The 922,746-nt window shown below is 66.5% G+C and carries 809 protein-coding genes, 19 tRNA genes, 1 other RNA gene and 4 pseudogenes (2 of these 833 only partly in view); 483 read left to right on the plus strand and 350 right to left on the minus strand.

All coding sequences use genetic code 11. The annotated features are described in order from the left end of the window. Positions 1-93, plus strand: partial view of a hypothetical protein gene (locus tag EV147_RS02095; RefSeq protein WP_130389467.1) — the 3' end only. Its footprint begins 228 nt before the window's first position; the window shows 93 of its 321 coding nt (coding positions 229-321); the start codon falls outside the window, past its left edge; the stop codon is at positions 91-93. Between the two features lie 97 nt (positions 94-190). Here EV147_RS02095 and EV147_RS02100 read toward each other — a convergent pair whose 3' ends face one another. From EV147_RS02100 to EV147_RS02130, 7 genes are all read right to left on the minus strand, one after another. Then, positions 191-538 (minus strand): FKBP-type peptidyl-prolyl cis-trans isomerase, encoded by a 348-nt coding sequence (locus EV147_RS02100; RefSeq protein ID WP_130389468.1) that lies wholly within the window; start codon positions 536-538, stop codon positions 191-193. Between the two features lie 32 nt (positions 539-570). Continuing rightward, positions 571-1,116 (minus strand): YaeQ family protein, encoded by a 546-nt coding sequence (locus tag EV147_RS02105; protein WP_130389469.1) that lies wholly within the window; start codon positions 1,114-1,116, stop codon positions 571-573. A 141-nt stretch (positions 1,117-1,257) separates the two neighbouring features. Further along, entirely contained in the window at positions 1,258-1,566 is a 309-nt protein-coding gene (locus tag EV147_RS02110; protein ID WP_130389470.1) for a hypothetical protein, read from the minus strand. Positions 1,567-1,719: 153 nt separating this feature from the next. Then, on the minus strand, positions 1,720-2,325 hold the full coding sequence (locus EV147_RS02115) for a YceI family protein (RefSeq protein WP_130389471.1): 606 nt from the start codon (positions 2,323-2,325) through the stop codon (positions 1,720-1,722). Between the two features lie 13 nt (positions 2,326-2,338). Continuing rightward, entirely contained in the window at positions 2,339-2,725 is a 387-nt protein-coding gene (locus tag EV147_RS02120) for an MAPEG family protein (RefSeq protein WP_130389472.1), read from the minus strand. 40 nt (positions 2,726-2,765) lie between these two features. Then, positions 2,766-2,996, minus strand: a complete 231-nt coding sequence (locus EV147_RS02125) for an RNA-binding S4 domain-containing protein (protein WP_130389473.1) — start codon at positions 2,994-2,996, stop codon at positions 2,766-2,768. Next, complete coding sequence (locus EV147_RS02130) at positions 2,996-4,741, minus strand: glutamine--tRNA ligase/YqeY domain fusion protein (protein WP_130389474.1); 1,746 nt, start codon at positions 4,739-4,741, stop codon at positions 2,996-2,998. The genes EV147_RS02125 and EV147_RS02130 overlap by 1 nt, the downstream gene beginning before the upstream one ends. Positions 4,742-5,009: 268 nt before the next feature. Here EV147_RS02130 and EV147_RS02135 point away from each other — a divergent pair, with 268 nt between their 5' ends. After that, positions 5,010-6,476: a CoA transferase gene (locus tag EV147_RS02135; protein WP_130389475.1), complete on the plus strand. Its 1,467-nt coding sequence runs from the start codon at positions 5,010-5,012 to the stop codon at positions 6,474-6,476. 10 nt (positions 6,477-6,486) lie between these two features. Here EV147_RS02135 and EV147_RS02140 read toward each other — a convergent pair whose 3' ends face one another. Then, entirely contained in the window at positions 6,487-7,104 is a 618-nt protein-coding gene (locus EV147_RS02140) for a pyridoxamine 5'-phosphate oxidase family protein (RefSeq protein ID WP_130389476.1), read from the minus strand. An 89-nt stretch (positions 7,105-7,193) separates the two neighbouring features. Next, on the minus strand, positions 7,194-8,054 hold the full coding sequence (locus EV147_RS02145) for a PhzF family phenazine biosynthesis protein (protein ID WP_130391167.1): 861 nt from the start codon (positions 8,052-8,054) through the stop codon (positions 7,194-7,196). A gap of 190 nt (positions 8,055-8,244) precedes the next feature. Here EV147_RS02145 and gltS point away from each other — a divergent pair, with 190 nt between their 5' ends. Further along, the gene (gltS, locus tag EV147_RS02150; protein ID WP_130389477.1) at positions 8,245-9,438 is read left to right on the plus strand and encodes a sodium/glutamate symporter; all 1,194 of its coding nucleotides are present in this window, start codon (positions 8,245-8,247) and stop codon (positions 9,436-9,438) included. An 89-nt stretch (positions 9,439-9,527) separates the two neighbouring features. On the opposite strand, the gene ggt is transcribed toward gltS, so the two are convergent. Continuing rightward, the gene (gene ggt / locus EV147_RS02155; RefSeq protein ID WP_130389478.1) at positions 9,528-11,153 is read right to left on the minus strand and encodes a gamma-glutamyltransferase; all 1,626 of its coding nucleotides are present in this window, start codon (positions 11,151-11,153) and stop codon (positions 9,528-9,530) included. An 86-nt stretch (positions 11,154-11,239) separates the two neighbouring features. After that, entirely contained in the window at positions 11,240-12,217 is a 978-nt protein-coding gene (locus tag EV147_RS02160) for a Bug family tripartite tricarboxylate transporter substrate binding protein (RefSeq protein WP_130389479.1), read from the minus strand. A gap of 174 nt (positions 12,218-12,391) precedes the next feature. Between EV147_RS02160 and EV147_RS02165 the strand changes: the two genes are divergently transcribed. Then, positions 12,392-13,276 (plus strand): LysR substrate-binding domain-containing protein, encoded by an 885-nt coding sequence (locus EV147_RS02165; protein WP_130389480.1) that lies wholly within the window; start codon positions 12,392-12,394, stop codon positions 13,274-13,276. An 83-nt stretch (positions 13,277-13,359) separates the two neighbouring features. Here EV147_RS02165 and EV147_RS02170 read toward each other — a convergent pair whose 3' ends face one another. Together EV147_RS02170 and EV147_RS02175 are read right to left on the minus strand one after the other, a co-directional pair. After that, a complete protein-coding gene (locus EV147_RS02170; RefSeq protein WP_130389481.1) occupies positions 13,360-14,862 on the minus strand; it encodes a tripartite tricarboxylate transporter permease in 1,503 nt (500 codons plus the stop codon). 13 nt (positions 14,863-14,875) lie between these two features. Further along, on the minus strand, positions 14,876-15,337 hold the full coding sequence (locus tag EV147_RS02175) for a tripartite tricarboxylate transporter TctB family protein (protein ID WP_130389482.1): 462 nt from the start codon (positions 15,335-15,337) through the stop codon (positions 14,876-14,878). 368 nt (positions 15,338-15,705) lie between these two features. Here EV147_RS02175 and EV147_RS02180 point away from each other — a divergent pair, with 368 nt between their 5' ends. Then, positions 15,706-17,529, plus strand: a complete 1,824-nt coding sequence (locus tag EV147_RS02180; RefSeq protein WP_130389483.1) for a potassium/proton antiporter — start codon at positions 15,706-15,708, stop codon at positions 17,527-17,529. On the opposite strand, the gene EV147_RS02185 is transcribed toward EV147_RS02180, so the two are convergent. The 3 genes from EV147_RS02185 to EV147_RS02195 form a co-directional block, all read right to left on the minus strand. Further along, positions 17,501-18,505 carry a Bug family tripartite tricarboxylate transporter substrate binding protein gene (locus tag EV147_RS02185; protein WP_130389484.1) on the minus strand — a complete coding sequence of 335 codons (1,005 nt, stop codon included), beginning with the start codon at positions 18,503-18,505 and terminating at the stop codon, positions 17,501-17,503. The genes EV147_RS02180 and EV147_RS02185 overlap by 29 nt on opposite strands. Before the next feature lie 92 nt (positions 18,506-18,597). After that, the gene (locus tag EV147_RS02190) at positions 18,598-19,053 is read right to left on the minus strand and encodes a DUF2214 family protein (RefSeq protein WP_130389485.1); all 456 of its coding nucleotides are present in this window, start codon (positions 19,051-19,053) and stop codon (positions 18,598-18,600) included. Positions 19,054-19,152: 99 nt separating this feature from the next. After that, complete coding sequence (locus EV147_RS02195) at positions 19,153-20,373, minus strand: CaiB/BaiF CoA transferase family protein (protein ID WP_130389486.1); 1,221 nt, start codon at positions 20,371-20,373, stop codon at positions 19,153-19,155. Between the two features lie 264 nt (positions 20,374-20,637). On the opposite strand from EV147_RS02195, the gene alaS reads away from it, so the two are divergent. Further along, the gene (gene alaS, locus EV147_RS02200; RefSeq protein ID WP_130389487.1) at positions 20,638-23,262 is read left to right on the plus strand and encodes an alanine--tRNA ligase; all 2,625 of its coding nucleotides are present in this window, start codon (positions 20,638-20,640) and stop codon (positions 23,260-23,262) included. Between the two features lie 214 nt (positions 23,263-23,476). On the opposite strand, the gene EV147_RS02205 is transcribed toward alaS, so the two are convergent. Further along, positions 23,477-23,905: a hypothetical protein gene (locus tag EV147_RS02205; RefSeq protein WP_130389488.1), complete on the minus strand. Its 429-nt coding sequence runs from the start codon at positions 23,903-23,905 to the stop codon at positions 23,477-23,479. A gap of 168 nt (positions 23,906-24,073) precedes the next feature. Then, on the minus strand, positions 24,074-24,967 hold the full coding sequence (locus EV147_RS02210; protein ID WP_130389489.1) for a LysR family transcriptional regulator: 894 nt from the start codon (positions 24,965-24,967) through the stop codon (positions 24,074-24,076). 121 nt (positions 24,968-25,088) lie between these two features. On the opposite strand from EV147_RS02210, the gene EV147_RS02215 reads away from it, so the two are divergent. From EV147_RS02215 to EV147_RS02240, 6 genes are all read left to right on the plus strand, one after another. After that, positions 25,089-26,318: a YbfB/YjiJ family MFS transporter gene (locus EV147_RS02215; protein WP_130389490.1), complete on the plus strand. Its 1,230-nt coding sequence runs from the start codon at positions 25,089-25,091 to the stop codon at positions 26,316-26,318. An 87-nt stretch (positions 26,319-26,405) separates the two neighbouring features. Continuing rightward, positions 26,406-27,179: a class II aldolase/adducin family protein gene (locus tag EV147_RS02220; protein WP_130389491.1), complete on the plus strand. Its 774-nt coding sequence runs from the start codon at positions 26,406-26,408 to the stop codon at positions 27,177-27,179. Positions 27,180-27,211: 32 nt separating this feature from the next. Next, positions 27,212-27,400 (plus strand): 4-oxalocrotonate tautomerase, encoded by a 189-nt coding sequence (locus EV147_RS02225; protein ID WP_130389492.1) that lies wholly within the window; start codon positions 27,212-27,214, stop codon positions 27,398-27,400. Positions 27,401-27,440: 40 nt separating this feature from the next. Further along, positions 27,441-28,472 (plus strand): threonine aldolase family protein, encoded by a 1,032-nt coding sequence (locus EV147_RS02230; RefSeq protein ID WP_130391168.1) that lies wholly within the window; start codon positions 27,441-27,443, stop codon positions 28,470-28,472. 59 nt (positions 28,473-28,531) lie between these two features. Further along, entirely contained in the window at positions 28,532-29,128 is a 597-nt protein-coding gene (locus EV147_RS02235) for an NUDIX domain-containing protein (RefSeq protein ID WP_130389493.1), read from the plus strand. A gap of 12 nt (positions 29,129-29,140) precedes the next feature. After that, on the plus strand, positions 29,141-29,368 hold the full coding sequence (locus EV147_RS02240; RefSeq protein WP_130389494.1) for a sulfurtransferase TusA family protein: 228 nt from the start codon (positions 29,141-29,143) through the stop codon (positions 29,366-29,368). A gap of 81 nt (positions 29,369-29,449) precedes the next feature. Here the strand turns inward: EV147_RS02240 and galU are convergent, their stop codons facing one another. Continuing rightward, complete coding sequence (galU, locus tag EV147_RS02245; RefSeq protein WP_130389495.1) at positions 29,450-30,325, minus strand: UTP--glucose-1-phosphate uridylyltransferase GalU; 876 nt, start codon at positions 30,323-30,325, stop codon at positions 29,450-29,452. Positions 30,326-30,427: 102 nt separating this feature from the next. Further along, complete coding sequence (locus EV147_RS02250) at positions 30,428-33,295, minus strand: valine--tRNA ligase (protein WP_130389496.1); 2,868 nt, start codon at positions 33,293-33,295, stop codon at positions 30,428-30,430. A 197-nt stretch (positions 33,296-33,492) separates the two neighbouring features. Here EV147_RS02250 and EV147_RS02255 point away from each other — a divergent pair, with 197 nt between their 5' ends. After that, positions 33,493-35,838, plus strand: coding sequence for a UvrD-helicase domain-containing protein (locus EV147_RS02255; RefSeq protein ID WP_130389497.1), 2,346 nt, complete (start codon positions 33,493-33,495; stop codon positions 35,836-35,838). A 66-nt stretch (positions 35,839-35,904) separates the two neighbouring features. On the opposite strand, the gene EV147_RS02260 is transcribed toward EV147_RS02255, so the two are convergent. From EV147_RS02260 to EV147_RS02275, 4 genes are all read right to left on the minus strand, one after another. Continuing rightward, positions 35,905-36,705: a BPSS1780 family membrane protein gene (locus EV147_RS02260; RefSeq protein ID WP_130389498.1), complete on the minus strand. Its 801-nt coding sequence runs from the start codon at positions 36,703-36,705 to the stop codon at positions 35,905-35,907. Positions 36,706-36,711: 6 nt separating this feature from the next. Then, the gene (locus tag EV147_RS02265) at positions 36,712-37,695 is read right to left on the minus strand and encodes a homoserine kinase (protein ID WP_130389499.1); all 984 of its coding nucleotides are present in this window, start codon (positions 37,693-37,695) and stop codon (positions 36,712-36,714) included. Between the two features lie 203 nt (positions 37,696-37,898). Then, the gene (locus tag EV147_RS02270) at positions 37,899-38,318 is read right to left on the minus strand and encodes a hypothetical protein (protein ID WP_130389500.1); all 420 of its coding nucleotides are present in this window, start codon (positions 38,316-38,318) and stop codon (positions 37,899-37,901) included. A 204-nt stretch (positions 38,319-38,522) separates the two neighbouring features. Further along, positions 38,523-39,470: an LOG family protein gene (locus tag EV147_RS02275; protein WP_198680160.1), complete on the minus strand. Its 948-nt coding sequence runs from the start codon at positions 39,468-39,470 to the stop codon at positions 38,523-38,525. 4 nt (positions 39,471-39,474) lie between these two features. Between EV147_RS02275 and polA the strand changes: the two genes are divergently transcribed. The 4 genes from polA (at position 39,475) to EV147_RS02295 (ending at position 45,961) form a co-directional block, all read left to right on the plus strand. After that, a complete protein-coding gene (polA, locus tag EV147_RS02280) occupies positions 39,475-42,285 on the plus strand; it encodes a DNA polymerase I (protein ID WP_130389501.1) in 2,811 nt (936 codons plus the stop codon). Positions 42,286-42,526: 241 nt separating this feature from the next. Beyond that, on the plus strand, positions 42,527-43,948 hold the full coding sequence (locus EV147_RS02285; protein ID WP_130389502.1) for an NAD(P)/FAD-dependent oxidoreductase: 1,422 nt from the start codon (positions 42,527-42,529) through the stop codon (positions 43,946-43,948). Between the two features lie 132 nt (positions 43,949-44,080). Further along, complete coding sequence (locus EV147_RS02290; RefSeq protein WP_130389503.1) at positions 44,081-44,956, plus strand: dienelactone hydrolase family protein; 876 nt, start codon at positions 44,081-44,083, stop codon at positions 44,954-44,956. A gap of 120 nt (positions 44,957-45,076) precedes the next feature. Beyond that, positions 45,077-45,961: a ZIP family metal transporter gene (locus EV147_RS02295; RefSeq protein ID WP_130389504.1), complete on the plus strand. Its 885-nt coding sequence runs from the start codon at positions 45,077-45,079 to the stop codon at positions 45,959-45,961. 76 nt (positions 45,962-46,037) lie between these two features. Here EV147_RS02295 and EV147_RS02300 read toward each other — a convergent pair whose 3' ends face one another. From EV147_RS02300 to EV147_RS02310, 3 genes are all read right to left on the minus strand, one after another. Further along, positions 46,038-46,892, minus strand: coding sequence for a sulfurtransferase (locus EV147_RS02300; RefSeq protein WP_130389505.1), 855 nt, complete (start codon positions 46,890-46,892; stop codon positions 46,038-46,040). Between the two features lie 67 nt (positions 46,893-46,959). Beyond that, positions 46,960-47,880: a DMT family transporter gene (locus tag EV147_RS02305; protein WP_130389506.1), complete on the minus strand. Its 921-nt coding sequence runs from the start codon at positions 47,878-47,880 to the stop codon at positions 46,960-46,962. A gap of 152 nt (positions 47,881-48,032) precedes the next feature. After that, positions 48,033-49,139, minus strand: coding sequence for an aromatic ring-hydroxylating oxygenase subunit alpha (locus tag EV147_RS02310; RefSeq protein ID WP_130389507.1), 1,107 nt, complete (start codon positions 49,137-49,139; stop codon positions 48,033-48,035). 444 nt (positions 49,140-49,583) lie between these two features. Here EV147_RS02310 and EV147_RS02315 point away from each other — a divergent pair, with 444 nt between their 5' ends. The 4 genes from EV147_RS02315 (at position 49,584) to folE2 (ending at position 53,725) form a co-directional block, all read left to right on the plus strand. Then, positions 49,584-49,886 (plus strand): exodeoxyribonuclease VII small subunit, encoded by a 303-nt coding sequence (locus EV147_RS02315; RefSeq protein WP_130389508.1) that lies wholly within the window; start codon positions 49,584-49,586, stop codon positions 49,884-49,886. Continuing rightward, positions 49,883-50,767 carry a polyprenyl synthetase family protein gene (locus tag EV147_RS02320; protein ID WP_130389509.1) on the plus strand — a complete coding sequence of 295 codons (885 nt, stop codon included), beginning with the start codon at positions 49,883-49,885 and terminating at the stop codon, positions 50,765-50,767. The genes EV147_RS02315 and EV147_RS02320 overlap by 4 nt, the downstream gene beginning before the upstream one ends. A 45-nt stretch (positions 50,768-50,812) precedes the next feature. After that, the gene (gene dxs, locus EV147_RS02325) at positions 50,813-52,714 is read left to right on the plus strand and encodes a 1-deoxy-D-xylulose-5-phosphate synthase (RefSeq protein WP_130389510.1); all 1,902 of its coding nucleotides are present in this window, start codon (positions 50,813-50,815) and stop codon (positions 52,712-52,714) included. A 207-nt stretch (positions 52,715-52,921) separates the two neighbouring features. After that, on the plus strand, positions 52,922-53,725 hold the full coding sequence (gene folE2 / locus EV147_RS02330; RefSeq protein WP_130389511.1) for a GTP cyclohydrolase FolE2: 804 nt from the start codon (positions 52,922-52,924) through the stop codon (positions 53,723-53,725). A gap of 71 nt (positions 53,726-53,796) precedes the next feature. Here folE2 and EV147_RS02335 read toward each other — a convergent pair whose 3' ends face one another. Continuing rightward, positions 53,797-55,824, minus strand: a complete 2,028-nt coding sequence (locus tag EV147_RS02335) for an alkaline phosphatase D family protein (RefSeq protein ID WP_130389512.1) — start codon at positions 55,822-55,824, stop codon at positions 53,797-53,799. A gap of 120 nt (positions 55,825-55,944) precedes the next feature. Then, the gene (tsaD, locus tag EV147_RS02340) at positions 55,945-56,973 is read right to left on the minus strand and encodes a tRNA (adenosine(37)-N6)-threonylcarbamoyltransferase complex transferase subunit TsaD (RefSeq protein ID WP_130389513.1); all 1,029 of its coding nucleotides are present in this window, start codon (positions 56,971-56,973) and stop codon (positions 55,945-55,947) included. A 150-nt stretch (positions 56,974-57,123) separates the two neighbouring features. On the opposite strand from tsaD, the gene EV147_RS02345 reads away from it, so the two are divergent. From EV147_RS02345 to dnaG, 3 genes are all read left to right on the plus strand, one after another. Continuing rightward, the gene (locus tag EV147_RS02345; RefSeq protein WP_130389514.1) at positions 57,124-58,356 is read left to right on the plus strand and encodes a BaiN/RdsA family NAD(P)/FAD-dependent oxidoreductase; all 1,233 of its coding nucleotides are present in this window, start codon (positions 57,124-57,126) and stop codon (positions 58,354-58,356) included. A gap of 50 nt (positions 58,357-58,406) precedes the next feature. Further along, complete coding sequence (locus EV147_RS02350) at positions 58,407-58,856, plus strand: GatB/YqeY domain-containing protein (RefSeq protein ID WP_130389515.1); 450 nt, start codon at positions 58,407-58,409, stop codon at positions 58,854-58,856. 213 nt (positions 58,857-59,069) lie between these two features. Continuing rightward, on the plus strand, positions 59,070-60,908 hold the full coding sequence (dnaG, locus tag EV147_RS02355) for a DNA primase (RefSeq protein ID WP_130389516.1): 1,839 nt from the start codon (positions 59,070-59,072) through the stop codon (positions 60,906-60,908). Positions 60,909-60,959: 51 nt separating this feature from the next. Here the strand turns inward: dnaG and EV147_RS02360 are convergent, their stop codons facing one another. Then, a complete protein-coding gene (locus EV147_RS02360) occupies positions 60,960-61,382 on the minus strand; it encodes a hypothetical protein (RefSeq protein WP_235844582.1) in 423 nt (140 codons plus the stop codon). On the opposite strand from EV147_RS02360, the gene rpoD reads away from it, so the two are divergent. Both rpoD and EV147_RS02370 read left to right on the plus strand, forming a co-directional pair. After that, positions 61,381-63,693 (plus strand): RNA polymerase sigma factor RpoD, encoded by a 2,313-nt coding sequence (gene rpoD / locus EV147_RS02365; protein WP_130389517.1) that lies wholly within the window; start codon positions 61,381-61,383, stop codon positions 63,691-63,693. The two genes, EV147_RS02360 and rpoD, sit on opposite strands and share 2 nt — an antisense overlap. Before the next feature lie 16 nt (positions 63,694-63,709). Next, positions 63,710-63,788 (plus strand) — tRNA-Ile (locus EV147_RS02370). Positions 63,789-63,860: 72 nt separating this feature from the next. Here the strand turns inward: EV147_RS02370 and EV147_RS02375 are convergent. From EV147_RS02375 to nosZ, 6 genes are read right to left on the minus strand one after another with little or no spacing between them, the layout of a single operon-like run. Continuing rightward, entirely contained in the window at positions 63,861-64,397 is a 537-nt protein-coding gene (locus tag EV147_RS02375) for a nitrous oxide reductase accessory protein NosL (protein ID WP_130389518.1), read from the minus strand. After that, the gene (locus EV147_RS02380; protein WP_198680161.1) at positions 64,394-65,218 is read right to left on the minus strand and encodes an ABC transporter permease; all 825 of its coding nucleotides are present in this window, start codon (positions 65,216-65,218) and stop codon (positions 64,394-64,396) included. Before EV147_RS02380 ends, EV147_RS02375 begins: the two co-directional genes overlap by 4 nt. Continuing rightward, the gene (locus tag EV147_RS02385) at positions 65,205-66,128 is read right to left on the minus strand and encodes an ABC transporter ATP-binding protein (RefSeq protein ID WP_235844583.1); all 924 of its coding nucleotides are present in this window, start codon (positions 66,126-66,128) and stop codon (positions 65,205-65,207) included. The genes EV147_RS02380 and EV147_RS02385 overlap by 14 nt, the downstream gene beginning before the upstream one ends. Further along, on the minus strand, positions 66,121-67,380 hold the full coding sequence (locus EV147_RS02390) for a nitrous oxide reductase family maturation protein NosD (RefSeq protein WP_130391171.1): 1,260 nt from the start codon (positions 67,378-67,380) through the stop codon (positions 66,121-66,123). The genes EV147_RS02385 and EV147_RS02390 overlap by 8 nt, the downstream gene beginning before the upstream one ends. Further along, positions 67,380-69,542, minus strand: coding sequence for a 4Fe-4S binding protein (locus EV147_RS02395; protein WP_130389520.1), 2,163 nt, complete (start codon positions 69,540-69,542; stop codon positions 67,380-67,382). Before EV147_RS02395 ends, EV147_RS02390 begins: the two co-directional genes overlap by 1 nt. After that, positions 69,542-71,464: a TAT-dependent nitrous-oxide reductase gene (gene nosZ, locus EV147_RS02400; protein WP_130389521.1), complete on the minus strand. Its 1,923-nt coding sequence runs from the start codon at positions 71,462-71,464 to the stop codon at positions 69,542-69,544. The genes EV147_RS02395 and nosZ overlap by 1 nt, the downstream gene beginning before the upstream one ends. A 241-nt stretch (positions 71,465-71,705) precedes the next feature. Here nosZ and EV147_RS02405 point away from each other — a divergent pair, with 241 nt between their 5' ends. Continuing rightward, complete coding sequence (locus tag EV147_RS02405; RefSeq protein WP_235844584.1) at positions 71,706-72,698, plus strand: FAD:protein FMN transferase; 993 nt, start codon at positions 71,706-71,708, stop codon at positions 72,696-72,698. Here EV147_RS02405 and EV147_RS02410 read toward each other — a convergent pair. The 5 genes from EV147_RS02410 to EV147_RS02430 form a co-directional block, all read right to left on the minus strand. Then, positions 72,695-73,471 (minus strand): DeoR/GlpR family DNA-binding transcription regulator, encoded by a 777-nt coding sequence (locus tag EV147_RS02410; protein ID WP_130389523.1) that lies wholly within the window; start codon positions 73,469-73,471, stop codon positions 72,695-72,697. The genes EV147_RS02405 and EV147_RS02410 overlap by 4 nt on opposite strands. A gap of 68 nt (positions 73,472-73,539) precedes the next feature. After that, positions 73,540-74,541: a 4-hydroxythreonine-4-phosphate dehydrogenase PdxA gene (gene pdxA / locus EV147_RS02415; RefSeq protein WP_130389524.1), complete on the minus strand. Its 1,002-nt coding sequence runs from the start codon at positions 74,539-74,541 to the stop codon at positions 73,540-73,542. A gap of 30 nt (positions 74,542-74,571) precedes the next feature. After that, positions 74,572-75,795, minus strand: coding sequence for a four-carbon acid sugar kinase family protein (locus EV147_RS02420; protein WP_130389525.1), 1,224 nt, complete (start codon positions 75,793-75,795; stop codon positions 74,572-74,574). Further along, positions 75,792-76,775: a 2-keto-3-deoxygluconate permease gene (locus tag EV147_RS02425; protein ID WP_130389526.1), complete on the minus strand. Its 984-nt coding sequence runs from the start codon at positions 76,773-76,775 to the stop codon at positions 75,792-75,794. Before EV147_RS02425 ends, EV147_RS02420 begins: the two co-directional genes overlap by 4 nt. 328 nt (positions 76,776-77,103) lie before the next feature. After that, positions 77,104-77,907: an IclR family transcriptional regulator domain-containing protein gene (locus EV147_RS02430; RefSeq protein WP_130389527.1), complete on the minus strand. Its 804-nt coding sequence runs from the start codon at positions 77,905-77,907 to the stop codon at positions 77,104-77,106. A 165-nt stretch (positions 77,908-78,072) separates the two neighbouring features. Here EV147_RS02430 and EV147_RS02435 point away from each other — a divergent pair, with 165 nt between their 5' ends. The 3 genes from EV147_RS02435 (at position 78,073) to EV147_RS02445 (ending at position 82,469) form a co-directional block, all read left to right on the plus strand. Next, positions 78,073-79,716, plus strand: a complete 1,644-nt coding sequence (locus tag EV147_RS02435) for an acyl CoA:acetate/3-ketoacid CoA transferase (RefSeq protein ID WP_130389528.1) — start codon at positions 78,073-78,075, stop codon at positions 79,714-79,716. A 74-nt stretch (positions 79,717-79,790) separates the two neighbouring features. Further along, positions 79,791-80,786 carry a Bug family tripartite tricarboxylate transporter substrate binding protein gene (locus tag EV147_RS02440; protein ID WP_130389529.1) on the plus strand — a complete coding sequence of 332 codons (996 nt, stop codon included), beginning with the start codon at positions 79,791-79,793 and terminating at the stop codon, positions 80,784-80,786. Between the two features lie 171 nt (positions 80,787-80,957). Then, the gene (locus EV147_RS02445) at positions 80,958-82,469 is read left to right on the plus strand and encodes a DEAD/DEAH box helicase (protein WP_130389530.1); all 1,512 of its coding nucleotides are present in this window, start codon (positions 80,958-80,960) and stop codon (positions 82,467-82,469) included. Positions 82,470-82,508: 39 nt separating this feature from the next. Here the strand turns inward: EV147_RS02445 and gluQRS are convergent, their stop codons facing one another. Together gluQRS and EV147_RS02455 are read right to left on the minus strand one after the other, a co-directional pair. Beyond that, positions 82,509-83,390, minus strand: a complete 882-nt coding sequence (gene gluQRS / locus EV147_RS02450; protein WP_130389531.1) for a tRNA glutamyl-Q(34) synthetase GluQRS — start codon at positions 83,388-83,390, stop codon at positions 82,509-82,511. Between the two features lie 21 nt (positions 83,391-83,411). Beyond that, complete coding sequence (locus EV147_RS02455; protein WP_130389532.1) at positions 83,412-84,347, minus strand: LysR family transcriptional regulator; 936 nt, start codon at positions 84,345-84,347, stop codon at positions 83,412-83,414. 154 nt (positions 84,348-84,501) lie between these two features. Between EV147_RS02455 and EV147_RS02460 the strand changes: the two genes are divergently transcribed. Both EV147_RS02460 and EV147_RS02465 read left to right on the plus strand, forming a co-directional pair. Then, positions 84,502-85,200 carry a pirin family protein gene (locus EV147_RS02460; protein WP_130389533.1) on the plus strand — a complete coding sequence of 233 codons (699 nt, stop codon included), beginning with the start codon at positions 84,502-84,504 and terminating at the stop codon, positions 85,198-85,200. 172 nt (positions 85,201-85,372) lie between these two features. Continuing rightward, positions 85,373-86,350 (plus strand): CobD/CbiB family protein, encoded by a 978-nt coding sequence (locus EV147_RS02465; RefSeq protein ID WP_130389534.1) that lies wholly within the window; start codon positions 85,373-85,375, stop codon positions 86,348-86,350. 7 nt (positions 86,351-86,357) lie between these two features. Here the strand turns inward: EV147_RS02465 and rsgA are convergent, their stop codons facing one another. Next, on the minus strand, positions 86,358-87,335 hold the full coding sequence (gene rsgA, locus EV147_RS02470; protein ID WP_130389535.1) for a ribosome small subunit-dependent GTPase A: 978 nt from the start codon (positions 87,333-87,335) through the stop codon (positions 86,358-86,360). Next, positions 87,332-88,582 carry a M48 family metallopeptidase gene (locus EV147_RS02475; protein WP_130389536.1) on the minus strand — a complete coding sequence of 417 codons (1,251 nt, stop codon included), beginning with the start codon at positions 88,580-88,582 and terminating at the stop codon, positions 87,332-87,334. Before EV147_RS02475 ends, rsgA begins: the two co-directional genes overlap by 4 nt. Before the next feature lie 146 nt (positions 88,583-88,728). On the opposite strand from EV147_RS02475, the gene orn reads away from it, so the two are divergent. After that, positions 88,729-89,376: an oligoribonuclease gene (gene orn, locus EV147_RS02480; RefSeq protein ID WP_130389537.1), complete on the plus strand. Its 648-nt coding sequence runs from the start codon at positions 88,729-88,731 to the stop codon at positions 89,374-89,376. A 72-nt stretch (positions 89,377-89,448) separates the two neighbouring features. Then, complete coding sequence (locus tag EV147_RS02485; protein ID WP_130389538.1) at positions 89,449-90,330, plus strand: AEC family transporter; 882 nt, start codon at positions 89,449-89,451, stop codon at positions 90,328-90,330. Between the two features lie 7 nt (positions 90,331-90,337). On the opposite strand, the gene mog is transcribed toward EV147_RS02485, so the two are convergent. Beyond that, complete coding sequence (mog, locus tag EV147_RS02490) at positions 90,338-90,979, minus strand: molybdopterin adenylyltransferase (RefSeq protein WP_130389539.1); 642 nt, start codon at positions 90,977-90,979, stop codon at positions 90,338-90,340. Then, a complete protein-coding gene (gene yjgA / locus EV147_RS02495; protein WP_407923194.1) occupies positions 90,976-91,584 on the minus strand; it encodes a ribosome biogenesis factor YjgA in 609 nt (202 codons plus the stop codon). Before yjgA ends, mog begins: the two co-directional genes overlap by 4 nt. A gap of 57 nt (positions 91,585-91,641) precedes the next feature. On the opposite strand from yjgA, the gene pmbA reads away from it, so the two are divergent. Then, positions 91,642-93,009, plus strand: a complete 1,368-nt coding sequence (gene pmbA, locus EV147_RS02500) for a metalloprotease PmbA (protein ID WP_130389541.1) — start codon at positions 91,642-91,644, stop codon at positions 93,007-93,009. Between the two features lie 54 nt (positions 93,010-93,063). On the opposite strand, the gene EV147_RS02505 is transcribed toward pmbA, so the two are convergent. The 3 genes from EV147_RS02505 to EV147_RS02515 form a co-directional block, all read right to left on the minus strand. After that, complete coding sequence (locus EV147_RS02505) at positions 93,064-93,564, minus strand: dihydrofolate reductase (RefSeq protein ID WP_130389542.1); 501 nt, start codon at positions 93,562-93,564, stop codon at positions 93,064-93,066. Then, on the minus strand, positions 93,561-94,355 hold the full coding sequence (locus EV147_RS02510; RefSeq protein ID WP_130389543.1) for a thymidylate synthase: 795 nt from the start codon (positions 94,353-94,355) through the stop codon (positions 93,561-93,563). Before EV147_RS02510 ends, EV147_RS02505 begins: the two co-directional genes overlap by 4 nt. A gap of 112 nt (positions 94,356-94,467) precedes the next feature. Beyond that, complete coding sequence (locus EV147_RS02515; protein WP_130389544.1) at positions 94,468-95,184, minus strand: TerC family protein; 717 nt, start codon at positions 95,182-95,184, stop codon at positions 94,468-94,470. Between the two features lie 618 nt (positions 95,185-95,802). Between EV147_RS02515 and egtD the strand changes: the two genes are divergently transcribed. Next, positions 95,803-96,900, plus strand: a complete 1,098-nt coding sequence (gene egtD / locus EV147_RS02520) for an L-histidine N(alpha)-methyltransferase (RefSeq protein WP_130389545.1) — start codon at positions 95,803-95,805, stop codon at positions 96,898-96,900. Positions 96,901-97,029: 129 nt separating this feature from the next. Beyond that, positions 97,030-98,286: an SUMF1/EgtB/PvdO family nonheme iron enzyme gene (locus tag EV147_RS02525; protein ID WP_130389546.1), complete on the plus strand. Its 1,257-nt coding sequence runs from the start codon at positions 97,030-97,032 to the stop codon at positions 98,284-98,286. A 99-nt stretch (positions 98,287-98,385) separates the two neighbouring features. Here the strand turns inward: EV147_RS02525 and EV147_RS02530 are convergent, their stop codons facing one another. From EV147_RS02530 to EV147_RS02550, 5 genes are all read right to left on the minus strand, one after another. Next, positions 98,386-100,302, minus strand: coding sequence for a DEAD/DEAH box helicase (locus EV147_RS02530; protein WP_130391172.1), 1,917 nt, complete (start codon positions 100,300-100,302; stop codon positions 98,386-98,388). 833 nt (positions 100,303-101,135) lie between these two features. Further along, the gene (locus EV147_RS02535) at positions 101,136-101,351 is read right to left on the minus strand and encodes a hypothetical protein (RefSeq protein WP_130389547.1); all 216 of its coding nucleotides are present in this window, start codon (positions 101,349-101,351) and stop codon (positions 101,136-101,138) included. A gap of 154 nt (positions 101,352-101,505) precedes the next feature. Beyond that, positions 101,506-101,778 carry a hypothetical protein gene (locus tag EV147_RS02540; protein ID WP_130389548.1) on the minus strand — a complete coding sequence of 91 codons (273 nt, stop codon included), beginning with the start codon at positions 101,776-101,778 and terminating at the stop codon, positions 101,506-101,508. 89 nt (positions 101,779-101,867) lie between these two features. Beyond that, positions 101,868-102,140, minus strand: a complete 273-nt coding sequence (locus EV147_RS02545) for a hypothetical protein (protein ID WP_130389549.1) — start codon at positions 102,138-102,140, stop codon at positions 101,868-101,870. Positions 102,141-102,206: 66 nt separating this feature from the next. Next, positions 102,207-102,482: a hypothetical protein gene (locus EV147_RS02550; protein ID WP_130389550.1), complete on the minus strand. Its 276-nt coding sequence runs from the start codon at positions 102,480-102,482 to the stop codon at positions 102,207-102,209. A 398-nt stretch (positions 102,483-102,880) separates the two neighbouring features. On the opposite strand from EV147_RS02550, the gene EV147_RS02555 reads away from it, so the two are divergent. Continuing rightward, a complete protein-coding gene (locus EV147_RS02555; RefSeq protein ID WP_130389551.1) occupies positions 102,881-105,022 on the plus strand; it encodes a serine/threonine protein kinase in 2,142 nt (713 codons plus the stop codon). Positions 105,023-105,051: 29 nt separating this feature from the next. On the opposite strand, the gene EV147_RS02560 is transcribed toward EV147_RS02555, so the two are convergent. Further along, on the minus strand, positions 105,052-106,290 hold the full coding sequence (locus EV147_RS02560) for a formylglycine-generating enzyme family protein (RefSeq protein ID WP_130389552.1): 1,239 nt from the start codon (positions 106,288-106,290) through the stop codon (positions 105,052-105,054). A gap of 224 nt (positions 106,291-106,514) precedes the next feature. On the opposite strand from EV147_RS02560, the gene EV147_RS02565 reads away from it, so the two are divergent. From EV147_RS02565 to EV147_RS02605, 9 genes are all read left to right on the plus strand, one after another. Further along, on the plus strand, positions 106,515-106,943 hold the full coding sequence (locus EV147_RS02565; protein WP_130389553.1) for a DUF4399 domain-containing protein: 429 nt from the start codon (positions 106,515-106,517) through the stop codon (positions 106,941-106,943). Positions 106,944-106,970: 27 nt separating this feature from the next. Continuing rightward, complete coding sequence (locus EV147_RS02570) at positions 106,971-107,471, plus strand: DUF4399 domain-containing protein (protein WP_235844585.1); 501 nt, start codon at positions 106,971-106,973, stop codon at positions 107,469-107,471. Positions 107,472-107,773: 302 nt separating this feature from the next. After that, entirely contained in the window at positions 107,774-108,043 is a 270-nt protein-coding gene (locus EV147_RS02575) for a hypothetical protein (protein WP_130389554.1), read from the plus strand. 185 nt (positions 108,044-108,228) lie between these two features. Further along, positions 108,229-109,743, plus strand: coding sequence for an efflux transporter outer membrane subunit (locus tag EV147_RS02580; protein WP_130389555.1), 1,515 nt, complete (start codon positions 108,229-108,231; stop codon positions 109,741-109,743). A gap of 210 nt (positions 109,744-109,953) precedes the next feature. Then, positions 109,954-112,545, plus strand: a complete 2,592-nt coding sequence (locus tag EV147_RS02585; RefSeq protein WP_130389556.1) for an FHA domain-containing protein — start codon at positions 109,954-109,956, stop codon at positions 112,543-112,545. Next, positions 112,542-113,924 (plus strand): HlyD family efflux transporter periplasmic adaptor subunit, encoded by a 1,383-nt coding sequence (locus EV147_RS02590; RefSeq protein WP_130389557.1) that lies wholly within the window; start codon positions 112,542-112,544, stop codon positions 113,922-113,924. The genes EV147_RS02585 and EV147_RS02590 overlap by 4 nt, the downstream gene beginning before the upstream one ends. Before the next feature lie 35 nt (positions 113,925-113,959). Beyond that, a complete protein-coding gene (locus tag EV147_RS02595; RefSeq protein ID WP_130389558.1) occupies positions 113,960-114,712 on the plus strand; it encodes a peptidylprolyl isomerase in 753 nt (250 codons plus the stop codon). Continuing rightward, positions 114,693-117,797, plus strand: coding sequence for a peptidase domain-containing ABC transporter (locus EV147_RS02600; protein WP_130389559.1), 3,105 nt, complete (start codon positions 114,693-114,695; stop codon positions 117,795-117,797). The genes EV147_RS02595 and EV147_RS02600 overlap by 20 nt, the downstream gene beginning before the upstream one ends. A gap of 10 nt (positions 117,798-117,807) precedes the next feature. Then, complete coding sequence (locus EV147_RS02605) at positions 117,808-119,136, plus strand: sigma-54 interaction domain-containing protein (RefSeq protein WP_130389560.1); 1,329 nt, start codon at positions 117,808-117,810, stop codon at positions 119,134-119,136. A gap of 15 nt (positions 119,137-119,151) precedes the next feature. Here EV147_RS02605 and EV147_RS02610 read toward each other — a convergent pair whose 3' ends face one another. Continuing rightward, on the minus strand, positions 119,152-119,928 hold the full coding sequence (locus EV147_RS02610; RefSeq protein WP_130389561.1) for a PP2C family protein-serine/threonine phosphatase: 777 nt from the start codon (positions 119,926-119,928) through the stop codon (positions 119,152-119,154). A 106-nt stretch (positions 119,929-120,034) separates the two neighbouring features. Continuing rightward, a complete protein-coding gene (locus EV147_RS02615) occupies positions 120,035-120,325 on the minus strand; it encodes a hypothetical protein (protein ID WP_130389562.1) in 291 nt (96 codons plus the stop codon). A gap of 413 nt (positions 120,326-120,738) precedes the next feature. Between EV147_RS02615 and EV147_RS02620 the strand changes: the two genes are divergently transcribed. Continuing rightward, a complete protein-coding gene (locus EV147_RS02620; protein ID WP_130389563.1) occupies positions 120,739-121,203 on the plus strand; it encodes a lecithin retinol acyltransferase family protein in 465 nt (154 codons plus the stop codon). A 240-nt stretch (positions 121,204-121,443) separates the two neighbouring features. After that, positions 121,444-121,518, plus strand: a tRNA-Arg gene (locus tag EV147_RS02625). 123 nt (positions 121,519-121,641) lie between these two features. Here the strand turns inward: EV147_RS02625 and EV147_RS02630 are convergent. The 11 genes from EV147_RS02630 to EV147_RS02680 form a co-directional block, all read right to left on the minus strand. After that, positions 121,642-122,769 carry an acyltransferase family protein gene (locus tag EV147_RS02630; protein WP_130389564.1) on the minus strand — a complete coding sequence of 376 codons (1,128 nt, stop codon included), beginning with the start codon at positions 122,767-122,769 and terminating at the stop codon, positions 121,642-121,644. A 223-nt stretch (positions 122,770-122,992) separates the two neighbouring features. Continuing rightward, entirely contained in the window at positions 122,993-124,117 is a 1,125-nt protein-coding gene (locus EV147_RS02635; RefSeq protein ID WP_130389565.1) for an acyltransferase family protein, read from the minus strand. Between the two features lie 130 nt (positions 124,118-124,247). Then, positions 124,248-126,263, minus strand: a complete 2,016-nt coding sequence (locus EV147_RS02640) for a glycosyltransferase family 39 protein (RefSeq protein ID WP_130389566.1) — start codon at positions 126,261-126,263, stop codon at positions 124,248-124,250. Beyond that, on the minus strand, positions 126,264-126,686 hold the full coding sequence (locus EV147_RS02645) for a sugar 3,4-ketoisomerase (RefSeq protein ID WP_407923195.1): 423 nt from the start codon (positions 126,684-126,686) through the stop codon (positions 126,264-126,266). Beyond that, positions 126,683-127,063: a GtrA family protein gene (locus tag EV147_RS02650; RefSeq protein ID WP_235844586.1), complete on the minus strand. Its 381-nt coding sequence runs from the start codon at positions 127,061-127,063 to the stop codon at positions 126,683-126,685. The genes EV147_RS02645 and EV147_RS02650 overlap by 4 nt, the downstream gene beginning before the upstream one ends. After that, a complete protein-coding gene (locus EV147_RS02655; RefSeq protein WP_130389568.1) occupies positions 127,047-127,976 on the minus strand; it encodes a glycosyltransferase family 2 protein in 930 nt (309 codons plus the stop codon). Before EV147_RS02655 ends, EV147_RS02650 begins: the two co-directional genes overlap by 17 nt. Continuing rightward, the gene (locus EV147_RS02660; RefSeq protein WP_130389569.1) at positions 127,973-128,929 is read right to left on the minus strand and encodes a GNAT family N-acetyltransferase; all 957 of its coding nucleotides are present in this window, start codon (positions 128,927-128,929) and stop codon (positions 127,973-127,975) included. The genes EV147_RS02655 and EV147_RS02660 overlap by 4 nt, the downstream gene beginning before the upstream one ends. Continuing rightward, entirely contained in the window at positions 128,926-129,849 is a 924-nt protein-coding gene (locus tag EV147_RS02665) for a glycoside hydrolase family protein (protein WP_130389570.1), read from the minus strand. Before EV147_RS02665 ends, EV147_RS02660 begins: the two co-directional genes overlap by 4 nt. 1 nt (position 129,850) lies before the next feature. Next, a complete protein-coding gene (locus EV147_RS02670) occupies positions 129,851-130,531 on the minus strand; it encodes an acetyltransferase (RefSeq protein ID WP_130389571.1) in 681 nt (226 codons plus the stop codon). 8 nt (positions 130,532-130,539) lie between these two features. Beyond that, on the minus strand, positions 130,540-131,289 hold the full coding sequence (locus EV147_RS02675; RefSeq protein WP_130389572.1) for a class I SAM-dependent methyltransferase: 750 nt from the start codon (positions 131,287-131,289) through the stop codon (positions 130,540-130,542). Positions 131,290-131,294: 5 nt separating this feature from the next. Continuing rightward, complete coding sequence (locus EV147_RS02680) at positions 131,295-132,425, minus strand: DegT/DnrJ/EryC1/StrS family aminotransferase (RefSeq protein ID WP_235844587.1); 1,131 nt, start codon at positions 132,423-132,425, stop codon at positions 131,295-131,297. Between the two features lie 238 nt (positions 132,426-132,663). On the opposite strand from EV147_RS02680, the gene EV147_RS02685 reads away from it, so the two are divergent. Both EV147_RS02685 and EV147_RS02690 read left to right on the plus strand, forming a co-directional pair. Then, a complete protein-coding gene (locus tag EV147_RS02685; RefSeq protein ID WP_130389573.1) occupies positions 132,664-133,008 on the plus strand; it encodes a hypothetical protein in 345 nt (114 codons plus the stop codon). Between the two features lie 62 nt (positions 133,009-133,070). Continuing rightward, a complete protein-coding gene (locus EV147_RS02690) occupies positions 133,071-133,535 on the plus strand; it encodes a hypothetical protein (protein ID WP_130389574.1) in 465 nt (154 codons plus the stop codon). Here the strand turns inward: EV147_RS02690 and EV147_RS02695 are convergent. Together EV147_RS02695 and EV147_RS02700 are read right to left on the minus strand one after the other, a co-directional pair. Further along, the gene (locus EV147_RS02695) at positions 133,532-134,728 is read right to left on the minus strand and encodes a benzoate/H(+) symporter BenE family transporter (RefSeq protein WP_130389575.1); all 1,197 of its coding nucleotides are present in this window, start codon (positions 134,726-134,728) and stop codon (positions 133,532-133,534) included. The two genes, EV147_RS02690 and EV147_RS02695, sit on opposite strands and share 4 nt — an antisense overlap. A 67-nt stretch (positions 134,729-134,795) precedes the next feature. Continuing rightward, positions 134,796-135,731 (minus strand): amino acid ABC transporter substrate-binding protein, encoded by a 936-nt coding sequence (locus EV147_RS02700; protein WP_130389576.1) that lies wholly within the window; start codon positions 135,729-135,731, stop codon positions 134,796-134,798. Positions 135,732-136,228: 497 nt separating this feature from the next. On the opposite strand from EV147_RS02700, the gene EV147_RS02705 reads away from it, so the two are divergent. After that, the gene (locus EV147_RS02705; protein WP_130389577.1) at positions 136,229-138,163 is read left to right on the plus strand and encodes an ATP-binding cassette domain-containing protein; all 1,935 of its coding nucleotides are present in this window, start codon (positions 136,229-136,231) and stop codon (positions 138,161-138,163) included. Between the two features lie 147 nt (positions 138,164-138,310). Here the strand turns inward: EV147_RS02705 and EV147_RS02710 are convergent, their stop codons facing one another. Then, a complete protein-coding gene (locus EV147_RS02710; RefSeq protein ID WP_130389578.1) occupies positions 138,311-139,519 on the minus strand; it encodes an MFS transporter in 1,209 nt (402 codons plus the stop codon). A gap of 213 nt (positions 139,520-139,732) precedes the next feature. Between EV147_RS02710 and EV147_RS02715 the strand changes: the two genes are divergently transcribed. The 3 genes from EV147_RS02715 (at position 139,733) to parC (ending at position 145,036) form a co-directional block, all read left to right on the plus strand. After that, a complete protein-coding gene (locus tag EV147_RS02715; RefSeq protein ID WP_130389579.1) occupies positions 139,733-141,727 on the plus strand; it encodes a DNA topoisomerase IV subunit B in 1,995 nt (664 codons plus the stop codon). A gap of 43 nt (positions 141,728-141,770) precedes the next feature. Then, positions 141,771-142,577, plus strand: coding sequence for a lytic transglycosylase domain-containing protein (locus tag EV147_RS02720; RefSeq protein WP_130389580.1), 807 nt, complete (start codon positions 141,771-141,773; stop codon positions 142,575-142,577). A gap of 134 nt (positions 142,578-142,711) precedes the next feature. Beyond that, entirely contained in the window at positions 142,712-145,036 is a 2,325-nt protein-coding gene (parC, locus tag EV147_RS02725) for a DNA topoisomerase IV subunit A (protein ID WP_130389581.1), read from the plus strand. Between the two features lie 74 nt (positions 145,037-145,110). Here the strand turns inward: parC and EV147_RS02730 are convergent, their stop codons facing one another. From EV147_RS02730 to EV147_RS02770, 9 genes are all read right to left on the minus strand, one after another. Beyond that, complete coding sequence (locus EV147_RS02730) at positions 145,111-145,788, minus strand: DUF1120 domain-containing protein (RefSeq protein ID WP_130389582.1); 678 nt, start codon at positions 145,786-145,788, stop codon at positions 145,111-145,113. A 225-nt stretch (positions 145,789-146,013) separates the two neighbouring features. Further along, positions 146,014-146,691 carry a DUF1120 domain-containing protein gene (locus EV147_RS02735; protein WP_130389583.1) on the minus strand — a complete coding sequence of 226 codons (678 nt, stop codon included), beginning with the start codon at positions 146,689-146,691 and terminating at the stop codon, positions 146,014-146,016. Between the two features lie 27 nt (positions 146,692-146,718). After that, on the minus strand, positions 146,719-147,384 hold the full coding sequence (locus tag EV147_RS02740) for a DUF1120 domain-containing protein (protein ID WP_157994658.1): 666 nt from the start codon (positions 147,382-147,384) through the stop codon (positions 146,719-146,721). 127 nt (positions 147,385-147,511) lie between these two features. Further along, entirely contained in the window at positions 147,512-148,156 is a 645-nt protein-coding gene (locus EV147_RS02745) for a glutathione S-transferase family protein (protein WP_130391176.1), read from the minus strand. A gap of 47 nt (positions 148,157-148,203) precedes the next feature. Beyond that, on the minus strand, positions 148,204-149,391 hold the full coding sequence (locus EV147_RS02750) for an aminotransferase-like domain-containing protein (RefSeq protein WP_130389585.1): 1,188 nt from the start codon (positions 149,389-149,391) through the stop codon (positions 148,204-148,206). Positions 149,392-149,474: 83 nt separating this feature from the next. After that, a complete protein-coding gene (locus tag EV147_RS02755; protein ID WP_130389586.1) occupies positions 149,475-149,930 on the minus strand; it encodes a RidA family protein in 456 nt (151 codons plus the stop codon). Positions 149,931-149,942: 12 nt separating this feature from the next. Then, a complete protein-coding gene (locus EV147_RS02760) occupies positions 149,943-150,911 on the minus strand; it encodes a DMT family transporter (RefSeq protein ID WP_130389587.1) in 969 nt (322 codons plus the stop codon). Positions 150,912-151,034: 123 nt separating this feature from the next. Further along, a complete protein-coding gene (locus tag EV147_RS02765; RefSeq protein ID WP_130389588.1) occupies positions 151,035-151,664 on the minus strand; it encodes a LysE family translocator in 630 nt (209 codons plus the stop codon). Between the two features lie 81 nt (positions 151,665-151,745). Beyond that, positions 151,746-152,423, minus strand: a complete 678-nt coding sequence (locus tag EV147_RS02770) for a VOC family protein (RefSeq protein WP_130389589.1) — start codon at positions 152,421-152,423, stop codon at positions 151,746-151,748. 84 nt (positions 152,424-152,507) lie between these two features. Between EV147_RS02770 and EV147_RS02775 the strand changes: the two genes are divergently transcribed. The 3 genes from EV147_RS02775 to EV147_RS02785 all read left to right on the plus strand — a co-directional run bounded on the left by EV147_RS02775 (position 152,508) and on the right by EV147_RS02785 (position 156,664). After that, positions 152,508-154,043 carry an aminotransferase-like domain-containing protein gene (locus EV147_RS02775; RefSeq protein ID WP_130389590.1) on the plus strand — a complete coding sequence of 512 codons (1,536 nt, stop codon included), beginning with the start codon at positions 152,508-152,510 and terminating at the stop codon, positions 154,041-154,043. 112 nt (positions 154,044-154,155) lie between these two features. Next, entirely contained in the window at positions 154,156-156,057 is a 1,902-nt protein-coding gene (gene htpG, locus EV147_RS02780) for a molecular chaperone HtpG (protein ID WP_130389591.1), read from the plus strand. Between the two features lie 112 nt (positions 156,058-156,169). After that, a complete protein-coding gene (locus EV147_RS02785; RefSeq protein ID WP_130389592.1) occupies positions 156,170-156,664 on the plus strand; it encodes a DNA-deoxyinosine glycosylase in 495 nt (164 codons plus the stop codon). Positions 156,665-156,671: 7 nt separating this feature from the next. Here the strand turns inward: EV147_RS02785 and EV147_RS02790 are convergent, their stop codons facing one another. Beyond that, on the minus strand, positions 156,672-157,169 hold the full coding sequence (locus tag EV147_RS02790; protein WP_130389593.1) for a hypothetical protein: 498 nt from the start codon (positions 157,167-157,169) through the stop codon (positions 156,672-156,674). Between the two features lie 162 nt (positions 157,170-157,331). Between EV147_RS02790 and EV147_RS02795 the strand changes: the two genes are divergently transcribed. Both EV147_RS02795 and EV147_RS02800 read left to right on the plus strand, forming a co-directional pair. Next, entirely contained in the window at positions 157,332-158,102 is a 771-nt protein-coding gene (locus EV147_RS02795; RefSeq protein ID WP_130389594.1) for a tetratricopeptide repeat protein, read from the plus strand. A 29-nt stretch (positions 158,103-158,131) separates the two neighbouring features. After that, on the plus strand, positions 158,132-159,043 hold the full coding sequence (locus EV147_RS02800; protein WP_198680162.1) for a class I SAM-dependent methyltransferase: 912 nt from the start codon (positions 158,132-158,134) through the stop codon (positions 159,041-159,043). A gap of 73 nt (positions 159,044-159,116) precedes the next feature. Here EV147_RS02800 and EV147_RS02805 read toward each other — a convergent pair whose 3' ends face one another. Further along, a complete protein-coding gene (locus EV147_RS02805) occupies positions 159,117-160,712 on the minus strand; it encodes an ABC transporter substrate-binding protein (protein WP_235844588.1) in 1,596 nt (531 codons plus the stop codon). A gap of 91 nt (positions 160,713-160,803) precedes the next feature. On the opposite strand from EV147_RS02805, the gene trmB reads away from it, so the two are divergent. Beyond that, positions 160,804-161,472 carry a tRNA (guanine(46)-N(7))-methyltransferase TrmB gene (gene trmB / locus EV147_RS02810; RefSeq protein WP_198680163.1) on the plus strand — a complete coding sequence of 223 codons (669 nt, stop codon included), beginning with the start codon at positions 160,804-160,806 and terminating at the stop codon, positions 161,470-161,472. A gap of 59 nt (positions 161,473-161,531) precedes the next feature. Here trmB and EV147_RS02815 read toward each other — a convergent pair whose 3' ends face one another. The 6 genes from EV147_RS02815 to EV147_RS02835 all read right to left on the minus strand — a co-directional run bounded on the left by EV147_RS02815 (position 161,532) and on the right by EV147_RS02835 (position 169,005). Next, positions 161,532-162,734, minus strand: coding sequence for a DUF2863 family protein (locus EV147_RS02815; RefSeq protein WP_130389597.1), 1,203 nt, complete (start codon positions 162,732-162,734; stop codon positions 161,532-161,534). Between the two features lie 85 nt (positions 162,735-162,819). After that, complete coding sequence (locus EV147_RS26060) at positions 162,820-162,963, minus strand: hypothetical protein (RefSeq protein ID WP_198680164.1); 144 nt, start codon at positions 162,961-162,963, stop codon at positions 162,820-162,822. Positions 162,964-163,131: 168 nt separating this feature from the next. Next, positions 163,132-165,837, minus strand: coding sequence for an aconitate hydratase AcnA (gene acnA / locus EV147_RS02820; RefSeq protein ID WP_130389598.1), 2,706 nt, complete (start codon positions 165,835-165,837; stop codon positions 163,132-163,134). 252 nt (positions 165,838-166,089) lie between these two features. Next, positions 166,090-166,659: a hypothetical protein gene (locus EV147_RS02825; RefSeq protein WP_130389599.1), complete on the minus strand. Its 570-nt coding sequence runs from the start codon at positions 166,657-166,659 to the stop codon at positions 166,090-166,092. A 242-nt stretch (positions 166,660-166,901) separates the two neighbouring features. Then, on the minus strand, positions 166,902-167,882 hold the full coding sequence (locus EV147_RS02830) for an HpcH/HpaI aldolase/citrate lyase family protein (protein ID WP_130389600.1): 981 nt from the start codon (positions 167,880-167,882) through the stop codon (positions 166,902-166,904). Between the two features lie 139 nt (positions 167,883-168,021). Further along, positions 168,022-169,005: a malate dehydrogenase gene (locus EV147_RS02835; RefSeq protein WP_130389601.1), complete on the minus strand. Its 984-nt coding sequence runs from the start codon at positions 169,003-169,005 to the stop codon at positions 168,022-168,024. Positions 169,006-169,403: 398 nt separating this feature from the next. Here EV147_RS02835 and EV147_RS02840 point away from each other — a divergent pair, with 398 nt between their 5' ends. The 30 genes from EV147_RS02840 (at position 169,404) to EV147_RS02980 (ending at position 201,041) form a co-directional block, all read left to right on the plus strand. Continuing rightward, the gene (locus tag EV147_RS02840; RefSeq protein WP_130389602.1) at positions 169,404-170,324 is read left to right on the plus strand and encodes a GntR family transcriptional regulator; all 921 of its coding nucleotides are present in this window, start codon (positions 169,404-169,406) and stop codon (positions 170,322-170,324) included. Positions 170,325-170,713: 389 nt separating this feature from the next. Further along, positions 170,714-171,124: a succinate dehydrogenase, cytochrome b556 subunit gene (gene sdhC / locus EV147_RS02845; protein WP_130389603.1), complete on the plus strand. Its 411-nt coding sequence runs from the start codon at positions 170,714-170,716 to the stop codon at positions 171,122-171,124. A gap of 11 nt (positions 171,125-171,135) precedes the next feature. After that, the gene (gene sdhD, locus EV147_RS02850; protein WP_130389604.1) at positions 171,136-171,501 is read left to right on the plus strand and encodes a succinate dehydrogenase, hydrophobic membrane anchor protein; all 366 of its coding nucleotides are present in this window, start codon (positions 171,136-171,138) and stop codon (positions 171,499-171,501) included. 3 nt (positions 171,502-171,504) lie between these two features. Continuing rightward, positions 171,505-173,283: a succinate dehydrogenase flavoprotein subunit gene (sdhA, locus tag EV147_RS02855; RefSeq protein WP_130389605.1), complete on the plus strand. Its 1,779-nt coding sequence runs from the start codon at positions 171,505-171,507 to the stop codon at positions 173,281-173,283. A 33-nt stretch (positions 173,284-173,316) separates the two neighbouring features. Next, entirely contained in the window at positions 173,317-174,018 is a 702-nt protein-coding gene (locus EV147_RS02860) for a succinate dehydrogenase iron-sulfur subunit (protein ID WP_130389606.1), read from the plus strand. Positions 174,019-174,168: 150 nt separating this feature from the next. Then, a complete protein-coding gene (locus tag EV147_RS02865; protein ID WP_084004222.1) occupies positions 174,169-174,450 on the plus strand; it encodes an FAD assembly factor SdhE in 282 nt (93 codons plus the stop codon). Positions 174,451-174,492: 42 nt separating this feature from the next. Next, positions 174,493-175,794, plus strand: coding sequence for a citrate synthase (gene gltA / locus EV147_RS02870; protein WP_130389607.1), 1,302 nt, complete (start codon positions 174,493-174,495; stop codon positions 175,792-175,794). A gap of 536 nt (positions 175,795-176,330) precedes the next feature. Further along, positions 176,331-177,458 (plus strand): branched-chain amino acid ABC transporter substrate-binding protein, encoded by a 1,128-nt coding sequence (locus tag EV147_RS02875; RefSeq protein ID WP_130389608.1) that lies wholly within the window; start codon positions 176,331-176,333, stop codon positions 177,456-177,458. Positions 177,459-177,596: 138 nt separating this feature from the next. After that, positions 177,597-178,523, plus strand: coding sequence for a high-affinity branched-chain amino acid ABC transporter permease LivH (gene livH, locus EV147_RS02880; RefSeq protein WP_130389609.1), 927 nt, complete (start codon positions 177,597-177,599; stop codon positions 178,521-178,523). A gap of 9 nt (positions 178,524-178,532) precedes the next feature. Next, on the plus strand, positions 178,533-179,786 hold the full coding sequence (locus EV147_RS02885) for a high-affinity branched-chain amino acid ABC transporter permease LivM (RefSeq protein ID WP_130389610.1): 1,254 nt from the start codon (positions 178,533-178,535) through the stop codon (positions 179,784-179,786). Beyond that, positions 179,783-180,550: a high-affinity branched-chain amino acid ABC transporter ATP-binding protein LivG gene (livG, locus tag EV147_RS02890; RefSeq protein ID WP_130389611.1), complete on the plus strand. Its 768-nt coding sequence runs from the start codon at positions 179,783-179,785 to the stop codon at positions 180,548-180,550. The genes EV147_RS02885 and livG overlap by 4 nt, the downstream gene beginning before the upstream one ends. Further along, positions 180,550-181,251 (plus strand): ABC transporter ATP-binding protein, encoded by a 702-nt coding sequence (locus EV147_RS02895; RefSeq protein WP_130389612.1) that lies wholly within the window; start codon positions 180,550-180,552, stop codon positions 181,249-181,251. Before livG ends, EV147_RS02895 begins: the two co-directional genes overlap by 1 nt. Positions 181,252-181,576: 325 nt before the next feature. Further along, positions 181,577-182,986, plus strand: coding sequence for a 3-isopropylmalate dehydratase large subunit (leuC, locus tag EV147_RS02900; RefSeq protein ID WP_130389613.1), 1,410 nt, complete (start codon positions 181,577-181,579; stop codon positions 182,984-182,986). Positions 182,987-183,039: 53 nt separating this feature from the next. Further along, entirely contained in the window at positions 183,040-183,171 is a 132-nt protein-coding gene (locus EV147_RS02905; RefSeq protein WP_130389614.1) for an entericidin A/B family lipoprotein, read from the plus strand. 10 nt (positions 183,172-183,181) lie between these two features. Then, on the plus strand, positions 183,182-183,832 hold the full coding sequence (gene leuD / locus EV147_RS02910; protein WP_130389615.1) for a 3-isopropylmalate dehydratase small subunit: 651 nt from the start codon (positions 183,182-183,184) through the stop codon (positions 183,830-183,832). Positions 183,833-183,858: 26 nt separating this feature from the next. Beyond that, on the plus strand, positions 183,859-184,926 hold the full coding sequence (gene leuB / locus EV147_RS02915) for a 3-isopropylmalate dehydrogenase (protein WP_130389616.1): 1,068 nt from the start codon (positions 183,859-183,861) through the stop codon (positions 184,924-184,926). Positions 184,927-185,113: 187 nt separating this feature from the next. After that, on the plus strand, positions 185,114-185,242 hold the full coding sequence (locus EV147_RS26395; protein ID WP_268907403.1) for a hypothetical protein: 129 nt from the start codon (positions 185,114-185,116) through the stop codon (positions 185,240-185,242). Between the two features lie 90 nt (positions 185,243-185,332). Continuing rightward, entirely contained in the window at positions 185,333-186,469 is a 1,137-nt protein-coding gene (gene asd, locus EV147_RS02920; RefSeq protein WP_130389617.1) for an aspartate-semialdehyde dehydrogenase, read from the plus strand. Positions 186,470-186,812: 343 nt separating this feature from the next. Beyond that, positions 186,813-189,608 carry a FimV/HubP family polar landmark protein gene (locus tag EV147_RS02925; protein WP_130389618.1) on the plus strand — a complete coding sequence of 932 codons (2,796 nt, stop codon included), beginning with the start codon at positions 186,813-186,815 and terminating at the stop codon, positions 189,606-189,608. A 110-nt stretch (positions 189,609-189,718) separates the two neighbouring features. After that, the gene (gene truA / locus EV147_RS02930) at positions 189,719-190,561 is read left to right on the plus strand and encodes a tRNA pseudouridine(38-40) synthase TruA (RefSeq protein WP_130389619.1); all 843 of its coding nucleotides are present in this window, start codon (positions 189,719-189,721) and stop codon (positions 190,559-190,561) included. After that, a complete protein-coding gene (locus tag EV147_RS02935; RefSeq protein WP_130389620.1) occupies positions 190,551-191,261 on the plus strand; it encodes a phosphoribosylanthranilate isomerase in 711 nt (236 codons plus the stop codon). The genes truA and EV147_RS02935 overlap by 11 nt, the downstream gene beginning before the upstream one ends. A gap of 105 nt (positions 191,262-191,366) precedes the next feature. Further along, positions 191,367-192,560, plus strand: a complete 1,194-nt coding sequence (trpB, locus tag EV147_RS02940) for a tryptophan synthase subunit beta (RefSeq protein WP_130389621.1) — start codon at positions 191,367-191,369, stop codon at positions 192,558-192,560. Beyond that, positions 192,560-193,510: a DNA-methyltransferase gene (locus tag EV147_RS02945; RefSeq protein ID WP_130389622.1), complete on the plus strand. Its 951-nt coding sequence runs from the start codon at positions 192,560-192,562 to the stop codon at positions 193,508-193,510. Before trpB ends, EV147_RS02945 begins: the two co-directional genes overlap by 1 nt. A 17-nt stretch (positions 193,511-193,527) precedes the next feature. Next, positions 193,528-194,325, plus strand: coding sequence for a tryptophan synthase subunit alpha (gene trpA, locus EV147_RS02950; RefSeq protein ID WP_130389623.1), 798 nt, complete (start codon positions 193,528-193,530; stop codon positions 194,323-194,325). Positions 194,326-194,507: 182 nt separating this feature from the next. Next, on the plus strand, positions 194,508-195,380 hold the full coding sequence (gene accD / locus EV147_RS02955) for an acetyl-CoA carboxylase, carboxyltransferase subunit beta (RefSeq protein WP_130389624.1): 873 nt from the start codon (positions 194,508-194,510) through the stop codon (positions 195,378-195,380). 80 nt (positions 195,381-195,460) lie between these two features. Beyond that, a complete protein-coding gene (gene folC / locus EV147_RS02960; protein WP_130389625.1) occupies positions 195,461-196,771 on the plus strand; it encodes a bifunctional tetrahydrofolate synthase/dihydrofolate synthase in 1,311 nt (436 codons plus the stop codon). A gap of 83 nt (positions 196,772-196,854) precedes the next feature. After that, positions 196,855-197,571 carry an SPOR domain-containing protein gene (locus tag EV147_RS02965; protein WP_130389626.1) on the plus strand — a complete coding sequence of 239 codons (717 nt, stop codon included), beginning with the start codon at positions 196,855-196,857 and terminating at the stop codon, positions 197,569-197,571. Positions 197,572-197,647: 76 nt separating this feature from the next. Then, positions 197,648-198,145, plus strand: coding sequence for a CvpA family protein (locus tag EV147_RS02970; RefSeq protein WP_130389627.1), 498 nt, complete (start codon positions 197,648-197,650; stop codon positions 198,143-198,145). A gap of 133 nt (positions 198,146-198,278) precedes the next feature. Next, entirely contained in the window at positions 198,279-199,805 is a 1,527-nt protein-coding gene (gene purF, locus EV147_RS02975; protein WP_130389628.1) for an amidophosphoribosyltransferase, read from the plus strand. Between the two features lie 27 nt (positions 199,806-199,832). Continuing rightward, on the plus strand, positions 199,833-201,041 hold the full coding sequence (locus tag EV147_RS02980; protein WP_130389629.1) for an O-succinylhomoserine sulfhydrylase: 1,209 nt from the start codon (positions 199,833-199,835) through the stop codon (positions 201,039-201,041). Between the two features lie 71 nt (positions 201,042-201,112). Here EV147_RS02980 and EV147_RS02985 read toward each other — a convergent pair whose 3' ends face one another. From EV147_RS02985 to fdxA, 6 genes are all read right to left on the minus strand, one after another. After that, the gene (locus EV147_RS02985) at positions 201,113-201,958 is read right to left on the minus strand and encodes an ABC transporter permease (protein WP_130389630.1); all 846 of its coding nucleotides are present in this window, start codon (positions 201,956-201,958) and stop codon (positions 201,113-201,115) included. Positions 201,959-201,982: 24 nt separating this feature from the next. Further along, positions 201,983-202,894, minus strand: a complete 912-nt coding sequence (nodI, locus tag EV147_RS02990; RefSeq protein ID WP_130389631.1) for a nodulation factor ABC transporter ATP-binding protein NodI — start codon at positions 202,892-202,894, stop codon at positions 201,983-201,985. 150 nt (positions 202,895-203,044) lie between these two features. After that, positions 203,045-203,257, minus strand: a complete 213-nt coding sequence (rpsU, locus tag EV147_RS02995; protein WP_008648415.1) for a 30S ribosomal protein S21 — start codon at positions 203,255-203,257, stop codon at positions 203,045-203,047. A gap of 449 nt (positions 203,258-203,706) precedes the next feature. Beyond that, positions 203,707-203,782 (minus strand) — tRNA-Asn (locus EV147_RS03000). Positions 203,783-204,025: 243 nt separating this feature from the next. Further along, positions 204,026-205,129: an NAD(P)/FAD-dependent oxidoreductase gene (locus EV147_RS03005; protein WP_130389632.1), complete on the minus strand. Its 1,104-nt coding sequence runs from the start codon at positions 205,127-205,129 to the stop codon at positions 204,026-204,028. Between the two features lie 130 nt (positions 205,130-205,259). Beyond that, positions 205,260-205,583: a ferredoxin FdxA gene (gene fdxA / locus EV147_RS03010; protein WP_130389633.1), complete on the minus strand. Its 324-nt coding sequence runs from the start codon at positions 205,581-205,583 to the stop codon at positions 205,260-205,262. Positions 205,584-206,016: 433 nt separating this feature from the next. Between fdxA and EV147_RS03015 the strand changes: the two genes are divergently transcribed. From EV147_RS03015 to EV147_RS03040, 6 genes are all read left to right on the plus strand, one after another. Continuing rightward, entirely contained in the window at positions 206,017-206,484 is a 468-nt protein-coding gene (locus tag EV147_RS03015; RefSeq protein WP_235844589.1) for a hypothetical protein, read from the plus strand. A 73-nt stretch (positions 206,485-206,557) separates the two neighbouring features. Continuing rightward, on the plus strand, positions 206,558-207,736 hold the full coding sequence (gene pncB / locus EV147_RS03020) for a nicotinate phosphoribosyltransferase (protein ID WP_130389634.1): 1,179 nt from the start codon (positions 206,558-206,560) through the stop codon (positions 207,734-207,736). A gap of 30 nt (positions 207,737-207,766) precedes the next feature. Then, positions 207,767-208,459 carry a LutC/YkgG family protein gene (locus EV147_RS03025; protein ID WP_130389635.1) on the plus strand — a complete coding sequence of 231 codons (693 nt, stop codon included), beginning with the start codon at positions 207,767-207,769 and terminating at the stop codon, positions 208,457-208,459. Positions 208,460-208,604: 145 nt separating this feature from the next. Then, positions 208,605-210,035, plus strand: coding sequence for a sodium:proton antiporter (locus EV147_RS03030; RefSeq protein WP_130389636.1), 1,431 nt, complete (start codon positions 208,605-208,607; stop codon positions 210,033-210,035). Between the two features lie 2 nt (positions 210,036-210,037). Beyond that, on the plus strand, positions 210,038-211,033 hold the full coding sequence (locus EV147_RS03035) for a 2-hydroxyacid dehydrogenase (RefSeq protein ID WP_130389637.1): 996 nt from the start codon (positions 210,038-210,040) through the stop codon (positions 211,031-211,033). A 42-nt stretch (positions 211,034-211,075) separates the two neighbouring features. Beyond that, the gene (locus EV147_RS03040) at positions 211,076-212,473 is read left to right on the plus strand and encodes a DNA recombination protein RmuC (protein ID WP_130389638.1); all 1,398 of its coding nucleotides are present in this window, start codon (positions 211,076-211,078) and stop codon (positions 212,471-212,473) included. A gap of 30 nt (positions 212,474-212,503) precedes the next feature. Here EV147_RS03040 and EV147_RS03045 read toward each other — a convergent pair whose 3' ends face one another. The 5 genes from EV147_RS03045 to EV147_RS03065 form a co-directional block, all read right to left on the minus strand. Next, positions 212,504-212,785 carry a hypothetical protein gene (locus EV147_RS03045; protein WP_130389639.1) on the minus strand — a complete coding sequence of 94 codons (282 nt, stop codon included), beginning with the start codon at positions 212,783-212,785 and terminating at the stop codon, positions 212,504-212,506. A gap of 194 nt (positions 212,786-212,979) precedes the next feature. Then, positions 212,980-214,263: a molybdopterin molybdotransferase MoeA gene (moeA, locus tag EV147_RS03050; RefSeq protein ID WP_130389640.1), complete on the minus strand. Its 1,284-nt coding sequence runs from the start codon at positions 214,261-214,263 to the stop codon at positions 212,980-212,982. A 48-nt stretch (positions 214,264-214,311) separates the two neighbouring features. Then, positions 214,312-214,917: a molybdenum cofactor guanylyltransferase MobA gene (gene mobA, locus EV147_RS03055; RefSeq protein WP_130389641.1), complete on the minus strand. Its 606-nt coding sequence runs from the start codon at positions 214,915-214,917 to the stop codon at positions 214,312-214,314. Further along, a complete protein-coding gene (gene moaA, locus EV147_RS03060; protein WP_130389642.1) occupies positions 214,914-216,038 on the minus strand; it encodes a GTP 3',8-cyclase MoaA in 1,125 nt (374 codons plus the stop codon). Before moaA ends, mobA begins: the two co-directional genes overlap by 4 nt. Before the next feature lie 239 nt (positions 216,039-216,277). Next, on the minus strand, positions 216,278-219,460 hold the full coding sequence (locus tag EV147_RS03065) for an Rne/Rng family ribonuclease (RefSeq protein ID WP_130389643.1): 3,183 nt from the start codon (positions 219,458-219,460) through the stop codon (positions 216,278-216,280). 977 nt (positions 219,461-220,437) lie between these two features. Here EV147_RS03065 and EV147_RS03070 point away from each other — a divergent pair. Genes EV147_RS03070 through EV147_RS03085 form a run of 4 tightly spaced genes read left to right on the plus strand, consistent with a single transcriptional unit; the run spans position 220,438 to position 223,709 of the window. Further along, complete coding sequence (locus tag EV147_RS03070) at positions 220,438-221,436, plus strand: RluA family pseudouridine synthase (protein ID WP_130389644.1); 999 nt, start codon at positions 220,438-220,440, stop codon at positions 221,434-221,436. Positions 221,437-221,490: 54 nt separating this feature from the next. Next, positions 221,491-222,150, plus strand: a complete 660-nt coding sequence (locus EV147_RS03075; RefSeq protein WP_130389645.1) for an HAD-IA family hydrolase — start codon at positions 221,491-221,493, stop codon at positions 222,148-222,150. Continuing rightward, positions 222,143-222,532, plus strand: coding sequence for a Rieske (2Fe-2S) protein (locus EV147_RS03080; protein ID WP_130389646.1), 390 nt, complete (start codon positions 222,143-222,145; stop codon positions 222,530-222,532). Before EV147_RS03075 ends, EV147_RS03080 begins: the two co-directional genes overlap by 8 nt. 10 nt (positions 222,533-222,542) lie before the next feature. Further along, the gene (locus EV147_RS03085; RefSeq protein WP_130389647.1) at positions 222,543-223,709 is read left to right on the plus strand and encodes a S49 family peptidase; all 1,167 of its coding nucleotides are present in this window, start codon (positions 222,543-222,545) and stop codon (positions 223,707-223,709) included. A 2-nt stretch (positions 223,710-223,711) separates the two neighbouring features. Here EV147_RS03085 and EV147_RS03090 read toward each other — a convergent pair whose 3' ends face one another. Further along, positions 223,712-224,443: an SAM-dependent methyltransferase gene (locus EV147_RS03090; RefSeq protein ID WP_130389648.1), complete on the minus strand. Its 732-nt coding sequence runs from the start codon at positions 224,441-224,443 to the stop codon at positions 223,712-223,714. Between the two features lie 3 nt (positions 224,444-224,446). Then, the gene (locus EV147_RS03095) at positions 224,447-225,046 is read right to left on the minus strand and encodes a Maf-like protein (protein WP_130389649.1); all 600 of its coding nucleotides are present in this window, start codon (positions 225,044-225,046) and stop codon (positions 224,447-224,449) included. Between the two features lie 131 nt (positions 225,047-225,177). Between EV147_RS03095 and EV147_RS03100 the strand changes: the two genes are divergently transcribed. From EV147_RS03100 to nagZ, 21 genes are all read left to right on the plus strand, one after another. Continuing rightward, positions 225,178-225,795 carry a DUF177 domain-containing protein gene (locus EV147_RS03100; protein ID WP_130389650.1) on the plus strand — a complete coding sequence of 206 codons (618 nt, stop codon included), beginning with the start codon at positions 225,178-225,180 and terminating at the stop codon, positions 225,793-225,795. Positions 225,796-225,917: 122 nt separating this feature from the next. After that, on the plus strand, positions 225,918-226,097 hold the full coding sequence (gene rpmF / locus EV147_RS03105) for a 50S ribosomal protein L32 (protein WP_008644820.1): 180 nt from the start codon (positions 225,918-225,920) through the stop codon (positions 226,095-226,097). A gap of 188 nt (positions 226,098-226,285) precedes the next feature. Then, positions 226,286-227,365 (plus strand): phosphate acyltransferase PlsX, encoded by a 1,080-nt coding sequence (plsX, locus tag EV147_RS03110; protein ID WP_130389651.1) that lies wholly within the window; start codon positions 226,286-226,288, stop codon positions 227,363-227,365. A gap of 52 nt (positions 227,366-227,417) precedes the next feature. Next, on the plus strand, positions 227,418-228,398 hold the full coding sequence (locus tag EV147_RS03115) for a beta-ketoacyl-ACP synthase III (protein WP_130389652.1): 981 nt from the start codon (positions 227,418-227,420) through the stop codon (positions 228,396-228,398). Positions 228,399-228,470: 72 nt separating this feature from the next. Beyond that, positions 228,471-229,406, plus strand: a complete 936-nt coding sequence (fabD, locus tag EV147_RS03120) for an ACP S-malonyltransferase (RefSeq protein WP_130389653.1) — start codon at positions 228,471-228,473, stop codon at positions 229,404-229,406. Between the two features lie 19 nt (positions 229,407-229,425). After that, on the plus strand, positions 229,426-230,175 hold the full coding sequence (gene fabG, locus EV147_RS03125; protein ID WP_130389654.1) for a 3-oxoacyl-ACP reductase FabG: 750 nt from the start codon (positions 229,426-229,428) through the stop codon (positions 230,173-230,175). Positions 230,176-230,343: 168 nt separating this feature from the next. Then, positions 230,344-230,583, plus strand: coding sequence for an acyl carrier protein (gene acpP / locus EV147_RS03130; protein ID WP_008644813.1), 240 nt, complete (start codon positions 230,344-230,346; stop codon positions 230,581-230,583). A 211-nt stretch (positions 230,584-230,794) separates the two neighbouring features. Beyond that, complete coding sequence (gene fabF, locus EV147_RS03135) at positions 230,795-232,027, plus strand: beta-ketoacyl-ACP synthase II (protein ID WP_130389655.1); 1,233 nt, start codon at positions 230,795-230,797, stop codon at positions 232,025-232,027. 233 nt (positions 232,028-232,260) lie between these two features. Beyond that, complete coding sequence (gene rpoE, locus EV147_RS03140; protein WP_130389656.1) at positions 232,261-232,860, plus strand: RNA polymerase sigma factor RpoE; 600 nt, start codon at positions 232,261-232,263, stop codon at positions 232,858-232,860. Positions 232,861-232,963: 103 nt separating this feature from the next. Then, positions 232,964-233,626, plus strand: a complete 663-nt coding sequence (locus EV147_RS03145; protein WP_130389657.1) for a sigma-E factor negative regulatory protein — start codon at positions 232,964-232,966, stop codon at positions 233,624-233,626. A gap of 8 nt (positions 233,627-233,634) precedes the next feature. Beyond that, positions 233,635-234,717, plus strand: coding sequence for a MucB/RseB C-terminal domain-containing protein (locus tag EV147_RS03150; protein WP_130389658.1), 1,083 nt, complete (start codon positions 233,635-233,637; stop codon positions 234,715-234,717). Between the two features lie 132 nt (positions 234,718-234,849). Then, positions 234,850-236,346: a DegQ family serine endoprotease gene (locus EV147_RS03155; RefSeq protein WP_130389659.1), complete on the plus strand. Its 1,497-nt coding sequence runs from the start codon at positions 234,850-234,852 to the stop codon at positions 236,344-236,346. A gap of 258 nt (positions 236,347-236,604) precedes the next feature. Beyond that, positions 236,605-238,398, plus strand: a complete 1,794-nt coding sequence (lepA, locus tag EV147_RS03160; protein ID WP_130389660.1) for a translation elongation factor 4 — start codon at positions 236,605-236,607, stop codon at positions 238,396-238,398. Between the two features lie 49 nt (positions 238,399-238,447). Further along, positions 238,448-239,347 carry a signal peptidase I gene (gene lepB / locus EV147_RS03165; protein ID WP_130389661.1) on the plus strand — a complete coding sequence of 300 codons (900 nt, stop codon included), beginning with the start codon at positions 238,448-238,450 and terminating at the stop codon, positions 239,345-239,347. A 121-nt stretch (positions 239,348-239,468) separates the two neighbouring features. Further along, entirely contained in the window at positions 239,469-239,789 is a 321-nt protein-coding gene (locus EV147_RS03170) for a DUF4845 domain-containing protein (RefSeq protein WP_235844590.1), read from the plus strand. Positions 239,790-239,793: 4 nt separating this feature from the next. Further along, positions 239,794-240,564, plus strand: coding sequence for a ribonuclease III (gene rnc, locus EV147_RS03175; RefSeq protein ID WP_130389663.1), 771 nt, complete (start codon positions 239,794-239,796; stop codon positions 240,562-240,564). After that, a complete protein-coding gene (era, locus tag EV147_RS03180; RefSeq protein ID WP_130389664.1) occupies positions 240,561-241,499 on the plus strand; it encodes a GTPase Era in 939 nt (312 codons plus the stop codon). The genes rnc and era overlap by 4 nt, the downstream gene beginning before the upstream one ends. Positions 241,500-241,504: 5 nt before the next feature. Then, positions 241,505-242,386: a DNA repair protein RecO gene (gene recO, locus EV147_RS03185; RefSeq protein ID WP_130389665.1), complete on the plus strand. Its 882-nt coding sequence runs from the start codon at positions 241,505-241,507 to the stop codon at positions 242,384-242,386. Positions 242,387-242,411: 25 nt separating this feature from the next. Beyond that, the gene (gene pdxJ, locus EV147_RS03190) at positions 242,412-243,194 is read left to right on the plus strand and encodes a pyridoxine 5'-phosphate synthase (protein ID WP_130389666.1); all 783 of its coding nucleotides are present in this window, start codon (positions 242,412-242,414) and stop codon (positions 243,192-243,194) included. Further along, on the plus strand, positions 243,191-243,619 hold the full coding sequence (acpS, locus tag EV147_RS03195) for a holo-ACP synthase (RefSeq protein WP_130389667.1): 429 nt from the start codon (positions 243,191-243,193) through the stop codon (positions 243,617-243,619). The genes pdxJ and acpS overlap by 4 nt, the downstream gene beginning before the upstream one ends. Positions 243,620-243,625: 6 nt before the next feature. After that, entirely contained in the window at positions 243,626-244,675 is a 1,050-nt protein-coding gene (gene nagZ / locus EV147_RS03200; protein ID WP_130389668.1) for a beta-N-acetylhexosaminidase, read from the plus strand. A 66-nt stretch (positions 244,676-244,741) separates the two neighbouring features. Here the strand turns inward: nagZ and efp are convergent, their stop codons facing one another. Together efp and earP are read right to left on the minus strand one after the other, a co-directional pair. After that, entirely contained in the window at positions 244,742-245,302 is a 561-nt protein-coding gene (gene efp, locus EV147_RS03205; protein ID WP_130389669.1) for an elongation factor P, read from the minus strand. A gap of 128 nt (positions 245,303-245,430) precedes the next feature. Next, the gene (gene earP / locus EV147_RS03210; RefSeq protein WP_130389670.1) at positions 245,431-246,582 is read right to left on the minus strand and encodes an elongation factor P maturation arginine rhamnosyltransferase EarP; all 1,152 of its coding nucleotides are present in this window, start codon (positions 246,580-246,582) and stop codon (positions 245,431-245,433) included. A 114-nt stretch (positions 246,583-246,696) separates the two neighbouring features. Here earP and uvrC point away from each other — a divergent pair, with 114 nt between their 5' ends. The 6 genes from uvrC (at position 246,697) to ybaL (ending at position 251,533) form a co-directional block, all read left to right on the plus strand. Continuing rightward, positions 246,697-248,781 (plus strand): excinuclease ABC subunit UvrC, encoded by a 2,085-nt coding sequence (gene uvrC / locus EV147_RS03215; RefSeq protein WP_130389671.1) that lies wholly within the window; start codon positions 246,697-246,699, stop codon positions 248,779-248,781. A 124-nt stretch (positions 248,782-248,905) separates the two neighbouring features. Continuing rightward, positions 248,906-249,505, plus strand: coding sequence for a CDP-diacylglycerol--glycerol-3-phosphate 3-phosphatidyltransferase (gene pgsA / locus EV147_RS03220; protein WP_130389672.1), 600 nt, complete (start codon positions 248,906-248,908; stop codon positions 249,503-249,505). Positions 249,506-249,685: 180 nt separating this feature from the next. Further along, positions 249,686-249,761, plus strand: a tRNA-Gly gene (locus EV147_RS03225). Between the two features lie 77 nt (positions 249,762-249,838). Beyond that, positions 249,839-249,914 (plus strand) — tRNA-Gly (locus tag EV147_RS03230). 103 nt (positions 249,915-250,017) lie between these two features. After that, a tRNA-Cys gene (locus EV147_RS03235) sits at positions 250,018-250,091 on the plus strand. A gap of 206 nt (positions 250,092-250,297) precedes the next feature. Then, positions 250,298-251,533, plus strand: coding sequence for a YbaL family putative K(+) efflux transporter (ybaL, locus tag EV147_RS03240; RefSeq protein ID WP_130389673.1), 1,236 nt, complete (start codon positions 250,298-250,300; stop codon positions 251,531-251,533). A 6-nt stretch (positions 251,534-251,539) separates the two neighbouring features. Here the strand turns inward: ybaL and EV147_RS03245 are convergent, their stop codons facing one another. Further along, on the minus strand, positions 251,540-252,457 hold the full coding sequence (locus EV147_RS03245) for a LysR family transcriptional regulator (protein WP_130389674.1): 918 nt from the start codon (positions 252,455-252,457) through the stop codon (positions 251,540-251,542). Between the two features lie 104 nt (positions 252,458-252,561). Between EV147_RS03245 and EV147_RS03250 the strand changes: the two genes are divergently transcribed. Beyond that, positions 252,562-253,653: a YeiH family protein gene (locus EV147_RS03250; RefSeq protein WP_130389675.1), complete on the plus strand. Its 1,092-nt coding sequence runs from the start codon at positions 252,562-252,564 to the stop codon at positions 253,651-253,653. Between the two features lie 34 nt (positions 253,654-253,687). On the opposite strand, the gene EV147_RS03255 is transcribed toward EV147_RS03250, so the two are convergent. Then, a tRNA-Leu gene (locus EV147_RS03255) sits at positions 253,688-253,774 on the minus strand. A 182-nt stretch (positions 253,775-253,956) separates the two neighbouring features. Here EV147_RS03255 and EV147_RS03260 point away from each other — a divergent pair. From EV147_RS03260 to EV147_RS03270, 3 genes are all read left to right on the plus strand, one after another. Then, on the plus strand, positions 253,957-254,334 hold the full coding sequence (locus EV147_RS03260) for a hypothetical protein (RefSeq protein ID WP_130389676.1): 378 nt from the start codon (positions 253,957-253,959) through the stop codon (positions 254,332-254,334). 323 nt (positions 254,335-254,657) lie between these two features. After that, positions 254,658-254,927 carry a hypothetical protein gene (locus EV147_RS03265; RefSeq protein WP_130389677.1) on the plus strand — a complete coding sequence of 90 codons (270 nt, stop codon included), beginning with the start codon at positions 254,658-254,660 and terminating at the stop codon, positions 254,925-254,927. Positions 254,928-255,106: 179 nt separating this feature from the next. Continuing rightward, positions 255,107-255,514, plus strand: a complete 408-nt coding sequence (locus tag EV147_RS03270; protein ID WP_130389678.1) for a heme-binding protein — start codon at positions 255,107-255,109, stop codon at positions 255,512-255,514. 202 nt (positions 255,515-255,716) lie between these two features. On the opposite strand, the gene EV147_RS03275 is transcribed toward EV147_RS03270, so the two are convergent. The 4 genes from EV147_RS03275 to EV147_RS03290 form a co-directional block, all read right to left on the minus strand. Next, complete coding sequence (locus EV147_RS03275) at positions 255,717-256,040, minus strand: hemin uptake protein HemP (RefSeq protein ID WP_130389679.1); 324 nt, start codon at positions 256,038-256,040, stop codon at positions 255,717-255,719. A 233-nt stretch (positions 256,041-256,273) separates the two neighbouring features. Continuing rightward, positions 256,274-256,687 carry an ExbD/TolR family protein gene (locus EV147_RS03280; RefSeq protein ID WP_130389680.1) on the minus strand — a complete coding sequence of 138 codons (414 nt, stop codon included), beginning with the start codon at positions 256,685-256,687 and terminating at the stop codon, positions 256,274-256,276. Positions 256,688-256,719: 32 nt separating this feature from the next. Beyond that, positions 256,720-257,448: a MotA/TolQ/ExbB proton channel family protein gene (locus tag EV147_RS03285; RefSeq protein ID WP_130389681.1), complete on the minus strand. Its 729-nt coding sequence runs from the start codon at positions 257,446-257,448 to the stop codon at positions 256,720-256,722. Positions 257,449-257,499: 51 nt separating this feature from the next. Next, the gene (locus EV147_RS03290) at positions 257,500-258,156 is read right to left on the minus strand and encodes an energy transducer TonB (RefSeq protein ID WP_130389682.1); all 657 of its coding nucleotides are present in this window, start codon (positions 258,154-258,156) and stop codon (positions 257,500-257,502) included. Between the two features lie 462 nt (positions 258,157-258,618). Here EV147_RS03290 and EV147_RS03295 point away from each other — a divergent pair, with 462 nt between their 5' ends. Next, positions 258,619-260,934, plus strand: coding sequence for an ATP-binding protein (locus tag EV147_RS03295; protein ID WP_130389683.1), 2,316 nt, complete (start codon positions 258,619-258,621; stop codon positions 260,932-260,934). Between the two features lie 3 nt (positions 260,935-260,937). On the opposite strand, the gene murI is transcribed toward EV147_RS03295, so the two are convergent. From murI to EV147_RS03310, 3 genes are all read right to left on the minus strand, one after another. Continuing rightward, entirely contained in the window at positions 260,938-261,753 is an 816-nt protein-coding gene (gene murI, locus EV147_RS03300; protein WP_130389684.1) for a glutamate racemase, read from the minus strand. Between the two features lie 73 nt (positions 261,754-261,826). Continuing rightward, positions 261,827-263,350: a fumarate hydratase gene (locus EV147_RS03305; RefSeq protein ID WP_130389685.1), complete on the minus strand. Its 1,524-nt coding sequence runs from the start codon at positions 263,348-263,350 to the stop codon at positions 261,827-261,829. 143 nt (positions 263,351-263,493) lie between these two features. After that, positions 263,494-264,066 carry a TIGR00645 family protein gene (locus EV147_RS03310; protein ID WP_130389686.1) on the minus strand — a complete coding sequence of 191 codons (573 nt, stop codon included), beginning with the start codon at positions 264,064-264,066 and terminating at the stop codon, positions 263,494-263,496. A gap of 388 nt (positions 264,067-264,454) precedes the next feature. Here EV147_RS03310 and acs point away from each other — a divergent pair, with 388 nt between their 5' ends. Together acs and EV147_RS03320 are read left to right on the plus strand one after the other, a co-directional pair. Beyond that, a complete protein-coding gene (gene acs, locus EV147_RS03315) occupies positions 264,455-266,437 on the plus strand; it encodes an acetate--CoA ligase (RefSeq protein WP_130389687.1) in 1,983 nt (660 codons plus the stop codon). A gap of 116 nt (positions 266,438-266,553) precedes the next feature. After that, complete coding sequence (locus tag EV147_RS03320) at positions 266,554-268,605, plus strand: VC_2705 family sodium/solute symporter (RefSeq protein ID WP_130389688.1); 2,052 nt, start codon at positions 266,554-266,556, stop codon at positions 268,603-268,605. A gap of 96 nt (positions 268,606-268,701) precedes the next feature. Here EV147_RS03320 and EV147_RS03325 read toward each other — a convergent pair. Together EV147_RS03325 and EV147_RS03330 are read right to left on the minus strand one after the other, a co-directional pair. Further along, positions 268,702-268,792 (minus strand) — tRNA-Ser (locus EV147_RS03325). 74 nt (positions 268,793-268,866) lie between these two features. After that, positions 268,867-269,709 (minus strand): hypothetical protein, encoded by an 843-nt coding sequence (locus EV147_RS03330; protein ID WP_130389689.1) that lies wholly within the window; start codon positions 269,707-269,709, stop codon positions 268,867-268,869. A gap of 145 nt (positions 269,710-269,854) precedes the next feature. Between EV147_RS03330 and EV147_RS26400 the strand changes: the two genes are divergently transcribed. Beyond that, positions 269,855-269,980 carry a hypothetical protein gene (locus EV147_RS26400; RefSeq protein WP_268907404.1) on the plus strand — a complete coding sequence of 42 codons (126 nt, stop codon included), beginning with the start codon at positions 269,855-269,857 and terminating at the stop codon, positions 269,978-269,980. Positions 269,981-270,007: 27 nt separating this feature from the next. Here the strand turns inward: EV147_RS26400 and EV147_RS03335 are convergent, their stop codons facing one another. The 13 genes from EV147_RS03335 to bcsB form a co-directional block, all read right to left on the minus strand. After that, positions 270,008-270,721, minus strand: a complete 714-nt coding sequence (locus tag EV147_RS03335; protein ID WP_130391178.1) for a GGDEF domain-containing protein — start codon at positions 270,719-270,721, stop codon at positions 270,008-270,010. A gap of 32 nt (positions 270,722-270,753) precedes the next feature. Further along, positions 270,754-271,143: a DUF1987 domain-containing protein gene (locus EV147_RS03340; protein ID WP_130389690.1), complete on the minus strand. Its 390-nt coding sequence runs from the start codon at positions 271,141-271,143 to the stop codon at positions 270,754-270,756. 24 nt (positions 271,144-271,167) lie between these two features. Continuing rightward, on the minus strand, positions 271,168-271,740 hold the full coding sequence (locus EV147_RS03345; RefSeq protein WP_130389691.1) for a SiaB family protein kinase: 573 nt from the start codon (positions 271,738-271,740) through the stop codon (positions 271,168-271,170). Between the two features lie 30 nt (positions 271,741-271,770). Next, positions 271,771-272,994 (minus strand): SpoIIE family protein phosphatase, encoded by a 1,224-nt coding sequence (locus EV147_RS03350; RefSeq protein ID WP_235844591.1) that lies wholly within the window; start codon positions 272,992-272,994, stop codon positions 271,771-271,773. A 144-nt stretch (positions 272,995-273,138) separates the two neighbouring features. Beyond that, positions 273,139-273,375, minus strand: a complete 237-nt coding sequence (gene bcsR / locus EV147_RS03355; RefSeq protein ID WP_235844592.1) for a BcsR/BcsP family cellulose biosynthesis protein — start codon at positions 273,373-273,375, stop codon at positions 273,139-273,141. Further along, the gene (bcsG, locus tag EV147_RS03360) at positions 273,372-274,931 is read right to left on the minus strand and encodes a cellulose biosynthesis protein BcsG (RefSeq protein WP_130389693.1); all 1,560 of its coding nucleotides are present in this window, start codon (positions 274,929-274,931) and stop codon (positions 273,372-273,374) included. Before bcsG ends, bcsR begins: the two co-directional genes overlap by 4 nt. A gap of 27 nt (positions 274,932-274,958) precedes the next feature. Next, the gene (gene bcsA, locus EV147_RS03365; protein WP_130389694.1) at positions 274,959-277,571 is read right to left on the minus strand and encodes a UDP-forming cellulose synthase catalytic subunit; all 2,613 of its coding nucleotides are present in this window, start codon (positions 277,569-277,571) and stop codon (positions 274,959-274,961) included. After that, positions 277,568-278,338, minus strand: coding sequence for a cellulose biosynthesis protein BcsQ (gene bcsQ, locus EV147_RS03370; protein ID WP_130389695.1), 771 nt, complete (start codon positions 278,336-278,338; stop codon positions 277,568-277,570). Before bcsQ ends, bcsA begins: the two co-directional genes overlap by 4 nt. Further along, on the minus strand, positions 278,335-278,535 hold the full coding sequence (locus EV147_RS03375) for a hypothetical protein (protein ID WP_130389696.1): 201 nt from the start codon (positions 278,533-278,535) through the stop codon (positions 278,335-278,337). The genes bcsQ and EV147_RS03375 overlap by 4 nt, the downstream gene beginning before the upstream one ends. 2 nt (positions 278,536-278,537) lie before the next feature. Next, the gene (bcsE, locus tag EV147_RS03380; RefSeq protein WP_130389697.1) at positions 278,538-280,289 is read right to left on the minus strand and encodes a cellulose biosynthesis protein BcsE; all 1,752 of its coding nucleotides are present in this window, start codon (positions 280,287-280,289) and stop codon (positions 278,538-278,540) included. Positions 280,290-280,299: 10 nt separating this feature from the next. Beyond that, positions 280,300-284,106: a cellulose synthase subunit BcsC-related outer membrane protein gene (locus tag EV147_RS03385; protein WP_130389698.1), complete on the minus strand. Its 3,807-nt coding sequence runs from the start codon at positions 284,104-284,106 to the stop codon at positions 280,300-280,302. Further along, the gene (gene bcsZ, locus EV147_RS03390) at positions 284,088-285,254 is read right to left on the minus strand and encodes a cellulose synthase complex periplasmic endoglucanase BcsZ (RefSeq protein ID WP_130389699.1); all 1,167 of its coding nucleotides are present in this window, start codon (positions 285,252-285,254) and stop codon (positions 284,088-284,090) included. Before bcsZ ends, EV147_RS03385 begins: the two co-directional genes overlap by 19 nt. A gap of 1 nt (position 285,255) precedes the next feature. Next, complete coding sequence (gene bcsB / locus EV147_RS03395) at positions 285,256-287,598, minus strand: cellulose biosynthesis cyclic di-GMP-binding regulatory protein BcsB (RefSeq protein ID WP_130389700.1); 2,343 nt, start codon at positions 287,596-287,598, stop codon at positions 285,256-285,258. Positions 287,599-287,899: 301 nt separating this feature from the next. On the opposite strand from bcsB, the gene EV147_RS03400 reads away from it, so the two are divergent. Next, entirely contained in the window at positions 287,900-288,772 is an 873-nt protein-coding gene (locus EV147_RS03400) for a D-amino acid aminotransferase (protein WP_130389701.1), read from the plus strand. A 72-nt stretch (positions 288,773-288,844) separates the two neighbouring features. Next, complete coding sequence (locus tag EV147_RS03405; RefSeq protein WP_130389702.1) at positions 288,845-289,120, plus strand: hypothetical protein; 276 nt, start codon at positions 288,845-288,847, stop codon at positions 289,118-289,120. A gap of 7 nt (positions 289,121-289,127) precedes the next feature. On the opposite strand, the gene EV147_RS03410 is transcribed toward EV147_RS03405, so the two are convergent. The 4 genes from EV147_RS03410 to EV147_RS03425 form a co-directional block, all read right to left on the minus strand. After that, positions 289,128-291,035, minus strand: coding sequence for a putative bifunctional diguanylate cyclase/phosphodiesterase (locus tag EV147_RS03410; protein ID WP_130389703.1), 1,908 nt, complete (start codon positions 291,033-291,035; stop codon positions 289,128-289,130). A 276-nt stretch (positions 291,036-291,311) separates the two neighbouring features. Further along, positions 291,312-291,824, minus strand: a complete 513-nt coding sequence (locus EV147_RS03415) for an OmpA family protein (protein ID WP_130389704.1) — start codon at positions 291,822-291,824, stop codon at positions 291,312-291,314. A gap of 5 nt (positions 291,825-291,829) precedes the next feature. Next, positions 291,830-293,107, minus strand: coding sequence for a diguanylate cyclase domain-containing protein (locus tag EV147_RS03420; protein WP_130389705.1), 1,278 nt, complete (start codon positions 293,105-293,107; stop codon positions 291,830-291,832). Further along, on the minus strand, positions 293,104-293,709 hold the full coding sequence (locus EV147_RS03425) for a YfiR family protein (RefSeq protein WP_235844594.1): 606 nt from the start codon (positions 293,707-293,709) through the stop codon (positions 293,104-293,106). The genes EV147_RS03420 and EV147_RS03425 overlap by 4 nt, the downstream gene beginning before the upstream one ends. A 274-nt stretch (positions 293,710-293,983) precedes the next feature. Here EV147_RS03425 and EV147_RS03430 point away from each other — a divergent pair, with 274 nt between their 5' ends. Further along, complete coding sequence (locus EV147_RS03430; RefSeq protein ID WP_130389706.1) at positions 293,984-294,220, plus strand: hypothetical protein; 237 nt, start codon at positions 293,984-293,986, stop codon at positions 294,218-294,220. A gap of 60 nt (positions 294,221-294,280) precedes the next feature. Here the strand turns inward: EV147_RS03430 and EV147_RS03435 are convergent, their stop codons facing one another. The 3 genes from EV147_RS03435 to glpK form a co-directional block, all read right to left on the minus strand. Continuing rightward, positions 294,281-294,664, minus strand: a complete 384-nt coding sequence (locus EV147_RS03435) for a hypothetical protein (protein ID WP_130389707.1) — start codon at positions 294,662-294,664, stop codon at positions 294,281-294,283. A 77-nt stretch (positions 294,665-294,741) separates the two neighbouring features. After that, a complete protein-coding gene (locus EV147_RS03440) occupies positions 294,742-296,346 on the minus strand; it encodes a glycerol-3-phosphate dehydrogenase/oxidase (protein WP_130389708.1) in 1,605 nt (534 codons plus the stop codon). A 13-nt stretch (positions 296,347-296,359) separates the two neighbouring features. After that, positions 296,360-297,901 (minus strand): glycerol kinase GlpK, encoded by a 1,542-nt coding sequence (gene glpK / locus EV147_RS03445; RefSeq protein WP_130389709.1) that lies wholly within the window; start codon positions 297,899-297,901, stop codon positions 296,360-296,362. Positions 297,902-297,925: 24 nt separating this feature from the next. On the opposite strand from glpK, the gene EV147_RS03450 reads away from it, so the two are divergent. Then, positions 297,926-298,765 carry an NUDIX hydrolase gene (locus EV147_RS03450; RefSeq protein ID WP_130389710.1) on the plus strand — a complete coding sequence of 280 codons (840 nt, stop codon included), beginning with the start codon at positions 297,926-297,928 and terminating at the stop codon, positions 298,763-298,765. A gap of 47 nt (positions 298,766-298,812) precedes the next feature. Then, positions 298,813-299,679 (plus strand): formyltetrahydrofolate deformylase, encoded by an 867-nt coding sequence (purU, locus tag EV147_RS03455; protein ID WP_130389711.1) that lies wholly within the window; start codon positions 298,813-298,815, stop codon positions 299,677-299,679. A 60-nt stretch (positions 299,680-299,739) separates the two neighbouring features. Here the strand turns inward: purU and EV147_RS03460 are convergent, their stop codons facing one another. Then, positions 299,740-300,507 carry a DeoR/GlpR family DNA-binding transcription regulator gene (locus tag EV147_RS03460; RefSeq protein WP_198680165.1) on the minus strand — a complete coding sequence of 256 codons (768 nt, stop codon included), beginning with the start codon at positions 300,505-300,507 and terminating at the stop codon, positions 299,740-299,742. Positions 300,508-300,664: 157 nt separating this feature from the next. Here EV147_RS03460 and EV147_RS03465 point away from each other — a divergent pair, with 157 nt between their 5' ends. From EV147_RS03465 to EV147_RS03490, 6 genes are all read left to right on the plus strand, one after another. Next, the gene (locus EV147_RS03465) at positions 300,665-301,795 is read left to right on the plus strand and encodes an ABC transporter ATP-binding protein (protein ID WP_130389713.1); all 1,131 of its coding nucleotides are present in this window, start codon (positions 300,665-300,667) and stop codon (positions 301,793-301,795) included. Position 301,796: 1 nt separating this feature from the next. Then, positions 301,797-302,897 carry an ABC transporter ATP-binding protein gene (locus EV147_RS03470; protein WP_130389714.1) on the plus strand — a complete coding sequence of 367 codons (1,101 nt, stop codon included), beginning with the start codon at positions 301,797-301,799 and terminating at the stop codon, positions 302,895-302,897. Beyond that, positions 302,894-303,787, plus strand: coding sequence for a carbohydrate ABC transporter permease (locus EV147_RS03475; protein ID WP_130389715.1), 894 nt, complete (start codon positions 302,894-302,896; stop codon positions 303,785-303,787). Before EV147_RS03470 ends, EV147_RS03475 begins: the two co-directional genes overlap by 4 nt. Then, entirely contained in the window at positions 303,780-304,610 is an 831-nt protein-coding gene (locus EV147_RS03480) for a carbohydrate ABC transporter permease (protein ID WP_130389716.1), read from the plus strand. Before EV147_RS03475 ends, EV147_RS03480 begins: the two co-directional genes overlap by 8 nt. A 21-nt stretch (positions 304,611-304,631) precedes the next feature. Then, positions 304,632-304,940, plus strand: coding sequence for a DUF2160 domain-containing protein (locus EV147_RS03485; RefSeq protein WP_130389717.1), 309 nt, complete (start codon positions 304,632-304,634; stop codon positions 304,938-304,940). A 114-nt stretch (positions 304,941-305,054) separates the two neighbouring features. Next, positions 305,055-306,785 (plus strand): ABC transporter substrate-binding protein, encoded by a 1,731-nt coding sequence (locus EV147_RS03490; RefSeq protein ID WP_130391181.1) that lies wholly within the window; start codon positions 305,055-305,057, stop codon positions 306,783-306,785. A gap of 88 nt (positions 306,786-306,873) precedes the next feature. On the opposite strand, the gene EV147_RS03495 is transcribed toward EV147_RS03490, so the two are convergent. Then, a complete protein-coding gene (locus tag EV147_RS03495) occupies positions 306,874-308,829 on the minus strand; it encodes a sensor domain-containing diguanylate cyclase (protein ID WP_130389718.1) in 1,956 nt (651 codons plus the stop codon). Between the two features lie 310 nt (positions 308,830-309,139). Between EV147_RS03495 and EV147_RS03500 the strand changes: the two genes are divergently transcribed. Beyond that, positions 309,140-309,745: a cysteine hydrolase family protein gene (locus EV147_RS03500; RefSeq protein WP_130389719.1), complete on the plus strand. Its 606-nt coding sequence runs from the start codon at positions 309,140-309,142 to the stop codon at positions 309,743-309,745. A 149-nt stretch (positions 309,746-309,894) separates the two neighbouring features. Beyond that, complete coding sequence (gene waaC, locus EV147_RS03505; protein WP_130389720.1) at positions 309,895-310,926, plus strand: lipopolysaccharide heptosyltransferase I; 1,032 nt, start codon at positions 309,895-309,897, stop codon at positions 310,924-310,926. Here waaC and EV147_RS03510 read toward each other — a convergent pair. The 5 genes from EV147_RS03510 to EV147_RS03530 are packed head-to-tail and all read right to left on the minus strand — an operon-like array spanning position 310,858 to position 316,041. Continuing rightward, the gene (locus EV147_RS03510) at positions 310,858-312,060 is read right to left on the minus strand and encodes a c-type cytochrome (RefSeq protein ID WP_130389721.1); all 1,203 of its coding nucleotides are present in this window, start codon (positions 312,058-312,060) and stop codon (positions 310,858-310,860) included. The two genes, waaC and EV147_RS03510, sit on opposite strands and share 69 nt — an antisense overlap. A gap of 9 nt (positions 312,061-312,069) precedes the next feature. Next, positions 312,070-312,861, minus strand: a complete 792-nt coding sequence (locus tag EV147_RS03515) for an ABC transporter ATP-binding protein (RefSeq protein ID WP_130389722.1) — start codon at positions 312,859-312,861, stop codon at positions 312,070-312,072. After that, positions 312,855-313,892 (minus strand): ABC transporter permease, encoded by a 1,038-nt coding sequence (locus EV147_RS03520; RefSeq protein WP_130389723.1) that lies wholly within the window; start codon positions 313,890-313,892, stop codon positions 312,855-312,857. Before EV147_RS03520 ends, EV147_RS03515 begins: the two co-directional genes overlap by 7 nt. A 9-nt stretch (positions 313,893-313,901) precedes the next feature. Further along, entirely contained in the window at positions 313,902-314,912 is a 1,011-nt protein-coding gene (locus EV147_RS03525) for an ABC transporter substrate-binding protein (protein ID WP_130389724.1), read from the minus strand. Between the two features lie 37 nt (positions 314,913-314,949). Continuing rightward, positions 314,950-316,041, minus strand: a complete 1,092-nt coding sequence (locus EV147_RS03530) for an LLM class flavin-dependent oxidoreductase (RefSeq protein WP_130389725.1) — start codon at positions 316,039-316,041, stop codon at positions 314,950-314,952. Between the two features lie 184 nt (positions 316,042-316,225). Here EV147_RS03530 and EV147_RS03535 point away from each other — a divergent pair, with 184 nt between their 5' ends. The 3 genes from EV147_RS03535 (at position 316,226) to EV147_RS03545 (ending at position 319,754) form a co-directional block, all read left to right on the plus strand. After that, positions 316,226-317,434: an acyl-CoA dehydrogenase family protein gene (locus EV147_RS03535; RefSeq protein WP_130389726.1), complete on the plus strand. Its 1,209-nt coding sequence runs from the start codon at positions 316,226-316,228 to the stop codon at positions 317,432-317,434. An 89-nt stretch (positions 317,435-317,523) separates the two neighbouring features. Continuing rightward, positions 317,524-318,156 carry a cysteine dioxygenase family protein gene (locus EV147_RS03540; RefSeq protein ID WP_130389727.1) on the plus strand — a complete coding sequence of 211 codons (633 nt, stop codon included), beginning with the start codon at positions 317,524-317,526 and terminating at the stop codon, positions 318,154-318,156. Then, positions 318,153-319,754, plus strand: a complete 1,602-nt coding sequence (locus tag EV147_RS03545; RefSeq protein WP_130389728.1) for a rhodanese-related sulfurtransferase — start codon at positions 318,153-318,155, stop codon at positions 319,752-319,754. The genes EV147_RS03540 and EV147_RS03545 overlap by 4 nt, the downstream gene beginning before the upstream one ends. 167 nt (positions 319,755-319,921) lie before the next feature. On the opposite strand, the gene EV147_RS03550 is transcribed toward EV147_RS03545, so the two are convergent. Continuing rightward, positions 319,922-320,380 carry an MEKHLA domain-containing protein gene (locus EV147_RS03550; RefSeq protein ID WP_130389729.1) on the minus strand — a complete coding sequence of 153 codons (459 nt, stop codon included), beginning with the start codon at positions 320,378-320,380 and terminating at the stop codon, positions 319,922-319,924. A 69-nt stretch (positions 320,381-320,449) separates the two neighbouring features. On the opposite strand from EV147_RS03550, the gene EV147_RS03555 reads away from it, so the two are divergent. Beyond that, positions 320,450-320,632, plus strand: a complete 183-nt coding sequence (locus EV147_RS03555) for a hypothetical protein (protein ID WP_130389730.1) — start codon at positions 320,450-320,452, stop codon at positions 320,630-320,632. Positions 320,633-320,863: 231 nt separating this feature from the next. Here EV147_RS03555 and EV147_RS03560 read toward each other — a convergent pair whose 3' ends face one another. From EV147_RS03560 to EV147_RS03605, 10 genes are all read right to left on the minus strand, one after another. Further along, complete coding sequence (locus tag EV147_RS03560) at positions 320,864-322,303, minus strand: hypothetical protein (protein WP_130389731.1); 1,440 nt, start codon at positions 322,301-322,303, stop codon at positions 320,864-320,866. Next, positions 322,300-323,472, minus strand: coding sequence for an AAA family ATPase (locus EV147_RS03565; protein WP_157994659.1), 1,173 nt, complete (start codon positions 323,470-323,472; stop codon positions 322,300-322,302). The genes EV147_RS03560 and EV147_RS03565 overlap by 4 nt, the downstream gene beginning before the upstream one ends. A 37-nt stretch (positions 323,473-323,509) precedes the next feature. Next, positions 323,510-324,901, minus strand: coding sequence for a protein kinase domain-containing protein (locus EV147_RS03570; RefSeq protein ID WP_130389733.1), 1,392 nt, complete (start codon positions 324,899-324,901; stop codon positions 323,510-323,512). Positions 324,902-325,543: 642 nt separating this feature from the next. Continuing rightward, positions 325,544-326,257 (minus strand): CHC2 zinc finger domain-containing protein, encoded by a 714-nt coding sequence (locus EV147_RS03575; protein WP_130389734.1) that lies wholly within the window; start codon positions 326,255-326,257, stop codon positions 325,544-325,546. Between the two features lie 18 nt (positions 326,258-326,275). Beyond that, positions 326,276-326,815 (minus strand): hypothetical protein, encoded by a 540-nt coding sequence (locus EV147_RS03580; RefSeq protein WP_130389735.1) that lies wholly within the window; start codon positions 326,813-326,815, stop codon positions 326,276-326,278. After that, a complete protein-coding gene (locus EV147_RS03585) occupies positions 326,815-328,068 on the minus strand; it encodes a tyrosine-type recombinase/integrase (protein WP_130389736.1) in 1,254 nt (417 codons plus the stop codon). The genes EV147_RS03580 and EV147_RS03585 overlap by 1 nt, the downstream gene beginning before the upstream one ends. Before the next feature lie 169 nt (positions 328,069-328,237). Then, a tRNA-Val gene (locus EV147_RS03590) sits at positions 328,238-328,312 on the minus strand. A gap of 129 nt (positions 328,313-328,441) precedes the next feature. Next, positions 328,442-329,179 (minus strand): DNA polymerase III subunit epsilon, encoded by a 738-nt coding sequence (dnaQ, locus tag EV147_RS03595; RefSeq protein ID WP_130389737.1) that lies wholly within the window; start codon positions 329,177-329,179, stop codon positions 328,442-328,444. A gap of 50 nt (positions 329,180-329,229) precedes the next feature. Further along, entirely contained in the window at positions 329,230-329,667 is a 438-nt protein-coding gene (rnhA, locus tag EV147_RS03600) for a ribonuclease HI (protein WP_130389738.1), read from the minus strand. A gap of 17 nt (positions 329,668-329,684) precedes the next feature. Further along, positions 329,685-330,491, minus strand: a complete 807-nt coding sequence (locus EV147_RS03605) for a class I SAM-dependent methyltransferase (protein WP_130389739.1) — start codon at positions 330,489-330,491, stop codon at positions 329,685-329,687. Positions 330,492-330,501: 10 nt separating this feature from the next. Here EV147_RS03605 and gloB point away from each other — a divergent pair, with 10 nt between their 5' ends. The 16 genes from gloB to EV147_RS03685 all read left to right on the plus strand — a co-directional run bounded on the left by gloB (position 330,502) and on the right by EV147_RS03685 (position 350,939). Beyond that, on the plus strand, positions 330,502-331,302 hold the full coding sequence (gene gloB, locus EV147_RS03610; RefSeq protein ID WP_130389740.1) for a hydroxyacylglutathione hydrolase: 801 nt from the start codon (positions 330,502-330,504) through the stop codon (positions 331,300-331,302). Between the two features lie 106 nt (positions 331,303-331,408). Beyond that, the gene (locus EV147_RS03615) at positions 331,409-333,109 is read left to right on the plus strand and encodes a transglycosylase SLT domain-containing protein (RefSeq protein WP_130389741.1); all 1,701 of its coding nucleotides are present in this window, start codon (positions 331,409-331,411) and stop codon (positions 333,107-333,109) included. A 104-nt stretch (positions 333,110-333,213) separates the two neighbouring features. Further along, positions 333,214-334,173 (plus strand): glycerophosphodiester phosphodiesterase family protein, encoded by a 960-nt coding sequence (locus EV147_RS03620; protein ID WP_130389742.1) that lies wholly within the window; start codon positions 333,214-333,216, stop codon positions 334,171-334,173. Positions 334,174-334,233: 60 nt separating this feature from the next. Then, the gene (locus tag EV147_RS03625; protein ID WP_268907415.1) at positions 334,234-336,156 is read left to right on the plus strand and encodes a propionate--CoA ligase; all 1,923 of its coding nucleotides are present in this window, start codon (positions 334,234-334,236) and stop codon (positions 336,154-336,156) included. A gap of 165 nt (positions 336,157-336,321) precedes the next feature. After that, positions 336,322-338,649, plus strand: coding sequence for a bifunctional salicylyl-CoA 5-hydroxylase/oxidoreductase (locus EV147_RS03630; RefSeq protein ID WP_130389744.1), 2,328 nt, complete (start codon positions 336,322-336,324; stop codon positions 338,647-338,649). 2 nt (positions 338,650-338,651) lie between these two features. After that, complete coding sequence (locus tag EV147_RS03635) at positions 338,652-339,452, plus strand: SDR family NAD(P)-dependent oxidoreductase (RefSeq protein WP_130389745.1); 801 nt, start codon at positions 338,652-338,654, stop codon at positions 339,450-339,452. Between the two features lie 171 nt (positions 339,453-339,623). After that, a complete protein-coding gene (locus EV147_RS03640; RefSeq protein ID WP_130389746.1) occupies positions 339,624-340,475 on the plus strand; it encodes an enoyl-CoA hydratase family protein in 852 nt (283 codons plus the stop codon). Between the two features lie 14 nt (positions 340,476-340,489). Beyond that, positions 340,490-341,662 (plus strand): acyl-CoA dehydrogenase family protein, encoded by a 1,173-nt coding sequence (locus EV147_RS03645; RefSeq protein ID WP_130389747.1) that lies wholly within the window; start codon positions 340,490-340,492, stop codon positions 341,660-341,662. Positions 341,663-341,690: 28 nt separating this feature from the next. Further along, positions 341,691-343,382, plus strand: a complete 1,692-nt coding sequence (locus EV147_RS03650; RefSeq protein ID WP_130389748.1) for an AMP-binding protein — start codon at positions 341,691-341,693, stop codon at positions 343,380-343,382. Beyond that, complete coding sequence (locus tag EV147_RS03655; RefSeq protein ID WP_130389749.1) at positions 343,379-343,813, plus strand: acyl-CoA thioesterase; 435 nt, start codon at positions 343,379-343,381, stop codon at positions 343,811-343,813. Before EV147_RS03650 ends, EV147_RS03655 begins: the two co-directional genes overlap by 4 nt. 20 nt (positions 343,814-343,833) lie before the next feature. Continuing rightward, positions 343,834-344,247 (plus strand): RidA family protein, encoded by a 414-nt coding sequence (locus EV147_RS03660; protein ID WP_130389750.1) that lies wholly within the window; start codon positions 343,834-343,836, stop codon positions 344,245-344,247. Between the two features lie 316 nt (positions 344,248-344,563). Next, positions 344,564-345,712, plus strand: a complete 1,149-nt coding sequence (carA, locus tag EV147_RS03665; protein ID WP_130389751.1) for a glutamine-hydrolyzing carbamoyl-phosphate synthase small subunit — start codon at positions 344,564-344,566, stop codon at positions 345,710-345,712. 46 nt (positions 345,713-345,758) lie between these two features. Next, positions 345,759-346,430, plus strand: a complete 672-nt coding sequence (leuE, locus tag EV147_RS03670) for a leucine efflux protein LeuE (protein ID WP_130389752.1) — start codon at positions 345,759-345,761, stop codon at positions 346,428-346,430. A 67-nt stretch (positions 346,431-346,497) separates the two neighbouring features. Next, a complete protein-coding gene (carB, locus tag EV147_RS03675) occupies positions 346,498-349,746 on the plus strand; it encodes a carbamoyl-phosphate synthase large subunit (RefSeq protein ID WP_130389753.1) in 3,249 nt (1,082 codons plus the stop codon). 198 nt (positions 349,747-349,944) lie between these two features. Continuing rightward, on the plus strand, positions 349,945-350,421 hold the full coding sequence (gene greA, locus EV147_RS03680; RefSeq protein ID WP_130389754.1) for a transcription elongation factor GreA: 477 nt from the start codon (positions 349,945-349,947) through the stop codon (positions 350,419-350,421). A gap of 14 nt (positions 350,422-350,435) precedes the next feature. Then, entirely contained in the window at positions 350,436-350,939 is a 504-nt protein-coding gene (locus tag EV147_RS03685) for a DUF4149 domain-containing protein (RefSeq protein WP_130389755.1), read from the plus strand. Between the two features lie 76 nt (positions 350,940-351,015). Here the strand turns inward: EV147_RS03685 and EV147_RS03690 are convergent, their stop codons facing one another. After that, positions 351,016-351,522, minus strand: coding sequence for a YhbY family RNA-binding protein (locus EV147_RS03690; RefSeq protein WP_130389756.1), 507 nt, complete (start codon positions 351,520-351,522; stop codon positions 351,016-351,018). A 141-nt stretch (positions 351,523-351,663) separates the two neighbouring features. Here EV147_RS03690 and EV147_RS03695 point away from each other — a divergent pair, with 141 nt between their 5' ends. The 11 genes from EV147_RS03695 to phoR all read left to right on the plus strand — a co-directional run bounded on the left by EV147_RS03695 (position 351,664) and on the right by phoR (position 363,944). Beyond that, on the plus strand, positions 351,664-352,335 hold the full coding sequence (locus EV147_RS03695) for an RlmE family RNA methyltransferase (RefSeq protein WP_130389757.1): 672 nt from the start codon (positions 351,664-351,666) through the stop codon (positions 352,333-352,335). A 201-nt stretch (positions 352,336-352,536) separates the two neighbouring features. Then, a complete protein-coding gene (gene ftsH / locus EV147_RS03700; protein WP_130389758.1) occupies positions 352,537-354,438 on the plus strand; it encodes an ATP-dependent zinc metalloprotease FtsH in 1,902 nt (633 codons plus the stop codon). A gap of 128 nt (positions 354,439-354,566) precedes the next feature. Continuing rightward, a complete protein-coding gene (gene folP / locus EV147_RS03705; RefSeq protein WP_130389759.1) occupies positions 354,567-355,430 on the plus strand; it encodes a dihydropteroate synthase in 864 nt (287 codons plus the stop codon). Between the two features lie 28 nt (positions 355,431-355,458). Beyond that, complete coding sequence (gene glmM, locus EV147_RS03710; RefSeq protein WP_130389760.1) at positions 355,459-356,805, plus strand: phosphoglucosamine mutase; 1,347 nt, start codon at positions 355,459-355,461, stop codon at positions 356,803-356,805. A gap of 331 nt (positions 356,806-357,136) precedes the next feature. Continuing rightward, the gene (pstS, locus tag EV147_RS03715) at positions 357,137-358,168 is read left to right on the plus strand and encodes a phosphate ABC transporter substrate-binding protein PstS (RefSeq protein ID WP_130389761.1); all 1,032 of its coding nucleotides are present in this window, start codon (positions 357,137-357,139) and stop codon (positions 358,166-358,168) included. A 149-nt stretch (positions 358,169-358,317) separates the two neighbouring features. Next, entirely contained in the window at positions 358,318-359,283 is a 966-nt protein-coding gene (pstC, locus tag EV147_RS03720; RefSeq protein WP_130389762.1) for a phosphate ABC transporter permease PstC, read from the plus strand. Beyond that, entirely contained in the window at positions 359,280-360,182 is a 903-nt protein-coding gene (gene pstA / locus EV147_RS03725) for a phosphate ABC transporter permease PstA (RefSeq protein ID WP_130389763.1), read from the plus strand. Before pstC ends, pstA begins: the two co-directional genes overlap by 4 nt. Positions 360,183-360,224: 42 nt before the next feature. Further along, positions 360,225-361,013: a phosphate ABC transporter ATP-binding protein PstB gene (gene pstB, locus EV147_RS03730; RefSeq protein WP_130389764.1), complete on the plus strand. Its 789-nt coding sequence runs from the start codon at positions 360,225-360,227 to the stop codon at positions 361,011-361,013. A 28-nt stretch (positions 361,014-361,041) separates the two neighbouring features. Further along, positions 361,042-361,746, plus strand: coding sequence for a phosphate signaling complex protein PhoU (gene phoU, locus EV147_RS03735; protein WP_130389765.1), 705 nt, complete (start codon positions 361,042-361,044; stop codon positions 361,744-361,746). 34 nt (positions 361,747-361,780) lie between these two features. Beyond that, complete coding sequence (gene phoB, locus EV147_RS03740; protein WP_130389766.1) at positions 361,781-362,488, plus strand: phosphate regulon transcriptional regulator PhoB; 708 nt, start codon at positions 361,781-361,783, stop codon at positions 362,486-362,488. Positions 362,489-362,621: 133 nt separating this feature from the next. Continuing rightward, positions 362,622-363,944 carry a phosphate regulon sensor histidine kinase PhoR gene (phoR, locus tag EV147_RS03745; protein WP_130389767.1) on the plus strand — a complete coding sequence of 441 codons (1,323 nt, stop codon included), beginning with the start codon at positions 362,622-362,624 and terminating at the stop codon, positions 363,942-363,944. A 62-nt stretch (positions 363,945-364,006) separates the two neighbouring features. Here phoR and ppk1 read toward each other — a convergent pair whose 3' ends face one another. After that, positions 364,007-366,127: a polyphosphate kinase 1 gene (gene ppk1 / locus EV147_RS03750; RefSeq protein ID WP_130389768.1), complete on the minus strand. Its 2,121-nt coding sequence runs from the start codon at positions 366,125-366,127 to the stop codon at positions 364,007-364,009. Positions 366,128-366,249: 122 nt separating this feature from the next. Here ppk1 and ppx point away from each other — a divergent pair, with 122 nt between their 5' ends. Next, entirely contained in the window at positions 366,250-367,782 is a 1,533-nt protein-coding gene (gene ppx, locus EV147_RS03755) for an exopolyphosphatase (protein ID WP_130389769.1), read from the plus strand. An 83-nt stretch (positions 367,783-367,865) separates the two neighbouring features. Here ppx and EV147_RS03760 read toward each other — a convergent pair whose 3' ends face one another. The 3 genes from EV147_RS03760 to infA all read right to left on the minus strand — a co-directional run bounded on the left by EV147_RS03760 (position 367,866) and on the right by infA (position 369,843). Continuing rightward, positions 367,866-368,711, minus strand: coding sequence for a GNAT family N-acetyltransferase (locus tag EV147_RS03760; RefSeq protein ID WP_130389770.1), 846 nt, complete (start codon positions 368,709-368,711; stop codon positions 367,866-367,868). Positions 368,712-368,948: 237 nt separating this feature from the next. Next, positions 368,949-369,425, minus strand: a complete 477-nt coding sequence (locus EV147_RS03765; RefSeq protein WP_130389771.1) for a SixA phosphatase family protein — start codon at positions 369,423-369,425, stop codon at positions 368,949-368,951. A gap of 196 nt (positions 369,426-369,621) precedes the next feature. Continuing rightward, a complete protein-coding gene (gene infA, locus EV147_RS03770) occupies positions 369,622-369,843 on the minus strand; it encodes a translation initiation factor IF-1 (protein WP_008641674.1) in 222 nt (73 codons plus the stop codon). A gap of 615 nt (positions 369,844-370,458) precedes the next feature. Here infA and EV147_RS03775 point away from each other — a divergent pair. Beyond that, positions 370,459-370,659 carry a hypothetical protein gene (locus EV147_RS03775; protein WP_130389772.1) on the plus strand — a complete coding sequence of 67 codons (201 nt, stop codon included), beginning with the start codon at positions 370,459-370,461 and terminating at the stop codon, positions 370,657-370,659. Positions 370,660-370,876: 217 nt separating this feature from the next. On the opposite strand, the gene EV147_RS03780 is transcribed toward EV147_RS03775, so the two are convergent. Continuing rightward, a tRNA-Pro gene (locus EV147_RS03780) sits at positions 370,877-370,953 on the minus strand. 430 nt (positions 370,954-371,383) lie between these two features. On the opposite strand from EV147_RS03780, the gene EV147_RS03785 reads away from it, so the two are divergent. From EV147_RS03785 to EV147_RS03805, 5 genes are all read left to right on the plus strand, one after another. Then, on the plus strand, positions 371,384-372,655 hold the full coding sequence (locus EV147_RS03785; RefSeq protein ID WP_130389773.1) for a GGDEF domain-containing protein: 1,272 nt from the start codon (positions 371,384-371,386) through the stop codon (positions 372,653-372,655). Positions 372,656-372,755: 100 nt separating this feature from the next. Further along, positions 372,756-372,832: transfer RNA gene (locus EV147_RS03790), tRNA-Arg, on the plus strand. Between the two features lie 110 nt (positions 372,833-372,942). Next, positions 372,943-374,592 (plus strand): phospholipase D-like domain-containing protein, encoded by a 1,650-nt coding sequence (locus EV147_RS03795; protein WP_130389774.1) that lies wholly within the window; start codon positions 372,943-372,945, stop codon positions 374,590-374,592. Between the two features lie 16 nt (positions 374,593-374,608). Further along, complete coding sequence (locus EV147_RS03800; RefSeq protein ID WP_130389775.1) at positions 374,609-375,931, plus strand: hypothetical protein; 1,323 nt, start codon at positions 374,609-374,611, stop codon at positions 375,929-375,931. A 181-nt stretch (positions 375,932-376,112) separates the two neighbouring features. Then, positions 376,113-377,819 (plus strand): hypothetical protein, encoded by a 1,707-nt coding sequence (locus EV147_RS03805; RefSeq protein WP_130389776.1) that lies wholly within the window; start codon positions 376,113-376,115, stop codon positions 377,817-377,819. A gap of 94 nt (positions 377,820-377,913) precedes the next feature. Here the strand turns inward: EV147_RS03805 and EV147_RS03810 are convergent, their stop codons facing one another. The 3 genes from EV147_RS03810 to EV147_RS03820 all read right to left on the minus strand — a co-directional run bounded on the left by EV147_RS03810 (position 377,914) and on the right by EV147_RS03820 (position 380,255). Continuing rightward, the gene (locus EV147_RS03810) at positions 377,914-378,231 is read right to left on the minus strand and encodes an NIPSNAP family protein (RefSeq protein WP_130389777.1); all 318 of its coding nucleotides are present in this window, start codon (positions 378,229-378,231) and stop codon (positions 377,914-377,916) included. A 39-nt stretch (positions 378,232-378,270) separates the two neighbouring features. Next, positions 378,271-379,245 (minus strand): Bug family tripartite tricarboxylate transporter substrate binding protein, encoded by a 975-nt coding sequence (locus EV147_RS03815; protein WP_130389778.1) that lies wholly within the window; start codon positions 379,243-379,245, stop codon positions 378,271-378,273. 107 nt (positions 379,246-379,352) lie between these two features. Beyond that, complete coding sequence (locus tag EV147_RS03820) at positions 379,353-380,255, minus strand: helix-turn-helix domain-containing protein (RefSeq protein WP_235844596.1); 903 nt, start codon at positions 380,253-380,255, stop codon at positions 379,353-379,355. 152 nt (positions 380,256-380,407) lie between these two features. Between EV147_RS03820 and EV147_RS03825 the strand changes: the two genes are divergently transcribed. After that, the gene (locus EV147_RS03825) at positions 380,408-382,159 is read left to right on the plus strand and encodes a RecQ family ATP-dependent DNA helicase (RefSeq protein ID WP_130389779.1); all 1,752 of its coding nucleotides are present in this window, start codon (positions 380,408-380,410) and stop codon (positions 382,157-382,159) included. Here the strand turns inward: EV147_RS03825 and EV147_RS03830 are convergent. The 3 genes from EV147_RS03830 to EV147_RS03840 are packed head-to-tail and all read right to left on the minus strand — an operon-like array spanning position 382,084 to position 384,476. Further along, positions 382,084-383,427, minus strand: a complete 1,344-nt coding sequence (locus tag EV147_RS03830; protein ID WP_130389780.1) for a sensor histidine kinase — start codon at positions 383,425-383,427, stop codon at positions 382,084-382,086. The two genes, EV147_RS03825 and EV147_RS03830, sit on opposite strands and share 76 nt — an antisense overlap. Beyond that, complete coding sequence (locus EV147_RS03835) at positions 383,424-384,095, minus strand: response regulator (RefSeq protein ID WP_130389781.1); 672 nt, start codon at positions 384,093-384,095, stop codon at positions 383,424-383,426. The genes EV147_RS03830 and EV147_RS03835 overlap by 4 nt, the downstream gene beginning before the upstream one ends. 9 nt (positions 384,096-384,104) lie before the next feature. Beyond that, the gene (locus EV147_RS03840; protein ID WP_235844597.1) at positions 384,105-384,476 is read right to left on the minus strand and encodes a PepSY domain-containing protein; all 372 of its coding nucleotides are present in this window, start codon (positions 384,474-384,476) and stop codon (positions 384,105-384,107) included. An 87-nt stretch (positions 384,477-384,563) separates the two neighbouring features. Between EV147_RS03840 and EV147_RS25890 the strand changes: the two genes are divergently transcribed. Next, positions 384,564-384,707, plus strand: a complete 144-nt coding sequence (locus EV147_RS25890) for a hypothetical protein (RefSeq protein WP_157994660.1) — start codon at positions 384,564-384,566, stop codon at positions 384,705-384,707. A gap of 94 nt (positions 384,708-384,801) precedes the next feature. Next, on the plus strand, positions 384,802-385,902 hold the full coding sequence (locus EV147_RS03845) for a glycosyltransferase family 9 protein (RefSeq protein WP_198680166.1): 1,101 nt from the start codon (positions 384,802-384,804) through the stop codon (positions 385,900-385,902). Between the two features lie 31 nt (positions 385,903-385,933). Here the strand turns inward: EV147_RS03845 and EV147_RS03850 are convergent, their stop codons facing one another. Both EV147_RS03850 and EV147_RS03855 read right to left on the minus strand, forming a co-directional pair. After that, positions 385,934-388,060 carry a TonB-dependent receptor gene (locus EV147_RS03850; protein WP_130389783.1) on the minus strand — a complete coding sequence of 709 codons (2,127 nt, stop codon included), beginning with the start codon at positions 388,058-388,060 and terminating at the stop codon, positions 385,934-385,936. Positions 388,061-388,183: 123 nt separating this feature from the next. After that, a complete protein-coding gene (locus EV147_RS03855; protein ID WP_235844598.1) occupies positions 388,184-389,641 on the minus strand; it encodes a PepSY-associated TM helix domain-containing protein in 1,458 nt (485 codons plus the stop codon). A gap of 227 nt (positions 389,642-389,868) precedes the next feature. Between EV147_RS03855 and nfsB the strand changes: the two genes are divergently transcribed. Then, positions 389,869-390,522, plus strand: coding sequence for an oxygen-insensitive NAD(P)H nitroreductase (gene nfsB / locus EV147_RS03860; protein WP_130389784.1), 654 nt, complete (start codon positions 389,869-389,871; stop codon positions 390,520-390,522). Positions 390,523-390,767: 245 nt separating this feature from the next. Next, entirely contained in the window at positions 390,768-391,019 is a 252-nt protein-coding gene (locus EV147_RS03865; protein ID WP_130389785.1) for a hypothetical protein, read from the plus strand. 33 nt (positions 391,020-391,052) lie between these two features. On the opposite strand, the gene EV147_RS03870 is transcribed toward EV147_RS03865, so the two are convergent. Next, the gene (locus tag EV147_RS03870) at positions 391,053-392,720 is read right to left on the minus strand and encodes a GMC family oxidoreductase (RefSeq protein WP_130389786.1); all 1,668 of its coding nucleotides are present in this window, start codon (positions 392,718-392,720) and stop codon (positions 391,053-391,055) included. A gap of 24 nt (positions 392,721-392,744) precedes the next feature. Beyond that, entirely contained in the window at positions 392,745-394,718 is a 1,974-nt protein-coding gene (locus EV147_RS03875; RefSeq protein WP_130389787.1) for an alkyl/aryl-sulfatase, read from the minus strand. A 102-nt stretch (positions 394,719-394,820) separates the two neighbouring features. Between EV147_RS03875 and EV147_RS03880 the strand changes: the two genes are divergently transcribed. From EV147_RS03880 to EV147_RS03890, 3 genes are all read left to right on the plus strand, one after another. After that, positions 394,821-395,717, plus strand: coding sequence for a LysR family transcriptional regulator (locus EV147_RS03880; RefSeq protein WP_235844599.1), 897 nt, complete (start codon positions 394,821-394,823; stop codon positions 395,715-395,717). A 205-nt stretch (positions 395,718-395,922) separates the two neighbouring features. After that, positions 395,923-396,207, plus strand: coding sequence for a type II toxin-antitoxin system Phd/YefM family antitoxin (locus tag EV147_RS03885; protein WP_130389789.1), 285 nt, complete (start codon positions 395,923-395,925; stop codon positions 396,205-396,207). Beyond that, complete coding sequence (locus EV147_RS03890; RefSeq protein ID WP_130389790.1) at positions 396,207-396,542, plus strand: type II toxin-antitoxin system RelE/ParE family toxin; 336 nt, start codon at positions 396,207-396,209, stop codon at positions 396,540-396,542. The genes EV147_RS03885 and EV147_RS03890 overlap by 1 nt, the downstream gene beginning before the upstream one ends. A gap of 77 nt (positions 396,543-396,619) precedes the next feature. On the opposite strand, the gene fabI is transcribed toward EV147_RS03890, so the two are convergent. Then, a complete protein-coding gene (fabI, locus tag EV147_RS03895) occupies positions 396,620-397,402 on the minus strand; it encodes an enoyl-ACP reductase FabI (RefSeq protein ID WP_130389791.1) in 783 nt (260 codons plus the stop codon). Between the two features lie 213 nt (positions 397,403-397,615). Here fabI and EV147_RS03900 point away from each other — a divergent pair, with 213 nt between their 5' ends. From EV147_RS03900 to EV147_RS03920, 5 genes are all read left to right on the plus strand, one after another. After that, a complete protein-coding gene (locus EV147_RS03900; protein WP_130389792.1) occupies positions 397,616-399,508 on the plus strand; it encodes an extracellular solute-binding protein in 1,893 nt (630 codons plus the stop codon). Positions 399,509-399,523: 15 nt separating this feature from the next. Then, on the plus strand, positions 399,524-400,573 hold the full coding sequence (locus tag EV147_RS03905) for a microcin C ABC transporter permease YejB (RefSeq protein ID WP_130389793.1): 1,050 nt from the start codon (positions 399,524-399,526) through the stop codon (positions 400,571-400,573). After that, the gene (locus EV147_RS03910; protein WP_130389794.1) at positions 400,570-401,703 is read left to right on the plus strand and encodes an ABC transporter permease; all 1,134 of its coding nucleotides are present in this window, start codon (positions 400,570-400,572) and stop codon (positions 401,701-401,703) included. Before EV147_RS03905 ends, EV147_RS03910 begins: the two co-directional genes overlap by 4 nt. 59 nt (positions 401,704-401,762) lie before the next feature. Further along, the gene (locus tag EV147_RS03915) at positions 401,763-403,361 is read left to right on the plus strand and encodes an ABC transporter ATP-binding protein (RefSeq protein ID WP_407923214.1); all 1,599 of its coding nucleotides are present in this window, start codon (positions 401,763-401,765) and stop codon (positions 403,359-403,361) included. A gap of 336 nt (positions 403,362-403,697) precedes the next feature. Then, positions 403,698-404,378, plus strand: coding sequence for a C40 family peptidase (locus EV147_RS03920; RefSeq protein ID WP_130389796.1), 681 nt, complete (start codon positions 403,698-403,700; stop codon positions 404,376-404,378). A 132-nt stretch (positions 404,379-404,510) separates the two neighbouring features. On the opposite strand, the gene EV147_RS03925 is transcribed toward EV147_RS03920, so the two are convergent. Further along, positions 404,511-405,452: a patatin-like phospholipase family protein gene (locus EV147_RS03925; protein WP_130389797.1), complete on the minus strand. Its 942-nt coding sequence runs from the start codon at positions 405,450-405,452 to the stop codon at positions 404,511-404,513. A gap of 214 nt (positions 405,453-405,666) precedes the next feature. Between EV147_RS03925 and gltX the strand changes: the two genes are divergently transcribed. The 7 genes from gltX to EV147_RS03960 all read left to right on the plus strand — a co-directional run bounded on the left by gltX (position 405,667) and on the right by EV147_RS03960 (position 408,146). Further along, on the plus strand, positions 405,667-407,064 hold the full coding sequence (gene gltX / locus EV147_RS03930) for a glutamate--tRNA ligase (protein ID WP_130389798.1): 1,398 nt from the start codon (positions 405,667-405,669) through the stop codon (positions 407,062-407,064). A 207-nt stretch (positions 407,065-407,271) separates the two neighbouring features. Then, positions 407,272-407,347: transfer RNA gene (locus EV147_RS03935), tRNA-Ala, on the plus strand. Between the two features lie 8 nt (positions 407,348-407,355). After that, a tRNA-Glu gene (locus EV147_RS03940) sits at positions 407,356-407,431 on the plus strand. Between the two features lie 66 nt (positions 407,432-407,497). Then, positions 407,498-407,574: transfer RNA gene (locus EV147_RS03945), tRNA-Asp, on the plus strand. A gap of 165 nt (positions 407,575-407,739) precedes the next feature. Next, positions 407,740-407,815 (plus strand) — tRNA-Ala (locus EV147_RS03950). A 112-nt stretch (positions 407,816-407,927) separates the two neighbouring features. Continuing rightward, positions 407,928-408,003: transfer RNA gene (locus tag EV147_RS03955), tRNA-Glu, on the plus strand. Positions 408,004-408,069: 66 nt separating this feature from the next. Continuing rightward, positions 408,070-408,146 (plus strand) — tRNA-Asp (locus EV147_RS03960). 236 nt (positions 408,147-408,382) lie between these two features. Here EV147_RS03960 and EV147_RS03965 read toward each other — a convergent pair. From EV147_RS03965 to trxA, 6 genes are all read right to left on the minus strand, one after another. Then, entirely contained in the window at positions 408,383-409,732 is a 1,350-nt protein-coding gene (locus EV147_RS03965) for an MATE family efflux transporter (RefSeq protein ID WP_130389799.1), read from the minus strand. A gap of 95 nt (positions 409,733-409,827) precedes the next feature. Beyond that, the gene (locus EV147_RS03970; RefSeq protein WP_130389800.1) at positions 409,828-411,609 is read right to left on the minus strand and encodes an ArnT family glycosyltransferase; all 1,782 of its coding nucleotides are present in this window, start codon (positions 411,607-411,609) and stop codon (positions 409,828-409,830) included. Between the two features lie 158 nt (positions 411,610-411,767). Further along, a complete protein-coding gene (locus EV147_RS03975; protein WP_130389801.1) occupies positions 411,768-412,025 on the minus strand; it encodes a type B 50S ribosomal protein L31 in 258 nt (85 codons plus the stop codon). A gap of 184 nt (positions 412,026-412,209) precedes the next feature. Then, on the minus strand, positions 412,210-413,076 hold the full coding sequence (locus EV147_RS03980) for a M90 family metallopeptidase (protein ID WP_130389802.1): 867 nt from the start codon (positions 413,074-413,076) through the stop codon (positions 412,210-412,212). Positions 413,077-413,172: 96 nt separating this feature from the next. Beyond that, complete coding sequence (gene rho / locus EV147_RS03985; RefSeq protein WP_109580698.1) at positions 413,173-414,435, minus strand: transcription termination factor Rho; 1,263 nt, start codon at positions 414,433-414,435, stop codon at positions 413,173-413,175. 181 nt (positions 414,436-414,616) lie between these two features. Next, positions 414,617-414,943, minus strand: coding sequence for a thioredoxin TrxA (gene trxA, locus EV147_RS03990; protein WP_130389803.1), 327 nt, complete (start codon positions 414,941-414,943; stop codon positions 414,617-414,619). A gap of 421 nt (positions 414,944-415,364) precedes the next feature. Here trxA and EV147_RS03995 point away from each other — a divergent pair, with 421 nt between their 5' ends. The 3 genes from EV147_RS03995 to EV147_RS04005 all read left to right on the plus strand — a co-directional run bounded on the left by EV147_RS03995 (position 415,365) and on the right by EV147_RS04005 (position 422,294). Then, positions 415,365-415,691, plus strand: coding sequence for a hypothetical protein (locus EV147_RS03995; RefSeq protein WP_235844600.1), 327 nt, complete (start codon positions 415,365-415,367; stop codon positions 415,689-415,691). 61 nt (positions 415,692-415,752) lie between these two features. Then, positions 415,753-418,695: a PD-(D/E)XK nuclease family protein gene (locus EV147_RS04000; RefSeq protein ID WP_130389804.1), complete on the plus strand. Its 2,943-nt coding sequence runs from the start codon at positions 415,753-415,755 to the stop codon at positions 418,693-418,695. Further along, positions 418,692-422,294, plus strand: a complete 3,603-nt coding sequence (locus tag EV147_RS04005) for a UvrD-helicase domain-containing protein (protein ID WP_130389805.1) — start codon at positions 418,692-418,694, stop codon at positions 422,292-422,294. The genes EV147_RS04000 and EV147_RS04005 overlap by 4 nt, the downstream gene beginning before the upstream one ends. A gap of 124 nt (positions 422,295-422,418) precedes the next feature. On the opposite strand, the gene ffs is transcribed toward EV147_RS04005, so the two are convergent. Then, positions 422,419-422,517: signal recognition particle sRNA small type (ffs, locus tag EV147_RS04010), an RNA gene on the minus strand. Positions 422,518-422,690: 173 nt separating this feature from the next. Here ffs and EV147_RS04015 point away from each other — a divergent pair. The 6 genes from EV147_RS04015 to EV147_RS04040 all read left to right on the plus strand — a co-directional run bounded on the left by EV147_RS04015 (position 422,691) and on the right by EV147_RS04040 (position 431,659). After that, positions 422,691-425,183, plus strand: coding sequence for an adenosylcobalamin-dependent ribonucleoside-diphosphate reductase (locus tag EV147_RS04015; protein ID WP_130389806.1), 2,493 nt, complete (start codon positions 422,691-422,693; stop codon positions 425,181-425,183). A 309-nt stretch (positions 425,184-425,492) separates the two neighbouring features. Beyond that, complete coding sequence (locus tag EV147_RS04020) at positions 425,493-427,169, plus strand: L-lactate permease (RefSeq protein WP_130389807.1); 1,677 nt, start codon at positions 425,493-425,495, stop codon at positions 427,167-427,169. Between the two features lie 126 nt (positions 427,170-427,295). Beyond that, positions 427,296-429,689, plus strand: a complete 2,394-nt coding sequence (locus tag EV147_RS04025) for a DNA polymerase III subunit gamma/tau (RefSeq protein WP_130389808.1) — start codon at positions 427,296-427,298, stop codon at positions 429,687-429,689. Positions 429,690-429,770: 81 nt separating this feature from the next. Beyond that, positions 429,771-430,097 (plus strand): YbaB/EbfC family nucleoid-associated protein, encoded by a 327-nt coding sequence (locus tag EV147_RS04030; RefSeq protein ID WP_092594129.1) that lies wholly within the window; start codon positions 429,771-429,773, stop codon positions 430,095-430,097. Between the two features lie 37 nt (positions 430,098-430,134). Continuing rightward, a complete protein-coding gene (gene recR / locus EV147_RS04035) occupies positions 430,135-430,749 on the plus strand; it encodes a recombination mediator RecR (protein ID WP_130389809.1) in 615 nt (204 codons plus the stop codon). A 4-nt stretch (positions 430,750-430,753) separates the two neighbouring features. Next, the gene (locus tag EV147_RS04040) at positions 430,754-431,659 is read left to right on the plus strand and encodes a LysR family transcriptional regulator (protein WP_130389810.1); all 906 of its coding nucleotides are present in this window, start codon (positions 430,754-430,756) and stop codon (positions 431,657-431,659) included. A gap of 55 nt (positions 431,660-431,714) precedes the next feature. Here EV147_RS04040 and EV147_RS04045 read toward each other — a convergent pair whose 3' ends face one another. Both EV147_RS04045 and EV147_RS04050 read right to left on the minus strand, forming a co-directional pair. After that, positions 431,715-433,037, minus strand: a complete 1,323-nt coding sequence (locus EV147_RS04045) for a GGDEF domain-containing protein (protein ID WP_130389811.1) — start codon at positions 433,035-433,037, stop codon at positions 431,715-431,717. 65 nt (positions 433,038-433,102) lie between these two features. Next, on the minus strand, positions 433,103-433,864 hold the full coding sequence (locus EV147_RS04050; RefSeq protein WP_130389812.1) for a substrate-binding periplasmic protein: 762 nt from the start codon (positions 433,862-433,864) through the stop codon (positions 433,103-433,105). A 289-nt stretch (positions 433,865-434,153) separates the two neighbouring features. Here EV147_RS04050 and EV147_RS04055 point away from each other — a divergent pair, with 289 nt between their 5' ends. From EV147_RS04055 to EV147_RS04080, 6 genes are all read left to right on the plus strand, one after another. After that, a complete protein-coding gene (locus EV147_RS04055; protein WP_130389813.1) occupies positions 434,154-435,350 on the plus strand; it encodes a CaiB/BaiF CoA transferase family protein in 1,197 nt (398 codons plus the stop codon). Beyond that, entirely contained in the window at positions 435,347-436,327 is a 981-nt protein-coding gene (locus EV147_RS04060; protein WP_130389814.1) for a hydroxymethylglutaryl-CoA lyase, read from the plus strand. Before EV147_RS04055 ends, EV147_RS04060 begins: the two co-directional genes overlap by 4 nt. Positions 436,328-436,426: 99 nt before the next feature. Further along, on the plus strand, positions 436,427-437,395 hold the full coding sequence (locus EV147_RS04065; protein ID WP_130389815.1) for a Bug family tripartite tricarboxylate transporter substrate binding protein: 969 nt from the start codon (positions 436,427-436,429) through the stop codon (positions 437,393-437,395). Between the two features lie 161 nt (positions 437,396-437,556). After that, a complete protein-coding gene (locus EV147_RS04070) occupies positions 437,557-438,603 on the plus strand; it encodes an ABC transporter substrate-binding protein (protein ID WP_130389816.1) in 1,047 nt (348 codons plus the stop codon). A 100-nt stretch (positions 438,604-438,703) separates the two neighbouring features. Next, positions 438,704-439,516, plus strand: coding sequence for an ABC transporter ATP-binding protein (locus tag EV147_RS04075; RefSeq protein WP_130389817.1), 813 nt, complete (start codon positions 438,704-438,706; stop codon positions 439,514-439,516). 35 nt (positions 439,517-439,551) lie between these two features. Next, complete coding sequence (locus EV147_RS04080; RefSeq protein ID WP_130389818.1) at positions 439,552-440,343, plus strand: ABC transporter permease; 792 nt, start codon at positions 439,552-439,554, stop codon at positions 440,341-440,343. A 69-nt stretch (positions 440,344-440,412) separates the two neighbouring features. Here EV147_RS04080 and EV147_RS04085 read toward each other — a convergent pair whose 3' ends face one another. Then, complete coding sequence (locus EV147_RS04085; protein WP_130389819.1) at positions 440,413-441,387, minus strand: NADPH:quinone oxidoreductase family protein; 975 nt, start codon at positions 441,385-441,387, stop codon at positions 440,413-440,415. A 182-nt stretch (positions 441,388-441,569) separates the two neighbouring features. On the opposite strand from EV147_RS04085, the gene surE reads away from it, so the two are divergent. From surE to EV147_RS04110, 5 genes are read left to right on the plus strand one after another with little or no spacing between them, the layout of a single operon-like run. Beyond that, complete coding sequence (gene surE / locus EV147_RS04090) at positions 441,570-442,322, plus strand: 5'/3'-nucleotidase SurE (RefSeq protein WP_130389820.1); 753 nt, start codon at positions 441,570-441,572, stop codon at positions 442,320-442,322. A gap of 55 nt (positions 442,323-442,377) precedes the next feature. Then, on the plus strand, positions 442,378-443,277 hold the full coding sequence (locus EV147_RS04095; protein WP_130389821.1) for a protein-L-isoaspartate(D-aspartate) O-methyltransferase: 900 nt from the start codon (positions 442,378-442,380) through the stop codon (positions 443,275-443,277). An 8-nt stretch (positions 443,278-443,285) separates the two neighbouring features. Continuing rightward, on the plus strand, positions 443,286-444,191 hold the full coding sequence (locus tag EV147_RS04100; RefSeq protein WP_130389822.1) for a peptidoglycan DD-metalloendopeptidase family protein: 906 nt from the start codon (positions 443,286-443,288) through the stop codon (positions 444,189-444,191). A gap of 6 nt (positions 444,192-444,197) precedes the next feature. Beyond that, positions 444,198-445,358, plus strand: a complete 1,161-nt coding sequence (rpoS, locus tag EV147_RS04105) for an RNA polymerase sigma factor RpoS (RefSeq protein ID WP_130389823.1) — start codon at positions 444,198-444,200, stop codon at positions 445,356-445,358. After that, the gene (locus tag EV147_RS04110) at positions 445,355-446,194 is read left to right on the plus strand and encodes a 3'-5' exonuclease (RefSeq protein WP_130389824.1); all 840 of its coding nucleotides are present in this window, start codon (positions 445,355-445,357) and stop codon (positions 446,192-446,194) included. Before rpoS ends, EV147_RS04110 begins: the two co-directional genes overlap by 4 nt. Before the next feature lie 19 nt (positions 446,195-446,213). Here EV147_RS04110 and EV147_RS04115 read toward each other — a convergent pair whose 3' ends face one another. Continuing rightward, on the minus strand, positions 446,214-447,068 hold the full coding sequence (locus EV147_RS04115) for an endonuclease/exonuclease/phosphatase family protein (protein WP_130389825.1): 855 nt from the start codon (positions 447,066-447,068) through the stop codon (positions 446,214-446,216). 100 nt (positions 447,069-447,168) lie between these two features. Here EV147_RS04115 and rlmD point away from each other — a divergent pair, with 100 nt between their 5' ends. Next, positions 447,169-448,554, plus strand: a complete 1,386-nt coding sequence (gene rlmD / locus EV147_RS04120; protein ID WP_268907405.1) for a 23S rRNA (uracil(1939)-C(5))-methyltransferase RlmD — start codon at positions 447,169-447,171, stop codon at positions 448,552-448,554. A gap of 67 nt (positions 448,555-448,621) precedes the next feature. Here the strand turns inward: rlmD and EV147_RS04125 are convergent, their stop codons facing one another. Further along, positions 448,622-449,326: a Bax inhibitor-1/YccA family protein gene (locus tag EV147_RS04125; RefSeq protein ID WP_130389827.1), complete on the minus strand. Its 705-nt coding sequence runs from the start codon at positions 449,324-449,326 to the stop codon at positions 448,622-448,624. A gap of 338 nt (positions 449,327-449,664) precedes the next feature. Here EV147_RS04125 and ndk point away from each other — a divergent pair, with 338 nt between their 5' ends. The 16 genes from ndk (at position 449,665) to EV147_RS04205 (ending at position 467,211) form a co-directional block, all read left to right on the plus strand. Further along, the gene (ndk, locus tag EV147_RS04130) at positions 449,665-450,090 is read left to right on the plus strand and encodes a nucleoside-diphosphate kinase (RefSeq protein ID WP_130389828.1); all 426 of its coding nucleotides are present in this window, start codon (positions 449,665-449,667) and stop codon (positions 450,088-450,090) included. 51 nt (positions 450,091-450,141) lie between these two features. Further along, positions 450,142-451,293: a 23S rRNA (adenine(2503)-C(2))-methyltransferase RlmN gene (rlmN, locus tag EV147_RS04135; RefSeq protein WP_130389829.1), complete on the plus strand. Its 1,152-nt coding sequence runs from the start codon at positions 450,142-450,144 to the stop codon at positions 451,291-451,293. After that, entirely contained in the window at positions 451,290-452,069 is a 780-nt protein-coding gene (gene pilW, locus EV147_RS04140; RefSeq protein ID WP_130389830.1) for a type IV pilus biogenesis/stability protein PilW, read from the plus strand. Before rlmN ends, pilW begins: the two co-directional genes overlap by 4 nt. Continuing rightward, positions 452,062-453,123 carry a RodZ domain-containing protein gene (locus tag EV147_RS04145; RefSeq protein WP_130389831.1) on the plus strand — a complete coding sequence of 354 codons (1,062 nt, stop codon included), beginning with the start codon at positions 452,062-452,064 and terminating at the stop codon, positions 453,121-453,123. Before pilW ends, EV147_RS04145 begins: the two co-directional genes overlap by 8 nt. 48 nt (positions 453,124-453,171) lie before the next feature. Beyond that, positions 453,172-454,467 (plus strand): flavodoxin-dependent (E)-4-hydroxy-3-methylbut-2-enyl-diphosphate synthase, encoded by a 1,296-nt coding sequence (ispG, locus tag EV147_RS04150; protein ID WP_130389832.1) that lies wholly within the window; start codon positions 453,172-453,174, stop codon positions 454,465-454,467. A gap of 39 nt (positions 454,468-454,506) precedes the next feature. Beyond that, positions 454,507-455,865 (plus strand): histidine--tRNA ligase, encoded by a 1,359-nt coding sequence (gene hisS / locus EV147_RS04155; RefSeq protein WP_130389833.1) that lies wholly within the window; start codon positions 454,507-454,509, stop codon positions 455,863-455,865. 86 nt (positions 455,866-455,951) lie between these two features. Continuing rightward, positions 455,952-456,581, plus strand: a complete 630-nt coding sequence (locus EV147_RS04160; RefSeq protein WP_130389834.1) for a YfgM family protein — start codon at positions 455,952-455,954, stop codon at positions 456,579-456,581. Positions 456,582-456,631: 50 nt separating this feature from the next. Beyond that, positions 456,632-457,783, plus strand: coding sequence for an outer membrane protein assembly factor BamB (gene bamB, locus EV147_RS04165; RefSeq protein WP_130389835.1), 1,152 nt, complete (start codon positions 456,632-456,634; stop codon positions 457,781-457,783). A gap of 232 nt (positions 457,784-458,015) precedes the next feature. Continuing rightward, positions 458,016-459,359 carry a ribosome biogenesis GTPase Der gene (gene der, locus EV147_RS04170; protein WP_130389836.1) on the plus strand — a complete coding sequence of 448 codons (1,344 nt, stop codon included), beginning with the start codon at positions 458,016-458,018 and terminating at the stop codon, positions 459,357-459,359. A 211-nt stretch (positions 459,360-459,570) separates the two neighbouring features. Further along, positions 459,571-459,810 carry an RNA chaperone Hfq gene (gene hfq, locus EV147_RS04175; RefSeq protein WP_130389837.1) on the plus strand — a complete coding sequence of 80 codons (240 nt, stop codon included), beginning with the start codon at positions 459,571-459,573 and terminating at the stop codon, positions 459,808-459,810. Positions 459,811-460,052: 242 nt separating this feature from the next. Next, positions 460,053-461,312, plus strand: coding sequence for a GTPase HflX (gene hflX, locus EV147_RS04180; RefSeq protein WP_130389838.1), 1,260 nt, complete (start codon positions 460,053-460,055; stop codon positions 461,310-461,312). Between the two features lie 128 nt (positions 461,313-461,440). Beyond that, a complete protein-coding gene (gene hflK, locus EV147_RS04185; protein WP_130389839.1) occupies positions 461,441-462,787 on the plus strand; it encodes an FtsH protease activity modulator HflK in 1,347 nt (448 codons plus the stop codon). Positions 462,788-462,797: 10 nt separating this feature from the next. Next, positions 462,798-463,700 carry a protease modulator HflC gene (gene hflC / locus EV147_RS04190; RefSeq protein WP_130389840.1) on the plus strand — a complete coding sequence of 301 codons (903 nt, stop codon included), beginning with the start codon at positions 462,798-462,800 and terminating at the stop codon, positions 463,698-463,700. Positions 463,701-463,832: 132 nt separating this feature from the next. Then, complete coding sequence (locus EV147_RS04195) at positions 463,833-464,984, plus strand: ATP phosphoribosyltransferase regulatory subunit (protein WP_130389841.1); 1,152 nt, start codon at positions 463,833-463,835, stop codon at positions 464,982-464,984. 181 nt (positions 464,985-465,165) lie between these two features. Then, entirely contained in the window at positions 465,166-466,509 is a 1,344-nt protein-coding gene (locus tag EV147_RS04200; RefSeq protein WP_130389842.1) for an adenylosuccinate synthase, read from the plus strand. Positions 466,510-466,641: 132 nt separating this feature from the next. Further along, the gene (locus tag EV147_RS04205; protein WP_130389843.1) at positions 466,642-467,211 is read left to right on the plus strand and encodes a phosphoribosyltransferase; all 570 of its coding nucleotides are present in this window, start codon (positions 466,642-466,644) and stop codon (positions 467,209-467,211) included. A gap of 54 nt (positions 467,212-467,265) precedes the next feature. Here EV147_RS04205 and EV147_RS04210 read toward each other — a convergent pair whose 3' ends face one another. The 3 genes from EV147_RS04210 to EV147_RS04220 form a co-directional block, all read right to left on the minus strand. Then, positions 467,266-467,877 (minus strand): NAD(P)-dependent oxidoreductase, encoded by a 612-nt coding sequence (locus EV147_RS04210; RefSeq protein ID WP_130389844.1) that lies wholly within the window; start codon positions 467,875-467,877, stop codon positions 467,266-467,268. 66 nt (positions 467,878-467,943) lie between these two features. Then, positions 467,944-468,378 carry an Rrf2 family transcriptional regulator gene (locus tag EV147_RS04215; RefSeq protein ID WP_130389845.1) on the minus strand — a complete coding sequence of 145 codons (435 nt, stop codon included), beginning with the start codon at positions 468,376-468,378 and terminating at the stop codon, positions 467,944-467,946. 306 nt (positions 468,379-468,684) lie between these two features. Beyond that, positions 468,685-468,771: transfer RNA gene (locus EV147_RS04220), tRNA-Leu, on the minus strand. Positions 468,772-468,840: 69 nt separating this feature from the next. On the opposite strand from EV147_RS04220, the gene rnr reads away from it, so the two are divergent. From rnr to EV147_RS04235, 3 genes are read left to right on the plus strand one after another with little or no spacing between them, the layout of a single operon-like run. After that, a complete protein-coding gene (gene rnr, locus EV147_RS04225; RefSeq protein WP_130389846.1) occupies positions 468,841-471,459 on the plus strand; it encodes a ribonuclease R in 2,619 nt (872 codons plus the stop codon). 42 nt (positions 471,460-471,501) lie between these two features. Next, on the plus strand, positions 471,502-472,245 hold the full coding sequence (gene rlmB, locus EV147_RS04230) for a 23S rRNA (guanosine(2251)-2'-O)-methyltransferase RlmB (RefSeq protein WP_130389847.1): 744 nt from the start codon (positions 471,502-471,504) through the stop codon (positions 472,243-472,245). Between the two features lie 2 nt (positions 472,246-472,247). Further along, positions 472,248-472,991, plus strand: a complete 744-nt coding sequence (locus tag EV147_RS04235) for an SIR2 family NAD-dependent protein deacylase (RefSeq protein WP_130389848.1) — start codon at positions 472,248-472,250, stop codon at positions 472,989-472,991. A gap of 62 nt (positions 472,992-473,053) precedes the next feature. On the opposite strand, the gene tal is transcribed toward EV147_RS04235, so the two are convergent. Beyond that, positions 473,054-474,010 carry a transaldolase gene (gene tal, locus EV147_RS04240; RefSeq protein WP_130389849.1) on the minus strand — a complete coding sequence of 319 codons (957 nt, stop codon included), beginning with the start codon at positions 474,008-474,010 and terminating at the stop codon, positions 473,054-473,056. A 156-nt stretch (positions 474,011-474,166) separates the two neighbouring features. On the opposite strand from tal, the gene rpiA reads away from it, so the two are divergent. Next, positions 474,167-474,853: a ribose-5-phosphate isomerase RpiA gene (gene rpiA, locus EV147_RS04245; RefSeq protein WP_130389850.1), complete on the plus strand. Its 687-nt coding sequence runs from the start codon at positions 474,167-474,169 to the stop codon at positions 474,851-474,853. Between the two features lie 35 nt (positions 474,854-474,888). Here rpiA and EV147_RS04250 read toward each other — a convergent pair whose 3' ends face one another. Next, the gene (locus tag EV147_RS04250) at positions 474,889-475,545 is read right to left on the minus strand and encodes a response regulator (RefSeq protein ID WP_130389851.1); all 657 of its coding nucleotides are present in this window, start codon (positions 475,543-475,545) and stop codon (positions 474,889-474,891) included. After that, a complete protein-coding gene (locus EV147_RS04255) occupies positions 475,542-477,587 on the minus strand; it encodes a type IV pili methyl-accepting chemotaxis transducer N-terminal domain-containing protein (RefSeq protein WP_130389852.1) in 2,046 nt (681 codons plus the stop codon). The genes EV147_RS04250 and EV147_RS04255 overlap by 4 nt, the downstream gene beginning before the upstream one ends. A gap of 204 nt (positions 477,588-477,791) precedes the next feature. On the opposite strand from EV147_RS04255, the gene EV147_RS04260 reads away from it, so the two are divergent. Further along, entirely contained in the window at positions 477,792-479,093 is a 1,302-nt protein-coding gene (locus EV147_RS04260) for a hypothetical protein (protein ID WP_130389853.1), read from the plus strand. Here the strand turns inward: EV147_RS04260 and EV147_RS04265 are convergent. The 11 genes from EV147_RS04265 to argA form a co-directional block, all read right to left on the minus strand. Further along, the gene (locus EV147_RS04265; RefSeq protein ID WP_328591103.1) at positions 479,090-480,232 is read right to left on the minus strand and encodes an NAD(P)H-dependent flavin oxidoreductase; all 1,143 of its coding nucleotides are present in this window, start codon (positions 480,230-480,232) and stop codon (positions 479,090-479,092) included. The two genes, EV147_RS04260 and EV147_RS04265, sit on opposite strands and share 4 nt — an antisense overlap. Before the next feature lie 209 nt (positions 480,233-480,441). Continuing rightward, complete coding sequence (locus EV147_RS04270) at positions 480,442-481,125, minus strand: carbonic anhydrase (protein ID WP_130389855.1); 684 nt, start codon at positions 481,123-481,125, stop codon at positions 480,442-480,444. 16 nt (positions 481,126-481,141) lie between these two features. After that, positions 481,142-481,825, minus strand: a complete 684-nt coding sequence (narI, locus tag EV147_RS04275; RefSeq protein WP_130389856.1) for a respiratory nitrate reductase subunit gamma — start codon at positions 481,823-481,825, stop codon at positions 481,142-481,144. 27 nt (positions 481,826-481,852) lie between these two features. After that, the gene (narJ, locus tag EV147_RS04280) at positions 481,853-482,599 is read right to left on the minus strand and encodes a nitrate reductase molybdenum cofactor assembly chaperone (protein WP_130389857.1); all 747 of its coding nucleotides are present in this window, start codon (positions 482,597-482,599) and stop codon (positions 481,853-481,855) included. A gap of 16 nt (positions 482,600-482,615) precedes the next feature. Further along, positions 482,616-484,166, minus strand: coding sequence for a nitrate reductase subunit beta (gene narH, locus EV147_RS04285; protein ID WP_130389858.1), 1,551 nt, complete (start codon positions 484,164-484,166; stop codon positions 482,616-482,618). After that, a complete protein-coding gene (locus EV147_RS04290) occupies positions 484,163-487,924 on the minus strand; it encodes a nitrate reductase subunit alpha (protein WP_130389859.1) in 3,762 nt (1,253 codons plus the stop codon). The genes narH and EV147_RS04290 overlap by 4 nt, the downstream gene beginning before the upstream one ends. A 58-nt stretch (positions 487,925-487,982) precedes the next feature. Continuing rightward, the gene (locus EV147_RS04295; protein ID WP_130389860.1) at positions 487,983-489,368 is read right to left on the minus strand and encodes a NarK family nitrate/nitrite MFS transporter; all 1,386 of its coding nucleotides are present in this window, start codon (positions 489,366-489,368) and stop codon (positions 487,983-487,985) included. Continuing rightward, on the minus strand, positions 489,365-490,651 hold the full coding sequence (locus tag EV147_RS04300; protein WP_130389861.1) for an MFS transporter: 1,287 nt from the start codon (positions 490,649-490,651) through the stop codon (positions 489,365-489,367). The genes EV147_RS04295 and EV147_RS04300 overlap by 4 nt, the downstream gene beginning before the upstream one ends. A gap of 220 nt (positions 490,652-490,871) precedes the next feature. Continuing rightward, a complete protein-coding gene (locus EV147_RS04305) occupies positions 490,872-493,457 on the minus strand; it encodes a hypothetical protein (protein WP_130389862.1) in 2,586 nt (861 codons plus the stop codon). Between the two features lie 169 nt (positions 493,458-493,626). Next, positions 493,627-493,902 (minus strand): oxidative damage protection protein, encoded by a 276-nt coding sequence (locus EV147_RS04310; RefSeq protein WP_130389863.1) that lies wholly within the window; start codon positions 493,900-493,902, stop codon positions 493,627-493,629. Positions 493,903-494,013: 111 nt separating this feature from the next. Further along, a complete protein-coding gene (gene argA, locus EV147_RS04315) occupies positions 494,014-495,477 on the minus strand; it encodes an amino-acid N-acetyltransferase (protein WP_130389864.1) in 1,464 nt (487 codons plus the stop codon). A 23-nt stretch (positions 495,478-495,500) separates the two neighbouring features. On the opposite strand from argA, the gene hrpA reads away from it, so the two are divergent. From hrpA to EV147_RS04345, 6 genes are all read left to right on the plus strand, one after another. Continuing rightward, the gene (gene hrpA, locus EV147_RS04320; protein ID WP_130389865.1) at positions 495,501-499,592 is read left to right on the plus strand and encodes an ATP-dependent RNA helicase HrpA; all 4,092 of its coding nucleotides are present in this window, start codon (positions 495,501-495,503) and stop codon (positions 499,590-499,592) included. Between the two features lie 165 nt (positions 499,593-499,757). Continuing rightward, positions 499,758-500,738, plus strand: coding sequence for a YVTN family beta-propeller repeat protein (locus EV147_RS04325; protein WP_130389866.1), 981 nt, complete (start codon positions 499,758-499,760; stop codon positions 500,736-500,738). Between the two features lies 1 nt (position 500,739). Continuing rightward, positions 500,740-501,573: a polysaccharide deacetylase family protein gene (locus EV147_RS04330; RefSeq protein ID WP_130389867.1), complete on the plus strand. Its 834-nt coding sequence runs from the start codon at positions 500,740-500,742 to the stop codon at positions 501,571-501,573. Next, the gene (locus tag EV147_RS04335; RefSeq protein ID WP_130389868.1) at positions 501,573-502,568 is read left to right on the plus strand and encodes a sterol desaturase family protein; all 996 of its coding nucleotides are present in this window, start codon (positions 501,573-501,575) and stop codon (positions 502,566-502,568) included. The genes EV147_RS04330 and EV147_RS04335 overlap by 1 nt, the downstream gene beginning before the upstream one ends. A 69-nt stretch (positions 502,569-502,637) precedes the next feature. Next, the gene (locus EV147_RS04340; protein WP_130389869.1) at positions 502,638-503,507 is read left to right on the plus strand and encodes an EI24 domain-containing protein; all 870 of its coding nucleotides are present in this window, start codon (positions 502,638-502,640) and stop codon (positions 503,505-503,507) included. A gap of 12 nt (positions 503,508-503,519) precedes the next feature. Then, positions 503,520-504,320 carry a competence/damage-inducible protein A gene (locus EV147_RS04345; RefSeq protein ID WP_130389870.1) on the plus strand — a complete coding sequence of 267 codons (801 nt, stop codon included), beginning with the start codon at positions 503,520-503,522 and terminating at the stop codon, positions 504,318-504,320. A 19-nt stretch (positions 504,321-504,339) separates the two neighbouring features. Here the strand turns inward: EV147_RS04345 and EV147_RS04350 are convergent, their stop codons facing one another. Then, positions 504,340-504,801 (minus strand): rhodanese-like domain-containing protein, encoded by a 462-nt coding sequence (locus EV147_RS04350; RefSeq protein ID WP_130389871.1) that lies wholly within the window; start codon positions 504,799-504,801, stop codon positions 504,340-504,342. Positions 504,802-505,332: 531 nt separating this feature from the next. On the opposite strand from EV147_RS04350, the gene EV147_RS04355 reads away from it, so the two are divergent. From EV147_RS04355 to ntrC, 4 genes are all read left to right on the plus strand, one after another. Next, on the plus strand, positions 505,333-506,748 hold the full coding sequence (locus EV147_RS04355; RefSeq protein ID WP_130389872.1) for a 3-hydroxylaminophenol mutase: 1,416 nt from the start codon (positions 505,333-505,335) through the stop codon (positions 506,746-506,748). Between the two features lie 184 nt (positions 506,749-506,932). Continuing rightward, positions 506,933-507,460, plus strand: a complete 528-nt coding sequence (locus tag EV147_RS04360; protein ID WP_198680207.1) for a DUF4124 domain-containing protein — start codon at positions 506,933-506,935, stop codon at positions 507,458-507,460. A 5-nt stretch (positions 507,461-507,465) separates the two neighbouring features. Further along, complete coding sequence (gene glnL, locus EV147_RS04365; RefSeq protein WP_130389874.1) at positions 507,466-508,626, plus strand: nitrogen regulation protein NR(II); 1,161 nt, start codon at positions 507,466-507,468, stop codon at positions 508,624-508,626. Between the two features lie 85 nt (positions 508,627-508,711). Further along, entirely contained in the window at positions 508,712-510,262 is a 1,551-nt protein-coding gene (gene ntrC, locus EV147_RS04370) for a nitrogen regulation protein NR(I) (RefSeq protein ID WP_130391186.1), read from the plus strand. A gap of 67 nt (positions 510,263-510,329) precedes the next feature. Here the strand turns inward: ntrC and EV147_RS04375 are convergent, their stop codons facing one another. Beyond that, positions 510,330-511,136, minus strand: coding sequence for an HAD-IIB family hydrolase (locus EV147_RS04375; protein ID WP_130389875.1), 807 nt, complete (start codon positions 511,134-511,136; stop codon positions 510,330-510,332). A gap of 206 nt (positions 511,137-511,342) precedes the next feature. Here EV147_RS04375 and ugpB point away from each other — a divergent pair, with 206 nt between their 5' ends. The 18 genes from ugpB (at position 511,343) to EV147_RS04465 (ending at position 531,995) form a co-directional block, all read left to right on the plus strand. After that, complete coding sequence (gene ugpB, locus EV147_RS04380; RefSeq protein ID WP_130389876.1) at positions 511,343-512,653, plus strand: sn-glycerol-3-phosphate ABC transporter substrate-binding protein UgpB; 1,311 nt, start codon at positions 511,343-511,345, stop codon at positions 512,651-512,653. 106 nt (positions 512,654-512,759) lie between these two features. Further along, positions 512,760-513,641: a sn-glycerol-3-phosphate ABC transporter permease UgpA gene (gene ugpA / locus EV147_RS04385; protein ID WP_130389877.1), complete on the plus strand. Its 882-nt coding sequence runs from the start codon at positions 512,760-512,762 to the stop codon at positions 513,639-513,641. Positions 513,642-513,660: 19 nt separating this feature from the next. Next, positions 513,661-514,509, plus strand: coding sequence for a sn-glycerol-3-phosphate ABC transporter permease UgpE (gene ugpE / locus EV147_RS04390; RefSeq protein ID WP_130389878.1), 849 nt, complete (start codon positions 513,661-513,663; stop codon positions 514,507-514,509). A gap of 8 nt (positions 514,510-514,517) precedes the next feature. After that, positions 514,518-515,609 (plus strand): sn-glycerol-3-phosphate import ATP-binding protein UgpC, encoded by a 1,092-nt coding sequence (locus tag EV147_RS04395; RefSeq protein ID WP_130389879.1) that lies wholly within the window; start codon positions 514,518-514,520, stop codon positions 515,607-515,609. After that, positions 515,606-516,358, plus strand: a complete 753-nt coding sequence (ugpQ, locus tag EV147_RS04400; RefSeq protein WP_130389880.1) for a glycerophosphodiester phosphodiesterase — start codon at positions 515,606-515,608, stop codon at positions 516,356-516,358. The genes EV147_RS04395 and ugpQ overlap by 4 nt, the downstream gene beginning before the upstream one ends. A 291-nt stretch (positions 516,359-516,649) precedes the next feature. Continuing rightward, entirely contained in the window at positions 516,650-519,502 is a 2,853-nt protein-coding gene (locus EV147_RS04405) for a 2-oxoglutarate dehydrogenase E1 component (RefSeq protein ID WP_130389881.1), read from the plus strand. Between the two features lie 97 nt (positions 519,503-519,599). Then, positions 519,600-520,856, plus strand: a complete 1,257-nt coding sequence (gene odhB / locus EV147_RS04410; RefSeq protein WP_130389882.1) for a 2-oxoglutarate dehydrogenase complex dihydrolipoyllysine-residue succinyltransferase — start codon at positions 519,600-519,602, stop codon at positions 520,854-520,856. A 148-nt stretch (positions 520,857-521,004) separates the two neighbouring features. Further along, on the plus strand, positions 521,005-522,429 hold the full coding sequence (gene lpdA / locus EV147_RS04415; protein ID WP_130389883.1) for a dihydrolipoyl dehydrogenase: 1,425 nt from the start codon (positions 521,005-521,007) through the stop codon (positions 522,427-522,429). Between the two features lie 99 nt (positions 522,430-522,528). Next, positions 522,529-523,626: a cell division protein ZapE gene (gene zapE, locus EV147_RS04420; protein WP_130389884.1), complete on the plus strand. Its 1,098-nt coding sequence runs from the start codon at positions 522,529-522,531 to the stop codon at positions 523,624-523,626. Between the two features lie 136 nt (positions 523,627-523,762). Further along, positions 523,763-526,333, plus strand: coding sequence for a heavy metal translocating P-type ATPase (locus tag EV147_RS04425; protein WP_130389885.1), 2,571 nt, complete (start codon positions 523,763-523,765; stop codon positions 526,331-526,333). Beyond that, positions 526,334-526,495 (plus strand): cbb3-type cytochrome oxidase assembly protein CcoS, encoded by a 162-nt coding sequence (gene ccoS, locus EV147_RS04430; RefSeq protein ID WP_130389886.1) that lies wholly within the window; start codon positions 526,334-526,336, stop codon positions 526,493-526,495. Between the two features lie 195 nt (positions 526,496-526,690). Next, complete coding sequence (ccoN, locus tag EV147_RS04435; protein ID WP_130389887.1) at positions 526,691-528,139, plus strand: cytochrome-c oxidase, cbb3-type subunit I; 1,449 nt, start codon at positions 526,691-526,693, stop codon at positions 528,137-528,139. 18 nt (positions 528,140-528,157) lie between these two features. Then, entirely contained in the window at positions 528,158-528,847 is a 690-nt protein-coding gene (gene ccoO / locus EV147_RS04440) for a cytochrome-c oxidase, cbb3-type subunit II (protein ID WP_130389888.1), read from the plus strand. A gap of 4 nt (positions 528,848-528,851) precedes the next feature. Beyond that, on the plus strand, positions 528,852-529,013 hold the full coding sequence (locus EV147_RS04445) for a cbb3-type cytochrome oxidase subunit 3 (RefSeq protein ID WP_130389889.1): 162 nt from the start codon (positions 528,852-528,854) through the stop codon (positions 529,011-529,013). 2 nt (positions 529,014-529,015) lie between these two features. Then, on the plus strand, positions 529,016-529,939 hold the full coding sequence (gene ccoP / locus EV147_RS04450) for a cytochrome-c oxidase, cbb3-type subunit III (RefSeq protein WP_130389890.1): 924 nt from the start codon (positions 529,016-529,018) through the stop codon (positions 529,937-529,939). A 49-nt stretch (positions 529,940-529,988) separates the two neighbouring features. Further along, complete coding sequence (gene ccoG / locus EV147_RS04455) at positions 529,989-531,482, plus strand: cytochrome c oxidase accessory protein CcoG (protein ID WP_130389891.1); 1,494 nt, start codon at positions 529,989-529,991, stop codon at positions 531,480-531,482. Positions 531,483-531,522: 40 nt separating this feature from the next. Continuing rightward, a complete protein-coding gene (locus tag EV147_RS04460) occupies positions 531,523-531,753 on the plus strand; it encodes a FixH family protein (RefSeq protein WP_130389892.1) in 231 nt (76 codons plus the stop codon). Further along, entirely contained in the window at positions 531,750-531,995 is a 246-nt protein-coding gene (locus EV147_RS04465) for a hypothetical protein (RefSeq protein WP_130389893.1), read from the plus strand. The genes EV147_RS04460 and EV147_RS04465 overlap by 4 nt, the downstream gene beginning before the upstream one ends. 81 nt (positions 531,996-532,076) lie before the next feature. Here EV147_RS04465 and fnr read toward each other — a convergent pair whose 3' ends face one another. Next, entirely contained in the window at positions 532,077-532,802 is a 726-nt protein-coding gene (gene fnr / locus EV147_RS04470; RefSeq protein WP_130389894.1) for a fumarate/nitrate reduction transcriptional regulator Fnr, read from the minus strand. Positions 532,803-532,886: 84 nt separating this feature from the next. Here fnr and EV147_RS04475 point away from each other — a divergent pair, with 84 nt between their 5' ends. From EV147_RS04475 to truB, 8 genes are all read left to right on the plus strand, one after another. Next, a complete protein-coding gene (locus tag EV147_RS04475; RefSeq protein WP_130389895.1) occupies positions 532,887-533,669 on the plus strand; it encodes a sulfite exporter TauE/SafE family protein in 783 nt (260 codons plus the stop codon). A gap of 546 nt (positions 533,670-534,215) precedes the next feature. Continuing rightward, the gene (gene scpB, locus EV147_RS04480; RefSeq protein WP_130389896.1) at positions 534,216-535,178 is read left to right on the plus strand and encodes an SMC-Scp complex subunit ScpB; all 963 of its coding nucleotides are present in this window, start codon (positions 534,216-534,218) and stop codon (positions 535,176-535,178) included. 28 nt (positions 535,179-535,206) lie between these two features. Then, on the plus strand, positions 535,207-537,156 hold the full coding sequence (rluB, locus tag EV147_RS04485; protein WP_130389897.1) for a 23S rRNA pseudouridine(2605) synthase RluB: 1,950 nt from the start codon (positions 535,207-535,209) through the stop codon (positions 537,154-537,156). A 331-nt stretch (positions 537,157-537,487) separates the two neighbouring features. Next, the gene (gene rimP / locus EV147_RS04490; protein ID WP_130389898.1) at positions 537,488-537,976 is read left to right on the plus strand and encodes a ribosome maturation factor RimP; all 489 of its coding nucleotides are present in this window, start codon (positions 537,488-537,490) and stop codon (positions 537,974-537,976) included. Further along, positions 537,973-539,448 carry a transcription termination factor NusA gene (nusA, locus tag EV147_RS04495; protein ID WP_130389899.1) on the plus strand — a complete coding sequence of 492 codons (1,476 nt, stop codon included), beginning with the start codon at positions 537,973-537,975 and terminating at the stop codon, positions 539,446-539,448. Before rimP ends, nusA begins: the two co-directional genes overlap by 4 nt. Positions 539,449-539,531: 83 nt before the next feature. Beyond that, a complete protein-coding gene (gene infB, locus EV147_RS04500; protein WP_130389900.1) occupies positions 539,532-542,462 on the plus strand; it encodes a translation initiation factor IF-2 in 2,931 nt (976 codons plus the stop codon). A gap of 75 nt (positions 542,463-542,537) precedes the next feature. Beyond that, positions 542,538-542,942 carry a 30S ribosome-binding factor RbfA gene (rbfA, locus tag EV147_RS04505; RefSeq protein ID WP_130389901.1) on the plus strand — a complete coding sequence of 135 codons (405 nt, stop codon included), beginning with the start codon at positions 542,538-542,540 and terminating at the stop codon, positions 542,940-542,942. Between the two features lie 69 nt (positions 542,943-543,011). Further along, positions 543,012-543,950, plus strand: coding sequence for a tRNA pseudouridine(55) synthase TruB (gene truB / locus EV147_RS04510; RefSeq protein ID WP_130389902.1), 939 nt, complete (start codon positions 543,012-543,014; stop codon positions 543,948-543,950). Between the two features lie 66 nt (positions 543,951-544,016). On the opposite strand, the gene EV147_RS04515 is transcribed toward truB, so the two are convergent. The 4 genes from EV147_RS04515 to EV147_RS04530 all read right to left on the minus strand — a co-directional run bounded on the left by EV147_RS04515 (position 544,017) and on the right by EV147_RS04530 (position 549,017). Continuing rightward, the gene (locus EV147_RS04515; RefSeq protein WP_130389903.1) at positions 544,017-545,630 is read right to left on the minus strand and encodes a DHA2 family efflux MFS transporter permease subunit; all 1,614 of its coding nucleotides are present in this window, start codon (positions 545,628-545,630) and stop codon (positions 544,017-544,019) included. After that, complete coding sequence (locus EV147_RS04520) at positions 545,623-546,849, minus strand: HlyD family secretion protein (RefSeq protein WP_130389904.1); 1,227 nt, start codon at positions 546,847-546,849, stop codon at positions 545,623-545,625. The genes EV147_RS04515 and EV147_RS04520 overlap by 8 nt, the downstream gene beginning before the upstream one ends. 86 nt (positions 546,850-546,935) lie before the next feature. Next, the gene (locus EV147_RS04525) at positions 546,936-548,408 is read right to left on the minus strand and encodes an AdeC/AdeK/OprM family multidrug efflux complex outer membrane factor (protein WP_130389905.1); all 1,473 of its coding nucleotides are present in this window, start codon (positions 548,406-548,408) and stop codon (positions 546,936-546,938) included. 72 nt (positions 548,409-548,480) lie between these two features. Beyond that, positions 548,481-549,017 carry a MarR family winged helix-turn-helix transcriptional regulator gene (locus EV147_RS04530; protein WP_130389906.1) on the minus strand — a complete coding sequence of 179 codons (537 nt, stop codon included), beginning with the start codon at positions 549,015-549,017 and terminating at the stop codon, positions 548,481-548,483. 197 nt (positions 549,018-549,214) lie between these two features. Here EV147_RS04530 and typA point away from each other — a divergent pair, with 197 nt between their 5' ends. Next, positions 549,215-551,035 carry a translational GTPase TypA gene (gene typA, locus EV147_RS04535; protein ID WP_130389907.1) on the plus strand — a complete coding sequence of 607 codons (1,821 nt, stop codon included), beginning with the start codon at positions 549,215-549,217 and terminating at the stop codon, positions 551,033-551,035. A 64-nt stretch (positions 551,036-551,099) separates the two neighbouring features. Here the strand turns inward: typA and EV147_RS04540 are convergent, their stop codons facing one another. Then, positions 551,100-552,026, minus strand: coding sequence for a sterol desaturase family protein (locus tag EV147_RS04540; protein WP_130391187.1), 927 nt, complete (start codon positions 552,024-552,026; stop codon positions 551,100-551,102). A 232-nt stretch (positions 552,027-552,258) separates the two neighbouring features. On the opposite strand from EV147_RS04540, the gene EV147_RS04545 reads away from it, so the two are divergent. The 3 genes from EV147_RS04545 to EV147_RS04555 all read left to right on the plus strand — a co-directional run bounded on the left by EV147_RS04545 (position 552,259) and on the right by EV147_RS04555 (position 555,748). Then, complete coding sequence (locus EV147_RS04545) at positions 552,259-553,827, plus strand: methyl-accepting chemotaxis protein (RefSeq protein ID WP_130389908.1); 1,569 nt, start codon at positions 552,259-552,261, stop codon at positions 553,825-553,827. 169 nt (positions 553,828-553,996) lie between these two features. After that, entirely contained in the window at positions 553,997-555,091 is a 1,095-nt protein-coding gene (locus EV147_RS04550) for an enoyl-CoA hydratase/isomerase family protein (RefSeq protein ID WP_130389909.1), read from the plus strand. A gap of 96 nt (positions 555,092-555,187) precedes the next feature. Further along, positions 555,188-555,748: an NADPH-dependent FMN reductase gene (locus tag EV147_RS04555; RefSeq protein WP_130389910.1), complete on the plus strand. Its 561-nt coding sequence runs from the start codon at positions 555,188-555,190 to the stop codon at positions 555,746-555,748. A 652-nt stretch (positions 555,749-556,400) separates the two neighbouring features. Here EV147_RS04555 and EV147_RS04560 read toward each other — a convergent pair. Further along, positions 556,401-560,432: an NACHT domain-containing protein gene (locus EV147_RS04560; protein WP_198680167.1), complete on the minus strand. Its 4,032-nt coding sequence runs from the start codon at positions 560,430-560,432 to the stop codon at positions 556,401-556,403. A 358-nt stretch (positions 560,433-560,790) separates the two neighbouring features. Here EV147_RS04560 and dusA point away from each other — a divergent pair, with 358 nt between their 5' ends. From dusA to EV147_RS04580, 4 genes are all read left to right on the plus strand, one after another. Continuing rightward, positions 560,791-561,846 (plus strand): tRNA dihydrouridine(20/20a) synthase DusA, encoded by a 1,056-nt coding sequence (gene dusA, locus EV147_RS04565; RefSeq protein WP_130389912.1) that lies wholly within the window; start codon positions 560,791-560,793, stop codon positions 561,844-561,846. Between the two features lie 718 nt (positions 561,847-562,564). After that, positions 562,565-562,825 (plus strand): hypothetical protein, encoded by a 261-nt coding sequence (locus EV147_RS04570; RefSeq protein ID WP_130389913.1) that lies wholly within the window; start codon positions 562,565-562,567, stop codon positions 562,823-562,825. 102 nt (positions 562,826-562,927) lie between these two features. Further along, positions 562,928-563,003, plus strand: a tRNA-His gene (locus tag EV147_RS04575). A 220-nt stretch (positions 563,004-563,223) separates the two neighbouring features. Continuing rightward, positions 563,224-563,877 carry a hypothetical protein gene (locus tag EV147_RS04580; RefSeq protein ID WP_130389914.1) on the plus strand — a complete coding sequence of 218 codons (654 nt, stop codon included), beginning with the start codon at positions 563,224-563,226 and terminating at the stop codon, positions 563,875-563,877. A 212-nt stretch (positions 563,878-564,089) separates the two neighbouring features. On the opposite strand, the gene EV147_RS26065 is transcribed toward EV147_RS04580, so the two are convergent. Both EV147_RS26065 and lexA read right to left on the minus strand, forming a co-directional pair. Then, the gene (locus tag EV147_RS26065; RefSeq protein WP_198680168.1) at positions 564,090-564,263 is read right to left on the minus strand and encodes a hypothetical protein; all 174 of its coding nucleotides are present in this window, start codon (positions 564,261-564,263) and stop codon (positions 564,090-564,092) included. Positions 564,264-564,432: 169 nt separating this feature from the next. After that, on the minus strand, positions 564,433-565,089 hold the full coding sequence (gene lexA / locus EV147_RS04585; protein ID WP_130389915.1) for a transcriptional repressor LexA: 657 nt from the start codon (positions 565,087-565,089) through the stop codon (positions 564,433-564,435). A 200-nt stretch (positions 565,090-565,289) separates the two neighbouring features. Here lexA and EV147_RS04590 point away from each other — a divergent pair, with 200 nt between their 5' ends. The 8 genes from EV147_RS04590 (at position 565,290) to EV147_RS04625 (ending at position 571,214) form a co-directional block, all read left to right on the plus strand. Continuing rightward, positions 565,290-566,291 (plus strand): asparaginase, encoded by a 1,002-nt coding sequence (locus EV147_RS04590; RefSeq protein ID WP_130389916.1) that lies wholly within the window; start codon positions 565,290-565,292, stop codon positions 566,289-566,291. A 113-nt stretch (positions 566,292-566,404) separates the two neighbouring features. Next, complete coding sequence (rpsF, locus tag EV147_RS04595; protein WP_130389917.1) at positions 566,405-566,779, plus strand: 30S ribosomal protein S6; 375 nt, start codon at positions 566,405-566,407, stop codon at positions 566,777-566,779. 20 nt (positions 566,780-566,799) lie between these two features. Next, positions 566,800-567,099, plus strand: a complete 300-nt coding sequence (priB, locus tag EV147_RS04600; RefSeq protein ID WP_130389918.1) for a primosomal replication protein N — start codon at positions 566,800-566,802, stop codon at positions 567,097-567,099. A gap of 3 nt (positions 567,100-567,102) precedes the next feature. Continuing rightward, a complete protein-coding gene (rpsR, locus tag EV147_RS04605; RefSeq protein ID WP_006163606.1) occupies positions 567,103-567,381 on the plus strand; it encodes a 30S ribosomal protein S18 in 279 nt (92 codons plus the stop codon). Between the two features lie 29 nt (positions 567,382-567,410). Next, on the plus strand, positions 567,411-567,863 hold the full coding sequence (rplI, locus tag EV147_RS04610; RefSeq protein WP_130389919.1) for a 50S ribosomal protein L9: 453 nt from the start codon (positions 567,411-567,413) through the stop codon (positions 567,861-567,863). A gap of 132 nt (positions 567,864-567,995) precedes the next feature. Beyond that, complete coding sequence (locus EV147_RS04615) at positions 567,996-569,387, plus strand: replicative DNA helicase (protein ID WP_130389920.1); 1,392 nt, start codon at positions 567,996-567,998, stop codon at positions 569,385-569,387. Between the two features lie 179 nt (positions 569,388-569,566). Next, the gene (locus EV147_RS04620; protein WP_130389921.1) at positions 569,567-570,193 is read left to right on the plus strand and encodes a DUF47 domain-containing protein; all 627 of its coding nucleotides are present in this window, start codon (positions 569,567-569,569) and stop codon (positions 570,191-570,193) included. Positions 570,194-570,206: 13 nt separating this feature from the next. Beyond that, positions 570,207-571,214: an inorganic phosphate transporter gene (locus EV147_RS04625; protein WP_130389922.1), complete on the plus strand. Its 1,008-nt coding sequence runs from the start codon at positions 570,207-570,209 to the stop codon at positions 571,212-571,214. Between the two features lie 101 nt (positions 571,215-571,315). Here the strand turns inward: EV147_RS04625 and EV147_RS04630 are convergent, their stop codons facing one another. The 5 genes from EV147_RS04630 to EV147_RS04650 all read right to left on the minus strand — a co-directional run bounded on the left by EV147_RS04630 (position 571,316) and on the right by EV147_RS04650 (position 575,912). After that, positions 571,316-571,969 carry a C40 family peptidase gene (locus EV147_RS04630; RefSeq protein ID WP_130389923.1) on the minus strand — a complete coding sequence of 218 codons (654 nt, stop codon included), beginning with the start codon at positions 571,967-571,969 and terminating at the stop codon, positions 571,316-571,318. 61 nt (positions 571,970-572,030) lie between these two features. Continuing rightward, positions 572,031-572,435: a hypothetical protein gene (locus EV147_RS04635; protein WP_130391188.1), complete on the minus strand. Its 405-nt coding sequence runs from the start codon at positions 572,433-572,435 to the stop codon at positions 572,031-572,033. 397 nt (positions 572,436-572,832) lie between these two features. After that, positions 572,833-574,530, minus strand: a complete 1,698-nt coding sequence (locus tag EV147_RS04640) for a PhoH family protein (protein WP_130389924.1) — start codon at positions 574,528-574,530, stop codon at positions 572,833-572,835. Positions 574,531-574,923: 393 nt separating this feature from the next. Beyond that, positions 574,924-575,385, minus strand: a complete 462-nt coding sequence (locus EV147_RS04645) for a peroxiredoxin (protein ID WP_130389925.1) — start codon at positions 575,383-575,385, stop codon at positions 574,924-574,926. Between the two features lie 140 nt (positions 575,386-575,525). Further along, entirely contained in the window at positions 575,526-575,912 is a 387-nt protein-coding gene (locus EV147_RS04650) for an Mth938-like domain-containing protein (protein ID WP_130389926.1), read from the minus strand. Positions 575,913-576,223: 311 nt separating this feature from the next. Between EV147_RS04650 and EV147_RS04655 the strand changes: the two genes are divergently transcribed. The 22 genes from EV147_RS04655 to EV147_RS04760 all read left to right on the plus strand — a co-directional run bounded on the left by EV147_RS04655 (position 576,224) and on the right by EV147_RS04760 (position 601,885). Next, positions 576,224-577,453 carry a pyridoxal phosphate-dependent aminotransferase gene (locus tag EV147_RS04655; RefSeq protein ID WP_130389927.1) on the plus strand — a complete coding sequence of 410 codons (1,230 nt, stop codon included), beginning with the start codon at positions 576,224-576,226 and terminating at the stop codon, positions 577,451-577,453. A 49-nt stretch (positions 577,454-577,502) separates the two neighbouring features. Continuing rightward, entirely contained in the window at positions 577,503-578,813 is a 1,311-nt protein-coding gene (locus EV147_RS04660; protein ID WP_130389928.1) for a homoserine dehydrogenase, read from the plus strand. Between the two features lie 10 nt (positions 578,814-578,823). After that, the gene (thrC, locus tag EV147_RS04665) at positions 578,824-580,275 is read left to right on the plus strand and encodes a threonine synthase (protein WP_130389929.1); all 1,452 of its coding nucleotides are present in this window, start codon (positions 578,824-578,826) and stop codon (positions 580,273-580,275) included. 140 nt (positions 580,276-580,415) lie between these two features. Next, the gene (locus EV147_RS04670; RefSeq protein WP_130389930.1) at positions 580,416-581,651 is read left to right on the plus strand and encodes a molybdopterin molybdotransferase MoeA; all 1,236 of its coding nucleotides are present in this window, start codon (positions 580,416-580,418) and stop codon (positions 581,649-581,651) included. Between the two features lie 31 nt (positions 581,652-581,682). Continuing rightward, positions 581,683-581,940 carry a molybdopterin converting factor subunit 1 gene (moaD, locus tag EV147_RS04675; RefSeq protein WP_130389931.1) on the plus strand — a complete coding sequence of 86 codons (258 nt, stop codon included), beginning with the start codon at positions 581,683-581,685 and terminating at the stop codon, positions 581,938-581,940. A gap of 1 nt (position 581,941) precedes the next feature. Further along, complete coding sequence (gene moaE / locus EV147_RS04680) at positions 581,942-582,439, plus strand: molybdopterin synthase catalytic subunit MoaE (protein WP_130389932.1); 498 nt, start codon at positions 581,942-581,944, stop codon at positions 582,437-582,439. A 20-nt stretch (positions 582,440-582,459) separates the two neighbouring features. Beyond that, on the plus strand, positions 582,460-582,840 hold the full coding sequence (gene crcB / locus EV147_RS04685) for a fluoride efflux transporter CrcB (RefSeq protein WP_130389933.1): 381 nt from the start codon (positions 582,460-582,462) through the stop codon (positions 582,838-582,840). A gap of 287 nt (positions 582,841-583,127) precedes the next feature. Next, positions 583,128-585,305, plus strand: a complete 2,178-nt coding sequence (locus EV147_RS04690) for a 3-hydroxybutyrate oligomer hydrolase family protein (RefSeq protein WP_130389934.1) — start codon at positions 583,128-583,130, stop codon at positions 585,303-585,305. 209 nt (positions 585,306-585,514) lie between these two features. Then, positions 585,515-588,118 carry an ATP-dependent chaperone ClpB gene (clpB, locus tag EV147_RS04695; RefSeq protein WP_130389935.1) on the plus strand — a complete coding sequence of 868 codons (2,604 nt, stop codon included), beginning with the start codon at positions 585,515-585,517 and terminating at the stop codon, positions 588,116-588,118. A gap of 599 nt (positions 588,119-588,717) precedes the next feature. Beyond that, positions 588,718-589,725 carry a sulfate ABC transporter substrate-binding protein gene (locus tag EV147_RS04700; RefSeq protein WP_130389936.1) on the plus strand — a complete coding sequence of 336 codons (1,008 nt, stop codon included), beginning with the start codon at positions 588,718-588,720 and terminating at the stop codon, positions 589,723-589,725. A 241-nt stretch (positions 589,726-589,966) separates the two neighbouring features. Further along, a complete protein-coding gene (locus tag EV147_RS04705) occupies positions 589,967-591,007 on the plus strand; it encodes a sulfonate ABC transporter substrate-binding protein (RefSeq protein ID WP_130389937.1) in 1,041 nt (346 codons plus the stop codon). Between the two features lie 70 nt (positions 591,008-591,077). Further along, positions 591,078-592,241, plus strand: coding sequence for an FMNH2-dependent alkanesulfonate monooxygenase (gene ssuD, locus EV147_RS04710; protein ID WP_130389938.1), 1,164 nt, complete (start codon positions 591,078-591,080; stop codon positions 592,239-592,241). A gap of 10 nt (positions 592,242-592,251) precedes the next feature. Beyond that, entirely contained in the window at positions 592,252-593,055 is an 804-nt protein-coding gene (ssuC, locus tag EV147_RS04715; RefSeq protein WP_130389939.1) for an aliphatic sulfonate ABC transporter permease SsuC, read from the plus strand. Between the two features lie 22 nt (positions 593,056-593,077). Beyond that, positions 593,078-593,995 carry an ATP-binding cassette domain-containing protein gene (locus tag EV147_RS04720; RefSeq protein WP_130389940.1) on the plus strand — a complete coding sequence of 306 codons (918 nt, stop codon included), beginning with the start codon at positions 593,078-593,080 and terminating at the stop codon, positions 593,993-593,995. A gap of 37 nt (positions 593,996-594,032) precedes the next feature. Continuing rightward, positions 594,033-594,866 (plus strand): EAL domain-containing protein, encoded by an 834-nt coding sequence (locus EV147_RS04725; protein WP_130389941.1) that lies wholly within the window; start codon positions 594,033-594,035, stop codon positions 594,864-594,866. Positions 594,867-594,887: 21 nt separating this feature from the next. Continuing rightward, positions 594,888-595,601: an RBBP9/YdeN family alpha/beta hydrolase gene (locus EV147_RS04730; RefSeq protein ID WP_130389942.1), complete on the plus strand. Its 714-nt coding sequence runs from the start codon at positions 594,888-594,890 to the stop codon at positions 595,599-595,601. Between the two features lie 107 nt (positions 595,602-595,708). Further along, positions 595,709-596,647 (plus strand): sulfate ABC transporter permease subunit CysT, encoded by a 939-nt coding sequence (cysT, locus tag EV147_RS04735; RefSeq protein ID WP_130389943.1) that lies wholly within the window; start codon positions 595,709-595,711, stop codon positions 596,645-596,647. Between the two features lies 1 nt (position 596,648). Then, the gene (gene cysW / locus EV147_RS04740) at positions 596,649-597,524 is read left to right on the plus strand and encodes a sulfate ABC transporter permease subunit CysW (protein WP_130389944.1); all 876 of its coding nucleotides are present in this window, start codon (positions 596,649-596,651) and stop codon (positions 597,522-597,524) included. Further along, the gene (locus EV147_RS04745; RefSeq protein WP_130389945.1) at positions 597,521-598,624 is read left to right on the plus strand and encodes a sulfate/molybdate ABC transporter ATP-binding protein; all 1,104 of its coding nucleotides are present in this window, start codon (positions 597,521-597,523) and stop codon (positions 598,622-598,624) included. The genes cysW and EV147_RS04745 overlap by 4 nt, the downstream gene beginning before the upstream one ends. Beyond that, positions 598,621-599,568, plus strand: coding sequence for a CysB family HTH-type transcriptional regulator (locus tag EV147_RS04750; RefSeq protein WP_130389946.1), 948 nt, complete (start codon positions 598,621-598,623; stop codon positions 599,566-599,568). Before EV147_RS04745 ends, EV147_RS04750 begins: the two co-directional genes overlap by 4 nt. 314 nt (positions 599,569-599,882) lie before the next feature. Continuing rightward, positions 599,883-601,052, plus strand: a complete 1,170-nt coding sequence (locus EV147_RS04755; RefSeq protein WP_235844602.1) for a sensor histidine kinase — start codon at positions 599,883-599,885, stop codon at positions 601,050-601,052. An 8-nt stretch (positions 601,053-601,060) separates the two neighbouring features. Then, positions 601,061-601,885, plus strand: a complete 825-nt coding sequence (locus EV147_RS04760; protein WP_130389947.1) for a LytR/AlgR family response regulator transcription factor — start codon at positions 601,061-601,063, stop codon at positions 601,883-601,885. A gap of 317 nt (positions 601,886-602,202) precedes the next feature. On the opposite strand, the gene EV147_RS04765 is transcribed toward EV147_RS04760, so the two are convergent. Next, the gene (locus EV147_RS04765) at positions 602,203-602,637 is read right to left on the minus strand and encodes a universal stress protein (protein WP_130389948.1); all 435 of its coding nucleotides are present in this window, start codon (positions 602,635-602,637) and stop codon (positions 602,203-602,205) included. A 142-nt stretch (positions 602,638-602,779) separates the two neighbouring features. After that, entirely contained in the window at positions 602,780-603,808 is a 1,029-nt protein-coding gene (locus EV147_RS04770; protein ID WP_407923196.1) for a LysR family transcriptional regulator, read from the minus strand. Between the two features lie 84 nt (positions 603,809-603,892). Here EV147_RS04770 and EV147_RS04775 point away from each other — a divergent pair, with 84 nt between their 5' ends. From EV147_RS04775 to EV147_RS04790, 4 genes are all read left to right on the plus strand, one after another. Continuing rightward, complete coding sequence (locus EV147_RS04775) at positions 603,893-604,594, plus strand: haloacid dehalogenase type II (protein WP_130389950.1); 702 nt, start codon at positions 603,893-603,895, stop codon at positions 604,592-604,594. Between the two features lie 43 nt (positions 604,595-604,637). Next, complete coding sequence (aceB, locus tag EV147_RS04780; RefSeq protein WP_130389951.1) at positions 604,638-606,221, plus strand: malate synthase A; 1,584 nt, start codon at positions 604,638-604,640, stop codon at positions 606,219-606,221. A 147-nt stretch (positions 606,222-606,368) separates the two neighbouring features. Next, positions 606,369-606,839 (plus strand): SRPBCC family protein, encoded by a 471-nt coding sequence (locus EV147_RS04785; RefSeq protein WP_130389952.1) that lies wholly within the window; start codon positions 606,369-606,371, stop codon positions 606,837-606,839. Beyond that, complete coding sequence (locus EV147_RS04790; RefSeq protein WP_130389953.1) at positions 606,836-608,317, plus strand: DHA2 family efflux MFS transporter permease subunit; 1,482 nt, start codon at positions 606,836-606,838, stop codon at positions 608,315-608,317. The genes EV147_RS04785 and EV147_RS04790 overlap by 4 nt, the downstream gene beginning before the upstream one ends. Here the strand turns inward: EV147_RS04790 and EV147_RS04795 are convergent. Beyond that, positions 608,314-608,583, minus strand: a complete 270-nt coding sequence (locus EV147_RS04795) for an acyl-CoA-binding protein (protein WP_130389954.1) — start codon at positions 608,581-608,583, stop codon at positions 608,314-608,316. The genes EV147_RS04790 and EV147_RS04795 overlap by 4 nt on opposite strands. Before the next feature lie 230 nt (positions 608,584-608,813). Between EV147_RS04795 and EV147_RS04800 the strand changes: the two genes are divergently transcribed. The 7 genes from EV147_RS04800 (at position 608,814) to EV147_RS04830 (ending at position 615,074) form a co-directional block, all read left to right on the plus strand. After that, entirely contained in the window at positions 608,814-609,680 is an 867-nt protein-coding gene (locus EV147_RS04800) for a putative mucin/carbohydrate-binding domain-containing protein (RefSeq protein WP_157994661.1), read from the plus strand. A gap of 77 nt (positions 609,681-609,757) precedes the next feature. Next, on the plus strand, positions 609,758-610,630 hold the full coding sequence (locus tag EV147_RS04805) for a putative mucin/carbohydrate-binding domain-containing protein (RefSeq protein ID WP_157994662.1): 873 nt from the start codon (positions 609,758-609,760) through the stop codon (positions 610,628-610,630). 214 nt (positions 610,631-610,844) lie between these two features. Continuing rightward, complete coding sequence (locus EV147_RS04810) at positions 610,845-611,717, plus strand: putative mucin/carbohydrate-binding domain-containing protein (protein ID WP_157994663.1); 873 nt, start codon at positions 610,845-610,847, stop codon at positions 611,715-611,717. A gap of 76 nt (positions 611,718-611,793) precedes the next feature. Then, a complete protein-coding gene (tsaB, locus tag EV147_RS04815; protein WP_130389958.1) occupies positions 611,794-612,552 on the plus strand; it encodes a tRNA (adenosine(37)-N6)-threonylcarbamoyltransferase complex dimerization subunit type 1 TsaB in 759 nt (252 codons plus the stop codon). Continuing rightward, on the plus strand, positions 612,549-613,109 hold the full coding sequence (rimI, locus tag EV147_RS04820) for a ribosomal protein S18-alanine N-acetyltransferase (protein ID WP_130389959.1): 561 nt from the start codon (positions 612,549-612,551) through the stop codon (positions 613,107-613,109). Before tsaB ends, rimI begins: the two co-directional genes overlap by 4 nt. Further along, positions 613,106-613,999: a uracil-DNA glycosylase gene (locus EV147_RS04825; RefSeq protein ID WP_130389960.1), complete on the plus strand. Its 894-nt coding sequence runs from the start codon at positions 613,106-613,108 to the stop codon at positions 613,997-613,999. The genes rimI and EV147_RS04825 overlap by 4 nt, the downstream gene beginning before the upstream one ends. Then, positions 613,980-615,074: a DUF1853 family protein gene (locus tag EV147_RS04830; protein WP_130389961.1), complete on the plus strand. Its 1,095-nt coding sequence runs from the start codon at positions 613,980-613,982 to the stop codon at positions 615,072-615,074. The genes EV147_RS04825 and EV147_RS04830 overlap by 20 nt, the downstream gene beginning before the upstream one ends. Positions 615,075-615,129: 55 nt before the next feature. On the opposite strand, the gene lplT is transcribed toward EV147_RS04830, so the two are convergent. Next, positions 615,130-616,449: a lysophospholipid transporter LplT gene (lplT, locus tag EV147_RS04835; protein WP_130389962.1), complete on the minus strand. Its 1,320-nt coding sequence runs from the start codon at positions 616,447-616,449 to the stop codon at positions 615,130-615,132. Between the two features lie 455 nt (positions 616,450-616,904). Here lplT and alr point away from each other — a divergent pair, with 455 nt between their 5' ends. The 3 genes from alr to EV147_RS04850 all read left to right on the plus strand — a co-directional run bounded on the left by alr (position 616,905) and on the right by EV147_RS04850 (position 619,978). After that, on the plus strand, positions 616,905-618,020 hold the full coding sequence (gene alr / locus EV147_RS04840) for an alanine racemase (protein ID WP_130389963.1): 1,116 nt from the start codon (positions 616,905-616,907) through the stop codon (positions 618,018-618,020). Positions 618,021-618,028: 8 nt separating this feature from the next. After that, entirely contained in the window at positions 618,029-619,396 is a 1,368-nt protein-coding gene (radA, locus tag EV147_RS04845; RefSeq protein WP_130389964.1) for a DNA repair protein RadA, read from the plus strand. A gap of 93 nt (positions 619,397-619,489) precedes the next feature. Next, positions 619,490-619,978, plus strand: a complete 489-nt coding sequence (locus EV147_RS04850; protein ID WP_130389965.1) for a disulfide bond formation protein B — start codon at positions 619,490-619,492, stop codon at positions 619,976-619,978. A gap of 57 nt (positions 619,979-620,035) precedes the next feature. Here the strand turns inward: EV147_RS04850 and EV147_RS04855 are convergent, their stop codons facing one another. Further along, complete coding sequence (locus EV147_RS04855) at positions 620,036-621,964, minus strand: ATP-binding cassette domain-containing protein (protein WP_130389966.1); 1,929 nt, start codon at positions 621,962-621,964, stop codon at positions 620,036-620,038. A 291-nt stretch (positions 621,965-622,255) separates the two neighbouring features. Between EV147_RS04855 and EV147_RS04860 the strand changes: the two genes are divergently transcribed. From EV147_RS04860 to EV147_RS04905, 10 genes are all read left to right on the plus strand, one after another. After that, the gene (locus tag EV147_RS04860) at positions 622,256-623,158 is read left to right on the plus strand and encodes a MurR/RpiR family transcriptional regulator (protein WP_130389967.1); all 903 of its coding nucleotides are present in this window, start codon (positions 622,256-622,258) and stop codon (positions 623,156-623,158) included. Positions 623,159-623,171: 13 nt separating this feature from the next. Continuing rightward, the gene (locus EV147_RS04865) at positions 623,172-624,143 is read left to right on the plus strand and encodes an isoaspartyl peptidase/L-asparaginase family protein (protein ID WP_130389968.1); all 972 of its coding nucleotides are present in this window, start codon (positions 623,172-623,174) and stop codon (positions 624,141-624,143) included. Position 624,144: 1 nt separating this feature from the next. Then, the gene (locus EV147_RS04870; RefSeq protein WP_130389969.1) at positions 624,145-626,043 is read left to right on the plus strand and encodes a dipeptide ABC transporter ATP-binding protein; all 1,899 of its coding nucleotides are present in this window, start codon (positions 624,145-624,147) and stop codon (positions 626,041-626,043) included. A 105-nt stretch (positions 626,044-626,148) separates the two neighbouring features. Beyond that, complete coding sequence (gene gsiB / locus EV147_RS04875; RefSeq protein ID WP_407923215.1) at positions 626,149-627,675, plus strand: glutathione ABC transporter substrate-binding protein GsiB; 1,527 nt, start codon at positions 626,149-626,151, stop codon at positions 627,673-627,675. A gap of 309 nt (positions 627,676-627,984) precedes the next feature. Then, positions 627,985-628,905: a glutathione ABC transporter permease GsiC gene (gsiC, locus tag EV147_RS04880; protein ID WP_130389971.1), complete on the plus strand. Its 921-nt coding sequence runs from the start codon at positions 627,985-627,987 to the stop codon at positions 628,903-628,905. Between the two features lie 10 nt (positions 628,906-628,915). Continuing rightward, positions 628,916-629,821: a glutathione ABC transporter permease GsiD gene (gsiD, locus tag EV147_RS04885; RefSeq protein WP_130389972.1), complete on the plus strand. Its 906-nt coding sequence runs from the start codon at positions 628,916-628,918 to the stop codon at positions 629,819-629,821. Positions 629,822-629,824: 3 nt separating this feature from the next. After that, a complete protein-coding gene (locus EV147_RS04890) occupies positions 629,825-630,862 on the plus strand; it encodes a DmpA family aminopeptidase (RefSeq protein WP_130389973.1) in 1,038 nt (345 codons plus the stop codon). Next, positions 630,859-631,686 carry a M55 family metallopeptidase gene (locus EV147_RS04895; protein ID WP_130389974.1) on the plus strand — a complete coding sequence of 276 codons (828 nt, stop codon included), beginning with the start codon at positions 630,859-630,861 and terminating at the stop codon, positions 631,684-631,686. Before EV147_RS04890 ends, EV147_RS04895 begins: the two co-directional genes overlap by 4 nt. Before the next feature lie 62 nt (positions 631,687-631,748). Continuing rightward, entirely contained in the window at positions 631,749-632,483 is a 735-nt protein-coding gene (locus tag EV147_RS04900) for a hypothetical protein (RefSeq protein WP_130389975.1), read from the plus strand. A 75-nt stretch (positions 632,484-632,558) separates the two neighbouring features. Continuing rightward, positions 632,559-633,674, plus strand: a complete 1,116-nt coding sequence (locus EV147_RS04905) for a M14 family metallopeptidase (RefSeq protein WP_130389976.1) — start codon at positions 632,559-632,561, stop codon at positions 633,672-633,674. Positions 633,675-633,684: 10 nt separating this feature from the next. On the opposite strand, the gene EV147_RS04910 is transcribed toward EV147_RS04905, so the two are convergent. The 3 genes from EV147_RS04910 to EV147_RS04920 form a co-directional block, all read right to left on the minus strand. Continuing rightward, positions 633,685-634,587, minus strand: a complete 903-nt coding sequence (locus EV147_RS04910) for a LysR substrate-binding domain-containing protein (RefSeq protein ID WP_130389977.1) — start codon at positions 634,585-634,587, stop codon at positions 633,685-633,687. A gap of 131 nt (positions 634,588-634,718) precedes the next feature. Continuing rightward, the gene (locus EV147_RS04915) at positions 634,719-635,948 is read right to left on the minus strand and encodes a metal-dependent hydrolase family protein (protein ID WP_130389978.1); all 1,230 of its coding nucleotides are present in this window, start codon (positions 635,946-635,948) and stop codon (positions 634,719-634,721) included. A 4-nt stretch (positions 635,949-635,952) separates the two neighbouring features. Beyond that, entirely contained in the window at positions 635,953-637,257 is a 1,305-nt protein-coding gene (locus tag EV147_RS04920; RefSeq protein ID WP_130389979.1) for an MFS transporter, read from the minus strand. A gap of 405 nt (positions 637,258-637,662) precedes the next feature. Between EV147_RS04920 and EV147_RS26445 the strand changes: the two genes are divergently transcribed. After that, positions 637,663-638,190: an RcnB family protein gene (locus EV147_RS26445; protein WP_235844603.1), complete on the plus strand. Its 528-nt coding sequence runs from the start codon at positions 637,663-637,665 to the stop codon at positions 638,188-638,190. A gap of 126 nt (positions 638,191-638,316) precedes the next feature. Here the strand turns inward: EV147_RS26445 and EV147_RS04930 are convergent, their stop codons facing one another. The 10 genes from EV147_RS04930 to EV147_RS04975 all read right to left on the minus strand — a co-directional run bounded on the left by EV147_RS04930 (position 638,317) and on the right by EV147_RS04975 (position 648,977). Beyond that, positions 638,317-640,632 (minus strand): xanthine dehydrogenase family protein molybdopterin-binding subunit, encoded by a 2,316-nt coding sequence (locus tag EV147_RS04930; protein ID WP_130389980.1) that lies wholly within the window; start codon positions 640,630-640,632, stop codon positions 638,317-638,319. Next, positions 640,629-641,129 carry a (2Fe-2S)-binding protein gene (locus EV147_RS04935; protein WP_130389981.1) on the minus strand — a complete coding sequence of 167 codons (501 nt, stop codon included), beginning with the start codon at positions 641,127-641,129 and terminating at the stop codon, positions 640,629-640,631. Before EV147_RS04935 ends, EV147_RS04930 begins: the two co-directional genes overlap by 4 nt. 105 nt (positions 641,130-641,234) lie before the next feature. Then, positions 641,235-642,740, minus strand: a complete 1,506-nt coding sequence (locus EV147_RS04940; protein ID WP_235844604.1) for a Fic family protein — start codon at positions 642,738-642,740, stop codon at positions 641,235-641,237. Positions 642,741-642,961: 221 nt separating this feature from the next. Continuing rightward, positions 642,962-643,855, minus strand: a complete 894-nt coding sequence (prmB, locus tag EV147_RS04945) for a 50S ribosomal protein L3 N(5)-glutamine methyltransferase (RefSeq protein WP_130389982.1) — start codon at positions 643,853-643,855, stop codon at positions 642,962-642,964. 62 nt (positions 643,856-643,917) lie between these two features. Then, positions 643,918-645,069: a succinyl-diaminopimelate desuccinylase gene (gene dapE / locus EV147_RS04950; RefSeq protein ID WP_130389983.1), complete on the minus strand. Its 1,152-nt coding sequence runs from the start codon at positions 645,067-645,069 to the stop codon at positions 643,918-643,920. A gap of 39 nt (positions 645,070-645,108) precedes the next feature. Continuing rightward, positions 645,109-645,456, minus strand: a complete 348-nt coding sequence (locus EV147_RS04955) for an arsenate reductase (RefSeq protein ID WP_130389984.1) — start codon at positions 645,454-645,456, stop codon at positions 645,109-645,111. A gap of 11 nt (positions 645,457-645,467) precedes the next feature. Further along, complete coding sequence (locus EV147_RS04960) at positions 645,468-645,857, minus strand: hypothetical protein (RefSeq protein ID WP_130389985.1); 390 nt, start codon at positions 645,855-645,857, stop codon at positions 645,468-645,470. A gap of 61 nt (positions 645,858-645,918) precedes the next feature. Then, entirely contained in the window at positions 645,919-646,746 is an 828-nt protein-coding gene (gene dapD, locus EV147_RS04965) for a 2,3,4,5-tetrahydropyridine-2,6-dicarboxylate N-succinyltransferase (protein ID WP_130389986.1), read from the minus strand. Positions 646,747-646,849: 103 nt separating this feature from the next. Next, entirely contained in the window at positions 646,850-648,049 is a 1,200-nt protein-coding gene (gene dapC / locus EV147_RS04970) for a succinyldiaminopimelate transaminase (RefSeq protein WP_130389987.1), read from the minus strand. A 124-nt stretch (positions 648,050-648,173) separates the two neighbouring features. Then, positions 648,174-648,977, minus strand: coding sequence for a ferritin-like domain-containing protein (locus EV147_RS04975; protein WP_198680211.1), 804 nt, complete (start codon positions 648,975-648,977; stop codon positions 648,174-648,176). A 460-nt stretch (positions 648,978-649,437) separates the two neighbouring features. Between EV147_RS04975 and smc the strand changes: the two genes are divergently transcribed. From smc to def, 4 genes are read left to right on the plus strand one after another with little or no spacing between them, the layout of a single operon-like run. Further along, complete coding sequence (smc, locus tag EV147_RS04980; RefSeq protein WP_130389989.1) at positions 649,438-652,953, plus strand: chromosome segregation protein SMC; 3,516 nt, start codon at positions 649,438-649,440, stop codon at positions 652,951-652,953. A gap of 1 nt (position 652,954) precedes the next feature. Then, positions 652,955-654,283 carry a cell division protein ZipA C-terminal FtsZ-binding domain-containing protein gene (locus EV147_RS04985; protein ID WP_130389990.1) on the plus strand — a complete coding sequence of 443 codons (1,329 nt, stop codon included), beginning with the start codon at positions 652,955-652,957 and terminating at the stop codon, positions 654,281-654,283. 12 nt (positions 654,284-654,295) lie between these two features. After that, positions 654,296-656,437, plus strand: coding sequence for an NAD-dependent DNA ligase LigA (gene ligA, locus EV147_RS04990; RefSeq protein ID WP_130389991.1), 2,142 nt, complete (start codon positions 654,296-654,298; stop codon positions 656,435-656,437). Continuing rightward, positions 656,434-656,967 (plus strand): peptide deformylase, encoded by a 534-nt coding sequence (gene def / locus EV147_RS04995; protein WP_130389992.1) that lies wholly within the window; start codon positions 656,434-656,436, stop codon positions 656,965-656,967. The genes ligA and def overlap by 4 nt, the downstream gene beginning before the upstream one ends. An 81-nt stretch (positions 656,968-657,048) precedes the next feature. On the opposite strand, the gene EV147_RS05000 is transcribed toward def, so the two are convergent. The 3 genes from EV147_RS05000 to map all read right to left on the minus strand — a co-directional run bounded on the left by EV147_RS05000 (position 657,049) and on the right by map (position 662,370). Beyond that, complete coding sequence (locus tag EV147_RS05000) at positions 657,049-658,863, minus strand: pseudouridine synthase (protein WP_130389993.1); 1,815 nt, start codon at positions 658,861-658,863, stop codon at positions 657,049-657,051. A 37-nt stretch (positions 658,864-658,900) separates the two neighbouring features. After that, complete coding sequence (locus EV147_RS05005) at positions 658,901-661,474, minus strand: [protein-PII] uridylyltransferase (protein ID WP_130389994.1); 2,574 nt, start codon at positions 661,472-661,474, stop codon at positions 658,901-658,903. 77 nt (positions 661,475-661,551) lie between these two features. Next, positions 661,552-662,370 (minus strand): type I methionyl aminopeptidase, encoded by an 819-nt coding sequence (gene map, locus EV147_RS05010; protein ID WP_130389995.1) that lies wholly within the window; start codon positions 662,368-662,370, stop codon positions 661,552-661,554. 340 nt (positions 662,371-662,710) lie between these two features. Here map and rpsB point away from each other — a divergent pair, with 340 nt between their 5' ends. The 16 genes from rpsB (at position 662,711) to EV147_RS05090 (ending at position 678,693) form a co-directional block, all read left to right on the plus strand. After that, the gene (rpsB, locus tag EV147_RS05015; protein ID WP_130389996.1) at positions 662,711-663,454 is read left to right on the plus strand and encodes a 30S ribosomal protein S2; all 744 of its coding nucleotides are present in this window, start codon (positions 662,711-662,713) and stop codon (positions 663,452-663,454) included. 164 nt (positions 663,455-663,618) lie between these two features. Continuing rightward, on the plus strand, positions 663,619-664,497 hold the full coding sequence (tsf, locus tag EV147_RS05020; RefSeq protein WP_130389997.1) for a translation elongation factor Ts: 879 nt from the start codon (positions 663,619-663,621) through the stop codon (positions 664,495-664,497). A 304-nt stretch (positions 664,498-664,801) separates the two neighbouring features. Continuing rightward, positions 664,802-665,512: a UMP kinase gene (pyrH, locus tag EV147_RS05025; RefSeq protein ID WP_130389998.1), complete on the plus strand. Its 711-nt coding sequence runs from the start codon at positions 664,802-664,804 to the stop codon at positions 665,510-665,512. Between the two features lie 108 nt (positions 665,513-665,620). Continuing rightward, positions 665,621-666,181: a ribosome recycling factor gene (gene frr, locus EV147_RS05030; protein WP_130389999.1), complete on the plus strand. Its 561-nt coding sequence runs from the start codon at positions 665,621-665,623 to the stop codon at positions 666,179-666,181. A 51-nt stretch (positions 666,182-666,232) separates the two neighbouring features. Then, positions 666,233-667,003, plus strand: a complete 771-nt coding sequence (locus EV147_RS05035) for an isoprenyl transferase (protein ID WP_130390000.1) — start codon at positions 666,233-666,235, stop codon at positions 667,001-667,003. Between the two features lie 45 nt (positions 667,004-667,048). Continuing rightward, a complete protein-coding gene (locus EV147_RS05040) occupies positions 667,049-667,870 on the plus strand; it encodes a phosphatidate cytidylyltransferase (protein WP_130390001.1) in 822 nt (273 codons plus the stop codon). Between the two features lie 26 nt (positions 667,871-667,896). After that, positions 667,897-669,075, plus strand: a complete 1,179-nt coding sequence (gene ispC, locus EV147_RS05045; protein WP_130390002.1) for a 1-deoxy-D-xylulose-5-phosphate reductoisomerase — start codon at positions 667,897-667,899, stop codon at positions 669,073-669,075. A gap of 41 nt (positions 669,076-669,116) precedes the next feature. Next, positions 669,117-670,514 carry an RIP metalloprotease RseP gene (gene rseP, locus EV147_RS05050; protein WP_130390003.1) on the plus strand — a complete coding sequence of 466 codons (1,398 nt, stop codon included), beginning with the start codon at positions 669,117-669,119 and terminating at the stop codon, positions 670,512-670,514. Between the two features lie 160 nt (positions 670,515-670,674). After that, positions 670,675-672,984, plus strand: a complete 2,310-nt coding sequence (gene bamA / locus EV147_RS05055; RefSeq protein ID WP_130390004.1) for an outer membrane protein assembly factor BamA — start codon at positions 670,675-670,677, stop codon at positions 672,982-672,984. 20 nt (positions 672,985-673,004) lie between these two features. Continuing rightward, positions 673,005-673,532 (plus strand): OmpH family outer membrane protein, encoded by a 528-nt coding sequence (locus EV147_RS05060; protein ID WP_130390005.1) that lies wholly within the window; start codon positions 673,005-673,007, stop codon positions 673,530-673,532. A gap of 56 nt (positions 673,533-673,588) precedes the next feature. After that, positions 673,589-674,698 carry a UDP-3-O-(3-hydroxymyristoyl)glucosamine N-acyltransferase gene (gene lpxD / locus EV147_RS05065; RefSeq protein ID WP_130390006.1) on the plus strand — a complete coding sequence of 370 codons (1,110 nt, stop codon included), beginning with the start codon at positions 673,589-673,591 and terminating at the stop codon, positions 674,696-674,698. Further along, positions 674,695-675,147, plus strand: coding sequence for a 3-hydroxyacyl-ACP dehydratase FabZ (fabZ, locus tag EV147_RS05070; RefSeq protein ID WP_130390007.1), 453 nt, complete (start codon positions 674,695-674,697; stop codon positions 675,145-675,147). Before lpxD ends, fabZ begins: the two co-directional genes overlap by 4 nt. Positions 675,148-675,190: 43 nt before the next feature. After that, positions 675,191-675,994 carry an acyl-ACP--UDP-N-acetylglucosamine O-acyltransferase gene (gene lpxA / locus EV147_RS05075; protein WP_130390008.1) on the plus strand — a complete coding sequence of 268 codons (804 nt, stop codon included), beginning with the start codon at positions 675,191-675,193 and terminating at the stop codon, positions 675,992-675,994. A gap of 27 nt (positions 675,995-676,021) precedes the next feature. Beyond that, complete coding sequence (gene lpxB / locus EV147_RS05080) at positions 676,022-677,215, plus strand: lipid-A-disaccharide synthase (RefSeq protein ID WP_130391191.1); 1,194 nt, start codon at positions 676,022-676,024, stop codon at positions 677,213-677,215. Next, positions 677,215-677,907: a ribonuclease HII gene (gene rnhB, locus EV147_RS05085; protein ID WP_130390009.1), complete on the plus strand. Its 693-nt coding sequence runs from the start codon at positions 677,215-677,217 to the stop codon at positions 677,905-677,907. Before lpxB ends, rnhB begins: the two co-directional genes overlap by 1 nt. 9 nt (positions 677,908-677,916) lie before the next feature. Next, on the plus strand, positions 677,917-678,693 hold the full coding sequence (locus EV147_RS05090; protein ID WP_130390010.1) for a TrmH family RNA methyltransferase: 777 nt from the start codon (positions 677,917-677,919) through the stop codon (positions 678,691-678,693). Positions 678,694-678,697: 4 nt separating this feature from the next. Here EV147_RS05090 and EV147_RS05095 read toward each other — a convergent pair whose 3' ends face one another. Further along, positions 678,698-679,213 (minus strand): hypothetical protein, encoded by a 516-nt coding sequence (locus EV147_RS05095; RefSeq protein ID WP_130390011.1) that lies wholly within the window; start codon positions 679,211-679,213, stop codon positions 678,698-678,700. Between the two features lie 91 nt (positions 679,214-679,304). Then, positions 679,305-680,234 carry a posphoenolpyruvate synthetase regulatory kinase/phosphorylase PpsR gene (gene ppsR / locus EV147_RS05100; protein WP_130390012.1) on the minus strand — a complete coding sequence of 310 codons (930 nt, stop codon included), beginning with the start codon at positions 680,232-680,234 and terminating at the stop codon, positions 679,305-679,307. 274 nt (positions 680,235-680,508) lie between these two features. Between ppsR and ppsA the strand changes: the two genes are divergently transcribed. From ppsA to EV147_RS05115, 3 genes are all read left to right on the plus strand, one after another. Continuing rightward, positions 680,509-682,893, plus strand: coding sequence for a phosphoenolpyruvate synthase (gene ppsA, locus EV147_RS05105; protein ID WP_130390013.1), 2,385 nt, complete (start codon positions 680,509-680,511; stop codon positions 682,891-682,893). A gap of 169 nt (positions 682,894-683,062) precedes the next feature. Then, positions 683,063-683,488 (plus strand): NfeD family protein, encoded by a 426-nt coding sequence (locus tag EV147_RS05110; protein WP_130390014.1) that lies wholly within the window; start codon positions 683,063-683,065, stop codon positions 683,486-683,488. Between the two features lie 61 nt (positions 683,489-683,549). After that, complete coding sequence (locus tag EV147_RS05115; protein WP_130390015.1) at positions 683,550-684,488, plus strand: SPFH domain-containing protein; 939 nt, start codon at positions 683,550-683,552, stop codon at positions 684,486-684,488. Positions 684,489-684,541: 53 nt separating this feature from the next. On the opposite strand, the gene smpB is transcribed toward EV147_RS05115, so the two are convergent. Then, positions 684,542-685,069 (minus strand): SsrA-binding protein SmpB, encoded by a 528-nt coding sequence (gene smpB, locus EV147_RS05120; RefSeq protein ID WP_268907410.1) that lies wholly within the window; start codon positions 685,067-685,069, stop codon positions 684,542-684,544. A gap of 119 nt (positions 685,070-685,188) precedes the next feature. Between smpB and EV147_RS05125 the strand changes: the two genes are divergently transcribed. Both EV147_RS05125 and EV147_RS05130 read left to right on the plus strand, forming a co-directional pair. Beyond that, complete coding sequence (locus tag EV147_RS05125; RefSeq protein ID WP_130390017.1) at positions 685,189-685,629, plus strand: type II toxin-antitoxin system RatA family toxin; 441 nt, start codon at positions 685,189-685,191, stop codon at positions 685,627-685,629. Next, a complete protein-coding gene (locus EV147_RS05130; protein WP_130390018.1) occupies positions 685,613-685,963 on the plus strand; it encodes an RnfH family protein in 351 nt (116 codons plus the stop codon). Before EV147_RS05125 ends, EV147_RS05130 begins: the two co-directional genes overlap by 17 nt. Positions 685,964-685,968: 5 nt before the next feature. Here the strand turns inward: EV147_RS05130 and EV147_RS05135 are convergent, their stop codons facing one another. After that, positions 685,969-686,559 carry a DUF4124 domain-containing protein gene (locus tag EV147_RS05135; RefSeq protein WP_130390019.1) on the minus strand — a complete coding sequence of 197 codons (591 nt, stop codon included), beginning with the start codon at positions 686,557-686,559 and terminating at the stop codon, positions 685,969-685,971. Between the two features lie 94 nt (positions 686,560-686,653). Further along, complete coding sequence (locus EV147_RS05140) at positions 686,654-687,613, minus strand: DMT family transporter (RefSeq protein WP_130390020.1); 960 nt, start codon at positions 687,611-687,613, stop codon at positions 686,654-686,656. Between the two features lie 113 nt (positions 687,614-687,726). Here EV147_RS05140 and guaB point away from each other — a divergent pair, with 113 nt between their 5' ends. The 3 genes from guaB (at position 687,727) to guaA (ending at position 691,594) form a co-directional block, all read left to right on the plus strand. Continuing rightward, positions 687,727-689,190, plus strand: a complete 1,464-nt coding sequence (gene guaB / locus EV147_RS05145) for an IMP dehydrogenase (protein WP_130390021.1) — start codon at positions 687,727-687,729, stop codon at positions 689,188-689,190. Positions 689,191-689,301: 111 nt separating this feature from the next. Beyond that, complete coding sequence (locus tag EV147_RS05150; protein WP_130390022.1) at positions 689,302-690,000, plus strand: hypothetical protein; 699 nt, start codon at positions 689,302-689,304, stop codon at positions 689,998-690,000. After that, entirely contained in the window at positions 689,975-691,594 is a 1,620-nt protein-coding gene (guaA, locus tag EV147_RS05155; protein ID WP_130390023.1) for a glutamine-hydrolyzing GMP synthase, read from the plus strand. The genes EV147_RS05150 and guaA overlap by 26 nt, the downstream gene beginning before the upstream one ends. Positions 691,595-691,661: 67 nt before the next feature. Here guaA and EV147_RS05160 read toward each other — a convergent pair whose 3' ends face one another. Beyond that, complete coding sequence (locus tag EV147_RS05160; protein WP_130390024.1) at positions 691,662-692,012, minus strand: hypothetical protein; 351 nt, start codon at positions 692,010-692,012, stop codon at positions 691,662-691,664. Between the two features lie 281 nt (positions 692,013-692,293). On the opposite strand from EV147_RS05160, the gene EV147_RS05165 reads away from it, so the two are divergent. After that, positions 692,294-693,367, plus strand: a complete 1,074-nt coding sequence (locus tag EV147_RS05165) for an endonuclease/exonuclease/phosphatase family protein (protein WP_130390025.1) — start codon at positions 692,294-692,296, stop codon at positions 693,365-693,367. Here EV147_RS05165 and EV147_RS05170 read toward each other — a convergent pair. Next, positions 693,364-694,884, minus strand: coding sequence for an MFS transporter (locus EV147_RS05170; protein ID WP_235844605.1), 1,521 nt, complete (start codon positions 694,882-694,884; stop codon positions 693,364-693,366). The two genes, EV147_RS05165 and EV147_RS05170, sit on opposite strands and share 4 nt — an antisense overlap. Positions 694,885-695,162: 278 nt before the next feature. On the opposite strand from EV147_RS05170, the gene EV147_RS05175 reads away from it, so the two are divergent. Beyond that, positions 695,163-696,170 carry an acyltransferase family protein gene (locus EV147_RS05175; RefSeq protein ID WP_157994664.1) on the plus strand — a complete coding sequence of 336 codons (1,008 nt, stop codon included), beginning with the start codon at positions 695,163-695,165 and terminating at the stop codon, positions 696,168-696,170. Here the strand turns inward: EV147_RS05175 and dkgB are convergent. After that, complete coding sequence (dkgB, locus tag EV147_RS05180) at positions 696,139-696,942, minus strand: 2,5-didehydrogluconate reductase DkgB (protein WP_130390027.1); 804 nt, start codon at positions 696,940-696,942, stop codon at positions 696,139-696,141. The two genes, EV147_RS05175 and dkgB, sit on opposite strands and share 32 nt — an antisense overlap. Before the next feature lie 99 nt (positions 696,943-697,041). On the opposite strand from dkgB, the gene EV147_RS05185 reads away from it, so the two are divergent. From EV147_RS05185 to creD, 9 genes are all read left to right on the plus strand, one after another. Beyond that, the gene (locus EV147_RS05185) at positions 697,042-697,935 is read left to right on the plus strand and encodes a LysR family transcriptional regulator (RefSeq protein ID WP_130390028.1); all 894 of its coding nucleotides are present in this window, start codon (positions 697,042-697,044) and stop codon (positions 697,933-697,935) included. 121 nt (positions 697,936-698,056) lie between these two features. Further along, positions 698,057-698,689, plus strand: coding sequence for a 7-carboxy-7-deazaguanine synthase (gene queE / locus EV147_RS05190; RefSeq protein WP_130390029.1), 633 nt, complete (start codon positions 698,057-698,059; stop codon positions 698,687-698,689). 3 nt (positions 698,690-698,692) lie between these two features. Next, a complete protein-coding gene (locus EV147_RS05195) occupies positions 698,693-699,169 on the plus strand; it encodes a 6-pyruvoyl trahydropterin synthase family protein (protein WP_130390030.1) in 477 nt (158 codons plus the stop codon). A gap of 10 nt (positions 699,170-699,179) precedes the next feature. Then, the gene (gene tadA, locus EV147_RS05200) at positions 699,180-699,758 is read left to right on the plus strand and encodes a tRNA adenosine(34) deaminase TadA (protein ID WP_130390031.1); all 579 of its coding nucleotides are present in this window, start codon (positions 699,180-699,182) and stop codon (positions 699,756-699,758) included. Positions 699,759-699,827: 69 nt separating this feature from the next. Then, entirely contained in the window at positions 699,828-700,793 is a 966-nt protein-coding gene (gene ldcA, locus EV147_RS05205; protein ID WP_130390032.1) for a muramoyltetrapeptide carboxypeptidase, read from the plus strand. A gap of 203 nt (positions 700,794-700,996) precedes the next feature. Next, positions 700,997-702,619: an ABC-F family ATPase gene (locus EV147_RS05210; protein ID WP_130390033.1), complete on the plus strand. Its 1,623-nt coding sequence runs from the start codon at positions 700,997-700,999 to the stop codon at positions 702,617-702,619. Between the two features lie 251 nt (positions 702,620-702,870). Next, entirely contained in the window at positions 702,871-703,599 is a 729-nt protein-coding gene (creB, locus tag EV147_RS05215) for a two-component system response regulator CreB (RefSeq protein ID WP_130390034.1), read from the plus strand. Positions 703,600-703,611: 12 nt separating this feature from the next. Beyond that, positions 703,612-705,045, plus strand: coding sequence for a two-component system sensor histidine kinase CreC (gene creC, locus EV147_RS05220; protein WP_130390035.1), 1,434 nt, complete (start codon positions 703,612-703,614; stop codon positions 705,043-705,045). Between the two features lie 106 nt (positions 705,046-705,151). Next, the gene (creD, locus tag EV147_RS05225; protein ID WP_130390036.1) at positions 705,152-706,546 is read left to right on the plus strand and encodes a cell envelope integrity protein CreD; all 1,395 of its coding nucleotides are present in this window, start codon (positions 705,152-705,154) and stop codon (positions 706,544-706,546) included. 360 nt (positions 706,547-706,906) lie between these two features. Here the strand turns inward: creD and EV147_RS05230 are convergent, their stop codons facing one another. Both EV147_RS05230 and EV147_RS05235 read right to left on the minus strand, forming a co-directional pair. Next, on the minus strand, positions 706,907-707,746 hold the full coding sequence (locus EV147_RS05230) for a PAAR domain-containing protein (protein WP_130390037.1): 840 nt from the start codon (positions 707,744-707,746) through the stop codon (positions 706,907-706,909). Positions 707,747-707,897: 151 nt separating this feature from the next. Beyond that, positions 707,898-708,548: a hypothetical protein gene (locus EV147_RS05235; protein ID WP_130390038.1), complete on the minus strand. Its 651-nt coding sequence runs from the start codon at positions 708,546-708,548 to the stop codon at positions 707,898-707,900. Positions 708,549-708,750: 202 nt separating this feature from the next. Here EV147_RS05235 and EV147_RS05240 point away from each other — a divergent pair, with 202 nt between their 5' ends. From EV147_RS05240 to EV147_RS05255, 4 genes are all read left to right on the plus strand, one after another. Beyond that, a complete protein-coding gene (locus tag EV147_RS05240) occupies positions 708,751-710,181 on the plus strand; it encodes an aldehyde dehydrogenase family protein (RefSeq protein ID WP_130390039.1) in 1,431 nt (476 codons plus the stop codon). Between the two features lie 113 nt (positions 710,182-710,294). Then, entirely contained in the window at positions 710,295-712,772 is a 2,478-nt protein-coding gene (locus EV147_RS05245; protein ID WP_130390040.1) for a penicillin acylase family protein, read from the plus strand. Positions 712,773-712,854: 82 nt separating this feature from the next. After that, positions 712,855-713,574 (plus strand): glutamine amidotransferase, encoded by a 720-nt coding sequence (locus EV147_RS05250; protein ID WP_130390041.1) that lies wholly within the window; start codon positions 712,855-712,857, stop codon positions 713,572-713,574. Continuing rightward, on the plus strand, positions 713,571-714,281 hold the full coding sequence (locus tag EV147_RS05255) for an MOSC domain-containing protein (protein ID WP_130390042.1): 711 nt from the start codon (positions 713,571-713,573) through the stop codon (positions 714,279-714,281). The genes EV147_RS05250 and EV147_RS05255 overlap by 4 nt, the downstream gene beginning before the upstream one ends. 48 nt (positions 714,282-714,329) lie before the next feature. Here the strand turns inward: EV147_RS05255 and EV147_RS05260 are convergent, their stop codons facing one another. The 6 genes from EV147_RS05260 to prpB all read right to left on the minus strand — a co-directional run bounded on the left by EV147_RS05260 (position 714,330) and on the right by prpB (position 722,078). Continuing rightward, positions 714,330-714,587, minus strand: coding sequence for a DUF1289 domain-containing protein (locus EV147_RS05260; protein WP_130390043.1), 258 nt, complete (start codon positions 714,585-714,587; stop codon positions 714,330-714,332). 94 nt (positions 714,588-714,681) lie between these two features. After that, positions 714,682-715,806 carry an asparaginase gene (locus EV147_RS05265; RefSeq protein ID WP_130390044.1) on the minus strand — a complete coding sequence of 375 codons (1,125 nt, stop codon included), beginning with the start codon at positions 715,804-715,806 and terminating at the stop codon, positions 714,682-714,684. A gap of 163 nt (positions 715,807-715,969) precedes the next feature. After that, positions 715,970-717,160 (minus strand): 2-methylaconitate cis-trans isomerase PrpF, encoded by a 1,191-nt coding sequence (gene prpF, locus EV147_RS05270; protein WP_130390045.1) that lies wholly within the window; start codon positions 717,158-717,160, stop codon positions 715,970-715,972. 24 nt (positions 717,161-717,184) lie between these two features. Then, entirely contained in the window at positions 717,185-719,788 is a 2,604-nt protein-coding gene (gene acnD, locus EV147_RS05275) for a Fe/S-dependent 2-methylisocitrate dehydratase AcnD (protein ID WP_130390046.1), read from the minus strand. A gap of 113 nt (positions 719,789-719,901) precedes the next feature. Next, positions 719,902-721,059, minus strand: a complete 1,158-nt coding sequence (gene prpC, locus EV147_RS05280; protein ID WP_130390047.1) for a bifunctional 2-methylcitrate synthase/citrate synthase — start codon at positions 721,057-721,059, stop codon at positions 719,902-719,904. Positions 721,060-721,169: 110 nt separating this feature from the next. Then, positions 721,170-722,078 carry a methylisocitrate lyase gene (gene prpB / locus EV147_RS05285; protein ID WP_130390048.1) on the minus strand — a complete coding sequence of 303 codons (909 nt, stop codon included), beginning with the start codon at positions 722,076-722,078 and terminating at the stop codon, positions 721,170-721,172. Between the two features lie 298 nt (positions 722,079-722,376). On the opposite strand from prpB, the gene prpR reads away from it, so the two are divergent. After that, on the plus strand, positions 722,377-724,338 hold the full coding sequence (gene prpR, locus EV147_RS05290; RefSeq protein ID WP_130390049.1) for a propionate catabolism operon regulatory protein PrpR: 1,962 nt from the start codon (positions 722,377-722,379) through the stop codon (positions 724,336-724,338). A gap of 155 nt (positions 724,339-724,493) precedes the next feature. Here prpR and egtB read toward each other — a convergent pair whose 3' ends face one another. Both egtB and EV147_RS05300 read right to left on the minus strand, forming a co-directional pair. After that, entirely contained in the window at positions 724,494-725,789 is a 1,296-nt protein-coding gene (gene egtB / locus EV147_RS05295; protein ID WP_130390050.1) for an ergothioneine biosynthesis protein EgtB, read from the minus strand. 223 nt (positions 725,790-726,012) lie between these two features. After that, complete coding sequence (locus EV147_RS05300; protein WP_130390051.1) at positions 726,013-726,630, minus strand: FMN-dependent NADH-azoreductase; 618 nt, start codon at positions 726,628-726,630, stop codon at positions 726,013-726,015. Between the two features lie 137 nt (positions 726,631-726,767). Here EV147_RS05300 and EV147_RS05305 point away from each other — a divergent pair, with 137 nt between their 5' ends. The 7 genes from EV147_RS05305 to EV147_RS05335 all read left to right on the plus strand — a co-directional run bounded on the left by EV147_RS05305 (position 726,768) and on the right by EV147_RS05335 (position 734,889). Further along, complete coding sequence (locus tag EV147_RS05305; RefSeq protein WP_130391193.1) at positions 726,768-727,760, plus strand: LysR substrate-binding domain-containing protein; 993 nt, start codon at positions 726,768-726,770, stop codon at positions 727,758-727,760. A gap of 132 nt (positions 727,761-727,892) precedes the next feature. Further along, positions 727,893-728,306, plus strand: a complete 414-nt coding sequence (locus tag EV147_RS05310) for a DoxX family protein (RefSeq protein WP_130390052.1) — start codon at positions 727,893-727,895, stop codon at positions 728,304-728,306. A gap of 13 nt (positions 728,307-728,319) precedes the next feature. Continuing rightward, positions 728,320-728,958: a DUF4136 domain-containing protein gene (locus tag EV147_RS05315; RefSeq protein ID WP_130390053.1), complete on the plus strand. Its 639-nt coding sequence runs from the start codon at positions 728,320-728,322 to the stop codon at positions 728,956-728,958. A gap of 139 nt (positions 728,959-729,097) precedes the next feature. Then, positions 729,098-732,133 (plus strand): DNA translocase FtsK, encoded by a 3,036-nt coding sequence (locus EV147_RS05320; protein ID WP_130390054.1) that lies wholly within the window; start codon positions 729,098-729,100, stop codon positions 732,131-732,133. 20 nt (positions 732,134-732,153) lie between these two features. Then, positions 732,154-732,492 carry a cupin domain-containing protein gene (locus EV147_RS05325; protein WP_130390055.1) on the plus strand — a complete coding sequence of 113 codons (339 nt, stop codon included), beginning with the start codon at positions 732,154-732,156 and terminating at the stop codon, positions 732,490-732,492. A gap of 62 nt (positions 732,493-732,554) precedes the next feature. Next, positions 732,555-734,033, plus strand: coding sequence for a glycine betaine ABC transporter substrate-binding protein (locus tag EV147_RS05330; RefSeq protein WP_235844665.1), 1,479 nt, complete (start codon positions 732,555-732,557; stop codon positions 734,031-734,033). Positions 734,034-734,151: 118 nt separating this feature from the next. Further along, complete coding sequence (locus EV147_RS05335; protein WP_157994665.1) at positions 734,152-734,889, plus strand: DUF1120 domain-containing protein; 738 nt, start codon at positions 734,152-734,154, stop codon at positions 734,887-734,889. 15 nt (positions 734,890-734,904) lie between these two features. Here the strand turns inward: EV147_RS05335 and EV147_RS05340 are convergent, their stop codons facing one another. Next, a complete protein-coding gene (locus EV147_RS05340; protein ID WP_130390058.1) occupies positions 734,905-735,342 on the minus strand; it encodes a MarR family winged helix-turn-helix transcriptional regulator in 438 nt (145 codons plus the stop codon). A 540-nt stretch (positions 735,343-735,882) separates the two neighbouring features. On the opposite strand from EV147_RS05340, the gene EV147_RS05345 reads away from it, so the two are divergent. Together EV147_RS05345 and EV147_RS05350 are read left to right on the plus strand one after the other, a co-directional pair. Further along, positions 735,883-736,611 (plus strand): hypothetical protein, encoded by a 729-nt coding sequence (locus EV147_RS05345; RefSeq protein WP_198680170.1) that lies wholly within the window; start codon positions 735,883-735,885, stop codon positions 736,609-736,611. Beyond that, positions 736,608-737,804 carry a BamA/TamA family outer membrane protein gene (locus tag EV147_RS05350; protein WP_130390060.1) on the plus strand — a complete coding sequence of 399 codons (1,197 nt, stop codon included), beginning with the start codon at positions 736,608-736,610 and terminating at the stop codon, positions 737,802-737,804. Before EV147_RS05345 ends, EV147_RS05350 begins: the two co-directional genes overlap by 4 nt. Positions 737,805-737,822: 18 nt before the next feature. Here the strand turns inward: EV147_RS05350 and EV147_RS05355 are convergent, their stop codons facing one another. Then, complete coding sequence (locus tag EV147_RS05355) at positions 737,823-738,365, minus strand: carboxymuconolactone decarboxylase family protein (RefSeq protein WP_130390061.1); 543 nt, start codon at positions 738,363-738,365, stop codon at positions 737,823-737,825. Between the two features lie 147 nt (positions 738,366-738,512). Here EV147_RS05355 and EV147_RS05360 point away from each other — a divergent pair, with 147 nt between their 5' ends. From EV147_RS05360 to EV147_RS05370, 3 genes are all read left to right on the plus strand, one after another. Then, the gene (locus EV147_RS05360) at positions 738,513-739,430 is read left to right on the plus strand and encodes a cupin domain-containing protein (protein ID WP_235844606.1); all 918 of its coding nucleotides are present in this window, start codon (positions 738,513-738,515) and stop codon (positions 739,428-739,430) included. A gap of 158 nt (positions 739,431-739,588) precedes the next feature. Continuing rightward, positions 739,589-740,512, plus strand: a complete 924-nt coding sequence (gene ku, locus EV147_RS05365; protein ID WP_130390062.1) for a non-homologous end joining protein Ku — start codon at positions 739,589-739,591, stop codon at positions 740,510-740,512. Positions 740,513-740,527: 15 nt separating this feature from the next. Continuing rightward, positions 740,528-741,367, plus strand: a complete 840-nt coding sequence (locus tag EV147_RS05370; protein ID WP_130390063.1) for a tetratricopeptide repeat protein — start codon at positions 740,528-740,530, stop codon at positions 741,365-741,367. A 15-nt stretch (positions 741,368-741,382) separates the two neighbouring features. Here EV147_RS05370 and EV147_RS05375 read toward each other — a convergent pair whose 3' ends face one another. After that, positions 741,383-742,687 (minus strand): Nramp family divalent metal transporter, encoded by a 1,305-nt coding sequence (locus EV147_RS05375; protein WP_130390064.1) that lies wholly within the window; start codon positions 742,685-742,687, stop codon positions 741,383-741,385. A 289-nt stretch (positions 742,688-742,976) separates the two neighbouring features. On the opposite strand from EV147_RS05375, the gene EV147_RS05380 reads away from it, so the two are divergent. Next, positions 742,977-743,267, plus strand: coding sequence for a type II toxin-antitoxin system RelE/ParE family toxin (locus tag EV147_RS05380; protein ID WP_235844607.1), 291 nt, complete (start codon positions 742,977-742,979; stop codon positions 743,265-743,267). Next, a complete protein-coding gene (locus EV147_RS05385) occupies positions 743,264-743,578 on the plus strand; it encodes a helix-turn-helix domain-containing protein (protein ID WP_130390066.1) in 315 nt (104 codons plus the stop codon). The genes EV147_RS05380 and EV147_RS05385 overlap by 4 nt, the downstream gene beginning before the upstream one ends. Before the next feature lie 22 nt (positions 743,579-743,600). Here the strand turns inward: EV147_RS05385 and EV147_RS05390 are convergent, their stop codons facing one another. Then, positions 743,601-743,852 (minus strand): FmdB family zinc ribbon protein, encoded by a 252-nt coding sequence (locus EV147_RS05390; RefSeq protein WP_130390067.1) that lies wholly within the window; start codon positions 743,850-743,852, stop codon positions 743,601-743,603. 160 nt (positions 743,853-744,012) lie between these two features. Here EV147_RS05390 and EV147_RS05395 point away from each other — a divergent pair, with 160 nt between their 5' ends. Continuing rightward, positions 744,013-744,456, plus strand: coding sequence for a MarR family winged helix-turn-helix transcriptional regulator (locus EV147_RS05395; RefSeq protein WP_130390068.1), 444 nt, complete (start codon positions 744,013-744,015; stop codon positions 744,454-744,456). 15 nt (positions 744,457-744,471) lie between these two features. Here the strand turns inward: EV147_RS05395 and EV147_RS05400 are convergent, their stop codons facing one another. Next, positions 744,472-745,794 carry a PQQ-dependent sugar dehydrogenase gene (locus tag EV147_RS05400; RefSeq protein ID WP_130391195.1) on the minus strand — a complete coding sequence of 441 codons (1,323 nt, stop codon included), beginning with the start codon at positions 745,792-745,794 and terminating at the stop codon, positions 744,472-744,474. Positions 745,795-745,928: 134 nt separating this feature from the next. Beyond that, positions 745,929-746,414, minus strand: coding sequence for a GFA family protein (locus EV147_RS05405; protein ID WP_130390069.1), 486 nt, complete (start codon positions 746,412-746,414; stop codon positions 745,929-745,931). Between the two features lie 255 nt (positions 746,415-746,669). Between EV147_RS05405 and EV147_RS05410 the strand changes: the two genes are divergently transcribed. Then, positions 746,670-747,005, plus strand: a complete 336-nt coding sequence (locus tag EV147_RS05410) for a hypothetical protein (protein WP_130390070.1) — start codon at positions 746,670-746,672, stop codon at positions 747,003-747,005. An 86-nt stretch (positions 747,006-747,091) separates the two neighbouring features. Here EV147_RS05410 and EV147_RS05415 read toward each other — a convergent pair whose 3' ends face one another. From EV147_RS05415 to EV147_RS05435, 5 genes are read right to left on the minus strand one after another with little or no spacing between them, the layout of a single operon-like run. Further along, positions 747,092-748,027, minus strand: coding sequence for a LysR family transcriptional regulator (locus EV147_RS05415; protein WP_130390071.1), 936 nt, complete (start codon positions 748,025-748,027; stop codon positions 747,092-747,094). Positions 748,028-748,031: 4 nt separating this feature from the next. Next, positions 748,032-748,940 (minus strand): 2-hydroxy-3-oxopropionate reductase, encoded by a 909-nt coding sequence (locus EV147_RS05420; RefSeq protein WP_130390072.1) that lies wholly within the window; start codon positions 748,938-748,940, stop codon positions 748,032-748,034. 38 nt (positions 748,941-748,978) lie between these two features. Then, on the minus strand, positions 748,979-749,773 hold the full coding sequence (gene garL / locus EV147_RS05425) for a 2-dehydro-3-deoxyglucarate aldolase (RefSeq protein ID WP_130390073.1): 795 nt from the start codon (positions 749,771-749,773) through the stop codon (positions 748,979-748,981). A gap of 16 nt (positions 749,774-749,789) precedes the next feature. Beyond that, positions 749,790-750,884 (minus strand): malate/lactate/ureidoglycolate dehydrogenase, encoded by a 1,095-nt coding sequence (locus EV147_RS05430; protein WP_130390074.1) that lies wholly within the window; start codon positions 750,882-750,884, stop codon positions 749,790-749,792. 3 nt (positions 750,885-750,887) lie between these two features. After that, complete coding sequence (locus EV147_RS05435) at positions 750,888-751,883, minus strand: Bug family tripartite tricarboxylate transporter substrate binding protein (protein ID WP_130390075.1); 996 nt, start codon at positions 751,881-751,883, stop codon at positions 750,888-750,890. A 284-nt stretch (positions 751,884-752,167) separates the two neighbouring features. Here EV147_RS05435 and EV147_RS05440 point away from each other — a divergent pair, with 284 nt between their 5' ends. Beyond that, the gene (locus EV147_RS05440; RefSeq protein WP_130390076.1) at positions 752,168-753,841 is read left to right on the plus strand and encodes a thiamine pyrophosphate-binding protein; all 1,674 of its coding nucleotides are present in this window, start codon (positions 752,168-752,170) and stop codon (positions 753,839-753,841) included. 79 nt (positions 753,842-753,920) lie between these two features. Here the strand turns inward: EV147_RS05440 and EV147_RS05445 are convergent, their stop codons facing one another. Further along, complete coding sequence (locus EV147_RS05445) at positions 753,921-754,205, minus strand: hypothetical protein (RefSeq protein WP_130390077.1); 285 nt, start codon at positions 754,203-754,205, stop codon at positions 753,921-753,923. A gap of 175 nt (positions 754,206-754,380) precedes the next feature. Between EV147_RS05445 and EV147_RS05450 the strand changes: the two genes are divergently transcribed. Together EV147_RS05450 and hglS are read left to right on the plus strand one after the other, a co-directional pair. Next, entirely contained in the window at positions 754,381-755,283 is a 903-nt protein-coding gene (locus tag EV147_RS05450) for a LysR substrate-binding domain-containing protein (protein WP_130390078.1), read from the plus strand. 108 nt (positions 755,284-755,391) lie between these two features. After that, on the plus strand, positions 755,392-756,756 hold the full coding sequence (gene hglS, locus EV147_RS05455; protein WP_130390079.1) for a 2-oxoadipate dioxygenase/decarboxylase HglS: 1,365 nt from the start codon (positions 755,392-755,394) through the stop codon (positions 756,754-756,756). Positions 756,757-756,813: 57 nt separating this feature from the next. On the opposite strand, the gene EV147_RS05460 is transcribed toward hglS, so the two are convergent. Beyond that, positions 756,814-757,920, minus strand: coding sequence for a porin (locus EV147_RS05460; protein ID WP_130390080.1), 1,107 nt, complete (start codon positions 757,918-757,920; stop codon positions 756,814-756,816). Positions 757,921-758,160: 240 nt separating this feature from the next. Between EV147_RS05460 and EV147_RS05465 the strand changes: the two genes are divergently transcribed. The 3 genes from EV147_RS05465 to EV147_RS05475 are packed head-to-tail and all read left to right on the plus strand — an operon-like array spanning position 758,161 to position 763,322. Further along, positions 758,161-760,599 carry a type VI secretion system Vgr family protein gene (locus EV147_RS05465; protein ID WP_130390081.1) on the plus strand — a complete coding sequence of 813 codons (2,439 nt, stop codon included), beginning with the start codon at positions 758,161-758,163 and terminating at the stop codon, positions 760,597-760,599. A gap of 36 nt (positions 760,600-760,635) precedes the next feature. After that, entirely contained in the window at positions 760,636-762,243 is a 1,608-nt protein-coding gene (locus tag EV147_RS05470) for a lipase family alpha/beta hydrolase (protein WP_130390082.1), read from the plus strand. Next, a complete protein-coding gene (locus EV147_RS05475; RefSeq protein WP_130390083.1) occupies positions 762,240-763,322 on the plus strand; it encodes a T6SS immunity protein Tli4 family protein in 1,083 nt (360 codons plus the stop codon). The genes EV147_RS05470 and EV147_RS05475 overlap by 4 nt, the downstream gene beginning before the upstream one ends. A 14-nt stretch (positions 763,323-763,336) precedes the next feature. Here the strand turns inward: EV147_RS05475 and EV147_RS05480 are convergent, their stop codons facing one another. The 11 genes from EV147_RS05480 to EV147_RS05525 all read right to left on the minus strand — a co-directional run bounded on the left by EV147_RS05480 (position 763,337) and on the right by EV147_RS05525 (position 776,705). Further along, positions 763,337-765,424: an acetate--CoA ligase family protein gene (locus tag EV147_RS05480; protein WP_130390084.1), complete on the minus strand. Its 2,088-nt coding sequence runs from the start codon at positions 765,422-765,424 to the stop codon at positions 763,337-763,339. Positions 765,425-765,460: 36 nt separating this feature from the next. Beyond that, complete coding sequence (locus EV147_RS05485; protein ID WP_130390085.1) at positions 765,461-765,814, minus strand: Zn-ribbon domain-containing OB-fold protein; 354 nt, start codon at positions 765,812-765,814, stop codon at positions 765,461-765,463. Then, a complete protein-coding gene (locus tag EV147_RS05490; protein WP_130390086.1) occupies positions 765,811-766,959 on the minus strand; it encodes a thiolase family protein in 1,149 nt (382 codons plus the stop codon). The genes EV147_RS05485 and EV147_RS05490 overlap by 4 nt, the downstream gene beginning before the upstream one ends. After that, positions 766,956-768,164, minus strand: coding sequence for an ABC transporter substrate-binding protein (locus EV147_RS05495; RefSeq protein ID WP_130390087.1), 1,209 nt, complete (start codon positions 768,162-768,164; stop codon positions 766,956-766,958). The genes EV147_RS05490 and EV147_RS05495 overlap by 4 nt, the downstream gene beginning before the upstream one ends. Positions 768,165-768,233: 69 nt before the next feature. Next, positions 768,234-769,292 (minus strand): cyclase family protein, encoded by a 1,059-nt coding sequence (locus EV147_RS05500; protein ID WP_130390088.1) that lies wholly within the window; start codon positions 769,290-769,292, stop codon positions 768,234-768,236. A gap of 3 nt (positions 769,293-769,295) precedes the next feature. Further along, the gene (locus EV147_RS05505) at positions 769,296-770,078 is read right to left on the minus strand and encodes an IclR family transcriptional regulator (protein ID WP_130390089.1); all 783 of its coding nucleotides are present in this window, start codon (positions 770,076-770,078) and stop codon (positions 769,296-769,298) included. 149 nt (positions 770,079-770,227) lie between these two features. Continuing rightward, the gene (locus EV147_RS05510; protein WP_130390090.1) at positions 770,228-771,478 is read right to left on the minus strand and encodes an AI-2E family transporter; all 1,251 of its coding nucleotides are present in this window, start codon (positions 771,476-771,478) and stop codon (positions 770,228-770,230) included. 210 nt (positions 771,479-771,688) lie between these two features. Then, on the minus strand, positions 771,689-771,844 hold the full coding sequence (locus tag EV147_RS26070) for a hypothetical protein (protein ID WP_198680171.1): 156 nt from the start codon (positions 771,842-771,844) through the stop codon (positions 771,689-771,691). A gap of 216 nt (positions 771,845-772,060) precedes the next feature. Continuing rightward, on the minus strand, positions 772,061-772,498 hold the full coding sequence (locus EV147_RS05515; RefSeq protein ID WP_130390091.1) for a hypothetical protein: 438 nt from the start codon (positions 772,496-772,498) through the stop codon (positions 772,061-772,063). A gap of 84 nt (positions 772,499-772,582) precedes the next feature. Then, positions 772,583-774,262 carry an MBL fold metallo-hydrolase gene (locus EV147_RS05520; protein ID WP_235844608.1) on the minus strand — a complete coding sequence of 560 codons (1,680 nt, stop codon included), beginning with the start codon at positions 774,260-774,262 and terminating at the stop codon, positions 772,583-772,585. A 70-nt stretch (positions 774,263-774,332) separates the two neighbouring features. After that, the gene (locus tag EV147_RS05525) at positions 774,333-776,705 is read right to left on the minus strand and encodes a DNA polymerase II (RefSeq protein WP_130390092.1); all 2,373 of its coding nucleotides are present in this window, start codon (positions 776,703-776,705) and stop codon (positions 774,333-774,335) included. A gap of 147 nt (positions 776,706-776,852) precedes the next feature. Here EV147_RS05525 and EV147_RS05530 point away from each other — a divergent pair, with 147 nt between their 5' ends. Next, positions 776,853-777,536 (plus strand): hypothetical protein, encoded by a 684-nt coding sequence (locus EV147_RS05530; RefSeq protein WP_130390093.1) that lies wholly within the window; start codon positions 776,853-776,855, stop codon positions 777,534-777,536. A 203-nt stretch (positions 777,537-777,739) separates the two neighbouring features. After that, the gene (locus EV147_RS05535) at positions 777,740-778,210 is read left to right on the plus strand and encodes a MuF-C-terminal domain-containing protein (protein WP_130390094.1); all 471 of its coding nucleotides are present in this window, start codon (positions 777,740-777,742) and stop codon (positions 778,208-778,210) included. 150 nt (positions 778,211-778,360) lie between these two features. Here the strand turns inward: EV147_RS05535 and EV147_RS05540 are convergent, their stop codons facing one another. From EV147_RS05540 to EV147_RS05555, 4 genes are all read right to left on the minus strand, one after another. Then, positions 778,361-779,176 (minus strand): enoyl-CoA hydratase/isomerase family protein, encoded by an 816-nt coding sequence (locus tag EV147_RS05540; protein WP_235844609.1) that lies wholly within the window; start codon positions 779,174-779,176, stop codon positions 778,361-778,363. Further along, entirely contained in the window at positions 779,173-780,396 is a 1,224-nt protein-coding gene (locus EV147_RS05545) for a CaiB/BaiF CoA transferase family protein (RefSeq protein ID WP_130390095.1), read from the minus strand. The genes EV147_RS05540 and EV147_RS05545 overlap by 4 nt, the downstream gene beginning before the upstream one ends. A 52-nt stretch (positions 780,397-780,448) precedes the next feature. Then, on the minus strand, positions 780,449-781,432 hold the full coding sequence (locus EV147_RS05550; RefSeq protein ID WP_130390096.1) for a Bug family tripartite tricarboxylate transporter substrate binding protein: 984 nt from the start codon (positions 781,430-781,432) through the stop codon (positions 780,449-780,451). A 66-nt stretch (positions 781,433-781,498) separates the two neighbouring features. After that, positions 781,499-782,416, minus strand: coding sequence for a LysR family transcriptional regulator (locus EV147_RS05555; protein ID WP_130390097.1), 918 nt, complete (start codon positions 782,414-782,416; stop codon positions 781,499-781,501). Between the two features lie 225 nt (positions 782,417-782,641). On the opposite strand from EV147_RS05555, the gene EV147_RS05560 reads away from it, so the two are divergent. The 5 genes from EV147_RS05560 (at position 782,642) to EV147_RS05580 (ending at position 787,554) form a co-directional block, all read left to right on the plus strand. Then, the gene (locus EV147_RS05560; protein ID WP_130390098.1) at positions 782,642-783,175 is read left to right on the plus strand and encodes a BON domain-containing protein; all 534 of its coding nucleotides are present in this window, start codon (positions 782,642-782,644) and stop codon (positions 783,173-783,175) included. A 31-nt stretch (positions 783,176-783,206) separates the two neighbouring features. Next, complete coding sequence (locus tag EV147_RS05565) at positions 783,207-783,431, plus strand: hypothetical protein (RefSeq protein ID WP_130390099.1); 225 nt, start codon at positions 783,207-783,209, stop codon at positions 783,429-783,431. A gap of 163 nt (positions 783,432-783,594) precedes the next feature. After that, positions 783,595-784,158 carry a (2Fe-2S)-binding protein gene (locus EV147_RS05570; RefSeq protein ID WP_130390100.1) on the plus strand — a complete coding sequence of 188 codons (564 nt, stop codon included), beginning with the start codon at positions 783,595-783,597 and terminating at the stop codon, positions 784,156-784,158. Further along, the gene (locus EV147_RS05575; RefSeq protein ID WP_130390101.1) at positions 784,155-785,267 is read left to right on the plus strand and encodes an FAD binding domain-containing protein; all 1,113 of its coding nucleotides are present in this window, start codon (positions 784,155-784,157) and stop codon (positions 785,265-785,267) included. Before EV147_RS05570 ends, EV147_RS05575 begins: the two co-directional genes overlap by 4 nt. Further along, positions 785,260-787,554 carry a xanthine dehydrogenase family protein molybdopterin-binding subunit gene (locus EV147_RS05580; protein WP_130390102.1) on the plus strand — a complete coding sequence of 765 codons (2,295 nt, stop codon included), beginning with the start codon at positions 785,260-785,262 and terminating at the stop codon, positions 787,552-787,554. Before EV147_RS05575 ends, EV147_RS05580 begins: the two co-directional genes overlap by 8 nt. A 59-nt stretch (positions 787,555-787,613) precedes the next feature. Here the strand turns inward: EV147_RS05580 and EV147_RS26075 are convergent, their stop codons facing one another. Genes EV147_RS26075 through EV147_RS05590 form a run of 3 tightly spaced genes read right to left on the minus strand, consistent with a single transcriptional unit; the run spans position 787,614 to position 790,505 of the window. Next, on the minus strand, positions 787,614-787,766 hold the full coding sequence (locus EV147_RS26075) for a hypothetical protein (protein ID WP_198680172.1): 153 nt from the start codon (positions 787,764-787,766) through the stop codon (positions 787,614-787,616). A 28-nt stretch (positions 787,767-787,794) separates the two neighbouring features. Beyond that, a complete protein-coding gene (locus tag EV147_RS05585; protein ID WP_130390103.1) occupies positions 787,795-789,294 on the minus strand; it encodes a UdgX family uracil-DNA binding protein in 1,500 nt (499 codons plus the stop codon). Continuing rightward, a complete protein-coding gene (locus tag EV147_RS05590; RefSeq protein WP_130390104.1) occupies positions 789,291-790,505 on the minus strand; it encodes a putative DNA modification/repair radical SAM protein in 1,215 nt (404 codons plus the stop codon). The genes EV147_RS05585 and EV147_RS05590 overlap by 4 nt, the downstream gene beginning before the upstream one ends. 141 nt (positions 790,506-790,646) lie before the next feature. Here EV147_RS05590 and EV147_RS05595 point away from each other — a divergent pair, with 141 nt between their 5' ends. After that, a complete protein-coding gene (locus tag EV147_RS05595) occupies positions 790,647-791,489 on the plus strand; it encodes a class II glutamine amidotransferase (protein ID WP_130390105.1) in 843 nt (280 codons plus the stop codon). 162 nt (positions 791,490-791,651) lie between these two features. Beyond that, a pseudogene (locus tag EV147_RS05600) lies at positions 791,652-793,078 on the plus strand (ISNCY family transposase). A 176-nt stretch (positions 793,079-793,254) separates the two neighbouring features. Here EV147_RS05600 and EV147_RS05605 read toward each other — a convergent pair. From EV147_RS05605 to EV147_RS05630, 6 genes are all read right to left on the minus strand, one after another. Further along, positions 793,255-794,247 (minus strand): tripartite tricarboxylate transporter substrate binding protein, encoded by a 993-nt coding sequence (locus EV147_RS05605; RefSeq protein WP_130390106.1) that lies wholly within the window; start codon positions 794,245-794,247, stop codon positions 793,255-793,257. Positions 794,248-794,291: 44 nt separating this feature from the next. Then, entirely contained in the window at positions 794,292-795,584 is a 1,293-nt protein-coding gene (gene eno / locus EV147_RS05610) for a phosphopyruvate hydratase (protein WP_130390107.1), read from the minus strand. An 11-nt stretch (positions 795,585-795,595) separates the two neighbouring features. After that, positions 795,596-797,014, minus strand: a complete 1,419-nt coding sequence (pyk, locus tag EV147_RS05615) for a pyruvate kinase (protein ID WP_130390108.1) — start codon at positions 797,012-797,014, stop codon at positions 795,596-795,598. Positions 797,015-797,026: 12 nt separating this feature from the next. Beyond that, positions 797,027-798,298, minus strand: a complete 1,272-nt coding sequence (locus EV147_RS05620; protein WP_407923197.1) for a glycerate kinase type-2 family protein — start codon at positions 798,296-798,298, stop codon at positions 797,027-797,029. Between the two features lie 10 nt (positions 798,299-798,308). Continuing rightward, complete coding sequence (locus EV147_RS05625) at positions 798,309-799,664, minus strand: dicarboxylate/amino acid:cation symporter (protein ID WP_130391199.1); 1,356 nt, start codon at positions 799,662-799,664, stop codon at positions 798,309-798,311. 162 nt (positions 799,665-799,826) lie between these two features. Then, on the minus strand, positions 799,827-800,915 hold the full coding sequence (locus tag EV147_RS05630; RefSeq protein ID WP_130390109.1) for a tartrate dehydrogenase: 1,089 nt from the start codon (positions 800,913-800,915) through the stop codon (positions 799,827-799,829). 141 nt (positions 800,916-801,056) lie between these two features. Between EV147_RS05630 and EV147_RS05635 the strand changes: the two genes are divergently transcribed. Continuing rightward, entirely contained in the window at positions 801,057-801,986 is a 930-nt protein-coding gene (locus EV147_RS05635) for a LysR family transcriptional regulator (protein WP_130390110.1), read from the plus strand. A 345-nt stretch (positions 801,987-802,331) separates the two neighbouring features. Here the strand turns inward: EV147_RS05635 and EV147_RS05640 are convergent. Then, positions 802,332-802,769: pseudogene (locus tag EV147_RS05640) on the minus strand (hypothetical protein); the annotation flags it as partial. 504 nt (positions 802,770-803,273) lie between these two features. Here EV147_RS05640 and ilvB point away from each other — a divergent pair. Then, positions 803,274-805,028: a biosynthetic-type acetolactate synthase large subunit gene (gene ilvB / locus EV147_RS05645; RefSeq protein WP_198680173.1), complete on the plus strand. Its 1,755-nt coding sequence runs from the start codon at positions 803,274-803,276 to the stop codon at positions 805,026-805,028. Positions 805,029-805,158: 130 nt separating this feature from the next. Beyond that, positions 805,159-806,222 (plus strand): annotated as a pseudogene (locus EV147_RS05650) (IS5 family transposase). A gap of 145 nt (positions 806,223-806,367) precedes the next feature. On the opposite strand, the gene EV147_RS05655 reads toward EV147_RS05650, so the two are convergent. Then, positions 806,368-806,865 (minus strand): Lrp/AsnC family transcriptional regulator, encoded by a 498-nt coding sequence (locus tag EV147_RS05655; protein ID WP_130390112.1) that lies wholly within the window; start codon positions 806,863-806,865, stop codon positions 806,368-806,370. Between the two features lie 74 nt (positions 806,866-806,939). Next, positions 806,940-807,866 (minus strand): DMT family transporter, encoded by a 927-nt coding sequence (locus EV147_RS05660; protein WP_130390113.1) that lies wholly within the window; start codon positions 807,864-807,866, stop codon positions 806,940-806,942. 90 nt (positions 807,867-807,956) lie between these two features. On the opposite strand from EV147_RS05660, the gene EV147_RS05665 reads away from it, so the two are divergent. Both EV147_RS05665 and EV147_RS05670 read left to right on the plus strand, forming a co-directional pair. Beyond that, positions 807,957-808,904, plus strand: a complete 948-nt coding sequence (locus EV147_RS05665) for a LysR family transcriptional regulator (RefSeq protein WP_130390114.1) — start codon at positions 807,957-807,959, stop codon at positions 808,902-808,904. Positions 808,905-809,201: 297 nt separating this feature from the next. After that, positions 809,202-809,928 (plus strand): annotated as a pseudogene (locus EV147_RS05670) (ISNCY family transposase); the annotation flags it as partial. 9 nt (positions 809,929-809,937) lie between these two features. Here the strand turns inward: EV147_RS05670 and EV147_RS05675 are convergent. The 3 genes from EV147_RS05675 to EV147_RS26450 all read right to left on the minus strand — a co-directional run bounded on the left by EV147_RS05675 (position 809,938) and on the right by EV147_RS26450 (position 811,262). After that, positions 809,938-810,234: a hypothetical protein gene (locus tag EV147_RS05675; RefSeq protein WP_130390115.1), complete on the minus strand. Its 297-nt coding sequence runs from the start codon at positions 810,232-810,234 to the stop codon at positions 809,938-809,940. A 238-nt stretch (positions 810,235-810,472) separates the two neighbouring features. Further along, positions 810,473-810,961 (minus strand): DUF6714 family protein, encoded by a 489-nt coding sequence (locus tag EV147_RS05680; protein ID WP_130390116.1) that lies wholly within the window; start codon positions 810,959-810,961, stop codon positions 810,473-810,475. A 34-nt stretch (positions 810,962-810,995) separates the two neighbouring features. Continuing rightward, complete coding sequence (locus tag EV147_RS26450; protein WP_130390117.1) at positions 810,996-811,262, minus strand: hypothetical protein; 267 nt, start codon at positions 811,260-811,262, stop codon at positions 810,996-810,998. A 467-nt stretch (positions 811,263-811,729) separates the two neighbouring features. Between EV147_RS26450 and EV147_RS05690 the strand changes: the two genes are divergently transcribed. Then, on the plus strand, positions 811,730-813,367 hold the full coding sequence (locus EV147_RS05690) for a DUF1254 domain-containing protein (protein ID WP_130391201.1): 1,638 nt from the start codon (positions 811,730-811,732) through the stop codon (positions 813,365-813,367). Between the two features lie 92 nt (positions 813,368-813,459). Here the strand turns inward: EV147_RS05690 and EV147_RS05695 are convergent, their stop codons facing one another. Then, a complete protein-coding gene (locus EV147_RS05695; protein WP_130390118.1) occupies positions 813,460-814,464 on the minus strand; it encodes a hypothetical protein in 1,005 nt (334 codons plus the stop codon). A 440-nt stretch (positions 814,465-814,904) separates the two neighbouring features. On the opposite strand from EV147_RS05695, the gene EV147_RS05700 reads away from it, so the two are divergent. From EV147_RS05700 to EV147_RS05715, 4 genes are all read left to right on the plus strand, one after another. Next, positions 814,905-815,837 (plus strand): MBL fold metallo-hydrolase, encoded by a 933-nt coding sequence (locus tag EV147_RS05700; RefSeq protein WP_130390119.1) that lies wholly within the window; start codon positions 814,905-814,907, stop codon positions 815,835-815,837. A gap of 124 nt (positions 815,838-815,961) precedes the next feature. Next, the gene (locus EV147_RS05705) at positions 815,962-816,945 is read left to right on the plus strand and encodes a Bug family tripartite tricarboxylate transporter substrate binding protein (protein WP_130390120.1); all 984 of its coding nucleotides are present in this window, start codon (positions 815,962-815,964) and stop codon (positions 816,943-816,945) included. Next, entirely contained in the window at positions 816,938-817,804 is an 867-nt protein-coding gene (locus EV147_RS05710; protein WP_130390121.1) for a PhzF family phenazine biosynthesis protein, read from the plus strand. The genes EV147_RS05705 and EV147_RS05710 overlap by 8 nt, the downstream gene beginning before the upstream one ends. Continuing rightward, on the plus strand, positions 817,801-818,286 hold the full coding sequence (locus tag EV147_RS05715) for a RidA family protein (RefSeq protein WP_130390122.1): 486 nt from the start codon (positions 817,801-817,803) through the stop codon (positions 818,284-818,286). The genes EV147_RS05710 and EV147_RS05715 overlap by 4 nt, the downstream gene beginning before the upstream one ends. 13 nt (positions 818,287-818,299) lie before the next feature. Here EV147_RS05715 and EV147_RS05720 read toward each other — a convergent pair whose 3' ends face one another. From EV147_RS05720 to pcaB, 4 genes are all read right to left on the minus strand, one after another. After that, complete coding sequence (locus EV147_RS05720) at positions 818,300-819,070, minus strand: helix-turn-helix transcriptional regulator (RefSeq protein WP_130390123.1); 771 nt, start codon at positions 819,068-819,070, stop codon at positions 818,300-818,302. A gap of 93 nt (positions 819,071-819,163) precedes the next feature. Beyond that, positions 819,164-820,558 carry a class II fumarate hydratase gene (locus EV147_RS05725; protein WP_130390124.1) on the minus strand — a complete coding sequence of 465 codons (1,395 nt, stop codon included), beginning with the start codon at positions 820,556-820,558 and terminating at the stop codon, positions 819,164-819,166. 3 nt (positions 820,559-820,561) lie between these two features. Further along, positions 820,562-821,548: a tripartite tricarboxylate transporter substrate-binding protein gene (locus EV147_RS05730; protein ID WP_130390125.1), complete on the minus strand. Its 987-nt coding sequence runs from the start codon at positions 821,546-821,548 to the stop codon at positions 820,562-820,564. Between the two features lie 38 nt (positions 821,549-821,586). Further along, on the minus strand, positions 821,587-822,984 hold the full coding sequence (gene pcaB / locus EV147_RS05735) for a 3-carboxy-cis,cis-muconate cycloisomerase (RefSeq protein ID WP_130390126.1): 1,398 nt from the start codon (positions 822,982-822,984) through the stop codon (positions 821,587-821,589). Positions 822,985-823,128: 144 nt separating this feature from the next. Between pcaB and EV147_RS05740 the strand changes: the two genes are divergently transcribed. Further along, on the plus strand, positions 823,129-823,863 hold the full coding sequence (locus EV147_RS05740) for a GntR family transcriptional regulator (RefSeq protein WP_130390127.1): 735 nt from the start codon (positions 823,129-823,131) through the stop codon (positions 823,861-823,863). Positions 823,864-824,009: 146 nt separating this feature from the next. After that, complete coding sequence (locus EV147_RS05745; protein WP_130390128.1) at positions 824,010-824,315, plus strand: carboxymuconolactone decarboxylase family protein; 306 nt, start codon at positions 824,010-824,012, stop codon at positions 824,313-824,315. A 41-nt stretch (positions 824,316-824,356) separates the two neighbouring features. Here EV147_RS05745 and EV147_RS05750 read toward each other — a convergent pair whose 3' ends face one another. Next, positions 824,357-825,220, minus strand: coding sequence for an alpha/beta fold hydrolase (locus tag EV147_RS05750; protein ID WP_130390129.1), 864 nt, complete (start codon positions 825,218-825,220; stop codon positions 824,357-824,359). Positions 825,221-825,445: 225 nt separating this feature from the next. On the opposite strand from EV147_RS05750, the gene EV147_RS05755 reads away from it, so the two are divergent. Next, positions 825,446-826,024, plus strand: a complete 579-nt coding sequence (locus EV147_RS05755; protein ID WP_130390130.1) for a redoxin domain-containing protein — start codon at positions 825,446-825,448, stop codon at positions 826,022-826,024. Positions 826,025-826,041: 17 nt separating this feature from the next. On the opposite strand, the gene EV147_RS05760 is transcribed toward EV147_RS05755, so the two are convergent. Further along, the gene (locus tag EV147_RS05760; protein WP_130390131.1) at positions 826,042-826,530 is read right to left on the minus strand and encodes a VOC family protein; all 489 of its coding nucleotides are present in this window, start codon (positions 826,528-826,530) and stop codon (positions 826,042-826,044) included. A gap of 226 nt (positions 826,531-826,756) precedes the next feature. Here EV147_RS05760 and EV147_RS25895 point away from each other — a divergent pair, with 226 nt between their 5' ends. The 3 genes from EV147_RS25895 (at position 826,757) to poxB (ending at position 831,069) form a co-directional block, all read left to right on the plus strand. After that, the gene (locus EV147_RS25895; protein ID WP_157994666.1) at positions 826,757-826,918 is read left to right on the plus strand and encodes a hypothetical protein; all 162 of its coding nucleotides are present in this window, start codon (positions 826,757-826,759) and stop codon (positions 826,916-826,918) included. 50 nt (positions 826,919-826,968) lie between these two features. Then, positions 826,969-829,203: a phosphocholine-specific phospholipase C gene (locus EV147_RS05765; protein WP_130390132.1), complete on the plus strand. Its 2,235-nt coding sequence runs from the start codon at positions 826,969-826,971 to the stop codon at positions 829,201-829,203. 132 nt (positions 829,204-829,335) lie between these two features. After that, positions 829,336-831,069 carry a ubiquinone-dependent pyruvate dehydrogenase gene (gene poxB / locus EV147_RS05770; protein ID WP_130390133.1) on the plus strand — a complete coding sequence of 578 codons (1,734 nt, stop codon included), beginning with the start codon at positions 829,336-829,338 and terminating at the stop codon, positions 831,067-831,069. Between the two features lie 41 nt (positions 831,070-831,110). Here the strand turns inward: poxB and EV147_RS05775 are convergent, their stop codons facing one another. Beyond that, complete coding sequence (locus EV147_RS05775) at positions 831,111-832,106, minus strand: Bug family tripartite tricarboxylate transporter substrate binding protein (RefSeq protein WP_130390134.1); 996 nt, start codon at positions 832,104-832,106, stop codon at positions 831,111-831,113. 56 nt (positions 832,107-832,162) lie between these two features. Beyond that, positions 832,163-833,377, minus strand: a complete 1,215-nt coding sequence (locus tag EV147_RS05780; RefSeq protein ID WP_130390135.1) for a CaiB/BaiF CoA transferase family protein — start codon at positions 833,375-833,377, stop codon at positions 832,163-832,165. A gap of 134 nt (positions 833,378-833,511) precedes the next feature. Between EV147_RS05780 and EV147_RS05785 the strand changes: the two genes are divergently transcribed. Then, a complete protein-coding gene (locus tag EV147_RS05785; protein WP_130391202.1) occupies positions 833,512-834,477 on the plus strand; it encodes a LysR family transcriptional regulator in 966 nt (321 codons plus the stop codon). Here EV147_RS05785 and EV147_RS05790 read toward each other — a convergent pair. Continuing rightward, positions 834,474-835,946 carry a SulP family inorganic anion transporter gene (locus EV147_RS05790; protein ID WP_235844611.1) on the minus strand — a complete coding sequence of 491 codons (1,473 nt, stop codon included), beginning with the start codon at positions 835,944-835,946 and terminating at the stop codon, positions 834,474-834,476. The genes EV147_RS05785 and EV147_RS05790 overlap by 4 nt on opposite strands. 147 nt (positions 835,947-836,093) lie before the next feature. Here EV147_RS05790 and EV147_RS05795 point away from each other — a divergent pair, with 147 nt between their 5' ends. Further along, a complete protein-coding gene (locus tag EV147_RS05795) occupies positions 836,094-836,525 on the plus strand; it encodes a DUF2501 domain-containing protein (protein WP_130390137.1) in 432 nt (143 codons plus the stop codon). Between the two features lie 13 nt (positions 836,526-836,538). Here EV147_RS05795 and EV147_RS05800 read toward each other — a convergent pair whose 3' ends face one another. Further along, a complete protein-coding gene (locus EV147_RS05800; RefSeq protein WP_130390138.1) occupies positions 836,539-836,943 on the minus strand; it encodes a DUF1801 domain-containing protein in 405 nt (134 codons plus the stop codon). 108 nt (positions 836,944-837,051) lie between these two features. Between EV147_RS05800 and EV147_RS05805 the strand changes: the two genes are divergently transcribed. From EV147_RS05805 to EV147_RS05815, 3 genes are all read left to right on the plus strand, one after another. Continuing rightward, positions 837,052-837,561, plus strand: a complete 510-nt coding sequence (locus tag EV147_RS05805; protein ID WP_130390139.1) for a GNAT family N-acetyltransferase — start codon at positions 837,052-837,054, stop codon at positions 837,559-837,561. A 165-nt stretch (positions 837,562-837,726) separates the two neighbouring features. Beyond that, positions 837,727-839,517: an FAD-dependent oxidoreductase gene (locus EV147_RS05810; RefSeq protein WP_198680175.1), complete on the plus strand. Its 1,791-nt coding sequence runs from the start codon at positions 837,727-837,729 to the stop codon at positions 839,515-839,517. Then, entirely contained in the window at positions 839,514-840,515 is a 1,002-nt protein-coding gene (locus tag EV147_RS05815) for an aldo/keto reductase (RefSeq protein WP_130390141.1), read from the plus strand. Before EV147_RS05810 ends, EV147_RS05815 begins: the two co-directional genes overlap by 4 nt. Before the next feature lie 18 nt (positions 840,516-840,533). Here the strand turns inward: EV147_RS05815 and EV147_RS05820 are convergent, their stop codons facing one another. Further along, a complete protein-coding gene (locus tag EV147_RS05820) occupies positions 840,534-840,971 on the minus strand; it encodes a nuclear transport factor 2 family protein (RefSeq protein WP_130390142.1) in 438 nt (145 codons plus the stop codon). Between the two features lie 503 nt (positions 840,972-841,474). Between EV147_RS05820 and EV147_RS05825 the strand changes: the two genes are divergently transcribed. Continuing rightward, the gene (locus tag EV147_RS05825) at positions 841,475-842,017 is read left to right on the plus strand and encodes a cupin domain-containing protein (RefSeq protein WP_157994667.1); all 543 of its coding nucleotides are present in this window, start codon (positions 841,475-841,477) and stop codon (positions 842,015-842,017) included. Positions 842,018-842,028: 11 nt separating this feature from the next. Here EV147_RS05825 and ampC read toward each other — a convergent pair whose 3' ends face one another. Together ampC and EV147_RS05835 are read right to left on the minus strand one after the other, a co-directional pair. Further along, positions 842,029-843,174: a class C beta-lactamase gene (gene ampC, locus EV147_RS05830; protein ID WP_130391203.1), complete on the minus strand. Its 1,146-nt coding sequence runs from the start codon at positions 843,172-843,174 to the stop codon at positions 842,029-842,031. A gap of 20 nt (positions 843,175-843,194) precedes the next feature. Continuing rightward, positions 843,195-843,557: a glyoxalase superfamily protein gene (locus tag EV147_RS05835; protein ID WP_130390144.1), complete on the minus strand. Its 363-nt coding sequence runs from the start codon at positions 843,555-843,557 to the stop codon at positions 843,195-843,197. Between the two features lie 172 nt (positions 843,558-843,729). Here EV147_RS05835 and EV147_RS05840 point away from each other — a divergent pair, with 172 nt between their 5' ends. From EV147_RS05840 to EV147_RS05870, 7 genes are all read left to right on the plus strand, one after another. Next, positions 843,730-844,893, plus strand: coding sequence for an AAA family ATPase (locus tag EV147_RS05840; protein WP_130390145.1), 1,164 nt, complete (start codon positions 843,730-843,732; stop codon positions 844,891-844,893). A gap of 60 nt (positions 844,894-844,953) precedes the next feature. Further along, positions 844,954-845,649 carry a FadR/GntR family transcriptional regulator gene (locus EV147_RS05845; RefSeq protein ID WP_130390146.1) on the plus strand — a complete coding sequence of 232 codons (696 nt, stop codon included), beginning with the start codon at positions 844,954-844,956 and terminating at the stop codon, positions 845,647-845,649. A gap of 59 nt (positions 845,650-845,708) precedes the next feature. Next, entirely contained in the window at positions 845,709-847,121 is a 1,413-nt protein-coding gene (locus EV147_RS05850) for an FAD-binding oxidoreductase (RefSeq protein WP_130390147.1), read from the plus strand. Between the two features lie 117 nt (positions 847,122-847,238). Continuing rightward, positions 847,239-848,447, plus strand: a complete 1,209-nt coding sequence (locus tag EV147_RS05855) for an efflux RND transporter periplasmic adaptor subunit (protein WP_130390148.1) — start codon at positions 847,239-847,241, stop codon at positions 848,445-848,447. 15 nt (positions 848,448-848,462) lie between these two features. Then, positions 848,463-849,194, plus strand: a complete 732-nt coding sequence (locus EV147_RS05860; protein ID WP_130390149.1) for an ABC transporter ATP-binding protein — start codon at positions 848,463-848,465, stop codon at positions 849,192-849,194. Between the two features lie 18 nt (positions 849,195-849,212). Continuing rightward, complete coding sequence (locus tag EV147_RS05865; protein ID WP_130390150.1) at positions 849,213-850,367, plus strand: ABC transporter permease; 1,155 nt, start codon at positions 849,213-849,215, stop codon at positions 850,365-850,367. A 23-nt stretch (positions 850,368-850,390) separates the two neighbouring features. Further along, positions 850,391-851,557 carry an ABC transporter permease gene (locus tag EV147_RS05870; protein WP_130390151.1) on the plus strand — a complete coding sequence of 389 codons (1,167 nt, stop codon included), beginning with the start codon at positions 850,391-850,393 and terminating at the stop codon, positions 851,555-851,557. Positions 851,558-851,577: 20 nt separating this feature from the next. On the opposite strand, the gene EV147_RS05875 is transcribed toward EV147_RS05870, so the two are convergent. Beyond that, positions 851,578-852,468 (minus strand): LysR family transcriptional regulator, encoded by an 891-nt coding sequence (locus EV147_RS05875; RefSeq protein ID WP_130390152.1) that lies wholly within the window; start codon positions 852,466-852,468, stop codon positions 851,578-851,580. Between the two features lie 124 nt (positions 852,469-852,592). Between EV147_RS05875 and EV147_RS05880 the strand changes: the two genes are divergently transcribed. Further along, positions 852,593-854,518 (plus strand): FUSC family protein, encoded by a 1,926-nt coding sequence (locus EV147_RS05880; protein WP_130390153.1) that lies wholly within the window; start codon positions 852,593-852,595, stop codon positions 854,516-854,518. Positions 854,519-854,732: 214 nt separating this feature from the next. Here EV147_RS05880 and EV147_RS05890 read toward each other — a convergent pair whose 3' ends face one another. The 4 genes from EV147_RS05890 to EV147_RS05905 all read right to left on the minus strand — a co-directional run bounded on the left by EV147_RS05890 (position 854,733) and on the right by EV147_RS05905 (position 857,773). Next, entirely contained in the window at positions 854,733-855,215 is a 483-nt protein-coding gene (locus EV147_RS05890) for an SRPBCC family protein (protein WP_130390154.1), read from the minus strand. Next, on the minus strand, positions 855,199-855,567 hold the full coding sequence (locus EV147_RS05895; protein WP_130390155.1) for an ArsR/SmtB family transcription factor: 369 nt from the start codon (positions 855,565-855,567) through the stop codon (positions 855,199-855,201). The genes EV147_RS05890 and EV147_RS05895 overlap by 17 nt, the downstream gene beginning before the upstream one ends. Before the next feature lie 51 nt (positions 855,568-855,618). Then, positions 855,619-856,218 (minus strand): TetR/AcrR family transcriptional regulator, encoded by a 600-nt coding sequence (locus EV147_RS05900; protein ID WP_130390156.1) that lies wholly within the window; start codon positions 856,216-856,218, stop codon positions 855,619-855,621. A gap of 82 nt (positions 856,219-856,300) precedes the next feature. After that, positions 856,301-857,773 carry a DUF1254 domain-containing protein gene (locus EV147_RS05905; protein WP_130390157.1) on the minus strand — a complete coding sequence of 491 codons (1,473 nt, stop codon included), beginning with the start codon at positions 857,771-857,773 and terminating at the stop codon, positions 856,301-856,303. Between the two features lie 305 nt (positions 857,774-858,078). Here EV147_RS05905 and EV147_RS05910 point away from each other — a divergent pair, with 305 nt between their 5' ends. The 7 genes from EV147_RS05910 to EV147_RS05940 are packed head-to-tail and all read left to right on the plus strand — an operon-like array spanning position 858,079 to position 865,418. Further along, the gene (locus EV147_RS05910) at positions 858,079-858,759 is read left to right on the plus strand and encodes a CDP-alcohol phosphatidyltransferase family protein (RefSeq protein ID WP_130390158.1); all 681 of its coding nucleotides are present in this window, start codon (positions 858,079-858,081) and stop codon (positions 858,757-858,759) included. A 40-nt stretch (positions 858,760-858,799) separates the two neighbouring features. Then, on the plus strand, positions 858,800-859,597 hold the full coding sequence (locus tag EV147_RS05915; RefSeq protein ID WP_130390159.1) for a HalD/BesD family halogenase: 798 nt from the start codon (positions 858,800-858,802) through the stop codon (positions 859,595-859,597). 6 nt (positions 859,598-859,603) lie between these two features. After that, entirely contained in the window at positions 859,604-860,638 is a 1,035-nt protein-coding gene (locus EV147_RS05920; protein ID WP_130390160.1) for a flippase-like domain-containing protein, read from the plus strand. A gap of 50 nt (positions 860,639-860,688) precedes the next feature. Then, positions 860,689-861,444 (plus strand): phosphocholine cytidylyltransferase family protein, encoded by a 756-nt coding sequence (locus EV147_RS05925; RefSeq protein ID WP_130390161.1) that lies wholly within the window; start codon positions 860,689-860,691, stop codon positions 861,442-861,444. Then, positions 861,441-863,150, plus strand: a complete 1,710-nt coding sequence (aepX, locus tag EV147_RS05930) for a phosphoenolpyruvate mutase (protein ID WP_130390162.1) — start codon at positions 861,441-861,443, stop codon at positions 863,148-863,150. The genes EV147_RS05925 and aepX overlap by 4 nt, the downstream gene beginning before the upstream one ends. Beyond that, positions 863,147-864,334, plus strand: coding sequence for a phosphonopyruvate decarboxylase (aepY, locus tag EV147_RS05935; protein WP_130390163.1), 1,188 nt, complete (start codon positions 863,147-863,149; stop codon positions 864,332-864,334). Before aepX ends, aepY begins: the two co-directional genes overlap by 4 nt. A gap of 16 nt (positions 864,335-864,350) precedes the next feature. Then, a complete protein-coding gene (locus EV147_RS05940; RefSeq protein WP_130390164.1) occupies positions 864,351-865,418 on the plus strand; it encodes a 2-aminoethylphosphonate aminotransferase in 1,068 nt (355 codons plus the stop codon). A gap of 21 nt (positions 865,419-865,439) precedes the next feature. On the opposite strand, the gene EV147_RS05945 is transcribed toward EV147_RS05940, so the two are convergent. Together EV147_RS05945 and EV147_RS05950 are read right to left on the minus strand one after the other, a co-directional pair. Continuing rightward, complete coding sequence (locus EV147_RS05945) at positions 865,440-867,023, minus strand: phospholipase D family protein (RefSeq protein ID WP_130390165.1); 1,584 nt, start codon at positions 867,021-867,023, stop codon at positions 865,440-865,442. 156 nt (positions 867,024-867,179) lie between these two features. Next, complete coding sequence (locus EV147_RS05950) at positions 867,180-868,322, minus strand: aromatic ring-hydroxylating oxygenase subunit alpha (protein ID WP_130390166.1); 1,143 nt, start codon at positions 868,320-868,322, stop codon at positions 867,180-867,182. A 302-nt stretch (positions 868,323-868,624) separates the two neighbouring features. On the opposite strand from EV147_RS05950, the gene EV147_RS05955 reads away from it, so the two are divergent. Continuing rightward, the gene (locus EV147_RS05955) at positions 868,625-870,532 is read left to right on the plus strand and encodes a PAS domain-containing hybrid sensor histidine kinase/response regulator (RefSeq protein ID WP_130390167.1); all 1,908 of its coding nucleotides are present in this window, start codon (positions 868,625-868,627) and stop codon (positions 870,530-870,532) included. 50 nt (positions 870,533-870,582) lie between these two features. Here EV147_RS05955 and EV147_RS05960 read toward each other — a convergent pair whose 3' ends face one another. The 6 genes from EV147_RS05960 to EV147_RS05985 form a co-directional block, all read right to left on the minus strand. Continuing rightward, complete coding sequence (locus tag EV147_RS05960; protein ID WP_130390168.1) at positions 870,583-870,834, minus strand: hypothetical protein; 252 nt, start codon at positions 870,832-870,834, stop codon at positions 870,583-870,585. Between the two features lie 227 nt (positions 870,835-871,061). Further along, positions 871,062-871,742: a ligase-associated DNA damage response endonuclease PdeM gene (gene pdeM / locus EV147_RS05965; protein WP_130390169.1), complete on the minus strand. Its 681-nt coding sequence runs from the start codon at positions 871,740-871,742 to the stop codon at positions 871,062-871,064. After that, positions 871,739-874,402, minus strand: a complete 2,664-nt coding sequence (locus EV147_RS05970) for a ligase-associated DNA damage response DEXH box helicase (RefSeq protein WP_130390170.1) — start codon at positions 874,400-874,402, stop codon at positions 871,739-871,741. The genes pdeM and EV147_RS05970 overlap by 4 nt, the downstream gene beginning before the upstream one ends. Then, positions 874,399-876,063 carry an ATP-dependent DNA ligase gene (locus tag EV147_RS05975; RefSeq protein ID WP_130390171.1) on the minus strand — a complete coding sequence of 555 codons (1,665 nt, stop codon included), beginning with the start codon at positions 876,061-876,063 and terminating at the stop codon, positions 874,399-874,401. Before EV147_RS05975 ends, EV147_RS05970 begins: the two co-directional genes overlap by 4 nt. After that, positions 876,060-877,139 carry a ligase-associated DNA damage response exonuclease gene (locus tag EV147_RS05980; protein ID WP_130390172.1) on the minus strand — a complete coding sequence of 360 codons (1,080 nt, stop codon included), beginning with the start codon at positions 877,137-877,139 and terminating at the stop codon, positions 876,060-876,062. Before EV147_RS05980 ends, EV147_RS05975 begins: the two co-directional genes overlap by 4 nt. Before the next feature lie 10 nt (positions 877,140-877,149). After that, positions 877,150-877,425 (minus strand): hypothetical protein, encoded by a 276-nt coding sequence (locus EV147_RS05985; RefSeq protein WP_130390173.1) that lies wholly within the window; start codon positions 877,423-877,425, stop codon positions 877,150-877,152. Between the two features lie 296 nt (positions 877,426-877,721). Here EV147_RS05985 and EV147_RS05990 point away from each other — a divergent pair, with 296 nt between their 5' ends. The 6 genes from EV147_RS05990 to EV147_RS06015 are packed head-to-tail and all read left to right on the plus strand — an operon-like array spanning position 877,722 to position 883,276. After that, positions 877,722-878,576: an STAS domain-containing protein gene (locus tag EV147_RS05990; protein WP_130390174.1), complete on the plus strand. Its 855-nt coding sequence runs from the start codon at positions 877,722-877,724 to the stop codon at positions 878,574-878,576. Between the two features lie 16 nt (positions 878,577-878,592). Beyond that, complete coding sequence (locus EV147_RS05995) at positions 878,593-878,952, plus strand: STAS domain-containing protein (RefSeq protein ID WP_130390175.1); 360 nt, start codon at positions 878,593-878,595, stop codon at positions 878,950-878,952. A gap of 1 nt (position 878,953) precedes the next feature. Next, positions 878,954-879,364, plus strand: coding sequence for an anti-sigma regulatory factor (locus EV147_RS06000; RefSeq protein WP_130390176.1), 411 nt, complete (start codon positions 878,954-878,956; stop codon positions 879,362-879,364). Positions 879,365-879,392: 28 nt separating this feature from the next. Then, positions 879,393-880,385 (plus strand): ATP-binding SpoIIE family protein phosphatase, encoded by a 993-nt coding sequence (locus tag EV147_RS06005; protein ID WP_130390177.1) that lies wholly within the window; start codon positions 879,393-879,395, stop codon positions 880,383-880,385. 7 nt (positions 880,386-880,392) lie between these two features. Beyond that, a complete protein-coding gene (locus EV147_RS06010; protein ID WP_130390178.1) occupies positions 880,393-881,313 on the plus strand; it encodes a sensor histidine kinase in 921 nt (306 codons plus the stop codon). Further along, entirely contained in the window at positions 881,303-883,276 is a 1,974-nt protein-coding gene (locus tag EV147_RS06015; RefSeq protein ID WP_130390179.1) for a hybrid sensor histidine kinase/response regulator, read from the plus strand. The genes EV147_RS06010 and EV147_RS06015 overlap by 11 nt, the downstream gene beginning before the upstream one ends. Positions 883,277-883,346: 70 nt before the next feature. Here EV147_RS06015 and EV147_RS06020 read toward each other — a convergent pair whose 3' ends face one another. Together EV147_RS06020 and EV147_RS06025 are read right to left on the minus strand one after the other, a co-directional pair. After that, entirely contained in the window at positions 883,347-884,321 is a 975-nt protein-coding gene (locus EV147_RS06020; RefSeq protein WP_130390180.1) for a Bug family tripartite tricarboxylate transporter substrate binding protein, read from the minus strand. Positions 884,322-884,369: 48 nt separating this feature from the next. Continuing rightward, on the minus strand, positions 884,370-885,527 hold the full coding sequence (locus EV147_RS06025) for an acyl-CoA dehydrogenase family protein (protein ID WP_130390181.1): 1,158 nt from the start codon (positions 885,525-885,527) through the stop codon (positions 884,370-884,372). 135 nt (positions 885,528-885,662) lie between these two features. On the opposite strand from EV147_RS06025, the gene EV147_RS06030 reads away from it, so the two are divergent. The 4 genes from EV147_RS06030 to purT all read left to right on the plus strand — a co-directional run bounded on the left by EV147_RS06030 (position 885,663) and on the right by purT (position 891,026). Further along, complete coding sequence (locus tag EV147_RS06030; protein ID WP_130390182.1) at positions 885,663-886,442, plus strand: IclR family transcriptional regulator; 780 nt, start codon at positions 885,663-885,665, stop codon at positions 886,440-886,442. Then, positions 886,439-887,248 carry an IclR family transcriptional regulator gene (locus EV147_RS06035; protein ID WP_130390183.1) on the plus strand — a complete coding sequence of 270 codons (810 nt, stop codon included), beginning with the start codon at positions 886,439-886,441 and terminating at the stop codon, positions 887,246-887,248. Before EV147_RS06030 ends, EV147_RS06035 begins: the two co-directional genes overlap by 4 nt. Before the next feature lie 238 nt (positions 887,249-887,486). Beyond that, entirely contained in the window at positions 887,487-889,700 is a 2,214-nt protein-coding gene (locus EV147_RS06040; RefSeq protein WP_130390184.1) for a TonB-dependent siderophore receptor, read from the plus strand. Between the two features lie 123 nt (positions 889,701-889,823). Then, positions 889,824-891,026 carry a formate-dependent phosphoribosylglycinamide formyltransferase gene (gene purT, locus EV147_RS06045; protein ID WP_130390185.1) on the plus strand — a complete coding sequence of 401 codons (1,203 nt, stop codon included), beginning with the start codon at positions 889,824-889,826 and terminating at the stop codon, positions 891,024-891,026. Positions 891,027-891,098: 72 nt separating this feature from the next. On the opposite strand, the gene EV147_RS06050 is transcribed toward purT, so the two are convergent. The 7 genes from EV147_RS06050 to EV147_RS06080 form a co-directional block, all read right to left on the minus strand. Continuing rightward, positions 891,099-892,439, minus strand: coding sequence for a mechanosensitive ion channel family protein (locus tag EV147_RS06050; protein ID WP_130390186.1), 1,341 nt, complete (start codon positions 892,437-892,439; stop codon positions 891,099-891,101). A 135-nt stretch (positions 892,440-892,574) separates the two neighbouring features. Continuing rightward, complete coding sequence (locus EV147_RS06055; RefSeq protein WP_130390187.1) at positions 892,575-893,765, minus strand: HD-GYP domain-containing protein; 1,191 nt, start codon at positions 893,763-893,765, stop codon at positions 892,575-892,577. A gap of 149 nt (positions 893,766-893,914) precedes the next feature. After that, complete coding sequence (locus tag EV147_RS06060) at positions 893,915-894,499, minus strand: hypothetical protein (protein WP_130390188.1); 585 nt, start codon at positions 894,497-894,499, stop codon at positions 893,915-893,917. Beyond that, the gene (locus EV147_RS06065; RefSeq protein ID WP_130390189.1) at positions 894,496-895,143 is read right to left on the minus strand and encodes an SCO family protein; all 648 of its coding nucleotides are present in this window, start codon (positions 895,141-895,143) and stop codon (positions 894,496-894,498) included. The genes EV147_RS06060 and EV147_RS06065 overlap by 4 nt, the downstream gene beginning before the upstream one ends. A gap of 4 nt (positions 895,144-895,147) precedes the next feature. Next, complete coding sequence (locus EV147_RS06070) at positions 895,148-895,780, minus strand: c-type cytochrome (RefSeq protein ID WP_130390190.1); 633 nt, start codon at positions 895,778-895,780, stop codon at positions 895,148-895,150. Positions 895,781-895,783: 3 nt separating this feature from the next. Further along, positions 895,784-896,371: a cbb3-type cytochrome c oxidase subunit II gene (locus tag EV147_RS06075; RefSeq protein WP_198680176.1), complete on the minus strand. Its 588-nt coding sequence runs from the start codon at positions 896,369-896,371 to the stop codon at positions 895,784-895,786. 2 nt (positions 896,372-896,373) lie between these two features. Then, a complete protein-coding gene (locus EV147_RS06080; protein ID WP_130390191.1) occupies positions 896,374-897,963 on the minus strand; it encodes a cbb3-type cytochrome c oxidase subunit I in 1,590 nt (529 codons plus the stop codon). A gap of 359 nt (positions 897,964-898,322) precedes the next feature. Between EV147_RS06080 and EV147_RS26080 the strand changes: the two genes are divergently transcribed. Continuing rightward, a complete protein-coding gene (locus tag EV147_RS26080; protein WP_235844613.1) occupies positions 898,323-899,417 on the plus strand; it encodes a J domain-containing protein in 1,095 nt (364 codons plus the stop codon). Positions 899,418-899,448: 31 nt separating this feature from the next. Here EV147_RS26080 and EV147_RS06095 read toward each other — a convergent pair whose 3' ends face one another. The 7 genes from EV147_RS06095 to mltG all read right to left on the minus strand — a co-directional run bounded on the left by EV147_RS06095 (position 899,449) and on the right by mltG (position 904,830). Then, the gene (locus EV147_RS06095; protein WP_130390193.1) at positions 899,449-900,192 is read right to left on the minus strand and encodes an ankyrin repeat domain-containing protein; all 744 of its coding nucleotides are present in this window, start codon (positions 900,190-900,192) and stop codon (positions 899,449-899,451) included. Beyond that, positions 900,185-900,982 (minus strand): TatD family hydrolase, encoded by a 798-nt coding sequence (locus tag EV147_RS06100; RefSeq protein ID WP_130390194.1) that lies wholly within the window; start codon positions 900,980-900,982, stop codon positions 900,185-900,187. Before EV147_RS06100 ends, EV147_RS06095 begins: the two co-directional genes overlap by 8 nt. A 21-nt stretch (positions 900,983-901,003) precedes the next feature. Beyond that, the gene (locus EV147_RS06105) at positions 901,004-901,513 is read right to left on the minus strand and encodes a GNAT family N-acetyltransferase (protein WP_130390195.1); all 510 of its coding nucleotides are present in this window, start codon (positions 901,511-901,513) and stop codon (positions 901,004-901,006) included. A 43-nt stretch (positions 901,514-901,556) separates the two neighbouring features. Next, positions 901,557-902,000, minus strand: a complete 444-nt coding sequence (locus EV147_RS06110) for a PilZ domain-containing protein (RefSeq protein ID WP_235844614.1) — start codon at positions 901,998-902,000, stop codon at positions 901,557-901,559. A gap of 128 nt (positions 902,001-902,128) precedes the next feature. Continuing rightward, complete coding sequence (locus EV147_RS06115) at positions 902,129-903,139, minus strand: DNA polymerase III subunit delta' (RefSeq protein ID WP_130390196.1); 1,011 nt, start codon at positions 903,137-903,139, stop codon at positions 902,129-902,131. Positions 903,140-903,224: 85 nt separating this feature from the next. After that, the gene (gene tmk, locus EV147_RS06120; protein ID WP_130390197.1) at positions 903,225-903,827 is read right to left on the minus strand and encodes a dTMP kinase; all 603 of its coding nucleotides are present in this window, start codon (positions 903,825-903,827) and stop codon (positions 903,225-903,227) included. A gap of 4 nt (positions 903,828-903,831) precedes the next feature. After that, positions 903,832-904,830 (minus strand): endolytic transglycosylase MltG, encoded by a 999-nt coding sequence (gene mltG / locus EV147_RS06125; protein ID WP_130390198.1) that lies wholly within the window; start codon positions 904,828-904,830, stop codon positions 903,832-903,834. A 224-nt stretch (positions 904,831-905,054) separates the two neighbouring features. On the opposite strand from mltG, the gene ygfZ reads away from it, so the two are divergent. The 3 genes from ygfZ to EV147_RS06140 are packed head-to-tail and all read left to right on the plus strand — an operon-like array spanning position 905,055 to position 907,279. Continuing rightward, the gene (ygfZ, locus tag EV147_RS06130; RefSeq protein WP_130390199.1) at positions 905,055-906,065 is read left to right on the plus strand and encodes a CAF17-like 4Fe-4S cluster assembly/insertion protein YgfZ; all 1,011 of its coding nucleotides are present in this window, start codon (positions 905,055-905,057) and stop codon (positions 906,063-906,065) included. A 19-nt stretch (positions 906,066-906,084) separates the two neighbouring features. After that, positions 906,085-906,375 (plus strand): DUF4936 family protein, encoded by a 291-nt coding sequence (locus EV147_RS06135; protein ID WP_130390200.1) that lies wholly within the window; start codon positions 906,085-906,087, stop codon positions 906,373-906,375. Between the two features lie 46 nt (positions 906,376-906,421). Further along, entirely contained in the window at positions 906,422-907,279 is an 858-nt protein-coding gene (locus tag EV147_RS06140) for an NRDE family protein (protein WP_130390201.1), read from the plus strand. An 82-nt stretch (positions 907,280-907,361) separates the two neighbouring features. On the opposite strand, the gene EV147_RS06145 is transcribed toward EV147_RS06140, so the two are convergent. Beyond that, positions 907,362-907,796 (minus strand): GNAT family N-acetyltransferase, encoded by a 435-nt coding sequence (locus EV147_RS06145; protein WP_130390202.1) that lies wholly within the window; start codon positions 907,794-907,796, stop codon positions 907,362-907,364. A 175-nt stretch (positions 907,797-907,971) separates the two neighbouring features. Between EV147_RS06145 and EV147_RS06150 the strand changes: the two genes are divergently transcribed. From EV147_RS06150 to denD, 7 genes are all read left to right on the plus strand, one after another. After that, on the plus strand, positions 907,972-908,709 hold the full coding sequence (locus EV147_RS06150) for a FadR/GntR family transcriptional regulator (RefSeq protein WP_130390203.1): 738 nt from the start codon (positions 907,972-907,974) through the stop codon (positions 908,707-908,709). Positions 908,710-908,742: 33 nt separating this feature from the next. Next, positions 908,743-909,636 carry an L-threonate dehydrogenase gene (gene ltnD / locus EV147_RS06155; RefSeq protein ID WP_130390204.1) on the plus strand — a complete coding sequence of 298 codons (894 nt, stop codon included), beginning with the start codon at positions 908,743-908,745 and terminating at the stop codon, positions 909,634-909,636. Positions 909,637-909,639: 3 nt separating this feature from the next. Continuing rightward, the gene (gene otnK, locus EV147_RS06160; protein WP_130390205.1) at positions 909,640-910,911 is read left to right on the plus strand and encodes a 3-oxo-tetronate kinase; all 1,272 of its coding nucleotides are present in this window, start codon (positions 909,640-909,642) and stop codon (positions 910,909-910,911) included. Then, positions 910,908-911,546: a 3-oxo-tetronate 4-phosphate decarboxylase gene (gene otnC, locus EV147_RS06165; RefSeq protein ID WP_130390206.1), complete on the plus strand. Its 639-nt coding sequence runs from the start codon at positions 910,908-910,910 to the stop codon at positions 911,544-911,546. Before otnK ends, otnC begins: the two co-directional genes overlap by 4 nt. Positions 911,547-911,728: 182 nt before the next feature. Beyond that, positions 911,729-913,087 (plus strand): MFS transporter, encoded by a 1,359-nt coding sequence (locus EV147_RS06170; protein WP_130390207.1) that lies wholly within the window; start codon positions 911,729-911,731, stop codon positions 913,085-913,087. Positions 913,088-913,125: 38 nt separating this feature from the next. Beyond that, positions 913,126-913,911 carry a 2-oxo-tetronate isomerase gene (gene otnI, locus EV147_RS06175; protein WP_130390208.1) on the plus strand — a complete coding sequence of 262 codons (786 nt, stop codon included), beginning with the start codon at positions 913,126-913,128 and terminating at the stop codon, positions 913,909-913,911. A gap of 23 nt (positions 913,912-913,934) precedes the next feature. Then, on the plus strand, positions 913,935-914,906 hold the full coding sequence (gene denD, locus EV147_RS06180) for a D-erythronate dehydrogenase (protein ID WP_130390209.1): 972 nt from the start codon (positions 913,935-913,937) through the stop codon (positions 914,904-914,906). A 67-nt stretch (positions 914,907-914,973) separates the two neighbouring features. Here the strand turns inward: denD and EV147_RS06185 are convergent, their stop codons facing one another. The 3 genes from EV147_RS06185 to EV147_RS06195 all read right to left on the minus strand — a co-directional run bounded on the left by EV147_RS06185 (position 914,974) and on the right by EV147_RS06195 (position 917,578). After that, on the minus strand, positions 914,974-915,411 hold the full coding sequence (locus EV147_RS06185) for a YbgC/FadM family acyl-CoA thioesterase (RefSeq protein WP_130390210.1): 438 nt from the start codon (positions 915,409-915,411) through the stop codon (positions 914,974-914,976). Positions 915,412-915,472: 61 nt separating this feature from the next. Next, the gene (locus tag EV147_RS06190) at positions 915,473-916,456 is read right to left on the minus strand and encodes a tripartite tricarboxylate transporter substrate binding protein (protein ID WP_130390211.1); all 984 of its coding nucleotides are present in this window, start codon (positions 916,454-916,456) and stop codon (positions 915,473-915,475) included. A gap of 123 nt (positions 916,457-916,579) precedes the next feature. Next, positions 916,580-917,578, minus strand: a complete 999-nt coding sequence (locus EV147_RS06195) for an alpha/beta hydrolase (protein ID WP_130390212.1) — start codon at positions 917,576-917,578, stop codon at positions 916,580-916,582. A gap of 255 nt (positions 917,579-917,833) precedes the next feature. On the opposite strand from EV147_RS06195, the gene EV147_RS06200 reads away from it, so the two are divergent. Continuing rightward, positions 917,834-918,361, plus strand: a complete 528-nt coding sequence (locus EV147_RS06200) for an O-acetyl-ADP-ribose deacetylase (protein WP_130390213.1) — start codon at positions 917,834-917,836, stop codon at positions 918,359-918,361. A gap of 32 nt (positions 918,362-918,393) precedes the next feature. On the opposite strand, the gene EV147_RS06205 is transcribed toward EV147_RS06200, so the two are convergent. From EV147_RS06205 to EV147_RS06225, 5 genes are all read right to left on the minus strand, one after another. Beyond that, complete coding sequence (locus EV147_RS06205) at positions 918,394-919,314, minus strand: alpha/beta fold hydrolase (protein WP_130391206.1); 921 nt, start codon at positions 919,312-919,314, stop codon at positions 918,394-918,396. Between the two features lie 64 nt (positions 919,315-919,378). Then, positions 919,379-920,281: an SDR family oxidoreductase gene (locus tag EV147_RS06210; protein ID WP_130390214.1), complete on the minus strand. Its 903-nt coding sequence runs from the start codon at positions 920,279-920,281 to the stop codon at positions 919,379-919,381. Between the two features lie 178 nt (positions 920,282-920,459). Next, the gene (locus tag EV147_RS06215; RefSeq protein WP_130390215.1) at positions 920,460-921,395 is read right to left on the minus strand and encodes a glutathione S-transferase family protein; all 936 of its coding nucleotides are present in this window, start codon (positions 921,393-921,395) and stop codon (positions 920,460-920,462) included. Positions 921,396-921,435: 40 nt separating this feature from the next. Beyond that, positions 921,436-922,278 (minus strand): class II aldolase/adducin family protein, encoded by an 843-nt coding sequence (locus EV147_RS06220; protein ID WP_130390216.1) that lies wholly within the window; start codon positions 922,276-922,278, stop codon positions 921,436-921,438. A gap of 65 nt (positions 922,279-922,343) precedes the next feature. Continuing rightward, a protein-coding gene (locus EV147_RS06225; RefSeq protein WP_130390217.1) for an NADP-dependent oxidoreductase crosses the window boundary here: on the minus strand, positions 922,344-922,746 show its 3' portion. Its footprint extends 611 nt past the window's final position; the window shows 403 of its 1,014 coding nt (coding positions 612-1,014); its start codon lies off the right edge, out of view; the stop codon is at positions 922,344-922,346.

A 922,746-nucleotide genomic window follows, 5' to 3' on the forward strand; every position in this document is an offset into this window, starting at 1 on the left:
GAGTGGGCCCAGGACTTTGCGCGCCACGCCGGCCGTCTGCTCGACCGCGACAAGGTGCGCGTCGACGTGGGCAACGCGGCAATCGGCTTCTGAGCGCTTCCGAGGGCTTCCGAGCATACCGCGCCTCACCCCATCACGAAAAACGGACGCCGCGGCGTCCGTTTTCTCATGGCGGGGAACCCTGCGGGGCTCAGACGCCCAGCAGTTCCACTTCGAACAGCAGCGTGGCGTTCGGCGGAATCACGCCGCCGGCGCCGCGTGCGCCATAGCCGAGGTCGGCCGGGATCACCAGGCGGCGCGTGCCACCTACCTTCATGCCCTGCACGCCTTCGTCCCAGCCGCGGATCACGTGGCCGGCGCCCAGCGGGAACACGAACGGGTCGTTGCGGTCCTTGCTCGAATCGAACTTCTTGCCAGCCTGGCCGTTCTCGTACAGCCAGCCGGTGTAGTGCACGGTCACGTGCGTGCCGGCCTTGGCTTCGTCGCCCGAGCCAACGACGGTGTCTTCGTACTGCAGGCCGGAGGGAGTGGTTTGCATCGCGTTCTTCCTTTTCTGGTTGCGTTGGCGTGTCAGTCGGCGCGCTGCAGCACTTCGCGCGTCAGCTGCACGTTATGGTCATCGTCGCTGACCCAGATGTCGCCATCCTGGATCGTCACGGACAGCCGCATCGCGCGCTGGGACATCTGCGCCAGCGCGTCCACGGCTTCCGACGGCACATTGTAGACGGTCACGTTGCGCAGCTTGCTGGCCTTGCCCGCCATGCCCTTCCACCATTCGCGCGCGCTGGCGCTCTGATAGGTATAGACCGTGACGCGCTCGGCACGCGCGGCGGCGCGCTTGAGGCGGCTTTCGTCGGGCTGGCCCAGTTCGATCCAGTGTTCGATGTCGCCGGTCAGCGTCTTGTCCCATAGGTCGGGTTCGTCCGGCTCGTCGAGGCCGCGCGTGAACGCCAGCGTCTCGGAGGCTTCGCAGGCGAACGCCAGCACGCGCACCATCATGCGGGCATCGTTCTCGGACGGGTGCCGGGCAATGGTCAGCGCGTGGCTGCCGTAGTACGGCCGGTCCATGTCCGAGACGGACAGTTCGGCCTTGAAGATCGTGGATTTGAGCGCCATGGGATCGAAATTGCGGCGCGGCGCCCGGGCGGGCGACACGCGAAAGGCCGCATCATACGTGATCCGGGCGGCGGGGCGATGGAAAACCGCCCGGCTTCGGTGTGCTGGCGCGCGCTGGCCGGCCGGAGGCTCTGCGGCCGCTCAGGATTTGCGGTAGTCGCTGAACCAGAAGCGCAGCAGCGCCGACGCCAGCACCAGGCCCAGGAAGGCGGCCGCGGCCACCAGCGCCAGCCCGCCATCGCTGTTGATCTGGCCAGCCATGGCGATACGCGTCAGCAGCATCACCACCATCAGCGCCAGCAGCGGCAGCAGGATCGCGCCCCGGCCGTAGGTCTTGAACGCCCACAACGGAAAACGGCGCAGGAAATCGGCGGGAATGCTCAGCGCCGCGCAGGCGCCGGCTGCGGCAAGCGACGCCGCAACGACATCATTGGGGGAAATCAGGCTCATCTCGACTCGCGTCAGACCAAGACCGCATAGGTGCAACGCGGCAGGATGTCTGTAGGAAAGGCGCTGATTTTACTGAAGAATCCGGGTTTAAAGGTGACCCCGGGTCGTCATCATGCGCCCATGTGCGCCTGTGGTTTTCCCGTAATCGCCGCTTCAGGGGGCAGCGCCGGCCGGCGTGGCTTCCACGGCGATCTGCAATGTGACGTTATCGCCGACATCCGGCAAAAAGCGCTTCATGCCAAATGTGCTGCGCGCGAAACTTGCGTGGAAATCGCCACCGCAGACATCGCGGCTGATGCCGAACAGCACCGTCTGCCCGCAACTGAAGCGGTCGGCCTCCAGCCGCAGCGGCTGTGAGACACCGAGCAGGGTCAGCGTGCCTTCCACGGCCACGAGCTTCCCGCCTTCGGTCACGAACCGGTTGGACTGGAAGCGTCCGACCGGAAAATTCTGGACGTCGAAGAATTGTGGAGAACGCAGCACACTGTCGAGGCTGCGGTTGCCGGTGTCGAGGGAATCGGTGTCGACCGTGAAATCGATCGATCCGGCGCCGGTTGCCGGGTCATAGATGATGCGCCCGTCGATCTTGGCGAAACGGCCACGCACCGTGGTGCTGTCGTAGTGGCTGGCGCCGAAGTAGACGCTGGTGTGGACCGGGTCGACCGTGTAGTTGGTCGGCGCAGCCCAGGCCGCGCCGACCGCGCCGACCGCGCCGAGCAAGGCCCCGGCGACAACAAGATTGCAAAGGGCGCTCGGCATGGTCGGGGGCGGGTCAGTGGACGAACACCGGCAGCAGGAAGATGCCGATCACGGTCAGGTAGCCGATCGTCCAGCACAGCGTGCGCAGCGTGGCCCGGTCGGTCAGGTAGCAGATCGTGTAGAGCACACGCACGGCAATGAACACCATCGCCAGTTCGTTGATGCGCGCCTGCGGCGCCGCCAGGTACGAGGCGGTCAGCACCGCCGCCGCGAAGAACGGAAAGGCTTCGAAGTGGTTGCGGTGGGCCATGTCGGCCCGCCGCGCCCGGCCGCTCTGCTTTTCGAGCCACGCCCGGGGGTCGTGGTTGTCGTAACCACCCCGGCTGCTGGCCTTGGCGATGCCCACGGTCAGCACCGGCATCAGCCCGGCCAGCAGGACGCACCAGAACGCTATCGGCATGCAGGCTCCTTGGGTGAGGAAAGGGTCGGAACCGCCGTGGCTACGCCGCGACGACCTTGATGCGGATGCCGCCGGCACCGCCCACGCCAACCACCTGGCCGGCGCGGATCTTGGCCGTCTTGCGCGATTCCGGCGCGCCGTCCACCGAAACCTCGCCCGAGGCAACCAGCGCCTTGCCGGCGCCGCCGCTGTCGCAGATCCCGGCCAGCTTGAGCAGGTCGTTCAGCGCCACGAACTCGCCTTCGAGCGGGAATGTGATCGTCTGCGCCATTACTTGCCCCAGCTGTCCTTGAGCCCCACCGTACGGTTGAACACCGGCTTGCCGGGCTGCGAATCGGCGCGGTCGGCCACGAAGTAGCCATGGCGCTCGAACTGGAAGCGGTCTTCCGGCTTCGCCTCGCGCAGGCCCGGCTCCAGATACGCTGTGACCACCTTTTTCGATGCCGGGTTCAGTGCATCGAGGAAATTCTTGCCGCCGGCGTCCGGGTTCGGGTCGCTGAACAGCCGGTCGTACAGCCGCACCTCGGCTTCCAGCGCATGCGGCGCGCTGACCCAGTGGATGTTGCCCTTGACCTTCACGCTGTCGGCGCCCGGCGTGCCGCTGCGCGTCTCGGGCAGGTAGTTGGCGTGCACGGCCACGATGTTGCCGTCGGCATCCTTGTCCACGCCCGTGCATTCGATCACGTAGCCATAGCGCAGGCGCACCTTGTTGCCGGGGAACAGGCGGAAATAGCCCTTCGGCGGCGTCTCGGTGAAGTCATCGCGTTCGATCCACAGCTCGCGCGACAGCGGGAACACGCGGCGGCCCAGTTCGGGCTGCTTCGGGTGCACCGGCGCCGAGCATTCCTCGCTCTGGCCCTCGGGGTAGTTGTCGAGGATCAGCTTGATGGGGTCGAGCACGCCCACGCTGCGCGGCGCGCGCGCGTCGAGGTCGTCGCGCACGGCGCCTTCCAGCGTGCTCATGTCGATCCAGCTGTCGGCCTTCGACACGCCCACGCGCTCGCAGAACAGTTGCACCGATTCCGGCGTGTAGCCCCGGCGGCGCAGGCCGACGATGGTGGGCATGCGCGGATCGTCCCAGCCGTCCACGCGCTGCTCGTCCACCAGTTGCTTCAGCTTACGCTTGCTGGTGATCGCGTAGGTCAGGTTCAGGCGCGCGAACTCGTACTGGTGCGGCAGCGGGTCGGCAAACACGCCGGCGTCGCGCAGGTGCCCCAGCACCCAGTCGTACAGCGGACGATTGTTCTCGAACTCCAGCGTGCACAGCGAGTGCGTGATGTTCTCGATGGCGTCCGAGATGCAGTGCGTGAAGTCGTACATCGGGTAGATGCACCACTTGTCGCCCGTGCGGTGGTGGTGGGCATGGCGGATGCGGTACAGCACCGGGTCGCGCATCACGATGTTGGGCGCGGCCATGTCGATCTTCGCGCGCAGCACGTGCTCGCCGTCGCCGTACTTGCCGTCGCGCATGGCGCGGAACAGCGTCAGGTTCTCTTCCACGGTGCGCTCGCGGAACGGCGACGGCTTGCCCGGCTCGGAGAAATTGCCGCGGTTGGCGGCCATCTGCTCGGCGCTCTGGCTGTCCACGTAGGCCACGCCGCGCTCGATCAGCGTCTCGGCGAACTGGTACAGGCGGTCGAAGTAATCGCTCGCGTAGTAGAGGTGCGGGGTGCCGCCCGCCTGTCCGGCGTCCCAGGAGAAGCCGAGCCAGTGCACCGCGTCGATGATCGAATCGACGTATTCGGTGTCTTCCTTGACCGGATTGGTGTCGTCGAAGCGCAGGTGGCAGCGGCCCGCGTAGTCGCGCGCCAGGCCGAAGTTCACGCAGATGCTCTTGGCGTGGCCGATGTGCAGGTAGCCGTTGGGCTCCGGCGGGAAGCGCGTGATCACGGTCGGCAGCGCGCCCTGCTGGTCGGCGCGGCCGGCGTAGGTGCCGGCGGCCAGGTCCTGGTCGATGATGCTCCGCAGGAAGTTGGAGGCGGCGGGCGTGTCGTTGGGCTTGTTGTCTTGGCTCATGGTGGCGCCGCGTGGCATGCGGCTCGATAGGCGTTGCGGACGCCCCGGCGGTCGGACCGACCCCGGACGCAGTCCTGGCGTAACCTGGTAATTCGGAATGGCGCGATTTTACCGTGCTTGCGGGCCAACCCGTCAGCACCCGGTGATTTTAGGATTCGTCTCACACCGCGGACCGGCGAAGTGGTGCAGAATTCACCGCAGCTTTCTACTTCTCCGTGCGACGTGATCGTCGCATGCCGCGCCCCGTCCCGCCGCAGGAACACATGCCATGAATCCCGCTACTTCCGCTTCTGACCCCTTCCGATCCGTGGCCCCCGCCGACGCGCTGGCCGGTCTCTGGCACGGCCTGGCGCTGCCGGACGCGGCGCTCGGGCATGTGCGGCTGTCGGGCGCCGATCCCATCCTGCCGTCGAGCTTCGCCATCGGCGCGGCCGCGCAGGCCAGCCTGGGTGCCTCGGCGCTGGCGGCGGCCGCGCTCTGGGCGCAGCGTACCGGCCGCTGGCAGGAAGTGTCCGTCGACATGCGCCACGCGCTGGCGGAGTTCCGCAGCGAGCGCTACCTGCGCGTCAACGGCGGGCCGGCGCCCGAGCTGTGGGACAGCATCGCCGGCCTGTATCCGTGCGGCGACGGGCGCTGGGTGCGCCTGCATACCAATTTCCCGCATCACCGCGACGGCGTGCTGCGCATCCTGCAATGCGCGGGCAACAAGGATGCCGTGCGCACCGCGCTGGGCAAGTGGAAAGCCGAGGATTTCGAGCAGGTGGCGTCGGACGCCGGCATGGTGGTGTCCGCGATGCGCGCCCATGACGAATGGCTGGCGCACCCGCAGGCCGAGGCGCTGCGGGGCCTGCCGCCGGTCATCATCGAGAAGATCGGCGATGCCCCGCCCGAGCCGCTGCCGGTGCTGCCGCCCCATGCCGAGATCAATGTGGATGCCCGGCCGCTGAGCGGCGTGCGCGTGCTCGATTTCACCCGGATCATTGCCGGACCCGTGGCGGGCCGGACGCTGGCGGCCCACGGTGCCGACGTGCTGCTGGTCACGGCGTCGCACCTGCCGTCGATGGAGGTGCTCGTGATCGACACCGGGCGCGGCAAGCGGTCCTGCCAGCTGGACCTGCGCGATGCCGAGGACAAGCGCGCGCTGCACAAGCTGCTGCACGGCACGGACGTGGTGGTGCAGGGCTACCGCCAGGGCGGGCTGGACAAGCTCGGCGCCGGCCCCGAGGCCGCGGCGCGGGCCCGGCCGGGCATCGTCTATGTGTCGCTGTCGGCGTACGGCCATGTGGGGCCGTGGGCTGGCAAGCGCGGGTTCGATTCGCTGGTGCAGACCGCCACCGGCATCAACGGCGACGAAGCGCAGGCCGCCGGCAAGACCGAACCGGTGCCGCTGCCGGCGCAGGTGCTCGATCACGCCTCGGGCTACCTGATGGCGCTCGGGGCGATGGCGGCGCTGCACCGGCGCGCCACGCAAGGGGGGAGCTGGCACGTGCGCGTGTCGCTGGCGCAGACCGCGCAGTGGCTCCGCAGCCTGGGCCGCGTGCCGGACGGCATGGCCACGCCGGACCAGCATATCGACGAGATTTCGGACCTGCTGGCGATCGAGGAGTCCGGGTTTGGCGAACTGACCACGGTGCGCCATGCCGCCCAACTCTCGGAGACGCCGGCGCACTGGGCGCTGCCGTCGGTGCCGCTCGGCACCCACGCGCCGGAATGGCTGCCGCGCGGCAGCCGCTAGCGCCGGCAGGTCAGTACAGCGTCTTGCGCAGCCGCTCGGGCAGTTCGCGGTCGTAGGCTTCGCCGTCGATGGCGTTCTGGCTCAGCGTGGCGACCATCGTGCCAGTGCTCGGCAGGGCGCTGCGCGCGATCTGCGCCTCGGGCGACCACAGGTGCGAGCGCACCAGCGCCCGCGCGCACTGGAAGTAGACGGTCTGGATGGCAATGACCAGCACCGTGGTCGGCGGCTTGCCGTCGACCGTGTAGCGTTCGAGCAGCGCGGGATCGGTCGAGATCGTCGCTGTTCCACTAATCCGTAGCGTTTCGTTGATGCCGGGAATCAAGAAGAGCAGGCCCACGCGTGGGTCCGTCACGATATTGCGCAGGCTGTCGATACGGTTGTTGCCGCGCCGGTCCGGCAGCAGCAGCGTGCGGTCGTCGAGCACCTGCACGAAGCCGGGCGCATCGCCGCGCGGCGAGCAGTCGCCGCCGGTGGCATTGCTGGTCGACAGCAGGCAGAACGGCGCCACCTCGACGAACGCCCGGTAGTGCGGGTGCAGGTAGTCCACTTCCTTGGCCAGCGAGGCCGGCGCGGGCTGGGCGTACAGCGTTTCGAGATCGGCGAGCGAAGTGATGGTGTGCGGGGGCATGGCGGGGTCTCGGGCAGTCGGGCAGTCGGGCAGGGGCGGCGGGGCCTCCAGTATGCCGCAGCGGCGCGACGGAAGCCCCCGGCCGGTGTTCAGATCGTGACGGTGCCGCGCGCCAGCTCGATGACGCGGCCGCCGACGCGGATCGCCCCTTCTGCCGTCACGGTCAGGTCCAGCCGGCAGCGCCGGTCGACCTGTTCGCCCTGGTCCACTTCGTAGTGCGCCGGCAGTGCGTGGCCCGTGGCGAGCAGCCAGCCGCCCAGGTTCGCGCAGGCCGAGCCGGTGCCGGGATCTTCCGAGACGCCGCCGCCCTGCTTGGTAAAGAAATAGCGCGCCAGCACCTGGCCCGGCCGGGCCGGATCGAAGGCAAACACATAGGCGGTCTTGCGGCCCAGGCTGCTTTGCGGCCAGCGGTCCAGCCGGCCGCTGTCAGGCTGCGCGCGGCGCACGGCGTCGGGTGTCCTGAGGGGCACCAACAACTGGTCCGCGCCGGTATCGACCCACATCGGCGACGCCGCCAGATCTTCCGCCGCCAGGCCGAGCAGCGAGGCCATTTCGGCATCGGCCAGCCCGGCAGGGGCCGTCTTCGGGGCGCCCGCGTGCGGCGCGGTCAGCGTCCAGCGGTCGGCCTGCGCGGTGACTGGCACCACGCCCGCCTTGAACGCCAGCGTCAGCGCATCGCCGGTGCCGGCAAGGTCGCGCACCACGTGCGCCGTGCCGAGGGTGGGATGGCCGGCGAACCGCATCTCGTAGCCCGGCGTGAAGATGCGCACGGCCGCCGTGGCCTGCCCGGACGGCAGCACGAACGTGGTCTCGGACAGGTTGAACTGCAGCGCCAGCGCCTGCATGGTGGCGTCGTCCATCCCGCGCGCATCCTCGAACACGCAGAGCGGATTGCCGCCGAACGTGGATTCCGCAAAGACATTGACGATTCGGTAGCTGTAGCTCGGCATGGTCGGAAGGCTCGAAAGGGTGGAAGACATCGCAAAAACGCCAGTGTACGGATGCCCGATGGCGGCGCCATGGACAGTTTCTGACCCGCTTGCCCTGACAGTTCCGCTACGCTGCATTTTTGGACGATCGGCGATTGGCGATACCGTGGCCGATGCGAAGAATGGATGCTTTTCCCCAGGTAGACCATCCATGCTGGAACTCAATAATTACGAGACGCTCGTGGCGGCGTCGCTGGTGCTGCTGGTCGGGCGCAAGCTCGTGCAGATCACGCCGCCGCTGCGCACGTTCAATATTCCCGAGCCCGTGGCGGGCGGCCTGATCGTGGCGATCTGCCTGGCCCTGGTGCGCTACGCGCTCGACGTCAACGTGAAGTTCGATACCGTGACGCAGACCCCGCTGATGCTGGCGTTCTTTGCCACGCTGGGCCTGAGCGCGAACCTGGCCAGCCTGAAGCAGGGCGGCAGGTCGATCGGGATCTTCCTGTTCGTGGTGGCGGGGCTGCTCGTGATCCAGAATGGCATCGGCGTGGGCCTGGCCAGCGCGCTGGGGCTGCACCCGGCGACGGGCCTGCTGGCGGGGTCTATCTCGCTGTCGGGCGGCCACGGCACGAGCGCCGCCTGGGGTAGCGATTTCGCCAGGCAGTTCGGCATGACCTATGCCACCGAACTGGGCGTGGCATGCGCCACGTTCGGCCTGGTGCTGGGCGGCCTGATCGGCGGTCCGGTGGCGCGGCACCTGATGCGCAAGGTGGCCCGGCCGGCGGCCGAGCAGGATGCCGGCGACCCGCTGACGTTCGAGAATCCGCAGGCCGTGCGGCCCATCACGGCGTCCTCGCTGATCGAGACACTGGCGCTGATCCTGATCTGCCTGACCGCCGGCCACGCGCTGACGGACCTCGCGAAGGGCGTGGTGCAGTTGCCGACCTTCGTCTGGGTGCTGTTCGTCGGTGTACTGCTGCGTAACGGGCTGGCGGCGCTGGGCTGGTACACGGTGTTCGACCGCGCGCTGTCGGTGCTCGGCAACGTCAGCCTGTCGATGTTCCTGGCCATGGCGCTGATGAGCCTGCGGCTCTGGGAGCTGTCGAACCTGGCGCTGCCGATGCTGCTGATCCTGGCCGTGCAGACTGCCGCGATGGCCGGCTACGCGGTGTTCGTCACGTTCCGCGTGATGGGCCGCAACTACGATGCGGCCGTGCTGGCGGCGGGCCACTGCGGCTTTGGCCTGGGCGCCACGCCCACGGCCATCGCCAACATGCAGGCCGTGACCGATCGCTTCGGCGCCTCGCATCTGGCGTTCCTGATCGTGCCGATGGTTGGCGCGTTCTTCATCGACATCGTCAACGCCATCGTCATCAAGCTGTTCCTGAAACTGCCGATCTACTGACCGGCGCCGCCGGGCAATAAAAATGGCGCCATGGGTTTCCCCATGGCGCCTCGCAGGACAGCTACTGCGGTACTACGGTACTGCCGGAATCAGAATCCCACGGCCTGCCCGTCGCGGCGGCTGTCGCTGGCGGCCACGTAGCCGTGCTCGCCATCGTCGGACAGGCGCCAGATGAACTGGCCCGAGCCGAAATCCATATACGGGTCGTCGACCGACTTCAACTGGTGGCCACGGTCCTTGAGGCCGGCCACGGTGGTCGGGTCCATGGTCCCTTCAACGTCCAGCGTGAAGTCCCGGTTGACCTTCCAGCGCGGCGCACAGCATGCGGCCTGCGGCTGCTGGTTGTAGTCGAGCATGCGCACCACGGTCTGCAAGTGACCCTGGGGTTGCATGTCGCCGCCCATCACGCCGAAGCTCATCTGCGGCTTGCCGTCCTTGGTCAGGAACGCCGGGATGATCGTGTGGAACGGGCGCTTGCCGCCTTCCACCACGTTGGCCGATTTCGGGTCCATCGAGAAGCCCACGCCCCGGTTCTGCAGGCTGATGCCGGTGCCCGGCACCACCACGCCCGAGCCAAAGCCCATGTAGTTCGACTGGATGAACGAGATCATCATGCCGTTCTCGTCGGCGGCGGTCAGGTAGATCGTGCCGCCGGTGCGCGGCATGCCGAAATCGAAATGCGTGGCGCGTTGCATGTCGATCAGCTTGGCGCGCGACTTCAGGTAGGCGTCGTCCAGCATCTGCTCGGGCGTGACCTCCATGCTGCGCGGGTCGGCCACGTAGCGGTACAGGTCCGCGAAGGCCAGTTTCATGGCCTCGATCTGCAGATGCTGCGAATCGACCGAATCCACCGGCAGCGAGCCGACGTCGAACTGGTCGAGGATGCCCAGCGCCATCAGTGCGGCAATGCCCTGGCCGTTGGGCGGAATCTCGTGCACCTCGTGGCCACGGTAGGACTTGCTGATCGGCTTGACCCAGTCCGGGCGGAAGTTGCGCAGGTCGTCGAGCGTCATGGCGCCGCCGCACGACTTGCTGAAGGCGGCGATCTTCTCGGCGATTTCGCCTTCGTAGTACGAGCGGCCCTTGGTGGCGCCGATCTGGCGCAGCGTCTCGGCGGCATCCCGGAAGACGAATTTCTCGCCCACGTGCGGCGCGCGGCCGTGGGGCATGAAGGTGTCGGCGAAGCCGGGCTGGTTCTTGAGGTCGGGCACGGCGGCGGCCCACTTGTGCGCCACCACCGGCGGCACGGCATAACCGCGTTCGGCGATCTCGATCGCGGGCTCCATCAGGTCCTCGAACGGCAGCTTGCCGAAGCGCTCGTGCAGCGCCGCCCAGCCGGCGATCACGCCAGGCACGGTGACCGAGTCCCAGCCGCGTACCGGACGATTGGCCAGGCCGTTGCCATCGGCGCCGTACTTGTTCTTGAAGTAATCGGTGCTCCAGGCCGCCGGCGCCACGCCCGAGGAGTTCAGGCCATGCAGTTCCTTGCCGTCCCAGAGGATGGCAAAGGCGTCGCTGCCCAGGCCGCACGACACCGGCTCGACCAGCGTGATGGCGGCAGCGGCGGCAATGGCCGCGTCCACCGCGTTGCCGCCCTTGAGCAGCATGCGCAGGCCCGCCTGTGCGGCCAGCGGATGCGAAGTGGACACCACATTGCGCGCGAACAGCGGAATGCGCACGGTCGGGTAGGGGTTGGTCCAGTTGAAGGTTTGCATGGTTGTCTCGTCGTTCGATACACGTTCTGTTCTACTCCCCTCTCCCGCAGGGCGGGAGAGGGGAGAAAACCAAGGGGAGAGAAAATTCAATCCACCTGAATCTTCCGATCCTTGATCAGTTTGCCCCAGCGCGCGCTGTCTTTCTTCACCATCGCGGCGAACTGGGCGGGCGTGCCGCCGACCGGCTCGGCGCCGAGCTTGGCCAGGCGGTCCTTGACGTCCTGCGACTGGATGGCCTTGTTGAACTCGGCGTTCAGGCGCGCCACGATCTCGGGCGACAGGCCCTTGGGACCATAGATGCCGAACCACGTGTCAGATTCAAAGCCGGGCAGGCCCGATTCGCTGGCCGTGGGCAGTTCCGGCGCCAGCGGCGATCGCTTCATGCTGGTCACGGCCAGCGCCTTGAGCTTGCCGTCCTTCACGTGGGGCATGCCGGACACGATGCTGTCGAACAGCACCTGCACCTTGCCCGAGATCAGGTCGGGCACGGCCAGCGCGGTGCCGCGATACGGGATGTGCGTGATGAACACGCCGGACTGGGCCTTGAACGCCTCGGCGGTCAGGTGAACCACGGTGCCGTTGCCGCTCGACGCGTAGTTCAGCTCGCCCGGATGCTTCTTCGCGTAGTCGATCAGTTCCTTGACGTTCTTGACCGGCAGCGAGTTCGGTACCACCAGCACGTTGGTGGCGGTTGCCACCTGGCCGATCGGCGTGAAGTCGGATTCGGTGTTGTAGGGCAGGTGGGTGTTGATGAACGGGCCGATCGAGTGCGTGCTCGTCGTGGCGATCATGATCGTGTAGCCGTCCGGGGCGGCCTTGGCCGCCATGTCGGAGCCGATGGCGCCGCCGGCGCCGGGCCGGTTGTCCACCACGATCTGCTGGCCCATGTTCTGGCCGACCTTCTGGGCGATGGCCCGCGCCAGCAGGTCCGTGGCGCCGCTGGCCGGGAAGGGCACGATCATCCGGATCGGCTTGGAGGGGTAGCTGTCCGCGCTGGCAGGCGCGGCGGCAAGGGTCAGGCTCGTGGCAAGGCCGAGGCCGAAAAGGCGTAGCCAGTGTTGCATCGTTGTTCTCCGGGCGGCAGGGCAGGGGCAGGAAAGCTCAAATTATTCCGCGCGGCCGAACATAATGAAAGTTAATATTCCTTGCGTGATTGACAAGAAAAACTTGTGAATCGTCCGGTCTTCGCCCTCGTTGAACCGCCTCCTCAGCGCGGCGCCATCCTTTCCACTCTTCCCATGAGTACGATCCGCTTTCTGAAAACCTTCATTGCCGTGGCCGAGCAGGGCTCGTTCGCCGCGGCCGCCGGGCAGGTGGCGCTGACCCAGGCCGCCGTGAGCCTGCAGATGCGCTCGCTGGAAGAAGAGTTGCGCCGCGAACTGTTCGACCGGGGCGGCCGGGTGGCCGTGCTCAACGCCGACGGGCGGGCGCTGCTGCCCCAGGCCAGGCGGCTGCTGGCGCTCTACGAGGACATGCGGCTCCCGCTGTCGGGCGCGGGCGATATGGCGGGCGCCGTGGCGGTAGGTGCCGTGGTGTCGGTGATGGGCGGCCTGTCGCACGTGGTGGCCGAGATGAAACGCACCTATCCGGCGCTGGACGTGCGGCTGATCGGCGCCAAGTCGTTCGAACTGGCGGCCATGGTGGAAAGTGGCGAACTCGACGCCGCTTTCGTCGTGGAAGGCTCGGCCCGGCTCGGTGGCACGCTGCAGTGGACGCCGCTCTACGAGGAGCCGCTGGTGGCCATCGCCGCCCGGGGCAGCGCCGGCGAGGATGCGCGGCAGGCGCTGGCATCGAACCCGTTCCTCCGTTTCGACCGCAGCCAGCGCACCGGCGCGCTGGTGGAGCGGGCGCTGCGGCGCGCGCACCTGCGCACCAACGAGTTTCTGGAGCTCAATTCGATCGAGGCGCTCGTGGAACTGGTGCGGCAGGAAGTGGGGGTGACCGTGGTGCCGCTGCTCAAGCGGGCACGCTGGCGCGACGACGAGGCGCTGCGCATCCTGCCGCTGCGCGCGGGCGGGGAGCCCACGGTGCGCACCATCGGCATGCTGGAGCGGCGCGACCACGGCCGGGTGCGCGTGACAGAGGCCATCCGGAGCGCCTGCGGGACGCTGTTCAACGGCTGAAGCCGGCCCACGGGCGTTGGCGGCGGGCATGAAAAAGGGCGCCACGGTGGGCGCCCTTCTTCGTTGCTCCGGGGAAGACCGGCTTACTCTTCCTGGAACGCTTCCTCGCGCTTGGCCTTGATCGACGGCATGGCCACGATCGCCACCAGCACGCAGGCTGCAATCAGCAGGCCCAGCGACAGCGGACGCGTCACGAACACGCTGAAGTCACCACGCGACAGCAGCAGCGAGCGGCGGAAGTTCTCTTCCATCATCGGTCCCAGCACGAAGCCGAGCAGCAGCGGGGCGGGTTCGCAACGCAGCTTGATGAACAGGTAGCCCACCACGCCGAAGGCCGCGGTCTGGAACACGTCGAACGTGGTGTTCTGGACCGAGTAGACGCCGATGCAGCAGAACGTCAGGATGGCCGGGTACAGGTAGCGGTAGGGCACCTTCAGCAGCTTGACCCAGATACCGATCATCGGCAGGTTCAGCACGATCAGGATCAGGTTGCCGAGCCACATCGAGGCGATCAGGCCCCAGAACAGCGCGGGGTTGCTGGTCATGACCTGCGGACCCGGCTGGATGTTGTGGATCGTCATCGCACCGACCATCAGCGCCATCACGGCGTTCGGCGGAATGCCCAGCGTCAGCAGCGGGATGAACGAGGTCTGGGCCGCGGCGTTGTTGGCCGATTCCGGACCTGCCACGCCTTCGATGGCGCCCTTGCCGAATTCCTGCGGGTACTTCGAGGTCTTCTTTTCCAGCGAGTAGGCCGCGAACGAAGCCAGCGATGCGCCGCCGCCCGGCAGGATACCCAGCGCCGAACCCAGCATCGTGCCACGCAGCACGGCCGGAATCATGCGCTTGAAGTCTTCCTTGGTCGGGAACAGGTTCGTCACGTGGTCCGTGAACGTCTCGCGGGCTTCCTTCTGCTCCAGGTTCGCGATGATTTCCGCGAAGCCGAAGATACCCATGGCCACCGAGACGAAGTTCAGGCCGTCGGTCAGTTCCGGAACGTCGAACGAGAAGCGCGCGGCGCCCGAGTTCACGTCGGTACCCACCAGGCCCAGCAGCAGGCCCAGCACGATCATCGAGATCGCCTTGACCAGCGAGCCGGACGCCAGCACCACGGCGCCGATCAGGCCCAGGATCATCAGCGAGAAGTATTCGGCGGGGCCGAACTTGAACGCCAGTTCCGACAGCGGGGCGGCAAAGGCGGCCAGGATCAGCGTGGCCACGCAGCCGGCGAAGAACGAGCCCAGGCCAGCGGTGGCCAGTGCCACGCCCGCCCGGCCGCGCCGTGCCATCTGGTAGCCGTCGATCGTGGTCACCACCGACGACGATTCACCGGGCAGGTTCACCAGGATGGCGGTGGTCGAGCCGCCGTACTGGGCGCCGTAGTAGATACCGGCCAGCATGATCAGCGCGGCCACCGGGGGCAGCGTGTAGGTCACGGGCAGCAGCATCGCGATGGTGGCCAGCGGGCCGAGGCCCGGCAGCACGCCGATCAGCGTACCGAGCACGCAGCCCAGGAACGCGTAGGCGATGTTCTGAAAGGACAGGGCGGTCGAGAAGCCCAGTCCGAGGTTGGCTAACAGTTCCATGTGGGCCGCCTCCTTAGTTTGCCAGGAAAGCCGGCCACACCGGCATCTGCAGGTTGATGCCGTACACGAACGCGCCCATGCTGATGATCACGAGGATGATCGCATTGAGCACGGCGCCCTTCCAGCTGAATTCGTGGCTGGCCATCGAGGAAACCAGCACCAGCACCACCACCGACAGCACCATGCCCAGCGGCTTGAGCAGCAGGCCGAACAGCACCACGGCGCCCAGGATCCACAGCAGGATCTTCAGGTCCCAGCGGGCCAGCTTGTCGTCTTCCGCCTTGGAGGACAGCGAACCCCACAACACCAGCGCGCCGAGGATGGCGAGCACGATGCCGAGCCAGAAAGGGAAGTATCCCGGCCCCATCTTGGCGGCGGTTCCCATGGAATAGCCACGGGCTACGAAGGAAAAGCCCAAACCGACCAGGATGAACATCAGGCCGGAGGCAAAGTCCTTTTGGCTACGTATGCGCAAAATGATTCTCCTCGATTTGAATCTTGAAAAGCTTGGGCGACAGGGGCTGCCTGTCGCGGCAGGGTGGAAGGTAAGAGCGCATCCTTTCAGCTACCTTTCATATGTCTGCATAAAGTGGCAACTTCAGGGTATGTCCCTAGGCAGACGTCCGAAAGGATTCGGTAAGTCGTTGACAATGCAAGGGAAATTGCAGGGAAAACGCTTGGACGGGAGGACGCGGGCCGGGGGCGGACGCAGGACGGAAGCCGACAGATCGGAGCGCCCGGGTGGACTATGCTCCGTGGATGGCGGCGCGCACTTATATATATAGAGAGAGGCGCGTCTTTCGCCACGCGAACAAGAACAATCCGCAATCACCGGAGGCGCGCTTGGAAACCATCGACCATGCCATCCTGATCGGCGCCGTGGTGATGACGCTGGGCATCCTGCTTGGCGTGTTCTCGTCGCGCTTCGGGGTGCCGTTCCTGCTGGTATTCCTGGGCGTGGGCATGGCCGCCGGGGTGGACGGCCCGGGCGGCATCCGCTTTGGCAACACCTGGCTGAGCTTCCTGGTGGGCAATATCGCGCTGGCCGTGATCCTGCTCGATGGCGGCCTGCGCACGCGCTTTGCCACGTTCCGCGTGGCGTTGAAGCCGTCGCTGTCACTGGCCACGGTGGGCGTGCTGCTGACGGCCGTGCTGGTGGGGCTGTTCGCCACGTGGCTGCTCGGCATCGACTGGAAGCTCGGGCTGCTGCTGGGCGCCATCGTCGGCTCCACCGATGCCGCGGCAGTGTTCTCGCTGCTCAACAGCAGCGGCATCCGGCTCAAGGAGCGCGTGGCGAGCGTGCTGGAGATCGAGTCCGGCATCAACGACCCGATGGCAATCTTCCTGACGCTGACGCTGATCCAGTGGATTACCGCGCCCGATGGCCTGTCCGCCCCCGCGCTGGCGCTGCGGCTGCTGGTGCAGTTCGGGGTGGGCGGCGTGCTGGGCGTAGCCCTTGGCTATTGCCTGGCCAACGTGATGGAGCGGGTCAATGTGGCCGAGGGCCTGCAGGCCATCCTGGTCTGCTCGGGCGGCTGCATGGTCTGGGCCATCGTCCAGACGGCCGGCGGCAGCGGCTTCCTGGCGGTCTACCTGGCCGGGATGATCGTCGGCAACCGGGAGCGTGCGGTCTCGGGCGACACCATGCGGGCGATGGACGGCATGGCGTGGCTGGCGCAGTCTGCGATGTTCCTGCTGCTCGGCCTGCTGGTCACGCCGCATCGGATCTGGGAGATCGCGCTGCCGGCCACGGCGCTGGCGCTGTTCCTGATGTGCGTGGCGCGCCCCGTGGCGGTGTTCGTCTCGCTGCTGCCGTTCCGCTTCAACACGCGCGAGAAGTCATTCGTGGCCTGGATGGGGCTGCGCGGCGCGGTGCCGATCGTGCTGTCGCTGTTTCCGCTGCTGCAGGGCATGGAAGACTCCGGGCTGCTGTTCCGCGTGGCCTTCGCCGTGGTGCTGGCCAGCCTGCTGTGCCAGGGCACCACGGTGGCGCTGGCCGCCCGGCTGGCCCGGGTGCTGCGGCCGCCCTACGACGAGCCGCTGTCGCGCGAGCGGCTGCGTGGCACGCGCGATCCCTCGGTGGAACTGATGCAGTTCGCGGTGGCGGCCAATTCGTCGATGGAGGATGTGCGCGCCGATCAGGTGGAACTGCCGCCGCGAACGCGGCTGATGACGGTGGTGCGAAACGGCGCGCTGGTGTCGCTGGACCAGGCCGTGCTGCACGCCGGCGACGTGGTCTCGGTGCTTGCCCCGAGCAGTGCGATGCCGCTGCTGTCGCGCCGCTTCCTGACGGCGGCGCGGCCGCCCGCCTGGGATCAGGTCGGGCACGATTTCGTGCTCGACGGGCGGGCCGCGCTGGCTGACGTGGCGTTGCTCTACGGCACGCGGCCGCTGGCGCCCGAGGAGGCGCAGTGGACGCTGGAAACGGCCATGCTGGCGATGTTCCCGTCGCCGCCGGTGGAGGGCGATGCGGTGGAGATCGCCGGGCTCCGGCTCACGGTCACGCGCATGGAGGGGCCGCGTATCGTCCAGGTGGGCCTGCTGCTGCCGCGCAGCGCCGCCGAGGACGCCCGCGACCGCAAGGAGAGCGTCTGGCGCCTGCGCAGCAAGGCCGGGAAGGACGGGGAGGACGGGGAGGTCAGTCCACCTTCGCGCCGGAAACCCTGACGATCTGGCCGTATTTCTTCAGCTCGCGCTGAATCAGTGCGCCAAACTGCTCGGGCGTGGTCGGGGCCGGCACGGCGCCGATGCGGGCCAGCCGCGCCTTCATGTCGTCGGTCTTCAGGATCGCCACGATGTCGCGGTTCAGCCGTTCGACGATCTCGGGCGGCGTGCCGGCCGGCGCCAGGACGCCGAACCACGTGGAAATGTCGAAACCTTCCAGGCCCAGCCCCTTGCCGGCCTCGGCGATGGTCGGCAGCTCCGGGAACGAGGCCGCCCGGCTGGCCGTGGTCACGGCGAACGCCTTGAGCTTGCCGGCCTTGATATTGGCCGAGGCCGAGGCGAGGTTGTCGAAAATCAGGTCGGTCTGGCCCGACAGCACCGACAACTGCGCCGGCGACGCGCCGTTGTACGGGATATGGACCATGCTCACGCGCGCCATGCTCTTGAACAGTTCGCCCGACAGGTGCCCGGCGCTGCCATTGCCGCCCGAGGCGTAGTCGAGCTTGCCGGGATGCTTGCGGGCGTATTCGACGAGGTCGCGCACATTGTTGATATGGAGTTCGGCGGCCTTGCCCGGATGCATCACGAGCACGTTCGGCACGTCGGCCACCAGCGTGACCGGCGCGAAATCCTTGACCGGGTCGTACGGCATCTTCGTGAACAGCGTCGGGTTGATCGCATGGGTGGCCACGGCGCCCATCACGATCGTGTAGCCGTCGGCCGGCTGCTTGGCGACGTAGTCGGCGCCCAGGTTGCCGCCCGCGCCGGGCTTGTTCTCGACCACCACCGGCTGGCCCAGGCTGGTGCGCAATTGCTCGCCGATGGCGCGCGCCACGGTGTCGAGCGGACCGCCGGCGGGGTAGGGCACGATGAAACGGAGCGGCTTGGCGGGCCAGTTGGCCGGGGTGGCGGCCGGGGCGGAGAACGCCGCCAGTGCGGTGGTGGCCGCGAGGGCGGCCGATAGCAGGGTCTTCAGCATGTCAGGCGTGGCAAGGATTGGGAATCGGGTGCGGCCGGGACGTACGTTGCGCCCCGGCGTCTGGAGCTTCGTGGAAGGCGGCGGGCGCCGGGTCAGCGCAGGCCGATGCCGCGCGCCATCATCACGGCGCACAGCGGCAGCAGGATAAACACGTGCGCCTCGATCATGACCCAGCGGCGCGTCTTCTTGATCTCCGCCGGCGTGGGCACGAATTCGGGCAGCTTGCGGGCCTGCTTGCGCCATTTGGCGATGGCCAGCGTGGGCGGCAGCGAGCACAGCGCGATCAGCACGAACACCGTGACCTTGGCGTGGAACCACGGGTTGCGGATATAGAACTCCACGCCCTTGGCGCCCAGGTACAGCCGCAGCAGGCCGGTGGCGAGCACGGCCATCGCCGAGAGGAAGTAGAACAGGTCGTACAGCGACAGGCGGCGCACCGCGGCTGGCGTCATGTCGGGGCGCAGCACCACGGCCTCGGCGGCCATCAGCGTCACCAGGATGAAGATGGCGGTGTAGTGCAGGAACGCCAGCAAGGCATCAATCAGCATGAAATCTCCTCGGGATGGGGGAATTCCTCGATGATCGCCTGCCCGGTCTCCGGGGACGCCGGGTCTGATCAAACCGGGCCAAGAAAGCCCGGCGCGGCGTCAGACCACGCCCTTGCTGCGCAGGGCGGCGATGTGTTCGGCACTGTAGCCGAGTGTCTCGCCCAGCACCACATCGGTGTGCTCGCCGAGCAACGGCGGATGGCGCAGCGCCTCGGGCGGCGTGACGCTCATCCGCATCGGGCTGCCCACCAGCTTTACCGTGCCGGCCGTGGGGTGGGGCAGGTCCACGCGCAGGCCGCGGGATACCACCTGTTCGTTCTCGAAGACCTCGTCGAGCGTGTTGATCGGGCCGCAGGGCACGCCGGCGCGTTCGAGATCGAGAATCCATTGCTCGCGGGTGCGCGGCGCCACCATCTCGGACAGGATCGGCACCAGCACGTCGCGGTGCGCCACGCGCTGCGGGTTGGTGGCAAAGCGCGGATCGTCGGCGAGTTCAGGCTTGCCGCCGGCCGTCACGAACTTGCGGAACTGGCCGTCGTTGCCCACCGCGACGATGATCCAGCCGTCGGCGGCATGGAAGGTCTGGTAGGGCACGATGTTCGGATGGGCATTGCCCCAGCGCCGGGGCGCCTGGCCGCTGGCCAGGTAGTTGGTGTTCATGTTGGCCAGCATCGACACCTGCACGTCCAGCAGCGCCATGTCGATGTACTGGCCCTCGCCGGTGCGGTCGCGGTGCGCCAGCGCCGCCAGCACGGCGATCGTGGCGTACTGGCCCGTCATCAGGTCGGAAATCGCCACGCCGGCCTTTTGCGGGCCGCCGCCGGGCAGGTCGTCGCGCTCGCCGGTCAGGCTCATGAAGCCGCCCATGCCCTGCACGATGAAATCGTAGCCGGGGCGCTGGGCATACGGACCGGTCTGGCCGAAGCCGGTGACCGAGCAGTAGATCAGGTCCGGCCGGACTGCCTTCAGAGAGTCGTAGTCGAGCCCGTACTTCTTCAACTGGCCGACCTTGTAGTTTTCGAGCACCACATCGCTCTGGGCGGCCAGTTCGCGCACCAGCTGCTGGCCTTCGGGCGTGCTGATGTCGCAGGTCACCGAGCGCTTGTTGCGGTTGGCGGCCAGGTAGTAGGCGGCCTCGGCGGTGTCGCGGCCGTCCTCGGTCTTGAGCCAGGGCGGGCCCCAGATGCGCGTGTCGTCGCCGGCGCCGGGGCGCTCGATCTTGATCACGTCGGCGCCGAAATCGGCTAGGTTCTGGGCGCACCACGGCCCCGCGAGCACGCGGGTCAGGTCAAGTACGCGAAGATGGCTTAAAGCTCCCATGGCATGTCACGGCTGGCAGGTCTGAGGAGCCAGCACTCTATCACCGGGCCTGCGGCCCGACGCGGCAGGCCCGGGCGCCGGCGGAGGTTCCGTGGGCGATAACCGGACAGCCGGCCCGGGGGCGGGTTCCTGCGCAACGGGCGGGCACGCCACAGCCCCGCCAGCCCCTGCCCCGGGACGGGGCTTGCCCGTATAATCAACGGTTCGCAAAATCCAACCTGACCCACTGCGCCCTGCCACGACGCGGGAAGCGCCCGATACAACATGAAAGTCTCCGACATTCGCAGCAAGTTCCTGCAGTTCTACGAGTCGAAGGGCCATACCGTGGTCCGCTCGTCCAGCCTGGTGCCGGCGAACGACCCGACGCTGCTGTTCACCAATTCGGGCATGGTGCAGTTCAAGGACGTGTTCCTGGGCTCCGACAAGCGCCCTTACTCGCGCGCCACGTCGTCGCAACGCTCGGTCCGCGCCGGCGGCAAGCACAACGATCTCGAAAATGTGGGCTATACGGCACGTCACCACACGTTCTTCGAGATGCTGGGCAACTTCTCGTTTGGCGACTACTTCAAGCGCGAAGCCATCCAGTACGCCTGGGAACTGTTGACCAAGGTCTACCAGCTGCCCGAGGAAAAGCTCTGGGTCACGGTCTACGCCGAGGACGACGAGGCGTACGACATCTGGGCCACCGAAGTGGGCGTGCCGGTCGAGCGCATCGTGCGTATCGGCGACAACAAGGGCGCCCGCTACGCCTCGGATAATTTCTGGCAGATGGCCGACACCGGCCCGTGCGGCCCGTGCTCGGAAATTTTCTACGACCACGGCCCGGACGTCTGGGGCGGCCCCCCGGGATCGGCCGAGGAAGACGGCGACCGCTACATCGAGATCTGGAATCTCGTGTTCATGCAGTTCAACCGCGACGAGCAGGGCAACATGACGCGCCTGCCCAAGCCGTGCGTGGATACCGGCATGGGCCTGGAGCGGATTGCCGCCGTGCTCCAGCACGTGCACAGCAACTACGAGATCGACCTGTTCCAGGCGCTGATCCAGGCCGCCGGCCGCGAGACCCGCACCGCCGATCTGAACCAGAATTCGCTGAAGGTCATCGCCGACCATATCCGCGCCTGCTCGTTCCTGATCGTGGACGGCGTGATCCCCGGCAACGAAGGCCGCGGCTACGTGCTGCGCCGCATCGTGCGCCGCGCGATCCGCCATGGCTACAAGCTCGGCCAGAAGACCCCGTTCTTCCACAAGATGGTGGCGGATCTGGTGGCCCAGATGGGCGCCGCCTATCCGGAACTGGCTGAAGCCGAGGCCCGCGTGGTGGAAGTGCTCAAGGCCGAGGAAGAGCGTTTCTTCGAGACCATCGAGAACGGCATGTCGATCCTGGACGCCGCCGTGGCCGACCTGAAGGCGAAGGGCGGCTCGGTGCTCGACGGCGAACTGGCGTTCAAGCTGCACGACACGTTCGGCTTCCCGCTGGACCTGACGCAGGACGTGGCGCGCGAGCAGGAAATCACCGTGGACGAGGCAGCGTTCGACGCGGCGATGAATCGCCAGCGCGAGCAGGCCCGCGCTGCCGGCAAGTTCAAGATGGCCGCCGGCCTCGAGTACACCGGCGACAAGACCGTGTTCCACGGCTACGACGCGCTGAGCAAGGAAGGCGTGCGCGTGACGGCCCTGTACGTCGATGGCGCCTCGGTGCAGACGATGGAGCCGGGCCAGACCGGCGTCGTCGTGCTCGACAACACCCCGTTCTATGCCGAATCGGGCGGCCAGGTCGGCGACCAGGGCACGCTGGTTTGCGGCCCGGCGGTCTTCACCGTGGCCGACACCACCAAGGTGCAGGCCGACGTGTTCGGCCACCAGGGCACGCTGGCGAATGGCTCGCTGAAGGTCGGCGATACCGTGGCCGCCCAGGTGGACGCCGTGCGCCGCGCGCGCACCGTGCGCAACCACTCGGCCACCCACCTGATGCACAAGGCCCTGCGCGAGGTGCTCGGCACCCACGTGCAGCAGAAGGGCTCGCTGGTCGATCCAGACAAGACCCGCTTCGACTTCTCGCACAACGCGCCGCTGACCGACGACCAGATCCGCCAGATCGAGGAGATCGTCAACGCCGAGATCCTGCGCAACGAGGCCACCACGGCAGCCGTGATGCCGTTCGACGATGCCGTCAAGAGCGGCGCCATGGCGCTGTTCGGCGAGAAGTACGCCGACGATGTGCGCGTGCTGTCGATCGGTACCTCCAAGGAACTCTGCGGCGGCACGCACGTGACCCGCACCGGCGATATCGGCCTGTTCAAGATCGTCGTGGAAGCTGGCGTGGCCGCCGGCATCCGCCGCGTGGAAGCGATCACCGGCGACAATGCGCTGCACTACCTGCAGTCGCTCGACGCCCGCCTGAACGAAGCCGCCGCCGCGCTGCGTGCCCAGCCCTCGGAAATCGTGCCGCGTATCGGCCAGGTCCAGGAACAGGTCCGCGCGCTCGAAAAGGAACTGGAAAAGCTCAAGAGCAAGCTGGCTTCGTCCCAAGGCGACGAACTGGTGTCGCAGGCCGTGGACGTCAATGGCCTGAAGGTGCTGGCCGCGCAGCTCGAAGGCGCCGACGTCAAGACGCTGCGCGAGACGATGGACAAGCTCAAGGACAAGCTCCAGAGCGCCGCCATCGTGCTGGCTGCCGTGGCTGACGGCAAGGTGAGCCTGATCGCCGGCGTGACGGCGGACGCTACGTCGAAGGTCAAGGCCGGCGAACTCGTCAACTTCGTCGCCCAGCAGGTTGGCGGCAAGGGCGGCGGCCGTCCGGACATGGCACAGGCCGGCGGCACGGACCCGTCGGGCCTGCCGAAGGCGCTGGCTGGCGTCACGGAGTGGGTGGCGGCGAAGGTTTGATCGATTGACCAAACTGTCCTAGAGGAACGCCTGCATGGTTCGCCCTGCAGGCGTTTTTTCTTTGGGCTACCGGATACTGAAAAGGTAGGCGTACATGAGCAATAGCGGTACTCCCATCATGATGGCGAGTAACGACACGAGCATGGCGGCCTTGTCGATCGGTGAGGCGTTTTGCAGACAGCGCCTTAGCATTCCAGGCATGATGAACTCCTTGTCAGGTGAAATAGAGGTAGCCCGTGAAGTGCGCGGCAGCGGTAGTCGCCGTGACGACCCAGGACGTGTGAAATATCGAGTTGGTGCCCCACGAGAGGAGCGGCTGGTCCGAACAGGACTGCAGGGCTCCAAGCACGATGACGATCGAAGCCAGCACCAGCAGGCTGACGTGGACGGTGATCGCCGCTAACACCAGTTGCGGGGCAATGGCCGGATTGGTCAGCGACCCGCCGAGCAGGTAGCAGGCGCTGGCGTTCATCGGCAGCGCCGCCCATGACATCTGGCCGTGCTCGACCGCGCGGCGCACCACGCCGCGGCTCTGCTCGCGCAGGAATGCGGGCAGCTTCACGAGCGATAGCAACGCCAGCGGCGCCAGCAGCGGGATCGCGATGTTGAACACGAACCAGCCGAACTGCTCCAGTGCTCTCATGGTGTCCGTCGGGCAAGGGTTGAAGAATGGCCCTCATCCTAGGCATCGCGTGGCCGTCCCGCAATCGGACGGATGTGAACTTTTGTGACTTCGCTAACGACCTTTGCGTGGCATCAACCGTGTTCGAATCTGACTTTTCTCAAAGCCGCTCGGGCCCCGCGGAGGACGTCAGGCTGCGGCCGGAATCTGCGCGGCATCGGCCGGCAGGGCACCTTCGCCAAGCATGTCGGCCAGCGCCAGCAGCGCGGCGCTGCCCATCGACGGGTACCAGGCAAGCACGGTCGTCACGCGTCCCGCTTCGCCGAGCGGATGGATGCTGATCTGCGGCAGGTTGCGGTAGAGCGCCAGCACCGAGCGCGGCATGATGGCCACGCCGATGCCAGCGGCGGCACAGGTCACGATGGCGTGATACGAACCCAGCTGGATCACGCGGCGCGGTGCCTGGCCGCCTTGCCCGTACCACTGTTCGAAACGTGAACGGTAGTTGCAGCCGGTCTCGAATGCGAGCAGTGTGGTGTGCCCGAGGTCGGCGGGGCCGGTGATTGGCGGGTGGCCGGCGCTGGCGATGATCACCAGTTCTTCCTCGAACCCCGGGCGGGTGAGCAGGTCGGGGTCGCCGACCGGCTCGGCCACGAAGGCGCAGTCGACGTCGAAGCGCCGCAAGGCGTCGAGCGCCTGGCGCGTGGGCAGCGTCACCAGTTCGAGTTCGACGTCCGGCCACGCGCGATGATAGGCGGCCAGTACGTTCGGCAGCCGGCTCGCGGCGGTGCTCTCCATCGAGGCGATGCGCAGGCGGCCGTGCGGCCGCGCCGGCTGCACCGCGTGACGGGCCTCGTCGGACAGTTTCAGGATGCGGCAGGCGTACTCGTACAGCGTCTTGCCGGCCGGCGTGAGCACCATGCGGCGCCCGTCACGTACGAACAGATCGACACCCAGCGATTGTTCGAGCTGGCGGATGCGCGTCGTGACGTTCGATTGCACGCGGTGCAGGCGCTCGGCGGCGCGGGTGATGCCCCCGGCTTCCACCACCGTGCGAAAGATTTCAAGGGCGGCGAGATCCATGGCGCGGGCGTCCTTTTTTCAAATCAAGATGGATTCCATCTTGATAATTCATTTTTCGTGATGGAAGTTTGGACATAGCATAGTCAACAAACCCGAACTGCGCCACCGCCCCCGCCGCCCCATGCCAATCGCCGATCTCGATGTTTCTGCCGGACGCGCCGCCCGGTCTACCGCCGGTCCGTGGGCCGTGGCGCTTGCGGGCTTCGTGTCGCTGGCGCTGGCCATGGGCATCGGACGATTCGCCTTCACGCCGCTGCTGCCGATGATGCTGCACGATGGCACCGTCACCCTCAATCAAGGTGGCGCGCTCGCCACATGGAACTATATCGGCTACTTGCTCGGCGCGCTGCTGTGCCTGGTGATCCGGCCCGATCCGGCGCGCATGGTCAAGGGTGCGCTGGCGCTGACCGTCGTGCTGACACTGGCGATGGCCTTGCCCGGCGGCATGCCAGCATGGCTCGCGTGGCGCACGGTGTCCGGTATCGCCAGCGCGGTGGTGATGGTCTACGCGACGGCGTGGTGCATGCAGCGGCTGGCGGAACTTGGGCACCCCACGTTGGGCGGACTGATGTTCTGTGGGCCGGGCATCGGCATCGTCGTGACCGGCGTCTCGGCGTTCGGGATGGTTGGCGCGCACTGGCAGGCCAACTGGGGCTGGATCGCGTTCACGATCCTTGGCGCGCTGATGCTGCTGCCAGTGTGGCGCGTGTTCGGCACGCCCTCGCCGGAATTGCCCCCCGCCAGCCATGGCGCGCGAGCCGCAGCGGCGGCCACGCCCCGGCTCGATCTCGAAACCTGGGCGTTGACGCTGGCCTATGGGCTGGCCGGTTTCGGCTACATCATCACGGCCACGTTCCTGCCCGTGATCGCCCGCCACGAGATGCCGGGCAGTGTCTGGGCCGACCTGTTCTGGCCGATTCTTGGCGCGGGCGTGGCAGTCGGTGCGTGGCTGGTGACCCGCATGGGCATGCATCACGACAACCGGCGCATGATGATGTGGCTCTATGCGATGCAGGCGGTGGGCGTGGCCGTGGCGGCGGTGTGGCCAACCGTTGCCGGTTTCGCGCTGAGCAGCCTGCTGGTGGGTTTGCCGTTCACGGCCCTGGTGTCGTTTGCGATGCGCGAGGCCCGGCGGCTCTGGGGCGCCAGCGCGTCGAAGCTGATCGGGCTGATGACGGCGGCGTACGCCATCGGCCAGATTGCCGGTCCGCCGCTGGCCACGGCGCTGGTGGCGCGCACGGGAGGCTTTGGCGCCTCGCTCGGTGTGGCGTCGGGCGCGCTGCTGTGCGGGGCGCTGATCTATTTCTGGATGTGGCGCACGATGCCGGTGGGCCGCCGCGCGGCCGGCTGACGAGTACGCTACAGTATCGGCTTCGCCGCCCACTCGAACCGGACGCCCCCGCGCCGGCGCTGCAGGGCGGCGCGAAAGCCAAGCCCCATGTCTTTTGCCTTGCAGCCCGGCCGCGCCGCCGGGCCGGCCCTGCCGATCGGCGCCGAGGAAGCGCGCGTGCGCGTGGACCTGGCCGCCGCGTACCGGCTGGCCGCGCTCGAACGCTGGGATGACCTGATCTACACCCACATCTCGGCCACCGTGCCCGGCGAGCCCGGACATTTCCTGATCAACCCGTTCGGCTTCGCCTTCGACGAGATCCGTGCCTCGGACCTGGTCAAGATCAATGGCCGGGGCGAGGTGGTCGGCGAGACCGTCCACCCCGTCAACGTCACCGGTTTTGCGCTCCACGGCGCCGTGCACGCGGCCCGGGCCGACGCCCATTGCGTGATGCATCTCCACAACACGGCCGGCATCGCCGTCTCGGCCCAGGCCGGGGGGCTGCTGCCGCTGTCGCAGCACGCCATGCGCTTTCATGGCCGGATGGCCTATCACGACTACGAAGGACTGGCGTTCACGCCGGCCGAGGGCGCGCGGCTGACCGCGTCGCTGGGCGGGCATCCGGCCATGCTGCTGCGCAACCACGGCACGCTGACCGTGGGCCGCACCGTGGCCGAGGCCTACGTGCTGATGGCCACGCTGATCAAGGCGTGCGAAATCCAGCTCGGCGCGCAGCTTGGCAGCGCCACCGTGCAGCCGCCGCCGGCCGTGGCGGAGCGGACCTCGCTCCAGCTATACGATGATGGCGCCGTGGAGGGCGTACTCGAGTGGCCCGCGCTGCTGCGCAAACTCGATAGAATCGATCCCTCGTACAAAGACTAAAACCGCGTAAAAAAGCCAAAAGGAGTCATGACATGCCCACGTTTCACGTAGAAATGTTCGAAGGCCGCACGGTGGAGCAGAAGCGCCGTTTCGTCGAGGAAGTCACGCGCGTCACATGCGAGACGCTGGGCTGCTCGGCCGGCGCCGTCGACATCATCATCACCGACGTCAAGCGCGAGAACTGGGCCACGGGCGGCGAGCTCTGGGCCGACAAGGCGTAAGCAGGCAGGATTGGGACCGATGACCTCCGCAGCTTCCGCCATGCAGCAGTTCGCTTCCGACAACTACGCCGGCTTCTGCCCGGAGTCGCTGAAGTACTTTCTCGAAGCCAACGCCACGGGCCACGAGAAAGCCTATGGCGACGACAGCTGGACGCAGAAGGTCTGCGACCGTATCCGCGACCTGTTCCAGACCGACTGCGAGGTCTTCTTCGTCTTCAACGGCACGGCAGCCAACTCGCTGGCGCTGTCGTCGCTGTGCCAGTCCTACCATTCGGTGATCTGCCACGAACTGGCCCATATCGAGACCGACGAATGCGGCGCGCCGCAGTTTTTCTCGAATGGCTCGAAGCTGCTCACCGCGCCCGGCGAGAACGGCAAGCTGACGCCCGACGCGGTGGAGGCACTGGTGACGCGCCGTTCGGACATCCACTATCCCAAGCCGCGCGTGGTGTCGCTGACGCAGGCTACCGAGGTGGGCACCGTCTACACCGTGGACGAAGTGCGCGCCATCGCGGCCATCGCCAAGCGGCGCCAGTTGCGCGTGCATATGGACGGCGCGCGCTTTGCCAATGCGGTGGCGTCGCTGGGCGTGCATCCGTCGGAAATCACGTGGCGCGCCGGCGTGGACGTGCTGTGCTTTGGCGGCACCAAGAACGGGCTGCCCGTGGGCGAGGCGGTGGTCTTCTTCGACCGCCGGCTGGCCGAGGATTTTGCCTACCGCGTCAAGCAGGCCGGGCATCTGGCCTCGAAGATGCGCTTCATTTCGGCGCCGTGGCTCGGCATGCTCGAAAACGACGTCTGGCTGCGCAACGGCCGCCATGCCAACGCGATGGCCGCGCTGCTGGCGCAGCGGATCGCCGATATTCCCGGCGTGCGCCTCATGTTCCCGACCCAGGCCAACGCGGTGTTTGCCGAACTGCCGCTGCCGGCCATCGAGGCGCTGCGGGCGAAGGGCTGGCTGTTCTACACGTTCATCGGCGCCGGCGGATGCCGGATGATGTGCGCGTGGGACCTGCAGCCCGAGACGGTGGAGGCGTTCGCCGCCGATATCCGCGCCGCCTGCGGGCACTGACCGCCGGCGCCGGACCCCGCCACAACGATAACGAGACAATCCCCCCGGAGCCCCCAAGGATGGAACCCTACCGCTTCTGCCCGCGCTGCGGCGCGCCGCTCGAACACCTGCCGATGTCGGGCCGCTATCGCAACGTCTGCGTGCAGGACGGCTGCGGTTTCGTGCATTGGGACAACCCGCTGCCGGTGCTGGCGGCGGTGGTCGAGTACCAGGGCCAGTTGCTGCTGGCGCGCAACGCGCTGTGGCCCGAGAAGATGTTCGCGCTCGTCACCGGCTTCATGGAGCGCGACGAGACGCCGGAGCTGGGCGTGGCCCGGGAGCTGAAGGAGGAAACCAACCTCGACACGGTTTCGGCCGAGTTGATCGGCGTCTACGAATTCATGCGCAAGAACGAGCTGATCATCGCCTACCACGTGAAGGCGGAGGGCGAGATCCGGTTGTCCGAGGAGCTGGCCGAGTATCGGCTCGTCGCGCCCGAGAAGATGAAGATCTGGAACGCCGGCACCGGGTTTGCCGTGGCCGATTTCCTGGAGCGACGGGGCCTGCCGGTGCGTTTCTTCGACCGCGCTACCGGCGAGGACATTCCCGACCCGCGCCGGCCGACCGACTTCAGCCTGGTCGGCGCTTCGCTACAATACGGCATCAACCAGAACTAGAAGGTGAGAGGAATGGATTTCCAGAAAGAAGTGGATGCGCGCGGCCTGAACTGCCCGCTGCCGATCCTGCGGACCAAGAAGGCGCTGGCGGACATGGCCAGCGGCGAAGTGCTCAAGGTGCTGGCGACCGACCCGGGCGCCACGCGCGATTTCCAGGCATTCGCCAAGCAGACCGGCAACGAGCTGGTCTCGCATGCCGAGGTCGACAAGGTCTTCGTGTTCTACATGAAGCGCCGCTGAGCCGCGCCGCACGGGCCGGACGCAAGAAAAAACCGCCTCGCAGGGAGGCGGTTTTTCTTTGCCCGGAGCCCGGCGCGGCGCTCAGCCCCGCTGTGCCAGGTAGGCGCTGAACTCGTCGCGCACTTCCGGGTGCTTGAGGGCGAACTCGACGGTCGCCTTCAGGTAGCCGAGCTTGCTGCCGCAGTCGTAGCGCACGCCCTTGTAGCGGTAGGCCAGCACCTGCTCCTGGCCCAGCATGGCCTGGATGGCGTCCGTCAGCTGGAACTCGCCGCCGGCGCCCGGCTTCAGGTCGCGGATATGGTCGAAGATGCGCGGCGTCAGGATGTAGCGGCCCACCACGCCGAGGTTCGACGGTGCCTGTTCCGGCGCCGGCTTCTCGACGATGGCCGACATCTTGATCACGCGCTCGTCCCACTCGCGGCCATCGACCACGCCGTAGGAGCGGCTCTGCTCGGGCGCGATTTCCTCCACGCCGAGCACCGAGCAGTTGTAGTGGTTGTAGATGTCCACCATCTGCTTCATGACCGGCTCGTCCTTCTCGCCATCCAGCAGGTCGTCCGCCAGCATGACCGCGAACGGCGCGTCGCCCACCAGGCGCGCGGCGCAGAGCACCGCGTGGCCCAGGCCCAGTGCCTCGGGCTGGCGCACGTAGAAGCACTCCACGTTCTTGGGCTTGATGGAGCGCACCACGTCGAGCAGGGCCTGCTTGTTCTTGGCCTCCAGCTCCATTTCCAGCTCGTAAGCCTTGTCGAAGTGATCCTCGATGGCCCGCTTGGAGCGGCCCGTGACGAAGATCATCTCGTTGATGCCGGCAGCCATGGCTTCTTCCACGGCGTACTGGATCAGCGGCTTGTCTACCACGGGCAGCATTTCCTTCGGGCTCGCCTTGGTGGCGGGCAGAAAACGGGTGCCTAGCCCGGCAACGGGAAAGACGGCCTTGGTGACGCGGTTTTCCATTTCAGCTTCCTTTTCAATCCGGTGTAATACCGTGCCGCAGGATGGGATCGCCGTCTGTCGGGTTCCGTCCGACTACGCAGCCGGAAGGGCTCGACACGTACCTCAGGACGGCAGACGCTGTAGTTGATCCTTCAGCTTCTCCAGCGTCTGTTCGAAATCCGACATACGCTGGGTTTCCTGCGCCACGACGGCTGGGGGCGCCTTGGCGACAAAACTCTCGTTGGACAGTTTGCCACGGCACTTGCCGATCTCACCCGCGATCCGGTCAATCTCCTTCGACAGGCGCACGCGTTCGGCGGCCACGTCGATCTCGATCTTGAGCATCAGGTGGTTGCCGCCGACGATTGCCACGGGGGCGCCAGCGCCCTCATGCAGCAGCGCGGCCTCGTCTTCGAACACCTTGACCTCGGAAAGTTTCGCAAGCGCCTTCACCTGCGCCGCCGCCTCGTTCAGGAACGCGCTGTTGCCATGTGCGTAGAGCGGGATGCGCTGGGCCGGCGAGATGTTCATTTCACCGCGCAGGTTGCGGCAGGCATCCACCAGCCCCTTGAGCTGCGCCACCCAGGCTTCGGCGGCTTCGTCGATCTTGGCCATGGCCGGCAGCGGGTAGGGCTGGGTGGCGATCGTCTCGCTGCCGTCACCTTTGGCGCGGCCAGCCAGCGGGGCCACCTTCTGCCACAGTTCCTCGGTGATGAACGGGATGATCGGGTGCGCCAGGCGCAGTACCGTCTCCAGCACGCGCAGCAGCGTGCGGCGCGTGGCGCGCTGCTGGGCCTCGGTGCCGGTCTGGATCTGCACCTTGGCCAGTTCCAGGTACCAGTCGCAGTACTCGTCCCAGACGAACTTGTAGATGGCGCTCGAAATATTGTCGAAACGGTACTCGTCGAAGCCCTTTTCGACATCCGCCTCCACGCGCTGCAGCAGCGAGACGATCCAGCGGTCCGCCTGCGAGAAGTGCAGGTAGCCGTCCGGGCCGCAATCGTTGCTGCACGGGCCCATGCCGCAATCCTGCCCCTCGGTGTTCATCAGCACGAAGCGCGTGGCGTTCCAGAGCTTGTTGCAGAAGTTGCGGTAGCCCTCGCACCGGCCCGTGTCGAAATTGACGTTGCGGCCCAGCGTGGCCAGCGAGGCAAACGTGAAGCGCAGCGCATCGGCGCCGAACGACGGAATGCCGTCCGGGAACTCCTTGCGGGTCTTGGCCTCGATCTTCGGTGCGTCCTTGGGACGGCGCAGGCCGGTCGTGCGCTTCCTGAGCAGCGGGTCCAGCTCGATGCCGTCGATCAGGTCCACGGGGTCGAGCGTGTTGCCCACGGACTTGCTCATCTTCTTGCCTTCGGAGTCGCGCACCAGGCCGTGCACGTACACGGTGTGGAACGGCACCTGCCCGGTGAAGTGCTTGGTCATCATGACCATGCGCGCCACCCAGAAGAAGATGATGTCGTAGCCGGTGACCAGCACCGTCGACGGCAGGAAGTGCTTCAGTTCGGGCGTCTGCTCGGGCCAGCCCAGCGACGAGAACGGCACCAGCGCGGACGAGAACCACGTGTCCAGCACGTCGTCCTCGCGGCGCAGCGGGCCGGTGCTGCCGGCCGCCTGGGCCTGGGCGCGCGCCTCGTCCTCGGTGCGGGCGACGAACACCTTGCCGGCCTCGTCGTACCAGGCCGGGATCTGGTGGCCCCACCAGAGCTGGCGGCTGATGCACCAGTCCTGGATATTGGCCAGCCACTGGTTGTACGTGCTGTTCCAGTTGTCGGGAACGAGCTTGATCTCGCCGCTCTGCACGGCGTCCAGCGCCACCTCGGCGATCGAGCGGCCCGGATGGAACGTGCCCTCGGGCGCCGGCTTGCTCATGGCCACGAACCACTGGTCGGTCAGCATCGGCTCGATCACGCTGCTCGTGCGCTCGCTGCGCGGCACCATCAGCTTGTGCGGCTTGACCTCGCCCAGCAGGCCCTGTTCCTTGAGGTCCGCCACCATCTTCTCGCGGGCGGCAAAGCGGTCCAGGCCGGCATAGGCGGCCGGGGCGTCGGCCACGATCTTCGCGTCCAGCGTCAGGATCGACAGTTGCGGCAGGTTGTGGCGCTGGCCCACGGCGTAGTCGTTGAAGTCGTGGCCCGGGGTCACCTTGACCACGCCGGTGCCGAACTCGCGGTCGACGTATTCGTCGGCGATCACCGGGATCTGGCGCCCGGTCAGCGGCAGGTTGACCAGCTTGCCGATCAGGTGGGCGTAGCGCTCGTCTTCCGGGTGCACCATCACGGCGGTGTCGCCCAGCATCGTTTCCGGGCGCGTGGTGGCCACGGTCAGGTGCGTCAGGCCGCGCACGGCATCGGCCTCGGCCAGCGGATAGTGGATGTGCCAGAGCGAGCCTTCTTCCTCGACGCTGTCCACTTCGAGGTCCGACACCGCGGTGCCCAGCACCGGGTCCCAGTTCACCAGGCGCTTGCCGCGGTAGATCAGGCCCTGCTCGTACAGCCGGACGAAGACCTCGGTCACGGCCTTCGACATGTCGGGCGACATCGTGAAGTACTCGCGCGTCCAGTCGATCGAGGCGCCCATGCGGCGCACCTGGCGCGTGATGGTGGAGCCCGACTCTTCCTTCCACTCCCAGACCTTCTCGGTGAACTTCTCGCGGCCCAGGTCGTGGCGCGAGACACCCTGCATCTCCAACTGGCGCTCCACCACGATCTGCGTGGCGATACCGGCGTGGTCCGTACCCGGCACCCACAGCGTGTTGGCGCCGCGCATGCGCGCATGGCGGGTCAGGCCGTCCATGATCGTCTGGTTGAACGCATGGCCCATGTGCAGCGTGCCGGTCACATTGGGCGGCGGCAGCTGGATGGCGAAGTTCGGGCGCTCAGGGTCGAAAGTGGGCTGGGCGATGCCGCGGCGCTCCCATTCTGGGCCCCACTTTGCCTCGATGGCGGCGGGTTCGAAGCTCTTGGCAAGGGACTGGTCTTCTGCGGTCATGCTGGATGCTGGTGGGGATGCGGGTCAGGGTCCGGGCCGTCGGGCCGGGAAAACGTCAAATTATAGGGGAGGCGGGGTGCCGGTGCGCATTTCGGGCGCTCGGGGGTGCGCCGGCCGCCCCCCTGAGCGGCGCCCGGCGCCCGGTGTGCGGCCGGGGCGCCGGTATAATTGCCGCCTACTTTACCGGCCCCGATCCGATGTCCAGCCTGCTAGCCAACCTCAACGCCGAACAACTCGCCGCCGTCACCCTGCCGGACGAACCAGCCATGATCCTGGCCGGCGCGGGCAGCGGCAAGACCCGCGTGCTGACCACCCGGATCGCCTGGCTGATCCAGAACGGGCGGGTCTCCCCGGCCGGCATCCTGGCAGTGACCTTCACGAACAAGGCGTCCAGGGAAATGCAGACGCGCCTGCAGGCCATGCTGCCGATCAACACGCGCGGCATGTGGATCGGCACCTTCCACGGGCTCTGCAACCGCATGCTGCGGGCACATTTCCGCGACGCGGGCCTGCCGCAGACCTTTGCCATCCTCGACACCCAGGACCAGCTCTCGGCGCTCAAGCGGCTGCTCAAGCAGCTGAACGTCGATGACGAGAAGTACCCGGCCAAGAGCCTGCAGTACTTCATCAACAACGCCAAGGAGCAGGGCCTGCGCCCCCGCGACGTGGAGGCCAACGACGATTTCAACCGCCGCTTCGTCGACCTGTACGCCGCCTACGACGAGCAGTGCCAGCGCGAGGGCGTGGTCGATTTCGCCGAACTGCTGCTGCGCTGCTACGAACTGCTGCGCTACAACGACGCCATCCGCCAGCACTACCAGTACCGCTTCCGCCATATCCTGGTGGACGAGTTCCAGGATACCAACGTGCTCCAGTACCAGTGGCTCAAGCTGCTGGCGGGCTACGGCTCGGGCAACGCGGCGGCCGTGTTCGCGGTGGGCGACGACGACCAGAGCATCTACGCCTTCCGGGGCGCCAACGTGGGCAACATGCGCGATTTCGAGCAGGAATTCCGCGTGCGCCACCTGATCAAGCTCGAACAGAACTACCGTTCGCACGGCCATATCCTCGATTCCGCCAACCACCTGATCTCGCACAACGCGCGCCGGCTCGGCAAGAACCTGCGCACCGACGCCGGCCACGGCGAGCCGGTGCGGGTCTACCAGGCCGGCACCGATGGCCAGGAGGCGTCGTGGATCGTCGAGGAGATCCGGGACCAGATCGCCCAGGGCATGACGCGCTCGGAGATCGCCATCCTGTACCGCAGCAACGCCCAGTCGCGGGTGATCGAGCATGCGCTGTTCTCGTCGGGCATCGCCTACCGGGTGTACGGCGGCCTGCGCTTCTTCGAGCGGGCCGAAGTCAAGCACGCGCTGGCCTACCTGCAACTGATCGAGAACCCGCGCAACGACGCGGCGTTTGCCCGGGTGGTCAATTTCCCCACGCGCGGGATCGGCGCCAAGTCCCTGGAAGCCTTGCAGGACGCCGCGCGCCAGTACAACGTGTCGCTGGCCGAGGCCGTGGCCTACGTGCCGGGCAAGGCCGGCAGTTCGCTGGGCGCCTTCCTGCGCCTGATCGAGCAGATGCGGGCCGAGACCAGCCGCATGACGCTGCCGGAGACCGTGGAGCACGTCACCAACGCCAGCGGGCTGATGGTCCATTACCAGACCGAGAAAGAGGGCCAGGACCGGATCGAGAACTTGCAGGAACTGGTGACGGCGGCGCAGGCGTTCGTGGTGGAAGACGGCTACGGCCTGGACGCCCCGGCGCGCATGCTGCCGGTGGGGCGCGACGTGCCGCCGGCGCTGGCCCAGGGCGACCAGGACCAGCAGGTGCTCGATCCCGAGCAGTTGCCGGTGGTGATGACGCCGCTGGTGGCGTTCCTGACCCACGCCTCGCTGGAGGCCGGCGACAATCAGGCGCAGGCCGGGCAGGACGCGGTGCAGATGATGACCGTGCACGCCGCCAAGGGCCTGGAGTTCAACGTGGTGTTCATCACGGGGCTTGAAGAGGGCCTGTTCCCGCACGACAACAGCGCCCAGGAGGCCGACGGGCTGGAAGAAGAGCGCCGCCTGATGTATGTGGCGATCACCCGGGCGCGCGAGCGGCTGTTCCTGTCGTTCGCCCAGAGCCGCGTGCTGCACGGGCAGATGCGCTACCACATGAAGTCACGCTTCTTCGAGGAATTGCCCGACGAAGCGCTGAAGTGGATCACCCCGCAAGGCCAGACCTTCGGCGTCAGCCGGCAGGAGCGCGACAACGCCTGGGGCCGCGACTGGTTCAAGCGTTCGGAGGACGTGCCGTACACGGGCACCAAGCCCACCGGCGGCATGGATACAGGCAGGAAGAACTACGCCGAGGAAAAACGCGCGGCCGCCACCGGCTTCCGCGTGGGCCAGAGCGTCTTCCATACCAAGTTCGGGGAAGGCCGGATCAAGGCCCTGGAAGGCGAGGGCGCCGATGCCCGCGCCAATATCGATTTCAAGCGCCACGGGGTGAAATGGCTGGCGCTGGCGGTAGCGAAACTGGACCCGATCGATTGAACCGGCGCCACGCTGGTTTTCTCCCCTCTCCCGCACGGCGGGAGAGGGGAGCAAGACATCAGGAGATCAAGGCTGCGCAGCCTCGTTCACCACTTCTCCCGGCGGTACGATGTTGAAGCACCCCCGGTACGTCGCGTAGAACGAGCAGTACAGGATCGCCAGCATCAGCAGCGAGTACGGCGTCACGAGGAACGACAGCACCTGTTCCCCGCCGAAGGCCGCGAAGACCGTTTCCAGCACCAGCGGCACGGCCACCATCAGCACCGCGAACAGCATCGCGTAGGTAAAGAACGCGCCGCGATTGCGCCAGCAGGCGGTCCAGCTGAAGAACAGCGCCTTGACCGGCGGCACCTGGTGCCACGCGGCCAGCAGGGGCGCGAACCAGAACATCATGGCGATCGGCGTGTAGAGCAGGGCGCCCAGCATCATCGCGGTGTACAACTGCTGCACGGCCTCGGCCGAGGGCTCCTCGCCCTTGAGCACCATCGGCGCCACGGCCCCGATATCCACCACCGACGTGGCGATCAGGCTCAGCGTGAACACCAGCACGGCATAGATGCCGCCGAGTATCAGCAGGTTGCGCATGGCCTGCTTGCCGTTGGTGCGGAACCCCGCCAGCAATATCGTCGGCAGGACCCGCTTGTTCTGGATCACCTCGCGGCAGGCCGTCATCACCCCCACGAACAGGCCCGGCGTGAAGACCAGCAGCGCGATGATGCCGAACAGCGGCACGAAGATCGCCAGCTGGGCGGCCAGCAGGTAGATGAACAGCAGCATCAGGAATGCCAGCGGGTTCTTGCGGAACAGCCAGACACCCTGGCGGAACCAGACGTAGCCTTCCTTGGCGGAAACTTCCAGTAGTTGCATGGCGGATCAGACCCAGGGGAGGGCCGCGGCGGCGTCGAGCCGGCGGCGGAGAATGCGTTCGAAATGGGTGGGGTCGTGCGGCTGGAGCATGTCGGCCTCGCGCGGCAGGTAGAAATCCCACAGCCGCGACACCCAGAAGCGCAGCGCGCCGGCCCGCAGCATGTCCTGCCAGTGCCGGCCTTCCACGGCCGTCAGCGGCCGGACCGCGTGATAGGCGCGCAGCATGGCTTCGGCCCGGGGCACGTCCAGCGCGCCGGTCGGCAGGTCGATGCACCAGTCGTTGACCGTCACGGCCAGGTCGAACAGCCACTTGTCGTGGCCCGCGAAGTAGAAATCGAAGAAGCCGCCCAGCGTCTGCTGGCCGCCGGCCGTATCGAACAGCACGTTGTCGCGGAACAGGTCGCAATGGCACGGGCCGCCCTGCAGCGCGGCGTAGTCCGGGCTGCCGAAAAAGGCGGTCTGGTGCGCGATCTCGTCGGCCAGCAGGCGGCGCTGGTCCGCATCGAGGAACGGCGCGATCTCGGGCGCGGTCTGCTGCCACCAGGCCAGGCTGCGCAGGTTAGGCTGCTGGCGCGGGTAATCCTGGCCCGCCAGGTGCATGCGCGCGAGCATCGCGCCCACCTGGGCGCAGTGTCCGGGCTGGGGCGCCAGTTGCGACGCGCCGGGCAGCCGGCTGACGATGGTCGCCGGCTTGCCCTTGAGTTCGCGCAGGATCTCGCCGTCGCGGGCCGGCATCGGGGCCGGCACGCTGATGCCGTGGCGCGCCAGGTGGTCCATCAGGTGCAGGTAGTACGGCAACTGGTCGAAACGCAGCCGCTCGAAGATCGTCAGCACGTACTCGCGCGTGACGCCGTCCTGCTCCATGGTCAAGAAGAAATTGCTGTTCTCGATGCCCGAGGCGATGCCGCGCAGTGCGCGCACTTCGCCAAGGTCATGGTCAAGCAGCCAGCGGGCGATCTCGTCCTGCGAGACCGTGGTGAAAACGGCCATACTGTCAATTGATTGCGAATCTGGGAACGGCTGGCCGGCACCCGAAAGTGCCGGCCAGCCGCCGCGGCATTGCTGCCGGAGGGCCGGCGCGATTCCCGCCCGGTGCAGCGTTCGGACGCGAATCGTGGGTAAGAAAGGCTAAAGAGTATCAGGACAACCGGCCCGGACCGGAAAAAACAGAAAACCGGACGGCCGGCGATGCCTCAAAACTTCAGGTTCAGCGACGGTACGCGGTTGACGTCATGGTCCCGGATACGGGGCGAACTGTCCTCGGGCTTGCTCATTTCGTATTTCGTGCCGAAGCCCGACTGCACCTGGATCTCGGTGGCGCGTCCCTTGTCCTTGTATTCGGTCACCTGGGTGCCATCGCGCTCGCGCAACTGGAAGCTCGGCTCGCGCGGCTGGTTCAGCTGGCTCTTGGCGGCCGGCGCAATCGGCTGGTTGTTGATCTGGTTCAGCTCCTGCTGCGTCAGCGCGTTGCTGGTTTCCGAACCCTGGGCCAGCACGCGCTGGCTGGCGGTCAGGGCCAGCACGGCGGCGGCAAGCGCGAGCAGATAGCCGGGGCGGCGGATCGCGGCGTGCAGATCGGCCAGCCTGGCACCCGGTTGCGAAGGGGAAGTCATCTGAGGCTCCTGTGCGCGCGGGCAGGCGGCCCCGCGACGCGGATGGGTCCTGCCGCCGCCGGCGGCGCCGGTACTGGCAGGAACGAACAGGCTTCCATTCTAGCAATTCCTGTCGTTTTCGGCCCGTTCTCGGTGGCCTTCCGTCCACCCGCCAGAGCGCCTTCCGGCGCACGGGCGGGAAGGGCGGCGCGGGCCGCCCATGCCTTACAGATAGAACATTTCTTCCTTGGGCGGAATCGGGTGGTCGCCGCCGCGTTTCTCGTAGTACTCGTACACGGCTTCGAGCACTTCCTGGGGCTCGTCGACGATCTTCATCAGGTCCAGGTCCTGCTCGGCGATCAGGCCCATGGGCAGCAGCGTGAAGCGGAACCAGTCGAGCAGGCCCTTCCAGAACCGGCTGCCATACATCACCACCGGCACAGCACGGGACTTGCCGGTCTGCACCAGCGTCAGCACCTCGGCCAGCTCGTCGAGCGTGCCGAAGCCGCCCGGCATCACGATGAAGGCGTCCGAATTCTTCACGAACGTGACCTTGCGCGTGAAGAAGTGGCGGAAGCGCATGGCGATGTCCTGGTACGGGTTGCCCTGCTGCTCGTGCGGAAGCTCGATGTTCAGGCCCACGCTGGCTGACTTGCCGGCGTGCGCGCCCTTGTTGGCCGCCTCCATGATGCCGGGGCCGCCGCCGGAGATCACCGCGAAGCCGGCGTCCGAGAACAGGCGCGCGATCTCGATGGTCTTCTGGTAGTAGGGCGAGTCCTCGCGCAGGCGCGCGCTGCCGTAGATCGACACGGCCGGGCGGATCTCGGAGAGGTACTCGGTCGCCTCGATGAACTCTGCCATAATCGTGAACATTTGCCACGATGCGCGCGCCTTCTTGGCGGTAGCGCGGTCTTCATCGGCCAGCGCGCGCAGGCTTGGAATCATCTTGCGCGGATTCGCGCGGGCCGCCGCCGCACGGGCGGCAGCCTCCTGTTCCTCGGGGCTCGCGCCGGCCGCGGCCGCATCGGCCTTGGCGGCGATGGCCGCGGCGTGTGCCGAGGCTTTCTCGGGCGGCGGATTCACCGTGTTGCCGGAGATATCGGAAACGTCCGTATCGGCGAGGGGGGCGGCGTCAGCACCGCCTGCGGGGGCACCAGTCAATTTAGAGTCCATGGGAATGTCGGATAGTCGAAAAACACTCTTGCTCGTCGATGGATCGAGCTATCTGTATCGCGCGTATCACGCGCTGCCGGACCTGAGGAATGGCGAAGGTCTGCCCACAGGGGCAATCTACGGCATGATCAACATGTTGCGCAAGCTGCGCAACGATTTCCCGGCGCAATTTATCGCCTGCGTCTTCGACGCCAAGGGCAAGACGTTCCGGGATGATCTATACCCCGCCTACAAGGAACACCGCCCGTCGATGCCCGAGGACCTGGCGCGCCAGATCGAGCCGATCCACGAGGCCGTGCGCGCGCTGGGCTGGCCCATCGTGGTGGTCGAGGGCGTGGAGGCCGACGACGTGATCGGCACGCTGGCCTGCCAGGCCACCGCGCAGGACGTGAATACCGTGGTATCCACGGGCGACAAGGACCTGGCGCAGCTGGTCAACGACCACGTCACGCTGGTCAACACGATGAGCGGCGAGATCCTCGACCCGCCCGGCGTGGTGGCCAAGTTCGGCGTGCCGCCCGAGCGCATCGTCGACTATCTCTCGCTGATCGGCGATGCCGTGGACAACGTGCCGGGCGTGCCCAAGGTAGGCCCGAAGACCGCGGTCAAGTGGCTGACCGAATATGGCACGCTGGACAGCATCATGGCCGGCGCCGATGGCATCAAGGGCGTGGTGGGCGAGAACCTGCGCAACACGCTGGACTGGCTGCCGCGCGCCCGCGAACTGGTGACCGTCAAGACCGACTGCAACCTCGCCGATGCCGTGGCCGATTTCCAGGCGCTGCATGACCTTGGCGAGGACAAGGACAAGCTCGTCGATTTCTTCCGCAAGTACGGTTTCAAGACCTGGCTGCGCGAGGCCACGGGCGAGGCGCTGCCGAACGCGCGTGCGGCCGGCGCGCGCGCCGGCGCCGTGGCGCAGCCGGCCCAGGGCGGTCTGTTCGACACCGCACAGGGCGCCGGCGACGAACCGGCGGCCGACCTCGCGCCCGCCGGGATCCGCTACGAGACCGTGACCACCGAGGCCGCGCTCGACGCCTGGCTGCAGAAGCTGGTCGATGCCCCGCTGGTGGCGATCGACACGGAAACCACCTCGCTCGACCCGATGCTGGCCGAACTGGTTGGCATCTCGGTGTCGGTGGAGCCGGGCGAGGCCGCCTACATTCCCGTGGCCCATCGCGGCCCGGACGTGGCCGGACTGGACAACCACGGCCAGTTGCCGCGCGAGTTCGTGCTGGAGCGCCTGCGCCCGTGGCTGGAAGACGCCGCGGCGCCGAAGCTGGGCCAGCACCTGAAGTACGACGCCCACGTGTTCATGAACCACGGCATCACGCTGCGCGGCATCGCCCACGACACGATGCTGGAGAGCTACGTGCTGGCGTCGTACCGCAACCACGGCATGGACAGCCTGGCCGAGCGCCTGCTCAACGTGAAGACGATCACGTACGAGGAAGTCTGCGGCAAGGGCGCGAGCCAGATCGGCTTCGACCAGATCGACCTGCAGCGCGCCACCGACTACGCCGCCGAAGACGCCGACGTGACACTGCGCCTGCACCGCAAGATGCTGCCGCAACTGGAGAAGGCCGAAGGGCTGCGGCATGTCTACGCGGACATCGAGATCCCGGTCTCGGTGGTGCTGCAGAAGATCGAGCGCAACGGCGTGCTGATCGATGCGGACCGCCTGGCCGTGCAGAGCGCCGAACTGGGCCAGCGCATGATGGAGGCCGAGCGCGCCGCGCACGAGGCCGCCGGGCAGCCGTTCAACCTGGGCTCGCCGAAGCAGATCGGCGAGATCCTGTTCAACCAGATGAAGCTGCCGGTGGTCAAGAAGACCGCCAGCGGCGCGCCGTCCACCGACGAAGAGGTGCTGCAGAAGCTGGCCGAGGACTATCCGCTGCCCAAGCTGCTGCTTGACTACCGGGGCCTGTCCAAGCTCAAGTCGACCTACACCGACAAGCTGCCGAAGATGGTCAACCCGCGCACGGGCCGGGTCCATACCAGCTACGGCCAGGCCACGGCGGTCACGGGCCGGCTGGCGTCGACCGAGCCGAACCTGCAAAACATCCCGGTGCGCACCGAGGAAGGCCGCCGCATCCGCGAGGCGTTCATCGCGGGGCCGGGCAACGTGATCGTCTCGGCCGACTACTCGCAGATCGAGCTGCGCATCATGGCCCATATCTCGGGCGACGATAACCTGCTGCGCGCTTTCGCCAACGGCGAGGACATCCACCGGGCCACGGCCGGCGAGATCTTCGGCGTGGAGCGCGAGGCGGTGTCGAGCGAGCAGCGCCGCTACGCCAAGGTCATCAACTTCGGCCTGATCTATGGCATGAGCGCGTTCGGGCTGGCCAGCAACCTCGGCATCGAGCGCGAGGCGGCCAAGCACTACATCGACCGCTACTTCATGCGCTACCCCGGCGTGGCCAACTACATGGAAGAGACGCGCCAGAAGGCGCGCGAGCAGGGCTACGTGGAAACCGTGTTCGGCCGCCGCCTGTGGCTGCCGGACATCCGGGGCGGCAACGGCCCGCGCCGCCAGGCCGCCGAGCGCGCCGCCATCAACGCGCCGATGCAGGGCACCGCGGCCGACCTGATCAAGCTGTCGATGATCGCCGTCCAGGACTGGCTCGAAGCCGACAAACTCGGCGCACGCCAGATCATGCAGGTGCACGATGAACTGGTGCTCGAAGTGCCCGAGGCAGAGTTCGAGCTGGTCAAGGTGAAGCTGCCCGAGCTGATGTGCGGCGTGGCGCAACTGAACGTGCCGCTGGTGGCCGAAGTGGGCAGCGGCAGCAACTGGGAAGAAGCGCACTAGGCCCATGGCGCACCTTGCGGCCAATGTCTCCCGCGCGATGCCGCTGTATGCAAAGAAGTACTTGCTGAAACGACCCGGGGCCCCCTTGCCAGTGGTGCTGCATTGCAGCACACTGGCAGCAACAGGTTGTAAATAGCAGAATCTTCAAAGTACAGATATCGGCCTCGCGGTGCGAGACGACAACAGAAAGACGCCGCAAGGGGCCTGCACCGGTTTTCAAATTGAAAGCATCGGGTAGACCATGAGCAACACGCAAGGCAAAGAGGAAAGCGCCCCAACTCCTGCATCGACAGACACTTCCATCATCGCCGGCGGCCCGCAGCCCATCGCGGCGCCGCGTGCGGCGGGCGCGCTGCACCGGATCATCGTGGTCGGCGGTGGCGCGGGCGGGCTCGAACTCGTCACGCGGCTCGGCGACAAGCTCGGCAAGTCGCGCCAGGCGCAGGTCACGCTGGTGGACCGCTCGCCCACGCACATCTGGAAGCCGCTGCTGCATGAAGTGGCAGCCGGCAGCATGGACCCCAACACCCACCAGCTCGAATATGTGGCGCAGGCGCGCTGGCACCATTTCGAGTTCCAGCAGGGGGAACTGACCGGCATCGACCGCGCCCGCAAGGTGGTGCACGTGGCGGCCTGCGTGGACCAGGACGGCGACGAACTGCTGCCTGCCCGCGAATTGCCCTACGACACCCTCGTGCTGGCCATCGGCTGCGTCACGCATTTCTTCAGCGTGCCGGGCGCCGCCGAGCATGCCATCGCGCTGGACACCGTGGCGCAGGCCGAGCGCTTTCGCCGCAAGCTGATCGCCGCCTGCGTGCGCGCCCAGAACGGCAAGGGCCGCATGGGCGAGGACGGCCGTCCGCGCGTGGACGTGGCGATCATCGGGGCGGGCGCCACGGGTGTGGAGCTGTCTGCCGAACTGCGCAACACGGCCCACGTGCTGAATGCCTACGGGCTGCACCAGCTCGACCCGCGCCGCGACGTGCGCATCCACGTGATCGAGGCCGGCCCGCGCATCCTGCCGGCGCTGTCCGAGCGCGTCTCGGCCGAGACCACCAAGCTGCTGCGCAAGCTCGACGTGGATGTGTTCACGGGCGAGCGCGTGACCGAAGTCACGCACGACGCGGTGCTGACGGCCAGCGGCAAGCATATCGACGCCGACCTGACCGTCTGGGCCGCCGGCATCACCGCGCCGGGTGTGCTGCGCACGCTGGGGCTGCCGGTCAGCAAGATGGGCCAGATCGTGGTGGGCGCCACGCTGCAGAGCGAGGCCGACCCGGACATCTTCGCGTTTGGCGACTGCGCCGCCGCGCCGTGGACCGAAAAGCAGACCACCGTGCCGCCGCGCGCCCAGGCCGCGCACCAGCAGGCCACGTTCCTGTACGACGCCATCCGGGCACGGCTGGCGGGCAAGCCGCTGCCGGAATTCGGCTTCAAGGATTTCGGCTCGCTGGTGTCGCTGGGCCACTTCAGCGCCGTGGGCAGCCTGATGGGCGGCCTGATCGGCGGATCGATGTTCATCGAGGGGCTGATGGCGCGCTTCATGTACACATCGCTGTACCGGATGCACGTGCTGGCGCTGCACGGCGCCATCGGCATGGGGCTCGACACCGTGACGCACTGGCTGCGCAGCAAGACCAGCCCGCGCGTGAAGCTGCACTGACGGCAGCCCCGGAGGACGGGATCGGGATGGCCGGTGGCGCGTGCGCTACCGGCCATCTTTGCTTAGAATCGACGGCGCCGCGCTGGCGTCACATGGCCCGGCATCCCGCCAAATCTTCCAGGAGCCTCGCCCATGCTGAAGCCAGAAGTCGAAAGCCTCGTCCCCGGCCAGTCGTTCGACCGCCGCAGTTTCGTCAAGACCGCGCTGGGCTCCGCCTTTGCCGCGGCCGTGCTGCCGGTGTCGGCACAGACCATCAAGACCGACTTCCAGGGCCTGGCCGCCGGCGAGATCACGGTGCCGTCGGGCAGCTTCGGCATGCCCGTGTACCGTGCCCAGCCCGAGGGCAAGACCAACCTGCCCGTGGTGCTGGTCATCAGCGAGATCTTCGGCGTGCACGAGCATATTGCCGATATCTGCCGCCGCTTTGCCAAGCTCGGCTACCTGGCCATCGCGCCGGAACTGTTCGCGCGCCAGGGCGACCCGAGCAGCTACGGCACGATCCAGGAACTGCAGGCCAACATCATCCAGAAGACGCCCGACGCCCAGGTGATGGGCGATCTCGACGCGTGCGTGGCCTGGGCGGCGGCCAATGGCGGCGACGTGAACCGCCTCGGCATCACCGGCTTCTGCTGGGGTGGCCGCGTGACGTGGCTGTATGCGGCGCACAGCAAGCGGGTCAAGGCCGGCGTGGCCTGGTACGGCCAGCTCGTGGGGCAGCCCAGCCCGCTCAAGCCGCGCAACCCGGTGGATATCGTCAACGAACTCAACGCGCCGGTGCTGGGACTCTACGGCGGCAAGGACACCGGCATCACGCAGGAGCATGTGGCGCAGATGAAGGCGGCGCTCGGCGAATCGAACAATCCGAACGCCCGCGCGTCGACGTTCGTGGTCTACCCGGAAGCCGGCCACGCCTTCCATGCCGACTACCGCGCCAGCTATGTCGAGGCGGCGGCCCGCGATGGCTGGCAGCGCTGCCTGGCCTGGTTCCGGCAGCACAAGGTCGCCTGAGGCCGCAAATCAGCCGCTCGTATTAGCCCCTCGGCCGGTCAGGTGATTGCAAAACAGGCACCGACATACGTACAATGCCGACTCTGCGTTTTTGCAACCATGTTGCGTTAATGCTGGAGAATGTCAGTCGGCGATGACTGCCCGGTGGTCGGGCGGGGGCCGGTCCGGGAGTCCATCATCCATTCCACGCTTTTGTACATCCTGCTGGCGGCGACCATTTCGGGGGTCGGCAGCATCCTGGGTGCGGCGGTGCTGTCGCTGACCGTGGCCTCCCGCGTGGTGGATCGCATGGTGAGTTTCTCGGTGGGGGTGCTGCTGGCCACGGCGCTGCTGCACTCGCTGCCCGAGGCATTCGAATCCGGCGCCGATCCGCGCGCGCTGTTCGGCACGCTGCTGGCCGGCCTGCTGGGCTTCTTCCTGCTGGAGAAGATCTCGCTGCTGCGCCACTCGCACCACCACGAGGGCGACGGCCACCATCACCACCACGGCCACGACCGCGAGGAAGCGGGCCGCAGCGGCCTGACCATCCTGGTGGGCGACACCTTCCATAACTTTGCCGACGGCATCGTGATTGCCGCGGCGTTCCTGGCCGACCCCCATATCGGGCTGGTCACCGCGCTGGCCATCGCCGCGCACGAGATTCCGCAGGAAGTGGGCGATTTCATCGTGCTGCTCAACGCCGGCTTCTCGAAGGCGCGGGCGTTCGCGTTCAACCTGCTGTCGAGCCTGGCGGCCGTGCTGGGCGGCGTCGTGGGCTATTTCCTGCTGGACGAGCTTTCAGGCTGGATTCCGTACGTGCTCGTGATTGCGTCGAGCAGCTTCCTCTATATCGCGGTGAGCGACCTGATGCCGCAGATGCAGCGCAAGCCGCGGCTTAAGGAATCTGCGATGCAGGTGGTGCTGGTAGCGGCCGGCATCGCGGCCATCGTGTTCATCACGAACGGCGTGCACGAGGAGCACGCCCACCACCATGCGAAAGAGGAGGCCGCGGCACCGTCGCGCTGACCGCGGTCTCCGTCTCCTTCAGTGAGACGTTTGAGCAGGAAACTGGTGGTTTTCTAGCTCAAACGTCTCAATACGGTCAGTTGCCGGTGGCCACGGGCCGGCGTGGGTCGGCGCACCATTCGCTCCACGAGCCCGGATACAGGGCCGCGTCGCCCAGCCCGGCCACTTCCATGGCCAGCAGGTTGTGGCAGGCGGTCACGCCCGAGCCGCACTGCATCACGGTCTGCGCCGCCGGCTGGCCGGCGAACACGTTGCCGAACTCGGCGCGCAGTTGCCCGGCCGGCTTGAAACGGCCATCTTCGGCCAGGTTGTCCTTGAAGAAGCGGTTGACCGCGCCCGGGATGTGCCCGCCCACGGGGTCGAGCGTCTCGTTCTCGCCGCGGAAGCGGTCCGGCGCGCGGGCGTCCACCACCAGCACGGCAGGCTGATCGAGATTGGCGAGCAGCGCGCCGGCATCGACGGTGCGCACCAGCGAGGCCCGGCGCGTCAGGTTGCCGCCGGCTTCCGGATCGGGCGTCGTGCCCTGATCCAACGGCAGGCCGGCGGCCAGCCAGGCGGCCTTGCCGCCGTCGAGCACGGCCACGGCGCCGTGGCCCACCCAGCGCAGCAGCCACCAGAGCCGCGCCGCGAACATCGCGCCGTGGGCGTCGTAGGCCACCACCAGCGTCTCGTCATCCACGCCCAGCGCGCGCAGCCGGGCGACCAGCAATTCCGGGTCGGGCAGCGGATGCCGGCCGTTGGCGCCGGTCTTGGGGCCGGACAGTTCGTTGTCGAGATGGAGGTAGAAAGCGCCCGGCAGATGGCTCTGCTGGTAGATTTCGCGGCCGGCGGCCGGGTTGGCCAGGTCGAACGAGCAGTCGACGATGACGACCCGGCGGCCCGCGGCGCGCAGGTCCTGGAGTTCGGTGGCGGTAATCAGCGGTGATGGCATGGACAGCGGTCTCTCTCGTTGAGCGGATCGCCGTCAATGCTACACCGCCGCGCCCGGGGTCAGCGCGTCAGACCTCGGGATGGACCTCGGCTTCGGCAGACTTGACCGGCGTGGCCGGGGTGGGATGCCGGTCGGTATCGCGCGCCCGCGTCAGCGTGGTGGCGATGCCGCTGGCGATGATCAGCACCATGCCGAGCCACGAGACCCAGTTCAGCTTGTCGTTCCAGACCAGGATGCCCCAGAGGCTCGAAAACACGATGCCCGCGTACTGCAGGTTGGCGGTCAGCAGCGTGTTGCCGCGCTTGTAGGCGCGCGTCATCGACGTCTGGCCCAGCGTGGCCAGAATGCCGATCACCAGCAGCAGCCCGGCGCCGCGCCAGGTGTGGGGGCTTACGCCGGAATACAGCATCCACACCAGGCCGCAGACCAGGCCAACCGCCGAGAAATAGAACACGATGCGGCCTTCGGGCTCGCCAAGCTGGCCGAGCTGGCGCACCTCGACATAGGCCAACGCCGTAAAAACGCCAGAAATCAGGCCGATCATGCCGCCCGTCAGCTGGTTGTGCCCGACCGAAGGCTGCAGCAGGCAGAGCACGCCGCCGAACGACAGCAGGATGGCGCCGATCAGCTTCTTGTCGGCGGCGCCCGGGGTGCCGGCCAGCGCCGCGCCGGCGCCGAGAATCAGCGCGATCCAGATCGGCGACATGTAGTTCAGCGTCATCGCCGTGGCCAGCGGCAGCATCGTGATCGAGGTGAACCAGAGCAGCAGGGCGGTCACGCCGAACAGGCTGCGCTTGATATGGGTCACCATGTGCGGCGTGCGCACCGACACGCCCTGCGAGCGCAGCAGCACCCACATGATGGTCACGCCGATCAGGCTGCGGTAGAAGACGATCTCGCCCGTGGTGTAGAAGTCCGCCGCAAGCTTGACGCCTACCCCCATCAACGAGAAGGCGAAGGCGGCGAACAGCATCCAGAGCGATTGCATGGCAGGGGCGAGGTGGCGGTGGGTCGGCCGGGCGGCCGAAAATTCGTTGTATCGGCAACGATTGTGCACTGCGGATTGTAACAGCGCCCCGGCGCCGGCTCCAATGCAAAACGGACCGTTTTCACGGTCCGTTTCGGGTCAGGCGCGGCAGGTCAGCGTTTCTGGTAGTCCATCGCGCGGCGGTACCACTCGTGGAAATGCTGCATGCCGTCTTCCATCGGCGACTGGTAGGGGCCGGTCTCGCTGACGCCGCGCTTCATCAGCGCAAGCCGGCCGGCGTCCATGCGTTCGGCGATTTCATCGTCCTCGATGCACGTTTCCATATAGGCGGCGCGCTCGGCCTCGACGAATTCGCGCTCGAACAGCACGATTTCCTCGGGGTAGTAGAACTCCACCACATTGCGCGTCTTGCGCGGCCCCAGCGGGTGCAGCGTCGAAATGCAGAGCACGTTCGGGTACCACTCCACCATGATGTTGGGGTAGTAGGTCAGCCAGATCGCGCCATGCTTGGGCAGCTTGCCGTTGTTGAAGCGCAACACTTCCTCGTGCCACTTCTGGTACGTCATGCTGCCCGGACGCTTCAGGCCGGCGTGCAGGCCCACGGTCTGCACGCTGTGCCACTCGCCGAACTCCCACTTGAGGTCGTCGCACGAGACAAAGCTGCCCAGGCCCGGGTGGAACGGCACGACGTGGTAATCCTCCAGATAGACCTCGATGAAGGTCTTCCAGTTGTAGTCGCACTCGTGCACTTCCACGTGGTCGAGCATGTAGCCTTCGAAGTTCAGGTCTTCGGCCACGCCCATGCGCGCCAGATCGGCCCGCACGTCGCGCTCGCCCTCGAACAGCATGCCGTTCCAGTTCTGCAGCGGCGAGCGGTTCAGGTGCACGCACGGCTGCTCGGCGAAGTGCGGAGCGCCTAAAAGATCACCTTTGAGGTCGTAAGTCCAGCGGTGCAGCGGGCAGACGATGTTCTTCGCATTGCCGCGGCCATTCATCATGATGGCCTGGCGATGGCGGCAGACGTTGGACAGCAGTTCGATGCCGTCCGGGTTGCGCACGAGCATGCGCCCCTCGTCCTCGGCGGCCAGCGTCTGGAAGTCGCCGGATTCCGGCACCATCAGTTCGTGGCCGACGTAGCCGGGGCCTTTCCGGAACAGCAGTTCGAGTTCTTGTTGATGCAGCGCCTCGTCAAAGTAGACATCCACGGGCAACTGCGAATCAGCCGGCGCAAGTTTGAGCGCGGTGCTGAGATTGGACATTATCCCCACTCCCTATGAACAGGCGAAAGCAGTGAACAACCCAACCATCGAAATAGGAATCGATTTGGGAAACCGTGTCAGACGAGCGAAAACCGGGCCGGTTCCCCAATCTCGAAGACGGGAGAATGCGTGGAAAACGCAACGGGGGCGAACTCGCTGACGAGCCCGGGATTGTACCCGAGCCAAAAAGTTAAGGGACTGATTATTTGGCCTTTTTAGCGAAAAAGTCGCCCCGGGTCGTCATGGAGGTGCCCCATCGGGCGCATTCGGAATGACGACCCGGGCGCACACGTCACATCCCTGTCACGGGTGTGTCATAAAGGATTGCTACGTGCGCTATCCGCACGATGCCATGTGACGCCAGTACGGCCCATGGATCAGTCTGTTCAGCGGCGTGCCCGTGGTTTGACGTAAAATCGCGAATTCCCCTGATCGAGGCCCGACATGCCCAGAACGACGACCGCCCCGGTCCAGCCCGAAGACTCGCCGGCCGCCAGCGCACCGCCGGCTTCCTACGAGGCCGCGATGGCCGAACTGGAGACGCTGGTCGGCAGCATGGAAAGCGGCGAACTGCCGCTGGAGGCATCGCTGGCCGCCTACCGGCGCGGGGCCGAGCTGGTGCGCTTCTGCCAGCAGAGCCTGGAGCGGGTGGCCCAGCAGGTCAAGGTACTGGAAGGTGACGCGCTGAAACCCCTGGCAGCCGAATCACGGACCGAAAACAACAGCAACGGCGCAGACTTCGAATGACAGATTTCGCAACCTGGATGCGGGCGCAGGGCGCCCGGACCGAGGCCGCCCTGGACGCGGCCCTGCCGTCCACGGACACAATTCCCCATACCCTCCACGAAGCCATGCGCTATGCTGTTCTCGGCGGTGGCAAGCGGGTTCGCCCGCTGCTGGTGCATGCCGCCGGCGAGGTGGCGGGCGCCGCCCCCGAGGCCTGCGATGCCGCGGCCTGCGCCGTCGAGATGATCCACGCCTACTCGCTGGTCCACGACGACATGCCCTGCATGGACGACGACGACCTGCGGCGCGGCCGTCCCACGGTCCACAAGGCCTACGACGAAGCCACGGCGCTGCTGGTGGGCGATGCCCTGCAGACCCAGGCGTTCCTGGTGCTGGCCGGCACGCCGGCGCTGGACGCCGCGGCGCGCCTGAAGCTGGTGGCCGAACTGGCGCAGGCATCGGGCTCGGTGGGCATGTGCGGCGGCCAGGCGATCGACCTGCAGAACGTGGGCCTGGCCATGACGCGCGAGGCGCTCGAGGGCATGCACCGCATGAAGACCGGCGCGCTGCTGCGTGCCAGCGTGCGCATGGGCGCGCTGTGCGGCAGCATCGATCCGGACGGCCTGGCCGCGCTGGACCGTTACTCGGCAGCCGTGGGATTGGCGTTCCAGGTGGTTGACGATATCCTCGACGTCACCGCCGATACGGCCACGCTGGGCAAGACCGCCGGCAAGGACGCCGCCAACGACAAGCCGACCTACGTGTCGCTGCTTGGCCTGGATGCCGCACGCGAGCTGGCCGCCCAGCTGCGCACCGACGCCCACGAGGCGTTGGCGGGATTCGGCGCACGCGCCGGCCGGCTGGCCGAACTGGCCGACCTGATCGTGCTGCGCTCAAACTGAACTGACAAGCCGGACAGACAGAATCCGGCGGCCGAACGGACTCACATGACCTACACGCTGCTCAACAACATCGACGACCCCGCAGACCTGCGCCGCCTGGACCGGCGCCAGCTCGAGACGCTGGCCGACGAACTGCGCGCCTACGTGCTCGAATCGGTCTCGCAGACCGGCGGCCACCTGTCGTCGAACCTCGGCACGGTGGAACTGACCATCGCGCTGCACTACGTCTTCGACACGCCGAGTGACCGCGTGGTCTGGGACGTGGGTCACCAGAGCTACCCCCACAAGATCCTGACCGGCCGGCGTGACCGCATGTCGACGCTGCGCCAGTACGGCGGCATCTCGGGCTTCCCGCGCCGCGCCGAAAGCGAGTACGACACGTTCGGCACCGCGCACTCGTCCACCTCGATCTCGGCCGCGCTGGGCATGGCGCTCGGCGCCCGTACCCAGGGCGAGAAGCGCGTGGGCATCGCCGTGATCGGCGACGGCGCGATGACCGCCGGCATGGCCTTCGAGGCCATGAACAACGCCGGTGTCTACAAGGACCTGCCGTTGCTGGTGGTGCTCAACGACAACGACATGTCGATCTCGCCGCCCGTGGGCATGCTGAACAAGCACCTGGCGCGGCTGCTCTCGGGCCAGTTCTACGCGGCCACGAAGAAGGGCATCGAGCGCGTGCTGTCCGTGGCGCCGCCGGTGCTCGAATTCGCCAAGCGGCTGGAGGAACATGCCAAGGGCATGGTCGTGCCGGCCACGCTGTTCGAGGAATTCGGCTTCGACTACATCGGCCCGATCGACGGCCACGACCTGAACTCGCTGGTGCCGACGCTGCAGAACATCCGCCAGCGCGCACTGGAAGGCCACGGCCCGCAGTTCCTGCACGTGGTGACCAAGAAGGGCCAGGGCTACAAGCTGGCCGAGGCCGACCCGATCCTGTACCACGGCCCGGGCAAGTTCAACCCCGAGGAAGGCATCCGCCCGTCGGGCAAGCCGTCGCGCAAGACCTACACGCAGGTGTTCGGCGACTGGCTGTGCGACATGGCCGCGGCCGACAAGCGCCTGGTGGGCGTGACCCCGGCCATGCGCGAGGGCTCCGGCATGGTCGAGTTCGAGAAGCGCTTCCCGGACCGCTACTACGACGTGGGCATTGCCGAGCAGCACGCGGTGACGTTTGCCGGCGGCCTGGCCTGCGAGGGCCTGAAGCCGGTGGTGGCGATCTATTCGACGTTCCTGCAGCGCGGCTATGACCAGCTGATCCACGACGTGGCGCTGCAGAACCTGCCGGTGGTGTTCGCGCTGGACCGCGCCGGCCTGGTGGGCGCCGACGGGGCCACGCACGCGGGCGCCTATGACATCCCGTTCCTGCGCTGCATCCCGAACATGATGGTGATGACGCCGGCTGACGAGAACGAGTGCCGTCAGCTGCTCACCACCGCCTACCAGCAGGACTGCCCGACCGCCGTGCGCTACCCGCGCGGCGCGGGCGTGGGCGCGGCCATCCAGTCCGAGCTGACGGCGCTGCCGGTGGGCAAGGGCGAGATCCGCCGCCAGGGCCAGCGCGTGGCGATCCTCGCCTTCGGCTCGATGCTGCAGCCGGCACTGGCTGCCGCCGAGACGCTGGACGCCACGGTGGCCAACATGCGCTTCGTGAAGCCGCTCGACGTGGAACTCGTCAGGCAGCTGGCCGCCAGCCACGATTACCTGGTGACCGTGGAAGAGGGCGCGACCATGGGCGGCGCCGGCAGCGCGGTGCTCGAAGCGCTGGCCGAGGCCGGCATCGCCATCCCGACGCTGGTGCTGGGCCTGCCCGACCGCTTCATCGACCATGGCGACCCGGCCTTCCTGCTGTCGCAGTGCGGCCTGGACGCCGCCGGCATCGGCCGCTCGGTGCGCGAGCGCTTCCAGCTGGCCGACCAGCCCGTCAAGGTGGCCACCCGCGTCGCCTGACCGTTCCGGCAGTTCCCCCGACGACCTCGTAGTTTTACGAGGTCGTCCCGATTTCGTGTTCGCAAAGCTGCGGGCCGGCGCATGAGCCATGCACCGGACCCGCCGTTTCACACTCGTTGCGCGGCGTGGAAACCACATCCTGCGAAAAACGCCGCGACCGTAAGGATTGCCGCCGCCCTCCGGCTGGCGTCCTGGAGGAAACCGTAGATGAATGACATCAATCCCGCCTTCGTGATGCCCGACGTGCAGTCGAGCGTCGATACCCGCCAGATCGTCATCCAGCGCGTCGGCGTGAAGGGCGTGCGCTATCCGCTGACGCTGCAGACGCCGTCCGGCGTGGTGGCCACCGTGGGCACGTTCACGCTGGACGTGCGGCTGCCGGCCGACCAGAAGGGCACGCACATGTCGCGCTTCGTCGCGCTGCTCGAAGACAACCGTGCGCCGCTGGACCTCGCCGGCTTCCGCGCGCTGCTCGACGACATGCTGGTGCGCCTGGAGGCCGAGGCCGGCCGCATCGAGGTCACGTTCCCGTACTTCATCAGCAAGACCGCGCCGGTATCGGGCGTGCAGTCGCTGCTCGACTACGAGGTGACGCTGGTGGGCGAGGCGCGCGACGGCCAGACCCGCCTGTTCCTGACCGCGCTGGTGCCGGTGACGAGCCTGTGCCCGTGCTCGAAGAAGATTTCGCAGTACGGCGCGCACAACCAGCGCTCGCACATCACGATGAAGGTGGAACTGGCCGGCGACCTGGACGTGGAAACGCTGGTGCGCATGGCCGAGGAAGAGGCGTCGTGCGAACTGTGGGGCCTGCTCAAGCGCCCGGACGAGAAGTTCGTGACCGAGCGCGCCTACGAGAACCCGAAGTTCGTGGAAGACCTGGTGCGCGACATCGCCATGCGCCTGAACGCCGACGCGCGCATCGTGGCGTACACGCTGGAAGCGGAGAACTTCGAGTCGATCCACAATCACAGTGCTTATGCTGTGATCGAGCATGACAAGCGGGTGGGCTGAGTTTCCTTACCCGCTGGTCTTACTCCCCTCTCACGCTACGCGGGAGAGGGGAGAACACCATCGACGGCGCATCAGACCACCGTCACTGCCGGCACTCCCGCCGCCACCTCTACCACCTTCACGCTTTCCGTTGCCGGCAGCGCCGGGGCCACGCCGTTCGCCAGCGGCTTGAGCTTGCGGAAGCTGCAGCTCAGCTTCGACGCCGTCAGCGTCACCACCGCGTACCCCTGCGCGTCGGTATTCACGTATTTCAGCCACGGATTGAACGTCGACAGCGTGCTGTTGAACGTGTTGGTGACCGCGCCGCTGGCGTCGGTCGTGTAGATCAGCGGCGCGGCGGCCTTGAACGCGGCGTCGCTGTCCACCACGCTCCTGAAGTAGCTCTGGAACGAATTGCTCGACAGGCCGGCCGTGACCAGGTCCACCATGACCGGGACCGGCGTGGCGGCGTCGTAGTCGTCCATCACGGCGCCGGCGAAGAACGCGTGGATGTCGCCGGTCAGCGCCACCACGTTCCTGATGCTGCCGGCCTTCAGGAAGGCCATCATCGCCTTGCGCTCGGCGTTGTAGCCATCCCACTGGTCGGCGTTGAGGATGTACTTGTCGAGCAGCGCCACCGTCGGCAGGCTGGCGTTGAGCACCGGGGCGATGGCGGCGTCGAACACGGCGTTCGAGATGCCGGCATTGGCCAGCAACAGCGCCTTGAGCGTGGCATAGGCTGGCGCCGGATAGGTGCCGTCGCCCTTGGCCGTGGCCAGGTCGGTGACCAGCGCCACGACCATGTTGGCCTGCAGCGGCGCCAGCGCATTGTTGGCCTGCACGAGACCGCCTGCCAGCAGCGCCGCGATGGCCTGCGTGCCATCGATCTGCATGCGCAGCAGCGACACCTCGTTACCCCACAGCTTCCACGTCGTGCCCGCGCTGGCCATCTGGTCCTGCCACCAGGCGCGTTGCGTATCGCCGAGGATCGACACCGGGGTCAGCGCCCCGCCGGCCCCGGCGATCTTGCTTGCCTCCAGTCCGGCCAGCGTGGCCTTGGGCACGAAATAGCGGCTGCCGATGCTGCTGCCGGCCGCCTGCTCGGGAATCACGTGGTCGGCGCGGTAGAGGCGCTCGTCGGTCATCACCAGCGTGGCGAGGTTGCCGAACGTGAACGAGCGGTAGATCTGGATGTTGCGGAACGAGGTGTCGGCCTGGCTGAAGCTGACATCGGCCGGCATGAACTCGAACCACGCCTGGCTGGCGGCGCGGCGGCGCGCGGTGCGCGGATCGGCGTCGTCGGCGGCCGTGTAGGTCTGGTGGTCCTGCCAGCAGTCGTCGGAGAACTCGTGGTCGTCCCAGATGCCGATCACGGGAAAGCGCGCGTGGAGCGCCTGCAGGCGCGGATCGCTGCGGTACGACTTGTACAGGTAGCGGTAGTCGTCGATCGTCGTCGCGTAGGTGCCGTCGGCCGTGGCGGTGCCGTTGGGCAGCGTCAGCTGGGCGTGGCGGCTCTCGACCTTGCCAGTCTGGAATGCGGCGCCCACGGTCTCGTAGATGTAGTCGCCCATGTGGACCACGAAGTCGAGATCCTCGTTGACCAGTTCTTCCATGCCCGCCCAGTGGTTCACGCTCCAGTCCTGGCACGTGATGAAGGCGAACCTGAGCTGGGAGAGCGGCGTACCCGCAGCCGGCGCGGTCCTGGTGCGGCCCACCGGGCTGGTCTGGCTGCCGGCGATGAAGCGGTAGTAATAGGTGGTGCCGGCGGTCAGGCCCGTGACCTTGTTGCGCAGCGTGTAGTCCCAGTCGGGCAGGGCGGACAGGGTGCTGTCGACCACGAGCGCGCTGAAATCGGCGGCCGTGGCGACCTGCAGCCGCACGCTGACCGGCTGGCTGGCGCTGGCGCCCGCCACGCGCGTCCACAGCATCACGCTGTCCGGCTTCGGATCGCCCGATGCCACGCCCTGGTCGAACCGGTAGGCGGTGCCCGGGCTGGTGACCGGCGGCGTGGAAGGGTTGGGGGTGCTGTTGCCGTCGTCGCCACCGCAGCCGGCCAGGCCCGTGGTGGCCGCCGTGACGGTAACGAAACTGCCCCATTTCAGAAACTTGCGGCGATCCATCTGCGTTTCCTCGTTCTTGTGGGAATGTGATGCGGGAAACGCAAATTGTTCGGCGGCGATGTGACCGCCTTGTGTCCGGACGCCGCCCGGACTAGAGGATCGCTACCAATTCCCGGCGGCTCAGGCCGGCAGGCGGATGTCGGCCAGATCCCAGCGCGGTGTCACGCCGTAGCTGTACTCGTGCCGGGCCAGTTGCGGCGCGGCCTGCAGCCGCATGGCGCCGGCGAACGCGATCATCGCGCCGTTGTCGGTGCAGAACGCCAGGTCCGGGTAGTACACCTCCACCTTGCGGCGGCGGCCCATTTCGTTCAGGCGCTCGCGCAGTTGCCGGTTGGCGCCCACGCCGCCGGCCACCACCAGCCGCTTGTGGCCGGTCTGCCTGAGCGCGTTGAACGACTTGGCGGCCAGCACGTCGACGATGGCATCGACGAACGAGCGCGCCAGGTTGGCGCGGTCCTGCTCGCAGGTGTTGCCGAGCTTGCGCGTCTGCGTCAGCACGGCGGTCTTGAGGCCCGCGAACGAGAAATCGAGATTGCCCGAATGGAGCATCGGGCGCGGCAGGTCGAAGGCGCCGGGATTGCCGAATTCGGCCAGCCGCGACACTTCCGGGCCACCCGGATAGCCAAGGCCGAGCAGCTTGGCGGTCTTGTCGAACGCCTCGCCGGCAGCATCGTCGAGCGTCTCGCCGAGCAGCGCGTAGTCTCCCACGCCCTTGACCTCCATCAGCTGCGTGTGGCCGCCCGAGACCAGCAGCGCCACGAACGGAAAAGGCGGCGGGGCATCGGTCAGCAGCGGCGACAGCAGGTGGCCCTCCAGATGGTGCACGCCCACCATCGGCACGCCCAGCGCAAAGCCCAGCGCGTTGGCGACCGAGGCACCCACCAGCAGCGCGCCGGCAAGCCCCGGCCCCTGCGTGAACGCGATGGCGTCGATGTCCTCGCGCTTGCGGCCGGCCTCGTCGAGCACCTGCTGCAGCAGCGGCAGCACGCGCCGGATATGGTCGCGCGAGGCCAGCTCGGGCACCACGCCGCCGTACTCGCGGTGCATGGCGATCTGCGAGTAGAGCGCGTGCGCCAGCAGGCCGGCCCCGGTGTCGTAGAGGGCCAGCCCGGTTTCGTCGCAGGAGGATTCGATGCCGAGGACGAGCATGGGGAGATTCTGGTGCGGCCGGCGGGTTTCGGACTGCAACTGCAGCCATTGTGCCGGCAAAAAACGGAAGGCCAGCAGGGTAGCACACCCGCCCCGGACGCGCTGGCGCCGCCGCACTTCGCTACAATCGCGGCTTCTTGAAGGGATGCTATGACACAGGGCAGGAAAGACCGGTTCGACGTGGCGGTGCTGGGCGCGGGTGCGGCCGGCATGATGTGCGCCGCCGTGGCCGGGCAGCGCGGCGCACGCGTGGTGCTGATTGACCATGCGACGCGGCTGGCCGAGAAAATCCGTATCTCGGGCGGCGGGCGCTGCAATTTCACGAACCTGCAGGCCGGACCGGCCAACTACCTGTCGTCGAATCCCCATTTCTGCCGCTCGGCGCTGGCCCGCTATACGCCGCAGGACTTTCTGGGCCTGCTGCGCCGCTACGACATCGGCTGGCACGAGAAGCATCGCGGCCAGTTGTTCTGCAACGACAGCGCCGAGGACATCATCGGCATGCTCCGCGCCGAATGTGACGCGGGGAGCGTGCACTGGCAGACCGGCTGCACCATCGACGAGATCCGCAAGGAGGGCGACGATTACCTGTTGCTGACCACGCAGGGCACGGTGTGCGCCGGGGCCGTGGTGGTGGCCACCGGCGGGTTGTCGATCCCGAAGATCGGTGCCACCGATTTCGGTTATCGCATCGCAAGGCAGTTCGGGCTCAAGCTGGTGGAGACCCGCCCGGCGCTGGTGCCGCTGACTTTCGACGGGCAGGCATGGCAACCGTTCGTGCCGCTGGCGGGGGTGTCGATGGAGGTCGATATCGCCACCGGCAGCGGCAAGACCGCTGGCGCCTTCAAGGAAGACCTGCTCTGGACGCACCGCGGGCTGTCCGGCCCGGCCGTGCTGCAGATTTCGAGCTTCTGGCGCCCGGGGACGCCGATCGAGGTGGACCTGTTCGACGGCGAGGATGCCGCCAACTGGCTGATCGGCCACAAGAAGGGCAGCAAGAAGCACCTGAACAACCTGCTGGGCGAGCGCCTGCCCGCGCGGCTGGCCGACGCCTGGTGCCAGGCGGCCGGGCTGCAGGGCACGCAGTCCGTGGCCGACATGCCGGACAAGGCGCTGCGCCAGCTTGGCGAGGCACTGAACCGCTGGCGGCTGGTGCCGTCCGGCACCGAAGGCTACAAGAAGGCCGAGGTAACGCTCGGCGGCGTGGACACCCGGGGGCTATCCTCGGCGACCATGATGGCGCGCGAGGTGCCGGGGCTCTACTTCATCGGCGAGGTGGTCGATGTGACGGGCTGGCTGGGCGGCTACAACTTCCAGTGGGCCTGGGCGTCGGCCGTGGCGGCCGGCGAGGCCGCAGCCGAGGCGGCGCTGGCGGCGCGATAAGGTAAACTACCCGCCCTCGCTGTTGACTCCACTTATTCCGGAAATCTGCCATGTCCCTCAAAGCCCGCATCAACGATGACATGAAGGCCGCCATGCGCGCCCGCGAAACCGAGCGCCTGGGCACGATCCGCCTGCTGCTGGCCGCCATCAAGCAGCGCGAGGTCGACGAACGCGTGGAACTCGATGATGCGGCCGTGACCGCCGTCATCGACAAGATGATCAAACAGCGCAAGGATTCGATCAGCCAGTTCGAGCAGGCCGGGCGCGACGACCTGGTTGCCAAGGAAAAGTCCGAGGTGGACGTGCTGGTGGCCTACATGCCTGCCCAGTTGTCCGAGTCCGAGGTGGCGGCTGAAGTGCAGAAGGCCGTGACCGAGTCCGGCGCGGCTGGTCCGCAGGACATGGGCAAGGTCATGGCGCTGGTCAAGGCGCGCCTCGCCGGCCGTGCCGACATGACCGCTGTGTCCGGTCTGGTCAAGGCGGCACTGGCGCCCAAATAAGTGACTGGTGCGCCAGTCATAAGCATGATTAGCAGTCACGATGCGTGAGATTGCTGCCAGGTTGACGGGACTTGGCTGCAGATGTCGGCAAAGCCGGCAGCGCGTTGCAACTGCACTACAATGATTCGACAACAGCCGGGGCGTCGTTCCGGTCGCATTCTATAGAGGCCGCCGGCCCGACCGGCAGGCCCACGCATCAGGACGGTCAGCCGGGTGATTCCGCAATCCTTCATTCAGGACCTGCTCAACCGCATCGATATTATCGATGTGGTGGGTAAGTACGTGCAGTTGAAGAAGGGTGGCGCCAATTTCATGGGCCTGTGCCCGTTCCATAACGAGAAGTCTCCGTCATTCACGGTCTCGCCCACCAAGCAGTTCTACCACTGCTTCGGCTGCGGCGCCCATGGGTCAGCCATCGGCTTCCTGATGGAGTATTCGGGCCAGTCGTACCCCGAGGCCGTCCGTGAACTGGCGCAGTCGGTGGGTTTGTCCGTTCCCGAGGAACGCAACAGCCTGCCGCCGGCCCAGCGTGCCGAACAGCAGGCCCGCTCGGTGGCGCTGACCGATGCCATGGCCCGGGCCACTGACTTTTTCAAGAAACAGCTACGCGGTGCGCCGCAGGCCATCCAGTACCTGAAAGGGCGGGGCCTGACCGGGGAGATCGCCGCGCAGTTCGGCCTGGGCTACGCGCCCGATGACTGGCAGGGGCTCGAAGCCGTGTTTGGCAGCTATCGCGACGATGCGATTGCCGGGCCGCTGGTCGAGAACGGCCTGCTGATCGAATCGCAGGACAAGCGCGATGCCGATGGCAAACCGCGCCGCTACGACCGTTTCCGCGACCGGATCATGTTCCCGATCCGCAACACCAAGGGCAACGTGATCGGCTTCGGTGGCCGGGTGATGGGGCAGGGCGAGCCCAAGTACCTCAACTCCCCCGAGACCCCGCTGTTCAGCAAGGGCACCGAGCTGTACGGGCTGTTCGAGGCCCGCCACGCGATCCGCGAGAACGGCTACGTGCTGGTCGTGGAAGGCTATATGGATGTGGTGGCGCTGGCCCAGCTTGGCTTTGCCAACGCCGTGGCCACGCTCGGCACCGCCTGCACGCCGGTGCACGTGCAGAAGCTGCTGCGCCAGACCGATGCGGTGGTGTTCTCGTTCGACGGCGACGCCGCGGGCCGGCGCGCCGCGCGGCGGGCGCTCGAAGCCTGCCTGCCGCATCTGGCCGACAACAAGACCATCCGCTTCCTGTTCCTGCCGGCCGAGCACGATCCCGACAGCTACGTCCGCGAGGAAGGCACCGATGCCTTCGCTCGCGAGGTGCAGAACGCCATGCCGCTGTCGCGCTTCCTGCTCCAGGTGGTGACCGAGGACCAGGACATGCGTCAGCCCGAGGGCCGGGCGCGTGCCCAGTTCGAGGCCAAGCCGCTGCTCCAGGCGATGCCGGCGGGCGGCCTGCGGCTACAGATCGTGCGCGAACTTGCCGATGCTACGGGGACGACACCCGCTGAAATCGAGGCGGTCTGCGGGCTGGGCAGCGATTCCTCACGCGTGGGGCGCTTTGCGCAGCCGCGCCCGCGCGCGCGGCGGCAGGCGCCGACCGGCCTGGAGCAGCGCGTCATCCAGTTGCTGATGAATCACCCGGCGCTGTCCGCCCGGCTCGACGACGATACGCGCGCCCTGTTGCTCGACCCGCAGCGCCCGGAAACCGAAGTGCTCGCTCACTTGGTGGCCGCCTGCGACGGCATTGAAGGCACGGCGAACTTCGCCGCCTTCAGCGAGCAGCTGGCCCAGACGCCCTATGCCGATGTGTACGCCACGGCACGTACGGCGGTGCTGCGGGAAGACATCGAAGCGGAGGCCGCGGCGCTGGAGTTCGACGGCGCCATCTTCAAGTTGCTGGCCGATCCGCTGGAAAGGGAGCAGAAGGCACTCGAAGCGGCCGTGATGAACGGCATGGCCGACGCGGCCGCCCGGCAGCGCTACCTGTGGCTGGCCGGCGAAGTGCAGCGCCGCCGGCAGATGGGACTGCGCCCGGCCGCGGCGGAAAGCTAGCAGCGGGGCGGTGGAAGACTTTTGGCTTGAGCCGGCGGTATCTGGCCCCAACTATGCAGCTTCCTGGGGGTCTAATCGCTTAAGCCTTGATTTTTCAGGTGAAAACCTCACCTGACAGGAAGCCGGGATTGGTGACGTGCTACAATGCCCGGTTTGGATTGCGAAATCTTTCTCTCCAGTACTGGCGAAAGTGAGCGTGCCAATGGCAAAGGCCAAAGCAACCGAAAGGGTAGCCGTGAAGGCTCCCTCCAAAGCTCCCCAATCAGGGAGCGGCAAGGCGTCCGTGAAAACAACGGCGGCGAAGACTTCGACCGCGTCAGTCAGGACGACAACAGCCCGGTCTGCGCCAGCAAAATCCGTGCGTAGCGCTTCGGCGCCCGCCGGAACCGCTTCCGTCAGGAATCGCACATCCGAAAATACCAGGCCCTCGACTTCGGCACGCGAGAGCGGCAAGAGCGCCAATACAAGCGGCATGCAAGCCGCTGCACCAGTGAAAGGTAAGAGTATCACCGTGGCGAAACAGCAGAATACCGAAGTCGAGAGCAAACGTGCGGCAACGACGGCCGGCACCCGGGGCAGCAGCGCCAAGGCAGGCGCAGCGGAAGCCGCCGCGCCAAAGGCCCGTGCCGCAACTCCCGCATCCGTTGCATCCGAGCAGCCCGCAGCGCCGGCCGTCAAGCCGGAGCCGAAGAAGCGTGGCCGCAAGCCCAAGGCCGAGATGCAGCAAGACGACAGCACCAACGAAGACGTGACTGAAGAGTTTTACGACAACGACGCGCCGGCCGCCGCCGCGCCCGCCGCCGCCGCGCCCAAGACCGAAAAGCAGAAAGCCAAGGACCGCAAGGCCAAGGAAAAGGCGCTGCTCAAGGAATTCGCCTCGTCCAACCAGGCTGGCAGCGAAGAGGAACTCGAGGTTCGCCGCCAGAAGCTCAAGGCGCTGATCAAGCTGGGCAAGTCGCGCGGCTACCTGACCTACGCGGAAATCAACGATCACCTGCCGGACGACATGGTCGATTCGGAAACGATCGACACGCTGGTCGCCACGCTGAACGACATCGGCATCGCCGTCTACGAGCAGGCGCCCGACGCCGAGACGCTGCTGCTCAACGACAATGCCCCGTCGGCCACCAGCGAGGAAGAAGCTGAAGAAGAAGCCGAAGCCGCGCTGTCGACCGTCGATTCCGAATTTGGCCGCACCACCGACCCGGTCCGCATGTACATGCGCGAGATGGGTACCGTGGAACTGCTGACGCGCGAAGGCGAAATCGAGATCGCCAAGCGCATCGAAGCCGGTCTCAAGGACATGGTCATGGCCATCTCGGCCTGCCCGGTCACGATCTCGGAAATCCTGGCCAGCGCCGAGCGCGTGGCCAATGAAGAGATCAAGATCGACGAGTTCGTCGACGGCCTGATCGATCCGAACGCCGAGGAAGTCCAGGACAACACGCCGGCCCAGGCCGCGGCTGCCTCGGACGACGAGGACGAGGAATCCGACGAGGACGGCGAGGACGGCGACGAGGAAGAGGACGACGACGGCGCGGCCGGCGCCGGTGCCTCCGCCCGCCAGCTGGAGGAACTCAAGGTTGCCGCGCTGGAGAAATTCCGCATCATCGCCGAGCAGTTCGACAAGATGCGCCGTGCCTTCGAGAAGGAAGGCTACAAGTCGAAGCCGTACGTGAAGGCCCAGGAAGCGATCCAGGCCGAACTGATGGGCATCCGCTTCACCGCCCGCAACGTCGAGCGCCTGTGCGACACGCTGCGCGGCCAGGTGGACGAGGTGCGCAAGCTCGAACGCTCGATCCTGAACATCGTGGTCGACAAGTGCGGCATGCCGCGCTCGGACTTCGTGGCCCGCTTCCCCGGCAACGAGACGAACCTGGACTGGATCCAGACCATCGTCGCCGACCACAAGGCGTACAGCACGATCGTCGAGCGCAACGTGCCGGCCGTGCACGAACTGCAGCAGAAGCTGATCGACCTGCAGGCCCGCGTGGTGCTGCCGCTCAAGGAACTCAAGGACGTCAACCGCAAGATGTCCGAGGGCGAGCGCCGTGCCCGCGAAGCCAAGCGCGAAATGACCGAGGCCAACCTGCGCCTGGTGATCTCGATCGCGAAGAAGTACACGAACCGTGGCCTGCAGTTCCTGGACCTGATCCAGGAAGGCAACATCGGCCTGATGAAGGCCGTGGACAAGTTCGAATACCGCCGCGGCTACAAGTTCTCCACGTACGCCACGTGGTGGATTCGCCAGGCCATCACGCGCTCGATCGCCGACCAGGCCCGTACGATCCGTATTCCGGTTCACATGATCGAAACGATCAACAAGATGAACCGGATCTCGCGCCAGATCCTGCAGGAAACCGGCAACGAGCCGGATCCGGCAACGCTGGCCGAGAAGATGGAGATGCCCGAGGACAAGATCCGCAAGATCATGAAGATCGCCAAGGAGCCGATCTCCATGGAAACGCCGATCGGTGACGACGACGATTCCCACCTGGGCGACTTCATCGAGGATACGAACACGCTGGCCCCGGCCGAAGCGGCGCTGCATGGCTCCATGCGCGACGTGGTCAAGGACGTGCTCGACAGCCTGACGCCGCGCGAAGCCAAGGTGCTGCGCATGCGTTTTGGCATCGAAATGAGCACGGACCACACGCTGGAAGAAGTGGGCAAGCAGTTCGACGTGACCCGCGAGCGTATCCGCCAGATCGAGGCCAAGGCACTGCGCAAGCTGCGCCACCCGAGCCGCTCGGACAAGCTGAAGAGCTTCCTGGAAGGCAACTAAGCAGTACGCCTTTCAAGGGCCTCTAGCTCATGCCTGGTTAGAGCAGCGGACTCATAATCCGTTGGTGCCGTGTTCGACTCACGGGAGGCCCACCAACTCATGCAGTAAGAAGAAGGGGCTACGGTTTTCGCCGTAGCCCCTTTTTTCGTTGCCACACCGGCTCGCCCCTACATCCGCCCATCACCTCCCGCTCCCCCGCTCAAATCCACCATGTCGGCTGTGATGCCGGCGTACGGCAGCACCTTGCCGCCGTGCTGGTCGGCAAATGCCTGGGCGGCTGGCTCGTTGCGGAAGCCCGGGATGGTCGGGCCCATGGCGCCGTGGCGGCGGCTGCCGGTGACGTAGAAGCCGGTGCGGGCATCGAACCAGTGGCCGCGCGGGGTGTTCCAGTCGGCCAGTTCCATGTCCTGCGTGAAGACGGCGGCGACCGGGCGGACCTGCTCGGGGCGCAGCAGGGTGCTGAACAGTTCCACCGTGTCGCAGTACCAGACCGGAGCCGTCTGGCCGGCGAAGAAGATTTGCGCCTTGGGGCCGGGGTGGTCGGCCAGCAGCATGCCGTCGAGGTCGCAGGTGGTGGCGGGGTCGAAGTCGGCCGGGGTGATGGCGGCCGGGGCCGGGCGGGAGCATGCCGCGAGCAGGCTCTGCAGCGGCAGCGCGCTGATGGCGGCCAGGAGGATGCGGCGGGTTGGATGCGGGTGGGTCATGTCCGGAATCTCCAGATGGCGAGAAGCAAGGGCGCGGCGATCCACCCCAGCAGGGCGGCGGCCAGTGCGGCGGGGCTGGCGAGTGCGGTGGGGACGATGCTGGCCAGGCCGTACAGCTCGCGCACGGCGGCCAGCGAGAACACGTTGAGGATGCGGAACAGGCCGGCCGGATTCAGCAGCAGCGCGGTGGCGATGGCGGCGTCGCCGACCTGTCCGCCGGCTGCCACGAGTACGCCGACCAGCAGCAGGTCGTAGACCAGCACGAAGAACAGCCAGACGGCGACGGCTAGGCCCGACGCCTGCGCGCGGTCGCGGGCGATTACGGAGAGCAGCACGGCGATGCTCAGGAAGGTCATCCCCAGCAGCACGGCGCTGCCGCAGAAGCGCAGGAACGGCCCGAGCATCGCGGCGCCGAACTGCAGGAACAGCGGCACGCCGACCGTGGCGAAGCCCGCCAGTGTCGCCAATCCCAGCGCGGCCGCCAGGCCCAGGTACTTGCCGAGCAGCAGTTCCACGCGCGTCAGTGGGTACGAGAGCAGGAGCCCCAGCGAGCCGCGCTCGCGCTCGCCGACGATGGCGTCGAAGCCGAGCAGCAGCGCAATCATCGGAATCAGGTAGATCGCCAGGCTGACCAGGCTGGCGATCACGAACGCCGCCGAGCGCAGGCCGATCTCGCCCTGCTGCGCCCCGCCGAAGTAGCCAATGGCCAGCGAGAACGCCGCGAAGCCCACGGAGATGACCAGCACCCACCGGTTGCGCAGGCGGTCGCGCAGCTCCTTGTGCGCCACCGTGCCGACTTGGCGCCATTCAATCCATGCCATGGGGGGCCTCCGTGCCGAAGAAGACATCTTCGAGCGTGGGCTCGTCGATGCGCAGGTCATCGAGGCAGTCGGCCAGCAGCCGCACCAGCGTCATGCAGGTTTCGGGCGGGCAGACGAGCCCGAACGTTGGGCCGGCGCCGTGCATCGCCACCTCCGGAAGTGCTTCGAGCCGCCGCTCGATCAGGCGCAGCGTGCCGGGCACGATGCGCACGCGCAGCCGTAGCGGCAGTGGGTGCCGCCCGCGCAGCGCCTCCACCGTGCCGAGCGCCTGCACCTTGCCATGGCGGAGCAGCGCCAGCCGGTCCACGCGCTCCTGCAGTTCGCTGAGGATGTGCGAGGTGATGACGATGGTCACGCCGGCCTGCTGCCGCTCGCGCAGCAGCGTGTGCATGTCGTGCAGCGCCGCCGGGTCAAGGCCGTTGCCCGGCTCGTCGAGGAACAGCACGCGCGGGTTGCCAAGCAGCGCCTGCGCCAGGCCGAGCCGCTGGCGCATGCCCAACGAGTACTCGCGCACCGGGCGCTGCGCCGCGTGGGCGAGGCCGAGGCGGTCGAGCAGGGCAGGGCCGTCATCGGGGCTGGCGCCTTTCAGGCGGGCAAAGAAGCGCAGGGTTTCGAGCCCGCCGAGATTGTCGTAGAGCGACAGGTTCTCCGGCAGGTAGCCGATGCGGCGGCGCGCGGCGCGGAACGCCGGCGTGCCAACCGCGGCGCCGGCGATCTCGATCGTCCCGCGCGAGGGTGGCACCAGCCCGAGCATCATCCTGAACAGCGTGCTCTTGCCGGCGCCGTTGTGGCCGATCAGGCCGAACATCTCGCCCGCATGCAGTTGCAGGCTGATGCCGTCCACGGCGCGGATCGGGCCGTAGTACCGGGCCACGTCCTGGAGGAGGACGGTCACGTCAGGTTCATTCACGCCATTGTCTCCAGTCAGGATGCGCGGGAGCCATGCGCGGCGCGGCATCCACCACGCTGGGCGCGCGCATCACGGGAAACTGCCGCGCCACCACGCGCAGCGCCTGCACGGCCGGGCTGGCGAACAGCAGTTTCACGGAAGGGTGGCGCCATGTCAGGCGATCGACCACGTCGTTGGCGGCGTGCGGGATGTCGCCGATGCCGTCGCCATTGCGGTCCCAGCCCAGGTAGTTGCTCCAGTAGTTGCCGCCGGGCCGGCCGGCCGCGGCGCCCCACGGCTCGTCGCGCGCCCCCACGTAGCGCACTGATTCGCGGTTGCCGATGAAGTCGTTGCGCTGCACCACGTTGCGCGTGGAGCCGGCCGAGAGGTGCACGCCCACCGCGTTCCTGATCACCAGGTTGCCGCGCAGCGTCACGTACTCGGCGTCGTAGACGAAGAAGCCCCGCGCGTTGCCGGCTACCACGTTGCCCTCGACCAGGGCGTCCTGCACGGTGCGCAGCATGATGCCGTGGTCGGCGTTGCCCCAGGTGCGGTTGTTGCGCACGGTCTGGTCGCGCACTTCCATCAGCGCCAGCCCGCCGCGGTTCCGGTAGCTGTCGTTGTCTTCCCAGAGGTTGTAGTAGGAGTTCATGTAGTGGCTGCCGTAGCGGCTGTGGTGCAGCCGGTTGCCGCGGAACACGGCGTGGTGCGAGACGTCGATGTAGAGCGCGTCGCGCACGAAGCTGATCTGGTTGCCGACGATCTGCGCGCCCCGGGTGTTGTAGAGCTGGATGCCGTTGCCGCGCTGCGACGATTGGAAATCGCGCTTGCCGGTGATGACGTTGTGCGTCACGCGCACGTCGTTGGCCTTCTCGATCCAGAGGCCGAACAGGTTGTAGGCGAGCGTGCAGCCGGTGACGGTGGTCCGGTGTGCGCCCGGGCGGAGGTAGATGCCCGCGTCCTGCGCTTTCAGGCTGGCGCCGGAATCGCGCACGATCAGCCCGTCGAGCGTCACGCCGGGCGCGGTCACCGTGATCGTGCTGCCCTGCAGGCCGCCGCTGATGGTGGGCCGCCCCACGCCGCGCAGCGTCAGCGGCCTGTCGATGCGCAGGTTGCCGGCGTAGTGGCCGCGCGCAATGCGGATCTCGTCGCCGTCCCGGGCGGCGTCGATGGCTTGCTGGATCGACGCGCCGGGCGCCACGTCGATCACGGCGGCATGCACGCCGCCTCCGCCGATCACGCAGGCCAGCAGGACCAGCCGGACGGTGTGCATCATGAGTCGCCCCCAGGCTGCCGCGTGATTGGCGTGAAGTAGCCGTCCCGGCCGATGCGGGTCAGCGGCAGGCCCTCGCGCTCGCGGCGCTTGCGTTCGCGGGCAAGCGGCGGGCAGCCGTGGTCGTCGGTGTAGAGCACCAGGCAATCGAGGCAGAGCAGGCACTCGCGCGGGTCGATGCGGCCCCGGGCGTCGATGGCCTGCGCACCGCATCCGGCCGCGCACGCGCGGCAGGTCGTGCAATCGGGTTTGCGGCGCAGCCGCAACACCGGCCGCATGCTGGGCACCGCCAGCGCCGCGCCCAGCGGACACAGGTACTTGCAGTAGGGCCGCTCAGTGAACAGCGAGAGCCCGAGGATGGCGCAGACGAACAGGCCGAACGGCCAGGCGCGATGCCGGATGCCGACGAGGAACGTGGTCTTGAACGGCTCGATCTCGGCGAGCGTTTCGGCCAATCCCATCGACAGTAGCGAAATCGCCAGCAGGCCGGCGAAGACACCATATTTCAGCCATTTCAGGCGGTCATGGAGGCGGCGCGGAAGCTGGAACTGGAAGCGTCGCAGGCCGACCCGCCTGCCCACGCGGAAGAGCGCCTCGGACAGCGAACCGAACGGGCACAGCCAGCCGCAGAACAGCCCGCGCCCCCACAGCAGCACGGTGAGGGCAATGAAGATCCAGAACAGGAAGAGGAACGGGTCCGACAGGAACAGCGACCAGCGCCACTGGAACAGCAGCGCGTGCACCCACGTCAGCACCTGCGTGACCGAGGGCTGGGCCATCACCCCAAACCCCACGAACACGATGCTGATGGCCCAGGCGGCGTACTTGAATGCCTCTACCGGCCACTTGTTGCGGCGCGTGGCCCGGCGCGCGAGGCGGCCGCGGCAGGCGTGGACGACGGCAACGGCCACCAGTAAGGCCGCGAACAGGCCGATGCCGACGGGCCGCGTGCGCCAGGCGCGCAGCCATGGCGGCGCCGGCGTGTCGATCGTCGGCCGTCCCCCTTCGAGCAGGCTGGCGGGCAGCCAGTAGTCGGCGTCGAAGCTGGCGAACGTCCGGGCGCCGGTGGCACGGTCCACCCGGTTGCCGAGGAACACCAGCTTCCACGGCCACGCCGGCGAGAACGCGTCGGAGCGCACGATGAAGATCGCCGATTCGGTATGGGCCGGGGCGTCGGCGGGCGCCAGCCCGTACAGGTTGAGGTAGTCGAGATCGCGGAACGTGAACGTGTCGTCGCCCTGGCGCAGTTGCACGCGGTCGTACAGGCCGCCCCGGACGAAACCCGAGCCCTTGAACGACGCGCCGCCGGCGGTCCGGATCACGAAGATCGCATGGTCGCCAGGCCCGAGGCCCTGCCGCAGGTTCTGCCAGCCTCGCTCGCCAAGCACGCTGCGCCCCACATCGGGATGGTTCAGGTCGCCAAACCATAGCTCGATATAAGGCTCCGCCGAAGGCGCCAGCCCCACCTGGCCGGTCTCCACACGTAGCCGCTTTACGAGTTTCTGCTCGACCAGCGCCTGCCACGCAAGTTGCGGATGGCCCGGCGCGAAGCGTGCCGGCGTGCGCCGGGTGGGCGGGAGGATACCCACCTGCCGCGCGACGGCGGCACCCGAGCGCGTCACGACCTGGTTCTGGGCAATCACGGTCACGGTGGCGCCCGAGATCGCATCCACGCCAAGCACGCCCTCGTCGGGCCGTGCGCTGCCGATTTCGATCTTGTCGGTCACGGACTTGCCGAGGTACTGGGCGTTGAAGCGTTGCAGGGCGGTTTCCGGGATGCCGAGCAGCAGGATCGGCTCGGAGTGCTTCAGCACCTTGATGCCGACGAAGCGGCCGGCGTTGTCCATGCCGATCAGCGTCACCACGGGCTTGCCCGAGTAGGCGGGAATGTCGGTGATGTCGGTCGACAGCATCACGTAGCCGAGCCGTGGGCGCCCGCCATCGGCCGTGGCGGGTCCGTACGCCTCGGCATACGGCGGCTGGCCCATGCGCGCGGAGAACGACACCGCGCCCGGGAATACCTCGGCGCACGGCACCCGGGCACAGAGGTCGGGCGCCGTGGCGAGATCGTCGGGCAGGTGCGCTTCATAGGCCGTATCGGCCAGCGCAGGCTGCCACGCATGGCAAAAAAGCCAAAACGCGGCAAGCAGCAGCCGGCGCATTACGCTTCCACGATCATGCGGGTACGCATTTCGAGGTGAAGCGCGTGGCAGAAGTGGGTGCAGTAGCACCAGAACACGCCGGGCTGGTCAGCGACGAAGGTCACCGAGGCGGTTTCCTGCGGGTTGACGATGAAGTTGATGTTGTACTTCGGGATGGCAAAGCCGTGCGTCAGGTCCTCGACCTTGTCGAGGTTGGTCAGGATCAGCGTGACCTCGTCGCCCCGGCGCAGCCGGAACTCGCGCGGGGTGAAGACCGGGGCCTGCGAGGTCATGCGCACCGTGACCTTGCGGCCGGCGCGCGTCACGCCCGCCTGGTCGGGCGCCACTGCCAGCGGGAAGTCTTCCATGGCGTAGACCTGCTTCGGTTGCAGGAGGTCGCGCCGGAAGATGATGAAATCATGGGGCTCGCCGCGCACCGGATGGTCGGCCAGCAGCACCATGCGGTCCCCCGAGATGTCCACCAGTTGCTCGTTCTCGGCGTGCAGCGGGCCCACGGGCAGGAAGCGGTCCTTCGAGAACTTGCAGCCCACGGCAAGGTACTTGCCATCGGCGGCGATCGTCTCGGACTGCGACGCGTTGACGTGGCCGGGCTGGTAGTGCACATCGAGGCGGTCCAGCACGTACCTGGCGTTGCGGTCGCCCGCATGGAAGCGGATGGCGGCGTCGACGTTCCATTTCACCAGCTGGCTGTCCAGGAACAGCGTGGTGTAGGCGTTGCCGCGGCCGTCGAAGGCCGTATGCAGCGGCCCGAGGCCCAGTTCGACCTCGGCCACGATGGCGTCGTCGATCTTCGGCAGCTTGCCGTCGAACCAGTCGAGCACCTTCGCCAGTTCGATGACCGTGCAGGTCGGCGACAGCTTGCCGGCGCAGATGAAGTATTTCTGGTCCGGGCTGGCGTTGACGCCGTGCGGGTTCTTCGGCACCGAGACATAGGCGGTCAGCGCGGTCAGCGGGTCCTGGTTGGCGGCCTGGGTGCCGTCCACCACCGGCACCTTCGAGTCGCCGTAGGTCTTGAATTTGCCGGCCTTGACGGCGGCCTCGATGCGGGCGACATGGAAGAACAGGCAGGCATCGCGCTCGGCGGACATCATCTCCTCGAAATGCACGCCGTTCTCGCTGTTGTACTGGTTGGTGGCGGCCAGCTTGCCGTCGTAGGACGTGGCCACGAGGTCGCAGTTGCCGTCGATCATCACCTGCCAGCGCACCGCCATGGTTTCGGCGTCCACGCACGAGAACAGGCTGCGGTACGTCGTGCCGTCCCCGATGGGCGCGTTCGGCAGCGGAATGGCGAACTCGGCGCCGCAGAAGATGCGCGTGGTGTAGTTGATGGCCGGGTCCACGGGGTCGCGCTTGTCCGGGAAGATGCCGTGGAAGCCCTGCACGTTGGGCAGTTCGGTGATCTTGTCGCAGACGAAGTAGTCGAGCCGGATGCGGGCCAGGCGCGCGTTGATCTTGTCGTTGATCCAGGCGTAGCGGCCGTCGTAGTTGCCATCGCGGTACGAGGCGTGCGTATGGTGCGTGTCGCCGACCGTGTAGCGCAGCGTGCCGTCCGGCCGGGTGCCCATGATCCGCTTCGATTCGTCGGTGATGCCCCAGCCCACGAGCGCGTCGGGCACGAAGCAGGGAATGCGCAGCAGCTCGCGCCCCGAGGGCAATCCCAGCACGCGCATGTCGCCGGTGTGCCCGCCGCTCCAGAGGCCGTAGTAGGTATCGAGTTCGCCGGGCTTCAGGTGGACGTTGCCGACGCTGCCGCCGTGCGACGCCCCTGCTGCCGACGCCCCCGCGCCGGCGGTGCCTGTTCTGGCATCGCCTTTGTCCGAGCATGCCGCAATGCCGGCCAGGCCGGCCGCGGCGGCCGTGCCGAGAAACTGGCGGCGGCCGAAGCCGCCGTTGGCGGTGTGGTTCTTGTCCTGCTTGCTCATCGCTTGCTCCCGGGGTGTCGCACTGGAATGGGTGGAATAGTCCGGGCACTCTTCGAAGAGGGGCTTGATGGTGGTCAACGATTCAAAGGAACTACGATTCCTGACCACAGTTTGATTTGCTCCATCGTGCGCCGCTTGCGAACTTCCTAGAATCGATGGTTTGTGCAGGCGACGTTGACAGGAGCGGATCATGGGCACGGCGGCAGGGGGTTCCACCCACGATGGGTCACGGCGGAGGTGGATGCAGACGGCGCCGCTGCTGGCGCTGGCGCCATGGCTGACGCCGGCCATGGCCGTGGCCGGGGCCGGAGTCAGCCGCGCCACGCGGACGCTGATGGGAACCCGCGTCGATATCGCGGTGGACGGCCTGGCTGCGCCCCGCGCCGAGGCCGCCATGGCGGCCGCCTGGGCGGACATGACGCGGCTGGCGAACATGATGAGCCGCTATCGGCCCGGCAATCTGGTCCACGCGATGCACCTGCTGGCGGGCCTGCAGGCGGTGCCGGTGCCGCCCGCCATGGTGCGCGTGCTGGCAGCGGGGCAGGCGCTGGCCGTGCGTAGCGGCGGCGCCTTCGACATGACCGTGGGTGGGCTGACTGGCTGGCGCTTCGACCGGGGCGAGGCCGTGGTGCCCGCCGCCGGCGAGATCGCACGCGAATTGCCCCTGGTCGATTACCGCGACCTGATCGTCGATCCCGGGCGCCAGACCGCTTTCCTGCGTCGGCGCGGCATGCGACTCGATCTCGGCGGCATCGCCAAGCTGCCCGTGCTCGAAGCCGGCATGGCGGCACTCGCGCAGCACGGCGCGGCGTCGGCGCTGATCAATGGCGGGGGCGACGTACTGGTCAGCGGGCGGCCGCGTGGGCAGGGCTGGCGGGTGGCCGTGCGCGACCCGCTGGCGCCGGCTGAACTGCTGGGGGTGCTACGGCTGCACGGCGATGCCGTGGTGGCGGCTTCCGGCGACTACGAGCGCGCCTTCACGCTGAACGGCAGGCGCTACCACCATATCCTCGATCCCCGCACCGGCATGCCCGGTACGCGGATGCGCGGCGTCGTGCTGGTGGCGCGCGAGGCCGGAGCGGTCAATGGGCTGGGCGCGGCAATGATGGTGGCCGGGCCGGCGGCGGCACGCCGCTGGCTCGCCGGCATGCCCGGTGTCGATGCGCTGCTGGTCGATGCGGACGGCGCGCGCTGGATGTCGCCCGGCATGCGGGCCAGGCTTGCCGGCGGTTAGTCCGCCACGGCCACCTTCACCTGCTTGAGCGCATGGAATGGTTCGAGCTGCGCCGCGCTGGCGCCGGCATCGGTCACCAGCGTCCAGGCGCGCTCCAGCGGCGTCCAGTGCTGCTGGCGGGCGCGGCCGAGCTTGGTGGCATCCGCCAGCACGAAGATATCGGCGGCCTGGCGGATGATGCATTCCTTCAGCCAGGCCTGCTCGGCGGTGGCTTCGCACAGGCCCACGCCGGCCACCACGCCATCGGCGCCCAGGAACGCCTTGTCCACGCTGATGCGCGACAGCGCCACCTGCGCGAGCGGGCCGAAGGTGCCCATGCTCGACGGGCGGACATCGCCGCCGATCAGCGTGACGCGGACCTTGGGCAGGCCGGCCAGCGCGGTGACGGCCAGCAGGTTCGTGGTGTAGACGTGCAGATCCTCGCGGGCGGCCAGCAGGCGGGCCAGCGCGGCGGCGGTGGTGCCGCTGTCGAGCAGCACGGCGTCGCCGTCCTGCACGTAGCTTGCGGCCAGCCGGGCGATGGCTTCCTTCTGCTCGCGCTGCAGTGCCTTGCGCTCTTCGAGCGAGGCTTCGGGCTCGTGGCCACCTACCTGCATCAGCGCGGCGGCGCCGCCGTAGGTGCGCACGATGCGGCCTTCGCGGGCCAGCGCGGTGAGGTCGCGGCGCACCGTGGCCTCGGACACGCCAAGGTTCGCGGTCAGGCGTTCGACGTTGGCATCCTCGCCCGCAAGCACGAGTTCGAGGATGGCGCGGCGGCGGTCGGCGGCTTTCATGTAAGGGGCGTGGGCAGAAAAAAAGGGGGTCGCAAGGGACCCCCGATCTTACCGCAGCCGTGCAGGACTCAGGCGCGGCGCGTGGCCAGCTCGGCACCCTGGCGCAGCGCTTCGAGCAGGCTGCCTTCGTCGGCAATGCCCTTGCCGGCAATGTCGAACGCGGTGCCGTGATCGACCGAGGTGCGGATCACGGGCAGGCCCACGGTAATGTTGACGCCGGCTTCGAGGCCCAGCACCTTGACCGGGCCGTGGCCCTGGTCGTGGTACATCGCCACCACGAGGTCGAAGTCGCCCCGGCCGGCGCGGTAGAACAGCGTGTCGGCCGGCAGCGGGCCTTCCACGTCCAGCCCCTGCGCGCGCAGCGCCGCCACGGCCGGAATGATCTTCTGTTCTTCCTCGCCATGGCCGAACAGGCCGTTCTCGCCGGCGTGCGGATTGATACCGCACACGCCGATGCGCGGCGCGGCGATGCCGGCGCGCTTGAGCGTGGCGTCGCCGCGTGCGATGGTGCGCTGGACCAGGCCCGGCTCGATCTTGCGGATGGCGTCGAGCAGGCCGATGTGCGTGGTCACGTGGATCACGCGCAGTTGCGGCGCCACCAGCATCATCGACACCTCGGGCGTGCCGGTCAGGTGCGCCAGCATCTCGGTGTGGCCCGGAAACTTGTGGCCGCCGGCGTGCAGCGCTTCCTTGTTGAGCGGGGCGGTGCAGATCGCGTCGATCTTGTCTTGCCGGGTCAGTTGCACGGCGCGCTCGATGTAGCGAAACGCGGCGTCGCCGGCCACGGCCGACAGCTTGCCGAACGGCAGGTCTTCGGGGATCAGGCCGAGGTCGATGCAGTCGATGGTGCCCGGCTCGAAGCGGGCCTCGTCGGGCGAGGCGATGGCGCGGATCTTCAGCGCCGATTGCACGATCGCGGCGGCCTGTTCGAGCCGGCGTGCGTCGCCGATGACCAGCGGGCGGCACTGGGCATACACGATGTCGTGCGCCAGGCTCTTGACGATGACTTCGGGACCGACGCCCGTGGCGTCACCCATCGTGATGCCGATAACCGGAATGTAATTGCTCATGGAATGTCGTCGCTTGCTGTGGGGGCGTTTTCAGTCTTGGCGCATGGCTTGCCAGGCCAGCCATAGCGCGGATTCGGTGCCGAACGCGCCGGCCTTGGTGGCCACGCGCCGGGCGGGGGTATCAGTGGTCTCCGAGATCGGCACGCCGGGCTCGGCTTCGCGCTTCAGCGTCAGCGTGCCGATGCCGGCCGCGGACAGCATGGCGCGGGCGGTCTCGCCGCCGGTGGCGACCAGGCCGCCCACCAGCGCGAAGTAGGGTAGTACCAGTTGCGCCAGCGCGGTGGAGAGCTGCGGGCCTTCGGCCGGGTCGAACGCATCGTCGCGGCCGATGCTGACCAGCAGGTCGCGGCCGGCGGCCAGTACCGCGCCCAGTTCGCGCTGCGTGGCGGACCAGGCCGCGTCGTGCGGGCCATCGCGCAGCACCTGCGGCGCCAGCACCAGCGACGCCATGCCGGTCTTGCCGCACAGGTAGGCGGCCTGTTTGCCGGATACGCCGGACATGCTGCCGACCAGCGTCAGGACCGGGCCGCGATGACAGGCCGGGGCGGAAACTGCCGGGAGACTGGCGTGGCCTTGTGGCGCGGCGGCGGCCAGGGCGCGGGCCAGTCCGCCCGAGCCTACCCAGAATGCCGGCGCCGGCAGTTCGGCGGTGGCGGCGGCCAGCAGCGCCAGGTCGGAATCGACCTCGGCGTCGCAGACCACGGCCTGGAAGCCCTCGGCCATCCATGCCTCGACCTGCGCGCGCAGCGCGGCGGCACCGGCGCGCACGGTCGGCAGCGAGATCCGCGCGGTGCGCAGGCCGTGGGCGGTCAGGATCGCCACCATGTTGGCCTGGCCCGTCAAGCCTTCGACGCGCCAGATGTCGGTCTCTTCGAGCGGCTGGTCGTTCACGAACATGCGGCCGTCGTGCGTGGTGCGGCCGGTGGCCGGAAACGCCGGGGCGACGATCGCGATGCCAGCCAGCGGCTGGAGCGCGGCGGTCTCGGCGGCCCAGTTGCCGCGCAGCGTCGAGTCGATTTTCTTGTAGAGGCGCCGGCCCGGCGCGCGGCCGTGGTGCCACGCGTCGAGGTTGCGCGCGGCGGCGTCAGGTGCGCTCAGGCGGCGGCTGTCGACGTCATGGGCCACCACCTCGGCCAGCGCGCTGCCGGCAGCCGGCGTGTCGAGCGTGACGACCGTGCGGGCGCCGTGCGCGGCAAAGCCGATCGCGCAATCGGCGGCGCCCGACAGGTCGTCGGCGATGATCAGCCAGCTCATGCGGGGTTCCTGGCCATGGCTGCGTTCTCCCGGTTGGCCACGCGGCGCGCCACGAAGGCGGTCACGAGCGGCGTCATCACCGCCGTCACCACCACGCAGGCGGCCACGAGCATGGTGGCGTGCCTTGCCGCTTCGGTATAGACCGGATTGGCCGCGGCCACCAGCGTTGGCACCGCCGCCGCATTGCCGGCCGTGCTCGCCGCCGCCACGCCGGCCACGCCGGTGCCGCCGCTGAGGCGGTCGGCCAGGTAGAGCGTGAAGCCGGTGATCGCCACCACGGCCAGGCCGAGGCCCAGGCCCAGCATGCCGGCCTGCCACACCTTGTGCAGGTCAAGCCCGGCGCCCAGTGCCAGCGCGAAGAACGGGATCATCACGGGCACCGCCTTGCTCAGGAAATCGCGCATCTCGCGGTCGAGGTTGCCGAGCAGCATGCCCAGCATCAGCGGCAGGATACTGCCCACCAGCGTGGGCCACGGGAAGGCCGACAGGCCCGCCACGCCCAGCGTGACCATGGTCAGGAACGGCCCCGACTCCAGCGACATGATGCTGTAGGCGCCCACGTCCTCGGGCTTGCCGTACTGGCCCATCAGCGCCATGTAGAGGCCGCCGTTGGTGTCGTTCATCGCCGCCACCACGGCCAGCGTGGAGAGCCCGGCGAACATGCCGGCGCTGATCGGCGCCTCACCGAGGAAGTGGCCCATGATCACGCCCAGCAGCATGGCCGTGCCCACCTTGGTGGCAAACAGCACGCCGCCTTTCTTGACGATGTAGGGCGTGGCCTTGACGTTGATGCTGGCGCCCATGCAGACATAGAACACGGCCAGGATCGGCAGCGCGCCCGTGAACAGCGCGTTGGTGAACGAGCCGAAGAACTTCGGGCCTTCCGGCATGAACGTGGCGACCAGCGAACCGATCAGCAACGGCACGATCATCATGCCGCCCGGTACGCGCTCGATGGCGCGCTTGATATTTACCTGCATCTTGGGTCTCCCGCCGCGTGGGGTGCGGCGCCTGTTTGTTTCGAGCGTGAGGATGATCGAATCGATCAAACCTGGGCGGCAGTGTAGGCGAAACAAACTACTTTGACCAGTTCGATCATGAGGTTGATTGAAACAGTCAGAATGTGACGCGGAGGCGGGGATCAAGCGTGCGCTGACGCACCAAGACTCCCACGATCGGGGGATGTGGGGCCGGCCCGGTTGCAGCAAGATCGGTCCCGGGGCGACAGGATCCGTGCCCCGCTACCACTTCAAGCCCCGCGACCTCCCCGGCCAGCGGGGCTCTTTCATTTGCGGGGCCGGAGTCGATTCAGCGTGCCTGCAGGATGGCCTCGATCTGGCGCGCGGCGCCTTGCAGCGGCGGCAGGAAGTGCCGTTCCAGATACGCGGCGTCGCGGCTGCCCAGCACCATGCTGAGCCCGAGGCCGGCCACCACCCGGCCGGTCTGGTCCCGCAGTGGCACCGAGATACCCGCGAAGCCGTCGGCCAGCTCGCTGACCAGTGTGCAGTGGCCGGCATCGCGTACCTGTTCGAGCTTGTGGGCCAGGGCTTCGCGCGAGGTGATCGTGAACGGGGTCAGCGGGCGCAGTTCGGCGCCGGCGAGGTAGTCGGCGCGCGCCGCGTCGTCGAGCCCCGCCAGCAGCACCCGGCCCAGCGAGTGGGCATACGCGGGCATGCGGCGGCCGATCGCCATGTCCACGCGCAGCAACTGGCTGGGCTCCTCGCGCGCCACCAGCACCACGGCGTCGCGGTCCAGCATGCCGATCGAACAGCTTTCGCCCACCTCGGCGCACAGCGCCTGCAGATACGGGCGCGCCAATTGCGGCAGGTTCATCGAGGCAAAGTAGGCGTAGCCGAGGTCCATCACCCGGGGCGTCAGCACGAACTGGCGGCCTTGCTGGGCCACGTAGCCGTTGTGCGCCAGCGTCAGCAGCAGCCGGCGCGCGGCGGCGCGGGTCACGTCGAGTTGTTCGGAGACGTCCTGCATCGTCAGCCCGTCCACGCCGCCCGCGTACAGCCGCAGCAGCGCCAGCCCCTTGGTCAGGGAGTCGAGCAGTTCTTCCTTGCGGGGAATGTCGGGGGTGTCGTCGGCGGGCAAGGTGCTACGCGGCATGGCGAAGATGGGAATTGGAGGGGTTCTGCGGGTCTGACCTGACTTGCGTCCGGCCGTGCGATCCGTATGATAGGCGTTTCGCGAACAATTGTTCGGGATTTGGGCGATGGCGTGGATCGGTACAAACCACGACACGACAACATCAAGAAAAAGCAGGAGACGGCAATGAAGGTGATCACCACCGCGCAGGCGGCGGAACTCGTCCAGAGCGGCTGGACCGTGGCCAGCGCGGGCTTTGTCGGCGCCGGGCATGCCGAGGGCGTGACCGAGGCGCTGGAACAGCGCTTCCTGCGCGACGGGCTGCCGCGCGACCTGACACTGGTCTATTCCGCAGGGCAGGGCGACCGGGGCGCGCGTGGCGTGAATCACTTCGGCAATGCCGGCATGACGCGGGCCATCGTGGGCGGCCACTGGCGTTCGGCCACGCGGCTCGCCACGCTGGCGATGAACGAGCAGTGCGAGGGCTTCAACCTGCCGCAAGGCGTGCTGACGCACCTGTACCGGGCCATCGCCGGCGGCAAGCCCGGCGTGCTGACCAAGATCGGCCTGCATACCTTTGTCGATCCGCGCACGGCGCAGGACCCGCGCTACCACGGCGGCGCGGTCAACGAACGCGCGCGGGCGGCCATCGCGGCGGGCACCGCCAACTGGGTCGAGGCCGTGGAGTTCCGGCGCGACGAATACCTGTTCTATCCGAGCTTCCGCATCGATTGCGCGCTGATCCGCTGCACCGCGTCGGACACACGTGGCAACCTCAGCACCCACCGCGAGGCATTCCACCACGAACTGCTGGCGATGGCGCAGGCCGCCCACAACTCGGGCGGCATCGTGATCGCGCAGGTGGAATCGCTGGTCGATTACCACGAGACGCTGCAGGCCATCCATGTGCCCGGCATCCTCGTCGATTACGTGGTGGTCAGCGAGGCGCCCGCCCACCACCAGATGACCTTCGCCGAGAGCTACAACGAGGCGTATGTGCGCCCGTGGCGCGGCGAGGCGGCCGACGCGGCGGAGAAAGCAAAGGAAGCCGCCACGCTGCCGCCGGCCTCGGCGCCGCTCGACGCCCGCACCATCGCGCAGCGCCGCGCCGTGATGGAACTGGCGGCGCGCGTCCCGCGCGTGGTGAACCTCGGCGTGGGCATGCCGGCCGCCGTGGGCGCGCTGGCGCATCAGGCCGGGCTTGGCGGCTTCACGCTGACTGTCGAGGCCGGGCCGATTGGCGGCACGCCCGCTGACGGACTCAGTTTTGGCGCCTCGGCCTATCCCGAGGCGGTGGTTGACCAGCCCGCGCAGTTCGATTTCTACGAGGGTGGCGGCATTGATCTGGCCATCCTGGGACTGGCCGAACTCGATGGTCACGGCAACGTGAACGTCAGCAAGTTTGGCGAGGGCGAGGGCGCGCTGATCGCGGGCGTGGGCGGCTTCATCAACATTACCCAGAGTGCGCGCGCCGTGGTCTTCATGGGCACGCTGACCGCCGGCGGGCTGGAAATCCGTGCCGAAGACGGCCGCCTGACCATTGCGAAGGAAGGGCGCGTCAGGAAGATCGTGCCGGAGGTGTCGCACCTGAGCTTCAACGGCCCGTACGTGGCATCGCTTGGCATCCCGGTGCTCTACGTGACCGAGCGCGCGGTGTTCGAAATGCGCGCCGACGCGGCCGGCGAGCCGCGCCTCACGCTCGTGGAGATAGCGCCCGGCGTCGACCTGCAGCGCGACGTGCTCGACCAGTGCGCCACGCCGGTGGCCGTGGCCGACGACCTGCGGCTGATGGACGCCCGGCTGTTCGAGCCCGGCGTGATGAAGCTCTGAGCCGCGCCCCGAACCATCAACGACCAGAAAACCTGCCGGCGCCAACGGTGACCGGCAAATTTGGAGGAAACACGATGCAACACCGTCAACCGCGCCGCCTGGCACTGTCCGCAATCGCCTTCGCGGCGCTGCTGCCGTTCGCGTCCATCGCGGCGTTCGCCCAGCCGAGCTACCCGGACCGCCCGATCAAGCTGATCGTGCCGTTCCCGGCAGGCGGCCCCACCGACACCGCCGCGCGCATCATCGGCCAGAGGATGGGCGAGACGCTCAAGCAGACCGTGGTCGTGGACAACCGCCCCGGTGCCTCGGGCACCATCGGCACCGACGCGGCGGCCAAGTCGGCGCCGGATGGCTACACGCTGGTGATGCTGGCCACGCCCACGCTGCTGGCGCCGCACCTGCTGCCGCGCAAGGGCTACGACATCTTCAAGGACTTCACGCCGGTCGGTAACGCGTACGAGCTGCCGATCGTGATGGTGGTCAATCCGCAGGCCCTGCCCGACGTGACCGACCTGCAGCAGTACATCGCCAAGGCCAAGGCGCAGCCCGGCAAGATGAACTACACGAGCGCTGGCAACGGCAGCTTTGGCCACCTGTCGACCGAACTGCTCAAGAATCTGGGCCATTTCGATGTGCAGCATGTGCCATATAAAGGCAGCGCGCCGGCCATCTCCGACCTGCTGGCCGGTCAGGTGCCGATGATGTTCTCGGACATGATCGCCGCGTTGCCGCACATCAAGGCCGGCAAGCTGCGTCCGATCGCGGTGGGATCGGGCAAGCGCGTGTCGTTCACCCCGGACGTCAAGACCGTGGCCGAACAGGGCTTCCCGGGGTTCGATGCGTCGTCGTGGGGCGCGCTGCTGGTGCCGGCCGGTACGCCGAAGGACATCACCGCCAGGCTCTCCGACGCGCTCAAGGGCGCCCTGGCCGATCCGGCGGTCCAGCAGAAAATGCTCGGCGCCGGCACGGTGGCTGCCTTCCTGCCCGCCGACCAGCTCACGACCCGCATGCAGAACGACTATGCGAAGTGGGGCAAGGTGATCAAGGACAACGGTATCAAGAGCGATTGACGGCGGCAGTCATCGGATGACAGCGGCTGACATAGTCTGGTGGTAGAATCCAAGTCTTTGATTTTCCGGGTAAATCATCTTTTCGCCAGTTTGGCGGCCACGATGGCCCCGTGAAACGTACCAGACGCGTGTCCGATGTCCCGGCTTCGCGCCGCGACCGACACACCATTGATGACGATGACGACCACCCCAGACCAGACCCTAGCCGCTGAGCAGACGTTCGAAAGCTTCGGGCTGGACCCGCGTATCCTGCGCGCCTTGACCGACCAGGGCTACACCAAGCCCACGCCGATCCAGGCGCAGGCCATTCCCGTGGTGCTGCTGGGCAAGGACGTCATGGGGGCCGCGCAGACCGGCACCGGCAAGACCGCCGGCTTTGCGCTGCCGATCATCCAGCGTCTGCTGCCGCTGTCCAACGCCAGCGCGTCGCCGGCGCGCCACCCGGTGCGCGCGCTGATGCTGACGCCCACGCGCGAACTGGCCGACCAGGTCTACGACAACGTCGCACGCTACGCGCAGCACACCGACCTGCGCAGCACCGTGGTGTTCGGCGGCGTTGACATGAACCCGCAGACCGACGCGCTGCGCCGTGGCGTGGAAATCCTCGTCGCCACGCCGGGCCGCCTGCTCGACCACGTGCAGCAGAAATCGGTCAACCTGTCGCAGGTGCAGATGCTGGTCCTCGACGAAGCGGACCGCATGCTCGACATGGGCTTCCTGCCCGACCTGCAGCGCATCATCAACCTGCTGCCGGCCCAGCGCCAGACGCTGCTGTTCTCGGCCACGTTCTCGCCCGAGATCAAGAAGCTGGCATCGAGCTACCTGAAGCAGCCGGTCACGATCGAAGTGGCACGTAGTAATTCGACCAACGAGAACGTGCGCCAGATGGTGTACCAGGTGCCGGACGGCCACAAGCAGGCCGCCGTGGTGCATCTGCTCAAGCAGCGCGCCGATGCGCAGCAGTCGAAGCAGTGCATCGTGTTCGTGAACAGCAAGATCGGCTGCTCGCGGCTGGCGCGCCATCTGGAGCGCGAGGGCATCAATGCCGCCGCGATCCATGGCGACAAGACGCAGACCGAGCGCATGCAGACGCTCGACGGTTTCAAGAACGGCACGATCGACGCGCTGGTGGCCACCGACGTGGCCGCACGCGGCCTGGATATTCCGGCCATGCCGTGCGTGATCAATTTCGACCTGCCGTTCAGTGCCGAGGATTACGTCCACCGCATCGGCCGTACCGGCCGCGCTGGCGCCAGCGGCGATGCGCTGTCGATCTACGTGCCGGGCAACGACGACCGTCTGCTGGCCGATATCGAGAAGCTGATCAAGCGCAGCGTGCCGCGCGGCACGCTCGAAGGCTTCGACCCGACCGGCGAACGCGCCCGCCAGGAAGACGGCGACCGCCGCCGCCAGCGTACCGAGACGCGCCGGCCGCGCGAAGCCGGCAACGGCAATGGCGGCGAGGAAGAACCGACGTCGCGCCGCCGCCGTACCGAGCCCAATGGCCGCCAGGCGTTCCGTCCCTCCGACGATCCGTTCTTCTCGCGTCCGTACGAGCCTACCGGCAACTACACGCCGGCCCCGAAGACCGAAGACCAACTGGCCGCCGCGCTGACGCGTGGCCGTCAGGCGCCGAAGCGTCCGGTGGCGGCACTGCTCGGCGGCGTGCCGCGCAAGTCCTGATCGGAACGAGCCTCCGGCTCATGAAAACTGGCGGATCGACTAGCTCGATGCCGCCAGTTTTTCTTTCCACTGCCCGGTGGCGGCAGCCAGCCATGTGTCCACGGCATCCTCGCCGTTCACGATGCCCAGGTGCGCGCCGGCCTGCCGCAATGCCTGGAGCGGCGCGGCGGTATCGAGTGCCTGCGCGCCGCTCTGCTTGCTGAGCTTCTCGCCGACGGCGTTGACCACCACGGGCACGTGCAGGTACGACGGCGTGGGCAGCCCCAGCAGATGCTGCAGATGGATCTGGCGCGGCGTGGAATCGAGCAGGTCGGCGCCGCGCACGATATGCGTGATGCCTTGTTGCGCATCATCGACCACCACGGCCAGTTGGTAGGCCCACAGCCCGTCGGCCCGGCGCAGCACGAAATCCCCGAGTTCGGTTTCCAGGTTCTGGCACTGCCGGCCCTGCCAGCGATCGTTGAAACAGATCGTGGCGGCCGCGCCGTCCGGCACGCGCACGCGCCATGCGCGCGGCAGCTTGCCATGCAGCCCGTTGCGGCAGGTGCCCGGATAGCCGAGCGTCTGATGCCGCTCTCGTACGTGAATTAAGGAATCTGCGATCTCGCGGCGCGAGCAGCCGCATGGGTAGAGGTGCCCGGCGGCGTCCAGGTGGTGGAGTGCGTCGGCGTAGCGGGTCTCGCGGCGGCTCTGCCAGACCGGTGGTTCGTCGGGATGCAGACCCAGTGCGGCGAGGGTGCGCAGGATGTCGTCATCGGCGCCGCGCACGCAGCGCGGGTAGTCGATGTCCTCGACGCGCACCAGCCAGTCGCCGCCATGGGCGCGGGCGTCGAGCCAGCTGGCCAGGGCCGTGACCAGCGAGCCGAGGTGCAGCGGGCCGGTGGGGGAGGGGGCAAAGCGCCCCCGATAGCGTTGCGCCATGATCACTGCCAGCGGGACGCCTTATTCCAGCGAATCGGGCTGGCCTTGCGGCGACTGCTGCATCAGCGCCTGCGCCAGGCGCGGGTCTTCGAGCTTGCTGGTCCACCACTGCACGGCCTTGCCGCGCGTGTTGGTGCGCCATGCCACCTTGAAGTTGCCTGGCGCGCGGACTTCCACGGTCTCGCGCACCTGCAGCACGCCACTCTCGATATGGGGCTGGGCCATCGGCGCCGGCAGCCAGCCGCAGCCGAGGCCACGGATCTGGGCTTCGAGCTTGTCGCGCATGGTCGGTACCACGAGCACGTCCTGCCCGGCCAGCACGCCATGGGTGCGGGCGGGCAGGTTGCGCGACGTATCGCCCACCGCCACGATGCGGTGGCGGGCAATCTGGATCGTCGTGAGCGGGCCTTCCTCGGTGGCCAGCGGATGGTGGGCCGCCACGGCAAAGACGAAGGGGATCGTGCCGAGCGGCCGGACCTGGAAGCCCTGCGTGCTCGGAATCTCGTAGGCGCCGCCGATGATCATGTCGGCGCGGTTGCTGACCAGGGCGTCCCAGGTGCCGCCGAGCACTTCCTTCGAGAAGCGCAGGCGCGTGGCGGAATTCTCGGCGTAGAAATCCTGGATCACGGGCAGCAGCGCCCGGAAGTTGACCAGATCGTCCACGGCGATGTTCAGGCTGGCTTCCCAGCCCGTGGCCAGCCGCTTGACGCGCCGGGCCAGGTCGTCCGCCGCGTGGAGCAGGTGGCGGCCCTCGTCGAGCAGGGCGCGTCCGGCCGGGGTCAGCTCGGCGCGGTGGCGCCGGCGGTCGAACAGCAGCACGTCGAGGTCTTCCTCGAGCTTGCGGACCACGTAGGTCAGCGCCGAGGGCACCTTGCCCATCTCGTGGGCGGCGGCGGCAAAGCTTCCCTTGCGCTCGATGGCGTCAAGGACTTCCAGGGATTCTAGTGACAGGGGCATATTCAGAATTTCTGAACAACTGCTTCTAAGGCGGTGCCCGCAAATATACTCCGGCTCCCCTAAACTGCCTAGCATCGAAACGCCGCTGACCCCGCAACCCAACAAATTAGCCGGAAGCAGGGGTCGATGACCAGGCCTAAGGAGGGCCATCAAAATGATTGAAATCCGTAAGTCTGAAGAGCGCGGTTATGCGGATCACGGCTGGCTGAAGTCGTATCACACGTTCTCGTTTGGCGACTACTACGATCCGCGCCACATCCAGTTCGGACCGCTGCGCGTGATCAATGAGGACCGCGTGGCGCCGGGCATGGGTTTCGGCACGCACGGCCACCGCGACATGGAGATTATCAGCTACGTGCTGGAGGGCGAGCTGGCCCACAAGGACAGCATGGACAACGGCAGCGTGATCCGCCCGGGTGACGTGCAGCGCATGAGCGCGGGTACCGGTGTGCGCCATTCGGAATACAACCACGCCCAGCACGACACGACGCACTTCCTCCAGATCTGGATCGTGCCTGACCAGCAGGGCATCGAGCCGGGCTACGAGGAAAAGCGCTTCGAGGCCACCGAGAAGCGCGGCAAGCTGCGCCTGGTGGGCAGCCCTGACGGTGCGGACGGTTCGGTGGTGATCCACCAGGACGTGCGGCTCTACGCCGGCCTGTTCGACAAGGGCGAAGCGGCCGAGCTGGCACTGCGTCCGGGCCGCAAGGCATATGTCCACGTAGCGCGCGGCCGGGCCACGGTCAACGGCCAGCCGCTCGAAGCCGGCGACGCCGCGAAGCTCGAAGGCGAAAGCGCCGTCAGCGTCGAGAAGGGTGAAGGCGCCGAAGTGCTGGTCTTCGACCTGCCCTGAGCATGGCGGACCCGTATGCGAGACGCCCGTCCCGGCGGTTGCCGGGGCGGGCTTCTTGCTTACCAGCACTTACAGGTCTTTTGCAAAGTTGCCTTGCCGCTATGCTATCGTCTGGACTATCCGCCATGCGACCGCCGCGGCACTTCGCCGCGCGCTGATCCCTCGTCACGCGATGACCTTCGTTTCCATTCTGCTGGCACTGATTGCCGAACAGTTCCGTGCCCTGGGACGGAACAATCCCATTACCGAGATCGTGCGGGTGCTCGGCGATCGCGCCGAACACGCGTTCGACACCGGCCGGCCGCGCGACGCCGCGCTGGCGTGGCTCACCGTGGTACTGCCGCTGGTGCTGGCCGCCGTGATCGTCCACTACCTGCTGGCGTCGATCAGCGTGGCGCTGACGCTGGCCTGGAACGTCCTGCTGCTGTACCTCACGCTCGGCTTCCGCCAGTTCAGCCACTATTTCACCGATATCCACGAGGCGCTCAACCGCGACGACCTCCACACCGCCCGCACGCTGCTGCACGAGTGGACGGGGCTGGACACCGTGGACATGCCGGTCAGCGAGATCGTGCGCCACACGCTTGAAGCCGCCATCGTGGCGGTGCACCGCCATGTTTTCGGGGTTTTCTTCTGGTTCCTGGTGCCGATTGGCCCCGGCGGGGTGGTGCTGTACCGCACGGCCGAATTCCTGAACCGGCAGTGGAATACCCCTTCGAACGAGCGCAGCCCGGCGCTGGGCCGCTTCGCGGCGCGGGCGTTCTATGTGCTGGACTGGGTGCCGTCGCGCCTGACGGCGGTCGGGTTTGCCATCGTCGGCAATTTCGAGGATGCGGTCTACGCGTGGCGCAACCACGCGCGCAAGTGGAACGACGCGGTCAACGGCATCCTGCTGGCCAGCGGCGGCGGCGCGCTTGGCGTGCGGCTGGGCCAGCCGCTGGCCGAAGAGGATTCGAGCGTGATGCTGCGCACCAGCCTGGCCGGCGTGGACTACGCTCCGGGCATGGGTGACGCTGAACCGGTGCCGCCCGAATACGGCATGGACCCGGGCATCCGCACGCTGCAATCGGCCGTGGGGCTGGTCTGGCGTGCCGTGATCCTCTGGATGCTGCTGCTGGCGATGATCTCGCTGGCGCTCTGGGTGGGTTGAACGTCGATCACCACGGCTTCTGCTGCCGCGATTCGTGCAGCAACTGCGTATAGAGCTCGTGCCGGCGTGGTGAAATCTCCCCGCCGTCGATCGCCCCCAGCACCCCGCAGCCCGGTTCGTTGATGTGGTGGCAGTTGTAGAACCGGCAATCGGTCAGGCGCGGCCGGAATTCCGGGAATGCGCGTTCCAGCATGCCTTCGCTGAGATGGTGCAGGCCGAACTCCTGGAAACCCGGCGAATCGATCAGGTAGCCGGGCTTGCCATCCACCACGGCCCAGCTCTCGGGCAGGTGGTAGAGCCGCGTGAACGTGGTGGTGTGCTTGCCGGAATCGAGCTTGGCCGAAATCTCGCGCGTCTGGGCCTCCACGCCCGGAATCAGCAGGTTCAGCATCGACGACTTACCCATCCCCGACTGCCCGATCATGATGCTCGACACGCCCGCCGTGCGCGGCTGCAGCGCGGCCAGCGCCTCGTCGGGGCGGCTGTTGACCGACAGTTCGAGCGTGTCGTAGCCAAGCTCCTGGTAGAGCTTGAGCCGGCGGCGCGCGTCGTCGAGCCGCCCGGTCAGGTCGGTCTTGTTCAGGATCACCAGCGGCCGGATTTCCAGTGCCTCGGCCGACACCAGCGCGCGGCCCAGCAAATCCTCCGAGAAACTCGGTTCCGTGGCCAGCACGATGATGACCTGGTCGATATTGGCGGCCAGCAGCTTGGACTTGAACTGGTCGGAGCGGTGCAGCAGGTTCTTGCGCGCGTCGATGGCCGTGATCACGCCCTGGTCGGCGGCGGCCATTTCGATGCGCACATGGTCACCCACGGCGGCGTCGCTCTTCTTGCCGCGCGGGAATGCGTGCAGATGGGAGCCGTCGGCACGTTCCACCACGTAGTGGCGGCCGTGCGCGGCGACGATCAGCGCGGTCTCCGATGCGGCACCCGCGCCCTTGCCGGCACCTTTCCCGGCATTCTGGTGGCGTGCGCTGCGGTTCATGCGTACGACAGCAGACGGTCGATCCGTTGTGCCGCGGGCGGGTGCGAGTAGTAGAAGGCGCTGTAGACGGGGTCGGGCGTCAGCGTGGACGCGTTGTCCTTGTAGAGCTTCACGAGGGCGGAAACCAGGTGGCCGGCGTTGGTCTGGTGCGCGGCGAACTCGTCGGCCTCGAATTCGTGCTTGCGCGACGACTGGCTGGCCAGCGGCCCGAGGATGAACGTGAACACCGGCAGCGCCAGGAAGAACAACACCAGTGCCAGCGCATCGTTGCTGGTGGTGAAGTTCGGCAGCACGCCCAGGTCGGTGTAGAACCATTCGCGCGTGGCCAGCCAGCCCAGCACGGCCAGGAACACCAGCGACAGCGCAAACGTGACCGCCATCATCTTGGCCACGTGGCGGCGCTTGAAGTGCCCCAGTTCGTGGGCCAGCACCGCCTCTACCTCCTCGCCGTCGAGGCGCGCCAGCAGCGTGTCGAAGAAGACGATGCGCTTGGCGGCGCCGAAGCCCGTGAAATAGGCGTTGCCGTGGGCGCTGCGCTTGCTGCCATCCATCACGAACAGGCCCTTGCTGGCGAAGCCGCACTTGCGCAGCAGCGCCTCGATGCGCTCGCGCAGGCTGTCGTCGGCCAGCGGCTCGAAGCGGTTGAACAGCGGCGCGATGAAGGTCGGCACGATCACCTGCAGCAGCAGGCTGAAGCCCACCCACAGCAGCCAGGCGTAGAGCCACCAGTAGGTGCCGGCCTGGTCCATCAGCCACAGCACCGCCAGCAGCAGCGGCAGGCCGAGCACGGTGGCGACCACGGCCATCTTGGCCAGGTCGGCCAGCCAGAGCCCGAACGTCATCTTGTTGAAGCCGAAGCGCTGTTCGATCACGAACTGGCCGTAGAGCGAGAAGGGCAGGTCGAACAGCCCGCCGATCAGGGCCACGCTGGCCACCAGCGCCACGCCGTAGAAATAGCCGCCGCCGTCGAAGACCTGGAGCCAGAACTGGTTCAGCGCGTGCAGGCCGCCCAGCATCGTGAAGCCCACCAGCACGGCGGCGCCCGTCAGCACCTCGATCATCGACAGCTTCGTGCGGGCGATCGTGTAGTCGGCGGCCTTCTGGTGGGCGGACAGCGTGATGGTGTCGGCAAACCGGTCGGGGACTGCGCCGCGGTGGCGGGCCACATGGCGGATCTGGCGGGAGGCCAGCCAGAGCTTGGTCAGCACCATGACGACCAGGGCGGCAAGAAAGATCAACGTGAACATCGGCAAGCCTTGTAGGGATGGCGCGCCGCGCAGGGTGCGCGAACGCCATTCGGGGCAGATATGCGAGAATTATAAATTGTTCGCCTCCCGGCCAGCCGCGCCCGGAGAAAATCCCTTCCGAATCCCATATCGAGCCGTACCCCAAGATGACAAGCCCCGCCGCAGCCTCCGTGAAAAGTGAAAACAACCTGATCTGGCTCGACATGGAGATGACCGGCCTGCAGCCGGATACCGACCGGATCATCGAGGTGGCGGTCGTGGTCACTGACTCCGAGCTGAATATCCTGGCCGAGGGCCCGGTGCTGGTGATCCACCAGCCCGACGCCGTGCTCGATGGCATGGACAACTGGAACAAGGGCACCCATGGCCGCTCGGGCCTGATCGACAAGGTCAAGGCATCCACGCTGACCGAGGCCCAGGCCGAGGCCGAGCTGATTGCGTTCCTGAAGCGCTGGGTGCCGGCCAGCAAGTCGCCGATGTGCGGCAACTCGATCTGCCAGGACCGCCGCTTCATGGCGCGCTACATGCCGAAGCTCGAAGCGTTCTTCCATTACCGGAATCTCGACGTCTCCACGCTCAAGGAGCTGTGCAAGCGCTGGGAACCGGCCATCCACAAGGGTTTCCACAAGCGCCAGCTGCACACGGCGCTGGCCGACATCCTCGAATCGGTGGAAGAACTGCGCTACTACCGCCAGCACTTCATCAAGACGCCGGCCGAGGCCGCCGCTTCGCTGCCGGCTCCGGACGCCCCGGCAGCCCCGGCTGCGGACGCTCCGGCAGCCCCCGCCGCCTGACCCGGCGGCTTCCGCCCTCCCGGGGCGGCCCCTGGCGGGCCGCCCGCGTGTCTCCGTCCTGCCCCCAACGCCATGTTCACGCGCATCGTCTCGATCATTACGCCGGTCATCCTGATCATCCTGATCGGCTGGATCTATGGTCGGCGCGCGCATCCGGACATGACCGGCATCAACCGCGCGATGCTCGATGTGATCGCGCCGCTACTTGTGGTATCGGCGTTCATCAGCAAGGACTTCGTGCTGGCCGACCAACTGGTGCTGCTGGCCTGCGCGGTGGCCGTGGTGATCGGCTCGGGCATCCTTGCGTACATCGTGGCGCGGCTTGCCAAGGCCGATCCGCGCACCTTCGTGCCGCCGATGATGTTCAACAACAGCGGCAACATGGGGCTGCCGCTGTCGGTCTTCGCGTTCGGCCCGGTCGGGCTGGCGCCGGCCGTGGCGCTGTTCGCGGCGTCGAACCTGATGCATTTCACGCTCGGGCTGAAGATCGTCAACCGCCACGCGTCGCTGACCCAGATTGCCCGCAACCCGATGGTGCTGGCCACGGTGCTCGGGGTGGCGCTGTCGCTGGCCCGGCCGTATTTCACGCTGCCTGACCCGGTTTTCGAGTCGATCAAGCTGCTTGGCGATGCCACGGTGCCGCTGATGCTGTTTGCGCTGGGGGTGCGGATGAAGGACGTGAGCCTGCGCAACTGGGGCATGGGGTTGCTCGGCGCGGCGGTGTGCCCGCTGGCCGGCATTGCCGTGGCGCTGCTGCTGGTGTGGTGGGTGCCGATGACCGAACTGCAGCGCGGGCTGCTGTTCGTGTTTGCCGCGCTGCCGCCGGCGGTGCTCAATTTCCTGGTGGCCGACCACTACCGGCAGGAGCCGGACCAGGTGGCGTCGATCGTGCTGCTGGGAAATATCGGCGCGGTGGTCTTCGTGCCGATCGGGTTGTATCTGGGGTTGAAGTAACTGCCGCTCAGGCCGTGGGCCTGGTCCGCAGCGCGCTCTTCGGCCGGAACGCCTTCACCACGCTCTCGTCGGTCTCCATATACGGCCCGCCAATCAGGTCGATGCAGTACGGAATGGCCGCGAACACCCCCTGAACCACCGGCTTCCCGTCGGCATCGCGCAATCCTTCGAGCGTCTCGCGGATCGCCTTCGGCTGCCCCGGCAGGTTGACGATCAGCGCCGCCCGGCTGGGCGTTTCGCGGATCACCGCCACCTGGCGCGACAGGATCGCGGTCGGCACGAACTTCAGGCTGACCTGGCGCATCTGCTCGCCAAATCCCGGCATCTCCTTCGTCCCCACCGCCAAAGTTGCTTCCGGCGTCACATCTCGGCGCGACGGACCGGTGCCGCCCGTGGTCAGCACCAGATCGCAGCCGGCCACATCCACCAGTTCGATCAGCGTCTTCGAGATCAGCGCGCGCTCGTCAGGAATCAGCCGCTCGACCACCTGCCACGGCGACGTCAGCGCCTTGCCGAGCCAGTCGCGCAGGGCCGGAATGCCCTCGTCCTGATAGGTGCCGGCCGAGGCGCGGTCAGAGATCGAGACCAGGCCGATCACGATCTCGTCGGGATGGCTGCGGGCAACCGGTGCCGTGGCGGGGGAAGTCATGCTTCGTCGTCCTCTTCGGTGTCGGGGGTGCCGTCGTCCTGCTCGCCCTTGCCGCCGTCCAGCGCCGTCTTGATGGCCTGGAACAGCTCGCGGTAGTACTTGGGCGGCTTGCCCAGTTCCTTTTCCTTGCGGGCGTTGCGGATGATGTTGCGCACCGCCTGTACGTCCACGCTCGGGTGTTCGCCGAGGAATTTCGTCAGCGCGGCATCGTCGGCCAGCAGCAGTTCGCGCCAGCGCTCGATCAGGTGCAGCCTGGCGGTTTCGGCCTTGCTGGTGCCCTTGAAGCCTTCGAGTGCCGACTGGATCGCCGCCACTTCGTCCTCGTCCAGCCCGCGCATGACCTTGCCGACGAACTGCATCTGGCGGCGCTTGCCTTCGTGGTTGGTGATCTTGCGGGCGGCATAGATGGCGTCGGACAGCGCCTCGGGCATCGGCACGCGCGCCAGGCGGTCCTTGGGCAGCGCCTCCAGCTCGACGCCCAGCTTCTGCAGCGCGGTGGAATCGCGCTTGCGCTGGGATTTGCTGACCGGCTGGTCGTCGTCCGGCTCCGGGGCAAAGGCGCCCGGGAACCGGCCCTGGGAGTTGTTACGGGTATTTCGCGTCATGGGCGGCATTTTATCTTGCTATGATTCCCGTTTGGACTTTTGATCACGCCCGCCCATATGAGCCAGACTGCCGAACAGACCGCGCATTTCACCTACACCCAGGACGAGCTGAAGGCCATGGCGGCCGATGTGCTGCGCGTGGCACGCGAGCTGGGCGCCACCGACGCCGCCACCGAGATCTCCGAAGGCAGCGGCCTGTCGGTCACGGTGCGCAAGGGCGAGGTGGAAACCATCGAGCAGAACCGCGACAAGGTGGTGGGCGTGACCGTCATGATCGGCCAGCGCCGGGGCAATGCCAGCACCTCCGATTTCTCGCCGGCCGCGCTGCGGGCCACCGCCGAGGCGGCCTACAACATCGCCCGCTTCACCGCCGAGGATGACTGCGCGGGGCTGGCCGAGGAAGAACTGCTCGAACGCAATCCGCAGGACATGGACCTGTTCCACCCGTGGACGATCGACGCCGCCGGCGCCATCGACATTGCCCGCCGGGCCGAGGCCGCATCGTTCGCCGTGTCGCCGAAGATCCGCAACAGCGACGGCGCCAGTGTCTCCGCCCAGCACTCGCAGTTCGTGCTCGCCACGTCGCGCGGCTTCGTGGGCGGCTACCCGTATTCGCGCCATTTCGTCTCGGCCGCGCCGATTGCCGGCTCCGGCAGCGGCATGCAGCGCGACGACTGGTACTCGTCCAAGCGCGCCCCCGGCGCCCTGGCCGAGCCCGAGGCGATTGGCCGCTACGCCGCCGAGCGCGCGCTGGCCCGCCTGAACGCCCGCAAGTTGACCACGCGCAAGTGCCCGGTGCTGTTCGAGGCGCCGCTGGCGGCCGGACTGCTGGGTGCCTTCGTGCAGGCCGTGTCGGGCGGGGCGCTGTACCGCAAGTCCACGTTCCTGCACGACTCGCTCGGCAAGCAGGTGTTCGGCTCGCATATCCAGATCCACGAACAGCCGCATGTGCCGGGCGCCATGGGCAGCGCGCCGTTCGACGAGGAAGGCGTGCGCACGCGCGAGCGCGACGTGGTGCGCGACGGCGTGGTGGAGGGCTACTTCCTGTCGACCTACTCGGCGCGCAAGCTCGGCATGCAGACCACTGGCAACGCCGGCGGCTCGCACAACCTCACGCTGACCAGCACGCTGACCGAGGCGGGCGACAACTTCGCGGGCATGCTGCGCAAGATGGGCACCGGGCTGCTGGTGACCGAACTGATGGGGCAGGGCGTGAACTACGTGACCGGCGACTATTCGCGCGGCGCGTCGGGCTACTGGGTCGAGAACGGCGTGATCCAGTATCCGGTGGAGGAAATCACGATTGCCGGGAACATGGTCGAGATGTTCAGGCAGATTGTCGGCATCGGCTCCGATGCGCTGGTGCGCGGCACCAAGGAGACGGGTTCGATCCTGATCGAACAGATGACGATCGCCGGGAATTGAGCCGATCGGCCCCCCGATGAGAAAGGCGCCCCGCGGGGCGCCTTTTTGCTGGCCCTACTCCTCGCCTGAGGGTGGCCTCTCATAGGTCACGAACGCATAGTCGAAGCCGTTGGCCTCCGAGCGATGCGTCTCCCGGGCCTTTTCCTGCCATGTCGAGCGGTCCACGGCGGGAAAAAATGCATCACCCGCCACATCGGCGTCGATTTCGGTCACGATCAGCCGGTCCGCCGAGGGCAGCGCCTCCGCGTACAACTGCGCCCCGCCGATCAGGAAGACCTGGTCCACGCCCACGCACAGCCGCTGCGCGTCTTCGAGCGAGCCCACCACCTCGGCGCCGTCGAGCTTCAGGTCCCGGTTGCGGCTGACCACGATATTGCGGCGCCCCGGCAGCGGGCGGCCGATCGAATCCCAGGTCTTGCGGCCCATGATGATCGGCGCGCCCAGCGTGGTGCGCTTGAAATGCTGCAGGTCCTCGGGCAGTCGCCACGGCAGCGTGTTGTCGCGGCCGATCACGCCGTTGCGCGCGCGCGCGACGATCAGGGTCAGCAACGTCATACGGCCACCGGCGCCTTGATCGCGGGGTGCGACTCGTAGCCGACCAGTTCGAAATCGTCGTACTGGTAGTCGAAGATGCTGTCAGGCTTGCGCTTGATGTGCAGTACAGGCAACTTCATCGGCTCGCGCGACAACTGGGTCCGCACCTGCTCGAAGTGGTTGCTGTAGATATGGCAATCGCCGCCGGTCCAGACGAAATCGCCCACGTCGAGGCCGCATTGCTGGGCAATCATGTGCGTCAGCAGCGCATAGCTGGCGATGTTGAACGGCACGCCGAGGAAGATGTCGGCGCTGCGCTGGTACAGCTGGCAACTGAGCTTGCCATCCGCCACATAGAACTGGAAGAACGCGTGGCAGGGCGGCAGCTTCATCTGCGGGATCTCGCCCACGTTCCAGGCCGAGACGATCAGCCGGCGCGAATCGGGGTTGTTCCTGATCTGCTGCACGACTTCCGTGATCTGGTCGATGTGGCGGCCGTCCGGCGTGGGCCAGGCGCGCCACTGGTAGCCATAGACCGGGCCCAGGTTGCCGTTGGCATCGGCCCATTCGTCCCAGATCGTGACGCCGTTGTCCTTGAGGTACTGGATGTTGGTGGAACCCTGCAGGAACCACAGCAGCTCGTGGATGATCGACTTCAGGTGCAGCTTCTTGGTGGTGACTACCGGGAAGCCTTCGGCGAGGTCGAAGCGCATCTGGTAGCCGAACACCGAGCGCGTGCCGGTGCCGGTGCGGTCGGACTTTTCGGTGCCATGCTCGTACACATGGCGCATGAAGTCGAGGTACTGTTTCATCGGCGGGTGGGGTGGAAAGTGATGTCGGCGGGCGTGCCGCCAAGCGGGGATTCTAGCGCGTTAACGACACTGGCCGCCCGAAGGCGGCCAGTGTCACGTCAGGTCAGCCGGATCAGTGGCTTTCCACCGGCTTCTCGCCGGCGCCGCGTGCGTCGCGGCGCTTCTGCGTCAGCCAGCCGGCGCCGAGCACGCCGCCGATGATCACGACATAGAGGCCCCAGTACACGACGGGCTGGCTCTCGAAGAATTCCTTCGTGACCGGCTCGTGCACGATCATCTTGACTGCCGTGAAGGCCAGCACGCCGGCGCCGATGAAGATCACGGCCGGGAAGCGGGCCATCAGCTTGAGCACCAGGCTCGAACCCCAGACCACGATCGGGATGCTGATCAGCAGGCCCAGCACCACCAGCAGGAAGCTGCCATGGGCCGCGCCGGCCACGGCCAGCACGTTGTCCACGCCCATCACGGCGTCGGCGATGATGATCGTCTTCATCGCGCCGACCAGCGTGTTGGCGCCCGAGCCGTGGCCTTCGCCATCGTCCTCGGCGGCCAGCAGCTTGTAGGCGATCCAGACCAGCGCCAGGCCACCGACCAGCAGCAGGCCGGGGATCTTGAGCAGCCAGACCACGCCAATGGTCATCGCCGAACGGACGACCACGGCACCGATGGTGCCCCAGACGATGGCTTTTTTCTGCAGGTGGGGCGGCAGGTTACGTGCCGCCAGGGCGATCACGATGGCATTGTCGCCGGCAAGGACCAGGTCGATGACGACGATCGACAGCAGGGCTGTCAGGAATTGCATCGTGAACAGATCGGTGAACCACTCCATGAACGCTCCTCAAAGTGCGAAACAGCTGCGGGCCAGGCGGCCAGCAAGGTCTTTTTGTTTCACATCCGGGATCTGGGCGAGCGCAGGAAGTCCGATGGGGCCGCCTTTGCAAACCGTAGAAACCAGGTGTGCAAAGGTCTTGCTCGACTGACTGGCGCGGAATGCGCACCAGGGTCAGCACAACCGGAGACGGTTTGAAGGTCTCGGAATGACGATTGTGCTAAGGGCAGACATGCCCCCAAGCTACTCCCCTTTAACTTCCCTTCTGGAAGGGATTCGTGCCCGGCAGAATCTCCGTCGAACACGTTGGACGCGATTATAAGGGAACTGCGAGGAAAAATGTTGCACTGCCGGGGTGGGGTTTGTATGTATTCAGGACGAGACATGGGAGCCGTCTGCCGGTCGTCCGTCGCCCGTTTGTCGGACATTTCTGACTTTGTAAAGTGATGCAACGCACTGGGCGTGTATAAGCTTATGCACCTATCCTATGAAGATTGATCGAGGCCGATGTGCGCCGGACCGGACAGGCGCGCATCCCGGGATCAGCCATCGGCCCGGAGCGCCGGTGGTCTTTGCAGAGGGATGAACCGTAGTGCCCATCGACAACAAGGACAAGTCATGCCGGCCGTTACGACACCCAGCCAGTCCAGCCACCGCCCCCATTCCCATAGCAATAACGCCAATCACAACCACCACACCGCCCCATCGCTTGCGCCCGAGCCGCGCATTGCGGTAGGCAACGGCCATGCGCGTCCCGGCGCCGCTCCGCAGCCGGAGTTCGTGCAGCAGTACCACGAGGACAGCGGCGCGCTGCGCGCCGAGATCGTCGCGGGCCTGGCGGCGCCGCAGGCCCATATCAGTCCGAAGTTCTTCTATGACGTGCTCGGGTCGCGGCTGTTCGAGGCCATCACCGACCTGCCCGAGTACTACCCCACCCGCACCGAAGCCTCGATCTTTGCGAGCGCCGCGCCGGCCATTGCCGCGCGCGCGGGCAGCGGCTGCGTGCTGATCGACCTCGGCGCCGGCAATTGCGAGAAGGCCGCCCGGCTGTTTCCGAGCCTGCAGCCCGCGCAGTACGTGGCCGTCGATATCTCGGTGGAATTCCTGCGCGGCACGCTGGCGGGCCTGCAGCAGCAGCACCCCCAGATTCCCATGATGGGCCTGGGCGCCGACCTGTGCGGCCCGCTGGACCTGCCGGCGAGCGTGCGGCGCGGGCGGCGGCTGTTCTTCTATCCGGGGTCGAGCATCGGCAATTTCAAGCCGATCGATGCGCTGGCGCTGCTGCAACGGCTGCGCGCGGCGGCCGGTCCTGGCGACGGGGTGCTGATCGGCGTGGACCTGTTCAAGGACGCCGGGACGCTCGAAGCGGCGTACGACGACGCGCTGGGCGTGACCGCCGCGTTCAACCGGAACGTGCTGCGCAACGTGAACCGGATCGTCGGCAGCGATTTCGCGCTTGACGACTGGAAGCACGCGGCGTCGTTCGACACACAGGCGTCGCGCATCCAGATGCACCTGGAGGCGGTGCGCGACGTGACCGTGCGCTGGCCAGAGGGCGAGCGCCGTTTCGCGGCCGGCGAGCACATCCATACCGAGGATTCCCACAAGTACCGGCCCGAGGATTTTGCGATCCTGCTGGAGGCGGCCGGATTTTCCGATCCGGTCAGCTGGACCGATCCGCAGGGCTGGTTCGCGGTATTCCACGCCCGCGGCTGACGCCAGCAGGGAAGCCGCGCCGTCAGCAGGGAGAAGGGCCACCGCTTGGGAAGCCGGGCGCGTGGGGTGTCATAATGCGCGCAGCCGGCCCCGGCCGGCGCTTGTTCCACCCCTGACCCGGACACTGCGATGAGCGGCTTCTCCATGCTTCCCGATCTCCATTTCACCGGCGGCAATGCGCAATGGCCCGACGCGCGCCGGCTGCCGCGTGAAGGATTGGCGCAGGCGCTGGTGGAATCGCGCAACCGCACGCTGGCCTGGCTTGGTGCGTTCGGCCAGACCCGCAAGGGCTGGGACGTGCCGCGCCAGTACGATTGCAACCCGCCGCTGTGGACGCTGGGCCATATTGCCTGGCATGCCGAGTGGTGGTGCCTGCGGGGCGTGCGGCACCTGGAGCAGGGCGGCATCCGGCTGCCGGTGGCCAGCGAGCCCTCGCTGCTGGACGGCGCGGACGAGTGGTTCGATCCCGAGCGGATCGGGCCCGACGAGCGCTGGGAAATCGCCCTGCCCGATATCACGCGCGTGAAGCAGTACGCCACGCAGGTGCTCGACGGCCTGCTGCGGCGCATTGCGCTGCTGCCCGATGACGAGGACACCACGCTGTACCCGTTCCGCCGCGCGCTCCATCACGAGGATGTGCAGGGCGAGACGGTCGCCGCGCTGCTGCAGGCGCTGGGCCTGGCGCCAGCCGACCCGGCCGCCGTGGGGCCGGCCGCGACGCTGTCGGCGGGCGGCACGCTGCATTTTCCGGGCGGCAACTTCACGCAGGGCTGGGCCGAAGCCGATGGGTTTGCCTGGCCCGACGAACGGCCGGCGCAGAAGATCTATGTGCCAGCCTTCGAGATGGATGCCGCGCTGGTCACCAACGCGCAGTTCCTCGATTTCGTGGAGGATCGCGGCTACGAGCACCCCTCCTATTGGTCGGCCGCCGGCCGCCAGTGGCTGATGACGCAGGAACGCTCGGCCCCGCGCTACTGGTCGCGCCACGCGGTCAGCCGCAGTTGGGTGGCGTCGCGCTTCGGCACCGAACGCACGCTGAACCCCGACGAGCCGGTACGCCATGTCTCGCTGTTCGAGGCGCAGGCGTGGTGCGTCTGGGCGGGCCGCCGGCTGCCTTACGAGGTGGAGTGGGAACTGGCGGCCACGCAGAATCGCGGGCTGCAATGGGGCACGTTGCGCGAGTGGACCGCCACGCCGTACGAGCCCTATCTCGGGTTTGTGGCCGAGCCGACCGATGGCGAGATCATCGGCCGCTTCGGCACGCACCAGGCGGTGCGCGGGGTCTCGTTCGCCAGCCCGGCACGGCTGCGGCACGTCCGCGCTCGCACGGCGCTGTTGCCGGAAGACGATGTGTCGTTCGTGGGGTTCCGGAGCTGCGCGGTCTGAGCGATTTGCCTGCTCGGGAGACAATGAAAGAGAAGTCGAAAGCCGGCCAACAAAAAAGGCACCCTTGCGGGTGCCTTTTTCATTTCTCATTCCTGAGAATCAACGCTCGTAACGCGAGCGGCTGTTGCCGTTGCGCTGGCCGCCAAAGCCGCCGCGATCGCCGCCACGGTCGCCGAACTTGCGGTCGCCGAAGCTACGCTGTTCGCCGCCGAAACCACGGTTGCCGTCGCGCTGGCCACCGCCTTCGCGGTTGAAGCTGCGCTCGCCGCCACCGAAGCTGCGCTCACCGCCGAAGCTGCGCTCGCCGCCGCCGAAGCCGCGTTGCTGGCCCTGGCCCTGACCCTGGCCCTGGCCGCGATAGCCGGTGTTGCCACGGTCGCCGAAACCACGGTTCTCGCCACGGTCGCCAAAGCCACGGCTTTCGCCGCCGCCGAAGCCACGTTGCTCGCCACGGTCACCAAAGCCACGGTTCTCGCCGCCGAACTTGCGCTCGCCGAAGTTGCGGTCGCCAAAGCTGCGCTCGCCGCCGCCTTCGCGGCTGCCACGGTAACCACCGCCGTTGCCGCCGTTGTTGCCACGGTAGCCGCCGCCGCTGTTGCCACGGAAGCCATCACGGCCGCCCGGCTTGCCGCCGAAGCTCGAACGCGGCTTGGGCGAACGGCGCGGTTCGTGGCCTTCGATCACCGAGGCGTCCACGCGGTTGTTCGTGAAGCGCTCGATGCGCTTCCACTGGAACATGTCGTTGTGGTTCACGAGGTTGATCGCCACACCCGAACGGCCGGCACGGCCGGTACGGCCGATACGGTGCACGTAGTCCTCGGCCTGCTTGGGCAGGTCGAAGTTCACCACGTGGGTGATGTCGGGCACGTCGATGCCGCGGGCGGCCACGTCGGTGGCCACCAGCACGCGCAGGTTGCCGCGGCGCAGCGCGGTCAGCGTGCGGTTACGCGCGCCTTGCGTCATGTCGCCGTGCAGGGCGCCAGCGGAGAAGCCGGTGTCCGACAGGCGCTCGGCCAGCGAATCGGCATCGCGCTTGGTGGCCGTGAACACGATGGCCTGCTTCAGCGACGCGTCGCGCAGCAGGTGGTCGAGCAGGCGCTCCTTGTGCGACATGTCGTCGGTGAAGTGCAGGCGCTGCTCGATGTGGCTCTGGTCGGCACGCGCGGCGGCGATTTCGATGCGCTGCGGGTCCTTCAGCTGGCGCGAAGCCAGTTGGGCGATGCGGGCGTCCAGCGTGGCCGAGAACATCAGCGTCTGGCGCGAGGCCGGCGTGGCGGCCACGATGGCGTCGATGTCATCGGCAAAGCCCATGTCCAGCATGCGGTCGGCTTCGTCGAACACCAGCATGTCCAGCGCGGACAGGTCGATGCGGCCGGCGTCGATATGGTCGAGCAGGCGGCCCGGCGTGGCCACGAGGATGTCCGGCATGCGCGAGAGCATGGCCAGCTGCTTCGGGTAGGGCATGCCGCCCAGGATGCTGGCGCACACGATGCGGCGCAGGTGGCGGCCGTACTTGGCGGCGGCCTCGGTCACCTGCAGGGCCAGTTCGCGCGTCGGCGTCAGCACCAGCAGCGACGGCTGGGCTGCGGCCGGGCGGGGGCGCTTGCCCTTCATGCGCTTGGCGGGTTCGGTCGGACGGTTCGTGGCCGGCTTCTCGCTGATGCGCTGGATGGCGGGCAGCATGAACGCGGCGGTCTTGCCCGAACCGGTCTGGCTCGAAACCAGCAGGTCCTTGCCAGCCAGGAAGGCCGGAATGGCCTGCGCCTGGACGGGCGTCGGGTCGTTGTAGCCCGCTTCGGCCAGGGCGCGCAGGATGGCGGCGTCGAGGCCGAGCTTGGCGAAGCCGCTGGCCGTGGCGGGCGCGGCGGCGGCAGCATCAGCGGCGACCGGCGCGGCATCGGCGTTGAGCAGGGCGTCGAGCTTGTCGAGCGGGCTCACGGCAGCGGCGGGCGTGGCGGATGCGTCGGTGGCGGAGGCAAAAGGTTGCTCCGCACGGAAATCTTCGTGCTGGGTCATGTCGTACGTATAAATATGCATGGCACCCCGGGGCAGTGTGCGCGAAGGGGTGGGCGCAAGTGCAAAGTCTTAAAAAAGGCTTCGGCGCCAATCGGTAGGCCGTTCGACAGACTCAGCTGGCAACACGGCGGCAGGCAGGGCGGGCGGCTGGTTTATTTTCATAACCGGCCGATTATCCCTGGCAGGCAAACAGCGCAATGGACTACAGGCTGTTCATCAGGATCGGAGACGAGGCGACGTCAGGTGAGCGGTGCGATTCTGGCCAGGCACCTGTCTGAACTTCGTGTGATGACAGAGGCAGGGAGCAGATCTTGGGAGGGCAGCGGATACGCCATGGGCTGTTGCCGGGCGCGGTGCGGAACTCACAGTGCGAAACTCACGGCGCGGAGTATAGCAGAACGTTGATTTTTTTGTTGCACCGCGAAACGGCCCAACCGTAAGCAAACGTAAGTACGAAACGCCGGTGCGAGAGCCGGGAGGCGCCGGCGTCGCTTGCATGTGGGGGCGCGCTGCCTATACTGCAGTCGCGGGCAGTACTGCCCGTATGGGGCGGACGGATACACGTCCCGCTGATCCTGCCTACGGCAAGGTTTGCTTGCTGCTCGGCGCCGGCATTGCGGTCATTGATGCCACAGCCACGTTTCCTCCGACTGTCCGGGTGGTCCGGATGGTCGTCCGCGTCATGGGCGGAATCCATGGGAAACATGCCTGGCACAGGAATGACCGGAGTCGCCGGTGACGCAGACCCAGGAGGTCCGGGCCCGTCCGCAACCAAAGCCCGCCAATGACTTGGCGGGCTTTTCTTTTATGTGGCCGGAACGTCTCGCGCGGTACTACCTGTGCGGCGTTCCGGTCTCCCGTTCCTCCCCTGCATCCTGCGGCGTGCCGGGGAAACCCTGCGGGTACTGGATCAACCGCGTCAGCGACGGCCGCCGGTGCGATTGCCAGCGATAGCTGCCGGCCAGCCGGGCTCCGCCGATGATGGCGGTCATGGCCTCGCGGTCGAGGTCCATGTTCTCCGACAAATCCTTGATGACGATGACTGCCATGGCGTTCTCCAGCGTGCGGGCCTTTGTACGGCCGGCCGGCGTGGCGCCGGTCGGGCGGCGCCGGGGCAGGCGCGGGCCCGATTCAGTATAGGCAAGTGCGCTGGCCGCGGCGGCGCCGGCACGAGGCAGGCGTCGCCGCGGCCAGCGGGCGGCTTCAGACCGCCGCCCAGTTGCCGCCCCATTGCGAGGGCTTCACGTTCAGCGCGATGTTGCCGAGGTCCACGCCGACAATCTTGTTGTTGTTGAACGCGGCCACGTTCACTTCCTGCAGTTGCTGCACGTTCTGGTTGATGTTGATGTTGACGTTGGCCAGCGGGCCCATGTTGGCGGCCTTGCTGAGCCAGCTGTTGCCGCCGCGGATGGCGCACAGCGACTGGCGGTCGAGGTCCTTGCTGGCGGCAAGGTCGCGGACGATGATCGAGGACATGGCGAACTCCTTGGAATGCGGTTGCGGTGGCGCGCGGGCGGGTGCCCCCGCGCCGGGGCGATGGGTGGGGCGGCGGGGCCGGCGGGGCCTTAGCGCCAGACGTTGTTGGTGGCCGACTGGTTCGTGTCCACCGTGTTGCGCATGTGTTCCTGGAAGGCCGAGCCGTTGGCGAAGGCGTTGTTCACGCTCTGCATCTGCTGGTTCTGCTGGTCGATCTTCAGGCTCGAATCGAACGACAGCTTCACCGGGGCGTAGACGCTGGTCCACGGGGCGATCAGGCCGAGGCCGCCGCGCACGGACTTCATGCCGTGGGCGTCGAGGGTGGCGGTGCTGGACAGGTCGAGGATGGTCAGGGTGCTCATGGCAGTCTCCAATACTTGGTGCGTGTGTGCGGATATGGCGAAAGTACGATGAAAGGTGCGGCCGGATCAGACGGCGCCGTACACGTTGTTCTGGGCGTGCTGGTTCGTCGTGACGTTGTTGTGCATGTTGGCCTGGAAGGCCGAGCCGTTGCCGAAGTAGCTCGTCACGTCCTGCATCTGCTGGTTCGACTGGTTGATCGTCGTGGTCTTGTCGAAGGACAGCTTGAACGGGGCGTAGACGCTGGTGTAGGGGGCGAAGCCGAGGCCGCCGCGTACGGCTTGCAGCGACTTGGCGTCGAGGGTTTCGGTCGAGGACAGGTCCTTGATGGTCAGCGTGGTCATGACAGTCTCCAGATAGGAAGGTAAGGCTTTCGGTGTGATGAGCATCGGGTTGGTGTCGCGCTCGGACCAGATATCGCAGGGAGCGTGCCAGCGCGTGCCACGGCCGCGAAAAAATCTGCGAAAGCCTTGCCGCACAAGGGCTGGCGGGTGGTGGGCGGGGACTGCGCCGGGGCGCGGGCGGGGCGCGCCAGGCCCCGGGTGGCGGGCCTGCGCCAACAGAATGGTGTTGGGTGTTGGGCCGCAGGCGACGGCTGTGGGGCGCGCGCATCAGTGCGGCATTGCGGATGGCCGGAGTGCGCACTAGTATCCATCGAAGGCAATGTGTCGTGATGCGACCGATTCGCGGCATCACGCAACTGTCGGCAACCAGTCGGCAACCACTCGTCGGGATGCATCGGATGCCCAGCCTGACCGAACTCATCAGGAATTTTCAGCGCGGCAACCTCTCGCGCGACGATTTCCTCGCATCGGTGGATCTGGCCCTCAAGGACGATCAGACCGACTCCACGCAGTTTGCCCGCGTGCTCACTGAGGAGCACACGCGGTTTCCGCTGCCGCCGGCGGTCTACGCCGAGGTCATGCATCGCATCGACTCGCACGCGGCCACGCAGTTCGATCCGGTTGGGGACGCCCACGGCATCGCTGCCGCCAGCGCCGGCGAGGAAACCCGTATCGATCCCGAACCGTCCGATCGCAGCGCCCCGGCGCAGGGCCAGCCGTTCTACCAGACCGGCAGCAATACCGGCAGCCAGAGCGGCCATTTCACGGGCGGCCATGTGCCGTCGGGGCCCACCAAGGGCGTGGGCGATACGCTCAACGGGCGCTTCGTGCTGGAGGAATGCCTGGGCGTGGGCGGCATGGGCACGGTCTACAAGGCGCTCGACCTGCGCAAGCTCGAAGCCTCGGACCGCAAGCCGTATATCGCCATCAAGGTGCTGAACCTGCAGTTCAGCGGCCATCCGAAATCACTGATCGCGCTGCAGCGCGAGGCGCGCAAGGCGCAGCAGCTGGCGCACCGGAACATCGTCACCGTCTACGATTTCGACCGCGACGGCCCCACGGTCTTCCTGACGATGGAATACCTGCAGGGCAAGTCGCTGAACCGCGTGCTGCGCGCGCCCGAGTTCACCGGGCTGCCTTATGTGAAGGCGATGCCAATCATCGTCGGGATGGGCAGCGCGCTCGCCTACGCCCACGAGCGCGGCTTCGTCCATTGCGATTTCAAGCCGGCCAACGTGTTCCTGACCGACCGTGGCGAGGTCAAGGTGATCGATTTCGGCATCGCGCGCGGCTTCCAGCAACCGGCCGACGATGCCGACCAGACCGTGTTCGATCCCGGCTCGCTCGGCGGCATGACGCCGGCCTACGCCAGCCCGGAGATGTTCGAGCACCGCGAGCCCGATCCGCGCGACGATATCTACGCGCTGGCCTGCGTGAGCTACGAACTGCTGACCGGCAAGCATCCCTACGACCGCGTGTCCGCCACCGAGGCGCGTGCCCGCAACGTCAAGCCAACGCGGCCGCGCACGCTGTCGCGCACCCAGTGGAAGGCGCTGCGCCAGGCGCTGTCGCTCGATCGTGCCACGCGTACGCCCACGGTCACGCGGTTCCTGGCCGGGCTCGGCGGCCAGCCGAAACAGGGGAGCGGCACGCTGGCGCCGCTGCTGGTGGGCGCGGCCGTGGCGGGGGTGGCGATTGCCACGGGCGTGGGCTATTACCTGTGGCGCGGCAAGGTGCCCGACGAACCCGGGCGCTCGCCGTCCGTGGCCAGCGCGCCCGCCGCGCCGCAGCCTGCGGCACCGCCGGTGAGGGCCGAGCAGGAGGCGCCCAAGGCGCCCACGGCCGTGCCGCTCAAGCCCGAGGCGGTGGCGGCGGTGCTGGCGGCCACGCCCTGTGCGCTGCTCAATGCCGACATCAAGGGCAATGTGCTGCAGGTGGATGGCTATGTGGCGGAATCGGCCATTGGCGCGCTGCGCGACAAGCTCGGCAAGCTCGGCGGCGTGAAGACACTGAAGCTCGACGCGCAGCCGCTGACCAACGACAAGTGCGACATGGTGCGGCTGATCGCACCGTACTGGTCAGGCAACCGCAAGCCGGGGCCGGCCGGGGAGAAGGGCGAGCGGGGCGGGGGCGCCGTGCTGCGCACGCGCGGCGGGACGCAACTGACCGAGGGCACGCCGCTCGTGCTCGATCTCCACACGCCGGCGCATGAGACCTATGTCTATGTGGATTACTTCAGCGCCGACGGCAAGGTGGCACATCTGGTGCCCAGTGCGCGCGTGCAGGGCCACCAGGCGCCGGCCAGCTACAGCGCCACCATCGGCGACAGCGGCGACTGGGTCATTTCAAAGCCGTTCGGCACCGAACTCGTGGTGCTGCTGACCACGCCCGAACCGCTGTTCAAGGGGCGCCGGCCCGAGGTGGAAACGCGCCAGGAGTACCTGCGCGCGCTGGAAAAGCCGCTCGCGCAGATGGCGGGCAAGCACGGCCGCGACCAGGTCAGCGCCGATGTCGTGCAGATCGCCACGCGGGCGAAATAGGCGGGCGGGGATAGAGGGGCCGGGCGGGTTCAGTTGGCGTCGCGTGCCACCCGGAAGCCATTCTGCGACTGCCGCACGCTGGTGCTGTACTTGAAGCGCGTGGACGACACCATGTAGCTTGCCCCCTCGCGCCACGAGCCGCCCCGGATCACGCGCGACGTGCAGGCGGGCTCCTCCCAGGCGCGGCCGTCCACCGGGGCCCCCTTGTACGTGCTGTGCCAGCAGTCGGCCACCCATTCCCAGACGCTGCCGTTCATGTCGTGCAGCCCGAACGGGTTGGCGGCGAACGAGCCGACGCTGGCTGGCGCGGCCTCGCTCCACGGGTCGCCGCACTCCTTGCAGTTGGCGTTGCCCTTGCTCATCTTGTCGCCCCACCAGAACGCCGAACTGGTGCCGCCGCGCGCGGCGTATTCCCATTCGGCCTCGGTCGGCAGGCGGTAGGGCTTGCCGGTGGTCTTCGACAGCCACGCCACGTACTGCTGGGCGTCGTCCCAGCTGATGTCGCGCACGGGTACGTTCTTCGCCTCGGCATTGTTGGTGGCCACGCGCGGGCAGGCGTTGGCATCGGCGCAGGCATTCCACTGCTCCACGGTGACCTCGAACTTGCCGATGGCGAACGGCTTGTTCACCACGACGTGATGCGGCGGGCGCTCGGCGGGGTCGCTGGTGCTGCTGCCCATCGTGAAGGAGCCCGGCTTGACCGTGACCATCACCGGACATTGCGGGCAGTCGCGGCTCTCGCCGCCACTGGCCTCGGCAGAGCGGGGCGCCGTGGCGGGCGGCGTCTCCTTGCCCTCGTTGGCCATCGTGACCGTGCCTTGCGAGATCGCGCCGCCGGCGCGCGAGCGTGGCTGGTTGCTGGCAGCGGGCGGGGTGGGGGAGGGCGGCGCCGTGCGCGCCGCCGGCGGGGCGGGCTTCGGCTCCGGCCTGGCTTCGGGTTTCGCTTCGGCCTTGGCCGGCGGCGTGGCTGGCGTGGCGGCCGGTGCCGACGCGCGCAGGCGCTCCAGCCGGGACTTCGCCAGCGTTGCGAACTTGCCGTTCGGGTACTGCTTCAGGTAGGCCTCGTAGTCGCCCGCGTGGGTGCTGTTCTTGATCGAATCCCAGAACGAGAGTTCGTACTGCTCGTCGCTGTTCTTGGGCAGGATGCCTGCGACGGCCGGGGCTACGAGGAAATCGCCCGCCCGCCCCAGCGCGCCGGGTTCGACCTGCAGGACGCCGAGCACGCCGACGATTGCCGGCAATGACACGGCCAGTGCTTTGCGCCACATATTCAGCCCCCCTGAAAACCAAGCGGCACGCGGTGTGGAGTTGTCGTGACGTGGTGCCTGTCGTTTCAAGATAGCACAGCGTCTGTACGGCGAAAGTTCGCTTTTTGCAGCCTGCCGCACTACGCTGAGAACACATCGTAGAGCGCATCGGAAAGATCGATCAAGAAACCGCTTCCGCGCAGCCCCCGGGTGTGCCGCGGACAGTTCTCCCGGGAGGAGCCGCCATGCCCAGACGATCCCTGCGCCGCGTGCTTGCGGCTGCGCTGCTGGCCACATGGCCGGCCCTGGCCATTCCGCTGACGCCGGCGCCCAAGAATGCCGAGACCTACATCATCTGGCCGGGCGACGGTACCGTGATCGACGGCGGCAAACTCTGGGTGCGCATGGGTCTTAAAGGCATGGGCGTGTGCCCCAAGGGCATCGAGCGGCCCAACTGCGGGCACCACCACTTATTGATCGACGTGGAACTGCCGCCGCTGGACAAGGAAATCCCGAACGACCGCAATCACCTGCACTTCGGCGCCGGCGAGACCGACGCGCGCATCGAACTGCCGCCGGGCAAGCACACGCTGCAGTTGCTGCTGGGCGACAGCAAGCATGTCCCGTTCGATCCGCCGATTTACTCGAAGAAGATCACGATCACCGTGCGCTAGCGCACACGGTCCTTCGCGGAGAGCGCCATGAAAATCATCGGACCTATGCTGACTGGGGGCGTGGCGGCGTTGCTGTGGGCCGGCGCCGCACTGGCCGCCGACGCCTCGGCGCCCGCCGGGCACGCGGGCCATGGCCCGGCCCCGGCCGCCGCCAGCACGGGGGCGGGGCCCACGCCCGCGCCGCGCAACGCCTATCTCTATATCGGCTATCCCAACAACAACCAGACCATGCCGGCGGGCAAGCCGATCAAGGTCTGGTTCGGGCTGCGCAACATGGGTGTGGCGCCCAAGGACGTCAAGTTTCCGAACACCGGCCACCACCACCTGCTGATCGACGTGGACCTGCCGCCGCTGGACAAGGAGATTCCGAACGACCGCAACCACCTGCACTTCGGCGCCGGCGAAACCGAAACCACCATCGAGCTGCCGCCGGGCAAGCACACGCTGCAACTGCTGATGGGCGACGAGAAGCACATCCCGACCAATCCCCCGGTCTATTCGAAGAAGATCACGATCTACGTCAGATGACCCCGGAGCAGCATGGGCGGGGCGGTCCGCCCGTCTCCGGCACGGCGCACAGCGATGTGCGCCGTTTTTTCGTGGCGGGAGATCAAGGTGTTGGACGAGGGGCGACAGGGGGCGGGTCGACTGTCTCCGGAAAGCCAACACCTGACAGCACGGCGCCATACCCCCATCGCCCGCCAGCCCTTGTCCCACAACGAAATCACGATTTCCACGCGAGCTGGCACGCTCCCTGCGATATCTGGACCGAGCGCGACACCAACCCGATGCTCATCACCCAAAGCCACTTTCCTTCTCAGGAGCACATCATGACCAAGCTGACCATCAAGGACCTGTCCTCGACCGAAACCCTCGACGCCAAGTCGCTGCAAGGCATCCGCGGCGGCCTCTCGCTGTTCGCACCGCGTACGTCGATCTTCACGCCCGTGAGCCTGTCGTTCGACAAGACCACGACGATCAACCAGTCGAACCAGCAGATGCAGGACGTGACCAGCTACTTCGGCAACGGCTCGGCGTTCCAGGAGCATCTGAGCAACACGGTGCGCACGAACCAGGACGCCCACAACAACGTGTACTGATCGCACGAATGCAGCGCGGCACCGGCGTCGCAGTCCGCGCGACGCCGCAAGCCGCACGGGGAGCTTGCGCCGGGGAGATACCTCCACCCCGGCGATTTTTTTGGCTTGCGCTCCGCACCGGCCGCACCACAATACAGATCGAACGCCAGGACGCCCTGCCGCGGTCCGCTGGCGCTCGAAGCAGGATGCCAAACGTGAATCGTTCTCCCGATACCCCCTTCGCTCCGCGCCGCACGTTGCGCCGCGCCGCGGCGTTGCTGACCGTGGCGATGGCCGCTGGCTGGCTCGCCGGCTGCGCCGGCTTCCGCCCGCCCGAGTACAAGCGGCCGGACGTCCCCGGCAAGGCAGGATGGACGCCGAGCGAATCGGTCACGGTGTCGCCCGCCGAGACCATCGTGCCGGAATGGTGGAAGGGCTTCGGCGATCCTTACCTCGACCAGCTCGTGGCGCGGGCGCTGAGCGGCAATTTCGACATCAAGGTGCTGGCGGCCCGCATCCGCGTGGCCAATGCGCAGATTGCCGAGGCGCGTGCCGGCGCACTGCCGGTGTTCGACATCGGCGCGGGGCTCGACGTGACCAAGACCACGGGCCAGGCGGTCTCGCGCACCTACAATCTCGGCGGCACGGTGAACTGGGACATCGACGTCTGGGGCAAGGTCGAGAAGGGCGTGCAGGCGCAGGCCGCCGAGTACCGCGCCACCGAGGCCGACTGGCGCGCGGGCTACCTGGCGCTGGCCTCGGATGTATCGGTGACCTACTTCACGATCCTGCTGCTCGACGAGCAGGTGGAGCAGCAGCGCCGCACGCTGGGCCGCAATACCGACATCCTCGGCACCTACAAGGCGATGCTGGCCAACGGCCTGATCCCCCAGATCCGGGTGATGCAGCAGCAGGCGGAAATCAACCGGCTCACCAAGGACCTGATCGAACTGCAGCGCTCGCGCAATGTGGCCGAGAATGCGCTGGCCACGCTGGTCGGCGTGCCGGCCGGCGAGCTGAAGGTGCCGCCGGGGCGGCTGCAGGACCGCATCCGGCTGCCCGTGGTGCCGGCCGGGCTGCCGTCGCAACTGCTGGCGCGGCGCCCGGACATCATCGCGGCCGAGTACCGCGTGCTGGCGGCCTACAACCTGGTCGGCCAGGCGCGGCTGGCGCAACTGCCGAGCATCAGCCTGACCGCGCGTGGCGGCACGGCCAGTTTCGCGCTGTCGGACCTGATGAAATCGTTCACGTTCGGCTTCATGCCGAGCATCAACCTGCCAATGCTGGATCCCAGCGTGCGTGCCCGCGTGAAGACTACCGAGGCCAATATCGGCGTGGTCGAGAACGAGTATGGCCGCACCGTGATGACCGCATTCGAGGAGGTGGAGAGCGCGCTGGTCAACGTGGACGCCCACAAGAAGCAGCGCATCGAGCTGCAGCAGCAGGTGGACCAGTTGCGCGTGGTCGGCACGCAGATCGACGCCCAGGCGCGTGAAGGGATCGTCTCCCAGCTCGAAGTCTTCGAGTCGGAGCGCTCGCTGCTGTCGGCGCAGCAGTCGTTGTTGGCCGTCCACCAACAAATCCTGGCCGATACCGTCACGCTGTACAAGGCACTCGGCGGCGGCTGGCCGGACGTCGATGTCCGCAACGCGCCGCTCGCGGACGGACCCGCGCCCACGGCAGGCCCGGCGCCTGCCGGCGCACCCAACGCGGCGCGTTAGGCGCAGCAGCGTACAAACCGTTTCAACGTTGAAACCCGCACCGTTCGTGCGTTGGCGCAACGCTGCGCCGCAGCGCATTGACTCCCTTCGAGCGTGGCCTACTATGTTCTTACCCGTGACCTGCCGCCTTCAGCCGATGCCGGCCCGCACCCCGTGCGGCACGGCCTCGCGGTTGCGCGCCACCGGCTCCACTGTTGGTTTCGCCGAGACATGACGCGCGACGATGCTCCCTTCCTCGATGTGCCGGTCATGGCGCCGAAACCGGGTCAGGCATTCGATGTCCTGCTGATGCCGGTGTCGCGCCCGGACCTGGGCGAAATCCGCATCGGCGAGGACCTGTTCGCCATCGGCCGCGGCGAGGCGCCGTTCGCGGCGTATCCCACCGAAGCGGTTTCCGTGCTGTCGCGCCGCCATGCGCGCATTTTCTCCGAGGATGGCTCGGTCTACGTGGCCGATCTGGGCAGCAAGAACGGCACCCATGTGAACGGCGACGCCGTGGCGCAGCAGCCGGCGAAGCTGCGCGATGGCGACGAGGTGAGCTTTGGCGCGGGGCTGGCGTATCGCGTGCGGCTCTACCCGCGCCCGGCGGAGGCCGAACCGCCGCGCGTGGCGGTCACGCTGCTCCCGATGCGCGAGGACCTGGGCCTGCAGCCGGTGCTGGTGACCGGCTTCCCGTTCATGGTCAGCAAGGCCGACGACACGTTTGCCCGGTACCGGGACGACTATCCGCATCAGGTCAACTACCTGTCGCGCCGCCACGCCCATCTGTTCCTGAAGCAGGGCGTGCCATGGATCGAGGACCTGGGCAGCACCAACGGCACGTTCGTCAACGGCGTGCGCCTGCGCGACCAGTCGATCCGGCTCGAACCGGGTGACGTGATTGCCTTTGGCGGCAGCCACTTCGTCTATCGCGTGCAGATCGAGTACGAGGCCGACGCGGACGCCACGGCCACCCGGACCTCGCTGTTCGTCGCCAGCACGGTGCCACCCGCGCAGGCGGCCGTGCTGCCGGTGGATGTCGATCCCGACAAGACCACGTTCGTGGGCGCCGCGGACTCATTCCTCGACATCTTCTGCGTCGACTACCGCGCCGCGCAGGAGGACGAGATCAATCCCGAAGCCCCGCCCGATGCCGGCAGCGATGCCGCGCACCGTCCGGCGCCGCGCGGCAAGGTGACGATGATGCTCGTCGAGGCGCTGCGCAGCTTCGGCATCCGCGACCGCCACCAGCTGGAGCGTGCCGCCCGCGTGGCGATCCTCGTCGTGGCCGTGCTGGGCGCAGGCGGTGCATGGCTCTGGTGGCGCGGCGCGCCGGACCGCTCGCTGCAGCAACTGGTGGCGCAGGGCAAGTACGCGGAGGCCGCCGAGGCTTCGGACAAGGTGCTGGCCCGGCATCCGGACAACGCGCAGTACCAGACGCTGGGCGCCGAGGCACTGATGCGCGGCTACGTGCCGCAATGGGCGAAGCGGCTGCAGGCCAACGACTTCGACGGTGCGGCGACGGTGCTGGGCGAGATGCGCGCGCGCAGCCAGCACAACCGCGACGGCCAGGCGCTGATCGGCCAACTGGCATGGGTGGGCGATCTCGAACGCTACGTAGTGGGACGCGGCGGCGCGGAGGGGGCGATCCGGATGTACGCCGACGAGGCCAGGCTCCGCGAACTCGTGCGCCGCTGGGAGGACGACACCGCGTCGCACCAGCGGCTGCTGGGCCGCATCGCCAACGATGTGCCCGCCTTCCGCGATGTCTATGCCCGCGCGCTGAGCGATCTGCGCCGGCTGCGCAACGACGATTCGGTGTTCCTGGCCGCGATTGACCGGCTCAATGCGGCAGTCGTGACCGAACTGGCCCGTGACCAGCCCGAGGCGCTGCAACCGATGCTGGCGGAATACAAGGACAAGTATCCGCGCCTGTCCGGTCTCGATCGTGTCGAAGCCGACCTGAAGCAGTACACGGGGCTGGTCCAGGCGCTGCGCGACCGCGCGCCCGGCCCGCTCGTGGCGCGCATGCAGAAGTTGAGCCTGACCACGCCGCCCTTCCAGGCGCAGTACCAGAAGCTCAAGCCGCGTCTTCCCGGTGACGATGTGCAGCGGCAGTACAAGCTGGCCAATACCGCGTGGGAGCAGGGCGAGGGTGCCCAGGCGGTGACCGCGCTCAAGGCCGTGGGCAGCGGGCCCTGGTCGGCCGATGTGGCCAAGGATGCCGCCCACAAGGAACAGGTTGCCGCCCAGTACGCCGCCGTGAAGGCCGCCAAGGGTACGCCGGGGTACGAGGACCAGTTGCTGCGCTTGTATGCCTCGCTCGATCCCGAGACCGACGCCTGGTACGTGAAAACCGTCGATGCCGACGTGCAGGCCATCCGCGACGTGGCGCTGCGCCGCGCCAACGTGCTGCTGAACCGTGCGGCGACGAACTGGCGCCAGTATCGCAACAATGGGCTGATCGCCGGCGAGCAGCGGCTCGAAGCGGGCATCTCGGCAAAGTTCCGCAGCCAGGCCAGGCTGCTGGCCGACGCGCAGGAGGACGCCCGGCAGGGTCTGCGCATCTACGGCCAGTTGCGCATCGAGGATACCGCGCAGTGGGACCGCATTCGCGACGACATCCAGGCCGAGGTCGACGCCCAGCGGCGCTCGCTGAATGACCTGCGCATGGTGCTCGACCCCGCCGTGCTCAAGACCAAGCTTTCGCTGGTGGGCGATGCCGGCAAGGGTGAGGTCGGCAAGGGTGAGGTCGGCAAGGGCGAGGCCGGCGAGGGCAGGGAGGCCGGCACGGCCAGCGCGTCGGCGGGAGGCAAGCCATGAAGGACGAGAACCGCGACAGCCAGCTGCGGCCATTGACCGAAGCGCTGGAAGACCACAGTGCCGAGGGTATCGCGCTGCTCAGCGCCGAGCCGCGCCGGCTGACGCTGCTGACCGTGGTGGCAACGGCCGGGCTGCTGCTGTGCGCGCTGGTGTGGTCGTTCTTCGGCCATGCCGATGTGATCGTGACGGCGCAGGGCACGCTGGCGCCGGAATCCGAGGTGCGGCGTTTCTACGCCCCGGTCGACGGCGAACTGGCCGACCTCTACGTGGCCGAAGGCCAGCCGGTATCGAAGGACGACGTGGTGGCCCGGCTCAACGCGCGTGGCGCGATCGAGGCCGCCGCCAACGCGCTGCAGGCGCAGTTGAAACTTGAGGATGCCGAACGCGAGTGGAAGCAGTTTCCCGAGCGCAAGGCGCTGCTCGAACGCCGGGCGCTGGCGCTCAAGCAGCAGATCGAACTGGGCACGCGGCAGCACGAGAACCGGCTGGCCGAAGGCACCACGCGGCTGGCGGAGCAGCAGCGCGCGCAACTGGCCGAGGCGCGCAGCAATCTGGAAAACGCGCGACGCGCCCGCGACTTCGCGCGGCAGGAGCAGGACCGCTATGCGCGGCTGTTTGCGCTGCCGGCGGGCGGCGGGGTGTCGCAGTCGCAGGTGGAAGGCAAGCGCGCGGCCACGCAGGATGCCGAGAACACGCTGCGGGTGGCGCAGTCGCGGCTGGCCGAACTCGACGCGCGGCTGGCACAGCAATACACGCAGGCCAGCGCGCAGCTCGAAGGCAGTGGGCAGGAGCTGGCCAGCCTGCGGGTGCAGTACGACGCCGCCGCGCGCGAGATCAGCACCACCGAGGACAAGCTGCGGCTGCAGGTGCAGACCGCCCGGCTGGTGGCCGAGGCCGCCGCGCGCATCAAGTTCGAGAACATCGACAAGGACAACTTCCTGCTGATCCTGGCGCCGGTGTCGGGCGTGATCACCGATGTCACGTCGACCCAGCGCGGCGACAAGATCCAGGCCAACGCGCCGCTCGGCGGCATCGCGCCCAAGGATGCCCGGCCGATGCTGCGCATCGAGATCGCCGAGCGCGACCGCGCCTTCCTGCGCGAGGGCCTGCCGGTCAAGCTCAAGTTCAGCGCATTCCCGTACCAGCGCTACGGCCTGATCGCCGGCACGCTCGAATACATCTCGCCTGCCACCAAGCCGTCGGGGCCGGACAAGCAGCCCGTGTACGAAGGCCGGGTGCGGCTGGCGCAGGATTACTACAGCGTGGCCAGCAACCGGTATCCGCTGCGGTACGGGATGACCGCCACCGCCGAGATCGTGGTGCGCGAACGGCGCCTGATCGACCTGGGACTGGACCCGTTCCGCCAGATTGCCGGCTAGTGCCTGCCAGAACATACAGGGAAGAGGAGCGAGCAATGACCGCCATCGTCCGTATCGACGAAGAAGTGATCGGCGTCGATGAATTCGTGAGGGTACTGAAGCTGACCGGGCAGTTCGAGCCGCTGGTCGAGCAACTGGTGCGGGACAAGCTGACCGCCCACGCGGCGCGCCGCCACGGCATCAAGCTCGCGCCCGAGGACGTGCAGGAGCGCGCCGACCAGTTCCGGCGCGTGCACGGGCTGCACCGCGCGGCGGACATGAACCACTACCTCGATGCGCTGGCGATCACGCTGGACGAATTCGAGACGTTCATCACCGACAGCCTGTATCAGGAGAAAATGCTGGAGCAGGTGGGCACCGAGGCCGCCGTGGAGTCGTACTTCCAGCTCAATTCGCCGAAGTTCGACAGCATCGAGGTCAGCCACATCGTGGTGGATACCGAGGGCAAGGCGCGTGAACTGGTGTCGTACCTGCAGGACGACCCGGACAGTTTTGCCGAGATGGCGCGCGAGCATTCGATTGCCGACACGCGCGAGCAGGGCGGCGACATCGGCAAGGTGCTGCGCGGCTCGCTCAAGGGCGACATCGAGGCCAAGGTCTTCAATGCCGAGCCCGGCGACCTGCTGGGGCCGTTCCCGGCGCCGGACCGCTCGTTCTTCGAAGTATTCCTGGTGCGGGCCAAGCATCCGGCCCGGCTCGATGCCGACGTGGCCGTGGAGATCCGCCGGTTGCTGCGCGAGGAATGGTTGATGGCGAGGGCGCAGGAACATGTCATCGAAGCCCGCTAGCGAGCCGGTGGCTCCGGACAGTGCCGCCGCGCCGGCGACGGCCGCGCCGTCGCTGGCCGATTTCCTGGCCACCGTGGAGATCCTGACGCCGCTCTCACGCGAGGAGATCGAACGGTTGGCGGCCAGCGCGCGGACGCTGGCATTTGGCTTCGGCGACACGGTCTGCAATGCCGGCGAACCAGCCGAAGGCATTTTCATCGTGCGCAGCGGCTCCGTGCGCGTGTTCAACGAGGAACACGGCAAGGAAATCAGCATGGGCGTGCGCAAGACCGGCGAGGTGTTCGCCGATATTGCGCTACTGCGCGAGTACCGGCACGAGTCGTCGGTGCGGGCATCGGGCAAGACCGAACTGATCATGATTCCGCGCGCGGTGTCGGAGCCGGTGGTCGGCGGCAACCCGGCGGCGCTGGCGTTCATCACGAGCTACGTGGCGATCAGTTCGGCCGGCGGCTTCGTGGCGCGGTTGTTTGACCTGCGCGGCAAGCTCGACAAAAGCGAACTCGAAGACGCGGTGCGCAGCGTTGGCGTGAAGCGCGTGGCGGCGGGCAAGACCATCCTGCAACAGGATGGCCGCGACGACCGGCGGCTCTACGTGGTGCGTCAGGGCACGGTTCGTATCGAGCGGGAGGAAGATGGCGACACCTTCGGGCTGGCGACGCTGGGGCAGGGCGACATCTTCGGCGAGCGGGCCTGCGTGATGCGCCAGGAGCAGGTTGCGTCGGCCATCGCCGAAACCGACGTGCGGCTGCTGGTCATCCCCGAGAAGACCGTGCAGTTGATTCTGGAGCGCAACGCCCGGCTGCGCGAGGTGCTGGAAGACCGTATCCGCGTGGTGGACCGCGAACTGCACCGCCAGAAGAAGCTGGCCGAACGGCGCAAGCGGCCGGTGCTGCTGGACCTGCATTCGAAGCCCGAGATGGGCGAACGGCTGATCCGGCGCTTTGCGCTGGTGGAGCAGGCCGAGGAGATGGACTGCGGCGCCGCCTGCCTGGCGATGATCTGCCGCCACCACGGCATTCCGATGACACTTGGCAAGCTGCGCGAACTCGCCAATGTGACCACGGCTGGCGCCACGCTGGACAGCCTGGCGCGTGCTGGCGAATCACTCGGCTTCACGGCCCGGGGCGTGCAGTGCACGCGCGACGCGCTGGAAGGCTTCGAGCTGCCGTTCATCATCCACTGGGAGGGCTATCACTACGTGGTGGTCTACGGTGTGTCGGCCCGGCACGTCTGGGTGGCCGATCCGGCGATCGGCTTCCGCAAGATGGGTGCCGAGGAATTCGAGCGCGGCTGGAGCGGCACCTGCCTGCTGTTCTCGCCGGGCGAGCAGATGACCGAGCTGGCGGTCTCGCGCTCGCCATGGCTGCGCTTCATCGGCTATCTGGCGCCGTACAAGCGCATCCTCGCGCACCTGTTCCTGGCGACCTTCGTGATCCAGTTGCTGGGCGTGGTGCCGCCGCTGATCATCCAGAACATTCTCGACGGGGTGGTGGTGCACCAGAACGTGGGGCTGCTGCACCTGCTGATACTGGGGCTGGTGATCTCCAACGTGTTCACGCAACTGATGGTGACGATCCGGGCGTATCTGGCCAATTTCATGGTGCGCAACATGGATTTTGCGATGATGTCGCACTTCTTCAAGCACACGCTGTCGCTGCCGCTGGGGTTCTTCGCCAAACGCAAGACCGGCGACATTTTCGCGCGCTTCCAGGAGAACCAGACGATCCGGGCCTTCCTGACCGAGTCCACCGTCACCACCGCGCTGAACCTGCTGATGGTGTTCATCTACTTCAGCATCATGTTCCTCTACAACGTCAAGCTGACGCTGCTGCTGATCGCGTTCGTGATACCGATTGCGCTGCTGACGGTGCTGGTCACGCCGAAGATCAAGACCTATGCGCGCGAGGTGTTCGCGGCATCGACCGATGCCAAGGCGTACCTGATGGAGACGCTGGGCGGCGCCGAGACCGTCAAGGGCATGGGCATCGAGCGGCCCGTGCGCCTGCGCTGGGAGCGCAAGTACGCCAAGGCGCTGGACAAGCAATACCAGGCGCAGTCGTTCCATATCCTGGTCGGGCTGGCCAGCCAGATCCTCAACGCGGCCACCACGATCACGATTCTCTGGGTGGGGGCCACGCTGGTGCTGGAGCGGGAGCTGACCATCGGCCAGTTGATCGCATTCAACGCGTTCATGGGCAGCGTGCTGGCGCCGCTGATGGGGCTGGTGGCGCTCTGGGGGCAACTCAATGACGCCGGGGTGGCGATGGAGCGGCTGGGCGACGTGCTCGACCTCGACCCGGAGCAGAAGCCGCAAGATGTGATGTCGCGCGTCTCGCTGCCCGACCTGCAGGGCGAGATCCGCTTCGACGGGGTGTACTTCCGCTACGGCGGCGACGACACCGCCTATGTGCTCGAAAACATCAGCTTCCACATGCGGCCCGGCGAGATGGTGGCGATCGTCGGGCGCAGCGGCTCGGGCAAGACCACGCTGGCCAAGCTGCTGGTGGGCTTCTACAAGCCGAGCGAGGGCTCGATGACGGTGGATGGCTACGACATGAACGTGATCGACACCGAGTTCTTCCGCGCCCAGGTGGGGTATGTGATGCAGACCAACCTGCTGTTCTCCGGCACGGTGGCCGAGAACATCGCCTGCGGCGACGACAGCCCCGACCGGCGGCGCATCGAGGAAGTGGCCAAGATGGCCGATGCGCATGCATTCATCTCGAAACTGCCGCTTGGCTACGAGCAGACCGTGGGCGAGCGCGGCATCGGCCTCTCGGGGGGGCAGATCCAGCGGCTGTGCATTGCCCGCGCGCTGTACCACGATCCACGGCTGCTCGTGTTCGACGAGGCCACCTCGGCACTCGACACCCAGTCTGAAAGCAACATCCTGTCGAACATGCAGGACATCCTGCGCGGCCGCACGGCCGTGATCATCGCGCACCGCCTCAGCACCATCATGCAGGCCGACAAGATCCTGGTGCTGTACGAGGGCGCCATCGTCGAACAGGGCCGGCACGAGGAGCTGCTGGAACGGCGCGGCATGTACTACCAGCTCGTGCAGAAACAGCTGAGCGCGGCATGACGATCCGGCCATGAAGCTCTACAACCCCACCTCCGCCACGCCCGCCACGTCATCGGTGACGTTTGCCGGCCTGATCGAGAAGATCGAGATCCTGCGCTCGACGCTGCGCTGGTCGTCGCGGCTGGAGCGGCCAGAGATCGAGAAGCTGCTCAAGCAGGCCACCACGCTGCGTGACGAGGTGATGGGGCTGTCGCACAAGGAGCGCTTCGTGGCGGCGGCGTCGGCCAGCGGCGAAGCCGAGGCGCCGGTGGTGGAGCCCGTGGAGATGTCGGCGCGCGAGCGGCGCCAGGCGCTGATGGAGCGCAGCTTCATCTTCGAGGGTACGTTCGGCGACAACCCCAAGCTGCTCGAAGCGCTGGAGATTGCGGAGAAGGCGTCGCCGACCGACCTGCCGGTATTGATCGACGGCGAGAGCGGCACCGGCAAGGAGCTGATGGCCAAGGTGATCCACGCCAACGGCATCCGCACCGACAAGCCGTTCATCTCGGTCAACTGCGGCGCAATACCCGACAGCCTGCTGGAATCGGAGCTGTTCGGTCACAAGAAGGGCGCGTTCACGGGCGCAGCCAATGACCGGCGCGGCAAGTTCGAGAGCGCCCACACCGGCACGATCTTTCTCGACGAGATCGGCGAGCTGCCGCTGACCGGCCAGGTCAAGCTGCTGCGTGTGCTGGAGGCCCACGAGATCCAGCGGGTGGGCTCGGACGAGGTGATCGCCGTGGACACGCGCATCGTGGCCGCCACCAACAAGGACCTGCGCCGGATGAGCCAGGAGGGCACCTTCCGTGAAGACCTGTTCTACCGGCTCAGCGTGATCCATGTGACGTTGCCGGCGCTGCGCGAGCGCCGTGACGAGATTCCGCTGCTGGTGTCGTACTTCGGCGACGAAGCCGCGGGCCTGCTCAAACGGCGCCCGGTCAAGCTGACGCCCCGGCTGCGCGACTTCCTGCTGCACTACGAGTACCCGGGCAATATCCGCGAACTGCGCAACCTGATGTACCGGCTGTCGTGCCTGGCCGGCGACACGGCCGATTTCATCCACCTGCCGCAGGACATTCGCCCGAAACCGGCGGGCCTGCAGGCCGTGGCGGCCGCTGGCGGCAAGGCCAGCGTGGCGGACCTGAGCACGGCTACCTCGCTCAGCGAGGCCAAGCGCGCGGCCAGCGACGAGGCCGAGCGGGCGTTCCTGGAACGCGGCCTGCAGGAGGTGGGAGGCACCGTGGCCGAACTGGCGCGGCGCTTCGACATGAACCGGTCGCACGTGCAGATGCTGCTCAAGAAGCACGGCATCCACTCGAAGGATTTCCGCAACAACAACCGCCATCCGGAGGGCAAGTAGGCGGGCGGGGCGCGCTCAGACCTCGGGATTGAGCAGCGTCATGTCCGAGCCGCCGCCCATGTCCTCGGCGCGGATCACCACGACCGAGACGTTATCGCGCCCCCCATGGTCGAGCGCGCGCCGGAGCAGCGCGTCGGCGGCGCTCACCGGATCGGCGGCCACATCGAGCAATTCGGCGATCTTGGCGTCTTCCACTTCGTTGCTGAGGCCGTCGCTGCAGAGCAGGAAGACATCGCCATCGCCAATCTCGAAGGTCAGCAGTTCAAGATCGAGCGTGGCCGACGCACCCACGGCGCGCGTGATGGTGTTGTGGGCGGGATGGTGGCGCGCCTCTTCGGCGGTGATCAGGCCGCGCGCCTTGAGGCGCTCCACCTGGCTGTGGTCGCGCGTGAGTTGCTTCAGGTGGCCGTCGCGGAACAGGTAGAGGCGGCTGTCGCCCGCCCACAGGCAGCTGCAGCGGCGCTCGCAGGCCATCAGCATGACCACCGTGCTGCCGATGACCCGCACCTTCATGCGCTGGGCTTCGTCGATCAGAAGCTGGTTGACGGTCTGGATGGCGATCCGGGCGTGCTCCACGGCGGCGTCCAGGCTGTCGGGCGCCGGCAGGGCGGTCAGCGCCTGGACGATCGCCCGGCTGGCGAATTCACCCACGGCGTGCCCGCCCATGCCGTCAGCCACGGCCCAGATACCCCGCTCGGGGGCGTCCAGGCAGGCATCCTCGTTGCGCTCACGCACGCGGCCGACGTCGGTACAGGCGGCGGAAGTCCAGCGGAATTGCGATACGCAGGTCACGGTGTGCTCCGGCGCGGACCCTCGATCCGCGCGTTAGGCGCCCCCCCGGGCGGCAGTCAGGTGTTGGGGGTTACCGCGAAAGTCCTGCCGGTTCGTGCTTCAGGACTCAGACCAACCGTCCCTTGTTCCGCGCGTCCATGCCGGCGTCGACCGTAATGGTCGAATTCGGCGCATTGTTCTGGACCTCGACGTTCTGGAACTGGTTGTTCATCTGATCAGCATAGAAGCTGTAATTGATCTCGTAAAAGTTCACGACGGGCAACGTGCCCGGCCGGGCCGCCACATAGGGCTGAATCCAGCCAAATACCCACGGCGCGCCACCGCCCCGGACGGCCGACATGGCCCGGAAATCCAGGATGTGGTGGGCGGCGAGATCGCGGATCGTGAGCGTGGCCATGGCGGACTCCTGATGGTGGCTGGCGTGATGCGAACAGTAGTGCAAGCGCCGTGCCACGCTTTGGCGAGATCCATGAATCACTTACAGCGCCCTTTGAGGCTTCCCCGCCGCCTGGAAGGTTGGGCTCAGGCCAACATGCCGTCTGCGATGGTGGGTACGGGCCACCATGTGGAATCCGTCCTGGCTGCCTGACGCCGCGCACCCGTTCCCAGAGTCTCGCTGTCTTTGCCGAGCCAACACAATCGGCCAGCCGATGTCGGCTCCCAACCGACGATTTCCCCGGCCACGCACAGCGGCTACGCCCGCAAACCGTTGTGGCGCCGTGGATTCGCCCGTCTGGCACGCTTGATGCGGTTGGTCTGGCAACGACGCAGCACTGGCTGCCAGCCACAGACACCGAACCGAGACCTGCCATGAACGCCCAAGACCAACAACAAGCCGACCGCCAAGACGACGATCTCTACCTGGCTGGCGCCCATCTCGTGACGGAACGCAACGGCTACGCCCACCACGGCATCTACATCGGCCAGGGTCGCGTGATCCACTACGCCGGCTTCTGCCATGCGCTGCACGCCGCCCCGGTCGAGGAAACCTCGCTCGAACAGTTTGCCGACGGCCACCCGGTGACCGTCAAGCCCGAACCCTGCGCCCGCTACCTCGGTACGGAAGCGGTCTCCCGAGCCCGCAGCCGCCTCGGCGAAGACCACTACCACCTGCTGACCAACAACTGCGAACACTTCTGCACCTGGTGCCTGCTCGGCCAGGCTCGCAGCGAGCAGGTGGAAACCTGCCTGCGCCACCCCCGCACCGCCGCCGTAACCGTGCTGCAGATGATGCGCGCCCTGCTGACCCCGCGCCACACCCTGCGGGCCGCCTGATCCTCCACGAACACACCAGGGAGCCCACCATGCCAGGACTGATCGACTGGGAAAGCTGCAACGCCCGCCGTGGCCGCGCCTGCCACCGCGCCACCGGACGCACCACCGCCCGGACCATCCCTCGCACGGTTACCCGCACCGCCCGCCGCCGTGGCGAACCGGCTCCGGAGTTTGCTATACTGCGCCCCGTCTCACGCCACGCCCGCCACCGCGCGACCCGCGTGCCCTGCAGACGGTCCGCTCGCCGTAGTTCAATGGATAGAACGAGCGCCTCCTAAGCGCTAGATACAGGTTCGATTCCTGTCGGCGGGACCATAGAATATTTCGCGGCAGTTCGCCAAAGATCTCCCTTCCCAAGTAAATCGAGGCTTTGCGCGGAATCGACGTTCGCCAGAGTTCGTCATTTCCCGCTGGCATTTGTCACGTTTCGGGGCATTTTTATTTCCCGGTTCGTCCAGTCTGACAGGGAGGCCAGGTCTTGGCGCGATGCGTTGCAGCCAGCAAGGGGCGCTCGATCAGGAACCAACTGGCGGAGGCAAGTGCAACGGTGGAGATCGCCGAAACAGTGGCGTAGATCCAGGGCGACTGCTTCCCGAGCGCGGTAGTGAACAGGTACATCCCTACCGGCAGATGGTACAGGTAGACGCCGTAGCTGATTTTGCCAATGTAGAGGACGGCGGGATTGCAAAGCGCAAGGCCTCTACGTTCAAAGCGGCCAAGCCAAGCGATCAACCAGGACGAGATTCCCGCGATGGCAGTTCCCGTCAGTATCACGTCCCAAGCTGTCTCGCCAACATAGCTCATTGTCAACGTAAAGGCGAGAAGGCAAATGCCGGCGAGTCCGGCCACATTTGTACCGAGAATCGCGACGCGAGTGCTAGAGCGCTCCGCAGTAGCCACGAGCGCACCTGCCGCGAGGCAGTCCAGGTTGGAACTGAGCATGTAGTACGCCGCCGGCATGTTATGCGCTTCTACGCTGAGGTACCAGCGTGAAGCTGGTGATATCACCAACATGGCGATGCAAGCCCAGACTAGGTGCCGGCGTCCGAATAGCATGAGCAGGAGCGGCCAGAAGAGATAGAACTGCTGTTCGACCGATAGAGACCAGAAATGGACCGGAAAAAGGAACTTGCCTTCAACGCTGACTAGTGCGTTCGACAGGAAGAGCATGTGCCACGCTACGGTTCCATCGGGAAATCCGGGCCAGATGAAGTACGTAAAGGCGATCGTCAGGTAGTAAATCGGCCAGATGCGAATCGCCCGCCGTAAGAAGAATCTACGTAGCGCAATTCGATCCCCGTTCCGAGCCTGCTCGGTAAGCAGGCCTCTGGTGATGACATAACCGCTGATCACAAAGAAGAGGTAGACACCGGCGAGGCCCCAGTTCGTCAAATAAACGAACCCCGGAAGCCAGTGGCTCATAAGGACGGCACCAACCGCCACGGCGCGCAACGCGTCAATCTCGGGCCGGTATGCCCGGGTGCTGATTGCGGTCGCATGGAAGTCTCGCGCAGAGGCGTGTACGTCAAGCGTGCTCGTCGTCACTGCTAAGCCGGGCTGTTTCATTGTTTTTCTGTCGCTTTTGTTGCCGAGCTACTCTTAGCATAATTGGCACTTTTGACCGCTCCGCGCGGGATCTCCTGCGCGTGTGGACGCGGGGATCGCGCAAATAGGTCTAAAAGCTGCCTTTTTGGAGGGTTTTATAATTCTATTGGCGGGATCAAGCTCGGTCTTTGATACTTCTCTCTTCCCTCGATATCGACCTGCGCGGAAAAAGACCGAATCGCTGTCAAGCGGGTGTCGGATAGCTAATCGTCTGGTTTGCTCGCACTGCGCGTAGCATCTTATTTTTGATGTACTCGGCGAGTCGTTGTTCAAGCAGCTTGTGCGAGATTGCGGCCAGAACAAGGGCAAAGATTGTGGTAGCGAACACGTGGGACCAAGTCTGCGTAAGATCTTTTCGCCCGATTCCGTTCAACGTTCTTGTGATCAGCGCTTGCGCAATCGGATGTACCAAATAAAGCGAAAACGATACCTCGCCTAACCATAGGAGTTGGCTGGGAATTCTCAGCTCAACTGTTTTGGTGGCTATTGCAAGAATCACGAAAGCCACGGCCAGTGGCCCACCCCATTCGCCGATGCCGTGGAACATTGCCATGCCGGAATATGCCCACCACACTGCGGTCGTCACCGCGCTCACCACGAATAGCCTCGTAGCCATGGAGTCTGGCATCTGTATGGGAGAGAGATAGACCAATCCGGCAATTACGCCTAGCGCGAATGTCCAGATTATAGGATTCACTACCTGATTCAGGTACGAAATCCGGTAATGATAGTCATGCTGGACATCCAGCGTCACCATTCCGCGGGTCAAAAGAGGTAGAGCAATCAGCGTAAATCCGATCCAGCCGAAGAACACAAGCCAACGCCAACGACGTCCGGCAAGCATGGAGAGCCCGAAGACAAGATAGAAATAGACCTCGAAGTTGAGAGTCCATCCAAGCCCGTATGGCAAACCGTAATAGAGTGGTTGATAGGGATCGACGGGAAGGAAAAAGAAACTCTTGATCATCTTTACCCAAAGGCTGGCGTCAGCATACACCGTGATCAAGTTGTATGCTTGCACTCCGATAATGGCCAATACAACATAGACTGGCCATATGCGGGATAGACGTTTGATCCAGAAGCGAGCCGCATACGTGAAGCTTCCGTCGCAATCCATCGTGGTGTACACCATTATGAAACCACTGATGAGAAAGAACAGGTCTACCCCAAGGGCACCGGGACGGAAGATTGCCTCCGCCGTAGGCATGAAAGGGGTACCAGCAAAAAAGAAACGTGCGTGGGTAAGTACGACCAGTAGAGCTGCTATTCCCCTGAGAGCCTGCAGCCAATCGAGTGTTTTCTTGGGCACTTGATAGTTTTAGATTTTTTTGTCACCGGCATTATACGTACGGCAGGTGATTCGGTGTGTCTTGTTGGAACCGGCCAACATCCATGGCGCAACAGTCCGTCCCGCTAGCCTCTGGATCTTCAGAATCAAACTAGTGTTTTTTTAAATCAGTAAGCCTGACGGGCTTTCCCGAATTCGTTTGCGCGAAACCGATTACGATTCCCTGCATTGAAGAATCCATGTCCCCATCCACGAAGACCAGGAAGCGCAACCTTGCACTGGTGTCGGAAATAGCGAGGTGCAGGGATTTTGCTGCGCTGAAGCGTAGGTCGGCCGTCGCTGTTGGGATACTATCTTCAGTTCCCTCATCACGTACCTTGACGATGACCGGCGCAGCAGAAACCGACTTCCAGCGCGGAAGAATCGGGTCACGAACCACCTGAAACGACAGCGGTTCATTGCTGGCCGGGCCGGTTGCAACGAACGAATAACACGCCGCCTGTGCTCCCGGAAAGTGGATTCTGATGAATCGCTCTTCGATGCTGACCGTTGCGCTCGCCACGTTGCAGGTTACGCCGTCGATGGTGACCGGCCCTTCTTGCCGGAACCCGGAGATAGAAGGCGCAGCGCCAAATTGCTTACCTAATACGGCGATCAAGCCAATCAGCGCGAGCGAAATCGCGATGGCGCAGATTGCAACGCTCTTGCCGACGTCCATGGCGATTTTTGTCGTCGATATGCGGGACGGTGCCAGCAGGCCGCCGATCATGATGCATAGGGCGGGTCCCAACAGGGCGGCATAGCGCGGCTGGATTTCACCGAAACCGATAACCAGCAGCACGAATGCGCAGCCAAATGCGAGGCTGGCTTTTCCTAAACCTTGGTGGCGCGATCTTGCGCCGCCGAGGAACGCCAGAATCGCGATGGCGGCAGCAATTCCTTTCAGCAGAAATCCGATGGGAGCGCTCGGCGGGCTTGCTGCCGAAACATGGCCGATTGGAAAGTTGTCCGGATTCGCGTCGAGGGGTGCAGCGGAGAAATAGTAGTAGCCGTCTCCCTGAAGCAGCACCTGCAGCTTGGCTGCCCAATTCTGGAACGCGGCACCCACGCCGTGCTGCAGATCCATGGTGAGCAGGCCGGCGAAATATCGATTCCGTGTTTGCGGATCCAGTAACGGGAAAACGTACTGATTCCAGCGATAGTTGTCTGCCCAAGGCGCACTATGTGTAATGCCGTGTCCGGTCAGGCGTGCCAGCAGGCCCGCATTGTCGGACGCCAAGGGCATCAATTGCGCACCCAATCGCCCCACGAGCACCATCAGACCAAATGTCAGGCCGGCACATATCAGGAGTCTCCATCGGTTGCGCGATGTCGACAGCATTGCCAGCAGTATCGTGGTCAGAACACATATCAGGCCAATATCGCGTAGCAGGTCCAGCGAGACGCCGACGACTGCAGCAGCAACCAATCTCCAGGCGGCAAGTTCATCGAAGTCGTTGAAAGCCAAGAGTCCCAGCCAGAGTACCAGCAATGGAACGACGAGATTGTCACTGGTTGCCAGCGTGGTGGTGAACCAGTACTCAGGGAAAAGGGCCAACGCACCGGCGGCGAGTACGCCCTGTTGTCGTGAGGTGCCGCGCGACACGACATGGTATATCCCGACCACGGCCGCAATATGCATCAGGGCATTGGCGAGCTTCAGTGTCAGATACTCGTTGCCGCCAAGCATGCCGATCGGCCAGGTATATAGCAGCGATCGGCGCCAGTATGTCGGATTACCCGGAAGCCAGGCACTCTGGCATTGCTGTGCCCATTGCTGGAAGCCGTCGACCTTGTTCCAGAGCGGCGCACCGCATCGCAGATACACGCCGAAGTCGCTGATCTGCTGGCTGTCAGTGGTCCACGTCCAAGTGGCCAGGGCAAGGATGTAGAGCAATAACAAGCCGAGCACCACACGGCGATCAGCCTTGCACGCCGTCCAAGCCAATCCAGCGAGCACGGCGAGGCCCAGGAGAAAACCGCCAAAGGTCGCGGCGTTCGGCTGGAATAATGCCAGCAGGCTGCCGGCAGCCAAAGCGCCTAAGCATAATCCCGCCGGCAATGAAGCGATGGTGCCGGAAATGGGCGAGTGCAGGGCCGGTCGTATTGCGGAAACAGATCGGTTCAATTACCGCTGCTCCTTGACCGTGGCGAGGAACGTTTCGTAGTCGCGGATGTAATCGTCTTCGCAATAATGGTCAGAGGCCAGGACAAGGCATACCGAGCCGGGGTCGAAGTTGATCTCAGCGCCCCAGATCATGGGCGGCACATGGAGTCCTTTCCACGGACGATTCAGGTGGAAAGTCGCTTGCGATTCGCCGTCATCGACGCGCACGTCGAAGCTGCCTGCAAGGCAGATGATGAACTGGTGCAACTGCTTGTGAGCGTGCGCGCCGCGGCTCTCCTCGGTGGGCACGTCATAGAGATAGAAAACGCGCTTGATCTCGAACGGTACATGCCGTTCGGACTCCAGAAACGTGAGATTGCCTCGGGGGTCCGTGATCTTCGGCAGGGCGATGATCTTGCAGTCGTTGACGGTAGGCATGGTCATGGGGCGGTCTTTCTGAATACGAGGCGCGACAGCATAAACATGATCGGGAGCGTGATAACGATGACCAGTGCCGGCGCTATCCGCTGATCAATATGCAACAGGTCGACAAATACCCAAAGCAATCCAATGCCCAGCCCGTACTGGCCAAGATAAACGATTGGATAGCCAATGGCGGACTTGACGTTGGGGCCGCTACGGAATACCCAGAATGCGTTCAACGCATAGCCCAGTGCAATGCCGATCAGGTACGTCACGGTATAGGCGATCTGATATTGCAGGAACTGCACCAGAACAAGATAGATGGCGTAGGTGGCGACCGTATTGATTCCCCCGGAAAGCAGGAACCGAACTGCTGCCGACTCAGTAAACCTCTTCAATGACAGTCTCCGGTCGCTTGTTGGTTTCATCGAAGATCCGCCACAGGTATTCGCCAATGACACCCAGCATCAGGATGATGAGCCCGAGGAGAAACGTGATCAGGGCGACCACAGTGGCAAATCCCTGCACCGGAATATCGCCAAGCCACGCGTTGATGACCACGCTGACGCCGTACACGAAGCTGCAGAGTGATACCAGCGCACCGAGTGCTGAAATGGCACGGATCGGCGTGATGGAAAAGCCGAGCATGACATCCAGGAACGCATTGAATTTCTTGGCGAACGTCCATCCTGACTTGCCATGTTCCCGCTTGGGACGGTGGTACTGGATGATCTCAGGCTTGTAGCCCAGCCAATAGGCAAGCAGCGGGGTAAAAACGCTTTTGGAGCTGTTGACGATGTGCGGCAGGAATGCCTTGTCCATCAATGCCATGTCATAGCCGCCCTCGGGATAGTCGCGGATCACGAAGGTGCGGAGCATGGTGTAGTAGAGCTTCGAATACAGCTTGGAAACGAACGGGTCTTCCCGGGTAAACCGCTCGCAAATGACGAACTTCGATCCTGCCAGCCATTTATCGACCATTTCGAGAATCAGGCGCGGCGGGTCCTGCAGGTCGGCGGCGAGCACCATGAACGCATCGCCGGTAACAAACCTGATGCCGGTCTTCGAGCAATGCACCGCGCCAAAATTGCGGGTGAGCTTGGCGACGATCGTCTCCGGGCGGCTCTTCTTGAACTCCAGCAATTTCTCCAGCGAGTTGTCGCGGGAGCCATCGTCGACAAAGATCAGTTCCAGTCCGAGCGAACGCTCCCGGAGTTGTTCCTCCACGGCGCGCAGTTCATCGAACAGGCGCGGAAGGCTGCCGGCGTTGAAATACACCGGCACCACGATGGAGATTTTCTTCTTGTTCATTGGGTTAGATTGATCTGATAGAACTCGTGGGCCACGCCACCGCCGCCGAATTCGTGCTTGAACCGATAGAGACCATCGTTGAGTACCCGGCCGCCTTCTTCATTGCTGGTTCCAAAATCGAAATAGCGGGCGCCGGAGGCGCTGGCTTCGCTGATGATGGAATCGAATACGGCATCGAGAACCGATGATTCATAGCCTCGGGCACTTGAGGCGATATATTGCGCGTGCCAGGCCCGGTTCGAATTGAAGAGGACGACCCCCGCCTCTACCTCGTTGTCGACGATTCCGCAGCGCACCTGAATTTCATCGGGAAACCGCGCTTGCAGCAGGCGGATCTCCGCCAGCGAATGCACCGGCCGCGCATCATGCTTGCGCTCCAGATTACCTTCGAGTACGCGCCAGAGTGCATCGACGAGGTCGCCATTCGGCGAAATGGTCGTGACCCGCGACGCTTTCTTCAGGCTGCGCCGCCGGCGTTCGCTGGGAGGGCGCCGGCCGGCCAGATCGATCGTGCAGGAAAGGTCGCAACGCACGCGCTCCGCGCCAACCCGGTACAACGCATACAAATCGTCCTGCGCGGGTGCCCGGGCATGAATATGGGGGATAGCTTTGTACAGCAGGCGCTCATAGCCCTGGCTTGCATAGTGCTGGTTCAGCGCCTCGATGGCATCGATCATTTTTGCGCCGGCAAGACGGCCGTGATGCACGATGCCGCCGAACGTCGCGCCGGGATGACTGACGATAAGTCCGGCGTCTGAAGGTGCCACGGCTGCGGGGAAAATACCCACCAAATCCCCGGATTCTTCGATCAGTACGGAGGCGTCCTGGAACCGGCTGCCGTGATAGGACAGAAAATGGCGGCTGTGCAGGAATGTGCCGTTAATCGATGCCGAGCAAAACGCATCCCAAACCGACGCCATGGCAGGGTCGAAGCCGCGAATGGCAAGCGTCATGCAGCCAGCTCCGCGACAGCAATGCCGTCAAGGCCGAAACTGTTGCCGTTGTAGAAGCAGAACGTGCGATCTCCCACCGCTATCACGGCGGAATACATGATCGCTTCGGAATCGAAGCCCGTTTCCGAGACGTCGAGTCCCATCTGGTCGTCCATGCGGGTCCAGTTCACGCCGTCATCTGACTCGGCGTAACCCAGGCGGTAGGCCGCATACGAACGGCGACGGACCGAATAAAACATCTGGTGCCTGCCGTCGGCCCTCGAAACAACCCAAGGGCGTCCAAATCCGTGCTCGTCGTCCTGGGAAATGTCCATCGACAGCGTGCCTTCGCTATTCCACGTGACGCCGTCGGGCGAAGTCTGATAGCGCAGGTCGTAGACCGGCATGGCTTTGCCATTCAATTCGGTCCATTCGCTTCCGGCCACATACCAGAGCCGGAATACCCCTTTCTCGTACAGCGCAAATGGACCACCCCGGATATAAAGCTCGCCATCCGAGCGGTCGAGGATGGGAGTCTTGCTGTATCGCTTGAACGTCTCGCCACCGTCCGTGCTGATGGCGAGGCCGGTCAAGATTCGATATCGGATCTTGGTGCAGATCTCGAATCCGGCGTAATACATGTACAGCGTGCCGGGCTCGGGCTCGATGACGCTCGTCACCATCAGGCCGTTGTCGTCGAAAGTTCCCGGCGTGCCGATATCCAGCACAGCCTGTTTCGAATATCCAAGCACGCGGGTAGGATCCGACGCAGAAACGTCGACATAACCGGGGCGACCGCGTCCCTGCTCATCAAGGCACGTCACGAACAACCGGATGACTTCGTCATTCAGCCGAAACGGGGTAGGGCCCATCGCATGGGTCTTCGCCCAGTCCATTTGGCCATCGGGCTTCCACACGATGCCAAGCTTGTTCCAGCGCATTTCAGTCCTCTTTCAATCTGAAGAAACGTTTCGTGCTGACTTTCGAGGCGGCGGGCGATTCGCCCTTGAAAAGCTGGCCGGGTTCGGTGTCCGCGGAGATCGTGAGGCCGGGGCCAATCCAGTTGTCGGCACCAATGCTGATATTGTTGGCGAGTGCCACATTCACGCCCAGGAACGACGAACGTCCCACCGTGCAAAAGCCGGAGATCACGGCGTGGGAGGCCACGAAACAATGGTCCTCCACCGTGCTGTGGTGGCCAATGTGATTACCGCTCCAGAGCACCACGTTGTCGCCGATGCGGACAAATGGCTGGACCGTGTTGTCCTCGAAGATGAAACAGTGCTCGCCCAACTGCACGTTGTGCCAGACGAATGCCCGGGTGCTGACATAGCTGGCGGCGCGATAGCCCCTGGACTTCGCTTCCTGGTACAGGCGGGTGCGCAGCCGGTTCAACTGGCTATAAACCAGCGCGGCATAAAAATCGACTTCGCCTGGTTGGAAGTGTTTTTCGAGGTCCTCGAAGGGAACCACAGGCAGGCCAAACAGTTCGTCACGCTTCAGATGTGCCGATTCGACACTGAACCCCACCACCTCGTAGTCGGAATCATGCGTGAAGCATTCATAAGCGACTTCGGCAAATGCGCTGTCCCCCAGAATCACCAGCTTGCGCTGCTTTTGCATGGGTTGCCTCACGGACGAATGATGAGAATGTCCTCGCGCCGGTTGGCAAGAGGCAGGGCCGGGTTCTGTGGCACCACATAGGCATCGAAACCTGCCGAGCGGGCACGTTGCAACAGGGCAAACACCACGGCGTCGTCAATCTGGTCGTGCTCGACGTTGTTGAATGCAACTTCCGGTGGTTCGTCGGTCTGCATGAATGCCTTGTGAAACGCAATGCCGGTGTCGCTGGCAAAGAACCGCTTGCGCTTTGAGACATTCGGAATGTCTCCAATCAGCATCTGGCCGCCAGGAGCGAGCAGCGACAGCGAAACGTCGAGAAAGCGGAAGAATGCGACGTCCACCAGGACGTAATGCAGCAGGCTGTAGCAGAGCAGCGCGTCGACTTTGCCGCGCAGGCCGTCGAGCAACGCGGGGCAATTCGGGTAAAGCGCCGCTACCTTGTCCGTGGCCGGCGCATCGGGAAGAAGGGCCAGCATTTCCGCGCTGTCGACCAGCGTCAGCCGATGATCCTGTGCGCGGCACAAGTCCATCAACATGCGCGGCAGGTCACTGCAGCCGGGGCCAATATCCAGCACGCACTGTTCGCGTGCGTCGAGATTGGTCAGTTTCCGGCGAATGTCCTCGAAAATGGCAGGCTCGAAACCTTCCCGATAGGAATTCGGGAAGCCAATCCTTTCGTATTTGGACAAGGACTCATCCGCGGCCAGGCGGCGGAAGTCTTCGAAGCCGATATTGGCAAAGCGATTCGGCGAAGTCATATTCGTTAATCCTGGCTGAAATAGCGCGTGACGGCTTCAATGACGCGCGCAACGTCGGCATCGGGGAGGCCGGGGAAACACGGCAGCGTCACCACTTCCGTGCAAGCTGATTCGGTATGTGGCAGTTCCCACTGGCCATGCTCGTTCTCCACGACCGCTTGCCGATGGTCGGGAACCGGGTAGTGAATGTCCGTGGCGATTCCATGCGCGCCGAGAAACTGGCGAAACGCGTCGCGGTTCTTCATGCGCAGCACGTAGAGGTGCGCCACGTAGTCGTCGCCGGTCGACACCGGGCAGCATACCGGCAGATTGGCAAAGGCCTGGTTGTAGCGCTGTGCAATGCTGCGGCGCTGGCTGTTCCACGCGTCGAGGTGCGGCAGCTTGGCGCGCAGGATTGCGGCCTGGATCTCGTCCAGCCGGCTGTTGCAGCCGCCGTCCGCCGCAACGTGATACTTCGTGGCCCAGCCGTACTGACGGAGCTGGCGAACGCGCTGCGCAAGGGCTTCATCGCCGCAGACGATGGCGCCGCCGTCACCCAGGGCACCCAGGTTCTTCGTGGGATAGAAGCTGAACGTGCCGATGGTGCCGACCGTACCAGCCTGCTGGCCGTTGCGGCGGGCGCCATGAGACTGCGCGCAATCCTCGATCACCGGTACGCCGGCGGCGTTGGCAATCTGCGTCAGCGCTTCGATATCGGCCATCTGGCCGTACAGATGCGTTACGACGACTGCCTTGGGACGGCAGCTTTCCAGCGCAACTCTCAGTCCGTCCACGCTCATCGTCAGCGTGGCGGGGTCGATGTCCACGTACTGGGCCCTGGCGCCAATCAGGCGGAGGGCGGTGTTCGCATAGAAGCCCGCGTTGGCGCAGATGACCACTTCGTCCCCTTGCATCACGTCGAGTGCTCGCAGCGCCAGTTCCAGAGCGTCCGTGCCATTGGCAACGCCAATGCAGTGTCCGATCTGCAAATATTCGGCAAATTCGCTCTCGAACCCGGCTGTCTCACGGCCAAGGATGTACCAGTGACTGTCGATGACGCGTGCGACCGGTGCCATCAGGTCAATACCGGCATTGACGGCCTGGGCGGAAAAAAGAGGAACTGATTGAGTCATGGGGAGGCGCGAAGTTATATACAAGCCGCTCCCGACTCCATGGCTCGCGGCGGACTGCTGGGACCAGCCTGTGAACGGGGGATGGCGAGAGTCCCGCATTCTAATATGCCTTCGTATTTCGTCCAAAAATGGCCAGTCTTTGGATGAAATCACCCTCGCTCGGTAGCCAACCGCAATTTCCACCGCCCAAATTAAACAAACAGCTATGATGTAGCCCGCACGCCGCAGCTGTGGTGCTGCCTGATCCATTTTCTTCCGATCCATGCCATTTTTCTGCACTTTCCGGCTGCCGCGTACGCTGGTCCGTTGGCTGCCCGCGCTCGCGTTGTGGACTGCCGCGCCGGCCATGGCCGTGCAGCCGGCGTCCGATCCCGCGTTGACCGATACGTCGGGCTGTACGGCGCTGATCGATATCGTCCAGGAGAGCCTGCGCAGCGAGATCGAAGTGGCGTGTCCGAAGAATGGGCGGGAAACCTGCGAGGCCAAGAACGGCCAGATCCGGGCGATGCTCGACATCATCGAGGAGCGGCGCAAGCGCAAGGCGGACGAATGCGACACATTGGTGCAGGTGAACCGGTTGCTGCGGACGCTTCCGCCGAAGATCTAAAAAGAGACTTATAAGACATTCATGAGCGGCGGCATCGCAGACGGCAAAGGGGGGCGAGCATCATGACGAATGAAGCGGGCGGCGCGGGAACCGACGGTGTCTGGCAGGACACGATTGCCGCGGCCGATTACGCGCTTGAGGAGGCCTCGCGCATCCAGCGGGGTGTCCAGCAGAATCTCAAGCTGATGCAGGAGGTTCGCGCACTGCGCGAGGAGCTGCGCCGCGCCCATGCCGAGATCGACCGCTTTCGGGGCATGCACGCCCGCGTGGTGGTCGGCATGCGCCAGGTCGAGGAGGACCACCGCGCCGAGGTGGCGCGGCTGCACGCCGAAAACGAGATGCTGCTGGTGCGGCACCGCGTCTACAAGCTGCTGGCCGAGCACTACGCGCGCTCGGGCCTGCGTTTCGATCCGAAAGTCTTTGCCGAGCATCGCGACCGCGTGCTCGAACACGTGCTGTTCCAGCGCCGGCGCGGCATTGCGGTCACGCAGATCCCGGTCGCCGAGATCGAGTTCCTGCTGCTCTAGCTTCCCTGGACCCGGGGTTCGCGCGGCTTGAGGATCAGCAGCGCGAGCATGCCGCCCACCACGCCCCAGAACGCCGAGCCCACGCCGGCCAGCGTCATGCCCGAAGCCGTGATCATGAACGTCAGCAGCGCCGACTCCCGTTCGGCGGGCGTCTGCATGGCCACGGTCAGGCCGTTGGCGATCGAGCCCAGCAGCGCGAACGCCGCCACGCCCACCACCAGCGCCTTCGGAAACGCCGCGAACAGTGCCGCGATGCTCGCCGCCATGACGCCCATCGCCAGGTAGCCGATGCCGCAGACCACGGCGGCCATGTAGCGGCGGCGCGAGTCGGCGTCGGCCTGCGGGCCGGTGCAGATGGCAGCGGTGATCGCCGCCAGGTTGATGCCGTGCGAGCCGAACGGGGCCAGCAGGGCCGAGGCCACGCCGGTCACGGTGATCAGCGGGCTGGCCGGCACGTGGTAGCCATCGGCGCGCAGCACGGCCAGCCCCGGGATGTTCTGCGAGGCCAGCGCCACGATGAACAGCGGTACGCCGATGCTGATGAACGCCGGGAGCGAGAACGCCGGCGTGGTCCAGACCGGCACCGCCACGGCGAAGTGGAACTGCTCGAAGTGCAGTTGCCCGAGAGCCCCGGCCAGCGCCACGCCAAGCGCCAGCACGCCTGGCACCGCGTAGCGCGGCCACCAGCGCCGGCCCAGCAGGTAGGCGGCGAACATCACGAGCAGCAGCAGGGTCTGGTCTTGCGCCTGGATGAACACGTCGACGCTGATCCGGAACAGGATGCCGGCCAGCAGCGCCGACGCAATGCTGGCTGGCAGCGCCTTCATGAGCCGGTCGAACCAGCCGGTCAGCCCGGCGGCGGTCATCAGCAGCGCGGCCATCAGGAAGGCACCGATGGCCTCGGGGTAGGGCACGCCGGGCAAGCTGGCAATCAGCAGCGCCGCGCCCGGCGTGGACCACGCCACGACGATCGGTACGCGCAGCACCAGCGACAGTCCGAGCGTGGTCACCCCCATGCCGATCGACAGCGCCCAGATCCATGACGCGATCTGCGCGTCGCTGAGGTGGGCGGCCTGTCCGGCCTGGATCATCAGCACCAGCGAACTGGTGTAGCCGGTCAGCATGGCGATCAGTCCGGCCACGGTGGTGGAGACGGACAGATCGGACAGCTTGATGGATGGCGCGGCGGTCATGGCGGGGGCGAAGGGCGGCTGGGACGTATCGAGCCGCTATCTTCGCACGTCGGACGTCGCTCCGGCCTCAGTCGGCCACCTTGTCGCTCGGGAACTTGAACGAATCGCGCAGCAGGTAGCTCATGGGGATGTCGAGCGTGATGCCGTTCGGCGGAATCGGCTGCTGGAACCACTTGCGGTACAGCTTCTGCGTTTCCTGATCGTAGATCGACGCAATCAGCGCGCGGTCGACGATCTTCTTGAACTCGGCATCGTGCTTCGAGAGCATGATCGCGTACGGCTCGATCGTCAGCAGGTCGCCCGTGACGGCCAGCGCCGCCGGGTGCTTCGCGTTGGCGCGCAGGCCGTACAGCAGCACGTCGTCCATCACGAAGGCGTCCGCCCGGCCTGATTCCACCATGGCAAACGCCTCGGCATGGTCCTTGGCCTCCACCACCTTCCAGCCCATCGCGCCGGACTCATCCATCTTGCGCAGCATCGCCAGCGGCGTGGTGCCGGTGGTCGATGCCACCGTCTTGCCGCGCAGGTCGCCCCACTTGCGGATGCCCGAATCGGATTTCACGAGCATGCGGCTGCCGGCGATGTAGTGCGGAATCGTGAAGGCTACCTGGTCGCGCCGCTCGCGGTTGTTGGTGGTCGAGCCGCATTCGAGGTCGGCCTTGCCGTCGACGATGGCCGGAATGCGCGAGGCTGGCGTGACCGGCACCCATTCCACGCGCAACTGCGGCATCTTGAGCTGGGTGCGCATGGCGTCGGCCACCTTCAGGCAGAGGTCCACGGCATAGCCCATCGGCTTGCCGTCGGCCACGAACGAGAACGGCACCGAGCTTTCGCGGTGGGCGATGCGGATGACGCCAGTCTGCTGGATGCGCAGCACCACGGAATTGGGCGCGGCGGCCTGTGCCGCCGGAGCGGCGGGCAGGCCAAGCAGGATGGCAATGGAAAATACGACAGACGCCAGGCCCCGGAACGAGGCGTGGCGCGGCAGGCCAAGATTGGTCATGAAGACACCCGTCGAAAATTGTCAGGAAATAACCCTGGCGGCGCGTTGTCCGCCCCGGCCGGATGGTTCCGGCTCTGGTACTGCGTTTTCGTACTGCTGCTGTCGTTGTGCGGTCGGAGAAACCGATGGCGCAGATTGTTCCACGGCCGGCGGGCACGGCACAACTGCCGTCGCTAGTGGCCGCGCTCGGCGTCCCCGCCGCGCAACGCTTTGATCCGCCGCAGGTTGACGGGGGCTTTCCCTTACGGATTTGTCCGACTTCTGGCGCACCACGCCGCTGGCTATCCTTCAGTCGTGCCTTGCGAGCAGGGCACCGAGGAGAGACTCTTGTGGGCCCGTTCAGCCGAACGGGCCTTTCTTTTTCTGGCCGGGCGCCGCGCACGGCGTCCCGCCGCCCCCAGTCGTTTACAATCGCGGCCTGCCTTCCGCGCGCATGCGCCCCGTGGCGTCGCCCCTGCGCGCCACACCCGGCCCGCGCCTACCGTCTCCTTCGCACCATGGCCCTGTTCTCCATTACCGATGCCCAACTGGCCTTTGGCCACGTGGCATTGCTCGACCACACCGATTTCTCGCTCGAAGCCGGCGAACGCGTCGGCCTGATCGGCCGCAACGGCACCGGCAAGTCGTCGCTGCTGCGCATCGTGTCCGGCGCCTCGGCGCCCGACGATGGCCTGATTGCCCGCCAGAGCGGCGTGACCTCGGCCTATGTGGCGCAAGAGCCACAGTTCGAGCCGGGGATTACCGTGTTCGACGCGGTCAGCCAGGGCATGGGCGAGGCGCATGACCTGCTGCTGCGGTACGACGCCGCGCTGGCCAGGCTCGATACCGACCACGACGAGGCCACGCTGGCCGAGTTGCACAAGGTCCAGGCCGAACTCGACGCCGCCAACGCCTGGCAACTGCGTACCCGCGTGGAAACCACGCTGGCCCGGCTCGGGCTCGATCCGCACGTGCGCGTGGATGCGCTGTCGGGCGGACTGCAGAAGCGCGTGGCACTGGCGCAGGGCCTGGTGGCCGAGCCGGACATCCTGCTGCTCGACGAACCGACCAACCACCTCGACGTGGAGGCGATCCGCTGGCTCGAAGACCTGCTGCTGGGCTTCCGGGGCAGCGTGCTGCTGATCACCCACGACCGCGCCTTCCTGGATCGTGTGGCAACGCGCATCGTCGAACTCGATCGCGGCAAGCTGTTGTCGTTCCCCGGCAACTTCGCGGCCTACCAGGTGCGCAAGGCCGAGCTGCTGGCCAACGAGGCCGTGGAGCAGGCCAAGTTCGACAAGCTGCTGGCGCAGGAGGAAGTCTGGATCCGCAAGGGCGTGGAAGCGCGCCGCACGCGCAGCGTGGCACGTATCCAGCGGCTGGTGACCATGCGCAGCGAGCGCGCCGAGCGCCGCGAGGTGCAGGGCAATGTGAAGCTGGAAGTGTCACAGGCCGACCGCTCCGGCAAGATCGTGGCCGAACTGACCGATGTGTCGAAATCCTACGGCGACAAGCCCGTGGTGCGCGATTTCACCGCCACCATCATGCGCGGCGACAAGGTGGGCCTGATCGGTCCCAACGGCGTGGGCAAGACCACGCTGCTGCGGCTGATCCTGGGCGAACTGGCGCCCGACAGCGGCACCGTGCGCAACGGCAGCAACCTGCAGGTGGCGTATTTCGACCAGATGCGGACATCGCTGGATCCTGAAAAATCGCTGGCCGACACGATCAGCCCCGGCAGCGACTGGGTGGAAGTCAACGGCCAGCGCAAGCATGTGATGAGCTACCTCGGCGATTTCCTGTTCGCACCCGAGCGGGCGCGGTCGCCGGTGAAGTCGCTGTCCGGCGGCGAGCGCAACCGGCTGCTGCTGGCCCGGCTGTTCGCCCGGCCGGCCAACGTGCTGGTGCTGGACGAACCGACCAACGACCTCGATATCGACACGCTGGAGCTGCTGGAGGAACTGCTGCAGGAGTACGGCGGCACGGTCTTCCTGGTCTCGCACGACCGGGCCTTCCTCGACAACGTGGTGACGTCGACGATTGCCGCCGAAGGCGACGGCCAGTGGCGCGAATCGGTGGGCGGCTATTCCGACTGGCTGGAGCAGACGGCCCGCGCCAAGGCACTACAGGCCAAACAGGCCAAGCAGGCAAAACAGGCGCAAGCCGAGCAGAAACCTGTGGAGGTGACGCCCGTCAACCGTGGCGCCAACCGCACCGTCAAACTGTCGTACAAGGAGCAGCGCGAACTGGACGGCCTGCCCGAGCGCCTTGCCGCCCTCGAAGCCGAACAGAAAACCATCTCGGGGCAACTGGCGGACGGCACGCTCTACGCCACCGACCCCGCCCGCGCCGCCGAACTGGGCAGCCGCCACGACGAGATCGAGATGGAACTGCTGGAAGCGCTGGAACGGTGGGAAGTGCTGGAGAAGAAGACGAAGGGCGAGGGCGGCTGAAACCTGTCAGGCGGAACGGCTCACCCGCACCAGGCCAACACCATATTCGTCAGATCCACCATGAATCCCGGCTGCAGGTAGGCGAGGAAGCCGGCCGCCAGCACCCCGGCCAGCGCCACATAGCCCAGACCCCGCGCCCAGCCCACGTCAGGCCCCCACCGGCTGTGGCCGCACCAGCGCCTGCTCGCGGATCGGCAGGTTGACCAGCGCCGCCACCACGCCCAGCGCGATGGCGATCAGCCACACGGTGTTGTACGTGCCGGTGCGGTCATAGAGGAAGCCACCCAGCCACGCGCCCAGGAAGCTGCCGATCTGGTGCGAGAAGAACACCACGCCGGACAGCATCGACAGGTATTTCACCCCGAACACCTGCGCGATGATGCCGTTGGTCAGCGGCACCGTGGACAGCCACAGCAGGCCCATCAGCGCGGCGAAGACCCACGTGCTCCACGCCGTCAGCGGCAGCAGCAGGTAGCCGGCGATGACCACCGAGCGGGCCAGGTAGATCGTGGAGAGCAGGTAGCGCTTGGGCATGCGCTGCCCCAGCGCGCCGGCCGTATAGGTGCCGAACACGTTGAACAGGCCGATCAGCGCCAGCGCCACGGTGGCGATCTTGATGTCCACCAGCCCCCGGTCCTTCAGGTATGGCGCCAGATGCACGCCGATGAACACCACCTGGAAGCCGCAGACAAAGTAGCCCAGCGTCAGCAACTGGAAGTTGCGGTTGCCGAACGCCTCGCGGGCCGCTTCGCCGATGCTTTGCTGGGGGCCGGTGCTGGCCACCATCTTCGGCTCGCGCAGCGTCAGCGCCAGCGGCAGCATGAAGCAGGCCAGGAAGGCCAGGATCAGCAGCGCGTTCTGCCAGCCGGCCGTGGAAATCAGCGACTGCTCCACCGGAATCATCAGGAACTGGCCGAACGAGCCCGCCGCGGCGGCAATCCCCATGGCCCAGACGCGCTTCTCGGCGCTGGCCACGCGGCCGATCACCCCGTAGACCACGCTGTAGGTGGTGCCAGACTGGGCGATGCCGATCAGCACGCCCGCGCCCGTGGCAAAGCCCGTGCCGCTGGTGGCCAGCGCCATGATGACCAGCCCGGCCACGTACAGGGCGATGCCGATCAGCATGATGCGCATGGCGCCGAACTTGTCGGCCAGCGCGCCGGCAATCGGCTGGCTGGCGCCCCACATCAGGTTCTGCAGCGCCAGCGCAAAGGCGAAGGTCTCGCGGTTCCAGCCGTGCGCCTGGGTGATCGGCATGTTGAACAGGCCGAAGCCATGCCGGATGCCCATGGACAGCGTGACGAGAAGGCCGCCGCACACGAGTACGGTGGTCAGGGAAAGTTTGCGGTCGGTCATGTCGAGGGCTCGTTATTGTCTCTGTCTTGTCTTTTTCCGGCGCTGCCGCCTGGGCGGAGCGGGGGATGCTCCGGCGGCTGGCGACAGAGTTTACTCCCGGCACCGGTTTCCTGCCCGGGCCAGTTTCGGCCCCCCGATCCATTACAATGCAGCGCAACCGGCCGACCCCAGGGTCGCCAGACCTTCTATCCGCCTACTATCCGTAACAACTCCATGGCGAGCAAATCCAGTCAGTACAGCGAATCTTCCATCCGGGTCCTCAAGGGCCTGGAACCGGTCAAGCAGCGTCCCGGCATGTACACCCGTACCGACAACCCCCTGCACATCGTGCAGGAGGTGATCGACAACGCCTCGGACGAAGCGCTGGGCGGGCACGGCACCGAGATCCTCGTCACGCTGCACCGCGACGGCAGCATCAGCGTGGAAGACGACGGCCGGGGCATCCCGGTGGGTATCCACCCCGAGGAAGGGGTGCCCGTGGTGGAAATCGTCTTCACGCGGCTGCACGCCGGCGGCAAGTTCGACAAGGGCAAGGGCGGCGCCTACGCGTTCTCGGGCGGCCTGCACGGCGTGGGCGTGTCCGTGACCAACGCGCTGGCTACCCGGCTCGACGTCACCGTCTGGCGCGATGGCGCGCAGTCCACGCTCACTTTCGAGCATGGCGGCGAAGTCACCAAGCCGCTGGCCACGCGCAAGCTCGAACGCGGCGAGAAGAAGAACGGCACGCGCGTCCAGGCGTGGCCCGACCCCAAATACTTCGATTCGGCCACGATCCCCATGGCCGAACTGCAGCGCCTGCTGCGCTCCAAGGCGGTGCTGCTGCCGGGCGTCAAGGTCACGCTGGTGGTCGAGAAGACCGGCGAGCAACTGGTCTGGCAGTACGAGCAGGGCCTGAAGGGCTATCTGGTCGAAGCGCTGGCGCAGGGCAGCGGCGCCGAACTGGTGATTCCGATGTTCGAGGGCGAGCACTTCGCCGACCCGGACAAGGTGGCCGGCGAGGAAGGGTTTGCCGAGGGCGAGGGCGCCTCGTGGGTGGTGGCCTGGACCGAGGATGGCGCCCCGGTGCGCGAATCCTACGTGAACCTGATTCCCACGCCGGCCGGCGGCACGCATGAATCCGGCCTGCGCGAAGGCCTGTTCCTGGCCGTGAAGAGCTTCATCGAGATGCACTCGCTGCAGCCCAAGGGCGTGAAGCTGATGAGCGAAGACGTGTTCGCGCGTGCCTCGTTCGTGTTGTCCGCCAAGGTGCTGGACCCGCAGTTCCAGGGCCAGATCAAGGAGCGCCTGAACAGCCGCGACGCCGTGCGCCTGGTCTCCACGTTCAGCCGTCCGGCCCTGGAACTCTGGCTGAACCACCACGTCGACTTCGGCAAGAAGCTGGCCGAACTGGTGATTCGCCAGGCGCAGGCCCGCACCCGCGCCGCGCAGAAGGTGGAAAAGAAGAAGGGCTCCGGCGTGGCCGTGCTGCCCGGCAAGCTGACCGACTGCGAATCGACCGATGTGACGCGCAACGAGATTTTCCTCGTGGAGGGCGACTCGGCGGGCGGTTCGGCCAAGATGGGCCGCGACAAGGAGTTCCAGGCCATCCTGCCACTGCGCGGCAAGGTGCTGAATACGTGGGAAACCGAGCGCGACCGCCTGTTCGCCAACAATGAGGTGCACGACATCGCCGTGGCAATGGGCGTGGACCCGCACGGCCCCGACGACGAGCCGGACCTGTCGAACCTGCGCTACGGCAAGATCTGCATCCTTTCCGATGCCGACGTGGACGGCGCCCACATCCAGGTCCTGCTCTTGACGTTGTTCTTCCGTCACTTCCCGAAACTGATCGATCTCGGACATGTCTATGTCGCACGGCCACCGCTGTTCCGGGTGGACGCTCCGGCACGTGGCAAGAAGCCGGCGCAAAAACTCTACGCGCTGGACGAAGGCGAACTCGAAGCCATCCAGGACAAGCTGCTCAAGGATGGCGTCAAGGAAGGTGCCTGGCAGATCTCCCGCTTCAAGGGCCTGGGCGAAATGAACGCCGAACAGCTCTGGGAGACGACGATGAATCCCGACACCCGCCGCCTGCTGCCGGTCTCGCTCGGCGAGTACGACCTGCCGCAGACCGTCAGCATGATGAACATGCTGATGGGCAAGGGCGAGGCGTCGCAGCGCCGTAGCTGGCTCGAAGAGAAGGGCAACGAGGTCGAGGCCGATATCTGACCGGCTTCGGCTCGGTCGATACCGGAAATCTGGAGAAACGACGATGCAGACAAGCACACGGCAACCGCGATGGAAGGGGCAGGCCCGCCGCCTGGCTTCTGCGTTCGCCGTGCTCGCCTCGTTCTGCATCGCCGTGCCAGCCCACGCCGAACTCTGGGGCTACATCGACAAGGATGGCGTGGCGCACTTCGCCGATGCCAGGCTCGACAGCCGCTACAAGCTGTTCATGAAAGACGGCGGCCAGTTCGATTCGGCCAACCTGGGCCATCGCGGCGCGGTGTCGCTGGAAGGCAAGTCGAGCCCCGAGCGCGAGCGGTTGTTCCGCGTGATGCTGAACCACCCGAACCTGCGGCGCGTCGATCCGATCATCGAGCGCGTGGCCGCCGCGCACGACGTGGACCCGGCGCTGGTCCGGGCGGTGATGGCCGTGGAGAGCGGCTTCAATGCCGGCGCGGTGTCGCCCAAGGGCGCCATCGGGCTGATGCAGGTCATTCCCGATACCGGCGCGCGCTTCGGCGTGGCGGCGGACCGCGAGCGCTCGATCGAGCAGAAACTGGCAGATCCGAAGCTCAATATCTCGGCCGGGGTGCGTTACCTGCGCTTCCTGACCCAGTTGTTCCCCGGCAACCTCGAACTGGCGTTGGCGGCCTACAACGCCGGCGAAGGCGCGGTGCAGCGCTACAACAACCAGATCCCGCCGTACCCCGAAACCCGCCAGTACGTCAGTACCGTGCTCGAGTTCTACCGGCTGTACCAGCCCGCAGCATCCGATGGCCCGCGCGTGCTGCGTACAGGGGTGGCCGCCGAACGCGTCAAGATGGTGATCGGCGGGCGCCGTCCGATGCCCTGACGTGGTTCGCCACGCTTTTCGCAGCATTTGCGGCGGCATCGCCATCCACTTCCATTAGAATCCCACGCTGATTGCAACAGCCGGCGGACGGCACCCCGAGCGTTCGGGGGCCGGGCGCCGCACCCTTGCCCACCATGGATCAAGCAGATACTACGTTTCAGCCCGAAGAGCCGGCCGACTCGCTGACCCTCGCGCGGTACGCCGAGCGCGCCTACCTCGACTACGCCGTGAGCGTGGTCAAGGGCCGCGCGCTGCCCGAAGTGGCCGACGGCCAGAAGCCCGTGCAGCGCCGCATCCTGTTCGCGATGCAGGCCATGGGGCTGCGCGCCGACGCCAAGCCGGTCAAGTCCGCACGCGTGGTGGGCGAGGTGCTCGGCAAGTTCCACCCGCACGGCGACCAGTCGGCCTATGACGCGATGGTGCGCCTGGCGCAGAACTTTTCGCTGCGCTACCCGCTGATCGACGGCCAGGGCAACTTCGGCTCCCGCGACGGCGACGGCGCGGCGGCCATGCGCTACACCGAGGCGCGCCTGACGCCAATCTCGCGGCTGCTGCTCGACGAGATCGACATGGGCACGGTCGATTTCCTGCCCAACTACGACGGCTCCGAGGAAGAACCGAAGCTGTTGCCCGCGCGGCTGCCGTTCGTGCTGCTGAACGGCGCGTCGGGCATCGCGGTGGGCATGGCCACCGAGATTCCGCCGCACAACCTGCGCGAGGTGGCCGGCGCCGCCGTGGCGATGATCCGCAACCCGAATATCTCGCTGGCCGAGCTGCTGGCGCTGATGCCGGGTCCGGACTACCCAGGCGGCGGCCAGATCATTTCCCCGGCATCGGAAATCGCTCAAATCTACGAGAACGGCCGCGGCAGCCTCAAGGTGCGCGCGCGCTGGACCATCGAAGACATGGCGCGCGGCCAGTGGCAGATGGTGGTGACCGAACTGCCGCCGGGTACGTCATCGCAGAAGGTGCTGGAAGAAATTGAGGAAATTACGAATCCCAAGATTCGCACCGGCAAGAAGGCGCTGACCCCCGAGCAGACCCAGCTCAAGACCACGCTGCTGTCGGTGCTCGACGCCGTACGCGACGAGTCGGGCAAGGACGCCCCGGTGCGCCTGGTGTTCGAACCCAAGAGCAAGAACACTGACCAGCAGGAATTCATCCAGACGCTGCTGGCGCATACCAGCCTGGAGTCGGGGGCGCCGATCAACCTGGTGATGATCGGCACCGATGGCCGGCCGCGCCAGAAGGGGCTGCAGGAAATCCTGCGCGAGTGGATCGCGTTCCGCTTCGAGACGGTGACCCGGCGCTCGCGCTTCCAGCTGGCCAAGGTGGAAGACCGCATCCACATCCTGGAAGGCCGGATGCTGGTGCTGCTGAACATCGACGAGGTGATCCGCATCATCCGCGAGAGCGACGAGCCCAAGCCGGCGCTGATCGAGGCGTTCCGGCTCAGCGACCGCCAGGCCGAAGACATCCTCGAAATCCGCCTGCGCCAGCTGGCACGGCTGGAGGCGATCAAGATCGAGCAGGAATTGGCGAAACTGCGAGACGAGCAGGCCGAACTGGACGTGCTGCTGAAATCCGAGACGATGATGCGCCGCAAGATCATCAGGGAGATCGAGCAGGACGCGAAGCAATACAGCCCGGAAGACAAGGACCCGCGCCGCACGCTGATCCAGGAAGCGAGCCGGGCCTCGGCCGAGGTCAAGGTGGTGGACGAGCCGGTGACCGTGATCGTCTCGGGCAAGGGCTGGGTGCGCACGCGCCAGGGCCACGACCACGATCCGTCGCAGTTCACGTTCAAGGCTGGCGACAGCCTCTACGGCACGTTCGAATGCCGCACCGTCGATACGCTGCTGGCGTTCGGCAGTAACGGCCGGGTCTATTCGGTGGCCGTCTCGGGCCTGCCGGGCGGGCGCGGCGACGGCGTGCCGGTGACCACGCTGATCGACCTGGCGGCGGGCTCGCACATCGCCCACACGTTCGCGGGTGGCGCCGAGCAGCGCATGCTGATCGCCACGGCGGGCGGCAATGGCTTCGTGACCAAGGTGGGCGACATGATCGGCCGCCAGAAGGCTGGCAAGGCATTCGTGACGCTCGACGAGGGCGACAAGATCCTGCAGCCGGCGCCGGTCGGCGAGGAAGCCACGCACGTGGCCTGCTTCTCGGCCAATGGCCGCCTGCTGCTGGTGGGGCTGGACGAGGTCAAGGTGCTGTCGGCCGGCGGCCGGGGCGTGATCCTGATGGAACTGGAGCCCAGGGAAACGCTGGAGCAGGCCGTGGCCGTGGGCGCGCCGGGACTGACGATCTCGGGCACGGGCCTGCGCGGCGGCAAGGTGCCGCCACAGAAGCTCGCCGGCAAGACGCTGCTGCCGTACGTGGGCAAGCGCGCCCGCAAGGGCAAGGCCATCGAGCCGAGGCTCAAGGAAGTGAAGCTGGAGCCGGTGAAGGCGTAGCGGCCCGTGCTATCTGCGCGGAGCTTGCCAGGATGCCCCTCTTGAAGGGGCATTTTTTATGGCTGCGCAGTTGGCTAGAGGTAGACCACCTTGAACGTCACCGAGGCGTCGAACTCGTGCTGGCTGACGTGGTCGGGCAGTTTCGACCGGGGCGCCAGGGCCAGATCGACGCCGATGGTCTCCGTCATGTTGGTGAACGCGGCGGGCGAGGACTTGCCGGCCTTTCCCCAGCCGAAGTAGTCGTCGTTGCCAGGCCACGTGACGATCTGGCCGCCACTCGGCCACGTCTTCCAGGCCTTGCCGTCATTCGTGGTCTGGAGCGTCGAGGAAGTCGCGCCGTCGCCGGTGCCTTTGAGTGGCGTCATCGCTACCGCGCCCACGGCCGCGCCTTTTTCCGTCGTCACGCCAGAGGTTCGTTGCACGTTTCCTCCCAGCGCGTTCTGAGCGTCTGTTTGCGTCTGGTTGTGCCGATTGTCTTTGGCGTAGATCGCAATGCGAATCGGTGCATTGCAGGACACACTCATGTCGAATTCGTGCCTGGGTAGCTTGTTAGCCTGCGAATCGTCCAAGGACTGAGACTTGATGATGCCGAAGTCGACCACCCCGTCATTGGCCAGCGTGACATTGCACGCGGGGGGACGGATCACGCCGCTGACGGTCAGGTCGGCGGTTTCGGCGGCGGGGGTGCTCAGTGTGACAAGCGAAAGCAGCCCGAGCAGTGCGGACATCAGTTGGGGGCGATAAGTCTTCATGGTGACTGTTTTCCGGGAAATTGCATTGATATTGTTGTCATTCCCCCGGGGTAACTTAATAGCAGAATCTTCAAAATCCTCAAGACTCCAGGAACCGGGATCGCCCGGGTCGGCTGTCGGTCACCGGCAGCACCGGCGCGTGCACACGCCACGCCAAAACGGGAAAGGGGAGGGCTTGCCGCCTTCCCCTCCAAACAACATGCGATGTGCGCGACCGCGCAGGCGTCAAATGTAGACGATGGCGAACGTCATCGAACCGTTGAACGGTACATCGTCGACAAGCTTCGGCAGGCTCTTCCTGGGAGCCAGCGCCAGCCGTACGGTGTAGCGCTGGACCATGGTGGTAAAGGCGCTTGGTTTGGTCGCGCCAGTGACACCCCAGCCCGTGTAGTCATCGCTGGTTGGCCAGGTGATGATGGGCGTGGTGTTGTACACCTTGAACCAGGTCTTGCCGGCGTTGGTCGTTTCGACGTTGGCCGCGGCGTGTCCGTCAGCCATGACACCGGCGGGGAATACCTGAAGCGCGCCGACCGCGGTACCGGCGTCGTTGACGACGCCGGACGACCGTTGGGTCGTGCCCTTGAGGAAATCCATCGCTTCGCTCTGCTGCTTCCTGAAGCGATTGTCCTTGGTATGGATCAGGATCCGCATCGGCTTGTAGCAAGACACCGTGAGATCGAAATTCCGATCCGGCAGTTGCGTGGCGGTGTTCTGCTTAAGCGAGGTTGCGCTGACGGTGCCGTAGTCGATGACTCCGCTGTTGCTCAACACGATGTCGCACGCTGTCGGTTTGATCTTGCCCTTGACCGAGACATCCGACGATTCCACGGCCAGCGCGCCCAGCGGCGACAGGAGAAGCAGAGCCTTTAGCGCACCCAGTTGTAGAAATTTCTTGATATGCATGGGATGTGTCCAGCGAGACCGCTGGCCTCAGATGTAGATGAGGCGGAACGTTACGGAGCCGACGAACGGCAGTTCCGAGGTGAACGCCGGCAGCTTCGACCGGGGAGCCAGGGCCATGCGGATCTTGTAACTCTGGGTCATGGTGGAGAAGGCGGTCGGTTTGGTGGCTCCGACCGCGCCCCAGCCCATGTAGTCGTCGCTGGTAGGCCATGTGACGATAGCGACCGTGGGTTCCAGCTCCTTCCAGGTTTTTCCTTCATCCCGCGTGTCGAGCGTGAGGGCGGTTTCTCCATCCCCGGTGGCGCCAAGCGGATACAACACCATGCCGCCCACGGCGGTACCGTTATCGCTGACAACGCCTGACACGCCGGCATCGGCCACGCCGAGAAACGCCTTGACGTCGGTCTGCGCCTTCTTGCTGTAGTTGTCACTGGCGTGGATCACCAGCCGCGTGGCGTCGTCGCAGGCTACGGCGAGGTCGAAGATTTTCTCCGCCAGTTCCGTGACGGAAGACGCGTTCAGCGACTTGACGGGAACGGTCCCGAAATCAACGAGCCCGTTGTTGCTCAGCGAGATATTGCAGGCCGCGGGCCGGATCTTGCCCCCGATGGTCAGGTCGGACGTTTCTGCCGCGCTTGCGCACAGCGGCGCGAGTGCGAGCAGCACCGTCGCACAGATCAGGTTTTTCTTCATGATGGGAAGCCTCTTCAAGGTGAATGACGCTTCCATTCTGGCCATCGGCCGGTCCCGAAGGAATGGCCGAATCTCTAAATTTCGGATCCTTGAATCGTAAATCTCTGAATCGGAAAATTCTGATGTTTTACTGCAGTGGCAGTACCAGGATGCTGGTGGCGGCGGGGCGGGCGCGCATGGCTTCGAGCCAGCGTTCCAGATTGGGGCGGGGTTGATGGTCCACGGGCGATCCCATCCAGCGGTGCGCAGCGCAGGCCAGCGCGATATCGGCCATCGTGAAGCGGTCGCCGCCGATGAACTCGCGATCGGCCAGGGCGGTATCGAGCATGCCGGCCAGCGGTTCGGTGCGCCGGCAAGAGGCGGCAATGACTGCCTCGTCGCGTTGGTCGGCCGGGGTGCGCACCGTCTGCAGGAACGCCTGCACCATGGCCGGGCTGAAGGCGGTGGTCTGCCAGTCCATCCAGCGGTCGGCCGAGGCGCGGGTCTTGACGTCCGCGGGCCACAGCGTGCCCTCGCCATAGCGCGCGCAGAGGTAGCGCACGATCGCATTGGATTCCCACAGCACGAATGGCTCGCCGGCCACGTCGGTGTCGCGGAAATCCTCGATCACCGGGATCATCCGGTTCGGATTCAGGCGGATGTAGGCTTCGGTGTCCAGTTCGCCCTTCTGGTGGCCGATGTCGATGCGCTCGTGGTCCAGGTGCAGTTCGCGTGCACACCAGACCACTTTCTGCACATTGATCGACGATAGCCGGCCCCAGATACGCAGCAGGCTTTGCGGCTCGTACGGTTCCATGGCCGGCATCGTCGTCAGCCTCCTCAGGCGGCGCGCGCGTGCGGCGCGGCCTTGGCAATGGCCTCGCGGAACAGCTCGCCGAGGATGGTCACGCCCTGCTCGATGCGCTCCTGCGGCACCGTCACGAAGGCCAGGCGCAGCGTGTTCATGCGCGGGTTGCCGGCGTAGAACGGCGCGCCCGGCACATAGGCCACGTTGCGGCTGACGGCTTGCTCCAGGATCTTCATGCTGTCCAGGCCCTCGGGCAGCTCCACCCAGATGAACATGCCGCCTTCGGGCACATTCCAGGTCACGCCCTCGGGCATGTGGCGCTTCAGGGCGTCGAGCATGTACGCGCACTGCTTGCCGTAGAGCTCGCGGATCGTCGGGATGTGGGTCTCCAGCAGGCCGTCCTTGATGGTCTCGTAGGCGATGCGCTGCGTGAACGTGGGCGTGTGCAGGTCGGAAGCCTGCTTGGCCTGGCAGAGCTTGAAATGCAGGTCGGGCGGGGCGATCACGAAACCCAGGCGCATGCCGGGCGCCAGGATCTTCGAGAACGAGCCCATGTAGATCACGCCGTCCGGGTTCATCGAGAGCAGCGTGGGCAGGATGTTGCCGGTGTAGCTCAGTTCGCCGTACGGATCGTCCTCGACCAGCAGCACGTTCAGGTCCTTCGCGCGCTGCACCAGCGCCTGGCGGCGTTCCAGCGGCAGGCGGCGGCCCGTGGGATTCTGGAAGTTCGGCAGCGCGTACAGGAAGCGCGCGTTGGCGGTCAGTTCCGGGGTCAGCGATTCGGGCACCAGGCCGTGCTCGTCGGTGGGCACCGAGACGAATTCGGGCTCGAACAGCGAGAACGCCTGCAGCGCGCCCAGGTAGCTCGGCGTTTCCACCAGCACCGGGCTGCCCGGATCGATCATGACCTTGGCGATCAGGTCCAGCGCCTGCTGCGAGCCGGTGGTGATCAGCACGCGCTCGACGCCCACGTTGTAGCGGCGGGCCACGAACTCGCGCAGCGGCAGATAGCCTTCGGTGGCGGCGTATTGCAGCGCGCCCTGCGGGTTATCGGCGAATACACGGGCCACCGCCGCTTCCATGGCCGCTACCGGGAACGACGCCGGCGAGGGCAGGCCGCCGGCGAAGGAAATGACTTCCGGACGCTCGGTGACTTTCAGGATTTCGCGGATGGCCGAGCTGGTGAGTTGCTGTGCCCGGCGGGAGATGGCCCATTTCATGATTGGTCTCGTGGTGGGGTAAGTCTTGTTTCGTGGACGCCGGACCGGCAGGCAACCCGGCGTCTGTCTCTGCACTATATATATCAGGCGATCTCGACGATCATCTCGATCTCGACGCAGGCGCCCAGCGGAATCTGGGCCACGCCGAAGGCGCTGCGGGCGTGCTTGCCCTTTTCGCCGAACACTTCGGCCAGGAACTCGGAGCAGCCGTTGGTCACCAGGTGCTGCTCGGTGAATTCCAGCGTGGAATTCACCAGGCTCATGACCTTGACGATGCGCGTGACGCGGTTCAGGTCACCGATATGCCCATGCAGCGTGGCCAGCAGGTCGATGGCGATGCTGCGCGCGGCCTGCTGGCCGGTGGCGGTGTCGATATCCTTGCCGAGCTTGCCGGTCCAGGGCTTGCCGTCCTTGCGGGCGATATGGCCCGACAGGAAAACGGTGTTGCCGGTGGTGGCGGCCATCACGTAGGCGGCAGCCGGGGCGCCGGCGGTGGGCAGTTCCACGCCCAGGCGGGCAAGGGTGTCGTAGACGGACATGCGTGACTCCTGTCAGTGAATGCGTCCTGGAAGAATAGGGGGCGTTTCTCCAGCGGGGGCTGGTGCGGGGGCGGGTGCGGTGTTGCGCACGGCGGCGCGCCGGCCCAGGGCCACCACGGCAATGACGGCCACGGCAAAAGCGACGGTGGCGGCATCGAGGGGCTCGGCCAGGATCAGCGCGCCGCCCGCCAGCGTGAGGAACGGCTGCAGCAATTGTATCTGTCCTACGCGCGCCACGCCGCCCTTTGCGAGTCCGGCATACCAGAATAGAAAGCCGATGAACATCGAGAAGACCGAGACATAGGCCATGCCGAGCCATGCACGCGGCGACGCGGCGCCGATTTCCGGCGCCTGCGCCACGGCCAGCCACGCCACCACGGGCAGCAGCACCGGCAGCGACACCACCAGCGCCCAACTGATGGTCTCCAGTCCGCCCAGCTCGCGCGACAGCTTGCCGCCCTCGGCATAGCCCAGCGCCCCGAGCACCACGGCAAGGAACAGGAACCAGTCCGCATGCTGCAGCCCGCCCGCGCCCTGCCACAGGGCAAAGCCCACCACGAGCGCACTGCCGGCCAGTGCCGACAGCCAGAACGCCGGCGAGGGCCGCTCGCCGCCGAACCATGCGGCGAACACGGCGGTGGCCAGCGGCAGCAAGCCGATCACGATGGCGCCGTGGCCGGCCGGCACCTCGCGCATGGCCAGCGACGAAAACAGCGGGAAGCCGACCACCACACCCAGCGCGGTCACGGCCAGCCGCAGCCACTGGCGCCCGCGCGGCCGCCGGGCCGGGACCAGCGCCCCGCGCGCGGCCAGCAGCGCCACGGCCAGCGCGGCGGCGATCACGGCCCGGGCCAGCGCCACGAACGTGGGATCAAGTTCGGCCACGGCCATGCGCGTGAACGGCAGCGTCTGGCTGAAGATCGCCACGCCGACAAAGCCCAGCAGCATGCCGCCGGACGTGGTATGGGAGTGGGGATTCATCGTCTTGAGAGGCTGGTTTGGGAGGCGCTAAGAAAATGAAGCGCAGCGCTTCTGGCTAGGCGCGCGGCCGCAGACAGTACAAGCGGTACGGCAAGGCCGCGCAACGACGCCAGAATCATTTTGTTAGTGCCTCCCGCCTGCGATGGCGATCCAGATGGCGGTCAGCGCCAGCGCCAGCCCCATCGTCCCATTGAACCAGCGCACCCGGTTGCCGTGCATCAGCCACTGCCGCAGCGATGCGCCCAGCACGCCGTAGGCGCCATTGCTGAAGAAGCCGAACGCGGCGAACAGCACGCTGACCAGCACCACGCGCTGCGCCAGCGACGGCGCTCCTTCGGTATAGGAAGCCGCCACGGCCAGCGCCAGCATCCACGCCTTGATGTTGGCGTACTGCATCGCAATCGACTGCCAGACGTTCATCGGCCGGAGCACGCTTTTCTCGGCCAGCGATGCGCTGCGCGCAATCCGCCAGGCCAGCCAGAGCAGGTAGAGCACGCCCGCCACGCGGATGGCGGCGGCCAGCACCGGGCTGGCCATCACCAGCGCGCCCACGCCCGTGGCGCACAGCGCAATGACACTGGCGAAGCCGATCGCCACGCCCACGCAGTGCGGCAGCGTGGCGCGGAAGCCGAAGTTGGCGCCGGTCACCGCCGCCACCGTGGTGTTGGGGCCGGGCGTGAAGGCGCCCACCGCCAGCAGCGTCACCAACGCCAGGAACTGGGCCATCGACAGACCCGTGAGCCACGTTTCCATGCCAGTCACGCGGCAGGCTGGCAGTCGTCGGGAAGGGTAGGGGCGAACATGTGAGGGGGCTCCTTTGGCGTTTTTATGATGTCAGCGCAGGGTCTTGATGCCCGCTGGGGTGTCGATGTCGGCGCTCAGCAGCGGCGGGCCGTCGGTCTGTTCGATATCGATCAGCGCGGTGGCGCCGATCCATGCCAGCCCCTGCCGCAGCAACTCGGCATGGGGATGCTGGCCGCGCAGGCGGCGCAGGACCAGATCCTGCCGGGGCAGGCTGATGCCGGGATGGTTCGGCACGTCCCACTGGATCAGGGTCGGGAACAGCCCTTCGCCGGCGCTGGCCGCCTCGCCATGCCAGGCGGGCAGGCTGCCGTCCCCGGGCACGGTCAGGCGCCAGTGCAGCGCGCCGCGATCCATCGGAATGGCCGGGGCGATCTTGTCCGGGTACTGCGCCTGCCAGCGCGACAGGTCGTGCGGGCGCTCCACCCGGGCGGCCCAGTGGGCCAGGAACGGGCCGTCGCGCAGGCGCTCGCGCATGGGCTTGGTGTCGAGCCCGAACCAGCGCGCCCGCTCGGGTGCCGGGGCGGCCGGGTCGATGGCGATCACTTCCAGATACATCCCGCCGAACAGCCCCAGCACGCGGTTGTGCGTACCCATGCGCGGATGGGCGCCGCCAGCCTGCGGCGCAACGCCGAGCACGCTGGCCACATGGTCGGCGCCCGAGTCGAGGTCGGGCGCGGCTATCACGAGATGGTCGATGGCAAGAGACATGGCGGGTTGATGGTAGTCAAGGTAGTCGGTACAGTACCGATACAGTTGAGCAAATCGTCTTCAGTACAGTTGCGGGAGCGCCACATGGACGGCAGCGAGAAGCATAGCGGGAATTCTGAAAGCGGCGCGGGCGGCACACGGCCGTTGCGTCTGGTGATGCCGGCCGGTGACCGGGCGCACCTGCCCGACCCCATTCCCTCGGCCCAGATGACGCTGGTCGAGCAGTTGACCGAATGGGCGCGGCTGCGCATCGACGAACGCGTCTTCCGGGCCGGCATGCGCATGCCGTCGATCCGCCAGCTCGCCTCGGAAAAGGGGATCTCGCGCTTCACGGTGGTGGAAGCCTACGAGCGGCTGGTGGCGCTGGGCTACCTCGAATCGCGGCGCGGCTCGGGCTTCTATGTGCGCGACCGGCTGCCGCATCCGTCGGTGGTGGCGCCGCCCACCTCGCCGGCCATCCGCAACGTCGATGTCACCTGGCTGCTGCGCAGCATGTTCCATTCGGCCGAGAGCCACAAGGCGCCCGGCTGGGGCTTCCTGCCCAATGAGTGGCTCGACGGCGAACTGTTGTCGGGCGCCATGCGCAGCCTGGGCCGGCAGCCGGGCGGGCATTTCCTGTCGAGCGGCACGCCGCTGGGCTTCCTGCCGCTGCGCCAGCAGTTGCGCACCCGTCTGGAAGAACTGGAGATCGGCGTCACGCCGGACCAGATCGTCATGACATCGGGCATCACGCAGGCTTTCGACCTGATTGCGCGGCAGTTCCTGCAGCCGGGCGATACCGTGGTGGTGGGCGATCCGGCCTGGTTCGTGATGTTCGCGCGCTTCGCCACGCAGGGGGCCAACGTGATTGGCGTGCCGTACACGGCCGATGGTCCGGACCTCGAAGCGCTGGAGCGCATTGCGCAGGCGCACAAGCCCAAACTGATCGTCGTCAATTCGGTGCTGCACAACCCCACCGGCACCTCGCTGTCGGCCGCCCGGGCCTTCCGGCTGCTGCAACTGGCCGAGCAGTACGACTTCACGATCGTCGAGGACGATATCTATTGCGACCTCTGCCCGCCCGGCCATGCGGCTACCCGGCTGGCCAGCCTGGACCAGCTCCGGCGCGTGATCTACCTGGGCAGCTTCTCGAAGACGCTGGCCGCCAACCTGCGCGTGGGCTTCATCGCGGCCAGCCCGGACCTGGCGGTGTCGCTGACCGACAGCAAGCTCGTGACCGGCATGGCCACGCCGGAAATCAACGAGCGCGTGGTCTACAAGGTGCTGACCGAGGGCCACTACCGCAAGCACACCGAGCGCGTGCGCGTGCGGCTGGAACGGGCCCGGGACGAGACCCGGGCTCGGCTCGAACGGCTCGGCATCCGGATTTTTCCGGGGCAGGTGGCCGGCATGTACATGTGGGCCGATACCGGCGTGGATACCAACGCCATTGCTACGGCCGGGCACGAGGAAGGCTACCTGTTCGCGCCGGGCAGCCTGTTCTCGCCGTCGCAGATGCCTTCCACGTGGACGCGCTTCAACGTGGCCAGCAGCGCCGATCCGGGCATGCTGCGCTTCCTGGCCGACCAGATGGAGCGGCTTTCGGGGCTGCCGTCCGGCTCGGGCACGGCCGGGCCTTGAAAAACACCGCTTCCGACCCTATTTCCTGCGCCATCGATCCCGCTCCGGAACCACGGGGCGGGGCACCTTTGCGCAGACCCGTTTTTCGACATTGCATCCGAAGAGGAGAACCATGACCGCACCGCACGAAACGATGAGCTTCCAGGCGGAAGTGAAGCAACTGCTGCACCTGATGATCCACTCGCTGTACAGCAACAAGGAAATCTTCCTGCGCGAGCTGGTTTCAAATGCTTCGGACGCCACCGACAAGCTGCGCTTCGAGGCGATTGCGAATCCGTCCCTGCTCGAAAACGACGCCGATCTGGCCATCCGGATCGAGACCGACCCGGCCGCCCGCACGCTGAAGATCACCGACAACGGCATCGGCATGAGCCGTGACGAGGCCATCCGCAACCTCGGCACCATCGCGCGCTCGGGCACGAAGGAATTCTTCCAGCAACTGTCGGGCGACCAGCAGAAGGACGCCGCGCTGATCGGCCAGTTTGGCGTGGGCTTCTACTCGGCGTTCATCGTCGCGGACAAGGTCACGGTGGAAACGCGCCGCGCCGGGCTGGCCGCGGGCGAGGCCGTGCGCTGGGAAAGCACCGGCGATGGCGAATTCACGATCGATGCGATCGACCGCGCCGAGCGTGGCACCACGATCACGCTGCACCTGCGTGAAGGCGAGGACGATTTCCTGTCGTCGTACCGCGTGCAGCACATCATCCGCAAGTACTCGGACCATATCTCGCTGCCGATCCGCATGCCCAAGGAAGAGTGGGATGCCGAGGCGCAGACCCAGAAGCAGACCGGCGAATGGGAGAGCGTGAACCAGGCCAGCGCGCTCTGGACGCGCAGCAAGTCGGACATCACCGACGAGCAGTACCAGGCGTTCTACCAGCACATCGCCCACGACCAGGAAGCGCCGCTGGCCTGGACCCACAACCGCGTGGAGGGCCGCAGCGAGTACACCCAGCTGCTGTACATCCCGGCCCGCGCGCCGTTCGACCTGTGGGACCGCAACCACAAGGCCGGCCTGAAGCTGTACGTCAAGCGCGTGTTCATCATGGACGACGCCGAGCAACTGCTGCCTTCGTACTTGCGCTGGGTCAAGGGTGTGGTGGATTCGGCGGACCTGCCGCTGAACGTCTCGCGCGAACTGCTGCAGGAGAGCCGCGATGTGAAGGCGATCCGCGAAGGCTCCACCAAGCGCGTGCTGTCGATGCTCGAAGCCATGGCGGAGAGCGAGGACGAAGCCGAACGCACCAAGTACAAGACGTTCTGGGAACAGTTCGGCCAGGTGCTCAAGGAAGGCATGGGCGAAGACCACGCCAATGCCGAGCGCATCGCCAGGCTGCTGCGCTTTGCCTCCACGCACAATGACACGGCCGAGCAGGCGGTGTCGCTGGCCGACTACGTCAGCCGCATGAAGGAAGGCCAGGACAAGATCTACTACGTCACGGCCGACACCTGGTCCGCGGCCAAGTCGAGCCCGCACCTGGAAGTGTTCCGCAAGAAGGGCATCGAAGTGGTGCTGCTGACCGAGCGCGTGGACGAATGGATGCTGTCGTACCTGCGCGAGTTCGAAGGCAAGGAACTGGTGTCCGTGGCGCGCGGCGACCTGGACCTCGGGGCGCTGGCCGACGAGGCCGAGAAAGCCGAGCAGGAGAAGGCCACCACCGAATGGAAGGATGTGGTTGACCGCGCCACGGCCGTGCTGGAAGGCAAGGCCAAGGAAGTTCGCGTGACGCTGCGCCTGACCGATTCGGCCTCGTGCCTGGTGTCCGACGAGGGCGACATGAGCGGCTACCTGCAGCGCCTGCTCAAGCAGGCCGGCCAGAAGGCGCCCGACGCCCAGCCGATCCTCGAACTGAATCCCGGGCACGCGCTGGTGAAGAAACTGCGCGACGTGGCCGACGATGCAGCCTTCGGCGACCGCGTGCGCGTACTGTTCGACCAGGCGCTGCTGGCCGAAGGCGGCATGCTGGAAGACCCGGCGGCATACGTGCAGCGCGTGAACCGGCTGCTGGCCTGATGCATCCCGATAGCGGCCCGAATCCCATCGGGTTGCTCCCCTCTCCCGCCTGCGGGAGAGGGGCCGGGGGCGAGGGCGAGCCTTTCAACCGCTGCCACCGCACATCCCCCCGATGACCACCAAACGCTGCTTCCCCCCGGTCGTCGACGCCCACACCCGCGTACTCGTACTCGGCAGCCTGCCCGGCGAAGTCTCGCTCGCCCAGGCGCAGTACTACGCCCACAAGCAGAACCGCTTCTGGCACCTGATGGGCGACGTGCTCGACGTCGACCTCGTCAGCCTGCCGTACGAATCCCGCCTCTCGACCCTGCTGGAACACCGCGTGGGCCTGTGGGACGTGGTGGCCGAAGCCCGCCGTGACGGCAGCCTCGACAGCAGTATCCGGGACCACCAGGGCAACGACCTGCCCGGGCTGATCGCCACGCTCCCGCAGCTCCGCGCCATTGCCTTCAACGGCGGCACGGCCGCGAAGATCGGCGAGAAGGCGCTGGCCGGCCAGGGCGACCGGCACGCCATCCTGCGCCTGCCGTCCAGCAGCCCGGCCTACACGCTGGCGTATGCCGAGAAGCTGGTGAAGTGGCAGGCGGTGCGGGAGTGGGTGGGTTAGCTTCCGCTCAGACCCGCGTGTTCACCATGTTTCCCGTGCTCGATCCCATTTCCTTCTCGTAGGCATCGGCCAGCTTGCTCATGGCGGCCGACAGCGCGGCCTGGGTGGAGGTGACGCCGGCCTGCAGCGTGGTAACGGTGGTGGCCTTGGTCTGGTCGTCGGTGTCGGCGGCCTGGGCGGCCTGCAGCTGGGCGGTCTGGGCCGCCAGTTGCTTCTGGAGCGCGTCGATCTGCTCCTTGAGCGCCTTGATCACGACCGATTCGCTGTCTTCGGCGCTGGCTTCGGTACCGCCCGCCCCGGCGGTTTTCCCCGCGCCGGCAAGATTCGCCGCGCGGGCGCTTTCTCCGGCGGCGCCGGTCTCGCCGGTGGCGCCAGCCTCGGTGGCGCCGGCGATGCCGGGCTGGTCCTCGGAGGCTTCCGCCGGCTGGGTGAAGCGGTGCGTGGCGGTGATCGCGGCGTCACTGGCCGGCGTCACGCGGGTGGTGAGGGTGCTGATCGATGTCATTGTTCTGGTTCCAATCAAAGAAAGAGCCCTCATCTTCAACGGACCGGCGGGCGAAAACTTAAGGGTTGTGGCGGGGTCCTAACGGGTTCCGGGCTGGTTCTGTCACAATCGCGGCCATGCCGGACCCTCGCTCGCTGGCTAATAGGAAAGGTCTTACTGACTATGTTCAATCTGGGAAATCTTGGAATCGGCGGAATCGGCCTGCACGTGATCGTGGCGATTTTCTTCGCCGTGCATGCCGTCCGCACGCACCAGAACATGTACTGGCTGCTGTTGCTGTTCATCTTCCCGGGGCTGGGCAGCATCGTCTATTTCTTCGCCATCTACCTGCCGGGGCTGCGCCAGACGCGCGGCGCACGGGCGGCGGGGCGGGCGTTCAAGCAGATCGTGGATCCGAACCGGGCCGTGCGCGAGGCGCGCGACGCGTTTGACCGCGCCCCGACCGTCGACCACCGCATGCGCCTGGGTGCCGCGCTGCTCGACGCTGGCAATGCGCCCGAGGCGCTGGAGCACTACCAGGCCGCCGCCAATGGCCCGTTCGCCACGGACCCGGCGCTGCTCGAAGGGCTGGCCCGTGCGCAACTGGCGATGGGGCGTCACGCCGAGGCCCAGGCCACGCTGGAACGGCTGTTCGCCGCGCACCCGCAGGCGGCCAGCCAGTCGGACCCCTCGCTGATGTACGCCCGGACGCTGGCCGCGCTCGGCGCACCGGGCACGCGCGAGGCGTTCGAGCGGGCGCTGACCAATGCCAGCGACGTGGCCGCGCGCTGCCTGTTCGCCGAATGGCTGGCAAAGCAGCCCGAGGCGGCCGACCGCGAGCGCGCCCGGGCGCTCTTTACCGAAATCGTCCATGACGCGCGCCACTGGCCGCGCCATGCCCGCGAACACAATCGTGAATGGCTGCAGCGCGCCCAGGCGGCGCTGGGCCAATGATCCGCGCCCTCGGCGCACTCTTCTGTTCTATGACGCTTCTGAAACGCAAATCGATCGAGGCCGTGGCCTCGCGCCGCCCCGCGCGTGGCGAGCGCCGGTCCTCCCGCGCCAACCGTGCCGATGACTTCCTGGACGATTCCGATCCGGCGGACCTCAAGGACGAGCGCCGCATGACGCCGCGCTTCGCGCCGGTGACCTTCTCGGAGATGGACGGCGTGCGCTACCTCCACTTCGGTACCGAATGGGTGCAGGGCGCGATGCGGCTGCGCAAGCCCGATGCGATCGAACTCGAATACGCGCAGCAGATGATGGCGTGGCTGCTGTTCCTGTCGCCAGCGGCCGCAGGCTTCCACGTGGCGCAACTTGGGCTCGGCGCCGCCGCGCTGACCAAGTTCTGCCATCGTCATTTCGCCAAAGCGAAGGTGACGGCCGTGGAACTGAACCCGGCCGTGATCGTGGCGGGCCGCAGCATGTTCGGCCTGCGCGACGATGACGCGCGCCTGAGCGTGCGCGAGCAGGATGCGTGGGACTACGTGATGGATGGCGCCCAGACCGGCGCCATCGACGCGCTGCAGGTGGACCTGTACGACGCCACGGCACGCGGCCCGGTACTCGACACCACGGCGTTCTACCGCGCCTGCCGCCGCGTGCTGAAGGCGCCGGGCGTGATGACGATCAACCTGTTCGGCGATCACGACAGCTTTCCGAAGAACATCGAGCGCATCTGCGACGCGTTCGACAACCGCGTGCTGGTGTTCCCCGAGGTGCACGACGGCAATATCATCGCGCTGGCGTTCAACGGCCCGGCGATCGATGTGTCATGGGAAACGTTGCAGGCCCGGGCGGAAGTGATCGAGGCTTCGACGAAGCTGCCGGCGGTGGACTGGGTGAAGAAACTGCGCGCCGCGAATGCGAGGCAGGAGGGGCGGTTGGTGATTTAGTCGTTTGCCGATGGTCTGTTCCCCTCTCCCGCAAGGCGGGAGAGAGGAGAAAACCGAGTGGTGCAGTAGGAACTCACTCCTTCCTGAAAAACTGCGCCAGCGACCATTCGTCGGTGCGCGCTTCGTACCGGATGCCCTTGCGCATCGCCCACATCGCCAACTGGCTGTGCGACGGGATGATCGCGTGGTCGTCGAGCGCGAACTTCGCGGCTGCCCGGGCGTTCTGCTCGCGGTCTTTCTCGCTGGAGATCGTGGTCAGGGATTTCTCGATCAGCGGGTCGAGCTTCGGATTGCTGTACTTGCCCCAGTTCCACGTGCCATAGCCGGTCTTCGGGTTCGGCGTGCCCGTGATCGACCGCAGCGCCACATCGGCGGCGGCCGAGCCCCAGCCCAGCATCTCGAACGAGAAATCACCCTGCCGTGCGCGCGTGAAGTAGTTGGCCACGGGCAGCGTCTCGACCTTGGTCTGGATGCCGATGCGCGTCAGCATGCCGGCGGTGGCCTGCGCCACCTGCGCGTCGTTCAGGTAGCGGTTGTTGGTGGCGTGCAGCGTCAGCCCGAAGCCGTCCGGATAGCCCGCTTCGGCCAGCAGCTTCCTTGCCCCAGCCGGGTCGTAGGCGTCGGGTTTGGTGCCGGGATGGCCGAAAATCGGCGGCGAGACAATCGACGAGGCCGGCACGGCCAGCCCCTCCATGATGCGGCTGACGATGGCGTCGCGGTTCAGCGCCTTGCTGATCGCGGCGCGCACGCGGGCGTCCTTGAACGGGTTCTTGCCGAGCGGCTTGCCGGCCTTGTCGGTGACAAACGGCGGGTTGTCGCGCGACTGGTCCATCTGCCAGAAGATCGTGCGCCAGGATACGGTCTGCTCGATCTTGAACTTCGGGTTCTGCTTCAGTTTGGCCACATCGGCCGCCGGGATGGTCTCGATCACGTCGACGTCGCCCGCCAGCAGCGCGGCCGTACGGGCGCCGTTGTCGGTCAGGATGCGGAAGATGGCGCGCTCGAACTCCGGCGTGGCACCCCAGTAGTCGGGGTTGCGCGTCATCACGATCTCCTGGCCGCGCGCGAAGCGCACGAACTTGTACGGGCCGGTGCCGATCATCGCCTTGCCGGAATCGAAATCGGCCTGAGTCAGCGTGGCGGCGATCTTCTTCGGCATGATCGGCACGCTGTTCAGGTCGTTGGCCAGATTGGCGTAGTTCGGCACGCTCATGGTCAGGCGCACGGTCAGCGGATCGGGCGTGTCGATGCGGGCGATCGGCTTGGTATAGCTCGTGAACGAGCCGGGCGCGTTGGTCAGCTTTTCGGGCCGTTCGAGCGACGCCTTGACGTCTTCGCTCGTGAACGGCGCGCCGTCGTGCCATTTCACGTTGGGACGCAGCTTGATTTCCCAGGTGATGGCGTTGACCGGCTTCCAGGACAGCGCCAGGCCGGGGATGTAGCGCGCGTTCTTGTCCATGAACACGAGCGATTCGAAGACGTGCAGCGCGATGGCGTTGTTCGGGCCGGCATTGTTCCAGTGCGGGTCCATCGACGTGACATCGGCGGCCAGGCCGATGCGCAGGTCTTCGGCCTGGGCGGCGCCGGCCGGTAGGATGGCCAGCGCGGTGGCGCCGAGCGCGGCGGACAGCGAGGCTTGCAGCAGCGTGCGGCGGATGCGGCGGATCATGAACGGGCTCCTCGTACGTTGGTGCGCCATTGTGCCGCCAAATGACCCTCCATGTCCGGACATGCCCGGGCGGGCCGGTACAATCGCGGCCATGTTCGCCAATTCCCGCACCGTCCTGTCGGCCCAGACCGGCATCCACGATCACCTGGCCACGCTGCTGCAGCGCCACCTGGACGAGCCGTTCCGCAAGCCGATCGGGTTCCCGACCCAACGCGCGTTCGATATCGCCATGGACGCCTGGCAGCGCGCCGGCGCCCGCCCGCTGATCCTCGACGCGGGATGCGGGGTAGGGGAGAGCACGTTGCGGCTGGCGACGGCGTTTCCGGACCACTATGTGATCGGCATCGACCAGTCCGAGAAGCGCCTGACGGCCGGCAAGGACTGGTGGGACGCCGAGATGCCCGGCAACTTCCATTGGGCACGCGCCGATCTGGTCGATTTCTGGCGGCTGCTGGAGGCCGGCAAGGTGCCGGTGGCGCGCCATTACGTGCTGTATCCGAATCCGTGGCCCAAGATCGGCCACCTGGCGCGACGCTGGCAGGGCCACGCGGTGTTTCCGGCGCTGGCGGCCTGTGGCGACTATCTGGAATGCCGCAGCAACTGGAAGATCTATATCGACGAGTTCGCCGCAGCGCTGTCGATGGTGGGACGGCCCGCGCAGACCGAAGCCTGGCAGCCGGAAGTGCCGATGACGCCGTTCGAACGCAAGTACGGCGCGTCAGGGCATGAGCTTTGGCGGTGCGTGACCGTGCGGAGGTAGGTAGATTTCCCGCCAGACGGTTCCCCTCTCCCGCAACGCGGGAGAGGGGCGCAAAACCCTCAATGGAACAGCGGCTGCTGCGTCGGGGCGTCTTCCGGCAGTTCCGCGTGGACGATCTCGCCCGAGCGGTCCGCATAGAGCGGCGTACCGCAATCCTCGCAATACTCGGGATCGAACAGCGCGGCGTGGCGGAAGATGTCTTCGACGCCGGCGTTGCGCAGTTCCTCGCAGATCTGCTCGACCGGATTGCCTTTCTCCTCGGCATCCACTTCGCCCGATTCGCGGCCATAGACCGGCCAGACGATGCCGTAGATGACATCCTTCTCGCCGCGCATCGTGAAGCCGACGCGGTATTCCTCGACCACTTCCTCGCCGAAACCGGCCACCACGGCGGCCAGTTGGCCGGCCGGGACGTCAAGCGTGCCGCAGAGGTAGTTCACGGCGGCGCGCACGGTCAGCGGGCGGATGCTCTTGTCGGACTCGCGGCACGACAGGAAGAAGGCGTCCGGCAGCAGCAGCTCGAACTCGCAGCCGGGCAGCAGCACGGCGATGGTCGGCTGCACCTGCTGGCGCCATTGTTCCAGGCACACGCTGCGTTCGGCGTGGTGCTCCTTGGCGTCCTCCTGCCAGCGGAACAAGGCGCCTTCATGCGGCGCCACCACCACGGCCAGCAGGTAGCGCGGATCGGCCAGGATCGGCGCGGTCTCGGGCAGATCCTTGAGATCGACCTTCGGCACCACGCCGGCCAGCGCGGCCGACGCCAGCTTGTGCGTCAGCGCAAACGTGTCGCTGTGGCTGCGCGGCAGCTGGTCGATGCTGTAGAGATACGGGGACAGCGCCACCTGGGTGTCGCGGGCCAGCACATGGGCCTGCAGGTGGACAGCCAGCGTCTGGGCCAGTTCGGGCTTCAGCGCGCCGGACGGGATGGCGTAGCGGGTATGGGCCAGGATCGGCGCGGCGATCAGCAGGGCATCATGCCTGACGCCGTCGATCTCGACCGTGGCCGATTCTGCAAGGGTCTCGGCCTGTTCGGCCAGCACGTCGGACGCATCGGCGTTGTGCTTGAACAGGTGTTCGAGCGCCGCGTCGAGGGCGGTCTGGCTGCCGTTTTTCAGCAGCCGATGGAGCCGCTGCGACAGCCGCCGCTCCCAGTACCCGTCCTCCATGCGGCTGCCCGATGCATCGAGGGCCAGCGCGTCGGCCACGAGCCGCTCGGCGTCGGGCGAGAGTCGGGAAGAAGACTTGGGGCGAAAACCTGCCATATGAGAAGACGTCCGTTTTTACGTAAAACGGTATTCTACTCGCTGCGTTGACACGCGCAGTGCTGGCGAACCCTTGCCTGGTGGATTACTTTTGCGCTGCCGGGGCGGCCGGAGCGTGGGATTCGACGCTGTGCGACTCGCCTGTCATCGAGACGTCGCCGCCACCCTTGGTGAGCAGGTACAGGCATGCGCCGGCCACGACGATGAAAGCGATCAGGATCTTGACCATGAGTTGTCTCCAGACTGTGATTCTGTAGGTATCGGTAACGCCGTAAAGCGTGGAGACGAGTCTGGCAGCACAGGCTTGCGCAGAACTTACGGGGCAGGGTGGGGATTACCCGGAAGGGTGACTGACTCCCCTCTCCCGCAACACGGGAGAGGGGTTGGGGGTGAGGGCTTAGGCCACCAGCAACTGCCGCAGCACGAACGGCAAAATCCCGCCGTGGTTGTAGTAGTCGACTTCGATCGGCGTATCGATGCGCAGCAGCACCGGCACGCGCTGGGTGTCGCCGTTGCTGCGGTGGATCACGAGCACCACGTCCTGCTGCGGCTTCAGTTCGCCCTCGATGCCTTCCACGTCGAAGGTCTCGTTGCCGATGATGCCGAGCGACTGCACGCTGTCGCTGCCCTTGAACTGCAGCGGCAGCACGCCCATGCCCACCAGGTTCGAGCGGTGAATCCGCTCGAAGCTGCGCGCGATCACGGCCTTCACGCCGAGCAGTTGCGTGCCCTTGGCCGCCCAGTCGCGCGACGAGCCCGTGCCGTATTCCTCGCCGCCAAACACCACGGTCGGCGTGCCTTCGGCCACGTACTTCATCGCGGCATCGTAGATCGACATCTGGTCGCCAGTGGGCTGGTGCAGCGTGATGCCGCCTTCCACGCGCGAGCCGTCGGCCTTGGGCGGGATCATCAGGTTCTTGATGCGCACGTTGGCGAACGTGCCGCGCATCATCACCTCGTGGTTGCCGCGCCGCGAGCCGTAGCTGTTGAAATCGGCCTTGAGCACGCCGTGTTCCAGCAGGTACTTGCCGGCGGGCGAGGTGTCCTTGATCGAACCGGCCGGGGAGATATGGTCGGTCGTCACCGAATCGCCAAAAACCCCGAGTGCACGCGCACCGCGTACCGTCACGGCCTCGTTGCTCGGCTCGATCGTGAAGTCCTGGAAAAATGGCGGTTCGGCGATGTACGTCGAGGTCGGCCAGTCGTAGACCTGCCCCTTGGTGCCCTTGATGTTGGCCCAGAGCTTGCTCGGCTTCCTGACCTGCTCGTAGTTGCCCTTGAACACCTGGGCGTCGAGCGCGAACTTCAGCAGCGCGTGGATTTCTTCCGAGGTCGGCCAGATATCGCCGAGCCAGATGTCCTTGCCGCCGCGGCCCTTGCCCACCGGCTCGGTCATCAGGTCGCGCGTGACGTTGCCGGCGATGGCGTAGGCCACCACCAGCGGCGGCGAGGCCAGGAAGTTGGCGCGGATGTTCGGGTGGATGCGGGCCTCGAAGTTGCGGTTGCCCGAGAGCACGGCCGCCGCCACGATGTCGTTGTCGACGATGGCCTCGTTCAGCGCCGGGGTCAGGTCGCCCGCATTGCCGATGCAGGTGGTGCAGCCATAGGCCGTCACGCCGAAGCCGAGCTTCTCCAGGTAGGGCAGCAGGCCCGTGGCGGTCAGGTACTCGGTCACCACGCGGCTGCCCGGGGCCAGCGACGTCTTGATATGCGGCGCCACGTTCAGCCCGGCCTCCACGGCCTTTTTGGCCAGCAGGCCGGCGGCCAGCAGCACGCTGGGGTTCGAGGTGTTCGTGCACGAGGTGATGGCGGCAATCAGCACGTCGCCGTTGTGCACCTTCACGCCGTCGGCATTGACGTATTCCTTGCCCAGGTCGTCGGGGTCCTTGTTGAAGCCGTTCTCGGCCACCGGCTTGCTGAACAGCGACGCGAACGTGCTCTTCACGTGCCCGATCTCGATGCGGTCCTGCGGACGCTTCGGGCCGGCCAGCGACGGCGCCACGGTGCCCAGGTCCAGCGTCAGCGTGGTGGAGTAGTCGATCTCGCCGGCCTGCGGCACGCCAAACATCTGCTGTGCGCGGAAGTAGCCCTCGAAGGCGGCAATTTCTTCATCGGTGCGGCCCGTGCCGCGGAAGTAGTCGATCGTCTTCTCGTCGACCGGGAAGAAACCCATCGTGGCGCCATACTCGGGCGCCATGTTGCCGATGGTGGCGCGGTCCGGCGTGGTCAGGCTGGCCGTGCCCTCGCCGAAGAATTCCACGAACTTGCCCACGACCTTCTCGCGGCGGAGCATTTCGGTGATCGTCAGCACCAGGTCGGTGGCCGTGACGCCCTCGCGCAGACGGCCCTTGAGTTCCACGCCCACCACGTCCGGCGTCAGGAAGTAGACCGGCTGGCCCAGCATGCCGGCTTCGGCCTCGATGCCGCCCACGCCCCAGCCCACCACCCCGATGCCGTTGATCATCGTGGTGTGGGAATCGGTGCCGACCAGCGTGTCCGGATAGTAGACGCCGTCCTTGTTGTGCACGCCGCGCGCCAGGTATTCGAGGTTCACCTGGTGCACGATGCCGAAGCCCGGCTGCACCACGCCGAACGTGTCGAACGCCTGCATGCCCCACTTCATGAACTGGTAGCGCTCGTTGTTGCGCTGGAATTCCAGCTGCATGTTCAGGTCGAGCGCCTTTTTCTCGCGGAAATGGTCGATCTGCACCGAGTGGTCCACCACGAGGTCAACCGGCACCAGCGGCTCGATCTTCTTGGGGTTCTTGCCCATCTTCTCGGCCACGTTGCGCATGGCGGCCAGATCGGCCAGCAGCGGCACGCCGGTGAAGTCCTGCAGCACCACGCGCGCCACGACGAACGGGATTTCGTCGACGCGGTCGGCCCTGGGCTGCCAGCTGGCCAGTTGGCGGACATGTTCCTCGGTGACCTTCTTGCCGTCGCAGTTGCGCAGCACCGATTCCAGCACCAGCCGGATCGACACCGGCAGGCGCTCCACCTTGATGCCGAGCGCGCGGCCGAGCTGCGGCAGTGAGTAGTACTGGCCGGTGCCGCCCGTGGCGAGCTTGAATTCCTGGAGAGTGTTCTTGAGATTGTGGGGCATTACCTGACTCCAATCGAGGGATGACGCGGGAGATGCTCTTATTCTTCAGACCCCGGTGCGCGAAAGGGTTCCGCCGCTGACCACGCGGCACGGCCGACCAGCCTGGTCGCGCACCGGACTTGCAACCTGGAGATTGCCGTGTGCAAGGCGATATGTACGGCAATCCGATGACGGCCATGCGAGGGTGACCGTCATCGGATTGCCGCGTGCGGCCGGCGGAACCGGGCGCACGCGAACGGGCAAGGTGAAACTTTACTGCTTCGGCGCCGCTTGTGCAGCAGGAGCCGGCTGCGGCTCGATGGCAGCGGTGGGCTGGGCGGCCGGCGCCACCAGCAGCGGCGTGGACACCGGGGCGCGCAGCGCGCCCGCCTGGGTCGGGGCGGAACCGCCGGCCAGCATGTCGGCGCTCTGGCATTCGTCGGCCAGGCGCTGGCCCAGGTTCTTGTTGAACAGCATGGCCTTGCTCGGGATCACCACCAGGTCGAGGCCCGACTGCTGGTCATAGTAGCGGTCGGCGCCGGTCACCGTGGACTGGCGCGGCAGGCGGTAGTCCTTGCCCTGCCAGTGCACGGTCAGCACTTCGTCGCGCAGCATGTTGCCGTTGATGTAGATGGCGTTGCCCAGCTCGCACTGCCACTTCTCGCCCGACGGCTCGACCGGGGCGGCGGCCACGGTCTTGGCGTTCTTCGACGACTTGGCGGTCTTCTTGGCAGGTGCCTTCTTGGTGGCGGCCGGCTTCTTGGCGGGTTCCTGCGCCAGCGCGACGCCGGCGGAAGTCAGGGTAAAGGCGCCAATGCAGGCGGCCAGCACAAGTTGTTTCATGGTGGTTTCCTTCCGGATTGCGTGGATAGTCAAAGGGGGGTCGTTTTATGAACAGTCCGGTAGGCGCGTGCCAATACATGGCGCCCCGGCAACTTTCCGCCGCTATTCTCTACGATTTGTCGAATACGGCGAAGTCAGTCAGATAATCGTTACATAATCGGACGCAACCGGTTTGCCATCGGCCACTTGGCGCGAAAAATGAGCAGTTTTCGCGTGGAAAGGGGCAGGGCGTGCGATTGCGGCTAGTCAAAGAAAAGGTCGCTGGCGTGGGCCGGGATCGGCGTGCCGGTGGCGTGTGCCCGCTGGAGCAGCGACCAGTAATACCGGTAGCTGGCCCGGTCATGCAGTTGGCCATCGTGGCGGATCGGCGCCCAGTTGTTCTCGTGGGCTGCCAGCAGGATCTGGCTGGCCGCGCCGATTTCACCATCGCTGGGCCGGAAGGCGGCCACGATCGGCTCGATCTGGCCCGGATGGATGCTCCATTTGCGCAGGTAGCCGAACTCGGCGCGCGCCCGCGCGGCGTCCTGGCCGGCGCGTTCCGGGTGCTGGACGTCGGTGCTGACGTTGTGCGACGGCACCTTGCCGTGGCGGTGGCACGCTGCCGAGATCTCCAGCATCGCGCGGCGGATCAGCGGGTGCTCGAACTGGCCGGGCGAGCGCATCGCCTCGCCGGGAATCGCCCCGTGGTGGGCCGAAACGAAGTCCATCAGCCCGAAGCTCAGGCATTCCACCTGCACCAGCGAGGCAATCTCGAACACCTGCTCAAGCGCCGAATGTGTCTCAATCAGCACATGAATCGGGATGTGGCGGGCGATGCCGGCGCTGCGGGCCACGTGGTTCACGTGATCGGTCACGCGCGCCACCTCCACCACGTCAGTGACCTTGGGCACCACCACATAGGCCAGCCGTGCGCCGGCGGCGGACACCAGCACGTCCACATCGTCGCGCCAGTGCGGATGGGCGGGGTCATGGATGCGCACGCCCACGCGGTTGTGCAGGTTCTCGGCACTGTTGACCAGCTGCGCGCACAGTTCGGCGTGCTCGCGCTCCAGGCCAACGGCGGCGCCGTCCTCGCAATCGAACGTGATGTCGAACACCGGCCCCAGCGCCTGCTGCAGGGCCAGGGACTTGCGCATGAGCTTCTCGCTGCCGGCGTAGTGGTCGCAGACGGGCAGCTGGACGGGAACGGCTTCTCCCTGGAACAGGACCTCGGATGGATGCACGTGGATTCGCGTAATACGTATGAAGCAGGGGGTTAATGAGAAGACAAGGCGCGCGCCCAAAGAAAAACCGGGGTCCGCGCCGATTCTGCAATCGATGCGGACCCCGGTTTCATGAGCGGGTAGCTCCTGGTACTAAAGATCAGCCCAGCAGATGTTGCACGCCGGCACGCTCTTCTTCCAGTTCCTTGAGCGTGATGTTGATCTTTTCCTGGCTGTAGGCGTCGATCTCCAGGCCTTGCACGATCTCGTACTTGCCGTTGGCCGTGGTCACCGGGTAGCCGAACATGACGTCCTTCGGAATGCCGTATTCGCCGTTCGACGGGATACCCATCGTGACGACCTTGCCGTTCGAGCCCAGCACCCAGTCACGGACGTGGTCGATGGCAGCGTTGGCGGCCGAGGCAGCCGACGACAGGCCACGCGCCTCGATGATGGCGGCGCCGCGCTTGCCGACGGTCGGCAGGAACACGTCGTTGTTCCAGACCTGGTCGTTGATCAGGTCCTTGACGCTCTTGCCGTCGACGGTCGCGTAGCGGTAGTCGGCGTACATCGTCGGGCTGTGGTTGCCCCAGACGAACAGCTTCTCGACCGACGACACCGGCTTGCCGGTCTTGGCGGCGATCTGCGACAGCGCGCGGTTGTGGTCCAGGCGCAGCATGGCCGTGAAGTTCTCGCGCTTCAGGTTCGGCGCCGACTTCATGGCGATGTAGGCGTTGGTGTTGGCCGGGTTGCCCACCACCAGCACCTTGACGTCGCGGCTCGCCACTTCGTCCAGGGCCTTGCCCTGCACCGTGAAGATCTGGGCGTTGGCTTCGAGCAGGTCCTTGCGCTCCATGCCCTTGCTACGCGGACGGGCACCCACCAGCAGGGCCACGTCGGCGTCCTTGAAGGCAACCTTGGGATCGTCGGTGATGACCACGCCGGCCAGCAGCGGGAATGCGCAGTCTTCCAGTTCCATCACCACGCCCTTGACGGCGGTCTGGGCTTGCGGCAGGTCGAGCAGTTGGAGGATGACCGGCTGGTCTTTGCCGAGCATGTCGCCGTTGGCGATGCGGAACAGCAGGGAATAGCCGATCTGGCCAGCGGCGCCGGTGACTGCGACGCGCATTGGGGCTTTAGCCATGAGTAAGTCTCCAAACGAAAAGAGGGGGTAACCGGTCGGTGGCGCCGGGGGCGCGGCACCGGGAGCTGGTCGCGTGTCGCCACGGGGCAGGCGGGCATCCGCCAGCACCCGCGGTACAACGGCCCGCGGCCGGCGACGGGGAGCGCGCGGGCCATGGACAGGCGTCGAGGGCGACAAGGCGTAAGTCTACTACTGCTGCGTGGTGCGCCGCATCCGAAAAAGGCTCGGGCAGCGGGGTAACGGAGCCCCGTGCGGGAGTCCTGCCGGAGGCGGCGGCGCGGACCTGCGCGAGTGTAGGGTGCGCCCCGATGGCTGTCAATTCATATGTCTTATATAAGACATAAGACATTTCATAGCATGCTGGACGCGATTCCGGAATCTGTGGTTGAATCCGGGCTATGTCATCCCTGCCTACGTCCCCGTCCGCCACGGCTGCCAACGGTTCACCGAATGGTTCGCCGGAATCGGGCGCGCCCCGCAGCGCCGGGACGCAGCCGTCCGCCACGCCGTCGTCCGCTGCCCAGCCAGGCGCCGCACCTTCCGTCCCCGCCACGCCCGTCGCGCCCGCCACGCCTGCCGTCCCTTCGGCCGGCGCCGCCCCGTCGCCCACGTTCAGCCCGCTCTACCAGCAGATCAAGGCCCTGATCATGCAGAGCCTGCAGACCGGCGAATGGAAGCCGGGCGAAATGATCCCGAGCGAGATGGATCTGGCCGCGCGCTACAAGGTCAGCCAGGGCACGGTGCGCAAGGCCATCGACGAACTGGCGGCCGACAATCTGGTGGCCCGCCGCCAGGGCAAGGGCACCTTCGTGACGACCCACCACGAGGACGTGGTCAAGTTCCGCTTCCTGCGCCTGGTGCCCGACGAGGGCGAACCCCATTACGGCGCCAGCCGCGTGCTCGAATGCAAGCGGCTGCGCGCGCCGGCCGAGATCGCGCGGCTGCTCGATATCCGCACCGGCGACAGCGTGGTGCAGATCCGCCGCGTACTGAATTTCTCGAACGAGGCCACCGTGCTCGACGAGATCTGGCTGCTCGGCACCAACTTCAAGGGCCTGACCGCCGAGAAGCTCAACGAGTGGAAGGGCCCCATGTACGCACTGTTCGAGGCCGAGTTCGGCACCCGGATGATCCGTGCGACGGAAAAGATTCGTGCGGTAGCTGCCGATAACACGGCTGCAGGACTGCTTTCGGTGGAGCCCGGGACGCCGCTGCTGTCGGTGGAACGTGTGTCGTTCACCTACGGCGACCGTCCCGTGGAAGTCCGCCGGGGGCTTTATGTCACGACCCGACACTATTATCAGAACGATTTGAGCTGATGCGCGATGGCGATGGGCGGATGGACAGACTGTTCTGGCAGCCGATTATTGCGGCATGACAGGGCACTGTCCGCCAGCATTGCCGACCGTAACAGGAATGTTCCGATTTGCCGTGCCGGGGAGGGTGCAAGCGTTGTTGCGTGCGATTGTCGCGCACGCCACGATGGTGCGCGATAGTCGAAAATTATTGGTGCGCTGCGCAACAAAGGCGCTAAAATCACGTGGATTTGCTCCTGCATCCATTTGCATCCAGCGCCCCCACACGTTCGATGCAGGGTCTGACGCGATCCGGTGCATCCACCGTAACCGCAGTGGCGCGCCGATGCAATGGGGAGTAATGGCAGTGTCGTTCTTTTGCAGTTTTCTTTTCACAGCAAATGGGGTCTCGCATGGCTGAAGCCGCCAAACAAGCCAGGCCGGAGTTCCGGAATATCGGTATCGCGCAAATCTCGCGCTACCGGTTGCCCTGGGCCGGCAAGGTATCCATCCTGCATCGCGTGAGCGGTGCCATGATGTTCCTCCTCCTTCCGTTCGTTCTGTATCTCTTCGAGCAGAGCGTCACCTCCGAACTGAGCTACGCGAAGTTCTCGGCCCTGCTGTCCAACGGCTTCGTCAAGCTGGTGATCCTGGCGCTGATCTGGGGTTATCTGCATCACTTCTGCGCCGGCATCCGCTTCCTGCTGCTCGACGTGCACGTTGGCGTGGCCAAGCCCGCCTCCGCCGCTTCGGCCAAGGCCGTGCTGGTCGTCAGCCTGCTGCTCACCCTGGTGTTCGGGCTGAAGCTGTACGGCCTGTTCTGAGGAGAGTGAAGGTGGCAAACAATAATATCGGTCCCAAGCGTCTTGTCGTCGGTGCGCACTACGGTCTCAAGGACTGGCTCGCGCAGCGCGTTACCGCAGTCATCATGGTGGTGTTCACCGTGGTGCTCGCCGGGGTGTATCTCGCCTTCGGCAATCCTTCGTACGAAGGCTGGTCGGGTCTCTTCGCCAACCAATGGATGAAGCTCCTGACGTTCCTGACCATCCTGTCGCTGCTGTACCACGCCTGGATCGGCGTGCGCGACATCTGGATGGACTATGTGAAGCCGATGGCCGTGCGCCTTCTGCTGCAAGTACTTACGATTCTGTGGCTCGTCGGTTGCGCGGGCTACGCTGCTCAGATTCTCTGGAGGGTGTAATAAATGGTCGCAGTCAAGACTGGATTGCCGCGTCGCAAATTTGACGTGGTCATCGTCGGGGCGGGCGGCGCCGGGATGCGCGCATCCCTCCAGCTCGCGGAAGCCGGCCTGAACGTGGCCGTGCTGTCGAAGGTTTTCCCGACCCGCTCGCACACCGTTGCGGCGCAGGGCGGCATCGGTGCCTCGCTCGGCAACATGAGCGAGGACAACTGGCACTATCACTTCTACGACACCATCAAGGGCTCTGATTGGCTGGGTGACCAGGACGCCATCGAGTTCATGTGCCGTGAAGCCCCGAAGGTCGTGTACGAGCTCGAACACTTCGGCATGCCGTTCGACCGTAACGCCGACGGCACGATCTACCAGCGCCCGTTCGGTGGCCACACCGCCAACTACGGCGAAAAGCCGGTGCAGCGCGCCTGCGCGGCAGCCGACCGTACCGGCCACGCCCTGTTGCATACGCTGTACCAGCGCAATGTGCGCGCAAAGACGCATTTCTTCGTCGAGTGGATGGCACTGGACCTGATCCGCGACGAGGAAGGCGACGTGCTGGGCGTGACCGCGCTGGAAATGGAAACCGGCGAGGTCTACATCCTCGAAGCCAAGACCACGCTGTTCGCCACGGGCGGCGCGGGCCGGATCTACGCCGCTTCCACCAACGCCTTCATCAACACCGGTGACGGCCTGGGCATGGCGGCGCGCGCCGGCGTGCCGCTGGAAGACATGGAATTCTGGCAGTTCCACCCGACCGGCGTGGCCGGCGCGGGCGTGCTGATCACGGAAGGCGTGCGTGGCGAGGGCGGCATCCTGCGTAACAAGGATGGCGAGCGCTTCATGGAGCGCTATGCCCCGACGCTGAAGGATCTGGCGCCGCGTGACTTCGTGTCGCGCTCGATGGACCAGGAAATCAAGGAAGGCCGTGGTTGCGGCCCGAACGGCGACTACGTGCTGCTCGACCTGACCCACGTCGGTGCCGAGACCATCATGAAGCGCCTGCCGTCGATCCGCGAAATCGGCATGAAGTTCGCCAACGTCGACGCGATCAAGGAGCCGATCCCGGTCGTGCCGACCATCCACTACCAGATGGGTGGCATTCCGACGAACTTCCACGGCCAGGTCGTGGTGCCGAAGAACGGCAACCCGAACGAAGTGGTCAACGGCTTCTACGCGATCGGCGAATGCTCCTGCGTGTCGGTGCACGGCGCCAACCGCCTGGGCACGAACTCGCTGCTGGACCTCGTGGTGTTCGGCCGTGCCGCCGGCAACCACATCGTCGCCAACGCGTCGAAGCAGAAGGAACACAAGCCGCTGCCGGCCGATGCCGCCGACCGCGCCATGGCCCGTCTGGCCAAGCTGCAGGCAACGACCTCGGGCGAATACACCCAGGACGTGGCCAACGACATCCGCCGCAACATGCAGTCGCATGCCGGCGTGTTCCGTACGCAGAAGCTGATGGACGAAGGCGTCGAGCGCATCCTGGAAGTGGCGGAGCGTGCCGACAACATCCACCTGAAGGACAAGTCCAAGGTCTTCAACACCGCGCTGGTGGAAGCCCTGGAAGTGGCCAACCTGGTGGAAGTGGCCAAGGCCACGATGATTTCGGCCGCAGCCCGCAAGGAATCGCGCGGTGCCCACGCGCACAGCGACTTCCCGAACCGCGACGACGACAACTGGCTCAAGCACACGCTGTTCTACAGCGAAGGCAACCGCCTCGACTACAAGCCGGTCAAGATGCAGCCGCTGACGGTGGAATCGGTTCCGCCCAAGGCCCGTACGTTCTAAGCGGCCATCGTAGAGAAAACAGGACCCACAGAAATGAAGCGTATTTTCGAAGTCTACCGCTACGATCCGGACAAGGACGCCGCACCCCGCATGCAGACCTACGAGGTGGAACTCGACGGTCACGAGCGCATGCTGCTGGACGCACTGGTCAAGCTGAAGAAGCTCGACGAGACGATCTCGTTCCGCCGGTCGTGCCGCGAAGGCGTGTGCGGCTCGGACGCGATGAACATCAACGGCAAGAACGGCCTGGCCTGCCTGACGAACATGCGCGAGCTGCCCGAGCGCATCGTGCTGCGTCCGCTGCCCGGCCTGCCGGTGGTGCGCGACCTGATCGTCGACATGACGAACTTCTTCAAGCAGTACAACTCGATCAAGCCATTCCTGATCAACGACGAGCCGCCGCCCGAGAAGGAGCGTCTGCAGTCGCCGCAGGAGCGTGACGAGCTGGACGGCCTGTACGAGTGCATCCTGTGCGCCAGCTGCTCCACGTCGTGCCCGTCGTTCTGGTGGAACCCGGACAAGTTCGTCGGCCCCGCCGGCCTGCTGCAGGCTTACCGCTTCATCGCGGACAGCCGCGACCAGGCCACCAGCGAGCGTCTGGACAACCTGAACGACCCGTACCGCCTGTTCCGCTGCCACAGCATCATGAACTGCGTCGACGTGTGCCCGAAGGGTCTCAATCCGACGAAGGCGATTGGCAAGATCAAGGAATTGATGGTTCGCCGCGCTGTTTAATCGGCCGGTATAAACTGCCTGATGCGTCCGGGAAGCAACTGGACAGTCAGGCAGTTTGAAGTTGATCGTAGTTGATAGCAGTTGATGTAAGCGGCGTGTCAGCCCGATGCAGTATTCAGTCGGGTGGCACGCCGGCCAATGAAGGCTGACATGAGTCTTTCCACCACTTTCTCCCATCAGGCCGATCCGCACAAGCGTGCCCGTCTTCGCTGGCGCGCCCGCCGCGGCCTCCTGGAGAACGACATCATCGTCGAACGTTTCTTCAACCGTTACGAGGAGAGCCTGTCCGATGAGGACGTGGCATCGCTGGGCGAGCTGTTCGAGCTCAGCGACAACGAGTTGATGGACCTGCTGCTTGTCCGCAAGGAGCTGGACGGTGAGCTCGACACGCCCCCGATGCAACGGGTACTCAGCCTGCTGCGTTCGGTCTGAGTTTGGTCAACAACATTATTCACAGTATTTGAAGGAACCGACATGACGCCGTCCGATGTGAAAGCCACGCTATCGTTTTCCGATGGTTCCCCCAGCGTTGAGCTGCCGATCTACAAGGGCACCGTTGGCCCCGACGTGATCGACATTCGCAAGCTGTACGGACAAACCGGCAAGTTCACCTATGACCCGGGGTTCATGTCGACTGCTTCGTGCAACTCGAAGATCACTTATATCGACGGTGACAAGGGCGAGCTGCTGTACCGCGGCTACCCGATCGAGCAACTGGCGCAGAAGTGCGACCACCTGGAGACCTGCTACCTGCTGCTGAAGGGCGAACTGCCCAACGCCAAGCAGAAGGAAGAGTTCGTGGGCTCGGTGATGAACCACACGATGGTTCACGAGCAACTGCAGTTCTTCATGCGCGGTTTCCGCCGCGATGCCCACCCGATGGCCGTGCTGACGGGCCTGGTGGGTGCCATGAGCGCGTTCTACCACGACGCGATGGACATCGACGATCCGCACCAGCGCGAGATCTCGGCCATCCGCCTGATCGCCAAGATGCCGACCCTGGTCGCCATGGCGTACAAGTACAACATCGGCCAGCCGTACATCTACCCGCAGAACGACCTGTCCTACTCGGGCAACTTCATGCGCATGATGTTCGGCACGCCGTGCGCCCCGTACACCGTCAACCCGGTGCTGGAGCGTGCGCTGGACCGCATCTTCATCCTGCACGCCGACCACGAGCAGAACGCGTCGACCTCGACCGTGCGCCTGGCCGGTTCGTCGGGCACGAACCCGTTCGCCGCCATCGCCGCCGGCGTGGCCTGCCTGTGGGGTCCGGCCCACGGCGGCGCGAACGAAGCCGCGCTGAAGATGCTGGAAGAAATCGGCAGCGTCGACAACATCAACGAGTTCATCAAGCAGGTGAAGGACAAGAACTCGGGCGTGCGCCTGATGGGCTTTGGCCACCGCGTGTACAAGAACTACGACCCGCGCGCCAAGCTGATGCGCGAAACCTGCCATGAAGTGCTGAACGAACTGGGCCTGCACAACGACCCGCTGTTCAAGCTCGCCATGGAACTGGAAAAGATCGCGCTGGAAGACGAGTACTTCGTCAGCCGCAAGCTGTACCCGAACGTGGACTTCTACTCGGGTATCGTGCAGCGCGCGCTGGGCATCCCGACCTCGCTGTTCACCTGCATCTTCGCCCTGGCACGTACGCCGGGCTGGATCTCGCAGTGGGAAGAGATGATCACCGATCCGGAATACAAGATCGGCCGCCCGCGCCAGCTGTTCAACGGCAACGCCGCCCGCGACGTGCCGGACATGGCCAAGCGCTGATCTGGCTGCTGGACTGCCGCAGAAAAGGACGCCCCGGGAGACCGGGGCGTTTTTTTATTGCCTCCGGCCATGGAGCGGGAGCAACCGGGCACTATGCACCGGTGTTGGGAAAGTGGGTTTTCAGGACGCTTCGTGCCCTTGTGCGGTTGCAACATGCGACAAAAATTGTCGGATTTCCGCCAAAACCGCTTAACTTCGCTCTGCCGGGTTGCAACTTTCGCCCTATAATGCCCGCTGCTTTGCCGACCGGCAGCCGGGCCACCCTTCCGGCGCGTCAGGATCGGGGAAGCGGGGCAGGCGAAGCGCTTGCGCAATAGAGAACGCATCAACGTTGTCTTTCCGAACTTACGGCGCACGCCGCATCCCACGGGGATGGCGCGCGCCGGCACGCGCCGGGCCCCGCATTGCTTCACGTCTTCACCGCAGGCCCGACTTCCGCTTTGGGCCGTTCAAGTCTCTTTTTGCGGGTGCTGTTCGATTGCGCCGGTCATGCCGACTCTGCCCGGAATGACCCATACATAATCGAGGAGCTCCTGATGACGTTGTCCCGTCTCACGTCCACTGCCATGGCCGCCGTGCTTGCCACTGCCGGCCTCGCCGCCTTCACCTCGGCCAACGCCGAAACCGTCAAGATCGGCATCGCCGGCCCCATGAGCGGCTCGGTTGCCCAGTACGGCGACATGGTCAAGGCTGGTGCCCTGACCGCCATCGAACAGATCAACGCCGCAGGTGGCGCCAACGGCAACAAGCTCGAAGCCGTGCTGCTGGACGATGCCTGCGAGCCGAAGCAGGCCGTGGCCGTGGCCAACAAGGTCGTCAGCCAGGGCATCCACTACGTGATCGGCCATGTCTGCTCGGGCTCGACGATTCCGGCATCGGATATCTACGAAAACGAAGGCATCGTGATGGTCACGCCGTCGGCCACCGCGCCGCAGCTGACCGAGACGAAGAAGCGCAACTTCATCTTCCGCACGATCGGCCGCGACGACCAGCAAGGCCCGGCCGCCGCCCAGTACATCATCAACAAGGTCAAGCCGAAGAAGGTTGCCGTGCTGCACGACAAGCAGTCGTACGGCCAGGGCATTGCCAGCTCGGTCAAGAAGGACCTCGAAGCCGCCAAGATTCCGGTGGCCGTGTTCGAAGGCATCAACGCCGGCGATTCCGACTACTCGGCCGTGATCACCAAGCTGAAGTCGCAGGGCGTGGACTTCGTCTACTTCGGCGGCTACCACCCCGAAATGGGCCTGCTGCTGCGCCAGGCGCGCGAGCAGGGCGTCAAGGCCACGTTCATGGGCCCTGAAGGCGTGGGCAACAAGGACGTGACTGCGATTGCCGGCCCGGCTTCGGAAGGCATGCTCGTGACGCTGCCGGCCGACTTCTCGGCCGATCCGGCCAACGCCGCGCTGGTGAAGGCGTTTGCCGACAAGAAGCGCGACGCCAACGGCCCGTTCCAGATGCCTGCCTACGCGGCCGTGAAGATCATCGGCGACGCCATTGCCGGCGCCAAGAGCACGGACCCGACCAAGGTGGCCGCGTACATGCACAAGAACGCGTTCAACACGCCGATCGGCAAGGTCGAATACGACGCCAAGGGCGACCTGAAGTCGTTCAAGTTCGTCGTCTATACGTGGCACAAGGACGCCACGAAGACCGCCGCCAACTAAACCCGGCGCCATCCTGGCGAAACGCCCCGCGGCCAACCGGCGCGCGGGGCGTTTTGGTATCGGTTCGATGTCGATGAAGCGTCACATGACGACGCACGGCATCGCGCATCGGACTCTCCGATCCACAAGGTCCCCCGCATGAACGAATTCCTTCCACAGTTCACCCAGCAACTGGTCAATGGCCTGACGCTGGGTGCGATCTATGCGTTGATCGCCATCGGCTACACGATGGTCTACGGCATCATCGGCATGATCAACTTTGCCCACGGCGAGATCTACATGATCGGCGCCTACGTGGGCCTGGTCACCCTGACCGCCATCGGCGCGCAGGCCGGCTATCCGCTGCCGCTGGTGCTGGGCGCGGCGCTGCTCGTCTCCGTGGCCGTGACCGGCTGCTACGGCTATGCCGTGGAGCGCGTGGCCTACCGGCCCCTGCGCGGCGGGCCGCGGCTGGTGCCGCTGATCTCCGCCATCGGCATGTCGATTTTTCTCCAGAACTATGTCCAGATCGGGCAGGGCGCGCGTGATGTCTCGGTGCCGCTGCTGATCTCCGGCGCCATCGAATTCCAGATGGGCGGCGATTTCACGGTGACCGTGCCGTATTCGCGCCTGCTGATCGTCGGTGTGACGCTGGTGCTGATGATTGCCCTGACGCTGTTCATCGGCCATTCGCGCATGGGCCGTGCCTGCCGCGCCTGCGCCGAAGACATGCGCATGGCCAACCTGCTCGGCATCGACACGAACCGCGTGATCTCGTTCACGTTTGTGCTTGGCGCCATGCTGGCCGCCGTGGGCGGCGTGCTGATCGGGCTGACCATCGGCAAGCTCAACCCGTTCATCGGCTTCATCGCCGGCATCAAGGCATTCACCGCGGCGGTGCTGGGCGGCATCGGCAGCATTCCGGGCGCGATGCTCGGCGGCGTGCTGCTGGGCCTGGCCGAAACCTTCGCCGCCGGCTACATGCCGGCCGAATACAAGGACGTGGTGGCTTTCGGGCTGCTGATCCTGGTGCTGCTGTTCCGCCCCACCGGGCTGCTCGGCAAGCCCGACGTGGAAAAGGTGTAAGGGGGCCCCATGACGACGCATTCGATTTCGCAAACGCCGGGCGGCACCCTGAAGAACGCGGTGACCGCCGCCGTGATGACGGCCATCCTGACCATCCCCGTGCTGGGCCTGCAACTGAAGCTCGACGGCTACAAGGTCGTGCTCGAACCGCACTGGCGCCCCGTGTGGATCGCGGTGGCCGCCGTGTTCCTGTTCCAGCTGTTCAAGCCGATGCTGCTGCGTGCCCGTGGCGCGGTGAAGCTGCCGGCAGTGTCCGCGATGGGCGCGACCCAGCAGCGCCGGGCCGTCTGGGTGCTGCTGGCCGTGGGGCTGATCTTCCCGTTCTTCGGTTCCCGGGGTGCGGTGGACGTGGCCACGCTGGCGCTGATCTACGTGATCCTGGGCCTGGGGCTGAACATCGTGGTCGGCTACGCCGGCCTGCTCGACCTCGGCTACGTGGGTTTCTACGCGGTGGGTGGCTACACCTATGCGCTGCTGAACCAGTATTTCGGCCTGACGTTCTGGGAGTGCCTGCCGCTGTCGGCCGGCTTCGCGGCGCTGTTCGGCTTCATCCTGGGCTTCCCGGTGCTGCGCCTGCGCGGCGACTACCTGGCCATCGTGACGCTGGGTTTCGGCGAGATCATCCGCCTGCTGCTGAACAACCTGACCACGCTGACGGGCGGCCCGGATGGCGTCTCGGGCATCCCGAAGCCGACCGTGTTCGGCATCGAGATGGCGCGCAGCGCCAGCGTGGAGGGCGCGAAGACGTTCCATGACCTGATCGGCCTGCCGTATGCCGGCCAGCACATGGTGATCTTCCTGTACCTGCTGGCGCTGCTGCTGGTGGGCTTCACGCTGTTCGTCACGAGCCGGCTGATCCGCATGCCGATGGGCCGCGCCTGGGAGGCGCTGCGCGAGGACGAGATTGCCTGCCGCTCGCTGGGCCTCAATCCCACGCGCATCAAGCTGTCGGCGTTCACGCTGGGCGCCTCGTTCGCCGGCCTGGCCGGTGCGTTCTTCGCGGCGCGCCAGGGGCTGGTCAATCCGGAGTCGTTCACGTTCATCGAATCGGCGCTGATCCTGGCCGTGGTGGTGCTCGGCGGCATGGGCTCGCAACTGGGCGTGATCCTGGCGGCGGTGCTGCTGACGATCCTGCCAGAGGTGGCGCGTGACTTCGCCGAGTACCGCATGCTGATTTTCGGCCTGGTCATGGTGCTGATGATGATGTGGCGTCCGCAGGGCCTGCTGCCCGCGAGCCGTCCCCACGTGGAGTTGCCGCGATGAGCGCTGAAATGCTGAAAGTATCCGGCCTGCAGATGCGCTTCGGCGGCCTGCTGGCCGTGGACGGCATCGAGTTCGATGTCCGCCGCGACGAGGTCTTCGCCATCATCGGCCCGAACGGCGCCGGCAAGACCACTGTGTTCAACTGCGTGGGCGGCTTCTACAAGCCCACGGCCGGCGAGGTCATGCTCGACGGCCATTCCATCGCCCGCCAGCCCAGCCACGTGGTGGCGCGCCACGGCCTGGTCCGCACGTTCCAGAATATCCGCCTGTTCCGGCAACTGACCGTGGTGGAGAACCTGATGGTCGCCCAGCACCGGCAGGTCAAGGCCGGCCTGCTGCACGGGCTGCTGGCCACGCCGGCCTACCGCCGCGCCGAGCGCGAGGCGCTGGGCCGGGCGGCCGAATGGCTCGAACGGATGGGGCTGACCAGCGTGGCCAACCGCGAGGCGGGCACGCTGTCATACGGCCACCAGCGCCGGCTGGAGATCGCGCGTTGCATGATCACCCAGCCGCGCCTGCTGATGCTCGACGAGCCCGCCGCCGGCCTGAACCCGCAGGAGAAGATCGAACTGCAACAATTGATCGACAGTCTGCGCCGCGAGTTCAACATCTCGGTGCTGCTGATCGAGCACGACATGAGCCTGGTGATGGGCGTCTCGGACCGCATCCTGGTCATGGAGCACGGCAAGCCGATCATGATCGGCAAGCCCGACGAAGTGCGCAACGACCCGCGCGTGATCAAGGCCTACCTGGGAGAGGACTGATGCTGAAGCTGGAAAACGTCCACACCCACTATGGCGCGGTGGAGGCGCTCTCGGGCGTGTCGATCGAGGTCAACCAGGGCGAGATCGTCACGCTGATCGGCAGCAACGGCGCCGGCAAGACCACGCTGATGATGACCGTGTGCGGCACGCCGCGCGCCTCGGCCGGCCGCGTGCTGTTCGAGGGCCAGGACATCACGGGCCGCAACACGCACGAGATCATGCGCATGGGCATGGCCATTTCGCCAGAAGGCCGGCGTGTGTTCCCGAGCCTGACCGTGCTGGAGAACCTCAAGATGGGTGGCTTCTTCGCCACCCGTCATGAGATCGAGGCTGGCATCGAGCATGTGTTCAAGCTGTTCCCGAGGCTCAGCCAGCGCGCCAGCCAGCGCGCCGGCACGATGAGCGGCGGCGAGCAGCAGATGCTGGCCATCGGCCGCGCACTGATGAGCAAGCCGCGCCTGCTGCTGCTCGACGAGCCCACGCTCGGCCTGGCCCCGCTGGTCATCGCCCAGATCTTCGACATCATCCGCACCATCCGCGAGGAAGGCGTGACCGTGTTCCTGGTGGAGCAGAACGCCAACAAGGCACTGCAGGTGGCCGACCGCGGCTACGTGCTGGAAACCGGCAAGGTGGTGCTGGCCGATACCGGCGCCAACTTGCTGGCCAACGACCGGATTCGGGCGGCTTACCTGGGCGGTTGAAGTCCAGATGGGTTCTCCCCTCTCCCACGTTGCGGAAGAGGGGAGCAACCCGAAGCCGGCGCCTCCCCACCACCCCCCTTCGCCATCCACGAAATCCCCCTTTCGCCAATGACCGCCGCCCGGGTGGTCTGGCCGGCCCGTCGGCGGCTGGCGCACATGGCATAATCGCTTGCGATGTCAAGCAATTACCGGTCCAGCCGGAATGGCAGCAGAATAGCTGCCGGACCCGCCCACGGCGCGACGGCATCCGGATAACAAATTCCCCTGCAAACCAACGCGCGGACATGGCTGATCGTTACCGGTCGGACATTCTGCCCCCCGCATCATGGCCAAGACGCTTTACGACAAACTCTGGGATGACCACACCGTCCACGTCGAGGAAGACGGCACCACGCTGCTCTACATCGATCGCCACCTGCTGCACGAAGTCACGAGCCCGCAGGCGTTCGAGGGACTGAAGCTGGCGGAGCGTCCGGTATGGCGCATCAGCGCGAACCTGGCCGTGTCGGACCACAACGTGCCGACCACCGACCGCACGCATGGCATTGCCGACCCGATCTCGAAGCTGCAGGTCGATACGCTCGACACCAACTGCGACGCCTTCGGCATCACCCAGTTCAAGATGAACGATCACCGCCAGGGCATCGTGCACGTGATCGGGCCGGAGCAGGGCGCCACGCTGCCCGGCATGACCGTGGTCTGCGGTGATTCGCACACCAGCACGCATGGCGCGTTCGGCGCACTGGCGCACGGCATCGGCACGTCCGAGGTGGAGCACGTGCTGGCCACGCAGACGCTGCTGGGCAAGAAGGCAAAGAACATGCTGATCCGCGTGGAAGGCAAGCTGCCGCGCGGCTGCACCGCCAAGGACATCGTGCTGGCCATCATCGGCAAGATCGGCACGGCCGGCGGCACGGGCTACACGATGGAATTCGCCGGCTCGGCCATCCGCGAACTGACGATGGAAGGCCGCATGACGGTCTGCAACATGGCGATCGAAGCCGGCGCGCGCGCGGGGCTGGTGGCCGTGGACGACGTCACGCTCGAATACGTCAAGGGCCGCCCCTACGCGCCGCAGGGCGTGGAGTGGGAGCAGGCCGTGGGCTACTGGCGCACGCTGCATTCCGACGCCGGCGCCCACTTCGACAAGGTGGTGGAGCTGCGCGCCGAGGACATCCAGCCGCAGGTCACCTGGGGCACCTCGCCCGAGATGGTGGTCAGCATCCAGGACCGCGTGCCGGACCCCGAGAAGGAAAAGGATCCGAACAAGCGCAACGCCATGGAGCGCGCGCTGGAGTACATGAACCTGCAGCCGAACGTGCCGATGGAATCGATCAGCATCGACAAGGTCTTCATTGGTTCGTGCACCAACAGCCGTATCGAGGACATGCGCGCCGCCGCGTGGGTCGTGCAGAAGCTGGGCCGCAAGGTGGCCGGCAACGTGAAGCTGGCGATGGTGGTGCCGGGTTCGGGCCTGGTCAAGGAACAGGCCGAGCGCGAGGGGCTGGACAAGGTCTTCAAGGCCGCCGGCTTCGAATGGCGCGAGCCGGGCTGCTCGATGTGCCTGGCGATGAACGCCGACCGGCTGGAGCCGGGCGAACGCTGCGCGTCCACGTCGAATCGCAATTTCGAGGGCCGTCAGGGCGCCGGTGGCCGTACGCACCTGGTGAGCCCGGCCATGGCCGCCGCCGCCGCCATCGAGGGGCATTTCGTCGATATCCGCAAGCTCGGCTGAGCCGGGCAGGGTCAGGTCGTACCGTTCCACACATCTTTTCGAATAGAGAAAACATGAAAAAGATCGTGATCACGCTGCTGGCATGCCTGGGCATGCTGCAACTGGCTGGCTGCAACACCGTGGCCGGATTGGGCAAGGACACGCAGGCTGCCGGGCAGGCACTCGAGAACGCCGCCCGGAAGTAAGGAAATTACTATGGACAAGTTCACCGTACACAGCGGTATCGCCGCGCCGCTCGATCGGGAAAACGTCGACACCGACGCAATCATCCCGAAGCAGTTCCTGAAGTCGATCAAGCGCACGGGCTTCGGCCCGAACCTGTTCGACGAGTGGCGCTACAAGGACGTGGGCCAGCCGGGCCAGGACAACAGCAACCGTCCGCTGAACCCGGACTTCGTGCTGAACCAGCCGCGCTACCAGGGCGCGTCGATCCTGCTGGCGCGCAACAACTTCGGCTGCGGCAGCTCGCGCGAGCACGCCCCGTGGGCGCTCACGCAATACGGCTTCCGCGCCGTGATCGCACCGAGCTTCGCCGACATCTTCTTCAACAACTGCTACAAGAACGGCCTGCTGCCGGTGGCGCTGACCGAGCAACAGGTGGACCACCTGTTCAACGAGACCAATGCGTTCCCGGGCTACCAACTGACGATCGACCTCGATAAACAGGTTGTCACCACGCCGGGCGGCACCAGCTATCCGTTCGATATCGCCCCGTTCCGCAAGTACTGCATGCTGAACGGCTTCGACGATATCGGCCTGACGCTGCGCCACGACGACAAGATCAAGGCGTACGAAGCCGAGCGCCTGGCAAAAATGCCGTGGCTCGGCAACCGCCTGGTCGGCTGATTCCGGATATTTAAAGGAAATACGAGATGAAGATTGCAGTCCTGCCGGGCGATGGCATCGGCCCCGAGATCGTCGCCGAAGCCGTCAAGGTGCTCAACGCACTCGACGAGAAGTTCGAGATGGAAACCGCGCCCGTGGGCGGCGCCGGCTACGAGGCCGAAGGCCATCCGCTGCCGGAGAACACGCTGAAGCTGGCCAAGGAAGCCGATGCGATCCTGTTCGGCGCCGTGGGCGACTGGAAGTACGACAGCCTGGAGCGTCCGCTGCGCCCGGAACAGGCCATCCTGGGCCTGCGCAAGCACCTGCAGCTGTTCGCCAACTTCCGCCCGGCAATCTGCTATCCGGAACTGACCGGCGCATCGAGCCTGAAGCCCGAACTGGTGGCCGGCCTCGACATCCTGATCGTGCGCGAACTGAACGGCGACATCTACTTCGGCCAGCCGCGCGGCGTGCGTGAAGCGCCGGACGGCCTGTTCCAGGGCGCCCGCGAAGGCTTCGACACGATGCGCTACAGCGAGCCGGAAATCCGCCGCATCGCCCATGTGGCGTTCCAGGCCGCCGCCAAGCGCGGCAAGAAGCTGACCAGCGTGGACAAGGCCAACGTGCTGGAGACCTTCCAGTTCTGGAAGGACATCGTGATCGACGTCAGCAAGGAGTACCCGGACGTCGAGCTGTCGCACATGTACGTGGACAACGCCGCGATGCAGCTGGTCAAGGCCCCCAAGAGCTTCGACGTGATCGTCACCGGCAACATGTTCGGCGACATCCTGTCCGACGAGGCCGCCATGCTGACGGGCTCGATCGGCATGCTGCCGTCGGCCTCGCTGGATGCGAACAACAAGGGCCTGTACGAGCCGTCGCACGGTTCGGCGCCGGACATCGCCGGCAAGGGCGTGGCCAACCCGCTGGCCACGATCCTGTCCGCCGCGATGATGCTGCGCTACTCGCTGAACCGCGCTGAACAGGCCGACCGCATCGAGAACGCCGTCAAGAAGGTGCTGGCCCAGGGCTACCGCACCGGCGACATCCTGACGCCGGGCTGCAAGCAGGTCGGAACGAAGGAAATGGGCGAGGCGGTGCTGGCGGCGCTGTAAGCGTTTGCTTTCCTGTTGTTTTTTTTCCCTCTCCCGCTTGCGGGAGGGGGCAGGGGAGAGGGCCAGCGCTTCACATTCCGACAAGTCGGCAAGCAGAGCCTCCAGCCCTCGCCCCCAACCCCTCTCCCATTTCATGGGAGCGGGGAGCAACCCCAGTCGCGTTTAAAGTCGTGTAGACTCTCCCGTCATGGCCCGAATCTCCCAGTCCATCCTGACTGCCTCCGCTGCTTCCACCACTATCCGTGGCGCGATCGGCGTGGATTCGCTCGGCCAGGCGGTTATTACCACGACGATCATTACCAAAACGATCCCCTGAGATCGTCCGTCGTGCCTGCCCGTCTTCCCCGCGCAGCCACGCCGGGCGAGGAAATTGGCGGGGAAGTTCACATCACATCCGAGGTAAGTCATGATTGTAGGTCTCGTCGGTTGGCGAGGAATGGTCGGCAGCGTCCTGATGCAGCGCATGCAGGAAGAGGGTGATTTCGACCATATCGAGCCCGTTTTCTTCAGCACGTCCAACGCCGGCGGCAACGCTCCGGCCATGGCGAAGAACGAAACCAAGCTGAAAGATGCGAACGACATCGAAGCACTGAAGCAGTGCGACGTGGTGCTCACCGCCCAGGGCGGCGACTACACCAACGATGTGTTCCCGCGCCTGCGCGCCGCTGGCTGGAACGGCTACTGGATCGATGCCGCCTCGTCGCTGCGCATGAAGGACGACGCGATCATCGTGCTCGACCCGGTCAACCTCGGCGTGATCAAGGATGCGCTGTCGAAGGGCGTCAGGAACTTCATCGGCGGCAACTGCACGGTCAGCTGCATGATGATGGGCCTGGGCGGCCTGTTCGAGGCCGACCTGATCGAGTGGATGACCTCGATGACCTACCAGGCCGCCTCGGGCGGCGGTGCCCAGCACATGCGCGAACTGCTGACGCAGTTCGGCACGCTGAACGCGGCGGTCAAGCCGCTGCTGGACAACCCGGCATCGGCGATTCTTGAAATCGACCGCCAGATCCTGTCGACCCAGCATGGCCTGTCCGCCGACGAGACCAAGCAGTTTGGCGTGCCGCTGGCCGGCAACCTGATTCCGTGGATCGACAAGGACCTGGGCAACGGCGTTTCCAAGGAAGAATGGAAGGGCGGCGCCGAGACCAACAAGATCCTGGGCCGTGGCGAAGGCTTCGTCGGCGCCACCGGCGCGGCACCGATCGCCGTGGACGGCCTGTGCGTGCGGATCGGCGCGATGCGCTGCCACTCGCAGGCTTTGACGATCAAGCTGCGCAAAGATGTGCCGCTGGACGAGATCGAAGGCATGCTGGCTGCCAACAACCCGTGGGCCAAGGTGGTGCCGAACACGCGCGAGGCCAGCATGAAGGATCTGACGCCAGCCGCCGTGACGGGCACGCTGACGATCCCGGTGGGCCGTCTGCGCAAGATGCAGATGGGCGGCGAGTATCTGTCGGCCTTCACGGTGGGCGACCAGTTGCTGTGGGGCGCCGCCGAACCGCTGCGTCGTATGCTGCGCATTCTGATCGAGGGTTGACCCTGAGACAGGCCTCTCCGCTGCGTTGCGGGGAGGCAACAGAATCCATCGCTTTCCGAGCAACGCCGCGCCCCAGCGCGGCGTTGTCGCATCTGGAAACCTTTTTTTCGCAGGCTTGCGTCACAATACAGCCGGCATGCGCTTGGCCACGGGGTCGTCGTTACCCTGCGTCCGGGAGGTTTTCCGGTGCATCAGGGTACGAAAAGGACGAGAAGCAGGGCAGGGCGGCATCGTACGGAAAAATCCGTACGGAGCGCCGCGCGGCACCGGCTATCCGTCCCGCCAGCCAGCCAAATTTGGGGTCGGGTTACTTTTTCGCTACTAAAAAATAATGGAGCACAAGGTGAGTGTGAGCCTACATCGCCGGAAAGATGCGCCTACTGTCCGTCAGCGCTGGTCAACGCTGGCCGTCACGGCACTGGGTCTGCTGCTTGCGCAGCCGGCCGCCTATGCCGCGGGGTTCGGACAATTGCGGGTCCAATCCAATCTGGGTCAGCCGCTCCAGGCTGAAATCGATATCACTGGCGTTTCGGCCGAGGAAGCCGACAGCCTGGCTGTCAAGCTGGCGCCGCCGGCTGCCTACGCCCGTGCCGGGCTGACCTACACGTCGGCCATTTCCGGCGTCAAGCTCGATGTCCAGCGGCGCCCGAACGGCAGCTATGTGGCCACCGTGCGCTCCAACCAGCCGCTCAGCGAGCCATTCGTCGACATCCTGGTCGACATGAGCTGGTCCAGCGGCAAGGTCACGCGCGCCTACACGTTCCTGCTCGATCCGGCCGGCGCCAAGCCGTCGAACCAGTCGTTCGCGCCCACCACCGTGGTGCAGGCCGCCACGCCTGACGTGGCCCCGGCACCGATGGCCGCGCCGCCCGCGCCGGCAGTCAACGCCGCGCCCGCCGCCGAGGCGCCGCGCCCGGCCCCGGCCCGCCCGGCGCGCCGCCCGGCGGAGAACGCCGCCGCGCCTGCCGCTGCGGCGCCCGCCGGTTCCTATACCGTGCAGCGCGGCGACACGCTCTCGTCGATCGCCGGTGAAGCGGCCCAGGGCCAGGACGCCGTCTCGCTGGACCAGATGCTGCTGGCGCTCTACCGCAACAACCCCAATGCCTTCATCGGCGGCAATATCAACCGGATCAAGTCCGGCGCCGTGCTGAAAGTGCCAACCGCGCAGCAGGCCCAGTCCGTGGCCCCGCGCGAGGCCCGCCGCGAGGTGGTGGCCCGCACGCAGGGCTTCGACAGCTATCGCGCCCGCCTGGCTGCGGCGGCCGCCGCGAAGGCGGTCGAGCCGGGCTCCGGCCGCGAGCAGGGCGGCAACGTCACGGCGCGCGTGCAGGACACGACCGTGCCCGACGCCGGCCAGCGCGACGAACTGAAACTGTCGAAGGCGGAGAAGGGCGCCCAGGCCAAGGCCCAGGCGCAGGCCGAAGCCGATGTGGCAAACCAGCGCAAGCTCAAGGATGCCGAGTCGCGCGTGGCGGACCTCGAGAAGAACATCGCCGACATGCAGCGGCTGATGGAGCTCAAGAACGCCGAAATCGCGCGACTGAACCAGGCCAACCAGCAGGCTGCCAAGGCCCCGGCTGCCGCGCCGGCCCCGAAGGGCGCCGATACGGCCGCCGCCGCGCCCGCGCCGACCGTGGTCCCGGCAGAGCCGGCCAAGGCCGTCGATGCCACGAGCACCGCCACGCCAGTGCCAGCCCCGGCCGCCACGACTGCAGCCGCCGCCTCCGCGCCGGAAGGCGCCGCTGCCTCGGCACCGCAGGCCGCTGCCGCTTCGGCGCCGCAAGCCGCTGCCGCCGCTTCGGCGCCGGCTGCCGCGAAGAAGACGCCGCCCGTGATCCAGCCAGTGCCCGAGCCGTCGTTCACCGACGAACTGCTGGCCAACCCGATGCTGCTGCCCGGCGCCGGTGTGCTGGTTGCGTTGCTTGGCGGATATGCGTACTATCGCCGCCGCCAGAAGCAGAAGGCGAGCGAGAACACCGGTTTCGGCGACAGCATCCTGTCGCAGGAAAGCACGGTCATGGCCGGCGGCCATTCGCTGTTCGGCACCGCCGGCGGCCAGAGCGTCGATACGTCGCAGCACAGCGTGTTCGGTGCCGACTTCCGCATTGGCAACAATTCGCCCGAGGCGACGGAAGTGGACCCGATCGCCGAGGCCGAGGTGTATATCGCCTACGGGCGCGACGTACAGGCCGAAGAAATCCTGCGCGAAGCGTTGCAGCAGAATCCGGAGCGCCAGGCCATTCGCCTGAAGCTGCTGGAAATTTATAACACTCGTCAGGATGTGGAAGGTTTTCGGGTGATTGCAGAAGAAATGTTCGCCCAGACGGGCGGGCAAGGGGCCGACTGGCTCCAGGTGGCGGATATGGGCCGCAAGCTCGATCCGTCGAACGCGCTGTATCTGTCGGTGGCGCCTGACGTGACGGTGGAAGCCGACACGACCACGCCGGTTGCGGACCAGTGGCGCACGCAGGATCCGGCGCAGAACCCGGAGCAGGCACCGCTGTCCGGCGCCATGCCCGACCTGGCCCTGCCGCTCGACGCGTTCCCCGCGCCGGCCGCCGGCGAGCCCATCGTGGCGCCGGAATCGGCCTCGCTGGTGTTCGGCCATGACCCGCAGGCGCAGCCGGTGGCGCGTCTGGACGATATCCTCGATCCGGCCGCCGACGAGGCCGAGGCCGGCGTGCCGCCGCTCGACGCCCCGACGCGTTCGCGTCCGCTCGAATTCGACATGTCGAGCCTGTCGCTGGATCTGAACCCGGCAAAGTCCGACGTGCCCGCCACGCCGGAACTGGCGGCCGGCCTGGCGCCGATTGCCTACGACACGCCGTCGCTGGCCGAATCCACCGTGCCGCTGCCCGCGCCCACGATGCTCCAGAACGGCCGGCTCGCCGAGCCGATCGACCTGAGCCGCGTGACGTCGGAAGGCGGCGGCGATTCCACGCATGGCGTGTCGGCCAGCACGTTGTCGGCCACCGGCATGGATGGCAGCCGCGACATGCAGATCAAGCTCGACCTGGCGCGCGCCTACATCGAGATCGGCGACAAGGAAGGAGCCCGCGAACTGCTCCAGGAAGTGGTGGATCAGTCGCAGGATCCGCTGCAGGCCGAAGCCCGCTCGCTGCTGCGCGAAGTGGCCTGAGGGTATGATGCAGGGTTTGCGGCGCGCCGGATCAACGGGCGCCGCGGCCCGAAGCGATGCGCCGGAAGCGTCCCTTCCGGCGCATTTTGTTTTTGGGCATCCCGACATCCATGAACCGTATCGCCATCGGCCTCCAGTACGACGGGGCCGCCTTCTCGGGCTGGCAATCGCAGCCCCATCGCAACACCGTGCAGGACCATCTGGAAGACGCCATCGAGCGTTTTGCCGGCGTGCGCCTGCTGACCACGGTGGCGGGGCGGACCGATACGGGCGTGCATGCGCTCGGGCAGGTGATCCATCTCGATACCGAACTGGAGCGCGACAAGTTCTCGTGGGTGCGCGGGGTCAACGCCTTCCTGCCGCCGTCGATTGCGCTGCAATGGGCCGAGCCGGTTGACGAGGGCTTCCACGCGCGCTTTCTGGCCTACGAGCGCATGTATTACTACGCGCTCTATACCGGCCCGCACCGCGTGCCGATGATCCATGGCCGGGCCGGCTACCAGATGCTGCCGCCGGGGCAGCGCCTCGACGTGGCGGCGATGCGCGCCGCGGCCGCATGCCTGATCGGCGAGCACGATTTTTCAGCGTTTCGTGCCGCCGAGTGCCAGGCGAAGTCCCCGGTCAAGACGATGTACGACGTGACGATCGAGGCCGACGGCCACTGGGTCTTCCTGCGCTTCCGCGCCAGTGCCTTCCTGCATCACATGGTGCGCAACCTGATGGGTTGCCTGGTGGCGGTGGGACGGGGCCGGTACGGGCCGGAGTGGCTGGCCGAGGTGCTGGCGGGCCGCAACCGCCAGAAGGCCGCGCCCACGTTCATGCCCGATGGCCTCTACCTCGTGGACGTCAAGTATCCTGAACCGTACCGGCTGCCGCATGCGGACCGGTCGGCCAGCTTCTTCCACGGGGTGTTTCCCGAACCTGCCTCAGAAGGACGCGACGATGGCGCCTGATTCCGCCCGCGTGCCCCCGCGCACGCGCATCAAGATCTGCGGGCTGACCCGGCCCGACGACGTGCGCGCTGCCGTCGATGCCGGCGCCGACGCAATCGGCCTGGTCTTCTACGACAAGAGCCCCCGCCACGTGGACGTGGCGCGCGCCGCCGCGCTGGCCGAGCAGGTGCCGCCGTTCGTGACCGTGACCGGCCTTTTCGTCAACGCCGACGCCGAGGAAGTGGCGCACGTGGCCGAGCGGGTGCCGCTGACGCTACTTCAGTTCCACGGCGACGAGACCCCGGCGCAGTGCGCAGCCACCGCGCGCCGCTGCCGGCTGCCTTTTGTGCGTGCGGCCCGTGTTCGGCAGGGCCTCGATTTGGTAGAATTCGCCGACCTGTACCGTGACGCCGCCGGTCTGTTGCTCGATGCCTTCGTGGAAGGCTACGGCGGTGGCGGCCACGTCTTCGACTGGACACTGATTCCTGCTCAATGGCTTCCGCCCAATCCTGCCACCCCATCCGCCAGCGACGCTCCTCGCATCGTTTTGAGTGGTGGGTTGAACGCGCAAAACGTCGCTGGCGCGATTGAACGCGTGCGCCCCTATGCCGTCGATGTCAGCAGCGGCGTGGAGGCGTCCAGGGGTGTGAAGGACCACGCCCGCATTGCCGCATTCGTGCGTGCCGTGCGACTGGCGGATGCAGGACAGGCTGGCGGCTGACGCCGTCGCCTCCGTTCCCCGCCCGTTCCGCCTCACCGGCCGCCCGATTCCCCGTTTTCCGCACGCCGCGCCAGACCGCGCGGCCTGCCACCTGAGAGCCTGGACATGTACGACCTGCCCGATCAACGCGGCCACTTCGGCCCCTATGGCGGTACCTTTGTTTCCGAAACGCTGGTTCACGCGCTGGACGAACTGCGCGACGCCTACGCGCACTACCAGAAAGATCCCGGGTTCGACGCCGAATTCCGGCGCGAACTGAAGCACTTCGTGGGCCGCCCGTCGCCGATCTACCACGCGCAGCGCTGGAGCGAGACGCTTGGCGGCGCCCAGATCTATTTCAAGCGCGAAGACCTGAACCACACCGGCGCCCACAAGATCAATAATGTGATTGGTCAGGCGCTTTTGGCGAAGCGCATGGGCAAGAAGCGCGTGATCGCCGAAACCGGTGCCGGCCAGCACGGCGTGGCGACGGCCACGATCGCCGCCCGCTTCGGCATGGAGTGCGTGGTCTACATGGGCTCCGAGGACGTGCGCCGCCAGGCGGCCAACGTCTACCGCATGAAGCTGCTCGGCGCCACCGTGGTGCCGGTGGAAAGCGGCTCGAAGACGCTCAAGGACGCGCTCAACGAGGCCATGCGCGACTGGGTCACCAACGTGGAAACCACCTTCTACATCATCGGCACCGTGGCGGGCCCGCACCCGTACCCGATGATGGTCCGTGACTTCCAGTGCGTGATTGGCGAGGAGTCGAAGGTCCAGATGCCCGAGCTGACCGGCCGCCAGCCGGACGCCGTGATCGCCTGCGTGGGCGGCGGCTCGAATGCGATGGGTATTTTCTACCCGTACATCGATCACAAGGACGTGGAACTGATCGGCGTGGAAGCGGCCGGCGACGGCCTGGATACGGGCCGGCACGCGGCGTCGCTGACGGGCGGCTCGCCGGGCGTGCTGCACGGCAACCGCACCTACCTGCTGCAGGATGAGAACGGCCAGATCATCGAGACGCATTCGGTCTCGGCCGGCCTGGACTACCCCGGCGTGGGCCCCGAGCACGCGTGGCTCAAGGACCTTGGCCGCGCGCAGTATGTGCCGATCACCGATGACGAGGCGCTGCGCGCCTTCCACGACTGCTGCCGCATCGAGGGCATCATCCCGGCGCTGGAATCGAGCCATGCCATCGCCTATGCCTGCAAGCTGGCGCCGACGCTGCCGAAGGACAAGCTGCTGCTGGTGAACCTGTCCGGCCGGGGCGACAAGGACATGCATACCGTGGCCGAACGTGGAGGCTTGAAGCTGTAATGCGCGCGCTGCCCCCTGAAACGACGTCTTCCCCTGTGGAAGCGGGCGGCGCCGCGGCGCCGTTCGATATTCTCGACACCGAGGCCGTGCGCCTCTACCAGGAAGACGCGCTCGACGGCATCCAGCGGATCGCCGACGGCTCCGTCGACCTGATCGTCGCCGACCCGCCCTATGGGCTCGGCAAGGATTACGGCAACGATTCGGACCTGCTGTCCGGCGATGCCTACCTGGAATGGTCCGAGCGCTGGATGGACGCGATCATCCCGAAGCTGGCGCCGCGCGGCACGCTGTACCTGTTCTGCACGTGGCAGTACTCGCCCGAGCTGTTCGTGATGCTCAAGAAGCGGCTGACGATGATCAACGAGATCATCTGGGACCGCCGCGTGCCGAGCATGGGCGGCACCACGCGCAAGTTCTCGTCGGTGCATGACAACATCGGCTTTTTCGCCCGCCAGCGCGATTACTACTTCGATCTCGATCCGGTACGTATTCCGTACGACGCCGAGACCAAGAAGGCGCGCAGCCGACCGCGCTTCGAGGGCAAGAAGTGGCTCGAAGTGGGCTACAACCCCAAGGACCTCTGGAGCGTGCCGCGCATCCACCGGCAGGACCCGGAGCGCGCCGACCATCCGACGCAGAAGCCGCTGGAGATCGTGGAGCGCATGGTGCTGTCGAGCTGCCCGCCGGGCGGCGTGGTGCTGGACCCGTTCACGGGCAGCGGCACCACGGCGGTGGCCTGCGTGCGCCACGGCCGGCGCTTCGTCGGCTTCGAGATGAACCCGCAATACGCCGCGCTGGTGCGCGAACGGGTGACGGCGGCGCAGCCGGTGTACGCCCAGATCCGGCCGGATGCCGAAACGGCCGCCGAAGCCGCCGCCGACACCTCTGCACTGACCCCTGACGCCGCCAACGACGATGCCGACGCATCGCCGGTGCAGCGCCTTATCTGACGCCGATGGCCACAGACATGTCCCGTATCCAGAAGACTTTCGCGGCGCTGGCCGCGCAGAACAAGAAGGGCCTGATTCCGTTCATCACGGCGGGCGATCCCGAACCCGGCCTGACCGTGGCACTGATGCACGCGCTGGTGGAAGGCGGCGCCGATGTGATCGAACTCGGCGTGCCGTTCTCGGACCCGATGGCCGATGGTCCGGTGATCCAGCGTGCCTCGGAGCGCGCGCTGGCCCAGGGCGTTTCGCTGAAGCACGTACTGGCGTGGGTATCGGAATTCCGCCAGAAAGACGACGCGACGCCCGTGGTGCTGATGGGCTACGCCAACCCGATCGAACGCATGGGCGAGGAAGCCTTCGCCAAGGCCGCCGCGGCGGCCGGCGTGGACGGCGTGCTCGTGGTGGACTATCCGCCCGAGGAGTGCGAGTCGTTCGCCGGCCTGATGCGCGCGAACGGCATGGACCCGATCTTCCTGCTGGCACCGACCTCGACCGACGACCGCATCGCCGCCGTGGCGAAGGTGGCCAGCGGCTATCTGTATTACGTCTCGCTCAAGGGCGTGACCGGCTCGGCCACGCTCGATCTCGACAGCGTGGCGGCACGCCTGCCGCTGATCAAGCAGCATGCCAACCTGCCGGTGGGTGTCGGTTTCGGCATCCGCGACGCCCAGACCGCCCGCGCCATCGGCAGCGTGGCCGATGCCGTGGTGATCGGCAGCCGCCTGGTGCAACTGCTCGAAGACGCCCCGCGCGACCAGGCCGTGACGGCGCTGCGCGACTTCATCGGCGGTATCCGCGCGGCACTGGACGCCTGAACCAAGGTCCAAGCGAAGTGGATTTCGCTGGAAATCGATGCGCCGCGCGTGCCGTGAGCGTCTTATGCTGCACAATCGGCGCGTTTCGCTTCGGCCCGGCGGGCCGGGCATGGTAAATTCGCGGCCTGATTCCCTGCCAGCGCTGTCACATGGCGCGCGGCGGCTATCCGAAAGGAGCTTTCATGAGCTGGTTGGATAAACTCCTCCCTCCCAAGATTCAACAGACCGACCCCTCCACCCGCAAGGGCATTCCGGAAGGGCTGTGGGTCAAGTGCCCGTCGTGCGAGTCCACGCTGTACCGTACCGACGTCGAGGCCAATCTGCACGTCTGCCCGAAGTGCGACCACCATATGCGCATCCGCTCGCGCGAGCGGCTGGACAAGCTGCTGGACGCCGAGGGCCGCTATGAGATCGGCCAGGAGATCGTGCCGGTCGACGCGCTGAAGTTCAAGGACACCAAGAAGTACCCGGACCGCATCAAGGCCGCCATGGAAGACACCGGCGAGACCGATGCGATGGTGGTCATGGGCGGTGCGATCCATACCATCCCGGTGGTGGTGGCGTGCTTCGAGTTCGAATTCATGGGCGGTTCGATGGGTTCGGTGGTGGGCGAGCGCTTCGCCCGCGGCGCCCAGGCGGCGCTGGAGCAGAAGGTGCCGTTCATCTGCATTACCGCCACCGGCGGCGCGCGCATGCAGGAAAGCCTGCTGTCGCTGATGCAGATGGCCAAGACCACGGCCATGCTGAACCAGCTCTCGAATGCCAAGCTGCCGTTCATCAGCGTGCTGACCGACCCGACGATGGGTGGCGTGTCGGCCTCGTTCGCGTTCCTGGGTGATGTGGTGATTGCCGAGCCCAAGGCGCTGATCGGCTTTGCCGGCCCGCGCGTGATCGAGCAGACCGTGCGCGAGAAGCTGCCGGAAGGCTTCCAGCGTGCCGAGTTCCTGCTGCAGAAGGGCGCGATCGACATGATCATGGATCGCCGCCGCCTGCGCGCGGAACTGGCCCAGTTGCTGGCGCTGCTGCAGAAGCAGCCGGCCGACGCGGTAGCCTGACGCGTTGGCGTGATTTGCAGGACAATGGCGCGGGTGCCGTCACCCGCGCCATTTTCATTTTGTCGAGCCGTTCCCTCAGCATGCCCATCTTCCACACTCTCCCCGACTGGCTGAAACACCTCGAAACCGCCCATCCCGTAGGCATCGACATGGGTTTGACGCGGATTGCGCGCGTCAAGGAGGCGCTGGGCCTGCGGATCGACGCCGTGGTCTTCACGGTGGGCGGTACCAACGGCAAGGGGTCGACCTGCGCGATGCTCGAACGCATCCTGCTGGAAGCCGGCTACAAGGTGGGGCTGCATACCTCGCCGCACCTGATCTCGTTCAACGAACGAGCGCGGCTCAACGGCGAGCAGGCCACCGACGCCCAGCTCCTGCCGCACTTCGAGGCCGTGGAACGCGCCCGCACCAGCTTTGCCGATCCGGTCAGCCTGACCTATTTCGAGTTCACGACGCTGGCGATCATCCACATGTTCGCGGCCAGCGGCCTGGACGCCATCATCCTGGAGGTGGGGCTGGGCGGCCGGCTGGACGCCACCAATGTGATCGATACCGACTGCGCGGTCATCACCAGCGTCGATATCGACCACACCCAGTACCTTGGCGACACGCGCGAGAAGATTGGCTACGAGAAGGCCGGCATCTTCCGCCCGCACGTGCCGGCCATCGTCGGCGACCCGCTGCCGCCGCAGTCGGTCATCGACCATGCCGAAGCCGTGGGCGCCGATCTCTGGCTCGTGGGGCGCGATTTCCGCCATCAGGCGGCGCCGGGCCAGGAGCGCCAGCAGTGGGACTGGACGGGCCGCGAGCGCAAGCTCAACGGGCTTGGCTATCCGGCGCTGCGCGGCGCCAACCAGTTGCTGAATGCCTCGGCGGCGCTGGCGGCCTTGCAGGCCATGCGCCCGCGCCTGCCGGTCAGCGCCCAGGAAGTGCGCAACGGGCTGGCCTTCGTCGAGTTGCCGGGCCGCTTCCAGGTGATTCCCGGCCGACCCGCCGTGATCCTGGATGTTGCGCATAATCCACACGCGACCGCCGCGCTCGGCCAGAACCTCGAAAACATGGGGTTCTTCCGCTACACGTATGCGGTGTTTGGCGCGATGGCCGACAAGGACATTGCCGGCGTCATGCAGCAGGTGGCCGACAAGGTGGACCACTGGTGCCTGTGTGACCTGCCCACGGAGCGCGCGGCCACGGCCGCCGACCTGCGCGAGGCGCTCGACGCCACGGGCTTCCGCGAGGGGCCGGACAACAGCGCGGCAACCTTTGCCAGCCCCGAACTGGCCTATCGCGATGCCATCGGAAGAGCGACCGAGGATGATAGAATCCTGGTCTTCGGGTCGTTCTACACCGTGGCCGGCGTGCTCGCTTACCGGGCCACGCAGGCCAACTGAGTCGACCGGCTTGCCGGTTCACGGCGCCGCCAACCCCGCGGCGGCCGGAACGACATCGCACCGAACATCAACATTGGGCATCTATGGGCCTGCTTTCGCTGTTTTCGTCCCGCAAGGGCAATGATCCGGCTCCCGAGCGCGGTCGCCGCGCACGCACGGAACCGGGCGCCGGCATCGGTGCGTCGCGCCGCACGGCCGACGACTACGCCGACCGCGCCGACGACAGCCTCGACCCCGATTTTCCCCAGAAACAACGCGCCCGCCGCCGCCTGATCGGCGCCGTGGTGCTGCTCGCGGCGGCCGTCATCGTGCTGCCCATCGTGTTCGAGCACAAGCCGCGCCCGGTGTCCGAGGACGTGGCCGTCAAGGTGGCCAACGGGCAGGGCACGCAGAAACCCAAGGTCGAGCCGCGCAAGGCCGATCCGCTGCCGCCCCAGCAGGCCCCGGCCGCCCGCAATGACGCGGCGCTCGATGCCGGCGAGGAAATCGTCAACACGCCGGCCGCCGCCGAGGCGAAGGTCGCCGACAAGCCGGCGGACAAGCCCGCCGACAAGCCCGCCGCCAGTGCCAATACCAAATACCTGATCCTGATCGGTGCGTTCTCCTCGGAGGAACGCGCCCGGAACTGGCTCGCCAAGCTCAAGGAGAGCAAGGTGCCGGCCTATGTGGAGAAGAAGACCGTTTCCGACCGCGACCTGATCCTGCTGCGCGCCGGCCCGTTCACCAGCCGTGACGCCGCCGATGCGGCGGACAGGAAGGTGCGCGCCGTGGGCCTGAGTTCGAAGGTGGTGGAGCAGTGATTTGGTGAGTCGCCCCCTCTACCCGATTGCAGGGCGGCGAATCGCCCCCATCTGACAGGGACCGACGGTCGGACGCATGGAATTTACCTATTTTGACTACGCGGTTGGCTTCATCCTGCTGGCGTCGGCGTTGCTGGGCCTGCTGCGTGGGCTGGTGCGCGAGATGCTGGCGCTGGTGGGCTGGGTCGTGGCCTTCCTGCTGGCGTTCCATTTCGGCGAGGCCGCCGCGCAGTACATGCCGGAATCGCTGCCGGGCGGCAGCATGACGCGCACGGCGCTGGGGTTCCTCTCGGTGTTTTTCGGCACGTGGATCGTGGCGGCGCTGGCCGGTGCCGTGGCCACCCGGGCACTGGAGACCACGGGCCTGAAGCCGGCGGACCGCGGCCTGGGCCTGGTGTTCGGGCTGGCGCGCGGCGGGCTGATCGTGATCCTCGTCGTGGTGCTGGCCAGCCTGACCAAGCTGCCCGAGGAACCGTTCTGGCGCAACGCGGTGTCGCGCCCGTATGTGATGCAGGGCATGGAGGAATTCCGGCAATGGCTGCCGCCCGACCTCGCCAAGTATGTAAAGATCTGATTCTGATCGATTCGAACCGAATCGACTGGCGGGCGCTCCCACCGGGGCGGCCGCGAGGCAGTACCAACGCAGTCCCGTCGCGTACATGGCGGGATGGCGCCCCTGAATTATTTGCCTTTCCTGGGAGTTCGGCATGTGCGGTATCGTCGGCGTGGTTTCCACCAGCCCTGTCAACCAACTGATCTATGACAGCCTGCTGCTGTTGCAACACCGCGGACAGGATGCAGCCGGCATCGCCACGGCCAACGGCAGCACCTTCCACATGCACAAGGCCAACGGCCTCGTGCGCGATGTGTTCCGCACGCGCAACATGCGCGGCCTGCCGGGAACGTCGGGCATCGGGCAGGTCCGCTACCCGACCGCCGGTTCATCGAGCGAGGAAGAAGCCCAGCCGTTCTACGTGAATGCCCCGTACGGCATCATGCTGGCCCACAACGGCAACCTGACCAATTCGGCGCAACTGCGCGAGGAAATGTTCCGCCGCGACCGCCGCCACATCAACACGCATTCGGACTCCGAAGTGCTGCTGAACGTGCTGGCCGACGAGCTGCAGCGCGCCAGCGGCGGCAAGGCCCTCGATCCGGACATGATTTTCACGGCCGTGGCCGGCATGCACCGCCGCGTCAAGGGTGCCTACGCGATCACGGCCCAGATCTCGGGCTACGGCCTGCTGGCCGTGCGCGATCCGTTCGGCATCCGTCCGCTGTGCATCGGCAGCATGGACACGCCGACCGGCAAGGAATACCTGATTGCCTCGGAATCGGTGGCGCTCGAAGGCATGGGCTACACGATGGACCGCGACGTGGCACCGGGCGAGGCGATCTTCGTCGACCTCGACGGCAAGCTGCACAGCAAGCAGTGCGCCGACAACCCGCAACTGACGCCGTGCATCTTCGAGTACGTGTACCTGGCCCGTCCGGACTCGTGCATCGATGGGGTGCCCGTCTACGACGCGCGCCTGCGCATGGGTGACTACCTGGCCGAGAAGATCCGCCGCGAAGTACCGGCCGGCGAGATCGACGTGGTCATGCCAATTCCCGATTCGAGCCGTCCGGCCGCCATGCAGGTGGCCAACCGGCTGGGCGTGCCGTACCGCGAGGGCTTCTTCAAGAACCGCTACGTGGGCCGCACGTTCATCATGCCGGGCCAGGCGGTGCGCAAGAAGTCCGTGCGCCAGAAGCTCAACGCGATGGGCGTGGAGTTCCAGGGCAAGAACGTGCTGATCGTCGACGATTCGATCGTGCGCGGCACCACCTCGTTCGAGATCGTGCAGATGGCGCGTGACGCCGGCGCCAAGAAGGTGATCTTTGCCTCGGCCGCGCCGCCGGTGAAGTTCCCGAACGTGTACGGCATCGACATGCCCACGCGCAGCGAACTGGTGGCCCACGGCCGCACCGACGAGGAAGTGGCCAGGATGATCGGCGCCGACCAGCTCGTCTACCAGGATGTGGAAGCGCTGAAGCAGGCCCTGCGCGACATCAACCCGAACCTGCGCGAATTCGACGCGTCGTGCTTCGACGGCAAGTACATCACCGGCGATATCGACGAGGCCTACCTCGACCGCCTGGAAATGTCGCGCACGACGGCGGACCGCGAAGGCCCGAGCGGCGAGACCGAGCGTTCGCAGCTCCACCTGCAGCGTTCGAGCAACCACGAGTAACCCATCCACACTGGCAGCGACTGCAGCATGAGCGAACCGTTCCAACCCGAGTCCTACGGCATCGATACCCTCGGCGTGCGTGCCGGCACCCTGCGCTCCAGCGATTTCATGGAGCACTCCGAGGCGATGTACCTGACGTCGAGCTTCTGCTTCGACAACGCGGCCCAGGCGGCCGAACGGTTCGCCAACTCGGAAGAGGCGTACACCTACTCGCGCTTCACCAACCCGACGGTGTCGATGTTCCAGTCGCGGCTGGCCGCGCTGGAGGGCGCCGAGGCGTGCATGGCCACGGCGTCGGGCATGAGCGCGATCCTGTCGGTGGCGCTGGCCTCGCTGCAGTCCGGTGACCATCTGGTCAGCTCGCGGTCGATCTTCGGCTCGACCATGACGCTGTTCAACACGATCCTGGCCAAGTTCGGGGTGGAAACGACCTACGTGGACAGCGGCGACCTGTCGGCATGGCGCGCGGCGGTCAAGCCCAACACGAAGCTGTTCTTCCTGGAGACGCCGTCGAATCCGCTGACGGAAGTGTCCGATATCGCCGCCGTGGCCGACATCGCGCACAACGCCGGGGCGCTGTTCGTCGTGGACAACTGCTTCTGCTCGCCGGCGCTGCAGCAGCCAATCAAGTTCGGCGCCGACGTGGTGGTGCACTCGGCCACCAAGCACATCGACGGCCAGGGCCGGGTGCTGGGCGGCGCGGTGGTGGGCAAGCACGACTACATCATGGGCAAGGTCTTCCCGTTCGTGCGGACGGCCGGGCCGACGATGTCGGCGTTCAACGCCTGGGTCATGCTCAAGGGCATGGAGACGCTGGCCATCCGCATGGAGCGCCACTCGCAGAGCGCGCTGCAGATCGCCGAATTCCTGGAATCGCACCCGGCCGTGAACCGCGTGTTCCACCCGGCGCTGAAGTCGCACCCGCAGTACGAGATTGCCCGGCGCCAGCAGAGGGGCGGCGGCGCGATCGTGTCATTCGAACTGAAGGGCGATACGCCGGAGCAGATGCGCGCCAACGCCTGGCGCGTGATCGACAGCACGAAACTGTGCTCGATCACCGGCAACCTCGGCGACACGCGGACCACGATCACGCATCCGTACACGACCACGCATGGCCGTGTAGCACCTGAGGTCAAGGCCGCCGCAGGGATCAGCGAAGGGCTGATCCGGCTGGCCGTGGGACTGGAGACGGTCGGGGACCTGAAGGCAGATTTGCTGCGCGGGTTGGGGCAGTAATACGGCTTCTTCCAAATGTTTTCTCCCCTCTCCCACTGCGCGGGAGAGGGGGGGCTCTCAGCCGTTGATACTCACCGCAGCATCCGCCTGCGCAGCAGCACCAGCGCCACCACCAGCGCCACCACGGCGTACGCCGCCAGCACCGCCACGTGCAGCGTGGCACCTTCCACGGGCCTTCCCAGCATCAACGGACGAATCAGCGCCACTGCGTGCGACAGCGGCAGCAGTTGCGTCGCCTTCTGCGCGCCCTCGGGCAGTTGTTCGAGCGGGAAGAACACGCCGGACAGCAGCAGCATCGGCGTCATGATCAGCGTCTGGTAGAACATGAAGAAGTCATAGCTCGGCGCCAGCGCCGTCACGATCATCGCCAGGCTGGCGAACGTGATGCCGGCCAGCACGATGACGGGCAGGGCTGCCAGCGCGCCGGGGAACTGCGCATAGCCCAGCGCGCCCGCCACCAGCATGATGGCGGCGCCGGACAGCACCGCCTTGCTCGTCGCCCATAGTATTTCTCCTAGAACGACATCGCCGAGCGTCAGCGGGGCGTGCATGATCGCCTCCCACGTGCGCTGCACGTGCATGCGCGAGAACGCCGAATACATCGACTCGAAGCTGGCCGACATCATCACGCTCGACGCCGTGGTGCCCGCCGCGAGAAAGGCGATGTACGACACGCCGTTCACCTGCCCGACCAGCAGCCCGAGACCAAGTCCCAGGCCGAACAGGTAGATCATCGGATCGGCCAGGTTGCCGATCATCGACGGGATGGCCAGCTTCTTCCAGACCATGTAGTTGCGGTACCAGACCATCATCCAGTTGCGCGCGTTACGCGGCAGCAGGGGCTGGGGATAGTGCTGGGCGGGGGCAGCGGTGCCGGGCAGGGCCACCCCGGGGGTGCGTGGATCTTGTTCGCTCATGTTGGTCTCGTCAGTCACGCCCTGTCAGTCGCGCATCTCGCGGCCGGTCAGCTTGAGGAAGACGTCCTCCAGGTTGGCGGGGCGATGCAGGTAGCGTACGCCGCCCTTGCCGTGCAGCGCGGCGAGCAGCGGGTCGGGGTTGCGCACGTAGCAGAACAGCGTCTCGCCGCGCATCTCGGTGCGGTCGGCCAGCGGCGTCAGCGTGGCGCGCAGCGGTTCGAGTTCGTCGCCATAGACTTCCACCACGTCGCAGCCGATCTCGCGGTCGATCAGCTCGTGCGGCTTGCCCTCGGCAATCTTGCGGCCGGCGTCGATCACGCACAGGTGATCGCAAAGCCGCTCGGCCTCTTCCATGAAGTGGGTGGTCAGCAGGATGGTCTTGCCGGCCGACAGCAGCGATCTGAGCCGCTCCCAGATCAGGTGCCGGGCCTGCGGATCGAGGCCCGTGGTGGGCTCGTCCATGACCAGCAGGTCCGGATCGTTGATCAGCGCCCGCGCCACGGTCAGGCGCCGGCGCATGCCCCCCGAAAGCTCGCGGACCTGGGCGTCGGCCTTGTTTTCGAGACGCGCGAATTCGAGCAGCTTGGGCACGCGTGCGGCGATCTCGGCCGACGACAGGCCGAAATAGCGGCCGAAGATGCGCAGGTTCTCTATCACCGAGAAATCCGGGTCGAGGTTGTCGAACTGGGGCACCACGCCCACGCGCATGCGGGCCTGTGGCGCGCGCTGGGGGATCGGCTCGCCGCACAGCGTGAGCGTGCCCGAGGCCGGCGTGGTGAGCCCCAGCAGCATGCGCAGCGTGGTGGTCTTGCCGGCGCCGTTGGGCCCCAGCAGGCCGAAGCACTGGCCGGGATGCACTTCGAGGTCGAGATTGTCGACGACGACGGTGTCGCCGTAGAGCTTGCGCACGTTGCGCATCTGGAGAATGGCGGTCAAGGTCAGGATTCCCTGAAGGCGGTTTTCGCCATTATGCCGGCCATCGGTGCCGCGATTGTTGGCGCGTGGCAGTCTCTCCATTCCATTCCCGGACGCCAGGCGAAAAAAAACCGCCAGCGAACTGGCGGTTTTCTTATGGCAATGCGCGAATCAGTAGAGCTTCTTCGGCAGCATTTGCATGCGCAGACGCTTGCGCAGGCGGGCCTCGGCAGCCTTCTTCTTGCGCTTGCGCTCAGTCGTCGGCTTTTCGTAGGCGGTGCGGCTCTTCAGTTCCACGATCAGGCCAGTCTGCAGAATGGCGCGACGGAAACGACGCATTGCAACTTCAACGGGCTCGCCCGGCTTCAGAACGATCTTAGTCAATTCAGTCCTTCAGGATTGGCCGCCACAAGGGCGGAGGGTTCATAGAGGGGAAACGTGCCACGTCGGGCTCCGGAGCCTTCCGTGACGGTGGTAATCGCACGCATCGGCGAATGCCGCGGTGCGCCCCCTAGAACCGCTGCGGACCGAAATCCGTACTGCTAGTGTCAGGGGTGACGGGCCAAATTTTCCTAGCTAGGTAAAAACTTGGCGGACTACCTGTTTCCGTGGATATTGCGCAAGAAATACGCCGGTAAGCTTTTACAGGTATACCGGAGGTCAGTCAAGTACATCAGGGCAATCGGCTATTCTACCGCAGAACCGGGGGCAAGGGGAGGGAGTGTGGCGGCGCCACCGTCGCATCGCGCGGGAGGGCGCGCAGCCAATGGACGGGCGGCGGCGCACAAAGAAAAAGGCCGATGCTTTCGCATCGGCCTTCGTCTTGAATTTTTTGGCTCCCCGACCTGGGCTCGAACCAGGGACCTACGGATTAACAGTCCGGCGCTCTACCAACTGAGCTATCGGGGAACAGCTGAGAAAGAAATTATAACCAGCTTCTCTTCGTTTCGTCAACAACTTTTTAACGTTTTGTTTTCGTCAGCAGTTGTAGCAAAAACTCTGGTTCGCCTTGGAACCCGCCTGCAGCAAGCGTTTCCGCCTTTTTGCCGCGTTGCCGTGTTCAACAGCGAGGCCGCATTATAGCCAGCTTTTTGATTTGTGCAAACAAAAAAATCGCCCGGAGGCGATTTTTTTGCGACGCTGTCAAAACGTTCAGTCGAACACCGGCGTTTCCACGCCCAGCACCTTGTGCAGCTTCGGCGAGGTGGTGGTGTACTGCATGTGGATCTTCTTGTCCGGGAAGATGTACGGCGCGGCGCCGAACGCAGCCAGGGCGGCCTCGTGGAAGCCCGACAGGATCAGCTTCTTCTTACCCGGATACGTGTTGATGTCGCCCACGGCGAAGATGCCCGGGATGTTCGTCTCGAACTTCTCGGTATCCACCTTGATCTGCTTGCGCTCCAGGTCCAGGCCCCACTCGGCGATCGGGCCGAGCTTCGGCGACAGGCCGAAGAACACCAGCAGGTCGTCCACGGGCAGGCGGCGCGTCACGCCGTCGCCGCCGGTGACCTTCACTTCGGTCAGGACGCCGTCTTTTTCCTCGTAGCCGGCAATCTGGCCAACCAGGAACTGCATTTCCATCTGTTCGCACAGCTCGCGCATCTTGGCCACCGAAGCCGGTGCGGCACGGAAACCGTCGCGGCGGTGGATCATCACCACCGATTCGGCCTTGCCGACCAGGTCCAGCGTCCAGTCCAGCGCCGAATCGCCGCCGCCCACGATCACGAGGTTGCGGCCGTGGAAGCGGCTCGGGTCCTTCACGCGGTAGAACAGCTGCTTGCCGTCGAACTTGTCGATGCCTTCGACCTTCACCGTGCGCGGCTGGAACGAGCCCACGCCGGCGGCGATGAAGATGGTCTTGGTGATGAAGCGGGTTCCGAGCGACGTTTCCACGAAGAAGCGGCCGTCTTCGCGGCGCTCCACGACGGAAACTTCCTGGCCCAGGTGGAACGTGGGCGAGAACGGCTCGATCTGCTTGAGCAGGTTGTCGGTCAGTTCCTGGCCCGTGCAGATGGGCACGGCCGGGATGTCGTAGATCGGCTTGTCCGGATACAACTCCACGCACTGGCCGCCCACTACCTTGAGCGAATCGATCACGTGGGCCTTGATTTCGAGCAGGCCCAGTTCAAACACCTGGAACAGCCCGACCGGGCCGGCGCCGACGATCAGCGCATCGATTTCCAGCGGCTGGCCGCCGGTGTTGCCGCCGGCCTGCTGCGTTGCGTCGGCCACGGGATTTGGAATGCTCAAGTCCATATTCGTCCTGATACGTTGGGGGCAATGGCGTGCCCGGTATTACGGGAAAGCGCGTGGGGACGGCTTTCTGTGACGCTGGCCGGCCGGTCCGGCGCGTGCCGGTGGCTGCGGCCGGGCCGCGTCGGTCTTCTTAGCGCTGCAGGTATTGCAGCTTGCCGGTGGCGTCCTTCCATTCCTCGGCCTCGGCCAGCGGGGCCTTGGTCTTGGTGATGGACGGCCAGCTACGGGACAGTTCGGCGTTCAGCTCGATATATTCCTGCTGGTCGCCGGGGACGTCTTCCTCGGCGTAAATCGCGTTCACCGGGCATTCGGCCACGCACACGGCGCAATCGATGCACTCGTCGGGATCGATGGCCAGGAAGTTCGGGCCTTCGCGGAAACAATCGACCGGACACACATCAACGCAGTCGGTGTAACGGCAACGGATGCAGGCTTCGGTGACAACGTGAGTCATTTCGGTTCCAGAAAAACGGATCGGTCTTCGATGGGGATTTGTCCAGGGCCGCTTCTTGCCACCGCTCGCGCGAGTTGTCCGCTACGCGACGCACGCCGCGCGTGTCAATCGGTATAACTGGGGGCGAACGGGGGCCGTGGCCTTTCAAAGACCGATATTGTAGCCGAGCCACTCCGCAAGGATAGCGACTCTATATAGCCGGGTCAGATAGTTTTCTTATTTCTTTATTAGTTTCCGCCGCATCTGGCGCCGAAACCGGCGCACGGGGCCGGTCTCCGGCGGTTCGGCGGACCCGCCCGCAGGCGGAAAGGCTACTATTCCCATGTCTGATGCGTGGCTTCTGGCGCCTTGCTGGAGCACCGAGAGGGAGATGACGACCATGGCGGTCCGTACCTTGATCCGTATGTTGAGTGCTTTTTGCGCCGCATTTCTGATGCTTGGCGGCAGCCCGGCGTTGGGCCAGCCGGCGCCCGGGTCCACGCCGGGTGTCGACGACATGGCTGGCAGCGTGGTGTCCCGGCTCGTGGCCTGGCGGGCCCGGACCGACCAGCCTGTGGCGCTGGGGTCGCTGACCGCGTTCGAATGGGACAGCTTCAGCGTGGAACGGGTGCCCGCCGGCGTGGCGATGGCCAACTGCGGCCGCGACGGCTTCGTACCATGCGACAAGGGCCTGCAGCCGGCGCCCGATGGGCTGGTGCAGGTGCTGCGCTTCGACCGCGCGGGGCAGGCCGTCTACCAGGAGCGGATCATCGTCGGCTCGGCCAGCTTTGCCGAGCCGCTGCCGGCGGCCGTGCCGCGCGGGCGGGCCACGCTGGTCACCTGCGCCGATGGCACGGGGCGGCGGCTCTGGTGCGTGCAGTCGGGGCCCCGCCCGGCGTTGCCGGGGCTCGACGGCGCCTGAGGGCCCGCGGTTGGCGCGAACCATCGCGTGACTTTCGGTTAGCATGGTGGCCTGACACCGCAGCCCCCCAGCCATGATCATCCGTTCCCTGCTCGACACCGACCTGTACAAGTTCACGATGATGCAGGTGGTGCTGCACCATTTTCCGCAGGCGCAGGTCGAGTACAAGTTCAAGTGCCGCAACGCAGGCGTCGACCTGACGCCGTATGTCGACGAGATCCGCGCCGAACTGGCCAGCCTGTGCCAGCTGCGCTTTACCGACGACGAACTCGACTACCTGCGCGGCATGCGCTTCATCAAGAGCGATTTCGTCGACTTCCTCGCGCTGTTCCACCTGAACGAGAAGTACGTGGTCGTGCAGCCGTCGGCATCGGGCCATGGCGAGATCGATATCACGATCCGCGGCCCGTGGCTGCATACGATCCTGTTCGAGATTCCGCTGCTGGCCATCGTCAACGAGGTGTACTTCCGCCGCACGCAGCCGCAGCCCGATCTCCAGGAAGGGCGCCGCCGGCTGGAGGAGAAGCTCGACCTGCTCAAGGTGCCGCAATACACCGACTGCGTGATTGCCGACTACGGCACGCGCCGCCGCTTCTCGCGCGACTGGCAGGAGGAGGTGCTGCTGTCGATGCGCCGCATCCTGGGACCGCAACTGGCCGGCACCAGCAACGTCCATTTCGCGCGGCTGCACAACATGACGCCGCTCGGCACCATGGCGCACGAGTACCTGCAGGCCTGCCAGGCGCTGGGCCCCCGGCTGCGCGATTCGCAGGTCTACGCGCTGGAGAACTGGGCGCGCGAGTATCGGGGCGACCTCGGGATCGCGCTGTCCGATACCTACGGCTTCGACGCGTTCCTGCGCGATTTCGACCTCTACTTCTGCAAGCTGTTCGACGGCGTGCGCCACGATTCGGGCGATCCGTTCGAGTGGGGCGAGCGCATGCTGGCTCACTATGCGGCCAACCGCGTCGATCCGCGCAGCAAGACGCTGATCTTCAGCGATGCGCTGCATATCCCGAAGGTCATCGAGCTGTACGAGCGCTTCCGCCACCGCTGCAAGCTGGCCTTCGGCGTAGGCACCAACCTGACCAACGACCTGGGCTACACGCCGCTGCAGATCGTGATCAAGATGGTCCGCTGCAACGGCCAGCCGGTGGCCAAGCTGTCCGACACCCCGGAGAAGACCATGTGCGACGATCCCGGCTACCTGTCCTATCTGCGCCAGGTGTTCGAGGTCAAGGCCGGTCATTGACTCGTAAAAACGCCAAAATATCAGGACGCCATGGAAACCAACGCCGCCCGTGACCGTATCTTCGCCCGCATCCGTGCCGCCCAGGGCAGGGGTGCCAGCGTGACCGAGGGCGAGCGCGCCGCCGTGGCCGACTATCTCGAACGTCATCCGCAAGGCCCCCAGCCGGCCATCACGGCGGGGCTGGCCGAAGCGTTCACGGTACAGGCGCAGAAGATGGCTTCCACGGTGGATCGCGTGGCCATGCTGTCAGACGTGCCGGCGGCGGTCGCCCGCTATCTCGACGGCCTGCAACTGTCCCGCCGCGCCGTGGCCTGGACCGCGCTCGGCGATCTGCCGTGGGCTGCGCAAGGGCTGAGCGTCGAGTGCCGGCCGCCGCTGCGCGATGCGCAGGCCGACCACGACCATGGCGATCTGGTGGGCATCACCGGATGCTTCGCCGCCATCGCCGAGACCGGCTCGCTGATGCTGCTGTCGGGGCCGGACACCTATGCCTCGGCCGCGCTGCTGCCCGAGACGCATATCGCCGTGGTGCCGGTGCCGCGCATCGTCGCCAATCTCGAAGCGGCGTTCGCGCGGATGCGGGCCGAGCATGGCCAGTTGCCGCGTGCCACCAACATCATCAGCGGGCCGTCGCGCACGGGCGACATCGAGCAGACCATCGTGCTCGGGGCCCATGGGCCGTATCGTGTGCACGTGGTGCTGGTGGGCGATGAGGGCGGCTGAGCTGCGCCCGACGCCGCACTTTGAGACCTTTCTCACAGGGCTTTGCTTTACACTGGCCGCTTCGTAGCGCGCTGACGTTCCAACGCCCCGGTGAGACCCCGGACGCGCGCGCCTGTCGTCACCGCGAGATAGGAGTTACCGTTCGATGCGACGTGTCACCACGCTGCTTCCCCAGATTCTGATTGCCGCGACGCTGCTGTCGCCCGCGTGGGCGCGGGCGGCGGACGTCGACGGCGCCACGCTGTCGGCCGCCTGGGGCGTGCCCTTTGCCGGCATCCTGCTGTCGATTGCCCTGTTCCCGCTGTTCGCGCCAAAGTTCTGGCACCACCACTACGGCAAGATCGCCCTGGTCTGGGGCCTGCTGTTCCTGGGCCCGTTCGCGGCACAGTTCGGCTGGCACGCGGCCGCCACCAGCACGGTGCACGCACTGCTGGCCGAGTACATTCCGTTCATCGTGCTGCTGACCGCGCTCTACGTGGTGGCGGGCGGCATCTGCGTGCAGGGCAACCTGCACGGCACACCGAAGCTGAACACGGCGATCCTTGGCCTTGGCACCGTGCTGGCCAGCCTGATGGGCACCACGGGCGCGGCGATGCTGCTGATCCGGCCGCTGCTGCGCGCCAATGACAACCGCAAGCATGTGGCGCACGTGGTGGTGTTCTTCATCTTCCTCGTGGCCAATGCCGGCGGGGCGCTGACGCCGCTGGGCGATCCGCCGCTGTTCCTCGGTTTCCTCAAGGGCGTGGAATTCACCTGGACGCTGCGCAACATCCTGCCCGAGACGCTGTTCATCTGGGTGGTGCTGCTGGGCCTGTTCTATCTCGTGGACCGGCACTATTTCCAGAACCGGGAAGAGGAACTGCACCGCTCGCAGGATCCCACGCCGGACTCCACCGGCATCCGCATCATTGGCAAGGTCAACTTCGTGCTGCTGCTGGCCGTGGTGGGTCTGGTGCTGATGAGCGGGCTCTGGAAGCCCGGCACCGCGTTCGACGTGATGGGCACCGAGGTGCCGCTGCCGGCGTTGGCGCGCGACGTGCTGCTGGTGGCCGTGACGATCGTGTCGCTGGTCGTCACGCCGCGCGCGGCGCGCAGCGGCAACGAGTTCAACTGGGAGCCGATGCTGGAAGTCGGCAAGCTGTTCGCGGGCATCTTCCTGACGATCATCCCGGTCATTGCCATGCTCAAGGCCGGCACCGACGGCGCGTTCGCCGGCGTGATCCGCACCGTCAGCGACAGCAACGGGCAGCCGATCGACAGCATGTACTTCTGGGCCACCGGCATCCTGTCGTCGTTCCTCGACAACGCGCCGACCTACCTCGTGTTCTTCAACACGGCCGGCGGCGATGCCGCCACGCTGATGACGCGCGACGCCTCCACGCTGGCGGCCATCTCGGCCGGCGCCGTGTTCATGGGCGCGAATACCTACATCGGCAACGCCCCCAACCTGATGGTCAAGGCGATTGCCGAAAGCCGCGGCGTGCGCATGCCGAGCTTCTTCGGCTACATGGCGTATTCCTGTGCCGTGCTGGTGCCGCTGTTCCTCGTGATGACGTTCCTTTTCTTCCACGTATAGCCATGAAGCCCTCTGTCCTGGTCACCCGTGCCATCTTTCCCGACGTGATCGAACGTCTCTCGCAGTACTTCGACGTCGACGACAACCAGCAGGATCTCGTGCTCGATGCCGCGGCGCTGCGCCAGCGGCTGGCCGGCAAGGCCGGCGTGCTGGCCAACGCCGCCGACCGCATCGACGGCGAGGTGGTGGCCGCGCTGCCGCAACTGCGGGCGGTGTGCAACATGGCGGTGGGCTATAACAACCTTGACCTGCCGGCGCTGACGGCGGCGGGCATCGTGGCGACCAACACCCCCGATGTGCTGACCGAGACCACGGCGGACTTCGGCTGGGCGCTGCTGATGGCGACGGCCCGCCGGGTGACCGAGGGCGAGCACTACCTGCGCGCCGGCAAGTGGGAGCGCTGGAGCTACGACATGCTGGTGGGCATGGACCTGCACGGCAGCACGCTTGGCATCCTCGGCATGGGCCGCATCGGGCAGGGGCTGGCGCGGCGCGCCGCGGGCTTCGACATGCAGGTGATCTATCACAACCGCAGCCGGTTGCCGGCCGACGTGGAGCAGTCACTGAACGCGCGCTATGTCAGCAAGGCCGAACTGCTGCAGCAGTCGGACCACCTGATCCTGGTGCTGCCGTACAGCGCGGCGAGCCACCACGCGATCGGCGCGGCCGAGCTGGCACAGATGAAACCGACCGCGACGCTGGTGAACCTGGCGCGCGGCGGCATCGTCGACGACGCGGCGCTGGCCGCCGCGCTGCGGGCCGGCACGATCTTCGGCGCTGGCCTCGACGTGTTCGAGGGCGAACCGAGCGTGCATCCCGACCTGCTGACCGTGCCGAATGTGGTGTTGACGCCGCATATCGCGAGCGCCTCCGAGAAGACACGTCGCGCCATGGCCAACCTCGCGGCGGACAACCTGATTGCTGCGCTCGATCTCGGGCCGCAGGCCGGCCACCCGCCAACCGTGATCAACCCCGATGTGCTGCCGCGTCGTCGTTGATGTTGCGCCGGTGATCTCCTGATCTCTCCCTCCGTTGCTGTCATGCCTCTGATTTCGTGGCTCACGCTGGCCGCCGCCCTCGTGGCGGTGCTGCTGCTGGCCGTCCTGCTCGTGCGCCAGTCGCGCAACACCTCCGCCGATCTGCTGCCGATGCTCGGCGACCTGCGCGACGATATCCGTGAAGACACGGCACGCGGGCTGGAACGGCTCGATCGCGACCTGCGGCTGGAACTGGCCGAGATGGCGCGTGGCAGCCGCGGCGAGGCGGGCCAGCACATGCTGCGCTTCCAGCAGCAGTTGTCGTCGCAACTGACGAGCATGGCCACGGTCCAGCAGCAGCAACTGGCGCAGATGTCCGAGGCCAATGAACGCCGGCTGGCAGACGTGCGCGCCACGCTCGAACAGAAGCTGCGAGATATCGAAGCCAACAACGCCGCGAAACTGGAGGAAATGCGACGTACCGTGGACGAGAAGCTGCACGCCACGCTCGAACAGCGACTTGGCGAATCGTTCAAGCTGGTGTCGGAGCGGCTGGAGCAGGTCCATCGTGGGCTGGGCGAAATGCAGATGCTGGCGCAGGGCGTGGGGGACCTGAAGCGGGTGCTGACCAACGTGAAGTCGCGCGGCACGTGGGGGGAAGTACAGCTTGAAATGCTGCTCGAACAGGTGCTCACGCCGGAGCAGTACGGCAAGAATGTCGAGACGGTGCGCAACTCGGGCGCCCGGGTGGAGTTCGCGATCCGGCTGCCGGGACGCGACGCGGGCGCGGCGCCGGTCTGGCTGCCGCTCGACGCCAAGTTTCCCAAGGAGCAGTACGAACGGCTGATCGACGCGCAGGAGCGGGGCGACGCCGAGGCTGCGCAGGCGGCGAGCCGCGAACTGGAAACGGCGGTGAAGCGCGAGGCGCAGCGCATTGCCGAGAAGTACCTGTCTCCACCGGCCACGACCGACTTCGCGATCCTGTTCCTGCCGACCGAGGGGCTCTATGCCGAGGTGCTGCGCCGCCCCGGACTGACCGACCTGCTGCAGCGCGATTTTCGCGTCACGGTGGCCGGGCCGACCACGCTGACGGCACTGCTGAACAGCCTGCAGATGGGCTTCCGGACGCTGGCGCTGGAACGCCGGTCGAGCGAAGTCTGGGAAGTGCTGGGGGCGGTGAAGACCGAATTCGGCAAGTTCGGCGAGGTGCTGGCTAAAACGCGCGATACGCTGGTGCGGGCCGCGCGCAATATCGAACAGGCCGAGGTGCGTACGCGCCAGATGGAGCGCAAGCTGCGCACGGTCGAGGCGTTGCCGGGGGAACTGGCGGAACAGTTGCTGGGGACGTCGGGGCCGGTGGTGCCTGATGAAGCGGAAGCAGGCAACGAAACTGGCGATTCGGCGATGGAGTCAGCCGTGGCTCCCGAGCGTGGGGCAGGGCAGGAGGACCGCCTGATCTAGCATCGGGGCGGTCCGGACAGGCGGAGCGTGTTACTGGCGGTCTTCCGGGGTCAGTTCGCGCACGTGCACCTCGATGCCGCCGAAGCGGGCGGCCACCCAGTTATAGGCGCGGCAGCCGAGCCACAGCAGGCCAAAGCCGATCAGGGCGTTCAGGATCAGGGCCGTGAAGACGGCGATGCCCGGCAGGTCGCCGTAGCGCACGAACGCCACGAACAGGCCCATGGCGACGATTGGCACCGAGAAACACAGATACACGAGCACCAGCGCGCGGGCTGTCTTGACGGGGTGGAGGTACGCGATCTCCTGGTTCATGACGACAGACACAATGTTGGGGGATTCGGGATTTTCGTGCTGCAAGTGTAGCGACTGCGATCTGCGACGCATAGAGTGGCCGACTGGCGGACGATGCATTTCGGGAAACGGCGTTCGCTTTCCGCGCAGAGTGCGGCGCAAATACGACACCCGTCCGTCACACCCGCCGTCGCCTCCGGCTTGCGCCCAGGCCCTCAGATTAGTCCGTCGAACATCATCACGCTGACCGGATCGCCGGCCGCCACCGCGCCCTGGTCGTGGCCGAGCACGATGAAGCAGTTGGCCTCGCTCATCGAGCGCAGCACGCCCGAGCCCTGCTGGCCGGTCAGGCGGACTTCGAGGTTGCCGTCGGGGCCGGCCGCCACGATGCCGCGCTGGTACTCGGTGCGCCCCGGCCGCTTGCGGATCGGCATGGCACTCGGCACCCGGAACTGCGGCAGCGGCGCCACGTCGGCACCCATCAGCCGGTGCAGCGCGCTGCGCACGAACTGATAGAACGTGACCATCACGGCCACCGGGTTGCCAGGCAGGCCGAACAGCACGGCCTCGTGGCCGCCCGAGGCGATGCGTCCGAATGCCATTGGCCGGCCCGGACGCATGGCGATCTTCCAGAAGCTGACGTCGCCAAGGCGCGCCATGATCTGTCTGGTGTAGTCGGCATCGCCCACGGACACCCCACCCGAGGTGATGATCGCGTCGGCGTTCTCGCAGGCGCTGCGGAAGGCGGCCTCCATGGCGGCCGGCTCGTCACGCACCACGCCCATGTCGATCAGGTCCACGCCGAGCCGCTGCAGCATGCCGTGCAGCGTGTAGCGGTTCGAGTCGTAGACGCAGCCCGCGTCGAGCGGCTCGCCAATCGAGCGCAGTTCGTCGCCGGTGGAGAAGAACGCCACGCGCAGGCGCCGCCGTACTTTCACTTCTGCCACGCCCAGCGAGGCCAGCAGGCCCAGGTCAGCCGGGGTAAGGACGCGCCCGGCGCGCAACGCGGCCTGGCCCACGGCGAGGTCTTCGCCCCGCAGCCGGCGGTTGTCGCCGGCCCGGACGGCATCGGTGCCGAAGCGGACCTGCGCGCCATCACATAGTACTTCTACGAGTTCCTGTGGAATCACAGTGTCGCAACCGGCCGGCATGACGGCGCCGGTCATGATGCGGACAGCCTGACCGGCCTGCGGTGCACCTGCGAAGGCATTGCCGGCCAAGGCCGTGCCGCCCACGTCGAGCACAACGTCCTGACCCGCTGCCAGCGCTGCGCCGGCAAACGCGTAGCCGTCCATGGCCGAGTTGTCGTGGGCCGGCACGTCGATGGCCGATACCACATCGTGCGCGAGCACGCGGCCCAGCGCCGATCGGATCGCCAGTTGCTCGATGCCGCGCACGGGCTCGATCACGTCGCCGATGATGGCCGTGGCGCGGGAAACGGGCAGCGCCGTGGGGTCGTAGTCGGACAGGCAGGAGATGACGGATTGCAGGGAAGGCATGCGGGATGGAGTGGGGCCGGCGGAATCTTCGGATTCGGCCGGGTCGGTTCAGGGGCGCGGCACCTCGTGCGCGCGCAGTTCGTCGAGCGTGTTGATGTTGGAGAAGGCCGTGGCGTCGTCGAATGGCACCCGCGCCAGCCGTTGCGCGGTCACCCAGGTTTCGATCTTGCGGTGGCCGGCTTCCACATAGGCGCGCAGGCTGGCCGCGGCGGTTGCCGGCATCAGGCAGAACACGGGCTGCAGGCGTTGCCGGCCGTCCGCCTCCTCCACCAGCGGAATGGCGAGATCGGCACCCTCGGCTTCGATCGCGCGCGCCAGGCGAGCCACGAGGTCGAGCGGCAGAAACGGGGTATCGCAGGGCGCCGTGACCATCCAGCCCGTGCGGCACTGCGCCAGCGCGGCCAGCATGCCCGCCAGCGGCCCCGCGAAGCCGGGCAGATCGTCGTGGATCACCGGCAGGCCCAGCGCGGCATAGGTGTCCGCGTTGCGGTTCGCGCTGATCAGCAGGGTGCCGGCCTGGGGGGCGAGCCGGGCGAGCGTGTGGCGCACCAGCGGCTGGCCCTGGAACGGCTGCAACCCCTTGTCGACACCGCCCATGCGGCTGCCGCGCCCGCCGGCGAGGATCAGTCCGGTGATGTCGTCGCGCGCGATCATCCGCCGATGTAGGACATTTCGATCTTGCGCTCGGCCCGCGCCGCGCGGACGTCCGGGTTGCTGCGCTGCTCGGAGTAGTTGTCGCCACGGCCCTGCCAGACCTGGGCGATGGCATTGCCGATTGCGAGGTCGCTGTGGCCGCCGCGCAGCAGCGCGCGCAGGTCGTAGCCTTCGGTCGCGAACAGGCACAGGTAGAGCCGGCCCTCGGTGGATAGCCGGATGCGGCTGCAATCGCCGCAGAACGCGTGGGTGACGCTCGAAATCACGCCGATCTCGCCGCCGCCGTCACGGTAGCGCCAGCGCTCGGCGGTCTCGCCTGAATAGTTGGCCGACAGCGCTTCCAGCGGAAATGCCGCGTCGATGCGGCGCACGATGTCTGCCGAAGGCAGGACCTCGTCCATCTGCCAGTGGTTGCTGGCGCCCACATCCATGAACTCGATGAAGCGCACGATGATGCCGCTGTGCCGGAAGTGCTGCGCGATGGGTACGATTTCCTGGTCATTGGTGCCGCGCTTGACCACCATGTTGACCTTGATCGGCGCCAGGCCCACGGCCTGGGCCACCTCGATGCCGTGCAGCACGTCGCGCACGGCAAAATCCACATCGTTCATCTTGCGGAACGTGGTGTCGTCGATGGCATCCAGGCTGACCGTCACGCGGCTCAGGCCGGCGTCGCGCAGCGACCGCGCCTTGCGGGCCAGCAGCGAGGCGTTGGTGGTCAGCGTCAGGTCGAGCGGCTTGCCGGAGACGGTCTCGATGCGCGCCAGCATCTCGATCAGGCGCTCGATGTTCTTGCGCAGCAGCGGCTCGCCGCCCGTCAGCCGGATCTTCTCGACCCCCTGCGCCACGAACAACCGGGCCGCGCGCTCGATTTCCTCGAAGCTCAGCAGTTCGGAGTGGGGCAGGAAGGTGTAGTCCTTGTCGAACACTTCCTTCGGCATGCAATAGACGCAGCGGAAGTTGCAGCGGTCCGTGACCGAGATCCGCAGGTCGTGCAGCGGGCGTCCGCGCGTATCCGCGACGAGCCCGGTCGGCGCCGCCAGGCGCGCGGGGATGCTCGGCACCATCGACTTGTATCGATGGTCGCGCATGTCGAAGATCGGGATGACAGTGTCGGTCATGGCAGGGTCTGGCCGCGTCCGTCCCGCCGTGGGGTCCGGCGGTGGGGTACGGTGCGGCGTCTGCTGCCATTCTAGCCGCAAGCGGCAGGGCGACGTGCGCGGTGCTGTGGCGACCGCAATACAGTTGGCGGCCGGGCAGGGGAGTACAGCGCCGGCCTTTGCGCCGCATCGTGGCGGGCGGCGTGCGGAATGAAAAAGGGACGGCATGGCCGTCCCTTTCTCGTCACAACTGCAGCGGATTACTGCTGCTGCTGTTGCTGTTGCTGAGCCTCGGCGTCACCACCGGCCTTGCCCCCGGTTTCCACCAGGATCATCGGGCCTTGCGGCAGCGGCGGCAGCGGCTTGCGCTCGCGCTGCACACGCGGTGCCGGAGCGATGCGCGCGGCTGCTTCCTGCGCCGCAGCATGCTTGCTCGTGTCGGTGTGCACCCACTGCAGGCCGGCGGCTTCGAGCATCGGCTCGAGCGCGGCCTCGGTCACTGCCGGGGCAGCCACCGGAGCGGAAGCCGGAGCGGCCGGAGCGGCCGTAACGGCCGGAGCGGCTTCCACGGCCGGAACCGGCGCGGGCGACACATCAGGCGTGACGATGACCGGCTCGGCCACGACCGGAGCCGTGGCAACGGCCGGGACCTCGACCGGTGCCGGTGCGGCGATCGGCGCAGGTTCGACGTAGGCCGGCGCGGGCGGCACCACGGCTTCGGCCTGCGGCGCTGCCACGGCGGCGAACACGGGCTCGGCCGGCTGGGCCACGGGGGCCGGAGCCACCGGTGCCACGGACGCCTCGACGGCAGGCTCCACGCGGGTCACGGCGGTAGCCGGGGCCGGCTCGGCCTGCTGCACCGGAGCCGGTGCGGCAGCGACTTCCGAATCCGACTCGGATTCCGTCACGCCGCTGCTGACTTCCGCGAGGTTGCCTTCGTTGACTTCGAGGTTCTGCGCACCGTCCTCGCGTTCGCGGCGATAACGGTTGCGGCCACGACGGTTGCGGCGACGGCGTTCCTCGCCTTCCGCACCTTCCGCGCCCTCGACGGCTTCAACGCCATCGGCGTTCGCGGGCAGGGCGCTCACGGCTTCGCTGACAGCCTCGGCCGCGGCGAATGCCGGAGCAGCCTGGGCGGCTTCGAAAGCGGTCTGCGGGGCAGCGCCTTCGACCGGCAGTGCCTCGTCGGCCTCACGGCCCTCGGCGCGCTCACGCTGGCGATCGCGCTGACGCTCGCGGCGCTCCTGGTTGCGCTCGCGGCGGCCTTCCTGGCGGCCTTCGGTCCGGTCGCCCTGGGCGATGGCAGGCGTGGCCTGGCCTTCGCGCGGGGCGCGCGGCTGGCGCTCGCCACGCGGCTCGCGCGGCTCGCGGGCTTCGCGCTGTTCACGCGGCTCCCGGGCCTCACGCGGCTCGCGGGCCTCGCGCGGTTCACGCTGCTCGCGGCCTTCGCCACGCGCTTGCTCGGCACGCTCGCCGCGTTGGCCGCGGCCCTGGCGCTCACCACGCTCACCACGCTCGCCGCGTTCTGCACGGTCACCACGCTCGCCGCGCTCGCCGCGTTCACCCCGGCCCTGGCGGCCTTCGCCGCGCTCACCGCGCGGGCCTCGTTCGCCTCGGCCCTGGCGGCCTTCGCCGCGTGCCTGGGCATCGGCCGCCGGCTTGGCCGGCTCGGCCACCGGGGCCGGTGCCGGCCTGGCGCCGAACAGGCCCTTGAGCCAGGCAACGATGCCACCGCCCGTCACGGGCTGCGTGGCCGGCACGGGACGTGCGGCGGCCGGTTCCGTCTTCGGGGCGCGCTCGGCGCGCGGCACCGAGACCGGTGCCGGGGCGTCGGGCGTGATGCCCTTGACCGCGGCTTCCTGGCGCGGACGCGCGTCTTCCTTCTTGCGGCTGCTGTAGCTCGTGTCGGCTTCCAGTTCCTTGGCGGCGGCCTCGGCCATCCGGTAGCTGGCGGTCGAGTCTTCCAGGCGCGGATCGTCGTGGCGCAGGCGTTCGAGCTTGTAGTGCGGCGTTTCCAGATGCTTGTTCGGGATCAGCAGCACATTGACCTTGAAGCGCAGTTCGATCAGGTTGATGTCCTGGCGCTTTTCGTTCAGCAGGAAAGCGGCCACTTCCACCGGCACCTGGCAGTGGATGGCGGCCGTGTTTTCCTTCATCGCCTCTTCCTGGATGATGCGCAGCACCTGCAGGGCGGACGATTCGGTATCGCGGATGTGACCTGTTCCATTGCAGCGCGGGCAGGTGATGTGCGAGCCTTCGGACAGCGAAGGACGCAGGCGCTGGCGCGACAGTTCCATCAGGCCGAAGCGGCTGATCTTGCCCATCTGCACGCGGGCGCGGTCGTGGCGCAGCGCGTCCTTGAGGCGCGTTTCCACGTCCTTCTGGGCCTTGCCGGATTCCATGTCGATGAAATCGATCACGATCAGGCCGCCCAGGTCGCGCAGGCGCAACTGGCGGGCGATCTCGTCGGCTGCTTCCAGGTTCGTGCGCAGCGCGGTTTCCTCGATGTCCGCACCCTTGGTGGCGCGGGCCGAGTTCACGTCAACCGACACGAGGGCTTCGGTATGGTCGATCACGATGGCACCGCCCGAGGGCAGCATGACCATGCGCGAGTACGCCGACTCGATCTGGTGCTCGATCTGGAAGCGCGAGAACAGCGGCACGTCGTCGCGGTACTTCTTCACGCGGCTCATGTTGTCGGGCATGACCACGCTCATGAAGGCGCGGGCCTGCTCGTAGATCTCGTCGGTGTCGATCAGGATCTCGCCGATATCGGGCTGGAAGTAGTCGCGGATGGCACGGATGACCAGGCTCGATTCCAGATAGATCAGCAGCGGGGCCTTGTTGTCGCCGGCGGCGCCGTCGATGGCCTTCCACAGTTGCAGCAGGTAGTTCAGGTCCCACTGCAGTTCCTCGGCGGCACGGCCGATGCCGGCGGTGCGCGCGATGATGCTCATGCCTTCCGGCACCTGCAGCTGCGCCATGGTCTCGCGCAGTTCCTGGCGGTCCTCGCCCTCGATGCGGCGCGACACGCCGCCGCCGCGCGGGTTGTTGGGCATCAGCACCAGGTAGCGGCCGGCCAGCGAGATGAACGTGGTCAGGGCCGCGCCCTTGTTGCCGCGCTCTTCCTTCTCGACCTGGACGATCAGTTCCTGGCCTTCGTGCAGGGCGTCCTGGATGCGCGCGTTGCGCACGTCCACGCCGTCCTTGAAGAAGGCGCGGGCCACTTCCTTGAACGGCAGGAAGCCGTGGCGCTCTTCGCCGTAGTTGACGAAGCAGGCTTCCAGCGAGGGCTCGATACGGGTGATGACGCCCTTGTAGATGTTGCCCTTGCGCTGTTCGCGCCCGGCAGCCTCGATGTCGATATCGATCAGTTTCTGACCGTCGACGATGGCGACGCGCAGTTCTTCCTGTTGCGTCGCGTTGAACAGCATGCGTTTCATCGCAATACCTCACTCCAGTGTCGCGGGAGACCGGGTCATGTGTGGATCATGCCCGCGACGGTCCAGGGAGCACGCGAGGAAAGAGAGCGAGGACGGGAGAATTGCCGGAAATGGCCGACGCGTGTGCAACGCGGCCGGCTGGGCGCGGGTGAAAGGAGAGGCTGTCGGCGTTCTGGCCGCCCCGCGAACGGTGCGGGCGGTCCGCTGGGCCGGGAGAGGGCAAATGGGCCTGCTCCCGATGCAGCGACTTCTGGCGGATGCCGGCGGGCCGGCGACGGGCGCGGGGCGTGCCGTGTGGCAACAGCCTGCGCTACCCATCGCTGCCGGGCCGGGATGGCCAGGACGCGTCAAAGAGCAAACAATCCGGACGCGGCATGGCATGCCGAGCCAATCCCACCTGTTGCCGCATTCGGGCGCGCCGCTGCTTCTTGGCGTTCTGCGTCCGGGCGCCAGTGCCGCCTTGCCGTGGCACGGCATGGGGCGGCAAGTCGCGGCCGATACTCCAGGCGGATTGGCAGGGTTGCCTGCCGGGCCGGCACCGGTTCCCGGTGCGGGCGGTCTTCTCTCACCGTTACGGATGCCATGCAGCGGCATCCGCATTGAATTCTTTTCTGCCTGAACACTCTGTTTCCACGTGTCGGCCGGCTGTTTGCCGAAGGCGCCTCTGGGCGACTTCCTGCGTGCCGGCGCGGCGCGTGCGTGCTGCTGTTTGCCACCATTCGCCAATCCGGCGCCTGCGGGGTACGCAATGACGGGAGACTGGCCGGGTCGATGGCAACCCGAAGTGTAAAATGCGGAATTCCGCGCGGATACTGGTGGGACTACCCAAGACAAGGCTTGGTGTTTCCCGCACGGCGCCGTACCGGCCTGCCATGACAAAGGCGGGCATCACGATCCGGGTTTCGCGCAAAACATCGCTTACACACGTCGCGCGTTGCCGGTCCTTGGCCAGCAACAGCCGGGAAATTATATTGAAAATGAATGAGTTACGCCATCAAATTGAAACGGAGCCGCATGTGCGTCCCAGCGGGCTCCAGGTGGCGTATGTCACGATCGACGAAAGCGCCGAGGGTCAGCGCATCGACAACTTCCTGCTGAAGGTCGCCAAAGGGGTTCCCAAGAGTCATATCTACCGCGTGCTGCGCTCGGGCGAGGTGCGTGTGAACAAGGGGCGCATAGACGCTACCTATCGGCTTCAGCTTGGCGATGTGGTTCGCATTCCGCCCATGCGCGTGGCCGAGAAGGCTGCCGATGCCGGCCAGCACGTGCCCGCGGGCGATTTTCCGGTGCTGTTCGAGGACGCCCACCTGCTGGTCATCGACAAACCGGCAGGCGTGGCCGTGCACGGCGGCTCGGGCGTGGCGTTCGGCGTGATCGAACAGTTGCGCCGCGCCCGGCCCGAGGCCAAGTTCCTGGAACTGGTGCACCGGCTGGACCGCGAGACGTCGGGCGTGCTGGTGCTGGCCAAGAAGCGTTCGGCGCTGGTACATCTGCACGAGCAGATTCGCGGCAATGCCATGGACAAGCGCTACTACGCCTGCGTGGTGGGCGAATTCCAGAACGCGCGGCAGCACGTGAAGCTCCCTCTATATAAATACAGTACTGCCGATGGCGAGCGCCGCGTCCGGGTGCAAGCTGACGGGCTGGCTTCGCATACGGTGTTCAATCGCGTGAAGGCGTTCGAGGGCTACACGCTGCTGGAGGCCGAACTCAAGACCGGCCGGACCCACCAGATCCGCGTGCATCTGCAGTCCACCGGCTTCCCGATCGTCGGCGACGACAAGTACGGCGATTTTGCGCTGAACAAGTCACTTGCGCGCAGCGGTGCCCGTCCCGGCATCAAGCGGATGTTCCTGCACGCGCACCGGCTGACGCTCGTGCATCCCAATACGGGCGAGCCGATGACGGTCTCTGCGCCGCTTCCTGCCGAGTGTGTTGAATTTCTGCAACAATTGGGGCAGGGCGACGGCGCCTGAAGCTAAAAGCGCCCTTAACGCCACTTTAACTCACCGCATCGACCAAGGACTGCAATGGCCAGGCAGCGCTACGACCTGATCGTCTTCGACTGGGATGGAACCCTGATGGATTCCACGCCCACCATCGCCAAGTGCATTCAGCTGGCCAGCCGGGATCTGGGCCTGCCCGTGCCGGACGACAGCGCCGCCAGCCACGTGATCGGCCTTGGCCTCAAGGACGCCCTGTCGTACGCGGTGCCGACGCTCGATCCGGCCGACTATCCGCGCCTGGCCGACCGCTACCGCTTCCATTTCCTGACCCGCGACGCCGAGTTGGTGCTGTTCCCCGGGGCGCGCGAGATGCTGGAGGCGCTGCATGCAGAGCACTATTTCCTCGGCGTGGCCACCGGCAAGACCCGCGTGGGCCTGGAGCGCGCGCTGGCCAGTACCGGCGTGGGCAAGCTGTTCGATGCCACGCGTTGCGCCGACGAGACGTTCTCCAAGCCGCACCCGGCGATGCTGCACGAGCTGACCCGCGAGCTGGGCCAGGAGATCGAGCGGACCGTCATGATCGGCGACACGACGCACGATCTGCAGATGGCGGCCAATGCCGGAGCCCAGGGGCTCGGCGTGTGCTATGGCGCGCACCCGGCCGAGTCGCTGCGGGCGATGTCGCCGGTGCACTGCGCCACGTCGATCGCCGACCTGCAGGACTGGCTGCTGGCGAATGCCTGACGGCATGGGCGACTTTTTCGCGCCGCGCCGGCTCTGCGACACGGCGGCGCTGGCCGACGGCGGCGCGGGCGTGCGCTTTGCGGTATCGCTCAATGGCCGCGAGGTTGGCGCGTTCGTGGTGCGCTATGACGGAGTGGCCCACGGCTACCTGAATCAGTGCGCCCATGTGCCGATGGAGCTCGACTGGCAGGAGGGGCAGTTTTTCGACAGCGCGGGCCTATACTTGATGTGTGCGACACATGGCGCAACCTATGCGCCAGACACCGGCCTCTGCGTGGGCGGCCCTTGCCGGGGCGCCGCGCTGGCCAAACTCCGTATCGAGGAACGCGAGGGGGCGGTCTACTGGCTCCCCGAAGCGCCGTTTTTGCCGCCCGACGCCTGAGTCCATTTGCATGACAGAACAGCAGAAACCGCCGATGTCCGATCAACCGGGTCAACCTGGGCAGACGCCTGACGGCACGCCCCCCAGCAAACGGCTGGAAACCGTGGGCCGTGCCGACTATCCGCTGGAGCAGGAACTGGCCGACAGCGAGGCGTCGGCCCGCCGCGAGGCCGAGGATCGCCGCGCCCGCATTGCCGGCAAGAGCGGCAAGGGCGGTGCGCCCGTGGGGGGCAGCGCTGGCGGCTGGGAGCGCGACGTGCTCGAAAAGGTACTGATGGCCACGCTGCGCGAACAGCGCGCGGCGCGCCGCTGGAAGATTTTCTTCCGGCTGGTTTTCCTCGGCCTTTTCGCGCTGATCCTCTTCGCCGTGTTCGACTTCAAGGGCGACGGTATCGCCAGCACGTCGGGGCGGCACACGGCCATGGTCACGCTCGAAGGCGAGATCGCCGCCGGCACGCCGGCCGGGGCGGAATCGATCAATGCCTCGCTGCAGGCGGCCTTTGCCGATGCGACGGCCGCCGGCGTGATCCTCAAGATCAACTCGCCGGGCGGCTCGCCGGTCCAGGCGGGCATCATCAACGACGAGATCGCGCGGCTGCGCAAGACGTATCCGGACAAGCCGTTCTACGTGGTGGTGGAGGAAATCTGCGCGTCGGGCGGCTACTACGTGGCGGCGGCCGCCGACAAGATCTATGTCGACAAGGCCAGCATCGTGGGCTCGATCGGCGTGCTGATGGACGGGTTTGGCTTCACCGGCCTGATGGACAAGCTTGGCATCGAGCGCCGGCTTTACACGGCGGGGTCCAACAAGGGCATGCTCGACCCGTTCTCGCCGCAGGTGCCGCGCCAGAAGGCGTACGCGGAAACGATGCTCAAGGAAATTCACCAGCAGTTCATCAACGTGGTGAAGGAAGGGCGCGGCGATCGGCTCAAGGACGATCCGGAGCTGTTCTCGGGCCTGTTCTGGTCCGGCGAGCGCGCCGTGGAACTGGGCCTGGCCGATGGGCTGGGCAGCGCCGACTACGTGGCGCGCGACGTGCTCAAGGCCGAAGACATCGTCGACTACACGGTCAAGGAAAACATCGCCGAGCGCGTGGCCAAGCGGTTCGGCGCGGCGATGGGTTCCGCGGCAATGAAGGTCATGCTGCTGAACGCGGCCGCGCCGGCGGTACGGTAAGGCTATTGCGCCAGCAGCGAGAAGATCGCCGGGCGCTTCTGCAGTGCCAGCCGGTCGGGGCGCCAGGCCGAGACCGGCAGCGTGACGATGGTCTCGGTGGGTAGCGTGAGGTCCACCGCGATCGACAGCAGCGTGGTGCCGGCGCAATGCTGGCGCAGCGCGTCGAGCAGGGCGGCATTGCGGTAGGGCGTCTCGATGAAGACCTGGGTTTGGCGGGCCTTGCGCGAGTGGTGTTCCAGTTCGCGCAGTTTCTTGATGCGCTCGCCGGCATCCACCGGCAGGTAGCCATTGAAGGCGAAGCTCTGGCCATTGAGCCCGGACGCCATCACCGCCAGCAGAATCGAACTGGGCCCCACAAGCGGCTTGACCGGCACACCCCGCGTGTGGGCCAGGCGCACCAGGTCGGCACCGGGGTCGGCCACGGCCGGCACGCCGGCTTCGGAGAGCAGTCCGCCATCGCGGCCCGCGGCGATGGGATCGAGCAGCGCGGCCAGCTCGTTCGCCTTGGTATTGACGTTGAGTTCGCGGATCTCGATCTGCTGGATCGCGTGCGCCAGCGGACTCGTTTCGCCAAGCTTCTTCAGGAAGGCGCGCGCGGTCTTGGCGTTTTCGGCCACCAGATAGTCGAGCCGTGCCGCAATCTGCTGCACGCCGGCCGGGATCACATCGAGGACCGGATCGGCCTCGTCGCGCTTGCCCAGCGTATTGGGAATCAGGAACAGGGTGCCCGGCATCGCTCAAACTCCAAAAAACGGGTAGCGCGCCTGGCGCAGCATGCCGGTCAGCGCAATCAATGGCAGGCCGATCAGCGCAGTCGGGTCATCGGATTCCACGCGGGAGAGCAGCGCGATGCCCAGGCCCTCGGCCTTGGCGCTGCCGGCGCAGTCATAGGGCGTCTCGATGCGCAGGTAGGCGTCGAGTTCGGCATCGGACAGGTCGCGGAACGTGGCATGCGTCTGCACATCGGCCAGTTGGGCCACGCCGGTACGGCTGTCGAGCAGGCAGAGTGCCGAATGGAAGGTCACCGAACGGCCGCGCATCAGGCGCAACTGCGCCAGCGCCTTGTCGTGGCTGCCGGGTTTGCCAATTTGCTGGCCGTCGAGCGTGCAGACCTGGTCGGAGCCGATCACGAGCGCGCCCGGATGGCGCGCGGCAATCGCCTCGGCCTTGAGGCGCGACAGGCGCAGTGCGGTGGCCTCGGGTGCCTCGCCCGGCATCGGTGTTTCGTCGATGTCGGGCGTGGCGGTCTGGAAAGGGATGCGAAGCCGCGCCAGCAGTTCGCGGCGGTAGGGCGAGCTGGAGCCGAGGATCAGCGGCGGCAGGGTGTCAGGGGTCATGTCTGCTTGGAAAGGCTTGTATACTTTGACGGGCTGGCGATTTTCACCGTATAATCGCGCGTTTGGCTGCACAGGCGCATTCGCTGCCGACGAGTTGTGGCAAACCAGGCATTTTTCCCGATTCCGTCCGTATGAGTCAGCCGACCCAGCCAGCGGCTTCCGCCGCGGCGCCCGATTTGCGTGAGACCGATCTCTTTGCCTTCTGCCGCAAGGGCGGCAGCGCGGCGGGAGACCTGGCGGTGCGCGATTTGCCGCGCATCTTAGCCGAGACGGCCGCCGATGCGCCAGCGTCGGCCCGGGACGAGGTGTTCCATTACACGCTGACCGGTTTTGCCCACGACGAGGCCGCCGAACCGGGCGCGCCCGCCACGCAGCGGCTCTATGTCGATGTGACGGTAACGGGGCAGGTGTGGCTGGATTGCCAGCGTTGCCTTGGCGTGTATGCGGAACCCATCGCCACGGACATGCGTTTCGAGGTCGTGGCGACCGAGGAAGCGGCGGAAGAGGCATCCATGGAGGACGACGAGGTCGACGTGATCGTTGGCTCGAAGAAGTTCTCGATGCTCGAACTGATGGAAGACGAGGTGCTGCTGGCATTGCCGACGGCGCCCAAGCATGTGGTCTGTCCGACCGTGCACGAGTCGCTCGTGACCGGCGCGGATGGTGAGGTGGAGCCCGAGGCTCCGCCCGAGGAAGAAAAGCGGCCGTCGCCCTTCGCGGCGCTGGCCGGCCTGAAGACGAAGCACTGACGCCGCATCGCGCGGCCGGACGTTCGTCTTCACGGTAGCAGGATCAAGCACCCAGCCGGGCCCCGGCTACGCCTCGTGCAGGGTGCGTGTGTTAATATCGCAAAATTCTCGAAGGAGTCATCATGGCTGTTCAACAGAACAAGAAGTCGCCGTCCAAGCGCGGCATGCATCGTTCGCACGACCACCTGTCGGTCGCACCGCTGGCCGTCGAGCCGACCACCGGCGAAACGCACCTGCGTCACCACGTGAGCCCGAACGGCTACTACCGTGGTCGCAAGGTCATCAAGACCAAGAACGACTGACAGGCAGTCTGGCGTGACCCTGTGTCTCGCTCGCGCACGTTGTCAGGTGTAAGACAGGAAAGCGGCAAGCGCGTTGCCGCTTTTTTGTTGGGCGCTCGGCGCCCGCATGGCAGCGTATCCGCGCGTCCGGCTGGTTGCGTTCCCGACCGATGCGGCGGGTGCCGGCGCGCTTTCCGTATCAGGAAACAATGACGATCAAGCTCGCTATCGACTGCATGGGCGGCGATCACGGAGTCTCCGTGACGGTGCCGGCGGCGATCAGTTTTCTCTCCAGTCACGACGATGCCGAGATGATCCTGGTCGGCTTGCCCGACGCTATCGGCGCGCAGCTCAAGAAGCTGCATGCGGCGGATCACCCGCGCGTCACCATCGTCCCGGCGACCGAGATCATCACCATGGATGATCCGGTGGAAGTGGCGCTGCGCAAGAAGAAGGACTCTTCGATGCGCGTGGCAGTGACCCAGGTCAAGGAAGGCAAGGCCGGCGCCTGTATCTCGGCCGGCAATACCGGCGCGCTGATGGCGGTTTCCCGCTATGTGCTCAAGACCCTTGAGGGCATCGAGCGCCCGGCCATCGCCACCACGATCCCGAACGAACAGGGCTGGGGCACCACGGTGCTGGACCTCGGCGCCAACGCCGACTGCGAGCCGGAACACCTGCTGCAGTTCGCGCGCATGGCCGAGGCCATGGTCGCCGTGGTGGACCACAAGGACCACCCCACGGTGGGCCTGCTGAACATCGGCGAGGAAGTGATCAAGGGCAACGAGGTGGTCAAGGCCGCCGGCGAGCTGCTGCGCGCTTCCGAGCTGAACTTCTACGGCAACGTGGAAGGCAACGACATCTTCAAGGGCACGACCGACATCGTGGTCTGCGACGGCTTCGTCGGCAACGTGGCACTCAAGAGTACCGAGGGCCTGGCCAAGATGATCGGCAGCATGATCAAGGAAGAATTCACGCGCTCCTGGTTCACCAAGCTGCTGGCGGCCGTGGCCATGCCGGTGCTGTCGCGGCTGGCCCGCCGGCTCGACCCGGCGCGCTACAACGGCGCCTCGCTGCTGGGCCTGCGCGGGCTGGTGATCAAGAGCCATGGTTCCGCCGACGCCCATTCCTTTGAGTGGGCTATCAAACGCGGGTATGATGCCGCCAGAAATGGCGTCATCGAACGCATCGCCAGGGCCTTCGCCAACAAGTCCGGTGCCTCAGGCGCCGCGGCTGGCGGGCCGGAGACCGACGCCCCGGACCCACATTCCGACACGCGGGCCGCCTGAGGCCGATCGGCCGCAGCCGGCAGGCGGCCGAGCACCACGATCCGACACTTTCATGACCAAGTACGCAAAAATCATCGGTACGGGGAGCTATCTGCCTCCGCGGCGCGTGACGAATCACGAGCTGGCGGCGCAGCTGGCCGAGAAGGGCATCGAAACGAGCGACGAGTGGATCGTCTCGCGCAGCGGCATCTCGGCGCGCCACTGGGCCGAATCCGACGTGACGTCGAGCGACCTGGCCGTCAAGGCGGCCGAGCAGGCGATTGCGGCGGCCGGCATCGACCGTCAGGACATCGACCTGATCATCGTGGCCACGTCCACGCCCGATTTCGTGTTCCCGAGCACGGCCTGCCTGGTGCAGCAAAAGCTGGGCATCACGAACCAGTGCGCGGCGTTCGACCTGCAGGCGGTGTGCTCGGGCTTCGTCTACGCGATGTCGACCGCGGACAAGTTCATCCGCAGCGGCTCGCACAAGAACGTGCTGGTGATCGGCAGCGAGGTCTTCTCGCGCATCCTCGACTTCAACGACCGCACCACCTGCGTGCTGTTCGGCGACGGTGCCGGCGCCGTGGTGCTGTCGGCGTCGGACGAGCCGGGCATCCTGTCGTCCGCGATGCATTCGGACGGCGCCCACGTGGACGTCCTCTGCGTGCCGGGTAACGTTGCCGGCGGCGCGATCACGGGCAACGCCTTCCTGCACATGGATGGCCAGGCCGTGTTCAAGCTGGCCGTGACCGTGCTCGACAAGGTGGCCCGCGAGGCCATCGCCGCGGCCGGCATGGAGGCCAGCGAGATCGACTGGCTGGTGCCCCACCAGGCCAATATCCGCATCATGCAGGGCACGGCCCGCAAGCTTGGCCTGCCGGCCGGGCGCATGGTGGCGACCGTCCACGAGCACGGCAACACGTCCGCCGCCTCGATTCCGCTGGCACTCGACGTGGCCGTACGCGATGGCCGCATCCAGCCCGGCCAGACCGTGCTGCTGGAAGGCGTCGGCGGCGGCTTCACGTGGGGCGCGGTGCTGCTGCGCATGTAATATGCGGCCGGTGCGCCATTCCGCGAGAGTGCCGCGCCGCCCGACCAGATGAATAGCCAGGACTGGATTCCGATGAAATTCGCATTCGTATTCCCCGGACAGGGTTCGCAAGCGGTTGGCATGCTGAACGCGTTCGCCGACAACGCCGTGGTTCGCGCCACGCTCGACGAAGCATCGGCCGCGCTGGGCCAGGACATCGGCAAGCTGATCGCCGAGGGCCCCGCCGAAGAGCTGAACCTGACGACCAACACCCAGCCCGTGATGCTGACCGCCGCCGTGGCCGTGTACCGTGCCTGGCTCGATGCGGGTGGCCCCGCGCCGGCGCTGGTGGCTGGCCACAGCCTGGGCGAGTACTCGGCGCTGGTGGCTGCGGGCGTGATCCCGTTCGCCGAGGCAGTGCCGCTGGTGCGCTTCCGTGCGCAGGCCATGCAGGAAGCCGTGCCGGTGGGCGAGGGCGGCATGGCCGCGATCCTCGGCCTGTCCGACGACGACGTGCGCGCGGCCTGTGCCGAGGCGGCCGCCGCCGGCGTGGGCGTGGTGGAAGCGGTGAACTTCAATGCGCCGTCCCAGGTGGTGATCGCCGGGAACAAGGCTGCCGTGGAAAAGGCGTGCGAGATGGCCAAGGCCAGGGGCGCCAAGCGCGCACTGCCGCTGCCGGTGTCGGCGCCGTTCCACTCGTCGCTGCTGAAGCCGGCCTCGGACCGCCTGCGCGAGCGCATGGCCGGCCTGGCCTTTGCCTCGCCGTCGATCCCGCTGGTCAACAATGTCGACGTGGCCATCGTCAGCGATCCGGAGCAGATCAAGGATGCACTGGTGCGCCAGGCCGCTGCGCCGGTGCGCTGGGTCGAGTGCGTGCAGAAAATGGCGGCCGAGGGCGTGACGCATGTCATCGAATGCGGCCCCGGAAAAGTTCTCGCCGGCATGACCAAGCGCATCGACGGCAACCTCGTCGGTGGTGCAATCTTCGATCAGGCATCGCTGCAGGAAACGCTGGCGCTGCTGAAGTAAGAACAAGGAACGACGCAACATGAGCAAGACTCTGGACAATCAGGTCGCGCTGGTCACGGGCGCCTCGCGCGGCATCGGCCGGGCGATCGCGCTGGAACTGGCGCGGCAGGGTGCCACGGTGATCGGCACGGCCACGAGCGAATCGGGTGCTGCCGCGATCGGCGAGTACCTGGCGGCCGAAGGCCTGAAGGGCAACGGCGTGGTGCTGAACGTCAACGACGCGGCCCGCTGCGACGCGGTGATCGACGAGATCGTCAAGACGCACGGCGGCCTGGCGGTACTCGTGAACAACGCCGGCATCACCCAGGACCAACTGGCGATGCGGATGAAGGACGACGACTGGACCGCGGTCATCGACACGAACCTGACCGCCGTCTTCCGCCTGGCACGGGCCGTGCTCCGTCCGATGATGAAGGCCCGTGGCGGCCGGATCATCAACATCACCTCGGTGGTGGGCTCGACGGGCAATCCGGGTCAGATGAACTATGCCGCCGCCAAGGCTGGCGTGGAGGGCATGACGCGTGCGCTGGCCGCCGAGATCGGCAGCCGCAACGTGACGGTCAACTGCGTCGCACCCGGATTCATCGATACCGACATGACCAAGGTCCTGTCGGACGAGCAGCATGCAGCACTCAAGGCCCGCATTCCGCTGGGCCGTCTGGGCCAGCCGGAAGACATCGCCAACGCGGTGGCATTCCTGGCAGGTCCGCAGGCCGCCTACGTCACGGGCACTACGCTGCACGTGAACGGCGGCATGTATATGAACTGATTGCGGAAACCGGTTCGCTTTTGGTGAAGAAGCTGAAAGAAGCCGGGTGAAGCGGTAGTTTTTCACACCAATCGGGCGCGAATCTTGCAAAGCACGGCAGGCAGATTTTTTGCGGTACAAACCTGCTAAAATGCGCCCACTTTTTGTCGAACTTCCCTGGAGGGTTACATGGACAATATCGAACAACGCGTCAAGAAAATCGTGGCTGAACAGCTTGGCGTGGCCGAGGCAGATATCAAGAACGAATCGTCGTTCGTGAATGACCTCGGTGCGGACTCGCTGGACACGGTTGAACTCGTGATGGCGTTGGAAGATGAATTCGGCATGGAAATTCCTGATGAGGAAGCCGAAAAGATCACGACCGTGCAACAAGCCATCGACTACGCTACCGCGCACGTCAAGGCCTAAGCCGTCGTCATCGAATTCCGAGCCACAGAAGGCGCACGGAAGGGGCCGTTACGGTCCTGCCGTGATGTTTTCTGTGGCTTTCGTCTGTTCGAAGAAGTGGATCTGCACGATCTCGCCAGATGCGCCGCGTACGATGCCAGTCATCTAACGGCAGTCCGGGCCGGATACTGAAACCTTGCTGTTCCGCTTCACGCACTCGTAGGAAATCATAGTGAGCCGTCGTCGCGTCGTCGTCACTGGGCTTGGCCTTGTGTCTCCGGTCGGAAACACGGTTGCCGAAGGCTGGGCCAACCTGGTTGCCGGCAAGTCCGGCATCGCCACCATTACCAAATTCGATCACTCCGCCCTGGCAGTGCATTTTGCCGGCGAAGTGAAGGGCTTCAATGCCGAGGAATATATCCCGGCCAAGGAAGCCCGCCATATGGATACGTTCATCCATTTTGGCATTGCGGCCGGTTCGCAGGCGCTGAAGGACAGCGGCCTGGAAATCACCGAAGCCAATGCCGACCGGATCGGCGTGCTCGTGGGCTCCGGCATCGGCGGCCTGCCGATGATCGAAGACACCCAGATCGAGCTGTCGAACCGCGGCCCGCGCCGGATCTCGCCGTTCTTCGTGCCGGGCTCGATCATCAACATGATCTCGGGCCACCTGTCGATCATCCACGGCATCAAGGGCCCGAACCTGGCCGCCGTGACGGCCTGCACCACCGGCCTGCACAGCATTGGCCTGGCCGCCCGCCTGATCCAGGCCGGCGACGCCGATGCCATGCTGGCTGGCGGTGCGGAATCGACGGTCTCGCCGCTCGGCATCGGCGGTTTCGCCGCCGCGCGCGCGCTGTCGACGCGCAACGATGATCCCGCCACGGCCTCGCGCCCGTGGGACAAGGACCGCGACGGCTTCGTGCTGGGCGAGGGTGCCGGCGTGCTGATGCTGGAAGAGTACGAATCGGCCAAGGCACGCGGTGCTCGCATCTATGCCGAACTCGTGGGCTTCGGCATGAGCGGCGATGCGTTCCACATGACCGCCCCGAGCACCGACGGTCCGCGCCGCTGCATGGCAGCCGCCATCAAGGATGCCGGCATCAACGTGGACGAGGTGCACTACCTCAATGCGCACGGCACCTCGACGCCGCTGGGCGACAAGAACGAAAGCGAAGCCATCAAGCTGGCTTTCGGCGATCACGCCTACAAGATGGTCGTGAATTCCACCAAGTCGATGACGGGTCACCTGCTGGGTGGCGCGGGCGGCCTGGAATCGGTCTTCACGGTGCTGGCGATCCACAACCAGGTGTCGCCGCCGACGATCAACATCTTCAACCAGGATCCCGAGTGCGACCTGGACTATGTGGCCAACACGGCACGCGAGATGAAGATCGACGTGGCCGTGAAGAACAATTTCGGCTTCGGCGGTACCAACGGCACGCTGGTGTTCCGCCGCGTCTGACCCTGGCCGGGGTTGCGTGATACCGGGGCGTTCCGCAGGGATTCGCCCCGGTTTCTCTTTGCGCCCGGGGTTGCACGGCGGTGCAACCGGTAAGCCGGGTGGCGGAACCAAATTGCGTATTTGCGGTCACAGAATGCGCTCTGCGACACCCGCGGGTGGCCCGATCGTAGGTAAAATACAACGCTTGTCGTAACGACGAAACCAAGAGATACACTGCAGCAGGTGAACCATTCGTGAGCGAACGCGAAGCCGATCAGCTTCTTGTTGAACGCGTCCAGCAGGGCGACAAACGGGCCTTTGAGCTGCTGGTGGTCAAGTACCACCGCAAGATCATCCGCCTGATTTCGCGCCTTGTCCGGGACCCCGCCGAGGTGGAGGATGTGGCGCAGGATGCCTTTATCAAGGCGTACCGCGCCTTGCCCCAGTTCCGGGGCGAATCCGCCTTCTACACATGGCTGTACCGTATCGCCGTCAACACTGCCAAGAACCACCTGGCCACCCAGGGAAGGCGTCCCGAAGCGTCCAGCGACATCGATGCCGAAGAGGCTGAAACTTTTGCGGACGGTGAGCAACTAAGGGATATCAATACGCCGGAGTCCATGCTCCATACCCGCCAGGTCGCCGACACGGTGAACCGCGCGATGGAGGCATTGCCGGAAGAATTACGTACCGCCATCACGCTGCGCGAGATCGAAGGCCTCAGCTACGAGGAGATCGCGGAGGCGATGGGGTGCCCGATCGGGACGGTGCGCTCGCGGATTTTCCGGGCGCGTGAAGCGATCGCCGACAAATTGCGGCCCCTGCTGGGAACGGCTGAGGGCAAGCGGTGGTAGTGAGAATGTCGTGCAGCCAGCGTTGCAGCCTATTCCTGCATCGATAAACGACAAGGTAGTGACGGGATTTATCGGTGTTCAATGGAATTTCTTGGGGTTGGAAATGGGTCAGGCTCATAAGCAGTCGGTTCATGTAATGGAAGCAGCGGAGCAGATCTCGGTCCTGATGGACGGTGAGCTTGCTGCGCACGAAGTCGACGAGGCGCTCGGCATCGCCAAGGGCGAGGCCGGCATGGGCGACTGGTCGATGTACCAGTTGATCGGCGACACGCTGCGCTCGGAAGACCTGACGCATGTCGGCTCGACCGGCGACTTTCTCTCGCGCTTCTCGGCGCAACTCGAAGCAGAACCGCACGTGCTGGTGCCCGCCGTGGCAGCTGCCGCCGCCGGACGCCAGCGACTGCTGGTGCGCCCGTCGTGGGTCCGCCGCGTGGTGCCGGGCACGGCAATCGCCGCCGCCGTGGCTGCGGTGAGCTGGGTGGTGGTGCCGCAGATGCGTGGCACGACCGATGGCGGCGCGCCCGATGCGATCGTGGCGCGTATCGACCAGCAACCGGGTGCCACCGTCAAGGCCGGCGCGCCGGCAGCGGCTACCTCGGGTGCCATCGTCGCCGTCTCCGCGGACAGCGCGCAGATGATCCGCGACCCGCGCCTGGACGAGTACCTGCGCGCGCATCGCACGTCCGTGGCCACCGATGCCTTCGTGCCGACCATGCGCACGGTGGCCAATGGTGCCAACTTCTCCCAGGATAATTCGCAGGAATAATGCCGGACATGCAGAAAGGACGGTCGTCCGCCAACGGAGCGGGCGTACGCGGAAAGAAGGGCCTGAGCAGGTCCTTTTTTCTGGCCTTGTGCCTGACCGCTGCCGCCGCAACCGCGCAGCCGCAGTCGTCTGAGAATACGCTGAACCGGCGCGATGCCACGGCGTGGCTGAACAAGATTCATCGCGCGGCGCAGCGCGAAAACTACGTTGGCACGCTGATCTATCAGCGTGGCAGCGTGATGCACGCGTCGCGGATCCAGCACTACAGCGATCTGACGAATAACGAGTACGAACGCCTGGAAACGCTCGACGGCAAGCCGCGCGAGGTGTTGCGGCAGAACGATGTCGTGCACAGCCTGATTCCCGAAGCGAAGCTCGTGGTCGTGGAGAAGCAGGAAGCCAAGGATCGGTTCCCGGCGCTGCTGGCGACGAACAAGGGCGACGTGCTCGATCTCTACGACATGCGCAAGCTGGCTGCCGAACGCGTGGCCGGCGTGGAGTGCGAAGTCTTCGCGCTGGAACCGCATGACACGGCGCGCTATGCCGTGCGGCTCTGGGCCGACCGCAACTCGGGCCTGCTGATGCGTGCCCAGACGCTGGGCGAGGGCGGCAAGGTACTCGAACAGGTTGCGTTCTCGCAGGTCGATATCGGCGTGCCGTCGGACAAGCAGCGGATTCTGAGCGCCATCAAGGGTGCCGGTTCGTGGAACCGCTACGAGGTGACCTACCAGCCGGCCAACATCGCCGACGAAGGCTGGACGATCCATACGCCGCTCAAGGGTTTTCAGAAGATCCGCGAAGTCCGCCGCCCGCTCGGCGAACTCCGTGCGCCGGCGCAGGGCAACAAGCCCGGTGCCGTGTTCGAGGTCCTGCAGATCGTGTACAGCGACGGCCTGACCGGCCTGTCGGTGTTCATCGAGCCGGTCTCGGAGCAGCGCGCCCGCCGCGAAGGCGTGGCGTCGCTCGGTGCCACCCAGGTGGTGGTACGGCGCGTCAATGATTTCTGGGTGACCGTAGTGGGCGAGGTGCCTGCCGCCACGGTGAAGCAGTTTGCCGCCGGCGTGGAGTACCGCCCGCCCAAGGTACACTGACCAGAATCTGGCCTGGCCGCGGAGGGCGGCGTACCCTCCGGCGGGCCGCCAGGCAGCACGCATCGCGGCCGCTTCGGCCTGAAGTCCGCCGCGACGCATTCGTTTCTCGCTGATTTCCCGGGAGTTCGTTCGATGATTTCCAGATCCCCAGCCCTGGCGCGGGCCATGGTCATGGCGGCCATGCTCGTGCTCGGCCCTGCCGTTTCCGAAGTTGGGTACGCCCAGGCGGCGGCCGCGAACTACAACCTGCCTGATTTCACGGACCTGGTAGAGAAGGCCAGTCCTGCCGTCGTCAACATCCGGACGACCGAGCGCGTGCGATCGCGCGGCGGCAACTCGCCCGAAGACGACGAGATGGCGGAATTCTTCCGCCGCTTCTTCGGTGTGCCGATGCCGGGCGTGCCTACGCCGCCGCGCCGCGGCCAGCCGCCGCAGGGCCAGGGCCCGCAGGGTGAGGAGCAGAGCCGGGGCGTGGGCTCGGGCTTTATCACGAGCCAGGACGGCTATGTGATGACCAATGCACACGTTGTAGCCGATGCCGAGACGATCTATGTCACGCTGCCCGACAAGCGCGAGTTCAAGGCCAAGCTGATCGGCACCGACAAGCGCACCGACGTGGCGTTGCTCAAGATCGAGGCGACCGGGCTGCCGCGCCTGACACTGGGCGATTCCGACAAGATCCGGCCCGGTGAGTGGGTGCTCGCCATCGGTTCGCCCTTCGGTCTGGACAACAGCGTGACCGCTGGCATCGTCTCGGCCAAGGGTCGGGATACCGGCGATTACCTGCCATTCATCCAGACCGACGTGGCGGTGAACCCCGGCAACTCGGGCGGGCCGCTGATCAACCTGCGCGGCGAGGTCATCGGCATCAATTCGCAGATTTACAGCCGCAGCGGCGGCTACATGGGCATCTCGTTTGCGATTCCGATCGACGAGGCGCTGCGGGTGACCGAGCAACTGAAGGCCAGCGGCAAGGTGACGCGGGGCCGGATCGCAGTGGCGATCGGCGATGTGACCAAGGAAGTGGCGGATTCGCTGGGCCTGGGCCGTGCGCGTGGCGCGCTGGTCGGCAGTGTCGAGCCGGGCGGCCCCGCCGAGAAGGCTGGGATCGAGGCTGGCGACATCATCCTGAAGTTCAATGGCCGCGACATCGAAAAGGCATCGGATCTGCCGCGCATGGTCGGCGATACCAAGCCGGGTGCGCGCGTGCCGCTGCAGGTCTGGCGCAAGGGTCAGACGCGCGATGTGCAGATTACCGTGGCCGAACTCGAGCCGGATGGCGCACGCACGGCGGCCCGCAAGGGTGACCGGCGCGGCAACGGTGCCGAGGAACAGCCGGGCACCAAGCCCAATGCCCTGGGGCTGATCGTCAACGACATCGCGGAAACGCGGCTGCGCGAGCTGAAGATCAAGTCCGGCGTCGAGGTCGAGGCCGCCGATGGCCCGGCGGCGCGGGCCGGCATTCGCCCCGGCGACATCATCCTGCGTCTGGGTGATGCGGATGTGGCCAACGCGAAGCAGTTCAACGAGATGGTCAAGGCACTCGACAAGAGCAAGATGGCTGCCGTGTTCGTGCGGCGTGGCGATGCCACGCAGGTGCTGACGCTGCGTCCGAGCCAGAACCGCTGAGGCCGGCCGGCGCGCCTGCCGGAGCCTGAGTCGCGCGCCGGGCCGGAGGGTCCGGCGCGTTTCGTTTGGGCGGATGCACCGGCAGGCATGCCGCCGGCGCCGCCCGGCGGGGCTGCCGCCCTTATTTCATGTGCCGGAAGTCCTTGAAACTACGGTAAAATCGCGGATTGGCGCAAATCCTGCGTCCCACCATTCTTGCCGCGCCCGCTCGTCCTCCGTGATGCCGCCGGGCACCGCCTGCGTTTCCCTGAAGACTAGATGGACCATATTCGTAATTTCTCGATCATCGCCCACATCGACCACGGCAAATCCACGCTGGCCGACCGGATCATTCAGCGCTGTGGCGGGCTGTCGGATCGGGAAATGGAGGCGCAGGTGCTCGACTCGATGGATATCGAGAAGGAGCGCGGCATCACCATCAAGGCGCAGACCGCGGCCCTGAGCTACAAGGCGCGCGATGGCAAGGTCTACAACCTGAACCTGATCGACACGCCGGGGCACGTCGACTTCAGCTACGAAGTCAGCCGCTCGCTGTCGGCTTGCGAGGGCGCGCTGCTGGTGGTGGACGCCTCGCAGGGTGTCGAGGCGCAGACCGTGGCCAACTGCTACACGGCCATCGAACTGGGCGTGGAAGTGGTGCCTGTGCTCAACAAGATCGACCTGCCCTCGGCAGACCCCGACAACGCCAAGCAGGAAATCGAGGACGTCATCGGCATCGATGCCAGCGACGCCACGTTGTGCTCGGCCAAGACCGGCCTGGGCGTGGAGGACGTGATCGAGGCGATGATTGCCCGCGTGCCGCCGCCCGAGGGCGACCCGGCCGCGCCGCTGCAGGCGCTGATCATCGATTCGTGGTTCGACAACTACGTTGGCGTGGTGATGCTGGTGCGCGTGGTCAACGGCACGCTGCGTCCCAAGGACAAGATCCTGCTGATGGCCACGGGCGCGCAGCACCTGACCGAACAGGTGGGTGTGTTCTCGCCGAAGTCGATCCAGCGCGACGCGCTGACGGCCGGCGAGGTGGGTTTCGTGATCGCCGGCATCAAGGAACTGAAGGCCGCCAAGGTGGGGGATACGATCACCACGCTGACGCGCCGCGCCGAAGCGCCGCTGCCGGGCTTCAAGGAAGTCAAGCCGCAGGTGTTCGCTGGCCTGTATCCGGTGGAATCGAACCAGTACGAGGCGCTGCGCGAATCGCTGGAGAAACTGCGACTGAACGACGCCTCGCTGATGTTCGAGCCGGAAGTGTCGCAGGCGCTGGGCTTCGGTTTCCGTTGCGGCTTCCTGGGCCTGCTGCATATGGAAATCGTGCAGGAGCGGCTTGAGCGCGAGTTCGACATGGACCTGATCACGACCGCGCCGACCGTGGTCTATCAGGTGCAGATGCGCGACGGGTCGATCATTACCGTGGAAAACCCGGCCAAGATGCCGGACGCGACCCGGATCGAGGCCATCCTGGAGCCGATCGTCACGGTGAACCTGTACATGCCGCAGGATTATGTCGGCTCGGTGATCACGCTGTGCACGCAGAAGCGCGGCACGCAGGTCAACATGAGCTACCACGGCAAGCAGGTGCAACTGACCTATGAAATTCCGATGGCGGAAATCGTGCTCGATTTCTTCGATCGACTGAAGTCGGTGTCGCGCGGTTATGCGTCGATGGATTACGAATTCAAGGAATATCGTCCGTCCGACGTGGTCAAGGTCGACATCCTGATCAACGGCGACAAGGTCGATGCACTGTCCGTCATCGTCCACCGTTCGAATTCGCAGTATCGCGGCCGCGAGGTGGCGGCCAAAATGCGCGAGATCATTCCGCGCCAGATGTACGACGTGGCGATCCAGGCGGCCATCGGCGTCAATATCATTGCCCGCGAGAACGTCAAGGCGCTGCGCAAGAACGTGCTGGCCAAGTGCTACGGCGGCGATATCTCGCGCAAGAAGAAACTGCTGGAAAAGCAGAAGGCCGGCAAGAAGCGCATGAAGCAGGTGGGCACCGTGGAAATCCCGCAGGAGGCTTTCCTGGCGATTCTGCAGGTGGACGACAAATAAGGCGTGCCGCACCGGCGCTGACAACAATTCGACAACACTTCAAGCCGTCATGAATTTTGCACTGATCCTTTTTGTGCTGGTGGTCATTACGGGCATTGCCTGGGTTGCGGACAAGCTGGTTTTTGCGCGGCAGCGCCGCAGCAGCGCGGCACTGGCGCTGGCCGAGTTCGACGCCCAGCGCCAGCACCGGCAGGCGGTGTCGGGGCCTTCCGACCTGGACCGGTCGCGGGCCAAGCTCGCCGAGGAAAAACTCCGTCAGCCGTGGTGGCTGGAGTACTCGGCCAGCTTCTTCCCGGTCATCCTGGCGGTGTTCGTGCTGCGCTCGTTCGTGGTGGAGCCGTTCAAGATTCCGTCGGGTTCGATGATCCCCACGCTGCTGATCGGCGATTTCATCCTGGTCAACAAGTACAACTACGGGATCCGGCTGCCGGTGGTGAACAAGAAGATCATGGACATCGGCGAGCCACAGCGCGGCGATGTCATGGTGTTCCGTTATCCGAAGGACGAGTCGCTCGATTACATCAAGCGCGTGATCGGCGTGCCCGGTGACGTGGTGCGCTACGAGAACAAGAAGCTGACGATCAACGGCAAGCCGGCCGAATACAAGCAATTGCCCGATTACCTCGACGAGGAACGGCTGGCGTATTCGAAGCATTATCTGGAGACCCTGCCGGGCGGTGTCCAGCACGGGATTCTCAACGATTCCGACCGGCCCGCGTTCATCGCCGGCGCCGATCCCGATTTTCCGTTTCGGGATAACTGCACTTACAATCAGCTGGGGCTGACCTGCAAGGTGCCGGAAGGTCACTATTTCGTCATGGGGGATAACCGTGACAATAGCCTGGATTCCCGTTACTGGGGTTTCGTGCCGGACAAGAACATCGTTGGCCGGGCCTTCATGATCTGGATGAATCTGGGCAATTTCGGGCGCGTGGGATCGTTCAAGTAATTCCGCGGTACCACGCAGCGCAAAACACTCAAAAACGAGGGCAGCGCAGATGGGTCAAAGGATTTTGGGAAGTGGGGGCGGCGTCCGTATAGGTGTGATTAAAAGATCACGCGGTTTTTCGATGGGGTCGCTGCTGGTGGTGGTCCTCATCGTGGTGGCGGTGGCATTGCCCGCGTTGAAATCGATTCCGAGCGTACTGGAGTATTTCTCGGTCAAACGCGCGATCAATTACGCCCGGGACAGTTCCGGCAACCGCAAGGAAGTGGCGGCCTTTTTCGACAAGCAGGCCCAGATCGACGATATCCGGTCGGTCCGGGGTGAAGACCTGGACATTACCGAGGACGAGACGGGGCGGATTCGCTCCGTGGGTTTCGAGTACCGGACCGAAGTGAAAATCTACGGTCCATTGAGCTTTTTGATTACCTATTCGGGAACGCAGTAACGACATGACCCTCGACGCCCTGCAGCAACGTCTCGGCTACCGATTCAGCAAGCCCGAATTGCTGCAGCAGGCGCTCACGCATCGCAGCCATAGCGCCAACCACAACGAACGCCTGGAATTTCTTGGCGATTCGGTGCTGAACTGCGCGGTGGCGGACATGCTGTTCGGCATGTTCGGCAAGCTCGACGAGGGCGACCTGTCGCGCGTGCGGGCCAATCTGGTCAAGCAGCAGGCGCTGTACGAGATTGCCCAGATGCTGCAGTTGTCCGACGCGCTGCGCCTGGGCGAGGGTGAACTCAAGAGCGGCGGCTTCCGCCGCCCGTCGATCCTGGCCGATGCGCTCGAGGCCATCGTCGGCGCCGTGTTCCTGGACGCCGGATTCGACGCCGCCCGGGCGCTGATCCGCAAGCTGTATATCCCCATCCTGGAGCAGGTGGATCCGCGTACGCTGGGCAAGGATGCCAAGACGCTGCTCCAGGAGTACCTGCAGGGCCACAAGATCGCCCTGCCGCAGTACAACGTCATCGCCACGCACGGTGCGGCTCACAGCCAGCAATTTGAAGTCGAGTGCATCGTGCCTAAACTGGAGGTGCGTGTGTTCGGCACCGGCGCCTCGCGCCGCGCGGCCGAGCAGGCGGCGGCCAAGCTGGCGCTGGATGAAGTCCAGAAGCTCGTGCCCCAGCTGCTCAAGCGCAGCCGTGCCGAGCGGACGGGCAAGACGCGCAAGCAGCCGGTGCCGCCGGATCCCCAGTTGTCTCTCAGGTTGAAGGAATGACCGATTCTCTCCCTCCGTCGCAGGAAGCGGCGGAAACCTCCGGCGCCCCGGCTTTCCGCTGCGGCACCGTGGCCATCGTTGGCCGCCCCAATGTGGGCAAATCCACGCTGATGAACGCGCTGGTTGGCCAGAAGGTCAGCATCACGTCGCGCAAGGCGCAGACCACGCGCCACCGGATCGTGGGCATTCAGACCACGGAAGACGCGCAGTTCGTGTTCGTCGATACGCCCGGCTTCCAGACCCGCCATGCCAGCGCGCTGAACCGCACGCTGAACCGGGCGGTCACGTCCACGCTGTCTTCGGTGGATCTGGTGCTGTTCGTGGTCGAAGCCGGCTATTTCGGCGCCGATGACGAGAAGGTGCTGTCGCTGCTGCCGAAGAACACGCCCGTGCTGCTGGTCTGCAACAAGCTCGACCGCCTGGGCGAGGGCCGCACCGAAGTGATGATGCCGTTCCTGGAGCAGATGGGGCAGCGCTTTCCGTTCACGGAAGTGGTGCCGATGTCTGCCAAGACGCACGACCATATCGAGCGCCTGCTGGCCATCATCCGCCCGTACCTGCTCGAAGGCGAGCCGATGTACGACGTGGACGCGATGACCGACCGCAGCGAGCGTTTCATGGCCTCGGAAATCATCCGCGAGAAGGTGTTTCGCTGGACTGGCGACGAATTGCCGTACACGAGCACCGTGATCATCGACAAGTTCGAGACCGAAGGCCGCCTGCGCCGTATTTTCGCCACGATCCTGGTCGAGCGTGATGCCCACAAGGCCATGATCATCGGCAACAAGGGTGCCAAGCTCAAGACGATCTCCACCGAGGCGCGCCTCGACATGGAGAAGCTGTTCGACGGCAAGGTCTACCTGGAGATGTGGATCAAGGTCAAGAGCGGCTGGGCCGACAACGAAGCCGGACTGCGTGCCTACGGGTACGAGTGAGCAGGATGCCTGACTTGCGCCGCGCCGCGCCGCGTGCGCGCAGTGCCGATCCCATCGCCGAGGAGGCCGCCGAGGTGCTGGAATCCGGCGTGGGCGGCACGCTGAGTCCAGCCGTGGCCGCCGGCCGCGAGATGATGGACCGCGCCATGCGCATCGTGCCGGCGCGTTCCGAACTGCGGGTCAGCAACGAGGCCGGCTTCGTGCTCCATGCCTACCCGTACCGTGAGACAAGTCTGATCCTGGACGTCTTCACGCGCGACCACGGCCGCATGGCGATGGTGGCCAAGGGCGCCAAGCGGCCCCACTCGGCGCTGCGGCCGGTCCTTCAGCACTTCCACCCGATCTCGCTCTCGTGGACCGGGCGCGGCGAAGTCAAGACGCTGACCAAGGCCGAATACGTGGGCGGCATGCTGCCGCTGGCCGGCGATGCACTGCTGTCGGGCTTCTATCTCAACGAATTACTATTGCGGTTCTGCCCGCGTGAGGACGCGCATCCGGCGCTGTTCAAGCACTACATGATCACGCTGACACGGCTGGCGCATGGCGAATCAGCCAGCCTGGTGCTGCGCAGCTTCGAGCGGGTACTGCTGCAGGAAACCGGCTTCGCGGTGGCGTTCGACCAGTGCGTCAAGAGCGGCGAGCGCGTGCAGCCGGGTCTCGACTACGTGTACCAGCCCGAGCGCGGGGTGCGGCGCGCGCACGCCAGCGATCCGTCCAGCTGGCCCGTGGTGGCGGGGCAGACGCTGCTGGACATGGCGCAGGACGACTACACGCGGACCCAGACCGTATCGCAGAGCCGTGCGCTGATGCGGTTCCTGCTGCATTATTATCTGCAGGGCGAGCCGCTCAAGACGCGGCAGATCCTGATCGATCTGCAGTACCTTTGATTTCATCCTTTCCGAGCAAGCCGGCATGATCTTCCACGCGAATCCCGGGGTCATCGACCTGGGCATCAATATCGATCACGTTGCCACGCTGCGCAATGCGCGCGGCACGGCCTATCCCGACCCGATCCTGGCTGCGCTGCAGGCCGAGGAAGCCGGCGCGGACCTGATTACGCTGCATCTGCGCGAGGACCGCCGCCATATCCGCGACGCGGACGTGCGGGCGCTGCGCCCGAAACTGGCCACGCGCATGAACCTGGAGTGCGCGATCACGCCGGAAATGCTCGACATCGCCTGCGAGATCAAGCCGCAGGACGTCTGCCTGGTGCCCGAGAAGCGCGAGGAAGTGACCACCGAAGGCGGGCTCGACGTGCGCGGGCATTTCGAGCAGGTCAGCGCGGCGTGCCGCCAGCTGGCCGACGCGGGTATCCGGGTGTCGCTGTTCATCGACGCCGATCCGGAGCAGATTGCGGCGGCCGCCGCCTGCAAGGCGCCCGTGATCGAGATCCATACGGGCCGCTATGCCGACGCCCACTCGCCCGAGGAGCAGGAGGCGGAATTCCGTCGCGTGGCACAGGGCGTGGATGCCGGCCAGAAACACGGCCTGGTGGTGAACGCCGGCCACGGCCTGCACTACACCAACGTGCAGCCGATCGCCGCGCTGCCGGGCATCAGGGAGCTGAATATCGGCCATGCAGTGGTGGCCCATGCCGTCTTCGTGGGCTGGCAGAATGCCGTGCGCGAAATGAAGGCGATCATGGTGGCCGCGCGCCTGGGCACGCGCTATCCGGTGCCGGGGCAGCCCGCGTGATCTACGGCGTCGGTACCGACATCATCCAGATCGATCGCGTGCAGGGCGTGATGGACCGCACGCGCGGTCGTTTTGCCGAGAAGGTGCTCGGTCCGCGCGAACTCAAGGTCTACCACGCGCGCAAGGCCCGCTCGGAGAAGCGCGGCCTGGCCTTCCTGGCCACGCGTTTCGCGGCCAAGGAGGCATTCTCCAAGGCCATCGGCCTGGGCATGCGCTGGCCGATGACGTGGCGCGCGATGGAGCTGCTGAACCTGCCGTCTGGCGAGCCCACGCCGCAGTGCACGGGCGAACTGGCCGACTGGGTGCGGGAACGCGGCCTGACCATCCGTGTCAGTGTCAGTGACGAACATGACTATGCGGTCGCCTTCGCGATCGCGGAGCGGACCGGCCAGCCCGGTCCGCTGCCTGAACCAGCCTCGAACTGAATCGATATGAACAAGAAAGTGACCGGCAAGCGCCCGGGCCCGGTAGTGCTGGACGTGGTGGGCAAGCAGCTCAATGCCGAGGACGAGCGCCGCATCGCCCATCCGCTGACGGGGGGCGTGATCCTGTTCGCGCGCAATTTCGAGTCGCGCGCCCAGTTGACGGCGCTGACGCGGGCCATCCGCAATGTCCGCGACGATGTGTTGATCTGCATCGACCATGAAGGCGGCCGCGTGCAGCGCGCGAAGACCGACGGCTTCACGCACCTGCCGGCCATGGCCAGGCTTGGCGAACTGTGGGACCGCGATGTGCTGGTGGCGACCAAGGCCGCCATTGCCTGTGGCTATGTGCTGGCCGCCGAGCTGCGCGCCTGCGACATCGACCTGAGCTTCACGCCGGTGCTGGACCTCGATTTCGGCCGCAGCGGGGTGATTGGCGACCGCGCCTTCCACGCCGATCCGCGCGTGGTCACGATGCTGGCCAACCACTTGGCGCACGGCCTGCTGCTGGCCGGCATGGCCAACTGTGGCAAGCATTTTCCGGGTCATGGCTACGTGGAAGCCGATTCGCACGTGGCGGTGCCGGTCGACGAGCGCACGCTGGACGAGATCCTGGCGCACGACGCGCGTCCGTATGACTGGATGGGACAGGCGCTGGCGTCGGTCATGCCGGCGCACGTGATCTACCCGAAGGTCGATCCGAACCCGGCCGGCTTCTCGCGCTTCTGGCTGCAGGACATCCTCCGGGCGCAACTGGGCTTCGAAGGGGTGATCTTCAGCGACGACCTCAGCATGGAAGGCGCCAGCGTGGCCGGCACGGTAACCGAAGGCGCGCGCGCCGCGCTCGAAGCCGGCTGTGACATGGTTTTGATCTGCAACAACCCCGACAAGGCCGACCAACTGCTGACCGAACTGGACACGGGAATCGGCAAGGCATCGCAGCGGCGCATCCGCAAGCTGTTCGGCCGCCGCAAGCCGCTGGACTGGAACAAGCTGGAGCAGGAGGGCGAGTATCGCGCCGCGCTGCGACTGCTCAGGGAGCTGTCGCTGATCGCCTGACCGGGGCGGCAGGAACGCAAAAAGGGCAGCCGAAGCTGCCCTTTTTATCGCGTGGCGCCGTGAAGCTTAGTTGGCGCGGCTGCGGTATTCGCCGGTACGCGTGTCGATTTCGATCTTGTCGCCGATGTTGCAGAACAGCGGCACCTGCAGTTCGAAGCCGGTGTTGATCTTGGCGCCCTTGAGCACCTTGCCCGACGACGTGTCGCCCTTGACGGCCGGCTCGGTGTAGATGATTTCGCGGACCAGCGTGGTCGGCATATCCACCGAGATGGCCTTCTCGTTGTAGAACACCACTTCCACGGCCATGCCGTCTTCGAGGTAGTTCAGCGCGTCGCCCATGCTGTCCTTCTCGACTTCGAACTGGTTGAAGTCGGCGTCCATGAACACGTACATCGGGTCGGCGAAGTACGAGTAGGTGCATTCGCGGCGGTCGAGCATGACCACTTCGAACTTGTCGTCGGCCTTGAAGACGGACTCGCCCGGGGCTTCCGTCAGCAGGTTCTTGTACTTCATCTTGACGACGGCGGCGTTACGGCCCGACTTGTTGTACTCGGCCTTCTGAACCACCATCGGGTCGGAACCGATCATGAACACGTTGCCGACGCGGAGTTCCTGTGCGATTTTCATCTGAACTGTCTTCCTGAAAAAATTGGGTCCGGGTCCGATATCGGCCCGGAAAGCGGGTATGGCGAAGGCGCGCAGCCGGCAGTTTGTTCTTGGGCTTGAAACCTGGGCCCGCCATCAAAATCAACCCGCTATTTTACCCGATTTTCGCCAAAGTCCACCAGATTCGCCGCGAGGTCGCCCAGGTGCTGCAACTGCCGCTGCCAGCGGTCCGCGCCGGCGCCCAGGGCTGGCAGCTGTGCCTGAAGCGCCGCCCAGTGCGGGGTGCCGCCATAGCCGTTCCATGCGTGCCAGAAATCGCGTAACGCCGCGAATGCCTCGGGCGTCACACCGGAGCGCGAAAAACGTGTCAGCCAGGCGTCGAGCTTGACGTGATGGGCGTCGTCATCCTGCGGATAGATCTGCCAGATCATCGGCCGCACGGCCCAATGCGCCCGCACGAAGGAGTCTTCGCCCCGCACGAAATTGACGTCGCAGGCCCAGAGCAGCTCGTCGTAGTGCTCCTGCCGCACGAACGGGATGCCGTGCAGCACGAGGTTGCCGCGCGCGTGCGACGTTCCCGGCTCCAGCGTGCTGCCGAGCCACTGCCCGACCTGCGTCGCGGCCAGCCCCTGCGGCACGAAACAATCCACGGGAACATCGCTGTTTCGCCATTGTTCGAGCAGCGCCGGCAGTGCCGGGTTGGCGTAGGCGAACAGGCTGGCCTTCACTGCCTGGGGCCGGGGACGGGCGCCGAGCCGGTGCCAGAGCGTGGCGTGGGCGGCCGGGCTCTCCAGGAACGCCTGGCGCGAGGCGCCGATCATCGATTCGCGCAGCAGGCCGCCAGTGCCCCGTGCAAAGCCGGGGAAGAAGAAATACTTGGTCAGCGGCAGGCGCGGGTGCGGCGAGGCCATGGCGTGGTGTTCGGCCACCCAGTCCTCGGCGCTCAGGTATTCAAGATTCAGCCATACGGGTTTGCGCGGCGCGGCGGCCATCGCCTGCAGGAACGGCTCGGGCAGATGGCAGGCGAAGGCTTCGATGACGGCGTCGTGCGGTGCCGGTGCCGTGAAGGGGGCGCCCGGCGCCGGCTGCCACGTGCGGATTTCCACGCCGGACAGGCGCTGGTGCGCGGCCCCGGTATCGAGTTCCGGAGCCAGCCGCGCAAAGCTCTGCAGATCGTCGACCCAGAGCCGCACGGCGTGGCCGTGTTCCTGCGCCAACTGGCGCGCCAGGCGCCAGCAGACGCCGATATCGCCGAAGTTGTCGATGACGGTGCAGAAAATGTCCCAGGAACGGATAGGCATGGCGGCGGAGGGCGGCCCGCTTGCGAAAAGGCTTGCGGGAGAATTGCTCTAAACTTGCGATTCTAGGCCAGCGCCAGCATGGAGCGCGCCATATCCGTCCCCCGAACTCCCCCGATGCCCGAGCAGGAACCCGTCTCCCCGATTGATCCCGCGCAGATCGAAGCCATTCCGCCGACCGCCGACGTGCCCGCGCCGCCCGAGGCGCCCGAGCCCCCGGATGTGCCCGACTTCGATCCGCGTCCGATCCTGGCCCGCATGCCGGGCCTGCCGGGCGTCTACCGCTATTTCGACGCCGACGGCAATGTGCTCTATGTGGGCAAGGCGCGTGACCTGAAGAAGCGGGTGTCGAGCTATTTCACCAAGACCCAGTTGTCGCCGCGCATCGCGATGATGGTGGGCAAGATCGCGCGCATCGAGACCACCGTGGTGCGGACCGAGGCCGAGGCGCTGCTGCTTGAGAACAATCTCATCAAGGCCCTGGCGCCGCGCTACAACATCCTGTTCCGGGACGACAAGTCGTATCCGTTCCTGAAGCTGACCAGCCACGCGTATCCGCGCATGGCGTACTACCGGGGCGCCACCGACCGCAAGCACCAGTATTTCGGCCCGTTCCCGAGCGCCCACGCGGTGCGCGAGAGCATGCAGATCCTGCAGAAGGTGTTCCAGTTGCGCACCTGCGAGGACACCGTGTTCAACAACCGCACCCGGCCGTGCCTGCTGCACCAGATCCACCGCTGTACGGCCCCGTGCGTGCAGGCGATCAGCGCCGACGACTACGCGCGCGACGTGGGCAACGCCGCGCGCTTCCTGCAGGGGCGCGAGAGCGAGGTGCTGGAGGGGCTGCAGGGCAAGATGGAATCGCACGCGATGCAACTCCAGTTCGAGCAGGCGGCGGCGGTGCGCGACCAGATTTCGGCGCTGTCCACCGTGCTCAAGCGCCAGGCCGTGGAGGAGGTGGGGCAGGCGCGCGACATCGACATCCTCGCCGTGGCCGTGCAGGGCGGCCGCGCGTGCGTGAACCTGGCGATGGTGCGCGGCGGGCGCCATCTGGGCGACAAGGCTTATTTCCCGGCTCATGCCGACGAGGCCGCGATGATCGTCGAGGAAAGCGACGACAGCGGCGAAGGTGGCGAAGGTGGCGATGACGCCGTGATGCCCGAGGGCGAGGCCGCGCTGCCTGACGCCGGCGTGCTGACCGTGGACCGCATCGCGGCCCGCGTGCTGTCGGCGTTCATGATCCAGCATTACCTGGACCAGACCGCGCCGCCGATCGTCGTGGTCAGCCACCTGCCCGCCGACAAGGCCGTGGTCGAGGCACTGTCGATGCAGGCCGGCCGCAAGGTGGCGCTGGTGCGCCAGCCGCAGGGGCAGCGCCGCATCTGGCTCGAAATGGCCACGCAGGGTGCCGGCCTCGCGCTGGCGCGGCGGCTGGCCGAGCAGGGCAGCCAGGAGGCGCGCACCCGGGCGCTGGCCGAGACCATCGGCCTGGACATGGAAGACCTGGCGATGCTGCGCATCGAGTGCTTCGACATCAGCCACACGGCGGGTGAGGCCACGCAGGCGTCGTGCGTGGTGTTTCACCACCACGAGATGCAGAACGGCGAATACCGGCGCTTCAACATCACCGACATCACGCCGGGCGACGACTACGCGGCCATGCGTCAGGTGCTGACGCGCCGCTACCAGAAGCTGGTCGAGCAGATCCAGGAAGAGGGCGGCGACCCGGGCGCCGAGGGCGCCGGCGGCGTGCCGCGAATGCCGCGCGTGGTGCTGATCGACGGCGGCAAGGGGCAGGTCGAGGTGGCGCGGCAGGTATTCGAGGAACTTGGCCTCGATATCGGCCTGCTGGTTGGCGTGGCCAAGGGCGAGGGGCGCAAGGTCGGGCTCGAGACGCTGATCTTCGCCGACGGGCGTCCGTCGCTCGAACTGGGGCAGGGCAGTGCCGCACTGATGCTGGTGGCGCAGATCCGCGACGAGGCGCACCGCTTTGCCATCACCGGCATGCGCGCCAGGCGGGCCAAGGCCCGCACCACGTCGCGCCTGGAGGAGATCGAGGGTATCGGCGCGCGCCGGCGCCAGAAGCTTCTGACCCGCTTTGGCGGCCTGCGCGGCGTGATGGCAGCCAGCATCGACGAACTGGCCAGCGTGGAGGGCATCTCGCGTACGCTGGCCGAGGAAATCTACCGCCAACTGCATTGAGCGCCGGACCGGCAGGCCCGGAGGGTGCGCAGGGCCGAAATTAACGGGTTTGGACCGAAATCGGCGACAATCGCGCATCCGACATCTCAGGCCGGCGCAACCGCCGGCCCAAGACCCACCGCTCATGCCACTGAACATTCCCATTCTGCTGACCTGGCTACGCGTGGCCATGATCCCGCTGGTTGTCGGGGTCTACTACCTGCCGGAAGCCTGGTTGCCGATGCATACCAAGAACGTGACCGCTGCATCGTTCTTCATCATCGCGGCAGTCACGGACTGGCTCGATGGCTTCCTGGCCCGGCGCTGGAACCAGACCTCGGCGTTTGGCGCCTTCCTCGACCCGGTGGCGGACAAGCTCATGGTCACCGCCGCGCTGCTCTCCCTGCTGGCGCTGGGGCGGGTAGCCGACCTGATCGCGCTGGTGATCATTGGCCGCGAGATCACGATTTCGGCGCTGCGCGAGTGGATGGCGCAGATCGGCGCGTCCAAGAGCGTGGCGGTCAACTTCCTGGGCAAGCTGAAAACCACGGTGCAGATGGTGGCCATCCCGCTGCTGCTGTTCAATGACTCGCTGTTCGGCTTCGATGCATCGGTGCTGGGCGGCTGGATGATCTACCTTGCGGCGGTGCTCACGCTGTGGTCGATGATCTACTACATGAAGCTGGCGTGGCCGCAGATCCGCGAGCGTAGTGACGCCCTCAGCGGGGCGCGCACGCAAAAATGAAAATCGGTGCAAAAAGTTGTTGACGAGCCGGTTCGTCTTTTGCAATAATCTCGTTCTCGCTGCTGACGACGAAAACGAAAGCAGCAAGATTAGCAGGTGTTAGCGCGAATTGCCGGCATAAAGCTGCGTAGTTAAAAGAAGTTGCGCGATAGTCTGCTTTTCGGTAGTATGCAGGACCCTGCGGGAGTAGCTCAGTTGGTAGAGCGCAACCTTGCCAAGGTTGAGGTCGCGAGTTCGAGACTCGTCTCCCGCTCCAGGTTATGGCATCTGGTGATTCGGCTCCGCCGGGTCGGCAGATCGGCAGCACCAACTGCCAGGCAGTAAAAGTTGTACGCGGGAGTAGCTCAGTTGGTAGAGCGCAACCTTGCCAAGGTTGAGGTCGCGAGTTCGAGACTCGTCTCCCGCTCCAAATCCCAAAGGGAAGCAGTGCTTCCCTTTTTCTTTCCCGGGATTGCCTCCGTGTCGCAAACAGGATCTGCGGCGAAAGCGGATACAATTCAGGATCGTCACCTGGCGGGGTGGCAGAGTGGTTATGCAGCGGCCTGCAAAGCCGTGTACGCCGGTTCGATTCCGACCTCCGCCTCCAGTTTCAGCAAGACGGCGCCCGATCAGGGCGCCGTTTTTGTTTTCCGCGCCACGGCTGCATACCGTGGATCGCGGACATTTCCCGCGGCATTCGTCCGAATTTCCTCCGGTTTTTGCGATTGTTCTCATCCTGCGTGGCCTGCGCTGCATGTTACATTCGTCCGGCTCCCCCATTCCGAAACCGTCCCTCGAAGGAAACTCCGACGCATGCAGCACGCCACCCCGCTCATCAGTACCATCGTCGGCGGCATCGTGCTGGCGTTCATCCTCGGTGCCATTGCCAATCGCTTCAAGCTGCCGCCGCTGATTGGCTATCTCTGCGCGGGAATTGCCGTGGGGCCGCATACGCCGGGCTACACGGCCGATCAGGCGCTGGCGCCCGAACTCGCCGAGCTGGGCGTGATCCTGCTGATGTTTGGCGTGGGGCTGCATTTCTCGATCAAGGACCTGATGGCGGTGAAGCGCATCGCCATCCCGGGGGCCATTGTCCAGATCGGTATCGCCACCGCGCTCGGCATGCTGGTGGCGTGGGGCTTCGACTGGTCGTGGGGGCAGGGGCTGGTCTACGGGTTGGCTTTGTCCGTGGCCAGCACGGTGGTGCTGCTGCGCGCGCTGCAGGAGCGGGATCTGATCGAATCGCAGCAGGGCCGGATTGCGGTGGGCTGGCTGATCGTCGAGGACCTGGCGATGGTGCTGGCACTGGTGCTGCTGCCGGCCATGTCGGGGCTGATCGGCGGGGATGGCGATGCCGCGGGCGCAGCGCCGGCCACGATGGACGTGCTGCTCGAAATCCTGGTCACGCTGGGCAAGGTGGCCGCATTCGTGGCCGTGATGCTCGTGATCGGCCGCCGCTTCATCCCGTGGATGCTCGAACGCATCATCTGGACCGGCAGCCGGGAGCTGTTCCGGCTCGGCGTGCTGGCCACCGCGCTGGGCGTGGCGTTCGGCGCGTACTCGCTGTTCGGCGTGTCATTCGCACTGGGCGCGTTCTTCGCCGGCATGGTGCTCGCCGAATCGGAATTCAGCCATCGCGCCGCCGAGGAATCGCTGCCGTTGCGCGATGCGTTCGCGGTGCTGTTCTTTGTCTCGGTGGGCATGCTGTTCGACCCGATGGTGCTCGTGAACGACCCGTGGGGGGTGCTGGCGACGCTGCTGATCATCGTGGTGGGCAAGTCGCTGGCGGCGCTGGCGATCGTGCGGGTCTTCGGCCACGACAACCGCGTGGGACTGACCATCGCCGTGAGTCTGGCGCAGATCGGCGAATTCTCGTTCATCCTCGCCAGCCTGGGTGTCTACCTCAAGGTGCTGCCCGAGCGTGGGCAGGCGCTGATCCTGGCTGGCGCCTTGCTATCGATCCTGCTCAATCCGGTGCTGTTCCACCTGCTCGACCGCCACACGGCACGGCAGGATGCCGCCCGCAAGGCCCGGCCGCAGCTTGCCTAGGGCGGCTCAGGTGCCAAGCACGGGCGCGGCGCCGCGCAGGTACTCGCTGAAGGCCAGCAGGCCCTGCGTCGGAAACTTGTCCTGGTGGACGACCAGTTGCAGCGGCCGGATCACGCGCGGCAGGCCCTGCCGCAGCGCGACCAGTTGACCCCGTTCGATTTCATCGCGCACCACGTGCAATGACAGGCAACTGACGCCAAATCCGCTCATCACCGCGCGTTTGATGGCCTCGGCATTGCCCAGTTCGAGCGCAAAGCGCAGGGTGCCCAGCACCGGTACCAGCCGCTCCTCGATGATCTCCCGCGTGCCCGAGCCCGGCTCGCGCACAATCCAGTCCGCGTCGCGCAGCATGGCATGGAGCGCGGCCGGCTGGTCCGCTGTTGCCGCCAATGGGTGGTCCGGCCCCACGATCACCACCATTTCGTCGTCGCACCAGTGCACGCTGCGCAGGTCGCGCTCGTGGCTCGTGCCCTCGATCAGCCCGATATCGGCTTCGAACTGCATCAGCGCGTTCAGCACGTCCTGGGTATTGCCGATCCGCAGATCGAGCGTGCAGGGGCCAGGCTGGGCGTTCCGGAAGCCAGCCAGCAGTGCGGGCAGGATGTAGCTGCCAATCGTATTGCTGGCGGCGATGCGAAGCTGTACCCCAGCGGCGGAAGCGAAGCGCTCCAGTTCATAGGCCTGGTCCAGCAGCGAAAGGGCGCGCGGGAAGAACTGCCGGCCGGATTCGTTGATGGCCAGGCGTCGGGCCACGCGGTCGAACAGGGCGCCGTCCAGCGCACGTTCGAGTTCGGCCAGCGACGCACTGACCGCCGACTGCGACATGGCCAGCGCCTCGGCAGCCGCCATCGTGCTGCCATGCCGGACCACAGCGACGAAAACCTGCAGCTGGCGCAGTGTGAGGCGAAGCGGGCGCTGTTCCATGATCTATCGGTAAAACAGTTAATACATAACGATATTACCCGTTTTACGGGTTAGGGCGGGATGCGTACGCTTCGGGCAATCGTCAAGAACAAGCTGTCGCTGCCATGTCCACGACTCCCGCTCCCCATGTAGTGTCCCCGCACCTTGCGCCGTCTGCCCTTGCCTTATGGCGCAAGCGGCTGCTGACCGTGGCGCCGCTCGGGTTCATTGCGTGGCTGGCACAGGTGCTGGCTGACCATCCGGCGATCTCCCACACGGGTCTTTCGGCGCTGACGCTGGCGATGTGTGCGGGCATGGTCGCCGCCAACACGATGCCAAGGCACTGGCTGGCGCCGCTGGCGCCGGGCATGCAGTTCGCCCGCCATCACCTGCTGCGCCTCGGCGTGGCGCTCTACGGCCTGCGCCTGACGTTCGGCGCGATGGCGGCGCTGGGCGCCGGCGGGGTAATCGTGCCGCTGGCGATGCTGGTGGCGACGCTGCTGTTCGGCACGTGGGCCGGCTCGCGGTTCTTTGGGTTGAGCCGGCGCGAGGCCATTCTGGTCAGCGCGGGCAGTGCTGTCTGCGGCGCGGCGGCGGCGATCGCCGTGGCATCGGTGGTGCGCACCGACGACCGCCAGACGGCAGTGGCGGTGGCCACGGTGGTGCTGTTCGGGACGGCCGGCATGCTGCTGTATCCGTGGATCCACGAGCTTCTGACCCAGCACTGGCATGTGGCGGTCAGTGACCGAGCCTTCGGCATCTTTACGGGAGCCACGCTGCACGAGGTGGCGCAGGTGATCGCGTCTGGCAAGATGGTCAGCGATGCCACGGCCGATGCAGCCGTGGTAGCGAAGATGGTCCGCGTGCTGGCGTTGGGGCCGCTGCTGCTGGTGATGGCACTGTGGCCGAATACGAGCTGGTCCCGGGAGGCTGGCGGCAGCCGCAACCTGAAGGGGCTGCTGCGCTCGGTGCCGTGGTTCGCGGTGGGCTTTGTGGCGGTGATGGCGCTGAACTCGGCGGCGTTGGTGCCCTCGGCCTGGAAGCCGGCGCTGATCGCCCTCGACAACTGGCTGCTGGCTTGCGCCATGCTGGCGATCGGCCTCTATACCCGGCTCGGCGATTTGCTGCGCGCCGGCCGCAAGCCGCTGGCCCTGGCGGGGCTGCTGTTCGTCTTCCTGATGGCAGCGGGCGCCGTGCTTTGCGCCTGGCTGGTCTGAGGGGAGTGTCCGAGGGGAGTGTGTGAGGGGAGGCTGGTGCGGCCGACGGGGGTCGAACCCGTAAGCCCGTAAGAGCGGCAGATTTTAAGTCTGCTGAGTCTACCAATTTCTCCACGGCCGCACGGCAAGCCCGGTATTGTGGTGGCTTCGCCAGCGGGAAGCAAGCCGAACCGTCATCGTGGCGACACTGCCCCATGTGATCCTGCTGTTACTGGCGGTAACAATGTCGATACCTCCGTTTCACCTGAAATGCAGCCGCCTCGTAAAATAGCGATATCAGATTCCCTGACTAGAGGCACGATCATGAAACGTTGGTTGTTCGCAGCATTCGGTGTGGCCGCCGCGCTGGCGTCTGGCGCTGCAATGGCGCGTGTGAACGTTGACGTCGCGATCGGCGTCCCTGGCGTGGTGGTGGGTGGTCCCGGCTACTATGGCCCGCCGCCCGCCTATTACGCGCCCCCGCCGCCGGTGGTGGTGGCTCCCGCGCCTGTCTATTACGGCCCGCCGCCGGTCGTGGTGCGTCCGGCGCCCGTGTATTACGGCCCGCCGCGTTATTACGGCGGTGGCCCGCGCTACTACGGTCCGCGCCCGTATTACGGTCCGGGCTGGCATGGTGGCCGTGGCCATGGCCATGGCCATGGCCACGGACATGCGCGCGGCCATTGGGACCGCCATCGCTGATTGGTGAAGGTGGCCCAGTACCCTTTCGCTCGTTGAAAGGATTTCATGCAAAAAGCCCCGTTCCGGGGCTTTTTTGCTGGTGACGGCGCCTGACGGAAATGGTGGCTTCACACCGTCCTACAAGGGATGGAAGGTCGTCCGCCGTATCGGTTCCCCAAGTTTCCGAGCCGTCAAAAATCTTGATAAGACGCGTCAACTCGGCTCAACGTCGGCCGAGGGTTTCCCCCTAATATGGATCACAAGGCGCCGCTCCCACAGCATGCCCCAGGCTTCATCGGCTGATGGCGTGGCGAATTGTCTGAAATTGGAAGAAGGGGACTCAAATGGCTATCAAGCATCGCGTCGCAGCCCTGGCTGCAATCGGCGCCCTGACCGCAATCTCGACCTCGGCGTTCGCAGCGTCCCGCCCGTATGACATCTACAGCGGCGGCCAGCGTGTAGTAGACACGCGCGATACCTACTCCGATGGCGCCCGCGCGATCGACAAGCGCGACGTGTTCCTCGACGGCGCCCGTGCGGTGGACAAGCGCGATGTCTACCTCGATGGCGCCCGCGTCAATGACCGTCGTGACAGCTTCTCTGACGGTGCTTGAGTCGTCCGCATCCCGGACCGGAGAGACCCGCAGCTTGCGGGTCTTTTTCATTGGACCGGAGGGTCGTCAAGCGGCGCCGAAGGTGAAGGACTTTCACCCGCCGTATGCGTCCCTTTCCGGTTTTCACGACCGAATCGCGCGATATACTGCGACCTCACCCTGAACCGATGGAGAGAGGTATGCAGCAAAAAACCGTACTGACGGCAGATGACGTGAAGAAGGTGCTGGTCGCTGCCGAGGCGGAAGCCAAGGCCAACAACTGGGCCGTCACGATTGTTGTCGTCGACGACGGTGGTCATCCGCTCGGCATGCAGCGCCTGGACGGCGTGGCACCGATCTCGGCCTACATCGCCACGGAAAAGGCGCGTACCGCGTCGCTGGGTCGTCGTGAGTCGAAGATTTACGAGGACATGATCAACAACGGCCGTTATTCGTTCATGACGGCGCCGGTACTGCACGGCATGCTCGAGGGCGGCGTGCCCATCGTCGTGAACAACCAGGTGGTGGGCGCGGTGGGCGTGTCGGGCGTCAAGTCGACGGAAGACGCGCAGATCGCACGCGCTGGCATCGCCTCGCTGGGCATCTGATTTTCGTTCCGGGCTGCGTCCCAAACGAAAAGCCCCGCAGGCGCAATGCCTGCGGGGCGCAATAAAAAGGTGGCATGGCTGGCATCGGCCGGTGGGCAAGGGGTTTGGAAAACTTGCCGTCCCGCTGTATCCGATCGTCTGGCTACTGCCTAACACCCCGCGAAGGGGTGGTCCCCACAAAAGTCTGTACAGGCCCGGCCAGTTACTTGGTCAGGATCAGCTTGCCGTAGCGCGTCACGCGCAGCGTGTAGACATCGCCGTTGTGCAGGATCGGCAGCGTCGTGGCGCCCTGCATGATGGCGTCGAGCGGCACTGCCGGCGTATCGGCCTGGTTGGCCGGCGCCTGGCGCATCAGGGCCTCGAGGCGGGCGGGCAGGGCGGCCACGGCCGACTTGACCGATTCGAGCGCCGAGGGAGCCGCGGATGCTTCGCGCCGCGCCTGCGGTGCCACTTCGACGCGGCGCAGGGAAAGGCGGCGGCGCGTGACTTCACGCGGTTGCGACATCGGCAGGCTCAGGGTGCTCATGGTCTTCTCCGTTCGAAGCGTTCAGCGGATTCGCTGGTGTCAGGTGGTGATCCGCAACGTTGCGAATCACGATGGAGATGATCTTAAATGAGAACCGTTATCATTACAAGCGTCTTCACGTCGACTTTGCATCCCGTTACATCTGCATCGTGAATGACGCGATTGCGGTCGCGTCCGCCATGCAAAAAGGGCACCCCGTCGGGGTGCCCTTTCGCCAGCCAGCGCTGGTGTGTTCAGCGTTTCGGTTCGGTGATGAAGCCGATCTTGCCGAGCCCGCCGTGCTGGGCGGCGGCCATGACCTGGGCCACGAACTCATACTTCACGTCGCGGTCGGCCCGCAGGTGAAGCTCCGGCTGCGGCTGCAGCTGCGAGGCTTCCGCGATGCGCTGCTCCAGCTGGGCCTGGTCCACTTCTTCCTGGTTCCAGAACACCTTGCCTTGCGCATCGACGGAGACGTTGATGTTCACCGGCTTGGTGTCGTTGGGCTGGTTGGTCGCACGGGGCAGGTCGATCTTGACCGCGTGGTTGATGACGGGAATCGTGATGATGAAGATGATCAGCAGCACCAGCATGACGTCGACCAGCGGCGTCATGTTGATCTCGCTCATCACCTCGTCGTCGTCTCCGTCGAGAGTGCCGAATGCCATGATGCTTTTCCTTCAGGCGCGCCGATCCGCGCTCAGTTCTTGACGGCCAGGCGCATCGACGCGTCGTCGCTGGCGCGGGACGTGGTCGGACGCAGGCGGGCGCCGGTCACGAAGTAGGCGTGCAGGTCGTGTGCGAAGCGGTTCAGCTTGCTGATGACGCCCTTGTTGCCACGGCTGAGGGCGTTGTAGCCCAGCACGGCGGGGATGGCCACGGCCAGGCCGAAGGCGGTCATGATCAGTGCTTCACCCACCGGGCCCGCCACCTTGTCGATCGTCGGCACGCCCGAGGCGCCAATGCCGATCAGCGCGTGGTAGATGCCCCAGACCGTGCCGAACAGGCCGACGAACGGAGCGGTGGAGCCCACCGAGGCCAGCACGGCCAGGCCAGACTGCATGCGCGCCACGGCCTCGTCGATCGAGCTCTTCAGCGAGCGGGTCAGCCAGTCCGACATGTCGAGCGCGTCATGCAGTTGCGGGGCGCTGGCGCGATGGTGCTGGGCGGCTTCCTTGCCGGTCACGGCCAGGGTGCGGAACGGGTTGGCATCGCTGGCACCGAGCGTGTCGAGCGCGTGGTCGAAATCGTCCGAATGCCAGAAACGCTTCTCGGCGCCGTGCGCCATCTTCTTGAGGCGGACCAGATCCCACGCCTTGGTGAGAATCACGATCCACGACAACAGCGACATCACCAGCAGAATGATGGCGGTCGCGCGCATGACGAAATCGCCTTGCGCCCATACGTGTGAGAGTCCGAGGTCCTGCATGGTGGTTCCTGAAAAAGTCAGTGTTTAGGTGTATCGGAAAAATCCGGGGGATCAGTTCAGCTCGAACTTGATCGGCTGCTGCGCGGTGGCGGCCACCGCACGGCCATTTTCTGTATAGGGCTTGCAGCGGATGTTCTTCGCCGCGGTCACGGCAGCCTCGTCGAGCCGCTCGGAACCGCTGGTCTTCGATACCACGGCGCGGATGACCTTGCCGGTATCGTCGAAATTCAGCCGTACCACGGTGGTGCCGGTCTCGCCCATGCGTTGCGACTGCCGAGGATACACGGGTGCCGGCGGCGAGCAGGCCATTTCGCCGATGCCAACCGCACGCGGGGCGGCGTTCGATGGCGCGGGCGGGGCGGGCGGCTCAGGCGCGGGCGGGGCCGGCGGTGCGGGCGGCGCCTCGATCGCGGTCGGGCTGGGCGGCAGCGTGGCGACCGGCTCGGGGGTCGGTTGCGGCTTGGGCGGCGTCGGACGCGGCGTCACCACCTTCACCTGCTTGGGCGGCGTCGGCTGCGGCTTGGGCGGGGTGGGGGCGGGCGGCTCGGGCGCCTTGGGCGGCTCCATCGGGATGATGCGGGCGATGATCTCGGGCGCGATGACGGCTTCGGTCAGCTTGCGGGCGAGTCCACTCTGGATCAGGTACAGCAGGCCCACGTGGAACAGCAGGACTGCTACGGTAATCTTGAGGAATCGTTGATCGAACATGAGGAAAACGGCAGGTCCACCCCGCATGGGGCGCAATTACTTGCGGTAGAAGAGGATCAACGAGATGCCACATCCGACCAGCAGGCTCACTAGCAATTCCATGATGATAACGCTCCAAAAAGTACATCCTGCGAAACAGGTCCACTGGGGAGCGCCACTCTTGGGTAGCGTATCAGCCCGGGAGTATAAACGATAATGATTCTTATTTGTTTCACATCGTGCAATGCATGACGAATCATTAAATTTCTTCAGTGAGATTTAATCTGCACTTTTCGTACGGCAAGTGCCTCGTGGCCATGACATTTGCAGGGCGTGATGGGGCGCGGTGTAGGCGCCATGTCCGATACCCGGCCGGGAAAAACCGCGCTACGATAAACAGAAAACCCCGCTTGCGGCAGACACGGCACAGGCTCAGGCGCTCCCCGCGGTCCGGAGGCCTGCCCTGCGCGAAGGGACCCAGCCATGGACTTCACCCGTTTTGCTGAAGACGACCGCACGATGGACGACCGCAGCACGCTGCTGCGTGCATCGACTGGCGCGCCCGGCACCTCGGCGCTCGACTGGATGTGCGCGCAGTTCGCGCTGCGCGTGGTCTGCGCGCTCGGCCCGCGTTTCAACCTGCGCAGCAATATCAATGACGTGCTGACCGTCAGCGCGCAGGAGATGGTCTGGCCGTACGGCGTGGTGCTGCGCGTGCAGCGGTTCCTGTCCGCCCGATGCGCCGACATGCCGGCCTGGAAGGGCGCCGCGCGCCTGACGCCCGAAGCGTTCCTGGAACGACATGGCCAGTGGAACAGCGCATTCGACGAAAGTGCGCTGTTTTACTATCTCGACGAGTACGTGAAGCACCAGGCCAAGGACATGTTCGCGGTGTTTGCGGCCTCGTCGGCTGCCATTGCGGCGCGGCTCGATGGCGAGCGTGTGCTGCTGGTGCGCAACATCGACATGCTCAGCCACGTGCTGAACCTGCCAGACCACGAGCGCAAGCTGCTGCTCTACGCCGCGCTGGCCAAGTACAAGCGCGACCTGCGCGCCGTGATGGTGGATTGCAAGGTGGCGCACAGCCAGGAGGCGTTCCAGATCCTGGGCGGGCTGACCGGGGCGAGCCCGGGCGATATCGCGGCGTCCCTGCGGCCCGGTTCGCGGCTCGAAACGCTGAACCTGATCGAGCAGCCCCTGCCCGAGAACAGCGTCACGGACCTGGGCGACCTGATGCGCCTGTCCGACCGCCTGCTGCACGTGCTGCTCGGCAACTATGCGAGCGAGGCCGAGATGATGGCCGTGTTCACGCGCCCGGCCGCGCCGCCGACGCTGGGCGTGGGCGACTATCCCCATGTGGAGACTGACGCACGTTACCTGACCGCGCTGCTCGGCAATGCCACGCGGCAGAATGCGCCGGGCGTCAACGTGCTGATCTACGGCCCGCCTGGCACTGGCAAGACCGAATTTGCGCGGCTGCTGGCGCGCGAGGCCGGCTGCGAACTCTATGAGGTGGACTGCCTGGACCGCGATGGCAACAGCCTGTCCGGCCGGGACCGCTATCGTTCGCTGCAGGTGTCGCAGGCGTTTTTGCGCGGCCGGCCGCGTACGGCGCTGCTCTTCGACGAGGTCGAGGACGTGTTCCCGGGCAGCGCGCGCGAACTGATGAGCCTGTTCGGGCAGGAAGATACGCGGGCCTCGGTCAATGGCAAGGCGTGGGTCAACCAGACGCTGGAGCAGAACCCGGTGCCGGTGATCTGGATCTCGAATTCGATCCGGCAGATCGACCCGGCCTACCTGCGGCGCTTCCAGTTCCACCTCGAACTCAAGATCCCGCCGCCGCTGGTGCGCGAGAACATCATCCGCAAGCATCTGGGCAGCCTTGACGTTGGAGACACGTTCGTCGCCACGCTTGCCGCCCGCAAGACGCTGACGCCGGCGCAGGTGCAGTCGGCCGCGCGGTTCGTCGAACTGGCGCGGCCCGATGTGGACGAGCCCGTGGAGGCGCTGATCCTGCGCCAGCTCGAACATGCCGACCGCGCCATGGGGCTGCGCCCCGAGGCCGAGGCGCGGCCCGTGGTCACGCGCTACCGGCTCGACAATCTCCATCTGGAGACGCGGTATGCGGTGGAGAAGATCGTGCAGGCGCTGGGCGCCCGGCAGCGTGGCACGCTGTGCTTCTATGGACCACCGGGCACCGGCAAGACCGCGCTGGCCGAGCACATTGCAGCCGCGCTGGACCTGCCGCTGATGATCCGGCGCGCGTCCGACCTGATGAGCAAGTACGTGGGCGAGACCGAGCAGCAGATCGCCGCGATGTTCGCGCGGGCCGAGGAGGATGGGGCGGTGCTGTTGCTCGACGAGGCCGACAGCTTCATGCAGAGCCGCCAGCAGGCGGTGCGCAACTACGAGGTGTCCGAGGTCAACGAGATGCTGCAGGGCATGGAGCGCTTCAACGGCATCTTCATCTGCACGACCAATCTGTTCGACCGCATCGACGAGGCCGCGCTGCGGCGGTTCTCGTTCAAGATCCGCTTCCTGGCGCTCAAGCCGGACCAGCGCGCCACGATGTTCGTCGACGAGGCGCTCGACGGCGATGCCGCGCGGCTGACCGATGCCATCCGCCGCGAACTCGACGGCATGGACTGCCTTACGCCTGGCGATTTTGCTACGGTGAAGCGGCAGTCAGTCGTGCTCGGCGAGGCGCTGACGCCCGACGAGTTCCTGGCGCAACTGCGGCAGGAGCATGCGGTCAAGCCCGAGGTCCGGCATCACCGGACCGTTGGATTCACGCAGTAGCGATCAGGCCGGGAGCGGCGGGGCCGGTTCGATGGCGACCGTTTCGGCGCGGGCGTCGACCTGGAGCAGCGCGGCGGCCATGTCGTGCAGATGCGCGGCGTCCTTGGTCGACAGGTAGCGCACTTCGGGGTGGGCGTCGGGGCTGGCCGCGAGGTCAAACTCGGCCAGCTTGCGCGACAGCTGGCGCGCGATGGCGAGGCCGGTATCGATCAGGTCGAGCCGGTTGCCGACCATGTCGCGGATCGTCTCCGACAGGAACGGGTAGTGGGTGCAGCCGAGCACCAGGGTATCGGCACCGTCGGCGAGCATCGGCTGCAGGTAGGCGGCGAGCTTCTCGCGGATTGCCGGACCCGACACGTCGCCCTGTTCGATCAATCCCACCAGGCCATGGCCGGCGGCGCAGAGATAGCGGCTTTCGCCGTCGAGCGCGCCGAGCAGCCGGTTGAACTTGGCGCTCTTGAGCGTGTTGGCCGTGGCCAGCACCCCCACCACCTTGCTGCGGCTGCGTGCGGCGGCGGGTTTCAGGCCCGGTTCCACGCCGATGATCGGCACGGCCAGCCGTTCGCGCAGCGTCTGCACCGCGTGCATCGTGGCCGTGTTGCAGGCAATGACGAGCGCCTTGCACCCCTGCGCGGCCAGCCACTCGCACACCTGGAGCGTACGCGCTTCGACAAACGCTTCCGGTTTGTCGCCGTACGGCGCGTAACGTGAATCGGCGAAGTAGATCAGTGGCTCGTGCGGCAACATCGCGCGGACTTCGCGCAGGACCGACAGTCCGCCCAGGCCGGAGTCGAAGATGCCGATGGGGGAGGGGTTCACGAGGTGGGAGGAAGAGAGGAGGGTTTTCGCCCCTCTCCCGCGATGCGGAAGAGGGGCGCACTGCCCAAGCAGCTTAAGCCGCGGCGACCGGAATCTTGCCGATCTTGGCTTGCCATTCCGCCGGGCCGGTCTTGTGGACCGAGGTGCCAGAGCTGTCCACGGCCACCGTCACAGGCATGTCCTTGACGTCGAACTCGTAGATCGCTTCCATGCCCAGGTCTTCGAAGGCCAGCACCTTGGCGTCGTGGATGGCTTTCGACACCAGGTAGGCGGCGCCGCCCACGGCCATCAGATAGGCCGACTTGTGCTTCTGGATCGATTCGATCGCCACCGGGCCGCGCTCGGCCTTGCCGATCATCGCGATCAGGCCGGTCTGCGACAGCATCGTCTCGGTGAACTTGTCCATGCGGGTGGCGGTGGTGGGGCCGGCCGGGCCAACCACTTCGTCGCGCACCGGATCGACCGGGCCCACGTAGTAGATCACGCGGTTCGTGAAGTCGATCGGCAGCTTTTCGCCCTTGGCCAGCATGTCGGCGATGCGCTTGTGGGCGGCGTCGCGGCCGGTCAGCATCTTGCCGTTCAGCAGCAGCGTCTGGCCCGGCTTCCAGGCGGCAACCTGTTCCGGGGTCAGCGTGTTCAGGTCCACGCGCTGCGACTTCTCGGTGTCCGGTGCCCATTCCACCTTCGGCCAGGCGTTCAGGTCCGGCGCTTCCAGCACGGCCGGGCCGCTGCCGTCGAGCACGAAGTGCACGTGGCGCGTGGCCGCGCAGTTCGGGATCATGGCAACCGGCTTCGACGCGGCGTGCGTCGGCGAGGCCATGATCTTGATGTCGAGCACCGTGGCCAGGCCGCCCAGGCCCTGCGCGCCGATACCCAGCGCGTTGACCTTCTCGTACAGCTCGACGCGCATTTCCTCGATCCAGTCTTTCGGGCCGCGCGCGATGATGTCCTGGATGTCGATGTGTTCCATCAACGATTCCTTGGCCATGACCATTGCCTTCTCGGCGGTGCCGCCGATGCCGATGCCGAGCATGCCGGGCGGGCACCAGCCGGCGCCCATCGTCGGCACGGTCTTCAGCACCCAGTCCACGATCGAGTCGGACGGGTTCAGCATCACGAACTTCGACTTGTTCTCGGAGCCGCCGCCCTTGGCCGCCACCTGGATGTCGACGGTGTTGCCCGGCACGATCTCGTAGTGGATCACGGCCGGGGTGTTGTCCTTGGTGTTCTTGCGGGCGCCTTCGGGCGGGCTGACGATCGAGGCGCGCAGCACGTTGTCCGGGTGCGTGTAACCACGGCGCACGCCCTCGTTGATCATGTCGGTCAGGCCCATCGTGGCGCCATCCCAGCGCACGTCCATGCCCACCTTGACGAAGATCGTGACGATGCCGGTGTCCTGGCACAGCGGACGCTTGCCTTCGGCGCACATGCGGCTATTGGTCAGGATCTGCGCGATCGCATCCTTGGCGGCCGGACTCTGCTCCAGCTCGTAGGCACGGCCCAGGCTGGTGATGTAGTCCATCGGGTGGTAATAGCTGATGTACTGCAGCGAGTCGGCGACGCTCTGGATGAGGTCTTCTTGCTTGATGACTGTCATTTTTGTGGGGAGGGGCAGCGGTGAAACACAGCCCGGGATGATACCGCATGGCGACGACGGCCGTACGCATTGCATACAGCCGTCCACAGCTTTGGTCGGGTATTGCGATGAGGCGAAAAGATCACCTTTGGTTGGGCGAGCCCTCAGTGTGTCTGCTGCGTCGCACCATTGGCGGAGCCATGGCCGGCACCCGGTGCCGGATGCGGGTGGTGGCTCACCATGCGGTCCACCCATGCCATGGCCAGCGCGGAGGCCAGGAAGGCCACGTGGATGATGACCTGCCACATGATCGTGTGCGAACTGCGCTGCTCGGCATCGATGAAGGTCTTCAGCAGGTGGATCGACGAAATGCCGATCAGCGCCATCGACAACTTGACCTTGAGCACGCCGGCGTTGACGTGATCGAGCCACTCGGGTTCGTCGGGATGGTTGTCGATGCCCAGCCGCGACACGAAGGTCTCGTAGCCGCCCACGATCACCATGATCAGCAGGTTCGAGATCATCACCACGTCAATCAGGCCCAGGACGACCAGCATGATCTTGGTCTCGTCGTAGGTGGTCACGTGCGACAGCAGGTGCCAGACCTCGACCAGGAAGTGGTAGACGTAGACGCCCTGCGCGACGATCAGGCCAAGGTAGAGCGGCAACTGCAGCCAGCGCGAGGCGAAGATGACACGGGGAATCGGACGGAGCGGGCGGTAGGGAGTGTCGGCCATGGGCGTGCGAAACAATGTGAATGTCAGCAGACAATTGAAACGGGTGCAGATTGTACCGTGCGGCACATGACATCCAGCGCGCCGGACTGGTAACGGAGTGTGAAAGCCGGGGCGCGTGCTACTGCCACAGCGCGGTACCACTGCCTATCGCCGTATCGCCAAAAAGCTGTGCGCCCCGTTCGGGTATTGCGCACTATCAAGAGATAGCTGTGCTAACTTAGTAGAGCCGACTGCACTTGTGCCCCCAGTCTCCCGCGTCCGGCCCTGTTCCTGCTGTTGCAATGCACCACCGTCCGCGCGGTTGGCGGTGCCTGTGGACCGTCAGGTTTGAGTAAGCCGCCGGGCGTACCTTGCGCCAAAGCAGTCAAAAGCCAACAGGAGACAAACCATGTCCGCCATCGAGTCGGTGATGCAGGAGCATCGCGTTTTCAATCCCCCCGAAGCCTTCGTGAAGGATGCGGCGATCCCTGGCATGGAGGCGTACAACGCCCTGTGCGCCGAGGCCGAGCGCGACTATGAAGGCTTTTGGGCGCGCCACGCCCGTGAGCTGCTGCACTGGGACAAGCCGTTTACCAAGGTACTCGACGAGAGCAACGCGCCGTTCTACAAGTGGTTCGAAGACGGCCAGCTCAACGCGTCGTACAACTGCCTCGAACGCAATATCGAGAAGGGCAACGGCGGCAAGACCGCCATCGTCTTCGAAGCCGACGACGGCACCGTCTCGCACGTCAGCTACGACGAACTGCTGGCCCGCGTCAGCCGCTTTGCCAACGGCCTGAAGGCCCTTGGCATCAAGAAGGGCGACCGCGTGGTCATCTACATGCCGATGTCGGTCGAAGGCGTGGTGGCGATGCAGGCCTGCGCGCGGATCGGCGCGACCCACTCGGTGGTGTTCGGCGGCTTCTCGGCCAAATCGCTGCAGGAGCGGCTGGTGGACGTGGGCGCCGTGGCGCTGATCACGGCCGACGAGCAGATGCGCGGCGGCAAGGCGCTGCCGCTCAAGGCCATTGCCGACGAGGCGCTGGCGCTGGGCGGCTGCGAGGCGGTCAGGCACGTGGTGGTGTATCGCCGCACCGGCAACAACGTGGCCTGGACCGAGGGCCGCGACCGCTGGATGGAGGAAGTCTCCGCCGGCCAGCCGGACCACTGCGCACCGGAACCGGTGGGCGCCGAGCATCCGCTGTTCGTGCTCTACACCTCGGGATCGACCGGCAAGCCCAAGGGCGTGCAGCACAGCACGGGCGGCTACCTGCTGTGGGCGCTGATGACGATGCGCTGGACCTTCGACATCAAGCCTGATGACCTGTTCTGGTGTACGGCCGATATCGGCTGGGTCACCGGCCATACTTATATTGCGTATGGCCCGCTGGCGGCTGGCGCGACCCAGGTGGTTTTTGAAGGAATTCCGACGTTCCCGAACGCCGGCCGGTTCTGGGAAATGATCCAGCGCCACAAGGTCAGCATCTTCTACACCGCACCCACGGCGATCCGTTCGCTGATCAAGGCTGCCGAGGCCGACGAGAAGGTGCACCCGAAGCAGTACGACCTGTCGAGCCTGCGCCTGCTGGGCACGGTGGGCGAGCCGATCAATCCGGAAGCGTGGATGTGGTACTACAAGAACATCGGCGGCGAGCGCTGCCCGGTGGTCGACACGTTCTGGCAGACCGAGACCGGCGGCCACGTGATCACGCCGCTGCCGGGCGCCACGCCGCTGGTGCCGGGCTCGTGCACGCTGCCGCTGCCGGGCATCATGGCGGCCATCGTCGACGAGACCGGCCAGGACGTTCCGAACGGTAGCGGTGGCATCCTGGTCATCAAGCGTCCGTGGCCGTCGATGATCCGCACCATCTGGGGTGATCCGGAGCGTTTCAAGAAGAGCTACTTCCCCGAGGAACTGGGCGGCACGCTGTACCTGGCCGGCGACGGCTCGATCCGCGACAAGGACACGGGCTATTTCACGATCATGGGCCGTATCGACGACGTGCTGAACGTGTCGGGCCACCGCATGGGCACGATGGAGATCGAATCGGCGCTGGTGTCGAACCCGCTGGTGGCCGAGGCCGCCGTGGTGGGCCGCCCGGACGACACGACCGGCGAAGCCATCTGCGCGTTCGTGGTGCTCAAGCGCTCGCGGCCGACCGGCGACGAGGCGAGCAAGATCGCCGCCGACCTGCGCAACTGGGTGGGCAAGGAGATTGGCCCGATTGCCAAGCCGAAGGACATCCGCTTCGGCGACAACCTGCCCAAGACCCGTTCGGGCAAGATCATGCGCCGCCTGCTGCGGTCGCTGGCCAAGAACGAAGAAATCACGCAGGACACCTCGACGCTTGAAAATCCGGCTATCCTCGACCAGTTGAAGCAAGGGCAATAAGCGCGTCCTGAACGCGGATCTGGCCGCCGCCGTGCCGCCGATCCGAGCCGTGCCCGTCCCGACGCCGCTCGGGACGGGCATTTTCTTGCCACCGTCTCCTGTCTCCCGTTGCGCCGATGCCTGACGCCCAGTCGCGTTTCCGCCGCCGGCTGATGCTGTACTACGGCCTGTTCACACTGGGCCTGTTCGCGTTCGTCGGCATGATGGGGCTGCTCGAGCGTTCCAACGCCGACGCGCTCTGGCTCGGCTATGTGTTCCTGTTCGTCACCATCGCCATCTATGCGTGCATCGGACTGATCTGCCGTACGTCGGACCTCAACGAGTACTACGTGGCGGGGCGGCGGGTGCCGGCGATGTTCAACGGCATGGCCATTGCCGCGGACTGGATGAGCGCCGCGTCGTTCATCGGCCTGGCGGGCATCATCTTCGCCTCGGGCTACGAAGGGCTGGCCTATGTGATGGGCTGGACCGGCGGCTATTGCCTGGTGGCATTCCTGCTTGCGCCATATCTGCGCAAATATGGCGGATATACGATTCCCGACTTCCTGGCCGCGCGTTATGGCAATGGCAAGCCGGGCGGCAACATCCCGGTGCGGGCGATTGCCGTGCTGGCCGCTTCGCTGTGTTCGTTCGTCTATCTGGTGGCCCAGATCCAGGGGGTAGGGCTGATCGTCACGCGTTTTATCGGCGTGGAATTCGCGGTCGGGGTGTTTTTCGGGCTGGCGGGCATTCTGGTCTGCTCGTTCCTGGGCGGCATGCGCGCCGTGACGTGGACCCAGGTGGCGCAGTACATCATGCTGATCGTGGCGTTTTTACTAGCTGTCTCGCTGATCGCCTGGAAACATCATCAGCAGGTGGTGCCGCAGGTGGGCTATGGGGGGCTGCTGAGCCAGATCGAAACGGCCGAGCGCCGGCTGGAGAAGGACCCGGCCGAGCAGCAGGTGCGCGCCATGTTCCGTCAGCAGGCCATCGACCTGCAGGACCGCATCGCCCGACTGCCGCAATCGTTCGACGAGGAGCGCAACGCGCTCGATGCGCGGCTGCTGGAACTGCGGGCGCGCAATGCGCCGCTGCGCGAGATCAAGACCGTGGAGCGGGAGCGGCAGGCGTTTCCCGTGGACGCGGTGGACGCCCAGCAGCAGTGGAACCAGATGCGCGAGGAGGCGCTGGCGCGCAGCCAGCCCGCCACGCCATCGACCGAACCCTATCCCGCTGCCAGCGAGGAAGAGCGCAAGACGCGCCGGCTCAATTTCGTGCTGCTGGTGTTCTGCCTGATGGTGGGGACGGCCAGCCTGCCCCATATCCTGACCCGGCTCTACACGACGCCTTCGGTCAAGGAGACCCGCAATTCGGTGGCCTGGGCGGTGTTCTGCATCGCCTTGCTCTATGTCTCGGCGCCCACGCTGGCGGCGCTCGTCAAGGCGGAATTCTTCCAGCATCTGGTGGGCACGTCATACACCGACCTGCCGCAGTGGGTGGTGCAATGGCGCAAGGTTGACCCGCCGGTTTTCGGTATCCGGGATATCAACGGCGACGGCATCGTGCAGTGGGCCGAGATCCTGATCCAGCCCGACATGATCGTGCTGGCCGCCCCGGAAATCGCTGGCCTGCCGTACGTGATTTCCGGACTCGTGGCGGCCGGGGCCCTGGCCGCGGCGCTTTCCACCGCCGACGGGTTGCTGCTGACGATTGCCAATGCGCTTTCGCACGACGTCTACTATCACATGATCGACCGGAAGGCGAGCCACCAGCGGCGCGTGACCACGGCCAAGATCGTGTTGCTCGCCGTGGCGCTGTTCGCGTCGTATGTCACGTCGCTGCGCCCCGGCAATATCCTGTTCCTGGTGGGGGCGGCGTTCTCGCTGGCCGCTTCAAGCTTCTTCCCGGTGCTGGTGCTGGCGATCTTCTGGCGCCGGACCACGGCCGCCGGCGCGGTGGCAGGCATGGCCACCGGCCTCTCGGTCGCCGTCTATTACATATTTGTCAATTACCCGTTCTTCACCCGCATGACGGGGATCTTCGGTAACCGCTGGTTCGGCGTAGACCCGATCGCCTCGGGCGCGTTCGGCGTCCCGGCCGGCTTCGCGGCGGCGATACTGGTCAGCCTGATCACACCGAGAAACGCCCCGGTGATCGACCGGTTGGTGAATTATTTGCGGAAGGGGTGAGCGAAATGGAAATGCCCGCTGGCGCCACGCAAGCCAAACTGTTGGCTTGCTTCTCTCCGGAAATGAAAATGCCCGCTGGCGCGGGCATTTGAATTCTGGCGGAGAGAGGGGGATTCGAACCCCCGATAGGCTATTAACCTATACACGCTTTCCAGGCGTGCGACTTAAACCACTCATCCATCTCTCCGAGAAGTCCGCGATTATAGCAGAGTCGGGACGGGTGTCCAGCGGGTTGCGAACGACCACGGATTCCCTGCCGCGCTACAACGCGCCTCCCGTGAGCGCCCTTCTCAGCAAGGCGCCGGCCGAGATCGATTTCGTGCGGTTGTCAGTCGTGGCCGCCATGTTGCGCCCCGACTCGAACGCGCTGATGATGTTCGACGAAATCGTGGCGTTCAGCGTGGCCAGCCCGATGACTGTGCCGCAAGCTGCCATCCAGATGTTCCACTTCAGGGACCGGAAGTCCTTGCGGATCTCCGCCATCTCGACCTTCATGGCCCGGAAGTCCTCCTTGAGGTCGCGGACCAGGGCGTCGGTGCGCTTGTAATGCTCGGCATTGCGGGCGTCCATGGCGCCGAACATTTCCCGCATGTGCGCCTGGTGTTCCTGTCGCCGGCGCTCGATGTCCAGTTTGAGTCCGCGCTGCCAGCGTGCATGGTCAATCCTTCCTGCTTCCTGCCAGCGAGCGTGCTCTGCCTTCCGCTCCGCCTCCCGGCGTTCGTACTCGGCCTTCCGTTCGGCTTCTCGACGTTCGTACTCGGCTTTCTCCCGGGCCTTCTGCTCCTCCTGCTTCCGTTCGTAGGCGGCTTGCTCGTCGGCCATCCGCTTCGCATGCTCGGCCGCCCGCCGCTCGCACGCAGCCCGCTCGTCGGCCATCCGCTTCGCATGTTCGGCCGCCCGCCGCTCGCACGCAGCCCGCTCTTCGGCCATGCGCCGGTCGGACTCCGCCTTCCATTCGCGGCGTCGTTCGTCGTCCAGTTTGGCCTGGGCGGCGATTCTGGCGTCGACGTCGGTCCTCGATCTCTCGAAGCGTGACAGGTGGGCATCGAACTCGCCCCGGCCGACCGGGCCGGGGCGCCGTCTTCGTCCTCTGCGCTTTTCCATGTTTGACCCCTCGTGTGTTGAAGTGGCTTGAGCCAATACTGTCCACAAAAAGGTCCGGCAAAGATATGAGACGATTCGCAAAATGGCCGGCGTTTGACTACGCTACAGGCTGGTCTGCTACTTAAACTCGTGAGGGAGTCCACCTATGTCGAAGGAAAACTCGGGCATCGCCTTTCCCACCCTGATCGCGTTTGCCGTGGCCGGCATGGCGTTCACGGCGTCGCTGGTGCTGGCGTACTACGCCACGCACCCGAACCGGATCGAACGATAGAAGGAGAGGGGCGGCGAGGGCGACGAATCAGGCGAACGCCTGTTCCACGCGGTTGCGGCCGGCGCGCTTGGCCCGGTAGAGCGCTTCGTCGGCGCGGCCGTAGGCGTGAGCGAAGGTGCGGCCCTGCGCCGACCAGCTCACGCCGAAGCTTGCCGTGATGGCCCGTTCCACGGGCGCGGCGCAGCGGTAGTCGGCGATGGCCGCGCGCATGCGCTCGGCCAGGGCCATCGCGTCATCGAGCGCGAAATCCGGCAGCAGGGCCGCGAATTCCTCGCCACCCACGCGTCCGATCGCGCCTTCCGCGCAGACCGTGTCCTTGAGGCAGGCGGTCACGCCGCAGATCACCGCATCGCCCACCGGGTGGCCGAACTCGTCGTTGAGCCGCTTGAAGTGGTCGATGTCGAGCACGATCAGCGCCAGGCTGCCGCGCGCCAATGCGGCGGTGGCCAGGTCGATCACGGCGCCCCGGTTCAGTGCGCCGGTCAGGGTGTCGTGGGTGGCGCGGTACTCCAGCTCCTGCGCCAGTTCCTGGAGCCGGTGGTTGAGCCGGTTCATCTCCAGTTCCTCGCGGTCGCTGCGCCGGATCAGGCGCCGGGTCTCGCGCATCAGCCGTTCGTAGTAGCTGATCAACTGGCCCAGCGTATGGCGATACGCCTCCTCGCCGGCGTCCACGTCGCAGAAGACGGCCTTGGCGTGCGCCAGCACGCTGTTCTCGGATTCGAACAGGTCGGGCTCGGCCATGCTGGCGGCGGGAAGGTTGTCGCGGGGAGCGTTCAACTGCTGGCGGTCACTTCGTCGACGAAATCGATGGCCGGAAAGTCGGCGTGCAGCTCCTGGCCGAACTCCAGGATCGTGTCGTCGTCCTCGTCGTGGAACCAGTGCAGGCGAACGTGGTTGCCGCGCTCGGCGGCCTCGTTGAGCGCGTCGAACATGCTGAACAGCATCTTGGTGCTGGAGCTGTTGAAATAGGTCAGCGCGACGTTGACGGTGACCGAGGCGTCCTCGCAGTCGGCCAGGTACTTGCGCAGGCGTGCGATGGCCTCGCCGTAAAAGACGGCGGCGTTCTCCGGATAGGATTCGCCCTTGAGCGAAAGTGTGTGCCGCGCGAAGTCGAAGCTCAGCTCGGGCGAGCTTGGCGTGGCGGCGATGAACAGGTTTTCCATGGCTGGCTCTGTGCGATCGGCGGGTCAGATGGTGGCGACGAGCTGGAACATCGTCGAGACCGGGTCCGTATCGATCGGCTGAAAATTGTACTCGAGGGGCGCGCTGGCGTCGCGTGCCATCGTCAGGAATCCCAGGCCGGCGCCCTTGCTGCCTTCCGGCGTCTCGGCGCGCAGCGTCTGCTTGTAGGCGACCTTGATCTCGTCCAGCGTCATCGTGCGCACCTTCTCGAGCGCGCCGCGCAGTTGCTCCACGCGCATCGACGAGACGGGGTTCGAGCACATCAGGCGGTAGTGCTCGTCCACCATGCTGATGCAGACCGAGCCATGGCGCAACTGGCCGTCCGACTGCGAATCGGCGGTCAGCGAGTCCGACGAGTAATGCACGATGTTCTGCGCCATCTCCACGAACGAAGAGAACAGCTTGCGTCGCGTGGCGCCGTCCACGCCGCTCACCGTGAGCTGCAGGCGCACGGCGTCGGACATGGCGGCGATGATGTTCTGCGAGAAATAGCCGACGTAGTAGAAGATCACGTTGCGTTCCCGAGCCATCTGGAAGAACGGCTCATATTCCTTGTCAATCGAATGTGCGGCGGTCATGTGCGGGGGGGTGTTGTGCTGCCATGCGGCCTATTGCGCACGGAAGCAGAAGAAGGTCAGGTCGTCGCGGCGGCGCTGCTCGCCTTGCCAGGCGCGGTGGGCGTCGAGCACCGCCTCGCTGATCCGCGCGGCCGGCGCGTCGCCAACGGCGCCAATCGCCTCGCGCATGCGCCGCTTGCCGAACGCGATCTCGCGCGGACCGCCGATCTGGTCGATCAGCCCGTCCGTGGTCACGAAGACGAGCGTGCCCGGTTGCGTGGCTACCGTGGCATTCTGCCAGGCGTAATCCATGGCTGTGTCGACATAGCCCACGCCCATGCGCGCGCCGTTGACCATCTCGCCATCGGCATCGCCGGGCTGGCGCACGAACAGCGACGACTTGGCGCCCGCGAAGGTCAGCGCGCGCGTGTCGTTGTCGAACCAGAAGAAGGCGGCGTCCATGCCATCGTCCGACGCCGAGGCGTCCGGCACCAGGCGCGGCTCGCTGTCGTTCTGGCCCAGCATCTGCTTGATGCCGCGGTTCACGGCCGCCAGCAGCGCGCCGGGGTCGCGGGGTCCGAGCTGGTCCAGCGCCTGGCCCAGCAGCGACGACGCGATCAGCGTCATGAAGGCGCCCGGCACGCCGTGGCCGGTGCAGTCGGCCAGCGCCGCGAACCAGCCGTCGTCGTACGCGGCGAAGTGATAGAAGTCGCCGCCCACCACGTCGCGCGGCTCCCAGACCAGCGCGGCGTCGGGCAGCGTGGCGGCCAGCGATTCGCGCGAGGTGCGCAGCATGGCCCGCTGGATCGTGCTGGCGTAGTCGATGCTGTGCATGATCTGGCGGTTGCGCTCGGCCTGCATGTCGGCCACCACGCGCATCAGCTGCAGGCCCTGTCCCAGGCCGATGTACTGCCCGTCACGCGCGATGATGAAGCCGTCAGCCAGCGCCTTTTCGCCGTATTCCACGGTGCGGAACGTCAGGGCATCGATGCTCATGGCCGCGTCCACCACCAGCGGCTCCTTGTCCATGAACGCGATGCAGCTCTTCCGGTTGTAGAGTTCGCGGTGATACGGCTTGCTCATCTGCGACATGAAAATGGCGCGGTTGATCAGGCCGATCGGTTTGCCCTGCTCGGTCACGGGCAGGCAGTTGAGGTCGCGGTGCACCCCGAAGACGTCGAGCACATCCTGGTTCGTATGGTCCGTGTTCACCGACGGCGTCGGCACGGCAAGATCCTCCGCGCAGGGCTGCCGGAAGCGCGGTCGGGCAGCCATTGGATCCACCAGAAAGCCGGACATGACGAGAGAGACCAGGGTGTTGGAAGGTGGCCCAGAGTCTAGGCAGCGATTATGTCGAATCCGTGACGCGAACGTGCGCCGCACGCGGTTTTCCGGCCCCACTGGCGAGGGGTGGCGGCATTAGGGATTCGGGGCGGTGCCGGAGCCGTCCGGCGCCTCGGGCGCCGGGGGCAGGCCGAGCCCCCGCGCCAGCATCGGCCAGCGCCGGATGGCGGCCTGCGTCTCCACCTCGCCCTGCTGGTCGAAATAGTGGGTCGCGTCGAAACCATCGACGTGCCGGGCCAGCGCGTCGATGTCGTTGTAGGCGATGCCGGCCTTGCGCGAGGTGATGGGCCGGCTCAGGGCGGGCTTGCTCATTTCTGCTCCACCCAGACGCCGTCGGGCGTGTGGATGACATAGCCTTCGGTGCGCTTCATCGTGACGGTGCCCTCGTTCTCGCCCACCATCGCGGTCTGCGGCAGGTCCTCGGCGTAGTGGGCGGCGGCGGGGGCGCCGGTCCGGAACGGGCTGTCGGCCACGAGGTTGAACAGCAGTTGCGACAGGCCCAGGAAGCTCATCGGCGCGTCGATGGTCACCGGCTCGGGTTTCTGTCCCGCCGGCAGGCCGACGAGCTTGACGCCTACCGGCACGTGGATGATGTTGGGCGTGGGAATCTCGCGCAGCCCCGAGATCTGGTTCTTGTCGCCGCGCAGCGCCGCGCCGTGCTCGGGCACGAAGATCACCACGGCGCGGCGGCCGGACTTTTCGATCGAGTCGATGATCCGGTCCACATCGTCCAGCAGTGCCTTGAGCCGCAGCGGATACGATTCCAGGCTGGTCAGCCGCTTGCCGGGCAGGCGGTTGCCGTCGTGCAGCGTCACGGTGTTGTAGTAGAGCGCCACCGGCTTGCGGTCCCTGGCCAGCCGACCGTACCAGTGGTCGAAGGTGGCGTAGTCGCCCAGCACCGGCGAGTCGTCGAACGAACGCATCGCCACGGGCACGCCGTCCGTGGCCTCGGGCTGGATGCCGGGGATACCGATTTCCTTCTCCACCAGCGTGCGGAAGTTGTCGAAGCGCCCGTCATGGTTCATCAGGACATGCGGCGCAAAGCCGGCCTGGGCCAGGTCGGCGAACAGGTGGCATTCGGCGTTTTCGGGATCGTAGAGATTCTTGTGTGGCTGCTGGCCGCACGCGGCGCGCATCACGCGGATGGCGGCCGGGCCGCTGTAGCTGGCCGCCGAACTGAAGTTCTTGAACAGGTAGTCGAAACGCGACAGCAGCGGGTGGTTGGTGCTCTTGGCCGCATCGAGATCGTCCCACGACAGCGAGCAGATGTGCAGCATGATCACGTCGAACTGGGCGTCCGGCGTGGCCGTCAGCGGCGCCACGGTGGCGCTGCGCTGGGCTTCCTTCTCGCGGAAGGCGGCCAGGATGGCGTCGTAGTTGCCGGTGGCGTCGATATCGGCGCGCGGACTGTCTGCGGCGCGTGCCGCGGCCTGGCGCGCGGCGGCGCCCGGCAGCGTGATGCCGGGACCGTACCAGAACGGCATCGCCAGCAGCGCAATCAGCACGAAGGTGGTGGTGCGCACCCAGCGGTTGATCAGCAGGAAGACCACCAGCACCAGCAGCACGGCCACCACCAGCTGGATCGAGATGAAGCGCTGCAGCAGCTCGACCAGGTAGGCCGGCGTGAACTCGCGGATATTGGTGAACTGCGACACCACGCGCTCGAACGGCGGCAGCGTCGATTCGCGCCACGCCAGCGCCGCCCCGAAGCCGATCGCCAGGACCTGGCGCACCACGCGCAGCGGCCGCGACTCCATCGGCGCCACCAGCAGCAGCGCGAACGCCAGGTTGGCCAGCCAGATCGGCTTCATCTGCCCGGTGTGGAACAGGTAGAGCTTGGCGAGGAAGTAGAGGTTCCAGAGTCCCATGAGGTCTCGCTTGGGTGCCGTGCGGTGTCAGGGCTGCCGGGCGCGGCGCCGCGCCAGGATGACGTCGGCCGCGTCCACGAAGGCGTCGTAGAGCCGCAGCAGGCCCTGGTAGCCCATCTCGATCACTTCCTTGAGGCTGCGCAGCGGCGCGTCCACGCGCTCGTCGTCGAGCCAGTCGATCCACGCGTCGGCCCGGCCGAACGTGCACTGGATCAGCTGCGTTTCGCGCTCCACCGTCAGGTCTTCCATGCGCACGCCGAGGTGGCGGTTCACGTTGCGCGTGACCACGGCGGGAAAGTGGTAGGTGCGCGGCCCGCGCGACAGGCACACGCCCACGCGCGCCCCTTCGTCGAGCGGCACGTCCATCGGCAGCACCACCCCGAGGCCGCCCATCGAGTAGTTCTCGGTCTTGCAGGCCAGCGTGCGGCCGTCGGGCAGCAGCAGCGTGGCCGGCACGCGCATCGGGATGCGGTGTGAGACGCGCACCTGCCGCGCCTCGCGCGCCACGCCCACCGCCGCGCCCAGCATCATCAGGTTGAACAGCGCCCAGGCCATGTTCATCAGCACCGTGGCGGGCTCCTCGGTGCCCATGAACAGCAGCCGGCCGATGCCGGCACCCAGGCCGATGATGTTCAGCGCCAGCAGGAACAGGTAGGGCTTGGAGATCGTCCAGTCGAGGTAATCGTCGGCGATCTGCCCACCCTTGGCCGTGACGTTGAACTTGCCGGCGCGCGGGTTGATGAACGCCACGGTGGTGGGCAGCACGATGTACCAGGCCAGCACCGATTCATAGACCTCGGCCCAGAACGAATGCCGGAAGCGCCCCTGCAGCCGCGAGTTGGTCACGTTGGCGATCATCAGGTAGGGCACCACGTACGCCGTGATCAGCAGCGCCGAGGTGTTGATGACGTGCAGCCCGAAGTACAGGTAGGCGATCGGCATCGTCAGGAAGATCAGCCGGGGGATGCCGTAGAAGAAGTGCATCATCGCGTTGCTGTAGCACAGGCGCTGGAAGACACTCAGGCCCCGCCCCAGCATCGGATTGTCGAGCCGGAAGATCTGCGCCATGCCGCGCGCCCAGCGGATGCGCTGGCCGATATGGCCGGACAGGCTCTCGGTGGCCAGCCCGGCGGCCTGCACCGTGCGCAGGTAGGCGCTGTTGTAGCCGCGCCGGTGCAGCTTGAGCGCGGTGTGGGCGTCCTCGGTGACGGTCTCCACGGCAATGCCGCCCACTTCCAGCAGCGGGCCGCGCTTGATGACCGCGCACGAGCCGCAGAAGAACGTGGCGTTCCAGAAATCGTTGCCGTCCTGGATCAGGCCGTAGAACAGGCTGCCCTCATTGGGCACGCGGCGGAACGTGTCGAAGTTGCGCTCGAACGGGTCAGGCGAGAAGAAGTGATGGGGCGTCTGCACCAGCGCGCAGGCGGGGTCGGTGATGAACTCGCCCATCGTCATCTGCAGGAACGAGCGTGTCGGGATGTGGTCGCAGTCGAAGATCGCCACGTACTCGCCGTTGGTCTTCGGCAGCGCCGCGTTGATGTTGCCGGCCTTGGCGTGGCGGTTGTCGGTGCGCGTCAGGTAGCCCACGCCGGCCGCGGCGGCGAAGGCCTCGATATGCGGCCGGCGGCCGTCGTCGAGGATGTAGACGCGCAGCTTATGCGCCGGCCAGTCCATGCTGCGCGCCGCGAACACCGTGGGCTGGATGACGTTGAGCGCCTCGTTGTAGGTGGGGATGAACACGTCCACGGTGGGCCACTGTTCGGGGTCCGCCGGCAGCGGCTTGGGCCGGCGGTGCAGCGGCCAGGCCGTCTGCAGGTATCCCAGCGCCAGCACGATCCAGGTGTAGATCTCGGCGGCAAACAGCACGTAGCCCACCGCCGCCTCGGTGGGCGTGGCGAACTGCAGCGTCTGGGTGGAGCGCCACCAAATATAGCGCCCGGCCATCAGCGTGGACAGCGCGATCATCGTGATCGTGGCAAGCCGTCCCGGCACGCGGCGCACCACCGACAGCACTACCCAGATCACCGCGAACATCAGTACCTGGTCCGCCAGCGGCAGCGGCGTGGTGCTGACCGCCAGCACGGCGATGGCAGCCAGCACCAGAGACACCGGCAGCACGAACGGAATCCTGCCGATCCGGGCCGAGACCGATTCCGTGGCGTAGGCCACCCGGTTCCAGTCCGGGTGCGGCAGCGTTTTCAGCAGCTTGTGGCGCAGCCGCGAGGCAGCGTGCCAGATCGGCTCGAACACGCGATCGAGCGCGCGGCGCAGCCAGCCCGTGCGTTCGGGCTCGGCCATGCCGCTGCGCGCCCGGCGCGGATCGGCGGCCAGCCGCACGCGCGGGCGCGGCGGACGGACGAACAGCCGCCACAGCCACGTGCCGGCATGGGGTTTGCCGCCCGCCTTCGCACCGGGGCCGATGCCCACGCCGAGCCGTGCCATGGCACGCCGGTAGAGCAGCGCGGCCCATTCGGCCGGGATGTCGGGCTTGCCCGGACGCGGCGGCCTGAAGAACACGCGCAGCAGCCAGTCGCCGAAGTGGGGCGGGGCGCCCGTGCGCGAGCGTACGCCGAGCTGGCGCGAGAGCCAGTCGCGCGTGGCGGCGAGCCGGGTGCCCATGGCGGGCAGACGCGCGCTCATGCCGGAACCTCCGTGGCCGTATCGGCATGGCTGGACGCCAGCCACGCCGACAGCCAGGACGCCACGCCATTCAGATCATGGGCGGCCTGCGAGTGCGGCGTACTGCGGGTAAAGCACTCGCTGCGTGCCAGCGCGTCGGGCACGCTGCTGTCCTCGTGCACGTGGTACGGCAGCATGGCGGGGCCCAGCATCGCCTGCAGCATGGCGATGATGTCGACATGGAGCTGGCGCGCCGGATGCAGCCGGGTGGCCAGGTAACGCACGGTCTTGCCGCGCATGGCGAGGCTGTCGACGAGCCGGCGCAGCGTGAGGCAAGTTTCCGGCTGGGCGGCTACGAGCACCAGCACGAGGTCCGCCGCATCGATGGCCTGTTCCGCGTGAGGCGAGGGCCACGGCGGGGTGTCGATCAGGATCGCGCTGCCTGCCGGCAGATCCACGGCGTCGAATTGCCGGGCCAGCCAGTTCGCGGGCAGGCGCTCCATCGCGCCGGCTTCGATACTGTCGCCCCACGGCACGAACAGCGCGCCATCGTCGCTGCGGCGGCCCGCCGCGGCCCATGCCCCCGGCGCGGTGGCGTGCAGGCTGCTCCCCAACCCGTCGGCCGCCGCGTCGCGCAGGCCGAAGTGGAAGCCGAGAACATTGCGCGGATCGCACTCGACGGCCAGCACCGCGTGCTTGCGCCAGGCCAGCAGCGACGCCAGTTCGGCGGCGAGCGTCGTGCGTCCGGCGCCGCCCGTGGCCGAGACGATCGCCACCGTGCCGCTCATGGCCGCTCTCCCCGTACTGCCTGCCGCTTGCCGCGGATCACCAGCGCCTGCACCTGGGGCGGCAGCCGTACCGCGCGACGCGGGCGCGGTGCGGTCCAGCGTGGCAGCCAGCGCAGCAGGTCGAAGCGCCACGTCAGCCACGCCAGCGGTGCGGCGAGGATCAGGCCCCAGACAAAGTAGCCGAGAAAGATGGGCATGGTCAGTCCTGAGGTTTGAGCGGCACGGGATGGTGGTCGGGCAGCGCGCGCGGGCCGGCGCCGGGCGCGGTACGGCGTGGGGCGACCAGCGGCAGGGTCGGCGCCGGAGCCGGTTCCGGGGCTCGCGCTGCATCGGGCGCCCCGGCCGGGGGCGGCGCGCTGGCGTCGCGCTGGGCCGGCAGCCAGGTGCTGTAGTCGGGTGGCGGATGCGTGGCCACTTCGGCCGCGAAGCCGTTCAGCACCGACGTGATCGATTCGCTGTCGCCGCTGCGCAGGTCGCCCTGGAACAGGTCGGCCATCGGCCGGCGGAACACGCGCTGGCAGACCGCATCCACATCGTCCATGCGGCAGGCGAAGAAGAACACATAGAGGCTGTCGCTGCCCGCCGTACAGAGGTCGCCCGCGCGGTTCATCCGGCACGCCTGCAGCGCATCCACATGGGCCACCTCGGGCAGCAGCGGCAACTGCAGCAGCACATGGGGCAGGCGGATCATGCGGCTGCGGTCCACGGCGTCGCGCACCAGCGCGATGAAGGTGGACGGGGCCACGTAGCCGCTTGCCGTGGTCGTCAGCACCGCCGACAGCGCCTCGTGGTAATCCGCCAGGATCGGCCGCGAGAAGACCTGTCCCTGCAGGCCGTCGATCATCGCCTGCATGCGCGCGAATGGCGTGCGCTGCGCCACCACCGCGTTGGCGCCGAGGTTCAGCATCAGCAGTTCGTAGTGCTGCCGCATCGCCTCGCGGTCCTCGCGGACCACGATCTTCAGCGCGCGTCCGGCGCTGCGGCGCAGGCGGTGCACCTGCCCGGCCAGCATTTCCAGGTCGCGGCTGCCGGCATAGTGCAGGATGACCGTGGCCGCCACGGACTTGCTGGCGGTGGCCACGGCAGCTTCGTTGCTGTCCACCACGCGCCAGGACTCGGGAATGAAGCGTTCGCGCAGCACCGCATCGCGACTGGCAATCACGCGGTCCTCGTCGGGCGCCAGCAGGCCCGCGTCTTCCACGGCGCCCTGGTAGGTCTCGGCGGCCACCATGAGCCGCTGCTCGTTGGGCGCAAAGCGCAGGCGGATCACCTCGCCGGCCACCACGGCCTGATTGTCGCGCCAGAACGCCACCTCCCACGTGTACTGGCCCTGCTGCTGCGAAAGCTGCACGGCGCCGGCAAAGCGGCCGTGGAAGCCCTGCAGGTCGGGCGGTGGCTGGCCGGATTCGAACTCGGGTGGCGCCATCACCAGCAGCAGCGCGCAGCGCTCCTGCGCGCACCAGTCGCCGAGCCGTACGCCGGCCTGCGCCAGCGCCGTGGGGTCGCGCCAGTCGAGGAACGCTTCCGCGCCCTCCACCAGGAACGGGGTGCCGCGTGCTCCGCACTGGTCCACCAGCGCGCCAAGTGCCTCCATCAGCGCGTCGATGCCCGCGCGACCGGTCTGCGGCTGCAGCGCGCACAGGTTGGCCCGTGCGTGCAGCGCGCGGTTCACGTCGATATCGAGCCCGTGCTCGCGCAGCGCACCGGCGATGGCGGCCGGGCTGCGCGCCGCGAGCACGCAGGCAGGGCCGCGCAGCGCCGCGGCGGCGGTCTGCCAGAACAGCGCGTCGCGGGCGGGCGAGGGGCGCGCATAGACCACGTGGGCGCGGCCCGGTGTCAGCGAGGCCAGCGCCGGTGCCAGGCCCTCGATCTGCAGCATGCTGCGCGCCTGCAGCCGCGCGAGCAGCGGCGCGCGCGGGGCGGTGGCGGGTTGGCGTGCGAGGTCGTTCATGGGGGCGCGCTCAATAGGCCGAATAGGGTCGCACCGGCGTGGGCGGGAACGGCACCGGCATCTGCCGCTTGTCGAACAGGTAGCGCAGCCACGCCATGGCGCGGTTCGGCGCGTAGTCGCGCGAGCGGTCGATCGAGAAGCCGGCGCCCACCACCCAGTGCGGCGCGAAGGTGTACTCGATCGTCGCCCCCAGCGTGTAGCTGAAGCCGCCGCCGGAGCCGCCGCCGTACCTGGCGTCGCCGCTCAGCGCCTGCAGGTCGGGGCGGGTGGGGAAGTACGGGGCTTCGTCCTCGTACGTGAACGACCAGCCAGCCGAGCCGATGAAGCGCCACGACCACTTTGCGTACCGGCCGGTCCAGTCCAGCGGGATGCCGAACGAGACATAGCGCTGCGGGCTGTAGTAGCCGCCATGGCCGAACGTGTAGTAGCGCTGGTTCTCGGCATAGCGCCAGTAGTTGACTACCAGCCCGCTGGTCACGCGCTGGTCGCGCCGGGCGTAGACCGGTACGTCGAAGCCGGTGCGCACGGTCACCTCGCGGTTGGTCTTCACGTTGTCCCCAGTGTAGAGGCCGTAGCCGACGTCGGCAAACAGGCCCACCCGGCCCACGTCGCGCGCATAGCGCACATGCACGCCGTTGCGCACGATGCCGCCCCAGGTCTCGCCGGTCACCGGGTCGCGCGCGCCGGCGTACGAGATCAGCGAACTGGTCTGCGCCCGGCGCGAGACATCGACGGTCACGGCCTGCGCGCCGAGGTCCGCGCGGTACCGGAAGCCGCCCACCACCGTGGACTCCAGGAAGCCCAGCGGCGTGGTGCCGAGATCGGCGCGCCAGCTGTTGTAGGCGCCGTCGTACTCGTAGCCGGCCGCCAGCGCCACGCCCTTGTCGTTCTCGCCGATATTGCCGAGGCCGGCGTTGCCGAGCGCGGGAATCTTGCCGAAGGGCAGGTTGCCTACGCTGCTGCTGCCGCGTAGCGTCCCGGCGTCGAGCAGTACCGTGTCGGCGTGGAAAAACGCGTGGCCGGCGTAGCCGTGCGGCATCCGCACGTAGAGCGGGATCTCGGTGGCGTGAAGCTTCGAGATGCCGTCGTCGCCGGACTTGTTCGACTGCATCACCGCCGTGGCCACCTCGCCCTGGCGGCGCGCTTCGAGCCCGGCCAGTGCACGCTGCGCCGGCGTGCCGTCAGGGCCCGCGGCCACGCTCTCGCGCTGCTCCAGCCCGCGTGCGGAACGATAGATCGCGGCGGCCTCGTTGAAATCGCCGCGCGACTGGGCGATGCGCCCGCGCTGCACGGTGATGTCGGCCCGGTCCGGAAAGCGCGTATCCAGCGCGGCCACCACGTCGGCGGCCTCGTCCTCGCGCCGCATCGCCGTGAAGCGCCGCGCCACCGAGAGCCGCGTGTCGATGTCGTCCTCGGGCGTTTCAGCCAGCACCGTGCGGACGAGGTCGAGGGCCTGCCCGGTGTCGCCCATGCGCTCGTATTGCCGGGCGAGGGTCAGCCGTGCCCCGGCGTCGGCGGGCTGGGTGGCGAGCACGCGGCGCGCGGCGTCGGCAGCGCCCCGGTAGTCGCCGCCGGCCTCGCGCAGGTCGGCCAGCGTCAGCAGCCAGCGCCGGTCGGCCTGCTGGGCGGCGGGCACTGCGTCGAGCGTGCGTTGCGCCTGCGCCAGTTCGCCGTCATCGATCTGCCGGCCGGTCTCGCGCAACGCCAGCCGCAGCGACTGGTCGGCGAAGTCATGGCGCTGTTCGGCCGTGATGCCCGGCAGCGTGGTCGAGTCGGCGATCCACTGGCGCAGCGCGGCATCGCGCTCGGCGGCGGCCAGCAGTTCGCCGTAGCGCAGCCGGATGTCGATGTGCGGATCGCCGGGATGCGCGGCCAGCCAGTCCTGCACGAGCGAGAGCCCCTTGTCTGTCTCGCCCAGCGCAATCCACTCGCGGCCGATCGACGCCAGCATGTGGCCGTCGTCCTTCGCTTCCACGGCGGCCTGGTCCAGCAAGTGGCGCGCCTCGGCATCGCGGCCCTCGGCCACGCGCTGGCGTGCAACGCGCAGCAGTTGCTGGGCCACCAGGTTGTGGGCCAGGTTGCGCATGCCTTCGGAACGCCCGGCCGGCGGCACGGCGGCCAGCACCGTGGCGGCGGTGTCGATATCGTCGACGCTGTTCAGGTACAGCGCGGCCGCGTAGCGCATCTCGCTGGTGGGCGCGGCGCGCAGGCCGTCGTCGATGACGCTGCGGCCCAGCGCAGGCAGGTTCAGGTCGCGGTAGACGCGCGCCAGCGTGAACCGAGTCCACGGCGCGTCGGGCTGCAGGCGGATGGCATCTTCGAGATGCTGGATGGCCGGGCTGCGCTTCTGCAGGGCCAGCAGGCGGTCCGCACGCGCCGACAGCAAATCCGCCCGCATCGCCCGCAGTTCGCTGTCCGAGCCCCGCAGGCGCGCCTCCTGGCTGGCGATCAGCGGTCCCACCTCGTCGTCGCGGCCCTGCTTCTGCAGCAGCTCGGCCAGCGTGCGCAGCGTGCCGACGTCTGGCTTGGGCCGCGCCAGCATCTGGCGCAGCAGCGTCTCGGCCTCGGCATCCTTGTTCTGTGCCACGAGCGCGTCGGCGAGCACCGCCTGCGCGTTTTCGTTGCCGGGCTGCTGGGCCAGCGCCTGGCGGGCCAGCGTCTCGGCGTCGGCGGGCCGGCCCTGCGCGTTGGCCTCGCGCGCCTTGCCCACCGTGCCCCAGAACGTGGCCGTGGCGATCAGGCTGCGCCATTTGCTGGACGGATCGATCCGCTCGGCGCGCGTGAATAGTTCGCGCGCCTCGTCGTGGCGACCCTCGCGCAGCCGCACCAGCCCCAGCCCGCCCACCACCTCGGCGTCGTTGCGGCGCTTCTGGTAGGCCCGCTGGAGCGCGATATCGGCGTCGCGGGTGTTGCCGCGTTCGAGCTGGGCCAGACCGCGCTGCCGGGCCAGCCGGGCCGGGTCCCTGGTCTGCTTCTGCTCCGCCGTGGCGACCTTGCCGAGCGCGGCCAGCGTCTCCTGCGCCGCCTTGTCGTCGGGCACCTCCTTGATATAGCGCTCGAACCAGACGTAGTAGGCCGGGTCCGTGGTCACGCGGTACAGCGTGCGGCGCCAGATGTCGAGCGCGGCGCGCCGGTCGCCGTCGGGCCGCTGGCTGACGCGGTAGAGGATGTCGATGCCTTCCTGGCGGGTACCCTCGCGGTCGGTCAGCAGGTCGCCGAGTGCCAGTTGCAGGGCCATGTCGTCGGGATGCTCGCGGGTGCGGCGGCGCAGTTCGGCGATTGCCTCGGGACGTCCGTCCGGCGTGCCGGACAGGATGCGGTAGTACTCGCGCGCCAGATCGCCAGAGGGTGCGCCGCGCGGGAACAGCTTGCGCAGCCGTGCCACGGCCTCCTCGTCCTTGCCGCTGCGCGACAGCAGCCGGATATTGGCCATCTCGCGCTTGTCGCGCGTGGCGATGCGGTAGGCGTCGTCGAGTTCCAGCGCGGCGGCGCTGCCCGGCGCGGCGGCCTGCAACTGCTTCAGGCGCTTCTCGGCCTCGGCAAGACGGTTCGAGCGGATCTCGATCAGCCCCATCAGCCTGAGCGCCTCGGGCTGGTTCGGATCGATCAGCAGCGCCTTCTCCAGGATGCCGCGTGCCATGTCGGCGCGGTTCCTGGCCTCCCACAGCCGCGCGGCCGCGAGCAGTTGCGCCATCTGGGCCGAGGGCGCGGCCTGCGGCGCCGGGGCGGCAGCGGCGGAGGGGTTGGCGGCGGGGGCGGACATGGCGGGCGTGGCCAGCAGCAGCGCCAGCGTGGGCGCTAGCGCGTGGCGGGGCATGTGGATTCCCAGGCCGGCACCAGCGTGCCGTCCGCCTCGAAGCGGAAGTGTCCTGCCAGATGGCCGAGTCCGAACAGCGCCAGCACCTGGCTGTAGTAGCCGAACGGCGCCTGCGCCGCGAGCGTGCGGGCGCGGCTGACCTGCGCGGCGGCGGCTGCGTCCTGGCCCAGCGCGGCCAGGTAGGGCGCCAGCGCGGCCGAGAAGCCGCCGTTGCCGGCGTTCGGGCCGAACGTGCCGGTTTGCGTATCCACGTGTTCGGGGGGGTGGCCGCGCGTGGCCACGTAGTCGGCCATCGGGCGGAACGCCTGCAGCACCGTGGTGCGCAGCGGATCGCGTGGCGCCATCATGCCGGCCCACAGGTAGACCCGGATCGCGTTGTAGGAGCCATCGGCCCGGCTCTGCGTGTCGGCCACGAAGCCGCGCCCCTTGCGGTAGCCCGCCCAGTCCGGCGAGAAGCCTTGCGGGGCGGTATCGACGATGAGCCGCGCCGAACTGTCGACCAGCGCCTTCCAGCCGCTGTCCTCGGTCAGTACCGCGGCAAGGCGCCGCATCACCGGCAGCGGCACGTAGCTGGGATTGAGCCGCCAGAGGTCCGGTTCGGGATGGAAGCCCACCGGTCCGGGCAGCAGCGTGCGGCCCAGCCCCGGCAGCACGGCGGTTTCCTCGCGCAGCACGCGCCGCGCCACCAGCGTGCCCAGCGCCGTATAACGGCGCTCGTTCCAGAGCCGGCCCGCTTCGAGCAGCGTGTAGGCGATCCACAGGTCGGCATCGGACGCCGGGTTGGCGTCGATCACCCCCCAGGTGCCGGCCTGCCCGCCCTCGCTGCGCCGGCCCCAGATCCAGGCAGGCAGGTGCGCCGCAAGGTCGCCTTGCGCGAGGTTGTTCTCGGTCCACGCCAGCAGCCGGTCGAACGTGGCGCGGTCGTTGGCGGCCAGCGCGAAGAACAGGCCATAGGCCTGCCCCTCGGAGACGGTGACCTGTTGCGGCGTGCTGGCGTCGATGACGCGGCCGTCCTGGCTGATCGTGGTGCGGCGGAACGCCTCCCAGTCCGGCCAGGGGCAGGTGGCCGCGGCGGCCGGCACCGCGCCGGCGAGCGCGCCCGCCAGCAGGCACCACCGGCCCAGGCGCCGCAGCCAGGGCGTGGCCATGTCAGCCCCCGTTGCGCCGCGCCGCAAGCCGGCCCAGCGCCCAGAACAGCGTCAACGCCACCAGCAGCCCGGCCACGATGCCGGCAATGGCCAGCAGCGCGGGGTGCGCGGACATCGTCATCCACAGCCGGGCATACCAGGGCAGGTTGCCGACGTAGTAGGTGTCGCCCAGGCGCAGCCCTTCCAGTTCGCGCTGGCGGATGACGGTCAGGTCGCCACGGATCTGCGACACCTTGCCCGGGTCTTCGAGCACGTCGAGCACGTCGCGCACGCGCTCGTCGCTCGACGCGGTCAGCGCCACCACGCTGCGCCGCTCGCCGTACGGCGATTCGAAGCCGATCAGCGCGGCCATCGGCCCGTCGGCGCTGAGGATCGCGCGGCCGGCCGGCGAGATATTTTCCTCGTCGATGCCGCTGAGCCAGTTCGACCATGCGTGCGTGCGCTGGTCGCGCAGCGTGATCTCGGTCTTGCCCTGCTCGATCAGCAGCGGCAGCGACTTGCCCCAGCGCTGCAGCACCTGCGCCGCGCTGCCGGTGCCGATGACCACGAGGTTGCGGTCCTTGACCGAATCGATCGACCTGGCCGGCGCCACGGTCACGCGCAGCGACGGCAGGCCGGTCCACTTGCCCATGTGGCCGAGCACGGTCAGCAGGGCCTCCTGGTCGACCGGGGTCGGGGCGTCGGGAATCACGATCGCCGTGTCCGACAGGTCGGCCATGCGCGTGAACGGGTAGCCGCTGTTGGCGAAGAACGCCAGGTTAGGCAGCGCCGCGTAGTGCAGGAAGCCGCTGAAATCGATCGACGAATCAGGGTCCACCGCCGCCCGTGCCACGTTGGCGGCCGACGACGCGCACAGCCCGGTCTTCTGCGAATCGATATGGAAGCGGAACTGCATCTGGTTGTTGCTGCCCACGCGGAACGCCGGAATCAGGATCGAGCTGCTGACCGTGGCGCTGCCGCCCGACAGCAGCGGCACGGCCACCACGTTCTCGTCGGTCTGCACGGTCAGCGGCTTGAGCCGGTACGAGCGCACGAGCTGGTCGTTGACGTCGACGCTCAGCACCGAATCGTTGTACGTGGACGGGGCCGTGTAGCGGTACTTCATGCTCAGCGGCACCGAACGGTCGTTCCAGCCGAACAGGTCGGCCGGCACCTTCAGGTTCACGCGGATGGCGTCCGGGTTGGCGCCCGAGACCTGCAGTTGCTGGGGATCGGTGACCAGTTCCCTGAACAGCACCGGCCGGTCCACCGGCGCCCAGGCCGGTGCGTCGTACGGCCGGCGTGGGCGGCCCAGGTCCACGGACTGCACGGCGGCGCGCGGACCGGCCATGGCGGCCTTGCCGAGCACCACCGCGTTGGCGGCAATCTCCAGTTCCTGCGGCGTGCGGCCGGCCAGCACCAGCAGCTTGCGGGCCGGGTTGGCCGGATTCGGCATCACGCTGACCGAGGGGCCTTCGATCTTCTCGATCCGGATGCCGTCCGGCTGGGCGTTGGGCAGTACCAGGGCGATGGCGTGGGCGTCGGCGGGCGCGCCGCTCGCCACCGGAAAGCGCAGTTCGCGGTAGCTGGCCAGCCCGCCGAGCCACGACGCCACCACGCCGGCCGCCCGCAGCGTGAGCGGATCGGCGTTGGCGGGCAGCATGAACGGCACGGTCACGCGCCGGTTGTCGCGGCGGTCGAAGAACGGGGCCGGCAGCAGCGCCAGGCTGTCCGGCAGCGTGATGGCGGCCTTGGTCAGCGTCAGCGAGCTGGTCGGGCTGATATCGGTCCAGAGCGTGGAATGGTAGGGGTCTTCGCAGTGGTCGAGCGTGTAGTGCGCGATCAACTGCACGTTGATGCGGTTGAAGTCGGTGAAGAAGCGCGGGTCCAGGTCGATTTCGCGCGAGACCTGCTGGCCGGCATGTTCCTTGTCGAGCGGCAGCGTGGCCACCACCTCGTCATTGAGCCGCACCTTCAGGTGCGAGAGCGGGAAGATCAGCGCCGGCGAGTAGGTGAAGACCAGCTTGAGCCGCGCCGCCGTCACCACCTCGTCCAGCCGCACACCGACATTGACCGTGCGGTCCGGGTCCAGGCCGCGCAGCGGGATCGTGTAGTTGGCGCCCATCTGGGCGAAGGTCACGGTCTGGGCGCGCCCCACGGGCGGGGCGGCCGGAGCGGGAGCGGCGGCCGGGGCGTCCGGAACGGCGGGCGCCGCCGGCGGGGAAGGCGCCGGCTGGGCTGCCGCGCGTGGCAATTCCGCCAGGCATAACAGGGCGGGGAGAAGCGCCGTCAGCAGGACCGGCCGGGCATTCCGCCTGAGCCGGAATTGCCCGATGTGTCGCAGGCCTGACAGGAGTTCCCTCATATGGCGCCCTGTGAAGATTGCGCAGCAAATGACTGCGTGTCGAAGATACTGCGTGGCGAATATAGCACGCGGAAAACGGCCAGCAGCAAGGGTTTCCGGTCGATGGGCAGTGAATTAAGAAAGATTCAATTCATACCACCGTACATTTTCAAATAATTGAATTGGCTATTTGAAAAATGACAGAAGTGCGGAACATTCGACACACTTCGCATGCAAGATTTGCATAATGGCGGCGCGCAGGGTGTGAAAGAATCCGAACTTGCAGAGACATTTCCTCCGATTCCTCCCCACTGCCACCGCCATGCCTGATACCGCCGTGACCACGCCCGCCGAGCCTGTCGTCTCCCTGAACGCAGACCTGCTGCCCATCTCCGAAGCCCGCATCCCGGTGCTCGACCGGGGCTTCATCTTCGGCGACGGCATCTACGAGGTGATCCCGATCTATCACGGCAAGGCGCTGCGCGGCGCCCAGCATCTGGCCCGGCTCGGCCGCAGCCTGGACGGCATCGGCATCCCGAATCCCCATACCGAAGCCGAATGGCTGGCGCAGATCGACCGCGTGATTGCCGCCAACGGGCTGGCGGACCAGATGATCTACATCCAGGTCACGCGCGGCGTGGCCAAGCGGATGCACGCCTTCCCGAAGGACATTACCCCGACAGTGCTGATCATGACCAACCCGATGGCGCTGCCCCCGGCTGCCGCCGTGCAGCAGGGCGTGGCGTGCGTGACGATGGAAGACCGCCGCTGGCTGAATTGCCAGATCAAGTCCACCTCGCTGCTCGGCAACGTGCTGGCCGCCCAGGTGGCTGCCGAGGCCGGCGTGACCGAGGCGATCCAGTTCCGCGACGGCTTCCTGACCGAGGCTTCGGCCTCGAACGTCTGGGTGGTCAGCCAGGGACGCATGGCCGCGCCGCCCAAGGACAACCTGATTCTCGAAGGCATCCGCTACGGGCTGATGGAGGAACTGTGCGCGGCGATGGATATCTCGCTGACGGCCCGCCGCATCACGCGCGACGAAGTGTTCGCCGCCGATGAGGTGATCATCTCGTCGGCCAGCAAGGAACTGCTGCCGGTGGTGACGATCGACGGCAAGGCCATCGGCAGCGGCAAGCCGGGCCCGGTGTTCGAGCGGCTGTACGGCGCCTACCAGGCGGCCAAGGCGGCGCTGTAGGCACCTGGGACGCCCGCCGGCGGACCTGCGTGCTACGATGGCCGCGGACGAACCACCGACGGGAGGCGGCCCATGGCCAAGCGCGAGCGCAGCCGGCGTGTCATCAAGGAAGAGGTGAGCCGGCGCATCCAGCAGATCGACGAGATCGCGGACGAGGGGATGCGGGTCCGCGTGCCGGACCCGACGCCCCATCCCCGCGATGCCCGCGGGCGGAACTGGGACATGGGCCGCTTCGGCAATGCGCGCGGCTACGAGCAGGCCATCCGGGCCGTCGTGGACGATGTGCGCGACGAGTTCGATCTCGGCGACGATCCGCCCAGTGCGGTGCCGAACCCGTTCGGCAACTGAGCCGCGCTCAGAGCGGCAGGCCGGTCCAGGCCGGCTGCGGCCGCCAGCCCGCGATGCCGGCGGCCGGCAGCGGCTGCGAGAACAGGAAGCCCTGCCCGACATGGCAGCCCTGTTCGAGCAGGAAGCGGCGCTGGAACGCGCTGGTCACCCCCTCGGCCACCACGGTCAGGTTGCGCGCACGGCCGATGCGGATCACCGCTTCCACCAGCGTGCGCGTGGCCTCGCTGGTTTCAAGGTCCACCAGGAAGCTGCGGTCGAGCTTGATCTCCTCCACAGGCAGCCGCGTCAGCCGGCTCAGGCTGGAAAACCCCGTGCCGAAATCGTCGATCGACAGCCGCACGCCGAGGCGGCGCAGCGCGGCGATCGTCGCCAGCGCGCTCTCGGCTTCCGAGGCCTGGTCGAGGAACACCCCTTCGGTAATCTCGATGGTCAGCATGCCCGGCGGCAGGTCGTTGGCCTGCAATGCCTGCGCCACCACGTCGGCCAGCCCCGGATCGCGGATCGACAGCGGCGAGAGGTTGACCGACATCGCCGGCACGGTCACCCCGTCGCGCCGCCATTGCGCCAGCTGCGCGCACGCCTCGCGCACGGCCCAGCAGCCCAGTTCCACGATCAGCCCCGATTCCTCGGCCAGCGGCACGAACACCGATGGCGCCACGTCGCCGCGGCGCGGATGCGGCCAGCGGGCCAGCGCCTCCACGGCGTGCAGCGTGTCGGAACCAAGGTTGACCTGCGGCTGGTAGTGCATGCGCAGCGCGCCGTCGCCGATGGCGTCGCGCAGTTCGAGTTCGAGCGCGCGGCGGTCGCCGAGCCGGCGCGCCAGCGTGGCATCGTAGACGCAGACCTGGTTGCCGCGCTCGCGCAGGCGTCGCCGCTTGGCCTGGTAGACGGCCAGGTCGGCGTGGTGCAGCAGCGTGGCGCGGTCGCGCAACTGCTCGCCGAGCACGCTGATGCCGATGCTGGCGGTGGGCGTCAGGCGCTGGCCCGGCGCCAGCGAGACCGGCGCCGAGAGCGCCACCAGCAGCGCCTGTGCGGCGGCCATGGCGGCCTCCTGCGCATGGTCCGGCAGCAGCACGGCAAATTCGTCGCCGGAGAGCCGGCCGGTCACGGCGTCGGGGTGGCAGGCCAGCGCCACGTGCTGGAGCCGCGCGGCCACTTCAGTCAGGAAGCGGTCGCCCGCGCCGTGGCCCTGCACGTCATTGACCTGCTTGAAATCGTTGAGATCGATGAACAGCATCGCCAGCGGCTGCCGCGCGGCATTGGCGCGCGCCACGGCCTCGTCGGTGCGGGCCAGCAGCAACTGGCGGTTGGGCAGGCCGGTCAGCGCGTCGTAGCTGGCCAGCCGGTGGATGCGGTCCTGCGCCTGGTCGCGCGCCAGCGCCAGCGCGCAAAGGTCGGCGGCCATGGCCACCAGGTGCTCGTGGAAGGCGTCGGGCAGGCGTGGCTCGGCAAAGCACAGCGCGAAGGTGCCGAGCACGCGGCCATCGGCGGCGCGCACCGGCGTGGACCAGCTGGCGGCCAGCCCGGCGGCGCGTGCGGCGTCGCGCAGCGGTTCCCAGCGCGGATCGCGGGCGATATCGGCCACCGCCACGGGTTGGCCCAGGAAGGCGGCGGCGCCACAGGAGCCCGACTGCAGCCCCACCGGCAAATCGCGGAACGGGGCGAGCGCGGCGGGGTCCGCCGACGGCATCGCCACGAGCCTGAGCCGGCCGTCCTCCACGCGCATCACGGCCGCCACGGCGCCCGGCGACATGCGCTCCACGCGGCGGCAGAGGCCGGCCATGATCTGGTGCGTGGGAAGGTCGCGTGCCAGCGCCGCCACCGCCTCTGACGCGGCGGCCAACAGGGGGTCCTGGTTGCGCGCGTTGACGGCGACCACGGCGTCGATCGCCTGTTCCAGCGCCTGGGTACGCATGCTTTCTAGACTTTCTCTTATTTTGGGGAATACGGGTGGCGCGCTCCCGGCGATCTCCCTCGAATCGTCGTACCACCGCGCGCCCCCGGAGTGTACGGCCCCGGCCGCACGCCCGAAGGCAGGGTTTGCCCGCGCTTTCCTGGCAACGCGGGCGCGGTCAACCCCACTTCCCGGGGTGTACCGGCATGCGGCCCTTTAAATACGCGGCAAGGCGCCGGGCGGCGCCGGTGCAGGCGCGATCTAGAGGTTTTACTCAGGTTCGGGCAAAAGGCCGGCTCAGTCGACCGTCACGATGATCGCCACGCGGCGGTTCTCGGCGCGGCCGGCGGCGGTGCCGTTGTCGGCGATGGGTCGGGTCTTGCCCAGTCCACGCACTTCGAGGTGCTCGCGCACAAAGCCGCAGGCGCCCATCACGCGGGCCACCGCTTCGGCGCGGCGCACCGACAGCTGCTGGTTGTACTCCGCGCTGCCGGCGTTGTCGGTGTGGCCGTCGATGCGCAGGCGGTCGATGCCGGCGTCACGCAGCACCCGGCCAATGCGCACCACCGCAAGCTGGCGCTCGGGCGTGATCACATCCTCGTCGAAGCTGAACAGCACCTTGTCCGGCAGGCCCAGTTCCCAGCCGTTGTCGGTGCGCTCGAACCCCTGGCTCTGCAGCGCGGCCACCTGGGCTGGCGTCAGCCCGCGTGGGGGTTCGGGCGTCGCACAGCCCGCCAGCAGCGCGGCGGCGGCCAGCGTGGGAGCCAGCAGGGCATGGCACAGCAGGGCGCGGCGCGAGAGCGGCGGCATGGCGGTCAGGCCTGGCGTTCCGGCGGCGCCGCTTCGGCGCTGTGCCAGGTGGCGCCCGAGTGCCGCTTGGCGCCGTACATGGCCGCGTCGGCGGCATGCAGCAGCGCCGCGCCGTTGCGGGCGTGGACCGGGAAGACGGCCAGGCCGATGCTGAGCGGCGCCACCACGGTGCCGCCATCGGGCAGGGCGATCGGCGCGGCCATGGCGTCGAGGATGGCCTCGGCGGCGCGCACCGCGTCCTCGGGCTGGCGCAGTGTGTCGATCAGCACGGCAAATTCGTCGCCGCCCAGGCGGGCCACGGTGTCCGATTCGCGCAGGCAGCCCCGGATGCGGTCGGCGATGCCAACCAGCACCCGATCGCCCGCCGCGTGGCCGTGGCGGTCGTTGATCCCCTTGAAGTCGTCACTGTCGAGATAGAGCACGGCGGCGTAGTGGTTGCGGGCGGCCGCGTTGCGCAGCGCCAGGTCGAGCGCTTCGGTGAATGCGGCACGGTTGAGCAATCCTGTCAGGCTGTCGTGCGTGGCGCGGTGCGCCAGCGAACGGTTCTCGCGCTGCAGCTGCTTCTGCCATGCTTCCAGTTCGTCGAGCAGCACGTTGAAGTCCTCGGACAGCGCGTTCAGCTCTTCGATCCGGGCTGGCGGCATGCGCTGGCCGAACGCGCGCTCGGAGCGCACCGCGTGGGCCACCCGCATCAGGTTGCGCAGCGGATCGACGATGTCGCCGAGCATCCGGCTCGACATGTAGTGCGCGCCGACCGCCGTCAGCAACAGGCAGGCGATCAGCCCCAGCGTGCCCTGCAGCAGGAAGTGCAGCAGCGCGACAGGGTCTCCCGACACCTGCACGCTGCCCACCTGCTGCGCCTCGTGGACGATCGGCTGCTCGGCCGGGCCGGAGGTCAGCAGCCTGCCCGCGATGCGGCGCAGCGCCGGAAAGCGCTCCTGGCCGGGGCGCTGCCACGAGGCCAGCAACTGCCGGTCGCGGTCGTAGACGGTCACGGTGGCCAGGTCCTCGGCGGCGGCAATGGCCGAAAGCGCGTCGGCCGCGGCCGCCTGGTCGCCGAAGACGACTGGCGCCTCGACCGTGTAGGCGATGGAGCGCGCCACGAGCCGCAGGTTGTGGTCGGCGTGGGCCCGCAGCGCGGTCAGGCCGAAGAACGTCAGCGAGATCCCGGCGGTCAGCACGGCAATCAGCGCCACGCTCAGGTGGATGCGCCGCAGTGTGCCGTACAGCGTGGGCCGGACGGGTGCGGGCGTGGCGGAGGGGCGGCGGCCGGGCAGGTTCATGGCGCCGGCGCCTTGCGGCGTCCCAGTTGCAGCACGCCCGGGTGCACGTGAATGCCGCTGCGGGCGATGGCGTCGAGGTTGATCCGGAACGACACCTGGTTCTCGCGGATGCTCAGGCAGAACATGCTTCCGCCTTCACACTCGAAATCTTCTTCCGCGATGACCAGCACCGGCTTGCCCACGTAGGTGGCGGTCAGCCTGCGGCGCCGGGCCTCGTCCATCGTGCCGATGTAGAGTGCGTCGCACGCGCCGGCCAGCGGGTCGGCCAGCATGTCCACGCGGCGCGCCTCCACCAGCCGGCCCGTCGACAGCGTGCCGCCTTCCAGCAGCTTGCCGGCGTAGCGGGCCCCGCTGTCCACGCACAGCCGTACCGACTCCCGCTCCTCGGGCCAGCGCGCATAGCTCAGCAGGCTCATGACCACGCGGGCCACGGCTTCGGGGCGCGAGGGCGGGGCCGGCTGCGCGGTGGCGGGAGCGCCGGCTCCCGCCGTGGAGGCGGCCGCGTAGCCCGGCCACGCCGCCAGCAGCGCCAGCAGCGTCGGCAGGGCCGGGCGCGCAAGGCGGCACGCGAGAGAGGATAGGCGAAACGCAGGACGCGGCAATTGGGCGGCGGGCGTGGATTGGGGGAGTCCGGCGGACGGGGCGGGTGGATGACTCCATTGGAGTGTCGGCTTGATCTGCAGAAACTGTAGCCACAAACCGCTACGCCCGCAGTGGTCCAGATGCCCTAGTGCGCCGGGCTGAACCTGGGCTGAGCCGGGCTGAACATGGCGATCGCGCGTTTGCGGTGACAAGGGCGCCTGCCGCCATGCTAGGATTTCCGGGCCCCGCCGCTCCAGCCACCCACTTCAGCCGATCCCTTCCGGAGACACCTTCATGGCAAAGCAGGTCTTCTCGCGTACGCAATACCTGGACATCCTCAACGACAGCCTGCGGCGCCATCCCGGCTTCCAGCCCGGCATGGCGTTCGTGTTCCTGCCGCCCGGCGCCGCCGCCGGCCAGGCTTCGGGCGTCGGTTGCACCGGCCCGATGGACGCGCTGCCGGTCTACTGCGAGATCGAGCGCGTGGCGTCCGGCCTGATCGAGGTGGCGGAGCCCGCCGCCAAGGCATGAAAAAACGCACCCCGCGGGGTGCGTTTCTCGTGCCAGCCGATGGCGCAGGCGCGCAGGCGCTCAGTCCTCGTCTTCCTCGTCGTCGAGGAAGGCGCGGCGCAGCAGCCAGTTGGCAATGGCCTCGTCGCAGACATTCTTGAGCTTGCCTTTTTCCGGCAGCTTGTCGAATAGCTGGAAATTGACCAGCGCCAGGCCCGCGTCGGTGATGTAGAACAGGCGGTCGGGATCGTCGTAGTGCACGATGCGTCCGTCGATGTCCGTATCGTCGCCGTCGGCGGGCATGTCCTCGAGTTCCACCACGCGGCACGTGAAGCGCGGGCTGCGCGTGTGGGTCAGATACTCGAATTCGTCGTGCGACACATTGCCGCTCTTGTCGGTGACGACGGCGAAGCCCCAGACGAAGCGGGGCATCGGCAGATCGGACAGATCGTCAATCTCGTCCATGGTGTTCTCCGTGATGCAACAGCCGGCATTATCGCCGAAGTCCCGCCCCGGGGGGGTGACCGCGGCACGCGCGACGCTCAATCAAGCATGTAACCCCTGGCCAGCGTGCCAAAATCCTCGCGTTCGCGGGCCTGCCAGGCAGCATCGTGCCCCAGTTCCTCGGCCAGGATCTCGGCCACGCGCGGCGCGCCGGCCAGCGCGGCCCGGGCGTCGAGGAACAGCGCCCGGTTGCGGCGGCCCAGCACGTCCTCGACCCGGCGCGCCAGTTCGTGGCGGGCGGCGAAGCGCACATGGGCCTCGGTCAGCCCCGAGGCCGGCACGATCACGGCGTCAGCCCCCGGCAGCGCCTGCACCAGTGGCAGGTCGGCGCCGTAATAGCGGTCGGGCGAGCCGGACCGGGCCGGCGGCAGGTTCTCGGGCACCCCGGCGGCGCCGTGCAGCGGCAGGTCGGCCGTCCGGCACGGCGCGGCGCGCACCAGCTGGCGCTGGATGGCCGTGTCCATCACGTCCTCGGCCATCTTGCGGTAGGTGGTCCACTTGCCGCCCGTCACGGTGATCAGGCCGGCCTTGGAGACCAGGATCGTGTGCTCGCGCGACAGCGACGCGGTGGATGCCTCGCCCGTGGCCTTGACCAGCGGCCGCAGCCCGGCCCAGACGCTGGTCACGTCGGCGCGGGACGGATCGCGCGCCAGGTAGCGGGCGGCGGTTTCCAGGATGAAGTCGATATCGTCGCTGGCCGCGCGCGGCTCCAGCGGCAGGTCCTTGCGCGGGGTGTCGGTGGTGCCCACGATCACATGGCCGTTCCAGGGCACCAGGAACAGCACCCGGCCGTCGTCGGTCTTCGGGATCAGGATGGCGCGGTCGCCGGGCAGGAAGCTGCGCGGAATCGTCAGGTGCACGCCCTGGCTTGGCGCCACCATCGTGCGGGCCTGGCTGTCTTCCATCTGGCGCACCGCGTCCACCCAGACACCGGTGGCGTTGATCACGCAGTCGGCGCGCAGCGTGAAGGTGGCATCGCCCAGCGCGTCCTGCGCCGTGACGCCCGTGACCACGCCGTTCGACTGCGTCAGCCCGGTCACCCGCACGTAGTTGACCGCCGTGCCGCCCACGTCGAACAGCGTGCGCATCAGCGCCATGGCCAGCCGCGCGTCATCGAACTGGCCGTCGAAATAGAGATTGCCGCCGCGCAGCGGCCGTCCGCCCACGTGCTCGGCCAGCGTGGGGGCGGCTTCGAGCGTCTCGCGGTGGTTCAGCCAGCGGCTGCCGGAAAGGTTCAGCCCGCCGGCCAGCATGTCGTAGACCTTGAGGCCGATCCCGTAGAACGGCTGGTCGAACATCTGGTAGGCCGGCACCACGAAGCCCAGCGGCCAGACCACGTGCGGCGCGTTGCGGGCCAGCAGGCCGCGTTCGTGCAGCGCCTCGCGCACCAGGCCGATGTTGCCCTGGGCCAGGTAGCGCACGCCGCCGTGCACGAGCTTGGTGGCCTTGCTCGATGTGCCCTTGGCAAAGTCCGCCGCTTCGAGCAGCAGGGTGCGGTAGCCGCGCGCCGCGGCGTCCAGCGCGGTGCCCAGGCCCGTGGCGCCGCCGCCGATGACGATCACATCCCAGCGCGCCTCGCGCGACAGCGTGTTGAGCAGTTCGCCGCGCGAGGGCGGCTGGACCGGAGGTACGTTGATTGGCATGAGGCTTGTCTGTTTAATGTGCGGTGGAATCGTCGTCGCGCGCCCAGTCACGGGCGCGATCCACGGCGCGATGCCAGCGCGCGATGCGGTGGCTGCGTTCGTCTGCCGACAACTTCGGCTCGAAGCGCTGCTCCACCTGCCACTGGTGGGTGATCTCCCCGGCGCTGGTCCAGTAGCCGGTGGCCAGGCCCGCCAGGTAGGCGGCGCCCAGCGCGGTGGTCTCGGTGACGCGCGGACGAACCACCACGGTGCCGAGCAGGTCGGCCTGCATCTGCATCAGCAGGTCGCTGCGCGAGGCGCCGCCGTCCACGCGCAGCTCGGCCAGCGAGATGCCGGCGTCCTTCTGCATGGCGTCGAGCACGTCCACGCTCTGCAGCGCGATCGATTCCAGCGCGGCGCGGGCGATATGCGGCCCGCCCGTGCCCCGCGTGATGCCGACCAGCGTGCCGCGTGCGAACGGGTCCCAGTGCGGCGCGCCGAGCCCGGCGAAGGCGGGCACCAGCACCACGCCGCCGGTGTCCGCGCACTGGCGCGCCAGCGGATCGACTTCGGGCGCGCTGTGGATCAGCTTGAGCCCGTCGCGCAGCCACTGGATCGTGGCGCCGCCCATGAACACGCCGCCTTCGAGGCAATACTGGGTGTCCGGGCCGATCTGCCAGCCGATGGTGGTGATCAGCCGGTTCTGCGACGTCACCGGGCTGTTGCCCGTATTCATCAGGATGAAGCAGCCGGTGCCGTAGGTGTTCTTGGCCATGCCGGGGTGCAGGCAGGCTTGTCCGAACGTGGCGGCCTGCTGGTCTCCGGCGATGCCGGCAATCGGCACGGCCACGCCAAACAGCCGCGTGGCGGTGCGCGCCACTTCGCCGCTGGAGGGCGCCACCTCGGGCAGCAGGCTGCGGGGGATGCCGAGGATGCCGAGCAGTTCGTCGTCCCAGCGGAAGTCGTGGATATTGAACAGCAGCGTGCGCGAGGCGTTGGAGACATCGGTCACATGCCGCGCGCCATCGGTCAGTTGCCAGATCAGCCAGCTGTCCACAGTGCCGAACGCCAGTTCGCCGCGTTCGGCGCGGGCCCGGGCGCCATCGTAGTGGTCCAGCATCCAGCGCAGCTTGGTGCCGGAGAAATAGGCGTCGATGATCAGGCCGGTCTTCTGCTGGAAGGTGTCGCCATGGCCGGCGGCCTGCAGGTCCTCGCACATCGGCGCGGTGCGGCGGTCCTGCCAGACCAGCGCGCGGCCCACCGGTTCGCCGGTCTTGCGGTCCCAGAGCACCGTGGTTTCACGCTGGTTCGTGATGCCGATGCCGGCCAGTTGCGAGGCGCTGACCTTGGCGTCGGCCAGTACCTCGTGGGCCACGGCCAGCTGGGACTGCCAGATTTCGTAAGGATCGTGCTCGACGTGGCCGGGATGCGGATAATATTGCCGGAATTCGCGCTGGGCGATCCGCACCACATTGCCGGCGTGATCGAACAGGATGGCGCGCGAACTGCTGGTGCCCTGGTCCAGGGCCAGCACGTAGCGCGGCTGCGAGGCGTGTGTCGATGTCATGCGATCCATCCGCAATGGTTGATTTGAGTGGCGATGTCCGAATCTGATTCCCGAACCTCCCGAACCAGCAAGATCCTTGCCGGCATTGCCGCGCGCAGCCCCTTCGACCCCGCCGCCCACCTGCGGCTGACCGTGGAGGGCGCCCAGGTGGGCTGGCTGCCGCGCCGGCATGCGGCAATTCTTGCCGGCATGGGCGGCATGGTCGGGCCGCAAGGGCAGGGCGCCGTGGCGCTGCTGCCTGGCTGCGCCGATACGCCGGCACGCAACGTGGCCCTGGCCGGGCTGGCCCGGCAACTGGCCGACATGGGCCACGTGCGCGGCTGGCGGGACGAACTGTTCGCCGTGACCCCGGCGCTCGACGCGCTGCCGTACGGCGTCATCGAGCGGGCGGCGGCGCGCTTTCTGGGGCTGCTGACGTTCGCCTCGCACATGAACGGCATCGTCGAGGGCGCCACGCCCGCGCTGTGGATTTCGCGCCGCAGCCCGGCCAAGGCCGTGGACCCCGGCATGTGGGACAACCTCGTGGCCGGCGGGGTGCCGGCCGGCAGCGATCCGCTGGAGACGCTGGTACGCGAATGCGACGAGGAATCGGGCATCCCGCCCGCGCTGGCGGCCCGGGCCGAGGCCCACGGCGTGATCGACGTGCTGCGCGAAATCCCCGAAGGCGTCCAGTGGGAGCGGGTGTACGCGTACGACCTGCTGCTGCCGGCGGACTTCGTGCCCCACAACCGCGACGGCGAGGTGGCCGAGCACCGCCATACCGGCCCGGCCGCATTGCTTGATATCATGGCGGCCCGCGCCATGACCGTCGACGCCACGCTGGTGACGCTGGATGCCCTCCGCCGGCGCGGCTGGGCGGATGTCCAGCCCTGATTCCCAAGCCTTGCGGTCCTGGCCTGCATAACCCTGATTGCCCCAAGATGAGCGCCACCGGATTTATCCTGACCCTTTCCTGCCCTGACCAGCCGGGCATCGTGCATGCCGTTTCGGGCCTGCTGTTCCAGAATGGCTGCAATATCGTCGATTCCGACCAGTACGGCGATGCCTTCACGGGCCGCTTCTTCATGCGCGTGCATTTCACGGCCGCGGCCGGCGGCCCGGGCCTGAGCGAACTGCGCGCGGCGTTCGCCCCGGTGGGCGAGCAGTTCGGCATGCAGTGGGACGTGTTCGACGCCACGGTCAAGCCGCGCGTCATGATCATGGTGTCGAAGATCGGCCATTGCCTGAACGACCTGCTGTTCCGCGCCAAGGCCGGCGGCCTGCCCGTGGAAATCGCGGCCATCGTCTCGAACCACCGCGATTTCTACCAGTTGGCCGCCTCGTACGACGTGCCGTTCTTCCACCTGCCGCTGATGAACGCCTCGGCCGAGCAGAAGGCCGCGCAGGAAGCGCGTGTCTTCGACGTGGTGCGCGAGCAGAACATCGACCTCGTGGTGCTGGCGCGCTATATGCAGGTGCTGTCCGACGACCTGTGCCGCAAGCTCGAAGGCCGCGCCATCAATATCCACCACTCGTTCCTGCCGAGCTTCAAGGGCGCCAAGCCGTACTACCAGGCCCATGACCGCGGCGTGAAGCTGATCGGCGCCACGGCCCACTATGTGACCGCCGACCTCGACGAAGGCCCGATCATCGAGCAGGAAATCGAGCGCGTGGATCACAGCATGGACCCCGAGCAACTGACCGCCGTGGGCCGCGACGTGGAGTGCGTGGCCCTGGCCCGCGCGGTCAAGTGGCATGCGGAACACCGGATTTTGCTCAACGGGCATAAGACGGTGGTGTTCAAGTAAGCCAGGGTTTTCTCCCCTCTCCCGCAGGCGGGAGAGGGGCGCAGAAAAAGAAGGACGATCTCACTCCCCCGCCACCACACATTCCACTCCGCTGTCCGCCAGCATCGCGTCGAACGGCGCGCGTAGCGGTTCGTCCGTGAACAGGCGGTCGATGCTGGAAACGGGCGCCAGTTCCACCATGGCCTGGCGGCCGAACTTGCTGGCGTCTGCCGCCAGCCAGATCTCGCGCGAATGCTCCATGATGGCGCGCGCCACCTTGACCTCGCGGAAGTCGTAGTCGCGCAGCGTCCCGTCGGCCTCGATGCCCGAGATGCCGATCAGCCCGATATCCACCTTGAATTGCCGGATGAACTCGACCGTGGCCTCGCCGATGATGCCCCGGTCGCGCGAGCGCAACACCCCGCCGGCCACGATGACCTCGCAATCGGGGTTGTCGGCCAGGATATTGGCCACGTGCAGGTTGTTCGTGATCACGCGCAGCCCGCGATGGTGGATCAGCGCACGCGCTACCTCCTCCACGGTCGTCCCGATGTTCAGGATCAGCGAACAGCCTTCCGGCACCGCCGCGGCCACGGCGCGGGCGATGCGCACCTTGCCCTCGGCGTTGAGCACCTGGCGCTGCGGATAGGCCAGGTTCTCGGTGGTCGAGCCATCCATTCGCACCCCGCCGTGAAAGCGGGCCAGCATGCCGTTTTCCGCCAGCAGGTTGACGTCGCGCCGCACGGTCTGCAGCGTCACGCCGAACTTGCGGGCAAGCTCGTCGATCGAGGCAAAGCCCTGGCTGCGGACTTCCTCCAGCAGGGCGGTCTGGCGTGGATTGAGCGTCATGCCGGGCATTCTAGTTCAAACAGAAACGAAAACAAATGATGCACCGCAGTATTGTTTTACGTTCGTTTTTGCGCTAAAACGAGCGGGGTAGACGAAAAAGTGCGCTTTGGCCGCGTTTCCGTATGTGGCTGAACAAGCACAGGAACATGGAGACCGGATGCAGCTCAGCCTGGACGGCATTGCGCAGCAAGTGGGTTCGCAAGCCTATCTTTACCCGATGACGCTGGCCCCCGTGCCGGGCGCCGTCACCATCCTGCTGGGCACGACCCAGGCGGGCAAGACCTCGCTGATGCGGGTCATGGCCGGGCTCGACCGTCCCACGGCGGGCCGGGTGCTCGTCGACGGCATCGACGTGACCGGCGTGCCGGTGCGCGAGCGCAACGTGTCGATGGTGTACCAGCAGTTCATCAACTATCCCTCCCTGACCGTTTTCGACAATATCGCGTCGCCGCTGCGGCTGCGGCGCGACAGCCGGGACGAAATCGCCGCCCGCGTGCGCGCGCTGGCGGGGCGGCTCCATATCGAACACCTGCTCGACCGCTACCCCTCGGAACTGTCCGGCGGGCAGCAGCAGCGCGTGGCGCTGGCCCGTGCCCTGGCCAAGAACGCGCCGCTGATGCTGCTGGACGAACCGCTGGTCAACCTCGACTACAAGCTGCGCGAGGAATTGCGCGAGGAACTGACCCACCTGTTCGCGCAGGGCGATGCCACCGTGATCTACGCCACCACCGAGCCGGCCGAGGCGCTGCTGCTTGGCGGCCATACGGCGGTGCTCGATGCCGGCGAACTGCTCCAGTACGGGCCCACGCCCGAAGTCTTCCACTATCCGGCCTCGCTGCGCGTGGCGCGGGCCTTCAGTGATCCCCCGATGAACCTGATCGAAGGCCGGCTGGCCGCCGGCCGCGTCACGCTGCCCGGCAATATCGTGGTGCCGCTGCCCGACGTGCAGGCGCCGGACGGCGCGGTGACGGTCGGCGTGCGCGCCGCGGCCCTGCGCCTGCGCCCCGCGCCCGGCAGTATCGAGGTGCCCGGCAAGGTGGCGCTGGCCGAGTTGTCGGGCTCCGATACCTTCGTCCACGCCGATACGCCGGCCGGCAATCTCGTGGCCCAGTTTGCCGGCGTGCTCGACCTGCGGCTTGGCGCGCCGCTGGCACTCCATCTGGAACCGGGACAGCTCTACCTGTTCGACGCGGCCGGCGACCGCATCCATGCGCCGCGCCGGCCGGGCGCGCTGGTCGATGTGGTGGCCGATGTGGGGGCCACGCCGGCCACCGGGTCGGGAGCCTGACATGGCGCGCATCGATCTCGACCTCGCCCATGCCTACGGGCCCAACCCCCAGCGCGACGAGGATTACGCACTGCTGCCGCTCAACTTCACGTTCGAGGATGGCGGGGCCTACGCGCTGCTGGGGCCGTCCGGCTGCGGCAAGACCACGCTGCTGAACTGCATCTCGGGGCTGCTGCGGCCCTCGCAGGGCACGATCCGTTTCGATGGTGTTGATGTGACTAAAGCATCACCTCAGGAGCGCAACATCGCCCAGGTGTTCCAGTTCCCGGTGATCTACGACACGATGACCGTCGGCGAGAACCTGGCGTTTCCGCTACGTAACCGGGGCGTGCCGGCCGACAAGGTTCGCGAGCGCGTGGGCCGCGTGGCGGAAATGCTCGACCTCTCCGCGTCGCTGGACCGCCGGGCGAGCGGGCTGGCCGCCGACGCCAAGCAGAAGATCTCGCTGGGCCGGGGGCTGGTGCGGCAGGATGTCTCGGCGATCCTGTTCGACGAGCCGCTGACCGTGATCGACCCGCACCTGAAGTGGCAACTGCGGCGCAAGCTCAAGGAGATCCACCACGAGTTCCGCCTCACGCTGATCTACGTGACGCACGACCAGACCGAGGCGCTGACCTTTGCCGAGCAGGTGGTGGTGATGTCGCGCGGCAAGGCGGTGCAGGTGGGCTCGGCCGACGCGCTGTTCGAGCGGCCGGCGCATACCTTCGTGGGCCATTTCATCGGCTCGCCGGGCATGAACTTCCTGCCGGGCCACTGGCGCGACGGCGCCATCGAGGTGGCGGGGCGGCGCTACCTGCCCGAACTGCCACCCCAGACGCTGGCTGCGCTGCAGGCGGCGGGAGATTTCAAGATCGGCGTGCGGCCCGAGTATCTGCAGCTGGCGCCGGAGAACGATCCGCAGGCGCTGCCGGTACGCGTGGAACGCGCGCAGGACATCGGTACCTACTGGCTGGTGACGGCGACCGTCGCAAATGGCGAAACAGCGATGCTGCGCGCCCGGCTCGGCACCGAAGCCGCCGCGCTGCGGACCGGCGACACCGCCTGGCTGACCGCATTCAACCGCCATACCTGCTTCTATATCAATGAGGAACTGGTGCCATGAAGCCCGTGAACCAGAAGGCCTGGCTGCTGGTGTTGCCCGTGGTGATCTGCGTGGCGTTCTCGGCCATCCTGCCGCTGATGACGATCGTCAATTACTCGGTGCAGGACATCATCTCGCCCGAGCGGCGCGTGTTCGTGGGCACCGAGTGGTTCGCCACGGTGCTGCGCGATGCCGAGCTGCACGATGCACTGCTGCGCCAGCTTGGCTTCTCGCTGGCCGTGCTGTGTGTGGAAATTCCGCTCGGCATCCTGCTGGCGCTGGCCATGCCGGCGCGCGGCTGGCAGGCCTCGGCGGCGCTGGTGGTCATCGCGCTGTCGCTGCTGATTCCGTGGAATGTGGTGGGCACGATCTGGCAGATCTTCGGGCGCACCGATATCGGCCTGCTGGGTGCCGCACTCGACGGCATGGGCTTCGACTACAACTACACCGGCAGCGCGGTGGATGCCTGGGTGACGGTGCTCGTGATGGATGTCTGGCACTGGACGCCGCTGGTGGCGCTGCTCTGTTACGCAGGGCTGCGTGCGATTCCGGATGCCTACTATCAGGCGGCCCAGATCGATGGCGCGTCGCGCTTCGCGGTATTTCGCTTCATCCAGTTGCCCAAGCTGCGCGGCGTGCTGATGATTGCGGTGCTGCTGCGTTTCATGGACAGCTTCATGATCTATACCGAGCCGTTCGTGCTGACCGGCGGCGGTCCGGGCAACGCCACCACGTTCCTGTCGCAGTATCTGACCCAGAAGGCGGTGGGGCAGTTCGACCTGGGTCCGGCCGCGGCGTTCTCGATCGTCTATTTCCTGATCATCCTGCTGACGTGCTTTGTGCTCTATAACTGGATGCAGCGCGCCGGCACCTCCGGCGCGGCCGGTGTCGAGGAGGTTCCCCATGGCTGAGCGCAAGCTGCCGGGCCAGCGCCCGGGCTGGTGGCGTCCGGTGTTCCTGACCGTGTACCTGCTGTTCGCCATCGTGCCGATCTACTGGATGCTGAACATGTCGTTCAAGACGAACGAGGAGATCGTGTCCTCGCTGTCGCTCTGGCCGGCCGCGTTCACGCTGGAGCACTACCGGACGATCTTCACGGACGCCTCCTGGTACTCGGGCTACATCAACTCGATGATCTACGTGGCGCTGAATACGGTGATCTCGATCGGCGTGGCGCTGCCGGCCGCCTACGCGTTCTCGCGCTACCGGTTCATCGGCGACAAGCACGTCTTCTTCTGGCTGCTGACCAACCGCATGACCCCGCCGGCGGTGTTCCTGCTGCCGTTTTTTCAGCTTTATACGACGCTCGGGCTGATGGATACCCATCTGGGCGTGGCGCTGGCCCATCTGGTGTTCAACGTGCCGCTGGCGGTGTGGATCCTGGAGGGCTTCATGTCGGGCGTGCCGCGCGAGATCGACGAGACGGCCTACGTCGACGGCTATTCGTTCCCGCGCTTCTTCCTGACCATCTTCCTGCCGCTGATCAAGGCCGGCGTGGGCGTGGCGGCGTTCTTCTGCTTCATGTTCAGCTGGGTGGAACTGCTGCTGGCGCGCACGCTGACCTCGGTCAATGCCAAGCCGATCGTGGCGACGATGACGCGCACAGTCTCCGCCTCGGGCATGGACTGGGGCGTGCTGGCCGCAGCCGGCGTGCTGACCATCGTGCCGGGCGCCATCGTGATCTGGTTCGTGCGCCACTACATCGCCAAGGGGTTTGCGATGGGCCGGGTGTAACAGAGATCTAAGGAAACTACGATGCTTAGCTGGATGGTATGGACCACGCCGGTGGCCGTGTTCTTCGCGCTGGTGGTGCTGATGCTGGTTGGCATGACGGTCTGGGAGGTGCGCTCGCCCACGGTGGAGCGCAAGGGCTTCCTGCCGATCTCCACCACGCGCGGCGACCGCCTGTTCATCGGCCTGATGGCGGCGGCCTGGATCAACCTGGCCTGGGTGGGGCTGGGCGAGAAGATGCAGGGCTGGTTCGGGCTGGCCGAGGCGCCGTCGGTCTGGATCAGCGCCGCGATATCGGCGCTGGTGCTGCTGCTGGTGATGCGCAAGGGATAGTAAAGGTACGAGATTCGCTGTCATGGGCTGCGAGATCTTTGTCCCCTCCCCGGGGCCGCAACCCAGAACCAGATCCGGGGAGGGGTTGCTGAGGAGACACAGATGAAGAAGCACGTGAAGTTGGGGATGTCGGCCCTGGCCTTTGCGGCGGCGCTGGCCTGCGGGCACGCGGCGTGGGCTGACGAGGCCGCGGCGAAGAAGTGGATCGACAACGAGTTCCAGCCCTCGTCGCTGGCCAAGGACAAGCAGCAGGCCGAGATGAAGTGGTTCATCGAGGCGGCCGCCAAGCTCAAGGCCAAGGGCGTGACGCAGATCAACGTGGTCTCGGAGACGATCACCACCCACGAGTACGAGTCGAAGACGCTGGCCCGCGCCTTCGAGGAAATCACCGGCATCAAGGTCAACCACGACCTGATCCAGGAAGGCGACGTGGTGGAGAAGCTCCAGACGTCGATGCAGTCGGGCAAGTCGATCTACGACGGCTGGATCTCGGATTCCGACCTGATCGGCACCCACTACCGCTATGGCGCCATCCTGCCGCTGACCGACTACATGAACGGTGCCGGCAAGGAGTTCACGAACCCGGGCCTCGACGTCAAGGACTTCATCGGCACCAAGTTCACCACGGCGTCGGACGGCAAGCTCTACCAGTTGCCCGACCAGCAGTTCGCCAACCTGTACTGGTTCCGCGCCGACTGGTTTGCGCGCAAGGACCTGCAGGACAAGTTCAAGGCCAAGTACGGCTACGACCTGGGCGTGCCCACGAACTGGTCGGCCTACGAGGACATTGCCAACTTCTTCACCAACGACGTCAAGGAGCTCGACGGCAAGAAGGTCTTCGGCCACATGGATTACGGCAAGAAGGACCCGTCGCTGGGTTGGCGCTTCACCGATGCCTGGCTGTCGATGGCCGGCGCCGCCGACAAGGGCCTGCCGAACGGCATGCCGGTGGACGAGTGGGGCATCCGCGTGGCCGACGACAAATGCACGCCGGTGGGCGCCTCGGTGTCGCGCGGTGGCGCCACCAACAGCCCCGCGGCGGTCTACGCGCTGACCAAGTACATCGACTGGATGAAGAAGTATGCCCCGCCGCAGGCCATGGGCATGACGTTCTCCGAAGCCGGTCCGGTGCCCGCGCAGGGCCAGGTGGCGCAGCAGATCTTCTGGTACACGGCATTCACGGCCGACATGACCAAGAAGGGCCTCCCGGTGGTCAACGCCGACGGCTCGCCGAAGTGGCGCATGGCCCCGTCGCCGTACGGCCCGTACTGGAAGCAGGGCATGCAGAACGGCTACCAGGACGTGGGCTCGTGGACGTTCTTCAAGAACACCGACCCCAACCGCCTGGCCGGTGCCTGGCTCTACGCCCAGTTCGTGACGTCGAAGACCGTCTCGCTGAAGAAATCCCTGACCGGGCTGACCTTCATCCGCGACAGCGACATCAACCACGACTACCTGACCAAGAACGCGGCCAAGTACGGCGGGCTGGTGGAGTTCTACCGCAGCCCGGCCCGCGTGGCGTGGACGCCTACCGGCAACAACGTGCCTGACTACCCCAAGCTGGCCCAGCTCTGGTGGAAGAACGTGGCCACGGCCGTCACGGGCGAGAAGACGCCCCAGGCTGCCATGGACAACCTGGCCGAGGAAATGGACCAGGTGATGGCCCGCCTGCAGCGTGCCGGCATGGCGCAATGCGCGCCGAAGCTGAACCCGAAGGGCGATCCGAACAAGTGGCTGTCATCGGACCACGCCCCGTGGAAAAAGCTCGACAACGAGAAGCCGAAGGGCGAGACCATTGCCTACGACAAGCTGCTGCAGGCATGGAAGGAAGGGAAGGTGCGGTGAGTGCAGCGATCTGACTGCCGCTGACTGGCGCCCCTCTCCCGCCGTGCGGGAGAGGGGAGAAAAACGGGGGCAAAACGGAGGCAAAAACTCAAACCTCCGCCGCCGCCCGGCTTCCCGCGTGGCACGCCTTGCCGTGCCGCTTGGCCTCGTAGAGCGCCATATCCGCCCGCATGAACAGCTCGCTGACCGATGATCCCTGCTCCGGCAGGTGGATCGCGCTGCCGACGCTGGCCGTCGACGCCAGCCGCTGGCCGTCGATCTCGAACGGACGCAGCGCGGCGTGGACCACGGTATGGGCGATCCGTTCGACCGTGTTGGCGTGGGTCACGTTGTCCAAAATGACGGCGAACTCGTCTCCGCCAATGCGGGCCACGGCGTCGCCGGCACGCACGCAGGCGCGCAGCCGCTCGGCAAAGGCGATCAGCAACTGGTCGCCCATCGGGTGGCCGTGGGTGTCGTTGACGGCCTTGAAATCGTCGAGGTCCACCAGCAGCAGCGCCGTGCGGTGGCCGTGGGCGTCCGCGCGGGCCATCATCTCCTGCAGCCGCCGGTCGAAGCCCTTGCGGTTCAGCAGCCCGGTCAGGTGATCGGACAGCGTCTGGGCTTCGAGCGAACGCAGTTTCTGCCGCTCGCCGGTCACGTTGCGGGCAAACATGTGCAGGCCGGCCAGCGCCTCGGGCGCGCCTTCGGCATCGTTCCAGGCCGGCTGGAAGGTCACTTCCCACGCGGTGCCGTCGGGCGCCTCGCGCGTGAAGGTCACGGCCTCGCCAGCGCAGGCACGCTCCAGGAACGGCTGGAACGCCACGTACTCGGCCGTTCCCCACAGCTCGCGCAGCGACAACCCGGCAATCTGCGCGGCGGGCAGCCCGAAGTGGCGCGCGTAGGCCTGGTTCACGAAGACAAAGCGCTCGCTGGTGTCGAAATAGGCGACGAAGTCCGGCACGTGGTTGGCAATCGCCGCGAGCCGCTTCTCGCTGGCGGCAGTGCTGGCCTGGGCCGCCTTGAGCGCGCCCTCGCGCTCGGAGAGCTGGGTCATGACCTCGGCAAAGGCGCCGGCCAGTTCGCCGATCTCGTCGTTGCGCCGCAAGGGCAGGTCGGCCACGGCGGCCGGCTGCTCGCAGAGCCGGCGCACCGCGCGGTGCAGTTGTTCGAGCGGAGCAAGCAGGTGGCGGATCATCAGCCACATCAGCAGCGCGGCGACGGCCAGCGAGCCCACGCCGACCGCAATGGCGCGCTGGCGCACCTCGAACAGCGGCGAGAACGCTTCCTGGGCGGGCAATACCGAGATGATTTCCCAGCCGTTCGACTCCAGCAGGTGGCGCGCCACCACCGGCTGCACCGGCGAGAGCATTTCCCAGCGCGAAACCGGCTGCTCCGCGCCACAAGATTCGCCCACGGCCCGCGCGGGCTGCAGCACGCGCGAGGTGTCCGGGTGCATCGCATAACGCGGCGTCGGCCCGGCGGACACCAGGCAGTAGAAGCCGGTCACGCCCACGCGGTGCTGGGCCAGTTCACGCAGGAAGTTGTCGGCGGACAGGTTCAGCACGCCGCCCACCACGCCCAGCAGCCGGCCCTGGGCGTCGCGCAGCGGCACGGCCAGGATCACGCCGGGGGCGCTGGAATGCTTGCCCTGGAGCAGGTCCGAGACGGCAAAATCGGCGCCCCGGACAATGTTCTGGAAGTAGGCGCGGTCGGCTACCGAGACCTTCTTGCCCAGCGGCACGGCGGTGCTGAAGACCACGTTGCCATCGGGCTGGACCAGGAAGACCGCGTTGAAATGCTCGGGCATGTCCACCGTATCGGTGGCCAGGCGGTGCAGTTGGGCAGGGGATTGGCCGAGGGCAGGCGCCAGCGTGCGGGCCAGCCGGCGCAGCACGACCGCACGCGACTCGAGCTTTTCGTCGAGTTGATCGGCAATCAGCCTGACCAGCGTGTCCTGCTGCGCCTGGACCACCTCGCCCAGCCGCGTGTAGGCATAGAACTGGGAAAACCCCGAGCGCGCCACGAACACGAGCGTGACCACCGAGGCGGCGGCGATCGCCATCCTGTACTTCAAAGAGTGCCGCATGAAACGCATTTTTATGGTTATGCGCACTGACCCGTTTTTGCGGTTGCCTTGGGCTTTGTGCAACGACCCTGCCCAATCTGTTCGAACCTCTCCGGCAGCCGGTTCGAAGCGTAGCAGAACTGTTACTTATTGAGCGACCCGCACGCGGCGATCGCGTGCGGGCGGCCACATGGGGTGACGCATGCGCCGCCCAGTTGCGGCCACGCGACAGCCCCGGCGCGTCTGGCAAAACGGCGTGCCTGGCTCTACGATGGCTGCCTCATCACAACCACCACCGGAAACCGCCATGACTACCGCCCCCTTCACGTTGCTCGACGCCGCCGGCGCCAGCCGCAAGCCGTCCGCCTGGTCCGAGGCGGTGCTGGTCCTGGTGGATCACCGGCGCGAGTACGTCGACGGCAAGCTGCCGCTGACCGGCATGCCCGGCGCCGTGGCCGAATGCGCGGCGCTGCTGGCGCTGGCGCGGCGGCACGGCACGCCGGTCATCCACGTCGTGCACCACGGCAAGGCGGGCGGGGCATTCGATCCGGACAGCCCGTACGGGGCCATCATCGAGGGCCTGGCACCGGCCGAGGGCGAGCAGATCCTGCCCAAGGGCCTGCCGAACAGCTTCGCCGGCACCGACCTGGCCGCGCGGCTGCAGGCCACGGGCCGGCGCGAGCTGATCGTGGGCGGCTTCCAGACCCATATGTGCATCAGCGCCACGGTGCGCTCGGCGCTCGACCACGGCTACCGCGTGACGCTGGTGGCGGGCGCCTGTGCCACGCGCGACCTGCCCGACCCGCTGGGCGGCAACGCGCTGACCGCCGCCGAACTGCATCGGGTCACGCTGGCGGCGCTCAACGACCGCTTTGCCACCGTGGTGGCCGGAGCGTCGATCTGGCAGGAGTGAGCCAAGTGCCGCGCCGGGGCCGCGAAATGTGAAGGTGTGGATTTCATTACACATTCATCATTTCCCCGGCCGAGCGGGGTGGGGCATACTAGCGCCTTCCCGAACGCGGCCGCCCTGGCCGCGTTTGCACACCTGAAGCCCGACGTTTCATGAAGCGCATTCTCCTCATCAAGGTCACCTCGCTCGGTGACATGGTGCATACCCTGCCGCTGCTGCACGATCTCCGGCGGGCCTATCCCGGGGCAAAGATCGACTGGGCCGTGGACGCCTCGTGCGCCGATATCCCGCGCTGGGCCGTTGGCGTGGACCGCGTCATCGCGCCGCCGCTGCGGCAGTTCAAGAAGAACGGGCGCAAATGGCATGACCTGCGCGGCATCCTCTCTGCCGTGCGGCAACTGCGCCGCGAGCGCTACGACGTGGCGATCGACGTCCATGGCGTGATGAAGAGCGCCATCGTGGCCCGGCTGGCCCGCACGCCGCGCCGCCTGGGCTACGCGGCCGAGTTCCTGGGCGAGTCCAAAGCCGTCTTTGCCTACACGCAGATCTACGGTCCGCACGGCGACGCCAACTGCCGCCAGAAGATGCGCATGGTGGTGGCCAACGCGCTCGGCTACGAGATCGAACCGCACGAGACGCCCGAACTGCGCGTGCCGCCGCCGGCCACGCCGTTGCACACCGATGGGGTGCCGCGCGCCACGCTGTTCCATGCCACCTCGCTCGACATCAAGAAATGGCCGCAGGCCAACTGGGTCGAGATCGGCCACACGCTGGCGCGGCGTGGCTACCGCGTGGAGCTGCCCTGGGGCTCGCCCAAGGAGCAGGCCGAGGCGCAGGCGCTGGCCGCCGCCATCCCCAATGCGGAAGTGTTGCCGCGCATGTCGATCACCGAATGCGCGCAGCGGGTGGATGCCTCGTCGCTGGTCGTCGGCATGGATACCGGCTTCGTGCATCTGGCCGATGCGCTCGGCAAGCCCACGGTGATGCTGTTCACCGCCACCTCGCGCCCGCACTTCGGCGTGGACCGGCCGGGACAGGCGGTGTCCGTGGGCGATAACGGCGCGCCGCCCTCGGTGGACGAGGTGCTGTCCGCCATCGACAGCGTGACGCGCGCCTCAGTGGACAAAGCCACCCTGCACGAACCGCACGGGCTCGGCATCCATGCGCAGCAGCAGGGCGGTTAGTCCGTCCTGCGGCAGCGTGCGCCGGCCATCAGCCTGGGCTACCTGAGCGGGCTGGGCGGGCTGGCCGGTCGTGCAGAGCAGATCGGCATCGCTCCATCCGGCCTTGCCAGCGGCCCGTGCCCGCAGCCAGCCGTCGCGGTCGGCGAGCAGGGCCGTCCCCGACAGGTTCGAGGGCTCGACACCTGCCAGCCCGGCAAATACCGGCCACGCCGCGGGCGACGCGGCCACGCAGCCGGCGCGGAATGACGGCACCTCGGCCAACGGTTGCCCGCTGGGCGTGACCAGCAGCGTCAGGAAGCGCGGGTCTTCCAGCGGCAGCGCCGATGGGTCGCCGTCAGACGCCACCACGCGAACCCGTTGCGTGCCGCGCCATTCGGCCAGCGGGCGCGGCGGCTGCCCCGGACACTGGACGGACACCTCGGGCAAGCGCAGCGGAATCGGCCAGTTGCCCTGCTGCGCGGCGCCCGTGCCGGCGGCAAGCGCCTTCAAGTAGTCGATCACGGCCCAGGTCTGCGCGTCGTCGAGTTCGCCCGCAAAGCCCGGCATCGTCTTTTCTCCATTTTTGTCGAGCATGCCGGCGGCGATATGCCAGAACAACTCGCCCTCGGCGCGGCGCCCCAGCAGCGGACTGGCGAAGGTGGGCGGCCAGCTCGATAGCTGGGCGGACAGCGGACCCTCGCCGCGCCCGTCAGCGCCATGGCAGGCCGCGCACGCGGCGGCATAGATCCGCGCGCCCGTGGCAATCGTCTCGACCGAAAAGCGGGTCGGGCTGCGTTGAAAGCTCGTCGGCGCGGCGGCCGTCAGCAGCAGTCGGGGAGAGGGCCACGGCGCCAGGATCAGCGCCAGCGCGCCCACGCCGAGCCAGGCCAGGCGCCGGCGGCGCCAGCGCCACGCCACGACGAGGCAGGCCAGCGCGAACGCCACGGCCAGCAGGCTCCAGGCCAGTTGCCGCGCCAGCCCGAGATCGATCAACAGCGTCTCGCCGGCAATGCGCCGCGCCCACGGCCACGCCGGCTGGCCGTGTACGTCGCCGGTCCAGCCCAGCAGGTGCCAGAGCCGCAGCAGCGCCAGCTGGGCCTGCTGCAACAGCGTCAGCAGCGCGTTGAGCCACGCCTGCGGCGGCGGGGCGCTCATGGCGCGTGCCTACCAGCTTGCATCGAGACCCAGATGGCGCAGCGCCTCATGGCGCAGTTCGGTCAGGCGCGGGTCGCCGCGATGGCGCGGGTAGGGCAGGTCTACCCTGATCTCGGCCGTGATGCGGGCGGGCCGCTGGCTGAAGACGATCACGCGCTGGGCCAGGAACAGCGCTTCCTCCACGTCGTGCGTGACCAAAAGCGCCGAGAAGCCGGCGCGCTGCCAGAGATCCACGAGATCGCTCTGCATCGCCAGCCGGGTCAGCGAGTCGAGCTTGCCGAGCGGCTCGTCGAGCACCAGCAGGCGCGGATCGTTGACCAGTGCCCGCGCCAGCGCCACGCGCTGTGCCATGCCGCCCGACAACTGATGCGGAAACGCGCGCTCGAAGCCTTCGAGCCCCACGCGCCGCAGCGCCGCGTCGATGCGATGCCCTTCGCGGCGCAGCAGCCCGCGTGCCTGCAGGCCCAGCGCCACGTTGTCGCGCACGCGCCGCCACGGGTAGAGCGTCGGGTCCTGGAACACGACGATGCGGGACGGGTCGGGCCGGTCGATCGGGATATCGTCCTGCAGGATCCTGCCGGCCAGCGGCGTCTCCAGCCCGGCCACGAGCCGCAGCAGCGTGGACTTGCCGCAGCCGCTCGGGCCGAGCAGCGCCACGAACTCGCCGGGCGCCACCGTGAGGTCCACGCCATCGAGCACGGGCAGCCGCGCCTCGCCCTCGCCGAAGGCATGGCTGACGCCGTGGATATCGATCCGGGCGCCACGCGCCGCCGGGGTTGGCTCCTGCCATACCGCTACCATTTGACGGTTCCCTTCTGCCACGACAGCGCGCGGTCGCGCACGGCAAACAACAGCGTGATCACACCCGAGAACAGCAGCGCCATGACGATCAGCGCGGCATACATGTTCACGTACGAAGCCCAGCCCTGCGCCCAGGTCAGGTACCAGCCCAGCCCCGACTTCACACCCATCATCTCGGCCGTGACCAGCACCGAGAACGAGGCGCCCAGCCCCATGAACAGCCCGACGAACACCTGCGGCAGCGCCGCCGGGATGGCCACGCGCAGCACCAGGAACCACTCCGAGGCGCCCATCGTGCGCGCCACGTCGTAGTAGCTCTTGCTGACGCCGGCCACGCCGGACCACGTCAGCACCGCCACCGGAAACGCCGTGGCCAGCGCAATCAGGAACACGGCCGCCGAATAGCTCGACGGGAAGAAGTAGAACGTCAGCGGCAGCAGCGCCGTGGACGGCAGCGGCCCCAGCACGCGCAGCACCGGATGCACCCAGTAGCCGATGCGGCGCGACCAGCCGATCGACACCCCGATCAGAAAGCCCACCACGCCGCCGTACGCCACGCCGAGGCCGAGCAGCTTCACCGTGTTGAGCACGCTGTCGCCCAGCCGGCGCCAGTCGTCGACATAGACTTCGATCAGCGCCTGCGGTGGCGCGAAGAACGGGGTGGGGAGCGTGGCGGTCTTGGCGGTCAGGATTTCCCAGGCGGCCAGGATCACCGGCAGGGCGATCAGCCACGGCCCGGCGCGGCGCAGGGCCTGGCGGGCATGCTGCAGCGGTGGCACATGGCCGCCGAGCAGCGCCACCGCCAGCAGCGCGCCGGCGGCGACGAGCACCGCGATGCCCAGTTCCTCCGTGTAGGCCCAGTCCGTGAAGCCCACGACCTTGTTGGGCCAGCGCCAGGTCAGGGCGCCAAATGCCGCCCATGCCAGCGCGGCGGCCACGCCGGTGGGCCAGGCCCCGCCCGGCGCGCGCCGCACGGCGGCCGGCGTGCCCTGCAGCAAGGACGTGTCGAGGGTCTGCTGACTCGCTGTCATCGTGTCACCTCAGGCCAGTACGTTGGCATAGACGTGTTGCGCCAGGCGCTTCACGTCCGTGGACTTCTTGAGCACGCCGATGCGCTGGAAGTCACCGGCAAAGAATGCGATTTCCTCCTGCAGGTCGGCACCCGTGGGGTGGTGCGTGTAGGTCAGCGTGGCGTAGAGCTTGCGCAGGTCTTCGACGCTGATCTTGGGCGAGTATTTGGCGAAGACCTTGGCCGCCTCGTTCGGGTTCTCGTTGACGTAGTCGGTGGCCTGCAGGACCGAGCGCGCCAGCGCGGCGGCGGCCGGCCGGTCGTTGCGCACCAGTTCGCCGCGTGCGCCCACCACGCAGCAGACCTTGCGGGCGTACTCGCCGGTCAGGTTGGTCGCCAGTTCCACGTAGGCGCCGTTGGTGCGCTTTTCCAGCAGATAGAGGTTCGGGTCGCCGTCGGCAATCGCCTGGATCTCGCCCTTGTCCACGGCCACGCCGAGCAGGTCGGCCGGGTACTGGCGCCAGGTGACGTCGCGGTCAGGGTCGATCCCGTTCTTCGCCAGCAGGATCGTGAAGAAATGCTTGCCGGGCGCGGCCAGGTCGCTGACGCCCACGGTCTTGCCCTTGAGTGCCTGCAGACTGGTCACGCCGGCCGCCCTGGCGCCCACCAGCCGCACGCAGCCGCCGTGGGAGCTGCCGATGATCTTGACGTCGAAGCCGGCTTCGAGCGGCTTGAGCCAGCGGTGGATCATGCCCACGGCGGCGTCGGCCTTGCCGGTGGCGATCGATTCGAGCAACTGGTCCGTGGAGCCGCTGTAGTTGATCAGGTCCACCTGCAGGCCGTTCTTCTCGAAGAAGCCCTTCTCCTGCGCCACGACGATCGGCGTCAGGCAGAACGAGTTCTGGTTCCACGCGAACGTGAGCTTGCGTGGTGCGGACCACGCCTGGCGGCCCAGGATCAGCGCCGGCGCGGCGATGGCGGCGCCGCTGGCCAGGCGCAGGACCTGGCGACGGCGCGCGTCGGGTGAATTCGATTGGCTCATGTTTTCCGCTCCCTTTGCTTGTTGTGGCTGGATGTGGTCAGGCCGCGCGCTGGCTCAACGCCGCATCGCGTTGCGCCACCAGTTCGCGTACGCGCGGAATCAGCTCGCGCCCGTAGTCGATGGCGTCTTCCAGCGGATCGAAGCCGCGGATCAGGAAGGTGGTCACGCCAAGGTCGTAGTAGGCCAGCAGCGCGTCGGCCACCTGTTCGGGCGTGCCGACCAGCCCGGTGGAGTTCGAGCGTCCGCCGGTCTCGCGGGCGATGGCTGTCCACAGGCGCTGGTCCACCCGGTCGCCCTGGTCCGCCGCGGCCAGCAGGCGCCGCGCGCCTTCGCTCTGCTGCGGGCCGCCCCGGCTGTAGCCGGCCTGCACGCGCAGCGCGCGGGTGCGTTGCAGGATGTTGTCGGCGCGCTGCCACGCCTTGTCCTCGGTCTCGGCCAGCACCGGGCGGAACGAAACCGAGAAGCGCACCTCGCGGCCGTGCTTCGCGGCTTCGGCGCGCACGCGCGTGGTCAGGTCGCGCACCTGGTCGAGCGATTCGCCCCACAGCGCGTAGACATCGGCGTGCTTGCCGGCCACTTCCAGCGCGGCGGCCGAGGCGCCGCCAAAGTAGATCGGCACATGCGGCTGCTGGGCAGGCTTGACCTCGGAGAAGCCACGCTCGAAGCGGTAGAACTGCCCGGCGTGGTCGAACGGCTGTGGCTCGGTCCAGATGCGGCGCAGGATGCCGAGGTACTCGTCGGTGCGCGCGTAGCGCTGGTCGTGGTCCAGGTAGTCGCCATCGCGCTTCTGTTCGTCGTCCGACCCGCCCGAGATGAAGTGCACCCCCAGCCGGCCGCCGCTGAACTGGTCGAGCGTGGCGATCTGGCGCGCGGCCAGCGTGGGCGACGTGAAGCCCGGCCGGTGGGCCAGCATGAAGTGGATGCGCTCGGTGACGGCGGCGGCGTAGGCAATGGTCAGCGTGGCGGACGGGCCGGTGGAGTGGTGCGGCACCAGGATGCGGTCGAAGCCGGCGGTCTCGTGGGCCTGGGCGAACGCCCGCACGTAATCCCGGTCCACCACCGGCCCGGCGGGCGCATGGATCTCGGATTGCTTCTGGCTCTGGATCATCCCGATGAAGTCGACGCTCATGCCCTTTCTCCTGGTGCGTGAAATGGGAAGAACGTACGCCTGCGGGCCGTGCGCCCGAACGAATAAAAACGCCGGTCCATATTCGGCAAAATCCGTCGCTCGATATGCGATATGCGTCGTTTCCGGGGCGGCCCGGGCGGCGGTAGGCTATGTGGCGATTGATCTGCTCCCGCCAAGGAATTCCATGTCTTCGTCCTCCCTGCACCGCCTGCCGACGCCCGCCGCGCGGCTGGACGCCGTGCTGGCCGACCTGGCCACCCGCTTCGCCGCGACCGCCGCCGCGCATGACGCCGACGGCAGCTTTCCGCATGACAACTTCGCGCTGCTGCACCAGTACGGGCTGATCGCCCAGATCGTCCCGCTGGCACACGGCGGCGGCGGGGCGGGGCTGGCCGAGGCGCGCCGTATCATCTCGGCCGTGGCTGGCGGCGATCCGGCCACGGCGCTGGTGCTGGCGATGACCTACCTGCAGCACCGCGCCGTGAGCCGTGCCGATTCGCACTGGCCCGCGGCGGCGCGCGACGCGGTACTGCGCAGCGCCGTGGAGCAGGGCGCGCTGATCAACGCGCTGCGTGTGGAGCCGGAACTGGGCTCGCCGGCGCGCGGCGGCCTGCCGGGCACCGTGGCCACCCGTGTGGGCGACCGCTGGCGCCTGCGCGGCCACAAGCTCTACACCACCGGCATCCCGGCCCTGCGCTGGCTGGCGGTGTGGGCGCGCACCCACGAGCCCGAGCCGCGTATCGGCCTCTTTCTGGTGCCGAAGCCGGATGCGCAGACGCCCGGCATCCGCGTGATCGAAAGCTGGAACCACATGGGACTGCGCGCCTCGGGCAGCCACGAAACCGTGCTCGAAGACGTGTGGATTCCGCTCGGGAATGCCGTGGATCTGCGCCCGCCCGAAGCCTGGGCGCCCGCCGGGGCGAGCCAGGCCGACCTCGACGCCAACACCGACCAGCAGGCCTGGATGGTGACGCTGCTCGGCAGCCTCTACGACGCCGTGGCCCGTGCCGGCTTCGGCTGGATTCGCCAGTTCGTGCAGGAGCGCGCCCCGGGCAGCCTCGGCAAGCCACTGGCCACGCTGCCGCGCGTGCAGGAATCGATTGGCGAGATGGCCGCGCTGCTGCGCACCAACGCGGTGCTGCTCGACGATGCCGCCGGGCGCACCGACGCCGGCGCCCCGCCATCGGTCAGCGACGGCGGGCTGCTGAAGTTCACGGTGACGTCGAACGCGATCCGGGTGGTGGAACTGGCGCTCCAGCTGTCGGGCAACCACGGGCTGAGCCGCAACAACCCGCTGGAACGGCACTACCGCGATGTGCTCTGCAGCCGCATCCACACCCCGCAGAACGATGCGATCCTGACCGCCGCCGGCCGCGCGGCGCTCGGGCTTTGAGCGCGACCGTGCGGCGCCACGCGGGCGCCTTCGTGCTAAGGTGGTGGACGATTCGTCCACAGATGGCGAACGTGCTCCGGAGACAAGACATGGCTGAGACTTTGCCCGCCGCGCAGGCGCAGACCCCGACGCTGAACCCCTTGCGCGACTTCATTACCGGCATGTCGGCGCTGCTCGACCAGCAGCCCGACGAGGCGCGCATCCTCGACGAGGGCGGGCGCCTGCTGGCCCGGCTGGTGGCGCGCGACGACTGGCTGCCCGACGCCTACGCCCAACCGCACCCCGAGTTCTACCAGCAGATGCTGCTGCACTGCGATTCGGCCGAGCGCTTCTCGATCGTCAGCTTTGTCTGGGGGCCGGGGCAGCGCACGCCGATCCACGATCACACCGTGTGGGGGCTGATCGGCATGCTGCGCGGCGCCGAGTACGCGCAGGCGTATGCCATCGGGCCGGACGGGGTGCCGCGACCCGAGGGCGCGGCCGTGAGGATCGAGCCCGGTCACGTGGAGGCGGTATCGCCGGCCGTGGGCGACATCCACCGCGTGCACAACGCGTTCGACGACCGCGTGTCGATCAGCATCCACGTCTACGGCGCCAACATCGGCGCGGTACGCCGCCACGTCTATCCTGAGGCGGGCGGCAGCAAGACCTTCATCTCCGGCTATTCCAACTCCACCTTGCCCAATCCGTGGGACCGCTCCAGGGACCCCATCGCGCCATGACCGAAGCTGAACAGAGAATGCCGACCACCACGAGCCTGGCGGTGCGCCAGGCGCTGCTCGACCGCACCGAGATCGCGCTGATCGACGTGCGCGAGGAAGACCCTTTCGCCCAGGAACACCCGCTCTGGGCCGCCAACTTTCCGCTGTCGAAGCTCGAACTGGAGGCCTGGACGCGGCTGCCGCGCCGCGATACGCGCATCGTCGTCTATGGCACGCAGGGCGGCACCGATCTCGCGCCGCTGGCGGCGGCCCGCCTGCGCGCGCTTGGCTACACGGACGTGTCGGTGCTCGAAGGCGGGCTGGCGGCGTGGATTGCGGCGGGCGGCGAGGTATTCCGCGATGTCAACGTGCCGAGCAAGTCGTTCGGGGAACTGGTGGAGGCGAAGCGCCATACGCCGTCGCTGTCGGCCCAGGAGGTGCAGGCGCTGATCGACCGCAAGGCCGATGTGGTGATCGTCGACGCGCGCCGCTTCGACGAATACCGGACGATGAACATCCCTACGTCCACGAGCGTGCCCGGCGCCGAGCTGGTGCTGCGCATCCGCGAACTGGCGCCGGACCCGCAGACCCAGGTCGTGGTGAACTGTGCCGGGCGGACCCGCAGCATCATCGGCACGCAGTCCCTGATCAACGCCGGCATTCCGAATCCGGTGGCGGCGCTGCGCAACGGCACGATCGGCTGGACGCTGGCCGGGCAGACGCTTTCGCACGGTGCCAGCCGCCGTCCCCCGGCGGAGGTCGATCCCGCGCACCGTGCCCGGGCCCGCGAGGGCGCCCGCGCCATTGCCGAACGCGCCGGCGTGCGCCGCATCGCGCTGGACGCACTGGCCGCGCTCGATGAGCCGGGCCGCACCGTGTACCGATTCGACGTCCGTACGCCCGAGGAATACGCCGATGGCCACCTGCCCGGCTTCGCCAGCGCGCCGGGCGGCCAGCTCGTGCAGGAGACCGACCATCAGGCCCCGGTGCGGGGCGCCCGCATCGTTCTGGCCGACGACGATGGCGTGCGCGCCGACATGAGCGCCTCGTGGCTCGCGCAGATGGGCTGGGAGGTCTACGTGGTGGAGCCGGTGGCCGACGCCCGGCGCAGCGAACGCGGCACGCCGGCCCCGCATCGCCCGCCCAGCCCCGAGGTGACAACCGTTGCCCCGGCCACGCTGGCCGGCTGGCTCCGCGAGGGCGACGTGGCCGTGATCGACGTGACCGCCAGCGCCAGCTACGTCAAGCGCCACATCCCCGGCGCATGGTTCGCCATCCGCGCCCAGCTGGAACAGGCGCTGCGGGTCATTCCGCCGGCCCGGCGCTACGTGCTGACCTGTGCATCGAGCCTGCTGGCCCGCTTTGCCGCCGCCGACCTCCAGCGGCTGACTTCAGCCGAGGTGGTGGTGCTCGAAGGCGGCACCAATGCCTGGGCCGACGCCGGCTATCCGGTGGAAGAGGGCGAAACCCGCCTGGCCGTGCCGCGCACCGACCGCTACCGCCGTCCGTACGAAGGCACCGACAACGCCGCCGCCGCGATGCAGGCGTATCTCGACTGGGAATTCGGCCTCATCGCCCAGCTCGATCGAGACGGCACCCATTTCTTCGAGGTGGTCTGAGCGCGCGGGTTTTGCGCTGAATCAAGGCGCCCCGCGCAACGCGGCGCGCCACGCCGAAATGCCACAGGAATATGGCATTTCGGCCCGCCCGGGCAACTGTCGCTTGCCATTTGCAAACCATTGAAGGACGCAGTGGAAAGCTTGCCGAGATCGACGCCAGGGAGAACTCACAGATCCCGCGTCCGCGGAATGATCACGGCCTGTCCGTGTAGCACGCCATCGGCATCGATCATCTGCCACAGCGTGGCTTCCTCGATCATGAAGCGGTGCCCGGATTTGGTGATCCGCACACCCTGGTAGCCAGCTTCGTAGCCAAGCCGCTGGACGCGCTCCAGGAAGCGTTGGCGCTCCTCGCGGTTCGGCGCTTCCGCCGAAAGCCGCGAGGGCAGGGCGGTGATTTCGTCCCAGTCGTAGCCGAAACGGCGCTGCGCGGCCTTGTTGCCGTAGACAAAGACCGGATCGGGCGCGGTGTTGTGGGCCAGGATGGCGAACGGCGCCTCCTCGTAGAGCCAGGCGGCGGCTGCCGTGGGGGAAAGGTCGCCGGGCACCAGCGGCTTGCCGAGCAGGCGTTCGTAGCTGCCGGTCAGCAGTGCGTGGAAAGCGGGATCCTGGTGGAGCGGAAGCAAGGGAACCTCATCGGGGGGTGGACAGATGAGTACGATGGTAAATCTGCCGGGCAGTTCCCGGAGGTGGGTATGACGGAAGGGGAGTTCGAAGCCAGGTACGCTACCCGCGCTCAATTGGCGGAGATCTCGGCGGGCGTACGTCGGTTCGGGCTTGAGATGGCGCGCAGGAATCGGCGTGGGTTGATGATCGTCGACGTGACGTTCGTCCTTGCTGCAGGCGGGCTCGGAATCCTGATGATCATGGCGGGGTAACCTCGCACACCCATTGACCGCCCGAAAACAAAAAACCCGGAGAGCTCGTCAGCTTTCCGGGTTCTCGGCAACGTAAGGCGTTGCTGGTACAGCAACCAAACTACCTAAAAAATCGTCGTGGAATCAAGAGGGTATGATTGGTGGGGTATCTTCATACCCCGAAACATACCCCGAAAAAATGGCAGGTGTGCAACTCCGCTCCGGCGATCCAATTGCCAGGGCAAAACATCGTTATGAAGTCTTTCCCGCGGCCTTTCCTGCCTTCTTAGCAGGGGCCGCCTTCTTGCGCGGCGGACTGGTCGAGGGAGAGGTGAACAGCGATGCTTGCTTATCGCTGCGCGCCGGCCCTGCAGTCAAGACGGATTGGAGCTCCCCTAAAAGGGCCAATGCTTTGTCGATAAGCTCATTACTTACCGGCTCACGAACAGGTGGCTGCTGCGGCACACGGTCTGCAGCATTCGAGTGAGCGCTGTACGTTTGCTCGGTCTTAGCACCATTTCGTCCACCGAGTCTGAATTGGCAAGCGACACCTGGAATGAGTTCTACGGTCAGTGCTCTGGTGCTTTGCTTCGGCAAAGCGGCATACTCTTCAGCTTGAGTCGATAGTTTTGACAGCCAGTCATACTCTGCCCAAGATAGGTCAACTTGCGGACTGTCCGTAACCTCATAGCCGGCTGCCAATACGCGGTCTACGCCTTTCACAAGTCTCAACCAGGTCGGGTCCCACGTCATTGGACCGCCGAGACCTGCAAGTAGGCCGAGCCATATGTATGCCTCCGGGCATTCTTTGGAAAATGGCTCAAGAAGATCGATGTGGCTAGTCCCGCGTCCCACTAGGAACGTCGCGCTGGCGAGCAAAGGACCAACGGCACGACGGCTGGTCGCTGGCAACGACATCGTACGATCAACAATTTGATCAAAGCCCTGTACACGGCGCTCGGCAGAGCTACTGAGTATCAACTCGTTTCGATACAGGATGTCAACAAGCTCCGGGCTTACCTCTCTCAGTACGCTTCGGACGATATACAAAGGTTCGTTGCTGAATCCTAGGTTTGTATCTCTTACGTGCGGCCAGATTGAAGACAGTACGTTAGAACCAACCCGCTTTCTTTGGAACATCGGGTCAGCTTCGCATTGAAGAAGGCGTCCTGCGACAGAAATGGCAGAGTGGATTTTGCTGTCGCTACTCATGCCATAGCCTAGAACGCTTCGTGCCATCGAATAGCTCAGGCAACCGTGAGCCCAGGAAAGTGAAACCGAGGCAATTGGCGCGGAACCTTCCGCTTGGCCCAGCATCTCGCCGGCAACTAAACTAGCCCATCTGTATCGTTGCTGGATCCCCGGATGATCATTCGGGGCTGCTTCGAATTTTTGCCACTCCGAAAGCGAGAGAATCCGGCAGTGTTGACTTAGGGGAAAGGTCTCGGGACTAAAGGTGTGAACCCAACTGAGCAGTTCCGCTATCTTTGAGTCGGGAATGACTGCTAGGCAGGGCAGGCGTTCGTCACGTGGCTCGTCAGTGAAGAACGCGACCGCAATGTCGGAGGAATCGGCGAGTGCGTGCTCGGCATGCGTGCGCGGTACGGCAGCAGATCGCTCCATTCCCAACATGACGCCGGGGATAGCCTGTCGCGGTAGGCCACACCACTCAATTTTGCGCATATTGGTCATTCGAAGAGGTCGTCAATCGTGGGATTTTCATTCTGTGCGAACGCGGATCGAAGTCGCGGACTGACTGACCCGTTACCCGGGGAAGAGTACGCGAGAAGAGTGGTCTTGGCCCTTGTAACGGCGGTGTACCAAAACTCCGCCGTATCCTGGGGACCCTGTGCGTCTTCGCAAGCAAATAGATGCACGGCGCGGAACTCGGTTCCTTTTGCGCCTGCCACCGTCATCACGTGGATTTGGGCTCCGGATGAGAACAAAGTGGGGTCATGCTCCTGATGGTACGCCACAAAACCTTCTAGATCCGTCCCCGAAAAATAGGCTCGCAGCTCATCATAAGCCGCCCTGCGTGGGATGAGGATCGCCAGCGCTTCTTTAGGGTAGGCTCTTCGTTGTTGGCGGAGTTCATTCAACATTGTGTTGAATTGAGCCTGCCGGCTGGCTTGGGGAAGATACTCTGCTCGCGACTGCTGCGTGCTTTCATCGTAGTTCGTGGTAGCTTCCAGAGATTCATCTGGCTTGGCCGGCGGCTGCAACTTATCGGCGACGCGAGCGATAGCTTTGCCGATGCGATAGTGCGCCGACAACTTCTTAGTCTCAAAACCCAAAGCGTCTGCAATTTGCATTGCATCGCCATGGTATATGGACTGCCGCGAATCACCGGCGATCGTTACTCGTCGGCACGCATGAGAAATTGCTTTTAGCTCAGCCTCGAAGAGATCTTGGACTTCGTCGACAAACAGTGCTTCGTACATCGGTGCAGCTGCACATTGCACGCCCATCATCTTGAGAAACTCTTCCGCAACGAACTGCCGCGTTGCGTTGAATTCGTCCTGTCCTGTTAGTCCCCTCGTTGCTTCCTCCAATTTCTTTGAGAAATTCGGAATGCGCTCGTGACAGAGCTTCCGCGCCCATTTATGAAATGTCGAGATTTGGTTGGAGTCGAGTTCTTTTTTTCCTGTGTCAATGAATGCAGAAAGTACACCGCCGAACGTAAGCAATAGTTGATTCTTTAGGCCGGACTTCGAAAGGAAGGCTGCACGCAACACTAGCAGGTTGGTCTTGCCGCATCCGGGGGGGCCGACAATCAGGTAACGGCCATCGAATGGCAAGCCGATGAGCGCTTCTTGTTCCGGGTCCAGATCCTGCCGTTGCCTCCACCAAGTGCCTTCCATGATTTCTCCGTAATGTTCTAAATGACTGCGAACAGCATTACTGCAGCGGTGAATTCTCAACCAAATCAGCTTGCATGGACGAGTTTCCATGCATGGCGATGAGTCCGAGAGCCGTTTCGACTAAGATACCGACGCGATCGACCGTGGCAACGCATAGATCGGTGCTATCAGATGCCACATCCACTTCGCCAGCTGCAGCTTGTTTGAACGTGCTGATGTCGGGCTCGACGTTCGCCGCCGCAAGCAATGTCACTGTGCCGCGAGTTGGCAAAGGGTCGGCATGCCACGTGAACAGCAACATCACGTGCACCGTGAGGCCTTGGTTGTCTCGCAGTTGGATTTGGACCGTCTCGCTTCCTTTAGCAAAAGAGGTTAGCGTAAAGGCTCCACTGATCAATGGCAGTAGAGACTGCCTTAGGGCCGCTTCGCAATTGCGAACGAATCCGTCCCGTTTAAGCACGATGCTACGTTGTTGTTGGTCAAATTCACGCTTTGCTTGCGCTGTTGCACGAACCTGTACGCTATTCGCTCTCAGTCGGTCGGCGCCGGTAAGATCGGGGGAGACGAATCTATCCCATGAAACCAACCGCAGACGTAGATTCGGATCCTTGACAAGGCAATGCGATGCCAGCAAAGCGAGAGAGGCGTGTTCTGCGGATGCTGAACTTAAGTTGGGCAGCTCTCTGAACACCGCCATTGAAATGACGTGCTTGTTCTCAGTTCGAGCGGCTTCCGAAAACAGCGGACGCTTCACCAACAAGTCATGGAGGACCCCGCCGATTTGGTAGAACGTAAGCGCCCGCCACATCTCGGCTGAGGGGACCTCCAGTCGGAAAAGGTACTCGGGGGAACTGTATTGAGCAGTGGCCACAAATGGCCGCCGCTGACCGTGATCCGTTGCATCAGCGCTTTCCTCGTCAGTGCTTGCGGCTCGGACTACTCCCAAATCGATTAGTCTCAGTTCCGAAAAGTCTGCTGCGACCAGAATGTTTTCAGGCTTAATGTCCCGATGGACGATGCCTTTGTCCTCAAGAAATCTGGCCGCTTCTACGAGCTGATCTAAGAGCTTGGGGATGACCCCCTCCGGCACCTTACCAAGGGTGTCTTTCAGCGTGTCCCAAGGCACGTACTCCATTTCCAGAAAACACCCGTCGTCATTGACAACAATCTCGTGAATCTGGACAAGGAATTTGCAATGATGACCAATGAGTCCGCGCTGGAGCTCAATCCGTCTGAGCTCAGCAGCTCCATTTTTTCCTAGCAGAAGGGACGGGTCGTAGACCTTAAGTGCGAAAAGCTTGCCTGCGTCCTCAGCGATGTAGACGGCTGCGGAGCCGCCTGCGGCCAACGGCTTCACGATTTTGCCTCCTCGCATTTCGAGGTAGCGCTCTGCAAGTGGTTGGAGCTGTTGGAGAAGCTCTTGGTCCATGGCTAGATCCGGGTTGTTTTCGCAGTAATTCTATCGTCCTGGGCGCCTATTGCACCCCAGATGCGACCCCACCCATCCGGGGTATCGATTCGTTGAATCAAACCTGTGCAGGCACCTCTGCTGCGGTCTGGCAGCAGAGGTGGGGAAAATGCCGTGGCGTCGTGGCAAGGTCTGCCAAAGGGACGGCGGAGCCTTATAAATCAACGGATTATCCCGCCGTGGCATGCCACGAAAGCGTGTGTGGCGGCCTTTCCGTTCTGTGGCTCAAAAAATAGGCAGTGACCTGAAACCGTGGCACGTGTCCATCACCTTTTTCCGCTGTCTTTCTCTTCTTTCTCTTTGATTTGAAAAGAAAAAAGGAGAGGAAGAGGGGGAGGAGGCCCAAATAGCCGATGTGGCAAAAGGCGAGCAAAGCGTGGCAAGTTGTAGCAAAATTGTGGGACTATTTTTCTTATAAATCAAATGGTTAGGTCGTGGTTGCCACGGTGCCACGGGCATTTTCAGGTTGCATGCTCCCTAGCCGCCTAGCCAAGCTCGACGCGGCAGCGCGCCGGAGGCCGACCGCCTGCGCAGCCAACTCGAAGACTGTGGGCAAGAAAAAGCCCGCACATGGCGGGCCTATACAATGGGCGCAGCAGGGTGCTACGGGGGCATTCGGGCGTCTTCGATTTCAGGTATGGCCTCAAGGCCGAGCCGTTCCAGACTTGGCACGCTGATGGCGGTCATATGAGCATGGCGCCGACCATGGATACGCTTTTCCACGTCGTCCAGCAGCTTGCCGGCATGCTTGGGGACGACCCCAGATTGCAGCAGCTGCTGTTTGAAAATGCGTGCGGTCTTGATGGGCAGCGCATCGAACTTCTGCCGCAGATGCGGTGCCGTCGCGATATGGTCCATTACGTGGCTCGGCCGCACGAAAAGAGCCATGACCGCTTCATCGATGCCCCGGCCCAACAGATAGGAAACCGCAGGGCTCGCATCAGCGCGAGCTTTATCCGCTATGTATTCCTCGGTGCTTTTCTTCGATGGAAGCCCGCGCGGCTCGGTACTTGGCATGGGCATCCCATACCAGTCACCCAACAACTTGGCAGCGTCCATCGGGCCATCGATGTCGGGTAGGCAATGAATGACGAGATCGATGCAGGAGCCACCCGTCTCGGTAGACCAATCCTTCCAAGAACGTCCATTGTCATAAATCGACAGAGAAGGGCTCTTGTCGGTGTGGTGAGGGCTGTGATAGTTGCCCTTGGCGCCGCTGCGCCTCAGGTCCAATCGCTCGGCCACGTCGTGCAGATCGATGCCGCGCTTGAGTTCATCAAACCACGCGCGGAGGGCAAGATTGTGCTGTGTTTGCATGGGCAGCCTCACAGCATGTCATGGACATGGCTCAGTGCTTCGTCCAGACGTTGTTTGAGAGGGCTCCCGGCGTTGGAGTAGGCCGTGGCTAGCGCCTAGATAGAACTTTGCTTCCATAACGAAGTGCAATGCCTCCGGCAGCTGATTGCACTCAATCTGTCCTTGCGCTGCACTGAGGTTGAAGACGGCCGCGGCGATGTCTTCGAGGATCGCTTCGTTATAGACGCTGCTAGGCGTAAGCTTTCGTAGAAACGCCGCCGTTGCAGCTGCACAAGCCTCCGCCATGACACGTGCTTCTGGGGAAATGTTCGGTGGGTCGTCCGAGTTGTCCGCGAGCATCTCGCGGTCTTGAACTCCAAACAACACCATCAGATTTCCATTTGGTCGAACGCCGAATCGCTTCTCATAGTCGTCTTCCACTTCGGGAAATCCGTCGCCTATCGAAACGCCGAAGGCTTCTGCAAACATTTCCTCCAGTTGTTGGTTCGTCTTGTTGAGCTGGTCTTGCAGTAGCGATACTGCTTCCATTGAATCTGCAGTCATGGTGTCGTTGTGCATTACGCCGCCTTTGCTTCCGCAGGATGGGACGCGGCATGTTCATCGATGAAGTCGGCCCACCACTGCATTACGCGACGCCGCTCGGGCATGTATTTGGCGTGGTTGTATGCCGCGATCGTTTGGTTGGACTCTTTGTGGGAAAGCTGCGCTTCTATAACCCGGGGGTCGAAAAGACCGGACTCATTCAGGAGCGTCGACGCAAGGCCCCGGAGTCCGTGGACGGTCTGTTGACCCTTAAAGCCTATCGAATGAAAGACCTTGTTCATCGCCTCACCCGTGACAGGTTTGAGCACGCTGACTGCACCAGGGAACAATAGGGCGAAATGGCCCGTGTACTGTTTCAGGTCTTCAAGAAGGGCGATGGCCTGGCGAGACAGCGGGACCACGTGCGGCGTTCCAGAAAGCTTGTGCCACAGGCGACCTTTCATGCGGCCAGACGGCACGTGCCATTCCGCGTTCTCGAAATCGAACTCTGACCATTCTGCATACCGCAGCTCCCCGCCCCGAATGAAGGTCAAGACGGCCAGCTTCACGGCGGCAACGGTCTCGGGTCTGCCGGTATATCGATCGATGCGCTGGAGTAGGTCGGGCAACTGCACGTCCGTGACGTGCGGGTAGTGCTTGACCGGAGGTCGAGGTTTCAACTGCGCAACCATGCCTGCAGACGCGTCCACTGTGGCGCGGCCGGTGCCTATTGCGTACTGGAAGATCTGCCCGGCGGTGACCAGTGCGCGGCGTGGCATTTCATAGGCGCCGCGCTTTTCGATCTTGCGGGCCACGGTGAGCAAGAATGCAGGGGTGATCGATGCAATAGGGTGCTGGCCAAGGTCCGGATAGAGGTCGCGCTCCAGCAGTTGTTTCGTCTTCTGAGCATAGCCGGCGCTCCACGTATCGTTCCTGTGCTTGAGCCACTCTTCGGCAACAGCACGGAAGGTGTTGCGTGCGGCTTCGGAGACTGTGGCTCGGGCCACGTCCCGGGCGAGAGCTGGGTCGGTCCCATCGGCGAGTTGGGCGCGTGCTGCTTCGCGGCGCTCCCGAGCTGCGCTGAGGCCGACCGCTGGATAGTCGCCGAACGTGAGCAGGTTCTCGGATTTAGATCCTGGTTTCTGATACTTCATGCGCCATTTCTTGGCGCCGCTGGGGAGCAATTCCAGATAGAGGCCGCCACCGTCGCGGAGGCGGTTGCCGCCGTCGGCGCTGTATTTGGCCTGGCGACACTGGAGGTCAGAGAGGGGGAGGATTCGCTTGGGCATGGTGAAAAAACTCCGTACTCTGAAAACTATACCCCCATACCCGCATCTGTACCCCAAAAAGTGATGGTTGGTGCTGGTCAACCTTGGGCAACGATAGGCAACAAAAAACCCCGGAAGCCGCTTGGCGCCGGGGTTTTCAGGCAACGTAAGGTGTTGCTAACCATTGTACTGGTGGGTGGTACAGGGATTGAACCTGTGACCCCTGCCGTGTGAAGGCAGTGCTCTACCGCTGAGCTAACCACCCCTTTCTGCTTCGTCACCGTTGTTGCTGGTGTCGTGCAGCGGAGAAACGAGATTATGCCGATGTGGCAGTATCTTGTAAAGCCCTTTTTTCAACTTTCTGCGAGAAAGTCGTGGAGGGCTCACCGCGGGGCTACTGCACGGTGGCGCCGGGGGGTACTTGCATCGGGACCTCGATCTTCCAGACGGTCTTGCCGCCGCTGGCCTTGTCGAGTTCCTTGAGCACGCCGGCGTGGGCCGAGACTTCGGCTTCCGTGGCCAGCAGGACGGGCAGCGTCAGCGCGGACAGGTCAGCGGTGGCGCGGGCTTCGCCCTGGGCGGCGCCGGTGTCCATGGCGTCGATGACCAGCGAGTTCTGGCCGCGCGTCATGGCCAGGTAGACCTCGGCCAGCAGTTCGGCATCGAGCAGTGCGCCGTGCAGCGTGCGGTGGCCGTTGCTGACACCCAGGCGGTCGCACAGGGCGTCGAGCGAGTTGCGCTTGCCGGGGAACATGTTGCGGGCTTCGCGCAGCGTGTCGATCACGTTGCCGGCGTGGGAGCGGAACGGCGGCAGGCCGTGGCGCTGGAATTCCATGTCGAGGAAGCCGAGGTCGAACGCCGCGTTGTGGATGATCAGCTCGGCGTCCTGCACGTAGTCGCGGATCTCGTGGACGACCTCGGCGAATTTCGGCTTGTCGGCCAGGAAGGCGGCGGTGATGCCGTGGATGGCCACCGCTTCCTCGGGCACGTCGCGCTCGGGGTTGATGTAGAAGTGGAGGTGCCGGCCGGTCAGGCGGCGGTTCACCAGTTCCACGCAGCCGATTTCGATCAGGCGATCGCCGGTGGCGGGGTTCAGGCCGGTGGTTTCGGTATCGAGGACGATCTGTCGCATGGGGCAGGATTGTAAACGGTTGGCCGGGGCAGGCCGGAATTCAGCGTTTGTCAGGCGTTCAGCGATTCCACGCCGCGGTTGGCCAGACGGTCCGCGCGTTCGTTGCCGGGGTGGCCGTTGTGGCCGCGCACCCAGTGCCATTCGATCACGTGGGGCTGCCGCACCTCGTCCAGGATCTGCCAGAGGTCGGCATTCTTGACGGGTTTCTTGTCGGCGGTCTTCCAGCCACGCGCCTTCCAGCCGGTAATCCACTCGCTGATGCCTTTCTGCACATACTGCGAGTCGGTATAGATATTGACCACGCAGGGCCGCTTGAGCGCGCGCAGCGCCTCGATCACGGCCATCAGCTCCATGCGGTTGTTGGTGGTCGGGGTTTCTCCGCCGAACAGTTCTTTCTCGTGGCCGCCGGCAACGAGTACGGCGCCCCAGCCGCCGGGGCCGGGGTTGCCCTTGCAGGCGCCGTCGGAATAGATGGTGACTTCTTGCATTGAATCGATGTTGTGGCCTAGCTCTGGGCGTCAGGCGTGGTTGTCTGGGTCTTGCCGTGGGTGCCCGTGGGGGTTGCCACCGGGGCGGACACGGGGGTCAGCGCGGGTTTGGCGGTTTTCCAGCTCGGGCCGACCAGGCGGATGTTCTTGACGCGCTTGACCGCCGAAATCATGTAGACCGAGCCGAAGATCGGCCACCAGCGGTCGCCGGCCTTCTCCATGAAGGCGGCGCGCTGCAGCCAGCGGTCGGTGCGGTAGGGCGGGCAGTAGCAGCCGAACCGGCCCCGGATGATTTCGAATCCGAGCAGCTTCAGCCAGTCCTTGATCCGCACGAATCCGATGGTCTGGGCGTCGCTGGGCAGGAATGGCGTGGCGCCGAGCCGGTTCAGGCCCTGGCGGGCGCCCCACAGGCTCATCGGGTTGAAGCAGGTCACCACCACGCGCCCCTCGGGCATCAGCACGCGCGACACCTCGCGCAGCACCTCATGCGGATCTTCGGAAAATTCGAGGATGTGGGGCAGCGTGACCAGGTCGATGCTCTGCGTGTCGAAGGGCAGTTCGTCGAACCGGCACAGCAGCTGGCGGGCGTCGGGATGGGTCTGGCGCGGGCCATGGGGGCCGGCGCGGCCGTCCAGCGCCAGCGCCGAGAACGGCATGCGGTTCTCGCGCAGCGTATCGATATGGGGCAGGCCGAGCTGCACGGCGTGGTAGCCGAAGATGTCCGTCACCGTCCGGTCGTACTGGGCCGCTTCCCAGTCGAGCATGTACTGCCCGGGTGGCGAGGCGAGCCATTCTTCCCAATCTATAATCGGTCGGTTGGACATAGGAGCACACATGTTGAAAGTGGAGCCGATCCCCGCCTTTCAGGACAACTATATCTGGGCCATCCATGACGGGCATAGTGCCGCGATCGTGGACCCGGGCGAGGCCGCGCCCGTGCTGCGCTTTCTGGCGCAACGCGGTCTGGCACTGGGCGCTATTGTAATCACCCATCACCACGGAGATCATCAGGGCGGTGTTGCCGGGCTGCTGGAAGCCCATCCGCGCGGCCCCGACGGCGCCCCGGTGCCGGTCGTCGGGCCGGCTGGCGAGCGGATCGGGCACCGCACCCAGGCGGTGCGCGAGGGCGATACCGTGACGCTGCGGCATCCGGCCGCCAGTTTCGGCGTGCTCGACGTGCCGGGCCATACCGCCGGGCACGTCGCGTACACGGCCGAACTGCCCGGCGTGGGTCACGCGGTATTCTGCGGCGACACGCTGTTCGCCAGCGGCTGCGGGCGGCTGTTCGAGGGCACCCCCGCGCAGATGCTGGCCTCGCTGGACAAGTTGGCCGCGCTGCCGGCCGACACGCGCGTCTACTGCGCCCACGAGTACACGCGCAGCAACGTGCGCTTTGCGCAGGCCGTGGAGCCCGCCAATGCCGAGCTGGCGGCCTGGTCGGTGCGGGTCGAGGCGCTGCGCCAGGCCGATACCCCCACGGTGCCCACGACCATCGCCCAGGAACGGGCGGTCAACCCGTTCCTGCGCTCGCGCGAGCCCACGGTGCGGCGCGCCGTGGCGGGGCAGGGCGGGGATGTCAGCACCGACGCCGGGGCCTTTGGCGCGCTGCGCGGCTGGAAGGACGGCTTTCGCTGACGCGAAGGAGTGCGCCAAATTGCATCTTGGGGAAAATCTCATTGACGCCAACCTATGTTTTCCATAGGATCAGCCCACATTTTTGGCGTCACTTTCAGAGAAATTAATGCGATTTGGTCGACTTCTGGCGGTAATTGCGAGTGCCGCGCTGCTTGCAGCCTGTGCCGGCACTCCCAATCCGCCCGCCGGCGAGATGGCCGGCACGCCGACCGCACTGGATTCGGGCCAGAACAAGGACCCGCTGAACACCCTCAACAGCACTGGCGGCGCCGGCATCCTGCCCGGCGCGCCGGTCGTCAACGTCGACCAGGCCAGCGTGGACTGGCTGCGCGGCCCCTCCACCGATATCTGGGACCGGATCCGCAAGGGTTTCGGGATGCCGGACCTGGAGGGAACGCTGGTCGATGACCGCACGCAGTGGTACGCGGCGCGTCCCGACTACATGGAACGGATGGTGGGCCGCTCGAGCCGCTACCTGTATCACATCGTCGAGGAACTCGAGCGGCGCAAGATGCCCACCGAGCTGGCGCTGCTGCCCTTCGTCGAGAGCGCGTTCAACCCCCAGGCGGAATCCACGGCCAAGGCGGCCGGCATGTGGCAGTTCATCCCGAGCACGGGCAAGAGCTACAACCTCAAGCAGAACATGTTCCGCGACGAACGGCGCGACGTGCTGGCGTCCACCGACGCCGCGCTCGACTACCTGTCGCGCCTCTATGACATGTTCGGCGACTGGCACCTGGCGCTGGCCGCGTACAACTGGGGCGAGGGCGCGGTCTCGCGGGCCATCGCGCGCAACCAGGCGCGCGGGCTGCCCACCGACTACGCCAGCCTGACCATGCCGAACGAGACGCGGTACTACGTGCCCAAGCTCCAGGCGGTCAAGAACATCATCGCCAGCCCGGCCGTCTACGGCGTGCGGCTGCCCGAGATCCCCGACCACCCGTACTTCGTCACGGTCACGACCTCGCGCGATATCGACGTGGCGCTGGCCGCCAAGCTGGCGAACATGCCGCTGGACGAGTTCAAGGCGCTCAATCCGTCGTTCAACCGCCCGGTGATCCTGGGCGCGGCCAATCCGCAGATCCTGCTGCCGTTCGATAACGCCGAGCGCTTCCAGTACAACCTCAATACGTACCGTGGTGGCCTGTCGAGCTGGACCGCCGTGACGGTGGACAGCCGCGAGCGGGTCGAGGCGCTGGCGGCGCGGCTCAATGTCGATGCCGATACCTTGCGCGAGATCAACCGCATTCCCAAGGGCATGCGCCTGAAGCCCGGCTCGACCGTGATGATCCCGCGCTCCGACCGGCACGACCAGGACATCAGCGCCTCGCTGGTGGATACGGCCATGCTGGCCGTGGAGCCCGATGTGCCCGACGCCAGGCGCGTGGTGGTCAAGGCCGGGCGCCGCGACACGGTGTCGTCGGTGGCGCGCCGCTATGGCGTCAGCACGCGGCAGGTGCAGTCATGGAACAAGCTGTCGGGCAGCAAGCTCGTGGCCGGGCAGAGCCTGGTGCTGATGCTGCGGCCGAATTCCGCGGCGGCGGCGCGGGCCGAGCGGGGTGACGACGGCGACGACGCACCGCGCACGGCCGCACGCGGCAAGTCGCGCGGCAAGGCGCAGGCGGCCGAGAGTTCGGCGAAGTCGGCGTCGAAATCTGAAAAGTCAGTGAAGTCGGCCAAGGCTACGCCGCGCAAGCGGGTGGAAGTGGAAGCGTCAACGCGCAAGACGGCCAGCAAGGCGCCGGCCAAAACAGCGCCGGCCAAGTCCGCCACATCGGCCAAGTCGAACCGTTCCAGCACCCGCTGAGCGGCGAAACCGGCGGGGCGATGGCTGCCTCGTTGACCTGTATCAAGCGGTAATCGGGCGAAGCAGGGCAAAAGAGACGGTCTGTCTCTACTTGTCCTGCTGCCATGTCCCGCTTCCGAATCCTGCTCGGTGCGCCGCTGATCGCGGCCTGCCTCGGCGCCTCGTGCGAAACCGCGCGAGACGGCGCCGGTACCCAATATGCCGCCCCCAAACTGGTCGCCCATCGCGGCGGCACCGCGGATCGCCCCGAAAACACCCTGGTCGCCATCGAATCGGCACTGGCCAGGCGCACCGACATGATCTGGCTGTCCGTGCAGCTCAGTGCCGATGGCGAGCCGGTGCTGTACCGGCCCGCCTCGCTTGAGGCGCTGACCAACGGCTCCGGCAACGTCGCGGACTGGTCCGCGGCGGCGCTGGCGCGGCTCAACGCGGGCTGGCAGTTTGCCGAAACGGGTGCCGATGGCCGCCAGCACTATCCCTATCGCGGCCGGGCGGTTCCGATCCCCACCTTGCGCCAGGCGCTGCGCGCCATTCCGGCCGCCGTGCCGGTCATTCTCGACATGAAGGCAATGCCGGCCGAGGCCCAGACGCTGGCCGTGGCCCGGGTGCTGGAGTCGGAGAACGCCTGGGGCCGCGTGCTGATCTACTCGACCGAGCAGGACTACCAGCAGACGTTCGCGGCATGGCCCCGCGCCCGGCTGTTCGAGTCGCGCGATACGACGCGCGGCCGGCTCGTGACCGCCACGCTGGGCCAGGAGTGCGGCCCGGCGCCGGCCTCGGGCGCGTGGGCCGGCTTCGAGATGCGGCGCAAGGTGGAAGTCGTCGAGACCTTCACGCTGGGCGAAGGCCGCTCGCCCGTCAACGCCGTGTTCTGGACGCCCGCTTCGGTCAGGTGCTACCGCGCCGGGGTGCCCGTGAATCTGGTGGCGTTCGGCGTCAACGACCAGGACGCCTACTGCGAGGCAAAACGGCTGGGCCTCGATGCCGTCATGGTAGATTCTCCAGAAAAGATGGCTGCGATCCGGGCCAAGGTGGTCGAGAACCCCGCGGTCTGCGGCAGGTAGCCGCGGCGCAGACCGCACCATCGGGCCGGGCCGTCGCCATCCACACCGCATTGCACACATATATATAAGCGGAGGAGACACATCATGACGGCAAGCCGTGCGCTGCACGCGCGTTCCCTGTCCGACAAGGCGGGATTCTGGGCCGAACAGGCCGGGCGGATTCACTGGGAGACCCCGTTCGGGCAGGTGCTCGACGACAGCCGGCCGCCGTTTGCGCGCTGGTTCGTCGGCGGACGCACCAACATCTGCCACAACGCCATCGACCGGCACCTTGCCGAGCGCGCCGACCAGCGCGCCCTGGTCTACGTCTCGACCGAGACCGATACCGAACGCACCTACACCTACCGCGAACTCCACGACGAAGTCAGCCGCATGGCCGCCATCCTGCAGGGGCTGGGCGTACAGCGTGGCGACCGTGTGCTGGTCTACATGCCGATGATTCCCGAGGCGATGTTCGCGATGCTGGCCTGCACGCGGATTGGCGCGGTCCATTCGGTGGTGTTTGGCGGGTTTGCCTCGGTCAGCCTGGCGGCGCGTATCGACGACGCCAAGCCGAAGGTCATCGTCAGTGCCGATGCCGGCTCGCGCGCCGGCAAGGTGGTGCCGTACAAGCCGCTGCTCGACGAGGCGATCCGGCTCGCCGGCCATCATCCCGGCAAGGTGCTGCTCGTGAACCGGAAACTGGCGGAAATGCCATGGACCGAAGGCCGTGACGAGGATTACGCCGCCTGGCGCGAGCAGGTGGCCGGGCAGGCGGTGCCGTGCGAGTGGATGGAATCGTCCGAGCCGTCGTACGTGCTCTACACCTCGGGCACCACGGGCAAGCCCAAGGGTGTGCAGCGCGATACCGGCGGCTACGCCGTGGCGCTGGCCACCTCGATGGAATACATCTTCTGCGGCAAGCCCGGCGATACGATGTTCACGGCCTCGGATATCGGCTGGGTAGTTGGCCACAGCTACATCGTCTACGCGCCGCTGCTGGCGGGCATGACCACGGTGATGTACGAAGGCACGCCGATCCGGCCCGATGGCGCGATCCTGTGGAAAATCGTCGAGAAATTTGGCGTAAATCTGATGTTCAGCGCGCCCACGGCCATTCGCGTGCTCAAGAAGCAGGACCCTGAACTGCTGCGGCGCCACGACCTGTCGAGCCTGCGCCTGCTGTTCCTGGCCGGCGAGCCGCTCGACGAGCCCACCGCGCGCTGGATACAGGACGGTATCGGCAAGCCCGTGGTGGACAACTACTGGCAGACCGAATCGGGCTGGCCGATCATTGCGATCCAGCGCGGCGTCGAGGCGCTGCCGCCCAAGCTCGGCTCGCCCGGCGTGCCGGCCTACGGGTACGACCTGCGCATCGTCGACGAGGCGACGGGCGAGGAATGCGCGCCGAACCAGAAGGGCGTGGTGGCGATCGACTATCCGCTGCCGCCCGGCTGCATGACCACGGTCTGGGGCGACGACGACCGCTTCCTGCGCACCTACTGGACGGCCGTGCCGAACCGGCAGTGCTATTCGACATTCGATTGGGGGGTGCGCGACGAGGACGGCTATGTCTTCATCCTGGGCCGCACCGATGACGTGATCAACGTGGCCGGGCATCGGCTGGGCACGCGCGAGATCGAGGAAAGCCTGTCGTCGCACCCGGGTGTGGCCGAGGTGGCCGTGGTGGGCGTGCAGGACGCGCTGAAAGGGCAGGTGGCACTGGGCTTCTGCATTGCCCGGGACGGCAGCCGCACGGGCAGCGATGCCGACCGGCTGGCGTTCGAGGGCGAACTGATGAAGACGGTCGACCAGCAACTGGGCGCCGTGGCGCGGCCGGCGCGGGTCTTCTTCGTCAATGCGCTGCCCAAGACCCGTTCCGGCAAGCTGCTGCGGCGGGCCATCCAGGCCGTGGCGGAGGGCCGCGACCCCGGTGACCTGACCACGATCGAAGACCCCACCGCGCTGGAGCAGGTCAAGGCGGCGCTGGGGCAGGCGGGATGAGGTACCCCGCCTGATGCACATCGCGCCCCTTTCCCTTGGATGGGAAGGGGTGCGGAAAACCGCTTGCCAAGCGCCCGCATGCCGCCTAATATTTGAAGCATAAAATATTTAACCCTGATATACAGCCGGTCGCCCTGGCGAGCCGGGCAGGTGGCAGGAGACAAGATGCGTGTGCTTTGCATAGGCGGTGGCCCGGCGGGTCTGTACTTCGGGCTGCTGATGAAGCTGCGGGACCCCTCGCGCGACGTGGTGGTGGTGGAGCGTAACCGGCCCTACGACACGTTCGGCTGGGGCGTGGTGTTTTCCGATGCCACGCTCGAAAACCTGAAGCAGGCCGACCCGGTCAGTGCGGCCGAGATCAATGCGGCGTTCAACCACTGGGACGACATCGATATCCATATCGGCGGCCGCACCATCCGGTCGGGCGGCCATGGGTTTATTGGCATTGGCCGCAAGCGGCTGCTGAACATCCTGCAGGCGCGCTGCGAAGCGTTGGGCGTGCGGCTGGTCTTCGAAACCGACTGCACCGACGACCAGGCGCTGGCCCGCCAGTACGGCGCCGACATCGTTGTCGCCTCGGATGGCATCAACAGCCGCATCCGCACACGCTACGCGGCCACGTTCGAGCCCGATATCGATCACCGCCAGTGCCGTTTTGTGTGGCTTGGCACGCACAAATTGTTTGACGCGTTCACGTTCGCGTTCGAGAAGACCGAGCACGGCTGGTTCCAGGCCCACGCGTACCGGTTCGATGACACGACCTCGACCTTCATCGTCGAAACGCCAGAATCGGTGTGGCGCGCGACCGGCATCGAGGACATGAGCCAGGAAGAGGGCGTGGCGTACTGCGAGAAGCTGTTCGCGCCGTACCTCGACGGCCACAAGCTCATCAGCAATGCCACGCACCTGCGCGGCTCGGCCAACTGGATTCGCTTTCCGCGGGTGATCTGCCGCCGCTGGGTGCACTGGAACACGCTGGCCGATGGCCGCCGCGTGCCTGTGGTGCTGATGGGCGATGCAGCGCATACGGCACATTTTTCGATCGGCTCCGGCACCAAGCTGGCCCTGGAAGATGCCATCGACCTGGCCGACGAAATCGATGGGCAGGGCGCCGCAGGTATCGACCAGTTGCCCGAGGCGCTGGCGCGCTACGAGGCCACGCGCAGCGTGGAGGTGCTCAAGATCCAGAACGCCGCGCGCAACTCGACCGAATGGTTCGAGAACGTGGAGCGCTACGCGGGCATGGCGCCCGAGCAGTTTGCCTATTCGCTGCTGACCCGCTCGCAGCGGATCTCGCACGAGAACCTGCGCGTGCGCGATGCCGCGTATGTGGAGGGGTTCGAACAGTGGCTGGCCGGCGAGCCGGGTTTGCCGCCGATGTTCACGCCGTTCCGCCTGCGCGGCGTGACGCTCAGGAACCGCGTGGTGGTCAGCCCGATGGCGATGTACTCGGCCACGGACGGCGTGCCGGGCGATTTCCATCTGGTGCATCTGGGCGCCCGTGCGATGGGCGGCGCCGCGATGGTGGTGGCCGAAATGACCTGCGTCTCGCCCGAGGCGCGCATCACGCCGGGCTGCCCGGGGCTCTGGAACGACGCCCAGCGCGACGCCTGGAAGCGGATCGTCGATTTCGTGCACGCCGGCAGCGAGGCGAAGATCGCCATCCAGCTCGGCCACGCGGGCCGCAAGGGCTCCACGCAGCTCGGCTGGGAAAAGATGGATTACCCGCTGGCCGAGGGCAACTGGCCGTTGGTCTCCGCGTCGGCGCTGCCCTACCTGCCCGGCATCTCGCAGGTGCCGCGCCAGATGACGCGTGCCGACATGGACCGCGTGCGCGACGATTTCGTGGCCAATGCGCGCCGCGCCGCCGAGGCGGGCTTCGATTGGCTGGAACTGCATTGCGCGCACGGCTACCTGCTGTCGAGCTTCATCTCGCCGCTGACCAACGTGCGCGAGGACGAGTACGGCGGGGTGCTCGAAAACCGCCTGCGCTATCCGCTCGAAGTGTTTGCCGCCGTGCGCGCCGTCTGGCCGCAGGACCGGCCGATGTCGGTGCGGATCTCGGCGCACGACTGGGTGGAGGGCGGCATCACGGCCGGCGACGCGGTGGAGATCGCCCGGGCGTTCAAGGCGGCCGGCGCCGACATGATCGACTGCTCGTCAGGGCAGGTCAGTCCCGACCAGGCGCCAGTCTATGGGCGCATGTACCAGACGCCGTTCGCCGACCGCATCCGCAACGAGGCCGGCATCCCGACGATTGCCGTCGGGGCGATCTTCGAGGCGGACCACGTGGACAGCATCATTGCGGCGGGCCGCGCGGACCTGTGCGCGATTGCCCGGCCGCATCTGGCCGATCCGGCGTGGACGCTGCACGAGGCCGCCAGGCTGGGCTTCCGCGACGTGCCATGGCCCAGGCAGTACGTGGCCGGCAAGCGGCAGCTCGAGACCAATCTGGCGCGTGCGGCGTCGTACGCGCAGGCGCCGGGGAAGTAGCCATGGCACAAGGACTTGACCTGCAGGGCCGGCACGCGCTGGTGACCGGCGGCGGACGCGGCATTGGCGCGGCCATCGCCCGGCAACTGCTGGACGCGGGCGCCAGCGTGACGCTGGTGGGCCGTGACGGCGCGGCGCTCGATGCCGCCGCCGGGGCACTGGCCTCCCATGTGGTGGCCGGCGCCGCGTTGGGCATCGCTCCGGCCGACATCACGGACGTCGATGCGGTAGCCGGCGCGTTCGCCGCCGCCACATCGGCGCGCGGGCCGGTCACGGTGCTCGTCAATAACGCCGGCCAGGCCGTCAGCGCGCCGTTCGGAAAGACCGACCTCGCGCTCTGGCAGCGCATGCTCGACGTCAACCTGACCGGCACCTTCGTCTGCACCCAGGCGGCGCTGCCCGCGATGCTCGACGCCGGCTGGGGCCGCATCGTGAACGTGGCGAGCACGGCGGGGCTGACCGGCTACGGCTACGTCAGCGCGTACTGCGCCGCCAAGCACGGCGTGATCGGCCTGACCCGGGCGCTGGCCCTGGAACTGGCTGCCAAGGGCATCACGGTCAACGCGGTTTGCCCCGGCTACACGGAAACCGACATCGTGCGTGATGCCGTGGCCAATATCGTCGCCAAGACGGGCCGCACGCAAGCCGAGGCTCGCGCGGAACTGTCGGCGCGCAATCCGCAGAAGCGCCTGGTGCAGCCAGAGGAAGTGGCGGACGCCGTGGCCTGGCTGTGCCGGCCGGCGGCGTCGGCGATGACCGGCCAGGCGCTGCCGGTGGCGGGTGGGGAGGTGATGGCGGGTTGAATTCCAACTCGCCAACGGTTTGCTCCCCTCTCCCGCGTGCGGGAGAGGGGCGGGGGAGAGGGCCCAGCGGTTCAGATTGCGACAAGTCAGAGAAGCAGAACCTCCAGCCCTCTCCCCAAGCCCTCTCCCACTGCATGGGAGAGGGGAGACATCTACACAGCGAGAGACACCATGACCGACATCGCCCTCGACATGCGCCACCACAAGCGCGCCTTTGCGGATTACGACCCCAAGCACTTCCTCTGGTCGGTTTCTCCGGACGGCCGCGTGGCCACGATCACGCTGAACCGGCCCGAGCGCAAGAACCCGCTGACCTTTGATTCCTACGCGGAGCTGCGCGACCTGTTCCGTGGCCTGTGCTACGCCACTGACATCAAGGCCGTGGTCATCACCGGCGCGGGTGGCAATTTCTGCTCGGGCGGCGACGTGCACGAGATCATCGGGCCGCTGACCAGGATGTCGATGCCCGAACTGCTCGACTTCACGCGCATGACCGGCGATCTGGTCAAGGCCATGCGGGCGTGCCCGCAGCCGATCATCAGCGCCATCGACGGCATCTGCGCCGGGGCCGGCGCGATGATGGCGCTGGCGTCCGACATGCGCCTGGGTACCGCCGAGGCGCGCACCGCGTTCCTGTTCGTGCGCGTGGGGCTGGCCGGTGCCGACATGGGTGCCTGCACGCTGCTGCCGCGCATGATCGGGCAGGGCCGGACCAGCGAACTGCTCTACACTGGCCGCGCCATGACCGCCGAAGAGGGCCTGCACTGGGGCTTCTTCAACGCGCTGCACGGCTCCCACGCCGTACTGGCCGAAGCCGAGACGCTGGCCGCGCAGATTGCCGGCGGACCCACTTTCGCGCACGGCGTGACCAAGAAGCTGCTGCACCAGGAATGGAACATGGGCGTGGACGAGGCCATCGAGGCCGAGGCCGAGGCGCAGGCCATCTGCATGCAGACGCGCGACTTCCGCCGGGCCTACGACGCCTTCGTGGCCAAGCAGAAGCCCGTCTTCGAAGGCGACTGACGTCAGGGAACCCCATGAGCGACAAGACCTACCTCGACCTGCCCTTCTTCGACGCCGCCCACCGCCAGCTCGAACGTGAACTGGACGGCTGGTGCGCCGGCCACCTGCGCGATGTCGACCACCACGACACCGACACCGCCTGCCGCAAGTTGGTGCGCCAGCTGGGCGAGGCCGGCTGGCTGCGCTACTGCGTGCCGGAAGCGTTCGGCGGTGCGCTGCCGCAGCTCGATTCCCGCGCGCTGTGCGTGCTGCGCGAGACGCTGGCGCGGCACGACGGCCTGGCCGACTTTGCCTTTGCCATGCAGGGGCTGGGGTCGGGCGCCATCACGCTGGCCGGCAGCGACGCCGTGCGCGGGCGCTATCTGCCGCGCGTGGCCCGCGGCGAGGCGATTGCCGCCTTCGCGCTGTCAGAGCCCGAAGCCGGCTCCGACGTGGCGGCGATGCAATGCAGCGCACGGCTGTCGGAGGACGGCAGCCACTATGTGCTGGACGGCGCCAAGACCTGGATCTCGAACGGCGGCATTGCCGATTTCTACTGCGTCTTTGCCCGCACCGGCGAGGCGCCCGGCGCACGCGGCATCACGGCCTTCGTGGTGGATGCCGATACGCCGGGCCTGTCGATTGCCGAGCGCATCGACGTGATCGCGCCCCATCCGCTGGCCACGCTGCGCTTTGACGGCTGCCGCGTGCCGGTGGGCCAGCGGCTCGGCGAGCCGGGGCAGGGCTTCAAGGTGGCGATGATGACGCTGGACATCTTCCGGGCGTCGGTAGCCGCCGCCGCGCTCGGCTTCGGCCGTGCCGCGCTGGACGACGCGCTGGCGCGTGCCACGTCGCGCCCGATGTTCGGCGGCGTGCTGGCCGACCTGCAACTGACCCAGGCCGCCATCGGCGACATGGCCACCGCCATCGACGCCGCGGCGTTGCTGACCTATCGCGCCGCCTGGCTGCGCGACGCGCGGCAGCAGCGCACCACGCGCGAGGCCGCCATGGCCAAGATGGTGGCCACCGAGAACGCCCAGCAGGTCATCGACCGCGCCGTGCAGATGTTTGGCGGGCTCGGGGTGAAGGTGGGCACGCGCGTGGAGAGCCTGTACCGCGAGATCCGCTCGCTGCGCATCTACGAGGGCGCCACCGAGGTACAGAAGCTGATCATCGCGCGCGAGACGCTGGCCGCGCGCCAGGCATAGCCGCACGAACCCGACCGAGGAGACAAGCATGGCCGCCCCCGCCCCCGCATCCGGCACCGCCCACGTCGACACCTTCGCCCGCGACCGCCTGCCGCCGCCCGAACAATGGCCGGTCTTCACGTTCAATGACGACACCCGCTATCCGGCGCGCCTGAACGCGGCGGCCGAACTGGTGGACCGGCACGTGGCGCAGGGTAGCGGGGCGCGCGTGGCCGTACGCCACGAACGCGGCGGCCGCATCGAGACCGTGACCTATGCGGCGCTGGCGGCGCTGGTCAACCGCATCGCCCATGTGCTCGTGGAAGACATGGCGCTGGTGCCCGGCAACCGCGTGCTGCTGCGCGGGCCGAACAACCTGATGATGGCGGCGAGCTGGCTGGCCACGCTGAAGGCCGGGCTGATCGCGGTGCCGACCATGCCGCTGCTGCGCGCCAGGGAGCTGCGCCAGGTCATCGACCGCGCCCAGGTCAGCGCCGCGCTCTGCGACGCCCGGCTGCGCGACGAACTCGACGCCAACCAGCGCGCCGGCGGCGAGCACTTCTGCCCGACGCTGACGACCGTGCGCTATTTCAACGGCGAGGGGCCGCAGGCGCTGGAGACGGCCATGGCAGGCAAGCCCGACACCTTCGCCGCCTGCGACACCGCTGCCGACGACATCTGCCTGATCGCATTCACGAGCGGCACCACCGGCCAGCCCAAGGGCACCGTCCACTTCCACCGCGACGTGCTGGCGATGTGCGACCTGTTCCCGCGCCACGTGCTGAAGCCCACGCCCGACGACATCTTCTGCGGCACGCCGCCGCTGGCGTTCACGTTCGGGCTCGGCGGCATGCTGTGCTTTCCGCTGCGGATTGGCGCCAGCACGGCGCTGGCGGAGAAGCTGACGCCGGAGACGCTGCTGAAGCTGATCCAGGACCATCGCGCCAGCATCGTGTTTACCGCCCCCACGTTCTATCGCCAGATGGCCACGCTGGTCGGCAACTTCGACCTGTCGAGCCTGAAGAAGAGTGTCTCGGCCGGCGAGGCGCTGCCCGATGCCACGCGCCAGGCGTGGAAGGCGGCCACGGGCATCGAGATGACCGACGGCCTGGGTGGCACCGAAATGATGCATATCTTCGTGTCGAGCGCCGGCGCCGAGGTGCGCCCCGGCGCGGTGGGGCGCGTGGTGCCGGGCTACGAGGCGCGCATCGTCGACAACGACATGCAGCCGGTGCCGCCGGGCACGGCCGGCAAGCTCGCGGTACGCGGCCCCACGGGCTGCCGCTACCTCGACGACCCCCGGCAGGAGCACTACGTGCGCGACGGCTGGAACCTGCCCGGCGACACCTTCGTGGCCGATGCCGACGGCTACTACTTCTACCAGGCGCGCTCGGACGACATGATCATCTCGGCCGGCTACAACATCGCCGGGCCCGAGGTCGAGGGCACGCTGATGAAGCACGAACTGGTGGCCGAATGCGGCGTGGTGGGCGCGCCCGACCCCGAGCGCGGGCAGGTGGTGACGGCCTACGTGGTGCTGCGCCCCGGCGCGGCCGCCGACGAGGCCACGCGTTCCGCCCTGCAGGACTACTGCAAGCGCGAGATCGCGCCATACAAGTATCCGCGCCGCATCGAGTTCGTGGCTGCACTGCCGCGCACCGAGACCGGCAAGCTGCAGCGGTACCGGCTGCGGCAGATGGCGGAAGCGCCGGATGCCGTGGAATTGGAGAAACAACGATGAGCGAGGTGTTCCGCAACACGGTGCGCGTGCGGTTCAAGCACTGCGACGCCGCCGGCATCGTTTTTTATCCACGTTACTTCGAGATGCTCAACGACGTCATCGAGGACTGGTGCGCCGAGGCGCTCGACTGGCCGTTCGATGCGATGCACCTGACGAGCCACACCGGCATTCCCACGGCCGAACTGCAATGCCGGTTCACGGCGCCGAGCCGGCTTGGCGAACTGCTGACTCGCGAACTGCGCGTGACCCGCCTTGGGCGCAGCAGCTTCAGCGTGGCGATCCGCTTTGCCGGTGCCGGTGGCCAGGATGACACGCGCATGACAATCGACCAACGCCTGGTGTGCGTCGATACCCGCACCATGGCCGCGCAGCCACTGCCCGCGCCGGTGCGCAGTGCGATGGCGCGCTATCTCGTGCCCGCCGCCGCGTGACCCCCATCAAGGAAGCAACCATGCTCAAGACTTTGCAACCGCCCGACTGGGCAGCCCCGAAAGGTTACGCCAACGGCATCATGGCCGAGATGCAGGTGGGCAGCCGCCTGATCTTCGTCGGCGGCCAGATCGGCTGGAACGGCCAGTGCGAGTTCGAGACCGACGACTTCGCGCTGCAGGTGGCGCAGGCGCTGCGCAACATCGTGGCGGTGCTGGAGCAGGGCGGCGCCCGGCCCGAGCACATCGCGCGCATGACCTGGTATGTGAAGGACAAGGCCGAGTACGTGGGTGCCTACAAGGCCATTGGCCAGCATTACCGCGATATCGTCGGACGGCACTTTCCGGCGATGACTGCCGTGGAGGTGGCAGACCTGATCGAGCCGCGCGCCAGGGTGGAGATCGAAGTCACGGCCGTGGTGCCACCAGGCGGCTGAAACCGGTGCGTGGCCGGCAGGGCACGGGCGGACGGTTGGGCGGCACCTGTGTCAGGTGCATCGTAAGTGTTTGAATACTTGAGAATTTGGGTCCAGCGGGATATAATTCGAAAGTTTCGCTTTCAGAACCCTTCACCCTAGCGCCTACCGTATTCCACCTTCCGCCGCCCCGTTGCGTCCGCGTTTTTCATGCACTGCACAAATGTGATGAATGCGCCATGCGACAGCCGGGCCCCAGCGTTCGCACGCGGGGCCGCACGGGGCACGAGGCGTTGAGCAGGTCGGTCACGGGGTGAGTCCAGCAGGAGCCTTACCCGTGCTACCGTCTTTTCCGTCCGCCATCCTCGCGCTTGCAGACGGCACGGTCTTTCGTGGCTATTCCATCGGCGCTTCCGGCCATACGATCGGCGAAGTGGTGTTCAACACCGCCATCACCGGTTACCAGGAAATCCTCACCGACCCGAGCTATTCCCGGCAGATCGTCACGCTGACGTATCCGCATATCGGCAACTACGGCGTCAACCCTGAGGATGTCGAAGCCACGAAAGTCCATGCCGCCGGCCTGATCATCAAGGATCTGCCGCTTCTGGCCTCCAATTTCCGCAAGGAACACACGCTTTCCCACTACCTGAAGCAGGAAAAGGTCGTGGCGATCGCCGGTATCGACACCCGCAAGCTGACCCGTATCCTCCGCGAGAAGGGCGCCCAGAACGGCTGCATCCTGGCGGGCGAGGACAACGTCCAGAAGGCCATCGACCTGGCGCGCTCGTTCCCGGGCCTGGCCGGCATGGACCTGGCCAAGGTCGTCTCGGTCAAGGAGCCGTACGAATGGACCCAGACCGAGTGGAAGCTCGGCGAGGGCTACGGCAAGCTGGAGAAGCCGCAGTTCCACGTGGTGGCTTTCGACTACGGCGTCAAGTTCAACATCCTGCGCATGCTGGCCGAGCGCGGCTGCAAGGTCACCGTGCTGCCGGCACAGGCGAGCGCGGCTGACGCCCTGGCGCTGAATCCGGACGGCGTGTTCCTGTCGAACGGCCCCGGCGACCCCGAGCCGTGCGACTACGCGATTGCCGCCACGCGCGAATTCATCGCACGCGGCATCCCCACGTTCGGCATCTGCCTGGGCCACCAGATCATGGCGCTGGCCGTGGGCGCGAAGACGCTCAAGATGAGCACGGGCCACCACGGCGCCAACCATCCGGTCAAGGACCACGATGATGGCCGCGTGGTGATCACGTCGCAGAACCACGGGTTTGCCGTGGACGCCGCGACGCTGCCCGCCAATGCCCGCGTCACGCACACGTCGCTGTTCGACGGCACGCTGCAGGGCTTTGCCCTGACGGACAAGCCGGCGTTCTGCTTCCAGGGCCACCCGGAAGCCTCGCCCGGTCCGCATGACATCGCGTACCTGTTCGACCGCTTCACGAAGCTGATGCAGGACGCGCGCGCCCGCGCCGCGGCCTGACCCGGCAAGATGACGCAACGAGAGACCTGAACAGGATTTGCCCGCCATGACCGAATTCATGCACGCGAGCTTCGGCATCACCGATTTCTGGACCTATGTGCTCGGCACGATCTTCATCGTGCTGCTGCCGGGGCCGAACTCGATGTACGTGCTGTCGGTCGCCGCCCAGCGCGGCGTGCGGGCGGGCTACAAGGGCGCCTGCGGCGTGTTCCTGGGCGATGCGATCCTGATGGTGCTGTCCGCCGCCGGGGTCGCCTCGCTGCTCAAGGCCAGCCCGGCGCTGTTCCACGTGGTCAAGTACGTGGGCGCGGGCTACCTGGCCTGGATCGGCTTCCAGATGCTGCGCGGTGCCGTGCGCAACTGGTCGAAGCCGGACGACGCCAGCCAGGCGGCCGACGCCACGGTGGACCGGTCCGCGAACCCGTTCACCAAGGCACTGGTCATCAGCCTGCTGAACCCCAAGGCCATCCTGTTCTTCATCTCGTTCTTCATCCAGTTCGTGGATCCGCAGTTCGCGTATCCGGCGCTGTCGTTCGTGGCGCTGGGCCTGGTCTGCCAGATCTGCAGCTTCGTGTACCTGACCACGATCATTTTCGTGGGCGCGAAGCTGGCCGATGCGTTCCGCCGCCGGCGCCGCCTGTCCGCGGGCATGTCGAGCGGGGTCGGCGCGATGTTCATCGGCTTCGGCGCCAAGCTGGCCACGGCCACCCTGGGCTGAACGGCGACAACCTGATATCCGGTACGGTCCGCACCACAGGCGGGCCGGCCAACAAAGAGAGCGTGCAATGCCAAAGCGCACAGACATCAAGAGCATCCTAATCATCGGCGCCGGCCCGATCATCATCGGCCAGGCGTGTGAATTCGACTATTCCGGCGCACAGGCCTGCAAGGCGCTGCGCGAGGAAGGCTTCAAGGTCATCCTGGTCAACTCGAACCCGGCGACCATCATGACGGACCCGAACACGGCGGACGTCACCTACATCGAGCCCATTACCTGGGAAGTGGTCGAGCGCATCATCGCCAAGGAGCGCCCCGACGCGATCCTGCCGACGATGGGCGGCCAGACCGCGCTGAACTGCGCGCTGGACCTGCACCGCCATGGCGTGCTGGACAAGTACAAGGTGGAGCTGATCGGCGCATCGCCCGAGGCGATCGACAAGGCCGAGGACCGCCAGAAGTTCAAGGACGCGATGACCAAGATCGGTCTCGGTTCGGCCAAGTCCGGCATCGCCCACTCCATGGACGAGGCCGTGGCCGTGCAGTCGCGCATCGCCCAGGAAACCGGCACCACCGGCTACCCGATCGTGATCCGTCCGTCGTTCACGCTGGGCGGCACGGGCGGCGGCATCGCCTACAACCGCGAGGAATTCGAGGAAATCTGCAAGCGCGGCCTGGACCTGTCGCCCACGCGCGAGCTGCTGATCGAGGAATCGCTGCTGGGCTGGAAGGAATACGAGATGGAAGTGGTCCGCGACAAGGCGGACAACTGCATCATCATCTGCTCGATCGAGAACCTGGACCCGATGGGTATCCACACCGGTGACTCGATCACCGTGGCGCCGGCCCAGACGCTGACCGACAAGGAATACCAGATCCTGCGCAACGCCTCGCTGGCCGTGCTGCGCGAGATCGGCGTGGACACGGGCGGCTCGAACGTGCAGTTCTCGATCAACCCGGTCGATGGCCGGATGATCGTGATCGAGATGAACCCGCGCGTGTCGCGCTCGTCGGCGCTGGCCTCGAAGGCCACCGGCTTCCCGATCGCCAAGGTCGCGGCCAAGCTGGCCGTCGGCTACACGCTGGACGAACTGAAGAACGAGATCACCGGCGGCGCGACCCCGGCCTCGTTCGAGCCGTCGATCGACTACGTGGTCACCAAGGTGCCGCGTTTCGCGTTCGAGAAGTTCCCGCAGGCCGACAGCCACCTGACCACCCAGATGAAGTCGGTGGGCGAGGTGATGGCCATGGGCCGCACGTTCCAGGAATCGTTCCAGAAGGCGCTGCGCGGCCTGGAAGTTGGCGTGGACGGCCTGGACGAGAAGTCCACCGACCGCGACGAAGTGATCGAGGAAATCGGCGAAGCCGGCCCGGACCGCATCTGGTACGTGGGCGACGCGTTCCGCCTGGGCATGTCGCTCGAAGAGGTCTACGCCGAGACCGCCATCGACCCGTGGTTCCTGGCCCAGATCGAGGACATCGTCAAGACCGAGGGCATCGCCCGCGGCCGCACGCTGGAAAGCCTGTCGGCCGCCGAGCTGCGCTTCCTCAAGCAGAAGGGCTTCTCGGACCGCCGCCTGGCCAGGCTGCTGAAGACCGATGCCAAGTCCGTGCGCCTGGCGCGCCACGCCAACAACGTGCGCCCGGTCTACAAGCGCGTGGACACCTGCGCTGCCGAGTTCGCCACGAACACCGCCTACATGTACGGCACCTACGAAGCCGAACACGGCGAGTGCGAGGCCGAGCCGACCACCAACCGCAAGATCATGGTGCTGGGCGGCGGCCCGAACCGGATCGGCCAGGGCATCGAGTTCGACTACTGCTGCGTGCACGCCGCGCTGGCGCTGCGCGAAGACGGGTACGAGACCATCATGGTCAACTGCAACCCGGAAACCGTGTCGACCGACTACGACACGTCGGACCGCCTGTACTTCGAGCCGCTGACGCTCGAAGACGTGCTGGAAATCGTCGAGAAGGAAAAGCCGGTCGGCGTGATCGTCCAGTACGGCGGCCAGACCCCGCTGAAGCTGGCGCTGGACCTCGAAGCCAACGGCGTGCCCATCATCGGCACGAGCCCGGACATGATCGACGCCGCGGAAGACCGCGAGCGCTTCCAGAAGCTGCTGCAGGACCTGGGCCTGCGCCAGCCGCCGAACCGCACCGCGCGGGCCGAGGACGAGGCACTGCGCCTGGCCGAGGAAATCGGCTACCCGCTGGTGGTGCGCCCGTCGTACGTGCTGGGTGGCCGCGCGATGGAAATCGTGCACGAGCCGCGCGACCTCGAACGCTACATGCGCGAGGCCGTGAAGGTGTCGAACGACTCCCCGGTGCTGCTGGACCGCTTCCTGAACGACGCGATCGAATGTGACGTAGACGCCCTTTGCGATGGCGAGCGCGTCTTCATCGGCGGCGTGATGGAACACATCGAGCAGGCCGGCGTGCACTCGGGCGACTCGGCGTGCTCGCTGCCGCCGTACTCGCTGGCACAAGCCACCGTGGACGAACTGAAGCGCCAGACCGCCGCGATGGCGAAGGCGTTGAACGTGGTCGGCCTGATGAACGTGCAGTTCGCCATCCAGCAGAAGAACGGCGAGGACATCGTCTACGTGCTGGAAGTGAACCCGCGCGCCTCGCGGACCGTGCCGTACGTGTCGAAGGCCACCGGCCTGTCGCTGGCCAAGATCGCCGCGCGCTGCATGGCCGGCCAGTCGCTGGACTCGCAGGGCATTGGCGCGGAAGTCATCCCGCCGTACTTCAGCGTCAAGGAAGCGGTGTTCCCGTTCAACAAGTTCCCGGGCGTCGATCCGGTCCTCGGACCTGAGATGCGTTCCACCGGCGAAGTGATGGGCGTGGGCAAGGTGTTCGGCGAGGCACTGTTCAAGAGCCAGCTGGCCGCCGGTTCGCGCCTGCCCGAGAAGGGCACGGTGCTGATCACGGTCAAGGATAGTGACAAGCCGCGCGCCGTGGCCGTGGCCCGCATGCTGCACGACCTCGGCTACCCGATCGTCGCCACGCGCGGCACGGCGTCGGCCATCGAGGCCGCCGGCATCCCGGTTCGCGTGGTCAACAAGGTCAAGGACGGCCGTCCGCACATCGTGGACATGATCAAGAACGGCGAACTGGCCCTGGTCTTCACGACCGTGGACGAGACGCGCACGGCCATCGCCGATTCGCGCTCGATCCGGATCGCCGCACTGGCTGCCCGTGTGCCGTACTACACCACCATCGCCGGCGCCAATGCCGCGGTGGAAGGGCTGAAGCACATGCAGAGCCTGGAGGTCTACGACCTGCAGGGGCTGCACAAGCAGCTGGCCTGAGCATTTTCCGATGCTGCGCCGCCGGGTTGAAACCGGCGGCGGTTCTGGCCTACACTACGTTGAATTCGCTGATCGACCGGCCTGGTGCCGGTCGATTCCATCTGAAAGCCGCGGTTAGAGCGGGCGTGCCGCCTGGCAGAAGTTATGCCGGTGCATGGTTCCCACTCCGCTGCGGCTCATTTTTTTGTTGAACGAGACATGAGCACCATTCCGATTACCAAGCGTGGCGCCGAACTGCTCAAGGAAGAGCTGCAGCGCCTCAAGGCCGTCGAACGTCCTGCGGTGATCAACGCCATTTCCGAAGCGCGCGCCCAGGGCGACCTGTCGGAAAATGCCGAATACGACGCCGCCAAGGAAAAGCAGGCTTTCATCGAAGGCCGCATCCAGGAAGTGGAATCCAAGCTGGGCGCCGCCCAGATCATCGACCCGACCCAGCTCGACACCGATGGCCGCATCGTCTTTGGCGCCACCGTGGACCTGGAAGACCTGGAATCGGGCAAGGCCGTGAGCTACCAGATCGTCGGCGACGACGAAGCCGACCTCGAAACCGGCAAGATCTCGGTCAGCTCGCCGATCGCGCGTGCCCTGATCGGCAAGTTCGAGGGCGACGTGGCCGTCGTGCTGGCCCCGGGCGGCGAGCGCGAGTACGAAGTCATCACCGTCCGCTACATCTGAGCGGCGGAACCAGCGTGTTCTCGTCCTCATATTCCAACCTGCCGCCGCTGCCGCACCGGCTGTTCCTGCTGCTGACGGTCGTTTGGGCCGGCAGTTTGTGGACGATAGGCTACATGGTGGCTCCCACGCTGTTTTCGGTGCTGCAAAGCCGCGAGACGGCCGGCATGATTGCCGGGCACCTGTTCCGCTACCAGGCGATCCTGGGCGTGACCGTCGGCGTGCTCCAGCTGGTGCTGTGCAATGTGTTGATCCGCCGCGGCGCGGCGCGCTACCGGGCGTTGCGCTGGATCGTTCTGGCGATGCTGGTCTGCGTGCTGGCCGGCTATTTCGGCGTGCAGCCGTTCATGGAAGGCATCAAGGTCAAGGCGCAGGCGCTGAACCTGGGCGTGTCCGAATCGCCGTTCAAACGCGAGTTCGGCATGCTGCACGGGGTGTCGAGCGTCTTTTACCTGGTGCAGAGCCTGCTGGCACTGGTGCTGGTGTGGCGCGCCAGCGCGCCCCGGACGGCAGGCGAGTAACCGCCTGCCCGCGTCAAGCCAATGAAAAAGGCGGCCGGGGCCGCCTTTTTCGTGGAACCGATCGGCCTGGCGCCGATCAACCCAGTGACTTCTTTTTCTGGCTGGCCGGACGGGCGCGTGAACGCTTGACGTTGCCGCCCTGGGTCACGCGCTCGTTGCCAAGTACCCGAACCGCGGTACTCTTCGGGCGGCGCTGGCTGGAGCCGGTGGGCTTGCGGACCATCACGGTACGCGGAGCGGCTCCGCTGCCCAGGCGGCGCTTGGCGGCAGCACCGAAGTCTTCCGGCTGGTTTTCCTTCAGGCGGGCCGGACCCGGACGCCAGATGACGAGCAGCTTGCCGATATGCTGGATCGGCGCGGCGTGAAGTTCGTCGCAGATGGCGTCGTAGATGGCGATGCGCGCGTCGCGTTCGTCACCGAAGACCCGGACCTTGATCAGGTCGTGCGCCGCCAGGCTGCGGTCGATCTCGGCGAGCACCGAGGGCGTCAGGCCCTCGGCCCCGATCATGACCACGGGATTGAGGCCATGGGCGCGCGAGCGCAGTTCGGAACGTTGGGCGGGAATCAGTTGAAGGGCTGGCATCGGGTAACAAATATCGAATTGGCGCGTATTATCCGCCAAAATGTCGCCGGCAGGCGGCAAGGATCACCAAAATCGGGAGATATCGCTGTATTCCGACACAAAACGTGACGGACAGCTCCCGCAGAAAGGCATGGCAAGGCAATGGCCAAGGGCAAGAACAAATTCAACCAGTCGTGGCTGCACGACCACATCAACGATCCCTACGTGAAGATGGCGCAGCGCGAGGGCTATCGTGCCCGCGCGGCCTTCAAGCTCAAGGAGATCGACGAGCAGGACAAGCTGATCCAGCCGGGCCAGGTCATCGTTGACCTGGGCGCCGCGCCGGGCAGCTGGAGCCAGTACGCGCGCAACCGGCTGGCCGACTCGCCGCGGGCGAAGGACGGCCGGATCGACGGGGCGGTCATCGCCATCGACCTGCTGCCGATGGAGCCGGTGGCCGACGTCCAGTTCATCCAGGGCGATTTCCGGGAAGAAAGCGTGTTCGTGGAACTCGAGAAAATCGTGCTGGAAGCGTCCGGCGGCTCCAGAATCGACCTTGTTATCTCGGACATGGCCCCCAATTTGTCCGGTGTGGCCTCGGCCGACTCGGCCCGGATCGAGTATTTGTGCGATCTGGCCCTCGATTTTGCCCAGGCACACCTGAAACCGGAGGGATCGCTGCTGGTAAAGTGCTTCCACGGCTCCGGCTATAGCCAGATCGTGGAGAAGTTCAAACGTCAGTTCAAGGTGGTGGCGAGCCGCAAGCCCAAGGCGTCGCGCGACAAGTCTTCAGAAACCTTCATACTTGGGCGTTACCTGAAGTCAGTGGACTGACGGGTCTGGCAGTGGCGGGGCAGTCGCCCCGGGCGGGAAAGTGGGGTATCGGGGTATGTCCGGGTGACGCCGGCTTGCCCTGAATCGGCTGGCTCGGGCACTATCAGGCCCATAGAATCAGATTTCCCTGTGGGAACGGGCGCTGCATTACAATGGAATGCATGCTTCCCGTTGGCAAGGCAATTGCAAAGGAGTTCGGCCTTGAATAACAACCTGTTTCAAAAGGCGGCAATCTGGCTCGTTATCGCGCTGGTCTTGTTCACCGTCTTCAAGCAGTTCGACAAACCGCGTGCCCAGGATGGTGTCACCTATTCGCAGTTCATGGATGACGCCAAGAACGGCAAGGTGTCGCGTGTCGACGTGCAGGGCCGCAACCTCGTGGTGTCGCCCAAGGAAGGGCCCAAGTACACCATCATCTCGCCGGGCGACATCTGGATGGTCGGCGACCTGATGAAGTACGGCGTCCAGGTGACCGGCAAGGCCGACGACGAACCGAACGTACTGGTCCAGGCGCTGTACTACCTGGGACCGACGTTGCTGATCATCGTTTTCTGGTTCTACATGATGCGGCAGATGCAGGGCGGCGGGAAAGGCGGTGCCTTCTCGTTCGGCAAATCCCGTGCGCGCCTGATCGACGAGAACCAGAACGCCGTGACGTTCTCGGACGTGGCCGGCTGCGACGAATCGAAGGAGGAAGTGGTCGAACTGGTCGACTTCCTCAAGGACCCGCAGAAGTTCCAGAAGCTGGGCGGCCGCATTCCGCGCGGCGTGCTGCTGGTTGGCCCTCCGGGTACCGGCAAGACGCTGCTGGCGCGCGCCATCGCCGGCGAAGCCAAGGTGCCGTTCTTCAGTATCTCGGGTTCGGACTTCGTTGAAATGTTTGTCGGCGTGGGCGCGGCCCGTGTGCGCGACATGTTCGAGAACGCCAAGAAGCAGGCTCCCTGCATCGTGTTCATCGACGAAATCGATGCGGTCGGTCGTCACCGTGGCGCCGGCATGGGCGGCGGCAACGACGAACGCGAGCAGACGCTGAACCAGATGCTGGTCGAGATGGACGGCTTCGAAGCCAACTCGGGCGTGATCGTGATCGCCGCGACCAACCGTTCGGATGTGCTGGACAAGGCACTGCTGCGTCCGGGTCGTTTCGACCGCCAGGTCTACGTTGGCCTGCCGGATATCCGTGGCCGCGAGCAGATCCTGAAGGTGCATATGCGCAAGGTGCCGATCGGCAACGACGTGGATGCATCGGTGATCGCACGCGGTACGCCGGGCTTCTCGGGCGCCGACCTGGCCAACCTGGTCAACGAGGCTGCGCTGTTTGCCGCCCGCCGCAACAAGCGCGTGGTGGACATGCAGGACTTCGAGGACGCCAAGGACAAGATCTACATGGGTCCGGAGCGCAAGTCGACGGTCATGCGCGAGGAAGAGCGCAAGGCCACGGCTTATCACGAGTCCGGCCATGCGGTGGTGGCCAAACTGCTGCCGAAGGCCGACCCGGTCCACAAGGTCACGATCATGCCGCGCGGCTGGGCGCTGGGCGTGACCTGGCAGTTGCCGGAGCATGACAAGTACTCGAAGTACAAGGACAACATGCTTGAGGAAATTGCGATCCTGTTCGGCGGCCGTGCCGCGGAAGAGGTCTTCCTCAACGCCATGAGCACCGGTGCTTCGAATGACTTCGAGCGCGCCACGAAGATTGCCCGCGACATGGTGACCCGTTTCGGCATGAGCGATTCGCTCGGCGCGATGGTCTATGTCGATACCGAGCAGGACGGCATGTTCGGCAAGCTGTCGTCGAAGACCGTTTCGGAAGCCACGCAGCAGAAGGTGGACGCCGAGATCCGCACCATCATCGACGAGCAATATGCGCTGGCCAAGCGCCTGCTCGAAGAGAACCGCGACAAGGTCGAAGCGATGACCAACGCGCTGATGGAGTGGGAAACGATCGACGCCGAGCAGGTCAACGACATCATGGCCGGCAAGCCGCCGCGCCCGCCGCGCAACCTGCAGGGTCCGAGCGGTGGCGGCAGCACGCCGCCGGGTGGTTCGCCGGTGGCGCCGAGCAACGCGCCGGCCACGGCCCGCGTGGACGACACGGTGTAAAGCGGTAAATTGGCCCAGACGCCGCGTAAGTGACCGTTTCCAACGGTTTCAAACGCGGCGGTTTCTGATAGCCTGCGAAGCCGGTGCCCAGCGCACCGGCTTTTTGTTTTCCAGGACACCTGAAGACCTTGTCGAGCGAGTATTTCCAGTGCGGGCGCTACCGGTTCGCCCGCAACCGCCGCCCCCTCGTGATGGGCATCCTCAACGTGACGCCCGATTCGTTCTCGGACGGCGGGCAACACGCGTCGCGCCATGCGGCGCTGCGCCATGCGGAGCAGATGATCGCCGGGGGCGTGGACATCATCGACATCGGCGGCGAATCGAGCCGTCCGGGCTCCGCCGCACTGCCGCTGGACCAGGAACTGGACCGCGTGATGCCGATCGTCGAGGCGCTGGCGCACTGCGGCAAACCGTTGTCAATCGACACCTACAAGCCCGACGTGATGCGCGCCGCGCTGGCGGGCGGAGCCGATCTGATCAACGATATCTGGGGTTTCCGGATGCCGGGTGCCGTGGAGGCCGTTGCCGCCGGGCAGGCGGCGCTGTGCGTGATGCACATGCAACGCGATCCGCAGACGATGCAGGAACACCCGCAATACGACGACGTGGTGGCCGAGGTCGAGACGTTCCTGCGCGAGCGCGTGTCAACCCTGCGCGCGGCGGGCGTGGACGATTCGCGTCTTTCGCTCGATCCGGGCTTTGGCTTCGGCAAGACCCCGGATCATAATCTGCGCCTGTTGGGCCAGATGCCCCGGCTGGCCGTCGACGGCCTGCCGATCCTGGCCGGGCTCTCGCGCAAATCGACGCTGGGCGCCATCGTGGGCGGCAAGCCGCCGCAGGAACGTGTGGCGGCGAGCCTCGCGGCGGCCGTCTGCGCGGCGGAGCGGGGCGCTTTTGTCGTGCGGGTGCACGACGTGGAACAGACGGTGGATGCCCTGAAGGTCTGGTGGGCGATCCGCCATGAATCGGTTGCCCCGCAAGGGCAGCAATAAGCTGGAAAAGCCAGGGAGAAAGAGAACGATGACGCGCAAGTATTTCGGGACGGATGGCGTACGGGGACGTGTGGGCGAGACGCCGATCACGCCGGATTTCGTGATGCGGTTGGGCTACGCGGCGGGCAAGGTGCTGGCGCTCGGCCAGAAGACCACGCAGGGCAAGCCGACCGTTCTGATCGGCAAGGACACCCGCATTTCGGGATATATGCTGGAAGCGGCACTTGAGGCTGGGTTCACGGCTGCCGGGGTGCACGTCCAGCTGACCGGTCCGCTGCCGACGCCGGCCATCGCGTATCTGACCCGTGCGCTGCGGCTGGCTGCCGGCGTGGTGATCTCGGCGAGCCACAACCCGTACTACGACAACGGCATCAAGTTCTTCTCGGCCTCGGGCGACAAGCTGCCCGACGAGGTCGAGGCCAAGATCGAGTCGCTTCTCGACGAGCCCATGCAGTGCGTGCGCTCCGAAGACCTGGGCCGCGCCAAGCGCATCGAGGATGCCGCCGGCCGTTACATCGAATTCTGCAAGAGCACGTTCCCGTACGAGCAGGACCTGCACGGCCTGCGTATCGTGGTGGACTGCGCCCACGGCGCGGCGTACCACATCGCCCCGCACGTGTTCCACGAGTTGGGTGCCGAGGTGGTGCCGATCGGCAACCAGCCTGACGGCCGCAACATCAACGCCGGCTACGGCGCCACCGCGCCCGAGAAACTGGTGGAGGCCGTGCGCCACCATCGCGCCGACCTGGGCCTCGCCTTCGACGGCGACGCCGACCGCCTGCAGGTGGTGGACGGCCAGGGCCGCCTCTACAACGGCGACGAACTGCTGTACCTGATCGTGCGCGACCGCCTGGCCTCGGGCCAGAAGGTCGAGGGCGCCGTGGGCACGCTGATGACCAACATGGCCGTGGAACTGGCGCTCAAGCGTCAGGGCGTGGATTTCGTGCGCGCCAAGGTGGGCGACCGCTACGTGCTCGAAGAACTGAACAAGCGCGGCTGGCAGCTCGGCGGCGAAGGTTCGGGCCACCTGTTGTGCCTGGATCGGCACACCACCGGCGACGGCATCGTCTCGGCGCTGCAGGTGCTGGCGGCGCTGCGCCGCAGCGGCAAGACGCTGGCGCAGTTGCTCGATGGCGTGAGCCTGTTCCCGCAGACGCTGATCAACGTGCGTGTCGAGAAGGGCTTCGACTGGGAGAGCCATGCCGGCCTGAAGGCGGCACGCGACCAGGTGGAGCCGGAACTGGAAGGGCGCGGCCGCGTGCTGATCCGCGCGTCTGGCACCGAGCCGGTGGTGCGCGTGATGGTCGAGGCCGAGCAGGTGGAGACGGCCGAGCGCGCGGCCCAGACGTTGGCCAACGCACTGCGGGCCGCCTGACGCCGGTTTCCTTCCAGGCAGCCTCAAAAACGCCACGGCAGTTCGCCGTGGCGTTTTTACTCATGGATTTTGCAATTAACCCCGATTTTTGGTCGCGAGCTTCCGTGACATGAGCGTTCAAAGCTGTCACGGCGGCATCGGAAAGCAAGGTGCGCAGATGTGGTGAGTAAAGCACGGGGATGCGACAGAATCGTGACGGCGGCCCGCATATCGGCCATTTGGCGGAGAGCTTGAAGAAGATTTGGGGATGTCATGGAACTGTCACACAGAGGGCCTAAAGTTCGCCTTGTCAAAAATTTGTCATTCCCCAACCATGTTCTCTGGAGGACATATGAAGCTGGTCAAGACTGCCGTGGCAGGCATCGTTTCGATGGTCGTAGCGGGTACTGCGTTCGCGGCGGAAATTACCGGTGCAGGCGCCTCGTTCCCGGCGCCCGTGTATTCCAAATGGGCTGACGCCTACCAAAAAGCAACGGGTAACAAGGTCAACTATCAATCCATCGGTTCGTCGGGTGGCATCAAGCAGATCGGCGCCAAGACCGTCGATTTCGGTGCCTCGGACGCGCCCCTGAAGGACGAGGAACTGGCCAAGGGCAACCTGGTGCAGTTCCCGACGGTGATCGGCGGCGTGGTGCCGGTGATCAACCTGCAAGGCGTGAAGCCGGGCGAGCTGACCATCACGGGTGACGTGCTGGCCAACATCTACCTGGGCAAGATCAAGAAGTGGGATGATCCCGCCATCAAGGCGCTGAACCCGAAGGTTTCGCTGCCGAGCCAGGACATCCTGCCGGTGCGCCGCGCCGACGGTTCGGGCACGACGTTCATCTTCACGAACTACCTGTCGAAGGTCAGCCCCGACTGGAAGAGCACCGTTGGTGAAGGCACCACGGTCAACTGGCCGGGCGGCGGCACGGGCGGCAAGGGCAACGAGGGCGTGGCCGCCTTCGTGCAGCGCCTGAACGGCGCCATCGGCTACGTCGAGTACGCCTACGCCAAGCAGAACAAGATGACCCACCTGGTCATGAAGAACGCTGCCGGTGAAGTGGTGCAGCCGAGCGACGACGCCTTCAAGGCCGCCGCTGCCGGTGCCGACTGGAACAAGTCGTTCTACCAGATCCTGACGAACCAGTCGGGCAAGGGTGCATGGCCGATCGCCGGCGCCACCTTCATCCTGGTCCACAAGACCCAGGACAAGGCTGCGCAAGGCCAGGAAGTGCTGAAGTTCTTCGACTGGGCCTACAAGAGCGGTGGCGCCATGGCCACGGACCTGGACTACGTGCCGCTGCCGGAAGCCGTGGTGAACCAGATCCGCGCCACGTGGAAGCAAAGCGTCAAGGACGGTTCGGGCAAGGCGCTGTACTAAGCCCTGCCTGACCTGAAGCAAGCTGAAAGCAGGACTCCGGCCGCGTGGCCGGAGGCAAGACCTGGCAACGCCCCCGACGAGGCGGGCGGCGCCAGGGCCGCGGCGGCCGACGGGCCCCGCGGCAACCGATCCACCCAACGTTCCCCATCATGGCGACTACGTCCGATCTTCCAGCCGTCCGGCCCCCCAGCCGCCTAGGCGATATCCTGTTCGGCGGCGTGACCCGCGGCGCCGCCATCGTGACGCTGTTGCTGCTGGGCGGCATCATCGTGTCACTGGCCATCAGCGCCTGGCCTTCGATCAAGCAGTTCGGCATCTCGTTCCTGTGGAGCAGCGAGTGGGATCCGCCCGCCGACGTGTACGGTGCCCTCGTGCCGATCTACGGCACCATCGTGACCTCGCTGATCGCCCTCATCATCGCCGTGCCGGTCAGCTTCGGCATTGCACTGTTTCTCACCGAGCTGTCGCCCGCCTGGCTGCGCCGGCCGCTCGGCACCGCCATCGAGCTGCTTGCCGCCGTGCCGTCGATCGTCTACGGCATGTGGGGCCTGCTCGTGTTCGCGCCGATCTTCGGCGAGTATTTCCAGAAGCCGCTGTCGAACACCGTGGGCCAGCTGCCGTTGATCGGCAAGCTGTTCCAGGGCGCCCCGCTGGGCATCGGCCTGCTGTGCGCGGGCGTGATCCTGGCGATCATGATCATCCCGTACATCGCCTCGGTGATGCGCGACGTGTTCGAGGTCACTCCGGTCCTGCTCAAGGAATCGGCCTACGGCATCGGCTGCACCACGTGGGAAGTGATGTGGCGCGTGGTGCTGCCCTACACGCGCGCCGGCGTCATCGGCGGCGTGATGCTGGGCCTGGGCCGCGCACTGGGCGAGACCATGGCCGTCACGTTCGTGATCGGCAACACCAACCTGCTGGACAGCGCATCGCTGTTCTCGCCCGGCAACAGCATCACCTCGGCGCTGGCCAACGAGTTCGCCGAAGCCGGCGCCGGCCTGCACACCGCGGCGCTGATGGAACTGGGCCTGATCCTGTTCTTCATTACCTTCGTGGTGCTGGCGCTGTCCAAGCTCCTGCTGCTGCGCCTTGCCAAGAATGAGGGTGGCAAATGAACCAAGCCAGTCACACCATGTCTTCGTCGTCGATTCCCGCAGTCCGCCCCGACGCGGACGCCGTGCGCGGCCGCCTGCAGAACAACCGCCGCCGCACCAATGTCTTCGCGCTGGCCGCGTCGCTGGCGGCAATGGGCTTCGGCCTGTTCTGGCTGGCGTGGATCCTCTGGACCACCATCACGCTGGGCGTGGGCGGCCTCTCGCTGAGCCTGTTCACCGAGATGACCCCGCCGCCGAACACGGCTGGCGGCGGCCTGGCCAACGCCATCTTCGGCAGCTTCGTGATGGTGGGCATGGCCACGCTGTTCGGCACGCCGCTGGGCATCCTGGCCGGCATCTACCTGGCCGAGTATGGCCAGAAGTCGTACCTGGCCAGCTTCATCCGCTTCATCAACGACATCCTGCTGTCGGCGCCGTCGATCGTGATCGGCCTGTTCGTCTACGCGATCGTGGTGACCCGCATGGGCCACTTCTCGGGCTGGGCCGGCATCTGTGCGCTGGCGCTGCTGCAGGTGCCGATCGTCGTGCGCACCACCGAGAACATGCTGAACCTGGTGCCGAACGCACTGCGTGAAGCCGCGGTGGCGCTTGGTACGCCGAAGTGGAAAATGGTACTGTCGATCACGGTCAAGTCGTCGTATGCCGGCATCATCACCGGCGTGCTGCTGGCGGTGGCCCGTATCGCCGGCGAAACCGCGCCGCTGCTGTTCACCGCGCTGTCCAACCAGTTCTGGACCAGCGACCTGAACAAGCCGATGGCCAACCTGCCGGTGACGATCTTCCGCTTCGCCATGAGCCCGTTCACGGAGTGGCAGCAGCTGGCCTGGGCCGGCGTGTTCCTGATCACCGTTGGTGTGCTTGCGCTGAACATCGTCGCGCGCATGCTGTTCAAGAAATAACCGGCGCCCAGCCTGACTACCGAATTCAAGCGAGACATCAGCATGACCTCTACCGTCATCGATATTCCCGATACCGTGCGCGCCAAGATCGACGTGCGGAACCTGAACTTCTACTACAACCAGTTCCACGCGCTGAAGAACATCAACATGTCGATCCCGGACCGCAAGGTCACGGCGTTCATCGGCCCGTCGGGCTGCGGCAAATCCACGCTGCTGCGCACGTTCAACAAGATGTACGCGCTGTACCCGGAGCAACGCGCCGAGGGCGAGATCAACATGGACGGCACCAACCTGCTGACCAGCAAGCAGGACATTTCGCTGCTGCGCGCCAAGGTTGGCATGGTGTTCCAGAAGCCCACCCCGTTCCCGATGTCGATCTACGACAACATCGCGTTCGGCGTGCGCCTGTTCGAAAAGCTCTCGCGCTCGGAAATGGACGACCGCGTGGAATGGGCCCTCTCCAAGGCCGCGCTCTGGAACGAGGCCAAGGACAAGCTGCACCAGTCGGGCTACGGTCTCTCTGGCGGCCAGCAGCAGCGCCTGTGCATCGCGCGCGGCATCGCAATTCGTCCAGAAGTGCTGCTGCTCGACGAGCCGTGCTCGGCGCTGGACCCGATCTCCACGGGCCGCATCGAGGAACTGATCGCCGAACTCAAGGACGAGTACACGGTGGTGATCGTGACCCACAACATGCAGCAGGCGGCGCGTTGCTCGGACTACACGGCATACATGTACCTGGGCGAGCTGATCGAGTTCGGCGAGACCGAGAAGATCTTCATCAAGCCGCACCGCAAGGAAACCGAAGACTACATCACCGGCCGCTTCGGCTGATCCGCAGGTTACGGGCCAGGAGAACACCATGACTGACAAGCACCTGTCGACCCAGTTCGACGCAGACCTCAACGCCATCAACACCAAGCTGCTGCAGATGGGCGGCCTGGTGGAGGCGCAGATCGAACTGGCCATGCGCGCGCTGGCCGACTTCGACGCCGACCTGGCAGACCAGGTCATTGCCCGCGAGCAGCAGCTCAACGCGCTGGAAGTGGAGATCGACGCCGACTGCGGCAACATCATCGCCCGCCGCCAGCCCACCGCGCGCGACCTGCGCCTGGTGATGGCGATCTCGAAGACGATCACCAACCTCGAGCGTGCCGGCGACGAGGCCGAAAAAGTGGCCAAGCGCACCAAGCACATCATGGAAGACGCGGCGGCGCACAACATCAACTACGCCGAAGTCAAGCTGTCCGGCGAAATGGCCATCGCGCTGCTGCGCCAGGCCCTGGACGCCTTCGCCCGGCTCGACACCGTGGCGGCTGCCCGCATCGTCAAGGACGACAAGGCGATCGACGAGGAATTCCGGGCGTTCGTGCGCAAGCTGATCACGTACATGATGGAAGACCCGCGCACGATCTCGGTGGCGCTGGACTTCCTGTTCATCGCCAAGGCGATCGAGCGGATCGGCGACCACGCCAAGAATATTGCAGAATTCATCATCTACATCGTGAAGGGCACCGACGTTCGCCACACTTCGCGGGAAGACATGGAGCGCGAAGCCCTGAGCTGATAACGCGCCGGACTGATAAGCGGAGAAAAATTACATGCCAAGCAGTATTCTCGTTGTCGAGGACGAACCGGCAATCGCCGAATTGATTGCCGTCAATCTCCAGCACGCGGGACACTATCCGATTCGCGCCTACAACGCCGAGCAGGCGTTGTCGCTGATGAGCGATGTCCTGCCGGACCTCGTGTTGCTGGACTGGATGCTCCCGGGCAAATCGGGCGCCACCTTCGCCAAGGAGCTGCGAACCAACGATCGCACCAAGCAGATCCCGATCATCATGCTCACCGCGCGCAGCGAGGAGCAGGACAAGGTCATGGGCCTGGAAGCCGGTGCGGACGACTACGTCACCAAGCCGTTCTCGCCCAAGGAGCTGCTGGCCCGCATCAAGGCCGTGCTGCGCCGCCGGGCGCCCCAGCTGACCGACGACGTGGTGGCCATCAACGGCCTGCGCCTGGACCCGGCCACGCACCGCGTGACGGGGCAGGACGACACCGGCCCGATCAAGCTTGACCTCGGCCCCACCGAGTTCCGCCTGCTGCACTTCCTGATGACGCATCCGGAGCGTGTGCACAGCCGGTCACAACTGCTGGACCAGGTCTGGGGCGACCACGTATTCGTGGAAGAGCGCACGGTCGACGTGCACATCAAGCGCCTGCGCGCCGCGCTGACGCCGGGCGGCTACAGCAACATGATCGAAACGGTACGCGGCAGCGGCTATCGTCTGGCGCGTTCGCCGAGCCACTGATGGTTCCGGCCGGCGGCGGTGCAGCGAGGGCCGCGCCGGCCCATGCCGGATCATCCCGGCGTCTGCCACCCGTGCACGCTTTCGTGGCACACTTCGTCGCAATGCGACCGCCGTCCGAACTTCCCTCCCTCGCATGAATGTCATCTGGGCCCGCTCCGTGGCCATCCTCGTCAGCCTGGTGGCCGTGGCCGCCGGACTGTACGCCGTGTCCGGCGCCATCACCGGGCTGCTGTTCCTTTCCGTCTCGCTGCTCCTGCTGCTGGGCTATTACCTGTTCCAGATCAACCGCCTGTGGCGCGTGCTCGACGCACCCGCATATGGAGAAATTCCGAGTGCGCTGGGGCTGTGGGGCGAGGTCTATTACCGCCTGCACCGGTTGGTCAAGCGGTGGCGCACGCAGGTGCTGGCCGTGGAGCAGCAGCACACCCGCTTCATCCAGGCCATCCAGGCGTCGCCGTATGGCGTGCTGATGCTCGACGATGCCGACCAGATCGAGTGGTGCAACGACGTGGCCGAGCAGCATTTCGGGCTCAACGCCAAACGCGACGTGCGCCAGCGCATCACCCACCTGATCCGCCGGCCCGAGTTCGTCCATTACCTGACCCGCGAGCGCTACGACGAGCCGCTGGTCATGCGCGACATGGGCGAGCACAAGCGCAACATCACGTCGGTGCAGATCCTGCCATACGGCGAAAACCGCAAGCTGGTGCTGACGCAGGACATCACCAAGGTGGAAAACACCGAGGCCATGCGCCGCGACTTCGTGGCCAATGTCTCGCACGAACTGAAGACGCCGCTGACGGTGCTGACAGGCTTCCTGGAAACCGTGCGCGACCTGCCGGTGTCCGAGGACGACCGCAAGCGTTATATCGAACTGATGCTGGTGCAGTCGATGCGGATGCAGCATATCGTCGAGGACCTGCTGGCGCTGGCCAAGCTCGAATCCGACGCCCAGCCGCCTTGCCACGAGCGCGTCAACGTGGCCGCGCTGATGGCCCACCTCGTGCACGATGCCGAGGCGCTGTCGCAGGACCGGCACGAGATCCGCAGCGAGATCGATCCGGCCGTGATCGTGCGCGGCGCCGAGGGCGAACTGCTGTCGGCGCTCGGCAACCTGGTTTCGAACGCGGTGCGCTACACGCCCGAGGGCGGCCGTATCGCCATCCGCATGAACTTCACCGATGGCCACGCCGTGTTTTCGGTCAGCGATACGGGGCTGGGCATCGCCCCGGAGCATATTCCGCGCCTGACCGAGCGGTTCTACCGCGTGGACCGCAGCCGTTCGCGCGATACCGGCGGTACGGGGCTGGGCCTGGCGATCGTCAAGCACGTGCTTTCGCGCCACCATGCCGACCTGCGCGTGACCAGCGAAGTCGGCCGGGGCAGCACGTTCCGGATCGTGTTTCCGGTGGATCGCAGCGGCTACGACGCCGATGCGACGAAGCACGCGGCGTAAGAATTCCTCAATCCCTCCTGGTTTCTCCCCTTTCCCGCAAGCGGGAGAGGGGAGAAACCTGATCAATTCCCGAACGTTGCCAGCAGCTCCACCTGGCTGACCCGTTGCTCCTTCGCGCGGGATGGCCGCCGCACGTACTCGCCGCCGGGTTGCATGATCCAGGCAGAAGCATTGTCGCGCAGATGCACCTGCAGCCCTTCCTTGATGACGCGGGCCTTCAGCGTGCGGTCCAGCACCGGAAACGCCACTTCCACGCGCCGGAACAGGTTGCGGTCCATCCAGTCCGCGCTCGACAGATACAGCACGTCGTTGCCACCAGCGTGGAAGTAGTAGACGCGGTGGTGTTCCAGGAACCGGCCGACGATCGAGCGCACCGAGATATTCTCCGACAGCCCCGGCACGCCCGGCCGCAGCGCGCACACGCCGCGCACGATCAGGTCGATCTTGACTCCGGCGCGCGACGCCTTGTACAGCTCGTCGATGATCGTCGGCTCCAGCAGTGCGTTCATCTTGGCGATGATCCGCGCGCGCTTGCCGGCGCGGGCGTGGCGGGCCTCGGCGCGGATATGGTCGATCAGGTTGCTGTGCATCGTGAACGGCGACTGCCAGAGGTGGTTCAGCCGGATCGTGCCGGCCGTTCCCGTCAGCAGCTGGAACACGTGGTGCACGTCCTCGCAGACGCGCTCGTTGGCGGTCAGCAACCCGAAATCGGTGTACAGCCGCGCCGTGCGCGGGTGGTAGTTGCCGGTGCCCAGATGCGCGTAGCGGCGCAGCACGGCCTGCTTGGCCTTGGGCCCGGCCGCCTCGCGCCGCACGATCAGCAGCAGCTTGGCATGGCATTTGTGGCCCACCACGCCGTACACCACATGGGCGCCGGCCGATTCCAGCCGCTCGGCCCAGTTGATGTTGGTTTCCTCGTCGAAGCGGGCCAACAACTCCACCACGACCGTCACTTCCTTGCCGTTGCGGGCCGCCGTCATCAGCGCCTCCATCACGGCCGATTCGTTGCCCGTGCGATAGACGGTCTGCTTGATCGCCACCACCTTGGGGTCCACGGCGGCGGCCTGCAGCAAGTCCAGCACCGACGCAAAGCTCTCGTACGGATGGTGCAGCAGCACATCGTGCTGGCGGATGGCCCCGAACATGCTGGCGCCGGGCGCAAACGCCTTGACCGGCGCCGGCACGTGCGGCGGATACTTGAGGGCAGGGCGGTCCACGAGGTCCGGGATCTGCATCAGCCGCACCAGGTTGACCGGGCCGCTGACGCGGTACAGGTCCTGCTCGGTCAGGCCCGATTCCAGCAGCAGCCGGCGCGACAGCGCGGGAGGCGTGTCGGACGAGACTTCCAGCCGCACCATGTCGCCGAAGTGGCGCGTGGGCAGTTCGCCCTGCAACGCCTCGCGCAGGTCGGTGATGTCGTCTTCGGACACGAACAGGTCCGAGTTGCGCGTCACGCGGAACTGGTAGCAGCCCTGCACGTCGATGGCGGGGAACAGCTCGTGCACGAACGCCTGCATGAACGACGACAGCATCACGAAGCCATAGGCGTAGCCAGACAGCTTCTCGGGCATGCGCACGACCCGGGGCAGGGCGCGGGGCGCCTGCACGATCGCCAGGTCGGCATTGCGGCCGAAGGCGTCCTTGCCGGACAGCTCGACGATGAAGTTCAGGCTCTTGTTCAGCACGCGCGGGAACGGGTGCGCGGGGTCGAGCGCGATCGGCGTGAGCACCGGGCCGAGCTCGCGCGAGAAGAAGTCGTGGGCCCACGCGCGCTGCGCGTCGGTCCAGGTGCTCATCAGGTGAAAAAACACGCCCTCTTTCTCGAGGGCGGGAAAGATCACGTTCTGCAGCATGTCATACTGCGAGGCCACGAGCCGCTGCGTACGCTCGGTGACAAGCTGGTAGGTCTGCTGGAACGAGAGGCCGTCAGGGGTCAGCCCCGACGCGTTGTCCCGCATCTGTTCCTTCAGCCCGGCCATGCGGATCTCGAAGAACTCGTCCAGGTTGCTGGACACGATGCAGATGAACTTCAGCCTTTCCAGCAACGGGACATTGGGGTCGGCGGCTTGCGCAAGGACGCGCGCGTTGAATTCCAGGATGCCCAGCTCGCGGTTCAACAGCGTGCCGGGCGGTGTCGTCGACATGTCTAAAACCTTGTTTTGGCGATATGGCGACTTTTTCATAGAATCGTGTCAAATTGATGACACTTTGATTTTGTCATGATGCGGACATGACAGAGACATAATCTTTCAGGTTTGGCCCCCCATGTTCCCAGAAGGGGCCCACCCTGTGCAACACGTACGCGATGACACAAACTCCCCGCTTGCTGGCCGCCGTCGACATGGGCTCCAACAGCTTCCGCCTGATGATCGGGCGGGTGGATGAGACCCCCACGGCGTCAGGCCCCGCCAGCCAGATCTTCCAGGTGGACGCGCTGCGCGAGCCCGTGCGGCTGGCTGCCGGCCTGACCCCGGACAAGTATCTGGACCAGCCGGCCCGCCGCCGCGGCATCGACGCCCTGCGCCGCTTTGGCGACCGCCTGCGCGACTTTGCCCCCGGGCAGGTGCGCGCCGTGGCCACCAACACGTTGCGCGTGGCCAAGAACGCCTCGGATTTCCTGATCGAGGCCGAGCACGCGCTGGGCTTCCCGATCGAGGTGATTGCCGGGCGCGAAGAGGCCCGGCTGATCTACCTGGGCGCGTCGCACGATGCGCCGGCCTGCCAGGGCAACCGCCTCGTGGTCGATATCGGCGGTGGCTCGACCGAGTTCATCATTGGCAGCGGCTATCAATCCAAGCTGATGGAAAGCCTCTACATCGGCTGCGTCTCGCACAGCCGCTCGTTCTTCCCGAGCGGCAACGTTGACGAATACGCGATGAAGCAGGCCGAACTGGCCGCCCGCCGCGAGATTCAGGTGCTGGTGCGCCAGTACAAGGCCGCCGGGTGGCAGCAGGCGGTAGGTTCGTCGGGCACCGCGCGGGCGCTGGCCGAGTTGATCGAACTCAACGGCATGAACGACAGCGCCTCGGAGCACGGCATCACGCGCGAAGGGCTGGAGCGCCTGAAGCGCGCGCTGATCAAGGCCGAGAACACCAACCGCGTGAAGCTGACCGGCCTCAAGGCCGACCGCATCCCGGTGCTGCCGGGCGGCCTGTCGATCATGCTCGGCGTGTTTGCCGAACTCGATATCGACCGCATGGATGTGACCGACGGCGCGCTGCGCCTGGGCGTGCTGTACGACCTGCTGGGCCGCAGCCATCACGAGGACATGCGTACCGTCACGGTGGACCAGTTCATGCGGCGCTATGCCGTGGACCGCGCGCAGGCCACGCGCGTGGGCCACGCCGCGCGCGAGCTGCTGGCGCAGTTTCCCGAGCCGCGCAACGAACGCCGCGAGGACAATCTCGCACTGCTGGGCTGGGCCGCCAGCCTGCACGAGATCGGCATGTCGATCTCGCACAGCGGCTATCACAAGCACTCGGCCTATATCTCCACGCATGCCGACATGCCCGGTTTCTCGAAGACCGACCAGGCGCGGCTTGCCACGCTGCTGCTGGGCCATGCCGGCAAGCTCGGCAAGCTCTCCGGCAGCGGGCGTTTTGTCGATTGGCGCATGCTGTTCAGCCTGCGTCTGGCGTTTGTACTATGCCGCCGGCGCGGGGACATGAAGCTGCCGGCGATCCAGGTCAAGCAGCGGTCCGACGAACTCGACGAGGGTTTCGAGGTGCGCCTGCCGAAAGCGTGGATCGAGTCGAACCCGCTCGTGGAGTACAGCCTGGCGCAGGAAGCCGACGAGTGGGAGCGCGTGGGCAAGCGCTACAAGGTGGTGTACGTCTGAGCTTCCTCCCGCGCCCGGCGCGGCAGGCAATGAAAAACGGCGACCGAATGGTCGCCGTTGCCGTTTCTTGATGCCGGTGCAGCTTACTTCAGGCCGAGGAAGTGCCGGGCATAGCGCGGATTCATGTCGCGCACGCGCAGCAGCGTCAGGAAGTCGGCCACGTTGAAATCGGGATCCCACGCCGGCAGGCCGCAGATCTTCGCACCCAGGCGCAGGTAGCCCTTGATCAGTGCCGGCGGTTCCACGTCGAGCGTCTGGTTCAGGTCGTCCACCGGCAGCGGCAGGCGGGGGAAGGCGTGGTATTCGATCGGTGCCAGCGACTTCTCGGCGAACTGGCGATAGAGGCTGGCCGCGTAGTGGCCACCGTCGCTCATCGGGACGCTGGCGCAGCCCAGCATCGATTCGAGGTTGTAACGCTGCAGGTATTCGCCAAGGCCGCCCCAGAGCGCCATGATCACGCTGCCCGAGCGGTAGTCGCGGTGCACGCACGAGCGGCCCAGTTCCAGCATCTTGGGCCGCAGATGGGCCAGGCGGACGAGGTCGAACTCCGATTCGGCGTACAGGCAGCCGATGCGCTTGGCCTGGTGCGGCGGCAGCACGCGGTACGTGCCCACCACCTTCAGCGTTTCCTGGTCGCGCACGATCAGGTGGTCGCAGTAGGCATCGAACATGTCGACGTCGGTCTCTGCGGCGGTCGACTGCAGCCGGGCGCCCATTTCCTCGGCAAAGACCTTGTAGCGCAGGCGCTGGGCCTCGGCTACTTCGTCCTGGTGACGTGCCCACGCCACGCTGAAAGCAGGCGCCGGAGCTTGAGTCTGGGTTTGGTGCTGTGCTGGCTGACGAGGAAGACGCCTCCGCGCCGACTGGCCAGACAGGCCAGTGGGCAGGGAGTCGAACAGCGGCTGGGTAGGCGTCGGAAGGTCTCGCATCAGTGTGTGTCCTTTCGGTGACGAAACGGCTTCGAAACAATGTAGAGAGGCCGGGTGACAGCGCCGTGAACCGATGATGACCGTTCCATGACCGAGAACTGCAGGCCGGCGCACAATGCGTCAACCATAGGCCACGCCTGGATTTTCGGCCATGGCCGATCCCTGAAAATGACGGAAATGTGGCGAAACTGTGACGACACTGGGGTACGCCAGCGTGCGAAATCGAAACGAATCTGACTAAAGGAAATCTGGCTGGATGACCGCGCGCAGCACGACCTGGGCTTCGGTTTCGCGGGTGCGGGCGGCCAGCCACCAGATGCCGCTTTTCTTGACGTTCCAGCTCATCTCGTGGCCCGCCAGCAGCAGGCTGGCAAGCTGGCCGATCCAGGGCTGGTGCCCGACCACGACCGTGTGTTCGTGGCCCTGCGGCCAGTCGATCGCGGCCAGGATGGCGCCCACGTCGGCGCCGGGTGCGAGGCTGTCGATGATCTCGGCATTGCCCGACAGCGCCGCCGCCGTTTCGCGCGTGCGCAGTGCGGGGCTGCAGACCACGCGATAGTCGGCCGGCAGATGGCTGCGCAACCATGCCGCGGACTGCTCGGCCTGCTTGCGCCCGCGACGCGTGAGCGGGCGTTGCAGATCCGCGCTGCGCGAAATGCTCAGCGCAGCGGGCAGGTCTTCCGCTTCGGCGTGGCGCCACAGGATCAGGTTCATAGGGGAGCGGAGGGCGGTCCTCCGGCCTTGGACTGAATTCGAGTATGGAGAAGCGCGATGGCGCCTGCAAGACGCGGCGCCAAAAAACAAAACGGGCCATCCGGGGCGCTTGGCCCACGGATAGCCCGTCAGTGTCGGCAGCGGCGATGTCACCCGCGTGACAGCGGGAGTCGCCACTCAGGCCGGTACGGCGAACTCAGGACTTGTGGCGGAAATTGATGCGACCCTTGGTCAGGTCGTACGGCGACATTTCCAGGGTGACGCGATCGCCGGCCAGGATACGGATGCGGTGCTTCTGCATCTTGCCCGAGGCGTAGGCCCAGATTTCCACACCGTTTTCCAGCGTGACGCGATAACGGTTGTCGGGCAGGGCTTCCGACACCACGCCACCAAATTCAATGAGTTCTTCCTTAGCCAATCTGTTTCCTTTCTGGCAGCCAGCTGCTGGCTGCATGAAGTTAGTGAGTATCCTGTAGACGCCGGCTGGCCGTGCGGAACAGGCATCGCCGCCAAGGCGACCGCCGCATCGCCACATGGCGACTGCCGCATCGTCCTTTGGCGACCGCCGCGCACATTACCACCACCCGGAGGCAAGTCGACGGGCCTGGCCGGATGCGCGGGGCGCTCCTGCCGGGCGGGTCAGGTGAATCGTGAAGGGGCGCGGATTTCCCAGACGATTGCCTTGCCGCAAGCAGCCGCGCACAGGCGCGGTCGTGACATCACGGGGACAGCGGGCAAGGTGCTTCCGGGCGGATAACCGGTCTGGCGAAACTCCCAAATGGGGCCGGACAACCCGGTTTCCAGCACGCCTGGCGACGCGCTCCCGGTTACAGGGCATGCTCAGACACCCCGAAACTGACGCGCGATTGTAGCACGTCGCGACCGTCTTCGCAGGCGCCCCCGGCCTCCCGGCCCTCCACCAGATGGATGACCCTGCGGCAGTAGTTTCCTTAACACCCATCAGGCAGAATCGCGCCCGCCCGGTACTGCGCGGCGATATCTACAAGAGACTCAGGGAACGGGAAAATAAGAAATGTGCGCGATTCTCGCCTTGCTAGCCTGCATTTTCCTCGGCGCACCGCTCGAATGGTATGGCGTGGGCGCCATCTGCGCGATCTGGGATCTGTTCCGGGCTGCGGAACTGCGCAAGCAGGTAAGGTTGCTGGAGGCGCATATCGAAGAATTGGAGGCGCCTGTCGTGATACTGCGTGAGGAAGCGGCAGTAGCCGTCTAGTCCGCCAGCCCGGCGCCGTCTGCTGCCATCAGGGCCCAGATAATGAGCAGCGGTACGGTACATGTCCACCGTACCCATTTGCGGCGCGCATGGGCAGACAGCGCCCATAAAGCCAGCAGGCAGGCGAGCACCAGCGCGGAACACGCCAGAACGAAAAAACGGCCTACGTCTTGCGACGTAAGCCGTTGATTCCACTGCCTTTTACCACTGCAAATACTGGTCGGAGCGATAGGATTCGAACCTACGACCCTCTGATCCCAAATCAGATGCGCTACCAGGCTGCGCTACGCTCCGAAGCCGGCGATTCTATCCTGATCGCGGGTCTGCGGTCAATTGGCATCGGCGGGCGGTGGAGCCGGGTGGGCGGGGGAGGGTGGGCGGTGTCGGCACCCCGCTTCAGGCGGGACGGTTTTGGCTTGACTTGGTGCGTCGCGCTGACATAATCCGCACACCGCAAAACGGTCCGACCCGGCGCCTCGCGCCGGGCATTGCAGTACCCACCCGGACCCGGTCCCGACCAACAGAACAATGGCATGCCAGCCCCGCTTTGCGACGCGTCGGCTGCGCCGTGCCTGCCTTGCCCCGCCCGATGCGCATGCATCGCCGGCAACGGGGCAACCGGACCTGCGGCAACAGAACAGGACGGCCCTTCGCAGGCCGCGAATCAGAAGGCAAGGCGGCGCCGCGCGGAGCGCCGGCAATGCCTTTGTGAACGGGAATGAAGATGTTTCAGTCGCAGGTGGTGGTGCTGATCGCAGGCTTGTTTGCGCTGCAGATGGCGATCGTCTGTGCCGTATTGCGGCGCTCGGCAGGCATGGAGCGCAGCGGGCTCACGTCGTGGGCCATCGGCGACCTGATCGTGGCGCTGGCGGTGGTGCTGCTGGCCGCCCACGCGTACCGGCCCGAGTGGCCGCTGAGCGCGCTGCCCGAGTTGGCGCTGACCGCCGGGCTGTCGCTGATGGTCTATGGCACGCGGCACTTCGTTGGCAAGCCGGGGCGTGGCCTCGTGCTGGCGCTGTTGAACCTGCCCGGAATCGGCGCGCTGGCGTTGCATGCGGGGCAGGGAATCGGGCAGATCTGGTCGGGCGCCGCCTCGGGCGCGGCTGTGCTCGAAGGGATGCCGGCGGTGGCCGGGCTGGCGCTGGCGGCGTCGGTGGCGCAGGTGCTGCTGCTGCTCGAACTGCTGCGCGTGGCGCTGCCGCGGCTGCCGGCCAAGCGTGGCACGGGCCGGCTGGCGGTGCTGTCGCTGGTGCTGGTGGCGCTGGCCTGCACGCTGCTGGCTGGCGCGCAGGCGTGGCCTCCGCTCTCCACGCTGGTCGATGGCCACCCGCTGCCGCTGCCGGAGCAGCGCGACGGCGTCACCGTCTGGTTCGTGTTCGGCGTGGTGGGCCTGTCGGTCAGCTTCGCGCTGATGGCGCACGACCGGCTGCGCCGGATCATCGAGCGCCGGGCGCGCCATGACGACCTGACCGACGTGCTCTCGCGCGGCGCGTTCTGGGAGGAGCTGGAACTGGCCTGCAAGCGCGCCGAGCGGCAGCGTACGCCGTTCACCGTGGCCTTTATCGATCTCGACCACTTCAAGGCCATCAACGATCTGTACGGCCATCTGGCCGGCGACAGCGTGCTGCGCCATTTTGCCGGGCTGCTGCGCAAGGCCGCGCCTGCGCGGGCCGTGCTGGGCCGGCTCGGCGGCGAGGAATTCGCCATGGTGATGCCCGATGTCACGCTCGAAACCGGCCGGGCCATCAGCGTGCGGCTTGGTGCGTCGGTCCGCTCCACGCCGTGCCCTTCGGAGCCCGATCCGATCGCCTATACGATCAGCGTCGGCATGGCCGAGCGCCAGGCTGGCGAGAACGCCGACGCCGTGATGCGGCGCGCCGACCGCGCGCTCTACGATGCCAAGCAGATGGGCCGCAACTGCGTGTCGTCGCACGACACCGCCGAGCCGGCGGGCATGCCGCGCCGGCCCCGTGTGCGCGAGCGCGAGCCGTCCTGACAGCGTGCCGAGCCGCCGGTGCCGGGAGCAATTTCCGCGGCGCGGGCGGTGAGGTAGAATGCACGCCTTGCCGCCAAGGCAGGCCCGGAAAATGGCCGATCCGCCCTTAGCTCAGTTGGATAGAGCACTCGCCTTCTAAGCGAGCGGTCAGAGGTTCGAATCCTCTAGGGCGGGCCAACATCCCCCCCTCCCACTCTTGTCCTGCGCGCCAACCGCCTTGCGCGCCACTCCAGTATTTCTCCCAGACGTCGATATTCGTTATTCGAACCGACCAATGGGAGTTGCTTGTGAAGCTGAAATGCGTGACCGGGCTAGTCACGATGACCTGTGTCCTGCTGAGCCATGCGGCGTTGGCATCCACCGTGGGGCAGGGCATCATTTCCGATCTGCGCGCTGGCCAGTTCTCGGCCAAGCGCAGCGTGTGGAGCGTCAACAAGCTCGCCAGCACCGATGCCATCGGCATTTATCAGGTGCCGTTCTTCAAGACGGCCCAGCCGACCGTGGCGGACTGCACGAAGGTGGTGGAACCCTGCCTGGACGAGAAGCTGCTGCTGACCCAGCCGGGCATGAATTTCGTCCGGCAGTACAACCAGCTGATCCAGTCTGCCGAAAACTACGTCGATATTGCCAGCCTGGATTCCCAGGACGGCCTGATGCTGGACAATATCCGCGCCGCGCTGGGCGCCCTGGCACGCAAGAACAAGCCCATCACGGTGCGCGTGATGTTTGGCTCGGTGCCGGAACTGCTCAATTTCCGCGTTCAGAATAATCCGAAGTCCGCCGCCGATACGCTCAAGTACATCACGCGTGATATTCCGGCCTCGTCGCCGATGAAAGTATTCGTGGGGATGTACCGCTCCGGTTATCTGGGGCGTTCATGGAACCACGCCAAGATTCTGTCGGTGGACGGCGACAGCGTGATTATCGGCGGGGTCAACTTCCTCGATGGCGATTTCAAGTCGGCCGGTTATGTGAGCAGTATCAACCCGGTGAACGACATGTCGCTGGGCTACCGCAGCGCCGGCCTGGGCGTGCCGGCGAGCAAGTTCCTCGATAACGAATGGGACCTCGTCTGCAAGCAGGCCAAGGACGCCGAGAAGAGCATTCTCTGGGCCGCCACGGCCCTGTGGACCCGCAGCGGCCGGCCGTCGTGGGATCTGCAGCGCTTCCAGAACGGCAATATCTACGAGACCGGCTGCCCCGACAAGCTGGCAAGGGGTTTCGACTTCACCAGCAACCACGCACCGCAGGACGATCCGAACGCCGACTACGCGATCTCGCTGGGCCGGCTGGGCGATGTGGCGGACTGGGAGCAGGACGCTTCGGACGTGGCGCAGGTCAGCATGATCCAGCGCGCCCATTCGTATGTGCGGATTTCCCAGCAATCGCTCTACAACAATGCGCTGAGCAAGCTGGATGCGAATACACCGGGTTATCTCACCGTGGTGCCGTTTCCGCGCAAGGTCCTGATGGCGCTGTGCGGCGCGATGGGGCGCGGGGTCAAGGTGCAGGTCATGACGTCCGGCGAGAAAGGACACCCGGGAACCTATCCGTACAGCCCGCCGCTGGGTCGCGAGGTGGCGTATCCCGCATACGCCTCCATCGCGGAACTGAAGGGGTATCTGAAGGAGTTCGGCGGCTGCCAGCCGGGCCTGGTCGAAGACGCGAAGCTGCTCGAAATCCGCACCAACTGGAACAAGGCGGCAGCCAACGCCGCCGCGGCCAGCTATACCCATTTCCCGAACCACTCGAAGGTGGTGATGGTGGACAGCCTGAACAGGGGCACGGGGCAGGTGGACGGCAAGCTGGTGTATGTCGGCTCGCATAACACCTACGACCAGTCTCACGCGGAGTACGGCGTCATCGTGGATTCCCAGCGTTTTGCCGATCGCATGGACGAGGAATTCTGGCAATACAACTGGAACAACGCTAAGTAATCCGCCCGGACCGATCATGAAGAAACATATCCTGACCCTCATGGCCGCTGCATTCGTGGCGGCGTGCTCCTCTGGCGATGACGGAAAATCCGCCGACGACTGGGAGAAAACCGCTTCGCCGCTGGTGGTGACCGACGCTTCTCCCGAAGCCCGCAATTCCATCGACGCCATTTCGCTCAATGCCGGCCTCGAAAACGGCAAGCAACTGTTCCTGCTCGGCGGCAATCGCGCCATTTCGTTCTGGACCGGCAGCAACTGGGTCAACGTGACGCCGCCGGCCAGCCTGGTGGGCGCCGTGGAAGACCTGCTGTCGTTCGTGGTGCGCCCGGACGGTAAGACGGCCTGGGCCGCCACCACCAGCGACCGCATCCTGTTTTTCGATGGCGCGGGATGGTCCGATCTGAACCTGGCCTCGTGCATGGATACGGCCAACACCGATGTGATCGATACATCATTCGATGTGAAGTCGAACGCCATCGCGCTGCTCAACGACGCCGGCACCATCTGCGAATACCGGCTCGACCAGAAAAAGTGGCGTTCGATGAACGTGGCGGTTGGCACGGCCGACCCCAGCGAGTTGACGCTGAGCATGATTGCCGAGGATGGCAGCTTCTACCTGCTCAATACCGATGGCGGCATGATCCAGTTCGATGCGGCGGGCGTGGGCCGGGACATCAGCGCGGGGCTCGATTTCTCGCACCACATCGTGCCGGGCGGCGACGGCTTCAGCGTGGGCGGCCAGGCGAACGAGGTGGTGGTCTTCGACGATGTGGCCAACGACTTCTATCGCCGCGTCGACGGCAAATGGCTGGCGTCGGGCCTGAACCTCGCGCGGTTCAACGCCACCGACGTGGTGGAGCGGCGCTACGGCTTTGGCTCCAACAAGGAGCTGTACATCGTGGCGGCCCTGAACAACAACAAGGTGGCGGCCTACCGCGACGGCACGTGGCGCGAAGTGCCGGTCAGCATCGCCAGCGACGAAGACATCTCCATGGTGTTCGGCACCATGAACGGCAAGGACCCCAAGGTGCTGATCGGGGCCACGCGCGGCGAGGTGGCCGAGTACTTCCTGCACGACCTGGTGAATGGCTCGACGGCGAACCTGTCCGCAGATCGGCCGGACGTGACGCGGATCGTCGCCAGCGCCGATCTGGGGACCGTATTCGGGATGACCGAATCCGCGCAGATCTTCCAGTTCGAGCCCAAGGACGGGCGCTGGAGCGCCACGGGCTTCGACATTGGCAGCTTCGGCGCCAACGGCATCATGAGCGCGGTGGTCACCAACGACGGCGTGCTGAGCATGGGCCTGAGTAACGGCGAGGTGGTGGTGTTCGACTGAGCCATCGGAGGCCGCAAATCTACCTGCCCGGCAGTGCGGCCTCCTGCCTTGCGTGTCACTTTTTCAAAGCCGGCACAATTGCCTAAAGTGCCAAACGCGTTGGCCGTTAGGTTTCAGACGCCGTCGCCTGTCCCGTGGGGAAGCGCGCGGCCTGGAGCAACCAACGCTAGAGGCAAAGTCGATGTTCGAAACGTATTTGAGAGGGACGGCCCGGGCAGCCGTGCTGGCCGCCGTGGCCACCACGCTGCACGGCTGCGGTGGCGGTGACGATGACAAGAAGGTGGAAGCCACGCCGAACACGCAGCTGGCAAGCTGCAGCGGCATGGAAGACGTGCAGGCGGTGACGGGCTATCCGGTCTACACGGTCAACGCCGCCAGCTACGATGCCTGCGACGTGGCCAAGCACTATGTGGCCGGCTACGCCATCGTCTCCGACGAGGATATCGACCCGTGGGCGGCCGGCGACAAGACCGGCGGTTTCCAGCAACTGAGCCCCACCGCCGTCAAGGACCCGACCCCGGGCGACGAACTGGTCATCAGCACGATGCCGGCAGCCGCCCCGGCCGATTCCGAATCGGTGCCGCACACGCGCTTCGTGCTGGCCCGCTCCGCCGACACCAACTACACACCGGTCACCTGCGAGATATCGGGCGACGAAGCGGCCCTGCAGAGCGGCCTCGAGAAGTGCCTCGCGCCGCTGCGCGCCCCGGCGCCGGCTGCCTCGCAAAGCGTGATGAAGGCGGTGAGCGCGGCAGAGAACACCGTGGTCAGCGCCGATCCCGATCCGAAGGCCTGGACCATGCTCGGCAAGGGCCAGAAGACGTACTCCACCACCACCAATGGCCACAAGGACTGGTGGCACGGGCAGGCGGCTTCCGGCAACGTGACCGTCAACATGAGCCTGTACCGGCTGAACTCGGTCAATCAGGTGGACTATTACCTGGCCAAGATCCAGTGGTCGAGCACGCCGTATGCGTCCGTGACCTGCTCGAAGACGATCTGCGGGTACTACAACAACGACTCGTCGCTGAAGATCGACCTGAAGGTGAACCGCGCGGGCAAGTCCATCCGGGGCGAGGTGGTCAGCTACGCGCCGACCACGCTGCCGCGCACGACCACCACCACGTCGAAGATCGGTGCCAACCTGACGGTGGGCGAGAAGGGCGGCGCGGGCGTGAGCAGCGAGGTGTCGCAGTCGTACTCCTACCAGTCCGTCAGCATCGTGGCGTCCAACCAGGACAACATCCTGACGTTCTCGCGGTATCACGCCACCGACACGGGCAGCCTGTTCAGCTCCGGCGACCTGTTCACCAACGCCGAAACCACGGTCGGCAATGTCGATACGCCAATCTGGGCGCTGTTCCAGGTGCCGGCCGGCTCGGCCGACGTGGCTGACGACGTGTCGCTGAACGTGACGGACCTGTCCGGCAACTTCGGCTTCTTCGTCGAGCCCGGCCTGTTCCTGCCGTCCTCGGTCGGCGTGAACCTGTACGGCTACCGGACCGCCAACGCCATTTCGGAGACCTACTCGCCGCCGATGTTCGGCGCCGTGGTGTCCGATGGCGCCGGCGGCACCAAGCCGGTCACGCTCGATACCGAGAACCCGATCCGCCTGAAGCCGGAAGAGACGTTCCGGATCGACGTGAAGGCCGGTGACGCCAGCACGCCGTACCGCCTGCAGTGGCAGGTGACCGATGCGCCTGACTGGCTCACGCTGTCGCCCTCCAAGGGCAGCGACCGCAGCGGCAACCAGCCGCTGGTGATCCGCGTGGCGAAGACCGCCCCGGTGGGCAGCTTCGGCTACATCAAGATCAACACCACGCCCAAGGGCGCGGCGCCTTCGGTGCGCGATGGCGACCTGCACATTCCCGTGCTGATCGTCCAGTAAGCGGGCGCGGCGAAAAGCCGCGCAGGCAGCAAAAAAAGGGGAGTGAGGCTGGTGCCTCCTCCCCTTCAGTATTTCCAGGTCCTTCCCGACGCGCTTACGGCTGGAAGAACGGTACCGGCGTCATCAGCTTGTTCTCCTGGCTGACCAGAAAGCCGGCCTCGGCGCTGATTTTCAGGTAGCCGGCCCAGGCCGGGTCCTTCTGCAATGCCTGGCGCCTGGCCTCGCGGTCGGCGGCGCTGGCATAGACCCAGATGTGGGTGTAGCTGTTCACGTCGCCGGTTTCGGTCTGCATGTACGCCAGCGGCTTGCCGAGGTGGCGGCTCTGGGTCTCGTAGCCGTGCTCGGCATACAGCGCCAGATGTTTCTTGATCGTGCCGGGGCGGCAGGTGTAGGTGCGGACGTCGTACAGCATGAGGCTTCCTTGAATGCTCGAATTGGCGAAAATATGAGGTCAGTCGACGCTGGCGCCGGACTGCTTGACCAGTACCGCCCAGCGCGCCACTTCCTGGTTCACGTACTTCTGGAACGCGGGCTGGTCGTCACCCACCGGGTCGGCGCCCAGGCCCTTGAGGCGGTCCTTGACGGCCGGGTCGGCCACGCTCTGGACGATGGCCTGCGAGAGCTTCTCCACGGCTGCCGGCGGCGTGCCGGCCGGCACGAACAGGCCGAACCACGAGCGCATGGTCATGCTGGGGTAGGGCGTCTCGCCGAACGCGGGCACGTCGGGCAGCGCGGCATGGCGCCTGGTGCCGGTCACGGCCAGCGGCTTGAGCTTGCCGGCCTGCACCTGCGAGAGCACCTCGGGCAGGTTGGCGAACATCACCTGCACCTGGCCGCCCATCAGGTCATTGAGCGCCTGCGAGCCGCCCTTGTACGCCACGTGCTGCATCTTTGCGCCGGTCAGCGTGCTGAACTGCTCGCCGGCCAGATGGGAGGCGGTGCCCGTGCCGCCGGAGCCGTAGTTGACCTTGCCGGCGTTGGCCTTGGCGTAGGCGGCGAGTTCGCTGGCCGATTTCGCGGGCACTGACGGGTTCACCACCAGCAGCAGCGGCACCGAGGCCAGGTTCGACAGCGCGACGAAATCCTTCGTGAGGCTGTAGTTGAGCTTCTGGTAGAGCGAGGCGTTGATGGCGTGGCTGGACGTGGCCATCAGCAGCGTGTAGCCGTCCGGCTCCGCGCGGGCCGCCGCCACGGCGCCGATATTGCCGTTGGCGCCGGCCTTGTTCTCCACCACCACTGACTGGCCGAGCTTCGCCGACATGGCCTGCGCCACGGTACGGGCGATCACATCGGTGGCGCCGCCGGGGGCGAACGGCACGATCACGCGCAATGGGCGGTCCGGGTACTCGGCAAACGCGTGGAACGAGGTGGCGGCAAGTGCGGCGGCCACGACAAGGCCCCGCCAGCGAACGGCTGCTTGATACATCTGAAGTCTCCTGCGTGTCTGGTTTTGTTCTCTGGAGACACTTTACGCAGCCGCGCGGCGGCCGCGTTAGGACAGTTCAGACGTTGTGTTGCACTTTTTTGCGCGCCTCATTCGAGCGGCCGGCAGTGCTTGCGCCGGAAATCGCCCGGGGTCAGCCCGGTCTGTTTCTTGAAGAACCGGGCGAAGTAGGCCGGGTCTTCGATATTGAGCCGGAAGGCGATCTCGGCAATGCCGGTCTCGGTATTGCTTAGCCAGCGCTTGGCCTCCAGCAGCACGCGTTCCTGGATCACCTGGCTGGCCGTGCGGCCCATGGTCTGCTTGACCGCGTCGTTGAGCTGGCGCTCGCTGACGCAAAGCGCCTCGGCGTACTGGCCCACGGCGCCAAAGCGCAGGTAGTGCGTTTCCACCAGCATCGTGAAGCGCCGCGCCAGCGCCTGGCGCGGGCCGGACTCGCCAGCCTGCTGGCTTTCCGGGCAGAGCCGGCGCAGCCGTGTCAGCAGGATCAGCAGGTTGGCCTGTACCACGTCGGCAAAACCGGTCTCGCGCTCGCGTGCCTCGCGCTCCATTCCGGCCAGCAGCGGCAGCATGGCGTCGTGCTGGTCCGGCGTCAGGTAGAGCGCGCTGTTGCCGCGCGTGGGGTGGTAGAACGGGAATTTCGCCACGTCGTCGGCGCGCGGGAACATCCGGGCGAAGAAGTCGATGCTGAAGTTCAGCACATAGCCATAGGGCTTGACCGACGACGTCCAGGCGTGGACCTGCCCCGGCGAGAGAAAGAACACCGAATGGTCGCGCACGTCGAAATGCGCGAAATCGAGCATATGCGTGCCGCTGGCCCGCGTCATCCAGAGCAGGTGGTAATAGTTATGCCGATGCAGGAAGCCGCGCGGGATGTCGTCGCGGTCTTCCAGCCGGACGAGGTCGAAATAGAACGCGCCATCGTCGGCGGCAAACTCCGACGTCTCGAAGGTGGGAAATTCACCGGAGCGGGCGGAGGGCAGGGCTTCGGACAAACGGCGGTTCCTTGCGATGGCGAATGCTGGATCGAGCATCATCGTATCGCAAAATCTTCAAAAAGCCGCCGATGGGGCCAGTCGGCGCGCCAGGGCGGCCAGGGGCACGGTTATTGCTGCACGGGGTGGCATCCACCACGCCGCATCGCAATATGGCCAAGTCGCCCCCTCCCGCCCTGCCTGCCAACCTGATGCCACTGTTGCGCGAACGCTTCGGCGTGACGCGGCTGCGCCCGGGGCAGGCCGAGGTGCTCGCCAGCGTGCTGCATGGCGACGACACCATCGCCGTGATGCCCACGGGCAGCGGCAAGTCGCTCTGCTTCCAGTTGCCGGCGCTGCTCGGCGACGGGCTCACCGTCGTGGTCTCGCCATTGATCGCGCTGATGCAGGACCAGGCCGGCAAACTGGCCGATATCCACCTGCCGCCCGCCGTGGTCAACAGCGCGGTGGGTGACGCCGCGCTCGGCAGCCTGGCCGAAGGCGGCGAGCGCATCCTGCTGACCACGCCGGAGCAGTTGCAGGACGCCGGGGTCATGGCTGCCCTGCGCGGCAACCGCGTGGCGCTGTTCGTGGTGGATGAGGCGCATTGCATCTCGCAATGGGGCCATGATTTCCGGCCCGCCTATCTGGGGCTGCGCGACGCCATCGCGGCGCTCGGACGGCCGCCGGTGCTGGCGCTGACCGCCACGGCCACCGAGGCGGTGGTCAAGGACATTGCCGACCGGCTGGGCCTGCGCCGCCCGCGCGTCGTCCGCACGCCGCTGTTCCGGCCCAACCTGGCCTATGCCGTCGAGCACGTGTCGGGCGAGGCGGCACGGCTCGACGCGGTGCGGCGGCTCGTGGCGGAAGGCGGCGAGATGGCGGGCGGCAGCGGCATCGTCTACACGGCGACCGTGTCGATGGCGGAAGCGCTCCACCGGATGCTGGGCGAGGCCGGTACCGGCGTGGCCCTCTACCACGGCCGCCGCACCGCGGCCCAGCGTCGGTCCGCGCAGCAGGCATTCATGGCCGGCGACGCCACGGTGATGGTGGCGACCAACGCCTTCGGCATGGGGATCGACAAGCCCGACGTGCGCTACATCGTCCACGCGCAGTGCCCCGGCAGCCTCGACGCCTACTATCAGGAGTCGGGCCGGGCAGGGCGCGACGGCGAGCCCGCGCGCTGCACGCTGGTGTTCGACGAGAAGGACAAGCGCATCCAGCAGTTCTTCCTGGCCAACCGCTACCCGGCCGCGCCGGACCTGCGCCAGATGGCCGCTGCGCTGCGCGGGGAGCCGCTGGCGCTGCCGGCGCTGCGCGAGGCACTGCCTCGGATCGGGCTGCGGCGGCTGCAGGTGGGGCTGCAGATGCTGGGGGATTTTGGCATCGTGCAGCGCGACCGGCGCGGCCGGTTCTCGCTGGTGACGCCAAGCCAGGACGGCGTGGACCACATCGCGGCGCGCTACGAGACCCGCAGCCGCGAGGACCGCGCCACGCTCCAGGCGATGCTCGACTACGCGCGCAGCGGCGGCTGCCGGTGGGCCTTGCTGCTCGACTACTACGGCGATGCCGAGGCTCCCGAGCGCTGTGGCACCTGCGACAGTTGCCGGCGCATGGCAGACATCGCCATGCCCGCCAATGCCGATGCTGCCCCGGCGCCGCTGCCGGCCCCGACCTCGATCCCCATCCTGACCCCGCCGGCGCTCCCGTTTGCCGAGGGCGATCTCGTCCGCGCGCGGCGCTTCGGCAACGGCACCGTGGTCGGGGTGTCGCAGGAGTGGGTCGAGGTCAGTTTCGATGACGGCGCCGTGCGGCGCTTTCTGGCGAAATTCCTACGTCCGGCGCCGGGTCAGGCCGGACGGAAGCGCAGCGTCACGGCGAGCCCACCCAGCGCCGAGGTGCCGAGCGCCAGTTCGCCGCCGTAGAGCACGCAGATATCGCGCACGATGGCCAGGCCGAGGCCGCTGCCATCGGCCGACTCATCCAGCCGGGCGAACGGCTGCACCGCGTGGCGCATGGCCTCGGGCGGCATGCCGGGGCCGTCGTCCTCGATGCGGATCGCGATGCCGCCGCCGTCCTCGTCGCCCCCGTGCGACACCAGTGTTACCGCCACCACGCCGCGCGCCCAGTGCCAGGCGTTGTCGAGCACGTTACCTAGTATTTCTACGAGATCCTGCCGGTCGCCGGCGAAGTCCGCGTCGCCGGCGAGCCGGAACGCGATCGCCCGGCCGGCATGCAGCCGTTGCAGGGCCCGCACCAGCGCTTCCACGGCGGGGCGCACCGGCACCACGCTGCCACGCGCAGCGCCTCCGGCACCGGCGGCACGCGCGCGGGCCAGGTGGCGGTCCACCTGCTGGCGCATCGCGCTCACCTGCTGGAGCACGCCATGCGAGGCGGCCTCGGGTAGCGCCTCGGCATTGTTGGCGAGGATCGCCAGCGGCGTCTTCACGGCGTGCGCCAGGTCGGCGGCCTGCCGGCGCGAGCGCTCCACGGCCTGCTGGTTGCGCGCGAGCAGCAGGTTGATCTCGTCGACGAGCGGCTGTACCTCGCGCGGCCACGCGCCCGGCAGCGCTGCGCTGTGCCCGGTGTGCAGCGCCGCCACGGCCGCGCGCAGCCGCGACAGCGGCGCCAGCCCGAAGCGCACCTGCGCCCATACGGCGCCAAGAATGCCGAGCCCGAGCACGCCCAGCGACAGCCACAGCAGATGGCGGAACGACCGCTTGGCCTGCCGCAGCTCGGTGCGGTCCAGTGCCACGGTCACGTCGACGAAGGCATCGGCGCCGGCCAGTTGCAGGCGCCGCGTCTTGACCAGCAGCGATTGCTGTTTCGGGCCGATGCGCACCTCGGCATCGCCGATGCCCACGCGCCGCTCCACCGCCGTGGGCAACTCCACGTCCCACAGCGAGCGCGAGCGCAGCGTCTGGACCCCGGCCGAGGCCTGCCAGTAGGCGCCCGAGTAGGGCAGTTCGAAGCGCGGATCGGCCGGCTGGCGCGTCAGCTCCAGCGTGCCGTCGGCGCGCCATTCGAGCGCGGCGGCCAGGCTGGTCAGGTCGCGGTCGAGTTCGGTGATGTAGGTGCGGTCCACGTGGCGGCCAAACAGCGCGTCGAGCGTCCAGCCCGTGGTGCAGAGCGTGCCGGCGATCCACAGCGCGGCGATGGCGAGCAGGCGCCGGGCGAGCGATTTCTGCTTCACCGCGGCTCCGCGGGCGCGCGCAGGCGGTAACCCAGGCCGCGCACGGTCTCGATCACGTCGACGGCCAGCTTGCGCCGCAGCCGCCCGACGAAGACCTCGATGGTGTTGCTGTCGCGATCGAAATCCTGCGCGTAGATGTGCTCGGTCAGCGTGGCCTTGCTGACGATCTCGCCCGGATGGTGCATCAGGTAGTCGAGTACCTTGAACTCGTGCGCGGTCAGCGGCACCGGCGTGCCGTGCACGCTCACCTGCCCCGTGCCGGGCACCAGCCGCAGCGGCCCGCACGCCAGGGCGGGCGCCAGCCGGCCGGCCGAGCGGCGGATCAGCGCGCGGATGCGCGCCAGCAGTTCCTCGATGCGGAACGGCTTGGCCAGGTAGTCGTCGGCGCCGGCGTCGATGCCTTCCACCTTCTCCACCCAGCCGTCGCGTGCGGTCAGGATCAGCACCGGCACGGCGTTGCCGGCCTGGCGCCAGCGCCGCAGCACTGACAGGCCATCGAGCCGGGGCAGGCCCAGATCGAGCACGATGGCGTCATAGGGGTGCTCGCTGCCAAGGTGCGCGGCGTCAACGCCATCGGCGGCGTGGTCCACGGCGTAGCCGGCCCGCGCCATGGCCTGCACCAGTTGCGCGGCCAGTTCGGCCTCGTCTTCGACGATCAGGATGCGCATGGCGTCAGGTCAGGGTCGGGGCTTGCGGGCCTGGTCGAGATCGTGGCCCCTGGCCTTGAGCAGCGTGGCGTCGCGGGCGTCGTATTCGAGCTTGGCCACGGCGCTGGTGGGCAGCAGCAGCTTGACCTCGTACTTCCAGATGCCGTCGTCGCGGTCGAGCTTCACGTCGATCACGTCGCCGGCGTACTGGCGCGACACGGTATCGAGGATGCGCGACAGCGGCAGGATCTCGCCCGAGCGCAGCGCGGCCCGGGCGCGGTCGGCGTCGGTATCGGCGTGGGACAGGCCGGCCAGTCCGGCGGCGCCCAGCAGCAGGGCCAGCAGGGCGGCCCGGGCCAGGCGGCGCGGGGCGAAGAGAAGCGGGGGGCGGGGCGGGAACATGGTCGGCATTGTCGCGGGGGCAACCTGAACAGTACCTGAACAAGCTGCTCAGGTGCGGTTCAGGTGCCGGCAGGCACGATGCGGCCCATGACTCCCGCCGATTCCCGCGCCATGCTCCCTTCCGCCACCGCTCCCACCCTGCGCCACCTGGCCGCCACGCTGGGCTGGTACGCCCCGCTGCTCGTCGCGATGGCGGCTGCCGGGCTGCCGTTCTGGCTGCACGGCGCCTGACCGGGCCTTTGTGCGCTGCGCAACATACCCCCGTGCCTGCGCCGGCGGGGCGCCGCTACACTTTGGCGTCGGCCCGATTTCGCTGGAAGACCCCATGCCCGCCTTGAGACACCAAGCCTCGCCGCACGATACCCGACCGGACGCCATCGTCATCTTCCGGCTCGGCAGCCTGGGCGACACCATCGTCGCGCTGCCTTGCTTCCATGCGGTCCTGCGCCGCTTTCCGCATGCCCGGCGGGCGCTGCTGACCAATGTGCCGGTGTCGAGCAAGGCGGCGCCGGTGCTGGGCGTGCTCGGCAGCGACGGCCAGTTCGTCGATACCACGATCGAGTACCCGCTCGGCATGCGCTCGCTGGGCGGCCTGCTGGCCGTGCGCCGCAGCCTGCGCGCATTCGGCGCGCGCAAGCTCGTCTACCTGATGCCCGAGCGGCGCGGCCTGTCGGCGTGGCGCGACTGGGTCTATTTCCGGCTCTGCGGCTTTACCGAGATCCTGGCATTTCCGGCCGATCCGTCGATGCGGCACAGCCTGGTGGATGCCCATGGCGTCGAGGAGCCCGAAGCGAGCCGGCTCGCGCGCTGCTGCACGCCCGATTTCGGCCCGGTCGACCTGTCCGCCGCCGCCAGCTGGGACCTCAGGCTGACACCGGCCGAACGCGCACGCGGCCGCGAGGCCGTGGCGCACCTCGGCGCCGTGCCGCATATCGCCATCAACATGGGCGGCAAGGGTATCCAGAAGGATTGGGGCGTGCCGAACTGGACTTCCCTGATGGCCCGGCTTGCGGCACGCTGGCCCGGCCTGGCGTTGGTCACAGTAGGCGCCGGGGACGACCGGAGCCGCGCCGACGCGCTGCTCGTCGCCTGGCCCGGCCCCACCGCCAATCTCTGCGGCACGCTGACGCCCCGCGAATGCGCGGCGGCGCTCGGCGACTGCGCCGGCTTCATCGGCCACGATTCGGGCCCGATGCATCTGGCCGCCGCCATGGGCGTGCCCACGCTGGGCCTGTTCGGCGACTACAACCGCCCGGCCAAATGGCATCCGATGGGACCGAGCGTGGCGGTGATCCACAAGATGGAAGGGCTGGCGACGATCTCGCCCGACGACGCCGAGCGCGCCGCCGTGGCGCTGTTCGGCGCCCGTGTCGAGGCGGAGATGGCCGCCGCGCTGCACGAGGCGGTCTCCGCCAACGCCGCGTGATCCTTGCGCCGCACAGCAGCCGAACCGCGCCTCAGAACTTGTAGTTGACGGTCACCTCGAAGCGGCGCCCGGTGCCCTGCAGCCACTGCGTCGGGTTGTAGTAGGCCGAGGTCACGTACTGGCGGTCGAAGATGTTGAAGCCGCGCAGCGAGAGCGTGGTGTCCTTGCGCGGGCGCCATTGCAGCAGCACGTCGGTGGTCGTGTAGCCGGCCATTTCGAGCGTGTTGGCGCGGTCGGCGTAGCGCCGGCCCACGTAGCGGATGCCGGTGCCGGCGGTCCAGCCGGGCAGGAAGCGCCAGGTCAGCCAGACGTTGGCCAGCCGCTCGGGCACGTCGGTCGGCACGTTGCCGGCGCGCGAGACCGCCGCGCCGCCCACCGATTCGGTGAAGTCGTCATAGCGCGCCTGCAGCACGGCGGCATTGGCGTCGACGCGCCAGCCCGGCAGGAATTCCACGCCCACGGTGGCTTCCAGGCCCTTGGTGGACTGCTCGCCCACCTGCACGCTGAGCGAGGGATCGACCACGTCGCGCGTGACCAGGTTCTTCTTGACGATGCGGTACGCGGCCAGCGTCCATTCGCCCTTGTTGCCGAGAAAGTTCTGCTTGACGCCGGCCTCGATCTGGCGGCTCGTGGCCAGGCTGAAGTTGCTGTTGGCGGCAGACAGCATCAGCAGCGCGCTGACCGGGTCCGCCGCCTCGGAATACTGCGCGTAGACGGCCAGGTTCTCGGTCAGGTTGTAGACCGTGCCGGCGCGCCAGCCCACGTTCGAGAAGCTCTTGTCGTAGGATTGCTGGTTGGTCACCAGGTCATGGCGGCGGATGTCGGCGTGGTCGTAGCGCAGCCCGGCCAGCACCGACCACTTCGGCGTGATCTCCAGCCGGTCCTCGGCGAAGAACGCGTATTGCACCGCCTCGTTGTTGTACTTTGGTGCAGTTCCGGCGACGTTGATGAACAGGCCCCGGTCGAAGTTGTACGGATCGACGGTCGAGGTGCCCGAGTAGGGTGAGTTGTTGGTATGGCGGAACGACGCGCGGTTGACGTCGAAGCCGGCCGAGATCGTGTTCTGCATGCCGCCCAGCGCGTGGCGGTACACGGCGCTGGTGGTGTTGCCCACCTGCCACTGGTCGTGGAGGATCTCGGTGTAGCTGGAGCGTCCGATCAGTCCGCTGGCCGGCAGGTAGTTGTAGTACTCGGCATTGCGCCAGTGACGCTTGCTGTCGATGTAGTAGAGCCGCGACTGCACGGTCAGGCTGGCGCTCGGCGTCCATTTGGCCGCGAGTTCGGTCCACTGGTCGTCGTACTTGATCTGGCTGTCGGCGACGTTGTAGTTCTTGCGGCGCAGGCTGTCGTCCTGCTGGCCGTTGACCAGCGGCACGCCGAAATAGCGCTCCGGCTCCTGCCAGCCCTTGGCGTAGCTCAGTTTCAGGCTCAGTTCGGGGGTCGGGTCCCACTGCAGCGCGCCAGACAGCGTCAGGTCGCGCGAGCTGCCGAAATCGACCCAGCCGTCCGAGCGGTTGCCGCTGACGTCGAGCCGGTACGACCATGTCTCGTTGATCGCGCCGCCACTGCCGATGCCAAGCCGCTGCGTGTTGTTGCTGCCCACCGTGGCCTGGATCTCGTTCTCGATGGCACCGCGCGTGGGCTTCTTCGGCACCACATTGACCACGCCGCCGATGGCCCCTTCGCCATAGATCACCGAGGCCGGGCCGCGCAAGACCTCGATGCGCTCGACCGACCAGGTATCGAACGGGAACGTCACGCCGATGCCGCCGTACTGGCGCGTGCCATCGTAGAGCCGCATGACCGACGACGCATCGGTGAAGCCACGCGCCGACAGGGCCGCGCCGCCGTTGCCCGGATGGCCCAGGTTGGACAGGCCCGGCGCGCGGCTGATGGCGTCGACCACCGAGGCGTCGCCGCGCTCCTCGATCTGGTCGCGCGTGATCACGTCGACGCTGGCCGGCGTCTGCATCGGCGTCAGGCCAAGGTTGGAGCCGACCGAGGCCGGCTCCTGCAGCACCGTGGGCGCGCTGGCGGCATGCACGGTGACCGGTGCAAGCTGGTGCACCGCCGGTTCGGCGGCCGGTGCGGCCTGGGCAGTGGGAACGCCGAGCGCCGCAACGGCGGCCGCGATAGTTGTTTTTCGAATGAGGATCATCGACCTGCGTCTGTGCGCGCCCTTTCTGGCTCGAAGGACACGTTCTGGATTGAGCAGGTCATTGTAAGAACGCGCCGTGCGGCGGCCCATGTGACACGGCGCCGCATGTCGTCCACTGGATGGTCAGCGCCGCAGCCGGCGCCAGCCCACCACCACGCCGCTGACCGACATCACGAGTCCCACCACCGAAAGCAGCCACATCACCACGTCCCAGGCCGGACGGTGCTGCGTCAGCGCCACGAAGTCATAGCTGTGGGCGGCGTGGAACAGCCACCGGTAGAGGCGCCGGCTGTCATTGCCGCGTCCCTCCACCTGGCCCGTGGCCGGATCGATGTAGGCCAGCGTCTGGTCGGCATCGTCGAACGCCACGCGCAGCACCGGGAACCTGCGGCTGTGGTGATGGCTGTACCAGTAGAGGTCGGGGGCCGTCTGCAGCGTGGTGTCGGCCAGGCGGACGCCGGGCAGCAGCACGCCGGCGGCGCGGGCGAGGGCGGCGGTGTCGAAGGCCAGTGGCTGCCCCGTGCCGGGGTTCAGCACGCGCTGCGTGCCGTCGCGCAACACGGCCAGCGCAGCCGGCTGGCCGCCCACCCACGTCATGCGGATTTCCCGGACATCGCGCCCGCCGGCCACGGCCTGCCAGTCCGGCGCGGGAAACGTTGGCGCGGGATGGCCGCCGTAGCGTTGCAGCGCGGCAGCGTCGAAGCCGCGATGGTCGAACCACTGGTTCGGATTGACCGACAGCCAGCCGCTGACCAGCCAGAACAGCAGGAACAGCGCGCCAGCCAGCCCGGCGGCGTGGTGCCACGCCATCCAGCCACGATACGGCGACATGCCCGCCACGCTGCCATGGGCGAAGCGGCGCCGCACGCGCAGCCGCAGCCAGCCTATCCATATTCCGGAGATGGCCACGGCCAGGCAGGGCCCCGACGTCCACAGCACCACCTGGCGCCACAGCGGCGGGTCCTTGCGGATCGGCGTGAAGTAGAGCCAGTGCGGCACCGAACCGAGCCAGTTCCAGAATCGTTCGGCGCGGGCGGTATCGCGCATCACCTCACCGGTGCGGGCGGATACGTAGAGTTCGGTCCCGGCGTCGTCCTGGACCCGGAAATGGTGCAGCGGCCGCCATGGGTTGAGCCCGTTCGGCACGGTCCACTGATCGCGCTCGATGGTGTCGAGCCACGCCACGGGTTTGCCGGCGAACTGGCGCGCGGTGCGCAGCGCGGCGTCGGCATCCACCGCGCGGATCACGCGAGCGTCGGCGGCCGATACGGTGTGGGGCTCGCCTTTGGCGTCAATCATCCGGTAGACCGGCCCGTCGCCGCCCATCTCGACGCGCAGGCTGCGCGGAAAGGTGGCCAGCCCGGCCGCCTGCATCGCCGCGTCTGGCGAAACGGCGATGCCGGCAAGCGCGGCGCGGTCCAGCGGGGGCAGCCCGGCCAGCCGCTCGGCCTGGGTCAGCGCGGGAAACGGCACGTACATCATGACCAGCCCGGAGCCGAACCACATGGCGATCAACAGGCAGCCGGCGATGCCCATCCAGCGATGAATCAGGTACAGCCAGCGTTTTGTCTTGCTCCACACGGTGGGGGGCCTTGTTATGCGTCGGCCGCCATTTTAGGGGAGGGCGGCGCGGCCGGGCGCGGCACGTTGTCGCATGCCCTCGCCGGCCATGCGGATCATTTTCTGCAAAAATGAGAAAGTGTTCCCCCGTTTTCCCAGTTTCCGGATAACTGCGGAATGTAGACAATACGGCTTCCCGCTTTTCCCGCTTTTCCCACTCATCGATCCTTCCGATCCAGCAACCCGCCATGACCCTGAACGACGCTGTCCTCTCCCGCTACACCACCAAGGCCTACGAGGCCGGCCGCAGCCTGCCGCAGGAGCAGGTGGACGCGCTGCTGCACTGGCTGCGCAACAGCCCCAGCTCGGTCAACTCGCAACCGTGGCATTTCGTGGTGGCCGGCACGCCCGAGGGCCGCGCGCGGATGGCCCAGGCCACCACGGGCAAGTTCGCCTACAACACCCCGAAGGTCACCGATGCCTCGCACGTGATTGCACTGTGCATCCGCGCCGATCTCGACGAGGCGCACCTGCAGGCGGTGCTGGCGCAGGAGCAGCAGGACGGCCGCTTCAAGGACGACGCCGCACGCGCCGGCCAGGACAAGACCCGGCGCAGCTATGTGGACCTGCACCGCTACGAACTGCGCGACGTGCCGCAATGGATGGAGAAGCAGGTCTACCTGGCGCTGGGCGGGCTGCTGCTGGGCGCCGCCACGCTCGGCATCGACGCCACGCCGATGGAAGGTTTCGACGCCGCCGCGCTCGACCAGGCGCTGGGCCTGCGCGAGCGCGGACTGACCAGCGTGGTGCTGGTGGCGCTGGGCTACCGCGGCGAGAACGACTTCAACGCCGGCCTGCCGAAATCGCGCCTGCCGGCCGAGGCCGTGTTCACGCATATCTGAGCGGCGATCCCAGGGCGCGCACCACCGCCGACCTGACGAAAAGAAGGGCAGGGCACTCCACTTGACGCAGCCAACCTATCCGAAAGGATGGTGCGGCTACGCAGCGGGATGTCCTGCCCTTAACTCATGTACAGCAGTCAGACGGCGCCTTGCCCGATACGATGGATGCCTGTTGTCCGGAGCCGTCCGCAGCCTGTCTGCAGCCTCCGGGCCCGCTCCAGAACCGCCCATCGTGAGGTACAGCCATGAGTCTCTCCGCAGTGACCCAGTCCAGATTCCTGGAAACCAGCCGCCGCTATCTGCTGTCCGGTGCCATCGGCGGCGCCATTGGTGGCGCCATCACCGGCGCCCTGATGGTGGCCACGCCGCTCGGCGACACCATGGCCGCCAGCGAGGGCTGGGCGCTGCGTGCGCCGGCAGAGGAAACCGCCACGGTCACCGAGGCGGTAGCGCGCGCCTTTGATGCGATGTCCGGCGGCCTGATGGCGCGGCTCTGACGCCGGGTCAATGCCCGCCCGGACGGCCCCCGCCTAGCCCTGCCGCATCAGGTCGGCGGCCTTCTCGGCGATCATGATCGTCGGCGCGTTGGTGTTGCCGCCGATCAGCGTCGGCATGACCGACGCATCGACCACGCGCAGCCCGGCCACGCCATGCACGCGCAGCCTGGGGTCCACCACGGCCAGCGCGTCCACGCCCATCCGGCAGGTGCCCACCGGGTGGTAGATCGTATCGGCGTTGGCGCGGATGAAGTCGCGAATCCTGCCATCGTCGCCTTCGCCGGGGCCGAGCAGCGCGTCCAGCGCGTCGGTGCCGGCCGCCGGACCCGCCCCGCGCAGCGCCGCCTGCGCGAAGATCCGCCGCATCAGCTTCACGCCGGTGACCATGCCGTCCAGGTCCGATTCCGCCGAGAGAAAGCGCGGATCGATCAGCGGCGCGTCACGCATGTCCGCCGATTGCAGCCGCACCGTGCCCCGGCTTTCGGGCCGCAGCACGCACGCGTGGCACGAGTAGCCATGGCCGGGCCGGCCGCCGGCTTTCGGATTCTTGACCGCCGCCGGGTTGCCGAGCAGCGCCGGCGCGAAATGCAGTTGCAGGTCGGGCGCCGCCAGGCCGGGGCGGGTCTTGACGAAGGCGCCGGCCTCCGCCACGGGCGAGGCCAGCATCCCGGTGCGGCGCCAGCGGTAGCGCAGCACCTCGCCGGCCATGCGCGCCACGCCGCGCCACGAGTAGCCATACAGGTGCCACGAGGCCTCGGCGCGGCCGATGATCACGTCCAGGTGGTCCTGCAGGTTCTCGCCCACCCCGGGCAGGTCGTGCACCACCTCGATGCCAAGGCTGCGCAGGTGCCCCGCCGGGCCGATGCCCGAGGCCAGCAGCAGTTGCGGCGAATGGAATGCCCCGGCGCTGACGATGACCTCGCGCCGCGCGCGCAGCGTCTGGCGCTGGCCGCCGCGCTCCACCTCCACGCCCACCGCGCGGCGTCCCTCGAACACGATGCGCAGCGCCTGGGTATCGACCATCACGGCGAGATTGGCGCGCCCGGCGTTGTGGCCCGCGTCGTCGCGCCGGCCCCGGTGCAGGTAGGCGCGCGCCGCGTTCCAGCGCTCGCCGTTGTACTGGGTGGTCTGGTACAGGCCGGCGCCTTCCTGCTCGGCGCCGTTGAAGTCGTCATTGAGCGGCACGCCGGCCTGGCCGGCGGCCTCGACAAAGCGCCGCGAGAACGGGTTGGGCGTGCGCAGGTCGCTCACGTGCAGCGGGCCGCTGCCGCCGTGCCAGGCGTCGTCGCGCCCGGCGTTGCGCTGGTTGCACTCGCTGCGGCGGAAGTAGGGCAGCACCTCGTCATAGCTCCAGCCCTCGGCACCGAGTTCGGCCCAGCGGTCGTAGTCGCTGCGGTGGCCGCGCACGTAGAGCATGGCGTTGATCGACGAACTGCCGCCCAGCCCGCGCCCGCGCGGCTGGTATGACGGCCGCCCGTTGAGCCCCGGCTGCGGCACGGTGCGCAGGCCGTAGTTGCGCGGCCCGGCGTTCGGCACGGTGCGCGCGATGGCCAGCGGCGTCCAGACGCTCGGGTGGTGATCGTGCGGTCCGGTCTCCAGCAGCGCCACGGTCTGGCCCGGCTGGTCGGCCAGCCGTCCGGCCAGCGCGCAGCCGGCCGACCCGGCGCCGACGATGATGTAGTCGAAAGTGGTCTCGCTCATGAATCGTGTCTCCCGGGCCGGTTCTTATTGCTGGTGCCCGCGCGGCGTCACCAGGTTGAAGCCGCTCTCGAACGTGTCGAGCATGCCGAACAAGCCTGCCACGGCCTGGGGGTTGCCGTCGATCCGGACCGCACCGGACTGGATGGCCTGCGGCAGGGTCAGTTGCTTCAGGCTGATCTGGTCGAGCGTGGCCTTGCTCAGCGTGACCGTGGCGGTGGGCTGGGCGTGCTCGGCCTCGGCCACATAGGTCAGCGCGCTGTTGCGCAGCGTCATCGCATAGCGCTGGTTCAGATCGGAAAATCGCCAGTTCAGCGTCATCGTCTTGCCGGCCGCCTTGTCGGCGTTGAGGCGTACGGCCAGGAAGTCGAAGAAGTTCGGCACGGTCAGCGCGCGCACCAGATCGGACGAACTCGTGCCCGCTGCGCCGCTCTGGCGCACCCCGTCGCGCAGTTCCATCGCACCGCTCAGATAGATATTGCGCCACGTGGCGTTTTCGCTCTGGTAGCCGAGCTGCTCCAGCGCGTCGGCCTGCAGCGCCCGTGCGGCGGCGTTCGACGGATCGGCGAAGACAAGTTCGTTGCCGATCTGCGCCACCCAGCGGTACTCGCCACGTGCGTAGGCATCTCGCAGTTTCGCCAGAACGGCGTCGGCGCCGCCCATCCACTCAATGGTCTTCCGCGCGGCCGGCACGGGCGGCAACGGGTTCAGGTGCGCCGGGTTGCCGTCGTAGAAGCCAAGGTAGCGCTGGTACACGGCGCGCACGTTGTGGCTGACCGAGCCGTAGTAATCGCGGGCGTACCACTTGTTGGCCAGCGCCGGCGGCAGGCTCTTCAGTTGACCGGCGATGTCCAGCGGCGTGTAGCCCTGGTTCATCAGCCGCAGCGTCTGGTCGTTGAGGTAGGCATACATGTCGCGCTGGTCGGATAGCAGTTCGACGATTTTTTCGCGGCCCCAGGTGGGCCAGTGGTGCTGGCCGACCAGCACGTCCGAGCGGTTGCCGTAGCGCAGCAGCGACTGCGCCAGGAAGTACGACCATGCCTTGGCATCGCGTACCGGGGCACCGCGCAGCGTCAGCAGGTTGTGCTGGGTGCGCACCGCGTTTTCGGCGATGCACAGCGTCCGGAACTGCGGCAGGTAGATATTCATCTCGGCCGGCGCCTCGGTGCCGGGGGTGAGCTGGAACTCGATGTCCACGCCGTCGATGCGGCGCGTGTCGATCGGCTTCTCGATCAGCACGGTGGGCGCGATCAGCGTCATGGTGCCGCGCGCGGTGGCCTTGCCCAGCCCGGTGTCTACCTGGCCCGTGGCGCTCTTCGGCAGGTTGATGCCGTACATGAACTGCGCGCGCCGGCTCATGGCGGTGCCGGCCAGCACGTTCTCGCTGACTGCCTCGTCCATGAAGCCGTGCGGCGCCAGGATGGCGACCTTGCCCGCCTTGACATCGGCCTCGCTGACCAGCCCGCGCACGCCGCCAAAGTGATCGACGTGGCTGTGGGTGTAGATCACCGCCACGATCGGCTTGCGCGGCCGGTTCGCGTAGTACAGGTCGAGGCCGGCGCGGGCGGTCTCGGCGGTCAGCAGCGTGTCGATCACGATCAGCCCGGTGTCGCCCTCGACGATGGTCATGTTGGCCAGGTCGTTGCCGCGGATCTGGTACACCCGGTCGGACACCTTGAACAGGCCGGCCTCGTTGTTCAACTGCGCCAGCCGCCAGAGGCTCGGGTTGACCGTGCTCGGCGCGTCGGCGGCGGATTCGAACGCGTAGGCGTCGAAATCCCAGGCCACGTTGCCGTCAGCCGTCTTGATCGTGCGCTCCGGAAAGCGCGCCACGAGTCCGCGCTTCGCATCCTCGTAGTCGGCCCGGTCCGAAAACGGCAGCTTGCGCAGCCATTCGGCATGCGACTGCTCGGTCAGCGGTGTGGCGGGCTTGGGCGCGGCGGACGCGCTCATCACGGCGAACGTGGCGGAGATCAGCAGGGCAAGACGGGCGAGGCGCATGGAAAGTCGTTCCGGATGAAAAAACGAAGCATCTATTGGATGCGTCCACGACCTATAATTCAATTGCAAATTTCGTATCGCAGCAATGCGGGGAGTGCATGGATGAACCTGAAGCGGCTCGAACATCTGGTGGCGGTGGCGGAGGAGGGCTCGCTGGCGGCGGCGGCCCGGCGTGTCCACCTGAGCCAACCCGCCCTGACGCGCAGCATCCAGGCGCTTGAAGAGGAGGCCGGCGCCGTGCTGCTCGACCGGGGCGCGCGCGGCGTGACGCTGACCGCCGTGGGCCGCATGGTCACCGAGCGCGCGCGCCGCATCCTGTTCGAATCGGGCTGTCTCGCGCGTGATCTTGCCCTGGTGCGCCAGCACGAGATCGGCAGCGTCCAGATCGGTTTCGGCGCCTTCCCGGCCGCCATCCTGCTGCCCGAACTGCTCTGCGAGCTGCACCGGCAGTGGCCCAAGCTGCGCATCGCCACCGAGGTCAACCATCCGCGCGCGTTGCTCGACGCGCTCTACGCCGAGCAGGTGGACTTCGTCGTGATCGAGCACAGCACCGTGCCCACCGTGGCCGAACTCGAAGTCCGCCGCCTTCCCGCCGGCCCCGGCGGCATCTTCGCCCGCGCCGGCCATCCGCTGGCCGCCGGCCCGGTCGATATCGCCACCCTGCGCGCCTCGGCCCTCGTTTCCGTAGTATTTCCGCCAGAAACCCACGAGCGCCTGCGCAAGCTGCTGCGCTGCAAGCCCGGCGAGGACCTGCCGTTCCAGGTCGAAAGCAACGACTTCCGGGCCCTGACCCACCTCGTCCGGAACGCCGACGCCCTGCTGCTGGGCCCCACGCGCGCGGTCGCCGAAGAACTGAAGGCGGGAAAGCTGGTGACACTGGACGTGCCGGAACTGCCCGAAGTCACGATGCAGTTCTCGGTGGTGTGGCTGAAACAGCGGACGCTGTCGCCAGCGGCGGGAAGGGCGGTGGGGGTGATCGAAGGGGTGGCGGGAGGGTGACCACGCAGATTTTATGAGTTTCCGCGGTTCTATGGCCTGGCTCGAAGAAAAGCTCGAACAAATCAATTGAAGATGCTACGTAAGCCGAGCGCAGTACTTCTGAGTAGAGGCGCTGCGCTCGGTTTGCAACAGTGGGTTTTTGGCGGGGGGTTGATGGAGAACTGATAAAAGACTATATTCAGTCCGATCCATAGCGGACGGAAAAATGCGCATCACAAATCACATCAAGCCCATCAGCTATCTCAAAAGCGAGGCAGCCCAGATCGTCAAGGACCTTGCCGAGTCTGGCGAGCCGCTGATCATCACGCAGAACGGCGAAGCCAAGCTCGTCGTTCAGGACGTGCGTAGCTACGAAGCCGATCGGCAGACGCTGGCGCTTCTCAAGATCCTCGCGCTCGGCCAGAAACAGATCGAGCAGGGCAAGTTTTCTGATATCGACGATGTGTTTGCCGAGTTGGACGAACTGGACAGGCAAGAGAAACGGCGCTGATGGCTTCCAAACTGCTGAGAGCAAAGCTTCTCGACAGCGGGAAGGCAGAACTGATGCGCGTCCGGCGCTATGTGGTGGATGCATTTGGCTTGCCTGTCTGGGAAGCGTCGTATGCCCTGATTCGGGCATCCATCGAACGAATCCGGGAGTATCCGGAGAGCGGGCACCCCGTCGACGAACTCGGTGCGCTGACCGCTGACCGATTCCGCGAAGTGAACTGCGGCCGGAACCGGATCATCTATGAGGTAAGGGGCGATACCGTCTACATCCACCTGATCGTGGATCAGCGCCGCGATCTGACGGCCTTGTTGCAGTCGATGGTCCTTCACGTGTAAGGCATTGGGTCCAACGACAAGACCACAAGAAAAAAGCGCCCGAGGGCGCTTTCATAACATCGGAACAACGGGTCGGATCACTCCTCCACCGCCGTCCCCACGATGTTGTATCCGCCGTCCACGTACGTGATCTCGCCCGTCACGCCGCTGGCGAGGTCGGAGAGCAGGAAGGCGGCCACGTTGCCGACTTCCTCGATCGTCACGTTGCGGCGCATCGGGGCCACGTCTTCGAAGTGCTTGAGCAGCTTGCCGAAGTCCTTGATGCCCGAGGCGGCCAGGGTCTTGATCGGGCCGGCGGAGATGCCGTTGGCGCGCATGCCCTTCGGGCCGATGGCCGAGGCCAGGTAGCGGACGCTGGCTTCGAGCGAGGCCTTGGCCAGGCCCATCGTGTTGTAGTTCGGTACCACGCGCTCCGCGCCCAGGTAGCTCAGCGTCAGCAGCGAGGCTTTCTCGTTGAGCAGCGGCAGTGCGGCCTTCGCCAGTGCCGGGAAGCTGTAGGCCGAGATGTCGTGGGCGATCCGGAAGCCTTCGCGCGACAGGCCGTCGAGGAAGTCGCCGGCGATGGCTTCGCGCGGGGCGAACCCGATCGAATGCACCAGCCCGTCGAATTTTTCCCAGCGCTGCCCCAGGGCGGCGAACGTGGCGGCGATCTGCTCGTCGCTGCCGACGTCGCAGTCATAGATCATGTCGGAACCGAATTCCTTGGCGAAGTCCGTGATGCGGTCCTTGAATCGTTCGCCCACGTACGTGAAGGCCAGTTCGGCGCCTTCGCGCTTGCATGCCGAGGCAATGCCGTAGGCAATCGAGCGGTTCGAAAGCAAGCCCGTGATCAGGATCCGCTTACCTGCCAGAAATCCCATAGAAACTCCATGATGGTTGTGAGGACGGGCATGTTTCGTGCACCGGCCCGTGGTCCGGTGCACGGCGAGGATTAGACCCCGCCTTTTGTTGCGCCGCGTAGAGGGAATGTCCGGATGGCTGGGCGCCATCCGAACACATGTAAAATTGTCGCACAACTTCGCCCGGCCACAAGCCGCCGGGCTGTCTCGGGCATTGTGGAGGTCTGCAACCGGATGCTGATTCATGCACGTTGGCCGCGCTGGGCGGCAGGGCGGTGCTTCCGTCGACGCGCGGTGGTGCATTGGGGTCTCGCGCTGTCGATCCTGACTGCGGGTTTTCCCCTATCTGTGCCATCTACTTACGCCGGCCATGGTTTCGCGCTGCATGGCGACCTGAAGTATCCGGCCGATTTTCCGCATTTCGACTACGTCAATCCGGCGGCCCCGCAGGGCGGCACGCTGACGCTGGCCAATCCGGACCGGCGCACCAGCTTCGACAAGTTCAATCCGTTCACGCTCAAGGGCACGGCAGCGCCGGGCCTGACCTCGCTGATGTTCGAGACGCTGCTGGTCAGCAGCGCCGACGAATCGGCCAGCGCCTACGGCCTGCTGGCCGACGACGTGACCGTGGCGCCCGACCAGCTCTCGGTCACGTTCCACCTGCGGCCCGAGGCGCGCTTCAACAATGGCGACCCGGTGCTGGCCGCCGACATCAAGTATTCCTACGACATGCTGATGAGCAAGTCCGCCAGTCCGGGCTACCGCAGCATGTGTTCGGACGTAAAAGCCGTGGTGGTGACCGGCGAGCGGACCGTGCGCTTTGATTTCAAGCAACGCAACGCCGAACTGCCGCTGATCGTCGGCCAGTTGCCGATCTTTTCGAAGAAGTGGACGTCCAAGACGCCGTTCGAGAAGCTGACGTTCGAGGAGCCGGTAGCCAGCGGCCCGTACCGGATCGAGCGGTTCGATGCCGGCCGCGGCATCATCTTCCAGCGTAATCCCAAGTACTGGGGCCGCAACCTGGCCGTGCGGCGCGGCACCTTCAACTTTGACCGCGTGGTCTACCGGCTCTACAAGGACGAGACGGCGCGGCTGGAGGCGTTCAAGGCCGGCGAATTCGACGCCATCGTCGAGTACCGCTCCAAGAATTGGGCAAAAAGCTATGTCGGCAAGCGTTTCCGCGACGGCAGCCTGATCAAGACCGACTTCCCGCACCGCAACGGCGCCGGCATGCAGGGCTTCGTGATGAACATGCGCAAGCCGATCTTCCAGGACGTGAACGTGCGTCGCGCGCTGATCCTGGCGCTCGACTTCGAATGGCTGAACCGCCAGTTGTTCTACGGCGCCTACCGCCGTCTCGACAGCTGGTTCTCGAACAGCGAACTGGCCGCGAGCACCACGTTCGACGGCAAGCCCGGCCCCGGCGAACTGAAGCTGCTGGAGCCGCTGCGCCGCGAGCTGCCGCCCGAGGTGTTCGGCGTGGACGTGGTGCAGCCCACCACCAACCCGCCGCGGTCGCTCCGCGACAACCTGCGCGACGCCCGGCGCCTGCTGGCCCAGGCCGGCTGGACCTACGCCGACGGGGCGCTGCGCAATGCCAAGGGCGAGCCGCTGGTGTTCGAGTTCCTCGACGACGGCGGCGCGATGAGCCGGGTCATCACGGCCTACGTGCGCAACCTCGAAAAGCTCGGCATCCAGGTGCACCAGCGCACCACGGACTTCGCGCTGTACCAGAAGCGGCTGGAGGATTTCGATTTCGACATGGTGTCGATCCGTTTCCCGGACTCGCAAAGCCCCGGCAACGAGCTGCGCGACCGTTTCACGACCGAGGCCGCCGGCACGCCGGGCTCCGACAACCTGTTCGGGCTCAAGTCGCCGGCCGTGGACAAGCTCGTGGACGCGGTGCTGCACGCCGAGTCGCGCGACGACCTCGTGGTGGCCGGCCGCGCGCTGGACCGCGTGCTGATGCACGGCTACTACATCGTGCCGAACTGGTACAGTGCGTCCCACCGCGTGTCGTACCGCAAGGAGTTGTCGTACCCGGCGCGCCTGCCGTACTTCTATACCGCGGAGGGCTGGATTCTCTCCAACTGGTGGCGCAACGACCTCGCGCCGCGCACCCAGTAAGGACCCCGGAGGCCAATGCTTGCCTATCTGCTGAAGCGAATCCTGCTGATGATCCCGACGCTGATCGGGGTCATCACGCTGACGTTCGTCGTGATCCAGTTCGTGCCGGGTGGCCCGGTCGAGCAGATGATGATGGAAATGAAGGGCCGCGGCGGCGCCGCGGAAGCCAGCGGCGGCGGGGCGGAATACCGCGGCCGGCGCGGCGTGGACCCCGAGAAGATCAAGGAAATCCAGGCGCTGTACGGCTTCGACAAGCCGCCGCTGGAGCGTTATTTCATGATGCTCAAGCGCTTTGCCCAGTTCGACCTGGGCCAGAGCTATTTCCAGCACCGCAGCGTCTGGGAACTGGTGAAGTCCAAGATGCCGGTGTCGATCAGCCTCGGGCTCTGGACGTTCTTCCTGACCTACCTGATATCGGTGCCGCTCGGCATCTCGAAGGCGATCCGCGCGGGCAGCCGCTTCGACGTGATCAGCACCATGATCGTGCTGGTGGGCTACGCGATCCCCGGTTTCGTGCTCGGCGTGCTGCTGCTGGTGCTGTTCGGCGGGGGCACCTTCCTGCAGTGGTTCCCGCTGCGCGGGCTGACCTCCGACAACTGGGAGCAGCTCTCGCTGATGGGCAAGGTCATGGATTACCTGTGGCACCTGGTGATGCCGATCACGGCCTCGGTCGTGGGCAGCTTCGCCGTGGTGACGATGCTGACCAAGAACGCCTTCCTGGAGGAAATCCGCAAGCAGTACGTGCTGACCGCCCGGGCCAAGGGTCTGTCCGAGCGGCGCGTGCTCTGGAAGCATGTGTTCCGCAATGCACTGATTCCGCTCGTCACGGGCTTTCCGGCGGCGTTCATCGGCGCCTTCTTCACTGGCTCGCTGCTGATCGAGACGCTGTTCTCGCTCGACGGGCTGGGCCTGCTGTCCTATGAAGCCGTCCTGCGCCGCGATTACCCGGTGGTGCTGGGCACGCTCTATCTGTTTACGCTGATCGGCCTCGTGACCCGCCTGATTTCCGATGTCTGCTACGTGATGGTGGACCCCCGCATCCACTTCGAGGGGATGCACCGATGAGATTCCGCGCCAAGGCAGCGGCCGGCGTGGCCAGCCTGCCGCACTCCCTGTCTCCCCGCCAGCGCGCCTGGCAGCGCTTTCGCCGCAACCGGCTTGGCTACTGGAGCCTGGTGCTGTTCGTCATCATGTTCGTGCTGAGCATGGGCGCCGAACTATTGTCGAGCGACCGCCCGCTGATGGTGCGCTACAAGGGCGAGTACTACTTCCCGATCGTCAAGGTCTACTCCGAGACCACGTTCGATGGCGATTTTGCGACGCCGGCCGACTATCTCGACCCGTTCATCCGCGACCGCATCACGACCAATGGCAATTTCGCCATTTTTCCGCCGAACCGGTATTCCTACGATTCGCTGAACTACTTCGCCAAGGAGCCGAACCCGGCGCCGCCGTCGGCCGACAACTGGCTCGGCACCGATGACCGGGGCCGCGACGTGCTGGCGCGGCTGCTGTACGGCTTCCGCGTCTCGGTGCTGTTCGGGCTGGCGCTGACGGTGATAGGGGTGCTGGTGGGCACGCTGACCGGAGCGCTGATGGGCTTCTTCGGCGGGCGCTTCGACCTGTTCTCGCAGCGCGCCATCGAGATCTGGAGCGCGATGCCGGAGCTGTACCTGCTGATCATCTTCGCCTCGATCTTCGAGCCGAGCCTGGCGCTGCTGGTGATCCTGCTCTCGCTGTTCGGCTGGATGGGCTTGTCGGACTACGTGCGGGCCGAGTTCTACCGCAACCGCTCGCTCGACTACGTCAAGGCCGCCCGCGCGCTGGGGTTGTCGAACGTGCAGATCATGTGGCGCCATATCCTGCCCAACAGCCTGACGCCGGTGATCACGTTCCTGCCATTCCGCATGAGCGCGGCAATCCTGGCGCTGACCAGCCTCGACTTCCTGGGCCTGGGCGTGCCGCCCACCACGCCGAGCCTGGGCGAATTGCTGGCGCAGGGCAAGGCCAACCTCGATGCCTGGTGGATCTCGCTGGGCACGTTCACGGTGCTGGTCGTCACGCTGCTGCTGCTGACCTTCATGGGCGATGCGCTGCGCGACGCCTTCGATACCCGCCTGGGCCTGGCGCAACTGCGCGGCCGCGTGGAGCCCAAGGTGCCGGCCGGCAGCCCGGCGGCGGAGGCCGCGCCATGAGCTCGGTGACATCGCTGTTCGACGAAACCGTGGCTCCTCCGGCCCCGGGCACGCAACTGATGTGCGTGGACCGCCTGTCCGTGACCTTCGGCGAGGGCGAGCACGCCACCCGCGCGGTGCGCGACGTGAGCTTCGACCTGCGCGCCGGCGAACGCTACGCGCTGGTGGGCGAATCGGGCTCGGGCAAGACCGTGACCGCGCTGGCCATGCTGCGGCTGGTGGGGGACGCGCACTACCACGGGGCGATCCGCTTCGAGGGCAAGGATCTGCTGCAGGTGTCCGACCGCGAGATGCGTGGCATCCGGGGCTCGGAGATCGCCATGATCTTCCAGGAGCCCATGACCGCGCTGAACCCGCTCTATACGATCGGCAACCAGATCGTCGAGACGCTGGCGCTGCATGAGGGGCTGGACCGCCGCGCCGCGCGCAACCGGGCCATCGCGCTGCTGGAGCGCACCGGCATCAGCGACGCCGCCAACCGCTTCAACAGCTTTCCGCACCAGCTTTCGGGCGGCCAGCGGCAGCGCGCGATGATCGCCATGGCGTTGGCCTGCCGCCCCAAGCTGCTGCTGGCCGACGAGCCCACCACGGCGCTCGATGTGACCATTCGAGCGCAAATTCTGGATCTGCTGCGCAGCCTGCAGGCCGAGTTCGGCATGGCCGTGATGCTGATCACGCACGACCTGAACATGGTGCGAGCGTTCGCCCAGCGGGTGGGGGTGATGGAGAAGGGCGTGCTGGTGGAGACCGGCGAGACCGCCGAAGTGTTCGCCAATCCGCGCCACCCGTACACGCGCAAGCTGATCGACAGCCGCCCGAAGCGCGAGGTGCTGCCGCTGGTGCCGCTGGCGCCGGTGCTGCTGGAAACCGACGCGCTGTGCGTCAACTATCAGAAGAAGCGCCCCGGGTTTGCCGGCTGGTTCGGCAAGGAGGCATTCGCTGCGGTCAAGGACGTGACGTTGCAGTTGCGCGAGGGCGAGACGGTCGGCATCGTCGGCGAGTCCGGCTCGGGCAAGACCACGCTGGCCCATGCGGTGCTGGCGCTGCAGCGCAAGAGCGCCGGGGCGATCCGCTTCCTCGGGCGCAGCTTCGACGCCTGCACGGCAAAGGAACGCAGTTCGCTGCGCTCGCGCATGCAGGTGGTGTTCCAGGATCCGTTCGGCTCGCTGTCGCCGCGCATGACGATCGAGCAGATCGTGGGGGAGGGCCTGGCCCTGCACCAGCCGGGGCTGTCGCCCGAAGCCATGCGGGAACTGGTCATCGAGGCGTTGCGCGAGGTCGGGCTCGACCGCACCGCGCTCGGCCGCTATCCGCACGAGTTCTCGGGCGGGCAGCGCCAGCGTATCGCCATCGCGCGCGTGCTGATCCTCAAACCGCAGGTGCTCGTGCTCGATGAGCCGACTTCGGCACTTGATGTGTCGATCCAGCAGCAGGTGCTGGCGCTGCTCTCGCAGTTGCAGCACAAGTACAACCTCAGCTACCTGTTCATCAGCCACGATCTGGCCGTGATCCGTGCGATGGCGCACCGAGTCATCGTCATGAAGAACGGTGAAGTGGTGGAATCGGGCGAGACCGACACGGTACTCGGCGCGCCGCAGCATCCGTATACGAGAAAGCTGATGGCGGCCGCCCAGTTGGGTGCCGCCACGGTGATGTGATGGCAGGGCCGTGTTTAACGGCACTGACACAGGATTCCTTTATAGGGAATCTAACAATCAAGATGACTTTTTTACGCTAATTCATTGATTTGCCGGTCTTTTGCGGGGAATTTGTAACCAACTTTGACACGTCAGGGTGGGTACTTTAGTATTCCGCGATAAGTTTTGTCGGGGGTGGTTCGTCCGCCGCATGCAGGCCCTGGGGAGGGCCGGAGTTGCACGCGGCTGGTGCAGCGCTGCAGGCGTACTTCTTGCGTACGTTCCGCCCTGATGTCTTTTCGCTGTCCGGCTATGTCTGACAAGCCGGTCAGATTTGTCCGATCATCAGGAGAGCCAATGCAAACGGTACTTCATTCGCTGGCGCGTGCCGCTATCGGAATTGCCATTGCCTGCGGTGCGACTGTGTCGAATGGAGTGCTGGCGGATACGGTGTTCAAGGACCCTGACGCCCGGATCGAAGCGCGTGCCGACCAGGCCGCCGACCATCCGGAACACAAGCGTGGCTTGTTGTCGTCGGTCATGAGCTCCACCAGCAACGTTGCCAGCAAGGCTGGCGACCTGGTCATGAACGCGCTGGGACTGATTGGTGTGCGTTACCGCTTCGGCGGCAACAGCCCCGAATCGGGCCTGGACTGCAGCGGCTTCGTCCGCTACGTGTTCAACGACACATTCGGCTTCATGTTGCCGCGCCGGTCCGTGGAAATGAGCCAGGTGGGCACCACCGTGGCCGTCAACGAACTGCGTCCGGGGGACCTCGTGTTCTTCAACACGATGCGCCACACGTTCTCGCACGTCGGCATCTATATCGGCGACAACAAGTTCGTGCACGCACCGTCCACCGGCAGCAAGATCCGCGTTGACGACATGCGCGCCTCTTACTGGGTCACGCGCTACAACGGCGCACGCCGCATCGACGATTCGGCGCGCGGCTCGGTGGACACCACCGGCGGCATGATCGAGACGCTCAAGCGCTACGATCCGAACGCCCAGGGCCGCTCGATCCTCGTCGGCGGCTGACCGGGATCTGGCTCCGGCCAAATAAAAAAGGACTGCTCCGGCAGTCCTTTTTTGTTGCCCGTCGCGCGGGGCAGGGTGACAGCGGCTGTCGATCGGGCTGACGAATCCTGTCAGCCTGACTGCCCAACGTCGTCAGGGCGCCGCGCCCACCGTGGCGACGGGGCGGGACCGTGCCAGTGCCAGCTTCTCGCGCAGTGTGGCCAGCACGGCGGCGGTGGCCTGCTCCCCGGCCAGGATCGCGCGGTTGCGCGATGCGAAGTCACTGCCGCCCATGTCGGGCAGGTCGGGGCGGATCACCACGTCGGCGCGCGCCAGCGACATCTTGTTGATCGACTGGCCCATGATGGCCGTGGTCTGCAGCAGCACGCCGCTCTGGCCGTTGTTCTTCTGGCTCGACGGATCGGCCGAAATGTTGACCGCGATGACAAAGTCCGCGCCCATCTCGCGCGCCGCATCCACCGGCACCGGTTCCACCAGCCCGCCATCGACGTAGTCATGCCCGGCGATCGACACCGGCTGGAACACGCCCGGCACGCTGCTCGACGCCCGCACCGCCTGGCCCGTGTTGCCGCGCCGGAACAGGATGCGCTCGCCGGTCTTGAGATCGGTGGCGACAATGCCCAGCGGCAGCTTCATGGCCTCGATCGGCCGGTTCTTGACCAGCCGGTTCACGTAGTTCTGCAGCGCCTCGCCCTTGAGCCAGCCGCCGAATCTGGTGCCGAAGGGCAGGGCCCAGTCGGCAATCGACGCCTCGTCCATGGTCAGGGCCAGCTTGTTCAGTTCGAACCCGTTCAGCCCGGTGGCATACAGCGCCGCCACCACCGATCCCGCGCTGGTGCCCGTGACGATCTCCGGATGGATGCCCTGGGCCTCCAGCGCCTTGATCACGCCAATATGGGCAAAGCCGCGTGCCGCGCCGCCACCGAGCGCCAGGCCGATGCGCAGCGGGCGCGGCGGCGCCGTGACGGGCGGCGCGGTGGCCACGGGCGGGGTGACGGGCGCCGGCTTCGGGCCGAACGAGCAGGCTGCCAGCAGCATGGCGGCCGAGGCGCCAAGGAAATGTCGTCGTTGCATCAGGAAGAAAACCAGGAGAAGTGACGCGCCGGCCATCGCGTGCGCCACGGGCGCGAAGCGGAGCGGGCCGACCCGTCTCAGACCGGACGCAGCATAAATGATTCCGCGGCACGTGCGCCAGCCGCAGGCGGCGGAAGGGGAGGCGTATAATGCCGCATCCAGCGAAATCCGGCCTGCGCGCATCCGTGCGCGGGCCTTTTTGTTTCTTCCGACCATGACACAACGCGTCCGCACCCGCTTCGCGCCGAGCCCGACCGGCTTCATCCACCTCGGCAATATCCGCTCCGCGCTCTACCCGTGGGCCTTTGCCCGCCGCATGGGCGGCGATTTCATCCTGCGCATCGAGGATACCGACGTGGAGCGCTCCTCGAAGGAGGCGGTCGACGTGATCCTGGAGGGCATGGCCTGGCTCGATCTCGATATCGACGAGGGCCCGTTCTACCAGATGCAGCGCATGGACCGCTATCGCGCGGTGGTGCAGCAGATGGTGGACAGCGAGCTGGCGTACCCGTGCTACATGAGCACCGAGGAACTCGACGCGCTGCGCGAGGCCCAGCGCGCCGCCGGCGAAAAGCCGCGCTACAACGGCTTCTGGCGTCCCGAGCCGGGCAAGACGCTGCCCGAGCCGCCCGCCGGCGTGCAGCCCGTGATCCGTTTCCGGAACCCCATCGGCGGCAGCGTGGTGTGGGACGACGCCGTGAAGGGCCGGATCGAGATCTCCAACGACGAACTCGACGACCTGGTCATCGCGCGCCCGGACGGCACGCCGACCTACAACTTCTGCGTGGTCGTCGATGACCTCGACATGAAGATCACGCACGTGATCCGGGGCGACGACCACGTCAACAACACGCCGCGCCAGATCAACATCATCCGCGCGCTCGGCGGCGAGGTGCCGGTCTACGCCCACCTGCCGACCGTGCTGAACGAGCAGGGCGAGAAGATGAGCAAGCGCCATGGCGCGATGCCGGTCACCGGCTACCGCGACGAAGGCTACCTGCCCGAAGCCGTGGTCAATTACCTGGCGCGCCTGGGCTGGGCGCACGGCGACGCCGAGATTTTCTCGCGCGAGCAGTTCGTCGAGTGGTTCGACCTGGAGCACCTGGGCAAGTCGCCGGCGCAATACAACCCGGAAAAGCTGGCCTGGCTCAACAACCACTACATCAAGACCGGCGACAACCAGCGCCTGGCCGAGCTGACGCGCCCGTTCATCGAGGCCGAGGGCGGCAAGGTGGAGGGCGCCGACCTGGTGGGCGTGATCGCGCTGGTCAAGGATCGCGCCAACACGCTCAGGGAAGTGGCCCAGACCGCGATGCTGTTCTATCGCGGCGAGCCGCAGCCCGACGCCGCGCTCAAGGCCGAGCATCTGACGGACGAGATCCGGCCGGCCGTGCGGGCGCTGGCCACCCAGCTTGCCGCGCTGCCCGAGTGGAAGCGCGAGGCCATCAATGCCACGTTCAAGGCCGTGCTGGCCGAGTTCGGCCTGAAGATGCCGAAGCTGGCCATGCCGGTGCGCCTGCTGGTGGTGGGGCAACTGCAAACGCCGAGCATCGACGCGGTGCTGGAACTGATCGGCCGCGACACGGTGCTGCGCCGCCTGGGCGCTGCGTAAAAATGTGCGGAAAAGTCGCGGCAGGGGCTTGCGCTCCGGCCGCGACTTCAGCATAATCTCGTTCTCCCTGCTGCGCGACGCAAGTCAAACAGCCCGGTTGAAAAACAGGAAAAAGGGACTTGCAAAATGCGGTGAGTTGTTTATAATCGCCGCTTCGCCGGAAACGCAGTAAAATCCGGTGGCAAGAGCAGCAAGGCAGTAACTATTGGGGCTATAGCTCAGCTGGGAGAGCGCTTGCATGGCATGCAAGAGGTCAGCGGTTCGATCCCGCTTAGCTCCACCAAAGTTTCTGTCCCCTTCGTCTAGAGGCCTAGGACATCACCCTTTCACGGTGAGTACAGGGGTTCGAATCCCCTAGGGGACGCCAGACATTGGACGTAATCATTCGTCCAGTTGGCTGTCCGGAGCGATGCTCCAGTCAGCAACCAACAACGGAGCGGTAGTTCAGTTGGTTAGAATACCGGCCTGTCACGCCGGGGGTCGCGGGTTCGAGCCCCGTCCGCTCCGCCAGACTGAGCCCGCTTGGGTGAAACCAAGCGGGTTTTTATTTGGGTGAGAGGTGATTATTCGATAATCACTTTTCCGATTTACCCGGGACTGGATTCAAAGTCCTGAAAAATCGAAAACATAATGATGGCCCGCAAGGATCGTCGATTATGTGTTCCAGCAGTATCGGGGGCTATAGCTCAGCTGGGAGAGCGCTTGCATGGCATGCAAGAGGTCAGCGGTTCGATCCCGCTTAGCTCCACCAAGGTTTCGAACAGGTATCGAAGCAGTAAAAAAGGTACCTGGAAATGCGAAAGTTCTGCTAGAATAGCCGACTTCGCAGCAGTAGACGGAAACGTTGCTTGCAACAGATTTCTGTCCCCTTCGTCTAGAGGCCTAGGACATCACCCTTTCACGGTGAGTACAGGGGTTCGAATCCCCTAGGGGACGCCAGACAATGGGCGTAATCAAACGTCCAGTGGCTGTCCGGAGCGCTTGCTCCAGGCGCCAAGCAGAATTGGAGCGGTAGTTCAGTTGGTTAGAATACCGGCCTGTCACGCCGGGGGTCGCGGGTTCGAGCCCCGTCCGCTCCGCCAAACTTTGAAAAAGCCTGCGCAAGCAGGCTTTTTTTTCATCCATAAGGAGCGGAGGGAGCTGCCTGCGCAGCTCCCGGCGGGGCGAGAAGGGATTCGCTTGCAAGCGAATCCGCGGCCTGCAGCATGTAGGCGAGCCCCGTCCGCTCCGCCAAACTTTGAAAAAGCCTGCGCAAGCAGGCTTTTTTTTCGTCCTCGTTCTCCCCTCTCCCGCCTTGCGGGAGAGGGGAATTGGCATTTCAGGCAGTCCGACTCACCTTTCTGAAATACCCCACCAGCAGGCCGCCAGCGATCGCCAGGCTGACGCTGTTGGCCAGCCAGAAGCCTGCTGCGCCGCGCGTGAAGGCCGGCATCCAGTCGAGCAGCCCGAACCCCAGCACATAGCCGCCGCCGAGTCCCACGCCCCAGAGCGAGGCCGCGTAGATCAGCGTCGGGATCAGCGCGATCTTGTAGGCGCGCAGCACGAAGCCGGTCATGACCTGGATGGCGTCGAAGGCCTGGTAGAACGCCACGAACAGCATCAGCGGCAGGGCCTTGGCCACGACAGCCGGGTCTTTCACATAGGCATTGAGCACGGGCTCGCGCAGCAGCCATAGCGCGGCGCCCGTCACCAGCGCCAGCGCGGCGCCAAAGCGGATGCCGCGCCAGCCAAGCCGCCGGGCGCCGGCGCGGTCGCGGGCGCCAAGGTGCTGGGCCACCAGCGTCGACGTGGCGATCGACAGCGACAGCGGCATCATGTAAGCCACCGCGCCGAGATTGGCGATAATCTGATGCCCGGCCAGCACCTCGGTGCCGAGCCGCGTGATGAAGATCGACATCAGCGTGAACGACGTGATCTCGATCAGGTAGGTCAGTCCCATCGGCACGCCCAGCCGCAGCATCGGCACGATACGGTCGCGGCGCGGCCACTCCCAGCGCGTGAAAATCTCGAGCGGAAGGTAGGTGCGGTCGAACCGCAGGATGCAGAGCCCCACGCCGCACCAGAGCCAACTGATGATCGTGGAGGCCAGCGCGCAGCCCGGCCCCCCCATGGCCGCGATGCCGAAGCCGCCATGGATGAACCAGGCGTTGAGCGGCACCTTCAGGATCAGCCCGCCGATCTGCAGCATGGTCACCATGATCGGTCGCGACAGCGCGTTGTTCAGCGCCATGTAGACCCGGAAGGCGAGCGCCGCGGGCAACCCGAACGCCACGATATGGAGGTAGCGCGAGGCCTTGTCCACCAGCTCGGGCGGCGCCTTGGCAAACGCCAGCAGCGGCTCCGGGAACAGCAGCAACAGCATGCCTGGCACGGCCAGCGCCACGCCGAGCCACGCCGCCTGGCGCACTTCCACGCCGATCTCGGCGGTACGGCCCGCGCCATAGAGCTGGCCGGCAATCGGTGCCAGCGCCTGCAGCACGCCCATCAGGCTGATATAGACGGTGACATAGATCGAGCCGCCGAGCCCCACGGCGGCCAGGTCGGCGGCCGACGAGCGGCCGGCCATGATGGTGTCGATGACCCCGAAGGCCACCACGGCAAGCTGGCCCACCAGCACCGGTGCGGCCAGGGTAATGATGCGTCGAAGGTCCTGCAGCGCGCTGCTCATTGTTATTGTCGATCGGGATCAGGAGGGTGCCCGGGCGCGGGCATCCTGCACGGGCCGGGACCCATGCAGGCGGGGGCGGGCTGGCGCGGCGGCGCCTACTGGCGCGGCAGGCGGCGCTGCACCGGTGGGCGGACCGGCTTGACGGCCGACCGCTCGACGAGCTGGTACATGCGGAAGCGCTCGTCGCGGTCGGCGGGGCGCCGGCCTTCCCAGATCAGGCGCCACTCGAAATGCGACAGGTTGCCCGGTGCGCCGTAGTCCACCGCATCGTGCCGCAGCAGGACATCGCACTCGTCCTCCGGCCCGCCGAAGCGGATATGGCCGAAATAGGCGAACGACGCCAGCTGCGCATTGCCCATGCGGATCGGCTGCACGCAGCGGTACGTCGGCGGCAGGGCCAGCGCGGCAGCCTGGGCCACGTCGCGGTAGGTCTTGCCGTAGTTGATCGACGGCAGCCACAGCGTCATCGCCATGACCCACATCAGCGTCGTACCGGCCGCCGAGATCACCACCGGACGCCAGATCTGCTTGGGCGCGCGCGACAGCCGCCAGCGCACCACCAGCACCCACGCCAGCGTCACCACCAGCGCAATGATCACGGCGCTGACCGTGAACGTGTGCTGGAAGCCCGGAATCTGGCGGAATACGTTGGCGGCGATCTTGGGCGGCCAGCCGGTGGTCTTGGCGATCCACATGAACCAGACCGTGCCGCCGAAGATCGTGAAGAACAGCAACGCGAACCAGTCCACGGCGTTGATCGCGGCGCGCGGCAGCGTGGGCAGCGCGAACGCCGCCAGGATGGCCATCGGGGGCAGCAGCAGGATGAACTGCACGTCGCCGGGGCTGCGCTGCAGCACCAGCAGCAGGAACAGCATCGCCAGCAGCACCAGCGGCACGGACACGTGGGCGGCCCGGCGCATGCCGCGCCATGACAGCCACGCGAACGCGGCGATCGGCCAGACCGGCCAGGTGTAGAGGAAGAAGTTGCGGGCAATGAAGCCGCCGGTCTGCCACGAGGGCGGCCCGTAGGCGCGGCGGTCGTAGCGGGCCCATTCGCGGATGAACGCGACGGCATCGTCGGTGGTCGTGGCGCCGAAATAGGTGGCGGCCAGCCACGCCGCCACCATGGCCACCGCCAGCCCCATTCCGATCGGCAGGAGGCGGCGCAGCGGCAGCGGCTGGCAGACCAGGCCGGCAATGATCGTGGCCAGCAGCAGCGAGCTGGCCAGCAGCGGCCCGCTGGCCAGGCACAGCGCCCCCAGCCCCACGCCAAACCACAGGCTGCCCTGCACGGGCATGTCGAGGCTGCGCACCAGGCCGTACAGCATCATGGCGATGAAGCAGACCTGGCCGACCTGCGCCGTGGTCTCGTGGCCGCGCATCGCCAGGCCCACGCAGGCCAGGAAGATCAGCAGCGCGCCATCGGCCAGCGCGCGGCCGTACGAGCGGGCGTCAGGCTGGCCGCCGAACGCGAACGCAAACGGCTGCACCTCCTCGCGGCGGCCCAGCAGGTAGGTGGAATACCAGATGAAGGCGCAGGTGCCGAAGTAGAACAGCGCCGTGGCCAGGCGCGCGGCATCGGGGGCGCCCAGCCAGCCGCCGAACAGCCGGATCATCAGCCCGCCGATCCAGAACACCAGCGGGCCGTCCTCGCTATAGGGCCGGCCGACGATGTTCGGCATCAGCCAGTCCTGCACGCCGCCGGTGCCCAGTTGCCACATCACGCCGAAGCCGGCGGCGTCCTCGTTCTTCCACGGATCGCGGCCGAACAGGCCGGTCAGTCCGTAGATGATGCAGATCGCCAGCAGCAGGTAGCGCGGCAGGGCCCCCGTGGCGGCGGCGGTCAGGTGAACGGGCGTGGTCTTGGCTTGGGACATCGGCGGTAGGACGTGGCGGCAACCCACAGCAGTGCGCAAACCGCTATTGTGGGCCACAAATGCAAAGAGGCAGCCGATGCTGCCTCTTTGTCAGGTCGCGCGCTGCAGGAGCATCTGTCCCGGCAGGCGCGGCAATAAGCTCGGTCGCGCGGCGCGTTTTACTTCTTGGCGCCCAGCTTGCTGCCGAACTTCTGGCGGAACTTCTCGACGCGGCCAGCCGTGTCCATGATCTTCTGTTGGCCGGTGTAGAACGGGTGCGATTCCGACGACACTTCGATCTTGGCCAGCGGGTAGGTCTTGCCTTCGTGTTCGATCGTGTCCTTGGTCTGGATCGTCGAGCGCGTCACGAACTTGAAGTCGCTGGACATGTCGTGGAACACGACTTCACGGTAATTCGGGTGAATGCCTTCTTTCATGGTGCTTCCTTTCAGGTTGGGTAGCCAGTCCGCTTCGCGCTGTTGCAGCGTACCAGGACGCTGGCGGCGAACGAACCACTTGCCGATTACGGGCAAACCGGGATTATGGCAGAAAAACAAGAACTTGGGGCCTTCCGCGTGGGGGTGCGCGGCACGTGTGTTGCGGCCCGGATAAAGTTATTTATCAGGCACTTTCCCGCGTCACCCGGGCAGGGTCCTGCCGGTAAAAACGGGCCAGGGCCTCGTAGAGGGCCGGCCAATGCTCGCGCAAGCCGCCCGGTTCGACGAAAAATGTCTCGGATGCCACGGCAAAAAACTCGCTCGGCGCCTCGCAACCGTACGGATCGATGACCTGGAGCGCCGGCGGGAGGCGTCCCGGATGATCCCAGTCAGCGTCCGGCACCTGCTCGCAGGCGTCGGCGAAGCGGTCGTACTCTTCGAGCAGGGTTTCCGCCCACGCCTCGGCGTCGATGTCGGGATGGAGCACGCGCGAGAAGGGCGGTACACCATCGGCCTCGCCGTCCAGCATGTCGAGCTTGTGGGCGAACTCGTGAATCACCACGTTGTAGGTGTCGGCCGGCAGGGCCGGGTCGGACGCCAGGCCGGTGCCGGGCGTGTGCACGTCGGGCCAGGAGAGGATCACCGGGCCGTGCTCCCAGGCTTCGCCGCTGGCTTCCTCCTCCACCCCATGCACCAGCCCGATGTCGTCCTCGACTGTTTTGCGGATCAGGAACTCGCCCGGGTACAACACGATGCCATGCCAGCCGCGGTACCACTCGATGCCGAGCTTCAGCACTGGCACGCAGGCCTGCACGGCCACACTGACCACCATTTCATCGGTCAGCTCCAGTTCGTGCGCGGTGGAGTATTCCTTGCTGGCGATGAACAGCGTGGCCAGCTCGCGCAGTCTGGCGAGATCGTCGCTGCCATAGCGCTGCACGAACGGCAGCGCCGCCACGGTCTGCGTCCACAAGGCATCGGGAATGGCGTATTGGGCGAGCTTGCGCTCGCGGGAACGGGCGCGGAGGAAGCTGGACAGTTTGCCGAACATCGTAATTTCGCTAGAAATTGGCGTTCCCGGACGGCCGGAAAGAAAAAAGGCGCACCCGCAGGGTACGCCTTTCCGCGTGCATCGCAACCGGCCCGATCAGCCGCCGCGGCGCATCATGTCGAAGAACTCCGCGTTGTTCTTCGTCGGCTTCATCTTGTCGAGGATGAATTCCATGGCCTGGACTTCGTCCATGTCCGAGATGAACTTGCGCAGGATCCAGATCTTCTGGAGGATTTCCGGCTTGATCAGCAGTTCCTCGCGGCGCGTGCCCGACTTGTTCAGGTTGATGGCCGGATAGACGCGCTTTTCCGCCAGGCGGCGTTCCAGGTGCACTTCCATGTTGCCGGTGCCCTTGAACTCTTCGTAGATCACGTCGTCCATGCGGCTGCCGGTTTCGATCAGCGCCGTGGCGATGATGGTCAGCGAACCGCCTTCTTCCAGGTTACGCGCGGCGCCGAAGAAACGCTTCGGGCGCTGCAGCGCGTTGGCGTCGACACCACCGGTCAGCACCTTGCCCGAGGCCGGCACCACCGTGTTGTAGGCGCGCGCCAGGCGCGTGATCGAGTCCAGCAGGATGACCACGTCGCGCTTCAGTTCCACCAGGCGCTTGGCCTTCTCGATGACCATTTCGGCCACCTGCACGTGGCGGATGGCCGGTTCGTCGAACGTCGACGCCACCACCTCGCCGCGCACCGAACGCTGCATTTCGGTCACTTCTTCCGGGCGCTCGTCGATCAGCAGCACGAACAGGTCAGCTTCCGGATGGTTGTTGGCGATCGCGTGGGCGATGTGCTGCAGCATCACGGTCTTGCCGGACTTCGGCGAGGCCACCAGCAGCGCGCGCTGGCCGCGGCCGATCGGGGCAATCATGTCGACGATGCGGCCGGTGATGTTTTCCTCGGCACGGATGTCACGTTCAAGCTGGAGCGGCCGGTTCGGGTGCAGCGGCGTCAGGTTCTCGAACATGATGCGGTTCTTCACCGCCTCGGGCGGCTGCCCGTTGACCTTGTCCACCTTGACCAGCGCAAAGTAGCGCTCGCCGTCCTTGGGCGTGCGCACTTCACCTTCGATCGAGTCGCCGGTGTGCAGGTTGAAGCGGCGGATCTGCGAGGGACTGATATAGATATCGTCCGTGCTGGCCAGGTACGACGTTTCCGGCGAGCGCAGGAAACCGAAGCCGTCGGGCAGTACTTCCAGCGTGCCGTCTCCGTAGATGGTTTCGCCCATCTTGGCGCGCTTCTTCAGGATCGCAAACATCAGTTCCTGTTTGCGCATCCGTTGTGCGTTGTCGATCTCGAGCGTTGCCGCCATTTCGAGAAGCGCAGACACGTGAAGCGATTTGAGTTCTGTCAGGTGCATAGACAAGGGGTACAGAAGGGCCCGGACGGGCAAGACCTTGGAGAAGGGGGAAGAATGAGCGAACGCTCGGGGAAGTTGTTGGATCGCATCTTAGCACAATCCGGCCGGCGCGCCAGAGCTGGCGCACGCGAGGCCGGAGCGTGCTGGGCCGGGACGCTGGCGTCCCGGCGCGGGCGGCAGGTTAGACCTGGGCGTCCAGGAACGCGGTCAGCTGCGACTTGGACAGCGCGCCCACCTTCTGGGCGGCCACTTCGCCGTTCTTGAACAGGATCAGCGTCGGGATGCCGCGGATGCCGAACTTGGCCGGCACCTGCTGGTTCTCGTCCACGTTGATCTTGGCGATCTGGACCTTGTCGCCGTAGTCGCGGGCCACTTCGTCGAGGATCGGCGCAATCATCTTGCAGGGGCCGCACCATTCCGCCCAGAAGTCGAGCAGGACGGGCTTGTCGGACTTGAGAACGTCGTCTTCGAACGATGCGTCGCTCACATACTTGATTTGATCGCTCATGGCGGAGAACCTCTGTTTTCGCTTTTACGCTGGATGGCGAAGGCGCAATGGGTGAAGGCGGAATGCTGGCGTGGGGCGGTACCGCTACCTTACACGCAATCGAACTGTTCCGCCGGACGGGCCTGGCATGCTGCCACGCGGGCCCTTGGCGTCGATATGTTACCAGCTTGCCGGAATTCAAGCGCATGGCCGAGGCTCCTGCCGATAATAGTTTCTATGGGACCGAGAGACGCGCTCAATCGCATCCCCTATCGGAGTTATTGTGTGCTGCGCAGCAGCAGGCGGGAATGGAAAAGGGCGGGATTTACCGGGCAGGGAAACCCCGGGGCATGGTCTAGAATGCTTCTGAAGGCGCATTTGACGGCCCGCGTAGAATGACGAGCGCGGACATCCCGCAATCCCCGACCCAAGGCAAATCACCATGACGCCCGATTCCAGCAAGCCCGACACCGGCAACCCCGGAACGCCCGAGCCCGCCGAGCGCAACCTGCCCGACGCCGCTGGCGCGCCGCAGGGTCCCGATGCCGACCACCTGAGCGACGCGCTGGCACACCTGTCCACCGCCGTCGAATCCGACAGCATCGCCACCGGCGCCGCCAAGGGGCTGGTCTACAGCGTGATGGAGACGCTGGGCACGCTGATCGGCGACCCCGACCTGCCCGAGCACGCCCGCTCCGGCTACGAAGGCCTGATGGAAACCGCCCGCGAGCTGCGTGCCCGCCTGGAGCGCGGCGCCGACGACAACTGATGTTCCCTGCGTGCCGCGGGGCGCCGGGTCGCCCCGGGGCGCGTGGCCGTCTTTCCGATCCATGACCCGGCTCTCGTTCCCTCCCGGCCCGTCGTTCCTCGACCAGGCCGCCACCGCCGCGTGGTACTTCCTCGACCGCTGCGGCCCCACCGCGGCGGCGGCGCATGTCGTGGTGCCGACGGCGGCGCAGATTCCGGGCGTGCGCCAGGCGCTGGACGCCGCCGCCCGCGCCGCCGGCCAGCCGCGCCTGCTGCCGCGCGTGCTGACGCTCGGCCACTGGCTGCTGGACCTCCCGCCCGATCTCGCCGCCGAACCGCTGCCCGCGCGCAGCCATGCGGCCCGGCTGCTGGCCGTGCAGCAGGCCATCCGGGCGCAGGACTGGCTGCGCCAGGCGTTCGGCGCCCAGACCGAAGGCGCGGCCTGGGGGCTGGCGCAGACGCTGCTGTCGATCAGCGATGAACTGAGCGCGCGCTGGCTGGAGGACGATGCGATCCGCGAGGACGACGACATCGACGGCGACGACCGCGCCGCGCTGCTGCAGGGCGCGCTGCAACGCACCTACGCCCACCTGTCCGAGCGGTTCCTGGGGCAGGAGGCGCAGATCGTGCTGGCGTTCTGGCAGATGCTGTCGGGGCCCGACGATCCGCTGCCCACGCGGCGCCGCGCGCTGCAGCGGCTGGCGCTGATGGTGCCGGGACCGGTGCTCTGGATCGGCCCGACGCCGCCCGAGCCCATCGAAGCCGCTTTCCTGCGCCAGGCCGGCGAGCTGGTGCCGACCGTCGAGATCGGCTACGACTGGACTGGCGCTGACGCCGATGACGGGGACTGGTACCGCACGCTGCTGGCGCTGTGGCCCGAGGCACGCCGCGCGGCCGATGGCGAGGAACCGGGCGAGGAATCCGGCGAGGATGGCGGCAGCCGCCCGGCCGCGTTGCCGCTCATGCCGTCCCCGGACCTGCCCGAGGCCCGGCCGCGCGTGCGGGTGATCGGCGCCGCGCGCTTCGAGGACGAGGCAGCGGCCGCCGCCGCCCAGCTCGTGCAATGGCTCAACGAGGGCCGCCAGCACGTGGCGCTGGTGGCGCACGACCGCGTGGTGGCGCGGCGCACGCGGGCGCTGCTGATGCGGGCCGGCGCGCCGGTACGCGACGAAACCGGCTGGAAGCTCTCCACCACGCGCGCCGCCGCCGCGCTGATGCGCTGGTTCGACGTGCTGGTGCGCGACGGCGACACCGCCGCGCTGCTGGACCTGCTCAAGAGTCCGTTCTGCCTGCCCGATGCCGGGCATCGCGGCGCGGCCATCGCGCTGATGGAGCGCCAGATCCGGCGCGATGGCGTCACCGGGGGCTGGGCGCGGCTGCGCCATCTGTTTGCCGAGCGCCCGCGCACCGGGGAGCCGGGCACCGTGGTCGACGCCGACACCGTGGCGGCCAGCGACGCGATGCTCGACATCCGCGCCGCCGCCCGCGCGCTGATCGCCACGCTGGCCGACGAGGCCGCGCAATGGCCGCGCGGCCATGCCCAGCAGCCGCTGGCGATGTGGCTCGGCCGGCTCGACGCGATGCTGGACACGCTGGGCATGCGCGCCGCGCTGGCCGGTGACGATGCCGGCCAGCAACTGCTCGACGCGCTGGCGCGGCTGGGCGAACTTGGCGAACCCGGCAACGAGGAAACCGGCGGCGCCACGCTGAACCAGCAGGAATTCCGCGCGATGCTGTCCGCGCTGCTCGAATCGGTGGCCTACAAGGAGCCCGGCGCGCAGAGCCAGGCGCGCATCACGATACTGCCGCTCAACGGCGCGCGGATGCGCCGCTTCGAGGGCGTGGTGGTGGTGGGCTGCGATGATGCGCAACTGCCGTCGCGCGCCGCCGAGCTGATGTTCTTCTCGAACCAGATGCGCCGCGAACTGGGCCTGGAAGACCGCGAGGCGCGCTTCGCCCAGCAGGCGCGCGACCTGGCCGAGGTGCTGCTCAACAACGATGACGTGGTGCTGACCTGGCAGCGCTTTGGCAGCCGGGGAGAGCCGCACCATGTGTCGGGCTGGATCGAGCGGCTGTCGGCCTGCTGCGCGCGGGCCGGCGCGCCGATCGAGGCCAGCGCCGCGCCGCAGTGGCTCGACACCTTCGCGCAGCCCGGCTACATGCCCGCGCCCTCGGCGCCCGAGCGCGTGCCGGCCCGCTGGAGCGCGGCCGCCTACAACATGCTGCGGCGCTGCCCCTACCAGTTCTTTGCCGGCCGCATGCTGGGCCTGGCCGGGCTGGAAACGCTCAACGACGACCTCGAAAAGCGCGACATCGGCAACCTGCTGCACCGCGTGCTGTTGCAGTACCACGAGGAAATCCACGCCAGCGGCGAGCGTAGCGATGCGAAGCGGCTGGCGCGGCTGCGCGAGATCTCGGACACCGTGTTCGGCCGCCAGATGGCCGAGGATGGCAACGCGATCAGCTATTACCGCCGATGGTGCGAGGTGCTGCCGTCGTACGTGGCCTGGCAGGGGGCGCGCGAGGACATGGGCTGGCACTGGCGTGGCGGCGAGTTCGACGCCGGCGTGGACATGGCGATGCCCGATGGCCATCCGCTGCGCCTGGGCGGGCGGATCGACCGGCTCGACAAGGGCCCCGATGGCAGCCACGCGGTGCTCGACTACAAGACGCAGCCGGCCAGCCGCCTGCGCCGCAAGGTGGGCGATGCCGAGGAAGACTGCCAGTTGGCGTTCTACGGCCTGCTGCGCGCCGATGCCGTGGCCGGCAGCTGGGTGGCGCTCGAAGGGGTGAAGCAGGGCGGCCGCGACAGCGCGCCCGGTGCGCAGCGCGAGGTCGACCTGCCCGAGTTCCAGGCCGCCGTCACCTGGCTGGAACGCCAGTTGCGGCAGGACGTGGGCCGCCTGCGCGAAGGCGCGAAGCTGCCCGCGTTTGGCGACGCCGCTGCCTGTACCTATTGCGAAGCCCGCGGCCTGTGCCGCAAGGGTTTCTGGGAATCCACCGCCTTGCCGGATCTGAAGTCATGACCGCCAGCCCCTCGATCCACGCCTACCAGCGCGACGGCCAGCCCGTTGGCGAGGCCGACTTCACGCGTGCGGCCTGTGATCCGGCGCGCTCGGTGGTGGTGGAAGCCTGCGCCGGCAGCGGCAAGACCTGGCTGCTGGTGGCGCGCCTGGTGCGGCTGCTGCTGGCCGGCGCCGCGCCGCACGAGATTCTGGCCATCACGTTCACGCGCAAGGCCGCCGAGGAAATGCGCGAACGGCTGCTGGAGGTGCTGTCGCAGCTCGCCAGCGGCAGCGACGAAGCCGTACTTGCCCAGTTGGAGATGCGCGGCCTGGCGCCCGACGCGGCGCGGGCCGCCGTGCCGCGGGCGCGCCAGCTTCACGCGCAGGTGCTGGCATCGCCGGGCCGCATGGCCATCGACACGTTCCACGGCTGGTTCGGCACGCTGCTGCGCGGCGCGCCGCTGTCGTCGGGCATCGTGCCGGGCGCCTCGCTGCGCGAGGACGCGCTGCGCATGAAGCGCGAGGCCTGGGCGCCGTTCTGGCGCGCGCTGGCCCATCCGCAGCATGCCGACCTGCGTCAGGATTACGAGCAACTGGTCGATGCAATCGGCGATTTCCAGGCGCGCGGGCTGCTGGACCGCATGTTCCACGCGCGTAACGAATGGATGGCGTTCCGCGAGGCCGGCGAGCCGGCCCGGCTGCTGGCCGACGATCTTGGCGAAGATGCCACGTCTGACGTACTGGTCGGCGCGCTGGCCGATGCCGACTGGCTCGACGAATGCGCGCGGCTGGCCCAGACACTGGGGCGCGGCGGCAAGACCGAGCAAGGCCATGCCACGCGGCTCCAGGACGGGCTGAGCGCCATCCGCGACTGGCGCGAGGCCGGCGCCGAAGCTGGCGACGCCGCCACGCGGGCGTTCGACCTGCTGCGCAGCGCGTTCTTTACCGATGCCGGCAAGCCGCGCGCCATGAAGCGCACCAGCGCGCTGGTCAAGGTCTGCGGCAGCGAGTCCGGCGCCGACGAACTGGTGGCCTGCATGGCGTCCCACTGCGCCCGGCTGGACCAGATCGCCGCGCGGCGCTGCGAGGCCGCGGTGCTGGCCATCAACCTGGCGCTGTACCGGCTCGGCAACGCGCTGCTGGACCGCTATCACCGCTACAAGGGCGAGCAGCGCGCGATGGACTTTGCCGACCTCGAATGGCTGGCCGCGAAGCTGATGGCCGACGAGGAAACCGCCACCTACCTGCAGGTGCGGCTCGATGCGCGCTACCGGCACCTGCTGCTCGACGAATTCCAGGACACCAACCCGCTGCAATGGCGCATCCTGCAGGGCTGGCTGGCCGGCTACCAGGGCCTGGGCGACAAGCCCACGGTGTTCCTGGTGGGCGATCCGAAACAGTCGATCTACCGCTTCCGCCGCGCCGACGCGCGTCTGTTCGACGCCGCGCGGGAGATGCTCCAGGCCCAGTTCGGCGCCACCGTGCTGCGCACCAACCGTACGCGCCGCAACCGGCCCGAGGTGCTGGACTGGGTCAACGCGGTGTTCGACCATGCCCGCGCGGAGGGGCGCTATCCGCTCTACGAGACGCAGACCACGGCGCTGGCGCAGCCGGGCGGTCCGGTCTGGGTGCTGCCGCTGGTGGAGCCCGACGAAGCCGTGGACGATGCGGGGGAAGCGCCCGGCGACGGCCACCGCGACACGCTGACCCAGCCGCGCCGCCAGCAGGGCGATTCGCTGCGCTATGAGGAAGGCCGCCGCGTGGCCGCGTGGCTGCACTATCTGCGCGATCAGGTGCCGGTACGCGAGGGCGACGGCGAGCGCCGCGCCTGCTGGCGCGACATGCACCTGCTGGTGCGCCGCAAGACCTATCTGCCCGACTACGAGCGCGCGCTGCGCGAGGCCGGCATCCCGTGCCTGAGCCCCCGGCGCGGCGGGCTGCTGACCACGCTGGAGGCGCTCGACGTCTCGGCGCTGCTGGCGTTCCTGATGACGCCGGAATCCGACCTCGATCTCGCGCACGTGCTCAAGAGCCCGATCGTCGGCGCCACCGACGATGACCTGTTGCTGCTGGCCGGACTGGAAGGCGAGGGCGGCTGGTGGGCGCGCATCGTGGCGGCCGGGCTGCCCGAACATGGGTCCGACGCGCTGCGCCATGGCGTGGCCCGGCTGCGGCAATGGCTGGCGCTGGCGCCACACCGGCCCGTGCACGACCTGATCGACCATATCTACCATCAGGGCGAGGTGCGCCGGCGCTATGCCGAGGCGGCGCCGTCGGCCATCCGCGAGCAGGTGCTGGCCAATCTCGATGCCTTCCTGAAGCTGTCGCTCGACCTCGACGGGGGACGGTATCCGAGCCTGCCGAAGTTCATCGACGAACTGCAGGAGATCCGCCGGGGCGACGAAGACGAGAGTCCTGACGAAGGAGGCATGGCCGATGGCGCCGAGGACGGCGAGCCCGAGGACGGCGGCGCCGAGGGTGGCGAGGGTGGTGATACGCAGCTGGACGCGGTGCACATCCTGACCGTGCACGCGGCCAAGGGGCTTGAGGCGCCGTTCGTGGTCCTGCTCGATGCCAACCACAGCAATCCGGCGGCCGACCGGGGCGGCATCCTGGTGGACTGGCCGCCGGCGTCGGCGGTGCCCCGGCATTTCTCGGCCTACGGCAAGCGCAGCGAGCGCGGGCTGGCGCGGGCGCCGATGTTCGACGCCGAGGCGGCGCTGGCCGAGCGCGAGAACTGGAACCTGCTCTACGTGGCGATGACCCGCGCGCAGCAGGGGCTGCTGGTCAGCGGCGTGAAGGGCCGCGCGAGCAAGTCGGCGGAGGAGGCCGGCGCCGAGATCGCCGGAAGCTGGTATGTGCGGCTGGCGGCGGCAGGCGTGGGCGACGAGGTCAGCGCCTATCCGGAGGCCGATGTCGCCCACGTCGATCCGTTGTCGCCGGTCAGCGAGGCCGTACGCTACACCGATTTCCGGCTGCGCTATCGCGGGGCGGCTGACGTTGCCCAAGCAGTTTCCGAGACCGATTTCGAGGCCGCTTCCGGCGAAGACGCCGAAGCATTCGTGTTCGATGCCGCCGCGGCCGCCCATGGCGAACTGGTGCACGCGCTGCTCGAACGCGTGACCCGCTACCCCGACGCCCACGCGGCGGTGCCCGATGCGGACACGGTGATGCGCTGGTTCCCGCTGGCGGGCGCCGGCGCCCCGCAGGCCCGCGAGCGCTGGCAGCACCAGGCGCACGCGGCACTGGCGGACCTCCGCACCATGCTGGCCGCGCCGGCGCTGCGGCCGCTGCTGTTCCCGCGTGACGCGGTGTCGGCGCGCAACGAAGTCGAACTCTACGATGGCCGGGGGCGCCTGCTGCGTATCGACCGGCTCGTGGAATTCGCCGACCGCGTGGTCATCGTGGACTACAAGCTGCGCCTGCTGCCGCAGGAGCATGCCGCCTATGGCGCCCAACTGGCCCGCTACGCGGCGGCCATCCAGCCGATGTTCCCCGGCAAGCCAATCGAAGCCGGCGTGGCCACGGCGGCGGGAGAGTGGATCGACGCCAGCCAACTGCGCGCCGCGCCACGCCCGGTGGAACCGATTTCCACGTCGCAGCAAGGGTCGTTGTTCTGAGGTGGGATCGGGCGCAGAATAGGCCGGCGCGGACGCAAGCGTCCCCGCCATCCATCGGGCACCGACAACAACTTTGGGAAATCACGCGGAGAACCCGCAGGAAACACACAGAAAAAACAGGAAGGGGGACGAGCCTGACCCTCGGCACTGGCGGAAAACGGCTGTGGCTGCTTCGTTCCCGACCTGACCAGGTTGACCGCGCCGCCATGCGAGGAGGCCCGTCCGACCGGCATTGTAACCCAACCTGAGACGGGGGTCGGAATTTCGTTGTTATGCGATGTTTCTTGATGGGCTTTTGATCTGACACCGGGGTGGTGCGCGGCCATGCTGGCAGCATGGCGGACGGCAAATTTCAGCCATTCGACTCATTGACGATCTCATCCAGACAGGTTGGGCATGAACGCAAACGACCAGATCCTCCGTGGCGCCCTGGTGCCGCAAGACATCTCCATCGAAGTGCTGCAGGAAAAATACGCCAAGGGCGAAGAGCAGTCCATTGACGATGTGCGCCGAAGGGTGGCGAGGGCGCTGGCGGAGGTTGAGCCCGAAGGGCAGCGCGAGACGTGGGCGGCCCGCTTCCTGTGGGCGCTGGAAAACGGCTTCGTGCCGGCCGGACGCATCAATTCGGCGGCCGGCACCGGCATCCAGGCCACGCTGATCAACTGCTTCGTGCAGCCGGTGGGCGACTCGGTGTCGGAGAGCAAGAACGGCAAGCCGAGCATCTACACGGCCGTGGCGCAGGCCGCGGAGACCATGCGGCGCGGCGGCGGGGTGGGCTACGATTTCTCGTCGATCCGGCCCGGCGGCGCGCTGGTGCGTGCCACCCATTCGCGGGCCTCGGGGCCGGTGTCGTTCATGAAGGTGTTTGATGCGTCGTGCGCCACGGTGGAGTCTGCCGGCGCGCGGCGCGGGGCCCAGATGGGCGTGCTGCGCTGCGACCATCCCGATATCGAAAGCTTCATCCACGCCAAGGATCGCGGCGACCTCAGCAACTTCAACATCTCGATCGGCGTGACCGACGAGTTCATGCGCGCCGTGGAAGCCGACGAGGAAGTGGAACTGATCCACGAGGCCGAGCCCGGCATGGATGCCATCGAGGCCGGCGCCTACCGGCGCGACGATGGCCAGTGGGTGTACCGCCGCGTGGCGGCGCGCCGGCTGTGGGACCAGGTCATGCAGGCCACCTACGACCATGCCGAGCCGGGCATCCTGTTCCTGTCGCGCATCAACGCCGACAACAATCTCTATTACTGCGAGCGGATCGAGGCCACCAATCCGTGCGCCGAGCAGCCGCTGCCGTCGTATGGCTGCTGCTGCCTGGGGTCGGTCAACCTGACGCGCTTCGTGCGCCAGCCGTTTGCCGATGACGCCAACTTCGACTTCGAGGCGTTTGCCGAGGTGGTGCGCGTCTCCACGCGCATGCTCGACAACGTGCTCGACGTGACGTTCTGGCCGTTGCCCGAGCAGCAGGCCGAGGCGCAGGCCAAGCGCCGCATTGGCCTGGGCTTCCTTGGCCTGGGCAGCGCGCTGGTGATGCTCGGCCTGCGCTACGACTCCGACGCGGCGCGCCAGATGGCTGCGCGGATTTCCGAAACGATGCGCGACCACGCCTTCCTGGCATCGGTCGAACTGGCCGACGAGAAGGGCCGCTTCCCGCTGTTCGATGCCGACGCCTACCTGCGCGGCGGCTTCGTGAGCCGGCTGCCGGCGCCGGTGCGCGAGGCCATTGCCGAACACGGCCTGCGCAACTCGCACCTGCTGTCGATCGCGCCCACGGGCACGATCACGCTGGCGTTTGCCGACAACGCGTCGAACGGCATCGAGCCCGCGTTCTCGTGGACCTACAACCGCCGCAAGCGCATGCCCGACGACAGCTACCGCACCTTCGAGGTGGCGGACCACGCGTGGCGGCTGTATCGCCATCTGGGCGGCGATGTCGAACAATTGCCCGAGAGCTTCGTCACGGCGCTCCAGATGTCGGCACTCGATCACATGCGGATGCTCGAAGCGGTGCAGCCCTATATCGATACCAGCATCAGCAAGACGGTGAACGTGCCCGAGGACTATCCGTACGAGGCGTTCCGCAACCTCTATCTGGAAGCGTGGAAGGCCGGGCTGAAGGGGCTGGCGACGTACCGTCCCAACCAGGTGCTGGGCGCGGTGCTGTCCGTGGCACCGGCGCCGGCCGCGCCGGCGGCCACGCCGGCAGCGCAGCCCACCGACGACGATCCGCTGGTCCGCCCGTTTGGCAGCCGTCCGCTCGGCGACCTGGAAGGGGTGACATCCAAGGTCGAATACCTGACCTACGAAGGGCACAAGACCGTCTACCTGACCGTGAATTTCATGCGCGTGGCCGGTTTTGTCGACGGCCAGCCCGTGACGATCGAGCGGCCGATCGAGTTCTTCATGCCGGCCGGCCAGCGCTCGGAAGGGCAACAGTGGATCACGTCGACGATGCGCCTGCTGTCGATGGTGGCCCGTTCGGGCGGCCCGATCGCCAAGGCGCTGGCCGACATGCGCAACGTGGTCTGGGACAAGGGCACCGTGCGCTACGGCTCGCTGGTGCGGCAGGACGGCACCGAGGTGCCACGCTTCCATGACTCCGAGGTGGCCGCGCTGAGCTATGCGCTGCAACGGATTCTGATCAAGCGGGGGTTCCTTGATGACGAGGGCGGTCAGGTGCCGGTGCAGGCACTTGGCGCGCGGCTGGCAAGGCGGGATGGGGGCGAGGCGGCGGTAACGCTGGCGCGGCCCAGCCAGGCATCGTCTTCGGTCGCCACCGGGCTTGGTACCGGCAAGCGCTGCCCCGAGTGCGGAGCGCACGCGCTGCACAAGGTGGACGGCTGCGCGAAGTGCGCGAACTGCGGGTATGTAGGGGAGTGCGGCTGAAGGCTGAAGGTTTCGGTCGCTGCCTGCGCGCGCGCGGCAATGCCAGCGGAAGCTGAAAACACCCGTTTGAAGGAGTAGTCTGCCCCCACGATTGTGAGACACCAGCCTGCCCCCGCATAAACCCTGATCCGTGAATCCCGTTCATGACAATGTTGACAGGATTTAGGGTCGAGTGACGGGAACCCGTCCTTACAATCCCCTTTCTGCTCTCCCGCGCGGCCCTTGCGCCGCGTGGCGGAGCAGTGCCGGCCGACAGCGAGCCCGTCAGAGGCGCGCGGCCGATTCAAACCAGAGGAGGATTCAATCGTGGTGTGGAGTCAAGTTTACGACCCGCTCGGCAGTATGGCGTTGTCCACTATTGCCGCGGGTGTGCCGGTGGCCGTGCTGCTTGCGGCGCTGGCGTTCTTCCATATGCAGGCGCACCTGGCGGCCGGACTGGCGCTGGTCGTGGGCGTGGCGGTGGCGGCCTTCGTGTTCGGCATGCCGGTCGAGATGGCCGGCAAGGCCGCCGGTTTCGGCATCGTGTCCGGTCTGTTCCCGATCGGGTGGATCGTCCTCAACATCATCTTCCTGCACCGGCTGACCACGCTGAACGGGTCATTCAAGGTGTTGCAGAACTCGATCTCGGGCGTGACCGAGGACCGCCGCCTGCAACTGCTGCTGGTGGCATTCAGCTTCGGCGCGTTCTTCGAGGGCGCGGCCGGCTTCGGCACGCCGGTGGCCGTGACCGGCGCCATCCTGATCGGGCTGGGCTTCTCGCCGCTGGCCGCGTCGGGTCTGGCGCTGATCGCCAATACGGCTCCAGTGGCGTTTGGTGCACTTGGCGCGCCGATCATCGGCCTGTCGTCGGTGACCGGCATCGACCAGGTGCAACTGTCGGCGATGATCGGGCGGCAACTGCCGTTCTTCTCGGTGCTGGTGCCGTTCTGGCTGATCTGGGCCTTTGCAGGCTTCCGGGGCATGCTGGCGATCTGGCCGGCCATCCTGGTGGCGGGCGTCAGCTTTGCGGTGCCGCAGTTCCTGGTGTCCAACTTCCATGGCCCGTGGCTCGTGGATGTGATCTCGGCGCTGATTTCGATGGGCTGCCTGACGATGTTCCTGAAGGTCTGGCATCCGAAGGAGATCTGGACGTCGACCCGCATCCTGGGCCGTCATGACGATTCCAAGGTCGACCACCCCGAGGCGCTCGAAGCCGAGGCCAAGGCCAACGCCGCGGCGGTCAATATCTCGGTCGTCAAGGCGTGGATGCCGTGGGTGATCCTGACCGTGTTCGTGTTCGTCTGGGGCGTGCCGGAGTTCAAGAAGCTGATGGACGGCCTCTGGGCCTGGAAATATTCGATTCCGGGGCTCGACAAGGCCATCATCAAGGGCCCGCCCGTGGTGCCGAAGGAAATCGCCGAAGGCGCGGTCTTCAACTTCAACGTGCTGTCGATGGCGGGCACCGGCATCCTGGTGTCGGCGCTGGTCGGTGGCCTGCTGATGGGCTACACGGTGCCGCGCCTGCTCAAGGAGTACTGGGAGACGATCAAGCTCGTGCGCTATTCTCTGCTGACGATCTGCGCCATGTTCGGTATCGGCTACCTGACGCGCTACTCGGGGCTGGACGCCACGCTGGGCCTGGCTTTCGCCCAGACCGGGGTGTTCTATCCGCTGTTCGGCACGATGCTGGGCTGGCTGGGGGTGGCGCTGACGGGTTCGGACACCGCGTCGAACGTGCTGTTCGGCGGGCTGCAGAAGACCACCGCCGAGCAACTTGGGCTGTCGCCGACGCTGATGGCCGCGGCCAACAGCTCGGGCGGCGTGATGGGCAAGATGATCGACGCCCAGTCGATCGTGGTGGCGTCCACGGCCACCAAGTGGTACGGGCACGAGGGCGAGATCCTGCGCTACGTGTTCTTCCACTCGGTCGTGCTGGCGGTCATGGTGGGCCTGTTCGTGACGCTGCAGGCGTACGTCTATCCGTTCACGCTGATGGTGATCCACTGACGCGCGGCGGCCCGCCCGGGCTGCCTGCGGCAGGATGAGCCCCGCCTGGCATGGCGGGGCTTTTTCATTGGGCGATGGCGGCTGGCGCGCGGTTGCTCGGGTCCGCCTTTTGCTACAATCGCCGCCATGAGTTATCAAGTTCTAGCGCGCAAATGGCGCCCACGGGATTTCACCACGCTGGTCGGCCAGGAGCACGTGGTCCGCGCGCTCACGCACGCGCTGGAACAGCAGCGGCTGCACCACGCCTACCTGTTCACCGGCACGCGCGGGGTCGGCAAGACCACGCTGTCCCGCATTCTGGCCAAGGCGCTCAACTGCACCGGCCCCGACGGCAGCGGCGGCATCACCGCCCAGCCCTGCGGCCAGTGCCAGGCCTGTACCGAGATCGATAGCGGCCGGTTCGTCGACTATATCGAGATGGACGCGGCCTCGAACCGGGGCGTCGACGAAATGGCGCAACTGCTGGACAAGGCTGTCTACGCGCCGTCGGTGGGCCGCTTCAAGGTCTACATGATCGACGAAGTGCACATGCTGACCAACCACGCCTTCAACGCGATGCTCAAGACGCTGGAGGAGCCGCCCGGGCACGTCAAGTTCATCCTGGCCACGACCGATCCCCAGAAGATTCCGGTCACCGTGCTCTCGCGCTGCCTGCAGTTCAATCTCAAGCAGATGCCGCCGGGGCATATCGTCTCGCATCTGGACCATATCCTCGGGCAGGAAGGCATCGCCCACGACGGCAGCGCGCTGCGCCTGCTGGCGCAGGCGGCCCACGGGTCGATGCGCGATGCGCTGTCGCTGACTGACCAGGCCATCGCCTACAGTGCCGGCCAGGTGTCGGAAGACGCCGTGCGTGGCATGCTCGGCGCCATCGACCAGAGCTACCTCGTGCAACTGCTGGACGCACTGGCCGCCGAGGATGGCGCCGCGATGATCGGCATTGCCGATGCGATGGCAGACCGCAGCCTGTCGTTTGCGGGCGCGCTGCAGGATCTGGGCTCGCTGCTGCACAAGATTGCGCTGGCGCAGGCGGTGCCGGCATCGGTGCAGGACGAATGGCCCGAGGCCGAGGACGTGCGCCGGCTGGCTGGCCAGTTCGACGCGCAGGATATCCAGCTTTTCTACCAGATTGCCAACCTCGGACGCGGCGAACTTGCGCTGGCGCCGGACGAATACGCCGGCTTCACGATGACGCTGCTGCGCATGCTGGCGTTCCGTCCGTCGAGCGCGCCGGCCACGCCGGTGGGCGGGCAGGGCGGCCAGCCAGCGGCGCGGCCGCGTCCGGCCGGTGCGCCGGCTGCCCCGGCGCCGCGTGCGATGGCGGCGGCCCCGGTGGCGGCTGCCACGCCCCCGGCCCGGCCCGTGGCCACGCCTGCGGCATCCCCGGCACCCCCGGCGCCCTCGGCACCCCCGGTAGCCGTGGCCAGCCCGGCGCCTGCGGTGACGCCGAAGGTGGAACCGGCTCCGGTCCGCGCCGCACCGCCGCAGGTGGCTGCACCGGTCGCATCCGAGGCCCCGGCCCCGGCTGCCGCGCCGGCGGTCAGCCGTCCGAATTCCCCGGTCCGCGCCGCACTGGAAGCCGCGCGACAGGCATCGGCAGGCAAGGGCGGTGCGCGCCCGGCAGGCGCGGGTGCGCCGCCGATGGCCGGCGCCGCTGCTGCTGCTGCCCAGCGGCAGGCTGCCCAGCCGTTGCGTCCGCCCTCGGCGGCCCGCCCGGCAACGGTGGCGGCCCCGGCGCCCGAGGCTGCGGCCCGTCCCGCGCCGGCTGCACGTCCTTCCGCGCCGGCTCCGGAACCCGCCGCACGTGCCGAACCTGCGGCCCCGGGCGCTCCGGCCGCGCGCAGTGGCGACGTGCCGCCGTGGGAGGAAATGCCGCCGGACCTGCCCGTGATCGGCCCCTATGAGTCCGATCCCGGCATCGGCCAGGACTACGACCCCGGCTTCGATCCAAATTTTGGCGGTTTCGACAACGGTTTCGAATCGGAGAGCTTCGACCGTGCGCCGCGCGGCGGCCGTCGTGCCCCGCCGGCCCCGGCGCCCGCGCAGGCCCGCAGGCCCGAGCCGGAACCCGAGCCGGCCGTGGCGCTGGCTCCCGCCGTACCGCCCGTGGCGCCGAGCGCGGCCGATGACGGCACGCCGGCGATCTTCACCGGCGACTGGCCCACGCTGGCCGCGCGCCTGCCGCTCAAGGGGCTGGCGCAGCAACTGGCGCTGCAGAGCGAGCTGCATCGCGTGGTCGGCCGGTCGCTGCACCTGCGCGTGCCGGTGGCGGCCATTGCCGAGGCCAGCGTCGCGGAGCGGCTGCAGGCCGCGCTGAACGAGGAATTTGGCGTCGAGGTGCGCGTGCAGTGCGAGATTGGCGCGGTTACGCATACCGCCGCGGCGGTGGACGCCGCGGCGCGCGCCGAACGCCAGCGCGAGGCCGAAGCCGAGATCGAGCGCGATCCGTTCGTGCAGGGTTTGCTGCGCGAGTTCGGCGGACAGATCGTGCCGGGCTCGGTCCAGCCGCGCGCCGCCTGATATTCCAGAGGCGGCCGCCTGAGCCAGGCGCGCCGCCCGTATCCATCCACACAGATTTCGCATATCCCAAGGAGTGATCCCATGATGAAAGGTCAACTGGCCGGGCTGATGAAGCAAGCCCAGCAGATGCAGGACAACATGAAGAAGATGCAGGAGCAGCTGGCCCAGATCGAGGTCGAGGGCCAGTCCGGCGCCGGTCTCGTGAAGGTGCTGATGACCTGCAAGAACGACGTGAAGCGCGTGACGATCGATCCGAGCCTGCTGGCCGACGACAAGGACCTGCTCGAAGACCTGGTGGCCGCCGCGTTCAACGACGCCGTGCGCAAGGCCGAGGCCACCACGCAGGAGAAGATGGGCTCGATGACGTCGGGCCTGCCGCTGCCCCCGGGCTTCAAGCTGCCGTTCTGATGCAAGCCTCCCGCCCGCCGGCGGCGCCGGTGCCTCGATGAAGGCGGCGCCGCCCACCTCGTTGCAGGCGCTGGTCGAGGCGCTCAAGGTGCTGCCCGGCGTGGGCCCGAAATCGGCCCAGCGCATGGCCTACCACCTGCTGCAGCACGACCGCGACGGCGCCCGCAAGCTCGGCGACGCGCTGCGTGGCGCCGCCGATGGCATCCGCCATTGCGCGCGCTGCAACACGTTCACCGAGCAGGAAATCTGCGAGACCTGCCGTGATCCGGAACGCGACGCCACGCTGCTGTGCGTGGTGGAGACGCCGGCCGACCAGGTCATGATCGAGCAGACCCTGACCTATCGCGGCCAGTATTTCGTGCTGATGGGGCGGCTTTCGCCGCTCGACGGCATCGGGCCGAAGGAAATCCACCTTGACCGCCTGCTGGCGCGGGCCACCGAGCCCGAATCGGGCGGTCCGGCCACGGAGGTGATCGTGGCCACCAATTTCACGAGCGAGGGCGAGGCCACTGCGCATTACATCGGCGAAATGCTGAAGGCGCGCGGGCTCAAGGTGTCGCGGCTGGCGCGGGGCGTGCCCGTGGGCGGCGAACTCGAATACGTGGACGCGGGCACCATCGCCCGCGCCGTGATGGACCGGCGCACGCTGTGACGGCATGAACCTCGCCCGCTTCGATCTCGTCACGCTCGGCCTGTTCGTGGCCGTGGCCCGGCAGGGCAGCATCTCGGCCGGGGCGCGGCAGTCGCACCTGGCCGTGGCGGCGGCCAGCAAGCGGATTTCGGACCTGGAGACCGCCGTGGGCGCGCCGCTGTTCTTCCGCCATGCCGCCGGCGTGCAACTGACCGAGGCCGGGCAGGCCTGCTTCCACCACGCGCTGACGATCCTGCAGGACGTGGAGCGCATGGCCGGCGTGATGTCCGACTACGCCTCGGGCGTGCGCGGGCAGGTGCGCGTCTGCGCCAACACCTCGGCCATCACGCAGTTCCTGCCGGACGACCTGGCGCAGTTCATGCGCCAGCATCCCACCATCCGGATCGAGCTGGAAGAGCACAACAGCAGCGACATCGTGGCCGCGCTGATGGAGAACCGCGCCGACGTCGGGATCTTTGCCGACCGCACGCCGTGCACCGGGCTGGTGACGGTGGAATACCGGCAGGACGAACTCGTCATCATCACGCCGCCGGGCCATCCGCTGGCGCAGCAGGGCGCGGTGCACTATGCCGACGCGCTCGAATACGATTTTGTCAGCCTGCCGCAGGTAACCTCGCTGGCCGCGCGCCTGCTCGAAGAGTCCAGCCGGCTGGAACGCCAGTTCCGGCTGCGCATCCAGGTGCGCAGCTTCGACGCGATGTGCCGCATGGTGATGGCCGGGCTCGGCGTCGGCGTGCTGCCGAGGATCGCGGCCGAGCCGCACGTCAAGTCGATGGGGCTGGCGCTGGTTGGGCTGCAGGACGCCTGGGCGCGCCGCTCGCTGCTGATCGGCATGCGCGACCCGGCCGGGCTGACGGTGTCGGGAAGGTTGCTGATTTCACATCTTTGCGGGGATCGGGCGCCGTTTTGAGGTTCATGGGTGTTTGCTCCCCTCTCCCTACGGGAGAGCGGAGCAAGATGGCGCGTCAGGTCACGACTGCGTCAACCTCTCCAGACTGCACCCGATTCCGCCCCCGGCGCTTGGCCTCATACAGCGCCTGGTCGGCCCGCGAGATCATGCCGTGGATGGTGTCGCCCGGCTGGTAGCTGGCCACGCCCAGGCTGGCGGTCATCGCCCCCATCACCGAGAAATCCTGCGCCGCCACGGCGTGCCGGAGCGTCTCGGCCTGCGCGGCGGCGTCTTCGAGGCCCGTGTCGGGGCAGATGATCAGGAATTCCTCGCCGCCCCAGCGGCCGACGATGTCGGCGGGCCGCTTGGCTCCGACGATGCGCTCGGCCATCTCGACGAGCACGCGGTCGCCCACCTGGTGGCCATGGTTGTCGTTGATCGACTTGAAACGGTCCACATCGAGCAGGATGATCGAGAATGCGCTTTGCCCGGCCAGCGCGTCGATCAGGGCCTCGTCCAGGTAGCGGCGGTTGAACACGCGGGTCAGCTGGTCGGTGCGCGAGAGCGTTTCGAGCTGCTGGTTCTTCTCCATCAGTTCGGCCTGGGTGGCCTGGATCTGGGCGAAGGCGTTGTTGCTGCGCTGGATGGCGGCGCGCACGGTCAGCTCGGCCTCGGTGCGCTCGGCGATGATCAGCTTGAGCTTGCGCAGCACCTGGTTGAAGCCGTCGATCACGCTGTCGAACTCCTGCCGGCCGATCCGGCCCAGTTCCTCGGGCTCGTCGCCGTGGCGCGAGGCCAGTTGGAACAGCGCGCGCTGCAGGTGTTCCAGCGGGCGGAAGACCATGCGCAGGCCGAAAGTCAGCAGCAGCACCAGTACCACGTCGATGGCCGCAACCTCGCTCAGGCCCTGGATCATGGCGGCGCGCAGCGCCTGGTGCATCGGCTGCCGGCTGAAACGGACCACCGCCTTGCCGATCGACAGTTCGCGCCGCCCGGCGTCGATATTGTCCGGCGGATAGATCACCACCTGGCCCAGCAGGTCGTCGGCCCCGGCCGCCGCGCAGGGCGGGCCGTCGCGATAGGCCGGGCGGCCGGCCGTGGCGTAGGTTTCCTTGCCATCGGGCGAGAACACGCACGCCTCCACCACCTCGGGGTGGATCAGCGTGGAATCGAGCCGCGTGCGCAGGATGCCCACGTTGAGCGCCCAGGTTGGCTCGGCCAGGCTCTGGGCCAGGCCCTCCAGCACATCGATGCGGGTCCGCTCGAAGCGCTGTTCCAGCTCCTGCTGGTAGAGCCAGTGCCGGTGCACGCCGAATGCGCCCAGCGTCGTCGTGGTGACGACGATGAACAGCACGATCATCCTGGTCCGGATCGAATGAACCGGTGGCAGCGGAGGCATGAGGCGGAGATCCTGGCGGGTTCCAGCGCGGGCGCGGATGCGGCGGGGCGGGTCAGTGCGGCATTCTAGTCAGCCGCCGCCCGGTTGAACAGGTCTCGGAATTTCGCCAATTCCGGATGGGCTTCCTCGTATTTCTTGCTGAATCCGATGTGGACGGTCTCGGTCTTGACCAGCATCGCCAGCCGTGACTTGTATCGCATGCGTTCGGGCAGGCCCCGGGCTTCGAGCCCGCGCAGCGCCTCGCCAATGACCACGCTGGGGTTGACCACGCAGTCGATCTCGCCGACCAGCATTTTCTTGACCAGATCCTGGAATTCGTGCCCCTCGACGATCGTGATCCGGCCCTCGCGGCCCATCTGGAAGAAGCGCGGGCCGGGCGCCAGGTAGTTGCGCTGGTTGCCGAAACGCAGCCCGGCAAAATCGTCGGGATAGTGGTGGAAGGTGCGGCCCTCGATGGCGTCGCGGTTGCAGTGCACGGCTACCTCCTCGGCGTAGAACGGCTTCGAATGGTTCAGGTAGGGGCGCTCCTTCGGGCGGTAGTAGACGCCCAGGATGCCGGCACTGTTGCCGTTGCGCGCCTCCTCGACCGTGCGGGCCCACGACGCGAAGCGGATCTCCACCTGGTAGCCCGGAATACGGTTCAGCACGCGCCGCACGTGGTCGATGTAGGCGCCTTTCGGCACGCCGTTCTCCTCGTACGAGAGCGGACGCTGGCCGGCTTCGGAGTACAGCACGATGGTGGTCTGGGCGATGCCGGGTGCGGGGCCGAGCGTGGCGGCCAGCAGCAGGGCGGCGCGGAGAATCCGGCGAAGGCGGGCGAAATCCATGGCGGTTGCATGCCGGCGGGCAGCCCGGCTGGGAATCAGGAGGGGTCAGGGCTCCGGGATGCCCCGGATGCTTCCGATACGGGTACGGCGTGAACTCCAATGCATCAGTAACGGCACGCCGGCGGCCAGGTTGAGTGTAGCCGGGCAGGGTATTCCCGAATCTTTCGCATTCCGAGAAAGCCCGCTTTCCGTATTGCCGATTCCGCGCCACCCCGCAACGGGGCACACTCCGTTCAAACCAGAAACCAATCCCCCAGATGGGTCACGTTCTACGGAGACATTCCCCAACATGGCGCAACAGATTCTCAATGGCATCCGGGTCCTGGAACTGGGACAACTGATTGCCGGCCCCTTTGCCGCCAAGACGCTGGCCGACTTCGGCGCCCACGTCGTCAAGGTGGAACCTCCCGGCCAGGGCGATCCGCTGCGCAAATGGCGCATGATCCACGAGGATACCTCGGTCTGGTGGGAGGCACAGTCGCGCAACAAGCAGTCGATCGCCATCGACCTGCGCCAGCCCGAGGGCCAGGCGCTGGTGCGCAAGCTGGCCGCCGAGGCCGACGTGCTGATCGAGAACTTCCGCCCCGGCACGATGGAAAAGTGGGGCATGGGGTGGGATGTGCTGCACGCCGCCAACCCGAAGCTGATCATGGTGCGGGTCTCGGGCTACGGCCAGACCGGCCCGAAGCGCGACGAGCCGGGCTTTGCCGCCGTGGCCGAGGCCATGAGCGGGCTGCGCTACCTGACCGGCGAGCCGGGCCGGCCGCCGGTGCGTGCCGGGCTGTCGCTGGGTGACACCATTGCCGGGCTGCATGGCGCGCTGGGCGTGCTGCTGGCGCTGTACGAGCGCGATGCGCGCGGCGGGCAGGGCCAGGTCATCGACGTGGCGCTCTATGAATCGCTGTTCAACCTCAGCGAAAGCCTGCTGCCCGAGTATTCGGTGTTCGGCGCGGTGCGCCAGCCGGCCGGCGGCGCGCTGCCGGGCATCGCCCCGTCCAATGCCTACCCGTGCGGCTGCGGCGACTACGTGCTGATTGCCGCCAATGGCGACGCCATCTTCAGGCGCCTGATGGGGGTGATGGAGCGCCCGGACCTCGGCGACGACCCGGAGCTGGCGCGCAACGATGGCCGCGTCAGGCGCGTGGACGAAATCGACGCCGCCATCGGCGCCTGGACCAGAACCCACACCGTGGCGTCGGTGCTCGACATCCTGCGCGGCGCCGACGTGCCCTCGGGCCGGATCTACACCGTCAAGGACATTGCCGAGGACCCGCATTACCGGGCGCGCGGCGTGATCGAGACGGTCACGTCGGCCGGTGGGCTCGACGTCGAGGTGCCCGGCATCATTCCGAAGCTGTCTGGCAACCCGGGTGCCATCCATGACCGCGCGCCCACGCTGGGCGAGCATACCGACGCCGTGCTGGCCGAATCCGGCTTCGACGCGGCAGCCATCGCGGACCTGCGGGCCCGGGGAGTGATCGCATGAACGCCAGTATCCAGAACCGCTATCCGCTGGCCGGGCCGGCGAAGATCGAGATCAACGACGTGGCGCCGCGTGACGGCCTGCAGATCGAGACCTTCATCGTGCCCACCGGGGGCAAGGTGGCCTTTGTCGACGCGCTGGCCCATTGCGGCTTTGCCCGGATCGAGGCCACGTCGTTCACGTCGGCCCGCGCCATCCCCGCGCTGGCCGATGCCGAGGCCGTGATGCACCAGATCGAGCGGGTGCCCGGCGTGGCCTACACGGTGCTGGTGCCGAACCTGCGCGGGCTGGAACGGGCGCTGTCGTGCCGGCCGGACGAGGTGAACCTGGTGATGTCGGCCAGCGAGACGCACAACCGCGCCAACCTGCGCATGACGCGCGAGCAGTCGAAGGCGCAGTTGCTGGCGATGATCGCCGAGGCGGGCAAGGCCGGGGTGCCGGTGAACGTGTCGCTGTCGACCGTATTCGGCTGCCCGTTCGAGGGCGAGGTCGACGAGGCCGAGGTCATGGCGCTGGCCCACGGGTTTGCCGAGGCGGGCACGGCCGGCATCACGCTCTGCGACACCACCGGCATGGCCTACCCGAACCAGGTGGCGGCGCTTTGCGAGCGGTTCCGGCGCGAACTGCCGGATACCGGCCTGACGATCCACCTCCACAACACGCGCGGCATGGGGCTGGCCAATGCCATGGCGGCCTGGCAGACCGGCGTGACGCGCTTCGACGCCGCCGCCGGCGGCCTGGGCGGCTGCCCGTACGCGCCCGGCGCCAGCGGCAATGTCAGCACCGAGGAACTGGTCCATATGTTCGCCTCGATGGGCGTGGACACCGGCATCGACCTCGACCGCCTGCTCGGCGTGGTGGGCGGCGTGTCGGAACTGGTCCAGCGCAACGTGCCCAGCCAGCTGCTGAGCGCCGGCCCACGGCTGCGGACGCACCAGCCGCCGGGGTGGATGGCGGAGTTTTTTGCGGGAGCTGATTGATCCCTACTCGTTTTTTGCGCCCCTCTCCCGCGTGGCGGGAGCGGGGAGAGCACCCTCGGAATATTTTTGAGTCCCCCACTATAAAAACGGAGACAAACCATGCAACGTACCCTCATCGCCGCGCTCGCAGTCGGCCTGACCTGCACCACCACCGCTTACGCCCAGGATGGCGCCTATCCCAACCGCCCGGTCATGCTCGTGGTCTCGGCCTCCGCCGGCGGCACCACCGACCTGGCCGCGCGCCTGATCTCCGAGCCGCTGTCGAAGGCGCTCGGGCAGTCGGTGGTGGTCGACAACAAGCCGGGCGGCAACGGCAGCATCGCCGCGCAGGCCGTGCAGCGCGCCAAGCCTGATGGCTACACGCTGATGGTGCAGTACTCGGGCTTCCACGTGATCACGCCGCTGCTGACCAAGATGCCGTGGGATCCGGTCAAGGATTTCGCGCCGGTGGCCAACCTGCTGTCGGCACCGCAGGTGCTGGTGGTACGCCCGAGCCTGCCGGTCAAGTCGCTCAAGGAACTGGTGACGTACGCCCGCGCCAATCCGAACAAGCTCAACTACGCGTCGTCGGGCAATGGCTCGCTGCAGCACGTGTCCACCGAGCTGCTGAACCAGATGGCCGGTATCCAGATCACCCACGTGCCGTACAAGGGTACCGGTCCGGCGCTGACGGACCTGCTGGGCGGCAACGTCGACATGACGATGACCACGCCGCCGCCGCTGATGGGCCATATCGTGGCCGGCAAGCTGCGCCCGCTCGTGGTGACGAGCAAGACCCGCCTGGCCAGCCTCAAGGACGTGCCGTCGGCGCCCGAGGCCGGCTATCCCGACCTCGACGTGTCGTCCTGGTTCGCCATGTACGCGCCGGTGGGCACGCCCAAGCCCGTGATCGACCGCCTGACCACCGAGATCGAGAAGATCATGAAGTCCGACGCGTTCCGCAAGAAGGCCGAGGAACTGGGCGCCGAGGCGCACTACATGAACCCGCAGCAGCTTGACCAGTACCAGAAGGCCGAGTTGCAGCGCTGGGCCAAGGTCATCAAGTCGGCGGACATCAAGGCCGAGTAACGCTGCGGCAACGTCCAATGTCCGGACATTAGGTGTTGATCCCGATGTGGGATGGCGCCGGGCAGGGGTAGCATCGCCGGGAGCCGCTTTGCGGCGTCCCGGCTTTCGTGCGTCCGCACGTCGGCGCATCGGCACAAGACACAGACAGGCAGGAGACAACGATGTACGACAAGAAATTCTGGAAGCAACTGCTGATCGCGCTGGCGCTGTTCCTGGCCGGCTGGTTCACGTTCGGCAGCAACGCGTTTGCCCAGGGCAAGCCCGAGAAGGCCAAGGTGACCATCGCCGTGGGCGGCAAGAACCTGTTCTACTACCTGCCGCTGACGATTGCCGAGCGCCTGGGTTACTTCAAGGACGAAGGGCTGGACGTGGAGATCGTCGACTTCGCCGGCGGCGCCAAGGCGCTGCAGGCCGTGGTGGGCGGCAGCGCCGACGTGGTGTCGGGCGCCTACGAGCACACGATCAACCTGCAGGCCAAGGGCCAGCAGTACCAGGAGTTCGTGCTGCAGGGCCGCGCGCCGCAGATCGTGCTGGTGGTGTCGAACAAGACGATGCCGAACTACAACGGCATTGCCGACCTCAAGGGCAAGAAGATCGGCGTGACCGCGCCGGGCTCGTCCACCAACATGATGGCCAATTTCGTGCTGGCCAAGGCCGGACTCAAGCCGTCGGACGTGTCGTTCATTGGCGTGGGCGCCAGCGCCGGCGCGGTGGCCGCGATGCGCTCGGGCCAGATCGACGCCATGGCCAACCTGGACCCGGTGATCTCGATGCTGACGCAGAAGAACGAGGTCAGGATTGCCTCGGATACGCGCACGCTCAAGGAAACCCAGACCGTGTTCGGCGGCAACATGCCCTCGGGCTGCCTGTACGCGTCGACCAAATTCATCGAGCAGAACCCCAACACCACGCAGGCGCTGACCAACGCCATGGTGCGGGCGCTGAAGTGGCTGCAGAAGGCCGGCCCGTCGGACATCGTCAAGACCGTGCCGGAAAGCTACCTGCTGGGCGACCGCGCGCTGTATCTGTCGGCCTGGGAGAAGGTCAAGGAGGCGATCTCGCCGGACGGCACGATGCCCGCCGATGGCCCGAAGACCGCGCTGACCACGCTGCAGCAGTTCGACCCGGAACTGAAGGGCAAGACGATCAAGCTCGAAAACACCTTCACGAACTCGTTCGTGCAGAAGGCCAACGCCAAGTACAAGTAAGCCGCCGCACGGGCATCCGGGGCCGCCCCGGATGCTTCCGCCGCCTGCATGCTCCCGCCCGCCCGGCGGGTGCATCGTATTTCGTCCAGTTATCGCCCCGATGAGCACCCCCGCACTTTCCCTTGAAAACGTGACCTGTACCTTCGTCTCGCGCGAAGACCGGGCGCAGCGCTACACCGCCGTGCGCGATGTCACGATGTCCATCCAGCCCGGCGAGTTCGTCTCGGTCGTCGGCCCCACCGGCTGCGGCAAGTCCACGCTGCTGAATGTCTCGGCCGGCCTGCTCGAACCGTCGTCCGGCGAGGTGCGCGTGTTCGGCGAGCCGCTGCGCGGCATCAACACGCGCGCCGGGTACATGTTCCAGACCGAGGCGCTGATGCCGTGGCGCAGCGCGCTCGACAACGTGATTGCCGGCCTCGAATTCCGCGGCCTGCCGCGCGCCGACGCCGTGGCGCAGGGCGAGGAATGGCTGCGCCGCGTGGGCCTGGGTGGCTTTGGCGACCGCTACCCGCACCAGCTCTCGGGCGGCATGCGCAAGCGGGTGGCGCTGGCGCAGACGCTGATCATGGACCCCGACATCATCCTGATGGACGAACCGTTCTCGGCGCTCGACATCCAGACCCGCCAACTGATGGAGAACGAAGTGCTCGACCTCTGGGCCGCCAGGCGCAAGGCCGTGCTGTTCATCACGCACGACCTTGACGAGGCCATTGCCATGAGCGATCGGGTGATCGTGCTCTCGGCCGGGCCGGCTACCCATCCGATTGGCGAATTTGCGATCGACCTGGCGCGTCCGCGCGACGTGGCCGAAGTCCGCACCGATCCGCGCTTCGTGGCGCTGCACGCCGCCATCTGGGACGTGCTGCGCGAAGAAGTGCTCAAGGGCTATGCGCAGCAGCGCAAGGTGGCCTGAGCCTTCACGACAACTACAAAATTAAAGAAACGGCTATGGCTTTTCGTCCCGATTCTCGCGGCATGCTGCGCGTCTGGCAGTTGCTGCTCCTTGTCGTCATTCTTCTGATCTGGCATTTCGCCACGCGCAACGAGCAGGTGGCGTTCTTCTTCGGCGAGCCGCTGAAGGTGGCGCAGCGCATCTGGAGCTGGTTCTTCGTCGAGCGCGATATCTATATCCACCTTGGCGTGACGCTGCTGGAAACGGTGCTGGCGTTTGGCATCGGTACCGTGGCCGGGCTTGGCGTGGGCCTGTGGCTGGCGTTGAGCCCGTTCACGTCGGCGGTGCTCGATCCCTACGTGAAGGCCGCCAACTCGATGCCGCGCGTGATCCTGGCGCCGATCTTCGCGGTCTGGTTCGGACTCGGCATCTGGTCGAAGGTGGCGCTGGCCGTGACGCTGGTGTTCTTCATCGTCTTCTTCAACGTCTACCAGGGCGTCAAGGAAGTCAGCCCCGTGGTGCTGGCCAACGCGCGCATGCTCGGCGCAAACCGGCAGCAATTACTACGTCACGTCTACCTGCCGAGCGCCACGAGCTGGGTGTTCTCGTCGCTGCATACCTCGGTGGGGCTGGCGTTCGTGGGGGCGGTGGTCGGGGAATACCTGGGCTCGGCGCGCGGCGTGGGCTACCTGATCCTGCAGGCCGAAGGCACGTTCGACATCAACACGGTGTTCGCCGGCATCGTCGTGCTGACGGCCTGCGCGCTGATGCTCGACTGGGCAGTGACGGTGATGGAGAAACGGCTGATGAAATGGCAGCCGAAGAGCGGGGAAACGGAGAAGCTCTGAGTTGCCTATGTTTTTCCCCTCTCCCGCCATGCGGGAGAGGGGAGCAGAACCGGGGGAAGAAACGAATCTTTACGGATTGATGACAATCTTCCCGGTCACCTTCCGCGCCTCCATGTCCTTCAGCGCCTGCGGCGCCTGCTCCAGCGGGTAGCGTGCCGAGATGTGCGGGCGGATCTTGCCTTCCTTCATCCAGCCGAGCATCTGCGCCATGTTGGCCTGGTTGGCCTTCGGCTCGCGGCGGGCGAAGTCGCCCCAGAACACGCCCACCAGCGAGGCACCCTTGAGCAGGGCCAGGTTCAGCGGGATCTTCGGAATTTCGCCATTGGCGAAGCCCACCACGAGGTAGCGCCCGCGCCAGGCGATGGAGCGGAACGCCGGCTCGGCGTAGACGCCGCCTACCGGGTCGTAGATCACGTCGGGGCCCTTGCCGTCGGTCAGCGCCTTGATGCGCTCGCGCAGGTCCTCGGTGGTGTAGTTGATCACCGCGTCGGCGCCGTGCTCCTTGCAGACCGCGAGCTTTTCATCGGTCGAGGCCGCCGCGATCACGCGTGCGCCAATCGCCTTGCCGATCTCGATAGCCGCCAGGCCCACGCCGCCGGCGGCGCCCAGCACCAGCATGGTCTCGCCGGCCTTGAGTTCGCCGCGGTCCACCACGGCGTGGTGCGAGGTGCCGTAGGTCAGCGTGAAGGCGGCGGCCACGTCGAAATCGATGCCGGGCGGCATGGGCACCACGGCCTTGGCCGGCGCCCGGGCCTGCGTGGCGAACGCGCCGTTGCCGAGATAGGCAATGACCTTGTCGCCCGGTTTCACATGCGTGACGCCGGCACCCACGGCGTTGACCACGCCGGCCAGCTCCGAGCCCGGCGAGAACGGCAGTTCGGGCTTGGCCTGGTACTTGTTCTGGATGATCAGCACATCGGGAAAGTTCACGCCGGCCGACTTCACGTCGATGACGACTTCGCCGTCGCCCGGTACCAGGTCGGGCAGGGTTTCGAGCGACAGGGAGTCGGGCGGGCCCCAGGCTTTGCACAGGACGGCTTTCATATTGTCTCCGGTTGTAATGTGGTCACGGCCGGGCAAGTGTAGCGCAAGAAAAGCACGGTCGTTCTGTGCAGGAAAAACGCGCATGATCCCCATTCGGGACGCGCATGGCCGGCGTCCGGGCCGCCTCGTCACGGGGCGCCGCAGTGCCGCCAGCGGCGCCCCGGTCAGGTACAATCGCGGCCATGCATATCCTTCTCGCCAACGACGACGGTTACCTCGCGCCTGGGCTCGCGGCCCTGCACGCCGCGCTTGCCCCGCTGGCCCGCGTGACCGTGATCGCGCCCGAGCAGAACCATAGCGGGGCGTCCAATTCCCTGACGTTGCAGCGTCCGCTGTCGGTCTACGAGGCGCGCGAAGGGGTGCAGAAGGGTTTCCGCTTCCTGAACGGCACGCCTACCGATTGCGTGCACGTGGCGCTGACCGGCCTGCTGGACGAGCGTCCGGACCTCGTGGTCTCGGGCATCAACCAGGGCCAGAACATGGGCGAGGACGTGCTGTACTCGGGCACCGTGGCCGCCGCCATCGAGGGCTACCTGTTCGGCATCCCGTCGATCGCGTTCTCGCAGGTCCACCACGGCTGGGAGCATCTCGACGCCGCCGCCCGCGTGGCACGCGGGATCGTCGAGCGCGTGATCGCCCAACCGCCGCGCGAACCGTTCCTGCTCAACGTCAATATCCCGAACCTGCCCTACGAGCATATCCAGGGGCAGCATGCCACGCGGCTTGGCAAGCGGCACCCGTCGCAGCCGGTCATCGCGCAGACCAACCCGCGCGGCGATCCGATCTACTGGATCGGCCCGGCCGGCGACGCCCGCGATGCCAGCGAAGGCACCGATTTCCATGCCACGGCCAATGGCTTTGTCTCGCTGACCCCGCTGCAGCTGGACCTGACCCATCGCGGCCAGCTCGACCAGATCGAACAGTGGCTGAGGTGAGCGTGCCGTCGTCCTCCACGCTGTTTCCGTTCGCGTTTCCGTTCCCGTCCCGGACATGAGCACCACGCCGCGCCGCCCCCGCTTTCCGCTGTCGCTCGATGCGGTAGTCGAACGCAAGCCCGCTCCCGCGCGTACCGCCGGGTTGCCGGCGGTGGGCAAGCGCGTGGCCGCACCGGCGCCGGCAACCGTCAAGCCGCGCAAGCCTGCGGCACCGCCCGCGCCACCGCCGCCGGGCAGTGCGGTCGAGGCGCGCGCGTCGGCGGCCGTGGCGGGCGGCGGGGGCATGGCTTCCGACCGCGCGCGCGGCGTGCTGGCCGCGCGGCTGCGGGCTGGCGGCATCCGCGACGAGCGCGTGCTGGGCGCCATCGGCACCGTGCCGCGCCATCTGTTCATGGAGCCGGGGCTGGCCTCGCAGGCCTATGAGGACGCCGCGCTGCCGATCGGCCACCAGCAGACCATTTCCAAGCCCTCGGTCGTGGCGCGCATGATCGAGCTGTTGCGCGAGGGCCTGACGCCGGACCAGCCGCTGGAGCGCGTGCTGGAAATCGGCACCGGCTGCGGCTACCAGGCCGCCGTACTGAGCCTGGTGGCGCAGGAGGTGTTCTCCATCGAACGGATCCGTCCGCTGCACGAACAGGCCAAGGCCAACCTGCGGCCGCTGCGCGTGCCCAATATCCGCCTGCATTACGGAGACGGCATGCTGGGCCTGCCCCAGGCCGCCCCGTTCTCGTCGATCATCCTCGCCGCGGCCGGCATGGAAGTCCCGCAGGCCCTGCTGGAACAACTGGCCATCGGCGGCCGCCTGATCGCGCCGGTGGTGGCGTCGGGCCATGGCGCGCCGGGCCAGACCGTGACACAGCAACTGCTGCTGATCGAGCGCCTCAATCGGCATCGCTTTCACCGTACCGCGCTTGAAGCCGTTTTCTTTGTGCCTTTAAAATCGGGCACCATCTGAGTCGAAATATGCACAACAACGTGAATCCGGATTCTTTCGCAAGCGTCGGAAAACGCCTGAGCGTCATCGCCTGCGCGGCCATGCTGGCCGCCTGCGCCAATTCCCCCATGCCCGCGCCCGTGGTGGACCGCACCACTGGCGGCAGCGGCACGCAGATCACGGCGGCCACCGAGCCGGCACCGGCCGGGTACTATCGGGTCAAGCGCGGCGATACCCTTTACCGTATCGCGCTCGAGAACGGCCAGTCGTACCGCGACGTGGCCACCTGGAACAACCTGGGCAACGCCAACCAGATCGAGGTGGGCCAGCTGCTGCGCGTGGTGCCGCCGAGCGCCGACGTGAACGCGGCGCCGGGCGTGGCCACGATTCCCGTGGCGCCGGGCACGGTGCAGTCGCAGCCGATCGACGCCTCGCGCCCGGTGGGCACGCCGATGAGCGCCGCCTCGTCGGCCCCCGCCGCAGCGGCTCCGGCAGCCGCCGCAGCGGCTCCGGCAGCCGCCGCAGCGCCCGCGCCGGCGGCGCCGGCGACGGCCGCATCGGCCCCCGCCGGAGACATCCGCCTGGCGTGGCCGGCTACCGGACAACTGATCGGTAAATTTGACGACAAGGCCAACAAGGGCATCGATATCGCAGGTAAAAAAGGCGATCCGGTGCTGGCTGCGGACGAGGGTAGGGTGATTCACGTAGGCCCCTTGCGCGGCTACGGGAATCTTGTCATCATCAAGCACAACGACACGTATCTCACCGCCTACGGTCACAACGACAAGGTGCTGGTGGCAGAGCAGTCAACGGTCCGCAAGGGCCAGAAGATTGCCGAAATGGGTAACAGTGATACTGACAGGGTCAAGCTGCATTTCGAGGTTCGCAAGAACGGAAAACCGATCGATCCGATGCGGTATCTGCCGCCACAGTGAGGTTTCATGCCACGCCAGAAAACTGTCTCATCCGGAGTTGTCAGCAGGACCCGTCGTCCCACGCAGCCGGAAAGCAAAGCTGGCGTGGCCGGGCAGGCTGACGATGAGACCGGCAGCAAGGTGAAGAAGGCCGCGCCGGCCTCGGACATGGTGCCGGTCACCGACGAGCCGATCCGCCCCGTGGCCCGCACGCGCAACGCCGAGGCGAACGCCGACGACGCCGACCACGATGACGGCGACGAAGAGGAAAACGACGAGGACGAGGAGGAGGGCGCTGCCGAGGCGGCCACGCCCGAGCCCGACGACTTCCGCACCGTCCTCCATACGGAACTGGCTGCCGACACCGTCCAGCACTACCTGAACCGCATCAGCATCAAGCCGCTGCTCTCGGCGCCCGAGGAACTGCATTTCTCGACGCTCGCCAAGGGCGGCGATTTCTCCGCCCGGCAGGTCATGATCGAGCGCAACCTGCGCCTCGTGGTCAGCATCGCCAAGGGCTATCTGAACCGTGGCGTGCCGCTGCTCGACCTGATCGAGGAAGGCAACCTCGGCCTGATGCATGCGATCGAGAAATTCGATCCCACGCGCGGCTTCCGCTTCTCGACCTATGCCACCTGGTGGATCCGCCAGAGCATCGAGCGCGCGATCATGAACCAGGCGCGCACCGTGCGCTTGCCGGTGCACGTGATCCGCGAACTGAACCAGGTACTGCGCGCCAAGCGCCATCTTGAGAAAGGTGGCACCGATGGCCGCGACGCCAGCCTCGAGGACATCGCGCACCTGCTCGGCAAGACGCCGGACGAGGTGCAGGATGTGCTGGCACTCAACGAACACACCACCTCGCTCGATACGCCGTTCGACCTCGATCCGGGCTCGAGCCTCCTTGATTTCCTCTCCGACGAACACAACGCCGCTCCCGACCAGGAGGTGGCGCACCGTGAACTGGAGGGCCTGATGAAACTGTGGCTGGCCCGCCTGTCGGAGAAACATCGCTATGTGGTGGAGCGCCGCTTCGGCCTGAACCACATCGAACCGGCCACCCTTGAGGAACTGGCCGAGGAAATGGGCCTGACGCGCGAACGCGTGCGCCAGATCCAGCAGGAAGCGCTCGTCAAGCTCAAACGGCATTTCGCTTCGCAGGGTGTACGCAAGGACGCCGTTTTATGACCCCTGTGCTGGTATTCGACATCGAGACGATTCCCGATGTCGACGGCCTGCGCCGTTTGCACGACCATCCCGCATCGATGAGCGACGCCGAAGTCGCCGAGCATGCGTTTGCTGCCCGCCGGGAGAAGACCGGCTCCGACTTCCTGCCGCATTACCTGCAACGCGTGGCCGCCATTTCGTGCGTGCTGCGCCGGACCCAGCGCGATGGCTCGGCGGTGTTCCACGTCGGCTCCCTGGGCACGCCCGAGGATGGCGAAGCCACGCTGATCCAGAAGTTCTACGAACTGATCGCCCGCTACAGCCCGCAACTGGTGTCGTGGAACGGCGGCGGTTTCGACTTGCCCGTGCTGCACTACCGGGGCCTGGTCCACGGCGTGGCAGCCCCGCGCTACTGGGAAATGGGCGAGGGCCGCGACGACGACAGCCGCGACTTCAAGTGGAACAACTACATCAGCCGCTACCACATGCGGCACCTGGACCTGATGGACCTGCTGGCGATGTATCAGCCTCGCGCCAGCGCGCCGCTCGACGACCTCGCCAAGCTTTGCGGCTTTCCCGGCAAGATGGGGATGGACGGCAGCATGGTGTGGCAGGCGTTCCAGGCCGGCCAGTTGAACGAGATCCGCGATTACTGCGAGACCGACGTCGTCAACACCTACCTGATGTATTGCCGCTTCCAGCTGATGCGCGGCGGCCTGACGCCGCGCGAGTTCGACATGGAGGTGGCGCTGGTGCAGGAATCGCTGGCCGAGTTGCCCGGCGCGCAGTGGATGGAGTATCTGCGCGCGTTCCGGGTGCAGCCGCTGAGCCCCGAACCCGAAGAAGAAGACTTCTGAAGGTTGGCGGGGCGGGCGGCTAGTCCGCCAGCGTCAGGTGGATGGGCTGGTGGTCCGATGCATCGGTCTGGCCGTTGACTTCGCAACGCTGCACGCCGTCGAGCAGATTCTCGGTCACGAAGACGAAATCGCACGCGAACGGCGGCTCCTTCCACTGTTCGCGGTCGTAGAGGCCACAGGTCGGGGAATGTCGCTCTCCCGGATGCCGGTGGCACCAGGCATCGCGCCAGTTCGCCGTGGTGTCCGGATAGGGCGCGACCATGCGCAGATAGGCCGCATCGTCGGGTTTGCTGTTGAAATCGCCGCACAGCACGGCCTCGGCGGGGCGCGGCTCGGGGGTGAACGGGCCGAACGCCTTTTCCGACTTGCCCGGCCGCCGCGCGTGGGCGCACGCCTCGGCATGCCATTGCCGCAGCGCCTCGGCCTGGGCTTCGCGCTGGACCTTCGAGTAGTACTCCAGATGCGTGCAGATCACACGGAGCGGTTTACCACCGGCCTGCACGGTCACTTCGAGTGCCACACGGGGCATCGATAGCACGTCCGGGTCGGCCGGCCAGGGCAGCGCGCGGCGGAACACCTCGTTGACGGGTAGCCGGGTGGCAATCACGTTGCCGAACTGGCGCGGCGTGCCATCGCCATGGGTGCGGTCGACGCCCGGCGCGAAGATCAACCGGTAGCCCGGCAACAGGGCGGTCAGTTCGGCAACCTGGTCGCGTGCAGGCTGTCCCGGCATCTCTTCGAAGCCGCGCGTGACTTCCTGCAGGCAGAGCACATCGGCGTCAGCCATCTCGCGCAGCGTGCGCACGGTGCGCGCGAGGTCGACCCGGCCGTCCGCGCCGCGTCCCCACTGGATATTCCACGAAATCAGTTCCATCGATTCCCTCTGTCGTGACAGCGCCGTGACTGGACTACAATCGCGCTTTCGCAAAACAATACGACAGGTCCCTCTGGTGTCTCAAGCCGTGTCTCAAGCCGTGTCTTCCCCGCCCAATCCGGGTGCCGCTTCCGCCGCGCCGTCCGCCTCCGATCCCGTTGTCACCATCGGCAGCCTCGACATGGAGGCGCGCGGCGTTGGCCGCCTGGTCAACGAGGACGGCACGCCCGGCAAGGTGATCTTCGTCGAGGGCGCGCTGCCCGGCGAGACCGTGAGCTATCGCAGCCATCGCCGCAAGCCCAGCTACGAGCAGGCCAGCCTGGTCGAAATCAAGCAGCCATCGGTGATGCGCGTCGAGCCCGGCTGCCAGCACTTTGGCGTCTGCGGCGGCTGCTCGATGCAGCACCTCGACTCCCGTGCGCAGCTTGCCATCAAGCAGCGCATCCTCGAAGACGACCTCTGGCACCTCTCGAAGGTCAAGCCGGACGTCGTATTTCGTCCAATTGCCGGCCCGGACTGGGGCTACCGCTACCGGGCGCGCCTGACCGTCCGCCATGTGGCCAAGAAGGGCGGCGTGCTGGTGGGGTTCCACGAGCGCAAGAGCAGCTATGTGGCGGACATGACGCGCTGCGAGATTCTGCCGCCGAAGATCTCGAACCTGCTCGTGCCGCTGCGCGAACTGGTGGGCGGCCTGTCGATCCGCGACCGCATGCCGCAGATCGAGCTGGCGGTGGGCGCCGAGGTCACGGCGCTGGTGCTGCGCATCCTCGAACCGCTGACCGATGCCGACAAGGACTTGCTGCGCACCTTCGCCGACGCGCACGAGGTGCAGTTCTGGCTGCAGCCGAAGGGCCCGGACACCGTGTATCCGTTCCATCCGGCCGAGCAGGAGCTGGCTTATACGCTGCCAGAGTTCGGCATCCGCATGCCGTTCAAGCCGACCGACTTCACGCAGGTCAACCACCAGATCAACCGCGTGCTGATTGGCCGCGCGCTGCGCTTGCTCGATGCCCAGCCGACCGACCGCCTGCTCGATCTGTTCTGCGGCATCGGCAACTTCACGCTGCCGCTGGCCACGCAGGGCGCGTCGGTGATGGGCATCGAGGGTAGCGAGGCGCTGACCACGCGCGCGCTGGCCAATGCCGGATACAACGGGCTCGCTGAAAAGACCTCGTTCGCGTGCCGCAATCTGTTCGAGGTCACCGCCGAGGATATCGCGGCGCTGGGCCGCTTCGACCGCTGGCTCGTCGATCCGCCGCGCGAGGGTGCGCTGGCTGTCTGCAAGGCGCTGGGTGAGTTGCACCAGGCCGGCAGCGATGTGCTGCCGAAGCGTATCGTCTACGTATCGTGCAGCCCGGCCACGCTGGCGCGCGACGCGGGCCTGCTGGTGCACGAGGCCGGCTACGTGCTCAAGGGCGCGGGTGTGGTCAACATGTTCCCGCATACCTCGCACGTGGAGTCGATCGCGGTGTTCGAGCGCGCCTGACGCCGGCGCCCGCCCATGAGAAAAGCCGCCCGAAGGCGGCTTTTCTCATGGGCGGGCAGCTCGCTGCCTAGTCGCGATTGCCGCCAGCGATGCCGAGCAGCGCCAGCAGGTTCACGAAGACGTTGTAGACGTCCAGGTAGATCGCCAGCGTGGCCGTGACATAGTTCGTCTCGCCGCCGTTCACCACGCGCTGCACGTCGATCAGGATGAACAGCGAGAAGATGGCGATGGCGATGACCGACAGCGTGATCATCAGCGCCGGCAGCTGCAGCCAGATATTGGCCAGGCTTGCCAGGATCAGCAGGATCACGCCGACGAACAGGAACTTGGCCAGACCCGAGAAATCGCGCTTGCTGACCGTGGCGATCGACGCCATGACCGCGAAGACCGTAGCCGTTCCGCCAAACGCGTACATGATCAGCGCCGGCCCATTCGAGTAGGACAGCGTCAGGCTCAGGATGCGCGCGAGCATCAGGCCCATGAAGAACGTGAACGCCAGCAGGAGCACCACGCCCATGCTGCTGTTCTTGGTCTTCTCGATGGCGAACATGAAGCCGAACGCCACGCCCAGGAAGAGCAGGGCGGACAGCATCGGGCTGCCGGTGATCAGCGCCGTGAACCCGGTGACCACGCCGATCCAGGCGCCGAGCACGGTCGGCACCATCGAGATGGCCAGCAGCCAGTAGGTATTACGCAGGACCCGGTTGCGCACGGCCACATCGGTGGCGCCCGCATTATTGCCGAATCCGTAAGTGTTCAGCTTGTTGTTCATGGTGACTCCTGTCATCAAGTATCGTGAGGCGCCGGAGCTACCCGACCGCACGCTGCCAATGTGGCATCGCCCTGTGGGTTTTGCAAGGGGCTTTGTATGGACAAATACCCATGTATCTAGTTGTTCTCCGAAATCGCAAACATTTTGACGTAAATCGCAGGCGCCTGTTCCCGCATTTCACGAATGTAATGTGATCCCGACGCCTTTTTATGTTACGCCGCCTGCGTTCAGGCAGGTGCCTTCGGGGCCATTGCCGGGCGTGCTCGAATCCGACTTCCGTCCGTGCTAGAATTGCACGTTTAATCCATTTGTAACCCCTTCATTTTTCGGAGTTTTTCATGGCGATCGAACGCACCCTGTCGATTATCAAGCCGGATGCCGTGGCCAAGAACGTTATCGGCCAGATCTACGCCCGTTTCGAGGCCGCTGGCCTGAAGATCGTTGCGGCCAAGCTGGTTCAGCTGTCGCGCGGCGAAGCCGAGCAGTTCTATGCCGTGCACGCTGCACGCCCGTTCTTCAAGGACCTGGTTGACTTCATGGTCTCGGGCCCGGTCATGATCCAGGCGCTGGAAGGTGAAAACGCCATCGCGAAGAACCGCGAACTGATGGGCGCCACCGACCCGAAGAAGGCAGAAAAGGGCACGATCCGCGCCGATTTCGCCGACAGCATCGACGCCAACGCCGTGCATGGCTCGGACGCCGCCGAAACGGCTGCCGTGGAAGTGGCTTTCTTCTTCCCGGGCATGAACGTTTACAGCCGCTGATTGTCTTCTGACATCACGACTGAACCTGTAGCAAAGCTGGAAACTGCCGTCATGAACGATCTCGTCAACCTGCTCGACCTCGACGCGGACGCGCTCACTCGCTATTGCGGTGAGCTCGGCGAGAAGCCGTTCCGTGCGCGGCAGTTGCAGCGCTGGATCCACCAGTTCGGTGCCAGCCGCTTCGACGCCATGTCGGATCTCGCCAAGTCGCTGCGCGAAAAGCTCGCGACGCGGGCCGAGATCCGGGCGCCCGCCGTCATCACGGACAACCTGTCCACCGACGGCACGCGCAAATGGCTGATCGATGTCGGCGCCGGCAACGCGGTGGAGACGGTGTATATCCCCGAGGACACGCGCGGTACGCTGTGCGTGTCTTCGCAGGCCGGATGCGCCGTCAATTGCCGTTTCTGTTCCACCGGCAAGCAGGGCTTCTCCCGCAATCTCACCACGGGCGAGATCATCGGGCAGCTCTGGATGGCCGAGTTCGCCATGCGCGAGCAACTGGGACGCGGGCCGAAGGACGACCGGGTCATCTCCAACGTGGTGATGATGGGCATGGGCGAGCCGCTGCTCAACTATGACGCCGTGGTGCCGGCCATGCGGCTGATGCTCGACGACAACGCATATGGCCTGTCGCGCCGCCGCGTGACGCTGTCCACGTCCGGCGTGGTGCCGATGATGGACCGCCTGTCGAAGGACCTGCCGGTGGCGCTGGCCGTGTCGCTGCACGCGTCGAACGATCCGCTGCGCGACGTGCTGGTACCGCTGAACCGCAAGTATCCGCTGGCCGAACTGATGGCGGCCTGCCGCCGCTACCTGGAATTCGCGCCGCGCGATTTCATTACTTTCGAATACTGCATGCTCGATGGGGTCAACGACACCGTCGAGAATGCCCGGGAACTGCTGAAGCTTGTGGCCGACGTGCCGTGCAAGTTCAACCTGATCCCGTTCAACCCGTTCCCGGAATCGGGGCTGAAGCGCTCGAACAACGAGCAGATCCGCCGCTTCGCCCAGGTGCTGCTGGACGCGGGCTATGTCACCACGATCCGCAAGACCCGCGGCGACGATATCGACGCCGCCTGCGGCCAGTTGGCAGGCGAGGTCATGGATCGCACCCGCCTGGCCGAGCGCGGCAAGTTCGGCAAGATCACGCCACTGGTGCCGGTGTCATCCGGCACAGCTCGGGAGGCTCGTCCTGCATGATCCGTCTGCTTGTCGCCGCCCTGTCAGGGCTGTTGATGCTGTCCGCCTGTACGCTGCCCCAGGGGCCCACACAGGATCTCAAGACCGCCTCCGACCAGACTGCAGCGGACAAGCGCTCCGGCATCCGGCTGCGCCTGGCCACGCAATACCTTGAGGCGCGCCAGTACGCGGTGGCGCTCGACGAGGTGAAGCGGGCCATCGCGGCCGATCCCTCCAATGTCGATGCCTACCACGTGCGCGCCCTGATCTACATGGGCATGGGCGAGAACGCGCTGGCCGAGGACAGCTTCCGTACCGCGCTGAACATGCGCGGCAACGATGCCGACCTGCTGAACAACTACGGCCTGTTCCTGTGCCAGGCCAACCGCTTCGCCGATGCCCGGTCCACGCTGCAGCGGGCCGTGCAGGCGCCGTCGCCCAACGGGCCGGTCAAGCCGCTGACGACGCTGGGCTCGTGCGAAATGCGCAGCGGCGACCTGGCCTCGGCCGAAAAAAACCTGCAGGCGGCCTACGGATATGACCGCAACGATCCGTCAGTGCTCATGAACCTCGCGCAGCTGAATTTCCGGCGCGGGGACATGGCACAGGCCGGCGAATACATCAGCCGCGTCAATGGCAGCCGCTACGTCAACGCGCAGTCGCTCTGGCTTGGCGCGCGCATTGCGCGGCGGCAGGGCGATGGCCAGGCGCAGGGCAAGCTGATTGCCGAACTGCGCAGCCGCTTCCCCGATTCGCGCGAGCTGACCGCATACGAGAGAGGAGCTTGGGATGAATGAACAAGAGCGCGCCGACAGCCAGGCCACGACGGCCCGCAGCATCGGCGGCGGCGCGACAGACTCCGACCGCGAGGCCGTGGCCCGCGAAATCGGGGCGCAACTGAAGGAAGGCCGCGAGGCCCAGCGGCTGTCGATCGAGGATGTGGGCGCGCGCCTGAAGGTGGCGCCGGGCAAGCTCCGGGCGATCGAGTCAGGCGATGTGTCGAGCCTGACGGACGTGACATTCGCCAAGGGCGTGATGCGCGCCTATGCGCGGACGCTACAGATCGACATCGATGCGCTGCTGGGCCGTTACCACGCCCAGGCGCAGGCGACCCCGGTGACCGGTATCACGCGTCGCCACGAGGGCGCGCTGAACCAGGCATTCGACGACCGCAACCGCTTTGGCAAGAAGGCCGGCGGCGCGGGCGGACGCTGGCTGTGGCTGCTGTGCGTGGTGGCGCTGGTGGTGTTCGGCGGCTATTTTGGCTACGACCACGTCAAGGCCTGGCTCGACGCGCGCACGACCGCCGCGGCGGAAGCCCCGGCAACGGCCCCGGCCGAGGATGCGGCGACCCAGCAGAACAATGGCGACGGCACGGTCACGGCCGCGCTGCCGCCCGTGATGGTCGGTGACCACTCGCCGGCACCGTCCGAATCGGCCTCGGCCGTGGAGACCCCGGCCAAGTCGACGACCGCGCTGCCGGCCGTGCCGACGACCTCGTCGGGCATGCCGCTGGCAACGGGCGGTGCGCTGGCACCGGCGCCGCAAGCGGCGGCGTCGCAGTCCGCCGCAGCTCCGGCTGCCAATGTGCCCGCCGCTGCGCCGGGCACTGGCGCCGTGCAGATCCGTTTCTCGGCCGATTCCTGGTACGAGGTGCGCGACCGCTCGGGCAAGGTGATCCTCGGCGGCACCGGCAAGGCGGGCGAGACCGTGGCCGGCAGCGGCGCGGGCGGTCCCTACAAGGTCGTTATCGGAAATGTGAAGGGCGTGGAGTCGATGGCGCACAATGGCGCGCCGGTGGACGTCCAGGCCGCCAATCGGAACAATGTGGCGCGCCTGACCCTGCAGTGATGCGGTCCGGGGGCGCAACGAGCCATGCCAGATGAAGGTGGTAATGCAATGAACCAGAACGCTACCCAACCGGTGATGCCGGGATCGATGCCGCGCCGCAATTCGCGCCAGGCCAGCATTGTCTGGGGCGACAATATCGTGACGATCGGCGGCGGTGCACCGGTGCGCGTGCAGTCGATGACCAATACGGATACGGTCGACGCCATCGGCACCGCGATCCAGATCAAGGAACTGGCGCGCGCCGGCTCGGAGATCGTCCGGATCACGGTGAACACGCCGGAAGCCGCGGCCGCCGTGCCGTCGATCCGCGAACAGCTCGACCGCATGGGCGTCAATACGCCGCTGGTGGGCGATTTCCACTACAACGGCCACACGCTGCTGCACGACTACCCGGAATGCGCGCAGGCGCTGTCGAAGTACCGGATCAACCCTGGCAACGTGGGCAAGGGCGCCAAGCGCGACAAGCAGTTCGCCGAAATGATCGAACTGGCCTGCCGCTACAACAAGCCGGTACGGATCGGCGTGAACTGGGGCAGCCTGGACCAGGACCTGCTGGCGCGCGTGATGGACGAGAACGCCGCCCGTGCGCAGCCGTGGCCGGCGCAGAGCGTGATGGTCGAGGCGCTGATCACGTCGGCGATCGAATCGGCACGGAAGGCCGAGGAAATCGGCCTGCCGGGCGACCAGATCATCCTGTCGTGCAAGGTGTCGCAGGTGCAGGAACTGATCGCCGTGTACCGCGAACTGGGCCGCCGCTGCGACTACGCGCTGCACCTCGGGCTGACCGAGGCTGGCATGGGCAGCAAGGGCATCGTGGCCTCGACGGCGGCGCTGTCGGTGCTGCTGCAGGAAGGCATCGGCGACACGATCCGGATTTCGCTGACGCCCGAGCCGGGCGCCGCGCGCGAGAAGGAGGTCTACGTCGGCCAGGAAATCCTGCAGACGATGGGCCTGCGCAACTTCACGCCGATGGTCATTGCATGCCCCGGCTGCGGCCGCACGACGAGCACGACGTTCCAGGAACTGGCCGCCAGCATCCAGGGTTACCTGCGCGAGCAGATGCCGGTCTGGAAGAACGAGTTTCCGGGTGTCGAGGAAATGGACGTGGCCGTGATGGGCTGCATCGTCAACGGTCCGGGCGAGAGCAAGCATGCCAACATCGGCATCTCGCTGCCGGGTTCGGGAGAGTCCCCGGCCGCACCGGTGTTTGTCGATGGCGTCAAGGTCCGCACGCTGCGCGGCGAGAACATTGCCCAGGAGTTCCAGGCGATCGTGGACGAGTACGTCCGCTCGCACTACGGCCCGGGCGCGAAGAAACAGGCAACTCAGGAAGCCGCAGCCTGAGCGCGGAAGCGCCGGCGGGCTGCCGATAACGAAGAAGACATGAGCGAAGACAAGACGAAGGCCGCCAAGGCACTGCAGGGCGTGAAGGGCATGAACGACATGCTGCCCGCCGACGCCCCGCTGTGGGAAATGTTCGAGGATGCCGCGCGCAGCATGCTGCGCGCCTACGGCTACCAGCAGATCCGCACGCCGATCGTCGAGCATACGCAGCTGTTCGTGCGTGGGATCGGCGAGGTGACCGATATCGTCGAGAAGGAAATGTATTCCTTCACCGACGCGCTGAATGGCGAAAATCTGACGTTGCGCCCGGAAGGCACGGCCGCCGCGGTGCGGTCGACGATCGAGCACAACCTGCTGTACGACGGCCCGAAGCGCCTCTGGTACACGGGCCCGATGTTCCGGCACGAGCGCCCGCAGCGTGGCCGCTATCGCCAGTTCCACCAGCTGGGCGCCGAGGCGCTGGGCTTTGCGGGGCCCGATGTCGACGCCGAGATCATCCTGATGTGCCAGCGCCTGTGGGATGACCTCGGGCTGGTCGGGGTCCGCCTCGAACTGAACTCGCTGGGCCAGGCGCACGAGCGCGCCGCGCACCGCGAGGAACTGATCAAGTATCTGGAAGGCTTCCAGGACATCCTCGACGAGGACAGCAAGCGCCGCCTGTACACCAATCCGCTGCGCGTGCTGGACACGAAGAATCCGGCGCTGCAGGAGATGGCGGCCAACGCGCCGAAGCTGATCGATTTCCTGGGCGAGGAATCGCTGGCCCACTTCGAGGGCGTGCAGCGCATCCTCAAGGCCAACAACATCCCGTTCAAGATCAATCCGCGCCTGGTGCGCGGCCTTGATTACTACAACCTGACCGTGTTCGAGTGGATCACGGACAAGCTCGGCGCGCAGGGCACCATCGCCGGCGGCGGGCGCTACGATCCGCTGATCCAGCAGATGGGCGGCAAGCCGGCCCCGGCCTGCGGCTGGGCCATGGGTATCGAGCGGATCATCGAGCTGCTGCGCGAAGAGAAGCTCCAGCCCGAAGCCGCTGGCTGCGACGTCTACATGGTGCACCAGGGCGAGGCTGCCGCGCTGCAGTCGATGATCGCCGCCGAACGCCTGCGCGACGCCGGCCTCAACGTGGTGATGCATGCCACGCCGGACGGCAAGAGCGGCAGCTTCAAGTCGCAGATGAAGCGCGCGGACGGAAGTGGCGCTGCCTTTGCCGTTATCATTGGCGAGGATGAAACCGCCGCCGGCACCGCGCAGGTCAAGCAGCTGCGCAGCGGCAACGCGGCCGAGGGCGGCCCGCAGACCAGTGTTCCGGCCGGGGAACTGGTCGAATTCGTCATCGGCGCGATGGTTGACGCCATCGAGGCCGAGGAAGAACTCGAGGACGACGAACAGTAACACTGTCGTTGCACCTTGCACCGCGGCCGCTGACCGGATGGAAAGCGGCCGCGTCAATATCAACCGATGCGGGTAACTGACTCGACATGGCTTACGATCTGGAAGAACAGGAACAGCTTGAGACCCTCAAGGCCTGGTGGAAGCAATACGGCAACGCGGTAACGTGGGCGTTGATCGTGGGGCTGTTCGCCTTCGCGGCCTGGGCTGGCTGGAATTACTGGCAGCGCACGCAGGCCCGCGACGCCGGGCTGCTCTACGAGCAGGTGACCAAGGCGGCCGAGGCGCGCGACGCCGACCGTGTCAAGCGCGCCGCGACCGACCTGGAAAGCAAGTTTGGCGGCACCGCCTATGGCCCGATGAGCGCGCTGACCGCAGCCAAGGTGCTGTACGACGCGGGCGACCTGGCCGGGGCGAAGACCCAGCTGCAGTGGGCGATCGACCATGGCGGCGAGGATTACGCCCCGCTGGCGCGCGTGCGCCTGGCCGGCGTGCTGCTCGACGAGAAGGCCTATGACCAGGGCCTGGCACTGCTGAAGGACGAGCCGGCCCAGTACGCGGCCCTGTTCGCCGACCGCCGTGGCGACCTGCTGGCCGCCCAGGACAAGCGCGACGAAGCGCGTACCGCCTATCGCCATGCGCTGGAGAAGCTGGGCGCCTCGGAAGCCGGCATGCGCCAGATCATCCAGTTCAAGCTGGACGCGCTGGGCGCCGCGTGAGCGCCGGCTGCCGACTGCGGACATCTTTCAAAAATTCAGGATCGCATCCTATGACGTCATTGCTTCGTACAGCCGCTTCCCGCACTCTCGTGGCCGGCGCGTGCCTGGCCCTGCTGGCGGGCTGCTCGCTGTTCGGCAAGGAAAACAAGCACCCGCCCACGGAACTCAAGCCGATCTCGGCCACGCTCTCGGTCAAGCAGGCGTGGAAGGCCGACGTGGGCAAGAGCGGCCCGTACGTGATGGCGCCCGTGGCGGCCGGCAACGTGGTGTACGTGTCGGGCAAGAGCGGTGCCGTGATGGCCATCGACGCCACCAGCGGCCAGACGCTGTGGAAGGCGAAGACCGATATCGACCTGACTTCCGGTCCGGGATCGGATGGGCAGACCACGGCCGTGGCGGGCGAGAAGGGCGCGATCTACGCGTTCGACAAGAGCGGCAAGCAGATCTGGAAGAAGCAGGTCAATGGCGAAGTCCTGTCGGCGCCGTTGGTCGGCAACGGCCTGGTGATCGTGCGTACCACTGACACCCGCCTGATCGGCCTCGACGCCGGTACGGGCGAGCGCCGCTGGATCTACCAGCGCTCGCAGTCGCCGCTGAACCTGCGCGCCGCCATGGGCATGGTGTTCGCGGGCGACGGCATCGTCACCGGCTTCCCGGGCGGCAAGCTTGGCGTGCTCGCGCCGGGCAACGGCGTGCTGCGCTGGGAAAGCACGGTGTCGTATCCGAAGGGCGTGTCGGAGATCGAGCGCCTGAACGACGTGACCGGCATGCCGGCCGTCTACGGCCGCCAGGTGTGCGCCACGACTTTCCAGGGCCGCGTGGCGTGCCTGGAACTGGCCAACGGCCAGCCGCAGTGGGGCAAGGATTTCTCGTCGCCGGCCGGGCTGGCGCAGGATGAGACGTCGCTGTTCGCCAGCGATGAATCGTCGACGGTGTTCGGCTTGGACCGCCAGAACGGCAACGAACGCTGGAAGAATACCGACCTGCGCTACCGCAGCCTGGGCGCGCCGACCACGCTCGGCCGCTCGGTGGTGGTGGGCGACTACGAAGGTTATGTCCACTTCCTTTCGCGCGAGGACGGCAAGGTCCTGGCGCGCATGAAGACGGACGGCAGCGCGGTCACCGCGGCCCCGGTCGTTGCCGGGCAGACGCTGGTGGTGCAGACGCGCGATGGCGACGTGTTCGGTTTCGTGCCGAACTGATTGCCAGCGTACACAAGTCCGTCCGTGCCCCTGTCGCACGGACGGCACCAATCCGGTAGCATGATCCCTGGTCGTGCCAACAAAAAAGCGGATTGGGGCAGATGCCCCGCATCCGCTTGACAGGAAAAGCGGCCAGTCGTGCCAGGGTGGCACGGTGGTTGTCGGATCAACATGACTCCGGAATTGACTGGGGGACGGCGCTCGAACGCCGCCCCCTGTTTCCGTTTATCGCATGAAACCAGTTATTGCAATCGTCGGCCGCCCGAATGTGGGCAAGTCGACGCTATTCAACCGCATGACCCGCTCGCGCGACGCCCTCGTCGCCGACCTGCCGGGCCTGACGCGCGACCGCCACTACGGTGAGGGCCGCATCGGCGATCGTCCATTCATTGCGATCGATACCGGCGGTTTCGAGCCGGTGGCCAAGGATGGCATCGTGGCCGAGATGGCCAAGCAGACGCGCCAGGCCGTGGTAGAGGCCGATGTCGTGATCTTCCTCGTGGACGGCCGGCTGGGCCTGGCGCCGCAGGACCGCGTGATCGCCGACTACCTGCGCAAGACGGGCCGCCGCATCATGCTGGCCATCAACAAGGCCGAGGGCATGAAGTACACCTCGGTGGCCGCGGATTTCTACGAGTTGGGCATGGGCGATCCGTATGCGATCTCGTCCTCGCACGGCGACGGCGTCCGGGAACTCGTCGATGAGGCGCTGGAACTGGCGGTGCAGGAGCGCCCGGAACTGGCCGAGCAGGACGACGGCAATCAACGCGGCACCAAGATCGCCATCGTGGGCCGCCCGAACGTCGGCAAGTCGACGCTGGTCAATACGCTGATCGGCGAAGAACGCGTGATCGCGTTCGACATGCCCGGCACGACGCGCGACGCCATCTACGTGGAGTTCGAGCGGGGCGGCAAGCCGTACACGCTGATCGATACGGCCGGCCTGCGCAAGCGCGGCAAGGTGTTCGAGGCGATCGAGAAGTTCTCGGTGGTCAAGACGCTGCAGTCGATCGCAGACGCCAACGTGGTGGTGCTGCTGCTCGATGCCCAGCAGGACATTTCCGAGCAGGATGCCCATATCGCCGGGTTCATCGTGGAATCGGGCCGGGCGCTGGTGGTGGGCGTGAACAAGTGGGACGGGCTGGACGGCCACGCGCGCGACCGCGTGAAGCACGATCTGGAGCGCAAGCTGCAGTTCCTGAGCTTTGCCAACGTGCACTACGTGTCGGCGAAGGAGCGTACCGGCATCGGCGCGTTGCTGCGCTCGGTGGACGACGCCTACGCGGCGGCAATGATCAAGCTGCCGACGCCGCAACTGACGCGCGTGCTGCAGGAGGCCGTGGAGTTCCAGCAGCCCAAGCGCGCCGGGGTGTCGCGTCCGAAGCTGCGCTATGCGCACCAGGGCGGCTCGAACCCGCCGATCGTCGTGATCCATGGCAATGGTCTGCAGAACGTGACGGACACGTACAAGCGCTACCTGGAAAACCGCTTCCGGACGGCGTTCAAGCTCAAGGGTACGCCGCTGCGGATCGAATTCAGATCGAACAAAAACCCGTACGCCGACTCGAAGGATTGAGTCTGGAGGGTGCCGTGCCCTCGGCCAAGTTTTCGTTTGCGTTCGTTTGGAACTGCGGCTAAATTCACGGTAGCAGGGGGAGCCCTGTGCGTTGATGCCAGATTGGTACCGTTTTTGATCTTTTTTCTGGCGCGTTTTTGCGCCAACAGACTTGAACCGGGGACTTTCGTCCCCATGATCCATCACTAAATCTATAATTTTGGAGTGTGCCATGAGCAACAAAGGGCAATTGCTACAAGACCCGTTCCTGAACGCGCTGCGCAAAGAGCACGTGCCGGTTTCCATCTATCTCGTCAATGGCATCAAGCTGCAAGGCAATATCGAGTCGTTTGACCAGTACGTCGTCCTGCTGCGCAACACCGTGACCCAGATGGTCTACAAGCATGCGATTTCCACCGTCGTGCCGGCACGCGCCGTCAACTTCCGCGTGGATGATTCGACCGAGAACTGATCTGTCCTCGTGTCCGGACGGCCGCGGCATCCGCATGCGGCCGTTGCACTGCCTGTTCCCGTCCTTGCTGTCCGGCCGTCCTGGCCAACCTGGCCTCCGCGTCCGGGCCGCAGCCTTCCCCAACTCCCGTCTGAACCCGCATCCAGCCCTCGGCATCGAGCCGGCCGGGCGAGGCAGCCTGCCGGAGTCTGGTCAGTCATTGTCTTTACAACCGAATTTTCCGGCGCTACGCGTCCATCCGCTTGCAACATAGAGCTACCTCCCAGACCGAGCCATCGCGCGCCATCCTCGTCGGCGTGGATTTCGGCAAGCACGACTTCCAGGAGAGCCTGTCCGAACTGGCGCTGCTGACCACGACGGCTGGCTCCATGCCGGTGCACACGCTGACCGGCAAGCGCTCGCGGCCCGATCCGGCGCTGTTCATCGGCTCGGGCAAGGCCGAGGAACTCAAGGAAGCGGCGGACGCGCTGGACGCCGACATCGTGGTGTTCAACCACGCACTGAGCCCGGCGCAGCAGCGCAATCTCGAACGGTTCCTGAGTCGGCACGTGATCGACCGCACCGGCCTGATCCTCGACATTTTCGGCCAGCGCGCCCAGAGCCACGTCGGCAAGGTGCAGGTCGAACTGGCCCAGGTGCAATACCAGGCGTCGCGGCTGGTCCGCGCCTGGAGCCACCTGGAGCGGCAGAAGGGCGGTATCGGCATGCGCGGCGGCCCGGGCGAGCGTCAGCTCGAACTTGACCGCCGGATGCTCGACGAACGTGCCAAACGGCTCAAGACCGACCTGGCGCGCCTGCAGCGCCAGCACCATACGCAGCGGCGCGCCCGGGCGCGCAACGACACGCTGAGCATCTCGCTGGTGGGCTATACCAATGCGGGCAAGTCGACGCTGTTCAACGCGATGACGAAAGCACGGGCGTATGCGGCAGATCAACTGTTTGCAACGCTCGACACCACCTCCCGCCGCCTGTTCCTGGACGGGTTCGGCAACGTGGTGCTGTCGGACACGGTCGGCTTCATCCGCGACCTCCCCACGCAGCTGGTGGCGGCATTCCGCGCCACGCTGGACGAGACGGTGCATGCCGACGTGCTGCTGCACGTGGTCGATGCCTCCAGTCCGGTACGGCACGAGCAGATCGAGCAGGTCAACCGCGTGCTGGCCGAAATCAATGCCTCGGACATTCCGCAGATCGTCGTCATGAACAAGATCGATGCGGCGCCCGAACTGCTGGAGCAGGGTCCGCGCGTGGAACGCAACGAGGACGGCGTGCCAGTCCGCGTGTTCCTGTCGGCCCGTGACGGCCTGGGCCTGGACGCGTTGCGCGAGTCGATCGTGGAACTGGCCCAGTGGCTGGCGTCGCGGCCTGCCGATCCGGCCCCGTACGACCCCCGGCTCGATGGCATTCCCGCCGGTCCGGACGACTTCGGCGATGACGACGGGCCGGTGGACCCGGAAGACGCGCAAAACGATGCCGCCGACGGGCCCAATGCCCCGCACTGACCGCCGTTGCCCGTAAATCGGATGACAATCGGCTGACATTCGGCGCCTGATTGGGGATTTTGAGCAAAAGTGATCAAGATGGCTGCTAGAATCCCCCTGTTCCAAACTTTCCCGGACCCGTGCTCTACATGCCCCTGTTCCCTCGGAATCCTGACTCGCACCTCGTGCCAGCCGGCCGCTCCGCGCGGTCTGCGCGCTGGCCTCGCCTGCGCGCCATCTTCTCGTTGAATGATCCCCGCTGGGGCCGTGATGGACAGGACGATGATGACAAGGACAAAGGCCGCAAGCAAAACCAGCGTCCGCAGGACGGCCCGCCCGACCTCGACGAACTCTGGCGCGACTTCAACCGCCGGCTGAGTGGCCTGCTGGGCCGCAAGGACAACGGCGGCGGTGGCCAGAACAACAACGGCAACGGCTTTGGCTCGCGCCCGCCGGGCAAGGGCACGAACGTCGGCATCGGCGTGATCGTGGCGGCCGTGGTCGGTATCTGGCTGGCCAGCGGCTTCTTCATGGTGCAGGAAGGCCAGACCGCCGTGATCCTGCAGTTCGGCAAGTTCAAGTACTCGACCGGCCCCGGTATCAACTGGCGGGCCCCGTGGCCGATCCAGTCGGCCGAGATCGTGAACCTGTCGGCGGTGCGTTCGGTGGAGGTCGGCCGTTCGACGTCGATCAAGGACAGCAACCTGAAGGACTCGTCGATGCTCACGCAGGACGAGAACATCATCGACGTCCGCTTCACGGTGCAGTACGACATCCAGGACGCGAGCGAATACCTGTTCTTCAACAAGACCGACCGGGGTGGCGACGAGGAACTCGTCACGCAGGCCGCCGAGACGTCGGTGCGCGAGATCGTGGGCCGCAACAAGATGGATGCGGTGCTCTACGAGAACCGCGAGCAGATCGCCCAGGGGCTGGCCAAGTCGATCCAGTCGATCCTGTCGGCCTACAAGACTGGCATCCGCGTGATTTCGGTCAACGTCCAGAGCGTGCAGCCGCCCGAGCAGGTGCAGGCCGCATTCGATGACGTGAACAAGGCCAGCCAGGACCGCGAGCGCGCGATCAGCGAAGGGCAGGCCTACGCCAACGACATCCTGCCGCGCGCCAAGGGTACGGCGGCACGCCTGAAGGAAGAATCGGAAGCCTACCGCGCCCGCGTGGTGGCGCAGGCCGAAGGTGATGCGTCGCGCTTCCGCTCGGTGCAGACCGAGTACGCGAAGGCCCCGCAGGTCACGCGCGACCGTATCTATCTGGAAACCATGCAGCAGATCTACAGCAACTCGAACAAGATCCTTGTGGACGCGAAGGGCGGCAACAACCTGCTCTACCTGCCGCTCGACAAGCTGATGTCGCACGTGCAGTCGTCCACGGCGCCCGCCGCGGCGCCGGGCACGAACGCGCCGGCCGTTCCCGATGCGGGCACGACGGATATCCGCTCGCGTGAAGCGATGCGTAGCCGCGACCGCGAAGTACGCTGAGGAGACCGTCATGAACCGACTGATTTCCTTCGCCATTGGGCTGTTCATCCTGCTGGCCATCGCCTCGTCGATGCTGTTCGTCGTGGACCAGCGCCAGTACGCCGTCGTATTCGCGTTCGGCGAGATCAAGCAGGTCGTGCGCGAGCCGGGCCTGCATTTCAAGCTGCCGCCGCCGCTGCAGAACGTGGTGTTCATGGATCGCCGCCTGCAGACGATCGACGTGGCCGCCAACGAGCGTTTCCTGACCGCCGAGAAGAAGTCGATGGTCGTGGACTGGTTCGTGAAGTGGCGCATCACCGATCCGCGCAAGTTCTTCGTGGCCTTTGGCGGCAACGTCCGTGGCGCGCAGGACCGCATGACGCAGCGTATCGACGCCGTGGCCCGCGAGGAGTTCGGCAAGCGCACGGTGACCGACGTGGTGGCCGGCGAGCGTGACAAGGTCATGCAGAACATCCGCTCCGGCATGGCGGAGTATGCGCAGTCGGTGGGTGTCGAGATCCTGGACGTACGTTTGAAGCGCGTGGACCTGCTGCCGGCGATCAGCGAGTCGGTCTATCGCCGCATGGAGGCCGAGCGCAAGCGCGTGGCCAACGAACTGCGTTCGACGGGCGCCGCGGAAGGTGAGAAAATCCGGGCGGATGCCGATCGCCAGCGCGAAGTGGTATTGGCCGAGGCCTACCGCGACGCGCAGGTGGTGAAGGGCGAGGGCGACGCCAAGGCCTCTCAGCTCTACGCCGACGCCTTCGGCAAGGACCCGAACTTCGCCCAGTTCTGGCGCAGCATGGAAGCCTACCGGACCACGTTCCGCGACAAGGGCAACGTGATGGTGCTGGAGCCGAACTCCGACTTCTTCCGCTACATGCGTTCGGCGGGCGGCAACGCCGCGCCGGCAGCCCCGGCCGGCAAGAAGTAGCGCGTACACCGCGCCCCGGGTGCCAGGCGTGCCCGGTTAGGCAATATGCGACAGAACCCCGGTCCGGCCGGGGTTTTGTCCGGCTGGAGGGCGCGCTGCCCGCCGGCCACGTTTTTGATATAAGAGACCCCCATGTCCAACCGCTGGCTCCTGCCTGAAAACATCGCCGACGTGCTGCCGTCGGAAGCGCGCAAGATCGAAGAACTGCGCCGCCGCATGCTCGACCTGTTCCGCACCTACGGCTACGAGCTGGTCATGCCCCCGATGCTCGAATATCTGGAGTCGCTGCTGACGGGTACCGGCCACGATCTGGACCTGCGCACGCTGAAGCTGGTGGACCAGCTGTCAGGCCGCACCATGGGCCTGCGTGCCGACATCACGCCGCAGGTGGCGCGGATCGATGCCCACCTGCTGAACCGCCCCGGCGTGACGCGCCTGTGCTACGCCGGCAACGTGCTGCACGCGCGCCCGGCCGGTTTCCATGCCACGCGCGAGCCGATCCAGATCGGTGCCGAAATCTACGGTCATGCCGGCCTGGAAGCCGACGTCGAAATCCAGGAACTGATGCTGGCCGCGCTGCAGGCCGCCGGACTGTCCGATATCCGCCTGGACCTGTGCCACGCGGGCATTCTGGAGGCGCTGCTGGCCGCGCTACCGTCGGTTCGCCAGATCGAGGACGCGATGTTCGCCGCGCTGGAAACCAAGGACGTGGCGGCATTGCGCGAACTGACCCAGGGCCTGCCTGATACCGAGCGCGACGCGCTGCTGGCGCTGCCGACGCTGTATGGTGGCATCGAGGTGATCGAGCGCGCCCGCGCCACGCTGCCGGCAAGCCCGGCCATCGGCCGCGCGCTTGACGAACTGGCGGCGCTGGCCGTCCAGGTGCAGGGCGCGAGCGTCAATATCGACCTGGCCGACCTGCGCGGCTACCACTACCACAGCGGCGTGATGTTCACCGCCTACGTGTCCGGCCTGCCTAACTACGTGGCCCGTGGCGGCCGCTACGACAAGGTGGGCGAGGCGTTCGGCCGTGCGCGTCCGGCGACTGGATTCTCGCTCGACCTGCGCGAGGTGGCGGCGCTGTCGCCGGTGGAAGTTCGTGCGCTGGCCATCTTCGCGCCGTGGGATGCCGATCCGGCATTGCGCGCCGCCATCGCCGCGCTGCGCGCGGACGGCGAGATCGTGATCCAGTCGCTGCCGGGCCACACGCACGAACTCGACGAGTTCAACTGCGACCGCCAGCTGCAGCGCCAGGGCAACGGCTGGGTGGTGGTGCCCCGCTGAATTTTCCGGGGCCGGCAGGTCTTGCCGGTCCATTTCCGCGCTCTCAAATGACGTTTGCTGCCCGTGGCGGCCTTTTATCGCCCGGAAAGGACGGCAAACGTCCGTCAGAGGGGTGCCCGAAAACCGGGAACCGTCTGGCAACGAGAGTAGAATACGTTTTTAACCTTCTGACCAATTCAACATGTCCGCATCCGCAGTAAGCCAGGGACGCAATGTCGTCGTGATCGGAACCCAGTGGGGTGACGAAGGCAAGGGAAAAATCGTCGATTGGCTTACCGACCAGGCAAAGGGCGTGGTGCGGTTCCAGGGCGGCCACAACGCTGGCCATACGCTCATCATCGGCGGCAAGAAGACCATCCTGCGCCTGATTCCCTCGGGCATCATGCGCGCCAGCACGGTCTGCTACATCGGCAACGGTGTGGTCCTGTCGCCCGAGGCACTGTTCCGCGAGATCGAGGAACTGGAAAGCGCCGGCCTGCAGGTGCAGAACCGCCTGCGCATTTCCGAGGCCACGACGCTGATCCTGCCGTACCACGTGGCCATCGACAAGGCCCGTGAAGCCCGCCGTGGCGCCGCCAAGATCGGCACCACGGGCCGTGGCATCGGCCCCGCCTACGAAGACAAGGTGGCCCGCCGCGCGCTGCGCGTGCAGGACCTGTTCAACCCGGAACACTTCGCCGAGCGCCTGCGCGAGAACGTGGAATTCCATAACTTCATGCTGACCCAGTATCTGGGCGCCGAAGCGGTGGACTACCAGCAGATCCTCGACGAGATGCTGGCCTACGCGCCGCGCCTCAAGCCGATGGTCGCCGATGTCTCGGCCGAGCTGTACGCGGTGAACGCCGCCGGCGGCAACCTGATGTTCGAAGGCGCGCAGGGCACGCTGCTGGACGTCGACCACGGCACGTATCCGTACGTGACGTCGAGCAACTGCGTGGCCGGTGCGGCCGCGGCGGGTGCCGGCGTGGGTCCGGGCCGCCTGAACTACATCCTCGGCATCACGAAGGCCTACTGCACCCGCGTGGGTGCCGGCCCGTTCCCGAGCGAGCTGTACGACAACGACAACCCGGCCCGCCAGGACGCCGTGGGCGTGCGCCTGGCCAACGTCGGCAAGGAATTCGGCTCGGTGACCGGCCGTCCGCGCCGCACGGGCTGGCTCGACGCCGCCGCGCTGAAGCGCTCGGTGCAGATCAATGGCGTGTCGGGCCTGTGCATGACGAAGCTCGACGTGCTCGACGGCCTGGAAACCCTGAATCTGTGCGTGGGCTACATGCTCGACGGCAAGCAGGTCGACATCCTGCCGCGCGGCTCCGATGCCGTGGCCGCGTGCCAGCCGGTGTACGAGGAATTCCCGGGCTGGAACGAGTCGACCTTCGGCGTGAAGACGTGGGAGGCGCTGCCGGAACAGGCGCGTGCTTACCTGAAGCGCATCGAGGAAGTGGTCGGGATTCCGATCGACATGATCTCGACCGGCCCGGACCGCGACGAAACCATCCTGCTGCGTCATCCGTACCAGGTGGCCTGAGCCCCCCCAACCCGCAGTGGCGAAGCCGTGGCGCGACACGCGCCGCGGCCTCGCGCAAGACAATCGGCCCGCGACAAGCGGGCCGATGCATTATCCACCGGCCAACGAAGCCGCTGATTTAAGAAAACTGCCATGAACCTGCCAACCAATGACGACGAGAACCTGTGGGTCTCGTGGGATGACTACCACCGACTGATCGCCCGCCTGGCGCTGAACGTGCACGAATCGGGCTGGAAGTTCGACCAGATCCTGTGCCTGGCCCGTGGCGGCCTGCGCGTGGGCGACCAGATGTCGCGCATCTTCGATGTGCCGCTGGCCATCCTGGCGACCAGTTCGTACCGCGAGGCCGCTGGCACGCAGCAGGGCACGCTCGACATCGCCCAGTACATCACGATGACGCGCGGCGACCTGGCCGGGCGCATCCTGCTGGTGGATGACCTGGTCGATTCCGGCGTGACGCTGGAGCGCGTGGGCCGTCACCTGAAGGAGCGTTATCCGGCGGTGACCGATGTCCGCTCGGCCGTGCTCTGGTACAAGGCGTGCTCGAAGGTGGAGCCCGACTACCACGTGACGTTTTTGCCGTCGAACCCCTGGATTCATCAGCCGTTCGAGGAATACGACACGCTGCGCCCGCACAATCTCGCCGCCTGGCTCAAGCGCGGCAAGCGCGCCAGCCTGCTGGACGACGACTCGGCAGCCTGATCGCTGGCTGCCGGCCCCCTCCGCCGGCGTGGCGGAGGGGGCTTCCCTCCGGGGTCAGTACCCCACCGTGAACCGCTCCCGCACGTGCTGCGGTTGCTCGATCTCGTCGAGCATGGCGATCGCGTAGTCCTCCATCGAAATCCAGCTCTTTCCGTCCGCGTCGGCGAGCAGCGTATCGTTGCCGAGCCGGAATTTGCCCGTGCGCTCGCCCGGCGTGAACAGTGCCGACGGCGACAGGAATGTCCATTCCAGCGACGACTCGCCCCGCAGCGCGTTCAGGAAGTCACGGCCTGCCGAGGCTTCGGCCTTGTAGGCATCGGGAAATTCCGGCGTATCGACGAGTTGCTTGCCCGGCGCCACGTACAGGCTGCCCGCGCCGCCCACCACCAGCAGCCGCTTCACGCCGGCCGCCTTGACGGCAGCCGTGATCTGCGCGGCCGTGGTCTGCAGGAACCGGACGGTGCTGATGACCACGTCGGCGCCCCGCAGCGCGTCGGCCAGCGCCGGGGCATTGTCGGCATCGACATCGGTCGTGGTCACGCCGGGGCGGGCCGGCAGCGCCGTCGCATGGCGGGCGAGGGCGGCCACGGCATGGCCGCGGCGCAGGGCTTCGTCGGTCAGGCGCGTGCCTGCATTGCCGGTGGCGCCGAGAATCGCGATGTTCATGGTGATGACTCCTTCAGGGTTGCAATCGATATGTAATTAATGTGGTTACACATCGGGGTAAAAAAATCAGCGCTGGCGGCGCTGGGCGGCATGTTCGACTTCGCCGAGCATGCTGGCAATCGTGATGTCCTTGAGCGAGGCATCCATGGCGGCCTGCGCGCGGTCGGCCACGGCCTGCAGCGCACCGGTAATCTCGCGGCCCACCATGCAGGCCGGATTCGGCGCACTCTGGTGCAGCGTGATCAGCGCCGTGGTTTCGGTGGCGCGGAACACGTCGAGCAGCGTGATATCAGCCGCTGGCCGCGCCAGCATGGCGCCGCCGGTGCTGCCCATCGTCGTGCTCACGAAACCCGCCTCGGTCAGCGCCCCGATCATGCGGCGGATCAGTGCGGGATTGGTGCCCACGCTGCCGGCAATCATCGACGACGGTACCGGCCCCTCGGCCTGCGCGAGCAGCGTGAGGATATGGACGGCGACGGCAAACCGGCTGCTGGTGCTCATGTGGAAATCTCAATGTGAAACCATGGTAGTTACAGATCGTCGTCCCGTCAACTGCCGAATTGGCAAGCGATGGGTTGCGGGACACAAAGGCCGCATTTTCGGCGATCGGCGCTGCAAAGATGGCGAGATAATGCCGGAATCGACACTGAAACTGATACACTCATCCACGGCTCGACCCAGGTCAGACTCAGGTCGCGGGCGATGAACAAGGCAACGACGGGAGAAGGTTTGAAAGAAGGTATGCAAGATTCGGCGGCGCAAAAACAAAAAACCCGCAACGTGCGTTGCGGGTTTCTCGCTAAATCTTGGTGCCCAGGAGAGGACTCGAACCTCCACAGTGTTGCCACCGCTAGGACCTGAACCTAGTGCGTCTACCAATTCCGCCACCTGGGCAGGTGTCGAAACAACCGAAGCGGCCATTATAGCGACCGTAAAACGTTTGTCAAATAGTTTCCAGAAAAATTGAATCAAAACAACTATCCGATCCCTAGCCGGGAAGAAATCCTCGGCGTATTGAGAACTTCGGGGTCGCCCCTGTCGGTTGGCGATATCGCCAAGGCCCTGGCCGTCACGCGCAAGGAGCATGACGGCTTCCAGAAGCGCCTGGCTGCGATGGAGCGCGACGGGCAGATCGAACTCAACCGCAAGGGCCGCTACGAGCTGGCCCACCAGCCCAACTTCGTGACCGGCCGCGTGCAGGGCCACCGCGACGGTTTCGGCTTCCTGATCCGCGACGACGGCGACGACGACATCTTCCTGCCCGAGCGCGAACTGCAGAAGGCCATGCACAACGACCGCGCGCAGGTGCGCGTGGTGGGCTACGACCGCCGTGGCCGTCCGGAAGGGCAGATCGTCGAGATCGTCGAGCGGGCCAACCGCTACGTGATCGGCCGGCTGCTGTCCGAGAATGGCGTGCTGGTGGTGGCGCCGGAAGACAAGCGCATCAGCCAGGACATCCTGATCCCGCCCAAGGCGCAGGGCAAGGCCCGCGTGGGGCAGGTGGTCAGCGTGGAGCTGACCGAATGGCCGGATCGCTACGTGCAGCCCGTGGGCCGCGTGGTGGAGGTGCTGGGCGACATCGACGATCCCGGCATGGAAATCGAGATCGCGGTGCGCAAGTACGGCGTGCCGCACGAGTTCGCGCCGGCCGCCGTCAAGGAAGCGCAGGCGCTGCCCGACGAGGTGCGCCAGGCCGACCTCGACCACCGGATCGACCTGCGCGATATCTCGCTGGTCACGATCGACGGCGAGGACGCCCGCGACTTCGACGATGCCGTCTACTGCGAGCCGGTCAGGATTGGCCGCGCCAAGGGCTGGCGCCTGATCGTGGCGATTGCCGACGTCTCGCACTACGTGCGCCCGGGCACCCCGCTCGACGCCGATGCGCTGGACCGCGCCACGTCGGTCTACTTCCCGCGCCGCGTCATCCCGATGCTGCCCGAGAAGCTGTCGAACGGGCTGTGCTCGCTGAACCCGCAGGTGGACCGCCTCTGCATGGTCTGCGACGCCGTGATCACGGCCAAGGGCGAGCTCAAGGGCTACCAGTTCTACCCGGCCGTGATGCACTCGAAGGCACGCCTGACCTACAACGAGGTCTGGTCGATCCTGTCGAACACCAAGGGTCCGGAGGCGCACAAGCGCGCCGACCTCGTGCCGCACCTGCAGAACCTGTACGAACTGTTCCAGGTCCTGCTCAAGGCCCGCCGCGAGCGCGGGGCGATCGATTTCGATACCACCGAGACCTACATCGTCTGCAACGCGCAGGGCAAGATCGAGCAGATCCTGCCGCGCACGCGCAACGACGCCCACCGCCTGATCGAGGAATGCATGCTGACGGCCAACGTCTGCGCGGCCGATTTCCTCGAACGCTTCAAGCATCCGGCGCTGTACCGCATCCACGCGGGTCCGAGCGAGGAAAAACTCAAGAATCTGCGAGAGTTCCTGAAGACGTCGGGGCTGTCGCTGGGCGGCGGCGACAAGCCGCAGGCATCGGACTACGCCGAGGTCATGGACAAGATCAAGTCCCGCCCCGACGCGCCAATGCTGCAGACCATGCTGCTTCGCTCGATGCAGCAGGCGGTCTACAGCCCGGACAACATCGGCCACTTCGGCCTGGCGTACGAGGCCTACGCGCACTTCACGAGCCCGATCCGGCGTTATCCGGATCTGCTCGTGCACCGCTCGATCAAGGCGATCCTGGCGCATACCAAGTACCAGCCGGCCTTTGGCGCGGGCACCGAGTTCAATACCGCCGTCTCGCCCAAGGCGCGCCGCATGCAGGCCGCCGACGCCGAGAAGCGGGCCGAGAACCAGGCCGCGCGTGCGCGCCGCAACGAGGCGATCTGGGACGAACTGGGCCTGCACTGCTCGGCCAACGAGCGGCGCGCCGACGAGGCCTCGCGCGATGTCGAGGCATGGCTGAAATGCTATTTCATGCGCGACAAGCTCGGCAGCGACTACGCCGGGACGGTCAGCGCGGTGACGTCGTTCGGCATCTTCGTCCAGCTCGACGAACTGTACGTGGAAGGGCTGGTGCACGTGACCGAACTGGGCAGCGACTACTTCCAGTACGACGAGGCGCGCAACGAACTGCGCGGCGAGCGCACGGGCATCCGCTACCGGCTGACCGACCGCGTGCGCGTGCAGGTTTCGCGCGTCGACCTCGACGCCCGCAAGATCGATTTCCGCCTGGTGCAGGAGCCGTCGGCCAAGACGCTGCGCGGCCGCGCAGGGGCTGGCGAGCCGCCGCGTGTACCGGCCGCTCATGCCGTGCCGGCGCGCAAGAAGGGCCGCCAGCTGGCGGCGCTGCTTGGCGGCACCTCCAAGCCCGAGGAATCGTTCGACGAGACCCTCGATCGTGTGATCGAGGAGCAACCTGTGTTCGAGGCGGTGATCACGCCGCTGAATCCGCGCGAGGCTAATGTCGGGCATCCGTCGCACGGCCGGGCCGGCGCGAAGAAGACGGCTGCCGGCAAGCCGGCCAAGCGCGCGGCCAAGCCGAAGCCGAGCCATCTGAAGACGGCCCGGAAGGCGGCGCCCAAGCCGGCCGGCAAGACCACCCGGACGCCGCGCAAGCGCTGATCGGCACCGCTGGGAGCGGCCATGGCGGGTACAATGCGCGCCATGGCCAAACTCAAACTCCTGATCGGCTTTCACGCCGTGCAAGCACGCCTGCGCCAGAACGCGCAGAGCGTGTCCGACATCTACATCGAATCGAACCGCAAGGACCGACGCATGCAGGACTTCATCCGCCTGGCGGAGGGTCTTGGCGTCACGCTCCATCCGGTGGATGCCGAGCGCCTGCGCGGCATGGCCGGCACCGACCGCCACCAGGGCGTGGTGGCGCGTGCCGAGGATGTCTCGCTCGCACTCAATCTTGACGAACTGCTCGACGGTATCGAAGGCACGCCGCTGCTGCTGATCCTCGACGGCGTCACCGATCCGCATAATCTGGGCGCCTGCCTGCGCGTGGCCGATGGTGCCGGCGCGCACGCGGTCATCGCGCCGAAGGACCGCAGCGTGGGCCTGAACACGACCGTGGCCAAGGTGGCCAGCGGCGCCGCCGAGACCGTGCCCTACATCACCGTGACCAACCTGGCGCGCACGCTGCGCGAACTGCAGGAGCGCGGCATCTGGGTGATCGGGACCGACGACGGCACCGAGAAGTCGCTCTACGACGTGGATTTCAAGGGTCCGGTGGCCATCGTGATGGGCGCCGAGGGCGAGGGCATGCGCCGCCTGACGCGCGAGACGTGCGATGACCTCGTATCGCTGCCGATGGCCGGCGGCGTGGAAAGCCTGAACGTATCCGTCGCCAGCGGCGTGGTGCTGTACGAAGCGGTGCGCCAGCGCCGTCTGCCGCGCTGAGCATGGTCGTCGACGCCGCCCTGCTGGCGCAGGCCCGGGCATGGATCGCCGACGCGCGGAACATCTTCGTCCTGACCGGGGCGGGAATTTCCGCCGAGTCGGGCGTTCCCACGTTCCGCGATGCGCTGACCGGCCTCTGGGCGCGCTTCGACCCCGAGGAACTGGCCACCGAGGAAGCCTACCGCCGCCAGCCCGCGCTGGTCTGGCAGTGGTACCAGCACCGCCGCGAAATGGTGGCGGTGGCCCGGCCCAATCCCGCGCACTATGCGCTGGCGGAACTCGGCCGGCGCAAGTCCATCACGCTGATCACGCAGAACATCGACGGCCTGCACCAGCAGGCCGGCAGCGAGCACGTGGTGGAGTTGCATGGCAACCTGTTCGCCAACAAGTGGCTCGACACCTGCGGCCGTTGCGACACGGTGCCGCCCATCCCCGGCGATCCCCCGCACTGCGCGCTGTGCGGCGCGATGATGCGTCCCGGCGTGGTGTGGTTCGGCGAAGACCTGCCGCGCGTGGCCCGCTTCCGCGCCGATCATGCGGCGCAGAACTGCGAGGTGTGCCTGGTGGTGGGCACGTCGGGGCTGGTCTATCCGGCGGCCGCGCTGCCCGGGCTGGCAAAAGAGCACGGGGCGAAAGTGATCGTGGTCAATCCGCAGCCCTCGGCGCTCGATGAGACCGCCGATATCGTGCTGGCGGCAGCGGCGGGAGAGTGCTTGCCGGCGTTGCTGGCTGGGGAATCAGCCTGACTGATGGTTTTCTCCCCTCTCCCGCATAGCGGGAGAGGGGAGCAACGCGGGCAAGCAGTCGTTCAACCCGCCAGTTCCCCCACCAGCTTTTCCAGCCTGACCGCATCGGCCGCGAACAGCCGGATGCCTTCGGCCAGTTTTTCCGTTGCCATGGCATCTTCGTTGAGTTGCCAGCGGAAGGCGGCTTCATCGGCTGCGATGCGGGCGATGTTGGCGGCCTGGGCCTGTTCGACGGACAGCTTGCGTGCCACCGGGGCGTCGCTGGCGGCCAGTTGCTCCAGCAGGTCGGGGCTGATCGTCAGCAGGTCGCTGCCGGCCAGCGACAGGATCTGGCCGGTGCTGCGGAAGCTGGCGCCCATCACTTCGGTCGCGTAGCCGAACTTCTTGTAGTAATCGTAGATCTGGCGTACCGAGCGTACGCCGGGGTCGTTGTCGCCGGCGTTGGCGGCGGCGTCCCAGTTGTCACCGGCCTGTTTCTTGTACCAGTCGAGGATGCGGCCGACGAACGGCGAGATCAGTTGCGCGCCGGCCTCGGCGCAGGCCACGGCCTGGGCGAGCGAGAACAGCAGCGTCATGTTGCAGCGGATGCCGTCGCGCTGCAGGATCTCGGCGGCCTTGATGCCCTCCCAGGTCGAGGCGATCTTGATCAGCACGCGCTCGCGGGCGATGCCGCGCTGCTCGTACAGGCTGATCAGGTGGCGCGCCTTGGCGACCGTGGCCTGCGTGTCGAACGACAGGCGCGCGTCGACCTCGGTGGAGACGCGGCCCGGCACGATGGCCAGGATCTCGCAGCCGAACGCGATCAGCAACTGGTCCATCACGGCGTCGAGGCCAGCCTGGCCGTGGTGGTCGCGCGTGGCCTGCTCCAGCAGCGGGCGGTATTCGGGCTTTTGCACGGCCTTCAGGATCAGCGACGGGTTGGTGGTCGCATCCTGGGGCGTGTACTGCTTCATCAGCTGGAAGTCGCCGGTATCGGCAACCACCGTCGTGTACTGTTTCAGCTGTTCGAGCGCGGTCATGATCTGTGTCCGTCTGGATAGGCGGGGCGGGAAATCCACCCGGGAACGGGCCATTGTAACGGCGTGGCGTGACGCGGCAAGCGGCGGGCGCCCGAAACACCGGTGCGTCGCGGCGATCCGCTACACTACGCGTTTTCTCCAACGCAGGCCGTTTTCATGACGCAGGATGAACTCAAGGCGCAGGTCGCGCAAGCCGCCGCCGACTATGTGAAGCAGGAAGTGCCCGAGGGCGCCGTGCTGGGCGTGGGTACCGGTTCCACCGCCAATCTCTTCATCGACGCCGTGGCGGCGTTCAAGGAGCGCTTTTCGGGCGCCGTGTCCAGTTCCGAGGCTTCCACGCGCCGCCTGCAGCAGCATGGCTTCACGGTGCTGGACCTCAACGAGGTGGACAGCATTCCGGTCTACGTGGACGGCGCCGACGAGATTGACGCCTCGGGTGCCATGATCAAGGGCGGTGGCGGTGCGCTGACGCGCGAGAAGATCGTGGCCTCGGTGGCGGACCGTTTCGTCTGTATCGCCGACGGCAGCAAGCTCGTGCCGGTGATGGGCAACTTCCCGCTGCCGGTCGAGGTGATTCCGATGGCACGCGCGGCGGTGGCGCGCCAGCTGGCGGCGCTGGGCGGCCAGCCCCGGCTGCGCATGACCAAGGAAGGCGGCATCTACAAGACTGACAACGGCAACGTGATCCTGGACGTGGCTGGCCTCAGGATCGAAGATCCCAAGGGCCTGGAGCAGCGCATCAACCACCTGCCCGGCGTGGTGACGGTGGGCCTGTTCGCGCTGCGCGGCGCCAACGTGCTGCTGCTGGGCACCGAGCAGGGCGTGCAGCGCTCGGACTACTGAGCGGCTGGCAGATTTCTGGCGAAAATGCGATGCGGTCAGCTGGCGGCAAGGCCATGCTCGACCGCATAGACCGCCACCTGCACGCGGCTGGCGAGGTTGAGCTTCTTGAGAATGTTCTGCACGTGAATCTTGACCGTGCTCTCGGCCACGCCCAGTTCGCGGGCAATCTCCTTGTTGCTTTCCCCCCGCACCAGCCCATGCACGATCTCGCGTTCACGCGCGGTCAGTGACGGCGCCTCGCCGGCCCGTGCGGCCGGTGCCGGCGCGCTGGGGGCGCGGAACTGCTGCACCAGCTTGGCCGTCATGGCCTCCGAGATCACCGGTTCGCCGGCTGCCGCGCGGCGGATCGCGCTGGTCAGCGCCTCGGTCTCGATATTCTTGAGCAGGTAGCCGCGCGCACCGCCGCGCAGCGCCGTGGCCAGTTCCTCGGCTTCTTCCGACACGGTCAGCATGACCACCGCGCTGTCGGGCAAATCCTCCACCAGCAGTTGCAGCGCCTCCAGCCCGGACAGTCCCGGCATGTTCAGGTCGAGCAGGATCACGTCGGGCCGGTGCTGCTTGGCGCGCTTGATGCCTTCCACGCCATCGGCGGCTTCGTCGACGATCTCGAAGTCGGGCTGGCGCTGCAGCAGCGCGCGGATACCCGAGCGGAACAGCGTGTGGTCGTCGATCAGCAGGATGCGGATGGTCATGATGCGAGTTCCTGGAACGGTTGGGGCGCCGCGGCGGCGTCGTCGGCGTGGGGCAGCGTCAGCGCAATGCGCACGCCCAGCCCCGGCCGGGCGTCGATGGTCAGATGGGCGCCAAGCCGTGCGGCCCGTTCGCGCATGATGTGCAGGCCCACGTGCGCGTTGTCGCCGCTTTCGAGCCGGCCGGCGTCGAAGCCGTCGCCATCGTCCTGCACCACGAGCCGGAATTCCCGCCCGTGTTCGATCGTGATCGCCACGTGCTCGGCCATCGCGTGCTTGCGGACGTTGGACAGCGCCTCCTGCAGGATGAACAGCATCTGCAACTGCTGCTCGGGCTGCAGCGGCAGGCCCTGGTCGTCGATGGTCAGCGTGGCCTCGGTACGGCACTGGCGGCGGAAGCGCGCCACGGTTTCCTCGATGGCGGGGCGCATGTCGCCCGTGGTCAGCCGCGAGCGGAAGTTGTTCAGCAGTTCGCGCACGTCCTGGTAGCTCTCTTCCACGCCGTGGCGCAGCATCGGGATGATCTCGCGCACCTCGGTGTCCTCGCCGCGCTCCACGGCATCGTCGAGCAACTGGACCTGCAGGTTCAGATAGTTCAGTCCCTGCGCGATGCTGTCGTGCAGCCCCTGCGCCACGAGGTTGCGCTCCTCGACCACGGCCAACTGGCGCGCGCTGGCCGACAGCCTGACGTGTTCCAGCGCCGTGGCCAGGTGCTGGGCCATGGTTTCGAGCAGTTGCCGGTCCGAGGCGGGCAGCTCCCGTGGAATGCGGAAGTGCAGCGTGAACGTGCCAACCGGGCCGCGCAGCGTGTCGAGCCGGAAGGCGGCCATCGACAGGAAGCCTTCCTGGCGGCACGGCGACAACGCCCCGATGGCGGGCGCGGGCGGCGTGGCGCGGCGCAGGTCGGCAATCGTGACGATGCCGGTGTGCGTGGCGCGGCCGCAGTGGCACGCCTCGATCTCGGCGCAATGGCTGTGGTCGGCCAGTGCCGTCGACAGCCCGGTCGATGCCACGCGATGGAGTTTGCCCTGGCGCGGATCGAAGATGCGCACCGTGCCGCCGTCGGCGCCAAATTGCTGGGTGACACGATCCAGAAAGCCGTTGGCGAGTGTCTGTTCGTCGCCGGCCTGGTTCAGGAAGGCGGCCATGTCGTAGAGCGATTCGAGATCGCGGTTCTGGCGCGCCAGTTCGGCGGTCTTCTGCGTGACGCGTGCGGCAAGGTCCTGGTACAGGCTCTGCAGCTCGGCGGCCATGCGGTTGAAGCCCGCGTTCAACGTGCCGAATTCGTCACGCGTCTCGACCGGCAGCCGCAGCGAGAACTCGCGCGCGGCCATGCGGCGCAGGCCGTCCTGCAGCCGCAGCACGGGCAGGATGATCCAGAGGTAGAGCAGGTAGATCACGGCCACGGTGCCCACGCAGGCGATGGCCGCGAGGCTGACCTGCGACAGGCGCAGCAGATCGGTCTTGCGCGCGCTGTTCTGTTCGATCAGGCTCACGAGCCGGTTGGCGCGCGCCACGAAGCCGGGCATGGCCTGGACATATTGCGATGGCGTACCGTGCAGCGCGAGCGGCTTGAGGTGTTGCTGCCAGTCGGCCTGCACGGCTTCGAGTTGGGCCCGCATGGCGGGCTCGTCGGGCAGGAACAGCGGGCGGGCCGGGTTGCCCTTGTGCAATTGGGCGAGCGTGTCGTCCAGTGCGGCAATCTGCCCGGCCAGCTCGTTGGGCTGGCCGGCCGCCGCCAGAGACAGTTCGATGGCGACGCGGTTGGCGCGCATCCGCACGCTGCCGGCGTCGTTGATGGCGGCGCCGGCACCTTCGAGCTTCCAGGAGAGGTAGAGCGTGCCCGAGATCATCGTCAGCACCACCAGCAGCGATGCCAGCGACAGCAGGATGATGCGCGTGGACAAGCGGTAGCGTGGCGGCGTCAGCCGGACCGTTTCCGGAACGTGGCCGGTGTCGGAGATCGGCGCGGGCGCGTCCGGCGCGGCGTGGCGGGGAGGGCGGGTATCGGCGTGGGTAGCGGCGGGGGTAGCGGGTTCTGGCATGGGGTTGGGTTGGCGCAAGGGGGCGGGCACAACCTCGGGGCCGATTCTCCGCCTCCGGCGCGCCATCATTTCTGCGCTAGATCAAGACAAGTGCAATACGACCGGTATGGGTGGACGGCACCGGGCTTGAGTGGCGCAGCGCGGCGTTCCACAATCCGGAAGTTTCCCGAAGCCGGCGACGCCGGCGCCACGATACGGAGGGCAATGAAGGCCGCAAATCTCGATTACGCACAGGCGCCCCGGCCATCGGTGGTGTTCGGCTGCCTGATGCCGGCGCCGTGGCTCGGCGTTCTGGCGGGATTGCTATTGGCATTCGGCCCTCCCGAGGGGCTGCCGCACCGGTTTGCCCCGTTGACACTGGCGGCGGTTCATGCGCTCGCGCTAGGCATGCTGCTGCCCGTGATGTTGGGTGCACTGTTCCAGATGATGCCGGTGGTGGCGCGGGTGCCGGTGCCGGGCAGCCGCGTTGTCTCGCCGTTCGTGGCGCTGTGCGGGGTCACCGTGGCGGCGGGGCTCGCGGCCGGCTTTCTTGGCGGGGCGCCGCAGGGCTTCCGGCTGGCCGCGGGCGCCGCGTGCTTCCTCGTGCTGGTGGCGGGTTTGCTGCTGCTGGCCGGGCGCCGGGTGGCACGGGTCGATGCCACCACGCGCACGCTGGCCGGCATTGGCGCGCCGCTGCTGTTGACCGTGGGGGCGGGCATCGCGCTGGCCGGGTTGCTGGGCGGGATATGGACGGTGCCGCTGTCGCCGGTGCTGTCGCTGCACGTGGCCTGGGGGCTGGGCGGCTGGCTCGGCGCGCTGGTGTCGGGGGTGTCGACCACGGTGCTGCCGATGTTCTGGCAGGCAAGGCGCCCGCCCTGGGCGCGCGCCTTGCCGTGGCTGCACTGGCTGCCGCTGGCGGCGTTCAGCGTAGCCATTGCCGTGCGTCCGGGTTCGATCTGGCCGCTGCTGGCGCTCGGCGTCTGGCTGGCATTGGCCGGGCTGCTCGCGGCCGGCATGCTCGCCACGGTCCTCGGCGCACGGCGGCGCCATGATCCGCACTGGCGGCTCTGGGTGGTGGCCTGCGCCAGCATGCTGGGGGCGGCAGCGCTCGCGCTGCTGGCGCTGGGATGGCCCGGTGCACTGCCGCCGGCCATGGCGTGGTGGATTGGGGTACTGGCGCTGGTGGGCGGTGGCGTGCTGCCGATCACGGCGATGCTCGGCAAGATCGTGCCGTTCCTGGTGTGGTTGCACCTGCGCCGGCTGCTGCCGCCCCGGGCGCGCGTGCCCGTGATGCAGGCGATCATTGCGCCCGTGCGGCAGCAGCGCCAGGCCTGGCTGCTGCTGGCCGCCTATGGCGTGCTGCTGGCGCTGCCGGCGGCGCCGGCACTGCTGGCGCCGCTCGGAGGGCTGTTGCTGGCCGCCGCCAATGGCTGGCTGGGTCTGCAGTTGGTGGGTGCGATGCGCTGCATGCGCAGGATGCGCCGGCAGGGCGGGTTGCCGCCCCGGCCGGGCCATGCTCCGGACTAGGCCGCGACGGCCGCGGGCGCCATCGCGAGGTCGAGATCCTTCGGCTTTTCGCCAGTCAGCAGGTAGTGCATCAGATCAGCCACCGGGCGGATGGCCTCGCCAAACGGCAGCTTGCCCTTGCCCCGGAAGAACAGGCCGCGCTCGACATCGCCGCGCACGGCCTGGGCCAGCTTCAGGTCGATGCAGAACTGGCCGATCCTGGCGATGCCATCGCGCAGCCCGCAGCTTTGCAGGCAGTCGAAGCCTTCGAGGCAGTCGCGCGCCTTGGCCCGACGTTGCAGGCGGCTCTCGCTGTCGAGATAGCGCGCCAGCCACGGGGTCAGCACGGCGCGCGCCGGCAGGCCGGCAACGCTGGTGAACTCCTGCAGCTTGTCGGGTGTGGCGGTGGCCAGCACCTGCTTGAACGCCGGGTGCGCGTCGCATTCCTCGGTCACGGCAAAGGCGGTGCCGAGCTGCACGGCGGCGGCGCCTTCGCCGATCCAGTGGCGGACCTTCTCGTGCGTGTTGATGCCGCCGGCCAGGATCAGCGGGATGCTCTCCCACGCGAGTCCGAGCGTCTGGAACAACTCGCGGCACTCGCGCAGGACGCGCGAGAACGAAAACCGGTCGTCGCCGAGATCGGCGATCGTGGCCGCGCCGAGGTGGCCGCCGGCATGGGCGGGATGCTCGATCACGATGGCATCGGGCAGGCGGCCCTTCTTCATCCAGCGGCGCAGCACCAGCCCGATGCCGCGTGTCTCGGAGAGTATCGGGATCAGCGCGACCTTGGGGTGGTCGGCGGCCAGGTCGGGCAGGTCGAGCGGCAGGCCGGCGCCCATCACGATGGCGTCGGCGCCGCTCTCGCAGGCCTGGCGCACGAGTTGCGCGTGCGAGCCGACCGCCTTCATCACGTTGACCGCGATCGCGCCATGTCCGCCGGAAAGCTGGCGGGCGGCCTGGATCTCGCGGTCCAGCGCCACGCGGTTGGCGGCCTCGATCCGGGCCTTGTCATGCGTCTTGCTCGTCTGCGCCATGAGGTCCGGATGGTGGTGGCGCAGGTCGATGCTGGCGATCGTGCCCATCCCATGGTTGGCGGCCACGGTGCCCGCCAGGCGATGCGCGGAGATGCCAATGCCCATGCCGCCCTGGACGATGGGCACCAGTTGGCGCCCGGCGAGTTTCAGCCAATGTTCGTTCGTGAATCCATTCCGGATAGTTTGCTGTCTGCGGCCAGGATGGCCGCCGGTAGCTGAGGGTGTCATGGCGGCAGCGCGTCCGATTTAACCTAGCGCAAATTGGAACGGATCAATCGGGGGATGCATGGCCGGGATTGCTCCCGGCGCCACCCGTCGGCATCCGAGGTCCGCCATCAGCCGCAAGGCGGAGCGGGGCGGCGTAAGGGGCACACCAGCGGCAGGAAGCTGTCGGCGCGCGCCGAGTAGCCAAGCAGCGCGCCGGCCTCCAGGTCGAAGTACCAGCCGTGCAGCGTCAGCGCGCCGCGTTCGCAGGCCGCGCGCACGAACGGGAACGACTCCAGGTTGTTCAGCGAGACCAGGATCGCGGCCTGTTCGCAGGCGCGCTGGCGCTGTTCGGGGGTGGCGTCGCGCAGGGTCTGCTCGACAAGGCGCCGCGCCGGCGAGGCGATGCGCACCCACGGGCCGATGAAGTCCTGCGCCGGGGTGGCCGCTTCATCGGTGTCGGGCCGCGCCAGCAGGGCGCGGATGCCGCCGCAACTGCCGTGGCCCATCACGATGATGCGGGCCACGCCCAGTTGCTCCACGGCGAACTGGATCGCCGCCGATACCCCGTGCAGCCGCCCGGCCTCGGTCTCGTGGCAGGGCGGCACGAGGTTGGCCACGTTGCGCACCGTGAACAGGTCACCGGGGTCGCAGCCCAGCAGCAGCCCCGGATCCACGCGCGAATCGCTGCAGCCGATCAGCAGCGTCTGCGGATGCTGGCCCGTGCGCAGTTCGTCGAACAGCGCCGGTGCCTCGTCGAAGTAGCGCTGCTGGAACCGCTCGAAGCCCTTCAACAGGCGCTCGACTGCGTGCATGGCACTGCCTCCCGCATCAGCGGCTGCGTACGAGCTGCCAGGCGCGGCCGAGGTAGAGCACCGACGCGAAGCCGCTCCACACATGCACCAGCCGCGTGAACGGGAAGATCACGAACAGCGAGAGGCCCATGAACAGGTGCGCCTTGAAGACCAGCGGTGCGTCGGCGATGTAGCTGGCCGCGTCGCCGCGCAGCGTGACGATGTGCTGGGCCCAGGTCATCAGTTGCACCATCATGTGGCCGTCCATGTGGCTGGCCGAGGCGAAGATCGTCGACAGGCCGAGCAGCAGCGTGACCAGCAGCCACAGCAGCAGGATCTTGTCGCCGGTACGCGTCACCGCCGAGATCCGTGCATTCGTAAAACGGCGATGCAGCAGGATCAGCAGCCCGATCAGGCACATCGTGCCCATGATGCCGCCGGCGGTCATCGCCACGGCCTGCTTGACGGTGTGCGAGACGCCCAGCGCATCCCAGACCGCCACCGGCGTCAGCAGCCCGCCGAGGTGGCCGAAGAACAGGCCGAGGATGCCCACGTGGAACAGGATGTTGCCGAGCCGCAGGTTGCCGCGGTAGAGCACCTGCGAACTGTCCGACTTCCAGGTGTACTGCTCGCGCTCGAAGCGCGCCAGGCTGCCGAACAGGAAGATGGCGGCGGCAATGTACGGATAGATGCCGAAGAGGAATTGGTCGACCAGGTTCATGATGGTTCTTCTCTGGTTTTGGCGAAATTACGATTGAGCTTCGAGTGCCGAGGGTTGGGCGGGGGAGAGGCCCGGCGTTGGCTTGGCGACGAACTGGATGGGAGCAACATGCTCGCCCTGTCCCCCGGCCCCTCTCCCGCAAGCGGGAGAGGGGAGCCCGCCTCCGGTCAGCAACGGCTCCACGCCGTCCGCCCCCGGCCCGAACATCTCCAGTGCTTCGTCCATGTCCCGCACGGGCGGGTCTTCCTGGGCCTGCGGCTGCACGTCGGTCAGCGTGCGCAGCACCGCGAAAACACTGGCGTACGGGCTGTCGTTGCGCGCCAGCCGGTCGCCGATGGCGGCCAGCACGTGGATGGCGTCGCCCAGCAACTGCTCGGCGTGCGCCTCCTTGCCGTCGATGGCCAGCGCGCCCAGGAATTCCAGGAACAGCGGCACGTAGTCGGGCAACTCGGCCGTCACGAGGTCGAAGCCCTCGCGCCGGTATTCGTCGAGCAGGTCCACCATCGCCTGGCCCCGGTCGCGGCTCTCGCCGTGCACGTGCTCGAACAGGTGCAGCGAGTGGGCCGGGTTGCGGTCGAACGTGGCGACGTAGTTCTCCTGCAGCGCGATCAGCGGCGTGTCGCGCAGCAGGCCGGTCAGCGGCGCCAGCAGCGAGCGGGCCTGCGGCCACTCGGCCAGGGCCTGGTCGATGTCGTCGAGGCTTTCCAGCAGCGGCGCTTCGGGGTAGCTGAGCAGCACGCTCAGCACACTGTGGAGGGGGCAATCCTGTGTCATCGTAGTTTTCCTAAATTCAGGTGGCCAGGGCCTTGCGGGAGCGCGGCAGGTCCGCGTAGGCCAGTTCGGGCTGGGGCTTCTTCTTGCCGAACAGCGTGCCCTCGGATGTGCCGCCCGAGCAGCCGTTGCCGAAGCTGAAGCCGCAACTGCCTTTCTCGTCGAAGCTGTCCTCGGCCATTTCCTTGTGGGAGGATGGCACCACGAAGCGGTCTTCGTAGTTGGCGATGGCCATGACCTGATACATCTCTTCCACCTGCGCGGGCGTCAGGCCCACCTGCCGGAGCACGGCCAGGTCTTCCTGGCCATCCACGGACTGGCTGCGCTTGAACGCGCGCATCGCCAGCATGCGCTCCAGCGCGGACAGCACGGGCATCACCTCGCCGGCGGTCAGCAGGTTGGCCAGGTACTGCACCGGGATGCGCAGGCTCTTGACATCCGGGATCACGCCGTTCATGCCCATGAAGCCCGATTCGGCGGCCGACTGGATCGGCGAGAGCGGTGGGATATACCAGACCATCGGCAGCGTCCGGTACTCGGGGTGCAGCGGGAAGGCAACCTTCCACTCGCAGGCCATCTTGTAGACCGGCGACTTGCGCGCGGCGTCGAGCCAGCTCTGGGCGATGCCCTGGCGCAGCGCCTCGGCCTGCACGGCCGGGTCGTTCGGGTCCAGGAAGATGTCGAGCTGCGACTGGTACAGGTCGCGCGTGTCTTCCACCGAGGCGGCCTGCTCGATGCGGTCGGCGTCATAGAGCATCACGCCGAGGTAGCGGATGCGCCCGACGCAGGTTTCCGAGCACACCGTGGGCTGGCCGGCCTCGATGCGCGGATAGCAGAACACGCACTTCTCGGCCTTGCCGCTCTGCCAGTTGAAGTAGATCTTCTTGTACGGGCAGCCGGAGATGCACATGCGCCAGCCCCGGCACTTGTCCTGGTCCACCAGCACGATGCCGTCTTCCTCGCGCTTGTAGACCGAGCCGGACGGGCACGACGCCACGCAGGTCGGGTTCAGGCAGTGCTCGCACAGGCGCGGCAGGTACATCATGAAGGTGTTCTCGAACGTCGAGTACATGTCCTTCTGGATGTTCTCGAACAGCTTGTCGCGGCTGCGGGAGTCGAATTCGCCGCCCAGGTCGTCTTCCCAGTTCGGACCCCACTCGATCTTCTCCATCTTCTTGCCGGTGATGGCCGAGACGGGCCGGGCCGTGGGCGGGGTCTCCACCAGCGGCGCCTTCTGCAGGTGCTCGTAGTCGTAGGTGAACGGCTCGTAGTACTCGTCGATCTGCGGCAGGTTCGGGTTGGCGAACATGTTCGACAGGATCTTTGCGCGGCCGCCCTGGCGTGGCTCCAGGCTGCCGTCGGCGTTGCGCTTCCAGCCGCCGTTCCACTTGCCCTGGTTTTCCCATTCCTTCGGGAAGCCGATGCCGGGCTTGGTCTCGACGTTGTTGAACCAGGCGTATTCCACGCCCTCGCGGCTGGTCCAGACGTTCTTGCAGGTCACGGAGCAGGTATGGCAGCCGATGCACTTGTCGAGGTTCAGCACCATGGCCACTTGTGCGCGGATCTTCATTGCGGGGCTCCTTCAGTCTTGGCGGCGTGTGTCTTGGGTGAGGGGTCTTCTTTCCGTGGGCCTTCGAGCCAGTCCACCTTGTTCATCTTGCGCAGGATCACGAACTCGTCGCGGTTGCTGCCCACGGTGCCGTAGTAGTTGAAGCCGTAGGCCAGTTGCGCGTAGCCGCCGATCATGTGCGTGGGCTTGGTCACGGCACGCGTGACCGAGTTGTGGATGCCGCCGCGCATGCCGCTGGTCTCGGCGCCCGGCACGTTCACGATCTTCTCCTGCGCGTGATACATCAGGCACATGCCCTGCGGCACGCGTTGCGACACCACCACCCGGGCCGTCAGCGTGCCGTTCACGTTGAAGACTTCCACCCAGTCGTTGTCGCGGATGCCGTTGGCCTTGGCCTCGGCCTCCGAAATCCAGACGTGCGGGCCGCCGCGCGACAGCGTCAGCATGCGCAGGTTGTCGGAGTAGGTGGAGTGGATGCCCCACTTCTGGTGCGGCGTGATCCAGTTCAGCACCAGTTCCGGGTTGCCGTTGGGCTTGCGGCCCAGCATCGGGCTGACCGTCTTGGTGTCGATGGCCGGCTTGTAGACGCACGCGCCCTCGCCGAAATCGAGCATCCAGCGGTGGTCCTGGTAGAACTGCTGGCGGCCGGTCAGCGTGCGCCAGGGAATCAGCTCGTGGACATTGGTGTAGCCGGCGTTGTAGCTGACTTCCTCCGATTCGAGCCCGGACCACGTGGGCGCGGAAATGATCTTGCGCGGCTGGGCCTGCACGTCGCGGAAGCGGATCTTGTCGTGTTCGCGGCCCACGGCCAGGTGGGTGTGGTCGCGGCCGGTGATCTTCGACAGCGCCTCCCAAGCCTTGACCGCCACGTGCCCGTTGGTCTCGGGCGCGAAGGTCAGGATCATCTCGGCGGCATCGATGGCCGTTTCCAGGCGCGGGCGGCCCTGGCTGACGCCGGGCTCGGTCACGGTCTTCGTCAGGTGGCTGATTTCGCCCACCTCGTGCAACGTGTCCCAGTTGATGCCCTTGCCGCCGTTGCCGAGCTTGTCCAGCAGCGGCCCGATCGACGTGAATTTCTTGTAGATGTCGGCGTAGTTGCGCTCCACCACGGTCATCGACGGCGCGGTCTTGCCCGGAATCAGGTCGCACTCGCCGTGCTTCCAGTCCTTCGGCTCGAACGGCTGGCCCAGTTCGCCCGGCGTGTCGTGCAGCAACGGCGTGCAGACCAGATCCTCGCGCGTGCCGAGGTAGGGACCGGCGATCTCGGTGAACTTCGCCGCGATGGCCTTGTAGATTTCCCAGTCGGTCTTGCTCTCCCACAGCGGCTGTACGGCCTCGGACAGCGGGTGGATGAACGGGTGCATGTCCGACGTGTTCAGGTCGTCCTTCTCGTACCAGGTGGCCGTGGGCAGCACGATGTCGCCGTACAGGCACGTGGTGCTCATGCGGAAGTCGAGCACGGTCAGCAGGTCGAGCTTGCCCTCGGCCGCCGGTCGCACGGTGACCTCGCGGGGCTTGATGGCGTCGTTCTCGTCGCCGAACACGGCATTCTGGGTGCCGAGCAGGTATTTCAGGAAGTATTCGTGCCCCTTGCCCGAGCTGCCGAGGATGTTCGAGCGCCACACGAACATGTTGCGCGGGAAGTTGGCGGGGTTGTCGGGGTCGTCGCAGGCAAACTGCAGCGCGCCGGACTTCAGTTGGTCGACGGTGTGGGCCACCGGGTCCTTGCCGGCGGCGCGGGCGTCGGCCACCACGTCGAGCGGGTTGCGGCCCAGTTGCGGCGCCGAAGGCAGCCAGCCCATGCGCTCGGAACGGGCGTTGAGGTCGAGCAGCGACAGGTTCTCGTAGCGCCTGCGGTCGGCCGTGGGCGCCAGGATCTCGTCGACGCCAAGCTTTTCGTGGCGCCACTGGCTGGTGTGGCTGTAGAAGAACGATGTGCCGTTCATCTGGCGCGGCGGACGCGACCAGTCGAGCCCGAAGGCCAGCGGCGCCCAGCCGAACTGCGGCCGCAGCTTCTCCTGGCCCACGTAGTGCGCCCAGCCGCCGCCGCTCTTGCCCACGCAGCCGCACATCATCAGCAGGTTGATGATGCCGCGGTAGATCATGTCGTTGTGATACCAGTGGTTCAGCGCGGCGCCCACGATCACCATGCTCTTGCCCTGCGTGCGGTCGGCGTTGTCGGCGAACTCGCACGCCACCTGGATCACCAGCTTGCGCGGCACCGAGGTGTGCTTTTCCTGCCAGGCGGGCGTGTAGGGCACGTCATCGTCGAACGACGCGGCCACGTTCGGCCCGCCCAGACCCTGGTCCACGCCGTAGTTGGCCATCTGCAGGTCGTAGACGGTCGCCACCCGGACCACCGAGCCATCGGCCAGCGCCAGGCGGCGCACCGGTACGCGCCGGGTCAGCAGGTCGGCGTGCTCGCCGCCGAAGTAGGGGAAGCCGACTTCCACCACTTCGTCGTCATGGCCGATCAGCGAAAGCAGCGGATCGATCTCGCGCCCGCTGCCACCGTCCTTCATCTCCAGGTTCCAGCGGCCCACCTTCTCGCCACCGTTGTGGGCGGCCTCGCCCCAGCGGAAGCCGATCGAGCCGTTGGGCGCCACGATGTCGCCGGTGGACGCGTCGATCTGCAGCGTCTTCCACTCGGGATGGTTGGCCTCGCCCAGGCTGCCGTCGAGCTGCGAGGCGCGCAGGAACTGGTCCGGCACCAGCGTGCCGTCCTGGTCGCGCAGCGCCACCAGCATCGGCATGTCGGTGTACTGCTTGATGTATTGGCGGAAATACGATGACTTGCCGTTGGCGTGGAATTCCTTGAGCACCACGTGGCCCATGGCCATGGCCAGCGCGGCGTCGGTGCCTTGCTTCGGCGCGAGCCAGATATCGCCGAACTTGACCATCTCGCCGAAATCCGACGACACCGCCACGGTCTTGGTGCCCTTGTAGCGGACTTCCGTGTAGAAATGGGCGTCCGGGGTGCGGGTCTGCGGCACGTTGGAGCCCCAGACCATCAGGTAGGTGCTGTTGTACCAGTCGGCCGATTCGGGCACGTCGGTCTGCTCGCCCCAGATCTGCGGGCTGGCCGGCGGGAGGTCGCAGTACCAGTCATAGAACGACAGGCAGGCGCCGCCGATCAGGCTCAGGTAGCGCGCGCCGGCCGCGTACGACACCATCGACATGGCCGGAATTGGAGAAAATCCGATGACGCGGTCGGGGCCGAACTCCTTGACCGTGAACGCGTTGGCGGCGGCGATGATCTCGGTGGCGGTATTCCAGTCGGCCCGGACAAAGCCGCCCTGGCCGCGCACGCTCTTGTAGCGTGCTGCCTTGTCGGGGTCCTGGCTGATCGAGGCCCAGGCGGCGACCGGGTCCATGGTCTGGCGGGCCTCGCGCCACATTTCCATGAGCCGGCCGCGGATCATCGGGTACTTCACGCGCTGGGCCGAGTAGACGTACCAGCTGTACGAGGCGCCGCGCGGGCAGCCGCGCGGCTCGTGGTTGGGCAGGTCGGGCCGGGTGCGCGGGTAGTCGGTCTGCTGGGTTTCCCAGGTGATCAGGCCGTTCTTGACGTAGACCTTCCACGAGCACGAGCCGGTGCAGTTCACGCCGTGGGTGGAGCGCACGATCTTGTCGTGCTGCCAGCGGCTGCGATAGCCGTTCTCCCACTTGCGGTCTTCGTTGACCACGGTGCCGTAGCCGTCCGCATAGGTCGCCTTGATGCGCGACAGGAACTTCAACCTATCCAAAAAGTGAGACATTTCTTATGTACTCCGCTTGCTTTGTCTTGTGGGGGCCTGCGAGAGGCTGGGTACGGGTTCAGCAGGGCATCGGGGCGTTGCGGCGGGCGTAGTACCACCAGGTCACGAGTACGCAACTGACGTAGAAGGCGATGAAGCAGTACAGCGCGCCGTCGGGGGTGCCGGTCAGTTCCAGCGAGGTGCCGAAGCTCTTCGGGATGAAGAAACCGCCGTAGGCCCCGATGGCGCCCGAGAAGCCGAGCACGGCCGCCGATTCCTTGCCGGCGTCCTGCAGCGCCTGCTTCTGGGCCGCCTCGCCATGGCCGGCGGCGGCGCGCTGGCGCTCGGTCAGGAAGATCACCGGGATCATCCGGAACGTGGAGCCATTGCCGATGCCGGTCAGCGCGAACAGCACGACGAAGGCCGTCAGGAATGCCTGGAAGTTGCCGGCGCCGCCGCCGTAGGGCAGGGCGGCCAGCACGGCGCAGACGGCGCCGATCATGCCGACGAAGGTCCACAGCGTGACGCGGGCACCGCCGAGCTTGTCCGAGATCCAGCCGCCTACCGGCCGGGTCAGCGCACCGACCAGCGGCCCGAGGAACGCGTAGGCGGTCGGGTTGATGTCAGGAAACTGCGATTTCGTCAGCAGCGCCAGGCCGGCCGAGAAGCCGATGAACGAGCCGAACGTGCCGATGTAGAGCCAGCACATCAGCCAGTTGTGCTTGCGCTGGAAGATCACGGCCTGCTCGGCGAACGAGGCGCGCGCCGAGGCGATGTCGTTCATGCCGAACCACGCGGCCAGTGCCGAGACCACGATGAACGGCACCCAGACGAAGCCGGCGTTCTGCAACCAAAGATTCTGCGATGCGCCATTGGCGGTATAGGTCTGTGGCTCGCCGCCCAGCGCGCCGAACACGGCCAGCGACACCACCAGCGGCGTCACGAACTGCACCACCGACACGCCAAGATTGCCGATGCCCGCGTTCAGGCCAGTGGCCAGCCCCTTCTTGGCCTTCGGGAAGAAGAAGCTGATGTTGGCCATCGACGAACTGAAGTTGGCGCCGCCCAGCCCGCACAGCAGGGCCAGCACCAGCAGCGTCGGGTAGCTCGTGGACGGATCGCGCAGCGCGAAGCCCATGCCCAGCGCCGGGATCAGCAGCAGCGCCGTGGAGATGGCCGTGAAGCGCCGCCCGCCGAACACCGGCACCAGGAACGAGTAGAAGATGCGCAGCGTGGCGCCGGACAGTGCCGGCAGGGCCGTGAGCCAGAACAGCTGGTTCTTGGTGAACTGGAAGCCGGCGCGGTCCAGATTGACCGCCACCACGCTCCAGAGCATCCAGATCACGAACGCCAGCATCAGCGCGGGAATCGAGATCCAGAGGTTGCGGTAGGCGATGCGCTGGCCCTTGTCCTGCCAGAAGGCGGCGTTCTCGGGCTCCCAGCGGGTCAGAACGGAACTGGTCATGATGTTTGGCCGATGAGGTTGGAGGTGGTTTCCGGGCGTTCGCCGCGACTGCTGTAGTGCATCCAGACCAGGCTCACGCAGACCGTGCCGTACATCAGCATGAAGCAGCTGCTGCCGATGCCGGTCAGGTCGGCCAGCGCGCCGAACATGATCGGCAGGACAAAGCCGCCCAGGCCGCCGGCCAGCCCCACCACGCCGGAGACGGCGCCGATGTTGTGGGTGAAGTCGTTGGAGATGAACTTGAAGACCGACGCCTTGCCGATGGCGAACGCGATGCCCACCACGAACATCAGGACCGTGAACAGCGTGGGCGTCAGCGCGATGTGGAACGACTGCGGGCCGGTGGCGGTGTGGATCGTGAAATCGGTCTTCGGGTAGCTGAGCAGGAAGAACGCCACCCAGCTGACCCACATCACCCACCAGGTGGTGCGGTGGGCGCCGTAGCGGTCGGAGATCCAGCCGCCGATGGCGCGCAGCACGCCGCCCGGCAGCGAGAAGCAGGCGGCCAGGAAGGCGGCCGTCTTGATGTCGAAGCCGTACTCGCCGATGTAGTACTTGGTCATCCACAGCGCCAGCGCCACGTAGCCGCCGAACACCACGGAGTAGTACTGGGAATAGCGCCAGACGCGCGGATCGCGCAGCATGGCCACCTGGGCACGCCAGCCCGACGACGATGCCGAGAGGTGCGCCGGGTTGCTGCGCGAGAACACCCAGAACAGGATGGCCGTGACCAGCATCGCCACCGAGTACACCTTGGGCACGATTTCCCAGGTGCCGGCCGCCAGGATCAGCACCGGCGCCACGAACTTGGTCAGTGCCGCGCCCGAGTTGCCGGCGCCGAAGATGCCCATGGCCAGCCCCTGGCGCGAACGTGGGAACCAGCGTGCCACATAGGGCGTGCCCACCGAGAACGAGCCGCCCGCCAGGCCCACGAACAGGCCCAGCACCAGCAGTTGCCAGAACGTGTGGACATAGGAAATCAGCCAGATCGGCACCACTGTCAGCAGCATCAGCACGAAGAACACGATGCGGCCGCCGTAGCGGTCGGTCCAGATGCCCAGCGGCACGCGCACCAGCGACCCGCTCAGCACGGGCGTGGCCGCCAGCAGGCCGAATTCGGTATCGCTGAGCCCCAGTTCGGCCTTGAGCGGGATACCGAGCACGGCAAACATCATCCAGATGGCAAAGCAGATGGTGAACGCGAAGGTGCTGGACCAGAGGGTCATCCAGGCCCCGGACGGGACCGGCGCAGCGGTTGGGGAAGGGTGGTTGGCGGTGGACATGGCCGTTTCCGGAGTCACTTTGAAGAGTGATGCCAGAGTAGGCCGATGACGGGCAGGCGCCTATTCGTCGGGCGAGGAGGGTGGGCCCACGCGGGGTAGGTGGGTGGAACTAGGTCGGAAGAACTAGGTGGGGGGGCATCTCTCCCTCTCGGTTTGCTCCCCTCTCCCACTTCATGGGAGAGGGGAGCAAGACCGGCGAAGAGTGCGATTCAAATACCAATCACCGACAAACCTTCCGCCCCGGCTTCGGCCGGCGCAGCACCTTCGGTGTTCCTTGCCCGACCGCATCGCCGTCGAAGCGGATCGGCTGGTTCATGTACGCCGCCAGCTTGTCACGCACGAACGAGGTGTCGTCGCCCACGGTCGAGATGATCCCGGTGGTGGCGCCGCCGCCCAGCAGCATCGTAAAAATGCCACGGAACGGGAAGTCGCCGTAGGCCGGCACGCTCACGTCGAACGGCTCGGAGCGCTGGAACATGTCCTCGGCGGTGTTGCCCATGGCCCAGTGGAACGCCTGCGGGAACGGCAGCGCGACGATCTTCGGGTTGATGTTGTGGTAGTCCGACCCGATGGCCGCATCGCCAAAGATATAGGTGCCCCCGGTGCCCCAGTTCTGGGTGTCGAAGTCGTAGTTGACCGCATCGCTGACCAGCGGCGCGTGGCTGGCCGGAATCTGCCACGGCATGATCGGGAACTTCAGGTCGCGGCTCAGGCCCGCGCAGAAGTCGAAGAAGCGGTCCCACTCGTGCGTCCAGTAGCAGTAGCCGTTGGCGTAGCTGCGGATCGTAAAGTCATCGGCTTCGTAGCGGTCCACGGCCAGGAAGTCGGGCACGTCGGGGCCGGAATGGACCCGCATCTCGCGGATGAAGGCGGCCGTCGCCAGCGCGTTGTTGCGCGGCTCGTCGCCCGAGGCGTAGATCCATTCCGAGGCACCCACGCCCCACAGGTTGACCTGCCAGCCGAACGTCACGGCCGGCGCCACGGTGCGGAACAGCCAGTTCACGGCCGCCACGTAGCCACGGATGTTCTCCTCGATGTGCGCGGGAATCGTGGCTTGCACCTTCCAGTGGTCGAGCGCCATGCGCAGCGGCTCGCGTACCGGCATCGCGTAGGTGGGCCCGAAGCCGCCCTGCTGGCAGGCGCCGAGGAAGTCGGGGTTGATCACGTAGCCGGCCGGCACGGGGTGGTCGGCGTCGATATGGTCGTTGACCAGGTTCAGCGACAGGATCAGGTTGCCGAAGCTGTGCGCCAGCCCCTGCAGGTTGGCGAGCTGCGTCGGGGTGTCGCCCAGCGACAGGTTGCAGGTGTACGACACGATCACCGGCAGCACCTTGTGGCCGCCGCCGATCTGCCGCTCCACGTCGCGCGCCAGCAGCACCGTGGCCGTGGTCTGGTTGTCCGAGGTCAGGTAGACGTTGGCATCGCCGGCGCCGTCGAAGCCGGCGTACTTGAACACCGACGAGGCCCGCGCCGCCACGAAATCGGCCGCGTTGCCCGGCGTCAGGTCGGCGCAGCCGCCAAAGCTCAGGAAGTCGGGGAAGCCCTTCACGTTGAGGTTGGCGCCCCGGGCCACGTCGATTACCAGGCGTGCCGTGCCGTTGGGCAGTACCAGCAGCTCGGCGGGCGTGAAGACGTTGTGCACCGTGCCGTCGATGATGAAATCGGAGATCTCCACGTCATAGTGCTGCGGTTGCACGGGCACGGCCAGTTCGTGGATATGGGTGCCCGCCCGCAGGTGGAAATCCTGCGTGTAGGTCATGTTCGGGGCCACCAGCCGCACGGTGATGGGCGTGCTGACCGTCACGTCGGAGGTGATGAAGATCGGCAGTTTTACGTAGCCGTTGGTGTCCACGGCGGTGGACACCATCTCGTTGGCCATGAACAGCACCGTCTCCACGGCCGTCGTCAGGTTGCGCAGCTTGGGCGGGAAGCTGTAGCGCACGTTGTTCAGGCTGATCGTCCGCACGGACACATCGACGGGCCCAGCGGTCGGCAGGCCGGTCAGGGGCAGCATGCTGCCCGGCGCCAGTCCCACCTCGGCCAGTGCCTCGCCGGTGTTGCGGACCACCACCGAGATGTCGAGCTCCTCGTCGTCGAGCACGGGAATCGGGCCGGCGGCCAGGTCCAGCCGGGCGTAGTGCCGGGCCGCGCCGTACTCGATGACCACCACCGCGGTGCCGCCGGCCGGCAGCGAGATGGCGGCCGGGTGGACCGTGGCGTCGGCCACCACCGTGTACGCGTGGTTGGCCAGCGGGCTGACCGAGACCTGGTAATTGCCGCTGGGCAGCGAGATCGGGGTCGTGGTGCCCGGCGACACCGCCTGCACGTGGCTCTGCGAGCCCTCGGTGAAGGTGATGGTCTGGGCCACCGAGTACAGGGCCGGGTCGGGCGCCGACGAGGTCTGCACGCGCACTGTGCCGTTGGTGTTCGGCAGGTCATCGGCGGCCAGCGCGAACGACGCCAGGTAGGTGGACGCATCGGCGCCGGTCAGGTCGCCGTTGATGCCGATCATCACCTTGTCGGTGGAGACGAACGAATAGGAGTTGCCGAACTCGATCTCGGCCTGGACATTCCAGTTCTGTCCGTCCACCTGCTGGTTGGCGGTCTCCGCCGTGGTGGGCGTCCATGTCTGGAGCTGGAGATTGAAGTCGGTCGGCTGCACGGCCGCGGGGGACCGGAACTTGAGGCCGAGAAAGCGCTCGATCCGGACGGGGCTGCCGTCGCTGTTGCGGATATTGGAGATCGAGATCACGCCATACCACTGCGACGCGCCGCTCTCCACCTTGATATCGAAAAGAATTGCCATGTTGCCTGCCTCCGCCTGGTTGTCAACGCGGCGCGCACTGCGCCGGCGTCAGCGCAGATTAGGGGGCAAGGCGGGGGGAGGGAATGGATTGCTGGATGGGTTGTCTTTCCTCCCCCGCGCAGGCGGGAGAGGGGCGGGAGAGGAGGCGGGACGAAGGCGGCGCCAGGCGTTACGCCGAGGGCGGCGGCGTGTAGCCCATTGCCTGGTCGGCGCCTTCACCGAAGAAATACTTCTCGGTCTGCTTGAGCAGGTACTGGCGCGCGCGGGTGTCGGCCATGTTGAGGCGGTTCTCGTTGATCAGCATCGTCTGGTGCTTGAGCCAGCCGGCCCAGGCTTCCTTCGAGACGTTCTGCCAGAGCTTCTTGCCGAGTTCGCCCGGCAGCGGCGGGAAGTCGAGGCCTTCGGCTTCCTTGTTCAGTTTGACGCAATGGACCATGCGGGCCATGAGGGACTCCTTCTTTTCAGTGGGCGCTATTGTAGCCAAGCTCGCGGGGCGGGGCAGCGGCGGCCGCCCATGCCCCTGCGGCTCATGTTGTCATTCCGGTTCAGGCGACACCTACAGCTTCTTCATCAGCACCATCGACTTGCGCTGCCAGTTGTAGAGCTTGCGCTTGTCTTCGGGCAGGTCGTCCACGCTGGCGTGCACGAAACCCCGCTTCAGGAACCAGTGCTCGGTGCGCGTGGTGAGCACGAACAGCCGCTCCAGCCCCAGCGTGCGGGCGCGGCGCTCGATGCGCTTGAGCAGCCGCTCGCCGTCGCCGGTGCCCTGGGCCTCGGCCGACACGGTCAGGCAGGCCATCTCGCCCATGTTCTCGCGCGGGAATTCGTACAGCGCGGCGCAGCCGAACAGCACGTTATCGTGTTCGATGACCGAGAACTTGTCGATATCGCGCTCGATCAGGTGGCGTCCGCGCGGCACCAGCGTGCCGTCGGCCTCCAGCGGGGCAATCAGCTGGAGGATGCCGCCCACGTCGTCCAGCGTGGCTTCGCGCAGGCTTTCCAGGTCGGTATCGGACACCATCGTGCCCACGCCATCATGCAGGAACAGTTCCAGCAGCACCGAGCCGTCCAGGTCGAACGGGATCAGGTGGGCACGCGGCACGCCATTGCGCAGCGCCTTGACCAGATGTTCGAGGTAGTAGGCCACGTCGGGCGGCAGGTGGTTGTTCTGCAGCCGCTCCATGGCGGTGCGCAGAGACATTTCCTTCATCAGCTTGCCCACCGCGTCCGGCACGCCGGGCACCTCGGTGATGTAGATCAGCTTGTCGGCCTTGAGCGCGCTGGCCGTGGCGCTGGCCACGTCTTCCATCGACAGGTTGAACGCCTGCCCGGTGGGCGAGAAGCCCAGCGGCGACAGCAGTACCACCTTGCCGTGCGAGAGCGACATGCGCATGGATTCGTCGTCCACCTTGCGCACCAGCCCGGTGTGCTGGTAATCCACCCCGTTGACGATGCCCACCGGCCGCGCCGTGATGAAGTTGCCCGAGATCACCGAGAGCTGGGCGCCGGCCATCGGCGTATTCGGCAGGCCCTGGCTGAACGCGGCCTCGATGTCCAGGCGCAGTTCGCCGGCGGCTTCCTTGGCGCATTCGAGCGCCGCGTTGTCGGTGATGCGCACCCCGTCGGCGTACTGCGACTGCACGTTGCGCAGCGCAAGCTGCTCTTCCACCTGCGGGCGCGAGCCGAACACCAGCACCACGTGCATGCCCATGGCATGGAGCAGCGCCACGTCGTTGACCAGCGCGTTGAGCACGCCGGCCTTGACCAGTTCGCCGCTGAACGCGATCACGAAGGTCTTGCCGCGGAACGTGTGGATATACGGGGCGACGGCACGCAGCCAGTCGACGAACTGCTGCTGGTCCGGCGCGCCTGCCTCGGCCAGGTCGGCACCGGCGGCGGCGGACGGAATCGGGGTGGCCGGCGCGCTGACTTCGGAGAGCGGGGCGGGCGGGGCGTCGGGCGGCACGGGGGCGGCGGCAGGATCGGGGTCCTGCCCGGGGGAGTCGGTTCTGGCGTTCATGCGGCGGATTATAATCCCGGCCAATGTCAGCACAACGCCCCGCCAAACCTGCCCCGGCCAAGCCCGCCGTGGCCCCCTCGAAACCGGCCAGCCAGCAGCCCGCCCCGCGCGATGCGGGCGGTGCCCGGCCGCCCCGCCCGCCGCAGTCCCGTCCGCCCCGGCCGCCCCGGCCGCCCCGGCCGCCCCGGGCCGCGCACCCGGCCGATGGCGCGCCGCGCGAGGCCCGTGAAGCCCGTGAAGCCCGTGAAACGCGCGAGCCGCGTCCGCCACGCGCGCCGCAGCCGGTACGCCTGGCCAATCCGCTGCCCGACATCACGTTCCCCGAGGCGCTGCCGGTCTCGGCCCGCCGCGACGAGATCGCGCAGGCCATGCTGGCCAACCAGGTGGTGATCGTCTCGGGCGAGACCGGTTCGGGCAAGACCACGCAACTGCCGAAGATCGCGCTGTCGATCGGACGCGGCCCCGCCCGGGAGGGCAAGCCCGGCGGCGGGCTGATCGGCCACACCCAGCCCCGGCGGATCGCGGCCACCTCCACGGCCAAGCGGATCGCCCAGGAGCTGGGCACGCCGGTGGGCGAGCACGTGGGCTATCAGGTGCGGTTCAACGACGCGATGTCGGCCGGCGCCTCGGTCAAGCTGATGACCGACGGCATCTTGCTGGCCGAGACGCAGAACGACCCGCTGCTGCGCGCCTACGACACGATCATCATCGACGAGGCGCACGAGCGCAGCCTCAACATCGACTTCCTGATCGGCTACCTGCGCCAGATCCTGCCCAAGCGGCCCGATCTCAAGGTCATCATCACGTCCGCGACGATCGACGCGAAGCGCTTTGCCGAGCATTTCGCGCGCGATGGCAAGCCGGCGCCGGTCATCGAGGTCAGCGGGCGGCTGTACCCGGTGGAGGTCCGCTACCGCCCGATCCAGCAGGACAAGCCGGCCGACGCCCCCGCCAGGCCGGAGAAGTCAGAAAGATCTGAAAAATCCGAGAAAGCCCGCGAGCGTGACCTGTTCGACGGCATCGTCGATGCGGTGGACGAACTGTGCCGGCTCGGCCCCGGCGACGTACTGGTCTTCCTGCCCGGCGAGCGCGAGATCCGCGAGGCCGCCGAGGCGCTGCGCAAGCACCATCCGCCGCATACCGAGATCCTGCCGCTGTTCGCGCGGCTCTCGGTCCAGGAGCAGGAGCGCGTGTTCCGGCCGTCCAACGCCCGGCGTATCGTGCTGGCGACCAATGTGGCGGAAACATCGCTTACGGTGCCCGGCATCCGTTACGTCGTCGATACCGGCCTGGCGCGCGTCAAGCGCTATTCGTACCGCAACAAGGTGGAGCAACTGCAGATCGAGTCGATCTCGCAGGCCGCCGCCAACCAGCGCGCGGGCCGTTGCGGCCGGGTGGCCGATGGCGTCTGCATCCGCCTGTACGAGGAAAGCGACTATCAGGGACGCCCGCGCTTCACCGATCCGGAAATCCTGCGCTCGTCGCTGGCCGCCGTGATCCTGCGCATGAAGGCGCTGCGGCTGACCGATATCGAGTCGTTCCCGTTCATCGAGCCGCCGCTGGGCCGCGCCGTGGCCGATGGCTACCAGCTGCTGCAGGAACTGGGCGCGCTCGACGAATCGAACCGGCTCACGCCGACCGGCCGGCAGGTGGCCAAGCTGCCGCTGGACCCCCGCGTGGCCCGCATGATCCTGGCCGCCCGCGACCACCAGTGCCTGCGCGAGGTACTGATCATCGCCAGCGCGCTGTCGGTGCAGGACCCGCGCGACCGTCCGCCCGACGCCCAGGAAGCCGCCGACCAGGCCCACCGCAAGTTCATGGACGAAAAGTCCGAGTTCCTCGGCTGGGTCAAGCTCTGGAAATGGTTCGAGGAGGCGGTGGCCCACAAGAAGACCAACCGCCAGTTGCAGGACCAGTGCCGCGCCAGCTTCCTGTCGCACGTGCGGCTGCGCGAGTGGCGTGACGTGCACTCGCAACTGCTGACCACGGTCAGCGAGCAGGGCTGGCGCCTGAACGAGACCGAGCCGACCTTCGAGCAGGTGCACAAGGCGCTGCTGACCGGCCTGCTCGGCAACGTGGGCCTCAAGCTCGACGAGGCCGATGGCAAGGGCCGCGAGTACCTGGGCGCCCGGGGCATCAAGTTCCACCTGTGGCCGGGCTCGCTGATCGCGCGCAAGGTGGGCCGCTGGATCATCGCCGCCGAACTGGTCGAGACCAGCCGGCTGTTCGCCCGCACGCTGGCGCGCGTGGAGCCCGAGTGGATCGAGCAGGTGGGGCGCCACCTGCTGAACGTCAGCTGGAGCGAGCCGCACTGGGAGAAGAAGGCCGGGCAGGTGGTGGCCATGGAGCGCGGCACGCTGTACGGCCTGCCCGTGTACCAGCACCGGCGCGTGCATTTCGGGCCGATGAACCCGAAGGAGGCGCGCGAGCTGTTCATCCGCGGCGCGCTGGTGGAGGGCGAGTTCGATACCCGCCTGCCGTTCTTCGCGCACAACCAGCGGCTGGTGCGCGAGATCGAGAACCTGGAGCACAAGTCGCGCCGGCAGGACGTGCTGGTGGACGACGCGCTGATCTACGCGTTCTACGACCGGGCCATTCCGGCCGACATCCACAACCAGGTGTCGTTCGAGACCTGGTACCAGGCCGAGGCGGCGCAGCAGAAGGACCGCAAGCTGCTGTACCTGAACCGCGACGAACTGATGCGGCACGAGGCGGCCGGCATCACCACCGACCTGTTCCCGAAGATCCTGCCCGTGGCCGGCATCGACATGGGTCTGACCTACCATTTCGAGCCCGGCAGCCACCGCGACGGCGTGACGCTGACCGTGCCGCTCTACGCGCTGAACCAGGTGCGGCCCGAGCGTGCCGAATGGCTGGTGCCGGGCATGATCAAGGAGAAGGTGCACCTGCTGCTGAAATCGCTGCCGCAGAAGCTGCGCCGCCACTGCGTGCCGCTGCCCGAGTACGCGGCCGGGTTTGTCGAGCGCCAGCCGTTCGGCGAGGGCGACCTGATCGACGTGCTGATCGCTGATGTGCGCGCCCAGACCGGCACGATGATCCGCCGCGCCGATTTCAAGCTGGAGACGCTGCCGGTGCACCACACGATGAACTTCAAGGTCATCGACGAGCACGGCCGGCAGCTTGACATGGGCCGCAACCTGGCCCAGTTGCGGGCCGAATTCGGCGGGCAGGCGCAGCAGTCGTTCCAGAACATTGCCGCACGCGATGTGCCGGCCGCCGAGGCGGGCCAGTACGAGAACCTGACCTCGTGGTCGTTCGGTGAGTTGCCGGAACTGCTGGAAATCCGCAAGGGCAACCAGACGCTGTTCGGCTACCCGGCGCTGGTGGACCGGGGCGACCACTGCGACGTGGAAGTCTTCGACGATCCGCAGGAGGCCGCGCGCACCCACCACGTGGGCCTGCGCCGGCTGTTCGCGCTGCAACTGCGCGAGCAGGTCAGGTTCATCGAAAAGAACATCCCCAACCTGCAGCAGATGGCGATGCAGTACATGGCGCTGGGCTCGCAGGAAGAACTGCGCAACCAGATCGTGCTGATGGCGCTGGAGCGGGCCTGCCTGCAGCCGCCGCTGCCGCGCAACGAGGCCGAGTTCAACGCGCGCAAGGAAGAGGGCCGGGCGCGGTTGTCGCTGCTGGCGCAGGAAATCGCGCGGCTGGTGGGCACCATCCTGGCCGAATACGCGGGTTTGCCGCGCAAGCTGTTGCAGGCCAAGCCGTTCGGCTCGGCCTACCAGGACCTGGAAGCCCAGTTGGGCCGGCTGATGGGCAAGAACTTCGTCGCCGACACGCCCTATGCCCAACTGGTGCATTTCCCGCGCTACCTGAAAGGCATGGCGATGCGCGTGGACAAGCTCAAGGGCGACCCGGGCCGCGACAGCCAGCGCACGCAGGAAATGTCGCCGCTGATCCAGCAATGGCAGCGCGCCGAGAAGCAACTGCGCGCGCAGGGCCGGGGCGTGGTCGTGGACGAGCGCATGGACGAATTCCGGTGGATGCTCGAAGAGCTGCGCATCGCCCTGTTCGCGCAGGAGCTGCGCACGCCACAGCCGATGTCGGTCAAGCGGCTGCAGAAGGTGTGGGAATCGATGCAGCGGTAAGGCCCTTGTCTCCCGCCGGTTTTCTCCCCTCCCCGGTAAGGCGGGAGAGGGGGGCAGGCCACATGTATCCAAATGTAAGTATCTCTTAAGATTCCGCCCTGTTCGTCAGCGCAATCCATAGCCGAAACGTTAGAATGCGCGGTTCGTATCGAAATCCACGGTCTTATGCTCGCGTTGCGTCGTGTCGTAGCTGTTTCGGTTGGCGCCCTGGCGCTGGCCCTGGTGTCCGCGCCGGCTCTCGCGGAAGTGGTGACTATCCTCAACTCAGGTGATGCAAGCGTCACGCTGATCGACAAGGATACCCAGAAGGTCATCGAGACCTTTCCGGTAGGCAAGGAGCCGCACCACCTGATTGCCACGCCCGACGAAAAGTCGCTGATCGTGGCCAACGCCGTGGGGAACGACCTGGTCTTCCTTGACCCGGTGACCGGCAAGGTGCAGCAGCGCGTGCCGAACATCGACGATCCGTACCAGATCGGATTTTCGCCAGACAACAAGTGGTTCGTGGCCACCGGCAACCGGCTGGACCGCGTGGACGTGTACCGCTGGGACGGCCATCAGCTCAAGATGGCCAGGCAGTTTCCGCTGGCCAAGACGCCGAGCCATATCGCGTTCACGGCCGACAGCAAGATTGCCTTCATCACGCTGCAGGATTCCAACCAGATCGCCGCCATCGACCTGACCACGATGAACGTGATGTGGGTCATGGAGGCCGGCTCGGCGCCGGCCGGCATCTGGGTCACGCCCGATCAGAAGTACCTGCTGGTGGGCATGACCGGCGCCGATTACGTGGCCGTGATCGACTGGCGCACGCGCACCGTGGTCAAGCAGATCCAGACCGGCAAGGGCGCGCACAACTTCCGCGCGGTGGGCGACAAGCGCCACCTGTTCCTGACCAACCGCGTGTCGGGCTCGATCAGCATTATCGACCAGCAGACGCTGTCGAAGGTGGGCGACATCACGGGCCTGCTGCCCGGCCCGGACGACATGGAACTGACCGCCGACGGCAAGACGCTGTGGGTGACGTTCCGCTGGGCGCGCTCGGTGGGCCTGATCGACGTGGCCAGCCGCAAGCTGGTCAAGACCATCCGTGTCGGCAAATCGCCACATGGGATCTACTTCAAGACGCGCGCGCCGCTGTACTGACATGCGCCGGCTGATCTCGCGCCTCGCGGCCCTGCTGCTGGCTGCCACCGGTGCGGTGGGGCTGGCTGATGCCGCGCCCCCGGCCGCGCCCCATGCCGGCAACTGCCGCGCCGGCACGCTCTACCTCACGTTTGACACCGGCAGCATGAGCCAGGCCGAACTGATCGCCCGGACGCTGCGCAAGCACCAGATCCGCGCCACGTTCTTCCTGGCCAGCGAGCCCACCGTCAACAAAGACAATTCGCTCGACCCGGCCTGGGCGCCGTACTGGAAGGCGCTGGCCGCCGACGGCCACGCTTTCGGTACGCACACGTTCGACCATGTCTACCTGCGCGGCGTCAAGGACGGCCAGGTGACCATGCGCCCGCAGTTCGGCGCGCAGGCCGGGCACGACATCGTGATGACGCAGGCGTCGTTCTGCACCGAACTGCGCCGCAGCGCGCAGGCGTTCCAGTCGATGACGGGCCAGGAGATGGTGCCGCTGTGGCGCGCGCCGGGCGGCCGTACCGCGCCGCAGACGCTGGCCTGGGCCGAGCAGTGCGGCTTCCGGCACGTGGGCTGGGCGCCGGCCGGCTTCCTGGGCGATGAGCTGTCTTCCGAGAAATTTCCGAACCAGGCGCTGCTCGACAAGGCGCTGCGCAACCTGCGGGATGGCGATATTACGATGGCCCACCTGGGTATCTGGTCGCGCAAGGACCCGTGGGCGCCGGCCGTGCTCGATCCGCTGCTGACCGGGCTCGAACAGAAGGGGTTCTGCTTCGCCACGCTGCGCGAGCACCCTCTATATAAGAAGTGGGTGGCCGGGCAGGGGCACAGCGTGGGAGCGAAACCGTAATGTGGGATGCCTTCACCAACTGGCTGGGCCTGTGGGTCGGGCAGGTCGAAGCCACGGTGTTCCAGGACGCCATCCTGCCGCTGGTCTACAACCTCGGCTTCGGCGGCTATGCCGAAGACGCGTTCACGGGCACCGAGTGGCTGCTGGTGGGCGTGGTGCAGATCGCGGTGATGTTCCTGATCCTCGGCCCGCTGGAGAAACTGCGACCCGTCGAGGCCGTGACCGACCGCGCGGCCATCCGCACCGACATGCTCTACACGGTAATCCACCGGCTCGGGCTGTTCCGGCTGGCGATGTTCTTCGTGCTGGCGCCGCTGATGGACGGCATCGAGGGGCAGCTGCACCTGCTGGGCTGGCAGCGCGTGAACGTGGAGGACTGGTGGCCGGGCGTGACGTCGATCCCGCTGGTCAGCTTTTTCGTCTACCTGCTGCTGTTCGACCTGCTCGACTACTGGTACCACCGGCTGTCGCACACCTACCGCTGGTGGTGGAGCCTGCACGCGGTGCACCACAGCCAGCGCCAGATGACGCTGTGGAGCGATAACCGCAACCACCTGCTCGACGATATCCTGCGCGACGCCGTCTTTGCGGCCGTGGCGCTCGGGGTGGGCGTGGAGCCGTCGCAGTACGTGCTGCTGGTGGCGCTGTCGCAACTGCTGCAGAGTCTGCAGCATGCCAATCTGCGCCTGCACTTCGGCTGGCTCGGCGAGCGGCTGATTGTCTCGCCGCGCTTCCACCGCACCCACCATGCCGTGGGGCTCGGGCACGAGCGGCAGGGCGCCGCTGGCCGCCCGGTGCGCCTGGGTGGCTGCAACTATGGGGTGATCTTCCCGTGGTGGGACATGCTGTTCCGGACGGCCGTCTTCACCGAGGCGTACTACCCCACCGGCATCCGCGACCAGATGCCGCCGCCCACGGGCAAGGGCCGCAACTACGGCGCCGGTTTCCTGTCCCAGCAGTGGCTGGGCCTCAAGCGGCTGCTGCGGCTCGGGTGATGGGTGCCGCCGCGGCGCTGTGCTAGGCTTTCGTGGCTCTCCCGAACTCTCGAACCGTACCAACGCCGCATGAACGATCTCTTCCGCGCCTTCGGGCGCGCCCTGGTCAGCCAGATGCATCCGCGCATGCTGATGCTGACCGTCATTCCCTTCGTCCTGGCCACCGTGCTCTGGGGCGGCCTGATCTGGTGGGGCTGGGAACCCATCATGGGCACCGCCCGCGCGCTGCTCGAAGGCTCCGTGTTCACCAGCTGGATCTACGCGATGCTCGACTGGCTCGGCCTGCAGTCGCTGCGTACCGTGGTGGCGCCGCTGTTCGTGCTGACGCTGGCCATCCCGCTCGTGATCGCCTCGATGCTGATCTTCATCAGCCTGTTCTCGGTGCCGGCCGTGGTGAAGCACCTGGACCGCAGCTACCCGGACCTGCACAAGGCGCGCGGCGGCAGCATCGCCGGCAGCGTGTTCCAGGCGCTTGGCAATACCGTGGTGTTCCTGCTGCTGATCGTCATCACGCTGCCGCTCTGGCTGATTCCGCCGTTCTTCGCGCTGATTCCGCCGGTGCTGTGGGGCTGGCTGACCTACCGCGTGATGACCTACGACGCGCTGGCCGAGCATGCCACCGCCGAGGAGCGCAAGACGCTGATGAAGCGCCACCGCGTGCCGCTGCTGGCGATCGGCGTGGCGGTGGGGCTGCTGGGCTCGGCGCCCACCTTGCTGTGGGTCTGGTCGGCTGTCATCATCTTCCTGTTCCCGGTCGTGCTGGCCGGCACGCTGTGGCTCTACGTGCTGATCTTCATCTTCTCGGCGCTGTGGTTCGGCCACTTCTGCCTGCGCGCGCTGGCCGACCTGCGCGCCGAACGGGCCGCCGCGGCACCGCCGCCCGCTGTCGACGTGATCGAACTGGCGCCGTCGGACGTGCGCCGCATCGAACCATCCTGAAAGAGAGGCATCATGGGTTTCGGTCTGATTGTCATCGGCGACGAGATTCTCTCGGGCCGTCGCGAAGACAAGCACATGCGCCGCGCCATCGAGTTGCTGGCCGCACGCGGGCTGGCGCTGGACTGGGCGGAATACGTGGGCGACGAGCGCGAGCGCATCACGGCCACGCTGCGCCGCACGTTTGCCGGCCCGGACGTGGTGTTCTGCACGGGCGGCATCGGCGCCACGCCGGACGACCACACGCGCCAGTGCGCGGCGGCGGCGCTGGGCGTGGAACTGGCGCTGCATCCCGAGGCGCGCGAGCAGATTGCGCTGCGCATCGCCGAATCGGCGGAAGGCGACCCGGTCAAGGCTGACCTGGCCCGGCCCGAGAACCAGCACCGCTTCAAGATGGGCGAGTTCCCGGTGGGCGCCCGCATCATCCCGAACAGCTACAACCGCATTCCGGGCTTCTCGGTGGCCGACCACCACTTCATGCCGGGCTTCCCGGTCATGGCCTGGCCGATGATGGAATGGGTGCTCGACCACTACTACACGCACCTGTTCCACCTGGACGCCGAGCAGTCGCGCGCGTTCTACGTGTTCGAGGCGCCCGAATCGACGCTGACGCCGCTGATGGAGCGGGTGCAGGAAGTCTTCCCGGGCATCCGCGTGTTCAGCCTGCCCTCGGTGGGCGACGTCAGCCGTGGTGACCGCTTCGGACGCCGGCACATCGATCTGGGCGTGAAGGGGCCAGCCGGGCTGGTGGCGCCGGCCTACGCGATGCTGCTGGAAGGCGTGCGGGGGATGGGCTTCGAGGTGGTGGAGCAGTAGGGGTCGATCAACCGTTCCCTCAAGCCCCGAACCACGGCAAGCCGCGCACGCACCAGCCTTCCACCGTCTTCCTGTGATGGTTGTCGTCACGCGGGCCTTCGAAGCCCTCCAGCACATCCATGGCGTACTGATAACCGGCCTCGGTGGCCACGCGCGCCGCGTGCTTCGAGCGGGCGGCGCTGCGGCACAGGAACAGGACCGGGGCGTCGGTCGGAATGCGCTGTTTGAGCTGGGTCACGAAGTCAGGATTCTGCGTGCCGCCCGGATAGGTCGACCACTCCACATGGGCGAACTGTTCCTCGGGCACGGCCACGCCGCCCACCCAATCCAGTTCGGCCTGCGTGCGCACGTCGACGAGCACGGCGCGCGGGTCGGCCTGCAGCAGCGCGTAGGCCTCCTGCGGCGTCAGGGCGCCGTAATACGGAAGCTGGCCCTGCTGGCGGTCGTGGGCGGTCTGGAGAAGGCTGTCTCGGGTAGTCATGTTTTCTGACGGAGTCAATGAGAAGACGGGCGGTGTCCGGCGCGGGATGCGCCGGGACAACAACGCCGGCGGGCGGGCGGCAGGGGGCTGGGAAGCGGCCGCGATCGGCGCTATTCTAGCGCGCGGCCGTTGTCGACGGCCCGAGAAATGGCATGGGCGGGCCGCCCGGCGCGAGTGCATCGTTATGGTGCCTGCCGGCTCGGATGGCACCAAGATAGTGCGCTGACTTGAGTTGTGCACTGTTATGGTGTTTCATGAGTGGCGAACCCGGTTTCGCAGCCAGACGCCGTGTGATGCGGCCGGCGCAGCGAAGCGGAGCCCCCGCGTGACGTCGCCCCCTTCGCGGTGCGGCGCGCCCTGACAGTGCACGTTTTTCGGGAAGTCCGTGCGATTGGCGGCCGCGGGGCGACTTCCGTTGGCATGCTTTCTGCTAACATCCCTCGTCCCTTTTGGGTGGCCTGGATCGATTCCCCGATCGGCCGCACAACAATGGCTTTCTCAGACACCGCCTCGAATTTCCAGGAGATAGGCATGGCGCAGAGCGTTGCAGATGTGATGAAGCTCGTGAAGGAAAACGACGTCAAGTTCGTCGACTTCCGTTTCACGGATACCAAGGGCAAGGAACAGCACGTTTCGGTGCCGACGTCGCACTTCGACGAAGACAAGTTCGAAAGCGGCCACGCCTTTGACGGTTCGTCCATCGCCGGCTGGAAGGGTATCGAAGCATCGGACATGCTGCTGATGCCGGACTCGGGTACCGCGTACATCGACCCGTTCTATGAAGAACCGACCCTGGTCCTGACCTGCGACGTGATCGAACCGTCGGACGGCAAGGGCTACGACCGCGACCCGCGCTCGATCGCCAAGCGCGCCGAAGCCTACCTGAAGAGCACCGGCCTGGGCGACACCGCCTTCTTCGGTCCGGAACCCGAGTTCTTCATTTTCGACGGCGTGACCTGGAACATCGACATGCAGGGCTGCTCGGTGAAGATCCAGTCGGAAGAAGCACCGTGGTCGTCGGCCAAGGAATTCGAGCACGGCAACAGCGGCCACCGTCCGGGCAAGAAGGGCGGCTACTTCCCGGTTGCCCCGATCGACACGTTCCAGGACATGCGTTCGGAGATGTGCCTGATCCTGGAATCGCTGGGCATCCCCGTTGAAGTGCACCACCACGAAGTGGCTGGCCAGGGCCAGAACGAAATCGGCACGCGTTTCAGCACGCTGGTGCAGCGCGCCGACTGGACGCAGCTGCAGAAGTACGTGATCCAGAACGTGGCGCACACCTATGGCAAGACCGCCACGTTCATGCCGAAGCCGGTCGTGGGCGACAACGGCTCGGGCATGCACGTGCACCAGTCCGTGTGGAAGGACGGCCAGAACCTGTTCGCGGGCAACGGCTACGCCGGCCTGTCGGAATTCGCGCTGTACTACATCGGCGGCATCATCAAGCACGCCCGCGCGCTGAACGCCATCACCAACCCGGGTACGAACTCGTACAAGCGCCTGGTGCCGGGCTTCGAAGCCCCGGTCAAGCTGGCCTACTCGGCCCGCAACCGCTCGGCCTCGATCCGCATTCCGTACGTGGCCAACCCGAAGGGCCGCCGTATCGAGACGCGCTTCCCGGATCCGCTGATGAACCCGTACCTGGGCTTCTCGGCACTGCTGATGGCTGGCCTGGACGGCGTGATGAACAAGATCCACCCGGGCGAAGCGGCTGACAAGAACCTGTACGACCTGCCGCCGGAAGAAGACGCGAAGATCCCGACCGTCTGCTCGAGCCTCGACCAGTCGCTGGAGTACCTGGACAACGACCGCGAGTTCCTGACGCGCGGCGGTGTGTTCTCGAACTCGATGATCGACGCCTACATCGAACTCAAGATGGAAGAAGTCACGCGTTTCCGCATGACGACTCACCCGATCGAGTTCGACATGTACTACTCGCTGTAAAGCGCGTCGTGCGTTGCCAGGTTGCGACCGGGCAACAGTTGCACCAGGAAGGGGCGGCTTCGGCTGTCCCTTTTTGTTTTGCGGCAGCGTTGATCGCTAGAATGAGGCTCTTTTCCCAACCTTCATGTCGACGTTCATGAAAGCGATTTCCAACCAGACGGACGGCCGCGCCGCCAGCGTGCCGATGCACCAGATGCGGGTGGGTTTCACCATTCTGGTGATGGCCATGGCCGGCGTGCTGGCGGGATGGAGCCTGCCGGCCCCGGCGCAGTCCTCGGATGTCTACCTGTGCAAGGGCGCGGGCGGCGTTCCCGAGTACCGCAACGGCAATCCCGGCAACAGCAAGGACTGCAAGCGCCTGAGCCTGCCCGATGTGGTCACGGTGCCCGGCACCCGGACCAGCGGCGGCACGGCGTCCGGTGGCGCCCGGCCGGCGGCCACGTCGCCGGCGGCGTTCCCCCGCGTGGACAGCGCCACGCAGAAGAGCCGCGACAGCGAGCGCCGTGGCGTGCTGGAGCAGGAACTGCAGAGCGAGGAAGCCCGCCTGGCCGGCCTGCGCGCCGAGTACAACAACGGCGAGCCCGAGCGCCAGGGCGGCGAGCGCAACTATCAGAAATATCTCGATCGCACGGCCAAGCTGCGCGATGACGTGGCCCGCAGCGAGGCCAACGTGGCATCGCTGCGCCGCGAACTGTCGAACCTGAAGGATTGAAGCCCATGCGTCGCCTGATTCGCGGAGTCTCACGCAAGGTCACCGGCGCGGACCGCAGGGAGTCTGCCGCCCCGGAGCCGCGTGAGGCCGAGGTACTGCCGCTGGGCGACGTGGCGTATCACCCGGGCCTCGACGTGGTGGCCAACCCGGTGCTGCTGGTGCGCCAGCCGGGCCTGCGCGTGGTGTACGCCAACCCGGCCGCCGAGGCGAGCTTCGCCGTGTCGCGCAAGGCCATGGTGGAGCTGGCGCTGCCGGACCTGTTCGGCGTGTCGGAAGAGCTTGACGCGATGATCGAGTCGGTCATCGGCCGGCAGGTCGACGTGCGCCGCCAGGACCTGGTGCTGCGCCCGCCGCTGCAGGAGGCGCTGCACGCCCACGTGGTGATCGGCGGCATCGAGGGCAGCGCCAGTACCGTGCTGGTGGAGGTCTTGCCCAACGAGCAGAAGGTCAGGAGCGACCGCGAGGAACGCATCCTGGACCTGACCTCGGCCAACAAGGAACTGATCCGCAACCTGGCGCACGAGATCAAGAATCCGCTCGGCGGCATCCGCGGGGCGGCCCAGTTGCTGGAATTCGAACTGCCCGAGCGGGCGCTGCGCGAGTACACCCAGGTCATCATCAAGGAGTCCGACCGGCTGCAGACGCTGGTGGACCGGCTGCTGGAGCCGCACCGGCATCCGCACATCGTCTCGGAACTCAATATCCACGAGGTGCTGGAGCGCGTGCGCTCGGTGGTGCTGGCCGAGTTCCCGAACGGGCTGGAGATCGTGCGCGACTACGACGCCAGCCTGCCTGACCTGCGCGGCGACATGGAACAGCTGATCCAGGCCGTGCTGAACATCGTCCACAACGCGGCGCAGGCGCTGCACGAACGCATCGCGGCGGGCGATGCCCAGATCGTGCTGCGCACCCGCGTGGCCCGCCAGGTCACGATTGCCAAGCGTTTGTACAAGCTGGCATTGGACTTGCATGTGACAGATAACGGCCCGGGCATCCCCGAGGATATTCGCGAACGCATCTTCTACCCACTGGTGTCGGGCAGGGATGGCGGAAGCGGTCTCGGTCTCACACTCGCTCAAACCTTCGTGCAGCAGCACGAGGGCTTGATCGAATGCGAGAGCCGGCCGGGCTGCACCGACTTCCGTATCCTGCTGCCGCTGCACTGATCGCCGGGCGTTCCACGGCGCCCTGGTGCGCCCGGCGGCGGGTCACACGGGAGACTCCATGACACCGAGCAGACAAGCGACGCACATGAAGCCGATCTGGATAGTCGACGACGATCAATCAATCCGCTGGGTCCTAGAGAAGGCCCTTGCCCGTGAAAGCCTGCTCTCCCGCAGTTTTACCAATGTCCGCGACGTGCTCGCGGCGCTGGAAGAGGACGAGCCGCAAGTCCTGATTTCAGATATCCGCATGCCGGGCGGCTCTGGCCTGGACCTGCTGCAGGCGCTCAAGGCCCGCCACCCCGGCCTGCCGGTCATCGTGATGACCGCCTATTCGGACCTGGACAGCGCCGTGGCCGCGTTCCAGGGCGGGGCGTTCGAATACCTCGCCAAGCCGTTCGACGTCGACAAGGCCGTGGAACTGATCCGCCGGGCGCTCGAAGAGAGCCTGCGCGAGGAGGAGATGGACGACCGGCTCGTCGACGCCCCCGAAATCCTGGGCCAGGCGCCGGCCATGCAGGACGTATTCCGCGCCATCGGGCGACTGTCGCAGTCGAACGTCACGGTGATGATCACGGGCGAGTCCGGCACCGGCAAGGAACTGGTGGCCCGGGCGCTGCACAAGCACAGCCCGCGCGCCAATGGTCCGTTCATCGCGCTGAACACTGCGGCGATTCCGAAGGACCTGCTCGAATCAGAACTGTTCGGCCACGAGCGCGGCGCGTTCACGGGCGCCCAGACGATGCGGCGCGGCCGCTTCGAGCAGGCCGAGGGCGGCACGCTGTTCCTGGACGAAATCGGCGACATGCCGTTCGATCTGCAGACGCGGCTGCTGCGCGTGCTCAGCGACGGCAACTTCTATCGCGTGGGCGGCCATAACCCGCTGCGCGCCAATGTGCGCGTGATTGCCGCCACCCACCAGAACCTGGAAACGCGCGTCAAGGACGGCCTGTTCCGCGAGGATTTGTTCCACCGGCTGAACGTGATCCGGCTGCGCCTGCCGCCGCTGCGCGAGCGTCCCGAGGACATCACGCTGCTGGCGCGCCATTTCCTGCAGAAGAGTGCCAAGGAACTGGGCGTCGAGCCCAAGCGCATGTCCGACGAGGCGCTGGCCTACGTCAGCACGCTGCCGTTCCCCGGCAACGTGCGCCAGCTGGAAAACCTCTGCAACTGGCTGACCGTGATGGCGCCGGCCCAGACCATCGAGGTCAAGGACCTGCCGCGCGAGATGATCGGCACGGGGCAGGGCGAGGGCCAGCCGCTGGCGCGGCCCGTGGTAGCCGAGCTGCGCGGCGGCGAGTACGACGCGCTGGATACCTCGGACTACGGCCAGGCCGGCGACAGCGACACGATGGTGGCCACGCGCCCGCCGGCGGTCATGCCCGGGCAAACCGCCGCGCCGGTCTTTGCCGCGCCGGCGCTGGCGCAAAGCTGGGAGAACCTGCTGGCCGGAGAAGCCAGGACCATGCTGGAGGCCGGACAGCCCGAAGTGATGGACCTGCTGACACGGCGGTTTGAAAAGGCCGTTCTGGAAGCGGCGCTCGGCGTCACGCGCGGCCGCCGGGTGGAAGCCGCGACGCGGCTCGGAATTGGACGAAATACGATTACCCGGAAGCTGCAGGAGTTGGGGTTTGATTGAGTGATGTGAATTCACTCATTGTTGTCTCCCCTCTCCCGCCGTGCGGGAGAGGGGAGCAAACCAGCAGTTATTGAAGCCCTCGCGCCCGCAGCAGCCTCTCCGCCATCTCCGCGAATCCCTCTCCACCCGCCGCATCCGTGATGTAAGCAGGCTTCATCGGCAGCTTGTCGAGAATGTCCCGGACATTGGCCACGCCTACCGACAGCGGGAAATGTCCGAACATTGCCACGTCATTGGCCGAGTCGCCGATGAACAGCCATTCGTCGCGGTTCGCGTCGACCTCGTCCCCAAGCAGTTCCTTCACGCACAGCCGGCTCATCGACAGCTTGTCGTGCCGCCCGAACCAGCCATTGACGTGGATCGAGCTGACCGTGGCGGTCATGCCGGCGTCGCGCATCATCGTGGCGATCCGCTCCACGGCGGCCGGGGGCAGCGGGGCCACGTCCTCGGCATGGTCGATGGCCAGGTCGGCGGCGTGCCACGCCTGGTCCGACGCCAGCGCGCAGCCGGGCACCTCGCGCAGGATTTCCTGGCCCAGCGCGTGGATGCGATACAGGTTGGCGTCGCGCGTGGCGGCATCGTCCAGGAAGCGCGTCACGAGCTTGTTATCGACAAGATGTGAATAGAAGGCCCCGTTTTCGCCGATGATTGCATCCACGGGCCACAGCCGCACCAGGATCTCGGCCCACGCGATGCAGCGGCCGGTGACCGGAATCACATGCAGGCCGGCGCGTGCCAGGCGGTCCAGCGCGAGGTAGGTCGGGGCCGGCAGCCGGCCGTCGGTGGTCAGCGTGCCGTCGATGTCGGTCAGGATGCCGCGCACGCGGCGGAGCGCGGCGTCGGGAAGCGAGGCGAAGGGAATCGGTACGGTCATGGCGGCGCATTGTAGCCGCCGCCGCCCCGGCGCGGCGTCCGCCGTTGCCGCGCGTCAATATGCCGCAACATTCTCGCCGGCAAGAGGGGTTTGCCCTGTTTTCCATGACAGAGAGGGGGCGTAACATGCCTGTCACAAAAAATGCATACAGTCGGTCGCTTTTTCAAGAAAATCGCGGACCGAACCAGCCTCAGGAGAAACGCCCGATGTCCATGCCACGCACCGTGTTGAAGTTCGCCGCCGTTGCCAGCCTCGCGCTGGCCGGCACCGCCCACGCCGCCGTCGAGATCCAGTGGTGGCACGCCATGGCGGGGGCGCTGAACGACAAGGTCAACGAGATCGCCACCAAGTTCAACGCCAGCCAGTCCGAGTACAAGATCGTGCCGGTCAACAAGGGGAACTACGACGAAGCCATGGCGGCCGGCATCGCGGCCTTCCGCGCGGGCAGCGCCCCGGCCATCCTGCAGGTGTTCGAAGTCGGCACGGCCACGATGATGAGCGCCAAGGGCGCCATCAAGCCCGTCTCCGTGGTGATGAAGGACGCCGGCGAGAAGTTCGACCAGAAGGCCTACATCCCGGCCGTGGCCGGTTACTACACCTCGTCCAAGGGCGAGATGCTGTCGTTCCCGTTCAACAGCTCGACCACGGTCTTCTATTACAACAAGGACGCCTTCAAGAAGGCCGGCCTGAACGAAGCCCCGAAGACCTGGCCCGAAGTGATGCAGTATTCGGCCAAGCTCAAGGCGGCCGGCGTGAACTGTGCCTACACCACCGACTGGCAGAGCTGGGTGCACCTGGAAAGCTTCTCGGCCTGGCACAACACGCTGTTCGCGACCAAGAACAACGGCTTCGGCGGCACCGACGCCCGCCTGGTGTTCAACAGCCCGCTGCACGTCAAGCACATCACCAACCTGCAGGACATGGTCAAGAAAGGCTACTTCAGCTACGGCGGCCGCAAGGCGGAGTCGCAGGCCAAGTTCTATAACGGCGAGTGCGCGATGTTCACGGGCTCGTCGGCCTCGCTCGCCAACATTCGTAAAAACGCCAAATTCCAGTTCGGCGTGGCCCAGTTGCCGTACTACGCCGATGTGCAGGGCGCCCCGCAGAACACGATCATCGGCGGCGCATCGCTGTGGGTAATGGGCGGCAAGAAGGCCGAGGAGTACAAGGGCGTGGCCAAGTTCTTCACGTTCCTGTCCAAGCCTGACATCCAGGCCGACTGGCACCAGGCCACCGGCTACCTGCCGCTGACGATGGAAGCCTACGAGCTGACGAAGAAGTCGGGCTACTACGACAAGAACCCGGGCGCCGACGTCTCTGTGCAGCAGATGATCGTCAAGACCACTGACAAGTCGCGCGGCGTGCGCCTGGGCAACCTGGTGCAGATCCGCACGGTCATCGACGAGGAACTCGAAGCGGTGTGGGCCGGCAAGAAGGAGCCGAAGGCGGCGCTCGACGCAGCCATCGCCCGTGGCAACGAGCAACTGGAGCGCTTCCAGAAGACCGCGAAGGAATAAGGTCCGCGGGGTCGGAAAACCCTGAAACCTGAAGCGGGCGGCGGCCACTACCGTCGCCCGCTTGCGTTGTGGTATCGGAATCGGAATCGGATCGGGAATCCCGAAGATGGAAAAACGCGTAGTGTTCCGGTCGCCGTGGCTGCCGTATCTGCTGGTGTTGCCGCAGATCGTCATCACGCTGGTCTTTTTCTTCCTGCCGGCCGGGCAGGCGCTGTGGCAGTCGCTGCTGCAGCAGGATGCCTTCGGCATCAACCTCGACTTCGTCGGGCTCGACAACTTCGTGACGCTCTGGAAGGACCCGCAGTACGTGGAGTCGTTCCAGATCACCGGCATGTTTGCGGTGGGCGTGACCGTGGTGGGGCTGTCGGTGGCGCTGCTGCTGGCCTACTTCGCCGACCGGGTGGTGCGCGCCGCCACCGGCTACAAGACGCTGCTGATCTGGCCGTACGCAGTGGCCCCGGCCATGGCCGGCGTGCTCTGGATGTTCATGTTCAACCCGACGCTCGGCGTGGTCTCGTACGCGCTGCGGGCGATGGGCGTGGACTGGAACTTCCTGCTCAACGGCAACCAGGCGCTGCTGCTCGTGGTGCTGGCCGCCGCCTGGAAGCAGATCAGCTACAACTTCCTGTTCTTCCTGGCGGGATTGCAGAGCATTCCGAAATCGCTGATCGAGGCGGCTGCCATTGACGGGGCGGGGCCGTGGAAGCGCTTCTGGTCCATCGTATTTCCTTTACTTTCGCCGACCACGTTCTTCCTGCTGGTCATCAACGTGGTCTACGCGTTCTTCGATACCTTCGCGATCATCGACGCCGTGACCCATGGCGGCCCGTTCAACTCGACCAATACGCTGGTCTACAAGGTGTTCCATGACGGCTTCCGGGGCATGGACATCGGCGGCTCGGCGGCCCAGTCGGTGGTGCTGATGGTGATCGTGATCGCGCTGACCGTGGTGCAGTTCCGCTTCGTGGAACGCAAGGTCCAGTACTGACAGGCACAGGAGAAACGCAATGGTAGAACGTCGTCCTGTACTGGACTTCATCACCCACCTGGTGCTGATCCTCGGCATCGTGGTGGTGGCATTCCCGGTGTACCTGACCTTCGTGGCGTCCACGCTGACCGCCGAGCAGGTGCTCGACGCGCCGATGACGCTGCTGCCGGGCAGCCACCTGATCGAGAACTATCGCACGGTGCTGTTCCAGGGCGTCGGCGAGGCCGCGTCGCCGGTCTCCACGATGATGAAGAACAGCCTGATCATGGCGCTCGGCATCGCGATCGGGAAGATTGCCATCTCGATCATCTCGGCTTTTGCAATCGTGTATTTCCGATTTCCGCTGCGCAAGACGTTCTTCTGGATGATCTTCATCACGCTGATGCTGCCGGTGGAAGTGCGGATCCTGCCTACCTACAAGGTGGTGTCGGATCTCGGCATGCTGGACAGCTACTTCGGCCTGACCATCCCGATCATCGCCTCGGCCACGGCCACGTTCCTGTTCCGCCAGTTCTTCCTGACGATTCCCGACGAACTGGCCGAGGCTGCGCGCATCGACGGCGCCGGCCCGCTGCGGTTCTTCTGGGACGTGGTGCTGCCGCTCTCGCGCACCAGCATCGCGGCGCTGTTCGTGATCCAGTTCATCTACGGCTGGAACCAGTATCTCTGGCCGCTGCTGATCACCACGCAGAAATCGATGACGCCGGTGGTGGTGGGCGTGACGCAGATGGTGTCGCGCTCGGGCGATGCCGCCACGGACTGGAACCTCGTGATGGCCACGGTGATGCTGGCGATGGTCCCGCCGGCGGTGGTCGTGATCCTGATGCAACGCTGGTTCGTCAAGGGCCTCGTGGAAACGGAAAAATAAGGTCAAGCATGGCAAAGCTGTCTCTACGCAACGTACAGAAAACCTACGCCGGCGGCACCCAGGTGGTGCATGGCATCGACATGGAGATTGCCGACGGCGAGTTCATCGTGATCGTCGGCCCGTCCGGCTGCGGCAAGTCCACGCTGCTGCGCATGGTGGCCGGCCTCGAAACGATTACCGGTGGCGAGGTGCATATCGGCGAGAAGGTCGTCAATGACCTGGAGCCGGCGGGGCGCGATATCGCCATGGTGTTCCAGAACTACGCGCTCTATCCGCACATGAGCGTCTACGACAACATGGCCTACGGACTCAAGATCCGGGGCATGTCCAAGGCCGAGATCGAGCAGCGCGTGAAGCACGCGGCCGGCATCCTGGAACTGGCGCCGCTGCTGGAGCGCAAGCCGCGCATGCTGTCGGGCGGCCAGCGCCAGCGCGTGGCCATGGGCCGTGCCATCGTGCGCGAGCCGGCGGTCTTCCTGTTCGACGAGCCGCTGTCCAATCTCGACGCCAAGCTGCGCGTGCAGATGCGCCTCGAACTCAAGGAACTGCACCGCCGCCTGCGCACGACCAGCCTCTACGTGACGCACGACCAGGTGGAGGCCATGACGCTGGCGGACCGCATGATGGTGCTCAACGGCGGCCGGGTCGAGCAGATCGGCACGCCGCTCGACGTCTATGCCAGGCCGGCCAGCACGTTCGTGGCCAGCTTCATCGGCTCGCCGCCGATGAACCTGGTGCCCGTGGTGCGCAGCGGCGCGCAGATGCGCGTGGTGCCGAAGGACGGGCAGGGCGGGGAAGCCACGCTCGGCCATCTGCCGATGGGGCTGCACCTGCCCGAGCAGGCGCTGCTGGGGCTGCGGCCCGAGCACGTGGAGCCGTGCGCGGCGCACGACGCCATCGCCGAGGTCGAGGTGCGCGTGGTCGAGGCGCTCGGCGCCGATTCCTACGCCTACGGCACCCTCGGCGGCCAGCCGATCGTGGTCCGGCTCGACAGCCATATGCCGGTGCGCGCCGGCGACAAGCTGCCGATCACGGCCTCGGCCGACCACCTGCACTTCTTCGACACGCAGAGCGGCAAGCGGATCGAGGCGCTGGCATGACCGAAGCGGCCTGGCCCTATCCGCGCCACATCGCCCATCGCGGCGCCGGCAAGCTGGCGCCCGAGAACACGCTGGCCGCGTTCCGGCATGGCGCGTCCTTCGGCTACCGGATGTTCGAGTTCGACGTGAAGCTGTCCGGCGACGGCAAGGCGGTGCTCATGCATGACGCCACGCTGGACCGCACCACCTCGGGCAGTGGCCGCGTCGATGCCCTGGCATTGGGCGAACTGGCCGCGCTCGATGCCGGCAGCTGGCACGGCCCCGCATTCGCGGGCGAACCGGTGCCGACGCTGGCGGCCATCGCCCGCTACACGCAGGCCAACGGCTTCCTGGTCAACATCGAGATCAAGCCGGTGCCCGGAGCCGAGTACCGGACCGGCGCTGCGGTGGCGCTTGATGCACTTTCGTTGTGGAAGGACGCGGCGGTGCCGCCGCTGCTCTCGTCGTTCTCCGAAACCGCGCTCGAAGCGGCCCGGCTGGCCGCGCCCGGACTGCCGCGCGCACTGCTGCTCGACAGGCTGCCGCCGGACTGGCTCGGGCGCCTGCACCGGCTGGGATGCGTGGCGCTGGATGCCAACCACCGCGAACTCGACGCGGCGGTCATCGGCCAGGCCCATGCGGCCGGGTTCAAGGTGCTGTGCTACACGGTCAACGACCCGGCCCGCGCGGCCGACCTGCTGGACTGGGGCCTGGACGGGCTGATTACCGATGCGGTGGACACCATCGCGCCGGATCGTACGGGCGCCTGATCAAAGTGTCTCGATTTTGCATCACGAAAAGTCCCCACTGTCGATGGGATATCGTGCTATTCTTTTGCGAGTGAAGACTTAGGTCCTTCCCCGCACAACTGGCCCTTTCGGGTCTGGCGGTGAGGCCGAAGACCAACGGCACCCCGGGGCGACCCGCCGGTGCCGTTCGTTCAAGGTGTCACGGTTGGAACCCCCAAGAGTTGTTTGCAATCCGCTAACCGGTCAAGCCGTGTCGCGGAAGGTTGATGAACCCGCTTAACTCCGGCAGACCCGGAGAATAGTGAGCGCCCCATGATGCAGCAGTATCAGAGCAATTCGTACCTCTTCGGCGGCAACGCCCCCTATGTGGAAGAGCTGTACGAGGCCTATCTCCAGAATCCCAGCTCGGTTCCCGACAACTGGCGCGCGTATTTCGACGCGATGCAGAATGTCCCGGCTGTGGACGGTTCCAACGCCCGCGACATCCCCCACGCACCGATCGTTGCCTCGTTCGCCGAGCGCGCCAAGCAGGGCCCCATCAAGACCATCGTTGCCTCGGCCGATTCCGACATGGGCCGCAAGCGCGTCGCTGCCACCCAGCTGATCGCCGCCTATCGCAACATCGGTTCGCACTGGGCCGATCTCGATCCGCTCAAGCGCCAGGAGCGTCCGCCCCTGCCTGACCTGGATCCGGCGTTCTACGGCTTCTCCGAGGCCGACCTCGACATCGTCTTCAATGCCAGCAACACGTACTTCGGCAAGGAGTCGATGAGCCTGCGCGAGCTGCTCAACAACCTGCGCGAGACCTACTGCGGCACCATCGGCGCCGAGTTCATGTACGTGAGCGACCAGGCGCAGAAGCGCTGGTGGCAGGAGCGCCTGGAAACCACGCGTTCCAAGCCCGTGTTCACGCTGGAGAAGAAGAAGCACATCCTCGACCGCCTGACCGCGGCCGAAGGCCTGGAGCGCTTCCTCCATACGAAGTACGTCGGCCAGAAGCGCTTCTCGCTGGAAGGCGGCGAAAGCTTCATCGCCGCGATGGACGAGATGATCCAGCACGCCGGCTCGAAGGGCGTGCAGGAAATCGTGATCGGCATGGCCCACCGTGGCCGCCTGAACGTGCTGGTCAACACGCTGGGCAAGATGCCGGCGGACCTGTTCGCCGAGTTCGAAGGCAAGCACGTCGACGACCTGCCGGCCGGTGACGTGAAGTACCACAAGGGCTTCTCGAGCGATGTCTCGACCGAAGGCGGCCCGGTTCACCTGTCGCTCGCGTTCAACCCGTCGCACCTGGAAATCGTCAACCCGGTGGTGGAAGGCTCGTCCAAGGCGCGCCAGGAACGCCGCGGCGACGTGGGCCACAAGGAAGTGCTGCCGGTGCAGGTGCACGGCGACGCGGCCTTCGCCGGCCAGGGCGTGGTGATGGAAACCCTGAACCTCGCGCAGACCCGTGGCTACGGCACGGGCGGCACGATGCACATCGTCATCAACAACCAGATCGGCTTCACGACCTCGGACCCGCGCGACGCGCGTTCGACGCTGTATTGCACGGACGTGGTCAAGATGATCGAGGCGCCGGTGCTGCACGTGAACGGCGACGACCCCGAAGCCGTGGTGTACGCCATGCAGCTGGCCGTTGACTTCCGCATGGAATTCAACAAGGACGTCGTGGTCGACATCATCTGTTTCCGCAAGCTGGGCCACAACGAGCAGGACACGCCTGCCATGACCCAGCCGCTGATGTACAAGAAGATTTCCCAGCATCCGGGTACGCGCAAGCTGTACGCCGACAAGCTGGTGGCGCAGAACCTGACCCCGGCCGAGTTCGGCGACGACAAGGTCAAGGAATACCGCGCCGCGATGGATGCGGGCAAGCACACGGCCGATCCGGTCCTGTCGAACTTCAAGAACAAGTTCGCCGTGGACTGGATGCCGTTCCTGAACCGCAAGTGGACCGACGCCGCCGACACCGCCGTGCCGGTGACCGAACTCAAGCGCCTGGCCGAGCGGATCACGACAATCCCCGAACACCTGAAGCTGCACCCGCTGGTGGACAAGGTCATCAAGGACCGCGCCAACATGGGCCGTGGCGACCAGATGCTGGACTGGGGCATGGGTGAGCACCTGGCCTTCGCCTCGCTGGTGGCCTCGGGCTACCCGGTCCGTATCACGGGCCAGGATGCCGGCCGTGGCACGTTCACGCACCGCCACGCCGTGCTGCACGACCAGGGCCGCGAGCGCTGGGATGCCGGTTCGTACGTGCCGCTGCAGAACGTGTCGGACAACCAGGCGCCGTTCACGGTGATCGACTCGGTGCTGTCCGAAGAAGCCGTGCTCGGCTTCGAATACGGCTACTCGACCGCCGAACCGAACGCGCTGGTGATCTGGGAAGCCCAGTTCGGCGACTTCGTCAACGGCGCCCAGGTGGTGATCGACCAGTTCATCTCGTCCGGCGAAGTGAAGTGGGGCCGCGCCTCGGGCCTGACGATGATGCTGCCGCACGGCTACGAAGGCCAGGGTCCGGAACACAGCTCGGCCCGTATCGAGCGTTTCCTGCAGCTTTGCGCCGACCACAACATGCAGGTTGTCCAGCCGACCACGCCGGCCCAGATCTTCCACCTGCTGCGCCGCCAGATGATCCGTCTGTTCCGCAAGCCGCTGGTGATCATGACGCCGAAGTCGCTGCTGCGCAGCAAGGACGCCGTGTCGCCGCTGTCCGATCTGGCCAAGGGCCATTTCGAGACCGTGATCCCCGATCACGAGGAACTGAACGCCAGCAAGGTCAAGCGCGTGATCATGTGCTCGGGCAAGGTCTACTACGACCTGGTCAACACGCGCAAGGAACGCGAGATCACCGACACGGCGATCATCCGTCTGGAACAGCTGTACCCGTTCCCGCACAAGGCCGTGGCCGCGGAACTCAAGAAGTACTCCGGCGCGACCGAAATCGTGTGGTGCCAGGACGAGCCGCAGAACCAGGGCGCCTGGTTCTTCGTCCAGCACTACATCATGGAAAACATGACGGAAGGCCAGAAGCTCGGTTATGCCGGTCGTCCCGCCTCGGCTTCGCCGGCGGTGGGCTACTACGCAAAGCACAACGAGCAACAGAAGGCGCTGCTGGACGCAGCGTTCTCGAAGCTCAAGGGCTTTGTTCTGACCAAGTAATTCGTTGGCGCCCCGCACGCGGCCCGAAAGAGGTTGCCGCGGCGGGGTGGCCTGCCTGATACGAAACACAACGCATACATCGAGGAATTAACCAACCATGGCTATTGTTGACGTCAAGGTTCCGCAACTGTCTGAATCGGTCGCCGAAGCGACCATGCTGAACTGGAAGAAGAAGCCGGGCGAAGCCGTTGCCCAGGACGAGATCCTGATCGAGATCGAGACGGACAAGGTCGTGCTGGAAGTGCCCGCCCCGTCGGCCGGCGTGCTGTCGCAAGTGATCAAGAACGACGGCGACACCGTCGTGGCCGATGAAATCATCGCCAAGATCGACACCGAAGCCACCGCAGGCGCCGCCGCTCCGGCCGCCGCCGCTCCGGCACCCGCCGCAGCCGCCCCGGCTCCGGCCGCCGCTGCTCCCGCAGCCGCTTCGGCTGGCGGCATCGCCATGCCGTCGGCTGCCAAGCTGATGGCCGAAGGTGGCCTGTCGGCTTCGCAGGTTGCCGGCACGGGCAAGGACGGCCGCATCACCAAGGGTGACGTGCTGGCCGCCGGCTCGGCTCCGGCCCCGGCCGCCAAGGCCGCCCCGGCTCCGGCCGCCGCCAAGCCGGCCCTGCCGCAGGTGTCGGCCCAGGTCGACTTCGCCGCGCTGGGCGACCGCCCGGAAGAGCGCGTGCCGATGAGCCGCCTGCGCGCCCGTATCGCCGAGCGCCTGATCCAGTCGCAATCGACCAACGCCATCCTGACCACGTTCAACGAAGTGAACATGAAGCCGGTGATGGACCTGCGCGCCAAGTACAAGGACCGCTTCGAGAAGGAACATGGCGTGAAGCTGGGCTTCATGTCGTTCTTCGTGAAGGCGGCCGTGCACGCGCTGAAGAAGTACCCGATCATCAACGCTTCGGTCGACGGCAACGACATCCTGTACCACGGCTACTTCGACATCGGTATCGCCGTGGGCTCGCCGCGCGGCCTGGTGGTGCCGATCCTGCGCAACGCCGACCAGATGAGCCTGGCCGACATCGAGAAGAAGATCGCCGAGTTCGGCGCCAAGGCCCGTGACGGCAAGCTGTCGCTGGACGAGCTGACCGGCGGTACGTTCTCGATCTCGAATGGCGGTACGTTCGGCTCGATGCTGTCGACCCCGATCATCAACCCGCCGCAATCGGCCATCCTGGGCGTGCACGCCACCAAGGACCGCGCCGTGGTGGAAGACGGCCAGATCGTGATCCGTCCGATGAACTACCTGGCCATGTCCTATGACCACCGCATCATCGACGGCCGCGAAGCCGTCCTGGGCCTGGTGGCCATGAAGGAAGCGCTGGAAGATCCGGCCCGCCTGCTGCTGGACCTGTAAGCGGTCCCACTCCCGGACAGACCTCGGTCTTTCGTTTGTCGTCGTCCCCGCGCTCCGGCGCGGGGACCCGGCCAGTGCATCGCCCGGTGCGATGCGCCCGGACGTCTGCCTTCCCCGGCGGACCTGACGTGCCAAAGAGATATTTCCCATGAGCAAACAATTCGACGTGCTGGTGATCGGCGCCGGCCCCGGCGGTTACATCGCCGCCATTCGCGCTGCCCAGCTGGGCCTGAACGTGGCCTGCCTGGAAGGCAATGCCTATGACGATCCGAAGGGCGAAGCCCGCCTCGGCGGCACCTGCCTGAACGTGGGCTGCATCCCGTCCAAGGCGCTGCTGGCTTCCTCGGAGGAGTTCGAGAACGCTTCGCACCACCTGGCCGACCACGGCATCACCGTGGGCGACATCAAGGTCGACGTGGCCAAGATGCTCAAGCGCAAGGACGACATCGTCGGCAAGATGACCAAGGGCATCGAGTTCCTGTTCCGCAAGAACAAGATCACGCTGTTCAAGGGCTACGGCAAGTTCGCCGGCAAGGCCGCCGAAGGCTTCCAGGTGGAAGTCAACGGCGAGACGCTGACCGCCAGGCAGGTGATCGTTGCCACGGGTTCGAAGGCACGCCACCTGCCGGGCATCACCGTCGACAACAAGCTGATCAGCGACAACGAAGGCGCCCTGAAGTACGACTCGGTGCCGAAGAAGCTGGGCGTGATCGGCGCCGGCGTGATCGGCCTGGAGCTGGGTTCGGTGTGGCGCCGCCTTGGTGCCGACGTGACCGTGCTGGAAGCGCTGCCCGCGTTCCTGGGCGCCGCCGACGAAGGCGTGGCCAAGGAAGCGCAGAAGCTGCTGACCAAGCAGGGCCTGAAGTTCAACCTTGGCGTCAAGGTCAACGAAGTCAAGGCCGGCAAGGACAATGTCACGGTCAACTACACGGACAAGGACGGAAAAGAACAGACGCTCGAAGTCGATCGCCTGATCGTATCGGTCGGTCGCGTGCCGAACACCGACAACCTGAACCTGGAAGCCGTTGGCCTGGGCGTGGACCAGCGCGGTTTCATCGAGGTGGACGACCACTGCCAGACCAAGGTGCCGGGCATCTGGGCGATTGGTGACGTGGTGCGTGGCCCGATGCTGGCGCACAAGGCCGAAGACGAAGGCGTGGCCGTGGCCGAGCGTATCGTCGGCCAGAAGCCGCACATCGATTTCAACACGGTGCCGTGGGTCATCTACACGTTCCCGGAAATCGCCTGGGTTGGCAAGACCGAGCAGCAGCTCAAGGCCGAAGGCCGCGCCTACAAGTCGGGCCAGTTCCCGTTCATGGCCAACGGCCGTGCGCTGGGCATGGGCGCCGCGGACGGCTTCGTCAAGATGCTGGCCGACGCCAAGACCGACGAGATCCTGGGCGTGCACATCGTGGCGGCCAACGCCTCGGACCTGATCGCCGAAGCCGTGGTGGCGATGGAGTTCAAGGCAGCAAGCGAGGACATCGGCCGCGTTTGCCACCCGCACCCGTCGATGTCGGAAGTCATGCGCGAAGCCGCGCTGGCCGTCGACAAGCGTCAGCTGAACATGTAATGCCCGTGTTCACCTTGCGGTGAACCCCCGGCGCGCCGCGAAATCCGTGGCGCGCCGTTTTCGCTTCAAAGCCCCCCGTATTCCCGTAGGCCCCCAACGATGAACGTCACCGAGTTTTACGAGCAGGAACTCAAGCAGCGCGGCTACCAGTCCGACGAGGCGCAACTGCGCGCCGTGGCCCGGCTGCAGCAATGCTACGACGAATGGGTGGCCTACAAGAGCCGCCGGAACAACACGCTCAAGAAGTGGCTGGTCCACCCCGACGTTCCGAAGGGCGTCTACATGTGGGGTGGGGTCGGGCGCGGCAAGTCGTTCCTGATGGACAGCTTCTACTCCTGCGTGCCCGTGGTGCGCAAGACGCGCCTGCACTTCCACGAATTCATGCGCGAGGTGCACCGCGAACTGGAAGAACTGCGCGGCCGGCCCGATCCGCTCGACGAACTGGCCAAACGCATCGCGCGCCGTTTCCGGCTGATCTGCTTCGACGAGTTCCACGTCAGCGACGTGGCCGACGCCATGATGCTGCACCGGCTGCTGCAGCAACTGTTCGACAATGGCGTGCAGTTCGTGATGACCTCGAACTACCGCCCGGACCTGCTGTACCCGGACGGCCTGCACCGCGACCGCGTGCTGCCGGCCATCGCGCTGCTGCAGACCAGGCTCGACGTGCTCAACGTGGACGCCGGGATCGACTACCGCAAGCGGGCGCTGGAGCAGGTGGAGGCGTACCACACGCCGCTGAACCGTGAAGCCAGCGCCGCGCTGCGCGATGCCTTCACGGGCATCGCCGGTACCGCCGACGAATCGCCAATTCTCCATATCGAGCACCGCGAGATCAAGGCGCTGCGCAAGGCCAACGGCGTGGTCTGGTTCGATTTCGCCACGCTGTGCGGCGGGCCGCGCTCGCAGAACGACTATCTCGAAATCGCCTCGCAGTTCCATACCGTGATTCTCTCGGACGTGCCGAAGATGACGCCGCGCATGTCGTCCGAGGCGCGCCGCTTCACGTGGGTCATCGACGTGTTCTACGACCACAAGGTCAAGCTGCTGATGTCAGCCGAGGTGCCGGCCGACGAGCTGTACACCGAAGGCCAGATGGCTGGCGAGTTCCATCGCACGGTGTCGCGGATCATCGAAATGCAGTCGCGCGAGTACCTGGAATCCGAACGGCGGGTGATGGACACATCGCTGACCTGACCCGCCGCATGGCCAGCGTCGTGGCGCGCTGGCCGGCAGTCGGGAAGTATTCGCGCAGGTCGTTTCTGACTTGACCTGCATCAACGCAGGGCCTGTTTTTTTTACCTAGTATTCGTCGGGTAAAAAAAGCGCGCCCATGCCGTCGATACCAACCGCCCCCTTCGCGCCGTCCCTTCCTGCCACCCAGGCTGTCACCGCTGGCCCGGGGCCGTTCACGGCAACCCCCTCAGATTCTGCTTCCGACACTGCTTCCGACTGTTTCCACTGTGGCCAGCCGCTGAATGGCGCCGCGCCGCTGTCCGCCGCGCTCGGCGGCCAGCACCGTACGTTCTGCTGCGCAGGCTGCCAGACCCTGGCGCAGACGCTCCATGCCGCCGGCTTCGGCCACCTCTACAGCGATGTCACGCGTTTCGCACGGCCGCTCGACGCCGAGGCCCGCCGCCAGTCCGAGCCCATCTGGGCCGCCTATGACACTCCGGAGTTGCAGGCGCAGTTCGTCCGCGAACTGGGCGACGGCCGCTGCGAGATCACACTGGCGCCCGAGAACATCCGCTGCGCGGCTTGCGCCTGGCTGATCGAGCAGCACCTGGGTCAACTCGACGGCGTGGAGTCGGTGGTGGCGAACGTGGCCACGCGCCGCGTGATCGTGCGCTGGCAGGCCGCGAAGCAGGGTGTGGCGGCGCTGCTGGGCAGCGTGGCCGATATTGGCTATGTGGCGTGGCCGTTCGAGGTGTCCCGCACGGACCAGCAGGATCGCCGCGAGCGGCGCGGGCTGCTGATGCGCCTGGCCGTGGCGATGCTCGGGATGATGCAGGTCATGATGTACGCGTGGCCGCTCTACACCCATGAAGCCACGATCGACCCCGGCCAGTTGCAACTGATGCGCTGGGCCAGCCTGGCCCTGACGCTCCCCGTCGTGCTCTATTCCGCCTCGCCGATCTTCGGCGGCGCGTGGCGCTCGCTGCGGCGGCGGCACATGGGCATGGACGTCCCGGTGGCCATCGGCGTCGCGGCCGGCTTCCTGGCGAGCGTGGCAGCGACCGTGCGCGGTGTCGGCGAAGTCTATTTCGATTCGGTCACGATGTTCGTGGCGTTCCTGCTGCTGGCGCGCTACCTCGAACTGCGCGTGCGCCAGGCGTCGCGCAGCGGCGCCGAAATGCTCGCCCGGCAGCTTCCGGCCACCTGCGAACGGCTGGGCGAGGCGGGCGGGCAGGGCGAGCGCATTCCCGTGGCACGGCTGCGGGCCGGCGACCGGATCCGGGTCAAGGCCGGCGAGATCGTTCCGGCCGATGGCGTCGTCGTGGCCGGCGCGAGCGAAATCGACGAGTCGATGCTGACCGGCGAGGCGCGCCCCGTACGGCGCGTGGCCGGCGATACCGTGCTGGCCGGCTGCTTCAACGCGGCCAGTCCGCTGGAGGTGCGGATCGACCGGATCGGCGCGCAGACGCGGCTGGCGGAAATCGTCGCCGTGCTCGACCGAGCGCTGGCTGACAAGCCTCGGCTGGCTCAGGTTGCCGACCGGGTCGCGGGCTGGTTCGTCGGCATCCTGCTGGCCATGGCCGCCGCAACCGGACTGGTGTGGATGCTGTGGATCGATCCGTCGCGCGCCTTGCTGGTGACCGTAGCGGTGCTCGTGGTGAGCTGCCCCTGCGCACTCTCGCTGGCCACGCCGGCCGCGCTGGCCGCTGCCGGAGCCGCGCTGTCGCGGCGCGGCGTGCTGCTGACGCGGGCCCATGCGCTGGAGACGCTCGCGAGCGTGACCGACGTGATGCTCGACAAGACCGGCACGCTGACCGAAGGGCGCTTCGCGCTCGTTGCCACGCAGACCTTCGGCGTGCTCGACGCAGTGGCCTGCGAGCGGATCGCGCAGGCGCTGGAGCGGGGCGGCGAGCATCCGATCGCCCGGGCCTTCACTGAGCTCCATGCTGCCGAACATGGACCGGCCGTCGCCGTGGACGACCTGCGCAATGTGCCGGGGCAGGGGCTGCAGGCGACGGTCGATGGCCGCACGGTGCGGCTCGGCCGTCCCGCGTTCGTCATGGGGCTGTCAGGGGCTTCCGACCAGCCCGGCCATGCCTGCGGAGGGCATCCCGGCGCGACCGAAATCTGGCTCGGCGACGGAGACGGCATCCTGGCCGCCTTTCAACTGGCCGACATCGCCCGCGCCCAGGCTCCTGCGCTGCTGCGCCAGCTTGCGGCGCTCGGCGTGCGCTGCCACCTGGTCTCGGGCGACAGCCCGGCCGCGGTGCGCTGGTGGGCCGACCATTTCCAGATCGATATCGCGAGCGGCGCCGTGACGCCCGAAGGCAAGCGCGACTACGTGGCCGCGCTCCAGCGCGAGGGCGCCGTGGTGCTGGCGGTCGGCGATGGCATCAACGATGCGCCGGTGCTGGCGCAGGCCCAGGTTTCGATCGCGATCGGCAGCGGCGCGCCGCTGGCGCAGGCCGGCGCCGACGCGGTGCTGACCCACGGCGGCATCGCCGAGATCGCCACCGCCATCGCCACGGCGCGCCGGACGCGGCGGGTCATCCGCCAGAACCTCGGCTGGGCGCTTGCCTACAACGTCACGGCAATCCCGCTGGCTGCCACGGGCTTCGTCACGGCCTGGATGGCCGGCATCGGCATGTCGCTGTCGTCGCTGTTCGTCGTGGCGAACGCCTGGCGGCTGCTGCGTACGCGCGACGCGACGCGGATGGGAGATTCCTGAATGGAGATGCTGTATCTGCTGGTGCCGATGAGCCTGGTCCTGGCGGCAGTGATCGCCGGGGCGCTGTGGTGGGCGCTGCAAGCCGGCCAGTACGACGACCTCGACCGGCCCGGCGAGGCCATCCTGCTCGACAACGACACGCCGTCGACGCCGGAACGCTAGGCAGGCCGTGGGATCGGAATGGTCCGAGTTGGGGCGCTGCGGCGTCCGTATCTGCCGTGGTGGCCACAGACCGGTTTTCTTGCGATGGGTTCTACCGACATTCAGTTGTCTTGATCGAAGTCAACACGACGACCGTGGCGTTTTTCTAAAGTCACACCGTCAATAGGTTTATTCATTCTTAGCTTGGGGGTCTGAATGGCTGTCACCACCGCGTCGCCGCGCGTCGACACCTTCAACTATGGCGTGGTGCGGCAGTTTGCCGTCATGACCGTGGTCTGGGGCATCGTCGGCATGGCCGTAGGCGTTCTGCTTGCGGCACAACTGATCTGGCCGGATCTGAATTTCAACACGCCGTGGCTGTCGTTCGGCCGCCTGCGTCCGCTCCATACCAACGCCGTCATCTTCGCCTTCGGCGGCAGCGCGCTGTTCGCCACCTCGTACTACGTGGTGCAGCGTACCTGCCAGGCGCGCCTGTTCTGCGGGCCGCTCGCCGCGTTCACGTTCTGGGGCTGGCAACTGGTCATCGTGGCCGCCGCCATCACGCTGCCGATGGGCATCACGACTTCCAAGGAGTACGCGGAACTCGAGTGGCCGATCGACATCCTGATCACGCTGGTCTGGGTGGCCTACGCCATTGTTTTCTTCGGCACGATTGTCAAGCGCAAGACCCGCCACATCTACGTGGCGAACTGGTTCTTCGGCGCCTACATCCTGACCATCGCCATCCTGCATATCGTCAACAACATCGAGATGCCGGCGTCGATGTGGAAGTCGTACTCCGCCTACGCGGGCGTGCAGGACGCCATGATCCAGTGGTGGTATGGCCATAACGCGGTGGGCTTCTTCCTGACCACCAGCTTCCTCGGCATGATGTACTACTTCATCCCGAAGCAGGCCGGACGCCCGATCTATTCCTACCGCCTGTCGATCGTCCACTTCTGGGCGCTCAACTTCACGTACATGTGGGCCGGCCCCCACCACCTGCAGTACACGGCGCTGCCCGACTGGGTGCAGTCGCTCGGCATGGTGTTCTCGCTGATCCTGCTCGCGCCGTCGTGGGGCGGCATGATCAACGGCATCATGACCATGTCCGGCGCCTGGCACAAGCTGCGCACCGATCCGATCCTCAAGTTCCTCGTGGTGGCGCTGTCGTTCTACGGGATGGCCACTTTTGAAGGTTCTATGATGTCGATCCGCACGGTCAACGCGCTGTCGCACTACACCGACTGGACCATCGGCCACGTGCATTCGGGCGCGCTCGGCTGGGTCGCCATGATTTCGATCGGCTCGCTCTACTACCTGATCCCGCGCCTGTTCGGGCAGAAGGAAATGTTCAGCGTGCGCCTGATCGAGTGGCATTTCTGGATTGCCACGATCGGCGTGGTGCTCTACATCGCCTCGATGTGGATCGCCGGCGTGATGGAGGGCCTGATGTGGCGCGCCACGCAGCCTGACGGCACGCTGACCTACGCGTTCGTCGAAGCGGTCAAGGCCAAGTATCCGTTCTACCTGATCCGCCTGCTCGGTGGCCTGTGCTTCCTGTCCGGCATGCTGGTCATGGCCTACAACGTCGTCCGCACCATCGCTGGCAAGCCTGCCGTCGATGCGCCGATTCCGGCCAGCCTGCCGGCTTCCGCCCACTGATCGCCGAGGATTGCAACGATGTCTCAGAATCAAGGTTTCTTCCGCCACGAGACGCTCGAGAAGAACGTCGGCTGGCTGATCGTCGCGACCATCATCGTCGTGAGCATTGCGGGCCTGGTGCAGATCGTGCCGTTGTTCTTCCAGCACTCCACCACCAAGCCGGACCCCGGCATCACGCCGTACTCGCCGCTGCGCCTGATGGGCCGCGACATCTATATCCGCGAGGGCTGCGCGGGCTGCCATTCGCAGCAGGTGCGCACGCTGCAGGCCGAGACGGAGCGCTATGGCCATTTCTCGACGGCCGGCGAATCGGTCTACGACCACCCGTTCCTGTGGGGCTCCAAGCGGACCGGCCCGGACCTGGCGCGCGTTGGCGGCCGGTATTCCGACGACTGGCAGCGCATCCACCTGCGCAACCCGCGTGACGTGGTGCCCGAATCGGTGATGCCGTCGTACCCGTGGCTCGAGAAGACGGCGCTGCCCACCGACTCGATCCAGCCGCGCATGCGCGCGCTGCAGCGGCTCGGCGTGCCCTATACAGATTCCGAGATCGCCGGCGCGCCAGAGCAACTGGCCGGCAAGACCGAGGAGGACGCCATGGTGGCGTACCTGCAGGGGCTGGGCCTGAACCGCCGCAACGTGCGGGTGGACACGGCCGCCGCACCCGCCGCGCCGGCGGCGACCGAAGTCGCACCGGCCAAGGAGTAACGCCATGATGATCGTGACTGCAATCGCCACCGTGCTATCGATGGCGACGTTCCTGGCCATCTGCTGGTGGGCATGGTCGGCGGGCCGCAAGGCGGCCAATGAGGAATCGGCCATGCTGCCATTCGCCTTGCCCGACGAAAACAACAACCCAAGCCGGAATCCGTAACCATGAGCGATTTCTTCTCCGATTTCTGGGGCTATTACATTGCGGCGATCGCGCTGATCGGCATCGCGTGGTGTGTCTGGCTGCTGTTCTCCCAGCGCAAGATGCCCAAGGGCGTCAGCACTTCCGACGACACCGGCCACGTCTGGGATGGCGACCTGCGCGAGCTGAACAACCCGCTGCCGCGCTGGTGGATGTGGATGTTCCTGCTGGCCTGCGTGTTCGGGCTGGGCTATCTGGTGCTGTATCCGGGGCTCGGCAGCAATCCGGGCGTGCTGAAGTTCTCCTCGCAAGGCGAGCTGGCTGCCCATCGTGCGGCAGCCGAGACGCGCCAGCATCAGATTTACGCCAGATTCCTGCAGATGGACGTCAAGCAGGTAGCGGCGGACCCCGATGCGCGCGAGATTGGCCAGCGGCTGTTCCTGAACTACTGCGCGCAATGCCATGGCTCGGACGCGCGCGGCAGCCGCGGCTTTCCAAACCTGACCGACAACGACTGGCTGTATGGCGGCGAGCCTGACACGATCCAGCAGACCATCGCCAAGGGCCGCAACGGCATGATGCCGCCGCTTGCGGGCGCCATCGACGCGAAGCAGGCCGGCGACACCGCGCAATACGTCCGGTCGCTCTCCGGGCTGGCTTACGACCCGATCCGGGCGTCGCGCGGCGAAAGCACGTTCAAGACGACCTGCGCGGCCTGCCATGGCTCGGGCGGCAAGGGCAACCAGGCGCTCGGTGCGCCGAACCTGTCCGACAACGTCTGGCTCTACAGCAGCTCGGAAGGCGCCATCGTCGACGCGATCCTGAAGGGCCACAACGGCCACATGCCCGCGCACGAGGAAATTCTGACACCGGAACGGATTCGCATGCTGACCGCCTACGTCTGGGGTCTTTCCAATACCGCGACCGCCGGAGCCGCAGGGCAATAACGAACCGCCCCGGCCGGCCAGGCGGCCTGCCGGGGCTGAGGGCTAGACCATGAACGCGCCCCTGAAAACCCCACCCGAAGGTCCGGACGCTTCCGCGCCCCGGACATGGCGCCCCGCGCCGCCCCCGAAGACGGCCAGCGATGCAACGGAAGAAGCGTTGTACGAGGTGCGTCGCAAGATTTATCCGCGCTCGGTCACGGGCGCGTTTTCGAGCTGGCGCGTCTGGCTCGTCATCCTCACGCAGCTCGTCTACTACGGTACGCCATGGCTGCAGTGGAATGACCGCCAGGCTGTGCTGTTCGACCTCGGTGCACGCAAGTTCTATATCTTCGGGCTCGTGCTCTGGCCGCAGGACGTGATCTACCTGGCCGTGCTGCTGGTCATATCGGCACTGGCCCTGTTCCTGTTCACGGCGATCGCCGGACGGTTGTTCTGCGGCTATGCGTGCCCGCAGACCGTCTACACCGAAATCTTCATGTGGATCGAACGCCGGATCGAGGGCGACCGCATCGCCCGCATCCGGCTGGACGGCGACCCATGGAGCTTGCGCAAGCTGCGCATCAAGGCCACCAAGCACACGCTCTGGATCGTGATCGCGCTCTGGACGGGTTTCACGTTCATCGGCTACTTTGCGCCCATCCGCGAACTTGGCAGCGAGATCCTGCATGTCTCGCTCGGCCCGTGGCAGGCGTTCTGGATGCTGTTCTACGCGTTCTGCACCTGGGGCAACGCGGGCTTCATGCGCGAGCAGGTCTGCAAGTACATGTGCCCGTACGCCCGGTTCCAGGGCGTGATGGTGGACCGCGACACCTACGTGGTGACCTATGACGTTGGACGCGGCGAGCCGCGCGGCAGCCGCTCGCGCAAGGCGGATCACCGCGCCGCCGGGCTGGGGGAGTGCGTCAACTGCAGCATCTGCGTGCAGGTCTGCCCGACCGGCATCGATATCCGCGACGGCCTGCAGTACGAGTGCATCGGTTGCGGAGCCTGTATCGACGCCTGCAATCAGGTCATGGACAAGATGGAGTATCCGCGCGGGCTGATCCGGTACACCTCGGAGAACGCCATGCGCGCGGCGCTGTCGGTGGCCGATGCCCGCAAGCGGCTGGTGCGGCCCCGAACCGTGATCTATTCGGTGATCTGGCTCGCGCTGGTGGCCGGCTTCGTGGTTTCGCTGGCCATGCGCACGCCGCTCAAGGTGGACATCATCCGGGATCGTGGCGCCCTGGGCCGCGAAGTGGACGGCCGCTGGATCGAGAACGTCTACCGGCTGCAACTGATCAATGCCACCGAGGCGCCGATGACGATCCGCGTCAATGCCGACAGCAGCGAGATGGCGGGCCTGATCGTCGAGTACGACCAGACGGCCGGGGCGCTGGCGCCCACTTCGAACCGGTTGCTGCCAATCCGGATCCGCGTGCCGATCGAAGACGCGAAGCAGGGCACGCACAAGATCGACATAACGGTGACCACCGAAACCGAAGCGTCGCGCGGCGTACAGATTCGGCAAAGTACGAGTTTTATTGTCCCCCGCAATCTGTAGCCCCCGCCGTCGACCACGGCAACGAACAGAGGAGAGCGCAATGACCCCAACCCCTTCGCACGCCGCCCATGCGCCGCGTCCCTGGTACCGCGAGCCGTGGCCGTGGATCCTGATGGCCGGCCCGCTGCTGGCGATGATCGGATGCGGCGTGACAATCTGGCTGGCCAACACCCACGCCGACGTGCCGGTGCAAGATGCCAGCCGGCACGGGCTGGTCGTCGAAAAGATCGACGCCGCCGCCGGTACAACGGCGCCGCGGAGCCGCCCATGAGACTGCGCTGGCTGATGTGGGTACTGTGGCCGGCGTTCCTGATGGCAGGGGCTGCCACGGCGGTGGTGTTCTCGGTGGTGGACCCGGGCGATATCAGTTTCTTCGGCCATCCGGTCGAGGCGCCGCGCCAGGCCATTTATACCGTGGGCTTCCTGCTGGCGTGGCTGTTCTGCGCGCTGTCGAGCGGGCTGACGCTCTACACGATGCCGATCCGGCTCAGCGATACCGATGAGTTCGAATAGGGCACGCGCAGCCGATGTCGGGAAAAACAAAGGCCGCCACGGCGCGATGCCGGGCGGCCTGTTCTCGCAGGGGTGCCGGTTTCAGCAGGAACGGCTGTAGACCTGCTTGATGCCCGCCATGTCGATGATCTTCACATGCCGCTGACGAATCTGGATCAGGCCCGCTTCGGCGAAGCGCGAGAACAACCGGCTCACGGTTTCGAGCTTGAGGCCGAGATAGCTGCCGATTTCCTCGCGGCTCATGCGCAGCACGAACTCGGTGGAAGAGTAACCGCGCGCCGCCAGGCGTTCGGACATGTTGACGAGGAAGGCGGCGAGCCGCTCTTCGGCGCGCATCGAGCCAAGTGTGATCAGCATGACCTGGTCCTGCGAGATCTCCTTGCTCATCAGGCGCAGGAACTGGCCCTGCAGCGAGGGCAGGCTACTCGACAGCGACTGCAGGTCATCGAAGCGCACGACACAGACCTCGGTGTCCTCGAGCGCGGTGGCGTCCGAGGCATGCTGCATCTCGCTGAGGCCGTCGAGGCCGATGACTTCGCCGGGCAGATGGAAGCCGGTGATCTGCGTGCGGCCGTCCTCCATCGTGACGTGCGTTTTCAGCGTGCCGAACCGGATGGCGTAGACCGCGGACAGCGGTTCGCCCATGCGATACAGCGTTTCGCCCTTGTGAACTCGCACGCGTTCCTGCACGAGGGTGTCCATTTTCGCCAGGTCCTGCTGCGACATGCCCACAGGCAGGCAAAGCTGGCCCATGGCACAAGTGGAGCAGCGTGGCGACATCTCGGTGACGGGGATCGAAGTCAGCAATTGAGGTGCTCGTTTGAATGCGCTTGTAGCGAGGGCGCGATGCGTGCATTTTACAGCGTCGAGTGACGTGGAAGCGAGGAACAGTTGCCATTTGGCGTGCTTTTAAGCGTTTTTCTGATTGCCTTGTTCGGCGGTGTGCATTGCGCAGCGATGTGTGGAGGAATTGCTATTGCAGTCGAGCAGAATCCGATGCACACGCAACAGACCGTGTCACATTCCGTGGCCTTCGTGCATCGCTCGCGTGCGCGCTGGTGGCTGTCGGTCTGCGTCATGCACGCAGGGCGCGTCACCATGTACATGCTGCTCGGCGCGGCGGCCGGCGCGGTGGGTGCCGCGGCGTGGGCGCACGACTATCTTCCAGTGCAGCGCTGGCTGTTCGGCGCGGGCAGTGCGCTGCTGGTGCTCACCGGGCTTTGCATCCTGTGGGGCTGGACGATCCGCCTCGGCATGGTCGAGCGACTCGCGGCGCGCGCCGCCGCCGGCCTGGCATCCGCGCTGCAAACACTGCGGCGTCGGAATCCCGCCATGCGCGCGACGGGCGCCGCGCCTTCGTTTCCCGGCCGCTACGCCACCGGCCTGGCGTGGGGCATGGTGCCTTGCGGCATGGTCTATGGCGCACTCGCGCTGGCCTTGCTGGCCGGCAACGCACCGTCCGGCGCGCTGGTGATGGGCGCCTTCGGACTAGGTACTTTGCCGAATCTGCTGGTGATCTCGGGGCTATCCGGCTACCTGCGGCAACTGTCGCGCCGGCGTCATGTGCGCACCCTGTCGGCCTTGCTGGTGGTCGGTTTCGGGGTGCTGGGGCTGGCCCGGGCCCTGTGGCTGCCGGACACCCTGGGCCAGCACGGGTTCTGCGTCGTGTTCTGAATCGGCCACAACCCCGGGTTGCGGGATCGAGCGGGAATGCCATACAATCCCGAGAACCACGGTATCGCGCCGCGTCATGCACGAGGCGTCGCCGGGGCGGCTTCCCTGATCTGGGGTGCCCGTCCAGGGTTTTCAGGCATGCGGGTCATGCCGGAACCATCCCCACAGACCATCCGGTTCAAAAGATCTGGTTAAAAGGCCGGCGGCGGTGGGAAGGTGACGCCGGGTCGGGCGAGGTTGCCCGAGCCGATATCCGATTGTTTCTTGCCGTCTTGGCCATCCGTTGGTCCAGGCGATTGTCCGTCCCGAAGGGGGAGGCGCGACGCAAGAGGTCCGTCGACCGGCGATGGCTACCGGCCCCGGACGATCTCCTGCCGGACAGACCCGGCAAATCGATGCAAAGAACGAGGTGCACGGCGGCGCTCCAACCAGCGCGAGCCGGCTGCGCGACGAGATGGCGAAGGCTTCGGCCTCGCTGTATCTGCAATCTCCAGTGCCCCGGGATTCATCCGGGGGCAGGTGCAAAGACAGGCTGCACACAATCACATGAATACCCAAGAGGCGAAGATCGTCCTCGAGACCGCGCTGATCTGTGCGCAGGAACCCTTGCGCGTTGGTGAACTGCGGCGCTTGTTCGCCGACGACGTCGGTGCCGATACCATCCGGGTGCTGCTCGAGGAGCTGCGCCAGGACTGGCAGCAGCGCGGCGTGGAGCTTGTGGCGCTGGCCAGCGGCTGGCGCTTCCAGAGCCGGCCCGAGATGCGCGAGTTCCTGGACCGGCTCAATCCGGAGAAGCCGCCCAAGTATTCCCGCGCGGTCATGGAGACCCTGGCGATCATCGCCTACCGGCAGCCCGTCACGCGGGGTGACATCGAGGAAATCCGCGGGGTCACCGTCAGCACGGAAGTGGTCAAGAAGCTTGAGGACCGCGACTGGATCGAGGTCATCGGCCATCGGGACGTGCCCGGACGGCCGGCACTGTATGCCACGACCAAGGCATTCCTGGACGACCTCGGGCTGCGTTCGCTGGACGAACTGCCGCCGCTCGAAGATGCCCAGGCGCAGGCGCAGGCCACGCTGCTCGACCAGCAGGCCATCAATTTCGAGGACATCGCCACGGCTAACCCCGCTGCGGCCGACGAAGAGACATTCGCCGCGCCCGAGGCAGCAGAGGTGACCGGGGCGGCCGAGATTGCCGGGGAGGGCGACGCAACTGTCGTTGCCGCGCCGGAAGAATCCGAGTCCGAGGCCGCCGCACCAGTTGAGGCAGCCCAGGACGATGCCGGCGCGCCGGCAGAGCACGCAGTACCGCAAGAACAAGAAGACAGCGTCGGGAACGAGTCTCCCACGTCCGCCGAGGACGACGACGCGCCGCTGGCGCATGCCAACGGTTTCCACGTGGACACCCAGGCTTCCGACCCGGAAGTTGCCGAAACGGCTGACCCGGAAGCGGACCAGGAGGGCACTGCGCCTTATCCGGCCGAAGACGACGAGCGCGTGTCCAACTGAACAACATGCAACATCGATAGTGAATACTTTGTCTGATTCCGCTGATCAAGACGTCCGCCAGCCGGACGTGCCGGGCGACGCCGGCGCAGCGCCCGATACGGGCAATGGCGCCGACGGCGCGCCGCGCCGCAAGGGCCTTCGCCGTGGCTTGCGCAACCTGGTGGCCTCGCGCCGCCAGGGCGCCCAGGATCGGGATGCCGGTCGGGGCGACGCCGAAGGCGTGCCGCCGGCCCAGGCCGAGGACGGCGCGCAGCCTGCTGCGCCGCGCCCGCGCGGCCGCCGCAAGCCGGCACCGGCCGCCGAGGCTGGCGAGCAGGGCGCCGCGGCACGCGCCGAGGGACGTCCGAACGCCCGTCAGGCCGAGGCGGGCGATGCCCAGCCGCAGCGCCGGCGCCGGCAGCAGCCGCAACGCAAGGCCGCGCTGGTCGATGGCGACAACAAGCCAGCGGCGGAGCAGGCGGGCAAGCGCAGCAAGCCGGGCCAGCCACGCAAGGGCCAGGGCCAGGGTGGTAGCGGCAAGCCGGGCGGCCGGGGCGAACCGCGCCAGGCTGACGCCCGCCAGGGCGACAAGCCGGCGAAGGCTGCCGGCAAGCCCAAGGCGGCAGGCGCCGAGGACGTGTTCCGTTTCGTGATTTCTGAGCAGTTCGACGCCGAAGAGACGATCGTGCCGCGTACCAAGGCCAAGCCGGTGCGCGAGCTGACCTCGGATGACGACGCCCCGAAGCTGCACAAGGTGCTGGCCGACGGCGGCCTGGGCTCGCGCCGCGAAATGGAAGAGCTGATCCTGCAGGGCCGCGTCTCGGTCAACGGGCTGCCCGCGCATATCGGCCAGCGGATCCTCCCGGCCGACCAGGTGCGCGTGAACGGCAAGCTGATCCACCGCAAGGTGTCGACCAAGCCGCCGCGCGTGCTGCTCTATCACAAGCCGGCCGGCGAGATCGTCAGCCAGTCCGATCCGGAAGGCCGTCCGACCGTTTTCGACAGCCTGCCGCGCATCAAGAACGGCAAGTGGGTGGCCGTGGGCCGGCTGGACTTCAATACCGAGGGCCTGCTGATCTTCACGACCTCGGGCGATATCGCCAACCGCTTCATGCATCCGCGCTATGGCGTGGAGCGCGAGTACGCGGTACGCACGCTGGGCGAGTTGTCCGAGTCGGACCGCCAGCGCCTGCTGCACGGCATCGAACTCGATGATGGCGACGCCAACTTCCTGCGCATCGCGGATGGCGGCGGCGAGGGCGTGAACCAGTGGTACCACGTGGCGCTGACCGAGGGCCGCAACCGCGAGGTGCGCCGCATGTTCGAGGCCGTGGGCCTGACCGTGTCGCGCCTGATCCGTACCCGCTATGGCCAGTTCCTGCTGCCGCGTGGCCTCAAGCGTGGCCGCTGGCAGGAGCTGGAGGCCACGGAAGTGCGCGCGCTGATGGCCAATGTCGGCCTGAAGGCGCCGTCGAAGGACGATGGCGGTGGCAAGGGCGCCACCAAGGTGGGCGGCCGCAAGCAGCGCACCGAGGCAGCGATTGCCGGCATGCCGATGCACACCGGCATGGATGGCCTGCCGCGCTTCGAGAAGAGCAGCGGCAACCGGGGCGGCGGCAGCGCCGGCCGGGGTGGCCAGCCTGATCCGATGCAGACGTCGATGGGCTACATCCCGTCGGGTCCGGCGCCGCTGACGTCGCACACGACCAAGTTCGGCGGCGGGCTGGGCGGTGCCGGCGGCATGCGCGGTGGTGCGGGCGGTGCGGGCAACCGCGGCCGTGGCGGCAAGGCCGGCGGTTTCGGCAGTGCTGGCAACGCAGGCAATGCCGGCGGCGCGGGCGGCAACCGTGCGCGTCGTGGCGGCGGTGGCGATGTGAATGGAAATGTGATGCCGAAGGCAGCCAAGGGTGGCGGTAACGCACGGGGTGGCAGCGGCGCCGGCGGTGCCGGTGGCGGCGCGCGCCGTCCGCGCGGCGGCGGCCGTGGCGGGCATCGTTGATTGAGGCGAGGGGGGCGGCCATGTGCAGCACCGGCCATCGCCCCCTCCCGACGCGGATCAAGCTGGCTTTTGCCTTTTGGACATAATCCGCGTATAATCAAAGTCTATTCAAAAGTATCATCCTCGGCGAGGATGGGCGAATGATGGGCATTGCGCCCATTTTTTTTTGGTTCGCCCATTTGCGCCATTGGCCCGGGTGCGCCACTTTGGCGCGCCGTCCATGGATGATCGGCAGGCAGGGCAGCTTACAGGCCGTTTCGGAAACTCGCTTTCAGAACGTTGTGTTGCCCGGTGGCTGCCAAAGTGTTGAAGGCCACTACTCGGGATTACAGTGCAACTGGCAGATTTGATCGAAACCACCCTTATCGGCATGGGCTACGAGTTGGTTGAGCTTGAGCGTGCCCCGGCCGGACTTCTGCGTGTCTATATCGATCAGCCTGAAACCGGCATCGTCATTGAGGATTGCGAGAAGGTAAGCCGCCAGCTTACCCACGTGCTCACGGTCGAGAACGTGGATTACGAGCGCCTCGAAGTGTCGTCGCCCGGCCTGGACCGTCCGCTCAAGAAGCTTGCCGACTTCGCCCGCTTTGCCGGAGACGAAGTCCGGGTCACGCTGCGCCTGCCGGTCAACGGCCAGAAGAATTTCACCGGCATCCTGCGCGAACCCGCAGGCGAGGCCGGGGCCGAGAAGATCGGCCTGGAATTCGAGGGCAAGGACGGCCCGGCACTGCTGGAATTCGCCATATCCGATGTCGACAAGGCCCGTCTGGTGCCGGTGATCGACTTCAAGGGAAATCAAAGAAAAGGGAACAAGCAATGAGCCGCGAAGTTCTGTTGCTCGTCGATGCGCTAGCGCGCGAGAAGAACGTCGACAAGGATGTGGTGTATGGTGCGCTGGAGGCGGCACTCGCCTCCGCGACCAAGAAGCGCTTCGAGGAAGACGTGGATATCCGCGTCCATATCGACCGTGAATCGGGCGAGCATGAAACGTTCCGCCGCTGGCTCGTGGTTCCCGACGAACAGGGCCTGCAGGAGCCGGACAAGCAGATCCTGCTGTTCGAAGCCCAGGAACAGAGTGCCGACATCCAGCTCGACGATTTCATCGAAGAGCAGATCGAGTCGGTGGAGTTCGGCCGCATTGGCGCGCAGGCTGCCAAGCAGGTGATCCTGCAGCGTATCCGCGACGCCGAGCGCGAGCAGATCCTGAACGACTACCTGGATCGCGGCGAGAAGATCATGACCGGCACGGTCAAGCGCGCCGACAAGAAGGGGCTGATCGTGGAATCGGGCCGCGTCGAGGCGCTGCTGACCCGCGACCAGATCATTCCGAAGGAAAACCTGCGCACCGGCGACCGCGTGCGGGCGTACATCCTGAACGTGGACCGCGCCGCGCGTGGCCCGCAGATCGAGCTGTCGCGCACCGCGCCCGAGTTCCTGATCAAGCTCTTCGAGAACGAAGTGCCGGAAATGGAACAGGGCCTGCTGGAGATCAAGGCGGCCGCCCGTGACCCGGGCGTGCGGGCCAAGATCGCCGTGGTGGCGCATGACAAGCGCATCGACCCGATCGGTACCTGCGTCGGCGTGCGTGGCACGCGTGTGACGGCGGTGCGCAACGAGATCGGCGGCGAGGCCGTGGACATCGTGCTGTGGTCGGAAGACCCGGCGCAGTTCGTGATCGGCGCGCTGGCCCCGGCACAGGTCCAGTCGATCGTGGTCGACGAGGAAAAGCACAGCATGGACGTGGTGGTGGACGAGGAAAACCTCGCCATCTCCATCGGCCGCAGCGGTCAGAACGTACGCCTGGCGTCGGAGCTGACCGGCTGGCAGATCAACATCATGACGCAGGAAGAATCGGCGCAGAAGCAGGCCGAGGAAAGCGAAGTGGTGCGCAAGCTGTTCATGGCCAAGCTGGACGTGGACGAGGAAGTGGCGGACATCCTGATCGAGGAAGGCTTCTCCACGCTGGAAGAAGTGGCCTACGTGCCCATCAGCGAAATGATGGAGATCGAGGCCTTCGACGAGGACACCGTCAACGAGTTGCGCAATCGCGCCCGCGATGCGCTGCTGACGATGGAACTGGCCCGGGAAGAAAAGGTGGAAGAGGTGTCGCAGGACCTGCGCTCCCTCGACGGCCTGACGCCCGAGCTGATCGGCAAGCTGGCCGAAGGCAACATCCACACGCGCGACGACCTGGCCGAACTGGCCGTGGACGAACTGGTCGAGATGGCCAGCGTGACCGAGGATGAAGCACGCGCGCTGATCATGAAAGCACGGGAACATTGGTTTAACTGAGGGACACGTCCGGGTGAACGCCCGGACGCGCTTTCCGCATACGAATTGTCCCGACGTAGAAACCGAGCATTGAAAGGGTTTGAATGGCAAGCACAACAGTTGCCCAACTGGCCGCAGAACTGAGCCGCAGCCCTGCTGCACTGCTGGAACAATTGCAGGCAGCTGGGGTGGGCAAGGCAAAGCCTGAAGACATCATTACCGAATCGGACAAGACCCGACTGCTGGATTACCTGAAGCGGTCGCACGGTCAGTCTGATGACGCGCGCAAGAAGATCACGCTGACCAAGCGCGAGACTTCCGAGATCCGCCAGTCGGATTCCACCGGCAAGACCCGCACGGTGCAGGTCGAGGTGCGCAAGAAGCGTGTCCTGATCAAGCGTGACGAGGCCGAATCCCACGACGATGGCGCGGACGCCCAGGCTGCCGCCGAAGCCGCCGCCGAGCAGGCGCGCCGCGACGAGGAACAGCGCCGGCAGGAAGCCGAGGCCCTGGCACGCCAGGAAGCCGAGGCCCAGGCCGCACGCGAAGCCGCCGAACGCGAGGAAGCCGAGCGCCGTGCGCGCCAGGAAGCCGCCGAGGCCGAACAGCGCCGCCAGGCTGAACTGCTCGCGCAGAAGGCCGCCGAGGAAGCCGCTGCTTCGCAGGCCGCGACCGACGCCGCCGAGGACACCGCCCGCAAGAAGGCCGAGGACGACAAGGCGCGTCTGGCCGCCGAGCGCGTGCAGGCCCAGAAGAACGCCGACGACGCCAAGGCCGCTGCCGACAAGGCACGTGCCGAGCAGGACAGCGCCAAGGCGGCCGCCGACAAGGCCCGCGCCGAGCAGGACGCCGCCGCGCGCCGTCGCCGCGAAGCTGCCGAGGCCGAGGCCCGCGCCATCCAGCAGATGCTGAATGCGCCGCCGCGCGTGCTCAAGGCGCCGTCGGAACGCAAGGCCGAGGAAAAGAAGGCCGAGCAGACCGGCACGCTGCACAAGCCGGTGAAGCCGGCCGGTGCCACGACCGAGGCGAAGAAGGACGAGAAGAAGGCCACGCCGGCCACGACCACCACCACGACGACGGCTACCGCCGACAAGAAGGGTGCGAAGGGCAAGACCGGCTGGCAGGACGACAACCGTGGCGGCAAGAAGGGCGGTGGCCTGAAGACGCGCGGCGATTCGTCGGGCGGCACGGGCGGCTGGCGCAGCGGTTCGCGCGGCCGTGGCGGCAAGCAGCATGCCGACGACCGCAGCAACTTCCAGGCGCCGACCGAGCCGGTGATCCGCGAAGTCCACGTGCCGGAAACCATCTCGGTGGCCGACCTGGCGCACAAGATGGCCGTCAAGGCGTCCGAGGTCATCAAGCAGATGATGAAGCTCGGCCAGATGGTGACGATCAACCAGGTGCTGGACCAGGAAACCGCCATGATCGTGGTGGAAGAAATGGGCCACAAGGCGTTTGCCGCCAAGCTGGATGATCCGGAAGCGCTGCTGGTGGTGGATGGCGAGGACCATACCGACGCCGAACTGCTGCCGCGTCCGCCGGTGGTGACCGTGATGGGTCACGTCGACCACGGCAAGACCTCGCTGCTGGACTACATCCGCCGCACGAAGGTTGCCGCGGGCGAAGCTGGGGGCATTACGCAGCACATTGGCGCGTACCACGTGGAAACCGACCGTGGCGTCATTACGTTCCTGGACACCCCGGGTCACGAGGCCTTCACGGCCATGCGTGCACGTGGCGCCAAGGCGACCGACATCGTCATCCTGGTGGTGGCTGCCGACGACGGCGTGATGCCGCAGACCAAGGAAGCGATTGCGCACGCCAAGGCTGCCGGCGTGCCGATCGTGGTGGCGATCAACAAGATCGACAAGCCCGAAGGCAACCCGGACCGCGTCAAGCAGGAACTGGTGGCCGAGCAGGTGTTGCCGGAAGAGTACGGCGGCGATTCGCCGTTCGTGCCGGTGTCCGCCAAGACCGGTTTCGGTATCGACGACCTGCTGGAACAGGTTTCGCTGCAGGCCGAAGTGCTGGAACTGAAGGCTCCGGTCGACGCGCCGGCCAAGGGTCTGGTCGTGGAAGCCCAGCTCGACAAGGGCAAGGGCCCGATCGCGACGATCCTGGTCAGCAGCGGCACGCTCAAGCGTGGCGACGTCGTGCTGGCAGGCAGCGCCTATGGCCGCGTGCGTGCCATGCTGGACGAAAACGGCAAGCCGGCGAAGGAAGCCGGTCCGTCGATCCCGGTGGAAATCCAGGGTCTGTCGGAAGTGCCGGCCGCCGGCGAGGAAGTGCTGGTGTTGCCTGACGAGCGCAAGGCGCGCGAAATCGCGCTGTTCCGCCAGGGCAAGTTCCGCGACGTGAAGCTGGCCAAGCAGCAGGCGGCCAAGCTCGAAACGATGCTGGAACAGATGGCCGAGGGCGAAGTCCAGTCGCTGCCGCTGATCGTGAAGGCGGACGTTCAGGGCTCGCAGGAAGCGCTGGTGCAGTCGCTGCAGAAGCTGTCGACCGCCGAAGTGCGCGTGCAGATCGTGCACGGCGGCGTGGGCGGTATCTCGGAGTCGGACGTCAACCTGGCAACCGCCTCGAAGGCCGTCATCATCGGCTTCAACGTGCGGGCCGACGCCGGTGCGCGCAAGCTGGCCGAGCACAACGGCATCGACATCCGCTACTACAACATCATTTACGATGCTGTGGACGAGATCAAGGCGGCCATGTCGGGCATGCTGGCGCCGGAGAAGCGCGAAACGACGATTGGCCAGGTGGAAGTCCGCCAGGTCTTCCGCGTGCCGAAGATCGGCGCGGTGGCCGGCTGTATGGTCACCGACGGCCTGGTCAAGCGCTCGTCGCTGGTCCGCGTGCTGCGCAACAACGTGGTGATCCACGACGGCGAACTGGACTCGCTCAAGCGGTTCAAGGACGACGTCAAGGAAGTCAAGCAAGGCTTCGAGTGCGGCCTGTCGATCAAGAACTTCAACGATGTTCAGGAAGGCGACCAGCTCGAAGTGTACGAAATCACCGAGGTGGCGCGTACGCTGTAAGGCGCAACGCAAAGACGGCAGGCTCCGGCCTGCCGTTTTCACATCTGCCCCGGCAAACGCATAGCAAAGTATTGAATGGCCAAGAAAGGCAATATTTCCTCCCGTAACCTGCGCCTGTCCGACCAGATCCAGAAGGAACTGGCCGAGATGATCCAGCGCGAACTGCGCGACCCGCGCCTGGGCCTGGTGACGCTGCAGTCGGTGGCGCTGACGCCCGACTACGCGCACGCCAAGGTCTATTTCACCGTGCTCGGCGCCGAGCCCGACGTGGCGGCCGGCATCCTGCGCGAGAAGGCCGGCTACCTGCACTCGCTGCTGTTCAAGCGGCTGCACATCCACACCGTGCCGACGCTGCATTTCCATCACGATACGTCGGTTGAGCATGCCATCGAGATGTCGAAGCTGATCAACGAGGCGAATGCCACGCGCTCGAAGGACGACGCCGCAGGCGACGACCGCGACGACCGCGACGACAAATAAGTCGCTCCGCACCCCCCGCATACCCCGCGCGCCGGCGTCCGCCGGCCGCGCTCCCCGAATCCCTCCGCAATGACCGATTCCCAAGCCAGCCGTCCGCCCCGCTTGCCGCGCCGTGACGTCCATGGCGTGCTGCTGCTCGACAAGCCGCTGGGCCTGTCGTCCAACGACGCGCTGGTGCGCGCCAAGCGCCTGTTGCGCGCGAACAAGGCCGGGCATACCGGCACGCTCGACCCGCTGGCCACCGGACTGCTGCCGCTGTGCTTTGGCGAGGCCACCAAGTTCTCGCAGGATCTGCTCGACGCCGACAAGACCTACGAGGCCGAGGTGCGCCTGGGCGCGACCACGACCACGGGCGACGCCGAAGGCGAGATCGTCACCGAGCGCCCGGTCACCTGCGACCGCACCGCACTTGATGCGGCCGTGCTGCGCTTTACAGGCGATATCGAGCAGGTGCCGCCGATGTACTCGGCCCTGAAGAAGGATGGCCGGCCGCTCTACGAGTACGCGCGTGCCGGGCAGACCGTCGAACGGGCCGCGCGGCAGGTGACGATCCATGCCATCACGCTGCTTGCGGTCGATTTGGAGAAACTACGATTTACGATGCGGGTCACGTGCAGCAAGGGCACGTATATCCGGACGCTGGCCGAGGATATCGGCGAGGCGCTGGGCTGTGGCGCCCATCTGACCGGCCTGCGCCGGACCGCCGTGGGTGACCTCACGCTGGACGGGGCCGTGACGCTCGAACAGATCGACGCCCAGGCGGACGATGTGCGTCCGGACTTGCTCGCCCCGGTGGATGCACTGCTGCAACGCTGCATGCCGGTGGCGCTCGACGCCACGGCGGCGGGGCGCTTCGTGCAGGGGCAGCGGATTGCGCGCCGGGATCTGCCTGAGGGCCAGGCGCCGGAAGAGGGCGCGCTGGCGCGGGTCTACGGGGAAGGGAAGCTGCTGGGCGTGGCGAGGATGCGGGAAGGGGCGTTGAGGCCGGAGAGGTTGGTGAAGCTGTAACCTCCCGCTCAGTTTTTCCCCTCTCCCGCGTGGCGGGAGAGGGGAGCAAGACCGAGGAGGCAGGCTTCAATGCGCCCCGGCCGCATCCGCCCCGCCGCCGCCCTGCGCCCGCTTCGTCAGCCAGACGAACACGATCAGCACGAAGAACAGCACGCCGGAAGCCCAGAAGATATCGTTGGCGCCCAGCATCGACGCCTGCTGGGAGATATTGCGCTCGATCAACCCCATGGCCTGCATCTTCGACATGCCCATCTGCATCAGGTGGTCGAGCTGCTGCTGGTAGGCCGGGTTGTACGGGTTGATCTGCTCGACGAGCTGCGCGTGGTGCAGCGCCGAGCGGTTCTCCCACAGCGTGGTCGAGATCGAGGCGCCGATCGCGCCGAACGTGATCCGCACGAAGTTCGACAACCCGGACGCGGCCGGAATCCTCTCCGGCGGCTGCCCCGACAGGATGATCGAGGTCAGCGGGATGAAGAACATCGCCATCGCCGCGCCCTGGATCAGCGTGGGAATCACCAGCGCCCGGGTATCCACGCCGGTGGTGAAGCCCGCCCGCATGAAGCTGACCGCGCCGAACGTGATGAACGCCGTGGTAGCCACCCAGCGCGCATCGACCTTGGGCAGCAACCGGCCGATGATCGGCGACAGGATGATGGCGAAGATACCCACCGGCGCGGTGACCAGCCCCGCATCCGTAGCCGTATAGCCAATAATCGTCTGCAGCCACAGCGGCAGGATCACCAGGTTGCCGAAGAACAGTCCGTAGGCCACCGAGATCGCGACCACGCCAGCGGCGAAGTTGCGGCCCCGGAACAGGTGGATATCGACGATCGGATGCTTCTCGTACAGCTCCCAGATCAGGAAAAACAGGAACCCCACGATGGCGATCACGGTCAGCGCGACAATCACGCCCGAGTGGAACCAGTCGAGTTCCTTGCCCTTGTCGAGCATCAGCTGCATCGAGCCGACCCAGATCACCAGCAGCGCCAGCCCGATGCGGTCGATCGGCAGCGACTTGGTGGGGGTTTCGCGGTCCCGGTAGATTGCCCAGGTCACGTAGGCGGTCAGGATGCCGATCGGCACGTTGATATAGAAGATCCACGGCCACGTCATGTTGTCCGAGATCCAGCCGCCGAGCAGCGGCCCCATGATCGGCGCCACGAGCGTGGTCATGCCCCACAGCGCCAGCGCCATCGAGCTTTTGGCGGGGGGATAGCTGGCCAGCAGCAGCGCCTGCGAGAGCGGGATCATCGGCCCGGCCACGGCGCCCTGCAGCACGCGGGCGGCGAGCAGCGTCTCCAGGTTCGGCGCCACGCCGCAGAGCCACGACGAGACCACGAACAGCAGGATCGACAGCACGAACAGCCGCACGGCGCCGAAGCGCTGGGTCAGCCAGCCGGTCAGCGGCACCGAGATCGCATTGGCCACCGCGAACGAGGTGATGACCCAGGTGCCCTGGTTCGGCGAGACGCCCAGATCGCCGGAAATGGCCGGGATCGACACGTTGGCGATCGACGAGTCGAGCACGTTCATGAACGTGGCCAGCGACAGCGCGATGGTGCCCAGCACGAGCTTGCCGCCCGAGAGCGGCGGGTGCGCGGCGGGGCGGGCGGGAGGCGCCGCCGGGGCGGGCTTCGGCGCTGCGGCGTCGCCCGGCGTTGCGGTGATGGAATCAGCCATGGGTGGCAGCGGACTTCGGGGCCACGCCGCGCGTGGCGGCGGCCGGCGCCGTGGTGCGGCCGCCATTGTTCAGGGCGATGATGCGGGCGATCAGCGCGTCGGCATCCTCGGCCACCTTGTCGTAGACATCGGTCTGCAGCGGGCGGCCCTTGGTGGCGCTGAGCATGGCGGCGCCTTCCTCGTTGCGTACGTCGACCGTGACGTTCATCGACAGGCCCACGCGCAGCGGATGGTCCTTGAGCTGCTTCGCATCGAGCGCGATGCGCACCGGCAGGCGCTGCACCACCTTGATCCAGTTGCCGGTGGCGTTCTGGGCCGGCAGCAGCGAGAACGCGGCGCCGGTGCCGGCCGAGAAGCCTTCCACGTGGCCCGTGTACTTGACCTTGGAGCCGTAGACGTCGGCTTCCAGTTCCACCGGCTGGCCGATGCGCATGTGCGTAATCTGCACTTCCTTGAAGTTGGCGTCGACCCAGACCTGGTCCAGCGGCACCACGGCCAGCATCGGCGTGCCGGCCTGCACGCGCTGGCCCACCTGCGCCGAGCGCTTGGCCACATAGCCGGTGACCGGGGCGGGAATCGTCGAGCGGGCGAAGGCCAGGTAGGCCGAGCGCAGGTTGGCGGCCGCGCGCTGCACGCTCGGATGCTTCTCGACCGTGGTCTGGTCGGTCAGCACCTTGTTCGACGCCAGTTGCTCCTGCGCGGCGATCATGGCCGATTCGGCCGCCTTGAGCGCGGTCTGCGCGTGGGCGATTTCCTCGCTCGACACGGCGCCCGAGCCCGCGATGGCCTGGCGGCGGCGCAGGTCGTCGCGCGCCTTGGCCACGTCGGCCTCGCGCAGCGCCACGTTGGCGGCCAGCGAGCCGTTGTTCACGTACAGCGTGCGTACCTCGCGCACGGCCTGGGCGAGCTGCGCCTCCGCCTGCTCCATGCTGACCTGCGAGTCCGCTCGGTCAAGCTGGATCAACGGCTGGCCGGCCGTGACGAGCTGCGTATCGTCGGCGGCGATCGAGACCACCGTGCCACCCACGAGCGGCGTCACCTGGACCACGTTGCCGGCCACGTAGGCGTCGTCGGTATTCTCGAAGTGGCGCGCGTAGATGCCCCAGTAGAGGCCGTAGCCAATGCCGGCCACCACCACGGCGGCGGTCAGGGAGACAAGCAGGCGGCGGCGCTTGCCGTTGTTTTCAGCCACGGGGGCGGATTGCTGGTTGGTGCTCATAGGGAATTCTCGTCCGTGTATTCGTCGTGTTTCTTGCGTGCGGTCCGGTGCGGTCTCTGCGTGGTCTCTGTGCGGGGGGAGGGGCCTCAGCCCTGGTTGCCCGCCGCGCTGTCCGGAGACTCGTAGCCGCCGCCCAGCGCCTTCATCAGCCCGATCTGCAGGTCCAGCCGGCGGGCCTGCAGATCGGTGGCCAGGCGCCGCTGCTGCAGCACGTTGCTTTCGGCGTTGAGCACGGTCAGTTGCGTGCCCAGGCCGGCCTTGTAGCGCGTGATCGAGAGCGTGTAGGCGTGCTCGGCCAGGTCCAGCGCCTCGCGCTGCGTGCGGATCTGCTGGTCCACGCTGCGGATGCTGGTCACCGTGTCGGCGGTCTCGCGCAGCGCGTCGACCAGCGTCTGGTTGTAGCTGGCGGCGGCGATGTCGTACTGCGCGTATTTGCCCTTGAGGTTGGCGCGCAGGCGGCCGCCCTCGAAGATCGGCAGCTTCAGCGTGGGGCCCACGCCGAAGGTGCGGCTCACGCCCATCAGCAGGTTCGACGGTTCGAGCGAGGCAAAGCCGGCAAACGCGGTCAGCGTGATGTTGGGCAGGAATTCCTTCTTCGCCACGCTGATGTCGGCCGAGCTGGCCTCCACGCGCCAGCGGGCGGCCACAAGGTCGGGGCGGCGGCCGATCAGGCCGATGGTCAGGTCGTCCGGCAGTTGCGGCGTGGCGTTGGCCAGCAGCGTCGGCCTGGCGATCTGCAGCCCCCGGTCCGGACCCTTGCCGAGCAGTGCGGCGATCTGGTTGCGGGCCAGCGCGATTTCCTCGTCCACGCGCTGCAGGTCGGTCTGCGCGGCGGCCACGGTGCCGCGTGCCTGGGTGGTTTCCACCTGCGTGTCGAGGCCGGCAGCCAGCCGTTGGCGCGACAGGTCGGTGAGGTCGCGGCGCTGGGCGATGGCCCGCTCGGCGACGTCGCGCTGCGCGTAGAGCGCGGCCAAGCGGTTGTAGCCGCGTGCCACCGAGGTGGTCAGCATCAGCCGGGCGGCCTGGCTTTCGGCTTCCATCGAGCGGTCCTCGGACAGCGCCGCTTCCAGTGCGTCGCGGTTCCGGCCCCAGAAGTCGAGGTCCCACGACAGTCCCAACTGCAGCCGCGACTGGTTCTGCCACGAGCCGGCCAGCGGCGTGCCCTCGAACAGGTCAGTCTGCGAGAAGCGCTGGCGCATCAGGCTGCCCTCGAAATCCACGCCGGGATAGAGCGCGGCGCGCGTGGCATCGGCCATGGCGCGCGACGCCTGCAGGCGGGCGATGGCGACCTGCAGGTTCGGATTGTCGTGGACGGCCTCGTCCACGAGCTTGCGCAGTTCGGGGTCGTGGAACTGGTCGACCCAGTCCTGCGACGGCCACTGGCCATGCTCGTTGGTAAAGGTCTGCGGCGACGCCAGCGTGGCGGCGTCCGCCACGCGCTGCGTGCCGTGCGAATCGCCGAGCGCGGCGCAGCCGGCCAGCACGGCCGCGGCCAGTACGGTCAGGGCCAGGGCGCCGATGCGGCGGGCGGCCGGGGCGTAAGGTGTCATGGGTGTCATGGAGCAGAAACGTTTGCTGACGCGGGGTTCTTCAATGCCTGGGGGGCTGGCGGGGCGGATCGGGCGGTTCCGCTATCCGGAGTTGCGGTCCTCGGGCCAGAGCGGCTCGCCGGCAGGGCAGGTGTTGGTGACGATGCGAAGCAGCATGCCGCGGAACTGTTCGATTTCCTGCTGGCTGAAGCCGGCAAAGCCCCGGCGCATCACGTCGCAGAAAATGGCCGGAAGTTGTTCCACCAGCGCGCTGCCCGCTGGCGTGATGGAGAGATCGACCACGCGGCGGTCTTCATCGCGGCGGGTGCGGGCAATCAGTCCCCGCTTTTCCAGGCGGCTCAGCAGCCGGGTAACCGAACCGGCATCGGTATTCAGGCAGCGGGAAAGCTCGGTCACCTTGGTGCCTTCGCCCTCGGCAAGCACCATCAGGCACACGGCCTGCGTATGGGTCAGGTCCAGGCTGCTGACTTCCTGATCCACGCCTTGCGACAGCGTGTTCTTGGCGCGTGCCAGCAGATAGCCGACGCTGCGGCCAATCCGGTACGTGGCCGGGTCGAACGCATCTGCGGGGGACGGGGATGCTTCCGAGGCGTCGGAGGAAGGTGATCGGGAGGTCATCTCTTGGCACAGCAATATTTGTCTGGGCAAATATAGCTAAACGGCTATGCCGGCGGCAACCATCGCAATTGGTTATTGCCGAATGCGCAATGACGCCTCTTGATCTAAGCTGAACATCTGTAGCGCGTTCTGCGCTGCAACATGCTAGAATGTCGGGTTAATTTTTCTTCCGTAGGCCCGAATTCAGGGGACGCCGAATGACCCGCGCCATCCGTAATATCGCCATCATCGCTCACGTCGATCATGGCAAGACCACTCTGGTCGACCAGCTCCTGCGCCAGGCAGGCACCTTCCGCGACAACCAGCAAATGGTTGAGCGCGTGATGGACTCCAACGACCTGGAAAAGGAACGCGGGATCACGATCCTCGCAAAGAACTGTGCCGTGGAATATAACGGCACGCACATCAACATCGTTGATACCCCGGGCCACGCCGACTTTGGCGGCGAGGTCGAGCGCGTGCTGTCGATGGTCGACGGCGTGCTGCTGCTGGTGGACGCCGTGGAAGGCCCGATGCCGCAGACGCGTTTCGTGACGCGCAAGGCACTGGCCCTGGGCCTGAAGCCGATCGTCGTGATCAACAAGATCGACCGTCCGGGCGCGCGTCCGGACTGGGTGATCAACCAGACCTTCGACCTGTTCGACAAGCTGGGCGCCAACGACGAGCAGCTCGACTTCCCGGTCATCTATGCCTCGGGCCTGAACGGCTACGCCGGCCTGACCGAAGACGTGCGCGACGGCGACATGAAGCCGCTGTTCGAGACCGTGCTGAACAAGGTGCCGGTCCGTAACGACGATCCGGATGGTCCCCTGCAGATGCAGATCATCTCGCTCGACTATTCGAGCTACGTCGGCAAGATCGGCGTGGGCCGCATCTCGCGTGGCCGCGCCAAGCCGCTGCAGGACGTGGTGGTCAAGTTCGGTCCGGAAGGCAACCCGATCAAGGGCCGCATCAACCAGGTGCTGAAGTTCCGTGGCCTGGAGCGCGAGATCGTGCCCGAAGCCGAAGCCGGCGACATCGTGCTGATCAACGGTATCGAGGAACTGGGCATTGGCTGCACCGTGACCGCCCCCGACGCCCAGGACGCGCTGCCGATGCTGAAGGTGGACGAGCCCACGCTGACGATGAACTTCTGCGTCAACACGTCGCCGCTGGCCGGCCGTGAAGGCAAGTTCGTCACCAGCCGCCAGCTGCGCGAGCGCCTGGACCGTGAACTGAAGTCGAACGTGGCCCTGCGCGTGCAGGACACCGGCGACGACACGATCTTCGAAGTCTCGGGCCGTGGCGAACTGCACCTGACGATCCTGCTGGAAAACATGCGCCGTGAAGGCTACGAGCTGGCCGTGTCGCGTCCGCGCGTGGTGTTCAAGGACATCGGCGGCGTGAAGCACGAGCCGTTCGAACTGCTGACCGTGGACGTCGAGGACGGCCACCAGGGTTCGGTCATGGAAGAACTGGGCCGCCGCAAGGGCGAACTGCTCGACATGGCGTCGGACGGCAAGGGCCGCACCCGCCTGGAGTACCGCATTCCGGCACGTGGCCTGATCGGCTTCCAGGGCGAATTCCTGACGCTGACGCGCGGCACGGGCCTGATCAGCCACATCTTCGACGACTACGCGCCGCTGCGCGAAGGCGGCCTGGGTGAGCGCCACAATGGCGTGCTGATCTCGCAGGACGATGGCGACGCCGTGGCGTACGCGCTGTGGAAGCTGCAGGACCGCGGCCGCATGTTCGTGAAGCCGGGCGATGCGCTGTACGAAGGCATGATCATCGGCATCCACAGCCGCGACAACGACCTCGTCGTGAACCCGATCAAGGGCAAGCAGCTGACCAACGTGCGCGCCTCGGGTACCGACGAAGCCGTGCGCCTGGTGCCGCCGATCCAGATGTCGCTCGAATACGCGGTGGAATTCATCGCCGACGACGAACTGGTCGAGATCACGCCCAAGAGCATCCGTCTGCGCAAGCGCCACCTGAAGGAGCACGAGCGTAAGCGTGCTTCGCGCGACGCGGTGTAATTCCCGCATCGCCGTTTGGCCAAAAAAACCGCGCCCTGGTGGCGCGGTTTTTTTATGCTTCGGTTCAAATGCTCTCGGTTTGCTCCCCTCTCCCTCCGGGAGAGGGGCCGGGGGAGAGGGCGGGCATATCAATCTCAGAAGACGCCTTCGCCCGCCATTCCGGCGGTTTCCACAAATACCGCAGATCCCGGTCTCTCCACGCATCGCCGAACATATCCCGCCATTCGTGGAAGGTCAGCGTCAACGGGTTATGCGTGCGCACCTGCCGCGTGATGCCGTAGATCGGTGCCTCCTGCTCTGGCACGAACGTTCCGAACATCCGGTCCCAGATCGTCAGTACGCCGGCATAGTTGCGGTCGATGTATTGCGGATTCCGGGCGTGATGCACGCGGTGCACGCTCGGCGTATTCACGAGCCGTTCGGCGAGCGGCCAGCGCCGCCCCAACCGCGTATGCACGAAGAACTGAAACGCCAGGTTCAGCCCCACGGCCAGGATCACCCAATCTGGCGAAAATCCGATGAACGCGAGCGGAATCCAGAATAGCCACATGCCCGAGATCGGATAGGTCAGGCTTTGCCGGAACGCGGTGGAGAAATTCATCCCTTCCGACGAATGGTGAGCCACATGCGAGGCCCACATCCAGCGCACGCGATGGCTGGCTCGATGGAACCAGTAGTAGAGAAAATCCTGCAGCAGCAACAGCAGCGCAAACGACCACCAGGTCTCGGGCACCGCGCGCAGGCCCTGCGCGTAGCACCAGGTGTAGACCGTGCGGATCATGAGCCAGAGGAAAAACGCATCGGATGCCTGGTGCAGCAGCGCCAGCGTGGCATTCGACAACGTGTCGCGCCAACTGTAGACCGAGCGGTCGCGCTTCGACCAATACCAGGCCTCCCAGCCGATAGTCAGCAGGAAAACCGGCGCGAAGGCCATCAGGATCAGGCCGGGATCGAAACCGGCAGCGGTTGGCGCGGGGGCAGGGGCGGTCATGCCCGCCAGTGTGCCCATTCCACAAAAAACCGCACTGAGGATTTCCTCCATACGGTGGCCCCACTGGCGTCTCCGGCAAGAAGTGGCGCACGCGCAACCTTGCGGCATTCCTCACCAGCATGCACGACTGAACTTCACACAAACGCAATCAAGTCAGGCCGTAAGCGTGCCGTCATTGGAGCGACGGCCATGGAGGAGTGGCCGTCGTTCACGTCACGGAGAGAGTGCCCCCATGTTTCGCAACACTACTATCGGAGCCCGGCTGTGGCTCCTGACAATCGTCACAAATTTGTTGCTATTGATTGTCGGTGCAGTGGGTTGCATCGGCATGTCGCGCAGCAACGATGCCACGCGACAGATCTACCAGCAGCAGTTGTCGGCGGCATCGTATCTTGCTGAAGCGCGGTCGAACCAGTTGCTCGTGCGCGTGCTGCTCGACCAGGCGGCATTCGCCACCAATGCGGCCGACGGCAAGGCCCGCGCGGCCACGGCGCAGGATTTCGCGCGGCTCTCCGATGCAGCCTGGCAGGGCTACATGGCGATTCCGCGCACGGCCGGGCAGGCGCAGGCCACCGACGATGTGTCGGCCAAGCGCCGCGCGTTGTTCGAGCAGGGGGTGGCACCGATGATCGCCGCCTTGCATCGCGGCGACCGCGAGGCCGTGATGCGCTACGTCATGGAGGAAATCCCGAAACTCGATATCGCCTTCACGGCGGTCAATACCGAACTCGCCAAGCTGCAGGTGGCCAGCGCCAAGGCGGTCTATGAATCGTCGCAAGAACGTTACGATTGGCTGCTGACGGTGTCGATCGGCGTGCTGCTGGTGGGCCTGGTATTCAGCACGGTGGTGGCGTGGCGCCTGCGCGCATCGATTGTCCAGCCGCTCGACATCGCCATCGCCCGCTTTGCGCGGATGGCCGATGGCGATCTCAGCGCCTCGGCGGATCGCCATCCCGGCGCCCTGGCCGACGAACACGCCCGGAGCGAGACCGCGCGCATGCTCGGCATGCTGGGGCGCATGCAGCAGAAGCTCGCGCAGATGGTGGGCGAGGTGCGCGGCGGTGCCGATTCGATCGCGGCGGCCAGCCAGCAGATTGCCAGCGGCAACGCCAACCTCTCGCAGCGTACCGAGCAGCAGGCCGCCTCGCTTGAGGAAACCGCGTCGAGCATGGAGCAGTTGACCAGCACCGTGCGCCTGAACGCCGACAGCGCACGCGAAGCCAGCACGCTGGCCGTGGATGCGCGCTCGCTGGCCGAGCACGGCAGCGACGCCGTGGCGCGCGTGCAGACCACGATGCAGCAGATCGACACGGGCGCCAACAAGATCGTCGACATCATCGAGGTCATCGAGAAGATCGCCTTCCAGACCAACATCCTGGCGCTGAATGCGGCCGTGGAAGCCGCGCGGGCCGGCGAGCACGGGCGCGGCTTCGCGGTGGTGGCGGGGGATGTGCGCGACCTGTCACAGCGCTGCGCGTCGGCTTCGAAGGAGATCCGTGGGCTGATCAGCGCCTCGGTGGCCAACGTGCGCGAGGGGACGGCCCTGGTCGATGGCGCCGAACGTGCCATGCAGGATATCGTGGGCGCGGTGCGGCGCGTGACAGACATCATCGGGGATATCAGCGCAGCCTCCGACGAGCAGTCGCGCGGCATCGAGCAGGTGAATGTGGCGGTGTCGCACATGGACGGCATGACCCAGCAGAACGCGGCGCTGGTGGAGGAAGCCGCCGCGGCTGCGGGATCGCTGGAGGACCAGGCGCAGCGGCTCAAGGGGCTGATGGGCACATTCCGCCTGGCGTGAGGCCCCGCCAATGGTTCTCGCCGGGTGGATTTCAGAAAACTACGATGCCCGACTGAGACAAATCTGAAACGCCGCCAGATCGTCTTCGACACCGTGCCGTCACCGCAGTCCGGCACGGTGTCTGGCGTAGAATCGCTGACGACCAGAACGAAGACGGAAGAGACTGCACATGACGGAGTTTGTATCGACGCAACTGCAGGGCGGCGTGGCTTACCTGACGCTGACCCGCCCGCAGGCCCTCAACGCGCTGTCGCTCGACATGATCCGCGCGATGACCGAGGCGCTCACGCGCTGGGAAGCCGACCCGGCCGTGCACGCCGTGGTGGTGGCCGGCGCCGGCGGCAAGGCGTTCTGCGCGGGCGGCGACATTCGCTGGTTCCACAAGGCGTACCACGAGGGTGACCCGCTGCTGGACCAGTTCTTCGTCGAGGAATACGCGCTCAACTACCTGATCCACCGTTACGGCAAGCCCTACATCGCACTGATGGATGGCGTGGTGATGGGCGGGGGCATGGGGATTTCTCAAGGCGCGCGGCTGCGGGTCGTCACCGACCGGACCAAGATGGCGATGCCGGAAACCAATATCGGCCTGTTCCCCGATGTGGGCGGCGGCTGGTTCCTGGCGCGCACGCCGGGACGCATCGGCGAATACCTGGGTTTGACCGGGGTCGTGATCGGGGCGGCCGACGCGCTGTACGCGAAGCTGGCCGACGCCTACCTGCCGTCCAACGTGCTGGCCGAGCTGGTGGCCTCGCTCCAGGCCCGGACCTTCGGCAGCGGCGATGCGGTGCTCGCGCATGTCGCGGGCTATACGGCCGGACACGCGGGGGCCTGCGTGCCGTCCGAAAGCCGGCTCGCGCAGCAGGCGGGATCGATCGACACCATGTTCGGCCTCGACACGGTTGGCGGCATCCTCGATGCGGTCAGCGACGCGCCGGGCGACTGGGCCGCCCAGACCGCCGCGATGCTGCGCAGCCGCTCGCCGCTGATGCTCTGCGTCACGCTGGAACAGGTGCGCCGCGCACGCTCGATGTCGCTGGCTGACGAACTGCGCATGGAGCTGGACATGATGCACGACGTGTTCCGCCACGGCGACGGCGTCGAAGGCATCCGCGCACTGGCCATCGACAAGGACCACCAGCCCCGCTGGAATCCGGGCCGGCTCGACGAGGTCACGCCGGGCCGCGTGCGCGCGTTCTTCGACACCAAGTGGCGCGAAGAAGCGCATCCGCTGGCCGCGCTGGGCCACGCCGGCCGCGGGTAAGGGTAAAGGGCGTCGGCAGGGGCGGGCGAGCTCTAGTAGAGTGTTGGCTGTCTTGCCCCCTCGATTCTCTCCGTCTGAACAGTGAAAGGAGCCGTCATGAGCAATCCCCGCGATGTTGCCGTACTGGTAGGAAGCCTGCGCAAGGAATCCCTGAACCTGAAACTGGCCAAGGCCCTGGCCGCGCTGGCGCCGCCGCAGTTGAAGCTCGACATCGTCGAGCTACGGCAACTGTCGATGTACAACCAGGATCTCGACGAGAATCCGCCGGCCGAGTGGGTCGCGTTCCGTGACCGCATCCGCCGTGCCGACGCGGTGCTGTTCGTCACGCCCGAGTACAACCGCTCGGTGCCCGCCGTGCTGAAGAACGCCATCGACATCGGCTCGCGTCCCTACGGCCAGAGCGCATGGGACGGCAAGCCGGGCGCCGTGGTCAGCGCCTCGCCGGGCAATATCGGCGGCTTCGGCGCCAACCACCACCTGCGCCAGTCGCTCGTGTTCCTGAATATCCCCGTCCTGCAGCAGCCCGAAGCGTACATCGCGGGCGCCGACAAACTGTTCGACGAGCAGGGCGGCATCGCCAACGAATCGACGCGTGGCTTCCTGAGCAAATACCTGACGACCTTCGCCGGCTGGGTCGAGAAGAACGCGGCGAAATAAGGGTTCGCACAGGCTCCGACAACGCCGGACACCCGGGTCAGCCCCGTCCTACAAGGCAAAGCGGGACCGACCCGACACCGCCGTTTAGCCCCCCTTTCTATAGTGGAGTCGTGCCCACCACATATATAGACAAGGAGGAAAACATCATGCCGTACATCCTCGCATGGCTCCTCGGCGTACCGGCCTTCGTCCTGATCCTGATCTGGCTGTTCATGCACTGATCAACGGATCGGAACCTTCGGCAGTACTGTTCCGCAGCAAGCAAACGGCGCCTCCCGCGAGGCGCCATTTTCCATTGCACGAGTGCAGCATCGGTGGCCCTGCCGGCGTAGCCCGCATCTTTTCTGAGGATTCCGTAACTTGGCCGCCGTCCAACGTAGCCGCATGACTATCAAATCTGGCTCGCTTCTCGCTCACCTCGAAGTAAGCCTCATCATTGGTTAATTTGCGGTTGTGCGAGTAGTCCCGTGATTGCAGAACAGACTTGTCGTAGTGGCGCGTACGCTACATTCAGGCTTCCGGAATGGTCCGTCATCCGACCTTGAAAGATGAAGATCTTGCGTCTTCTCCAAACCCACTAGCTTTATAGTGTTTTCGGCGTCGGCCCAGATGTGGCCAACCCGCTCTAAGGAGAAACAGATACTGGCTTGTGTCAAGGTCTGCCCGCCGATAGATCGATCACCACCACGTCAATCAGTGCGCGGCGTGCCTCGGGAATTCGCTTGATTAGCATGGAGCGCATAGCATCGGCGCTGGCAGGCGAGGGGAGCCCATCGGGGGGTGGCTTCAGCCGCCGGTTCGTAGCCGATGGAAAATCACCGAACCACAAGACGCAGTACATGCCTCGTTGCTCGGAACGCCAGTCGACTAGATATTGCGTGCCGAGTTGCCCGATCGCCGCATCCCAAACTTCGCTATGCCACTGACCTTTTATTTCAACTGGCAACTGCATCGTTCCGCGCGCGAACGCTAGGTCCGCACGCTTGGTCTGCGGCATGTCTGCCTCGGTGATGCGCTGGATGTCGTAGCGGCCAAGCTCAGGGCCGATCATTGCGGCCAATCGGTCGCGGCATCGATTCTCGCCGCGGGGGATGCCGTTGTCGGTCCAGAATTCTACGACTGAATCGAGATCGTCGCCCAAGAGCTTGCGCTGCGCGACGGCCATTTCTTCACGCACCAGCGCCTTCAAATCCTCAATGTTGGCCGGTGGGCCATCGTTGAGCAACAAAATTAGATCAGCGGGCGTTAGCGGCGCAGTGTCCTCTTCGGCCCGCTTCTGCCGCTGTTCATTTGCCATGTGGCGGATGAGGCCGGCATAGCCGTCCTTTGGTCCGGTGACGAGCCGCGCGATTGCCTCGGCCGCCTCGATGCTCGTGTCATCGGCAATCCGGTCGATTAGCGACCGCAGAAAGTCGGTCGCATCATTGCCGTTCGTACTTCCTAATTCGGTTCCCCCCCGCTCCGCATACGGCCATTGCTCGCGGAACTCGGTGATGATCCATTCGGCCTGCGCGACTGTCAGCGGCAGCATCCGGCCGCGCGATGTGGGCTGTAAGCGGTCCCGTAAAATCCAGATGAAGTCCGGACGGTGCGTAGCGATCTTGGATAGATCGTGCCGCACAGCATCGAATCTGACCAATATATCGATCGCTAGCCACGATAGCAGGTGATCGACATTGCGGAAGACCGTCTCGGCGCGCGCTTCGGCAACCTCCCGGAGCGCATTGAGCGCGCCACCATAGGTTAGACAGTCGACCAGCTTTGCCTCAACCGTGGCCGGGACATTCGGAAATCTTGTCAGCCAATCGGCGCCAAGGGCCGCTCCAGTCGCCCGCCATTCTGCATCGTGAGCGAGTTTGTAGAGCGCGGCAACATGCTCTTTGCCCACATCGAGCGCAGGCTCAATCCACAGCCTTGCGAACGTCTGGCGAGATTCGGGCGTGGACATGATTTCGGCTTCCAACGCCGCGCGTAACGCGTTCCCATCCTTTTTTAAGTGCCGACAATCGTCATCTATACTAATCAGCAACGCCGCTTGCTTTAGCGGCGTGGATAAGTCGGCAAAGCCCTTGCCGTAGCGCATTCGTTCGTGAAGCCCAGCCAGGATCGGGAAGCTGTAATTGTTAGTCGTATTGTGGGCGAGACCGTCGGCAATCTCAACTGGTGTCGGTAGGTCGGGTCGGTGCAACACGGCCTCAAATCCAGACAGGGCATCATCGCATAGCCCCGGCCCAAGCCAAAACGACAGCCGTTCATTAGGGGGCAATTCTCTCGGCAAGTGGAGGAATTTGTTGAGATAGGCTAGTGCGGGCTGCAAGATCGCATCCAGCTTCCCGGCGCGCAGTTCGTCGCGCATCACGTGGAACCTGCGGCGCGCCATTTCAAACGCCACCTTGCGGTTGCGCTCGCGTTTTGCCGCCAACTTCTCCCGATGGAGTTCCCATGCCGGCTTCTTGGGGTTTTCGAGCTTGTGCAGGAAATCGTTGAGTGGTTTATCGCCACGACGGAACCGTTCCGCAGCAGCACGCACGTGGGGATCGAGCCCATCGGGTCCCCACGCGATGCATACCAGATCCTTCCAGTCCTGTCGCAGCGCGGGATCTTTGTTATTACCTTGGGCGAGTCGGTCAAACACGATGATGACGTCGTCGGACCGGCCCGCCAGGCCTAGGAGGCGACGCTGCAAACGAAATGCGGTGGTCCGCAGGCCATCGTTACGGCGATCGTTCGCGAGCACGTACGCTTGGACAGCGTGGCGCAGTGCCTGCTGTGTTCCAAGCCGCGCGGCAAGTGTCTGCTGTTCATCTCGACTTGGGTCATACACTCGCCCAATTAATTCCAGCCAGCGCCACAGCGACGGCGCCTCTGCGACACCAATAACGCCTTCGTCGATACCGCGAACAATGAGATAGGCGGCGATATCGGCCACTTCGCCGGTAGTTTCCCAGTTGCCATTGCCCAGGAGCCTTGCATAATCGGTCATCACGTCGAGCACCCTGACCAGCCGTGCCGATGGAAGCATGGCGAATAGTGTCTCAAAGTGGGCGAAGGTGTAGATCTGCCGCCTCGGCTGGTAGCGTAGCGTAGACTTAGTGACGCCCAAATTGGCGAATAAGGTCGCGACTAATAAGTCGTCAGAGACGTCGCCATAAATCAGTTGAATCAATTGAAGCGCAAGCCGCGGAGCGTCCTCGCCACCCTGATCGGTAAGCTTGGCGATCGTCGAGCGCCACCACACCCGGTCGCGATGCGGGAGCAGGGCCCTGGCCGCATCGTCGCGCTCACTATAATAGCGATCTGTCGCGAGCACGATCAATTCTAACGTATCGGCCAGGTCCGCCGCGAGCGGCGTGCCTTGGAGTCCTTCGATCAAGAGCGAGCGTAGGTGTGTGCTGCTCGCCGCTGAAGCGATAATTGTTTTTATCTTGTGTTTGAGCGCCGGTATCATCAGGCCAGCTGCGGTCTTGCTGTCCCAGTCTGCTGCCCGGAAATAAGGATCATCATCGGCGAGTCGGCACAACGCGTCAAACAGGCAGTCCGCGAGGTGCGGTACCAGCGCGGCGGCCTCGCCGTAACGCAGCACGCCATAGGGGTCCGCGGCGATGACATCCTTCGCCATCGCCGGACTGTGATAGGCGAGCCAAGCATGAAGCCCGCGCAGGCTTGCCGGAATGCCGCCGCTGCCCTGCAATTGGGCGAGTACGCGCCGTCGCGCGCGTGGCGTCGCCGTCTGACACGCGATCCAGCGCGCTCCGAGATACTCGGCGATGACCCTGTGAATCAGCTTCGCGCGCGAGGGTCCCACGCTTTGAAATAGCTTGGAAGAAAAGACCGCCCGTGCAGCCTTGGCCTCCGGCAAAGCCTCGAGATCGGCGAGCCGGACATCTCCCTGATGTACCTGCGCTGCGCCCGCCACGCTGACGGCCTCCGCACCACCTAATAGCAGTCCGGCCGCGATTGCACCGGCGGCTGACAGCGCTTCTTCCTGCGTCAACTGGGCTAAGCCTTCGTCCTGCCGATCGGGATCATGCTCAGGCCAGATCAGAGTGCAGACCCGCTCGAACAACGTTGCGCGAGTCGCCGGCAGTTGCGAGTCGGTTTCCGCGACACGCCCCATCAGACCGAGCGTCAACGGATTACGGTAAAGATCTTGGAGGCTGTGGCACGCGAGATGATCAAGCACGTGATCAACATCCACGCTCGGATTCCGCGTCAGGAGAAACGCCCGAGCCTCGTTTCGATCGAACGGCTCAAGTGTCAGAACGTGCGGCTCTGCGCCGTAAAGCCGGCGCATACTCGTCAAGCTGCGGGCCTGCCATTCGCGCGATCGACACGAGAGGATGAACGGCGGTGAGCCTGCGTCTTCGAGCTGCGCCACGATCGCGTCCACTGTGTCGCCTTCGCGTCGCGATATTGCTTCGTCCAAACCGTCGATAAGCAATGGCTTCTCCGCTGGTGCCAGCTTGGCCGGATCCTTGGCATTCACGAGGCGGATCGCGGTGACTAGATCAACTCCAAGCCTCCGCCCCAGCTCGCGCATAACCTCGCTCTTGCCCATACCCGGCTCGCCAAGTATGACCAAATTCCCGGTTAGAGCCAGCAATCCGGCTTCGTCGACGCGATTGTCGAGCAAATCCGTCCCGCTGATCGTTAGCCGGCGCGGGAAGTAGGTGGGCGTTGGCAAAGGGCGGATTCCTATGCATGATTGTCCATGGAGATCAATGAGGACAGGATGATCAAGTCAGGCAACTGACGCCAGATAACCGGCCAGGGTGGGTCTTCGGGGGGGGCGGCCGCGCCAACTCCCGTTCGCGGTTGTCTAGCAATGGAGCCGCTGTCGGCCGGCGGTCGAAAGTCTTGCCTTCAGTTGAACACAGTGGCGCAATTGCGCTTCAGGCGGATCTGTGCCGTGTACCCTATACTTCCGTCCTTTCGCGCGCGTTGCGTTATGGTCCCATGGCGCGGTGCTACAGCAGTAGAGGTGTGCTGCAGCGTAGCATTCGGGTCAAAAAATGAGACGGATCCAGATCAAACAGTAGGTAATGGAACAGACCCGCAGTACCCCGCAAACCGAGTCCACAGGCGGCATCCAGGGAAACGTGAGGCCACGCAGAATATCTGTGGCACCCATGATGGACTGGACCGATCGTCGCTGTCGCACGTTTCACCGCAGCCTGAGCCGCCATACGTGGCTTTATACCGAGATGGTGACCACGGGCGCGCTGCTGCATGGCGATGTGCCTCGCCATCTCGATTTTGACGCTGCCGAGCATCCGGTGGCGCTGCAACTTGGCGGCAGCGAGCCGGCGGACCTGGCGCAGGCGGCCAGGCTGGGCGAACAGTGGGGCTACAAGGAAATCAACCTGAACTGCGGGTGTCCGTCAGAGCGGGTGCAGCGCGGGGCGTTTGGCGCCTGCCTGATGGCGGAGCCTCAGCTGGTGGCTGACTGCGTGAAGGCGATGCGCGATGCGGTAGACGTTCCGGTAACCGTCAAGCACCGGATCGGGATCGACAAGGTCGAGCATTATGATTTTGTCCGCGATTTTGTGGGGACGGTTGCCGAGGCCGGCTGCGAAACGTTTATCGTTCACGCCCGTAATGCGATTCTCAAGGGGTTGAGCCCGAAAGAAAATCGCGAGATTCCCCCGCTGCGGTACGAAGTGGCTTATTCCCTGAAGAAGGAATTTCCCAATCTCGAAATTCTGATTAATGGGGGAATTACTTCGTATGACGAGATCGATACGCATCTTCAATATGTGGATGGCGTGATGCTTGGTCGGCAGGCCTATCACGATCCGTATATTCTCGCGGAAATCGATAATTGCTATTACGGCGCCGATACGCCTGCCCCCTTGCGCCAGGACGCCGAGTCGGCGATGCAGTCCTATATCGGAGACCTGGTGGAGCAGGGCGGCTACATGGGCAGTGTCACGCGCCACATGCTTGGCCTGCATCGAGGCATTCATGGCGGGCGCGGCTGGCGACGGGTGCTTTCCGATGCCCGTCGGATGAACGCCGCGAAGACACGGGCGGACGTCGATGCACTGTTCGAGGAAGCGCGCTCCCATCTTCGACCGGATTTGCGCGAGGCCGCGTAGAGGTCATTCGTCAGTGCAGGTGACGCTGAATAGGGCTGAAGAAAAACTCTAGAACCGAACGTGCGTTCCGTGCCGTTGCCTGCAAATGTATGCTCCTGAGCCGTTTGCGGCAGATGGAGATACCCGGAACCCGCACCAGTAAAGGGATTCCCCTAATTCGCCCGGGTCCCCCCATGTTCTTACACTGTGCGTGCCCTCGAATACAGGGCTTTCTTCAACTGATTATTCAGCCCGCCGTGTGCGGGCTGTTTTTTTGGACGTCTCGCCCAGGCAACGAAAAACCGTGGGTTTGCCCGGATGGTGCAGCGGGGTTCGGCCGTCTACATTGAGAGAGCCTTCAGGGCATTGAGATCGCAAAATTTAGAGTCCGCCTCGGCGGGCTCTTTTTTTCTGCGCGATCCGGGGCGCAGTCCGGCATTTCTGCTGGCACCCAAAAAAAAGCAGGCGATGCTCGTCGGGAGTGATCGCCTGTCGGGAATGTCGAGGGGGGTCAATGTCCCTCGGGGAAGAGTATCCAACATCACCAACCGCGCCAGAACCCTGCATTGGTGGGGCAAACACTCCTCTTTTCGGTGGATATGCCGATACTGATTTGTATGGTCATTTCTCGCAAATTGTTCCAATCTGGAAAGTGCGATTCACCAACGCGAGTACGACCGCTACAAATGTGGCGATGACGGCATGTTAGGATTCGCCCAGCAAGCCCCGAGGATAGTCAATGGAAGCGGAAGAACCATTCGGAGAGGTCGTGGAAGACTGCCGGGTGATATGGGTAGCCGAGCAACTGCAGGACGGTAAATGGACCGCCCGGTATTGCTGGCACCCCGGTACGTCGATGGCGGCTGGCCAGGCATTGCATCGTGACGTGATGAACGGCAAGTCGAAGCGGCTGCTCGGCCTGTTCGAGAGCGAGGCGGATACCATCGCGGCGATCAGGCAGGCAGTTCTGCTCGAATCGAAATGGGTCGGCAACCGCTGACCGCTCTACTTTTTTTGTGCGTAATACTAGCCATCCGACCAGAATGATTGTATAGTCTTGTTCTTCGCTGATCGCGCAACGGTTGGCGAAACAATCTCTACGGTGGCTGTAGCTCAGTTGGTAGAGTCCAGGATTGTGATTCCTGTTGTCGCGGGTTCGAGTCCCGTCAGCCACCCCAAAGTATTCAACAGAACGGCCGCTCATTCGAGTGGCCGTTTTGCTTTGCGGCTGGCGTCCCGGTATTTGCGGATTTGCTGCCACGAACAGCGCCACAATTGTTTGCCTTCTCGCGGTCAAGCGCTGTCCGGGGGTGCCGTTAAGGAAGAGGCTGCGCGGTGACGTCTTGTGTCACGCGGCAGCGACGAGCCAAGTCCAACAGCCTCTTTCTCCAACATTCCATGAAGCAGTTTCTTTTGTCGGCCGCGGTGGTTGCTGCGGCCCTGGGTTCGCCTGCGCTGCACGCGCACGAAGTCTATGCGGGTATCGGTACCGAAGGTGTCGGCGCGGGCTTTGCCTATGCGCTCGACGATCATTTCAATGCGCGGGCCGAGATCAACGGCTTCGCGTTGAGCCGCAATTTCAGCTCCGGCGACCTGAATTTCGATGCGCGCGCCAAGCTGTTGCACGGCGGCCTGTACGCTGACTGGTTCCCGGCGCCGGCGTCGGTGCCGTTCCGGCTGGTGGCGGGTGTTCTCGTGGGCGATGACCGCGTCAACGCGACCGCGTCGAGCGCCAATGGCACCTATGACATCAACGGCGTGGTGGTGCCCGCGAATGGCGAAACGGTGACGGCGCGCGTGCGTTTTCCGACAGCGCGTCCGTATCTCGGTATCGGCTTTGGCCACACGCCGAACGGCAAGGCCGGTTTCTCGATGTACTTCGACCTGGGTGTTGCCTACGGTCGGCCGCGTGTTGATCTGAACGTGCCGGCATCGCTGGCGGCGCAGGCCGGTCAGGCCAACGTCGACGCCGAACGGCAGGAACTGCAGGATAAGGCCGACAAGCTGCGCTTCTATCCGATCGTCAAGATTGGTGTGACGTACCGCTTCTGATCTGCTGGGCTGCGGCCAAAAAAAACCGGGCCTTGGCGGGGTCGACAAGGTCCGGTTTTGCGCAGGGCGCCAATGCGCCAGTGATACCTTGCGCGCCACTGAGTTTAACTACGCTATCAGCAGAGTTAAACGATTCCTTAATTACACGTGGTGGGGTTGCAACGCCACTTTTTACAATCTCCTCAAGTTTTCGCGGCATGCCTGCCCGGTAGTCAATCCGCGAGTTTCGCAGCGGGTTCTCCGAGTTCGAGCATGCGGCAGATCGCGGCCATGTTGCCGACCATCGTGCGGCGCTGGGCGCCCTGATAGACGCGTACGCCTTTGATCTGACGGAACGGAACCGGCTTGACCGGACGGCGGGAAGCGACGGGATGGGATGGCAGCATGGCAACACCTCGAAATTTGCGACAGCAGGAGTCCGCACCCGTCGTCCAGATGTGGACGGGGCGGCATGGGCAAGGCAAAGCGGGTGACCAGGGCAGACGGCCGTGCTGCCTGGGTCTTGGTTCGCCGTCCCGGTGAGTCAGTGTTCGGGCGCGGCGAACCAGGCGGGTATCAGAAGCCTGACGATCGAATCAGGCCCACAGCGATACCTTCCAGAGAGAACTCGTCGCGGCCGGACCGCACCACGATGTTCGAGAAATCGGGATTCTCGGCGATCAGTTCGATCGAATCGCCGCGTTTGTTCAGGCGCTTGACGGTGACGTCCTCGCCGATCCGGGCCACGACGATCTTGCCGTTGGCCGCTTCGCTGGCCTTCTTCACGGCCAGCAGGTCGCCATCGAGGATGCCGGCATCGCGCATGCTCAGTCCGCGCACGCGCAGCAGGTAGTCGGGGCGTTCATCGAAGACCGAGGCATCGACCTGATACTGGCGGTCGATATGTTCGGCGGCGAGGATCGGGCTGCCGGCGGCCACGCGGCCTACCAGCGGCAGGGTCAGTTGCAGCACGCCGGCCAGCGGCAGCGAGAACTGGTCCGGCCGCTCCGAATCGCTGCGGCCCACCTTGAGGCGGATGCCGCGTGACGCGCCCGGCGTCAGTTCGATCACGCCCTTGCGCGCCAGTGCGCGCAGGTGTTCTTCCGCCGAGTTGGGCGAGGAGAACCCGAATTCCGCAGCGATCTCGGCGCGCGTCGGCGGAAAGCCGGTGCGCTGGATCGTGTCGCGGATCAGGTCGAAAATCTGCTGCTGCCGGGGTGTCAGGGTTGCCATGGTTCGCCGGTCTCTCGTGCCGAGGCACTGTATGTTTAAACAGTATGCTGTGATTTTATACAGTATCGAGTGAAGTGCAAGCACAATTTGCGCAGCGTGCACAACCTGGCGGCGGGGCAGCGCAGGGTTGCGGCGGATTCCGCCGTGCGGCCGCAAGGTTACAATCGCCGCGCAACCGCCACTCATCGTCCGGACCATCCATGACAGCCTCCTTGCACCGTATCGTCGTGCTCGCCACGGGCGGCACCATTGCCGGCTCGGCCCGCAGCGCCGCCAGCAGCGCCCAGTACCAGGCCGCCACCGTGCCGGTCTCCGACCTGGTGCAGGCCGTGCCGGCGCTGGCCGACGTGGCGCGTATCGAGGCCGAGCAGGTGGCGCAGGTCGATAGCAAGGACATGTCGTTCGACCTCTGGGCCCGGCTGGCGGCGCGCGTGGCGCACTGGTCGGCGGCGGAGGACGTGGCCGGCATCGTCATTACGCATGGCACCGATACGCTTGAAGAAACGGCGATGTTTCTGCACCTGACGCAGGCGGCGCCGGTGCCGGTGGTGCTGACCGCGGCGATGCGCCCGTCCACGTCGTTGTCGGCCGATGGCCCCCTGAACCTGCTCGATGCGGTACGCGTGGCGGCCAACCCCGCGGCGCGCGGCAAGGGCGTGCTGGTCGTGCTGAACCAGCAGATCCATGCGGCGCGCGACGCCGCCAAGCTCCATACTTCGGCCGTCGATGCGTTCGGCTCGCCGATTGCGGGCCCGCTCGGCTTCATCCAGGACGCCTGCGTGCGCTTCACCCGCACGCCGGTTGGTCTGGAGTCGCCCCGCCTGCCCGTGCCCGAGACGTGGCCGATGGTGGAGATCGTCGCCAGCTACGCGCAGCCGGGCACGGTGATGGTCGACGCGCTGACGTCGGCGGGGGCGAAGGGGATCGTGGTGGCGGCGTCCGGCAATGGCTCGATCCACGAGACGCTGGCCGGCGCGCTGGCCAATGCGGCCGGCGCCGGCGTGGCGGTGGTGCGCAGCTCGCGTACCGGTGCAGGGCATGTGGCGATTCCGGCGCGCCCCGTGCCGGCGGCCGGCATCTTCGTGTCGGCCGGCGACCTCAATCCCTGCAAGGCCCGCGTGCTGCTGCTGCTGGCACTGGCCGCCGATCCTGCGCAGGGCGTCGATGCCGTGCGGCTGCAGGCGACCTTCTCGGCATACTAGGCGGCGCGTGGGCCCATGTTGCGGGGGAGGGTGGTTCCGCGCTATACTCGCGGGCTACTCAACCTTGCCGCACCGGACTTGACGCCCGGGTGGCTCATCCAAAAGGAGCGTCAATGCGTCACTACGAAATCGTATTTATCGTCCACCCGGACCAAAGCGAACAAGTTCCGGCGATGATCGAGCGCTACAAGCAGCTCGTGACGTCGCAGAACGGCCAGATCCATCGCGTGGAAGACTGGGGCCGCCGTCAGATGGCCTACATGATCCAGAAGCTGGCCAAGGCCCACTACGTGTGCCTGAACATCGAATGCGGCAAGGAAACCCTGGCTGAGCTCGAGCACGCGTTCAAGTTCAACGACGCCGTGCTGCGTCACCTGATCGTCCAGACCAAGAAGGCCGAAACCGCGCCTTCGCCGATGATGAAGGAAGTCCAGCGCGAAGAAGCCCGCAAGGCCGCGCAAACGACCACGGAAGGCCAGCCCGCCTGAGTGCGGACTGCAGTGTCTCGGTGAACCAGCTTCGGCTGACCGCCACGCTGGCGGAGCGCGACACGCTGCGCTACACGCCGGCCGGCATCCCGGTCGTCAACTGCATCCTGCAGCATGGCGGCGAGGTGGTGGAGGCGGAGACGCCCCGGCAGGTGGAATTCGCGGTCGTGGCGATGGGCATCGGTGCCATCGCCCAGCAACTCCAGCGGCTGCCGCTCGAAGCGGTGCTCGACTGCGAAGGATTCCTGGCGCGCAAGCACCGCAACAGCAAGACACTGGTCTTTCACATCACTCGATGTAAAGCATACGAAAAGGATTGAATCATGGCATTCGTCAAACGTGACAACAAGAACAAGAAGCGCTTCCAGCAACAGAACCCGCTGTTCAAGCGCAAGCGCTTCTGCCGCTTCACCGTGGCCGGCGTCGAACAGATCGACTACAAGGATCTGGACACGCTGAAGGACTTCATCGGCGACAACGGCAAGATCACGCCGGCCCGCCTGACCGGTACCAAGGCTCACTATCAACGCCAGCTCGACACGGCCATCAAGCGCGCCCGCTTCCTGGCGCTGATGCCGTACACCGACCTGCACAAGAACTGATAGTCCCGGGACCGCAAGGAGAAATACAGATGCAAGTCATTCTGCTGGAAAAAGTCATCAACCTGGGCAACCTGGGTGAAATCGTTCGCGTGAAGGACGGTTACGCACGTAACTTCCTGATCCCGACCAAGCGTGCCCGCCGTGCCACGCAAACGGCCATCGCCGAGTTCGAAGTCAAGCGCGCCGAGCTGGAAAAGGCCGCCGCCGAGAAGCTGGCAGCCGCTCAGGCCGAAGGCCAGAAGCTGGACGGCCTGACCGTTCAGATCACCCAGAAGTCGGGTGTGGACGGCCGTCTGTTCGGTTCGGTGACCAACGCCGACATCGCGCAAGCACTGGAAGGCCAGGGCTTCAAGCTGGAAAAGTCGCAGGTCCGCCTGCCGAACGGCCCGCTGAAGCTGGTGGGCGACTACACCGTTGGCGTGGCACTGCACACCGACGTGACGGTTGACATCACCGTGTCCGTCCTGGGCGACCACGTTTAAGGTCGTTCCTGCAAACGACGCGCCGGCCGAGCCGGTGCGTCCGCTGCACGCAAAAGGCAGGAGCCCGCGCTCCTGCCTTTTTTGTTTTTGCGGCCGGCATCGTCCCGGCTCGCGCCGCTATAATTGCCCCCCATGAACGCGCCCGCCGCAGATCCCCAACTAGACAGTCTCAAGGTTCCTCCGCACTCGATCGAGGCCGAACAATCGGTGCTCGGTGGCCTGCTGCTGGACAACGCCGCCTGGGACCGTATTGCCGACTTTCTCTCCGAAGCCGATTTCTACCGCTTCGATCACCGCCTGATCTTCCAGAGCATTGCCCGCCTGATTTCCGCCACCAAGCCGGCGGACGTGATCACGGTCTTCGAGATGCTCCAGGTAGCCGGCAAGGCCGAGGAAGTGGGCGGGCTGGCCTACCTGAACTCGCTGGCGCAGAACACGCCGAGCGCGGCCAATATCCGGCGCTACGCGGAAATCGTGCGCGAGCGCTCGGTGCTGCGCAAGCTGGTGACCGTGGCGGACGATATCGCCTCGGCCGCCTTCGCGCCCAAGGGCCGCGAGGTGCGCGAACTGCTCGATGAGGCCGAATCCAAGGTTTTTGCGATTGCCGAAGAGGGTTCGCGGGGCCAGAAGGGCTTCCAGGAGATCCAGCCGCTGCTGACGCAGGTGGTGGAGCGGATCGATGAGCTGTACCACCGCGACAGTTCCACCGACGTGACCGGCGTGCCGACCGGCTTCATCGACCTCGACCGCATGACCAGCGGCATGCAGGCCGGTGACCTGATCATCGTCGCGGGCCGCCCGTCGATGGGTAAAACGGCGTTCTCGCTGAACATCGGCGAGCACGTGGCGGTGGAGCAGGGCCTGCCGGTGGCGGTGTTCTCGATGGAAATGGCCGGCGTGCAGCTGGCCATGCGTATGCTCGGCTCGGTGGGGCGCCTGGACCAGCACCGGCTGCGGACCGGCCGCCTGCTGGACGAGGACTGGCCGCGCCTGACCCATTCGATCCAGCGCATGAACGATGCGCAGCTGTTCATTGACGAGACGCCGGCGCTGAACCCGATGGAACTGCGCGCACGCTCGCGCCGGCTGGCCCGCCAGTGTGGCCAGCTGGGCCTGATCATCATCGATTACCTGCAGCTGATGTCGGGTTCGAGCAGCGGCGAGAACCGCGCCACCGAGATCTCGGAGATCTCGCGCTCGTTGAAGGGCCTGGCGAAGGAACTCAACTGCCCGGTGATCGCGCTGTCGCAGCTGAACCGAAGCCTGGAACAGCGTCCGAACAAGCGGCCGGTGATGTCCGACCTGCGCGAATCGGGCGCTATCGAACAGGATGCCGACGTGATCCTGTTCATCTACCGCGACGAGGTCTACAACGCCGATTCGCAGGACAAGGGCACCGCGGAAATCATCATCGGCAAGCAGCGTAACGGCCCGATCGGTACCGTCCGGCTCACTTTCCTGGGCCAGTTCACCAAATTCGACAACTTCAGCGGCGGTCCGGCGTTCTTCGACAACGACAACTGAGCGAGTCTTCCAACGATCCGGACGATTTCGGCGTAGGGGTTACACCTACGGCCGGTGCAACCCTGTAAAATATTGCGCTTTGATGACAGCCGCCCACGAGGCGGCTGTCTTGCGATTGCTCTGCCTCCCATTTGCCACACAACAGAGCGCAGCCGTGAGGCGCGCCACAAGGACATTTCATGTTCGGTCGATTCATGCCCACGGAGGGCAAGTTCTTCGAATACTTCAACCAGCACGCCGATTGTGCGGTAACCGCCGCCCACGAGCTGGAAGCGCTGGTCAACGACCTGCCCAACGCCGAAGCCCATGCCCGCCGTGTGCAGGCCACCGAGAAGAAGGCTGACCGCGTCACGCACGACACGATCGACCTGCTGCACAAGACCTTCATCACGCCGCTGGACCGCGACGAGATCCACAAGCTCATCACGACCATGGATGACATCCTGGACCTGATGGAAGACGTGGCCGAGACGATCTCGCTCTATGACGTGACCCACCTGACCGACGAGGCCCGCCACCTGGCCAAGATCTGCGTCCAGTGCTGCGACCAGGTCAAGATCGCCGTGGCGCTGCTCGAAGACATGGGCAACGCCAGCACGATCCTGAAGACGGCCCAGCAGATCGACCAGCTCGAATCCGAGGCCGACCGCGTGATGCGCGCGGCGATGTCGAAGCTGTTCCGCGAGGAAACCGACGTCAAGCGCCTGATCAAGCTCAAGGCAATCTACGAACAGCTCGAGTCGATCACCGACAAGTGCGAGGACGTGGCGAACATCATCGAGGGCATCGTCCTCGAAAACGCCTGAGAACCGCACCGGCATGCAGACTATTCAAATGAGCTTGTGGGTGATCGGGCTGCTGGTCGCGCTGGCGCTGCTGTTCGACTTCATGAACGGCTTCCACGACGCGGCCAACTCGATTGCCACGGTGGTGTCCACGGGGGTGCTCAAGCCGCACCATGCCGTAGCCATGGCGGCCATGTGCAACGTGGTGGCGATCTTCATCTTCCACCTGAAGGTGGCGGCGACGGTCGGCACCGGCACCATCGACGTGGCGATCGTCGACCACTACGTGATTTTCGGGGCGCTGGTCGGCGCCATCGCCTGGAACGTGATTACCTGGTTCTACGGCATCCCGTCGTCGTCGTCGCACGCGCTGATCGGTGGCCTGGTGGGCGCCGCGGTGGCCAAGGCCGGCACCGGGGCGCTGGTGGGTGGCGGGCTGCTGAAGATCGTGGCCTTCATCCTGATCTCGCCGCTGCTGGGCTTCCTGCTGGGCTCGGTCATGATGGTGATCGTGAGCTGGACGTTCTTCCGTACGCCGCCGTCGCGCGTGGACCGTTGGTTCCGCCGCCTGCAGTTGGTGTCCGCCTCGCTCTACAGCCTGGGCCACGGCGGCAACGACGCGCAGAAGACCATCGGCATCATCTGGATGCTGCTGATCGCAAGCGGGCACGTGGTGGCTGGCGGTGAGCCGCCGATGTGGGTCATCGTGAGCTGCTATGTGGCCATCGGCCTCGGCACGCTGTTCGGCGGCTGGCGGATCGTGCGCACCATGGGCCAGAAGATCACCAAGCTCAAGCCGGTGGGCGGCTTCTGCGCGGAGACGGGCGGCGCGCTGACGCTGTTCATCGCCTCGGCGCTGGGCGTGCCGGTTTCGACGACGCACACGATCACCGGCGCCATCGTCGGCGTGGGCTCGGCGCAGAAGATGTCGGCGGTGCGCTGGGGCGTGGCCGGCAACATCGTCTGGGCCTGGGTGCTGACGATCCCGGCCTCGGCGTTCATGTCGGCGATTGCCTGGTGGGTGGGCAGGCATATCCTGTAACGCTCGCGGACATCGCAGTTCTACGAAAAAAGCCAGGCATCGCGCCTGGCTTTTTTGCTATGTGCTGACGACTGGCTGGCTACTGGCGGGCTAATGGCTGGCTACTGGCGGGCGAATGCCGCGATCGGATCGTCGTCCTCGGACGGCAGTTCGGACGGGGCTGCAGGGGCGGGCGCGGGCGTCATCGGCAGGTTGCTGGCGGCCACCACGCGCCGGGCGCCGCTGTAGCGCGAGGCCCAGTACGACTTGCCCATGTCTTCGAGCCGCACGGTGCCGCCGGTGGCCGGGGCGTGGACAAAGCGGTTCTGGCCAACGTAGATGCCGACGTGGGAGTTGGTGCGGCCCGTGGTGTTGAAGAAGACGAGGTCGCCGGACGCCACCTGGCTGCGGTCGAGCGAAGTGCCGCGCTGGCCCATCTGCTCGGTGGTGCGCGGCAGGTTGACGTTGGCGGCGCGCGAGACCACGTAGCGCACCAGTCCGCTGCAGTCGAAGCCGGAGTCGGGGGTATTGCCGCCGTAGCGGTACGGGGTGCCGACCAGCGACATGGCCTGGATCGAGATTTCCTCCAAACCGGCGCTGGGGTCGATCATCGGCGTGCCGGGCGCGCGCGGCGTGGACGAATGTCGCGCCGGCGGGGCGCCGGCGCAGGCGGCCAGCAGCAGGGCGCTGGCGCACAGGGCGCCGAGCGCCAGGCGCGAGCGTTCGAATGGAGACGAGTGAGGCGAAGAAGGTGGGGAAGGCGGGCGCTGCGGCATCCTGGCTGTCGGTCGGGGCCGGATCAGCCCCGACGCAACGCCGGGCGCGTTGCCGCGCCGGTTACCAGCGCAGTTGCGCGTTGCGCGTGCCGGTGCTGATCTTGATGGCCTTGGGCTGACCCTTGTAAGTGGCCTCGATATTGTAGCTGCCTTCGGGCGCACGTATGAGGCAGCGCGGGCCGCCCGCGCGGAATTGGGCCACGGTCTGGCCGTCGCGTGTCAGTTTTACGTCAACATCGGCCAGGTACTCGCCGTTGGCGCCCTGCGTGAACAGCACGCCGAGGTTGAAGTTCTTCTCGCGCTCGCGCAGTTTGGCCTGCTGGTCGGCGGCAATCCCGCCACAGACGTAGCTGATGGGCCCCATCGTGCGGATTACCATTTCCTCGCCCACCGGTGCGCTCGCGGCGCCTGGAGTTGCCGGGGCCGCTGCGGCAGCGGGGGCGCTGGCGGGCGCCACGGCCGGCACACTGGCCGCCGCACTGTTCGCCGCACTGGCCGCCGCAGGGCCGCTGGCGGGTGCATCGGCGGCTTTCGCCGGCTGGAAAGCGGCCGCCAGCAGCACCGTGGCGCCGATCACCGCCGCCAGGGCGATGCGCCGACGCCGTGCGGTGCGGGCACTTTCGGAAAACAGCGTCCTGCTGCTCGACAGGTATCTGCTGAACGATTGTTGTCGGATCATCGACGCCTCCCCGTATCGACATGAGCCATCCAGCCATCATAGCCGGGCCGTGCGGCGCTGGCTGTCGGTCGGAGACCGACGCCGCAGCAGGCGCCACAGTAGGCGATAAGGCCGTCGGCCGGCCATGGAACATGGGCCGGCCGACGGGGTTGCCAGTCGTCTTCGCCTATCCTGCGCCGGAGCGCTACAGCACGTCCGCCGCGTGGTCGGCCAGGCGCGAGCGTTCGCCGCGCGCCAGCGTCACATGGCCGCTGTGGCTCCAGCCCTTGAAGCGGTCCACCACGTAGGTCAGGCCGGACGATCCCTCGGTCAGGTAAGGTGTGTCGATCTGCGCGATGTTGCCCAGGCAGACGATCTTGGTGCCCGGGCCGGCCCGCGTGACCAGCGTCTTCATCTGCTTCGGCGTCAGGTTCTGGGCCTCGTCGATGATCACGAACTTGTTCACGAACGTGCGGCCGCGCATGAAATTCATGCTCTTGACCTTGATGCGCGAGCGGATCAGCTCCTGCGTGGCCGCGCGGCCCCATTCTCCGGCGCTGTCGTCGCTCTTCTGCAGCACTTCGAGGTTGTCGTCGAACGCGCCCATCCAGGGCTGCATCTTCTCTTCCTCGGTGCCCGGCAGGAAGCCGATGTCCTCGCCCACGGGCACGGTGGCGCGCGTGACGATGATCTCGTTGTAGATCTTCTGGTCGAGCACCTGTTCCAGCCCCGAAGCCAGCGCCAGCAGCGTCTTGCCGGTGCCGGCCTGGCCCAGCAGCGTCACGAAATCGACGTCCGGGCTCATCAGCAGGTTCAGCGCGAAGTTCTGCTCGCGGTTGCGGGCCACCACGCTCCACACGTTGTTCTTGTTGTGGGTGAAGTCCTTCAGCGTCTGGAGCAGGGCGGTCTTGCCGTTGATCTCCTTGACCTGCGCGTAGAGCGGCAGGCTGCCGTCCATGGGTTCGAGGTAGACGAACTGGTTGACCAGGAACGACGGCACCAGCGGGCCGGTCAGGCGGTAGAACATCGCGCCGGATTTCGGGTCCTGCCAGCTTTCCACGCCCTTGCCGTGCCGGGCCCAGAAGTCGTTGGGCAACTGCATCACGCCCGAGTAGAGCAGGTCCTTGTCTTCCAGGACCTGGTCGTTGAAGTAGTCTTCGGCCGGCAGGCCCAGCGCGCGGGCCTTGATGCGCATGTTGATGTCTTTCGACACCAGCACGACCTGGCGTTCCGGGAACTGCTGCTGCAGCGCGCTGACCACGCCCAGGATCTGGTTGTCCGCCTTGCCCTGCGGCAGCCCCTCGGGCAACTTGATCTCGTTGAGGCGCGTCTGGAAGAACAGCTTGCCGGCCGCGTCGCGGTTACCCAGCGTCGAGAGCGGCAGGCCCTCGTCGAGCACGCCATCGGTGCCGCCCACGAGCTGGTCGAGCGTGCGGCTGACCATGCGGGCGTTGCGCGCCACTTCGCTCATGCCCTTCTTGTGGTTGTCCAGCTCTTCGAGCGTCATCATCGGCAGATAGATGTCGTGCTCTTCAAAGCGGAACAGCGAGGTTGGGTCGTGCATCAGCACGTTGGTGTCGAGCACGAACAGCTTGCTCGGGCCGGTGTCCTTGCGTGCGCGGCGGGTGGGGCCGGCGGCCGGCTTGACCAGGCTGACGGCGGGCGCCGCGGGCCTGGCGGTGGCCGAGGCCGGGGCGTCGGCGGTCTTGGCCCGGCTGGTGCTGCCGGCGCGCGCACGGGTAGCGGGCGCCTGGGTGTCGCCGGTCTCGAGCAGTGCCTCGCGCTCGAGCGCCGGCACAGGTTTCTTACCCTGCGCTGCTTTGGCCTTGGGCAGTGTGACCGGGGCGAATTCGCTCGGGTCCAGCAGTTGGGCAGGCTTGGCGGGCATGGTAGGCAGCGGCATGCTTGGCTTTCCTTTCAGGGGCTAACGGGGGCTGGAGAAAAAGCTGGCGTACGACCAACGAACGGCAGGAAGCCGGAAAACCCAGGGGTGAGAGAGTGGACGGGAGCCGCCGGCGTGGCGGCGCGGACCAACAACGGGACAGCAGCAGAGGGGACAAACAAAAAAGCCGCCAGGCCTGGGGAACAGGGATGGCGGCTTGCTTCGCGGACCCACGGCACGGCAGGTCCGCTACCAGCCCGAGGACTAAGCCTGATGGGCCGGTACGATACAACAGCGTGGCAACTGGGATCTGAACGCATTGAGAGCCAATCTACCCGAACGATTCCGGTTTGGCAATCAGCCAAAGCGGCGTCGCGGGCACGCAACTTCACGGGCGCGTCATGCGCGCATGGCTCACAGTCCCTTGACGATTTCCAGCACCTCGTCCACGTGGTTGGGCACCTTGATGCCGCGCAGTTCGTGGCGCAGCACACCCTTGCCGTCGATGATGAAGGTGCTGCGCTCGATACCGCGCACTTCCTTGCCATACATCTTTTTCATCTTGATGACGTCGAACGCGCCGCACACGGCCTCGTCGGCATCCGAGATCAGTTCGAAGGGCAGCTCCAGCTTGCTCTTGAAGTTCTCGTGGGACTTCAGGCTGTCGCGCGAGATGCCGAACACGGCCACGCCGGCCGCCTCGAAGGCGTCGTACTGGTCGCGGAAGTTCATGGCCTCGGTGGTGCAGCCGGGGGTGTTGTCCTTCGGATAGAAGTACAGCACCACGGTCTTGCCGCGCTGGTCGGCCAGCCGGAAGTCCCCGCCGGTAGCGGGAGCCTGGAAGTCGGGAACGGCCTGGTTGAGACTGACGGTCATGCTGGTGGCTCTCCTGGAGGCGTGCTTCATCGGTGTCGGCGATCCCGTTCTGGTGAGGGATTGCGCCCTGGCGGGTGCAGATTGGGGCAGTCGGCCAGACTTCAAGCGTGGCGCCGGCTCAACCTTGCACCGGCCGGCCGTCAGCCCTGCGGCGCGGGGTCCACCAGCAGGATCGCGGCCACCTTGCGGCCCTCGGCCATCAGGATATTGTAGGTACGGCACGCGGCCTGCAGATCCATGGCATCCACCCCGATATGGCGGCGGGCCAGCGCGGCGGTGAGCCGGGGATGCGGGAAACGCAGCTTCTGGCCGGTGCCGAGCAGTACCACTTCTGGCGTTTTTTCGAGCAGGGCCTCGAAGTGGGCCGGCTCCAGGTCATCGAAGCCGGCCGCGGGCCAGGGTTCGATGTCGCCCTGGGGCATGACCAGCACCGAGTGCTCGTGCCGCACGGCGTTGATTTCGACGTAGCCGGGGCCGTAGCTGGTCACGGTATTGAGGTTCTGGGGGGTATCGGCGTGGAGTTTCAAGACGGGGGGCCTCATGCCGCGCGGACGGCCCGCCGCCGGGCCCGGATGGGGTGGGGGCGGGGCGGCGGAAACGGTGCGCGGCGGGTTCGTGGCAGGATCGTGCGCGCGGCGGGCCGGAAGGCGCGCCGGGATGCAGGAATCCATGCCGAAGTCTGTCATAATCCGATATCTTATAGCTTTTGCCTCCCGCTCTGCCACGCTCGCCCGCTGCCCGAGGATGCGCGCCGCCAGACGCCCAGGACAATCCAGAAGATTCCCAATACCGCTGCCTCCGGGACGGGCAGCTTGCCCTGACTTCAGCCAACTCTGCCGTGAAACCCATCCAGAAATCGCACAAGCTTCAGAACGTTTGCTATGACATCCGCGGTCCGGTGCTGGAAAAGGCCCGGCAGATGGAGGAAGAGGGCCACAAGATCATCAAGCTGAACATCGGCAACCTGGCCGTGTTCGGTTTCGATGCGCCGGAGGAAATCCAGCAGGACATGATGCGCAACCTGCCCAATTCGGCCGGTTACTCAGATTCCAAGGGCATTTTCGCCGCGCGCAAGGCGATCATGCACTACACCCAGTCCAAGCAGATCCAGGGGGTGGGGCTGGAAGACATCTACGTGGGCAATGGCGCGTCCGAGCTGATCGTGATGGCGATGAACGCGCTGCTCAACAGCGGCGACGAGATGCTGGTGCCGGCGCCCGACTACCCGTTGTGGACGGCCGCGGTGAGCCTCTCGGGCGGCACGCCTGTCCACTACCTGTGCGACGAGGGCAACGGCTGGATGCCGGACCTCGACGACATCCGCCGCAAGATCACGCCGAACACGCGCGGGATCGTCATCATCAACCCGAACAATCCCACCGGCGCGCTGTATTCGGACGAACTCCTCAAGGAGATCGTGGTCATTGCGCGCGAGCATGGCCTGATCATCTTCGCCGACGAGATCTACGACAAGGTGCTGTACGACGAGGTGGAGCACACCTCGATCGGCTCGCTGTCGACCGACGTGCTGACGGTCACGTTCAACGGCCTGTCCAAGAACTACCGCTCGTGCGGCTACCGGGCCGGCTGGATGGTGGTGTCGGGCGACAAGCGCCCGGCGCAGGACTATATCGAGGGCCTGAACATGCTCTCGTCGATGCGGCTGTGCGCCAACGTGCCGGGCCAGTGGGCCATCCAGACCGCGCTGGGCGGCTACCAGAGCATCAACGACCTGGTGGCCGAGGGCGGCCGGCTGCGCCGCCAGCGCGACCTGGCCTACGACCTGATCACGAAGATTCCCGGCATCACCTGCGTCAAGCCCAAGGCGGCGCTGTACCTGTTCCCGAAGCTCGACCTGTCGATGTACCCGATCCAGGACGACCAGGAGTTCATCTACGAACTGCTGCAGGAATCGAAGGTGCTGCTGGTGCAGGGCACCGGCTTCAACTGGGGCGCGCCGGACCATTTCCGGATCGTGTTCCTGCCGCACGAGGAAGACCTGCGCGAGGCCATCAGCCGCGTGGCGCGCTTCCTTGAAAACTATCGCAAACGCCACGGCACGCTGTAAGGCCGGGCGCCCCCATTTTCCGTATCAAGCAACCCAGAGTCAGACGTCCATGAATCCCATCAAAGTCGGCCTTCTCGGCATCGGTACCGTCGGTAGCGGCACGTTCAACGTGCTCCAGCGCAATCAGGAGGAAATTCGCCGCCGCGCAGGCCGCGGCATCGAGATTGCGGTGGTGGCCGACCTCAACACCGAGCGCGCCCGCGAACTGACCGGTGGCGGCGTGGACGTGGTCAGCGACGCCAACGAGGTGGTGACACGCCCGGACATCGACATCGTGGTGGAACTGATCGGCGGCTACGGCATCGCCCGCGAGCTGGTGCTCAAGGCCATCGAGAACGGCAAGCACGTGGTCACGGCCAACAAGGCGCTGCTGGCCGTGCACGGCAACGAGATCTTCGAGGCGGCCCGCCGCAAGGGCGTGATCGTGGCGTTCGAGGCGGCCGTGGCCGGCGGCATCCCCATCATCAAGGCGCTGCGCGAGGGCCTGACCGCCAACCGCATCCAGTGGATCGCCGGCATCATCAACGGCACCACGAACTTCATCCTGTCCGAGATGCGCGACAAGGGCCTGGACTTCGACACCGTGCTCAAGGAAGCCCAGCAACTGGGCTATGCCGAGGCCGACCCGACGTTCGACATCGAGGGCATCGACGCCGCGCACAAGGTGACGCTGATGAGCGCCATCGCGTTCGGCATGCCGGTGCAGTTCGACCGCGCCCACGTGGAAGGCATCACCAACCTGTCGGCCATCGACATCAAGTACGCCGAGGAACTGGGCTACCGCATCAAGCTGCTGGGCATCACCCGCCGCCGCGAGGAAGGCGTGGAACTGCGCGTGCACCCGACGCTGGTGCCGGCCGCGCGCCTGATCGCCAACGTGGAAGGCGCGATGAACGCGGTGCTGGTGCAGGCCGACGCCGTGGGCGCCACGCTGTACTACGGCAAGGGCGCCGGCGCCGAGCCGACCGCCTCGGCCGTGATCGCCGACCTGGTGGACGTGACGCGCCTGCACACGGCCGATCCGGGCCACCGCGTGCCGCACCTGGCGTTCCAGCCCGATGAGCTGTCGAGCGTGCCGGTGCTGCCGATCGAGGAAGTCACCAGCTCGTACTACATGCGCATGCGCGTGGCGGACCAGACCGGCGTGCTGGCCGAGATCACGCGCATCCTGGCCGAAGGCGGCATCAGCATCGACGCCATGCTGCAGAAGGAATCGCGCGAGGGCGAGCCGCAGACCGACATCATCATCCTGACGCACCTGACCCGCGAGAAGCAGATCAACGCCGCCATCCGCAGCATCGAAGCGCTGCAGACGGTGCTGGGCCCGGTCACGCGCCTGCGCATGGAAGAACTGAATTAAAGAATTTGCGATGAAATATCAGTCGACGCGCGGCCATGACGTGCCGCAATCGTTCTCGGAGATCCTGCTGGGCGGCCTGGCGCCGGACGGCGGGCTGTACCTGCCGAAGCAGTATCCGCAAATCACCGCCGACGAACTCGAAGCGTGGCGCAAGCTGCCGTACGCCGACCTGGCGTTCGAGGTGCTGTCGCGCTTCTGCGACGACATCCCGGCCGAAGACCTGCGCGAACTGACGCGCAAGACCTACCGCGCGGAGGTGTACTGCAACGCACGTCCGGGCGACAACACGGCCGATATCACCCCGCTGCGCACGCTTGGCACGGAAGGCGAGGGCGGCACGAAGCTGCAGCTGCTGGGTCTGTCGAACGGTCCGACGCTCGCTTTTAAAGATATGGCGATGCAGTTGCTCGGCAACCTGTTCGAGTACGCGCTCAAGCGTGCCGGGCTGAAGCTGAACATCCTGGGCGCCACGTCGGGCGATACCGGCAGCGCGGCCGAGTACGCGATGCGCGGCAAGGAAGGCATCCGCGTGTTCATGCTGAGCCCGCACCGCAAGATGAGCGCGTTCCAGACCGCGCAGATGTTCAGCCTGCAGGACCCGAACATCTTCAATATCGCCATCGAAGGCGTGTTCGACGACGCGCAGGACATCGTCAAGGCCGTTTCGAACGACCACGCCTACAAGGCGCGCCAGCGCATCGGCACCGTGAACTCGATCAACTGGGCGCGTGTGGTGGCCCAGGTGGTCTACTACTTCAAGGGCTGGCTGCTGGCGACCGATGGCCCGGGCCAGAAGGTGTCGTTCTGCGTGCCGTCGGGCAACTTCGGCAATGTCTGCGCCGGCCATATCGCGCGCATGATGGGCCTGCCGATCGACAGGCTCGTGGTGGCCACCAACGAGAACGACGTGCTCGACGAGTTCTTCCGCACCGGCACGTACCGCGTGCGGACCTCGGCGCAGACGTACCACACGTCCAGCCCGAGCATGGATATCTCGAAGGCGTCGAATTTCGAGCGTTTCATCTTCGACCTGCTGGGCCAGGACGGCGACAAGCTGGCCGCGCTGTTCCGCGACGTGGATGCCCGGGGCGGCTTCGACCTGGCCGGCACGCCGGAATTCGACCGCATCCGCCAGTTCGGCTTTGTCTCGGGCCGCAGCACGCACGAGGATCGCCTGGCGACCATCCGCGACGTCAAGGCGCGCTACGGCGTGACGATCGACACCCATACCGCCGATGGCGTGAAGGTGGCGCGCGAGCACCTGGCGCCGGGCGTGCCGATGGTGGTGCTGGAAACGGCGCTGCCGGCCAAGTTCGCCGACACGATCCGCGAGGCGCTGGGCCACGAGCCCGAGCGCCCGGCGGCGTTCGACGGCATCGAGGCGCTGCCGCAGCGCTTCGAGGTCATGCCGGCCGATGCCGACACGGTCAAGGCGTATATCGCGCAGCACACCGGCCTGTAATTCCCGGTATCGGCGCGCGTAAAGCCGGCCCGGCGCCAACTCGCTACAATCGGGTTTGCCGGGCCCGCCGCCACGGCCCCCGAGCGTTAGCGCGCCGGGGGCTGTTTCATTTGGCAGGGCCAACCCGACCCCATGATTCCATGACCCAACAAGCGGCACGTCCCCCGATGCTGACCATGGCCCAGGCGCTCGACGCGCTGATGGCCGGCGCACGTCCGATCACCGATACCGAAACCGTCGAGACGCTCGACGCCAATGGCCGCGTGCTGGCCACGCCGGTCACCAGCCCGCTGCGCGTGCCGCCGGCCGACAACACGTCGATGGACGGCTACGCGATGCGCGCCGCCGACGTGCCGGCACCGGGCACGCGCCTGCCGGTCTCGCAGCGCATTCCGGCCGGCCATGTCGGCACGGAGCTGGCACCGGGCACGGCGGCGCGCATCTTCACGGGCGGGCTGATCCCGCCGGGCGCCGACGCCGTGGTGATGCAGGAGCAGTGCCAGGCCGATGGCGAGGCCGTGATCGTCAACCACGTGCCGGCGTCGGGCGAGTGGATTCGCCGCGCGGGCGAGGATATCGAGACCGGCAGCCAGATCCTGCCGGCCGGCGCGCGGCTGTCGCCGCAGGCGCTCGGGCTGGCCGCCTCGGTGGGGCAGGCCCGGCTCGACGTGGTACGCCGCGTGCGCGTGGCCGTGTTCTTCACCGGCGACGAACTGGCGATGCCCGGCGAGCCGCTGCGCCCGGGCGCGATCTACAACTCGAACCGCTTCACGCTGCGCGGGCTGCTGGAGAACCTGGGCTGCGAAGTGTCCGACTTCGGCATCGTGCCCGATACGCTGGCCGCCACGCGCGACACGCTGCGCCGTGCCGCCGGAGGCCATGACCTGATCATCACCTCGGGCGGGGTCTCGGTGGGCGAGGAAGACCATATCCGCCCGGCCGTGACCGCCGAGGGCCGGCTGGACCTGTGGCAGATCGCCATCAAGCCGGGCAAGCCGCTGGCGTTCGGACAGGTGGGCAACGGCAACCAGACGCCAGCCTTTTTCATCGGCCTGCCGGGCAACCCGGTATCGAGCTTCGTCACGTTCCTGCTGTTCGTGCGGCCGTTCCTGCTGCGCCTGCAGGGCGTGGCCGACGTGACGCCGCGCCGCATCGCCATGCGCGCCGATTTCGACCTGCCGAAGGGCGACCGCCGCAACGAATTCCTGCGCGCCCGCCTGAACGACGGGGGTGGCCTGGACCTGTTCCCGAACCAGAGTTCGGGCGTGCTGACCTCGACGGTCTGGGGCGACGGGCTGATCGACAATCCGCCCAACCAGCCGATTGCACGTGGCGATACCGTCCAGTTCATCCCGTTTGCCAGCCTGCTGGCCTGACTACCGCCCCTGCACAGCATCCTTGAATCCAATGCAACTCGAACTTCGATACTTCGCCAGCGTGCGGGAACAGGTAGGACAGGGCGCCGAGCGCGCCGAGGTGCCCGCCAGCGTGGCAACCGTGGGCGACCTGCGCGCCTGGCTGCGCGAGCGGGGCGGCGCATGGGCCGAGGCGCTGGCCGAGGGCCGCGCGCTGCGGATGGCCGTGGACCACACCGTGGCCCGCGCCGACACCCCGCTGGCCGAGGGCTGCGAGGTGGCCTTCTTCCCGCCCGTGACCGGAGGCTGACATGACGGTGCGCGTGCAGCACGACGATTTCGATCTGGGCGCCGAAGTGGCCGCGCTGCGGGCCGGCAACCCCGGCGTGGGCGCCGTGGCCAGCTTCATCGGCACGGTGCGCGACGTCAGCGACGGCAGCCGCGTCAGCACGATGGAGCTGGAGCACTATCCCGGCATGACCGAGAAGGCGCTGGCGCAGATCGAGCAGGCCGCGCGCGGGCGCTGGCCGCTGCTCGGCGTGACCATCATCCACCGTGTGGGGCTGCTCCAGCCGCTCGACCAGATCGTGCTGGTGGCCGTGGCCTCGGCCCATCGCGGCGCTGCGTTCCAGGCGTGCGAATTCATCATGGATTACCTGAAATCGGAAGCGCCGTTCTGGAAGAAGGAAGAGACTCCCGAGGGTGCGCGCTGGGTGGATGCCCGCGTGTCCGACGACGCGGCGCTGGAACGCTGGGGCATTGCCTCCCTGAATGCCGATCCGAGCGCCGATCCGAACCAATCCTCCTGACTAGATAAGAAAGGTACCGCATGGGTCCGCTTGGCTTTGCAGCGGTGGGCGTGGGCGCCGCCGTGGGCGCGTGGCTGCGCTGGGGCTTTTCCGTGATGTGGAATGCGGCGAATCCGTCGCTTCCGTACGGCACGCTGGCGTCGAACCTGATCGGCGGCTACCTGATTGGCGTGGCCGTGGCGTTCTTCCAAAGCCATCCGGGCCTGCCGCCGGAATGGCGCCTGCTGGCAATCACCGGGTTTCTTGGCGGTTTGACGACGTTTTCGACGTTTTCGAGCGAAGTGCTGGCCAATCTGATGACCGGCGACTATCGCTGGGCACTGGCGCACCTGGTGCTCCATCTGGGCGGGTCGGTGCTGCTGACCGCCGTCGGCATCTGGTCTTACCGCGCCCTGGCCTGAGCCCGCCTAGCGCGGGACGGTGTTGGGAGACATAGGTAACACTCCCGATCCGTCCGCATCCCTTCAGGTGCTCTTTAGCGCCTACTATTGCTTCACGGCCCGGCCTTGCGCGTTCGCAAGCGCCGGATACGCCGCTTTCATCAGCCGCACGCGCTAGCCGGCCCGCCGCGGCATCGTCAGAATCCGGCCCCTCGCAGTCGCTGTCTCGCCTTATCACGCCCGGCCATCGCGCCCGGGTGGTTGTGACGTGCTTTCCCCAGGTTCGACCATAACGAGGAGACATCCCCATGCAGCCCAGCCATGCCCGCGCTACCCGACGTCTGGCCCAGCGCCGTTTTCGGCGCAACGCGCTGTCCGTCGCCGTCACCGCTGCCGTCGCTGCCCTGACGCTGGCCGCCTGCGGCAGCGATGATCCGCCGCCGCCCAACACCGGCACGCCGCCCAGCCCGACCCAGAACCCGAACAACCGGCCGACCTTCATCGTCGGCACGATCGGCGTGCAGACCTACGATGGCAACAGTGACGACCTGGCCACGGGCGGCCTGGGCAAGGATGGCATTGGCGGCACGGCGCCTGCGTTTGCCGATCCGAACAATCCGACGCCGGCCGAACTGCGCCGCAACGCGATCTTCACCAACTACCGCGCCATCGTCGACATCAACCCGGCAGGCGGCTACGGCACGCTCTACGGGCCCAATGTCGATGCCCAGGGCAATGTGACAAGCGGGCAGGGCAAGGTTGCAGGTGTCGAATACATCGCTTTTTCCGATGACGGGTCGGGGCGCCAGAACGTGACGCTGATGGCCCAGATCCCCGATTCGTTCGATCGCAACAACCCGTGCATCATCACCGCCACGTCCTCGGGCTCGCGCGGCATCTACGGCGGGATCGCGGTGGGCGAGTGGGGGCTCAAGCGCGGCTGCGCGGTGGCCTACACGGACAAGGGCACCGGCGCGGCGCCGCATGACCTGGATTCCGACACCGTGCCGCTGATCAACGGCACCCGCCAGGGTCGCGCCGGGGCCGGCAAGCTGGCCCAGTTCGCGGCCCAGCCGGGCAGCCAGTCGCTGGCCGACTTCACGGCGGCCTATCCGCACCGGCAGGCGTTCAAGCACGCCCACTCGCAGCAGAACCCCGAGGCCAACTGGGGCAGGAACACGCTCCAGGCCATCGAGTTCACGCTGTTCGCCATCAACGACAAGTACGGCACGATGGGCGCGGACGGCGTACGGCAGGCCACGTTCACGCCATCGAACGTGCTGGTGATCGCCTCGGCGGTGTCCAATGGCGGCGGCGCGGCCATCGCGGCGGCCGAGCAGGATACGACCGGGCTGATCGATGGGGTGGCGGTGGGCGAGCCGATGCTGGAAATCCCGCCGACGCCGGCCATCACGGTGCGGCGCGGCGGCACGCCGGTCGCGGCGTCGGGCAAGTCGCTCTACGACTACACCACCACGGCCAACCTGTTCCAGCTGTGTGCCCGGCAGGACGTGAACCTGACCAATGCGCCGTCCGCGGGCGCCTTGCCGCAGGCCACGAACCGCTGCCAGTCCCTGGCTGCCAAGTCGCTGGTCACTGGCGGCAATACCAACGACCAGTCGGCCGCCGCGCTGGCCGCACTGCGCAGCGCGGGCTGGGAGGCGGAGTCCGATGAACTGCACGCTTCGCTGTCGGCGCTCGAAGTGGCCAGCTCGATCTCGGTGACCTACGCCAATGCCTATGCCCGGGCCAGCGTCACCGACCGCTTCTGCAACTACAGCTTTGCGGTGACCGGCGTCGACTTCAAGCCGCTGGCCATCCCGGCCGCCACGCTCGCCCAGTTCTTCTCCACCGGCAACGGCGTGCCGCCGAGCGGCATCGTGACCCTGGTCAACGACGCCAATCCGCTGCCCACCGGCCCGATCAAGGATTTTGCGTCGGTCTCGCCGAGCACGGGCATCCAGGACGCCAACCTTGACGGCGCCCTCTGCCTGCGCAACGCCCTGACCGGCAATGCGACGGTGCAGGCCAGCATTGCCGAGACGTACCGCAGCGGCAACCTGCGCGGCAAGCCGACCGTGATCGTGCATGGCCGCAACGACGCGCTGCTGCCGGTCAACCACACGTCGCGGCCGTATCTGGGGCTCAACAGGTCGGTGGAGGGCAGCGCCAGCAAGCTGTCCTACATCGAGGTGACGAATGCGCAGCACTTCGACGGCTTCATCGACGTGCTGCCTGGCTACGCGGCCCGCTACATCCCGCTGCACCTGTACCTGAACCGGGCGCTCGATGCGGTCTGGGCCAACCTGCGCAGCGGCACCGCGCTGCCACCGTCGCAGGTGGTCCGGACGACGGCGCGCGGCGGCAGCAGCAGCGTGGCGGTCGGCCCGCAGATCCTCCCCGCCAACGTGCCTCCGATGCTCGCCACCCCGGCGGCCGGTGACGTGATTTCGGCCAGCAGTTCCACCGTGGACGTGCCCAACTAGGCTTCCCGAGCCGCCCCCGGCCCGCCTTGCAGCGCCTGCCAGCCGAAAGGTTGTCAAAACTGCAACGCGGGCCGCTTGAAATGTCAAGCCGAAGCCCTATCTTTCGGAAGTATCGTGTCCGGCAGGGCAATCGTGCAAAGGCAGCCGCAGTGCTGCAAGGTCACGCCCTCGCAACAGGACACACTTTCACTATTGAGAGAGGGCACCTGATGCGTATCGACAAACTCACCACCCGTTTCCAGGAGGCGCTGGCCGAGGCGCAGAGCCTGGCGCTTGGCAACGACAACCAGTACATCGAACCCCAGCACCTGCTGCGCGCGCTGCTGGCGCAGGACGACGGCTCGGCGCGCACGCTGCTGTCGCGTGCCGGCGTCAACGTGGCCGGCCTGCAGACCGCGCTGGACGCGGCCATCAAGCGGCTGCCGCAGGTCCAGGGCACCAACGAGATCCAGGTTGGCCGCGACCTGAACAACCTGCTGAACGCCACCGAGAAGGAGGCGATCAAGCGCAACGACCAGTTCATCGCCAGCGAACTGTTCCTGCTGGCCGTGTCCGACGACAAGGGCGATACGGGCCGTATCGCCCGTGAGAACGGCCTGTCGCGCAAGTCGCTCGAAGCCGCCATCACGGCGGTACGCGGCGGCGACGGCGTGAACAGCGCCGATGCCGAATCGCAGCGCGAGGCGCTCAAGAAGTACACCATCGACCTGACCGAGCGCGCCCGGGCGGGCAAGCTCGACCCCGTGATCGGGCGTGACGACGAGATCCGCCGCGCGATCCAGATCCTGCAGCGCCGCACCAAGAACAATCCGGTGCTGATCGGCGAGCCGGGCGTGGGCAAGACCGCCATCGTCGAAGGGCTGGCGCAGCGCATCGTCAACGGCGAAGTGCCGGAGACGCTCAAGAACAAGCGCGTGCTGGTGCTCGACATGGCCGGGCTGCTGGCCGGCGCCAAGTACCGCGGCGAGTTCGAGGAACGGCTCAAGTCCGTGCTCAGCGACGTGGCCAAGGACGAAGGCCAGACCATCGTCTTCATCGACGAGATCCACACCATGGTGGGCGCGGGCAAGGCCGAGGGCGCGATCGACGCCGGCAACATGCTCAAGCCGGCGCTGGCACGTGGCGAGCTGCACTGCATCGGCGCCACCACGCTCAACGAGTACCGCAAGTACATCGAGAAGGACGCCGCGCTGGAGCGCCGCTTCCAGAAGGTGCTGGTGGACGAGCCGAGCGTGGAGGCCACCATCGCCATCCTGCGCGGGCTGCAGGAAAAGTACGAACTGCACCACAAGGTGGAGATCACCGATCCGGCCATCGTGGCGGCGGCGGAGCTGTCGCACCGCTACATCACGGACCGCTTCCTGCCGGACAAGGCGATCGACCTGATCGACGAGGCGGCGGCGCGGATCAAGATGGAAATCGACTCGAAGCCCGAGGCGATGGACAAGCTCGAACGCCGCAACATCCAGCTCAAGATCGAGCGCGAGGCGGTCAAGAAGGAGACCGACGAGGCGTCGCGCAAGCGCCTGGAGCTGATCGAGCAGGAAATCGAGCGGCTGGACAAGGAATATGCCGACCTCGACGAGATCTGGCGCGCCGAGAAGGGCGCTGCCCAGGGTGCCGCCGCGCTCAAGGAAGAGATCGAGAAGATCAAGCTCGACATCTCGCGGCTGCAGCGCGAAGGCAAGCTCGACAAGGTGGCCGAGCTCCAGTACGGCAAGCTGCCCGAACTGGAGGGCAAGCTGCAAGCCGCGAACAAGGCCGAGGCCAATGCCGAGAAGCTGCCGAACAAGCTCCTGCGCACGCAGGTGGGCGCCGAGGAAATCGCCGAGGTGGTCAGCCGCGCCACGGGCATCCCCGTGGCCAAGATGATGCAGGGCGAGCGTGAGAAGCTGCTGAAGATGGAAGACCGGCTGCACAACCGCGTGGTGGGCCAGGACGAGGCCGTGCGGCTGGTGTCCGATGCCATCCGCCGCTCGCGCGCCGGGCTGTCGGACGAGAACAAGCCTTATGGATCATTCCTGTTCCTGGGGCCGACCGGCGTGGGCAAGACCGAGCTGTGCAAGGCACTGGCCGAGTTCATGTTCGATTCGGAAGAGCACCTGATCCGCATCGACATGAGCGAGTTCATGGAGAAGCACAGCGTGAGCCGGCTGATCGGCGCGCCGCCGGGCTACGTGGGCTATGACGAGGGCGGCTACCTGACCGAGGCCGTGCGCCGCAAGCCATACGCGGTGATCCTGCTCGACGAGGTCGAGAAGGCCCACCCGGACGTGTTCAACGTGCTGCTGCAGGTGCTGGATGACGGCCGCCTGACCGATGGCCAGGGCCGCACCGTGGACTTCAAGAACACGGTGATCGTCATGACGTCGAATCTGGGTTCGCAGATTATCCAGGCGATGTCGGGCGAGCCGCAGGAGGCGGTGAAGGGCGCGGTCTGGCAGGAGGTGCGCACGCATTTCCGGCCCGAGTTCCTGAACCGGATCGACGAGGTGGTGGTGTTCCACGCGCTGGACCAGAAGAACATCGAGTCCATCGCCCGCATCCAGCTGCAACGCCTGCAGGCGCGTCTGGCCCGCATGGACATGACGCTGGACATCACCGAGACGGCGCTTGAGAAGATTGCCAGCGCGGGCTACGACCCGGTGTTCGGGGCCCGTCCGCTGAAGCGCGCGATCCAGCAGCAGATCGAGAACCCGGTGGCCCGCGCCATCCTCGAAGGCCGCTTCGCCGCCAAGGACGTGGTGCCGGTGGACTACGTCGACGGCGCGTTCACGTTCGGCCCGAAGGTGAACGAGGTGACGGTGCACTGAGCGGCCCCAGCGTCAGCCCAAGGCAAAACCCCCGCCTGCCGCGATGGCAGCCGGGGGTTTTTGTTTAACGTGAAACCAAGTAAATAAGGAATATGCCACGACAGTGAACTTCCCGTTCTTGAGTCCCAAGATGCTGGTGCTGGCAAACAGTGATCTTTTCCGTGCGTTTGGGCCGTGCTTGCACGCCTATTGATTTGCATCAAGCCGGAAACCGGGGCGGGTCGCTACCATTCATTCCGTCATGGAGATGCGGGGGCGCTCTTCATGACTTGTCTACCCGTTTCCGGAATGGAAACTTGACCCGCAGCGCTTCTCCGGCGCTGCGGGTCTTTTCTTTTGGGCGCGCCTCCACCCGCCTTCCGCCCAGTCTCCGCGGCTTTCCGGCCTTTCCTGCCTTTCCTGCCACTTCCGGCATACCGATATGCCTGCCCGGTCTTATGCGCTTTCCGTGCTTGGATCGATGAAACCATTCGTTCCGTTCAGATAGCCCGGCCGGTAGCCTGTCTTCCTGACAGAAGCCCGGCCATGCCGCTCACCGAGTGTTTCGCCGCGCCGGGCCGTTTTTTCACGACATCGCTATTCTGACGGGAGCAACTGCAATGATTCGCAAGCTGGCTATCGGCCTGGCCGTACTTTCCGCGCTTGGCGCCGCCCAGACCGCCTTTGCCAACACCAATCTGCTGAACGTGTCCTACGACCCCACGCGCGAGCTGTACGTGGATGTGAACGCCGCGTTTGCCAAGGCGTACAAGGCGCAGGGCGGCGACACGGTGCAGATCCGCCAGTCGCACGGCGGCTCGGGCAAGCAGGCGCGTTCGGTGATCGACGGGCTGGACGCCGACGTGGTCACGCTGGCGCTGGGCTACGACATCGACGCCATCGCCGAGCGCGGCTTCATCAAGCCTGACTGGCAGAAGCGCCTGCCGCACAACGCGTCGCCGTACACCTCGACGATCGTGTTCCTGGTGCGCAAGGGCAATCCCAAGGGCATCAAGGACTGGAACGATCTGGTCAAGCCGGGCGTGCAGGTCATCACGCCGAACCCCAAGACGTCGGGCGGCGCCCGCTGGAACTACCTGGCCGCGTGGGGCTACGCGCTGCGCCAGCCGGGCGGCAACGATGCCAAGGCGAAGGAGTTCGTCGGCCACCTGCTCAAGAACGTGCCGGTGCTCGATTCGGGTGCGCGCGGCGCCACCACCACGTTCGTCGAACGCGGCCTGGGCGATGTGCTGATCGCCTGGGAGAACGAGGCCATCCTGGCCATCAAGGAACTGGGTCCGGACAAGTTCGACATCGTCGCGCCGTCGGTCTCGATCCTGGCCGAGCCGCCCGTGGCAGTGGTCGACAAGGTGGTGGACAAGAAGGGCACGCGCAAGGCGGCGGAAGCCTACCTGCAGTTCCTGTACACCGACGAGGGCCAGGAAATCGCGGCCAAGAACTACTACCGCCCGATTTCCGAGAAGGTGGCGGCCAAGTACGCGGCCAACTTCCCGAAGGTGAAGCTGTTCACGATCGACGAGGTCTTCGGCGGCTGGGCCAAGGCGCAGAAGACGCACTTTGCCGATGGCGGTTCGTTTGACCAAGTGTACCAGCCCGGCAAGCGGTAACGCCTGGCGCCGGGGCGTCGCGCCTGCGTCCGCCCCGGCGCGCCTGACAAGGAGCTTGCGATGTCCGCTGTCCCCGCTGCACCCCTGCCCGAAGCCGTATCCCGCCGCATCGCCACGGGGCGATGTCCCGCCTGAACTGAATTCCCGAGCCTGAGGTTCCGCATGCCGCCTGTCGATCCCGACACGCCGGCAGGGCGCCGTGCCGCCATCGCTTTCGTCTTCTAATTTTCAGGATTCTGCTATGTCATCGTCTGTTTTCCGCCCGATTTCCCTGCGCCGGCGCCTGCTGCTGGGCGCGCTGGTCATTGCCACCGGCCTGGCCTACGGGCTGGCCGCCGCGCCCGCCCATGCGCAGTCGCAGTCCGTGAACGGCAAGCAACTGCGCATCGGCTACCAGAAGTACGGCACGCTGACGCTGCTCAAGGCGCGTGGCACGCTGGAGAAGCGGCTGGCCGGGCAGGGCATCACGGTCAAATGGACCGAGTTTCCGGCGGGGCCGCAGTTGCTGGAGGGTCTGAACGTGGGTGCGATCGATTTCGGCACCGTGGGCGAGGCCCCGCCGATCTTCGCGCAGGCCGCGGGCGCCCAACTGGCCTATATCGGCAACGAGCCGCCCGCGCCCACGGCCGAGGCCATCGTCGTGCCGAAGGGCTCGGCGCTGAAATCCGTCACGGACCTGAAGGGCAAGCGCGTGGCGCTGAACAAGGGCTCGAACGTGCATTACCTGCTGGTGCGCCAACTGGAGAAGGCCGGCGTGGCGTGGAACGAGATCCAGCCCGTCTACCTGCCGCCCGCCGATGCCCGCGCGGCCTTCGAGCGTGGCGCGGTCGATGCCTGGGTGATCTGGGACCCGTTCCTGGCCGCCGCCGAGAAGCAGCTTGGCGCCCGCGTGCTGGCCGATGGCCGCAGCGCCGACGGCAAGGCCGTGGTCAGCAACCACCAGTTCTACCTGGCCTCGCGCCCCTATGCCAACGCCCGGCCCGACGTGGTGGCGGTGATCCTCGACGAACTGTTCCAGCTTGGCCAATGGGCCGAGAAACATCCCAAGGACGCGGCACAGGTGCTGGTCAAGGAGACCGGCCTCGACGCCGGCGTGCTCGACCTCGCCGTTTCAAGATTTTCCTATGGCGCGAAGGCGGTCACGCCCGAGGTGCTGGCCGAACAGCAGCGCATCGCCGATGCCTTCGTCGCGCTCAAGCTGATTCCGAAACCGATCAAGGTGGCCGACGCCGCGTGGACCGCCCCGGCTCCCGCCGCTGCCGCGCAGCAGGCCCAGCGCTGAGCGCATCGCCGTTTCTCCAGATCTCCGCACAGCATCACCGAACAGCATCACCGAACGAGAGAGGCCCGACATGCAAGTTTTCTGGTTCATCCCCACGCACGGCGACAGCCGCTACCTTGGCACCTCGGAAGGCGCCCGCGAGGTTGGCTTCGACTATCTGAAGCAGATCGCCGTGGCCGCCGATACGCTGGGCTACGAGGGCGTGCTGATTCCCACCGGGCGCTCGTGCGAAGACCCGTGGGTGGCCGCCTCGGCGTTGGCCGCCGTCACGCGCAACCTGAAGTTCCTGGTGGCCGTGCGGCCCGGTCTGATGACGCCCACGCTGGCCGCCCGCATGGCCGCCACGTTCGACCGCATCTCGGGCGGCCGGCTGCTGGTGAATCTGGTCACGGGCGGCGACACGGCCGAGCTTGAAGGCGACGGGCTGTTTCTCGACCACGCGCAGCGCTACGAGGCGTCGTCCGAGTTCATCCGGGTCTGGCGCGACGTGCTGGCGGCCAGCCACGACGCGGGCGAGGTCAGCTTCGAAGGTCGCCACATCACGGTCAAGGGCGCCCGCGTGCTGTACCCGCCGGTGCAGCGTCCGCATCCGCCCGTGTACTTCGGCGGCTCGTCGGCGGCGGCGCATGACCTGGCGGCCGGGCAGGTAGAGAAGTACCTGACCTGGGGCGAGCCACCCGCCGAGGTGGCGAAGAAGATTGCCGATGTGCGCGCCCGGGCGGCACGGCACGGCCGCGAGGTCACCTTCGGCATCCGCCTGCATGTGATCGTGCGCGAGACTGCGGACGAAGCCTGGGCCGCCGCCGAGCGCCTGATCAGCCGGCTCGACGACGCCACCGTGGCGCGCGCCCAGGCCGTGTTTGCCAAGATGGATTCCGAAGGGCAGCGCCGCATGGCCGCGCTGCATGCCGGGGGCGCCAACCGCACGCGCGAGGCGCTGGAAATCAGCCCGAACCTGTGGGCCGGCGTGGGGCTGGTGCGCGGCGGCGCCGGCACGGCGCTGGTGGGCGATCCGCAGACCGTGGCCGCGCGCATCGAGGAGTATGCGGACCTCGGCATCGATACCTTCGTGCTGTCGGGCTATCCGCACCTCGAAGAAGCCTACCGCTTTGCCGAACTGGTGTTCCCGCTGCTGCCGCGCAAGGTGCGCGACAAGCTGCCGGGACAGGTGCTGTCCGGCCCGTTTGGCGAAGTGATGGCGACCGGCATCGTGCCGCGTGCCTCGCAAAGTTAAAGGAACGGCTATGTCATCGACTTCCAAAGCCGGGCCCGGCCGGGGCATCGGTGCCGTGGGGCAGGCCGTCGCCCCGTGGATCGTTCCCGTGCTGCTGATCGTGGGCTGGCAGGCCGCCTCGCAACTGGGCTGGCTGTCGAGCCGCGTGCTGCCGGCGCCGTTGGCGGTGGTGGAGGCCGCCTGGGGGCTGGCCGTGTCCGGCGAGCTGTGGCGCCATGTCTGGGTCAGCACGTGGCGTGCGCTGGTGGGGCTGGCGGTGGGCGGCGGGCTGGGCCTGCTGCTGGGGCTGCTGACCGGCACGTTCCGCCCGGTGGCCACGCTGCTCGACAGCACGTTGCAGATGGTGCGCAACATTCCCACGCTGGCGCTGATTCCGCTGGTGATCCTGTGGTTCGGCATCGACGAGACCGCCAAGCTGTTCCTGGTGGCGCTGGGTGTGTTCTTCCCGGTGTACCTGAACACGTACCACGGCATCCGCGCCGTCGATCCGGGGCTGGTCGAGATGGCGCGCAGCTACGGGCTGTCTGGCTGGCGGCTGTACCGCGAGGTGATCCTGCCCGGCGCGCTGCCCAACATCCTGGTGGGCGTGCGGTTCTCGCTGGGGCTGATGTGGGTGATCCTGATCGTGGCCGAGACCATCTCGGCGCAGTCGGGCATCGGCTACATGACGATGAACGCGCGCGAATTCCTGCAGACCGATGTGGTGCTGGTGGGCATCCTGCTCTACGCGCTGCTGGGCAAGCTGGCCGATGTGCTGTCGCGCTCGCTCGAACGGTTCTGGCTGCGCTGGCATCCCGGCTACCAGGCCCACTGATTCCGACCCAAGGAGGACTCCCATGCAAACGCTCTATCCGGTGGAAGCCGCGGCGCTGGCCTGGCTCGAAGCAGGGCTGGCGGCGCGCCAGGACGAACGCGCGGCGCGCGAACCGGCGCAGGCCGCACAGGACGCACCGCACGCAGGCGGCATTGCGCTGCACGTGCGGCAGGTGGTCAAGTGCTACGACGGGCGCGAGGTGCTGCACGGCATCGACCTCGACGTCACGCCGGGCGAGTTCGTCGCCATCGTGGGCCGCAGCGGCTGCGGCAAGAGCACGCTGCTGCGGCTGGTGGCTGGCCTGGAAGAGGCCGATGGCGGCGCGGTGTCGCTGGACGGCCGGGCTGGCGGCGGCCTGCGGGACAGCATCCGCGTGATGTTCCAGGACGCGCGGCTGCTGCCGTGGAAGCGCGTGCTCGACAACGTGGCGCTGGGCCTGCCGCGCGCCCGGCGCGGCGACGCCGCCGCCGTGCTCGAACAGGTGGGGCTGGCCGAGCGTGCGGGCGAATGGCCGGCGCGGCTCTCGGGCGGGCAGCGCCAGCGCGTGGCACTGGCCCGGGCGCTGGTCCACCATCCGCGCCTGCTGCTGCTGGACGAACCGCTCGGGGCGCTCGACGCGCTCACGCGCATCGACATGCAGGGCCTGATCGAAGGGCTGTGGCGCCGGCTCGGCTTCACGGCGCTGCTGGTCACGCACGATGTCTCAGAGGCCGTGGCGCTGGCTGACCGCGTGGTGCTGATCGAGGATGGCCGGATCGCGCTGGACCAGCGCGTGGCGCTGGACCGGCCCCGCCAGCGCGGTTCGGCGGCGTTCGCGCAACTCGAAGACGCCGTGCTGCGCCGCGTGATGCGCCAGCCATCGGCGCCGGCGCAGCCGGCAACCCCCGTTACATCATCTTCCAAACTTCACGCGCCGGCCGCCGAGGAACTCCTATCATGAGCAATCAGGCGAACCGCGCACCGCTACGGACGCACCCATGACCCTGCCTTCCGCACTCGACCGCTACCTGGACACCCTGCCGCGCGAACCCGTGGCCGGCCGCGAACTCTGGCGCGATGCACGCGGGCAGGTGCAGGGGCAGTATTTCAACTGCTCGCTGACCAGCGCGTTCGAACCGCTGGCCACGCTGGCCGACCGCCGCGTGGTGGCGCACGAGGGCACCATCCGCACCTATGCCGGCGACGGCGTGGGGCTGGCCGCCTGGAAGCTGTTCGCGATGGCCGCCGACGACGCCTCGCTGGTCTCGCTCGACCGGCTGTCGCGGCTGGTGCATGCGATGAACTACTTTGCGGCGCACGGCGAACACAAGCTCGTGCTCAACGTCCACAACCGGCTGCTTGCCGCGGTGGCCGACGACCACGGCGCCGCGTTCCGGCGCGCGCTCGAATCGCTGGGCCTGCCGGTGGACCGTTTCGTGATCCAGGTGCCGGCCAGCGCCAACGACGACCTGCCGCTGCTGCTGCACGTGGTGGGTAACTACCGCCGCAACGGGTTTGCGGTCAGCCTGCAGGCGTCTGACCCGGCCGAGGCCGGCGCGCTGATGGCGCACGCGCTGCCTGACTGGCTCAAGCTCGACATGCGCCGCACCTGGACCGACCGCCAGCTGGCCGGGCTGCGGGCCAGTGCCGACGGCGCCGGCGTGACGCTGATCGGGCGGCGGCTCAACGACGACGAGATCGTGGAGCGGCTGCAGAACGCCGGGATCGCGCTGGGGCAGGGCGAGGCGGTGGCGGGCGGGCCGGTGCAGGCAAGGCACCTGCACGCGCAGGCGGGGGACCGGACCGGGGCGGCAGCGACAACGACCAAATAACGGCGCGAACGAGGAGGGAGCATGGTGGCATCGGCAGGAACCGAAGGGGGCGCGCGGGCGCCAGGGGCGCGGGGCGCGCCGGGCAGGGGGCGCGAGGTGACGCGGCTCGAAGTGCCGCGCGGATTGCAGGTCCTGACGGTGCCGGGGCTGCACGGCAGCGGCCCGGCGCACTGGCAGAGCCGGTGGGAGGCGCTGTACCCGGACTGGCAGCGCATCGAGCAGCACGACTGGGGCCGCCCGAGCCTGCCACTGTGGTCCGAGCGGGTGTCCGAAGGCGTCTCGCGGGCGCTGCGTGTGGCGTCGCGCGGGGCGGTGCTGGTGGCGCATAGCTTCGGCTGCCTGGCCGCGCTGCGGCAGGCGGCGCTCGATCCGGTGGGCATCGCCGGCGCGCTGCTGGTGGCGCCGGCCGACCCCGACAAGTTTGGCGTGGGCGCCTTGTTGCCTGCCTGGCGCCTGCCGTTCCCCACCGTGCTGGTGGCCAGCACCAATGACCCGTGGATGTCCCAGCGCACCGCATTCAGCTGGGGCACGCTCTGGGGCAGCGAACTGATCGACGCCGGGGCGCTGGGCCATATCAATGCCGATTCCAACCTCGCGGATTGGACAATCGGCCAGGGCTTGCTCGCCACTTTGCTGCAGCGAATCGACTCGGAAGGGCGAATTCTGGCCATGGGTGACGGATCGGACACCTGGGAGGCGTCGGCAGAGGTCAGCCCGACATCGCCTTATATTTAAAACATCTAAGAAAATGCGGAAAGATTCGTTCTGTTTATAAGGACGCATCTGCAAAATTTGTCTCGTACACCGGCGCCTTATGCGCCGGTTTCATATAGACGAGACCCATGCCCCCCTCGATTTCCCTGTCGGATGCGCCACCGCCCGTGGTGAACCACGCGCCCAAGCGGCTGGCCCCGGCCTCGCAGCGGTTTACGGTACTGCCCGGTTTCGGGCTGTCGCTGGGCTTCACGATCTTCTACCTGACGCTGATCGTCCTGATTCCGCTGTCGGCCACGTTCCTGAAGACCTTCACGATGACGTGGGAGCAGTTCTGGACCACGGTGTCGAATCCGCGCGTCGTGGCGTCGCTGGAACTGAGCTTCGGGGCCTCGCTGGTGGCGGCGCTGATCAACACGGCGTTCGGCATCGTGGTGGCCTGGGTGCTGGTGCGCTACCGCTTCTTCGGCAAGCGTTTCATCGATGCGCTGGTGGACCTGCCCTTCGCACTGCCCACCGCCGTGGCCGGTATCGCGCTGACCGCGCTGTTCGCCGGCAACGGCTGGATCGGCCGCTATCTGGAACCGCTCGGCATCAAGGTGGCGTTCACGCCGCTTGGCGTGGTGGTGGCGCTGACCTTCATCGGCCTGCCGTTCGTGGTGCGGACCGTGCAGCCGGTGCTGGAGGATGTGGAGCGCGAACTGGAGGAAGCGGCGGCCAGCCTGGGCGCCACGCGGCTGCAGACCTTTGGCCGGGTGATCCTGCCCGCCATCCTGCCGGCACTGCTGACCGGCTTTGCGCTGTCGTTCGCGCGGGCCACGGGCGAGTACGGCTCGGTGGTCTTCATCTCGGGAAACATGCCGATGGTCTCCGAGATCGCGCCGCTGATGATCTATTCCAAGCTCGAACAGTATGACTACGCGGGCGCCACCGCCGTGGCCGTGGTGATGCTCGTGATCTCGTTCGTGCTGCTGCTGCTGATCAACCTGCTGCAGGCATGGACCCGCCGCCACCAGTCCGGTGCGCGCGCCGCGGCGCTGCCCGACGGCAACCCGGAGGTGAACTGACATGGCCGGCGCCATTTCCCGTCTGGGCGGGAGCCGTCCCGCCGATCTGCGCGACGCCACCGCCGAATCGCCCTGGGTGAAATACACCCTGATCGGCATCGCGGTGCTGTTCCTCGGGCTGTTCCTGTTCATCCCGCTGGCCTCGGTGTTCTACGAGGCGCTGCGCAAGGGCGTGGATACCTACCTGGCCGCGCTCGTGGAGCCGGACGCCGTGGCGGCCATCCAGCTCACGCTGCTGGTGGCGGCCATCGCGGTGCCGCTGAACATCGTGTTCGGCGTGGCGGCGGCCTGGGCCATCGCCAAGTTCGAGTTCCGCGGCAAGAACCTGCTGATCACGCTGATCGACCTGCCGTTCTCGGTCTCGCCGGTGATCTCGGGCCTGATCTACGTGCTGATGTTCGGCGCGCAGGGCTGGTTCGGCCCGTGGCTCGAAGCCCACGACATCAAGATCCTGTACGCGGTGCCCGGCATTGTGCTGGCCACGATCTTCGTGACCTTCCCGTTCGTGGCGCGCGAGCTGATCCCGCTGATGCAGTCGCAGGGCAGCGAGGAAGAGGAGGCCGCGATCGTGCTCGGCGCCTCGGGCTGGCAGACCTTCTGGCACGTGACGCTGCCCAATATCCGCTGGGGCCTGCTGTACGGCGTGATCCTGTGCAACGCGCGGGCCATGGGCGAGTTTGGCGCGGTGTCGGTGGTGTCCGGCCACATTCGCGGCCTGACCAACACGATGCCGCTGCACGTGGAAATTCTCTACAACGAATACAACTTCGCGGCCGCGTTTGCCGTGGCGTCGCTGCTGACGCTGCTGGCACTGGTCACGCTGGGCATCAAGACGCTGGTCGAAATCCGCGCCGGCAAGGAACAGGAGGCACCATGAGCATTCAGGTCCGCAACGTACAGAAGCAGTTTGGCGATTTTGTCGCGCTCAACGATGTCTCGCTCGATTTCGCCGAGGGCGAACTGACGGCGCTGCTGGGGCCGTCCGGCTGCGGCAAGACCACGCTGCTGCGCATCATCGCCGGCCTGGAACGCGCCGATTCGGGCCAGGTGGTGCTGTCCGGGCAGGATGCCTCCGCCACGCACGTGCGCCAGCGCAACGTGGGCTTCGTGTTCCAGCACTACGCGCTGTTCAAGCACATGACCGTGTTCGAGAACGTGGCCTTCGGCCTGCGCGTGAAGCCGCGCGCCGAGCGTCCTTCGGAAGCGAAGATCCAGGAGAAGGTGAAGTCGCTGCTGCAGCTGGTGCAGCTCGACTGGCTGGGCGACCGCTATCCGTCGCAGCTCTCGGGCGGCCAGCGCCAGCGCATTGCGCTGGCCCGCGCGCTGGCCGTGGAGCCGCGCGTGCTGCTGCTCGACGAGCCGTTTGGCGCGCTCGACGCCAAGGTGCGCAAGGAACTGCGCCGCTGGCTGCGCCGCCTGCACGACGAGCTGCACGTGACCAGCGTGTTCGTCACGCACGACCAGGAAGAGGCGCTCGAAGTGGCCGACCAGGTGGTGCTGATGAACAAGGGCACCGTGGAGCAGTTCGGCACGCCCGAGGCGGTCTACAACCACCCGGCCACGCCGTTCGTGTTCGGCTTCCTCGGCAACGTGAACCTGTTCCACGGCCGGCTGGAAGTGGGCGACAGCGGTGGCCTGCTGCACACGGGCGACTCGGTGCTGCCGGTGATCGGCAGCGGCCACGAGACGGCCGGCGACGCGGTGGCGTACGTGCGGCCGCATGACCTCGACCTGGAGCGCTACGCGCCCGGCACCGACGGCATCGCCGTGACGCTGCGCCGCGCGCTGACGCTGGGGCCGGTGGCCCAGCTGGAACTGGAGCGCGAGGACAACCAGGACGTGATCGAGGTGGCGCTGCCGCTCGAACGCTTCCGCCATCAGGGCTTCCGCGAGGGCGAACTGCTGGCCGTGCGTCCGCGCCAGTTGCGCGTGTTCAACCGGGGGCAGGCCGTGCAGGAACAAGGAGCGTCGACATGAACTTCCAGCAACTGCGGTCGATCCGCGAGGCGGTGCGCCGCCAGTTCAACCTGACCGAGGTGGCCAACGCGCTGTACACGTCGCAGCCGGGCGTCTCGCGCCAGATCCGCGAACTGGAGGAAGAACTCGGCGTGGAAATTTTCGAGCGCTACGGCAAGCGGCTGACCGGCCTGACCGAGCCGGGCCGCGAGATCGTGCGCATCGTGGAACGGCTGCTGCTCGAAGCCGAGAACCTGCGCCAGGCCGGCGACGAGTTCGCGGGCCGCCATACCGGCCGGCTGACCGTGGCCACCACCCACACCCAGGCGCGCTATGCGCTGCCCAAGGTGGTGCAGAGCTTCCGGCGCGAGTATCCCCATGTGACCCTTGCGCTGCAAGAGGCATCCCCGTCACATATCGTCGAATTGCTACTTACCGGGCAAGCCGATATCGGCATCGCCACCGAGGCGGTGGCCAACGAGGCCGGGCTGACCTCGTTCGAAGCCTATTCCTGGCAACACGTCATCGTAGTTTCGCCAGAACACCCGCTGACACACCTGCCCGAGCCGACGCTCGAAGACCTCAGCAACTTCCCGCTGATCACCTACGATGCCGGCTTCACGGGCCGCCGCAAGATCGATGGCGCGTTTGCCGAGGCCGGGCTGACGCCCGAGATCGTGCTGACCGCCATGGACGCCGACGTGATCAAGACCTACGCCGAACTCGATCTCGGCGTGGGCATCATCGCGTCGATGGCCTACGACGCCCGCAAGGACGCCGGGCTGGTCAAGATCGACGCCGCCCACCTGTTCTCGCCCAACACCACGAGCGTGGCCGTGCGGCGGGGCGCCTACCTGCGCGGCTACGCGCACGCGTTCATCAACATGTTCGCGCCGCATCTGTCGCGCGACACGGTGTCCACGGCGCTGGCCGAGGCATCGAACCGGGTAGCCGTGGCCGCGTGAGACGATTGAGCAAGAAACAGCATGTTTTCTTGCTCGATCGGATCATCTGCCGGGTTTGCCGCCGGCTGCGCCGCTGAAACGGGCGTTTGCCCGGTGCATGCGCCACGCCGCCCGGACTGCCCTTCGGTCGCGGACGGCCGCCTCTGGCGCCCGCTGCCGCCCCTTCGTCGCACGACGCTTTCCTCCCGTCTGACTCCGGCGTAAAGTCCACTCCAACTGGCCGCCCGGACCTGTCCGATGCCCCGGGCCGCCCCATGCCGCAGTGCATCATCAGAGTGCCACGCGGCCGGCTGGCAAGAAGGAGGGAGAGATTCATGCGCATGTCGTGCGCGGTGCCGTCACGGCTCAACATCCTGGCGCGAGACCTGCTGTTCGTGCTCTGCATGAACACGGTGATCGCCGTCAGCCTGAACTACGGGTTCCAGACCGGCGGCTCGCTGGTGCAGAACTTTGTCTACAGCCAGTTGATCGGACTGGCGATCTGGGTGCTGATCGATATCCCGCGCGTGCTGATCTGGTGGAACGACCGGCCGCGCCGCTGGCCGTTCATGTGCCTGGCCGTGGTGGCGGTGCCGCTGGGCGTGGTGGCCGGCAGCTGGGCCACGCGCGTGGTGCTCGACCTGCCCGTCAAGGATGCGGCCGCCACCGGCGACATGCTGCGCATGTGCCTGATCGTCGGGATGCTGGCGTCGGCGAGCATGATCTATTTCTATTGGTCGCGCGAGAAGCTGGCCTACCTGGAGCGGCAGGCCGCGCTCGACGCGCTGCAGCGCGAGGAGGCCGAGAAGCAACTGGTGCGCGCCCAGTTGATGGCGCTGCAGGCCCAGATCGAGCCGCACTTCCTGTTCAACTCGCTGGCCAACCTCGACGGGCTGATTGCCACCGATCCGCGCGCCGCGCGGCAACTGCTGCAGCGGCTGATCGGCTTCCTGCGCATGTCGCTCTCGCACACCCGCGCCGAGCATTGCACGCTGGCGCAGGAGTTCGAACTGCTGCGCAGCTACCTCGATATCCAGGGCATGCGCTTTGGCGCGCGGCTCGACTACCGGATCGACCTGCCGCCGGCACTGGCCAATGCCGAGATTCCGCCGATGCTGATCCAGCCGCTGGTCGAGAACGCCGTCACGCACGGCATCGAACCGTGCATGCGCGGCGGCACCATCGTGCTGTCGGCGCGCGAGGCCGGGGAGGGCGTGCTGGAGGTGGCCATCGCCGATACCGGCGTGGGCTTCACGCAGGGCGCCCCGTGCAGCAAGGGCGGGTCCGGTCTGGGCCTGACACATGTGCGCGAGCGGCTGGCGCGGATTTTTGGCGCGGCGGCGACGATGCAGATGGAAGAAAACACGCCGCGCGGCGTGGTGGTGCGGCTCACGCTGCCGCTCACGCGCAGCGACGCGCCCGCCATCGCCCCGATGCGCGCCCCCCACGCGGGCCGCCCGACGCCTGCGGGCGCCGAACCCGGCGCAGAACCGGCCACGCCCTGACCATTTCCATGCCCCCGACCCTGCTGATCGCCGACGACGAGCTGCTGCTCGCCCGAGTTCTCGAAGCCGAACTGGGCGCGCTGTGGCCCGAGGCCCGGATCGCCGCCGTGGTGCACGATGGCGTCGCGGCGCTGGACGCCGCGCGTACCCACCAGCCCGACGTGGCCTTTCTCGATATCCGCATGCCCGGCATGAGCGGCATGGACGTGGCGCGCGAGCTGATCGAGTTCGACCGCCCGCCGCTGGTGGTCTTTGTCACCGCCTACGACCAGTTCGCGCTGGAAGCCTTCGAGCGCGCCGCCGTGGACTACGTGCTCAAGCCCGTGCAGCACGACCGGCTGGAGGCCACGGTGTGCCGCCTGAAGGCCCGGCTGGCCGCCAAGGCCGGGGAGGAGAGCGACACCGGGGACGCGCCCGCCGATATCGGCACGATGGTCGATACCGACCGGCTTGCCCAGTTGCTGCAGCGGCTGGAATTGCTGGAGCGGCCCGCCGCCGCGCGTGGCCAGTACCTGCGCTTCATCAAGGCGCTGGTGGGCCAGGAGGTGCGCATCATCCCCGTGGACGAGGTGATCTACCTGGCCGCCACCGACAAATACGTCAACGTGGTGGCTACCAGCGGCGAGGCGCTGATCCGCACCAGCCTGCGCGAACTGATCCAGCAGCTCGACCCCGACCGCTTCTGGCAGATACACCGCGGCACCGTGGTCAACATCGACTGCGTGGCCAGCGCGGTCAACCAGTCGCTGGGACGGCTGTCCCTGAAACTGCGCGACCGGCCGGAATCGCTGCCGGTGGCCAGGCAGTACGCACACTTGTTCAAGCAGATGTAGGGGCGGGGCGGGCGCCAGATCCCACCATCCGAAACGAAATCCTGTCCCGCAAAATCCCCGCCGACATCGCAGAATCGCCATATCCCACGTGGAAGGATGGCTTGCCACATCGTGATAAGCCACGGGCAAGCCATTGAATCCAAAGATGAAATTCGTTCGCCACAAAGTGCTTGGGCGCGCGTGTCCGTCGTTACACTCTTATATAAGACACAGGACTGTGGGGGAAGGGAAATTCGGGAAGCGGCGCGCGACCATCGTGCCGCTGGTTTGGCCCCGCGCCGGGAGACCCCCGGCGCGGGTTTTTTAAGGGATGGGATCTACCGGTAGACGATGACCGGAATATCCGTATGCGTCAGGACTTTCTGGGTTTCGCTGCCGAGCAGCAGTCCCGACAGGCCGCGCCGGCCGTGCGAGGCCATGAAGATCACGTCGCAGCCATGGCGTTCCGCCGCGTCGATGATGCCGAGGTAGGGCACGGCGAACGTGCTCATGTCGGCGTCGAACGGCAGGCCCTCGGCCACGGCGGCGGTCTCGATTTCCTTCAGGTAGAGCCGGGCCTGGTTCTCGATGCGGTCCTTGAACGCCTGCGGGGCCTCGACCACGATCTCGCTGAAGGGCGTATACGGATATTCCTCCAGGCAGACATAGGCGGTGACGCGCGCACCGATGGCCTTGGCCAGTTCCAGCCCGCCGTCGATGGCCTTCTTCGACAACTCCGAGCCGTCGGTGGGTAACAGGATGTGCTTGAACATACCGGACCTCCTTGCACGAGTGGACGGGAAGCAGGCGATCAGTCGTACGGCGTGCCTGTGTGATTCGATTGTAGTCAGTGTGCAGTCTGCGTCATTGCCATTTATCAAGATTGTGCGATTGACCACGCATTCGAATTGTTGTTCAGGCAACCACGGCGTGGACTTCGGCGGCGGCGCTGGACGGCGCCTGCTCGGCGCGGCGCCAGTAGGCCGGGTTGCCGTACGTGTTCTTGAGGTGGTCGATGAACAGCCGCACGCGCAGCGGCAGGTGCTTGCGCTGGGGAAAGACGGCGTGGATGCCGATGGGCGGGGCCTGGAACTCGTCGAGCACGGTCACGAGGCGGCCGCTGACGATCTCCTGGCCCACCTCCCACCACGAGCGCCAGGCCAGCCCGTGGCCCTGCAGGCACCAGGCGTGCAGGACCGCGCCATCGGTGCACTCCATGGTGCCGCCCACCTTGATGGTGACGGGGCGGCCGTCCTGCTGGAAGACCCAGCCGCGCTGCACGTTGGCGCTGGCGCCGAAGGCCAGGCAGTTGTGGCGCGCCAGGTCCTCGGGCAATTGGGGGGTGCCGGCGCGGGCCAGGTATTCGGGCGAGGCCACCACGACGCGGCGGTTCTCGGCCAGCCGGATCGAGACCAGGCTGGAGTCGGGCAGGTCGCCGAGCCGGATCGCGCAGTCGAAGCCTTCATTGACGAGGTCGACCACGCGGTCCGAGAGGTCGAGCGTCAGCGTGACGTCGGGGTGCGATTCGATGAACAGCGGCACCAGCGGCGCCACGTGCTTGCGGCCGAAGCCGGCCGGGGCGGTAACCCGCAGATGGCCGCTGGCCTTGACGCCGCCGGCCGAGACGCTGGCTTCGGCGTTGTGGAGGTCGTTCAGGATGCGCTGGCAGTCTTCGAGAAAGGCCGAGCCTTCGAAGGTCAGCGTGATCTTGCGCGTGGTGCGGACCAGCAGCTTGACGCCGAGCCGCTCTTCGAGCGCATCGATGCGCCGCCCGATGATGGCCGGCGCCACGCCCTCGGCGGCCGCGGCGGCGGACAGGCTGCCACGTGATGCAACCGATACAAATGTCTCAAGCTGCTTGAAATGGTCCACGATTGTTAGCTCGCTGATACACGAGTCTTGATGGAGACGGCCTAGATTAGTAGCGGAAAAGTAAAAGATCAAGTGACCCACCCCGACTTTGCCGCACTGCAACGTCTCTCTACAATGCACTGCATTCAACCGTGTACAGGCCCACTCAGACCTCCGATGAACAAGATCCGCGCAGTCGTTTTCGATGCCTACGGCACGCTGTTCGACGTGTACGCCGTCACCGCGCGCGCGGAGCAGCTGTTTCCCGGCAAGGGCGAGGCGCTGGCGCTGCTGTGGCGCGAGCGGCAGATCGACTACACCCGGCTGCGCTCGCTGGCCGCACCGGACGGCGCCCGCTACAAGCCGTTCTGGGACATCACGATCGACGCGCTGCGCTACGCGGCCGACCGCCTGGGGCTGAAGCTCGACGACGCCACCGAGGCGCAGATGCTCAAGGAGTACGCCTGCCTGTCGGGCTTTCCCGAGAACCTGGGCGCGCTCAAGCGGCTGCGCCGCGCCGGGCTGCCGCTGGGCATCCTGTCGAACGGCAATCCGCAGATGCTGGACATCGCGGTCAAGAGCGCGGGCATGCATGGGCTGTTCGACCACGTGCTGTCGGTGGATGCCGTGCGCCAGTACAAGACCGCGCCGGCCGCCTACGCGCTGGGCCCGCGCGCCTTCGAGCTGCCGGCCGCCGAGATCCTGTTCGTCTCGTCGAACTGCTGGGATGCGTGCGGCGCCACGTGGTACGGCTACACCACTTTCTGGATCAACCGTGCCGGCCACCCGGCGGAGCGCCTCGACGTGGCGCCCACCGGCACCGGGCACGACATGAACGACCTGCTCGACTTCGTCACCGCCGCTGGCGTGGCGGTCTGAGCCAGGCCAACCCTCGATCACCATCGCACACAGGAGAAGACTGATGGCTATCACGCTGCCCGCGGGCATGAAGATTACCGGCGAGATCCTGCCGGCCTACGAAGACATCCTCACGCCGGAAGCCCTGGCGCTGGTCGACAAGCTGCACCGCGCTTTCGATGCGCGCCGCCAGGAGTTGCTGGCCGCCCGCGAGGAGCGCGCCAGGCGCCTCGACGCCGGCGAGATCCCCGACTTCCTGCCGGAAACGAAGAACATCCGCGAAGGCGACTGGCAGGTAGCCCCGGTGCCCCAGGCGCTGGAATGCCGCCGCGTGGAAATCACAGGTCCGGTCGAGGCCAAGATGGTGATCAACGCCTTCAACTCGGGCGCTGACAGCTACATGACCGACTTCGAGGATTCGAACACCCCGAACTGGCACAACCAGATGCAGGGCCAGGTCAACCTGAAGGCCGCCGTGCGCCGCACGCTGACGCTGGACAGCAACGGCAAGCAGTACAAGCTCAACGACAAGATCGCCACGCTGCAGGTGCGTCCGCGCGGCTGGCACCTGGAAGAGAAGCACGTCACGATCGACGGCAAGCGTATTTCGGGCGGCATCTTCGACTTCGCGCTGTTCCTGTTCCACAACGCCCGCGAACAGATCGCACGCGGCGCCGGCCCGTTCTTCTACCTGCCGAAGCTGGAAAGCCACCTGGAAGCCCGCCTCTGGAACGACATCTTCGTGATGGCGCAGAACGAAGTGGGCCTGCCGCAGGGCACGGTCAAGGCCACGGTGCTGATCGAGACGATCCTGGCCGCGTTCGAAATGGAAGAAATCCTGTACGAACTGCGCGACCACAGCGCCGGCCTGAACGCGGGCCGCTGGGACTACATCTTCTCGTGCATCAAGAAGTTCAAGGTGGACAAGAACTTCTGCCTGGCCGACCGCGCCAAGGTGACGATGACCGCGCCGTTCATGCGCTCGTACGCACTGCTGCTGCTGAAGACCTGCCACAAGCGCGGCGCACCGGCCATCGGCGGCATGAGCGCCCTGATCCCGATCAAGAACGATCCGGAGAAGAACGCCATCGCCATGGAAGGCATCATCAGCGACAAGCGCCGCGATGCCACGGACGGCTACGACGGCGGCTGGGTGGCCCACCCGGGCCTGGTGGCCCCGGCCATGAAGGAGTTCGTGGACGTGCTGGGCGACAAGCCCAACCAGTTCGGCAAACAGCGCATGGACGTGGAAGTGAAGGCCGCCGACCTGCTTGACTTCAAGCCCGAAACGCCGATCACCGAGCACGGCCTGCGCATGAACATCAACGTGGGCATCCACTACCTGGGCGCCTGGCTGGCCGGCAACGGCTGCGTGCCGATCCACAACCTGATGGAAGACGCCGCCACCGCCGAAATCTCGCGCTCGCAGGTCTGGCAGTGGATCCGCTCGCCGAAGGGCAAGCTGGAAGACGGCCGCAAGGTCACCGCCGAACTGGTGCGCGCGCTGATTCCGGAAGAACTGGCCAAGGTCAAGGAAGTGGCCGGCACGGGCCCCACCTACGACCGCGCCGCCCAGATCTTCGAGCAGATGTCGACGTCGGAAGATTTCGCCGAGTTCCTGACGCTGCCGCTGTACGAGGAAGTCTGAATGTAGTTTGGCAGGTCGGTTGTTTGAAAAACCCCCACGGTGTGAGCCGTGGGGGTTTTTGTATCCGCACTGCGCTGCCGCGTCAGGACCCTCACGACGGCTGCAGAAGCCCCATAATACGGAAAACTACGATCTGGGAGAGTGAAGTTGCGTTTCGAGCACCTGGTTGAGATCAATGACCCCAACAACCCGCAGTTGGAGCCGCTGACGGCCGACCAGCTCTGGCAGGGGCTGGTGTTGCGGGCCGAGTCGCCTGAATTGTTCGTGCTGGGGCTGGATCGTGCGGAGATTGTCGATCGGGGCGATGGCTGGCTGGAACGCGTGCTGCATTTCGGGCAGGCCAGTATCCGCGATCATGTGACGCTTGAGGCGCGCAGGATGGTGCGGTATGAAACCGAGCCTACGGCCGAGCATGCCGGCGGCTCGCTCTCGATGATCATCGAGACGCCCACGCCGCTGGCGCTGCTGGTGCGCTTCATCTACGAGACCACCATGCCGAACGTCGACCCGTCGGGCGACGACCGCTATGCCGAGATCGTGAAATCCGCCTATCACGAGGCCGATCTCGATACCGTGCGCAAGATCCGCGAGATTGCCGCCACGGGACGGCTCGGGTGAGCGTCCAGGAGCCGCCGCGCGGCGGCCCCACCCGCGCGGCGTTGCGCGAGCGCCATGGCGAGCGGCTGCGCTGGCTGATCCTGATGACGTTGATGCTTGGCACGATGTCTTCCATCGTGTCGTCGACCATCGTCAACGTCGCCATCCCTGACCTGAGCCGCCATTTCACGCTGGGGCAGGAGCGTGCCCAGTGGGTGGCCGCCAGCTTCATGATTGCCATGACGCTGTCGATGCTGCTGACGCCGTGGCTGCTGAACCGCTACGGGCTGCGCCGCACGTTCATCGGCACGCTGGTGCTGCTGGGGGCGGGCGGCCTGATCGGCGGGTTCTCTCCCACGTTCGGCGTGATGCTGGCCATGCGCGTGGCCGAGGGGATTGCCGCCGGGATCATGCAGCCGCTGCCCAACATCTTCATCCTGCGCTTCTTCGAGGAGCGCGAGCAGGGCAAGGCGTTGTCGCTGTTCGGCTTCGGCGTGGTGCTGGCGCCGGCCATCGGGCCGAGCCTGGGCGGCTTTCTGGTCGAGTTGTTCGGCTGGCGCTCGATCTTCTTCGTGGTGGTGCCGCTGACGGTGGCCGGCTGGTTCATGGCGCGGCGCTACATGGCCGTGGATTCCGCGATGATCGGCGAGCGCAAGCCGCTGGACTGGCGCGGGCTCGCGCTGGTGGGCGTGGCGACGGTCAGCCTGCTCAACGGGGTAGTGGAGTTGCGCGGCAACCTGGTGTCGGGGCTGGCGCTGGCCGGTTTTGGCGTGGCAATGCTGGTGGGCTTCGTGGCCTGGCAGTTGCGCGCGCCCGATCCGCTGATGAACATGCGGCTGTACAGCTATCGCCAGTTCTCGGCGGGGGCCGTGGTGGCGTTCATCTACGGGGCGGGGCTGTTTGGCTCCACCTACCTGCTGCCGGTCTATATGCAGACCGCGCTGGCCTATACGCCGTCGGCGGCGGGGCTGGTGCTGATGCCTGCGGGCATCGCGCTGGCGGTGACGATTGCCGTGGCGGGCCGGTTGACCAACCGCATCCTGCCGCACCGGCAGGTGTCGTTCGGGCTGGCGCTGCTGGCCGGATCGTTCCTGCTGATGGCCACCGGCTCGCTGGCCACGCCTTACGTGCTGCTGGTGCTGTACGCGATCATCGGCCGGATCGGGCTGGGCTGCATCCTGCCGTCGCTGACCATTGGATCGATGCGCGGCGTGGATTTCTCGCTGATCGCGCAGGGGTCGAGCTGCATCAACTTCGTGCGGCAACTCGGCGGCGCCATCGGCGTGAGCCTGGCCGGGGTAGGGCTGCAATGGCGCCTTGGCCATCACGGCGCAGACCTGACCACCGGCGGCGGAGCGGCCGCCGAAGCGGCGCGCATCCATGCGTTCGACGAAACCTTCCTGGCGGTAGGCGTCGTCATTGCCACGGCCATCCTGGCCGCCTGGCGCATCCGGCCACGGCCCGCGCCGGGGGTGGGCAGCGCCAATCCTCCTGCTTAACTCTCCCTGCCAGCCAGCAGATCGGCCACCAGCTCCACGTACTTGAGCTTGGCGTCGTCCTGGCTGGTGCCCTTCAGCGTTTCCCACGCTTCGAACTTGTAGCGGCCGACGAAATCGGTCATGCCCGGCTTGTCGCCGTGCGCATCGCCTTCGGCACCTTGTTTGTACAGCGCGTACAGGCGCAGCAGCGTCATGTTGTTGGGACGCTCGGACAGGGTCTTGACGTCGAGTTGGGCCTGGTCGAAACGGGCTTGCAGATCGCTCATGGGGTCTCCGGTGGAATCGGGATGGGTGAGATGGATGGCCGATGATATCGCCTCGTGCCGGCTGTTTCAGACAGGAAAATCAGAGGGAGGCTTCGGTTTTGTCGTCAGGTGGGCCACCGTGCGGGCGACTGCGTCGAATCCATCCTTGTTCCATTCAGATTTCATTCGCTTAGCGCGACGATCGGCCGGTCGGAAATGGTTCCGACATTGGATCGGCAATGGAGCCAGAAATGGAACAGCCAACTACGTATTGTCCGCCTCAAGAACCGTGCCCTCCTGACGCGCCGGGCGGCCCTCTGGGCTTGTCGTCAGGACGGCACTTCACCATCACGATGCGCGGCTACGGCGACACGCCATTCCTGGTCGTGACGATCGACCTGGACCTGAAACGGATCAAGTTCGAGTCCAGCGCTGTACTGGTGCACAGTAATTTCACGACGACTTATGCTTATGTCAGTTTCAAGAATGCTGAAGGCGTCGAAGTTTATTCGCACGATTTCATTGGCAATCAGCGGGTTTCTCCTTCCATCTACACATTTACTCTTTCTGAATCGGGTGGCGAACAGCTGTATTTTTATCATGCCGAGCACAATTCGCGGTGTGTTGTGAAAAATGAGACAACCGGAGCTGTACTGACGGCATCACGGTTTTCACAGGTTGTTGTAAAGCCTGATGGCATTGATATTTCTGCTGCGTCGAACCGCCTGGGTTCGGTCCCGACATTTGCGGGCAACCGGTTCAGGATCATCGTTCGTAATTTTGATGATTACGCCGATGTAATGTATTTCAATATTGACCTGGTTACTGCGAAAATTACCACCGAGGTCTTTCCGGTGTTCCCCAACGTGGATGAACCTCCCGTCGCTTTCAGTTACCTTTTGATGGATAAGCACGGTCAATACGTAAATGGGGCAAGTCTTCTTTCCAATCGTACGCCCGTGCCCTACGCACATGACTGGTCTTTGGAGGAAGGCTGGACGCTGCAACTTAACGTAATGGCCGTACGGCTATTTATCCTCAATCTCGAAACGAATGTTCTGTCGCGTATCGGCACGATTACGCTGAAGTCCGTACCTCGCGGCCTGTTGCAGGTCTGACCACATTTTTTATTTGCCACGTTGCATATGAACCTGATCGGAAACTGTTCCGACAGTGAAAGTTAATGGAGCAGGAAATGGAACATTCTGCAATGCATCAGCCCGCTAAAGTACCGTGCCCCTGCAATGGCCCGGGCCGGCCGCTTGGCCTGTCAACAGGACGGCGCTTCACCGTAACGATGCGAGGGTATGGAGAGACGCCGTTTCTGGTGGTGACGATCGATCTGAATCTGAAGCGGATCGAGTTCGAAACCAGTGCGGTGTTCGTGCACGACAATTTCCCGGATACCTACGCGTATGTCAGCTTCAAGACGGCAGATGGCATCGAATTGTATTCCTACGATTTCATCGGTACCCAGGAGGTTGCTGTCACCAACTATGTCTTCCCGCTTTCCGAATCGGGCGGCGATGTTCTGTATTTCCATCATGCGGAACACAATACGCGCTGCGTCGTCAAGAATGAGACGACCGGCACGGCACTGACGGCGTCACGGAACACGCAGATTACGGTTGGCACGGAGGGTATCGATGTCGCGCCTTCCATGGGGAGGCTGGGAACCGTACCCACGTTTTCAGGGAATAAATTCCGGCTTTTCGTGAATGAATGCTGGGATATGGACACGTATGTGGATTTCGACATGGATCTGGTGTCTGGCACGATCATTATCCGGACCTTTGCAGTGCTTCCATGTAGTGCCTCGCTCGGGGTCGTCGCGCTGTCCTACCACTTGAGAGACAAGAATGGTCAGCTCGTGGCGCAGGCATCAATCAAGAACCATACAACGTCGCCAGCATCGTCCGTTCAGCATGCCTTCTCCGAAGGTTCGACGCTGGAAGTTACGTTGTCCACAGGATTTCCTTATCTACTCAATATCGACACTGATGCGATCTCACGCCTCAGCACCCACTTTACGCTGAAAGCTGTGCCGCGAGGTTTGCTTCAGGTCTGAGAGCAGAATTCCGACGCCTGAAGTGCGCGCGAACGTAAGCGTCTTCCCCCCTCTCCCGCACGCCGCCCTGGCGGCGTGCGCGTGCTGGTTTATCGGCTCGAATCCATGCCAGGCCATAACGAATCCATGATTTTCCATTTTATTTTTCTTTCGGGAGATCGGATTATGAGTTGGTCGGAAACGGTTCCGGCAGTGAAAGAACATGGAGCGAGAAATGGAACAGACTGCAACGCATCATCCAGCTAAAGTACCGTGCCCCTGCAATGGCCCGGGCCGGCCCCTTGGCCTGTCAACCGGCCGGCGCTTTACCGTGACGATGCGAGGGTTTGGAGAGACGCCGTTTCTGCTGGTGACGATCGATCTGAATCTGAAGCGGATCGAGTTCGAAACCAGTGCGGTGTTCGTGCACGACAATTTCCCGGATACCTACGCGTATGTCAGCTTCAAGACGGCAGATGGCATCGAATTGTATTCCTACGATTTCATCGGTACCCAGGAGGTTGCTGTCACCAACTATGTCTTCCCGCTTTCCGAATCGGGCGGCGATGTTCTGTATTTCCATCATGCGGAACACAATACGCGCTGCGTCGTCAAGAATGAGACGACCGGCACGGCACTGACGGCGTCACGGAACACGCAGATTACGATCGGCACGGACGGTATCGATGTTGCGCCTGCCATGGGGCGGTTGGGCTCGGTGCCCACGTTTTCAGGCAATGAGTTTCGGGTGTTTGTAGAAAATTGTTGGAGGTATGACGATGTCATGCATTTCGATATCAATTTGATCACGGGCACCATCATCGTCCGGACCCTTGCTGGCATGCCGTGTGAACAGAATGCGAATATCATCGCTTATTACTATGAGGTTCGGGACAAGAACGGCCACGAGGTTCTGACCGGTAGTGCCCGGCCAAATACCTCGCAGGTGCCAGGTTCGGTCCAACTTCCCTTTCCAGAGGGCAGCACGCTGTATATGGATGGAACCACCGTGTTCCCCAACCTTCTGAACCTCGACTCGGACGTCGTCTCCCGTCTCAGCCAGAAATTCACGTTGAAGGCGGTTCCGCGCGGCCTGCTTCTGGTCTGACCGCGCGATCCTGTCGCGGAAGTTCCAGGAACCTCGTCGATGTTGCTTTCCCCCCGCAGCGATTACAATCGCTGCCATGTCCTGGATCCTAGCTGTCGAGACCTCCACAGAGTGGTGTTCTGTCGCACTCGGACGCGTTGCCGCTGACGGCGCGTTCGAGTGTTGTTCCCGCCATGAGCACACCGGCGCGCGTTCGTCGTCCCGCGTGCTGCCGGCTGTTGGCGAAGTGCTGGCCGAGGCCGGTATCAGGCTGGCCGACTGTGCCGCCGTGGCGTTCGGTGCCGGGCCCGGTTCGTTTACCGGTTTGCGCACGGCGTGCGGCGTGGCGCAGGGGTTGGCCTTCGGCGCCGAGCTCCCCGTCATTCCCGTCAATGTCCTGATGGCCTGCGCGGAAAGTGCGCGAAACGCCATACCGCTGCCCGCTGATGCCTCAGTGCTGGTGGCGCTCGATGCCCGCATGGACGAAGCGTATTCGGCCTGCTTCCGGTGGCAGGACGAGGAATGGCGCGAGACCGGCGCGACGCGCGTCGGGGCGCCGGACGCGGTGGTGCGGCCCGAAGGCGAATTCTGGCTGGCCGGCAACGGCGCGGTGGTGTTTGGCGAGCGGCTGGCCGTGGCCGCGCAGGCCAGTCGGGTGCTGCCGGACGCCATGCCCGATGCCCGCGCGATGGTTGCCATCGGCCTGCGGGCGCTGGCGCGGGGCGAGACGATCGATGCTGCTGACGCCATGCCCATCTACGTGCGCGACAAGGTCGCGCAGACCATTGCCGAGCGGGAAGCGGTGGCGGCCGAGAAACTGAAGGCGGCTCAGACCGCCCAGGGAGCCACACCATGAGCGCCGCGATGCTGCCCGACCCGGCGGACGGCGCGCTGCAGCCGGCCTGGCCGATCATCCCGGTCATGCCGCAGCTCGCACCCGGCTGGACGCTCGACCACATGACGGCACGCGACCTGCAGGAAGTGGCCCGGATCGAACAGCGCGCTTATTCGCACCCGTGGACGCGCGGCAACTTCGAGAATTCGCTCAAGGCGGGGCATGGCGGGCTGACGCTGCGCGACCCGTCGAACACGCTCGTGGGCTACGCGATGCTGATGCCGGTGGTCGACGAGATGCACCTGTTGAACATTACGGTCGATCCCGACCGCCAGCGCCAGGGGCTGGGCCGGCTGTTGCTGGCCATCGCGCTGGCCACCACGCATCGCGGCAACCTGCATACGATGCTGCTCGAAGTCCGGCCGTCGAATCTCGGGGCGCTGGCGCTCTACCTGGAGGCCGGCTTTGTCGAGATCGGCCGCCGCAAGGGGTATTACCCGGCCACGGCGCTGGGCCGCGAGGATGCGCTGGTGCTGCGCCGCATGTGGCCCAGCGAGACAGGCGGGGTGCCGGCATGAGCCGCCGCGCCCTGTTCCTGGAGGCACTCGGCATTCCCGTGGAGTGGGTGCCGCGCGATGCCGCGCCCGGTGGCGCAGCGGAGGCGATGGCCGGAGCCGAGGCCGGCATGGCGCTGGCCGAGCCGGTGCCCGAGGTCGTTGCCGAGGCCGTGCAGCGCGTTGCCGCGACGGCGCCGCCGGCCGTGGTCGACATGGCGCCGGAGCCGTCCGACCTTGCCGAAACCGTCGAGGCATTCGACGCCCCGGCCGAGGTAGCGCCGCGCCCGGTGCCGCGTCCGTCTGCCGATCCGCAGGTCCAGACCGGGCGCGAGGCGGCCATCGCCGCGATGGACTGGCCCGCGCTGTCCGAGGCCGTGGCCGGCTGCACGGCCTGCGGGCTGTGCAATACCCGCACCCATACCGTATTTGGCGTGGGCGACCAGCGGGCCGAGTGGATGTTCGTTGGCGAGGCGCCGGGCGAGAACGAGGATCTGCAGGGCGAGCCGTTCGTCGGCCAGGCCGGCAAGCTGCTCGACAACATGCTTGGCGCGCTGGGCCTGGCGCGCGACCGCAACGTCTATATCGCCAACGTGCTCAAGTGCCGGCCGCCCGGCAACCGCAATCCCGAGCCGGACGAGGTGGCGCTCTGCGAGCCGCACCTGAAGCGCCAGATCGCACTGATCCAGCCGAAGGTGATCGTGGTGCTGGGCCGCTTTGCCGCTCAGACGCTGCTGCGCTCTGACACGCCGATTGGCAAGCTGCGCGGCACGATCTACGCCTATGAAGGCATCCCGGTCGTGGTGACCTACCATCCGGCCTACCTCTTGCGCACGCTGACCGACAAGGCGCGGGCGTGGGAAGACCTGTGCCTGGCACGCGAGGTACATCATCGTGCGGGAGTTGAAGCCTGATCTCGTGCAACCGGGCACGCCGGGCGGCGCCACGCCGGCCGGTGCCGAGGCACGCCTGCCACTCTGGCGCAGTGCCGCGTCGCAGCGCACGCGCGACCTGGCCTGGTGCACGTTGTCGCCGCCGCTTCTGGCCGCGCTGCCCGATGAATACCGCAGCGAAGTGGCGCGGCTGGCCCAGTGGCCGGCTGGCGAGCGCGCCGCGTGGCAGGCCTGGCTCGCACACGCCGACCCGGACACGCTTCCGGAAACCATTGCCGAACTGAGCGGGCACCCGGACCCGACCGGCAGCCGCAGCCTGCGGCTGGGCCGGCACGCCGAGCGCCTGCTCCATTTCGCGCTCGGGCACGCGCCGGGCATGGCCCTGATGGCGGCCAACGTGCCAATCCGGCGCGCGAACGGGCACGGCATCCAGACACTCGGTGAACTTGACCTGATCTGGCGCGATCCGGCGCTCGGGCAGGTGGTGCACTGGGAGATGGCCGCCAAGTTCTACCTGATGGTCGACGCAATCGATGGCGGGACGGATCGCCGCGCCTTCGTGGGCCCGAACCTCGTGGATCGCCTGGGCGACAAGCTCGATCACATCGTGCGGCGCCAGTTGCCGCTGGGGCGCACGGCCGAGGCCGAGGCGCTGGTCGGCTGCCCGGTGAACCGCAGCGAAATCTACCTGCTGGGCTGGCTGTTCTACCGCGATGGGGTGCTGCCGCCGGGGCTGGCCTCGCTCGGGATCGCGCCCGATCATCTGCACGGCTGGTGGTCCACGCTCGAAGCGTGGCATGCCCGGGCCACGGCGCCGGAGAACCGGGGCTCCCGCTGGTGCCGGCTACCGCGGGTGGACTGGCTGTCCGGCGCCCGCGTGGACGAGGCGGGCACCGAGCAGGCAGGCACGCTGTGCCAGGCGCTGGCCCGGCGCTTCGCCGATCCCGATCAGGTCTGGCGGCGCGAGGCGCCCGTCATGATCTGCGAGCTGACGCCGGCCGAAGGCGAGCCGGGTGTCTGGCTGGAACGCTCCCGTGGCTTCATCGTGCCGCCCGACTGGGAAGGCAGGGCCCGGCTGCGCGCCGGCCGGCCATGAGAAAAGCCGCCCTGATGAACTGAGGCGGCTTTGCTGGGTCTGGCGAACGCGGCGCTCAGTGGTGCTTGTCCTCGCCGATCATCGCCAGCGAGTTGTAGACCTTCACATTGTGCTTGTGCAGGCGCATGACCAGCGCCATCGTCGCGCAGATGAACAGGCCCAGCGCCACGATCACGAAGCCGATCGGCACGTTGAGCTTGATCAGCAGCGCGTACAGGCACAGCATCAGCAGTACCGACACGTTCTCGTTGAAGTTCTGCACGGCAATCGAGTGTCCGGCGGACAGCAGCACGTGCCCGCGGTGCTGGAGCAGCGCGTTCATCGGCACCACGAAATAGCCCGACATGGCCCCGACGATGGCCAGGAACACATAGGCGATGGCCATGTGCAGCGGCATTGCCATGCCGAAGAAGTCGAGCGTGACGGCCGGCATGGTGTCCTTGGTGTAGAACGCCATCAGCATCACCGTGGCCCCCATCGCCACGCCGAACGGCAGCACCGACAGCGAGCGGCGCAGCGGAATCCGCGCGGCGGCGGCAATGGCGCCAACCGCCACGCCCACGGCCACCACGGCCTGGAGCAGGGCGCCTTGCGACAGGTTCAGGCCCAGCGACTTCTCGGCCCACTTCAGCACGATGAACTGCAGCGTGGCGCCCACGCCCCAGAACAGCGTGGTCACGGCCAGCGAGATCTGGCCGAGCTTGTCGCGCCACAGCGCGATGAAGCAGTCTCCGAACTCGGCGATCAGCTTGATCGGGTTCTTTTCCTGCTGGGGGTAGCGGGCGCCGGTATCGGGGATGAAGAAATTGAACAGCGCCGCGATGAAGTAGAACACCATGATCACCACCATCGCCGCCTCGGCGGGGGTGTTGATGCCGGTATCGATGTAGGGCAGGTCCAGCCGCAGCAGGATCGATGACAGGTGCACCGAGATCAGCGCGCCGCCCACCACGGTGCCCAGGATGATCGAGCCCACGGTCAGGCCCTCGATCCAGCCATTGGCCATGACCAGTTTCTCGGGCGGCAGCAGTTCGGTCAGGATGCCGTACTTGGCCGGCGAGTAGGCCGCCGCGCCGAAACCGACGATGCCGTAGGCCAGCAGCGGGTGCAGCCCGAACATCATGATGGCGCAGCCGGCAATCTTGATCGCATTGGTGATCAGCATCACCTTGCCCTTGGGCATGGAGTCGGCGAACGCGCCGACAAATGCCGCAAGCACCACATAGGAGAGCACGAAGAACAGCTTGAGCAGCGGCGTCATCCACTGCGGGGAATGCAACTCGGTCAGAAGGGCAATGGCCGCGATGAGCAGGGCATTGTCGGCCAGCGACGAAAAGAACTGCGCGGCCATGATCGTGTAGAAACCCTTCTTCATACCTTGGACTTTGTCTCCATCGCGGATAGCCGGGTGGGCGGGCAACAGTGCACCGGCGGGCAGGGCCGCGGCTTGCAGGGAACCTGTCGCGCCGCCCTTGTCAAACTGGGTCGGTTGCGTAACCTTCGCACGCCGTCCGGCTGTCCTCACCGTCATTGACATTTGCATCTCTTTGAAAACATGGCCGGAGCGTCCGGCTTTATATCACGAAACAACGACATTTCAGCACATTGCGGGACGCGTATTGGACAGTACATCCACGGATGGTTTCCCCAACGCGAGGTTCCCGATGTGTTCAAATATCGCCTGCGCGACGTGGCCCCGACTGCGCGGCGGCGCATACCGGCCAAGCCCGGCATGCCTGCCACCGCACAGTCCTCGCCAGCGTAACGCCCCAATCCGCCAGGGTGCCGACCGGGTCTTCCCCGATCGGCGGCCGGCAAGCAGCCACATCCATGCCAAGACCCATCCACGCCGTCATCCACCAGCCCGCGCTGGCCAACAACCTTGAAGTGGTACGCCGCCATGCGCCCACGGCCCGTGTCTGGGCCGTGGTCAAGGCCAACGCCTACGGGCATGGCATCCGGCGCGCCTTCGCCGGCCTGAAGGGCGCCGACGGCTTCGGCCTGCTGGACCTCAACGAGGCCGTGCTGCTGCGCGAACTCGGCTGGCAGGGGCCGATCCTGCTCCTGGAGGGATTCTTCCAGCCGCAGGATGTTCCCCTGATCGAGCAGTACCGCCTGACCACCGCCGTGCATTGCGAGGAACAGTTGCGCATGCTGGAACAGGCCCGGCCCAAGGGCCCGCTGGCCATCCAGCTCAAGCTGAACACCGGCATGAACCGGCTCGGCTTCCGGCCGGCGCAGTACCGCGCCGCCTGGGAACGGGCCCGGACGATGTCTTTCGTGGGCAGTATCGATCACATGACGCATTTCTCGGACGCGGACAGCCCGCGCGGGATTGCGCACCAGATCGAGGCGTTCGAGGCGGCCACGGCGAATCTGCCGGGCGAGGCCACGCTGTCGAACTCGGCGGCCGTGCTCTGGCATCCGTCCGCGCATCGCAACTGGGTGCGGCCGGGCGTCATCCTGTACGGCGCCTCGCCAACCGGCCTGTCGGCCGACATCGCCGAGACTGGCCTGCAGCCGGCCATGTCGCTGCACAGCGAGCTGATCGGCGTGCAGGACCTGCAGCCCGGCGATACCGTGGGCTACGGCTCGATGTTCACGGCGGACCGTGCGATGCGGATTGGCGTCGTGGCCTGCGGCTATGCCGACGGCTATCCGCGCCATGCGGCCGGCTGGGGCGAGCACCGCGCGCCGGTGCTGGTCGACGGCGTGCGCACCGAGCTGGTGGGCCGGGTGTCGATGGACATGATCTGCGTGGACCTGACCCCGTGCCCCAAGGCCCGCGTCGGCACGCCGGTCACGCTCTGGGGCCATGGCCTGCCGATCGACGACGTGGCCGCCGCCAGCGGCACCGTGGGCTACGAACTGATGTGCGGCCTGGCGCTGCGGGTGCCGACCACGGTGGCCACGCTGACCACGGCCGACCCTGCCGGCCACGCCTGATCCCGCCGATGGCCAAGACCAAGACTGTATACAGTTGCACCGAGTGCGGCGGCACCACGCCGCGCTGGGCGGGCCAGTGCCCGCAGTGCAATGCCTGGAACACACTTGTCGAGAGCGTGGCCGAGACGGGCTCGTCCACCGCGCGGCGCTTCCAGCCGCTGGCGGCGTCCGCCGTGGTGCGCAAGCTCAACGAGATCGAGGCGGCCGATGTGCCGCGCTTCTCGTCGGGTATCGAGGAATTCGACCGTGTGCTCGGCGGCGGCCTGGTGTCGGGCGGGGTGGTGCTGATTGGCGGCGATCCGGGCATCGGCAAATCCACGCTGCTGCTGCAGACGCTGGCCAACCTGTCGGCCAGCAAGCGTGTGCTGTACGTGAGCGGCGAGGAGTCGGGCGCCCAGATCGCGCTGCGCGCGCAGCGGCTGGGCGTGGAGGCCGCGACGCTGGGCCTGCTGGCCGAGATCCAGCTGGAGAAGATCCAGGCCGCGCTCGACGCCGACAAGCCTGACGTCGCAGTCATCGACTCGATCCAGACGCTGTACTCCGAGGCGCTGACCTCGGCGCCGGGCTCGGTGGCACAGGTGCGCGAATGCGCGGCGCAGCTGACGCGCATCGCCAAGAGTACGGGCATCACCATCATCCTGGTGGGGCACGTGACCAAGGAAGGCAGCCTGGCCGGGCCGCGCGTGCTGGAGCACATCGTCGACACGGTGCTGTACTTCGAGGGCGACACCCATTCGTCGCACCGGCTGATCCGCGCGTTCAAGAACCGCTTTGGCGCGGTCAACGAACTTGGCGTTTTTGCGATGACCGAGCGCGGATTGCGCGGCATCAGCAATCCCTCGGCGCTATTCCTGTCGCAGCATGCGGAGCAGGTGGCCGGCTCCTGCGTGCTGGTGACGCAGGAGGGCACGCGGCCGCTGCTGGTGGAGGTGCAGGCGCTGGTGGATACCGCCAACGTGCCCAATCCGCGCCGGCTGGCGGTGGGGCTGGAACAGAACCGGCTGGCGATGCTGCTGGCCGTGCTGCACCGTCACGCGGGCGTGGCGTGCTTCGACCAGGACGTGTTCCTGAACGCCGTGGGCGGGGTCAAGATCACCGAGCCGGCTGCGGATCTGGCGGTTTTACTATCGATCCATTCGTCGATGCGCAACAAGCCGCTGCCGCGCGGGCTGGTGGTGTTCGGCGAGGTGGGTCTGGCGGGCGAGATCCGGCCGAGCCCGCGCGGGCAGGAACGGCTCAAGGAGGCCGCCAAGCTCGGTTTCACGATGGCGGTGATTCCCAGGGCGAACGCGCCGAAGCAGCCGATCGAGGGGATCGAGGTGATCGCCGTGGACCGGCTCGAACAGGCCATCGACCGGGTGCGGCATTTTGACTGAGCGGGTTTGCGTCCGGGGCAGGCAAGCCGCCAGCAAAATGGGTAATAATGCGCCTCGACGCCACATTCGCCGCTGCTGATTGACGCAAACCTCATGCAAGCCAATTCCCGAGCCTATTTCCTGCTGATCGCCTTCATTTCGTTCGCGCTGTTCGGCGCAGCGCTGTATATGCAGCATGTGCAGGGCTACCAGCCGTGCCCGCTCTGCATCATGCAGCGCTTCGCGTTCGCGGGCATCGGTATCTTCTCGCTGCTGGCCGCCATCGCGCAGAACACGCGCACGCTGTGGCAGGGGCTGGGCATGCTGTCCGGCGTGGCCGGCATAGCGGTGGCGGGCTACCACGTCTCGCTGCTGCTGAATCCCAAGGCCTCGTGCGGCATCGACCCGCTGGAAAACTGGGTCAACGCGCTGCCCACCGCCCGCCTGCTGCCGCAACTGTTCTACTCGGACGGCCTGTGCACCGCACCGCTGCCGCCGCTGCTGGGCCTGTCGATCCCGGCCTGGTCGCTGATCTGGCTGGTGATCCTGACGCTGACGCTGGCGGTAGGACTGATCCGGCGGGAGAAGCATTACCGGTATTGATTTTTTCCCCTCTCCCGCAGGGCGGGAGAGGGGAGCAAACCGAACGGCGGGCAAGCATCAAGCAATCTGCTCGATCTGTTCCTGCAGTTCCAGCCATCGTTCCTCAAGCTGATCCAGTTCGCCGGTGACCTCGCCCTGGCGCTTCAGCATCTCCATCAGCTTTGCCTTGTTGGCCTCTTCATAGCTTGAAGATTCGGCCATGAACGCGTCGATCACGGCCTTGTCGGCCTGCAGCGTCGACATGCGTTTCTCCACCTTTTCCAGTTCCCTGGTCAGCGGCTTGCGCAGCACCGACAGGCGTGCCCGCTCGTCGGCTTCGGCGCGGCGCTGGTCCTTGCGGTTCACGGCCGGCGTATCGGCCGCGTCGCAGGCGTGGCTGGCCGCGGCGGCGTTGCGCTTGGCGGCGGCCTGTTGCAGCAGCCAGTCGCGGTAGTCGTCGAGGTCGCCGTCGAACGGGCGGATCGTGCCATCGGCCACCAGCATGAACTGGTCGGACGTGGCGCGCAGCAGGTGCCGGTCGTGCGACACCAGGATCAGCGTGCCTTCGAACTGCGCCAGCGCCATGGTCAGCGCCTCGCGGGTGTCGAGGTCCAGGTGGTTGGTCGGCTCATCGAGCAGCAGCAGGTTGGGCTTCTGCCAGACGATCAGCGACAGCGCGAGCCGGGCTTTCTCGCCGCCCGAGAACGGCTCGATGGGCGAGGTAGCCATGTCGCCCCGGAAGTTGAAGCTGCCGAGGAAGTCGCGCAGTTCCTGCTCGCGGACGTCGGGCGCCAGCCGTGCCAGATGCTGCAGCGGGGAATCATGGTCGCGCAGCGTTTCCAGCTGATGCTGCGCAAAGTAGCCGATGACCAGCCCCTTGCCGAGCCGTACCGTGCCGTTCATCGGCGGCTGGGTGCCGGCCAGCGTCTTGACCAGCGTCGACTTGCCCTGGCCGTTGGCCCCGAGCAGGCCGATGCGCTGGCCATTCTGGATCGACAGGGCGAGCCTGTGCAGGATGGTGACGGGCGGATCGGCCTCGGGGTAGCCGCAGTCCACGCCTTCGAGCACCATCATGGGGTTCGGCGCCGAATCGGGCTCGCGGAACTCGAACGCGAAGCCGGCGGCCACGTGCACGGGCGCCAGCCGCTCCATCTTCTCCAGCGCCTTGACGCGGCTCTGGGCCTGCCGGGCCTTGGTGGCCTTGGCCTTGAAGCGCGTGATGAACGATTCCAGATGGGCGATTTCCTTCTGCTGGCGCGAGTAGGCCGCCTGCTGCTGGGCCATCTGCTGCAGCCGCATCGTCTCGAACTGCGTGTAGTTGCCGCCGTAGCGCTTCAACTGCTGGTTCTCGATATGCACCGTTACGGTGCAGATGGCATCGAGGAACTCCCGGTCGTGCGAGATCATGACCAGCGTGCCGGCGTAGCGCGCCAGCCAGTCTTCGAGCCAGACGATGGCGTCGAGGTCCAGGTGGTTGGTCGGTTCGTCGAGCAGCAGCAGGTCGGAGGGGCACATCAGCGCCTGGGCCAGGTTCAGGCGCATGCGCCAGCCGCCCGAGAACGAAGCCACCGGCTGCGACACCTGCGGCAGCGTGAAGCCCAGCCCCAGCAGCAGCGCCTCGGCGCGGGCAGCGGCGGTGTAGCCGTCGGCATCGGCATAGGCGGCATGGGCTTCGCCCTCGGCCGAGCCGTCGCCGCTGGCCTGGGCAGCGGCGATACGGGCCTCGATGTCGCGCAACTGCGTGTCGCCGTCGATCACGTATTCCACGGCGGTCCGGCCAACCGCCGGGGTCTCCTGCGCCACGTGGGCCACGCGCCACTGCGCGGGTACGAAGACATCGCCGCCGTCCGCGTGCAGTTCGCCGCGCAGCATGGCAAACAGCGTGGATTTGCCGCTCCCGTTGGCGCCGACAAGGCCCACGCGTTCGCCGGGGTTGAGCGTCACGGAGGTGTGGTCGAACAGCACCTTGGTGCCGCGCTGGAGGACAAGCTGGTCGATTCGTATCACGGAGGGAAGCGGAAAAAGCGTTCTTTTGGCAGGCCGGCATTGTAGCGCGGCGGAACGGCCGCCGACGCCCGCGCCGGAGCCGGCGGCTTTCGGCCAGCTTTCATGTTTCGTTCCATGTATTGAGGGATTTCCCCTAAACCGTCACTTTGGGGAGGCCGGGCATGGCAATTGCGTGTAAATTCATTTACATAGATTGGCGCACCGGGAAAGTGCCTTTTCACGAAACGGCGATGTCCGCTTCCCGAACCGGTGCACCGGGCCCACCCGAATCCGACCCACCCGCAGAACCCCATGCCTGACGGCCAGACGATTTCCGAACGCATTGCCCGCGCCATGCCCACGCTGACGCCCGCGCACCAGCGCATGGCGAACTACGTGCTGGACAACCTGTTCCGGGCCGCAACGATGCGTATCGACGAATTCGCCACGGCCGTCGATGTCTCGGTGGCGACTGCCAACCGTTTTGCCAAGGCGCTCGGCTTCGATGGCTATCCGCAGTTTCGCGCCGAACTGGTGCGCGGCTTCGAGGCCACGCTGGCGCCGGTGGAGCGGCTGCGCGACGAACTGGCGCGTCCCACCACGGTGGGCGAGGTGTTCGCCGCCGCGCTGGAAGACGGCGCCCGCAACCTCGAACAGACCCGCCGCAACCTCGATGCCGATGCCGTGGAGCGCGCCTGCGATGCCATCCTGGGCGCGCAGCGGGTCTACGTGATGGGCTTCGGCGCCAGCGGTTTCCTGTCCGGGCTGATGCAGCACGGGCTGGAGATGCACTGCCGCATGGTGACGTCGGTCTCGACGGTGGGGGGCGCCTCGCACGCGGCGCGCCAACTGTTCAAGCTGACGCCCGAAGACCTGGTGATCGTGGTGGCCTTCCCGCGCTACGTCACCGACACGATGCTGCTGGCGCAGCGCGTGAAGGCGCACGGCGGCCGGCTGCTGGCGCTGACCGATGGCCCTACGTCGCCGCTGGCGCCGCTGGCCGACATTGCCCTCTATGCCAACGCCGGCAATCGTCTTTCCGCCAATTCCGACGCCACGGTGCTGGCGCTGATCGAGGCGCTGTGCGGCGCCGTGGCCTACCGTTCGGCGCGTTCCGTCAAGGCCGCCGCCGAGATGACCGAATTCCTGTTGCCGTGGCTGTACGGCGCGCCCGGTGCGCGCGATGGCCGCGCCGCACCGAAATCTCCTGACTGAAGCAGAAGGATTTATGTCTCAAGCTGTTATCGCCATCCACGGCGGCGCCGGCACGATTACCCGTGCGGCCATGGACGCCCAGCGCGAACGCGAGTACACCGCGGCGCTGGAACAGGTGCTGCTGGCTGGCCAGCGCGTGCTGGCCGATGGCGGCAGCGCGCTCGACGCCGTGACCGAAGCCGTGCGGCTGCTCGAAGAGTGCCCGCTGTTCAACGCCGGCCGTGGCGCCGTGCTGACCCACGCCGGCACCTACGAACTCGACGCCTCGGTGATGGACGGCGCCACGCTGAACGCGGGCGCCGTGGCCTGCGTCAAGCGGCTGCGCAACCCGGTGCTGGCGGCCCGCGCGGTGCTGGAGCACAGCGAGCACGTGCTGTTTGCCGCCGAAGGTGCCGAGGCGTTTGCCCAGGCGCAGGGCCTGGAACTGGTCGCCCCGGAATACTTCTTCACGCAGGCGCGGCATGACCAGTGGCTGCGCGCCCGCGAGACGGCCGGCATGGCGCTGCTCGATCACGACGCGGCCACGCTGGCGGCGCAGGCGGCAAAGCCGGCCGATCCGCTCGACGCGGACAAGAAGTTCGGCACGGTCGGGGCCGTGGCTTGCGACGCCAGGGGCAACGTGGCGGCGGCCACCTCGACCGGTGGCGTGACCAACAAGCAGGTGGGCCGCGTGGGCGATACGCCGGTGCTGGGCGCCGGCTGCTATGCCGACGATGTGGCGGCGGTCTCGTGCACGGGCACGGGCGAGATGTTCATCCGGACCTCGGCGGCATTCGACGTGTCGGCGCAGATGCGCTATGCGGGCCTGTCGCTGGAGGAATCGGCCCGGCGCGTGGTGATGGAGAAGCTGCCGGCCATCCAGGGCCGTGGCGGCCTGATCGCGGTGGACCGCGCGGGCAACGTCACGCTGCCGTTCAACACCGAAGGCATGTACCGCGGCGTGGCCCGCGTGGGCGAACCGGTCAACGTCTGGATCTACGGCTGATATGGCGAATACAGTTTCAAAGTCGAAGCAGGGCATCGTGCTGCCGCCCGAGCGCGTGGTGGCGGTGGACAACCTGACGGTGCGTTTCTCCACCTCCGAGCGGACGGTGGAGGCGGTGCGCAACCTCTCGTTCCACGTCAACCGGGGCGAGACGCTGGCCGTGGTGGGCGAATCGGGCTCGGGCAAGTCGGTCACGTCGCTGGCGCTGATGCGGCTGGTGGAACACGGCGGCGGCAAGATCGCGGGCGGCAGCATGCTGCTGCGCCGCCGCAGCGGCGAGGTGCTGGATCTGGTCAACGCGTCGGAAGCCACGCTGCGCGGTGCGCGCGGCTCGGACATGGCGATGATCTTCCAGGAGCCGATGACGTCGCTGAACCCGGTGTTCCCGGTGGGCGAGCAGATCGCCGAATCGATCCGGCTGCACCAGGGCAAGAGCAAGGCCGCCGCGCGCGCCGAGGCGCTGCGCATGCTGGAACTGGTGCGCATTCCCGAGGCACGCCGCGTGCTGGACCGCTTCCCGCACCAGTTGTCGGGCGGCATGCGCCAGCGCGTGATGATCGCCATGGCGCTGTCGTGCAAGCCGGCGCTGCTGATCGCCGACGAGCCGACCACGGCGCTCGACGTGACCATCCAGGCCGAGATCCTGCAACTGATCCGCAACCTGCAGTCCGAGATGGACATGGGCGTGGTCTTCATCACCCACGACATGGGCGTGGTGGCCGAGGTGGCCGACCGCGTGCTGGTGATGTTCCGCGGCGAAAAGGTGGAAGAGGGCACGTCGGACGACGTGTTCCACGCCCCGGCACACCCGTACACGCGGGCGCTGCTGTCGGCGGTGCCGAAGCTGGGCGCGATGTCGGGCACCGATCTGCCGGCCCGCTTCCCGCTGGTGCAGGTGGCCGAAGGCGCCGCGCCGGTCAAGGAAATCCCGCAAGACACGATCCCGGCGGGCGCGCAGCCGATTCTTCGCGTGAAGGATCTGGTCACCCGCTTCGACGTGCCTGGCGGGCTGTTCGGCAAGGTCACGCGCCGCGTGCACGCCGTGGAGCAGGTCAGCTTCGACCTGTACCCGGGCGAGACGCTGGCGCTGGTGGGCGAGTCGGGCTGCGGCAAGTCCACCACGGGCCGCTCGCTGCTGCGCCTGGTGGATGCCCAGAGCGGCACCATCGAGTTTGCCGGCCAGAACATCAGCCAGATGCAGGGCCCGGCCCTGCAGGCGCTGCGCCGCAATATCCAGTTCATCTTCCAGGACCCGTACGCGTCGCTCGATCCGCGCGTGCCGGTGGGCTACTCGATCATGGAGCCGCTGCTGGTGCACAAGGTGGCCAGCGGCAAGGAAGCCGAGGCCCGCGTGGCCTGGCTGCTGGAGAAGGTGGGGCTGACGGCCGCGCATGCGTCGCGCTACCCGCACGAGTTCTCGGGCGGCCAGCGCCAGCGGATCTGTATTGCCCGGGCGCTGGCGCTGAACCCGAAGGTGGTGGTGGCGGACGAGTCGGTATCGGCGCTGGATGTCTCGATCCAGGCGCAGATCGTCAACCTGATGCTCGACCTGCAGCGCGAACTTGGCGTGGCCTTCCTGTTCATCTCGCACGACATGGCCGTGGTGGAGCGGGTGAGCCACCGCGTGGCCGTGATGTACCTGGGCCAGATCGTCGAGATCGGCCCGCGCCGCGCGATTTTCGAGAATCCGCAGCACCCGTACACGAAGAAGCTGATGTCGGCGGTGCCGATCGCCGATCCGGCGCGCCGGCACCTGAAGCGCGAGCCGCTGTCGGACGAGATTCCCAGCCCGATCCGCGCGGTGGGCGACGAGCCGGTGGTGCAGCCGCTGGTGGCCGTGGCCGGCAGCGGGGCGCAGGGCCACTTCGTCGCCCGGCACCCGGTGGGCGGCGCCTATTGAGCGCCTGTTGAGCGCCTGTTGATTTCCTGTCGATTCGCAGTCGATTTGCAGTTCTTGCATTTCCCAAGAGGAGAAGAAGAGATGTCGAAGGTTTCTTTCCGCCTGATGGCCGGTGCTGCCGCAGTGGGCGCCATGGGCATGATGGCCGCCGCGCCGGCGTTTGCCGCCAAGGATGCGGTGATGGCCGTGTATTCCACGTTCACCACGCTGGACCCGTATGACGCCAACGACACCCTGTCGCAGGCGGCTACCAAGTCGTTCTACCAAGGCCTGTTCGGCTTCGACAAGGACCTGAAGCTGGTCAACGTGCTGGCCGACAGCTATGACGTGAGCAAGGACGGCCTGGTCTACACGTTCAAGCTCAAGAAGAACGTGAAGTTCCACGATGGCACCACGTTCGATGCCACGGCGGTCAAGGCCAACTTCGACCGCGTGACCGATCCGGCCAACAAGCTCAAGCGCTACACGCTGTTCAACCGCGTGGCCAAGACCGAGGTGGTGGACCAGTACACCGCCCGCGTCACGCTCAAGGAGCCGTTCTCGCCGTTCATCAACGTGCTGGCCCACCCGTCGGCCGTGATGATCAGTCCGACCGCGCTGAAGAAGTATGGCAAGGACATCGCCTTCAACCCGGTGGGTACGGGCCCGTTCGAGTTCGTCGAATGGAAGCAGACCGACTACCTGAAGGGCAAGAAGTTCGCGGGCTACTGGAAGACGGGCTACCCGAAGATCGACACGATCACCTGGAAGCCGGTGGTGGACAACAACACCCGCTCGGCCGTGATGCAGACCGGCGAGGCTGACTTCGCGTTCAGCATCCCGTTCGAGCAGGCCGCCGTGCTGAAGGCCAGCCCGAAGGTGGACCTGATCGACGCGCCGTCGATCATCCAGCGCTACCTGTCGTTCAACACGATGGTCAAGCCGTTCAACGACCCGAAGGTGCGCCAGGCGATCAACTACGCGATCAACAAGGACGCGCTGGTCAAGGTGGCGTTCTCGGGCCACGCGATCCCGGCCGAGGGCGTGGTGCCCAAGGGCGTGGACTACGCCGAGAAGCTGGGCCCGTGGCCGTACAACCCGGCCAAGGCGCGCGAGCTGCTGAAGGAAGCCGGCTATCCGAACGGTTTCGAGACCACGCTGTGGTCGGCCTACAACCACACCACCGCGCAGAAGGTGATCCAGTTCGTGCAGCAGCAGCTGCAGCAGGTGGGCATCAAGGCCCAGGTGCAGGCCCTGGAAGCCGGCCAGCGCGTGGAGCGCGTGGAATCGGTGGCCAAGCCCGAGGACGCCGGCGTGCGCATGTACTACGTGGGCTGGTCGTCGTCGACCGGTGAGTCGGACTGGGCGCTGCGTCCGCTGCTGGCCTCGGAATCGATGCCGCCGAAGCTGCTGAACACGGCGTACTACAAGAACGACCAGGTCGACGCCGACATCGCGGGCGCCCTGCGTACCACGGACCGTGCCGAGAAGTCGAAGCTGTACAAGGACGCCCAGGAACGCATCTGGAAGGACGCCCCGTGGGCCTTCCTGGTCACCGAGAAGATCGTCTACGCCCGCTCGAAGCGCCTGACCGGCGCGTTCGTGATGCCCGACGGCTCGTTCAACTTCGACGAGATCGATATCAAGCAGTAAGCGTCGGGTTTTCTCCCGCCGCTGGTTTTCTCCCCTCTCCCTTTGGGAGAGGGGCGGGGGAGAGGGCAAGGCGCTTCAACTTGCCACGATGTCGGCAAGCAGAGCCTCCAGCCCTCTCCCCCAACCCCTGTCCCGCATGCGGGAGAGGGGAGCTGTGAAGCGGTAGCAGTAAAGCAGTCGAGAAGTGGTAGCAGTACCTATAACAAGCTGTTGCTGTAAAGCGGTAAGCCGAGAGGCCGCCTGCCTGTGTATTGCGGGGTGAAAGGGCGGGCGGCCGCCGGCCTCAAATTTCTGGTTTCCTGGTGTCAGATGCTGAACTATTTCCTCAAACGAGTCCTGGGCGTAATACCCACCATGCTGATCGTGGCGGTGCTGGTATTCCTGTTCGTCCACCTGTTGCCAGGCGATCCCGCACGGCTGGCCGCCGGCCCGGAGGCCGACCAGGCCACCGTCGAGCTGGTGCGCAAGGATCTGGGGCTCGACAAGCCCATGCACGAGCAGTTCGTGCACTTCTTCACCAATGCGCTGCGGGGAGAGTTCGGCACGTCGCTGCGCAGCAAGCGCCCGGTGTCCGAGGAGATCGGCGAGCGCTTCCTGCCCACGCTGTACCTGACGCTCGCGTCGATGGTCTGGGCCGTGATCTTCGGCATGATCATCGGCATCACGTCCGCCGTCTGGCGCAACAAATGGCCTGACCGGCTGGGCATGACGCTGGCCGTCTCGGGCATCTCGTTTCCGGCGTTTGCGCTGGGCATGCTGCTGATGGAAGTGTTCTCGGTGCAGCTGGGCTGGCTGCCGTCGATCGGCGCCGATACCTGGAAACACTACATCCTGCCGTCGCTGACGCTGGGCGCCGCCGTGGCCGCCGTGATGGCGCGCTTCACGCGGGCGTCGTTCATCGAGGTGCTGCAGGAAGACTTCGTGCGCACCGCCCGCGCCAAGGGCGTGCGCGAGACCGTGGTGGTGGCCAAGCACACGCTGCGCAACGCAATGATCCCCGTGGTCACGATGATGGGCCTGCAGTTCGGCTTCCTGCTGGGCGGCTCGATCCTCGTGGAGAAGGTGTTCAACTGGCCCGGCCTGGGCCGCCTGCTCGTGGACGCCGTGGAGATGCGCGACTATCCGGTCATCCAGGCCGAGGTGCTGCTGTTCTCGCTCGAATTCATCCTGATCAACCTGGTGGTGGACATGCTCTACACCGTGATCAATCCCACCATCCGCTACAAGTAAGGAGGCCGACATGACCGAGCTTTCCACGTCCGCCGCCACGCCTGCAGCCACCCAGGCCCCCGAGGCCGTCCGCACGCCCTGGACCGAGTTCTGGCGCAAGTTCCGCAAGCAGCACCTGGCGCTGGGCGCCGGCGCCTTTGTGCTGCTGCTGGTGGTGATCGCCGTGCTGGCGCCCTACATCGCCCCGTACGATGCCGAGAACTTCTTCGACTACGATGCCCTGAACGCCGGCCCGTCGCTGGCGCACTGGATGGGGGTCGACTCGCTGGGCCGTGACATCTTCAGCCGCATCCTGGCCGGCACGCGCATCTCGCTGGCCGCCGGTTTCTTCTCGGTCATCATCGGCGCCATCATCGGCACGGTGCTGGGCCTGATGGCCGGCTACTACGAAGGCTGGTGGGACCGCATCGTGACGCGCGTCTGCGACGTGCTGTTCGCGTTTCCCGGCATCCTGCTGGCGATTGCCATCGTGGCCATCCTCGGCAACGGCATGGTCAACGTGATCTTCGCGGTGGCCGTGTTCAGCGTGCCGGCGTTTGCCCGGCTCGTGCGCGGCAACACGCTGGTGCTCAAGCGCCTGACGTACGTGGAGGCGGCCCGCAGTATCGGCGCCTCGGACTGGACCATCCTGACACGCCACATCCTGCCCGGCACGGTGTCGTCGATCGTGGTCTATTTCTCGATGCGGATCGGCACGTCGATCATCACGGCCGCCGGCCTGTCGTTCCTGGGCCTTGGCGCACAGCCGCCGACCCCGGAATGGGGCGCGATGCTCAACGAGGCGCGGGCCGACATGGTCACCGCGCCGCACGTGGCCATCTTCCCGAGCCTGGCCATTTTCCTGACCGTGCTGGCGTTCAACCTGCTCGGCGACGGCCTGCGCGACGCGCTGGACCCGAAGATCGACCGCCGCTGAGCGATGGCTGACGCTTCCAGCGACCCCGCCGCTCCGGTCGTCGGCACGCTGCCCGCCGGGCCGCGCAACGCCATCACCGACGTGCCCGGCGTCACGGTCGGGCATTGCACGCTGGCCGACGGCGCCTGCCAGACCGGCGTGACCGTGATCCGCCCGCATGCCGGCGATACCTACCGCAACAAGGTGCCGGCGGCGGCCACGGTGCTCAATGGCTTCGGCAAGAGCATCGGGCTGGTGCAGGTGGACGAACTGGGTGTGCTGGAAACGCCACTGGCGTTGACCAATACCTTCTCGGTGGGTGCGCTGGCCCAGGCGCAGATCCGTGCCGCCGTGGCCGCCAACCCCGAAATCGGCCGCTCCTGGCCCACTGTCAACCCGCTGGTCTTCGAGTGCAATGACGGGTTTCTGAACGATATCCAGGCCATGGCCGTCCAGGCGCCGCACTACGACGCGGCACTGGCGGACGCCGGCGTGGACGTGGCCCAAGGCGCGGTCGGCGCCGGGCGGGGCATGTCGTCGTTCGGCGCCAAGGGCGGCATCGGCACCGCCTCGCGCGTGGCGGGCGGCTATACCGTGGGGGCGCTGGTGTTGTCGAACTTTGGCACGCCGGAATCGCTGATCCTTGCCGGACGTCCGCTCGGCGCCGAACTTGACCGCCAACTGAAGCAGCAGCCCGAGCCCGAGAAGGGCTCGATCATCATGATCGTGGCCACCGACGCCCCGCTCGACGCGCGCCAGTTGCGCCGGCTGTCGCTGCGCGCCGGCACCGGCCTGGCGCGTACCGGCTCGGTCTACGGCCATGGCTCGGGCGATATCGCGCTCGCATTTTCCACGGCCTACACCGTGCCGCACCTCGCCGACGCGCCGATGCCGGCCGTGGCCATGGTCCACGAATCGAAGCTGGACCCGCTGTTCCGCGCCGCCGCCGACAGCGTGGAACAGGCCATCGTCCACGCGCTCTGGCACGCCCAGACCGTGCAGGGCCGCGCTGGCCACACCCGCCGCGCGCTGCGCGACATCCTGCCTGACCTGACCGCATGAAAATCCTGATCTCCGCCGATATCGAAGGCGTGGCCGGCGTATTCCACCCCGAGCAGACACGCGCCGGCAATGGCGAATACGAGCGCGCCCGCGCGTGGATGACCGGCGAGGCCAATGCCGCCGTGCAGGGCGCTTTTGCCGGCGGCGCCACCGAGGTGCTGGTCAACGATTCACACGGCGGCTTCCGCAACCTGCTGCCCGACCAGATCGACCCGCGCGCCCAACTCGTGCTGGGCAAGCCGCGCTACCTGAGCATGGTGGCCGGCGTGGAGCAGGACTGCGACGGACTGTTCATGATTGGCTACCACGGCCGGGCGCAGAGCCGGGGCGTGCTGGCCCATACGATCAACAGCGGCGCCTTCGCACGGGTGTGGTTCAACGGCCTGGAACTGGGCGAGGCGGGCATCTACGCAGCGCTGGCCGGCGAATTCGACGTGCCCGTGCTGATGGCGAGCGGCGATGACGTCTTCGTGCTTGAGACCCGCCCGCTGATGCCGTGGGTGCGCTACGTGCAGACCAAGACCGCCGGCGGGCAGGGCAGCGGCACCTCGCTGTCGCCAGCCGCCGCCCGCGACGCCATCGCCACCGCCGCCGAGGCCGCTACGCGCGCCGCCATCGAACAGCCCGAGGCCCGCTGCTTCGAACTCACCGGCCCGGTCACCTGCCGCCTGCAGACCCAGACCCCGGCCCACGCCGACCTGTTCTGCCAATGGCCCACGTTCGAGCGCGTGGACGGCGTCACGCTGTCCTTCACCGCCCCCACGGTACAGGCTGCCGTGCGCATGCTGAACTGCTGTTCGGCGATGTCGTTCATGTTGAAGTAGGTTGGCGTGTTCGCGGCGCAGAAAATGGGACAATAGCGTCCGTTTCCTGCTTCCACCGCCCCATGACCACACCCCTGCCCGGGAGCTGGATTCCCGTCCGCAAGGATTTTGCCGATCCGTCCACCACGCGCTGCCATGCGCGCAGCGAGAAGGGCGGGCGGCATCATGGCTTTGCCGAGGGTCATGCCTGGATCCTGCGCGGGCCCGATGGGCAGGAGTATCCGTTCGGGTTCGACTGCGCGCGGGCTGCCCTGGCGGTGCCGGGCATGCTCGACCAGATTCCCGACTATACGGAGCGCGACGCCGTCCAGCGCGTCGATGCGGCGTTCGCGCCGCTGCCGCGCCGCAAGCCCACGGCCGCGGAGCTGGAACTGCAGCGGCGCAATGCCGCCACGCGCTACGTGGTGCTGCGGATGGACAAGGTGGCGGGCGTGCCGCGGGTCCAGCCGACCGTGCGGTTTCCGGCGCTGGAAGACCTCTACCGCCAGATTGCCGCCGGGCGGCCGCTGGAGCACGCCCAGGTGCAACGCGTGCTGGCCATCGAGCGCAGCGCGGCCACGCCGCCCAAGCTCAAGAGCCTGAACTTGCTCGATGTCTACACGGCGCACGTCAAGCTGGAGTGGCTGATCGCGGCGTCGAACCGGGTGGACCGCATACGTTTCCTGCGCAGCCTGCATGACTGGCTGGCCAGACATCTGGTGCTGTCGGCGGCCCAGATCGAGGCGGCCGGCATCGTCATGCATCCCCACGCGTTCCGGTCCGCCTGGCCCGATGACAGGGCGAAGGAGTTGTTCTAGCCGCTTTCTGAAAGACGCGGGGCGCCGATTGGCGGTACATTGGCGGCATCCCCACTTGGCCCAGGCCGCAACCCCATGCCTGCCAGTCTCCCCACGGTGGCAACCGTGCCGCCGTCTGCCCTCCAGCGCGGCTTCGCCCGCTCCTATGCCGAGGCGCGGCGCAAGTTCCTCGATGCGGCCGCTGCATGCGGCGCCGCACTCACCGAATTTCCCCATCCCACTGAAACCGGCCACGAGGGCGAGGTGCTGGCCATGGACGTGGCGTGGCTCGGCGCCGCCGATGCCCCGCGCGTGCTGCTGGTCACGTCCGGCACGCATGGCGCCGAGGGTTTCTGCGGCTCGGGCGCCCAGGTGGCGATGCTCGGCGATGCCGCGCTGCAGGCCGCCTGCCGTGACGCGAACACCGCGCTGCTGCTGGTCCATGCGGTCAATCCGTACGGCTTCTCGCACCTGCGGCGCGTGAACGAGGACAACGTCGACCTGAACCGCAACTTCATGGATTTTGACCAGCCGCTGCCGCTGAACCCGGCCTATGCCGAGGTGGCGCCGCTGCTGTTGCCGTCGCAATGGCCGCCGTCCAGCGACGAACACACGGCGCTGATGATGACCGTGGCGCGCAAGGGCATGGCCTGGTACCAGGCGGCGGTCAGCGCCGGGCAGTACCAGGATGCCGACGGCATGTTCTTCGGCGGGCAGCAGGCGACGTGGAGCAACTACACGCTGCGGCGCATTCTGGCGCGGTTCGGCGCCGGACGGCAGTCGCTGCGCTGGATCGACGTGCACACCGGCCTCGGTCCCTGGGGCTACGGCGAGCCGATCTACATGGGACCGGACGATGCCACGCAACTACGGCGCACGCGCGGAGTCTGGGGCGAGAGCGTGACGTCGATCCACGACGGCTCGTCGACCTCGGCCAACCTGACCGGGCTGGCGTGGCTGGCGGTGCCGCAGACGCTGCCCACCATCGACTACGCCGGCATCGCGCTGGAATTCGGCACGCTGCCGCTGGCCGAGGTGCTCGACGCGCTGCGGGGCGACCACTGGCTGCACGTGCATCCCGAAGCCGACGAGAACCAGCGGGCGCTGATCCGGCAGGCCATGTGGCAGGCATTCTATGGCGATGCCGACGACTGGCGCGCGGGAGTCGTGGCACAGGTCAACGAGGCAGTGCACCGGGCGCTGGCCGCCTAGACGGCCGGTTTCAGGCGTCGGCGCCGCTTTCCTCCACCAGCCACTGGCGGAAGGCGCGGGCGGCGGGAGGCTCCGCGCGGTCGCGCGGCCAGACCGCGTAGTAGCCGCCGCCCAGCGACGCGCTGGCCTCGCAGGCGCGCACCAGCAGGCCGGCGTCGAGACAGCGGTCGATCATGTGGCGCCAGGCCAGCACGATGCCCTGGCCCTCGATCGCCATCTGCACCAGCACGGGATAGGTATTGGCCACCAGTTCGCGCTCGAACCGCGTCTCGCGCAGCCCGTTGCGGGCAAACCAGGCGGGCCACGACATCCAGATGCGCTGCGCGTCCTCAAGCACGAGCAGCGATTCGCGCGGCAGGTCGGCGGCGCGCAGTTGCCGGCCCGCCAGATAGCCGGGGGCGCAGACCGGGAAGACTTCCTCGTCGTAAAGCCGGCGCGACGCCATGCCGCTGGGCGCGCCCTCGCGCAGGTAGTACAGCCCGATGTCGAAATCCACGCCCGCGAGCGAGGCCAGGCTGTCGTTGACCAGCAGCCGCACGTGGAAGTCCGGATGCCGCGCCCGGAACGCGGCCAGCCGTGGCGTGAGCCAGAGCACGGCCACGCCGGACGAGCACGCCACGGTCAGCTCCACCTGCCCCTTGCGCTTCATGACGTCCTCGGTGGCCTCGGCACACCGCACGAGCAACCGCTGCACCTGTTCGGCGTACTGCTGCCCGCTGACGGTCAGCCGCAGCGCGCGAGGCTCGCGGATGAACAGTTTCTTGCCGAGGAATCGTTCGAGCTGGGCCACCTGGCGGCTGATGGCGCTCTGCGTCAGGTGCAGTTCGGCCGCCGCGCGGGTAAAGCTGCCATGGCGCATGGTCGATTCGAAGGCGACCAGGCAGGCCAGCGGGGGAAGAGGGGTGATGCGCATGGGGCGAAAATCATTGGCGGGGGGTGGTGCCAATGATAGATGCAAGGGACGTGCCCGTGGGGCTATCGCATGCTCGGGTTTTGCTCCCCTCTCCCGCATGGCGGGAGAGGGGAGCAGACCACGGGGCGGGTTCAAGCCGGTGCGTGAACCTTCCCCGCCTGCATCACCATCTCGATCTTCGCCTGCGGCCCTGCCAGCACGCCGATGTCCTGGAGCGGATCGCCGTCCACCACCAGCACGTCGGCGATGGCGCCGGCCTTGACCACGCCCAGTTCACCTTCGCGCTGCAGGATTTCGGCGGCAATCGAGGTGGCCGAGCGCACGGCCTCGGCATTGCCGAGCAGTTCGGCACGGATCAGGAATTCCTCGGACTGGTACTGGTGCATCTCGCCGAGCAGGTCGGAGCCGAAGCCCATCTTCACGCCGGCCTCGGCGTAGATGGCCAGCGAGTTGCGGCCAGCCTGGCGGACCGTCTCGATCTTGGCCACGGAGTCGGGCGGCAGGCCCAGGCGGGCGCCGTCGCGGGCCAGCGCGTCGTACGTGATCAGCGTGGGCACCACGAACGCGCCGTGCTCGGCCATCACGCGGGCGGCTGCGGTATCCACGAGGTTGCCGTGCTCGATCGTGCGCGCGCCGCAGCGCACCGCGCGGGTAATGGCGCGTGGCGTGTAGGCGTGGGCCATCACGTAGGTCTGGGCGGCCTCGGCCTCGGCCACGATCGCGCGGATCTCGTCCTCGCTGTACTGCGTGTTGCCGATCGGATCGGTCGGCGATGCCACGCCGCCCGAGGCCATGATCTTGATCTGCGTGGCACCCTTCTGGATTTCCTCGCGCACGGCCAGGCGCACGGCGTCCACGCCATCGACCACGCGGGCGATGGCGCCCGCCCGGAAGGCGCACGAGCACGGCTCCAGCGTGTCCGAGCGCGGACGGAAGTCACCGTGGCCGCCGGTCTGCGATAGCGCCTTGCCCGACGGGAAGATGCGCGGACCCGGGATCAGCCCGGTGGCCACGGCCTGCGACAGGCCCCAGTCGGCGCCGCCGGCGTCGCGCACCGTGGTGAAGCCGCGTTCGAGCATGCTGCGCATGATCGGCACGGCGCGGAAGGCCACCAGCACGTTGGGCTGCACCGCGTTCAGGCCGAGGTTGGCCAGCGAGGCCAGCACATGCACGTGCAGGTCGATCAGGCCCGGCATCACGGTCTTGCCGGTGGCGTCGATCACACGCGCGTTCGGTGCCTGGATCGGCGTGGCCGATACCTCGACGATGCGCTCGCCGTCGATCAGCACGTCATGGCGCGGCAGCAGTGCGCCGCGCACGGGGTCGAGGACGTTGCCGCCCTTGAGCAGGATCTGGGTCATGGCTTTACTTCTTCTGGAGATAGGCGGGCTCGCGCACCAGGCGCGTGCCGAAGAAACTGATGGCGGCGGCAATCATCACGTAGAACGCCGGGGCCATGGTGCTGCCGGTACCGGCGATCAGCCACGTGATGAAGAACGACGCGAACCCGCCGAAGATCGTCACGGCCAGGTTGTAGGCCACCGACAGGCCCGTGGACAGCACCTTGGCCGGGAACATCTCGGAGAAGGCGGCCAGGATCGGGCCCGTGTAGGCGGCGATCAGCACGCCGAAGACCACCTGGAACACCAGCAGCGTGGCCAGCCCCGGTGCCTGGTTGATGTAGACGAACATGGGCCAGGCCAGCACGAAGATCAGCGCGGCGGCGCCCGACAGGAAGCGGCGGCGGCCGAAGCGGTCGGCCAGCATGCCCACGATCGGCGCGAACACCAGGATCGCCAGGCCGCCCGCCATGCCGGCGATGAAGCCGGTCGATTGCGGCACCTTGAGCACCTTCACGGCGTACGTCGGCATGTAGAACAGCAGCACGTAGGTGCAGACCGTCCACAGGATCACCATCGAGAAGCTGGCGGCGGTCTGGCGCGGGTAGTCGCGCAGCACCTCGGTCAGCGGCGAATCGGTCTTGTCGGTGGTGGCCTGGAACGTCGGCGTCTCGTCGAGGTTGTTCCGGATGTAGAAGCCCACCGGGCCGATGATCATGCCGATCAGGAACGGCAGGCGCCAGCCCCAGCTGTTCAGCGCCTCGGCGCTCAGCGTGGAGGTGACGAAGGTGCCCACGGCGGCGCCCAGCAGCACCGCCACGCCGATGCTGGCCTGGATCCAGCTCGAATAGTAGGCGCGCTGTTTCTCGGGCGCGTACTCGGTCAGGAAGGCGGTGGCGCCGCCCATCTCGCCGCCGGCCGAGAAGCCCTGCATCAGGCGCGCGATCACGATCAGCAGCGGCGCGAACACGCCGATCTGGTCGTAGGTGGGGGCGATGCCGATCAGCGTGGTGCCAGCGGCCATCAGCAGGATGGTCAGCGACAGCGCCGCCTTGCGGCCCACGCGGTCGGCGTACACGCCGAGGATGATGCCGCCCACCGGGCGCATGAAGAAGCCGACGCCGAACGTGGCCACGGCCAGCAGCAGCGACGAGAGGTCGTTGCCGGTGGGGAAGAACAATTTGGCGATGATCACGGCGAAGAAGCTGTACACCGTGAAGTCGAACCATTCGAGTCCGTTGCCGATCACCGTGGCGATGATGGCGCGGCGGCGTTGCGAGGCCCCGACCTGGGGCCCCGTGTCCGCATAGGCGGGGGCGCTGGCTTGCATGTCTCTCTCTTCCTTTGATAGCCCTCTGTCCAGCACCAGGATCGGACGGCTGGCAGGCTTCGGGCGATCTTAGGGGCGGCGCGATGACACGGAAAACGAATTCTGCGCATGCGGCCATGACGTGGGCGCATGGCCGGTCCGCGCGGCGCCACGCGGGCCGGCATTGCAGTTCGTACCGGCCGCACATGCCAAAACTACCGTTTCCGGCAGTCGCCGTGGGGATTCTTTCAACAGTGAAGCGTGCGGCACATGGGCCGCAAGCCCTTGTAAACATTGGCGAAACGGCGATGCGCGGGCCCCTGGCGGCTGGATCGCCTTATGCGGGCCTCGCATTTGCTACTAAGCTTGGTTGGGACTGTCCGGTTCGCGGGCAGTCTGACGTGTTCCATCTGTGAGGAGATCACGATGCAAAAGAAGACGTTGATTCCCGCGTTCCTGATGGCTGCGGGCGTGCTGGCCGCGCCGTTCGTGCAGGCCCAGCAATCGTCATCGCAGCAAATGCCGGGTCAGACCCAGCCTTCGGGCCCGCGTCCGATGCCGGCGCCGGGCCAGGCCGGGGCCATGCCGCCCACTGCCACGCCGATGCCTCCGGCCACGGGTGGCCGCGCGCCGCAGGGCATGCAGGGGCAAGGCATGCAAGGACAGGGCATGCAAGGACAGGGCATGCAGGGGCAGGGGATGCAGGGCATGCAGGGCCGTCCCGGCTCGCAGGGTGCCATGGCTCCGATGGGCGCCCAGTCGCCGTACTCGCCGAAGACCTGGCAGAAGGGTGACCGCCTGCCGGCCGAGTTCCGCGATCGCCAGTACGTGATCGACAAGTACAAGGACTACAACCTGCCTGCGCCGCGCAAGGGCCACCACTGGGTGGGCGTGGGGGCGGATTACTACCAGGTGTCGTCGAACGGGACGATCTATTCGGTGGGTCCGAACTGACCGATCGGAAGAACGGTTCGCGCGGGGTTCCGGCCTCGCGCGTAGGAAGCAGGCAGTAAAAAAGCGCGCCGTGATCGCTCACGGCGCGCTTTTCATTGGACGACTGATTCTGGCGAAACGGCTATGTCAGACGGTCTTCGCCTTGCCGGCCAACTGGTCGCGGATCGGCAGCGAGCGGATGCGCTTGCCGGTGGCGGCGAAGATCGCATTGCACAGCGCCGGCGCCACCGGGGGCACCGGCGGCTCGCCCACGCCGCCGGGCGGCACGTCAAAGCTGCCGCCCACCATCCAGGTATGGATGGCCCGCGGTGCCATATGCGAGCGCAGCACCTCGAAGTCGTGGAAGTTGCTCTGCTGCACGCGGCCGTCCTGGAACGTGATCTCGCCCAGCATCGCCAGGCTCAGGCCCATCACGCAGCCGCCTTCCACCTGCGAGCGGATACGCTCCGGATTGACCTGCGGGCCGCAGTCGATGGCCATGTCCACGCGCGGAATCGTCACCTGGCCCTTGGCATCGACTGCCACCTCGACCACGGTCGCCACATAGGTCACGAAGCTGTACGCCACGGCAATGCCGAGCCCGTGGCCCTTGGGCAGCTTGCGGCCCCAGCGTGCCCGGCGCGCGGCTTCCTCGATCACGGCGCGCATGCGGCCGGTGTCGAGCGGGTACACGTCGGGCGATTCGGTGTAGTTCCACTTGTCCGACAGCGTGGTCGGATCGATCCGGCGCGCCGGCCCGATCAGTTCCAGCAGGTAGTCCTTCGGATCGCGCCCCGCCTTGTGCGCCAGTTCGGCCACGAAGCTCTGTACCGCGAACGCGTGGGGAATGTTCGAGACCGAGCGGAACCAGCCGATGCGCGTGTGCGCCGGCACATCGGCCGACTCCAGCCGAATGCCCGGAATCCCGAACGGCACGTTGATCGCGGTCATGCCAGCTTCGAAATCGGCCTGGCCCATTGCGCCCACGGCGAACGTCGACTTGATGGTGGGCGCCGCCGTACGGTGCAGCCACGCGCTGGGTTTGCCGCCCGCGCCGAGTGCCGCTTCCATATGCTCGACCGAGACCGTGTGGAAGTAGTCGTGGTGGATATCGTCGTCGCGTGTCCACTGCAGCTTGACCGGCGTGCCGCCGATGGCCTTCGAGACCAGCGCGGCCTCGCAGATGAAATCCGCCATGGACTTGCGGCCAAAGCCGCCGCCCAGCAGCGTCAGGTGTACCGTGACGTCCTTCGGGGCCAGGCCGACATGCTTGGCCACGGCCTCCAGCGCGCCCTGCGGCGCCTGCGACGGCGCCCAGATCTCGCACTTGCCATCGACGAAGCGGGCCGTGGCGACGGGCGTCTCCATCGAGGCGTGGGCCAGGTGCGGCACGTAGTATTCGGCGGAGAGCTTCTGTCCGGCCGGCGCGGCGGCCAGCGCGCCCAGGGCGTCGCCGTCGTTGCGCATGGCCGTGCCCGGACGGCGCGCGGCGGTTTCCAGCGTGGTGCGGAAGGTGGCCGAATCGTAGGCGCCGTTCGCGCCATCGTCCCATTCGAGCTTCAGCGCCGCGCGGCCCTGCATCGCCGCCCAGGTGTTGCTGGCCACCACGGCCACGCCGCCCACGGGGTTGAACAGCGGCGGGCCGTCGAAGCCTTTGAGCTCCACCACGCGCAACACGCCGGGCACCTTGAGGGTGTCTGCGCTGTCCACGCGGCGCAGCTTGCCGCCAAACACCGGCGGGCGGGCGATCACGGCGTAGACCATGCCCGGCAGGCGCACGTCGATGCCGTAGGTGGCTTTGCCCTCGGCGATGTCGCGGCTGTCCGTCGGCATGATGCGGCCCTTGCCGATGTAGCGGAACGCCTCGGGCTGCTTGAGCCGCAGTTGCTCCGCCGCCGGCACCGGCTGGCGCATCGCGGCGCCCGCCAGTTCGCCATAGCCGAGCTTGCGGCCCGTGGGCGTGTGCACGACCTCATGGTTCTGCGCGCGCACTTCGGCCACCGGGACCGACCATTGCGCGGCGGCCGCGGCTTCGAGCATCTGGCGCGCCGAAGCGCCCACCCGGCGCATCGGCATCATGAAATGCCGCATGCTGCGCGAGCCATCGACGTTCTGGCTGCCGTAGCGCGTCTCGTTGGCGTCGGCCTGGACGATCCGCACGCGGCTCCAGTCGGCTTCCATCTCGTCGGCCACCACCATCGGCAGGCTGGTCCGGACCCCGGTACCCATCTCGGCGCGGTGCGCGACGATCGTGACGATGCCGTCCTGGCCGATCGAGACGAACACGAGCGGATTGTCCACCACGCCACCGGGCATCGAATCGGCGCCAAACTTGCCCGGCGCAGCAGCCTCGGCCTTCGAGACCAGGCCACCCAGTTGCACCGACAGCGCCAGCGCGGCGCCCGCCTGCAGGAAGCGGCGGCGCGTGGGTTGTTCCAGCGGAGCGAGATCGGTGCGCGTCATGCCTGGGCTCCCGACCTGGCCGCCGGCTTGCGGGTGCCGGCCAGCGTGGCCGACGCCTGCAGGATGGCGGCGTTGATGCGCTGATACGTGCCGCAGCGGCAGATATTGCCGCTCATCGCGGCAATCACCTGCTGTTCGGTCGGCTTCGGCGTGGCCTTGAGCAGCGCCGTGGCTGCCATGATCTGGCCAGCCTGGCAGTAGCCGCATTGCGCCACGCCCAGCTCGACCCACGCATCCTGCACGGCCTTGCCGACGCGGTCGGACGCCATCGATTCGATCGTGTTCACCGGCTTGCCACCCACTGCCGAGATCGGCGTCACGCACGAGCGAGTGGGCTGCCCGTCAACGTGGACCGTGCAGGCGCCGCACAGCGCCATGCCGCAGCCGAACTTGGTGCCGGTGAAGCCGAGGTTGTCGCGCAGGGTCCAGAGAAGGGGCGTGTCGGGCGACAGGTCCACCTGATGGACTTGGCCATTGATTTTGAGTGTGGTCGTCATGGCGCCTTGGGGCGAGGGGCGTTTTTGTGGGGTGCAGGCATCGCGGGGATACCTACGGGTGCGGATTATGCCCCATGACGCGAATTCCGGCTGAAGGGGGCGCCGTCAGGCGGCCGGCAGTCCTTCCGGGAAGAAAACTTCGGCAACGGCCGCCTCGATGGCGTCGAACGCTTCGGGCTGAACCCGCTGCGCCATCTGCTTGCGCCAGCGATTCGACACCCGGCCTTTCTCGCGGAAACAGCTCGAAACAAGCGTGGCCAGGTCGTTGTTGCGAATGTCGAACTCCGCTTCGACCCGGCTGACTACCTCGTCATAACCGAGGAGAAACTCGGTTTCCGCCTGGAGATCGTGCTCCAGCGCCTCCCGGACCATCCTGACGCCAAATGCGACGCACTCGGTGGCATCCCAGTAGCGGTAGGGCGTGCTGCCGGCTGTGGACTTGCAGTCGAAATCGACATCACTGACGGCCCAGACACGCCACAGAGCGCGAGCCGGCCTGGAGAAGCTCTCCAGCGCGGCGAGATAGTCAGCCTCGTGCCGCTTGATCGCTACCGATACCGGAAGCAGGAAACCCCGCGCCATCTTGCCCGAGCGGCACAGCGCATGATGGATCAGGAAGCGCGACAGGCGGCCGTTGCCGTCCATGAACGGATGGATGAAGACGAACCAGAACGACACGATGCTGGCCACGATCAGCGGGTCGAGGCTGCGCGGCGGCTGGTTGGCGAAGGCTTCCAGCCCAGCCATCAGGGCCGGTACGTCGTCCGGCGCCGGTGGCACGTAGGTCACCGAGGCCGCGCCCCGCCCGCCGCGCCGCAGCCAGTTCTGCTGGATCCGGTACTGCACGGCCCGGTCGTACGGGTTCGTGATGATGTCGTTCTGAAGCTCGGTCAGATAGCTTTCGTCGAGCGGACGACCATCATGGGCGCGCTCCAGCAGGCGGACAAAGCGCTCGGACTTGTCCTGCGTGGGCCGTTCGCGTTCGATCTCGAACGAGCTTTCGGTCTCGCTGAGATAGGCCCAGCTCAGCGCCCGGTCCAGGATGTCCTTGCCGACGGTGGCAATGAACGCGTCCATGCGGCCGAATACGTCCATGTCCAGCACTGCCTGGATTGCGTCGGTTCTTCTCACGGTCACGCATTGGTCCAGCGAGCCGAGGCCGTTGAAACGCACGCGCCAGCGCGGGTGCAGTTGGCCCGGTTCAGCCGTGTAGTAGCGGGCCGGATCGAACAGGCTGACGTAGGGCACCTTCTCCGGCAGGCGTGGCGTCAGTTCCGCGCCAGTGAAATGTTCCCAGAGCCACGCTGCCAGGCGCCCGTACCGGCTGGATGGCTGAGCGTCGACAGACTGCTGGATGTCGGCCTGCGTGACCTGCGGCAACGCCAACGCAAGAATGGCGAGGTTGACACCTTCATGCTTGAGGGCGAACAGCAGATGATCCAGCAAGTCGCCGTCGTCCGGCGGGGCAACCTTGCGAGGGAACAGCAGGGCGTCGCCCGTGGCGAGAATGCGCGTCGTGGCACCGGCACGTGCTTCCGGCTGCACGGGAAATGCCTCTAGTTTCAGCGTGTTCCGAATCCAGGCGTATCCAACCAGACGCATGTTATGCATGGCAACTATCGAATGTGATTTAAGGGGCGCAACCTTTTTTTCACCAATCGAACTTTTTTTATATTTTGAGCCCTCAAGGCATACTTTTTTTAAGGGAGTGCTTCCGAAAGCTCACTTGCCTTGCATTCTGCCGACCAAATTTGCGCCACGCGAACCTTTTTTATATCGCAGGCCCATTCGCCACACAAAATTTTAGGCGGGCGCCAGCCCGCCCCGTGCGCTTACTCCGGCAGTGCCTCGTAAGTCACCAGGAACACCTGGTCGTCCCCCGCGCTGACCGAGAGCCAGACGATGTCGAGGTCAGGGAAGGCGGCCTCGACGTAGCGGCGTTCGTTGCCGATCTCCACCACCAGTACGCCGCCCGGGTTCAGGCGTTTCTTTGCGCCGGCCACGATGCGGCGGACGATGTCCATGCCGTCGTCGCCACCAGCCAGCGCGATGCGGGGCTCGGCCTGGTACTCGGCCGGCAGTTCGCGCATCGACTGTTCGTTGACGTACGGCGGGTTGGTCAGGATCACGTCGTAGGTGGCGCCGGACGGCAGCGGGCCGTACAGGTCGCCCTCGAACAGCGCGATGCGGTCTTCCATCTTGTAGTCGGCCACGTTGCGGCGGGCCACGGCCAGCGCGTCGGGCGAGATGTCCACCGCGTCGATGCGGGCGTTGGGCCAGACGTGGGCGGCGATGATCGGCAGGCAGCCCGAGCCGGTGCACAGTTCCAGCACCGGACCAATCTGCCCGATGTCGCCGATCCACGGCTCCAGGCCGTCGTGCAGCAGTTCGCCCACGAAGCTGCGCGGCACGATCACGCGCGAATCCACGTAGAAGCGCAGGCCGTGCATGAACGCCTCGTGCGTGATGTAGGCAGCGGGCACGCGCTCGGTGACGCGGCGCTCGATGACCTTGAGCACGGCGTCCACTTCCTCGGGCAGCAGGCGGGCGTCGAGGAACGGGTCGAGCGTGTCCAGCGGCAGGTTCAGCGTGTGCAGCACCAGGTAGGCTGCTTCATCGTAGGCATTGGCGCTGCCGTGGCCGAACGACAACCGCGCGGCCGTGAAGCGCGAAACGGCCAGGCGCAGCAGGTCGCGCACGGTTTGCAGGGGAGAGGTGGTTGCCATGGATGTCAGCGTATTGTCAGGGGTGAGGCGTAGCGGGCAAGCGGGGCCGGGCGCTCAGGCGCTCAGGCGATGAGACGTTCCAGCACGCCGCGGTAGACGTTCTTGAGCGGCTCGATGAAGCGCACTTCCACGTGCTCGTCGATCTTGTGGATGCTGGCGTTGGGCGGCCCGAACTCGATGACCTGCGGGCAGATCTTGGCGATGAAGCGGCCATCCGAGGTGCCGCCCGTGGTCGACAGTTCGGTGGTCACACCCATCTCGGCCGCGATCGCCGCCGACAGCGCGTCGGACAGGTCGCCGCGCGGCGTCAGGAACGGCTCGCCGCCCAGTGTCCAGTCGAGCGTGTACTCCAGGCCGTGCTGGTCGAGAATGGCATGCACGCGCGACTTCAGCCCTTCCGGCGTGCTGGCCGTCGAGAAACGGAAGTTGAAATCGATCGTCACATGGCCCGGAATCACGTTCGTGGCGCCCGTGCCGGCATGGATGTTCGACATCTGCCACGTGGTGGGCGGGAAATACTCGTTGCCCTGGTCCCACGTCTCGGCTACCAGCGCGGTCAGTGCCGGCGCGGCCTGGTGGATCGGGTTGCGTGCCAGGTGCGGGTAGGCGATATGGCCCTGCACGCCCTTGACGGTCAGCTTGCCCGACAGCGAGCCCCGGCGGCCGTTCTTGACCATGTCGCCGAGCGTGTCGACCGAGGTCGGCTCGCCGATCACGCAGTAGTCCAGGCGTTCGCCACGGGCCTTCAGCGCCTCCACCACCTTGACCGTGCCGTCGTGCGCCGGGCCTTCCTCGTCGCTGGTGATCAGGAACGCGATCGAGCCCGCGTGATCGGGATGCCTGGCGACGAATTCCTCGCAGGCCACGACAAAGCCGGCGATCGACGTCTTCATGTCGGCCGCGCCCCGGCCGTAGAGCTTGCCGTCGCGGTGGGTGGGCTCGAACGGGTCCGACGACCATTGCTCGACCGGGCCGGTGGGCACCACGTCGGTGTGGCCGGCGAAGGCCAGCAGCTTGCCCGCCGTGCCTTGCGTGCCGCGCTTCACCGCCCAGAGGTTGGTCACGCGGAACGAGTCCGGGCCGCTGACGAGGTTCTCGCAGGTGAAGCCAAGCGCCTTCAGGCGCGCTTCGAGCACGGCCTGGCAGCCTTCGTCGGCGGGGGTGACCGAGCGGCGGCGCATCAGGTCTTCGGTCAGGGCAAGGGTCGGATTCATGGGCAGGGCAGGCAGGGCGTTGCGGAAATCGTAGATTCTTTAAAACAGCGAGGCGTAGTTGTCAGCGGAAAACCCCACGCTGACCTGGCCGTCGCGGTCCAGCACGGGGCGCTTGATCAGCGACGGGCTGGCCTGCATCAAGGCGATGGCGCCGGCTTCGCTCTCGGCGCGCGCCTTGTCGGCGTCGGACAGCGCACGGTACGTGGTGCCTTTCTTGTTCAGCAGCGTGGCCAGCGGCACGTGCCTGAGCCAGGCGCGCAGCATCTTTTCGTCAACGCCTTGCTTCTTGAAATCGTGGAACGTGAACGCGACGCCGTTCGCATCCAGCCACGTGCGGGCCTTCTTGACGGTGTCGCAGTTCGGAATGCCGTAGAGCAGGACGGTCATGATGTCGGGGATCAACGGAACAGCAGGTTGAGGGCGATGACGAGCGAGCCCAGGCCCAGCGCCACGCCGGCCATGGCCACGCCGGTCATCAGGCGCAGGCGGCGGTCCAGCCGAGCGGCCTCGCGGCGCAGCGCCTCGATCGTGATGGCGTGCTGCTCGGCCAGCATCTTGACGGCTTCGGCCTGCTGCATGGCCGCGGCTTCCAGCTCGGCGATGCGGGCGGCGGGGTCGCGCGGCTCGGCCCCCTCGGCGGATTCAGCCGGGGCGCCGTCCTTGCGCTTGCCCTTCTTGAACCGGTCGATGGTCTTGTTGGCCTGTTCGAGAATGGTGGGGAGCAGGGAGAGCACGGTGCTGACGGTGGCGGGGTCGAGGGCCATGAGTCGCTTGCGGAGGGATGGCATCGGCGGGGCTGGCGGCGCCGCCGGCCAGGGCCGGCGGCTCGTACAACGGGCTGGAAGGCGATCAGTCGCCGCGCAGCAGGTCGTTCAGGCTGGTCTTGGCGCGGGTCTGCGCGTCCACCTTCTTGACGATCACGGCGCAGTACAGGCTGTACTTGCCATCCTTGGACGGCAGGTTGCCGGCCACCACGACCGAACCGGCCGGCACGCGGCCATAGTGGATCTCGCCGGTTTCGCGGTCATAGATCTTGGTCGACTGGCCCAGGTACACACCCATCGAGATCACCGAGTTTTCCTCGACGATCACGCCTTCCACCACTTCCGAACGCGCGCCGATGAAGCAGTTGTCCTCGATGATGACCGGGTTGGCCTGCAGCGGCTCCAGCACGCCGCCAATGCCCACGCCGCCCGACAGGTGGACGTTCTTGCCGATCTGGGCGCACGAACCCACGGTGGCCCAGGTGTCGACCATCGTGCCTTCATCCACATAGGCGCCGATGTTCACGTACGACGGCATCAGCACGGCATTCTTTGCGATGAACGAGCCACGGCGCGCCACGGCCGGCGGCACCACGCGGAACCCGGCGCGGGCGAAGTCTTCCTGCGACCAGTTGGCGAACTTGGTCGGCACCTTGTCGTAGAACTGGGCGAAGCCGCCGGCGCTCATCGGCGCGTTGTCTTCGAGGCGGAACGACAGCAGCACGGCCTTCTTGACCCACTGGTTGACGATCCACTCGCTGCCTTGCTTCTCGGCCACGCGCAGCGTGCCGGCGTCGAGCTGCGAGATCACGTTGGCCACGCCTTCGCGGATGTCGGTCGGGGCGGACTTGGGGCTCAGGCTGGTGCGGTCTTCCCAGGCCTGGTCGATCAGGGCTTGCAGAGCTTGCGTCATGATGGTTCTTTCTCGGTGAGATTTGCGAAAGGGAGGCGGCGCCGGAAGCTGGGCCCCGGCGCCGGGGCGTTCGATCGGTGAAGCGGTAAACGTTGGCGCCGGCTCAGGCCAGCGACTTGCAGAATGCGACGATCCGGCGCGCGCCCTCGACACATTCGTCGGGCGTGGCCACCAGTGCCATGCGCACCCGGTTCCGGCCCGGGTTCGCGCCGTGCGCATCGCGTGCCAGGTAGCTGCCCGGCAGCACGGCCACGTTCTGTTCGGCCAGCAGCCGCACGGCGAATTCGGTATCGGTCAGGCCGGTGCGCGAGACATCGGCCCAGAGGTAGAACGCCGCGTCCGGCAGCGCCACGTCCATGACCTCGGCGAGCAGCGGCGTGACTTCGGCGAACTTCTGCACGTAGGCGGCGCGATTCTCGCGCACGTGCGCCTCGTCGTCCCACGCGGCCACGCTGGCGGCCTGCACGGCCGGGTTCAGCGCCGCGCCGTGGTAGGTACGGTACAGCAGGAATTTCCTGAGGATGGCGGCGTCGCCGGCCACGAAGCCCGAGCGCAGGCCCGGCACGTTCGAGCGCTTGGACAGGCTTGAGAACATCACCAGCCGCTCGAAGCCGCGTCCCAGCTTGCGGGCCGCCTCCAGCGCGCCCAGCGGCGGGTTGGCCTCGTCGAAATAGATCTCGGAGTAGCACTCGTCCGAGGCGATCACGAAGCCGTAACGGTCGGACAGCGCGAACAGATGCTTCCAGTCGTCCAGCGACAGCACCGCGCCCGTGGGATTGCCCGGCGAGCAGACGTAGAGCAATTGCACCTTCGGCCACTCGTCGTCGCCAATCTGGGCAAAATCGGGCGCGAAATTGCGTGCCGGGTCGCTGTTGGCGAACACCGGGCGGGCGCCGGCCAGCAGGGCCGCGCCTTCATAGATCTGGTAGAACGGGTTGGGGCACACCACCAGCGGATCAGGCCGGCTGGCGTCGATCACGGTCTGGGCGAAGGCGAACAGCGCCTCGCGCGATCCGCTGACCGGCAGCACCTCGGTGGCGGCGTCTACCCGGGGCAGCCCGTAACGGCGCTCCAGCCAACTGGCGATGGTCTGGCGCAGCGCCTCGGTGCCGGCCGTGGCCGGGTAGACCGCCAGGCCCGACAGCGAGGCCGTCATCGCGTCCTTGATGAACTGCGGGGTCGGATGCCGGGGCTCGCCAATGCCGAAACTGATCGCCGGCTTGTCGGCGGGTTTCACATCGGCCACCAGCACGCGCAGTTTCTCGAATGGATAGGTCTGGAGCAGGTCGAGGCGCGGATTCACGGTGGCAGGCAGTGGGGCGGTGGAAACGCAGCATTATAGAGGAATGCCGCCCGGGGAATGCCGTCCGCCTGCGCTGCGGGTGCGTGAGGTGTGCGCTGCATGGCGCTCCGGCGCCGCCGCTGCCTCAATACAGCATCACGCGCGACACCATGGCCACGATCGGGCGGCGCACGAAGTCTTCGAGCCGGGCGTGCAGGTGCAGCGGCCGCAGCAGCATCCGCACGGTCATTTCCAGTGGCAGATGCCGCCGCACCACGGCGCTGCAGCGCGAATTCAGCGCGCGCACCTCGCGGTCCGGAATGTCCTCGCGGTCCTGCTCGATCCGCAGCACGTTGCGCAGCGCGATCTCGGCATCCTCGTTCTTGATTTCCAGCAGCCGGCGGGCCAGCGCGATGAAGACCTTGCCCCGGCCCAGCCGTTCCTGCCCGCTCAGGGTATTGAAATAGCGGAAGAAGTGCTTGTAGTGGCGCACCTCGTCGTTGGCGATGCGGCGCGTCAGGTCGCGCAGCACCGGCTCGTCGGTGGCCTGCTCCAGCGCCCGGTAGTACGTGGCGGTGCCGGTCTCCACCACGCATCGGGCCGCCATTTCCAGTGCCTGCGACCGCTCGAAGTTGTCGAGCGAGCACGTGAGGCGGTACTCGGCGAAGAAGCGGTCATAGCCGCGCTGCCAGTCGAATTCGGGCCAGACGTGCGCCACGTAGCGGCGCAGCGCCAGCCCGTGCTGCAGTTCCTCCGATTCCCAGTGATTGGAAAGCCACTTGGCGGCGTCGGGAACATCATCGTAGTAGGTGGCGAGGTTGCTGGCGTAGGTGTCGGAGCCGCTTTCGATGAACGAAGCGGCCGTCAGCAGGTAGAACAGCGTGCGGTTGTCGCGGACGCTGGCGATGTCGATCGACGCGTAGTCGATATCGGCCAGCGACCATGGCATTTCAGCCGGCGCGGGCGCCGGTTGCGAGTCGGACATGCTCGAACCTCCAGGCTGGTGCGGCGAGGGCGGTAGGACAGCGGCGGAACAGGCGGCGGGAAGTGCGCTTGCCCGAAGGCATCCGGGATCACGCGGGCATTTCGGGAGACTAGCACTAACCCTAGGAAGTTTCAGTTGCCAATCTGACTGTGACATTTTCGCGAATCCCGCGCCGCGCCTCGAAACAGCTTGCAACCCGGCGGGTAAGTCCCGGAGCCGCAAGGGGTTTTTCCACCACGACCAGGGACGGTTGGGGTGTGCGCAACGGTCGATAAAGCGGTGGGTCGGGGGTTTGGCGATGGTATGATTAGCGCCAATCTAGCGGGCACCGGGGGTGGTTTGCGGCGAAGACGTCACGTCTGGCTGTGTCTCCCGCGTTGGCCCGGCATTCCAATTTCCGTCTTGCCCAAACCACACGACAACCGTGCGACTGTCCTCGATCAAACTGGCGGGCTTCAAGTCCTTCGTCGATCCCACCAATTTCCAAGTGCCCGGCCAACTGGTGGGCATCGTCGGTCCCAACGGCTGCGGTAAATCCAACATCATCGACGCGGTGCGCTGGGTGCTTGGCGAATCACGTGCGTCGGAGCTGCGTGGCGAATCCATGCAGGACGTGATCTTCAACGGCTCCACGGCGCGCAAGCAGGCGGGCCGGGCCAGCGTGGAACTGGTGTTCGACAACGCCGAGGGCCGCGCCGCCGGCCAGTGGAGCCAGTACGCCGAGGTGGCGGTCAAGCGCGTGCTGACCCGCGACGGCACCTCGTCCTATTACATCAACAACCAGCCGGTGCGCCGCAAGGACATCCAGGACATCTTCCTGGGCACCGGCCTGGGTCCGCGCGCCTACGCGATCATCGGGCAGGGCATGATTTCGCGGATCATCGAGGCCAAGCCCGATGACATGCGGATCTTCCTGGAGGAAGCCGCGGGGGTGTCCAAGTACAAGGAGCGCCGCCGCGAGACCGAGAACCGCCTCGGCGATACGCGCGAGAACCTGACCCGCGTGGAAGACATCCTGCGCGAACTCGGTTCCAACCTCGAAAAGCTCGAAGGCCAGGCCGAAGTCGCCCAGCGTTTCAAGCAGTTGCAGTCCGAAGGCGAGGAGAAGCAGCACCTGCTGTGGCTGCTGCGCAAGCGCGAAGCCCAGGCCGAGCAGGAGCGCCACGCCCGTGCCATCGACCAGGCGCAGATCGACCTCGAAGCCCAGACCGCGCAGTTGCGCCACGTGGAAGCCGAGCTCGAAACGATGCGCGCGGCGCACTACGCGGCGTCCGACGGCATGCATGTGGCGCAGGGCGCACTGTACGAGGCCAATGCCGAAGTCAGCAAGCTGGAAGCGGAGATCCGCTACGTGGTGGAGTCGCGCAACCGGCTGCAGGCGCAGATCGCCGCGCTGAGCACCCAGCGTGACCAGTGGCAAGGCAAGGCCGACCAGGCTGGCGAGGACATCGCCCAGGCCGAGGAAGACCTGGCGCTGGCCGAGGCCCGTACCATCGAGTCGCAGGACACCGTGGCGCAGAAGAGCGACGAACTGCCGACGCTCGAAGCGCAGTGGCGCGACGCCCAGCAGACCCTCAACGACCAGCGCAGCGGCATCATGCAGGCCGAGCAGGCGCTGAAGCTCGAAGCCGCCCACCAGCGCAACGCCAACCAGATGCTGCAGCAACTGGAACAGCGCCGCGAGCGGCTGCAGGGCGAGGAAAAGGGACTCGACCGCCCCGACGAGGTACGGCTCGAAGAACTGCGCATGGACCTCGCCGAGCAGGAGGCCACGCTCGAAGAGGCGCAGGCCGTGCTGGGCGATGCCGAGGAATCGGTGCCGCGCCTCGACGCCGAGCGCCGCGCCGCGCAGGAACGTGTGCAGGGCGAAGCGGCCGCCATCGCTTCGCTCGACGCCCGCCTGGCCGCGCTGCGCCAGTTGCAGGAGAGCGTGCAGACCGACGGCAAGGTGCAACCGTGGCTGGAACGCCATGGATTGGCCGAATTGCCACGTCTGTGGAAGAAGGTCCATATCGAGCCGGGCTGGGAAAACGCGCTCGAATCGGTGCTGCGCGAGAAGCTGGCCGCGCTGGAGGTGTCGAACCTCGACTGGGTCAAGGGTTTCCTGGGCGACGTGCCGCCAGCCAAGCTCGCGTTCTACACGCCGCCGGCCGCCGCGCGTCCGGTGGAGGCACCGGCCGGGCTGCGCCCGCTGATGTCGCTGGTGCAGATCACCGAGCCCGGCATCCGCGCCGTGATGCAGGACTGGCTGGCCGATGTGTTCACCGCCAGCGACATGTCGCAGGCACTGGCCGCCCGCAACACGCTGCCCGAAGGCGCGCAGTTCGTGGTGGCAGAGGGCCATCTGGTGGGCCGCAACGCCATCCAGATCTACGCCGCCGACTCCGAGCAGGCCGGCATGCTGGCCCGCGAGCAGGAGATCGAGAACCTGCAGAAGCAGTCGCGCGCGCAGATGCTGCTGTCCGACGAGGCAAAGTCCCAGTCGGTCCGCGCCGAAACCGCCTACACGCACGCCAGCACGCAGTTGATCGAGGCCCGCGCCCGTGCCGAGCAGGCCACGCGCCGCGTGCATGCGCTGCAGATGGACGTGCTCAAGCTGTCGCAGGCCATGGAGCGCTTCTCGGCCCGCAGCAACCAGATCCGCGAGGAACTGACCGAGATCGATGCCCAGATCGACGAGCAGCGCGCAATCCGCGCCGAGTCCGAAGCGAGCTTCGAGCAGCACGACACCCAACTGGCCGAACTCCAGGCGTCGCACGAAGACCAGCAGATGGCCTTCGACGCGCTCGACGCCAAGCTGACCGCCGCCCGCCAGCAACTGCGCGATCTCGAACGCGCCGCCCAGGAAGCCGTGTTCGCCGAGCGCAACCTGGCTGGCCGCATCGACGAGTTGCGCCGCAATATCCAGATGGCCGGCGACCAGAGCGAGCGCATCGCAGAATCTTTAGAAAATGCGCGCGCCGAACTGGAAACGATCAACCAGCAGACCGCCAACACGGGGCTGCAGGAAGCGCTGGAAATCCGCGCCGAGAAGGAACAGAAGCTGTCAGCCGCGCGCATCGAGCTGGACGCGCTGTCCGCGCAACTGCGCCAGTTCGATGAACAACGCCTGGCCGCCGAGCGCAGCCTGCAACCGCTGCGCGACCGCATCACCGAATGCCAGCTCAAGGAGCAGGCCGCGCGCCTGAACCAGGAACAGTTCACCGAGCAACTGGCCACGGCCGAGGTGGACGAGGCCGCGCTGGCCGAGAAGCTCACGGGCGACCTCAAGCCGTCGTACCTGCAGGGCGAGGTCACGCGCCTGAACAACCTGATCAACGGGCTCGGGCCGGTCAACATGGCCGCGCTCGACGAACTGGCCGCCGCGCGCGAGCGCAAGACCTTCCTCGATGCGCAGTCGGCCGACCTGCTGGACGCGATCAACACGCTCGAAGACGCGATCAACAAGATCGACCAGGAAACCCGTGCGCTGCTGCAGGGCACGTTCGACCAGGTCAACCATCACTTTGGCGAACTGTTCCCGGCGCTGTTCGGCGGCGGACAGGCGCGCCTGATCATGACCGGCGAGGAAATCCTCGATGCCGGCGTGCAGGTGATGGCCCAGCCCCCGGGCAAGAAGAACTCGACGATTCACCTGCTGTCCGGCGGCGAGAAGGCGCTGACCGCGATTGCGCTGGTGTTTGCGATGTTCCAGCTGAACCCGGCGCCGTTCTGCCTGCTGGACGAGGTGGACGCGCCGCTCGACGATGCCAATACCGAGCGCTACGCCAACATGGTGGCGCGCATGTCAGACAAGACCCAGTTCGTGTTTATTTCCCACAACAAGATTGCGATGGAGATGGCCCACCAGCTGATCGGCGTGACGATGCAGGAGCAGGGCGTCTCGCGGATCGTGGCAGTGGATATGGATGCAGCCGTATCGATGGCGGAGGCCGCTTAAGATGGAACTGCAGAACGCACTGATCATCGCGGGTGTTGTATTGCTGTTGCTGCTGGTGGCCTACAACCGCTGGCAGATCCACAAGGCGCGGCGCGTGCGCCCGCTGATGCCCGAGGACGACCTGCCGCCGATGCGCGAGCCGGTGGTGACCAAGACCACGCACCCGGAAACGCAGGCCAGGCTCAAGGAAACCGTACCCGAACACATCGCGCGCCGCGAGCCGACGCTCGGCGAGGCGGGCCGGGGCCTGCCGCATGACGAGGCGGACAGCCCGGGCGATGTCGCCACGGCGACCGCCGCCGCCCATGCGGCGGCGCGCACGGCCGATGCCGACGAGGTGGTGGCCGAGGAAGTGGCGGTGGCAGCCGCCGCGCGGGAGGAGGAACCGGTCGATGCGACGGCCGCGCCCGTGGCAGCCGAACCCGAGCCCGTGGCTGTCGCTGCGACCGCCGCTGCCGCTGCCGCGCCCGAACCCGCGGTGATGGACGGCCAGCCGTCGCCAGCCGTGATCGACCCGCTGATCGACTGCATCGTGCCGATGCACCTGGAGCGCAAGGCCTCTGGCGACCGCATCCTGCCGCTGACTGGCCGCCTGCGCCGGGCCGGCACGAAGCAGGTGCATATCGAGGGGCTGCGTGCCGAGGCCAACGCCTGGGAGCCGGTTACCGCCGGACACCAGTACGAAGACCTGCAGGTGGCCGTGCAGCTGGCCAACCGCAGCGGTCCGCTCAACGCGCTCGAATTCTCCGAGTTCGTCAACGCCGTGGAGGCACTGGGCGAAGCGCTCGACGCCTCGGCCGAACTGCCCGACATGACCGAAACCGTGGCCAATGCCCGCGAACTGGACGGGTTTGCCGCCGGTGCGGACGTACAGCTTGGCGTCAACGTGATTTCCGACGGTGCGCCGTGGTCCGCCGCCTACGTGCAGAACGTGGCAACCCAGGACGGGCTGGTGCTGTCGCGCGACGGCACGCGCTTCATCCGCTATGAACCGGGCGCGGACGGCGTGCAGAAGCCGCTGTTCACGCTCCAGTTCGGCGAAACCAACTTCCTGCGCGACGACCTGACGCTGAACGCCGGCCGCCAGATCACGCTGCTGCTGGATGTGCCTCAGGCATCACAATCGATCAAGCCGTTCAAGACGGTCTGCGAATACGGCTACAGCCTGGCGCAGCGCATGGGCGCGCAACTGGTGGACGACAACATGCGGCCGCTGACCGAGGCGTCGTTCGTGGCGATCTTCAACCAGCTCGAAAAGCTGTACGAGAAGCTTGAAGCGCGCGGCATGCCAGCCGGGTCTCCCGTGGCCGTGCGCCTGTTCAGCCTGTAAGCGGAGCCGACCATGACCGCCAAGACCCCGGGCGCGCCGGCTTCGGCTCCCGCGCCGGCCGCTGCATTGCCGGCCGACGCCACGCCCGCCCAGCGTGTGCTGTGGCTGCGCGACGAACTCGATCGCCACAGCTACCAGTATTACGTGCTCGACGCGCCGACCATTCCCGACGCGGACTACGACGCACTGTTCAGCGAACTCCAGGCGCTGGAAACCGAGCATCCCGACCTGCTGACCGACGATTCGCCCACCCAGCGCGTGGGCGGCGCGCCGCTCGCGGCGTTCGATTCGGTGCGCCACCGGGTGCCGATGCTGTCGCTGAACAACGGTTTCGAGGATGACGACGTGGTCAGCTTTGACCGCCGTTGCGCACAGGGCCTCGGCAAGACGGCCGTGGCGGCGCCGGCGGATGACCTGTTCGGCGCGGCCGACGCCGCGGACAACGCGGTGGAGTATTCCTGCGAACTGAAGTTCGACGGGCTGGCGATGTCGCTGCGCTACGAGGACGGCAAGCTCGTGCAGGCCGCCACGCGTGGCGACGGCGAAACCGGCGAGGACGTGACCGCCAACGTGCGCACGATCAAGGCGATTCCGCTGAAGCTGCGCGGCCAGGCGCCCGCCGTGCTCGAAGTGCGCGGCGAGGTGTTCATGTACCGCGCCGATTTCGACAAGCTCAACGCCCGCCAGGCGGAGGCCGGGGAGAAGACCTTCGTCAATCCGCGCAACGCGGCGGCCGGCAGCCTGCGCCAGCTCGACCCTCGTATTACCGCCAAAAGGCCGCTTTCGTTCTTCGCCTACGGCCTGGGCGAACTCCAGGGCGCCGACCGGCCGCCCACGCATGGCGTGATGCTCGACGGCTTTGCCGCGCTGGGCCTGCCGGTCTGCGAGGAGCGCCGCGTGGTGAAGGGCGCGGAGGGGCTGCTGTCGTTCCACCGCGATATCGGCGCGCGGCGCGACCAGTTGCCGTATGACATCGACGGCGTGGTCTACAAGGTCAACGCCATCCCCGAGCAGGAGCAACTGGGCTTCGTCTCGCGCGCGCCGCGCTTCGCGCTGGCGCACAAGTTCCCGGCGCAGGAAATGACCACGACGGTCGAGGACATCGAGGTCCAGGTGGGCCGCACCGGGGCGATCACGCCCGTGGCGCGGCTCGCGCCGGTGTTCGTGGGCGGCGTGACCGTGACCAACGCCACGCTCCATAACGAAGACGAAATCCGGCGCAAGGACGTGCATATTGGCGATACGGTGATTGTGCGCCGCGCCGGCGACGTGATTCCCGAGGTGGTGGCGGTGGTGCTGGAGCGCCGTCCGGCCGATGCCCGGGCGTTCGTGATGCCCACCGCGTGCCCGGTCTGCGGCTCGCACGTGGAAAAGCTCGAAGGCGAGGTCATCGCGCGCTGTACCGGCGGCCTGATCTGTGCCGCCCAACGCAAGCAGGCGCTGCTGCACTTCGCCCAGCGGCGCGCCATGGACATCGAGGGGCTCGGCGACAAGGTAGTGGAGCAACTGGTGGACCAGGGCATCGTGCGCACGCCTGCGGACCTCTACAAGCTGGGCGTGGCCAAGCTGGCGGCGCTGGACCGCATGGCGGACAAATCGGCCTCGAATATCGTGGCGGCCATCGACAAGTCGCGCGAGACCACGCTGAACCGTTTCATCTTCGCGCTGGGCATCCGCCACGTGGGCGAGGCCACCGCCAAGGATCTGGCGAAGCACTTCGGCAAGCTCGACAACCTGCTGGCCGCCGATGAAGCCGCGCTGCTCGAAGTCAACGACGTGGGGCCGGTGGTGGCCCAGTCGATCGCCAACTTCCTGGCCGAGGCACACAACGTCGAGGTGATCGAGCAGTTGCGCGCCGCCGGCGTACACTGGCCCGAATCGGAGCCTGCGGCCCGCGCGGCGCCGCTGCCGCTGTCCGGCAAGACGATCGTGCTGACCGGCACGCTGCCGACGCTGTCGCGCGAGGAGGCCAAGGAAAAGCTCGAAGCGGCCGGCGCCAAGGTGGCCGGCTCGGTGTCGAAGAAGACAGATTACGTGGTGGCGGGCGCCGAGGCGGGCAGCAAGCTGGAGAAGGCCCTGGCGCTGGACGTTCCGGTACTCGACGAGGACGGCATGCTCAAGCTGCTGGCCGACAACAGCGGAGACGCACAATGATTCGCGAAATCCTCAAGATGGGCGATGCCCGCCTGCTGCAGCAGGCCCGGCCGGTGACGCAGTTCAATACGCCCGAACTGCGGCTGCTGGTCGACGACATGTTCGATACCATGGAACACGCCAACGGCGCCGGCCTGGCCGCGCCGCAGATCGGCGTGGACCTGCAGGTGGTGATCTTCGGCTTCGACCGCAATCCGCGCTACCCGGACGCACCCACGGTACCCAAGACCGTGCTGATCAACCCGGTGCTCGAACCGCTGTCCGACGAGATGGAGGACGGCTGGGAAGGCTGCCTGTCGGTACCGGGCCTGCGTGGCGTGGTGCCGCGCCACACGTCGCTGCGCTATACCGGCTTCGACATGCAGGGCAACCGGATCGAGCGCGTGGCGGAGGGTTTTCATGCGCGCGTGGTGCAGCACGAGTGCGACCACTTGATCGGGATGCTGTACCCGATGCGGATCAAGGATTTCACGAAGTTCGGATTTACCGAGATCTTGTTCCCGGAGCTGCCGGCGAACTACGACGATTGAGTCAAGCGTCTCCGCTTCGCTGGTTTTCTCCCCTCTCCCGCGAGCGGGAGAGGGGAGAAAGACTGAGGGAGTCAAACTCCCTCAAAACTTCTCGAACGCCCCCAAGAACCGCCATTGCCCCACCGGCAGGTCGCCCAGTGCGATGCGGCCCATGCGGACGCGCTTCAGTCCCACCACACGCAGTCCCACCTGCTCGCACATGCGGCGGATCTGGCGCTTGCGGCCTTCGCGCAGCACGAAGCGCAGTTGTTCCTCGTTCTGCCAGCTGACCTTGGCGGGTTTCAGCACCACGCCGTCGAGCGACAGGCCGAAGCGCAGACGCTCCAGTTGGTCTTCCGGAAACACCTTGCTGATGTCGCGCTCGACGGGGCCTTCCGGCGACTCCCAGACCACGCGCACCAGATATTCCTTCTCCACGTTCGAATCGTCGCCAATCAGCGCGCGGGCGATACGGCCGTCCTGCGTCAGCACCAGCAGGCCGGTGGAGTCGATGTCGAGGCGGCCGGCCGGCGCCAGGTTCTTGCGCTGCCACGGGGCAAAGCGCTTGCGCGTGGGGTCGTTCTCCCACTGGTTCTCCGGCGCGAACAGCACGGCGGCGGGCTCGTAGCCGTCCTCGGCCTGGCCGGAGACGTAGCCGACCGGCTTGTTCAGCAGCACGGTCACGCGCTCGCCCTGTTCCGAGCGGGCTTCCTGGCGGATTTCGATCGTGGCGTCGGGGCGGATGCGCGTGCCGAGTTCGGTCACGGGCTCGCCGTCGACCAGCACCCAGCCGAGCGGAATCCATTCGTCGGCCTCGCGGCGCGAGCACAGGCCCAGTTCCGACATCCGCTTGGACAGCCGCACGAGGCCGTCTTCACGCGGCTCGGCGGCCGGCGCGGCAGGACGTGCCGGGCGGTCGCCGTAGGCGGGACGCTCGCTGCGCTCGGCACGGACCGGGCGGGCGCGGTCGGCGGTATCGCTGAACCGGCGCGCCGGCGCGACACCGCGGCGCGGCGCGTCGTCGTCGCGGCGCGGGGCGCGTGCCTCGTCGCCAAAGCGGCGCGGGCGCTCGGCAAGGTTGTCATCGCCGAACTGGCGCGGGCGCTCGCCACGGTTCTCACCCTCGAACCGACGCGGACGCTCCGGGCGGTTCTCACCCTCGAAACGACGCGGCCGCTCCGGGCGGTTCTCACCCTCGAAACGACGCGGCCGCTCCGGGCGGTTCTCACCCTCGAACCGGCGCGGCCGCTCCGGGCGGTTCTCACCTTCGAAACGACGCGGACGCTCCGGGCGGTTCTCACCTTCGAAACGACGCGGCCGCTCCGGGCGGTTCTCACCTTCGAAACGACGCGGGCGCTCCGGGCGGTTCTCACCCTCGAACCGACGCGGACGCTCCGGGCGGTTCTCACCCTCGAACCGGCGCAGCCGCTCCGGGCGGTTCTCGCCTTCGAAACGACGCGGACGCTCCGGGCGGTTCTCGCCCTCGAAACGACGCGGACGCTCCGGGCGGTTCTCGCCTTCGAACCGGCGCGGGCGCTCCGGGCGGTTCTCACCCTCGAAACGGCGCGGACGCTCGCTGCGATTGTCGTCGTCGAAGCGGCGCGGACGCTGGGCGCGATCCTCGTCGCCAAACCGGCGCGGGGCGCGTTCGCCGTCCGCCGGGCGCGGCCGGGCAGGGCGGGCGGGCCGCTCCGTGCGCTCGGCGCGTTGCGGCGCGCCCTCGGCCGGTGCCTTGCGCTTGCTCTTCTCGGACGCCCGCTCCTTCGCCTGCTTGATGCCGGTGACCACGTCCTGCACGCGCTTGCGGTTCAGGTCGGACACCCGCACCGGGCGCGTGGCCTTGCGCGGTGCATCCGAGGTGGAGGCGGGGGTCTTGATACCCAGCGTCTTGCGGGGAGGGGTGTTGCTATCGGTCATATCGTTCCAAACGCTCGCGCGCCGGGACATCCGGGAGTCAGATGTCCAGCGCGTCGAGCAAATCCTGTTCAAGCTGAATCTGCAGCCGGTTGTCGGCGGTCAGGCGTGAGCCATCGACCAGGAACACGTCTTCCACGCGTTCGCCGAGCGTATTGATGCGCGCCGAATGCACGGACACGCGGTGTTTGGCCAGCACGCCGGCCAGGGCGTACAGCAGGCCGGTGCGGTCGTTGGCGGACACCGACAGCAGGTAATACTGGCCGCGCTCGTCGGGACGCAAATCCACGCGCGGCTTGATCGGGAAGCTGCGCGACTGGCGCGACAGGCGGCCCTGGGTGGTTTCGGGCAGCGGGCATTCCAGCCGCACGCGCTCGGTCAGTTCATGTTCCACCAGTGCCAGGATGTCGCGGTAGCCACCGTCGAGGCCGGGGTCGGTGATCTGGAACGTGTCCAGCGCATAGCCGTCGCGCGTGGTCTCGATCTTGGCGTCCTGGATCGAAAACGCCTTGCGCTCGAAATAGCCGCAGATGCGGGCGAACAGGTCAGGCTGGTCCTTGACGTAGACCACCACCTGCAGCCCCTCGCCGGCTGGCGACACGCGGGCCTTGACCACCGGATCGGCGCTGTTCACCTTGTTGAACAGGTGCCGGGTGAGCCAGGCGATGTCGCGCGCATCGTGCCGCATGAAGAACGACATGTCCAGCTTGTTCCATAGTGGTTTCGCCAGATCGGGGTCGAACGCGTTCAGGCGCAGCTGGGCGATCGTGTCGTCGCGCTTCTGCGCCCACAGCGAATGCGAATCGAGCCGGGCGCCGCCGAGCACACGCAGCGTGATGCGGTACAGGTCTTCGAGCAGCTTGCCCTTCCACGCGTTCCAGACCTTGGGGCTGGTGCCGCGGATATCGGCCACGGTCAGCAGGTACAGCGCGGTCAGGTAGCGCTCGTTGCCTACCACCTGGGCAAACGCCTTGACCACGTCGGGGTCGGTCAGATCCTGTTTCTGTGCCACGTGGCTCATCGTCAGGTGGTGCTCGACGAGCCAGGCGATCAGGTCGGCATCCTCGCGCGCAATGCCGTGCTGCTTGCAGAAGCGGCGTGCATCGACCGTACCCAGCTTGGAGTGGTCGCCGCCGCGCCCCTTGGCGATGTCGTGGAACAGCGCCGCCACCCAGAGCACCCACGGCCGCTCGAAGCCGGCCATCAGCTGGCTGCAGAACGGGAACTCGTGGGTATGCTCGACGATGGCGAAGCGGCGCATGTTGCGCACCACCATCAGGATGTGCTGATCCACGGTGTAGACGTGGAACAGGTCGTGCTGCATCTGGCCCACGATGCGCCGGAAATTGATCAGGTAGCGCCCGAGCACGCTGGTCTGGTTCATCAGGCGCAGTGCGTGCGTGATGCCCTGCGGCTCCTGCACGATGGCCAGGAACAGCCGGCGGTTCTCGGGATCATTGCGCCAGCTGGCGTCCATGACCGTGCGCGCGTTGTAGAGCCCGCGCAGCGTGCGCGGCGACAGACCTTTCACGCCCGGCGTGCGTTCGTACAGCAGGAACGTCTCCAGGATCGCGTGCGGATTCTTCTCGTAGAGGTCGTCGCTGGTGATCTCCAGCATGCCCTGGCGCTCGACAAAGCTGTCGTTGATCACGCGCGTGACCTTGGACTCGCTCGGGAACAGCATCGCCTCGATATTGAGCAGCAACACGCTGTTGAGCTGCGTCACGGCCTTGGCTGCCCAGTAGTAGCGGCGCATCAGCTGCTCGCTGGCGCGCTTGGCCGTGGTCTGCCGGTAGCCGAACGATTCGGCCAGCGCCGTCTGCAGGTCGAAGACGAGCACGTCCTGGCGGCGTCCGGCCAGCAGGTGCAGGCGGGCCCGGATGGTGCGCAGCAGGCGCTCGTTGCGGGCCAGTTCCTGCGATTCGCGTTCGGTCAGCAGGCCGCGCCCGAACAGCTCTTTCCAGCTGTCGCCCAGGCCGGCGGCCTTGGTCATCCACAGGATGACCTGGAGGTCGCGCAACCCGCCCGGGCTTTCCTTGCAGTTCGGTTCCAGCGCGTAGGGCGTGTCCTGGTACTTGGCGTGCCGCTGGCGCAGTTCGAGCAGCTTGGCCTGGAAGAAATCGCCGGCGTCCATGTCCGCCAGGTAGCGCGTCTGCATGGCCTGGAACAACGGCTTGCTGCCGGTCAGCAGGCGGGCTTCGAGCAGCGCGGTGCGGATCGTGATGTCGGCGGCGGCTTCGCGAATGCAGTCATCCACGGTGCGCACCGACGAACCGATCTCAAGGCCCAGGTCCCAGCACAGCCCGATGAAGCGTTCGAGCCGCGTGGCGGTGTCGGCATCGGGCTCGCCGCGCAGCAGCAACAGGACGTCGACATCCGAATACGGGAACAACTCGCCACGGCCGTAGCCGCCCACGGCCACCAGCGCGGCATCGGCGGGCAGTCCGAGGCCGGTCCAGGCCTCGACCAGCGCGGCATCGACGGCGCGGCGCAGCCGGGTAACCAGCGGCGAAACCTGGTTGGTGACGTCGAACTCGGCGAACAGGGCCTGCTTGTCGGCCTTGAGTCGGTCGCGGATGCGCTGGCAGAGCAACAGTTCCGGCGTGGTGTCCATGGGTGGCGGGAGGATGGGCGTGGGCACGGCTGGAAGAAGAAAGGGCGCCTTGGTGGGCGCCCTGGCGTCCGCGCGGATCAGGCCGCGACGGTTTCCGTGATGAAGGCCGGCGGCTGCGGCGTGCCTTCGGACTTCGTCAGCACCTCGAAGCCGGTTTCGGTCACCAGCACCGTGTGCTCCCACTGGGCCGACAGGCTGCGGTCGCGCGTCTTGACAGTCCACTGGTCCGGCATCGTGCGGATATCGCGCTTGCCGGCGTTGATCATGGGCTCCACCGTGAAGATCATGCCCGTCTTGATCTCCATGCCGGTGCCGGGGCGGCCGTAGTGGAGAATCTGCGGGTCGGAATGGAAGACCTTGCCGATGCCGTGGCCGCAGTATTCGCGCACCACGCTGTAGCCGGCGCCTTCGGCATGGACCTGGATCGCGTGGCCGATGTCACCAAGGCGCGCGCCGTTGCGCACCTGCTGGATCCCCTTCCACATGCATTCGTAGGTGATCTGGGATAGCCGTTTCGCCAGAATCGATGCCTCGCCGACCACGAACATGCGGCTCGTGTCGCCGTAATAGCCTTCCTTGGTTATGACCGTGATATCGAGGTTCACGACGTCGCCGGCCTTGAGCACGCGCTCGCCGGGGATGCCGTGGCAGATCACGTCGTTGACCGAGGTGCAGATCGCGCCCGGGAACGGCGGGTAGCCCGGCGGCGCGTAGTTCAGCGGTGCCGGGACGGTGCCTTGTACGTCACGCATATAGGCGTGGCAGAGCTTGTCGAGTTCGCCGGTGGTGACGCCGGGCTTGACGTGGGGCGTGATGTAGTCGAGGACTTCGGAGGCAAGGCGGCAAGCCACGCGCATTTGGGCGATGTCTTCGGCGGTGTTGATATGGATGCTCATGCTGCTTCGCCTGAAATGTGATGACCCAGCCACAGGCTGCGCCAGAAATATTCGCAAATCGGGATTATCTCACCTTCGAGGTCGGAAAGCAGCGAAATGCAGGGCAGGGCGCAGCAATCGGGTGCCGCGCCGGTGGCATCGGGTTGCGGAAGGGGACATCCAGGGGGCTTGAGCGGACCGTCACTTTGTTGCTACAATCGCGGGCTGACTTGACGAGTGGCCGGAAACGGCGCCGCCAGTCATGAAACTTTTAGTAAATCGCTGGTCCGCCCATCCGGGGTGTTCCTTTTCAGGAATGTCGGGGCGGACTTCAGAAACCAACCCTCTTGGAGTACCTCACATGTCCGTGACCATGCGCGAAATGCTGGAAGCCGGTTGCCACTTTGGCCACCAGACCCGCTTCTGGAACCCGAAGATGGCCCCCTTCATCTTCGGTCATCGCAACAAGATCCACATCATCAACCTCGAAAAGACCCTGCCGATGTTCCAGGACGCGCTGAAGTACGTGCGCCAACTGGCAGCAAACCGCGGCACCGTGCTTTTCGTGGGTACCAAGCGTCAATCGCGCGAGATCCTGGCCGAGGAAGCCGGCCGCGCTGGCATGCCCTATGTCGACGCCCGCTGGCTCGGCGGCATGCTGACGAACTTCAAGACCGTCAAGATCTCGATCAAGCGCCTGAAGGACATGGAAGCCGCCAAGGAAGCCGGCGCGCTGGAAACCATGAGCAAGAAGGAAGCGCTGATGTTCGAGCGCGAGATGGAAAAGCTGGAAAAGTCCATCGGCGGCATCAAGGACATGGGCGGCGTGCCTGACGCCATCTTCGTGGTGGACGTCGGCTACCACAAGATTGCCGTGACGGAAGCCAACAAGCTGGGCATCCCCGTGATCGGCGTGGTCGACACGAACCACAACCCGGAAGGCATCGACTACGTGATCCCGGGTAACGACGATTCGAGCAAGGCTGTCGCACTGTACGTGCGCGGCGTGGCCGACGCCATCCTGGAAGGCCGTGCCAACGCGGTGCAGGAAGTGGTGGAAGCCGTGCGCGGCGACGACGAGTTCGTCGAAGTCCAGGAAGGCTGATTGCCCGCTGGCGCCTGAGGCCGGGATACACCGGCCGCCGGCGCCCGCCTTGCGGCAACAAGAAAAGGGGGCACTCTGGCGCCCCCTTTTTGCAAACGGATTCAGTTGTCATCCGCCGCGGATACGATTCGCCCCGGATGAGCCAAACAACCAAGGAGTGACAAATGGCGGCTATTACCGCAAGCATGGTTGCAGAACTGCGCGCAAAGACCGACGCGCCGATGATGGAATGCAAGAAGGCCCTGACGGAAGCCGGTGGCGACCTGGACAAGGCCGAGGAACTGCTGCGCGTCAAGCTGGGCAACAAGGCCAGCAAGGCCGCATCGCGCGTGACCGCCGAAGGCATCGTCACGACGTTCATCGACGGCACGACGGGCGCCCTGGTCGAACTGAACTGCGAAACCGACTTCGTGTCGAAGAACGACGACTTCCTGGGCTTCGGCGCCAAGGTGGCTGAACTGGTGGCCAAGCAGAACCCGGCCGACGTGGCAGCCCTGTCGGCCCTGGAAATGGACGGTTCGACGGTTGACGCCGTGCGCTCGGCCCTGATCGGCAAGATCGGCGAGAACATGACGATCCGCCGCTTCGTGCGCTACGCCAACGGCGGCAAGCTGGCCTCGTACCTGCACGGCACCCGTATCGGCGTGATGGTCGAGTTCGACGGCGACGAAGTGGCCGCCAAGGACGTGGCCATGCACGTGGCCGCCATGAAGCCGGTGTCGCTGTCGTCGGAGCAGGTGCCCGCCGAGCTGATCGCCAAGGAGCGCAGCATCGCCGAGCAGAAGGCTGCCGAATCGGGCAAGCCGGCCGAGATCGTTGCCAAGATGGTCGAAGGTTCGGTGCAGAAGTACCTGAAGGAAGTGTCGCTGCTGAACCAGACGTTCGTGAAGAACGACAAGCAGACCGTCGAGCAGATGCTGAAGGCCGCCAACACCAACGTGAAGGGTTTCACGCTGTACGTGGTGGGCGAAGGCATCGAGAAGAAGCAGGACGACTTCGCCGCCGAAGTGGCCGCCCAGGTGGCTGCCGCCCAGAAGGCCTGATGTCCGGGTGGCCGGGCCGGACCTCCCCGTGGGGAGCCGGCGCCGCCACCGTATAATGCCGAGGGGCGCCGCGAGGTGCCCCTCTGCACAAGTACGGCCGCGAAGCGTGTCGTGCAGTCTGTTTTCGCAGTCACCTGCCTCTGGCGAGCCCTTTTACAGGACGTTGCCTGCAGATGACGGCGAAAACCGGCTATCCAGTTGTCCAGCTTTCCGTATTCATGCGCGGCCGGTGCGCAGATGCCTTGTGCCGCCCGCGCCCATCCATCCGTTCAAACGAGCGATCGAGAACCAGCCCGAGGTGATCATGCCAGCCTACAAGCGCGTCCTTCTGAAACTTTCCGGTGAGGCCCTGATGGGCGACGATGCCTTCGGCATCAACCGCGCCACCATCGAGGGCATGGTCAATGACATTGCCGAAATCGTGAAGCTGGGCGTCCAGGTGGCCGTGGTCATCGGCGGCGGCAACATCTTCCGCGGTGTCGCCGGCGGCGCCGCCGGCATGGACCGTGCCACGGCCGACTACATGGGCATGCTGGCCACGATGATGAACGCGCTGGCCCTGCAGGACGCCATGCGCCACGCCAACATCGAGGGCCGTGTGCAGTCCGCGCTGCGCATGGACCAGGTGGTCGAGCCTTATATCCGCCCGCGCGCCATCCGCCAGCTCGAAGAGGGCAAGGTCGTGATTTTCGCGGCCGGCACCGGCAACCCGTTCTTCACGACCGACACCGCCGCCGCGCTGCGTGGCTCGGAAATCGGCGCCGAGATCGTGCTCAAGGCCACCAAGGTGGACGGCGTCTACACGGCCGACCCCAAAAAGGACCCCAGCGCCACGCGCTATGCCACGATCTCGTTCGACGAGGCCATCTCCCGCAACCTGCAGGTCATGGACGCCACCGCGTTCGCGCTCTGCCGCGACCAGAAGCTGCCGATCAAGGTGTTCTCCATCGTCAAGCCGGGCGCCCTGAAGCGCGTGATCCTGGGCGATGACGAGGGTACGCTAGTGCACGTTTAAGTGTATCGGACCGCGTCAGAATGCTGATTCGGTCCGGCCTCAGAGTAGAATGTTTCATTTTCGATCCCGCCCGGCGGGATCCTGTCTGGCTGTTTTCCGGAGGTAAACATGACCGTCGCCGACACAAAGAAGAGCGCCGAGCAGAAGATGCAGAAGTCGATCGAAGCCTTCAAGGCCGATCTGGCAAAGATTCGTACCGGCCGCGCCCATACCGGCCTGCTGGACCACGTGCAGGTGGATTACTACGGCTCGCCGGTGCCGATCAGCCAGGTGGCCAACGTTGGCCTGGGCGATGCGCGTACCATCACCGTGCAGCCGTGGGAAAAGAAGATGGTCCAGGCCGTCGAGAAGGCCATCCGTGACGCCGACCTGGGCCTGAACCCGGCCACGATGGGCGACGTGATCCGCGTGCCGATGCCCGCGCTGACCGAAGAGCGCCGCAAGGAGCTGATCAAGGTCGTCAAGAGCGAGGCCGAGGGTGCCAAGGTGGCCGTGCGCAACCTGCGCCGCGACGCCAACGAGCAGTTCAAGAAGCTGGTCAAGGACAAGACGATCTCGGAAGACGACGAGCGCCGCGGTGTCGACGACGTCCAGAAGCTGACCGACAAGTATGTCGGCGAGATCGACAAGCTGGTCACCGAGAAAGAGAAGGAAATCATGACGGTGTAAGGCCGTCCCGGCGCCTGGGCGCCGGGATTGCTCCGCATCGTCCGCGAATCCATGCAGCATATCAGTTCGACGCTCGGCGTTCCCGATACCACCTATGTGCCCCGCCACGTTGCCATCATCATGGATGGCAACGGCCGCTGGGCGACGCAGCGTCACCTGCCGCGCGTGGCCGGGCATACCCGCGGCCTCGATACGGTGCGCGACATCGTGCAGGCATGTGCTTCGCGCGGCGTGCAGTTCCTGACGCTGTTCGCGTTCAGTTCCGAGAACTGGCGCCGGCCGGCCGACGAGGTGTCCTTCCTGATGCGCCTGTTCATGACCGCCCTGCGCCGCGAGGTGGTCAAGATGCACGCGAACAACATCCGCCTGCGGGTGGTGGGAGATCTCGCCCGGTTCAGCCCGCGCATCCAGCAACTGATCAAGGATGCCGAGGCACGCACGGCGGCCAATACCGGCCTGACCGTGACGATCGCCGCCAACTACGGCGGGCGCTGGGACTTGCTCCAGGCGATGCGCAAGATGCTGGCGCGCTCGCCGATGCTCGACGCCGACACCATCGACGAATCGATCCTGGCGCCGCACCTGGCCATGGCCTACGCGCCCGAGCCGGACCTGTTCATCCGTACCGGCGGCGAGCAGCGCATCAGCAATTTCCTGCTCTGGCAGCTCGCGTATTCCGAGCTGTATTTCACCGATACCTTCTGGCCCGATTTCGACGCCGCCGAGCTCGACAAGGCCTTCGCCTCGTACCGCCAGCGCGAGCGCCGTTTCGGCAGGACCAGCGCCCAACTGGTGGCGCCGGGGCTGTCGGGCACGGCCTGATCCTGGCCGGAACCTCCACTTCACATCACGGGACACCGCAACCGCATGCTTCTTACCCGCGTCATCACCGCCGTATGCCTGTTGCTGCTGATCCTGCCCATCCTGTTCCTGGCGCCGCCGGTCGCGCTCGGCGTGCTCGTCGTGGTGATCGTGGCGCTGGCCGGCTGGGAGTTCGGCCGCCTGATCGGACTGGCCGGGCCCTGGCCGTATGTCTATGCGCTGGCCTGCCTGGCGGTGCTGCTCGGCGTCTTCCTGGCGGCTGACGGTCCCGCCACCGAACTGCTCCTCAAGGCGTCGCTGGTGGCGTGGGGCGTGGCGCTGGTGCTGCTGGCACGGGGCGTGCGCAAGGCCACACCGGGTTTCACGCTGCTCGGCGCGGTGCTCGGGCTGATCATGCTGCCGGCGTTCGGCCACGCCGTGATGGGGTTGCGGTTTGCCGGCGTTGGCGTACTGCTGACGGCCGCCGTGCTGGTCTGGGCGGCCGACATCGGTGCCTATTTCGTAGGCAAGGCAATCGGCCGCCGCAAGCTGGCGCCGACCATCAGTCCCGGCAAGTCCTGGGAAGGGGCCATCGGCGGCTGGCTGCTGGCGATGGCAGTGGCACTGGGCCTGGCGGCCAGCCACGCGTTTGCGCCCACCTGGTATTCGCTGATCGCCGACAAGGGCGGGCTCGGCCTGCTGGCCGTGCTGACCACGCTGCTGGTGGCCGCGAGCGTGGTGGGCGACCTGTTCGAGTCGCTGCTCAAGCGGCAGGTGGGCATGAAGGACAGCAGCCGCCTGCTGCCGGGCCATGGCGGCGTCCTGGACCGCATCGACGCGCTGATTCCGGTATTTCCGCTGGCAGCACTGCTGCTGACGTGGGTCTGATCAAAACTTTGAGTTTCACGGGTTCTATGCAACGCATTACGATTCTGGGCGCCACGGGTTCGATTGGCGAGAGCACACTCGACGTGGTGCGCCGCCATCCGGACCGCTACACGGTGCACGCGCTCAGCGCCCATCGTCAGGTGGAAAAGCTGGCTGCGGCCTGCCGGGAGTTCCGGCCGGCCCGCGCGGTGGTAGGCTCCCCCGAGGCGGCCCGCGAACTGGAGTCGCTGCTGCGCAGCGCGGGCCTCTCCACCCAGGTCGAGCATGGTCCGGAAGCGCTCGAATCGATCGCCGCGGATGCCGGCACCGATGCGGTGATGGCGGCAATCGTCGGTGCGGCGGGGCTGCGTTCGTCGCTGGCCGCGGCCCGCGCCGGCAAGCGCGTGCTGCTGGCGAACAAGGAGTCGCTGGTCATGTCGGGCGGCATTTTCATGGACGCGGTGCGCGAGCACGGCGCCACGCTGCTGCCGATCGACAGCGAGCACAACGCCATTTTCCAGTGCCTGCCGACCACCGATCCCCGCTATGGCATGGGCGTGTCCAAGGTGCTGCTGACCGCCTCGGGCGGCCCGTTCCGCACGCGCGACCCGTCCACGCTCCACGACATCACGCCCGACCAGGCCTGCGCGCACCCGAAGTGGGTGATGGGGCGCAAGATTTCGGTCGATTCGGCCACGATGATGAACAAGGGGCTCGAAGTGATCGAGGCCCATTGGCTGTTCGGCGCGCCGGCGGACCGGATCGAAGTGCTGATCCATCCGCAAAGCATCGTGCACTCGATGGTCGCGTACGCGGACGGCTCGGTGCTGGCGCAGCTCGGCAATCCTGACATGCGTACGCCGATCGCCTACGGCATGGCATACCCCGAGCGGATCGACTCGGGTGTCACGGCCCTTGATCTGACGCAGGCCGGCGGCCTGCATTTTGAGAATCCTGACCTTGAGCGCTTTCCCTGCCTTGGGCTAGCCTTTGAGGCGTTGCGTGCAGGCGGTCTGGCGCCTGCCGTGCTCAATGCCGCCAACGAGGTGGCCGTCGAGGCTTTCCTGGAAGGCGCTATCCGTTTTACCGACATCGCGCGCGTGGTGGATGCCGTGCTGGAACAGCCCGTGCAGGGCGCCGCCGACACGCTGGAAGGGGTGCTTGCCGCCGACGCCGAAGCGCGCCGGGCGGCACAGGCACTGCTGAAGACTCTGGCTACGCATTGATCGATCTCGGCCCGGCCGGATCTGGAGAAGGGTGATTTGCCATGCAAACTGTAATCGCGTTCATCGTCGCCCTATGTATCCTGATCTTCGTCCATGAGATGGGGCACTACCTGGCCGCCCGCGCCTGCGGCGTCAAGGTGCTGCGCTTCTCGATCGGATTCGGCAGGCCGCTGGCACGCTGGGTTGGCAAGGGGCCGGACAAGACCGAGTGGACGCTCGCCGCGATTCCGCTCGGCGGATACGTCAAGATGCTCGACGAACGCGAGCGCGATCCGGCAACCGATCCGCCGATCGACGCAGCCGAACTGCCGCGTGCGTTCAACCGGCAGCCAGTCGGCAAGCGATTCGTGATCGTGGCAGCAGGGCCGCTGGCCAACTTCGCGCTGGCCATTGCGCTGTACCTGGTACTGTTTGCCGGCGGCATGCAGGAGCCGGTGCCGGTGCTGGGCGCCCCGGCTGCGGGCACCGTGGCCGCCCAGGCCGGCGTCCGTGACGGCGACCGCGTGCTCTCGCTGACTGCCAATGGCGAGACCGAGCCGGTGAGGTCGTGGAACGACCTGCGCATGGCGGTCTTCTCGCAAGGTTTTGGCGATGCCCGGGCGGTGCTGCGCGTGCGCGGCGCCGATGGTGCCGAGCGCGAGGTGTCGCTGGGCCGCCTGCCCGATACGGGCGGCAATCCCGAGCAGGACCCCCTCGTCACGCTGGGGCTGGCGCTCAAGGGCGGGCCGGTCAAGGTGACCGAGATCGTGCCGGATTCGGCTGCACAGCGGGCGGGCCTGAAGGCTGGCGACACGATCGCCACCTGGCAGGGCCAGCCGCTGACCCAGGCCGGCGAGCTGATCCGTGGCGTGCGCGCCCGGCCCGGGCAGGACGTCACGCTGGGCATCGAGCGGGGCGGGCAACGCTCGGATCTGGTCGTGAAGCTCGATGCGGCCCCGGGAGGCAAGCCCGCCACCGAAGGCGGGCCGGAGCCCACCGTTGGCAAGCTCGGTGCGGCGCTGAACCAGGCCGTGCAGACCGAGGTGGTACGTTACCCGGTGACGCAGGCGCTGGCCCGCGCGGCGGACCAGGTCTGGAGCACCAGCACGCTGTCATTGAAGCTGCTCGGCAAGATGCTGGTCGGGCAGGCGTCGTTGCAGAATCTGAGCGGCCCGCTGACCGTGGCCGACTACGCCGGCCGTGCCGCGAACATGGGCTGGCAGCCTTTCATCAGTTTCCTGGCCTTGGTCAGTGTCAGCCTTGGTGTACTGAATTTGTTACCCATTCCGGTGCTGGATGGGGGGCATTTGCTGTATTATTGCGTGGAATTTTTGACTGGCAAGCCTGTACCAGACCACTGGCAAGCGATGCTGCAGAAGGTCGGCGTCGCCTGCATCTTGCTCCTGACTTCACTCGCTTTATTCAATGACGTCAGCCGACTGTTTCTTGCGCGCGGCTAGTTTCGCGCAGCCGGAAACGCCAGTCGGCCGGGGCAGCCGTTTTTCCGGGGGGGCATTATCCCGCCGGAGAGAGCAGTCGTGCCGGCGTTGTCGGGCCTGACTGGAAACGGCACTGGAGCCAATACCCTGCATGAAATCGATGAGGAAGAGGGGATCGACTTTGATCAGAAATAAGCGCATCTCGCTGGGCTTGCTGACGAGTGCCATTATTGCTGCGTGGAGCCCGGCGGGCTGGGCCGCAGATCCGTTCGTGGTCAGGGATATCCGCGTTGAGGGCCTGCAGCGCGTGGAGCCGGGCACCGTGTTCGGCTACCTGCCGGTCCGCGTCGGCGAGACCTTCACCGACGACAAGGGCGCGGACGCCATCCGTGCGCTCTACAATACCGGTTTCTTCAAGGACGTGCAGATCCGCGCCGAGGACGGCGTGCTGGTCGTGCAGGTGGAGGAACGCCCGGCGATCTCCCAGCTGGAGTTCGTGGGCATCAAGGAATTCGACAAGGACACGCTGCGCCGCTCGCTGCGTGCCGTTGGCGTTGCCGAGGCGCGGTATTACGACAAGGCGCTGATCGACAAGGCCGAGCAGGAACTCAAGCGCCAGTACGTGGCGCGCGGCTACTACGCCGCCGATGTCCAGACCACCGTGACCCCGGTCGACCGCAACCGCGTGTCCGTGGTGTTCAACGTGGAAGAGGGCCCGGTCGCCAAGATCCGCCAGATCAATATCGTCGGCAACAAGGCGTTCAAGGAAAGCACGCTGCGCGACGAAATGCAGCTTTCCACGCCGAACTGGCTGTCGTGGTACACCAAGAACGACCTGTACTCGAAGCAGAAGCTCACGGCTGATCTGGAGGCGCTGCGCTCGTACTACCTGAACCGCGGTTATCTGGAATTCCAGATCGAATCGACGCAGGTGTCGATCACTCCGGACAAGAAGGACATCTACCTGACGCTGAATATCAGCGAGGGCGAACAGTTCAAGGTTTCGGATATCCGCCTGGCCGGCGAACTGCTCGGCAAGCAGGAGGAAATGGAGAAGTTGCTCAAGCTCAAGAAGGGCGACATTTTCTCCTCCGAAAAGCTGACGGCCAGCACCAAGTCCATCACGGACCTGCTTGGCACCTACGGCTATGCTTTCACCACGATCAACCCGCAGCCGCAGATCGACAAGGAAAAGCGCGAAGTGGCGCTGACCCTGATGGTCGATCCGGGCCGCCGCGTCTATGTGCGCCGCGTGAACGTGGTCGGCAACAGCAAGACGCGGGACGAGGTGGTGCGCCGCGAAATGCGCCAGATGGAAAGCTCGTGGTTCGACAGCGAGAAGCTGCAGCAGTCGCAGGCGCGTATCAACCGTACCGGCTACTTCACGGACACCAACATCACGACCGAGGACGTGGCCGGCGCGCCCGACCAGGTCGACGTGAACGTGAACGTGACCGAGAAGCCGACCGGCCAGATCAGCCTGGGCCTGGGCTTCTCGTCGACCGACAAGCTCGTGCTGCAGGCCGGCCTGCGCCAGGACAACGTGTTCGGCTCCGGTACCAGCCTCGGCCTGGACGTCAACACCGCCAAGTCGTTCCGTACCATTGCGCTGACGCAGTACGACCCGTACTTCACGGTGGACGGGATCAGCCGCTCGACCGACATCTACTATCGTACGTCGCGCCCGCTGTACTACACGGGCGACCAGGACTACAAGATCGTCTCGGCCGGCGGCGGCTTCAAGTTCGGCGTGCCGTTCTCGGAGAACGATACCGTGTTCTTCGGTATCGGCTACGAACGCACGCAGGTCTACACGTCGGTCAACACGCCGAGCCAGTACCAGGCATGGCTGCAGAAGATCGGCAAGAACAGCGGCGATCCGATCAACAACTTCCCGTTCACGATCGGCTGGGCGCGGGACCGCCGCGACAGCGCGCTGATCCCGACCAAGGGCCCGTACACGCAGGCCAACCTCGAAATCGGCGTGCCGGGCGGTGATACGCAGTACTATCGCGCCAGCTTCCAGCAACAGTATTTCTACCCGCTGTCGAAGGCCTTCACGCTGGCCTTCAACGGTGAAGTGGCCTATGGTCACGGCTACGGCGATACGCCGTTCCCGGTGTTCAAGTACTTCTACGCCGGCGGTATCGGTTCGGTGCGGGGCTACCAGACCAGCACGCTCGGTCCGAAGGACCAGAACGGCAACCCGGTGGGTGGCGCCTCGAAGCTGATCGGTAACGTGGAATTCGTGTTCCCGCTGCCGGGCTCGGGTGTGGACCGTACACTGCGCCTGTTCACGTTCTTCGACTTTGGTAACGTGTATCAGGAAGGCGCACCGATCACTTTCAGCGACCTGAAGTATTCGACCGGTTTCGGCCTGTCGTGGCTGTCGCCGATCGGTCCGCTCAAGGTCAGCATGGGCTTCCCGCTGAAGAAGGACGACACGGACAAGGTCCAGCGGTTCCAGTTCCAGATCGGCACCGCGTTCTGATCCCCACAAGGATTTGTTTGATGAAACTGCATACTCCACTGATGAAATCCCTGAGCGCGGCTGCTCTGGCCGCAGTGGCCCTGAGCGCGGCAGCGCCGGCGATGGCTCAGGAAACGCGCATTGCCGCGGTGAACTCGGAACGTATCCTGCGTGATTCGCAGCCCGCCAAGGTTGCCCAGGTCAAGCTCGAGCAAGAGTTCTCGAAGCGTGACCGCGAGCTGCAGGACATGGCCCAGAAGATCAAGGGGCTGGCCGACAAGCTGGACAAGGACACTGCCGTGCTGGCCGATGCGGACCGCCAGCGTCGACAGCGTGAGGTGGCCGACCTGGACCGCGAGTTCCAGCGCAAGCAGCGCGAGTTCCGCGAGGACCTGAACCAGCGCCGCAACGAGGAACTGGCCCAGGTGCTGGAGCGCGCCAACCGCGTGATCCGTCAACTGGCCGAGCAGCGCAAGTACGATCTGATCGTGCAGGAAGCGGTCTACGTGAACCCGCGCATCGATATCACGGATGACGTGATGAAGGCGCTGAACGCCGGCGCGAAGTAATCGCGGCCACGTCCCAGCGCAGTCACCGTTTTTCGTTTTTTCAAGGAAGTACCGCCATGCAGACACCCACACTGGGTCAGCTCGCCACCGAATACGGCGCGCAGGTTGTGGGTGATCCCGACCTGCCCGTGCGCGGTCTGGCGCCGCTCGACCAGGCCGGTTCCGGCGATCTGTCGTTCCTCTCCAATCCGCTGTACCAGGCGCAGGCGCTGGCTTCGAAAGCCGGCGCCGTCATCGTTTCGCCTGCGGATCTGGAACGCATCCGGGCCGAAGGCCACGCCGAGGGGCGCAACTGGCTGGTGGCGCGCAACCCGTATGTCTGCTTTGCACGCGTGGCGCAGCGGTTCGACCGCGAGGCCAACCTTGACCCGCGCGTGGGCATCGACGCCCGCGCCACGGTGGCGGTTGACGCCATCGTGCCGGCTTCGTGCTTCATCGGCCCGAATGTCGTGATCGAGGCGGGTGCCCGGCTCGGCGAGCGTGTCCGCATCCTCGCAAATGCCTTTATCGGCGCAGGCGCGGAGATCGGCGAAGATACGCTCATCTACGCGAACGTTTCTGTCTATCATCGTTGCGTGGTGGGCGCGCGCAACATCCTGCACAGCGGGGCGGTGATCGGTGCCGATGGCTTCGGGTTCGCACCCGATATCGGCCCGGCCGGCGTCGAGTACGTCAAGATTCCGCAGGTGGGACGGGCGGTGCTGGGCAATGACGTCGAGATCGGCGCCAACAGCTGCGTGGATCGCGGCGCCATGGCCGACACCGTGATCGAGGACGGCTGCAAGATCGACAATCAGGTACAGATTGCGCACAACGTCCATGTGGGCGCGCATACCGTGATTGCCGGGACGGCGGCGGTGTCGGGCAGCACCCGGATTGGCAAGTTCTGCGTCATTGGCGGCGCGGCCAATTTTTCGGGCCATCTGAATATCGCCGACCGGACCACGGTGTCCGGCGGCACGTCGATTACCAAATCGATAACAAAACCCGGTGGGCATTTCACCAGCGTGTTCCCGTTCACGTCGCATGGCGAATGGGAGCGCAATGCAGCCATCGTGCGCGGCTTGTCGAAGCTGCGCGAGCGAGTAATGCAGCTGGAACGCCGCCTGCGCGGCGCGCCGGCCGGGTCCGATAGCAACAAACAAGACGAAGAGAGATCATCATGACAGCCTCCGATATCGACATCCGCAAGATCCTGAAGCTGCTGCCGCACCGCTACCCGATCCTGCTGGTCGACCGGGTGCTCGAGTTCGAGCCGCAGAAGCGCATCAAGACCCTGAAGAACGTGACGATCAACGAGCCGTACTTCATGGGCCATTTCCCGGAGCAGCCGGTCATGCCCGGCGTGATGATCCTCGAGGCGCTGGCCCAGTCGGCCGGCCTGCTGACGTTTGGCGCGGACATGGAGCGCAAGGAAGGGGCGCTGTACTACTTCGTCGGCATCGATGGCGCACGCTTCAAGCGCGTGGTGTACCCGGGCGACCAGCTGCACCTGAACGTCACCGTGGAACGCTACATCCGCGGGATCTGGAAATTCAAGGCCAATGCCACCGTCGACGGCGAAGTTGCCTGCGAAGCCGAGCTGATGTGCACGGTCAAGCAGGCCGACGCCTGATTGCCCCGTCTCGGGACCCAACCGCAAGTACAGGACACGACGCATGACGAAAATCCACCCCTCCGCACTGGTCGATCCGAAGGCTGAACTGGCTGGCGACGTCGAGGTTGGCCCGTTCTCGATCATCGGGCCGAACGTTCGCATCGGCAGTGGCACGCGGGTTGGCTCGCATACCACGGTCGAGGGTTATACGACTATCGGCGAAGGTAACCGCATCGGACCGTATGCTTCGGTGGGCGGCGTGCCGCAGGACATGAAGTACGCCAATGAGCCGACCCGGCTTGAAATTGGCGACCGCAACACCATCCGCGAATTCACGACGATCCACACCGGTACCGTGCAGGACCGCGGCGTGACCAGTCTCGGCAACGACAACTGGATCATGGCGTATGTGCACATTGCCCATGACTGCCGCGTTGGCAACCACACGGTGTTCTCCAGCAACGCGCAGATCGCCGGGCACGTGGAAGTGGGCGACTGGGCGATCCTGGGCGGCATGAGCGGCGTCCACCAGTTCGTCCGGATCGGCGCGCACGCCATGCTGGGCGGCGCTTCGGCGCTGGTGCAGGACGTGCCGCCGTTCGTGATCGCGGCCAGCGACAAGAACGGCAACAAGGCCACCCCCCACGGCATCAACGTGGAAGGGCTGCGCCGCCGTGGTTTTGACGCCGCGCAAATTGCGTCGCTGCGCCAGGCATACAAGCTGCTCTACAAGTCGGATTTGAGCTTCGATGACGCGCGCAACGAAATTGCCACGATGCTCGGCCAGACCGATGCGGAAACGGGCGCGCCGCTGAAGTCGTTCGTGGAATTCCTGGCCGCTACCCAGCGCGGCATCGTTCGCTGATCCAGGCCGCACATGGCTGAGGTTGCGATGCAGGCCGCGCTTCCCGTCGACGGGATGGCGCAAACGAACAAGCGGGGCACGATCGCCATGGTCGCCGGCGAGGCATCGGGCGATCTGCTCGCGTCGCTGCTGCTTGGCGGGCTGCAAAGCCGGCTGGGCGAGACGGTCAACTATGCCGGCATCGGCGGTCGCCGGATGATGGCGCAAGGCTTTGTGTCGCATTGGCCGATGGACACGCTGTCGGTCAACGGTTATGTCGAAGTCCTGGGTTCGCTGCGCGAGATCCTCGCGACGCGCCGGGCCATCCGCGAGCAACTGATCGCCCAGCCACCGCTGTGTTTCATCGGCGTCGACGCGCCAGATTTCAATTTCGGACTCGAAGTGCCGTTGCGCCGCGCCGGCATTCCGGTGGTGCACTTCGTCAGCCCGTCGATCTGGGCCTGGCGCGGCGGACGCATCCGGACGATCGCCCGCGCAGTGGACCATATCCTCTGCCTGTTTCCGTTCGAACCCGAGATCTACGCCAAGGCGGGCATTCCGGCGACGTATGTCGGGCATCCGCTGGCCGACGTGATCCCCATGGTTCCCGACGTCGCCGGCGCCCGCGCCACGCTCGGCCTGCCGGCGGGCAAGCGTATCGTCGCGGTGCTGCCGGGCAGCCGCCAGTCGGAAGTCCGGAATCTCGGCGCCACATTCTTCGAGGCAATGGCCCGGATGCACCGGATGGATGGCAACCTGGCGTTCGTGCTGCCTGCGGCCAGTCCGGCGCTGCGTGAGATCATCGCCGGGCAGCACGCACAGCATTCCGAACTCGATCTGACGATTGTGGATGGGCAGTCACATTTGGCCATGGAAGCCGCCGATGTGGTATTGCTGGCGAGCGGCACGGCCACGCTGGAAGCTGCGCTGTACAAGAAGCCAATGGTCATTTCGTACAAGGTGCCCTGGCTGACAGCGCAGATCATGAAGCGGCAGGGCTACCTGCCGTACGTCGGCCTGCCTAATATTCTGTCAGGACGTTTCGTCGTGCCCGAACTGCTGCAGGACGATGCCACGCCCGAGGCGCTGGCCCGCGAAACGCTGCTCCAACTCAATGACGAGGGCAACGTGGCGTTCCTGCGCGAACATTTCACCGCCATGCACCAGACGCTGAAGCGCGATACGGCCAACCTGGCCGCCGGCGTGGTGGTCGACCTGATGCACAGCCGGGGAGTGCGCTGATGGCCCGGCCGAAAGCCGCCGCGACGGCGCAACTCGGACTCGAACTGACGCAGACCGTGGCGGTCGTGCAGCGCCTGTGCGGCGTGGACGAGGCCGGACGTGGACCGCTGGCCGGCCCGGTCTACGCTGCGGCGGTAATTCTCAACCCCGAGCGCCAGGTCCGCGGACTGGCGGATTCCAAGATTCTCACGGCCGAGAAGCGCGAGACGCTGTTCGAGCGGATCTGCGAGCGCGCGCTGGGCTGGCATATCGCGTTTGCAACCGTCGAGGAGATCGATTCGATCAACATCCTCCACGCATCGATGCTGGCCATGCGGCGCGCCGTGCAGGGGCTGGCAGCCAGCGGGGTGGTGCCGGATCTGGTGCAGGTCGATGGCAATCGCTGTCCCGAAGTGCCGTTCCCGGTGGAAGCGATCGTCAAGGGCGATGCCAAGGTGCGCGCCATCTCGGCGGCGTCGATCCTGGCTAAGGTGGCGCGCGACCGCAATCTGGTCGAGTTGCACCACCAGTATCCGCAGTACGGGTTCGACAGCCACTTCGGCTACCCGACGCCCCAGCATTTTGCCGCCCTGGACAAGCACGGCGCCACGCCCCATCACCGGCGATCGTTCGCCCCGGTCCGGCAGGCGCTCGAGCGCGAACGCGCCGCGCTTCAGGTGCAGGCCGTGAGCGCCGATGCGCCGCCTTTTTGAGATCCGCTCTTGAAGCATGTCACCTCGCGCGATAACGCGCTGTTCAAGCATCTGAAGGCATTGGTCGGTTCCACGCACCAACGGCGCAAGGCCGGGCAGTCGGTGCTCGATGGCGTGCATCTGGCCGAGGCCTACGTGGCGGCCCTCGGCCAGCCGACCAGCTGCGTCGTTGGCGAGCGGCACTACGACCATCCCGAGGTACGACCGCTGCTCGACCTGATCGAGCCCGAGCGGGTCGTGGTGCTGGCCGATACGCTGTTTGCGCAGGTCAGCAATGTTGTCAACGGTATCGATCTTCTGCTGGTCATCGACACGCCGGCTGGCCACCTGCCGTCGACCATCGACACCGATTGCATCATCCTCGATGGCGTACAGGATGCCGGCAATGTCGGCTCCATCCTGCGCAGTGCCGCCGCAGCGGGCATTCCGCACGCGTTCCTGACCACGGGCTGCGCGTTCGCGTGGTCCGTCAAGACGCTGCGCGCCGGCATGGGCGCCAACTTCCACCTCAACATCGTCGAGCATTGCACGCTCGACATGCTGGCCGGCCGCCTGGCCGTGCCACTGCTGGCGACGTCTTCCCATGCCGATGCCATCGTCTTCGAGACCGACCTGCGCCAACCCGTAGGCTGGATCGTCGGCAACGAGGGCAGCGGAGTCAGCGCGGAATGGATGGATCGGGTCACACGCAAGGTCGGCATTCCGCAGCCGGGCGGACTCGAATCGCTGAACGTCGCCGCCGCCACCGCCGTGTGCCTGTTCGAGGCGGTGCGTCAGCGTCGCTGAGCGCCTACCGGGCCCGATCGAGCAACAGGTCGATCATGCGGTCGATCTTGCCATCGAGCCTGTCGATCTTGCCATCGAGCCGGTCGATCTTGCGGTCTGTCTGTTCGAACCGCCGGTCCATCTGCTCGAACTTTCGGTCGACGGCCTCGAACTTCCAGTCGATGGCCTCGAACTTCCGGTCTATCAGCGCGAACTTCTGGTCAATCTGTTCGAATTTGTCTTCCAGCCGCTCGAACCGGGCGTCCGTCCGGGTTTCGAGCCGCGATATCCGTTCGCCCATGTCGTGCTGCGAGCTTTGCAGCGAGTCGAGCCGAAGGATGATGGCTTCGGTGGTCTTGTCCGTATGCCGGGAGGATAGTTCGAGGATGCCGAAGATGCCGGCGAGCGAAACGGCCACGCCGCCAAAGATGGTGGCAGCCGTACGAAAACCGGGGGTGCTGGACCTGGAGCGAATGCGATCCCGATCGCGGTTGCTCCGTTCGAACGGGGAGTGGTACTGGTCGGCGGTGATGGCAGTCATGGTGGCGTCGATAAGTTGTCGTCGAGTCACGACATCCTGCCTCCCAGGACTGCCCCCTGCCTATTAGACGATTCTCAAACTGGCGAGAAAATCAGTAGTTATCTCGGTCAATCTTGATCTCCTGCAAAATCGTGGTGGCGATCTCCTCGATGGACTTGTGTGTCGAGGACAGCCACTTGATGCCTTCGCGGCGCATCATCGCCTCGGCTTCGTTGACTTCATAACGGCAATTCTCCACCGCCGCGTATTTGCTGCCGGGCCGCCGCTCGTTGCGGATCTCGGTCAGGCGTTGCGGATCGATCGACAGCCCGAAGATCTTGGCCTTGAACGCGTAGAGCGCCGACGGCAGCCTGCCGCGCTCGAAATCGTCGGGGATCAGCGGATAGTTGGCCGCCTTGAGGCCATACTGCATGGCGAGGTACAGGCTGGTCGGGGTCTTGCCGCTGCGCGACACGCCCACCAGGATGACATCGGCTTCCTCCAGGTTCTTGTGTGACTGCCCGTCATCGTGCGCCAGCGAGAAGTTGATCGCCTCGATGCGGTTCTTGTAGGCTTCCGTGTCGGCATTCTGGTGGAAACGGCCGATCGCGTGCGTCGACTTCAGTCCCAGTTCCTTTTCCAGCGGCTCGATGAAGGTCTGGAACATGTCGAGGATCATGCCCTTGGCGCGCCGCATCGCCTTGTTCGACTCGGCATTGACCAGCGTGGTGAAGACAATCGGCTTCACGCCCTCGTTATAGAACGCCTCGTTGATCTTGCTGACGGCAATATGTGCCTTATCCGGCGTATCGACGAACGGCATCCGCACTTTCCTGAAGCGCATCTCGAACTGCGCCAGAATCGAGTGGCTGAACGTCTCGGCCGTGATCCCGGTGCCGTCCGAGACGATGAAAACCGTCCGGACCTGCGGGCGATCGGCCGGGGCCGTGGCGCCGGTGGATGCGGAGCCGGCGGCCGGCGGGGTGGTCGAAAGCGGGGCGGACGCGGGTTGCGGTGCGTCAGGCGCGTCGGGCAGGGACATGTCTGGACAATTATTTTTTGAGACGGCCGCTGCGCGAAAGTGCGATGCGGCACGGTAGAATAGCGGCGATCTTTTGGCTAAGCAATTCCGCCAGCGTCGATCGGGCAACGATTCCGGGCCCGATTGTCGATAATGTGCGGTGCAGCATCGGAGCCATCCGATGGCAGCCGGAATTGCTCAGCCAAGCGATCCGCCGGGGACAGAACATCAATCACATACCATCAATCACATACCGGTCGGTGCAAAAGATTTCTTACTTTGTTTTGAGGCTTTCATGACCAACCAGGTAGATAACGGCGCCTACGTGCTGCCGTTCGAAGAACTGCGCATGCAGGACGTGGAGACCGTCGGCGGCAAGAATTCGTCGCTCGGCGAGATGATTTCGCAACTGGCTACCGCCGGCGTGCGGGTTCCGGGCGGTTTCGCCACCACGTCGCTGGCCTTCCGCGACTTCCTCGCCTTCAACGATCTCACCACCCGTATTTCCGAGCGTCTGAAGACGCTCAACGTCGACGATGTCAAGGCGCTGGCCGAAGCCGGTGCCGAGATCCGCGGCTGGGTGGCCGCCGCCCCGTTCCAGCCCCGCCTGGAAGCCGAAGTCCGCGAGCATTACGCACGCGTGTCGGCCCGTGAAGGCGCCGAGGCCTCGTTCGCCGTGCGCTCGTCGGCCACGGCCGAGGATCTGCCCGACGCTTCGTTCGCCGGCCAGCAGGAGTCTTACCTGAACGTCAGCGGCATCGACGACGTGCTCGACAAGATCAAGCACGTGTTCGCCTCGCTGTACAACGACCGTGCAATTTCCTATCGCGTCCACAAGGGCTTTGCCCATGATGTCGTGGCCCTGTCGGCTGGTATCCAGCGCATGGTCCGCTCGGACCTGGCTGCCTCGGGCGTGATGTTCACGATCGACACCGAATCGGGCTTCCCCGACGTGGTCTTCATCACGTCGAGCTACGGCCTTGGTGAAACGGTGGTGCAGGGTGCCGTCAACCCTGACGAGTTCTACGTCTTCAAGCCGACGCTGGAAGCCGGCAAGTACCCGGTGATCCGCCGCTCGATCGGCTCGAAGCTGATCAAGATGGAGTTCACCAAGCCGGGCGAAGCCGGCCGCGTGAAGACCGTCGACGTGCCGCCCGAACTGCGCAACCGCTACTCGATCACCGACGAGGACGTCAGCGAACTGGCGCGCTACGCGATGATCATCGAGAAGCACTATGGCCGCCCGATGGACATCGAGTGGGGCAAGGACGGCAAGGACGGCAAGATCTACATTCTGCAGGCGCGCCCGGAAACGGTGAAGAGCCAGGCTGCCGGCAAGGCCGAGCAGCGCTTCAAGCTCAAGGGCACGTCCGCCGTGCTGACCAGCGGCCGCGCCATCGGCCAGAAGATCGGCACGGGCCCGGTGCGCGTGATCAACGATCCGTCCGAGATGGAACGCGTGCAGCCCGGCGACGTGCTGGTGGCCGACATGACCGACCCGAACTGGGAGCCGGTGATGAAGCGCGCCGCGGCCATCGTCACGAACCGTGGCGGCCGTACCTGCCACGCGGCGATCATCGCGCGTGAACTGGGCGTGCCGGCCGTGGTGGGTTGCGGCGACGCGACCGACCTGCTCAAGGACGGTACCCTGGTGACGGTTTCGTGCGCCGAGGGCGATGAAGGCCGCATCTATGACGGCCTGCTCGAAACCGAAGTGACCGAGGTCCAGCGCGGCGAAATGCCCACCATCGCGACCAAGATCATGATGAACGTCGGCAATCCGCAGCTGGCGTTTGATTTCGCGCAGATTCCGAATGAAGGCGTGGGCCTGGCCCGCCTGGAATTCATCATCAACAACAACATCGGCGTCCATCCGAAGGCGATCCTGGACTATCCGCAGGTCGATGCCGACCTCAAGAAGGCCGTCGAATCGGTGGCCCGTGGCCACGCCAGCCCGCGTGCGTTCTACGTCGACAAGCTCGCCGAGGGCATTGCCACGATCGGCGCCGCGTTCTACCCGAAGCCCGTGATCGTGCGTCTGTCGGACTTCAAGTCGAACGAGTACAAGAAGCTGATCGGCGGCTCGCGCTACGAGCCGGACGAGGAAAACCCGATGCTGGGCTTCCGTGGCGCCTCGCGCTACATCTCCGAAGACTTCGCCGAAGCGTTCGAGATGGAATGCAAGGCCATGAAGCGCGTGCGCGACGAAATGGGCCTGACCAACGTCGAGATCATGGTGCCGTTCGTGCGGACGCTGGGCCAGGCCGAGCGCGTGATCGAACTGCTGGCCAAGCACGGCCTGAAGCGCGGTGAGAACGGCCTGCGTATCATCATGATGTGCGAAGTGCCGTCGAACGCGATCCTGGCCGAAGAGTTCCTGCAGTTCTTCGACGGCTTCTCGATCGGTTCGAACGACCTGACGCAGCTGACGCTGGGCCTGGACCGCGACTCGGGCATGGAACTGCTGGCCAAGGATTTCGACGAACGCGATCCGGCCGTGGTTTTCATGCTGCAGCGCGCCATTTCCACGGCGCTGCGCCTGGACAAGTATGTCGGCATCTGCGGTCAGGGACCTTCGGATCACCCGGACTTTGCCGCATGGCTGGCCAAGGAAGGCATCAAGTCGATCTCGCTGAATCCTGATTCCGTGGTCGAAACGTGGCAACAACTGGCTTCGTGAGGCATCACGCGTCACAATAGCCAGATCACAATAATGACGACCGGCCGCAAGGCCGGCGTCTTGCGGCACCGGCCCTGCGGCAGGTGTTCCAACTGCCCCCGCAGACGCCGAAAGCGTTTGACGGGGGCTTTGTTTTTCGGGTTGCTGTCACGTCAGAATAAGGAGCGGGATGACGTCGTATTACCTATGGTTCGCGGCCGCCGTGGTGCTGATCATCGCGGAAATGGCCACCGGCACGTTCTATCTGCTGATGATCGCCGCTGGCGTGGCGGCAGGTGGGCTTGCCGCCCTGGTCGGGCTTGACGTGCCATTCCAGACCCTGGCCGCCGCAATCGTCGCGATCATCGCCATCGCGGCGCTGCGGCGTACCCGCTATGGCAAGCTGCGCCGCAAGGATGCCGGCACCGATCCCGATGTCAATCTCGACATCGGGCAGGAACTGGACGTGGCGGCCTGGGATGGATTCGGACGCGCCCGCGTGCCCTACAGGGGCGCCGACTGGACCGTGGAACTGCTGCCCGGGATGGATCGCGCGCCGGGCCGGTTCCGGATCGTGGAAGTCCGCGGCACGACGCTGATCGTTTCGCCGCGTTGAATCTCCGGCGCCGCGAGGTACCCTTGCCGCCGACCTTTTTCTCTTTTGACGGGAGTTGTAGATGCTTCTTTTCCAGCTAGGCGTGCTACCGCTGATTCTGCTCATTGGCGCGATCGTGCTGATTGCCAAGGCCATCAAGATCGTGCCGCAACAGCACGCCTGGGTGCTGGAGCGCCTGGGCCGCTACCACGCGACGCTGACGCCGGGCCTTTCCATCGTGGTGCCGTTCGTCGACCGCGTGGCCTACAAGCACATTCTCAAGGAAATCCCGCTCGACGTGCCCAGCCAGGTCTGTATCACGAAGGACAACACGCAGCTGCAGGTCGATGGCGTGCTGTACTTCCAGGTGACCGATCCGATGAAGGCGTCCTACGGTTCGAGCAACTTCGTGGTGGCCATCACGCAACTGTCTCAGACCACGCTGCGGTCTGTGATCGGCAAGCTGGAGCTGGACAAGACCTTCGAGGAGCGCGATTTCATCAACCACAGCGTGGTCAATGCGCTCGACGAGGCGGCCGCGAACTGGGGTGTCAAGGTGCTGCGCTATGAAATCAAGGACCTGACGCCGCCGAAGGAGATCCTCCATGCGATGCAGGCCCAGATCACCGCCGAGCGCGAGAAACGGGCGCTGATCGCGGCGTCCGAGGGCAAGCGCCAGGAGCAGATCAACCTGGCGTCGGGGGCGCGCGAGGCAGCCATCCAGAAGTCGGAAGGCGAGAAGCAGGCGGCCATCAACCAGGCCCAGGGCGAGGCCACGGCGATCCTGGCCGTGGCGGAGGCCAATGCGCAGGCCATCGAGAAGATTGGCCACGCCATCCGCAACGAGGGTGGGATGGAGGCCGTGAACCTCAAGGTGGCCGAGGAGTACGTGGCGGCGTTCGGCAACCTGGCCAAGCAGGGCAACACGCTGATCGTCCCCGGCAATATGGGCGACATGAGCACCATGATTGCGTCTGCGCTGCAGATCGTGAAGGGGCAGGGCGGTACGCGGGGCCTCTGACGGGGTCCGGGCAACAAAGAAAAACGGAGGCCGAGGCCTCCGTTTTCTCGTTCTTATTCTTTCGACCCGCCTTTCATGATCCGGGCCTTCTCGCGCTCCCAGTCGCGGTTCTTCTCGGTTTCGCGCTTGTCGAACTGCTTCTTGCCCTTGGCCAGGCCGATTTCGCACTTCACGCGGCCGCGCGTGTAGTGGAGGTTCAGCGGTACCAGCGTGTAGCCGCGCTGCTCCACCTTGCCGATCAGCTTCTTGATCTCGTCCGCCTTGAGCAGCAGCTTGCGGGTGCGGACGGGGTCCGGCGTGACGTGGGTGGACGCGCTCTGAAGCGGGCTGATATGGGCGCCGATCAGGAACATCTCGGCATCGCGCACCACGACGTAGCCTTCCTTGATCTGGACGCGGTTCGCGCGGATTGCCTTGACCTCCCAGCCTTCCAGCACGATCCCGGCCTCGTAGCGCTCTTCGATGAAGTAGTCGAAAAAGGCTTTCTTGTTGTCAGCGATCGTCATGCGGGTGGTGGAATCCTTTGCAGGCCGCCGGGTCTGCCGGCGGCCGGTTGTCTGGTGTCGGGCCCGGTATCGCACAGGCGGTGTGGTGTGCGGGCCATGCCGGGCGTGCCGGGTTCGCGGCGGTCGGCTAAAATCGGGATTCTAGCAAACCACCCCGGCCCCGGCCATGATCGCGGGGCCTGCGAACCGAATACATGGCAGACGTCCATAAATCCGTGCTGCTTGGTTTTTCCGCCGAGCAGATGTACGACCTGGTCACGCGCGTCGAGGACTATCCCAAGTTCCTGCCCTGGTGCGGCGGCGTGGAGGTCTTCGAACAGACCGAAACCGTGCTCGACGCCAAGATCAATATCCATTTCAGTGGCATCAAGCAGTATTTTCATACGCGCAACATCCAGGAACGGCCTACCCGCATCGATATGACGTTCGCGGACGGTCCTTTCAAGACCTTCAACGGCTGCTGGCGCTTCACGCCGCTGCGGGCCGATGCCTGCAAGGTCGAATTCCACCTGCACTACGAGTTTTCGAGCGTTCTGCTCGAAAAAATCATAGGACCGGCCTTCAGCGTCATCGCCAACACCTTCGTTGATGCCTTCGTCAAGCGCGCCGAAGTGGTATATGCCGACAAGTCCTGACCCGGCCGGCCCGGTGCGGCTCTCGGTCTGCTATGCGCGGCCCGGCCACGTATTCCTGGAATCCGTGGCCGTTGCGCCCGGCACCACGATCATGCAGGCCGTTCAGTCCAGCGGGCTGATCGCTGCCTGCCCGGAAGTCGATCCGACCACGATGCGGGTCGGCATCTTCGGCAAGCTCAAGACCATCGATACGGTGGTGCGGGAAGGGGATCGCGTCGAGGTCTATCGGGCGCTGACGGCCGATCCCAAGCAGGCGCGCCGCAAACGCGTCCAGAAAACGCGTTCGGGCGAGCGGGAGGGGCAGAAATGGCGGAGTGGGGGCGGGACCGCCTGAGTCGGTCAGCCGGTGCAGTGCTGGCTCATCGATTCGTTGGTCCGGGCCAGTTCCGCGGCGCGCTCGTCGTCATTGAGCCGCTGGGCCGTGCCATCCGCGCCCGCCCGTGACACGCGCATGCCCTGGCTCAGGCCGGTGGCGTAGTTGCGCATTTCCTGGCAGCGTTCCTGCCGCGCCAGTTCCTGGCGCTCCTTGGTGGCAGCTTCCAGATCGGCCTTGATCCTGGCGTCCCGGCGCTCGCGGAATGCCTCGTCCGGGGTGGCCGGCTTGTCGCCAGCCTTGGCGGGCTTGTCGGTGGCAGCCCGGGCGCTGACCGGCTGCATGCGCGGTTCGCCCTTCGCAGCCTTCGGCCCCGACTTGATCTCGGCCGTGCCAGCTTCGTCCTCGACAGGGCGGTAGGCGCCTGCAATGCGCCCCGGAGCAGCCTGGATGGCGCTGGCCGGTACCGATAGCGGCGGCGGCACGTCGCTGTAGACCGTGCGACCGTTGGCGTCCTTCCATTGCCATTGCGAAAAGGCGGTGCCCGGTGCTGCCAGCGCGGTGAGTGCGGCAAACAGGGCGGCAACCAGCGGATACGGCACGGACGATCGTTTCATGGCGATGGCGTGAGCAGGGCGGACGGGAAGAAATCTTCGGAATCAGACGCCGGTGGGGTTGACAGCGATGTGACCCGTGCGGCATCGCGCTAGTCTACTGAGCCTTGTCCGTGGCATGCAAGCGGACGGACCAGGCCACGCCGACCATCAGCAGCACGATGGCGGCGATTTCCAGGGGCCGGGGCCAGCGGTGATCGAACACAAAGCCATATGCCAGCGCGAAAAGCGTCTCGAAGACGATCATCTGGCCCGACAGCGTCAAGGGCAGCCGGCGGCTCGAAATGTTCCAGAGGTTGTTGCCAATAAGCGACGCTCCGAGCGCAACGGCCGCGTTGACAGTCCAGAACCACTGCCAGTCGCGGCCGCTTCCCGGTGCGGTCAGGTGGTCGCCAAACACCATCCAGCCGGCCACGGCCAGGACCAGCGATACCAGCCCCGTCGAAAGTCCGTACAGCGCCGACCACTCGTTGCCGCTGAAGTGCGGATTGCGCTGCAGGTAGCGGGCGTTGTCCACCGCGTAGAGTGTCCAGCAGACCAGCGCCCCTGCGGCGCAGACCACGCCGGCCAGCTTCTGCCAGACCGGCCGCGCCACGGCTTCGGCGGTCGCCCCGTGCGCGCTGCCGCCGCCACCGAACAGGTCGATATTGATGCAGGCGATGCCTGCCGCCACCACCAGCAGCGGCAGCAGCAGCCGACGCAGCGGCACGGCGCCATGGTCGCGCCGGCCCATCAGCGTGACCGAAATCGGCAGGATGCCGATGATCAGCGAGGTTGGCCCCACGCCAGCCAGTTGCACGCCGAACGCCAGCAGCACGTAATAGAGCAGGTTGCCGGTAAAGGCCTGGCGCAGCAGCGCCACGCAGTCGGCGCGGGTCAGTTTGCGCGCAATGCGGCGCATCAGCGGCAGCGCGGCCACGCATGCCACCAGCCCGTACGCCAGGTAGCGGCCGATGGCCAGTTCCCACGGCGAAAACACCGGCAGCAGCTTCGGCGCGATGAAGACCATGCCCCAGAACGCTCCGGCCAGCAGGCCGCACAACACGCCGATTCCCATGGTTTCCGATGCGCCGTTGAAAAAGGAGGCCGAGGATAACAAAGGCATTGCAGGAACGCATCAGCAAATCCTGCATTCCGGTATAATCTGCTTTTGCGCCTAGAGGATTTGCTATGCGTCTTGTCCAGAAAGCACTCACATTCGATGATGTGCTGCTCGTACCGGCCTATTCGGCCGTCCTGCCCCGGGATGTTTCCCTCCGCACCAGCCTGACCCGTTCGATCGAACTCAACATTCCGCTGCTGTCCGCCGCCATGGATACAGTGACGGAAGCCCGCCTTGCCATCGCCATGGCACAGGCCGGCGGTATCGGTATCGTCCACAAGAACCTGAAGCCCGCCGACCAGGCCCGCGAAGTAGCGCGCGTCAAGCGCTACGAGTCGGGCGTGCTGCGTGATCCGATCACCATTTCGCCCGACATGAAGGTGCGCGATGTGATCGCCCTGTCGCAGCAGCATGGCATTTCGGGTTTCCCTGTGCTCGAGGGCAAGACCGTAGTCGGCATCATCACCAACCGCGACCTGCGCTTCGAGGAAGAACTCGACGCCCCGGTGCGCGCCAAGATGACCCCGCGCGACAAGCTGGTGACCGTCGCCGAGGGTGCCCCGCTCGAGGAAGCCAAGCGCCTGATGAACCGCCACCGCCTGGAGCGCGTGCTGGTGGTCAACAGCGCATTCGAGCTGCGCGGCCTGATTACCGTGAAGGACATCCAGAAGGCCGTGGACAACCCGCTGGCCAGCAAGGATGCCCATGGCCAACTGCGCGTAGGCGCCGCGGTGGGCGTGGGCCCCGATAACGACGAACGCGTGGAACTGCTGGTCAAGGCCGGCGTCGACGTGATCGTGGTGGATACCGCGCACGGCCATAGCCAGGGCGTGCTGGACCGCGTGCGCTGGGTCAAGCAGAACTTCCCGCAGGTGCAGGTGATCGGCGGCAACATCGCCACCGGCGCCGCCGCGCTGGCGCTGGTCGAGCATGGCGCCGATGGCGTCAAGGTCGGTATCGGCCCGGGCTCGATCTGCACCACGCGTATCGTGGCCGGTGTGGGCGTGCCCCAGATCACCGCCGTGTCGAACGTGGCCGAGGCCCTGAAGGGCACCGGCGTGCCGCTGATCGCCGATGGTGGCGTCCGTTACTCGGGCGACGTGGCCAAGGCGCTGGCGGCTGGCGCGCATACCGTGATGATGGGCGGCATGTTCTCGGGCACCGAAGAGGCGCCCGGCGAGGTGTTCCTGTTCCAGGGCCGCTCGTTCAAGAGCTACCGCGGCATGGGCTCGGTGGGCGCGATGAAGGATGGCGCGGCCGACCGCTACTTCCAGGAAGACAACACCGCGAACGTCGACAAACTCGTGCCGGAAGGCATCGAGGGACGCGTGGCCTACAAGGGCCCGGTCCAGGCGATCATCCACCAGCTTACCGGTGGTATTCGTGCGTCGATGGGCTATTGCGGTGCCAGCTCGATCCCGCAGTGGCACGAGACTGCCGAATTCGTGCAGATCACGGCCGCGGGCATGCGTGAATCGCACGTCCATGACGTGCAGATCACGAAGGAAGCCCCGAACTACCATATCGACTGATCCTGACCCCGCCCCTGGCCGGACATGCCGGCCCCGGGGCGTCACGGCCGCGCTGGTTTCGTCGGTGTCGACGAGGCCGCGCGGCCGCGCTGCAACTAGGAGCGCCCATCCATGAAGGTACTGCTGCGAGCCGTTCTGTTTTTCGATGCGCTGCTCGACCTGCTGATCGGCATGCTGCTGCTGATGTCGCCGTTCACCACGCTCTACGCCGCGTTGCAACTGCCCGTGCCGGAGCCGGCGCTGTTCGGCCAGTTGCTCGGCGCCGCCACGGTCGGCATGGCCTGGCTGCTGTTCTCGGCGGCCGTCAACGGGCACATGACAGTGCCGGTGGCGCGCACGGTTGGCTGGGTGAACCTGGTCAGCGCGATCCTGATTGCGGTCTGGACGCTGTTCCTCGACATGCCCGTGCAGGGCGCGGGCAAGGTGTGGCTGCTGACGATGGCCGCCATGCTGCTGTTCTTCGCCATCGTGCAGATTCCCGCCGCGAAGAAGGTCCGGCTGCGCGAGCGGGCGCTTGCCGAGCAGGAAAGGGCCAGCCGTGAGGCACGGCCTGCCGAAGTCCATTATCCGAACCACGCCGATGTCCGCGACGCCCGCGACGTGACTGACGTAAGCGACGTGACCGTTGTGACCGACCGCGGCGCCGCCCGCCCGGCGCGTCCGGCGACGTCCCCAGCATCCCCCGAATACCGGCGCGAGCCGGTCATCACGCCGCCCCCCGGTTACGGGCCGGGCACCGAAGTGATGCCCGATTCCGACCCGGAAGCAACGCCAACTGCCCATCATGCACGACAAAATCCTCATCCTTGATTTCGGTTCGCAAGTCACGCAACTGATCGCGCGCCGCGTCCGCGAAGCGCACGTCTACTGCGAGATCCACCCGAACGACGTCACCGACGAATTCGTCCGCGAGTTCGCGCCGAAGGGCGTCATCCTGTCGGGCAGCCACGCCAGCACGTACGAAGACCACCAGCTGCGCGCGCCGCAGGCCGTGTGGGATCTGGGCGTGCCCGTGCTGGGCATCTGCTACGGCATGCAGACCATGGCCGTGCAACTGGGCGGCAAGGTGGAGTGGAGCGATTCGCGCGAATTCGGCTACGCCGAGGTGCGCGCCCACGGCCACACCAACCTGCTCGATGGCGTCGAGGATTTCACCACGCCGGAAGGCCACGGCATGCTCAAGGTCTGGATGAGCCACGGCGACAAGGTCACGGCGCTGCCCGAGGGCTTCAAGCTGATGGCCTCGACCCCGAGCTGCCCGATCGCCGGCATGGCCGACGAGGCGCGCGGCTACTACGCGGTGCAGTTCCACCCGGAAGTCACGCATACATCCAAGGGCCGCGAGATGCTGGAGCGCTTCGTGCTCAAGATCAGCGGCGCCAAGGCGGACTGGGTCATGCGCGACCACATTGCCGAAGCCGTCCAGAAAATCCGCGAGCAGGTAGGCGACGAGGAGGTGATCCTGGGCCTGTCCGGTGGCGTGGATTCGTCGGTGGCCGCCGCGCTGATCCATCGCGCCATCGGTGACCAGCTGACCTGCGTGTTCGTCGATCACGGCCTGCTGCGCCAGGACGAAGGCAAGATGGTCATGGACATGTTCGCGGGCCGCCTGCACGCGAAGGTCATCCACGTCGATGCCTCGGACCAGTTCCTGGGCCACCTGACCGGCGTGACCGACCCCGAGCAGAAGCGCAAGATCATTGGCCGCGAGTTCGTCGAGGTCTTCCAGGCCGAGGCGAAGAAGCTCGGCAATGCCAAGTGGCTGGCGCAGGGCACGATCTACCCGGACGTGGTGGAATCGGGCGGCACCAAGACCAAGAAGGCGACCACGATCAAGAGCCACCACAACGTGGGCGGCCTGCCGGAAACGCTGGGCCTGAAGCTGCTGGAACCTCTGCGCGACCTGTTCAAGGACGAAGTCCGCGAACTCGGCGTGGCGCTGGGCTTGCCGCCCGAGATGGTCTACCGCCACCCGTTCCCGGGTCCGGGCCTCGGCGTGCGTATCCTGGGCGAGGTCAAGCGCGACTACGCCGACCTGCTGCGCCGGGCGGACGCCATCTTCATCGAGGAACTGCGCAAGACCATCGCCACCGAGCAGGACGCCGCCGCCGGCCTGTGCGAGCCGCATCAGGTGGGCAAGAGCTGGTACGACCTGACCAGCCAGGCCTTCGCGGTCTTCCTGCCCGTGAAATCGGTCGGCGTGATGGGCGATGGCCGCACCTACGACTACGTGGTGGCCCTGCGCGCCGTGCAGACCACGGACTTCATGACCGCCCACTGGGCACACCTGCCGTACGCACTGCTCGGCCGCTGCTCGAACCGCATCATCAACGAAGTGCGCGGACTGAACCGGGTGGTGTACGACGTGTCCGGCAAGCCGCCGGCGACGATCGAGTGGGAGTGAGCTTGGCGCCGCGTTGAAGCGTCTACGGTTCGACCAAAAGAAGGCTGCGGAATAGCGGGTGCTGCAACTAGGACACGCTTTCCGAAGCCTTGTCTGTCCAGTATTGATAAAGTCGCTCGACATCTTCCGGGCGCTCCAACCGTGGTCGGCGTTTCAGCGAAGCGATTTTCGCAGCGAGCTTTGCCAGCTCATGGGCGGCCTTGGGATGCCATGCGTTCCTGACCGCCCAATTTCTCATTGTTTCGGGTTCTTCGTAATGACCCATGAGGCGGAGAATGCGCAAGGTTCGGTCGACATGCATCTTGTCCCTGGGGTGGAGCGTCGCGACGAAACCGTTGATGCAGCCAGTCAGCGAAATCAGCGCCTGCTCGACTACCGGGTCGGTGATGAGAGGCAGTATTGCGGTTGAGTCGTGCATCGATTTCTCCTTCAGAGTTTATGCGGTAAGAGCGTCGCCAACCGGCGCTTCGAAGAGGATCACTTTGAGCACGCCGCCCGGTGATGATGTGGATCATTTCGCCGTCATTTGGCTCGCCAGATCAAACGAGTGGCGATGTGGGCGACATTGCCGCCCACGAATCACATCGCGAAACCTTGAAGGCGTAGATCGAACGGCACAGCGTTTGACCTCGCTCATAGTTCGGCCCTGACGCATCCCCAAACCTTGTCGCCCCGAAACTCTGAAGCGCAAGGACCCCAGTGCAACGCTATGCAATCCTCGATCAGATCGCCGATCTTTCGGTCCGTACCCGCACCGTCGAGGGCCTGACGCGGCTGCGCGCCGGGCTTGCCGCGGAGATCCCGGACCGGACCGCCACGCGCACGCTGTTGCTGGCCACCTGGAACATCCGGGAGTTCGACTCGGGCAAGTATGGTTTTCGGTCTGACGAAGCCTATTGCTATATCGCCGAGATCCTGTCGCGGTTTGATCTGATTGCCGTGCAGGAGGTGCGGGACGGGCTTTATCCGCTACAGCGCGTTCAGCAGATGCTTGGGCCGTGGTGGGGGTATCTGGTGACGGACGTGACGCTGGGGGTGTCGGGCAACGCCGAGCGGATGGCCTATCTTTATGATCGCCGCAAGGTGAGGTTTACAGGGTTGGCCGCCGAACTGGTGCTTCCTAAGCCTCGAAACGCCAGGGTGGCGCCAGTGCAGTTGGCGCGATCGCCGTATCTGGCCGGATTTCAGGCGGGATGGGCCTATCTGACGCTCGCTACGGTGCATATCTACTACGGCACGAGCAAGCCCAATGATGCGCGGCGCCTGGCGGAAATCACGGCGTTCAGCCAGACCGTGGCCGGTGCCGCCGGCAAGCTGTCGGCGGCGCCGCAGCCCGCCCCAGGCGTCAAGGCCGAGCCAGGCAATCTGTTGCTGCTTGGCGATTTCAATATCTTCAATCGGCAGGATGTGACCATGGAGGGCATCACGCGGGCCGGGTTTGTCGTGCCCGAGCCGCTGCAGTCGGTGCCGGGCAGCAACGTGGCGAAAAATCGCCATTACGACCAGATCGCCTACTTCCGGCGCCTGTCGCGCATGCGTCCGACCGGCAGGGCAGGTGTGTTCGACCTGTACGAGCATGTTTACCGGCTGGCCGATGCGGATCTCTACCAGGCCGAGCGCCAGGTACGGCCAGGCCGCAGCTTCAAGGACTGGCGCACCTACCGCATGAGCGATCATCTGCCGATGTGGATCGAATTCGATATCGACGATGCCGATGCGTGGCTGGCCGGACGCGTCGCCGCTCCCAGCCAGCCGTTGGCGCTGACTTCCTAGCTCCGCGCTTTGCCGCGCGGGATCGTCAGCATGATCGAGATCGCCGCGACCACGACCATGACGAGGTTGAAGCAAAGCGCCAGGCTGGCCGCCTCGCGCACGGCAATCTCCCTGCCGCCCTCGAAGGCCATCACGCCGTCAAGCAGCGGCGCCCCGGTATCGGCACGCAGCGCCGTGAAAATGGCCGCCGAAATGGCCACGCCGAACGCGCCGCCGAGCGACGACGCCATCTTGTAGATGCCGGCCCCGGCGCCGGCCTGGTTCTCGGGCAGGGCCGACAGCGCAGCGTCGGTGGACGGCGTGGCGTAGAACGCCAGGCCGATGCCTTGCAGCGCGAACCCGGCAATGACCAGGATCTTGTAGTTCTCCAGCGAAACATGGGTCATGCCGAGCAGCAGGATCGACAGGCCCGTGATCATGCAGCCCCACAGCATGGGCTTGCGCGATCCGAACCGCTGCAACAGCTTCTCGCCCACGCGGATGAAGCCGATGATCGTCACCGCGAAACCGATTGTCAGCATGCCCGCCTGCTGGGCCGTGAGCTTGCCGCCGATCTGCACCAGCTGCATGGTCACGATCAGCGTACCCGCCACGCCATTGAGCATGAAGTTGGAGATCGTCGCGCCGGTATAGGTGCTGTTGCGGAACAGGCGGAAATCAATGAACGGACCTTCCGTGCGCAGTTCGTGCCGCAGGAAGATCGCCCCGAACACCACGGCAACCGCGGCGATCGACAGCGTCTCGACACTGCCCCAGCCGAGCCGGCTACCCTGCGTGACCACCACCTGCAGCGCGATCATCGTGACCATGAAGCTGAAGATGCCGAAGCGGTCGGTCTTTGCATCGAGCGGCACGTTGGCGCGGTTCTCCGGCGTGCCGCGAATCATCAGCAGGCCAAGCACCGCCACGACCACGGAAGTCAGGAAGATGGCGCGCCAGCCGAAGTTCTGCGTGACGAGGCCGCCGAACAGTGCGCAAAGCCCGGAACCGCCCCACGAGCCGATCGACCACAGGCTGATGGCGCGCTGGCGTCCGGCGCCGTGCCAGTATGTCTTGAGCAGCGCCAGGCTGGCCGGCATGATGCACGCCGCCGACAGGCCCTGCAGCGCCCGGCCGACGACCAGTGCCGACGCGGCGAGCGTGCCGGTGGGCGCCAGCGCCACCAGCAGCGATCCGGCGATGCTCAGGCAGAAGCCGATGCGCAGGATGCGCATGCGCCCGACGCGGTCGGCGATGCCGCCCATGAAGACGATGAAGATGCCCGAGAACAGGGCCGTGATGGCCACGGCGATGTTCATCGTCGTGGCGGGCAGTCCGAGCGACGTGCCCATGTCGGGCGCGATGTTCAGCGTGGTCTGCGCAAACAGCCAGAATGTCAGGACGCCGAGCACGATGCCGAACAGCAGCCGGTCGTTGCCCTGGAAGTCAGGGATGTCCGCCGCGGCAGCGGCCGGCCGTTGGATCGATGTTGCATTGTTCGGCAGATCTGCCGCGGTGGAGCCAGATGGTTGTGACACGATGCATTCCCCTTGCCAGGCGAGGCGGCGTCGCCGCCGGTTCAAAATTGGAGATGGGACAGCCCTGAAACCGGATTCGCCCAAAGTAGCAGCGGCGGGGCGCGCGTACTTTGTGCCAGCACAGGTTCAGCGCCTCTCGCCTGGCGGGGTATGCGAAGGATTGACGCAGGCCAATATGCGCGGGCCCAATGCGCGCAAACGCACTGACAGTGCAGCACTTTTGCGGCAGGTTGCACGGGCCGGTCGCGAACCGGCGTTGCCCGTGGAAGCGGAGGACCATGCTCACCAATATCCAGGCACTGAGGGCGGTGGCGGCACTCGTCGTGGTGCTGTCGCACCTGCTCGTCACGGCGCGCAGTTACGGCCAGCCGGTCTCGCTGGCGTTGCCGGACGGGTGGGGCGATTTCGGTGTCGACGTGTTCTTCGTGATCTCGGGCTTCGTCATGGTCTATACGCAGGACCGGCGGCGCCGCACGGCAGGTGAATTTTTGAGGAACCGGCTATGGCGAATTGTGCCGATCTACTGGTTGCTGACGGGGGCGATGATCGCGCTGCTGATGCTGGCGCCCGGTGCGTTCCGCGACGAGACACGCAGCGCTGAACTGATCGTGTCGTCGCTGCTGTTCGTGTCGACGCTGGTGGCGGACCGGATGGCGGTGCTGTACGTGGGATGGTCGCTCGAATACGAAATGCTGTTCTACGGCCTGTTCGCCCTCGGACTCCTGTTCCGCCGCGAGCGGGATGCCTTCCTGTTTCCGGTGGTGGCGCTCGTGGTGCTGGTCGGACTGGGCTGGAGCCGGCCCCTGGCGCTCGAATTCGTCTTCGGCATGGGCATCGCCCGGCTCCACCGGGCCGGGATGCTGCCGCTGGGCCTGCCGCTGGCGGCGCTTGGCGCCGGGCTGCTGGCGGCCACACTGGTCTGGCGGCCGGACGCTGACCGGCTGCTGACATGGGGCGTGCCGGCCGCGTTGCTGGTGCACGGCGCGCTGACCATGCGGCAGACCGCGTCGCGGATACTGGTCTACCTCGGTGATGCCTCGTACAGCATCTACCTGCTGCAGGTCTTCACTTTGCCTGCGTTCTACAAGTTCTCCACGCGTCATGCCGACGGCCTGCCATACGATCTGCTCGGCGTGCTCGCTTTGGGATGGACCGTGGCGGCAGCCTGCCTGTTCTATCAGTATGTGGAGCGGCCGCTGCTGGCGCTGGGCAGGAAAAAGCCCGGCCGGAGCCGGGCAGATGGCGCGGATGCGCTCAATCCCACTGCGGTGCGAAATCCGGACTGACCAGCCGTTCGCCCCGGTCCAGTGCGGCGATGGCGGCCATCTCGGCGTCGGTCAGTTTCAGATCGCGTGCGGCGAGATTGCTGGCGAGATTCTCGCGCCGGGTCGAGGACGGAATCACCGTGTGCCCCAGTTGCAGTTGCCAGGCCAGCGCGACCTGTGCCGGCGACACGCCATGCGCTGTTGCAATCTGTTGCAGTACCGGGTCCTCCAGCACCTTGCCGTAGGCCAGCGGCATGTAGCCCGTCACGGCAATGCCGTGCCCGGCCATGAAGTCGGTCACCTTGCGGTTCTGCAGGAACGGGTGCACCTCGATCTGGTTCGTGGCGATGGCCTTGGCGCCCACCACGTCGATCGCCTGCTTCAGGTGCCCGATCGTGAAATTCGAGACGCCGATCTGCCGCGTCAGCCCGGCGGACTGGGCCTCGGCGAGCGCTTCCATCGATTCCCGCAACGGCACGCCGTCATCCTTGGCCGGCCAGTGGATCAGCGTCAGATCCACGTGATCCACCTGCAGCGCGCCAAGGCTCGCTTCCAGGCTGCTGCGCAGCGTGGCACGGTCCAGATTGGCGAGCCAGATCTTGGTGGTGACGAACAGGTCATCGCGCGCCACGCGTGTGGCGGCCAGCGCCTGGCCGATATCGGCCTCGTTGCCGTAGATCTGCGCGGTGTCGATATGGCGGTAGCCAAGTTCCAGGCCGGTGGACACCGATTCGATGACCGCCTCGCCCTTGAGGCGGAACGTGCCGAGGCCGAGTTGGGGCATGTTTTGCATGGGACGCACTCCGTGGATTGGGAACAGCGCAAGTGTGCCGGAGCCTTTATTGCCGGCAAACCCCGTGATCGACAGAAGACTTTTGACTAGAATTCAACAATGACTCTGACTCTTGAAGAACTCCTGGCGTTTGTCACGGTGGTGGACAGCGGCTCGATCACGGCGGCGGCCGAGCAACTGGGCCTGACGGTTTCCGGCATCAGCCGCGCGCTGTCGCGGCTGGAGGAAAAGCTCGACACCACGCTGCTGCGCCGCACGACGCGCCGCCTCGAACTGACCGAGGAGGGGGCCGTGATGCTGGCCCACGCGCGGCAGATCCTGGCTGCGGCGGACCAGGCCGAGGAGCAGATGCGCCTGCGCCGCCAGAAACCGGCCGGACGGCTGCGCGTCAATGCCGCGTCGCCGTTCATGTTCCACGTGATCGTGCCGCTGGTGGGCGCGTTCCGCGAAGCCTATCCCGAAATCTCGCTCGAACTGAATACCAACGACCAGATCATCGATCTGCTCGAACATCGCACCGACGTGGCCATCCGCATCGGGCCGCTGCGCGATTCCACGCTGCACGCGCGGCCGCTGGGCACGAGCCGGATCCGGGTGGTGGCGAGCCCGGCGCACCTGAAGGCGCACGGGCGCCCCAGGACGGTGGCCGACCTGGAGCGGCACACACTGATCGGCTTCACCCAGCCCGAGACGCTGAACCGCTGGCCGCTGCGCGACGCCGCCGGCGCCGAACTCCAGATCCAGCCGGCCATGACCGCGTCGAGCGGCGAGACGCTGCGCCAACTGGCGCTGGCCGGGCAGGGCGTGGTGTGCCTGGCTGATTACATGACCGACGCAGACCGCCGGGCGGGCGATCTGGTGCAGGTGCTGCCGCAGGAGACCATCGAGGTACGGCAGCCGATCCACGCCGTCTACTATCTCAATACGCAACTGTCGGCCCGGATCGCGGTGTTTCTCGATTTCCTGTCTGACCGGCTGCGGGCCATGCCCTAGTCCGGCTTAGCAGAAACCCTAAGTTCTTGATACAATCGCCGGTTGCTCACGCTGCGGCTTTTGCCTAATTTTTGAGCAAAGTCCCACAATACGTCTCCATCAGGACCGAGTCCCCCTACGCATGACCTACGCCGTCAAGGAAATCTTCTACACACTGCAGGGCGAAGGCGCCAACGCCGGCCGCGCCGCGGTGTTTTGCCGTTTCTCGGGTTGCAACCTGTGGACCGGCCGCGAGGAAGACCGCGCGAAGGCCGTGTGCCAGTTCTGCGATACCGATTTCGTCGGCACCGATGGCACGCGTGGCGGCAAATACCGCACGGCGGAGGAACTGGCAGCCGTGGTGGCGTCCGAATGGCAGGGCACCGGCGGCCAGCCGCTGGTGGTCTGTACCGGCGGTGAACCCCTGCTGCAACTGGACGCACCGCTGATCGATGCCTTGCACGCGCAGGGCTTCGAGATCGCCATCGAGACCAACGGCACGCTGCCGGTGCCGGACGGCATCGACTGGGTTTGCGTGAGCCCCAAGATGGGTTCGGAGTTGGTCGTGAAGCGGGGTGACGAACTGAAGGTGGTGATGCCTCAGGACGGCCAGGACTTCGCGGCATACGAGCAACTGGATTTCCGCTATTTCCTCGTGCAGGCCATGGACGGCCCGCTGGCCCGGCAGAATACGGCCGCAGCGGTGGATTTCTGCCAGCGCCACCCGCGCTGGCGCCTGTCGTTGCAGACCCACAAGCTGCTGGGCATTCGCTGACACATGAGCAAACAAGTTTCGATTACCCGCCGGCTCGAATTCGATGCCGGCCACCGCATCCCCAGTCATGGCGGCCAATGCCGCAACATCCATGGCCACCGCTACCGGCTGGACCTGACGCTGTCCGGCGAGGTCCTGCACCAGGAAGGTGCGCCCGATGACGGCATGATCCTCGATTTCGGCGACATCAAGACGCTGGCCAACGAGCATCTGGTCTCGAAGTGGGACCATGCCTTCCTGATCTACCGGGGCGACACGGCGCTGCTGAACTTCCTGCAGACGATGGACAACCACAAGACCGTGGTCATCGACAGCATTCCGACCGTCGAGAACCTCGCGCAGGAAGCGTTCGACATCCTCGCGCCGGTGTTCCGCAACTGCTTCGACCACCATCTGCAACTGACCAGGCTCGTGCTGTTCGAAACGCCGAACTGCTGGGCCGAGGTCAGCGCGCCGTTCTCGCTGCCGGCGCAGGACTGAGCCCCGGATCATGACCACCGCGCCCGTGTTCGACGATGAGGCCGCGCGCGACCGCTTCTATATGGCGGCGGCGCTCGAAGAAGCGCGCCTGGCCGAAGCGGCCGGGGAGGTGCCGGTAGGCGCCGTGGTGGTCTGGAACAACGAGATCATCGCGCGGGGCCACAACCTGCCGATCCGCTCGGTGGATCCGTCGGCCCATGCCGAAATGCAGGCGCTGCGTGCTGCGGCCCGCGTGCTCGGCAACTACCGCATGCCCGAATGCGAGATTTATGTGACGCTTGAGCCATGCGCGATGTGCAGCGGCGCCATCCTGCACGCGCGGCTCAGGCATGTGGTGTTCGGCGCCACCGATCCGAAGACCGGTGCGGCCGGCAGCGTGGTGGACCTGTTCGCTCAGGCCACGCTCAATCACCAGACTTCTGTGACACGCGGCGTGATGGCGGACGAGTGCGGGCAACTGCTGCGTGACTTTTTCGGCGCACGCCGCCGGGCGCAGAAAGCCGCCCAGAAAGCCGCCCAGGCAGAAGCAAGACCTGCGGCCGCCGCCGAGGCGCCGCCAACGCCGCCCTCGCCAGCGCCGGCCGATTAGGCGAGAATCGATGCTTCCGCGCCGAACGCGCCGCCAGAGTCGCCCCCGTTCGCACCTCACAGCCGAAGCATGAACCAGTCTCCCGCCGTCCTCCCCGAAGCTTCCGAATCCGCCGCTACGCGGCCCGTGCCGGTTCGCCTGATCGCCTCGTCCGGCTATCCGCACGACGTGGCCGTGGCCGCGCGTGGCTGCGCATGGCTGCGGCATCACGGCTACCACGTCAACAATCCGGACATCCTCGCGCGCCGCTACCTGCGGTTCGGCGGCACCGACGCGGAACGGTTGGCCGACCTGCACGCCATCGGCACGGGCGGGGCGGGCGAACTGACACTGGCGGTGCGCGGGGGCTACGGGCAGGCCCGGCTGATCGGCCATGTCGATTTCGAGCGGATTGCCGCGCAGGCACGCGCCAGCGGCACGCCCATCGTCGGCCATAGCGATTTCACGGCATTCCAGCTGGCCTACCTGGCCGCCACGGGCGGCGTGACGTTCGCCGGCCCCATGCTGCTGGCCGATTTCGGCGAGGAGCATGTCAATCGGTTCATGTGGGAGCACTTCGAGGGCATTCTGCGTAATCCGGCCTGCCAGATTGCCGTGGAGGCGCCCCAGGCCGACCCCGCTGCCACCGTGGAGGGCACGCTGTGGGGCGGCAACCTTGCCATGATCTGCAGCCTGCTTGGGACACCGTATTTTCCTCAGATCGACGGCGGCATCCTGTTCCTGGAAGACATCAACGAGCCGCCGTACCGGGTAGAGCGCATGCTGCTGCAACTGCTGCAGGCCGGCGTGCTGGCGCGCCAGCAGGCGCTGGTGCTCGGCGATTTCTCGAACTACCGCACCACCGACTACGACAACGGCTACGACATGGCCGCCGTGTTCGACTACGTGCGCACCCAGGTGCGGATTCCGTTACTCACGGGCCTGCCGTTCGGCCACTGCCCGCGCAAACTGACGCTGCCGGTGGGCGCGCAGGCCCGGCTGGCCTCCCAGGCGGACGGCTTCACGCTGGCGCTGTCGGGATACCCCACGCTCTAGCGCCACTGCGGCGCCGTCTTACGGGATACGCGCGCCGGTGGTAAAATGCCCGGTTATTTCCTCATTTCGCTGCGCCGCCGGCATGCCTCACCGCGCCCCTCCCGGGTGCGTGCCGACCGTTGCCGGACAACGGTTCGGGCCGCCAGCAGGCATCCCAGGCTTTTCCACGCGGCACACCCGCTTTCCAGACAAGGTTTCCAGACGTGCTTTCTACCGCAAACATCACCATGCAGTTCGGCCCCAAGCCGTTGTTCGAGAACATCTCGGTCAAGTTCGGCGAGGGCAACCGCTACGGCCTGATCGGCGCGAACGGCTGCGGCAAGTCCACGTTCATGAAGATCCTGGGCAGCGATCTGGAGCAGTCGGCGGGCACGGTGATGCTGGAGCCGGGCATTCGCCTGGGCAAGCTGCGCCAGGACCAGTTCGCCTATGAAGACAACCGCGTGCTCGACGTGGTGATGATGGGCCATACCGAGATGTGGGCCGCCGCCAGCGAGCGCGACGCCATCTACGCGAACCCCGAGGCCACGGACGAGGATTACATGAAGGCCGCCGAGCTGGAGGCCAAGTATGCCGAGTACGACGGCTACACGGCCGAGGCGCGCGCCGGCGAACTGCTGCTGGGCGTGGGCATTCCAACCGAGCAGCACCAGGGCCCGATGAGCGACATCGCCCCGGGCTGGAAGCTGCGCGTGCTGCTGGCCCAGGCGCTGTTCTCGAACCCGGACGTGCTGCTGCTCGACGAACCGACCAACAACCTCGACATCAACACGATCCGCTGGCTGGAAGACGTGCTCAACGAGCGCAATTCCACCATGATCATCATCTCCCACGATCGCCACTTCCTGAACTCGGTCTGCACGCACATGGCCGACATGGACTACGGCACGCTGAAGGTCTACCCGGGCAACTACGACGACTACATGCAGGCGTCGATGCAGGCCCGCGAGCGCCAGATGGCCGCCAATGCGCGCGCCAAGGAGCGCATCAGCGAACTGCAGGATTTCGTGCGTCGCTTCTCGGCCAACAAGTCCAAGGCCCGCCAGGCTACCTCGCGCGCCAAGCAGATCGACAAGATCAAGGTCGAGGACATCAAGCCGTCGTCGCGCCAGAACCCGTTCGTGCGCTTCGAGTTCGACAAGAAGCTGCACAACCTGGCCGTGGAAGCGGACGGCGTCACCAAGACCTACGACCGCAAGATCCTGGACAACCTGTCGATGGCCGTGCAGGCCGGCGAGCGCGTGGCGATCATCGGCGAGAACGGCGCGGGCAAGACCACGCTGCTGCGCAGCCTGCTGAACAACGTGGTGGAAACCGGCGTGCAGCGCGGCGTGGAAGTGGACCGCGGCGCGATCAAGTGGGCCGAAAACGCCAACGTGGGCTACATGCCGCAGGACACGTACGAGGAATTCCCGACCGACGTCAGCGTGATGGACTGGATGAGCCAGTGGACGCAGGCCGGCGACGACGACACGTCGCTGCGCGGCACGCTGGGCCGCCTGCTGTTCTCGGCCGACGACATCAAGAAGAACGTCAAGGTGCTGTCCGGCGGCGAAAAGGGCCGCATGATCTGGGGCAAGCTGATGCTGGGCCGCCACAACGTGCTGGCCATGGACGAGCCGACCAACCACATGGACATGGAGTCGATCGAATCGCTCCAGATCGCGCTCGACAAGTTCACCGGCACCCTGATCTTCGTCTCGCACGACCGCGAACTGATCAATGGCCTGGCCACGCGCGTGATCGAAGTGCGCCCCAATGGCACGGTCACCGACTACCTCGGCACGTACGACGAGTACCTGCAGTCGCAGGGAATCGAGGCTTGAGGGTCGGTTGATCCGCCGAGTGTTTGCTCCCTCTCTCTCTGGGAGAGGGGAGCAAGCCGGAGGCACACATCGCCGCTTCACCCCGGCCACACAATCCCTTCACCACCCCCTCCCACACTGGGCCTCCCGATGAATCCCGGAGCCCAGCCATGCACCGCCGCCGTCCGCTCGACCTCGACGCCTTTCTCCGCCGTGTCCGTATCCTGCTCGAAGTGCCCGAACCGGCGCGCGATGGCGGATAATGCGTGGCGATGAAACAGCCAGCCATCCTCGTCGTCGAAGACGAATCCGCGATTGCCGACACCATCCTGTATGCCCTGCGCACCGACGGCATGCAGGCCACGCATTGCGTGCTGGGTGGCGAGGCGCTTGACCGGCTGCGCAGCGGGCAGCCCGACCTGGTCATCCTCGATGTCGGCCTGCCCGACATCAACGGTTTCGAGGTCTGCCGGACACTGCGCACGTTCTCGGACGTGCCGGTGATCTTCCTAACCGCGCGCCATGAGGAAATCGACCGTATCGTCGGCCTGGAAATCGGCGCCGACGACTACGTGGTCAAGCCGTTCTCGCCGCGCGAACTGGCCGCCCGGGTGCGGGTGATCCTGCGCCGGGCGCGTGCCACCGCAACACCTGCCGCCCCGGCGGCCCCAGCGGCCCCAGCGGCACCAGCGGCACCAGCGGCACCGGGGCTGCCCGATGGATTCCACCATGACGCCGACGGCGCCCGGCTGGCCTGGCGCGGCCGCTGGCTGGACCTGACCCGCTACGAATACCGGCTCCTGGCGGTACTCGTCCAGCATCCGGGCCGTATCTACGCCCGCTCGCAGTTGATGGACCTGGTCTGGCACGACGCGCTCGACACCGTGGACCGTACCGTCGATACCCACGTCAAGACGCTGCGCGCCAAGCTGCGCGAGATCGATCCGGACGCCGACCCGATCCGCACCCATCGCGGCATGGGCTACTCGCTCGAAGCCTGAGCGCCGCCGACCATGCATATCGGCCTGCGCATCTTCTTCGGCTTCTTCCTGATCGTGGGGCTGGCGGCGTTCCTGACGCTGCGCGTGTTCGTGCAGGAGGTGAAGCCCGGCGTGCGGCAGGCAATGGAAGACACGCTCGTCGATACCGCCAACGTGCTGGCCGTGCTGGCTGCCGACGACTTCCGTAGCGGCCACCTCGCGGATGGCAGTTTCGCCAAAAAACTGGCCAGGCTGCAGGAGAACCCGGTCGATGCCAGCGTCTGGGGCATGCACAAGGACGCCATCGGCTACCGGATCTATATCACCGACGCGCAGGGCATCGTCCGCTTCGATTCCACGGGCACGGACGTCGGCGCCGACTATTCGCGCTGGAACGACGTCTACCTGACGCTCCAGGGCAAGTACGGCGCCCGCAGCACCCGCAGCAATCCGGCCGATGAATCCAGCACGGTCATGTACGTGGCCGCCCCGGTCCGGGACGGCGACCGCATCATCGGCGCGCTGACCGTGGCCAAGCCGAACCAGGCCGTGGCGCCGTTCATCGCGCGCAGCCAGGGCAAGATCCTGACCTACGGGCTGCTGCTGATCGGCGGCGCGGCGGTGATCGGCGTGGGCTGCACGCTCTGGCTCGTCTACGGGCTGCGCAAGCTGCAACGCTATGCCCGGGCCGTGGCGGCTGGCGAGCGGGCCGAAATGCCGCTGCGCGGCGCCAGTGAACTGGCCGAACTGGGCCGCGCCGTGGAAACCATGCGGCTGCGGCTCGAAGACAAGCAGTACGTGGAGCACTACATCCACACGCTGACCCACGAGATGAAGAGCCCGCTCGCGGCGATTGGCGGGGCGGCGGAACTGCTGCAGGAAGACATGCCCGCGGCGGACCGGCAGCGCTTCCTTGGCAATATCCGCAGCCAGTCGCAGCGGCTCGACCAGTTGATTCGCAAGCTGCTGGCACTGGCCGAGGTCGAGCAGCGCCAGCGGCTGGAAAACCGCGAGCCGGTGTTGCTGGCGGCAGAGATCGGGCAACTGGTCCAGGCGCTGGAGCCGCGCGCACGGCAGCGCAACGTGGCGCTGCACTGGCAGCCTCCGGCGCAGGCGGTCCCGGCCGTGACCGGCGATACCTTCCTGCTGCGCCAGGCCATCGTCAACCTGCTCGAAAACGCGCTCGATTTTGCCCCGGCGGGCTCGGCCATCGACATCGCGCTCGAAGCGGCGCCGCAGCAGGGCGGCGTGGCGATCAGCGTCGAGGATCGCGGTCCCGGCATTCCCGACTACGCCGTTGGCCGCCTGTTCGAGCGGTTCTATTCGCTGCCGCGCCCCGGTGGGGACCGCAGCACCGGGCTGGGGCTGTGCATGGTGCGCGAGGTTGCGCACCTGCACGGCGGCGAGATCGCCGTGGGCAATCGCAGCGGCGGCGGCGCCCGCGCCGTGCTGACGCTCCCGGCCTAGCCGCTTCACCGACGCTTCGCTTCACCGACACTTCACACCGGGCCCGCAGCGCGCCCACAGACGCTGGCTAGTCTTGCGGCATGTCCACTCGACACCTCAAGACGTCATGAACAAACCCCTGATTTTTCGCATCCTGATGATTGGCGGCGTGGTTGTGCTGCTCTGGATCGCGCTGCAGATGATTTTCGGTATCGTGCGCGAGCGCGGCATCTACCGGGATGACGCCGAGCGCAGCATCTGGCAAAGCTACGCCGGCCCGCAGACGCTGACCGGGCCGATCATCGTGCTGCCCTACAAGGAGATCATCGCCGATCCGCCGGCGGTGGACCGCACGGCCGCCCAGCCCAAGTTCACCCCCGCCACCACCTACCGCGAGGAAACGCGCCAGATCCTGATCTTCCCGAAGAACCTTCAGGTCCACACGGGGGTCACGCCGAGCGAGCGCTATCGCGGCATCCACAAGGCCATTGTCTACGAGACAACCAGCGACCTGAGCGGCACGATCGAGCTGCCGGACGTCAAATCCACCGCCGACCTGCGGAAATCCACGAACCACGTGCGTTTCGAGGTGGAGCAGCCCTACGTGGTAGTGGGGGTGGGTGACATGCGCGGCCTGGTCTCCGTGCCCGTGATCCAGATTGGCGGCGCAGCGGTCAAGCTGGCCCAGGGCACCCGGCTCGGCAGCCTGCTGCAAGGGCTGCACGGCCGCATCGATGCCAGCGCGGCGGTCGGCAAGCCGGCCGAGGCCCGTGTCGTGCCGTTCTCGATGAAGCTGGCGGTGCTCGGCGCCCGTACGATGTCGATCACGCCGGTGGCCGACCTGAACCAGTTCAGCATGCAGTCGCCATGGCCCCACCCGAGTTTCGACGGCGAGTTCCTGCCGCGCCAGCGCTCGGTGAGTGCCGAAGGGTTCAAGGCGGACTGGTCGATCACCTCGTTCAACACCCGCGTGCGGGAACAACTGGCAAGGCCGCAGTACGCGGGGCTGGAGGGCGCCTCGGTCACGCTGATGGAACCGATCAACATCTACGTGCAGGCCGAGCGGGCGGTCAAGTACGGCCTGCTGTTCGTCCTGCTGACCTTCGCGGGCCTCTATCTGTTCGAACTGGTCAAGACGCTGCGCATCCACCCGATCCAGTACCTGCTGGCCGGCCTGGCGCTGGCCATGTTCTTCCTTCTGCTGGTCAGTTTGTCAGAACACGTGGCCTTCCTCGTGGCCTACCTTGCCGCCAGCGCCGCCTGTATCGGCCTGTTGGGCTTCTACCTGACCTTCGTGCTGCGCAGCTGGCAACGCGGCCTGGGCTTCGCCGCGCTGCTGACCGTGCTGTACGGCGCCCTCTATGGCCTGCTGGTCTCGGAAGACAACGCCCTCGTGCTCGGCACCGGGCTGCTGTTCGTCACACTGGTGATCATCATGGGCGTGACCCGGAAGGTGGACTGGTACACGGTGGGGATGTCGACGCCGGCGCCCGTCCAGCGGACGGGCGAGGAAAGCGCGTAGCCTGTGCGACTGGTTTTACGCCCTCTGCCGCGGAACGGAAGAGGGCGTAGTCGAGGAGCGGCGCAATAAAGTGGTGTATCAGTAACCTGCGGGCATCATCACCTCCTTCATTTCCCCGCCTTATCAAAGGGGCTGTCACTCCGTACCCAGCCCGAACCGCTCCGACACTTCACCAGCGTGTACATGTCTACCTTCCCAGCCATATCGCGGATCGGCTGGCACTCCTCGCCGAGCGGAATTTTGAATGAGGGGGCGCCTTCCACCGCGTCAAAAGCCTGTACCGTGGTCGTGGCAACCCATCGCTTGGTACTTGGATATCCGGAGCAGGCCGCGAGAAGCATCAGGGCCGATACGAAGAGGCTATTTCTTGGGATAAGCATGGGCTCTGACAAGTCGTTTCGAACGTCGCAGGCCCGCCATCAGGTCCGCTGGCGAAACGATCTCCATGAAGGACCAGCGAGGGTCGTGCACCTGTATCCCGGCGGCGGCAAGTACGTCAACAATGTTGGACGAGCAACTATTGTTGGCCAGCGAATACGGTTCGTTTGCCGTCATGCGCCGTTCAATCTCTCTGAGCACAGCAGCCTTTTCCGCTGGCGTGACGCCAATCTCGAATCCCCATGAATCCCGTGCCATTTTTACCTGCTGTCGATGGAGATACCGCTCACGCGTGTCTTTGTCCCAACTTCTCGGCGCGCGTCCGTATTCCATGCCGTCGATAAGGAACGCGCTGTGTCCGAACTGCGAGCCCGCCGAAATTGCCCGAGAGTCGCTGATCACAATCTCGATGGTCTCTGTTCTCGCCTCCCGTTGGCTCGCGGTCCGGAAACCGTTGATGCCGGGGGATTCGGGCGTGCCGGAACGGCTGAGTGGCCGGCCTCTCGTGTCGAACCCCATGGCCGCGAGGTCCTCGGCCTCGAATCGGTGGAACATCTGATTCTGCGAAGCGATCATGACGGGTGCCGGCTCGCATCGGCAGGCGCAGATGTCTCCGTCCAGGGCTTCGGTTTTTCCCATCCAACTGTTGTCGAAGCGGGGGCCTACGCCGATGATGACACCCGTGGATTTGCACGCCGGGCAGACTACCTTGGCACCCACGAACGTCATCTCAGTACCCATGATCGTGCATTCGGGCAAGCCCTCGATGACTCGGCCACCGGCGGTGGACCGGTCACCCATCAGGAGGTTGCAGCGAATCATGATTGCTCCTTCTGTCCCAGAGGAGCAGACCCTAGCAGCGCTGCGGCAGCGCTGGCTGTGACTGGGGTCAAGTCTGAATTTGATCGGGGTAACAGTTCGGACTGTTTCGCTGTTCTGCGATTCCTCCGTACTGAGCCCCGCTCAGGGCGTCTCACCTCGCCGGCGCCACCCCCATCTCCGCCAGCAGGTCGTCCAGTTGGTCGACGATCGCGTGGGCGGTGATGTCGCCCTTGGCCTTTTGCAGGGCGGTGCCGAGGGTGTCGCGCAGGGCGGCCAGTTCCACGATGGTCGAGGCCTTTTCCACCTTTACCTGCATCACGTAGCCGCGCAGGCCGAGGTGATTACCAATCACATCGGTATAGAAGTGGTAGAGCCGCTGGTAGCCATCGGCGCCGGCGGGCACCGCGGCGGCGGGAGCCGGGGCGCTCATGGCGGGGGCGATGGTGGTGTCGGCGAGCACGTCGATGCGGTCGTCGATGCCCTTGCCGTCGGCCGAGTTGAAGCCCGAGTAGGCGGCGAACAGGTTGGTTTCGGGCCGGGGGCGGGCCGCTTCGGGTTTGGCGGGGCGGGCGGCGGGAGCCCTGGCGGGTTCGGGCAGCGGCTCCACCAGCCCGAGCGCCAGCAGCGTGTCGAACGCCTCGTCACTGACGCCCATGCCGCTGACTTGCGCCAACAGCGCCGATCTACTGCGTTCTCCGTTCACGATCAGCAGCAGTGCGCGCAGCTTGTGGTCCAGCTTGCGCGCCCGCGTGCGGATTTCCTCCTGACCTGCTTCAGTCTTCTGATAGACCGGGTCGACCATGTCTCGCTCCTTTGTTATGGTTCGGCCGCCCGCGGCGAGGCCCTCGGGTGCGTGGTGCGCGGCCGATTATCGCCACCTCGTTCGGCGGCTTATCCCGATTCGCAAAGATTTCGAAGTCGGAAACCGCTCTACAATGTGGTCCTGCACCATAAAAGTAACAAAAAAATTGCAATCGCCGATTCACCTAATGAGGGCTGTGGCCATGCAACAACGAGACAAGGTTTTCATCAACGGCAAATGGGTAGCACCCCACGGCACCGGAAACATCGAGGTCATCCATTCGGCCACCGAGGAAGTCATGGGCAAGATCCCCGAGGGGCATGCCCGTGACGCCGAGGACGCCATTGCCGCCGCCCGCGCGGCGTTCGACGGCTGGTCGAATACGCCGCCGGCCGTGCGTGCCGGCTATATCCGCAAGATCGCCGAGGGCCTGAAGGACCGCACCGAGGAGCTGGCGCAACTGATCGCCGGCGAAGTGGGCATGCCGATCAAGCTCGCGCGCGCCATCCAGGTGGGCGGGCCGGTCTACAACTGGGGCCAGGCCGCCACGCTGCTCGAAAAATTCGCGTTCGAGGAACAGGTCGGCAACTCGCTCGTCGTGCGCGAGCCGGTGGGGGTGGTGGCCGCCATCACGCCGTGGAACTACCCGCTGAACCAGATCACGCTGAAAGTGGCGCCGGCACTGGCCGCAGGCTGCACCGTGGTGCTCAAGCCGTCGGAAGTGGCGCCGCTGAACGCGTTCGTGCTGGCCGAGGTGATCGAGGCCGCCGGCCTGCCGCCGGGCGTGTTCAACCTCGTCACGGGCTATGGTCCGGTGGTGGGCGAGGTGCTGGCGAGCCATCCGGAAGTGGACATGGTGTCGTTTACCGGCTCCACGCGCGCCGGCAAGCGCGTCTCCGAACTGGCCGCGCAGTCCGTCAAGCGCGTGGCGCTGGAACTGGGCGGCAAGTCGGCCTCGGTGATCCTGGACGATGCTGACCTGCCGTCGGCGGTCAAGGGCACCATCGGCGCCTGCTTCCTGAACTCGGGCCAGACCTGCTCCGCGCATACCCGCATGCTGGTGCCGCGCAGCCGCTACGACGAGGTCAAGGCGATTGCCGCGAAGGTGGTCGAGGGCTATACGCTCGGTGATCCGCTGGTGGAGACCACGCGCCTCGGCCCGCTGATTTCCGATGTGCAGAAGGGCCGCGTGACGAGTTACATCCGGCGTGGCCTGGAAGAGGGCGCCGAACTGGTCGCGGGCGGCCCCGATGCGCCCGAAGGCTTCGCACGCGGCTTCTACGTCAAGCCCACCGTGCTCGGCAACGTCGATCCGCGTGCCACCGTGGCGCAGGAAGAAATCTTCGGGCCGGTGCTGTCGGTGATCTGCTATGACACCGAGGAAGACGCCATCCGCATTGCCAACGACAGCATCTATGGCCTGGGCGGCGGCGTGTGGTCTGGCGACGAGGCGCGCGCCATCAAGGTGGCCCGCCGTATCCGTACCGGCCAGGTCGATATCAACGGCGGCCCGTTCAACATGAACGCGCCGTTCGGCGGCTTCAAGCAGTCCGGCAACGGGCGCGAGGGCGGCAAGTTCGGGCTGGAGGAATTCCTCGAATACAAGTCTCTGCAACTGAAGAAGCCCGCCTGAGCGGCCTGCCGCCACGGTTGCGTACCGAAAACTTCGATGCCCGGCTCGTCCGGGCATTTTTGTATGCTCGGAAATCTGCGATGCTTGCGGTTTTCCACGGGGGAGAGGGTCCGATGCGCTGGTTCAAACGGCTGGGGTGGTTGTTGCTGGGCACGCTGCTGCTGACGGTGACGGGTGCCATTGGCGGCTACATCTGGTATCGGCAGGCGTCGCAGCCTGACGTCGCCGGCACGATGGTGCTGCCTGGCCTGCGCGAGCGCGTGGTAGTGGTGCGCGACCGCAACGCCGTGCCGCACATCCAGGCCGCCAACGCGCTCGACGCCTACTACGCGCTCGGCTATGTGCACGCCCAGGACCGTCTCTGGCAGATGCAGATGAACAAGCGGATCGTGGCGGGCAGATTGGCGGAAATACTAGGTCCGCCGGCGCTCGACAACGACCGCTTCCTGCGCACGCTCGGCGTACGGCGCAATGCCGAGGCCGTCTACGCCCGCGCCACCCTCGAGACCCGCGCCGTCCTGCAGGCCTATGCCGATGGCGTGAACGCGTTCATCGACAACCGCAAGTCGGCGCTCTCCCCCGAATTCCTGATCCTTGGCACGCGTCCGGAACGCTGGGAGCCGGTTGACACGCTCGGCTGGCAAACCATGATGGCCTGGGATCTTGGCGGCAACTGGACGCAGGAAGTGCTGCGCATGGGTCTGGCCCAGCAACTGCCCACCTCGCGGATCGCCGAAATTTTGGCGCCGTATCCCGGCGACAAGCCGCTGCGGACCATGGATTACGCCAACTTCTACCGCCAGCTCGCGCCGGTGGCCACGGCCATGGCGCAGGTGGCCGAGCGCGCCCCGTCCGGCTACGTGGAAGGGATGGGCTCGAACAACTGGGTGGTGTCCGGCGCCCACACGCGCAGCGGCAAGCCGCTGCTGGCCAACGACCCGCATCTGGGCCTGCAGGCGCCCGCGCTCTGGTACTTCGCACATCTGCAGGCGCCCGGCATGGAACTGGCCGGCGCCACGCTGCCGGGCGCGCCGCTGGTGGTGCTGGGCCACAACCAGCGCATTGCCTGGGGTTTCACGAACACCGCGCCCGATGTGCAGGACCTCTATGTGGAAAGGATCGATCCGGCCAATCCGGGCCGCTACCAGACCCCGGACGGCTGGGCCGAGTTCGGGACCCATACGGAAGTGATACGCGTCAAGGGCGAGTCCGATGTCACGCTCAAGGTCCGCACCACGCGCCACGGACCGGTCATGTCCGACGTGGCCGACCCGATCCGCGCCGCCGCCAAACCGCTCGGCGAACGTTATGCCATCGCGTTCCAGTGGACCGCGCTGCGGCCCGACGACAAGACCTTCCAGGCCAGCCTGCACATGGGCCAGGCCACGGACTGGAAGAGTTTCACCGCCGCGCTGCGCGATTTCCACGCGCCGCAGCAGAACATGGTCTATGCCGACGTGGACGGCAACATCGGCTATATCGCGCCGGGACGGGTGCCGATCCGCCGCGCCGACAACGACCTGATGGGTCTGGCACCGGCGCCGGGCTGGGACGCGCGCTACGACTGGCAGGGTTTCATCCCGTTCGAGCAGCTTCCGCAACGCTACAACCCGCCTGAGGGCATGATCGTCACGGCCAACCAGAAAATCGTCGGCGACCAGTACCCGTACTTCATCACCAGCGAATGGAGCGTGCCGTACCGCGCCCAGCGTATCCAGGCGCTGCTCGACGCCACGCCGCGCCACACGCCCGACACCTTCGGCGCGATCCAGAAGGATGTGCTGTCGCTGGCCGTGCGCGACGCGCTGCCGCTGCTGCTGGCCGCCCCGGCGGTCAACGATGCTGCGTTGCCGCCGCGCCAGCGCGACCTGCTCGACGCGCTGCGCAAGTGGGACGCCACGATGGCGGCCGACCGGGCCGAGCCGCTGGTGGCCACCGCATGGCTGCGCGAGCTGTCGCGGCTGCTGTTCGAGGACAAGGTCGGCGAGCCGCTGTTCGGCAAGCTCTGGGACCAGCGCAACGTGCAGCAGCCGATGCTGAACGCGCTGCGCGATCCGGCCGGGGTTGGTGCGTTCTGGTGCGACAACACGCGCACCACCGCCCGGGAGACCTGTGCCGACACCATCGGGCTGGCCTGGCAGCGCGCCATCGCCGACCTGGACCGCCGCTATGGCGAAGACACGGGCAAGTGGCGCTGGGGCAAGGCCCACACGGCGCGCTCGGAGCACAAGCCGTTCGGCAAGGTGCCGTACCTGAACAGCCTGTTCAACGTGCGGGTGCGTACCGGCGGCGATACCTATACCGTTGATGTCGGCCGCCACAGCCTGCGCGACGAGCAGGCACCCTTCGAGAGCGTCCATGCGGCAAGCCTGCGGGCGGTCTATGACCTGTCTGATCTGTCAGCATCGCGTTTCATGTCTTCGACGGGCCAGTCCGGCAACGCGCTGTCGCCGCACTATCGCGACTGGACCGACAAGTGGGCCCGCGTCGAATACGTCACCATCGGCGCGCACCGGCGCAATCCGGGCGGCGACAGCTTCGACACGCTGGTCCTGCAGCCCGCCGCGCCGGCACAAAAGGCCGCGCCGTAGGCAGCAGGGCCGGGGCTTTGGCAGTACCATCCGGTTTTCCGCATTTCCGCATTTCCGTCTTTCTCTTGCAGGAGTCGTCCCGATGACCGAGCCCAGGCGCCAGCCCCGTACCGACGTGATCCAGCACGTCGCCTTTGAACATGCCGGGGTGATCGGCGATGTCGCACGCGACCGTGGACACGAGATCCGCCTGTTCCAGGCTGGCGTGGACGACCTGACGCTGGTGCAGACCGACCCGGCCGACCTGCTGATCGTGCTGGGCGGCCCGATCGGGGTGTACGAGACCGAAGCCTACCCGTGGCTCGAATCGGAAATTGCCGTGATCCGGCAGCGGCTCGACGCGCGCCTGCCGATCATCGGCGCCTGCCTCGGCGCGCAACTGATTGCCGCGGCATCGGGGGCCAGGGTCTATCCCGGCACGCGCGAGATCGGCTGGGCGCCGATCCAGCCCACCGAGGCCGGCAGGCGCTCGCCGCTGGCGCTGCTGGCCAATGCTGACTGGGAAGTGCTGCACTGGCACGGCGACACCTTCGACCTGCCCGATGGCGCCGAGCGGCTGGCTTCCACCGCCGCCACGCCCAACCAGGCCTATGCCATCGGCAAGCATGTGCTGGCGCTGCAGTTCCACCCCGAGGTCAAGGCCGGCGATATCGAGACCTGGCTGATCGGCCATACCGTCGAGCTGGCCAAGGCCGGCGTCGATCCGCGCACGATCCGCCGCCGCACCGCCGAGATCGGCGCCACCGTGGCCAGCGCCGGCGAACTGATGTTCAGCCGGTGGATGGAGGAGGCCGGGCTGTGACGGACGTGGCTGTCGAAGTGGTGGTCGATACCGTGCTGGCTGGCCAGTGCCAGCCGTTCGGACCGAAAGGCGTGCCCAGCGGCATCGCAAAATCGCCAGTTTCCGGGGCGATCCGCGTGACGACGACGGGTCTGGTGACCGACGAGCAGGGCGACCCCAAACACCATGGCGGCCCCGAGAAGGCCGTGCACCACTATCCGCGCGACCACTATGCGGGATGGCGGCAGGAACTGGCCGGGCAGGGCGGCAACGTGGCGCCGCTCGACCAGCCGGGCGCCTTCGGCGAGAACCTCAGCACCACGGGCATGACCGAGGCCGATGTCTGCATCGGCGACCGCTACCGGCTGGGGACCACGCTGCTTGAAGTCTCGCAGGCCCGCCAGCCTTGCTGGAAGCTCAACCACCGGTTCGGCTTCGCGGGCATGTCACGCGCCGTGCAGGGCAGCGCCCGCACGGGCTGGTACTACCGCGTGATCGAGGAAGGCGAAATCGCCGCCGGCGACCGCCTCGTGCTCCAGGCGCGCCCCTATCCGCAATGGCCGCTGCAGCGCCTGCTGCATGTGCTCTACGTGGACCGCCTGAACTACCCGGCGCTCGCCGAAATGGCCGAATTGCCATGCCTGGCCGAAAGCTGGCGCAAGCTGGCCCGCCAGCGCGTGGCCAATCAGACGGTGGAAGACATGGAGAAGCGGCTGGCAGGCGGGTAGGCCGGCTTGCTCCCCTCTCCCGCCATGCGGGAGAGGAAAGCAAAACCCTCACCCCTGCCGGAACCGCCAGGCAGTGCCTTCCGTGGTGATCCGCTCCCAGATCACTTCCTTTTCCGCCTCGCTGAAGAACACCCAGTTGCTGACCTCGCCCGCGGTGCGGCCGCAGCCCTGGCAGACTTCATCGAACAGCGTCGAACAGATGCCGATGCACGGGCTGTCGGGACGGTCGCTCAGCCGTGACTGGGCCTCGTCGGGCGACGAAGAAGGGGTCTGCGGGGGGAGCGAATCGGCGGGGCGGTCGGACATCGGGCGGGAAACGCGGGGGCTGCGGTGATCGAGCGCGCATTATAAACGGCCCGGCGATCGTGCCTGCCGGGCCGTGGGCTGCCGCACTACCCGATCAGTACTTCCAGAGGATCTGCTGCAGCGCCTTCGGATCGCTGGTCTTGGTCAGCGCCAGCGCCATCAGGATGCGCGCCTTCTGCGGCAGCTGGTCGTCGGTGACGATCCAGTTGTACTTGTCGTCGGGCTGCTCGGCGTTGCGTACCACGATGCCGGCGCCGGTGCGCGAGGCGCGCACCACCTGCACGCCCTTGGCCTGAGCGGCCTTCAGCGGCTCCACCATGTACTCGCCCACGCTGCCGTTGCCGGTGGCGGCATAGACGATCGCCTTGGCGCCGCTCTTGACGGCGGCATCGACGGCGGCCGGGTTGACGTTGCCGTAGGCGTAGACCACGGCCACTTCGGGCAGCTTGTCGATCTTGTCGATGTCGAACTCGGTCTGCACCGTGTGCGGGCGTGCCAGCGTGCGGTAGTACAGCGTGCGGCCTTCCACCACGTAGCCCAGCGGGCCGAACGGCGAGCGGAACGTCTCGGTCTTGAACGTGTTGGTCTTGGTCACGTCGCGGCCGGTGTGGATCTCGTCGTTGAGCACCACCAGCGTGCCCTTGCCCTTCGAGGCCGGGCTCGACGCCACCAGCACGGCGTCATAGAGGTTCAGCGCGCCATCGGCGCCCAGCGCGGTGCCGGGGCGCATGGAGCCGACCACCACCACGGGCTTGTCGCTCTTGAGCGTGAGGTTCAGGAAGTAGGCGGTTTCCTCGATCGTGTCGGTGCCGTGGGTAATCACGATGCCGTCCACGTCGGGCTGCTTGAGCAACTCGGACACGCGCTTGCCAAGCTTGATCAGGCGCTCGTTGTTGAAGCTCTCGGAGCCGATCTGGAAGATCTGCTCGCCCTTGACGTTGGCAACCTTCGAGATTTCAGGAACCGAGGCAATGATCTTGTCCACCGGCACCACGGCAGACTGGTAGGCCGCGGTGTTGGTGGCCGATGCGCCGGCCCCGGCAATCGTGCCGCCGGTGCCGATGATCACGATATTGGCCTTGCGCGCCTCGGCCGTGGTACCGGCCGGCGCGGTGGCGCCGGGCGCCGGAGCGAGCTGCGCGTGCGCCGCGCCGGCCAGCAGCGTGGCGGACAGCAGCAGGGCAGTGACGAGGGGTTTGAGCTTGGCAGGATGTTGCATGATTCTCCTCTTGGCGGCGTCTGGCGGCTTCTTGTGGAAGCGGGGACGCCGCTGGTGGTTGGTTCATGGAACTGTGGCGGATGGAACGGCAAGCGTGTCAAACGCCGCAGAGCGAGCACTATACCCACCCAGAAAAGTTGCGTCGACAACTGCACCAGTCACGTCACAAAGCATCCCCCGGCACCCGCACCCATCCCTCCATCAGCACCCGCGCGCTGCGGCTCATGATGGCTTTCTTCACGGTCCACTGGCCGCGCTCCAGCACCGCCTGGGCGCCCACGCGCAGCGTGCCCGACGGATGCCCGAAGCGCACGGCCTCGCGCTCGCCGCCGCTGGCGGCCAGGTTGACCAGCGTGCCCGGCACCGCCGCCGCCGTACCGATGGCCACGGCCGCCGTACCCATCATCGCGTGGTGGAGCTTGCCCATCGACAGCGCGCGCACCAGCAGGTCCACGTCCGCGGCGCCAACCGCCTTGCCGCTCGACGCCGTGTAGCTGGCCGGCTTCGCCACGAACGCGACTTTTGGCGTGTGCTGGCGGGTCTTCGCCTCGTCGAGGTCGCGGATCAGGCCCATGCGCTTCGCCCCGTAGGCGCGGATGGTTTCGAACATCGCCAGCGCCTTCGGGTCGCCGTTGATGGCGTCCTGCAGTTCCGTGCCGGTGTAGCCAATGGCTTCGGCCTCGACGAAGATCGTCGGGATGCCGGCGTTGATCATCGTCGCGCGCAGCGTGCCCACGCCCGGCACTTCCAGGTCATCGATCAGGTTGCCGGTCGGGAACATCGCCCCGCCGCCGTCTTCCCCCTCTTCGGCCGGGTCCATGAACTCCAGCTGCACCTCGGCGGCCGGGAAGGTCACGCCGTCCAGCTCGAAATCGCCGGTTTCCTGTACCGCGCCATCGGTGATCGGCACGTGCGCGATGATCGTCTTGCCGATATTGGCCTGCCAGATCTTCACGGTAACCGTGCCGTTCTGAGGAATCCGCGATGCCTCGATAAAGCCGTTGCTGACCGCGAACGGTCCCACGGCTGCCGACAGGTTGCCGCAGTTGCCGCTCCAGTCCACGAACGGCTGGTCGATCGACACCTGGCCGAACAGGTAGTCCACATCGTGGCCGGGGCGCGTGCTTTTGGCGATGATCACCGTCTTGCTGGTGCTCGACGTGGCCGCGCCCATGCCGTCGATCTGCTTGCCGTACGGGTCGGGGCTGCCGATCACGCGCAGCAGCAGCTTGTCGCGCGCCGGGCCGGGCACCTGCGCCGCTTCGGGCAGGTCCTGCAGCCGGAAGAAGACGCCCTTGCTCGTGCCGCCACGCAGATACGTGGCGGGAATCTTGATTTGCGGTGCGTGTGGCATCGTAGTTTTCCTAATCTTGCGGCATCAGGCCGCGGCGCGCGACGATTCCAGGAAGTCCTGCGCAAAGCGTTGCAGCACGCCGCCGGCTTCGTAGATCGACACCTCCTCGTCGCTGTCGAGCCGGCACAGCACCGGCACTTCGAGGCGGTCGCCGTCGCGCCGGTGGATCACCAGCGTCAGTTCGGCACGCGGGCGGCGCTGGCCCACCACGTCGAACGTCTCGGTGCCGTCGATGCCGAGCGTCGTGCGGTTCGTGCCGGGGTAGAACTCCACGGGCAGCACGCCCATGCCGATCAGGTTGGTACGGTGGATGCGCTCGAAGCCCTCGGCCACGATCGCCTCCACGCCAGCCAGCCGCACGCCCTTGGCGGCCCAGTCGCGCGACGAGCCCTGGCCGTAGTCGGCGCCCGCCACAATGATCAGCGGCTGCTTGCGCTCCATATACGTCTCGATGGCTTCCCACATCCGCACCACCTTGCCTTCGGGCTCGATACGGGCCAGCGAACCCTTCTTCACGGCGCCATCGACCACGGCCATCTCGTTGAGCAGCGTGGGGTTGGCGAACGTGGCGCGCTGGGCGGTCAGGTGGTCGCCCCGGTGCGTGGCGTAGGAATTGAAGTCTTCCTCGGGCAGGCCCATCTTCGCCAGGTACTCGCCGGCCGCGCTGTTCAGCATGATCGCGTTCGATGGCGAGAGGTGGTCGGTCGTGATGTTGTCGCCCAGCACCGCCAGCGCGCGCATGCCGCGCAGCGTGCGCTCCCCGGCCAGCGCGCCTTCCCAGTACGGCGGGCGGCGGATATAGGTGCTCTGCGGGCGCCAGTCATAGAGCGGGTCGGTCGAGGTGTCGTTCTCGGCATGCAGCGCGAACATCGGCTCGTAGACCTTGCGGAACTGCTCGGGCTTGACGCTCTGGCGCACGATCGCGTCGATTTCATCGTCGTTCGGCCAGATGTCCTTCAGGTAGACCGGCTGCCCGTCGCTGCCGATGCCCAGCACGTCCTGCTCGATATCGAACCGGATCGTGCCGGCGATGGCATACGCCACCACCAGCGGCGGCGAGGCCAGGAATGCCTGCCTGGCGTACGGGTGGATGCGGCCGTCGAAGTTGCGGTTCCCGGACAGCACGGCCGTGGCATAGAGGTCGCGGTCGATGATTTCCTGCTGGATCTTCGGGTCCAGCGCGCCGGACATGCCGTTGCACGTGGTGCAGGCAAACGCCACGATGCCGAAGCCGAGCTTTTCGAGGTCGGGCAGGAGATTGGCTTCTTCCAGATACAACTCGACCGCCTTGGACCCCGGCGCCAGCGACGACTTGACCCATGGCTTGCGCGTCAGGCCCTTCGCGTTGGCGTTGCGGGCCAGCAGGGCGGCGGCAATCACGTTGCGCGGGTTGCTGGTGTTGGTGCAGCTGGTGATGGCGGCGATGATGACCGCGCCGTCGGGCATCTGGCCCGGCGTTTCCTCCCACTTGCCGGCAATGCCGCGCGCGGCCAGGTCGGAGGTGGGCAGGCGCTTGTGCGGGTTCGACGGGCCGGCCATGTTGCGTACCACGGTCGAGAGGTCGAAGCGCAGCGTGCGCTCGTATTCGGCACCGGCCAGCGCGTCGGCCCACAGGCCGGCGGTCCTGGCGTAGGTCTCCACCAGTTGCACCTGGGTTTCGTCCCGGCCGGTCAGGCGCAGGTAATCGGTGGTCTGGCCGTCGATGAAGAACATCGCGGCCGTGGCGCCGTACTCGGGCGCCATGTTCGAGATCGTGGCGCGGTCGCCCAGCGTCAGGCTGGCTGCGCCTTCGCCGCGGAACTCCAGGTACGCGCCGACCACCTTTTCCTTGCGCAGGAACTCGGTCAGAGCCAGCACGATATCGGTGGCCGTGATGCCGGGCTGGCGGCGGCCGGTCAGCTCCACGCCAACGATGTCAGGCAGGCGCATCCACGAGGCGCGGCCCAGCATCACGTTCTCGGCTTCCAGCCCGCCCACGCCGATGGCGATCACGCCCAGCGCGTCCACGTGCGGCGTGTGGCTGTCGGTGCCCACGCAGGTGTCGGGATACGCCACGCCGGCCACGGTATCGGCCTGGATCACCGGCGACATCTTCTCCAGGTTGATCTGGTGCATGATGCCGTTGCCCGGGGGAATCACGTCCACGTTGCGGAACGCCTTCTTGGTCCAGTTGATGAAATCGAAACGGTCCTCGTTGCGCCGATCCTCGATGGCGCGGTTCTTCTGGAATGCGTCCGGGTCGAAGCCGCCGCATTCCACGGCCAGCGAGTGGTCCACGATCAGCTGCACCGGCACCACCGGATTGACCTTGGCCGGGTCGCCGCCCTGGTCGGCAATGGCGTCGCGCAGCCCGGCCAGGTCCACCAGCGCGGTCTGGCCCAGGATGTCGTGGCAGACCACGCGGGCCGGGAACCACGGGAAATCGAGGTCGCGGCGGCGCTCGATCAGTTGCCTGAGCGAATCGGCCAGCGTGGCCGGGTCGCAGCGGCGCACCAGGTTCTCGGCGAGCACGCGCGAGGTGTAGGGCAGTTTGTCCCAGGCGCCGGGAGAGATGTCATTGACGGCGGCGCGGGCGTCGAAGTAGTCGAGCTTGGAACCGGGCAGCGGCTTGCGGTAGGCGGTATTCATGGCAGCGTGAGGACTGGGTGCCTGCCGCCCGCGCACCGGCGGGGCCGGCGGCGGGAAGTGGCACTTTTACTATTTTCTGGGGTTGCCCCCGGATGAGGCGGGCGCCGGCAGGCTCAGGCGCGCTTCTCGATCGGCACGAACTTCAGGTTTTCCGGGCCGGTGTAGTTGGCGGTCGGGCGGATGATCTTGTTGTCCACCCGTTGTTCGATCACGTGCGCGGCCCAGCCCGAGGTACGGGCAATCACGAACAGCGGCGTGAACATGGCCGTGGGCACGCCCATCAGGTGGTAGCTGACCGCGCTGAACCAGTCCAGGTTCGGGAACATCTTCTTGGCGTCGGCCATGACCGATTCCAGGCGTTCGGCGATGCTGAACATCTTCATCGAGCCGGCGTCCTTCGACAGCTTGCGCGCCACTTCCTTGATCACCTCGTTGCGCGGGTCGCTGATCGTATACACCGGGTGGCCGAAGCCGATCACCACTTCCTTGTTCTCCACGCGGCGGCGGATGTCGGCCTCGGCCTCGTCCGGCGTGTCGTAGCGCTTCTGGATCTCGAACGCCACCTCGTTGGCGCCGCCATGCTTGGGGCCGCGCAGCGCGCCGATGCCGCCGCAGATGGCCGAGTACATGTCGGAACCCGTGCCTGCCACCACGCGGCAGGCGAACGTCGAGGCGTTGAACTCGTGCTCCGCGTAGAGGATCAGCGAGGTCTGCATCGCCCGTTCCCAGAGCTTGGACGGCGGCTCGCCGTGCAGCAGGTGCAGGAAGTGGGCGGCAATCGAGTCGTCGTCGGTCTCCACCTCGATGCGGCGGCCGTTGTGGCTGTAGTGGTACCAGTACAGCAGCATCGAGCCCAGGCTGGCCATCAGGCGGTCGGCGATGTCGCGTGCGCCCGGGTGGTTGTGGTCGTCCTTCTCGGGCAGCACCGTGCCGAGCACCGATACGCCCGTGCGCATCACGTCCATCGGGTGGGCGCTGGCCGGCACCCATTCCAGCGCGGCCTTGACGTTGGCGGGCAGGCCGCGCAACGCCTTGAGCCTGGCCTTGTAGGCAGCCAGTTCAGACTTGTTCGGCAGCTTGCCGTGCACCAGCAGGTGGGCGATTTCCTCGAATTCGCAGGTGTCCGCGATGTCGAGGATGTCGTAGCCGCGATAGTGCAGGTCGTTACCGCTGCGGCCGACCGTGCACAGCGCGGTGTTGCCGGCGGCAACGCCCGACAGGGCAACGGACTTCTTGGGCTTGGGGGTGGCCAGCGGTTGGGCTTCGGACATCTGGGTCTCCTTTTTCTGGTCTTGCTTGACGTTTCTGACGTTTTTCGAGGGGGATTGGCGAGCGGCCATGGCGTGGAGTCTCGCGGCTGAGGTTGCGGGGCGTCTCGTGGTTACTTGCCCTTGCCCTGGGCGAACAGCGCGTCGAGCTTGTTCTCGTAGGCATGGTAGTCGATGCGCTCGTACAGTTCGGCGCGCGTCTGCATCGTATCGACCACATTCTTCTGGGTGCCGTCGCGGCGGATCGCGGCGTAGACGTTCTCGGCGGCCTTGTTGGCGGCACGGAACGCCGACAGCGGATACAGCGACATCGCCACGCCCACGCTGCGCAGGTCGTCCAGCGTGAAGTACGGGGTGGCGCCGAATTCGGTCAGGTTGGCCAGCACCGGCACTTTCACGGCATCGACGAACTTGCGGTACATGTCGAGGTCGGTCATGGCCTCGGGGAAGATGGCGTCGGCGCCGGCTTCCACGCAGGCCACGGCGCGTTCGATGGCCTTGTCGAGCCCTTCCACGGCCAGCGCGTCGGTGCGGGCCATGATCACGAAGTTCTCGTCGGTGCGGGCATCGACGGCGGCCTTGATGCGGTCGACCATCTCGTCCTGGCCCACGATTTCCTTGCCCGGACGGTGGCCGCAGCGCTTGGCGCCCACCTGGTCCTCGATGTGCATGGCCGCCGCGCCGAACTTGATCAGCGAGCGCGTGGTGCGGGCCACGTTGAAGGCCGACGAGCCGAAGCCGGTGTCCACGTCGACCAGCAGCGGGGTGTCGCAGACATCGGTGATGCGGCGGATGTCGGTCAGTACATCGTCCAGGTTGGAAATGCCGAGGTCCGGCAGGCCCAGCGAACCCGCCGCCACGCCGCCACCCGACAGGTAGATGGCCCGGTAGCCGGCGCGCTTCGCCAGCAGGGCGTGGTTGGCGTTGATCGTGCCCGGAATCTGCAGCGGCGCTTCGTCGATCAGGGCCTGGCGGAAGCGGGCGCCTGCGGAGCGGGCGAGTTCGTTGGCGGTGAAGGTCATGGCGTGGATCTCGTTTTCGTATCGTTTCGATCCTGCTTGCGGGGCAGGGGCGGGGCAGACAGGCGCAAGGGGTGTGCCAGAGTAACCGGACTGGCCGGCGCGCGGCGGCCGGTGCCCTTGCGGTGCGCGTAATCCCTTATGGTTCAAGGGTTTGAGGTGATGTGGCGTTCTCACGGCGCCGCCTTTCCCAACGCTGCTATTTCAAGTTTGGAAAGTTTCGTGCCGTTCACGGATTTCAAAGTTGAAATGCGGCCGCGCCGGGCGCAGAATGGCGGGACGCCTGCAACCACCCCGAGCCATGGCTTCGCTACCCGTTCCCTCGCTGCCTTCCGCTACCCCTGCCGCCGCGCGGCCCCGCATCTGGGCCATGGGCATCAGCCGCCTTTCTCGGGCGTTTGCCGACCTGATCCCGGCCTATGCGGCGCGGGCCGAGTTCCGGATCGTCGGCCGGGCCTTCGAGGCGGCGGCCAGTGCCATCAACCGCGAGGCCCGCGAAAACCGTGTCGATGTGGTGGTGGCCGGTGGTTCGAATGGCGCCTACCTGCGCCAGCACGTGGATGTGCCCGTGGTACTGGTCAAGGTCACCGGCTTCGACGTGATGAGCGCGCTGGCTACCGCGCGTCGTATTTCTCCGAAGGTGGCGCTGGTCACGCACGCCTCGACCTATGCCGAGGTGGACGAGTTCGTGCAGGCGTTCGCCCTCGACATTCCGCGCTACACCTACCTGACCGAGGACGACGCCACGGCGCGCGTGCGGGCGCTCAAGGAGGAGGGTATCCGGGTGATCGTGGGGCCGGGCATGGTGACCGACCTGGCCGACAAGTACGGGCTGGTGGGCGTGTTCCTGTATTCGGGCAACGCGGTGCGGCTGGCGCTGGAAGATGCCATCGAGGCCGCCCGGCTGCGGCGCATCGAATCGACGCGGCGCGACTATGTCAACGCGATCCTGGCGCATCTGAACGAAGGCGTGGCCGCCGTGGATGCCGAGGGGCGCGTCCAGGCATTCAATCCGGCCATGGAACGGTTTCTGGGCACCCCGGCCGGCGTGGCCGTGGGGCGCAAGCTGTCGACGCTGGCGCCGGGGCTGGCGCTCGACGGCGTGATGCAGAGCGGCACGCGCGAGCTGGAAGCCATCCACCGGCTTGGCGACCGCATGGTCGTGGTCAACCGGATTCCGATTGTCGGCGAGGCCGGCAGCGCCGGCGCCGTGCTGACCATCCAGGACGCCAACGCGATCCATCGCGCCGACCGCAACCTGCGCTCCCGCAACCGTCCGCGCGCCGCCGGCGTGCGCTACAGCCTCGCAGACCTGGCTGGCGATTCCCCGGCGATGAGCGGCCTGCGGGCGCTGGCCCGGCGCTACGCCGCGGTAGATTCCACGGTGCTGGTGAGTGGGGAAAGCGGTACCGGCAAGGAGGTGCTGGCGCAGGGCATGCACGACGCCAGCCCGCGCCGCGCGTTTCCGTTCGTGGCGGTGAACTGCGCCGCCTTCCCCGAGACGCTGCTGGAATCGGAACTGTTCGGCTACGAGGAGGGCGCTTTCACGGGCGCGCGACGCGGCGGCAAGGCGGGTTTGTTTGAGTCGGCCCATAACGGCACGCTGTTCCTCGACGAAGTGGGCGACATGCCCCCGGCGCTGCAGACCCGGCTGCTGCGCGTGCTCCAGGAAAAACAGGTGCTGCCGATCGGCGGCATCGAGGCCGTGCCGGTCAACGTGCGGGTCATCGCCGCCACCCACCGCGACCTTGCCGCGCTGGTGCGCGACGGCACGTTCCGGCAGGATCTCTATTACCGGCTCAACATCCTGCGCATCGAGATGCCCCCGCTGCGCGACCGCTCGGCCGACCTCGCGGCGCTGGCGGCCCTGCTGTACCGCCGCGCCCAGGAACGGCTGGGCATCGCCGATCTCCAGCCGCTGCCGGCACCGGTCAGCGCGCGTCTGGCGTCCTACGCCTGGCCCGGCAATATCCGCGAACTCGAAAACGTGACAGAACGCATCGCCGTGCTGGTGGCCGGCGTGGAACTGCCGCCGCTGGCGCTACAGCGGGAGTTGCAGGCCGCCGTGCCGGAGCTGTTCGGCCATGCCACGCCGATCGCAGCAGCGGTGCCCGACGCCCAGTCACTGGCCACGGTGGCCCGCACGAGCCAGGCCGACCATATTCGCCGCGTGTTGGAGGAGTGCGGAGGCAATCGGACGGAAGCCTGCGCGAGGCTCGGCATCAGCGCCACCACGCTGTGGAGGCGATTGAAGGAAGGGTAATGGCCTGCCTCCGCGCCAGCAGGGTCGGAAGCCCTATATCGCAATTAACCGCCATATCACCTCCCCACACCCCAAAGAAAAAGCCCCTCCCGATTTCCATCGGAAGGGGCTTTTTCCTTTCTGCCTCCAGGAAAGGGCCAGTCAAGCCGGACCGGTCAAACATCGTCCGCCAGCCGCAGGCCCGTGAACTGCCAGCGCTGCTGCGGGTAGAAGAAATTGCGGTAAGTCGCGCGGATATGCGATTCCGGCGTCACGCACGAGCCGCCGCGCAGCACCATCTGGCTGCTCATGAACTTGCCGTTGTATTCGCCGACGGCCCCGGTGCTGGGCCGGAAGCCGGGGTAGGGCAGGAAGGCGCTGGCCGTCCATTCCCATACATCGCCGAACATCTGGCGCAGCACGCCCGAAGTGTTCTGCCGGTCGGGCAGCGGCCGCAGCGAGCGGCCTTCGATGAAATTGCCGGTGGCGGGCAGGTTGCGGGCGGCGTGCTCCCACTCCGCCTCGGTCGGCAGGCGGCGCTCGGCCCAGCGCGCGAAGGCGTCGGCCTCGAAGAAGCTCACGTGGGTCACCGGGCTGTCCGGGTCCACCGGGTGCATGCCGCGCAGGCTCATCTGCCACCAGGTGCCGTCGCGCGCCTCCCAGTACAGCGGCGCCTCGATCTGGTTGTCGCAGACCCAGCGCCAGCCGTCCGACAGCCACAGCCCGGCGGTCTGGTAGCCGCCATCCTCGATGAATTCGAACCACTGCCGGTTGCTCACCGGGTGCGAGCACAGCGCGTACGGCCGCAGCAGCACCTGGTGGCGCGGGCCTTCGCAATCGAACGCGAAGCCGTCGCCGCCGTGGCCCACCGAGACGATGTCGCCGGCAAACCTGATCCATTCCGGCGCCGGGCGCGGGTCGGCCACCACCGGCACCACCAGTTCGGGCGCGTAGGCGGGGCGCAGCGGATTCTGGGCGAACAGGTGGAGGATGTCGGTCAGCAGCAGCTCCTGGTGCTGTTGCTCGTGGTGCAGGCCGAGCGTGATCAGCGCGGCCTCGTCGTCGGTCTGCGCGGTCATCAGCAGCGAGAACATGCTCTCGTCGATGGCCTCGCGGTAGGCCAGGATCTCGTCCAGGCTCGGACGCGTCAGCAGCCCCCGGCGCGGACGCGGATGGCGCGCGCCAACGGCCTCGTAATAGGAATTGAAGAGATAGCGATACTGCGGATCGACCGGTTCGTAGTCCGGCACGCGGGCGCCAAGCACGAACTCCTCGAAGAACCAGCTGGTATGGGCCAGGTGCCACTTGGCCGGGCTGGCATCGTCCATCGACTGGACGGTGGCATCGGCGTCGGACAGGTCAGCCACCAGCATTTCGGTCGCGGCGCGCACATGGCGATACTGGCTCAGCAGCGCGGGTTCCTGCGGGGGATGGCTGGCGGTGGCTGGCAACAGTGCTGAGGCTGTGGTCATGCAGGCTCCCGGTGGGCTGGCGGACAGTCGAACCATCATAGACCTATCCGACCGGTGGGGCGAGCGGCGGGAATTCGGCGATCGGTGTCAGTCAATGCCTACAGGCCGCCACAAAAAAACCCGCATCCCCGGTCCGGGCGGACAGGGGATGCGGGCAGGCAGCGTCGGCGCCGAGGGGACGGCGCCGGGGTCTTCACGGAGTCGTTACAAGGCGCGGGCCGGTTCAGGCGGCGGCGCGGACAGCGTCGTTGAGCGCGGCGATCTCGGTACGGGCCTTGTTCAGGCCGGCTTCGCGGGCTTCCGGGCCCATTGCCAGGCCGTGGGCGCGCACGAACTGGATATCGGTGATGCCCAGGAAGCGCAGCACGGCGTCCATGGTGATCTCATGCAGATCCAGCGCCGCGTCATCCTGGCGCACACCGCCACGCGACGACACCACGATGGCGCGCGCCCTGGCCAGCCCTTCGGGACCGTTGGCCGTGTAGCGGAACGAGCGGCCAGCCTGCGCCACGCGGTCGATCCAGGCCTTGAGCTGGCTCGGGATGCCGAAGTTGTACTGCGGCGCGCCGATCACCAGCACGTCGGCGGCCAGGAATTCAGCCAGGAACGTCTCGGTACGGTCGAGTTCGGCCTGCTGCTCGGCATTCAGGCCATCCTTCGGGCCACCCAGCACGGGCAACAGGTGGTTGCCGAGGTGGGCCGGCGCGTCGCGGTCCAGGTCGCGCACGGTGACGTTGGCGCCCGGGTTGGCGGCCACGAGGTCGGCCACGATGCTGGCGGTCAGGTTGCGCGAAACGGAGTTGTCGCCCAGTACGCTCGAATCGATTTGGAGGATGTTCATTTGTCTGGCCCCACTGAAGTTCGTTTGGATGGCTGAAAGATAGAGGCTGGCCATTGATGCCGGTAGTGAGGCAAAATGCAAATGATTGTTCTGTTTGTGCAACGACAGAACGCGTGATTCGTGAAAAGGCCATTCCGATGCAGGATCTCAACGATTTGTCGCTGTTCGCCCAGGTGGTTCAGCACGGCAGTTTCTCGGCGGCCAGCCGGGCCACGGGCGTGCCCAAATCGCGCCTGTCGCGGCGCATCGCCCAGCTGGAGCGCGATCTCGGCGTGCAACTGCTGCGCCGGACCACGCGACAGGTGCGTGTTACGCCACTTGGCGAGGCGTACTACGCGCGCTGCCGCGACATGCTGCAGGCCGCCGAGGCGGCGCGCGACGTGATCGACCATGCCCGCGAGCAGCCCGGCGGTGCGCTGCGGGTCAGTTGCCCGGTGGCGATCGTGCAGATCCTGCTGGCGCCGAACATCGGCCAGTTCATGCGGGCCAACCCCGGCATCGAGCTGGAGATCGAGGCAACCAACCGGCGCGTGGACGTGATCGGGGAGGGCTTCGACCTGGCGCTGCGCGTGCGCAACGTGCTCGACGATTCGAGCCTGGCCGTGCGTACCTTCGGCAAGAGCGACCTGAAGCTGGTGGCCAGCCCGGCGCTGCTCGACAGCATCGGGCGGCCGCGCACCCCGCAGGCGCTCGAAGGCATGCCGGGGCTGGCCCAGAAGCCGCACGAGGGCCGCCATGTCTGGACGCTGTTCGACAAGGCCGGCGAGCCGGTGCACATCGGCTACACGCCGCGCCTGATTTCCGACGAGTTCGCGCTGCTGCGCGAGGCTGCCATCGCCGGTGCCGGGCTGGCGATGCTGCCGCGCATGTATTGCCGCGACGAGATCGAGCGCGGCGACCTCGAAGTGGTGCTGCCGCAGTGGGATTTGCCGATGGGCGTGCTGCACGCCGTGTTTCCCTCGCGGCAGGGCGTCACGCCCGCGCTGCGGCGCTTTCTCGATTTTCTGGCCGAAGTGCTACCCGAGCATGGCCGGCGCGTGGGCATGATCCCCCATGGCGGGCCATCCATGCATGCCGCGCCGCCGCTGGTGGGCGATGCGGCAGTGCCGCCCGGCGGCGGCAAGCCATGACACCGTGCGGATGCGCCGAATTCCGGTCGAACGCGACAAGCCAGCGTCTTTACCTTCACGCCGGCACGGGCTAAGGTAGTTGAATGCAGGTCACATGGAGGATCTGCAATCCAACTATCGGGAGCCAAAGCGATGAGTCGCACGCAAGGAACGCAAGACGTCGGCAAGGCCATTCTCCGCATCGCCCTTGGGGTGCTGATCCTGTTGCACGGCATCGCCAAGCTGATGTCCGGCCCCGGCTTCGTCGAACAGGTGGTCACCCAGGCCGGGCTGCCGGCCTTCGTGGCCTATGGCGTCTACATCGGCGAGGTGCTGGCGCCCGTCCTGCTGATCATCGGCCTGTGGACGCGCGCCGCCGCGCTGATCGTTGCCATCAACATGCTGTTCGCGCTCGGCCTGGTCCACGCGAAGCAATTTGGCGAAATGGCCAATACCGGAGGCTGGGCGCTGGAGCTGCAGGGCATGTACCTGGCGGCGGCGCTGGCCGTGGCGTTTCTCGGTGCCGGCCGCCTCAGCGTGGGCGGCATCGATGGCAAATGGAACTAGGAGCCTGAACACCATGCATCAACCGAACGTCCTGCGTAACACCCCGGCTACGCGCGTGCTGCCAGTGGCCGGCACGCTGCTGGCCGCACTGGTCCTGACCGGCTGCGCCACCGGCCCGGACATCCGCACCGACTACAACCGCAGCGCCGATTTCGCGCAATACCGCACGTTCGGCTTCGTGCCGCGCCCGGGCACCGACCGGCAGGGCTACGAGAGCCTGACCACGCAATACCTGAAAGCGGCCACGTCGCGCGAGATGGCCGCCCGCGGCTACGAATACGTGCCGCGCCAGCCAGACCTGCTGATCAACTTCAACATGCAGTTCCACCAGCGCATCGCCAGCGCGCCGGCGCCGCTGCCGCCGCCGGGCTACCTGGGCTACTACTCGTACCGGGGCGGCCTGTACGCGCCGTGGCCGGGCTATGGCTTCTACAACGACACGTATACCTATACCGAGGGCACGCTGAACATCGACGTGATCGACGCGCGCAAGAACCAGCTGGTCTGGGAGGGCATTGCCCAGGGCGACGTGAACCAGGCCGATCCGCAGAACAACCAGCCGGCCATCGACAAGGTGGTGGGGCAGATCTTCGCCAAGTACCCGTTCCGCGCCGGCCAGCCCGCGCCGGCTGGCGCGCCGCCCGCCAAATAACCTGCCGACCTCCCGCCCCTTGCCCCGCGCACGCCAGAACTTTAGCGAAAGTTCAAAGTAAGTTTTTGCGTGCGCGGCGGTCTGGCCGTGCCAGACCCGCTACAATCCCTGCCCGTGGTTTTTGAACTGTCATATTGAAATGGGTCTGGGCTGGTTCGGAATTTCGACCTTCTGGCTGTTGCCGCTTGTCTGGCGAACGGTGAGCCGCGCGCTGGCCGGCGACCGCCGCCTGTTCGGCCGCGGCTCGCTGCGCGTGTGGATGGGAACGGTGCTGGTGCTCGGCGCCAGTGCGACGCTCGAAGCGCTCACCGGCGGCGAGTCAGCCGACGCGTTGGCCGGAGGCAGTGCAGGGCACGCGCTGGCTGGCGTGGCATCGGGCATGCTCGGCTGGACCGGCGCGCTGCTGATGATGCTGGCCGTGCTGGGGCTCTCGGCGCCGATGGTGTTCGGCGAGACCTGGCGTAGCCTGTTCCTGCTGCACCGTCCGCCGATGGACCCCGAGGATGATCGTCCCGCGCCCAAGCCCGCCGCCCGTGCGGAGGCACGTGCCACGGACACCATGCGCCACGAATCCGTGGCACCAGCAGCCACGCGCGATGGCGCCAGCCGCTGGGAAACCACGTCGATGCCTTCGCAGCCGGGTCGCCAGCCGGTGCGGCAGAAGGGTATCGAGCCCGTCTCCGCGCGCCGCCAGCCCGCGTGGCAGCCGCCGCCGCGCACGCGCGAATCGCCGCCGCAGCCGGGCGAGATCTGGCTCCAGCATGCCGACGCCCCGGGCGCCATCCGCCGCGACCCGCTCGGCACGGCGCCCAAGCCTGCCGTTCCCGAATCGAAGCCCGCGCCGCGCCCCGAGGTACGTCCTGACAGCCGCCCCGACGTTCGCCCGGCGCCGAAGCCCGAGCCCCGGCCCGCGCCGAAGGCCGCTCCCCAGGCCACCGTTGTCAGCAGCCCGTTCCGCAATCCGCAACTCGGCCTGCGCTCGGCCGTGACCACGCTGCCCGAAGCCGTGGCCCGGCCGGCGGCCACCACGGTGATGCCGGTCGTGGCGCCCGCCGCCGCCGCCGTGCTGGCAGACGATGACGTGGCGGTGGCCGAAGCCCCGCCGGAATTGCCAGCCGTCGACCTTGCCGAATCCGAAACCGAATCCGAATCCGAGGCCGAAACACCGCAGGGCGCCGTCACCGTCGAGTCGCTCCGGGCCGAAGCCCTGACGCTGCTCGCCGAACTGCGCGCGCTGGCCGGCAACCGGGAACCGGTGCCCGAGCCCGCCGTGGCGGCGGAAACGCCATCGGAGACCGTGCTGGCCGAGAGCGACGAGTTCGCGGAAGTTGCCGCCATCGAGCCGGAACCCGAACCGGAGCCGGAGCCGGAGCCGGAACCAGAGCCAGTGCCAGAACCCGAGCCCGAAGCCACCCCGGACATCCCGCAGGAAGCGGCCGCCCCGCCGGCCCCGACCGCCTCGGAAGCGATCGACCAGGCCGTGGCCGCCTCGATCGCAGAGGATGAGCCAGGCGCGCCGCCGGCCGCAGAGGAACCGGCGCAGGTCGAGGACGCCAATGTCTTCGTCCAGCCCGCGCCCAAGCCGCGCATCGTGTTGCAGGCCGTGGTCGGCAATACCGTGCCGCTGCATTCCGTACCGGTGGCCAGCCAGCCGGCGCCTCCCGCGCCACCCCCGCCGCCCCGGGCGCCGGTGGACTACCGCCTGCCCGGCCTCGACCTGCTCGCCGCCGAGGACGACAACGTCGAGACCGTCTCCGAGGAACGGCTGCACCAGACCGGCGAACTGATCGCCCAGCGGCTGGCCGAGTTCAAGGTGCCGGTGTCGGTGGTCGGCGCCAGCGCCGGGCCGGTCATCACGCGCTTCGAGGTCGATCCGGCCGTGGGCGTGCGTGGCTCGCAGGTGGTTGGGCTGATGAAGGATCTGGCGCGCGCGCTCGGCGTGACGTCGATCCGCGTGGTCGAGACCATCCCCGGCAAGACCTGCATGGGCCTGGAACTGCCCAATGCCAAGCGCCAGATGATCCGCCTGTCCGAGATCGTCAGCGGCAGCGCGTTCGACTCGCATGCCTCCCGGCTCGTGCTGGCAATGGGCAAGGACATCACCGGCAACCCCGTGGTCACCGATCTGGCCCGCGCCCCGCACCTGCTGGTGGCCGGTACCACCGGCTCGGGCAAGTCCGTGGCGGTCAACGCGATGATCCTGTCGATGCTGTACAAGGCCACGCCCGAGGACGTGCGCCTGATCATGATCGACCCCAAGATGCTCGAACTGTCGGTCTACGAGGGCATTCCGCATCTGCTGGCGCCCGTGGTCACCGACATGAAGCAGGCCGCGCACGCGCTGAACTGGTGCGTGGGCGAGATGGAGAAGCGCTACCGGCTGATGTCGGCGCTCGGCGTGCGCAACCTGGCGGGCTACAACCAGAAGATCCGCGCGGCCGAGGCGGCCGGGCGCAAGGTGCCGAATCCGTTCTCGCTGACGCCCGACGCGCCCGAGCCGCTCTCCACGCTGCCGCTGATCGTGGTGGTCATCGACGAACTGGCCGACCTGATGATGGTGGCCGGCAAGAAGATCGAGGAACTGATCGCGCGGCTGGCCCAGAAGGCCCGCGCGGCCGGCATCCACCTGATCCTGGCCACGCAGCGGCCATCGGTGGACGTGATCACCGGCCTGATCAAGGCCAACATCCCCACGCGCGTGGCCTTCCAGGTCTCGTCCAAGATCGATTCGCGGACCATTCTCGACCAGATGGGCGCCGAAAGCCTGCTGGGCGCGGGCGACATGCTGTTCCTGCCGCCGGGCACCGGCTATCCGCAGCGCGTGCACGGCGCCTTCGTGGCCGACGAGGAAGTGCACCGCGTGGTGGAGCACTGGAAGCAGTTCGGCGAGCCGGACTATGACGAGGCCATCCTGGCCGGCGACGTGCCCGAAGGCGCCGCCGACCTGTTCGGCGAAGGTGGCGGCGACGGCGAGGCCGATCCGCTCTACGACGAGGCCGCCCAGTTCGTGCTGACCTCGCGCCGCGCGTCGATCTCGGCCGTGCAGCGGCACCTGCGCATCGGCTACAACCGGGCCGCGCGCCTGATCGAACAGATGGAGGCGGCCGGGCTGGTCTCGCCAATGGGCCGCAACGGCACCCGCGAAGTGACCGCGCCGGGCGGCCCGGCCGACTGACGCCACACAAGGAGCCGGCCATGACCGCGACCCGAGGCAACCTGCTCCACGATGTACCCGTGCATGCCGCCGGCGAGGTCTTCACCGAACTGGGCGCCTGGCAGGCCAGCGGCAGGGTCCGCATCGAACGCATCGTCTCGAACGGGCAAGCCAGTCCGCCCGGCTTCTGGTACGACAGCGCCGACGACGAATGGGTGCTGGTGATCAGCGGCAGCGCGGCGGTGGCCATCGACGATGGCACCACCCACACGCTCGGCGCCGGCGACTGGCTGCGGCTGCCGCCGGGGTGCCGGCACCGGGTGGCCTGGACGGACGGCGCCCAGCCCACGATCTGGCTGGCGGTACATGTGAGCCCCTGAAAGGGGAGCAGAACACGAGGAGACACCGCTTGCCCCGCTTCATCCGGTTGTTCCCGGCCCTCCTGCTCGCCACCGTCGCCACGGTCGCCACCGTCGCCACCGTCGCCACGGCCCATGCCGACACGCTCCGCGTTGGCTCCAAGCGGTTCACCGAGTCCTACATCCTCGGCGAGATCCTGACGCAGGACGCCGCGCCGCACGCCGAGGTACGCCACCTGCCCGGCCTCGGGAACACGGCCATCCTGTTCGAGGCGCTCAAGGCGGGCAGCATCGACGCCTATCCCGACTACACCGGCACGCTGGCCAGCGAAATCCTCAGACTGCCGCCGCCCGCCACGCTCGACCGGATCAACGCCGCACTGGCGCCGCTGGGGCTGGCCGCCGGCATTCCGCTTGGTTTCGACAACACCTATGCCATCGCCGTGTCCGATGCCCGCGCGGGCAGCCTGCGCACGCTCGGCGATCTGGCGAAGCAGCCGGCGCTGAAGCTCGGTCTGTCGCACGAATTCATCGGACGCGCCGATGGCTGGCCGGCACTGGTGCGCGCCTATGGCATGCCGCAGCAGCCGATCGGCATCGACCACGGGCTGGCGTACGAGGCGCTGGCCAATGGGCAGATCGACGCCACCGACATCTACGCCACCGACGCCAAGATCCGCAAGTACGGCCTGCGCGTGCTCACCGACGACCGCCACGTGTTCCCGCGCTATGACGCCGTGATCGTCCATCGTGCCGATGTGCCGCACCGCTTTCCCGCCGCATGGCAGGCGTGGCAAGGGCTGGCGGGACGCATCGACGCCCCGGCGATGACCGGCATGAATGCCGCGGCGGAGATCGACGGCGAATCGTTCGCCGCCGTGGCGCGCCGCTTCCTGGCCGGCAGCCAGGCCGCCGTGACCCCGGCCGACCGCCGCCATGGGCTGCTGGGGGCCTTGCTGGGCCCGGAAACCTGGCGGCTGACCGTGCGCCATCTGGCGCTGGTGGGCGGCGCGGTCGGTGCCGCCACGCTGGTGGGCGTGCCGCTCGGCATCGTGGCCGCGCGCCGGCGCCGGACCGGGCAGGCGTTGCTGGCCATCGTCGGCGTGCTGCAAACCGTGCCGTCGCTGGCGCTCCTGGCCATGCTGATCCCGCTGCTGGGCCGCATCGGCATCTGGCCGGCGCTGATCGCGCTGTTCCTCTACGCGCTGCTGCCGATCGTGCGCAATGCCTGCACCGGCCTGCAGGAAGTGCGCCCGGGCATGCGCGATGCGGCGCGCGCGCTGGGCTTCCGCCCGTTGCAGGTGCTCCGTTACGTGGAGCTGCCACTTGCCATGCCGGTCATGCTGGCCGGCATCAAGACGGCCGCGATCATCAGCGTGGGAACGGCCACGATTGCCGCGTTCGTCGGGGCGGGCGGATATGGCGAGCGCATCGTCACCGGGCTGGCGCTCAACGACACCACGCAGTTGCTGGCCGGTGCCATTCCGGCGGCCTTGCTGGCGGTGGCCGTGCAGGGGGCGTTCGGCGCACTGGAATGGAGCCTCCAGCGCGGGCGCCGTTGAGGCGGTCGCGTCAAAGGCGGGCGTCGCATGGCCAAGAATTAAAGAATCTGCGATGTACCCCCCGGGGCGTAGGCAGTACGGTAGCGGGACCAGCTTACCTACCTCGGAGATCAGCACCATGAAAAACACCGCGGCCTTCACACTACTGGCATTGGCTTGTGCCGGTGCGCCTGCCGTGGCAGCGGAAACCGCGGACCTCGGAGTCGGCGGCAAGGTCCGCCCCGGCATCTGCAATATCTCGCTCGATTCGTACACCGGCGGCAGCGTCGTGGACTACGGCAACATCGATATCGACAAGCTCATCAAGGATGCGGACGGCAACGGGCACCTGCTCGACGCCGGTGTCACGGTCAGCGTGGCCTGCGGCGCCGGCATCCAGGTTGGCCTGACGGTGTCCGATGGCCGCGCCGGCACCGTGCCGGCCGGCTTCGATACGGCCATCGCCGAGAACTACGCAGGTATCACGCCGGTCGCGGGTGCCTCGTTCGGGCTCGGCAGCACCACGGACGGCGCGCTGATCGGCGGCTACCTGATGCATCTGGCGCCCCAGTTCGGCGGCGTGAAGATCGGCACCGCCGATGCTGGCATGTTGCGCTCCGACGACAGCGGCGCGACCTGGACCGCCCTCGCGTCCGGCGGCGAGAACGCCGGCGCGCGCATCATGCTGCCGTCCGGCAAGCGCGTCCACACCTGGGCCAGCACCACCGATGGCAAGGTCAACACCACACCTGCCGCAGTGACCACCGCTTCGGCGCGCTACGAAATATTCTCGGTCATCCTGCCGAAGGACGACTTGCCGCTGACCGGTGAGATTGCCATCGACGGACAGGCCACATTCACGCTCGTCTATCTCTGAGGCGGAGTTTGCTGGTCAGCCCGAAACGAATTTCTGCAGTAGCCGGCGGAATTCCTCGAACTCCTCATTGGTAAATCCCCGCAATCGCTGGTTGAGTACTTCAGGTGCAATGGTGGGGATTTCCTCTGCAATATTTCTTCCCTTGTTGGTCAGCGTCAGATTTACCACGCGCCGATCGTCGATACTGCGGCTGCGTTCAAGCAGGCCCTTTTCCTCGAGTTTGTCGAGCATGCGGGTCATCAGGCCGCTATCGATGCCCAGGACCTTGCTGATTTCGAAAGGCGTGCTGGCCACGCCGCGCGTCAGGCAGAGCAGGATGCCCATTTGCTGGGCGTTGATATCGAGCGGGCGCAGGGCCGAATCCAGTTCGGTCAGCAGGCTGTTGCGGGCCCGATTCAGGTGGAATCCAATGCTCTGAGTCAGCTGGAAGTTTTCGGGAGTGTAGTGCTTCACTGTGGTTTCCTTTGTGTTGCACCGAAGAAATTTGATCAGTCAGTAACCGATCCGCGGTTTGAACCGCGGTTGCGACGGCGGTTCATGGGAGCGTAGTCTGGCAAATCCTGAACGGTATGGGAATTCAATTTTATTGTCTCTAGATTTAGAAGAAATGGAAACCGTGTCATTGTCTTTTAGGTAATGGCAAAACCTTTGCATTAGTTTTGAGATAATCCCCCGTACGGGTTATTGAATGACCTGACAATATGTCATTGCCTGATACGTTCCGCGTTCCGGAAATCACCCGGATGCGGGATGTGGGAGGCGGGTGCCCTTTTTCGCCGTGACATCGCAAAGAACTTAATACAGGCGACGAGAAAGTTCATCACGTCGGGGTGCGCATCGGAAGAATCGCTCCGGTACATTGGGTTCGGGAGAAGGGTACGTCTCTTGTCCGCCGTCCGATTTGTTCCTGGAGTCCCGAGCATGCGGAAACTTCGCGCCTGGAAGCGTCTTGGTAGTGTCTGTGTCGGTTGTACCCTGTTGGCGTCTGGCGCGATGGCGCAGACCAGTGCCGAACTGGCCAACAAGAGCAACAATCCCCTGAATCTCGCCCCCGCGTTCAATATCCACAATTTCTATTCGCCGCGCCTTTATGGCAGCGGCGCGCACACCAACGATTTTCTGCTGCGCCCGACCATTCCGATTGCGCCGGGCAGCCTGGTGGGCGTACCGCAGATCGTGCGCGGCACCATCCCGATCAGCACGCGGCCGAATGCCAATGGCTCCTATGACACCGGCCTCGGCGATATCAACCTGTTCGACATCTTCCTGCTGCGCAGCGAGGGGATCCAGCTCGGCGCCGGGCCGTTGCTGACGATTCCCACCGCCACCGACCCAAGCCTGGGCACGGGCAAGTGGCAGGCCGGGCTGGCGGGCGTGGTGGTCGACGCCAAGCCGGCGCGGCTGCTGGGCATGCTGGTGCAGTGGCAGCACTCGTTTGCCGGGCAGAGCAGCCGCCCCGACGTGCAGTCGCTGACCGCGCAGCCGTTTGCGATCTTCAACCTGCCACACGGCTGGTATATCCGTTCCACCGGCACCTGGACGTTCGACCTGCAGCGCGGCAGCTACTACGTGCCGGTCGGTCTCGGCGCGGGCAAGGCGTGGAAGGAGGGCAGCACGATCTTCAACGCCTTTATCGAACCGCAGTATTCGGTCCTGCATGACGGCGCGGGCGTACCCCAGTGGACGGTCTTCGCCGGGCTCAACATGACGTTCGGCAAATGAGACGCGCCGCGCCGGCGTTGATGCTGGTAGCAGGCGCCTGGCTGGCCACGGCGCACGGTGAAGCTGCGGCGCAAACCGCTGCCGCCGATGCCCCGGCAGCGGCCCCGGCCGCCGCCGAACCGGCTCCCAAGCCGAAACTGTCGTTCTTCGATCCCGAGGACGGCATGCTCGACGCCAGCGATTTCCTGCTCAACCACAAGGGCGCACTGCCGATCCCGACGATCATCACCGAGCCGGCGATCGGCTATGGCTTCGGGCTGGGGCTGGCCTTCTTCTCGCAATCGATGGCCGAAGCGGCGCAGGAGGCGCGCCGGTCTGGCCGTGGGCCAGCCCCGCCGAACATCACGGCCGTGGGCGGCGCCTACACAGAGAACGGCACGTGGGCGGCCGGGGCCGCGCATTTCCACACCTGGGGCGGCGACCGCATCCGCTACATGGGCGCGATCGGCAAGGTCAACGCGAATCTCGAATACTTCGGGCTGGCCAACCAGCCGCGCGCCTACGAGCTGGACGGCTTCGCGCTGGTGCAGCAGTTGCTGTTCCGGCTCGGCGATTCGCGCTGGTACATCGGGCCGCGCTACGTCTATGCCGATACCTCGGCGACGTTCAAGTTTGGCGGTACGGCCGGGGAGCTGGGGCCGATCGAAAAAAAACAGCGCATCGGCAATGGCGGGCTGGTCATCGACTACGACTCGCGCGACAACATCTTCTATCCGAACAAGGGTATCTACGCCGAGTTCGAGGCGCAGTTCGCGCGGGGCGGGCTTGGCAGTACGCAGAGCTTCGACATGTACAACGCGCGTGGCTTTACCTGGCTGCCGCTGTCTCGCAAGTGGATTCTCGGGCTGCGGGCCGACACGAAATTCTCGACCGGTGACGTGCCGTTCTACGCCCAGCCGTACGTCGACCTGCGCGGCGTGCAGAAAGGCCGCTACCAGGACCGTAACGCGCTGGCCGCCGAAGTGGAACTGCGCTGGGACGTGACGCCGCGCTGGTCGTTGCTGGCGTTTACCGGCACCGGCAAGGCTTATGGCCGCTGGCACGATTTCTCCGACGCCAGCACCGTCTTCAGCGTGGGCGGCGGATTCCGCTACATGCTGGCGCGCAAGCTGGGGCTGTCGATGGGGATCGACGTGGCCCACAGCAAGGACCAGAACGCGTTCTACATCCAGGTGGGCAGCGCCTGGCGCTAGCTCGCCAGGCGCTGCGCCTCACGACACGGCCGGGAAGTCGAGCGTCGTGTCGTTGACGCGGTTCAGCATGTTCGTGAACAGGATGGCGCTGATGGCCTGGATCGCCTCGACGATCTGGGTGTCGGTGTAGCCGGCGGCGCGCACCGCCTCCACAACCGGCGCCGGCACCGTGCCGCGCGTGCTGACCACTTCCACGGCGAAGCGCGTCAGCGCATCGATCTTCGCGTCGTCCGGAAAACTGCCGCCGCGCAGTTGCTTCGTCTGTTCGACGGTCAGGCCAGCCAGCTTCGTCCCGCTCAGCGTATGGGCCGCCACGCAATAGTCGCAGCCGCTGTGCTCGCTGACCGACAGGTTGATGGCTTCCAGTTCCTTGGCCGACAGGCTGCCGTTCTTGAGCGTGGCATTGGTCTGCAGCGCCTGGGCGAGTACCGCCGGGGCGTTGCTGCCGATGGTGGCGTAGGCATTGGGCACCTTGCCAACGGCCTTGCGGATGGCGCCGAAGAGTTCGGCGGTCTGGCCAGTGGCTTCGGCGGCGGAGAGGGTGTGGAGGCGGGTGGTCATGATCGGTTCCTTTCAAAGTTTGGGAGGGCTTCGGCGGCTCGTTGGAATCGCGTTGCCTTGAGAGGAATAGTAGCGGGCCGGGTGAGACGAATGAGCTAGAATCGGCTCACTTTCTTGCTCAAACGTCTCAATTTCAGGGGTACCTCGATGATTGACAGTCTTGGCGAACTCATCCGCATGCTGGCGCCGCGCGGTACGGTAGATCTCCATTGCCGGGTGGCGGGCGCGTGGTCGTCGTTCCACGAGGCCGCGCCGCCGGGGCATGTGCCGTATCACGTCATCCTCGACGGGCAGGCCGATGTGCTGGCGGGCCGCCGCAAGCTGCACGTCACGGCGGGCGACGTGCTGATGTTTCCGCATGGCATGGCGCATACGGTGTCGGGGCGGCACGCCGGTACCCGGCGCGCGCCGTCCGCCCGGTTCAACGGCGTGGTGACCGAGGTGGTGGTGCCCGGCAATGCCGAACCGCTCGACATCCTGTGCGGGACGTTCGTGGTGGGCAGCACGGCCGGCGTGCTGATGGGCAGCCTGCCCGAGATCGTGCGCGTGCCGACTTCGGGCGGCTGGCTGGCCGGGCTGATCGGCATGATGCACGCCGAGGCGGAGACGCCCGGGCCGGGCAGCATGGCCATCGTCGAGGACCTGTCGCGCGCGCTGTTCACGGTGGTGCTGCGCACGCTGCTGGCCGACGGGACGTTTTCGCAGGGTGCCCTCGCGCTGCTCGCGGACGCCGGCACGGCGCGGGCGTTCGACGCCATCCTGGCCGATCCGGTGCGGCCTTGGACGGCGTCGAGCCTCGCGGCGGCCTGCAATGTGTCGCGCGCCACGCTGATCCGCCGCTTCGCGCAGGCCGGGCTGACGCCGCGCAGCCTGCTGGTGCAACTGCGCATGGATCGGGCCGGGCAACTGCTGCGCGAGAGCGGGATGTCGGTGGCCGTGGTGGGGGCCGAATGCGGCTATGCCTCGCCGTCCGCCTTCACACGGCTGTTCACGCGGCACTATGGCATCGGCCCCGCCGCGTACCGGCGCCGGGAACTGGGCGGCGGCGAGGTGTCGGGGGACTGACACCGGTGTCTTTGGCACGGGCTGTGCTCGGTATCGCCACGGAAGTCTGGTCGTGAAGTGATCGTAGCGGCATATTTCGGCATCGCTGCTGGCGTGCCGCGCCGGGCCGACTAGACTTCCGGAGAACGATGACTGGTGTCAGTTGCGGAGGATTCGCCATGGCAGCGCGCTCGATTGCCTCGCTATCGATCAGTTTCGGGCTGGTTTCGATCCCGGTGAAGGTCTATTCGGCCACCGAGACCAAGTCGGCGGTCAGTTTCAATCTGCTGCACAAGGGCTGCGGCTCGCGGCTGCGGCAGCAGTACATCTGCCTCAAGGAAGACGTGGTGGTGGACCGCTCCGAGATGGTCAAGGGTTACGAATTCGAGAAAGACCGCTACGTAACCTTTACGCCGGATGAACTCAAGGCGCTGGAAGACGCGGCCGAGCAGACGATCGACATCGTGTCGTTCATGCCGGTGGGCGCCATCGATCCGATCTACTTCGACAAGGCTTACTACCTGGGCCCCGACAAGCGCGGCGCCAAACCCTACAACCTGCTGGCCGAGGCGATGCGCGAGACCGGCACCTGCGCGCTGGCCAAGTGGGCCTGGAAGGGCAAGCAGTACATGGTGCAGATCCGCGTGGGCGACGATGGCCTGGTGTTGCAGCAACTGCTCTACGCCGACGAGGTGCGCGACATGACCGAACTGCACGTGGAGCGGGCCGATGTGAACGCTGCCGAGCTGAAGCTCGCGCAGCAGTTGATCGAGCAGAACTCGGTGGAGGGCTATGACGCCGCCGCCTACACCGACGAGGAGAAGCAGCGCATCCTCGACCAGATCGACAAGAAGATTGCCGGCAAGAAGATCACGGTGGCCGCCGAGACGCCGGCGCCGGCGGGCGGCGAGGTGATCGACCTGATGGAGGCGCTGCGCAAGAGCATCGGCGCCAACAAGCGGCAGCCGGCAGCCAAGGCGGCCGGCAAGGCGGCCCCCAAGGTGGCGGCCAAGGCCGAGCCGGAGGCGCCGCCAGCCCGCAAGACCGCCCGGCGCGCCACCCCGGCGCCGGCCGAGGCGCCCCGGCGCGCGGCGCGCAAGTAGGGGGCGCCGGCCGCGATGCAATCCTATTCGATGCGCGAAGTCCAGGCGCTGCTTGGCATCTCGCGCACGGTGGTCACCGCCCTGATCGCCGCCGGCGTGATCGCCCCGCGGCGCGGCGCGCGGCATGAATACCGGTTCAGCTTTCAGGACGTGGTGCTGCTGCGCACGGCGCAGTCGCTGCGCGACGCGGGCATCCCGGCGCGCCAGGTCACGCGTTCGCTGCGCCGGCTGCAGGGGCTTGGCGAGGGGCGTCCGCCCACCGGCCTGCGCGTGACGGCCGTGGGCGGCGATGTGACCGTGCAGGACCGCCATGGCCGCTGGCATGTGGATTCCGGCCAGTTCGTGCTCGACCTCGACGCACTCAGCGATTCCGCCCGGGCGGCCGTGCTCGAACTGCGCCGGCCCGAGCGCGATACCCGCGATGCGGCCGGCAACCCCAACGACAATCCCGCCGCGTGGTTCGAACGGGCCGTGGCGCTGGAGCGCACCGACCCCGCCCGGGCCGAGGACGCGTACCTGCGGGCCGTGTCGGCCGCGCCCGACTATCTCGACGCCTGGCTCAATCTCGGCTGCCTGCTATGCGATCAGGGGCGGTTCGCGGACGCGGCGCAGCGGTATGGCGATGCGCTGGCACATCTGCCCGATCAGCCGCTGCTGCACTTCAACCTGGGGGTGGCGCTGGAGGATCTCGGCGCGCCGCGCGCGGCACTCGCCAGCTACCACGCCTGCATCGACCTGGCGCCCGAGTTTGCCGACGCGCACTACAACGCCGCACGCCTGCACGAGGAACTGGGCGACCCGCATCGCGCGATTCGCCATTACAACCAGTACCGCCGGCTGGAACCGGTGGATTGAGGGAAGGGGCAGGGTTCAGCCCACGGCGCCTTGCCAGAGCAGCGCGCCGTTCAGGAACAGGATGATCGCGGCGCAGCCCCAGGCCAGCATCAGCGGCAGGCCCCGCACGCGCCACGCTCCCATCAACTCCCGGCTCGACGCAAAGCTGATCAGCGGCACCACGGCCAGCGGCAGCGTCAGGCTCAGCACCACCTGGCTGGCCACCAGCAGGCTGGCCGAGCCGTGTTCTCCGAATGCGGAGACGGCCATCAGCGCCGGCACGATCGCCACGGCGCGCGTCAGCAGCGCGCGGCGCATGCGCGACATCTTCAGGTTCAGGAAGCCCTCCATCACGGCCTGCCCGGCCAGCGTGCCGGTCAGCGTCGAGTTCAGGCCGCAGGCCAGCAGCGCCACCGCAAACAACAGGCTGGCCAGGTCAGAGTGCAGCAGCGGGGCGAGCAGGCGATGGGCGTCGGCCAGGTCCTCGACATCGGTCAGCCCATTGGCGTGGAACACCGAGGCGGCCAGGATCAGCAGCGCCGCGTTGATCAGGAAGGCGAAACTGAGCGAGCCGAACGTATCGAGGCTCATGCCACGCAGGATTTCGGCCAGCGAGCGGCGCCGCTCGCGGCGCTCGCCGGGCGGCGGCGTGAAGCGGCGCACCAGCGCCGAATGAAGGAACAGGTTGTGCGGCATCACCGTGGCGCCAACGATGCCGGCGGCCAGCCACAGCATGCCGGCATCGCGCACCAGATCGGCCGACGGCGCCATGCCGCCGAGCACGGCGGCCCACTCGGGCTGCGCCATGGCCAGCTGGGCCACGAAGCAGAAAGCCACCAGCAGGATCAGGCTGGCGACCATGGCCTCCATGGTGCGCTGGCCGTGCCGCTGCACCGCCAGCATCAGGATGGTCACCACGGCGGCAATCAGCACGCCGACCCAGAGCTTGACGTGGAACAACAACTGGAGCGCCACGGCGCTGCCGACGATCTCGGCCACGTCGCAGGCAATGATCGCGATTTCGCTGGCCACCCAGAGCGCCATCGTCACCGGCCGCGAGAACCGCTCGCGGCACAGTTGCGCCAGATCGCGCCCCGTCACCACGCCCACGCGGGCCGCAATCCACTGCAGCAGCATCGCCATCACGCTCGATGCCGCAATCACGATCAGCAGGCTGTAACCGTACTTGGCACCCCCGGCAATGGCCGTGGCCCAGTTGCCCGGGTCCATGTAGCCCACGGCCACCAGGGCGCCGGCGCCCACGAATGCAAGGCGCGAGCGCCGGGCCGGCAGGGCGGCGGCGGTGGGCTCGAGTACGGCGGATTCGGTCGGGGGCGGCATGGGACTTCAGACTCCTGGGGCAGTCGGGACCTCGGGAGGATCCCCATACGGCATTCTAGGCTCTTATTGAGAATAGTTCCCAATTGTATTTGCGCAATCGCATGATAGTTGTCGCAAATGCCGGTTCGGACACAAGTGTTCACATAACCACAACAGGTGGACACGTTTTGCGGGGTGTTTCGAGCCCATAGTTGCTCGGTCAACACTTCCAATTCATACGCAAATTACGTACACTATGCATGCGACATTCGTTGAGCTACCGGTATTCGAGAAGAGGCGGTCGGAATTCATGGACGACGAAGGCTTCCAGCTGTTGCAGGCTGCCTTGATGCTGCATCCCACCGGGGGCGATGTCATACCGGGTACGGGCGGACTGCGAAAACTGCGTTATGCCGACCCCCGTCGGGGTAAGGGCAAGCGCGGTGGTCTGCGGGTCATCTACTACTACTGGTGCGGCGGCCTGCAGTTCTGGCTTTTCTCACTATATGACAAGGATGGGCAGGCGGACCTTTCGCCGGCTCAGAAAGAACAGTTGAAGCAGTTCCTGGAACGGGAACTCAGACTAAGGAGGTACACATGACCCGCGACATCTTCGCCGAACTGGTCGACGGCTTCGAAGCGCTGGCCGCCGACCGCGAGGGCAAGGCCACGCTGCGTACGCACAAGGTAAGACTGGCCGATCTCACGGATATCGACGGTAAGGATCTCGTCGAAATCCGGCAGCAGTTCGGTATGTCCCGGCCGCTGTTCGCCATGTATTTGCGGACCAATGCCCGGACTCTGGAGAACTGGGAACAGGGGCGAGCCAAGCCGAATGCCCAGGCGATGGTGCTGATCAAGCTGGTCCAGAAGTATCCGGAAACCTTGGAAAGGCTTGCCTCGCTGGCATGATCGGCCCGTGTCGCAAGCCGGGCTACCGATCCGCCATCCAGCCACTCCCGCCGCTTCGCCCGGCCAGCTTGACGGGTCCGCAGCAGGCGCAGCCGCCGCCATGGCTGCTCGAAGTGCCTTCGACGGCGCCTCCGGGCAGGGCGGGGGCGGCTACCAGCGCGCGGCGGGACGGTTCGCCGCAGAGCGGGCATTCGGCGGGCAGGTCGCGGCTGGCCATGGGGCGGAGCTGCGAGAAATCACCGCATTTGTCACATCGGTAGTCGTAGGTAGGCATTGCGTTTCCGCCAGATCGGTCGTCTGGCGCTAGCTTAGATCAGGACGGGCGCCCGTGGCGATGTCTCGTGCTTCTGGACGGTAGCTGGTGAGCGGGCAATCGCGCAGCGAACGGCGCGGCGTCAACGAATCGATTGCCATCCCTCCCTATAATCGCGCGCATGGAAAAGAATCTCGACAAGCGTTTCGGCTTTCTGGTGGCCGACGTGGGCCGCCTGTCCGGCAAGCGGTTCGACGAACTCTCGCGTGCCTCGCTCGACCTGACCCGTGCCCAATACCGGGTCATTGCCTACCTTGCCTATCACGGCGAAATGAACCAGGCCGGGTTGGCCGATCTGATGGAAGTGGCGCCGATCTCGGCGGGCCGGCTGCTCGACCGGATGGAGGAGGGCGGGTGGATTGCCCGCCGGCCCAATCCGCAGGACCGACGCGAGCGCATGGTTGGCATTACCGACAAGGCCGGCCAGGCGCTGGACGCCGCCCGGCAGGTTGGCGATCTGGTGACCGGCGTGGCGTTGGGTGGCTTTACCGAGGCCGAAGCGGAACAGTTCATGGGCTTTCTGCAGCGCGCCCGGGCCAACCTCTCCAAACCGCTGCCGGAATAGCCGAACCCTTAATTTTCAGTTGGTGGCGCCGGACACGCGCCAGACGATATTCCCCACATCGTCGGCCACCAGCAATCCGCCGCGCTTGTCCACGGCCACGCCCACCGGGCGGCCCTGGGCATCGCCGTCATCGTTGACGAAGCCGGTCAGCACGTCGAACGGGGCGCCCTTGGGCTTGCCCTGATCGAACGGCACGAAAATCACCTTGTAGCCTGCGCGCGGCTTGCGGTTCCAGGAGCCGTGCTGGCTCACGAACATCCCGTCCTGGAAGCGTGCCGGCAGGCTGTTGCCCGATGCCCCGGTCATGCCGATCGAGGCCGTGTGGGTGCCCACGGCGTAGTCCGGCACGATGGCCTTGGCCACCATCTCGGGGGCGGGCGGCTTGACGCGCTCGTCCACGTGCTGCCCGAAATAGCTGTACGGCCAGCCGTAGAACCCGCCGTCGCGTACCGAAGTGATGTAGTCCGGCACCAGATCGCTGCCAATCTCGTCACGCTCGTTGACCGAGGTCCAGAGCATCCTCGTGGCCGGCTCCCACGCCATGCCGTTCGGATTGCGCAGCCCGCTGGCGAAAATACGATGCTGTCCGCTCTGCCGGTCGACTTCCCAGATCGCCGCGCGGCCCGCTTCCTTGTCCAGGCCGTTTTCGCCGACATTGCTGTTCGAGCCCACGGTCACGTAGAGCTTGCTGCCGTCGGGGCTGGCGATGATGTTCTTGGTCCAGTGGTGGTTCAGCGGCCCGCCTGGCAGATCGACGAGTTTCTGGCCCGGTTCGGTGATGCTGGTCTGCCCCGGCGTGTACGGGAAGCGGACCACGGCGTCGGTGTTCGCCACGTAGAACTCGTTGCCCACCAGCACCATGCCGAAGGGCGAGTTCAGGTCCTTGAGAAAGACGCTGCGCTGGTCGGCCACGCCGTCGCCGTCGGTGTCACGCAGCAGCGAGATGCGGTTGGCGCTCGGCACGCCCGCGCCGGCGCGCTTCTGCACCTGCTTCATGATCCAGCCCTTGATGCCCTTGCTGTCGTCGGGCTTGGGCGGCGCGTTGGTCTCGGCCACGAGCACGTCGCCATTGGGCAGGACATAGACCCAGCGCGGGTGGTCGAGCTTGTCGGCGAAGGCGGCCACGCGCATGCCATCGGCCGCCGCCGGTGTCTTGCCGTTCTCCCAGCCCTTGGCCGGTGCGATGTGGACCGTGGGAATCGCGGTCTTGTTCGGCGCCGGCAGCTTCGGCGCGGGGCCGAAACCGGCCGATTCGGGCAGCCTGGCGGACTCGCCGCAGCCGGAGAGCAGCACCAGCGTCGCCGTCAGGGCGAACAGCGTGGCGAGGGGATAGATCATGAAGGGGCGGACGACGGCTCTCACGGGAGGCTCCAGGGGGCATTGCAGAACTACCTGAAGCATAGAAAGCGCCGCGCGCGCTGTATGTCAGCGGCGCAGCATGGCGATGTCGGCTCTCGTCTGACTACGGCCCGCTAACCCTGCATGCCGTGCCGCGCGTGCCATTCCCGCAGCGATTCCTTGGGCCAGGTGCCCACCCGGCGATGGCCCTTGCCGCGCGGCACGTCGACCCAGTCGGGCACGAAGTCCATGCCCGCCTCCACCACTTCGGGCGGGCGCGGCAGCGGCGTGTCGATGGCGCTGGCATACGGGTGGACCAGTTCGGGCCAGCGCGGGTCCCACATCCAGAGCGGGCAGCCGCACTGCTTGCAGAAGTGCCGGTATGCCTTGGAACGGTGGGGCCGCTGGCCCGGCTCGCGCATCACGGCGTGGAAGTGCCCCACGTGCTTCTGCCCGCTCACGCGCAGCGACGCGGCATCGCCGCCCAGATTGATGCCGTAGCCGCCGCTGCCGCCCGTCTTGCGGCAGATCGAGCAGTGGCAGTGCATGAACGGCACGGGCGAATCGGATTCGAGGCTGAACCGCACCGCGCCGCATTGGCAAGACCCTTCCAGATGCATGGCAACTCCAGGAATCGAGATGGCAATGCGCTTCAGTGTGGGCGACGGCGACCCGCGTTTCAAGCACGTTTCGACGCAAATCGCGGCCGGAACTGTGGTGTTGTCGGGCGTTGTCTGTCAGCGCGCGCGAGTTTTTGTAAGGGATTGTGTGAATGCGGCACACGGTACACGAGGTGGCTTCTAAACTTGCGCACACGGTGTGGCAACGCACCTGTTTTTGTTGGTACTCCCGATAACTACATTGAGAGGTCTCAAATGGCTAAGCAACGAATCATTCGCAACACCTCGCTGATTGGCGCACTCGTCGCGGGCCTGATGTCGGCGACCGCATTCGCGCAGACCACGACCGCTCCGAGCGGCACGTCGACGGCAGTGCCCCCGGGCACCGTGCAGATCCAGCCTCCGAAGGATCCGCTGGTGGAACGCCGCGAGGCCCGCAAGGCGGCCAACGACCAGTACAAGGCCGAGAAGGCCGCGGCCAAGGACACCTACAAGCAGGACGTAGGCGCGGCCAAGGATGAGCGCAAGGATGCCAAGAAGGCCGCCAACGAGGCTGCCAAGGCGGAGTTGCAACAGGGGACGAAGCAGTAAGGACAGCGTATCAAGCTGCTGTGATCCTGCTCCCCTCTCCCGCGATGCGGGAGAGGGGAGCAAACCAACCGCACATAGTAAAACCTTCAAATCAGCCGCGCCCCCGGCCACGCTCCCGACATCACCGTCTTGCGTACCGATTGCCGGACGGTCTGCATCACATCCCATAGTTCCGCTACCGCCGGTCGATTGCGTGCCGTGGCGACTGCCACCTGCCGCGTGACCACCGGATCGATGAGCCGCGCCGAATGCAGCCGGCCCTGCGCCACGCGGTCAGCGACTGCCGCGAAGGGCAGCAGTGTCGCGCCGCAGCCATCCTCCACCAGCCGCATCGACACTGCGTTGGACGCATCGCATTCCATTGCCATGTTCAGCGTGATGCCGACGCGCGTGGCCAGCGCCTCGGCCAGCATGCGCAGGCCGCTGTTGGTGCTCGGCAGGATCAGCGGCACCTCGCCCAGGCGGCGGGCCTGGAAGGTTGGCCCGACATGGCTCCATGAGGCTGGCGTGACCAGCGTCAAATCCTCTTCCAGCAGCACGTCCACCTTGAGCGCGCCCTGTTGCTCGGGCAGGTAGAGCAGGGCCACGTCGATATCTCCGGCCGCCAGCCATGACAGGATCGGCGAGGCCAGCCCCTCGACGAAGCGCAGCTTCGTGGCCGGATAGCGTTCCTTGAGCGCGGTGCCGATGGCCGCGAACGCCGTGTTGGCGATGGTCGGTTGGGCGGCGATCACCAGTTGGGCGGGGCCTTGCGCGGACGAGGCCCGCATGGCCGCGCGCGCCTCGGAGAGCGTGGCGGCCACCTGCCGCGCGTAGCCAAGCAGCGTGGCGCCCGCCTCGGTCAACACCACGCCGCGCCCGCTGCGGTGGAACAGGCGCGTGTCGAGCGCCGCTTCGAGCCGCGTGATCTGGCGGCTCACGGTGGACTGGTCCGCGCCCAGTTCCAGCGCGGCGCGCGAGATGCTCTGCGTGTTGGCCACGCAGACGAAGCACGCCAGGTCGTCGGAATTGAGCGAGGACATCGGGTCAGGCCGGCTTCGGGGTGGGCGCGGTGTCGCCGATGGCGAACGACGACAGGTGCTCGATCGCCTTGACCAGCCCCGAGTGGTCCCACGCCGCGCCACCCTGGGCCACGCAGACGTTGAACAACTGCTGCGTCGAGGCCGTGTTCGGCAGCCCCAGGCCCAGAGCCCTGGCCGTCGACAGCGCCAGGTTCAGGTCCTTCTGGTGCAGTTCGATGCGAAAGCCCGGGTTGAACGTGCGCTTGATCATCCGTTCGCCGTGCACTTCGAGGATCTTCGAGCTGGCAAAGCCGCCCATCAGCGCCTGGCGCACGCGCGCCGGATCGGCGCCGGCCTTGGCGGCCAGCACCAGCGCCTCGCTCACCGCCTCGATGGTCAGCGCCACGATGACCTGGTTTGCCACCTTGGCCACCTGGCCGTCGCCGACATTGCCCACGAGCGTGATGTTCTTGCCCATCAGCTGCAGCAGCGGCAGCACGCGGTCGAACACGTCCTGCTTGCCGCCAGCCATGATCGACAGCGTGGCGGCCTTGGCGCCCACCTCGCCGCCCGATACCGGCGCATCCACGAAGTCGCAGCCCAGCGCCTCCACCTGCCGGGCGAAATCGCGCGTCTCGATCGGCGAGATCGAGCTCATGTCCACCACGATCTTGCCCTGGGTCAGGCCCGCCGCCACGCCGTTCTCGCCGAACAGCACGCGTGCCACGTCAGGGGTGTCGGGCAGCATCAGGAAGATGATTTCGGCCTGCTTCGCTACCTCGGTGGCGCTGGCGCACGATTGCATGCCCGCGTCGAGCAGGTCCTGCGGCACGCCGCTGCGGGTGTGGGCGTAGACGGTGTGGCCGCCGGCCTGCAGGTGCTGCGCCATGGGCTTGCCCATCACGCCGAGTCCGATGAATCCGATCTTGCTCATGATTGATGTTCCGGTTGCTTCGGGTTGCTTCAGGTTGCTCAGGAAGGAAAACGTTCGCGCAGCGCGCGGGCCGTGTCGCGCAGCAGCACGTGGTCGATGCCCACGGCCACGAAGTGCGCGCCCATGTCGAGGTAGCGCTTCGCGTCGGCCTCCACCGGCGTCAGCGTGCCGATGGCCTTGCCGGCGCGGTTGGCGGCATCGTAGATTCTTTGAACTGCTGCCTGCACGTCGGGGTGGTTCGGGTTGCCAAGGTGGCCGTAGGCGGCCGCCAGGTCGTTGGGGCCGATGAAGATGCCGTCGACGCCGGGCTCGGCACAGATCGCGTCCACGGCTTCCACGCCCTTGCGGCTCTCGATCTGTACCAGCACGCAGATGTTGTCGTTGATGGTCTTGAAGAAGTCCGGCAGCGTGCCGTAGCGGTTCTGGCGCTGCGCGCCGGACACGCCGCGGATGCCATCGGGCGGATAGCGCGTGGCCTGCACGGCGCGGCGCGCTTCCTCGGCGGACTCCACGAACGGGATCAGGAAGTTGTAGAAGCCGATGTCGAGCAGGCGCTTGATGGCGACCGGGTCGTTCCACGGCGGACGCACCACGGGCGCGCTGGCGCTGTCCTTGAGCGCCATCAACTGCGGCGCGAAGGTCAGCACGTCATTGGGCGAGTGCTCGCCGTCCAGCAGAATCCAGTCGAAGCCGGCCAGGCCGACGATTTCGCTGGTGGTGGGCTGTCCGAGCGAACTCCACAGGCCGATCAGCCGCTTGCGCGCGAGCATGTCGGCGCGGAAGCGGTTCGGCAGCGGGGTGATCTGGGGCAGGTGCGGCGTAGCGGAAGGCATGGCGGGAACTCCTGTTTCAGTCGGCGGCGAGCGCCGAGAGGGGGCCGGGGGACTGGCCCCGTGATTGCAGCACGCGTGCGGCGGCGTCGTCGAGCTGGGCCAGCGTGCCGCCATCCACGGGGATGAACTCGGCGCGCGCCCGGCGCCAGGCGCGCTCGGGGTCGCCGGGCAGGCGGATGTCGTCGTTGCCGGGCTGCAGGCGCGACGCCTTCATCCATTCGACGAACGATTCCACCTCGTGCCCGAACGTGGTGCTGCTGCCGAGCCGCGCCGGATCGAACACGATGGCCAGCATGTTGTTCCAGACGGCGTGCTCGTGCGTGAGGGTCTCGGGACGGATCGTATGGCCGCCGGTCACGGCCGCGCCCAGCAGTTCGCACATCACGGCCAGCACGTAGCCCTTGTGCTCGCCGAAGGTGCGCAGCGCGCCCTGCGGGGTGCCGGGCTCGGGGAACATCACGGCCGGATCGTCGGTAGGGTGGCCGTGCGGGTCCATCAGGGAGCCCGGCGGCACCGGCACGCCCTTGTTGTTGGCCACGCGTACCTTGCCGAGCGCGATGGCGCTGGTGGCGAAATCAAGCACCAGCGGCGGCTGGCCGGCCACCGGCACCCCGATCGTGAACGGATTGGTGCCGAAGCGGGCGTCGTAGCCGCCGTGCGGCGCCACGATCGGCTTGGACAGCACGTTGACGAAGTGGATCGAGATCATGCCCGCCGCCGTGGCCTGCTCGGCCCAGTGGCCCACCCGGCCCAGATGGTGCGAGCGGCGCAGGCCCAGCACGCAGACGCCGTGCTCGCGCGCCCGCTCGATGCCCAGGCGCATGGCCTGCTCGGTCACGGCCTGGCCCATGCCCCGGTTGCCGTCCAGGCTCAGGATGCCGCCCGACTCGTGCACCACGCTGACCTGCTGGTTGAGCTGGAGCTGGTCTGCCTGCCACGACATCACGTACTTGGGGATCATCCCCACGCCGTGCGAATCGTGGCCCGACAGGTTGGCGCCCACCAGATGGTCGGCGGTCAGCGCCGCCTCGCGCGCGTCGGAGCCGGCCGCCAGCCACAGGTCGACCACCCACCGGTGCAGGCCGGCAGTCGGGATTCGGTGTTCACGCATGCATTACTCCAGGTGGATGTTGGCGACCTTGATCAGGTTGGCCCACTTGGCCACCTCGCTTTTCTGGAAGGCGGCCAGTTCGGCCGGGCCGGCGCCGGACGGCTCGACACCCATCGACACCAGTTTGGCCCGTACCTCGGGCTGGCGGATGATCTTGCCGATCTCGGTGGAAAGCTTGCTGACCACCGGCGCCGGCGTGCCGGCCGGGGCGAAGATCGCCTGCCAGGACACAATTTCGTAGCCGTTCAGGCCCGATTCGGCCATGGTCGGCACGTCGGGCAGTTCGGCGGCACGCTTGCTGCCGGTGGTGGCCAGCGCGCGGAACTTGCCCGACTGGATCATCGGAATCGCCGCCAGGCTGTTCTCGAAAACCAGGTCCACCTGGTTGCCGAGCAGCGCCTGCACGGCCTGGCTGCTGCCCTTGTATGGCACGTGGGTCATGCGCAGGCCAGCCATGTTGGTGAACAGTTCGGCGGCCAGATGCTGCGAGGTGCCGTTGCCCGACGAGCCGAAGTTGATCGAGCCGGGCTTGGCCTTGGCGGCGGCAATCACGTCCTGCACGCTCTTCCACGGGCTGCTGGCGTTGACCACCAGCACATTGGGCAGCGTGCCGATCAGCGTGATCGGCTGGAAATTCTTGATCGGGTCGTACGGCATCTTCGGGTACAGGCTCGTGTTGATGGCGTGCGAGCTGATGGTGCCGCCCAGGATCGTGTAGCCGTCGGCGGGCGCCTTGGCCACGTAGTCGGAGCCGATATTGCCGCCGGCACCGGCGCGGTTTTCCACGACCACGGACTGGCCGAGCACCTGCGACAGCCGCTGGCCGATCAGCCGGCCCAGCAGGTCGGTGGTGCCGCCCGCCGCGAACGGCACCACGTAGGTAATCGGCTTCGAAGGATAGTGGTCGGCGGACTGGGCGCCCGCCTGGCCTGCCACGGCCATGCAGCCGGTACAAAGCACGGCCAGCACGGGCCGCATGACACGTTGGGTCAAAAGCATCGGTTGTCTCCTGTTTCTCGGACGGTTCCCGGCATGGCGCCGGTACGGCGTTTCCTCGTTTGTCGTTCTGCCTGCCGGTCTCCGGGTAGGGAGGGGCATCGAACCGGGCGTCTTGTGCGGCGCCTCGCCTGCCAATCTACACGGACAGCCGCCGCGCGGACTTGCAGGAAATGCATAACAGAAATGCACGATAGACCGCGCGGGCGGGCACGTCAAACGGAACAATCGCAGACATTCGATCGCCGTTTCCCGAATTACCGATTTCATTCTTCCTGGACATCGCCATGACATCCGCACCCTCCAAGGCCCGCACCGGCGGCCGCGTTCTGGTCGACCAACTGCGCCTGCACGGCACCGAGCGCATCTTCTGCGTGCCGGGCGAGAGCTTTCTGGACGTGCTCGACGCGCTGCACGACCAGCCGGCCATCGACCTCGTGGTCTGCAAGCACGAGGGCGCGGCGGCCAACATGGCCGAGGCCGATGGCAAGCTGACGGGCCGCCCGGGCATCTGCTTCGTGACGCGCGGGCCGGGCGCCACGCATGGCAGCATCGGCGTGCACATTGCCGCGCAGGATTCCACGCCGATGATCCTGTTCGTGGGGCAGATCGCCCGCGAGCACAAGGGCCGCGAGGCGTTCCAGGAAATGGACTACGCCGCGGTGTTCGGCACCATGGCGAAGTGGGCGGCCGAGATCGACGATCCCGAGCGCATTCCGGAGATGGTGGCGCGTGCCTTCCAGGTGGCCACGTCCGGGCGCCCCGGACCGGTGGTGCTGGCGCTGCCCGAAGACGTGCTCGACGGGCTGGTGGAGTGCGCCGATGCCGCGCCGTACCGTGCCGTCGAGGCCGCGCCGCGCGCCGACGATGCCCGCGCGCTGGCCGATGCGCTGGCCGCCGCCCAGCGTCCGCTCGTGATTGCCGGCGGGGCGTGCTGGACCGACGCCGCCGTGCGTGACTTCAAGGCTTTCGTGTCCGCCTGGAATCTGCCGGTGGCCTGTGCCTTCCGCCGCCAGGACGTGATCGACAACCGCGACCCGCACTACGTGGGCCACCTGAGCCTTGGCGTCAGCCCCAAGCTGGCCGAGCGCGTCAGGACCGCCGACCTGATCGTGGCATTCGGCACCCGGCTGGGCGACATTGCGACCGATGCCTACACGCTGCTGGAGGTGCCGGTGCCCAAGCAGAAGCTGGTGCACATCCACGCCGACAGCTTCGAACTCGGCCGCGTGTACCAGCCTGCGCTGGCGATCCATGCCGGCGTGGCCGCCGGTGCGGCGATGCTCGCCGGCCTGCCGGCCCCGTCGGCCACGCCTTGGAAGGACTGGACCGCCGGCGCCCGCGCCGATCATGAAGCCTTTGTCACGCCGCCCAAGCCCCACGCCGAACTGACCGGGGTAGACCTGGGCGCCGCGATGGCGCACCTGAACAAGGTGCTGCCCGAAGACGCGATGCTGTCGAACGGGGCCGGCAACTACACGGTCTGGCTGCACCGCTTCTATGCCTACAAGCGCCCGCGCACGGAACTGGCGTCGACCTGCGGCGCAATGGGCTACGGCCTGCCCGCCGCCATCGCCGCCAAGCTGCGGTACCCGGAGAAGACCGTGGTCTGCTTTGCAGGCGACGGCTGCTTCCTGATGTATCCGCAGGAAATTGCCACGGCGGCGGCCCATGGCGTGAATCTGGTGACCATCGTCGTCAACAACCGGATGTACGGCACGATCCGCATGCACCAGGAGAAGCGCTATCCGGGCCGGCAGAGCGGCACGACCATCGTCAATCCTGATTTTGTGGAGATGGCGAAGGCGTGCGGCGCCTGGGCTGAACGCGTGGAACGGACCGAGGATTTTGCGGCGGCCTTCGAGCGGGCCTTGCAGGCCGGCAAGCCGGCCGTGCTGGAACTGGTGACCGATCCGCTTCAGATCACGCCGGCCATGCGCGTGACCGAACTCCCGGCCTGAAGCGGCCCGGTTTAGGCTGAATTATTGGATTCCAATAATTATTGGATTTCAATAATTTTGCCTAAATGTCGAGCTCCGCTCAGAAAAGTGATGCCTGAGGCTGTTCGACGCCCAGGATCTGCCGAATCTCGGCAAGATACCGGTCGCCCACGGCGCGATGTGTATTGCGCGCTTCATCCGCAAAACTGCGGCGCGAGGGCGGCCGGATGTTCAACGTGCGGCAAATGGTGGAGAGGTAAGGCTTCTTGCCTTGCGAAGTGGCCCGGCGGGCGGCGGAAGCCAGTGCTGCATCGCCAATCCGTACGCGCAACCAGACCAGGACCTGGCGGTCATATTCGTTCTGTACCCGGATCAGGTGTTCCATCAGAAGACTCCAGAAAGCGCCATTACTGTTCATCCATACAGTACCTGTAAATATATACAGTGCTTCGGAATTTTCAAGGGCGTGAATAGGACGCCGGTGCCACAATGGCAGCCTTTGCCGGACCCCACCGTGTGCTACCGCACGCACGTTCCGGCCAGCGTCCCCGATTCCGACCATGCGTCTTCCCAGTCTGATTGCACTCCAGATGCTTGAGTGCGCCGCCCGCCTGGGCAGCTTCACGCGCGCCGCGACCGAGCTGAACGTGACCGAGAGCGCGATTTCACGGCAGATCCAGGCGCTGGAAGCGCGGCTCGGCGTGCGGTTTTTCGAGCGGGTGCGCCAGCGCGTGGTGCTGACCGCCGATGGCGACCGCTACGTGCGCGAGATCCGCGAGGAGCTAAAGGCCATCGAACGCGCCACCAAGGACCTGGCCTCGCGTGTGGGCGGCATGGAGGTCATTGAACTGGCCGTGGTCCCCACGTTCGCCACGCAATGGCTGATTCCCCGGCTGGCGGGCTTCCGGGCCGAACATCCGCGGGTGGTCGTCAATATCCACGCCCGGCCTGAGCCATTCCATTTCGCCGAATCGATCTTCGACGCCGCCATCTACTTCGGCGAGCGGCCCTGGGAGGGTAGCCCCCATGCCCGGTTGCTCGACGAGGGGCCATCGATCCCGGTCTGCAGCCCGGCGCTGCTCGACCAGCACCGCCCGGCCTTGCGTGAGGATCTGTTGCGCCTGCCGTTGCTGCACCTGGCCAGCCGTCCCGACGCCTGGCCGGACTGGTTCGGCGCCGAGGACGAGGCCGTGCGCCGCAAGGCCCGGCTCGGCGCCCGCTACGACCTGTTCACGATGGTCACCGGCGCGGCCATCTGCGGGCTGGGCGTGGCGGTGCTGCCGGCGATGATGGTTCATTCCGAAATGGCAAGCGGCCAGCTCATGGCACTGCCATTCGACGGGGCGGCCGGCGAGCGGCCCGACGGCGGGGCGTACTTCCTGTCCTACCGCGCCGGGAAGCCCGGGGACGACAAGGCGGCACGCTTTGCCGACTGGCTGGTCCGGCAGTGCCAGGTGGCGTGAGGATGCCACCCGGTTGATGCCGAAACCGCATCAAGTGGCGCAGATTTCTCGCTGGCGGGACACGCGGACCGCACGCACAATGGGCGGCGATTTTTCCCCACCCAGACCATGACAGCCAATTTCTCGTCCCCAAGCCAGATCCGCGCCCAGTTTTCGCGCGCCATGTCCGATATGTATCGCGCCGAAGTGCCGCAGTACGGCACGCTGATGGCGCTTGTTGCCGACGTCAACGCCGATGTGCTGGCCCGCGTGGGTGCGGCCGCAGCCGGCGCGGCGGGGCAGGAATCGCGTATCGAGGTGGAGCGCCATGGCGCGATCCGCGTCGGCACGCCCGAGGAACTGGCCACGATCCGCCGGCTTTTCGCCGTGATGGGCATGTTCCCGGTGGGCTACTACGATCTTTCGGTGGCCGGCGTGCCGGTGCACTCCACCGCGTTCCGCCCGCTCGACGTGGCCGGACTGGCCGAGAACCCGTTCCGCGTGTTCACGTCGCTGCTGCGGCTGGACCTGATCGAGGACGCCGCCCTGCGCGACGCTGCCGCCGCCGTGCTCGCCACGCGCTCGATCTTCACGCCGGGCTGCCTCGAACTGATTGCCCGCGCCGAGGCCCAGGGCGGGCTCGATGACGCCGACGCGGCCCGCTTCGTGAGCGAGGCGCTGGAGACGTTCCGCTGGCACGGAAAATCCACCGTCGATGCCGGGTTGTACTGGAAACTGCGCAAGACGCATCCGCTGATCGCCGACATCGTCTGCTTTCCCGGGCCGCACATCAACCACCTGACCCCGCGCACGCTCGACATCGACCTGGTACAGGCGCAGATGCCTGCGCGCGGCATCCAGCCGAAGGCCGTGGTGGAAGGCCCGCCCACGCGCCGGTGCCCGATCCTGCTGCGCCAGACCAGCTTCCTGGCCCTGAGCGAGCCGGTGACCTTCCGCGACGGCGGCGAGGCCGGTACCCACACGGCACGCTTCGGCGAGATCGAACAACGCGGCGTGGCGCTGACGCCAAAGGGCCGCCAGCTCTACGACCAGTTGCTGGCCGAGGTGCGCAAGACGATCTCGCCGGCCGGCGATGGGTCGAACGCCGATGCGTACCGCACGGTGCTCTCGGAGGTGTTCGCCGCCTTCCCGGATACGCACGAGGGCCTGCGCCAGCAGGGGCTGGCCTACTACCGGATCGTGGTGGGCAACAAGGCAGCGGACGGCAGCGATGTCGAGGCGCTGCTGGCATCGGGCGCACTCGTGGCCCAACCGATCACGTACGAGGATTTCCTGCCGGTGAGCGCGGCTGGCATCTTCCAGTCGAATCTCGGCGACGAGCGCCGCGATGACCTGGAGGCATCACCGAACCGGGCGGCATTCGAGGCGGCGCTGGGGGCCGCGGTCAGCGATGAGCTGGCGCTGTATGCGACCGAGCAGGAGGCGTCGCTGAAGGCGGCGTTGAGGACCCTGGGGATCGGCGAAGCCGCTTGACTCCCCTCCCGGTTTGCGCCCCTCTCCCGCATGCGGAAGAGGGGAGCGAAGCGAAGATCAGAAGCGGTGCCGCACGCCCACGATGGCGCCGAACTGGTTCTGGCCGGCGCCAACCTGCTCGCTCGTGGCCGTGAGCGTGGTGGCGCTGCCGTTCAGCGACGGACCGAAGCCGGTCAGGCCCATCGACGAGCCGTTGCGGTTCTGCGCGTACGAGGCGATGGCATACACGTCGGTGCGCTTGGACAGCGCGTACGAGCTGGACAGCACGAAGCTGTACGGATCGCCGCTGCTGTTGCGCACATCGGTGTAGTAGGCCGCCCCCGTGACCGAGATGGCCGGGGTGACCTGGTAGCTGGCCCCCACCCAGTACAGGTTGGTGCGCAGCGAACTGGTGGCGAAGTCGCCGTAGTACCAGCGATAACCGGCGAACGCACGGCCACGGCCAACGTTGTAGCTGGCGCCGATGCTGGCGCGGCGCTCGCGGTTGTCGTCGGTGGCGATCGTGCTGCCGCGCACCTCGTCATACACCACGCGCGCCGACAACGGTCCGGACTCGTAGCCGCCGGCCACCGACCAGTTGCGGCCAGCCTTGTAGTCGCCCGGCACTTCGCCGCCAGCGCTGCTGTCGTAGCCCGTGCTGTACAGCAGGCCGTAGTAGAAGGCGCCGGTCTTGCCCGTGAACTTCAGCGAGTTGTCCGCCCGGCCCGACATCCACTTGTCGTGCATCAGCACCGAGTAGCGCGTGGCGATGGCCATCGGATCATAGGCCAGCGAGAAATCGTACAGCACGCTCTGGTGGCGGCCCAGCGACACGGTGCCGTACTGGTTCTGCAGGCCAACGAACGCCTGCCGGCCGAACAGGCGGCCGCCCTGGTTCAGGCCGCCGGTATCGAGATCGAAGCCGCTTTCCAGCGTGAAGACCGCCTTCAGGCCACGGCCCAGATCCTCCGAACCACGCAGGCCCCAGCGCGAGGTCGACATGTTGCCGGCCGACATCCGCACGATGTTGTTGCTGCCACCGGTGGCAGTGTTCGGGGCGTGGGTCAGGAACTCCACACCGGCATCCACCACGCCATAGAGCGTGATGCTGGTCTGGGCCTGCGCCACGGCGGGCAGGGCAGGCAGGACGGCCATGGCGGCCAGGCAGGCAATTCGGGTCTTCATGCTTTTCCTTATCGTGAGACACGCGCACGCCTCCCTTGGGCTCAGGGGCTGTGCGGCGGTCTGAAATGTAACGATTGGTGTCGAAGCAAAGAAGAGCGGATCGACTGACAGTCTGTTTCGGGCTCTAGACAATCCGCGCCCTAAAAAATCGGCATCCGCACACCGATCTCGCCGCAATACGATTTCGCTGAAGCGAGCGGCTTTCCACAATGCTTCCCAACGTAGTCACGGGAGCGTGGGATGCGGGATTGCAAGGGATCGTATTTTCTCCAGGTGCCGAGTGCACGGGAGGCTGTGGCGCTGTCAGTGGTCGGCTTCGAGGCAGTCGAAAGGCTGGGCGAACTGTATCGGGTCGTGATCGAACTGACTCACCCGGCGCGGCTGGACCGCACGGATTTTCTCAACCGGCCGGCCGTATTCGTGCTCGACCCGGAAAGTGAGGGCGAGGAAGGCAACGGGACCGGCCCGCGCCGGTTCGGTGGCTGGATCTCCGCCTTCTCCCATATCAGCCGGTGCCGTGATCTCCACGGCTACCGCATCACCATCGAGCCCGAGGCGGCGCGGCTGCGGCTGACATCACGCAGCCGCGTCTACCAGCACAAGACGGCGCCGCAGATCATCGAAGCCATCCTGCGGGCGCACGGTCTCCTGGGCCACCAGTTCGCGTTCCGTCTGTGCCGGGAGTATCCCGAACACCGATTCCGCCTGCAGTATCGACAATCCGACTGGGATTACGTGCGCCTGCTGATGGAGCAGGAGGGCCTCTACTGCTACTTCGAATGGGGAGAGTTTGGCGAGCGCATGGTGTTCGGCGATGACATCGACCACTATCTGTACAAGCCAGCGCTGGACGTGCCGTGTCGGCCAACGGCCGGGCTGGAATCTGGCGCCGAGGCCGTGTTCCGGGTCGAGACCCACGCGCGTACGGTGCCGGCTTCGGTGCGGACCGCCGACTACAATCCGGGCGCCGCCTGGGAGCGCGTCGAAGGCACTGCGAACGTGGCGCGCAAGGACCGAACGACCTACGGCGAGCCGTATGTGTTCGGCACACACCATTCGGACCAGGCCGGCGCGCGCTGGGAAGCGCAATTGCGGCACGAGGCCGCGCTGGCAGGACAGGTGGTCCATGAAGGCGAGAGCAACGTCCTGGCGCTGCGGCCAGGGCGCGTTTTTCGTATGGATACGATGCTGCCCGATTCGCCAGACGGGCAGGTCGTCACCGAGGTCACACATTCCGGCGCCCGGGACCGTGCCTATCGCAATCGATTCCGGGCCATCCCGTGCGACCGGCGCTTCCGGCTGCCCGTCGACGAGACCCGCTGGCCGCGCATTGGCGGCACGCTGAGTGGGCGGGTCACGTCTCCCGGCCAGTACAAGTACGCCTATCTGACCCAGGATGGCCACTATGTCGTCCGCTTCGACCTCGATTTCGACGACTGGCCCGGCGGCGCCGAGAGCGTGCCGCTGCGTCTGGCCAAGCCGTTCGCCGGCGCCCGGCAGACCGGGTTCCACTTTCCGCTGATCGACGGCGCCGAGGTTGCCATTGCGTTCCATGATGGCAATCCGAACCGCCCATACATCGCGCACGCCCTGCACAACAGCCAGCACGAGGATCTGATCACGAGCCGGGATCGTTGGCTATCGCGCAACGTGATCCGTACCCAGAGCAACAACAAGCTGCGCTTCGAGGATTGGGAAGGGCAGCACGGCGTCAAGCTCGCCAGCGGGCATGGCAGCAAGTCGCAGTTGAACCTCGGCTACCTGGTCGACCGGGCGCGCAAGTGCCGCGGCGAGGGATTCGAGCTGCGGACGTCGGCATGGGGCGTGCTGCGCGCGGGCAAGGGTCTGTTCGTTGCCGCGGATGACCAGCCTCGGGCGGGCGGATCACAGCTCGACATGGAGCGGGCGCTGGCGCAACTGCGCCAGGCGCAGCAGATGGTGGAATCGCTGGGCGAGGCCGCGAGGGCGGCCGGGGCCATCGCGGCCGATCACAAGCGGCAGCGCGCGTTGCTGGAAGAGACGCTGGAAGAGCTGAAGCGGGCCGGGCTGCTGGCCTCGGCGCCGGCCGGCATGGCCCTGGCATCCGGTACGGACCTTCAGCTCAGCGCAGCCGAGAACCTGATCGGCACCGCCGGCGGCCATGCCGACGTCAGCGTGCTCAAGCGCCTGACCGTCGCGGCGGGCCAGCGTATCTCGCTGTTTGTCCAGAAACTCGGCATGAAGCTGGTAGCAGCCAGCGGCAAGGTCGAGATCGAGGCCCAAAGCGACGAGATGCGCCTGCTCGCAGATCGGAATCTGACGATCTCCAGTGCTGCCGCGCGTACGGTCATCGACGCCAAGGAAGAAATCATCCTGAAGTGCGGCGGTTCCTACCTCCGTATCTCGGCGACGGGCATCGAGGATGGCACGCGCGGCGAACGCACGATGCGGTCGGCCGGGATCTACCGCGGGGGACCCACGAGCCTGGCGCAGGAAATGAACCAGTGGAAGCACGCCAGCTTCGACGAGGACTTCGTCCTGCGCAATGCGTTCGACGAAACGCCCATCGCGAACCGCAAATTCAAGATTCTACGATCGGACGGCAGCGTCATCCATGGCATGACCGACGCCGAGGGCCGCACCGGCCTGCAGAAGAGCTTGTTCGTGGAAGGCGTGCAACTGGAGATCGATCCCGAATGAACTTGCTCGCATTCCCCTTCAACGCTGGAGATTCCCATGGGTCTTGAACGCATCATCCCTCCTCGGATCGGTCCGGACGGCCGTGTTTCGTACTATTCCACCACCTCACCGCCGGACGACAGTTGCGCGGTCTGCTACGTGATGCCCGACCACATCGTGCCGGTGGTTTTTGTCCCGGGGATCATGGGGTCGAACTTGATGGATGAAAACGGCGAGGCAGTCTGGCTGGTGGACAGTACGTGGACAGTTGCGTCCGAGTGGGGTGGAGCATTACCCGAGAAACGCAGGCGTTTGCTGGACCCGGCGAAGACTTTCGTCTACCGCGAAGGAATACTCCCCACGGGTACTGCCCTTTCTGACGAGGAACTGCGCCGCCGGGGATGGGGCGAGGTCGGCGCCATGAGTTATGGCGATTTTCTGCCTTGGCTCGAACAGCACCTGAATGATTATCTGGCGAAGGATGGCTACGGCCGGAAGGGCCTGCGGGCCGGGTTGATCCGACATGTCCTGAAGCCGGACCTGCCATTGCTGAAGTACGAGGAAGTGGCGGCCTCCTACCACTTTCGGTTCCCCGTTCACGCGGTCGGATACAACTGGCTGCAGCCCAACCAGGATTCGGCGAAACGGCTGAAAGAGAGAGTCGCCGAATTCATCGAGTATTACCGGAAGCGGCAGTTTCGTTGCGACAAGGTCATTCTCGTGACCCATTCGATGGGGGGATTGGTGGCGCGCTATTTCACCGAAGAGGATGAAGGCGCGGACGATGTCCTGGGTGTCGTGCACGGCGTAATGCCGGCCACGGGCGCCGCAGCGGCTTACCGACGCGTCAAGGCGGGCACGGAAGGCGCGGCGGGGTGGGTGCTGGGAGCCAATGCGGCGGAAGTCACGGCGGTATTTGCCACCGCGCCAGGTGCGCTGCAGTTATTGCCGGGCAAAGACTATGGCACGGGATGGCTGAAGGTCCGTGATTTCGACCGGGTAGTCAGCCTTCCGGTTCAGGACCCCTACGACGAGATATATCTCCAGCGCGGCAAGTGGTGGGGTCTCATCAACGACCGCTTTCTGAATCCACTAGATGTGCACAGGACTCAGATTGAGAGTGATTGGCTCGTCTTCAACGAAACCGTCAACGAGTTAGTGAAACCGTTCCATTCGAAGATAAGCCGAAAGTATCACCGCAATACCTATGCCTTCTATGGCGACGACGCCGATACGAAGACGTGGGGCGATGTGGTGTGGAAACGGGCAATTGGCCGCGATGTCGGCGCTCGGCCTCCGAAGCTTGTCCCATACATCCACGATCTTCTGGGGGGCCAGATTCAATGGGACCACGGTTATGGCCGTCTTGGCGTCTCCATCGAGCGAGGAGCACCCGGAGACAGTGCGTACTTCGTGCTTCGGGAGGCCACAGAATCAGGAGATGGCACCGTGCCTGCGCGTTCTGGCAAGGCGCCCGTTGGATGCCCCGGGGTTCGGTACTGCGTGCCATTCAAGGATTTTGGACACGAGGCGGCTTTCAAGAATGACGCCCGACCTGGAATTACGAACTGGGCACGAAACGACGAACGCCGGTTGTTCACACTCTGGTCCATTACCCGGATCGCCAGCGAATATCAAACCTCCGCCAGCAGGAGCCCGCGATGAACCCCTGTCTTCACGCCGGCTTCACGGCACTCCTTGCGCTGGCCCTGACGGCCTGCAATGGGCAACGGCCACTTACCCCGCAGGAGAAGGACACCTTGAATCACCTTACCGAGAATCTGGTCACACGCTGCGTGGGTCGTTATCTGATCGACGTGCCAGCCGACTCCCATATGTTCCAGTCTACGAACGTCGAGAAAGTCATGGTTGAAGCGCAAGCGATGACCCACGAGCGATATCTGAGGGAAATGCAGGCGCGACACGAGGAACTGATGGCTACGAAAAACGATTCTGGCTATCAGTATTTGTACAACGATGGGGTAATCGAAGGGATGCCCGATTCCCGGTATTTCATCGCTCTCCGATCACCCGGTGCGTTGACCGACGCGGGCCGGATGATTGAAGCCTACCGATGGGATCGCGGATATCGAATCAAAATGATGCTGGAGGCCTATTCAGCGAAGGACTCGACCTATTTCAAGGACGACCCTTCGGTGAGGGACAACCCGGGAATGACCAATATCAGCGAGCGCCTGGCCAAAATCGTGTCGTTCCTTTCCAGAACCCAAGGCCGCCCCGACACCGAAATCCCCACCGAACCCGGCATGTGCTTTCCGGGCGGATTTATCGCTGGCCACGCTTCAGAGAAAGAGAATCTCCGCGCGCATTTCGTCCTGGATACGCATCGGGACGTCAGTTTCGATCTCGATACCGACACGGATATTCGGGGTACGACCACGCTCTTGCAGCGCGGCGACGAAATCCGCCGTGTCCTTCGCCACAAGAAGGACGGCCGTACCCTTCGCAACGGGCGCGTCCAACTGACCGATCTGGCCGCCGAGGAGTGGCTGATGGCGGGCGAGACTCACGCAGGGGTCGCTGCGTTCCACTTCCAACTGGAAGCAAATTCGCTTGTCGGCAGTCCCAAGTCGCCATTCCTCCAACTGGAACTCGATGTGGGTACGTCGAACCGTCTGCTCAAGAGCTACCGGGAACCCGCCGGCTCCCTCACCGAAGCCGAATCCGTCGGTCTTTGGGACGCAGTCAGCCGAACCCTGCGTCCCCGGCCCAACGCCTTTTAAGGAATCTACGATTCTCAGCAGCCGCCCCCGACCTCCATCAACCCGTCCACAACCACCGCCCCCTCGGCATTCAGCATCACGGGATTCAGGTCCACCGAGCGGATTTCACCGCCGGCGCGGTGTACCAGATCGCCGACCTTCGCCGCCAGCTTGCAGAGCGCAGCGACGTCGAGCGCCGGTTCGCCGCGCACGCCGTCGAGCAGCGGGGCCATGCGCAGGCGGCGGACCGCGCGTTCGATGGCGGCAGGGCTGGCGGGGGCCAGCAGCACCGTGGTGTCCTTGACGGTTTCCACGTACTTGCCGCCGTCACCGACCAGCAGGACGGCCCCGAAAACCGGGTCCCAATGCGCGCCGACCATGCATTCGCGCTGGCCGCGCGTCATGCGCGCGACGATCACGCCTTCGCAGGGCGCCTGCATGGCGTCGAGCGTGCGGGTCTGGCTGGTATAGGCGTCGACAATTGCATCACGCGTGTTGCAGTTCAGCGCGACGAGCCCATGTTCGCTCTTGTGCGGCACGGCCGGCGAGCTGGCCTTCACCGCCACGGGGGCGCCGATCCGCTGCCAGGCGGCCACGGCCTCGTCAGCGCTCCGGCACAGGTAGTGTTCCACCACCGGCACGCCGGCTTCGGCCAGCCGCGCCAGGCTGGCGGCCTCGCTGAGCGTGTGCGGGGCCGATGCCAATGACACCTGTCCGATCACCGGCATCACCGTTTCGCCAGAAACATCACGTAGCAACTGCCGGTGCGCCGTCAACTGGTGGAACGCGGCAAGTGCGTCGGCGGCATGGAAGAACGTGGGCACGTTGGCGTTGCGGAACACGCTGGCCACCGATTCCTGCCATGCGGCCACGGCGATGGGCTTGCCGGCGGTGTCGGCGAACCGGGCCGCGTCGCGGGCAAAGCGTTCGACGTCGTAGCCCATGCCGGCCACGGGAATGTCGAGCAGCACCATGTCAGCCTGCGGATCGTCGCCCACCACGGGCAGCACGTCGCCGAACAGGCCGCTGTTGGTCAGCAGCGCCGCCGTGACATCCACCGGGTTGCCGGTCGCGGCGAAGCCGGGCAGCTTCTGGCCGAGCGCGGCCTGCGTGGCGTCGGAGAGCGGCGCCATGGTGATGCCGAGCGTGTCGGCGGTATCGGTGGCCATCACGCAGCTTGCACCCGAATTGCTGACCACCACGAGCCGGCGGCCGGCGGGCTCCCAGCCGCGCAGGTAGAGCGGCGCGCAACGCGCCAGCGCGTGGGCGTCGTCAACCCGCCAGATGCCGTGGCGTGCCAGAAATGCGTCGACCGCGCGGTCTTCGTTGGCCATGGCACCGGTGTGCGACGCCGCCGCGCGCGCGCCGGCCTGCGAGCGCCCGGATTTGACCGCCACCACGGGAATGCCGCGCGCACGGGCCACGGCGGCGGCTTCGGCCAGCACGTCAGGGTCGGTCAGCGTTTCGAGGTAGAGCAGCAGCAGCCGGATGTCGGGGTCATGGGCCACGGCCAGCGCCAGTTCGCTGACGGTCACGTCGGCCTGGTTGCCGGTGGCATGCACGTGCCGCACGCCAATGCCCTGGTTGCGCAGCAGCCCGTAGACCAGCGCCGCCGTGCCGCCGCTCTGGCTGACCACGGCAACCGGGCCGTCCTTGGGCGGGATCTCGATGAACATGGTCGAAAAACTGGCGATTGCGCCATTGCCGAAGTTGGCCAGCCCCTGGCTGTTCGGCCCGACGATGCGCAGCCCGGCATCACGGGCAATGCGCACCATCTCGTCTTGCTGGCGCTTGCCTTCCTCGCCGGCCTCGCCAAAGCCCGAGGCGATCACGATGGCTGCACCGACCCCCAGCCGTGCGCAATCAGAGACGGCCTGCACCGCCGAATCGCCGCCAACCACGATGATCGCCAGTTCCGGGGTCTCGGGCAGGGCGTCGAGCGAGGGGTAGGACCGCAGCCCCTGCAACGTCTCGCGTTGCGGATTGACCGGGTAGATCGTGCCGGCGTAGCCCATCTGCTGCATGTAGTAAATCGGCCGGCCGCCAATCTTGTGGATGTTGTCGGAGGCACCGATGACGGCGACGGAACGGGGCGAGAGCAGGGCGGAGAGGGTGTCGGGCATCTTGTCGTATATCTATATAGATAGGGGCGGGAGGAATCAGGCGCGCCGGAACCTCGGCAGCGGCTGTCCGTCGACGTGGAACACGCTGGCGCGCACGCGGTCGCCAATGGCGATGCCGGGGTCTGCGTGGCCCATCACGCGCGGGCCTTCGTCGAGCGTGGCGAGCACAAGCGTGTAGGGCACCAGCGCCTGGAACGCTTCAGTCGGGGCGCGGAACACCTCGGTCACGGCGTGAATGGTGGCCAGGCCGCTGCTATCGCGCCACGCCAACTGGCGGCTGCCGCAATGACCGCACGCGTGGCGCTGCAAGGGCTGCCAGGCGGCGCAGGTTTCGCAGACCTGGTAGCGCAGCAGGCCTGCGGCGAGTCCTTCGGTGTACGGGGATGTCATGCGGCGGCCTCCAGAACCAGGCTGACATGGGACGACAGCACGCCGCCATCGGCGTGGAACAGCGCACGCTGGCGCGGCGCGATCTGGCGCACCCCGGCGCGTCCGGCCAGTTGCCGGGCCGCTTCGGCCAGATGCATCAGCCCGCCCGCCACGCCGGAATGGCCGAACGCGAGCAGTCCGCCGTGGGTGTTGAGCGGCACCGGGCCGTCGCGCCCGAAGTCTCCGGCGCGCAGCCGCGCCACGGCACCGCCGCGCGGCGCGATGCCGAGTTCCTCCAGCAGCATGACCAGCGTGATCGTGAACGAGTCGTAGATGGCCAGGTAGTCGATATCGGCCACGCCGCGGCCGGCTTCCGCCAGCGCGCGACCGCCGGCCTGCGCCGCACCGGTCTCCATCACATCGTCGATGGCGCAAAGGTGCTGGTGCCGATGTGCCTGGCCCGCGCCGGCGATCCGCACCGGTGTCCCGGCGCCCGGCTCGGCGGACACGACCATGGCGACCGCGCCGTCCGAGATCGGGCAGCAGTCCGACAGCCGCAGCGGTGACGCGATGGCGCGCGCCGCGCGGGCCGCTTCGAGGGTCAGCGGTTCGCGCAGGTGGGCGTCCGGGTGGGCGGCGGCATGGGTGCGCATCAGCACGGCGAAGTCCGACAGCGCATCGGCCCCCATGCCGGTCTCGTGCAGATAGCGCGAGGCCAGCAGCGCGTAGTAGGCCGGCACCGAGGCGCCATTGGGCACCTCGATATCGGGCTCCCCGACCTGCGCCAGCGTCTGCACCGACTGGTCGCGGCTCTGCCCGCTCAGGCGGTTCTCGCCGGCCACCACCAGCACATTGCGGCAGCGTCCGGCCCGCACGAGGTCGTGGGCCAGCATCGCCATCAGCCCGCCTGTGGCGCCGCCGCCAGCCATGCCGTGGGCATAGGCCGGCTGCAGCGAGGCGAACTCGCAGAACCGGTCGGCCAGCATCAGGTGCGGCAGCGTGGTGGCATAGCCGCACAGCACGCCGTCGATCTCGTGGCGGCCCAGTCCGGCATCGCCGAGCGCGGCGTCCGATGCTTCGGCCATCAGCGTCAGCGGTGTGCTGCCGGGCAGACGGCCGAAGCGGGTGTTGCCGACGCCCCGGATAAAGGTCCGTGGCATCGTCATTTCTTTAAAAGCGGGCACTGGGACTTGGCCACGGGCATGAATGCCTGGTCGCCGGGGATCGTGGCGAGCAGCTTGTAGTAATCCCACGGGTATTTTGATTCCTCGGGCTTCTTGACCTCGAACAGGTACATGTCGTGGATCATGCGGCCGTCTTCGCGGATGCGGGCGTTCTTGGCGAAAAAGTCATTGATTGGCAGCGCCTTCATCTGTTTCATGACGGGCGCGGTGTCGTCGGTGCCGGCCGCCTGCACCGATTTCAGGTAGTGCGTGACCGACGAATAGACGCCCGCCTGGCTCATGTTCGGCATTTTCTTGACGCGGTCGAAGTACTTGCGCGACCAGGCCCGCGTGGCGTCGTTCATGTCCCAGTAGAAGCCCTCGGTCAGCACCAGCCCCTGGGCCGTCTTGAGCCCGATGGCGTGGATGTCGTTGATATAGAGCAGCAGCCCGGCCATCTTCTGGGTGCCGTTGCGGGTCAGGCCGAACTCGGAGGCGGCCTTGATCGCATTGACGGTGTCGCCGCCGGCGTTCGCCAGCCCCACGACCTGGGCCTTGCTCGCCTGCGCCTGGAGAAGATACGACGCGAAATCGCTGGTATTGATCGGATGCCGGGCCGCGCCCAGCACCTGGCCGCCGGTCTCGTTGACCACGGTCGTCGCCGATTGCTGAAGCGTATGGCCGAAGGCGTAGTCGGCGGTCAGGAAGAACCAGCTCTTGCCGCCGCGCTGGACCATGGCGCGGGCCGTGGAATTGGCCAGCGCGTAGGTGTCGTAGGCGTAGTGGACCGAGACCGGCGTGCAGAGATCGTTCGTGATGCGCTCGCTCCCGGGGCCGGAGAACACCACGATCTTGTTTTTCTGCCTGGCCACGTCGAGCACGGCCAGCGCCGGGGCCGAGGCGGCCACGTCGAGGATGGCGTCGACCTTGTCGGTATCGAACCATTCCCGGGCCTTGTTGGCGGCGATGTCGGCCTTGTTCTGGTGGTCCACCACCACCAGCTCCACCTTCTTGCCCAGCACCTTGCCGCCGAAGTCATCGATTGCCATCTGCGCGGCGGTGGCGCTGCCGCGCCCGGTGACATCGGCGTACAGGCCGCTCATGTCGAGCAGCAGGCCGATCTTGACGACATCGTCGGAGACGGCGGCGTGGGCGGTGAAGGACGCGGCGGCGATTGCTGCGGCGATGATGGGTTTTGTGCTTTTCATGTTGTCTCCTCCGGGTGGATTTTTTCTATGTCGGTTGGTCGATCCCTCGGACCAACCGGTACGACAACGCTACACCGTCGCCACCGGTGTCACCGGCGACCCTACCGCCCCCGGCAGCCGCAGCGGCGGCGCCGTCAGCATGAAGCGGGTGCGGCCATTTGCCCGCAGCCAGTCGGCCAGTTCGCGCAGGTGCCACAGTTCTCCCAGCGGCAGCCCGAGCTTGAACAGGCAGTGATGATGCAGCGGCAGCAGCGGGTGGGTCTTGGCGTCGTCGGGCGGGGGCAGGGCGGGATAGCGTTCCACGGCGTAGTTGTCGGCGATCAGCGCCGCGATGCCGGAATCGGTGATCCAGTTGAGCAGCCGGTCGTCGCGGCCGTTCAGCGCGCAGCAGCTGTGGTGGAGCACGTCTTCGTCGGGATTGCGCTGCATCGACAGCACCACCTCGGCAAAGCCGGTGCGCAGCAGCAGCATGTCGCCGGACTCCACTTCCACGCGGTGGGTTTCCATCGCCCGCATCAGGTCGTCGTAGCCCACGTTGCGGAACTCCTTGCCGAAGACTTCGGCCAGGTCCACCAGCACGCCGCGCCCCTGCATGCCCTTGACGGCGAAGTTCTCGATGCCGAGCGCGTCGGCGTGGCTGCCGTGGCCGTGGCCGCAGTCATGGGCCTCGAAATGGTCGTCCTCGGCGTAGTCCACGGGGCCGACGATGTCCGCGTTGGCGCGGAAGCCGTTGTAGTAGACGCGCTCGGGCCGGCCGTCGCCATCGGCGTCGAACAGCGCGCCCACGTGGGCCAGCGCATCCCATTGGGTGGAATATTGCAGGCTCAGCAGCACCTGGTCATCGCTGATCACGTCGGTGGCGGCAGGGTTGACCTTGGCCAGCGGAAAGTTCAGGTAGGGAATGTCGTCGCGGAAAGTGGGGCGCAGCTGCGGCGGGTGGCGGCGGGGGTTGAGCTTGTTGCCGCCGGGATAGTCGAGCGGCATCGACAGGCAGAAACTGAGGCCCGCCTGGATCTCGCGTGCGCCCTTGACCACCTGTTCGGGGCCGATCAGGTTGACACGGCCTAGCTGGTCGTCGGGGCCGAAATCTCCCCAGTTGGAACCTTCCGGACGTTGCTTCCAGCGCATGCTTCAATTATCCTGTTGTTGCAAAGGTTTTCGTGGCGTGGGGTGCCAGAGCGCCGCAATGGCGTCGGCCTCGCGGCGCAGCGCGCGGGCCAGCGCCGGCTCGCGCTCGGTAATCCGTTCGTTGAGGGCGGCGATGCTGATGGCGCCCAGCGGGTAGCCATCGGGGCCGGGCAGGGCGATGCCGACACCGCCCATGCGCTCCACCACCACATCGAGCAGCAGCGCATAGCCGCGCGCGCGCGTGGTTTCCACGTGGCGCCGCAGCAGGCCGGCGTCGATGCGGGGGTAGCGTTTCAGGGCCGGTTCGATGCAGGCGAGTACCGTGTCGACCTCGCTGTCAGGCAGGGCGGCCAGCAGCGCCAGGCTCCCGGCGCCCACGCCCAGCGGGCGGCGGCTGCCGATGTCGAGATAGTTGGCGCGGATCGGAAAAACGCCAAGTCGTAGCTCCAGGCAGACCGATTCCCAGCCGCTGGGGACCGAAAGAATCGCCGTATCTTCAAAAGCATTGGCGAGGCGGATCAGGGCGGGGCGGACCAGCGGGCGCAGATCGAGCCGGCGCTGCGCGGCGGCCTGGAGCGTCAGCCATTCGCGGCCGGGTGCGAATGCCTTGGTATCGGGGTCGCGCTCGACCATGCCTTCGGCCATCAGCGTATCGAGTAACCGCAGGGCCGACGCCTTGTCGACCTGCGCGGCGTTGGCGAGGTCGGTCAGCCGGGCGTGCCGGGAATCTGACAGCGCGCGCAGCAGACGGCAGGCTTTCTGCACCGAAGTGCTCTGGACAGTCACGGCAGGCCTCTCCCCCGAAGCTGAGATCGTGCGAATTTTACCGGCTGAAATCGTGCCGGTGCAGCAACGGCTCATTTATAGGGGATCGGCGCCGCACGGTCATTTTGCGGCGCATCAAAGTTTTGCGGGCAGAAACTGAGGCGGCTGGACTACTCGCCGAGGAACTCGGCCAGGACTTCGAGCCCCTCGACGTGATCGGCCACGACTTTGGCGATGACCGCGAGCGGAATCGCCAGCAGCATGCCCCAGGTGCCCCAGAGCCATGTGAACAGCAGCAGCGAGACGAAGACCGCCACCGCGTTCATGCGGGCCATGCGGCCGGTCATCCACGTGGTCATGCCGTTGCCGATCAGCGTGGCCACCAGCAGCGAGCCCCCGGCGGCGGCGGCCACCGGCGCCAGCGTGCCGAACTGCATGAAAGCGGCCACGCCCAGGCAGACGGCTGTCAGCAGCGAGCCGAAGTAGGGCACGAGGTGGAGCGCGGCGGCCACGATCGACCACGTGCCGGCGTTGTCCACGCCCAGATAGCGCAGCAGCACGTAGGTGCAGATGCCCAGCGAGGCATTGGTCACCACCAGCAACAGCATGTAGCGCTGGATCGCGCGGTTGATCTCGTCGAGCATGTGCACGCTGATTTTCTTCTGGCTGATGGTCTTGCCGGCCATCTTGATGAACTTGCGCTTGAACATGTCGCCGGCCAGCAGCAGGAACCAGGTCAGGAACAGCACCACCACCGCCTGGGCCAGCAGCGTGAAGACGCCGAGCCCGCCGGCCCAGAGCACCGTATTGAGGCTGTCGCCCGAGCTATCCACCACGATCCGCGCCCCGCGCGGCGTGGGGGGCTGGCCGGTGCCGCCCAGCACCGTGGCGGCGCGGCGGATCTTCTGCACCATCGAGTCGTCGCCGCTCAGCAGTTCGCCCAGGGAACGGGACAGCTTGCTGGCGATGTCCGGCAGCCGGTCCACGATCGACGAGACCTGGCCCTGCAACAGGTAGGCGCAGCACAGGATGACGCCCAGCAGGCCGAGCAGCACCACCGTGGCACCGATGGCCCGGGGTACGCGCTGGCGCTGTAGCCAGGCCACCATCGGATCGAGCAGGTAGGCGACCACGACGGCAAACACCACGGGAACCACGAATGCCTGCGCCACATGCAGCGCATAGAGCGAGGCCAGCGTGGCCAGCACCACGAGCGCCGTGCTGGTCCGTTGGAGCGCAAACGTCCAGGCTGGCGGCGTGAAATCGGGCGATGTCACCGGCGCGGCGGCGATGGCGATGTCTTCGGGGGCGACGGGTTCCGGCACGACCGTCTCGGGCGCGGCCGAGGGCTCGGCGCGCGGCGGGATGTCCGCGGCCGGCATGGCGGAAGAGGAAGGTACGGCCGGGGGCACAGTCGACATGGCTCGCGCTAGGGCAGTCTGGGAAGGACCTGCTCAGAGCATAGTGCGCGTGGACGCGGCGGGATGTCGGTGCGCGGAGGCGCGCGGTGTAGGACGGCGGCGCTCGGCGCCGCCACGGGGCGCCGCCGCCACCCAGGCCGGCAGCCACAAATGGAAAACGCCGGTCACGAGGACCGGCGTTTCCGATGAGGCAGGGTCATGCACGTTACGTCAGCGGGGTGGATCGTCAGCAGCGGGGCCAGAGGACGGATCGAGGCGCTGATGCGATTTGAGCAGGGGGTCGTTCTTGAGCATCCAGCGAGCACCAAAGGCAAGTGCGACGATACAGGCCAGCATATACGCAACGGTCGCAGTGAGAGTCAGCATGGTTTTCTTCACAGGCAGGGTTGCGACCGCAGAAGCCGCGGCACCCAAAAAACGGGCATCGCAGCGGGGCCGGATCGGAACGGATTGTATGTGACAGCAGACGTGATTCCGACCTCATTTCGCCTGAAAGTTTTTGTATGCCGATCTAAGTCCCATTAATATCAGCGCAATTTACGACAATTTCGCTTTTCTGCGAGGTTTCGCACAGACGTCCGCTCAGTAGAAGCACCCCATCGCGTACTGCTCGGCCCGTACCGCGCGGACGGCGTCACGATAGCGGTCGGCATGGCTCCAGTACTCGGTATGTTCCATGGCGCGCTCCGACGCCCGCGCCTGGTATTCGAGCGCCCGGCACTGGTTCCAGAACGTGTTCCGCGCCCGCCAGTCCTGTTCGTCCTCGCGGGCATTCCAGTTATCGATCTGGCGCGACAGCCGCGCGCGCTGGGCCAGGTAATCCTGCTCGTCGCGGCGCACCTTGGGCGCCTTGGTGACGGTGGTCACCTGGCCTTTCATCGCCCCGGTGACATTGCGGTAGCCGGCCGGGCAGGCCGAGGACGTATACAGCGTGTCGCGGTCGTTCTGGCACTTGGTGACGGCATGCGCGGCGCCCGGGGCGGCCAGCGACAGCAGCAGGACGGCAAGGATTCTGGACATGGCGGGGCCTTCGGCGAGTCGTGTTCCGATCACTGTAGGCAGCGCGGCAGGCACCGGCCAAGGCGGGAAAGGTATCCAGATATTTCAGCGCAGCGCCCAGATGCCGTCCGCCTCGGTGGCCACCGCATCTTTTTCCAGCTTGCGCAGATGCGCCATCAGCGAGCGCTGCGCCACCGGGTGCAGGCGCTCGGGTACGTCGTCGTAGACGCTCGCCAGCAAGGCGGCCACATCGGCCGGGGCCAGCGCGCGCAGCGCGTTGAGCACCTTGGCCTCGCGCTGCTGGCGGTGGCGGATCAGCAGCCGGATCGCGTCGTGAGGGCGCGGCATCAGGAAGCCGTGTCCGGGGGCGATCCAGTCCAGATCCTCGTCCAGCAGCGCCCGCAGCGACGCCAGGTAGGCGTGCATGTCGCCATCGGGCGGGTTGATGACCACCGTGGAGCCCTGCATCACGTGATCGCCGGTGAACAGCGTTTTCTCTTCCTCAAGCAGGAAGCACAGGTGGTTCGAGGCATGCCCCGGGGTGTGGATCACCCGCAGCGTGCTGTCCGGACCCAGCACGATGCGGTCTCCATGCTCGGGCATGTGGTCGGGCCGGAAGGTCGGGTCCTGCCGGTCGGCCACGGCGGTCACGCGCCCCCAGACCGGTGCCAGGGTGGCCTCGCGCAGCCGGACCGAGCCGGGCGAGTGGTCGAGGTGGGTGTGCGTGGTCAGGATCAGCTTGACCGGCCCCGGCGCGGCGGCCATCACGGCGGCGAAGTGTTCGGGATCGTCGGGACCGGGATCGATCACCGCCCAGGTGTTGTCGGCGCCGGCCACGAAATAGGTGTTGGTGCCGGGGCCGGTCATCACGTTGCCGTTGTTGGCGGTCACGCGCCAGACCCGTTCCGAGAGCCGCACCGGCAGCGCCGGCTCCAGCGCGTAGCGGCCGTGGCCGGCACCATCGGGATCGATCCGCGCGATCTCCGCGTAGCACGGCTCTTCCGGCATCACGGGCCGCTGGCCCCTGGGGCCCTCGGCCAGGCGCGGCATCACCAGCGCGATGTTGCGCTGCGCGCGGGCGTGGTCGAAACATTCCTGCGCCGAGGCAAAGTGCGCGATCGACTGCAGGATGCGGCGCGTGGCGTTGACCAGCGTCAGGTTGCTGGCCGGATCGGCGGCCTCGCCGGGACGCATCCAGCGGTGCTCCACGGCCTCCACGCCATCGTGGATCGCGGTCTGGCCGGCCGGCAGGATGGCCATGAAGAAGCGCGTGTCGAAGCGCTTGGCCAGGCCGGGCGGGGTCAGCCAGTAGGCACAGTAGGCCAGCTTGTCGACGGCCAGCGTCAGGCCCAGCATCTCGCAGACATGGGCCAGCCCCTTGCCGCCGTAGCTGGCGGCCTCGCGCAGCTGGCGGTGTACCTCGTCGCCGAGGTCGTCCAGCCGGACGATCTGCCCGGTGGAATCGTAGGCAAACAGCAGGTTGGCTTCCTCGAACGCCTCGCGCACGGCGCACAGGTGGTAATCGAGGCCGTGCCCCGGCACACCCAGGCACAGGCTGGCGGCGGCATCGTCGAGCCCCGCGCAGAACGGGTGCAGCGCCGCGTCCTGCGGGTCCAGCACGCCGCCCGGAAACACGAACGCCCCGGCGCTGCGGTCATCGGCACGCTGCGGGCGGCGCATCAGCAGCACTTCCATGCCCTGCGGCCCGTCGCGCAGCACGAGCATGCTGGCGGCGTGGCGCATGGCCTTGGATCGGTCGGGGGAGGCGGGGGCGGCAGTGGACATGGCGGGACGAATGCTCTGCGGATTCTTTTTGGGGAAGGGAGAGGATACCGCAGAGTCCGGACCTGGCCGCCTACTCCCCGAACAGCGCCATCTGTCCGCTCAGCAGCGTGCCGAAGTCATCGTCCAGGAACGGCAGGATCGCGTCGGCAATCGGCTGGAGCTGCCGGGTGACGTAATGGTCGTAGTCGAGCGGCGCCGCGCGGGTTTCCAGCGGTTCCGGCCCGGCCAGCGTCATCACGTAGCTGATCCACCCGCCGTTCTGGTATTGCCGGGGCCGGCCGTGGCGCTCGTTGTACTCGTCGGCGATACGCGCCGCGCGGACGTGGGGCGGCACGTTGCGCTGGTAGTCGCCGAGCTGGCGGCGCAGGCGCTTGCGGTAGATCAACTGGTCGTCGAGCTCGCCGGCCAGCGTGCGGCGCACGGTGTCGCGCACATAGTCCTGGTACGGCTCGCGGTTGAAGATCTTCTCGTACAGCGTCTGCTGGAACTGCTGGGCCAGCGGCGACCAGTCGGTGCGCACGGTTTCCAGCCCCTTGAAGACCATCTCGGGCCGCCCATCGGCGCGCATTACCTGTCCGGCGTAGCGCTTCTTGCTGCCGAGGTCGGTGCCGCGGATCGTCGGCATCAGAAAGCGCCGGAAATGTGTCTCGAACTGCAGTTCGAGCGCGCTCTCCAGCCCGTAGGTCTGCCACAGGTGGTCGCGCCACCAGTCGTTGACGTACGCCACCAGGCTGCGCCCGATGCTGGCGGCGTCTTCCTCGGGCCGGGCGCGGCGCAGCCACACGAAGGTGGAATCGGTGTCGCCGTAGATCACCTCGTAGCCGCGCGCCTCGATCAGTTCGCGGGTCTGGCGCATGATCTCGTGCCCGCGCATCGTGATCGACGACGCCAGGCGCGGATCGAAAAACCGGCACCCACTTGATCCCAGCACCCCGTAGAACGCGTTCATGATGATCTTGAGCGCCTGCGAGAGCGGCTTGTTGCCGTCGCGCTTGGCCGCCTCGCGGCCTTGCCAGACCCGTGCGACGATGGCCGGCAGGCAGTGCTTCGTGCGCGAGAAGCGGGCGCCCCGGAAACCGGGTACGGAATCGGCATCGCCGGGATGCGCCAGCCCCTCCACCAGCCCCACCGGATCGATCAGGAACGTGCGGATGATCGACGGATACAGGCTCTTGTAGTCGAGCACGAGCACCGACTCATAGAGCCCCGGCCGGGAATCCATCACGAAGCCGCCCGGACTGGCCTCGGGGGCGGTATCGCCGAGGTTCGGCGCCACGTAGCCCTGCCGGTGCATCAGCGGCATGTACAGATGCGTGAACGCCGCCACCGAGCCGCCGTTGCGGTCGGCCGGCAGGCCCGTCACCGAGGCGCGTTCGAGCAGGAACGGCAGCAACTCCGTGGCCTGGAAGATGCGCGTCACGAGTTCGCAGTCGCGCAGGTTGTAGCGGGCCAGCGCGGGCTTGTCCTGGGCGAACATCCGGTCGATCTCGGCCATGCGGTCGTAGGGGTTGTCGATCGCCTTGCCTTCGCCCAGCAGCGTCCGCGCCACCGATTCCAGGCTGAATGACGGGAAACTCCACGTGGCCGAGCGTAGCGCCTCGATGCCGTCGATGACCAGCCGGCCGGCCGCCGCCGCAAAATAGTGCTGCTGGCGGTTGTGCTCGCGCCATTCGAGCTCGGCGCCGCCCCGGCCCAGGCGCAGCGGCATGCCGTATTGCGTGGCGTGTTCGCGCAGCACGCGCAGGTCGAACTGCACCAGGTTCCAGCCAATGATCGCGTCCGGATCATGCCGGGCCATCCAGTCGTTGAGCCGTTCGAGCAGGTCCCGGCGCGTGGCGCAGTAGTCGAGCTGGAAATCGACGGCCTCGGCAGGGTTCTGCGGTGCCGGCCCCAGCATGTAGACCTGCCGCTGCCCGCACCCTTCGAGCGCAATCGAATAGAGATCGCCGAACGCGTTGGTCTCGATGTCGAGCGACGCCAGCCGCAGTGGCGGCCGGTAGCCGGCGGCCGGCTTCATCTGAGCGTTGCGCAGGATGCCATCGGCCCCGGCCTCGCCGTCGAACCAGACCGGCGCGGTAATGAAGCGCTCCATCATGTAGCGCTCGGGCGGCCGGATATCGGCCTCGTAGACATCTACCCCGGCATCGCGCAGCGCGCGGTCCAGCCGGATCAACTGGCGATGCTGCTGGCAATAGAGCCCCAGCACCGGCCGCTGCTGAAAATCCTGCAGCGGCAGCTCGCGCAGTTCCACGTCCCCCCGCTCGCCGCGCAGCACCGCCTCGGCCGCCGCCCGCTGCGCAGCCGGCACGAACGCGGTGGAAGGCTGCGGCGACAGCCGGAGCCGGCGCGGCCCATCGTCAGTGGCCAGCCAGAACTCGACTTCGGTACCCGCGGGGGTGTCGCGCCAATGGCGGGTGAGGATGAAACCCTGGTGGAGGGGCACGGGGGTGAAGCAGGGTGGATGTGCCGGGATTTTAACGGAGACGCGGCAGGCAGGGGCTCGCGGCTAGGACTTCAGCGATTTCTTGGGTTGGTGGGCGGATTTTGGCGCTTTTCCGATCTCGAAAGGAGAGGTGGTTGGATAGATTCGATGTCCTTCAACGAGGTGCCGGGCTGCCTTGTGCCGTTCTGCGCGGTGAATGAGGTGCTACGGCTGCATTTTCTGTTTGCAACGACTGATAAGGATATCTCCATGCAGCGCAGGCAATTTCTTCCGCTTCTTCTGGTTTCGTTGCTCGGCACTTCGGGTTGCGTGACCCGGGGAATGTATGAGGCCGATAACTATCCGGACTACGAGCTCTACACGGAAACAGTCAGCCAAATCCTGATGAGTCAGGACGGCAAGAAACTGGTCGTCGTAGCGCCTCTTTACCATTACATATTCGATGCACCTCCCGGCCTGGTCGACCTTCTGAATTCACCGTTGCGCGAAAAGCTCTCCGCCAACTTCTCGGTGTTTACCGTGACGAGAGAGAACGCGGTATCTGGAAACGTGGAAGTGAAGGGTACCGGCGCAAAACAGCCTGCGCTCACGCTACATGGCACGCGCTATCGGGCAGGCACCAAGGCGTTGCCGTTACAGGCCGAGGCATTGAACCAGACCTATGCGGTCACGGTCAGGGAGGAAACGCCATCGGCACCGCTACCCCTGAAGATCCTTGCTACGCCGCTTACCGTGGCCGCAGACGGCGTTATCGTGCTGCTCGCCATTCCTTTGGTTCCCATTTTTGCCGTCGGCATCATCTCCGGGGCCATACCTTTTCGCATCATGTGATCACGTCCACGGCCCGCAGCCCCAAGTTGTCCTCTGCTAACCGGATCATTGCGATAAGAAAACTTATCGCAATGGTCGCGGTTCGTTCGAGTTCATGGCATCGGGACAGTGTTCAAGACGAGACCGGCGTCAAAGAGTGGTGAAGGTGGAAGTGCTACCTTCGTCACCTTCTTTGTACGCATCTCTTCGAGGGCGGTCCAATCTTGAAAGATCCAAACTATGAACTGATTCTGGAAACGACATGTGCAACGCTACGTGGCGGTTGCGCGACAGAGGTGAGTCGGATCAAAGCTCGGGCGATTCGACTTGGCGCGACGCCGGAGCTTTACTACCCGTATGGTTTCCCTGCGGCGCCGCTTGCCATGGCCGTTGCAGACTTGGACAAAATACTATTCCGCCATGGCGTGCCGATCCGATTCCTGAAGGGAATCTATGGCACTTTGCTTGAGCCCAAAGCGATCTTCAGAAGTCGAACCAGAGCAACGTCGATCGGCAGCAGCGCAGTCGTTCTTACCTTCGAGGCCAATCACCTCGGGCCGCTCGTGGTTGCAATGCACGCGGCGGTGTCGCTTGGACGTGAGCGCGTGAACATGGTGAAGTCGATCTATGCCAAGGAGGATCGCGCCTTTGAATCGGAATGGCGCCAGCAGGGCTTGCTGCTGTGGGAGAGGTAAGGGCAGGAGAAATGGAAAAGGGCCGTCAGATGACGGCCCTCGAATGTGACCACCTACGCGACACGACTGTCCGGCTCTAATTGCCCTAAGTGGGACGCCCCGCAAGTGGTACTCCGATTATAAGGGCTGCGTTTCAGCCTGACAAGTAGCCTACTCCCCCCGCCACCGCGGTGCCCGTTTTTCCACGAACGCTTCCACGCCTTCCATGAAATCCCGGCTGCCGTAGCAGCGCCGGACCAGGTCGTCGGTATCGGCTACGGCCTCCACGGTCTGGCGGCGCAGGGCTTCCTTGGCGGATTGCTGGGTCACCGGCGCAAGTTTGGCGAGTTTTTCGCACAGGGCGGCCACTTCGGCGTCGAGTTCGTCGGGTTGGCGGATGCCTTCGAGGAAGCCGCAGGCCAGCGCTGCGTCCGCATCGAGGATCTGCGCCAACAGCAGCATGCGGCGCACCGGTTGCAGGCCCCAGGCGGCGCGCAGCTTGGCCAGGTTCTGGGCCGAGAGCGTGTTGCCGAGCGTGCGGGCAATCGGCACCCCGAACCGGGCATTGGGCGTGGCGAGGCGGAAATCGCAGGCAGTGGCGATGGCCAGCCCGCCGCCGACGCACCAGCCGTCGACCACGGCCACGGTGGGCATGGGCAGTTTCTCGACCAGGGCGATGCCCTCGTCGATCCGTTCCTCGTAGGCAATGCCGTCGTCGCCGCTCTGGAACGCGCGGAACTGGGCGATGTCCGTACCGGCCACGAACGCCTCGCCACCGGCGCCGCGCATGACTACCACGCGGATGCCGGCGCCGCCGTCGCCGGCGAGGTCGCGGCAGTGCTGGCCCAGTTGCTCGTACATCGTCCACGTCATCGCGTTACGCGCGGCAGGGCGGTCGAAGGTGAGGGTGGCGACCTGCCCCTGCACCGCCAGCGTGACCTGCCCGGCCTCGGGCGTGCGGTCCATCGTGCTGGCCGGGGCCGTCATGCGCCGAACGCGCCGGCTGCGGCCAGCGCCTCCTTCTGGTCGTGATCGATGCCGAGTTCGGCGAGCACCTCGTCGGTGTGCTGGCCCAGCAGCGGCGGGTGGCGCCGCACCTGCTGCGGCGTGCCGCCCATCTTGACGGCGAAGCCGATGTTCGGGACCTTGCCCTCGATGGGGTGGTCGATTTCGATGCGCATCTGGCGGTGCTTGCCGTGCTCGCTGTCGAACGCCTGCGGGTAGGTCAGGATCGGCCCGGCCGGAATGCCCACTTCGAGCAGCGATTCAATCCACTCGTCGCTGGTTTTCTGCGCGAAGGTCCGCTCCAGTTCGGCGATCAGCGCCGCGCGGTTGGCAAGCCTGAGGGCGACCGTCGAGAATCGCTCGTCGGCCAGCAGGTCGTGCCGGTCCAGTGTCTGGCAGAGCAGTTGCCAGAGCTTCTGGTTGGTGGCGCCCATCACGAAATAGCCATCGGCGGACTTCATCGCCTGGTACGGGGCGCTCATGCGGTTGGCCGTGCCGAGCGGTTCGGGCTCGCGCCCGGTGCCCCAGTATTCGGACGTGTCCCAGATCGAAAACGCCATCGCCGAATCGAACAGCGACGCGTCGACGTACTGGCCCTTGCCGGTCTCCTTCGCGCCGATATAGGCGGCCAGCATGCCGTAAGTGGCGAACAAGGCGCATCCGATGTCGGCCACCGGCACGCCGCACTTGACCGGGGCGTCGCCGGGGTAGCCCGTCACGCTCATCACGCCCGACATGGCCTGCGCCATCAGGTCGAAACCCGGGCGCTTGGCCCACGGGCCAGACTGGCCAAAGCCCGAGATGCTCACATAGACCAGCTTCGGGTTGATTTCGGCCAGCGTGTCGTAGTCGATGCCGAGCCGCTTCATCACGCCGGGGCGGTAGTTCTCCACGAGGATGTCGGCGGATTCGGCCAGCTTGTAGAGCACCTCGCGGCCGGCCTCGGTCTTGAGATCGAGCGTCACGCTGCGCTTGTTGCGGTTCATGTTCAGGAAGCCCATGCTGTCCGGGCCCTTCATCTTGAATCCCATGGCGCCGCGCGTCTGGTCGCCGCCGTCAGGGGGCTCGATCTTGATCACGTCGGCGCCCAGGTCGGCCAGCAGCATGCAGGCGTAGGGGCCGGCCATCACCTGGCAGACGTCGAGCACGCGCACGCCAGCCAGCGGCAGCGGACGATCGGAGGAGGTGTTGGGTTGCGTCATCGTTGGATTCCGTAGGCAATCATGTTCGGGGGAGGGCAGGGTCCGCAGTGCGTCAGGCTTCGGCCTTGACGCCGGCCTGCTTGACGACCTTGCTCCACTTGGCGGATTCCGACGCGATGAACGCGCCGAACTGCTGGCTCGTGCCGCCCGAATCCTCGGCGCCGAAGCTCTTGAGTTTCTCGGCCACGTCGGGCATGGCCAGCGCCCGGTTCACGTCCTGGTTCATGCGCTGCACCAGCGCCGGCGACATGCCCTTGGGGCCCACCAGCCCGTACCACGAGGCCGCGTCGAGGCCCGGGAAGCCCGATTCGGCCAGCGTCGGCACGTTGGGCTGGCTGGCGGCGCGCTTCAGGCGCGTCTGGGCGATGGGGATCACCTTGCCCTGCGCGATGAACGGCGTGGCGGCGGTCATGGTGTCGAACGCATAGTCGATCTGGCCGCCCAGCAGGTCGGCGATCAGCGGGCCCGAGCCCTTGTACGGCACGTGCACCACGTCGATCTTGGCCTGCATCCGGAACAGTTCCAGCGCCAGATGCTGCGCCGAGCCAATGCCGGACGAGCCGAACGAGATCTGGCCGGGCTTCTTGCGGCACAGCGCGACGATATCGGCCACCGAGCGCACTTTCTGCTCGGGGCGGCAAGTCAGCATGTTGGGGGTCACGCCCACCATGGAGATGGGCGAGAAGTCGGCCACCGGGTCGTACTTGACGTCGAGCAGGGCCGGGCCGATGGCGTGGCTGTTGACGTGCGCCATCAGCAGCGTGGTGCCGTCAGGCGGCTGCTTGGCCACGAAGGCGGCGGCAATGGCGCCGGTGGCGCCGGGCTTGTTTTCAACCACCACGCTGGTGTTCCACATCATGCCGAGCTTCTGGCCGATCACACGGGCCAGCACGTCGGTGCCGCCGCCGGGCGCGAAGCCCACCACCACGCGGACCGGGCCGGTCGGCAGGTCGGCGGCGCGGACCAGGCTCGGGAAGGCCAGGGAGGGCAGGGCCAGGCCGGCGGTCGCCCCGAGAAGGAATTGTCTGCGCTGCATGAGGTGTCTCCATATGGGAATCGTTATGGATCCCATGATGGGCAAGGCGGGCAGCGCGGGCTATCGCTATTTTGGGGAGTCAGGTTTCGCATTTTGCGCAAGCACCGCCAGCACGCCCAGGGCGGCTGACGACAGCGCGTCGTCGGGACGGTGGCACAGCACGAACTGGCGCTCGGCCCAGGGCTCGGCGATCGGTACCCGCACGAAGCGGCTGCCGCCCGCGATTTCTGCGGCGATGGCCTCGGGCATGACCCCCACGCCCAGGCTCTGGGCCACCAGTGCGGCGATGCTGTCGAACCCGCCCACGCGCATCCGCATGCGCGGCACGCGGCCCGCCTCCTCGGCCAGCCGGTCGAGCATGATCGAGATGGCCGAGCTTTCGCCGAGCGTGATCAGGTCGCAGTCGAGCACATCGGCCAGCGCCACCTTGCGCCGCCGCGCCAGGGCATGGCCGCGCGCCACCACAAGCTGGAGGCGGTCGGTGCGGTACGGCGCGGTGGGCAGGTCCACCATGCCGAGGCTGCCTTCGTAGATGCCGATATCGACCGTGCCCCGGCGCAGCGCCTGCTGGACTTCCTGGCTGTTCATCTCCTGCAGGTCCACCCTCACCCCGGGGCACACCACGGCGCAGCGCTGGATATCGAACGGCAGGAACTGGATCACGGCCGATTTGGGCGCCGCCACGCGTACCACGCCAAGGTCGCCGCCGACGAACGAGGCGGCGTCGTCCTGCATCCGCTGCACGGTATGGGTGATGCCCCGTGCGTGCGCCAGCAGCGCGCGGCCGGCCTCGGTCAGGCCCATGCCGTGCGGCAGCCGTTCGAACAGCGCCACGCCAAGCTGGCCTTCGAGTTCCAGCACGCGCCGCGAGGCGGCGGCCGCCGCCAGGTGCAGCCGCTCGGCCCCGCGCGTGATGCTGCCGAGTTCGGCCACGGCAATGAAAAGCTGGACGGTGGTCAGGTCGAAGTGGAGACGGTTGGTCACGGTGGCGGGCGAGGGCGGGGCGTTGGCCGAAGCGGAGACGGGGGCTCCGCATTATAGGCCGGGGCGCGGGAGCCACCATCCGGTAAGGCCGTACTACCGGTATGCAGGATTTACCCGGCTGCCGGCCCGCCGGCCCCGGTCCGGCAAGGCTTTGCGGGCTTGGCACGATCGATGCATCGCCACACCGGAAACTCCCTGCATCCACCGATCGAAAGGAGACTGCACATGGCCGATCCGAACAAGCCCTCGCTGACCGACTACCACTACGGCGGCCACAGCGCCGTGCGCGATGACCGCAGCAACCTGCCCGAGGCGCCCGCCGGCGAACCCTCCGGCATGGTCAAGCCGCAGAGCCACGACAACCTGCCGACCACCCCGTACGTGCCGTCCGGGGGCAAGGAACCCGAAGGCGTGGAGCGCTACGGCATGTACGGCGTGGCGCCCGGTGCCAGCGCACCCGAACCGCTCGTGGCCGGCACGCGGCCCGTACCCGGCCCGGCATCGCTGGGCCAGTACGACAACCGCGACATGGATGCCGTGGCGCCGCTGAGCGACCTGCAGCGCCGCGAGGTCCTGGACGAACGGCTGGCCGCCATCGTCGATCCGGGCGTGGTCACGGCGGAATTCAGCGATGGCGCCTGCACGCTGCATGGCACCGTGCGCGATGCCGCCACGCGCGACCGCGTGGAAGCGCTGGCGCGCGAAAGCCTGCCGGGCTGCGAGATTCGCAACGAACTGGCACTGACATCGGTCTCCTGACCGCGCCACGCCGGAGACAGGGAGGGCGCACATGCTCACCGAAGCGCAATTCGACCAACGGGTCAGGCAGTTGCTGACCGATACCGTGCCCGCCGCCACCCGCCGGGGCTGGAGCGAAGCCGAACTCAACACCTGGTGGAACTCCGTCGCCACGGCGGACGGGCAACTGATGGCCTACCGGCCGAGCGGTGATGCCCCGCCGCTCGACGCCGCCATCCGGGCCTGCCGGGGACTAATTGGCGAAGGCGCGGCCTAGGCCCGGCAAGCTTTACACCGGCGCGCCTTCCAAACTGCAAAGCGGGGCACGGAAGGTGCGCCGCCATCGACCCGCCGCCGCCCACCGGGCCGGGTACGACATTTGCGCGCCCGCACTGCATCACAACATCCCCCACTGGCACGCCCCCTTGCCGGAGACCCCCATGGACGCCCTCGTCACGCCGGGACTCGCTCCCGATACCCACCTTACGCACCTGCGCATCAACGGCCGCGAGTACCAGCTGGAAGTTCCGGCCTGGATGACGCTGCTCGACCTGCTGCGCGACGTGCTCGACCTGACCGGCACCAAGAAAGGCTGCGACCACGGCCAGTGCGGCGCCTGTACGGTGATTGCGGACGGGCGCCGCATCAACGCCTGCCTGGCGCTGGCGGTGGCCTACGATGACGCGGATATCACCACCATCGAGGGCGTGGCCGCGCTCCACGGCGGGCCCGGCCTGCACCCGGTGCAGCAGGCATTCATCGCCTGCGACGCGTTCCAGTGCGGCTATTGCACCCCGGGCCAGATCTGTTCGGCCGTGGCGCTGCAGGACGAACGCCCGCCGCGCAACCGGGCCGAGATCCGCGAGCGGATGAGCGGCAACCTGTGCCGGTGCGGCGCGTATCCGCAGATCGTCGAGGCGGTGTCGCGCGTACTGCTGGCCGAGGGCCGGCAGGTGGACGCGTTGTCGGTGGGCGACGACGCCAACCGGAGCCAGCAGCCATGAATCCGTTCCGCTATGTCCGCGTGGACACCGTTCCCGAGGCACTGGCCGCGATGGCTGGCATCCAGCTGGGCGAGGATGTCAACGCCCGCGCGCGCCCGTTCGCTGGCGGCACGAACCTGCTCGACCTGATGAAGGAAAACGTGATGCAGCCGGGCACGCTGATCGATATCGGCCGGCTGCCGCTGCGGCAGATCGATTGCCTGCCCGACGGCACGCTGCATCTGGGTGCGATGGCGCGCAATGCCGATACCGCCGAGCATCCGGTGGTCTGGGACCGCTTTCCGCTGCTGCGCGCGGCGATCCTGGCCGGCGCTTCGGGCCAGATCCGCAACATGGCCACCAACGGCGGCAACCTGCTGCAGCGCACGCGCTGCTACCACTTCTACGACGCCGGGGTGCCGTGCAACAAACGCCAGCCCGGCAGCGGCTGCCCGGCGGCGCGCGGCCTGGCCCGGCAGCACGCCATCCTTGGTGCCAGCCCGGATTGCATCGCCACGCACCCCTCGGACATGTGCGTGGCGCTGGCCGCGCTCGACGCCACGGTGCACGTGGAATCGGTGCGCGGGCCGCGCGAGATTCCGATGACCGCGTTCCACCGCCTGCCCGGGGACCGGCCCGACATCGACACGGTGCTGCAGCCGGACGAACTAATCACGCATATCAGCGTGCCGCCGAACCCGTACGCGGGCCATAGCGCGTATCTGAAGGTGCGCGAGCGGGCGTCTTATGCGTTTGCGCTGGTGTCGGTGGCGGCGGCGCTGGAGATCGGCGCGGACGGGCTGATCGCCAGCGCCCGCCTGGCGCTCGGCGGCGTGGCGCACAAACCGTGGCGCGACCCTGACGCCGAGGCGCTGCTGGCCGGCAAGCCCGCCACCGAAGCAAGCTTCGCCGAAGCCGCCGCGCTGGTGCTGCGCGAGGCGCGGCCCTGGGGTGGCCCGGCGCTGCCCGAAAGCACGCCCGGCAATGCGTTCAAGATTCCGCTGGCCCAGCGCGCCATCGTGCGGGCGCTGGAAATGGCCGCTGCCGGCATCCTGACCAATACCGGGCAGGACGCCTTTGCGAACGACCCGACGTGGAACGACGGGAACGAGGGGATGCATCATGACTGACACCACGCTGGCACCGTTCGAGATCGACCAGCAGCCACTGGCCCCGCCGGGCACCGGCCGGGCCGGCATTGGCACGCCGGTACCCCGCATCGACGGCGAGGCCAAGGTCACCGGCGCGGCCCGCTACGCCGCCGAGCATCCGGTGCCGGACCTGTGCTATGGCGTGGTGGTCAACAGCACGATTGCGCGCGGCCGCATCGTACGGATCGACAGCGAGGCGGCGCGCGCCGTGCCCGGCGTCATCGACGTGCTGACCCACGAGAACCGGCCCCCAATGCGCTCGATGCGGCTGTTCTACAAGGACATGACCGCGCCGGCCGGCATGCCGCTGCGCCCGCTGCACGACGACGCCATCGGCTACAGCGGCCAGCCCGTGGCGCTGGTGGTGGCCGAGACCTTCGAGGCCGCGCGCCACGCCGCCGCGCTGGTGCACGTGGAATACGAGGAAAAGCCGCACGAGACCCACCTGCTGGCGCGCCGCGACGACGCCCACGACCCGGGCGGTTTCAAGGCCGGCTTCTCGAAGCCGCCCAAGCCCAAGGGCAACCCCGACGCGGCCTTCGCGCAGGCCGAGCTGACCGTCGATGCCGAGTTCTACGCCGGTGCCGAACACCACAATCCGATGGAGATGCACGCCAGCACGGTCATCCGCGACGCGCGCGGGCACCTGACGATCTACGACAAGACGCAGGGTTCGCAAAATTCGCGCTGGATGGTGTCGCGCGTGTTCGGCCTGCCCAAGCGCAAGGTGACGGTGCGCAATCCGTTCGTGGGCGGCGCGTTCGGCTCGGGGCTGCGGCCGCAGTACCAGTTGCTGCTGGCCGTGATGGCCTCGCTGCAACTGAAGCGCTCGGTGCGGGTGGTCATGACGCGCCAGCAGATGTTCACGTTCGGGCGCCGCCCCGAAACCTGGCAGCGGATACGGCTGGGCGCCACGCGCGACGGCCGGCTGACCGCGCTGATCCACGAAGCCGTGGCCGAGACCTCGCGCGACGAGGACTACGTGGAAGTGGTGGTGAACTGGTCAGGGCAGCTCTACGCCTGCGACAACCTCCGCTACGTCTACAAGGTGGTGTCGCTGGACCGGTCCACCCCGATGGACATGCGCGCGCCGGGCGCCGCCCACGGCGTGCACGCGCTGGAAATCGCCATGGACGAACTGGCGTACGCCGCCGGCATCGATCCGCTTGAACTGCGCCGCATCAACTACGCCGAGCGCGACAGCAACGCCGGCCTGCCATTTTCGACCAAGCAGTTGATGGAGTGCTACGCGCAGGGCGCCCGCGCCTTCGGCTGGAACGCCCGCCAGCCGGCGCCGCGCTCGATGCGCGACGGCCATGAACTGGTGGGATGGGGCATGGCCACCGGTACCTGGGACGCCATGCAGATGGCGGCCCGCGCCAGTGCCAGGCTGCTGGCCGACGGCCGGCTGGAAATCGGCTGCGCGGCGACCGATATCGGCACCGGAACCTATACGGCGATCTCGCAGATCGCGGCCGAGGTCATGGGCATGGCGCTGGAACGGGTGGTGTTCCGGCTCGGCGATTCAGACTTGCCGTTCGCGCCGATCGAGGGCGGGTCGTCCCATATCGCCACGGTGGGTTCGGCCGTCCACGGCGCCTGCGAGAAGCTGCAGCGCCAGCTCTGGCGCCTGGCGCGCGAGATTCCCGAGCGGGGTTTCGACAAATGCGCGTTCGAAGACGTGGCGTTCCGCGACGGCAACATCGTCCGCGTGGACCGCCCCGAAACGGCGATGCCGCTGGAAGCCGTGCTGCTCTCGAAAGGCCGGACGCACCTGGAAGTGCGCCACCTGCTGCTGCCAGACCTGCCGAAGCAGAAACAATCGGTGCGCGCCGTGCATTCGGCGGTGTTCTGCGAGGTCAAGGTGGACGAGGTGCTGGGCGCGATCCGGGTGACCCGGGTGGTCAGCGCCGTGGCCGCCGGCCGCATCGTGAATCCGCTGACCGCGCGCAGCCAGATCACCGGCGGCGTGGTCTGGGGCATCAGCCAGGCGCTGTTCGAGGAAACCCACGCGGACCACCGGCTCGGACGCTTCATGAACCACAACCTGGCCGAGTACCACATTGCGTCGAATGCCGACATCGGCGACATCGATGTGATCTTCGTCGACGAAGACGACCGCATCGTCAGCCGCTTCGGGGCAAAAGGGGTAGGGGAGATCGGCATCGTCGGTGTGGCAGCGGCCATCAGCAACGCCATATTCCACGCCACGGGGAAACGGTTCAGGACCACGCCGATCACGGCGGACAAGGTGGTGAGCGCGTGAACGTGCCTGCCCGCTGTGCGTGCTTCCCTCTCCCGCTCGCGGTGGAGGGGAGCACACCATCACCGCTCCCGCGTCGTCTCGATCCCCACGTCCACCACTCCATATGCGGTCACCCCCGACTGGCCATCGTCGTAGCCGGTCCGGCTGGCGCAGCCAGACATCGCGCCAAACAGCAGAAGCGCGCCAAGCGCGGCAACAAGTGACTTTTTCATCGTGAACCTGCAAAAACGGTGACTGGAATCACTCCGACGCCGGCCCGGCCGCAAAAGTTTCCTCCTCGGCCAGCCGCCGGGCCTGGGTCAATGCTGCCAGGATCTCGGCTTCGACGCTGGCGCGGGCGGCCGGATTGTCCACGCGCAGGGCATAGGACGGGTGCCAGGTTGCCACGATCCAGGTGTCTCCGAGCCGAATCGGGGTGGCCATCGCATCGCGCAGCCGTACTTTTTCGCGCACGACGGCGCCCAGCGCGGTAGCGCCAAGCGTGACGATGACCTTCGGACGTATCCGCGCCAGTTCCTGGTCGAGCCAGTGCGCGCAGGCTTCCACCTCAAGCTGGCCGGGCGTCTTGTGCAGGCGCCGTTTGCCGCGCGCAACCCATTTGAAGTGCTTGACGGCGTTGGTCAGATACAGACTGTCACGCGCGACGCCCGCCCCGCGCAGTGCCTCGTCAAGCACATTGCCGGCCGGGCCGACGAATGGCTCGCCCGACAGATCCTCCTGGTCGCCGGGCTGTTCGCCGACCACCATGATCCGCGCCGTCTCGGGGCCGCGCCCCGGCACGGCCTGGGTGGCATGACGCCAGAGGTCGCAGTTCCGGCACTGGTCGAGCGAAGTGGGCGCGGGCCGAACCGGCAGCGCCTGTTCGGCATCGACCGCGACCTGTTTGCCGCGCATGCTGCCGACCGTCGCCGCCTGTCCCACGCGGCGGGCGCCGTTGCGCGCCTCGGCGATCATTTCGGGAATCAGCGCTGCTTCGGGCAGGCCCTTCCAGAAACGCACCGGCATATGCTGGTGCAACGCGGCCTCGTTGAGCCGGGCCGGGTTGAAGATGTTCTTGTAATAGGCGATCCACAGTGGCTCGATCTGGTCGGCGCCGGCCCGGAACGCGCTGGCGTCAGCCGGAGCGGGCGAGTAGCGAATGGTCTGGCCGTCCCACGTGGCCGCCCCGTCCGGCGTGCCGATCCACCACGTAGCCCCGCCCATCCGCTTCGCAAAATGGTCGGCCGCGTAGGCCAGCACGTCGTGGTCAGGCTCGTACCAGGCGAGGTACTTGGGCAAGTCGTCGCCGACGCCCACCGTCATGTCCGGGCGGCGCTCCTGAAACCGCACGTAGGCAATCATGTCGTGCTGGGCGCGCCGTACCGCCTTGGCCATCGCGTAAAGCCGCGCGCCATCTTCATCGGCGGCCGACGCCACGGAGCGGTCGCCATGCGCCCAGCGCCACAGCACGCGGTACAAAAACGCCCAGCGCTGCGCCGAGCGATGGTGCGCGGCGTCGCGCAGCAGGGCGGCCAGTTCCTTCGAAACCTTGACGTCCACCACGCCAGCGCCGGGCAACGCTGCCGGCGCGGCATCCACGCCGAGCGACAGTTGTCCCGAGGCTGCCGACGAGGCAGCGCCTTGCGCATCCCAGGACACCGACTCGGGCGGCCAGCCCTGCGCCAGCGCATGCCGCGCCTGCTTGCGCCAGCCTGCATAACCGCCGTCGACGCTCAGCACGGGCGCGGCAATGTCACTCATATCAGCGCGAGTTGCTGCGGCGCGGGCGCCAGCGCCCGGCGCAGTTGCTCCGAAGATGGTTCGGCCAGCGCGGGCTTGTAGTCCTGCGTCACGACGAATGCCTTGACCGTATCCATAGCGCAGCGCAGCCGGATCAGGTCCTGGTAGCGGATGGCCCGCGTACGTCGTAATTCCGCCAAACGCTTGGCGTTGCGCATGCCGATGCCAGGCACGCGGGCGATCAGCCGCTGCGGCGCGCGGTTCAGGTCAACCGGGAACGACTCCCGATGGGCCAGCGCCCAGGCCAGCTTCGGGTCGATATCGAGCGGCAGCGCGCCGTCTTTCTGGAACAGTTCCTCGGCCCGGAATCCATAGCCGCGCAGCAGGAAATCGGCCTGGTACAGCCGGTGCTCGCGCAGCAGCGGCGGCGCCTGGGCGGGCAGGGCGGAAGGGCTGTCAGGAATGGGACTGAACGCCGAGTAGTAGACGCGCTTGAGCTTGTAGGCGCCGTATAGCGTCTGGGCCGTCTGAAGGATGGTGCGGTCGTCGGCCTCGTCGGCGCCCACGATCATCTGGGTGCTCTGGCCTGCCGGCGCGCGGGCCGTGGGCGGCAATTTCTCGACTTCGGCTTCCTCCTGGGCCAGCCGGATCGAACCCATCGCACGCTTGATCGTATGGACATTCTTCTCGGGCGCCAGCCGCTGCAGGCCGCCGTCGGTGGGCAGTTCGATGTTGACGCTGAGGCGGTCCGCAAACTGGCCTGCTTCGCGGATCAGGCGCGGATCGGCGTCCGGAATCGTCTTCAGGTGGATGTAGCCTCGGAACTGATGCTCCTCGCGCAACGAACGTGCCACCTGCACCAGTTGCTCCATCGTGTAGTCGGCGCTGCGGATGATGCCCGAGCTCAGAAACAGACCGTCGATGTAGTTGCGCCGGTAGAACTCCAGCGTCAGGTTGACCACTTCGGCCGGCAGGAAGCGGGCGCGCGGCACGTTGCTGGACCGCCGGTTCACGCAGTATTGGCAGTCGTACTGGCAGAAATTGGTCAGCAGGATCTTCAATAGCGACACACAGCGGCCATCCGGCGTGAAGCTGTGGCAGATCCCGGCGCCCGTGGTGGCGCCAAGTCCGGCACGGCCGACCGAATCGCGTGTGGGGGCGCCGCTGCTGGCGCATGATGCGTCATATTTCGCCGCATCAGCCAGGATTTCGAGTTTCTTGAGCAGTTCCATGACGGGATACTGTATGGATGTACAGTATTCTACGCGAGCGGTGGAATAGCGCAATCTCCAGTTTTCCTACTTCAAGAAATGGCGACCCTTGCTATGCTGAAGTGGAGATACCGCTACCAAAACTCGCAGAGGAGGGGAGATATGTGCCGTTGGCTGGCCTATTCGGGTCGTTCCGTACCGCTGGAAGCCGTGCTGTTCCAGCCGGAACATTCGCTGATCGACCAGAGCCTGAACGCCAGACTTGGCCATACCACGACGAACGGCGACGGTTTCGGCGTGGGCTGGTACGGTCGGCATTCCGAACTGCCGTTCCGCTACCGCTGCCTGCATCCCGCCTGGAGCGACACCAATCTGCGCGAAACGGCGCGGGCGGTGCGGGCGCCGCTGTTCGTGGCCCACGTGCGGGCGGCTACCGGCACGCCGACACAGGAGACCAACTGCCATCCGTTCCGCTTCGGCCGATGGCTGTTTGTCCATAACGGCCTGATCCGCGAATACCCCCAGTTGCGGCGCGAGTTGATGCTGGCCGTGGCGCCACACCTGTTCCGCTGGATCGAGGGCTCGACCGATTCCGAGGTGATGTTCTTCCTGGCGCTGACCTTTGGCCTGGAACGCGACCCGCGTGGCGCCCTGGAGCAGATGGCCGGCCTGATCGAGGAAACGGCACGGCGCTGCGACGTGCAGAACCCGCTCAACATGACGGTCTGCGTAACGGACGGCAAGCAGATCGTCGCGGTCCGGTATTCGAGCGAAGGCGCATCGCGGTCGCTGTTCCACAGCACGTCGTTCCGCCAATTGCGTGCGCTATATCCGGACGACCCCCGCATCATCGCCGCCGGCGACGACGCCTTCCTGGTGCTGTCCGAACCGCTGATCGACGTGCAGGACGTCTGGGAGGAAATCCCCGAATCGACGATCCTCGTAGCCCGCAGCGGCGCCATCGAACGGCAGCGGTTCAAGCCGAGGCTGCCAGAGATGGAGTGAGGTTGGGGGGATGGCGGGATGGGGAGTTCGGGTGTCTGTTTTGGGGGTTATATTATTTAACATAATAACCATTATTGACATGGTGGGTGTCACGGCCAAGTTTTAATGTCGTACCTGAGCTAGATTGAGATGTCGTACCCCAAGGCTTCGTTGGAGCGCGACATGACACGACCGGACACCATCACCATGAGCCTACGGGAACTGGACCGCTGCAAGATCATCGAGGCCGTCGTGCGGGGCGGCCTGATGGTCTAGCGCGCCGCCGAGAAGCTTGGCATCAGCCGGCGCCAGATCGAGCGGCTGGCGCAGCGCTATCGGCAGGACGGCCCACAGGGTCTGGTCTCCCGCCGCTGGGGCCAATCTGGTCACAACCAGCTCCCGCCAGGCGTCGGGGCTAGCGTGCGCGGCCTGATCCGTGACAGCTATGCCGACTTTGGCCCGACGCTCGCCGCCGAAAAGTTGCGCGAACGGCACGGCATCCACTTGGCCAAGGAGACGGTACGCAGGATCATGATCGACGCGGGCTTCTGGGTGCCACGCAGGCAACGTCCGCCCAGGATCCATCAACCGCGCAATCGCCGGTCCTGTCTGGGCGAGTTGGTGCAGATCGACGGCAGCGATCACGCCTGGTTCGAGGACCGGGCGCCGGCCTGCACGCTGCTGGTCTTCGTGGACGACGCCACCGGCCGCCTGCTGCAATTGCTGTTCGTGCCAACAGAATCGACGCTGGCCTATTTCGCCGCCACACGCGCCTACCTCGAGCGCCATGGCAAGCCCCAAGCGTTCTATTCCGACAAGGCTGGCGTCTTTCGGGTCAATGCGAAGGACAATGCCGAAGGCCGCGGCTATACACAGTTCGGCCGGGCGTTATACGAGCTCAACATCGATATCGTGTGCGCCAACACAAGTCAGGCCAAGGGCCGTGTCGAACGGATGAACGGCACGCTGCAGGACCGTCTGGTCAAGGAGCTGCGGCTGCACGGGATCAATTCGATGGAAGCGGCGAACAGGTTCGCGCCCATCTTCATGGCCGACTTCAACGCTCGCTTTGGCAAAACGCCGCGCAGTGAGTTCGATGCGCACCGGCCGTTGCGCGGCGATGAGAATCTGGCACGGATTTCAGTTGGCGGGAGTGGCGCAAGGTGTCACAGAGCCTGACGCTGCAGTACGCCAAGGTGTTGTACATGCTCGAGGATCTTCCCGAGCACCGGGGGTTGATCCACCACTATATCGAGGTCGCCGAGTATCCCGATGGGCATGTCGAGTTGTGGGCGAATGGCGGCCCCCTCCCCTACACCACTTACGATCGCTTTCCGGAGGTCGACCAGGGCGCGATCGTCGACAACAAGCGGCTGGGCCGGACACTGGCTATCGCAGCGGAGGTTCAGTCGTTGCGTGACAACCGCCGCTTCGCAGCCCCCTCACGGACGCTGCACGGCGAGCCACCGCGGCCCGCCAAGGTGCCGCTGAACGTCAAGCGACAGCGATTGGTAAACCGGCTCGACCTCGAACAGGCGATGCGAAACCATCCTCTCTCTGCATCGAACGACGACTCAGTCGATGGTCCTCCCAGGCCGCCCACGACTTAGATGGCGCTTTCCGACCCTTCTGAGACGTATGAGGACGTTGGACGGATGGCCGTTGCTATCGACTATCAGACATAGAAGTCGCCTCAAATCTGCGCGGCTGGGGCACAGGATGCCCACTCGGCAGCCTGTCTCCAGTCGCGCATCACTGTTCACTTCCCCTGAGGCAGCATCTCGAACTATTCGATGGTGACATTGCCCTCCTTTACGAGGGTAGCGAACTTGCTGGTCTCGTCATTGATGCGCTTGGCAAAAGCTTCAGGCGTACTAGACATCGGCTCGGCACCTGCAGCGAGCATACGTTGCTGGAAGTCGGGTGAGCTGACAATCTTTACAATTTCTGTGTTAAGTTTTGTGACGACGGGCTTAGGTGTTGCAGCGGGAGCGAGCACGCCGAACCAGGTACCAATGTCGAAGCCTTTGAGACCCGCCTCGTCCATTGTGGGTACGTCAGGCATGGCGCTCGACCGCTTCGCTGTGGTGACTGCCAGCGCTTTCAGCTTGCCGCCCTTGATGTGCGGTAGCACCGTCGTCAGGGTGTCGAAAGACATGAAAACCTGACCGCCGAGGAGGTCCGTGGTGAGCGGACCGCTGCCCTTGTATGGCACGTGCAGCAACTTGACGCCGGTCGTCGCCTGAAACTGGGTTCCGATCAGGTGTTGCGCAGTGCCGTTGCCATTGGAGCCATACGACAACTCTGGAGATGTCTTCTTCGCAAATGCGACAAGTTCCGCGACATTCTTTGCGGGCGTCTTTGCGCTGTTGATGACCAGCACGTTAGGGACCATCGCCAGTGTGGATACCGGGGTCAGGTCCTTCTGGAAACTGTAGGGGAGCTTCTTGTAGACGGACGTGGCAATGGTGTGGTGGACGGCGCCCATCAGCAGCGTGTAGCCGTCCGGCTTGGCTTTCGCAACGTAGTCCGCGCCGACCGTGGCACCCGCGCCTGGACGGTTTTCAACAATGACGGGCTGGCCGAGCGCTTTGGACAACTGATCGCCCAGCGCGCGTGCCAGGACATCGGTCGTGCCGCCAGACGGGAACGGAACGACCAGGCTAATCGGCTTGGCTGGCCAGTCCTGTGCAAATGCCTGCGACGCTGCGCAGATTCCAAAGCCGATCACGAAAAGCCCGCAGAGGCCACGGACGCGTTGAGTCGTGAATGTACGCATGTTTGTCTCCTTTGATTGTATTGATGGCAATGCGTGGTGATGTGCTAAATATGGCGCAAACTTGGGAACGCAGCGCGACCGGAAAACGTGGCTGCGCAGCCAAGTTCGGCCTCGATGTAGAGCAGACGGTTGTATTTGGCAACGCGGTCGGAACGCGACAGCGAACCGGTCTTGATCTGCGTAGCAGCGGTGCAGACGCTGAGATCGGCGATCGTCGTATCTTCGGTCTCGCCGGACCTGTGCGACATCACCGATGCGTAGCCCGCGCGATGCGCCATCTCGACGGCCGCCAGTGTTTCGCTCAACGTACCAATCTGGTTCGGCTTGATGAGGATGGCATTGGCCACGCCGCAATCGATGCCTTCCTGGAGGATGACGGCGTTGGTAACAAACAGATCGTCGCCCACCAACTGCACGCGGTCTCCAAGACGCTCGGTCAGCAACTTCCATCCTTGCCAGTCGTCCTCGGCCATGCCGTCTTCGATCGTGACGATGGGGTATTGCGTTACCCAGCCTGCGAGCAGATCGACAAATCCGCTGCTGTCGTAGCTGCGGCCCTCGGACTGCAGGACATAGCTCCCGTCTCGATGGAACTCGGAACTCGCCACGTCCAGGCCCAGTGCTATATCGCGGCCAGCTTGGAAGCCCGCGGCGTGGATGGCTTGCATGATGACTTCCAGCGCCTGCTCATTGGACTGCAGGTCCGGCGCAAAGCCGCCTTCATCGCCTACTGCCGTGGAAAAGCCACGCTGCTTCAGAAGGGCCTTGAGCGTATGGAACACTTCCGCGCCCCAACGCACAGCTTCCGAGAACGATGGGGCGCCGACTGGCAGAATCATGAACTCCTGCATATCCACGCTATTGTCGGCATGCGCACCACCGTTGATGATGTTCATCATCGGCATGGGCAAGCGCATCTGTGCGCCGTCGCCGCCTATCGAACAATAGAGCGGCACACCTGCCGACGCGGCCGCGGCCCGCGCCGTCGCCAACGAGACGGCCAATAGCGCGTTGGCGCCCAGTCGCGACTTGTCGACTGTGCCGTCCAGCCGGATCAGGCATTGATCGATTTCAGCCTGCTCCGATGCGCGCATGCCTGCCAGCGCGCGTGCGATATCGCCGTCGATGTGGCTGACGGCATTGCGCACACCCTTGCCGGCGTAGCGCGCGCTGTCGCCATCACGCAGTTCGATGGCTTCACGCGCGCCCGTCGAAGCACCCGAGGGGGCCGCTGCAAAACCTTCGCTGCCATCGGCCAATAGCACCCGAGCCGCCACAGTGGGATTGCCGCGCGAGTCGAGGATCTCGTAGCCGCGCACTTCGTGAATCACTGACATCCTTTGCCTCCTTACTGGACCTGCGCAATGCGCAGAAGGTTAGTGGTGCCAGCCACGGTGAACGGCAAGCCGGCGGAGATAACGATCGACTGGCCGGGTTCGCCGAAGTGTTCCTTGACGACCGTTCGGCTCGCCAGTTCGGTCATTTCAAGCACATCGACGACTTCATGACACAGCACGGCATGGACACCCCAGGCGAGTGCCAGGCGGCGAGCCGTGGCAAGACGCGGCGTCATGCCCAGGATCGGCACTTCGGGGCGCTCACGTGCCATGCGCAGCGCGGAATAGCCCGAACTGGTGTAAGCGACGGTAGCCGGTACCTTGAGCAACCCGGCCACATGTCGCACCGCGTAGCCGATGGCGTCTGCGGCTTCGGCGCGCGGCGGGGTGTGCGACGACTGAATCGCGTCGTGATAGAGCGGATCGGATTCGGTGCGTGTGATGATGCCGTTCATCATCGTTACGGCTTCAACGGGATACCTGCCCGAGGCCGATTCGGCCGAGAGCATGACGGCATCGGCGCCGTCGTAGACGGCCGTCGCCACGTCCGAGGCTTCGGCGCGCGTGGGCACAGGCGCGGCGATCATCGACTCCAGCATCTGCGTGGCGACGATGACTGGCTTGCCCGCTTTGCGGCACGCGCGGACGATCTGCTTCTGGAGCGACGGCACCTGCTCGGCCGGCATTTCCACGCCCAGGTCGCCACGCGCCACCATCACTGCATCGGACTCGGCAACGATGGCATCGAGGCTCCGGATCGCGGCAGGCTTTTCCAGCTTGGCAACGATGCCGGCGCGGTCCTGCACGATTGCCTTGATCTCCCGGATGTCCTCGGGGCGTTGGACAAAGGACAGCGCAATCCAGTCGACGCCGAGCGTGAGCCCGAAGTCCAGGTCGCGGCGGTCCTTTTCGGTCATTGCCGACATCGGCAGCACCACGCCCGGAACGTTGACGCCCTTGCGGTCGGACAGGGCCCCGCCGTTGACCACGGTGGTTTCGGCAAAGTCGCTGCCGCAACGGTCCACGCGCAAGCGGATCTTGCCGTCGTCAAGAAGCAGCTCGGCGCCTTCGCCCAGTGCGGCGAATATTTCCGCATGCGGGAGACTGACGCGGGAAACCGTTCCCGGCTGATCCCTGTCCAGATCCAGCCGGAACGCTGCGCCCGCCGCCAGTTGGATGGGACCGTCGGCAAACGTTCCGATCCGCAGCTTCGGGCCTTGCAGATCGAGTAGCACACCGATTGGGCGACTACGCGCTTGCTCGATGGCCCGGATTGTGTCGAGCCGTTGCCTGTGATCCTCATGGCTGCCATGGCTGAAGTTCAGGCGGAACACATCGGCGCCGGCGTCGAACAGGGCATCGATGATTTCGGGTGACGTGCTGGCGGGACCCAGCGTAGCCACGATCTTCGCGTTGCGAAGGCGTCTCATGGTGATACTCCATCAGGGCGCGATCAGAATCGCGCGGAAATCGTTGACGTTGGTGAGGGTGGGGCCGGTAATGACTGCATCCCCAAGGGCTTCGAAGAAACCGTGGCCATCGTTGTTGGCTAGCGCATCCTGTGGACGGATACCCAGTGCCCAGGCACGCTGCAAGGTGTCGGGCGTCACGATGGCGCCGGCAATCTCTTCCTGGCCGTCGACGCCATCCGTGTCGCCTGCGAGGGCATGAATGCGTGTGTCGCCGCGCAACGTCAACGCGAGTGCGAGCAGGAATTCGACGTTGCGGCCACCGCGCCCCGTGCCTCGTACGGTCACGGTCGTTTCTCCGCCCGACAACAGCACGCACGGCGAAGGAAACAACTGGTGGTTTGCCGATTCCAGCGCGAGAGCACCGAGCACCAGCCCCACATCGCGCGCCTCGCCCTCGATGGCATCGCCCAGCACATGCACGGGTAGCCCCGCTGCAGACGCCACGTTTGCCGCGGCCCGTAGCGCCATCCGTGGGGTAGCGATCAACGTGGTGTCGATGCGCGGGAGCCGCGGATCGCCGGGCTTGACGGTCTCGGCCTCGTCGGAGTCCAGCACGCGCATGACGTGCGCTGGCAACGCCAGTCCATAGCGCCGGAGAATGTCGATCGCCTCCTGGCGCGTCGTGGGATCGGGGACCGTGGGGCCGGACGCAATGTCGATGGGGTCGTCGCCCGGAACGTCCGACAAAAGCAGGTTGCAGACGCGAGCCGGGTAGCAGGCCGCCGCCAACCGTCCGCCCTTGATCGCCGAGAGATGGCGCCTGACGCAGTTCATCTCCGTGATCGTGGCGCCGGACTTGAGCAGATCGCGATTGATCTGCTGCTTGTCATCGAGCGAGATGCCCGTCAGCGGTAGCGGCAACAGTGCAGAGCCGCCACCGGAAATCAGGCTGACAACCAGATCGTCCTCGGTCAGGCGGGACACGAGTTCCAGCATGCGGCGCGCAGCATTGTGGCCGGCGGTGTCCGGCACTGGATGCGCCGCTTCCACGATCTCGATCTGCTCGCAGGGCACGGCGTAGCCGTAACGGGTCACGACCAGACCCTCCAGCGGACCTTGCCAGGCCCTCTCGAAAGCCTGCGCCATGGCTGCCGATGCCTTGCCGGCACCGATCACGATGGTGCGTCCCTTGGGGCGGTCTGGCAGATGGCGCGCCAGCGTGAGCGACGGCTGCGCAGCGGCGATGGCGGCATCGAACATGCGGCGCAGCAGCGCGCTGGCCTGTGGGGTGTCGAATGTCATCGTCATCGCCTCAATGCATCAGGCCGGCGTGGGCATCGGCGGCACGAGACAGTCTCGATCCCAGTGACGGAGATTCTGCGGTCTCCACCAGCACCTCGGGGTCATCGACAAGTTTGCCGTCGAGTGCATCGTCCAGTTGCTTCTGATCGATGGCGCCCACCCACCGGGCGATGGCCAGCGTACCGACCGCATTGCCTATCGTATTGGTAATGGCACGCGCTTCCGACATAAAGCGGTCCACGCCCAGCAACAGCACCATGCCTGCAACGGGAATCTTGCCCATCGATGCCAGCGTGGCCGCGAGCGTGATGAAGCCGGAGCCGGTCACGCCAGCCGATCCTTTGGATGTCAGCAGCAACACGCCGAGCACCACGAGCTGATCGGTCAGCGTCAACGGTGTGTTCGTCGCCTGGGCAATGAAGATGGCGGCCATCGTGTAGTAGATGCACTGGCCGTCAGGATTGAATGTGAGTCCGGACGGGACCACCAGACCTACCACGGGCTTGGAGACACCGGCGTTCTCCAGCTTGCGCATCAACTGCGGTACGACCGATTCCGACGAACTGGTGCCCAGCACCGTGAACAGCTCGTCGCGGATATAGCGCAGGAATTTCCAAAGGCTGAATCCCGCCAGACGTGCCACACCGCCGAGAACGATCACCACGAACAGGAAGCAAGTGACGTACATCGTTCCCATCAACTTGCCGAGCAAAACTACCGACCCCAATCCATACTTGCCTACGGTAAAAGCCATAGCGCCAAACGCTGCCAGCGGTGCCAGCCGCATGACCATGCCCACCACCGAGAAAATGCCGTGCGTAAAGGAATCGAGGAAGTCCACCACGGGCTTGGCGCGTGGGCCGATGTGCGACAGGGCAATGCCGAACAGCGTGGCGAACACGAGGATCTGCAGAATGTCGTTGCGCGCCAGGGAGTCGATCACGCTGGTCGGCACCATGTTCATCAGGAAGTCGATGAACGAATGCGGTTTCTCGGCAGCGTGGGTGTAACTGGAAATGGCCTTGGCGTCGAGATGCGCCGCATCGACGTTCATGCCGGCGCCTGGCTGCACAAGGTTTACGACGATCAGGCCGAGTGCCAGCGCGAATGTGGAGAGAATCTCGAAGTAGAGCAGCGCACGTATGCCCACACGGCCCAGTTCCTTCATGTTCTCCATGCGCGCAATGCCGAGGACAACGGTGGCAAAGATGATCGGCGCAAAGACCATCTTGATGAGCTTGATGAAAATGTCGCCGAATGGCTTGAGGCTGCTGCCGAGATCGGGATAGAAGACGCCCAGCGCAATGCCGGCTGATACGCCGAGCAAAACTTGCACGTATAGCTTGCCCAATAGCCTTTGAATCATGGCTGTCTCCTGCTGATTCGAGGTGAGTCGCTTGCGGTCGAGGGCTCTGTTGGCCGTTGTCGGAGTCCGCAAGGAAGCGGACGCGTGCGAGGCACGCGCCGGCTGGCAACCCGGCCATGGCCGGGTGCGAGGGGTGCTACAGGTGAAGCAGGGATTGAGGGCTTATGCGGCCTTGGCTTGGCGATGCGCCGCCAGGTAGTCGCAGACGGCCTTGGTCACATCGACCGTCTTTGCATTCCCGCCAAGGTCCCCGGTATGCAGCGCCGGGTTGGCGGTCACGGCTTCGATGGCGGCCATTACGCGTTGCGCGGCGGCGTTCTCGCCCAGATGCTCCAGCAGCATGACCACCGACCAGAATGTGCCGACCGGATTGGCGAGGCCCTTGCCCATGATGTCGAAGGCGGAACCGTGAATCGGCTCGAACATCGACGGATAGCGACGCTCTGGATCGATATTGCCAGTGGGGGCGATCCCGAGGCTGCCGGCCAGCGCGGCGGCGAGGTCGCTCAGGATGTCGGCGTGCAGATTGGTAGCGACGATGGTGTCGAGCGTCTTGGGTCGGTTCACCATGCGCGCCGTGGCGGCGTCCACCAGTTCCTTGTCCCAGGTGACATCGGGAAAGTCCTTCGCTACCTGCACGGCCACTTCGTCCCACATCACCATGGCATGACGCTGTGCGTTCGACTTGGTAATCACGGTCAGCAGCTTGCGCGGACGCGATTGGGCCAGCTTGAACGCGAACCGCAGGATGCGTTCCACGCCAACGCGCGTCATCATCGACACATCTGTCGCCGCTTCGATCGGATGGCCTTGGTGGACGCGGCCACCCACGCCAGAGTACTCGCCTTCGGAGTTCTCGCGCACGATGACCCAGTTCAGATCTTCCGGTGCGCAACGCTTGAGCGGCCCATCGATGCCGGGCAGGATGCGCGTGGGACGCACATTGGCGTACTGGTCGAAGCCTTGACAGATCTTGAGGCGCAGCCCCCAGAGCGTGATGTGGTCCGGAATCTGGTTGTCGCCAGCGGAGCCGAACAGGATTGCATCCTTGTCGCGCAGTGCGTCGAGACCATCGGCCGGCATCATCACGCCGTGCTGGCGGTAGTAGTCGCCGCCCCAGTCGAAGTTTTCGAACTCGAAGCGGAATTCTGCGCCGGCGGCGACCAGGACTTCCATGATTTCCCGGCCAGCCGGGACGACTTCCTTGCCAATGCCGTCGCCGGGAATGGTTGCAATCTTGTACGTCTTCATCTTTCGTCTCCTGTCTGGTCTGGAAAATCCGTTTGGTGCCGTCATCGCTGTCGAGAGCGTGAAACGGATTCTGGACGGTGGACGAAGTTTTGGATCGCGATTAAAGTTAAACCATTCTTAACCACAAGGTTGAAAGTGACCATGGCTTCCAACAGTGCGATCCAGCCGGCCGAGTTGGGCTTTTTCGCGGCATTGGCGACGGCTGGCAGCCTCAGCGCTGCCGCCCGGGACCTCGGCGTCACGACGGCGGCGGTCAGCAAGCGGCTGGGCCAGATGGAGACGCGCATCGGCATGCCGTTGGTGACACGTACCACCCGGCGCATGAGCCTGACACCGGAAGGCGAGGTACTGCTGGAACATGCCCGCCGTATCCTGGGGGAGCTTGACGACCTTGAGCAGTTGCTGACCAGCGCCAAAGGCAGGCCGAGCGGCTTGCTGCGCGTCAACGCCACACTGGGTTTTGGACGCATGCATGTGGCACCGGTGATTTCCGAGTACAGCCGGATGTATCCCGAGGTAGACGTCCAATTGCAACTGTCTGCGGACCCACCCCCACTAACCGAGGATGCATTCGATGTTTGCGTGCGATTCGGGGAGCCGCCCGACGCCCGCATCGTGGCGCGCAAGCTCGCGCCGAATCGCCGGTTGCTGGTTGCCTCGCCACGCTATCTGCGCGAGCAGGGCATACCCCAGACCCCGGTAGACTTGCAACGGCACAATTGCATAGGTATCCGCCAGGGAAGCGACGCCTACGGCGTGTGGCGACTCACGCCCTTGAAGGGCGCCAAGGCACGTACCGAGTCGATCCATGTCCGAGGCAACCTCACAACCAATGACGGCGAGATTGCAGTCAGCTGGGCTTTGGAAGGGCATGGCATCGTACTCCGCGCGGAATGGGACGTTGACCGCTATCTCCGCAGCGGCAGGCTGGTACAGGTCCTGCCGCAGTATGTGACACCCGAAGCAAACATTTATGCGGTCTACCAGCAGAGGCATCAGCTCTCTTCTCGGATACGGCTTTTCGTCGAGTATCTCGGTGAAAAGTTCGCGGCGTTCGGTCAATCGATCTAAGGTTCAGCAACGACCGTTTCCATTCCAAGAAGGGACGATGTGCGAAGCGGTCCCCGTGACCGCTTCTGGCCGATCTGAGACATAGCCCCATCAGACTGGCGGATTGGAGTATCGCATGGTGGCCACGGGCTGCTACCGGCCAGTTTGAGTCATTCGCACAGTCGGCCATGAGTGACCGTTTCAGATCGAACCGGTCATTGATCGACCTGCCCCCAAGAGCAAAAAAAAACTTGTCCAGTAGGACGTGGCAGAACATTCTGAATACCGTCGATTTCTCGGCGCGGCATCGCTGCCTATGACGTTGAACGTGGGTAGTTCGAGTGTGATCTTATCAGCGCCTTTTTACTATTTCACTCGCACGCTTACCTTGAGGCAGTGCAAGTTCGCCGGATCGAAACCTAGAAAATTCCAGAGCACACCCACGCGGAAGTTCTGGGTTCGGCCGGATGAATGTGGTTGATCGTTGATACCGGTAGCCACGCCATCCAAATTGCGCGGCGAGGTCTCGCCCTTCAGCAGCGATGCGTAGTGGTAGTCCATGTCGTTCACACGCCCGCCGGACAGGTTGAGCCCTTCAACAAACACCCATACATCGTCGAGCACGCGATATCCCAGCTTCAGGTTCAGCAGGAACGACGAAGTCGAGCGCACGCTGTTGTCCTTGATCAGCGCGCGCGGACCAAAATAGCGGCTACGCGCGCCCACCGACCAGCGCCCCCAGTTGTACGAGACGCCCATCGATGTCGTGGTCTGGGTCGATGCCGGGATGTAGTCACAGATGGGGCCACAGTGCACCCCGTCCTGTCACCGTGCAAATGGGAAAGCATCGTCTCGCGCGATCTCCCACACTGGATGCTCACCTCGACATCATTCTGATACGGGTATCACACCCACCGGACGCCCATCATGACTCAGCAAGACCCCGTCGTCGCAGTATTCCTGACTCATGCAGCCGCCGACGAAGCTATCAAGGTGCTCGGCGAAACACGGCGTTGACATGAAGACGCTATCGATCATCGGCCAAGGCTAACTTTCGGAGGAACATGCTATCGCCTTCTACAGCGCGGTAGATCGCATCCGGTCCCGGGTTACCCCCGCTATCGCCTCAGCGCTCCCGTGGATGCAGCAGTGCGAACGTCTACATCCAGATTTCCATGGAACGGCACGATGTGTTGCGAACCGCGACTTTGGACAGCCTGTTTCGGCAGCTAATTCCGGCGACCTGTCCCTAGAATTCCTGCGTCGGCCTCGTCTTTAGAGGTCTTCCCGAGAACAGAGAGAACTGCCATGAAAATGCCCACCCCCGATCTCCGCGCCGGCACCCCCAATCTTGCCATGCCACGCCAGATGCGTGGTGCCGAGATGATCGTCGCAGCCTTGCTGGCAGAGGGCGTCCACACGGTATGGGGCTATCCGGGAGGCGCGGTGCTGCCGATCTATGACGCGATTGCTCGACACAGAGGGCTGCAGCACATGCTCGTGCGACACGAGCAAGCCGCCGTGCATGCCGCCGACGGCTATGCCCGTGCCACCGGCGAGGTCGGTGTCGCGCTGGTGACGTCCGGTCCGGGCGTGACCAATGCCGTCACCGGCATTGCCACGGCCTATTTCGATTCGATCCCGATCGTGGTGCTGTCCGGCAACGTGCCCACCTCGATGATCGGCGAGGACGCCTTTCAGGAATGCGACACTGTTGGCATCACCCGCCCTATCGTCAAACACAACTTCCTCGTCTCCGACATCGGCAGTCTCGCCGTCACGCTGAAGAAGGCCTTCCACCTTGCCCGCACCGGCCGTCCGGGTCCGGTGCTGGTGGACATCCCCAAGGATGTGGCGCTCGCAAGCGGGAAGTTCGACTACCCGGAGAAGATCGACATCCGCTCCTACCGCCCCGCGCTGGATGGCCATGAGGGCCAGATCCAGCACGCGGCCCAACTGCTGCACGAGGCGCGCCGGCCCTACCTGTATGTGGGCGGTGGCGCCGTGACGGCGGGTGCCAGCGCCGCCGTGCGCGAGCTGGCCGCGCTGGCAGACGCACCGGTCACCACGACCCTGATGGCCCTGGGCAGCTTCCCCGCCAGCGACCCACGCTTTGTCGGCATGCCCGGCATGCATGGCACCTTTGAGGCCAACCGCGCCATGCAGGAATGCGACGTGCTAGTGGCCATCGGCGCGCGCTTTGATGACCGCGTAATCGGCAACGTAGCCGAATTCTGCGCCACGCCACGCGAGATCATCCATATCGACATCGACCCGGCCAGCATCGGCAAGCGCGTTAAGCCCACGGTTCCCATTGTTGGCGATGCACACCGCGTGCTGGAAAAACTGATCGCAGCGCTGCGGCAAGCACCGGCACCGTCCGTAGACCGTGGTGACTGGTGGCAGCGTATCGCCACGTGGCGTGGCCGGCGCTGCCTGGCATATTCGCGTGACGGGCAGCGCATCAAGCCGCAGTACGTGATCGAGACGCTGTCGCGGCTCGCCAGCGGCGACGCGATCATTTGCTCCGACGTCGGGCAGCACCAGATGTGGGCCGCGCAGCATTACCGCTTCGAACAGCCGCGCCGCTGGATCAACTCCGGCGGGCTGGGAACGATGGGGGTCGGCCTGCCCTATGCGATGGGGGTCAAGCATGCGTTTCCGGAGCGCGACGTGATTGCCATCACCGGAGACGGATCAATTCAAATGTGCATCCAGGAACTGTCCACCTGCAAGCAGTATGACCTGCCGGTGAAGATCGTTTGCCTCAACAACGGCTATCTCGGCATGGTGCGCCAGCTTCAGCACGTGGGGTACGATCGGCGGTACTCGCAATCCTATATGGAAGCGCTGCCCGACTTCCCCGCGCTGGCACGTGCCTACGGCCACGTCGGCTTGTCGGTGCGCGCTGAAGCGGAGGTAGAGCCGGCCTTGCACGAAGCGCTGGCCCAGAAGACCCGCACCGTCTTCCTTGATATCCATGTGGACGGCAGCGAGAACGTCTGGCCGATGATACCGGACGGGCGCGGCCTGGGCGAAATGCTGCTCGGCGAAGACGAGTGATCCGGTAGTAGCTCGCAGACTCGGCGGACTGCCTTAGCAGGCTGCTGAAATACCTTGAGCCATAGTCGACGCGCGGACATGTTCAAACGTTGATCTGAGAACTCGACACGATCCACTTTCCCAACAGCGCATGCGCGGCGCCGACACCTTCACCGAAAGCTTGTTCACCATGCGGCGGCCGGACGATTTCGTACCGAAGTCTCATCCACTGCGTTCGTTCCGGACGATGGCCAATCAGGCACCGGTAAAGATGAATCGGCTGTTCGCCGAGATGTATGAGGCCGACATCAAAGGCGGTCGCCCGAGCATCGCACCGGAGAAGCTGATGCGGGCGATGCTGTTTCAGGTGCTCTACAGCATCCGGCCGATGCGTCAACTGATGGAGCAGACGCAGTACAACCTGCTGTTTCGCTGTTACATTGGGCGGTCGACGGACGATGCTGTCTGGGTGCCCCCAGTATTCACCTAGAATCGTGCGCGCTGATCCAGCACGATGCAGTGATCGAATTCTTCAACGATGTACTGGCCCTCGCGCAAAAGAAGAACTGGTTGTCGGGCGAGCACCTCAGTGTGGACGGCTCGCTGATCCGGGCTTGTGCGGGCCACAAGAGCTTCGTGCGCAACGATGGCAACGACGATAGTGGAGACTTCAGGGTACAGCAGCGCAGCAACGAGACGCATCAGTCCAAGACCGATCCCGATGCGAAGCTCAATCGCAAAGGCAAGACGGGCAGTGAACTGCGCTACATGGGCCATAGGTTGAGTGACTACGGTCACGGCTTGTAGTCAGCGCGCTGGTGAGCGCCGCTGATGGACACGCCAGGCGCGAGGCTGCCAAGGTCATGCTTAACGACGCCCGGCAGGGAACGGTCGACCCGGCCATGGAAATCACAGTGGGTGCTGACAGGGGCTAAGACGCGCAGGAGTTCATCGAAGCCTGCCTGGAGATGAAGGTGACGCCGCATGTGGCGCAAAACACCTCGCGTCGGCGCTCGGCAGTTCTCGGTGCCATTGCTTGCGGCCCGGCTATACCGTCTCGCAGCAAAAGCGCAAGTTGATCAAGCAACGCTTGGAATGGGTCAAGACGGCCGGCCGCATGCGCCAGGTGATGGTGCGGGCATGGCCGCCTACAACCTCGTACGCAAATGTTCGCTGGGAAAAATCCGTCCGCAGTTGCGGTATTCAGGGAAATGAAGACGGAAACTGGTGCCCAGCAGCCGAAAAACTCGATTCAGCGGTGCGCGGCTTCCGGATTGTGAAACTAGACAGTCTCACCTGCACAGGCGAAAAGCATACCGTTTGTGCGGGGAACTTCAGCAGCCTGTTAGTTGCGCCTGCATTAGCTGCGCCGGCCGTGGCTCTTTGGCGTCGGCGCCGGCAGCGGCAGCGCTGTCTGGTACTTGACCTGCTTGAGGGCAAAACTCGACCGGATACTGGTCACACCCTCCAGCCTGGTGAGCTTGTCGATGATGAAATGCTCCAGCGCCTGCACCTCGGTCACCACCACGCGAATCAGATAGTCCGAATCGCCACTCATCAGATAGCATTCCATCACCTGGGGCAAGGCAAGCACCGCGCGCTCGAACGATTCCAGCGCTGCGCGAGTCTGCTTCTCCAAAGATATCTGGATAAAGACGTTCACATCGAGCCCGAGCCTGCGCGGGTCGAGCAGCGTGACTCGCTTGGTGATCAGGCCCGCGTGCTCGAGCACGCGGACCCGCGTCAGGCACGGCGATGGCGACAGGTTGACACGGGCGGCAAGTTCCACATTCGTGAGGCTCGCGTCGCGCTGCAGCTCGCCAAGAATCTTCAGGTCTATTTGATCAAGGTCGATCATGGGTTCCAACTACCTTGCTTCACAATGAAATCATCAACGCGCAGCGGCGAATGGATCCTTTTTTCTGAGGTGCTCTACGCGGTAGGGTGTCGACGGCCCGGTGAAATGGGCGCGCGCAGACTTGAGACTGACAATCCTGCAAGGATGGCGGCAAGGCCGAAGATGTGAAAACCCTTGAGGTGCTCGCCGAGGAAAGCCACTGAAAGCGCCACGCCATAGGCAGGAATGAGATGAATGAAAATCCCCGCGCGAGCCGCACCGATTTTCGCAACCCCGCTAAAATAGAGAATGTTGGCGGCCACCGATGCCACAATTGCCACATAGGCGACTGCGGCGACCGTTGTGCCGTGCCATTCAATATGCGCACCAGTTTTGTACTCCCATAGCGCGAACGGCAATAGTGCGACGGCCGCAATCAGCAACTGAATTGCCATCAGGCCAATGCGGTTCATGTCGGCGGGGAAGTCTCGCAGCCAGAGCGTGTACAAGGCGAAACTGATCATGCCGAGGAAGACGAGCAGATCGCCTTCAGAGAACTGCAATGTGACCAAGCGACTTAGCTCGCCGTGCGCGATGATGATACATACGCCAAGGCCCGACAGCACCATGCCGAACGCCTGGTTCATCTTCAATCTCTGGCGATACACCGCTGCACCGAGCAAGACGATAAGCATCGGGATGGTCGAGTTGAGCAGGAGCGCATTGGAAGCCGAGGTGTGGTGCAGGCCCACATAGACAAACAGGTTAAAGCCCGCCAGCCCAGAGAGAGAGGTGCGGCACAGGCGCCATCGCAATGGCCAGTAACGTGCCCTGTCCCTCCGCATGGCTGCAATCGCAAACGGCAGAAGGCAAGCGAAGGCGAGAAGGTGCCGGATGAACGCAAGCGTCATAGGAGGAATGTCGTCCCGCACCGCTCGCCCAACAATAAAATTGCCGGCCCACAAGAGCGGTGGAATAGCCATGATGAGCCATGCCTTTCCTCGCTGTTTCGCCAGTTCCATGATGTTTTCCCTTTCGCATGCCATTAATGGGCATTGTTGATTTCTTCAACGGATGCAACAATATGCGAAACAGAAATTGATCTTTACGTCATGCGTAAGAATCTGGATAGCGGCTTGCTCCATGCGATGCGCGCCTTTTTGCGGGTGCTCGACAGCGGAAGCTTTACGGCTGCGGCTGAACAGCTGAATCTCACTACGGCCCAGATTTCCAGGCTGGTCACCGACCTCGAGAAACGGCTCGGCGCCACGCTCTTGCAGCGCACTACCCGGCAAAGAGCCTTGACTGACGCAGGCGCCGAATACGCTGAGCGTTGCCGGGAAATCCTGGCGCTAGTGGATGAGGCTGAAGCAAGCCTTTCGCAGACTACGTCAACGCCGAAGGGACGCTTGCGCATCCAATGTATGGCGAGTTTCGGCCAGCACTACGTGGCGCCGATCCTGGCCAACTTCTTCGCCAAGTATCCTCAATTGACTGTCGAATACCGCAGCTCGCAGTATGTGCCTGACATGCTCGCGCGTGGCGTCGACGTCAGCCTGTACCTGGCGGAAACACTGGTCGACTCGGGCGTCGTGGCGCGGCGCATCGGAACCAGCTTCGCCGTGCTATGCGCCGCGCCATCGTATATTGACCGGTTCGGCGCACCGCAGGACTTTCCGGAACTTGCCGGCCACGCATGCCTGCGACTGGTCAATCCGTCTATTTCCCCGGACTGGCGGCTGATTCGCCATGGATCGCCCCCCCGAACCTTGTCGCCCGCCGGACAACTAGTCGCCGACACGCCGGAAGTCTTGCTCGATGTCGCCAAACGCGGTTCAGGCATCACGCTTCTTCCGCTGTTTTCCGTCATCGACGATATTCGCCGCGGACACCTGGTGCATGTCCTGCCTGCTTGGCGTTCCCCAGACATTGGCGTCTACGCGATGCTGCCGTCACGGCATTTTCTGGATGCAAGAACCCGAGCCTGGCTTGACTGGGTTGCCCAGCATATCTCTCCGCAGCTTGAGTCCGACGCAGCATTCTTCAGCTTGCAACATTAAAAACGCGAACAAAACCGGTGTTCTGCGACGGTCACACCACTTCGAACGACTCCGGCCGCGGTCTCCCCAGCCAGCCTTGCTAGCTACCAGCTATCCATCGACGGCTATGCAACGGAGGCAATTCGCATGCTCGCCGCCCTGCATCCGGACTCGCCGCTGCTGGCCAGTCCTCCCTGCCGGAACCCCTCAAAGACATGGCTCCGCCAAAAACCGCATGCCCGAGCCGACATCTGATAGTGGCCAGCCCTACGACATTTGAGCAAAGCCTAGACATGAAATGTAGGGGCAAAGTTGTCCGGCGATGGCCACACCCAGTTTGCCCGGGTTCTGTTCGAGTTGAACGTCGAAGGCATCTGCGCCAACAGTAGCCAAACCAAGGGCCGCGTCGAACGAACCCACCTGACCCTGCGGGACCGCTTGGTCAAGGAACTGCGGCTGCGCAATATCAGTACCATGGAGTCCGCTAACGCCTTCATGCCGGAGTTCATCGCCGACTACAAACTCGCGCTTTGCCAAGGTGCCGCGTAACAACCACAACGCTCATCGTCTGCTGCGATCCGATGAGAACCTGGACTTGATCCTCACCGCGCGTGAGCCACGTTGTGTGTCCAGGAGCCTGACGATTCAGTACGACAAGATGCTCTACCTGTTGGCCGATACTCTGGAACATCGCAAGCTGGCTGGACGCTACATCGATGTCTACCACTACCCGGACGGCACGATTGAGCCGCGGGCAAATGGCGCTGCCTTGCCCTACACGACCTACGATCGTCTTTCGGAAGTCGACCAAGGTGCAATCGTGGACAACAAGCGCCTCGGGCACGTGCTGCAGTTGGCGCAATACGTTCAGGAGAAGCGCGACAATCGACGATCGCAATCCGTACCACGACCCGACGGGACACCACGTAGGCGTGGCCGACCTCCCGGCACCAAATCGCAGCGCTCGCTGAATCAGGACGACATGCTCGATGCATTGCAGAGGCTGCAGAAGCAATCATGGCCGTTAGATGGCACGAACAATTGAAATCGACTGTTAAACGTTTTCCTGACGATTAATGAGTGAGCGAACCTCTTTGCCCACAAGCTTGGAAAGCTCAGATAAACGCCACGGCGGCGGAGCAAAGACACTGTTGTTGTTGTCGGAAGACACACAAAGCCTGATTTGCTTCACAGTCTCGTGGCTGTATTCCACGCGCAGCACCCTAGTAGTGCTGGCTGGTCGCCAATCCACTTGCTTCAAAAAGTAAGTTCTACTGCCGCCACGCTCGACTGAATCAACAACCAGATCGTAGTTTGAGGTCAGAAAATCGTGTAATTCGGACTTGGTCATCACTAGTCAAGATCATGGAATTCCGGACATTTTAACTTTGCCGAGCACCGGACATTTCAACTTAGCCTAGACAATGGGTGTCAGCGCTAAGTTGTAATGTCCGGTTCTGGCAAAGTTCAAATGTCCGTCTGAGGCCAAGGGTTTCTTTCTTTCCGAGGTTACCGGGAGGCGGCTGTTCACTGCGACAAACTAGCAGGAACGCTACGCGCGATCGAAAAGGCGGGCGCGGGGCAAACACCTAATTCCACAAACCGCCTAGCCCTGCTTCGGCCCCATACTGCTCAGCGCTGCCCGGGGTACTGCCTTCTTTGACCAGTTCCAGGAACGAAACAATCGCCTCGGCCTGTTGTGGACTGAAGCTCGCACAGAACGTTTTCCATTCAGAACGGGGCTCATACTTTGGATTATCTGGGAGCAGAGCATCCAATGCCAAGTGCGTGTAGTCGCTGTCCTGTAGGACAGCGACCAGAAGCGAAGGTGAATAATATCGAAAAAATTCATTGCTTGTGGCGCTGCGAATGGCTGCCGGACTGATGCTTTTAATCCAGTATTCGAGTGGTATCTCCGTCCACATTCGATTTGCAAATTTCTTGACATCATTATCCACTTCATAATTCTTGATACCGTCCGCACGTCGATGTCCATATGGAATGGGAACGATAGGAAACGCCGCACGGATAGTCGCCTCCAATTGCGCAGCACGATGGGCGTGTTCGTTAGAGTCCATTGCAAATATCTACCTGTTGTACGACTTTTACCCATTATCTCTGGTGAATTTTGTCTCCGCCACGGAAACAAACATTCATCATCTTCCGTCTCGCGTTGGCGCAAATTTGTAAAGCGTCGCGCTTTGATGCCAGTAAGGCCGGGGTGTCAGATGCTTTGCAGTACTGTTGCCCAGTCTTGCAAGATTGGTCCACATAGGTTTTTAGCTTAGTGTATTCATCGTCATCGCAATCTCCCGGAGGAGTGCTCTTGTCGAAAGAAGAAACGACTGCTTCGAGCGCTTCTCCGCATGCCTTTTGCAACGGTCACGGCTTCGGACGACTCCGGCACCCGGTCTCCCCCGGCCAGGCCCTGGTAGCTACCAGCTATCCCTCGGCACCGGTCGCCGCGGAGTTAATCTGCCTGCGCCCCGCCCTGCATCCGGACTCGGCAGTTGCCGGCCAGCGCCACCGCCCCACCTTTGACCCCACAGCAAGCATTCCACCCCGCAAAAACCGCACACCCGTGCCCACATCTGAGTCTAGCCAGCCCTACGACATCTGAGCAAAGCCTGGACAATGCAAGCGCCAAATCAGAGCATCCATTTCCAGCCAGTCCAGAGCGCGTGCTGGGGTGCGAACGCTCTAAATTCACTACTCGAAACTTTTGAACACGGCCGCGTAGAGGGATTGCTACAGTCACACGAATTCCGATTGGACGTGGCTCTTTTCGGACGACCCTGCAATGCAACCCACAGGTGGATAGTGTGACAGCGATCTCGACAACGTTCATGCGGTCGGCAGCCGCTCTGGTGGTACTTTCCTGCGGCGTCCATGGCATTGCGACCGTGCATGCGCAGACCCGGCCGCCTACCTCGTCGGCGCCGCTGTCCATTCAGACGCCTGACGCGGTCAAGACGCGAATTGGCGAACTTCGCTACCGGGATGGCTTCCCCGACCCGGCCACCGCGAAAACGGTGTACGACTACCTGGATTTCTCTCGTGGCGTCGACAGCTACCTGAACGGCCTACCCGGCGTGTCGCTGTACGCGCTGCGCAAGGGCTTTCGCGACGTGGGCGTCAAGGACGGCGACGTCATCATGTTCTCCCGCCTGATGGATTCCAACTCGCTGTTTCTGACAGCGAATATTGACACTGTCTATTTCTGGACTTTCATTGACCTGAGCAAGGGGCCGGTAGTCGTGGAGCCGCCGCGCGACGTACTTGGCGTGGTCGACGACATGTGGTTCCGCTGGGTCACCGATATCGGCATTCCTGGCCCTGATCGCGGCCAGGGCGGGAAATACCTGCTGGTGCCGCCCGGTTACAACGGACCGATGCCAGAGGGCGGCTACTTCGTAGCGCACTCCCGCACCAACACGGTAACGTTCCTCGGGCGCGCCTTCCTGGAAAACAATGATCCCAAGCCCGCCGCAGACCGCATCCGCGCCGAACTGAAGATGTACCCCTACGGTGCCGGCGGCTACGGTTCCAGCATTGGCAGCTATCTGAACGGCAAAGCCCCGCTGGGAGAACTTGCCAAGCCCGCGTCGCCACGATTCGTGGAAGGGTCGGGGCTGGCCATGAATACCATTCCGCCGAACGACCCGACGTTCTATGACATGCTCGACGCATTGGTCCAGGAAGAGCCTGCGACGGCGCTCGATCCCGAGATTGCCGGGCAGTTCCATGCTATCGGTATTCGCAAGGGCCATCCCTTCAAGCCGGATGACCGCATGCGGGCGATCCTGTCCGATGCCGTGGCAACCGGCAACGCCGCCGGGCGTGTGCTCAGCGCCACGGCCCGCAGCGAAGAAGGCTTCCGGTACTACGACCAGGCATCGCAGTGGACCAACCAGCTCTTCGTTGGCGGATACAGCTTCATGGCGCCCCCACCGAACGTGACCAAGGAAGGCGTTCAGCAATTTCCGGACGACGGCGCGCGCAAGCTCAACGCACGGACCGCCATGTTCTACGTGGCGACCGGCATTACGCCGGCCATGGTGATGCGGCTCCCCAACATTGGCTCGCAGTACATCGGTACGTTCACAGACGCCCGGGGCCAGGCCCTCGACGGTAGCAAGACATACCGGCTGACGCTGCCGCCGAATATCCCTGCGGGGAAGTTTTGGTCTGTCACGCTCTATGACAACCAGACCCGCTCGATGCTGCAGACACCGCAGCGCTTCCCCCGGGCCGGTAGCCAGAGCTACCCCACCCCAGCAGCCCGGGCCAACGCCGATGGCTCCACCACGCTCTACATGAGTCCAGTCAAGCCTTCTGGTGTCACCGCCGGCAACTGGATCCAGACGACGCCCGGCAAGGGTTGGTGGGCCATTCTCCGCTTCTACAATCCACTGCCCTCGTTCTTCGACAAGAGTTGGCGGCCGGGTGAAATTGAAGAAGCCACTTCTGCCGCTTCACGATAAGCGGATGCGCGAAGTGATGGCCAAATTTGGCCATGCTCCCTGCGAGTAAAAATGGCCAGCTTGTGCTGGCCATTCTCTAGCACGCGGTCCCCTTACTTCAAACTCTGCAGCTCCTGCGTGTACACCTTCATGAATGCCGCATTCGAGAAACCGGCGGCGTAGCCATAGTTGGATACCCACTTGACCGTGCGGCCGAGTTCGGGAGACCACCAGCCGGTGACCGTTTCCGAGTACGTGGCGGTACCCAGGTTGCCGTTCGGCAGTTGGGCGTCGTTCGAGTTCGTGTAGGTGATGACGTAGCTGATGCGCAGCGCGTTGAACGTGCCGGCGGCTGTCGTGATGGCCTCGTAGCCCTCCACCTTGGCCTGGACGCTGCCAGTCTCCCGGTATCCTGCCGCGCAGCTGTAGTTCCACGTATCGTTCCACGACTGTCCGACATACATCGGGAAACTGTACAGATTGCGCTTCGGAGCGTACGTGCAAGCGTTGCTGTTGCTCAGGTACGTGCGCGTCAGGCGGTTGCGGTCCTGGTCCTGCGTATAGCTTTGATCCGCAGTGTTGGTGTCGACATTGAAACCGGTCACCGTCGTAATGCCATTGGTGACTGCCGTGGTCGTGTAGGCGATGTGCTGGGTACCGCCGCCGCCGCCAAGACGCTGCGACGTTTCGGCATACGTAGCCACTTCGCCAATTTTCTGGGCCGGCGCGGTGTAGCGTTGCGGCGCCACGTTCAGGTTCAGCTTGAACACCTTGCTGGCATCGCTTACCAGCGTTGCCGTCAGCTGGATGGTGTCGCCAGTCGGGCTGACGAGGTTGCCTGACCAGTTCGTTTCGGTCAGTGTCTGGTTGTCTACCTTGGTCAGGTTGCTGGTGATGACTGCCTGCCATTTGACAGGTGCGCTCGTGCGCAGCGCGATATAGTCGCCCGACTGCACGTTGAGCGTGGCGGCCTGGCCAGTGCCAACCGAGGTTCCTTGCGCGGCGCTACCCGTCGCGCTGACGTTCAGCGTACCGCCGCCCTCCTCGCCGCCACCGCCGCAAGCACAAAGCATCGCGGCCAGCGCGCAGCTGGCCATCCATTTGCTCAATCCCTTCATGATTTCCCCTAACGATTCTTGAATGATCCGGACTTGGATTTTTTTTATTTTCCAAGGCGAGCGATTCTAGAAGGGAGTGGTGTGCGCGGCGCTCCCAACCGGAGAGGGGATTGACGGTTCGCCCTGCCCAACGGGCCAGATCAACACCAGCGTTTCAGGGCAACCCGGGGCTCGTTGCCTTTACATTCAACGCCTGGGTGAATGCCTCCGACGGCAGACGTTTGCTCCCACCCTTTCCCGCCCCGCCCGACGATTGTCGCTTCCCAGGCAACATACTGCGTGCCTTCAGCGCTCTACTGCTGCCCGTCCCCGCTGCCTAGAATCCCCAGCACGATGGTTGCACAAGCCGTGCGACGGTCGAGGAAGAGGTCCGCGCCATGACGCGGGCCGTTCCTGCCGCGCAGTGCGGCCTACCCTCCCATTTGACAGGACGAAAGACCATGACCGAAACAACCCGCAATGTGCAGCCCGTGATTGCCAGCGTTGGCAAGGAAGGTTCCGGCGAACTCGTGTCCTCCCGCTACGCCGTGCGTATTGGCGATGTCGACGTGGTGCTGATCAGCGACGGCGTGCTGCCGCTGCCCACTTCCACGATGTCCACCAACGTCAGCGAGGCGGACCGCAATGCCTGGTTCGATGACCGCTTCCTGCAGCGCGACATGTTCGACTGGGCGTTGAACGTGGCGCTGGTGCGCAGCGGCGACCGCCTGATCCTGGTGGACTCGGGCGTGGGCGACGGCTTCGAGTACTTCTCGCGCGCCGGCCGTTCGGTCATGCGGCTGGAGACGGCAGGCATCGACCTCGGCGCCATCACCGATATCGTCATCACCCACATGCACATGGACCACGTGGGCGGGCTGAACGTGGATGGCGTGAAGGCCAAGCTGCGTCCGGACGTGCGCATCCACGTGGCCGCCGCCGAGGTGGAGTTCTGGAAGAACCCCGACTTCAGCCAGACCGTGATGCCCGAAGCCGTGCCGCCCGCGCTGCGCAAGGCCGCCGCGAAGTTCGTGCAGCTCTACAGCGAGAACATCGTCCAGTTCGACAAGACCGTGGAAGTTGCGGCGGGCGTCACGGCACGCGTGACTGGCGGCCACACGCCGGGCCACTGCGTGGTGGACGTGGCGTCGAAAGGCGAAAAGCTGACGTTTGTGGGCGATGCGATCTTCGAAGTCGGGTTCGAGCAGCCCGACTGGCAGAACGGCTTCGAGCACGAGCCGGAGATCGCCACGCAGGTGCGTATCGCCCTGCTGGACGAGGCCGCGGAGACCGGTTCGCTGCTGGCTGCCGCGCACGTCGCCTTCCCGTCGGTCGGCCACATCGCCAGGAATGGCGACGTGTACCGCTTCGTGCCGGTGCAGTGGGATTACTGATCCTCGCCTGACGTTCTGCGAGGCAAGAAGGCCGCCGCATTCCGGATCACCGGGTGCCGCAATCCGGATTGAGACGGCCCGGCCGCCTTCTTAGACTGGCTGCATTCCAAACGAGGGAGTGCCCGTGTCTATCCTGCCCATTTCAACGCACAAGGTCTGCGGCGCCCTGCTGGCGGGCGCCGTTGCGGCCTGTTCCATCGCCGCTCACGCCGAAGCCTGGCCGGCGAAGCCGATCACCATGGTGGTGCCGTTTCCGGCCGGCGGCGGCACCGATCTCGTGGTGCGCTCGATCCAGCCGTTGCTACAGCGCGAACTGGGCCAGCCCGTGGTCATCGACAACCGGAGCGGCGCCGGCGGCACACTGGGTTCGGGCTTTGTCGCGCGGGCCACGCCGGACGGCTACACGGCGGGCGTGGTCACCACGAGCACGCACGCCGTCAGCGTGGCGCTGTACCCGAAGCTGACCTACAACCCGGCGAAGGACTTCGCCTATGCCGGCTTCATCGGCACCTCCCCCTATGTGCTGGCGGTCAATAACGCGTTGCGCGTGCCGGACACCCGGGCGCTCATCGCCAAGCTGAAGTCGGATCCGGCGCAGCACAGCTTCGCGTCGGTCGGGGTGGGAACCGTATCGCACCTGATGGGCGAGCAATTCCAGAAGCTGGTCGGGGTGCCGATGGTTCACGTGCCCTATCGTGGGGCGGCGCCGGCCTATACCGACCTGATCGGCGGCCCGGTGCAGCTGATTTTCGACAACCCCGTGGGCCTGGCCCCGTACGTCAAGGCCGGCAAGATCGCCGCCATTGCCGTGACCGCCCCCACGCCGCTGCTGCCGGGCGTGTCGACGTTCTCGGCGCAGGGTGTGCCGGGCTTCGAACAGCAGCTGTGGTACGGCATCGCCTTCCCCAAGGGCACGCCCGCCGCCATCGTCGATCGCTTCAATGCGGCCCTGAACAAGGTGCTCGCCGAGAAAGCGGTGGCCGACGACCTGGCGGGCAAGGGGGTCACCGCGCGTCCCGGCACGCCGGCCGCGCTGCAGTCGGCCGTCCAGGCCGACATTCCCTACTGGGGCAAGATTGCCAAGTCCGTGGGAGCCACAGGTGAGTGAAGTCACGCTGATCCGCGTCTTCGTGCGCGATGGACAGGGCGGCAACCCGGTGCCGCTGGTGGCCGACGCCCGTGGCATGAGCGCGCCTGAGATGCAGGCGGTGGCCGCCGCCCATGGGCACGAGTCGGCGTTCGTCCTGCCCAGCGAGATCGATTGCGACTGGCGCTTGCGCTTCTTCGTGCCGCAGCACGAGATGGAAATGTGCGGCCATGCCACGGTCGGCACGCTGTGGGCGCTGCGCCAGTGGGGACGCTGGACGACTGCCACGGCACGTATCGAGACCTTGAGCGGGGTCGTGCTCGCCTATTGGGACGATGCCGGGCAATGCGTGTGGATTTCGCAGCCGGCAGTGCATGCCGAAGCACTCGATGCCGAGGCCGCAGGCCGGGTGGCGGCGCAGCTCGGCCTGCCCGCCGGCCCCCATGCCGCGATCAATGCCGCCACCAGCCGGGTCAAGACACTGGTCGCCCTGCCCTCCGTGGCAGCGCTCGACAGCCTGCAACCCGATTTCTCGACCATGGAGCCGCTGTGTGCCTCGATCGGCTCGACCGGGCTGTATCCGTATGCCTTCGGTACGCCCAGGGCCGATGGGCGGCCCGTGGTGCATGCGCGCCAGTTCCCGAAGTCGTCGGGCTACCCCGAGGATGCGGCCACCGGCATCGCGGCGGCCGCGCTGTGGGGATACCTCCAGCAGGCGGGGGAGCTGCCCCTGCGGGACGGCTCGGCGCCTGCCATCGCGGTCTGGCAGGGTGACGCCATGGGCAGCCCCTCGGAGATCCTCGTGGCGCCGCGCCACGGCGAATCGGGCGAACCCGCCGGATGCTGGCTCAGCGGCAGCGTGGCATGGAGCGAGGCATGACGGCCAGCACGCCCGAAGCCCGGCTGGCCGCCGCCGGGTTCATATTGCCCGAGGTGTCCAGGCCACAGGGCAGCTATGCGCCCTACTGCGCCGTGCAGGTGGACGGTTCGCGCTGGGTGTCGATCGCCGGCCAGGTGTGCCGCCGGCAGGGTATCGCCATGGCCGGGCAATGCCAGTCCGATGACGATCTGGAACCGGCCCGCCGCGCCGCGGAAGTGTCGATGCTCAACGCGCTGGCCGCCCTGCGGGGCGCCTGCGATGGCCAGTTGTCGCGCGTGGTCCAGCTGGTGCGCCTGCGCGGCTTCATCCGTGCGGCGCCGGAGTTCACGCGCCACCCGGCCGTGCTCGACGCGGCGTCGGCGGTGCTGCGCACGGCGTTTCCCGACCAGCCCTTGCCCGCTCGCAGCGCGCTTGGCGTGGCCAGCCTTCCGGATCTGGCGTGGACGGAAATCGAGATCGACGCCGTGGTAGCCAATGCCTGAAAGCGTCGCGGAGCTAGTGCCGATCCGCTGCCTCGCGCAGCAGCCGGTGCAAATGCCCGCTCGACGAAAATCCCAGGTCCACGCTGACGCTGGCGGCGGACCGGCCCTGCGCCATCAAGGTGCGGGCGTGGGCCGCCAGGACGCGCCGCCGTAGCGCCACCGGCGTGGCGCCGAATTCGGCCTGGCAGGCACGCTGCAGGTTGCGGATCGACACTCCCATTTCGCTGGCGACCGCATCGATCGATGGCAGCGACAGGTCGCGCTCCAGCGCCTGATGGAAGCGCCGCACCATGCGCCGCGCCACCGAGGCCGGCTCCTCGGGCAACGCCAGCGGCCGGCTGGCCGAAAGCTGTTCCATGATGGCGCGCACCAGCCAGGACGCACTTTGCACCGAGATGGTCGGAGTCAGAAGCGCCTCGAGCATCGCAATCGTCGCCGCATCGAGGTGGACGGCGCCAAAGCGCCGCCCGGCCGGCAGGCGATCGGCCGGCAGGTAAAGCTCCCCGTGCTGCTGGCGCCCTTGTTCGGAAGCCGTCAGGTGCGACGTCGATTCCGGCAGCAGCACGGCAGTCCCGCGCACCAGCGAGACGGCGTGCTGCGCATCCGGCTCGCCATCCGGCGCATCCCACACCGTCCTGAGCCGCCCCATGCGCGGCCACAGCAGCATGCCGCAGTCGTGCACATGCCAGGCCCGCTGGAAACCGGGCTGCCGGCTGTCGTGCAAGGCAAAGCCATGCTGCGCGGTCAGGTGGAGCTTCGGAGACAGGTGGGGATCGTGGGTCATCGCTGGCGGTCGGCGGGCATCAGACGGGCTGCCGTCGATGATACGCCGTTCGGCCTGTGGCGAGCGCGCGATGCGGTGTCTGATATCGGCCGGCTAGCCCATCCCGTGCGCCATGCGTGCCAGGTCGACCAGCCGGTCGTACTCTTCACCGCGGAGGATGCCGAGTTCCACCGCGGCCTCGCGTGCAGACATGCCCTGCGCCCTGGCATGCTTCACGATCCGCGCTGCCAGGTCGTAGCCGATGTGCGGGTTCAGCGCCGTAGCCGCCAGCAACGGGCTGTCGAGCTGGCGCGCCAGCCGATCGCGGTCCGGTTCCAGTCCGGGAACCACGCGCTCCGCCACGACGCGTGCACTGTCCGCCAGCACCCGGATCGACTGCAGCACGTTGAAAATCAGCACCGGCTTGGCCACGTTCAACTCGAAGCTGCCCGATGCCGCCGCCATTGTCACGGTGACGTGATTGCCGGCCACCTGCATGCCGGCCTGCACCATCACCTCGGCGATGGTCGGATTGCGCTTGCCGGGCATGATCGACGACGTCAGGCCGTCATCGGGCATCCGCAGTTCTCCCAGCCCGCAATGCGGCCCGGAACTCATCCAGCGCAGGTCGTTGGCGATCTTGATGAACGACGCTGCGATCACGTTCAGTGCTCCGGACAGTTCCAACAGCGCATCGTGCGCGGCCATGCCTTCGACCTTGCACGGATTCGGGCGGAACGGCAGCCCGGTCAGGCGGCTTGCCTCGGCGCAGAAAGCCTCGGCGAAACCGGGCGGGGCGTTGAGCCCGGTGCCGGCCGCCGTACCCCCCTGCGGCAGCATCAGCAGGCGGGGCAGCGCCGCTTCCACGCGCCCGATGCTGTGCCCGAGCTGGGCCGCAAAGCCTTCGAAGCCGCGCCCCAGTGTGGTCGGGACGGCATCCATCAGGTGGGTGCGCGCCAGCTTGAGGATATCGGCGAACGCCGTCGCACGCGAAGCCAGGCTGTCGCGCAGCGCGGCCAGCGCCGGCAGCAGGCGGTCTTCGAGTTCCATGACCGCGCTCAGGTGCATCACGGTCGGGAAGCTGTCGTTGGACGACTGGGAGCGGTTCACATGGTCGTTGGGATGCACCGGCCGCCTGGCGCCGAGCGGCTCGCCCAGCCGTTCGTTGGCGCGGTTGGCAATGACCTCGTTGGCGTTCATGTTGGTCTGGGTGCCGGACCCCGTCTGCCAGATCGTCAGCGGAAAATGCGCGTCCAGGGCACCGCTGCGCACCTCGGCCGCGGCGGCAGCAATGGCCTGGGCGATCTCCTGGTCCAGTTCGCCGCACTTCAGGTTGGCCGCTGCCGCCGCCATCTTGTGTAGTCCGAAGGCGTGAACCAGGCATTCGGGAAAGCGCTCGGTGCCGATATCGAACACGGCCAACGCGCGCTGGGTCTGGGCGCCCCAGTACCGGTCGGCCGGGATGTCGACCGGGCCGAAGGCGTCATGCTCCACGCGGGTCTGCGTCATCGCTCAGTCCAGCGTGATGTTGGCCTTGGCCGCCAGCGCCTTCCAGCGGGCCACCTCGGCCTCGGTATGCTTGCCCAGCGCGCTCGCGGTGTACTTGTCGGCCGGCAGCATCTGAATGGCCTGCGCGGCCATGCGGTCCGTGAACGCCTTGTCGGACATGACCTTCAGGTAGGCCGCCTGGACCTTGTCGATCACCGGCTGCGGCGTGCCCTTCGGCGCGTAGATGCCGTACCACGTGGCGGCTTCGAAGCCCGGCGCCACGGTTTCGGCCAGCGTTGGTACGTCCTTGAGCTGCCCCACGCGCGTCGCCGAGGTGACCGCCAGCGGGCGAACCTTCGACTCCGTGATCTGCGGGAGGGCCGTATTGGTCTGGTCGAACATGCCGTCGACCTGCCCGCCGATCACGTCGATCAGCGCCGGGCCCGCGCCCTTGTACGGCACCAGCGACACCTTGATGCCTGCCGCCGACGCAAACATGGCGGCGATCAGGTGGGACGTGGAGCCCATGCCCGCATTGCTGATGAACAGCTTGCCCGGGTTCTGTTTGCCGTACTCGACCAGCGCCCTGACATCCTTGGCGGGGTGGTCCTTGCGCACCATCAGCACCATTGGCGTGTCCGGGAAGCGGAACACCGGGGCAAAGTCCTTCACCGGATCGTACGGCAGCTTCTTGTACAGCGCCGGGGCCGCGCCCATGTATCCCATGTGCCCGACCAGCATCGTATAGCCATCGGCCGGCGCGCGGGCCGCCTTGGCCGCCCCCACCGTGCCGCCAGCACCCGGCGAGTTGTCGATGATGATCGACTGCCCCACCTCGCGCGACACGCGCTCGGCGATATTGCGGGCCAGCGCATCGGTAGGGCCGCCGGCCGCGAACGGCACAATCCAGGTGATCGGCTTGGTGGGCCAGGCCTGGGCCTGGGCGGAGGCAGCGGCGGCGAACGTGGCCACGGCGAGCGCGGCGCGCACGAAGGGAGCGAAGGGTTGCATGGGTGGTCTCCGGTATGGGTTTTGTCAATCTGCAGGGGTCAGCGGGACGTGGCGGGCAGGTTGCCGTCCACGTGGCCCGAGAGCGCGATGGCGCGGTCTACCATCTGCGGGGCCAGGCCGAGATAGTTCACCGGGTTCACCATGTCATCGATGGCGGCGCGGTCGAAGTGCCCGGTGACGGCGGGCAATGCCAGCAGGGCCTCGGCCAGCGTGCCGCCCTGCTCGTTCACGGTGCGGCAGGCGTCGTAGACCACGTCGTGCGCTTGCTGGCGGCCGATATGCGGCGCCATGCGCATCATCACGGCCTCGGCGACGATGAGGCCCTTCGAGATGCCGAGGTTCTGCGCCATGCGCGGCACGTCGACGATCAGGCCGCCCAGCGCGAACTTCGCCTGGTGCAGCGCGCCGGCCGTCAGGATGAAGCTCTCGGGGATGGCGATCCATTCCGCGTGCCATGGGCCGGTGGCGCGCTCGAAATCCTGCACCATCGCGTCGACCATCAGCCCGGCATGCTGCCGCACGGCCTTCGAGGCCGCGAGCATCAACTCGCTGGAGATCGGGTTGCGCTTCTGCGGCATGGTGCTGCTGGCGCCCCGCCCCTTGACGAACGGCTCGTAGACCTCGGCAAACTCGGTCGAGGCCATGATCATGATGTCGAGCGCGATCTTGCCAAGCGAGCCGGTGACCAGCGCCAGCAGATTCACGGCCTCGGCGAAGCCGTCGCGCGCCACATGCCAGGTGGTGGCCGGCACGCCCAGCCCCAGTTCGGCGGCCAGTTCGCGCTGCACGTCGAAACCCTTGTCGCCGAGCGAGGCCAGCGTGCCGGCCGCCCCCGCGAACTCCACCACTGCCACGCGCGGGCGCAGTTCGGCCAGGCGCTGCTGGTGGCGATCGAACATCGCCAGCCAGATCGCCACCTTGTAGCCGAACGTCACCGGGAGGGCCTGTTGCAGGTGGGTGCGGCCGGCCATCGGCGTGTCGCGGTGCCGGGCGGCAAGATCCGCCAGAATGCGGCGCAGGTCGCGGAGATCGGCGTCGATGCTGTCCAGCGCGTCGCGCACCTGCAGGGCCACGGCAGTGTCCATGATGTCCTGCGTGGTGGCGCCCCAGTGAACGTAACGGCCAGCCTCGCCGCACATTTCCACCATCTGGTGCACCAGCGGCAGGATCGGATAGCCGACAATGTCGGTTTCTTCACGCATGTGGTCGAAATCGATCCGCTCGATGCGCGATTCCCGGGCAATGGCCTCGGCGGCTTCCGCCGGGATCACGCCGACGCGCGCCTCGGCCTTGGCCAGCGCCACCTCGACATCGATATAACGCTGAACCAGCGCGCCATCGGAGAAAATCTCGCGCATCGCACGGGTGCCGAAGGCATCGCGGAACAGCGCGGAATCGACAACGGTACTGGCGGCGGGAATCGTGTAGTTGGGCATGGTGAGACCTTGTGGCAATCGAGCAGGAATTCGTATATGTTCGAACATATGCAGCATTAAATATGTTCGAACATATCTTGGAAAGGCATGTAAACCCTGAGTCGGCGGCAGACCCCGCCGCGACGCATGTGCCGTAAAAGGCTTATGAGCAAGTCAAACTCCGCAGAAATCAGCCGCCAGTTGCTGGACGGCATCAAGACCGGCCGTTTTCCGGTAGGCGCACTGCTGCCTACCGAGTTCGAGCTGTGCGAACAGTTCCAGGCCAGCCGCTACATGATCCGGGCCGTGCTGCAGGAATTGCAGGACATGGGGCTGGTGTCGCGCCGCAAGAATGTCGGTACGCGCGTGGAGTCCACGCAACCCCGGGCGGTGTTCAAACCGACGCTGGCGTCCGTTGAAGATCTGATGCAGTTCGGTGAGGCGCACCGCCGCGTGGTGCAGTCGGTGGAAGCGGCGACCGCCCCGCCTGAGGTGGCGGCCGAACTGGGCGGTGCGCCCGATACGCCGTGGCTGCGCATTTCGAGTGTGAGGCTGGACGATGGTGCCAGGGCCGCGCCGATGGCGTGGACCGATATCTACATCGACTCCGCCTATGCCGACATCGGCCCCATCGTGCGCGACACGCCCGACGTGCTGGTCAGTTCGCTGATCGAGTCGCGCCATGGCCGGCCGATCGCCGAGATCGAACAGGACGTCAGGGCTTCGACGCTGCAGGACGCGCGCATTGCAGCGGCACTCGGGCTGGATCTTGGTGCGCCGGTGCTGAAGATTGTCCGCCGCTATCTTGACGAGGCCGGTGAGACGTTCGAAGTCTCCGTGACGATCCATCCGGCGGAGACATTTTCGGTCACGACGCGCATGAAGCGCACGGCCGGTTGATCGCTTGCCCCGGCAGTGACTTAGGCATCGCCCAAGCACTATCCGATTCGCACGGCCAATCACGCGGTGGTGCGGCCGAAACCCGCCCCAAACGGGGCTGCGGTTTCTATCATGGGTACTCCATTCCCTGCCCGTAGGAGGCTCCCATGTTCGACATGAAAGATCTTGGCAACCTGAAGAAGCTCGACGAGAACGCGCCGGAGGCAATGAAGAGTTTCTGGGCCTTCGACAAGGCGGCGTTTGCCGAAGGGGCGCTCTCCGCGCAGCAGAAGCAGATCATCGCGGTGGCGGTGGCGCTGACGACGCAATGTCCGTATTGCATCGCCATCCACAACAAGGCGGCCCGCGATGCCGGCGCCACCGACGCGCAACTGGCCGAGGCCGCGCTCGTGGCGGCGGCGATGCGCGCGGGTGCGGCGGTCACGCACGCCACGCACCTGTTCCGCGAATAACGTCCGGCAAGCAAGGACGCGGCCTGGGCCGCGTCCCCGGTTCAATCGCCGAAATAGGACCCCATCACGTCGAGGAACGCGTCCGGCGTCTCGGAGAACGGGAAATGGCCCGCGTCCTCGAATTCCACCAGTACCGACCCCGGAATACCGCGGGCGATGGCCCGGCTGGCGCGCGGCGGGCAGACCCAGTCGAACTTGCCCACCAGCACCAGCGTACGCGCGGCGATGCGGCCCAGTTGGGGCCGCAGGTCATAGGACGGCGCCAGCGCGGTCATGAAGTGCCGCATCATGTCGACCGAGGGGATGCACAGCGCGGTCAGCGTTGGCGGCACGTCCATGTGGGCCGGCGCCGCATAGTACGGGCCAACCTCGCGGAAGAAATCCGCCACGCTCTCTTCGGTAATCTCGCCGCCAAACAGGCGCCCCGCCACGGCCAGGGTCTCTGGGCCGGCGCGCGAGGCCAGCGAGGGCGCGGGCTCGCCGGTGTCGTCCATGATCGGCTGGACCGTCGGCGAACTGCTGCACAGCACCAGCCCGCCGACCAGCGCCGGATGGCGCAGCGCCAGGTGCATGGCGACGAAGCCACCCGCCGAATGGCCAAACACGTGGACGCGCGGCAGGCCCAGATAGGCGCACAGCGCGGCCACGTCGTCGGCCATCTGTTCCAGCGTGCAGGTGGCCAGCGGCGGGCGGCCCGAGCGGCCCTGGCCGCGCAGGTCGACGTATAGCAATTGCGCCACTTCGCGTAGCGCGCAAAGCCCCGGCTTCAGGTAGGCATGGTCGAAACCAAGCCCGCCGTGGAGGATCACCAGCACGGGTTTTTCCGTCAGCGTGCCCTGCTCCGGGTGAAAGCCTTCGCCGTCGATGTCAAAGAAAATTTCGGTGTCATTCAGTGTTGCGCGCATCGGGTGTCTCGCGGTCGTGGTGGAGTGTGCTGCTCCGCGAGCGTGACAGGGGGCGACCGGCAGGTTTGTCGGATTCGCCCGCTTTTTTCGGCGTTGCCCGGCAGATGTACGCAATGTACTAATGGTTGCCGTGGACAAATTGGTAACTTTTCTGGACGAACTGCGATGCCAGCCGGGCGGTGCGGGCCAATACTAGGGCCATCCACGCATCAGGAGATCCAGACCATGAACGCCCGTCATAGCCAACCCGCGCCCGCCTGGGCCGTCCAGCAATGGTTCAACACGGACCGCCCGCTCAGCCTCGAAGCACTGCGGGGCAAGGTAATCGTGCTCGAAGCGTTCCAGATGCTGTGTCCCGGCTGTGTCTCGCACGGCCTGCCGCAGGCGGCGCGCGTGCACCAGACCTTTCCGGCGTCCGAAGTGGCCGTGGTTGGCCTGCATACCGTGTTCGAGCATCACGAGGCCATGACACCCACGGCGCTGCAAGCCTTCCTGCACGAATACCGGATTCCGTTTCCGGTGGGCGTGGACCAGCCCGACGGCCAGGGCGGCATCCCGCTGACCATGCGCGCCTACGCCATGCGCGGCACGCCGACGCTGATCCTGATCGATGCGCACGGCAACCTGCGCCAGCAGCACTTCGGCTCGGTGGCCGACATGACGCTCGGCGCGCAGATTGCGGAGCTGGTACTTGAAGCGCGGGAATACCGCGCCAGCGCATCAGCGGCGGCACCCACGCGGGCAGCGCCCAGCGCGCAGGACGACGGCTGTGCCACCGGCGCCTGCGCCATCGACGCCAAGTAGCACCCGGGCGACGGGGCTTACTGCCCCTCGCCCCGCACGGCGGCCTCGATCTTCGCCACGTCGATCTTGCGCATCGTCATCATGGCCTCGAAGGCGCGCCTGGCCACCGCCTTGTCGTTGCCCATCACCGCGTCGGTCAGGACGCGCGGCGAGATCTGCCACGAGAGTCCCCAGCGGTCCTTGCACCAGCCGCACTCGCTCTCCTGCCCGCCATTGCCGACGATGGCATTCCAGAGCCGGTCCGTTTCCTCCTGGTCGTCCGTGGCGATCTGGAACGAGAACGCCTCGCTGTGCTTGAAGTACGGGCCGCCGTTCAGGCCGACGCACGGGATGCCGGCCACCGTGAAATCGACGGTCAGTACATCACCTTCCTTGCCGCTCGGATAGTCACTCGGCGCGCGGTGGACCGCCGTGACGCGGCTGTCCGGAAATGTCTTCGCGTAGAAATTGGCGGCAGCCTCGGCTTCGCCGTCGAACCACAGGCAAATCGTGTTCTTGCTCGTCATGGCGGGTCTCCTGGTTGTGTGCCATGCAGACATCGCACTGTCACATCGAACGGGCGATGCGACGGCATTCGCGCAATGTAACGCAAGCCCGGCTACCCAATGTGGACAGCGGCGCGGATACCGCCCGGAAGTGCCCCGTGCGTCATGAACCTGTCATTGGCCTGCCCTAGCCTTGCGGCCTGCCTACCTCGGGCAGTCCCCAAATCACGAGCCAATAACAAACACCATGGAAGAAGCCAACCTGACACGCGGCCTGGCCGCCGCGTGCCTCGCCGCGCTGTTGCTGTGCGCCTGCGGCGGGAGCGACGACGACAAGCCCACGCAACCGCCGGCGGGCAACCCGCCCCCCGCCTCGGCACCGGCCGTCGAGAAGCGCTGCGCGCCCTGACCGCGCGCCGCCCTCCCATTGCCCACCGCACACAGCCTGAACACACCAACATGATCTCCCGCCGCAAGTTTCTGCAGACGGCCACGGGTACGGCGTTCTCCGCCGCCACGCTGGCCGCCTTTCCCCCCAGCATCCGCCGCGCGCTGGCCATCGAGGCCAACAACAAGACCGGCACCATCAACGACATCGAGCACGTGGTCATCCTGATGCAGGAAAACCGCTCGTTCGATCACTATTTCGGCACGCTCCGCGGCGTGCGTGGCTTTGGCGACCGCATCACGATCCCGATGCCCGCCGGCCGCAACGTCTGGCAGCAGGCCCGCGCCAACGGCACCATCCTGACGCCGTACCACCTGAACGGCGCCGCCAACAACGCCCAGCGCACGGCCGGCACGCCGCACGCCTGGGCGGACAGCCAGCAAGCGTGGGACCACGGCCGCATGTCGCGCTGGCCCGTGGCCAAGACCGACACGTCGATGGGCTACTTCAAGGAACAGGAAATCCCGTTCCAGTTCGCGCTGGCCAAGGCGTTCACGCTGTGCGACGCCTACCACTGCGCGATGCACACCGGCACCGACGCCAACCGCTCGTTCCACATCACCGGCACCAACGGCGTGATGCCGCAGAACCGCGCGTTCGTGAACAACGAGTGGGACGCCATCAACGGCATCGCCTCTGACGCCAATGTCGGCTACACGTGGACCACCTACGCCGAGCGTCTGGAAAAAGCCGGCGTCAGCTGGATGAGCTACCAGAACATGCCCGACGAATGGGGCGACAACATGCTGGGCGCGTTCCGCACGTTCCGCCAGGCCAACCTGGCCTCGGGCTTCCCGGTCTCCAGCGGCGGCGCGCCGCAGTCGCCCTACACCAATACCGGGCAGGCGCTGCCGTACAAGGCCTACGATCCGGCCACCGACAACGCCGCCAACCCGCTCTACAAGGGCATTGCCAACACGCTGCCGGGCACCACGCCCGACCAGTACCTGAACGCCTTCAAGGCCGATATCGCCGCCGGCAGGCTGCCGGCCGTGTCGTGGCTCAACGCCCCGTCGATCTACTGCGAGCATCCCGGGCCCTCGTCGCCGGTGCAGGGCGCGTGGTTCCTGCAGGAAGTGCTGGACGCGCTGACGGCCAACCCGGAGGTCTGGAGCAAGACCGTCCTGCTGATCAATTTCGACGAGAACGATGGCTACTTCGACCACGTGCCGTCGCCGTCGGCCCCGTCGCGCCATCCGGACAGCTCGCTGGCAGGCAAGTCCACGCTCAGTGACGCCGACATGGCCGCCGAGTACTACACGCAGAACCCGCCGGACGGCAGCACCAGCCAGCCGGCGCGTGACGGCCGCGTGTTCGGTCCCGGCCCGCGCGTGCCGATGTTCGTGATCTCGCCGTGGAGCCGTGGCGGCTGGATCAACTCGCAGGTGTTCGACCACACCTCGGTACTGCGCTTCCTGGAAACCCGCTTTGGCGTGCAGGAACCGAACATCAGCCCGTTCCGCCGCGCAGTCTGCGGCGACCTGACCTCGGCATTCGATTTCAAGACGCCGAACCTGGGCGTGGTGCCGCAGTTGAATGGCCACCAGACGCGTGCCGCCGCCGATTCGCTGCGTGCCGCGCAGACCGCGCTGCCCGCCGTGCCGGTGCCCACCACCGCCCAGCTGCCACAGCAGGAAGCCGGCACCAGCCCGTCGCGCGCCCTGCCCTACGAGCTGCACACCAGCGCCCGCGTGGCCGCCAACGGCACGGTGCAACTGCTGTTCGCCAACTCGGGCCAGCAGGCCGCCGTGTTCCACGTCTACAACCGCAAGGACATCGACAGCGTGCCGCGCCGCTACGTGGTCGAGGCCGGCAAGACGCTGTCTGACACCTGGACCACCGCGTCGGCCGACGCCGGCCAGTACGACCTCTGGGTCCTCGGCCCCAACGGCTTCCACCGCCACTTCCGGGGCGATACCCGCGTGCTCGGCACCGCCACGCCCAACCCGGAAATCCGCGTCTGCTACGAGATCACCAAGGGCGACGTCTATGTCGACCTGATGAACCTCGGCGCCGGCTCGGGCACTTTCCGCATCACGCCGCTGGCGTACCGCACCGACGGCCCGTGGGAAGCCACCGTGGCCGCCGGCGCCACCCAGACGCTGAACTGGTCGCTCGAAGCCAGCGGAAGCTGGTACGACTTCGCCGTGACCAGCAGCAGCGATCCCACGTTCTACCGCCGCTTTGCGGGCCGCGTGGAAACGGGCCGGGATTCGGTGACCGACCCGGCGATGGGCCAGCTGTAAGCCCGGCAAGGCTCCAGGCCCCGATGTGATCCGGGTCCGTGCGATTCGGAAGCCCATGGCGCGATCCTTCAAGCGGATGTGGTGGCAAAAGACTATGGTTTACGCCACCACACCGACAAAAGGAGCAGCGCCATGGGCAAGACGATTGCAGCGGACCTGATTACCGAAACGCTCTACAACGTAGGAGTCAGGCGCATCTACGGCGTGGTGGGCGACAGCCTGAACGGCCTGACCGAATCGCTGCGTACCCGTGGCGACATCGCCTGGGTTCACACCCGCCATGAGGAAGCTGCCGCCTTCGCGGCCGGCGCCGAGGCCGCCCTGACCGGCGAGCTGGCGGTATGCGCGGGCAGTTGCGGACCGGGCAACCTGCACCTGATCAACGGCCTGTTCGACGCGCACCGCTCGCGCGTGCCGGTGCTGGCTATCGCCGCCCATATCCCGAGTGCCGAGATCGGCCGGGGTTACTTCCAGGAAACGCACCCGGACCAGCTGTTCCGCGAGTGCAGCCACTATTGCGAACTGGTCACCAGCGTCGAGCAACTGCCCGGCGTGCTGGAAACCGCCATCCGCACCGCCGTGGGCCGCCGGGGCGTGGCCGTGATCGTGATTCCGGGCGACGTGGCACTGCGCGAGGCGGCCACGACGCTGCTGTCCACCCCGGCATCGCTGGCCATCACCCAGCCCGTGGTCGTGCCGGATCGCGGCGCGCTCGAATCGCTGGCGGAACTGCTGAATTCTGGAGAAAAGACTACGTTGCTGTGCGGGCGCGGCTGTGCCGGCAGCCACGACCAGGTGCTGCGGCTGGCCGAGACGCTCAAGGCGCCGGTGGTACATGCACTGGGCGGCAAGGAGCACGTCGAGTACGACAACCCCTACGATGTCGGCATGACTGGCCTGATCGGGTTCAGTTCGGGCTACCACGCGATGGAGCAATGCGACACGCTGGTGATGCTCGGCACCGATTTCCCCTACCGCCAGTTCTATCCCACCGGCGCGAAGGTCATCCAGATCGACGTGCGCCCCGAGAACCTTGGCCGCCGCACGCGGCTCGATCTCGGGCTGGTGGGCGATGTCGGCGCCACGCTCGACGCGCTGCAGCCGCTGCTGACGGTCAAGTCCGAACGCAGCCACCTGGACAGCAGCGTCAGCCACTACCACCGCGCCCGTGCGCAGCTGGACGAACTGGCCACCGGCGACAGCGGCCGCAAGCCGATCCACCCGCAGTACCTGGCCAAGCTGGTCAGCGACGCCGCCGCCGACGATGCCGTGTTCACGTTCGACGTAGGCACCCCGACGATCTGGGCCGCGCGCTACCTGAAGATGAACGGCCGCCGCCGCATGATCGGCTCGCTGGCGCATGGCTCGATGGCCAACGCGCTGCCGCAGGCCATCGGCGCCCAGGCCGCGTACCCGGGGCGGCAGGTGATCAGCCTGTCCGGAGATGGCGGTTTTGCGATGATGATGGGCGATTTCCTGACGCTGGTGCAGGAGCGGCTGCCGGTGAAGGTCATCATCTTCAACAACAGCGTGCTGGGCTTCGTGGCGCTGGAAATGAAGGCGTCGGGCTTCCTGGAGGAAGGCACCCGGCTGGAAAACCCCGACTTCGCGGCCATGGCGCGCGCCATCGGCGTGCACGCCCAGCGCGTGGAAGACCCGCTGCTGCTGCCCGATGCCATCGAGAGCTTCCTGCGCCACGACGGCCCGGCGCTGCTGGACGTGGTGACCAACACGCAGGAACTGGCGATGCCGCCCTCGATCAAGGCCGAGCAGGTCAAGGGGTTCAGCCTGTGGGCGCTCAAGGCCGTCATGAACGGCCGGGGCGACGAACTGGTGGAACTGGCGAAGACCAACCTGCTGCGCTAGTCCTCGCCTGACCTTCCCCCGAGCGCCGGGGGGATGGCGCGTCAGTTCGCGCTGATCCCCTTGGCCTTGACGATGGCGCTCCAGCGGTCATAGTCCTTGTTCAGGCGCGCCTGCATCTGCTTGCCGTCCTGGAACGAGGCGATGGCGCCGGCCGTCACCAGCTTCTGCTGCAGTTCCTTGTCGTTGGCGATGATCTCGCGCGTTTCCTTCGCCAGCCGGTCCACGATCGGCTGCGGCGTATCGAGCGGGGCGATCAGGCCACCCCACGAGTCGAAATCGAAGCCCGGGAAGCCCTGGTCCGACACCGTCTTCACGTTCGGCAGCAGCGTCCTGGCGTTGGGCGAGCTCAGCGCAATGGCCTTGAGCTTGCCGGCGCGGATATGCGGCAGCGCCGCCACCACATCGGCGAACATGATGCCCACCTGGCCGCCCAGCAGATCGGCCACGGCCGGTGCGCTGCCACGGTACGGCACGTGCAGCATGTCGAAGTGGCCCAGGTCCTTGAGCTGTTCCATCGCCAGATGGCCAAAACTGCCGGTGCCCGAGCTGGTATAGCTCAGCGGCGTCTTGCTGGCCTTCGCGAAGCGGATCAGGTCAGGCAGCGACTCCACGCCCGGCACCACGGCCGGGTTGATCACGATGGCCATCGGCAGCACGTAGACGGTGGCCACCGACGTGAAATCCTTCTTCACGTCATAGGCGTTGGTCTTGTACATCAGCGGCGCCAGCAGCGCGGGCATGCCGAACATCGACAGGTTGTAGCCATCGGCGGGGCTCTTGATGAAGCTGGCCGTGCCGATGGAACCCGACGCGCCGGGCTTGTTCTCGATGATGACCTGCTGGCCCAGCTTCTCCGAGAGCTTCTGGGCCACGATGCGCGCGGCCGTGTCGGTGGGACCACCGGCCGGGAAGGCCACCACCATCTTGATGAACTTGTCGGGCCACTCGCCCTTGGCGAAGGCGGCGGGCATCACAGCCGCCAGCGCGGCGGCGGCGCCGGCCTTGAGGATGTGGCGGCGGGTCGTGGAATGGCTCATGGTCGTGTCTCCTGCTGAAATCTGAAATCGTCTGGTGGATTCTGAATAGGTAGCGTTTAAATCACGCCCTGCGCCTGCAGCCCGGCGATGGTGTCGTCATCGAGCCTGAGCAGGTCGGCGAATACCTCGCGGTTGTGCTCGCCCAGATGCGGCGGCGCGCGGCGCACCGGCATGCGCTGGCCGTCCAGCGCATACGGCGGGGCCAGCACGGCCTGCGGGCCGGCCTCGGAGTCGTCGAAGCGATGCAGCAGCCCGGCCTGCGCGGTGCGCTCGGACTGCAGCGCCTCCAGCATGCCGAACACCTCGCCGCAGGGAATCTGCGCGGCGGTCAGCCGGGCCAGCAGCTCGGCCCGCGTGAAGCGCGCCAGCGCCTGACGGACCTCGGCCAGCAGGATGTCCCGATGGGCCGAGCGTGCCGTGTTGGTGGCAAAACGCTCGTCCTCGGCCCATTCCGGGCGGCCGATGACCTCGCGGCAGAAACGCTGGAACTGGCCATTGTTGCCCACCGTGATGACCAGCGGGCCATCGGCGGCCTCGAACACGCCGTACGGCACGATCGACGGATGTGCGTTGCCGAACTTGGGCGGATCGCCGGCCTTCAGCAGCGCCTCCATGCCGTAGTACGAGGTAATCATCAGCCCGCAGTCGTAGAGCGCCATCTGCACGTGGCGGCCCTCGCCCGTGGTGTGCCGCGCGTACAACGCAGCGAGAATGGCCTGGGCCGAATACATGCCCGTGAACATGTCCACGGCGGCCACGCCAAACTTCAGCGGGCCCTGCCCGGCTTCGCCGTTGGTGGCCATCACACCGGATTCGCCCTGCACCACCAGGTCGTAGCCCGGACGCCCGGCCTCGGGCGTGAAGCGGGCGTAGCCGGAAATCGAGCAGTAGACCAGGCGCGGATTGACCTCGCGGAGTTGCTCGTAGCCCAGCCCCAGTTTCTCGGCGCCGCCCACCTTGAAGTTCTGGATCACGACATCGCTGATCGCCGCCAGTTCGCGCGCCAGCTTCATGCCGGCCTCGGTCTGCAGGTCGAGCGTGATCGCCCGCTTGTTGCGGTTGGCACTGTTGAAATACGAGGTATTGCGCGCGCCGATGCGCACGCCCCAGTCGCGGGTATCGTCGCCGCGTGCCGGATGCTCCACCTTGATGACGTCGGCACCGAGATCGGCCAGCGCCATCGCGCACATTGGCCCGGCCAGGACGCGGGAAAGGTCCAGTACCCGCACGCCGGCCAAAGGCAGCGCTGGGGCGGAATTCGAGTGTTGCATTGCTGTTTGTCTCCCCGATCACGCGGATCCTGGGAGCGGTCCGGTTGTTTCTGGTGAACCGTGATTGTGGATATGTTCCGGATGCTTGACAATTGCAACCGGTTTTCACCATATCTGGATACTCAGGGTTGACAATGGACCTTAACGCGCTATCCCTGCTCGTGGACATCATCGACGCCGGCAACCTGAGCCGCGCCGCCAGCCAGCTAGGCATGAGCCGGGCCAATGTCAGCAAGCGGCTGAATCACTTCGAGCGCCAGCTTGGCGCCGAACTGTTGCGGCGCAGTACGCGCCAACTGGAGCCCACCGAACTGGGCTGGCAACTCTACGAGAACGGCCGCGCCATCCGCCACCAGTTGCTGGCGGCGCAGGAATCGGTCCAGACACTCGGCAAGCGGCTCAGCGGTACGGTCCGCGTCAGTGTGCCGGGCGGATTTGGCCAACATACGATGTCGGCGTGGTTCCTCGAATTCATGCGGCGGTATCCCGATATCACGCTCAACGTGATCTTCGACAACGACCTTGAAGACCTCATCAAGGGCGCGGTGGACTTCTCGGTGCGCGTGATGGGCGAGACACCGTCGAACGCGGTGGCCTGCAGTCTGGGCGACGTGGAATACGTGGCCTGCGCCACGCCGGCCCTGCTGGCCGAACTGGGCGATGTACCGGCCACACTGGCCGGGTTCGCGGCGCTGCCGCTGATCACGTCCGAACTGACCGGCCAGAAACTGCGCGTCGCCAGCCAGTCCGGGCCGGACGAAGCGCCGGAGATGGCCGGGCTTCCCTTGCTGCGCCCGCGCCTGATGTCCGCCAACTTCTTCTTCCTGCGCGACGCCATCCTCCAGGGTCTTGGCGTGGGCCTGGTGCCGCGCTACATGGTCGACCAGGATCTCGGCGCCGGCACGCTGGTGCGGCTGCCGCTGCCGCAGCAGGAACTGGCGTTCCTGCGCACCACGATGTACCTGCTGTACATGCCGGCGAGATACCAGACGCGGGCAGTGGTGACGCTGATCGGGTTTTTGCGGGAGAAGGCGGCGGAAATGTTTTCTCCCCTCTCCCGCGAAGTGGAAGAGGGGAGCAAACCGAGGGCGGTACTCTAATGCCCCGCCTCCCGCGCCGCTCCCGCCTTGTCGTGCGTGCCGAACTTCTCCACCATCGTCACGCTCGCCCGGTTCAGGCCGATGACCTCCACCGCCACGCCGTTGCGGCGGAACTTGTGGACGATGCGGTCCAGCGCGTCGATGGCCGTGATGTCCCAGAAATGCGCGTGGGACAGGTCGAGCACCACCTGCCGCACCGGCTCCCTGAAGTCGAACTCGCCCACCAGTGCCTCGGACGAGGCGAAGAACACCTGGCCGCGCACGAAGTAGCGGCGTGCGTCGGCCGTCGATTCCGACGTCACCTGCAGCACGCCGGTCACCTTCGAGGCAAAGAACAGCGCGCTGAGCAGCACACCCACCAGCACGCCCAGCGCCAGATTGTGGGTAGCCACCACGATGCCCACGGTTGCCAGCATCACCACCGACGAACTCTTCGGGTGCGTGACGAGATTGCGCAGCGACTGCCAGCTGAACGTGCTGATCGACACCATGATCATCACGGCCACCAGCGCGGCCATCGGAATCTGCTTGACCCACGGGCCCAGGAACACCACCAGCACGAGCAGCAGCGCCCCGGCCACGAAGCTCGACAGCCGGCCCCGGCCGCCCGATTTCACATTGATGATCGATTGCCCGATCATCGCGCAACCGGGCAGCCCGCCCAGGAAGCCAGCCACGATATTGGCGATGCCCTGGCCCCTGCATTCCTTGTTCTTGTCGCTGCCGGTATCGGTGAAATCGTCGATGATCGCCGCCGTCATCAGCGATTCCAGCAGGCCCACCACGGCCACCGCCATGGCGTACGGGAAGATGATCCGCAGCGTTTCCCAGGTCAGCGGCACGCTGGGCAAGGCCGGCACGGGCAGATGCTCGGGAAAGGCGCCCATGTCGCCAACCGTACGCACCGGGAGGTCGAGGTAGATGGCGATGGCGGTGAGCACCACGATGCAGACCAGCGGCGACGGCACCGCCCTGGTAAGGCGCGGCAACAGGTAGATGATGGCCAGCCCGCCGGCGGTGAGCCAGTAGACCGCCATCGGTGCGTGCGTCAGTTCGGGCAGCTGGGCCAGGAAGATCAGGATCGCCAGCGCGTTGACGAAGCCGGTCACGACCGAGCGCGACACGAAGCGCATCAGCGCGCCCAGTTTCAGCAGCCCGGCGCCGATCTGCAGCAGCCCGGCCAGCACCGCCGTGGCGAAGACGTACTGCACGCCGTGGTCCTTGACCAGCGACGTCAGCAGCAGCGCCACGGCGCCCGTGGCCGCCGAGATCATGCCCGGACGCCCGCCCGCAATCGACGTGACCACGGCAATCGAGAACGCCGCGTATAGCGCCACCTGCGGATCGACCCCGGCAATCACGGCAAACGCCAGCGCCTCGGGAATCAGCGCCAGCGCCACGACGATGCCGGCGAGGCAATCGCCACGGATATTGGAAAGCCAGTCCTGGCGGAAGGCATTGGATTGCAAGGTGGAACTCCAGACGCGCGCAAAGGCGGCAGATGAATCGGGGGCAAGGCGCAGGCTATGCTGCGGCGCAAAATGATAGGGGTTCAGCGAGTTTTGGGCAACCGAAGGGCCGGCGCATATAGTGGAAAGTCCAGAAAAGGAGCCCTTATGCCCGCTTCCCGCTTCGCACTTGCCTTGACCATGGCCCTCGCTGCCGCCACGGCCCATGCCCAACTGGGCGATCTGCTGAAATCCGCGCCCGGCGGCACTTCGGGAGGGTCCACCGGTGCCCTCGGCACGCTCGGCAGCCTGTCCCCGTCTTCGGTCAGCGCGGGCACGGCCGGCAACGCGGCGGGAGTGATCGAGTATTGCCTCAAGAAAAACTACCTGAGCGCCGATAACGCCACATCAGCGGTCAAGGACAAGTTGCTGGGGTCGGTGTCGGGCGGCACGTCCGACGCTGGCTATGGCGAAGGCTCACGCGGCATGCTGTCCACCAGCAGCGGCAGCAAGCTCGATCTCAGCGGCGGCGGCCTCAAGGCCGAGATCACCAAGCAGGTCTGCGAAAAAATCCTGGCGCAAGGCAAGTCGATGCTCTGAGCGGCGGCCCGGCTCAGCGGCGTTTTTTCTCGGCATTGAGCGCCACGGCGGCGCGGATCAGGGCGGTCAGCGCCTTTTCCACCTTGGCGTCGACCTTGTCGCCCTCGTGGAAATCGATCGCGCGGCGGGTGTTGCCTTCGAGGCTGGCATTGAACAGGCCGGCCGGGTCCGGCAACGACGCGCCCTTGGCAAACGTCATCTTCACGGCCGTCTTGTAGGTCTCGCCTGTGCAGAGGATGCCGTGATGTGACCAGACCGGCACACCGCGCCATTTCAGTTCCTCGATGATGCCGGGATCGGCGGCCAGCACCACCTTGCGCACACGGGCCAGGGTCTCGCCGCGCCAGTCACCGAGCGTGGCGATTTTCTCGTCGATCTGCCGCGACACTCCGGGGTCGGTCCCTGCCGTCTTGTCCATGGTCCTGTCTCCTTGCGGGAGCATCAGCATACCGCGCTCCCGCGCCGAGGTGGCGGCTCCGGCGCCGGTTGCCTACCATTAGCAGGCGCCGCCTCCCTCCCCCAAACCATGCCAGCGACTGACCTCCCTTTCCAGGCCACGCTCCGCGACGGCCACCAGGTACTGCTGCGCGAGATCCGCGAGGCCGACCGGCCCGGCGTGCTCGAAGCCTTCGACCATCTTTCGGACGAATCCCGTTACACGCGCTTCATGGGTTCCATGAAATCGCTGCCCGAGGCGCTGCTCGACGATGCCGTGCATCCGGTGGCCGGACGGGATTTCGTGATCGTGGCGGTGGCCGGCGACCTGCTGGTGGGTGGCGCCCGCTACACCGGCATACGGGGGCGGGACGCCTGCGAGTTCGCCATCACGTTGCTCGATGACTGGCACCGGCTGGGACTGGCTCCGCTGCTGATGGAAACCCTGATCGCCCACGCCCGCCAGGCCGGCGTGGCACTGATGGAGGGCTACGTGCTGGCCAGCAACCGCGCGATGCGCCGGCTGGCCCGGCGGCTCGGATTTTCGGACGCCCCCTGCCCGGATGACTCCACGGTCCGCATCGTGGCGCTGGCGCTCTGAGGCGTGGCTGGCGCGCGCCGCTGATCCATGCGTGCGCAACCGTACGGAACTGCACCCGCCCCGCCCCGTACATTGGGCCCCGGAAAGGTCCGACGGCTGACGGCACGCTGCGGACCCACCGCCTGCAAGACGCCGTCCGCCCACGGCGCAACCGGAGAGGCCCCCATGGCACTGACCACCCCGTCGCCCGCCGCGACACTGCAGACCCGTGTCTGCGTGATCGGATCAGGACCGGCCGGCATTGCCTGCACGCTCGAACTGGCGCGTCTGGGCATCGACGTGATCCTCGTGGAAGGGGGCGGCGCCGCGCTGCAACCGGCCACGCAGGCCGCCGGCGAGGCCGAGATAGTGGACGGACTGCGCCACGCCCCAATGTCGGACGCGGTGGGCCGCGCGCTGGGCGGTACATCGTGGCTCTGGGGCGGCCGCTGCATCCCGTTCGATCCGGTCGACTTTGCGGCGCGCGACCACGCGCCCGGCGCCGCCTGGCCGATTTCCTACGACGAGGTGGCGCCGTGGTACCGCACCGCCTGCACCTACGCCAACTGCGGCCAACCCGCCTTCACGCTGGGCGAACTCGACGCGCCCACGGCACAGCGGCCGCTGACCGGCTCGTTCCGCCCCGGCGATGTGATTGCCACGGATCTGGAGCGCTGGGCCGGCGAACCGGTCTTCGCGCGCCGCTATGCCGAGGCGCTGCGCGACCATCCCAATGTCCGCCTGCTGCTGGACGCCGCCTGCATCGATATCGACCTCGACCCCAACTCCGAGCAGGTGCGCGGCGTGGTGGTAGCCCAGGGCGGAGAAGGCGCCGCCGACCGCAGCCTGCTGCGCATCGAGGCCGAGCGCTTCGTGCTGGCATGCGGCGGCCTCGGCGTGACGCAGCTGCTGCTCGATGCCAACACGCGCTGCGAGGACCGCCTCGGCAACCGCAGCGACATGCTCGGCCGGCACTACATGGGCCATATCTCGGGCAAGATCGCCAGCGTGCGCTTCAACGCCGAGCCCGGCCGCACGATCTACCACTTCGAGCGTGACCGCGACGGCTTCTACGCGCGCCGCCGCCTGACCGTGCCGGCCGAGGTGCAGCGCCGCGAGGGGCTGCTCAACACGGCGATGTGGCTCGACAATCATCCCCCGGCCGATCCGGCACACGGCAACGGCGTGCTGTCGCTGGCCTATCTGGCGCTGCGCACGCCGGGGCTGAACCGGATGCTGACCGCGCCAGCCATCGCCAAGGCCGTGACCGCCGCCAATGCCCGCGGCGGCCTCGGCGCGCACTGGCGCAACGTGATACGCGCCGTGCCGCAGATCGCCACGTTCGTGCCGCCATTCATCTATCGCCGCTACCTGGCCCGGCCCCGGCTGCCCGGCTTCTTCCTGCCGAGCCCCAACAACGTCTACGCGCTGCACTACCACGCCGAGCAACTGCCGCATGCCGACAGCCGCGTAACCCTGGCCGATACCACTGACCGCCACGGCCTGCGCCGGCTCAGGATCGACCTGCGCTACCAGCAGGCCGACGCCGAATCGGTGGTCCGTACCCATCAACTGCTGGACCGCCATCTGCGCGAGACCGGCGCGGGCCAGCTCGATTTCTGGGTGCCCGAGGCCGAGCGCCCGGCGCACGTGATGGCGCACGCGTCCGATGGCTTCCACCAGATCGGCACCGCGCGCATGGCGGCCGACTGGCGCGAGGGCGTGGTCGATACCGATTGCCGCGTCTTCGGCACGCGCAATCTCTACGTGGCCAGCAGCGCCGTGTTCCCCTCGTCGGGCCAGGCCAACCCCACGCTGACCATCCTGGCACTGTCAGCCCGGCTGGCGGACCACCTCGGCGCGCAATTGCGTGCCGGCGGAACGCTGCACGACCTGCGCGCCGCCGGTTCCGGCGCGCCGGGCCGTCTCGCCGACGTGCCCATGGCCGCGCGTACCGCCGGAGGAATCGCCCCATGAGCGGTCTCGGTTTCGGTTGTGGAGCGATGCTCGGCCGCGTAGGCCGGGCGCAGGCATTGCGGGCGCTCGAAGTGGCCTACGACAACGGCATCACGCATTTCGACGTGGCGCGTTCCTATGGTTTCGGCGAGGCGGAAATGCTGCTGGGCCAGTTCCTGCGCGGCAAGCAGGACCGCGTGACGCTGACCACCAAGTTCGGCATCATGCCGCCGCGCGCCACGTCGAGCCTGGGCTTTGCGAAGACCGCCGCGCGCACGGTGCTGTCCCGGCTGCCCGGCGGGCGCCAGATCGCCCGGGCCGCGGCGCGCAAGATGCTGTCACATCGCGATTACTCGCCGGCCTACGCCCGGGCCTGCCTGGAGACCTCGCTGCGCCAGTTGGGCGTGGAGCGGCTGGACAACTATCTGGTCCACGATCCCGGCGAGCAGGACCTGAGCGAAGAATTGATGCAATGCCTTGACGACGCGCGGCGCGACGGCAAGATCGGCCGCTGGGGCATTGCCGTGGACCGGCACCCGGTGTTGTCCTGCCCACCGGCCCTGCGCGCCCAGGCGCTGCTGTACGAAGCCAATCTCAACGTGCTCGACGCCCTGTGCAAGGTGCCGCAGGCCGAGGGCCGGCCCGTGTTCCTGGCGCGGCCCTTCGGGGGTGGCGGCGACGCCATCGACGGCGCGATGCGCCGCCCGCCAATCCGCCAGGCCGTGCAGTCGCTGGGGCTGGGCCATCTCGACGACCACGCGCTGGCCATGCACTTCGCGCTGAGCCAGGCCGGCCCCACTGGCATGGTGGTCACGTCGATGTTTACCGAGGCCCATCTGCGCCAGAACGTGGCGCTGGTGCGGCAGTTCCACGCGCTGGGCGACCGGGGCCTGGCCCTGGCGCCAACCATCCTGCGCGCGGTCTGCCCGGCCAATTGCCCGCGCGATTGCGCCAGGAAGCCGCTCGCGACGGCGCTTGGCGTGGCCGCCGCCGTGCCGGTCTCGCTGCTGCTGGACTGACCGGCCAGCGCGGCCGCGTCAGCCCTGCCCCTTCAGCACGGCCTGCTGGCCGCCCAGCCGGGCGCCCATGGCTTCGGCCAGCGCGTGCAGGCCCGACATCGGCCGCACCATGACCTCGAATTCCTCGATCCTGCCGTCCGCATCGAAACGCAGCATGTCGATGCCCTTGAGCGCCTTGCCATCGATCGTGGCGCTGAATTCAAGCACCAGGCTGCGGCCATCGTCGGTGGCGAATGTCCGGTGATAGGTGAAATCGCGGAACACCGTATTCACCGTCTTGAGTACCAGCTTGATCGCCTCGCGCCCCGGATACGGCGAGTGGGCCACCGGCGAACGGAAGACGATCTTGTCGGAGAGCAGCGGATCGAGTTCTTCCATCGCATTGCGCGCCAGCAGGTCGTGCCAGATGGCGAGGGTTTTCTGGGCGGCGGGAATCAGGTTCGGTACGGCGTGCATGGCGTCTCCTCTGTTTTTGGCGATATTCTGATATGCAACTGGTTGCATAGTATCGCGTAATTCCAGCTGGCACCACTGATTGCTCCCCTCTCCCGCAACGCGGGAGCGGGGCCGGGGGTGAGGGCAAGGGGCGCGCTGCCTGACTCACCCTCGCAATTTGTACCGCCCCTTCCTCTTGCCCTTTGCTTCCGCATGCGCGGGAAGGGAGAAACTACAAAAAACGAGCCACAAATCACCGCCAAACCTGCGCCAAAAATGCTAGAAATGCAAAATCAGACAAACTCCTACAGCCTCGTGCTGCGCCGCACTCTAGGATGCATCGCAGGACCTTGACCCGTCCTGTTTCAACACCTCCCCCTGCAGCCCGCCTGACCTACCGCCAGGCGGGTTCTTTTTTTGCCGCGGTTTTCACACGAATGCCGCTTTTGTTCGCTTCCGCATATTATCGGGCGGCACATTCCGGAAACATCGCTGTCACAGCCAACCAAGCGGAGACGACAGTCATGGGAGACCTCCCGGAACACCTGCGCCACGCCGGCACCTTCGGCAGCATCCGGGCCTGGCCCGATTCGCCGAGTCCGATCGAAGCTTCCTGGGTGCGTAGCGGCACCCCCACCACACGTTGCAACCTCCATTCGTCCACCGTGGACGGCTTCGCCTGGACCATGGTCTGGGATTGCACGCGCAGCGCCTTCGAATGGCACTACGACATCGACGAGGTGGTGGTGGTACTCGAAGGCAGTGTGCGGGTGACCGACAGCCAGGGGGTCAGCCACACGCTCGGCGTGGGCGACGTGGGCTATTTTCCGCAAGGCACATCGTGGTACTGGGAGGTGGACGACTACGTGCGCAAGGTGGCCTTCTGCCGCAACGAGGTGCCACGCGCGGTCCGCCTGCCGATGCGCGTGGTGCGCAAGCTCCAGCGCGTGGCCGGCAACTTCCGCCCGATCCGGGCCGTATCCCGCGTGGCTGGCGATCTCTGGCGGCGCGTGATCGGCGTGAGCCGCACCACGGCCACCGTGATGCTGATGGGAATTCCGCTGTAGCGCGCCGGCGGCTACTGCGCCGGCACGCGGTCCAGTGCCTGCAGGATGCGCCACGCCGCGTCGATGCGGGCCGGCACGGGCAGGTTGCGGTTGGCCAGCAGCACCACGCCAATCCGGCGGGCCGGCACGAAGGCCACATAGGTGCCAAACCCGTTGGTCGAGCCGGTCTTGTTGATCAGCACGTCCGCCGGCGCCGGTTGCGGCGGCGCCAGCCGCTGCACCGGATGCGCGCCGAGCACGATGCCCGCGTCGTTGCCGGCCTGCAGGTCGGCCAGTGCCACTGGCCAGCCATAGCGCTCCCAGCCCAAACCCTGCGTCATGCCGCCAAGCCGGAAGTAGCCCGTGTGGGTGGTGTCGAGTGCCTGGCGCAAAGCCGGGTCGCGCAGCGTGCTGCCGTCGATGTTCAGTGCCACGAAACGGATCATGTCCGCCGCCGTGGTCTTGATGCCGTAGGCCTGGGCGTCGAACACCCCGGGCGTCACGCGCACCGGTTTGCCATCCTTGCCATATCCCCAGGCGTAGTCGCCCTGACGCGCGGCGGGCACCTGCAGCCAGGTATGGCGCAAGCCCAGCCCGCCGATGATGCGCTGGGTCATGATCCGCTCGAACGGCTCGCCCATGGCCTGCGCGGCCAGATGGCCGAACAGACCGATGCTGACGTTCGAGTAGCGCCGCTGCGTGCCCGGCAAAGCATCGGGCCGCCAGCGGCGCAGCCAGTCGGTCATGCCGGAAAGATTGCCCGCCTCCGCCGGCGCCTGCAGCGGCAGGCCGCCGGCCGTGTAGGTGCCCAGTTCAAGCAGGCTGATCGCATCGAACGCGCTGCCCGACAGCGCGGGAAGGTATTTCGGCGCCTTGTCGTCGAGTGACAGTGCGCCGCGCGCCTGTGCATAGGCGCCGAGCGTGGCGGTAAACGTCTTGCTGACCGAGCCGATCTCGAAGATCGTGGCGTCGGTGACCGGCCGCCCCGACGCCTTCGATGCCACCCCGAAGTTGAACACGCGGGCGTGCCCGGCCATGGTCACCGCCACGGCCATGCCCGGCACCTTGTGCTCGGCCATCAGCGGCCGAATGGCAGCCTCGACGGCAGCCGCCACCGGGTCGCCCGCAGGCGCCGCAAGCGCCGGCAGCGCTGGAGGGCCAAGGCCGGCGCCGGCCATCAGTGCCGCGATGGCGCGCCTCACTCCTTGCTCTCCGAGAACACCAGCCGGTTGCCGAACGGATCGGTCAGCCTGACCTGGCGCGCCCAGTCCTCCTCGACCACGCCGGGCTTGGCGTGACGGTAATCCTTGGCGATCAGCTCTTTCTGCAGCGCGTGGGCATCGTCAATCGGGATATAGACGGCCGAGCCCGGCGTGGCGTCGCCGAAGTGCTCGGTCAGGTGCAGCGTCAGCCCCGAGCGCGAGATCTGCATGTAGAGCGGAAAGTTGTCGCCAAACGTGTGCTCCCAATCCAGCCTGAAGCCCAGGAAGTCGAAGTAGAACTCGCGCGCCTTGTCGACCGAGAAGATGCGCAGGATGGGAATGGCGGGCGAGATATTCATGGCGGACTTGCGGAGAGTGGGGGCAGAGGAACCGCATTGTGCCCTGCCCAACGCGCCTTGACCATGCAGCGATCTTCCCGAAAAGTGAACTGAAATCCTCATAAAAACTTTTACCGTGTTTTATGGATTCCCTATAATTATTGGAATCCAATAATTCAGCCTAAAGCCGCCCATGAGCGACATCTACCGCCGCCCCGACCTCGCCCGCCAGATGGCGCGCCAACTGCTCCACCCCGGCGTGCTCGACGAGGGGCTGCGTTCAGGGCTGTTCCTGTCCGGGCTGCGCCGCATCGGCAAGACCACGTTCGTGCTGAACGACCTGATCCCGGCGCTCGAAGAACTGGGGGCGCTCGTGATCTACGTGGATCTCTGGAGCGATACCCAGCGCAGCCCTTCCACGCTGATCCTGGCCGCCGTGAAAAAGGCGCTGGCCGATCTGGAATCGCCGGGCAGCGCGGTGACGCGCCGGCTGCGGCGGCTGACCGGTGCCGACGTCAGCGCGCTCGGTTTCAAGTTCGGCTTCAAGCTCGACAGCCTGGGCGAGCCCGGCGGTGCCACGCTGGCGCAGGCACTGGGCGAGGTGGTGGACCAGGCCCGGACCGATGTGGTGCTGATCGTCGATGAGGTACAGCACGCGATTACCTCGGACGAAGGCAATCAGATGCTGCTGGCGCTGAAGGCCGCCCGTGACGCGATCAACCCGCGCCCCGACACGCCCGGCCATTTCCTGTTCGTCGGCACGGGCTCGCACCGCGCCCTCGTGGGCGAACTGACCGCCCGCCGCAACCAGGCGTTCACGGGCGCCACGTCGGTGGCCTATCCCGTGCTCGGCAAGCCCTACGTGGACCACCTGCTGGAACGGCTGGCTGCCGAGGGCGTGACGGCGCTGCCGTCCCCCGAGGTCGCCATGAAGGCGTTCCAGACACTCGGCAACCGGCCCGAGGAAATGATCCGCGCCCTGCGGCAATTGCATTTCCACCTGCCGCCGGGCAGCAACCCTGACGAACACCTGCCAGTCATCGCCAATACGCTGCGTTCGGCGGCGGCCGACCTCGAACTCGTGAAACTGGAGCAGCTCGGCGGGCTGGCCACGGCGATCTTCGACCGGATTGCCTCGGCCGAGGGCGACGCGCGAGGGCTGTTCTCGGCCGAAGCCGCCGCGGGCTACTCCCGCGCGCTGGGCCGCGAGGTCAAGGTCGAGGAAGCCCAGCCACTGGTCAATGAGCTGATGGCCAGCAATCTGATCATGCGCAAGGGCCACGGGCTGTACGGCGTCACCGACCCGTTCGTGCAGGAAATGTGGAGCGAAAGGAAGTCGCTCGAAGGCAAGCTCTGAGCGAGACTAAGTGTTAACCCCTGGTTTTCATATAACCAGAAGACTCCTACACTTGCCGCCATGCAGCCAAGGCCAACCACGCTGACCGAGCGGGTCACCCAGCAACTCCGGGCGGAGATCGCCGATGGGACGTTCCCTGTCGGCGCGCGGCTGCCCACGGGCAAGCAATTGTGTGAACGGTTCGGGGTCAGCGCGGCCGTGATCCGCGAAGCCACGGAGCATCTGCGTTCGCAGGGAATGATCGAGAGCCGGCAGGGGCTGGGCAGCACCGTGCGGTCGCGCGTCAGCGACAACGGCTTCCGGCTGGCCGGTGGCACCGACGCCGCCGATCTGGCCGCGATCTTCGAACTGCGCATCGACCTGGAAAGCGCGGCGGCGGGCATGGCGGCCCGGCACCGCACCGACGACGACGTCATGCGCATGGCCGCGCTGCTCGACGAACTGGCGGCGCACCTGGACGACCCCGAGCGCGGCGTGGAGTCCGATATCCAGTTCCACGTGGCCGTGGCCACCGCCACGCACAATCCCTATTACCTGCAGTTGCTGCAGTACATGAATCTGCAACTGCACCATGCGGTGCAGACGGCCCGGGTCAATTCGAGCCAGCATCCGGGCCTGCCGCGCCAGGTGCACGGCGAACACATGGCCATCTTCCACGCCATTCGCTCGCGCGATGCCTATCTGGCGCGCCAGCAGGCCGGCCAGCATCTGCGCAATGCGGCCCATCGCCTGGGCCTCAAGCTGCGCGCCGCCTGACGCATCCGCCCTTCCCCGAATCAGAATTTCCTTAAATCTTGCCGACCACGTTGCCGACCATGTCCGATACGAATTTTGCCCAGCGCCTGACCGAAGCCCTTGGACCCGATGTCGTGGCCACCGCCCCCGAGGCCGTGGCGCCGTTCCTGTCCGACTGGCGCGGCCTGTACAAGGGCCAGGCCCAGGCCGTGGTGCGCCCGCGCACGACCGAACAGGTATCGCAGGCGCTGGCGCTGTGCCAGCGGGCGGGCGTACCCGTGGTGCCGCGCGGCGGCAATACCGGCCTGTGCGGCGGCGCGGCGCCCGATGGCAGCCCGGCCAACGTGGTGCTGAGCCTCGACCGCATGGACAAGATCCGCTCGATCGACACCATCGCCAACACGATGGTCGTGGAAGCCGGCTGCATCCTGGGCAACCTGCGCCGCGCCGCCGAAGAGCACGACCGGCTGTTTCCGCTGTCGCTGGCGGCCGAGGACTCGTGCCAGATCGGGGGCAACCTGGCCACCAATGCCGGTGGCGTCAACGTGGTGCGCTACGGCATGACGCGTGAACTGGTGCTCGGCGTGGAAGCGGTGCTGCCGAACGGCGAGGTCTTCCACGGCCTGCGCACGCTGCGCAAGGACAACACCGGCTATGACCTGAAGCAGTTGCTGATCGGTTCCGAAGGCACGCTTGGCATCATCACGGCCGCCGCGCTGCGCCTGTCGCCGCGCGCCGATTCGCGCGCCGTGGTGCTGGCCGCCGTGGAGTCGTCGCAGCAGGCGCTGCAGTTGTACTCGCTGCTGTTCGCCCGCTGCGGCGCGCGGCTGCAAGCCTACGAGTTCTTTACCGGCGACTGCCTGGAACTGGTGCTGACCCACGCCGAAAACGTCCAGGCGCCCTTCCCCGACCGCCATCCGGCCTATGTGCTGCTGGAGATCGCCGATACCGCCTCGGAAGACGTGCTCAACGCGCTGCTGGAATCGGTGATTGGCGAGGCGCTGGAACAGGGCCTGTGCCTGGACGCCGCCGTCTCGGCCTCGCTGGCCCAGTTGCAGGGCCTGTGGCGGCTGCGCGAGGAAATCTCCGAGGCGCAGCGCATGGACGGCCTGCACCTGAAGCATGATGTCTCGCTGCCGATCGAGAGCATCCCGGCCTTCATGGCGTCGATGCAGGCGCGGCTCGAAGCGGGGCATCCCGGCATCCGGCCGTTCATCTTCGGCCATTTCGGGGACGGCAACCTGCACTACAACCTGTCGCGCCCGCTCGGCGCCGACCCGAAATGGGCGCTCGGCGAAGGCAAGCCGGTCAGCGACGAGGTCATGGCGGAAGTGGCGCGCTACAACGGCAGCATCAGCGCCGAGCATGGCATCGGCCAGCTCAAGCGCGACGCCTTCCTGGCCCTCAAGGACCCGCTCGAACTGCGGCTGATGCAGGCGATCAAGCAGGTGTTCGACCCGCGCGGCATCATGAATCCGGGCAAGCTGCTGTAACGCCGCCGTGGGCGCCGCGCGGTCCGGCGCGCCGCTATACTGGGAGCCTTTTGCGGCATGCCGGGGTCTGTCCCGACCCCGGCATTGACTCCCCGACACGGTTCCCAGGGTTCCAAATTGGCTGACCAAGACCTGAGCAAGCTCAAAATCGACCGCAGCGCCATGGCGCCGGCCCCGCGCCGGCGTCGCCGCTGGGTCCGTTACGCGGTCATCGCGCTGATACTGCTGGCCGTGCTCGCGGTTGGCGCCCGCCTGGCCGGCCCGCAGGCCGTGGAAACCACCACGGTCACCGCCGCCTACCCCTCCCAGAACTACACGCTGCTGAACGCCACGGGCTATGTGGTGCCGCAGCGCAAGGCCGCCGTGGCGTCGAAGGCCCAGGGCCGGCTCGAATGGCTCGGCGTGCTCGAAGGCTCGCGCGTCAGGAAGGACGAGATCATCGCCCGCGTGGAAAGCCGCGACGTGGAAGCCTCCGCCGCCCAGGCGCGGGCCCAGGTGCAGGTGGCCGAGGCCAACCTGCAGCTCCAGCAGGCCGAACTGCGCGATGCCGAGGTCAACCTGAAGCGCTCCGAGCTGCTGCTGGAGCCCAAGGCGATCTCGAAACAGCAATACGACTCCGACGTGGCCCGCTTCAACAAGGCGCGGGCGTCGATCGGCAATGCGCAGGCATCGATCACGTCGGCCAAGGCCAACGCCCGCGCGGCCGAGGTATCGGTCGAACAGACCGTGATCCGCGCCCCGTTCGACGGCGTGGTGCTGGTGCGCCATGCCAACGTGGGCGACAACATCACGCCGTTCTCGGCCGCCGCCGACACCAAGGGCGCCATCGTGACGATTGCCGACATGGAAACGCTGGAAGTCGAGGCCGATGTCGCCGAATCGAACATCGCGAAGATCGCCGTCGAGCAGCCCTGCGAGATCCTGCTCGACGCGCTGCCGAACCTGCGCATGGCCGGGCGCGTCTCGCGCATCGTGCCGACCGTGGACCGCTCCAAGGCCACCGTGCTGGTCAAGGTGCGCTTTGTCGAGCGCGACGCCCGCGTGCTGCCCGACATGAGCGCCAAGATCGCATTCCTGTCCAGACCCGTGCCCGCCGAGGACAACAAGGCCCGCACGGCGGTGCAGCCCTCGGCCGTGGTCGAGCGCGACGGCAAGACCGTGGTGTTCGTGGTGGCTGACAGCAAGGCCCGCCAGGTGCCGGTCACGCGTGGCGAGAAAATCGGCGACCTCGTGACCGTGCAGGGCGTGAAGGCAGGCGATATCGTGGTGCTGGCCCCCGGCGACAAGCTGGCCGACGGCGCCGGCGTCACCGTGGCAAAGAAGTAAGCGGAAGAACCAGCCATGGCCGAAGCCGCTCCCACCGCCGCCGCCCCGCCGCTGGTCTCGATCCGGCACCTTGCCAAGTCCTACCAGCGCGGTGCGCAGACCGTGCCGGTGCTGTCCGACATTTCGCTGGAGATTGCCGAGGGCGACTTCATCGCGCTGATGGGGCCGTCCGGCTCGGGCAAAAGCACGCTGCTGAACCTGATCGCCGGCATCGACCGGCCGGACAGCGGCCAGTTGCTGGTGGGCGGCGTCGATATCTCGGAGTTGCCCGAGGCGTCGCTGGCCGACTGGCGCGCCGCGCACGTGGGCTTCATCTTCCAGTTCTACAACCTGATGCCGGTGCTGACCGCCTACGAGAACGTGGAACTGCCGCTGATGCTGACGCGCCTGTCGCGCGCCGAACGGCGCGAGCGCGTGGAAATGGTGCTCGGCATGGTCAACCTGGCCGACCGCATGGACCACTACCCGTCCGAATTGTCTGGCGGCCAGCAGCAGCGCGTGGCCATCGCCCGGGCGCTGATCACCGACCCGACGCTGATCGTGGCCGACGAACCCACCGGCGATCTCGACCGCACCTCGGCCACCGAGATCCTGGCGATGCTGCAGCGGCTCAACGCCGAGGTCGGCAAGACCATCATCATGGTCACCCACGATGCCCACGCCGCCGAGGCCGCCAGGTCGCTGGTCCACCTCGAAAAAGGCGAACTGCTGCAGACCGAGCGCCGCCAACCCCGGCCGCAGGGCTGACCACGGGGAGCCGGCAACATGTACCTGCCCAGGCTGATCGCCCGCAATGCCATGCGCCACAAGCTGCGCACGGCGCTGACCGTGCTCGGGCTCGTGATCGCCGTGCTGGCTTATGGGCTGCTGCAGACGGTGGTCGATGCCTGGTATGCCGGCGCCTCGGCCGCGTCGAATGCCAGGCTGGTCACGCGCAACGCGATTTCGCTGACCTTTGCGCTGCCGCTGAACTACGAGTACCGGATCAAGGGCGTGGACGGCGTGACGCAGGTGGCCCGCTCGAACTGGTTTGGCGGCATCTACCGCGATCCCAAGAACTTCTTCGCGCAATTTGCCGTATCGGACAACTATCTCGATCTCTACCCCGAGTTCATCGTCAGCCCGGAACAACGCGCCGACTACCAGCGCGACCGGCGCGGCGCGCTGGTGGGCCGGCAACTGGCCGATTCGTACGGCTTCAAGGTGGGCGACGTAATCCCGATCAAGGGCACGATCTACCCGGGCACCTGGGATTTCGTGGTGCGCGGCATCATCGAGGGCCGTGACGAGACCACGATCACGCGCCAGATGGTATTCCACTGGGATTACCTCAATGAAACCGTGCGCAAGAAGACCGCGCGGCAGGCCGACCAGGTGGGCGTGTTCGTGGTGGGCATCGACAACCCCGACAACGGCGCTGCCATCTCGCGCGCCGTGGACAACGTCTTCAAGAACTCGCTGGCCGAGACGCTGACTGAAACCGAACAGGCTTTCCAGCTCGGCTTCGTGGCGATGTCGAACCAGATCATCGCGGCCATCCGCGTGGTGTCGTACGTGGTGATCGTGATCGTGATGGCCGTGATGGCGAACGCGATGGCGATGAGCGCCCGCGAACGCATCACCGAGTACGCCACGCTCAAGGCGCTCGGCTTCGGCTGGGGCTTCCTGGCGCTGCTGGTTTTTGGCGAATCGATGATCATCAGCCTGGTGGGCGGGGCCATCGGGATGCTGCTGACGCCACCTGCGGCGAGCTTCTTCAAGCAGGCCGTGGGCGGGGTGTTCCCGGTCTTCACGGTCTCGCACGACACCATGGCGATGCAGGCCGCCTGCGCGCTGGTGGTGGGCATGGCCGCCGCGATCGTGCCGGCGGTGCAGGCCGCCCGCGTGCGCATCGTCGAGGGCCTGCGGGCCATCGGCTGACCGGACAAAACGTCAAACCGCCCATGGTCATCCCGCTCCACTACATTGCCCGCAACGTCTGGGCGCGCCGCCTGACCACGGCGCTGACCGCCGGGGGGCTGGCGCTGGTGGTCTTCGTGTTCGCCACGATGCTGATGCTCGACGCGGGCCTGAAGCAGACGCTGGTGACCACGGGCGAGCGCGACAACGTTGTCATCATCCGGAAAGGCGCCGAAACCGAGATCCAGAGCGCGATTTCGCGCGATCAGGCGGCCGCGCTGGAAATGCACCCGGCCGTGGCGCTGACCCCGGAAGGCCGCCCGATGGCCTCGCGCGAGGCCGTGGTGCTGATCTCGCTGACCAAGACCGGCTACACCACGCCGTCGAACGTGATCATCCGCGGCGTTTCGCCGCTCGGCGTATCGATGCGGCCGCAGATCCGGCTGACCGAGGGGCGCGTGTTCCGCCCCGGATCGTCGGAAATCATTGTCGGCAGCAGCATCGCGCGCGGCTACGGCAATGTGCGGATCGGCGACCGGCTGCGCTTTGCCCAGCGCGACTGGACCGTGGTGGGCCATTTCGACGCCGGGGGCAGCGGCTTCGACTCCGAAGTCTGGGGCGATATCGACCAGTTGATGCAGTCGTTCCGGCGCACGAGCTATTCGTCGATGGTGGTGCGGCTCGGCAATGTGGACGGCTTCGACCGGTTCCGCGCCGACATCGACGTGGACCCGCGCCTGGCCAACGAGGCCAAGCGCGAACAGCAGTTCTACAGCGACCAGTCGCGCGCGCTGTCCACCTTCATCAATATCCTCGGGCTGACGCTGACCACGATCTTCTCGGTGGCCGCGATGATTGGCGCCATGATCACGATGTATGCCTCGGTGGCCAACCGTGTCGGCGAGATCGGCACGCTGCGCGCGCTGGGCTTCCAGCGCACCAACGTGCTGATGGCCTTCCTGATCGAAGCCGTGCTGCTGGGGCTGGTGGGCGGCATCGCCGGCCTGCTGTGCGCCGCGCTGATGCAGTTTGCGTCGTTCTCCACGACCAACTTCCAGACCTTCGCCGACCTGTCGTTCCAGTTCGTGCTGACGCCCGGGATCATCGTAAAAACCTTAGGTTTCTCGATGGCGATGGGCTTGATCGGCGGCTTCCTGCCCGCGCTGCGGGCGTCGCGGCTGAATATCGTGGATGCGCTGCGGGCGCGGTAAGGCTTGCAGCGAGCAAAACCCTACCCCATCACCTCCTCGCAAACCTCCAACCACGCCCGCGCCGCGTGCGACAGATACCTGCCCGGCGACCAGATATGCGCCAGCGACCAATCCATGGTCGGCTCGGCCAGGCGGGCCACCGAGAGCTTGTCGCGCGTTTCCAGCCGTGACAGCAGCGGTTCGGGCAGGAACGTCGTGCCCAGCCCCGCCGCCGCCATCGCCGCCAGAAAATCCCAGTGGCCGCTCTGCGCCACCACCTGCGGCTCGATCCGCGCCGCCAGAAATGCCTGGCGCAGCTTGCGTGTCAGCGAGAACTCCTCGGTCAGCAACACCAGCGGTTCGTTGCGCAGCGCCTCGAGCGTGACAGTCCGCCCGCTGGCCCACCTGGCGCGGTGCGGGCCGACTGCCCAGATCGGGTATTTGGCGAAAGGACGCGTTTCCAGCGCCAGCCCGGAATCGCCGGGCAGCACCGTGGCACCCACCTCCAGCTCTCCGCTGGCTACCTGCTGCTCCACCACCTGCCCGCCATGCTCGGACAGCGTCAACTGCAGGTTCGGATACCGCTTGCGGAACACGCTGACCGCCGGCGAGAAGAACAGGTTGACCATGGGCGGTATCCCCACGGTCAGTTGCCCCCGGCCGAGCGATGACAGATCCGCCACCTCCAGCGTCAGCCGGTGCACCACGCCCAGCGCCTCCTGCCCCCGGTCGTAGACCACCTTGCCGACATCGGTCAGCCGCACCGACTTCCCCTCCCGGATCAGCAGCGGCTGGCCCACCTCGTCCTCAAGCTGCCGGACCATCTTGCTGATGGTCGACTGCGTGACGTAGAGCGACGCCGCCGCCTGCGTGAAGCTTTTCAGGCGCGCGGTCTCGACAAAGTAGCGCAGCGCCCGGATATCGATCGGCATCGTCGTTTCTCCATGAATATTCCGACTGAGATGCGGAATTTTAAATCATGGAGGGAATGCCGGCGCGCCGCTTACACTGGCGATCCCCGCCCCCATACCGCCGGAGTGACCGGCGAACACCGATATGGCTAGCTGGCCGCATGCCCGACAGTGGCTGTTTTCGCTGAAGGCATTCGCCGCCGCGATGCTCGCGCTCTATATCGCCCTGTCCTTCGGCCTGCCGCGCCCGTTCTGGGCCATGGCCACGGTCTACTTCGTGTCGAACCCGCTGACCGGCGCCACGCGCTCGAAAGCCGCCTACCGGGTGGCCGGCACGGTGCTGGGCGCCTCGGCTGCGGTGCTGACCGTGCCGCAACTGGTCAACATGCCGATCGTGCTGACGGGGGCCATCGCGTTGTGGATCGTAGGGCTGGTGTACCTGTCGCTGCTGCAGCGCTCGCCGCGCAGCTATGTGTTCCTGCTGGCGGCCTATACGCTGCCCATCGTCGCGCTGCCGGCCGTGATGCATCCGGGCGAGATTTTCGACATCGCGGTGGCCCGCGTCGAGGAAATCGGGATCGGCATCGTCTGTGCCGCGCTGGTGCATGCCGTGGTGTTTCCCGCCCGCGTGGCGCCGGCGCTGCGCGACCGGGCCCGGCTCTGGCTCGCCGACGCGGCGGACTGGGCCTCCGATATCGCCAGCGGCGACGCCCATGCCACCATCAGCCGGCACCGGCTGGCCGCGGACATGCTGGCGCTCGACCAGTTGATCGTCCAGTTGTCATTCGACACGGAAACCCGACGCACCCTGAACCATGCCAGCGCGCTGCGGACGGCAATGTTCGGGCTGACGCCGGTACTGTCCGCGCTGGCAACGGTGCGGCAGGCATCGCGCCAGGCCGATCCACCATTTCCCCAGGCCGTGCTGGCCGATACCGCGCGCCACCTCGACGCGAAGTACCGAACCCTGCTGGCCCGCTGCACCGCGCTGCAGGCCGGAATTGGCGATCGTACGATGCCTCCGCCCGCCATCGCGGCGCCGAGGTCCGACACCGCCGCTGCCGAAGCTGACGCCGCTGACCATGGCCCCGCGCCGCACCACGACCACGCGATGCTGCTGTTCGGGGCGGCATCTGCCGGTGTGGCGGTCTTCGGCGCCGGACTGTTGTGGATTTTTTCCGGATGGGAGGACGGCGGCGGCCCCGTGGCCGTGGCCGCCATCGCCTGCTGCTTCTTCGCCTCGATCGACGAACCCCGGCCGCTGGCCTGGCCGTTCCTGCGCTGGAGCGCGGCCTGCCTGCTTATCACGTCGTTCTACCTGTTTCTGGTGGTGCCGCACGCCCAGAGCTTCGACATGCTCGCCGGCATGCTCGCCGCGCCCTATCTGGCCATCGGCCTGCTGATGCCCCGGCCCGGCTTCCAGTTGATCGCCATGCTGCTGTCGGTCAACACCGCCTCGTTCGCCAACGTGCAGAGCGTCTACGACGCCAACTTCGTGGGCCTGTTCAACACAAGCCTGGCCAATGCCGCCGCCATGCTGTTCGCCCCGCTGTGGGCCACGCTGGCGCGCCCCTTCGGCGCACACGTCGCCGCCCGGCGGCTGATCCGGGCGGGTTGGCAGGACCTGGCCCGCGCCGCCACATGGCGCGTGGCCGACGAGCATACCCGCGCCGGCGCGCGCATGCTCGACCGGCTCGGCCAACTGATGCCAAGGCTCGGCGCCAGCGGGGGCCGGCTGGCTTCCGACGGATTCCGTGAACTGCAGGTGGGGTATTGCACGATGGCGCTGCAGCGGGCACTGCCGGGGTTACCCACTCCGGCACGCAAACCGGTCCGGCGGGTGCTCGGCATCGTGGCGCGGCATTTCAGGGCGCGGTTGAAGGCGGGACGGAATGATGTCGTAGCCGTTTCGCCAGATCTGCAGGTCTCGATCGACGCTGCTCTGGCGGCCTTGGCCGGCCCGGGGGTCTTGCCGAATCGCTACCTTGCGGTCGACGCGCGCAGCGCACTCGTGGTGCTTGGCATCACGCTGCGCGAACAGGAAGAAATCGCCTCGATCGCAGATGCTTGAACCGTCGCGGGGAATGTCATCCGCTTCATATGCCGTCATGACGCATCCATCGCTGCAGGGGCTTCGGCGTTTTACCTTGGTCACGTCTACAGCGGCGGGGCTCTACGAAAAGTTCGGTTTCACCCCGCTACACTCGCCCGCCGCCCATATGGAAGTGCTGACAGCCGACATTTATACGCGCGCATCTCGCGCGGGCGACCAGTAGCCGCCCGCCCTACCCCATCCGCCCCACCTCCGCCTCCAGCCGTTCCAGCGTCTGCGCCCAGCCTTCCTCGGCGCCGCGCGTGAAGTCGCCCATCGACGGGTCGAGCGCGGTGTAGCGCTGGTTGACGGTCATCGCCGTTCCGCCGTTCACGGGTGCAAACCCGACCGTCGTCAGTGCGCTGAACAGCGGTTTGCCTTCGAACGTGATGACGGTCACGTCGAGCACCAGCCGGCTGTGCGGGACGATCTCCACGTAGTGGCCGCGCAGCCACTGGTCATAGGTGCCATCGTCTGATGTCATGCGCAGGTCGAACTTGCCGCCGGGGCGGAATTCCACCTCGCACTCGGGGATCGTGAAGCCGTGCGGCGAGAACCAGTTCCTGAGGTGTTCGGCGGCGCTCCAGGCGCGGAAGACCAGTTCCGGAGGCGCGTTGAACGTGCGCGAGACGGTCAGGGATTCACGGGGCTGCTGGGGATCAGTCGGGGTTGCCATCGGGTGTTGCCTCCTTTTTCATCGATTCGAGGTAATCGCCAAGGCGATCGAACTGGCTTTCCCAATCGCGGCGGCGCGCGCTGATCCACTGACTGGCTTGGTCCAGGGCCGCCGGGGCGATCCGGCAGGTGCGCACGCGACCCACCTTCTCGGTGGTCACCAGGCCGGCCTGTTCCAGCACGCCCAGATGCTGCATGACAGCGGGCAGCGACATCGCCAGCGGCCGGGCCAGTTCGGCCACGGACTGCGGACCGTGCGTGAGCTGGATCAGCATGGTGCGGCGCGAGGTGTCGGCCAGCGCCCGGAAAGTGGCGTCGAGCGGATCGGGCTTCGGATCGAAATGGTTAAGCATGTCCTTTAGTGTAGAGCCGCAGGACAGTTAAGCAAGAACTTTAGTGATGGGCTATCGCTGCATCGCGGCGATGCGGGCGAGTACGGCCGCGAGTTCGGGCGGGGGTTCGAGGCGGTCGATCAGCCATTGCACCGAATCGGCCAGGCGATTGGCGTTGTAGTCAGCGGCGAAGCTGTGCAGCGTGGCGCCATGCAGGACGAGGCGCAGCGCCAGCAACTCGGGCTCGGGCGGCGCCTTGGGGTCCTGCCCGAACAGGCGTTCGGGCACGGCGGCCAGCAGCGGCCCGACGGCCTCGGCCAGCCGTTCGTCGCCGCGCGAGGCCATCCAGACTTCCAGGATTGCCAGCGAGGTGTGGCGCTGCCGACGATGCACCAGCGTATGGAGCATCAGGTGCATGCGCACCCGGGCGGGCATCGGCCCGAGCGCGGTCAGCTTGCCGGCCTCGGTGTCGATCAGCGCGGCCACCATGGCCGGCAGCAGGTCGTAGCGCCCTTCCGGAAACTGGTGCCGCAGCGAGCCACGGCTGATGCCGGCGATCTCGCAGACGCGGGCTTCGCCAAATGCGGCATAGCCTTGCTCGATCAGCAAGGTCGTGGCGGCATCGATCAATGCCTGTCGGGTGGATGCACTACGTGCTGCTTGGGTGGCCATGACAGGATTGTAACGAGAACGTCATTGCGCCGAGTTGAGGATTCAACGCCTGCCGCGCCCGATCTGTCGGGCCACCCCCCGTTCAGTTCGCGCTGGCCTTCTGCACCGGCGGCGGCGTCCAGTTGTTCTGCAGGATCTCGGCCTTGGGCCAGTAGGCGCGGATGAACAGCTCGAAATCGCCCTTGGGGGCCGGCAGCCAGTTGGCCAGCTTGCCGGCGGCCGGACGGGCATTCTGGACATAGAGCGTCAACGAGCCGTCCGGGTTGTAGACGAGGTCCTTGTTCTTGGTGCCGAGCGAGTAGCGCTTGATCTCGTTCGGCGCAAAGAAGTGGGCGTCGTCGTAGAGCGTGAGCGACCAGAAACCGTTCACGGGAGGCAGCCCGCCCTTGGGGAAGGTGATCGTATAGGCGTTGGCGCCGTTCAGCCGGGCATTTCCGGCATCGAACTCCTGGCCGTAATAGGCCGACTCCCGGCGCGGATTGACGAAGATGTTGGCCTTGGCCGCCGCCGCCCGGCTGTAATAGTCGGTGCCGAACTCCGCGCCGTTCATCGGCGCCACCCAGCCATTGCCCACCGGCACGCCCGCGCGGGAATACCGGTGCATTTCGGTCATCATCTCCTTGTCGGCTTCGACGGCGGCTTTGGCCAGCGTATCGGCCACGGCGGGGTCTTTCGCGGCGGCGTCGAGCAGCGACTGGAACCACGCGTACAGCGCCTCCTCGCCCCGCTGCGGTGGCACCTCCTTCATGATGGCGGGCAGTTCCTTGAAGAACGCCTCGGGCTTGACCCACTGGGTTTCCGCGCCGCTGCCCTGCTTGCCGCCGGCGGGGTCGGAGAGTTTCGGGATCTTCGACCAGTCCCTGGTCTTCATCCGGCCATCGAACTCGCTGAGCGGGTAGGCCAGGATCTGGCTGACCACCGGTTGCACGGCCCTGCGGTCTTCGGCCGTATCGTCGAGGAAGGCGCGCGGGATGATGTAGGCGATGTTGGTGGACGAGCGGTAGACGCCCCGCACGCCCTTGGGCGTCTTGCCCTTCCAGTCGGGCCCCACCACCATGTAGAAGCCGGGTTTGGTGCCGTACATGCGCCCGGCACCGCCGAGCGTGTCGGTGCGCTGGTCGCCAAGCTGGTAGACCCAGAAGCGGTTGCCGAAGTCGGGCACCTGAAAAATGACGGGCTCTTTCTCCAGCGACAGGATGCCGAAGCCGTAGACCACGTCCTGGTTCGGCGTGGCCACCGCACGCTCCTCGGGCTGGATGTAGTCGGTCAGCATGGTCAGCCGGTTCAGCGGCGCCACCGGCAGCACGCCATCGCCGAGTCCGTTCTCGGGCACCTTGGAGAACACCATGTGCCGGTTGTGGATATTGACCATCGGCCAGCCCCAGATGTAGGCCATCTTGGCGAGGTTGTGCACGTAGGACTGTGGCAGGCTGGTACCGGCCACGGGGCCGGGCGGCAGCTTCGCGGCCGGCTCGCTGGCGGCCTGCGCGGGAACGGAGAGCATCAGCAGCAGCGCTGCGGCGGCGATTGCGGATCGGGTGGAAAGGATTGCCATGGTCAAGGCCGTGCGTCAGGGGAAGAGGCATCCATCGTCCCCCGGCAGCCGGCCGTTCGGAATTCAATTCTTTTGTCAGGCGGTCTAAGCGGGTTCGTGGCCGGACAGCAAAACCGGCGGCCTGCCGTGTGGCGCCCACGCCGCCGCGCGGGCCGCCCTGCGTGCAGCGGTGCGGGAAAGGGCGTATTCTCACGACCTTGTCATTCCCGCGTCGCAGGCGTAGTGTTCTGCATCGCCCGGCGCTCCGGATTCCCTGCCGGCGCGCCCGCCGGGGTGTCCAGGACCGCCCACCTGATTGTTGAAGGATGAACCAGAAATCCCCCAAATTCCCGGATGAACCGCCGCTGCCGGCTACCTGGGATGCCCGCCTTGCCCGCCATCTGGTGCGGCCCCTCAAGAACACCCGTGTCACCCCGAACCACCTGACCACGCTGCGCCTGCTGATTGGCGTGGCCGGCGTCGGCTGCATCGCCCAGGGCGGCTATGCCTGGACCAACTGGGGCGCGCTGCTGGTGGTGCTGTCGAATTTTGTCGACCATACCGATGGCGAACTGGCCCGGATCAGCGGCAAGGGCAGCAAGCTCGGGCATTTCTACGACCTGGCCGCCGATGCGCTGGTGACCGTGCTGCTGTTCGTCGGTTTCGGCCTGGCCATCGCCAATACCACGGCCGAGGCGGCCGGCGCGTTCGGGCCGGCTTTCGGCCCGGTGCTGCGCGGCACGGTGGCCGGGCTGGCCGTGGCGCTGATCTTCTTCCTGCGCATGCGTATAGAATCGCGGGTTGGCAAGAGCGGCACCAAACAGGCGTCGGCGGCCGGTTTCGAGACCGAGGACGTGCTGTACCTGCTGCCGCTGGTCACGCTGACCAATGGCATCGGCCCGTTCCTGACGGCTGCGTCGATTGGCGCGCCGCTGTTTGCCGTGCTGGTCATCGTCGATTACTGGCGCGTCATGCGCCGGCCCGTGGCGGCCACCCCGGAACGCTGACCGACCGAGTTACCCGATTCCCGAGATTTCCCAGATTCCCATGAGCGAGCACGCCACCAGCGACCTGCCCTTTGCTGCCCCGCCCGCCCCGGTTCCGGCCCCGCCGCACGGCCGTCCCGACCCGGCCGTGGCCCGCGTGGTCAGCCAGCTCGACACCCCGGCGCTGCGCGCCGACTTCGAGCGCCAGGGCGCCTTCCTGTACCTGGACCGCTTTCTGGCCCCCGAGGAAACCGCGCAACTGGTGGCGCTGGCCCGGGCGCTGCAGCCCGGGCTGAACCGCAACTACCTGCCCGGCCACAAGCAGGGCGGCAGCGTCAGCCGCCACACGATCGACGAGAAAGCGCCGTTCATCGCCGAGCTGTACCGCTCGAAGGCGCTGATCGGCTGGCTCGAACAGATCAGCGGCGACCCGCTGCAGGTCTGCCCCGATGGTGACCCCCACGCCTACGCGCTCTATTACTACACGCGCCAGGGCGACCACATCGGCTGGCACTACGACACCTCCTATTACGACGGCCGCCGCTACACGCTATTGATCGGTGTGCTGGATGAATCGTCCTGCCGGCTGGACTATGAACTGCACACCCGCAATCCGGACGTGGCCGACGAGCCCGGCTCGGTACAGATCCCGCCGGGCGGCATCGTGCTGTTCGATGGCGACAAGCTGCGCCACCGCATCACGCCGGCCGGCCCGAACGAGATCCGCGTCTCGCTGACCTTCGAGTACGTGACCGATCCGGGCATGCGCCCGTGGCTGCGCTTCATCTCCAACATGAAGGACGCCGTGGCGTACTTTGGCTTCCGCCAGGTGTTCAGGCGCCTGCTGGGCGGGAAGTAACCGGCCGTGAGTCGTGCTGCTTTCCTCCTGCTGTCGATCGGCGCGGCGCTGTTCGTCGGCCTGCTGGCCTGGCAGGGTTTTGGCGCGGTCACCACCACGCTGATGTCGGCCGGCTGGGGGCTGGCCGTGGTGGCGGCGTTCCACCTGGTGCCGCTGATGCTCGACGCCGGGGCCATTGCCGTGCTGCTCGACCGCAAGACGCGCCATGGCTCGTTCTGCAGCGCGCTCAAGGCGCGCTGGACCGGCGAATCGGTCAACAGCCTGCTGCCGGCCGGACAGATCGGCGGGCCGGTGCTGATGGTGCGCTACCTGTCGCACCACGGCGCCCGCATGCGCGACGCCGCGGCGGCCATCACCGTCAGTACCACCACCCAGGCGCTGTCGCAGATGCTGTTCGCGCTGCTCGGTATCATCGTGTTCGGCGCCAATGGCGACCTGTCCGGTTACCAGACGCCGATCATCGCCGTGACCGTGGTGCTGGGCGCCTGCGTGCTGGCATTCTGCGTGCTGCAGCGGCGCGGCATGTTCGGGCGCATGATGCGGATCGGGCAGAAGCTGTTCGGCAAGCGCAAGTCTGCCGACGAGGGCGTGGCCGGTGCCGGCCGCTGGGCCGGGCTGGCGCTGCGGGCCGATGCCGTGGACAGTGCGATTCGGGAACTGTACCGGGATCGGAAAAAGGTGGCGGCCAGTTTTGGGCTTAACCTCCTCGGCTGGCTCGCCGGCACCGGCGAAGTCTGGCTGATCATGCATTTCCTGGGGCATCCGGTGAGCTGGCACGAGGCGCTGCTGCTGGAGAGCGTCGGCCAGGCCATCCGGGGCGCCGCCTTTGCCATCCCCGGGTCGCTCGGCGCGCAGGAAGGCGGCTACCTGCTGCTGGCGCCGCTCGTGGGCCTGCCGCCGGACGCCGCGCTGGCGCTGTCGCTGGCCAAGCGCGTGCGCGAACTGCTGCTCGGCATCCCCGGGCTGGTGTACCTGCATTTCAGTGAACGGAAGTACCAGCGCCGGCGTGCCGCCACGGCCGCGCTGCAAGGGTCGGACTGACGGGAACGACGGGAACGACGGGGCCTGCCCCAAATTTTGAGAAAAATACGATGCGCGCAATCATTCTCGCCGCCGGCCTCGGCCTGCGGCTCCAGCAACAGCAGGGCAAGCAGTTTCCGAAGTGCCTGCTGCGCTTTGACGGCATGACGCTGCTGGAGCGCCACCTGCGCCTGCTCGACGCCGCCGGCGTGACCGAAGTGGTGCTGGCGCTCGGCTTCGAGCCGCAGCAGGTACAGGACGAGCTGGCCCGGCTGGGCCGCGACCTGGAAATCGTGATCAACCCGCGCTACGACCTGGGCAGCGTGCTGACCGTGCATACCGTGGCCGACGCCATGACGCGCGGCGGCGACGTGCTGCTGATGGACGCGGACGTGCTCTACGACGAGCGCATCATGAACAAGCTGGTGGCCGGCCAGACCGCCAACCGCCTGCTGATCGACCGCGATTTCGAGGCCGGCGACGAGCCCGTGAAGCTCTGCCTGCGCGACGGCGTGCCCGTGGAACTGCGCAAGCAGCTGATGGCCGACCTTCAATACGACACCATCGGCGAATCGGTCGGCTTCTTCCGTTTCAAGGAGGATTGCGCGCGCCGCCTGGCCGGGATCGTCAAGGATTACGTCGATTCGGGCCGCGCCAACCTGCCGCACGAGGAAGCCGTGCGCGACCTGCTGCTCGAACAATCGCACGTTTTTGATACCGCCGATGTGACCGGCGCCCCGTGGATCGAGATTGATTTCCCGGGCGACGTCGCACGCGCCGCTGAAGAAGTCCTGCCCCAACTTCTGCCTGTAGGAATCGCCCAATGAACGCCATCGACCCGAACCTGCTTGCCTCGTCCAACGCCACGCCGCTGTCGCGGGCGGCGCGCCTGCGCCAGATGCTGACGTCCAGCGAACTGGAATTCATCATGGAAGCCCACAACGGCCTGTCCGCGCGCATCGTGCGCGAGGCCGGCTTCAAGGGCATCTGGGCCTCGGGCCTGGCCATCTCGGCCCAGTTCGGCGTGCGCGACAACAACGAGGCCAGCTGGACCCAGGTAGTCGACAACCTCGAATTCATGGCCGACGCCAGCGACCTGCCGATCCTGCTGGACGGCGACACCGGCTACGGCAACTTCAACAACATGCGCCGCCTGGTGCGCAAGCTCGAACAGCGCGGCATTGCCGGCGTCTGCATCGAGGACAAGATCTTCCCGAAGACCAACAGCTTCATCGGCGGCGAGCAGCAGCCGCTGGCGGACGTGGACGAGTTCTGCGGCAAGATCAAGGCCGGCAAGGATTCGCAGGCCGATGACGATTTCTCGATCGTGGCCCGCGTGGAAGCCCTGATCGCCGGCTGGGGCATGGAAGAAGCCCTGCGCCGCGCCGAGGCGTACCGCCAGGCTGGCGCCGATGCCATCCTGATCCACAGCAAGCTGTCGAAGGCTGACGAAATCGTCACTTTTGCGCGCGAGTGGGCCGGCCGCAGCCCGCTGGTGATCGTGCCCACCAAGTACTACAGCACGCCGACCGACGTGTTCCGCAAGGCTGGCATCAGCCTGATCATCTGGGCCAACCACCTGATCCGCGTGGCCGCCTCGGGCATGCAGGCCGTGGCCAAGGACATCTACGAGAACGAGACGCTGGTCAACGTGGAAGACCGCATCGCCACCGTCAACGAGATTTTCCGCCTGCAGGATGCCGACGAATACTCGGCCGCCGAGAAGATCTACCTGACCGGCGGCCAGGCGCCCGGCTCGGCCGTGGTGCTGGCCGCGGGCCGCGGCAAGGGCCTGGAAGCGCTGACCGAGGACAAGCCCAAGGTCATGCTGCCGGTGGCCGGCAAGCCGCTGCTGCGCTGGCTGGTGGACGGCTTCAAGAACCAGGGCATCAACGACATCACGGTGGTGGGCGGCTACAAGGCCGAGGCCATCGACGCGGCCGGCATCAACCTGGTGCGTAACGAACGCCATGCCGAGACCGGCGAGCTGGCGTCGCTGGCCTGCGCGGCCGGCGCGCTGAAGACCGACACCGTGATCGCCTACGGCGACCTGCTGTTCCGCAGCTACATCCTGCGCGACCTCGTGGAAACCGACGCGCTGTTCAGCGTGGTGGTGGATTCGTCCGCCTCGGCGCCGTCGAACCAGAGCGTGCGTGACTTCGCCTGGTGCTCGGCCGGCGACGACCGCGACCTGTTCGGCCAGACCATCACGCTGAAGAAGATTGCCGACGACGTGCCGGCCGGCGACGCGCCCAACGGCCGCTGGATCGGCCTGCTGAACGTGCGCGGCGCGGGCCTGGCCCGCCTGCAGACGCTGCTCGGCGAACTGCGCCAACGCCCCGACTTCGACAAGCTCGACCTCCCCGACCTGCTCAACGCGCTGGTCGAGGCCGGCGAAAAGGTGGAGGTCAAGTACGTGCACGGCCACTGGCGCGGCGTCAACGATCTGGACGATTTCCGACGTGCCGGCGACTTCGCCCACACGCAGACCCCGTACGCGCTGGGCAACAACGCCGGCGAGGCGGCCCAATGATCGAGGCGGTCCAGTTCGTGGAAGCCGCGCGCGAGCGCGGCTTCTCGTGGTACGCGGGCGTGCCCTGCTCGTACCTGACGCCGTTCATCAACTACGTGGTGCAGGACGATTCGCTGCACTACGTCTCGGCAGCGAATGAAGGCGACGCCGTCGCCTTCATTGCTGGTGTGACGCAAGGCGCACGCGACGGCGTGCGCGGCATCACGATGATGCAGAATTCGGGCCTCGGCAATGCCGTGAGCCCGCTGACGTCGCTGACCTGGACGTTCAGGCTGCCCCAGTTGCTGATCGTTACCTGGCGCGGCCAGCCCGGCGGCGCGGCGGACGAACCGCAGCATGCGCTGATGGGACCGGTCACGCCGGCCATGCTCGACACCATGGAAATCCCATGGGAGCTGTTCCCGACCGAGCCGGATGCCGTGGGCCCCGCGCTGGACCGTGCCGTGGCCCATATGGACGCCACGGGACGGCCGTACGCGCTGATCATGCAGAAGGGCAGCGTCGCGCCCTACCCGCTCAAGGCCCAGACGCCTCCGGTGGCGCGCCCCCGGGCCACGCCGCAGGTGTCGGATGCCGGTGCGCAGGAACTGCCGAGCCGCCAGCAGGCGTTGCAGCGCGTCATCGCCCAGACTCCGGTCGGCTCGACGGTGGTGCTGGCCTCCACCGGCTTCTGCGGCCGGGAACTCTACGCGCTGGACGACCGGCCGAACCAGCTCTACATGGTGGGCTCGATGGGCTGCCTGACGCCGTTCGCGCTGGGCCTCGCCATGGCGCGCCCGGACCTGAGGGTGGTGGCCGTGGATGGCGACGGCGCCGCGCTGATGCGCATGGGCGTGTTTGCCACGCTCGGCGCCTATGGTCCGGCCAACCTGACGCACGTGCTGCTGGACAACAACGCGCACGATTCGACGGGCGGCCAGGCCACGGTCTCGCACAACGTGTCGTTCGCGGCGGTAGCGGCAGCCTGCGGCTACGCGTCCGCCATCGAGGGCGACAACCTCGACATGCTCGACGCCGCACTGGCCCGTGCGCTGGATGCAACCTCGGGACCGAGCTTCATCGGCCTGCGCACCCGCCCCGGCTCGCCGGACGGCCTGCCGCGTCCGTCGGTCACGCCCGTGCAGGTTCGCACGCGCCTGGCCCGCCAGATCGGCGCCGATCTGGGCACCACCCAACACGCCTGAACGACTGAGGAACCGCATGCTGCTGCTGAATCCGGGCCCCGTCACGCTGTCTGAACGCGTGCGCCAGAGCCTGCTGCAAACCGACCTGTGCCACCGCGAGAGCGAGTTTTTCGACCTGCAGGACGAGGCGCGCGAGCGTCTGCTTGGCGTGTACGGCCTGGCCCCGGCCCAGTGGTCGGCCGTGCTGATGACCGGCTCGGGCACCGCCGCGCTGGAAAGCATGATTGCCGGGCTGGTACCGGCCCAGGGCAAGCTGCTGATCGTGCAGAACGGCGTCTACGGCGAGCGCATTGCCCAGATCGCCGCCCAGTACGGTATCGGCCACGCGGTGGTCAGGCACGAGTGGATGGAAGCGCCCGACCTGGCCCGCCTTGACGCGGCGCTGGGCGCGGACCCGGCCATCACCCATGTGGCGGTGATCCACCACGAGACCACCACCGGCCGGCTCAATGACATCGCGGGCATCGACGCGCTGTGCCAGCAACATGGCAAGCGGCTGCTGGTCGATGCCGTGAGCAGCTTCGGCGCCGAGGCGATCGACTTCGGCGGCAATATCGACGCGGTGGCGGCCACGGCCAACAAGTGCCTGCACGGCGTGCCCGGCGCGGCGTTCGTGATCGCCCGCCGCGACGCGCTGGCCAACGCCGCCAGCCGGACCTACTACCTCGACATCGCCCGCCTGGCCAAGCTGCAGGACCAGCGCAACACGCCGTTCACGCCGTCGGTCCACGCCTATTACGCGCTGGTCGAGGCGCTGCGCGAGCATGCCGAGGAAGGCGGCTGGCAAGGCCGGCATCAGCGCTACGCGGCACTGGCCGAGGAAGTGCGCTCGGGACTGGCCGCACTGGGTATCGAGGCGCTTTGGCCGGCGGCCCAGTCGTCGGTGGTGCTCCGCGCGTACAAGCTGCCGGCCGGCGTGAGCTACGAACAGTTGCACGATGGCCTGAAGGCGCGCGGCTTTGTCATCTATGCCGGGCAAGGCGGGTTGTCGTCGCAACTTTTTAGGATTTCTACGATGGGTGCGCTGCACGCGGCCGACATGCACCGGCTGGTGGCAGGGTTCAGGGAATTGCTGGGGAAGTAGTAGCGGAAAAAACAAACGCTCCTACAACTCCTCCTCCACCGGCAGCAACCGCAACACCCCCTGCTTGAACTTGTCCCACGCGTTCATGTCGGGCTCGCTGTCGTAGGTTCGCAGCACCCCGCCCTCGCGCGTCACCCACTGCAGCGATTTCCCGTCTTCCGACAGCACCACCTGATAGGCCGCATCGAGTAGCGATTCGTCCACGCCCTGGCTCAGCATGGCGCATAGCTCCTTGCTGTCGACCACGATTCCCATCTCGGTGTTGAGCCTGGCCGAGCGCGGGTCCAGGTTCAGGGAGCCGATGAACAGTTGATGCTGGTCAACCATATAGGTCTTGGCGTGCAGGCTCGCCCGGCTGCTGCCGCCCGGGCCGTGGCGGCGCTTCTGCCTGGCCAGTTCGGCGTAGGCGGTGGGCTTCAGCTCGTAGAGGATCACCCCGGCTTCGAGCAGCGCGCGGCGCCGGTGCGAGTAGCCGGCATGGACGGCCGAGACGTCGGTGGCGCCATAGGAATTGGTCAGTATCCGTACCTGCACGCCCCGCTTCTGCATGCCGATCAGCCACGCCATGGCGGAGTCGGGCGGCACGAAATACGGCGAGATCAGCGTCAGGTCGTGCCGGGCGCTCTCCAGGAATGTCACCAGTTGGGGGATGGCGTGCGTGGAGTCGTCGTCGGGCGGCGCCAGTACCTTGGCGGCCCGGTCGGCAATCACGGTGGCCTGGCCCCAGTAGTCGGGCAGCCGGTCCTGCGCCAGCAACTGGACGATGCCAGTCTCCAGCACGGACTTGCCATAGGGCGTGGCGCGCATCGCCACCGCGTGTTCGTCGAGGTAGGTGCGCAGCGTCTGCTGCTGCGTGGCGGCGTCGTCGCCTTCCAGCGGCCTGGCCAGCGCCGAGTGTGGATAGGCCGCCGCGCTGTTCCAGTAGTCGTCGAAGACCGCCGAGACGCGCGGCACCACCGGTCCGCCGGCCAGCAGGTCGAGGTCCGTGAAATCGGTATCGGCCGCGCCGTAGTAGGCGTCGCCCACGTTGCGCCCGCCGACGATGGTCAGTTGGTTGTCGGCGGTCATCGACTTGTTGTGCATGCGGCGGTCGATGCGCCGGAAATCGGTCACGTACTCGAACAACCGCATCTTGCGGCTCGCGAACGGGTTGAAGACCCGCACCTCGATGTTGGGATGGGCGTCCACGGCCGAGAGCGGCTTGTCCTGCCCGGCCAAGTGGATGTCGTCGAGCAGCACGCGCACCCGCACGCCAAGGTCGGCGGCCGCCATGATCTCGGCCAGCAGGGTCAGGCCGGTGCTGTCGGCCTCGAAGATGTAGTACTGGACATCCAGGCTGCGCTGGGCCGTGCGCGCCAGCGCGATGCGCATGGCAAACGCGTCGGTGCCGGCCAGCAGCGGGTAGAAGACCGATTCGCCGGGGTGCTGGGCCAGCCGGGGCGCGAGGCCGCGTGCGAGCGCGGTATCGGCGGTGTCTTGCAGCGCCATCTCGGGCGGCAGTTCCGGCCGCTGGGGCAGGCTCGTGCAGGCCGAGACCAGCCCGGCCACGAGGATCATCGATAGTTGCGCCAGCCAGCCTGGCGCCCGTTGCGAACCAATCGTCATGCGGTCTCCCCGGATGGCTCCGGCGGGAGCCAAGGACACAGATTCAGACGGTTGCGATGGTAACCCGAGCCCGCGCACCGGATGTACTGGCTGCAGATGCCGCGCTCTGGCTTTCAGTTTGAAAGCCAGAGCGCGGCCGGCGCGGGCCGGACAGTGTCAACCCTGCACGGGGTGGATCGGAATCACGGTGCGGGCGCCGCATTCGCGCAGCAGCTCGCGCAGCTCCTTGATGACAGGAAACACCTCGTGGTTCCAGTCCTCGCCCTGCCGGTCGTGGGCGGCCTGTTCCATTTCCACGATTTCGCGGTCTTCCTTGAAGATCCGCTCGGTGAACCAGACCAGCAGCGGCCAGGCCAGGTCGAGCGCGAACGGCACGCCGGGCCGGCGGATCGACAGCGTGCCGAAGGTGCGATTGGTGCGCTGGGCCGCGTCCAGCGGCACGTAGGCGATCCACAGGTCCATGACCAGCGTGCCCGAGGACGTCCGGATCTGCAGCGTCTGGTACGGATAGCCGGTGCGCACCGTCATCACGTCCTTGTTGTTCTGGCCGCCATCCTTGCCGAACACCAGCGCCTCGCCCACGGGCTGCTTGCCCTGCTCGCGCTCGAACGTGTAGTCCACCTCCACATAGCCCTCGCCACGGCGCCGGCCCAGCGAGCGCGCCCGCATCATGCCCATCTGCTTGCGATGCAGGAACTGGTGGTTCATGTCCATCAGGTTCTCGTGCATGAACGAGTAGTGGCACTTCACCGCGCGGCCGAGGCGGCGGGTCTTGTACTTGGGATCGGCCACCGAGGCGAATTCCGGCAGCGCGCGCTGTTCGGCCAGCGCCGGGTTGCCCGGAAACACGAAAATCAGCCCGGCGCGTTCCTCGCACGGATAGGCGCGCACGCCGTTGGGCAGCCGTTCCTTGCCCAGGTACGGCACGTCGATGCAGCGGCCCGAGCAGTCGTACGTCCAGCCGTGGTAGCAGCAGCGGATCGATTCGCCGTCCACCACGCCGGCGTGCAGCGGCACCTGCCGGTGCGCGCAGCGGTCTTCCAGCGCGAAGATCCTGCCCGTGGCGGTGCGCACGATCACGATCGGATCGCCGGCGAACGTCACGCCGTGGGCCTTGCCAGGCTTGACCTCGCGCGACCACGCCAGCGGATACCAGTAATCGGGATGGATCGGCACGCGGCGCAGATCGCGCGGCGCGGACGCGGGCATCACGCCATTCGCGGAACCTGCCGGGAGATCGGCCACCGCCGACGTGGCGGGATCGGTGGAGCGGCGGTCAAGCGCGGACTCTGCGTACATGCGGGGCGTCTCCTTGCGTCCTGGGGGGCGGCGGCAGCCCGGCGCGGGCCGCAGTGGCCGGCGCGGGAGCGCACTGTGAAACCTGACGAGTCTAGCCTACCGGCCCGCCGCCGGTCTGTCAGCATTTATCCGACGGTATGCGAGGCGGCACGTATCGCGCGTCAACCTCCGAATGGGTGGCGAGCCCTGTCCTGAGGCGCTTCGGACGGCTGATTTGCAACACATTACCCTCCAGATGCGCCACTTGCCGCGAACGGGGGTATGCTTGCCGGCAACTTTCAGACAGCCTTGTATGCCTTGACATGTCCAGCGCCGCCCGCTCGCCGGGGTCTGCTCCGGTGACCGGCGAGACCTCCGCCTCCTATCGCCTCCTGGTCGAATCGATCAGCGACTATGCGATCTTCTCGCTCGATGCCACCGGGCATATTTCGAGCTGGAACGCGGGCGCCCAGCGCATCAAGGGCTGGACCCGCGACGAGATCCTGGGGCGGCATTTCTCCGACTTCTATACCGACGAGGCCAAGGCGCGCAACTGGCCGGCGCTCGAACTCGAAGCCGCGGCGCGGCTGGGCCGCTTCGAGGACGAAGGCTGGCGCCTGCGCAAGGACGGCACGCAATTCTGGGCCAACGTGGTCATCACGGCGCTGCACGACGAGAGCGGGAAGCTGGTGGGATTCGGCAAGGTCACGCGCGACATGACCGAGCAGCGCCGCACCGCCGAGGCGCTACGCCAGAGCGAGGAAACGTTCCGGATGCTGGTGGAGAGCGTCAAGGACTACGCGATCTTCATGCTCGACGTGGGCGGCCATGTCATCAGCTGGAACTCGGGCGCCTCCTATATCAAGGGCTACCGCCGCGACGAGATTCTCGGCAAGCATTTCTCGGTGTTCTACCCGGCCGAGGACCTGGCCGCCGGCAAGCCCGCCCGCGAGCTGGTGGTGGCCCGCGAGGTGGGCCGGATCGAGGACGAAGGCTGGCGCGTGCGCAAGGACGGCTCGCTGTTCTGGGCCAACGTCACGATCACGGCCATCTACGACGAGAAGCGCGAACTGCGCGGCTTCGCCAAGGTCACGCGCGACATGAGCGAGCGCAAGCGGCTGGAGGAGCTTGAGCAATCGGAACGGCGCATGAACGAATTCCTGGCCACCCTCTCGCACGAACTCCGCAACCCGCTGGCGCCCATGCGCAATGCGCTGACCGTGATGCAGCTGCGCCCCGACGACCCCGGCGCCATGCTCAAGAGCATGGGACTGGTGGAGCGGCAGATGTCGCACCTGACGCGGCTGGTGGACGACCTGCTCGACGTGGGCCGCATCGCCGCCGGCAAGATCGACCTGCGCCATGAACCGGTGGACGCCAACGACATCCTGACGCTCGGCATCGAGGCCGCCGAGCCCGCGTTGGCCGCGAAGTCCCAGACCGTCACGGTGACCACGGACTCGGGGCCGATGCCGCTGCTGGTGGACCGCACCCGGCTCACGCAGGTCATGCAGAACCTGCTGCTCAACGCCTCGAAATTCTCGCCGCCGGGGGCGGCGATCGCCGTGGCCGCCTCGGTGCGCCAGCGCACGCTCGTGATCCAGGTCATCGACCATGGCCGGGGCATCTCGCCGGGATCGCTGGAATCGATCTTCAACCTGTTCGTGCAGGAAGACCGCCCCGGCAGCAGCGCCCAGGGCGGGCTCGGCATCGGCCTGTCGCTGTGCCGCTCGCTCGTGGAAATGCACGGCGGCTCGGTATCGGCCACCAGCGAAGGACCGGGCATGGGCGCCACGTTCACGGTGCAACTGCCGATGGCGGCCATGCCCGATGCCACGCCGGTACCTGACGACGGCACGCCCGCCACGACCCCCCACCACCGCATCCTGCTGGTCGACGACAACCGCGACGCGGCCGACAGCATGTCGATCCTGCTGGAAATGTCGGGCCACGAGGTCACCATCGCCTACGACGGCATGGAAGCCATCCACGCCGCCGCCCGCGTGCGCCCGGACGTGGCGCTGATCGACCTGGCCATGCCCGGCATGGACGGCTTTGCGGTGATCCACGCGCTGCGCGGCATGCCGGCGCTGGCCAACACGCGCTATGTGGCCCTGACCGGCTTCGGCCAAAGCTCCGACCGCGAACAGACCAAGGCGGCCGGCTTCCATATGCATCTGGTCAAGCCGATCGAACTCGATGTCCTGCTGAAGGTGATCGCGGGGGATTGAGGAAGCCCGGGCGAGGTGCAGCGCTCAACCTTCCGGCAGTGGCTTTTGCATCACAAAGATTTGTGTCGGGAGCGCGCCTTCTCGAACCGGGAGGCTTCCAACGCCAGCCGCAGGTACTTGAGGAAAATCAAACCGAGCAGGAACGTCACGAGCAGGGAAAGCTCGACGATCGCCAACCAGGCCCACGGCCAAACCTCATGCAGGCCGAGCGCGGCTACGGTGACGGCCGCCGCGCAGTAGAGCAGCCCGAGGGCAAGACCAAGATAGACGCCCGAAGCGTCTTTCGAGCGCTGCTGGCTCATGCAACCCCTTTGCGTGTCAGTGAATGTGGCGCCCCCGGCCTGCAGCACGGCCGCAGGGGTACGATGGCTGCCCCCCATGCGATATCTACCCGGGGCCGGTCTTCCGGCTGGCAGCGACTGGCCCCGCTCCGCGCGAGAAATTACCGTCTTTCCCGCACGTCAGGAATCGCTGGTGCAACGCGCTTTTAACGCTGCGCAAAGAAATCCGAAAATCAATGTCTGCCGATTTACCGGCTTCCCGGCACGGCCCACACCCGTCCGTCGCCCACCACGAACAGTCGCTCGCCCGCTTCCGCGCGGACCGACGCCAGCCCCGTGAAGGCGCCGAATGCGGGCAGGATGGCCCCCTGCTCGCCCACCACGAAGCACGGCAGGCGCAGCCGGTCGCCGCCCGCCCCGCGCAGCACGCAGCCGGGGTGCAGGTGGCCGGCCAGCACGTATCCCGCCGGCCTCGGTCCCGGCTCGTGGCAGAGCGCAAACGGCCCCGCCACCAGCGGTTCGGTGACGACCGAGAAGCCCAGCCCTTCGGGCGGGTCGCCGGCGTGGGTGTCGTGGTTGCCGCGCACCAGCGTGCAGTGCACGCGCGACGGCATGGCGCGGCGCCAGTCGTGGAGGGCCAGCAGCACGGCGGCGGTGCGGGCGGCGCGGGCGTGGAGAAAATCGCCGAGGAAGACGAAATCGCGGGCCGGATAGCGGCGGGCCAGGTCGAGCAGGCGCGCGAGGTTGTCGGCCGTGGTGCCGTGCGGCACGGGCTGGCCCCAGGCGCGGAACGCGGCCGCCTTGCCGATGTGGATGTCGGCGGCCATCAGCATGGCGGCGCGCGGCCACCAGATGGCGTGTTCGGGCAGCAGCCAGAGCGTCTCGCCTGCCACCTCGATGACCTGGGCACCCGCCTCGGCTGGCGTCATAGCATCGGCAGCGGCTTGGACGGCTTGCGGGCGCGGCGGGGCTTGCGCGGGTTGCCGGACCTGGCATGGTCGGCCATGCCGAAGCGCGCCACTTCGGCCACCTGCCCGGCATCCGGGGCTTCCTCGTCGGGCGGCGCGTCGTCGCCCCGTGCGGCGGCCTTCTCCAGATCGGCCAGCATGCGGGCGATGCGGTCGGCCAGCTTCTCGGTGCTCAGTTTCTCGCGCAGGAACTCGACGATCAGCGGGAACGACAGCGGCGACGGCCGTTTCAGTTCGCGCAGGTCGAGCCGCAGCGCTGCCATGCGGGCCAGCGTGTCGGCCAGCCGGTGGGCGTCCAGCTCCTGCATCAGTACCTCGCGCTCGGCCTGCCCGAGCAGCAGGTTGCCGGGATCGTGCTTGCGGAAGACCTCGTAGAACAGGCTCGACGACGCCTGAAGCTGCCGCGCGCTGTGATGGGCGCCCGGATAGCCCTGGAAGATCAGCCCCGACACCCGCGCGATCTCGCGGAAGCGCCGCAGCGACAGTTCGCCCGCGTTGAGGCTGCCCATCACGTCGGCGGCCAGGTCGCGCTGGCGCTCCTCGGCCAGCACCAGCGGCAGCCACTTCGCCCAGTCCAGCGGCGCGGAGGCCAGCAGTTCCAGCCCATAGTCGTTGACCGCCACCGAGAACGTGGCCGGCACCTTCTGGCCGAGCCGCCACGCCAGCAGGCTGCCCAGCCCCAGGTGCACCGAGCGGCCGGCAAACGGGTACAGGAACAGATGCCAGCCCTCGCGGGACTGCAGCGTCTCGGCCAGCAGCGTCTGCGGCGACGGCAGCGCGGACCAACGCGCCTGCAGCGCCACCAGCGGCGCGATCAGCGGCAGTTCGGGCGTGGTGGCGGGGTCGAGCCGGCCCGCCTGCACGGCGTCGAGCGTCGCCACCACGGCCTCGGCCAGTTCGGTGGAGAGCGGCATCTTGCTGCCGTTCCAGCGCGGCACGGTCGGGCGCTTGCCCGTGGCGCGGCGCACGTAGGCGGTCATCTCCTGCACGCGCACCAGTTCCAGCAGCCGCCCGCCGAACAGGAAGCAGTCGCCCGGTGCCAGCCGCGCGATGAAGCCTTCCTCCACCGTGCCGAGCGACGAGCCGCCGCTGCCGGCGCGTGTCCAGAACTTCACCTGCATCGTGGCGTCGCTGACGATGGTGCCCACGCTCATCCGGTGGCGGCGCGCCAGCCGGGCGTCGGGCACGCGCCACGTGCCGCTGTCGTCGGGCTCGGCGCGGCGGTAGTCGGGATAGGCGGCCAGCGTCGGACCGCCCTGGCGCACGAAATCCAGGCACCAGTGCCATTCTTCGTCGGTCAGGTTGCGGTAGGCCCAGGTCTGGCGCACCTCGTCGCGCAGGTCGTCGGCCGCGAAGCCGCCGCCCAGCGCCACGGTGACCAGATGCTGCACGAGCACGTCGAGCGGCTTGTCCGGCGATTCGCGCGCCTCCATCCTGCCGGCGGCGATGGCATGGCGGGCCGCCACCGACTCCACCAGTTCCAGGCTGTGCGTGGGCACCACGGTCACGCGCGAGGCGCGTCCCGGCGCGTGGCCCGAGCGTCCGGCCCGCTGCAGCAACCGCGCCACGCCCTTGGGCGAACCGATCTGCAACACGCGCTCCACGGGCAGGAAATCCACGCCAAGGTCCAGGCTCGATGTACAGACCACGGCCCGCAGCGCGCCGTTCTTGAGATTGACCTCCACCCACTCGCGCACGGCCCGGTCCAGCGAGCCGTGGTGCAGCGCGATCTGGCCGGCCCAGTCAGGCCGCGCGTCGAGGATGGCCTGGTACCAGAGTTCGGACTGGGACCGGGTGTTCAGGAACACCAGCGACGTGCTGCTCGATTCGAGTTCGCGCAGCACGTGCGGCAGCATCGACAGCCCGAGGTGCCCGGCCCACGGAAAGCGCCCGGCCGCGTCGGGCAGCAGCGTGTCGACGATCAGCGTCTTCGGCGTATGGCCGTGCACGATCACGCGGCGCTCGGGCGGCACGCCAGCCAGCAGCACGTCGCGCGCATGGTCGAGGTTGCCGAGCGTGGCCGACAGCCCCCAGATGCGCAGGTCGGGCTGCCAGCGGTGCAGCCGCGCCAGCGCCAGTTGCACCTGCACGCCGCGCTTGCTGCCGATCAGTTCGTGCCACTCGTCGACGACCACCAGCTTCACGCGGCCCAGCGCCTCGCGCGCATCGGCCCGGGTCAGCAGCAGCGACAGGCTCTCGGGCGTGGTGACCAGCGCGGTTGGCAGCCGGCGGGCCTGCGCGGCGCGCTCGCTGCTGCCGGTATCGCCGGTACGCAGCGCCACGGCCCAGTCGAGCCCGAGTTCGGCCAGCGGCGCCTGCAGCGCCCGCGCGGTATCGGCGGCCAGCGCGCGCATCGGCGTGAGCCACAGCACGGTCAGCGGCGGCACCGGCGCGCCGGCGCGGGTGGGCGGCGTGGCGAACGCCAGCAGCGCGCCCAGCCAGGCCGCGTAGGTCTTGCCGGTGCCGGTGGTGGCGTGCAGCAGCCCGCTCTGGCCCTGGGCGATGGCGTCCCACACGGCGCGCTGGAAGTCGAAAGGCTGCCAGTGGCGGGCGGCGAACAGCGCCGGCAGCGCTTCGGCTACCGGTGGGGCGGGCGCGAACGGGGCGTCGCCGGCCTTCATGCCGGCTCCCGGGCGGCGGCCGGCAGCATGGCTTCGAGCGTGGCGAGCGTGTCGGCCTCCTCCACGGGCTTGTCGGTGCGCCAGCGCAGCATGCGCGGAAAGCGCACGGCGATGCCGCTCTTGTGGCGTCCGCTGCGGCCGATCCCTTCGAAGCCGAGTTCGAAGACCTGGGTGGGCGTGACGCTGCGCACCGGCCCGAACGATTCCACGGTGGTCCGCCGCACGATGGCGTCCACCGCGCGCATTTCCTCGTCGGTCAGGCCCGAGTACGCCTTGGCGAACGGCACCAGCGCCCGGTCCGGCGTGCCGGGCGGCGCGTTCCAGACCGCGAACGTGAAATCGGTATAGAGGCTGGCGCGCCGGCCATGGCCGCGCTGGGCGTAGATCAGCACCGCGTCCACCGAGTACGGATCGATCTTCCATTTCCACCACAGGCCCACGTCCCGGGTGCGGCCGGCGCCGTAGGCGGCATCCACGCCCTTGAGCATGAAGCCCTCCACGCCAAGCTCGCGCGACGCCTCGCGCAGCCGGGCGAAGTGCGGCCAGTCGTCCGCCTCGACCTGCGGGCTCAGCTCCAGCGCCGGGTGTACGTGGTCGGCCACCACGCGGGCCAGTTGCGCGCGGCGCTCGGCCTGGGGGCGGCCGCGCCAGTCCTCGCCCTGCCATTCGAGCAGGTCGTAGGCCATCAGGATGGCCGGGGCGTCGCGCAGCAGCCTGGCGCCGAGCGTCTTGCGGCCGATCCGTTGCTGCAGCAGCGCAAACGGCTGCACGCGGCCGTCGATCCAGATCACGATCTCGCCGTCCAGCACGGTGCCGTCCGGCAGCGCCTGGGCGGCGGCGGCCAGTTCGGGAAAGCGCTCGGTAATCAGTTCCTCGCCGCGCGACCAGAGCCAGGTCTGGCCCGCGCGGCGCACCAGTTGTGCGCGGATGCCGTCCCACTTCCACTCCACCTGCCAGCGCGACGCGGCCCCGAGCAGGTCGTCGAACTGTTCGACCGGTGCCTGTAGCGGGTGGGCCAGGAAGAACGGGTAAGGCTGGCCGCCGCGCAGCACCGTACCGCCCTCGCCCTCGGACGGATCGACCAGCGCCAGGAAGCGCTCGGCCGTGGGTTTCAGCGAGATATCGGTATAGCCGACCATGCGTTCGGCCACGCGCTTGGGGTCGATGCCGGCCACCTCGCCCAGCGCACGCGTGACCAGCAGTTTCGACACCCCCACGCGGAAGCTGCCCGTGATCAGCTTGAACAGCACCAGCCGGCCGCGTGCGTCGAGCGGCGGCCAGAGCGCGTCCAGCGCGGCGGTCAGCACCTCGGGCGGCTGGCCGCGCAGTGGCAGCAGGCGCTGCTCGACCCATTCGGCAAGGCCGGCATCGTCGGCGTGGTCGCCCTCGGGCAGCAGCAGCGCGATGGTCTCGGCCAGATCGCCCACGGCCTGGTAGCTCTCCTCGAACAGCCATTCGGGCAGCCGCGCGGCCCGCTGCGCCAGTTCGCGCAGCGCCGACACCGGCACGATCTGGCGCGGCTTGCCGCCGGACAGGAAATACGCCGCCCAGGCCGCGTCCTCGGGCGGCGCGCTGCGGAAGTACTCGCCCAGCGCGGCCAGCTTGGCCTTGCTCGACGTGGTGCCGTCGAGGGCGCTGTAGAGGTCGGCGAAGGCTTTCATCGGGGGGCCTCCGCCTCGGCCTCGGCCGGCGCGGCGCCGTCCCCACCGCTGTCCTGCACGTCGTCCACGTCGCCGAACTCGGTCTTGAACGATTGCGCGTCAAGCCCCTGCTCGGCCAGATAGCGCACCATCACCGGCACGTTGCCGTGGGTGACGATGACCCGCTGCGCGCCGGTGGCGCCGATGGCCTGCAGCAGGCCAGGCCAGTCGGCGTGGTCGGACAGCGCGAAGCCACGATCCACGCCGCGCCGGCGCCGCGTGCCGCGCAGTTGCATCCAGCCGCTGGCAAAGGCGTCGATGGCCTCGGCGCCGAAGCGGCGCAGCCAGGTGGAGCGTTGCGCGGAAGGCGGCGCCACCACCAGCGCACGGTGCAGCGCGGGGCTGCGCGCCGGCAGGTCGGCCACGGTCATGGTGGGCGCCAGCGCCACGCCGGCCTCGGCATAGGCGCGGTTCAGGCCGGTCATCGCGCCGTGGACGATGATCGGCCCCGGCATCGCCAGATCGGCACCGGCGTGCCGCAGCATGCCGTGCAGGATGCGCTGCGCCTTGCCGAACGCGTAGCAGTACAGCACGCTGGCCCGGCCGGCGGCGGCGTTCGATTGCCACCAGCGGAAGATCTCGGCCATCAGCGTGGGCTGGTCCTGCCAGCGGTAGATCGGCAGCCCGAACGTGCTTTCGGTGATGAAGGTGTCGCAGCGCACCGGCTCGAACGGCTCGCAGGTGCCGTCGTCCTCGACCTTGTAGTCGCCCGACGCCACCCAGACCTGGCCGCCGTGTTCGAGCCGGACCTGTGCCGAGCCAAGTACGTGGCCGGCCGGATGCAGGCTCAGCGTGACGCCGTGGTGGCTGATGCGCTGGCCGTACGGCAGCGTGTCGAGCGTGATGCCGGGCAGCCGGGCCAGCAGCACGCCGCGCCCGGGCTCGGCGCAGAGATAGTGTTCGTGGCCGAAGCGCGCATGGTCGGAATGGGCGTGCGTGATGACGGCGCGCGCCACCGGCCGCCAGGGGTCGATGTAGAAGTCGCCGGGCGGGCAGTACAACCCCTCCGGCCGTGCCACGATCAGGTCTGAAGCCATGTCGTTCGGGTCATGGGCCGGGCGCCGCCCCGGCGGTGTGGTCCCGGTCCTTCTGCTCGCGCTCGGCCTTGGCCTGGCCCCGCAGGTTCAGCGCGGCCAGCGCAAACTGCAGCACCACCAGTGCCCAGGCGCTGGTATGCAGGCCCCAGCCTACCCAGAGCGCGTTACTGAACAGAAACAGCCAGAACCCGGCCTTGCGGCGGCCCGCGGCGGACGAGCCCACCAGCCACGTGGCGAGCACCGTCACCGCCATTGCGGGCCATTGCAATGCGTCGAGCCAATCCATCGCCCCTCCCCCGCGCGGTTCGCGCCGATGCGCCATGGTTCAAGACTAGGCTCCGGCCCGCCGGGCCGACAGCCGTGGCGCTCCCCGTCGGGGTGTCGGCGATTTCTCACATGGCGATGACCCGTAAGTGTATTATTCGCCACATCATAGTCACATGCTGATTTCGGTTGTGGCGTCAATCAGCCGCAGGCCGATAGTGTGAGCTATGAATCCCTCCTAGAATGAAACGGTTTCGCTTAATTCTGCGGACGCAAACCCGCGTCCGGTGAATGCCAACCCATCAAGAAAGACGCCCGATGCGCCGAGAAAACCAGCGACTTGCCGACCTCCTGCGTGACGAACAGGCCAATATCCTGCGCGGCTGGACCGCCGAATATCAAAGCTACGCCGACGGACGCGGGTTGACCCGGGACCTGCAGGCGCAGCAGGAATCGATCCTGCGCGAACTGGAGGCCGGCGTACGGGCCGACGGCGACGCCGACAACTTCGGCGGCCCCGCCTGGCAGCGGCTGCGCGACGTACTGGCGCAACTCTCCAACGACCGCGCGGCGCAGGGCGAGACCGCCGACGTGACCAGCGGCTTCGTGCTGGCGCTCAAGCGGCCCGTCTTCGACGGCCTGCAGCGCCAGGGCGGCAGCGCCGTGGAGGGCCAGATCGACGCGCTGTGGCTGATCTCGGCCCTGGCCGACCGCATGGCGCAATGGACGGTGGCCAACTACCAGAAGACCCGCGAGGACATCATCGTGCGCCAGCAGCACGAACTGATGGAACTGTCCACGCCGGTGATCAAGCTCTGGGACGGCGTGCTGGCCGTGCCGCTGATCGGCACGCTGGACAGCAGCCGGGCGCAGATGGTCATGGAATCGCTGCTCGAACGACTGGTGGAAACCGGCTCGGAACTGGCGATCATCGACATCACTGGCGTGCCGACCGTCGATACGCTCGTGGCACAGCATCTGATGAAGACCGTGACGGCCATCCGGCTGATGGGTGCCGAGAGCATCATCAGCGGCATCCGCCCCCAGATCGCGCAGACCATTGTCCACCTGGGCATCGACCTGCAGGGCATCGTCACCAAGTCCACGCTGGCCGACGCGCTGCGCACGGCCATGCGCATGACCGGCCACACGGTGGCCCGGGACGCCAGCTGAGCGGAAGGGCATCGACATGGAACGCATTCCTATCCTGCGCATGGGCAAGCACCTGCTTGTCACGATCCAGATCGACATGCAGGACCAGACCGCGCTGCAGCTGCAGGAAGACCTGGCCACGATGGTCGAGAAATCGAGCGCCCACGGCGTGCTGATCGACGTCTCGGCCTTGGAAATGGTGGATTCCTTCATCGGGCGCATGCTGGTCAGCATCTCCGACATCGGCCGGCTGCTGGGCGCCACTACCGTGGTGGTGGGCATCCGCCCCGCGGTGGCCATCACGCTGGTGGAACTGGGCCTGTCACTGGGCGGCGTGAAGACGGCGCTCAACGTGGAGCGCGGCATGGCCCTGCTCGACAACAACCGGATACGATGACGTGGCGACCGAACTTGCCTCCACAGGCAGCGCACCGATCCGCGACGAGCGCGACATCGTGCAGGCGCGTGCCGTGGTACGCACCCTGACGGCCCAGCTGAAGTTCTCGCTGGTGGAACAGACCAAGATGATTACGGCCGCCAGCGAACTGGCGCGCAATACCATGGTGTACGGCCGGGGCGGCGAAATGCGCTGGGAGATCGTGTCCGAAGGCATCCGGCGCGGGCTGCGGCTGCATTTCGAGGACCAGGGTCCGGGCATTCCGGATGTCGAGCAGGCGCTGGTGGACGGCTGGACCACGGGCAGCGGGCTCGGCATGGGGCTGTCCGGCACCAAGCGGCTGGTGAACGATTTCGCCATCCGCACCAAAGTTGGCGAGGGAACCTGTGTCAGCATCACTCGGTGGAAGTAAGCACCATGGCCCGCACCGCGCGGTGCCCATGGGAGACCCGAGCCGGGTAGGCGAAGCACGGCGGTACGCGGCCGACCTGGCCCAGCGTCTCGATTTCGACGCGATCCAGCGCGGCCGGCTGGCCGTGGCCGTCAACGAACTCGGCAACAACCTGCTGCGCCACGCCCGCGGCGGCCGCCTGCTGCTGGCCGCGCGCGCCATGGACGGCGGCGTGGCCATCGAGCTGCTCTCGATCGACGACGGCCCCGGCATGGGCGACCTGCAAGCGTGCATGCGCGATGGCTTCTCCACCGGCGGCAGCGCCGGCCAGGGGCTGGGCGCCGTGCAGCGGCTGGCCGACGATTTCGACATCCACACGCGGGCCGGCGAAGGCACGCTGATCCTGGCGCGCTTCTTCCGCGACCGCGATGCCGGCGGCGGCCCCGTGCGGCATCGCAACGGGTTCGAGGTTGGCGCGATCTGCGTGCCGGCACCCGGCGAGCAGGTCAGCGGCGATGGCTGGGATGTGGCCGTGGTGGAAAGCCGCGTCGACCTGGTGATGGCTGACGGCCTGGGACACGGCCCGGACGCGGCCGAGGCCGCCATGGCGGCGCTCGCGGCCTTCGACTCGGAGCGCGGCGCCCTGCCCGGCAACTACGTCGAGCGCAGCCATGCCGCCCTGCGCGGCACGCGCGGCGCGGCGGTCGGCGCGCTGCGGCTGGACGCCGCCGCCGGGCGAATCCGCTTTGCCGGTGCCGGCAACATCATCGGCCGCGTGATTTCGGGCGTGGCCGACCGCACGTTGCTGACACAGAGCGGCACGGCCGGGCTGCAGATGCGCAGCGTGCAGGAACAGGAACTGGAATGGCCGCCGCATGCGCAGGTCATCCTGCATTCGGACGGCGTGCAGTCGCGCTGGCAACTGGCCGATCCCGGCGTGCTGCAGCGCGACCCCGCGCTGGTAGCCGCCTATGTTTTCTGGAAATTCAGCCGTGGCCGCGACGATGCCACCGTGGTCGTGGTCCGGCGCACCGACAACTGACACGACGATGAGCAGCCCAGACAGCCCCAACGGCCCTGCCGACGCCCCCTCCGACGACGTTGCCGCACTGCGCGCCGCGCTGGAGGCCCGCACCCAGGAGGTGGAGGCCTTGCGCGCCGAGATCGAGGAAACCAACCGCGGCGTGGTGGCGCTGTATTCGGAGCTCGACATGCAGGCCGACCAGCTGCGCCAGGCCACCGAGCTCAAGAGCCGCTTCCTGGCCTACATGAGCCACGAGTTCCGCACGCCGATCGTCTCGATCCAGAGCATTACCCGGCTGCTGATCGACCGCGTGGACGGCCCGCTCACGCCCGAGCAGGAGAAGCAGGTCAAGTTCGTGCGCGATACGGCGGCCGAGTTCTCCGAAATGGTCAACGACCTGCTGGACCTGGCCCGGCTGGAAGCCGGCCGCGTGGACGTGTCACCGGCCTGGTTCGACATGGTGGCGCTGTTCGACGCGCTGCGCGGCATGTTCAAGCCCGTGCTGACCAACCCGGACGTGTCGCTGATCTTCGAGGAGCCGCACGGGGTTCCGAAGCTGTTCAACGACGACCGCAAGCTGTCGCAGATCCTGCGCAACTACATCTCCAACGCGCTGAAGTTCACGCCCAGCGGCGAGGTGCGCGTGGCGGCGGCGTCGGAATCGCCCGACACCATCACGTTCTCGGTGCGCGACACCGGCATCGGCATCCCGCCCGCCTCGCACGGCGAGGTGTTCCAGGATTTCGTGCAGATCGATTCGCCACTGCAGCGGCGCTACCGGGGCTCCGGCCTGGGCCTGGCGCTGTCCAAGCGGCTGGCGGAGCTGCTGGGCGGCCATGTCGGGTTCGAAAGCGAACCCGGCGTCGGCTCGCGCTTCTATGTCACCGTGCCCACCACGCTGCCGGGTACGGCTGCCACCCTTTCCGGAGACGGCCATGGCGGGTGAAATCCTGACGCCGGGGCTACTGCCCAACGGCGAGCCGCCACTGGTGCTGGTGGTGGACGACAACCCGGTCACCCGCTACGCCACGGTGCGCGTGCTGGGCGGGGCGGGCTTTCGCACCGTGGAGGCCGAAAGCGGGCAGGAGGCGCTGCAGCGCGCCGACACCAGCGTCTCGGCCGTGGTGCTCGACGTCAACCTGCCCGACCTCGACGGCTTCCAGGTCTGCCGCGCGCTGCGCGGCCGCCCCGAGACCGCCACGGTGCCGGTGGTCCACCTGTCCGCCACCTACGTGGCCGACTACGACAAGGTACGCGGGCTCGATGCCGGCGCCAGCGCCTACCTGATCCATCCGGCCGAGCCGGCGGTGCTGGTGGCCACGATCTCGTCGCTGCTGCGCGCGAGCGCGGCCGAACGGTCGCTGCGCGAGAGCGAGGCCCGCTTCCGCGCGATCTACCACCAGGCCATCGGCGGCATCTGCACGCTGGACCTCGCCGGCCGCTTCGTCGACGTCAACCCCGCCCTGCTGACCATGCTGCGGCGCCCCGAGGCGGAACTGGTCGGCCAGCCCGTGGCCGCGTTCGCCCCGCTGGAATGGCGCGACAAGGTCCGCGATGCCACCGGGTATGCGCAGCAGGACGGCTGGCAGGGGACGTTTCCGCTCCAGGATGCCCACGGCGAGACGATGCACCTGGAATGGAGCATCTCGGCCGTGCTGGCCACGGGCGTCAAGGTGGCCGTGGTGTCGAACATCACCGACCACATCAACCTGGAGCGCCAGCGCCAGCAGCTGATCGAGCGCGAACAGGCGGCCCGCGCGGCCGTGGAGCGGCTGAACCGGATGAAGGACGACTTCATCGCCATCCTGTCGCACGAGCTGCGCAACCCGCTCAACGTGATCTCGGTCTGGACGCACGTGCTGTCGCGGCACGTGGAATCGGAGGAAGGCCGGCGCGGGCTGGCGGCCGTGGAGCGCAACGTGGCGATTCAGCGCCGGCTGGTGGCCGACCTCGTCGATGTGTCGATGCTCAATGTCGGCAAGATGAAGCTCGAACGCGAGCGCGTGAACCCGGCCGAGGTGGTACGTACCGCGCTCGACAGCATGCTGACGCAGGCCGAGGAGCGCCACGTGATACTGGCCACCGAGATCTCGCCCCGGCTTGCCCCGGTGGCCTGGCTCGACGCCGCACGCTTCCAGCAGATCCTGTGGAACCTGGTGTCGAACGCGATCAAGTTCTCGCCCGAGGGCGGGACGGTGCGCGTGCTGGCGGAGTCTGACGGCGATTACCTGCATGTCAGCGTGATCGACCGGGGGCGCGGCATTCCGGCCGATTTCCTGCCGCTGCTGTTCGACCGCTTCACCCAGAGCGAGGACGCCAACCGCCGCAAGCACGGCGGCCTGGGGCTCGGGCTGGCCATCGTCAAGCACCTGTCGGAGATGCACGGCGGCACGGTGCGGGCGACCAGCGAGGGGCCGGGCATGGGCTCGACCTTCGAGGTACTGATTCCGCTGGAGGACCCCTCGCGCGCCGAGGATGCCGGCGTGCGCGCCCAGGTGCCGGCCACCGAGCCGAGCGTGCCGCTCAACGCGCTGGACGTGCTGCTGGTGGAAGACGACGCCGATGCCGCGGCCGCGCTGGCGGCCATCCTCGGCAACTATGGCGCCCGGGTGCGCACCGCACGCGACGCCGAGGAAGCGATCGGGCAGATCGAGCAGAACACCCCGGACCTGATCATCAGCGATATCGGCCTGCCCGGCCGCGACGGCAATGACCTGATGCGCGAACTGCGCGTGCGGGAGGCCGTGGATTCCCTGCCCCGCGTGCCGGCCGTGGCGCTGACCGCGTTCACCCGGCAACAGGACCGCCGCGCCTCGATCGAATCGGGGTTCGATGCGGTCTGCGGCAAGCCGCTGCGCCTGCAGGAACTGATGGACGCGATCGACGCGGCGCTGGCACCGGGGGGTTGATTTCTCCGATGTTTGCTCCCCTTCCCCGCACGCGGGAGAGGGGAGCCAGCCAGAGGTCAGGGAAACCCCATCAATCCAGCTTCGTCCCCGTCGACTTCACCAGCGCGGCCCACCAGACCGTATCGGTCTTGATCTGCTGCGCGAACTGCTCCGGCGTGTTGCCCACCGGCTCGGCGCCCTGCTCGATCAGCCGCTTGCGGATTTCGGGTCGCGCCAGCACCTTTACCATGGCCTGGTTGAGGCGGTCGATGACCGGGCGCGGCGTGTTGGCCGGGGCCATCAGGCCCTTCCAGGCCGTCACCACATATCCCTTGAGGCCCGCCTCGTCGGCGGTCGGCACCTCCGGCGCGCCCGAAGCGCGTTTCTCGCTGGTCACGGCCAGCGCCCGGAGCTTGCCGGACTGCACATGCGGCCAGAGCGCCGGCATGTTGTCGATCATCAGCGTGATATGGCCGGCGATCAGGTCGGCCACGGCCGGGCCGCTGCCCTTGTATGGCACGTGGCGCATGGTCAGGCCGGCAGTCTGGTTCAGCAGTTCGCCGCCCAGTTGAGCGGGGCTGCCGTTGCCGGGCGAGCCGAAGGTGACGTCGTTCGGATGCGCCTTGGCGTAGGCGATGAACTCCTTGACGGTCTTGACCGGCAGCTTTGCATTGACGGCCATCAGGTTGTGGTCGCGGGCGATCATCGTGATGGCCGCCAGGTCGCGCGCCGGGTCGTAGCTCATCCTGGCGTACAGGCTCGGATTGATCACGGTCTGCCCGGCCGCCGCCATCAGCAGCGTGTAGCCGTCCGGGGCGGCCTTGGCCACGATGTCACCGCCGATATTGCCGCCCGCGCCGGGCCGGTTCTCGATGATGACGGTCTGGCCCAGTTCCTCGCGCAGCGGCTCGGCGATCAGCCGGGCCACGATGTCGGTGGAGCCGCCGGGCGCAAACGGCACCACGAGGCGGATGATCTTGCTGGGATACGGGGCGTCCGCCGCCTGCGCGGGGGCGAGCGCCGTGCCGGCCAGCAGCATGGCTGCGGCCAGGAAAGGCTTGAACATGGGTTGTCTCCGTGATGTGTTGCCCGGCTCGGTGGCGGAATGCCGTCTTCAGCGGCTGCCGCCCTGCGCGAATGTGCGCTTCGCTATATTAATCTGGTGGATCTGGCTGGTGCCCTCGTAGAGCCGGAACAGCCGCACGTCGCGGTAGAACCGCTCGATGCCGTAGTCGGCGATATACCCATATCCGCCGAAGAGCTGGACGCAGCGGTCGGCCACGCGCCCGCACATTTCCGAGGCGAAGTACTTGCAGATCGACGCCTCCATGGTCACATCCTTGCCCTCGTCGCGCTTGCGGGCCGTCTCCAGGATCAGCGCGCGGGCCGCGTGGATATCGGTCTGGCAGTCGGCAATCATGGCCTGCACGAGCTGGAAATCGGCCAGCACCTGGCCAAACTGCTTGCGCTCGGTGACAAAGCGCACCGCATCGTCCAGCATGCGGATGGCCGGCCCGGTGCACAGCGCCGCCAGATGGATGCGCTGCTTGTTCAGCACCTTCATGGCCGTCCGGAACCCCTGCCCCTCCTCGCCGCCGATCAGGTTGGCCGCCGGCACCCGGCAGTTCTCGAAATGCACCTCCGACACCGGCGAGCCGGCCTGCCCCATCTTCTGGTACGGCCGCCCGGTGGTCAGCCCCGGCGTGCCGCGCGGCACGATGAACGCCGAGATGCCACTGGCGCCGGGCTTGTCGGGGTCGGTGCGCGCCATGACCGTGAACATCCCGGCAATCGGCGCATTGGTGATGAAGCACTTGGTGCCGTTGAGGATGTAGTGGTCGCCCTCGCGGCGCGCCGTGGTCTTGAGCGAAGTGGCGTCAGAGCCGGCATCGGGCTCGGTCAGCGCGAACGAACCCGTCACCTCGCCGGAGGCCAGCAGCGGCAGGTAGCGCTGTTTCTGCTCGGGCGTGCCGTCGGCCACCAGCGCCTCGGAGCCGATGCCGGTGTTGGTGCCGACCCGGGCGCGGAACGCCACCGAGCATTGCGACAGCTCGATGGCCGCCAGCACCAGTTCCTCGGTGGTCATGCCCGCGCCGCCGTATTCCTCGGGGATCGAATACCCGAACATGCCCTGGGCCGCCATGGCGTCGACCAGATCCTGCGGCACCTCGTCGCGCTCGGCCACCTCGACTTCACGCGGCACCAGCTTCTCGCGCACGAACCGGCGCAGCATCAGCAGGAACGGATCAAATACCTCCGGGTCTCGGATCATGGTGTCTCCTTCATCGCTTTGTTGTCTCGATTTGAAGAAAAGACTACGCCGGGTTCCGACATAGCGGCATCATTGTTTCGCTATCCTGAACGTTTCAGATGCCGTCCCGGCTGACCGCCGGCTAACATCGGACCCATGGCATCCTCCCGCCCTCACCACCCCGATCCGGAATTCGCCACCACGCTCGCGCATGGGCTGTCGCTGCTGCAATGCTTCCGCGTGGGCGAGACCGTGCTCAGCAACAAGGAACTGGCCGAGCGCACGGGCCTGTCGAAGGCGACCATCAGCCGGCTGACCTACACGCTGGCCGTGCGCGGCCTGCTGTTCTACGACACGCGGCTGCGCCGCTACCGGCTGGGTTCGACCTCGCTGGCGCTCGGGTATCCGCTGCTGGCCAGCCTGCGCGTCCGGCAGGTGGCCCGGCCGCTGATGAAGGCGCTGGCCGACCGCATGGGCGGCTCGGTCTCGCTGGGACTGCGCGACCGCCTGCGCATGGTCTACGTGGAAACCAGCCGCGGCCACGACGCCATCGCATTTCGGCCAGATATTGGCGCGTCGCTGCCAATGCTGAAATCCGCGATGGGCCGCGCCTGGCTGGCCCAGGCGCCCGAGGCATTGCGCGCCGAGGTACTGGCGGGACTGGCTGCCGCCGAACCGGAGGACTGGCAGCGCCATGCGGCCGCCGTGCCCGCCGCCTGCGACGACCTCGCGCGGCTTGGTTTTGCCCGGTCGCCCGGCGACTGGCTCAGCGATGTCCACGCGGTGGCGGTGCCGATGCGCCGGCCCATCGATGGCGAAACGCTGGTCTTCAACTGCGGCGTGCCGGCCGCGCGCATGGCGCCGCACAAGCTCGATCAAGAGATGGGCCCGGCGCTGATGGCGCTGGTGGACGAGGTGGAGGCGCTGCTCGCATGACCGCCGCCGACCGGACCGACCCTCCCGACTCCCCCGATGCCGGCCGCGACCGCCAGTTCGCCACCACGCTGGCCAATGGCATCGACATTCTGCTGGCCTACCGCCCGGGCGAGGCGCTGCTCGGCAACAAGGATTTCGTGCAGCGCACCGGCCTGTCGAAATCCACCGTGGCGCGGCTGACCCATACGCTGGTGGTGCTGGGCTACCTGCGGCACGAGGTGGCGCTGGCCAAATACCGGCTCGGCGCCCCGGTGCTGGCGCCTGGCTACCCGCTGCTGGCGAGCATGCAGATCCGGCAGGTGGCCCGGCCGCTGATGAAGGCGCTCGCGGACGAGGTGGGCGGCTCGGTCTCGCTCGGCATCCTGGAGCGGACCGAAATCATCTACGTGGAAACCGCCCGTTCCAGCGACGAGCAGTTCCTGCTGCCCGACATCGGCGCCTCGCTGCCGATGCTGACCACCGCCTGCGGCAAGGCCTGGCTGTCGCGCGTGCCGGCCGAACTGCGCGATCCGGTGCTGAACCGGCTGCGGTTGCGCGATCCCGACCTGTTCGCCCGCGCCGCCCCTCGGCTGGCGCAGGCCCGGCAGGACCTCGCCACGCTCGGGTTCTGCTCGAACCGGGCCGAATGGCGGCACGACGTGTTCGGCTTTGCCGCGCCGCTGTGCAAGCCGGTGGACGGGCAATGGTTCATCGTGAACTGCGGCATGGTGGCCCGGCCCGGCACGTTCGCCGCCGTGCAGAAACAGGTGGGCCCGCGACTCGTCACGCTGGCGCAGACGCTTGAAGGGCTGCTCGGCCTGCGCTGACCTGCCCCCGGCTCGTATCCCCCGCGTCCCGGCTTAGTATCGTTTTTGTTACAGATGCGCGTATCGATGTGCCTTCCTCGCGCATCGGCTCGTCTTCTTTCGCGCAAAAAGCCACATCGCCTGCATCACCCGCCACCTTCGCCTTGACGGCGCAACGGCGGTTGCGCATCATGCGCCTGCGAACGTTAACAGGAATGATTACCAGTCACGTTCGCATTCACCGTCCAGAGAAGACATCATGACCCAGAGCCATCGCCGGGCCGGCACGAGCCGCCGCCCGTTTCCTTCGTCCATTGCTTCATCCATCCCTTCGTCCGTCCGCCCGCTGGCCGCGTTTGCCCGTACGGCCGTCCTGGCCGGCTTCCCGCTTTGCACGACCCTCGCGTTCGCCCAGGCGGCCGACGCGCCCGAGCAGTCCCTGCCCTCCGTTACCGTGAGTGCAAAGCAGGAAGTCGACATCGGACCGCAACTGCAGAAGAAGGCGTCCGGCGGCGCGCTGGGCAGCCGCTCGCAGCTCGACACGCCGTTCTCGACGACCGTGGTAACGGGCGAAGACCTGGCCGACCGGCAGGTGACCAAGGTGGGCGACGTGTTCTTCAACGACGCCTCGGTCTCGGACAACAGCAACGGCAACAACGCCTGGGCGTCGTACACCACGGTGCGCGGCCTGCAGCTGGACTGGCGCAACGCGTACAAGATCAACGGCATGCCGTTCATCGCGTACGGCATCACCATGCCCTACGAGCAGCTCGAACAGGTGGAACTGCTCAAGGGCGCCTCGGGCTTCATGTACGGCTTTGGCAACCCCGGCGGCACGGTCAACTACGTGACGAAGAAGCCGACCGACAAGTTCACGGCCAGCGTGGAACTGGGCTACCGCTCCTCGCACGTCTGGACCGAGCATATCGACGTGGGCGGCCGTGCCGGCCCCAACGACATGTTCGGCTACCGCCTGAACCTGACGCACGAGGAAGGCAAGCCGGCCAACGCCATCGGCATCAACCGCAACACGGTGTCGCTGGGCCTGGACGCCCGCATCACGCGCGACCTGACCTGGACGTTCGACAGCATCTACCAGGACCGCAACACCTGGGGCGCCACGCCGTCGTTCTACCTCGGCAGCCTGGCCGGCACCCAGCTGCCGGGCGTGATCAGTGGCCGCGGCGGCCTCTACGCCGGCCCGGATACGCACTTCTACTCGAACCTGCAGGTCTACCAGACCGGCCTGCGCTACACGCTGAACCCGGACTGGACCGTCAGCACGACCTACAGCTTCAGCAAGCAGGCGCGTAGCCGCAACGAGAGCACGTTCTTCCTGGCGGACGCCGCCGGCAACTACAGCAGCTCGCGCTATGACGGCGCCGAGAACCAGCAGTTCAGCAACTGGACGACGATGGTCGAGGGCAAGTTCCGCACCGGCCCGTTCCGCCACGAACTGGTGGCCGGCCTGAGCTGGCAGAAGCAGATCGACCGCTACACCAGCAACTTCTACAACAACTTCTCGCTGGCCTCGGGCAACCTGAACGGTCCGTACACAGGCATCCACTACAGCGACACGGTGTTCCAGAAATACCGCGCCGGCGATACCGAGCAGAAATCGGCGTTCGTCAGCGACACGATGCACCTGACCGACAAGTGGTCGGTGCTGGCCGGTGTGCGCGTGACCAACTACGACCAGGGCAGCTACACCGGCACGGGCGTGGGTGACACCAACTACAAGAAGAACGGCCTGCTGACGCCCACGGCGGCGATCATGTTCAAGCCGATGCCGAGCACGACGCTGTACGCCAGCTACGTGGAGTCGTTCGACGGCGGCGGCGTGGTGGCCAGCAACTACCTGAACGCCGGCCAGGGCCTGACCCCGGCCAAGAGCCGCCAGTACGAAGTGGGCGCCAAGACCGACCAGGGATTCTGGACCGGTACGGCCGCGCTGTTCCGCATCGAGCGCCGCAGCGAGTTCTCGCGCGACAACGGCGCGGGCGTGCTGCCGAGCTTCGTGCAGGACGGCAAGTCGGTGTACCAGGGCCTGGAACTGGCTGCCTCGTCGCGCATCGGCTCGCAGTGGGAAGTGGGCGGCAGCACGATGTTCCTGCACACCGAGTACACCGAGGGCGACACCAACATCGGCAACCGCGTGGCCGGCGCCCCGAACTTCATGCTGACCGGCCGCGTGGCCTACCGCATCCCGTTCGTGCCGGGCCTGAAGGTGGGTGTCGACGGCAAGTACACCGGCCCGATGAAGGCTGACGCCGCCAACAACCTGAACCTCGGCGGCTACACGGTCTTCAACCTCGGCGCGACGTACAACACCCGCGTGGCCGGCAAGGACCTGACGCTGCGCGCGGCGCTGACCAACCTGACCAACAAGCGCTACTGGGGCTTCCAGTACGAAAACTACGCCCAGCCGGCCGATCCCCGCGCGATCAGCCTGAGCGCGAAGATCGCCTATTGATTGGATTGCCACTGTAGGGACTCCCCTCTCCCGCCCTGCGGGAGAGGGGAGAAAACAGGCAGCAGATTCCGTGGTCACGCCTTGCTACAATCGCGTCTTTTCTCCCTGCCGCGAGCCCCCGTCATGACCACCCTTGGAACCCCCCTTTCCCCGTCCGCGACCAAAGTGATGCTGCTGGGCTCCGGCGAGCTTGGCAAGGAAGTGCTGATCGCGCTGCAGCGCCTGGGCGTGGAAACCATTGCCGTGGACCGCTACGAGAATGCGCCCGGCCAGCAGGTGGCGCACCATGCGCGCACCATCACGATGAGCGACGGCGACCAGCTCAAGGCGCTGATCGAGGCCGAGCGGCCGCATCTCGTCGTCCCTGAGATCGAAGCCATCGCCACGCCGATGCTCGAAGCGCTGGAAGCCGCCGGCGTGGTCCGCGTGATCCCCACCGCCCGCGCCACGCGCCTGACCATGGACCGGGAGGGTATCCGCCGCCTGGCCGCCGAGACGCTGGGCCTGCCCACCAGCCCCTACAAGTTCTGCGACTCGCTCGAAGAGCTGCAGGCCGCGATCGACGGCGGCATTGGCTACCCGTGCGTGGTCAAGCCCGTCATGAGCAGCTCGGGCAAGGGCCAGAGCAAGATCGACGGCCCGGCCGACGTCAAGGCCGCCTGGGACTACGCCATGGCCGGCGGCCGTGTCAGCCACGGCCGGATCATCGTGGAAGGCTTCATCGACTTCGACTACGAAATCACGCTGCTGACCGTGCGCGCCATGGGCGCCAACGGCCAGGTGGAAACGCAATTCTGCGCGCCGATCGGCCACGTGCAGGTGGCCGGCGACTACGTGGAAAGCTGGCAGCCGCACCCGATGCACCCCAAGGCGCTGGAAACCGCCCAGCACATCGCCCGCGCCGTGACGGCCGACCTGGGCGGCCAGGGGCTGTTTGGTGTCGAACTGTTCGTCAAGGGCGAGCAGGTCTGGTTCAGCGAAGTCAGCCCGCGCCCGCACGACACCGGCATGGTGACGATGATTACCCAGTGGCAGAACGAATTCGAACTGCACGCCCGCGCCATCCTGGGCCTGCCCGTCGACACCTCGCTGCGCGCCCCGGGCGCCAGCGCCGTGATCTACGGCGGCGTGGACGCCGAGGGCATCGTCTTCGACGGCGTGGACGAAGCCCTGCGCGTGCCGCAGACCGAGTTGCGCCTGTTCGGCAAGCCGGAATCGTTCACGAAGCGCCGCATGGGCGTGGCGCTGGCGTACGACAAGGACGTGGAAACGGCCCGGGAGCGGGCGAAGGAAGCGGCTGCGAAGGTAAAGCCGCGCAAGGCGTAATCTCTGCTGGGGGTTGACTCCCCTCTCCCGTTTCACGGGAGAGGGAGCCAAAACCAGCAGGATCGACAGGAATCAAACCACCCTGTCGGCCCAATCCATCTGCGCCTGGGCCGGTTCCCTGGCTCCCGGGTCGGTCGCCGCAGCCGCCATGGCCGCGTGCGCGCCGTACTGCGACTGCTGCCGCGCCGCGCTCAGGTCCGCGCCCGATGGCGACTGGTACAGCCGTAGCCCCAGTTCGGGCAGGATCGCCAGCAGGTGGTCGAAAATATCCCCCTGAATCCGCTCGTAGTCGGTCCAGCCGGTCCGGTTGGTGAAGCAATACACTTCCAGCGGAATGCCCTGCGAGTCCGGCTCCATCATCCGCAGGTTCAGCAGCAGGTCATGGTGGATCTCGGGGTGGGCGCGCAGGAAGGCGATGCCATAGGCGCGGAAGGTGCCGAGGTTGGTCAGCCGGCGGCGGTTGACCGGGTCGGTGTTCTCGCCCAGCAGCACGCGGTTGGTCTGCTCCACCTCCTGCTGCTTGACCTCCAGGTAGTCGTGCAGCAGCCGGAAGCGCATCAGTGCCGTGACCTCGGCATCGTCGAGGAACCGCACCGTCGAGGCGTCGATACGCAGCGTGCGCTTGATGCGGCGCGCGCCGGACTCGAACATGTGGCGGTAGTTGCGGTAGCTTTCCGAGAACAGCTTGTAGGTGGGCACCGTGGTCACGGTGTTGTCCCAGTTCTTGACCTTGACCGTGTGCAGCGCGATGTCCATCACGAAGCCGTCGGCGTTGGACTGCGGCATTTCGATCCAGTCGCCGATGCGCAGCATGTCGTTGGACGTCAGCTGCGTGCTGGCCACCAGCGACAGCAGCGTGTCCTTGAACACCAGCAGCAGCACCGCCGACACCGCGCCGATCCCCGACAGCATCCACAGCGGCGAGCGGTCGATCAGGATCGACAGCACCAGCACCCCGCAGATCAGCCACAGCGCCAGCTGGGCCACCTGCACATAGCCCTTGATGGAGCGCGTCTGGGCCCGCCGGCTGGCCGCGAACACGGTCTGCCAGGCGTTCAGGATGCCAGACACCATCAGGAACACGCTGACCCAGGTGCCGGCATGCGCCAGCCGTTCGATCAGCAGCGAGAACTTGCCGAGGTCCGGCACCTGGCTGACGCCCACCGTGATCACGGCCAGGAACACCGCGTAGCCGAGGCGGCGGTAGGTGCGGTGGCGCATCAGCGCGGCGGCCCATTCACGGTTGCCGGACAGGCTCAGCACGCGGTAGACCACGCGGCCCACCACGCGCGCCACGAGCCACTGCGCGAGCGCGGCAATGGCCACGAGCGCCAGCACGTAGAGCGAGATCTGGGCCCAGGGCTGGGCGGGGATGCGGCGCTGGAACAGGTCCAGCAGTGCGTCAAAAGTCATGAGGGCCAGGCGTCGTAACAGTCAGGTCAAGCCCGGAGTTTACTAGCCTTGCGACGCCCTGCCGCGCTTTTGGCAGGCGCCGGCTGCGCAATCAGATTCGTCTCATGCCGCCGGACCGTCCAAATAGCCGTTTCCTTAATTTGCGTGCGGCGCGTACATCGCCATCAGCTGGTCGTCGGTAAAGCCCCACTGGGTGGGGTCTTCGAAGGCGGTCACGGTGTCGTCGCTATGCGTCAGGTCGATCACCTCGGGCGCCAGCGGCTTCGATTCGGCCACCGAGTAGAACGTCATCACGCGCGGGCGCAGCGTCTCGCCCTCGTTCTGGCCGCACACCACGGCCAGCCGGCCCGAGCGCAGCCGCAGCACCGTGCCCAGCGGGTAGATGCCCACCGTGCGGGTGAAAGCCTTGAACACGCGCCGGTCGAACAGCGTGTCCACGCGCACCGCGATGTACTCCATGGCCCGCGCCGGCGACCACGCCGGATGGCCCGGGCGCGGCGACGTCAGCGCGTCGTAGGTGTCGCAGATCGCCGCGATCTTGGCGTGGACGCTGATTTCATGCTCGACCAGCCCGAACGGGTAGCCGCGCCCGTCCACGCGTTCGTGGTGGTGCACGCAGACATCGAGCGGGATGTTGCTGTAGAGCCGCGCCTCGTTGAGGATGCGGTAGCCGGCCGACGGGTGGCGCCGCATCTTCTCTTCCTCGGACGGCGAGAGATCGCCGCCCTTGAGCAGCAGCGATTCCGGCAGCGTCAGCTTGCCGATGTCGTGCACCAGCCCGGCCAGGCCCAGTTCGCGCACCTCGCCATCGGGCAGCTTCAGGTTGCGGCCCACGGCGATCATCAGCGCGCAGACCGAGAACGAGTGCAGGTAGGTGTAGTCGTCCTTGGCCTTGAGCCGGGCCATGGCCAGCAGCGCCTGGGAGTGGCGCGACAGCGAGTTCGATGCCGAATCCACCAGCAGCAGCGCGCCGTGGGTTTCCAGCGCGCGGCCCATGCGCACGTCGCTGAACAGGTTGCCGATCAGCGCCCGGCCCGCCTTGATCAGTTCCCGGGCGCGCTCCAGTTCGCTCTCGAAGCTGGCTTCGGGCTCGTCGGCCTCGTCGGTCTCTTCGAGCATGTCCGGCGCGGCCGGGGTCGGGAGGTTGCGGCCCTTGAGGATGTCGATCCACACATCCTGCACGTTGGCCGCCTGGATCTGCTCCACCTGCTCGTCGCTGGACACCAGGAAGCGCGAGCGCCAGAACGGGTGGTTGATCCACGGCCCGCCCAGCCTTGCCACAAACATGCCTATCTGCAGTTGTTCTGCCTTGATTCTTCTCAGCATGTACTTGCCCCTGTGTTCAATGGGCGCGAAGCCGGACTCCGCGTTCCCGGTCAAGCGGGGCTCTGTCCAGGCCCCGTTCTCTGACTTCTGCCGACATCTGCCGTTGGCCGCGTTTATCGGCAGGATTGGCCGGATCTTTAGTTTTTTCTTCAGTGCCTGGCCGGGGGACGATGCGCGGGCAGTTCCGCCTGCCGCGCCGTCCTGACCAGCAACCACAGGCCCACGCCCGCCGCGTAGGCCACCAGCCCGATGCCGGCCAGCCGCTGGTCGCCGAGCAGGTAGCTCGCGCACAGCCGGTTGGGCGCATCGATGAACAGCATGCCAAAGGTCAGGCCCATCCAGACCATATTTCCGCCAAAAAACAGCACTAGTGGCCACGGCGCCACACGCAGGCCGACATGCGCGGCCAGGCCCGCGAGGATCAGCGAGGCATCGCGCGCGAGCCCCATCGGCCCGGACAGGCGCGACAGATCGACCGCGATCGGCAGCATCCAGAGGCCCAGCGCCAGCGACGCCACCACGCCCAGCGCCAGGCCGTAGGGCCGCAGGCCCGCCACCAGCGCGGCATGGCGGCGCCCGGACAGCAGCCCCGGCAGCAGCGCGCCGGCCGCGAACAGGGCCGGCATCAGGCCGAGCATCAGCAGCGCCATCGACGCTTCGCACAGCGCGCGCAGCGGCGGCAGGGCCGGCAGCAGGCACAGCAGGCAGGCCAGCCGCAGGCCGGGGCGGCTCATGGCCGGGCTCCCCTGGCATGGGCCAGCGCCGCTGCGTAGGCTTGCTGGAAATCCTCCAGCGGATGGACCGACAGCACCCTGCCCCCGGCATCGACCACATGCAGCCCGCCGTTGTGCTCGAAACCGCCCAGCCCGTCCGCGATGGCGATGACCTCGGCCTGATGCAGCAGATCGGCCATGGCGTCCGGCGCCGCAGCGGCCACCTGCCAGCCCGGCGCCCGGGCCTGGTAGGTGCCGGCGTAGCCGAGCAGGTCGCCCACGGTATCGCGCGGATCGAACGACAGGGAGACCAGCCCGATGCGCCCCGCCATGCCATCGGCCTCGACCTGACGCGACAACTGGGCAAATTCGGCACCCAAAGCGCGGCAGACCGTGGGACAGCGCGTGTAGATGAAGTCGACGATATGGACCGCCGGGCCGGGGCCAGCCGCCCCGCCGGCCCCGAACAGCCGCAGCGGACGCCCATGCTGGTTGCGCACGTCGAGCGCCGGCAGCCGCAGCGTCTGGCGTGCGATGCGGGTTTCGCGCCGCTGGTCGAGCGTCCAGGCCGACAGCCCGGCGGTCAGCTGGTATAGCGCCGCGCCGCCCAGCAGCAGCACCGCCGCCAGCGCCAGCCACGGGCCGGCGGCCGCCCTTCTGGACATTCGGCTATCCGCCGGGCGCGCCAAGCGCCGCGTCGCCATCGAACGGGGCCTGCATGGCGGCCGTCTCGGCCCGCGCCGCCGCCACGGTCTCTGGCGTCACCGCCGGGGCCGTGTTGCCCCACTGGCTGCGCACGTGGCTCAGCACGGCGGCGATCTCGGCATCGCCAAGCTGGGCGGCGAACGCCGGCATCGCGCCGTTGTAGGCCGTGCCCTTGACGGTCAGCTTGCCGGTCACGCCGCGCAGCACGATCTTTGCCGCCCGGGCGTCGCTGCCGGTCACCCATTCCGAGCCGGCCAGCGGCGGGAACACGCCCGGCAGGCCCTGCCCGCTGGCCTGGTGGCAGGCCACGCAGTGGCTCTGGAACAGCGCGGCGCCGTCCACGCTGGCGCCGGCCGCGCGGGGGGTGCCGTGCAGGTCGGCCACGGTGCGCTGGTCACCCAGCGCCGGGGGCTGGTCGATCGGCGCGGTGACGATGTAGTACGCGCCCCAGGCCACCAGCGCCGCCACCATGGCCAGCACATAGCGCGGGATCGGCATGCGGTTCTCGTGCGGGTCGTCGTACTCGCGGGCGCGGGCGGCAGCGGCCTGCCGTGCTTCGCCGGCCTCGGCCTGGCGTGGATCTGGAGAATCGGCCATGCGTCAGTCTCCCGGGGGCGGCAGCACGGCGCCGGTGCGGTTCAGCGACTGGAGGTAGGCCACCAGGTCGAGCGCGGCCCCGGTTGGCACCACCACCTTGCCCACCGGCGCATAGCCGGGCGGCAGCGCCACGGCCTTCTCGCCGGCCTCGGGCGCGTCCTTGACATCGAACAGGAACGGATAGGACGGCATCAGGCTGCCGCTCACATAGGCGCGGGGCTGGTACAGGTGGCCCAGGTGCCAGTCCGCACTGGGCTGGCGCACGCCAATGTTCATCAGGTCCGGCCCGGTGCGCATGGTGCCGAGCAGGTGGGGCTTGTCGTAGTAATAGTCGCCGGCCGTGGCCGCCCGGCCCCAGCCGCGTTTGGCATCGGGTGCGAACGCGGTGTCGCGGGGCTGCTGTGAGTGGCAGTAGATGCAGCCGTTGGCGATATAGACCTCCCGCCCGCGCAGTTGCGCGGCGGTATAGGGCTTGAGCCCCTCGGTCGGCTTCACGTCGTGCAGCTGCATGTACGGCAGCACCACCAGGGCGCTGGTGGCCAGCGCGAGCATGGTCATGCCGCCCGCCAGCAGGGCGCTCTCGTTGTTCACGGTCAGACTCCCTCGGCGGGCTGGTTGCCCTGGTGGAACAGCGCGGGACGGCTGCGGTTGGGCCCCAGCCCGAACGCCACGCAGACGAAGTTGGCGACGAAGCACAGGTGGCTGGCCAGCATCATCGCGCCGCCCACCGAACGCGCCTTCAGGTACGGCACGGTCAGCGTCACCGATTCCATGAACGCGCGCGCGGCGTCGAGCATCGCCTCGCCCTGCAGCCAGCCGCCGATGCTCAGGCCCACGAAATACACGCCGATGCCGCCCACGGCCAGCCAGAAATGGGCGTAGATCAGCCAGCGGTACGGCCACTCGCGGCCCGTGATGCGCGGCACGATGAAATAGATGGCGCCGAAGAACGCAAAGCTTACGAACGCGTACAGCCCCAGGTGGGCGTGCGCCACGGTGTAGTGCGTGAAGTGGGTGACGCGGTTGACCGCCCGCAGCGCCTCGAACGAGCCCTGGATCGAGCTGAGCGTGTACATCATGCCGCCGAAGGTCATGAAGCGCAGCGTGGGCGAATCGATCAGCCGGTGGAAGTTGCCGCGCAGCGTCTGGTGCTGGTTGATCGAGAACGCGATCACCGGGATCAGCATCATCATGCTCTGCACGATCGACAGCGTGATCAGCCAGCCCGGCACCGGTCCGCCCACCAGGTGATGGCCGCCCACCTGCCCGTAGAAGAACGCCAGCGCCCAGAAGCCCAGCAGCGACAGCCCATAGGACTTCACCGGCTGGCCAATCACCTTGGGCAGGAAGTAGTAGATCGACGCCAGCGCCAGCGGCGTGTAGAACAGCCCCAGCACGTTATGGCCGAACCACCAGTTCATGGTGGCCTGCTCCACCCCGAAATGCAGGCCCGGAATGTTGGCCACCAGGAACAGCACCGGGAACCAGAACAGCGCGCAGCCCATGTACCAGACCGACACGTAGAGGTGGTCCACCTTGCGGTTGACCAGCGTCAGCACCAGCGGAATACCCACGAAGGCACCACCGATCACGAACAGGATATCGACCTGCCACGGGATCTCCAGCCACTCCAGCCCGTCTGAAATCCCCGCCCCGATGCTGCCGATGCCGGCAATCAGCCCGGCGTTCCACAGCGCCGCGCCCAGCACCGCCCAGCGCGCGCCTACCAGCGGCGTGCGCAGCAGGCGCGGCAGCAGGAACATGGCGATGCCAAGCCCCGCCATCGGCGCCCAGCCGTAGGCCACCGCGTTCAGATGGATCGTGCGGATGCGGCCAAACGTCAGCCACGGCACCGAGGCCAGCCAGTCGGGCGCGTGGAGCTTGATCGACGCGGTCAGCCCGGCCGTGGAGGCCACCAGCAGCCAGACCATCGCGCAGCAGATGAACAGGAACACCACGGGCGCCGACGACTGGTCGGCCGCGGCGCGCGAGGGGTCGGCCACGCCGGCATCGCCCCGGGCCGAGGCCGGGTCCTCGGGGTGCGTGCCCTCGGCGTCGTGGAAGATCACGCGCGCGGCGGCACTGGACGTATCGAACCAACCCTTCTGCATGCTCCAGATGAAGGCCCCGAGGGCAATCACGGACAGCAGGAAGGCCGACAGCAGGATGGCGACGGTATTCATGGGGGGCTCGCGGGCAAGGCGTCGGGGACGGGAGCATGGCGAACATGCTCCGAATGCAACAAAATCGATGCAACTGCCTCAAATTCGGTAAACGCACGTTTCGACGCGGAGATTAGGCGGTTGTCGTCCGGTAGCCAATCATCCATACGTGTAACTGGCGCGCGCCCCGGCGTATTCCTAGAATGCAGCCGGCGGCGTCCTTGCGGCGCGCCGGCCACGCCAGTGTTCGGCACCCCGCAGACGTCACCCCCCGAATGCGTGATAGTGGAGCGCCGCCCGACGCGCGCCCACCCCGGCGTCAGACAAACGCGGCTTGAGATTCGTCCCGATTTGCCGTTAGCTGTTGTCGACCTCCGATATTGCGTCTTTCCCGCCTGATGCATACCCACTACGACAATCTCAAGGTCTCGCGCGACGCGCCCCCGGAAGTCATCCGGGCCGCGTACAAGTCCCTGAGCCAGAAATACCACCCCGACCGTCATGCCGACGGCGAGGAAGCGAACCGCATCATGCGGCTGCTGAACGCCGCCTATGACGTGCTGCGCGATCCCGGGAAGCGGGCCGAGCATGACCAGTGGATCGTCGCCCAGGAAAAGCTCGAAGCCGACCAGAAGCTGCGGCGTGCGCAGGCCCAGCGCACCGCCGCAGCCGCGCAGGCCCACCAGCAGCGCCAGGCCGCCCAGCGCCAACAGGCGCAGCGGGCCGCGCCCCAACCGCCGCCCCCGCCGCCCGAACCGGAATTCAGGACAAGACCAGCCCGGGAGCCCCGGGCCGCCCGCCCGCGCAAGCCGCGCCGCTTCTGGCGCGAGACGCCGCCACAAGAGGGCCCGGCCGCGCCGCTGCCGAAGTACGGCTCGCTGGCGCTGTATGCCGGCATCGGCGCGCTGATCGTGGTGCTGCTCGGCGACTGGTCGAGCGATGCCACGGCGGGCCGCAACACCGCCGCGCCCGAGGCCGCGCAGTCGCTGTCGGCACTGCCCTCGCTGGCGTCGATCGCCCACGCGGTCACGCCAGCGCCGGCGCGCGAGTCAAAATACGTGCGCCCCTCGCTGACGCCGCGCGGCCTGCCGTGGCCGGCGCAGTCAGGCTACCTGCCCGGCTATCCCGTGCTCAACGACAGCGGGCTCTCGACGCTGACCGTCGACAATTCGTCCAGCCGCTCGGACGTGCTGCTGAAACTGGTGGCGGTGGATGGCAACACGCCGCTGCCGGTGCGCACCAGTTTCGTGCGCAGCGGCGCCACGTTCACGATGGACGCGATCTCGCCGGGCAGCTACGACCTGCGCTACCAGAGCCTGGATACGGGGGAGTTGTTCCGGTCGGAACGGTTCGATCTGACCGAGCTGAAGGAAGCCGGCGGCGGCACCAGTGCCAACCGCAATGTGTTCCGGCTTTATGGGGTGCCGGGCGGCACCTCGCGCTCGGTGCCGATTTCCGAGCGCGAATTCCCCTGAGCGGGCGCCCAGGGGGAACTGACCACGGCGGTCAGTAAGCCTTGGGCTGCGGCTGGCCGTTCGGCGGAGTCCACGGCTTGGGCTTGGGCGCGGGCGCCGGCACATTGCCATAGGCTTTCTGCCAGCGCGATTTCAACCCGTCGGCGATCTCCTTCTGGTTGTACTGCTCGGCGAAGTCGATCACCGTCATGCCCTGCTGGTTCTTGATCCGCAGGTCCGCACCCTCGTCCAGCAGCAGCTTGACCGTGTCGATATGGCCGCCGCGCGCCGCCATCATCAGCGGCGTGGTGCCGTTCGGGCTCTCGGCGTCGATATAGGCCGCGTGATCCACAAGATACTTGACCACGTCGTTGTGGCCATTGGTGGCCGCATAGTGCAGCGGCGCCCAACCCTTCTTGTTCACCTCGGCTTCCTCGCCGTCGACCATCAGCTTGATGCTGTCGAGGTCGCCCTGCAGCGCCGCCATCATCAGCGCGTTCTCTCCAGCCGGGTTGGTCTTGTCGAGATCGATGTTCTTTGCCTTGATCAGCGCCTTGGCCGCCTTGGTCGATTTCTCGCGCAGCGCCAGTACCAGCATCGGGTTGCCACGGCTATCCACGAGATTCGGGTCCACGCCGCGCTGCAGCAGCTTCTGCACCGTGTTGCCGTCATCGAATTCCACGGCCTTGCGCATGTCGTCGGCCGGGGCCGCCTGCACCATCGCGCAGCCAGCCATGGTCGAGAGGCCCACCAGCGCCATCGCCGACAGCAGTCGGCGGATCTTGATATCAAACATGAGCTTTCCTGTCTATATGCTTGAACAGACGGAAGAAATTCTCCGTGGTCTGCTCTGCCACCTGGGCCACGGGCACGCCGCGCAACTGGGCGATGAACTCGCCCACATGGCGCACCCAGGCCGGTTCGTTGGTCTTGCCGCGATACGGCACCGGCGCCAGGTACGGCGAATCGGTCTCGATCAGCATGCGGTCGAGCGGCACCTTCCTTGCCGTCTCCTGCAGGTCGGCCGCGCTCTTGAACGTGACGATGCCCGAGAACGAGATATGGAAGTCCTCGTCCAGCGCCCGCTTGGCGATGTCCCACGTCTCGGTGAAGCAGTGCATCACGCCACCGGCCTCGCGGGCGTTTTCCTCCTGCATCAGCCGGATCGTGTCGTCGGCCGACGAGCGCGTATGGATGATCAGCGGCTTGCCGGTCTGGCGCGCGGCGCGGATATGGGTGCGGAAGCGCTCGCGCTGCCATTCCATGTCGGCGATGCTGCGGCCATTCAGGCGGTAATAGTCGAGGCCCGTCTCGCCGGTGCCCACCACGCGCGGATGGGCCGACAGCGTGACCAGCCGCTCCAGCGTGGGCTCCTCGGCATCTTCCTCGTAGTCCGGATGCACGCCCACCGACGCGTAGAGGTTCGGATGCTGCTCGGCCAGCGCCAGCACGCGCGGAAAGTCTTCGAGCGTGACCGAAATGCACAGCGCGTGGGTGACCTGGTTGGCCGCCATGTTGGCCAGCAGTTCCGGCAGGCGCGCGGACAGGTCGGGGAAATCGATATGACAGTGTGAATCGACGAACATCGTAATTCTCTTAATGCGGCCTCAGTCGAGCCGGCGCCCCAGGATGATCAGGTCGCGCTCGACGCCGTCGAGCACCGCCACGCGCGGCAAGTCGCCCCAGCGCGTGAAGCCGTGCCGCTCGAACAACGCCAGGCTTGGCGCATTGTGGCCGAAGATGAAACCCAGCAGCGTATTGACGCCGACCGCCGGCGCATGCGCCACGGCCTGGTCCAGCAGGAAGCGGCCGAGCCCCTTGCCACGATAGTCCTCGTGCAGGTAGATCGAAACCTCGGCGGTGGCACCGTAGGCGGGCCGGCCGTAGAAATCCGAAAAACTGACCCAGCCAGCCATGCGGCCCCCGGCGTCCTCGCAGACCCAGAGCGGGCGACGCTCGGGCCGGTGGGCCTCGAACCACGCCTCGCGCGAAGCCACGCTGACCGGCTCGGTATCGGCCGTGACCATCCGCGACGCCACGGTGCTGTTGTAGATCCCGACGATGCTGGGCAGGTCCTCGCGCGTGGCCAGCCGCACGGAAAATCCAGAATGACTCATAAATACAATAACTTGCGAAACAATTTTCGCGTTGTTCCTCAACTCAAAGCGTCTGTGTGGGGCGCCCCGATTCAATCGTCTTGCCCAGCAGTTCCTCGACCGCGCGCTTCAGGTTGCGGCCGTTATCGTCGTCCGGCAGATGCACGCCCACGCCGGGCGTCTTCATCGGGGTACCGGCCGGCGTGATCCAGGCCACGGTGCCCTGCACCTGGTACTTCTGCGGGCGGTCCAGCAGCGACAGCACCAGGAAGACCGCTTCGCCGAGCCGGAACGGCCGGTTCGACGGCACGAAAATGCCGCCGCGCGCCAGGAACGGCATGTACGCGGCATACAGCCCGGCCTGATCCTTGATCGACAGCGACAGCACGTTCGGACGCTGCGCCGCGCCGGCCGTGGCCGGACCTGCCGGGCTCGCCGCCGCGCCCGCTGCCGGGCCGGACGGCGCCGCCCGCGGCGGCGTCATGCCTGGTGTGGCTGGTGCATTCATGTTTGACCCCTTGCTGGTTGCCCGCTTTGCGCAGGCTCTTATCGTTGACTGCCGATTTTTACCACGTGCCCACCGCCCTGCCTACGGGCGGTATGCAGTTTCAGACAGTTCTCAAGCAATGGCCGCGCTCACCGGAACAGTTGCCGGTAGTCGAGAAAGACCGACTCCATGACCAGCCGCGCCGCCAGCGGGTGATTCTCGCTGCGGCGATGATTGACGAGCCGCCCCGCGAACGCCTGAAGCCGGTAGGCATCGGTTGCGCCGGCACAACGTCCGAGCGCCGCCTGCTCCTTCGGGAAATAACGCGCCGCACCCGTACCCAGGCCCAGCGACAGCAGATCGTAGGTCCAGCGTTGCAGCGCGCCCAGCACCAGCGGTACCGGCAGCTTCTGGAACTGCTCGGCCGCCGCCAGCGCGTCGAAGGCGGCGCCGGCCCCCAACTGCCCGACCAGCGCGCGCAGCAGCGGCTGTTCCTCGGCCTCGGCCGCGTGCAGCGCCGTCAGCGGCGCGCCGCCGGCCTGGGCCAGTTGGGCTTCCACATCGGCCACGCCCTGGCTGCGTAGCCAGTCGAGCGCAGCGGCCTGGCTCGGACGCGACATCGGGAACTGGCGGCAGCGCGAGAGCGTGGTCGGCAGCACCCGGTCGATGCGGTCGGTGACCAGCAGGAACACCGTGGACGCGGGCGGCTCCTCCAGTGTCTTGAGCAGCGCGTTGGCGCCCTCGGTCTGCAATGCATCGAGCGGATAGACCACCACCACGCGCAGGCCGGCGCGGTGCGTGCCCACGCCCACGGCCTCGATCAGCCCGCGCACCTGTTCCATGCGGATGATCTTGCTGGGCGCCTTCTTCTTGCTGCTGCCCGATTCGGCCTCGCCATCGGCATCCCCGGCTTCGAGCGCCTCGGGCCGCACCACCGTGAAATCGGGATGGTTGCCCTGGCCGAACCAATGGCAGGCGCCACAGGTGTTGCAGGGCTGGCCGTCCGCGAGCGGCGTCTCGCACAGCAAACCCTGTGCGAAATGCAACGCGAGGTCGCGTTTGCCAATGCCTTGCTGGCCATGCAGCAGCAGCGCGTGGGGCAGCCGGTCGCGCAGCGCGGTCAGGCGCAGCCAGTCTTCTTTCTGCCAGGGATAAAGCATCCGATTCAACCAGTTACAGTGAACTGCTCATGTATTGTCGACAGAGCGCGTGCCGACATCATCATGTCAATATAATCTCGCAAAATCAGATACTTGCGAGGATGTCTTCGAGCGTCACACGAATCTGGTCGATCGAGCGCGTGGCATCGATGACGCGGAAACGCTGGGGCGCCTGCGCGGCGCGGCGCAGGTATTCGGCACGGGTCCGCTCGAAGAAGGCACGCGATTCGGCCTCGAATTTGTCCGGCTCGCGGGCATTGGCCAGCCGGGCTGCCGCCGTTTCCAGCGGCACGTCGAACAGCAGCGTCAGGTCGGGCTGCAGGCTGCCCTGCACCCACGTTTCCAATGCTTCCAGACGGTCGAGCGCCAAACCCCGGCCCCCACCCTGATAGGCAAACGTGGCATCGGTGAAGCGATCAGAAATCACCCAGTCGCCGCGTGCGAGTGCCGGATCAATCACCTCGGCAATGTGCTCGCGCCGCGCCGCGAACATCAGCAGTGCCTCGGTTTCGAGGTCCATCTTGCGGTGGAGCAGCAGGCGGCGCAGGTCTTCGCCGAGCGGCGTGCCGCCGGGCTCGCGCGTGGTCACGACCGGGCCGCGCGTGCGCAGGCGTTCGGCCACCCACTCGATATGGGTACTCTTGCCCGCGCCGTCGATGCCTTCGAAAGTGATGAATTTGCCGCGCATGGGATTACTGTTTGCCGCGCTGGTATTTATCTACCGCGCGGTTGTGTTCGGGAAGTGAGGTGGAGAAATGGCTGCTGCCGTCGCCCCGGGCCACGAAGTACAGCGCGTCGGACGGCGCCGGCGTGGTGGCCGCGGCCAGCGAGGCCAGGCCCGGCAGCGCGATCGGCGTCGGCGGCAGGCCGGTTCGGGTGTACGTATTGTACGGGGTGTCGGTGGTCAGGTCCTTCTTGCGGATATTGCCGTCGAAGCTCGGCCCGATGCCGTAGATCACCGTGGGATCAGTCTGCAGCATCATGTTCTTGCGCAGCCGGTTGACGAACACCGCCGCAATCATCGGGCGCTCGGCGGCCTGGCCGGTCTCTTTCTCGACGATCGACGCCATGATCAGCGCCTCGTACGGGGTCTTGTACGGCAGGTCCGGCGCGCGGGCGTTCCAGGCCTCGTTGATCCGCTTCTGCATCGCGCGATAGGCGTGCTTGTACAACTCGATGTCGCTGCTGCCGCGCGCAAACAGGTAGGTATCGGGGAAGAACAGCCCTTCGGGTGACTTTTCCGCCGCACCGATCGCCTTCATCAGGTCTTCGTCGGACATGCCCTGCGTGTCGTGCTTCAGCGCCGGGCTGGCATCCACGGCGGCGCGCATCTTGCGGAATTCCCACCCTTCGATCACGGTGACCACGTAATGCGAGACGTCGCCCTTCGCCAGTTTCTCGATGACCTGCAGCGGCGTGACGCCGGTCTCGAACTGGTAGCCGCCCGCCTTGAGATCGGCACCGTGGCCGGTGGCGCGCGCCAGCAACTGGAACAGGCGCGGGTCCATCGCCACGCCGTCGCGCTGGAGCTGGCGGCCCACGCTGGCCACGCCCGAGTTGGGCTTGACGATGACCTCGACGGGCGACGCGGACAGGCCGAGCGGCTGGTTCGCCCACCAGGCGAAGCCGCCCACGGCGGCCACCGCGAAGACGATCAGCACCCCGACCAGGCGCAGGAACAGACGTTTCATGTAGTTTGGAAGCTTTGCGGGACCGGCTGCCGCGATGCCCCCGCCTGCAGGTCGGGTTCAACGCCGCAGGCGGTCGGAATGGCGACAGGCCCATATAATACCGGGAGCCTTGTGGCCCATGTGTCACCACACGTTACCGCACGCGCGGCCTTGTGCGATGGCACCGGCGCCCCCAACTGCCCCCAATTCCGATCATCCGCTCCACGTCTTCCAGGACCGCCTGCATGTCCGCCACTGAATTTCCGTCTCTCGCCGACAGCTTTGCCGCCCTGCCCGCCGCCGGCATCCTTGCCGTGCCCGCCGGGCTGGGCCTGATCCGCGTGGCCGGCGACGACGCCGCCACCTTCCTGCACAGCCAGCTGACCAACGCCGTGGACGACCTGCCGGCCGATACGGCCCGGCTGGCCGGCTATTGCTCGCCCAAGGGCCGGCTGATGGCCAGCTTCCTGACCTGGCGCGATGCCGAAGGCGTCGTGCTGCAACTGTCGGCCGATATCCAGCCGCCGATCCAGAAGCGCCTGTCCATGTTCGTGCTGCGCGCCAAGGCGAAGCTGTCGGACCTGACCGCCACGCACCGCGTGCTGGGCGTGGCCGGTGCCGGCGCCGAGGCCGCGCTGCGCCAGGCCGGGCTGCCCGCGCCGCAGGGCCCGCTGGCCGTGGCCCATGCCGGCGGGGTGACCGTGATCCGCCTGGCCGACGCCGAGGGCGAGCCGCGCTGGCAGATCGTGGCCGAGGCGGGCCGCGCCGACGCGTTGCAGCAGGCGCTGGGCGCCACGCTGGCCGCCGCCGCACCGGCATTCTGGGATTGGCTGGAGGTGACGTCAGGCATTCCACGCATCGCGCAGGCCACGCAGGAACAGTTCGTGCCGCAGATGATCAACTTCGAGCTGATCGGTGGGGTGAATTTCCGGAAAGGCTGCTATCCGGGCCAGGAAGTGGTGGCGCGCAGCCAGTATCGCGGCACGCTCAAGCGGCGCATGTGGCGGGTGGGCGGCGAAGGTGCCGTGCCGGCCGCCGCGAGCGAGATCTTCCGCCCCGAAGATCCGCAGCAGCCCTGCGGCATGATCGTCAACGCCGCGCCGTCGCCGCTGGGCGGCTGGGACGGCCTGGCCGAACTCAAGATCGACGCGGCCGCCGGTGCGCTGCACCTGGGCGCCGCCGATGGGGCGCCGCTGGCCACGCGTGCGTTGCCGTACGAAGTGCCGCTGCCGAACGAGGCGGAATCGGCGAGTTGAAACACCGGGGAACCCGCACATGAGCGATCATCTCTACGTCTACTTCAAGGTGCCCGACGACCGCGCCGCCGAGGCGCTGCCGCACTGGCACCGCTGGATGGAAACGGTCGCCGAGGCGACCGGGATTGGTGGTACGCTCATGCGCAGGCCGGAGCCCCGCGACGGGTTGCAGACGTGGATGGAGTCGTACGCCGACGTGCCGCCCGCGTTCGATGCCACGCTCGACGGGCTATGGCGCCAGAGCGGTCTGGCGCCATGGATCAGCGGCGCGCGGATGAGCGAGAGGTTCGTCGACCTCGACGTGCTGTAAACGTGGCCGAAGCCGTCAAAGTAGCGAAAGTAGCAAAGGAAGCGACATGTGCCTGATTCTGGTGGCCTGGCAATCGCACCCGGACTATGCCCTGGTGGTGGCTGGCAACCGTGACGAGTTCTACGCCCGCCCGGCGGCGGCCGCGCACTGGTGGCAGGATGCCTCCGAGGTGCTGGCTGGCCGCGACCTGGCCGAGGTGATCGGCGACGCCGGCACCTGGATGGGCGTGGCCAACGCGGCGGCGTCCGAATGGCCGGGCGACTCGCGCGCGCGCTTTGCCGCGCTGACCAATTACCGCGCCCCCTCCGAAAAACGCACCGACGCGCGCTCGCGCGGTGAACTGGTGGCCAACTTCCTGCGCGGCGAGCAGACACCCGACGAATACCTGCACCGGCTGGCCGGTGCGTCGAATGCCTACAACGGCTTCAACCTGCTGGCCAGCGACCTGCACGACCTCTGGTGGTACAGCAACCGCTCGAAGTCGCGCCAGCCGCAGAAGCTCAAGCCGGGCCTCTACGGCCTGTCCAACGCGCTGCTCGACACGCCGTGGACCAAGGTCCGCAGCCGCGTGGGCGCGTTGTGCGAGGTGCTGGCCGCCGACCGGGGCCAGTTCGGGTCGAGCGCCGACCCCTACCTGCAGATGCTGGCCGACGAGAAGCAGGCCCCCGACTGGGAACTGCCGAACACCGGCGTGGCGCCCGAATGGGAAAAGCTGCTGTCGTCGGCCTTCATCCGCTCACCGCACTACGGCACGCGCGCCAGCACGGTGCTGCGCGTCCGGCATGACGGGCGGTTCGATTATGTCGAACGCAGTTTCGATGCGGATGGGAAGACGGGAGAAGTGTCGTACGAAGGGCAGTTGAATGTGACACGCGATACGCGGACAGTGCCGGCGCCGCGTTAAGCGCCCGTCTTCCCTTTTGGTTTTACCCCCCTCTCCCGCCGCGCGGGAGAGGGGAGCGCATAACAAGGCGTGTCGCGCTACATCAAACCCGCTTGCGCATTTCCACATGCGGAATGCCGGCTTCTTCGAATTCCCCGCCCACCTGTTCGAATCCCACGCGCGCATAGAATGCCGCCGCGTGCGTCTGGGCGTTCAGGATCAGCTCGCTGTAGCCTAGCTCGGCGGCCTTGGCCATCAGCGCATCGAGTACCCGGGCGCCCATGCCCGTGCCGCGCGCCACCTTGAGCACCGCCATCCGGCCGATATGCCCATCGGGCAGCAGCCGGCCCGTGGCCACGGGGGTGCCATCCTCGCCAAACGCCAGCGCGTGCCAGCTCGGCGCGTCCATCTCATCCCACTCCAGTTCCACCGGTACGCCCTGCTCCTCGACAAAGACGCTGTAGCGGATGGCGCGGGCGCGCTCGCGGGCTTCGTCCCATTGGCAGACCAGGACGGGGGCGGTGGATGATGCGGACATGGTGTCTTTCTGAGTAAGGTCTGGAGAGAGGCGCAATGATACGCCCGCCGTATCCGCCCTGCATGCCAAAGCAGTGCGATTATCGGCCAGTCTTCGCACCATCCTAGGGATTACCCCGCCTGCCACAGACAGATGAAATTTGTATGATGACCTGACTACCTGACGACGTAATCGTATGTTCCAGAAGATTCCGGCTCGCGCGCTGACCGACAGCGTGGCCGAGCAACTGCTCGACAAGATCCAGGGCGGCACCTTCGCGCGCGGCGCCAAGCTGCCCACCGAGGCTGTGCTGTCCGAGGAATTCGGCGTCAGCCGCACCGTGATCCGCGAGGCGATTGCCCGACTCAAGTACGAGGGGCTGGTGGAATCTCGCCAAGGAAGCGGCGTATTCGTCACTGACCAGGCGGGCATCCGGCCGCTGCGGATCGACTACACCGATGTCGGCACGCTGGAATCGGTGCTCCAGATCGTGGAACTGCGCCGCTCGATCGAAGCCGAGGTGGCCGCCCAGGCGGCGCGCCGGCGCAGCGACGCGGCGATGGCGGTGATCGACGCCGCGCTGACCCGCCTCGACACCGAAGTGGCCGCGGGCGGCGACGGCGTGGAGGCCGACGTGGCGTTTCACCGCGCCATTGCCGAGGCCACCGGCAACCCCTACTTCCTGAAGACGCTGGCCTTCCTGAGCCAGTACCTCGAAACCGCCACGCGCGTCACGCGGACCAACGAGGCGCGCCGCGCCGATTTCTCGCGGCAGGTGCGCGAGGAACACCAGGCCATCGTGGCCGCCATCCGCGCGGGCGACCCCGATGCCGCGCGCAACGCGGCCCAGAACCACATGTACAACGCGGCGCGGCGTCTCTCCCAGCTTGGCGAGGACGACGCCAGCGACCTGCCCGCCGGGCCGTCGCACTAGTCCGCCATCCACACCTGAATTAGGAGAATTACGATGTCCAGAAACATTGGCGTCATCGGCCTGGGCGCGATGGGCAATGGCGTGGCGCAGTCGCTGCTGCGCGCCGGCTTCAAGGTCCACGCCTGCGACCTGCGTCCCGAAGTGCTGCAACGCTTTGCCGATGCCGGCGGCGTGCCGTGCGCCAACCCGGCCGAACTGGGCGGGCGCTGCGATGTGGTCATCACGCTCGTGGTCAACGCCGCGCAGACCGAGGCGGTGCTGTTCGGCGAGAACGGCGCGGCCCCGGCGATGGCGGCGGGCAAGCTCGTGATGGCCTGCGCCACGGTGCCGCCGGGCTTCGCCGCGGCACTGGGCCAGCGGCTGGCCGAACAGGGCCTGCAGATGCTCGACGCCCCGGTTTCCGGTGGCGCCGCCCGGGCCGCCAGTGGCGAAATGACGATGATGACGTCCGGTCCGGCTGCCGCCTACGCGCTGGCCGAAGACGTGCTGGCGGCCATCGCCGGCAAGGTCTACCGGCTGGGCGAGGCCCATGGGGCGGGGTCCAAGGTCAAGATCATCAACCAGTTGCTGGCCGGCGTGCATATCGCCGCCGCCGCCGAAGCCATGGCGCTGGGGCTGCGCGAAGGGGTGGACCCGGACGCGCTCTACGACGTCATCACGCACAGCGCGGGCAACTCGTGGATGTTCGAGAACCGCGTGCCGCATATCCTGGCGGGCGACTACACCCCGCTGTCGGCCGTCGACATCTTCGTCAAGGACCTGGGCATGGTGCTCGACACCGCGCGCACCAGCAAATTCCCGCTGCCGCTGTCGGCCGCCGCGCACCAGATGTTCATGATGGCGTCCACGGCCGGCCATGGCGGCGAGGACGACTCCGCCGTGATCAAGATCTTCCCGGGCATCGAACTGCCCAGGGCGAAGGAGTAAGCGATGAGCAACCGTCCCCTGCTCGGCTGCATCGCCGACGACTTCACGGGCGCCACCGACCTGGCCAACACGCTGGTGCGCAATGGCATGCGCACGGTGCAGACGATCGGCGTGCCGGTGGGCACCGTCGAGGCCGATGCCGTGGTGGTGGCGCTGAAATCGCGCACGATCCCGGCCGACGACGCCGTCGCCCAGTCTCTGGCCGCGCTCGAATGGCTGCGCGCCCAGGGCTGCCGCCAGTTCGTCTTCAAGTACTGCTCCACCTTCGATTCGACCGACGCCGGCAATATCGGTCCCGTGGCCGAGGCGCTGCTGGCCGCGCTGGGCAGCGATTTCTCCATTGCCTGCCCCGCCTTCCCCGAGAACGGCCGCACCATCTTCCGCGGCCATCTGTTCGTGGGCGATGCGCTGCTGAGCGAATCGGGCATGGAACACCATCCGCTGACGCCGATGACCGATGCCAACCTCGTGCGCGTGCTGCAGCGCCAGAGCCAGGCCAGGGTGGGCCTGCTGCGCCATGACACCGTGGCGAAAGGCCCGGACGCCGTGCGCGCCCGTATCGACGCCCTGCGCGCCGAAGGCGTGAAGCTGGCGATTGCCGACGCGGTATCCGATGCCGATCTGTTCGCGCTCGGCGCAGGCTGCGCCGCGCTGCCGCTGATCACGGGCGGCTCGGGCATTGCACTGGGCTTGCCGGAGAACTTCCGTCGCGCCGGGCTGCTTCCCGCACGCGACGATGCCGCCGAGGTGCCGGCGGTGAACGGCCCCGGCGTGGTGCTGGCCGGCAGCGCGTCGCGCGCGACAAACGGCCAGGTGGCGTACTGGATCGCCCAGGGCCGCCCTGCCCTGCGCGTCGATCCGCTGCGGCTGGCGCGCGGCGAGGCCGTGGCCGGCGAGGCGCTGGCTTTTGCCGAATCCCATGCCGAGCCGGTGCTGATCTACGCCACCGCGCAACCCGAGGACGTCAAGGCCGTGCAGGCCGAACTGGGCGTGGCGCGGGCCGGCGAACTGGTGGAACACGCGCTGGCGTCGGTGGCGGCGGGCCTGCAGGCACGCGGCACGCGGCGCTTCGTGGTGGCCGGCGGCGAGACGTCGGGCGCGGTGGTGCAGGCGCTGGGCTTGCAGTCGCTGCGCATCGGCCGCCAGATCGCGCCGGGCGTGCCGGCCACGGTCACGCTGGGCGACCGCCCGCTGGCGCTGGCGCTGAAATCGGGCAATTTCGGCGGCGAGAACTTCTTTGACGAGGCGCTGCAGGCGCTGGGAGCGGCACGATGAGCCAGGAAAGCGCACTGCGAGAGGAAATCTGCCGCGTCGGCGCCAGCCTGCACCAGCGCGGCTACACGGTGGGTAGCGCCGGCAACATCAGCGCGCGGCTCGACGACGGCTGGCTGATCACGCCGACCGACGCCTGCCTCGGGACGCTGGACCCGGCCCGGGTGGCCAAGGTGGGCACGGACGGCAACTGGGTGTCCGGCGACAAGCCATCGAAGACGCTGACGCTGCACCGCTGTGTCTACGACAACAACCCCGAGGCCCACGGCGTGGTCCACACCCACTCCACGAACCTGGTGGCGCTGACACTGGCCGGCGTCTGGCAGCCCGACGACGTGCTGCCGCCGATCACGCCCTACTACGTGATGAAGGTGGGCCACATCCCGCTGATCCCCTACCACCGCCCCGGCGACCCGGCCGTGGCCGCCCGCGTGGCGGAACTGGCCCGCGAGGTGCGCGGCGTGCTGCTGGCGCGCCTGGGCCCGGTGGTCTGGGAAGGCAGCGTGTCGCGCGCCGCGTATGCGCTGGAGGAGCTGGAGGAAACCGCCAGGCTCTGGATGATGCTGCGCGACAAGCCGGCCCCGCTCGACGAGCAGGCGCTGGCGGAGCTGCGGGATACGTTTGGGGCGAGGTGGTGAGTGTGAAGTACCGCGCCTAGTTTTGCTCCCCTCTCCCGTTCTGGCGGGAGAGGGGTTGGGGGAGAGGGCAAGCGCCCGGTCCGGCGACATCGAATAACAACGCCCCGGCCGTCTCCCCAACCCTCTCCCGCCTTGCGGGAGAGGGAGAACACCAACCGGTTCAGACCCAAGGAGACCAACCAATGACCGCATCGAACCCCGCGGCGGGGACCGCCGCATCCGACGCCCGGCTTGACACCGATCAGGCCGTGGAGAAACGCGCCTATACCAAGGTGTTCTGGCGCATCATGCCGTTCCTGATGCTCTGCTACGTGATCGCCTATCTCGATCGCGTGAACGTGGGCTTTGCCAAGCTGCAGATGGCGCAGGACCTGCAGTTCTCGGAGACCGTGTTCGGCCTGGGCGCCGGGCTGTTCTTCATCGGCTATTTCCTGTTCGAGGTGCCCAGCAACCTGCTGATGCACCGCATCGGCGCGCGGGTCTGGATTGCGCGGATCATGATCACGTGGGGCATCATCTCGGCCGCGTTCGTGTTCGTGCAGACCCCCACGCAGTTCTACGTGATGCGCTTCCTGCTGGGCCTGGCCGAGGCGGGCTTCTACCCGGGCGTGATCCTGTACCTGACCTACTGGTATCCGTCGCACCGCCGCGCCAGGATGATCGCGCTGTTCATGTCGGGCATTCCGGTGGCCGGCATGTTCGGCAACCCGCTGTCGGGCTGGATCATGGACGCGTTCCACGGCCACCAGGGGTGGGCCGGCTGGCAGTGGATGTTCTTCATCGAGGCGCTGCCGGCATTCGTGATCGGCATCGTGACCGTATTCGTGCTGCGTGACGGCATCGACCGCGCACCCTGGCTCGACAACGACGAGAAGCGCGTACTCAAGCGCAATATCGAGGAAGACGAGCGCGCCGCCAAGGCGGCCGCCGCTGCCGCCGGCGGGCGTGACATGCACTCGCTGGGCGCCGTGTTCAGCGACCGCCGCGTGTGGTGGATGTGCCTGATCTACTTCTGCTTCGTGACCGGCCAGTACGCGCTGACGTTCTGGATGCCGACGCTGGTCAAGGCCAGCGGCGTGACCGGCAACCTGAACATCGGCCTGCTGTCGGCCATTCCGTTCCTGTGCGCCATCGTGGTCATGAACATCCTGGGCCACAGCGCCGACGCACGCCGCGAACGCCGCTGGCATCTGATCGTGCCGGCGCTGATGGGCGCCACGGGCTTTGCCATCGCGGCCTCGTTCACCCACAATACGACGGTGGCCATTGCGGCGCTGTCGCTGGCCGCCGCCGGTGTGCTGACCTGCGCGCCGCTGTTCTGGTCGCTGCCCACTGCGTTCCTGAGCGGCATCGCCGCCGCCTCGGGCATCGCCGTGGTCAACTCGGTGGGCAACCTGGCCGGCTTTGTCTCGCCGTACATGGTGGGCGCGCTCAAGGACATGACCCAGAGCATGCAGTTGCCGATGTATGTGCTGTCCGCGATCCTGGTCGTGGGCGCACTGCTGGTCTGGCTGACGCCGGCGAAGATGGTCAATCGCTGATTGCCGCCGATCCCGATCTTCCGACACAAGGAGCCGACATGCCCCGCTTTGCCGCGAACCTCTCGATGATGTACACGGAGCACGACTTCCTGGACCGCTTCGGCGCCGCCGCGAAGGATGGCTTCCAGGCCGTCGAGTACCTGTTTCCGTACGACCATCCGGCTGCCGAGATCCGCAAGCGGCTCGACGAGCACGGGCTGACCCAGGCGCTGTTCAACGCCCCGCCGGGCGACTGGGCTGCCGGCGAACGCGGCACCGCCGCCCTGCCGGGCCGCGAGACCGAGTTCCGCAGCGGCTTTGCCCGGGCGCTGGAATATGCCTCGGTGATCGGCAATGACCGCATCCACGTGATGGCCGGGCTGGTGCCGGCCGACGCCGACCGCGCCCGCTGCCGCGCGGTGTACCTGGAGAACCTGGCCTACGCCGCCGCCTCGGCCGCCGCGCACGGCGTCACGGTACTGATCGAGCCGATCAACACGCGCGACATGCCGGGCTACTTCCTGAACCTGCAGGGGGACGGCCAGGCCATCTGCCAGCAGGTGGGCGCCGCCAACCTGCTGGTGCAGTTCGACTGCTACCACTGCCAGATCATGGAAGGCGACATCGCGAAGAAGCTCCAGCGCGACTTTGCCGGCATCGGCCATATCCAGATCGCCGGCGTGCCCGAGCGCCACGAGCCGGACATTGGCGAGCTGAACTACCCCTACCTGTTCGACGTGATCGACCAGCTTGGCTACCAGGGCTGGATCGGCTGCGAGTACCGGCCGCGGGCCGGCACCTCCGAGGGGCTGGGCTGGCTCAAACCTTACCTGACGCGTCGCTGACGCATTGACCGACGGACGTTGCAATGAAAGTTCTGATCACCGGCGGAGCCGGTTTCCTGGGCCTGAAGCTGGCCCGCCTGCTACTGGAACGCGGCGCGCTGAGCCTCGGCGGCCAGGCCGTCGCCATCGACCAGTTGACGCTGCTCGACGTGGTGGCGCCGCAGATCGACGACCCGCGCGTGCGCGCAGTGACGGGCGATCTGTCCGACCCGGCTGTGCTGGCGCAAGCCATCGACCGCGAGACCGGTGCGATTTTTCACCTGGCCGCCGTGGTCAGCGGGCAGGCCGAGGCCGATTTCGACCTCGGGATGCGCGTGAACCTCGACGCCTCCCGGGCGCTGCTCGAAACGTGCCGGACGCTGGGCCACGCGCCGCGCGTGGTGTTCACAAGTTCCGTGGCGGTCTACGGCGGCAAGCTGCCGGCCGTGGTGCAGGACGACACCGCGCTGAACCCGCAGTCTTCGTACGGCGCGCAGAAGGCCATTGGTGAATTGCTGCTGGCCGACTACAGCCGCCGAGGCTTCGTCGATGGCCGCGTGCTGCGCCTGCCGACCATCAGCGTGCGCCCGGGCAAGCCGAATGCTGCAGCCTCGTCGTTCGCCAGCGGCATCATCCGCGAGCCGCTCTCGGGCGAAGCGGCCAACTGCCCGGTGGACCCGGCCACGTCGCTGTGGCTGCTGTCGCCGCGCGGCGCAATCCAGGCGCTGGTCAACGGCATCGAACTCGACGGCGAACGCTTCGGCAATCGTCGCGTGGTGAATTTGCCGGGGCTGTCGGTCACCGCTGCGCAGATGGTGGAAGCACTGCGCCGCGTGGCCGGTGATGCGGTGGCGGACCGGGTCACGTGGAACCGTGAAGAACGGATCGAGAAGATCGTGGGCACCTGGCCGGCGGCGTGGGATGTATCGCGGGCTTTGGAGCTGGGGTTCGAGGGTGACGCGAGCTTCGATGATGTGATTCGGGGTTATGCGGAGGATGCGGGGGTATCCCTGTAACACCAATGGCCGGCTCCCCTCTCCCGCATGCGGGAGAGGGGAGCAACATAGCAGGATCGCGCCGGCCTCAAGCCTCCGGCTTCACCACCTCCCACCCCCCAATCCTCTCCCTCACCTCCCCTGGGATCGGCGCCGATTTCTGCGTCGCCGGATCGGCGCAGACGTAGACGATCTCCCCGGTGATCAGGTGCTCGTCGCCCCGGTACATTTCCACCCGGAACAGCATGCTCGACCGGCCCAGCCGGGCCATCCGCCCGTGGATCTCCAACTCGTCGTCGAAGCGCGCCGAGGCGTGGTACTCCAGCGTCGACTTGACGACGAAGATGTCCACGCCGTGCGCGTGCAGCACGTCTTCCGGGTAACGGATGCCTACCGCGCGCCAGTACTCGGTCACGCAGATGTCGCAGTAGGTCAGGTAGTGGGCATTGAAGACGATCGATTGCGGATCGACTTCTGACCAGCGCACGCGCAGCGGCACGCTGTGGCGAAAGTCCTCTTTGGCCATCGGTTTGGCGCTCCCATGAAAAAACGGGGCGCCCGATGAGCGCCCCGCGTCCGGCTGCCGCTTATTGCGGCTTGGCCAGGCCCAGCTTCTCGATGATCGCGCGCTCGCGCTTGACCGTATCGGCGGCAAACGCCGAATACTGGCTGCTGCTCATGTAGTACGGCTCCATGTCGAACTTGGCCAGCGACTCGCGGTAGTTCGGCATCTCCATGGCCTGCTTGAACGCGTCATGGAGCTTCTTGACGATGGCCGGATCGGTGCCCTTGGGCGCCACGAGGCCGAACGGCGAGGTCTGCACGATGCCCATGCCCAGCTCCTTGAGCGTCGGCACGTTCGGGAAGCGCGCCGAACGCTTGTCGCCCCAGGTGGACAGCAGGCGCAGCTTGCCGTTTTCCACGTACTGGGCCCAGGCCGGGGTATCGGCCACCGACATCACGTGGCCGCCCAGCAGCGCCTGCATCGATTCCGAGTTGCCCTTGTACGGAATGTGCGAGAACTGCACGCCCTGGCGCAGCGCCAGGTCTTCCATCGTCAGGTGCAGCGTGGTCATCGAGCCCGGCGAGCCGTAGGTCAGCTTGCCCGGATTGGCCTTGGCATAGGCGATGTAGTCCTGCATCGTCTTGATCGGCGAATCGGCCGGCACGACCAGGCCGAACGAGTAGCCGGCCAGGTTGATCACGTAGGTCAGGTCCTTGACCGGATCCCAGTTGATCTTCTGCGTGTACGGCAGGCGGTAGACGGGCATGGCCACCTGGGCCAGCGTGTAGCCATCGGGAGGCGTGGCCTGCATCATCTGCGCGGGCAGCACGCCGCCGGCGCCGGGCTTGTTCTCGACGATCACGGGCTGGCCCAGGATCTTCGAGGCGTTTTCAGCCAGCACGCGGAACGGAATGTCGGTGGAACCGCCCGCGGTGTAGCCGATCACGAGCCGGATCGGCTTGTTCGGGAACTTGTCCGCCTGGGCGTATGCCGGCACGGCGGCCGTGGCGATGGCCGCGGTGGCGGCGATCAGGCCCATCTGGGCCATGAATTGGCGGCGTTGCATGAGTCTTTGTCTCCTTCTGCTGCAAAAATGCACTGTTGCGACTTCGATCAAACCGATAAAGCGATAAACAGTTGCAGGCCCGCCCCGGTGTTCTGGTGGGGGGTCGGGCACATGGGTCGGACGTCAGCGGTCGAATGCCTCCCGCAGGGCGGCCACGGCATCGGCATGGGCGCCGGCCACGGCGCCGATGAAACGTCCGAGCTTGAAAAAATCGTGAATCATGGTCGGGTAGTCGGCCAGCGTGGCGGGCACGCCTGCCGCCTGAAGCTTGGCCGCATAGGCCACGCCCTCGTCGTGCAGCGGATCGTAGCCGGCCACCGCGATCCACGCCGGGCAGACGCCGTGTACGTCTGCCCCCCGCCCGCCGCCGTCGAGCGGCGCGAAGCGCCAGTCGTCACGGCTGGCCTCGGCGTCGAGGTACTGGCCGAAGAACCACTGGATCATGTCGGCCGTCAGCAGATAGCCATCGGCCAGCGCGCGGTGCGACGGCGTGTCCTGCCGGGCGCTGGTGCCCGGATAGACAAGCATCTGCAGCACGGGCCGCAGGCCGGTGTCGCGCGCCTCGATGGCACAGGCCGCAGCCAGCGTGCCGCCGGCACTGTCGCCGCCAAGCGCAATGCGCGCCGGATCGGCGCCGAGCCGGCCCGCCTCGGCAAAAACCCAGTGGAGCACGTCGAAGGCGTCATTGGCCGCGGTCGGAAACTTCCAGTCGGGGCCCAGGCGGTAATCGACTGACAGCACGAGGCAATCTGCCTCGTTGCAGAGCATGCGGCACAGCGGATCGTGCGAATTGACACTGCCGACCGTGAAGCCGCCACCGTGGAAATAGACCAGCAGCGGCAGCGGATCGGCCCAACTGGCCTCCCTCGGCGCGTAGAGCCGTACGGGAATGCCGAAGCCGTCGCGCGCGGGGACGGTGAAATCCTCCACCGCATGCACGGCAGCCGGCGGGATATCGAGAATCAGCGCGCTTTTTTCGTAGCCGATCTTGGCGTCCGCCGGATCCATCGTATGGATGGCCGGGCGCCGGGCGCGCGCCACGAGTTCGAGCAACTGCGCGACCTGGGGATCGAGCGGCTGGGCGGGCAGGCCGGGCGTGGATGGAGCAGGCTGAGCGGACATCTGAGACAGTCGAAGTCGGGGCACGCGGGCATGTTAGACCCGAATGCCGACCGGGGGCGCACCAGTTCGGCGTTCAATCGGGGAAAGACCATTTCTGAACGGTCGTTCGATTTACGTATCATGCCAGCGTTTCCGGCAGGCAGCATTACGAAATAACCCTCGGCGCGCCGGTTGCTCCACCTTTTGCGCGATCACCGGCCATGCCACAGGCGGCGTTTGGCGGCTATGCTTGGAAGGCAAACCCTTGGAGACACCATGACAGGCGAACACTTGCAGGTTGTGCACGGCGATATCACGCGGATGGAAGTCGATGCCATCGTCAACGCGGCCAACAACGGGCTGCTGGGCGGCGGTGGCGTGGACGGCGCGATCCACGGCGCGGGCGGGCCATCGATCATGGCCGCCTGCCGGGCCATTCGCGACAAGCAAGGCGGCTGCCCCACCGGCGAGGCGGTGATCACCACCGGCGGGCTGCTGCCGGCGCCCTATGTCATCCACGCCGTGGGGCCGGTCTGGCATGGCGGCGCGCAGAACGAGGACGCGCAACTGGCCAGCGCCTACCGGAGCGCCATCCGGCTGGCCGCCGAACACAACCTGCGCACCGTGGCGTTTCCGAACATCAGTACCGGCATCTACGGCTTCCCGCGTGAGCGGGCCGTCGATATCGCCATCGCGGCCGTGCGGGAGGCACTGGCCAAGGCGCCCTCGATCGAACAGGTGACGTTCGTCTGTTTCGACGACGAGAACTTCCGGCTCTACCGCGACCGGCTGCGGGGCAACTGAGGCCGGACGTGCCGGGCAGCTTCGGGGCAGCTTCAGGGCAGCGCGCCGCGGATCAGCAGGTTGATCCGCTCGGGCTGCTCGTGGATGATCCAGTGCGTGCCTTCCGGAATCCGCTCCAGCCGCAGGTCGGGTACGAAATCCTCCAGCCCGTCCACCAGCGACCTCGGCAGCGCGCGGTCATTCTCGCCCCAGATCACCAGTGTCGGCACCCGGACCACGAACATCGCCGGGTCGAGCCGCGAGATATCGGGCGAGGTCTCGCCCTTGGCGGGCGGATGCATGGGCGTGGCGCGGTAGTAGTTGACGCCGCCGGTCAGCGGGTGCGAACCGTTGTCGCCCGGCTCGGACCACGCGCCGTGGTACCGCACGCGCGTGTCGCCCGCGAACCACGCTGGCAACGCCCCAGCGTCGCCGGTCAGCATTTTTTCCAGCAGCGCAAACTCGTTGGCGGCCAGTGCCTGCTCCGAGCCGGGCTTGCGCAGCCAGTTCATGTAGGCCGAGGCTTGTTGCTGCGCCGGGTCCGCCGACAGCGCCCGGGCGAACAGGTACGGATGCGGCGAGTTGATGATGACCAGCCGCTCGACCAGTTCCGGGAACTGCGCGGCCAGATTCCAGCAGACCGCCCCGCCCCAGTCGTGCGCCACGATCACGCATGTCTCGTAGCCGAGCACGCGGATCAGCTGCACCAGGTCTTCCACGAGCAGCTTGGGCCGGTAGGCCTCGGGCTCGGCCGGCTTGCTCGACAGGTTGAAGCCGCGCAGATCGGGCGCCACGGCGAAGTGGGTCTGGCCAAACTCGGCAAGCTGGCGCTCCCAGGCGTACCAGAACTCCGGGAAGCCGTGCACGAACAGGATCAGCGGCTTGCCCGGCTCGCCCGCGCTGCCGTAGTGCAGCCGCGTGCCGTTGGGCAGGTTGGCGAACTGCAGGTGATGAATCACGGCGGGCGCGGTCATCATGGTCTCCCTCGTCATTTCCGGCATGCGGATCTCCCGTAGGCTATGCAAGAACGTGGCCAGGTCAGCCGCGCAGCGCGGCAACCAGGCTGGCGCGGACTTCGGACTTGTCGCCGAACGGATCGCCCGGGTTGCGCTGGCTGACGATGTCTTCCATGCGCTGGCGAACCGTGGCGAGCGCCTGCGGGTGGGAATAAATATAGAAGCTTTCGTTGCGGATGGCGTCGAACGTGAGCTGACCCACATCGGCCGCGCTGACCTTGCCCGAACCTACCGCCTTGTCGGACAACGCCTGGGACACCATCTGCGAGCGCGTCGGCGGCGCGTCGTTGGTCAGGCCGGCGGGTCGATTGCGGTGCGACTGGCTGATGCCGGTCGGCACGAAGTACGGGCACAGCACCGAGCAGCGCACCTGATCGGTGACCAGGCTCAAGTCCTGGTAGAGCGTCTCTGTCAGCGCCACCACCGCGTGCTTCGACACGTTGTAGACGCCCATTGCCGGCGGGTTCAGCAGACCAGCCATCGACGCCGTGTTGACGATATGGCCCTGGAACGACGGATCCTTCTTCGCGGCCTCCAGCATCAGCGGCGTGAAGATCCGCACGCCGTGGACCACGCCATACAGGTTGACGCCCAGCACCCACTCCCAGTCCTTCTCGGTGTTCTCCCAGACCAGCCCGCCCGCGCCGACGCCGGCATTGTTGAAGACGAGGTTGACTTCGCCGAACGCGGTCATCGTGGCATCGGCCAGCGCCTGCACCTCGGCCGCCTTCGACACATCCGTCCGGAGTCCGATCACCTGGGCGCCCTGGGCCTTGAACTCGGCCACCGTGGTGTCGAGCGCGTCTTCCTGGACATCCGCCAGCACCAGCTTCATGCCGAGCTGGGCGCCGATCCTTGCGAATTCCTTGCCGAAACCGGAAGCGCCGCCTGTGATCACGGCAACCTTGCCTTCGAACTGGTTCATGGTGTCTCCTCGTGATTGTTTTTTGTGTTGCTTTGCTCCCCTCTCCCGCACCGCGGGAGAGGGGTCGGGGGAGAGGGTCAGCGGCTCTGCTTGCCGACTTGTCGAAACTTGACCCGCCTGCCCTCTCCCCTGCCCCTCTCCCAGAGGGAGAGGGGAATACCGTCAGGGCAGGAAGGGGCTAAACCCCCGCCTGCACCCAATACCCCTGCCTCGGAAAATGCACGTTCACCGCACCGGCGCGAGAATCCTGGCGGCGGATCGTCACCACGTGTTCCGTCAGCGTCAGCAGCACGCCGGCCACAGGATCCTTCGCATAGTCGGTGGGCGTGACCGTCACGGCGTCGCCGGCCGAGAAGCCGCCGCCGGGCAGGATCGTGGTGTCGTGCGGCAGCGGATCGTGGTTGTACGCATCGGCCAGTGCCGATTCCGAAGGAATCACGCGCAGCTTGCCGTGGCCGTAGGCCTGCATTCGCGCAAACCACGTCTTGACCAGCGGGTAGCCGTCGAGCAGCGCGGCCAGCGGCGTGGCGCGGCGGATGAACCAGATGCAATGGAACAGCGAGAAATCGGCGACCGACAATTCCGGGCCGGCCACGTGCTGGACGCCGGCCGCGAACTGCTCCTGCAGGCGCGCGAAGGTCTCGTGGAGCATGGCGGCGGCCTCGGGCAGCGGCATGCGCAGCGCATTGGTGTCACCGCGCATGGCCTTGCGGTCGGCCATGAACGCCTGGACCTGGCCCGGGCTCAGATGGGACAGCATGGCCTGCACCCCGGCCGGCTGCATCGTGTAGGTGACCGACGCGGTGAACAGCGCGCTGTCGATCCAGGCCGCCATCATGCGTGCCTGGGCCGCCTGGAAGGCCGGATACAGCGGCGGCTGGGGCGCCAGCCGGTCCAGCACATCGCAGATCAGCGCGGTATCGCAGTAGATATCGGCACCGATCTGCATGACCGGCGTGCGCCGGTAACCGCCCGTCAGCGCGGTTACATCGGGCTTGGGCATGATCGTCGGGATCTCCACCGCGCACCACGACAAGCCCTTGGCGCCCATTACCAGGCGGATTTTTTCAGAAAACGGCGATGTTGCGTACTGATGAAGGATGATGTCGGGCATCCGAGCCTCTCCAGGGAGTGATTAAAAGGGTCTACCCCTGTTAATCGAGCAGATCCGGCTGTTCCTTAACAATACGTGCGTATAACGGCTGGAACTGGAACCAGCCGGCCTGGGCCGTGCCGACGATGGAATACGACTGGCGGGCCGCCGTGTCGCTGATCGTCTTCGGCGCTTGCCCGGTCCGGGCGGCGGCCGATTCGGCCAGGATCTGCACCTGGCACGAGCGCTCCATCGTGATGAACCACCACGCGGCCTCGTCCACGGTCTTGCCCACGGTCAGCAGCCCATGGTTCTGGAGGATCGCCGCCTTGTTCTGGCCCAGCGCGTTGGCGATGCGCTGGCCCTCGTCCAGTTCGACCACCACGCCACCGAAATCGTCGTATAGCGCGTGGTCGTCGTAGAACGCGCAGACGTCCTGCGTGAGCGGGTCGAGCTTGCGGCCCAGCGTGGACCAGGCCCGGCCGTAGGTGCTGTGGGAATGGGCCGCCGCCACGGCGTCCTCGCGCGTCTGGTGGATGCGCGAGTGGATGGCAAAGGCGGCCGCGTTGACCGGGTAGTCGCCCTCCACCACGTTGCCGTGGTGGTCGCAGCGGATCAGGTTCGAGACGTTGACCTGGCTGAAATGGACGCCGAACGGATTGACCCAGAAGGTATCGGTGAATTCGGGATCACGGGCCGTGATATGGCCCGCCACGCCCTCGTCGAAGCCGAACTTCGAGAACAGCCGGAACGCCGCCGCCAGCCGCTGCTTGCGGTGCAGCCGCTCTTCCGCAGCGGTCTCGAACCTGGGCGGGCGCGGCAGGTTGCGGTAGCGGGCCTTGACCTCTTCGGACAGGCCGGACGCGATCTCGTCGCGTTCAGCGGTCACTTGCGGGGCGTTCATGGGCTGTCTCCTGTGAGGGGGGCGCGCCCCTTCGCGGGGCGTCTTTGCCGGGTGATTCGGGCGAATTACGCGAGTTTCACGAGCTGCTTGCCAAAATTCTTGCCCTTGAGCAGGCCCATGAACGCCTCGGGCGCGCTGGCCAGTCCTTCGGCCACGCTCTCGCGGAACTTGATCTTGCCCTGGGCCACGTAGCCGCCCAGTTCCTTCAGCGCCTGCGGCCAGACTTCCATGTGCTCGGACACGATGAAGCCCTCGATCTTGCAGCGCGAGACCAGAATGGCGCGCGGGTTGCGGATCGGCATGTCCTGGCCGTCATAGCCGGCGATCAGGCCGCACACCGCAATGCGGGCGAACGGGTTCAGGCGGGCCAGCACCGCGTCGAGGATGTCGCCGCCGACATTCTCGAAGTAGCCGTCCACGCCCTTCGGCGTCACGGCCTTGAGCATGCCGTACAGCTCCTTGGCATCG

The sequence above is a fragment of the Cupriavidus agavae genome (assembly GCF_004217045.1).
In the GTDB taxonomy this organism is placed as follows: domain Bacteria; phylum Pseudomonadota; class Gammaproteobacteria; order Burkholderiales; family Burkholderiaceae; genus Cupriavidus; species Cupriavidus agavae.

Coding starts and splice junctions, on each gene's coding strand:
- EV147_RS02445 (WP_130389530.1), top strand. CDS start 80,958: ATGACGATGACGACCACCCCAGACCAGACCCTAGCCGCTGAGCAGACG.
- EV147_RS02390 (WP_130391171.1), bottom strand. CDS start 67,380: ATGCACACCGTCCGGCTGGTCCTGCTGGCCTGCGTGATCGGCGGAGGC.
- bcsQ (WP_130389695.1), bottom strand. CDS start 278,338: ATGAGCGGCACGGTGGCGATCGTCTCGGCCACGGGCGGCGCCGGACGC.
- EV147_RS03655 (WP_130389749.1), top strand. CDS start 343,379: ATGAGCGAGGTGTTCCGCAACACGGTGCGCGTGCGGTTCAAGCACTGC.
- EV147_RS04195 (WP_130389841.1), top strand. CDS start 463,833: ATGTCCAACCGCTGGCTCCTGCCTGAAAACATCGCCGACGTGCTGCCG.
- EV147_RS04630 (WP_130389923.1), bottom strand. CDS start 571,969: ATGCCGCAGCGCCCGCCTTCCCCACCTTCTTCGCCTCACTCGTCTCCA.
- EV147_RS05245 (WP_130390040.1), top strand. CDS start 710,295: ATGCGCTGGTTCAAACGGCTGGGGTGGTTGTTGCTGGGCACGCTGCTG.
- EV147_RS05570 (WP_130390100.1), top strand. CDS start 783,595: ATGGACGCCCTCGTCACGCCGGGACTCGCTCCCGATACCCACCTTACG.
- EV147_RS03145 (WP_130389657.1), top strand. CDS start 232,964: ATGGGTCAGGCTCATAAGCAGTCGGTTCATGTAATGGAAGCAGCGGAG.
- EV147_RS02425 (WP_130389526.1), bottom strand. CDS start 76,775: ATGCAGGTAAATATCAAGCGCGCCATCGAGCGCGTACCGGGCGGCATG.
- EV147_RS02230 (WP_130391168.1), top strand. CDS start 27,441: ATGCAGCAGTTCGCTTCCGACAACTACGCCGGCTTCTGCCCGGAGTCG.
- EV147_RS04030 (WP_092594129.1), top strand. CDS start 429,771: ATGATGAAAGGTCAACTGGCCGGGCTGATGAAGCAAGCCCAGCAGATG.
- EV147_RS03880 (WP_235844599.1), top strand. CDS start 394,821: ATGAACCTGAAGCGGCTCGAACATCTGGTGGCGGTGGCGGAGGAGGGC.
- EV147_RS05130 (WP_130390018.1), top strand. CDS start 685,613: ATGCCGACAAGTCCTGACCCGGCCGGCCCGGTGCGGCTCTCGGTCTGC.
- fabD (WP_130389653.1), top strand. CDS start 228,471: ATGAAATTCGCATTCGTATTCCCCGGACAGGGTTCGCAAGCGGTTGGC.
- EV147_RS05485 (WP_130390085.1), bottom strand. CDS start 765,814: ATGACATCCCCGTACACCGAAGGACTCGCCGCAGGCCTGCTGCGCTAC.
- EV147_RS03775 (WP_130389772.1), top strand. CDS start 370,459: ATGTGCGCGATTCTCGCCTTGCTAGCCTGCATTTTCCTCGGCGCACCG.
- EV147_RS04955 (WP_130389984.1), bottom strand. CDS start 645,456: ATGACCGTCCTGCTCTACGGCATTCCGAACTGCGACACCGTCAAGAAG.
- EV147_RS06070 (WP_130390190.1), bottom strand. CDS start 895,780: ATGGCCGATTCTCCAGATCCACGCCAGGCCGAGGCCGGCGAAGCACGG.
- EV147_RS05060 (WP_130390005.1), top strand. CDS start 673,005: ATGAAACTGCATACTCCACTGATGAAATCCCTGAGCGCGGCTGCTCTG.
- EV147_RS05185 (WP_130390028.1), top strand. CDS start 697,042: ATGACTCTGACTCTTGAAGAACTCCTGGCGTTTGTCACGGTGGTGGAC.
- surE (WP_130389820.1), top strand. CDS start 441,570: ATGCATATCCTTCTCGCCAACGACGACGGTTACCTCGCGCCTGGGCTC.
- EV147_RS03640 (WP_130389746.1), top strand. CDS start 339,624: ATGACCGACATCGCCCTCGACATGCGCCACCACAAGCGCGCCTTTGCG.
- rpoD (WP_130389517.1), top strand. CDS start 61,381: ATGCAAGCCGCTGCACCAGTGAAAGGTAAGAGTATCACCGTGGCGAAA.
- EV147_RS05835 (WP_130390144.1), bottom strand. CDS start 843,557: ATGAATATCTCGCCCGCCATTCCCATCCTGCGCATCTTCTCGGTCGAC.
- EV147_RS03065 (WP_130389643.1), bottom strand. CDS start 219,460: ATGAAACGCATGCTGTTCAACGCGACGCAACAGGAAGAACTGCGCGTC.
- pstB (WP_130389764.1), top strand. CDS start 360,225: ATGACCTCTACCGTCATCGATATTCCCGATACCGTGCGCGCCAAGATC.
- rsgA (WP_130389535.1), bottom strand. CDS start 87,335: ATGAACCGCAGCGCACGCCACCAGAATGCCGGGAAAGGTGCCGGCAAG.
- EV147_RS05595 (WP_130390105.1), top strand. CDS start 790,647: ATGTGCCGTTGGCTGGCCTATTCGGGTCGTTCCGTACCGCTGGAAGCC.
- EV147_RS02570 (WP_235844585.1), top strand. CDS start 106,971: ATGAAAATCATCGGACCTATGCTGACTGGGGGCGTGGCGGCGTTGCTG.
- tsaB (WP_130389958.1), top strand. CDS start 611,794: ATGTCCTGGATCCTAGCTGTCGAGACCTCCACAGAGTGGTGTTCTGTC.
- lpdA (WP_130389883.1), top strand. CDS start 521,005: ATGAGCAAACAATTCGACGTGCTGGTGATCGGCGCCGGCCCCGGCGGT.
- EV147_RS05715 (WP_130390122.1), top strand. CDS start 817,801: ATGACGGCCAGCACGCCCGAAGCCCGGCTGGCCGCCGCCGGGTTCATA.
- EV147_RS03565 (WP_157994659.1), bottom strand. CDS start 323,472: ATGGAAGGCACTTGGTGGAGGCAACGGCAGGATCTGGACCCGGAACAA.
- EV147_RS04775 (WP_130389950.1), top strand. CDS start 603,893: ATGAACAAGATCCGCGCAGTCGTTTTCGATGCCTACGGCACGCTGTTC.
- infB (WP_130389900.1), top strand. CDS start 539,532: ATGGCAAGCACAACAGTTGCCCAACTGGCCGCAGAACTGAGCCGCAGC.
- EV147_RS03995 (WP_235844600.1), top strand. CDS start 415,365: ATGACGCCCGATTCCAGCAAGCCCGACACCGGCAACCCCGGAACGCCC.
- EV147_RS05300 (WP_130390051.1), bottom strand. CDS start 726,630: ATGAACATCCTCCAAATCGATTCGAGCGTACTGGGCGACAACTCCGTT.
- moaA (WP_130389642.1), bottom strand. CDS start 216,038: ATGACCGACACTGTCATCCCGATCTTCGACATGCGCGACCATCGATAC.
- EV147_RS04870 (WP_130389969.1), top strand. CDS start 624,145: ATGGCGAATACAGTTTCAAAGTCGAAGCAGGGCATCGTGCTGCCGCCC.
- EV147_RS03290 (WP_130389682.1), bottom strand. CDS start 258,156: ATGTTCGATCAACGATTCCTCAAGATTACCGTAGCAGTCCTGCTGTTC.
- garL (WP_130390073.1), bottom strand. CDS start 749,773: ATGCCTTCCGCTACGCCGCACCTGCCCCAGATCACCCCGCTGCCGAAC.
- EV147_RS02730 (WP_130389582.1), bottom strand. CDS start 145,788: ATGAAGACTTATCGCCCCCAACTGATGTCCGCACTGCTCGGGCTGCTT.
- poxB (WP_130390133.1), top strand. CDS start 829,336: ATGGGCAAGACGATTGCAGCGGACCTGATTACCGAAACGCTCTACAAC.
- EV147_RS02550 (WP_130389550.1), bottom strand. CDS start 102,482: ATGACCACGCTGACCATCAAGGACCTGTCCTCGACCGAAACCCTCGAC.
- EV147_RS04295 (WP_130389860.1), bottom strand. CDS start 489,368: ATGACCAGTTCCGTTCTGACCCGCTGGGAGCCCGAGAACGCCGCCTTC.
- rlmB (WP_130389847.1), top strand. CDS start 471,502: ATGGCCAAACTCAAACTCCTGATCGGCTTTCACGCCGTGCAAGCACGC.
- EV147_RS05980 (WP_130390172.1), bottom strand. CDS start 877,139: ATGGCTTCAGACCTGATCGTGGCACGGCCGGAGGGGTTGTACTGCCCG.
- EV147_RS05900 (WP_130390156.1), bottom strand. CDS start 856,218: ATGGCCACCCAAGCAGCACGTAGTGCATCCACCCGACAGGCATTGATC.
- EV147_RS05345 (WP_198680170.1), top strand. CDS start 735,883: ATGGCGCAGACCAGTGCCGAACTGGCCAACAAGAGCAACAATCCCCTG.
- pdeM (WP_130390169.1), bottom strand. CDS start 871,742: ATGACGCCAGCCGAGGCGGGTGCCCAGGTCATCGAGGTGGCAGGCGAG.
- EV147_RS04660 (WP_130389928.1), top strand. CDS start 577,503: ATGAATCCCATCAAAGTCGGCCTTCTCGGCATCGGTACCGTCGGTAGC.
- EV147_RS03345 (WP_130389691.1), bottom strand. CDS start 271,740: ATGACCGCCGCACATTCGATTGACAAGGAATATGAGCCGTTCTTCCAG.
- rseP (WP_130390003.1), top strand. CDS start 669,117: ATGCAAACTGTAATCGCGTTCATCGTCGCCCTATGTATCCTGATCTTC.
- EV147_RS03815 (WP_130389778.1), bottom strand. CDS start 379,245: ATGTATCAAGCAGCCGTTCGCTGGCGGGGCCTTGTCGTGGCCGCCGCA.
- EV147_RS03285 (WP_130389681.1), bottom strand. CDS start 257,448: ATGCAGGACCTCGGACTCTCACACGTATGGGCGCAAGGCGATTTCGTC.
- ccoG (WP_130389891.1), top strand. CDS start 529,989: ATGAACGCGCCCCTGAAAACCCCACCCGAAGGTCCGGACGCTTCCGCG.
- livG (WP_130389611.1), top strand. CDS start 179,783: ATGAGCGCTGAAATGCTGAAAGTATCCGGCCTGCAGATGCGCTTCGGC.
- rpsF (WP_130389917.1), top strand. CDS start 566,405: ATGCGTCACTACGAAATCGTATTTATCGTCCACCCGGACCAAAGCGAA.
- EV147_RS05755 (WP_130390130.1), top strand. CDS start 825,446: ATGAACGCCCGTCATAGCCAACCCGCGCCCGCCTGGGCCGTCCAGCAA.
- EV147_RS02790 (WP_130389593.1), bottom strand. CDS start 157,169: ATGACATCGATCAGCACCCTCACCACCCGCGTGACGCCGGCCAGTGAC.
- EV147_RS06095 (WP_130390193.1), bottom strand. CDS start 900,192: ATGTTTGATATCAAGATCCGCCGACTGCTGTCGGCGATGGCGCTGGTG.
- EV147_RS05125 (WP_130390017.1), top strand. CDS start 685,189: ATGGCAGACGTCCATAAATCCGTGCTGCTTGGTTTTTCCGCCGAGCAG.
- greA (WP_130389754.1), top strand. CDS start 349,945: ATGAGCACCATTCCGATTACCAAGCGTGGCGCCGAACTGCTCAAGGAA.
- EV147_RS05000 (WP_130389993.1), bottom strand. CDS start 658,863: ATGACCGATAGCAACACCCCTCCCCGCAAGACGCTGGGTATCAAGACC.
- EV147_RS02665 (WP_130389570.1), bottom strand. CDS start 129,849: ATGCGCTGGAACAAGCTTGGCATCGTGTGGAAGCCCGATGGCCAAATG.
- clpB (WP_130389935.1), top strand. CDS start 585,515: ATGCGTATCGACAAACTCACCACCCGTTTCCAGGAGGCGCTGGCCGAG.
- EV147_RS06080 (WP_130390191.1), bottom strand. CDS start 897,963: ATGAATACCGTCGCCATCCTGCTGTCGGCCTTCCTGCTGTCCGTGATT.
- pilW (WP_130389830.1), top strand. CDS start 451,290: ATGATCCGTCTGCTTGTCGCCGCCCTGTCAGGGCTGTTGATGCTGTCC.
- EV147_RS06140 (WP_130390201.1), top strand. CDS start 906,422: ATGTGCCTGATTCTGGTGGCCTGGCAATCGCACCCGGACTATGCCCTG.
- EV147_RS05605 (WP_130390106.1), bottom strand. CDS start 794,247: ATGCGTACATTCACGACTCAACGCGTCCGTGGCCTCTGCGGGCTTTTC.
- EV147_RS03340 (WP_130389690.1), bottom strand. CDS start 271,143: ATGGAAAACCTGTTCATCGCCGCCACGCCAAGCTCGCCCGAGCTGAGC.
- rnhB (WP_130390009.1), top strand. CDS start 677,215: ATGGCCCGGCCGAAAGCCGCCGCGACGGCGCAACTCGGACTCGAACTG.
- EV147_RS02945 (WP_130389622.1), top strand. CDS start 192,560: ATGCGCGCGCTGCCCCCTGAAACGACGTCTTCCCCTGTGGAAGCGGGC.
- EV147_RS03645 (WP_130389747.1), top strand. CDS start 340,490: ATGAGCGACAAGACCTACCTCGACCTGCCCTTCTTCGACGCCGCCCAC.
- EV147_RS02935 (WP_130389620.1), top strand. CDS start 190,551: ATGGCGCCTGATTCCGCCCGCGTGCCCCCGCGCACGCGCATCAAGATC.
- EV147_RS05420 (WP_130390072.1), bottom strand. CDS start 748,940: ATGAGCAAGATCGGATTCATCGGACTCGGCGTGATGGGCAAGCCCATG.
- EV147_RS05350 (WP_130390060.1), top strand. CDS start 736,608: ATGAGACGCGCCGCGCCGGCGTTGATGCTGGTAGCAGGCGCCTGGCTG.
- EV147_RS04125 (WP_130389827.1), bottom strand. CDS start 449,326: ATGAACAACAAGCTGAACACTTACGGATTCGGCAATAATGCGGGCGCC.
- EV147_RS02865 (WP_084004222.1), top strand. CDS start 174,169: ATGAGTCTTTCCACCACTTTCTCCCATCAGGCCGATCCGCACAAGCGT.
- EV147_RS02170 (WP_130389481.1), bottom strand. CDS start 14,862: ATGGAACTGTTAGCCAACCTCGGACTGGGCTTCTCGACCGCCCTGTCC.
- EV147_RS02740 (WP_157994658.1), bottom strand. CDS start 147,384: ATGAAGAAAAACCTGATCTGTGCGACGGTGCTGCTCGCACTCGCGCCG.
- truA (WP_130389619.1), top strand. CDS start 189,719: ATGAACCGTATCGCCATCGGCCTCCAGTACGACGGGGCCGCCTTCTCG.
- EV147_RS03405 (WP_130389702.1), top strand. CDS start 288,845: ATGGCCAAGCGCGAGCGCAGCCGGCGTGTCATCAAGGAAGAGGTGAGC.
- EV147_RS02585 (WP_130389556.1), top strand. CDS start 109,954: ATGACGCGCGACGATGCTCCCTTCCTCGATGTGCCGGTCATGGCGCCG.
- EV147_RS05745 (WP_130390128.1), top strand. CDS start 824,010: ATGTTCGACATGAAAGATCTTGGCAACCTGAAGAAGCTCGACGAGAAC.
- folE2 (WP_130389511.1), top strand. CDS start 52,922: ATGAATGACATCAATCCCGCCTTCGTGATGCCCGACGTGCAGTCGAGC.
- EV147_RS03470 (WP_130389714.1), top strand. CDS start 301,797: ATGGCGCGCATCGATCTCGACCTCGCCCATGCCTACGGGCCCAACCCC.
- EV147_RS03510 (WP_130389721.1), bottom strand. CDS start 312,060: ATGAGCGCCCCGCCGCCGCAGGCGTGGCTCAACGCGCTGCTGACGCTG.
- EV147_RS04720 (WP_130389940.1), top strand. CDS start 593,078: ATGCAAACGCTCTATCCGGTGGAAGCCGCGGCGCTGGCCTGGCTCGAA.
- EV147_RS04865 (WP_130389968.1), top strand. CDS start 623,172: ATGTCTCAAGCTGTTATCGCCATCCACGGCGGCGCCGGCACGATTACC.
- EV147_RS03100 (WP_130389650.1), top strand. CDS start 225,178: ATGAGTCAGCCGACCCAGCCAGCGGCTTCCGCCGCGGCGCCCGATTTG.
- EV147_RS02735 (WP_130389583.1), bottom strand. CDS start 146,691: ATGCATATCAAGAAATTTCTACAACTGGGTGCGCTAAAGGCTCTGCTT.
- aepX (WP_130390162.1), top strand. CDS start 861,441: ATGAACGCCATCGACCCGAACCTGCTTGCCTCGTCCAACGCCACGCCG.
- EV147_RS03070 (WP_130389644.1), top strand. CDS start 220,438: ATGAATGAGTTACGCCATCAAATTGAAACGGAGCCGCATGTGCGTCCC.
- bcsZ (WP_130389699.1), bottom strand. CDS start 285,254: ATGGCCACGCCCTGGCTGCGGCGCCTGGGCCGGTGGTGCCTGCTGGCG.
- EV147_RS04065 (WP_130389815.1), top strand. CDS start 436,427: ATGCAACGTACCCTCATCGCCGCGCTCGCAGTCGGCCTGACCTGCACC.
- EV147_RS02215 (WP_130389490.1), top strand. CDS start 25,089: ATGCCAATCGCCGATCTCGATGTTTCTGCCGGACGCGCCGCCCGGTCT.
- EV147_RS05695 (WP_130390118.1), bottom strand. CDS start 814,464: ATGAAGGGATTGAGCAAATGGATGGCCAGCTGCGCGCTGGCCGCGATG.
- EV147_RS04045 (WP_130389811.1), bottom strand. CDS start 433,037: ATGCCTCCGCTGCCACCGGTTCATTCGATCCGGACCAGGATGATCGTG.
- EV147_RS05390 (WP_130390067.1), bottom strand. CDS start 743,852: ATGCCTACCTACGACTACCGATGTGACAAATGCGGTGATTTCTCGCAG.
- EV147_RS02560 (WP_130389552.1), bottom strand. CDS start 106,290: ATGTGGCGCAAAGCACTGGCCGTGTCATTGCCGGCAATCGTCGGCGTG.
- EV147_RS06105 (WP_130390195.1), bottom strand. CDS start 901,513: ATGAGTCATTCTGGATTTTCCGTGCGGCTGGCCACGCGCGAGGACCTG.
- nagZ (WP_130389668.1), top strand. CDS start 243,626: ATGAACAAGAAAGTGACCGGCAAGCGCCCGGGCCCGGTAGTGCTGGAC.
- EV147_RS04375 (WP_130389875.1), bottom strand. CDS start 511,136: ATGACCGTACCGATTCCCTTCGCCTCGCTTCCCGACGCCGCGCTCCGC.
- ku (WP_130390062.1), top strand. CDS start 739,589: ATGGCAGCGCGCTCGATTGCCTCGCTATCGATCAGTTTCGGGCTGGTT.
- prpF (WP_130390045.1), bottom strand. CDS start 717,160: ATGCCACACGCACCGCAAATCAAGATTCCCGCCACGTATCTGCGTGGC.
- EV147_RS05865 (WP_130390150.1), top strand. CDS start 849,213: ATGTACCTGCCCAGGCTGATCGCCCGCAATGCCATGCGCCACAAGCTG.
- EV147_RS05475 (WP_130390083.1), top strand. CDS start 762,240: ATGAACCCCTGTCTTCACGCCGGCTTCACGGCACTCCTTGCGCTGGCC.
- EV147_RS02800 (WP_198680162.1), top strand. CDS start 158,132: ATGACGCTTCTGAAACGCAAATCGATCGAGGCCGTGGCCTCGCGCCGC.
- EV147_RS26395 (WP_268907403.1), top strand. CDS start 185,114: ATGGCCCGAATCTCCCAGTCCATCCTGACTGCCTCCGCTGCTTCCACC.
- waaC (WP_130389720.1), top strand. CDS start 309,895: ATGAAGCGCATTCTCCTCATCAAGGTCACCTCGCTCGGTGACATGGTG.
- EV147_RS05460 (WP_130390080.1), bottom strand. CDS start 757,920: ATGAAGACCCGAATTGCCTGCCTGGCCGCCATGGCCGTCCTGCCTGCC.
- fabI (WP_130389791.1), bottom strand. CDS start 397,402: ATGGGATTTCTGGCAGGTAAGCGGATCCTGATCACGGGCTTGCTTTCG.
- EV147_RS03030 (WP_130389636.1), top strand. CDS start 208,605: ATGCGACGTGTCACCACGCTGCTTCCCCAGATTCTGATTGCCGCGACG.
- EV147_RS05975 (WP_130390171.1), bottom strand. CDS start 876,063: ATGAAAGCCTTCGCCGACCTCTACAGCGCCCTCGACGGCACCACGTCG.
- EV147_RS04210 (WP_130389844.1), bottom strand. CDS start 467,877: ATGAACATCGCGATTCTCGGCGCCACCGGCAATGCAGGCACGCGCCTG.
- EV147_RS02405 (WP_235844584.1), top strand. CDS start 71,706: ATGCAGACGGCGCCGCTGCTGGCGCTGGCGCCATGGCTGACGCCGGCC.
- EV147_RS04145 (WP_130389831.1), top strand. CDS start 452,062: ATGAATGAACAAGAGCGCGCCGACAGCCAGGCCACGACGGCCCGCAGC.
- EV147_RS05840 (WP_130390145.1), top strand. CDS start 843,730: ATGAGCGACATCTACCGCCGCCCCGACCTCGCCCGCCAGATGGCGCGC.
- lepA (WP_130389660.1), top strand. CDS start 236,605: ATGGACCATATTCGTAATTTCTCGATCATCGCCCACATCGACCACGGC.
- EV147_RS02255 (WP_130389497.1), top strand. CDS start 33,493: ATGTCCAGCCTGCTAGCCAACCTCAACGCCGAACAACTCGCCGCCGTC.
- EV147_RS03810 (WP_130389777.1), bottom strand. CDS start 378,231: ATGCTGTACGACGTCCGCACCTACACCTGCCGCCCCGGCACGATCAAG.
- acnD (WP_130390046.1), bottom strand. CDS start 719,788: ATGAATACCGCCTACCGCAAGCCGCTGCCCGGTTCCAAGCTCGACTAC.
- EV147_RS04250 (WP_130389851.1), bottom strand. CDS start 475,545: ATGACCATCCGCATCCTGCTGATCGACGACCACACGCTGTTCCGCTCG.
- EV147_RS05635 (WP_130390110.1), top strand. CDS start 801,057: ATGGCTTCCAACAGTGCGATCCAGCCGGCCGAGTTGGGCTTTTTCGCG.
- EV147_RS03520 (WP_130389723.1), bottom strand. CDS start 313,892: ATGACAGCGAGTCAGCAGACCCTCGACACGTCCTTGCTGCAGGGCACG.
- EV147_RS05820 (WP_130390142.1), bottom strand. CDS start 840,971: ATGCACGCCGTACCGAACCTGATTCCCGCCGCCCAGAAAACCCTCGCC.
- EV147_RS03040 (WP_130389638.1), top strand. CDS start 211,076: ATGCCTCTGATTTCGTGGCTCACGCTGGCCGCCGCCCTCGTGGCGGTG.
- EV147_RS05940 (WP_130390164.1), top strand. CDS start 864,351: ATGCTGCTGCTGAATCCGGGCCCCGTCACGCTGTCTGAACGCGTGCGC.
- EV147_RS02265 (WP_130389499.1), bottom strand. CDS start 37,695: ATGGCCGTTTTCACCACGGTCTCGCAGGACGAGATCGCCCGCTGGCTG.
- EV147_RS04015 (WP_130389806.1), top strand. CDS start 422,691: ATGAACGCAAACGACCAGATCCTCCGTGGCGCCCTGGTGCCGCAAGAC.
- EV147_RS06200 (WP_130390213.1), top strand. CDS start 917,834: ATGACAGGCGAACACTTGCAGGTTGTGCACGGCGATATCACGCGGATG.
- EV147_RS03540 (WP_130389727.1), top strand. CDS start 317,524: ATGGCTGAGACTTTGCCCGCCGCGCAGGCGCAGACCCCGACGCTGAAC.
- EV147_RS05150 (WP_130390022.1), top strand. CDS start 689,302: ATGAAGGTACTGCTGCGAGCCGTTCTGTTTTTCGATGCGCTGCTCGAC.
- EV147_RS06050 (WP_130390186.1), bottom strand. CDS start 892,439: ATGACTTTTGACGCACTGCTGGACCTGTTCCAGCGCCGCATCCCCGCC.
- EV147_RS04910 (WP_130389977.1), bottom strand. CDS start 634,587: ATGCGCATCACCCCTCTTCCCCCGCTGGCCTGCCTGGTCGCCTTCGAA.
- EV147_RS02320 (WP_130389509.1), top strand. CDS start 49,883: ATGACAGATTTCGCAACCTGGATGCGGGCGCAGGGCGCCCGGACCGAG.
- EV147_RS02475 (WP_130389536.1), bottom strand. CDS start 88,582: ATGTTCACGTTGATCTTTCTTGCCGCCCTGGTCGTCATGGTGCTGACC.
- EV147_RS03330 (WP_130389689.1), bottom strand. CDS start 269,709: ATGGAAAAGCGCAGAGGACGAAGACGGCGCCCCGGCCCGGTCGGCCGG.
- EV147_RS04975 (WP_198680211.1), bottom strand. CDS start 648,977: ATGCCATGGTCGCTGGCCGATATCGACTACGCGTCGATCGACATCGCC.
- EV147_RS04255 (WP_130389852.1), bottom strand. CDS start 477,587: ATGCCAGAACCCGCTACCCCCGCCGCTACCCACGCCGATACCCGCCCT.
- EV147_RS05860 (WP_130390149.1), top strand. CDS start 848,463: ATGGCCGAAGCCGCTCCCACCGCCGCCGCCCCGCCGCTGGTCTCGATC.
- EV147_RS03375 (WP_130389696.1), bottom strand. CDS start 278,535: ATGCCCATCTTTCTCGGCTACTTTGTCTGGGGCCTGATCCTCGCCGCA.
- EV147_RS05700 (WP_130390119.1), top strand. CDS start 814,905: ATGACCGAAACAACCCGCAATGTGCAGCCCGTGATTGCCAGCGTTGGC.
- phoB (WP_130389766.1), top strand. CDS start 361,781: ATGCCAAGCAGTATTCTCGTTGTCGAGGACGAACCGGCAATCGCCGAA.
- EV147_RS26400 (WP_268907404.1), top strand. CDS start 269,855: ATGTCGAAGGAAAACTCGGGCATCGCCTTTCCCACCCTGATCGCGTTT.
- EV147_RS03765 (WP_130389771.1), bottom strand. CDS start 369,425: ATGAACCTGATCCTGTGGCGCCACGCCGAAGCGGAAGACCTGCCCGCT.
- rpoS (WP_130389823.1), top strand. CDS start 444,198: ATGCCACGCCAGAAAACTGTCTCATCCGGAGTTGTCAGCAGGACCCGT.
- era (WP_130389664.1), top strand. CDS start 240,561: ATGACCGATTCTCTCCCTCCGTCGCAGGAAGCGGCGGAAACCTCCGGC.
- EV147_RS02685 (WP_130389573.1), top strand. CDS start 132,664: ATGCCATTTTTCTGCACTTTCCGGCTGCCGCGTACGCTGGTCCGTTGG.
- denD (WP_130390209.1), top strand. CDS start 913,935: ATGAAAGTTCTGATCACCGGCGGAGCCGGTTTCCTGGGCCTGAAGCTG.
- EV147_RS05175 (WP_157994664.1), top strand. CDS start 695,163: ATGCTCACCAATATCCAGGCACTGAGGGCGGTGGCGGCACTCGTCGTG.
- EV147_RS06055 (WP_130390187.1), bottom strand. CDS start 893,765: ATGCTGAGAAGAATCAAGGCAGAACAACTGCAGATAGGCATGTTTGTG.
- EV147_RS03495 (WP_130389718.1), bottom strand. CDS start 308,829: ATGGCGATCGCCGCCGCCTCGGTGGTCACGCTCGTGTTCGTGGCGCGC.
- pcaB (WP_130390126.1), bottom strand. CDS start 822,984: ATGCCCAACTACACGATTCCCGCCGCCAGTACCGTTGTCGATTCCGCG.
- hglS (WP_130390079.1), top strand. CDS start 755,392: ATGACAGCCAATTTCTCGTCCCCAAGCCAGATCCGCGCCCAGTTTTCG.
- EV147_RS04825 (WP_130389960.1), top strand. CDS start 613,106: ATGAGCCGCCGCGCCCTGTTCCTGGAGGCACTCGGCATTCCCGTGGAG.
- acs (WP_130389687.1), top strand. CDS start 264,455: ATGTCCGCCATCGAGTCGGTGATGCAGGAGCATCGCGTTTTCAATCCC.
- gloB (WP_130389740.1), top strand. CDS start 330,502: ATGTTGAAAGTGGAGCCGATCCCCGCCTTTCAGGACAACTATATCTGG.
- phoU (WP_130389765.1), top strand. CDS start 361,042: ATGACTGACAAGCACCTGTCGACCCAGTTCGACGCAGACCTCAACGCC.
- EV147_RS04725 (WP_130389941.1), top strand. CDS start 594,033: ATGACCCTGCCTTCCGCACTCGACCGCTACCTGGACACCCTGCCGCGC.
- EV147_RS04760 (WP_130389947.1), top strand. CDS start 601,061: ATGCCCCCGACCCTGCTGATCGCCGACGACGAGCTGCTGCTCGCCCGA.
- EV147_RS02275 (WP_198680160.1), bottom strand. CDS start 39,470: ATGGACTCTAAATTGACTGGTGCCCCCGCAGGCGGTGCTGACGCCGCC.
- EV147_RS02670 (WP_130389571.1), bottom strand. CDS start 130,531: ATGCAAAAGCAGCGCAAGCTGGTGATTCTGGGGGACAGCGCATTTGCC.
- EV147_RS03320 (WP_130389688.1), top strand. CDS start 266,554: ATGCCTGACGCCCAGTCGCGTTTCCGCCGCCGGCTGATGCTGTACTAC.
- EV147_RS06015 (WP_130390179.1), top strand. CDS start 881,303: ATGGCGGGTGAAATCCTGACGCCGGGGCTACTGCCCAACGGCGAGCCG.
- EV147_RS02195 (WP_130389486.1), bottom strand. CDS start 20,373: ATGGGAGCTTTAAGCCATCTTCGCGTACTTGACCTGACCCGCGTGCTC.
- EV147_RS04345 (WP_130389870.1), top strand. CDS start 503,520: ATGGGTTTCGGTCTGATTGTCATCGGCGACGAGATTCTCTCGGGCCGT.
- EV147_RS05565 (WP_130390099.1), top strand. CDS start 783,207: ATGCTCACCGAAGCGCAATTCGACCAACGGGTCAGGCAGTTGCTGACC.
- EV147_RS05540 (WP_235844609.1), bottom strand. CDS start 779,176: ATGACGGCCCCGGCCAGCACGATGGACCGCACGCCCGAGGCCGGGCAG.
- gsiD (WP_130389972.1), top strand. CDS start 628,916: ATGACCGAGCTTTCCACGTCCGCCGCCACGCCTGCAGCCACCCAGGCC.
- EV147_RS02270 (WP_130389500.1), bottom strand. CDS start 38,318: ATGACTTCCCCTTCGCAACCGGGTGCCAGGCTGGCCGATCTGCACGCC.
- tsaD (WP_130389513.1), bottom strand. CDS start 56,973: ATGCTCGTCCTCGGCATCGAATCCTCCTGCGACGAAACCGGGCTGGCC.
- EV147_RS02135 (WP_130389475.1), top strand. CDS start 5,010: ATGAATCCCGCTACTTCCGCTTCTGACCCCTTCCGATCCGTGGCCCCC.
- EV147_RS03970 (WP_130389800.1), bottom strand. CDS start 411,609: ATGTCCCAAGCCAAGACCACGCCCGTTCACCTGACCGCCGCCGCCACG.
- EV147_RS02595 (WP_130389558.1), top strand. CDS start 113,960: ATGACCGCCATCGTCCGTATCGACGAAGAAGTGATCGGCGTCGATGAA.
- EV147_RS03920 (WP_130389796.1), top strand. CDS start 403,698: ATGCAAACGGTACTTCATTCGCTGGCGCGTGCCGCTATCGGAATTGCC.
- EV147_RS05035 (WP_130390000.1), top strand. CDS start 666,233: ATGCAGCATATCAGTTCGACGCTCGGCGTTCCCGATACCACCTATGTG.
- EV147_RS02825 (WP_130389599.1), bottom strand. CDS start 166,659: ATGAAACAACTTGTGCTGGCCGCCTGCATTGGCGCCTTTACCCTGACT.
- EV147_RS02100 (WP_130389468.1), bottom strand. CDS start 538: ATGCAAACCACTCCCTCCGGCCTGCAGTACGAAGACACCGTCGTTGGC.
- EV147_RS05730 (WP_130390125.1), bottom strand. CDS start 821,548: ATGCAACCCTTCGCTCCCTTCGTGCGCGCCGCGCTCGCCGTGGCCACG.
- narJ (WP_130389857.1), bottom strand. CDS start 482,599: ATGACACAGGATTGCCCCCTCCACAGTGTGCTGAGCGTGCTGCTCAGC.
- aepY (WP_130390163.1), top strand. CDS start 863,147: ATGATCGAGGCGGTCCAGTTCGTGGAAGCCGCGCGCGAGCGCGGCTTC.
- prpB (WP_130390048.1), bottom strand. CDS start 722,078: ATGACCTTCACCGCCAACGAACTCGCCCGCTCCGCAGGCGCCCGCTTC.
- EV147_RS02185 (WP_130389484.1), bottom strand. CDS start 18,505: ATGCTGAAGACCCTGCTATCGGCCGCCCTCGCGGCCACCACCGCACTG.
- EV147_RS04405 (WP_130389881.1), top strand. CDS start 516,650: ATGATGCAGCAGTATCAGAGCAATTCGTACCTCTTCGGCGGCAACGCC.
- EV147_RS05335 (WP_157994665.1), top strand. CDS start 734,152: ATGAAAAACACCGCGGCCTTCACACTACTGGCATTGGCTTGTGCCGGT.
- ccoP (WP_130389890.1), top strand. CDS start 529,016: ATGAGCGATTTCTTCTCCGATTTCTGGGGCTATTACATTGCGGCGATC.
- earP (WP_130389670.1), bottom strand. CDS start 246,582: ATGCCTATCCGTTCCTGGGACATTTTCTGCACCGTCATCGACAACTTC.
- dusA (WP_130389912.1), top strand. CDS start 560,791: ATGGAACAGACCCGCAGTACCCCGCAAACCGAGTCCACAGGCGGCATC.
- sdhC (WP_130389603.1), top strand. CDS start 170,714: ATGGCTGAAGCCGCCAAACAAGCCAGGCCGGAGTTCCGGAATATCGGT.
- EV147_RS02455 (WP_130389532.1), bottom strand. CDS start 84,347: ATGCCCCTGTCACTAGAATCCCTGGAAGTCCTTGACGCCATCGAGCGC.
- EV147_RS04000 (WP_130389804.1), top strand. CDS start 415,753: ATGACCCGGCTCTCGTTCCCTCCCGGCCCGTCGTTCCTCGACCAGGCC.
- EV147_RS05265 (WP_130390044.1), bottom strand. CDS start 715,806: ATGCAACATCCTGCCAAGCTCAAACCCCTCGTCACTGCCCTGCTGCTG.
- dapD (WP_130389986.1), bottom strand. CDS start 646,746: ATGACGCAAGCTCTGCAAGCCCTGATCGACCAGGCCTGGGAAGACCGC.
- EV147_RS03415 (WP_130389704.1), bottom strand. CDS start 291,824: ATGCCGCCGCTCTCGCGCCGCGCCCTGCTGTGCCATGCCCTGCTGGCT.
- EV147_RS06150 (WP_130390203.1), top strand. CDS start 907,972: ATGTTCCAGAAGATTCCGGCTCGCGCGCTGACCGACAGCGTGGCCGAG.
- EV147_RS03570 (WP_130389733.1), bottom strand. CDS start 324,901: ATGGACCAAGAGCTTCTCCAACAGCTCCAACCACTTGCAGAGCGCTAC.
- EV147_RS03015 (WP_235844589.1), top strand. CDS start 206,017: ATGCTTGGCGGCAGCCCGGCGTTGGGCCAGCCGGCGCCCGGGTCCACG.
- EV147_RS04930 (WP_130389980.1), bottom strand. CDS start 640,632: ATGACGCGCACCGATCTCGCTCCGCTGGAACAACCCACGCGCCGCCGC.
- EV147_RS02210 (WP_130389489.1), bottom strand. CDS start 24,967: ATGGATCTCGCCGCCCTTGAAATCTTTCGCACGGTGGTGGAAGCCGGG.
- EV147_RS05305 (WP_130391193.1), top strand. CDS start 726,768: ATGCAGGATCTCAACGATTTGTCGCTGTTCGCCCAGGTGGTTCAGCAC.
- EV147_RS04095 (WP_130389821.1), top strand. CDS start 442,378: ATGAGCACCACGCCGCGCCGCCCCCGCTTTCCGCTGTCGCTCGATGCG.
- EV147_RS03630 (WP_130389744.1), top strand. CDS start 336,322: ATGCGTGTGCTTTGCATAGGCGGTGGCCCGGCGGGTCTGTACTTCGGG.
- EV147_RS03800 (WP_130389775.1), top strand. CDS start 374,609: ATGAAGAAACATATCCTGACCCTCATGGCCGCTGCATTCGTGGCGGCG.
- EV147_RS05005 (WP_130389994.1), bottom strand. CDS start 661,474: ATGGACACCACGCCGGAACTGTTGCTCTGCCAGCGCATCCGCGACCGA.
- EV147_RS03620 (WP_130389742.1), top strand. CDS start 333,214: ATGTCCCGCTTCCGAATCCTGCTCGGTGCGCCGCTGATCGCGGCCTGC.
- EV147_RS05040 (WP_130390001.1), top strand. CDS start 667,049: ATGCTTCTTACCCGCGTCATCACCGCCGTATGCCTGTTGCTGCTGATC.
- EV147_RS03845 (WP_198680166.1), top strand. CDS start 384,802: ATGCCCGCCTTGAGACACCAAGCCTCGCCGCACGATACCCGACCGGAC.
- otnI (WP_130390208.1), top strand. CDS start 913,126: ATGCCCCGCTTTGCCGCGAACCTCTCGATGATGTACACGGAGCACGAC.
- EV147_RS02515 (WP_130389544.1), bottom strand. CDS start 95,184: ATGGAGTGGTTCACCGATCTGTTCACGATGCAATTCCTGACAGCCCTG.
- leuC (WP_130389613.1), top strand. CDS start 181,577: ATGGCCAAGACGCTTTACGACAAACTCTGGGATGACCACACCGTCCAC.
- plsX (WP_130389651.1), top strand. CDS start 226,286: ATGACGATCAAGCTCGCTATCGACTGCATGGGCGGCGATCACGGAGTC.
- EV147_RS05740 (WP_130390127.1), top strand. CDS start 823,129: ATGAGCAAGTCAAACTCCGCAGAAATCAGCCGCCAGTTGCTGGACGGC.
- bcsB (WP_130389700.1), bottom strand. CDS start 287,598: ATGAGGGAACTCCTGTCAGGCCTGCGACACATCGGGCAATTCCGGCTC.
- EV147_RS02555 (WP_130389551.1), top strand. CDS start 102,881: ATGCCCAGCCTGACCGAACTCATCAGGAATTTTCAGCGCGGCAACCTC.
- EV147_RS05250 (WP_130390041.1), top strand. CDS start 712,855: ATGACCGAGCCCAGGCGCCAGCCCCGTACCGACGTGATCCAGCACGTC.
- EV147_RS03560 (WP_130389731.1), bottom strand. CDS start 322,303: ATGACCAATATGCGCAAAATTGAGTGGTGTGGCCTACCGCGACAGGCT.
- EV147_RS02985 (WP_130389630.1), bottom strand. CDS start 201,958: ATGAGCGAACAAGATCCACGCACCCCCGGGGTGGCCCTGCCCGGCACC.
- EV147_RS05590 (WP_130390104.1), bottom strand. CDS start 790,505: ATGGAACTGCTCAAGAAACTCGAAATCCTGGCTGATGCGGCGAAATAT.
- EV147_RS03250 (WP_130389675.1), top strand. CDS start 252,562: ATGTCCACGACTCCCGCTCCCCATGTAGTGTCCCCGCACCTTGCGCCG.
- EV147_RS04425 (WP_130389885.1), top strand. CDS start 523,763: ATGCCGTCGATACCAACCGCCCCCTTCGCGCCGTCCCTTCCTGCCACC.
- EV147_RS05140 (WP_130390020.1), bottom strand. CDS start 687,613: ATGGGAATCGGCGTGTTGTGCGGCCTGCTGGCCGGAGCGTTCTGGGGC.
- EV147_RS05630 (WP_130390109.1), bottom strand. CDS start 800,915: ATGAAGACGTACAAGATTGCAACCATTCCCGGCGACGGCATTGGCAAG.
- parC (WP_130389581.1), top strand. CDS start 142,712: ATGGATCAAGCAGATACTACGTTTCAGCCCGAAGAGCCGGCCGACTCG.
- EV147_RS02675 (WP_130389572.1), bottom strand. CDS start 131,289: ATGACTTCGCCGAATCGCTTTGCCAATATCGGCTTCGAAGACTTCCGC.
- ampC (WP_130391203.1), bottom strand. CDS start 843,174: ATGGCCGGCGCCGGCCTTGGCCCTCCAGCGCTGCCGGCGCTTGCGGCG.
- EV147_RS03925 (WP_130389797.1), bottom strand. CDS start 405,452: ATGCAACGACGACATTTCCTTGGCGCCTCGGCCGCCATGCTGCTGGCA.
- EV147_RS03485 (WP_130389717.1), top strand. CDS start 304,632: ATGCTTAGCTGGATGGTATGGACCACGCCGGTGGCCGTGTTCTTCGCG.
- EV147_RS06195 (WP_130390212.1), bottom strand. CDS start 917,578: ATGTCCGCTCAGCCTGCTCCATCCACGCCCGGCCTGCCCGCCCAGCCG.
- EV147_RS04750 (WP_130389946.1), top strand. CDS start 598,621: ATGAACTTCCAGCAACTGCGGTCGATCCGCGAGGCGGTGCGCCGCCAG.
- EV147_RS04200 (WP_130389842.1), top strand. CDS start 465,166: ATGTCCGCATCCGCAGTAAGCCAGGGACGCAATGTCGTCGTGATCGGA.
- rnhA (WP_130389738.1), bottom strand. CDS start 329,667: ATGCAAGAAGTCACCATCTATTCCGACGGCGCCTGCAAGGGCAACCCC.
- hrpA (WP_130389865.1), top strand. CDS start 495,501: ATGTCAGCACAACGCCCCGCCAAACCTGCCCCGGCCAAGCCCGCCGTG.
- EV147_RS05550 (WP_130390096.1), bottom strand. CDS start 781,432: ATGCAGCGCAGACAATTCCTTCTCGGGGCGACCGCCGGCCTGGCCCTG.
- EV147_RS02465 (WP_130389534.1), top strand. CDS start 85,373: ATGACCTTCGTTTCCATTCTGCTGGCACTGATTGCCGAACAGTTCCGT.
- ugpA (WP_130389877.1), top strand. CDS start 512,760: ATGGAAAAACGCGTAGTGTTCCGGTCGCCGTGGCTGCCGTATCTGCTG.
- EV147_RS03615 (WP_130389741.1), top strand. CDS start 331,409: ATGCGATTTGGTCGACTTCTGGCGGTAATTGCGAGTGCCGCGCTGCTT.
- EV147_RS02350 (WP_130389515.1), top strand. CDS start 58,407: ATGTCCCTCAAAGCCCGCATCAACGATGACATGAAGGCCGCCATGCGC.
- EV147_RS05385 (WP_130390066.1), top strand. CDS start 743,264: ATGACCCGCGACATCTTCGCCGAACTGGTCGACGGCTTCGAAGCGCTG.
- EV147_RS02535 (WP_130389547.1), bottom strand. CDS start 101,351: ATGGCAGTCATCGTCATCAAGGATTTGTCGGAGAACATGGACCTCGAC.
- purU (WP_130389711.1), top strand. CDS start 298,813: ATGAGCGCCACCGGATTTATCCTGACCCTTTCCTGCCCTGACCAGCCG.
- EV147_RS03265 (WP_130389677.1), top strand. CDS start 254,658: ATGGCTATCAAGCATCGCGTCGCAGCCCTGGCTGCAATCGGCGCCCTG.
- ppx (WP_130389769.1), top strand. CDS start 366,250: ATGACACAAACTCCCCGCTTGCTGGCCGCCGTCGACATGGGCTCCAAC.
- pncB (WP_130389634.1), top strand. CDS start 206,558: ATGATCATCCGTTCCCTGCTCGACACCGACCTGTACAAGTTCACGATG.
- EV147_RS02755 (WP_130389586.1), bottom strand. CDS start 149,930: ATGTCCGTCTACGACACCCTTGCCCGCCTGGGCGTGGAACTGCCCACC.
- mog (WP_130389539.1), bottom strand. CDS start 90,979: ATGACTTCCCCCGCCACGGCACCGGTTGCCCGCAGCCATCCCGACGAG.
- EV147_RS04920 (WP_130389979.1), bottom strand. CDS start 637,257: ATGCAAGCCAGCGCCCCCGCCTATGCGGACACGGGGCCCCAGGTCGGG.
- polA (WP_130389501.1), top strand. CDS start 39,475: ATGTCGGATAGTCGAAAAACACTCTTGCTCGTCGATGGATCGAGCTAT.
- folC (WP_130389625.1), top strand. CDS start 195,461: ATGCCCATCTTCCACACTCTCCCCGACTGGCTGAAACACCTCGAAACC.
- EV147_RS05435 (WP_130390075.1), bottom strand. CDS start 751,883: ATGCTTTTGACCCAACGTGTCATGCGGCCCGTGCTGGCCGTGCTTTGT.
- lepB (WP_130389661.1), top strand. CDS start 238,448: ATGAATTTTGCACTGATCCTTTTTGTGCTGGTGGTCATTACGGGCATT.
- guaA (WP_130390023.1), top strand. CDS start 689,975: ATGCACGACAAAATCCTCATCCTTGATTTCGGTTCGCAAGTCACGCAA.
- EV147_RS03575 (WP_130389734.1), bottom strand. CDS start 326,257: ATGCAAACACAGCACAATCTTGCCCTCCGCGCGTGGTTTGATGAACTC.
- EV147_RS02315 (WP_130389508.1), top strand. CDS start 49,584: ATGCCCAGAACGACGACCGCCCCGGTCCAGCCCGAAGACTCGCCGGCC.
- ispG (WP_130389832.1), top strand. CDS start 453,172: ATGAACCAGAACGCTACCCAACCGGTGATGCCGGGATCGATGCCGCGC.
- EV147_RS05430 (WP_130390074.1), bottom strand. CDS start 750,884: ATGCGTGAACACCGAATCCCGACTGCCGGCCTGCACCGGTGGGTGGTC.
- EV147_RS05970 (WP_130390170.1), bottom strand. CDS start 874,402: ATGAAGGCCGGCGACGCCCCGTTCGCGCCCGCCCCACCGGTAGCCGAA.
- EV147_RS06025 (WP_130390181.1), bottom strand. CDS start 885,527: ATGATCCGAGACCCGGAGGTATTTGATCCGTTCCTGCTGATGCTGCGC.
- EV147_RS03475 (WP_130389715.1), top strand. CDS start 302,894: ATGAAGCCCGTGAACCAGAAGGCCTGGCTGCTGGTGTTGCCCGTGGTG.
- pdxJ (WP_130389666.1), top strand. CDS start 242,412: ATGATCTTCCACGCGAATCCCGGGGTCATCGACCTGGGCATCAATATC.
- EV147_RS26445 (WP_235844603.1), top strand. CDS start 637,663: ATGCAAAAGAAGACGTTGATTCCCGCGTTCCTGATGGCTGCGGGCGTG.
- EV147_RS02580 (WP_130389555.1), top strand. CDS start 108,229: ATGCCAAACGTGAATCGTTCTCCCGATACCCCCTTCGCTCCGCGCCGC.
- rimI (WP_130389959.1), top strand. CDS start 612,549: ATGAGCGCCGCGATGCTGCCCGACCCGGCGGACGGCGCGCTGCAGCCG.
- EV147_RS05310 (WP_130390052.1), top strand. CDS start 727,893: ATGAGTCGCACGCAAGGAACGCAAGACGTCGGCAAGGCCATTCTCCGC.
- EV147_RS05960 (WP_130390168.1), bottom strand. CDS start 870,834: ATGAGCCAGCAGCGCTCGAAAGACGCTTCGGGCGTCTATCTTGGTCTT.
- EV147_RS03980 (WP_130389802.1), bottom strand. CDS start 413,076: ATGTTCGGCAAACTGTCCAGCTTCCTCCGCGCCCGTTCCCGCGAGCGC.
- pdxA (WP_130389524.1), bottom strand. CDS start 74,541: ATGAGCAATTACATTCCGGTTATCGGCATCACGATGGGTGACGCCACG.
- EV147_RS02485 (WP_130389538.1), top strand. CDS start 89,449: ATGTTCACGCGCATCGTCTCGATCATTACGCCGGTCATCCTGATCATC.
- EV147_RS03660 (WP_130389750.1), top strand. CDS start 343,834: ATGCTCAAGACTTTGCAACCGCCCGACTGGGCAGCCCCGAAAGGTTAC.
- gluQRS (WP_130389531.1), bottom strand. CDS start 83,390: ATGGCGCAACGCTATCGGGGGCGCTTTGCCCCCTCCCCCACCGGCCCG.
- EV147_RS04690 (WP_130389934.1), top strand. CDS start 583,128: ATGCAGCCCAGCCATGCCCGCGCTACCCGACGTCTGGCCCAGCGCCGT.
- EV147_RS02505 (WP_130389542.1), bottom strand. CDS start 93,564: ATGACGTTGCTGACCCTGATCGTCGCGCGCGCGCGCAACGGCGTGATC.
- eno (WP_130390107.1), bottom strand. CDS start 795,584: ATGTCAGTGATTCACGAAGTGCGCGGCTACGAGATCCTCGACTCGCGC.
- EV147_RS02980 (WP_130389629.1), top strand. CDS start 199,833: ATGAGCGAACCGTTCCAACCCGAGTCCTACGGCATCGATACCCTCGGC.
- EV147_RS06215 (WP_130390215.1), bottom strand. CDS start 921,395: ATGCCCGACATCATCCTTCATCAGTACGCAACATCGCCGTTTTCTGAA.
- EV147_RS05315 (WP_130390053.1), top strand. CDS start 728,320: ATGCATCAACCGAACGTCCTGCGTAACACCCCGGCTACGCGCGTGCTG.
- EV147_RS05680 (WP_130390116.1), bottom strand. CDS start 810,961: ATGGACTCTAACGAACACGCCCATCGTGCTGCGCAATTGGAGGCGACT.
- ccoO (WP_130389888.1), top strand. CDS start 528,158: ATGTCTCAGAATCAAGGTTTCTTCCGCCACGAGACGCTCGAGAAGAAC.
- EV147_RS04075 (WP_130389817.1), top strand. CDS start 438,704: ATGAGCACCCCCGCACTTTCCCTTGAAAACGTGACCTGTACCTTCGTC.
- EV147_RS02770 (WP_130389589.1), bottom strand. CDS start 152,423: ATGTCTCTTGCCATCGACCATCTCGTGATAGCCGCGCCCGACCTCGAC.
- EV147_RS05585 (WP_130390103.1), bottom strand. CDS start 789,294: ATGAGTGACATTGCCGCGCCCGTGCTGAGCGTCGACGGCGGTTATGCA.
- EV147_RS05795 (WP_130390137.1), top strand. CDS start 836,094: ATGCCCGCTTCCCGCTTCGCACTTGCCTTGACCATGGCCCTCGCTGCC.
- pmbA (WP_130389541.1), top strand. CDS start 91,642: ATGAGCCAGACTGCCGAACAGACCGCGCATTTCACCTACACCCAGGAC.
- EV147_RS02600 (WP_130389559.1), top strand. CDS start 114,693: ATGTCATCGAAGCCCGCTAGCGAGCCGGTGGCTCCGGACAGTGCCGCC.
- glpK (WP_130389709.1), bottom strand. CDS start 297,901: ATGGATCGCATGACATCGACACACGCCTCGCAGCCGCGCTACGTGCTG.
- EV147_RS26065 (WP_198680168.1), bottom strand. CDS start 564,263: ATGCTGCCATCCCATCCCGTCGCTTCCCGCCGTCCGGTCAAGCCGGTT.
- rplI (WP_130389919.1), top strand. CDS start 567,411: ATGCAAGTCATTCTGCTGGAAAAAGTCATCAACCTGGGCAACCTGGGT.
- truB (WP_130389902.1), top strand. CDS start 543,012: ATGACCGATTCCCAAGCCAGCCGTCCGCCCCGCTTGCCGCGCCGTGAC.
- EV147_RS05925 (WP_130390161.1), top strand. CDS start 860,689: ATGCGCGCAATCATTCTCGCCGCCGGCCTCGGCCTGCGGCTCCAGCAA.
- EV147_RS05995 (WP_130390175.1), top strand. CDS start 878,593: ATGGAACGCATTCCTATCCTGCGCATGGGCAAGCACCTGCTTGTCACG.
- EV147_RS03410 (WP_130389703.1), bottom strand. CDS start 291,035: ATGCGTACCCAGGCGCTGGAACAGGCGATCGACGCCGTGGTCGCCGTC.
- EV147_RS05135 (WP_130390019.1), bottom strand. CDS start 686,559: ATGAAACGATCGTCCGTGCCGTATCCGCTGGTTGCCGCCCTGTTTGCC.
- EV147_RS05760 (WP_130390131.1), bottom strand. CDS start 826,530: ATGACGAGCAAGAACACGATTTGCCTGTGGTTCGACGGCGAAGCCGAG.
- EV147_RS02540 (WP_130389548.1), bottom strand. CDS start 101,778: ATGTCCTCGATCATCGTCCGCGACCTTGCCGCCAGCAAGGACCTCGAC.
- EV147_RS06190 (WP_130390211.1), bottom strand. CDS start 916,456: ATGCAACGCCGCCAATTCATGGCCCAGATGGGCCTGATCGCCGCCACC.
- EV147_RS04590 (WP_130389916.1), top strand. CDS start 565,290: ATGACAGCCTCCTTGCACCGTATCGTCGTGCTCGCCACGGGCGGCACC.
- EV147_RS04115 (WP_130389825.1), bottom strand. CDS start 447,068: ATGGAACTGATTTCGTGGAATATCCAGTGGGGACGCGGCGCGGACGGC.
- EV147_RS05845 (WP_130390146.1), top strand. CDS start 844,954: ATGCAGCCAAGGCCAACCACGCTGACCGAGCGGGTCACCCAGCAACTC.
- EV147_RS06010 (WP_130390178.1), top strand. CDS start 880,393: ATGAGCAGCCCAGACAGCCCCAACGGCCCTGCCGACGCCCCCTCCGAC.
- lplT (WP_130389962.1), bottom strand. CDS start 616,449: ATGAAGAAGGGTTTCTACACGATCATGGCCGCGCAGTTCTTTTCGTCG.
- pyrH (WP_130389998.1), top strand. CDS start 664,802: ATGCCAGCCTACAAGCGCGTCCTTCTGAAACTTTCCGGTGAGGCCCTG.
- galU (WP_130389495.1), bottom strand. CDS start 30,325: ATGGAAAACCGCGTCACCAAGGCCGTCTTTCCCGTTGCCGGGCTAGGC.
- EV147_RS02615 (WP_130389562.1), bottom strand. CDS start 120,325: ATGGCCACGCTCACGATCCGCGATCTCGCCGCCCACCACATCCTGGAT.
- EV147_RS03890 (WP_130389790.1), top strand. CDS start 396,207: ATGGCTTCCAAACTGCTGAGAGCAAAGCTTCTCGACAGCGGGAAGGCA.
- yjgA (WP_407923194.1), bottom strand. CDS start 91,584: ATGACGCGAAATACCCGTAACAACTCCCAGGGCCGGTTCCCGGGCGCC.
- EV147_RS03155 (WP_130389659.1), top strand. CDS start 234,850: ATGATTTCCAGATCCCCAGCCCTGGCGCGGGCCATGGTCATGGCGGCC.
- cysT (WP_130389943.1), top strand. CDS start 595,709: ATGCCCCCCTCGATTTCCCTGTCGGATGCGCCACCGCCCGTGGTGAAC.
- EV147_RS05495 (WP_130390087.1), bottom strand. CDS start 768,164: ATGAAAAGCACAAAACCCATCATCGCCGCAGCAATCGCCGCCGCGTCC.
- EV147_RS06065 (WP_130390189.1), bottom strand. CDS start 895,143: ATGTCCAGAAGGGCGGCCGCCGGCCCGTGGCTGGCGCTGGCGGCGGTG.
- EV147_RS03690 (WP_130389756.1), bottom strand. CDS start 351,522: ATGCCAGCCCTTCAACTGATTCCCGCCCAACGTTCCGAACTGCGCTCG.
- uvrC (WP_130389671.1), top strand. CDS start 246,697: ATGCCCGAGCAGGAACCCGTCTCCCCGATTGATCCCGCGCAGATCGAA.
- EV147_RS05395 (WP_130390068.1), top strand. CDS start 744,013: ATGGAAAAGAATCTCGACAAGCGTTTCGGCTTTCTGGTGGCCGACGTG.
- EV147_RS02700 (WP_130389576.1), bottom strand. CDS start 135,731: ATGACCAATCTTGGCCTGCCGCGCCACGCCTCGTTCCGGGGCCTGGCG.
- moaE (WP_130389932.1), top strand. CDS start 581,942: ATGACGGTGCGCGTGCAGCACGACGATTTCGATCTGGGCGCCGAAGTG.
- EV147_RS05580 (WP_130390102.1), top strand. CDS start 785,260: ATGACTGACACCACGCTGGCACCGTTCGAGATCGACCAGCAGCCACTG.
- hflC (WP_130389840.1), top strand. CDS start 462,798: ATGAACCGACTGATTTCCTTCGCCATTGGGCTGTTCATCCTGCTGGCC.
- purF (WP_130389628.1), top strand. CDS start 198,279: ATGTGCGGTATCGTCGGCGTGGTTTCCACCAGCCCTGTCAACCAACTG.
- EV147_RS06060 (WP_130390188.1), bottom strand. CDS start 894,499: ATGAGCCGCCCCGGCCTGCGGCTGGCCTGCCTGCTGTGCCTGCTGCCG.
- tal (WP_130389849.1), bottom strand. CDS start 474,010: ATGACCGCGCTCGAACAGCTGAAACAGTACACGACGGTGGTTGCCGAT.
- EV147_RS04395 (WP_130389879.1), top strand. CDS start 514,518: ATGGCAAAGCTGTCTCTACGCAACGTACAGAAAACCTACGCCGGCGGC.
- EV147_RS02965 (WP_130389626.1), top strand. CDS start 196,855: ATGGGCCTGCTTTCGCTGTTTTCGTCCCGCAAGGGCAATGATCCGGCT.
- EV147_RS06145 (WP_130390202.1), bottom strand. CDS start 907,796: ATGTCCGCATCATCCACCGCCCCCGTCCTGGTCTGCCAATGGGACGAA.
- scpB (WP_130389896.1), top strand. CDS start 534,216: ATGAATACCCAAGAGGCGAAGATCGTCCTCGAGACCGCGCTGATCTGT.
- EV147_RS03080 (WP_130389646.1), top strand. CDS start 222,143: ATGCCTGACGGCATGGGCGACTTTTTCGCGCCGCGCCGGCTCTGCGAC.
- EV147_RS04080 (WP_130389818.1), top strand. CDS start 439,552: ATGGCTTTTCGTCCCGATTCTCGCGGCATGCTGCGCGTCTGGCAGTTG.
- EV147_RS03535 (WP_130389726.1), top strand. CDS start 316,226: ATGTCTTCGTCCTCCCTGCACCGCCTGCCGACGCCCGCCGCGCGGCTG.
- EV147_RS05620 (WP_407923197.1), bottom strand. CDS start 798,298: ATGACATTCGACACCCCACAGGCCAGCGCGCTGCTGCGCCGCATGTTC.
- EV147_RS03115 (WP_130389652.1), top strand. CDS start 227,418: ATGACCAAGTACGCAAAAATCATCGGTACGGGGAGCTATCTGCCTCCG.
- pyk (WP_130390108.1), bottom strand. CDS start 797,014: ATGAGACGCCTTCGCAACGCGAAGATCGTGGCTACGCTGGGTCCCGCC.
- EV147_RS04765 (WP_130389948.1), bottom strand. CDS start 602,637: ATGTTCAAGCACATCCTGTTACCCACCGACGGCTCGGAGTTGTCGAAG.
- nusA (WP_130389899.1), top strand. CDS start 537,973: ATGAGCCGCGAAGTTCTGTTGCTCGTCGATGCGCTAGCGCGCGAGAAG.
- recR (WP_130389809.1), top strand. CDS start 430,135: ATGAAGGCGGCGCCGCCCACCTCGTTGCAGGCGCTGGTCGAGGCGCTC.
- EV147_RS05490 (WP_130390086.1), bottom strand. CDS start 766,959: ATGACGATGCCACGGACCTTTATCCGGGGCGTCGGCAACACCCGCTTC.
- EV147_RS05530 (WP_130390093.1), top strand. CDS start 776,853: ATGTCCTTCAACGAGGTGCCGGGCTGCCTTGTGCCGTTCTGCGCGGTG.
- livH (WP_130389609.1), top strand. CDS start 177,597: ATGAACGAATTCCTTCCACAGTTCACCCAGCAACTGGTCAATGGCCTG.
- EV147_RS05445 (WP_130390077.1), bottom strand. CDS start 754,205: ATGGAACACCTGATCCGGGTACAGAACGAATATGACCGCCAGGTCCTG.
- EV147_RS04570 (WP_130389913.1), top strand. CDS start 562,565: ATGGAAGCGGAAGAACCATTCGGAGAGGTCGTGGAAGACTGCCGGGTG.
- trpB (WP_130389621.1), top strand. CDS start 191,367: ATGTACGACCTGCCCGATCAACGCGGCCACTTCGGCCCCTATGGCGGT.
- EV147_RS02695 (WP_130389575.1), bottom strand. CDS start 134,728: ATGACCGCCGCGCCATCCATCAAGCTGTCCGATCTGTCCGTCTCCACC.
- EV147_RS06115 (WP_130390196.1), bottom strand. CDS start 903,139: ATGCTTTATCCCTGGCAGAAAGAAGACTGGCTGCGCCTGACCGCGCTG.
- EV147_RS02750 (WP_130389585.1), bottom strand. CDS start 149,391: ATGAAATGGGCCATCTCCCGCCGGGCACAGCAACTCACCAGCTCGGCC.
- EV147_RS06170 (WP_130390207.1), top strand. CDS start 911,729: ATGACCGCATCGAACCCCGCGGCGGGGACCGCCGCATCCGACGCCCGG.
- EV147_RS03530 (WP_130389725.1), bottom strand. CDS start 316,041: ATGAGCGTCGACTTCATCGGGATGATCCAGAGCCAGAAGCAATCCGAG.
- EV147_RS03525 (WP_130389724.1), bottom strand. CDS start 314,912: ATGAGCCAATCGAATTCACCCGACGCGCGCCGTCGCCAGGTCCTGCGC.
- EV147_RS03760 (WP_130389770.1), bottom strand. CDS start 368,711: ATGCGAGACCTTCCGACGCCTACCCAGCCGCTGTTCGACTCCCTGCCC.
- EV147_RS04700 (WP_130389936.1), top strand. CDS start 588,718: ATGATTCGCAAGCTGGCTATCGGCCTGGCCGTACTTTCCGCGCTTGGC.
- guaB (WP_130390021.1), top strand. CDS start 687,727: ATGCGTCTTGTCCAGAAAGCACTCACATTCGATGATGTGCTGCTCGTA.
- EV147_RS04205 (WP_130389843.1), top strand. CDS start 466,642: ATGAACCTGCCAACCAATGACGACGAGAACCTGTGGGTCTCGTGGGAT.
- EV147_RS04860 (WP_130389967.1), top strand. CDS start 622,256: ATGCCTGACGGCCAGACGATTTCCGAACGCATTGCCCGCGCCATGCCC.
- EV147_RS02815 (WP_130389597.1), bottom strand. CDS start 162,734: ATGGCAGGTTTTCGCCCCAAGTCTTCTTCCCGACTCTCGCCCGACGCC.
- EV147_RS02240 (WP_130389494.1), top strand. CDS start 29,141: ATGGATTTCCAGAAAGAAGTGGATGCGCGCGGCCTGAACTGCCCGCTG.
- EV147_RS03915 (WP_407923214.1), top strand. CDS start 401,763: ATGTGCGTGGACCGCCTGTCCGTGACCTTCGGCGAGGGCGAGCACGCC.
- EV147_RS04795 (WP_130389954.1), bottom strand. CDS start 608,583: ATGAGCGATCTGCAAGCCCGTTTCGACCAGGCCCAACTCGACGTCAAG.
- nosZ (WP_130389521.1), bottom strand. CDS start 71,464: ATGAGCAAGCAGGACAAGAACCACACCGCCAACGGCGGCTTCGGCCGC.
- EV147_RS03865 (WP_130389785.1), top strand. CDS start 390,768: ATGAGTCTCTCCGCAGTGACCCAGTCCAGATTCCTGGAAACCAGCCGC.
- EV147_RS04810 (WP_157994663.1), top strand. CDS start 610,845: ATGGAACAGACTGCAACGCATCATCCAGCTAAAGTACCGTGCCCCTGC.
- EV147_RS02785 (WP_130389592.1), top strand. CDS start 156,170: ATGACCACCAAACGCTGCTTCCCCCCGGTCGTCGACGCCCACACCCGC.
- EV147_RS05800 (WP_130390138.1), bottom strand. CDS start 836,943: ATGGACAAGACGGCAGGGACCGACCCCGGAGTGTCGCGGCAGATCGAC.
- crcB (WP_130389933.1), top strand. CDS start 582,460: ATGGGTCCGCTTGGCTTTGCAGCGGTGGGCGTGGGCGCCGCCGTGGGC.
- narH (WP_130389858.1), bottom strand. CDS start 484,166: ATGAAGATCCGCGCACAAGTGGCCATGGTGCTGAACCTCGACAAGTGC.
- EV147_RS05410 (WP_130390070.1), top strand. CDS start 746,670: ATGGCTAAGCAACGAATCATTCGCAACACCTCGCTGATTGGCGCACTC.
- EV147_RS03515 (WP_130389722.1), bottom strand. CDS start 312,861: ATGGTAGCGGTATGGCAGGAGCCAACCCCGGCGGCGCGTGGCGCCCGG.
- EV147_RS03555 (WP_130389730.1), top strand. CDS start 320,450: ATGACGGAAGGGGAGTTCGAAGCCAGGTACGCTACCCGCGCTCAATTG.
- EV147_RS02710 (WP_130389578.1), bottom strand. CDS start 139,519: ATGACCGACCGCAAACTTTCCCTGACCACCGTACTCGTGTGCGGCGGC.
- EV147_RS25895 (WP_157994666.1), top strand. CDS start 826,757: ATGGAAGAAGCCAACCTGACACGCGGCCTGGCCGCCGCGTGCCTCGCC.
- EV147_RS04755 (WP_235844602.1), top strand. CDS start 599,883: ATGCGCATGTCGTGCGCGGTGCCGTCACGGCTCAACATCCTGGCGCGA.
- EV147_RS05850 (WP_130390147.1), top strand. CDS start 845,709: ATGTCCGATACGAATTTTGCCCAGCGCCTGACCGAAGCCCTTGGACCC.
- lexA (WP_130389915.1), bottom strand. CDS start 565,089: ATGGCAACCCTGACACCCCGGCAGCAGCAGATTTTCGACCTGATCCGC.
- EV147_RS03075 (WP_130389645.1), top strand. CDS start 221,491: ATGGCCAGGCAGCGCTACGACCTGATCGTCTTCGACTGGGATGGAACC.
- egtB (WP_130390050.1), bottom strand. CDS start 725,789: ATGACCACAGCCTCAGCACTGTTGCCAGCCACCGCCAGCCATCCCCCG.
- EV147_RS02605 (WP_130389560.1), top strand. CDS start 117,808: ATGAAGCTCTACAACCCCACCTCCGCCACGCCCGCCACGTCATCGGTG.
- moaD (WP_130389931.1), top strand. CDS start 581,683: ATGCAACTCGAACTTCGATACTTCGCCAGCGTGCGGGAACAGGTAGGA.
- EV147_RS05560 (WP_130390098.1), top strand. CDS start 782,642: ATGGCCGATCCGAACAAGCCCTCGCTGACCGACTACCACTACGGCGGC.
- rnc (WP_130389663.1), top strand. CDS start 239,794: ATGACCCTCGACGCCCTGCAGCAACGTCTCGGCTACCGATTCAGCAAG.
- frr (WP_130389999.1), top strand. CDS start 665,621: ATGACCGTCGCCGACACAAAGAAGAGCGCCGAGCAGAAGATGCAGAAG.
- EV147_RS04100 (WP_130389822.1), top strand. CDS start 443,286: ATGCACAACAACGTGAATCCGGATTCTTTCGCAAGCGTCGGAAAACGC.
- ppsA (WP_130390013.1), top strand. CDS start 680,509: ATGACCAACCAGGTAGATAACGGCGCCTACGTGCTGCCGTTCGAAGAA.
- gltX (WP_130389798.1), top strand. CDS start 405,667: ATGACACAACGCGTCCGCACCCGCTTCGCGCCGAGCCCGACCGGCTTC.
- bcsR (WP_235844592.1), bottom strand. CDS start 273,375: ATGAGCAAGCCCGCCCTGAGCCGGCCCATCACCTCGCGCAAGGCCGGC.
- EV147_RS04705 (WP_130389937.1), top strand. CDS start 589,967: ATGTCATCGTCTGTTTTCCGCCCGATTTCCCTGCGCCGGCGCCTGCTG.
- EV147_RS02760 (WP_130389587.1), bottom strand. CDS start 150,911: ATGAATCCCCACTCCCATACCACGTCCGGCGGCATGCTGCTGGGCTTT.
- EV147_RS03585 (WP_130389736.1), bottom strand. CDS start 328,068: ATGCCCAAGCGAATCCTCCCCCTCTCTGACCTCCAGTGTCGCCAGGCC.
- EV147_RS03805 (WP_130389776.1), top strand. CDS start 376,113: ATGTTCGAAACGTATTTGAGAGGGACGGCCCGGGCAGCCGTGCTGGCC.
- EV147_RS04160 (WP_130389834.1), top strand. CDS start 455,952: ATGGCTTACGATCTGGAAGAACAGGAACAGCTTGAGACCCTCAAGGCC.
- EV147_RS04985 (WP_130389990.1), top strand. CDS start 652,955: ATGGAACTGCAGAACGCACTGATCATCGCGGGTGTTGTATTGCTGTTG.
- EV147_RS04800 (WP_157994661.1), top strand. CDS start 608,814: ATGGAACAGCCAACTACGTATTGTCCGCCTCAAGAACCGTGCCCTCCT.
- EV147_RS05625 (WP_130391199.1), bottom strand. CDS start 799,664: ATGATTCAAAGGCTATTGGGCAAGCTATACGTGCAAGTTTTGCTCGGC.
- EV147_RS05470 (WP_130390082.1), top strand. CDS start 760,636: ATGGGTCTTGAACGCATCATCCCTCCTCGGATCGGTCCGGACGGCCGT.
- sdhA (WP_130389605.1), top strand. CDS start 171,505: ATGGTCGCAGTCAAGACTGGATTGCCGCGTCGCAAATTTGACGTGGTC.
- cysW (WP_130389944.1), top strand. CDS start 596,649: ATGGCCGGCGCCATTTCCCGTCTGGGCGGGAGCCGTCCCGCCGATCTG.
- dxs (WP_130389510.1), top strand. CDS start 50,813: ATGACCTACACGCTGCTCAACAACATCGACGACCCCGCAGACCTGCGC.
- EV147_RS02250 (WP_130389496.1), bottom strand. CDS start 33,295: ATGACCGCAGAAGACCAGTCCCTTGCCAAGAGCTTCGAACCCGCCGCC.
- EV147_RS03450 (WP_130389710.1), top strand. CDS start 297,926: ATGTCCGAATCTGATTCCCGAACCTCCCGAACCAGCAAGATCCTTGCC.
- EV147_RS04550 (WP_130389909.1), top strand. CDS start 553,997: ATGACGGAGTTTGTATCGACGCAACTGCAGGGCGGCGTGGCTTACCTG.
- mobA (WP_130389641.1), bottom strand. CDS start 214,917: ATGATCGCGCGCGACGACATCACCGGACTGATCCTCGCCGGCGGGCGC.
- leuD (WP_130389615.1), top strand. CDS start 183,182: ATGGACAAGTTCACCGTACACAGCGGTATCGCCGCGCCGCTCGATCGG.
- EV147_RS02630 (WP_130389564.1), bottom strand. CDS start 122,769: ATGAAACAGCCCGGCTTAGCAGTGACGACGAGCACGCTTGACGTACAC.
- EV147_RS02720 (WP_130389580.1), top strand. CDS start 141,771: ATGCAGACAAGCACACGGCAACCGCGATGGAAGGGGCAGGCCCGCCGC.
- EV147_RS02410 (WP_130389523.1), bottom strand. CDS start 73,471: ATGAAAGCCGCCGACCGCCGCCGCGCCATCCTCGAACTCGTGCTTGCG.
- pstA (WP_130389763.1), top strand. CDS start 359,280: ATGAACCAAGCCAGTCACACCATGTCTTCGTCGTCGATTCCCGCAGTC.
- trmB (WP_198680163.1), top strand. CDS start 160,804: ATGTTCGCCAATTCCCGCACCGTCCTGTCGGCCCAGACCGGCATCCAC.
- rlmN (WP_130389829.1), top strand. CDS start 450,142: ATGAACGATCTCGTCAACCTGCTCGACCTCGACGCGGACGCGCTCACT.
- EV147_RS06220 (WP_130390216.1), bottom strand. CDS start 922,278: ATGAACGCCCCGCAAGTGACCGCTGAACGCGACGAGATCGCGTCCGGC.
- EV147_RS02190 (WP_130389485.1), bottom strand. CDS start 19,053: ATGCTGATTGATGCCTTGCTGGCGTTCCTGCACTACACCGCCATCTTC.
- EV147_RS03910 (WP_130389794.1), top strand. CDS start 400,570: ATGAGATTCCGCGCCAAGGCAGCGGCCGGCGTGGCCAGCCTGCCGCAC.
- rpmF (WP_008644820.1), top strand. CDS start 225,918: ATGGCTGTTCAACAGAACAAGAAGTCGCCGTCCAAGCGCGGCATGCAT.
- EV147_RS04325 (WP_130389866.1), top strand. CDS start 499,758: ATGCTCGCGTTGCGTCGTGTCGTAGCTGTTTCGGTTGGCGCCCTGGCG.
- EV147_RS03295 (WP_130389683.1), top strand. CDS start 258,619: ATGGACTTCACCCGTTTTGCTGAAGACGACCGCACGATGGACGACCGC.
- EV147_RS02290 (WP_130389503.1), top strand. CDS start 44,081: ATGCTGAAGCCAGAAGTCGAAAGCCTCGTCCCCGGCCAGTCGTTCGAC.
- EV147_RS02775 (WP_130389590.1), top strand. CDS start 152,508: ATGGACGGCAGCGAGAAGCATAGCGGGAATTCTGAAAGCGGCGCGGGC.
- EV147_RS03635 (WP_130389745.1), top strand. CDS start 338,652: ATGGCACAAGGACTTGACCTGCAGGGCCGGCACGCGCTGGTGACCGGC.
- EV147_RS04640 (WP_130389924.1), bottom strand. CDS start 574,530: ATGCCGCTGCCTACCATGCCCGCCAAGCCTGCCCAACTGCTGGACCCG.
- EV147_RS05890 (WP_130390154.1), bottom strand. CDS start 855,215: ATGGCAACCCCGACTGATCCCCAGCAGCCCCGTGAATCCCTGACCGTC.
- EV147_RS03545 (WP_130389728.1), top strand. CDS start 318,153: ATGACCGAAGCTGAACAGAGAATGCCGACCACCACGAGCCTGGCGGTG.
- moeA (WP_130389640.1), bottom strand. CDS start 214,263: ATGCCTTCCCTGCAATCCGTCATCTCCTGCCTGTCCGACTACGACCCC.
- EV147_RS04085 (WP_130389819.1), bottom strand. CDS start 441,387: ATGAAAGCCGTCCTGTGCAAAGCCTGGGGCCCGCCCGACTCCCTGTCG.
- EV147_RS03465 (WP_130389713.1), top strand. CDS start 300,665: ATGCAGCTCAGCCTGGACGGCATTGCGCAGCAAGTGGGTTCGCAAGCC.
- EV147_RS05660 (WP_130390113.1), bottom strand. CDS start 807,866: ATGGAACTGGCGAAACAGCGAGGAAAGGCATGGCTCATCATGGCTATT.
- EV147_RS02575 (WP_130389554.1), top strand. CDS start 107,774: ATGACCAAGCTGACCATCAAGGACCTGTCCTCGACCGAAACCCTCGAC.
- EV147_RS04340 (WP_130389869.1), top strand. CDS start 502,638: ATGAACGATCTCTTCCGCGCCTTCGGGCGCGCCCTGGTCAGCCAGATG.
- EV147_RS02835 (WP_130389601.1), bottom strand. CDS start 169,005: ATGGCTAAAGCCCCAATGCGCGTCGCAGTCACCGGCGCCGCTGGCCAG.
- EV147_RS04005 (WP_130389805.1), top strand. CDS start 418,692: ATGACCGCCAGCCCCTCGATCCACGCCTACCAGCGCGACGGCCAGCCC.
- EV147_RS02165 (WP_130389480.1), top strand. CDS start 12,392: ATGAGTACGATCCGCTTTCTGAAAACCTTCATTGCCGTGGCCGAGCAG.
- EV147_RS04055 (WP_130389813.1), top strand. CDS start 434,154: ATGGCGCAACAGATTCTCAATGGCATCCGGGTCCTGGAACTGGGACAA.
- EV147_RS02260 (WP_130389498.1), bottom strand. CDS start 36,705: ATGCAACTACTGGAAGTTTCCGCCAAGGAAGGCTACGTCTGGTTCCGC.
- EV147_RS04290 (WP_130389859.1), bottom strand. CDS start 487,924: ATGTCTCACTTTTTGGATAGGTTGAAGTTCCTGTCGCGCATCAAGGCG.
- argA (WP_130389864.1), bottom strand. CDS start 495,477: ATGAACGCCAGAACCGACTCCCCCGGGCAGGACCCCGATCCTGCCGCC.
- prmB (WP_130389982.1), bottom strand. CDS start 643,855: ATGGCAACCACCTCTCCCCTGCAAACCGTGCGCGACCTGCTGCGCCTG.
- EV147_RS05370 (WP_130390063.1), top strand. CDS start 740,528: ATGCAATCCTATTCGATGCGCGAAGTCCAGGCGCTGCTTGGCATCTCG.
- ligA (WP_130389991.1), top strand. CDS start 654,296: ATGACCGCCAAGACCCCGGGCGCGCCGGCTTCGGCTCCCGCGCCGGCC.
- EV147_RS02805 (WP_235844588.1), bottom strand. CDS start 160,712: ATGATCCGCCGCATCCGCCGCACGCTGCTGCAAGCCTCGCTGTCCGCC.
- EV147_RS03900 (WP_130389792.1), top strand. CDS start 397,616: ATGCTGATTCATGCACGTTGGCCGCGCTGGGCGGCAGGGCGGTGCTTC.
- EV147_RS06135 (WP_130390200.1), top strand. CDS start 906,085: ATGAGCGATCATCTCTACGTCTACTTCAAGGTGCCCGACGACCGCGCC.
- EV147_RS04520 (WP_130389904.1), bottom strand. CDS start 546,849: ATGAGCACCAACCAGCAATCCGCCCCCGTGGCTGAAAACAACGGCAAG.
- alaS (WP_130389487.1), top strand. CDS start 20,638: ATGAAAGTCTCCGACATTCGCAGCAAGTTCCTGCAGTTCTACGAGTCG.
- rho (WP_109580698.1), bottom strand. CDS start 414,435: ATGCACCTGACAGAACTCAAATCGCTTCACGTGTCTGCGCTTCTCGAA.
- EV147_RS05725 (WP_130390124.1), bottom strand. CDS start 820,558: ATGACGCAGACCCGCGTGGAGCATGACGCCTTCGGCCCGGTCGACATC.
- EV147_RS03420 (WP_130389705.1), bottom strand. CDS start 293,107: ATGAACCTGCCCGGCCGCCGCCCCTCCGCCACGCCCGCACCCGTCCGG.
- EV147_RS02105 (WP_130389469.1), bottom strand. CDS start 1,116: ATGGCGCTCAAATCCACGATCTTCAAGGCCGAACTGTCCGTCTCGGAC.
- EV147_RS04270 (WP_130389855.1), bottom strand. CDS start 481,125: ATGCACGCAGTCGAGCGCCTGTTGAAGGGCTTCGAGCGGTTCCAGCAG.
- EV147_RS05985 (WP_130390173.1), bottom strand. CDS start 877,425: ATGGATTGGCTCGACGCATTGCAATGGCCCGCAATGGCGGTGACGGTG.
- EV147_RS04645 (WP_130389925.1), bottom strand. CDS start 575,385: ATGACCGTCAGTCTCAACCAGGCCGTTCCCGACTTCCAGGCTCCCGCT.
- EV147_RS06185 (WP_130390210.1), bottom strand. CDS start 915,411: ATGGCCAAAGAGGACTTTCGCCACAGCGTGCCGCTGCGCGTGCGCTGG.
- EV147_RS03885 (WP_130389789.1), top strand. CDS start 395,923: ATGCGCATCACAAATCACATCAAGCCCATCAGCTATCTCAAAAGCGAG.
- EV147_RS03850 (WP_130389783.1), bottom strand. CDS start 388,060: ATGATCCTCATTCGAAAAACAACTATCGCGGCCGCCGTTGCGGCGCTC.
- EV147_RS05785 (WP_130391202.1), top strand. CDS start 833,512: ATGGACCTTAACGCGCTATCCCTGCTCGTGGACATCATCGACGCCGGC.
- EV147_RS05915 (WP_130390159.1), top strand. CDS start 858,800: ATGAGCGAGCACGCCACCAGCGACCTGCCCTTTGCTGCCCCGCCCGCC.
- EV147_RS06040 (WP_130390184.1), top strand. CDS start 887,487: ATGACCCAGAGCCATCGCCGGGCCGGCACGAGCCGCCGCCCGTTTCCT.
- EV147_RS05805 (WP_130390139.1), top strand. CDS start 837,052: ATGCCAGCGACTGACCTCCCTTTCCAGGCCACGCTCCGCGACGGCCAC.
- EV147_RS02335 (WP_130389512.1), bottom strand. CDS start 55,824: ATGGATCGCCGCAAGTTTCTGAAATGGGGCAGTTTCGTTACCGTCACG.
- EV147_RS05950 (WP_130390166.1), bottom strand. CDS start 868,322: ATGTACGCAGAGTCCGCGCTTGACCGCCGCTCCACCGATCCCGCCACG.
- asd (WP_130389617.1), top strand. CDS start 185,333: ATGATTGTAGGTCTCGTCGGTTGGCGAGGAATGGTCGGCAGCGTCCTG.
- tsf (WP_130389997.1), top strand. CDS start 663,619: ATGGCGGCTATTACCGCAAGCATGGTTGCAGAACTGCGCGCAAAGACC.
- EV147_RS26060 (WP_198680164.1), bottom strand. CDS start 162,963: ATGGTCAAGATCCTGATCGCTTTCATCGTCGTGGCCGGCGCATGCCTG.
- EV147_RS02590 (WP_130389557.1), top strand. CDS start 112,542: ATGAAGGACGAGAACCGCGACAGCCAGCTGCGGCCATTGACCGAAGCG.
- EV147_RS05825 (WP_157994667.1), top strand. CDS start 841,475: ATGGGAGACCTCCCGGAACACCTGCGCCACGCCGGCACCTTCGGCAGC.
- EV147_RS02420 (WP_130389525.1), bottom strand. CDS start 75,795: ATGAGCTGGCTGATCATCGCCGACGACCTGTCGGGCGCCGCCGATTGC.
- bamB (WP_130389835.1), top strand. CDS start 456,632: ATGACGTCATTGCTTCGTACAGCCGCTTCCCGCACTCTCGTGGCCGGC.
- EV147_RS05400 (WP_130391195.1), bottom strand. CDS start 745,794: ATGATCTATCCCCTCGCCACGCTGTTCGCCCTGACGGCGACGCTGGTG.
- EV147_RS04360 (WP_198680207.1), top strand. CDS start 506,933: ATGCACCAGATGCGGGTGGGTTTCACCATTCTGGTGATGGCCATGGCC.
- ccoN (WP_130389887.1), top strand. CDS start 526,691: ATGGCTGTCACCACCGCGTCGCCGCGCGTCGACACCTTCAACTATGGC.
- EV147_RS03605 (WP_130389739.1), bottom strand. CDS start 330,491: ATGTCCAACCGACCGATTATAGATTGGGAAGAATGGCTCGCCTCGCCA.
- EV147_RS04545 (WP_130389908.1), top strand. CDS start 552,259: ATGTTTCGCAACACTACTATCGGAGCCCGGCTGTGGCTCCTGACAATC.
- gltA (WP_130389607.1), top strand. CDS start 174,493: ATGACGCCGTCCGATGTGAAAGCCACGCTATCGTTTTCCGATGGTTCC.
- EV147_RS05440 (WP_130390076.1), top strand. CDS start 752,168: ATGACATCCGCACCCTCCAAGGCCCGCACCGGCGGCCGCGTTCTGGTC.
- EV147_RS05780 (WP_130390135.1), bottom strand. CDS start 833,377: ATGCAACACTCGAATTCCGCCCCAGCGCTGCCTTTGGCCGGCGTGCGG.
- EV147_RS05880 (WP_130390153.1), top strand. CDS start 852,593: ATGGCTAGCTGGCCGCATGCCCGACAGTGGCTGTTTTCGCTGAAGGCA.
- EV147_RS05095 (WP_130390011.1), bottom strand. CDS start 679,213: ATGACTGCCATCACCGCCGACCAGTACCACTCCCCGTTCGAACGGAGC.
- EV147_RS04890 (WP_130389973.1), top strand. CDS start 629,825: ATGGCTGACGCTTCCAGCGACCCCGCCGCTCCGGTCGTCGGCACGCTG.
- egtD (WP_130389545.1), top strand. CDS start 95,803: ATGCCGGCCGTTACGACACCCAGCCAGTCCAGCCACCGCCCCCATTCC.
- EV147_RS02205 (WP_130389488.1), bottom strand. CDS start 23,905: ATGAGAGCACTGGAGCAGTTCGGCTGGTTCGTGTTCAACATCGCGATC.
- glmM (WP_130389760.1), top strand. CDS start 355,459: ATGACGCGCAAGTATTTCGGGACGGATGGCGTACGGGGACGTGTGGGC.
- EV147_RS04625 (WP_130389922.1), top strand. CDS start 570,207: ATGCAGACTATTCAAATGAGCTTGTGGGTGATCGGGCTGCTGGTCGCG.
- EV147_RS03170 (WP_235844590.1), top strand. CDS start 239,469: ATGGGGTCGCTGCTGGTGGTGGTCCTCATCGTGGTGGCGGTGGCATTG.
- EV147_RS04900 (WP_130389975.1), top strand. CDS start 631,749: ATGACCACACCCCTGCCCGGGAGCTGGATTCCCGTCCGCAAGGATTTT.
- EV147_RS05160 (WP_130390024.1), bottom strand. CDS start 692,012: ATGCACGACTCAACCGCAATACTGCCTCTCATCACCGACCCGGTAGTC.
- creD (WP_130390036.1), top strand. CDS start 705,152: ATGAACAAACCCCTGATTTTTCGCATCCTGATGATTGGCGGCGTGGTT.
- prpC (WP_130390047.1), bottom strand. CDS start 721,059: ATGTCCGAAGCCCAACCGCTGGCCACCCCCAAGCCCAAGAAGTCCGTT.
- EV147_RS02530 (WP_130391172.1), bottom strand. CDS start 100,302: ATGACCCAGCACGAAGATTTCCGTGCGGAGCAACCTTTTGCCTCCGCC.
- EV147_RS05910 (WP_130390158.1), top strand. CDS start 858,079: ATGAACCAGAAATCCCCCAAATTCCCGGATGAACCGCCGCTGCCGGCT.
- EV147_RS02545 (WP_130389549.1), bottom strand. CDS start 102,140: ATGAGCACCCTGACCATCCTCGACCTGTCCAGCACCGCCACCCTCGAC.
- EV147_RS02395 (WP_130389520.1), bottom strand. CDS start 69,542: ATGCGCCGGCTGCTGCTTGCCGCGTTTTGGCTTTTTTGCCATGCGTGG.
- bcsG (WP_130389693.1), bottom strand. CDS start 274,931: ATGGGACTCTGGAACCTCTACTTCCTCGCCAAGCTCTACCTGTTCCAC.
- EV147_RS02885 (WP_130389610.1), top strand. CDS start 178,533: ATGACGACGCATTCGATTTCGCAAACGCCGGGCGGCACCCTGAAGAAC.
- odhB (WP_130389882.1), top strand. CDS start 519,600: ATGGCTATTGTTGACGTCAAGGTTCCGCAACTGTCTGAATCGGTCGCC.
- EV147_RS05235 (WP_130390038.1), bottom strand. CDS start 708,548: ATGGTCGACCCGGTCTATCAGAAGACTGAAGCAGGTCAGGAGGAAATC.
- EV147_RS04915 (WP_130389978.1), bottom strand. CDS start 635,948: ATGACCCAGATCCTGCTCAAGGGCGGCAACGTCCTCGACCCCGTGCGC.
- ygfZ (WP_130390199.1), top strand. CDS start 905,055: ATGTCCGCCACTGAATTTCCGTCTCTCGCCGACAGCTTTGCCGCCCTG.
- EV147_RS04445 (WP_130389889.1), top strand. CDS start 528,852: ATGATGATCGTGACTGCAATCGCCACCGTGCTATCGATGGCGACGTTC.
- EV147_RS05405 (WP_130390069.1), bottom strand. CDS start 746,414: ATGCATCTGGAAGGGTCTTGCCAATGCGGCGCGGTGCGGTTCAGCCTC.
- EV147_RS03580 (WP_130389735.1), bottom strand. CDS start 326,815: ATGCACAACGACACCATGACTGCAGATTCAATGGAAGCAGTATCGCTA.
- EV147_RS02435 (WP_130389528.1), top strand. CDS start 78,073: ATGAAGGTGATCACCACCGCGCAGGCGGCGGAACTCGTCCAGAGCGGC.
- EV147_RS26070 (WP_198680171.1), bottom strand. CDS start 771,844: ATGCTGACTCTCACTGCGACCGTTGCGTATATGCTGGCCTGTATCGTC.
- otnC (WP_130390206.1), top strand. CDS start 910,908: ATGAGCCAGGAAAGCGCACTGCGAGAGGAAATCTGCCGCGTCGGCGCC.
- radA (WP_130389964.1), top strand. CDS start 618,029: ATGGCCAAGACCAAGACTGTATACAGTTGCACCGAGTGCGGCGGCACC.
- thrC (WP_130389929.1), top strand. CDS start 578,824: ATGAAATATCAGTCGACGCGCGGCCATGACGTGCCGCAATCGTTCTCG.
- EV147_RS03650 (WP_130389748.1), top strand. CDS start 341,691: ATGGCCGCCCCCGCCCCCGCATCCGGCACCGCCCACGTCGACACCTTC.
- alr (WP_130389963.1), top strand. CDS start 616,905: ATGCCAAGACCCATCCACGCCGTCATCCACCAGCCCGCGCTGGCCAAC.
- EV147_RS04730 (WP_130389942.1), top strand. CDS start 594,888: ATGGTGGCATCGGCAGGAACCGAAGGGGGCGCGCGGGCGCCAGGGGCG.
- def (WP_130389992.1), top strand. CDS start 656,434: ATGATTCGCGAAATCCTCAAGATGGGCGATGCCCGCCTGCTGCAGCAG.
- EV147_RS03400 (WP_130389701.1), top strand. CDS start 287,900: ATGCCTGATACCGCCGTGACCACGCCCGCCGAGCCTGTCGTCTCCCTG.
- aceB (WP_130389951.1), top strand. CDS start 604,638: ATGGCTATCACGCTGCCCGCGGGCATGAAGATTACCGGCGAGATCCTG.
- hfq (WP_130389837.1), top strand. CDS start 459,571: ATGAGCAACAAAGGGCAATTGCTACAAGACCCGTTCCTGAACGCGCTG.
- EV147_RS05110 (WP_130390014.1), top strand. CDS start 683,063: ATGACGTCGTATTACCTATGGTTCGCGGCCGCCGTGGTGCTGATCATC.
- EV147_RS04515 (WP_130389903.1), bottom strand. CDS start 545,630: ATGGCTGATTCCATCACCGCAACGCCGGGCGACGCCGCAGCGCCGAAG.
- EV147_RS05655 (WP_130390112.1), bottom strand. CDS start 806,865: ATGATCGACCTTGATCAAATAGACCTGAAGATTCTTGGCGAGCTGCAG.
- EV147_RS25890 (WP_157994660.1), top strand. CDS start 384,564: ATGACTCCCGCCGATTCCCGCGCCATGCTCCCTTCCGCCACCGCTCCC.
- dnaQ (WP_130389737.1), bottom strand. CDS start 329,179: ATGCGACAGATCGTCCTCGATACCGAAACCACCGGCCTGAACCCCGCC.
- dkgB (WP_130390027.1), bottom strand. CDS start 696,942: ATGCAAAACATGCCCCAACTCGGCCTCGGCACGTTCCGCCTCAAGGGC.
- EV147_RS02285 (WP_130389502.1), top strand. CDS start 42,527: ATGAGCAACACGCAAGGCAAAGAGGAAAGCGCCCCAACTCCTGCATCG.
- EV147_RS02380 (WP_198680161.1), bottom strand. CDS start 65,218: ATGGCATGGATTGAATGGCGCCAAGTCGGCACGGTGGCGCACAAGGAG.
- EV147_RS05870 (WP_130390151.1), top strand. CDS start 850,391: ATGGTCATCCCGCTCCACTACATTGCCCGCAACGTCTGGGCGCGCCGC.
- EV147_RS06210 (WP_130390214.1), bottom strand. CDS start 920,281: ATGAACCAGTTCGAAGGCAAGGTTGCCGTGATCACAGGCGGCGCTTCC.
- EV147_RS03905 (WP_130389793.1), top strand. CDS start 399,524: ATGCTTGCCTATCTGCTGAAGCGAATCCTGCTGATGATCCCGACGCTG.
- EV147_RS04460 (WP_130389892.1), top strand. CDS start 531,523: ATGACCCCAACCCCTTCGCACGCCGCCCATGCGCCGCGTCCCTGGTAC.
- EV147_RS05195 (WP_130390030.1), top strand. CDS start 698,693: ATGAGCAAACAAGTTTCGATTACCCGCCGGCTCGAATTCGATGCCGGC.
- EV147_RS02860 (WP_130389606.1), top strand. CDS start 173,317: ATGAAGCGTATTTTCGAAGTCTACCGCTACGATCCGGACAAGGACGCC.
- carB (WP_130389753.1), top strand. CDS start 346,498: ATGCCAAAGCGCACAGACATCAAGAGCATCCTAATCATCGGCGCCGGC.
- EV147_RS03965 (WP_130389799.1), bottom strand. CDS start 409,732: ATGAGCAGCGCGCTGCAGGACCTTCGACGCATCATTACCCTGGCCGCA.
- EV147_RS03280 (WP_130389680.1), bottom strand. CDS start 256,687: ATGGCATTCGGCACTCTCGACGGAGACGACGACGAGGTGATGAGCGAG.
- EV147_RS03870 (WP_130389786.1), bottom strand. CDS start 392,720: ATGAGCGAGACCACTTTCGACTACATCATCGTCGGCGCCGGGTCGGCC.
- EV147_RS05260 (WP_130390043.1), bottom strand. CDS start 714,587: ATGTCCGACCGCCCCGCCGATTCGCTCCCCCCGCAGACCCCTTCTTCG.
- map (WP_130389995.1), bottom strand. CDS start 662,370: ATGAGCATCCATATCAACACCGCCGAAGACATCGCCCAAATGCGCGTG.
- trxA (WP_130389803.1), bottom strand. CDS start 414,943: ATGAGCGATCAAATCAAGTATGTGAGCGACGCATCGTTCGAAGACGAC.
- EV147_RS05720 (WP_130390123.1), bottom strand. CDS start 819,070: ATGACCCACGATCCCCACCTGTCTCCGAAGCTCCACCTGACCGCGCAG.
- hflK (WP_130389839.1), top strand. CDS start 461,441: ATGCCCCTGTTCCCTCGGAATCCTGACTCGCACCTCGTGCCAGCCGGC.
- ltnD (WP_130390204.1), top strand. CDS start 908,743: ATGTCCAGAAACATTGGCGTCATCGGCCTGGGCGCGATGGGCAATGGC.
- EV147_RS05665 (WP_130390114.1), top strand. CDS start 807,957: ATGCGTAAGAATCTGGATAGCGGCTTGCTCCATGCGATGCGCGCCTTT.
- EV147_RS02120 (WP_130389472.1), bottom strand. CDS start 2,725: ATGCCGATAGCGTTCTGGTGCGTCCTGCTGGCCGGGCTGATGCCGGTG.
- EV147_RS05240 (WP_130390039.1), top strand. CDS start 708,751: ATGCAACAACGAGACAAGGTTTTCATCAACGGCAAATGGGTAGCACCC.
- EV147_RS03025 (WP_130389635.1), top strand. CDS start 207,767: ATGGAAACCAACGCCGCCCGTGACCGTATCTTCGCCCGCATCCGTGCC.
- lpxA (WP_130390008.1), top strand. CDS start 675,191: ATGACGAAAATCCACCCCTCCGCACTGGTCGATCCGAAGGCTGAACTG.
- EV147_RS04040 (WP_130389810.1), top strand. CDS start 430,754: ATGAACCTCGCCCGCTTCGATCTCGTCACGCTCGGCCTGTTCGTGGCC.
- EV147_RS05355 (WP_130390061.1), bottom strand. CDS start 738,365: ATGACCACCCGCCTCCACACCCTCTCCGCCGCCGAAGCCACTGGCCAG.
- prpR (WP_130390049.1), top strand. CDS start 722,377: ATGGCTTCGCTACCCGTTCCCTCGCTGCCTTCCGCTACCCCTGCCGCC.
- rpiA (WP_130389850.1), top strand. CDS start 474,167: ATGACGCAGGATGAACTCAAGGCGCAGGTCGCGCAAGCCGCCGCCGAC.
- EV147_RS05765 (WP_130390132.1), top strand. CDS start 826,969: ATGATCTCCCGCCGCAAGTTTCTGCAGACGGCCACGGGTACGGCGTTC.
- EV147_RS03035 (WP_130389637.1), top strand. CDS start 210,038: ATGAAGCCCTCTGTCCTGGTCACCCGTGCCATCTTTCCCGACGTGATC.
- EV147_RS04530 (WP_130389906.1), bottom strand. CDS start 549,017: ATGACCTCCCGATCACCTTCCTCCGACGCCTCGGAAGCATCCCCGTCC.
- EV147_RS06020 (WP_130390180.1), bottom strand. CDS start 884,321: ATGTTCAAGCCTTTCCTGGCCGCAGCCATGCTGCTGGCCGGCACGGCG.
- EV147_RS03435 (WP_130389707.1), bottom strand. CDS start 294,664: ATGGACGAGATTGACGATCTGTCCGATCTGCCGATGCCCCGCTTCGTC.
- EV147_RS04310 (WP_130389863.1), bottom strand. CDS start 493,902: ATGGCCCGCATGGTCCATTGCGTCAAACTGAACAAGGAAGCCGAAGGC.
- EV147_RS02895 (WP_130389612.1), top strand. CDS start 180,550: ATGCTGAAGCTGGAAAACGTCCACACCCACTATGGCGCGGTGGAGGCG.
- EV147_RS05520 (WP_235844608.1), bottom strand. CDS start 774,262: ATGTCCACTGCCGCCCCCGCCTCCCCCGACCGATCCAAGGCCATGCGC.
- EV147_RS04940 (WP_235844604.1), bottom strand. CDS start 642,740: ATGCATAACATGCGTCTGGTTGGATACGCCTGGATTCGGAACACGCTG.
- ssuC (WP_130389939.1), top strand. CDS start 592,252: ATGTCATCGACTTCCAAAGCCGGGCCCGGCCGGGGCATCGGTGCCGTG.
- EV147_RS03695 (WP_130389757.1), top strand. CDS start 351,664: ATGGCCAAGGGCAAGAACAAATTCAACCAGTCGTGGCTGCACGACCAC.
- EV147_RS04580 (WP_130389914.1), top strand. CDS start 563,224: ATGAAGCAGTTTCTTTTGTCGGCCGCGGTGGTTGCTGCGGCCCTGGGT.
- nfsB (WP_130389784.1), top strand. CDS start 389,869: ATGACCCTGAACGACGCTGTCCTCTCCCGCTACACCACCAAGGCCTAC.
- EV147_RS05905 (WP_130390157.1), bottom strand. CDS start 857,773: ATGGCAATCCTTTCCACCCGATCCGCAATCGCCGCCGCAGCGCTGCTG.
- EV147_RS06205 (WP_130391206.1), bottom strand. CDS start 919,314: ATGACCGCGCCCGCCGTGATTCATCACCTGCAGTTCGCCAACCTGCCC.
- hisS (WP_130389833.1), top strand. CDS start 454,507: ATGAGCGAAGACAAGACGAAGGCCGCCAAGGCACTGCAGGGCGTGAAG.
- EV147_RS05990 (WP_130390174.1), top strand. CDS start 877,722: ATGCGCCGAGAAAACCAGCGACTTGCCGACCTCCTGCGTGACGAACAG.
- EV147_RS04330 (WP_130389867.1), top strand. CDS start 500,740: ATGCGCCGGCTGATCTCGCGCCTCGCGGCCCTGCTGCTGGCTGCCACC.
- EV147_RS04935 (WP_130389981.1), bottom strand. CDS start 641,129: ATGACGACCACACTCAAAATCAATGGCCAAGTCCATCAGGTGGACCTG.
- EV147_RS02840 (WP_130389602.1), top strand. CDS start 169,404: ATGTCATCCCTGCCTACGTCCCCGTCCGCCACGGCTGCCAACGGTTCA.
- EV147_RS02110 (WP_130389470.1), bottom strand. CDS start 1,566: ATGAGCCTGATTTCCCCCAATGATGTCGTTGCGGCGTCGCTTGCCGCA.
- EV147_RS02125 (WP_130389473.1), bottom strand. CDS start 2,996: ATGGCGCAGACGATCACATTCCCGCTCGAAGGCGAGTTCGTGGCGCTG.
- EV147_RS04070 (WP_130389816.1), top strand. CDS start 437,557: ATGTACGACAAGAAATTCTGGAAGCAACTGCTGATCGCGCTGGCGCTG.
- mltG (WP_130390198.1), bottom strand. CDS start 904,830: ATGAAACGTCTGTTCCTGCGCCTGGTCGGGGTGCTGATCGTCTTCGCG.
- EV147_RS02645 (WP_407923195.1), bottom strand. CDS start 126,686: ATGACCATGCCTACCGTCAACGACTGCAAGATCATCGCCCTGCCGAAG.
- orn (WP_130389537.1), top strand. CDS start 88,729: ATGACAAGCCCCGCCGCAGCCTCCGTGAAAAGTGAAAACAACCTGATC.
- ybaL (WP_130389673.1), top strand. CDS start 250,298: ATGCAGCACGCCACCCCGCTCATCAGTACCATCGTCGGCGGCATCGTG.
- EV147_RS26075 (WP_198680172.1), bottom strand. CDS start 787,766: ATGAAAAAGTCACTTGTTGCCGCGCTTGGCGCGCTTCTGCTGTTTGGC.
- ndk (WP_130389828.1), top strand. CDS start 449,665: ATGGCGATCGAACGCACCCTGTCGATTATCAAGCCGGATGCCGTGGCC.
- ilvB (WP_198680173.1), top strand. CDS start 803,274: ATGAAAATGCCCACCCCCGATCTCCGCGCCGGCACCCCCAATCTTGCC.
- EV147_RS02115 (WP_130389471.1), bottom strand. CDS start 2,325: ATGCCGAGCGCCCTTTGCAATCTTGTTGTCGCCGGGGCCTTGCTCGGC.
- EV147_RS03090 (WP_130389648.1), bottom strand. CDS start 224,443: ATGCCGGGCACCCTGTTCCTGATTCCCAATACGCTGGGCAAGCGCGAC.
- EV147_RS03840 (WP_235844597.1), bottom strand. CDS start 384,476: ATGTTCCCGCCCCGCCCCCCGCTTCTCTTCGCCCCGCGCCGCCTGGCC.
- EV147_RS04670 (WP_130389930.1), top strand. CDS start 580,416: ATGACCCAACAAGCGGCACGTCCCCCGATGCTGACCATGGCCCAGGCG.
- EV147_RS03430 (WP_130389706.1), top strand. CDS start 293,984: ATGGCAAAGCAGGTCTTCTCGCGTACGCAATACCTGGACATCCTCAAC.
- EV147_RS05775 (WP_130390134.1), bottom strand. CDS start 832,106: ATGAGCCATTCCACGACCCGCCGCCACATCCTCAAGGCCGGCGCCGCC.
- EV147_RS02690 (WP_130389574.1), top strand. CDS start 133,071: ATGACGAATGAAGCGGGCGGCGCGGGAACCGACGGTGTCTGGCAGGAC.
- EV147_RS02765 (WP_130389588.1), bottom strand. CDS start 151,664: ATGGAAACGTGGCTCACGGGTCTGTCGATGGCCCAGTTCCTGGCGTTG.
- EV147_RS05575 (WP_130390101.1), top strand. CDS start 784,155: ATGAATCCGTTCCGCTATGTCCGCGTGGACACCGTTCCCGAGGCACTG.
- rpsB (WP_130389996.1), top strand. CDS start 662,711: ATGTCCGTGACCATGCGCGAAATGCTGGAAGCCGGTTGCCACTTTGGC.
- EV147_RS04525 (WP_130389905.1), bottom strand. CDS start 548,408: ATGACACCCATGACACCTTACGCCCCGGCCGCCCGCCGCATCGGCGCC.
- ugpQ (WP_130389880.1), top strand. CDS start 515,606: ATGACCGAAGCGGCCTGGCCCTATCCGCGCCACATCGCCCATCGCGGC.
- EV147_RS04850 (WP_130389965.1), top strand. CDS start 619,490: ATGCAAGCCAATTCCCGAGCCTATTTCCTGCTGATCGCCTTCATTTCG.
- EV147_RS03835 (WP_130389781.1), bottom strand. CDS start 384,095: ATGCGCATCCTGATCGTCGAAGACGAGGCCGAACTGGCCGCGCAACTG.
- EV147_RS03785 (WP_130389773.1), top strand. CDS start 371,384: ATGTTTCAGTCGCAGGTGGTGGTGCTGATCGCAGGCTTGTTTGCGCTG.
- EV147_RS03270 (WP_130389678.1), top strand. CDS start 255,107: ATGCAGCAAAAAACCGTACTGACGGCAGATGACGTGAAGAAGGTGCTG.
- EV147_RS04305 (WP_130389862.1), bottom strand. CDS start 493,457: ATGGCAATTCTTTTCGATATCAAGGTGGAGAGCGGCGCGTCGCAGTGG.
- pstC (WP_130389762.1), top strand. CDS start 358,318: ATGGCGACTACGTCCGATCTTCCAGCCGTCCGGCCCCCCAGCCGCCTA.
- gsiC (WP_130389971.1), top strand. CDS start 627,985: ATGCTGAACTATTTCCTCAAACGAGTCCTGGGCGTAATACCCACCATG.
- EV147_RS03275 (WP_130389679.1), bottom strand. CDS start 256,040: ATGAGCACCCTGAGCCTGCCGATGTCGCAACCGCGTGAAGTCACGCGC.
- EV147_RS03500 (WP_130389719.1), top strand. CDS start 309,140: ATGACTACCGCCCCCTTCACGTTGCTCGACGCCGCCGGCGCCAGCCGC.
- EV147_RS03310 (WP_130389686.1), bottom strand. CDS start 264,066: ATGGCCGACACTCCCTACCGCCCGCTCCGTCCGATTCCCCGTGTCATC.
- EV147_RS02565 (WP_130389553.1), top strand. CDS start 106,515: ATGCCCAGACGATCCCTGCGCCGCGTGCTTGCGGCTGCGCTGCTGGCC.
- EV147_RS02360 (WP_235844582.1), bottom strand. CDS start 61,382: ATGCCGCTTGTATTGGCGCTCTTGCCGCTCTCGCGTGCCGAAGTCGAG.
- EV147_RS02620 (WP_130389563.1), top strand. CDS start 120,739: ATGAACGCCCAAGACCAACAACAAGCCGACCGCCAAGACGACGATCTC.
- EV147_RS05810 (WP_198680175.1), top strand. CDS start 837,727: ATGGCACTGACCACCCCGTCGCCCGCCGCGACACTGCAGACCCGTGTC.
- EV147_RS02970 (WP_130389627.1), top strand. CDS start 197,648: ATGGAATTTACCTATTTTGACTACGCGGTTGGCTTCATCCTGCTGGCG.
- EV147_RS04060 (WP_130389814.1), top strand. CDS start 435,347: ATGAACGCCAGTATCCAGAACCGCTATCCGCTGGCCGGGCCGGCGAAG.
- EV147_RS03005 (WP_130389632.1), bottom strand. CDS start 205,129: ATGGACTTGAGCATTCCAAATCCCGTGGCCGACGCAACGCAGCAGGCC.
- EV147_RS05380 (WP_235844607.1), top strand. CDS start 742,977: ATGGACGACGAAGGCTTCCAGCTGTTGCAGGCTGCCTTGATGCTGCAT.
- EV147_RS02705 (WP_130389577.1), top strand. CDS start 136,229: ATGGCCCTGTTCTCCATTACCGATGCCCAACTGGCCTTTGGCCACGTG.
- EV147_RS04465 (WP_130389893.1), top strand. CDS start 531,750: ATGAGACTGCGCTGGCTGATGTGGGTACTGTGGCCGGCGTTCCTGATG.
- EV147_RS05675 (WP_130390115.1), bottom strand. CDS start 810,234: ATGACCAAGTCCGAATTACACGATTTTCTGACCTCAAACTACGATCTG.
- EV147_RS02715 (WP_130389579.1), top strand. CDS start 139,733: ATGGCGAGCAAATCCAGTCAGTACAGCGAATCTTCCATCCGGGTCCTC.
- EV147_RS04905 (WP_130389976.1), top strand. CDS start 632,559: ATGCCTGCCAGTCTCCCCACGGTGGCAACCGTGCCGCCGTCTGCCCTC.
- dapE (WP_130389983.1), bottom strand. CDS start 645,069: ATGAATCCGACCCTTGCCCTGACCGAAGACCTGATGCGCCGCCGCTCG.
- EV147_RS05500 (WP_130390088.1), bottom strand. CDS start 769,292: ATGCGCTGGAAGCAACGTCCGGAAGGTTCCAACTGGGGAGATTTCGGC.
- EV147_RS02460 (WP_130389533.1), top strand. CDS start 84,502: ATGATTGAAATCCGTAAGTCTGAAGAGCGCGGTTATGCGGATCACGGC.
- EV147_RS02875 (WP_130389608.1), top strand. CDS start 176,331: ATGACGTTGTCCCGTCTCACGTCCACTGCCATGGCCGCCGTGCTTGCC.
- EV147_RS02225 (WP_130389492.1), top strand. CDS start 27,212: ATGCCCACGTTTCACGTAGAAATGTTCGAAGGCCGCACGGTGGAGCAG.
- EV147_RS02145 (WP_130391167.1), bottom strand. CDS start 8,054: ATGCCGAGCTACAGCTACCGAATCGTCAATGTCTTTGCGGAATCCACG.
- EV147_RS04805 (WP_157994662.1), top strand. CDS start 609,758: ATGGAACATTCTGCAATGCATCAGCCCGCTAAAGTACCGTGCCCCTGC.
- EV147_RS04745 (WP_130389945.1), top strand. CDS start 597,521: ATGAGCATTCAGGTCCGCAACGTACAGAAGCAGTTTGGCGATTTTGTC.
- EV147_RS05115 (WP_130390015.1), top strand. CDS start 683,550: ATGCTTCTTTTCCAGCTAGGCGTGCTACCGCTGATTCTGCTCATTGGC.
- EV147_RS03975 (WP_130389801.1), bottom strand. CDS start 412,025: ATGAAAGAAGGCATTCACCCGAATTACCGTGAAGTCGTGTTCCACGAC.
- gltS (WP_130389477.1), top strand. CDS start 8,245: ATGCTGGAACTCAATAATTACGAGACGCTCGTGGCGGCGTCGCTGGTG.
- ccoS (WP_130389886.1), top strand. CDS start 526,334: ATGGAGATGCTGTATCTGCTGGTGCCGATGAGCCTGGTCCTGGCGGCA.
- EV147_RS02375 (WP_130389518.1), bottom strand. CDS start 64,397: ATGACCCACCCGCATCCAACCCGCCGCATCCTCCTGGCCGCCATCAGC.
- ugpE (WP_130389878.1), top strand. CDS start 513,661: ATGGTAGAACGTCGTCCTGTACTGGACTTCATCACCCACCTGGTGCTG.
- EV147_RS04960 (WP_130389985.1), bottom strand. CDS start 645,857: ATGCCATCCCTCCGCAAGCGACTCATGGCCCTCGACCCCGCCACCGTC.
- EV147_RS04235 (WP_130389848.1), top strand. CDS start 472,248: ATGGTCGTCGACGCCGCCCTGCTGGCGCAGGCCCGGGCATGGATCGCC.
- acpP (WP_008644813.1), top strand. CDS start 230,344: ATGGACAATATCGAACAACGCGTCAAGAAAATCGTGGCTGAACAGCTT.
- EV147_RS06035 (WP_130390183.1), top strand. CDS start 886,439: ATGACCGCCGCCGACCGGACCGACCCTCCCGACTCCCCCGATGCCGGC.
- EV147_RS05815 (WP_130390141.1), top strand. CDS start 839,514: ATGAGCGGTCTCGGTTTCGGTTGTGGAGCGATGCTCGGCCGCGTAGGC.
- EV147_RS02430 (WP_130389527.1), bottom strand. CDS start 77,907: ATGCCGCGTAGCACCTTGCCCGCCGACGACACCCCCGACATTCCCCGC.
- EV147_RS06005 (WP_130390177.1), top strand. CDS start 879,393: ATGGGAGACCCGAGCCGGGTAGGCGAAGCACGGCGGTACGCGGCCGAC.
- EV147_RS03150 (WP_130389658.1), top strand. CDS start 233,635: ATGCAGAAAGGACGGTCGTCCGCCAACGGAGCGGGCGTACGCGGAAAG.
- tmk (WP_130390197.1), bottom strand. CDS start 903,827: ATGCGCGGCAAATTCATCACTTTCGAAGGCATCGACGGCGCGGGCAAG.
- EV147_RS05955 (WP_130390167.1), top strand. CDS start 868,625: ATGTCCAGCGCCGCCCGCTCGCCGGGGTCTGCTCCGGTGACCGGCGAG.
- EV147_RS03440 (WP_130389708.1), bottom strand. CDS start 296,346: ATGCCAATCAACGTACCTCCGGTCCAGCCGCCCTCGCGCGGCGAACTG.
- EV147_RS02130 (WP_130389474.1), bottom strand. CDS start 4,741: ATGAGCCAAGACAACAAGCCCAACGACACGCCCGCCGCCTCCAACTTC.
- rpsR (WP_006163606.1), top strand. CDS start 567,103: ATGGCATTCGTCAAACGTGACAACAAGAACAAGAAGCGCTTCCAGCAA.
- EV147_RS03385 (WP_130389698.1), bottom strand. CDS start 284,106: ATGCCCCGCCACGCGCTAGCGCCCACGCTGGCGCTGCTGCTGGCCACG.
- tadA (WP_130390031.1), top strand. CDS start 699,180: ATGACCACCGCGCCCGTGTTCGACGATGAGGCCGCGCGCGACCGCTTC.
- EV147_RS05360 (WP_235844606.1), top strand. CDS start 738,513: ATGATTGACAGTCTTGGCGAACTCATCCGCATGCTGGCGCCGCGCGGT.
- efp (WP_130389669.1), bottom strand. CDS start 245,302: ATGAAAATCGCACAGGAACTCCGCGTCGGCAACGTGTTCATGATCGGT.
- EV147_RS05875 (WP_130390152.1), bottom strand. CDS start 852,468: ATGCCGATCGATATCCGGGCGCTGCGCTACTTTGTCGAGACCGCGCGC.
- EV147_RS04110 (WP_130389824.1), top strand. CDS start 445,355: ATGACCCCTGTGCTGGTATTCGACATCGAGACGATTCCCGATGTCGAC.
- EV147_RS05515 (WP_130390091.1), bottom strand. CDS start 772,498: ATGTCCAGAATCCTTGCCGTCCTGCTGCTGTCGCTGGCCGCCCCGGGC.
- EV147_RS06110 (WP_235844614.1), bottom strand. CDS start 902,000: ATGAATGCACCAGCCACACCAGGCATGACGCCGCCGCGGGCGGCGCCG.
- leuE (WP_130389752.1), top strand. CDS start 345,759: ATGACCGAATTCATGCACGCGAGCTTCGGCATCACCGATTTCTGGACC.
- EV147_RS05465 (WP_130390081.1), top strand. CDS start 758,161: ATGCGGGATTGCAAGGGATCGTATTTTCTCCAGGTGCCGAGTGCACGG.
- EV147_RS02440 (WP_130389529.1), top strand. CDS start 79,791: ATGCAACACCGTCAACCGCGCCGCCTGGCACTGTCCGCAATCGCCTTC.
- narI (WP_130389856.1), bottom strand. CDS start 481,825: ATGAACCTGGTCGACCAATTCCTCTTCGGCATCTATCCGTACATTGCC.
- EV147_RS02310 (WP_130389507.1), bottom strand. CDS start 49,139: ATGTCCAATCTCAGCACCGCGCTCAAACTTGCGCCGGCTGATTCGCAG.
- EV147_RS05375 (WP_130390064.1), bottom strand. CDS start 742,687: ATGCCGCCCCCGACCGAATCCGCCGTACTCGAGCCCACCGCCGCCGCC.
- EV147_RS05415 (WP_130390071.1), bottom strand. CDS start 748,027: ATGTCCTCGCTCAATTCCGACGACCTGGCGTGCTTCGTCTGCGTGGCC.
- EV147_RS05945 (WP_130390165.1), bottom strand. CDS start 867,023: ATGACGATTGGTTCGCAACGGGCGCCAGGCTGGCTGGCGCAACTATCG.
- EV147_RS03875 (WP_130389787.1), bottom strand. CDS start 394,718: ATGCGCCTCGCCCGTCTTGCCCTGCTGATCTCCGCCACGTTCGCCGTG.
- zapE (WP_130389884.1), top strand. CDS start 522,529: ATGAACGTCACCGAGTTTTACGAGCAGGAACTCAAGCAGCGCGGCTAC.
- queE (WP_130390029.1), top strand. CDS start 698,057: ATGACCTACGCCGTCAAGGAAATCTTCTACACACTGCAGGGCGAAGGC.
- der (WP_130389836.1), top strand. CDS start 458,016: ATGAAACCAGTTATTGCAATCGTCGGCCGCCCGAATGTGGGCAAGTCG.
- ppsR (WP_130390012.1), bottom strand. CDS start 680,234: ATGTCCCTGCCCGACGCGCCTGACGCACCGCAACCCGCGTCCGCCCCG.
- EV147_RS04355 (WP_130389872.1), top strand. CDS start 505,333: ATGGCGCAGAGCGTTGCAGATGTGATGAAGCTCGTGAAGGAAAACGAC.
- EV147_RS05510 (WP_130390090.1), bottom strand. CDS start 771,478: ATGTCGACTGTGCCCCCGGCCGTACCTTCCTCTTCCGCCATGCCGGCC.
- EV147_RS04350 (WP_130389871.1), bottom strand. CDS start 504,801: ATGACTACCCGAGACAGCCTTCTCCAGACCGCCCACGACCGCCAGCAG.
- EV147_RS02660 (WP_130389569.1), bottom strand. CDS start 128,929: ATGACGCTTGCCATTCGCGGCTTCGACCCTGCCATGGCGTCGGTTTGG.
- EV147_RS02140 (WP_130389476.1), bottom strand. CDS start 7,104: ATGCCCCCGCACACCATCACTTCGCTCGCCGATCTCGAAACGCTGTAC.
- EV147_RS05480 (WP_130390084.1), bottom strand. CDS start 765,424: ATGCCCGACACCCTCTCCGCCCTGCTCTCGCCCCGTTCCGTCGCCGTC.
- EV147_RS02655 (WP_130389568.1), bottom strand. CDS start 127,976: ATGAACAAGAAGAAAATCTCCATCGTGGTGCCGGTGTATTTCAACGCC.
- fabZ (WP_130390007.1), top strand. CDS start 674,695: ATGACAGCCTCCGATATCGACATCCGCAAGATCCTGAAGCTGCTGCCG.
- EV147_RS02295 (WP_130389504.1), top strand. CDS start 45,077: ATGTCAGTCGGCGATGACTGCCCGGTGGTCGGGCGGGGGCCGGTCCGG.
- EV147_RS02525 (WP_130389546.1), top strand. CDS start 97,030: ATGAGCGGCTTCTCCATGCTTCCCGATCTCCATTTCACCGGCGGCAAT.
- purT (WP_130390185.1), top strand. CDS start 889,824: ATGACCACCCTTGGAACCCCCCTTTCCCCGTCCGCGACCAAAGTGATG.
- ispC (WP_130390002.1), top strand. CDS start 667,897: ATGCAACGCATTACGATTCTGGGCGCCACGGGTTCGATTGGCGAGAGC.
- EV147_RS05230 (WP_130390037.1), bottom strand. CDS start 707,746: ATGATTCGCTGCAACCTCCTGATGGGTGACCGGTCCACCGCCGGTGGC.
- leuB (WP_130389616.1), top strand. CDS start 183,859: ATGAAGATTGCAGTCCTGCCGGGCGATGGCATCGGCCCCGAGATCGTC.
- EV147_RS05750 (WP_130390129.1), bottom strand. CDS start 825,220: ATGCGCGCAACACTGAATGACACCGAAATTTTCTTTGACATCGACGGC.
- EV147_RS06100 (WP_130390194.1), bottom strand. CDS start 900,982: ATGTTCGTCGATTCACACTGTCATATCGATTTCCCCGACCTGTCCGCG.
- EV147_RS03095 (WP_130389649.1), bottom strand. CDS start 225,046: ATGACCCCTGACACCCTGCCGCCGCTGATCCTCGGCTCCAGCTCGCCC.
- trpA (WP_130389623.1), top strand. CDS start 193,528: ATGTCCCGTATCCAGAAGACTTTCGCGGCGCTGGCCGCGCAGAACAAG.
- otnK (WP_130390205.1), top strand. CDS start 909,640: ATGAGCAACCGTCCCCTGCTCGGCTGCATCGCCGACGACTTCACGGGC.
- EV147_RS03335 (WP_130391178.1), bottom strand. CDS start 270,721: ATGGCCGAGCCCGACCTGTTCGAATCCGAGAACAGCGTGCTGGCGCAC.
- EV147_RS03825 (WP_130389779.1), top strand. CDS start 380,408: ATGGCCAAGTCGCCCCCTCCCGCCCTGCCTGCCAACCTGATGCCACTG.
- ldcA (WP_130390032.1), top strand. CDS start 699,828: ATGAACCAGTCTCCCGCCGTCCTCCCCGAAGCTTCCGAATCCGCCGCT.
- EV147_RS04895 (WP_130389974.1), top strand. CDS start 630,859: ATGAAAATCCTGATCTCCGCCGATATCGAAGGCGTGGCCGGCGTATTC.
- ntrC (WP_130391186.1), top strand. CDS start 508,712: ATGAAGCCGATCTGGATAGTCGACGACGATCAATCAATCCGCTGGGTC.
- EV147_RS03260 (WP_130389676.1), top strand. CDS start 253,957: ATGAAACGTTGGTTGTTCGCAGCATTCGGTGTGGCCGCCGCGCTGGCG.
- EV147_RS04620 (WP_130389921.1), top strand. CDS start 569,567: ATGTTCGGTCGATTCATGCCCACGGAGGGCAAGTTCTTCGAATACTTC.
- EV147_RS02305 (WP_130389506.1), bottom strand. CDS start 47,880: ATGCAATCGCTCTGGATGCTGTTCGCCGCCTTCGCCTTCTCGTTGATG.
- lpxB (WP_130391191.1), top strand. CDS start 676,022: ATGCAGGCCGCGCTTCCCGTCGACGGGATGGCGCAAACGAACAAGCGG.
- EV147_RS04300 (WP_130389861.1), bottom strand. CDS start 490,651: ATGTCCACCGCCAACCACCCTTCCCCAACCGCTGCGCCGGTCCCGTCC.
- gsiB (WP_407923215.1), top strand. CDS start 626,149: ATGGCCGGTGCTGCCGCAGTGGGCGCCATGGGCATGATGGCCGCCGCG.
- EV147_RS05895 (WP_130390155.1), bottom strand. CDS start 855,567: ATGCTTAACCATTTCGATCCGAAGCCCGATCCGCTCGACGCCACTTTC.
- EV147_RS02235 (WP_130389493.1), top strand. CDS start 28,532: ATGGAACCCTACCGCTTCTGCCCGCGCTGCGGCGCGCCGCTCGAACAC.
- creC (WP_130390035.1), top strand. CDS start 703,612: ATGCATATCGGCCTGCGCATCTTCTTCGGCTTCTTCCTGATCGTGGGG.
- EV147_RS02795 (WP_130389594.1), top strand. CDS start 157,332: ATGTTCAATCTGGGAAATCTTGGAATCGGCGGAATCGGCCTGCACGTG.
- glnL (WP_130389874.1), top strand. CDS start 507,466: ATGCGTCGCCTGATTCGCGGAGTCTCACGCAAGGTCACCGGCGCGGAC.
- EV147_RS04615 (WP_130389920.1), top strand. CDS start 567,996: ATGAACGCGCCCGCCGCAGATCCCCAACTAGACAGTCTCAAGGTTCCT.
- EV147_RS05325 (WP_130390055.1), top strand. CDS start 732,154: ATGACCGCGACCCGAGGCAACCTGCTCCACGATGTACCCGTGCATGCC.
- pstS (WP_130389761.1), top strand. CDS start 357,137: ATGAAGCTGGTCAAGACTGCCGTGGCAGGCATCGTTTCGATGGTCGTA.
- EV147_RS02300 (WP_130389505.1), bottom strand. CDS start 46,892: ATGCCATCACCGCTGATTACCGCCACCGAACTCCAGGACCTGCGCGCC.
- EV147_RS04335 (WP_130389868.1), top strand. CDS start 501,573: ATGTGGGATGCCTTCACCAACTGGCTGGGCCTGTGGGTCGGGCAGGTC.
- EV147_RS04050 (WP_130389812.1), bottom strand. CDS start 433,864: ATGGATTTCGCCCGCCTTCGCCGGATTCTCCGCGCCGCCCTGCTGCTG.
- EV147_RS03305 (WP_130389685.1), bottom strand. CDS start 263,350: ATGACAGTCATCAAGCAAGAAGACCTCATCCAGAGCGTCGCCGACTCG.
- EV147_RS04555 (WP_130389910.1), top strand. CDS start 555,188: ATGAGCAATCCCCGCGATGTTGCCGTACTGGTAGGAAGCCTGCGCAAG.
- EV147_RS03085 (WP_130389647.1), top strand. CDS start 222,543: ATGACAGAACAGCAGAAACCGCCGATGTCCGATCAACCGGGTCAACCT.
- fdxA (WP_130389633.1), bottom strand. CDS start 205,583: ATGACTCACGTTGTCACCGAAGCCTGCATCCGTTGCCGTTACACCGAC.
- EV147_RS05690 (WP_130391201.1), top strand. CDS start 811,730: ATGCGGTCGGCAGCCGCTCTGGTGGTACTTTCCTGCGGCGTCCATGGC.
- ppk1 (WP_130389768.1), bottom strand. CDS start 366,127: ATGAAAAAGTCGCCATATCGCCAAAACAAGGTTTTAGACATGTCGACG.
- EV147_RS04260 (WP_130389853.1), top strand. CDS start 477,792: ATGAAGGCCGCAAATCTCGATTACGCACAGGCGCCCCGGCCATCGGTG.
- EV147_RS02510 (WP_130389543.1), bottom strand. CDS start 94,355: ATGAAACAGTACCTCGACTTCATGCGCCATGTGTACGAGCATGGCACC.
- EV147_RS02160 (WP_130389479.1), bottom strand. CDS start 12,217: ATGCAACACTGGCTACGCCTTTTCGGCCTCGGCCTTGCCACGAGCCTG.
- bcsE (WP_130389697.1), bottom strand. CDS start 280,289: ATGAACGACCTCGCACGCCAACCCGCCACCGCCCCGCGCGCGCCGCTG.
- EV147_RS03350 (WP_235844591.1), bottom strand. CDS start 272,994: ATGGCTGCCCGACCGCGCTTCCGGCAGCCCTGCGCGGAGGATCTTGCC.
- ssuD (WP_130389938.1), top strand. CDS start 591,078: ATGCAAGTTTTCTGGTTCATCCCCACGCACGGCGACAGCCGCTACCTT.
- EV147_RS02345 (WP_130389514.1), top strand. CDS start 57,124: ATGACACAGGGCAGGAAAGACCGGTTCGACGTGGCGGTGCTGGGCGCG.
- lpxD (WP_130390006.1), top strand. CDS start 673,589: ATGCAGACACCCACACTGGGTCAGCTCGCCACCGAATACGGCGCGCAG.
- EV147_RS04540 (WP_130391187.1), bottom strand. CDS start 552,026: ATGACCGCCCCTGCCCCCGCGCCAACCGCTGCCGGTTTCGATCCCGGC.
- EV147_RS03045 (WP_130389639.1), bottom strand. CDS start 212,785: ATGAACCAGGAGATCGCGTACCTCCACCCCGTCAAGACAGCCCGCGCG.
- typA (WP_130389907.1), top strand. CDS start 549,215: ATGACCCGCGCCATCCGTAATATCGCCATCATCGCTCACGTCGATCAT.
- rbfA (WP_130389901.1), top strand. CDS start 542,538: ATGGCCAAGAAAGGCAATATTTCCTCCCGTAACCTGCGCCTGTCCGAC.
- acnA (WP_130389598.1), bottom strand. CDS start 165,837: ATGCCCCACAATCTCAAGAACACTCTCCAGGAATTCAAGCTCGCCACG.
- EV147_RS05545 (WP_130390095.1), bottom strand. CDS start 780,396: ATGACGCAACCCAACACCTCCTCCGATCGTCCGCTGCCGCTGGCTGGC.
- bcsA (WP_130389694.1), bottom strand. CDS start 277,571: ATGAGCGCGCGTCTGCCCGCCATGGGCACCCGGCTCGCCGCCACGCGC.
- phoR (WP_130389767.1), top strand. CDS start 362,622: ATGAATGTCATCTGGGCCCGCTCCGTGGCCATCCTCGTCAGCCTGGTG.
- ggt (WP_130389478.1), bottom strand. CDS start 11,153: ATGCAAACCTTCAACTGGACCAACCCCTACCCGACCGTGCGCATTCCG.
- EV147_RS05320 (WP_130390054.1), top strand. CDS start 729,098: ATGGGTCTGGGCTGGTTCGGAATTTCGACCTTCTGGCTGTTGCCGCTT.
- creB (WP_130390034.1), top strand. CDS start 702,871: ATGAAACAGCCAGCCATCCTCGTCGTCGAAGACGAATCCGCGATTGCC.
- EV147_RS02905 (WP_130389614.1), top strand. CDS start 183,040: ATGAAAAAGATCGTGATCACGCTGCTGGCATGCCTGGGCATGCTGCAA.
- EV147_RS03460 (WP_198680165.1), bottom strand. CDS start 300,507: ATGACGCTCAATCCACGCCAGACCGCCCTGCTGGAGGAAGTCCGCAGC.
- EV147_RS05450 (WP_130390078.1), top strand. CDS start 754,381: ATGCGTCTTCCCAGTCTGATTGCACTCCAGATGCTTGAGTGCGCCGCC.
- recO (WP_130389665.1), top strand. CDS start 241,505: ATGCCTGACTTGCGCCGCGCCGCGCCGCGTGCGCGCAGTGCCGATCCC.
- EV147_RS02220 (WP_130389491.1), top strand. CDS start 26,406: ATGTCTTTTGCCTTGCAGCCCGGCCGCGCCGCCGGGCCGGCCCTGCCG.
- EV147_RS06030 (WP_130390182.1), top strand. CDS start 885,663: ATGGCATCCTCCCGCCCTCACCACCCCGATCCGGAATTCGCCACCACG.
- pgsA (WP_130389672.1), top strand. CDS start 248,906: ATGCCACTGAACATTCCCATTCTGCTGACCTGGCTACGCGTGGCCATG.
- htpG (WP_130389591.1), top strand. CDS start 154,156: ATGACCGCACCGCACGAAACGATGAGCTTCCAGGCGGAAGTGAAGCAA.
- EV147_RS04025 (WP_130389808.1), top strand. CDS start 427,296: ATGAGTTATCAAGTTCTAGCGCGCAAATGGCGCCCACGGGATTTCACC.
- fabG (WP_130389654.1), top strand. CDS start 229,426: ATGAGCAAGACTCTGGACAATCAGGTCGCGCTGGTCACGGGCGCCTCG.
- EV147_RS03480 (WP_130389716.1), top strand. CDS start 303,780: ATGGCTGAGCGCAAGCTGCCGGGCCAGCGCCCGGGCTGGTGGCGTCCG.
- EV147_RS04215 (WP_130389845.1), bottom strand. CDS start 468,378: ATGAGCACCAGCAGCCGGTTTGCCGTCGCCGTCCATATCCTCACGCTG.
- accD (WP_130389624.1), top strand. CDS start 194,508: ATGAGCTGGTTGGATAAACTCCTCCCTCCCAAGATTCAACAGACCGAC.
- EV147_RS03245 (WP_130389674.1), bottom strand. CDS start 252,457: ATGGAACAGCGCCCGCTTCGCCTCACACTGCGCCAGCTGCAGGTTTTC.
- ugpB (WP_130389876.1), top strand. CDS start 511,343: ATGTCCATGCCACGCACCGTGTTGAAGTTCGCCGCCGTTGCCAGCCTC.